General features: G+C 63.5%; 902 protein-coding genes, 17 tRNA genes, 3 rRNA genes, 2 other RNA genes, 5 pseudogenes and 1 riboswitch (2 of these 930 running past the window's edge). Of the genes and pseudogenes, 441 read left to right on the forward strand and 488 right to left on the reverse strand.

Going from position 1 to position 896,819, the window contains the following annotated elements; all coding sequences use genetic code 11:
• Positions 1-1,714: the 5' portion of a TonB-dependent receptor gene (locus HQR01_RS00600; RefSeq protein WP_173211874.1), read on the reverse strand. It extends 1,013 nt beyond the left edge of the window; 1,714 of the gene's 2,727 nt are visible here — the first part of the coding sequence; its start codon is at positions 1,712-1,714; the stop codon falls past the left edge of the window.
• Positions 1,715-1,937: 223 nt separating this feature from the next.
• Between HQR01_RS00600 and infA the strand changes: the two genes are divergently transcribed.
• The 5 genes from infA (at position 1,938) to HQR01_RS00625 (ending at position 4,066) form a co-directional block, all read left to right on the forward strand.
• On the forward strand, positions 1,938-2,183 hold the full coding sequence (infA, locus tag HQR01_RS00605; protein ID WP_047806247.1) for a translation initiation factor IF-1: 246 nt from the start codon (positions 1,938-1,940) through the stop codon (positions 2,181-2,183).
• A gap of 6 nt (positions 2,184-2,189) precedes the next feature.
• Complete coding sequence (locus HQR01_RS00610) at positions 2,190-2,765, forward strand: Maf family protein (protein ID WP_173211875.1); 576 nt, start codon at positions 2,190-2,192, stop codon at positions 2,763-2,765.
• On the forward strand, positions 2,758-3,720 hold the full coding sequence (locus tag HQR01_RS00615; RefSeq protein ID WP_173211876.1) for a ribonuclease E/G family protein: 963 nt from the start codon (positions 2,758-2,760) through the stop codon (positions 3,718-3,720). The genes HQR01_RS00610 and HQR01_RS00615 overlap by 8 nt, the downstream gene beginning before the upstream one ends.
• Positions 3,717-3,902 carry a DNA gyrase inhibitor YacG gene (locus tag HQR01_RS00620; RefSeq protein ID WP_173211877.1) on the forward strand — a complete coding sequence of 62 codons (186 nt, stop codon included), beginning with the start codon at positions 3,717-3,719 and terminating at the stop codon, positions 3,900-3,902. Before HQR01_RS00615 ends, HQR01_RS00620 begins: the two co-directional genes overlap by 4 nt.
• An 89-nt stretch (positions 3,903-3,991) precedes the next feature.
• Positions 3,992-4,066, forward strand: a tRNA-Phe gene (locus HQR01_RS00625).
• 5 nt (positions 4,067-4,071) lie between these two features.
• Here HQR01_RS00625 and HQR01_RS00630 read toward each other — a convergent pair.
• Positions 4,072-4,968, reverse strand: a complete 897-nt coding sequence (locus HQR01_RS00630; protein WP_173211878.1) for a hypothetical protein — start codon at positions 4,966-4,968, stop codon at positions 4,072-4,074.
• A 75-nt stretch (positions 4,969-5,043) separates the two neighbouring features.
• Between HQR01_RS00630 and HQR01_RS00635 the strand changes: the two genes are divergently transcribed.
• A complete protein-coding gene (locus tag HQR01_RS00635) occupies positions 5,044-6,351 on the forward strand; it encodes a cation:proton antiporter (protein WP_173211879.1) in 1,308 nt (435 codons plus the stop codon).
• Here the strand turns inward: HQR01_RS00635 and HQR01_RS00640 are convergent.
• Genes HQR01_RS00640 through HQR01_RS00650 form a run of 3 tightly spaced genes read right to left on the reverse strand, consistent with a single transcriptional unit; the run spans position 6,348 to position 9,333 of the window.
• A complete protein-coding gene (locus HQR01_RS00640) occupies positions 6,348-7,604 on the reverse strand; it encodes an adenosylmethionine--8-amino-7-oxononanoate transaminase (protein ID WP_173211880.1) in 1,257 nt (418 codons plus the stop codon). The two genes, HQR01_RS00635 and HQR01_RS00640, sit on opposite strands and share 4 nt — an antisense overlap.
• A complete protein-coding gene (gene bioD, locus HQR01_RS00645; protein ID WP_173211881.1) occupies positions 7,601-8,221 on the reverse strand; it encodes a dethiobiotin synthase in 621 nt (206 codons plus the stop codon). Before bioD ends, HQR01_RS00640 begins: the two co-directional genes overlap by 4 nt.
• Positions 8,218-9,333 carry an 8-amino-7-oxononanoate synthase gene (locus HQR01_RS00650; protein WP_234030205.1) on the reverse strand — a complete coding sequence of 372 codons (1,116 nt, stop codon included), beginning with the start codon at positions 9,331-9,333 and terminating at the stop codon, positions 8,218-8,220. The genes bioD and HQR01_RS00650 overlap by 4 nt, the downstream gene beginning before the upstream one ends.
• A gap of 177 nt (positions 9,334-9,510) precedes the next feature.
• Here HQR01_RS00650 and purC point away from each other — a divergent pair, with 177 nt between their 5' ends.
• From purC to HQR01_RS00665, 3 genes are all read left to right on the forward strand, one after another.
• Positions 9,511-10,314: a phosphoribosylaminoimidazolesuccinocarboxamide synthase gene (purC, locus tag HQR01_RS00655; protein ID WP_173211883.1), complete on the forward strand. Its 804-nt coding sequence runs from the start codon at positions 9,511-9,513 to the stop codon at positions 10,312-10,314.
• A gap of 68 nt (positions 10,315-10,382) precedes the next feature.
• A complete protein-coding gene (locus tag HQR01_RS00660) occupies positions 10,383-12,425 on the forward strand; it encodes a DUF3857 domain-containing protein (protein WP_173211884.1) in 2,043 nt (680 codons plus the stop codon).
• Between the two features lie 58 nt (positions 12,426-12,483).
• Positions 12,484-15,312, forward strand: a complete 2,829-nt coding sequence (locus HQR01_RS00665; RefSeq protein ID WP_173211885.1) for a M16 family metallopeptidase — start codon at positions 12,484-12,486, stop codon at positions 15,310-15,312.
• 56 nt (positions 15,313-15,368) lie between these two features.
• On the opposite strand, the gene HQR01_RS00670 is transcribed toward HQR01_RS00665, so the two are convergent.
• Entirely contained in the window at positions 15,369-17,585 is a 2,217-nt protein-coding gene (locus HQR01_RS00670; protein ID WP_173211886.1) for a TonB-dependent receptor, read from the reverse strand.
• A 281-nt stretch (positions 17,586-17,866) separates the two neighbouring features.
• Here HQR01_RS00670 and purS point away from each other — a divergent pair, with 281 nt between their 5' ends.
• Both purS and purQ read left to right on the forward strand, forming a co-directional pair.
• Positions 17,867-18,100, forward strand: a complete 234-nt coding sequence (purS, locus tag HQR01_RS00675; RefSeq protein WP_173211887.1) for a phosphoribosylformylglycinamidine synthase subunit PurS — start codon at positions 17,867-17,869, stop codon at positions 18,098-18,100.
• The gene (gene purQ, locus HQR01_RS00680; RefSeq protein ID WP_173211888.1) at positions 18,100-18,777 is read left to right on the forward strand and encodes a phosphoribosylformylglycinamidine synthase subunit PurQ; all 678 of its coding nucleotides are present in this window, start codon (positions 18,100-18,102) and stop codon (positions 18,775-18,777) included. Before purS ends, purQ begins: the two co-directional genes overlap by 1 nt.
• Here the strand turns inward: purQ and HQR01_RS00685 are convergent, their stop codons facing one another.
• The 4 genes from HQR01_RS00685 to HQR01_RS00700 all read right to left on the reverse strand — a co-directional run bounded on the left by HQR01_RS00685 (position 18,778) and on the right by HQR01_RS00700 (position 23,897).
• Entirely contained in the window at positions 18,778-21,144 is a 2,367-nt protein-coding gene (locus HQR01_RS00685; RefSeq protein WP_234030206.1) for a putative bifunctional diguanylate cyclase/phosphodiesterase, read from the reverse strand.
• A 180-nt stretch (positions 21,145-21,324) separates the two neighbouring features.
• The gene (glmS, locus tag HQR01_RS00690) at positions 21,325-23,148 is read right to left on the reverse strand and encodes a glutamine--fructose-6-phosphate transaminase (isomerizing) (protein WP_173211889.1); all 1,824 of its coding nucleotides are present in this window, start codon (positions 23,146-23,148) and stop codon (positions 21,325-21,327) included.
• 15 nt (positions 23,149-23,163) lie between these two features.
• Positions 23,164-23,544 carry a type II toxin-antitoxin system VapC family toxin gene (locus HQR01_RS00695; RefSeq protein ID WP_173211890.1) on the reverse strand — a complete coding sequence of 127 codons (381 nt, stop codon included), beginning with the start codon at positions 23,542-23,544 and terminating at the stop codon, positions 23,164-23,166.
• The gene (locus tag HQR01_RS00700) at positions 23,541-23,897 is read right to left on the reverse strand and encodes a ribbon-helix-helix domain-containing protein (protein WP_173211891.1); all 357 of its coding nucleotides are present in this window, start codon (positions 23,895-23,897) and stop codon (positions 23,541-23,543) included. The genes HQR01_RS00695 and HQR01_RS00700 overlap by 4 nt, the downstream gene beginning before the upstream one ends.
• A gap of 300 nt (positions 23,898-24,197) precedes the next feature.
• Between HQR01_RS00700 and HQR01_RS00705 the strand changes: the two genes are divergently transcribed.
• Both HQR01_RS00705 and HQR01_RS00710 read left to right on the forward strand, forming a co-directional pair.
• Positions 24,198-25,712 carry a CpaF family protein gene (locus HQR01_RS00705; RefSeq protein ID WP_173211892.1) on the forward strand — a complete coding sequence of 505 codons (1,515 nt, stop codon included), beginning with the start codon at positions 24,198-24,200 and terminating at the stop codon, positions 25,710-25,712.
• Between the two features lie 86 nt (positions 25,713-25,798).
• Entirely contained in the window at positions 25,799-25,945 is a 147-nt protein-coding gene (locus HQR01_RS00710; RefSeq protein WP_173211893.1) for a hypothetical protein, read from the forward strand.
• 1 nt (position 25,946) lies between these two features.
• Here HQR01_RS00710 and HQR01_RS00715 read toward each other — a convergent pair whose 3' ends face one another.
• Positions 25,947-26,177 (reverse strand): hypothetical protein, encoded by a 231-nt coding sequence (locus HQR01_RS00715; RefSeq protein WP_173211894.1) that lies wholly within the window; start codon positions 26,175-26,177, stop codon positions 25,947-25,949.
• Positions 26,178-26,258: 81 nt separating this feature from the next.
• On the opposite strand from HQR01_RS00715, the gene HQR01_RS00720 reads away from it, so the two are divergent.
• Complete coding sequence (locus tag HQR01_RS00720; RefSeq protein WP_173211895.1) at positions 26,259-27,182, forward strand: DMT family transporter; 924 nt, start codon at positions 26,259-26,261, stop codon at positions 27,180-27,182.
• Positions 27,183-27,217: 35 nt separating this feature from the next.
• The gene (locus tag HQR01_RS00725; protein WP_173211896.1) at positions 27,218-27,343 is read left to right on the forward strand and encodes an entericidin A/B family lipoprotein; all 126 of its coding nucleotides are present in this window, start codon (positions 27,218-27,220) and stop codon (positions 27,341-27,343) included.
• Positions 27,344-27,404: 61 nt separating this feature from the next.
• On the opposite strand, the gene HQR01_RS00730 is transcribed toward HQR01_RS00725, so the two are convergent.
• From HQR01_RS00730 to HQR01_RS00800, 15 genes are all read right to left on the reverse strand, one after another.
• Positions 27,405-28,958: a fatty acid--CoA ligase gene (locus HQR01_RS00730; RefSeq protein WP_173211897.1), complete on the reverse strand. Its 1,554-nt coding sequence runs from the start codon at positions 28,956-28,958 to the stop codon at positions 27,405-27,407.
• Between the two features lie 61 nt (positions 28,959-29,019).
• Positions 29,020-29,469 (reverse strand): ABA4-like family protein, encoded by a 450-nt coding sequence (locus tag HQR01_RS00735; RefSeq protein ID WP_173211898.1) that lies wholly within the window; start codon positions 29,467-29,469, stop codon positions 29,020-29,022.
• A 3-nt stretch (positions 29,470-29,472) separates the two neighbouring features.
• Positions 29,473-30,447, reverse strand: a complete 975-nt coding sequence (locus HQR01_RS00740; RefSeq protein WP_173211899.1) for a bile acid:sodium symporter family protein — start codon at positions 30,445-30,447, stop codon at positions 29,473-29,475.
• A gap of 23 nt (positions 30,448-30,470) precedes the next feature.
• Positions 30,471-31,166 carry an NAD(P)H-binding protein gene (locus HQR01_RS00745; protein WP_173211900.1) on the reverse strand — a complete coding sequence of 232 codons (696 nt, stop codon included), beginning with the start codon at positions 31,164-31,166 and terminating at the stop codon, positions 30,471-30,473.
• Entirely contained in the window at positions 31,159-32,319 is a 1,161-nt protein-coding gene (locus HQR01_RS00750; protein WP_173211901.1) for a deoxyguanosinetriphosphate triphosphohydrolase, read from the reverse strand. The genes HQR01_RS00745 and HQR01_RS00750 overlap by 8 nt, the downstream gene beginning before the upstream one ends.
• 135 nt (positions 32,320-32,454) lie before the next feature.
• Positions 32,455-33,597, reverse strand: a complete 1,143-nt coding sequence (locus tag HQR01_RS00755; protein ID WP_199800347.1) for a S8 family serine peptidase — start codon at positions 33,595-33,597, stop codon at positions 32,455-32,457.
• 164 nt (positions 33,598-33,761) lie between these two features.
• Positions 33,762-34,733: an alpha/beta fold hydrolase gene (locus HQR01_RS00760; RefSeq protein WP_173211903.1), complete on the reverse strand. Its 972-nt coding sequence runs from the start codon at positions 34,731-34,733 to the stop codon at positions 33,762-33,764.
• On the reverse strand, positions 34,730-35,740 hold the full coding sequence (locus HQR01_RS00765; RefSeq protein ID WP_173211904.1) for an SO2930 family diheme c-type cytochrome: 1,011 nt from the start codon (positions 35,738-35,740) through the stop codon (positions 34,730-34,732). The genes HQR01_RS00760 and HQR01_RS00765 overlap by 4 nt, the downstream gene beginning before the upstream one ends.
• Complete coding sequence (locus HQR01_RS00770; RefSeq protein WP_173211905.1) at positions 35,737-36,942, reverse strand: parallel beta-helix domain-containing protein; 1,206 nt, start codon at positions 36,940-36,942, stop codon at positions 35,737-35,739. The genes HQR01_RS00765 and HQR01_RS00770 overlap by 4 nt, the downstream gene beginning before the upstream one ends.
• Before the next feature lie 58 nt (positions 36,943-37,000).
• On the reverse strand, positions 37,001-38,500 hold the full coding sequence (locus HQR01_RS00775; RefSeq protein ID WP_173211906.1) for a hypothetical protein: 1,500 nt from the start codon (positions 38,498-38,500) through the stop codon (positions 37,001-37,003).
• A gap of 56 nt (positions 38,501-38,556) precedes the next feature.
• A complete protein-coding gene (locus HQR01_RS00780; protein ID WP_173211907.1) occupies positions 38,557-38,898 on the reverse strand; it encodes a hypothetical protein in 342 nt (113 codons plus the stop codon).
• A gap of 10 nt (positions 38,899-38,908) precedes the next feature.
• On the reverse strand, positions 38,909-40,369 hold the full coding sequence (locus HQR01_RS00785; protein ID WP_173216024.1) for an NAD(P)(+) transhydrogenase (Re/Si-specific) subunit beta: 1,461 nt from the start codon (positions 40,367-40,369) through the stop codon (positions 38,909-38,911).
• A gap of 20 nt (positions 40,370-40,389) precedes the next feature.
• Positions 40,390-40,674, reverse strand: coding sequence for an NAD(P) transhydrogenase subunit alpha (locus tag HQR01_RS00790; RefSeq protein WP_173211908.1), 285 nt, complete (start codon positions 40,672-40,674; stop codon positions 40,390-40,392).
• Between the two features lie 23 nt (positions 40,675-40,697).
• Positions 40,698-41,822, reverse strand: coding sequence for an NAD(P) transhydrogenase subunit alpha (locus tag HQR01_RS00795; protein ID WP_173211909.1), 1,125 nt, complete (start codon positions 41,820-41,822; stop codon positions 40,698-40,700).
• 10 nt (positions 41,823-41,832) lie between these two features.
• Positions 41,833-41,958: an aa3-type cytochrome c oxidase subunit IV gene (locus HQR01_RS00800; RefSeq protein WP_173211910.1), complete on the reverse strand. Its 126-nt coding sequence runs from the start codon at positions 41,956-41,958 to the stop codon at positions 41,833-41,835.
• 179 nt (positions 41,959-42,137) lie between these two features.
• Between HQR01_RS00800 and HQR01_RS00805 the strand changes: the two genes are divergently transcribed.
• Together HQR01_RS00805 and HQR01_RS00810 are read left to right on the forward strand one after the other, a co-directional pair.
• Positions 42,138-43,556 carry a sigma-54-dependent transcriptional regulator gene (locus tag HQR01_RS00805; RefSeq protein WP_173211911.1) on the forward strand — a complete coding sequence of 473 codons (1,419 nt, stop codon included), beginning with the start codon at positions 42,138-42,140 and terminating at the stop codon, positions 43,554-43,556.
• Positions 43,557-43,687: 131 nt separating this feature from the next.
• Positions 43,688-44,470: an SDR family oxidoreductase gene (locus tag HQR01_RS00810; RefSeq protein WP_173211912.1), complete on the forward strand. Its 783-nt coding sequence runs from the start codon at positions 43,688-43,690 to the stop codon at positions 44,468-44,470.
• Here HQR01_RS00810 and folP read toward each other — a convergent pair.
• Positions 44,467-45,579, reverse strand: coding sequence for a dihydropteroate synthase (folP, locus tag HQR01_RS00815; RefSeq protein ID WP_173211913.1), 1,113 nt, complete (start codon positions 45,577-45,579; stop codon positions 44,467-44,469). The genes HQR01_RS00810 and folP overlap by 4 nt on opposite strands.
• 235 nt (positions 45,580-45,814) lie before the next feature.
• On the opposite strand from folP, the gene HQR01_RS00820 reads away from it, so the two are divergent.
• Both HQR01_RS00820 and HQR01_RS00825 read left to right on the forward strand, forming a co-directional pair.
• Entirely contained in the window at positions 45,815-46,207 is a 393-nt protein-coding gene (locus tag HQR01_RS00820) for a thioredoxin family protein (RefSeq protein WP_173211914.1), read from the forward strand.
• 24 nt (positions 46,208-46,231) lie between these two features.
• A complete protein-coding gene (locus HQR01_RS00825) occupies positions 46,232-46,951 on the forward strand; it encodes a cytochrome c biogenesis CcdA family protein (protein ID WP_173211915.1) in 720 nt (239 codons plus the stop codon).
• Between the two features lie 71 nt (positions 46,952-47,022).
• Here the strand turns inward: HQR01_RS00825 and HQR01_RS00830 are convergent, their stop codons facing one another.
• From HQR01_RS00830 to HQR01_RS00845, 5 genes and pseudogenes are all read right to left on the reverse strand, one after another.
• Positions 47,023-47,724: a 2OG-Fe(II) oxygenase gene (locus tag HQR01_RS00830; protein WP_173211916.1), complete on the reverse strand. Its 702-nt coding sequence runs from the start codon at positions 47,722-47,724 to the stop codon at positions 47,023-47,025.
• A gap of 254 nt (positions 47,725-47,978) precedes the next feature.
• Positions 47,979-48,118: pseudogene (locus HQR01_RS15185) on the reverse strand (site-specific DNA-methyltransferase); the annotation flags it as partial.
• Positions 48,119-48,146: 28 nt separating this feature from the next.
• Positions 48,147-49,184 carry a hypothetical protein gene (locus HQR01_RS00835; RefSeq protein WP_173211917.1) on the reverse strand — a complete coding sequence of 346 codons (1,038 nt, stop codon included), beginning with the start codon at positions 49,182-49,184 and terminating at the stop codon, positions 48,147-48,149.
• 238 nt (positions 49,185-49,422) lie between these two features.
• Positions 49,423-50,562, reverse strand: coding sequence for a site-specific DNA-methyltransferase (locus HQR01_RS00840; RefSeq protein ID WP_173211918.1), 1,140 nt, complete (start codon positions 50,560-50,562; stop codon positions 49,423-49,425).
• Positions 50,563-50,769: 207 nt separating this feature from the next.
• Positions 50,770-51,339: a DUF305 domain-containing protein gene (locus HQR01_RS00845; RefSeq protein ID WP_325064524.1), complete on the reverse strand. Its 570-nt coding sequence runs from the start codon at positions 51,337-51,339 to the stop codon at positions 50,770-50,772.
• Between the two features lie 270 nt (positions 51,340-51,609).
• Between HQR01_RS00845 and HQR01_RS00850 the strand changes: the two genes are divergently transcribed.
• Positions 51,610-51,822, forward strand: a complete 213-nt coding sequence (locus tag HQR01_RS00850; protein WP_173211919.1) for a cold-shock protein — start codon at positions 51,610-51,612, stop codon at positions 51,820-51,822.
• Between the two features lie 76 nt (positions 51,823-51,898).
• On the forward strand, positions 51,899-52,132 hold the full coding sequence (locus HQR01_RS00855) for a hypothetical protein (protein ID WP_173211920.1): 234 nt from the start codon (positions 51,899-51,901) through the stop codon (positions 52,130-52,132).
• A gap of 4 nt (positions 52,133-52,136) precedes the next feature.
• Here HQR01_RS00855 and HQR01_RS00860 read toward each other — a convergent pair whose 3' ends face one another.
• A complete protein-coding gene (locus HQR01_RS00860) occupies positions 52,137-52,772 on the reverse strand; it encodes a ribonuclease HII (protein ID WP_173216028.1) in 636 nt (211 codons plus the stop codon).
• On the opposite strand from HQR01_RS00860, the gene HQR01_RS00865 reads away from it, so the two are divergent.
• The 6 genes from HQR01_RS00865 to HQR01_RS00890 all read left to right on the forward strand — a co-directional run bounded on the left by HQR01_RS00865 (position 52,771) and on the right by HQR01_RS00890 (position 57,577).
• A complete protein-coding gene (locus tag HQR01_RS00865; RefSeq protein ID WP_173211921.1) occupies positions 52,771-53,916 on the forward strand; it encodes a PQQ-dependent sugar dehydrogenase in 1,146 nt (381 codons plus the stop codon). The genes HQR01_RS00860 and HQR01_RS00865 overlap by 2 nt on opposite strands.
• Before the next feature lie 50 nt (positions 53,917-53,966).
• Positions 53,967-54,500: a GNAT family N-acetyltransferase gene (locus tag HQR01_RS00870; protein WP_173211922.1), complete on the forward strand. Its 534-nt coding sequence runs from the start codon at positions 53,967-53,969 to the stop codon at positions 54,498-54,500.
• Positions 54,501-54,527: 27 nt separating this feature from the next.
• A complete protein-coding gene (locus tag HQR01_RS00875; protein WP_173211923.1) occupies positions 54,528-55,076 on the forward strand; it encodes a DUF1285 domain-containing protein in 549 nt (182 codons plus the stop codon).
• Positions 55,073-55,678 carry an NUDIX hydrolase gene (locus HQR01_RS00880; protein WP_173211924.1) on the forward strand — a complete coding sequence of 202 codons (606 nt, stop codon included), beginning with the start codon at positions 55,073-55,075 and terminating at the stop codon, positions 55,676-55,678. Before HQR01_RS00875 ends, HQR01_RS00880 begins: the two co-directional genes overlap by 4 nt.
• Complete coding sequence (locus tag HQR01_RS00885; protein WP_173211925.1) at positions 55,671-56,849, forward strand: CCA tRNA nucleotidyltransferase; 1,179 nt, start codon at positions 55,671-55,673, stop codon at positions 56,847-56,849. Before HQR01_RS00880 ends, HQR01_RS00885 begins: the two co-directional genes overlap by 8 nt.
• A 218-nt stretch (positions 56,850-57,067) precedes the next feature.
• The gene (locus tag HQR01_RS00890; RefSeq protein WP_173211926.1) at positions 57,068-57,577 is read left to right on the forward strand and encodes a hypothetical protein; all 510 of its coding nucleotides are present in this window, start codon (positions 57,068-57,070) and stop codon (positions 57,575-57,577) included.
• 85 nt (positions 57,578-57,662) lie between these two features.
• On the opposite strand, the gene parC is transcribed toward HQR01_RS00890, so the two are convergent.
• From parC to HQR01_RS00910, 4 genes are all read right to left on the reverse strand, one after another.
• A complete protein-coding gene (gene parC, locus HQR01_RS00895) occupies positions 57,663-59,957 on the reverse strand; it encodes a DNA topoisomerase IV subunit A (RefSeq protein ID WP_173211927.1) in 2,295 nt (764 codons plus the stop codon).
• Positions 59,958-60,042: 85 nt separating this feature from the next.
• Positions 60,043-60,672: a glutathione S-transferase family protein gene (locus HQR01_RS00900; protein ID WP_173211928.1), complete on the reverse strand. Its 630-nt coding sequence runs from the start codon at positions 60,670-60,672 to the stop codon at positions 60,043-60,045.
• Between the two features lie 33 nt (positions 60,673-60,705).
• Positions 60,706-61,251 (reverse strand): cysteine hydrolase family protein, encoded by a 546-nt coding sequence (locus HQR01_RS00905; RefSeq protein ID WP_173211929.1) that lies wholly within the window; start codon positions 61,249-61,251, stop codon positions 60,706-60,708.
• Positions 61,252-61,284: 33 nt separating this feature from the next.
• On the reverse strand, positions 61,285-61,953 hold the full coding sequence (locus HQR01_RS00910) for a DJ-1/PfpI family protein (RefSeq protein WP_173211930.1): 669 nt from the start codon (positions 61,951-61,953) through the stop codon (positions 61,285-61,287).
• 95 nt (positions 61,954-62,048) lie between these two features.
• Between HQR01_RS00910 and HQR01_RS00915 the strand changes: the two genes are divergently transcribed.
• Positions 62,049-62,972, forward strand: coding sequence for a GlxA family transcriptional regulator (locus HQR01_RS00915; RefSeq protein WP_173211931.1), 924 nt, complete (start codon positions 62,049-62,051; stop codon positions 62,970-62,972).
• A gap of 57 nt (positions 62,973-63,029) precedes the next feature.
• Here the strand turns inward: HQR01_RS00915 and HQR01_RS00920 are convergent, their stop codons facing one another.
• The 4 genes from HQR01_RS00920 to HQR01_RS00935 form a co-directional block, all read right to left on the reverse strand.
• The gene (locus HQR01_RS00920) at positions 63,030-64,883 is read right to left on the reverse strand and encodes a DUF885 domain-containing protein (protein WP_173211932.1); all 1,854 of its coding nucleotides are present in this window, start codon (positions 64,881-64,883) and stop codon (positions 63,030-63,032) included.
• A gap of 101 nt (positions 64,884-64,984) precedes the next feature.
• Positions 64,985-65,311: a 2Fe-2S iron-sulfur cluster-binding protein gene (locus tag HQR01_RS00925; RefSeq protein ID WP_173211933.1), complete on the reverse strand. Its 327-nt coding sequence runs from the start codon at positions 65,309-65,311 to the stop codon at positions 64,985-64,987.
• A complete protein-coding gene (locus HQR01_RS00930) occupies positions 65,308-66,384 on the reverse strand; it encodes a cysteine desulfurase family protein (protein WP_173211934.1) in 1,077 nt (358 codons plus the stop codon). Before HQR01_RS00930 ends, HQR01_RS00925 begins: the two co-directional genes overlap by 4 nt.
• A complete protein-coding gene (locus tag HQR01_RS00935; RefSeq protein ID WP_173216030.1) occupies positions 66,381-67,442 on the reverse strand; it encodes a cysteine desulfurase family protein in 1,062 nt (353 codons plus the stop codon). Before HQR01_RS00935 ends, HQR01_RS00930 begins: the two co-directional genes overlap by 4 nt.
• 112 nt (positions 67,443-67,554) lie before the next feature.
• On the opposite strand from HQR01_RS00935, the gene HQR01_RS00940 reads away from it, so the two are divergent.
• Both HQR01_RS00940 and HQR01_RS00945 read left to right on the forward strand, forming a co-directional pair.
• Complete coding sequence (locus HQR01_RS00940; protein ID WP_173211935.1) at positions 67,555-68,211, forward strand: alpha/beta hydrolase; 657 nt, start codon at positions 67,555-67,557, stop codon at positions 68,209-68,211.
• Between the two features lie 268 nt (positions 68,212-68,479).
• On the forward strand, positions 68,480-69,145 hold the full coding sequence (locus tag HQR01_RS00945) for a TonB family protein (protein WP_173211936.1): 666 nt from the start codon (positions 68,480-68,482) through the stop codon (positions 69,143-69,145).
• 7 nt (positions 69,146-69,152) lie between these two features.
• Here the strand turns inward: HQR01_RS00945 and HQR01_RS00950 are convergent, their stop codons facing one another.
• On the reverse strand, positions 69,153-69,362 hold the full coding sequence (locus HQR01_RS00950) for a hypothetical protein (RefSeq protein WP_173211937.1): 210 nt from the start codon (positions 69,360-69,362) through the stop codon (positions 69,153-69,155).
• Positions 69,363-69,447: 85 nt separating this feature from the next.
• On the opposite strand from HQR01_RS00950, the gene HQR01_RS00955 reads away from it, so the two are divergent.
• The gene (locus HQR01_RS00955; protein ID WP_173211938.1) at positions 69,448-71,301 is read left to right on the forward strand and encodes a DUF885 domain-containing protein; all 1,854 of its coding nucleotides are present in this window, start codon (positions 69,448-69,450) and stop codon (positions 71,299-71,301) included.
• Between the two features lie 114 nt (positions 71,302-71,415).
• Positions 71,416-72,930, forward strand: coding sequence for a DUF1570 domain-containing protein (locus HQR01_RS00960; RefSeq protein WP_173211939.1), 1,515 nt, complete (start codon positions 71,416-71,418; stop codon positions 72,928-72,930).
• Between the two features lie 9 nt (positions 72,931-72,939).
• On the opposite strand, the gene HQR01_RS00965 is transcribed toward HQR01_RS00960, so the two are convergent.
• Together HQR01_RS00965 and HQR01_RS00970 are read right to left on the reverse strand one after the other, a co-directional pair.
• Positions 72,940-73,302, reverse strand: coding sequence for a hypothetical protein (locus tag HQR01_RS00965; protein WP_173211940.1), 363 nt, complete (start codon positions 73,300-73,302; stop codon positions 72,940-72,942).
• A 137-nt stretch (positions 73,303-73,439) separates the two neighbouring features.
• The gene (locus HQR01_RS00970) at positions 73,440-75,029 is read right to left on the reverse strand and encodes a phosphoenolpyruvate carboxykinase (RefSeq protein WP_173211941.1); all 1,590 of its coding nucleotides are present in this window, start codon (positions 75,027-75,029) and stop codon (positions 73,440-73,442) included.
• Between the two features lie 182 nt (positions 75,030-75,211).
• Here HQR01_RS00970 and HQR01_RS00975 point away from each other — a divergent pair, with 182 nt between their 5' ends.
• From HQR01_RS00975 to HQR01_RS01005, 7 genes are all read left to right on the forward strand, one after another.
• Positions 75,212-75,967 (forward strand): response regulator transcription factor, encoded by a 756-nt coding sequence (locus HQR01_RS00975; protein ID WP_173211942.1) that lies wholly within the window; start codon positions 75,212-75,214, stop codon positions 75,965-75,967.
• An 11-nt stretch (positions 75,968-75,978) separates the two neighbouring features.
• The gene (locus HQR01_RS00980; RefSeq protein WP_173211943.1) at positions 75,979-77,544 is read left to right on the forward strand and encodes a sensor histidine kinase; all 1,566 of its coding nucleotides are present in this window, start codon (positions 75,979-75,981) and stop codon (positions 77,542-77,544) included.
• Entirely contained in the window at positions 77,541-78,005 is a 465-nt protein-coding gene (locus tag HQR01_RS00985) for an HPr kinase/phosphorylase (RefSeq protein WP_173211944.1), read from the forward strand. Before HQR01_RS00980 ends, HQR01_RS00985 begins: the two co-directional genes overlap by 4 nt.
• A complete protein-coding gene (gene rapZ, locus HQR01_RS00990; protein ID WP_173211945.1) occupies positions 77,998-78,900 on the forward strand; it encodes an RNase adapter RapZ in 903 nt (300 codons plus the stop codon). Before HQR01_RS00985 ends, rapZ begins: the two co-directional genes overlap by 8 nt.
• Positions 78,901-78,970: 70 nt before the next feature.
• Positions 78,971-79,396, forward strand: coding sequence for a PTS sugar transporter subunit IIA (locus HQR01_RS00995; protein WP_173211946.1), 426 nt, complete (start codon positions 78,971-78,973; stop codon positions 79,394-79,396).
• Positions 79,393-79,671, forward strand: coding sequence for an HPr family phosphocarrier protein (locus HQR01_RS01000; protein ID WP_173211947.1), 279 nt, complete (start codon positions 79,393-79,395; stop codon positions 79,669-79,671). Before HQR01_RS00995 ends, HQR01_RS01000 begins: the two co-directional genes overlap by 4 nt.
• Positions 79,672-79,674: 3 nt before the next feature.
• Complete coding sequence (locus tag HQR01_RS01005; protein ID WP_173211948.1) at positions 79,675-80,481, forward strand: TrmH family RNA methyltransferase; 807 nt, start codon at positions 79,675-79,677, stop codon at positions 80,479-80,481.
• 2 nt (positions 80,482-80,483) lie between these two features.
• On the opposite strand, the gene HQR01_RS01010 is transcribed toward HQR01_RS01005, so the two are convergent.
• Both HQR01_RS01010 and HQR01_RS01015 read right to left on the reverse strand, forming a co-directional pair.
• Positions 80,484-81,080 (reverse strand): 2-hydroxychromene-2-carboxylate isomerase, encoded by a 597-nt coding sequence (locus HQR01_RS01010; RefSeq protein WP_173211949.1) that lies wholly within the window; start codon positions 81,078-81,080, stop codon positions 80,484-80,486.
• A gap of 160 nt (positions 81,081-81,240) precedes the next feature.
• Positions 81,241-81,705 carry a hypothetical protein gene (locus tag HQR01_RS01015; protein ID WP_173211950.1) on the reverse strand — a complete coding sequence of 155 codons (465 nt, stop codon included), beginning with the start codon at positions 81,703-81,705 and terminating at the stop codon, positions 81,241-81,243.
• 141 nt (positions 81,706-81,846) lie between these two features.
• Between HQR01_RS01015 and HQR01_RS01020 the strand changes: the two genes are divergently transcribed.
• Positions 81,847-82,395: a PilZ domain-containing protein gene (locus HQR01_RS01020; protein WP_173211951.1), complete on the forward strand. Its 549-nt coding sequence runs from the start codon at positions 81,847-81,849 to the stop codon at positions 82,393-82,395.
• Between the two features lie 88 nt (positions 82,396-82,483).
• Here HQR01_RS01020 and HQR01_RS01025 read toward each other — a convergent pair whose 3' ends face one another.
• The 8 genes from HQR01_RS01025 to recR form a co-directional block, all read right to left on the reverse strand.
• Positions 82,484-83,113: a hypothetical protein gene (locus HQR01_RS01025; RefSeq protein ID WP_173211952.1), complete on the reverse strand. Its 630-nt coding sequence runs from the start codon at positions 83,111-83,113 to the stop codon at positions 82,484-82,486.
• The gene (locus tag HQR01_RS01030) at positions 83,113-83,697 is read right to left on the reverse strand and encodes a hypothetical protein (protein ID WP_173211953.1); all 585 of its coding nucleotides are present in this window, start codon (positions 83,695-83,697) and stop codon (positions 83,113-83,115) included. The genes HQR01_RS01025 and HQR01_RS01030 overlap by 1 nt, the downstream gene beginning before the upstream one ends.
• A gap of 82 nt (positions 83,698-83,779) precedes the next feature.
• Complete coding sequence (locus tag HQR01_RS01035; protein WP_173211954.1) at positions 83,780-84,430, reverse strand: hypothetical protein; 651 nt, start codon at positions 84,428-84,430, stop codon at positions 83,780-83,782.
• A gap of 35 nt (positions 84,431-84,465) precedes the next feature.
• The gene (locus tag HQR01_RS01040) at positions 84,466-84,621 is read right to left on the reverse strand and encodes a hypothetical protein (RefSeq protein ID WP_173211955.1); all 156 of its coding nucleotides are present in this window, start codon (positions 84,619-84,621) and stop codon (positions 84,466-84,468) included.
• A 15-nt stretch (positions 84,622-84,636) separates the two neighbouring features.
• On the reverse strand, positions 84,637-85,329 hold the full coding sequence (locus tag HQR01_RS01045) for a leucine-rich repeat domain-containing protein (RefSeq protein WP_173211956.1): 693 nt from the start codon (positions 85,327-85,329) through the stop codon (positions 84,637-84,639).
• A gap of 74 nt (positions 85,330-85,403) precedes the next feature.
• The gene (locus tag HQR01_RS01050; RefSeq protein ID WP_407644609.1) at positions 85,404-86,786 is read right to left on the reverse strand and encodes a DNA recombination protein RmuC; all 1,383 of its coding nucleotides are present in this window, start codon (positions 86,784-86,786) and stop codon (positions 85,404-85,406) included.
• 74 nt (positions 86,787-86,860) lie between these two features.
• Positions 86,861-87,427: a peptide deformylase gene (locus HQR01_RS01055; RefSeq protein WP_173211958.1), complete on the reverse strand. Its 567-nt coding sequence runs from the start codon at positions 87,425-87,427 to the stop codon at positions 86,861-86,863.
• Between the two features lie 62 nt (positions 87,428-87,489).
• Positions 87,490-88,086, reverse strand: coding sequence for a recombination mediator RecR (gene recR / locus HQR01_RS01060; RefSeq protein ID WP_173211959.1), 597 nt, complete (start codon positions 88,084-88,086; stop codon positions 87,490-87,492).
• A gap of 52 nt (positions 88,087-88,138) precedes the next feature.
• Between recR and fmt the strand changes: the two genes are divergently transcribed.
• The 3 genes from fmt (at position 88,139) to HQR01_RS01075 (ending at position 91,094) form a co-directional block, all read left to right on the forward strand.
• Positions 88,139-89,047 (forward strand): methionyl-tRNA formyltransferase, encoded by a 909-nt coding sequence (fmt, locus tag HQR01_RS01065; RefSeq protein ID WP_173211960.1) that lies wholly within the window; start codon positions 88,139-88,141, stop codon positions 89,045-89,047.
• A 106-nt stretch (positions 89,048-89,153) separates the two neighbouring features.
• Positions 89,154-89,903: a tRNA pseudouridine(38-40) synthase TruA gene (gene truA / locus HQR01_RS01070; protein ID WP_173211961.1), complete on the forward strand. Its 750-nt coding sequence runs from the start codon at positions 89,154-89,156 to the stop codon at positions 89,901-89,903.
• 78 nt (positions 89,904-89,981) lie between these two features.
• The gene (locus HQR01_RS01075) at positions 89,982-91,094 is read left to right on the forward strand and encodes a zinc-binding dehydrogenase (protein ID WP_173211962.1); all 1,113 of its coding nucleotides are present in this window, start codon (positions 89,982-89,984) and stop codon (positions 91,092-91,094) included.
• On the opposite strand, the gene HQR01_RS01080 is transcribed toward HQR01_RS01075, so the two are convergent.
• Positions 91,091-92,077: an asparaginase gene (locus HQR01_RS01080; protein WP_173211963.1), complete on the reverse strand. Its 987-nt coding sequence runs from the start codon at positions 92,075-92,077 to the stop codon at positions 91,091-91,093. The two genes, HQR01_RS01075 and HQR01_RS01080, sit on opposite strands and share 4 nt — an antisense overlap.
• 71 nt (positions 92,078-92,148) lie before the next feature.
• On the opposite strand from HQR01_RS01080, the gene HQR01_RS01085 reads away from it, so the two are divergent.
• Both HQR01_RS01085 and HQR01_RS01090 read left to right on the forward strand, forming a co-directional pair.
• Positions 92,149-92,224, forward strand: a tRNA-Val gene (locus HQR01_RS01085).
• Between the two features lie 121 nt (positions 92,225-92,345).
• Positions 92,346-93,629, forward strand: a complete 1,284-nt coding sequence (locus tag HQR01_RS01090; RefSeq protein WP_325064552.1) for an FAD-dependent oxidoreductase — start codon at positions 92,346-92,348, stop codon at positions 93,627-93,629.
• Here the strand turns inward: HQR01_RS01090 and HQR01_RS01095 are convergent.
• Complete coding sequence (locus HQR01_RS01095; RefSeq protein ID WP_173211964.1) at positions 93,530-94,105, reverse strand: TlpA family protein disulfide reductase; 576 nt, start codon at positions 94,103-94,105, stop codon at positions 93,530-93,532. The two genes, HQR01_RS01090 and HQR01_RS01095, sit on opposite strands and share 100 nt — an antisense overlap.
• Here HQR01_RS01095 and argH point away from each other — a divergent pair.
• The 6 genes from argH (at position 94,104) to HQR01_RS01125 (ending at position 98,880) form a co-directional block, all read left to right on the forward strand.
• Positions 94,104-95,480 (forward strand): argininosuccinate lyase, encoded by a 1,377-nt coding sequence (argH, locus tag HQR01_RS01100; protein WP_173211965.1) that lies wholly within the window; start codon positions 94,104-94,106, stop codon positions 95,478-95,480. The two genes, HQR01_RS01095 and argH, sit on opposite strands and share 2 nt — an antisense overlap.
• The gene (locus HQR01_RS01105; RefSeq protein WP_173211966.1) at positions 95,481-95,717 is read left to right on the forward strand and encodes a hypothetical protein; all 237 of its coding nucleotides are present in this window, start codon (positions 95,481-95,483) and stop codon (positions 95,715-95,717) included.
• A gap of 110 nt (positions 95,718-95,827) precedes the next feature.
• On the forward strand, positions 95,828-97,090 hold the full coding sequence (lysA, locus tag HQR01_RS01110) for a diaminopimelate decarboxylase (RefSeq protein WP_173211967.1): 1,263 nt from the start codon (positions 95,828-95,830) through the stop codon (positions 97,088-97,090).
• On the forward strand, positions 97,090-97,854 hold the full coding sequence (locus tag HQR01_RS01115) for a precorrin-2 dehydrogenase/sirohydrochlorin ferrochelatase family protein (RefSeq protein WP_173211968.1): 765 nt from the start codon (positions 97,090-97,092) through the stop codon (positions 97,852-97,854). The genes lysA and HQR01_RS01115 overlap by 1 nt, the downstream gene beginning before the upstream one ends.
• Before the next feature lie 31 nt (positions 97,855-97,885).
• Complete coding sequence (locus tag HQR01_RS01120; protein WP_173211969.1) at positions 97,886-98,347, forward strand: SAM-dependent methyltransferase; 462 nt, start codon at positions 97,886-97,888, stop codon at positions 98,345-98,347.
• 5 nt (positions 98,348-98,352) lie between these two features.
• Positions 98,353-98,880: an AAA family ATPase gene (locus HQR01_RS01125; protein WP_173211970.1), complete on the forward strand. Its 528-nt coding sequence runs from the start codon at positions 98,353-98,355 to the stop codon at positions 98,878-98,880.
• A gap of 1 nt (position 98,881) precedes the next feature.
• On the opposite strand, the gene HQR01_RS01130 is transcribed toward HQR01_RS01125, so the two are convergent.
• On the reverse strand, positions 98,882-99,859 hold the full coding sequence (locus tag HQR01_RS01130) for a helix-turn-helix domain-containing protein (RefSeq protein ID WP_173211971.1): 978 nt from the start codon (positions 99,857-99,859) through the stop codon (positions 98,882-98,884).
• Positions 99,860-99,983: 124 nt separating this feature from the next.
• Between HQR01_RS01130 and HQR01_RS01135 the strand changes: the two genes are divergently transcribed.
• Positions 99,984-100,541, forward strand: coding sequence for an RNA polymerase sigma factor (locus HQR01_RS01135; RefSeq protein WP_173211972.1), 558 nt, complete (start codon positions 99,984-99,986; stop codon positions 100,539-100,541).
• Positions 100,538-100,912, forward strand: coding sequence for a DUF6768 family protein (locus HQR01_RS01140; RefSeq protein ID WP_173211973.1), 375 nt, complete (start codon positions 100,538-100,540; stop codon positions 100,910-100,912). The genes HQR01_RS01135 and HQR01_RS01140 overlap by 4 nt, the downstream gene beginning before the upstream one ends.
• Here the strand turns inward: HQR01_RS01140 and HQR01_RS01145 are convergent.
• Together HQR01_RS01145 and HQR01_RS01150 are read right to left on the reverse strand one after the other, a co-directional pair.
• Positions 100,909-101,418: a L,D-transpeptidase family protein gene (locus HQR01_RS01145; RefSeq protein WP_173211974.1), complete on the reverse strand. Its 510-nt coding sequence runs from the start codon at positions 101,416-101,418 to the stop codon at positions 100,909-100,911. The two genes, HQR01_RS01140 and HQR01_RS01145, sit on opposite strands and share 4 nt — an antisense overlap.
• Positions 101,419-101,444: 26 nt before the next feature.
• On the reverse strand, positions 101,445-102,734 hold the full coding sequence (locus HQR01_RS01150) for an adenylosuccinate synthase (protein ID WP_173211975.1): 1,290 nt from the start codon (positions 102,732-102,734) through the stop codon (positions 101,445-101,447).
• A gap of 166 nt (positions 102,735-102,900) precedes the next feature.
• Between HQR01_RS01150 and HQR01_RS01155 the strand changes: the two genes are divergently transcribed.
• Positions 102,901-103,764, forward strand: coding sequence for an alpha/beta hydrolase (locus HQR01_RS01155; RefSeq protein WP_173211976.1), 864 nt, complete (start codon positions 102,901-102,903; stop codon positions 103,762-103,764).
• Positions 103,765-103,776: 12 nt separating this feature from the next.
• On the opposite strand, the gene HQR01_RS01160 is transcribed toward HQR01_RS01155, so the two are convergent.
• On the reverse strand, positions 103,777-104,703 hold the full coding sequence (locus tag HQR01_RS01160; protein WP_173211977.1) for a hypothetical protein: 927 nt from the start codon (positions 104,701-104,703) through the stop codon (positions 103,777-103,779).
• A 66-nt stretch (positions 104,704-104,769) separates the two neighbouring features.
• On the opposite strand from HQR01_RS01160, the gene HQR01_RS01165 reads away from it, so the two are divergent.
• The 4 genes from HQR01_RS01165 (at position 104,770) to HQR01_RS01180 (ending at position 108,534) form a co-directional block, all read left to right on the forward strand.
• Positions 104,770-105,267 (forward strand): RrF2 family transcriptional regulator, encoded by a 498-nt coding sequence (locus HQR01_RS01165; RefSeq protein WP_234030208.1) that lies wholly within the window; start codon positions 104,770-104,772, stop codon positions 105,265-105,267.
• A gap of 35 nt (positions 105,268-105,302) precedes the next feature.
• A complete protein-coding gene (gene trhO, locus HQR01_RS01170; protein WP_173211978.1) occupies positions 105,303-106,253 on the forward strand; it encodes an oxygen-dependent tRNA uridine(34) hydroxylase TrhO in 951 nt (316 codons plus the stop codon).
• 139 nt (positions 106,254-106,392) lie between these two features.
• Positions 106,393-107,322, forward strand: coding sequence for an inorganic phosphate transporter (locus HQR01_RS01175; protein WP_234030334.1), 930 nt, complete (start codon positions 106,393-106,395; stop codon positions 107,320-107,322).
• Positions 107,323-107,487: 165 nt separating this feature from the next.
• The gene (locus HQR01_RS01180) at positions 107,488-108,534 is read left to right on the forward strand and encodes a DUF5694 domain-containing protein (protein ID WP_173211979.1); all 1,047 of its coding nucleotides are present in this window, start codon (positions 107,488-107,490) and stop codon (positions 108,532-108,534) included.
• 9 nt (positions 108,535-108,543) lie between these two features.
• On the opposite strand, the gene HQR01_RS01185 is transcribed toward HQR01_RS01180, so the two are convergent.
• The 3 genes from HQR01_RS01185 to HQR01_RS01195 all read right to left on the reverse strand — a co-directional run bounded on the left by HQR01_RS01185 (position 108,544) and on the right by HQR01_RS01195 (position 112,514).
• The gene (locus HQR01_RS01185; protein WP_173211980.1) at positions 108,544-109,659 is read right to left on the reverse strand and encodes an ATP phosphoribosyltransferase regulatory subunit; all 1,116 of its coding nucleotides are present in this window, start codon (positions 109,657-109,659) and stop codon (positions 108,544-108,546) included.
• A gap of 28 nt (positions 109,660-109,687) precedes the next feature.
• Positions 109,688-111,271, reverse strand: a complete 1,584-nt coding sequence (gene serA / locus HQR01_RS01190) for a phosphoglycerate dehydrogenase (protein ID WP_173211981.1) — start codon at positions 111,269-111,271, stop codon at positions 109,688-109,690.
• A 109-nt stretch (positions 111,272-111,380) separates the two neighbouring features.
• Positions 111,381-112,514, reverse strand: coding sequence for a phosphoserine transaminase (locus HQR01_RS01195; RefSeq protein ID WP_173211982.1), 1,134 nt, complete (start codon positions 112,512-112,514; stop codon positions 111,381-111,383).
• A 308-nt stretch (positions 112,515-112,822) separates the two neighbouring features.
• Between HQR01_RS01195 and HQR01_RS01200 the strand changes: the two genes are divergently transcribed.
• A complete protein-coding gene (locus tag HQR01_RS01200) occupies positions 112,823-113,164 on the forward strand; it encodes a hypothetical protein (RefSeq protein ID WP_173211983.1) in 342 nt (113 codons plus the stop codon).
• A 153-nt stretch (positions 113,165-113,317) separates the two neighbouring features.
• Complete coding sequence (locus HQR01_RS01205) at positions 113,318-114,484, forward strand: glycosyltransferase family 4 protein (RefSeq protein ID WP_173211984.1); 1,167 nt, start codon at positions 113,318-113,320, stop codon at positions 114,482-114,484.
• Positions 114,485-114,489: 5 nt separating this feature from the next.
• On the opposite strand, the gene HQR01_RS01210 is transcribed toward HQR01_RS01205, so the two are convergent.
• A complete protein-coding gene (locus HQR01_RS01210) occupies positions 114,490-114,909 on the reverse strand; it encodes a hypothetical protein (RefSeq protein ID WP_173211985.1) in 420 nt (139 codons plus the stop codon).
• 75 nt (positions 114,910-114,984) lie between these two features.
• Positions 114,985-115,599: a PadR family transcriptional regulator gene (locus tag HQR01_RS01215; protein WP_234030209.1), complete on the reverse strand. Its 615-nt coding sequence runs from the start codon at positions 115,597-115,599 to the stop codon at positions 114,985-114,987.
• A gap of 106 nt (positions 115,600-115,705) precedes the next feature.
• Between HQR01_RS01215 and HQR01_RS01220 the strand changes: the two genes are divergently transcribed.
• The 4 genes from HQR01_RS01220 (at position 115,706) to HQR01_RS01235 (ending at position 118,691) form a co-directional block, all read left to right on the forward strand.
• The gene (locus HQR01_RS01220) at positions 115,706-117,025 is read left to right on the forward strand and encodes a replication-associated recombination protein A (RefSeq protein ID WP_173211986.1); all 1,320 of its coding nucleotides are present in this window, start codon (positions 115,706-115,708) and stop codon (positions 117,023-117,025) included.
• The gene (locus tag HQR01_RS01225; RefSeq protein WP_173211987.1) at positions 117,022-117,702 is read left to right on the forward strand and encodes a hypothetical protein; all 681 of its coding nucleotides are present in this window, start codon (positions 117,022-117,024) and stop codon (positions 117,700-117,702) included. The genes HQR01_RS01220 and HQR01_RS01225 overlap by 4 nt, the downstream gene beginning before the upstream one ends.
• Positions 117,680-118,591 carry a hypothetical protein gene (locus tag HQR01_RS01230; RefSeq protein ID WP_234030210.1) on the forward strand — a complete coding sequence of 304 codons (912 nt, stop codon included), beginning with the start codon at positions 117,680-117,682 and terminating at the stop codon, positions 118,589-118,591. The genes HQR01_RS01225 and HQR01_RS01230 overlap by 23 nt, the downstream gene beginning before the upstream one ends.
• A gap of 24 nt (positions 118,592-118,615) precedes the next feature.
• Positions 118,616-118,691: transfer RNA gene (locus HQR01_RS01235), tRNA-Thr, on the forward strand.
• Here the strand turns inward: HQR01_RS01235 and HQR01_RS01240 are convergent.
• The 3 genes from HQR01_RS01240 to HQR01_RS01250 all read right to left on the reverse strand — a co-directional run bounded on the left by HQR01_RS01240 (position 118,692) and on the right by HQR01_RS01250 (position 121,266).
• On the reverse strand, positions 118,692-118,952 hold the full coding sequence (locus tag HQR01_RS01240; protein ID WP_173211988.1) for a hypothetical protein: 261 nt from the start codon (positions 118,950-118,952) through the stop codon (positions 118,692-118,694).
• Between the two features lie 97 nt (positions 118,953-119,049).
• Positions 119,050-119,934, reverse strand: a complete 885-nt coding sequence (locus tag HQR01_RS01245; protein WP_173211989.1) for a hypothetical protein — start codon at positions 119,932-119,934, stop codon at positions 119,050-119,052.
• 105 nt (positions 119,935-120,039) lie between these two features.
• Positions 120,040-121,266, reverse strand: coding sequence for a S8 family serine peptidase (locus tag HQR01_RS01250; RefSeq protein WP_173211990.1), 1,227 nt, complete (start codon positions 121,264-121,266; stop codon positions 120,040-120,042).
• Positions 121,267-121,348: 82 nt separating this feature from the next.
• Between HQR01_RS01250 and HQR01_RS01255 the strand changes: the two genes are divergently transcribed.
• Complete coding sequence (locus tag HQR01_RS01255) at positions 121,349-121,837, forward strand: RNA polymerase sigma factor (protein WP_173216042.1); 489 nt, start codon at positions 121,349-121,351, stop codon at positions 121,835-121,837.
• Positions 121,834-122,529: an anti-sigma factor gene (locus HQR01_RS01260; RefSeq protein WP_173211991.1), complete on the forward strand. Its 696-nt coding sequence runs from the start codon at positions 121,834-121,836 to the stop codon at positions 122,527-122,529. The genes HQR01_RS01255 and HQR01_RS01260 overlap by 4 nt, the downstream gene beginning before the upstream one ends.
• Positions 122,530-122,650: 121 nt before the next feature.
• On the opposite strand, the gene HQR01_RS01265 is transcribed toward HQR01_RS01260, so the two are convergent.
• Entirely contained in the window at positions 122,651-122,992 is a 342-nt protein-coding gene (locus HQR01_RS01265) for a hypothetical protein (RefSeq protein ID WP_173211992.1), read from the reverse strand.
• A 179-nt stretch (positions 122,993-123,171) separates the two neighbouring features.
• Here HQR01_RS01265 and obgE point away from each other — a divergent pair, with 179 nt between their 5' ends.
• From obgE to HQR01_RS01285, 4 genes are all read left to right on the forward strand, one after another.
• Positions 123,172-124,227, forward strand: coding sequence for a GTPase ObgE (gene obgE, locus HQR01_RS01270; protein ID WP_173211993.1), 1,056 nt, complete (start codon positions 123,172-123,174; stop codon positions 124,225-124,227).
• Positions 124,228-124,310: 83 nt separating this feature from the next.
• Positions 124,311-125,423: a glutamate 5-kinase gene (gene proB / locus HQR01_RS01275; RefSeq protein ID WP_173216043.1), complete on the forward strand. Its 1,113-nt coding sequence runs from the start codon at positions 124,311-124,313 to the stop codon at positions 125,421-125,423.
• Complete coding sequence (locus tag HQR01_RS01280) at positions 125,420-126,331, forward strand: NAD-dependent epimerase/dehydratase family protein (protein WP_173211994.1); 912 nt, start codon at positions 125,420-125,422, stop codon at positions 126,329-126,331. Before proB ends, HQR01_RS01280 begins: the two co-directional genes overlap by 4 nt.
• A gap of 107 nt (positions 126,332-126,438) precedes the next feature.
• Complete coding sequence (locus tag HQR01_RS01285; protein ID WP_173211995.1) at positions 126,439-126,849, forward strand: hypothetical protein; 411 nt, start codon at positions 126,439-126,441, stop codon at positions 126,847-126,849.
• A gap of 46 nt (positions 126,850-126,895) precedes the next feature.
• Here the strand turns inward: HQR01_RS01285 and HQR01_RS01290 are convergent, their stop codons facing one another.
• The 9 genes from HQR01_RS01290 to HQR01_RS01330 form a co-directional block, all read right to left on the reverse strand.
• Positions 126,896-127,651, reverse strand: a complete 756-nt coding sequence (locus HQR01_RS01290) for a phosphoadenylyl-sulfate reductase (protein WP_173211996.1) — start codon at positions 127,649-127,651, stop codon at positions 126,896-126,898.
• Positions 127,648-128,100, reverse strand: coding sequence for a DUF934 domain-containing protein (locus HQR01_RS01295; protein WP_173211997.1), 453 nt, complete (start codon positions 128,098-128,100; stop codon positions 127,648-127,650). The genes HQR01_RS01290 and HQR01_RS01295 overlap by 4 nt, the downstream gene beginning before the upstream one ends.
• On the reverse strand, positions 128,093-129,724 hold the full coding sequence (locus HQR01_RS01300; protein WP_173211998.1) for a nitrite/sulfite reductase: 1,632 nt from the start codon (positions 129,722-129,724) through the stop codon (positions 128,093-128,095). The genes HQR01_RS01295 and HQR01_RS01300 overlap by 8 nt, the downstream gene beginning before the upstream one ends.
• Complete coding sequence (locus tag HQR01_RS01305) at positions 129,724-130,020, reverse strand: DUF2849 domain-containing protein (RefSeq protein ID WP_173211999.1); 297 nt, start codon at positions 130,018-130,020, stop codon at positions 129,724-129,726. The genes HQR01_RS01300 and HQR01_RS01305 overlap by 1 nt, the downstream gene beginning before the upstream one ends.
• Positions 130,017-130,775 carry a uroporphyrinogen-III C-methyltransferase gene (cobA, locus tag HQR01_RS01310; protein ID WP_173212000.1) on the reverse strand — a complete coding sequence of 253 codons (759 nt, stop codon included), beginning with the start codon at positions 130,773-130,775 and terminating at the stop codon, positions 130,017-130,019. Before cobA ends, HQR01_RS01305 begins: the two co-directional genes overlap by 4 nt.
• A gap of 97 nt (positions 130,776-130,872) precedes the next feature.
• Entirely contained in the window at positions 130,873-131,928 is a 1,056-nt protein-coding gene (locus HQR01_RS01315; protein ID WP_173216045.1) for a mechanosensitive ion channel family protein, read from the reverse strand.
• The gene (metC, locus tag HQR01_RS01320) at positions 131,925-133,136 is read right to left on the reverse strand and encodes a cystathionine beta-lyase (protein ID WP_234030336.1); all 1,212 of its coding nucleotides are present in this window, start codon (positions 133,134-133,136) and stop codon (positions 131,925-131,927) included. Before metC ends, HQR01_RS01315 begins: the two co-directional genes overlap by 4 nt.
• A gap of 2 nt (positions 133,137-133,138) precedes the next feature.
• A complete protein-coding gene (locus tag HQR01_RS01325; protein ID WP_173212002.1) occupies positions 133,139-133,972 on the reverse strand; it encodes a sulfurtransferase in 834 nt (277 codons plus the stop codon).
• Positions 133,973-134,009: 37 nt separating this feature from the next.
• Positions 134,010-135,095, reverse strand: a complete 1,086-nt coding sequence (locus tag HQR01_RS01330) for a hypothetical protein (RefSeq protein ID WP_173212003.1) — start codon at positions 135,093-135,095, stop codon at positions 134,010-134,012.
• Positions 135,096-135,205: 110 nt separating this feature from the next.
• On the opposite strand from HQR01_RS01330, the gene queF reads away from it, so the two are divergent.
• Positions 135,206-135,673 (forward strand): preQ(1) synthase, encoded by a 468-nt coding sequence (gene queF / locus HQR01_RS01335; protein ID WP_173212004.1) that lies wholly within the window; start codon positions 135,206-135,208, stop codon positions 135,671-135,673.
• Positions 135,674-135,690: 17 nt separating this feature from the next.
• Positions 135,691-136,485, forward strand: coding sequence for a DUF1499 domain-containing protein (locus tag HQR01_RS01340; protein WP_173212005.1), 795 nt, complete (start codon positions 135,691-135,693; stop codon positions 136,483-136,485).
• Here the strand turns inward: HQR01_RS01340 and HQR01_RS01345 are convergent.
• From HQR01_RS01345 to HQR01_RS01470, 26 genes are all read right to left on the reverse strand, one after another.
• Positions 136,463-137,581: an FAD-dependent oxidoreductase gene (locus HQR01_RS01345; RefSeq protein ID WP_173212006.1), complete on the reverse strand. Its 1,119-nt coding sequence runs from the start codon at positions 137,579-137,581 to the stop codon at positions 136,463-136,465. The genes HQR01_RS01340 and HQR01_RS01345 overlap by 23 nt on opposite strands.
• A gap of 64 nt (positions 137,582-137,645) precedes the next feature.
• A tRNA-Ala gene (locus HQR01_RS01350) sits at positions 137,646-137,721 on the reverse strand.
• 109 nt (positions 137,722-137,830) lie between these two features.
• Positions 137,831-138,640, reverse strand: coding sequence for a hypothetical protein (locus tag HQR01_RS01355; protein WP_173211765.1), 810 nt, complete (start codon positions 138,638-138,640; stop codon positions 137,831-137,833).
• A 168-nt stretch (positions 138,641-138,808) separates the two neighbouring features.
• The gene (locus HQR01_RS01360; protein ID WP_173212007.1) at positions 138,809-139,549 is read right to left on the reverse strand and encodes a Bax inhibitor-1/YccA family protein; all 741 of its coding nucleotides are present in this window, start codon (positions 139,547-139,549) and stop codon (positions 138,809-138,811) included.
• Between the two features lie 135 nt (positions 139,550-139,684).
• Positions 139,685-140,188 carry a type III secretion system chaperone family protein gene (locus HQR01_RS01365; RefSeq protein ID WP_173212008.1) on the reverse strand — a complete coding sequence of 168 codons (504 nt, stop codon included), beginning with the start codon at positions 140,186-140,188 and terminating at the stop codon, positions 139,685-139,687.
• Between the two features lie 132 nt (positions 140,189-140,320).
• Positions 140,321-141,940 carry a tetratricopeptide repeat protein gene (locus HQR01_RS01370; protein WP_173212009.1) on the reverse strand — a complete coding sequence of 540 codons (1,620 nt, stop codon included), beginning with the start codon at positions 141,938-141,940 and terminating at the stop codon, positions 140,321-140,323.
• Between the two features lie 64 nt (positions 141,941-142,004).
• Positions 142,005-143,732: a cell division protein FtsZ gene (gene ftsZ, locus HQR01_RS01375; RefSeq protein WP_173212010.1), complete on the reverse strand. Its 1,728-nt coding sequence runs from the start codon at positions 143,730-143,732 to the stop codon at positions 142,005-142,007.
• Positions 143,733-143,866: 134 nt separating this feature from the next.
• On the reverse strand, positions 143,867-145,153 hold the full coding sequence (gene ftsA, locus HQR01_RS01380) for a cell division protein FtsA (protein ID WP_173212011.1): 1,287 nt from the start codon (positions 145,151-145,153) through the stop codon (positions 143,867-143,869).
• On the reverse strand, positions 145,153-146,061 hold the full coding sequence (locus tag HQR01_RS01385) for a cell division protein FtsQ/DivIB (protein ID WP_173212012.1): 909 nt from the start codon (positions 146,059-146,061) through the stop codon (positions 145,153-145,155). The genes ftsA and HQR01_RS01385 overlap by 1 nt, the downstream gene beginning before the upstream one ends.
• Positions 146,054-147,028 carry a D-alanine--D-alanine ligase gene (locus tag HQR01_RS01390; RefSeq protein ID WP_173212013.1) on the reverse strand — a complete coding sequence of 325 codons (975 nt, stop codon included), beginning with the start codon at positions 147,026-147,028 and terminating at the stop codon, positions 146,054-146,056. Before HQR01_RS01390 ends, HQR01_RS01385 begins: the two co-directional genes overlap by 8 nt.
• Positions 147,029-147,040: 12 nt before the next feature.
• Positions 147,041-147,967, reverse strand: coding sequence for a UDP-N-acetylmuramate dehydrogenase (gene murB, locus HQR01_RS01395; protein WP_173216047.1), 927 nt, complete (start codon positions 147,965-147,967; stop codon positions 147,041-147,043).
• 41 nt (positions 147,968-148,008) lie between these two features.
• Positions 148,009-149,433 (reverse strand): UDP-N-acetylmuramate--L-alanine ligase, encoded by a 1,425-nt coding sequence (gene murC / locus HQR01_RS01400; RefSeq protein WP_173212014.1) that lies wholly within the window; start codon positions 149,431-149,433, stop codon positions 148,009-148,011.
• Positions 149,430-150,626, reverse strand: a complete 1,197-nt coding sequence (gene murG, locus HQR01_RS01405; protein WP_173212015.1) for an undecaprenyldiphospho-muramoylpentapeptide beta-N-acetylglucosaminyltransferase — start codon at positions 150,624-150,626, stop codon at positions 149,430-149,432. Before murG ends, murC begins: the two co-directional genes overlap by 4 nt.
• The gene (locus HQR01_RS01410; protein WP_173212016.1) at positions 150,623-151,891 is read right to left on the reverse strand and encodes an FtsW/RodA/SpoVE family cell cycle protein; all 1,269 of its coding nucleotides are present in this window, start codon (positions 151,889-151,891) and stop codon (positions 150,623-150,625) included. The genes murG and HQR01_RS01410 overlap by 4 nt, the downstream gene beginning before the upstream one ends.
• Complete coding sequence (gene murD / locus HQR01_RS01415) at positions 151,888-153,183, reverse strand: UDP-N-acetylmuramoyl-L-alanine--D-glutamate ligase (protein WP_173212017.1); 1,296 nt, start codon at positions 153,181-153,183, stop codon at positions 151,888-151,890. Before murD ends, HQR01_RS01410 begins: the two co-directional genes overlap by 4 nt.
• On the reverse strand, positions 153,180-154,250 hold the full coding sequence (gene mraY, locus HQR01_RS01420; RefSeq protein ID WP_173212018.1) for a phospho-N-acetylmuramoyl-pentapeptide-transferase: 1,071 nt from the start codon (positions 154,248-154,250) through the stop codon (positions 153,180-153,182). Before mraY ends, murD begins: the two co-directional genes overlap by 4 nt.
• 17 nt (positions 154,251-154,267) lie before the next feature.
• Positions 154,268-155,734 carry a UDP-N-acetylmuramoyl-tripeptide--D-alanyl-D-alanine ligase gene (locus HQR01_RS01425; RefSeq protein ID WP_173212019.1) on the reverse strand — a complete coding sequence of 489 codons (1,467 nt, stop codon included), beginning with the start codon at positions 155,732-155,734 and terminating at the stop codon, positions 154,268-154,270.
• Complete coding sequence (locus tag HQR01_RS01430) at positions 155,731-157,206, reverse strand: UDP-N-acetylmuramoyl-L-alanyl-D-glutamate--2,6-diaminopimelate ligase (protein ID WP_173212020.1); 1,476 nt, start codon at positions 157,204-157,206, stop codon at positions 155,731-155,733. The genes HQR01_RS01425 and HQR01_RS01430 overlap by 4 nt, the downstream gene beginning before the upstream one ends.
• Entirely contained in the window at positions 157,203-158,906 is a 1,704-nt protein-coding gene (locus HQR01_RS01435; RefSeq protein WP_173212021.1) for a peptidoglycan D,D-transpeptidase FtsI family protein, read from the reverse strand. Before HQR01_RS01435 ends, HQR01_RS01430 begins: the two co-directional genes overlap by 4 nt.
• A gap of 62 nt (positions 158,907-158,968) precedes the next feature.
• Positions 158,969-159,478, reverse strand: a complete 510-nt coding sequence (locus tag HQR01_RS01440) for a hypothetical protein (protein WP_173212022.1) — start codon at positions 159,476-159,478, stop codon at positions 158,969-158,971.
• Positions 159,475-160,413 carry a 16S rRNA (cytosine(1402)-N(4))-methyltransferase RsmH gene (rsmH, locus tag HQR01_RS01445; protein WP_173212023.1) on the reverse strand — a complete coding sequence of 313 codons (939 nt, stop codon included), beginning with the start codon at positions 160,411-160,413 and terminating at the stop codon, positions 159,475-159,477. The genes HQR01_RS01440 and rsmH overlap by 4 nt, the downstream gene beginning before the upstream one ends.
• Positions 160,410-160,895 carry a division/cell wall cluster transcriptional repressor MraZ gene (locus HQR01_RS01450; RefSeq protein WP_173212024.1) on the reverse strand — a complete coding sequence of 162 codons (486 nt, stop codon included), beginning with the start codon at positions 160,893-160,895 and terminating at the stop codon, positions 160,410-160,412. Before HQR01_RS01450 ends, rsmH begins: the two co-directional genes overlap by 4 nt.
• 344 nt (positions 160,896-161,239) lie before the next feature.
• Positions 161,240-161,986: a Gldg family protein gene (locus tag HQR01_RS01455; RefSeq protein ID WP_173212025.1), complete on the reverse strand. Its 747-nt coding sequence runs from the start codon at positions 161,984-161,986 to the stop codon at positions 161,240-161,242.
• Complete coding sequence (locus HQR01_RS01460; RefSeq protein WP_173212026.1) at positions 161,964-162,317, reverse strand: hypothetical protein; 354 nt, start codon at positions 162,315-162,317, stop codon at positions 161,964-161,966. Before HQR01_RS01460 ends, HQR01_RS01455 begins: the two co-directional genes overlap by 23 nt.
• A gap of 32 nt (positions 162,318-162,349) precedes the next feature.
• Positions 162,350-163,366, reverse strand: coding sequence for a cysteine synthase A (locus HQR01_RS01465; protein ID WP_173212027.1), 1,017 nt, complete (start codon positions 163,364-163,366; stop codon positions 162,350-162,352).
• Positions 163,367-163,408: 42 nt separating this feature from the next.
• Positions 163,409-163,726 (reverse strand): 2Fe-2S iron-sulfur cluster-binding protein, encoded by a 318-nt coding sequence (locus HQR01_RS01470; protein ID WP_173212028.1) that lies wholly within the window; start codon positions 163,724-163,726, stop codon positions 163,409-163,411.
• A gap of 90 nt (positions 163,727-163,816) precedes the next feature.
• Between HQR01_RS01470 and HQR01_RS01475 the strand changes: the two genes are divergently transcribed.
• A complete protein-coding gene (locus HQR01_RS01475) occupies positions 163,817-164,434 on the forward strand; it encodes a DNA-3-methyladenine glycosylase family protein (RefSeq protein ID WP_173212029.1) in 618 nt (205 codons plus the stop codon).
• A 22-nt stretch (positions 164,435-164,456) separates the two neighbouring features.
• Positions 164,457-165,263, forward strand: a complete 807-nt coding sequence (locus HQR01_RS01480; RefSeq protein WP_173212030.1) for an SDR family oxidoreductase — start codon at positions 164,457-164,459, stop codon at positions 165,261-165,263.
• A 4-nt stretch (positions 165,264-165,267) separates the two neighbouring features.
• Here the strand turns inward: HQR01_RS01480 and HQR01_RS01485 are convergent, their stop codons facing one another.
• Complete coding sequence (locus tag HQR01_RS01485; protein WP_173212031.1) at positions 165,268-165,558, reverse strand: 4a-hydroxytetrahydrobiopterin dehydratase; 291 nt, start codon at positions 165,556-165,558, stop codon at positions 165,268-165,270.
• Complete coding sequence (locus HQR01_RS01490; protein ID WP_173212032.1) at positions 165,555-166,883, reverse strand: APC family permease; 1,329 nt, start codon at positions 166,881-166,883, stop codon at positions 165,555-165,557. The genes HQR01_RS01485 and HQR01_RS01490 overlap by 4 nt, the downstream gene beginning before the upstream one ends.
• A gap of 121 nt (positions 166,884-167,004) precedes the next feature.
• Between HQR01_RS01490 and ccmA the strand changes: the two genes are divergently transcribed.
• Complete coding sequence (gene ccmA, locus HQR01_RS01495) at positions 167,005-167,586, forward strand: heme ABC exporter ATP-binding protein CcmA (protein ID WP_173212033.1); 582 nt, start codon at positions 167,005-167,007, stop codon at positions 167,584-167,586.
• Positions 167,583-168,236: a heme exporter protein CcmB gene (locus tag HQR01_RS01500; protein WP_173212034.1), complete on the forward strand. Its 654-nt coding sequence runs from the start codon at positions 167,583-167,585 to the stop codon at positions 168,234-168,236. Before ccmA ends, HQR01_RS01500 begins: the two co-directional genes overlap by 4 nt.
• On the opposite strand, the gene map is transcribed toward HQR01_RS01500, so the two are convergent.
• On the reverse strand, positions 168,233-169,060 hold the full coding sequence (gene map, locus HQR01_RS01505) for a type I methionyl aminopeptidase (RefSeq protein WP_173212035.1): 828 nt from the start codon (positions 169,058-169,060) through the stop codon (positions 168,233-168,235). The genes HQR01_RS01500 and map overlap by 4 nt on opposite strands.
• Before the next feature lie 40 nt (positions 169,061-169,100).
• Complete coding sequence (locus tag HQR01_RS01510; RefSeq protein WP_173212036.1) at positions 169,101-169,934, reverse strand: DUF3298 and DUF4163 domain-containing protein; 834 nt, start codon at positions 169,932-169,934, stop codon at positions 169,101-169,103.
• Between the two features lie 48 nt (positions 169,935-169,982).
• On the opposite strand from HQR01_RS01510, the gene HQR01_RS01515 reads away from it, so the two are divergent.
• The 6 genes from HQR01_RS01515 (at position 169,983) to HQR01_RS01540 (ending at position 176,141) form a co-directional block, all read left to right on the forward strand.
• Positions 169,983-171,371, forward strand: coding sequence for a leucyl aminopeptidase family protein (locus tag HQR01_RS01515; RefSeq protein WP_173212037.1), 1,389 nt, complete (start codon positions 169,983-169,985; stop codon positions 171,369-171,371).
• A gap of 75 nt (positions 171,372-171,446) precedes the next feature.
• Positions 171,447-171,800: a hypothetical protein gene (locus HQR01_RS01520; protein WP_173212038.1), complete on the forward strand. Its 354-nt coding sequence runs from the start codon at positions 171,447-171,449 to the stop codon at positions 171,798-171,800.
• Positions 171,790-172,728, forward strand: coding sequence for an N-acetyl-gamma-glutamyl-phosphate reductase (argC, locus tag HQR01_RS01525; protein ID WP_173212039.1), 939 nt, complete (start codon positions 171,790-171,792; stop codon positions 172,726-172,728). Before HQR01_RS01520 ends, argC begins: the two co-directional genes overlap by 11 nt.
• A gap of 217 nt (positions 172,729-172,945) precedes the next feature.
• Entirely contained in the window at positions 172,946-173,284 is a 339-nt protein-coding gene (locus HQR01_RS01530; RefSeq protein WP_173212040.1) for a P-II family nitrogen regulator, read from the forward strand.
• 49 nt (positions 173,285-173,333) lie between these two features.
• A complete protein-coding gene (glnA, locus tag HQR01_RS01535; protein ID WP_173212041.1) occupies positions 173,334-174,743 on the forward strand; it encodes a type I glutamate--ammonia ligase in 1,410 nt (469 codons plus the stop codon).
• Positions 174,744-174,908: 165 nt separating this feature from the next.
• Positions 174,909-176,141: an aminotransferase class V-fold PLP-dependent enzyme gene (locus tag HQR01_RS01540; protein ID WP_173212042.1), complete on the forward strand. Its 1,233-nt coding sequence runs from the start codon at positions 174,909-174,911 to the stop codon at positions 176,139-176,141.
• A 38-nt stretch (positions 176,142-176,179) separates the two neighbouring features.
• Here HQR01_RS01540 and HQR01_RS01545 read toward each other — a convergent pair whose 3' ends face one another.
• The gene (locus HQR01_RS01545) at positions 176,180-177,418 is read right to left on the reverse strand and encodes a hypothetical protein (RefSeq protein WP_173212043.1); all 1,239 of its coding nucleotides are present in this window, start codon (positions 177,416-177,418) and stop codon (positions 176,180-176,182) included.
• Positions 177,419-177,607: 189 nt separating this feature from the next.
• On the opposite strand from HQR01_RS01545, the gene HQR01_RS01550 reads away from it, so the two are divergent.
• The 3 genes from HQR01_RS01550 (at position 177,608) to HQR01_RS01560 (ending at position 179,889) form a co-directional block, all read left to right on the forward strand.
• Complete coding sequence (locus tag HQR01_RS01550; RefSeq protein ID WP_173212044.1) at positions 177,608-178,207, forward strand: lysozyme; 600 nt, start codon at positions 177,608-177,610, stop codon at positions 178,205-178,207.
• A gap of 84 nt (positions 178,208-178,291) precedes the next feature.
• On the forward strand, positions 178,292-179,305 hold the full coding sequence (locus HQR01_RS01555; RefSeq protein WP_173211766.1) for a hypothetical protein: 1,014 nt from the start codon (positions 178,292-178,294) through the stop codon (positions 179,303-179,305).
• An 11-nt stretch (positions 179,306-179,316) separates the two neighbouring features.
• Positions 179,317-179,889, forward strand: a complete 573-nt coding sequence (locus tag HQR01_RS01560) for a fasciclin domain-containing protein (protein ID WP_173212045.1) — start codon at positions 179,317-179,319, stop codon at positions 179,887-179,889.
• A gap of 7 nt (positions 179,890-179,896) precedes the next feature.
• Here HQR01_RS01560 and HQR01_RS01565 read toward each other — a convergent pair whose 3' ends face one another.
• From HQR01_RS01565 to HQR01_RS01580, 4 genes are all read right to left on the reverse strand, one after another.
• On the reverse strand, positions 179,897-184,093 hold the full coding sequence (locus HQR01_RS01565; RefSeq protein WP_173212046.1) for a translocation/assembly module TamB domain-containing protein: 4,197 nt from the start codon (positions 184,091-184,093) through the stop codon (positions 179,897-179,899).
• Entirely contained in the window at positions 184,093-186,216 is a 2,124-nt protein-coding gene (locus HQR01_RS01570; protein ID WP_234030211.1) for an autotransporter assembly complex protein TamA, read from the reverse strand. Before HQR01_RS01570 ends, HQR01_RS01565 begins: the two co-directional genes overlap by 1 nt.
• Positions 186,217-186,220: 4 nt before the next feature.
• Positions 186,221-187,063 (reverse strand): arginyltransferase, encoded by an 843-nt coding sequence (locus tag HQR01_RS01575; RefSeq protein ID WP_173212047.1) that lies wholly within the window; start codon positions 187,061-187,063, stop codon positions 186,221-186,223.
• Between the two features lie 169 nt (positions 187,064-187,232).
• Positions 187,233-188,486, reverse strand: a complete 1,254-nt coding sequence (locus HQR01_RS01580; RefSeq protein ID WP_173212048.1) for a threonine ammonia-lyase — start codon at positions 188,484-188,486, stop codon at positions 187,233-187,235.
• A 107-nt stretch (positions 188,487-188,593) separates the two neighbouring features.
• Here HQR01_RS01580 and HQR01_RS01585 point away from each other — a divergent pair, with 107 nt between their 5' ends.
• A complete protein-coding gene (locus HQR01_RS01585) occupies positions 188,594-190,243 on the forward strand; it encodes an amidohydrolase (RefSeq protein WP_173212049.1) in 1,650 nt (549 codons plus the stop codon).
• On the opposite strand, the gene tatC is transcribed toward HQR01_RS01585, so the two are convergent.
• From tatC to HQR01_RS01630, 9 genes are all read right to left on the reverse strand, one after another.
• Complete coding sequence (gene tatC, locus HQR01_RS01590) at positions 190,228-191,028, reverse strand: twin-arginine translocase subunit TatC (RefSeq protein WP_173212050.1); 801 nt, start codon at positions 191,026-191,028, stop codon at positions 190,228-190,230. The genes HQR01_RS01585 and tatC overlap by 16 nt on opposite strands.
• A gap of 1 nt (position 191,029) precedes the next feature.
• Positions 191,030-191,452: a Sec-independent protein translocase protein TatB gene (tatB, locus tag HQR01_RS01595; RefSeq protein ID WP_173212051.1), complete on the reverse strand. Its 423-nt coding sequence runs from the start codon at positions 191,450-191,452 to the stop codon at positions 191,030-191,032.
• Between the two features lie 12 nt (positions 191,453-191,464).
• On the reverse strand, positions 191,465-191,695 hold the full coding sequence (gene tatA / locus HQR01_RS01600; protein WP_173212052.1) for a twin-arginine translocase TatA/TatE family subunit: 231 nt from the start codon (positions 191,693-191,695) through the stop codon (positions 191,465-191,467).
• A 61-nt stretch (positions 191,696-191,756) separates the two neighbouring features.
• Complete coding sequence (gene scpB, locus HQR01_RS01605; protein WP_173212053.1) at positions 191,757-192,359, reverse strand: SMC-Scp complex subunit ScpB; 603 nt, start codon at positions 192,357-192,359, stop codon at positions 191,757-191,759.
• Positions 192,352-193,161, reverse strand: a complete 810-nt coding sequence (locus HQR01_RS01610; protein ID WP_173212054.1) for a segregation and condensation protein A — start codon at positions 193,159-193,161, stop codon at positions 192,352-192,354. Before HQR01_RS01610 ends, scpB begins: the two co-directional genes overlap by 8 nt.
• Positions 193,158-194,177: a beta-N-acetylhexosaminidase gene (nagZ, locus tag HQR01_RS01615; protein WP_173212055.1), complete on the reverse strand. Its 1,020-nt coding sequence runs from the start codon at positions 194,175-194,177 to the stop codon at positions 193,158-193,160. Before nagZ ends, HQR01_RS01610 begins: the two co-directional genes overlap by 4 nt.
• 79 nt (positions 194,178-194,256) lie before the next feature.
• A complete protein-coding gene (locus HQR01_RS01620; protein WP_173212056.1) occupies positions 194,257-194,964 on the reverse strand; it encodes an SPOR domain-containing protein in 708 nt (235 codons plus the stop codon).
• A gap of 2 nt (positions 194,965-194,966) precedes the next feature.
• The gene (argS, locus tag HQR01_RS01625) at positions 194,967-196,706 is read right to left on the reverse strand and encodes an arginine--tRNA ligase (RefSeq protein ID WP_173212057.1); all 1,740 of its coding nucleotides are present in this window, start codon (positions 196,704-196,706) and stop codon (positions 194,967-194,969) included.
• Positions 196,707-196,758: 52 nt separating this feature from the next.
• Positions 196,759-197,409 (reverse strand): hypothetical protein, encoded by a 651-nt coding sequence (locus tag HQR01_RS01630; protein WP_173212058.1) that lies wholly within the window; start codon positions 197,407-197,409, stop codon positions 196,759-196,761.
• 97 nt (positions 197,410-197,506) lie between these two features.
• Between HQR01_RS01630 and ispH the strand changes: the two genes are divergently transcribed.
• Genes ispH through rnhA form a run of 3 tightly spaced genes read left to right on the forward strand, consistent with a single transcriptional unit; the run spans position 197,507 to position 199,893 of the window.
• Positions 197,507-198,490: a 4-hydroxy-3-methylbut-2-enyl diphosphate reductase gene (gene ispH / locus HQR01_RS01635; protein WP_173212059.1), complete on the forward strand. Its 984-nt coding sequence runs from the start codon at positions 197,507-197,509 to the stop codon at positions 198,488-198,490.
• Positions 198,491-199,450 carry a homoserine kinase gene (locus HQR01_RS01640; protein WP_173212060.1) on the forward strand — a complete coding sequence of 320 codons (960 nt, stop codon included), beginning with the start codon at positions 198,491-198,493 and terminating at the stop codon, positions 199,448-199,450.
• On the forward strand, positions 199,447-199,893 hold the full coding sequence (rnhA, locus tag HQR01_RS01645) for a ribonuclease HI (protein WP_173212061.1): 447 nt from the start codon (positions 199,447-199,449) through the stop codon (positions 199,891-199,893). Before HQR01_RS01640 ends, rnhA begins: the two co-directional genes overlap by 4 nt.
• A gap of 6 nt (positions 199,894-199,899) precedes the next feature.
• Here rnhA and HQR01_RS01650 read toward each other — a convergent pair whose 3' ends face one another.
• The 3 genes from HQR01_RS01650 to HQR01_RS01660 form a co-directional block, all read right to left on the reverse strand.
• The gene (locus HQR01_RS01650; protein ID WP_173212062.1) at positions 199,900-200,076 is read right to left on the reverse strand and encodes a YegP family protein; all 177 of its coding nucleotides are present in this window, start codon (positions 200,074-200,076) and stop codon (positions 199,900-199,902) included.
• Positions 200,077-200,139: 63 nt separating this feature from the next.
• On the reverse strand, positions 200,140-201,231 hold the full coding sequence (locus HQR01_RS01655; protein ID WP_173212063.1) for an NAD(P)/FAD-dependent oxidoreductase: 1,092 nt from the start codon (positions 201,229-201,231) through the stop codon (positions 200,140-200,142).
• 2 nt (positions 201,232-201,233) lie between these two features.
• Complete coding sequence (locus HQR01_RS01660) at positions 201,234-202,196, reverse strand: alpha/beta hydrolase (RefSeq protein ID WP_173212064.1); 963 nt, start codon at positions 202,194-202,196, stop codon at positions 201,234-201,236.
• Between the two features lie 82 nt (positions 202,197-202,278).
• Here HQR01_RS01660 and HQR01_RS01665 point away from each other — a divergent pair, with 82 nt between their 5' ends.
• The 7 genes from HQR01_RS01665 to HQR01_RS01695 all read left to right on the forward strand — a co-directional run bounded on the left by HQR01_RS01665 (position 202,279) and on the right by HQR01_RS01695 (position 209,609).
• Complete coding sequence (locus HQR01_RS01665) at positions 202,279-202,770, forward strand: A24 family peptidase (protein WP_173212065.1); 492 nt, start codon at positions 202,279-202,281, stop codon at positions 202,768-202,770.
• A 92-nt stretch (positions 202,771-202,862) separates the two neighbouring features.
• Positions 202,863-203,954, forward strand: coding sequence for a Flp pilus assembly protein CpaB (gene cpaB, locus HQR01_RS01670; RefSeq protein ID WP_173212066.1), 1,092 nt, complete (start codon positions 202,863-202,865; stop codon positions 203,952-203,954).
• A gap of 41 nt (positions 203,955-203,995) precedes the next feature.
• A complete protein-coding gene (locus tag HQR01_RS01675; RefSeq protein ID WP_173212067.1) occupies positions 203,996-205,582 on the forward strand; it encodes a type II and III secretion system protein family protein in 1,587 nt (528 codons plus the stop codon).
• Positions 205,583-205,596: 14 nt separating this feature from the next.
• Positions 205,597-206,247: a CpaD family pilus assembly protein gene (locus tag HQR01_RS01680; protein WP_173212068.1), complete on the forward strand. Its 651-nt coding sequence runs from the start codon at positions 205,597-205,599 to the stop codon at positions 206,245-206,247.
• 3 nt (positions 206,248-206,250) lie between these two features.
• Entirely contained in the window at positions 206,251-207,546 is a 1,296-nt protein-coding gene (locus HQR01_RS01685) for a pilus assembly protein CpaE (protein WP_173212069.1), read from the forward strand.
• A gap of 72 nt (positions 207,547-207,618) precedes the next feature.
• On the forward strand, positions 207,619-208,590 hold the full coding sequence (locus HQR01_RS01690; RefSeq protein WP_173212070.1) for a type II secretion system F family protein: 972 nt from the start codon (positions 207,619-207,621) through the stop codon (positions 208,588-208,590).
• A gap of 20 nt (positions 208,591-208,610) precedes the next feature.
• A complete protein-coding gene (locus tag HQR01_RS01695; RefSeq protein ID WP_173212071.1) occupies positions 208,611-209,609 on the forward strand; it encodes a type II secretion system F family protein in 999 nt (332 codons plus the stop codon).
• Between the two features lie 45 nt (positions 209,610-209,654).
• Here the strand turns inward: HQR01_RS01695 and HQR01_RS01700 are convergent, their stop codons facing one another.
• The 4 genes from HQR01_RS01700 to HQR01_RS01715 form a co-directional block, all read right to left on the reverse strand.
• Positions 209,655-210,125 carry a MarR family winged helix-turn-helix transcriptional regulator gene (locus HQR01_RS01700; protein ID WP_173212072.1) on the reverse strand — a complete coding sequence of 157 codons (471 nt, stop codon included), beginning with the start codon at positions 210,123-210,125 and terminating at the stop codon, positions 209,655-209,657.
• Between the two features lie 67 nt (positions 210,126-210,192).
• Positions 210,193-211,065: a crotonase/enoyl-CoA hydratase family protein gene (locus HQR01_RS01705; RefSeq protein WP_173212073.1), complete on the reverse strand. Its 873-nt coding sequence runs from the start codon at positions 211,063-211,065 to the stop codon at positions 210,193-210,195.
• A 172-nt stretch (positions 211,066-211,237) separates the two neighbouring features.
• The gene (locus HQR01_RS01710; protein WP_173212074.1) at positions 211,238-212,023 is read right to left on the reverse strand and encodes an SDR family NAD(P)-dependent oxidoreductase; all 786 of its coding nucleotides are present in this window, start codon (positions 212,021-212,023) and stop codon (positions 211,238-211,240) included.
• 27 nt (positions 212,024-212,050) lie between these two features.
• Positions 212,051-213,223, reverse strand: a complete 1,173-nt coding sequence (locus HQR01_RS01715; protein WP_173212075.1) for an acetyl-CoA C-acetyltransferase — start codon at positions 213,221-213,223, stop codon at positions 212,051-212,053.
• A 340-nt stretch (positions 213,224-213,563) separates the two neighbouring features.
• Here HQR01_RS01715 and HQR01_RS01720 point away from each other — a divergent pair, with 340 nt between their 5' ends.
• From HQR01_RS01720 to HQR01_RS01730, 3 genes are all read left to right on the forward strand, one after another.
• On the forward strand, positions 213,564-216,704 hold the full coding sequence (locus tag HQR01_RS01720; RefSeq protein WP_234030212.1) for a TonB-dependent receptor domain-containing protein: 3,141 nt from the start codon (positions 213,564-213,566) through the stop codon (positions 216,702-216,704).
• 81 nt (positions 216,705-216,785) lie between these two features.
• The gene (locus tag HQR01_RS01725) at positions 216,786-218,306 is read left to right on the forward strand and encodes a putative 2OG-Fe(II) oxygenase (protein ID WP_173212077.1); all 1,521 of its coding nucleotides are present in this window, start codon (positions 216,786-216,788) and stop codon (positions 218,304-218,306) included.
• A gap of 5 nt (positions 218,307-218,311) precedes the next feature.
• Positions 218,312-220,201: a tetratricopeptide repeat-containing sulfotransferase family protein gene (locus HQR01_RS01730; RefSeq protein WP_173212078.1), complete on the forward strand. Its 1,890-nt coding sequence runs from the start codon at positions 218,312-218,314 to the stop codon at positions 220,199-220,201.
• Between the two features lie 135 nt (positions 220,202-220,336).
• Here HQR01_RS01730 and HQR01_RS01735 read toward each other — a convergent pair whose 3' ends face one another.
• The gene (locus HQR01_RS01735; protein WP_173212079.1) at positions 220,337-220,636 is read right to left on the reverse strand and encodes a hypothetical protein; all 300 of its coding nucleotides are present in this window, start codon (positions 220,634-220,636) and stop codon (positions 220,337-220,339) included.
• A 170-nt stretch (positions 220,637-220,806) separates the two neighbouring features.
• Here HQR01_RS01735 and HQR01_RS01740 point away from each other — a divergent pair, with 170 nt between their 5' ends.
• Positions 220,807-221,337, forward strand: coding sequence for a hypothetical protein (locus tag HQR01_RS01740; RefSeq protein ID WP_173212080.1), 531 nt, complete (start codon positions 220,807-220,809; stop codon positions 221,335-221,337).
• A 234-nt stretch (positions 221,338-221,571) separates the two neighbouring features.
• Complete coding sequence (locus HQR01_RS01745; RefSeq protein WP_173212081.1) at positions 221,572-224,745, forward strand: TonB-dependent receptor domain-containing protein; 3,174 nt, start codon at positions 221,572-221,574, stop codon at positions 224,743-224,745.
• 96 nt (positions 224,746-224,841) lie between these two features.
• Here the strand turns inward: HQR01_RS01745 and clpB are convergent, their stop codons facing one another.
• Positions 224,842-227,418: an ATP-dependent chaperone ClpB gene (gene clpB, locus HQR01_RS01750; protein WP_173212082.1), complete on the reverse strand. Its 2,577-nt coding sequence runs from the start codon at positions 227,416-227,418 to the stop codon at positions 224,842-224,844.
• Between the two features lie 336 nt (positions 227,419-227,754).
• Between clpB and HQR01_RS01755 the strand changes: the two genes are divergently transcribed.
• Positions 227,755-230,028 (forward strand): TonB-dependent receptor, encoded by a 2,274-nt coding sequence (locus HQR01_RS01755; RefSeq protein ID WP_173216051.1) that lies wholly within the window; start codon positions 227,755-227,757, stop codon positions 230,026-230,028.
• Positions 230,029-230,131: 103 nt separating this feature from the next.
• Positions 230,132-231,307, forward strand: coding sequence for an acyl-CoA dehydrogenase family protein (locus tag HQR01_RS01760; protein WP_173212083.1), 1,176 nt, complete (start codon positions 230,132-230,134; stop codon positions 231,305-231,307).
• Here HQR01_RS01760 and HQR01_RS01765 read toward each other — a convergent pair.
• A complete protein-coding gene (locus HQR01_RS01765) occupies positions 231,287-232,735 on the reverse strand; it encodes an ATP-binding protein (protein WP_173212084.1) in 1,449 nt (482 codons plus the stop codon). The genes HQR01_RS01760 and HQR01_RS01765 overlap by 21 nt on opposite strands.
• Positions 232,736-232,862: 127 nt before the next feature.
• Between HQR01_RS01765 and HQR01_RS01770 the strand changes: the two genes are divergently transcribed.
• The 5 genes from HQR01_RS01770 (at position 232,863) to HQR01_RS01790 (ending at position 239,956) form a co-directional block, all read left to right on the forward strand.
• Positions 232,863-235,034 (forward strand): acylase, encoded by a 2,172-nt coding sequence (locus tag HQR01_RS01770; protein WP_173212085.1) that lies wholly within the window; start codon positions 232,863-232,865, stop codon positions 235,032-235,034.
• A gap of 11 nt (positions 235,035-235,045) precedes the next feature.
• Entirely contained in the window at positions 235,046-237,916 is a 2,871-nt protein-coding gene (locus HQR01_RS01775; RefSeq protein WP_173212086.1) for a M16 family metallopeptidase, read from the forward strand.
• A 39-nt stretch (positions 237,917-237,955) separates the two neighbouring features.
• Entirely contained in the window at positions 237,956-238,261 is a 306-nt protein-coding gene (locus HQR01_RS01780) for a hypothetical protein (protein WP_173212087.1), read from the forward strand.
• Between the two features lie 196 nt (positions 238,262-238,457).
• A complete protein-coding gene (locus HQR01_RS01785) occupies positions 238,458-239,246 on the forward strand; it encodes a hypothetical protein (RefSeq protein WP_173212088.1) in 789 nt (262 codons plus the stop codon).
• A 17-nt stretch (positions 239,247-239,263) separates the two neighbouring features.
• Positions 239,264-239,956: a hypothetical protein gene (locus HQR01_RS01790; protein WP_173212089.1), complete on the forward strand. Its 693-nt coding sequence runs from the start codon at positions 239,264-239,266 to the stop codon at positions 239,954-239,956.
• A gap of 5 nt (positions 239,957-239,961) precedes the next feature.
• On the opposite strand, the gene HQR01_RS01795 is transcribed toward HQR01_RS01790, so the two are convergent.
• The 8 genes from HQR01_RS01795 to rpsU form a co-directional block, all read right to left on the reverse strand.
• Complete coding sequence (locus HQR01_RS01795; protein WP_199800348.1) at positions 239,962-240,423, reverse strand: tRNA (cytidine(34)-2'-O)-methyltransferase; 462 nt, start codon at positions 240,421-240,423, stop codon at positions 239,962-239,964.
• Between the two features lie 7 nt (positions 240,424-240,430).
• Positions 240,431-240,841 (reverse strand): GFA family protein, encoded by a 411-nt coding sequence (locus tag HQR01_RS15305; protein WP_267905498.1) that lies wholly within the window; start codon positions 240,839-240,841, stop codon positions 240,431-240,433.
• Positions 240,841-242,343: an Asp-tRNA(Asn)/Glu-tRNA(Gln) amidotransferase subunit GatB gene (gatB, locus tag HQR01_RS01805; protein ID WP_173212091.1), complete on the reverse strand. Its 1,503-nt coding sequence runs from the start codon at positions 242,341-242,343 to the stop codon at positions 240,841-240,843. Before gatB ends, HQR01_RS15305 begins: the two co-directional genes overlap by 1 nt.
• Positions 242,334-243,815: an Asp-tRNA(Asn)/Glu-tRNA(Gln) amidotransferase subunit GatA gene (gene gatA, locus HQR01_RS01810; RefSeq protein ID WP_173212092.1), complete on the reverse strand. Its 1,482-nt coding sequence runs from the start codon at positions 243,813-243,815 to the stop codon at positions 242,334-242,336. Before gatA ends, gatB begins: the two co-directional genes overlap by 10 nt.
• Positions 243,815-244,117, reverse strand: a complete 303-nt coding sequence (gene gatC / locus HQR01_RS01815; protein ID WP_173212093.1) for an Asp-tRNA(Asn)/Glu-tRNA(Gln) amidotransferase subunit GatC — start codon at positions 244,115-244,117, stop codon at positions 243,815-243,817. The genes gatA and gatC overlap by 1 nt, the downstream gene beginning before the upstream one ends.
• A gap of 57 nt (positions 244,118-244,174) precedes the next feature.
• Positions 244,175-245,884 carry a DUF4153 domain-containing protein gene (locus HQR01_RS01820; RefSeq protein ID WP_173212094.1) on the reverse strand — a complete coding sequence of 570 codons (1,710 nt, stop codon included), beginning with the start codon at positions 245,882-245,884 and terminating at the stop codon, positions 244,175-244,177.
• 25 nt (positions 245,885-245,909) lie between these two features.
• A complete protein-coding gene (locus HQR01_RS01825) occupies positions 245,910-246,455 on the reverse strand; it encodes an FKBP-type peptidyl-prolyl cis-trans isomerase (RefSeq protein ID WP_173212095.1) in 546 nt (181 codons plus the stop codon).
• Positions 246,456-246,533: 78 nt separating this feature from the next.
• Entirely contained in the window at positions 246,534-246,740 is a 207-nt protein-coding gene (gene rpsU, locus HQR01_RS01830; RefSeq protein WP_021690322.1) for a 30S ribosomal protein S21, read from the reverse strand.
• 226 nt (positions 246,741-246,966) lie between these two features.
• Between rpsU and crcB the strand changes: the two genes are divergently transcribed.
• The 7 genes from crcB to HQR01_RS15385 are packed head-to-tail and all read left to right on the forward strand — an operon-like array spanning position 246,967 to position 250,996.
• A complete protein-coding gene (gene crcB / locus HQR01_RS01835; RefSeq protein ID WP_173212096.1) occupies positions 246,967-247,377 on the forward strand; it encodes a fluoride efflux transporter CrcB in 411 nt (136 codons plus the stop codon).
• On the forward strand, positions 247,374-248,528 hold the full coding sequence (locus HQR01_RS01840; RefSeq protein WP_173212097.1) for an RluA family pseudouridine synthase: 1,155 nt from the start codon (positions 247,374-247,376) through the stop codon (positions 248,526-248,528). Before crcB ends, HQR01_RS01840 begins: the two co-directional genes overlap by 4 nt.
• Positions 248,528-249,130 carry an FMN-binding negative transcriptional regulator gene (locus HQR01_RS01845; protein ID WP_173212098.1) on the forward strand — a complete coding sequence of 201 codons (603 nt, stop codon included), beginning with the start codon at positions 248,528-248,530 and terminating at the stop codon, positions 249,128-249,130. The genes HQR01_RS01840 and HQR01_RS01845 overlap by 1 nt, the downstream gene beginning before the upstream one ends.
• Before the next feature lie 2 nt (positions 249,131-249,132).
• Positions 249,133-249,789 carry an HAD-IA family hydrolase gene (locus HQR01_RS01850; protein ID WP_173212099.1) on the forward strand — a complete coding sequence of 219 codons (657 nt, stop codon included), beginning with the start codon at positions 249,133-249,135 and terminating at the stop codon, positions 249,787-249,789.
• The gene (locus HQR01_RS01855; protein WP_173212100.1) at positions 249,776-249,985 is read left to right on the forward strand and encodes a hypothetical protein; all 210 of its coding nucleotides are present in this window, start codon (positions 249,776-249,778) and stop codon (positions 249,983-249,985) included. The genes HQR01_RS01850 and HQR01_RS01855 overlap by 14 nt, the downstream gene beginning before the upstream one ends.
• Positions 249,982-250,674, forward strand: coding sequence for an ATP12 family chaperone protein (locus tag HQR01_RS01860; RefSeq protein ID WP_173212101.1), 693 nt, complete (start codon positions 249,982-249,984; stop codon positions 250,672-250,674). The genes HQR01_RS01855 and HQR01_RS01860 overlap by 4 nt, the downstream gene beginning before the upstream one ends.
• Positions 250,661-250,996, forward strand: a complete 336-nt coding sequence (locus HQR01_RS15385) for a putative quinol monooxygenase (protein ID WP_173212102.1) — start codon at positions 250,661-250,663, stop codon at positions 250,994-250,996. The genes HQR01_RS01860 and HQR01_RS15385 overlap by 14 nt, the downstream gene beginning before the upstream one ends.
• 1 nt (position 250,997) lies before the next feature.
• On the opposite strand, the gene HQR01_RS01870 is transcribed toward HQR01_RS15385, so the two are convergent.
• Genes HQR01_RS01870 through HQR01_RS01885 form a run of 4 tightly spaced genes read right to left on the reverse strand, consistent with a single transcriptional unit; the run spans position 250,998 to position 254,565 of the window.
• Positions 250,998-251,582, reverse strand: coding sequence for an ABC-type transport auxiliary lipoprotein family protein (locus tag HQR01_RS01870; protein WP_173212103.1), 585 nt, complete (start codon positions 251,580-251,582; stop codon positions 250,998-251,000).
• A 10-nt stretch (positions 251,583-251,592) separates the two neighbouring features.
• Positions 251,593-252,540 carry an MlaD family protein gene (locus HQR01_RS01875; RefSeq protein WP_173212104.1) on the reverse strand — a complete coding sequence of 316 codons (948 nt, stop codon included), beginning with the start codon at positions 252,538-252,540 and terminating at the stop codon, positions 251,593-251,595.
• 10 nt (positions 252,541-252,550) lie between these two features.
• A complete protein-coding gene (locus HQR01_RS01880; protein ID WP_173212105.1) occupies positions 252,551-253,453 on the reverse strand; it encodes an ABC transporter ATP-binding protein in 903 nt (300 codons plus the stop codon).
• Positions 253,453-254,565 carry an MlaE family ABC transporter permease gene (locus tag HQR01_RS01885; protein ID WP_173212106.1) on the reverse strand — a complete coding sequence of 371 codons (1,113 nt, stop codon included), beginning with the start codon at positions 254,563-254,565 and terminating at the stop codon, positions 253,453-253,455. The genes HQR01_RS01880 and HQR01_RS01885 overlap by 1 nt, the downstream gene beginning before the upstream one ends.
• Positions 254,566-254,669: 104 nt before the next feature.
• Here HQR01_RS01885 and HQR01_RS01890 point away from each other — a divergent pair, with 104 nt between their 5' ends.
• Together HQR01_RS01890 and HQR01_RS01895 are read left to right on the forward strand one after the other, a co-directional pair.
• Positions 254,670-257,375 (forward strand): valine--tRNA ligase, encoded by a 2,706-nt coding sequence (locus HQR01_RS01890; RefSeq protein WP_173212107.1) that lies wholly within the window; start codon positions 254,670-254,672, stop codon positions 257,373-257,375.
• Between the two features lie 303 nt (positions 257,376-257,678).
• On the forward strand, positions 257,679-258,413 hold the full coding sequence (locus tag HQR01_RS01895; protein ID WP_173212108.1) for a 7-carboxy-7-deazaguanine synthase QueE: 735 nt from the start codon (positions 257,679-257,681) through the stop codon (positions 258,411-258,413).
• A gap of 61 nt (positions 258,414-258,474) precedes the next feature.
• Here HQR01_RS01895 and HQR01_RS01900 read toward each other — a convergent pair whose 3' ends face one another.
• The 6 genes from HQR01_RS01900 to HQR01_RS01925 form a co-directional block, all read right to left on the reverse strand.
• A complete protein-coding gene (locus HQR01_RS01900; protein WP_173212109.1) occupies positions 258,475-259,017 on the reverse strand; it encodes an RNA ligase 1 family protein in 543 nt (180 codons plus the stop codon).
• Between the two features lie 109 nt (positions 259,018-259,126).
• The gene (locus tag HQR01_RS01905) at positions 259,127-261,097 is read right to left on the reverse strand and encodes an ATP-binding protein (RefSeq protein WP_234030214.1); all 1,971 of its coding nucleotides are present in this window, start codon (positions 261,095-261,097) and stop codon (positions 259,127-259,129) included.
• A 101-nt stretch (positions 261,098-261,198) separates the two neighbouring features.
• On the reverse strand, positions 261,199-261,939 hold the full coding sequence (locus HQR01_RS01910; RefSeq protein WP_407644596.1) for a TIGR02186 family protein: 741 nt from the start codon (positions 261,937-261,939) through the stop codon (positions 261,199-261,201).
• Between the two features lie 8 nt (positions 261,940-261,947).
• Complete coding sequence (locus HQR01_RS01915; RefSeq protein ID WP_173212111.1) at positions 261,948-262,856, reverse strand: sulfite exporter TauE/SafE family protein; 909 nt, start codon at positions 262,854-262,856, stop codon at positions 261,948-261,950.
• A 46-nt stretch (positions 262,857-262,902) separates the two neighbouring features.
• Positions 262,903-264,027: a hypothetical protein gene (locus tag HQR01_RS01920; RefSeq protein ID WP_173212112.1), complete on the reverse strand. Its 1,125-nt coding sequence runs from the start codon at positions 264,025-264,027 to the stop codon at positions 262,903-262,905.
• Positions 264,027-265,382, reverse strand: a complete 1,356-nt coding sequence (locus HQR01_RS01925; RefSeq protein ID WP_234030215.1) for a glycosyl transferase family protein — start codon at positions 265,380-265,382, stop codon at positions 264,027-264,029. The genes HQR01_RS01920 and HQR01_RS01925 overlap by 1 nt, the downstream gene beginning before the upstream one ends.
• A 154-nt stretch (positions 265,383-265,536) precedes the next feature.
• Between HQR01_RS01925 and nhaA the strand changes: the two genes are divergently transcribed.
• The gene (gene nhaA / locus HQR01_RS01930) at positions 265,537-266,748 is read left to right on the forward strand and encodes a Na+/H+ antiporter NhaA (protein WP_173212114.1); all 1,212 of its coding nucleotides are present in this window, start codon (positions 265,537-265,539) and stop codon (positions 266,746-266,748) included.
• 8 nt (positions 266,749-266,756) lie between these two features.
• Here nhaA and HQR01_RS01935 read toward each other — a convergent pair whose 3' ends face one another.
• Positions 266,757-267,191, reverse strand: coding sequence for a VOC family protein (locus HQR01_RS01935; protein WP_173212115.1), 435 nt, complete (start codon positions 267,189-267,191; stop codon positions 266,757-266,759).
• 150 nt (positions 267,192-267,341) lie between these two features.
• On the opposite strand from HQR01_RS01935, the gene HQR01_RS01940 reads away from it, so the two are divergent.
• Positions 267,342-268,034, forward strand: coding sequence for an SIMPL domain-containing protein (locus HQR01_RS01940; RefSeq protein WP_407644610.1), 693 nt, complete (start codon positions 267,342-267,344; stop codon positions 268,032-268,034).
• A 35-nt stretch (positions 268,035-268,069) separates the two neighbouring features.
• On the opposite strand, the gene HQR01_RS01945 is transcribed toward HQR01_RS01940, so the two are convergent.
• Positions 268,070-268,834 (reverse strand): TorF family putative porin, encoded by a 765-nt coding sequence (locus HQR01_RS01945; protein ID WP_173212117.1) that lies wholly within the window; start codon positions 268,832-268,834, stop codon positions 268,070-268,072.
• 284 nt (positions 268,835-269,118) lie between these two features.
• Here HQR01_RS01945 and HQR01_RS01950 point away from each other — a divergent pair, with 284 nt between their 5' ends.
• Positions 269,119-269,922, forward strand: a complete 804-nt coding sequence (locus HQR01_RS01950; protein ID WP_173212118.1) for a metallophosphoesterase family protein — start codon at positions 269,119-269,121, stop codon at positions 269,920-269,922.
• Between the two features lie 20 nt (positions 269,923-269,942).
• Here the strand turns inward: HQR01_RS01950 and rnpB are convergent.
• The 6 genes from rnpB to HQR01_RS01980 form a co-directional block, all read right to left on the reverse strand.
• An RNA gene (gene rnpB, locus HQR01_RS01955) (RNase P RNA component class A) lies at positions 269,943-270,339 on the reverse strand.
• Between the two features lie 295 nt (positions 270,340-270,634).
• Complete coding sequence (locus HQR01_RS01960; RefSeq protein WP_173212119.1) at positions 270,635-271,855, reverse strand: FAD-dependent oxidoreductase; 1,221 nt, start codon at positions 271,853-271,855, stop codon at positions 270,635-270,637.
• A gap of 9 nt (positions 271,856-271,864) precedes the next feature.
• On the reverse strand, positions 271,865-272,866 hold the full coding sequence (locus HQR01_RS01965; protein WP_173212120.1) for an FAD-dependent oxidoreductase: 1,002 nt from the start codon (positions 272,864-272,866) through the stop codon (positions 271,865-271,867).
• A gap of 116 nt (positions 272,867-272,982) precedes the next feature.
• On the reverse strand, positions 272,983-273,618 hold the full coding sequence (locus tag HQR01_RS01970) for an N-acetylmuramoyl-L-alanine amidase (RefSeq protein WP_173216057.1): 636 nt from the start codon (positions 273,616-273,618) through the stop codon (positions 272,983-272,985).
• Positions 273,619-273,686: 68 nt separating this feature from the next.
• Entirely contained in the window at positions 273,687-274,346 is a 660-nt protein-coding gene (locus HQR01_RS01975) for a histidine phosphotransferase family protein (RefSeq protein WP_173212121.1), read from the reverse strand.
• Positions 274,347-274,379: 33 nt separating this feature from the next.
• Complete coding sequence (locus tag HQR01_RS01980; protein WP_173212122.1) at positions 274,380-274,775, reverse strand: M67 family metallopeptidase; 396 nt, start codon at positions 274,773-274,775, stop codon at positions 274,380-274,382.
• A 16-nt stretch (positions 274,776-274,791) separates the two neighbouring features.
• Here HQR01_RS01980 and HQR01_RS01985 point away from each other — a divergent pair, with 16 nt between their 5' ends.
• The 3 genes from HQR01_RS01985 (at position 274,792) to HQR01_RS01995 (ending at position 278,372) form a co-directional block, all read left to right on the forward strand.
• Entirely contained in the window at positions 274,792-275,736 is a 945-nt protein-coding gene (locus HQR01_RS01985) for an RluA family pseudouridine synthase (RefSeq protein ID WP_173212123.1), read from the forward strand.
• Positions 275,737-275,858: 122 nt separating this feature from the next.
• Positions 275,859-276,764: an RNA polymerase sigma factor RpoH gene (gene rpoH, locus HQR01_RS01990; RefSeq protein WP_173212124.1), complete on the forward strand. Its 906-nt coding sequence runs from the start codon at positions 275,859-275,861 to the stop codon at positions 276,762-276,764.
• A 96-nt stretch (positions 276,765-276,860) separates the two neighbouring features.
• The gene (locus HQR01_RS01995) at positions 276,861-278,372 is read left to right on the forward strand and encodes a M28 family peptidase (protein WP_173212125.1); all 1,512 of its coding nucleotides are present in this window, start codon (positions 276,861-276,863) and stop codon (positions 278,370-278,372) included.
• Here HQR01_RS01995 and HQR01_RS02000 read toward each other — a convergent pair.
• A complete protein-coding gene (locus HQR01_RS02000; protein ID WP_199800350.1) occupies positions 278,369-279,703 on the reverse strand; it encodes an amidohydrolase in 1,335 nt (444 codons plus the stop codon). The two genes, HQR01_RS01995 and HQR01_RS02000, sit on opposite strands and share 4 nt — an antisense overlap.
• Before the next feature lie 108 nt (positions 279,704-279,811).
• Here HQR01_RS02000 and mtgA point away from each other — a divergent pair, with 108 nt between their 5' ends.
• The 3 genes from mtgA (at position 279,812) to HQR01_RS02015 (ending at position 282,125) form a co-directional block, all read left to right on the forward strand.
• Complete coding sequence (mtgA, locus tag HQR01_RS02005; protein ID WP_173212126.1) at positions 279,812-280,480, forward strand: monofunctional biosynthetic peptidoglycan transglycosylase; 669 nt, start codon at positions 279,812-279,814, stop codon at positions 280,478-280,480.
• A 175-nt stretch (positions 280,481-280,655) separates the two neighbouring features.
• On the forward strand, positions 280,656-281,570 hold the full coding sequence (locus HQR01_RS02010) for a cation diffusion facilitator family transporter (protein ID WP_173212127.1): 915 nt from the start codon (positions 280,656-280,658) through the stop codon (positions 281,568-281,570).
• Between the two features lie 57 nt (positions 281,571-281,627).
• The gene (locus tag HQR01_RS02015; protein ID WP_173212128.1) at positions 281,628-282,125 is read left to right on the forward strand and encodes a GFA family protein; all 498 of its coding nucleotides are present in this window, start codon (positions 281,628-281,630) and stop codon (positions 282,123-282,125) included.
• A 23-nt stretch (positions 282,126-282,148) separates the two neighbouring features.
• Here HQR01_RS02015 and HQR01_RS02020 read toward each other — a convergent pair whose 3' ends face one another.
• Positions 282,149-282,973: a dienelactone hydrolase family protein gene (locus HQR01_RS02020; protein ID WP_234030216.1), complete on the reverse strand. Its 825-nt coding sequence runs from the start codon at positions 282,971-282,973 to the stop codon at positions 282,149-282,151.
• A gap of 73 nt (positions 282,974-283,046) precedes the next feature.
• Here HQR01_RS02020 and HQR01_RS02025 point away from each other — a divergent pair, with 73 nt between their 5' ends.
• Positions 283,047-283,562: a winged helix-turn-helix transcriptional regulator gene (locus HQR01_RS02025; protein ID WP_199800351.1), complete on the forward strand. Its 516-nt coding sequence runs from the start codon at positions 283,047-283,049 to the stop codon at positions 283,560-283,562.
• A gap of 9 nt (positions 283,563-283,571) precedes the next feature.
• Here the strand turns inward: HQR01_RS02025 and HQR01_RS02030 are convergent, their stop codons facing one another.
• The 3 genes from HQR01_RS02030 to HQR01_RS02040 form a co-directional block, all read right to left on the reverse strand.
• Positions 283,572-284,264 carry an aspartate/glutamate racemase family protein gene (locus HQR01_RS02030; protein ID WP_173212129.1) on the reverse strand — a complete coding sequence of 231 codons (693 nt, stop codon included), beginning with the start codon at positions 284,262-284,264 and terminating at the stop codon, positions 283,572-283,574.
• Between the two features lie 79 nt (positions 284,265-284,343).
• Positions 284,344-285,612, reverse strand: a complete 1,269-nt coding sequence (clpX, locus tag HQR01_RS02035) for an ATP-dependent Clp protease ATP-binding subunit ClpX (RefSeq protein WP_173212130.1) — start codon at positions 285,610-285,612, stop codon at positions 284,344-284,346.
• Between the two features lie 175 nt (positions 285,613-285,787).
• Entirely contained in the window at positions 285,788-286,474 is a 687-nt protein-coding gene (locus HQR01_RS02040) for an ATP-dependent Clp protease proteolytic subunit (protein WP_173212131.1), read from the reverse strand.
• 132 nt (positions 286,475-286,606) lie between these two features.
• Here HQR01_RS02040 and HQR01_RS02045 point away from each other — a divergent pair, with 132 nt between their 5' ends.
• The 3 genes from HQR01_RS02045 (at position 286,607) to HQR01_RS02055 (ending at position 291,113) form a co-directional block, all read left to right on the forward strand.
• Positions 286,607-287,233 (forward strand): ATP-dependent Clp protease proteolytic subunit, encoded by a 627-nt coding sequence (locus tag HQR01_RS02045; protein WP_173212132.1) that lies wholly within the window; start codon positions 286,607-286,609, stop codon positions 287,231-287,233.
• A 240-nt stretch (positions 287,234-287,473) separates the two neighbouring features.
• Positions 287,474-289,570 carry a TonB-dependent receptor plug domain-containing protein gene (locus tag HQR01_RS02050; RefSeq protein ID WP_234030217.1) on the forward strand — a complete coding sequence of 699 codons (2,097 nt, stop codon included), beginning with the start codon at positions 287,474-287,476 and terminating at the stop codon, positions 289,568-289,570.
• A 40-nt stretch (positions 289,571-289,610) separates the two neighbouring features.
• Complete coding sequence (locus tag HQR01_RS02055; protein ID WP_173212133.1) at positions 289,611-291,113, forward strand: amidase; 1,503 nt, start codon at positions 289,611-289,613, stop codon at positions 291,111-291,113.
• Here the strand turns inward: HQR01_RS02055 and HQR01_RS02060 are convergent.
• The 7 genes from HQR01_RS02060 to HQR01_RS02090 all read right to left on the reverse strand — a co-directional run bounded on the left by HQR01_RS02060 (position 291,110) and on the right by HQR01_RS02090 (position 300,679).
• Positions 291,110-291,889 (reverse strand): tyrosine-protein phosphatase, encoded by a 780-nt coding sequence (locus HQR01_RS02060; protein ID WP_173212134.1) that lies wholly within the window; start codon positions 291,887-291,889, stop codon positions 291,110-291,112. The genes HQR01_RS02055 and HQR01_RS02060 overlap by 4 nt on opposite strands.
• A gap of 67 nt (positions 291,890-291,956) precedes the next feature.
• Positions 291,957-292,619, reverse strand: coding sequence for a retropepsin-like aspartic protease family protein (locus HQR01_RS02065; protein WP_173212135.1), 663 nt, complete (start codon positions 292,617-292,619; stop codon positions 291,957-291,959).
• Positions 292,620-292,670: 51 nt separating this feature from the next.
• Positions 292,671-293,669 (reverse strand): L-histidine N(alpha)-methyltransferase, encoded by a 999-nt coding sequence (gene egtD, locus HQR01_RS02070; protein ID WP_173212136.1) that lies wholly within the window; start codon positions 293,667-293,669, stop codon positions 292,671-292,673.
• Complete coding sequence (egtB, locus tag HQR01_RS02075; protein ID WP_173212137.1) at positions 293,669-294,919, reverse strand: ergothioneine biosynthesis protein EgtB; 1,251 nt, start codon at positions 294,917-294,919, stop codon at positions 293,669-293,671. Before egtB ends, egtD begins: the two co-directional genes overlap by 1 nt.
• A gap of 127 nt (positions 294,920-295,046) precedes the next feature.
• On the reverse strand, positions 295,047-296,087 hold the full coding sequence (locus HQR01_RS02080; protein WP_173212138.1) for a GGDEF domain-containing protein: 1,041 nt from the start codon (positions 296,085-296,087) through the stop codon (positions 295,047-295,049).
• A gap of 157 nt (positions 296,088-296,244) precedes the next feature.
• On the reverse strand, positions 296,245-297,618 hold the full coding sequence (locus tag HQR01_RS02085; protein ID WP_173212139.1) for a class II 3-deoxy-7-phosphoheptulonate synthase: 1,374 nt from the start codon (positions 297,616-297,618) through the stop codon (positions 296,245-296,247).
• A gap of 121 nt (positions 297,619-297,739) precedes the next feature.
• Positions 297,740-300,679 carry a M16 family metallopeptidase gene (locus HQR01_RS02090; RefSeq protein ID WP_173212140.1) on the reverse strand — a complete coding sequence of 980 codons (2,940 nt, stop codon included), beginning with the start codon at positions 300,677-300,679 and terminating at the stop codon, positions 297,740-297,742.
• Positions 300,680-300,776: 97 nt separating this feature from the next.
• Here HQR01_RS02090 and HQR01_RS02095 point away from each other — a divergent pair, with 97 nt between their 5' ends.
• From HQR01_RS02095 to HQR01_RS02125, 7 genes are all read left to right on the forward strand, one after another.
• Positions 300,777-301,358, forward strand: coding sequence for a NifU family protein (locus HQR01_RS02095; RefSeq protein ID WP_173212141.1), 582 nt, complete (start codon positions 300,777-300,779; stop codon positions 301,356-301,358).
• 23 nt (positions 301,359-301,381) lie between these two features.
• Positions 301,382-301,990 carry a malonic semialdehyde reductase gene (locus tag HQR01_RS02100; RefSeq protein WP_173212142.1) on the forward strand — a complete coding sequence of 203 codons (609 nt, stop codon included), beginning with the start codon at positions 301,382-301,384 and terminating at the stop codon, positions 301,988-301,990.
• Positions 301,991-302,026: 36 nt separating this feature from the next.
• Positions 302,027-302,629 (forward strand): tRNA (adenosine(37)-N6)-threonylcarbamoyltransferase complex dimerization subunit type 1 TsaB, encoded by a 603-nt coding sequence (gene tsaB, locus HQR01_RS02105; protein WP_173212143.1) that lies wholly within the window; start codon positions 302,027-302,029, stop codon positions 302,627-302,629.
• Positions 302,626-303,078, forward strand: a complete 453-nt coding sequence (locus HQR01_RS02110; protein ID WP_234030218.1) for a GNAT family N-acetyltransferase — start codon at positions 302,626-302,628, stop codon at positions 303,076-303,078. Before tsaB ends, HQR01_RS02110 begins: the two co-directional genes overlap by 4 nt.
• A gap of 139 nt (positions 303,079-303,217) precedes the next feature.
• On the forward strand, positions 303,218-303,658 hold the full coding sequence (locus tag HQR01_RS02115) for a MucR family transcriptional regulator (RefSeq protein WP_173212144.1): 441 nt from the start codon (positions 303,218-303,220) through the stop codon (positions 303,656-303,658).
• Positions 303,659-303,733: 75 nt separating this feature from the next.
• The gene (locus HQR01_RS02120; protein ID WP_173212145.1) at positions 303,734-304,156 is read left to right on the forward strand and encodes a Fur family transcriptional regulator; all 423 of its coding nucleotides are present in this window, start codon (positions 303,734-303,736) and stop codon (positions 304,154-304,156) included.
• The gene (locus tag HQR01_RS02125) at positions 304,128-305,027 is read left to right on the forward strand and encodes a lysophospholipid acyltransferase family protein (RefSeq protein ID WP_173212146.1); all 900 of its coding nucleotides are present in this window, start codon (positions 304,128-304,130) and stop codon (positions 305,025-305,027) included. The genes HQR01_RS02120 and HQR01_RS02125 overlap by 29 nt, the downstream gene beginning before the upstream one ends.
• On the opposite strand, the gene HQR01_RS02130 is transcribed toward HQR01_RS02125, so the two are convergent.
• The 4 genes from HQR01_RS02130 to HQR01_RS02145 form a co-directional block, all read right to left on the reverse strand.
• Complete coding sequence (locus HQR01_RS02130; protein ID WP_173212147.1) at positions 305,024-305,908, reverse strand: LysR substrate-binding domain-containing protein; 885 nt, start codon at positions 305,906-305,908, stop codon at positions 305,024-305,026. The genes HQR01_RS02125 and HQR01_RS02130 overlap by 4 nt on opposite strands.
• Before the next feature lie 68 nt (positions 305,909-305,976).
• Complete coding sequence (locus HQR01_RS02135) at positions 305,977-306,894, reverse strand: hemolysin family protein (RefSeq protein ID WP_173212148.1); 918 nt, start codon at positions 306,892-306,894, stop codon at positions 305,977-305,979.
• A gap of 21 nt (positions 306,895-306,915) precedes the next feature.
• Entirely contained in the window at positions 306,916-307,425 is a 510-nt protein-coding gene (gene ybeY / locus HQR01_RS02140; RefSeq protein WP_407644597.1) for an rRNA maturation RNase YbeY, read from the reverse strand.
• Positions 307,406-308,437: a PhoH family protein gene (locus tag HQR01_RS02145; RefSeq protein ID WP_173212150.1), complete on the reverse strand. Its 1,032-nt coding sequence runs from the start codon at positions 308,435-308,437 to the stop codon at positions 307,406-307,408. Before HQR01_RS02145 ends, ybeY begins: the two co-directional genes overlap by 20 nt.
• 487 nt (positions 308,438-308,924) lie before the next feature.
• On the opposite strand from HQR01_RS02145, the gene HQR01_RS02150 reads away from it, so the two are divergent.
• Positions 308,925-309,914: a hypothetical protein gene (locus tag HQR01_RS02150; RefSeq protein ID WP_173212151.1), complete on the forward strand. Its 990-nt coding sequence runs from the start codon at positions 308,925-308,927 to the stop codon at positions 309,912-309,914.
• Between the two features lie 10 nt (positions 309,915-309,924).
• Here HQR01_RS02150 and miaB read toward each other — a convergent pair whose 3' ends face one another.
• Together miaB and HQR01_RS02160 are read right to left on the reverse strand one after the other, a co-directional pair.
• Positions 309,925-311,271 (reverse strand): tRNA (N6-isopentenyl adenosine(37)-C2)-methylthiotransferase MiaB, encoded by a 1,347-nt coding sequence (miaB, locus tag HQR01_RS02155; RefSeq protein WP_173212152.1) that lies wholly within the window; start codon positions 311,269-311,271, stop codon positions 309,925-309,927.
• Between the two features lie 93 nt (positions 311,272-311,364).
• Complete coding sequence (locus HQR01_RS02160; protein WP_173212153.1) at positions 311,365-311,829, reverse strand: peptidylprolyl isomerase; 465 nt, start codon at positions 311,827-311,829, stop codon at positions 311,365-311,367.
• A 100-nt stretch (positions 311,830-311,929) separates the two neighbouring features.
• Here HQR01_RS02160 and mgtE point away from each other — a divergent pair, with 100 nt between their 5' ends.
• The 3 genes from mgtE to HQR01_RS02175 all read left to right on the forward strand — a co-directional run bounded on the left by mgtE (position 311,930) and on the right by HQR01_RS02175 (position 314,261).
• The gene (mgtE, locus tag HQR01_RS02165; protein ID WP_173212154.1) at positions 311,930-313,390 is read left to right on the forward strand and encodes a magnesium transporter; all 1,461 of its coding nucleotides are present in this window, start codon (positions 311,930-311,932) and stop codon (positions 313,388-313,390) included.
• A gap of 3 nt (positions 313,391-313,393) precedes the next feature.
• The gene (locus HQR01_RS02170; RefSeq protein ID WP_173212155.1) at positions 313,394-313,759 is read left to right on the forward strand and encodes a GFA family protein; all 366 of its coding nucleotides are present in this window, start codon (positions 313,394-313,396) and stop codon (positions 313,757-313,759) included.
• 109 nt (positions 313,760-313,868) lie between these two features.
• Positions 313,869-314,261 carry a DUF1489 family protein gene (locus tag HQR01_RS02175; RefSeq protein WP_173212156.1) on the forward strand — a complete coding sequence of 131 codons (393 nt, stop codon included), beginning with the start codon at positions 313,869-313,871 and terminating at the stop codon, positions 314,259-314,261.
• Here HQR01_RS02175 and HQR01_RS02180 read toward each other — a convergent pair.
• The 4 genes from HQR01_RS02180 to HQR01_RS02195 are packed head-to-tail and all read right to left on the reverse strand — an operon-like array spanning position 314,258 to position 317,896.
• A complete protein-coding gene (locus HQR01_RS02180; RefSeq protein ID WP_173212157.1) occupies positions 314,258-315,049 on the reverse strand; it encodes an SDR family NAD(P)-dependent oxidoreductase in 792 nt (263 codons plus the stop codon). The two genes, HQR01_RS02175 and HQR01_RS02180, sit on opposite strands and share 4 nt — an antisense overlap.
• The gene (locus HQR01_RS02185; RefSeq protein ID WP_173212158.1) at positions 315,046-315,729 is read right to left on the reverse strand and encodes a DsbA family oxidoreductase; all 684 of its coding nucleotides are present in this window, start codon (positions 315,727-315,729) and stop codon (positions 315,046-315,048) included. Before HQR01_RS02185 ends, HQR01_RS02180 begins: the two co-directional genes overlap by 4 nt.
• Complete coding sequence (nudC, locus tag HQR01_RS02190) at positions 315,726-316,583, reverse strand: NAD(+) diphosphatase (RefSeq protein ID WP_234030219.1); 858 nt, start codon at positions 316,581-316,583, stop codon at positions 315,726-315,728. Before nudC ends, HQR01_RS02185 begins: the two co-directional genes overlap by 4 nt.
• An 8-nt stretch (positions 316,584-316,591) precedes the next feature.
• Positions 316,592-317,896, reverse strand: a complete 1,305-nt coding sequence (locus HQR01_RS02195) for a serine hydrolase domain-containing protein (RefSeq protein ID WP_173212159.1) — start codon at positions 317,894-317,896, stop codon at positions 316,592-316,594.
• A gap of 108 nt (positions 317,897-318,004) precedes the next feature.
• On the opposite strand from HQR01_RS02195, the gene HQR01_RS02200 reads away from it, so the two are divergent.
• On the forward strand, positions 318,005-318,226 hold the full coding sequence (locus HQR01_RS02200; protein ID WP_173212160.1) for a hypothetical protein: 222 nt from the start codon (positions 318,005-318,007) through the stop codon (positions 318,224-318,226).
• On the opposite strand, the gene HQR01_RS02205 is transcribed toward HQR01_RS02200, so the two are convergent.
• The gene (locus HQR01_RS02205; protein WP_173212161.1) at positions 318,223-319,236 is read right to left on the reverse strand and encodes an A/G-specific adenine glycosylase; all 1,014 of its coding nucleotides are present in this window, start codon (positions 319,234-319,236) and stop codon (positions 318,223-318,225) included. The genes HQR01_RS02200 and HQR01_RS02205 overlap by 4 nt on opposite strands.
• Before the next feature lie 29 nt (positions 319,237-319,265).
• Between HQR01_RS02205 and HQR01_RS02210 the strand changes: the two genes are divergently transcribed.
• From HQR01_RS02210 to smc, 4 genes are all read left to right on the forward strand, one after another.
• On the forward strand, positions 319,266-319,808 hold the full coding sequence (locus HQR01_RS02210; protein ID WP_173212162.1) for a DUF721 domain-containing protein: 543 nt from the start codon (positions 319,266-319,268) through the stop codon (positions 319,806-319,808).
• A 2-nt stretch (positions 319,809-319,810) separates the two neighbouring features.
• A complete protein-coding gene (locus HQR01_RS02215; RefSeq protein WP_234030294.1) occupies positions 319,811-320,512 on the forward strand; it encodes a thioredoxin domain-containing protein in 702 nt (233 codons plus the stop codon).
• 110 nt (positions 320,513-320,622) lie between these two features.
• Positions 320,623-321,366 carry a DsbA family protein gene (locus tag HQR01_RS02220; RefSeq protein WP_173212164.1) on the forward strand — a complete coding sequence of 248 codons (744 nt, stop codon included), beginning with the start codon at positions 320,623-320,625 and terminating at the stop codon, positions 321,364-321,366.
• Between the two features lie 32 nt (positions 321,367-321,398).
• A complete protein-coding gene (gene smc, locus HQR01_RS02225) occupies positions 321,399-324,821 on the forward strand; it encodes a chromosome segregation protein SMC (protein WP_173212165.1) in 3,423 nt (1,140 codons plus the stop codon).
• A gap of 24 nt (positions 324,822-324,845) precedes the next feature.
• On the opposite strand, the gene HQR01_RS02230 is transcribed toward smc, so the two are convergent.
• Together HQR01_RS02230 and HQR01_RS02235 are read right to left on the reverse strand one after the other, a co-directional pair.
• On the reverse strand, positions 324,846-325,289 hold the full coding sequence (locus HQR01_RS02230) for an ester cyclase (RefSeq protein ID WP_173212167.1): 444 nt from the start codon (positions 325,287-325,289) through the stop codon (positions 324,846-324,848).
• Positions 325,279-325,896 (reverse strand): DUF2239 family protein, encoded by a 618-nt coding sequence (locus HQR01_RS02235; RefSeq protein ID WP_173212169.1) that lies wholly within the window; start codon positions 325,894-325,896, stop codon positions 325,279-325,281. The genes HQR01_RS02230 and HQR01_RS02235 overlap by 11 nt, the downstream gene beginning before the upstream one ends.
• 105 nt (positions 325,897-326,001) lie before the next feature.
• Here HQR01_RS02235 and HQR01_RS02240 point away from each other — a divergent pair, with 105 nt between their 5' ends.
• Entirely contained in the window at positions 326,002-326,337 is a 336-nt protein-coding gene (locus HQR01_RS02240; RefSeq protein WP_173212171.1) for a GIY-YIG nuclease family protein, read from the forward strand.
• Between the two features lie 6 nt (positions 326,338-326,343).
• On the opposite strand, the gene HQR01_RS02245 is transcribed toward HQR01_RS02240, so the two are convergent.
• The 5 genes from HQR01_RS02245 to rpmF form a co-directional block, all read right to left on the reverse strand.
• On the reverse strand, positions 326,344-326,727 hold the full coding sequence (locus HQR01_RS02245; RefSeq protein WP_173212173.1) for a MerR family transcriptional regulator: 384 nt from the start codon (positions 326,725-326,727) through the stop codon (positions 326,344-326,346).
• A 19-nt stretch (positions 326,728-326,746) separates the two neighbouring features.
• Positions 326,747-327,043, reverse strand: coding sequence for an integration host factor subunit alpha (locus HQR01_RS02250; protein WP_173216071.1), 297 nt, complete (start codon positions 327,041-327,043; stop codon positions 326,747-326,749).
• A 106-nt stretch (positions 327,044-327,149) separates the two neighbouring features.
• A complete protein-coding gene (locus tag HQR01_RS02255; protein WP_325064527.1) occupies positions 327,150-328,115 on the reverse strand; it encodes a beta-ketoacyl-ACP synthase III in 966 nt (321 codons plus the stop codon).
• Positions 328,112-329,149, reverse strand: coding sequence for a phosphate acyltransferase PlsX (gene plsX / locus HQR01_RS02260; protein WP_173212175.1), 1,038 nt, complete (start codon positions 329,147-329,149; stop codon positions 328,112-328,114). Before plsX ends, HQR01_RS02255 begins: the two co-directional genes overlap by 4 nt.
• Positions 329,150-329,176: 27 nt before the next feature.
• Entirely contained in the window at positions 329,177-329,356 is a 180-nt protein-coding gene (gene rpmF, locus HQR01_RS02265; RefSeq protein ID WP_173212176.1) for a 50S ribosomal protein L32, read from the reverse strand.
• 242 nt (positions 329,357-329,598) lie between these two features.
• Here rpmF and HQR01_RS02270 point away from each other — a divergent pair, with 242 nt between their 5' ends.
• On the forward strand, positions 329,599-329,997 hold the full coding sequence (locus HQR01_RS02270) for an MAPEG family protein (RefSeq protein ID WP_234030220.1): 399 nt from the start codon (positions 329,599-329,601) through the stop codon (positions 329,995-329,997).
• A gap of 22 nt (positions 329,998-330,019) precedes the next feature.
• Here HQR01_RS02270 and HQR01_RS02275 read toward each other — a convergent pair whose 3' ends face one another.
• Entirely contained in the window at positions 330,020-330,661 is a 642-nt protein-coding gene (locus HQR01_RS02275; RefSeq protein WP_173216077.1) for an MBL fold metallo-hydrolase, read from the reverse strand.
• A 121-nt stretch (positions 330,662-330,782) separates the two neighbouring features.
• Between HQR01_RS02275 and HQR01_RS02280 the strand changes: the two genes are divergently transcribed.
• A complete protein-coding gene (locus HQR01_RS02280) occupies positions 330,783-331,118 on the forward strand; it encodes a hypothetical protein (protein WP_173212178.1) in 336 nt (111 codons plus the stop codon).
• A 403-nt stretch (positions 331,119-331,521) separates the two neighbouring features.
• Positions 331,522-331,887, forward strand: a complete 366-nt coding sequence (locus tag HQR01_RS02285) for a c-type cytochrome (RefSeq protein ID WP_234030221.1) — start codon at positions 331,522-331,524, stop codon at positions 331,885-331,887.
• 12 nt (positions 331,888-331,899) lie between these two features.
• Here the strand turns inward: HQR01_RS02285 and HQR01_RS02290 are convergent, their stop codons facing one another.
• On the reverse strand, positions 331,900-332,523 hold the full coding sequence (locus tag HQR01_RS02290) for a LexA family transcriptional regulator (RefSeq protein ID WP_234030222.1): 624 nt from the start codon (positions 332,521-332,523) through the stop codon (positions 331,900-331,902).
• A gap of 166 nt (positions 332,524-332,689) precedes the next feature.
• Between HQR01_RS02290 and HQR01_RS02295 the strand changes: the two genes are divergently transcribed.
• The 3 genes from HQR01_RS02295 to HQR01_RS02305 all read left to right on the forward strand — a co-directional run bounded on the left by HQR01_RS02295 (position 332,690) and on the right by HQR01_RS02305 (position 333,812).
• A complete protein-coding gene (locus tag HQR01_RS02295; RefSeq protein ID WP_173212181.1) occupies positions 332,690-332,902 on the forward strand; it encodes a hypothetical protein in 213 nt (70 codons plus the stop codon).
• Complete coding sequence (locus HQR01_RS02300) at positions 332,892-333,245, forward strand: hypothetical protein (protein WP_234030223.1); 354 nt, start codon at positions 332,892-332,894, stop codon at positions 333,243-333,245. The genes HQR01_RS02295 and HQR01_RS02300 overlap by 11 nt, the downstream gene beginning before the upstream one ends.
• Before the next feature lie 117 nt (positions 333,246-333,362).
• A complete protein-coding gene (locus HQR01_RS02305; RefSeq protein WP_173212182.1) occupies positions 333,363-333,812 on the forward strand; it encodes a hypothetical protein in 450 nt (149 codons plus the stop codon).
• Between the two features lie 56 nt (positions 333,813-333,868).
• Here HQR01_RS02305 and HQR01_RS02310 read toward each other — a convergent pair whose 3' ends face one another.
• From HQR01_RS02310 to HQR01_RS02320, 3 genes are all read right to left on the reverse strand, one after another.
• Entirely contained in the window at positions 333,869-335,302 is a 1,434-nt protein-coding gene (locus HQR01_RS02310; RefSeq protein ID WP_173212183.1) for an aldehyde dehydrogenase family protein, read from the reverse strand.
• A 26-nt stretch (positions 335,303-335,328) separates the two neighbouring features.
• Entirely contained in the window at positions 335,329-336,984 is a 1,656-nt protein-coding gene (locus HQR01_RS02315) for an acetolactate synthase large subunit (protein ID WP_173212184.1), read from the reverse strand.
• A 109-nt stretch (positions 336,985-337,093) separates the two neighbouring features.
• A complete protein-coding gene (locus HQR01_RS02320) occupies positions 337,094-338,032 on the reverse strand; it encodes a D-2-hydroxyacid dehydrogenase (protein ID WP_173212186.1) in 939 nt (312 codons plus the stop codon).
• A 15-nt stretch (positions 338,033-338,047) separates the two neighbouring features.
• On the opposite strand from HQR01_RS02320, the gene HQR01_RS02325 reads away from it, so the two are divergent.
• Positions 338,048-338,701 carry a 2OG-Fe(II) oxygenase gene (locus tag HQR01_RS02325; RefSeq protein ID WP_173212187.1) on the forward strand — a complete coding sequence of 218 codons (654 nt, stop codon included), beginning with the start codon at positions 338,048-338,050 and terminating at the stop codon, positions 338,699-338,701.
• Positions 338,702-338,716: 15 nt separating this feature from the next.
• Here HQR01_RS02325 and HQR01_RS02330 read toward each other — a convergent pair whose 3' ends face one another.
• From HQR01_RS02330 to HQR01_RS02370, 9 genes are all read right to left on the reverse strand, one after another.
• Positions 338,717-339,025, reverse strand: a complete 309-nt coding sequence (locus tag HQR01_RS02330) for a DUF559 domain-containing protein (protein ID WP_173212189.1) — start codon at positions 339,023-339,025, stop codon at positions 338,717-338,719.
• A gap of 1 nt (position 339,026) precedes the next feature.
• On the reverse strand, positions 339,027-340,472 hold the full coding sequence (gene cysS / locus HQR01_RS02335) for a cysteine--tRNA ligase (RefSeq protein ID WP_173212191.1): 1,446 nt from the start codon (positions 340,470-340,472) through the stop codon (positions 339,027-339,029).
• Between the two features lie 58 nt (positions 340,473-340,530).
• Positions 340,531-346,947, reverse strand: coding sequence for a hypothetical protein (locus HQR01_RS02340; protein WP_173212193.1), 6,417 nt, complete (start codon positions 346,945-346,947; stop codon positions 340,531-340,533).
• Between the two features lie 2 nt (positions 346,948-346,949).
• Positions 346,950-348,710, reverse strand: coding sequence for a ShlB/FhaC/HecB family hemolysin secretion/activation protein (locus HQR01_RS02345; protein WP_173212195.1), 1,761 nt, complete (start codon positions 348,708-348,710; stop codon positions 346,950-346,952).
• Positions 348,700-351,810: a CHAT domain-containing protein gene (locus HQR01_RS02350; RefSeq protein ID WP_173212197.1), complete on the reverse strand. Its 3,111-nt coding sequence runs from the start codon at positions 351,808-351,810 to the stop codon at positions 348,700-348,702. The genes HQR01_RS02345 and HQR01_RS02350 overlap by 11 nt, the downstream gene beginning before the upstream one ends.
• A 153-nt stretch (positions 351,811-351,963) precedes the next feature.
• Positions 351,964-352,635: a nitroreductase gene (locus HQR01_RS02355; protein ID WP_173212198.1), complete on the reverse strand. Its 672-nt coding sequence runs from the start codon at positions 352,633-352,635 to the stop codon at positions 351,964-351,966.
• 2 nt (positions 352,636-352,637) lie between these two features.
• Positions 352,638-354,461, reverse strand: coding sequence for a cobaltochelatase subunit CobT (gene cobT / locus HQR01_RS02360; protein WP_173212206.1), 1,824 nt, complete (start codon positions 354,459-354,461; stop codon positions 352,638-352,640).
• A gap of 8 nt (positions 354,462-354,469) precedes the next feature.
• Positions 354,470-355,129, reverse strand: coding sequence for a fructose-6-phosphate aldolase (fsa, locus tag HQR01_RS02365; protein ID WP_173212208.1), 660 nt, complete (start codon positions 355,127-355,129; stop codon positions 354,470-354,472).
• A 218-nt stretch (positions 355,130-355,347) separates the two neighbouring features.
• Positions 355,348-356,043: a DUF4197 domain-containing protein gene (locus HQR01_RS02370; RefSeq protein WP_173212210.1), complete on the reverse strand. Its 696-nt coding sequence runs from the start codon at positions 356,041-356,043 to the stop codon at positions 355,348-355,350.
• A 64-nt stretch (positions 356,044-356,107) separates the two neighbouring features.
• Between HQR01_RS02370 and HQR01_RS02375 the strand changes: the two genes are divergently transcribed.
• Positions 356,108-358,273 (forward strand): primosomal protein N', encoded by a 2,166-nt coding sequence (locus HQR01_RS02375; protein WP_188115106.1) that lies wholly within the window; start codon positions 356,108-356,110, stop codon positions 358,271-358,273.
• Here HQR01_RS02375 and HQR01_RS02380 read toward each other — a convergent pair.
• The 3 genes from HQR01_RS02380 to HQR01_RS02390 are packed head-to-tail and all read right to left on the reverse strand — an operon-like array spanning position 358,270 to position 360,514.
• Positions 358,270-359,013 (reverse strand): isocitrate lyase/PEP mutase family protein, encoded by a 744-nt coding sequence (locus tag HQR01_RS02380; RefSeq protein WP_173212213.1) that lies wholly within the window; start codon positions 359,011-359,013, stop codon positions 358,270-358,272. The two genes, HQR01_RS02375 and HQR01_RS02380, sit on opposite strands and share 4 nt — an antisense overlap.
• On the reverse strand, positions 359,013-360,047 hold the full coding sequence (gene ada / locus HQR01_RS02385; RefSeq protein WP_173212215.1) for a bifunctional DNA-binding transcriptional regulator/O6-methylguanine-DNA methyltransferase Ada: 1,035 nt from the start codon (positions 360,045-360,047) through the stop codon (positions 359,013-359,015). Before ada ends, HQR01_RS02380 begins: the two co-directional genes overlap by 1 nt.
• Complete coding sequence (locus tag HQR01_RS02390; protein WP_234030224.1) at positions 360,047-360,514, reverse strand: DUF1203 domain-containing protein; 468 nt, start codon at positions 360,512-360,514, stop codon at positions 360,047-360,049. The genes ada and HQR01_RS02390 overlap by 1 nt, the downstream gene beginning before the upstream one ends.
• 99 nt (positions 360,515-360,613) lie before the next feature.
• Between HQR01_RS02390 and HQR01_RS02395 the strand changes: the two genes are divergently transcribed.
• Positions 360,614-362,158, forward strand: coding sequence for a S1 family peptidase (locus tag HQR01_RS02395; protein ID WP_173212219.1), 1,545 nt, complete (start codon positions 360,614-360,616; stop codon positions 362,156-362,158).
• 36 nt (positions 362,159-362,194) lie between these two features.
• Here the strand turns inward: HQR01_RS02395 and HQR01_RS02400 are convergent, their stop codons facing one another.
• Positions 362,195-363,025 (reverse strand): TauD/TfdA dioxygenase family protein, encoded by an 831-nt coding sequence (locus HQR01_RS02400; RefSeq protein WP_173212221.1) that lies wholly within the window; start codon positions 363,023-363,025, stop codon positions 362,195-362,197.
• Positions 363,026-363,232: 207 nt separating this feature from the next.
• Between HQR01_RS02400 and HQR01_RS02405 the strand changes: the two genes are divergently transcribed.
• The 7 genes from HQR01_RS02405 (at position 363,233) to HQR01_RS02435 (ending at position 370,641) form a co-directional block, all read left to right on the forward strand.
• Positions 363,233-363,787: a F0F1 ATP synthase subunit delta gene (locus HQR01_RS02405; protein ID WP_173212223.1), complete on the forward strand. Its 555-nt coding sequence runs from the start codon at positions 363,233-363,235 to the stop codon at positions 363,785-363,787.
• 15 nt (positions 363,788-363,802) lie between these two features.
• A complete protein-coding gene (atpA, locus tag HQR01_RS02410; protein WP_173212225.1) occupies positions 363,803-365,332 on the forward strand; it encodes a F0F1 ATP synthase subunit alpha in 1,530 nt (509 codons plus the stop codon).
• Positions 365,333-365,360: 28 nt separating this feature from the next.
• Positions 365,361-366,236 carry a F0F1 ATP synthase subunit gamma gene (locus HQR01_RS02415; RefSeq protein WP_173212227.1) on the forward strand — a complete coding sequence of 292 codons (876 nt, stop codon included), beginning with the start codon at positions 365,361-365,363 and terminating at the stop codon, positions 366,234-366,236.
• A gap of 10 nt (positions 366,237-366,246) precedes the next feature.
• Entirely contained in the window at positions 366,247-366,603 is a 357-nt protein-coding gene (locus HQR01_RS02420) for a hypothetical protein (protein ID WP_234030225.1), read from the forward strand.
• A 34-nt stretch (positions 366,604-366,637) separates the two neighbouring features.
• On the forward strand, positions 366,638-368,095 hold the full coding sequence (atpD, locus tag HQR01_RS02425; protein ID WP_173212231.1) for a F0F1 ATP synthase subunit beta: 1,458 nt from the start codon (positions 366,638-366,640) through the stop codon (positions 368,093-368,095).
• Between the two features lie 4 nt (positions 368,096-368,099).
• Positions 368,100-368,357 (forward strand): ATP synthase F1 subunit epsilon, encoded by a 258-nt coding sequence (locus HQR01_RS02430; RefSeq protein ID WP_173212233.1) that lies wholly within the window; start codon positions 368,100-368,102, stop codon positions 368,355-368,357.
• Between the two features lie 163 nt (positions 368,358-368,520).
• On the forward strand, positions 368,521-370,641 hold the full coding sequence (locus HQR01_RS02435) for a prolyl oligopeptidase family serine peptidase (protein ID WP_325064528.1): 2,121 nt from the start codon (positions 368,521-368,523) through the stop codon (positions 370,639-370,641).
• A 50-nt stretch (positions 370,642-370,691) separates the two neighbouring features.
• Here HQR01_RS02435 and HQR01_RS02440 read toward each other — a convergent pair whose 3' ends face one another.
• Together HQR01_RS02440 and glmU are read right to left on the reverse strand one after the other, a co-directional pair.
• The gene (locus tag HQR01_RS02440; RefSeq protein WP_173216081.1) at positions 370,692-370,970 is read right to left on the reverse strand and encodes an HNH endonuclease; all 279 of its coding nucleotides are present in this window, start codon (positions 370,968-370,970) and stop codon (positions 370,692-370,694) included.
• Entirely contained in the window at positions 370,967-372,328 is a 1,362-nt protein-coding gene (gene glmU, locus HQR01_RS02445; RefSeq protein WP_173212237.1) for a bifunctional UDP-N-acetylglucosamine diphosphorylase/glucosamine-1-phosphate N-acetyltransferase GlmU, read from the reverse strand. Before glmU ends, HQR01_RS02440 begins: the two co-directional genes overlap by 4 nt.
• A gap of 62 nt (positions 372,329-372,390) precedes the next feature.
• Between glmU and HQR01_RS02450 the strand changes: the two genes are divergently transcribed.
• The 4 genes from HQR01_RS02450 (at position 372,391) to HQR01_RS02465 (ending at position 375,737) form a co-directional block, all read left to right on the forward strand.
• Positions 372,391-373,059: an HAD-IA family hydrolase gene (locus tag HQR01_RS02450; protein ID WP_173212239.1), complete on the forward strand. Its 669-nt coding sequence runs from the start codon at positions 372,391-372,393 to the stop codon at positions 373,057-373,059.
• A 120-nt stretch (positions 373,060-373,179) separates the two neighbouring features.
• Positions 373,180-374,115, forward strand: a complete 936-nt coding sequence (locus tag HQR01_RS02455; RefSeq protein ID WP_173212241.1) for an SDR family NAD(P)-dependent oxidoreductase — start codon at positions 373,180-373,182, stop codon at positions 374,113-374,115.
• A 70-nt stretch (positions 374,116-374,185) separates the two neighbouring features.
• The gene (locus tag HQR01_RS02460) at positions 374,186-375,247 is read left to right on the forward strand and encodes a hypothetical protein (protein ID WP_173212243.1); all 1,062 of its coding nucleotides are present in this window, start codon (positions 374,186-374,188) and stop codon (positions 375,245-375,247) included.
• A 76-nt stretch (positions 375,248-375,323) separates the two neighbouring features.
• Positions 375,324-375,737, forward strand: coding sequence for a hypothetical protein (locus HQR01_RS02465; protein ID WP_173212245.1), 414 nt, complete (start codon positions 375,324-375,326; stop codon positions 375,735-375,737).
• Here HQR01_RS02465 and HQR01_RS02470 read toward each other — a convergent pair.
• Genes HQR01_RS02470 through HQR01_RS02485 form a run of 4 tightly spaced genes read right to left on the reverse strand, consistent with a single transcriptional unit; the run spans position 375,734 to position 378,712 of the window.
• Complete coding sequence (locus tag HQR01_RS02470) at positions 375,734-376,084, reverse strand: DUF2794 domain-containing protein (RefSeq protein WP_173212247.1); 351 nt, start codon at positions 376,082-376,084, stop codon at positions 375,734-375,736. The two genes, HQR01_RS02465 and HQR01_RS02470, sit on opposite strands and share 4 nt — an antisense overlap.
• On the reverse strand, positions 376,084-376,785 hold the full coding sequence (gene epsC / locus HQR01_RS02475) for a serine O-acetyltransferase EpsC (RefSeq protein ID WP_173212249.1): 702 nt from the start codon (positions 376,783-376,785) through the stop codon (positions 376,084-376,086). The genes HQR01_RS02470 and epsC overlap by 1 nt, the downstream gene beginning before the upstream one ends.
• Positions 376,786-376,812: 27 nt before the next feature.
• Entirely contained in the window at positions 376,813-377,424 is a 612-nt protein-coding gene (locus HQR01_RS02480; RefSeq protein WP_173212252.1) for a P-loop NTPase family protein, read from the reverse strand.
• A gap of 10 nt (positions 377,425-377,434) precedes the next feature.
• Positions 377,435-378,712, reverse strand: coding sequence for a heavy-metal-associated domain-containing protein (locus tag HQR01_RS02485; RefSeq protein WP_173212253.1), 1,278 nt, complete (start codon positions 378,710-378,712; stop codon positions 377,435-377,437).
• A gap of 68 nt (positions 378,713-378,780) precedes the next feature.
• Here HQR01_RS02485 and purM point away from each other — a divergent pair, with 68 nt between their 5' ends.
• The 4 genes from purM to HQR01_RS02505 are packed head-to-tail and all read left to right on the forward strand — an operon-like array spanning position 378,781 to position 382,245.
• Positions 378,781-379,890 (forward strand): phosphoribosylformylglycinamidine cyclo-ligase, encoded by a 1,110-nt coding sequence (purM, locus tag HQR01_RS02490; protein WP_173212255.1) that lies wholly within the window; start codon positions 378,781-378,783, stop codon positions 379,888-379,890.
• Positions 379,883-380,848, forward strand: a complete 966-nt coding sequence (gene purN / locus HQR01_RS02495; protein WP_173212257.1) for a phosphoribosylglycinamide formyltransferase — start codon at positions 379,883-379,885, stop codon at positions 380,846-380,848. Before purM ends, purN begins: the two co-directional genes overlap by 8 nt.
• 9 nt (positions 380,849-380,857) lie before the next feature.
• Positions 380,858-381,058 carry a hypothetical protein gene (locus HQR01_RS02500; protein WP_173212259.1) on the forward strand — a complete coding sequence of 67 codons (201 nt, stop codon included), beginning with the start codon at positions 380,858-380,860 and terminating at the stop codon, positions 381,056-381,058.
• On the forward strand, positions 381,055-382,245 hold the full coding sequence (locus HQR01_RS02505; RefSeq protein ID WP_173212261.1) for a sulfotransferase family protein: 1,191 nt from the start codon (positions 381,055-381,057) through the stop codon (positions 382,243-382,245). The genes HQR01_RS02500 and HQR01_RS02505 overlap by 4 nt, the downstream gene beginning before the upstream one ends.
• Before the next feature lie 3 nt (positions 382,246-382,248).
• On the opposite strand, the gene mddA is transcribed toward HQR01_RS02505, so the two are convergent.
• The 5 genes from mddA to HQR01_RS02530 all read right to left on the reverse strand — a co-directional run bounded on the left by mddA (position 382,249) and on the right by HQR01_RS02530 (position 386,131).
• Positions 382,249-382,986, reverse strand: a complete 738-nt coding sequence (mddA, locus tag HQR01_RS02510) for a methanethiol S-methyltransferase (protein WP_234030226.1) — start codon at positions 382,984-382,986, stop codon at positions 382,249-382,251.
• A gap of 162 nt (positions 382,987-383,148) precedes the next feature.
• Entirely contained in the window at positions 383,149-383,571 is a 423-nt protein-coding gene (gene ndk, locus HQR01_RS02515; protein ID WP_173212263.1) for a nucleoside-diphosphate kinase, read from the reverse strand.
• A 93-nt stretch (positions 383,572-383,664) separates the two neighbouring features.
• Positions 383,665-384,159 carry a hypothetical protein gene (locus HQR01_RS02520; RefSeq protein WP_173212265.1) on the reverse strand — a complete coding sequence of 165 codons (495 nt, stop codon included), beginning with the start codon at positions 384,157-384,159 and terminating at the stop codon, positions 383,665-383,667.
• A 34-nt stretch (positions 384,160-384,193) separates the two neighbouring features.
• A complete protein-coding gene (locus tag HQR01_RS02525; protein WP_173212267.1) occupies positions 384,194-384,637 on the reverse strand; it encodes a DNA polymerase III subunit chi in 444 nt (147 codons plus the stop codon).
• 33 nt (positions 384,638-384,670) lie between these two features.
• The gene (locus HQR01_RS02530; RefSeq protein ID WP_173212269.1) at positions 384,671-386,131 is read right to left on the reverse strand and encodes a leucyl aminopeptidase; all 1,461 of its coding nucleotides are present in this window, start codon (positions 386,129-386,131) and stop codon (positions 384,671-384,673) included.
• 100 nt (positions 386,132-386,231) lie between these two features.
• Here HQR01_RS02530 and HQR01_RS02535 point away from each other — a divergent pair, with 100 nt between their 5' ends.
• The 4 genes from HQR01_RS02535 to rsmA all read left to right on the forward strand — a co-directional run bounded on the left by HQR01_RS02535 (position 386,232) and on the right by rsmA (position 391,797).
• Entirely contained in the window at positions 386,232-388,505 is a 2,274-nt protein-coding gene (locus tag HQR01_RS02535) for an LPS-assembly protein LptD (protein WP_173212271.1), read from the forward strand.
• A 172-nt stretch (positions 388,506-388,677) separates the two neighbouring features.
• A complete protein-coding gene (locus tag HQR01_RS02540; RefSeq protein ID WP_325064529.1) occupies positions 388,678-389,973 on the forward strand; it encodes a peptidylprolyl isomerase in 1,296 nt (431 codons plus the stop codon).
• An 8-nt stretch (positions 389,974-389,981) separates the two neighbouring features.
• A complete protein-coding gene (pdxA, locus tag HQR01_RS02545) occupies positions 389,982-390,983 on the forward strand; it encodes a 4-hydroxythreonine-4-phosphate dehydrogenase PdxA (protein WP_234030227.1) in 1,002 nt (333 codons plus the stop codon).
• Positions 390,976-391,797 carry a 16S rRNA (adenine(1518)-N(6)/adenine(1519)-N(6))-dimethyltransferase RsmA gene (gene rsmA, locus HQR01_RS02550; protein WP_173212276.1) on the forward strand — a complete coding sequence of 274 codons (822 nt, stop codon included), beginning with the start codon at positions 390,976-390,978 and terminating at the stop codon, positions 391,795-391,797. Before pdxA ends, rsmA begins: the two co-directional genes overlap by 8 nt.
• Here rsmA and HQR01_RS02555 read toward each other — a convergent pair.
• Positions 391,790-393,883: a malate synthase G gene (locus HQR01_RS02555; RefSeq protein ID WP_173212278.1), complete on the reverse strand. Its 2,094-nt coding sequence runs from the start codon at positions 393,881-393,883 to the stop codon at positions 391,790-391,792. The two genes, rsmA and HQR01_RS02555, sit on opposite strands and share 8 nt — an antisense overlap.
• 140 nt (positions 393,884-394,023) lie before the next feature.
• On the opposite strand from HQR01_RS02555, the gene HQR01_RS02560 reads away from it, so the two are divergent.
• From HQR01_RS02560 to HQR01_RS02585, 6 genes are all read left to right on the forward strand, one after another.
• Complete coding sequence (locus HQR01_RS02560; protein ID WP_173212280.1) at positions 394,024-395,232, forward strand: hydrolase; 1,209 nt, start codon at positions 394,024-394,026, stop codon at positions 395,230-395,232.
• Positions 395,229-396,245 (forward strand): arginine N-succinyltransferase, encoded by a 1,017-nt coding sequence (locus HQR01_RS02565; protein WP_173212282.1) that lies wholly within the window; start codon positions 395,229-395,231, stop codon positions 396,243-396,245. The genes HQR01_RS02560 and HQR01_RS02565 overlap by 4 nt, the downstream gene beginning before the upstream one ends.
• The gene (locus tag HQR01_RS02570; protein WP_173212284.1) at positions 396,242-397,495 is read left to right on the forward strand and encodes an N-succinylarginine dihydrolase; all 1,254 of its coding nucleotides are present in this window, start codon (positions 396,242-396,244) and stop codon (positions 397,493-397,495) included. Before HQR01_RS02565 ends, HQR01_RS02570 begins: the two co-directional genes overlap by 4 nt.
• A gap of 146 nt (positions 397,496-397,641) precedes the next feature.
• The gene (locus HQR01_RS02575; protein ID WP_173212286.1) at positions 397,642-397,893 is read left to right on the forward strand and encodes a hypothetical protein; all 252 of its coding nucleotides are present in this window, start codon (positions 397,642-397,644) and stop codon (positions 397,891-397,893) included.
• 202 nt (positions 397,894-398,095) lie between these two features.
• Positions 398,096-398,968 (forward strand): alpha/beta hydrolase, encoded by an 873-nt coding sequence (locus HQR01_RS02580; RefSeq protein WP_173212288.1) that lies wholly within the window; start codon positions 398,096-398,098, stop codon positions 398,966-398,968.
• Positions 398,969-399,137: 169 nt separating this feature from the next.
• Positions 399,138-400,070, forward strand: coding sequence for a hypothetical protein (locus tag HQR01_RS02585; RefSeq protein ID WP_173212290.1), 933 nt, complete (start codon positions 399,138-399,140; stop codon positions 400,068-400,070).
• Between the two features lie 60 nt (positions 400,071-400,130).
• Here HQR01_RS02585 and ssrA read toward each other — a convergent pair.
• Together ssrA and mscL are read right to left on the reverse strand one after the other, a co-directional pair.
• Positions 400,131-400,485, reverse strand: a transfer-messenger RNA (tmRNA) gene (gene ssrA, locus HQR01_RS02590).
• Positions 400,486-400,510: 25 nt separating this feature from the next.
• Positions 400,511-400,942 carry a large conductance mechanosensitive channel protein MscL gene (gene mscL / locus HQR01_RS02595; protein ID WP_173212292.1) on the reverse strand — a complete coding sequence of 144 codons (432 nt, stop codon included), beginning with the start codon at positions 400,940-400,942 and terminating at the stop codon, positions 400,511-400,513.
• A gap of 147 nt (positions 400,943-401,089) precedes the next feature.
• Between mscL and HQR01_RS02600 the strand changes: the two genes are divergently transcribed.
• Genes HQR01_RS02600 through HQR01_RS02620 form a run of 5 tightly spaced genes read left to right on the forward strand, consistent with a single transcriptional unit; the run spans position 401,090 to position 404,561 of the window.
• Positions 401,090-401,713 carry a LemA family protein gene (locus HQR01_RS02600; protein ID WP_173212294.1) on the forward strand — a complete coding sequence of 208 codons (624 nt, stop codon included), beginning with the start codon at positions 401,090-401,092 and terminating at the stop codon, positions 401,711-401,713.
• A 22-nt stretch (positions 401,714-401,735) separates the two neighbouring features.
• A complete protein-coding gene (locus HQR01_RS02605) occupies positions 401,736-402,557 on the forward strand; it encodes a TPM domain-containing protein (protein ID WP_173212296.1) in 822 nt (273 codons plus the stop codon).
• Complete coding sequence (locus HQR01_RS02610) at positions 402,557-403,231, forward strand: TPM domain-containing protein (protein ID WP_173212298.1); 675 nt, start codon at positions 402,557-402,559, stop codon at positions 403,229-403,231. The genes HQR01_RS02605 and HQR01_RS02610 overlap by 1 nt, the downstream gene beginning before the upstream one ends.
• Positions 403,232-403,233: 2 nt before the next feature.
• Positions 403,234-403,776 carry an NUDIX hydrolase gene (locus HQR01_RS02615; RefSeq protein WP_173212300.1) on the forward strand — a complete coding sequence of 181 codons (543 nt, stop codon included), beginning with the start codon at positions 403,234-403,236 and terminating at the stop codon, positions 403,774-403,776.
• A 2-nt stretch (positions 403,777-403,778) separates the two neighbouring features.
• Positions 403,779-404,561, forward strand: coding sequence for an SDR family oxidoreductase (locus HQR01_RS02620; RefSeq protein ID WP_173212302.1), 783 nt, complete (start codon positions 403,779-403,781; stop codon positions 404,559-404,561).
• Positions 404,562-404,653: 92 nt separating this feature from the next.
• Here the strand turns inward: HQR01_RS02620 and HQR01_RS02625 are convergent, their stop codons facing one another.
• Genes HQR01_RS02625 through HQR01_RS02630 form a run of 3 tightly spaced genes read right to left on the reverse strand, consistent with a single transcriptional unit; the run spans position 404,654 to position 405,145 of the window.
• Entirely contained in the window at positions 404,654-404,875 is a 222-nt protein-coding gene (locus HQR01_RS02625; RefSeq protein WP_173212303.1) for a PspC domain-containing protein, read from the reverse strand.
• Positions 404,872-404,988, reverse strand: coding sequence for a recombination protein F (locus HQR01_RS15390; RefSeq protein WP_371830733.1), 117 nt, complete (start codon positions 404,986-404,988; stop codon positions 404,872-404,874). Before HQR01_RS15390 ends, HQR01_RS02625 begins: the two co-directional genes overlap by 4 nt.
• A gap of 37 nt (positions 404,989-405,025) precedes the next feature.
• Positions 405,026-405,145, reverse strand: coding sequence for a recombination protein F (locus HQR01_RS02630; RefSeq protein WP_173212305.1), 120 nt, complete (start codon positions 405,143-405,145; stop codon positions 405,026-405,028).
• A 232-nt stretch (positions 405,146-405,377) separates the two neighbouring features.
• Here HQR01_RS02630 and recF point away from each other — a divergent pair, with 232 nt between their 5' ends.
• Positions 405,378-406,457 carry a DNA replication/repair protein RecF gene (gene recF, locus HQR01_RS02635; RefSeq protein WP_173212308.1) on the forward strand — a complete coding sequence of 360 codons (1,080 nt, stop codon included), beginning with the start codon at positions 405,378-405,380 and terminating at the stop codon, positions 406,455-406,457.
• Here recF and HQR01_RS02640 read toward each other — a convergent pair.
• Positions 406,454-407,155 carry an arylesterase gene (locus HQR01_RS02640; RefSeq protein ID WP_173212310.1) on the reverse strand — a complete coding sequence of 234 codons (702 nt, stop codon included), beginning with the start codon at positions 407,153-407,155 and terminating at the stop codon, positions 406,454-406,456. The genes recF and HQR01_RS02640 overlap by 4 nt on opposite strands.
• Before the next feature lie 47 nt (positions 407,156-407,202).
• On the opposite strand from HQR01_RS02640, the gene HQR01_RS02645 reads away from it, so the two are divergent.
• Both HQR01_RS02645 and HQR01_RS02650 read left to right on the forward strand, forming a co-directional pair.
• On the forward strand, positions 407,203-407,892 hold the full coding sequence (locus tag HQR01_RS02645; protein ID WP_173212312.1) for an ABC transporter ATP-binding protein: 690 nt from the start codon (positions 407,203-407,205) through the stop codon (positions 407,890-407,892).
• Entirely contained in the window at positions 407,889-410,411 is a 2,523-nt protein-coding gene (locus HQR01_RS02650; RefSeq protein WP_173212314.1) for an ABC transporter permease, read from the forward strand. The genes HQR01_RS02645 and HQR01_RS02650 overlap by 4 nt, the downstream gene beginning before the upstream one ends.
• Here HQR01_RS02650 and HQR01_RS02655 read toward each other — a convergent pair.
• Together HQR01_RS02655 and HQR01_RS02660 are read right to left on the reverse strand one after the other, a co-directional pair.
• Complete coding sequence (locus tag HQR01_RS02655; RefSeq protein ID WP_173212315.1) at positions 410,408-410,869, reverse strand: GNAT family N-acetyltransferase; 462 nt, start codon at positions 410,867-410,869, stop codon at positions 410,408-410,410. The two genes, HQR01_RS02650 and HQR01_RS02655, sit on opposite strands and share 4 nt — an antisense overlap.
• A gap of 100 nt (positions 410,870-410,969) precedes the next feature.
• Entirely contained in the window at positions 410,970-413,561 is a 2,592-nt protein-coding gene (locus tag HQR01_RS02660) for a TonB-dependent receptor (protein ID WP_173212317.1), read from the reverse strand.
• 258 nt (positions 413,562-413,819) lie between these two features.
• Between HQR01_RS02660 and typA the strand changes: the two genes are divergently transcribed.
• Genes typA through HQR01_RS02690 form a run of 6 tightly spaced genes read left to right on the forward strand, consistent with a single transcriptional unit; the run spans position 413,820 to position 419,735 of the window.
• A complete protein-coding gene (gene typA, locus HQR01_RS02665; RefSeq protein WP_173212319.1) occupies positions 413,820-415,637 on the forward strand; it encodes a translational GTPase TypA in 1,818 nt (605 codons plus the stop codon).
• 52 nt (positions 415,638-415,689) lie between these two features.
• Complete coding sequence (locus HQR01_RS02670) at positions 415,690-416,580, forward strand: sulfotransferase family protein (protein ID WP_173212321.1); 891 nt, start codon at positions 415,690-415,692, stop codon at positions 416,578-416,580.
• 47 nt (positions 416,581-416,627) lie between these two features.
• Positions 416,628-417,104: a MaoC family dehydratase gene (locus HQR01_RS02675; protein ID WP_173212323.1), complete on the forward strand. Its 477-nt coding sequence runs from the start codon at positions 416,628-416,630 to the stop codon at positions 417,102-417,104.
• A gap of 60 nt (positions 417,105-417,164) precedes the next feature.
• The gene (gene putP / locus HQR01_RS02680) at positions 417,165-418,643 is read left to right on the forward strand and encodes a sodium/proline symporter PutP (protein WP_173212325.1); all 1,479 of its coding nucleotides are present in this window, start codon (positions 417,165-417,167) and stop codon (positions 418,641-418,643) included.
• Positions 418,644-418,646: 3 nt separating this feature from the next.
• Entirely contained in the window at positions 418,647-419,018 is a 372-nt protein-coding gene (locus tag HQR01_RS02685; protein WP_173212327.1) for a VOC family protein, read from the forward strand.
• A 48-nt stretch (positions 419,019-419,066) separates the two neighbouring features.
• Positions 419,067-419,735, forward strand: coding sequence for an extensin-like domain-containing protein (locus tag HQR01_RS02690; protein WP_173212328.1), 669 nt, complete (start codon positions 419,067-419,069; stop codon positions 419,733-419,735).
• A gap of 30 nt (positions 419,736-419,765) precedes the next feature.
• Here HQR01_RS02690 and HQR01_RS02695 read toward each other — a convergent pair whose 3' ends face one another.
• The 7 genes from HQR01_RS02695 to HQR01_RS02725 all read right to left on the reverse strand — a co-directional run bounded on the left by HQR01_RS02695 (position 419,766) and on the right by HQR01_RS02725 (position 425,878).
• Positions 419,766-420,302, reverse strand: a complete 537-nt coding sequence (locus HQR01_RS02695) for a response regulator transcription factor (protein ID WP_173212331.1) — start codon at positions 420,300-420,302, stop codon at positions 419,766-419,768.
• Positions 420,303-420,432: 130 nt separating this feature from the next.
• Positions 420,433-421,182: a proteasome-type protease gene (locus HQR01_RS02700; RefSeq protein WP_173212333.1), complete on the reverse strand. Its 750-nt coding sequence runs from the start codon at positions 421,180-421,182 to the stop codon at positions 420,433-420,435.
• A 19-nt stretch (positions 421,183-421,201) separates the two neighbouring features.
• Entirely contained in the window at positions 421,202-422,020 is an 819-nt protein-coding gene (locus HQR01_RS02705) for a transglutaminase family protein (protein WP_173212334.1), read from the reverse strand.
• Positions 422,020-422,964 carry an alpha-E domain-containing protein gene (locus tag HQR01_RS02710; RefSeq protein WP_173212336.1) on the reverse strand — a complete coding sequence of 315 codons (945 nt, stop codon included), beginning with the start codon at positions 422,962-422,964 and terminating at the stop codon, positions 422,020-422,022. The genes HQR01_RS02705 and HQR01_RS02710 overlap by 1 nt, the downstream gene beginning before the upstream one ends.
• Positions 422,965-422,980: 16 nt before the next feature.
• Entirely contained in the window at positions 422,981-424,408 is a 1,428-nt protein-coding gene (locus HQR01_RS02715; RefSeq protein WP_173212338.1) for a circularly permuted type 2 ATP-grasp protein, read from the reverse strand.
• Between the two features lie 65 nt (positions 424,409-424,473).
• The gene (locus tag HQR01_RS02720) at positions 424,474-425,241 is read right to left on the reverse strand and encodes an esterase/lipase family protein (RefSeq protein ID WP_173212340.1); all 768 of its coding nucleotides are present in this window, start codon (positions 425,239-425,241) and stop codon (positions 424,474-424,476) included.
• Between the two features lie 94 nt (positions 425,242-425,335).
• On the reverse strand, positions 425,336-425,878 hold the full coding sequence (locus HQR01_RS02725; RefSeq protein WP_173212342.1) for a DUF3617 domain-containing protein: 543 nt from the start codon (positions 425,876-425,878) through the stop codon (positions 425,336-425,338).
• A gap of 175 nt (positions 425,879-426,053) precedes the next feature.
• On the opposite strand from HQR01_RS02725, the gene HQR01_RS02730 reads away from it, so the two are divergent.
• From HQR01_RS02730 to HQR01_RS02760, 7 genes are all read left to right on the forward strand, one after another.
• The gene (locus HQR01_RS02730) at positions 426,054-426,554 is read left to right on the forward strand and encodes a hypothetical protein (RefSeq protein WP_173212344.1); all 501 of its coding nucleotides are present in this window, start codon (positions 426,054-426,056) and stop codon (positions 426,552-426,554) included.
• 57 nt (positions 426,555-426,611) lie between these two features.
• Positions 426,612-428,798 carry an excinuclease ABC subunit UvrB gene (uvrB, locus tag HQR01_RS02735; protein WP_173212346.1) on the forward strand — a complete coding sequence of 729 codons (2,187 nt, stop codon included), beginning with the start codon at positions 426,612-426,614 and terminating at the stop codon, positions 428,796-428,798.
• Between the two features lie 193 nt (positions 428,799-428,991).
• The gene (locus tag HQR01_RS02740; protein WP_173212348.1) at positions 428,992-429,231 is read left to right on the forward strand and encodes a hypothetical protein; all 240 of its coding nucleotides are present in this window, start codon (positions 428,992-428,994) and stop codon (positions 429,229-429,231) included.
• A gap of 17 nt (positions 429,232-429,248) precedes the next feature.
• Entirely contained in the window at positions 429,249-430,772 is a 1,524-nt protein-coding gene (locus HQR01_RS02745) for a methyl-accepting chemotaxis protein (RefSeq protein WP_173212350.1), read from the forward strand.
• Between the two features lie 112 nt (positions 430,773-430,884).
• Entirely contained in the window at positions 430,885-431,673 is a 789-nt protein-coding gene (locus HQR01_RS02750) for a class I SAM-dependent methyltransferase (RefSeq protein WP_173212352.1), read from the forward strand.
• 43 nt (positions 431,674-431,716) lie between these two features.
• The gene (locus HQR01_RS02755; protein WP_173212354.1) at positions 431,717-433,216 is read left to right on the forward strand and encodes a S10 family peptidase; all 1,500 of its coding nucleotides are present in this window, start codon (positions 431,717-431,719) and stop codon (positions 433,214-433,216) included.
• A gap of 54 nt (positions 433,217-433,270) precedes the next feature.
• The gene (locus HQR01_RS02760) at positions 433,271-433,843 is read left to right on the forward strand and encodes a hypothetical protein (RefSeq protein ID WP_173212356.1); all 573 of its coding nucleotides are present in this window, start codon (positions 433,271-433,273) and stop codon (positions 433,841-433,843) included.
• Here the strand turns inward: HQR01_RS02760 and HQR01_RS02765 are convergent.
• Entirely contained in the window at positions 433,800-435,872 is a 2,073-nt protein-coding gene (locus HQR01_RS02765; protein WP_173212358.1) for a protein-disulfide reductase DsbD family protein, read from the reverse strand. The two genes, HQR01_RS02760 and HQR01_RS02765, sit on opposite strands and share 44 nt — an antisense overlap.
• 68 nt (positions 435,873-435,940) lie before the next feature.
• Between HQR01_RS02765 and HQR01_RS02770 the strand changes: the two genes are divergently transcribed.
• Complete coding sequence (locus HQR01_RS02770; RefSeq protein ID WP_173212360.1) at positions 435,941-437,164, forward strand: FAD-dependent monooxygenase; 1,224 nt, start codon at positions 435,941-435,943, stop codon at positions 437,162-437,164.
• Positions 437,165-437,256: 92 nt separating this feature from the next.
• Here HQR01_RS02770 and HQR01_RS02775 read toward each other — a convergent pair whose 3' ends face one another.
• The 4 genes from HQR01_RS02775 to HQR01_RS02790 are packed head-to-tail and all read right to left on the reverse strand — an operon-like array spanning position 437,257 to position 441,540.
• Positions 437,257-438,678, reverse strand: a complete 1,422-nt coding sequence (locus tag HQR01_RS02775; RefSeq protein ID WP_234030228.1) for an efflux transporter outer membrane subunit — start codon at positions 438,676-438,678, stop codon at positions 437,257-437,259.
• Positions 438,675-439,658 (reverse strand): efflux RND transporter periplasmic adaptor subunit, encoded by a 984-nt coding sequence (locus tag HQR01_RS02780; protein WP_173212362.1) that lies wholly within the window; start codon positions 439,656-439,658, stop codon positions 438,675-438,677. Before HQR01_RS02780 ends, HQR01_RS02775 begins: the two co-directional genes overlap by 4 nt.
• 2 nt (positions 439,659-439,660) lie before the next feature.
• On the reverse strand, positions 439,661-440,404 hold the full coding sequence (locus HQR01_RS02785; RefSeq protein ID WP_199800352.1) for an ABC transporter ATP-binding protein: 744 nt from the start codon (positions 440,402-440,404) through the stop codon (positions 439,661-439,663).
• A complete protein-coding gene (locus HQR01_RS02790; protein WP_173212364.1) occupies positions 440,404-441,540 on the reverse strand; it encodes an ABC transporter permease in 1,137 nt (378 codons plus the stop codon). The genes HQR01_RS02785 and HQR01_RS02790 overlap by 1 nt, the downstream gene beginning before the upstream one ends.
• Positions 441,541-441,613: 73 nt before the next feature.
• Between HQR01_RS02790 and HQR01_RS02795 the strand changes: the two genes are divergently transcribed.
• The gene (locus HQR01_RS02795) at positions 441,614-442,246 is read left to right on the forward strand and encodes a TetR/AcrR family transcriptional regulator (protein WP_173212367.1); all 633 of its coding nucleotides are present in this window, start codon (positions 441,614-441,616) and stop codon (positions 442,244-442,246) included.
• On the opposite strand, the gene HQR01_RS02800 is transcribed toward HQR01_RS02795, so the two are convergent.
• The 8 genes from HQR01_RS02800 to HQR01_RS02835 form a co-directional block, all read right to left on the reverse strand.
• Positions 442,243-443,898 (reverse strand): acyl-CoA dehydrogenase family protein, encoded by a 1,656-nt coding sequence (locus HQR01_RS02800; RefSeq protein WP_173212369.1) that lies wholly within the window; start codon positions 443,896-443,898, stop codon positions 442,243-442,245. The two genes, HQR01_RS02795 and HQR01_RS02800, sit on opposite strands and share 4 nt — an antisense overlap.
• Positions 443,895-444,386, reverse strand: coding sequence for a cyclic pyranopterin monophosphate synthase MoaC (gene moaC / locus HQR01_RS02805; RefSeq protein ID WP_173212371.1), 492 nt, complete (start codon positions 444,384-444,386; stop codon positions 443,895-443,897). Before moaC ends, HQR01_RS02800 begins: the two co-directional genes overlap by 4 nt.
• A 109-nt stretch (positions 444,387-444,495) precedes the next feature.
• Positions 444,496-444,572, reverse strand: a tRNA-Met gene (locus HQR01_RS02810).
• A 119-nt stretch (positions 444,573-444,691) separates the two neighbouring features.
• Positions 444,692-444,806, reverse strand: a 5S ribosomal RNA gene (rrf, locus tag HQR01_RS02815).
• 108 nt (positions 444,807-444,914) lie between these two features.
• Positions 444,915-447,704: ribosomal RNA gene (locus tag HQR01_RS02820) — 23S ribosomal RNA — on the reverse strand.
• 265 nt (positions 447,705-447,969) lie between these two features.
• A tRNA-Ala gene (locus HQR01_RS02825) sits at positions 447,970-448,045 on the reverse strand.
• A gap of 15 nt (positions 448,046-448,060) precedes the next feature.
• Positions 448,061-448,137, reverse strand: a tRNA-Ile gene (locus HQR01_RS02830).
• Between the two features lie 180 nt (positions 448,138-448,317).
• Positions 448,318-449,802, reverse strand: a 16S ribosomal RNA gene (locus tag HQR01_RS02835).
• Together the 16S, 23S and 5S rRNA genes with 3 tRNA genes alongside form the textbook arrangement of a ribosomal RNA operon.
• Before the next feature lie 777 nt (positions 449,803-450,579).
• Here HQR01_RS02835 and HQR01_RS02840 point away from each other — a divergent pair.
• A pseudogene (locus tag HQR01_RS02840) lies at positions 450,580-451,329 on the forward strand (oligosaccharide flippase family protein); the annotation flags it as partial.
• A gap of 64 nt (positions 451,330-451,393) precedes the next feature.
• Positions 451,394-451,549, forward strand: coding sequence for a hypothetical protein (locus HQR01_RS15200; protein WP_234030339.1), 156 nt, complete (start codon positions 451,394-451,396; stop codon positions 451,547-451,549).
• A 24-nt stretch (positions 451,550-451,573) separates the two neighbouring features.
• On the opposite strand, the gene HQR01_RS15310 is transcribed toward HQR01_RS15200, so the two are convergent.
• Positions 451,574-451,708, reverse strand: a complete 135-nt coding sequence (locus tag HQR01_RS15310; protein WP_267905509.1) for a hypothetical protein — start codon at positions 451,706-451,708, stop codon at positions 451,574-451,576.
• Between HQR01_RS15310 and HQR01_RS02850 the strand changes: the two genes are divergently transcribed.
• From HQR01_RS02850 to HQR01_RS02865, 4 genes are all read left to right on the forward strand, one after another.
• On the forward strand, positions 451,695-451,922 hold the full coding sequence (locus tag HQR01_RS02850) for a hypothetical protein (RefSeq protein WP_173212375.1): 228 nt from the start codon (positions 451,695-451,697) through the stop codon (positions 451,920-451,922). The genes HQR01_RS15310 and HQR01_RS02850 overlap by 14 nt on opposite strands.
• Before the next feature lie 79 nt (positions 451,923-452,001).
• Positions 452,002-452,952 carry a retroviral-like aspartic protease family protein gene (locus tag HQR01_RS02855; RefSeq protein WP_173212377.1) on the forward strand — a complete coding sequence of 317 codons (951 nt, stop codon included), beginning with the start codon at positions 452,002-452,004 and terminating at the stop codon, positions 452,950-452,952.
• Between the two features lie 59 nt (positions 452,953-453,011).
• Positions 453,012-454,832: an ABCB family ABC transporter ATP-binding protein/permease gene (locus tag HQR01_RS02860; RefSeq protein WP_173216092.1), complete on the forward strand. Its 1,821-nt coding sequence runs from the start codon at positions 453,012-453,014 to the stop codon at positions 454,830-454,832.
• A gap of 103 nt (positions 454,833-454,935) precedes the next feature.
• The gene (locus HQR01_RS02865; protein WP_173212379.1) at positions 454,936-456,429 is read left to right on the forward strand and encodes a SulP family inorganic anion transporter; all 1,494 of its coding nucleotides are present in this window, start codon (positions 454,936-454,938) and stop codon (positions 456,427-456,429) included.
• On the opposite strand, the gene HQR01_RS02870 is transcribed toward HQR01_RS02865, so the two are convergent.
• Genes HQR01_RS02870 through HQR01_RS02885 form a run of 4 tightly spaced genes read right to left on the reverse strand, consistent with a single transcriptional unit; the run spans position 456,420 to position 459,196 of the window.
• Positions 456,420-456,803, reverse strand: coding sequence for an ACT domain-containing protein (locus HQR01_RS02870; RefSeq protein WP_234030229.1), 384 nt, complete (start codon positions 456,801-456,803; stop codon positions 456,420-456,422). The two genes, HQR01_RS02865 and HQR01_RS02870, sit on opposite strands and share 10 nt — an antisense overlap.
• An 11-nt stretch (positions 456,804-456,814) precedes the next feature.
• The gene (gene hslU / locus HQR01_RS02875; protein WP_173212383.1) at positions 456,815-458,116 is read right to left on the reverse strand and encodes an ATP-dependent protease ATPase subunit HslU; all 1,302 of its coding nucleotides are present in this window, start codon (positions 458,114-458,116) and stop codon (positions 456,815-456,817) included.
• A gap of 16 nt (positions 458,117-458,132) precedes the next feature.
• Positions 458,133-458,693 (reverse strand): ATP-dependent protease subunit HslV, encoded by a 561-nt coding sequence (gene hslV, locus HQR01_RS02880; RefSeq protein ID WP_173212385.1) that lies wholly within the window; start codon positions 458,691-458,693, stop codon positions 458,133-458,135.
• A 44-nt stretch (positions 458,694-458,737) separates the two neighbouring features.
• On the reverse strand, positions 458,738-459,196 hold the full coding sequence (locus HQR01_RS02885; protein WP_173212386.1) for an outer membrane protein assembly factor BamE: 459 nt from the start codon (positions 459,194-459,196) through the stop codon (positions 458,738-458,740).
• 159 nt (positions 459,197-459,355) lie between these two features.
• On the opposite strand from HQR01_RS02885, the gene HQR01_RS02890 reads away from it, so the two are divergent.
• The 3 genes from HQR01_RS02890 (at position 459,356) to HQR01_RS02900 (ending at position 461,019) form a co-directional block, all read left to right on the forward strand.
• Positions 459,356-459,871: a ubiquinol-cytochrome C chaperone family protein gene (locus tag HQR01_RS02890; RefSeq protein ID WP_173212388.1), complete on the forward strand. Its 516-nt coding sequence runs from the start codon at positions 459,356-459,358 to the stop codon at positions 459,869-459,871.
• A complete protein-coding gene (locus tag HQR01_RS02895) occupies positions 459,868-460,419 on the forward strand; it encodes a YceD family protein (protein ID WP_173212390.1) in 552 nt (183 codons plus the stop codon). Before HQR01_RS02890 ends, HQR01_RS02895 begins: the two co-directional genes overlap by 4 nt.
• Before the next feature lie 156 nt (positions 460,420-460,575).
• Entirely contained in the window at positions 460,576-461,019 is a 444-nt protein-coding gene (locus HQR01_RS02900; protein WP_173212392.1) for a baeRF12 domain-containing protein, read from the forward strand.
• A 103-nt stretch (positions 461,020-461,122) separates the two neighbouring features.
• Here HQR01_RS02900 and HQR01_RS02905 read toward each other — a convergent pair whose 3' ends face one another.
• The 6 genes from HQR01_RS02905 to HQR01_RS02930 all read right to left on the reverse strand — a co-directional run bounded on the left by HQR01_RS02905 (position 461,123) and on the right by HQR01_RS02930 (position 465,845).
• Positions 461,123-461,461 carry a c-type cytochrome gene (locus tag HQR01_RS02905; RefSeq protein ID WP_173212394.1) on the reverse strand — a complete coding sequence of 113 codons (339 nt, stop codon included), beginning with the start codon at positions 461,459-461,461 and terminating at the stop codon, positions 461,123-461,125.
• Positions 461,462-461,739: 278 nt separating this feature from the next.
• The gene (ssb, locus tag HQR01_RS02910) at positions 461,740-462,273 is read right to left on the reverse strand and encodes a single-stranded DNA-binding protein (protein ID WP_173212396.1); all 534 of its coding nucleotides are present in this window, start codon (positions 462,271-462,273) and stop codon (positions 461,740-461,742) included.
• A gap of 97 nt (positions 462,274-462,370) precedes the next feature.
• Positions 462,371-464,218, reverse strand: coding sequence for a ferrous iron transport protein B (gene feoB / locus HQR01_RS02915; RefSeq protein ID WP_173212398.1), 1,848 nt, complete (start codon positions 464,216-464,218; stop codon positions 462,371-462,373).
• Positions 464,215-464,454 carry a FeoA family protein gene (locus HQR01_RS02920; RefSeq protein ID WP_173212400.1) on the reverse strand — a complete coding sequence of 80 codons (240 nt, stop codon included), beginning with the start codon at positions 464,452-464,454 and terminating at the stop codon, positions 464,215-464,217. Before HQR01_RS02920 ends, feoB begins: the two co-directional genes overlap by 4 nt.
• 121 nt (positions 464,455-464,575) lie before the next feature.
• Positions 464,576-465,235 (reverse strand): COQ9 family protein, encoded by a 660-nt coding sequence (locus HQR01_RS02925; RefSeq protein ID WP_173212407.1) that lies wholly within the window; start codon positions 465,233-465,235, stop codon positions 464,576-464,578.
• Positions 465,236-465,239: 4 nt separating this feature from the next.
• Positions 465,240-465,845 (reverse strand): ankyrin repeat domain-containing protein, encoded by a 606-nt coding sequence (locus tag HQR01_RS02930; RefSeq protein ID WP_234030230.1) that lies wholly within the window; start codon positions 465,843-465,845, stop codon positions 465,240-465,242.
• A gap of 97 nt (positions 465,846-465,942) precedes the next feature.
• Here HQR01_RS02930 and HQR01_RS02935 point away from each other — a divergent pair, with 97 nt between their 5' ends.
• Genes HQR01_RS02935 through HQR01_RS02960 form a run of 6 tightly spaced genes read left to right on the forward strand, consistent with a single transcriptional unit; the run spans position 465,943 to position 469,802 of the window.
• A complete protein-coding gene (locus tag HQR01_RS02935) occupies positions 465,943-466,542 on the forward strand; it encodes an SCO family protein (RefSeq protein WP_173212410.1) in 600 nt (199 codons plus the stop codon).
• A complete protein-coding gene (locus HQR01_RS02940; protein WP_173212412.1) occupies positions 466,530-466,985 on the forward strand; it encodes a YcgN family cysteine cluster protein in 456 nt (151 codons plus the stop codon). Before HQR01_RS02935 ends, HQR01_RS02940 begins: the two co-directional genes overlap by 13 nt.
• Positions 466,982-467,704, forward strand: coding sequence for a M48 family metallopeptidase (locus HQR01_RS02945; RefSeq protein WP_173212414.1), 723 nt, complete (start codon positions 466,982-466,984; stop codon positions 467,702-467,704). Before HQR01_RS02940 ends, HQR01_RS02945 begins: the two co-directional genes overlap by 4 nt.
• Positions 467,705-467,751: 47 nt before the next feature.
• The gene (locus HQR01_RS02950; RefSeq protein ID WP_173212417.1) at positions 467,752-468,207 is read left to right on the forward strand and encodes a hypothetical protein; all 456 of its coding nucleotides are present in this window, start codon (positions 467,752-467,754) and stop codon (positions 468,205-468,207) included.
• Between the two features lie 10 nt (positions 468,208-468,217).
• Positions 468,218-469,159 carry a bifunctional diaminohydroxyphosphoribosylaminopyrimidine deaminase/5-amino-6-(5-phosphoribosylamino)uracil reductase RibD gene (gene ribD / locus HQR01_RS02955; protein WP_173212419.1) on the forward strand — a complete coding sequence of 314 codons (942 nt, stop codon included), beginning with the start codon at positions 468,218-468,220 and terminating at the stop codon, positions 469,157-469,159.
• Positions 469,160-469,184: 25 nt separating this feature from the next.
• Positions 469,185-469,802: a riboflavin synthase gene (locus HQR01_RS02960; protein ID WP_173212421.1), complete on the forward strand. Its 618-nt coding sequence runs from the start codon at positions 469,185-469,187 to the stop codon at positions 469,800-469,802.
• 53 nt (positions 469,803-469,855) lie between these two features.
• Here HQR01_RS02960 and HQR01_RS02965 read toward each other — a convergent pair whose 3' ends face one another.
• The 6 genes from HQR01_RS02965 to HQR01_RS02990 all read right to left on the reverse strand — a co-directional run bounded on the left by HQR01_RS02965 (position 469,856) and on the right by HQR01_RS02990 (position 474,886).
• On the reverse strand, positions 469,856-470,752 hold the full coding sequence (locus tag HQR01_RS02965) for an OmpA family protein (protein ID WP_173212423.1): 897 nt from the start codon (positions 470,750-470,752) through the stop codon (positions 469,856-469,858).
• Between the two features lie 420 nt (positions 470,753-471,172).
• Positions 471,173-471,571: a hypothetical protein gene (locus HQR01_RS02970; RefSeq protein ID WP_173212425.1), complete on the reverse strand. Its 399-nt coding sequence runs from the start codon at positions 471,569-471,571 to the stop codon at positions 471,173-471,175.
• 6 nt (positions 471,572-471,577) lie between these two features.
• Entirely contained in the window at positions 471,578-471,946 is a 369-nt protein-coding gene (locus tag HQR01_RS02975; protein WP_173212427.1) for a hypothetical protein, read from the reverse strand.
• A gap of 303 nt (positions 471,947-472,249) precedes the next feature.
• Positions 472,250-472,792, reverse strand: a complete 543-nt coding sequence (locus HQR01_RS02980) for a GNAT family N-acetyltransferase (protein ID WP_173212429.1) — start codon at positions 472,790-472,792, stop codon at positions 472,250-472,252.
• 6 nt (positions 472,793-472,798) lie between these two features.
• On the reverse strand, positions 472,799-473,980 hold the full coding sequence (locus HQR01_RS02985; RefSeq protein ID WP_173212430.1) for an amino acid aminotransferase: 1,182 nt from the start codon (positions 473,978-473,980) through the stop codon (positions 472,799-472,801).
• Positions 473,981-474,097: 117 nt separating this feature from the next.
• Positions 474,098-474,886: a DUF1134 domain-containing protein gene (locus HQR01_RS02990; protein ID WP_173212432.1), complete on the reverse strand. Its 789-nt coding sequence runs from the start codon at positions 474,884-474,886 to the stop codon at positions 474,098-474,100.
• A 229-nt stretch (positions 474,887-475,115) separates the two neighbouring features.
• Here HQR01_RS02990 and HQR01_RS02995 point away from each other — a divergent pair.
• Positions 475,116-475,207 (forward strand) — tRNA-Ser (locus HQR01_RS02995).
• Positions 475,208-475,321: 114 nt separating this feature from the next.
• Here HQR01_RS02995 and HQR01_RS03000 read toward each other — a convergent pair.
• Together HQR01_RS03000 and HQR01_RS03005 are read right to left on the reverse strand one after the other, a co-directional pair.
• Positions 475,322-475,397: transfer RNA gene (locus HQR01_RS03000), tRNA-Thr, on the reverse strand.
• A gap of 36 nt (positions 475,398-475,433) precedes the next feature.
• A tRNA-Cys gene (locus HQR01_RS03005) sits at positions 475,434-475,507 on the reverse strand.
• A gap of 52 nt (positions 475,508-475,559) precedes the next feature.
• Here HQR01_RS03005 and HQR01_RS03010 point away from each other — a divergent pair.
• Positions 475,560-476,414, forward strand: coding sequence for an acyl-CoA thioesterase (locus HQR01_RS03010; protein WP_325064531.1), 855 nt, complete (start codon positions 475,560-475,562; stop codon positions 476,412-476,414).
• Between the two features lie 290 nt (positions 476,415-476,704).
• Here the strand turns inward: HQR01_RS03010 and HQR01_RS03015 are convergent, their stop codons facing one another.
• A complete protein-coding gene (locus HQR01_RS03015; protein WP_173212434.1) occupies positions 476,705-477,019 on the reverse strand; it encodes an antibiotic biosynthesis monooxygenase in 315 nt (104 codons plus the stop codon).
• A gap of 291 nt (positions 477,020-477,310) precedes the next feature.
• Here HQR01_RS03015 and HQR01_RS03020 point away from each other — a divergent pair, with 291 nt between their 5' ends.
• Positions 477,311-478,087 carry a transglutaminase-like cysteine peptidase gene (locus HQR01_RS03020; protein ID WP_173212436.1) on the forward strand — a complete coding sequence of 259 codons (777 nt, stop codon included), beginning with the start codon at positions 477,311-477,313 and terminating at the stop codon, positions 478,085-478,087.
• A 15-nt stretch (positions 478,088-478,102) separates the two neighbouring features.
• Here HQR01_RS03020 and HQR01_RS03025 read toward each other — a convergent pair whose 3' ends face one another.
• Positions 478,103-478,435, reverse strand: a complete 333-nt coding sequence (locus tag HQR01_RS03025; RefSeq protein ID WP_173212438.1) for a winged helix-turn-helix transcriptional regulator — start codon at positions 478,433-478,435, stop codon at positions 478,103-478,105.
• A gap of 80 nt (positions 478,436-478,515) precedes the next feature.
• Here HQR01_RS03025 and HQR01_RS03030 point away from each other — a divergent pair, with 80 nt between their 5' ends.
• Positions 478,516-479,061, forward strand: coding sequence for a carboxymuconolactone decarboxylase family protein (locus HQR01_RS03030; RefSeq protein WP_173212440.1), 546 nt, complete (start codon positions 478,516-478,518; stop codon positions 479,059-479,061).
• 25 nt (positions 479,062-479,086) lie between these two features.
• Here the strand turns inward: HQR01_RS03030 and HQR01_RS03035 are convergent, their stop codons facing one another.
• The gene (locus HQR01_RS03035; RefSeq protein ID WP_173212442.1) at positions 479,087-479,887 is read right to left on the reverse strand and encodes a crotonase/enoyl-CoA hydratase family protein; all 801 of its coding nucleotides are present in this window, start codon (positions 479,885-479,887) and stop codon (positions 479,087-479,089) included.
• 93 nt (positions 479,888-479,980) lie between these two features.
• Positions 479,981-481,165 (reverse strand): LL-diaminopimelate aminotransferase, encoded by a 1,185-nt coding sequence (locus HQR01_RS03040; RefSeq protein ID WP_173212444.1) that lies wholly within the window; start codon positions 481,163-481,165, stop codon positions 479,981-479,983.
• A gap of 128 nt (positions 481,166-481,293) precedes the next feature.
• Between HQR01_RS03040 and HQR01_RS03045 the strand changes: the two genes are divergently transcribed.
• From HQR01_RS03045 to HQR01_RS03070, 6 genes are all read left to right on the forward strand, one after another.
• Positions 481,294-483,168, forward strand: coding sequence for a PHA/PHB synthase family protein (locus HQR01_RS03045; protein WP_173212446.1), 1,875 nt, complete (start codon positions 481,294-481,296; stop codon positions 483,166-483,168).
• Positions 483,169-483,275: 107 nt separating this feature from the next.
• On the forward strand, positions 483,276-484,106 hold the full coding sequence (locus tag HQR01_RS03050; RefSeq protein WP_173212448.1) for a phasin family protein: 831 nt from the start codon (positions 483,276-483,278) through the stop codon (positions 484,104-484,106).
• Between the two features lie 211 nt (positions 484,107-484,317).
• On the forward strand, positions 484,318-484,677 hold the full coding sequence (gene clpS, locus HQR01_RS03055; protein WP_407644600.1) for an ATP-dependent Clp protease adapter ClpS: 360 nt from the start codon (positions 484,318-484,320) through the stop codon (positions 484,675-484,677).
• A gap of 89 nt (positions 484,678-484,766) precedes the next feature.
• Positions 484,767-485,990: an LPS export ABC transporter permease LptF gene (lptF, locus tag HQR01_RS03060; protein ID WP_173212450.1), complete on the forward strand. Its 1,224-nt coding sequence runs from the start codon at positions 484,767-484,769 to the stop codon at positions 485,988-485,990.
• A 9-nt stretch (positions 485,991-485,999) separates the two neighbouring features.
• Positions 486,000-487,097: an LPS export ABC transporter permease LptG gene (gene lptG / locus HQR01_RS03065; RefSeq protein ID WP_173212452.1), complete on the forward strand. Its 1,098-nt coding sequence runs from the start codon at positions 486,000-486,002 to the stop codon at positions 487,095-487,097.
• The gene (locus HQR01_RS03070) at positions 487,094-487,612 is read left to right on the forward strand and encodes a GNAT family N-acetyltransferase (protein WP_173212454.1); all 519 of its coding nucleotides are present in this window, start codon (positions 487,094-487,096) and stop codon (positions 487,610-487,612) included. Before lptG ends, HQR01_RS03070 begins: the two co-directional genes overlap by 4 nt.
• Here the strand turns inward: HQR01_RS03070 and HQR01_RS03075 are convergent, their stop codons facing one another.
• Positions 487,613-488,707 carry a fatty acid desaturase family protein gene (locus HQR01_RS03075; protein WP_173212456.1) on the reverse strand — a complete coding sequence of 365 codons (1,095 nt, stop codon included), beginning with the start codon at positions 488,705-488,707 and terminating at the stop codon, positions 487,613-487,615.
• A gap of 149 nt (positions 488,708-488,856) precedes the next feature.
• Between HQR01_RS03075 and HQR01_RS03080 the strand changes: the two genes are divergently transcribed.
• The 3 genes from HQR01_RS03080 (at position 488,857) to HQR01_RS03090 (ending at position 491,641) form a co-directional block, all read left to right on the forward strand.
• Complete coding sequence (locus tag HQR01_RS03080; protein WP_173212458.1) at positions 488,857-490,014, forward strand: N-acetyltransferase; 1,158 nt, start codon at positions 488,857-488,859, stop codon at positions 490,012-490,014.
• 114 nt (positions 490,015-490,128) lie between these two features.
• Positions 490,129-490,554, forward strand: a complete 426-nt coding sequence (locus HQR01_RS03085; protein WP_173212461.1) for a response regulator — start codon at positions 490,129-490,131, stop codon at positions 490,552-490,554.
• Between the two features lie 295 nt (positions 490,555-490,849).
• Complete coding sequence (locus HQR01_RS03090) at positions 490,850-491,641, forward strand: response regulator (RefSeq protein WP_173212463.1); 792 nt, start codon at positions 490,850-490,852, stop codon at positions 491,639-491,641.
• A gap of 61 nt (positions 491,642-491,702) precedes the next feature.
• On the opposite strand, the gene HQR01_RS03095 is transcribed toward HQR01_RS03090, so the two are convergent.
• Complete coding sequence (locus HQR01_RS03095) at positions 491,703-493,277, reverse strand: CHASE domain-containing protein (protein WP_234030232.1); 1,575 nt, start codon at positions 493,275-493,277, stop codon at positions 491,703-491,705.
• A gap of 328 nt (positions 493,278-493,605) precedes the next feature.
• Here HQR01_RS03095 and HQR01_RS03100 point away from each other — a divergent pair, with 328 nt between their 5' ends.
• Genes HQR01_RS03100 through HQR01_RS03110 form a run of 3 tightly spaced genes read left to right on the forward strand, consistent with a single transcriptional unit; the run spans position 493,606 to position 495,558 of the window.
• Positions 493,606-493,734 (forward strand): NepR family anti-sigma factor, encoded by a 129-nt coding sequence (locus HQR01_RS03100; RefSeq protein ID WP_234030233.1) that lies wholly within the window; start codon positions 493,606-493,608, stop codon positions 493,732-493,734.
• On the forward strand, positions 493,734-494,342 hold the full coding sequence (locus HQR01_RS03105; RefSeq protein ID WP_173212469.1) for a sigma-70 family RNA polymerase sigma factor: 609 nt from the start codon (positions 493,734-493,736) through the stop codon (positions 494,340-494,342). Before HQR01_RS03100 ends, HQR01_RS03105 begins: the two co-directional genes overlap by 1 nt.
• Before the next feature lie 52 nt (positions 494,343-494,394).
• Positions 494,395-495,558 carry an AI-2E family transporter gene (locus HQR01_RS03110; RefSeq protein ID WP_173212471.1) on the forward strand — a complete coding sequence of 388 codons (1,164 nt, stop codon included), beginning with the start codon at positions 494,395-494,397 and terminating at the stop codon, positions 495,556-495,558.
• Between the two features lie 59 nt (positions 495,559-495,617).
• Here the strand turns inward: HQR01_RS03110 and HQR01_RS03115 are convergent, their stop codons facing one another.
• Positions 495,618-496,229: a superoxide dismutase gene (locus tag HQR01_RS03115; RefSeq protein ID WP_173212473.1), complete on the reverse strand. Its 612-nt coding sequence runs from the start codon at positions 496,227-496,229 to the stop codon at positions 495,618-495,620.
• A gap of 64 nt (positions 496,230-496,293) precedes the next feature.
• Positions 496,294-497,565 carry a dicarboxylate/amino acid:cation symporter gene (locus HQR01_RS03120; RefSeq protein ID WP_173212475.1) on the reverse strand — a complete coding sequence of 424 codons (1,272 nt, stop codon included), beginning with the start codon at positions 497,563-497,565 and terminating at the stop codon, positions 496,294-496,296.
• Between the two features lie 117 nt (positions 497,566-497,682).
• On the opposite strand from HQR01_RS03120, the gene glmM reads away from it, so the two are divergent.
• From glmM to thiD, 3 genes are read left to right on the forward strand one after another with little or no spacing between them, the layout of a single operon-like run.
• A complete protein-coding gene (gene glmM, locus HQR01_RS03125) occupies positions 497,683-499,020 on the forward strand; it encodes a phosphoglucosamine mutase (RefSeq protein ID WP_173212477.1) in 1,338 nt (445 codons plus the stop codon).
• Positions 499,020-499,244: a DUF1272 domain-containing protein gene (locus HQR01_RS03130; protein ID WP_173212479.1), complete on the forward strand. Its 225-nt coding sequence runs from the start codon at positions 499,020-499,022 to the stop codon at positions 499,242-499,244. Before glmM ends, HQR01_RS03130 begins: the two co-directional genes overlap by 1 nt.
• Complete coding sequence (thiD, locus tag HQR01_RS03135; RefSeq protein ID WP_173212481.1) at positions 499,241-500,056, forward strand: bifunctional hydroxymethylpyrimidine kinase/phosphomethylpyrimidine kinase; 816 nt, start codon at positions 499,241-499,243, stop codon at positions 500,054-500,056. The genes HQR01_RS03130 and thiD overlap by 4 nt, the downstream gene beginning before the upstream one ends.
• Here the strand turns inward: thiD and HQR01_RS03140 are convergent.
• Both HQR01_RS03140 and HQR01_RS03145 read right to left on the reverse strand, forming a co-directional pair.
• Entirely contained in the window at positions 500,053-500,940 is an 888-nt protein-coding gene (locus HQR01_RS03140; protein ID WP_173212483.1) for an LOG family protein, read from the reverse strand. The two genes, thiD and HQR01_RS03140, sit on opposite strands and share 4 nt — an antisense overlap.
• 52 nt (positions 500,941-500,992) lie before the next feature.
• Positions 500,993-501,068: transfer RNA gene (locus HQR01_RS03145), tRNA-Trp, on the reverse strand.
• Positions 501,069-501,154: 86 nt separating this feature from the next.
• Between HQR01_RS03145 and aat the strand changes: the two genes are divergently transcribed.
• Positions 501,155-501,838, forward strand: coding sequence for a leucyl/phenylalanyl-tRNA--protein transferase (aat, locus tag HQR01_RS03150; RefSeq protein WP_173216098.1), 684 nt, complete (start codon positions 501,155-501,157; stop codon positions 501,836-501,838).
• Here aat and HQR01_RS03155 read toward each other — a convergent pair.
• From HQR01_RS03155 to HQR01_RS03170, 4 genes are read right to left on the reverse strand one after another with little or no spacing between them, the layout of a single operon-like run.
• On the reverse strand, positions 501,742-502,275 hold the full coding sequence (locus tag HQR01_RS03155) for a DUF2155 domain-containing protein (RefSeq protein WP_173212485.1): 534 nt from the start codon (positions 502,273-502,275) through the stop codon (positions 501,742-501,744). The genes aat and HQR01_RS03155 overlap by 97 nt on opposite strands.
• Before the next feature lie 2 nt (positions 502,276-502,277).
• The gene (locus tag HQR01_RS03160) at positions 502,278-502,676 is read right to left on the reverse strand and encodes an NADH:ubiquinone oxidoreductase subunit NDUFA12 (RefSeq protein WP_173212487.1); all 399 of its coding nucleotides are present in this window, start codon (positions 502,674-502,676) and stop codon (positions 502,278-502,280) included.
• Between the two features lie 60 nt (positions 502,677-502,736).
• Positions 502,737-503,252, reverse strand: coding sequence for a DUF192 domain-containing protein (locus HQR01_RS03165; protein WP_173212489.1), 516 nt, complete (start codon positions 503,250-503,252; stop codon positions 502,737-502,739).
• Positions 503,219-503,821 (reverse strand): regulatory protein RecX, encoded by a 603-nt coding sequence (locus tag HQR01_RS03170; protein ID WP_234030234.1) that lies wholly within the window; start codon positions 503,819-503,821, stop codon positions 503,219-503,221. The genes HQR01_RS03165 and HQR01_RS03170 overlap by 34 nt, the downstream gene beginning before the upstream one ends.
• 113 nt (positions 503,822-503,934) lie before the next feature.
• Between HQR01_RS03170 and HQR01_RS03175 the strand changes: the two genes are divergently transcribed.
• From HQR01_RS03175 to HQR01_RS03190, 4 genes are all read left to right on the forward strand, one after another.
• Positions 503,935-505,668 (forward strand): fatty acyl-AMP ligase, encoded by a 1,734-nt coding sequence (locus HQR01_RS03175; RefSeq protein ID WP_173212491.1) that lies wholly within the window; start codon positions 503,935-503,937, stop codon positions 505,666-505,668.
• Between the two features lie 146 nt (positions 505,669-505,814).
• Positions 505,815-507,020 (forward strand): toxic anion resistance protein, encoded by a 1,206-nt coding sequence (locus HQR01_RS03180; RefSeq protein ID WP_173212493.1) that lies wholly within the window; start codon positions 505,815-505,817, stop codon positions 507,018-507,020.
• A 1-nt stretch (position 507,021) separates the two neighbouring features.
• A complete protein-coding gene (locus HQR01_RS03185) occupies positions 507,022-507,780 on the forward strand; it encodes a hypothetical protein (protein WP_173212494.1) in 759 nt (252 codons plus the stop codon).
• The gene (locus tag HQR01_RS03190) at positions 507,780-508,091 is read left to right on the forward strand and encodes a polyhydroxyalkanoic acid system family protein (protein WP_173212496.1); all 312 of its coding nucleotides are present in this window, start codon (positions 507,780-507,782) and stop codon (positions 508,089-508,091) included. Before HQR01_RS03185 ends, HQR01_RS03190 begins: the two co-directional genes overlap by 1 nt.
• A gap of 9 nt (positions 508,092-508,100) precedes the next feature.
• On the opposite strand, the gene HQR01_RS03195 is transcribed toward HQR01_RS03190, so the two are convergent.
• From HQR01_RS03195 to HQR01_RS03210, 4 genes are all read right to left on the reverse strand, one after another.
• Positions 508,101-508,820 carry an energy transducer TonB gene (locus HQR01_RS03195; protein WP_173212498.1) on the reverse strand — a complete coding sequence of 240 codons (720 nt, stop codon included), beginning with the start codon at positions 508,818-508,820 and terminating at the stop codon, positions 508,101-508,103.
• Positions 508,821-508,975: 155 nt separating this feature from the next.
• Positions 508,976-511,576 (reverse strand): TonB-dependent receptor, encoded by a 2,601-nt coding sequence (locus tag HQR01_RS03200; protein WP_173212500.1) that lies wholly within the window; start codon positions 511,574-511,576, stop codon positions 508,976-508,978.
• 250 nt (positions 511,577-511,826) lie between these two features.
• Positions 511,827-512,768: an isopenicillin N synthase family dioxygenase gene (locus HQR01_RS03205; protein WP_173212502.1), complete on the reverse strand. Its 942-nt coding sequence runs from the start codon at positions 512,766-512,768 to the stop codon at positions 511,827-511,829.
• Positions 512,769-512,781: 13 nt separating this feature from the next.
• Positions 512,782-514,101: a NupC/NupG family nucleoside CNT transporter gene (locus tag HQR01_RS03210; protein WP_173212504.1), complete on the reverse strand. Its 1,320-nt coding sequence runs from the start codon at positions 514,099-514,101 to the stop codon at positions 512,782-512,784.
• Between the two features lie 126 nt (positions 514,102-514,227).
• On the opposite strand from HQR01_RS03210, the gene HQR01_RS03215 reads away from it, so the two are divergent.
• Complete coding sequence (locus HQR01_RS03215; protein ID WP_173212505.1) at positions 514,228-514,905, forward strand: queuosine precursor transporter; 678 nt, start codon at positions 514,228-514,230, stop codon at positions 514,903-514,905.
• Here the strand turns inward: HQR01_RS03215 and HQR01_RS03220 are convergent, their stop codons facing one another.
• Both HQR01_RS03220 and HQR01_RS03225 read right to left on the reverse strand, forming a co-directional pair.
• Positions 514,906-515,892 (reverse strand): radical SAM protein, encoded by a 987-nt coding sequence (locus tag HQR01_RS03220; RefSeq protein WP_173212508.1) that lies wholly within the window; start codon positions 515,890-515,892, stop codon positions 514,906-514,908.
• Entirely contained in the window at positions 515,892-517,310 is a 1,419-nt protein-coding gene (locus tag HQR01_RS03225) for a dihydrolipoyl dehydrogenase family protein (RefSeq protein WP_173212510.1), read from the reverse strand. Before HQR01_RS03225 ends, HQR01_RS03220 begins: the two co-directional genes overlap by 1 nt.
• Positions 517,311-517,398: 88 nt before the next feature.
• Here HQR01_RS03225 and HQR01_RS03230 point away from each other — a divergent pair, with 88 nt between their 5' ends.
• Both HQR01_RS03230 and HQR01_RS03235 read left to right on the forward strand, forming a co-directional pair.
• Positions 517,399-518,451: a methyltransferase domain-containing protein gene (locus tag HQR01_RS03230; RefSeq protein ID WP_173212511.1), complete on the forward strand. Its 1,053-nt coding sequence runs from the start codon at positions 517,399-517,401 to the stop codon at positions 518,449-518,451.
• On the forward strand, positions 518,445-519,464 hold the full coding sequence (locus HQR01_RS03235; protein WP_173212513.1) for an SDR family oxidoreductase: 1,020 nt from the start codon (positions 518,445-518,447) through the stop codon (positions 519,462-519,464). Before HQR01_RS03230 ends, HQR01_RS03235 begins: the two co-directional genes overlap by 7 nt.
• Before the next feature lie 3 nt (positions 519,465-519,467).
• Here the strand turns inward: HQR01_RS03235 and HQR01_RS03240 are convergent, their stop codons facing one another.
• Genes HQR01_RS03240 through HQR01_RS03250 form a run of 3 tightly spaced genes read right to left on the reverse strand, consistent with a single transcriptional unit; the run spans position 519,468 to position 522,661 of the window.
• Positions 519,468-520,190, reverse strand: coding sequence for a glycosyltransferase (locus HQR01_RS03240; RefSeq protein WP_173212515.1), 723 nt, complete (start codon positions 520,188-520,190; stop codon positions 519,468-519,470).
• On the reverse strand, positions 520,187-520,756 hold the full coding sequence (locus HQR01_RS03245) for a TIGR04282 family arsenosugar biosynthesis glycosyltransferase (protein WP_173212516.1): 570 nt from the start codon (positions 520,754-520,756) through the stop codon (positions 520,187-520,189). The genes HQR01_RS03240 and HQR01_RS03245 overlap by 4 nt, the downstream gene beginning before the upstream one ends.
• A gap of 15 nt (positions 520,757-520,771) precedes the next feature.
• The gene (locus tag HQR01_RS03250) at positions 520,772-522,661 is read right to left on the reverse strand and encodes a M1 family metallopeptidase (protein WP_173212519.1); all 1,890 of its coding nucleotides are present in this window, start codon (positions 522,659-522,661) and stop codon (positions 520,772-520,774) included.
• Positions 522,662-522,859: 198 nt separating this feature from the next.
• On the opposite strand from HQR01_RS03250, the gene HQR01_RS03255 reads away from it, so the two are divergent.
• Positions 522,860-523,720 (forward strand): glycoside hydrolase family 16 protein, encoded by an 861-nt coding sequence (locus HQR01_RS03255; RefSeq protein WP_173212521.1) that lies wholly within the window; start codon positions 522,860-522,862, stop codon positions 523,718-523,720.
• Here HQR01_RS03255 and HQR01_RS03260 read toward each other — a convergent pair whose 3' ends face one another.
• The 3 genes from HQR01_RS03260 to hemF all read right to left on the reverse strand — a co-directional run bounded on the left by HQR01_RS03260 (position 523,721) and on the right by hemF (position 526,757).
• Positions 523,721-524,893 (reverse strand): MlaA family lipoprotein, encoded by a 1,173-nt coding sequence (locus HQR01_RS03260; RefSeq protein WP_173212522.1) that lies wholly within the window; start codon positions 524,891-524,893, stop codon positions 523,721-523,723.
• A gap of 137 nt (positions 524,894-525,030) precedes the next feature.
• Positions 525,031-525,909 carry a Rieske (2Fe-2S) protein gene (locus HQR01_RS03265; protein ID WP_173212524.1) on the reverse strand — a complete coding sequence of 293 codons (879 nt, stop codon included), beginning with the start codon at positions 525,907-525,909 and terminating at the stop codon, positions 525,031-525,033.
• Positions 525,900-526,757, reverse strand: a complete 858-nt coding sequence (gene hemF, locus HQR01_RS03270; RefSeq protein WP_173212526.1) for an oxygen-dependent coproporphyrinogen oxidase — start codon at positions 526,755-526,757, stop codon at positions 525,900-525,902. Before hemF ends, HQR01_RS03265 begins: the two co-directional genes overlap by 10 nt.
• A 44-nt stretch (positions 526,758-526,801) precedes the next feature.
• Between hemF and pdeM the strand changes: the two genes are divergently transcribed.
• The 3 genes from pdeM to HQR01_RS03285 all read left to right on the forward strand — a co-directional run bounded on the left by pdeM (position 526,802) and on the right by HQR01_RS03285 (position 529,718).
• Positions 526,802-527,521 (forward strand): ligase-associated DNA damage response endonuclease PdeM, encoded by a 720-nt coding sequence (gene pdeM, locus HQR01_RS03275; protein WP_173212528.1) that lies wholly within the window; start codon positions 526,802-526,804, stop codon positions 527,519-527,521.
• 135 nt (positions 527,522-527,656) lie between these two features.
• Positions 527,657-528,175 carry a translation initiation factor IF-3 gene (gene infC, locus HQR01_RS03280; protein WP_173212530.1) on the forward strand — a complete coding sequence of 173 codons (519 nt, stop codon included), beginning with the start codon at positions 527,657-527,659 and terminating at the stop codon, positions 528,173-528,175.
• Positions 528,176-528,308: 133 nt separating this feature from the next.
• Positions 528,309-529,718 (forward strand): SLC13 family permease, encoded by a 1,410-nt coding sequence (locus HQR01_RS03285; RefSeq protein WP_173212537.1) that lies wholly within the window; start codon positions 528,309-528,311, stop codon positions 529,716-529,718.
• Positions 529,719-529,728: 10 nt separating this feature from the next.
• On the opposite strand, the gene HQR01_RS03290 is transcribed toward HQR01_RS03285, so the two are convergent.
• A complete protein-coding gene (locus HQR01_RS03290) occupies positions 529,729-530,481 on the reverse strand; it encodes a DNA/RNA non-specific endonuclease (RefSeq protein WP_173212539.1) in 753 nt (250 codons plus the stop codon).
• 400 nt (positions 530,482-530,881) lie between these two features.
• Between HQR01_RS03290 and HQR01_RS03295 the strand changes: the two genes are divergently transcribed.
• From HQR01_RS03295 to HQR01_RS03305, 3 genes are read left to right on the forward strand one after another with little or no spacing between them, the layout of a single operon-like run.
• Positions 530,882-532,147: a cystathionine gamma-synthase family protein gene (locus HQR01_RS03295; protein ID WP_173212541.1), complete on the forward strand. Its 1,266-nt coding sequence runs from the start codon at positions 530,882-530,884 to the stop codon at positions 532,145-532,147.
• A 4-nt stretch (positions 532,148-532,151) separates the two neighbouring features.
• The gene (locus HQR01_RS03300) at positions 532,152-533,036 is read left to right on the forward strand and encodes an ATP-grasp domain-containing protein (RefSeq protein ID WP_234030235.1); all 885 of its coding nucleotides are present in this window, start codon (positions 532,152-532,154) and stop codon (positions 533,034-533,036) included.
• 13 nt (positions 533,037-533,049) lie between these two features.
• Positions 533,050-533,835: an SDR family NAD(P)-dependent oxidoreductase gene (locus tag HQR01_RS03305; RefSeq protein WP_173212543.1), complete on the forward strand. Its 786-nt coding sequence runs from the start codon at positions 533,050-533,052 to the stop codon at positions 533,833-533,835.
• Between the two features lie 6 nt (positions 533,836-533,841).
• Here HQR01_RS03305 and HQR01_RS03310 read toward each other — a convergent pair whose 3' ends face one another.
• Complete coding sequence (locus tag HQR01_RS03310) at positions 533,842-535,179, reverse strand: DUF418 domain-containing protein (protein WP_173212545.1); 1,338 nt, start codon at positions 535,177-535,179, stop codon at positions 533,842-533,844.
• A 126-nt stretch (positions 535,180-535,305) separates the two neighbouring features.
• Positions 535,306-535,839 carry a J domain-containing protein gene (locus HQR01_RS03315; protein ID WP_173216104.1) on the reverse strand — a complete coding sequence of 178 codons (534 nt, stop codon included), beginning with the start codon at positions 535,837-535,839 and terminating at the stop codon, positions 535,306-535,308.
• 155 nt (positions 535,840-535,994) lie between these two features.
• On the opposite strand from HQR01_RS03315, the gene HQR01_RS03320 reads away from it, so the two are divergent.
• Positions 535,995-536,144, forward strand: a complete 150-nt coding sequence (locus HQR01_RS03320) for a hypothetical protein (RefSeq protein WP_173212547.1) — start codon at positions 535,995-535,997, stop codon at positions 536,142-536,144.
• 68 nt (positions 536,145-536,212) lie between these two features.
• Here HQR01_RS03320 and pal read toward each other — a convergent pair whose 3' ends face one another.
• From pal to hisB, 12 genes are all read right to left on the reverse strand, one after another.
• Positions 536,213-536,725: a peptidoglycan-associated lipoprotein Pal gene (gene pal / locus HQR01_RS03325; RefSeq protein WP_173212549.1), complete on the reverse strand. Its 513-nt coding sequence runs from the start codon at positions 536,723-536,725 to the stop codon at positions 536,213-536,215.
• Positions 536,726-536,816: 91 nt separating this feature from the next.
• On the reverse strand, positions 536,817-538,211 hold the full coding sequence (gene tolB, locus HQR01_RS03330; RefSeq protein ID WP_173212551.1) for a Tol-Pal system beta propeller repeat protein TolB: 1,395 nt from the start codon (positions 538,209-538,211) through the stop codon (positions 536,817-536,819).
• Entirely contained in the window at positions 538,208-539,017 is an 810-nt protein-coding gene (locus HQR01_RS03335) for an energy transducer TonB (RefSeq protein ID WP_234030236.1), read from the reverse strand. The genes tolB and HQR01_RS03335 overlap by 4 nt, the downstream gene beginning before the upstream one ends.
• 3 nt (positions 539,018-539,020) lie before the next feature.
• Entirely contained in the window at positions 539,021-539,497 is a 477-nt protein-coding gene (locus HQR01_RS03340; protein ID WP_173212553.1) for an ExbD/TolR family protein, read from the reverse strand.
• Positions 539,498-540,196: a protein TolQ gene (gene tolQ / locus HQR01_RS03345; RefSeq protein ID WP_173212555.1), complete on the reverse strand. Its 699-nt coding sequence runs from the start codon at positions 540,194-540,196 to the stop codon at positions 539,498-539,500.
• Positions 540,196-540,657: a YbgC/FadM family acyl-CoA thioesterase gene (locus HQR01_RS03350; RefSeq protein WP_173212557.1), complete on the reverse strand. Its 462-nt coding sequence runs from the start codon at positions 540,655-540,657 to the stop codon at positions 540,196-540,198. The genes tolQ and HQR01_RS03350 overlap by 1 nt, the downstream gene beginning before the upstream one ends.
• 73 nt (positions 540,658-540,730) lie before the next feature.
• On the reverse strand, positions 540,731-541,111 hold the full coding sequence (locus HQR01_RS03355; protein ID WP_173212559.1) for a histidine triad nucleotide-binding protein: 381 nt from the start codon (positions 541,109-541,111) through the stop codon (positions 540,731-540,733).
• Positions 541,111-541,425: a phosphoribosyl-ATP diphosphatase gene (locus tag HQR01_RS03360; RefSeq protein ID WP_173212561.1), complete on the reverse strand. Its 315-nt coding sequence runs from the start codon at positions 541,423-541,425 to the stop codon at positions 541,111-541,113. Before HQR01_RS03360 ends, HQR01_RS03355 begins: the two co-directional genes overlap by 1 nt.
• A gap of 31 nt (positions 541,426-541,456) precedes the next feature.
• A complete protein-coding gene (hisF, locus tag HQR01_RS03365; protein ID WP_234030237.1) occupies positions 541,457-542,227 on the reverse strand; it encodes an imidazole glycerol phosphate synthase subunit HisF in 771 nt (256 codons plus the stop codon).
• Positions 542,228-542,516: 289 nt separating this feature from the next.
• Positions 542,517-543,245, reverse strand: coding sequence for a 1-(5-phosphoribosyl)-5-[(5-phosphoribosylamino)methylideneamino]imidazole-4-carboxamide isomerase (hisA, locus tag HQR01_RS03370; protein WP_173212565.1), 729 nt, complete (start codon positions 543,243-543,245; stop codon positions 542,517-542,519).
• A complete protein-coding gene (gene hisH / locus HQR01_RS03375; RefSeq protein WP_173212567.1) occupies positions 543,242-543,868 on the reverse strand; it encodes an imidazole glycerol phosphate synthase subunit HisH in 627 nt (208 codons plus the stop codon). Before hisH ends, hisA begins: the two co-directional genes overlap by 4 nt.
• The gene (gene hisB / locus HQR01_RS03380) at positions 543,861-544,454 is read right to left on the reverse strand and encodes an imidazoleglycerol-phosphate dehydratase HisB (protein WP_173212569.1); all 594 of its coding nucleotides are present in this window, start codon (positions 544,452-544,454) and stop codon (positions 543,861-543,863) included. The genes hisH and hisB overlap by 8 nt, the downstream gene beginning before the upstream one ends.
• A gap of 114 nt (positions 544,455-544,568) precedes the next feature.
• Between hisB and HQR01_RS03385 the strand changes: the two genes are divergently transcribed.
• The 3 genes from HQR01_RS03385 to gmk are packed head-to-tail and all read left to right on the forward strand — an operon-like array spanning position 544,569 to position 546,224.
• Positions 544,569-545,072 (forward strand): SspB family protein, encoded by a 504-nt coding sequence (locus HQR01_RS03385; RefSeq protein ID WP_173212571.1) that lies wholly within the window; start codon positions 544,569-544,571, stop codon positions 545,070-545,072.
• A 38-nt stretch (positions 545,073-545,110) separates the two neighbouring features.
• The gene (locus HQR01_RS03390; RefSeq protein ID WP_173212572.1) at positions 545,111-545,530 is read left to right on the forward strand and encodes a hypothetical protein; all 420 of its coding nucleotides are present in this window, start codon (positions 545,111-545,113) and stop codon (positions 545,528-545,530) included.
• 31 nt (positions 545,531-545,561) lie between these two features.
• On the forward strand, positions 545,562-546,224 hold the full coding sequence (gene gmk / locus HQR01_RS03395) for a guanylate kinase (protein ID WP_234030238.1): 663 nt from the start codon (positions 545,562-545,564) through the stop codon (positions 546,222-546,224).
• Here the strand turns inward: gmk and HQR01_RS03400 are convergent.
• The 4 genes from HQR01_RS03400 to HQR01_RS03415 are packed head-to-tail and all read right to left on the reverse strand — an operon-like array spanning position 546,221 to position 550,269.
• Positions 546,221-547,117 carry an SMP-30/gluconolactonase/LRE family protein gene (locus HQR01_RS03400; protein WP_173212574.1) on the reverse strand — a complete coding sequence of 299 codons (897 nt, stop codon included), beginning with the start codon at positions 547,115-547,117 and terminating at the stop codon, positions 546,221-546,223. The two genes, gmk and HQR01_RS03400, sit on opposite strands and share 4 nt — an antisense overlap.
• 12 nt (positions 547,118-547,129) lie before the next feature.
• Positions 547,130-547,924: an SDR family oxidoreductase gene (locus HQR01_RS03405; RefSeq protein WP_173212576.1), complete on the reverse strand. Its 795-nt coding sequence runs from the start codon at positions 547,922-547,924 to the stop codon at positions 547,130-547,132.
• A gap of 14 nt (positions 547,925-547,938) precedes the next feature.
• Positions 547,939-549,078 carry an acyl-CoA dehydrogenase family protein gene (locus HQR01_RS03410; RefSeq protein ID WP_173212578.1) on the reverse strand — a complete coding sequence of 380 codons (1,140 nt, stop codon included), beginning with the start codon at positions 549,076-549,078 and terminating at the stop codon, positions 547,939-547,941.
• 3 nt (positions 549,079-549,081) lie between these two features.
• Complete coding sequence (locus tag HQR01_RS03415; protein WP_173212580.1) at positions 549,082-550,269, reverse strand: acyl-CoA dehydrogenase family protein; 1,188 nt, start codon at positions 550,267-550,269, stop codon at positions 549,082-549,084.
• Between the two features lie 180 nt (positions 550,270-550,449).
• Between HQR01_RS03415 and HQR01_RS03420 the strand changes: the two genes are divergently transcribed.
• The 7 genes from HQR01_RS03420 to HQR01_RS03450 all read left to right on the forward strand — a co-directional run bounded on the left by HQR01_RS03420 (position 550,450) and on the right by HQR01_RS03450 (position 557,546).
• On the forward strand, positions 550,450-551,310 hold the full coding sequence (locus HQR01_RS03420) for an SDR family NAD(P)-dependent oxidoreductase (RefSeq protein ID WP_173212582.1): 861 nt from the start codon (positions 550,450-550,452) through the stop codon (positions 551,308-551,310).
• Positions 551,310-552,779, forward strand: coding sequence for an MFS transporter (locus HQR01_RS03425; RefSeq protein WP_173212584.1), 1,470 nt, complete (start codon positions 551,310-551,312; stop codon positions 552,777-552,779). Before HQR01_RS03420 ends, HQR01_RS03425 begins: the two co-directional genes overlap by 1 nt.
• Positions 552,780-552,866: 87 nt before the next feature.
• Positions 552,867-554,204, forward strand: a complete 1,338-nt coding sequence (locus HQR01_RS03430; RefSeq protein ID WP_173212586.1) for an acyl-CoA dehydrogenase family protein — start codon at positions 552,867-552,869, stop codon at positions 554,202-554,204.
• The gene (locus HQR01_RS03435) at positions 554,204-555,292 is read left to right on the forward strand and encodes a Zn-dependent alcohol dehydrogenase (protein WP_173212588.1); all 1,089 of its coding nucleotides are present in this window, start codon (positions 554,204-554,206) and stop codon (positions 555,290-555,292) included. The genes HQR01_RS03430 and HQR01_RS03435 overlap by 1 nt, the downstream gene beginning before the upstream one ends.
• Positions 555,292-556,374, forward strand: coding sequence for a phosphotransferase family protein (locus HQR01_RS03440; protein ID WP_173212590.1), 1,083 nt, complete (start codon positions 555,292-555,294; stop codon positions 556,372-556,374). Before HQR01_RS03435 ends, HQR01_RS03440 begins: the two co-directional genes overlap by 1 nt.
• Positions 556,375-556,422: 48 nt before the next feature.
• Positions 556,423-557,247, forward strand: a complete 825-nt coding sequence (dapD, locus tag HQR01_RS03445; protein WP_173212592.1) for a 2,3,4,5-tetrahydropyridine-2,6-dicarboxylate N-succinyltransferase — start codon at positions 556,423-556,425, stop codon at positions 557,245-557,247.
• An 89-nt stretch (positions 557,248-557,336) separates the two neighbouring features.
• Positions 557,337-557,546: a hypothetical protein gene (locus HQR01_RS03450; RefSeq protein WP_173211767.1), complete on the forward strand. Its 210-nt coding sequence runs from the start codon at positions 557,337-557,339 to the stop codon at positions 557,544-557,546.
• 4 nt (positions 557,547-557,550) lie between these two features.
• Here HQR01_RS03450 and HQR01_RS03455 read toward each other — a convergent pair whose 3' ends face one another.
• Entirely contained in the window at positions 557,551-558,819 is a 1,269-nt protein-coding gene (locus tag HQR01_RS03455) for a dipeptidase (RefSeq protein ID WP_173212594.1), read from the reverse strand.
• A gap of 68 nt (positions 558,820-558,887) precedes the next feature.
• Between HQR01_RS03455 and HQR01_RS15205 the strand changes: the two genes are divergently transcribed.
• Genes HQR01_RS15205 through HQR01_RS03465 form a run of 3 tightly spaced genes read left to right on the forward strand, consistent with a single transcriptional unit; the run spans position 558,888 to position 560,007 of the window.
• Positions 558,888-559,178, forward strand: a complete 291-nt coding sequence (locus tag HQR01_RS15205; RefSeq protein WP_234030239.1) for a DUF427 domain-containing protein — start codon at positions 558,888-558,890, stop codon at positions 559,176-559,178.
• The gene (locus HQR01_RS03460) at positions 559,175-559,612 is read left to right on the forward strand and encodes a cupin domain-containing protein (protein ID WP_188115107.1); all 438 of its coding nucleotides are present in this window, start codon (positions 559,175-559,177) and stop codon (positions 559,610-559,612) included. Before HQR01_RS15205 ends, HQR01_RS03460 begins: the two co-directional genes overlap by 4 nt.
• Complete coding sequence (locus HQR01_RS03465) at positions 559,609-560,007, forward strand: DoxX family protein (RefSeq protein WP_173212598.1); 399 nt, start codon at positions 559,609-559,611, stop codon at positions 560,005-560,007. Before HQR01_RS03460 ends, HQR01_RS03465 begins: the two co-directional genes overlap by 4 nt.
• A 5-nt stretch (positions 560,008-560,012) precedes the next feature.
• On the opposite strand, the gene HQR01_RS03470 is transcribed toward HQR01_RS03465, so the two are convergent.
• Together HQR01_RS03470 and HQR01_RS03475 are read right to left on the reverse strand one after the other, a co-directional pair.
• Positions 560,013-560,264, reverse strand: coding sequence for an SWIB/MDM2 domain-containing protein (locus HQR01_RS03470; RefSeq protein ID WP_173212599.1), 252 nt, complete (start codon positions 560,262-560,264; stop codon positions 560,013-560,015).
• 25 nt (positions 560,265-560,289) lie between these two features.
• A complete protein-coding gene (locus HQR01_RS03475; protein ID WP_173212601.1) occupies positions 560,290-560,946 on the reverse strand; it encodes a YbhB/YbcL family Raf kinase inhibitor-like protein in 657 nt (218 codons plus the stop codon).
• Positions 560,947-561,105: 159 nt separating this feature from the next.
• Here HQR01_RS03475 and HQR01_RS03480 point away from each other — a divergent pair, with 159 nt between their 5' ends.
• Positions 561,106-562,527, forward strand: a complete 1,422-nt coding sequence (locus HQR01_RS03480) for a S41 family peptidase (RefSeq protein WP_173212603.1) — start codon at positions 561,106-561,108, stop codon at positions 562,525-562,527.
• A gap of 10 nt (positions 562,528-562,537) precedes the next feature.
• On the opposite strand, the gene HQR01_RS03485 is transcribed toward HQR01_RS03480, so the two are convergent.
• From HQR01_RS03485 to HQR01_RS03530, 10 genes are all read right to left on the reverse strand, one after another.
• Positions 562,538-562,990 (reverse strand): DUF3429 domain-containing protein, encoded by a 453-nt coding sequence (locus HQR01_RS03485; protein WP_173212604.1) that lies wholly within the window; start codon positions 562,988-562,990, stop codon positions 562,538-562,540.
• Entirely contained in the window at positions 562,983-563,336 is a 354-nt protein-coding gene (locus HQR01_RS03490) for a hypothetical protein (protein ID WP_173212606.1), read from the reverse strand. The genes HQR01_RS03485 and HQR01_RS03490 overlap by 8 nt, the downstream gene beginning before the upstream one ends.
• Positions 563,333-563,758, reverse strand: a complete 426-nt coding sequence (locus HQR01_RS03495) for a COG3650 family protein (RefSeq protein WP_173212608.1) — start codon at positions 563,756-563,758, stop codon at positions 563,333-563,335. The genes HQR01_RS03490 and HQR01_RS03495 overlap by 4 nt, the downstream gene beginning before the upstream one ends.
• 9 nt (positions 563,759-563,767) lie before the next feature.
• Complete coding sequence (locus tag HQR01_RS03500) at positions 563,768-564,673, reverse strand: alpha/beta hydrolase (protein ID WP_173212610.1); 906 nt, start codon at positions 564,671-564,673, stop codon at positions 563,768-563,770.
• Positions 564,674-564,720: 47 nt separating this feature from the next.
• Positions 564,721-565,125 (reverse strand): GFA family protein, encoded by a 405-nt coding sequence (locus HQR01_RS03505; RefSeq protein WP_173212612.1) that lies wholly within the window; start codon positions 565,123-565,125, stop codon positions 564,721-564,723.
• A 62-nt stretch (positions 565,126-565,187) separates the two neighbouring features.
• Positions 565,188-566,081, reverse strand: coding sequence for a hypothetical protein (locus HQR01_RS03510; RefSeq protein WP_173212614.1), 894 nt, complete (start codon positions 566,079-566,081; stop codon positions 565,188-565,190).
• 180 nt (positions 566,082-566,261) lie between these two features.
• On the reverse strand, positions 566,262-566,711 hold the full coding sequence (locus HQR01_RS03515) for a PaaI family thioesterase (protein WP_173212616.1): 450 nt from the start codon (positions 566,709-566,711) through the stop codon (positions 566,262-566,264).
• A gap of 19 nt (positions 566,712-566,730) precedes the next feature.
• A complete protein-coding gene (locus HQR01_RS03520) occupies positions 566,731-567,498 on the reverse strand; it encodes a glutathione S-transferase family protein (RefSeq protein WP_173212617.1) in 768 nt (255 codons plus the stop codon).
• Positions 567,495-567,881 carry an EthD domain-containing protein gene (locus HQR01_RS03525; protein WP_173212619.1) on the reverse strand — a complete coding sequence of 129 codons (387 nt, stop codon included), beginning with the start codon at positions 567,879-567,881 and terminating at the stop codon, positions 567,495-567,497. Before HQR01_RS03525 ends, HQR01_RS03520 begins: the two co-directional genes overlap by 4 nt.
• Entirely contained in the window at positions 567,878-568,798 is a 921-nt protein-coding gene (locus HQR01_RS03530) for an oxygenase MpaB family protein (RefSeq protein WP_173212621.1), read from the reverse strand. Before HQR01_RS03530 ends, HQR01_RS03525 begins: the two co-directional genes overlap by 4 nt.
• A 126-nt stretch (positions 568,799-568,924) precedes the next feature.
• On the opposite strand from HQR01_RS03530, the gene HQR01_RS03535 reads away from it, so the two are divergent.
• The 4 genes from HQR01_RS03535 to HQR01_RS15315 all read left to right on the forward strand — a co-directional run bounded on the left by HQR01_RS03535 (position 568,925) and on the right by HQR01_RS15315 (position 570,780).
• Positions 568,925-569,668, forward strand: a complete 744-nt coding sequence (locus tag HQR01_RS03535; RefSeq protein ID WP_173212623.1) for a hypothetical protein — start codon at positions 568,925-568,927, stop codon at positions 569,666-569,668.
• Between the two features lie 112 nt (positions 569,669-569,780).
• Positions 569,781-570,089, forward strand: a complete 309-nt coding sequence (locus HQR01_RS03540; protein ID WP_173212625.1) for an alkylphosphonate utilization protein — start codon at positions 569,781-569,783, stop codon at positions 570,087-570,089.
• Positions 570,090-570,109: 20 nt separating this feature from the next.
• Positions 570,110-570,559 carry a YaiI/YqxD family protein gene (locus tag HQR01_RS03545; RefSeq protein ID WP_173212626.1) on the forward strand — a complete coding sequence of 150 codons (450 nt, stop codon included), beginning with the start codon at positions 570,110-570,112 and terminating at the stop codon, positions 570,557-570,559.
• 86 nt (positions 570,560-570,645) lie between these two features.
• Positions 570,646-570,780, forward strand: coding sequence for a hypothetical protein (locus HQR01_RS15315; protein WP_267905499.1), 135 nt, complete (start codon positions 570,646-570,648; stop codon positions 570,778-570,780).
• Between the two features lie 62 nt (positions 570,781-570,842).
• Here HQR01_RS15315 and HQR01_RS03550 read toward each other — a convergent pair whose 3' ends face one another.
• The 7 genes from HQR01_RS03550 to HQR01_RS03580 form a co-directional block, all read right to left on the reverse strand.
• Positions 570,843-571,307, reverse strand: coding sequence for a RidA family protein (locus HQR01_RS03550; protein ID WP_173212628.1), 465 nt, complete (start codon positions 571,305-571,307; stop codon positions 570,843-570,845).
• 254 nt (positions 571,308-571,561) lie between these two features.
• Positions 571,562-571,861, reverse strand: a complete 300-nt coding sequence (locus HQR01_RS03555) for a helix-turn-helix domain-containing protein (protein WP_173212630.1) — start codon at positions 571,859-571,861, stop codon at positions 571,562-571,564.
• A 39-nt stretch (positions 571,862-571,900) separates the two neighbouring features.
• Positions 571,901-572,527, reverse strand: a complete 627-nt coding sequence (locus HQR01_RS03560) for a dioxygenase family protein (protein ID WP_173212632.1) — start codon at positions 572,525-572,527, stop codon at positions 571,901-571,903.
• 226 nt (positions 572,528-572,753) lie between these two features.
• Positions 572,754-572,828, reverse strand: a tRNA-Phe gene (locus HQR01_RS03565).
• Between the two features lie 64 nt (positions 572,829-572,892).
• A tRNA-Met gene (locus HQR01_RS03570) sits at positions 572,893-572,968 on the reverse strand.
• A 174-nt stretch (positions 572,969-573,142) separates the two neighbouring features.
• Positions 573,143-573,487 carry an HPF/RaiA family ribosome-associated protein gene (locus HQR01_RS03575; RefSeq protein ID WP_173212633.1) on the reverse strand — a complete coding sequence of 115 codons (345 nt, stop codon included), beginning with the start codon at positions 573,485-573,487 and terminating at the stop codon, positions 573,143-573,145.
• 186 nt (positions 573,488-573,673) lie between these two features.
• Positions 573,674-574,618: an alpha/beta fold hydrolase gene (locus HQR01_RS03580; protein WP_173212635.1), complete on the reverse strand. Its 945-nt coding sequence runs from the start codon at positions 574,616-574,618 to the stop codon at positions 573,674-573,676.
• Positions 574,619-574,707: 89 nt separating this feature from the next.
• Here HQR01_RS03580 and HQR01_RS03585 point away from each other — a divergent pair, with 89 nt between their 5' ends.
• Positions 574,708-575,583: a LysR family transcriptional regulator gene (locus HQR01_RS03585; RefSeq protein ID WP_173212637.1), complete on the forward strand. Its 876-nt coding sequence runs from the start codon at positions 574,708-574,710 to the stop codon at positions 575,581-575,583.
• Positions 575,584-575,592: 9 nt separating this feature from the next.
• On the opposite strand, the gene HQR01_RS03590 is transcribed toward HQR01_RS03585, so the two are convergent.
• The 6 genes from HQR01_RS03590 to HQR01_RS03615 all read right to left on the reverse strand — a co-directional run bounded on the left by HQR01_RS03590 (position 575,593) and on the right by HQR01_RS03615 (position 580,025).
• Entirely contained in the window at positions 575,593-575,988 is a 396-nt protein-coding gene (locus HQR01_RS03590) for a hypothetical protein (protein ID WP_173212639.1), read from the reverse strand.
• The gene (locus tag HQR01_RS03595) at positions 575,975-576,466 is read right to left on the reverse strand and encodes a RidA family protein (RefSeq protein ID WP_173212641.1); all 492 of its coding nucleotides are present in this window, start codon (positions 576,464-576,466) and stop codon (positions 575,975-575,977) included. The genes HQR01_RS03590 and HQR01_RS03595 overlap by 14 nt, the downstream gene beginning before the upstream one ends.
• Positions 576,450-578,285, reverse strand: coding sequence for a phosphomethylpyrimidine synthase ThiC (thiC, locus tag HQR01_RS03600; protein WP_173212643.1), 1,836 nt, complete (start codon positions 578,283-578,285; stop codon positions 576,450-576,452). Before thiC ends, HQR01_RS03595 begins: the two co-directional genes overlap by 17 nt.
• Positions 578,286-578,322: 37 nt before the next feature.
• Positions 578,323-578,432, reverse strand: a riboswitch (TPP riboswitch).
• Positions 578,433-578,507: 75 nt separating this feature from the next.
• A complete protein-coding gene (locus HQR01_RS03605) occupies positions 578,508-578,975 on the reverse strand; it encodes a nuclear transport factor 2 family protein (protein WP_173212645.1) in 468 nt (155 codons plus the stop codon).
• A 9-nt stretch (positions 578,976-578,984) separates the two neighbouring features.
• The gene (locus tag HQR01_RS03610) at positions 578,985-579,395 is read right to left on the reverse strand and encodes a VOC family protein (protein WP_173212647.1); all 411 of its coding nucleotides are present in this window, start codon (positions 579,393-579,395) and stop codon (positions 578,985-578,987) included.
• Between the two features lie 3 nt (positions 579,396-579,398).
• Complete coding sequence (locus tag HQR01_RS03615; RefSeq protein WP_173212649.1) at positions 579,399-580,025, reverse strand: pyridoxamine 5'-phosphate oxidase family protein; 627 nt, start codon at positions 580,023-580,025, stop codon at positions 579,399-579,401.
• 107 nt (positions 580,026-580,132) lie between these two features.
• Here HQR01_RS03615 and HQR01_RS03620 point away from each other — a divergent pair, with 107 nt between their 5' ends.
• Entirely contained in the window at positions 580,133-581,023 is an 891-nt protein-coding gene (locus HQR01_RS03620) for a LysR family transcriptional regulator (RefSeq protein ID WP_173212651.1), read from the forward strand.
• A gap of 105 nt (positions 581,024-581,128) precedes the next feature.
• Here HQR01_RS03620 and HQR01_RS03625 read toward each other — a convergent pair whose 3' ends face one another.
• On the reverse strand, positions 581,129-581,572 hold the full coding sequence (locus HQR01_RS03625) for a MarR family winged helix-turn-helix transcriptional regulator (protein WP_173212653.1): 444 nt from the start codon (positions 581,570-581,572) through the stop codon (positions 581,129-581,131).
• Between the two features lie 69 nt (positions 581,573-581,641).
• Here HQR01_RS03625 and HQR01_RS03630 point away from each other — a divergent pair, with 69 nt between their 5' ends.
• Positions 581,642-582,457, forward strand: a complete 816-nt coding sequence (locus HQR01_RS03630; RefSeq protein ID WP_199800354.1) for an amidohydrolase family protein — start codon at positions 581,642-581,644, stop codon at positions 582,455-582,457.
• 61 nt (positions 582,458-582,518) lie between these two features.
• Positions 582,519-583,505, forward strand: a complete 987-nt coding sequence (locus tag HQR01_RS03635; RefSeq protein WP_173212655.1) for a glutathione S-transferase — start codon at positions 582,519-582,521, stop codon at positions 583,503-583,505.
• 4 nt (positions 583,506-583,509) lie between these two features.
• Here HQR01_RS03635 and HQR01_RS03640 read toward each other — a convergent pair whose 3' ends face one another.
• A complete protein-coding gene (locus tag HQR01_RS03640) occupies positions 583,510-585,315 on the reverse strand; it encodes a flavin-containing monooxygenase (RefSeq protein WP_173212657.1) in 1,806 nt (601 codons plus the stop codon).
• A 105-nt stretch (positions 585,316-585,420) separates the two neighbouring features.
• Here HQR01_RS03640 and HQR01_RS03645 point away from each other — a divergent pair, with 105 nt between their 5' ends.
• The 3 genes from HQR01_RS03645 to nfsB all read left to right on the forward strand — a co-directional run bounded on the left by HQR01_RS03645 (position 585,421) and on the right by nfsB (position 588,426).
• Entirely contained in the window at positions 585,421-586,650 is a 1,230-nt protein-coding gene (locus HQR01_RS03645; RefSeq protein WP_173212659.1) for a cytochrome P450, read from the forward strand.
• 73 nt (positions 586,651-586,723) lie between these two features.
• A complete protein-coding gene (locus HQR01_RS03650) occupies positions 586,724-587,656 on the forward strand; it encodes a LysR family transcriptional regulator (RefSeq protein WP_173212660.1) in 933 nt (310 codons plus the stop codon).
• 80 nt (positions 587,657-587,736) lie between these two features.
• A complete protein-coding gene (gene nfsB, locus HQR01_RS03655) occupies positions 587,737-588,426 on the forward strand; it encodes an oxygen-insensitive NAD(P)H nitroreductase (protein WP_173212662.1) in 690 nt (229 codons plus the stop codon).
• A 76-nt stretch (positions 588,427-588,502) separates the two neighbouring features.
• On the opposite strand, the gene HQR01_RS03660 is transcribed toward nfsB, so the two are convergent.
• Positions 588,503-588,576: transfer RNA gene (locus HQR01_RS03660), tRNA-Gln, on the reverse strand.
• A gap of 331 nt (positions 588,577-588,907) precedes the next feature.
• On the opposite strand from HQR01_RS03660, the gene HQR01_RS03665 reads away from it, so the two are divergent.
• From HQR01_RS03665 to HQR01_RS03675, 3 genes are all read left to right on the forward strand, one after another.
• On the forward strand, positions 588,908-589,819 hold the full coding sequence (locus HQR01_RS03665) for a hypothetical protein (protein ID WP_173212664.1): 912 nt from the start codon (positions 588,908-588,910) through the stop codon (positions 589,817-589,819).
• A gap of 731 nt (positions 589,820-590,550) precedes the next feature.
• Positions 590,551-591,765, forward strand: a complete 1,215-nt coding sequence (locus HQR01_RS03670; protein ID WP_173212667.1) for a Ppx/GppA phosphatase family protein — start codon at positions 590,551-590,553, stop codon at positions 591,763-591,765.
• Positions 591,765-592,424: an RlmE family RNA methyltransferase gene (locus HQR01_RS03675; protein ID WP_173212669.1), complete on the forward strand. Its 660-nt coding sequence runs from the start codon at positions 591,765-591,767 to the stop codon at positions 592,422-592,424. Before HQR01_RS03670 ends, HQR01_RS03675 begins: the two co-directional genes overlap by 1 nt.
• Positions 592,425-592,494: 70 nt before the next feature.
• Here the strand turns inward: HQR01_RS03675 and HQR01_RS03680 are convergent, their stop codons facing one another.
• Positions 592,495-593,124, reverse strand: a complete 630-nt coding sequence (locus tag HQR01_RS03680) for a c-type cytochrome (protein WP_173212671.1) — start codon at positions 593,122-593,124, stop codon at positions 592,495-592,497.
• A gap of 135 nt (positions 593,125-593,259) precedes the next feature.
• On the opposite strand from HQR01_RS03680, the gene HQR01_RS03685 reads away from it, so the two are divergent.
• A complete protein-coding gene (locus HQR01_RS03685; RefSeq protein WP_173212673.1) occupies positions 593,260-594,153 on the forward strand; it encodes a prephenate dehydratase in 894 nt (297 codons plus the stop codon).
• A 33-nt stretch (positions 594,154-594,186) separates the two neighbouring features.
• Here the strand turns inward: HQR01_RS03685 and HQR01_RS03690 are convergent, their stop codons facing one another.
• Both HQR01_RS03690 and HQR01_RS03695 read right to left on the reverse strand, forming a co-directional pair.
• Positions 594,187-594,636 carry a hypothetical protein gene (locus tag HQR01_RS03690; protein WP_173212675.1) on the reverse strand — a complete coding sequence of 150 codons (450 nt, stop codon included), beginning with the start codon at positions 594,634-594,636 and terminating at the stop codon, positions 594,187-594,189.
• 146 nt (positions 594,637-594,782) lie between these two features.
• A complete protein-coding gene (locus tag HQR01_RS03695; protein ID WP_173212677.1) occupies positions 594,783-595,883 on the reverse strand; it encodes an isoaspartyl peptidase/L-asparaginase family protein in 1,101 nt (366 codons plus the stop codon).
• Positions 595,884-595,967: 84 nt separating this feature from the next.
• On the opposite strand from HQR01_RS03695, the gene HQR01_RS03700 reads away from it, so the two are divergent.
• Positions 595,968-596,480, forward strand: coding sequence for a GNAT family N-acetyltransferase (locus HQR01_RS03700; protein ID WP_173212678.1), 513 nt, complete (start codon positions 595,968-595,970; stop codon positions 596,478-596,480).
• An 11-nt stretch (positions 596,481-596,491) separates the two neighbouring features.
• Entirely contained in the window at positions 596,492-597,469 is a 978-nt protein-coding gene (locus tag HQR01_RS03705; protein WP_173212679.1) for an SDR family NAD(P)-dependent oxidoreductase, read from the forward strand.
• Here HQR01_RS03705 and HQR01_RS03710 read toward each other — a convergent pair.
• The 3 genes from HQR01_RS03710 to bufA2 form a co-directional block, all read right to left on the reverse strand.
• Positions 597,463-598,236 (reverse strand): HvfC/BufC N-terminal domain-containing protein, encoded by a 774-nt coding sequence (locus tag HQR01_RS03710; protein WP_173212680.1) that lies wholly within the window; start codon positions 598,234-598,236, stop codon positions 597,463-597,465. The genes HQR01_RS03705 and HQR01_RS03710 overlap by 7 nt on opposite strands.
• Positions 598,233-599,069 (reverse strand): MNIO family bufferin maturase, encoded by an 837-nt coding sequence (gene bufB, locus HQR01_RS03715; RefSeq protein ID WP_173212681.1) that lies wholly within the window; start codon positions 599,067-599,069, stop codon positions 598,233-598,235. Before bufB ends, HQR01_RS03710 begins: the two co-directional genes overlap by 4 nt.
• 113 nt (positions 599,070-599,182) lie before the next feature.
• On the reverse strand, positions 599,183-599,467 hold the full coding sequence (bufA2, locus tag HQR01_RS03720; RefSeq protein WP_173212682.1) for a BufA2 family periplasmic bufferin-type metallophore: 285 nt from the start codon (positions 599,465-599,467) through the stop codon (positions 599,183-599,185).
• A gap of 195 nt (positions 599,468-599,662) precedes the next feature.
• Here bufA2 and HQR01_RS03725 point away from each other — a divergent pair, with 195 nt between their 5' ends.
• Genes HQR01_RS03725 through HQR01_RS03740 form a run of 4 tightly spaced genes read left to right on the forward strand, consistent with a single transcriptional unit; the run spans position 599,663 to position 601,639 of the window.
• Positions 599,663-599,950 carry a BufA1 family periplasmic bufferin-type metallophore gene (locus tag HQR01_RS03725; protein ID WP_173212683.1) on the forward strand — a complete coding sequence of 96 codons (288 nt, stop codon included), beginning with the start codon at positions 599,663-599,665 and terminating at the stop codon, positions 599,948-599,950.
• A 25-nt stretch (positions 599,951-599,975) separates the two neighbouring features.
• Positions 599,976-600,440, forward strand: a complete 465-nt coding sequence (locus HQR01_RS03730; RefSeq protein ID WP_325064532.1) for a DoxX family protein — start codon at positions 599,976-599,978, stop codon at positions 600,438-600,440.
• Positions 600,441-600,464: 24 nt separating this feature from the next.
• Positions 600,465-600,995, forward strand: a complete 531-nt coding sequence (locus HQR01_RS03735; protein ID WP_173212684.1) for a sigma-70 family RNA polymerase sigma factor — start codon at positions 600,465-600,467, stop codon at positions 600,993-600,995.
• 2 nt (positions 600,996-600,997) lie between these two features.
• A complete protein-coding gene (locus HQR01_RS03740) occupies positions 600,998-601,639 on the forward strand; it encodes an NrsF family protein (RefSeq protein ID WP_173212686.1) in 642 nt (213 codons plus the stop codon).
• A 7-nt stretch (positions 601,640-601,646) separates the two neighbouring features.
• On the opposite strand, the gene HQR01_RS03745 is transcribed toward HQR01_RS03740, so the two are convergent.
• The 3 genes from HQR01_RS03745 to HQR01_RS03755 all read right to left on the reverse strand — a co-directional run bounded on the left by HQR01_RS03745 (position 601,647) and on the right by HQR01_RS03755 (position 603,499).
• Complete coding sequence (locus HQR01_RS03745; RefSeq protein WP_173212688.1) at positions 601,647-601,949, reverse strand: hypothetical protein; 303 nt, start codon at positions 601,947-601,949, stop codon at positions 601,647-601,649.
• 10 nt (positions 601,950-601,959) lie between these two features.
• Positions 601,960-602,364, reverse strand: coding sequence for a hypothetical protein (locus HQR01_RS03750; protein WP_173212690.1), 405 nt, complete (start codon positions 602,362-602,364; stop codon positions 601,960-601,962).
• Positions 602,365-602,497: 133 nt separating this feature from the next.
• Complete coding sequence (locus HQR01_RS03755) at positions 602,498-603,499, reverse strand: CorA family divalent cation transporter (protein WP_173212692.1); 1,002 nt, start codon at positions 603,497-603,499, stop codon at positions 602,498-602,500.
• 70 nt (positions 603,500-603,569) lie between these two features.
• Here HQR01_RS03755 and ispG point away from each other — a divergent pair, with 70 nt between their 5' ends.
• The 4 genes from ispG (at position 603,570) to HQR01_RS03775 (ending at position 607,468) form a co-directional block, all read left to right on the forward strand.
• On the forward strand, positions 603,570-604,709 hold the full coding sequence (ispG, locus tag HQR01_RS03760; protein WP_173212694.1) for a flavodoxin-dependent (E)-4-hydroxy-3-methylbut-2-enyl-diphosphate synthase: 1,140 nt from the start codon (positions 603,570-603,572) through the stop codon (positions 604,707-604,709).
• 17 nt (positions 604,710-604,726) lie between these two features.
• Positions 604,727-606,130, forward strand: coding sequence for an NAD(P)-binding protein (locus tag HQR01_RS03765; protein ID WP_173212696.1), 1,404 nt, complete (start codon positions 604,727-604,729; stop codon positions 606,128-606,130).
• Between the two features lie 41 nt (positions 606,131-606,171).
• Positions 606,172-606,699, forward strand: a complete 528-nt coding sequence (locus HQR01_RS03770; RefSeq protein WP_173212698.1) for a retropepsin-like aspartic protease family protein — start codon at positions 606,172-606,174, stop codon at positions 606,697-606,699.
• A gap of 61 nt (positions 606,700-606,760) precedes the next feature.
• Complete coding sequence (locus HQR01_RS03775) at positions 606,761-607,468, forward strand: murein L,D-transpeptidase catalytic domain-containing protein (RefSeq protein ID WP_173212700.1); 708 nt, start codon at positions 606,761-606,763, stop codon at positions 607,466-607,468.
• Between the two features lie 3 nt (positions 607,469-607,471).
• On the opposite strand, the gene HQR01_RS03780 is transcribed toward HQR01_RS03775, so the two are convergent.
• Positions 607,472-608,899 (reverse strand): L,D-transpeptidase family protein, encoded by a 1,428-nt coding sequence (locus tag HQR01_RS03780; RefSeq protein WP_173212702.1) that lies wholly within the window; start codon positions 608,897-608,899, stop codon positions 607,472-607,474.
• 137 nt (positions 608,900-609,036) lie between these two features.
• Between HQR01_RS03780 and HQR01_RS03785 the strand changes: the two genes are divergently transcribed.
• Complete coding sequence (locus HQR01_RS03785) at positions 609,037-609,936, forward strand: DMT family transporter (RefSeq protein WP_234030240.1); 900 nt, start codon at positions 609,037-609,039, stop codon at positions 609,934-609,936.
• Here HQR01_RS03785 and HQR01_RS03790 read toward each other — a convergent pair.
• On the reverse strand, positions 609,933-610,082 hold the full coding sequence (locus HQR01_RS03790) for a hypothetical protein (RefSeq protein ID WP_173212704.1): 150 nt from the start codon (positions 610,080-610,082) through the stop codon (positions 609,933-609,935). The genes HQR01_RS03785 and HQR01_RS03790 overlap by 4 nt on opposite strands.
• A gap of 222 nt (positions 610,083-610,304) precedes the next feature.
• Between HQR01_RS03790 and acnA the strand changes: the two genes are divergently transcribed.
• Positions 610,305-612,980: an aconitate hydratase AcnA gene (acnA, locus tag HQR01_RS03795; RefSeq protein WP_173212706.1), complete on the forward strand. Its 2,676-nt coding sequence runs from the start codon at positions 610,305-610,307 to the stop codon at positions 612,978-612,980.
• A gap of 34 nt (positions 612,981-613,014) precedes the next feature.
• Here acnA and ruvB read toward each other — a convergent pair whose 3' ends face one another.
• The 4 genes from ruvB to ruvA are packed head-to-tail and all read right to left on the reverse strand — an operon-like array spanning position 613,015 to position 615,723.
• Positions 613,015-614,046 (reverse strand): Holliday junction branch migration DNA helicase RuvB, encoded by a 1,032-nt coding sequence (gene ruvB, locus HQR01_RS03800; RefSeq protein WP_173212708.1) that lies wholly within the window; start codon positions 614,044-614,046, stop codon positions 613,015-613,017.
• A complete protein-coding gene (locus HQR01_RS03805; RefSeq protein ID WP_173212710.1) occupies positions 614,043-614,573 on the reverse strand; it encodes a hypothetical protein in 531 nt (176 codons plus the stop codon). Before HQR01_RS03805 ends, ruvB begins: the two co-directional genes overlap by 4 nt.
• A complete protein-coding gene (locus HQR01_RS03810; protein WP_234030241.1) occupies positions 614,573-615,109 on the reverse strand; it encodes a DsrE family protein in 537 nt (178 codons plus the stop codon). Before HQR01_RS03810 ends, HQR01_RS03805 begins: the two co-directional genes overlap by 1 nt.
• An 11-nt stretch (positions 615,110-615,120) precedes the next feature.
• The gene (ruvA, locus tag HQR01_RS03815; protein WP_173212713.1) at positions 615,121-615,723 is read right to left on the reverse strand and encodes a Holliday junction branch migration protein RuvA; all 603 of its coding nucleotides are present in this window, start codon (positions 615,721-615,723) and stop codon (positions 615,121-615,123) included.
• A 373-nt stretch (positions 615,724-616,096) separates the two neighbouring features.
• Here ruvA and aroC point away from each other — a divergent pair, with 373 nt between their 5' ends.
• From aroC to katG, 7 genes are all read left to right on the forward strand, one after another.
• Complete coding sequence (gene aroC, locus HQR01_RS03820) at positions 616,097-617,164, forward strand: chorismate synthase (protein WP_173212715.1); 1,068 nt, start codon at positions 616,097-616,099, stop codon at positions 617,162-617,164.
• Between the two features lie 71 nt (positions 617,165-617,235).
• A complete protein-coding gene (locus HQR01_RS03825) occupies positions 617,236-618,069 on the forward strand; it encodes a DMT family transporter (RefSeq protein ID WP_199800355.1) in 834 nt (277 codons plus the stop codon).
• Positions 618,070-618,169: 100 nt separating this feature from the next.
• Positions 618,170-618,433: a hypothetical protein gene (locus HQR01_RS03830; RefSeq protein WP_173212717.1), complete on the forward strand. Its 264-nt coding sequence runs from the start codon at positions 618,170-618,172 to the stop codon at positions 618,431-618,433.
• 222 nt (positions 618,434-618,655) lie between these two features.
• Positions 618,656-618,907 (forward strand): PilZ domain-containing protein, encoded by a 252-nt coding sequence (locus HQR01_RS03835; RefSeq protein ID WP_173212718.1) that lies wholly within the window; start codon positions 618,656-618,658, stop codon positions 618,905-618,907.
• A gap of 209 nt (positions 618,908-619,116) precedes the next feature.
• A complete protein-coding gene (gene ahpC, locus HQR01_RS03840) occupies positions 619,117-619,683 on the forward strand; it encodes an alkyl hydroperoxide reductase subunit C (RefSeq protein ID WP_173212719.1) in 567 nt (188 codons plus the stop codon).
• Between the two features lie 165 nt (positions 619,684-619,848).
• Positions 619,849-621,438 (forward strand): alkyl hydroperoxide reductase subunit F, encoded by a 1,590-nt coding sequence (ahpF, locus tag HQR01_RS03845; protein WP_173212720.1) that lies wholly within the window; start codon positions 619,849-619,851, stop codon positions 621,436-621,438.
• A gap of 201 nt (positions 621,439-621,639) precedes the next feature.
• Entirely contained in the window at positions 621,640-623,826 is a 2,187-nt protein-coding gene (gene katG, locus HQR01_RS03850) for a catalase/peroxidase HPI (RefSeq protein WP_173212721.1), read from the forward strand.
• An 80-nt stretch (positions 623,827-623,906) separates the two neighbouring features.
• On the opposite strand, the gene HQR01_RS03855 is transcribed toward katG, so the two are convergent.
• Entirely contained in the window at positions 623,907-624,818 is a 912-nt protein-coding gene (locus tag HQR01_RS03855) for a cyclase family protein (protein WP_199800356.1), read from the reverse strand.
• A gap of 220 nt (positions 624,819-625,038) precedes the next feature.
• Here HQR01_RS03855 and HQR01_RS03860 point away from each other — a divergent pair, with 220 nt between their 5' ends.
• Positions 625,039-625,959, forward strand: coding sequence for a LysR family transcriptional regulator (locus HQR01_RS03860; protein ID WP_173212723.1), 921 nt, complete (start codon positions 625,039-625,041; stop codon positions 625,957-625,959).
• 23 nt (positions 625,960-625,982) lie between these two features.
• Here the strand turns inward: HQR01_RS03860 and HQR01_RS03865 are convergent, their stop codons facing one another.
• Genes HQR01_RS03865 through HQR01_RS03875 form a run of 3 tightly spaced genes read right to left on the reverse strand, consistent with a single transcriptional unit; the run spans position 625,983 to position 628,409 of the window.
• Positions 625,983-626,531, reverse strand: coding sequence for a Smr/MutS family protein (locus HQR01_RS03865; protein ID WP_173212724.1), 549 nt, complete (start codon positions 626,529-626,531; stop codon positions 625,983-625,985).
• Complete coding sequence (gene mltA, locus HQR01_RS03870) at positions 626,528-627,718, reverse strand: murein transglycosylase A (RefSeq protein WP_173212726.1); 1,191 nt, start codon at positions 627,716-627,718, stop codon at positions 626,528-626,530. Before mltA ends, HQR01_RS03865 begins: the two co-directional genes overlap by 4 nt.
• Positions 627,719-627,755: 37 nt before the next feature.
• Positions 627,756-628,409, reverse strand: coding sequence for a Tim44/TimA family putative adaptor protein (locus tag HQR01_RS03875; RefSeq protein ID WP_173212728.1), 654 nt, complete (start codon positions 628,407-628,409; stop codon positions 627,756-627,758).
• Positions 628,410-628,645: 236 nt separating this feature from the next.
• Here HQR01_RS03875 and secB point away from each other — a divergent pair, with 236 nt between their 5' ends.
• The 4 genes from secB to HQR01_RS03895 all read left to right on the forward strand — a co-directional run bounded on the left by secB (position 628,646) and on the right by HQR01_RS03895 (position 632,704).
• On the forward strand, positions 628,646-629,176 hold the full coding sequence (gene secB / locus HQR01_RS03880; protein ID WP_173212729.1) for a protein-export chaperone SecB: 531 nt from the start codon (positions 628,646-628,648) through the stop codon (positions 629,174-629,176).
• 28 nt (positions 629,177-629,204) lie between these two features.
• The gene (murJ, locus tag HQR01_RS03885) at positions 629,205-630,776 is read left to right on the forward strand and encodes a murein biosynthesis integral membrane protein MurJ (protein ID WP_173212731.1); all 1,572 of its coding nucleotides are present in this window, start codon (positions 629,205-629,207) and stop codon (positions 630,774-630,776) included.
• 63 nt (positions 630,777-630,839) lie between these two features.
• Positions 630,840-631,856, forward strand: a complete 1,017-nt coding sequence (gene trpS / locus HQR01_RS03890) for a tryptophan--tRNA ligase (RefSeq protein WP_173212732.1) — start codon at positions 630,840-630,842, stop codon at positions 631,854-631,856.
• 158 nt (positions 631,857-632,014) lie between these two features.
• On the forward strand, positions 632,015-632,704 hold the full coding sequence (locus HQR01_RS03895; RefSeq protein ID WP_173212734.1) for a DUF4136 domain-containing protein: 690 nt from the start codon (positions 632,015-632,017) through the stop codon (positions 632,702-632,704).
• 86 nt (positions 632,705-632,790) lie between these two features.
• Here HQR01_RS03895 and dut read toward each other — a convergent pair whose 3' ends face one another.
• Together dut and HQR01_RS03905 are read right to left on the reverse strand one after the other, a co-directional pair.
• Positions 632,791-633,249 carry a dUTP diphosphatase gene (gene dut, locus HQR01_RS03900; RefSeq protein WP_173212736.1) on the reverse strand — a complete coding sequence of 153 codons (459 nt, stop codon included), beginning with the start codon at positions 633,247-633,249 and terminating at the stop codon, positions 632,791-632,793.
• Complete coding sequence (locus tag HQR01_RS03905; protein WP_234030242.1) at positions 633,242-635,008, reverse strand: bifunctional phosphopantothenoylcysteine decarboxylase/phosphopantothenate synthase; 1,767 nt, start codon at positions 635,006-635,008, stop codon at positions 633,242-633,244. Before HQR01_RS03905 ends, dut begins: the two co-directional genes overlap by 8 nt.
• A 126-nt stretch (positions 635,009-635,134) precedes the next feature.
• On the opposite strand from HQR01_RS03905, the gene HQR01_RS03910 reads away from it, so the two are divergent.
• Positions 635,135-635,524 (forward strand): hypothetical protein, encoded by a 390-nt coding sequence (locus HQR01_RS03910; RefSeq protein WP_173212740.1) that lies wholly within the window; start codon positions 635,135-635,137, stop codon positions 635,522-635,524.
• Between the two features lie 31 nt (positions 635,525-635,555).
• Here HQR01_RS03910 and ubiB read toward each other — a convergent pair whose 3' ends face one another.
• Both ubiB and HQR01_RS03920 read right to left on the reverse strand, forming a co-directional pair.
• A complete protein-coding gene (gene ubiB, locus HQR01_RS03915; protein WP_173212742.1) occupies positions 635,556-637,118 on the reverse strand; it encodes a 2-polyprenylphenol 6-hydroxylase in 1,563 nt (520 codons plus the stop codon).
• Between the two features lie 2 nt (positions 637,119-637,120).
• Positions 637,121-637,861: a class I SAM-dependent methyltransferase gene (locus tag HQR01_RS03920; RefSeq protein WP_173212743.1), complete on the reverse strand. Its 741-nt coding sequence runs from the start codon at positions 637,859-637,861 to the stop codon at positions 637,121-637,123.
• Between the two features lie 56 nt (positions 637,862-637,917).
• On the opposite strand from HQR01_RS03920, the gene mutM reads away from it, so the two are divergent.
• Entirely contained in the window at positions 637,918-638,733 is an 816-nt protein-coding gene (gene mutM, locus HQR01_RS03925; protein WP_173212745.1) for a bifunctional DNA-formamidopyrimidine glycosylase/DNA-(apurinic or apyrimidinic site) lyase, read from the forward strand.
• 4 nt (positions 638,734-638,737) lie between these two features.
• Here the strand turns inward: mutM and HQR01_RS03930 are convergent, their stop codons facing one another.
• The 3 genes from HQR01_RS03930 to HQR01_RS03940 all read right to left on the reverse strand — a co-directional run bounded on the left by HQR01_RS03930 (position 638,738) and on the right by HQR01_RS03940 (position 640,349).
• Complete coding sequence (locus tag HQR01_RS03930; protein WP_173212747.1) at positions 638,738-639,409, reverse strand: glutathione S-transferase family protein; 672 nt, start codon at positions 639,407-639,409, stop codon at positions 638,738-638,740.
• Positions 639,410-639,485: 76 nt separating this feature from the next.
• Positions 639,486-639,917, reverse strand: a complete 432-nt coding sequence (locus tag HQR01_RS03935; RefSeq protein WP_173212749.1) for a hypothetical protein — start codon at positions 639,915-639,917, stop codon at positions 639,486-639,488.
• Between the two features lie 72 nt (positions 639,918-639,989).
• Positions 639,990-640,349, reverse strand: coding sequence for a hypothetical protein (locus HQR01_RS03940; protein ID WP_173212751.1), 360 nt, complete (start codon positions 640,347-640,349; stop codon positions 639,990-639,992).
• Positions 640,350-640,445: 96 nt separating this feature from the next.
• On the opposite strand from HQR01_RS03940, the gene HQR01_RS03945 reads away from it, so the two are divergent.
• The 5 genes from HQR01_RS03945 to fghA all read left to right on the forward strand — a co-directional run bounded on the left by HQR01_RS03945 (position 640,446) and on the right by fghA (position 643,780).
• Positions 640,446-641,558 carry an S-(hydroxymethyl)glutathione dehydrogenase/class III alcohol dehydrogenase gene (locus tag HQR01_RS03945; RefSeq protein ID WP_173212753.1) on the forward strand — a complete coding sequence of 371 codons (1,113 nt, stop codon included), beginning with the start codon at positions 640,446-640,448 and terminating at the stop codon, positions 641,556-641,558.
• A gap of 11 nt (positions 641,559-641,569) precedes the next feature.
• Positions 641,570-641,968, forward strand: coding sequence for a VOC family protein (locus HQR01_RS03950; RefSeq protein ID WP_173212755.1), 399 nt, complete (start codon positions 641,570-641,572; stop codon positions 641,966-641,968).
• A 79-nt stretch (positions 641,969-642,047) separates the two neighbouring features.
• Positions 642,048-642,428 carry a VOC family protein gene (locus tag HQR01_RS03955; protein ID WP_173212757.1) on the forward strand — a complete coding sequence of 127 codons (381 nt, stop codon included), beginning with the start codon at positions 642,048-642,050 and terminating at the stop codon, positions 642,426-642,428.
• A 3-nt stretch (positions 642,429-642,431) separates the two neighbouring features.
• Positions 642,432-642,944: a prolyl-tRNA synthetase associated domain-containing protein gene (locus HQR01_RS03960; protein ID WP_173212759.1), complete on the forward strand. Its 513-nt coding sequence runs from the start codon at positions 642,432-642,434 to the stop codon at positions 642,942-642,944.
• Positions 642,941-643,780, forward strand: coding sequence for an S-formylglutathione hydrolase (fghA, locus tag HQR01_RS03965; protein WP_173212761.1), 840 nt, complete (start codon positions 642,941-642,943; stop codon positions 643,778-643,780). Before HQR01_RS03960 ends, fghA begins: the two co-directional genes overlap by 4 nt.
• 2 nt (positions 643,781-643,782) lie before the next feature.
• Here fghA and HQR01_RS03970 read toward each other — a convergent pair whose 3' ends face one another.
• From HQR01_RS03970 to metX, 4 genes are read right to left on the reverse strand one after another with little or no spacing between them, the layout of a single operon-like run.
• Positions 643,783-644,571: a nucleotidyltransferase domain-containing protein gene (locus HQR01_RS03970; protein WP_173212763.1), complete on the reverse strand. Its 789-nt coding sequence runs from the start codon at positions 644,569-644,571 to the stop codon at positions 643,783-643,785.
• Positions 644,568-645,152 (reverse strand): methionine biosynthesis protein MetW, encoded by a 585-nt coding sequence (metW, locus tag HQR01_RS03975; protein ID WP_173212764.1) that lies wholly within the window; start codon positions 645,150-645,152, stop codon positions 644,568-644,570. Before metW ends, HQR01_RS03970 begins: the two co-directional genes overlap by 4 nt.
• Positions 645,149-645,580 carry a GNAT family N-acetyltransferase gene (locus HQR01_RS03980; protein ID WP_173212767.1) on the reverse strand — a complete coding sequence of 144 codons (432 nt, stop codon included), beginning with the start codon at positions 645,578-645,580 and terminating at the stop codon, positions 645,149-645,151. Before HQR01_RS03980 ends, metW begins: the two co-directional genes overlap by 4 nt.
• A complete protein-coding gene (metX, locus tag HQR01_RS03985) occupies positions 645,577-646,665 on the reverse strand; it encodes a homoserine O-acetyltransferase MetX (protein ID WP_173212768.1) in 1,089 nt (362 codons plus the stop codon). The genes HQR01_RS03980 and metX overlap by 4 nt, the downstream gene beginning before the upstream one ends.
• A 94-nt stretch (positions 646,666-646,759) precedes the next feature.
• On the opposite strand from metX, the gene hisC reads away from it, so the two are divergent.
• The 3 genes from hisC to HQR01_RS04000 all read left to right on the forward strand — a co-directional run bounded on the left by hisC (position 646,760) and on the right by HQR01_RS04000 (position 649,196).
• A complete protein-coding gene (gene hisC / locus HQR01_RS03990) occupies positions 646,760-647,860 on the forward strand; it encodes a histidinol-phosphate transaminase (RefSeq protein ID WP_173212770.1) in 1,101 nt (366 codons plus the stop codon).
• Entirely contained in the window at positions 647,857-648,762 is a 906-nt protein-coding gene (locus HQR01_RS03995) for a prephenate/arogenate dehydrogenase family protein (protein ID WP_173212772.1), read from the forward strand. The genes hisC and HQR01_RS03995 overlap by 4 nt, the downstream gene beginning before the upstream one ends.
• Positions 648,763-648,887: 125 nt before the next feature.
• Entirely contained in the window at positions 648,888-649,196 is a 309-nt protein-coding gene (locus tag HQR01_RS04000) for a hypothetical protein (protein WP_173212774.1), read from the forward strand.
• A gap of 103 nt (positions 649,197-649,299) precedes the next feature.
• On the opposite strand, the gene HQR01_RS04005 is transcribed toward HQR01_RS04000, so the two are convergent.
• The 6 genes from HQR01_RS04005 to ftsE all read right to left on the reverse strand — a co-directional run bounded on the left by HQR01_RS04005 (position 649,300) and on the right by ftsE (position 653,669).
• Positions 649,300-650,190: an NAD-dependent epimerase/dehydratase family protein gene (locus HQR01_RS04005; RefSeq protein WP_173212776.1), complete on the reverse strand. Its 891-nt coding sequence runs from the start codon at positions 650,188-650,190 to the stop codon at positions 649,300-649,302.
• Between the two features lie 65 nt (positions 650,191-650,255).
• Entirely contained in the window at positions 650,256-650,798 is a 543-nt protein-coding gene (locus tag HQR01_RS04010) for an MOSC domain-containing protein (RefSeq protein WP_173212778.1), read from the reverse strand.
• 1 nt (position 650,799) lies between these two features.
• Entirely contained in the window at positions 650,800-651,480 is a 681-nt protein-coding gene (locus HQR01_RS04015; protein WP_173212780.1) for a lysophospholipid acyltransferase family protein, read from the reverse strand.
• Between the two features lie 7 nt (positions 651,481-651,487).
• On the reverse strand, positions 651,488-652,018 hold the full coding sequence (locus HQR01_RS04020) for a YdcF family protein (protein WP_173212782.1): 531 nt from the start codon (positions 652,016-652,018) through the stop codon (positions 651,488-651,490).
• Entirely contained in the window at positions 652,015-652,947 is a 933-nt protein-coding gene (locus HQR01_RS04025; RefSeq protein ID WP_234030243.1) for a cell division protein FtsX, read from the reverse strand. Before HQR01_RS04025 ends, HQR01_RS04020 begins: the two co-directional genes overlap by 4 nt.
• Positions 652,944-653,669, reverse strand: coding sequence for a cell division ATP-binding protein FtsE (gene ftsE, locus HQR01_RS04030; protein ID WP_173212784.1), 726 nt, complete (start codon positions 653,667-653,669; stop codon positions 652,944-652,946). Before ftsE ends, HQR01_RS04025 begins: the two co-directional genes overlap by 4 nt.
• Before the next feature lie 157 nt (positions 653,670-653,826).
• Between ftsE and HQR01_RS04035 the strand changes: the two genes are divergently transcribed.
• The 8 genes from HQR01_RS04035 (at position 653,827) to HQR01_RS04070 (ending at position 662,406) form a co-directional block, all read left to right on the forward strand.
• Positions 653,827-654,684 carry a zinc-ribbon domain-containing protein gene (locus tag HQR01_RS04035; protein ID WP_173212786.1) on the forward strand — a complete coding sequence of 286 codons (858 nt, stop codon included), beginning with the start codon at positions 653,827-653,829 and terminating at the stop codon, positions 654,682-654,684.
• A gap of 100 nt (positions 654,685-654,784) precedes the next feature.
• A tRNA-Leu gene (locus HQR01_RS04040) sits at positions 654,785-654,871 on the forward strand.
• Positions 654,872-654,991: 120 nt separating this feature from the next.
• Positions 654,992-655,555, forward strand: coding sequence for a DUF4402 domain-containing protein (locus HQR01_RS04045; protein WP_173212787.1), 564 nt, complete (start codon positions 654,992-654,994; stop codon positions 655,553-655,555).
• Positions 655,556-655,604: 49 nt separating this feature from the next.
• Positions 655,605-656,114: a DUF4402 domain-containing protein gene (locus HQR01_RS04050; protein WP_173212789.1), complete on the forward strand. Its 510-nt coding sequence runs from the start codon at positions 655,605-655,607 to the stop codon at positions 656,112-656,114.
• Between the two features lie 136 nt (positions 656,115-656,250).
• Positions 656,251-656,763, forward strand: a complete 513-nt coding sequence (locus HQR01_RS04055) for a DUF4402 domain-containing protein (protein ID WP_173212791.1) — start codon at positions 656,251-656,253, stop codon at positions 656,761-656,763.
• Positions 656,764-656,844: 81 nt separating this feature from the next.
• Entirely contained in the window at positions 656,845-657,357 is a 513-nt protein-coding gene (locus HQR01_RS04060) for a DUF4402 domain-containing protein (RefSeq protein ID WP_173212793.1), read from the forward strand.
• A 55-nt stretch (positions 657,358-657,412) separates the two neighbouring features.
• Entirely contained in the window at positions 657,413-658,342 is a 930-nt protein-coding gene (locus HQR01_RS04065) for a hypothetical protein (protein WP_173212794.1), read from the forward strand.
• A complete protein-coding gene (locus HQR01_RS04070; RefSeq protein WP_173212796.1) occupies positions 658,339-662,406 on the forward strand; it encodes an MSCRAMM family protein in 4,068 nt (1,355 codons plus the stop codon). The genes HQR01_RS04065 and HQR01_RS04070 overlap by 4 nt, the downstream gene beginning before the upstream one ends.
• 6 nt (positions 662,407-662,412) lie before the next feature.
• Here the strand turns inward: HQR01_RS04070 and HQR01_RS04075 are convergent, their stop codons facing one another.
• On the reverse strand, positions 662,413-663,750 hold the full coding sequence (locus HQR01_RS04075; RefSeq protein WP_173212798.1) for a patatin-like phospholipase family protein: 1,338 nt from the start codon (positions 663,748-663,750) through the stop codon (positions 662,413-662,415).
• 53 nt (positions 663,751-663,803) lie between these two features.
• Complete coding sequence (locus HQR01_RS04080; protein ID WP_173212800.1) at positions 663,804-666,584, reverse strand: phosphoenolpyruvate carboxylase; 2,781 nt, start codon at positions 666,582-666,584, stop codon at positions 663,804-663,806.
• 243 nt (positions 666,585-666,827) lie between these two features.
• Here HQR01_RS04080 and mtnP point away from each other — a divergent pair, with 243 nt between their 5' ends.
• Positions 666,828-667,700: an S-methyl-5'-thioadenosine phosphorylase gene (gene mtnP / locus HQR01_RS04085; protein WP_173212801.1), complete on the forward strand. Its 873-nt coding sequence runs from the start codon at positions 666,828-666,830 to the stop codon at positions 667,698-667,700.
• Between the two features lie 100 nt (positions 667,701-667,800).
• Positions 667,801-670,971 (forward strand): bifunctional proline dehydrogenase/L-glutamate gamma-semialdehyde dehydrogenase PutA, encoded by a 3,171-nt coding sequence (gene putA / locus HQR01_RS04090; RefSeq protein ID WP_173212802.1) that lies wholly within the window; start codon positions 667,801-667,803, stop codon positions 670,969-670,971.
• On the opposite strand, the gene HQR01_RS04095 is transcribed toward putA, so the two are convergent.
• Together HQR01_RS04095 and HQR01_RS04100 are read right to left on the reverse strand one after the other, a co-directional pair.
• Positions 670,968-671,831 (reverse strand): RNA polymerase sigma factor, encoded by an 864-nt coding sequence (locus tag HQR01_RS04095; protein WP_173212803.1) that lies wholly within the window; start codon positions 671,829-671,831, stop codon positions 670,968-670,970. The genes putA and HQR01_RS04095 overlap by 4 nt on opposite strands.
• A complete protein-coding gene (locus HQR01_RS04100) occupies positions 671,828-672,229 on the reverse strand; it encodes an SRPBCC family protein (protein WP_173212804.1) in 402 nt (133 codons plus the stop codon). The genes HQR01_RS04095 and HQR01_RS04100 overlap by 4 nt, the downstream gene beginning before the upstream one ends.
• A 200-nt stretch (positions 672,230-672,429) precedes the next feature.
• Here HQR01_RS04100 and HQR01_RS04105 point away from each other — a divergent pair, with 200 nt between their 5' ends.
• From HQR01_RS04105 to HQR01_RS04120, 4 genes are read left to right on the forward strand one after another with little or no spacing between them, the layout of a single operon-like run.
• A complete protein-coding gene (locus tag HQR01_RS04105) occupies positions 672,430-673,029 on the forward strand; it encodes a TetR/AcrR family transcriptional regulator (RefSeq protein ID WP_173212805.1) in 600 nt (199 codons plus the stop codon).
• Positions 673,030-673,032: 3 nt separating this feature from the next.
• On the forward strand, positions 673,033-673,920 hold the full coding sequence (locus HQR01_RS04110; protein WP_173212806.1) for an SDR family oxidoreductase: 888 nt from the start codon (positions 673,033-673,035) through the stop codon (positions 673,918-673,920).
• Entirely contained in the window at positions 673,913-674,245 is a 333-nt protein-coding gene (locus tag HQR01_RS04115; RefSeq protein ID WP_173212807.1) for a putative quinol monooxygenase, read from the forward strand. The genes HQR01_RS04110 and HQR01_RS04115 overlap by 8 nt, the downstream gene beginning before the upstream one ends.
• The gene (locus HQR01_RS04120) at positions 674,242-674,928 is read left to right on the forward strand and encodes an SDR family NAD(P)-dependent oxidoreductase (protein ID WP_173212808.1); all 687 of its coding nucleotides are present in this window, start codon (positions 674,242-674,244) and stop codon (positions 674,926-674,928) included. Before HQR01_RS04115 ends, HQR01_RS04120 begins: the two co-directional genes overlap by 4 nt.
• Before the next feature lie 492 nt (positions 674,929-675,420).
• On the opposite strand, the gene HQR01_RS04125 is transcribed toward HQR01_RS04120, so the two are convergent.
• The gene (locus tag HQR01_RS04125; protein ID WP_173212810.1) at positions 675,421-675,705 is read right to left on the reverse strand and encodes a GIY-YIG nuclease family protein; all 285 of its coding nucleotides are present in this window, start codon (positions 675,703-675,705) and stop codon (positions 675,421-675,423) included.
• A 237-nt stretch (positions 675,706-675,942) separates the two neighbouring features.
• On the opposite strand from HQR01_RS04125, the gene dcd reads away from it, so the two are divergent.
• From dcd to HQR01_RS04140, 3 genes are all read left to right on the forward strand, one after another.
• Complete coding sequence (gene dcd / locus HQR01_RS04130) at positions 675,943-676,497, forward strand: dCTP deaminase (RefSeq protein ID WP_173212812.1); 555 nt, start codon at positions 675,943-675,945, stop codon at positions 676,495-676,497.
• On the forward strand, positions 676,494-677,288 hold the full coding sequence (locus HQR01_RS04135) for a thioesterase family protein (RefSeq protein WP_173212814.1): 795 nt from the start codon (positions 676,494-676,496) through the stop codon (positions 677,286-677,288). The genes dcd and HQR01_RS04135 overlap by 4 nt, the downstream gene beginning before the upstream one ends.
• Positions 677,289-677,668: 380 nt before the next feature.
• Complete coding sequence (locus HQR01_RS04140) at positions 677,669-678,844, forward strand: saccharopine dehydrogenase family protein (protein ID WP_173212816.1); 1,176 nt, start codon at positions 677,669-677,671, stop codon at positions 678,842-678,844.
• A gap of 9 nt (positions 678,845-678,853) precedes the next feature.
• Here the strand turns inward: HQR01_RS04140 and HQR01_RS04145 are convergent, their stop codons facing one another.
• Positions 678,854-680,911 (reverse strand): TonB-dependent receptor, encoded by a 2,058-nt coding sequence (locus tag HQR01_RS04145; protein ID WP_173212818.1) that lies wholly within the window; start codon positions 680,909-680,911, stop codon positions 678,854-678,856.
• Positions 680,912-681,100: 189 nt separating this feature from the next.
• Complete coding sequence (locus tag HQR01_RS04150) at positions 681,101-681,655, reverse strand: hypothetical protein (protein WP_188115108.1); 555 nt, start codon at positions 681,653-681,655, stop codon at positions 681,101-681,103.
• 481 nt (positions 681,656-682,136) lie between these two features.
• Here HQR01_RS04150 and HQR01_RS04160 point away from each other — a divergent pair, with 481 nt between their 5' ends.
• Positions 682,137-682,427: a CBU_0592 family membrane protein gene (locus tag HQR01_RS04160; protein WP_173212820.1), complete on the forward strand. Its 291-nt coding sequence runs from the start codon at positions 682,137-682,139 to the stop codon at positions 682,425-682,427.
• The gene (locus tag HQR01_RS04165; protein WP_173212821.1) at positions 682,391-683,074 is read left to right on the forward strand and encodes a cyclase family protein; all 684 of its coding nucleotides are present in this window, start codon (positions 682,391-682,393) and stop codon (positions 683,072-683,074) included. The genes HQR01_RS04160 and HQR01_RS04165 overlap by 37 nt, the downstream gene beginning before the upstream one ends.
• Here HQR01_RS04165 and HQR01_RS04170 read toward each other — a convergent pair whose 3' ends face one another.
• Positions 683,075-683,953, reverse strand: coding sequence for a LysR family transcriptional regulator (locus HQR01_RS04170; protein ID WP_173212822.1), 879 nt, complete (start codon positions 683,951-683,953; stop codon positions 683,075-683,077).
• A 92-nt stretch (positions 683,954-684,045) separates the two neighbouring features.
• On the opposite strand from HQR01_RS04170, the gene HQR01_RS04175 reads away from it, so the two are divergent.
• From HQR01_RS04175 to HQR01_RS04185, 3 genes are all read left to right on the forward strand, one after another.
• Complete coding sequence (locus tag HQR01_RS04175) at positions 684,046-684,981, forward strand: carbon-nitrogen hydrolase family protein (protein WP_173212823.1); 936 nt, start codon at positions 684,046-684,048, stop codon at positions 684,979-684,981.
• Positions 684,982-685,033: 52 nt separating this feature from the next.
• Entirely contained in the window at positions 685,034-685,351 is a 318-nt protein-coding gene (locus tag HQR01_RS04180) for a cupin (protein ID WP_173212824.1), read from the forward strand.
• 79 nt (positions 685,352-685,430) lie between these two features.
• On the forward strand, positions 685,431-685,892 hold the full coding sequence (locus HQR01_RS04185; protein WP_173212826.1) for a MarR family winged helix-turn-helix transcriptional regulator: 462 nt from the start codon (positions 685,431-685,433) through the stop codon (positions 685,890-685,892).
• A 6-nt stretch (positions 685,893-685,898) separates the two neighbouring features.
• Here HQR01_RS04185 and HQR01_RS04190 read toward each other — a convergent pair whose 3' ends face one another.
• A complete protein-coding gene (locus HQR01_RS04190) occupies positions 685,899-686,513 on the reverse strand; it encodes a hypothetical protein (RefSeq protein ID WP_173212828.1) in 615 nt (204 codons plus the stop codon).
• Between the two features lie 253 nt (positions 686,514-686,766).
• On the opposite strand from HQR01_RS04190, the gene HQR01_RS04195 reads away from it, so the two are divergent.
• Together HQR01_RS04195 and HQR01_RS04200 are read left to right on the forward strand one after the other, a co-directional pair.
• Positions 686,767-687,165, forward strand: coding sequence for a hypothetical protein (locus HQR01_RS04195; RefSeq protein ID WP_173212830.1), 399 nt, complete (start codon positions 686,767-686,769; stop codon positions 687,163-687,165).
• On the forward strand, positions 687,162-688,295 hold the full coding sequence (locus HQR01_RS04200) for a serine hydrolase domain-containing protein (protein WP_173212832.1): 1,134 nt from the start codon (positions 687,162-687,164) through the stop codon (positions 688,293-688,295). Before HQR01_RS04195 ends, HQR01_RS04200 begins: the two co-directional genes overlap by 4 nt.
• Before the next feature lie 18 nt (positions 688,296-688,313).
• On the opposite strand, the gene HQR01_RS04205 is transcribed toward HQR01_RS04200, so the two are convergent.
• The 7 genes from HQR01_RS04205 to HQR01_RS04235 all read right to left on the reverse strand — a co-directional run bounded on the left by HQR01_RS04205 (position 688,314) and on the right by HQR01_RS04235 (position 692,386).
• Complete coding sequence (locus HQR01_RS04205; RefSeq protein WP_173212834.1) at positions 688,314-688,775, reverse strand: GNAT family N-acetyltransferase; 462 nt, start codon at positions 688,773-688,775, stop codon at positions 688,314-688,316.
• Positions 688,776-688,802: 27 nt separating this feature from the next.
• Entirely contained in the window at positions 688,803-689,426 is a 624-nt protein-coding gene (locus HQR01_RS04210) for a DUF4304 domain-containing protein (protein ID WP_173212835.1), read from the reverse strand.
• Between the two features lie 54 nt (positions 689,427-689,480).
• Positions 689,481-690,113: a glutathione S-transferase family protein gene (locus tag HQR01_RS04215; protein ID WP_173212836.1), complete on the reverse strand. Its 633-nt coding sequence runs from the start codon at positions 690,111-690,113 to the stop codon at positions 689,481-689,483.
• A complete protein-coding gene (locus HQR01_RS04220) occupies positions 690,106-691,089 on the reverse strand; it encodes an NAD(P)H-dependent flavin oxidoreductase (protein WP_173212838.1) in 984 nt (327 codons plus the stop codon). The genes HQR01_RS04215 and HQR01_RS04220 overlap by 8 nt, the downstream gene beginning before the upstream one ends.
• Before the next feature lie 13 nt (positions 691,090-691,102).
• Positions 691,103-691,315, reverse strand: coding sequence for a tautomerase family protein (locus HQR01_RS04225; RefSeq protein ID WP_173212840.1), 213 nt, complete (start codon positions 691,313-691,315; stop codon positions 691,103-691,105).
• Entirely contained in the window at positions 691,303-691,683 is a 381-nt protein-coding gene (locus HQR01_RS04230) for a nuclear transport factor 2 family protein (protein WP_199800357.1), read from the reverse strand. The genes HQR01_RS04225 and HQR01_RS04230 overlap by 13 nt, the downstream gene beginning before the upstream one ends.
• Positions 691,684-691,768: 85 nt before the next feature.
• Positions 691,769-692,386 (reverse strand): glutathione binding-like protein, encoded by a 618-nt coding sequence (locus HQR01_RS04235; RefSeq protein WP_173212842.1) that lies wholly within the window; start codon positions 692,384-692,386, stop codon positions 691,769-691,771.
• A gap of 121 nt (positions 692,387-692,507) precedes the next feature.
• Here HQR01_RS04235 and HQR01_RS04240 point away from each other — a divergent pair, with 121 nt between their 5' ends.
• Both HQR01_RS04240 and HQR01_RS04245 read left to right on the forward strand, forming a co-directional pair.
• Positions 692,508-692,861: a winged helix-turn-helix transcriptional regulator gene (locus HQR01_RS04240; protein WP_173212844.1), complete on the forward strand. Its 354-nt coding sequence runs from the start codon at positions 692,508-692,510 to the stop codon at positions 692,859-692,861.
• A 62-nt stretch (positions 692,862-692,923) separates the two neighbouring features.
• A complete protein-coding gene (locus tag HQR01_RS04245) occupies positions 692,924-693,745 on the forward strand; it encodes a PhzF family phenazine biosynthesis protein (protein WP_173212846.1) in 822 nt (273 codons plus the stop codon).
• 94 nt (positions 693,746-693,839) lie between these two features.
• Here HQR01_RS04245 and HQR01_RS04250 read toward each other — a convergent pair whose 3' ends face one another.
• Entirely contained in the window at positions 693,840-694,019 is a 180-nt protein-coding gene (locus HQR01_RS04250) for a hypothetical protein (RefSeq protein WP_173212848.1), read from the reverse strand.
• 113 nt (positions 694,020-694,132) lie between these two features.
• Here HQR01_RS04250 and HQR01_RS04255 point away from each other — a divergent pair, with 113 nt between their 5' ends.
• The 9 genes from HQR01_RS04255 (at position 694,133) to HQR01_RS04295 (ending at position 702,539) form a co-directional block, all read left to right on the forward strand.
• Entirely contained in the window at positions 694,133-694,438 is a 306-nt protein-coding gene (locus HQR01_RS04255) for an SCP2 sterol-binding domain-containing protein (RefSeq protein WP_173212850.1), read from the forward strand.
• A gap of 2 nt (positions 694,439-694,440) precedes the next feature.
• Positions 694,441-694,944 (forward strand): (2Fe-2S)-binding protein, encoded by a 504-nt coding sequence (locus tag HQR01_RS04260; RefSeq protein ID WP_234030244.1) that lies wholly within the window; start codon positions 694,441-694,443, stop codon positions 694,942-694,944.
• Positions 694,941-697,310 (forward strand): xanthine dehydrogenase family protein molybdopterin-binding subunit, encoded by a 2,370-nt coding sequence (locus HQR01_RS04265; protein ID WP_173212852.1) that lies wholly within the window; start codon positions 694,941-694,943, stop codon positions 697,308-697,310. Before HQR01_RS04260 ends, HQR01_RS04265 begins: the two co-directional genes overlap by 4 nt.
• The gene (locus HQR01_RS04270; protein WP_173212853.1) at positions 697,307-698,137 is read left to right on the forward strand and encodes an FAD binding domain-containing protein; all 831 of its coding nucleotides are present in this window, start codon (positions 697,307-697,309) and stop codon (positions 698,135-698,137) included. Before HQR01_RS04265 ends, HQR01_RS04270 begins: the two co-directional genes overlap by 4 nt.
• Positions 698,134-698,931 (forward strand): enoyl-CoA hydratase/isomerase family protein, encoded by a 798-nt coding sequence (locus HQR01_RS04275; protein WP_173212855.1) that lies wholly within the window; start codon positions 698,134-698,136, stop codon positions 698,929-698,931. The genes HQR01_RS04270 and HQR01_RS04275 overlap by 4 nt, the downstream gene beginning before the upstream one ends.
• On the forward strand, positions 698,931-700,175 hold the full coding sequence (locus HQR01_RS04280; protein ID WP_173212857.1) for a CaiB/BaiF CoA transferase family protein: 1,245 nt from the start codon (positions 698,931-698,933) through the stop codon (positions 700,173-700,175). Before HQR01_RS04275 ends, HQR01_RS04280 begins: the two co-directional genes overlap by 1 nt.
• Positions 700,172-701,344: a fumarylacetoacetate hydrolase family protein gene (locus HQR01_RS04285; protein ID WP_173212865.1), complete on the forward strand. Its 1,173-nt coding sequence runs from the start codon at positions 700,172-700,174 to the stop codon at positions 701,342-701,344. The genes HQR01_RS04280 and HQR01_RS04285 overlap by 4 nt, the downstream gene beginning before the upstream one ends.
• A complete protein-coding gene (locus HQR01_RS04290) occupies positions 701,341-701,850 on the forward strand; it encodes a winged helix-turn-helix transcriptional regulator (RefSeq protein ID WP_173212867.1) in 510 nt (169 codons plus the stop codon). Before HQR01_RS04285 ends, HQR01_RS04290 begins: the two co-directional genes overlap by 4 nt.
• Positions 701,851-701,921: 71 nt before the next feature.
• Entirely contained in the window at positions 701,922-702,539 is a 618-nt protein-coding gene (locus HQR01_RS04295) for a TetR/AcrR family transcriptional regulator (RefSeq protein WP_173212869.1), read from the forward strand.
• A 66-nt stretch (positions 702,540-702,605) separates the two neighbouring features.
• On the opposite strand, the gene HQR01_RS04300 is transcribed toward HQR01_RS04295, so the two are convergent.
• Positions 702,606-702,680: transfer RNA gene (locus HQR01_RS04300), tRNA-Gly, on the reverse strand.
• A gap of 197 nt (positions 702,681-702,877) precedes the next feature.
• Here HQR01_RS04300 and HQR01_RS04305 point away from each other — a divergent pair.
• Both HQR01_RS04305 and HQR01_RS04310 read left to right on the forward strand, forming a co-directional pair.
• The gene (locus HQR01_RS04305; RefSeq protein WP_173216124.1) at positions 702,878-703,783 is read left to right on the forward strand and encodes a tetratricopeptide repeat protein; all 906 of its coding nucleotides are present in this window, start codon (positions 702,878-702,880) and stop codon (positions 703,781-703,783) included.
• A gap of 13 nt (positions 703,784-703,796) precedes the next feature.
• Positions 703,797-704,402, forward strand: coding sequence for an LON peptidase substrate-binding domain-containing protein (locus HQR01_RS04310; protein WP_173216126.1), 606 nt, complete (start codon positions 703,797-703,799; stop codon positions 704,400-704,402).
• A 23-nt stretch (positions 704,403-704,425) separates the two neighbouring features.
• Here HQR01_RS04310 and HQR01_RS04315 read toward each other — a convergent pair whose 3' ends face one another.
• From HQR01_RS04315 to HQR01_RS04340, 6 genes are all read right to left on the reverse strand, one after another.
• On the reverse strand, positions 704,426-705,049 hold the full coding sequence (locus HQR01_RS04315; RefSeq protein WP_173212871.1) for a MarC family protein: 624 nt from the start codon (positions 705,047-705,049) through the stop codon (positions 704,426-704,428).
• Entirely contained in the window at positions 705,046-705,723 is a 678-nt protein-coding gene (locus HQR01_RS04320; RefSeq protein WP_173212873.1) for a Cif family virulence factor, read from the reverse strand. The genes HQR01_RS04315 and HQR01_RS04320 overlap by 4 nt, the downstream gene beginning before the upstream one ends.
• A complete protein-coding gene (folD, locus tag HQR01_RS04325; RefSeq protein WP_173212874.1) occupies positions 705,720-706,616 on the reverse strand; it encodes a bifunctional methylenetetrahydrofolate dehydrogenase/methenyltetrahydrofolate cyclohydrolase FolD in 897 nt (298 codons plus the stop codon). The genes HQR01_RS04320 and folD overlap by 4 nt, the downstream gene beginning before the upstream one ends.
• A 1-nt stretch (position 706,617) precedes the next feature.
• Positions 706,618-706,899, reverse strand: a complete 282-nt coding sequence (locus HQR01_RS04330; RefSeq protein ID WP_173212876.1) for a YggT family protein — start codon at positions 706,897-706,899, stop codon at positions 706,618-706,620.
• Between the two features lie 68 nt (positions 706,900-706,967).
• Positions 706,968-707,873, reverse strand: coding sequence for an acetylglutamate kinase (gene argB, locus HQR01_RS04335; RefSeq protein ID WP_173212878.1), 906 nt, complete (start codon positions 707,871-707,873; stop codon positions 706,968-706,970).
• Between the two features lie 108 nt (positions 707,874-707,981).
• Positions 707,982-708,896, reverse strand: coding sequence for a sulfotransferase domain-containing protein (locus tag HQR01_RS04340; RefSeq protein WP_173212880.1), 915 nt, complete (start codon positions 708,894-708,896; stop codon positions 707,982-707,984).
• Positions 708,897-709,032: 136 nt separating this feature from the next.
• Between HQR01_RS04340 and HQR01_RS04345 the strand changes: the two genes are divergently transcribed.
• From HQR01_RS04345 to HQR01_RS15395, 3 genes and pseudogenes are all read left to right on the forward strand, one after another.
• Positions 709,033-709,872, forward strand: coding sequence for an SDR family NAD(P)-dependent oxidoreductase (locus HQR01_RS04345; RefSeq protein WP_173212882.1), 840 nt, complete (start codon positions 709,033-709,035; stop codon positions 709,870-709,872).
• Positions 709,873-710,281: 409 nt separating this feature from the next.
• A complete protein-coding gene (locus HQR01_RS04350; protein WP_173212884.1) occupies positions 710,282-710,671 on the forward strand; it encodes a hypothetical protein in 390 nt (129 codons plus the stop codon).
• Positions 710,672-710,840: 169 nt separating this feature from the next.
• Positions 710,841-710,900, forward strand: a pseudogene (locus tag HQR01_RS15395) (SEC-C metal-binding domain-containing protein); the annotation flags it as partial.
• 105 nt (positions 710,901-711,005) lie between these two features.
• On the opposite strand, the gene HQR01_RS04360 reads toward HQR01_RS15395, so the two are convergent.
• The 8 genes from HQR01_RS04360 to HQR01_RS04395 all read right to left on the reverse strand — a co-directional run bounded on the left by HQR01_RS04360 (position 711,006) and on the right by HQR01_RS04395 (position 715,603).
• Complete coding sequence (locus tag HQR01_RS04360) at positions 711,006-711,284, reverse strand: YjhX family toxin (protein WP_173212885.1); 279 nt, start codon at positions 711,282-711,284, stop codon at positions 711,006-711,008.
• Positions 711,285-711,493: 209 nt separating this feature from the next.
• Positions 711,494-711,748 carry a YdcH family protein gene (locus HQR01_RS04365; protein WP_173212886.1) on the reverse strand — a complete coding sequence of 85 codons (255 nt, stop codon included), beginning with the start codon at positions 711,746-711,748 and terminating at the stop codon, positions 711,494-711,496.
• Between the two features lie 254 nt (positions 711,749-712,002).
• Positions 712,003-712,239 (reverse strand): hypothetical protein, encoded by a 237-nt coding sequence (locus HQR01_RS04370; RefSeq protein ID WP_173212888.1) that lies wholly within the window; start codon positions 712,237-712,239, stop codon positions 712,003-712,005.
• A gap of 51 nt (positions 712,240-712,290) precedes the next feature.
• Positions 712,291-712,443, reverse strand: a complete 153-nt coding sequence (locus HQR01_RS04375) for a hypothetical protein (protein ID WP_173212890.1) — start codon at positions 712,441-712,443, stop codon at positions 712,291-712,293.
• A 62-nt stretch (positions 712,444-712,505) separates the two neighbouring features.
• A complete protein-coding gene (locus tag HQR01_RS04380; protein ID WP_173212892.1) occupies positions 712,506-713,225 on the reverse strand; it encodes a DUF4145 domain-containing protein in 720 nt (239 codons plus the stop codon).
• 5 nt (positions 713,226-713,230) lie between these two features.
• Entirely contained in the window at positions 713,231-714,289 is a 1,059-nt protein-coding gene (locus HQR01_RS04385) for a ribonucleotide-diphosphate reductase subunit beta (RefSeq protein ID WP_173212894.1), read from the reverse strand.
• A gap of 348 nt (positions 714,290-714,637) precedes the next feature.
• Positions 714,638-715,141, reverse strand: a complete 504-nt coding sequence (locus tag HQR01_RS04390) for a hypothetical protein (RefSeq protein WP_173212895.1) — start codon at positions 715,139-715,141, stop codon at positions 714,638-714,640.
• 27 nt (positions 715,142-715,168) lie between these two features.
• Positions 715,169-715,603: a PepSY-associated TM helix domain-containing protein gene (locus tag HQR01_RS04395; RefSeq protein WP_173212897.1), complete on the reverse strand. Its 435-nt coding sequence runs from the start codon at positions 715,601-715,603 to the stop codon at positions 715,169-715,171.
• A gap of 235 nt (positions 715,604-715,838) precedes the next feature.
• Here HQR01_RS04395 and HQR01_RS04400 point away from each other — a divergent pair, with 235 nt between their 5' ends.
• Both HQR01_RS04400 and HQR01_RS04405 read left to right on the forward strand, forming a co-directional pair.
• A complete protein-coding gene (locus HQR01_RS04400) occupies positions 715,839-717,053 on the forward strand; it encodes a GGDEF domain-containing protein (RefSeq protein WP_173212899.1) in 1,215 nt (404 codons plus the stop codon).
• 61 nt (positions 717,054-717,114) lie between these two features.
• Positions 717,115-718,296, forward strand: coding sequence for a GGDEF domain-containing protein (locus HQR01_RS04405; protein ID WP_173212901.1), 1,182 nt, complete (start codon positions 717,115-717,117; stop codon positions 718,294-718,296).
• A 70-nt stretch (positions 718,297-718,366) separates the two neighbouring features.
• Here the strand turns inward: HQR01_RS04405 and HQR01_RS04410 are convergent, their stop codons facing one another.
• The 3 genes from HQR01_RS04410 to HQR01_RS04420 all read right to left on the reverse strand — a co-directional run bounded on the left by HQR01_RS04410 (position 718,367) and on the right by HQR01_RS04420 (position 723,240).
• On the reverse strand, positions 718,367-720,397 hold the full coding sequence (locus HQR01_RS04410; RefSeq protein ID WP_173212903.1) for a ribonucleoside-diphosphate reductase subunit alpha: 2,031 nt from the start codon (positions 720,395-720,397) through the stop codon (positions 718,367-718,369).
• A gap of 591 nt (positions 720,398-720,988) precedes the next feature.
• Positions 720,989-721,486 (reverse strand): TonB family protein, encoded by a 498-nt coding sequence (locus HQR01_RS04415; RefSeq protein ID WP_173212905.1) that lies wholly within the window; start codon positions 721,484-721,486, stop codon positions 720,989-720,991.
• 380 nt (positions 721,487-721,866) lie between these two features.
• Positions 721,867-723,240: a peptide MFS transporter gene (locus HQR01_RS04420; RefSeq protein ID WP_173212906.1), complete on the reverse strand. Its 1,374-nt coding sequence runs from the start codon at positions 723,238-723,240 to the stop codon at positions 721,867-721,869.
• A gap of 144 nt (positions 723,241-723,384) precedes the next feature.
• Here HQR01_RS04420 and HQR01_RS04425 point away from each other — a divergent pair, with 144 nt between their 5' ends.
• A complete protein-coding gene (locus HQR01_RS04425; protein ID WP_173212908.1) occupies positions 723,385-723,492 on the forward strand; it encodes a DUF1330 domain-containing protein in 108 nt (35 codons plus the stop codon).
• 21 nt (positions 723,493-723,513) lie between these two features.
• Here HQR01_RS04425 and HQR01_RS04430 read toward each other — a convergent pair whose 3' ends face one another.
• Positions 723,514-724,401 carry an alpha/beta fold hydrolase gene (locus HQR01_RS04430; protein WP_234030245.1) on the reverse strand — a complete coding sequence of 296 codons (888 nt, stop codon included), beginning with the start codon at positions 724,399-724,401 and terminating at the stop codon, positions 723,514-723,516.
• 200 nt (positions 724,402-724,601) lie between these two features.
• Here HQR01_RS04430 and HQR01_RS04435 point away from each other — a divergent pair, with 200 nt between their 5' ends.
• The gene (locus HQR01_RS04435; protein WP_173212910.1) at positions 724,602-724,937 is read left to right on the forward strand and encodes a PilZ domain-containing protein; all 336 of its coding nucleotides are present in this window, start codon (positions 724,602-724,604) and stop codon (positions 724,935-724,937) included.
• 26 nt (positions 724,938-724,963) lie between these two features.
• Here the strand turns inward: HQR01_RS04435 and HQR01_RS04440 are convergent, their stop codons facing one another.
• Both HQR01_RS04440 and nadB read right to left on the reverse strand, forming a co-directional pair.
• Positions 724,964-725,605, reverse strand: a complete 642-nt coding sequence (locus HQR01_RS04440; protein WP_234030246.1) for an AAA family ATPase — start codon at positions 725,603-725,605, stop codon at positions 724,964-724,966.
• Between the two features lie 141 nt (positions 725,606-725,746).
• On the reverse strand, positions 725,747-727,330 hold the full coding sequence (gene nadB, locus HQR01_RS04445; protein ID WP_173212914.1) for an L-aspartate oxidase: 1,584 nt from the start codon (positions 727,328-727,330) through the stop codon (positions 725,747-725,749).
• A gap of 130 nt (positions 727,331-727,460) precedes the next feature.
• Between nadB and HQR01_RS04450 the strand changes: the two genes are divergently transcribed.
• Positions 727,461-727,646, forward strand: coding sequence for a hypothetical protein (locus tag HQR01_RS04450; protein WP_173212916.1), 186 nt, complete (start codon positions 727,461-727,463; stop codon positions 727,644-727,646).
• A gap of 12 nt (positions 727,647-727,658) precedes the next feature.
• On the opposite strand, the gene HQR01_RS04455 is transcribed toward HQR01_RS04450, so the two are convergent.
• Positions 727,659-728,597 (reverse strand): ABC transporter ATP-binding protein, encoded by a 939-nt coding sequence (locus HQR01_RS04455; RefSeq protein ID WP_173212917.1) that lies wholly within the window; start codon positions 728,595-728,597, stop codon positions 727,659-727,661.
• An 84-nt stretch (positions 728,598-728,681) separates the two neighbouring features.
• On the opposite strand from HQR01_RS04455, the gene HQR01_RS04460 reads away from it, so the two are divergent.
• The 6 genes from HQR01_RS04460 to HQR01_RS04485 all read left to right on the forward strand — a co-directional run bounded on the left by HQR01_RS04460 (position 728,682) and on the right by HQR01_RS04485 (position 733,885).
• A complete protein-coding gene (locus HQR01_RS04460) occupies positions 728,682-728,942 on the forward strand; it encodes a zinc-finger domain-containing protein (RefSeq protein ID WP_173212919.1) in 261 nt (86 codons plus the stop codon).
• A gap of 40 nt (positions 728,943-728,982) precedes the next feature.
• The gene (gene tldD, locus HQR01_RS04465) at positions 728,983-730,404 is read left to right on the forward strand and encodes a metalloprotease TldD (protein WP_173212921.1); all 1,422 of its coding nucleotides are present in this window, start codon (positions 728,983-728,985) and stop codon (positions 730,402-730,404) included.
• Between the two features lie 70 nt (positions 730,405-730,474).
• Positions 730,475-730,891 carry a hypothetical protein gene (locus tag HQR01_RS04470; protein WP_234030247.1) on the forward strand — a complete coding sequence of 139 codons (417 nt, stop codon included), beginning with the start codon at positions 730,475-730,477 and terminating at the stop codon, positions 730,889-730,891.
• A 73-nt stretch (positions 730,892-730,964) separates the two neighbouring features.
• Positions 730,965-731,933: an oxidoreductase gene (locus tag HQR01_RS04475; protein WP_173212923.1), complete on the forward strand. Its 969-nt coding sequence runs from the start codon at positions 730,965-730,967 to the stop codon at positions 731,931-731,933.
• Between the two features lie 69 nt (positions 731,934-732,002).
• Positions 732,003-733,253 (forward strand): cytochrome P450, encoded by a 1,251-nt coding sequence (locus HQR01_RS04480; RefSeq protein WP_173212924.1) that lies wholly within the window; start codon positions 732,003-732,005, stop codon positions 733,251-733,253.
• Positions 733,253-733,885, forward strand: a complete 633-nt coding sequence (locus HQR01_RS04485) for a TetR/AcrR family transcriptional regulator (protein WP_173212926.1) — start codon at positions 733,253-733,255, stop codon at positions 733,883-733,885. The genes HQR01_RS04480 and HQR01_RS04485 overlap by 1 nt, the downstream gene beginning before the upstream one ends.
• Here HQR01_RS04485 and HQR01_RS04490 read toward each other — a convergent pair.
• From HQR01_RS04490 to HQR01_RS04505, 4 genes are all read right to left on the reverse strand, one after another.
• Positions 733,882-735,117, reverse strand: coding sequence for an MFS transporter (locus tag HQR01_RS04490; RefSeq protein ID WP_173212928.1), 1,236 nt, complete (start codon positions 735,115-735,117; stop codon positions 733,882-733,884). The two genes, HQR01_RS04485 and HQR01_RS04490, sit on opposite strands and share 4 nt — an antisense overlap.
• 62 nt (positions 735,118-735,179) lie before the next feature.
• Positions 735,180-736,001, reverse strand: a complete 822-nt coding sequence (locus HQR01_RS04495; protein WP_173212930.1) for a kinase — start codon at positions 735,999-736,001, stop codon at positions 735,180-735,182.
• The gene (gene guaA / locus HQR01_RS04500; protein ID WP_173212932.1) at positions 735,992-737,566 is read right to left on the reverse strand and encodes a glutamine-hydrolyzing GMP synthase; all 1,575 of its coding nucleotides are present in this window, start codon (positions 737,564-737,566) and stop codon (positions 735,992-735,994) included. The genes HQR01_RS04495 and guaA overlap by 10 nt, the downstream gene beginning before the upstream one ends.
• Before the next feature lie 571 nt (positions 737,567-738,137).
• Positions 738,138-739,706 (reverse strand): class I adenylate-forming enzyme family protein, encoded by a 1,569-nt coding sequence (locus HQR01_RS04505; RefSeq protein ID WP_173212934.1) that lies wholly within the window; start codon positions 739,704-739,706, stop codon positions 738,138-738,140.
• 133 nt (positions 739,707-739,839) lie between these two features.
• On the opposite strand from HQR01_RS04505, the gene HQR01_RS04510 reads away from it, so the two are divergent.
• Complete coding sequence (locus HQR01_RS04510; RefSeq protein ID WP_173212936.1) at positions 739,840-740,643, forward strand: PIG-L family deacetylase; 804 nt, start codon at positions 739,840-739,842, stop codon at positions 740,641-740,643.
• Here HQR01_RS04510 and HQR01_RS04515 read toward each other — a convergent pair.
• From HQR01_RS04515 to HQR01_RS04525, 3 genes are read right to left on the reverse strand one after another with little or no spacing between them, the layout of a single operon-like run.
• Positions 740,640-742,061, reverse strand: coding sequence for a M20/M25/M40 family metallo-hydrolase (locus HQR01_RS04515; protein ID WP_173212938.1), 1,422 nt, complete (start codon positions 742,059-742,061; stop codon positions 740,640-740,642). The two genes, HQR01_RS04510 and HQR01_RS04515, sit on opposite strands and share 4 nt — an antisense overlap.
• A gap of 57 nt (positions 742,062-742,118) precedes the next feature.
• Complete coding sequence (locus tag HQR01_RS04520; RefSeq protein WP_173212939.1) at positions 742,119-743,525, reverse strand: M20/M25/M40 family metallo-hydrolase; 1,407 nt, start codon at positions 743,523-743,525, stop codon at positions 742,119-742,121.
• Between the two features lie 23 nt (positions 743,526-743,548).
• Positions 743,549-744,934, reverse strand: coding sequence for an L-serine ammonia-lyase (locus HQR01_RS04525; protein WP_173212941.1), 1,386 nt, complete (start codon positions 744,932-744,934; stop codon positions 743,549-743,551).
• Positions 744,935-745,063: 129 nt separating this feature from the next.
• Here HQR01_RS04525 and gyrB point away from each other — a divergent pair, with 129 nt between their 5' ends.
• Positions 745,064-747,607: a DNA topoisomerase (ATP-hydrolyzing) subunit B gene (gyrB, locus tag HQR01_RS04530; protein ID WP_173212943.1), complete on the forward strand. Its 2,544-nt coding sequence runs from the start codon at positions 745,064-745,066 to the stop codon at positions 747,605-747,607.
• A gap of 18 nt (positions 747,608-747,625) precedes the next feature.
• Positions 747,626-748,696, forward strand: coding sequence for an AI-2E family transporter (locus HQR01_RS04535; RefSeq protein ID WP_173212945.1), 1,071 nt, complete (start codon positions 747,626-747,628; stop codon positions 748,694-748,696).
• Here HQR01_RS04535 and HQR01_RS04540 read toward each other — a convergent pair.
• The 9 genes and pseudogenes from HQR01_RS04540 to HQR01_RS04580 all read right to left on the reverse strand — a co-directional run bounded on the left by HQR01_RS04540 (position 748,693) and on the right by HQR01_RS04580 (position 755,918).
• A complete protein-coding gene (locus HQR01_RS04540; RefSeq protein ID WP_234030248.1) occupies positions 748,693-749,961 on the reverse strand; it encodes a WcaI family glycosyltransferase in 1,269 nt (422 codons plus the stop codon). The genes HQR01_RS04535 and HQR01_RS04540 overlap by 4 nt on opposite strands.
• Positions 749,958-750,584, reverse strand: coding sequence for a hypothetical protein (locus HQR01_RS04545; protein ID WP_173212947.1), 627 nt, complete (start codon positions 750,582-750,584; stop codon positions 749,958-749,960). Before HQR01_RS04545 ends, HQR01_RS04540 begins: the two co-directional genes overlap by 4 nt.
• A 75-nt stretch (positions 750,585-750,659) precedes the next feature.
• On the reverse strand, positions 750,660-751,463 hold the full coding sequence (locus HQR01_RS04550) for a DUF1295 domain-containing protein (protein WP_173212949.1): 804 nt from the start codon (positions 751,461-751,463) through the stop codon (positions 750,660-750,662).
• Positions 751,453-752,088 carry a 1-acyl-sn-glycerol-3-phosphate acyltransferase gene (locus tag HQR01_RS04555; RefSeq protein ID WP_173212951.1) on the reverse strand — a complete coding sequence of 212 codons (636 nt, stop codon included), beginning with the start codon at positions 752,086-752,088 and terminating at the stop codon, positions 751,453-751,455. Before HQR01_RS04555 ends, HQR01_RS04550 begins: the two co-directional genes overlap by 11 nt.
• Before the next feature lie 57 nt (positions 752,089-752,145).
• Positions 752,146-752,565, reverse strand: coding sequence for an endonuclease domain-containing protein (locus tag HQR01_RS04560; protein WP_234030249.1), 420 nt, complete (start codon positions 752,563-752,565; stop codon positions 752,146-752,148).
• 104 nt (positions 752,566-752,669) lie between these two features.
• Complete coding sequence (locus HQR01_RS04565) at positions 752,670-753,107, reverse strand: retropepsin-like aspartic protease (protein ID WP_173212953.1); 438 nt, start codon at positions 753,105-753,107, stop codon at positions 752,670-752,672.
• A 233-nt stretch (positions 753,108-753,340) separates the two neighbouring features.
• Positions 753,341-753,543, reverse strand: a pseudogene (locus HQR01_RS04570) (carboxyl transferase domain-containing protein); the annotation flags it as partial.
• A gap of 40 nt (positions 753,544-753,583) precedes the next feature.
• A complete protein-coding gene (locus HQR01_RS04575) occupies positions 753,584-754,066 on the reverse strand; it encodes a hypothetical protein (RefSeq protein WP_173212957.1) in 483 nt (160 codons plus the stop codon).
• Positions 754,067-754,310: 244 nt separating this feature from the next.
• The gene (locus tag HQR01_RS04580; RefSeq protein WP_173212959.1) at positions 754,311-755,918 is read right to left on the reverse strand and encodes a carboxyl transferase domain-containing protein; all 1,608 of its coding nucleotides are present in this window, start codon (positions 755,916-755,918) and stop codon (positions 754,311-754,313) included.
• Between the two features lie 87 nt (positions 755,919-756,005).
• Between HQR01_RS04580 and HQR01_RS04585 the strand changes: the two genes are divergently transcribed.
• Positions 756,006-756,542 (forward strand): GNAT family N-acetyltransferase, encoded by a 537-nt coding sequence (locus HQR01_RS04585; RefSeq protein WP_173212961.1) that lies wholly within the window; start codon positions 756,006-756,008, stop codon positions 756,540-756,542.
• Here the strand turns inward: HQR01_RS04585 and HQR01_RS04590 are convergent.
• Complete coding sequence (locus HQR01_RS04590; RefSeq protein WP_173212963.1) at positions 756,539-757,708, reverse strand: isovaleryl-CoA dehydrogenase; 1,170 nt, start codon at positions 757,706-757,708, stop codon at positions 756,539-756,541. The two genes, HQR01_RS04585 and HQR01_RS04590, sit on opposite strands and share 4 nt — an antisense overlap.
• Before the next feature lie 151 nt (positions 757,709-757,859).
• Between HQR01_RS04590 and HQR01_RS04595 the strand changes: the two genes are divergently transcribed.
• The 4 genes from HQR01_RS04595 to HQR01_RS04610 all read left to right on the forward strand — a co-directional run bounded on the left by HQR01_RS04595 (position 757,860) and on the right by HQR01_RS04610 (position 762,199).
• Entirely contained in the window at positions 757,860-759,386 is a 1,527-nt protein-coding gene (locus tag HQR01_RS04595) for a sensor histidine kinase (protein WP_173212965.1), read from the forward strand.
• 64 nt (positions 759,387-759,450) lie between these two features.
• Positions 759,451-759,903 carry a hypothetical protein gene (locus HQR01_RS04600; protein WP_173212966.1) on the forward strand — a complete coding sequence of 151 codons (453 nt, stop codon included), beginning with the start codon at positions 759,451-759,453 and terminating at the stop codon, positions 759,901-759,903.
• Positions 759,900-760,667, forward strand: a complete 768-nt coding sequence (locus HQR01_RS04605) for an ATP-binding cassette domain-containing protein (RefSeq protein ID WP_173212968.1) — start codon at positions 759,900-759,902, stop codon at positions 760,665-760,667. The genes HQR01_RS04600 and HQR01_RS04605 overlap by 4 nt, the downstream gene beginning before the upstream one ends.
• Positions 760,664-762,199: an ABC transporter permease/substrate-binding protein gene (locus HQR01_RS04610; RefSeq protein ID WP_173212970.1), complete on the forward strand. Its 1,536-nt coding sequence runs from the start codon at positions 760,664-760,666 to the stop codon at positions 762,197-762,199. The genes HQR01_RS04605 and HQR01_RS04610 overlap by 4 nt, the downstream gene beginning before the upstream one ends.
• On the opposite strand, the gene HQR01_RS04615 is transcribed toward HQR01_RS04610, so the two are convergent.
• From HQR01_RS04615 to lgt, 3 genes are read right to left on the reverse strand one after another with little or no spacing between them, the layout of a single operon-like run.
• Entirely contained in the window at positions 762,196-762,609 is a 414-nt protein-coding gene (locus HQR01_RS04615; RefSeq protein WP_173212971.1) for a DUF2147 domain-containing protein, read from the reverse strand. The two genes, HQR01_RS04610 and HQR01_RS04615, sit on opposite strands and share 4 nt — an antisense overlap.
• A gap of 2 nt (positions 762,610-762,611) precedes the next feature.
• Positions 762,612-763,694 (reverse strand): class I SAM-dependent methyltransferase, encoded by a 1,083-nt coding sequence (locus HQR01_RS04620; RefSeq protein WP_173212973.1) that lies wholly within the window; start codon positions 763,692-763,694, stop codon positions 762,612-762,614.
• Positions 763,691-764,599, reverse strand: a complete 909-nt coding sequence (gene lgt / locus HQR01_RS04625; protein ID WP_173212974.1) for a prolipoprotein diacylglyceryl transferase — start codon at positions 764,597-764,599, stop codon at positions 763,691-763,693. Before lgt ends, HQR01_RS04620 begins: the two co-directional genes overlap by 4 nt.
• 165 nt (positions 764,600-764,764) lie before the next feature.
• On the opposite strand from lgt, the gene HQR01_RS04630 reads away from it, so the two are divergent.
• Positions 764,765-766,459, forward strand: a complete 1,695-nt coding sequence (locus tag HQR01_RS04630; RefSeq protein WP_173212976.1) for a class I adenylate-forming enzyme family protein — start codon at positions 764,765-764,767, stop codon at positions 766,457-766,459.
• Positions 766,456-769,215 carry a [protein-PII] uridylyltransferase gene (locus HQR01_RS04635; RefSeq protein WP_173212978.1) on the forward strand — a complete coding sequence of 920 codons (2,760 nt, stop codon included), beginning with the start codon at positions 766,456-766,458 and terminating at the stop codon, positions 769,213-769,215. Before HQR01_RS04630 ends, HQR01_RS04635 begins: the two co-directional genes overlap by 4 nt.
• A gap of 7 nt (positions 769,216-769,222) precedes the next feature.
• Here the strand turns inward: HQR01_RS04635 and HQR01_RS04640 are convergent, their stop codons facing one another.
• Positions 769,223-769,885 (reverse strand): YggS family pyridoxal phosphate-dependent enzyme, encoded by a 663-nt coding sequence (locus tag HQR01_RS04640; RefSeq protein ID WP_173212980.1) that lies wholly within the window; start codon positions 769,883-769,885, stop codon positions 769,223-769,225.
• 22 nt (positions 769,886-769,907) lie between these two features.
• Here HQR01_RS04640 and HQR01_RS04645 point away from each other — a divergent pair, with 22 nt between their 5' ends.
• Together HQR01_RS04645 and HQR01_RS04650 are read left to right on the forward strand one after the other, a co-directional pair.
• Positions 769,908-770,420, forward strand: coding sequence for a thiamine phosphate synthase (locus tag HQR01_RS04645; RefSeq protein ID WP_234030250.1), 513 nt, complete (start codon positions 769,908-769,910; stop codon positions 770,418-770,420).
• A 71-nt stretch (positions 770,421-770,491) separates the two neighbouring features.
• Positions 770,492-772,828: a DNA translocase FtsK gene (locus tag HQR01_RS04650; protein WP_173212983.1), complete on the forward strand. Its 2,337-nt coding sequence runs from the start codon at positions 770,492-770,494 to the stop codon at positions 772,826-772,828.
• A 7-nt stretch (positions 772,829-772,835) separates the two neighbouring features.
• Here the strand turns inward: HQR01_RS04650 and HQR01_RS04655 are convergent, their stop codons facing one another.
• Positions 772,836-773,903 (reverse strand): citrate synthase/methylcitrate synthase, encoded by a 1,068-nt coding sequence (locus tag HQR01_RS04655; protein WP_173212985.1) that lies wholly within the window; start codon positions 773,901-773,903, stop codon positions 772,836-772,838.
• Positions 773,904-773,980: 77 nt separating this feature from the next.
• Between HQR01_RS04655 and HQR01_RS04660 the strand changes: the two genes are divergently transcribed.
• Positions 773,981-775,090, forward strand: a complete 1,110-nt coding sequence (locus HQR01_RS04660; RefSeq protein WP_173212987.1) for a citrate synthase — start codon at positions 773,981-773,983, stop codon at positions 775,088-775,090.
• An 86-nt stretch (positions 775,091-775,176) separates the two neighbouring features.
• The gene (locus HQR01_RS04665) at positions 775,177-776,718 is read left to right on the forward strand and encodes a DUF389 domain-containing protein (protein ID WP_173212988.1); all 1,542 of its coding nucleotides are present in this window, start codon (positions 775,177-775,179) and stop codon (positions 776,716-776,718) included.
• A 142-nt stretch (positions 776,719-776,860) separates the two neighbouring features.
• On the opposite strand, the gene HQR01_RS04670 is transcribed toward HQR01_RS04665, so the two are convergent.
• From HQR01_RS04670 to HQR01_RS04680, 3 genes are all read right to left on the reverse strand, one after another.
• Complete coding sequence (locus tag HQR01_RS04670) at positions 776,861-779,743, reverse strand: TonB-dependent receptor domain-containing protein (protein ID WP_173212990.1); 2,883 nt, start codon at positions 779,741-779,743, stop codon at positions 776,861-776,863.
• Between the two features lie 242 nt (positions 779,744-779,985).
• Positions 779,986-782,760: a TonB-dependent receptor plug domain-containing protein gene (locus HQR01_RS04675; protein ID WP_234030251.1), complete on the reverse strand. Its 2,775-nt coding sequence runs from the start codon at positions 782,758-782,760 to the stop codon at positions 779,986-779,988.
• 193 nt (positions 782,761-782,953) lie between these two features.
• Entirely contained in the window at positions 782,954-783,427 is a 474-nt protein-coding gene (locus HQR01_RS04680; protein ID WP_173212991.1) for an Lrp/AsnC family transcriptional regulator, read from the reverse strand.
• A 127-nt stretch (positions 783,428-783,554) separates the two neighbouring features.
• On the opposite strand from HQR01_RS04680, the gene ald reads away from it, so the two are divergent.
• The 3 genes from ald to HQR01_RS04695 all read left to right on the forward strand — a co-directional run bounded on the left by ald (position 783,555) and on the right by HQR01_RS04695 (position 788,294).
• Positions 783,555-784,670 carry an alanine dehydrogenase gene (ald, locus tag HQR01_RS04685; protein ID WP_173212992.1) on the forward strand — a complete coding sequence of 372 codons (1,116 nt, stop codon included), beginning with the start codon at positions 783,555-783,557 and terminating at the stop codon, positions 784,668-784,670.
• A 59-nt stretch (positions 784,671-784,729) separates the two neighbouring features.
• The gene (locus tag HQR01_RS04690) at positions 784,730-786,457 is read left to right on the forward strand and encodes a sensor domain-containing diguanylate cyclase (RefSeq protein WP_173212993.1); all 1,728 of its coding nucleotides are present in this window, start codon (positions 784,730-784,732) and stop codon (positions 786,455-786,457) included.
• A 76-nt stretch (positions 786,458-786,533) separates the two neighbouring features.
• Positions 786,534-788,294 carry a sensor domain-containing diguanylate cyclase gene (locus HQR01_RS04695; protein ID WP_173212994.1) on the forward strand — a complete coding sequence of 587 codons (1,761 nt, stop codon included), beginning with the start codon at positions 786,534-786,536 and terminating at the stop codon, positions 788,292-788,294.
• Positions 788,295-788,303: 9 nt separating this feature from the next.
• Here the strand turns inward: HQR01_RS04695 and HQR01_RS04700 are convergent, their stop codons facing one another.
• The gene (locus HQR01_RS04700) at positions 788,304-788,696 is read right to left on the reverse strand and encodes an acyl-CoA thioesterase (RefSeq protein WP_173212995.1); all 393 of its coding nucleotides are present in this window, start codon (positions 788,694-788,696) and stop codon (positions 788,304-788,306) included.
• A 10-nt stretch (positions 788,697-788,706) separates the two neighbouring features.
• Positions 788,707-790,794: a S9 family peptidase gene (locus HQR01_RS04705; RefSeq protein ID WP_173216138.1), complete on the reverse strand. Its 2,088-nt coding sequence runs from the start codon at positions 790,792-790,794 to the stop codon at positions 788,707-788,709.
• A gap of 139 nt (positions 790,795-790,933) precedes the next feature.
• Here HQR01_RS04705 and HQR01_RS04710 point away from each other — a divergent pair, with 139 nt between their 5' ends.
• The 6 genes from HQR01_RS04710 to HQR01_RS04735 all read left to right on the forward strand — a co-directional run bounded on the left by HQR01_RS04710 (position 790,934) and on the right by HQR01_RS04735 (position 796,679).
• Positions 790,934-792,736, forward strand: a complete 1,803-nt coding sequence (locus HQR01_RS04710) for an aminopeptidase P family protein (RefSeq protein ID WP_173212996.1) — start codon at positions 790,934-790,936, stop codon at positions 792,734-792,736.
• Between the two features lie 60 nt (positions 792,737-792,796).
• A complete protein-coding gene (locus HQR01_RS04715; protein ID WP_173212997.1) occupies positions 792,797-793,192 on the forward strand; it encodes a VOC family protein in 396 nt (131 codons plus the stop codon).
• Entirely contained in the window at positions 793,192-793,590 is a 399-nt protein-coding gene (locus tag HQR01_RS04720; protein WP_173212999.1) for a cupin domain-containing protein, read from the forward strand. The genes HQR01_RS04715 and HQR01_RS04720 overlap by 1 nt, the downstream gene beginning before the upstream one ends.
• 187 nt (positions 793,591-793,777) lie before the next feature.
• Positions 793,778-794,470, forward strand: coding sequence for an EF-hand domain-containing protein (locus HQR01_RS04725; RefSeq protein WP_173213001.1), 693 nt, complete (start codon positions 793,778-793,780; stop codon positions 794,468-794,470).
• A 50-nt stretch (positions 794,471-794,520) separates the two neighbouring features.
• Complete coding sequence (locus HQR01_RS04730) at positions 794,521-795,255, forward strand: response regulator (RefSeq protein ID WP_173213003.1); 735 nt, start codon at positions 794,521-794,523, stop codon at positions 795,253-795,255.
• Positions 795,255-796,679 (forward strand): ATP-binding protein, encoded by a 1,425-nt coding sequence (locus HQR01_RS04735; protein ID WP_173213005.1) that lies wholly within the window; start codon positions 795,255-795,257, stop codon positions 796,677-796,679. Before HQR01_RS04730 ends, HQR01_RS04735 begins: the two co-directional genes overlap by 1 nt.
• On the opposite strand, the gene HQR01_RS04740 is transcribed toward HQR01_RS04735, so the two are convergent.
• Together HQR01_RS04740 and HQR01_RS04745 are read right to left on the reverse strand one after the other, a co-directional pair.
• A complete protein-coding gene (locus HQR01_RS04740) occupies positions 796,676-799,336 on the reverse strand; it encodes a M1 family metallopeptidase (protein ID WP_173213007.1) in 2,661 nt (886 codons plus the stop codon). The two genes, HQR01_RS04735 and HQR01_RS04740, sit on opposite strands and share 4 nt — an antisense overlap.
• Before the next feature lie 97 nt (positions 799,337-799,433).
• Complete coding sequence (locus HQR01_RS04745; protein WP_173213008.1) at positions 799,434-801,008, reverse strand: helicase HerA-like domain-containing protein; 1,575 nt, start codon at positions 801,006-801,008, stop codon at positions 799,434-799,436.
• Positions 801,009-801,118: 110 nt separating this feature from the next.
• Between HQR01_RS04745 and pabB the strand changes: the two genes are divergently transcribed.
• From pabB to HQR01_RS04770, 5 genes are all read left to right on the forward strand, one after another.
• Complete coding sequence (gene pabB, locus HQR01_RS04750; RefSeq protein ID WP_173213010.1) at positions 801,119-802,930, forward strand: aminodeoxychorismate synthase component I; 1,812 nt, start codon at positions 801,119-801,121, stop codon at positions 802,928-802,930.
• Complete coding sequence (locus HQR01_RS04755) at positions 802,927-803,583, forward strand: RluA family pseudouridine synthase (RefSeq protein WP_173213012.1); 657 nt, start codon at positions 802,927-802,929, stop codon at positions 803,581-803,583. The genes pabB and HQR01_RS04755 overlap by 4 nt, the downstream gene beginning before the upstream one ends.
• A complete protein-coding gene (gene arfB, locus HQR01_RS04760) occupies positions 803,576-803,980 on the forward strand; it encodes an alternative ribosome rescue aminoacyl-tRNA hydrolase ArfB (protein ID WP_173213014.1) in 405 nt (134 codons plus the stop codon). Before HQR01_RS04755 ends, arfB begins: the two co-directional genes overlap by 8 nt.
• A gap of 129 nt (positions 803,981-804,109) precedes the next feature.
• A complete protein-coding gene (rpmG, locus tag HQR01_RS04765) occupies positions 804,110-804,277 on the forward strand; it encodes a 50S ribosomal protein L33 (protein ID WP_173213016.1) in 168 nt (55 codons plus the stop codon).
• Positions 804,278-804,351: 74 nt separating this feature from the next.
• Positions 804,352-805,014: a LolA family protein gene (locus tag HQR01_RS04770; RefSeq protein ID WP_173213018.1), complete on the forward strand. Its 663-nt coding sequence runs from the start codon at positions 804,352-804,354 to the stop codon at positions 805,012-805,014.
• 222 nt (positions 805,015-805,236) lie between these two features.
• Here HQR01_RS04770 and HQR01_RS04775 read toward each other — a convergent pair whose 3' ends face one another.
• A complete protein-coding gene (locus HQR01_RS04775) occupies positions 805,237-806,655 on the reverse strand; it encodes an alkaline phosphatase (RefSeq protein ID WP_173213020.1) in 1,419 nt (472 codons plus the stop codon).
• 102 nt (positions 806,656-806,757) lie between these two features.
• On the opposite strand from HQR01_RS04775, the gene HQR01_RS04780 reads away from it, so the two are divergent.
• Genes HQR01_RS04780 through HQR01_RS04790 form a run of 3 tightly spaced genes read left to right on the forward strand, consistent with a single transcriptional unit; the run spans position 806,758 to position 809,122 of the window.
• The gene (locus HQR01_RS04780) at positions 806,758-807,555 is read left to right on the forward strand and encodes an exodeoxyribonuclease III (protein ID WP_173213022.1); all 798 of its coding nucleotides are present in this window, start codon (positions 806,758-806,760) and stop codon (positions 807,553-807,555) included.
• Positions 807,504-808,625, forward strand: a complete 1,122-nt coding sequence (gene ribA, locus HQR01_RS04785; RefSeq protein WP_407644601.1) for a GTP cyclohydrolase II — start codon at positions 807,504-807,506, stop codon at positions 808,623-808,625. Before HQR01_RS04780 ends, ribA begins: the two co-directional genes overlap by 52 nt.
• Complete coding sequence (locus HQR01_RS04790; RefSeq protein WP_199800358.1) at positions 808,622-809,122, forward strand: GNAT family N-acetyltransferase; 501 nt, start codon at positions 808,622-808,624, stop codon at positions 809,120-809,122. The genes ribA and HQR01_RS04790 overlap by 4 nt, the downstream gene beginning before the upstream one ends.
• Here the strand turns inward: HQR01_RS04790 and HQR01_RS04795 are convergent.
• From HQR01_RS04795 to recQ, 5 genes are all read right to left on the reverse strand, one after another.
• Positions 809,119-809,973, reverse strand: coding sequence for a right-handed parallel beta-helix repeat-containing protein (locus HQR01_RS04795; RefSeq protein WP_325064534.1), 855 nt, complete (start codon positions 809,971-809,973; stop codon positions 809,119-809,121). The two genes, HQR01_RS04790 and HQR01_RS04795, sit on opposite strands and share 4 nt — an antisense overlap.
• Before the next feature lie 121 nt (positions 809,974-810,094).
• Positions 810,095-810,355, reverse strand: a complete 261-nt coding sequence (locus tag HQR01_RS04800) for a hypothetical protein (protein ID WP_173213024.1) — start codon at positions 810,353-810,355, stop codon at positions 810,095-810,097.
• Position 810,356: 1 nt separating this feature from the next.
• Positions 810,357-810,548 (reverse strand): toxin-antitoxin system HicB family antitoxin, encoded by a 192-nt coding sequence (locus HQR01_RS04805; RefSeq protein ID WP_173213026.1) that lies wholly within the window; start codon positions 810,546-810,548, stop codon positions 810,357-810,359.
• 24 nt (positions 810,549-810,572) lie between these two features.
• Positions 810,573-811,484: an SPFH domain-containing protein gene (locus HQR01_RS04810; protein WP_173213028.1), complete on the reverse strand. Its 912-nt coding sequence runs from the start codon at positions 811,482-811,484 to the stop codon at positions 810,573-810,575.
• Positions 811,485-811,542: 58 nt separating this feature from the next.
• On the reverse strand, positions 811,543-813,327 hold the full coding sequence (gene recQ, locus HQR01_RS04815; protein ID WP_173213030.1) for a DNA helicase RecQ: 1,785 nt from the start codon (positions 813,325-813,327) through the stop codon (positions 811,543-811,545).
• Between the two features lie 136 nt (positions 813,328-813,463).
• On the opposite strand from recQ, the gene HQR01_RS04820 reads away from it, so the two are divergent.
• The 7 genes from HQR01_RS04820 to HQR01_RS04850 all read left to right on the forward strand — a co-directional run bounded on the left by HQR01_RS04820 (position 813,464) and on the right by HQR01_RS04850 (position 819,101).
• Positions 813,464-813,754: a hypothetical protein gene (locus HQR01_RS04820; RefSeq protein WP_173213032.1), complete on the forward strand. Its 291-nt coding sequence runs from the start codon at positions 813,464-813,466 to the stop codon at positions 813,752-813,754.
• Between the two features lie 73 nt (positions 813,755-813,827).
• Positions 813,828-814,043, forward strand: coding sequence for a hypothetical protein (locus tag HQR01_RS04825; RefSeq protein WP_173213034.1), 216 nt, complete (start codon positions 813,828-813,830; stop codon positions 814,041-814,043).
• Positions 814,043-815,227 carry an acyl-CoA dehydrogenase family protein gene (locus HQR01_RS04830; protein WP_234030253.1) on the forward strand — a complete coding sequence of 395 codons (1,185 nt, stop codon included), beginning with the start codon at positions 814,043-814,045 and terminating at the stop codon, positions 815,225-815,227. The genes HQR01_RS04825 and HQR01_RS04830 overlap by 1 nt, the downstream gene beginning before the upstream one ends.
• Position 815,228: 1 nt before the next feature.
• The gene (locus tag HQR01_RS04835) at positions 815,229-816,470 is read left to right on the forward strand and encodes a CoA transferase (RefSeq protein ID WP_173213036.1); all 1,242 of its coding nucleotides are present in this window, start codon (positions 815,229-815,231) and stop codon (positions 816,468-816,470) included.
• Between the two features lie 14 nt (positions 816,471-816,484).
• Entirely contained in the window at positions 816,485-817,717 is a 1,233-nt protein-coding gene (locus tag HQR01_RS04840; protein ID WP_173213038.1) for an acetyl-CoA C-acetyltransferase, read from the forward strand.
• Positions 817,717-818,571, forward strand: a complete 855-nt coding sequence (locus HQR01_RS04845; RefSeq protein WP_173213040.1) for an FAS1-like dehydratase domain-containing protein — start codon at positions 817,717-817,719, stop codon at positions 818,569-818,571. The genes HQR01_RS04840 and HQR01_RS04845 overlap by 1 nt, the downstream gene beginning before the upstream one ends.
• Positions 818,572-818,726: 155 nt before the next feature.
• Complete coding sequence (locus tag HQR01_RS04850) at positions 818,727-819,101, forward strand: hypothetical protein (RefSeq protein WP_173213042.1); 375 nt, start codon at positions 818,727-818,729, stop codon at positions 819,099-819,101.
• 13 nt (positions 819,102-819,114) lie between these two features.
• On the opposite strand, the gene ppk2 is transcribed toward HQR01_RS04850, so the two are convergent.
• Positions 819,115-819,861, reverse strand: a complete 747-nt coding sequence (gene ppk2, locus HQR01_RS04855; RefSeq protein WP_173216148.1) for a polyphosphate kinase 2 — start codon at positions 819,859-819,861, stop codon at positions 819,115-819,117.
• 94 nt (positions 819,862-819,955) lie between these two features.
• Between ppk2 and phhA the strand changes: the two genes are divergently transcribed.
• A complete protein-coding gene (gene phhA, locus HQR01_RS04860; protein ID WP_173213044.1) occupies positions 819,956-820,894 on the forward strand; it encodes a phenylalanine 4-monooxygenase in 939 nt (312 codons plus the stop codon).
• Positions 820,895-820,970: 76 nt separating this feature from the next.
• On the opposite strand, the gene HQR01_RS04865 is transcribed toward phhA, so the two are convergent.
• The 4 genes from HQR01_RS04865 to HQR01_RS04880 all read right to left on the reverse strand — a co-directional run bounded on the left by HQR01_RS04865 (position 820,971) and on the right by HQR01_RS04880 (position 824,364).
• On the reverse strand, positions 820,971-821,231 hold the full coding sequence (locus tag HQR01_RS04865; protein WP_173213046.1) for a hypothetical protein: 261 nt from the start codon (positions 821,229-821,231) through the stop codon (positions 820,971-820,973).
• 79 nt (positions 821,232-821,310) lie between these two features.
• On the reverse strand, positions 821,311-821,565 hold the full coding sequence (locus HQR01_RS04870; protein WP_173213048.1) for a GlsB/YeaQ/YmgE family stress response membrane protein: 255 nt from the start codon (positions 821,563-821,565) through the stop codon (positions 821,311-821,313).
• Positions 821,566-821,652: 87 nt separating this feature from the next.
• Entirely contained in the window at positions 821,653-822,465 is an 813-nt protein-coding gene (locus tag HQR01_RS04875; RefSeq protein ID WP_173213050.1) for an undecaprenyl-diphosphate phosphatase, read from the reverse strand.
• A gap of 72 nt (positions 822,466-822,537) precedes the next feature.
• Complete coding sequence (locus tag HQR01_RS04880; RefSeq protein ID WP_173213052.1) at positions 822,538-824,364, reverse strand: ABC transporter transmembrane domain-containing protein; 1,827 nt, start codon at positions 824,362-824,364, stop codon at positions 822,538-822,540.
• Positions 824,365-824,525: 161 nt separating this feature from the next.
• On the opposite strand from HQR01_RS04880, the gene HQR01_RS04885 reads away from it, so the two are divergent.
• On the forward strand, positions 824,526-825,764 hold the full coding sequence (locus HQR01_RS04885) for a polyhydroxyalkanoate depolymerase (protein WP_173213054.1): 1,239 nt from the start codon (positions 824,526-824,528) through the stop codon (positions 825,762-825,764).
• A 39-nt stretch (positions 825,765-825,803) separates the two neighbouring features.
• Here the strand turns inward: HQR01_RS04885 and HQR01_RS04890 are convergent, their stop codons facing one another.
• The 6 genes from HQR01_RS04890 to HQR01_RS04910 all read right to left on the reverse strand — a co-directional run bounded on the left by HQR01_RS04890 (position 825,804) and on the right by HQR01_RS04910 (position 829,111).
• Positions 825,804-826,385: a carboxymuconolactone decarboxylase family protein gene (locus tag HQR01_RS04890; protein ID WP_173213056.1), complete on the reverse strand. Its 582-nt coding sequence runs from the start codon at positions 826,383-826,385 to the stop codon at positions 825,804-825,806.
• Positions 826,385-827,566 carry an acetyl-CoA C-acyltransferase gene (locus tag HQR01_RS04895; RefSeq protein WP_173213058.1) on the reverse strand — a complete coding sequence of 394 codons (1,182 nt, stop codon included), beginning with the start codon at positions 827,564-827,566 and terminating at the stop codon, positions 826,385-826,387. The genes HQR01_RS04890 and HQR01_RS04895 overlap by 1 nt, the downstream gene beginning before the upstream one ends.
• 56 nt (positions 827,567-827,622) lie before the next feature.
• Positions 827,623-828,072 (reverse strand): MaoC family dehydratase, encoded by a 450-nt coding sequence (locus HQR01_RS04900; protein ID WP_173213060.1) that lies wholly within the window; start codon positions 828,070-828,072, stop codon positions 827,623-827,625.
• 109 nt (positions 828,073-828,181) lie between these two features.
• On the reverse strand, positions 828,182-828,529 hold the full coding sequence (locus tag HQR01_RS15210) for a hypothetical protein (protein WP_234030254.1): 348 nt from the start codon (positions 828,527-828,529) through the stop codon (positions 828,182-828,184).
• Positions 828,499-828,966 (reverse strand): DUF5935 domain-containing protein, encoded by a 468-nt coding sequence (locus HQR01_RS15215; protein WP_234030255.1) that lies wholly within the window; start codon positions 828,964-828,966, stop codon positions 828,499-828,501. Before HQR01_RS15215 ends, HQR01_RS15210 begins: the two co-directional genes overlap by 31 nt.
• Positions 828,959-829,111: a hypothetical protein gene (locus HQR01_RS04910; protein ID WP_173213061.1), complete on the reverse strand. Its 153-nt coding sequence runs from the start codon at positions 829,109-829,111 to the stop codon at positions 828,959-828,961. Before HQR01_RS04910 ends, HQR01_RS15215 begins: the two co-directional genes overlap by 8 nt.
• A 112-nt stretch (positions 829,112-829,223) precedes the next feature.
• Here HQR01_RS04910 and HQR01_RS04915 point away from each other — a divergent pair.
• From HQR01_RS04915 to HQR01_RS04930, 4 genes and pseudogenes are all read left to right on the forward strand, one after another.
• Positions 829,224-830,458: pseudogene (locus tag HQR01_RS04915) on the forward strand (TIGR04063 family PEP-CTERM/XrtA system glycosyltransferase).
• On the forward strand, positions 830,433-831,410 hold the full coding sequence (locus HQR01_RS04920; protein ID WP_173213064.1) for a hypothetical protein: 978 nt from the start codon (positions 830,433-830,435) through the stop codon (positions 831,408-831,410). The pseudogene HQR01_RS04915 and the gene HQR01_RS04920 overlap by 26 nt, the downstream one beginning before the upstream one ends.
• Positions 831,411-831,638: 228 nt before the next feature.
• The gene (gene gltB / locus HQR01_RS04925; RefSeq protein ID WP_173213065.1) at positions 831,639-836,294 is read left to right on the forward strand and encodes a glutamate synthase large subunit; all 4,656 of its coding nucleotides are present in this window, start codon (positions 831,639-831,641) and stop codon (positions 836,292-836,294) included.
• Positions 836,295-836,299: 5 nt separating this feature from the next.
• Positions 836,300-837,736 (forward strand): glutamate synthase subunit beta, encoded by a 1,437-nt coding sequence (locus tag HQR01_RS04930; RefSeq protein ID WP_173213067.1) that lies wholly within the window; start codon positions 836,300-836,302, stop codon positions 837,734-837,736.
• A gap of 1 nt (position 837,737) precedes the next feature.
• On the opposite strand, the gene HQR01_RS04935 is transcribed toward HQR01_RS04930, so the two are convergent.
• Positions 837,738-838,520 carry an enoyl-CoA hydratase gene (locus tag HQR01_RS04935; protein ID WP_173213069.1) on the reverse strand — a complete coding sequence of 261 codons (783 nt, stop codon included), beginning with the start codon at positions 838,518-838,520 and terminating at the stop codon, positions 837,738-837,740.
• Between the two features lie 82 nt (positions 838,521-838,602).
• Here HQR01_RS04935 and HQR01_RS04940 point away from each other — a divergent pair, with 82 nt between their 5' ends.
• Complete coding sequence (locus HQR01_RS04940; protein ID WP_173213071.1) at positions 838,603-839,382, forward strand: SDR family NAD(P)-dependent oxidoreductase; 780 nt, start codon at positions 838,603-838,605, stop codon at positions 839,380-839,382.
• 1 nt (position 839,383) lies between these two features.
• On the opposite strand, the gene HQR01_RS04945 is transcribed toward HQR01_RS04940, so the two are convergent.
• Together HQR01_RS04945 and ung are read right to left on the reverse strand one after the other, a co-directional pair.
• The gene (locus tag HQR01_RS04945) at positions 839,384-840,868 is read right to left on the reverse strand and encodes a serine hydrolase domain-containing protein (protein WP_173213073.1); all 1,485 of its coding nucleotides are present in this window, start codon (positions 840,866-840,868) and stop codon (positions 839,384-839,386) included.
• Between the two features lie 146 nt (positions 840,869-841,014).
• Entirely contained in the window at positions 841,015-841,695 is a 681-nt protein-coding gene (ung, locus tag HQR01_RS04950) for a uracil-DNA glycosylase (RefSeq protein ID WP_173213075.1), read from the reverse strand.
• An 81-nt stretch (positions 841,696-841,776) separates the two neighbouring features.
• On the opposite strand from ung, the gene HQR01_RS04955 reads away from it, so the two are divergent.
• The 4 genes from HQR01_RS04955 to HQR01_RS04970 are packed head-to-tail and all read left to right on the forward strand — an operon-like array spanning position 841,777 to position 844,802.
• Positions 841,777-842,394 (forward strand): ribonuclease D, encoded by a 618-nt coding sequence (locus HQR01_RS04955; protein WP_173213077.1) that lies wholly within the window; start codon positions 841,777-841,779, stop codon positions 842,392-842,394.
• Between the two features lie 24 nt (positions 842,395-842,418).
• Positions 842,419-843,087 carry an LPS export ABC transporter periplasmic protein LptC gene (gene lptC, locus HQR01_RS04960; protein ID WP_173213079.1) on the forward strand — a complete coding sequence of 223 codons (669 nt, stop codon included), beginning with the start codon at positions 842,419-842,421 and terminating at the stop codon, positions 843,085-843,087.
• A complete protein-coding gene (locus tag HQR01_RS04965; protein ID WP_173213081.1) occupies positions 843,087-843,638 on the forward strand; it encodes an LptA/OstA family protein in 552 nt (183 codons plus the stop codon). The genes lptC and HQR01_RS04965 overlap by 1 nt, the downstream gene beginning before the upstream one ends.
• A 9-nt stretch (positions 843,639-843,647) precedes the next feature.
• Positions 843,648-844,802, forward strand: coding sequence for a nucleotidyltransferase family protein (locus tag HQR01_RS04970; RefSeq protein WP_173213083.1), 1,155 nt, complete (start codon positions 843,648-843,650; stop codon positions 844,800-844,802).
• Here HQR01_RS04970 and holA read toward each other — a convergent pair whose 3' ends face one another.
• The 4 genes from holA to HQR01_RS04990 are packed head-to-tail and all read right to left on the reverse strand — an operon-like array spanning position 844,803 to position 849,360.
• On the reverse strand, positions 844,803-845,846 hold the full coding sequence (holA, locus tag HQR01_RS04975; protein ID WP_173213085.1) for a DNA polymerase III subunit delta: 1,044 nt from the start codon (positions 845,844-845,846) through the stop codon (positions 844,803-844,805).
• Positions 845,843-846,331, reverse strand: coding sequence for an LPS assembly lipoprotein LptE (lptE, locus tag HQR01_RS04980; RefSeq protein ID WP_173213087.1), 489 nt, complete (start codon positions 846,329-846,331; stop codon positions 845,843-845,845). The genes holA and lptE overlap by 4 nt, the downstream gene beginning before the upstream one ends.
• Positions 846,331-848,853 carry a leucine--tRNA ligase gene (gene leuS / locus HQR01_RS04985; protein WP_173213094.1) on the reverse strand — a complete coding sequence of 841 codons (2,523 nt, stop codon included), beginning with the start codon at positions 848,851-848,853 and terminating at the stop codon, positions 846,331-846,333. Before leuS ends, lptE begins: the two co-directional genes overlap by 1 nt.
• Positions 848,854-848,913: 60 nt before the next feature.
• Positions 848,914-849,360: a DUF3576 domain-containing protein gene (locus HQR01_RS04990; protein WP_173213095.1), complete on the reverse strand. Its 447-nt coding sequence runs from the start codon at positions 849,358-849,360 to the stop codon at positions 848,914-848,916.
• 344 nt (positions 849,361-849,704) lie between these two features.
• Between HQR01_RS04990 and HQR01_RS04995 the strand changes: the two genes are divergently transcribed.
• A complete protein-coding gene (locus HQR01_RS04995) occupies positions 849,705-850,466 on the forward strand; it encodes a hypothetical protein (protein ID WP_173213097.1) in 762 nt (253 codons plus the stop codon).
• Between the two features lie 132 nt (positions 850,467-850,598).
• Positions 850,599-851,324, forward strand: coding sequence for an acetoacetyl-CoA reductase (gene phbB / locus HQR01_RS05000; protein ID WP_173213099.1), 726 nt, complete (start codon positions 850,599-850,601; stop codon positions 851,322-851,324).
• Positions 851,325-851,364: 40 nt separating this feature from the next.
• Here the strand turns inward: phbB and HQR01_RS05005 are convergent, their stop codons facing one another.
• On the reverse strand, positions 851,365-852,096 hold the full coding sequence (locus HQR01_RS05005; protein WP_173213101.1) for a helix-turn-helix domain-containing protein: 732 nt from the start codon (positions 852,094-852,096) through the stop codon (positions 851,365-851,367).
• Between the two features lie 116 nt (positions 852,097-852,212).
• On the opposite strand from HQR01_RS05005, the gene HQR01_RS05010 reads away from it, so the two are divergent.
• A complete protein-coding gene (locus tag HQR01_RS05010; RefSeq protein WP_173213103.1) occupies positions 852,213-852,494 on the forward strand; it encodes a ribbon-helix-helix domain-containing protein in 282 nt (93 codons plus the stop codon).
• On the opposite strand, the gene HQR01_RS05015 is transcribed toward HQR01_RS05010, so the two are convergent.
• From HQR01_RS05015 to murA, 3 genes are all read right to left on the reverse strand, one after another.
• Positions 852,488-852,709 carry a hypothetical protein gene (locus HQR01_RS05015; protein ID WP_173213105.1) on the reverse strand — a complete coding sequence of 74 codons (222 nt, stop codon included), beginning with the start codon at positions 852,707-852,709 and terminating at the stop codon, positions 852,488-852,490. The genes HQR01_RS05010 and HQR01_RS05015 overlap by 7 nt on opposite strands.
• Positions 852,710-852,820: 111 nt before the next feature.
• Positions 852,821-853,621, reverse strand: a complete 801-nt coding sequence (locus HQR01_RS05020; protein WP_173213107.1) for a class I SAM-dependent methyltransferase — start codon at positions 853,619-853,621, stop codon at positions 852,821-852,823.
• 33 nt (positions 853,622-853,654) lie between these two features.
• Entirely contained in the window at positions 853,655-854,938 is a 1,284-nt protein-coding gene (gene murA, locus HQR01_RS05025) for a UDP-N-acetylglucosamine 1-carboxyvinyltransferase (RefSeq protein ID WP_173213108.1), read from the reverse strand.
• A gap of 123 nt (positions 854,939-855,061) precedes the next feature.
• Here murA and HQR01_RS05030 point away from each other — a divergent pair, with 123 nt between their 5' ends.
• Complete coding sequence (locus tag HQR01_RS05030; RefSeq protein WP_173213110.1) at positions 855,062-855,952, forward strand: UTP--glucose-1-phosphate uridylyltransferase; 891 nt, start codon at positions 855,062-855,064, stop codon at positions 855,950-855,952.
• A gap of 58 nt (positions 855,953-856,010) precedes the next feature.
• On the opposite strand, the gene HQR01_RS05035 is transcribed toward HQR01_RS05030, so the two are convergent.
• From HQR01_RS05035 to glnE, 9 genes are all read right to left on the reverse strand, one after another.
• Positions 856,011-857,729, reverse strand: coding sequence for a flotillin family protein (locus HQR01_RS05035; protein WP_173213113.1), 1,719 nt, complete (start codon positions 857,727-857,729; stop codon positions 856,011-856,013).
• A 20-nt stretch (positions 857,730-857,749) separates the two neighbouring features.
• Positions 857,750-858,370, reverse strand: a complete 621-nt coding sequence (locus HQR01_RS05040; protein WP_173213114.1) for an OB-fold-containig protein — start codon at positions 858,368-858,370, stop codon at positions 857,750-857,752.
• A gap of 518 nt (positions 858,371-858,888) precedes the next feature.
• Positions 858,889-859,233 (reverse strand): hypothetical protein, encoded by a 345-nt coding sequence (locus HQR01_RS05045; protein WP_173213116.1) that lies wholly within the window; start codon positions 859,231-859,233, stop codon positions 858,889-858,891.
• A 60-nt stretch (positions 859,234-859,293) separates the two neighbouring features.
• Entirely contained in the window at positions 859,294-860,595 is a 1,302-nt protein-coding gene (locus tag HQR01_RS05050) for a cytochrome P450 (RefSeq protein ID WP_173213118.1), read from the reverse strand.
• The gene (locus HQR01_RS05055; RefSeq protein WP_173213120.1) at positions 860,595-862,142 is read right to left on the reverse strand and encodes an acyl-CoA synthetase; all 1,548 of its coding nucleotides are present in this window, start codon (positions 862,140-862,142) and stop codon (positions 860,595-860,597) included. Before HQR01_RS05055 ends, HQR01_RS05050 begins: the two co-directional genes overlap by 1 nt.
• A 144-nt stretch (positions 862,143-862,286) precedes the next feature.
• The gene (locus tag HQR01_RS05060) at positions 862,287-862,976 is read right to left on the reverse strand and encodes a M23 family metallopeptidase (protein WP_234030256.1); all 690 of its coding nucleotides are present in this window, start codon (positions 862,974-862,976) and stop codon (positions 862,287-862,289) included.
• Between the two features lie 141 nt (positions 862,977-863,117).
• Positions 863,118-863,918 (reverse strand): ferritin-like domain-containing protein, encoded by an 801-nt coding sequence (locus HQR01_RS05065; protein WP_173213124.1) that lies wholly within the window; start codon positions 863,916-863,918, stop codon positions 863,118-863,120.
• Positions 863,915-864,391 carry a peroxiredoxin gene (locus tag HQR01_RS05070; RefSeq protein WP_173213126.1) on the reverse strand — a complete coding sequence of 159 codons (477 nt, stop codon included), beginning with the start codon at positions 864,389-864,391 and terminating at the stop codon, positions 863,915-863,917. The genes HQR01_RS05065 and HQR01_RS05070 overlap by 4 nt, the downstream gene beginning before the upstream one ends.
• On the reverse strand, positions 864,391-867,111 hold the full coding sequence (gene glnE, locus HQR01_RS05075) for a bifunctional [glutamate--ammonia ligase]-adenylyl-L-tyrosine phosphorylase/[glutamate--ammonia-ligase] adenylyltransferase (RefSeq protein WP_173213128.1): 2,721 nt from the start codon (positions 867,109-867,111) through the stop codon (positions 864,391-864,393). The genes HQR01_RS05070 and glnE overlap by 1 nt, the downstream gene beginning before the upstream one ends.
• Before the next feature lie 45 nt (positions 867,112-867,156).
• Between glnE and HQR01_RS05080 the strand changes: the two genes are divergently transcribed.
• From HQR01_RS05080 to HQR01_RS05090, 4 genes are all read left to right on the forward strand, one after another.
• Positions 867,157-868,854, forward strand: a complete 1,698-nt coding sequence (locus HQR01_RS05080) for a M28 family peptidase (RefSeq protein WP_173213130.1) — start codon at positions 867,157-867,159, stop codon at positions 868,852-868,854.
• A 26-nt stretch (positions 868,855-868,880) separates the two neighbouring features.
• Positions 868,881-869,873 carry an agmatine deiminase family protein gene (locus HQR01_RS05085; protein WP_173213132.1) on the forward strand — a complete coding sequence of 331 codons (993 nt, stop codon included), beginning with the start codon at positions 868,881-868,883 and terminating at the stop codon, positions 869,871-869,873.
• A 34-nt stretch (positions 869,874-869,907) separates the two neighbouring features.
• Positions 869,908-870,036 (forward strand): hypothetical protein, encoded by a 129-nt coding sequence (locus tag HQR01_RS15320; RefSeq protein ID WP_267905501.1) that lies wholly within the window; start codon positions 869,908-869,910, stop codon positions 870,034-870,036.
• 70 nt (positions 870,037-870,106) lie between these two features.
• On the forward strand, positions 870,107-870,850 hold the full coding sequence (locus HQR01_RS05090) for a DUF1223 domain-containing protein (protein ID WP_173213134.1): 744 nt from the start codon (positions 870,107-870,109) through the stop codon (positions 870,848-870,850).
• Here the strand turns inward: HQR01_RS05090 and HQR01_RS05095 are convergent.
• Together HQR01_RS05095 and thrS are read right to left on the reverse strand one after the other, a co-directional pair.
• On the reverse strand, positions 870,847-871,587 hold the full coding sequence (locus tag HQR01_RS05095; RefSeq protein ID WP_173213136.1) for a sulfite exporter TauE/SafE family protein: 741 nt from the start codon (positions 871,585-871,587) through the stop codon (positions 870,847-870,849). The genes HQR01_RS05090 and HQR01_RS05095 overlap by 4 nt on opposite strands.
• 14 nt (positions 871,588-871,601) lie before the next feature.
• Positions 871,602-873,599: a threonine--tRNA ligase gene (gene thrS, locus HQR01_RS05100; RefSeq protein WP_173213138.1), complete on the reverse strand. Its 1,998-nt coding sequence runs from the start codon at positions 873,597-873,599 to the stop codon at positions 871,602-871,604.
• Between the two features lie 296 nt (positions 873,600-873,895).
• Here thrS and HQR01_RS05105 point away from each other — a divergent pair, with 296 nt between their 5' ends.
• The gene (locus HQR01_RS05105) at positions 873,896-874,507 is read left to right on the forward strand and encodes a glutathione S-transferase family protein (RefSeq protein WP_173213140.1); all 612 of its coding nucleotides are present in this window, start codon (positions 873,896-873,898) and stop codon (positions 874,505-874,507) included.
• Between the two features lie 6 nt (positions 874,508-874,513).
• Here the strand turns inward: HQR01_RS05105 and HQR01_RS05110 are convergent, their stop codons facing one another.
• Complete coding sequence (locus HQR01_RS05110) at positions 874,514-876,169, reverse strand: alkaline phosphatase D family protein (protein WP_173213142.1); 1,656 nt, start codon at positions 876,167-876,169, stop codon at positions 874,514-874,516.
• Between the two features lie 161 nt (positions 876,170-876,330).
• On the opposite strand from HQR01_RS05110, the gene HQR01_RS05115 reads away from it, so the two are divergent.
• The 10 genes from HQR01_RS05115 to HQR01_RS05160 all read left to right on the forward strand — a co-directional run bounded on the left by HQR01_RS05115 (position 876,331) and on the right by HQR01_RS05160 (position 888,251).
• Positions 876,331-876,504, forward strand: coding sequence for a hypothetical protein (locus HQR01_RS05115; protein WP_173213144.1), 174 nt, complete (start codon positions 876,331-876,333; stop codon positions 876,502-876,504).
• A gap of 1 nt (position 876,505) precedes the next feature.
• Positions 876,506-876,922: a hypothetical protein gene (locus tag HQR01_RS05120; RefSeq protein ID WP_173213146.1), complete on the forward strand. Its 417-nt coding sequence runs from the start codon at positions 876,506-876,508 to the stop codon at positions 876,920-876,922.
• Positions 876,919-877,110, forward strand: a complete 192-nt coding sequence (locus HQR01_RS05125; RefSeq protein WP_173213148.1) for a helix-turn-helix transcriptional regulator — start codon at positions 876,919-876,921, stop codon at positions 877,108-877,110. The genes HQR01_RS05120 and HQR01_RS05125 overlap by 4 nt, the downstream gene beginning before the upstream one ends.
• A gap of 199 nt (positions 877,111-877,309) precedes the next feature.
• A complete protein-coding gene (locus HQR01_RS05130) occupies positions 877,310-878,401 on the forward strand; it encodes a YjgN family protein (RefSeq protein ID WP_173213150.1) in 1,092 nt (363 codons plus the stop codon).
• 4 nt (positions 878,402-878,405) lie between these two features.
• Positions 878,406-879,482 carry a M48 family metallopeptidase gene (locus HQR01_RS05135; RefSeq protein ID WP_173213152.1) on the forward strand — a complete coding sequence of 359 codons (1,077 nt, stop codon included), beginning with the start codon at positions 878,406-878,408 and terminating at the stop codon, positions 879,480-879,482.
• 48 nt (positions 879,483-879,530) lie between these two features.
• Positions 879,531-880,274: an alpha/beta fold hydrolase gene (locus HQR01_RS05140; protein WP_173213154.1), complete on the forward strand. Its 744-nt coding sequence runs from the start codon at positions 879,531-879,533 to the stop codon at positions 880,272-880,274.
• Positions 880,271-881,116 carry a tetratricopeptide repeat protein gene (locus HQR01_RS05145; RefSeq protein ID WP_173213156.1) on the forward strand — a complete coding sequence of 282 codons (846 nt, stop codon included), beginning with the start codon at positions 880,271-880,273 and terminating at the stop codon, positions 881,114-881,116. The genes HQR01_RS05140 and HQR01_RS05145 overlap by 4 nt, the downstream gene beginning before the upstream one ends.
• On the forward strand, positions 881,113-882,120 hold the full coding sequence (locus HQR01_RS05150) for an LLM class flavin-dependent oxidoreductase (RefSeq protein ID WP_173213158.1): 1,008 nt from the start codon (positions 881,113-881,115) through the stop codon (positions 882,118-882,120). Before HQR01_RS05145 ends, HQR01_RS05150 begins: the two co-directional genes overlap by 4 nt.
• A gap of 135 nt (positions 882,121-882,255) precedes the next feature.
• Positions 882,256-886,962 carry an NAD-glutamate dehydrogenase domain-containing protein gene (locus tag HQR01_RS05155; RefSeq protein WP_173213160.1) on the forward strand — a complete coding sequence of 1,569 codons (4,707 nt, stop codon included), beginning with the start codon at positions 882,256-882,258 and terminating at the stop codon, positions 886,960-886,962.
• Positions 886,963-887,018: 56 nt separating this feature from the next.
• Positions 887,019-888,251: an NAD(P)/FAD-dependent oxidoreductase gene (locus HQR01_RS05160; protein ID WP_173213162.1), complete on the forward strand. Its 1,233-nt coding sequence runs from the start codon at positions 887,019-887,021 to the stop codon at positions 888,249-888,251.
• Here the strand turns inward: HQR01_RS05160 and queG are convergent.
• Positions 888,229-889,290, reverse strand: coding sequence for a tRNA epoxyqueuosine(34) reductase QueG (gene queG / locus HQR01_RS05165; RefSeq protein ID WP_234030258.1), 1,062 nt, complete (start codon positions 889,288-889,290; stop codon positions 888,229-888,231). The genes HQR01_RS05160 and queG overlap by 23 nt on opposite strands.
• Positions 889,291-889,356: 66 nt before the next feature.
• Between queG and HQR01_RS05170 the strand changes: the two genes are divergently transcribed.
• From HQR01_RS05170 to msrB, 4 genes are all read left to right on the forward strand, one after another.
• Positions 889,357-890,337, forward strand: a complete 981-nt coding sequence (locus HQR01_RS05170; RefSeq protein ID WP_173213171.1) for an ABC transporter ATP-binding protein — start codon at positions 889,357-889,359, stop codon at positions 890,335-890,337.
• Positions 890,334-891,545: an ABC transporter permease gene (locus HQR01_RS05175; RefSeq protein ID WP_173213173.1), complete on the forward strand. Its 1,212-nt coding sequence runs from the start codon at positions 890,334-890,336 to the stop codon at positions 891,543-891,545. Before HQR01_RS05170 ends, HQR01_RS05175 begins: the two co-directional genes overlap by 4 nt.
• 152 nt (positions 891,546-891,697) lie before the next feature.
• Positions 891,698-893,035: a cytochrome P450 gene (locus HQR01_RS05180; protein ID WP_173213175.1), complete on the forward strand. Its 1,338-nt coding sequence runs from the start codon at positions 891,698-891,700 to the stop codon at positions 893,033-893,035.
• A gap of 82 nt (positions 893,036-893,117) precedes the next feature.
• On the forward strand, positions 893,118-893,612 hold the full coding sequence (msrB, locus tag HQR01_RS05185; protein WP_173213177.1) for a peptide-methionine (R)-S-oxide reductase MsrB: 495 nt from the start codon (positions 893,118-893,120) through the stop codon (positions 893,610-893,612).
• Positions 893,613-893,668: 56 nt separating this feature from the next.
• Here the strand turns inward: msrB and HQR01_RS05190 are convergent, their stop codons facing one another.
• From HQR01_RS05190 to HQR01_RS05205, 4 genes are all read right to left on the reverse strand, one after another.
• Positions 893,669-894,307: a PilZ domain-containing protein gene (locus tag HQR01_RS05190; protein ID WP_173213178.1), complete on the reverse strand. Its 639-nt coding sequence runs from the start codon at positions 894,305-894,307 to the stop codon at positions 893,669-893,671.
• 162 nt (positions 894,308-894,469) lie between these two features.
• Positions 894,470-894,554: transfer RNA gene (locus HQR01_RS05195), tRNA-Leu, on the reverse strand.
• A gap of 65 nt (positions 894,555-894,619) precedes the next feature.
• Complete coding sequence (locus tag HQR01_RS05200) at positions 894,620-894,901, reverse strand: integration host factor subunit beta (RefSeq protein WP_173213180.1); 282 nt, start codon at positions 894,899-894,901, stop codon at positions 894,620-894,622.
• 148 nt (positions 894,902-895,049) lie between these two features.
• Positions 895,050-895,391: a GntR family transcriptional regulator gene (locus HQR01_RS05205; protein ID WP_173213182.1), complete on the reverse strand. Its 342-nt coding sequence runs from the start codon at positions 895,389-895,391 to the stop codon at positions 895,050-895,052.
• 206 nt (positions 895,392-895,597) lie between these two features.
• Between HQR01_RS05205 and HQR01_RS05210 the strand changes: the two genes are divergently transcribed.
• Positions 895,598-896,819 carry the 5' portion of a peptide MFS transporter gene (locus tag HQR01_RS05210; protein ID WP_173213184.1) on the forward strand. Its footprint extends 410 nt past the window's final position, so the window shows 1,222 of its 1,632 coding nt (coding positions 1-1,222); its start codon is at positions 895,598-895,600; its stop codon lies beyond the right edge, outside the window.

An 896,819-nucleotide genomic window follows, 5' to 3' on the forward strand; every position in this document is an offset into this window, starting at 1 on the left:
GCGAGCGGCTGGAGGTCCGGTACAGCGTAACCGGGCGCAGATCGACCAACTGGAGATCACCGGTGCCGTCGCGGCTCACCCGGTCAGTGAAGGCACTCTCGAATGCCGCCGTATAGGACGGTGACGCCAGTGTGACGTCGCGCGAGCGGTTGACCGCGTAGTCGACCTGCAGGCGCGTATCCTTCCAGAACGGCAGTTCCCAATTGGCACCAAATTTCCAGTCGGACTGGGTCTCCGCGGTCAGGTTCGGGTTGCCGCCACTGACGACGGTGGCGAAGACCTCATTCCCGGTCGCGAAGTCGACCAGGGGCACGTTGAGCGTATCGACCCGCGGATTGCCGAGCGCTGAAATGCTGGGCGCGCTTTCGCGCCAGATGCGCGTGGCCTGCAGGTTGAGGCTGCCGAAGGGCGACCAGTTGAGTCCGGCGCTCCACCTGGTCAGCGAACCGAAATCCGAAAGATCCTCGATCCCGGCAGAGAAATTGGCACTCAAGGTACCGATGGCGCCCCAGGCGCCATCGCGTTCCGCAATCGGCACGATCAGATTGGCACCGGTACGCAGCCTTCGCCGGGTAATCGAGACCTCGCTGGCAGACCGCGTGTCGCTGCTTTCCAGCCGCTTCCATTCGAGTTCCACGTCGAACGTCGTCGTTACATCACCCGCAGGCAGTGCGAGCGGATAGCCAGTGAAGGTGGCCTTGTTCTCGATCGTGCGCGAACGCGATTCGGCCAGATCGAAACCTGTGTCGCCGCGGCGGTCGATCTCAGTATCGGCATTGGCCAGCACCACATCGGTGGTCAGGCTGGCCTGCCAATCGCCGATCCGGCGATTGTAGGCGCCACCGAACGAGAGTGCGTCAGTCTTGGCGCGCCGCTGCAGCGTCGAAACGGTGCCGGCTATCGAACGCAGGCCGGAAAGCGCAGTGCCCTCGGTCCGTGTAGCCGTCCCGTTGAGGCTGAGCGAAGCGCCGCTTTCGATGAAGGCGCGCGCGTAGTTGACGGTGCCCGCTGCCGAATAGCTGTCCGCAACGAGGCTACGGAACGGAGCTTCGTCTGCAACCCCGGGAATGGTCGAAGGAACGACGAAGCCACGTTCGGCTTCGGTCAGGGCACTGGTGTCCTGCAGGTTGAGATTGAAGTTGAGCCGACCGCCATCGGCGATCTTGAGATAGGTCGCCTCTTGCTGGTTGCGTGCATAGCCGCCGCTGTCAGGGGCTTCGAGCTCGAGTTCGGCGGTCAGTGCGGCAAAATCGTCCTTGAGGACGATATTGACCACGCGCTGGTCGGGATCGAACCCGAAGCGCTGAGCCACCTCTTCGGCGAAAACTTCCACCTTTGCAATCGCTTCAGGGGGGTAGGAGGATATCTCGCGAAAGCTCGAAACGCGGATACCGTTGACCAGGATCACTGGCCGCCCACCCCGCGATCCGCGGCCGCTCGAAGTCGCAGGCCCCAGCGCCTCGACGATGTCGGCGATCGAGCTACCGCCGAACGAGGCGATATCCTCGGCGTCATATTCCGCCACCGGCGGCTGGTCGACGATCAGCTGGCCGCGAATCCGCTCGCCGGAGACGATGATCGTGTTGGGATCATATGCCGATCCTTCCGCCTCGTCCTTGATCGGCGGCGCAGCCTGCCCGGTGTCCTGGGCTTGCGCCCCGGCACTCCAGGCAATGGCAATCAGCGATGCGGAAAAAATGGCAAGCGTTCTCAAGACGAAACCCAAAAAGGAGGAAACCGCTTCACCCCACCGGCACGGTCATTGCGCAATAGAATTCGCACGCACAAGGCCGGTTCCTGTATCGCTTTGTCGCTGGTCGATGAATGTAGCCTTTCCGTCGGGAAACGACCTTTCTTACCGAGGCTTCCCTTTTGGCGCGCCGCCCGCTAAAGGCCGCGGCCACGAATTCACCACATTTACTGGAACCTGAAACTGCATGGCCAAAGAAGAACTCCTCGAAATGCGCGGCAAGGTAGTCGAGCTGCTGCCGAACGCGATGTTCCGGGTTGAGCTCGAAAACGGTCACGAAGTGCTCGGCCACACCGCCGGCAAGATGCGCAAGAACCGTATCCGCGTGCTGGTGGGCGACGAGGTCCTGTGCGAACTGACCCCCTACGATTTGACCAAGGCGCGCATCACCTACCGCTTTATGCCCGGTCGCGGCGGCCCCGGCCCGCAGTAAGACCGCGTGGGCCAGCCCACACTCATCCTCGCGTCTGCAAGCCTGCGTCGCCGCGAAATGATCGCGCGGCTCGGGGTGACGCCGGACGCGATCGTTCCTTCCGATATCGACGAGACTCCCCGGAAGGGCGAGTTGCCGCGCGACTATGCGCGGCGCATGGCGCGTGAGAAGGCCGAAGTGGCTGCGCCGTCTGACAGTTTCGTGCTGGCAGGCGACACGGTGGTCGCGGTCGGCCGCCGAATCCTGCCCAAGGCAGAAGACGAGGCGACCGCGCGCGAGTGCCTCGACCTGATTTCGGGCCGTCGGCATCGGGTGCTATCGGCCATCGCCCTGCGTGCACCCGATGGTACGATCCGCGAACGGCTGAGCGAGACCATTGTCATCTTCAAGCGCCTGTCGACCGAAGAGATCGAGGCCTATCTCGCCAGCGGCGAATGGCACGACAAGGCCGGCGGCTACGGTATCCAGGGTGCGGCCGAGGGCCTGATCCGGCGGATCGACGGCAGCCATTCGGGCGTGGTCGGCCTGCCACTCTACGAGACCCGCGCGCTGCTCAAGGCCGCGGGCTTCGCCATTGGCTGAGTGGGTCGTCGAACACGGGATCGGCGAGCAGCGAGCGTTGCTGCTCGATGGCGATAGGGTACTGGCTGCAAAACTGCGTTGGCCCGGGGAACTACATGCCGGGCAGCCGGTCAAGCTGACGCTGTACTCCAAGCCGACCGGGGCCAGTCGCGGGGTCGCCCGCGATGCCGGAGGCACCGAGGTCCTGGTGGACAAGCTACCCGCTGGACTGTCGGAAGGTATGAGCTTCGATGCCGTGATCACCCGCGCTGCCATCGCCGAAACCGGGCGACTCAAGCGCCCTCAGGCACGCCATGCATCTGCAGGCACCGCGACGCCCGATGGGTCAGCAGACATTTTCGAACGCGGCAACACGCTGCGCCGGTTCGCTCCCGGCCTCTGGGAAGAGGTTTGGGATGCGGCTGCATCGGGCGAAGTATCGTTTCCCGGTGGCTCACTGCTGTTCAGCGTGACCCCGGCAATGACGGTGGTCGATATCGACGGCGACCTGCCCTCCCGCGAACTGGCGCTGGCAGCCGTACCCGCGCTCGCCCGCGCGTTGCCGATGTTCGACCTTGGCGGGTCGATCGGGATCGATTTCCCGACACTCGAGGCCAAGGCAGACCGCAAGGCAGTCGATTCCGCGCTCGAAGACGCATTCGCCGACTGGCCGCATGAGCGTACGGCCATGAACGGCTTCGGTTTCGTGCATATCGTGGCACGGCTGGACGGCCCGTCGCTCCTCCATCGCTTCGCCTCTTCGCGGGTTGGCATGGCCGCGCGAATGGCGCTGCGTCGCGCGGAAATGGTCGAAGGACCCGGTGCGACGTTGCTCTCCGTACATCCCGCGCTCAAGGCAAAGCTCACGCCAGAGTGGTTTGCGGAGCTAGAACGCCGCACCGGTCGACCCACGCGCGTCGAAACCAATCCCGGACTTGCGATCGAAGCGGCGCAGGCCCAGAGCGTGCCGCTATGAGCACGACCAAACCCTGCCCCATTTGTAGGAAACCCCGCAGCGCCGAGTTCGCGCCCTTCTGCTCGCCCCGCTGCCGGGATCGCGACCTGGCGCAATGGTTCGGCGATGGCTACGCCGTGCCCGGCCGCCCCGCGCAGCCGGAGGAAATTGCCCGCGAGGTACTGCGGGGCGAGGACGACTGAATTACCCCCTTGCCAAGCGCGCAGGCCTTCGCCATAGGCGCGCACTCATTGCTCGCGGGGCTCTTGCAGCCCCTTCGCCGAAGCAGTGTGCCCGGGTAGCTCAGTGGTAGAGCAGACGACTGAAAATCGTCGTGTCGGTGGTTCGACTCCGCCCCTGGGCACCACTTCGCTACCCGAGCGATAGCCCTTCCCAGACCAGCCTGACCGCGCTGTCCAGCACAGCAAGATCGCGCGGTCGCGTGAGCCTGAACACCGGCACCTGTGCCACCACCCGCGCCGCGAGCGCGCCTTGCTCGCCCCACAGGCCCATCGCCTCGAGCGCATCGGGCCGGTAGATTGTGCCCGCCAGCACAGCCTTGAGCGCCTCGCCGCCGATGAGCGGCTCGAGGGCCAGCGTCTCGCCGGTCGCCAGCACCACGATTGCAGCGAGTGGCAATGGGTCGTCGCCCGCATGGTGCGATGGTACCGAACAGTGGAACTTGTCCTCGCGCATCCAGTCGCGCTCCGTCACGCGATCGCGCCAACCAAGCTGGTCGATCGCTTGGCTCCACAGCTTGATCCGCGCGCTCGACGGGTGGAGCAGTGCGGCGCCCCCGCCCAGCTCGACCCGGCTGAGATCGTCGGCAACCAGGGCTGCGCCACTCGCGATTGCGGCAGCGGCCATGGTGCTCTTTCCCTCGCCCGAATCGCCACAGAACAGCACTGCGCGCCCGCCGCGTTCCACTGCGCTGCCGTGCCACATGGCATGGCCCCGTTGGTAGCCGAGCAGGCCCCATGCGCTGCCCAGCGTAAACAAGCGCAACTCGCGCGGATCGGCGGCGAGGCTGGGATAGAGCGTCATTACGCATCCGCGCTCGAGCTTCCATCCGCCGACGCCCTCGACCGCGAAGCTTACCGTATCACCGTGTGCGAAGATTGCGCCATTCGCCGGGAAATCGGGCATGTGCCCCTCCGATAGGACGATAGTCACATCGGGCTCGTCTGCATCGCCACCTGCAAAGGCGGCCCATTCGGGCAGCTCGATCTCTGACGCGACCGATAGGCCTGAATGGAAATAGCGGTGCATGCGGGGCAATGTTGCCCGGGCATCCGGGGCCGCGCAAGCTTCACCTGCCGCGTCGCACAGGCTACGCCACCTGCCATGCACGAAACCGCTTCCGACGCGCTCTCCGCTTTCGACATGGCCGCCTTGCTGGTGGTCGCCTCGGCTCTCCTCGGCTGGTTCAACCATCATTTCATCAAGCTGCCGCATGTGATCGGGCTGACGGTGATGGGCGCCTTGGCCGCTATCGGGCTGATGGCCACCAATGCCTTCATCCCCGGCGTCACGCTCGACGATTGGGTGACGAACCTGCTGGCAGAGCTCAATTTCACCGAGACGCTGCTGCAGGGGATGCTCAGCTTCCTGCTCTTCGCCGGCGCGCTGCATGTCGATCTCGACCGGCTGAAGGTAGCGTGGTTGCCGGTGCTGATGCTCTCCACCGTCGGGGTCATCGTCTCGACCATACTGGTCGGCTTCGCGGCCTGGGGTGCAGGGCTGGCGCTGGGACTGCCGATCGCCCCGATCTGGTACTTTGTCTTCGGCGCATTGATCTCGCCCACCGATCCGGTCTCGGTGCTCGGCGTGCTGCGCGAGGAAGCCGTTCCCCTGTCGCTGCAAAGCGCGGTCGCGGGCGAAAGCCTGTTCAACGACGGCGTGGGCATCGTGGTCTTTTCGATCCTGCTCGGTGCGGCGCTGACCGGGGCGGATTTCTCGCTGACCGAAGGCGCGCGACTGTTCGCGCTGGAGGCCGGCGGCGGCGTACTGGTCGGGCTGGTTTTCGGCTGGGTCGGCTATCACGCGCTCGCCAGCATGGACGAATATACGCTGGAGGTGCTGATCACGCTCGCCATCGTTATGGGCGGCTATGCGCTGTGTTCGAGCTTGCATGTCTCGGGTCCGCTGGCGATGGCGGTCGCCGGCCTGCTGATCGGCAACCAGGGGGTTACCTTTGCGATGAGCGATGTGACCCGCGACTATGTCCTCAAGTTCTGGGAGCTGGTCGACGAGTTACTCAATTCCGTCCTGTTCCTGCTGATCGGGCTGGAGATGATCGCGCTGGCGCCGGGCATCGACGACCTGTTGTTCGGGCTCGCCGCAATCCCGCTGACCCTGGCTGCGCGCGCCATCTCGGTCGCCTTGTCGACCAAGGCCATCCCGGCGACGCGGCTGTCGGAAAAAGGCGCGGGGCGCGTGCTGGTCTGGGGCGGCCTGCGCGGCGGCATATCGATCGCGCTGGTGCTCTCACTTCCGCCCGGCGAAACCCGCGAACTGATCCTTGCCGCAACCTTTGCCGCGGTGCTGTTCAGCGTGCTGGTCCAGCGCGCCACGCTGGGGCGGCTGATTGCCAAGCTGAAGGACGATCATGCTCCCGCGGTAGAGGACACGCCGTCGCGCGCCGTGCACTAGGCCTCGGCCAGGTCATCCGCGGCCTCGCCGATCGCGCCCCATATTTGCGCCAAGTCGCTGTCGTCGATACAAAAGGGCGGCATCACATAGACGGTATTGCCCAGTGGGCGCAGCAGCAGGTCCCTCTCGCGAAACCGCCTGAGCAGGCGCGGACCGAGGTCGGACAGATAGGCGCCTTCCGCACTGCCCAGTTCCAGCGCAGCGATCGTCCCGCATTGCCGTGCGTTGCGGACTGCGCGGTGGTTGGACAATGCCGCGAGATGCGCCTGTTGCCGCTCCGCGAGCGAGGCAATCCGTTCGCGCACCGGTTCTTCCCGCCAGATCGCCAGGTTCGCCGCGGCGGCTGCGCAGGCGAGCGGGTTGGCAGTATAGCTCGACGAGTGGAAGAAGGTCTTCGAGCGGTCCCGCGAGAAGTGCGATTCCCAGATCGCCTCGCTCGCCATCGTCACCGCCAGGGGCAAGGAGCCGCCAGTCAAGCCTTTGGAAAGACAGAGGATATCCGGCACCACGCCCGCGTGCTCGCAGGCCAGAAGCGTTCCCGTCCGCCCCCAGGCAGTCATGACCTCATCGGCAATCAACAGCACGCCATACTTGGCGCATATGGCGTGCATCTGGGCGAGGATGTGGGCCGGATACATCAGCATCCCGCCCGCGCCGAGAACCAGCGGCTCGACGATGAAGGCCGCCGCACCCTTGCGGCATTCCGCTTCCAGCGCATCGAAGGTCGCCTGCGGGTCCTCACCCGGAAAGGGAATACGCCCGACGTCGAACAGCAACGGGGCATAGGCGGCATTGAAGACGCCGCGCGCGCCGACCGACATCGCCCCGATCGTGTCGCCGTGATAGGAATGTTCCATCACCACCAGCCGGTGGCGCGGCTCGCCGCGATTGGCAAAATGGCCGAGCGCCATCTTCAGCGCCACCTCAACCGAGGTCGATCCGCTGTCGGAGAAGAACACCCGGGTCAGCTCGTCGGGCATGATCCTGCACAGCTCGGCGGCGACCTCTTCCGCGGGTTGATGTGTCCAGCCGGCGAAAATCATCTGGTCTAACCGTTCGGCCTGTTCGCACACCGCGGACATGATGCGCGGATGGCAGTGACCGTGCGTGGTCACCCACCAGCTCGAGATAGCGTCGATCACCCGGCATCCATCGGCGGTGTACAGCGCAGCACCTTCGGCTCGGGTGACCAGCGGGACCGGCTCGCCCAGCCCGTGCTGGGTGAAGGGATGCCAGACGGGGGAGTTGTTCATGCGAAATCACCCAGGTCGAAGCCATCGGCGAACGCCTTCGCCAGCGTGTTGGCATTCAGCTCGGGCAGCCACGGCAGGCGCCCCAGCCGCCGCACCTGACCCAGGCGCGCAATCGTCGCTTCGCTGTCCTCCACCGCATCGCCGATGAAGGCCACGCCGTGCACCTTGCACCCGCGCGCGCGCAGCACCTCGATCGTCATCAGCGAATGGTTGATCGTGCCCAACCCGGTCCGCGCGACAACGATCACCGGCAGGCCCCAGAGGGCAAAGAGGTCGGCGTAGAGCAAGTCTCCACCCAGCGGGACCAGCGCGCCCCCTGCCCCTTCCGCCACCAACGGACGCTGCGGCGGCAGCGCCAGCCGGGAGGAGGCGATTGTCACTCCGTCAATCTCGGCGGCACGATGCGGCGAACAGGGCGTGGCAAAGCGATAGGCTTCGGGCAAGATGTGATCCGCGGGCAGGCCTGAAAGGCGAGCGACGCTCGCCGCGTCGGTTCCCTCCTCCAGCCCGGCCTGGACCGGCTTCCAGTACCAGCCTCGCAGCGCCCCGGCCAATGCGGCGGCGAAAATGGTCTTGCCGACGTCGGTATCGGTCCCAGTGACGACGAAACCGGTCATCCCAGCGCCTCCCGCAACGCCACCGCGAGTGCATCGACATCCGCTTGCGTGACATTGAGGGTGAGGGAGATCCGCAAGCGGCTCGTGCCCTCAGGCACCGTCGGTGGGCGAATGCCGCGCAGATCAAAGCCCGCCTGCTGGACGCGGCGCGCGACCTCCATGGTGCGCTTGTCGTCCCCAATCACCAATGGCAGGATCTGTGATCCGCTTACCCGCGCGCCCAGGGGTTCCAACACGCGCGCGGCATGGTCGACCAGCGATTGCAGAGCCCTGCGACGTTCGGGTTCGTCGGCGCAGATACGCAAAGCCTCACGCGCCACAGCCGCCATCAACGGCGACGGCGCGGTGGAGAAGATGAAACCCCGCCCGCGGTTCACCAAATGATCGCGCATCGCGCGCGGCCCGGTCAGTAGCGCCCCCTCGCAGCCCAGCGCCTTGCCGAGAGTATGGAGCACGATCACATCGTCCCGCCCCTCAAGTCCGGCAGCGAGTCCACGCCCGTTGGGTCCGAAGACCCCGGTCGCATGGGCATCATCGACCACCAGTATCGCACCGTGCCGCTCGGCAATCCACGCAAGCTCTGCCAGCGGCGCGTGGTCGCCGTCCATGCTGTAAAGACTCTCGACCACGATCCACGGGGTTCCGATCGCTCCGGCGCGCCGCCACTCATGGATCCCATCGTCGATAGCCTGCGCATCATTGTGCGGCACCGCGCGTGCCTCGGCCCGCGACAGCCGGAGTCCCTCATGCGCGCTGGCATGCACCAGCTCGTCATGGAAGACGCAGTCCCCCCGCTGCGGCAGCGTCGACAGCAGCGCGCTGTTGGCGGCGAAACCGGTGGCAAACCAGATCGCCGCCTCGCTGCCAAAGAAACGCGCCGCCTCCACCTCCAGCGCTTCGTGTTCGGGGTGGTTGCCCCGCAAGAGCCGCGACCCGCCCGACCCCGTTGGCACGCCCCGCTCCAACGCCGCATGTGCGGCCTTGGCAAGCCGACGTGAACCAGCCAGCGCGAGGTAGTCGTTCGAAGCAAAATCAACACCTTGACGCGGTGCAAGGGTGCGCAGCCGTCCCAACCCTTCCAGGCCTTCCAGGTCTTCAATCTGTGGGATCAATGGTAAGTGAGTGCGACTCTCGACAATCATCCGGCGCCCGCTACCCACCGCACCTGCCCGCCGCAATTGCTTTCGCACGCGCGCTTCTGTATGCGCCGGGTGAACGCCCCGGGTCGCGGTCGCCAGCCGATTCCGCCACCGGGGCGCATGCTTTTGAGCGCGAAGGAATACCTGCCCATGGCACGTCGCCGCCAGATCTACGAAGGCAAGGCCAAGATCCTCTACGAAGGCCCCGAACCGGGCACGCTGATCCAGTATTTCAAGGACGATGCGACCGCCTTCAACGCGCAGAAGAAGGGCACGATCAACGGCAAGGGCGTGATCAACAACCGCATTAGCGAGTTCGTTTTTACCCGCCTGTCGCACATCGGCATTCCCACGCACTTCATCCGCCGCTTGAACATGCGCGAGCAGCTGATCCGCCAGGTAGAGATCATCCCACTCGAAGTGATCGTGCGCAATGTCGCCGCCGGCTCGCTCAGCCGTCGGCTGGGCATCGAGGAAGGCGAACTGCTGCCGCACACGCTGCTCGAATATTGCTACAAGGACGACGGCCTCGGCGATCCGCTGGTTTCGGAAGAGGAAATCGCCTGCTTCAACTGGTGCAGCCATGAAGAGATGCAGGACATCTCGAGCATGGCGATCCGCATCAACGATTTCCTGTGCGGCATGTTCAGCGCGATCGATATCCGCCTGATCGATTTCAAGCTCGAGTTCGGCCGCATTTGGGACGGCGACTACAGCCGCGTGATCCTGGCCGACGAGATCAGCCCCGACGGCTGCCGCCTGTGGGACATCAACACCGGCGAAAAACTCGACAAGGACCGCTTCCGCCGTGACCTCGGCGGCGAGAGCGAGGCCTACCAGGAAGTCGCGCGTCGTCTTGGCATCCTGCAGAATGACGACAGTGGCCCAGGCGAAGTGCTCGACATGAATGCACACCGCGGACGGCTGCGGAGTCCGGTCAAGCCGAAGAAGTAGGCCTTGTAGCTAGATAGTTTTTGCGCAATTCTCGGCCTGTGACTGCAGTCACAGGAACGGGGGTCGCAATGCAATTACTCAAGTACTATCTCGCCTTTACATCAGTAATTGCATCGACTGCGGCGCTGGCGCAGTCAGACACAGTCGAATACGGCCCACCACCTGCGTGGGTTACGGAGTCGGAACGGCTAGCGGCGCCTGAAGATGCATCGGGCCTCTTCTTTATCGAGAGGCAGGATGCCTTGGTGCACCTGGATTCCGCTGGGCAATCGAACTTCGTCGGGCAAACCTACAAGTTGCTTCACCCCCAAGCCCTTCAATTGGGGAATATCTCACTCGAATGGGACCCCGCGGCCGGCAGGCCAATCGTTCATCGCGTTTTGATCCACCGCGACGGTCAAACAATCGACGTGCTGGAGAAGACTGGTTTCGAGATACTGCGCCGAGAAGATCAGCTCGAACAGGCTTTGCTGGATGGCAAGCTTACTGCGGTCTTGCGCGTACCGGACCTACGCGTCGGGGATGAGCTAGAATTCGCGGCCACCACCCGGACACAGGACCCTAGCCTTCGCGAGCTCAGTTATGGTGCCTTGTTTCTAGGTGATGTACCACCACCGGGACGCATTCGGCTTGGCCTGAGCTGGGAGGACGGCCAGGAACCCAACATCAAGCTTCCGCCCGCCCTGACCGACATCGCAACGCGATCATCCAACGCCTTCGATATCAGGGTAGACAACGCCAAGCCCCTGGCGGCGCCGATAGAGGCTCCACTACGTTACGCTTTACAGCGCGTCAGCGAGTACAGCGATTTTGCCCGCTGGGAGGATCTTTCCGCCAAAGTATCCATCATATTCAACGCACCAAGCCGCCTCAAACCAGACTCCCCATTAACCGAAGAGGTCAAGCGGATTGCCGCGGCGAGCGCCGATCCGATGGAACGAGCCAAAGCCGCCCTGAAGCTGGTGCAGGAGCAAGTGCGGTATATCTACGTGGGACTGGATGGCGGAAACATCACACCTGCCAGCGCCGACCTGACTTGGGAACGACGCTACGGTGATTGCAAAGGCAAGACGGTGCTGCTGCTCGCTCTTCTACGTGAATTGGGTGTCGAAGCCGAAGCTGTGCTTGCGAACAACGGCGGCCTAGACGACGGCCTCGACCAGCGCCTCCCGAGCCCCGCTGCCTTCGACCATGTGTTGGTTCGCGCCAAGATTGACGGGAAGCACTGGTGGCTCGATGGCACCTTCCCCGGTGACTATCCGCCGCTGGTTCGGCCGTTGCTGAACTATCGCTGGGTTCTGCCTCTCTCACAAAAGGGTTCCGCGCTTGAGAGGTTGCCCGCAACGCCACCGCAGCTACCGCTCGAAATGGGCCTCTATGAAATTGACGCGAGCGGGGGTTTCGACGTTCCTGCCCATATCACATCGACCCGCGTCGTACGTGGCGTTGACGGGCTCGTCTTGCACAGCCAGCTCTCGGCGCTGACCAAGGACCAACTTGAAACCGGAATGCGCAACTCCCTTGCCAGCGACCCTAATTGGGATGAAATCGAGTCCGTCGACTATCGTTTCGACCGCATGACTCAAGCCGGGATCTTGACCATAAGAGGAACGGGTAAGGCAAACTGGGATGACGATGGCGACGGCGCCTATTCGATGAGCTTGGTCGGAGGCGGCTTCAACCCTCCAACTCGCAAGCAACGCCCGAGCGACCAAGATCAGACGGCTCCCTATTATTCGACACTGGCCTACAGCTGTTATGCGACCACAGTGAAGCTACCGAAGGATACCGCACTCGACAATTGGGGTTTCAATTCCGTTTTCGACACGATGATCTTCGGACGCCTTTATTATCGCATGATGGAACGACGTGTTGATGGCACCATCCGAATGGTGCGCGGTTCACGCGTCGAAGAAGCGGAAATTTCGGCTGAAAAAGCTAAACGAGACAATGGCCGGATCGATGATTTCGACAATTCCAAGGCAAACATATATTATGATCCGGCGAACAAGATGAATGCATGGGGTCAGTTGCGGCCGGTTCCCGCATCGACCGATTCAGTCTGGCTTGGCAGTAACCCGCCGTGTTTGCCTCCAGACGTGGCCCCATAAGTCGATCCCCCAGTTCATCAGGTTGTCAGTGCAGCGAGATTAGGGCACCTCTATGCCCATGAAGATCCGCCGCGCATTCGCCTTCGCCCTTCTCCTTTCCACCTCCACCATCGCCCAGGCCGAAGCGCAGGGTTGGAATGCTGCCGACTGGGATCTCGCCGACAGCGATATCCAACCCGCAGACGGCTGGGTCTTCGGCAAGCTCGACAACGGCATGCGCTATATTCTGCGTCGGGGTGAGCGCCCCGAGGGGACCGCGTTGGTGCGCATGCTGGTCCATGCGGGATCGCTGGACGAACGCGACGATGAACGCGGTTTCGCCCACTATGTCGAGCACATGGCCTTCAACGGATCGACCAATGTGCCCGAGGGGGAAATGGTCAAGCTGCTCGAACGCCTGGGCCTTGCCTTCGGAGCGGATACCAACGCCTCGACCAGTTTCGACTACACGCAATACAAGCTCGACCTGCCGCGCACCGACGACGAATTGCTCGATACCGCGCTGATGCTGATGCGCGAAACCGCGAGCGAACTCACTTTCGCATCCGAGGCCGTCGATCGCGAACGGGGCGTGGTGCTGTCCGAGCGCCGCGTGCGCAACACTTATGCCCTGCAGAATGTAATCGACAGCCTGGCCTTCAGCTATCCCGAGGGCCGGATCGCCACTCGCCTGCCGATCGGCACCCAGGAAACGCTGGAAGCCGCCGATGCAGCCGGTCTCAAGGCGTTCTGGCAACGGGAGTACGTGCCGGCCTCAACCGTGCTGGTAGTGGTTGGAGACTTCGATCCGGCGAAGGTTGAAGGCAAGATCCGCGCGCGGTTCGGTGACTGGCGCCCCGCAACCTCGCCCGAACAACCCGCTGCGGGCCCGGTGGATCCAAACTATGCAGGGGTCACCGATATCCACCTCGATCCCGCGCTGGATGAATCGGTGACCCTGTCGCGCCACGCACCCTTCGTGGAAACCCCGGACACCAAGGCCGAACGTGCGCGCAGCCTGCTGCGCTCTATTGGCGAGCGCATCGTCGACCGACGCCTGCAACGACTTGCCCGGCAGGAAGATCCTCCGTTCCGCGGCGCAGATCTGGGATTGGGAGATACGCTCGACATCGCCCGTTCGACCCAGCTTGCCGTCGTGACCGAGGATGGCGGCTGGAAGCGCGGGCTGGACGCGGCGATCGCCGAGTATCGGCGCGCAATCCAGGACGGCTTCACCGAAGCCGAAGTGGCAGAGCAGGTCGCCAACTTCCGCAATTCATTCGAAACCGCAGCCGCGCAGGAAGCGACGCGCGGCAATGATGGCTGGGCTGCATCCGCCCTGCGCACCGCGCGCGGCGACATGGTTCCCAATGGTGCCGCGGAGCAGCTCGCACTGTTCGAAGGTTTTGAAAGCAAGATTACCCCCCAACTTGTGCTGGCGGCGCTCAAGGCAGACTGGCCGCTGATCGACAACCCGCTGATCCGGTTCACCGGCAAGACCGCACCCGAAGGTGGCGAGGCCGAACTGCGTGCGGCAGTGGTGGCAGCCTACGCCATGCCCGTCGATACCGCTGCAAGCAATGCGGTGACCGAATGGGCCTATACCGATTTCGGTACGCCGGGGACCGTGGTGGCCGATACCACCACCGCAAAGCTGGGCATCCGGACGCTGCGCTTCGCCAATGGCGTGATGCTCAACCTGAAACCAACCGAGCTGGAGCGCGACAGGATCCGGGTGGACCTGAGCGTCGATGGTGGCAGGCTGCTCGATACGCGCGAAAACCCTCTGGGCACCGATCTCGCCAGCCTCCTGCCCATGGGCGGCTTCGGCAAGCACAGCCTCGACGAGTTGCAGACCATCCTCGCGGGCCGGACGATCGGCGGTCAGTTCCGCGAACGCGACGACAGCTTCGGTCTCGAGGCGTCCACCACCCCCCGCGACCTCGAGCTGCAGCTCCAGCTGATCGCCGCCATGCTGAGCGATCCCGGCTATCGCCCGGAGGGGCTCGGATCGTGGCGGCAGGGATTGCCCGCTTTCTTCGCGCGGCTGGGCAAGACCCCCTCTTCGGCAGCCTCGGAGGCGGCCAATGCCATCCTCTCTGACAATGACCCGCGCTTCGCGCGCCAGCCGATCGAGGCCTATCAGGCCCTGAACTTCGACGTTTTGAAGGACACCATCGGCGATCGATTGGCACATGGCGCGGTCGAAATCGGGATCGTCGGCGATTTCGAAGAACAGGCGGTGATCGATCTCGTCGCGCGCACTTTGGGCGCACTGCCACCACGCGAACCTACTTTCAGGTCCTACGACCAGGGTGAGCGCACGCGTAACTTCACCGCCGAGCGCAGGGTCCATGTGATCACGCATGGTGGCGAGGAGGACCAGGCGCTGCTACGGTTCATCTGGCCGACGACCGACGACAGCGACTGGGAACTCAACAGCCAGTTGAGCCTGCTCGCATCGGTCGCCCGAGTCATGTTGACCGACACGCTGCGCGAGGAACTTGGCAAGACCTACGGCCCCGAAGTCGGCGGTTCCCAGTCCAATGTCTGGAAGGGTTACGGCACCTTCGTCATGGGCGGGCAGATCGACGTGAACGATCTTGAGGCATCGCGCGATGCGGTCCTGGCGACAGTCGCCCGCCTGCGCGACAAGCCGATCGATGCCGACCTGCTGCAACGTGCGCGCCAGCCGATCATCGAAACGCTCGACAATCGCCTCAAGAGCAATGGCGGGTGGATGGACTATGTCGACCGCGCGCAGAGCCAGGCCGACGATATCGAACGGTTCGTAACCGCCAAGGATCGCTATCTCGAGATCACGCCGGAACAGCTTCAGGCAGTGGCGCGGACCTATCTCGATCCGGCACAGGCGGTCGAATTCCGGGTTGTCCCCGAAGCCCCATAGAAAAGGGGCCGGACCTCGCGGTCCGGCCCCCTTCCCGGGCGCTCTGCCTTACGTGATCAGTAGTTCACGCGGGCCGAGATGCCGAACATCCGCGGATCGTTGACGAATGCGGTGTTGTTGTTGAAGTCGATGCCGCCCTTGACGTTATCGGCATTGGTGATGTTGCGCACGAAAGCCGCAACCTCGAAGCTGCCGTCCTGCTTGGCATAGCCGATCCGCAGGCCACCTTCGAACTGGTTGTTCGCATTGAATTCGCGGCTCTCATAGAGGAAGAAGTTGGTCTTCCCCTGATAGGTCCAGTCAGTGAAGAAGAAGATCTCTCCGTCATTGCCGACCGGGAAGCCATAGCGCGCGGTCACGTCGGCAATCCACTCGGGCGCGTTGGGGAACGGGTTGCCGTCCACCAGTGCACGCGTGTTGCCCGAGAGCACGACCGTCGGATCGGTCACGGTGCACTGCGCGCAGATGCCAACCGCCAGCGTTTCGTCCTGGATCTTCGTGTCGTTCCAGCTGACGCCGGCCGTGAGCAGGAAGTCAGGGGTGATCTGGAAGGCGCTGTCGAGTTCGAAGCCGAAGCCGCGACCCTTGTCTGCGTTGACCAGCTGCACGAGGTTACCCGCACCACCCACGGCCGAGAATTGCGGATCCTCGATCGTGTAGTAGTAGACCGCGCCGTTGAGGCGCACGCGGCGATCGGCGAGTTCCGACTTGAAGCCGACTTCGTAGCTCATGATCTTCTCGCTGGTCGCAACCGACGGGGCTGAGAAGAAGGCGACGTCGCGGCCCTGGATCGTCGGAGCGCGGAAGCCGCTCGCAACGCGTGCGAAGACGCTGGCGTCATCCGACACGTCGAAGAAACCGGCAAGGTCCCAGCTCACGCGGCTGTCTTCCACATGGGTCGGCTGCGGCGCGGCGCCCGCCAGAACGACGAAGTCCTTCTCGTCGTCGGTGTAGCGCAGGCCCGCGGTAAGCTTGGCGCGGTCGCTCAGCTTGTACGTGCCCTGGCCGAACACCGCCCAGCTTTCGTTGGTGTGATTGACGGTCACCGGCGGCGGGAAGTCGAAGCCGACTGTGGTCACGTCGAAGCCGCTGTTGAAGTAGAAGCCACCGATCTGCCAGGTGAAAGCACCCGTGTCAGCCGAGGCCAGCCGAACTTCCTGGGTGAACTGGTTGAGATCGATCGAGTCTTGCGTGTCCGATGGGAACGGGATGAAACCCGGGCCCATCTCAGGCAGGAACGAAGCACCGAAGCCGCCATCGATGTCGCCGCGGCTCGAACCGCTGCTATTGGCCCAGGCGGTGATCGAGGTCAGCGTGGCGCCGCCGAAGTCGTAATCGATCTTGGTCGAAGTGATGAAGCCCTTGTAGCCCGCCTCATTGCCGCCGCCGGCATCGTAGAACACGGTGTCGCGGTCATAGTTTTCGTTGAGGTCGTTGTTGCCCGGGCCAAGGATATTGGCGCGGAACAGGGTCGAGGTGCCGTCGAGGTCGCGGAACTGGACCGAGCTGAGGATGCTCAGCTCATCAGTCGGGGTGAGCAGCAGCTGCGCGCGGCCCGCGATTTCGTCGAACCCGCCAAGCACGTCATCCTGATCAGTGTAGCCGTTGTCGACCCAGTTGTCGCGGTGCTGGTAGAGCCCCGAAACGCGCAGCGACGCGATGCCGGGGGCGATCGGAACGGTCAGGCCCGCTTCGAGCGAGAGCGAATTGAAGGTGCCGTAGCTGGCCGAACCCTGGAAGGCGAGTTCGTCACCCGGGCGCACCGTGTCGATCTTGACGATACCGGCCGGCGTGTTGCGGCCAAACAGGGTTCCCTGCGGCCCGCGCAGCACTTCGACCCGCTCGATATCGAAAATCGGGAAGGACTTCAGCGTGACGTTTTCCATCACGATATCGTCCATCACCACCGACACCGGCTGCGATGCAGCAAGGTCGAAGTCGGTGTTGCCGAGGCCGCGGATGTAGAAGCGCGGTGCGGCGCGACCGTTCGAACTTTCGATGAACAGGCCCGGCACGCGAGCGGCAAGCGCGGTTACTTCAGCGCCCGAATCGAAGATGGTCTTGACCGTGTCGGCGTCGAGCGTTGCTGCAGACACGGCGACGTCCTGCAGGTTCTCTTCGCGACGGTTGGCGGTCACGATGATGGTGTTGAGCTGGCCCGCTTCCGCATCGTCGGATGCGTCGTCCTGGGCGAGGACGGGCTGCGAAGCGAAAGCCGCGATGGCAATCATGCTCGTCCCGAGGAAGCGAGCGGCAGTGGAGCGAATGGTCATGGATGGTTAGTCCTGCTTGAGCCCGTGGCGATCCGACCGCGGACATTTGGAGGGAAAGATTCGGTCTTTGAATCGCAACCCGCATAGCAAAGTGGCGCGGTCAGGGGGTCACCGCCGCATCCCAGTGCTACGGAATTCTTGCACTTGTTGCACTATAGTTACAGCCGTTCCCTATATGTCACGATCTTAACCATCCACCACGGCCGAGCGCGAGCATCTTGAATGCGAGGCTCCTTCGCGGCATAGGCGCGCGCAAAGCCGCGCAAGCGAAAGGCCCATTGATGAAAGTCCGTGTCCACGTCAGCCTCAAGCCCGGCGTGCTCGACCCGCAGGGTCGCGCCGTGCATCATGCCCTCGAAGGCCTGGGCTTCTCCGGGATCGAGGACGTCCGCGTGGGACGGTTGATCGAACTGGACGTCGCCGACGGAACCAGCGACGAAGCGCTCGACGAAATGTGTCGCAAGCTGCTCGCCAACACGGTGATCGAGAACTACCGCATAGAGAAGGCCGCCTGATGAGCTTCCGCGCCACTGTCGTCACGTTTCCCGGTTCAAACTGCGACCGCGACATGGCGGTGGCAATCGAGCGCATTTCCGGCACTGCCCCGCTACGCGTGTGGCATGCCGACGCCGAGCTCCCCGACAGGCTCGACTTCATCGCCCTGCCTGGCGGCTTCTCCTACGGGGACTACCTGCGCTCAGGTGCCATGGCGGCGAACAGCCCGATCATGCAGTCGGTCAAGGCTGCCGCAGATCGTGGCGTGCCAGTGCTGGGCATCTGCAACGGTTTCCAGGTCCTGACCGAAGCGGGTCTGTTGCCTGGCGCACTGCTGCGCAATGCGGGCCAGAACTTCATCTGCCGGACGGTCGCCCTGACGGTCGAGAACAGCCAATCGCTATTCACCTCGGGCTATGACACGGGACAGGCCATCGCCATCCCGGTCGCCCACCACGATGGCAACTATTACGCCGATGACGCAACACTCGATCGGCTCGAAGGCGAAGGCCGGGTTGCGTTCCGCTATGCGGAGTCGGTGAACGGGTCGGCGCGCGACATCGCCGGCGTGCTCAACGATGCCGGCAATGTTCTGGGGATGATGCCGCACCCGGAACGGGCGGTCGATAAAGCGCATGGCGGTACCGACGGTGCCGCCCTGTTCGAAAGTGTGGTGAAGGCGCTGGTCGAGGCCTGATCAGGCCTTTTTTCGCTCCGGCCCGCCATGCGGGCGGCCGAAGATCAAACGAGCATCTGCAGCGGGCATCGGACGCCCGAAGTGAAAGCCCTGGATCTTGGTGCAGCCAAGCTGCCTGATCATTTCGGCTTCGTCATCATTCTCGACACCTTCGGCCGTTGTCGTCATGCCAAGGCTGTCGGCCATGGCCACGACGGCCCGGATAATCGCCAGCGACTCGGGACTGTGCTGCGCTGCACCCTGCACGAAGATGCGATCAACCTTGATGGTCGAGAACTTGAGCTTGCGCAGGTAGCCGAGCGAGGAATAGCCGGTGCCGAAGTCGTCGAGCGCAACCGAGCAGCCAAGCGCCATGCATTGTTCCAGCGCCTTTCGGGCAATGCTGGCATCGCGCAGGAAGATGCTCTCGGTCACTTCGATTTCAAGCCGCTTGGGATCAAGGCCGCTCTGTGAAAGGGCCCGCACCACGGTGGTTGCGAATTCCGGTTCGAGCAATTGTTCGGGCGAGACGTTGACGTTGATCTTCACGTTCTCGGGCCAGCTAGCCGCCGCCTCGTTGCAGGCCTGCTGCAGGACCCAGGTACCGATCGGCACGATCAGGCGGGTATCCTCTGCCAGAGGAATGAATTTGGCCGGGCTTACGGAGCCGTGTTCGCTGCTGTTCCAGCGCACCAGCGCCTCGAAGCCGACGACTTCCTCCGTCTTTGCGTCGACGACCGGCTGGTAGTGAAGCAGTAGCTCGTTCTTCTCGAGCGCGCTGCGCAACGAGTTTTCAAGCCGACGCTTTTCCTCGGCATTGGCGTGAAGCAGAGGCTCATAGTCGCAATGTTCACCGCCGCCGGCATCCTTCGCACGATAGAGGGCAAGATCGGCGTTGCGCAGCAACTCTTCGACGGTGTGGCCGTCGCGCGGCCCGATTGCAGAGCCTACGCTTGCGCCAACATAGAGGATCTGGTTCTCGATCTCATAGGGCTCGGACAGGCGTTTGATCACTGCACGGGCGAGAGTGTCGATACGCCGCTTGTCGGAGGCATCGCGGATGACAATGCCGAACTCGTCCCCACCCAGACGCCCGCAAATCTCACCTTCGTGGATCATGCCTTTGAGGCGACTGGCGACTTGCGCCAGCATCTGGTCGCCAACGAGGTGCCCAAGGGAGTCATTCACCGCTTTGAAGCGGTCGAGATCGACCATCAGGAAAGCACAGCGTGTACGCCAATGCTCGGCGTATTTCAGGGCATCGCCCAATGCCTCGTTGATCATCAAGCGGTTCGGCAGAGATGTGAGCGTGTCGTAGCGCGCAAGGTAAGCAATCTTTTCCGAAGACTCGCGCTTTTCGGTGACGTCCGAACCGACCCCGCGCCAGCCCTGGAAAGTCCCGTTCTCGTCGATGATGGGCGTGCCAGATAGCTCCCACCAACGGAGCCCGTTTTCGAGCGAAACGCTCACCAGCAGATCCGAGAACGGCTCCTTACGCTTCAACTTGTCGGCGAATTCACGCACGCCTTCGCCATTGCCGGCGTTGCCCCAATTCGTACCCGCAATCAGTTCGAAGAAGGACATGCCTTCGAGTTGCGAGGCGGTCTTCCCAAGCGCGAAGGCAAAGCGCGGAGAAACCGCCTGGAGCCGACGACGCGTATCGATTTGCCACAGCCAGTCCGCCTGGTTCTCCTCGAACTCGCGCAGCAGCATGGAAACGACTTCACTTTTTTCCTGGATCGCCGCCTGTCCGATACGAGCGTCGACGGCTACCCGGGCGTTCTCGATCAGGCCAAAGACGGCAAAGAAGACGGTCGTCAGGACAACCACAGCCATCGTGCCGTTCGATGTAGCGAGGGCCGCAACCAAGCCGCCGACGCCAATCGCGAAGGAAAAGACGATCGAACTCAGTGGCGCGCTGAAGCGACTTATTGCCGATGCGAGCACGAGCACCGCTGCGATGCTCCAAACGAGTTCCAGCTTGTCTCCCTGTCCGGCGTGGGCGAAAACCATCAGGGCGATCGCCCAGACCACGCCCTTGGCGCCCGATGCAACGGCATGGCGACGCATGTCCTCCACACCGTAGTGGGTGATATCGGCGGTAGCAGCGCCCTTGTCCTCCGAAACCGCCATGAGCACGGCGAAGAGAAGCGCGATACCCCATGCCGTCAGAAGTAGCGGACTGACGTTGCCCCACAGGGCCCCAATGCAAAGCAGGAACGCCAGCGTATGGGCCGCCGCCCGAACGTTGGTCCGACTTCGAACAAGCGCGTACTGGTAGCCATGCGCGCGGGCCCAATCGGTACCCGCAGGCGTATCCAGTCCAATAGCCTGCCTGATAGACAGTGTCGGCTTTGGCGCCGAATTATCCGAACCGAACTCGCTCACGATCGGCAGGGTTAACCCTCAATGGTTATCCCTCCGTAAAATTCCGCTCGATTTCGGTCCAAAAATTCATGGGACGGCTAGGGCGACTAGCTGACCCGACTTGGCACGAAAAACCAAGAGTTTCAACGACACATCGCGGCGATTACAGGGCCGGCTGGCGTACTGTATCCGGGTCGGCCGTCATTCGACTGTCACAGACTTGGCGAGGTTTCGCGGCTGGTCGACGTCGGTCCCCTTCACGCAGGCGACGTGATAGGCCAACAATTGCACCGGAATGGCGTAGACCAGCGGCGCGATCAGGGGATGGACGCGCGGCATTTCGATTGTTGCGAGGCAACCTTCGCCGGCCTCTTCCAGCCCTTCTGCATCGGAAATCAACACGATCTTGCCACCCCGAGCTCGGACCTCTTCCATATTGGATACGGTCTTCTCGAAAAGGGGACCGGAGGGTGCCAGGACGATCACCGGAACCGCCTCGTCGATCAATGCGATCGGGCCGTGCTTCATCTCACCTGACGCATAGCCTTCGGCGTGGATATAGCTGATTTCCTTGAGTTTGAGTGCCCCTTCCATGGCGAGCGGATAGTCTGGACCACGCCCTAGATAGAGCACGTCCCGAGCGGGTGCGATTAGGTGCGCCATCGACGCGATATCGTCGTCATGGTCCAACGCAGCGTTGAGCGCTGCAGGAGCTTCGAGCAAATGCCCGACGACTTCCTGCTCCTCTGCCCGCGTCATCAACCCCTTCTTCACGGCCATATGCGCGGCCAGCGCAGCGAGAACCGCCAACTGGCAGGTAAAAGCCTTGGTCGAGGCCACGCCGATCTCGGGCCCCGCATGGGTTGGCAACAGCAAATCGGCCTCGCGCGCCATCGAGCTGGTCGGTACATTCACCACGACACCGATGGTCTGCCCCATCGCCTTGCAATGGCGCAGTGCCGCGAGCGTATCGGCGGTCTCACCGCTCTGAGAGATGAACAGCGCCAGCCCGCCATCCTCAAGGACCGGTTCGCGATATCGAAACTCAGAAGCGAAATCGATGTCCACCGGAACCCGGGCAAACTGCTCGAACCAGTATTTCGCGACCATCCCTGCATAGTAGGAGGTGCCGCAGGCGACGATGGTAACGCGTTTGATCGCCGAGATATCGAAATCGAACTGGGGTAGCGCGACCGAATTGTCCGATTGACGCAAGTAGGAACCAAGCGTCTGCGCGACCACGGTGGGCTGCTCGAAGATCTCCTTCTGCATGAAGTGGCGGTAATTGCCCTTTTCAACCGCTGCGGCGGAAGCTCCCGATAGCTGGATCGGCCGCTCGACCACTTCGCCGGCTTCGTCATGGATCTCGGCATTTTCGTGGGTCACTACGACCCAGTCCCCCTCTTCGAGATAGGCGATGTGCTGGGTCAAGGGCGCAAGCGCCAGGGCATCGGAGCCGAGATACATCTCGCCCTTGCCATACCCCAGCACCAGCGGCGAACCGCGGCGCGCGCCGATAAGCAGGTCGGGATGGTCGCGAAAGGCAATGGCCAGGGCAAAGGCACCACGGAGGCGCGGCAGGACCTCTTGCACGGCCTCGCGTGGGCTTGCCCCCGCCTCGACCTGCATCGAGATCAGGTGTGCAACCACTTCGCTGTCGGTTTCGCTCTCCAGCCTGCGCCCCGCTGCGGTCAGCTCGGCCTTGAGTTCCTTGAAGTTCTCGATGATCCCGTTGTGGACCAGCGCGACATGATCGGTCGCGTGAGGATGTGCGTTCTTCGCCGTTGGCGCCCCATGCGTTGCCCAGCGTGTGTGGGCTATGCCGACATCCCCGCTGGCAGGGTCTGCAGCGAGTACCCGTGTGAGATTTGTCAGCTTGCCCTCGGCACGACGGCGGACCAGCGCGCCACCATGCACGGTGCAGATCCCCGCGCTGTCATAGCCGCGATACTCCATCCGCCTCAGACCATCGACGAGCCGATCAGCGACCGCTTCCTTACCGACGATACCGATGATTCCGCACATGAGATGCTTGTCCTGTCAGAGAGTGTAGGGAATGCGGATACCCGGCATCTCTGCCGGGAAGTCCTTGATATTGCGCGTAACCAGCACCCGGCCCCGGATGAGAGCAGTTGCCAGCACGATGGCGTCGGGGAGCCTTAGCTGGGGTCGTTCACGCCGCAGCGACGCGGCGCGTTCGGCAATCTGCTCATCGACCTCGTCAATTGCAAACCCCGACAGAAAATCGACCGTTCGGCGCAGGACCTCGCCAGAGCCTTTCGACATCACCTCGAGCCAGACCACGCGACTGATCCAGAGCCGGCCGCCGCGGCCCAGGGCCCGTTCGATTTCGGAGCGGGCTTCGGGAATGCCGCGCAAGGCATCAACCACAATGTTGCTGTCGAAGGTAAAGCCGGTCACTTGCGCGATCGCCCCTGCGCTTGTTCGGCGAGCCAGGCCTCATGTCTCGCGCGTTCGCGATCATCATCTTCGTCGAACGGCTGGGTATTCTCGGCGCGCACGTCAGCGTAGTCCTCGTCCCATGGGCGCGTCCATGCAGCACGATCAAGGCGCTGCCATTCGACGGCATCGTCGATGTCGCTGCGGTGTTTCCACGCGCCAAAGCCGCGCTCAAGCCAGCTGGTCGAATTCTCTCCGCGATAGGCGCTGACCGCCTCACGCAGGATCGCCGCACGGGACTTGCCCTGCTCTTCCGCCAGGCGGTCGAGCCACTTGATATCGTCATCGGGAAGGTCAGCGAGGATTCGGGTCATTGATATTGCGATATCATATCATGATATCGTGTCAATCGGTGCCTGGCTCGAGCACTGTCGTGGGCTGCCGGATCATCCCGCCTCTCGCCATGCCCCGATGGTGACCGGACGTTAACTTGCCCGCGGCTACGGGCGCGTGTCCGGGAGGTGCGCCGATCAGTTTTCGGCCCGCTCGACTGGGTGGGAATTAAGGAAAAAACAAGGTTTCTAACTTATTCACCACTGCAAGATATGCAGGTCTCGCCGGTTTCCGGTTGGACAGGCGCAGCACACATCAAGAATCTCCCCGGGGGTAATGGAATGAGCGCATTCGGACGGAAGAACGGACCGGCAGGCATGGCCACCGGTGCACGTCCGCAGTTCGGTGTTGCCCGCCCCATGCGTGGCGGTGCGCCTGCGCCAAGTGCGCCGGAAGGTGGTGATCAATTCCCGCCGATCCCTGCGGAAAGCGCACCTCAGCCGACGTCCAATCCCAAGAACGCCGCCGACGCCATGTCGCGCCTCGATGACCGGATGAACACCGACCATTCGGGCGAATCGCAGGTCGGCGGGTTCGAGGCGAGCGTCCATAAAATCAAGGAACAGGTGCTACCGCGCCTGCTCGAACGCGTCGATCCGGAGGCGGCGGCGACGCTGACCAAGGACGAACTGTCCGAAGAATTCCGCCCGATCATCTTGGAAGTGCTGGCCGAACTCAAGGTCACGCTCAACCGGCGCGAGCAGTTCGCGCTGGAAAAGGTGCTGGTTGACGAGTTGCTCGGTTTCGGTCCGCTGGAAGAGCTGCTCAATGATCCCGACGTGTCGGACATCATGGTCAACGGGCCCGAACAAACCTACATCGAAAAGAAGGGTAAGCTGCAGCTCGCTGGCATCAAGTTCCGCGACGAACAGCACCTGTTCCAGATCGCACAGCGCATCGTGAACCAGGTCGGCCGCCGCGTCGACCAGACCACGCCGCTGGCCGACGCCCGTCTCAAGGACGGTTCGCGTGTGAACGTGATCGTGCCGCCGCTGTCGCTCAAGGGCACCGCGATCTCGATTCGTAAGTTCTCCGAGAAACCGATCACCATCGACATGCTCAAGGACTTCGGTTCGATGAGCGAAAAGATGGCGACCGCGCTCAAGATCGCCGGCGCGTGCCGGATGAACGTCGTCATCTCGGGCGGTACGGGCTCGGGTAAGACGACCATGCTCAACGCCCTGTCGAAGATGATCGACCCGGGCGAACGCGTGCTGACGATCGAGGACGCGGCCGAACTTCGCCTGCAGCAGCCGCACTGGCTGCCGCTCGAAACGCGTCCTCCGAACCTTGAAGGTCAGGGCGCGATTACCATCGGCGACCTGGTGAAGAACGCCCTGCGTATGCGCCCTGACCGCATCATCCTGGGCGAAATTCGTGGCGCGGAGTGTTTCGACCTTCTCGCCGCAATGAACACCGGCCACGACGGTTCGATGTGTACGCTCCACGCCAACAGCCCGCGTGAGTGCCTGGGCCGTATGGAAAACATGATCCTGATGGGCGACATCAAGATCCCGAAGGAAGCAATTTCGCGCCAGATCGCCGAGTCGGTCGACCTTATCGTTCAGGTGAAACGACTTCGCGACGGTTCACGCCGCACCACCAACATCACCGAGGTGATCGGGATGGAAGGCGATGTGATCGTGACGCAGGAACTGTTCAAGTTCGAGTATCTCGACGAGAGCGAGGACGGCAAGATCCTTGGCGAATTCCGCTCGAGTGGCCTGCGCCCCTACACGCTCGAGAAGGCTCGCCAGTTCGGCTTCGACCAAGCCTATCTGGAAGCCTGCCTATAAAGCAAGTTGGCGCCGGAATACGGCGTTACCTTACAATCATCCCGGACAGAATCGCGCTAGAAGCATGGCATCGAATGGACGATGTCATGCTTCAGAAACTTTTCTCGCACCGCAGCCCGAACAAGCAACGACCCGAAGATCTGCGCGATCTCCAGCGCGAGCGTCATTTCGAAGCGCTGCTGATGCAATCCTGGACCGAAATGCGAGCCCGCGCCCCGCGCCCGCAACGCTAGGTCAGTCGGTCAGTACGACCGGCAAGGATATTACCAGCAGGCCGAACCCAATCACGCCGAAGGTGAGGAGCAGCCCGATCCAGGGTACCCAACCGATGCGATTGATCTGCGCGCGCCGCATCCGTCGCCGTTCCATCACTGAGCAGGTCGCGGCCAGCAAGAGGAAGAGGCCGCCCCACAGTGAGAGCAGGTCGGCTTCGCTGGCGAAGCGGATGGTGTCGGGAATGTGCACGGCGCGTCATATGGGCGTGCACTTTGACGGCTGCAATCTCCTCGCTTGCATCGCCGCCTGACACGTCTACTCGCCAGCAATATGATGGCGACGCGAGAACACCCCCACCACCGGCCGTTCTTCGCCCTGGCGCTTCGCCTGTGCTCCGCCTTCGTACTTGCGGCGCTGCTGGCTTGCGTAAAACTCGCCAGCCAGAGCGGCATCCACCTCGCCGAGATCATGTTCTGGCGACAACTGCCAACTATCCCGATCCTGCTCACGTGGTTTGCGCTCCGCGGACAGCTCGACGTGCTGAAAACCAGGCGGACGGCATCGCATGCCCGCCGCTCCGGCTTCGGACTGGTCGGCATGGCGCTGAACTTCGGCGCGGCGACGCTCCTGCCGCTCGCCGTTGCAACCACACTGAACTACAGTTCGGCGATCTTCGCGGTCCTGCTGTCGGCGCTTGTGTTGCGCGAACCAACCGGGCCATGGCGCTGGAGCGCCGTCGCACTGGGCTTCGCCGGCGTGGCCATCATCGCACAGCCGTGGGGGAATGAACTGCCGCTGCTAGGTGCAACGATCGCATTGGGTGCCGCCTTCATGATTGCGCTGATATCCGTCCAGCTACGCGACCTTGGGCGTACCGATCACCCCCTGACGATCGTGTTCTATTTCTCGCTTTTCACGGTACCGGTTCTCGCCTTGGCGATGCCCTTCGTCGCCAAGTCGCATACGCCCCAGCAATGGCTCCTGCTGCTCGCTTGCGGGGTAATCGGGCTGCTGGGCCAGGCGCTGCTGACTGCCGCGCTGCGCTATGGAGCGGTCGCCAGCGTGATCGTCATGGACTACACAGGCCTTGTCTGGGCCACGCTGTTCGGCTGGCTGGTCTTCGCCAACATCCCACCTGCCACGACCTGGATCGGCGCGCCGCTGGTGATCGGCGCCGGCATCTTGATCGCATGGCGCGAACATCGGCTTGGACAGCGGGAACCGCGAGAGGTACAGGCCGTTTCATCGCAATAGTATTTTTGACCGAGCCCTTCGGGAAAGGACCACACATGCGCAAGATCATGCTCGTACTCGGCCTCGCCGCCATGACCCTCGGCACCGCCGCCTGCAATACCGTCAAAGGCCTTGGCCGCGACATCGAATCGGTCGGCCAGGCAGGCGACGACGTCACCTGAGGCTCAACTCTCCAAGGCATGGACGCCCGCCTGCTGTGGCGGGCGTTTTCAGTTCAGGCGTTCAATTGACCTGTCGGTCACGCCCTTCCCAATAGGGTGCACGCAGTTCCCGGCGCAGGATCTTGCCGCTCGCATTACGCGGCAGGACATCGATGACGTCGATCGACTTGGGTACCTTGAACCCGGCCAAACGCTCGCGCGTCCAGGCGATGATATCGTTGGGATCCAGGTCAGCGCCCGGCTTGGGCACGACACAGGCCTTGACCGCTTCGCCCCAGGTATCGTCCGGCACGCCGATCACAGCCACCTCAGCCACTGCAGGGTGTCCATAGATCGCGCTTTCGACCTGCGCCGGATAGACGTTCTCACCGCCAGAGATGATCATGTCCTTCATGCGGTCCTGGATATAGACGTAGCCGTCCTCATCCATATAGGCCGCATCCCCGGTGTGCATCCAACCGTCGATCAGCGCGGAAGCGGTCGCATCGGGCAGGTTCCAGTAACCGGCCATGTTCGACGGGCTCTTGACGATCAGTTCGCCGACTTCGCCGCGCGGCAATTCCTGCCCGTCCTCGCCGACGACCCGCAGTTCCGTTCCCGGAACCGCCCTGCCCGCGCTGCGCATCCGTTGGTTGCCGTCAAGCACGTGATCATCGGGCGGTAGCATAGCGATGGTGCCGGTGGTTTCGGTCATGCCGTAACATTGCAGGAAGCCTGCATCCGGCATGGTCTTCACCGCCTCGCGCAGCAGATCGAGCGGGATCGGCGCAGCGCCGTACATGACATACTTCACCGCCGAGAAATCGGTGGTCTTCGCGAGCGGATGCTGGATCACCATCTGTAGTGCAGCAGGGACGATGAACAGCCGGGTGATGCCTTGTTCGAAAGCCTGCAGCACACCCGCCGGCGTGAATTCGGCCTGCACGATGCCGCGAATGCCGGCGGCGATGGCCATAATGCCCAGCCCGGTACCGCCAATGTGCGCGCAGGGCATGCAGACCAGGATCGCTTCATCCTCATCCCATTTCGACCAGGGTTGGCCGGCCTCTTCGGCCGGCATGCGCAGCGCGAAGAGGTTGCGGTTGGTCAGGACTGCACCCTTGGGATTGCCCGTGGTTCCCGAGGTGTAGAGCTGGAGCACCGCATCGTCGGGTCCGGCAGGCTCGAAATCATTGGCCGGTGCAACTGCGATCTCTGCCATGGCGGTTGGAGTGTCGATCACCTCGGGTGGCGATTCCATCTGCTGGCAGGAGAGAGCGGCAAGTTCGTCAAAGTCGTGATCGATGAACAGCGCCTTGGCCCCGGTGTCGCCAAGAATGTAGGCAATTTCCGGTGCCGCGAGGCGCCAACCGATGGGGACCATCACGATACCGGCGCGCGCCGCTGCATAGAACAGTTCGAAATAGTGGCGGGCGTTCTTGCCAAGCCAGGCGATTCGATCGCCCTTGCCGATCCCGTGCGCGGCCAACATCGCCACGATCCGCCGCGTCCGATTCTCCAGTTCGGCGAAAGTAATCGCCTTGCCGTCCTGCTCGAGTGCCGTGGCATCAGGCTTCTCCTGCGCCCAATGCCCGATCAGCTCGTCAAAAGTCAGCCGCTGCTTCTCCACCTTCATCCCCTCCGCTGTTTTCAGCCTCGGGTGGCATCATGGCATGTCGGTTGCGTCTTGCAACCAGCTATTCCCAGCGCCCCTGCTCGCGCGCGCGCTTTTCACGGATCAGCAACCACAGGAACAATCCAATCGGGCCTGCCATGAAGGTTGCCAGCAGGATTGGTGCCTGCACCCAGCGGGTAAAGCCCTTCGCATCGGCATCGCGGGCAATCCACACACCGACAAACAGATCGAAGGCGAGATAGTGTATCCACCCGACGGTTACCCCACCGTCGCTGGCGAAGATCGCCCGGACCCCCTCGATGCTGCTGAAGTTCGCCGAAGGGCCTCCACCGACTGGGTCGAGCACGCCCCACAGGATGCCGACCAGCCCAACGGCATAGGCCATGCACAGCAGCCCCACACCGAGGTAGAGGGTCGCCGCGAGCAACGCTGGCCAGCGCGGCAAGAGGATCAGCGACGCCCACATAATCATCGCCAAGCCATTCGCCAGACTGAATGCAATTTCCCACATGGATCAGGTCCCTCTCTCCGTTCGGCGCCGCCACCAGCTTGCCAGCAGGCTACCCAGGACTACGTGATAGACCGCCGAAATCGCGCTGGGAACCGGGGCCAAGGCGGCCTGCATCGGGTTGGCGAATTGCGCGGCGAAACTCGGGGCGGCGGCAAGGGTGGAGCCAAGACCGCTGTTCTGCATGCCTACTTCGATGCTGGCCGTGCGCGCGACCTGCTCGTCGAAGCCGAACAGGCGCGTCAGGACATAGCCCAGTGCAAAGCCCGTCGCATGGAGCAGGAACAAGGCGACCAGCAAAACGCCGGCGTGCATGCTGATCAGGTCCTTCGAACGCGCGACGATCGCCCCGACAATCAGCACGACGAGCAGGATCGAAACCAAGGGAGCGATCGGTTCGACCCAGCGTGTGACCGTGGGCAACAACGCCCGCAAGGCAACACCCACCACCACAGGCACCAGAACCACCGCTATCATCGACTGGAACAGCGCCCAGCGATCGATGTCGACGAACACCCCGGCAAGCGATCCTGCCAGCAAGGGTGTGGCGAAAACTGCCACCGTGGTGGAGGCCATGGTCATGGTCACCGAAAGGGCGACGTTGGCGCGCGCGAGAAAGGCCACGACATTGGAAGCCGTTCCGCCCGGGCAACAAGCGACCAGCACCAACCCTACCGCCAGCCCCATCTCAAGGCCCATCAGCTTCGCCAGGGCAAATCCTGCGAGCGGCATGATCGTGAACTGCAACGCGACGCCCGCAAGCACCGCCTTCGGCAATCGCAGCACACGCCTGAAGTCTTCGACCGTCAGGGAAAGGCCCATGCCCAGCATGACCACGCCAAGCATCACACTGACCAATGGCTGTCCGAATGGCGCAAAGCGAGCATCGACCACCCACAGGAACAGCGGCGGGACGAACCACGCGAGAAGCGTTCCTGCGACAGTCCAGAAGGCAAAGAGCCGTGTCGCCAGTCCGATCATGCCCCCTCCCCTTCTGACAAACCCTAGGTCTGCTCCGGCTTGGCCAGTGCGCGGGCCGCGCGCAGTATCCCATCGTTGTCATGGACGAAGCGTCCGCGCGCCGCGCGCTTGGCCAGCGACATCGCAGCCTCCGCCACCGTCTCGGCGCGGATACCGCGATACTTGCGCATCCCCCCGTGCAGCATGAGGTTCAGCACGGGCGCGGCAAGTATGCCCATCCGCTCGGCCGGGCGATGATCATTGGGACGATTGCCGAGGAGGAGTCCGGGCTGGAGCACATCGAGCCGGTCGAAGCGCAGCTTGGCGAGGTCGCGCTCCACCTCGCCCTTGACCCGCAGATAGAAGGTCTTGGAGGCGAAATCCGCCCCGACCGAACTGACGTGGACGAACCGCCCGACGCCATGGTCCTTGGCAGCCTTTGCAACCGAAAGAACAAGGTCCTGGTCCACCGCCCGGAATGCCGCTTCGTCCTGTCCCGCCTTCTTCCAGGTCGTGCCGAGCGCACAGATGACCGCCTTCGGGCGCACCGCCTCGATCACTTCGCCCCAACGATCAGGCTCGGCGACGAACAGCTCCATGCGGATACCCTTGGGCAGCGGTGCCTCGCGCCGGGCAATGCCGGTCAGCCGCAGGTCTTCGCGCCCGATGCAGGCTTCCATCACCTTACCGCCGATCAGGCCGGTGGCGCCGACCAGTGCGATGCGCAGCGGCTCAGACATTGCTGAGCCCCTCGGGCGCGCGTCCATAGATGCGGCGTATCTGGTCGATGGCGTACCGATCAGTCATTCCCGCGATGAAATCGGCGATATGGCGGCTGCGCTCCGGCTCGCCCGCAGGCATCTGCGCGAGCCAGCTGTCCGGCATGGTAGAGGCGTCCTGGCTATAGGCGACGAATAGCCGGGCAATAACATCGCGAGCGCGCTCCGCAGTCGCGAGCTGTTCGGGGTGGCAATAGAGCCGGTCGTACATGAAGGCCTTCAACCGCCGCTCCTGCTCACGCATCGCGGGCGAGAAGGTAGCCAGCGCCTTGCCCGCCGATCGCACATCATCGACGCTGCCGATGCCCTTCACTTGCTCGCGCGTCTGGGTGAGCACATCGTTGACCATTAGCCCGATCTGCGTGCGGACGAGCTCGCGCAACTGCCGATCGCGGTTGGCATGCGGGAAACGCCGCTCGACCGCCCGCCACTGGTCGGCCAGAAGATCGAGCGTGAGCAGGTCATCGAGCTCTAGGAAGCCCGCGCGCAAGCCATCGTCGATGTCGTGATTGTCATAGGCAATGTCGTCGGCAATCGCCGCGACTTGCGCTTCGAGCGAGCTCCACTCACCGAGATCGAGCGGGAATGCCTCGTCGACCTGCGCCAGCGCCCAGTTAGGGGCGCTAACCGGGCCATTGTGCTTGGCCAATCCCTCGAGCGTCTCCCAGGTCAGGTTGAGCCCGTCGTGCTCGCAATAGGGGCTCTCGAGCCGCGCCAGGGTGCGGATGACCTGTGCGTTGTGATCGTAGCCCCCGGCATGGACCATCGCTTCTTCAAGCGCTTTCTCGCCGGCATGGCCGAAGGGCGGGTGGCCGATGTCATGCCCCAGGCACAGCGCCTCGGTCAGATCTTCGTCGAGGCCCAGCTCGCGCGCGATCACCCGGCCGATCTGGGCCACTTCGATGCTGTGCGTCAGGCGCGTGCGGTAGTGATCGCCGTCGGGCGCGATGAAAACCTGGGTCTTGGAGCGCAAGCGGCGGAAGGCGATCGAATGGACGATGCGATCGCGATCGCGCTGGAACTCGCTGCGCGGCCCACGCGAGCCATCACGGTTCTCGGCAAATTCGCGCCCGCGGCTCTTGGCGGGATCAGCGGCGTAGCGGGCTCTTTCCATCGGTGGCGCGAGGCTTAGGTGAGCGGCCGCCACCCGACAACGTGAACAGACCGCGAACCACGGGGGTTATCGGCAAAAAGAAAGGGCCACGCGGTAGATACCGCGCAGCCCATTCAGGTTACGACAGCCAACTGGTTAGTTGATGCCGATCATGTCCGGATTGTTATCCGGATCTCCACTGACAGGTCCGCCATTCGAGATTCCGCCGAGCAGCAGCAGGCCCGCAGCATGCGGGCTGGCCATCGAGGTGCCCGAAAGCGTTGCGTAGCCGCCGTCCTTGTAGGTCGAGTAGATCGAAGAACCCGGCTCCGCATAGTCGATGGGCGGATTGCCGTAATTCGAGAAGCTCGACCACTTGTCACCCTTCGCAAAGGACGAGATGGTGTAGATGTTCGCCCCATTGGCCGATGCGGGCGACCGGGTGTTCGCATCCGTGCTCTCATTCCCCGCGGCGATTGCGAACTTCAGGCCGCTGCCGGCCGCCGTTACTACCGCATCGTTGAGCGCCTGGCTGAACCCTCCACCGAGGCTCATGTTGGCGACATCGCCCGTCGAAAAATTGTCGGCTGCGTAATCGATGCCCGCGATCACGCCGCTGTTCGACCCGGAACCGTTGCGGGTCAGTACCTTGACCGGGACGACCTTGATCCCCGGCGCTACGCCATAGACCCCGATGCCATTGCCCCGTTTGGCGCCGATAATGCCGGCGACATGGGTGCCGTGGCCGTTAAGGTCGTTGCCGTCGCTTTCGCGCGTGAAGCTGGCTGCGCGGCTCGTGTCGACGTTCAGGTCCGGATGGTCGTAGTCGATGCCGGTATCGATCACCCATGCGGTCTTGGTGATGCCGGTCAGGCCACCGCCGACGCGCACGACACCCCAGGGATCGGTCTCTGGAGGAGGAGACCCGCCACCGCCGCCGGGCTTCTTGCCCCTGCCCTGGGCATCGATGCTCATCAGCTGATCCTGCTCGCAATAGGCGATGCGCGGATTGTTCGCCTGCATCCTGCTGATGCCTTGGGCCGACGCATTGATCGAGAAACCGCGAATGGTGTTCTGGTAGGTGAATCCTACGCGCCCTCCAGCGGCATTGGCCGACCGAGCGGCTTCAGCCCGAACATTGCTCTTCGCGACCAGGCCCGGATTGAAAACGCAGATATAGGCGTTGTCGATCTTGGCTCCCTTAGCCGCAGTCGATTGGGCCGTGCCGGTCGAAACCGAGCCGGCACTGGCAAGCGCGACGGCGCTAACGGCCGCAATACGCCCGACGGAAATTTTCATGATGCGAGTCCCTTCCCCCATGAAGTGGAAGGTGCAGCATGGACCCAGACAAGGAGGTCACAAGGGGTTGATGGTTAATTTGGGCTAAAAAATTCCCGGTGTCGCCGAAAAGTCGCAGCGGAAGCCCCCATCCTCAGCACGGATTGCATCCCATGGATGGAATCTCAGGTCCCGTTGGCATCCTTGCCTGTGGCCAAAGTCTTTCCAAGCCATGCCTCCAGGTCGGTGGCGCTGCGATCAGCGGCCTCTTCCATCGGAATGTGCCCGATGCCCGGATAGGCGACCAGCGTGGCGTTTGGCAGGTTCGCCATGTACCATTTGGCCGCGTCGAAGGGGATCAGCGCATCCTCCTCACCCCATATGACCAGCGTCGGGACCTTCATCGCGGCCACTTGTTCGGCGGTGAAGCTGCGGCGCGGAGTGCCGAAACGTTGGCGCGTTGCGTCGCGGTTGCCCGGGTATCGGGCAAGCTCCCAGTAGCGGTCGATCGCCGCATCGGTGACCACGGCCTGGTTGGAGACGCTCTGCGAGTAGCTCTTCTTCACCAGCGAGCGCGGGAGAAACTGGCTCAGCAAGTCACCGATCACCGGCTTGCCCGCGAGATTGAAGATGATATTGCCGCCGCCCCTGCGGTCGATCGGTGCGCCACTCGCATCGACCAGTACCAGCGCGTCGAGCCTCTCGGGATGCGCGAGGGCATAGGCCATGGCGATCCCGCCCCCCATCGAATTGCCCGCAAGCGTGAAGCGTTCGAGCTCGAGTGCATCGGCCACCTGGTCGACATCTTCGACGAAGGCATCGATATCGTACCGATCATCGGGAACCGCGCCGGTCAGGCCGTGGCCGCGCTGGTCATATCGGATCACGCGGTAGTGATCGTCGAGCGCTTCGGTCCATTTCTGCCAGGTGTGCAGGTCGGCGTTTGAGCCATGCAACTGCACAATCACGGGCGCGTCGCGCGGTCCCTCATCGCGAATGTGGTAGGTCCGACCATCGGGAAAATCGAGCTTCTGCGATGGCGGGCCGCCATATTTCGCCCACATCGCGTCCGGATCGGTGTCGGGTACGCGAAGGGCGAAGAAACCGATCACGAGTAGAGCGACAACTACGCCCAGGACACGCCAAAACCGTTTCATGGGGCCATCTCCTCGATCCAGCGGCGTACCACCGCGAGCCCTTCCTCGTCGACCGTCGACTTGCCGATTTCAGGCATGGCAATCCCCCCCTCGGTGGTCGACATGCGATAGGGCAGGATCGAATGGTCGGGCGAACCCGGCACGATGTCGAACAGGAAACCACCCGCTCCCCGTCCGGCTGCGACGGGGCGCTTGCCGATCCCCAGCGCATGCGGATCCTGCTGTTCCCACCGTAGGTCGAGCCCGCTGTTCGAGGCAGTTGCACCGGGCCGGTGGCAATGCGCACAATTGACGTCGAGATAGGCGCGTGCGGCCTTGACCACCGGCACGCCGTCACGCTCTTCCCACAGCGGCAACTGGTCGGCATCCTGCGGCATCGCGTCGAGATGACCCGCTGCAACCATACTCGCGAGCCAGTCATGCGAAAGATTCCGCACCTTGGGTCCGATCGGGATGACGGCTCCTTCGAGGCCGTGGCATTCCTTGCACTGGTTCTTGTTCGGAACGCGATAGCTGATCGCTTCGCCCTTGGGGGTGACGAGATCGAGCCGCGCGCCGGCGACTGCCAGCCGTGCCTCGGTCTGTTCCTCGTTCCACAGGTAAGGAAGTGCCAGCCAGCCATCCGCACGGTGCAGCAGCACCCGCGTTTCAATCAGGCGGCGCTTGCCACCTTCCGGGAAGGCGAAGGTCTTGATCAGGGCGGTGCCGACCGGGAGTTCGAGCAGCTTCTCACCCTGCGCCAACGCCTTTGCCCCCTTGGGAACATAGATGAAGCGCAACTTCTCCGCCCCGTCCGAATAGAGCGGGGTGTTGAGGCGATAGGGCATCACCCCCTCAGCCGGGACTTGTTGGGGAGCATCCGTGAAGAAGCCGAACTCGGCCAGGGTGCGCGGCAGGCCCGGTTCGGTGATCGTCGCTTCGTTTACGACTGCAGTCGGGCTGGCCTGCACCGCCAATGCGCCGGCCAGGGCCAGCGCGGCGCAGGCCGCCCAGGCGACATGCCTCATCTGCTAAGCCTCTCGTCGAGCGCGGCAGGCGCGCCGATCCCCTCGCGGTAGAACACCTCGACCGGGCGCGGCGCGTTTTGCAGCAGCGTCGGCTGCGCGTCGCCGAGACCTTGGCCCTGTTCCTGCAGGTTGAGATTCCAGCCTACGATGCCCGGTGCGACCGCAAGCGTGGTCGCCGGATTGCCCAGCCCGTCCCACAGCAGCGGCGGCAACTCGCCGCCGAATGCCGCCATCAGGGCTTCCTTGCCTTCGATCTGCGGGTCGTAGCCGCCCTGATCGATCAGGTTCGCCCCGATCGTGACATTGCGCGGGATCGGCTCATAGCGCGGATCGTCATATTGCTGGGGGTAGGCGACGACCATTATCGGCGCGGTCGGGTTGCCCGAAAGGATGTTGTTTTCGACCAGCACCCGGTCATTGGCCATGACCATGATCCCGGTTCCGCGACGCACACCAGCAACGATATTGCCCGGCGGTGCGAAATTGGGGGTATCATTGGCCACAACCAGATTGTTGGCGACGATGACGTTGCCGCCGCCCATCACCGGAAGGCCGGGCAGGTCGAACACCAGAATGCCGCCGGTATTGCGCGTGGCGATATTGTGTTCGACCAGCGCGTTGCGGCTGTTCTCGATCTCGATCCCGGCAACATTGGCCTCGGCGATCGAATTGCGCACGGTGATGCGGTTCGATTGGCCGACATAGATTCCCGCGTCGGAGGCGCCCGTTACCTTGCAGCCATCGATCAGGATGCCGTCGCTTTCGACCGGATAGAGGCCATAGGCGCCGTTGGTGGCGGCCGGGCCATTGGTCCAGGTCACCCGGATGCGGTGATAGACGATATTGTCCGCGCCCTTCGACTTGATCCCATCACCCTTGGGGTTCTCCAGCGCGAAATCGCGAAGGGTGACGTTGTCGCTGGTGACCAGAAGCCCCTCGCCCGCGCCCTGCTGCCCGGTGAAGTCGAGTACCGTGCCATCCATTCCCGCGCCGCGGATGGTCACACCCTCCACGTCGAGGCTGAGCCCGTCGTTAATCGCATAGCGTCCGGCGGACAGTACGATCTCGTCGCCTGGTTCAGCGAGGATCAGCGCTTCCTGCAGCCGTTCCTGCGCGCCTTCGCCCGGCGTGATAGTGTGTGTTGCGGCCAATGCAGGAGCCGAGCTGGCGAGCAGCGCAGCGGCAAGTGTCATTCGGAACATGAGTCTCTCCCTTGCGACGCATAGTGCCGCAAGAAAGGGCGATTGCAAGCTGGCTTGCCTAGTTCCCGCTTGCCGTAGCGGCAGCCAATCCCTGCAGCGACAACCGGCGCCCTGGCGAAAACGCCAGCGCCCGGCGGAACGCATCCGCCGCTTCATCCTTGCGTCCGGCTTCGAGCAATTGCTCGCCGAGCAGTTCCCAGCTGGGCTTGGCCATGGGCGGCGGGCCATAGACCGCGGGAACCGCGCTCTCAGCCTCCGCCGCTGAGCGCAGCAGGGCAAGGCCTGCCTCGCCACGTCCCGCCGACAGCGCTACAACCGCCTCGCCCTGCGCGAGCTGGCGCTCGTACCACGGCCTGAACCAGGTGTTGAGCGGGTCCTCCTGCTTGAGAGCCTCCTCAATCTGCGCGCCGAGCGACTTCATGTCGTCAAGTGCCGTCGCAGTCGCCGCTGCATCACCGAACGACTGGAGCAACCGCGCATAAGCAAGGTCGTAACGTGCCAGCAGGAAACCATCGTCGAGGCCTTCGAACGGCTGCGGCCAGTTCCCCGCCGTCACGCCGCTCGAAAGCGCTATCCCGGCGTAGCTGCTCGCCGCGCCCCAGCCGAGTTTGTCTTTCGGGCCTTGCGCAACTTGCGCCTCGGCTTGCGCGCGGCAGCCGTCGACAATCTCACTCGCGTCCTTGCCTTGCTGGACCAATGCGTAGGTGAGCCATTCGTTGTAATGGCCGCAAAAGGTTGGGCTCCTCCCCGCTGCCACGCGCTGGCGATCGACCACCGCATCGGCGTTGATATTAGCCCGCTCCGACGACTCCCAGTCGCCCAGCGCATGGAAGATATGGCTTACCATGTGCTGTGCATGCCCCGCGTCCGGCGCAACGACGGCGTAGCGCGCTGCCGCGCGGGCGCCCAGCGGTGCATGGTCGGCATCGTCATAGGAATGGATCAGGTAATGAAGGACACCCGGATGCTGCGGATGGTCCATGAAGCCTTCTTCCAGCACCCCGGCGGCGCGCATGAAGACCGGAATCTGGCGGCCGCCATGCGACGATGCGAGAATGGCGAGGCCGGTAAAGGCGCGCGCCTCGATATCGGTAGGGTCCTGCGCCAGCATGGCCTGCATCTTCGCCAGGTAGGCGAAATCGCGCTCTTCCTTGCTTCCCCCTCCATAAAGCGTCTCGACCGCATCGAGCCATTGCGCTTCGCGCGCGGAACGGGCCTTCGCCTTGCGCTCGGCCGGCGTCGCGCCCAGCTTGACCAGTACGGCCAGTGCCTCATCCCGATCCTGGTTGTCCCACAAGGAATGGTTGTGGGTCATCGCTTCGCCCCAATAGGCCATCACGAAGTCCGGATCCGCAGCTTGCGCTTCGCGGAAGGCCGCTTCTGCGCGGTCGTATTCGAAGCTGTGCAGCAGTGCGACGCCGCGCAGGAAAGGCGCAGATGCGTTCGCGTTTCCGCTGTGCGCCATGGCGACATATTCGACGCCAACCCGGTCCTGCGCAACTGTAGGTGCAGCCAGCGCGCCGACGACACAGGCAACGATCAAGCCCAACTTGTTCATAGCGATTTCCCCCCCGCGCCGATCTTGCCGCATCGGGGGCACAATGCAAGAAGCGCCTATCTCGCGGTAAAGGCGCAGACCGCGGCAGAAGTGGCGGTTACCTCGAGCACCTGCGGATCGTCGAGCCGGCGCACGCGCTCGAGGAATTCGGGCATGGTCAGGGGTACTGCCGCTTCGGCTTCCTCGGGGGCCAAACCCTCAAGCTTGCGCAATTGGGCCAAAGTCAGCCGGTCGGCCATCCTTTCGGCCATACAGGCAGCCATGGGTTGCGTCAGACCCCGCGCGACGAGTTCGCTTTCGATCCGGTTCTCGACCGCCCGACCGAGCCCGCCGGTCAACAGCCACCCGCCGCCGAGGACTAGCAGCACCGCACCGGCGATCAGGATATTCCGCTTCACAACGCAGCCCTCAATCGAGAGCCTTGACGATTTCCTCGACCATCTTTTTCGCGTCGGCCAGCAGCATGACGGTCTGGTTCATGTAGAACACGTCATTGTCGACCCCCGCGTAGCCCACGCCGCCCATGCTACGCTTGATGAAGAACACCTGCTTGGCCTTGTCCACGTCGAACACGGGCATGCCGTAGATCGGTGAACTCTTGTCGGTCTTCGCCGCCGGGTTCACCACATCGTTCGCACCAATGATGAAAGCGATGTCCGTCTGCGCAAACTCTGAATTGATGTCTTCGAGCTCGAACACCTTGTCGTAGGCAACGTTCGCTTCGGCCAGCAGGACGTTCATGTGCCCGGGCATGCGACCCGCGACCGGGTGGATCGCGAACTTCACCTCGACGCCCTTCTCCTCGAGCAGGTCGGTCATTTCGCGCAGCGCGTGCTGCGCTTGTGCGACCGCCATGCCGTAGCCAGGAATGATGATGACCTTTTCTGCCTGCTCGAGCATGAAGGCGGCATCCTCCGCACTGCCGGTCTTGTAGGGGCGCTGTTCGCCATCCCCGGCAGAAATAGCCGCATCATCCGCACCGAAGCCCCCGGCAATCACCGAGATGAAGCTGCGGTTCATGGCGCGGCACATGATGTAGCTGAGGATCGCACCCGAGCTGCCGACCAATGCACCGGTGATGATCATCGCAGTATTGTGCAGCGTGAAGCCCATCGCCGCTGCCGCCCAGCCCGAGTAGCTGTTGAGCATCGACACCACAACCGGCATGTCCGCGCCTCCGATGGGAATGATCAGCAGGAAACCGATCGTAAAAGCGGCGATCACGATCGCCCAGAACAACCACCCCTCGCCCGCAGGCGCGACAGGGGCCATGGCGTAGGCTGCGGTCCCGCCAAGAATCGCCACGAGCGTGCCCAGGTTGATGACGTGCCGCCCGGGCAACATGATCGGCTTGCCGCTCATGTTGCCGTTCAACTTGGCAAAGGCGATGACCGAACCCGAGAAGGTGATCGCGCCGATTGCCGCACCCAACGCCATCTCGACCCGGCTGACGGCGAGGATATTACCGGTAGCGTCGAGAATCCCGAAAGCGTCTGGATTCATGAAGGCCGCAACCGCGACCAGCACGGCCGCAAGGCCGACCAATGAGTGGAAGGCCGCCACAAGTTGCGGCATCGCGGTCATGGCAATGCGCTGCGCGATGACGAAGCCGACGATGCCGCCAAGTGCAATGGCGATGCCGATCTCGACGATATTGGCGACTTCATGGGTAACCAGCGTGGTGGCGACCGCGATCAGCATGCCTGCCATGCCGAAGCGGTTGCCGCGGCGACTGGTCGCAGGTGAAGACAGGCCGCGCAATGCGAGGATGAAGAACACGCCCGCTACTAGATAGGCCAGCGCAACCCAGGGGTTCACGGCTTCACCGCTTGAAGCTGCGGCAGGAGTTGCCAGGGCAAGGAACGGCATGGCCGTCAGAAGGCGACGCATCACTTGGTCTCCTTCTTCTTGTACATCGCCAGCATACGTTCGGTGACGGCAAAACCGCCGAAGATGTTGACAGAGGCCAGCACCACTCCTGCAAGACCCATCCATTTGGCGATCTCGCTCCCCGCAGTAGCGGCAGCGATGAGCGCGCCGACGATGATCACCGACGAGATGGCATTGGTCACCGCCATCAGTGGCGTGTGCAATGCCGGAGTAACCGACCAGACCACGTAATAGCCGACGAAACATGCCAGCACGAAAATCGACAGGATTGAGATGAAGTCCACTTTGGCCCTCCCCGGGTCCGGAATTACTGCGCCGCCAGCCTCTCGTTCACGACCTTGCCGCCCTGCGTCAGCCGCACGGCATTGCCGATTTCCTCGTCGAGCACAGGCTTGCCCGCTTCCTTGTCCCAGAACGCCGAGAGAAAGTTGTAGAGGTTGCGCGCAAACAGTGCCGAGGAATCGGCTGCGAGATGGCTTGCGGTGTTCGAAAAGCCGATGATCTTGACGCCGTGCTTCTCGACCACTTGGTCGGGGACCGAACCTTCGACATTGCCGCCTTGCGCCACCGCGAGATCGAAGATCACGCTGCCGGGCTTCATCGTGGCAATCTGCGCATCGCTGATCAGCCGAGGCGCGGGGCGACCGGGGATCAGGGCTGTGGTGATGACGATGTCCTGCTTGGCAAGATGGCCCGAAACCAGCTCGGCCTGGGCCTTCTGGTATTCCTCGCTCATCTCGGTGGCATAGCCGCCCGAGCCTTCGCCTTCGATCCCCGCGACGTTCTCCACGAAGATCGGCTTCGCGCCGAGCGACTGGATCTGCTCCTTGGTGGCCGACCGGACGTCCGTGGCCGAAACCTGCGCGCCAAGCCGCTTGGCGGTCGCGATGGCCTGCAGGCCTGCAACACCGACGCCCATCACGAAAGCGCGGGCCGCTTGCACCGTGCCGGCGGCGGTCATCATCATCGGGAAGGCCCGGCCATACTCGTTCGCGGCAGCCAGCACCGCCTTGTAGCCCGCCAGGTTCGACTGGCTGGACAGCACATCCATGCTCTGCGCACGGGTGATGCGCGGCATGAACTCCATGCTCAGCGCCTCCAGCCCGGCCTTGGCATAGGCCTCGACCCGCTCCCTCTCGCGGAAGGGATCGAAGGTCGCCACCACCCAGGCGCCTGGCTTTGCCCCCTTGAGCGCTGCGACGTCGGGCGCCTGGACACCCAGAACGATGTCAGCATCCTTGACCGTCGCGGCAGCCGCCCCGACCTCAGCCCCCACTTCGCGGTAGGCTTCATCGGTGATCGAAGCAGCGCCACCGGCGCCTGCCTCGACCGCTACCGTGGCTCCAAGCGTCGCGAATTTCTTCGCAGTTTCGGGTGTCAACGCGACCCGGTTTTCCCCGGCCGCGCCCTCCTTCAGCACCGCGATGCGCATAATCGCGAGCTTAGTCGGAAATCAGTACGACGACGAGCAGCGTGATCAACGCCAGCGTGGGAATGACCCACTTGAGCATGCTGATAAAGGACGAATAAGTGCTGCTGTGCGCCTTCATGTCGTTGGCGGAACCCATGGCTTTCCCCTAACTGCGGAATTGCTGTTGGGGCGGTCTATCGCGGGCATGGCACCGGCTCAAGTCCCCCATGGCCTGTTCTGCTGACAAACAGGCTTAATCGGGTGTTTACTCCTTTGGCCTATGCATTGTCGGTCGGCGGATTTCCGCCAATTGGGAACGGGGGCCGGGCAAATCATATGGCGACTGACGAGACGCGCCTGCTGATGTTGATCGACGACGAACCGGCCCAAAGCCGGTTTGTCAGTGCGCTCGCCGCCCGCGAGGGCTGGCGTACGCTCGTGGTCGCCTCGGGCGAAGAAGCCCTGGCCAAGCTGGCAGCGCCTGACGGCGCCGACGTCCACGCCGTCCTGCTCGATCAGCGGGTTCCCGGCGAAGACGCTTGCGAACTGATCCGCGAAATCCGCACAGCACGCCCCGATGTGCCGCTGCTGATGCTCACTGCCAGTACTTCGCCACTGCTCGCGGTGGAAGCGATGCGTTCCGGTGCAACCGATTATCTGATCAAGCCGGTCGCCCCCGACCGGTTGCTCGCCGCCCTGCGAAGCGCGACCCGCGCCGAAGCGCCGCGCGACGAGCTCCAGCCGATGACCGAGAAGTTGCCCACCGTGCTCGATTTCGACGCCATGGTCGGCACGGCCCCACCCTTCCGCACCGCACTGGCAAAGGCGGCCACCGCCGCGCGTGGGCACGGCCATTTGCTGGTCGAGGGCGAGAGCGGCACCGGCAAGGAAATGCTGCTGCGGGCGATGCACGCCGCCTCGACCCGCGCCAAGGCACCGATGAAGCTGGTCGCCTGCGGTGCCCTGCCCGCGACTTCGCTTGAATCGCTGTTGTTCGGGCACGAGAAGGGAGCGTTTGCGGGTGCTTTCGATCGTCAGACCGGCCTGTTCGAATATTGCGATGGAGGCACGCTGCTTCTCGACGATGTCGACCGGATGGACCTGTCCTTGCAGGAACGCCTTGCCGACGTAATCGAAAGCGGCATCGTCCGCCCGACCGGCGCCACGCATGGCTTCCGGATCGACGTTCGCATTTTCGCCTCCAGCGACCTTCCGGTTGAGGAACTGGTTGCAGCGGGTGAATTCTCCGAGCGCCTGTTCACCGCACTCTCCGCGACACGCATCCACATGCCCGCGTTGCGCGACAGGCTCGGCGATATTCCCGCGCTGACTCGCTATTTCCTTGCGAAGATCGGCGAACAGCCGGGACTGTTCCACCACTCGATCGCCGATAGCGGGCTGACCCTGCTCGAAGCCTACGACTGGCCCGGCAACGTCCGCCAGCTGCAGGCAGTGCTGTTCCGCGCCTCGGTGTTCGAGCAGCGCGAGGCGCTTACCGCGCACAGCTTTCCGCAGCTCTCGCAGCTGCTGGGCGACAGCCCCGACCGTGGCGAAAGCCGGGCACGCGGGCTCGGCGTCCTGCTCTACACCGACGACGGCAACCTGCGCGCGCTCGAGGATATCGAGGCCGACATCATCCGCCTTGCCATCGGCCATTACCGTGGGCGGATGACCGAAGTCGCTCGTCGATTGGGCATCGGGCGCTCGACGCTCTACCGCAAGCTCTCCGAGCTCGGCATCGACAACGTGGCCTGACCACGCTACACCGCGCCCGTCCAAACGGGAGTACCTCAGGTGAACAAGAGCCACCGCTAAGGCGGACCAGCTTTCGACCCCGGCGCGCATTGCGCCCGGCGATCACACCTGATTTTTCCTGAGGTAAACTTATGCAAAGACTGAATGAATTGCTGTGCGTCGTCACCGGTGGTGCACGCGGCATCGGCAAGGCCGTATGTGCCGCATTCCTGGCCGAGGGCGCGCGTGTCGTGCTCACCGACATCGACGAAGACGAAGGTAGGAAAGCGGCTAGCGAACTCGGCTGCGAGTTCCGCAAGCTCGATGTCGCCAACGAGGCGGACTGGGACGCTTTGGCTTCCGCTTTCCCGACGATCGACGTGCTCGTCAACAACGCCGGAATCACCGGGTTCGAGGACAGTCCCGGCCCGCACGACCCGGAGCATGCCAGCCTTGCCGAATGGCGGCGGGTCAACGCGGTCAACTCCGAGGGCACCTTCCTCGGCTGCCGCTATGCCTTGCAGGCGATGAAGGACCGGGGCACCGGATCGATCATCAACATGTCCTCGCGTTCGGGCATCGTCGGCATCCCCGGCGCGGCGGCTTATGCCGCAAGCAAGGCGGCAATCCGCAATCATACCAAGTCGGTCGCACTATATGCCGCCCAGCACGGCTGGGCGATCCGCTGCAACTCGATCCACCCTGCTGCCGTGCTCACCCCTATGTGGGACGCACTGATCGGCGATGGACCCGACCGCGAGGCGCGGATGGCCGCGATGGTTGCCGATACCCCGCTCAAGCGCTTCGGCACGGTCGAGGAGGTCGCTGCGCTGTGCGTCTACCTCGCCTCGCCCGAGAGCGGCTATATGACCGGCGCCGAGCTTACCCTCGACGGCGGGCTGCTGGCAGGCTCGGCGGCCTCGCCGGGGGATTAGCCCGGCAGGTCGGAAAAGTCAGTCAGCGCCGCATCCCTGAGACCGCGCCAGACATTGCGCGCCTGGACGGTCTCGGGGACGTCGTGGACGCGAACCATTTGCACGCCCGCATCCATGCCCTTCACCGCCAGCGTCACGCTGCCGCCTAGCCGCTGTTCGACCGGAGCCTCGTTCGACAGGGCACCCACCACCCGCTTGCGGCTCGCACCAAATAGCAGCGGGTGGCCCAGCGCATGGAACATCGGCAGCGCGTTGACCAGCGCAAGGCTGTGCGACAGCGCCTTGCCGAAGCCGATACCGACATCGAGCATGATGTTCGCCGGGTCGACCCCCGCCGCCACCGCCGCATCGCGCCGCTCGCGCAGCGCGTCGAACACGTCGAAGACCACGCTGTCGTAATCGCCGCCCTCGTGGAGATCGTCGCCCGTCCCCGGTGCGTGCATCAGCACCACCGGGCACCCGGCGCGTGCGACCACTTCGGCGGCGCGCGGATCGTGCGCAAAGCCGCTGACATCGTTGACCATATGCGCCCCTGCCGCCAGGGCAGCCTCCATCACCGCCGCCTTGCGCGTATCGATGCTGACTGCCGCGCCCATAGCCGCACAGGCCTCCACCGCGGGGACGACACGCTCGATCTCATCGCCTTCCCACAGGGCCTTCGCACCGGGTCGCGTGCTTTCGCCACCGATGTCGAGGATCGCAGCACCGGCCTCGAGCATGGCCGCGGCATGCGCCCTGCCCGCCTCGCGGTCGGCGAGAAACTTGCCGCCGTCGCTGAAGCTGTCGGGAGTAACGTTTAGGATGCCCATCACCTGCGGCTGGTCGAGCCGGATCGTGCGCCCTCCCAGTGCCAGAGGCGGGTGCGCGAGCGTGAGATTGGCCCATTGCGCTTCCGCCTCGGCTCCGACGGAATCGGGTAGCTCACCCAGCACCTGCGCCATGGTATCGGGCGCGGCGAGCCAGCGTTCGGCTACCCGGCCACCCTCTCGCAGGATAACCGCAAAGCGGCTCGCATAGACCATCCCGCCGGCAAGCCTGACGGCATTGCCGTGTTCGCTTTGCGGACCGGGGACGAAACCGATGGGGCGGATATAGACTGAGCTTGTCATCGTTCAGCTTCCTAGCAGCCGAGCTTAAGGATGGAACACATGGAACAGGGTTATGGCGAAGAAAAACCGGATCGAGGGTATTGCGGGTAGATTGATACACCCACCGATATAAACGCCTGAAAGATTAGGAAACCCGCATCGTGAAGCCGCGATATTTGTAACCGATCCGTAGGGGTGAGCGAAGCACCGCGGGACCTGACAAGGGTCTGTCAAATTTGTGATCGAGGTCCCCACGATGCTGAAGAAGCTCCAGATTTTCCTGCTTTCATTGGTGGCCCTGGTCGCCGCGGTTCCAGCCCTTGCTGCATCGGGTTGGACGGCATACGAGCCGGAAAGCTTCGCAGCCGCACAGGCCGCAGGGAAGACGATCGTGGTCGACGTCCATGCGGATTGGTGCCCTACCTGCCGTGCCCAGCAGCCCACGCTGGAAAAGATGCGCGCCGACAAGCGCTTTGCCGGAGTAGTCTTCGTCAAGGTCAATTTCGACAAGGACAAGGACTTCCTCCGCGCCCACCGCATCCCGCGCCAGTCGACGATTGTGGTCTTCAAGGGGCGTAACGAAACGGCGCGTTCGATAGCGGAAACCCGTCCTGACAAGCTCAGCGCTGCGGTCCTCGCAGGACTGTAATCCCGCAGTAGGCTTGTCCCACACATGTTCGGCGAATTTGCGCTGGCCCTGATTGCAGGGCTGGTGACCATCCTCAATCCCTGCGTGCTTCCGCTTGTGCCGATCCTTGTAGCGTCGGCAGTCGGAAAGCATCCGCGTGGGCCGTTGGCACTGGCAGCGGGAATCTCGCTGTCATTCACGCTGTTTGGTTTCACCGTCATCGCATTCGGTTTCCAACTGGGCATCAACGAGCAAGCGATCCGCATCGGCGCCGGACTATTGCTGGCGATTTCAGGTGTCGTCCTGCTCATTCCCGCATTGCAGGCTCGGATCTCGGCGCTCGCCGCTCCGCTTTCCAACCGGGCACAGAACAAGCTCGACACGGTGGATGGTACCGGGATGAGGGGTCAGTTCCTGGTGGGACTGATACTCGGCGTTGTGTGGGCGCCGTGCGTCGGGCCGACGCTGGGCGCAGCCATTGCCGCGGCAAGCCAGGGCGAAAACCTCGCCTCTGCCTTTTTGATCTTCCTCGCCTTTTCGCTAGGCGTGGCCCTGTCGATCATCGCCTTCGCTTACGGCTCACGCAGGGCATTGGCGAGCAAGGCGGGCGCGTTGCGCGCCATTTCGCGCTTCGCCAAGCCGGTGTTTGGCGTGATGCTGCTAGTTGTCGGGACGATGGTGGTGACCGGCCTGGACAAGCAAGTCGAGGCAACTGCACTCGACCTGCTGCCCCAGAGGTTGATTGAGTTCACAACGAGGTTCTGACCAGAGACCTTCGTTGGATTGTCCTGATAGAACGGCACAACGGAAGGTCAGCAGGTCCTAAGTTCGAATTCCTAGGACGCATCGTGCATGATGATACCCAGTGTTTGCCGCACACCGGAGGAAATCTCTGCGACGCCATGGCGCAACGCAACCCGGTAGTCGCCTCTGGCACCTCGTTGCGGTCTTTGATTGACCGAAATGATCACGGCATCACCCAATCCCGGCCGGACAACGTGCCCCAGCGACTGCATGCGAGGCCGGTTCTCAACGAGCATGAGCTCGCCCCCTTCGAAGTCGCGCCCGGGTTCGGATAGCATGACGATTGCCTGCAGCGGGAAGACATGCTCGCCGTAAAGATCCTGGTGCAGGCAGTTGTAATCGCCCTTACCGTATTTGAGCAGAAGGGGCGTTGGCCGCACTTGCCCAGCTGCGTGGCAGCGCTCAAGAAATTCGGGCAGCGATCCGGGATAATGCTGGTCGAGCTTAAGCCTTGCGCACCAGGCATTGGCGATAGGCGCGAGCCGGCGATAGAGTTGCCTACGGAGCCCTTCGACAAGCGCTGGCAGCGGATACCGCAGGTATTTGTACTCGCCACGCCCGAAGTTGTGGCGTGCCATATGAATGTGCGAGCGGAACCGGCTGTCATCCTGGTAAAGGTCCGCCATGTCCCGGCATTGCCGCTCAGTGAGCAGTGCAGGCAGCACCGCGTAGCCTCGAGCGTCAAGCGATGCGTGAATGGCACCCCAATCGTAGCGGTCAAGGTTGTCGCTCATTGGGGCGCTGCACAAACCCGGCTTCACGGTCAATTTGCCTTGCGTCCGAAGAGCAATGCCAAAGCCGCTTCGGTCCGGCGGGGCGAACTATGACCAGGCGTTTCCCCGATCGAGCGATAGCTCCGGGCACAAGGTCCAATGATGTAGCGCACGTTCACTCCTCAACTGATCGAGGAGGTTTAGCCGCGCCTCTTCAGGTGCGCTTCCCGCGTCTTGCTTTCAAAATTCGAGCGCTGGACGGCGCTGAGCGCGCCCTAGTCCTCCACCGCCAGCAGGTAGGGCTGTCGCGCGGCGTCGACCGGTTTGACTTCGCCGGCGCTCTCATAGAGCCAGAAGTCCAGCCGTTGCAGCTCGGGGCGCCCTGCAGGTCCTTGCCGAGGCTGTGGATGCCGCCAGCCTCGTACCGACCGTCAAGTTCACATTCACCAGATGTAATTGTTCGGATCGAACTGGAAGTTGAATGGAAAGGTGGCAGCATAATTTGGTGGGATATCCCGCGTATCTCGATGCCGCGGATCGGATAAATCAGGTTGGGCTGGGGCAATCAGATCCTGTGGCGGGCGGGGTGGCTTCTTCCCGAAACGATCGGTTGATATGATCTTCTGATGCTCTGCGATGCTGTAACCCAAACCCGAAATGTCCGGCCAGACTTCCTGATATCGCCTTCCTACACAAATGGTTCGCGGCTGATTGTCAGGCAGGCCATACCAAAGCCAGCTGTTCCTGCTTTGTCGATCGGTAATCTCGGCATAGACAACGTCCAGAGCCACGCAGATTTGCTCAAACAAACTTTGCAGTTTGGCGAGCTTCACCGGGTGCCTGAATATTGAGGGGCGTAGATCAAAGCGGAGGTGGCCCAATAGAAATTTTCGCCGCGTGAAGTGCGTTTTACCGTATTTCTCAAACGTTTTCTTGCACGGAACATTCAGGGAAATATGACCAAATGGCGACTTAGCTTGCATAAAGAATAGTGACGACTCCTGCTTGAACGAGGATACCAGTTCAGAAAAATCGTCTCCCTTGATGCGTCCCTGCAATGGTTCGTAATATCCAAACTTTACTGGCAGAGCCTCAGGCATAATACGCGCACATTCACCAAGCACGTCAGCAAATCCTGACTCATAGAATTTTTCACCATCTTCGAAGTAGAACGCCATCTCCGCGAGACTTTCAGGTTGGCCGTGGTCAGCTTCCAAAAGTCCAGATCTGGTTGGCGTTTCGAACCGGTCCGTTTGAAGATCGATCAACACACCCTTGGTCTCACGAATGACCTGTCCTAGCCATTCGTCCACGCAGGATTGATCTGAGGGCGTCAAATGCCCTTCCAGTTGTATTCGCGAAAGCACCCGCTTCCGACCGATTACCGGCAGGTAGTTTTCGGGGATGTCGTCCTGATCAAGGCTGTAGGGGCCATCCACGTTAATGTGCCCTCCGACATCCAGCCGCGGTGGTTCGATCACTGGCCTCCGGATCGTATACAGCTCAAAATCATAACTCATGGTCTATGCGTTCACCCTCAGACCCCAAGGCTACCTGGGTTCAAGGGCTATCGCGCAAGGTGGTTGTCGTTCACAGCCCAGTGAGCCAATCTCAACTTCCAAGCCTTAAGATTTCGATTAACTTACTAATGCTTAGTTCTTGGCGTGACTGCCAGGATTCACGACTTCCCCAGCTCCGGACAGAGGCAGAGGCCGATGCTCAGTCCTCCACCGCCAGCAGGTAGAGCTGCCGCGCGGCATCGATCGGTTTGATCTCGCCACCATTCTCGTAATGCCAGAAGGTCCAGCCGTTGCAGCTCGGAGCGCCCTGCAGGTCCTTGCCGAGGCCGTGGATACTGCCGGTCTGCTTGCCCAGCGCCAGCGAGCCGTCGGCGCGAACGGTCGCGATCCAGCGGCGTTTCTTGTCGAACACCTCCGTCCCCGGCTTGAGGAAGCCGCCCTCCACCAATGCTCCGAAAGCGACCTTCGGCGCGGCGCGACCAGCCTGCATGGTGGTGAGTGCGCTTTCGTCGAGCGGGAGTTCCTTTTCGATCCGCTTCAACGCAGCGTCGCGATAGACGCCTTCGCGCTCACAGCCGATCCATTCGCGGCCCAGGCGCTTGGCCACCGCACCGGTGGTGCCGGTACCGAAAAACGGATCGAGCACCACGTCACCGCGCTCGGTCGTGGCGAGCAGCACACGGTAGAGCAGCGCCTCTGGCTTCTGTGTCGGGTGGACCTTGGTGCCGCCCTCCTTCAACCGTTCCTGCCCGCCGCAGATCGGCAGGACCCAGTCGCTGCGCATCTGCAGCTCGTCATTGAGCGTCTTCATCGCGCGGTAGTTGAAGTGATACTTCGCCTTCTCGCCCTGGCTCGCCCAGATCAGCGTTTCGTGCGCATTGGTGAAGCGGGTGCCCTTGAAATTGGGCATGGGGTTGGCCTTGCGCCAGACGATGTCGTTGAGGATCCAGAAGCCCAGGTCCTGCAAGATCGCGCCGACGCGGAAGATGTTGTGGTAGCTGCCGATCACCCATAGCGCGCCGTCGGGCTTGAGGATGCGCTTCGCCTCGGTCAGCCAGGCGCGGGTAAAATCGTCATAGCTCTTGAAGCTGTCGAAGCGATCCCACTCGTCGGTCACAGCGTCGACATGGCTGCCGTCGGGGCGCGCGAGGTCGCCGCCGAGCTGGAGGTTGTAGGGCGGATCGGCAAAGACGAGATCGACCGAAGCGGTTGGGATCGAACGCATGGCTTCGACGCAATCGCCCGGGATGATCTGGCCTAGCGGGAGCAGCTCCTTTGGCGTTGCAACTGCCTTTACAACCGCTTGGGCGCGGTTCTTCGTGGTCGTGATGACCCCCATGCGTATTCCCCTGTTCGTAGTTATCCACAGGGTGAGTCCTCAGCGAGTCCACGTCAAGCGCAAAGCGACAGGCTGTTCGGCGCATGCCGCTGCATTTGGGAGAGAACGAAAGGAGTCCCGCACAAGATATTGAGTCTCGGCAGATTCCGGGGACTCAACATCTCGCGGGTGTGGCACGGAGGACTCATTTGCCACGCGAACCACTGCCTAGCGCGCTGCGGCCGCCCTTGCTTCCGCCTCGAGTTCCGGGGTCAGCTCCGCGCCACGTGCCGGGATCGGCCTTCCATCGCCCTCCTCCCCGTTCTTTTCGATATCGGCTATGAGGAGTTTCATCTCCTCGATCTCTTTGACCTGTGCCGCAATAATCCCGTCCGCCAGCTTGCGGACGCGGGGATCAGAAAGATTGGCGCGCGCGCTGGTCAGCACCGCAATCGAATGGTGCGGGATCATCGCCTTCATCCATGCCGTGTCATCGACCGTGTCCTGACTCCGAACGAGATAGAGGAATGTCGCGCCGCCAATCAGCGCTGCGCCCATCACCAGCGCCTTCGCCATGGTCGAGCGATACATGCCCCACATGAAGCCGAGCATAATGATGATCATCGCCATGCCCATCATAAGCGCCATCCACATGCGGGTCTGGCTGAAGAAATTGTGATCGATCCGCCAACTGTTGAAATAGGTCAGGACGAACATCGCAACCACCGATGTCGCGATCATCGCGAAGAAAGTCGTCCATTTGCCGGGGTGATTTCCGGATCGCTGGGTCAGGTCCAATTCTGCCTCCTTTTCCAGCTTGAACGAATGTAACGCACTGGACGTTCCGGCGGCTTTTCCAAGACATCGTTAGGTAATCGGGCAATCCCGTGCTAATGCACCTGCGCTGACGTCGAAATTTGCGACGGACTTCGGCCTTTGACGACCGCCGCTTGCCCAATTGGGCCCCGGCGCAAACCAGACGACGACTTCCTTTCATCGGACGATTTGACGCACGACCTCGCCGCATTCCGCGGCGGGGCAACCCATCGTTTCTTGAAAGGAAACACCATGAGCAAGACTGGCACAGTCAAATTCTTCAACTCCGACAAGGGCTATGGCTTCATCCAGCCCGACGACGGTTCGGACGACAGCTTCGTCCACATCAGCGCCGTGCAGGCCGCAGGCATGCAGTCGCTCGATAAGGACCAGCGCCTGAACTATGAGGTCGAGACCGGCCGCAACGGCAAGGCCAGCGCGGTGAACCTTTCGGCCGCCGACTGATCCCGGATTCGCCCCGCGCGTGGTCGATTTGCGATCGCCGCGCGGGGCGACCACCCCAGCGTCGAAAGGCCCCAATGTGTCCCAGCAATCCTATGAATTCTACGTCGCGCGAGCGGAAGCCTCTGCCGCCGAAGCGAAGGTCGCCACGCTTGAAAACGTGCGTGAACGCGCCCTGCGCGCCGAAGCCACCTGGATGGGGCTGGCCAAGCAGGCCCGCGCCGTGGCCAAGCAGCGCATGAAGATTGAAACCGAGAAGGCCGCCGCACGCGCAGCCGCCGCCGAAGAACTGGCGGCGCAACCCCAGACCTGACGGCTCAGCCGGCCGCCGCGAACAGATCCGCTTGCGCCACCGGGGCAAAGCTCCTGCGGTGGAGTGGCGTCGGCCCATATACGCGCAACGCCTCGAGATGTTCGGCGGTGCCGTAACCCATATTGCGATCCCATCCGTACTGCGGGTGCTGCTCGGCCGCCTCGCGCATCAGCCGGTCGCGATATTCCTTGGCCAGGATCGATGCGGCCGAGATACATGGCTCGAGCCCGTCACCGCCAACGATCGCGCGCGCAGGCCAACGCCATTCGGAACGGCGACCCAGCGGGGTCATGTTGCCATCGATCAGCACCTCGCCGGGCTCCGCCCCCAGCGCCTCGACCAGCCGAGCAACCGCTTGCGTCATCGCCTGCATGGTCGCCTGGAAGATATTCAGCCGGTCGATCTCCTCGACCCCGATCACCCCCAGCGCCCAGCCGCATTGCGTGCGGATCTGCGGTTCCAATGCTGCACGCCTTTTCGACGAAAGACGTTTTGAATCGTCCAACCCCTCAGGGCAGGGCTTCCCCAGCACGACAGCCGCCGCCACTACGGGTCCCGCTAGCGGGCCGCGCCCGGCCTCATCGACACCGATCACCAGCGGCGCGGCACCAAGTCCGCCTTTCGGAGTTGCATAGAGCATGAGACAGCCTTCGATCCTGACCGCCACCCTATCGCCCCTCCTACTCCTCGCAAGTTGCGGCAATGCCGCGGACGGGGATAATCCCCCTGCGGACGTGGCCTTCACGGTGACCGAACACGGTCGTTTCGATCGTCCCTGGGCCGCCGCCTTCCTGCCCGGCACCCCCCTGCTTTTCATTACCGAGAAAGCGGGGACGATGAAGTTTGTCGACACCGCCAGCGGCAAGCAGGGCAACGTCGCAGGCACACCAAGCGTCGATTTCGGCGGCCAGGGCGGCTTCGGCGACGTCGCATTCCTTCCTGGAGAGGCAGCGGCAAGTGTGGGCACGCGCACGATCTACCTCAGCTGGGTCGAAGCAGGCGGAAACGACACGCGCGGCGCGGTGGTCGGCAAGGGTATGCTCAGCTGTCCGCGGGCCGATGCCTGTACGATCGAGGACCTCGACGTGATCTGGCGGCAGCACAAGGTCACTGGGCGCGGCCACTATTCGCACCGGCTCGCCTTCAGCCCCGACGGCCAATACCTGTTTGTTTCGAGCGGGGACCGCCAGAAGATGGAGCCGGCACAGGACACGTCCAATAACCTTGGCTCGGTGGTACGCCTCAACCTCGACGGAACCCCGGCCGCAGACAATGCCTTCACCGGCGAAGCGGGCAAGGCACAGGATATCTGGTCTTACGGCCATCGCAACCTCCTGGGCCTCGCTTTCGACCTCGAAGGCCGGTTATGGGAAGTGGAGCACGGACCGGCCGGTGGCGACGAGCTTAATCGCGTCGAGAAGGGCGCCAATTACGGCTGGCCCCGCGTCTCGGACGGCGATCACTACGACGGCACCAAAATCCCCGACAATGCGACCAGCACAGCCTACCATCAGTCGGCGATCACCTGGACCCCGGTGATCGCACCCGGCAGCCTGATATTCTATCGCGGCGACCTGTTCCCCGGCTTCCAGGGCCACGCGCTGATCGCCGGCCTTTTGAGCAATGCCATCGTCCGCGTGGCCATCGACGGCGATACGGCGCGCGAGGTTGCGCGCTATGGCATGGACAGCCGCATCCGCGGCGCCATCGAGGGCCCCGATGGCGCACTGTGGGTGATCGAAGACGGCCAGAATGGCCGCCTGCTGGAGCTTCGCCCGCGCTAAGCTGAAATTGATCGACTCAAAGGCGCGGCGGGCCTAAGCGCCGCGCCCTTATGGCGACCCTTGTGCCCCTGTCCGCAATCGACCCCGTGCTGGTCGAAGAGCTGCTCGATGCGGCCTTCGGCGAGGGTCGCCATGCGCGCACTGCCTATCGCATTCGCGAGGGCATGGGCTGGCTGGAAGCGCTCAGTTTCGCCGCGCTGGATGATGACGACTACCTCGTCGGCACGATCCAGTGCTGGCCGGTCGCGCTGACCGATCCGCAAGGGCGCCCGCATCCGATGATCATGGTCGGGCCCGTAGCAGTCATGCCCGGGCGGCAGGGCGAAGGTTATGGCAAGGCGCTGATGGCGGCGAGCCTCGCGGCGATCGACAGCGGCTTCGATGATGGGGCCGCCCCGCTGCCCCAGGTGATGATCGGCGATCCCGACTACTACGATCGCTGGGATTTCACTGCCGAACATACTGGCGGATGGCATTGCCCGGGGCCTTACGAGAAACATCGCCTACTGGCGCGGACCGGCAATCCGGCGATCCTGCCTCCCGAGGGTATGCTGGGGCCGTGGACGCCGGTCTTGGCGAATTAGGCCGCATCTGGCATCGGCAATCCAACGATGCCCTATACTCCTCCACCTGAACTCGCCGGTCTCTCGCTTGCGCAAATCGCCGAGCAGGTCGCCACGCGCAAATTGCCGCCGGTCGAACAGTGGTCGCCGCAGGAGTTGGGCGACAGCCACATGCGGATCGCCGCTGACGGGAGCTGGTTCCACGAAGGCTCACCCATCTCCCGTCCAGCAATGGTGCGCGCCTTTTCCGGGCTGTTGCTGCGAGACGACAACGAGAAGCACTGGCTGGTCACGCCGTTCCAGAAGCTCGCGATCGAGGTCGAGGACGCGGCCTTCGTCGCGACCGACGTCAGCGAGACCGAAGGCGCACTGGCCTTTCGCCTCAATACCGACGAACTGGTCCTTGCCGGTTTGCAAAATCCAATCCGCGCAGCGGGCGATGCGGAAGCACCCGCGCTCTATGTCGCGGTGCGGCGCGGCTGCGAGGCTCGGCTCAACCGCTCGACCTATGAACAACTGGCGCAGATAGCGCTCGATGCGGGCGATGACTGGACGGTGACCAGTGGGGGGGCGAAATTCTCGCTGCTGCCGGCATGAGCGCGTTGTTCGATCGCCTTTCCGACCTGTTCCACAAAGGACACGCACGCGATGTGGGCGAACTAATGTCCGACAGCCGTTTCGCCGATCTCGACGACACAGCCGAAGCGGCAGTGCTGATCGCGGTAACGGACAGTGTGCGTCCAAGTGTCCTGCTGACCCAGCGTCCACGTACCATGCGCGATCATCCGGGACAGGTCGCGTTTCCGGGGGGTAAGCTCGACCATGGCGAAACCCCGGTGGAAGCGGCATTGCGCGAGGCTTGGGAAGAGCTCGGCATTGCCGGTGAACACGTGCGGGTGATCGGCACCACCGATCGCTACCAGACCGGGACCGGATTCGACATTACTCCCGTACTAGCCACCGTACCTGCCGACCTGACCATTCGGCCCGACCCACACGAGGTCGAAAGCTGGTTCGAATGCCCGCTCGACAAGCTGATGGATGCGTCGCAATGGGGTCGCAACTCGGTGTTCTGGAAGGGCGCGATGCGCGAATATCTCGAGATGGACCATGACGGCTACCGCATCTGGGGCGTGACTGCGGCAATTTGCTGGAACCTCTCGCGCCGGCTGACCTGGCTGGAAGCGCACGATGGCTGACCACTTGCCCAAGGCGGAATGGACGCAGCGTGCGGACCTCGCGCGGCTGGTCGAGGCGCTCGGCGCGGATTCCGTGCGCTGGGTCGGTGGTTGCGTGCGCGATACGCTGCTGGGAATGGCGCCGCACGACATCGATTGCGCCACGCCGCATCGCCCCGGCACGGTAATCGACAGGTGTCGTGCTGCAGGCATCCGCACCGTTCCGACCGGCATCGATCACGGAACCGTTACCGCCATCCTCGACCAAGGGACGGTGGAGGTGACCACGCTGCGCCGGGACGTATCGACCGATGGCCGACGCGCAACCGTGGCCTTCGCCGACGATTGGCGGGAAGACGCCGCGCGACGCGATTTCACCATCAATGCGCTCTATGCCGACCCGGTGACACTGGAGATCTCCGACTATTTCGGCGGGTTCTCGGACCTGGCCGCGCGCCGGGTTCGCTTCATCGGCGCGGCGGAGGATCGTATCCGCGAGGATTACCTGCGGATCCTGCGCTATTTCCGCTTCCAGGCAAGGTTCGGCGATGCGCTGGACGATGAAGCCGTGCGCGCCTGCGAAGCGCTTGCCGGCACGCTCAAGGGGCTTAGCCGCGAGCGCGTGGCGATGGAGCTCCTGGCAATCCTTGCCCTGCCTGACCCACTCGCAACCGTCGAGCTGATGGCGAAACTGGGCGTGCTGGCAGTAATCCTGCCCGAAGCGCGTGCGTCCGAAGTTGCCAGCCTCAAGGCGCTAATTGCGCAGGAGGCCGCGCAGGGCCACGCGCCTGACGAAATTCGCCGGCTCGCCGCGCTGCTGCCAGCCGTACCAAGCGTGGCCGAAACCGTGGCTGCCCGCCTGCGCCTGTCACGAGCACAGCGCGCACGACTGGTTTGCGCAGCCGGGCGTACGCCAATCGATGCCGAAGCGCCAAGGGCGCTTGCCTATCGCGAAGGGCTCGACGGCGCGGTCGACAGGCTCCTGCTCATGGCCCGCGATACCGCTTCGCTCAACGGATGGCAGGTCCCAGAGCTACCGCTCAAAGGTGGTGAGATCGTGGCGCGGGGCGTGGAAAAGGGACCAGAGGTCGCCCGTATCCTGCGTGCCGTGGAACGGCGCTGGGTCGAAGAGCAGTTCCCGTCGCGCGAGCGGGTGGAGGCCCTGCTCGAGGAAGAACTGGCCGCGCACTGAGCCGCTTCAGGCGGGCTTAAGCTGGCTTTTGCTAGAAGATTCCCACGCGGTTGCCTTATCGGCTTTCGCATGGAATAGAGCTTCCGCACCCGCCTGGCGGGAGCCTTGCGGGTCGTGCGGATATCCATTCGCGCCGCTCTAAACATCCCTGACGGATTTACTGCGCGTTGGCGCGTAGCGGAGCCGTATGTGTCGAATTTGAATATCGGAGTTGCATCATGAAAATCGCAAAGCTGGCCGTCGCTGCCGCCATCCTCGCCGCCACCCCTGCCCTCGCCAACGAGCAGGTTGTTGCCGGTGCCACCGTCTATGGCCCGCAGGGCAACCAGGTCGGTACGATTGTTTCGGTCGAGAACGGCCAGGCGGTGCTCGACACCGGCAAGCACAAGGTGCCGCTGGGCGTCGAGATGTACGGCCAGGGCGAAACCGGCCCGACGATCACCGTGACCAAGGACCAGCTCAATGGCCTGGTCGACGCGCAGCTTGCCGAAGCCACCGCCAAGCGCGATGCCGCACTGACCGTTGGCGCGGAAGCCATGGCTGCCGACCATGCCGCGCTTGGCACCATCCTCGAAATCGACGGCGACAACGTCATCATCGCCCGCGGCGGTGACGAGACCAACAAGGTCACGCTGCTACGTGGTCACTTCGATGCCACCGATCACGGTCTGATGGCACGCCTGACCAACGCCCAGATCGACGCAGCCCTGGCCGCGCAGGCGCAGTAACAGCTGGAGCCCGCATAGCCGGGCTGTAGGGGGCCGGAAGCGCGCAGACGCTTCCGGCCTTTCTCATTGGCGAACGCCGGATCGCTCAGCCAAACCGATTGTCCCGCGGGAACCCGGTTGGCGGCATGCGCCCGGCACCGCCACGGGCGACCTTCCATTGCCACATGTCTGGCTCGGTGCGGGTGCGCCCCTCCTTGCCACCCATCGTCCAGCTGAGGCCATCCTCGAGCTTGAAGGTGATCGCATCGCTCAGACCGCCGTCGCGATAGCGCTGCAGCGTCACGCCCTGCCCGCGCGCCATCTGCGGTACTTCCTCGAGGTTGAACACCACCAGCTTGCGGTTGTCGCCAACCACGGCGACATGATCGTGCCCTGCTTCGATCGGGCGTACGACAGCCAGTTTCGCCTTATCCTTGAGGTTGACCACCTGCCGGCCCTTGCGCGTTTCGGCGAGCAGTTCGTCGGTGGTCGCAGCGAAACCCTTGCCCGTCGTGGCAGCCAGCAGCAGGCGTTGACCCGGCTTGTGCACGATCACCGCAATGATCTGTGCCTCCGCATCGATGTCGAGCGTATTGCGCACCGGCTCCCCGAAGCCGCGCGCACCGGGCAGCTTGTCGGCACCCAGTGTGAAGAAGCGTCCATCGTCCGCAGCCAGTAGCAGCTTGTCGGTGGTCTGGGCATGGAGCACGAAGGCCGGACCATCGCCTTCCTTGAATTTCCATTCCTGGTCCAATGGCAAGTGCCCGCTCGCCCCGCGGACCCACCCGCGCTGCGAAAGGATCACCGTCACCGGTGCCTTCTCGATCATCGCGTCCATGCTGAATTCGACCGCAGGGGCGGCTTCGGCGATGGTCGTACGGCGACGACCGAGTTCGGTATCCTCGCCATATTCCTTGCGCAGAGCGTTGAGATCGCGCTTCAGCCTTGTGCGCTGGCGCGCGGGGCTCTCGAGCAGCTTGTTGAGGTCGTCCTGCTCCTTCAGCAGTTCCTCACGCTCCTGCCGTAGCTGCATTTCCTCCAGCTTGCGCAAGCTGCGCAACCGCATGTTGAGGATCGCCTCGACCTGATTGTCGGTGAGCTTGAACTCCTTCATCATCACCGGCTTGGGCTCATCCTCGGTGCGGATGATCTCGATCACCCGATCGAGGTTGAGGAAGGCGATGATGTAGCCTTCGAGCAGTTCCAGCCGCCGCTCGATCTGGCCAAGCCGGTGGCGCGTGCGGCGCTGCAGGATGTCGATCTGGCTGGCGATCCAGTGGGTGAGCACTTCCTTGATGCTCATCACCATCGGCGTGCGACCGGCATCGAGCACGTTGAGATTGAGCCCGAAGCGCGTCTCCAGATCGGTCAGCTTGTAGAGGCTTTCCTTGAGCAGCTCAGGCTCGACGTTGCGGCTGCGCGGGACCAGGACGATCCGGATCTGCTCGTCGCTCTCGTCACGAACGTCCTCAAGGATCGGCAGCTTCTTGTCGGCGATCAGCTGGGCGATCTGCTCGATCAGCTTGCCCTTCTGCACCTGGTAAGGGATCTCGGAAATGACCAGTTGCCACTGCCCGCCACCCAGTCGCTCGATCCCCGCCTCGCGATCTTCTGGCTTGTCGGACTCCGCCGCATGGAAGCGTCCGCGCACGCGGAACGATCCGCGCCCGGTCTCATAGGCCGCGGCAATCGCTTCCGCGCTTTCGGCGAGGATACCGCCGGTGGCGAAATCCGGGCCCTTGAACAGTTCCATCAGCCGCGCATGTTCGACATGCGGGTTGTCGATCACCTCCAGCGTGGCGTCGACGATCTCGGCGACATTATGGCTTGGAATGTTGGTCGCCATGCCCACTGCGATGCCGCTGGAGCCGTTGGCGAGAAGGTTGGGAAACAGGCCGGGGAAGATTTCGGGCTCTTCCTCCTCGCCATTGTAGGTCGGGACGAAATCGACCGTCCCATGGCCGAGCCCTTCCATGAGCCGCAGCGCGGTCTTGGTCAGCCGCGCTTCGGTGTAGCGATAGGCTGCGGCATTATCCCCGTCGATATTGCCGAAATTGCCCTGCCCCTCGACCAGCGGATAGCGCAGCGCGAAATCCTGCGCCATGCGCACCATGGCGTCATAGACCGAAGAGTCGCCATGCGGGTGATACTTGCCGATCACATCGCCCACGACGCGCGCGGATTTCTTGAAGGCACTGTTGGGGTCCAGCTTGAGCTGCCGCATCGCCCACAGCAGGCGGCGGTGAACCGGCTTCAACCCGTCGCGCAAATCAGGCAACGAACGCGCGGTAATCGTGCTCAGCGCATAGACGAGATAGCGCTCGGACAGCGCGGAATCGAACGGAGCATCGACGATAGCGTCGAACGGATCGGGTTCGGTCGTTTCGGTTGCGTCGGCCATAGCCGCGGCGTTTAGCAATCGTGCCGCGCGAGGGGGAGAGCGCTGTCCACAGGATCGGGCAAACCGAGGGAATCCAGGGCAGCGATCAGCTCAGTTCAGCATATCTCTTCTCGTCGATCGCTATCAGCTCCCTGATCTTCGGGCGGGACAGGACGCGATCCCGGTAGAAGGTCAGCGCCGGGTAGCTCCCATGCGTGAGGCCCGCCTTGTCGGACAGGACGAAGAACCAGGCTAGATAGGCGTCGGCGGCGCTGAACCTGTCCCCAAGCAGGTAAGGTGTGCTCGCCAAATGTCGGTTTAACAACCCGAACCTTTGCGGCGCCAGTTCCCTGATCCTGTCCTTCACCTCATCGGTCGCCTCACCATAGAAGACGACCCGGAATATCTGCTTGTGCAGTTCGGTTGCGCAGAAACCCAGCCAGCGCACGAGCTGGAAATAGCGGGGATCGGATGGGTCTATGCGGAAGTCCGCGTTCTCCGATTGGGTCTGTATCCACAGGAGCGCCACCGACGTTTCCGTAAGGATCGTGCCATCGTCCAGCTTGAGCGTGGAAACCTGGCCAAGCGGATTGAAATCGTAGAGCGAACCGCCTCTCTCAAGCTCTTTAGTGCGCAGGTTGAGCCAGGCCGTGTCCAGCGCAACATCGCCTTCGGCTGCGGCAAACCTGGCGGCCAGAGAACAGGCCTTGGGGGCATGCATGAGTACTGCTGTCATTGTTGGACTCCGGGTGCTCCAGATTGCCTTGGATCACCCAAGATATTCGGACGTTGTGGTGACCTTTGCATAGGCAAAGGCTAGCGCGGACATGAAGGCCGCATGGACCTGTTCCGCGGGAACGGTGCCACCCTTGAATTCAAGATCGCGCGAGGCACAGGCATCCTCGACCACGGTCACGTTGTAGCCAAAATCCACCGCCGCACGGGCGGCTGCATCGATGCACATGTGGCTCATTGCGCCGACCAAAGTCACATCGGTCACACCATTTTCATCCAGGATCGACTTCAGTTTCGTTTGGTGGAACGAATTCGCCCGGTGCTTGATGATTTTGGCTTCGCCCGGTTCCGGCGCGACAGCCGGATTGATCTGCGCACCTTCCGTGTTCGCCACGAAGAACGGAGCGTCCTTGCTGGGAAACTCGTGCGCCACGTGAACGACCAGGTCGCCATTCTCACGCGCGGATGACAGCACCGAGGCGGCGTTCCTGGCGGCTGCATCGATGTTGTGCAATTCCCATTTGCCGCCGGCAAAATAGTCGTTCTGGAGGTCGATAACTACGAGAGCATTCTTGGACATATCACTCTTCACACTGTGTCTGATGGGGGGATTTCAGGCGACTGTTTGCAGGTCTGCAGCAGCGGTTTCTTGCATGTCGGCAAGCATCGAATGTGCCGATGCGATGGTCTCGTCGCTCGAGAACTCGGGCAGACCTTTGCCGAACGGAAGTTCTGGCGCGTATTCGTAGACGAGCTGGATCGTTCGGGCTTCTTCCTCGCCACGAATTTCGCCGATCACGGTCAGGGCAAAGTCGATTCCTGCGGTCACGCCGCCGCCGGTAATACGGTTGCGATCCTTCACCACCCGCTCGGCGACCGGGGTGGCTCCAAACGCCGAAAGTACATCGCGATAGGCCCAATGCGAGGCCGCGCGATATCCCTTCAGCACGCCGGCCGCGCCCAGCAAGAGCGAGCCGGTACATACGCTTGTCACATAGGCCGCGCCTTCGCTGACCGCTGCAATCCAGTTCAAGATTGTGGGGTCGGTCTTGAGCGCCGTCTGGCCCGCTCCGCCGGGTATACAAACCATATCGAGCGGCGGGCACGTCGAGAAATCATCGGTCGGAACAATTGCAAAGCCTGCGTCAGTGATAACTGGCTGCCTGTCCTTCCAAACCAGATGGATCGACACATCGCTCATGCGCGACAGGAACTGTGCTGCTCCCGTCAAGTCGAGCTGCGTGACATGGGGATAGACAAGAAATCCGATACGAAAGGCCACAAGATCCGTCCTAGGCTCGTTAACTCAGGGCTACATATCGCCTTCCGGATGTGGCAGTAATGACAAAGTACAGTCATTTTCTGCCAAGGACTCTCATGCGAACGATCGTGATACTAGCCTACGATGGCGCCCAGATCCTCGACGTTGCCGGGCCCACATCGGTCTTTGGTGAAGCAAATACCTTGGACGAGGCAGCGCAGTATGAAGTGGTGATCGCCTCGATCGAGGGCGCGCGGATACGACTGGGTGCAGCCCTGGTGGTGCAGCCGGTCCCGCTACAACAATTTCAGTCCCGTCGGATCGATACTTTGATCGTTCCAGGAGGGGAGACAGGCTCGCTTGCGGCGGCAGTTCGCAACCCGGCTCTGGCGGACGCAGTGAAAGCACTACCGCAACCACGACGCATCGCATCGGTCTGCACCGGGGCGTTCCTGCTCGCCAAGTGGGGCCTCCTGGAAGGCAAGAAGGTGACGACACATTGGGAAGCTGCGCTGGAGCTCAAGCGGAAGCACCCGGACCTCGAAGTCGATGCCGACGCGCTGTTTGTCGAGGACGGCAACGTGTGGACTTCCGCGGGTGTCTCAACCGGCATCGACATGTCGCTAGCCATGGTTGAGCAGGATTGCGGTCGATACCTCGCAGCGCGGATTGCGCGGCGGCTTGTCCTGCAAACCCGGCGCAGCGGCAATCAGTCCCAATTCTCCGAGATCCTGGCGGCGCAGGCGGGCGAGTTCAGCGAGCTCGTGGATTGGATGCAGCAGAACCTGGCAGAGGATTTGTCGGTCGCCCGCCTCGCCGAGAGATCAAACCTGTCCGAGCGAACATTCTACCGACGATTCGTCGCCGAAACCGGCGAGAGCCCAGCGGCCTTCGTACGCCGGGTGCGGGTTGCGGCCGCGCGAACCTATCTGGAGACGGGGGTCCCTCCAAAGCAGGTGGCGGTTCAAACCGGCTTCGGTTCCGAAGCCAATCTCCGCCGAGCCTATCGCGCCATCAACGGCCGCAGGCTGTCAACCTGACGCACGCATAATGGCCGGACGAGCGAAGGTTCACCGGTCGCAGAACCGATCTCCGTGCTAGTGGCTCGCCTTCGTCTCCGCGATCCAGCCGCTTACCCGCCGCTCGAGCAGTGACAGTGGGAGCGAACCACCGCCCAGTACCGCATCATGGAAGCCGCGGATGTCGAACTTGTCACCGAGTTCCGCCTCAGCCTCGGCGCGAAGTTCAAGGATCTTATTCATCCCGATCTTGTAGCTGGTCGCCTGTCCCGGCCAGACGATGTAGCGGCGCACTTCGCTGCGGATCGTCTCGGCATTCTGGGGAGAATTCTCGGTAAAATAGGCAATCGCCTGCTCTTCGGTCCAGCCCTTGGAATGCAGGCCGGTATCGACCACCAGCCGGATCGCGCGCCACAGCTCCGAACTCAGTCGACCGAAATCCGAATAGGGGTCGGTGTAGGTGCCCGGTATCTCTTTCGCCAGGCGCTCCGAATAGAGTCCCCAGCCTTCGGCGAAGGCGCCGTAACCGACCTGCGTCTGGAAGGTCGGGACGCCGGTCAGTTCCTGTGCGATCGAGATCTGCATGTGATGGCCCGGCAGGCCTTCGTGGTAGGCAATCACCTCGAGCATGTTCTTGGGCATCGCGCTCATATCGGCCAGGTGCGCGTAGTAGATACCCGGACGCGAACCATCGGGCGTACCCGAACGGTAATGTTGCGCCGCACCCGGCTGTTCGCGGAATGCCTCGACGCGCCGGACCTCAAGCGGGGCCTTGGGCAGCAGGCCGAAATAGTCGGGCAGCTTGGATTCGATATTGTCGAGCGCCGCGCTGGCGGCGTCGATGTACATTTGCGCGCCATCGTCGCCCTGCGGGAAATAGTTCGCCGGGTCGTCCTTGACGTGCGCAAAGAAGGCTTTGAGGCCCCCCTCAAAACCGACCTTGTTCTTGATCGCCTCCATCTCGGCGTGGATGCGCTTCACATCATTGAGGCCGATTTGGTGCACCTGCTCGGGTGTGAGATCGGTCGTCGTCGAGGCGGCCAGACGATAGGCGTAGTATTCCTTGCCATTGGGCAGGCTGCCAACCCCGGTCGCCAGTTCCGGCGCATTGGGGAGATCGGCAGTCATGTAGGCCGCGAGACGGTCGTAGCCAGATCGATAGCCGGTCTTGAGCGCAGTCTCGAGCTCGCCCTGCATTGCTTCGCCTTGGGCTGCCGTGATCGTGCCGGCTTCGACAAGCTGGGCGATCTTTGACTTGCCGTCCTGCCACACCGCGTTGTCCGGGCCATCGTCGAACGGCGCGCCGGACGTCAACTTCTTCGCTTCCGCGATCACGAAGTCATAGGCGAAATAGGGCGGGCGCACGCCGGCTGCTGCGCGCGGCTCAGCGATATCGACCAGCTGACCGATGGCTCGGCCGATCTGGCCGACACGCGAGATATAATCGCGCATATCCTGCGCGGTATCGACCCCGTGCTGCGAAATGAGGATCGAGGGCAGGGCCGTGTGCAGCCCCTGCATTTGCGTGAAGACGTAGTTATTGTCGCGCCACTTGGCGCCTTCGGCGGCCCTTTCATATTCGTATTTCCAGATGTCGTAAGACAGCTGGTCGGCCGCACTCAGGCTGGCATAGTCGAAGGTCCGTTCCATCTCTTCGACGCTGGCCTTCTGCCAGGCGAGGTCGCGATCTGCGGCCTCAAGCGAGAAGTCGTCGATTTCGCCATAGTGATCCTTGCGGCCAAGACCGGTCAGCGACAGCGGGCTGGTCTGCAACTGCTCTTCGTATTTCGCCTCGAACCAGGCGCGCAGCTCGGCGTTGTTTTCGCTGGCTGCATGATGTTCGGCGTGATGAGCGGCGTGATCCTGCGCGGCGACAGGCGCGGCGACTGCAATCGGCGCGGTGGCGAGCAACAGAGCGTAAGCAAGACGCATGACTTCCCTCCAAGGTCTGCGAACCGGAAGGGCCTCGCTAGCCCAGCAACCCCGTGGGGCAAAGGCCAATCGACCGAAGGCCGACTGGACCGGACCGAGGGTCAGCGACGCATGTCGTAGCTTTCCGGCGGGATAGTCACCGCCAACCCATCGAGCGTCTCGTCGAGTACGATCTGACAGGACAGGCGGCTGGTGCGCGTTACCCCGGCAGCCAGGTCGAGCATGTCTTCCTCTTCTTCGCTCGCCTCGGGCAATCGCGCAAACCAATCCGCCGCAACCACCACGTGGCAGGTCGAACAGGCCATTTGCCCTTCACAGGTCCCTTCCAGCGGCATGCCGACCGCCTGTGCCACGCGCAGAAGGTTGTCGCCAGGTTCGGCTTCCGCCGTAACTTCCTCGCCTCTAGCCGTGGTGAAATGGACCTTCACAAACCTTGTGCCTCCGCCGCCGCGTTTATGAGGCGCGCTGCCTCTTCGATATGCTCAAGCGTGGTATAGCGCCCGAAGCCGAGACGTATCGAGTTTTTGGCTTGGGCATCGGATAGTCCGATTGCCTTGAGCACGTGGCTGGTGCGTCCCGAGCCGCTGGCACAGGCCGATCCGGCGGAGAACATGACGTCGCGGCAATCGCTCATCAGCCGGGCAACATCGAGGCCGTCGCGCCGAATGTTGAGGTTGCCGTGCCAGCGGGCATCGGCACTGCCGTTGAGAGTCCAGTCGGCGAAAAGCTCCCGTGCACGCAACCACAGCGCGTCGACATGTGCTGCATCGTCGGCCATGCGCTCGGCGGCGAGCGCGGCGGCTGCGCCCATCCCGGCGACAAGTGCGGGGGACAGCGTCCCCGAACGCAGGCCGAACTCCTGCCCGCCACCGGTCTGGACTTCGGTCAGGTCGATCCCATCACGGACCCACAGCGCACCGATACCCTTGGGCCCATGGAACTTGTGCGCGCTGATCGCGATCATGTCGGCGCTCGCAACGGGCAGCTTGCCATACGCCTGCACCGCATCGCAGAGGAACAGCGCGCCTGCAGCGTGAGCCTTTCGTTGCCAGTCGGACACCGGCTGGATCGTGCCAATCTCGTTATTGACCTGCATCACACAGACCAGACGCGTGTCCGACGGCAGCTCCTTCGTTGACCGACAAGTTCCATCGCCATTGACGGGCAGGATATGCCTGCTTCCCAGCGCCTCGGCCGTATCGAGTACCGCCGCGTGTTCGATTGCAGAAACCGCCACTGAGCCGACCGAGCCTGATCCTCTGATCGCGAGGTTGATCGCCTCGGTCGCGCCCGATGTGAAGATAATCCGCCCGCCTGAGGGGAATAGTGCCGCGACCTTCTCTCGCGCGTTTTCAATTGCGGCCTTGGCCATGCGGCCCATGCGGTGCGGGCTGTGGGGATTGCCGAACCCGTCGCTATCCGGCCCACCGAGCCAACGCAACATCGCCTCGCGCGCCTCGGGCGCAAGCGGGGTGGTGGCCTGGTAGTCGAGATAAATCATCCCTTGCCCGCCAGTTCGAGCCAGACCTCGCAGAACCGCTCGACTTCGGCGCGAGTGGTGTTCCAGCCCACGCTGACGCGGATCGTGTGCGCGGCGATATCGGGTTCGAGTTGCATCGCTTCGAGCACGCGGCTGGTCTTCATCGTCCCGCTCGAACAGGCCGAGCCCTGGCTCACAGCGATCCCGGCCATATCGAAGCGCATGACCTGGGCCGTGGCGCTCGTGCTAGGCATGGCGATGGCGCGGATATAGGGCGTGGGATCGCACAGGCGATCGGACAGCCAGGTACCGCCCAGGTTCCTGCATTGCTCGGCCAAGGTGTCGAGCGGCTCCAGCACTTCGAGTGCAACGTAGGGCGAGGCACAGGCCTCCAGCGCCGCCGCCATGCCAAGCACACCAGGCAGGTTCTCGGTCCCGCGTCGATAGCCGCGTTCCTGCCCGCCGGTCGGCTTGAGCATGGCATAGTCCTTGACCAGCAGCGCGCCGATACCGATGGGCCCGCCGAACTTGTGCGCGGAGACCACGCCCAGGTCGCACGGAGGAAGGGCGATCTTGCCCGCGCTTTGAGCGCAATCGGCCAGCAGCAGGCCACCGGCCTGTCCCACGATTCCGGCGATAGCAGCAAGATCCTGTTGATTGCCGGTCTCGGAATTCACGTGCTGCACGGTGACGAGCGGTTTCTCGCGCTGCACCGCTTCCATGAGGGTTTCGAGGTCGAGCGCTCCATCGGCCCGCACCGGTAGGTGTTCGGCATCGGAGGCAGCCCGCATCACGGAATCGTGCTCGACCGAACTCACCAATCGCGCACCGGCTTGGCCATGCTGTAGCGCCATCGCCAGTGACTCGCTCGCGCCCGAGGTGAAGATGACTTCACCCTGCCACCCGAGCGCCTCCTTCACCCGTTCACGTGCGGCCTCCAGAGCTTCCCGCGCCTTGCGCCCTTCGGCGTGCGGACTGCTCGGATTGGCCCACATTCCGAAGCCCTCCTCCATCGCCGCTCGCGCCTCTGGGCGCAGCGGTGAAGTGGCGGCATGGTCGAGGTAGATGCGTTCCGGGATGATACGGGCTCGAAATGATTGCGATTTTGGTTGCGGTCCCTATATAGCCCGCGACTTCCCGCGCGCCACCCGAGGGCGCGCGAAACCGCACATTTCGACAGGTAATCCGCCCATGCCGACCGTCATCTTCCCCGGCCCCGAAGGCCGCCTCGAAGGCCGTTTCTCCCCCGCCCCGCGCCCGCGTGCGCCGGTAGCGATGATCCTCCACCCGCATCCGCAGGGCGGCGGCACGATGAACGAGCAGATTACGCAGCGGCTCTACAAGACCTTCGTCAATCGCGGCTTCGCCACGCTGCGCTTCAATTTCCGCGGCGTCGGCCGCAGCCAGGGCAGTTTCGACAACGGCGTTGGCGAGCTGAGCGATGCTGCCGCGGCTCTCGACTGGGTCCAGCAGATCCATCCCGAAGCGCAGGTTACCTGGATCGCCGGCGTCAGCTTCGGCGCACTGATCGGCATGCAGTTGCTGATGCGCCGCCCGGAAATCCGCGGCTGGATCTCCATCGGTGCCCCCGCCAGCATGTACGACTTCTCTTTCCTCGCCCCCTGCCCCGCCAGCGGCATCTTCATCCACGGCGCGCAGGACACGGTGGTGCAGCCGAATTCGGTCACCAAGCTGGTCGACAAGCTGCGCACGCAAAAGCACATCACCGTGCACCATGAGGAAATCCCGCGCGCCAACCACTTCTTCGAGAACGAGCAGGTGGATCTCATGGCGGCAGTCGACAACTACCTCGACTTCCGCCTCGACCCGGCCTGCCCGATAAAGTGATCCGCCCAGCGCTCGGGTCCACAAGGGCTGAGCGCTAGATCGAGCAAGCGTACTTTGCACCCGCCTGAAGGTGCTTGTTCGTTGCGCTATGAGCGCCAACGGGCGCGGGGGTGTGTTCTTCGGTCCTGCACATCGCTGCTGTTCTTCACCTCTCATGCTCAGTGGCAAATGAGAACTCGAAAATACTTGCTCAACCAATGTTATGTTGTAACATTGCGCAAACGAGGAGGTGATCAGCAACCTCCCGCTTTGGAAGAGGAGCAAGCCCATGTCCTATGTCGACCAGTCCCGCAGGCCCTCGCCCGCCAGCATGGCGGCAGTGGTAGCGATCCATGCAGCGACGGGCGCAGCGCTGGTGTTCGGGCTGACCATTACCGGTTCGCTGCCCAACATCACTACTGTCGTTCAGGGTATCAATATCCCGATCGAGCCGCCCCCTCCTCCCACAGATCCGATCGAGAAGGTGACGCCAAAGCAGCCGGTGCAACCGCAGGCCATCACACCGCAGCCACCCATCAGCATCAAGGTCGATCCGCCCGAAATCCAGACCACACTGTTCCCCATCCCCGTCGCGACACCGAGTCCTGGACAAGGAACGGGCATTGTCCTGCCAAAACCAAGGCCCCAGCCCGGCTTCGATCCGGTGGCGGCGCGACCCAGGAACGATCCCTCGCGCTGGCTGACCGATAGAGACTACCGGCCCAGCTGGGCACGGCGCGAGCTGGCCGGGCTGGCTGCATTCCGGCTGCAAGTCGCAGCCAACGGCAAGGTCACGGACTGTTCGATCACTCGCTCGACCGGCCATGCCGAACTCGACGAGGCGACCTGCACCCTCGTTGCCAAGCGTGCCAAGTTCGAGCCCGCGCACGGAACCAGCGGCCAGCCGGTGGCCGGCAGCTATTCCGGATCGGTCATGTGGGAATTGCCGGACTAGGCAGGATCTAGCGAGCGCCCTGCTCGAGCTTGTCGAGCGGGGCCTCCCCGCCCGCGTCCGGCAGCGTCCAGATCATCACGTTGACCAGCGCAACCACGGCCAGCACGACCATCAGCAGTGCATTCTTCACATTGCCTGTCCGCCGCCACAGCATGAAGGCGCCGATGACCAGCACAATGGCAGCCAAAACCAGGAGCGAGAGAACCGCGTCAAGCATCTCTTCGCCATAGCCGAGCGACCCAGCCTCGCAAGCCCCTCTCTCTCGATTGACAGCCTCAAAACAGCAGCGCAAACCGCGCGCCATGATCCAGCACAGCTTTGAAATCACTCGCCGCCAACTCCTTGAGGGCTTTGGCGCGACGACCGCACTTACGCTCGGCGGGTGTGCGTCCGGCCCCCGGCCCGAGGGCGTCGTCCGGGCCTCGCAGATCGGCGCCGAGCGACTGCTCGAAGTCGTCGGCTACAACCTCCTCGCGCACGAACCCGACCGCGCCACCAGCCTGGGGGTCGACACTGGCCGCTTTGCGGGCCTGCGCTACGTTCTGGAGGACCAGACCCAGGCGGGACAGGACGCCTACGCCGCGACGTTGCGGCAGGATCTCGAACGCGTGCGGGCCTATCCGCGCGAAGGGCTCGATGCCGATACGATCACCAACCTCGAGGTGGTTGAGAGCGGCTACGCCACGGCACTCGATGGATTTGCCCAACCTTACGGCGACGTCGCCGTGGGAAGCTGGCGCAATACCCCCTATTGCGTGATCCAGAACGTTGGGGGCTATCTCGATCTGCCGCGCTTCATGGATTCGACCCATCCAGTCGAAAATGGCGATGACGCCGATGCCTTCATCGCCCGGATGGAAGCCATGCCCGCCGCCTTCGCCGGCGAACGCGAGCGATGCGAAGCGGCTCGCGGGATGGACATGGTCCCGCCGGCCTTCCTGCTGGACAAGGCGATCGATCAGCTCAAAGGCACCCTGGCCCGGGCGATGAAGGGTGAACTCTTCGCCGATCCCCTGCGTGCGAGGTTGATCGCCAAGGACATGCCCGAAAGCCACGCCAACCGCGCCAGGACGCTCGAGACTGGCCCAATCGCCCAGGCCCTGGAAGCGCAACTGGCGGAACTCCAGATGCAGCGCGCGATCGCCGACAACGATCCCGGCATGTGGAGCCAACCCAAGGGCGAAGAATACTATGCCTGGGCTCTGCGCGCCGCCACGACCACCACTCTGAGTCCCGATGAAATCCACGAGATCGGCCTGCGCGAGCTGGACGAGCTTCACGGACGCATGGACCCGATCCTGCGCGAGATTGGCTATACCTCCGGTTCGGTTGGCGAGCGGATGCAGAAGCTAGCCGAAGACCCGCGCTACAAGTTCCCCGAGGGCGATCCGGGCCGCGCAGAGATCATGGCCTACCTCCAGGACAAGGTGGACTGGATCAAGGCACAGATGCCGCGCGCCTTCCGCACGCTGGTCGATCCCAACATGGAGATCCGCCGCCTGCCACCCGAGGAGGAACCCGGCGCACCCGGTGCCTATGGCGGGGCGGGCAGCAAGGACGGCAAGATCCCCGGCCGCATGTGGATCAACTTGCGGACCACCGACCTGCACCGCAAGTACGACCTGCCCGATCTGGCCTTCCACGAAACCATCCCGGGTCATGTGTGGGAGGGCGAATTCTCGAACCGGCTGCCGCTGATCCGCTCTATCCTCGCCTTCAACGCCTTCAGCGAGGGCTGGGCGCTCTATGCGGAACAACTTGCCGACGAACTTGGCGCCTATGACGAGTTCAAGGTTGGCCGCCTCGGCTACCTGCAAAGCCTCGCCTTCCGCGCCTGCCGACTGGTGGTCGACACCGGGCTCCACCACAAACGCTGGAGCCGCGAACAGGGCCGCGCTTTCTTCGTCGAACGCAACGGTTCAAAGCCTGAGGAAGTGGCAAGTGAAGTCGATCGTTACTGCAGCTGGCCCGGCCAGGCCTGTGGCTACAAGATCGGACATTCGGAAATCGTCCGCCAACGCACACGAGCGCAGGCTGCGCTTGGCAACGCCTACGACCTGCGCGATTTCGATGACGCGGTTATCCTCGGTGGCAACGCCCCGCTCGATGTCATGGCGAAGAACGTCGAACGCTATATCGCGCGAACGAAGGCCTAGAAAAACTCAAGCAGTACTGGCCATCGTGTAATTTGCCTGCAATATCTCCCATATTAGCGATGTTTGGGGGTTGTATTCATGCGCTTTACACTACCGTTCCTGGCAGCTTTATTCTTGGCGACACCCGCCCAGGCCGATTGGTATGAGGCACAGTCCGATCATTTCGTTGTATACGCGGACGACCGCTGGCAGGATGTCCAGAAATTTTCTGAAGCGCTAGAGCGGTATCACTCGGCCCTGACCTTCCTGCTGTCCCGCGAGGCAGAAGTTCCCAGCCCGTCCAATCGCGTCACAATTTTTGTGGTCGGGAACGGGAGCAAAGTACGAAAACTGGTGGGGGACGATGCCAAGAACGTCGCGGGCTTCTACATCCCGAGAGCGGGTGGGTCGTTGGCCTTCGTACCGAACATCAGCCTCACGAGTGGAGAAACAAACTTCTCCATGATCGTGCTGCTGCACGAATACGCCCACCATTTCCTGCTTTCGAGCACTCGCTATGAAATGCCGCGCTGGCTCAACGAAGGAGCTGCGGAGTTCTTCGCCTCGGCGAAGTTCGGGAAGGACCGGAGCCTTTCGATTGGTCGCCCCGCATACCATCGCGCCGGCGAACTGGCATACGCCAAGGACGTCACTGTTGCAGAGCTGCTCGATCCCGATCTCTATGCAAAGCGACACGGGCAAGCATTTGATGCCTTTTACGGCAGAGCCTGGGCGCTGTTTCACTACCTGTACTTTTCGGACACCAGAAGAGGGCAGCTGGAGTCATATCAGCTTGCCATAGGCTCCGGTGCGAGCGCTCAGTCCGCGGCAGCAAAGGTATTTGGCGACCTTGGTGTTCTGCAGAAGGACCTCGATCGCTACCTGGATCGGCGAAGCCTGTCGGTTTGGAACTTGGGTCCAAGCAGGCTTCCCATCGGCGACATCGCCATTCGTCCCTTACGAGAGGGAGAAGCAGCCGTAATGCCACTGCGGATCCGGTCGCAGCGCGGGGTGACGCGCGAACAGGCACTTGAACTGCTACCTGAAGTCCAGGCGGTAGCCGAAAGATACCCGGATGACGCGGCAGTGCTCTCCGCGCTTGCGGAAGCCGAGCATGATGCAGGGCACCACGCCCAGGCCGTTTCAGCGGCAGACCGGGCGATCGCCATCGATCCTGCCGTCAAGAACGCCTACCGGCAGAAGGCCCTGGCCCTCTTTGCCTTGGCCGAAGACGCACAGGACAAAGACACCGCTTACAAGGCAGCGATGCAACCGTTCTCTGCTCTCAACAAGTTAGAACCTGACCATCCTCTGCCCTTGATGTACTACTATTTCAGCTTTCTGGAGCGTGGGGTCGAGCCCAACGAGACTGCGCGGCATGCTCTAGAGCGGGCATCCGAACTTGCCCCATTCGACCAAGGGCTGGCGATGAACCTTGCGTTGCTGCAGGCGAGCGAAGGCAAGATTGAACTAGCAAGGTTTACCATGGCTCCGGTTGCTGCCAGCCCCCACGGCGGTAGTTTCGCCAGCCGGGCGAAGCGTTACCGCCAGGCAATGGAAAGCGTGGCCGAAGGCACACCGTGGCGCCCAAGCCGCGATATCGAGGTCGAGGATATCGTCATTGGCAGTGGGCCCCTCAGCCAAGATTGAGCCAACGCGCTATTTCTTGCCGAATAGCCCGCTGGCCATGTCGGCTATGTCGTTGAGTGGGTTGCCATCGCCGTCGCGATCGAGCGATTTCAGGATACCGGCAGCTTGCGGATGGTCCTTCAGCGTGTTGGCGAATTCCATCAGTGATCCTTCGCCGCCTATCTGTTCGACGATCTGATTGAGTGTCCCCGTGTCGAGCCCGGTCTTGGCCGCGGCCAGTTCGACCGTGTCACCGTGCATCTGATGCGATTGGCTGAGCGCGGCGATCGCCTTTTCCGCGATTCCCGGATTGATCCCCACCTTGGCCGCGAGGTTGGCGACGTCGTCGGGTGAGCCGGCAATCTTCTTGAGTACGCTATCGAAGAGACTCATTTGCAATCTCCTTGCGGTCGGGGGAGCCACAGCCCTTTAAGACCATCAAGATGACGAAAAGATGGCCCCCGGTCCGGTTTCCCGGCCGGGGGCTCTCCTCTCCAACTCGTGTGCTCCGGTTCAAGGAGCGAAAGGGTTCAAGCGGCGATAGGTGCCGCGTCGCGGACGCCCTGGTCCACATGGGCCGCGAAAGGTTCAAAATTGTCGGCAAAGAGCTGCACCAGCTTCTGCGCGGTGCGGTCGTACTCGTCCTTGTCGGCCCAAGTCGTGCGCGGGTCGAGGATCGTGCTGTCGACCCCCGGGACGCTGATCGGGACTTCGAAGCCGAAATTGGCATCCTTGCGGAATTCGGCGCTGTTGAGCGAACCATCGAGGGCAGCGTTGAGCAGCGCGCGGGTGGCCTTGATCGGCATGCGGCTGCCGGTGCCGTACTTGCCACCGGTCCAGCCGGTGTTGACCAGCCAGCACTGCACTTCGCCCTTGGCAATACGCTCCTTGAGGAGGTTGCCGTAGACGCTGGGGTGGCGTGGCATGAAAGGAGCACCAAAGCAGGTGCTGAAGGTGGCTTCGGGCTCGGTCACCCCGATTTCGGTTCCCGCGACCTTGGCGGTGTAGCCCGACAGGAAGTAATACATCGCCTGGTCGGGTGTCAGTCGCGCGATCGGCGGCAGCACGCCGAAGGCATCGGCCGTGAGCATGATCACGTTCGACGGCGGCGGGCCCATATTCTCGGCCGAAGTGTTCGGGATCGAACTGAGCGGATAGGCGCCGCGGGTGTTCTCAGCCAGACTGTTGTCGTCAAGGTCGATCTCGCCCGCGTCGTTCATCACGACGTTTTCGAGCACCGTGTCTTCCATCTTGGTGGTGGCGTAAATCTCAGGCTCTGCCTCGGGCGAGAGGCGGATCATCTTGGCATAGCAACCGCCTTCGAAATTGAAGACGGCGGTATCCGACCAGCCATGCTCGTCGTCACCGATCAGCGTGCGGCTGGCATCGGCGGACAGCGTGGTCTTGCCAGTGCCCGACAGGCCAAAGAACACGGCGGTCTTGCCGTCAGGACCGACATTCGCCGAGCAGTGCATCGGCATGACGCCCTTGGTCGGGAGCAGGTAGTTGAGGATGCCGAAGACGCTCTTCTTCATCTCGCCTGCGTATTTGGTGCCGCCGATCAGCACGAGCTTCTCGGACAGGTTGACCGCGATCACCGTTTCGCTGCGGGTGCCGTGGCGCGCCGGATCGGCCCGGAAGCTTGGCAGGTCAATGATCGTGTATTCCGGCACGAAGCCTTCGAGTTCAGCCTCGGTGGGGCGAACCAGCAAGGTGCGGATGAACTGGTTGTGCCACGCCAATTCGTTGATGACGCGGACGTTGACGCGGTATTCAGGCTGGGAACCACCGAACAGGTCTGCGACGTAGAGATCGCCCTTGTCCTTGAGCGCGGCCACGAAGTCGGCCTTGAGCGCAGCGAAGTGCTCCGGCGTCATCGAGGCGTTGTTGTCCCACCAAACCGTGTTCTCGGTCTCGGCGTCGCGAACGATGAACTTGTCCTTCGCGCTACGCCCGGTGTGCTTACCTGTTTCCACAACCAGCGGGCCGTCCTTGGCTCTCCGTCCTTCGCCACGTGCGAGAGCCGCTGCGGTCAGTTCGGCCGAATCGAGGTTCGGGTGAATGGTTGCAGCGGTTTCGATGCCCTGGCTGGACAGCGGAAAGGAAAGCGGAAAAGTCACCAAAATCTCCAGTGCGCCAATGCGTTACTGTAATGGAGTCGGCCTCGCATACGAATGCGCGCGACGATGATCTGCGCATAGTCCCGCGTCGCTCAGAGGTCAAATGGCGAAGGCATCACTTGTCCTATCGGGACATACAGCCCGCGTTGTTTTGCCGCGCCAAACGCACTAGTCACCCTATCATGACCACCGACGCGATACTCGGCGCCAACCCACAAGATCCCGACCAGCGGATAATCGCTCTGGTCGACGACGATCGCAACATCCTCACAACCGTCTCGATCGCCCTGCAGGCAGAGGGCTTCGCCACGCGGCTCTATTCCGACGGCGAGACTGCGCTTGCAGCCTTGCTGGCCAATCCGCCGGACCTCGCCATCTTCGATATCAAAATGCCCAAGATGGACGGGATGGAGCTGCTTCGCCGCCTGCGCCAGCAATCGCCGCTGCCAGTGATCTTCCTGACCAGCAAGGACGATGAGGCGGACGAGCAGGCTGGGCTTGAGATGGGCGCGGACGACTATATAGCCAAGCCATTCAGCCTGCGGCTGCTGTTGGCACGCATTCGCGCAATCCTGCGCCGCAGCAACGCGGCGCGGCCACTGCTGATGACCGACGCCTTCGACGGTCCCGCAGGCGAAGCGATCGAACGCGGTCGCCTGTTGATGGACCCGGCACGCCACCACGTGACCTGGGACGGCAAGCCAGTCTCACTAACGGTGACCGAGTTTCTCCTGCTCGAAGCGCTCGCCGCCAGGCCTGGTGTGATCAAGAGTCGCAACCAGCTGATGGACGCGGCCTATCCCGACGATGTCTTCGTCGATGATCGCACCGTCGATTCCCACATCAAGCGCATGCGCCGCAAGTTCCGCAGCGTCGATCAGCAGTTTTCCGCGATCGAGACGCTGTACGGTGCCGGCTACAGCTTCAGCGACGGCTGACGGGCGCCGCTATGACAGAGATCGGCAGCGTCCTTAAGGGCGACCCACGGTTGGACAAGCTGCGCTGGTCGCGAAGGCTGTCGCTCACCAGCCGCATTCTCTTCGTCAACGTCCTCCCGCTGGTGCTGCTGGGCGGCGGCGTCATCTATGTCGACGCCTATCGCAAGCAGCTGCTCGACGAACGCTTCAAGCTGGCGCTGGTCGAAGCGCAGATCACCGCCGAGGCGCTGGCCGGCGCGACCCCACGCCGCCAGGATGCGCTGCTGATCCAGATCGGCAAGGAACAACGGCTGCGGTTGCGCGTCTACGGCCCCGACGGCAAGCTCGAGTCCGACAGTTTCGCCCTGGCTCCGCCCAGCTTCACCCTGCCCGACCCGGCGGAAGTCGACCAGAACGCCTTCGCCTTGCGGGTCGATCGCTGGTTCGATCGCGTCGTCGGCGCACCCGCACTGCCGGATTACAGGGAGCCGGAGACCGACGACGTCGAGGACTGGCCCGAGCTCAAGCGCGCCCGCGAGGAGAGCCTGACACAGATCGTCCTGCGCGATGCAGCCGACGGCACCCATGTGATCAACGCCGCCGCCCCGGTCGGTCTTGACGGGGACACCTTGCTGCTGACCCGCAATCCGGTCGACATTACCGAGAGTGTGCGCGAAGCGCGGTCGACAGTGCTGGTGGCGGTGCTGCTGGCGCTGCTGGTATCGACTATGCTGTCGCTGTTCCTCGCCCGCACCATCGTGCGCCCTTTACGCGAGCTGGTCCAGGCCGCGGTTCGAGTGCGGCAAGGTCGCGATCGGCTGGTCGAAGTCCCGCGCCTGCCCGAGCGACGCGACGAGATCGGCATGCTGGCACGCGCGGTTTCGGACATGTCGCTGGCACTGCGCCAGCGGATCGACGCGGTGGAGAGTTTCGCGGCTGACGTTGCCCATGAAATCAAGAATCCGCTCGCTTCATTGCGCAGCGCGACCGAGTCACTCGCAAGGGTCGAGGACCCGGCACTGCGGGCGCAGTTGCTCGATATCGCGACGCATGACGTACAGCGGATCGACCGCCTCGTGACCGAAATCTCCGACGCAAGCAGGATCGACGCAGAGCTTTCGCGCGCTGAATTCGAGCCGGTCGATATCGCACAATTGCTCGCGAACATCGTCGCCAGCCGCGAGGCGCGCGAAGAGAATGACGGTCGCACGATCGACCTGACAATCAGCGGCGCGCCGGTCGTCGTGATGGGCGTACCGGTTCGTATCGAACGGGTGATCGAGAACCTGTTGGACAATGCCGTTTCCTTCTCTCCGTCAAGCGGGAGCATTGCGGTGAACCTCGAGCGACAGGATAGCTGGGTATCGCTGACGATTTGCGACGAAGGCCCGGGCATCCCCGAGGAGAAGCGCGAAGCGGTGTTCCAGCGGTTCCATTCCGACCGGCCGGAGGGCGAAGACTTCGGCAAGCATTCCGGACTCGGCCTCGCGATCGCGCGGACGATCGCCGAAGCACACGACGGAACACTGGTCGCGACGGCGCGAGAGGATGGCAAGCGCGGCGCCTGCCTCATTTTTGGCCTGCCGGCGAAACGATGAACTCGCAGGTCCTCCCCAATGTCAGCGGCGTCGCCATCGACGGGCGGGCACTGCTGATCGAGGGCGCTCCGGGCAGCGGCAAGTCTTCGCTCGCCCTTGCCTTGATCGATCGCGGCGCGAGCCTCATCGGTGACGATGCGGTGACGATTTCGGAACGATCGGGCCAGATCATCGCAGAGCCGCCTCCCAACACGGCAGGCATGATCGAAATCCGCAATGTGGGCATCGTCGAACTACCCACGGTCGAGGCACAGGTCGCGCTGGTGCTATCGCTCGACCCGGCAGCCGCGCGTTTCCCGCTCGAACTCGGCCAGCGCGTGCTGCTCGGTACCACGATCCCATTACTGACGTTCGCTCCCGGCGATGCGGTCCAGGCCCTGCGTGCCGAATATGCGCTGGCACAACACGGACTGCCCTTCCCCAATCGGACCAGCAGCGCGACAAGGGAGCACGATGGCTGACAATTCGTCCCTTCCCGCGCCGCAGCGCATTTTGCTCGTCACCGGCCTCTCGGGTGCGGGCAAGTCGACTGCACTGCAGGTGCTCGAGGATATCGGCTGGGAGGCGATCGACAATTTCCCCATTCGCCTGCTCGGCGGCCTCATGGCGGGCGACATGCCGAGCGGCCCGCTGGCCATCGGCTTCGATTCGCGAACACGCGGCTTCGTCCCGCGCGAGATCATCGAACTGTGCAAGCAGCTCTCCGCCCGCCCCGATCTCGAACTGACGACCATGTTCATCGACTGTGCCAGCAGCGAGATCGAGCGGCGCTACAACGAAACGCGTCGCCCGCATCCGATGGCACGCGGTCGCCCGGTCCTCGACGGGATAAAGGCCGAACGCGAGCTGCTCGAACCGCTGCGGCGCTGGGCGGAAATTGTCGTCGACACTTCCGATTTCGCCACCAACCAATTACAGCAGGTGGTGCGGGAAACCTTTGCCGACAGCACTGAGCGCGAGATGACGGTGACGGTGTCCAGCTTCGGTTTCGCCCGCGGAACGCCGCCGCTGGCCGACCTGATGTTCGATATGCGCTTCCTCGACAACCCGCATTGGGTCGAGGAGCTGCGCGAGAAGACCGGACTCGATCGCGCTGTCGGCGAACACATCGCCGCTGATCCCGCCTTTGCCCCCGCATTCGCGCGGATCGCCGATCTTCTGCGCGAGCTGCTGCCGCATTATGCGGCCCAGGGACGCAGCTATTTGAACATCGCCTTCGGCTGTACCGGGGGGAGACACCGTTCAGTCTACAGTGCGGAACGCGCGGCCGAGGTCTTGCGCGAAGCGGGCTTTTCGCCCACGGTAATCCATCGCAATCTGGGAAGTCGTCCCGCGGTTCCGCTCGAACGACGTTGATTCCCACGCTGGTTGGTGGTTGAGAGCCCGGCACGAGTCCTTTCAAGGTCGCAATTCGGATACGTCACGCATGATAGGCATGATCCTCGTCACCCACGGCATGCTCGCAGAGCACTTCATCGACGCGATGGAGCATGTGGTCGGCAAGCAGGACGGCGTCGCCACGATCTGTATCGGCCCGAACGACGACATGGAGCAGCGGCGCCAGGATATTGCCGATGCGATCAAGGCCGTCGACACTGGCGACGGTGCGATCATCCTGACCGACCTGTTCGGCGGCACCCCGTCCAACCTTGCCATCTCGCTGCTCGACGCCGGTCGCATCGAAGTGATCGCGGGGATCAACCTGCCGATGCTCATCCGCCTCGCCGGCGCGCGCAAGAGCATGAATGTGGTCGATGCGGTCCACGCTGCGCAAACCGCCGGGCGCAACTATATCACCGTCGCCAGCGAGTTCCTCGGCCAGGACCTCGAAACCGCGCGGAAGGCCTCTTGAGCGAACTGCGGCGGACCTTCATTGTGGTCAATCAGCGCGGCCTGCACGCGCGGGCCAGCGCGAAATTCGTCAATGCCGTGGCCGAACTGCCCGATGGCTGCACCGTGCGTGTAGCCAAGGACGGCAGCGAAGCGGCGGGTGGCTCCATCCTCGGCCTGATGATGCTGGGCGCGGCCAAGGGCGACGAGATCGAACTGATCATCAGCGGAACCGATGGCGAAGCGGCCATGGCCGGGCTCGCCGCGATGATCGAGGACGGCTTCGGGGAGCCCTGAACCATGGCGGCCCGCCGCGAGATTACCGGCTTTTCCAATCCCACGGTCAAGGCGCTGCGCGCCCTGCGCGAGAAGAAGCATCGCAAGGCTGCCAAGCGCTTCCTCGCCGAAGGCTTGCGGCTGCTCACCGATGCGCGCGAATGCGGGCATGTGCCCGAAGTGCTGGTGCTGGCCACCAGCCGCGATCCGCACCCCCTGCTGGCGGAGCTCGAGGCGGCGGTCGATACCGCGGGCGGCGAGGTGATCGAGACTTCGCCCGACATCCTCGCCAAGATCACCGGCAAGGACAATCCGCAGGCTGTCGCCGGCGTATTTGCCGAATTCGACACCTCGCTCGCCGCGCTTGACCGAACCAGCGCCGATATCTGGCTGGTCGCGCAGGCGCTGCGCGATCCGGGCAATCTCGGCACCATGCTGCGCACCGGCGACGCGATCGGTGCGGGCGGGCTGATCTTGATCGACGACTGCGCCGATCCTTTCAGCGTCGAGGCCGTGCGCGCCAGCATGGGTGCCATCTTCACCCAGAAACTCGCCCAGGCGCGGTGGGAGGACTTCGAGCCCTGGCTCCGCAGCGGTCCCGGCCAGCTTGTCGCGGCGAGCCTGCGCGATGCCCAACCCTACCGCGGCGCACCCTATGCCGCGCCCTGCTTTGTCATGGTCGGCAATGAAAGCCGCGGCCTGCCCGAAGAATATGAGCTGGCTTGCGACCTGCGCGTCACCATGCCGATGAAAGGCCGCGCAGACAGCCTCAACGCCGCGGTGGCAGCGGCGGTCCTGGGGTACGAGGTTCTGAACAGCCTGGATCGCTGATCCTATCTGCCAGCAAGTTCGGCGGCGAGAACATCCATCCGATCAGCGCCAAAATATACTTTCCCGCCGTGCCTGAAACTCGGCACACCGAAGACACCCTCCTGATAAGACGCTTCGGTAAGCGCGGTGAGCTCAGCGAGAGCCGCCTGTTCAACTCCATCTGACGGGAGATGGAGAGACAGCGAAGAAGTTATGTTTCCAAGCACAGCCTCATCGTCAATGTCCTGGGAATCTATCCAGAGCGCCTTGAACGCCGCATCAACAAATTCCCGCTGATCGACCCCGTCCAGAAACAGCCTTGTCGCAACGCACATTGCGCGCTTCGATCTCGGCTTGAAGCCCCTCGGCCCAGTTATCGGAATTTTCCAATAGGCGGCCATCCGTGGAATATCGGCAAGAAGATGCTGCCGTTTGGGTGGGGCCAGCGGGTCAATATACTCGGCCCAGGGCTCGCGCCCTGCCTGCAGGTTCAGCAGTACATCAATGGATATCGGTTTGAATAAAATCCTGATCCCTGCATCTTCAAGCAGTCTTCGCCGATGCCACGCAAAATAGGCATATGGGCTTCGCATATCGTAGAAAAATTCAACTTCTCTCATGCTGGATCGCTAACATTGGCGGTTTTTGGCTGCAACATCCGCGGAAGCCTCAGCGAAGCGGTAACGGCAGCAGTGCTGGAATATGAGGTGCTAGCCTGCTCGAGGTCTAGCCACAGGCCCCGGTGGAACACCGAGCGGGGGGCTCTAAAGAACTTCGCCGTCACCGCCTCGACCCACTCCGCTGCATAACGATGGCGAGCGCATCGCCGCGCCGGAGCAGTCGGAGAAGCGCGGAATTGTCAGGTTTTCGGACGATTTTCACCATGGCCCCGCGATAGAGCAGCGGCTTGACCAATCCGCTTTCGACGCGTTGCAGCAGCGCCGCGGTTGTCACCTTCCGCCAATCGGGTTTCGCTGCGTGGCAACGCCCCTTGCCCGGCGGCGTCAGCACCGTGTCCCAGGCGTGGGCGAACCCCTCTGCCCCGTCGCGTTCCCGCAGGCGATAGGCACTCGCGCGCGACATGCCGACGCTGCGGGCTGCAGCACCGATCGAACCAGTGACATAGAGTTGCGCGAGGAAACCGCACTGCCGCTCTTCAGTCCATCCATCACTGCGGGCACGTAGCGGAACGGGCGGGAAGAACGGCGGACGGCGACGGAGGCGATGGGCGGGCACTTTCGGCATCCGCTAAGGTGGAGCAGATGCGGGAAGCGTAGGAAATAGCGACGAAACTGGACGCCTCCTCCACCTCCAACGCCGGATGATACGTATTTCCCCCTAAGCACCTTCAAGGCGATCTTGATGGTAAATACCTATTAACACCTCATGGAAACGCTTCTCGCCAATTGGGTCACAGAAGAATCGCGCCGGAAAGAAGCCCGCACGAACACCTTCGTGATGGGGACGATATTGACCGATGCGATGTCCGCCCCGGTCCGCATTCGCAACCTCTCGCCCAATGGCGCCCTGGTAAGCGGCCCCGACCTGCCTCAGGCGGGGGAACGCTGCCGGATAAGGCGTGGGAGCCTATCCGTTTCGGGCAGGATCATGCGCCGCAATGAGGAGCACGCGGGGCTGCTGTTCGAACGCAGCATCGAAGTCCAGAACTGGCTTGCCGCCGGTCATTCCCGCCAGGTCGAAGTGGACCGCGTGGTCCAGGAAGCGAAGCATCGGTACCCCGTGGCGGATACGCACCACCTGATGACAAATGCGACTACCTCCGCAGCCACGACGCGCGACAGCCTGCTCGACATTGCCGACCAGCTCGACCGACTGGCCGACAGCCTCAGCGACGACGATCACGTCATCGCCAAGTTCCTCGACCGCCTGCAGATCCTCGACATCGCGTCGCAGCGATTGCGTGCATTGGGCTAGCCGCCGGGGATGTCGATGATCCGCCGGGTTCGAGACCGGCAGCGGCATTCCCCACCCATCAATCGAACACCCGGCTCAGTCGGCCTCATCAGTCGCCGGCGACAAAGGCCCGGGCGAGCAATTGCCCGTCGTCCATGCGCTCCACGATCAGCCGGAAGTCGAGCAGCGAACGGACCGTGTGCCTGCACATATATCCGGTCGTACCATCGGCAAGACGAACCGCTCCGCGCGTTGCGCCTTCCGCCTCCTCTTCCTGATCGAGAAAGGCAGACCAACCCACCAGGCTCCACGAAAGACGCGTGACGACCTCGTCCCCGGTGCGGCCGCGATAGACCGGGACATTCGCGCCAGTCACGTAAAGCACAGCGAACGCATCGTCCTCATCGAGATCCTGCGCCCAAAGCCAGGGCATGGTGATCCCGCCGTCCGATCCCTTCGCGCAGCCGAGCCGCTGGAGGTCATCGAGTTCCTCCCAGAGCCGGTACTCGGGATCATTCAGCCGCTCGCGCAGCAGCTCGCGCCCACTGCCTCCACCGAAGTCCAACAACACGTCCGGCGCAAATAGCGGGAGCAGCATCGCCTCGTCGCGATTGGCCACTGCCGTGGCGAGAGCCATGCGGAAGGCCTCGGCCCCCGCTATTGCCGCGCACTCGTCTCGCGGCGCCAAATTGCGAGCCGAGGCGGCAGTAGCCAGCGCGAGTGCCATGGTAGCGAGCATCACTCGCCGTCAACGAGGGAGGTGACCTGCCATCGGCCGTCAATACGCGAGACAGACATATGATAGTGGAATTCCGAGCGCAGCTGCGATTCGAGGACGTAGCCCACCATCGATCCTATTGTAACTTGGGCGAAATCATGTGCCATGGTTGTCTCCCATTCCGAGTTCCACCTCACCACTTCCCAGTTCAGATAGCGCAGCACCAGAGCGGTCTCGCTGGGGGCGCTGCGGAGCGGAATGGCCGAGCCGACGGCGAGTAATTCAACACTCGGATTCTCCATCACAAATCCCTGGTCCCCGACCCAAGGAACATAGAGTTCATTGGCCGTTCCGCCGCAGCCCAGCTGCAGCAGCGCATCAAGTTCTTCCCACAAGCGATAATCAGGGTGGGGCAGCCGCTCACGCAAGGCTGCGTGTCCAAAATCGTCGTGGAACTTCACATTGGGCGCGAACAGCGGAACCAGCATTGCCTCGTTGCGATTGGCGACCGCCGTAGCGAGAGTCATGCGGAATGCATCTGCTCCAGGAATATCGCCGCACTCGTCGCGCGGCGGAATACTCTCGGCCGAGGCGGGAGTCGCCACCGCGAGCCCAATCGCTGCGAGACCCACCCGCCAAATCACGCCATGGCTTCCTTGCCATGATCCGAGGTTCCGAGCACGAACATCAGTCGCCCGCATAGAAGGATGTGATCTGCCACTCGCCATCGATCTGGCTCACACGAAGGCTATAGGCAAGCTGCGCCCGTAGATCGGACCCGTCGACATAGCCACGTGTCGAGCCCGCGGTCACCTCCGCAAAGAACGTGGTATCGCTCATGTCGACGAAGCCACTTTCCTCGAAGACACCCCCGTACACTTGATAGAAACTCAACTCCGACGCCATATTCCACTCCATCGTCACCGCTTCCCAGTTGAGATAGCGTATGACGGGCGCGGCCTCGCTCGGTCCGGAACGAAGCGGCACCTTCTCGCCGACTGCAAGGTAGGTGGTGAATTCATCGTCACCTCCCAGCCTCTCACCCGAATACCAAGGCAGGTAGAAGTTCTTTGACGTCCGACCGCAGCCAAGCTGTTGCAGCGTCTCGAGTTCTTCCCAAAGATGCGTATCTGGGTCCAACAACCGCTCACGCAGTTCCTTGCGTCCTCCGCTTCCGACGACATCGAGAAACACATCGGGCGAAAACAGGGGCAGGAGCTTGGTCTCATCGCGGCTGGCCACCGCCGTAGCCAGCGCCATGCGAAAGGCGTCTGCCCCCGGAATATCGCCGCACTCGTCGCGGGGCGGGAAACTCTCGGCCGAGGCGGGCATCGCCATTGCGAGCCCAATCGCTGCGAGGCCTAGCCGCCAAATCATTCGGCACCGTCCATAATATCGCCCGAAAGCGGGTCTTGCGCAGTGTAGATTGGGGCACTTTGCATCAGAGGAATCTCCTTGATCTCGCGCCGGAGGTGTACGGCGGTTGCATCGCTCAATATGTCCTGGGCCGGATTGGAGGGCGGACCCATGTTGATGCCTCCCATCTATGCTTCCCATGCGCTGTCATGGAAGGCATTGCATTCGAGGTCAGGCAGAGCCTTTTGCAGCGCTCTAAACTCGGATCGCGGTGCGTTCAGCGCCGTACCCAAGTACCTAAGGCTATGCATGGATCTCAGTGGCGCCAAGCTCTTATCTCCTAGCCTTGTGCTGGTGAGAAAAAGGGCCTCCAATCCAAATCCATCAAGGGGAGACAAGCTCGGAATCTCTTGTCTCGTCCACATGCTGCCTTCAACACCCAGCACCTTCAGCTGGGTTTTGAGAGGTCGCAACCATTCGAGGTCCGTCATCTTCGACGCGTTCTCGATAAAAAGCCTTTCGAGGCTACGAAGCTCCAGGATGGGCGTAAGATCGGTAATTCTGTGCGGCGAACTAATCTTCAGGATTCTCAGTTTCTGAAGATTCAGGAGGGGCCCCAAATCCTTTGCCGTGAAGAATTTTGGAATCTCCAGATACTCAAGCTCGCGTAAATGCCCAATTTCATCAAGGAAATCCTGGCTAACGCTAAGTGCGGAGAGCTCCCTTAGCTGTGTTTGGTTCTTGATACCTCTGTGGGACGATCTCTCGCGTCCCACATAAGCGTATGAAACGGACTTCGGCACTTCCGAACCGCGGAGGTAGAGTTTGCAATCCGGCCTTCGGGTATGGAACCAGATCCGGTAAAACTCGTCATGGTTCATCGGGGCGCAATAGCTGCGCGAAATGAATAAATCGTAATATTTACAGATGGATCTCTAGGATTCGTTCGCCGATCTTACTCCGCAACTTCCTTGCTGCCATCGTCGAGCAGATCATTACCGGTATAGCGCGGCGCATTCTCCACCAGCGGGATTTCCTCGATCTCGCGCTTGCCGATTTCGATACCCTTGTCGGCGAGGCGTCGGCCCGAGGTCAGGACGTTGCGTTCGAAGCTGCCGACGAACTTGTTGTAGTTGTTGACCGCGGTTTCGAGGCCCCCACCAACACGCTTGAGGTGTTCGGCGGCCACGGCGAGGCGATCATACAATTCCGCACCGGCCTTGCCGATCTCGATCGCCTCGCGGGCGATCGTGTCCTGCCGCCAGACTTGCGCCACAGTGCGCGCGATGGCGACGAGGTTGGTCGGGGTCGCCAGCAGCACCTTGTTGCGGAAGGCGAAGTCCCACAGTTCGGGATCGGCCTCCAGCGCGGCAGCGACGAAATGTTCGCCGGGGACGAACATCACGACATAATCGGGCGCCTCGTCGAACTGGCTCTGGTACCCCTTGGTGCCGAGCGTCTGGACATGCCCGCGCATGGCCTTGGCGTGGAGATCGAGGTGACGCTTGCGCTCGCCCTCGTCATCGGCCTCGAACGCGGCCTGGTAGGCGTTGAGCGAGACCTTGGCGTCGATCACCAGCTTCTTCTGTCCGGGTACGTGGACGATCGCATCGGGACGCAACCGGCCTTCCTCGGTATCCATCGAGCGCTCGAGTTCGAAATCGGTGTGCTCGGAAAGACCGCATTGTTCGAGCACGTTCTGCAGCGCCCGTTCGCCCCAGCGCCCGCGCGCCTTGGGGGCATTGGTCAGCGAATTGCCCAGCCGCTGCGCCTCGCGCCGGACCTCTTCCTGCCCCGCCTTCATCGACTCGATCAGCCCGGTAAGCTGGCCAAAGGCATCGACGCGTTTCGCCTCAAGCGCGCCGACCTGTTCCTCATAGGCCTTGAGCCGCGCGCCGACCGGTTCGAGCAATGCGCGCAGCTTTTCCTCGCTCGCCTTTTCCGAATGGCCCAGCCGTTCGGCGGCGGCGGCGACCAGCCGCTCCTGCGCGGCCGAGAGCACCTTGGCGCCGGTATTCTCGAATTCCTTGAGCAGGTTGGCGCGGCTTTCCTCGAGCAGGCGCTTCTGCTCCTCGAACCCGGCACGTTCGGCGCGGAATGCGGAATTCTCCTCGCGCGCCGCGTCGAGCTGCGCAGCCAGCGCATCGGCCCGCGCCGCGCGTTCGGACATGGTCGCAAGCTCCGGCACCATGCGGGCGAGCTTCTCTTCCGCCGCTTTGGCCCCGGCGTCGGCTTCGCCATGCCGCGCCTTCCAATCGGCCACGGGACGCGAACCGACGAACCAACCCAGCGCGCCGCCTAGGACAAGCGCGAGGAAAATCAGGAGAATTGCAGTGATATCCATTCCGCTATCCTATGCGGAACGGAGAGGGAACGCCAGTAGCCTTCGCCCGGTATCAACCGAATTACGGACTACGCGTATTCGCGCATCTTCTTCAGCTTCTTCAGCGCCATGTTGCGCTTCAGCCGGCTGAGGTGGTCGATGAACAGGATCCCTTCGAGGTGGTCCATCTCGTGCTGGATGCAGGTGGCCATCAGGCCTTCCATGTCCTCTTCGTGGGTCTCGCCTTCGAGATCCTGGTAACGCACGCGGCAGGTGGCCGGACGATCGACGTCGGCGAAGATCTCGGGGACCGAGAGGCAGCCTTCCTGGTAGGTCGCCAGTTCCTCTGCCGGGTCGAGGATCTCGGGGTTCACGAAGACCCGCGGTTCCTTCTTCGTCGGATAGTGATGGTGATGGTGCCCGCCGTGATCGCATTCCTCGGGCTCTGCATCGAGATCGTCGGGCTGGAGATCGATCACCAGCACGCGCTTGGGCACGCCGACCTGGATCGCGGCCAGGCCGATGCCGGGCGCGGCATACATGGTCTCGAACATATCCGAGACGAGCTCTTTCAGCTCGTCGTCAAACGCGGTGACGGGTTCGGATACGGTCTTGAGCCGGGGATCCGGCACTTCGAGGATTTCACGGATAGCCATTTCGGCCAGATAGTAGCGGATTCGGGATTCTTCAACGCGAATGCTGCAACATGAGTGATCGCCTAACCCACCGGCCTCCGCGCCCGCAGCGCCTGTGCCAGCGTCCCCTCGTCGAGGTAATCGAGCTCTCCGCCCACAGGCAAGCCGTGTGCGAGCTGGGTGATGCGCAGAGGATAGGCCTCGAGCCGCTCGGCGAGGTAATGCGCCGTGGTCTGCCCTTCCAAGGTAGCGTTCATGGCCAGGACGACTTCGTCCACCCCGCCCTCCTCGATCCGCGCCAGCAGCGCAGCGATGTTGAGATCTTCGGGTCGCACGCCGTCGAGCGCGGAGAGCTTCCCGCCGAGGACGTGGTATTTGCCGGTAAACAGCTTGGCCCGGTCCAGCGCCCACAGGTCGGCGACATCCTCGACCACGCAGAGGCTCTTGCTGTCGCGGCGGGGGTCGGCGCAGATCGCGCAGGGATTGCGGGTGTCGACATTCCCGCAGACCTCGCATTCGACCAACGCTTCGCCGACGGTGGCGAGCGCGTCGAGCAGCGCGGGCAATGCGGTTTCGCGGCGCTTGACCAGCCACAGTACGGCGCGCCGTGCGCTGCGCGGACCCAGGCCGGGAAGCTTCGCCAGCGCGGCTGCGAGGGTTTCGATCTCTTGCGATGCCATGGGTCGACAGATAGGGGCAGCGGCGGAACAGAGAAAGGCCACTGGCACCCTCATGCGCATAATCTTCATGGGAACGCCCGATTTCGCGGTGCCGACGCTGCAGGCGCTGGTCGACGCGGCGCATGAGGTGGTCTGTGTCTACACCCAACCGCCGCGCCCGGGCGGACGGCGCGGGCGCGAATTGACACCCACCCCGGTGCACCAGCGCGCCGCGGACCTGGGGATCGAGGTCCGTCACCCGAAATCGCTCAAATCGGCCGAGGAGCAGGCGGCCTTCGCCGCGCTCGATGCGGACGTGGCCGTGGTCGCAGCCTATGGCCTGATCCTGCCGCAACCGGTGCTCGATGCGCCGAAGCACGGCTGCCTCAACGTCCACGCCTCGATCCTGCCGCGCTGGCGCGGGGCCGCGCCGATCCATCGCGCGGTAATGGCGGGCGACCCGGTGACGGGCGTCACGATCATGCAGATGGAAGCGGGTCTCGACACCGGCCCGATGCTCGCCACTGCGCGCACGCCGATCGACGACAAGACCACCGGCGAACTGACCGAGGAGTTGGCCGAGATCGGCGCTCAATTGATGGTCGGCACGCTGATCGACCTCGCCGCCCTGCATCCGATGCGACAGGACGACGCCGAGGCGACCTATGCCGCCAAGATCGACAAGACCGAGGCGCGCATCGACTGGTCGAAGCCCGCCGTAGAGATCGAACGCCTGGTGCGGGGCCTTGCCCCCTTCCCCGGCGCCTGGTTCGAACTCGACGGAGACCGCGTCAAGCTATTGCGGGCGGAGCTGGCCGAAGGATCGGGCGCGCCCGGCCAAGTGCTCGATGACCGGCTGGCAATCGCTTGCGGCGGCGGTGCGATCCGGCCGGTACGCCTGCAGCGCGCGGGGAAGCCGGCGATGGATCTCGACACCTTCCTTCGCGGTAATCGGGTTCCCGCGGGCACGGTGCTGAAGTGATTTTGGTGACTATGCTTCGACAGGCTCAGCATGAGCGGGATTGGTTGCCTCACTTACACCCGCACAGCCTGAGCCTGTCGAAGGCCACGCGCCGCCGGGGAACCCAATGACCCGCTTCGCACTCACTCTCGAATTCGACGGGACGCCGTTCTTCGGGCTCCAGCGGCAGGCCGATGGGCCGAGCGTGCAGCAAGCGGTGGAGGAAGCCGCGTTCCGCGTGACCGGCGAGGAGACACGCCTGCACAGTGCGGGCCGCACCGATACCGGTGTCCATGCGCTGGCGATGCGCAGCCACCTCGACATCCAGAAGGACATCGAGCCGTTTCGCCTGATGGAAGCGCTCAACGCGCATCTGCGGCCCGATCCGATCGCGGTGACTGCGTGCGAGGTCGTGCCCGATGACTGGCACGCGCGCTTTTCCTGTATCGGCCGCGCCTATGTCTATCGCATCGCCAACCGCCGTGCGCCGCTAACGCTCGACCGCGATAGGGCGTGGCAACTCGGCACCCCGCTCGACCATGAAGCGATGCATCGCGCCGCGCAGTCGCTCGTCGGCCTGCACGATTTCACCACCTTCCGTTCCGCGCATTGCCAGGCCGAAAGCCCGGTCAAGACGCTCGACCGGCTCGACGTGGAACGCGAAGGCAAGGAAGTCCGCATCCACGCCGAAGCGCGCAGTTTCCTGCACCACCAGGTGCGCAGCATGGTTGGTTGCCTTGCGCTCGTCGGCATGGGCCGCTGGCGGGTGGAGCAGGTGGCCGAGGCGCTGCAAGCGTGCGATCGACAGGCGCTCGGGCTCAACGCGCCCTCCTGCGGGCTGTACTTCGTGCGCGCGCTCTATCCGGACGCCGGTTGACCTAACGTCACCCTAGCCAAGCGTCCGGCAGAGGCGTAGCCATGCCGCTCAATCCAGATTCGAATTGGGAGAATGGACATGCCCACTACCGGCAAGCAGCTTTTCACTACTCTTGAAAGCGACGGTACGCTCACGGTCGAGATCGCGAGCCGCGAATTCCCCGATCCCACCGGAAACCAGGTGCTGGTCAAGATGGAAGCCGCGCCGATCAACCCCAGCGACCTCGCCATCCTGACCGGCGCGGCCGATTTCGAGAACGCGACCTATTCCCCCGGCAAGGTCGTCGCCAAGATGCCCGAGCCGTTCAACAGCGGCCAAAAGGCCCGCCACGGCCAGCGCCTGCCCGCGGGCAATGAAGGCGCAGGCACCGTCATCGCCACTGGCGACAGTGACATGGCCAAGGCGCTGATGGGCCAGCGCGTCGCCTGCGTTCCGGGCAACGCCTACAGCCAATATGCGATCGCCGATGCCGCCATGTGCCTGCCGCTGGGCGATCACAGCGCCGAGGACGGCGCGTCGAGCTTCGTCAACCCGATGACCGCGCTGGGCTTTGCCGAGAACGCCAAGATGGATGGCCAGAAGGCGATCCTGCACACGGTCGGCGCCTCGAATCTGGGGCAGATGCTGGTCAAGATCTGCCAGGAAGACGGTCTTGGCCTCGTCAACATCGTCCGCAAGCAAGACCAGGTCGACCTGCTCAAGGGCCTTGGCGCGACGCATGTGGTGAATTCGTCGGACGGCGATTTCATGGCCCAGCTCAAGGCGGCCATCGACGAGACCGATGCCTTCTATGGCTTCGACCCGATCGGCGGCGGCACCATGGTGGACACCTGCTTCAAGGCGATGGAACAGGTCGCGGTGTCGAAGATGACCGAATATTCGCGCTACGGCTCGAACCAGGCGAAGCGCATGTTCATCTACGGCCGGCTCGACTTCGGGCCGACCACGCTGACCCCGTCCTATGGCTTTGGCTGGACGCTGTCGGGCTGGCTGCTGACGCCGTTCCTCGCGACTGCCGGCATGGAAACGGTGATGCGGATGCGCAAGCGCGTGCTCGACAACCTCACCACGACCTTCGCCAGCAGCTACAAGACGCGCGTCGATCTGGAAGGCATGCTGACCAAGGATGCGATCCTCGATTATCGCCAGATGAAGACCGGCGAAAAGTACCTCGTCCTGCCGAACGGCTAACGCCGGTCGAAATGCGCCTGCGCCGCGAGCGGGTCCGTAATCCCGCTCGCGACCAGCAATTGCGCGAGGATTCGCGCCTTCTGCGGGTTGTGCGAACGCGAAGCGACGAAGCCGCGCGCATCGTCGTCCACCTCGAGGTTGCGATCGACTGACCCTTCATCGACCCGACTTGCGCGGACGACCAGCGCGCCCCGCTTCACGGCCGCCTCGAGCGCATCGAGCACGGTCGTAGGCGCGTTGCCCTGCCCCATGCCCGCCAGCACGATCCCGCGCGCGCCGCGGGACAGCGCCCCTTCGACCAACCCGGCATCCATTCCCGCGTGGGCATAGACCACTTCGACGTGCGGTAGTGCATCGGGCCAGGCGAAGCGCGCGGCGGCGCCCGGCCGATCGGGCGGCCCGAACCAGTCGAGCGTCAGCGGAGTGACCATGCCCAGCGCCCCGCGCGGAAATCCGCGGAAGGCGTCGATACTGCTGGTCGCCGCCTTGCGGACATCGATTGCGGCGAAGATCGAGTCGCCCATCACCACCAGCACGCCGCGGCCGGCGGCCATGTGGTCGCCGGCGACCCGCACGGCGTTGGCGAAGTTGCGCATCCCGTCGCTGCCCACGGCATCGGCCGGACGCATCGCGCCGACCAGTACCACCGGCTTGGTGGCCGGGTGGGTCAAATCGAGCAGCAGCGCGGTTTCTTCGGCGGTGTCGGTGCCATGCGTGACGATAATGCCGGAAATGCCATCATCCGACGTGGCCGCAGCAATCTCGCGATGCAGCGCCTGCCAATCGCGCCAGCCGATGTCCTGCGATCCGACCGCAGCAATATCGATGCCGTCGAGCTCGGCATCCAGCCCGAGCTCGGCCACCGACGCCATCATCGCATCGATCCCGATCTGGCCCGGCGCATAGCCGCGCTGCAGCGCCGATCCGGCACTGCCCGCAATCGTCCCACCGGTGGCGAGGACCCTAATTTTCGCTGTCGTCATGCCGCGCGCGTTAGCGGCAATTGATTTTAAAGGCGAGGCTGCTAGAGGGCGCCCACCCAAGGGATTCCCGGGGGCGCTTAGCTCAGTTGGTAGAGCATCTCGTTTACACCGAGAGGGTCGGCGGTTCGAGCCCGTCAGCGCCCACCATTTACGGTCGCACGGATCCCTCCAGGGGGCGAAAATACAGCGGTTCTGACAAGCGACGGCGAAGGGCAGGCATCGCCCGGCGTGGCGGGAGGGTTCTATCCGGAACACCTATGACATCGGAATCGCGGGATGCGGACCTGCCGGCCTGGCTGCGGCCCTGCTGCTCCAGCGCGATGGCCATCGGGTCACCCTCTACGAGCGATTCGAAACGCCCAGGCCGCTCGGTTCGGGGCTCATGCTGCAACCGTCGGGCGTGGCGGTGTTGGACAGGCTGGGCCTCGCCGAAACAGTCGCCCAGCGCGGCGCCCGAATCGACGCACTGCTGGGGATTGAGGAACATGGGCGCATCGCACTCGACGCGCCCTACGCAAAACTTGGCGTAGCGAACGCCTTTGGTGTCGGCATTCACCGGGCAAGCCTGTTCAGCGTGCTTTACGACGCCACGCTTGCCCAGGGCATCGAAATCCGGACGGGTCACGAGGTCGTGACGAGCCGTTCCAACGAGCATGGTCGATGTCTTGTCTTCTCCGACGACACGCAGTCGGACACGCATGACCTGATCGTCGATGCCAGCGGGTGGGCTTCCAGAATCGAAGAGGGCGAACAGCGCGGCCTGCTGCCTTTCGGCGCCTTATGGGCCAGCATTCCAGTCACGACCGATGATCCGCATGCGCGCAACCTGCTCGAACAACGCTATCGGCGCGCATCGCAGATGGTCGGCGTGCTGCCGATCGGGTCGCGTGCCGAAGGATCCTCACAGGAAGTCGCCTTCTTCTGGTCGCTGCGCCGGGACGACCATGCCCAATGGCGCAAGAGGCCGCTCGGAGATTGGAAGGACGAGGTCCGCAGGCTGTGGCCTCAGGTCGAGTTCCTGCTCGACCGGCTTTCCTCACACGACGATCTGACCTTTGCCCGCTACGCACACCGCACCGCCCGAAAGGCCCACGGCGACCGCCTGGTTCGCATCGGCGATGCCTGGCACTCGGCCAGCCCCCAATTGGGCCAGGGCGCGAATATGGCTCTGCTCGATGCCTGGGCGTTGGCCACCGGTCTGCGCGAAGGCCGCTCGGTGGCAGAAGGCATTCGCCTCACCACTCGCTGGCGGCGCGAACATGTCGCGCTCTACCAGTTCGTCACCGCCGCCTTCACACCGATGTTCCAGTCCGACCTAGCCCTCTGGCCATGGCTGCGAGACCGAATGATGGCGCCGCTGTCGCGCCTTGGCCCGGTGGCGCGAATCCAGGCGCAGCTGATGAGCGGATTGTTCGGCTGGCCCCTGCAATCGCTGGGGCTCGACCTGCCAGACTATTCCGCAATCGCCTCATCGATGGCCGCACGGGCTTCCTCGCCCGCCCAGTCGAACTCACCGGTAACCCGCCAGACTTCCTGCCCTGCGGCGTCATAGAGCACGGTCGTCGGCAGTACCGCGCCGCCCAGCGCGAAGCCGAGCTCCGCCTCGGGATCGAGCCAGGGCTCGAGCTGCTTGAAGCCGCCGGTGGCAAAGAACGGCACGACCTTCTCCGCCCCCTGCATGTCCTGGCTCACTGTCACGACGCGCAGTCGCTCGCCATATTCCGCCGCGAGCGCATCGAGCTGTGGCATTTCCTTGACACAGGGTGCGCACCAGGTCGCCCACAGGTTGAGCAGTACCGGCTGCCCCTGCAGGGCTCCGAGATTGAGCTGTTGCCCATCGGGATCGGTCAGGCTGGCAGTCGGCATCAGCATGCCGGCCTGGCTGCGATCGATCTCTCCGGTTGCGGCGGCCTTAGTGCTGCTTTCTTGCGCCGCGTCCGGTGCGCCCCTATCGCATGCGGCGAGCGACAGGCCGAGGAAGATTGCGAGCGTGAGCGAAAAACGGGACAATAGCGGTTCCAATAGCATGTGGGGCGGCAGGTTTGCCGAGGGCCCTAGCGCGATCATGCGCGAAATCAACGCCTCGATCCCCTTCGACAAGGCGTTGTGGCGGCAGGACATTGCCGCGTCCAAGGCGCATGTCGCGATGTTGGGTGCGCAGGGCATCGTCAGCGCCGAGGACGCCAGGCGCATCGCCGAAGGCCTCGATCTTGTCGCCGCGGAATATGAGCGTGACGGGGTGCCCGAGGACTGGGATCTCGAAGACATTCACATGACGACCGAGAGCCGTCTGGCCGAACTGATCGGTGCCGCGGCCGGGCGGTTGCACACTGCGCGTAGCCGCAACGACCAGGTGGCGACCGATTTCCGCCTGTGGGTGCGCGATGCGATGGACCAAGCCGATGCCGGGCTCGAAGCGCTGCAGCGCGCGCTGGTCACCCGCGCCGGCGAACACGCAGCCAGCATCATGCCCGGCTTCACCCATTTGCAGACCGCCCAGCCGGTCACGCTTGGCCACCATCTGATGGCCTATTACGAGATGATCCGGCGGGATCGCAGCCGCTTCGCCGATGCGCGTGCACGGATGAACGAAAGTCCGCTCGGCAGCGCCGCGCTGGCAGGAACCGGCTTCCCGATCGATCGGGAGGCGACTACCGCGGCGCTCGGCTTCGATCGCCCCACGCGCAACAGCCTCGATGCGGTGTCCGACCGCGACTTCGCGCTCGATTACCTGATGGCGGCGAGCCAATGTGCGCTCCACCTCAGCCGACTGGCGGAAGAATTCATCATCTGGGCCAGCCAGCCTTTCGGCTTCGTCAAGCTGCCCGACAGCCTATCGACCGGCAGCTCGATCATGCCGCAGAAGAAGAACCCCGACGCCGCCGAACTGGTGCGTGGTCATGCCGGCCGGGTGATCGGCTGCGCAACCGCGCTGATGATCACCATGAAAGGCCTGCCGCTTGCCTATTCGAAGGACATGCAGGATGACAAGCCGCCGGTCTTCGAAGCGGCAAGCCTGCTGGCGCTGAGCATTGCGGCGATGACCGGAATGGTGGCCGATACGACGTTCGTCACCGCACGCATGCGACAGGCGGCAGAGCTGGGCTATGCCACTGCCACCGACCTGGCGGACTGGCTGGTGCGCGAAGCCGACGTCCCCTTCCGCGAGGCGCACCATATCACCGGTGCCGCAGTGAAGCGGGCCGAGGCGGACGGCGTGGCGCTCGACCAGCTGCCGCTCAACGTCCTGCAGGAAATCGACTCGCGGATCGACGAGCGAGTCTATACGGCGCTGTCGGTCGATGCTTCGGTTGCTTCGCGTTCTTCCTATGGCGGGACGGCACCCAAGGAAGTAGAGGCGCGGGTCGCAGAGGCGCGCAAGGCGCTGGGAATGGATGTTTGAATGAGACAGATACTGGCCCTTGTCGCGCTCGTATTCCTCGCCGCCTGCGGCTCCAAGGCAGCGCTCGAGCCTGCTCCCGATGCGGCATTGCCCCCGGCACCCTTTGGTGCGGAAGCGCAGCCGAGCGCCGAGGAACTGCTCGCGCAGCAACCGCAAGCCGCACCCGACCGGACGGTGGAGCTGCGGCGGCGCTCGGAAGAGCGTGAGGACGATCCATTCGACCTGCCCCCGGAATAGGCGACCCATACGGGGCAGATCGCATCGAACCTGCGCAGCGTAGGCGAGATAGGTCCGAAGCAATCTAACCTGTCTCGACTTCGCGCGATACGAAGGGCTAAGCGGCGCGCATGGACCATTTCCAGCTTCGCAACGGCGTGATGCATGCCGAAGACGTGCCCCTGCCGCGCATCGCGGAGGAGGTTGGCACGCCGGTCTATGTCTATTCGCGCGCTACGCTTGCGCGCCATGCCCGCGTCTTTCGCGAGGCACTGGCCGGTCTCGACAATCCCCACATCGCCTTCGCGGTGAAAGCCAACCCGAACCTTGCGGTGCTCAAGGTGCTGGCCAACGAAGGCTACGGCGCCGATGTGGTCTCCGGCGGCGAGCTGACCCGTGCCCTGGCGGCGGGGATGAAGGCCGAGGATGTGGTCTTTTCAGGCGTGGGCAAGACCCATGCCGAGCTGGTGCAGGGCCTCGAGGCAGGAATCGGCCAGTTCAATATCGAAAGCGAGGAAGAGGGCTTCGAGCTTGCGGCCATCGCCCGGCGGATGGGACTTCGGGCCGCCTGCGCGCTGCGGGTCAATCCCGATGTCGATGCCCGCACGCACGAGAAGATCTCGACCGGCAAGCGCGAAAACAAGTTCGGCGTCCCGCTCGATCGCGCGGCGGAGATCTATGCCCGCCTGGCCGACGAGGACGGCTTGGAGATGCGCGGCATCGCGGTCCACATCGGCAGCCAGCTGGCCGATCTCGAGCCGCTTGAAACCGCCTTCGGCAAGGTCGGCACCCTGATCGCAGAACTGCGCGCCAAGGGCTGCACTGTCACCCATGCCGATCTCGGTGGCGGGCTCGGCGTGCCTTACAAGGCCGGGGAAATCCTGCCCTCGCCGGCCGAATACGGCGCCATGGTCGCTCGCGTCACCACCGGATGGGGCGTGCGGCTAATGTTCGAACCGGGCCGCGTAATCGCGGGCAATGCCGGTGTGCTGCTGACCCGCGTTATCCGCTCCAAGCGCAGCGGTAACGGCCCGCCCTTCGTGGTGGTCGACGCGGCGATGAACGATCTTGCCCGGCCGGCAATGTACGGCGCCTGGCACGATTTCGAGGCGGTCGAGCCGACCGGCGAGCGGATGACCGCACATATCGTCGGCCCGATCTGCGAGACCGGCGATACCTTTGCGATGGATCGCGAATGCGATGCCATCGGCGCAGGCGACCTTGCCGTGTTCCGCACGGCTGGCGCCTATGGCGCGACGATGGCTTCATCGTACAACTCGCGCGGCTTCGTGGCCGAAGTCCTGGTCGATGGAGACCGCTACGCTGTGGTGGCCGATCGTCTCGCGCCTGCTGCGATCATGGATGCAGAGCGCGTGCCGGAGTGGTTGGCCTGATGCATTCGCTCCCTCTCTTCCACCGGATCGCGGGACAGCGCGTGGTGGTGGTCGGGCAGGGAGAGATGGCCGAGGCCAAGGCGCGGCTGGTCACCCGCGCGGGCGGCATCCCCTGTGCGGAGACCGAGGCGCATCACGCAAAGCTGGCCTTCGTCGCGCTGGAGGATCCGCGCGCTGCGGAAGCGGCCGCAATGCGGCTCAAGCGGGCGGGCCTGCTGGTCAATGTCGCCGATCGGCCCGAGCTCTGCGATTTCACCCTGCCCTCGATCCTCGACCGCGACCCGGTGCTGGTGGCGGTGAGCACGGGCGGAGCCTCGGCGGGGTTGGCAAAGCATCTGCGGTTGCGGCTCGAACGATTGCTGCCCGAGAGGCTTGGCACACTGGCCCGCGCGCTGGACAGGGCACGCGAGGCAATCCGGGCACGCTACCCCAAAGCCGACGAACGCCGCCGCGCGCTCGACGAAGCCTTGGGTGAAGGCGGCCTGCTCGACCCGTTCGATGCGAGCAGCACGGAGCGGGTTGATGGCTGGCTGGCCGGTGAGGCCGTTGCATCGACCGGCGGCCTGGTGGAATTCACGCTGACGGGAAGCGATCCCGAAGACCTGACACTGCGACAGGCGCGACTGCTCGGCATGGCCGACACCGTACTTCACGATCCGCAAGTACCCGAAGCGATCCTGGTGCGCGCCCGGGCCGACGCCACGCGCCGCGCCCTGCCCTGCGATCCGCCTGAAGAGGGGCTGACCGTCATCCTCCGCATCTGAGCGTTGTTCATTTCATGGGAAGCCTGCCGTCATGGACTACACCGTCACCCCCATCGGATACGTGCGCGGAGGCCGGTCGGAAGCGGTGGACGATGATTGGGGCAAGGAACGCGCGGTGATCGAGCTCGATACGAGCCGCTTCGGCCCTGAGGCACTCGCCGGACTTGCCGATTTCAGCCATGCCGAGGTGATCTTCCTGTTCGACAGGGTGGCACCGGAGAAGATCGAGACCGGTGCGCGACATCCGCGTAATCGCAAGGACTGGCCGCTGGTTGGCATCTTTGCCCAGCGCGGCAAGAACCGGCCGAACCGGATCGGCCTGACCACCTGTGGCATCGTCAGCGTCGACGGCACGCGGATTGAAGTGGCGGGGCTCGACGCGATCGACGGTACCCCGGTGCTCGATATCAAGCCGCTGATGCGCGAATTCCAGCCACGCGGCGAACAGCGCCAACCCGCTTGGGCGAGCGAACTGATGGAAGGATACTGGTAGGGACGATGCTGGTCATCCTGTCCGGATGCTCGGGTGGCGGCAAGACCACGCTGATCGAAGAACTAGCGCGGCGCGGCTATACGATCATGCCTGAGCCTGGATTACGAATCGTGCGCGAGGAGCGGGAGAACGGCGGTAGCGCCCTGCCCTGGATCGACCCTGCGGCCTTTGCCCGGCGCGCGGTGGAAATGGCCCGCAACGACCTGCCATCGGCCAGCAGTTCCGGTGGCCCAGTGTTCTTCGATCGCGGATTGATCGATGCGGTCGCAGCACTGGAGTTCGCGACCGGTGAAGACCATGCCGCGGCCTATCCGAAGCCCGGCGTATTCTGCCGTACCGCTTTCCTGGTTCCGCCCTGGCCCGAACACTTCCACCAATCGGTGGAACGGCAACACGGCATGAGCGAAGCCGTGGGCGAGTACGAGCGCTTGCTGAAGGTCTATGCGCGGCTCGGTTTCGCGACCGAAATCCTGCCACGCGAACCGGTCGAGCGGCGCGCGGACCGCATCCTTGCGATGATCGGCCTTGCCTGATTTACACCACGACCAAGGTGCCCCGCTCGACGCCAATCTCAGTGAAATAGAGCGCCATCGCATCGGCCGTCGTATCGGCCAGCGCAATGTAGGCGCGGCGGCGGTCGCGTGGGTCAGCGACGCGCACCAGCAGGCCTGCCTCGACCATCTGACCGATCCAGCGCAAGGCCGTGGTCGCCGGGACACCTGACGCGATGCAGAGCGACGTCACGCTAACCTGCAGCCGTTCAGCCCGTGCCGCCGCCAGGTCGAGCAAGATGTCCCATGCCGGATCGGCGAACAGGTCCGGATCGAAGAACCGCGCGCGGGCGTGGCGATGCTTTATAGCCCGCCGGATTACCGCGGCATCGGGCAGGCGCGGGCGTTCCACCGTCCCAGGTCCGGCACCTTGCCCATGGTCTTCGCCGTGCCAGGCTGGAGATGGCGACTCCAGGCGGAATGCACCCCCGCCTGCACGCTGACCGGCAGGCAGCTTCTCCAGCCGCTCGGCAATCCGTCCCACCTGTTCGGTCAGGCGCAGCAGCATCAGCCGGTCTTCTTCGCCCAGTTCGCGCAGGCGCAAATTGGGAACATGCGCCAACACCCGCCCGATCGCGATCACCCGTTCCGACCGGCTTGGATCGACGAGTATCTGCGGGGCCGAAAAGGAGAAACATCCGAACACCGCGTCGAGTGCGCCCATGGTCGTCGACACCACGAGCGCCGATCCCGCCTTGCCTGCCCGCATGTCGAGCCGCGAAAGCAGCGCCAAGGCCTCGGCACTATCTTCCGCGCAGTCTATCAGAACGAGATCGCCCAGCGCGGTGAGTTCCCCCTGAGCATACTCGGCAAGCGAACAGGAATGGAGGATCCGGAAACCCGCCGCTTCGGCATCGTCACGCAACTCGCCGCGAATATGCGCACGGTCCGCCAGCACTGTGACGCCCAATTGGCACCCAGCCCCATCCTGCGCTGGCTCATATTGGAAATCGGCCTGCATCGACTCGCACTCCTCGCCGGATTTGTTGGAACATGATAAGAACATATGAGGGTCATAGCAAGAAGTGGTGCAAAGATTTGCCTCCGGATTGAACCTTTTGCCCGACTGCTGCGACTATCCCCGCATGACAGGTCCGAACGCCTCCGCGACCCAAGCCGAGCGGCTTTATGACGAGTTGCTGGTAACCCTGACCCAGGCAGGCGACCGGGCCGCGGCGAACCGCCTGGCGGCGCGCTGGCAGCCGCGCCTTGCACGCACTGCGAGGCGACTGCTGGGAGATCGCGAAGCGGCGCTGGGTGCCGTGCAGGATAGCTGGGTGGCGATCCTGCGCGGGATCGGTGGCCTGCGAAATCCGGCCCGCTTTGCGCCGTGGGCCTTCGGGATCCTTCACCGGCACTGCGTCGACCGTATCCGCCGCAATCAGGCGCGGCGCGGTCGCGAGGACGAGCTCGAAAGCGAGCCCAGGGCCACAGGCGGCGCGGTCGATGAGGCCCTGGCAATCCGTCAGGCCTTTGCCGCGCTAGCAACCGACCAGCGGATCGCCGCACACCTGTTCTTCGTCGAGGGCCTCACCCTCGCCGAGATTGCCGAGGTGCAGGAGGTGCCACTGGGCACCGCCAAGTCGCGCCTCTTCCATGCTCGCCGCCAGTTGAAGGCGGCCCTATCCGGAGACGTCCCATGACGACCATCGACGACCGTATCCGCGGCGCCCTCGACGAGGACGATCGCGCCTTCCTTGCTTCACTGGACAATTCGCGCGGGCTGTTCACGCAGCTTGGCGACAGCCTTGGCGGGCCCTTGGGTGGCTGGGCCAAGCTGGTCTTTGCCATGACCTTCGTCATGGCGGCGGCAATGTTCTATTGCGTGTGGCAGATGTTCGCCGCCAGCGAGCTCCGCGAAACGATCCTGTGGGCCACCGGCACCGTGGCGCTGGTGATGTCCATCGGCTTCCTCAAGGATTGGCTGTTCAGCCGCATGAACATGTTCACGATCCTGCGCGAGGTGAAGCGCCTCCAGGTGCAGGTAGCGTTGCTCGAAAGCGAGCGGGACTAGGGCCTGATCTCGATCGGGGTACCGTCGGGCACCAGGCTCCACAGCTCGGCGATCTCGGCATTGATCATCGCGATGCAGCCATCGGTCCAGTCACCTGGCATGCGCACTCCATCGGGCACCCCATTGGGCTGGCCGTGAATGAAGATCAGGCCACCCGGGCTGCGCCCCTGGCTTTGCGCAAAGTCGCTGTCCGCCGCATTCGGGTAGTCGATATGGAGCGAGAGGTAGTAGCTCGAGTTCGGATTGCCGTAGTCGATGGTATAGCGGCCCTCGGGCGTGCGCTCGTCGCCCTCGAAGCGCTTGTGACCCTTCGGGGCATCGCCGAACTGCAGGCTGCGATAGGTGCGGATCACATCGCTACCCTGGTAGACCCAAAGCGTGCGTTCCGATTTGTCGACCAACAGGAAATCCGCGAGCTCACCGACCTGCGCTTCCTGCGCTCGCGCACTTGGCACAGGCGAGCAGTCGGCCAGCACGAACAGAAGCAAGGGCGCAAGGATCCGCATCGCGCCACCCTAGCGCGAAACCGGCCTCAATCCATGAAGGGATCGCGCACCAGGATAGTATCCTCGCGTTCCGGGCTGGTGCTGACCAGCGCCACTGGCGTTTCGATCAGTTCTTGCACGCGCTGGATATACTTGATCGCCTGCGCGGGCAGGTCGGCCCACGAACGCGCCCCGGCAGTGGTTTCCTGCCAGCCGTCCATCTCTTCATAGATCGGCTCGACATTGGCCTGATCGGCGGCATGGCTGGGGAAGTAGTCGAGGATCTTGCCGCCCAGGCGATAGCCGGTGCAGATCTTCACCGTCTCGAAGCCGTCGAGCACGTCGAGCTTGGTCAGCGCGATGCCGGTAACGCCGCTGATCGCACAGCTCTGGCGCACCAGCACCGCGTCGAACCAGCCGCAGCGACGCTTGCGACCGGTGACGGTGCCGAATTCGTGCCCGCGCTCACCCAGTTTCTGGCCGGTCTCGTCATCGAGCTCGGTCGGGAAAGGACCGCTGCCGACGCGGGTGGTATAGGCCTTGACGATGCCCAGCACGAAGCCGGTCGAGTTCGGACCGAGGCCCGAACCGCTGGCGGCGGTGCCGCTGACCGTGTTCGAGCTGGTTACGAAGGGATAGGTGCCGTGATCGACGTCGAGCAGCACGCCCTGCGCGCCTTCGAACAGGATGCGCGCGCCCGCCTTGCGGACCTTCTTGAGGCGCTTCCACACCGGCTGGGCATATTGCAGCACGAAGGGTGCGATCTCGCGAAGGTCGGCCAGCAAACGTTCGCGATCCACCGGGGGTTCGTCGAAGCCGGCGCGCAGCGCATCGTGGTGCGCGCAGAGGCGGTCCAGTTGGCTGTCGAGTGCATCGAGGTGGGCCAGGTCGCACACGCGGATCGCGCGACGGCCGACCTTGTCCTCATAGGCAGGGCCGATCCCGCGCCCGGTGGTGCCGATCTTGCCCGAACCCGCGGCCGTCTCACGCAACCCGTCGAGGTCCCGGTGGATCGGCAGAATCAGCGGGCAGTTGTCCGCGATGGCAAAATTGTCGGCATTGATGGTGACGCCCTGCCCTTCGAGCTTCTCGATTTCGGCTTTCAGGTGCCACGGATCAAGCACCACGCCGTTGCCGATAATGCTGAGCGTACCAGTGACGATGCCCGAGGGCAGCAGCGAGAGCTTGTAGGTGGTATTGCCGACGACCAGCGTATGACCGGCATTGTGCCCACCCTGGAAACGGACGACGGCGTCGGCACGGCTGGCGAGCCAGTCGACGATCTTGCCCTTGCCCTCATCGCCCCATTGGGCGCCGATCACGGTTACATTGGCCATATGCGGGAAACCTGCCTGTCACAGTGACACAAACGCGTGCGCGCCTAGGCTGTCCGCGCCGCGAGGGCAAGCAATCCCGCGCGACAATCGGCGACAAACCGAGACTGGAAAATCTATCGGGCGCCATGCCATCACTGCGCCGAGCCGATTGCGTGAGAATTTCACCATGAGAAGACGTGTGATTGCTTCGCTGCTTGCCCTCAGCCTGGTTGGAGGAAGCGTCTCCACCGTGGCCGCCGAACGGCGCTCGCCGGCGCCTTCCGAAATTTCGTATGGCAAGGACCGGCTGCAGCGGGTCGACGTGTGGCCCGGTGCCGCAAAAGGTGCCCCGCTCGTAGTATTCGTCCATGGCGGCGGGTGGAAGCGCGGCGACAAATCGATGATGAAGGAATCGGCCAAGCTCTTGCATTGGCAGGCGCTCGGCTATGCGGTGGCTTCGGTGAACTATCGCCTGGTGCCCGATACGACGGTCGAGCAACAGGCACAGGACGTGGCCGATGCAGTCGCCCTGCTGAAACGCGATGCGGAAAAGCTCGGCTTCGATGGCAAGCGCATCGCGCTGGTCGGGCATAGCGCGGGGGCCCACCTCGTTGCGCTGGTCGGGACCAACCCGAGCTATCTCAGGAAGACTGGCCTATCCTATGCAGACATCGTCGGTGTCGTGCCGCTCGATGGAGCTGCCTATGACGTGCCCGCGCAGATGGGCGAGAATGCACGGCTGATGGGAGATACCTATCAGCAGGCCTTCGGCACCGATCCCGATCGCCAACGGGCCCTGTCGCCGACCTTCCACGCCGCCGCACCCAATGCCCCCGCCTTCCTGATCCTGCATGTCCAGCGAAAGGACGGTGCGAGCCAATCGCGCGCGCTTGCCGCAGCGCTGACGAAGGCTGGGACCGCAGCGCAGGTGCAGGGCTTTGCCGGGCGCGGCCTGCGCGGCCATATGGAGATCAATCGCAAGCTCGGCGAAAGCGACTACCCTGCGACTCCCGTTGTCGACGCCTGGCTGGCCGCCCGCTTCGCACAGTAGCCAGCCAGCGCCTCATGCCATGCGCGGGATGGTACAGGCCGAAGCGTAGCCCAGCCCGCGCTTGATCGCCGGGAACAACCGCCCGCTGGCCGCGCCCAGCGACAGCTCGGTGCGCACCTTGCGACCGTACTTCGCCTCGATCTGTTCACCCAGCTCGGCAGCCGTAGCAACATCGCCCGAGGCGATGGCTGCACCGAAATTGTACGCCAGCTCGTCTTCCACATGATCGGGCCGGCCCATCAGGGCATTCTGGATACGCTGGTTGTCGATCCCGTCGGCCAGCGCGAACTGCCTGACGATTTCGACACAGGGGCCGCAATCTTCCGCGCGGGTCGAACCGAGGCGCGCCATGTGTAGCAAGGCGGCAGGCGCATGATAGCGATGGCCGGAAAGCAGCATGGCGTGCTGGAATTTCTCCGTTGCGAACCCGCCGGCGGCATCGAGGTCGTCGATATAGGGTTCACCGTCGCCCGCCACCTTGTGCATTATCGAAAGAAACAGCTTCTTGGGCAGCGGAACGGGCGAGGCCCGCTGGCGACCGAGTTGCACCGCCACGGCGATGAGCGCCAGGAGCGGCGGGCCGAGCACGCCCGGCACATCCTGCCAGAATACGTCGGGCGCGCAGATGCCCGTCATGACCTCGTAGATATGGAAGCCACCGTGCGCGGCCAGCCATGAGATACCGATCAGCGCCGCGCCCCAGCGCAGCGCCAGATTCGCTGCTGCATAGCCGAGCACCGCCCCCGAGATGAGATAGGCCAGGCCGATGTCGCCGATGAAGTGGCGGTTGGCCGGCCCGGTCGCCTGCACCGTATCGATCGACGCGTACCACCCGAGCGGGCCGGTGAGCATGAAGAAGCCGTTGCCGATCGAGAAGAGAGCAACCAGCGCAATCACGGCTTGCATCGCGCGGTCGAGAGCATCAGGTTTGCTAATCACGGGACCACTCCTTATATTCGGATATCAAGTATCCAATTAAAGGAATCATGGCAAGGAACTTTCGCGATGCAGATCAGCAAGGGGGTGGAATGGGCCGCGCATGCCTGCGCCGTGTTGGCACCCCTGTGGCCCGACCGCGGCCTGTCGCTTGCCGCCCTGGCCGAATTCCACGGCGTGCCCGCGCCCTATATGGCCAAGCAGATGCAGGCCCTGGCCCAGGCAGGCATCGTCAAGGGCGGGCGTGGGCGCAGCGGATTCTATGCGCTCGCCAAGGCTCCGGCCGAGATAACCCTGCTCGATATCCTCAAGGCGATCGACGGTGACGAGCCCATGTTTCGGTGCACTGAAATACGCCAGAACGGCCCCTGCGGCAGCAAGCCGGAGGACTGCAGGCTGCCGTGCAGTATCGCCGCCGGTTTCGCCCGTGCGGAAGCCGCCTATCGCGACAGTCTTGCCCGGGTCGACCTGGTCACCCTCAACCGCAGCGTTGCCGCGCAGCTTGGGCTCGATAAGATCATGAGCGCCGGAGCCTGGGTCGCAGAAAACCTACGCTCGCGCCAATAGCGCCGCGCAAGTCGGGCTGCTAAGGGCGCCCCACCATGTCCGACCACACATTCCGCATTGCCGCGCTCTACCAGTTCACGCGGTTCGACGATCCTGCCGCAATCCGGCCCGCACTGCTCGATGCCTGCCTTGCCAACGGCGTGCGCGGCACGCTGCTGCTGGCGCGCGAAGGGATCAACGGCACGATCGCGGGTTTGGACGCTGGCATAGAGGCTGTACTCGATCATATCCGGGGCCTGCCCGGCTGCGCACAGCTGGAAGTCAAGGAATCACGCTCCGTCACCGAACCCTTTCACCGCATGAAGGTACGGCTGAAGAAAGAGATCGTGACGATGGGCCAGCCGGACCTCGACCCGCTTGCCAGGGTCGGCACCTATGTCGCGCCGGAAGACTGGAACGCGCTGATCAGCGAGCCCGAAACCATCCTGATCGACACGCGCAACGATTACGAGGTAGCGATCGGGACCTTTGCCGGGGCAGAGGATCCCAAGACGAAGAGCTTTCGCGAATTCCCCGAATGGTTCCGCCAGCGCCGCGCGGCACTGGAGGCCAAAGGCAAGACCCCGAAGATCGCCATGTTCTGCACCGGCGGAATCCGCTGCGAGAAGTCCACCGCCTTCGTTAAGGCGGAAGGGCTGGAAGAGGTCTATCACCTCAAGGGCGGCATCCTGAACTACCTCGAGCATGTCCCGGCGGAACAAAGCCTATGGCAAGGTGAGTGCTTCGTATTCGACGAGCGCGTCAGCGTCGGTCATGGCCTTACCGTGGGAAACCACGAACTGTGCCGCGCCTGCCGCATGCCGCTGAGTGAAGAGGATCGCGCCTCACCGCAGTTCGAACGCGGGGTCAGCTGCCCGCATTGTTACGCCACCCGTACCGACGAACAGCGCGCCCGCTATGCCGAACGGCAACGGCAAGAGGAGCTGGCGCAGGCGCGCGGCAGCGACCATGTCGGTGCGCAATTTCCCAAGCCTTCGCCCGACTGATCACCCAGATTGGCTGAGCTGAAGCCCCTGAGAATTCCGGGCGCCGCGTAACCATCGACGACCCTGACCGAAAACACCCATTCCCGTCACGGTTTGGGGTTTAGCTATTCTTATCCTGTCACTGCTCGCATTTACCGCTCTGTTTCTCGCCTTCAGCAATGGCGCCAATGACAATTTCAAGGGTTTCGCCACGGTCTGGGGTGCCGCCGCGCTCGAATATCGCAAGGCCCTGATCCTCGCGACGATCGCCACTGTCCTCGGCGGAGTAGCCTCGGTCATCCTGGCGCACGGCCTGATCGATCAGTTCTCGGGCAAGGGATTGGTCGGCAACGAACTGGCCGCCACGCCACGCTTTGCCCTTGCCGTGGCCAGTGGCGCGGCCCTGACGGTGATCCTTGCCACGCGGTTTGGCTTTCCGATCTCTACCACCCATTCCCTCGTCGGCGGGCTGATCGGTGCCGCCCTGGCGCAAAGCAGCGACCCGATCCAGCTCGGCAAGCTGGGCTCGAACTTCATCGTCCCCCTGCTGACCAGCCCGATCATCTCCGCCACGCTGGCATGGCTCATCGTGCTGCTCATCCCCAACGGGGCAAAGTGGTCGAAGAACAGTCCTCCTGCATCGGGGCCCTGGGCGCACCGTGTTCACCTGCTCTCGGCCACCAGTATCTGCTTTGCCCGGGGTGTGAACGACACGCCCAAGCTGGCGGCGCTGCTGGTAGCGGCGTCACTGCTGGACGGTACCATGGCGGCAATAGGCGTGACCGTGGCGATGGGTATCGGCGGCTGGCTCCTGTCGCGCCGCGTCGCCGAAACCATGAGCCACAAGATCAACCGCCTCGATCATGCGCAGGGCATTTCCGCCAACCTCGTCACCGCCAGCCTGGTGCTCTGTGCCAGTCGGCTCGGCCTTCCGGTCTCGACCACCCACGTCTCTGTAGGGTCGATCATCGGTAGTGGCGCGGCTGCGGGCACACTGGATCTTTCCGTGGTGCGGAACATCCTGCTGTCATGGGTGGCAACCTTGCCGATCGCGGCAACGATCGCTTTCCTGGTAGGCTGCGCCACGTAAGGCAGCACTGCCTGTCGCACACGTCTCTCCTTAGATTCAGCAAGCGCTTGCTCCAGGGACCAGGTTGACAGTCAACTGGTGCACTGTATTGATATAGCAATACATATAAAGGGTCAGCCAATGTTACTTCACCGACGCGCACTGCGCGATTTTTGCTGTGTCGCTTTGCTTGCATGGGGGGCCGGCGCCATTGCGCAAGATACGTCGCCAGTCGCCATCGCGGATACTGCTGCCGAAAGTCGTGGTGATCGCAGCGAAGTGCTGGTCCTGGGGGTAGCCCATCTCTCGCAACTCCCGAAGGGTTTCGACCGCCGCCAGCTTGAGCCCTTGCTGGCAAAGCTGAAAGCATGGCAGCCCGAAGCAATCGCGATCGAAGCCTTGTCCGGCGCTCAGTGCGACTATCTGCGCGAATACGACTTTGCCTACTCCGGTTCTGCCGCTGACTATTGCTTTGACCCAACGGCCGCGAGAGAGGCGATCGGCCTTTCGGGTGCGGCGGCATCCGAGGCAATCGAACGAGTGCTCGCAAGCCCTCAAAGGCAGCGGCCGCCAGAAGTGCGTCGCAGGTTGGCCGCATTGTTTCTGGCCGCGGGCGAGCCCAATTCGGCAGTAGTCCAGTGGTTCCGGCTCGATCCCACTGAGCGTCACGCGGACGCCTATCTAACGCCACAGTTGATCGAGATCCTGTCCAAACGAAGCCAATCACTCAATGAAAACGTGTCGATTGGCGCGTTCCTTGCGGCCGAGTTAGGTCTCGAGAAACTTGAATCGGTCGACGATCATACGGGGGACCGTGCGTCAGGTCCGGGCGATGACAAGACATATGCCGCTGAGATCGCCCAGATCTGGGACAATGCCGTTGTCAAGCAACGGATCAAAGACGACGAGCATTGGGATCGGTTGATCGCCAAAGGCGGGTCGATCATTGACTGGTTCCGCTCGCTCAACAGCTTGGAATCGCAACGTCTGGCCGTGGAGAGCGATTTTGCCGCTGCGGCTGCGTCAAAATTGCCGGGCAATAGCGGTCGCCGCTATCTGGCCTATTGGGAGACGCGCAACCTGCGAATGGTCGCCAATATTCGCGAGGTTGTCGGCCCGGGTCGCAAGGTGTTGGCGATCGTGGGTGCCGCACACAAGCCGTACTACGAGCGCTATCTCGGCATGACGAGCGACATAGAGCTGGCCGATATCGAAGAAGTGTTGGCCGACTGACCGCATTGATCAGCTGATCTCATCCGCCTCGTCGCCATCGAGCCGGTGGGTGCAGCCCAGTACCGCCGGATCTTCCTCACCGGTGATCGCGGCGACCGTCCGCCAGCCGATGGCGCGCAAGCGGGCTGCGACGTCGCGGTCGTGGCCAAGGGGCAGGAACAGCACCTTGCGCGCCTCCGCCGGACGGCTGCCCAACGCTTCGAGCAGCGGGTCCATGTAGAGGGAGAAACCGGTCGCGGCTTCTTCGCTGCCCTTGATCGTGTAAGTCCCACCGCGCCCCAGTGCACCACGTGCGCCCTCTCCATAGAGCGTGAAACCGAACCAGCTCTGGTATTCGAAGCCATGGCGTTCGGTCGGGTCGAGCGTGATGCGGGCGCGGGCTCCGATGGTTTCGGCGATGGCACGCAGGCCCGCAATGCGGCTGGCAAGCACCCCACCAACATCGAGCGCAGCCAGCTTCTCGACTGCTTCGGCAAAGGGTCCTGTCGCATAGAGCAGCGGCAAATAGGCTTCGCCCCCGGCTGCCGTGAGCCCGCCAGCATCCTTGGTATCGAGTTCGCGTCGCACTGCTTCGCGCGCAGCGGGATCGAGCGGCAGCGCCTTGTCCGCGAGCGTGTCGACCAGGTCGGGAAGCGTGAAGTCGACTGATATATTGCCGATCCCCGCGCCCTTGAGCGCATCGATCGCAACCGAGACGATCTCGCTTGCCGCGGCAACGCCATCGCTGCCGATCAGTTCGGCACCGAGCTGCAGCCGCTGTCGGGCCGGATCGAGCTGGTCCGCCTTGAGCAGCGCCACGTCCCCGGCATAACACAGTCGCAGCGGGCGCGGAGCAGCGGCCATCACGGTCGCAGCGATGCGCCCGATCTGCACGGTCATGTCGCTACGCAGTGCCAGCGTGCGGAGCGAGTCCGGATCGGTGAAGCGCACCATGCGACGCGTGGCCACGCCTTCCATCCGACCTGCGAGCGACTTCTCGAACTCGACCAGCGGGGGACGTACGCGATCGTAGCCGTGCGCATCCATCGCATCGAGCACGGCACGCATCGCCTCGGTGATCGCCCGCGCGCGTTGCGGAAGGGCGTCTTCGAGGCCGACGGGCAGGAGGTCGTCAGATGAAATCATTGCGCTGCGCCCCCTGCCCCAATGGCGGTCAGAATGCCAGTGGCATGACGACCTTCACGCCTTGCAGCGCGCAAGCCCCCCTGACCACATCCTGCGGGATCGGCTGGTCGACGCTGAGCAACAGCACCGCCTCGCCTCCTGCCTGGCGACGGCCGAGGTGGAAGGTGCCGATGTTGATGCCGTTTTCGCCCAGCAGCGTACCGATACGGCCGATGAAGCCCGGCGCGTCCTCATTGACGATATAGAGCATGTGACCGTCCAGCTCGGCCTCGATGCCGACACCGAAGATCTCGACCAGGCGCGGCGCATCGACACCGAACAGCGTACCGGCGACCGATCGATCGCCCTGTTCGGTACCCACGGTCACGCGGATCAGCGTGTTGTAGGCGCCTTCACGCTCATGTCGGATCGACCGGACATCGAGCCCGCGCTCCTTGGCCAGGAACGGCGCGTTGACCATGTTCACCGTGTCCGAATATTGGCGCATGAAGCCCGCCAGAACCGCACCTTCGATCGGTTTGCCCGACAGTTCGGCCGCCGCGCCTTCGCGCTCGATGCTGATCTTGGTCAGGTTGCCGTGCGCCAACTGGCCGACGAGGCTACCGAGGTTCTCGGCAAGCTTCATGTAGGGCTTGAGCTTCGGCGCTTCCTCGGCGCTCAGTGAGGGCATGTTGAGCGCATTGGTGACGCCGCCGTTGACGAGGTAGTCGGCCATCTGCTCGGCCACCTGCAACGCGACGTTGACCTGCGCTTCGGTGGTGCTCGCCCCAAGATGCGGGGTGCAGATGAAGTTGGGCTTGCCGAACAGCGGGCTGTCCTTGGCCGGTTCTGTCTGGAACACGTCGAGCGCCGCGCCCGCGACCTGGCCGCTGTCGAGCGCGTCAGCCAGCGCCGCCTCGTCGATCAGCCCGCCACGCGCGCAGTTGACGATGCGCACACCCTTCTTGGTCTTGGCGAGGTTTTCGCGGCTGAGGATATTGCGCGTTTCATCGGTCAGCGGCGTGTGCAGCGTGATGAAGTCGGCCTTGGCCAGCAGCGTTTCCAGATCGGCCTTCTCGACGCCCATCTCGACCGCGCGTTCGGGAGTCAGGAAAGGATCGTAGGCGACAACTTTCATCTTCAGGCCGAGCGCGCGACTGGCGACGATCGAACCGATATTGCCTGCGCCGATCAGGCCAAGCGTCTTGCCCGTGACCTCGACGCCCATGAAGTCGTTCTTGGGCCATCCGCCGGCCTGCGTCTTGGCATTGGCTTCGGGGATCTGGCGGGCCAGCGCAAACATCATCGCGATGGCGTGTTCGGCGGTGGTGATCGAGTTGCCGAAAGGCGTGTTCATCACCACCACGCCCTTGGCGCTCGCCGCCGGGATGTCGACGTTGTCGACGCCGATGCCGGCGCGACCGACGACCTTGAGGTTGTCCGCCGCGTCGAGGATTTCCTTGGTTACCTTGGTGGCCGAACGGATGGCCAGGCCATCATACTGGCCGATCACCGCCTTGAGCTCATCAGGCGTCATACCCGGCTTCACGTCGACGTCGCAGCCGCGCTCTTCGAAGATGCGGGCGGCATTGGGGTCCATCTTGTCCGAAATAAGGACTTTGGGCTTGGTCATGGTATTGTCCAATCTTGAATTCTTCATCCCGGACCTGGTCCGGAGACCCCGCCTTGCCGCGGGACTGAGGGGGAAGCGCCCCCGGGCGTGACCCGGGGTGGCGCAATTGTCAGGCGGTGGCCTTCACGCTGGCGTAGGCCCAGTCGAGCCAGGGTCCGAGCGCCTCGATGTCGGCGGTATCGACCGTCGCACCGCACCAGATGCGCAGGCCCGCCGGGGCATCGCGGTAACCGGCGATGTCATAGGCTGCATCCGCATCTTCGAGCAGCTTGGCCATGGCCTTGATCATGGCTTCGTCCGCGCCCTCAACCGTCAGGCAGACGCTGGTGTTGGACCGGCAGGCGGGATCGACGGCGAGATGGCCGAGCCAGTCGCGTTCCTGCACGATAGCGTCGAGCGCCGTGGCATTGGCATTGGCCCGCGCCTTGAGCGCGGACAGGCCGCCGAGCGACTTGCCCCATTCGAGCGCGAAGATCGCATCCTCGACCGCAAGCATCGACGGGGTGTTGATCGTTTCGCCACGGAACACGCCTTCAGCCAGCGCGCCCTTGCTCATCAGGCGGAACACCTTGGGCAGCGGCCATGCAGGAGTGTAGGTTTCCAGTCGCTCGACCGCGCGCGGGCCGAGGATCAGCACGCCATGCGCACCCTCGCCACCGAGTACCTTCTGCCAGCTGAAGGTCAGCACATCGACCTTGTCCCAGGCAATGTCCTGCGCGAACACCGCACTGGTGGCATCGGCAATCGCCAGGCCTTCGCGATCCGCGGCGATCCAGTCGCCATTGGGCACACGCACGCCAGAGGTCGTGCCATTCCAGGTAAAGATGACGTCGTTCGACCAGTCGACCTGGGTCAGGTCGGGCAATTGGCCATAGTCCGCACGGATGACCGTGGGATCGATCTTGAGCTGCTTGACCGCATCGGTGACCCAGCCTTCGCCGAAGCTCTCCCACGCCAGCGTCGTGACAGGACGTGCGCCCAGCATCGTCCACATCGCCATTTCGACGGCACCGGTATCCGATCCGGGCACGATGCCGATGCGGTGCGTTTCCGGCACCTCGAGCACTTCGCGGATCAGGTCGATGCAATACTGCAGCCGCGCCTTGCCCAGCTTCGAGCGATGCGAGCGGCCGAGCGATTCGGTAGCGAGTTTTTCGGGGGCCCAGCCCGGCGGCTTGGCGCAGGGACCGGAAGAGAAATACGGACGCGCAGGCTTGCGCGCCGGGTACGGGGTATCAGTCATGTAGACTCTCCTTACAGAGAGCTCGCGCGGCGTTGGGACCGCGTGGCCCGTCGGCCGAACTAGTGGCGCGGAGCCCCAAGTCAAGCGCATTCGTCTGCCAGTCGAAGCGGAGTCGGGCGGGTGCGACGTGATCCATCAAAGCGATGCGTAGGCAGTGCCTAACCGCTAAGGTAAGCTCAAGAAATCCGGGGATTTCTGGAAATCATTATCAATAGCAATGGTTTACTGCGCAGCATGAAATTTTGTCCGCGCAACATTTTCGCTTAACCTCAACGGCCTCCGTAGAGGAGAAACGAAGGGGGAAAATCATGGAGAGAGTTGCAAGACTTGCAGGAGCCCTTGGTGTCGTTGTGGCCGTGGTTGCTGGATTCGTGGCCATACCGAACCTCAATATCGCCCTGATCCTGATCCTGCTTGGGATCATTGCAGGGGCATTTACCGATCAGGACAATGCCGTGAGGATGTTCCTGGCGGTGCTGGCACTTCCGGCCATCGGGGCAACGCTTGGGGGCGTGCCGGCGGTCGGCGAATACCTGACGGCCATCTTCGGAAATCTGGCCATCGCGGCAGCAGGCATCGCGACCTCGCTGGTCGCTCGGCGCCTCTACGACACTGTGATGGGTGCGGTGACGAGCCCTTCGGGAAGCTAATTCAGCCTAACCGTTGCCTAAACACAGGGAGAAACGGCGCGCGCCATGCGCGTCGTTTTTCTTTCTGGCTGGCAGAGACGCAGATAATCGTCCGGAATAGATTGGCTTCTTCCTCTCGCCATCCGCTGCCCGCATGATTATGGGCCATCCGTCATGACCGTCGCAGACCTTCGCATCGCGCTGTTCAGCGGGAACTATAACTACACCCGCGACGGGGCTAACCAGGCGCTCAACCGGCTTGCCGAATACCTGCTGCGGCAGGGAGCGGCACTGCGCGTCTACGCACCGGTGGTCGAGAAGCCCGACTTCGAGCCGACGGGGGACCTCATCGGCGTGCCGAATATCCGGATGCCGGTGAAAAGTCGCGGCGAATACCGTCTTCCGCTGGGGCTCGATACTGCTTCGCGCAAGGACCTCGCCGAATTTGCACCCAACCTCGTCCATGTCTCCTCGCCCGATCCGACGGGCCACGCCGCATTGAAGTGGGCGTTAGCGCACGACATTCCCGTACTCGCATCGGTACACACGCGGTTCGAAACCTATCCGCGCTATTACAAGTTGGGCTTCCTCGAGCCCATCATCGAAGGGATTCTGCGACGTTTCTACCAGCGCTGCGACGCATTGGTTGCCCCGTCGCAAAGCCAGATCGCCGAGCTCAAGGCGCAAGGCATGCACGAGGACATCTCGATCTGGTCCCGCGGGGTGGATCGCGAACGCTTCGATCCTTCGCGGCGCGACCTGGCCTGGCGGCGCGAGCTGGGCCTGGCCGATGACGACGTGGCGATCGTCTTCCTTGGCCGGCTGGTGATGGAAAAGGGGCTCGACGTGTTCGCCGATACCATCGTCGAGCTGCGACGCCGGCAAGTTCCACACAAGGTGTTGGTGATCGGCGATGGTCCCGCACGCAGTTGGTTCGATAAGGCGCTACCCGGCGGAACCTTCGTCGGCTTCCAGACGGGCGAGAACCTCGCCCGCGCGCTGGCCAGCGGCGACGTCTTCTTCAATCCATCGATTACCGAGACATTCGGTAACGTCACCCTGGAAGCAATGGCCAGCGGCCTGCCGGTAGTGGCGGCGGGGGCGACCGGGGCTGCGAGCCTGGTCAACCATGGCGTGACGGGCCAGCTCGTCCCGCCAAGCAAGACCGAAGCCTTCGCCCTCGCCTGCGCGGATGCCTTGGCTCCCTATTGCACCGACCATGCGCTGCGCCGCGCGCATGGCGCGGCTGGCGAGGAAGCCAGCCGCGCCTATTCGTGGGACGCGATCAATCAGGCCGTCGTCGACACCTACCTGCGGTTGCAGGCCCAGCGCGGACGATAGTCAGCTCAACGCAACACGCCCGTCTTGGTCATCGACCAGGCGTACCACAGCAGGAACAGGGCGACCGCCCAGATGGTGGCGATTTGCGGCAAATTCACAGGTATGCCGCTGGTGACCTCGTATATCGCCGTGCCAATCAGCCCCAGCAGCGACACCGCATAGGCATGCAGCGCCAGCCGGTTGCGCATGAGCAGCAGGATGGAGCCGATCAGCGCGCCCCAGACACCCAGCGCCCAGGCGCTGTTTGCCCACATCGGCGTGGATTCGATTGCCGCGCGCATTTCTTCCGACGCCTGTGCCATCATTGCCGGATCGCGCATCATCGTGATGGTGTAGATGTAGCAACCGAAGGCATTCCACAGCAGCGATAGCCCGCCGACCGCCCACAGGTGCGCCGGTACCTTACCCGTCGTCTCGGTGTTCATGCGAGTTCCTTCCCTCTCACGACCTCCGCCGCGCAGTCTAGTACCACGCGGCGCAGGCGCAAGGGATGGTCCGGGTCACAGCCGCTCGATCTTCCTCGCGAGCTCGTCGACAAGGTCGACGATCTCGTTGACGGTCTTCTCGTCGAGCTTGCCCGAGCGGGCACGGTGCTTGAGCACGCTGGCCAGGTTGCCGACCGCGCGAAACATCTCCGGCGTGGCATAGGCGCGGCGGCGCTCGCCGTGACCTTCGAGCCGGTCGAGCAGCGCTTCGACCTCGTCGGCCCGCTCCTCCAGCTCCTTGCGTCCCGCTTCGGTCGCTTCATAGGCCTTGCGCGTCTCGTCACCCGGGGCCTGCGCGATCGCGCCTTCGTCCTCGAGCAGCGACAGCGTGGGGTAAACCGTGCCCGGGCTCGGCGAATAGCTGCCCTCGGTCAGCTCCTCGATGGCCTTGATCAGCTCGTAGCCATGACGCGGTTCTTCGGCGAGCAAGTGCAGCAGCACCAGCCGCAATTCGCCAGATCCGAACATGCGTCGACGGCGCCCACCGCGCGGGCCGAACTCGAAAGTGAAGTTCTCCGGAGAAAAGCCACGGCCGAAGTTGCTGCCGAAATCGGCGCCCGACATCATCGCCGCGGCAAAGGGCCAGCCGCCCATTCGCGCCATCTTGCGCCACTTATGTGCCTTGTACATTGCGATAGTCCTCATCGTATCTTCGATAGCTCTAAGATATATCATAGAGAAGTCGATGCAAGAGGACGCTGCAAATTTGCGACGAACGTCCTATGTCAACCGTCCGATGTCCGATCTCTTCCCCGACAGCCTGCCGACGCCCGCCCTTGGCGACCCCTCGCACGAGGACGCGCCGCTCGCCGACCGCCTTCGCCCCGCAACGCTTGCCGATGTTGTCGGGCAGGATCACCTGACCGGGCCAGAGGGTGCGATCGGCCGGATGGTCGCCTCCGGACGTCTCTCCAGCATGATCCTGTGGGGCCCCCCAGGTACCGGCAAGACCACGATCGCGCGCCTGCTGGCCGACAGCGTGGGCATGCGCTTTGCCAGCGTCAGCGCTGTGTTCAGCGGCGTTGCCGACCTCAAGAAGGCCTTTGCCGAGGCCGACAGGGCCGCTGCAGCGGGCCAACGCACTCTGCTGTTCGTGGACGAAATCCACCGATTCAATCGTGCACAGCAGGACGGCTTCCTGCCCTTCGTCGAGCGCGGCACCGTCACGCTGGTCGGCGCCACGACCGAAAACCCCAGCTTTGCCCTCAACGCCGCACTCTTGAGCCGCGCACAGGTGCTGATCCTCCAGCGGCTCGATCACGAAGCGCTTGGCTCGCTGCTCGACCGCGCGGAGGAACTCGAAGGCCCCCTCCCCCTCACCCCCGAGGCGCGCGACGCCCTTGTCGCCAGTGCCGATGGCGACGGTCGCTTCCTGCTCAACCAGGCCGAAACGCTCTACAACGCGAAGATTGCAGACCCGCTCGATCCGGCCGCGCTCGGCCAGTTCCTCCAGCGGCGCGTAGCGGTCTACGACAAGGACCGTGAGGGGCACTACAACCTCATCTCCGCGCTCCACAAGGCGGTGCGCGGGTCGGACGTGCAGGCCAGCCTGTATTACCTCGCCCGCATGCTCACCGCCGGGGAGGAGCCACGCTTCCTCGCCCGCCGCTTGGTACGCATGGCGGTCGAAGATATCGGCATGGCCGACCCGCAGGCGCTAGTGCAGTGCATGGCGGCAAAGGACGCCTATGAATTCCTCGGCAGCCCCGAGGGAGAGCTCGCGCTGGTCCAGGCCTGCATCTACCTCGCCACCGCACCCAAATCGAACGCCGCCTACCTGGCCCAAGAGGCCTCTTTCAAGAGCGCGCGCGAGACCGGCAGCCTGATGCCACCGCAGAACATTCTCAACGCGCCCACCAAGCTGATGAAGGATATCGGATACGGATCGGGCTACAGCTACGATCACGACACCGATGACGGCTTCTCCGGGGACAATTACTGGCCCGAAGAGATGGAACCCCAGGCCTACTACCAACCGGTCGAGCGCGGCTTCGAACGCGAAGTGAGGAAGCGGCTCGACTATTGGGACAAGTTGCGAAGGGAGAGAGTTAAATGATTCAGCGGACTGCCGGTATATTGTTCGGCCTGGCTATCACCATTCTGGCAGCGCCAGCCCAAGCGGCCCCGGACCTTGCAGCTTGCAACGAACTGGGGACTGACCCTGATCCGCTAAATCCCCGGACCGAAGCGCCGGAGTTACCCGCGGACTGGGCAGACATCGCGCAGGCCTCTCGCGAATGGCTGGCTGTCTCCACTGAACTGGGATCAACCCACTGCAGCTACATCGGCTGGATCGCGAAATTCCGTAGCTTCGACCGCGTTGCAGACCGCTTTCTCGGTATCTCATGGTCGGGATACGAGGCCTTTGGCTATCTCCTGATTGACCAGTCGGGATCCGGCACGGATCTCGACACTGGGGCTAAGCCTGTGATTTCGCCGAGCGGCAGCTTCTTCGCCACAATTCAATGGTCCGACGCCGGATGGGGCGGCTTCGAAGGCTTCGCGGTCTATCGCATCCTCTCACGTAGGATCGAACCGCAGCACGTCGATACGGATTTGCCGTGGGCCGGCTGGCGGATCGACCGCTGGGAGGGCGAAGAATGCGTCCATCTCTCGGCAGTGCCATACAGTGTCGGCAACGCAACCGCTCCGCGCGACAGCTACGTCGCCGTTGCCGACAACGGCTGGAAATTGGCCAAGGGTGACACCTGTGCAGCACCCGATACGGATTGACCGCTTCACCCATTTCCTCGCCATCGACTGGTCGGGAGCGAAGGGGGAACGGCAGAAGGGGATCGCGCTATCGCTTGCCGATGCGAGTGGCGGACCGCCCGTATTGATCGATCGCGACACGGCGTGGAGCCGCGAGGAGGTGTTGCACATCCTGCGCCACGAATTGCCACCCGATACGCTGGTAGGCATGGACCTTGGCATAGCATTGCCCTTCGCCGATGCGGGTGCCTTCTTCCCGGGTTGGGACGAGAGTCCCGATAACGCGAAGGAGCTTTGGGCGCTGATCGATCGGATCTGCGCGGACGATCCGTATCTCGAATCTGGAAGCTTCGTGACCCATCCCGAAGCCGCCCGATATTTTCGCCATTCGCGCGATCATGTAGGCGATCGTTTCCACTTGCCCAATGCACCGACCCGCGAAGGCCGGTTTCGCATTGCGGAACAGGCACAACGCAATCGCAACGTGCGCCCGGTGAGCAATTTCAACCTGGTCGGCGCGGCGCAGGTCGGCAAGTCGAGCCTCACCGGCATGCGCCTGCTCAACCGGCTGCGCGATCGCGTCTCCGTCTGGCCCATCGATCCCCTGCCCGAGGGCGGTCCGGTGGTAGTAGAGATTTACACCAGCATTGCCGCGCGCGCATCGGGTGTCGGGGGCGAAACCGGCGGCGCCAAGACCAAGCTGCGCAGCTACGAGGAGCTCAACGCCGCACTCGATCGCCTGAACACGCCACCCGTTGCGGGGGCCGGGCCGATCGACGACCATTCCTCCGACGCCCTGGTCACTGCCGCCTGGCTGCGTTCGGTTGCGGAAGATCCCGCGCACTGGAACCCTGAAGGCCTCACCGCCGAAATCGCGCGAACAGAGGGCTGGACTTTCGGCGCATTGTAAACCAAATGCGCGCGCCTGTGCCGTGCCGGTTTAGCTCAGTTGGTAGAGCAGTTGATTTGTAATCATCAGGCCAGGGGTTCGAATCCTCTAACCGGCACCACTATTCCTCTTCGCCAGCCGCCATTAGGTCCATGAAGTTGCGGGCCGCCTCGCGGTCTTCCTCCTGCTTGAACGCGACATCGAGGTCTGGCGCGGCCCCCAGCATGTAGAGCAGCGTCCACAGCGCGAAACGCTTGCTGCGGTCCTTCTCGAGCCCGAAGTCGACGAGGCAATGCTCGATCCCTGCCTCAAGCGCGGCGGGCACAATCGCGGTCGGATCGTCGCTGCCGAAATAACGGCGGAAGAGGTCGTCGAGCTGCATGCCTGCGCGATAGGGCCACTTACACTTGATGGGAAGCGCGAACGAGAAGGGCGGCCAAGCCACTGCCTGACCGCCCCTCGCTATCCTACCAAACGGCTTACTGTGCCGATTCGTCGGCAGTTTCCTCAGCCGGGGGCGACGCGGTCGAGCCCGAGGCCGTTCCGCTACCCATTACCAGCGCATCGCCGCTCGCTGCGAGACTACCCGCGGGGATCGCCAGCTGCTGGCCCTGGGCATCGACGATGACCTGCTGCACGCGTCCCCGCGCATCGCCGACAACTTGGCGGACCTCGCCGATCTCGGCACCATCGGGCGCGACCACCGGCATGCCGGGAGCAACGGCGAAAGCCCCGTCACCCGCTGCGGCACCGCTTCCGGCAACCGCAAGCATATTGCCTCCGATCATTCCTGCGCCGCTGCCTGCGGCTGATCCGGCAGCGCTCGCCGAACCAGCGAGAGTGCCAGCTTGCCCCGCAAGGCCGGTCGCCCGGTCGCGTGCATCGCCGACGGCGGGTGTGGCGACATTGCGCACGGTCCCGGCGGTTGCGCGGACGCGGCCCGCAGTCTCGCCTACGATACCGCTCGCGGCGTCGGTACCGAGAAGTTGTGCGTTGGCACTACCCGAACCCGATGCACTGCCGCTGCCCGAGGCTGATCCGTCTGCGGACCCCACGGGGGTAGCGAGCAGTTGGCTGGTCGTCGCCTCGATCCCGGTATCGACCGAGCGATCGACCGCTACCGTGCCGGAATTGCGATCGACGTTCTGGCTACCACGGGTGCGGGCATCGGCGCGTGCCGACCCACGCGTTGCGGAACGTACCGTGGTGGTCGTGCGATCAATCAGAGGCCCGGCAACCCCGGTGACCCTGCCCGTTACGCCGCCGGTGACCTGGCCCAGGCCGCTGCCCGACAGCAGTTGGGCGTGGGCCTGCGGAGCAGCAAAAAGAGTGAGTGCCGAAGCGGCAAGGAGAAGCTTTTTCATCGATCTTTCCTTTCGTCTCGGCAGGCGCGCGAGGAGGATTGTGCGCCTGCTACGAAGGGAAAACGGATGCCATGCGGTGTTTAATCCATCACTCGCGAATATTTCTCAAAGGCCCTTGCACGATGCACAGACGAGCCCGCGCCCATAGACCGGATCGGTCCCCTTCCTGCCTAGATCGAGTGCCTCACCGTCAAGCGCCGCGCGCCAGTTGCGATTATCGCCCAGGGCCAGGGCGACGCGGGCGGCGACCAGCGGGGCGGCAAACGAGGTACCGCGCAGTCTCTGGCGCTTTCCCTTGGCGTTGAGAGCTCGAATGTCCGCCCCGGGTGCAGCGTAGTCGAGATGCAGCGCACGGCCAGCTTCGAGCAGCGCGTGGCGCCTACCGTCAACGGCGGTTACCGCAACTACTCCTTGGTAGCTCGCAGGATAGGCCGGTGGCGCGGCAGGACCGGCATTTCCCACGGCCGCCACAACTACCACGCCTTTACGCTGGGCGGCCTCGATGGCGCGTGCGAGCACCGGGTTCTGCGGTCCAACCAGGCTGATTGTTACTACGCGGCTGCCTTCGGTCACAAGCCACCCGAGACCCTTGGCGATGGCGAGTGCATTTCCGCCTGCCTTGTCGGTTCCGTATACGTCGGCGACGCGTATCGCAGTTGCCCCGGCCGAAGCCAGCAGGCTGGCGACAGCGCTGCCGTGATTGCTGGGATAGGGCGCGCCGCGCGCGAATCCCTTGCTCGCAACGACGGGGACCGCCCTGCCGGGGGCACCGTCGATCATGCCGACCGGAACGCTTGGTCCAAGTCCACCTGTTGCGGCATTGGCGACCGGAAGCACTGTTCTGCGCGTTGCGCCCGACTGGAAATGCAGGTTGTCGGCGGCGACCGTCGCCTCGGGCATCAAGCGCGTCAATTCGCGCTCGGCCTCGGCCAGACTCATTCCCTCGGGAACGCCTAGGCGCGTTACAATGAAGTCGAGGCCCTCTACCAATTTGACTTCGAGCACCGTGAATCCGGCGGCCGTTGCTCGCTTGAGCGACGCCGTATCGACTTCCATCGCCAGCAGCTCCCCGCGTCGGGCGGGTTCGCCGCGCATATCAAGCGCAATCGTATCGCGGTTCCGACGCACCAGCCGATCGATCGCACGCAGGCGCTCGCGCGCAAGGTTTCCTGCGGTCTGGCTGGTTGTCTCCAGCACTTCGTCCAGCGTGTCCGTCATCGTGTCCAGAACCTCCCCCACGCGAGGGAGCGGCGTGCCGGGCAGTGTCACCTGGGCAGCGAGCGGCGCAGCCAGCATGGCCAAGAGGGCCGGGATGAGGAAAATGCGGCGCATTGGTGTGCTCTTTCTCCTAAACGCGATTAAGCATGGATGAAACGCACCGGGCGGTTCGTTTAATCCGTGGAAGGCACAGACACTGGGCACATCGTTCGAGCAGGACCTGCTGGCACTCTTGCCCCGGCTGCGAAGATTCGCGGTCGGGCTGTGCGGCAATCCTGCCGACGGTGACGATCTGTGCCAAATGACCCTCGAGCGCGCGCTCGCCAATCGCACCAAGTGGCAGGAAGGCACGCGGCTCGACAGTTGGATGTATCGCGTGATGCGCAATATCTGGATCGACGAGGGCCGCGCTACCACGCGGCGCCGTGAGACCTTCGTGGACCCCGACGCCGGCCTGTCAGTCGGCGGCGATGGCGCGCAGGAGCATGCCGTCGAACTTTCCATGGTCGACCGCGCAATGCAGCAATTGCCGCAAGAGCAGCGCGAGGCGGTGCTGTTGGTGATGGTCGAGGGCTATGCCTACAAAGAGGCCGCCGAAATTGTCGGTTGCCCGGTCGGTACGCTCAATTCGCGCCTAGTGCGCGGGCGCGATGCGCTGCTTGATCTCTTGGGAGAAGCGTCGTGACGATCACCCCCGAAGAGCTGACTGCTTTTGCCGACGGCGAATTGTCGGGCGAGCGCGAAGCGCAGATCGCCGCGGCGATTGAGGCCGATCCCGAGCTGGCGCGCAAAGTCGCGGCGCATCGCGCTCTCAAGGCTCGCCTGGCAGGACATTTCGACCCGATTGTAGAGCAGCCGGTACCCGAAGCCCTGGCCACCATGCTTCAACCGAAGCTGGCGGAGGTCGTCGACCTAGCCGCCGCGCGCGAGCGGATCGAGGCACGGCGCACCCTTCCGCGTTGGGGCTGGGTCGTTGGCCCCGCCCTCGCCGCTTCGCTGGCACTGGCGATGTTCCTGCCGCGCGGAGGTGAGGTGCAGGAAGGCTATGCCGACGCGCAGCTAGCCAGCACTCTCGACAGTCAGCTGGTCGCCGACCAACCGGTGTCTGCGGAGACCCGCATCCTGCTGAGCTTCCGCAACGACGCAGGCAGATATTGCCGTGCCTTTAGTGGCAAGGAAGGCGGCGGGATTGCCTGCCGTGACGACGAGGGCTGGAAATTGGAAGCACTCGGCAAGGGCTCAACCACCGCATCGACGGACTACCGGATGGCCGGCGCCGGCGAGGCCGAGCTGCTCGCCAGGGCACAGGAAATGGCCAAGGGCCCGGCGCTCGATGCACAGGCCGAAGCTAGTGCCAAGGCCAGCGGCTGGCGCTGATTTCTCATGCTTAAAGACAACAAGAAAGGAAGGACCGGCGGGATGGGACCGGTCCTTCCTCCAATTGCGCCGCCGCCTTGCTTGAGTAGGGACGGGCGACGGCGCGGCGGGAGCGGAACTGTCAGTTGACGATCGTCACGGTACCTTGGCGGTAGCCCTTCTCGGCCATGTCCTCGATATAATCGATCCGCTCATGCTTGAGTTCGTGGGCATACTCTTCCCACGCATCACGAGTGTCTTCGAGGTCGCTCGCGCGACGAAGGTCGCTGACCAACTCCTTCTGAGCTTCGCCGACATCGCTACGATAGTCGAACCAGCGACTGTTCTCGATTCCCGCGATCGGGCTGGTCAGGATCAGTGCCTCTTCGGCGCGCGCGACCTGCTCTTCGTAAAGCATCGGTGCGGCAGTTGCGGCGGTGGCGAGGCCAAGCGTCGCCAGCGAAACAAGTGAAAGCGTCTTCATGTCACACTCCTTTGGTTCGCGAGCCGCAGCTGGCGGCCCGTCTGGAAAGGAAACGAAGAGCGTTCGGAGTTTAATCCACGCCTCACAGCATTTCTCGCCCGCACCGCCCCCGACTGTGCTTGCAAGGCGGTGAATCGAGGATGCTCGCCTTCTGACGCAAAACCGACTAGGGGGCCGCGATGCATTTCCTCGACCAGGCCAAGATCTATCTGAAATCCGGCGGCGGTGGCCCCGGGGCGGTGAGTTTTCGCCGTGAGAAGTACATCGAATACGGTGGCCCCGACGGCGGCAACGGCGGCAAGGGCGGCGACATCGTGTTCGAAGCGGTCCAGGGCCTCAACACGCTGATCGACTTCCGTTATTCGCAGCATTTCAAGGCTTCGCGCGGCAGCCATGGCATGGGCAAGGATCGTACTGGCGCGGGCGCGCCCGATCTCGTGATCAAGGTTCCCGTCGGCACGCAAATCCTCTCCGAGGACAAGGAAGAGGTGCTCGCCGACTTCACCGAGGTCGGCCAGCGCATCGTCTTCCTCGAAGGCGGCATGGGTGGGCGCGGCAACGCCAGCTACAAGACCAGCACCAATCGCGCACCGCGCCAACACCAGCCCGGCGAAGCGGGGCAGGAAATGTGGGTCTGGCTGCGGTTGAAGCTGCTGGCCGACGTCGGCCTGCTCGGCCTGCCCAATGCCGGCAAGTCGACCTTCATCAACCAGGTATCGAACGCCAAGGCCAAGGTCGGCGCCTATGCCTTCACCACGCTGGTGCCCAAGCTGGGCGTGGTGACGCACAAGGGCCGCGAATTCGTGCTCGCAGACATTCCCGGCCTGATCGAGGGCGCCGCCGAAGGCGCCGGGATCGGTGACCGCTTCCTCGGCCATATCGAACGCTGTCGCGTGCTGATCCACCTGATCGATATCGCGGGAGTCGACCCGGTGGAGGCGATGCGCATCGTCGAAGACGAATTGGAAGCCTATGGCGCGGGGCTTGGCGACAAGCCGCGGCTCGTGGCGCTGAACAAGCTCGACCTCGCCGACAAGGAACTGGGCGAAGGCTTCGCCGAGGAACTGATCGCCGCCGGTGCGGACAAGGTCTTCCGCATTTCGGGTGCCACCGGAGAGGGGATCGAGGAACTGCTCGATGCCGTGCTCGGATATCTGCCCGACCGGACATCGACCGAGACCCACGCCGAAGAGGTCGAGGACGAGGGTGAAGCGCCCGACTGGTCGCCGATCTAGCCAATACCCGCGCTAGGCACGCCCCAAGCGAAGGCGGCTTCCGCTTCGCGCAGGCATTGTTTAGGGCTGGCGTCGTGATCGCCATGCACGCCCTCTCCGAACTACGCCAAGCACGTCGCTTCGTAATCAAGGTCGGCTCGGCATTGCTCGTGCAGCAGGGCAAACCGCGCGTCGAATGGCTTGCCTCGCTCGCCGCGGAGATCGCGGATCTGCGCAAGGCGAGCGAGGTAATCGTCGTCTCCTCCGGCGCCATTGCGCTTGGCGCGGCCAAGCTCGGTCTCGCCAAGGGCGGGCGCGGTAGCCTTGCCGATGCGCAGGCGGCTGCCTCCGTCGGTCAGGTCGAACTCGCGCGCCTGTGGTCCGACGCATTGGGACACCACGGCATCACCGCTGCGCAGATGCTGGTGACCATCGGCGACCTTGAAGAACGACGGCGCTACTTGAACGCGTCGGCGACGCTGGCTCGACTGCTCGAAGCGGGTGCCGTCCCGGTGGTGAACGAGAACGACAGCGTCGCGACCGAGGAAATTCGCTTTGGCGACAATGACCGGCTGGCCGCGCGCGTTGCGCAAGCGGCTGGTGCCGAAGCCGTACTGCTGCTTTCGGATGTCGATGGCCTGTACGACCGCGACCCGCGCGAGGCGGGTGCGACACTAATCGAGCGGGTCGAAGGCGTGACGCCAGAGGTCATGGCCATGGCCAGCGGTGCATCAGCCTCCGGCCTCGGGTCGGGCGGGATGCTCGCCAAGTTGCAGGCCGCGCGGATCGCCGAGCGCGCCGGCATCGCTTTGGCAATCGTCAATGGCACCTATGTTTCGCCGATCGCTCGCGCGCTGGACGGCCCGGTCGGCACGCTGTTCGTGCCGCAGGGCGATGCCAGTGCGCGCAAGGCATGGCTCGGCGGGCGACTGGCCCCGGCGGGCGTATTGACGGTCGATGCGGGTTGCGCGGTTGCGCTGGAGAAAGGCGCCAGCCTGCTGGCGGCTGGCATCACCGAAATCGAGGGCGACTTCGCGCGCGGCGACCTTGTCGCGATCCACGGGCCCAAGGGCGAACGCCTGGGCCAGGGCCTGGTTGAGTATACGGCCGCCGAATGTCGCAGCATCCGTGGGCTCAAGCAGGACCGACAGGCCGACAGGCTCGGCTATGCCCCGCGCGCGGCGGTGGTCCATCGCGATCACATGGTGCGCACATGACCATTGCACTGACCGGCGCCACCGGCTTCGTCGGCCAGGCGGTGCTCGACGCGGCGGGGCGCGAAGGGATTCCCGTCCGCGCACTCACCCGCAGGGAACAGGCGCCCCGCGAAGGGATCGATTGGGTAGAGGGGAGTCTATCCGATCCCGCATCCTTGGCCGCCCTGTGCCAAGGCTCCGATGCGGTGATCCATGTCGCGGGCCTCACCAACACCCCGGACCCCGCGCAGTTCGAGCTGGCGAATGTCGCGGGAACCGAGAGCCTGATCGCGGCGGCCAAGCAGACGAAGACCCGACGCTTCATCTTCGTTTCCTCGCTCTCGGCGCGCGAACCCCAACTGTCGCTCTATGGTGCATCGAAGGCCAGGGCCGAAACCATCGTAGAGGCGAGCGGGCTGGATTGGACCATTGTCCGCCCGCCAGGGGTCTACGGCCCGCGCGATGTCGACTATCTTGAGATGTTTCGGTCGGCAAAATATGGCTTCGTGCCACTGCCGCCGCGCGGGGCGAGTTCGATCATCCATGTCGACGACCTGGCGCGGTTGCTGCTCACTCTCGTCGATGCCCAGCCCGCCCTGGTTCGACGGCAGATGTTCGAACCGGATGATGGGCGTGAGGGTGGCTGGTCGCACAAGGAACTGGCCGGCGCGATCGGCGCGGCAGTGGGGCGGCGCGTCTTCGCTCCGCACCTGCCCAAATCGCTGATGACCTTCGGTGCCCATCTCGACGCGCTGCTGCGCAAGGACAAGGCGCGGCTAACCGTCGATCGGGTAGACTACATGGTGCATCCAAACTGGGTCGCGCGCTCTGCCAAGAGAGTGCCCCCTGCCGTGTGGACGCCGCGTGTAGCGGGTGAGGAAGGGTTAGCCCGCACGGCAGAGTGGTACCGCGCCGAGGGCCTCCTCTGATCCGTTTGATTTGGCACAGGGCCAAACAGTCCTATGGTCCCGCACGGGATCGCGAGTCGCATTGACGGTAACGGCCGTCCGTTCGTTCACGATCTAGGGGATTTTCCATGAAAAGAATTGCACTTGTGGCTGCGCTTGCGGTCATTTCGGCCTGTTCGCAGTCGGCTGAAGCACCTGAAGCGGAAGCCACGACTGAAACCACGGCCGAAGCGGTTCCTGCAGAGGTCATGGCCGCTGATGGCGGTCCGGCCTACGGCAAGTTCAAGATCACGCAGGCGGACGGAACGTCGTTCACGGACGACGTGCGGCCTGACGGCACCTACACGTCCACCGCAGCGGACGGCACCGTGATGCAATCGGGCACCTGGGTCCAGAAGCCGGGCGAATATTGCACAACCAAGGACGAGGAAGGCGCTGTCGAGGAGTGCTATCCGGAAAAGATCGACGACAAGGGCGTCTGGATTTCAAGCAACACCAAGACCGGTGAGACGGTAATGGTAGAACGCTTGCCAGAATAAGGCTTGCGCACGGCGGGAGGGCGCACAGCGCGTCCTCCCCGCTTTGCTAGAGGAAAGGTTCCTCGCCCGGCCTGTGAATGCCGCATTCGACCTTGTCCCAGCCGGACCACCGCCCCGCACGCGCATCTTCGCCTTCGGCCACTGGCCTCGTGCAGGGCGAACAACCGATTGACGGGAAACCCTTCACCACCAGCGGATGGCGCGGCAGGTCATAGCGCTCGAAATAGGCAGAAATGTCATCGGCCGACCAGTCGATCAGCGGATTGATCTTCAACCGTCCCTGCGCATCCGACGTGTCAAGTTCGAAGCGCGGCAGGTTCGCGCGGGTCGAGGACTGGAAGGCCTTGCGCCCGGTAAAGCTTGCGTCGAAGCCCGCCAATGCCTTGGCCAGCGGCTTGACCTTGCGCAGATCGCAGCACCCATCGGGATCGTAGGACCAACGGAGGCCGCTCTCATCGCGGGCCTCAAGATCGGCGATCTCGGGGTAGAGATTGACGAGATTGAGCCCCAGCCGGTCGGTCAGCTCGTCACGATAGGCCAGCGTTTCGGCAAAATGCTTGCCGGTCTCCAGGAACAACACCGGCACCCTGGGATCGACCTGCGCAATGAGGTGCAGCAGAACCGCGCTTTCCGCACCGAAGCTCGACACGATCGCGACATCGCCAGCCAGGTTGCCTTCGATCACCGCCCGCAGCCATTCCTCGGTCTCGTGACCGCGGAACATGCGATTGAGCCTCACGGCGTCGTGTTCGACGAAGCTCGGAGCAGTGTCGAGCCGGTCGATGGCGCGCAGCTCGTTCATGCGTGCCTCTTGGCCCAGATGGCGGTGCGCGCATCGGCGGCGGGCTGGTAGACTTCCGGCCAGCGCGCAAAGGCCGCCTCGACATCGTCGGGGTCGAGAGACTGATCGGGCGCAAAGGAATCGAAGCCGCAGCGGCGCATGTAGGCGATCTGGTCGACCAGCACGTCGCCCACCGCTCGCAATTCGCCAGTATAGCCGGCCTCGCGCAGGATGCGGGCGGAAGAATAGCCGCGCCCATCGCCGAAGGCCGGGAAGTTCACCTCGATCAGCGCCAGCCGGTCGAGAAAGGGGATCAGCTCGCGGGCATCGTCGCCCGGCTCGATCCGCACCGCAGTGGCGTTGGTCTGATCGCAGCAGGCATCGACGGTGACCGCCGGCTGGTCGACCGGTTCGTCATCGCGAAAACGGATCTGGACGGCGTCGGGACTGGTTCCCAGGGCATCAGCCATAAAGGGCCTCCTTGAACGGATCCATGCCGATCCGGCGATATGTATCGAGGAAACGTTCGCCATCCTGGCGCTCGCGTTCGTAAACGGTGGTCACGGTTTCGACCGCATCGACGATGCCGTCCTCGTCGAAGCCGGGACCGGTGATCTTGGCGAGGCTGGTATCCTCTGCCTCGCTGCCGCCGAGCAGGAGCTGGTAGTTTTCCACCCCCTTCCGGTCGACACCGAGGATACCGATGTGGCCCGCGTGGTGGTGGCCGCAGGCGTTGATGCAGCCCGAAATCTTGAGCTTCAGCTCACCCAGCCGCGCGGTCTTGCCGGTATCGGCAAAGCGCGTGGCGATCTTCTGCGCGACAGGGATCGAACGGGCGTTGGCGAGGCTGCAGTAATCGAGACCCGGGCAGGCGATGATATCCTCGATCGTGTCGAGGTTCGGGCTACCCAGCCCAGCCGCGTCGAGCGCAGTCCACAGGGCATGGAGATCAGCCTTGCGGACATGCGGCAGGACGATGTTCTGCGTGTGCATCACGCGCAGCTCGTCGAAGCTGTAGTCCTTCGCGAGATCGGCCATCAGATGCATCTGTTCGGCACTCGCATCGCCGGGAATGCCACCAGCCGGCTTGAGGCTAATAACCGCCGAGACATAGCCCGGCGCCTTGTGCGGATGCGTGTTGCGATCGACCCACAACGCGAAGTCGGGGTCCGAACGGTCGATTTCCTCCGAAAGGCCTTCTTCGAACAGCGGCTCTTCGAAGTAGGTCTTGATACGCGCGAGTTCCGCCGCCGGCGGCTCGATGCCCAGCGTGAGCAGATGCGCGAATTCCTCTTCGACCTGGCGGGTGTATTCCTCCGCCCCGAGTTCGTGGACCAGGATCTTGATCCGCGCCTTGTACTTGTTGTCGCGGCGACCATAGCGGTTGTAGACCCTCAGGCAGGCCTCGGCATAGGTAACCCACTGGTCGAGCGGCACGAAATCGCGGATCAACGGTGCGACCATTGGCGTGCGGCCCATGCCGCCACCGACATAGAAGGCCGCGCCCAGCACGCCGTCCTTTTCGACGATCTGAACGCCGATATCGTGCAGACGCATCGCCGCACGATCACGGTCGCTGGCGATCACCGCCATCTTGAACTTGCGCGGCAGGTAGCTGAATTCAGGGTGGAAGCTCGACCACTGGCGGATCAGTTCGGCATAGGGCCGCGGATCGACCACTTCGTCTGCAGCAGCACCGGCGAAGTGATCCGATGTGGTGTTGCGGATGCAATTGCCGCTAGTCTGGATCGCGTGCATTTCGACGCTGGCAAGATCGGCCAGGATATCGGCCGCCTCTTCCAGCTTGATCCAGTTGTACTGAATGTTCTGGCGCGTGGTGAAATGGCCGTAGCCGCGGTCATACTTGTCGGCGATCGTCGCCAGCATGTGCATCTGGCGGCTGTCGAGCGTGCCATAGGGCACCGCGACGCGCAGCATATAGGCGTGGAGCTGAAGGTAGAGACCGTTCATCAGCCGCAGCGGTTTGAACTGGTCTTCGGTTATCTTGCCTTCGAGGCGGCGGCGGGCCTGGTCGCGGAATTCCTCGACCCGGGCGTCGACCATCGCCTGGTCATATTGGTCGTACTGGTACATCAGATCACCCAATTGCCGATGTCGGGATCGGCCGGCTTGAGGGTCAGGTCGGGGCGGACGGTCGGGCCGAGCGCGCGCACGCGGTCCTTGATATGCGACGGGCGCGGGGAGCCGTTGTGAAGTTCGGCATCGATGGCATAGGGAACGTTGACCCGCCGCGCCGCTTCCTCGCGACGGGCGATTTCGTCTTCGTGGCCGGTCACATCGACGGCATCTTCCACATGGAGCGACCAGTCATTGCCGTCCCACCAGGTGACAGCGCCGGTGCGCAGATCGTTTCCGGTCAGGATCCTCATTGAGCCGACTCCCTTGCGATGGCGGCAAGCGCGATATCGTCACGCGCAGTGACTTCACCGATAACAATCAGCGCCGGGCTGACGACCGCTTCGCGCTCGATGAGGTCCGGCAGGCCGGCGAGCAGGCCGCGCAGCACGCGCATTGTGGGGCGGGCCCCATTCTCGATCACGGCCACGGGCATATCGGGGGCAAGACCATCTTCGATCAGCTTTTCGGCGATCTGCGGCGCGGTCTTCACGCCCATGTAGATCACCAGCGTGCGGCCCTTCCCGGCCAGCCCAGCCCAATCCTGTTCGGCCAGGCCCTTGCACTGGCCCGCCACGAAAGTGACGATGCTCGAAGCCTCGCGATGCGTCAGCGCGATCCGGGCCGCAGCCGCGGCGCCATTGGCAGCGCTGATCCCCGGGACGACTTCGACCGGCACACCGGCCGCACGTGCCGCTTCGGCCTCTTCGCCGCCGCGCCCGAAGATTAAGGGATCGCCGCCCTTGAGGCGTACGACGTCTTCGCCCGATCGCGCGATGCGCACCAACAGCGCGTTGATGTCATCCTGCGGCATGGTGTGCCGGGCGCGGCGCTTGGCGACCGAGACGAGTTCCGCTTCGGGATGCGCGAGCGCCAGGATTGCAGGATCGACAAGGCCGTCGTGCACGATCACGCGGGCGCGCTCGATCAGCCGCGCGGCGCGGATTGTCAGCAGGTCGGGATCGCCCGGCCCCGCGCCAACGAGGTAAATGGTTCCGGTTTGTGCCATGCTGCGAAAATGGGCCGCATGGCCGGAGCACGCCAATCAGAATGCGTGTCCGCTTGACTAGCAGAAATTTTGAAATCCACCCTTCCGGGTCGGCAACCTATTCTTTCGTAACCTTGCCTTGGGAAAGCAGCGTCAAGACCTGCTCCAGCTCCGGGCTGGCACGCAGGTGCACGTCCTGCTGCGGATAGGGAATTTCCACCCCGTGTTCCTTGAATAGCCACCAGAGCTTCTTGAGTACGGCAGAACGGACGTTACCGACCCCCTCTTCCGGATCCCGGATCCAGCACTGGATGACGAAATCGACCGAACTTGCGCCGAACTGGTCGAGCCAGACCGTCGGGGGCGGCACCGACAGCACGCGTTCGACCGATTTCGCAGCCTCGAGCATAAGTTTCTCGGCCAGCTCGAGATCGGCCGAATAAGCGACTCCCACTGGCACCTGAATGCGCACGTTCTTCGAGGAATAGGACCAATTCTCGACCTGATTGATCATCAGGTTTTCGTTGGGGATCAGGTATTCCTTCTGGTCCCGCGTGGTTATCGAAACGGCCCTGATCCCGATCCGTCGAATCTGGCCGAAGCTCTGCTGACCTGATGTGTCGGTCACGGCGATCACATCGCCCGGCTTGATCGAACGGTCCATCAGCAGGATGATCCCCGCGATCAGGTTGCCGAAGGTCTTCTGCAGGCCGAAACCGATCGCTAGGCCGAAGGCGCCGGAAAACACGGCCAGCGCAGTCAGGTCGATCCCCAGCAGGTCGATCCCGAGGAAGAACGCAGCCGACCAGACGACGATGCTGACAACCTTTTCGGCCAGCACTTGTTGCGTATCGTCAAAGCCCTTGACCCGGCGCATCAGCCGCCGCGCCATCTTGCTGATGAACCAGGCTGCGGCGAGGACGCCGATAATGACCGTTGCCACGATCAGCACATCGAACAGCGATATACGGAAGTTGCCGAGGCTAAGGGCAAGCGAATCCAGCGTGTCGACGATCGATCCGGCGGTCCTGCTCTTCGCGCTGACCGCCTCCTTGATGCCCTCGGCGGCGGCCACCGAACTTTCTTCAGGTGCAGTCTCCGCGAGGCTCCACGCCTGCTCCACGGAGGTGGCAGTCGGGCTTGGAACAGGTTCGGCGGTGGGCTGCACGTTTATCCCTTGTCCATCGCGTCAAAGCCGCGTTCGAGATCGGCGATGAGATCCTTCGCGTCCTCAAGCCCTATCGATAGACGGATGGCGTAGCGATCCTCAACCCCCCAGCCGGCTTTCGGCCAGGCCATGCGGCTACGCACCGGCTCCACGTCGAAGGGCAAGGCGAGGCTTTCGAAGCCGCCCCAGCTGTAGCCGATACCGAAGAGTTCCAGCGCATCGACCAGGCGGCAGCGCGCAGCATCGTCACGCCCCTTGAGCACGAAGCTGAACAAGCCGCAGCCGCCGGTGAAATCGCGCTGCCACAGGTCATGACCAGGCGACCCGGGGAGCATCGGGCACAGCACGTGTGCCACCTCCTCGCGCCTGCAAAGCCATTCGGCGATGGCCAGCGCGCTCGCGGTTTCGCGTTCGAGCCGCACCGCCATTGTCCGCAACCCCCGCAAGGCCAGCGCCGCGTCGTCGGGCGAGACCACATGGCCGAGTTGCTGCGCCCCCATCCGCAAGGGACGGTACCACCGTTCGCCCGCGCTTGCCGCGCCCAGCATGAGGTCCGAATGCCCGCCGACATGCTTGGTCAGCGCGGTAATCGCGATGTCGCAGCCGCGCTCCAGAGCGGGGAAACCCAGCGAGGTCGCCCAGGTATTGTCGACCAGGCTCACCGCACCCTTGTCGCGCGCGATGCGCGCCAGCGTCGGGATGTCGCAGACCTCCATCGTCAGGCTTCCAGGCACCTCGAGCATGACCGCACGGGTACGATCGCAGAATGCCGCATCGTAAGCGACAAGGTCGAGGGGATCGAAGAAGCGATGCTCGATACCGAACCGCTTGAGGATGCCCATCGCGGTATTGCGCGTGGGGTCATAGGTGTTGTCCGCCACCAGCAGTACGTCGCCGCTGCGCAGAACCGCCATCAGCGAGCCTACGATTGCGGCGAGCCCGCTTGGATAGAGCACCGTGCCGACCGCGCCCGGTTCGATCCCCGTCAGGGCCTCGCACAACGACCATTGGGTCGGCGAGCCCCGGCGGCCGTAAAAGAACCGACCGTCTTCGTTGGTCTTAACCCCTTCGCGCAGCGCGGCGACATTGGCGTAGAGATGCGTGCTGGCGCGCCACACGGGTGGATTGACCACGCTTTCGGCGAAATCGCCTGAGCGTCCCCCGGTGACGAGCCGGGTGGCAGGAGTCTGCTTGCTGTCGTCTCCCCCGGCCATGCTCAGCGTGCCGATCCCTGTTCCTTGGGCGTGGTCGGGTCTGCGCCCCATTCCAGCCAACTGCCATCGTAGAGCGCCGCATCGTCCTTGCCTGCAAGGCCCAAGCCGAACAGCAGGACGCAGGCGGTGACGCCACTATTGCAACTGGTCGTCACCGGTTGCGCCAGATCGATCCCCTCAGCGGTGAATTCGGCCCGGATGGCTTCGAGCGGTTTCCACGTCCCGTCCGCTTCGAACAGGCGCGGGAAATGCAGGTTGGCCGCGCCCGGAATGTGCCCTTCCGAACCGCTGCCTTCCGTTCCGGCAAAACGAGCCGCATCGCGGGCATCGACGACCTGGTCGGCGCAATTCACGCAATTGGCCAGCATCTCGTCGCGGCTGCGGATGATGCGCTGTGGGTCGGGCTTGGGGTAAGTGGTCGGCGCGACGTCCGGCATGCCCGTTTCCAGCGCCCTGCCCTCTGCCCGCCACTTGGCTAGCCCCCCGTCGAGGATTGCCACCTTGGCAAATCCAAAATGGGCGAACACGAACCAGGCCCGCGCGGAGCTTTTCACCTGGCTGTCGTCGTACAGCACCACGCGCGTATCGGGAGCAATGCCCAGCGCGCCAAGGCGCTCAGCGAATTGCTCCGCCGTGGGTAGCGCCTTGGGTACGGACGAACCCGTGTCGATGAAGCTTTCAAGGTCGAGAAAGCGCGCGCCCGGAATATGTCCGGCAAGGAATTCCGCCCTCGCGTCGCGGCCCGCATCTGGCAAGTGCATACCGGCATCCAACACGACAAGGTCGGCTGCGCCCAGTTCGCCGGCAAGCCATTCGGTAGAAACGAGTCTGTCCATCCCCTCCCGGTTAGCGGGCGGTTGAGATCAAGTCGACTCAGGCAAGCTCGCGATGCGCCAATGGGGCATAGCTGCGCGGCGGTTCATCCAGCCGGAAAGGCTGCACGCGACCCCCATCGGGACTCCCCTGCCCCACGACGAATGTCTTGACCAGGACCCCTTCTCCAGCGCCATCCACGCGCACTCGCAGCAGCGGGACCAGCAATGGATGGCGGCCTTGCAGGACCACCTGCGCGGTGGCCAGCGGAAGCTGGACTTGCCCCTCGACCGTGACGGTCTGGTGCGGCGCGATCCGCGCCAGCGTGTGCCGGATATCCAGCGCAGTACCGGTCGTCGCCACTTGGTCCTCCATTGGCGCACCCGCGTGGGCAGAGGCAAGATCGAGGCCGATAGCGACATCGGTCAGCGGCAGGTCGGTGCGATTGACCAGGGTAAGGCGATACTTGAGCGTGGCATAGGCTGCGCTGCGGGTAAGCTTTTCGGCCTCGCACCGGATCGACAGCGCCTGGGCTGCGGGAACGATCTGCGGCTCCACTGCCGTGCGCACTATGGGGCGCTCGATCACCGGAGGCGCGGCTTTGGCGCGACGGCGACGCCAGATGAGCAGGCCGCCAAGCGCCGCCAACAGTGCCGCACCGACGCCTGCCGCCCAGCGCCAGTCGAAGGTTGCAGGAGAATCTGCTGCTTCCGATGCCCCGATAGCCGGCGCAACCGGTACGGTTGCCGCTTCCGCGGGAGCCGCGACTTCGGCACTTGCGGTGCTGCCGACATCCGCGTCAGCGTTCGGCAGCGCTGCCTGTGGTTCGGCAGCGGTCGGGCGGGGTTGTGGGCGCGCGGTGATGGTCGATTCGCGTGGTGATGCTGCGAGAACATCCTCATCAACCGGGGTGGGCTCTGCGGGGGTCGGCGAGGGAGTGGGTATGGCCGTCGGCGCCTGGGTCCCGATCACGCGCGGGCGGGCGGGCACCGGTCCGCTTTCTTCATCGATCGGCCCCTGGGCGCGCGGACTCGCACTGGGCGTAGGGGCTGGCGGGAGGGAAAAATCCTGCACGGCCTGCGCCATCAGTGGTGAAGGCAGGGCCAGCGCGATCGCAAGGAATGGGAAACGGGCGGAATGGGTCATCAGGGTCGGGGTAGCGTGCAAGAACGCGCATATGCCGTATGGTGGGCTGAATAGGTACTGAAGGCCGGTGATCCAAGCCTTGCCTTGCGCAGGCGCGTCAATCGCGGCAGATGCGCGACATGACCGACACACCCAGCCCGAAGTTCCTCGGCGCCAATAGCCCGCTGCCCACTTCACCCGAAGAAGCCGAGCTCGATTACGTGCCCAACCCGCGCAAGGGGGAGCTGTATCTCGTCCGTTTCGCGGCTCCCGAGTTTACATCGCTGTGCCCGGTCACGGGCCAACCCGATTTCGCCCATCTGGTAATCGATTATGCCCCTGGCGAAACGATTGTGGAATCGAAGAGCCTTAAGCTGTTCCTCGGTTCCTTCCGCAATCACAACGGCTTCCACGAGGATGTGACGGTCGGTATCGGCAAGCGCCTGTTCGACGAGATGCAGCCGCGCTGGATGCGCATCGGCGGATATTGGTATCCGCGCGGGGGCATCCCCATCGATGTCTTCTGGCAAAGCGCTGCGCCGCCTGAAGGACTATGGCTTCCCGACCAGGGCGTGGCGCCCTATCGTGGGCGCGGATAGGGATAGGAGATTCCACGATGATCGCCAGGTTACCCCGGATTTCGCTCTGGCTGGCGCTCGCGCTGCTGGTGTATTTCCTGTTTGCCGTATTCGGCCCCAAATTCGGCCTGATCGACTGGAAGGTCGGCTTCCTGACCATGGTCGTGACCATCGGCCCGATCCTGATGGGCGTGGTCGCATTGGTGGCGCTGATCGCGCTGATCATGGCCTTCGTGAAGGGGCCGCGCGGCGAATGGTGGAAGGCCGCGGCTGCACTGGCGATCCCCGTGGCCTTGTTCGCTGGGCTCCTGTCCGTTCGCGCACAGGGCGATGCGGTACCGCCGATCCACGACGTTGCCACCGACACCACCAACCCACCCGAGTTTTCTGCCGAAACGCTGGCGATGCGCGAAGGCTTCGGAGCCAACCCGATCGACGATTATGCCACTCCTCTGGGGCAGATCGAGCTGTGGGCGGAACGGACCAAGGGCCAGCCCATCGCGGCCAAGACCCATGCCGAGTTGATCGCCGAGAGCTATGGCGATCTCAAGCCGATCCCCTACCCGGGCAGCGATGCAGACGCCGTGGCTGCCGTGGCCGCGGCCATGGAGGATATCGGCCTGTCGGACGTGCGGAGCGATCCGGACGCAGGACGGGTCGAAGGCACTGCCGAAACCTTCGCCTTCGGTTTCAAGGACGATGTCGTGGCGCGCGTCAGCGAAGGGCAGATCGATCTGCGTTCGGTCAGCCGCGTGGGGGTTTCGGACCTCGGCTACAACGCGGCTCGCCTGGGCGAACTCGGCAAGGCAATCAACGCGCGGCTGAGCGAGTAAAACGCTTGATCCAACGCCGGTCGAGCCAGTTCTTGAGCACCCGTAATCCGCGCCCCTGCACACCGAGGGCCGCATAGCTGGCAATCGCCTCACCGCGGCAGGTGTTGAGCAGGTAGAAGTCCATGAAACTTGGGCTGTAGCTGCGCGCGGGCTCCTCACCAGACAGGGACCGTCGCAGGTTCCGCGCCAGCACCGGCCCGCTGTAGACCGCGTGGACACCGGAATGGGCCACGTCGCGATCGGTGCGCCGCGCGACATCGCCAACCGCAAAGATGTGCGGTTGGCCGCAAGCCCGGTTGTACCGGTCAACTGCGATGAATCCGTCTGGATCGACCGGTAGCCCGTTCTCGCGTGGCCAGTCGGGTGCGCCGCTGCCAACGGCGGCAACGACAAGATCGAGCGGTTCGAGCGACCGCCCCCCGGCAACAAGTTCGCCCCTCTCGAAGGCGGCATCCTCTGCCAGCAGCGCGATACCCTGCCTCTCCAGCTCACGCGTCACCCGCTTGCGAACCGGAGCCGGATGCGAAGGAAGCAGGCCTGCCTCGCCGATCACCAGCGTAACTGCAAGGTCGCGCCAATGCGCCGAATTACGCATCCCGAACGCCAGTTCGACTCCGCCTGCGCCGCCGCCGATCACGGCCACGCGACGATGCTGCGGCACATCGTCCCGAAGCGCTTGCCAACGACCGATGAAACGATCGAGCGGGCGAATATCGAGCAGGCGCGGGTCGTTGCCCATCGCGCGTGCCGCCCGTCCTGCTCCGCCCGTAGCGATCGAACAGACATCGAAAGCGATTTCACTGCCGTCATCCAGTTTCGCGACCCGCGCTCGCGGATCGATGCCCGCCAGTCGCGCCTGGTGCCAGGTGATCCCCGCCTGCTCGACCAGCGGGGCGAGCGGAATGGCCAGCTCGCTGGCGCGATATTCGCCTGCAATCCACCCTGGAACCATGCCCGAATACTGCATCGCCGCAAGTGGTTCGACCAGCAAGGTGCGCCCCTTGGGCGTGCCGTTGCGACGCCAGTCATCGATCACGCCCAAATGCGCGTGGCCGGCGCCCACGAGAAGCAGAGTGGGTTCGGCAGGCATCGTCATACCGCAGGCCTCGCGCGGCTAGTCGGCGCCTGGCAAGCATAGCGAAGATGAGGTGGAAGTAACCTGGTGGAGCCGAGGGGGATCGAACCCCTGACCTCGTCATTGCGAACGACGCGCTCTCCCAGCTGAGCTACGGCCCCGTTCCAGGTATGCAGGCAGCATCGACCCGTCGGGCCGGGGCTGCGGCAGGCGCGCGCATTAGCGAATGCCGACGCGCCTGCAAAGGGAAAATTCGGTCGAAAGGTTGCCTCACCGCCCGCCGTCGGGAGCACCCGCCGGCCTGCCTTGCAGCACCTCGCCGGACTGGAAAAGCGGACCCGAAGTCGGCAAGCCCGGCTGCGAAGAAACCGTGGGACCGAAGGTCACGGAAGGCGCGGGTTGGACAGTTCGCGCTGCCAGGCCGTATTGCGCATCCCATGCATTGAGGTTGACGCGGTACTGCTCGTAGGCGCGGAAGAAATTCTCGTAGACGGCTTCGAGCCGCTGCATCGCGCCGGACGCAAATAGATCGAGATCTTCCTTCGAAGTGGAAGGTGCAGCCGCCGCGACCTCCAGGGCCGTGTCGCAGAAGTCATTGAGGACCGGCGGAAGCGCGAAATAATTGTAGACCTGCGTCATGTAGGAATCCTGCACGTCGCGATAGGTCGCGCCGTAACGCTTGCGGAATTCGCCCTGCAACGCGGCGTTGGTAGAGGACAACTTGCGCGAATGCGTCTTCAGGAAATCCTTGTAGGCCGGCAGGATCGCCGCATGCTGCGGCTTCAGGCAATTGAGCGCCGCTACGTTGAGCGCCGAGCGCAGGTTCCAGGTCGTCTGTGCGGTGCTGAGGTTGGCATTGACCGTCTGGCGCACGCCATCGGGTCCCACCATCGGAATGATCATGCTTGAGGTCGCACCACCTGGCGGCAGCGGCCGCGGCGGGATGACTTGAGCCGGCGGTGGCGGCGGTGGGGGCGGCGGAGGCGGCGGAGGCGGCGGAGGGGTGGTACAGGCGGCGACTGCTGCGAGACCCGCAGCGAGAACGGCAAGGCGAATGACTGGTTTCGTATCGCGGCTCATGGCGCGCGGACCCTCCTCGAAATCGTCTATTTCTATCTTGCACCCGCGACCCTTGACCGGGGATGAAGCACCTCTGCCTAGCGCTTGTCGTCCGCAAAGAAAATGCCCGGGGCGTCGGTTACGCCCCGGGCACGATCAAGCGACTCGTCTATGCGACGGATCGATGGGTCATTCGCGATTGCCCATGAAGTGCAGCAGGAAAAGGAACATGTTGATGAAGTCGAGATACAGGCTGAGCGCGCCCAGGATAATCGCCTTACCGGCGAACTCGGTCCCGCGCAGGTACTGATACTCGGTCTTCAAGCGCTGCGTGTCGTAGGCAGTGAGGCCTGCGAACACCAGGACGCCGATGAAGCTGACCGCCAGCGCCAGCGTGCTCGACTGCAGGAAGATGTTGATCACCATTGCGATCAGCAAGCCGATCACGCCCATGATCAGGAAGGTGCCGAAGCCCGACAGGTCCTTCTTGGTGGTGTAGCCATACAGGCTCAGACCCGCGAAGGCGCCCGCCGTAGCGAAGAAGGTCGCCGCGATGCTTTCACCTGTATAGACGAGGAAGATCGTCGACAGCGACAGGCCCATCGCCGTGGCGAATGACCAGAACAGCACCTGCAGCGTGCCGTAGCTCATGCGATTGAGCCCGAAGCTTATCGCCAATATGAATGCCAGCGGGGCAAGCTTAACTATCCAAAGCACGGGCGATCCAATGAGCGCCAGCGTGAGCCCGGTCCTGGCCGTCAGCAGCGCGACGATGCCCGTAAGCAGCACCCCCGACGCCATGTAGTTGTAGATCGACAGCATGTGCTTGCGCAGACCAAGGTCGAAGGTCTCCTGCCTCGTAACGGCGTCACCCGCGCGCGGCACGGAGCCGAAGCCCTGCCTCTGCTCGGTGTCGTTCCAGTTCGCCATTTCAAATCACTCCTCTAAGCGGCTATGGTCGAGCCCCCGCTCCACATGGAGGGAATATCGGGATTTATCGCGTGAATTTCAAGCGAAACCGGACCCCGAAAGCCTAATCCCGGTTAACCGAAAAACTTAGCCAAATCAGGCCTCGCCTGCAGCGTCGACCATGGCGGCATCAAGTGCTTCGGCGGGCGACTTGTCGCCCCACAGCACGAACTGGAAGGCAGGGTAGAAGCGATCGCACTCGTCGACGGCGATTTCGACCAGTGCCTGGGCCTGTGAAAGGCTCAGCAGGCCCTCATCGCCCAGCATCGTCGCGTTACGGTAGAGCACGACGCCACCGTTCGACCAGATATCGAAATGGCCCAGCCACAGCTGCTCGTTAACCCGTGCGACCAGTTCGTGCGCCTGCTTCTTCTTGCCGTCGGGCACGCGAATCTCTGGCAGGCAGAGGACCTGGAGCACCATATCCTCCGGCCGCCAGATGCCCTTTACCTGATAGGTCGTCCAGCTGCCGGGAATCTCGCCGGCCATCTCGCCGTGACCGCTTTCGCAAGGCCAGCCGCGCGCTTCGAACAATGCCACGAGCATGTCGAGCGGCGCGGCATCGTCGTCGGCCTCGTAGTTCTCGCCCGCCATTCTCATCGTGCCTGTTCCGTGCGCGTCATGCCGGCTGGATGCAAAGCATGGAGGCACTTGGCAATCCGCCACGCTACCGCTGCTGGGGAGAACCGATTTCGCTTGTGCATAGCCTGTGCACAAGCGCCCCGCCGATCGCTATTTTAGCGGCTCCACCACTTCGCCCTCGGCACTGTGGAATGTGAAGCTGTCGATCTGCAATTTCTTGAGATCATTCATGAAATCACGCGCAGCCGTATCGCTCTTGAAGGGCCCGGCCAGCAATCGGTTGGCCTGGACCCAACGCGCGACGAATGGTCCCTTGCCCTTCAGCTTGCCTTCCGACTTGCGTTCGATCCGCCGCCAATCGAAAGCCAGCGCCGAACGGTCCTTGCCGGTTGCCACCTGCACCCAATGGCGCGCCGGATGCACCGGCGGCGGTGGGGGTGGCGGCGGCGGTGGGGGCTTGGGTACCTCGCGCGGAATCGCGATCCGAGTAATGTCCACCGCCCCAGCAGCCGGACGCGCCTCCCTTCGCGACTCAAGCGTGAAGCTCGCAAAGGCATCTTCGAGCGAAGGGAGTTCTTCCTGCTGCTCAACGGCAGGCGCTGGCGGCGGCGAAGGCGGCGGCGCTGGGAGGATGCGAACCGGGGGCGTTGCGGGCTGCGACTCCGGTTGCGAAGCCGTGCTGCGCTGGGGCTCTACCGGCCTGGGCATCAGTTCCTGTGGCGAGAACGTCGCGGCGGGCGCAGAAGCAGGAGGCGGTGGCGGTGGCGCTACACGGACCGCATCACCCTGCCGTGAGCTGGCGGCAGCAGGGGCGAGTTCCTGCGGCTGCCCCGCACTGCCCGTCGAGCTCGACCCGGTCCGATCGGGGCGACGACGGCGTTGCTGCGTTCGCGGGTCTTGCCTTGCCGGTTCCGCCTGAGCCGCGGTTCCGCGAGGCGAACTGGCCGCAGCCGGTCGCGCTTCGGCGGTGCGGGTACCGGCATAGCTCGCGATCTGCGGCTCGTCGGTGCCAATGCTTGCCGTGCGCGGGAAGATGCCGAGCGATCCGGCGGCTGCCTGCTGTGCCTGGGTGAGGCGCGGCATATACTCCAGATAGGGCCTTACCCGCGCCGCCATCTGCTGCGGCAACATGGCGTCCGCGATGCCGATGGCTTCCTTGGTCTGGCCCAGGATGGCGAGGCCGAAGGCCCGGGTGCGAAAGGCGGCAAGGTCCTTCTCCTCCAGCAGCGGCAACAAAGTAGCCTCGAAGCCTGCACGATCGCCCGAAATCGCCTGGCTCAGCGCAAGCCGGCGGCGAGTTTCGGCGCCCGCGCCATTGGCGAGGGCGAGACGGTAGAGTTCCTGCGCGCTCGCCGCATCGCCTACCAGATCGAACGCCAGCGCGCGATCCTCGGCCATCCGCGCGCGATCGACCCCGGCACGTTCGGCCTCGGCAAACAGGCGCAAGGCTTCGACCGGGCGGCGCGAACGGACATAGGATGTCGCCAGACCCAGCTTTACCCGGCTGTTGTTCGGAGAGAGCTCATTCGCACGGCCGAAGAATCCGATTGCCGCAGCGATATCACCTACTGCCAAGGCCGCCTCGCCAGCATCGATCAGGGCGGCAACGTCCGTCGGGCTCCGCGCGAGGCGACCCAACGCGTCATTCAATCGCGCGGCGCCCTCTGGCGGCAGCGGCTGCACGATCTCCGCCTGCGCCAGCAGCACTGCCGGGCTGGACGCAGCAGCCAACAAAAGGGCCGCCCGCAGGCATCGCAGGTCTCGTTCCATGATCCCGTTCCTGCCTGCGCAGGCCTTAACCGGCGCTTGCGCGGGCTAGCCCCCGACGTGTAGCTTACTGGTTGTTCTGGCGACCGAGGAAGCGCGGGATGTTGAGCGCACCGCCACCATCGCCGTCATCGTCCCCGTCGGCATCTTCCTCGCCGTCTTCGGGCTTGTTCGCCCCTCGCGAAAGATTGGCCATCCGTTCGAACAGGGTGCTGCCCTGCGAGGGTGCAGCGCCGCCTGCCGGGGCGCCGCCGGCCGGGGCTCCACCGCCTGCGGCGCCGCCGCCGCCAAGCGAGCCGCCCAGGCCACCGAGGCCGCCGCCCATATCGTCATCATCGCCGTAGTCGCCGCCAAGCAGCGGGCGCTTGCGCATCGGCTTGCTCGCCAGCGGGCTTCCGCCTTCGGCATACTGGTCTGCGCCAAGCTCGAACTCATCCTGCCCGCCCTGTTCCATGGCAGATGACAGGTCGAGAGGGGCCTCTTCGCCGTCTTCCTCGTCCCAGCCGCCTTCGAAACGTTCGGTCTCTTCGTTGCGCAGGCCAGCCAGAGGGTCGACGATGCCATCGACGTCGTCGTATTCCTCTTCGTCGTCGTCATCTGACAACCCATAACCGAGATCCTCGGAGAGCACCGAAGGGCTGACCTCAACCTCTTCGCTCAGATCGAGCGCCTCAACCTCTTCGAACTCGGGTTCGGCCGAAAGACCTTCCGACAATTCAAAGGGTTCTTCCTCCGCGATCTCTTCGCTAGGTAGCTCCAGGATCGGCCGCTGCGGTGCCCGCGGTTCGCTCATCGAAAAGGCGCGCGGAGCGGCTACGACCGAAGCACCTGTACCGTCGATACCGGTGGCAACCACCGAAACGCGGATCTTGCCTTCCAGATCCGGATTGAAGGCCGAACCCCAGATGATGTTCGCATCCTCGTCGACCAGCTCGCGGATATGGTTCGCGGCCTCGTCGACTTCGAGCAGCTTCATGTCTTCGCCGCCGATGATCGAGATGATCACGCCCTTGGCCCCGGCCATGCTGACGCCATCGAGCAGCGGGTTCGCGATAGCGCGTTCCGCGGCTTCGAGCGCGCGGTTGTCACCCTCGCCCTCGCCGGTGCCCATCATCGCCTTGCCCATCTCGCTCATCACCGAACGCACGTCGGCGAAGTCGAGGTTGATCAAGCCGGGCATGACCATCAGGTCGGTGATCGAACGGACACCCTGCTGCAGCACCTCGTCGGCGAGCATGAAGGCTTCCTTGAAAGTCGTTTCCGCCTTGGCGACAAGGAACAGGTTCTGGTTCGGGATCACGATCAGCGTATCGACGTGCTTCTGCAGCTCTTCGATACCGGCTTCCGCCGCACGCATGCGCCGGGTCCCTTCGAACAGGAACGGCTTGGTCACCACGCCGACCGTCAGCACGCCCTTGCGCCGCGCCGCTTCGGCAATAACCGGGGCGGCACCCGTACCGGTACCACCGCCCATACCGGCGGCGATAAAGACCATGTTCACGCCTTCGAGCGAGTCCTCGATGTCTTCGACTGTCTCTTCCGCTGCCGCCTTGCCCACTTCGGGCCGGGCGCCGGCGCCGAGACCACCGGTAATGTCGGGGCCCAGCTGGATCCGCTTTTCCGATGGCGAGGTCGACAGCGCCTGCGCATCGGTGTTCGCAACGATAAACTCGACGCCTTCGATCTGGGCCTGCATCATGTTGGCGATGGCGTTTCCGCCCGCACCGCCAACCCCGATCACCATGATCTTGGGGCGCAGCTCATCGCTGGAAGCCGGACCGATATTGATACTCATTGGGTATCCCCCGGGAATTCGAAATCTAAGACCAACACTATGTCACACATCTCGCACAAAGCGAATCGCAGCGCGTGGGGCGAAACATCCTTATCCACAAGGGCTAATGACGGGTTAGCGCGCGTGTACAATACTCAAAAATACTCACGCACCGCCTGTACGACACGGTTCACCAGACCGAGCCCCGAATAGCGCCGCGTCGGCTGATAACGGGGGCCAACGGATCGGATATCGATCGGGTCGTCGGCGGCATAGAGGCATAGGCCGGCGAGCGTCGCGAAGCCGGGTGTTGCATGGGCTTCAGGCAAGCCCGTCAACGTCGGCGCCTTGCCGATACGCACTGGTCGCCCCAGGGCACCCTGCATGAATTCGGCAATGCCGTGCAGTTCGGCACCACCACCGGTCAGCACCACCTGACCACCCTGGGATCCACCGAAACCCAGCGTTTTCAGCGCCTTGCCGATCTCCCCGCTCATCACCCCAAGGCGGTCCGTGACAATCGCGACCAGTTCCGCGCGAGGAATGCGATTGTGCTCGTCAGCCCCACGTGCCAGCCGCCCGCCGGGTTCCTCGCCCGGCGCGTTGACCGGCACCATCTCACGGTGGTCGGTCGGCGTGGCGATCGCCGAGCCCGAAACGCATTTGAGCCGCTCGGCCTGGCTGCGGCGAATGCCCAGCGAAGAAGCGATGGCATCGGTGATATCGTTGGAGCCGACCGGGATCGATCGTAGGCCCAGTAGCATCCCCGCGGCATGGACCGAAACATTGGTGACTTGCGCGCCGATCTCGACCACCGCCACGCCAAGGTCGCGCTCTTCGGCCGACAGGCAGGCATAGGCGGCAGCCAGCGGGCTGGCGACCACGCCCTCCACGTCGAGATGTGCGCCCTGCACCGCTTCGATCAGATTGCGCACCGGCGCCCCTTCGGCGAGAGTCACGTGCACGTCGACCCCCAGCGCCTCGGCATGGAGGCCCTTGGGATTGGCTACGCCGTGCGCCCCGTCGAGCGTATAGTGGGCCGGTTGCGCATGCAGCACCATGCGGCCATCGGGATGCAGGTGGTCGCGCGCCGCATAGAGCAGGTGCTCGATGTCGTCTTCCTCGATCCGCCGCCCGCCGATAGCGATCTCGACGCTGGCAATGCGGCTGGACAGCCCCGCCCCGGCGCAGCCGATCCAGACGCTGGACACGGCGGTATTGGCATTGGCTTCCGCCTTCTCCACCGCGTTGCGGATCGCGTGGCTCGCAGCGCGCATGTCGGTGATATAGCCGCGCTTGACCCCTTCGCTCGCGCGGTGGCTGGAGCCGAGGACGACCATGTCGCCATTCTCCGCCTGGCCCATGACCATGGCGGATATCCGAAACGAACCGATGTTCACCGCACCGAATACCCGGGTGATGCGCGGAGCCGAGGCAGCCATTATTCGGGCCTCCCGGTGAGCGCCATCTGCTTGGGGCACGGGCCGTCCTGGCAACGCAGGTAGGCACGGTCGGGCACGCGCATATCGATCGCGATCGGCTTGCCGCCGATCAGGCGGTGCATCCCGTCGAGCTGGGCGAACTTGACCAGCGCGGGTGCACCCAGGTCGCCTTCGGGCAACGCCAGCAACTGACCGGTCTTGAAGGTCAGGTTCCAACGGCGGTTGCCGACCCATTCGGCGGAGGCGATCTGCGGCTTCAGCGCCGGCGCCGCGTCGAGCAGCTTGCCGAGTTCCTCAACCTGCAATTGCGCGCCGGGGCCTTCGATCAGCAGCTTGCCCTTGGCGTTCGCAGTGCTGATCGGCTCAAGCTCGTGACCCTGTCCGTCGACCAGCACCAGCCGACCCGGCTTGGCCAGTACCGCATGCGGTACGCGCTCGACGATATCGACCTTGAGCGTATCGGGCAGCTGGCGCGAAACCCGTGCATCGGCGACCCAGGGCAGTTGGAGCAATCGCTCGCGCACCATGTCCAGATCGACCAGCGGCATGGGCCGCGCCTGTTCGGCAAGCACGCGCTCATAGATGAGCTGTTCGTTCATCCGCTCGACGCCCGACACGCGCACCTTCTTCACTTCGAAGCCGACGCGCGAGGCCGACTTGGCCATTTCCTCGCGAGCGATCTCGGGCAGGCCGGCATAGCTGGCGATGGTCCAGGTGATCGCCAGCCCGACCAGCACGATCGAGGTGAGGAAGAACCGGTGCCACTGCTCGTCGGTAAACGGCAGTGCGGCCATGGTCTGGTCGAGCAGACCGCTGGTGCGCTTGCGCGCGGCATGCGCAGTCTGGCTGCGGCTGCGCGCGGCGGCGGAACGGCGGACGCCCTGCTGCTTGCGGGTAACCTTAGCCATCGCCCCCCCTCGCCCTGGCAGCATGGTCGCGCAAGGCAGCCGCGACGATCATCTCGCACAGCTCGCCGTAATCGATGCCCATGTACTTGGCCTGTTCGGGCACCAGGCTGAGCTGGGTCATGCCCGGCTGGGTATTGGTCTCGAGCACGAACAGTCCACTCTCGCCATGCTCTTCGTCCCAGCGGAAGTCGGTGCGGCTGGTGCCCCGGCAACCCAGCACCTTATGCGCCTTCAAGGCGTATTCGAGGCACAGGTCGCGAATGTGGTCGGGGATCTCGGCCGGGCAGACATGTTCGGTCATGCCTTCGGTGTACTTGGCATCGAAATCGTAGAAGCCGCTCTTGGTCTTGAGCTCGGTAACCGCCAATGCGCGCGGTCCCTCGGGGAAATCGATCACCGCCGTCGTCATCTCGCGACCCTTGATATAGGGTTCGGCGAGCAGCTCGGCGAATTCCTGCCACGGCCCCTTGGCGTTGGGCGCGATGGGGTTGCCGTAATTCCCCTCCGCCGTGACAATCGCCACGCCGACCGAGCTGCCTTCATTGACCGGCTTGAGCACATAGGGCCGCGCCATCGGGTCGCCCTGATGGAGATCCGCGCTCTTCACGATCCGCCCGCCGGGCATCGGGATGCCATGCGGAACCAGCGCATTCTTGGTCAGCTGCTTGTCGATCGCGATGACCGAGGTCGCCAGGCCAGAATGGGTATAGGGCACACCCATCAGGTCGAGCATGCCCTGCACGGTGCCATCTTCACCCGGCACGCCATGCAGCGCGTTGAAGACCACGTCAGGGGCCACTTCGGCGATCCGCGCAGCTACTTGCCGGTCCATGTCGATCCGCGTCACGCGATGCCCACGCGCCTCCAGCGCCTTGGCGACACCTTCGCCCGACATGAGGCTGACAGGCCGTTCATTGGCCCATCCACCCATGAGAACGGCGATATGGAGCTTGGGGAGATCAGTCATTGCATGTCTTTCCTACGGTCGCCCCACGCGTTGAATTTCCCATTCGAGTTCGACGCCCGAATTGGCGTAAACCCGGCGCTTCACTTCCTCGCCCAGCCCTTCGATGTCGGCACTGGTCGCATCGCCCGTGTTGATGAGGAAGTTGGTGTGCTTTTCACTGACCTGTGCGCCGCCCATGCGGAAGCCGCGACAGCCGGCGGCATCGACCAGTTCCCAGGCCTTTTGTCCGGGAGGGTTCTTGAAGGTCGACCCGCCAGTCTTGGTACGCAGCGGTTGCGAAGCCTCGCGTGCCGCGGCGATCCGGTTCATCTCCGCGCCGATCGCCACCGGATCTCCGGGCACGCCCTTGAAGCGCGCGCCGACCACCACCGCGCCGTCGGGCAGGTCGGAATGGCGATAGGTATAGTGCAGGTCGGCAGCGGGGAGCGTGAACATCTGCCCATCGGGCAAGACCACGTCGCAGTCGACCAGGACGTCGCTGACCTCGCGCCCATAGGCGCCGCCATTCATGCGGACGAAGCCGCCGGCGGTGCCAGGGATGCCGCGCATGAATTCCATGCCCGCAATCCCGGCGTCGCGGGCCGCCGAAGCGACAAGGATGCCATGCGCCCCGCCGCCACAGGCGAGCACGCAATGGTCGCGCACCTCGATTTCGGCAAAGGCCTTGCCGAGCCTTATGACTACGCCCGGCACGCCGCCATCGCGCACGATCAGGTTGGAGCCGAGACCCAACGCCATGACCGGCAGGTTTCCACCCAGCCGTTCCAGGAACACGCGCAGGTCATCGAGATCGGCGGGTTCGAACAGCCAGTCGGCGTTGCCACCGCTCTTGAACCAGACGAGCTTGGCCAATGGCGCATTGCGGGTCAACTTGCCGCGTAGTCCGGCGGTCGAGACGGGCGTTGCCACCGCGCCTTCGACCTCGCAGTCGGGCGCCATGCCATTGTCACGGTTCCACACATCGCCGGGCTGGCGAATGGTCATGCCACCCGCTCCTGCTCGATCCGATTGGCGAGCTCGCTGGCCCAACGGGTGATGTCACCCGCACCAAGGCATACGACCATGTCGCCTGCCGCAATTTCATTAGCGAGCTTGCCCGCAAGGTCGGTTTCGTCGTTCACGGTCGCCGCGGACCGGTGGCCGCGCGATTTGAGGCCGGCGACCAGGGCTTCCGCATCGACGCCCTCGATCGGGTCCTCTCCCGCGGCATAGACCGGGGTGACATAGACTGTGTCGGCTTCGTTGAAGCAGGTCTGGAATTCTTCCATCAGGTCGCGCAAACGGGTGTAGCGATGCGGCTGGACCACCGCGATCACGCGTCCGTCACCCACGCTTTCGCGCGCTGCGGCAAGCACCGCCTTGATCTCTACCGGATGGTGGCCGTAATCGTCGATGATCGGCACGGAGCCGCTGCGCATGGGCACATCGCCGACCTTGGTGAAGCGACGCCGAACCCCTCCGAAGCTCGAAAAGCCGGTGCGGATGACTTCATCGCTACAGCCCATTTCGATCGCCACGGCGATCGCCGCCAGTGCGTTCTGCACGTTGTGACGTCCGGGCATGGGAAGGCGCACGTTCTCGATCCGGCGATCCTCTTCACCGCGCTGGCGGACGATCACGTCGAAACAGTTGCCGCCCATGTCGGGACGGACGTTTACGCCGCAGATATCGGCCTGGAGCGAGAAGCCATAGGTCACCACACGGCGATCGCGGACCTTGCCGATCACGGCCTGCACTTCGGGATGGTCGATGCACAGCACCGCCGCACCATAGAAGGGCACGTTGTGGATGAACTCGACGAAGGCATCCTTCACGCCTTCGAAATCTCCATAGTGGTCGAGGTGCTCGGGATCGATATTGGTGACAACCGCAATGGTCCCATCGAGGCGCAGGAAGCTGCCGTCGCTCTCGTCGGCTTCGACCACCATCCAGTCACTATCGCCCAGCCGGGCGTTCGAGCCATATTGTTCGATGATCCCGCCGTTGATCACGGTGGGGTCGACGCTGCCCGCATCGAGCAGCGTCGCGATCATGCTGGTGGTGGTGGTCTTTCCGTGGGTGCCCGCAACCGCAATGGTCGATTTCAGGCGCATCAGTTCGGCCAGCATCTCCGCGCGCCGCACCACCGGGATGCGGTTTTCCAGCGCATGGGCGACTTCGGGATTGGTCCGCCGGACCGCCGTCGAGGTAACGACAACGGCGGCGCCCTCGACGTTCTCCTTGGCATGGCCGATGCTCACGGCGATACCCTGCTTGCGCAGCCGCTCTACCGTCGCGCTCTCCTTCATGTCGGAGCCCTGCACGGTATAGCCCAGGTTCTTCATGACCTCGGCGATGCCGGACATGCCGATGCCGCCGATTCCGACGAAATGGACGATGCCGATGTCGGTCGGAACGCCCCTCATTTCGCGATCTCCTTCGCCGCGCCCTGCCCGGCCGGAACGCCTTGCGATGCGCCACGCGCGTTGTTCCCGCCCACGCGAATGACGTCCATCATCTCCGCCCCGCCGAAACTCTCGACCAGGTCGGCAAGGTCTTCGACTGCCTTGGGCCTGCCGCAGTTCCACGCCGCATGCGCCGCCTTGGCAAGGCCCTGCGGGTTATCGGCCAGCGCCATGATCTGCTTGGCCAGTTCCTTGCCGGTGAAGCGTTCCTGCCGGATCATGCGCGCGCCACCCGATTTGGCGAGTTCGCGCGCATTGGCGGCTTGATGGTCGTCGGTCGCGATCGGCAGCGGGATGAGGATTGCCGGGCGCCCCACTGCGGTAAGTTCGGCAATGGTCGAGGCACCGGCACGGCCGATGAACAGGTGCGCATCGGCGAGCCGTGCGGCCATGTCCTCGAAATAGGTTGCCAGCTCCGCGGGGATACCGTGTGCACGATAGCGCTCGCGCACGTTATCGAGGTCTTCGGCACGGCATTGCTGGGTGACCTGCAACCTCTGGCGCAGCGCGGGCGGGAGCATGGATAGCCCGTCGGGCACGACCTCCGAAAGCACTCGCGCGCCCTGGCTCCCCCCCGTTACGAGCACGCGCAGCAGTCCGTCTTCGGAGAATGCCGGGAACGGCTCGTCACGCAGGCTCAGCACACCGGCACGAACCGGATTGCCGACGAGGTGGACCTTGCCCTGATGCTTGGCGGCGAGCCGTTCGACTTCGGGATAGGCGGTAGCGATCGCATCGACCCGCCCCGATAGCAGGCGATTGACCCGGCCCAGCACGGCGTTCTGTTCATGCACCACCGTCGGGATCCTGGCCGAGGTCGAAGCGAGGATCGCGGGCAGAGATGGGTAGCCGCCGAAGCCGACCACGGCGCTCGGCTCGAAACTCTCGAACAGGCGCAATGCCATGCGCCGCCCTTCGAGGACCGCCGAAATTCCCTTGACCCAATGCAGCGGGTTCTTGCCGAAACGCCCGGCCGGCAGGACATGCGCGGGCATGAAATCGGGCTTGCCCGGAATTTCGGCACCGCGCGCATCGGTGATCAGCGCGACATGGTGGCCGCGCCGGTCAAGTTCGGTGGCGAGCGCAAAGGCAGGCAGCAGATGGCCGCCGGTACCCCCGGCAGCTAGGACGTAATGGCGGTTGGCGCCAGTCATGGAAAAATCTCGCGCGGCTTGCGACCCGTATGCTCGGTCGTCGATTCCGCCTGCCCGAATCCGATGAGGTCGCCAAGCCCCTTGGTCCGGCTTTTGAGGAACGGATTGCGCCGCGTCACCGCGATCAGCAGGCCAACGCCCATGCACACCGCAATTGTCGAGGAGCCGCCATAGCTGACCAGCGGCAGGGTCATGCCCTTGGAGGGGAACAGCTGCAGGTTGACCAGCATGTTGATGAAGGCCTGTCCGCCGAGCAATGCGATGAGGCCTGTCCCCGCGAGCAGCGCGAACAGGTCTTCCTCATCCACCAGCCGCATCAGCACCCGACCGACGATGGCGAGGTACAGCAGCAGGATCACCGCGCAGGCGATCAGCCCGAATTCCTCGCCGATGACGCTGAAGATATAGTCCGTATGGGCTTCGGGCAGGCTCATCTTGCGGATGCCCAGCCCATAGCCCGCGCCGGTCCACCCGCCTGCCAGCAAGGTGCGGCTGGCAAGGTCGACCTGGTCGAAGGCCGTGCCGCCACCCATGAAGGCATCGATACGGTGGCGCGCGTTGTCATAGAGAAAATAGGTCGCGGTGAGGCCGACCAGCGCCCCGCCGACCACGCCGCCCAAGCGCTTCACGTCCACGCCGGAGAGGACCACCATCACGAACCACACACCCGCAAACAGGATCGTGCCGCCGAAATCGGGCTGCAGCATCATCAATATGGCGATGGTACCGAACAGCGCGGTGGCGATCCACAGCACGGGCAGGTTGGGATCGCGGACCTTCCACGACAGGATCCACGCCAGCGTGATCGCATAGCCAGCCTTGAGGAACTCGGACGGCTGGAACTGCATGCCGATATTGATCCAGCGCCGCGCGCCGTTGATCTCCGGCCCGACGATCGGGACCAGGAACAGCAGCCCCAACATCCCGCCCGCTAACAGGACGCCGAAGCGCCGCGCATTGTCCCGATTGAGCAGCGACACGCCGAACATCACTCCCAGGCCCAGCACCTGCCAGGCGACGTGGCGATAGAAGAAGTAGAGCGGGTCGAGCGTCTCGCTCGCGGTCGACAGACGGTCGGCACTTGCGGGCGATGCGGCGGCGACGGCGATCGTACCGAAGCTCATCAACAGCAGCACCAGCAGCAGCAACACACGGTCGATCTCGCGCCACCAGATCTTGAGCTCGGCCCAGCGCGACAGCTTGTGCCGTGGCAGGTGCATCGGTTGGCGCTTGCCGGGGACATAGGGCTGCATGGTGGGGGTCATTTCAGCGCCTCCACCAGCTCGCGGAAGTGATCGCCACGCTGCTCGAAATCGCGATACTGATCGAAACTGGCGCAGGCAGGCGAGAGCAGGACGGTATCTCCTGGCTGGGCCTTGGAGGCAGCGGATGAGACCGCGCGATCGAGTGTTTCACACTGCTCGACCGGAAGGCGGCCTTCCAGCAGCGCGGCGAAATCCGGCCCTGCCTTGCCGATGGTATAGGCGGCCTTCACATGGCCAAGCTCGGCCTCGCACTCGCCAAGCCCCGGCTCCTTGGCAAGCCCACCCAGGATCCAGTGAATGTTGTCGAACGCCGCCAGCGCAGGGGCCGAGGCGGCGGTGTTGGTGCCCTTGCTGTCGTTGATATAGGCGGCACCCCGCAACTCGCGCACTCGCTCCATCCGGTGCGGAAGGCCGCAGTAACTTGCGAGCGCAGCATTGACCGTAAGCCGATCGATTCCAAGATCGAAGGCCACGGCCCAGGCCGCGTAGGCATTCTGGGCGTTGTGTGGACCCTGCAACGATGACGCGCCGCTAAGATCTAGGAAGTCGCTGTCCTTAGCCGCCGGGTTCAGCGTGGTAATTTCACCCGGTCCTTCGATAGCCAGGATTGCTTCGTGCACCGCCGGATCGGAGCTGGCATCGACAGCCGTGCCCTCGCTCGATTGCATGGTGAAGAGCCGCAACTTGGAAGCCCGATAGGCTTCAAAACCCTCATACCGATCGAGATGATCCGGCGTCACATTGAGCAACACCGCGACATCGCAATCGAGCGAATAGGTCAGGTCGATCTGGTAGCTCGACAGCTCGAGCACATAGACCCCGCCCTTGAGCAATGGCTCCTGCTCGAGGATCGGCAGGCCAATATTGCCGCCCATGGTGGTCGGCACGCCCGCGGTCTTGAGGATGTGGTGGACCAGCGCGGTGGTGGTCGATTTGCCGTTGGTGCCGGTGATGCCGACGACCTTGTGTGGCGGGAGTTCAGCCCGCGCCTGCGCGAAGAGTTCGATATCGCCGATCACCGGCACGCCGAAGCTGTCGGCATGCGGCTTAATCGGATGCGTGTTGAGCGGGACGCCGGGGCTGACGACCACGCCAGCGAAGCCCGTCAGGTCCGCCTCAACCGGATCGGCCAGTTCGACGCGACCTGCGAACTCGGCACGCGCCTCTTCGCGGCTATCCCACGCCAGCACCTCGGCCCCGCTCGCCAGCAGCGCCTCGACCGTCGCCCGACCGGAGCGCGCCAGTCCGAGGACGGCGTATTTCTTTCCAGACCAGGCGGACGAGGTGATCATCTTAACTTGAGCGTCGCGAGCCCCATGAGTGCGAGCACGATGGCGACAATCCAGAAGCGGATCACGACCTTGCTCTCGGACCAGCCGAGCTGCTCGAAATGGTGGTGGATCGGGGCCATACGGAAAACCCGGCGTCCGGTACGCTTGAACCAGAAGACCTGGATGATGACGCTGAGCGCCTCGAACACGAACAGCCCGCCCACGATGGCCAGCACGACTTCATGGTGCGTCGCCACCGCGATGGCGCCGAGCGCGCCGCCGAGTGCCAGCGATCCCGTATCGCCCATGAAAACGGCGGCGGGCGGCGCATTGAACCACAGGAAGGCGAGCCCCGCCCCCATGATCGCGGCGCAGAAGATCGCCAGTTCGCCCGCACCCTCGACATAGGGAATGCCGAGATAGGTCGAATAGTCGACGCGCCCAACGAGGTAGGCGATGATCGCAAAGGTCCCGGCAGCGATGATTACCGGCATCGTTGCCAGCCCATCGAGCCCGTCGGTCAGGTTTACCGCATTGCCCGCCCCGACGATGACGATCGCGGCGAAGGCGAAATAGAGGAAGCCCAGCTCGATCCCGAAGTCATTGACGAAGGGGACATAGAGGAATGTGTTGATCTGGCTGACGGTGATATATGCCGCGATCCCCGCAACTGTGAACTCCAACAACAGCCGCACCCGCGCGGAGACGCCCTTGTGGCTGGCCTTGGAGACCTTGTCGTAATCGTCGAGGAAACCGATGATCCCGAAGCCCAGCGTCACCGCCAGGCAGGACCAGATGAAGGGATTGCGCAGGTCCATCCAGATCAGCACCGAGAGGAACAGGCTGATCAGGATCATCAACCCGCCCATCGTCGGCGTGCCTCGCTTGGCGAGGTGCGATTGCGGCCCGTCCTCACGGATCGGCTGACCCTTGCCCTGGCGCACGCGCAGCATGGCGATGAACCGCGGGCCGATCAGCAGGCCGATGACCAGGGCGGTCATCAGCGTCGCCCCGGCGCGAAAGGTCTGATAGCGCACGAGATTGAAGGCGCCTTCGAAGTTCAACCATTCGGCGAGCAGGTACAGCAATTGGGCCTCTCTCGCGCCTAGCTGGCGCGGGTGAAATGATCCACGAGCCGGCCGAGACCGACCGAATTGGAGCCCTTGACCAGCACAGCATCGCCCGCGACGACGCCGAAGTCTTCGAGCAGCCCGATCGCCTCGTCGGCGGTCCGGCAATGCGCCCAGGCAATAGGCTTGCCAAGGACGGAACTTTGCGGTTTCCCCAGTTCGCGCGCGAGCGCGATCATCTCGTCGCCGACCAGCAACGCATAGTCGACATCGGCCGCCAGCAGCGGCTCGGCCAGCGCGCTATGGAACTGCGGCCCGAAATCGCCCAGCTCCTTCATGGCGCCAAGCACCGCGATGCGACGGGTCGAGGGCGTCTGACCAAGCTGCGCGAGCGTGGCCCGCATGCTGGCAGGGTTGGCGTTGTAGCTTTCGTCGATCAGCAGTGCCTTGCCGCCCGGCGCATCGATGCCGTGACGCGCGCCGCGGCCCTTGAGCCCGCCCATCTCGGCGAGGGCGAGACCGGCTGCGGCCATATCGCCGCCCGCGGCACGGACCGCCGCCATCACCGCGAGCGAATTGGCAACCCAATGTTCGCCCGGTTCGGCGACGGTGTAGCACAGCCGCCCCTCGGGAAACTCGCAGGTGACCAGGCTGCCACCATTCGCGCTGGGGATCGCATCGAGCAGGCGCATGTCGGCGTGGCGCGCCCTTCCGAAGCTCACGACCTTCGCACCCAGTCTTAGCGCGGCATCGCGTAGCTGTTCGTAATGGGGGGTGTCGGTCGGGATCACCGCCGTACCGCCGGGTTCGAGGCCGAGGAATATCTCGGCCTTCGCATCGGCAATCGCCTCCATAGAACCGAGCATTTCAATGTGGGCAGGGGCAATAGTGGTGATCACCGCGACATGCGGGCGCACTTGCCTTGTCAGCCCTTCGATCTCACCGGCATTGTTCATCCCCATTTCGAAGATGCCGAAACGGCTGCGCGCAGGCATCCGCGCGAGGCTGAGCGGCACGCCGACATGGTTGTTGTAGCTGCGGATCGAACGGTGTGCCGCACCCCTACTGGCGCGCTCCAGCGCGGCAAAGATGGCTTCCTTGACCCCGGTCTTGCCCACTGAGCCAGTGACACCGATGATCTTTGCCGAGGCACGATCGCGCGCCGCGCGGGCCAGGGCCTTGAGTGCGACCGTCGTGTCCTCGACCAGGATATGCGGGTAATCGACCGGGCGGTCGACGATTGCCCCGGCGGCGCCGTTGGCAAAGGCCTTGCCGAGGAAGCGGTGGCCGTCCATCGCTTCGCCTTTGAGGGCAATGAAGAGATCGCCATTGACGACGTCGCGGCTATCCATCTCGACCCCCGCAACCTGGAAGTCCTGGCTGGGGATACCGCCGACTGCCGCCGCGATATCCTGTGCCGACCACAGCGTTAAGGGTAGCCGGTCGCGCGGGTCGGCCGGCCAATCGACATAGGCAGGGTGACGCAGGATGGCAGCGCTCATGCCGCACCCCCTACAGATTTTGCCGCGCATTCACGCGCAACCTCGACGTCGTCGAAGGGCAGCACTCGCATGTTGTCTCCCGATCCGATGATCTGACCTGTTTCATGACCCTTGCCGGCGATGAGGACGATGTCGTCCGCACCGGCTTCGGCGATCGCAGCACAAATGGCTTCGCGGCGATCGCCCACTTCGCGTGCACCCGGTGCACCGGCAAGCACCTGGCGGCGGATTTCCGCAGGATCCTCGCCCCGCGGATTGTCGTCGGTGACGATGACCACATCGCATGCCTTGGCGGCAGCCGCGCCCATCTGCGCGCGCTTGCCGTGGTCGCGATCGCCGCCGGCACCAAAGACCGTGATGAGCCGTCCGGTAACATGAGGGCGAAGCGCGGCAACGGCGGCTTCGATTGCATCCGGTGTGTGGGCATAATCGACGTAAACCGGCGCACCGGAATGCGCGATAGCCGCGCGTTCAAGTCGCCCTCGGACGGGCTGCAGCCGCGCTACGCCGTCCCACACGAGATTTGCCGGCGTACCACTCGCTAGCGCGAGGCCCGCTGCGCAGAGTGCGTTGGCAACCTGGTAGGCGCCGATCAGCGGGAGGGTGATCTTCCGGGTCTCGCCGCCATGCTCGACGGTCAGGACCTGGCCAAGCTGGGTCGGCTCTCGTCCGACAAGGCGGATATCGTCGCCCGCCTCACCCACTGTCACGGTCGCGAGTCCGCGCCGGCGCGCATGGTCGAGAGCGCGAGCGTTCCACTCGCTCCCGTCCGCACTCATCCAGATCACCGCCGTCGCTCCGTCGGAGACGACCTCATCGAACAAGCGCATCTTGGCCGCGAAGTAGTCTTCCATATCGGCATGGTAATCGAGGTGGTCGCGGCTGAAATTGGTGAAAGCCGCAGCTTCAACCGCAACCCCTTCGTTACGGTACTGCGCCAGCCCGTGGCTCGACGCTTCATAGGCGACATGGGTCACCCCTTCGCGGGCGAGACCCGACAGGTTCGCCAGGAAGGTCACGATGTCCGGCGTGGTCAGGCCAGTCGATACGCTCTCGTCGGGCGTGGTTACGCCCAGCGTGCCGATGCTCGCCGCCCTTTCCCCGGCCATGCGCCAGAGCTGCCGCGTCATCTCGACGGTCGAAGTCTTGCCGTTGGTGCCGGTGACCGCAACGATGTGCTGGGGTACCGGTGTAAAGAAGTGCGACGCCAGCCGGGCGAAGGTCTTGCGAGGATTGGCATCAGCAATATGCAAGGCGCCCAGAACCTGCGTCTCGGGCCGGGCGACCACGGCAACAGCCCCAGCCTCGATCGCGGCAGGGATGAAGTTTTCACCGTTGGCCTGCGCACCCTGAAAGGCGCCGAAAACGGTGCCGGGGGCGACCTTGCGGTTGTCGATCGCGAAGCCGGTCACCTCGGCATCGCCATCGCCACATTCCAAGCCAGCCGTCTCACAAAGTTTCCGCAATTTCATTCGCCAGCTGCCTCCGGAATCAGCGGGCGGATATCGGAGATATCAACATCACGGGTATCGTCGGGGCGCACGCCGATCAGCGGGCCAATGCGAGGGATCAGCCGGCCGACAATTGGGGCAGCGTTCCAAGCAGCGGTACGCTGGTAGCTGGACGCGATCGTGCCACGCGGCTCGTCGAGCATGGCGATAACAACATAACGTGGGCGATCCATCGGGAACGCCGCTGCAAACGTCGAGACCACCGCACTCTTCCGGTAGCCGTTGGCACCAGGTTTTTCGGCCGAACCGGTCTTGCCGCCCACACGATAGCCCGGTGCATTGGCATTGCGGCCGGTACCGTAGACCGAGATTGCACGCAGAAGCTGGCGCATCCGGCTGGAGGTCGACGCCTTGAAGACCCGCCGCCCCTTGGGCGCCTCGCCCGCGCCCAGCTTCTGCAAGGTGGCCGGACGCCAGATTCCGCCATTCACCAGAGCAGCGTAGGCCGAAGCCAGATGGAGCGGGGTCACCGCGATGCTGTGGCCGAATCCAACGGTCATATTGGTCAGGCGCGGCCACTTCTTGCCGGGCCAAAGGGGGAAGCCCCGGGCAGGAATCTCGATATAGGGTCGCTCGTTCATGCCCAAGTCAATCATCGTGCGGCGCAGGCGTTCCGGGCCCAGTTCGTCGGCGATCCGGGCGCTTACAGTGTTGGACGAATGGATCAGCGTCTCGATGGGATTGAGCGACGCTCCCAGATCGTGGCTGTCCCTGATCGTAAAGCGCCCGACCTGCACCGGCGAGGCGTCATAGCGCTTGCCGAGATCGCGGATCACACCGGCATCGATCGCGGCAGCGACGGTAATCGGCTTGAAGGTCGAGCCAAGCTCATAGACCTGGTTGGTCACGCGGTTGAACATCAGGCTCTGCCCGCGAGCATCGATCTTATTGGGGTCGAACTCGGGAAGCGAGGCCAATGCGAGCACCTCTCCGGTATCCACGTCCAGCACGATACCCGCCGCACCCTGCGCGTCGTTCAGCTTCATGCCACGCCGCAGTTCGTCCTCGAGCGCGCCCTGCACCCGCACGTCGATCGAAAGCGCTACCGGTGTCCCGCGTGTGGCAGGGTCACGCAAATGCTCGTCGAGCACTTGCTCCATGCCAACCCGCCCCCGTCCGTCGGCAGCGACATAGCCAAGCACATGGGCACCCATCGACCCCTGCGGGTAGTGGCGATCGTTCTCCATCGGCATCTCAAGGGCGAGTTCGCCGATGTCCTGCACGAGATTGGCTTCTTCTGGTAGCACGCGACGGCGGATGTAACCCTGCCGTCCGGCAGCGAACTGGGCGGCTACGCGTTTCTCATCGAGGTCAGGGAAGATCGCCTTGAGCTTGGCCGCAACTTCCCGCGGTGCATGAACAAGCGGCGCACCACCCTCACCCATCGCCTGCGGATTGAACCACAGGGCATAGGCCGGGAATGCCCGAGCCAATGGCACGCCGTTGCGATCGGTGATTTCACCACGCGGCGGCAGCAGCGCTTCCTCGAGCGAGGTCGCGCGCAAGCCATGATCCGACATGCCAAGGTAGGTGATGCGTAAAAGCGCAATCAGCGCAATGAAGGCAAAGCCGAAGGCGATCCACAATACCCGCCAACGGGCCACGGTGAGAGAACGCTGACGCACGGTGACGAGCTGCACGCGACCAGAGGCCACCGCCATGCTTACTGCACCGTGTCCGCTACTTCCCGCCGCTATCGCGGGACCGTAGCCAGAGAAAGCATTCACCGGGTCACCTCGGCAACGCCAACGATCGCTCCGGTGGGATGCGCAAGACGCTGGGCAAGATCGGTGGCGGCGAGATCGCGGTGGGATGGCCGGTCAGCTCCAGCGGACACCGTCCCGTCTTCGGCGATCCAGCTAGCCAGCAGGCCCGTATCCTCGCGCGGCGGGGTGTTAAGAGCGACGCGGACCGGCGAAGGCGCATCGATACCCCACGGCGTACCCAGCGCGGCAAGCTGGGTTTCACTCTCGAGGTACTGGTCTGCACGCGGCGCGCCATAGCCGAACTCGACCGCATTCCAGTTAGCCAGTTGCTGTTGGCTGGCGCGAGTCTGGAACTCGGTTTCGAGCATCAGTTTTGCGCGCTGCACGGCGATTATCTCGCGTTCGGTCAGGCGCACATCGCTCTTCACCGCGTTGACCTTGAAGGTCAGCGCGAGGAGCAGGCCGAAGCAGACGGACAGCACGATGGCCCAGCCGATCTGGCGAACGCGTGAACCTCCTACCATCATGCGGCCTCCCTTGCCGGTGTTGCTGTGCGAGTGGCGTGGCGCAAGACCGAGGAGCGTGCGCGCGGGTTGCGGGCGATCTCTGCCTCGGTCGGCTTGATTGCCTTGCTAACTCGAAAAAAGACCGGATCGTCCTGCGCCGCCAGTGGGACGTGACGCGAAGCGCTCGGGGTTGAGGATGCCTCGCGCAGGAAGCGCTTGACGATCCGGTCTTCGAGGCTGTGGAAGCTGACCACTGCAAGGCGGCCCCCTTCCTTCAGCAAGTGTTCGGCAGCCGACAGGCCTTGGGACAGTTCGTCGAGCTCGCCGTTCACGTGAATTCGGATGGCCTGGAATGTACGGGTGGCCGGGTCTTTCTTGTCATGCGGCTTGAAGCCGAGTGCCTTGCGAACCACGCGCGCCAGGTCGCCCGTCGTCGACAGCGGCCGCGCGGCAACGATCGCGCGCGCCACGCGGCGCGACTGGCGCTCCTCACCGTAGGTATAAAGGACGTCGGCGATCGCCTTCTCGTCGGCGCTGTTGAGGAAGTCCGCGGCGCTCGCCCCTTCCTGGCTCATGCGCATGTCCAGCGGACCATCCGACGAGAAGGCGAACCCGCGATGCGCCTGATCAAGCTGCATCGATGACACGCCGATGTCCATGACCACACCATCGACCCGCGCGACGCCGGCGGACGTCATGACGTCGAGCATCTCGGAGAAACGGTGTGGGTGGAGAAAAAGGCGCGGCGGATTTTCCTCCGTCTCGCGCCATGTGCGACCCGATGCAATTGCGTCAGGATCCCGGTCGAAAGCGTGCACCGTCGCGCCCCGCGCGAGCAGGGCACGGGTATATCCACCCGCCCCGAAGGTCGCGTCGATGATGACGTCGCCCGGTTGCGGGTCGAGCGCCTCGACAACCTCGTCGAGGAGGACGGGGATGTGCGGGGCGCCGGTCACTTGCCCTTCGCCTTCACTTCTTCGAGGAAGCTGCCGCAGGCGGCCTTCGCGCTTGCCCAGTCGTCGCCCATCTTGGCGAGTTCGTCCGGGTTCCACAGGGTAAAAAAGCGGCCGCCGCCCTGGAAATAGAGTCCGCCCTCGATCCCGCCTAGGGTGCGCAGGTGCTCGGGCATGACGAAACGGCCGCTGTCGTCGAAAGGAAGCTCGACGAAACCGAATAGCTGGCTGGAACGGGTGTCGCGATCGAACTCCTTGCCGAGACGGATGGCCATCTCTTCTTCACGGTCGATCTGTGCGTGGAGCTCTTCCTTGCGGGAAAGGCCGAAGCCGACGAGGCAGTTCCAGGTGGGGTGCTTCATCAGGCACAGGACGCGGCCGTCGCTGCTGTCCTTCACCGCCTTGCGGAAGAGCGGGGGCAGCACGAAGCGACCCTTGTCGCCCGCAGGCGAATATGCCTGTCCGCTGTACCCTCCGAAAGCCACTGCCCCAAATCCCGACTAAGCGTTCAAAACCTCCCCCGGGCAAGACTTCCCCCCACTCACCCGTAAGCACGGGCGAGCTGCAGTGCCTGCTGGCCCTGCACGCTTAGACAGCCTTGTCCGATGTCCTGATGATTTATCGCGGGTGCATCGGGGATGAAAGGGAAAATTGCGGGATTTTACGGGATAATCCCGTATATATTTGATTTTATTGTTTTATTTTTCTGATGCCAACTTCGAAATTCTTATCAAATGCCTAAAGAGAGTACTGGAAAATCACGCGATTCTGCCGAGTCGCGGCCTCAATCGGGCCAAATTGCCGAGTCTGTCCCGCAAAATCCCCGGGATCAGCGCGTAAAGGACTCGTCGACCAGGCCGACGAAGGAGTCGCGCCGATCTGAAGAGACAAAACCCGCCTCATCGCCATCGAGTACGGCAGCATCGGCAACCAGCGTCACGTGACCCTCACCGATATCGCATCTGGCCACCAGGCCTGCGGCGGATAAGCGGCAAGCAGCCGCGCCTTCACCTGGTAGCAGTGCGAATTCTCCGGCCAGTCGTGTCGGGATACTGCCTCGGGCGTGCGTCACCCAATGCTCCGTATCGGGCTGCTCATCGTCGAACCGTAATTCGAGGCCCCAACGCGCCAGGATCGGCGAAAGCAGCACCACATCCTGCGGTCGGCGCCGGTCGCCGATCGGAAAGCTGCTGTGCCGGGTCAGCATCGGGTCGGCAAAGATCAACGCCTGCCCGCCGGCGCGCACCCAGCGATCGAGCGCAACGTTCTCCGAGGGCGCCAGGGGACGAGGTTGGGCAAGGATCAGGAAGCGCATTGCCGCGAGCATATCGTCCTCAAGCGCATCCAGCGGTACCAGCTCGAAGCTTTCTTCCAGTGATGCGCGGACCCAGTCCGGTTCGCCAGTGTCGTCGAGGAAGTCCGCAACATCGCTCTCTTCGCCCCAGTAAATCGAGATCGTCCCGAACAGGCCGAGTGCCGGGAGAGGCGCATCGTCTCCATTCGCCTCGCCGGGCTGGCACCCTGCCAGCGCCAGCATTGCTACGAGGAGGATCTTACTGCGCAGGCGCTGCCGCATCGGCCTGTGCTGGCGTCGGCGCAACCGTTGTCGCCGGTGCCGGTTGGGCCGGCATGTCGGGCACCACACCGGCCTCGACTAGCGGGTCGCTCTGGGTGGCAGCCGTGGTCGGTTCGGTCGTTGCTGCTGCTTCGGGGACCGCAGTCGCATCGGTTTCGGCGGCGCGGTTCTGGATCACGCTGGCTAGGCCGACCAGCAGGATCATCAGGACCACGCCGGTGACGCCAATCTGTAGCCGTTGAATCGTCCGTTCACGCCGGGCGTTTCCGCCCGACACATCGGCCAGTTCTGGCACCACCGGCTTGCGGCTCATGTCGAAGAAATGCGCCATGAATGGAGCCTAGGCTGCCTGCCGGGTCGCGGTCAATCGGTGGACTTGAGCCACTCGAACACCGGAAGGCCCTTCTGCGCCAGCCAGTCGGCATTGTAGAGCGTCGACAGGTAACGGAAGCCGGTATCGCACAGGATTGTCGCCACGCGCGGATTTTCACGTCCTTCCGCCACTAGCTGTTTGCCCAGCGCGATCGCTCCGGCGACGTTGATCCCGCTCGACAGGCCCAGACACAGCCCTTCCTCGCGCAGCAGGCGCGCGACCCAGACAAGACCTTCCTCGTCCGAAATGCGGAACTGGGTATCGATCGGAGCGCCCTCGAGATTGCCGGTGATCCGGCCCTGGCCGATCCCTTCGGCGACCGAGGACCCTTCCGCTTTGAGTTCGCCGTGGGCGTAGTAGTTGTACAGCGCCGCCCCATGCGGGTCGGTCAGCGCGATGACGATGTTTTCGTCCAGTTCCTTTAGGCCCATGCCGACGCCGGCAATCGTTCCGCCCGTTCCGGCCGCACAGGTAAAACCGTCGATCCGTCCTTCAAGCTGTGCCCACAGTTCCTTTGCCGTGGTTTCGATATGTGCCTTGCGGTTGGCCGTGTTGTCGAACTGCCCAGCCCAGATCGCGCCTTCGATCTCGTCCGCCATCCGGCGCGAGACGTGCTGGAAGTGATTGCAATCGGCGTATTTGGTCGGTGGTACGGTGACCAGCTCCGCGCCAAGCGCGCGCAGGGTCGCCATCTTTTCCGGCGATTGGTTGTCCGGCATCACGATGATGGTGCGGTAGCCCAGTGCATTGGCCACCAGTGCGATGCCGATGCCGGTATTGCCCGCGGTCCCTTCGACCACCGTACCGCCCGGTTTCAGGTCACCCCGCGCCTCTGCATCACGAATGATGTAGAGCGCGGCGCGGTCCTTCACCGAAGCGCCGGGGTTGAGGAATTCGCATTTGCCGAAAATGTCGCAGCCGGCTTCCGCGCTCGGTCCTTCAAGGCGGACCAGCGGCGTATTGCCGATGAGGTCGAGCGCGCGCTCGCGTACGGGAATATCAATCATACCGTGCGAGGTAGGCGCGCGCGCCTCAACCCGCAAACAACATCAATCTTCAGGCGCGATAGTAACCTTCAGCCCGTCGAGATCGCCGGTGAAGGGAATCTGGCAGGCCAGGCGTGACGTCGCGATGCGGTGATCGGTTGATTCGAGCAGGTCGTCTTCATCCTCGCTCATCGTCGGCAGCTTGTCGGCAAAGGCGGGGTCGACGTGCACGTGGCAGGTGGCGCACGAACAGCAGCCGCCGCACAGGGCCAGCAGCTCGTCGAAGCCATTGTCGCGGATCGCTTCCATCACGGTCAGGCCGTCCGCGACGTCGATCTCGCTGGTTTCGCCTTCACGGGTGGTGACAATCAGCTTGGGCATTGCGCATATCCTCGGTTGCAAAGGGCCACTGACCGACCCTATGCGAGCGGCTGCTATTCAATCGCGAACGGGAAGGCAAGTGAGAGCGCTATGGGGCTGACAAACGCACAGTTGCGCGACCACCTCGACACCGTCGCTGCGCAGGACGCGGTGGTGGCCGCTGCGATCGAACGCTGCGGCTATCCCGAAGAGCGGATTCGCCCGACAGGCTACAAGACCTTGCTGCGAACCATCGTCGGTCAGCAGGTTAGCGTCGCGGCGGCGACCTCGATGTGGAACAGGCTGGAAGCGGAACTGGGCCCCGACTTCACCCCATCCTGCTTGCTCGAGCGCGATTTCGATACGCTGCGTGCCTGCGGCCTTTCGCGGCAGAAGCAGGGCTATGCACGCAGCCTTTGCGAACTGGTCGCTGGCGGCGAGCTGTGCTTCGAGAGCCTGCCCGAGGATGACGAGGAAGCCATTACCGAGCTGACCCGGATAAAGGGGATCGGGCGCTGGTCGGCAGAGATCTACCTGCTGTTCGCAGAGGGACGCCAGGATATCTGGCCCGCAGGCGACCTGGCGGTTCAGGAAGCCGTCGGGCGATTGCTGGAATTGCCCGCACGACCGAGCGAGAAGGATACCCGCAGCCTGGGTGAGAAGTGGCGCCCCTATCGTGGTGCGATGGCCATCTTCACATGGCACACATACAACAACGCAGCCTTGTAGAGCCGCGTATCAGGAGAGAGACATGAGCACGCGTAAATCCATCTTCATCACCGGCGGCGGTTCGGGCATTGGTCGCGCCATCGCGAAATATTTCGGTGATCGCGGCTACTTCGTGGGCCTTGGTGATATCGACCAGAAGGGGATGGATGAGACCCTCGCCCTGATCGGCAATGGCTTCACCTTCTCCGTCAAGTTCGATGTCCGTGACCGGGCGGCCTGGGACGAAGCACTTGATGCCTTCGCCACTGCCGCCGGCGGGCAGATCAACGTCCTTGCCAACAATGCCGGTATCCCAATCGGCGGTTCGTTGATCGAGAATTCGATCGACGAGATCGAGCGCTGCCTCGATATCAATCTCAAGGGCGTGCTGTTCGGGGCGCAGGCTGTCTATCCCTACCTCAAGGCTGCGGCGCCCGATTCCTGCCTGCTCAACACCGCCAGCGCCGCGGGAATTTACGGCACTCCGGGCGCCAGCGTATATACAGCGACCAAGTTCGGTGTGCGCGGGATCACCGAAAGCCTCGACGGCGAATGGGCAGAAGACAATATCAAGGTCCGCTCGCTGATGCCGAGCTTCATCGATACGCCTCTGCTCGACCACACACCCAACGCCCAGTCCAACCAGGGCATTCGCGAACGCGTGACCGAGGCAGGGCTGGAAATCACCCCGGTCGAGGAAGTGGCGAAAGCTGCGTGGGAAGCGGTCCATGGCGATCGCCTGCACACCACCGTGGGCAAGACTGCAAAGCAACTGGCCTTTGCCTCGCGCTGGATGCCCGGCCGGTTGCGCAAGCAGACCCGCGCGTCCGCGCGACCGCTCGGGAAGTAGACCGTCAGGCCAGCGCGTCGATCTTTCGCGCCATTTTCACGTCGCGCAGGCTGAGGCCGCCTGCGTCATGGGTGGTCAGCGTGATCTCGACACGGTTGTAGACGTTGAACCATTCGGGATGGTGGTCGCGTTTCTCGGCGAGGATCGCGACCCGGGTCATGAAGCCGAACGCTTCGGAGAAATCCGCGAAGGTAAAGGTTCGAGCGATTGCATCGCCATCGCGCGCCAGCGCCCACTGGGGCAGCGCGGCAAGCCAGCTGTCACGTTCCTCACTCGTCAGTTTCTCGACACTCACGTCAGGTCCTTCGCTTGTTTTGCGCCTCCAAGGCGGGCGAGCAGCCAGTAGCCGCCCGAGAGCACAGCGACCAGCCCGAATCCCAGCAATGCGTAGTAGGGATCCTGCGCCACGAATACCGCCAGGGTGACCGCATCGAGTAGCAATAGCAGGCTCATCAGCGGCCAGAAGTAGGGTACCTTGAAGGGGCGTCCAAGCCCGGGTTCCGTAATGCGCAGCCGCATGGCGCACAACGCGACCAGCACGAAGATCGCCTGCGACAGCGAAGTGCTGGTCGACGACAGCGCCAGATAGGTCCCTGACCACAGGAAGGCCGCCGAACCGACGACCACCAGCGACATCGCCCGCAGCGGAGTTCCGCGCGGCGTCACGGTGGCAAAGTAGGAGGGAAGGATGCCCTCGCGTGCCGAATCGTAGGTGATCCGGCTGATGGTCATCATCATCAGGCTGCAGATCGCACTGATCGAAAGCAGTCCGAAAAGCGTGAAGATGAGATCGCCGGTCCCACCGAACACGGTGCCTGCCGCATCCGCGGCAGCAAATTCGGACACGGCCATCTCGGCTGGGGTGAGGCGATGAAGCAAGGCTAGGTTCACCGCGACATAGAGCAAGGTAACACCGAGGATGCCCCCGAATATGGCGCGGGGGACTTGTTTGCCGGGATTCTCGATTTCCTCGCCATAGACTACTACGTCGCCCCAACCGTTATAGGCGCCCACGATCACCAGCATGGCGGTGGCGAAGCCCAGCCAGCCTTGCGGCGCCAGGTCGATCGGTGTCGCGGGCTGTGCAACGCCCGGCTGCGAGAACAGCGCCGCCGCAAGGGCCATCAGCACCACCCCCTTGGTCGCGGAAAAGAGGATCTGCACCGTCCCCGACATGCGCGTGCCCGGCGCGTTCACGATGAAGAACAATACCAGCATGAAGGTGGCCAGCGCGCCGGGGCCGAAGCGCCCCCCTCCCACGCCGAGCCGGACGAGGAACTCGCCAGCCACGATGGCAACGCCCGCAAGCGCTGAAATCAGCATCAGCAGCATGGTGAAAGCGGTCGCGAGGCGCGCCTTGGGACCGAAAGCTCGACCGGCAAAAGCGACAACACCGCCCGCGCTCGGCAAGGCCGCGCCCAGTTCGGCGAAGGGCAATGCAGCGAATGCAGCGAGAATGCCGCCAAGCACCCATAGCGCGACCAGTATCCATGGGCTTTCGCTGGCCTGCGCCACCACGCCGGGTGCGCGCAAGATGCCTTGCCCGACGACACTGCCGACTACGGCGGCGAGACCGAAGACGATCCCCAGCACCCTTAGCAGGTGCCCCTTGTCCGACATCCCCTTCCCCCCTTGTCCGAAGATGCGACCCTGTGCGGGCGGTTCTCACGACAAGCGGTCCGGTTGACAAGGCAAATCGGGCACTTGGCGCATTTGTCCCTTCCGCCTAACGCTTTCGACCATGACCGCCCGCCTGACCGCGAAAGATCTTGCCTGCCGCCGCGGCGAGCGGCTGCTGTTTCGCGGGCTGTCGCTCGATTGCATGCCGGGTGACGCCTTGCACGTCGCGGGCGCGAACGGGATCGGGAAATCGAGCCTGATCCGCATCCTTGCAGGACTGCTGCGCCCCTTCGCTGGCGAGATCGAGCGTGAAGGGGCGATCGGTCTGGTCGACGAGCGATTGGCGCTCGACGAGGCGCTGCCGCTGGGCAAGGCGCTGGCGTTCTGGGAAAGCCTCGACGGATGTCGCGATCCCGGTCGGGCGCTCGAACTGCTGCAATTGCGCGAGTTGATGGACGTCCCCGTTCGCTATCTCTCGACCGGGCAGAGGAAGCGTGCGGCGCTTGCCCGACTCCTCAACCGTGGCTGCCCGGTGTGGTTGCTCGACGAGCCGTTGAACGGCCTCGACCGACAGGCACAGGCGGCGTTCGAGGCTTTGGTTGCGCAGCATTGCCAGGGCGGCGGGATCGCAGTGGTCGCCTCGCACCAGGACTTTGCGCTTCCCTCGCCGCTGCGGATCGACCTTGCGGAGTATGCGGCATGATAACGACATTGCTGCGCCGCGACCTCGGATTGCTGCTCCCCGGCGGACGGGGCGGTGGAGGGGTGTTGCCGCTACTGTTCTTCCTCGCTGTGGCCATGCTCTACCCCTTCGCGGTCGGGCCGGACGCGCAACTATTGGCGCGAACCGGCGGTGGCGTGATCTGGGTCGCGGCATTGCTGGCGGCGATCCTACCGCTCGAGAAGCTCGTCGCGGGCGATCTCGAGGCAGGCATTTTCGACCAGCTCGCGCTGCGCGGAGTGAGCGAAGAACTGGCGATGGCGGTGCGGCTGCTGGCCCACTGGCTGGCCTTCGCACCCCTGCTCCTACTCGCGACGATCCCGGCCGCGGCGCTGCTTGGCCTGGGCGAGGAAACGGTGCGGACTGTTCTGCTTGGCCTGCTTGCGGGAACGCCGGGCCTGGCCGCCGTTGGCCTCGCCGTCGCGGCTCTCACGGCGAGCCTGCGAGGCGGCGCAGCGCTGGCAGGACTGATGGTCATCCCGCTGGCAGTGCCGATCTTGATCTTCGGCGCGGGCGCTCTCTCACCGACAGGCGAAGGGGGAATCGCCTTGACCGGCGCAATCAGCCTGGTGCTGGTCGCCCTCGCACCGCTCGCGGCAGGCGCCGCCATCCGGGCGGCACGGGAAACCTAGTAAGGCGGCTTGTGCAGCCCCTTGGGGCTTTCGGTGAAGATTTCTACGCCGCTCTCGGTGATCCCGATCGAGTGCTCGAACTGGGCGCTCAGCGACTTGTCGCGCGTAACTGCGGTCCAGCCGTCGCCGAGAATCTTGGCGTGCGGACGGCCGAGGTTGATCATCGGTTCGATGGTGAAGAACATCCCCGGCTTGAGTTCCGGGCCCGTCCCTGCGCGGGCAGCGTGGACCACTTCGGGGGCGTCGTGGAACAGGCGTCCCAACCCATGGCCGCAGAATTCCTGCACCACGCCATAACGATGCTGGCGCGCATACGCCTCAATCACCGCTCCGATGTCGCCCAGTCTGGCACCGGGCTTCGATGCCGCCTCGATCCCGAGCATCAGGCATTCGTAGGTCACGTCGACCAGCTTTCGTGCCTTGAGCGGAACGTCGCCGACGAAGTACATACGGCTGGTATCGCCGTGCCAACCATCGAGCAGCGGGGTCACGTCGATGTTGACGATGTCCCCGTCCTTGAGAGCCTTGTCGCCCGGAATACCGTGACAGATCACATGGTTGATCGAAGTGCAGCAGCTATGCGTGTATCCACGATAGCCCAGCGTTGCGGGAACGGCGCCACCATCGAAAGTCATCTGCCGCACGAGATCGTCGATCTGCCCGGTGGTCACACCAGGCTTCACGAAGGTGGTCAGTTCGTCGAGGATCTCGGCCGCCAGCCTGCCGGCCTTGCGCATCCCATCGAACCCTTCGGGTCCGTGGAGCTTGATGGTCCCGTCGCGGTAGACGGTCTGGTCGCTGTCGATCACCTGATATTCGGTCATGCGCGCCACATAGCGACTAAGCCGCCAAATTGCGAGATGCTCAGCGCTTCACGCTGAATACGCTCGCATATTCGGGCTTTACCGCGGCAATCACCGCCGCATCTACCGGCAGGGTGACCTCATACTCGCCCTCCGCATATGGGCCGGCGACATAGGGTCCATAGTACAATCCAAGCCGGTCGAAGGTCTTGCCGTTGGAGGAGCCGACGAACAGCGTCGTTTCGTCCATACCGGGGCAGTTATCGGGCCACTCCCCCGCCGGATCGTCGATCGGTTCACCGCGCCGTTCCACACGCATTCGATCGAGCGCAGCGCAAGCCTTTGCCCCGACCGCCTTGTGCAGCGCAGCCTGCGAGGCGAACATCGCCAGCGGATCGAACAGCTGCCCGGTTTCGCGATCCCACACTTGCGCGCTCCTGCCGTACATGCCGTGCGCACCGCCGGTGTAGGTATAGAACTCGATCGACAGGCTGAGGAAGCGCGGGAGGTCCGCGACGACCTGGTACTCACTGGCGAAGGAGTAGTTGCGGCAGGAGGCGGCTTCCGCCGGGCATTCCGATACCGACGACTGCCAATCGGCCTTTGTCTCGTCGAACAGGTCCCCGCGCCGCTTGTCGAGTTGCGCAGCCAGTTCCGGTTCCGCGCTAACCTGGGCGGGCCATGCGAATGCGAACTCCAGAGCCCCGCCCCCCTTTTCCTCGAGCTTCTGTTCGAATGCGAAGGCTTCGGCTTTTGGCTGGGGGCCAGTCGAACCCGCATCTTTGGGTTGCGCAGCATTGGCGGGGTCAACGCCGGCCTTCTCGCCATACTCCTGCGGATCGGAACAGGCCGCACTCGACAGGAGCAGCGAAATCAGGAACAGGGACATTCGCATCGCGGTTTCCTTCCGCACCGGAACGATACAAAGGGACGTGCTCCGATTATGGCCGACACCGTGCCGCTTATCCAGCCCGACAAGGGCCAGCAGGCAACCGCCATCCACCTCGTCAACCGCGAGGCTTTTCCCAAATGGGTCAAGCAGTTGTCGTCCGGACAGCGCGCTGCACTGGTGGGGCAGAAATTCGACGGTAGTGCCTACCAGGTCGGGATCGTCCCCGATGGCGACAGCTGGTTCGCGGTCGGCGGCGTCGCCAACCCGGCGGCGCTATCGAGCTGGTGCATGGCCAAGCTTGCGGAGGCCCTGCCTGAAGGAACCTATCGCAGGGTCGAAGGCGAGCCGGGTCCGGCCATGCATGGCTGGCAGACCGGGCAATATGTGTTCGATCGCTACAAGAAGCCCGAAAGGCCGGTGGGCGCGCGCGTCCTGCTGACCAAGGAAGCCGGGCGTATCGAAGCGGCCATCGCCGAAGCGGAGGCGGTGCGCTTGGTGCGCGACCTGGTCAACACACCGGCCGAAGACATGGGGCCCGAAGCGCTCGAGGCGGAGTGCGAAGCCCTGGCCAAGAAACATTCGGCCAAGCTTGCGGTCACCAAGGGCGACGCTCTTGAACGGGATTTTCCCATGGTCCACGCCGTAGGGCGCGCCGCCGCGCGCCACCACGCGCCGCGCCTGATGCACCTCACCTGGGGCAAGGCAAGCGATCCTGTCCTCGCCATTGTCGGCAAAGGGGTGTGCTTCGATTCCGGTGGCCTCGATATCAAGCCGGCCAGCGGCATGCTGCTGATGAAGAAGGACATGGGCGGCGCGGCCCACGCGATCGCCCTAGCCGGGCTGGTCATGGGCGCAGGGCTGAAGGTCCGCCTGCACCTGTTCGTTCCAGCGGTCGAAAACGCCATCGCCGGCAATGCTTTCCGCCCCGGCGATATCCTCAAGACGCGCAAGGGCCTCACCGTCGAGATCGGCAATACCGACGCCGAGGGGCGCCTGATCCTCGGCGATGCGCTCCAACGGGCGAGCGAAGAGAAGCCCGAACTGGTCGTCGACTTCGCCACGCTGACCGGAGCGGCCCGTGTCGCCCTGGGGCCCGACTATCCGGCGCTGATGACCCGGCGCGACGAAACCGCGCAGGCGCTGATCGATGCGGGCAAGGCCTGCGATGATGAGCCCTGGCGCCTGCCCCTGCCGGACTCCTATCGCGAGTGGCTTTCCTCCGACGTCGCCGATCTCAACAATTCCGCGACCAACGGCTTTGCTGGGGCCAGCGTCGCCGGCCTGTTCCTCGACCGTTTCGTCGGCGAGGGCATCGACTGGGCTCATTTCGATACTTTCGCCTGGCGTCCCACGGCCAAACCCGGCAGACCCAAGGGTGGCGATGCCTATGGCCTGCGCGCCACATGGCACATGCTGCGCAACCGTTTCGGTGGAGCGTAACCGGGGGGTGGCTTGCGAGAATGGTCCGGCGCGGTTAAGCGCGCGCAGCATTAACAACCGAGTTTGAATTCCAGCGTGAACGGGCCCGCAGCGTATTCCCTTCCCGAAGGTATCGTCGGACTGAAAGGTCCGGTTGAAAGACCCGCGCCCGGGACCCTGCCCCTGCGTGGCGATCTGGCCCACATTGCGCTGGCGGGCCGCTACCTTGCGGCGCATTACGTGATCCCGCGCCTGCGCAGCATCGGTGGCGCCGGGGCGGTGCTCAAGCTTGGCATGCGCGACGACGCCGACAATGGTGCATCGCTCGCAGCGGACGAAGCGGTGGAATTACTCGACATCGCTGGCGACTGGGCGTGGGTCACCCGTGGGCCTGAAGGCCCGAGCGGCTATGTCCGCCTCGGCGCGCTGGCGCCCGAAGATGGCGCATAAGGTCTTCATCGACGGTGCCGCAGGCACCACCGGACTGGAAATCGCCGAACGGCTTTCCGGTCGCAGCGAGTTTTCCCTCATCACGCTCGACGACGCGCAGCGCAAGGATGCGGGGGCCCGTCGCGATGCACTGAACGAGGCCGACGTCGCAATCCTGTGCCTGCCCGACGAGGCGGCAATCGAAGCTGTGTCGCTGATCGACCCGACCGCGGGAACGCGGATGATCGATGCATCCTCCGCTCACCGCACGGCCAGTGGCTGGTGCTACGGCTTTCCCGAACTGGTCGGGCGCGAACGCGTCGCCAACGCGCTGCGGGTGAGCAATCCGGGATGCTACCCGACCGGTTTCCTTGCACTGGTCGCACCCTTGGTGCGTGCGGGCCTGCTCCCCGCCGACTGGCCCTATACCGTCCACGCCGTCAGCGGCTATTCGGGCGGCGGCAAGGCCTTGATCGAACGGTTCGAGGCCGCAGGGGCTCCTGCCTTCCGCGCCTATGGGCTGCAAATGGGCCACAAGCACGTGCCGGAGATGCAGGCTCATGCGGGCCTGGTGCATGAGCCGGTGTTCTCACCTTCGGTGATCGATACCTTCCGCGGCATGGTGGTTGAAATTCCACTGCCGTTGGCTGCCATGCCGGGCGTTGCGACGCCGGATGCTATGCGTGATGCGCTGGCCGCATTCTACGCCGGATCGCCGATCGTTCGCGTGCATCAGGGTGCCGCTCCGGCCGAGCTGCTGCTACCCCACGACGCTGTGCCGCATGACGATCTCGAACTGTGGGTGTTCGGCAATGCGCAAGGCACCCAGGCACGCCTGCTTGCGCGGCTCGACAACCTCGGCAAGGGCGCGAGCGGCGCTGCCGTCCAGAGCCTCAACCTGCTCTGCGGCCTGCCTGAAACTGCCGGCCTGCGCCTCACGTCTGCCTAATAATTAGGCATCATCAGGCTAGTGCTTGGGCAGGGGCAGTAGCGCCCTTACCCGACATTGCGTCCGACTTGGGGCTGGCTAAACGAAAATTGCGTCAAGGCGGTTTGGAGGCGACCGATTCTTCGTCTAGGCGTGGGCCTCGCGTGTTGGCACGATTCTTGGATTAGAACGCGCGAGGAAACGCATTCCCAACCAGACCGGGGGTCGGAAGAGAGACGTGAAAAAGATCGAAGCGATCATCAAGCCGTTCAAGCTCGACGAGGTGAAGGAGGCGCTGCATGAAATCGGCGTGTCCGGCATCACCGTGACCGAAGCCAAGGGCTTCGGTCGCCAGAAGGGCCATACCGAACTCTATCGCGGCGCCGAATACGTCGTCGATTTCCTCCCCAAGGTGAAGCTCGAGGTGGTCGTTACCGACGACATCGCCGAGCGCACCGTGGAAGCTATCGCCGCAGCCGCCCAGACGGGCCGCATCGGCGACGGAAAAATCTTCGTCTCCACGATTGAAGGTGCCCTGCGCATCCGCACCGGCGAACGCGACGACGACGCTATCTGATCACCTCTCCCTCTCCTGGGCGGGAGGGGAACTGAAAAAGGAAGAATCAATGTCCAGTGCAAAGAAGGTCCTCAAGCAGATCGAAGAAGAAGGCATCGAATGGGTCGACCTGCGCTTCACCGATCCCAAGGGCAAGTGGCAGCACCTGACCATGGTCGCGAAGATCCTCGACGAAGACCAGCTTGAAGACGGCCTGATGTTCGACGGTTCGTCGATCGCTGGCTGGAAGGTGATCAACGAAAGCGACATGATCCTAAAGCCCGACCTCGAGCGGGTCTACATCGATCCCTTCAGCGCTGAACCGATGATGATCCTGTTCTGCGACATCGTCGAGCCTTCGACCGGCGAATGGTATGCCCGCGACCCGCGCACCACCGCCAAGCGCGCCGAAGCCTACCTCAAGTCGACCGGCATTGGCGACACCGTCTACGTCGGCCCGGAAGCCGAATTCTTCATGTTCGACGATGTCCGCTTCGAAGACGGCTATGCCGGCTCGGGCTATGCCATCGACGACATCGAGCTGCCGACCAACACCGGCAAGGAATATGAGAGCGGCAACCTTGCCCACCGCCCGCGCGCCAAGGGCGGCTACTTCCCTGTCGCTCCGGTCGACAGCGCCGTCGACATCCGTGGCGAGATGGTTTCGACCATGATCGAAATGGGCCTCAACTGCGACAAGCACCACCACGAGGTGGCCGCAGCGCAGCACGAGCTGGGTCTGACCTTCGGCACGCTGGTCGAAACCGCCGACAACATGCAGATCTACAAGTATGTCGTGCACCAGGTTGCCCATGCCTATGGCAAGACCGCAACCTTCATGCCCAAGCCGATCAAGGACGATAACGGTAGCGGCATGCACACCCACATGTCGATCTGGGACAGTGGCAAGCCGACCTTCGCCGGCAACGGTTATGCCGGTCTGTCGGAAACCTGCCTCTATTACATCGGCGGCGTGATCAAGCACGCCAAGGCGCTCAACGCCTTCACCAACCCGACCACCAACAGCTACAAGCGCCTGGTGCCGGGCTTCGAAGCGCCCGTACTGCTCGCCTATTCGGCGCGCAACCGCTCAGCTTCGTGCCGTATCCCCTACGGTACCGGCGACAAGGCAAAGCGCGTCGAGTTCCGTTTCCCGGACGCGATGGCCAACCCCTACCTCGCCTATGCCGCGCTGCTGATGGCTGGCCTCGACGGGATCCAGAACAAGATCCACCCGGGCGAAGCGATGGACAAGAACCTCTACGACCTGCCGCCGGCAGAGCTGGCCGAGGTCCCGACCGTGTGCGGTTCGCTGCGCGAAGCGCTGGAATCGCTCGAAGCTGACCACGAGTTCCTGCTCAAGGGCGACGTGTTCACCAGGGACCAGATCGAAGCCTACATGGAACTCAAGTGGGAAGACGTCGTACGCGTCGAAACCACGCCGTGCCCGGCCGAATTCGACATGTACTACAGCGCGTAACAATCACGCGCCAAGATCGCGAGATCACCGAGAGAGGGGCGTCCGGAGCAATCCGGGCGCCCCTTTTGCGTTGCAGTGATGGCTTCGGTGTGACCGGTCCACGCGCTTGTCGACGGCTGCGAATAGTCTGGTACCTTGGCGCGGAGCCATTGTGAGAGGCGGCCCATGGATATCGATCGCAGAACATTGCTGGGCGCGACGGCCCTGCCGTTCATGCCGGGCGTGCTCTCCACCGCGGCTTCCGCGGGGGACTGGGCCAGCATTGCGGGCGAATACGCCGTGACTCGCGATGTCATCCAGCTCGAGCACGGCAATTGGGGCATGATGCCGCAGCCGGTGCTGCAAGCCTACCGTGCGATGATCGAGCGGGTGAACCGCGATACCAGCTATTACGCCCGCCGCGGCATGGCCGGCGACCTCGAGGCCGTTCGCGCGCAAGTGGCGGATGCGATGGAGGTTGCAATCGAAGAGATCGTACTCACACGCAATGCGACCGAAGCGTTGAAAGCGTTGATCCTGCAGTACAACCACCTGCAATCAGGCGATGCCGTGCTCTATGCCGATCTCGACTATGACAGCATGCAGGCGAGCATGGATGCGCTTGCAGCCACGCGGGGCGTTCGCGTCAGCAAGATCGCGCTGCCCGAACCCGCTACGCACCAGAATCTTCTCGATGCCTACCAGACGGCCTTTGACGCCGACCCCGGCATCAGGATGGTGCTGCTGACCCATGTCAGCCACCGCACGGGATTGGTCCTGCCGGTGGCGGAGATCGCAACGATGGCGCGCCAACGCGGAATCGATGCCATCGTCGATGCGGCGCATAGTGTGGGGCAGCTGGATTTTCGCCTGCCCGACTTGAAGGCCGATTTCATCGGCATGAACCTGCATAAATGGATCGGCGCACCGTTGGGCGTGGGGGCGCTGTATATTCGCAAAGAACGGATCGAAGCGATCGACCCGGACCCGGCAGAAAGCCCGACGCGCACCGATATCGTCGCACGCGTTCATACGGGCACGGTCGATTATGCCGCGCAGCTCACGGTTCCTGCAGCACTCGCATTCCAGGCTGCCATTGGCGGGCCACGCCGCGAAGCACGGCTCAAGCAGTTGCGAGACCACTGGGTCCGCCCGCTGCGCGATACGCCGCAAATCCAGATCCTCACACCCGACGACCCGGGGCTGTATGGCGCAATCACGTCGTTCCGGCTGCGAGGGCGGGCGACGCATGACGAGAACGTGGCGCTCGCTCGCACTTTGCTTGAACGGCACCGGATCTTTACCGTCCACCGCGATGGCCTGGCTTCGGGTTCCTGCGTGCGGGTCACTCCGGCATTGGCAACGCACGAAAGCGAGCTGGACCGGCTGGTCGAGGCAATCCGCGAGCTAGCCAGCTAGCATATGGCTTCGCGGACCCGGCCCAGCCGAGCCCCGCCTTACTCGCACAATCCCGCAGCGCGTTTGGCTATACCGGCCAGTCCCTTGCACTTCGGCTTGGTCTGGGCTGGCGGTGTCGCACTCTCCGCATTCTCGGACGAGCTGCCCATGCTCATCGCCCCCATGTCCATGCCAAGCATGGTCATCGAGGTAGAACGGAAGCGCACCCTTGCGATCCACTCGGGCTTCCAGGCCGTCGCCTTGGCAGGCTTTGGCGGATAGGCGAAGTTCTTCTCCGGGCCAAAGCCCGACAGATTGGCCATCATCACTTCACCGCCCGCGGCCTGGACCTCGGCCGGGACTGTGCAGCTGGTCTGCGTCGACGGCATGACGGTCTTTGCCGTTACCAGTTTCGCGGCAGCCGCCGGCGATAGCCAGTCCCACATGGGACCGCCGAAGGCCCGGTTGGCGCTGGAGGTCCACCAGACCATCTCGGCTGCCTCTCCGCGCCGGTCCGTCTTGGCCGACATGACCCATGCGTAATAGCCAGTGGCCCCGTCAATCCCGTTCCAGCTCAGGTCCCATGCCCCGCTCGGCCTCTTGCTGCTCTTCACGTCAAGCGGCGCCATGAAGTCCTGGTCGAGCGTGAACGAGATTTGCGGCGCGTAGCTGCTCACGACCTTGTGGGCACCAAGCAGCGACGAACGCCCGGTCAGCGCCTTGGTGTCACGGCTATTGGGCCATTCGCCGTAGGTTTTGCTGTTGGCCGGCGTGATCCGCCATTCTTCCGGGATATTGACCGCCGCAGCATACAAATCGGGCGGGACCTGCCCCTTCGCCAGCTTGGAGAAATCGATCACCACCGGCTGTCCCGGGCCAGCACGTTCGCCACAGCCCCAGAACAGGTAGAGCTTGCCACGCGGGGTTTGAACCTCGCCAGGCTGGCCTGGTTCGGCCCTGTCGACCGCACCCCTCGCGGGAGTGTATGCAAGGGGAACCGAGGCGCCCAAGCCGGCTCCACTGGGCATGAAATGATCGGCCTTGGCTGCGTCCGCAGGGGCCTGGCTCGAGCCCAGCCTGAGCTGCAATTGGTGGGCGGGGCCCGCGCCTTCCCCCTTCATCATCGCCATGGCCGCGGCCATGCCGCCCTGGCCTGCCATCGCCGCCATTCCCGACATGGTGCCTGCATCCATCGTATAGCGTGCCGGTGCGGCGTCAGTTTGGGTCACGGCGGGGACGCCCCAAATGCCGGCCACTGCAACGAACCCGATGCTAGCCGCCAATGCGGATCGCTTCATGCTTCATCCTCCTTGAAACGCGTCGCGACCCGGTCTTTCAGACTCGTGGTAATTGCTCCGCCCCATACGCTTCTTGCCGATGCGCGAACAGAAAATTCATGCGCAGTTGCGGTGACTTGTCACGGGAGGATTTTCCTACAGGCCGATTTCATGCCTACTCCCGGCGCCTCTCCGTGAACGAGGTGCTTCATGCAACGCAAACCCATATTCGACCTTGTCCGTCGGCTGCTTGGCCGAGGCCTGCGCCAGTCCGAAGTGACGGCTCTCGACCGCGCGCTCGATGCGGTGGAGAATGTGTCCCAAGACCCTGTTCCACCTGTTCCATCCTTGAGGGTTTCGGCGGCCGGGGTCCAACTGATCAAGCGTTTCGAGGGTTGCGCGCGAAAGCGGCCGGACGGGTTGATCGAAGCCTATCCCGATCCCGCCACCGGTCATGAGCCATGGACGATTGGCTGGGGCGCGACAGGGCCGGATATCGGCCAAGCCACCGTGTGGACGCAGGCTCAATGCGACGCACGCCTGGAATCCGACATCGGACGTCATGCCAGCGATGTCCGCAAGGCCATTGGGGATTCACCGACAACACAGGGCCAGTTCGATGCGCTGGTCAGCTTCCATTACAATACGGGAGCCATCGGCCGGGCGACGCTCACTCATCTGCACCGCGCAGGGAAGTTCGACGCCGCCGCCGATGAGTTCCTGCGCTGGACCCGTGGCGGCGGGCGGGTATTACAGGGGCTGGTTCGCCGTAGGCGCTCAGAAGCCCTGCTCTACCGGTCGGGCGGATGAACGCCAGATAGACGCGACGTTGTTTTCCGATGTGGGGGAACCGGGCCGTCAGCTGGTCCGTTATGCAGCCAAAGGAGACATGCAATGAAGTACATCCTGAGCAGTGCGGCAGCCATCGCACTGGCTGCCAGCGGTGCCCTTGCACAGCCCAACAAGGATAAGGGGAACGATCGCGGCGAGCGGGATCGACCCGCGGCAAGCGTTGAGAAGCGGGGCGGCGATAGCGCCGTCAAGGAGCAGCGCGGTTCGCAGCGTTCAGCCCAACAGGATCGCCGTACCCAAGACCGTGGCAAGGCGCGGGTGGAAGAGCGCCAGGACCGTCGGGTCGAAGGTCGTACCGACGCTCGGGTGAAGGAACGGGCCGATCAGCGCCAGGATCGTCGAGCCGACCGCCGCGATGACCGTCGTGACGACCGCCGCTTCGACCGCAGCCGCGACATTCGCGACCGCATCGTCGATCACGTTGTATTTCGCGACGAACGCGTGTTGCTTTCGCGCGACCGCAACCGCGGATTGATCGCAGGCTGTCCGCCGGGCTTGGCCAAGAAATACAACGGCTGCATGCCGCCGGGCCAGGCCAAGAAGCGCTATTACGAACGCGCCGTGTTCGGTTACGGCTACCGACCCGGCCTGTTCGGGCTGAGCCACTACCCCTCGGGGCGGTACTTCTACGACGATGGCTTCCTGCTGCGCATCGGTAACGGCGGCTCAATCAGCGGCTATATCCCGCTGCTTGGCGGCGCGCTGGCAATCGGCAATCGGTGGCCGTCTTCATACAGCTATTATCCGGTACCTAACTACTACGTCGACTACTACAATCTCGGCCCCGCCAATCGCTACCGATATGCGGACAACGTCATCTATCGCGTCGATCCCGAAGATACGGCGATCCTCGGTGTGGCCGCATTGCTGACCGGCGACGACATCCAGATCGGTCGCCCGATGCCGGTGGGGTACGACGTTTACAATGTCCCCTACGCCTACCGCGATCGCTACTATGATACGCCGGACGCCCGGTACCGTTACTCTGACGGCTATGTGTACCGCATCGATCCTGCCACCCAGCTTGTCGCAGCAGCCATCGACCTGCTCGTCTGACGGAGGACCCCATGTCGCCTTTCATCAAATGCGCCCTTGGCGCAGCCACCCTCGCCGTCCTTCCTCTCGTCTCGGCTTGCGGAGAAACTAGCCAGGAGAACTCGCCAGTCCAGGCAACCAAGGAGGAAAAGTCATCGACGCTGGCTGGCGCGCTCAATTCCGAGGGGAACATGAGCAAGCTGCAAGGCGTCCTCGCCGATAGCGAGTTGACCGGGATATTCGATGGCCCCGGCAGTTATACGCTGCTGGCGCCCAGCGATGATGCCTTTGCCGCGCTCGGCGAGCAGGGCGAGGCCCTGCTGGACAAGGAGCAACGCCCGCTTCTGGTGGGCCTGTTGCGCGATCACATGCTGCCGGGGCATGTCACACCCGAACTCATCGCCGAAGCCATCAAGTCCAAGGGCGGACCGGTGACGATGACGACGCTGGGGGATGGCACGGTGACCTTCGCGCAGGATGGAGACCGGATCAGCGTCTCGCTCGATGACGGCACCAGCGCCAACTTCACCGGCACCCCGATCGCCACCAGCAACGGCGTGGTGATCCCGCTCGATGCAGTGCTGGTACCCGAGGCTGAAGGGTGATCCGTGCTCAGTAATCGCGGCTGATTTCGGCTCTCACGCTGTCGCGCCCGACGGTGGAGACGGCGGCGAGCAGCGAGATCCAGCTGGTCACGCGGAACTCGACCTCGGTGGCGCTGTAACCGCGCCCGTCGGTGATTATTTCGGCGTAGAAGCGGCGGCCGAAGTTCTTGCCCAGGGCAACCCCGGTCCCGCGCCCCAGCGCGGGGTCGGCGCTGACGATGCGCAGGCGATCGAGCCCGATGGCACTGCGCAGTTGGTTGATTGGATCCAGGCCGCCGCCTCCGCGCAGGCTGGCGACTGCCGCACCCAATTGCAGGGCATCGGTCGCCGAAAGCGAGGTAATCGAGCCCCCGAACAGCAGCCGTGCGAGGATCTCTTCCTCGGGCAAGGCCGGACTGGAGCTGAAGGTGATTTCCGGCTGGGTCGCGCTTCCCCGGACTGCGACTTCGACGGCCAGCCCGTCACGATCGGATTCGGCAAGGATATCAAGCCGCGGGTCGATCGCACTTCGCTCGTCGAACTCGATGCGACCGCGCGTCAGCTCGAACCGCGATCCAGCAAAGGTATAGGTGCCGCGCACGACTTGCGCCCGACCACCAATGCGCGGCTCGGCCGTGGTGCCGCGCAAGACGATGTCGGCGCCCCACTCGCTATCCAACCCCATGCCGTCGACATCGATACGGCTGCTGCCCTTGGCATTGACGAGGTAGCGCCAAGGCCGGGCAGGAGCGGTACGCGGCCCGCGATCGTCGGGCGAATTGATCTCGCGCGTGGCGATCTGCGGCAACCGCAAATCGTCCGCCGCAGTGCCCAGCCTCCAGCTTGCGCGATCGATGATCACCCGCCCGGCTATGGTTCCCCCCAGCCCGTCGGAAACGATCCGCAGCGGTCCGGTGATCGTGGCGCTCAGGCCCTGTGCGTCGAGCAGACGCGCGTTCTTCACCGAAGCACGCACGTCGAGTGTCGGCCCGCGGATTTCCAGAACCCTGCCCTCGACCGGTTCGCCCAACGTGCGCAGGTCGACAATGCCGCTGCCGGTTACGCTGCCCCCATTGGCAGTCGTCCCCGCGAAGCGGGTGAGGTGCAATCGCGATCCCGAAAAGCGGCCGCGTGCCGATACATTGCGAATGTCGGTCCCCGACAGGGCACTGCGGACCCGCAGGGAGTCGCTCGAAACCGAGCCGAAGACGCGAGGGTCGGCCAGCGTACCGGTGGCATCGGCGGCTACCGAGATCGCTCCGGTGATGTCGAATGCTTCGACAGCGGCGAGTCTCCACAGGCTCTCTGCAGCACCACTATAGCGAAGTTGAGCGAACAGTTGGCCCGCCCGCAGCCGTTCGAGGATCATGCCGCTTTGCGGCAGGTCGGTGATCCGCGCCTGGGCGCGGCCCTTGCGGATATCCTGGTTGCCCAGCACCGCGCGCGCCTCCAGGCTGTTCTCGCGCAAGCGTGCCATCAGCGAGACGTCGACGGGCCGCGAGGTCAGCACGAGCCCCGATCGCGTCAGCCCTTCGATCTGAACCTTGGCGGTCCCGACCGGCAAACGGTTCGCGCCCAGGCGATAGTCGATCGTCCCGGAAATCGTCCCGCCCAGCCCCGTATCGGCGCGGGCCAGGTCGATGAGCGAAAGCGGCATCTTTGCGAGCATCAGATTGAGCTCTAAACTGTCGCCGCCGAACTGGCCCGATACCACCGTCCCGCCCTGGCCATAGTTTAACTGTGTGGGGGCAAGTTTCCAGCCGCCCTCCACCCTGGACAGAACCGCACGGCGCGGCATGGTTATGTCGTGCCCGGCGAACTCGCCGCGGGCCGCGATAGCGACCCGTTCGGGCGCGACGCGCGCGTTGAGATCGAGGCTGAAACGCTCACCTCTCCGACCCGCGAGCGACGCATCGAAGCTGCCTACGCCGTCCTCAACCTCACCCTTTGCGGCAAGGCGCCCGATAAACAACGTGCCGTAGGAGACGCCGCTCGCCCGGCCCGACCCGGTGAAGCTGCTATGGCCCTTGCGCAGCAGTCCGCTGCCCTGGATCGTCGCACGGGCGATACGCAAGGGAACCTGGCCGCCAAAGCTGGCGTTGCGCGCTCTGAGATCGATCTCGAGCCCCTGGCCGCCGCCACGGGGTGCAAGATCCAGGGTGCCATTCAGGCCACCCCCGTCAAAAGTCAGGTCGCCCTGCGCCGCGCCATCGACAATCGTGAGGTCGCCAGCCACGCTGGTGTCGCTCACGCGCAAGTTCTCGATAGCGATGCGGGTCGGACCTCCGGCAGGCATGACCAGCCCAAGGCGTCCCATGAACGGGCCGAGCAGCGAGCCGCCCTCGGTATCAATCAGGAAGCCTTCAGCGGTTGGGGCGATCGCAACGCGGACATCTTCAAGACCGGAAACCGGCGCGGCAAAGACCAGCACGGCTTCAGGCCCACCTTCCGCGATACTGGCATCGACACTAAAGTCGCCATAGTCGACGTGGCGGCCCGTACCGGCAATCTTGGTGGTACCGTCACGCAAGGACCCGTCGAGGACGAGTGCGAGCTTGTCGGAGTCGACCCTGACGCCATCGAAGGTCAGCGGCGCGGCACCCCCTGCGGCAAAGGCACCGCGCAGTCGGATCGGAGCCCCGGCGACGTTGGCAAGCGTCGCATTGGTCACTGGCGCAACCCTCGCGTCGACCAGCGCACCGAGCTTCCACGGGGCATTCGAGGCCAGCGTAAGATCGAGCATGGCCGTGCCGCCAAGCGCGCCGATATTATCGAGCGCCAGCCTGTCCGCCTGAAGCGGCCCCTTGAACGAGAAGGTACCCTTCGCAAGATCGCCTCGTAGCGCGAGGGCAGCCAGCGCACCGGGGAAGGCGAGCCGCAGGTCGTCGGAGGTAAGCCGCGCACCCTGCAATACCAACGTACCACGGCCCGTACCCGTGACCAGCCGAGGATCGAACCATGCGTTTCCGCTGACAACGCGCGACACCGTGAGATCGAGCGGCAAACTCCACACACCGTCGGCAAGTCGCGCCGTTCCGCGTTGCCGCAGATCGCTTAACACGATTCCATCGATGTCGAGCGTCGCTACCGTGAGCTCGTGCGGGACCGACAGGGCGGCAAGCGGCCCGTCAAGCGTCGCTTGCAGTCGCGCGCGACCAAGCCTGACAGTCTCGCCCAGCAAGGCCGGATCGCGGTCAACTGCCTCGATCACGAGCGCGTGGGCTTCGTTGTCCGCCAGGTCGAGTTCGCCCCGCGCGGTTGCCTGCAGGCGCGAGCCGACTACGACAACCTGCCCATCGAACACGCGACTCTCGACCTCGAACTCCGACTGGATTGCGACGTCGGATCCCAGGGCGCGCAAGGAAAGTCCGCTAAGGAACTGCGACGGGTCGACCTTGCCCAAAATGCCGATCCGCCCAGCGCGGTTGGTCAATTGCAGTGCTGCGACGCGGCGGGCGGCGCTTCGCACCAGCAACCCACCATCCCACTTGCTCCAGGTTCCCTTGCCGCGAATCCGGGCGACATGCTCAGCCTTGAGGCCCACCAGCGCAGCGACCGGCCCATCCCTGGCAGCATCGAGATCGAGTGCGAGATCGAAATTGTCGCCATCCGGTTCCGCATCGAGCAGCAAGACCAACCGATCACGCTGTCCGAATCTGCCGCGCGCGTCGACGTGCAGCCGGCGATCGGCAACCTGCACTTGCCCGTCCAGGTCAATGCGCTGCGGTTGCTCTCCCGCGATCCCCTTCGCCAGCGTCAGGTTGTCGATCTCGAACCGGTCTACCGAAATGTCGAAACCGGGCAGGATGGGTGTACCTTCATCGCTTGGGAGAAACTCGGGGACACGATCCAGCATCGCCCGCCGCGCAGCGAAGCTGTCGATTTCGAGGCGGTTGGAAAGCCAGGCGCCGGGGTTCCAGTCGATCTCCACCCGCGGGATCGTCATGAAAACGCCTTGGGGGTCCGACAGGCGCACGTCGTGCAACACCGCCGCTCCATAGATGTTACCCTCGATCCGCCCGATCACGATGTTGAGCCCGTTGGGTAGTGTTCGTTCAGCAATGCGGCTGGCGAGGAAGCGTTCACCCAGCGGGGTGTTGAGGATCACGAGCCCGGCGACGACGAGCAAAACCAAGGCGGCTAGTCCGCCGAAGATCGTTCTCGCAATGCGCCTACGCCAGCTGCGATGCGCTGGCGTGGCTTCGATGGCGGCTTCTTCCGCCATCAGAATGCCTGCCCCAGCGAGACATAGACCGCAAACGAGGAATCTTCCGGATCAGGATTGATGGGGACACCCAGGTCGAGCCTGATCGGGCCGAAGCCTGTCGCGTAGCGAAAGCCCAGTCCTGCACCGTATTTGACGAAGCGGAAGTCCGGCGTGCTGTCGATCGAGACCGCGCCAAGATCAAAGAATGGAACTACCGATAGCGCCCCGCCGAACAGGCCGGTCCCGATGCGTGCTTCGACCGAAGCTTCGACGAGGCTCCGCCCGCCCGTCGCTTCGAGGAAATCGTTCTTCGGCCCGACCGATTGGTAGCCATAGCCGCGGACCGAACTACCACCACCAGCATAGAGCCGCCGCGACGGAGCCACCGCGAACAAGGGTGCTCCCTGAATGCTGGCGAAGCGTCCGCGCGCTGCCAGAACGGTTTTCTCGCCCACAGACTGGTAGAAGGACACATCGAACTGATTGCGCAGATAGGTGTATTGCTGTCCGCTACTGCGCGATGTTTCCGGCGCGAGGTAGGCTGAAAGGCGGAAACCACGCGTCGGGTCGAGCAGCGAGTCGCTGGAGTCGAGCGTCGCTCGCCCGAACAGCGAAGCGATGAAATAGGTCTGGCGAGGCCGCTCGACACCGCCGATCACCCGGTTGCGTTCATCCGTGGCAAGGAGCTCCGCCCCAACGCCCCAACTCAAGGGCTTCTGGAACAGCAGGTTGGACAGGCGTTCATAGCTACCCGTCAGTGCAACGGTATCCGCTTCATAGGCCGTGGTCGAGACGCTCGATGCGTAGGCATCAAGCGTCAGTACCTTGTCGCGCCCACCAAGATTGTTGCGGCGGAAAGTCACACCAGCCAGCTGTTCCTGGGTGCCGACGATTCCGCGTATGCGCAGGGCACCCTCGGGCGGGAACAGATTGCGATGTTCCCAGCTAGCCTCGACACGGACGCCCTCTTCCGAGCCATAGCCTATGGCACCGGCAATGGTGCGCAGCTTCGCCCGTTCCATCGTCACATCCATTGCCACCACGCCGGGCTCGTCACCTTGCGGCGGGGTGACTTCGCGTGGCGTGACCGAAACCGTCGAAACCAGCCCGGTCGCGGTGACGGCGCGGCGCAAATCGAAGTCGAGGCTGCGCTTGTACACCTCGCCAGCCTCGAACCGCGCGATATTGGCCAGGTGGCGACTCGAGAGGAAGGCAGGGTCACTGCTAACCACTTCCCCGAAGACATACTTGCCATTGGGGCGCACAGGCATGGCGAGATCGCCCTCTTCGCGCTCGTGATCGATCAGCAATTCGGGCTCATCGATCTCTGCGAAGGGGTATCCGGTTTCACCCAATGCCCAGTCGAGATTGAACCGTTCGGCCACGATCCTGTCGCTTTGGAGGAAGTCGCCGCTGGCTACTGCAAATCTGCCGCGCAAAGCCGCCGCATCCAGCGCCGCGTCGAGTTGCCCCAGGTCGATAGCGCCAAAACGATAGCGTGTGCCAGGGATGACATCGAAGCGCACCCTTGGCCTTTCGGATACATTGTCCTCAGTCGCTTCACGCGAGCTGATGGTCCGCAAGATCCTGCCATCGTAAAAGCCATAGACGCGCAGGAGATTGCCCAGCAGTTCCTCGTCCTGCCGCGCACGCGCAGCCAACTGTGCAACATTCTCCTCACCGTCCTCGAGCTGTTCGATAGTCGAAAGCGCGGTGAACCGGGCAACGAACTCTTCGCGATCCTCGAAGACCGGCTCCCTCTGCGGGAAGCCCAGCACCAGCCGGTCGGAAATCGCCTCGGTCGGTGCGGTGTCCAGTGCGACCTGCCGCCGATCTTCGAGGAGTTGGGCGAACTCGATATCCTCCTCGGGTTCGAGATCCTGCAAGGCGTCGAGCTCGATATCGTCAGGCCACGCAAGCTCCATCTCGGGCAGCTCTGCGATCGGCGTATCGGCCGCGAGATCGGGTTCCGCTTCCTCAGTAGCGCCTTGTTCTGCCCCCTGCCCGGACCAACCGTCGGGATCTTCGACCGCAGCGTCGGGAATCAGATCCTCGAGCGAAGGGGATGGCGGGGCTTCTTGCGCGGCCAATGGACCGGCAAGTGCCAGTCCTGCAGCGCAGTTGATCAGGATGCGGCGCAAGGCCTCAATCGACGAGGCGATATTCGACTTGGTTGCCGTCTTTCGCGGGCAGCGGTTCGCCGCGACGTTCGCTGCGAGGAGCCGTGGCGGCAGAGATGAGCCTGCGCTGTTCGTCTTCGGACACGCGTTCCCACCCGGCCCGGCCAAGCCGTTCGAGCGGGCGATAGCGGATCTTATACTGCATGCGCTCTGCACCTTCGACCCAATAGCCGAGATAGACATAGGGCAGCCCACGCCGCGCCGCCCGGCGGATATGGTCGAGGATGATATAGTTACCAAGCCCGGCGCGATCCTCATGCTCAGGGTCGTAGAAGCTGTAGATCATCGACAGCCCGTCACCCTGGAAATCCGTGAGACATGCGCCGACCAGCCGACCTGGCTCAGCCCCAATCCCCGGTTCCCGATATTCAATCACATAGCTGGATACGGGCGTGTGTTCTACCATATCGGCGAAGTCGTTTTCCTCCATCTGCGTCATGCCGCCACCGGGATGGCGCACCGCGAGATATTTCTGGAGGAGTTCGAACTGCTCACCAGTCGCCCACGGACGACATTCGATCGAAACGAGGTCGTCATTCGCCTTGAGGGCCCGCCGTTGGGCGGAGGAAGGCTTGAATTCGTCGGCAACGACACGAACCGAGACACAGGCCTGGCAGTCGAGGCAGGACGGACGGTAAGCGACCGTCTGGCTGCGACGGAAGCCGATCCGGCCGAGCGCCTCGTTCAGCTCGTCAGCGCTATCGCCCCGCAGTTCGGTGAAGACCTTCCGCTCGCTCTTGCCCGGCAGATAGGGGCACGGCGCAGGACTGGTCACGAAAAAGCGCGGGAAGCGGATCGGGGCCGTCACGGGCAGTGGCATCCTTTCGTCGGCAAGACGGGCGTCTCAAGCTGGTTAATGCTTTGTTGACTCTGTTATGCCGCACCAGGTCCCGTGTTAAAAGTCCCTTAACCATGAAAACATCCTCCACGCCGACAAACGGCGCAGAGAACGGGGAAAACGGAAGCAAAACGAAGGGTCAGGCGAGTTCGGCGATCTCTACCTTATAGCCCTTGGCGCGCAGCGCACCCACAAGGGCTTCGATCTGATCGGCATCGCGTGCCTCGCATTCGATCTCTGCCGTGAGCCCCTTGGCGGGGAGCGTCGTGAAGATGCGCTGGTGGTAGATCTCGATGATGTTCACGTTGTGCTCGTTGAACTCACGCATCACCTTGAACAGTGCACCCGGCCGATCCTGCAGCACGATGCTGAGACGTGCCAGGCGGCCCGAACGCGCCAGGTCGCGCAGCAGAACGTTGGCGAGCAGGCGGGTGTCGATGTTGCCGCCACACAGGACCAGGCCCACTGATTTTCCGGCAAACTTTTCAGGATTGGACAGCACGGCTGCAAGGCCAGCCGCACCCGCGCCTTCGACAACGGTCTTTTCGATTTGCAGCAGTAGCGAGACCGAATGCTCGAGCTTGGACTCGTTGACGAGCAGGATTTCGTCGACCAGCTCGCCGATGATCTGCCGGGTGAATTCGCCTGGTGCCTTGACGGCAATGCCTTCGGCCAGCGTGTCTCCGCCGCAAGGCAGATCATCGCCGGTTATGGCCGAATACATCGATGGGAATAGCCGTGCCTGCACGCCGACCATCTCGATGGCCGGATTGAGCGCCTTGGCAACCGTCGCCATCCCGCTCATCAGCCCGCCACCACCGATCGGCACGACGAGGCAATCGAAATCGTCCTTCTGCTCGAGCATCTCGAGCGCGACGGTGCCCTGCCCCGCCGCAACCAGCGGATCATCGAACGGATGAACGAAGGTCAGCCCGCGCTCCTGCTCCAGCTGGCGGGCATGCGCGTAGGCTTCGTCGAAGGTTTCGCCGAACAGCTCGACATTGCCGCCAACGGCTTCCGTCTGCATCACTTTCACGCTGGGCGTGGTCTGCGGCATCACGATGGTCACCGGCACGCCGAGACGGCGCCCGTGATAGCTCAACCCTTGCGAGTGGTTGCCGGCCGATGCTGCGATCACGCCGCGGGCCCGCTGCTCTTCAGTAAGGTGGAGCAGCGCGTTGAGCGCCCCGCGTTCCTTGTAGGCAGCGGTGAACTGCAGGTTCTCGAACTTGAGCCAGATATCCGCGCCGGTAATCTGCGACAGCGTCTGCGAATGCATCATCGGCGTCTTGACCACTGCGCCTTCAATGCGCGCAGCGGCAGCGCGCACATCGTCGAGGGTCAGCAGGTCGGTCGCCTTTTCGGAGGCGCGCGCAGATGAAGCTTTGGTCATGGCCCCGCCCCTAGGGCGCAGTGGGGTTCGGCGCAATCGCGGAAAGGGTTTGCCTGCGCCAAGCTATGCCTTATCGCCGCCGTTCTGACTGGAAACGGGATCGCCTGATGAAGCGCAAACTCCTAGCCGCCCTCCTCGCCTGCACTGTCACGACGCCAGCCCTGGCCGATGTGCTGATCGACAATGTCGAGGGCCTTACGATCGACGACAATGGCAAGGTGAAGCGTTTCTCCGCACTGGTCATCGACGATGACGGCAAGATCGCGCAGATACTCGAGCGCGGGGACAAGAAACCGCAGACCGATTTTCGCGAGGATGGCCAAGGGCGAGTGATGATCCCCGGCCTGATCGATGCGCATGCCCATGTCATGGGGATCGGTATCGGCGCGCTGACACTCGACCTGTCGGATACCAACACTCTCGACGAGGCGCTGACGAAGATCCGCGCCTTCGCTGCGGAAAACGAAGCACGGCCGTGGATCCTCGGGCGCGGCTGGAACCAGGAGAAATGGGGCCTGGGCCGCTTTCCCACCGCCGCCGAACTCGACAGCGCGGTGGCGGACCGTCCGGTCTATCTCCAGCGCGTGGACGGCCACGCGGGATGGGCCAACTCGCTGGCAATGCAGGCCGCAGGGATAACCGCGGCCACGAAGAACCCCAGCGGCGGGCGAGTCGAGAGACTGCCCGGTTCACAGGCACCGTCAGGCGTATTCGTCGACGCCGCGGAAGAACTGATGACGCGCGCAATACCAGCTCCTCGCCCCGTTGAGCGCGATCTCGCCTTCGCAGAGGCTCAGCGTGTGCTGCATCGCTTCGGCATTACCGCCGTCGCCGACATGGGCACCACCATCGAGGACTGGCAGGCCTATCGCCGTGCGGGTGATGCAGGCACGCTGACGCTGCGGATCATGGCCTATGCCGGGGGACCGGAGAATATGGAGCTGATCGCCGGCGCGCGGCCATCGCCATGGCTCTACGAGGACAAGCTACGGCTGAATGGGGTCAAGCTATACATGGACGGCGCGCTGGGCAGTCGCGGAGCCTGGCTCAAGCGTCCCTATGCCGATGATCCGGGCAATACCGGCCTGCCGTTGATGACCGGCGCGCAACTGCGCAACATCCTGGTTCGGGCGGCGCAGGGCAATTTCCAGCCCGCCATCCACGCGATCGGCGACGCCGCCGACGCCGAGGTGCTGAACGCCATCACCGAGATCGCCGAGAGCTTCCCGGGCGACCGTCGTTGGCGCGTCGAGCACGCGCAGATCGTTGATCCGGCAGATCTTCCGCTGCTCGGCCAGCATGGGATCATCGCGTCGATGCAGCCGGTCCACCAGACCAGCGATCGCCTGATGGCAGAGGCCCGCCTGGGACCAGACAGGCTAGAAGGCGCCTACGCGTGGAACACCATCCTTTCGCTGGGCGGCCGGCTGGCCTTCGGATCGGACGCACCGGTTGAGTCGCCCGATCCATTCGCGGGCCTTGCTGCCGCATCCACGCGAATGGATGCGAATGGACAGCCATTCGGCGGGTGGCGCCCGCAGGATCGCGTCAATCGCGAACAAGCGTTGGCGGGGTTCACCAGCGACGCGGCCTTTGCCGGTTTTGCCGAAGGGCGCTTCGGTCGGCTACTGCCCGGCGAACGCGCCGATTTCGTCCTGGTCGATCGTGACCCGCTTCTCGCAACTCCGGCAGAATTGCGCGCGACCAAGGTGCTGGAAACCTGGGTCGGGGGACGCAAGGTCTACGACGCCGACTGAGGTTCCTCTGCCTCGCTGGACCCGGGCGCCTCCTTGCGGCGGCGCTCGGTCAGTTTCATCACCAGCAGCGAGCTTTCGAACAGGAACAACAACGGCACCGCCAGCAGCAGTTGCGATCCCGGATCGGGCGGCGTGACGATCGCCGCCAGCGTCACCACCAGCACGATGACATAGCGCCGCGCGCCTGACAGCTGGGCGTGGGTGACGATTCCCGCACGGTGCAGCAGCAGCAGCAAAACGGGGAGAAGGAAGCTCATCCCGAATGCCAGGATGAATTGCATCACCAGTCCCAGGTATTCATTGGCCGTCGGCAGCGCCTCGATCTTGAGCCCGCCAGCTTCGCCCTGAAAGCCAAGGAACCACTGGAAGGCTGTCGGCATGACCACGTAATAGGCCAGTGCTGCGCCCATGGTGAACAGCACCGGGGTTGCCAACAGGAAGGGCAGGAAGGCCTTCTTTTCCCGCGCATAGAGACCGGGCGCAATGAAAGCCCACAGCTGGTTGGCGATGATCGGAAAGCTCAGGCAGAAGCCCGCGAACAGCGCGACCTTGAGCTCAACGAAGAACACCTCGTAGAGCTTGGTGAAGATCAGCTGGCCCTCTCCCTCGGGAAAAGCCGACTTCAACGGCTGGACCAGGAAGCCGAGGATCGGGTCGGCAAAATAAAGGCAGATCCCGAAAGCGACGACCAGCGCGGCGACGCAACGAACCAGCCGCGCCCTCAGCTCGATCAGATGGTCGATCAGCGGCGCTTGCGTCTCGTCGATATCCTTGATCACCGCCATCTCACGCGTCCTTTGCGGCAGGCGGCGGCTCAAGCGGGAGCGGCGGTTCGCTCTCATGCTCTGGAGCCTTCACCGGCGCGGCGCGCTTGATTGCAGCCTCCGCCGCAGCATCCGCGTGTGCAGGGTCGAGCGGTTCCATCTGGGGCGGCACAAGATCATCAGGTGCCCCCCCCGCCGCTTCGTCGCCTGACGGGTACTTGGCCATGATTTCCTTGTTACGTTCGGCCCATTTGGCTTCCATGTCTTCGATTTCCGCCTGCCGGATCATCTCGTCCACCCCGGCACGGAAATGGTTCGACATCCGTCGTGCCTTTCCGATCCAGCGCCCTGCGGTGCGCATCGCACGCGGCATGTCCTTGGGGCCGATCACGAGGATCGCCACAATGACAATCACCAGCAGTTCGCTGGCGCCGACATCGAACATGGAGGCGGCTCCTTAGCCCTTGAGGTCGGGCGTATCGGCACGCGGCGCGGGCTGCGCATCCTCTGCCGGCTTGGCTTCGGGTGCGGAAATGCGCGGCGTGGACTTGGTTTCTTCCGACATGCCTTCCTTGAAGCTTTTGATTCCCTTGCCGAAATCTCCCATCATTTCAGAGATACGACCGCGCCCGAACAGGACGAGGATGACGAGGGCGATGATGATGAGCTGCCAGGGACCGAGCGACATTTTCCGAAACCTTCTTGGTGACTAGGACTTCCATATAGGCGCGCACCGGGCGCAGCGCCAGTCAGGCATCACTGTCAGCTTCGATATCCTCTTCCGGCTGTTCAGTCTCTTCCCCGACCATTGCATCATAAGCATCGTCGATCGGATCGAGCAGACCAGTTGCGCGTAATTCCGCGATTCCCGGCAGGTCTCTGCGACTGGTGAGGCCGAAATGGTCGAGAAACTCAGGCGTGGTGGCGTAGATGGTCGGGCGCCCGGGGACTTCGCGACGTCCGGCGATCTTCACCCAACCGGCCTCCATCAACACGTCCAGCGTGCCACCGCTGGTCTGCACGCCGCGGATCGATTCGATTTCCGCGCGGCTGACCGGCTCGTGATAGGCGATAATTGCGAGGACCTCGGTCGCGGCGCGGCTGAGACGGCGGACCTGTTCCTTCTCGCGCCGCAGCAGATGGGCGAGGTCAGGTGCGGTTTCGAAATGCCAGCGCTTGCTGCGCTCCACCAAGCGAACCCCGCGCTGTTCGTAATGACCGGCGAGAGTCGCCAGCGCTTCGCGAACGTCCGCATTCGAAGCATCGCCGAGGAAATGCGCAAGCTCCTCCACGGCCATCGGTTCCTCTGCGGCAAACAACGCGGCCTCTATCGCCCGGACCAGTTCATCCATTGGCCTGGACCCGTCTCAGGTGGAGCGGCCCGAAGGCATCTTCCTGTTGCAACTCCGCGCGGCCCAGACGGGCCAGCTCAAGCGCGGCGACGAAGCTGGACGCGAGGGCCGATTTGCGCAGCCGCGGTTCGGCATGCGGCGGCAGGAAGTCGCGCAGTTCCATCCAGTCGAGCGTGACACCGAGCATGTGCGAGACCCGTTCGAGTGCACTTTCGAGCGTCATTACCGGCCGTTCGCGCACCATGTGGATTGCCGGCGCCGTACGCGCCTTGACCCGGCCATAGGCCTCGATCAGGGTGAATTGGTCGCATTGCCACAGGTTCTTGCGGGCAATCTCCAGCCCTTCAGGCGCACCACGCAGGAAGACGTCGCGGCCAAGGCGGTTGCCACCCATTAGCCGCGCCGCTGCATCGCGCATCGCGCCCAGGCGCTGGAGCCGCAATTGCAGCCTGAGCGCCAATTCCTCTGGGCTGGGGTCTTCCTGCTCGTCCTTGGGCAGCAGCATGGCGGACTTCAGGTATGCCAGCCAGGCGGCCATCACGAGGTAGTCGGCAGCAAGCTCGAGCCTCAGAGCCTCTGCTCGCTCGATATAGCCGAGATACTGGTCCACCAGCGAGAGGATAGAGATCTGCCTGAGATCGACCTTCTGCCGCCGCGCCAGGTCGAGCAGCAGGTCGAGTGGCCCTTCCCATCCATCGAGCTCGAGGTAAAGCGCGTTCTCGTCGACCTTCGCCTCGCTGGCGATGCCATCCCATTCTTCCTCGGCGGAAGGGTCGGCGAACAACAGCCCGTCGCTGGTCATGCCGCTTCTCCCGTGATCGCGAGCAACGCATCCCGCTTGGCGAGAAGGTCGCTCGTCTCGATCGCATCGGCAGGTTCGCCCATTGCGGCATGGACGCGCGTCAGCCGCGCGGCGCTCGCCTCACTTATCGCCCCACATCGTTCGGCGATGCCGGCCATGTCGTCGAGCTTCGCCCAGCAGTTGAGCACGATATCGCAACCCGCCGCGAGCGCACGCTCGGCACGATCGGGGATCGTACCTTCAAGCGCCTGCATGTCGATGTCGTCGGTCAACAGCAGCCCATCGAAACCGATCTGGCCACGAATGACGTCGTCGATCACGGTCTTGGACAGGGTCGCCGGATTGTCCGCATCCCACGCCGTGAAGACGATATGCGCACTCATCCCGAGCGGATGCGCCGACAGCGTGCGAAAGGGCTCGATATCAATCGCCAAGTCCTCGGCGCTTGCGTCGACGCGCGGCAGCTCTTTGTGGCTGTCGACCGTCGCCCGGCCATGACCGGGCATATGCTTGAGGCAACCGACCACGCCCGCGCGGCCAAGACCATCAAGCACCGCACGACCCAGCGCCGCGACCTGCATAGGGTCGCTACCCAGCGCACGGTCGCCAATGACATTGTCGGTTTCGGGCCGACGCACATCGAACGGCGCGTGATAGTCGACACTGATCCCGGCAAGCGCGAGTTCGCGCCCCATCGCCTCCGCATTGACCCGTGCTGCCTCGATCGCGGACGCAGGAGCGATCTCGAACAGCCGGGCGAAAGCCTCACCCGCGGGATAGCGTGGCCATTCGGGCGGCTTCATCCGCACGACGCGCCCGCCCTCCTGGTCGATCGAAACGATCAGCCGGTCGCGTCCGTGAATGCTACGCAGTTCGTCGGTCAGCCGACGGAGCTGGTCGCGAGTTGCGCAATTGCGCGCAAACAGAATGTAGCCCGTCGGGTCGGCCTCACGGAAGAAGGCGCGCTCGTTGGCCGTCAATTCGAGACCGGAAATGCCGAAGATGGCAGGCGTCATGCGATGAAACTGCGGCTTTTCCGGAAACCGGGCAAGCGCGGCTGCCGCAGCAAGTGTGGAAACAGGGCTTGGGTGCGGGCTATTTGACGAAGCAAGCGAGTCCATCAGCCTTGAGCGCTGCGCACAGCTGGTTCGCTGCGGCGCGATCTCGGGCCATTGCCTGCAGGCGATAGACGCGACCAATATCGACCTGCGCCTCAACCACGCGATGGCTGACGCCACTCAGCGCTTCAGTCTGGCGCAGCAGAGCGGCCCAAGCCGCCTCGGCATCCTGGCGGCGCGGGAAAGCGCCGACTTGAACTGCTACACCGACGGTTTGCGGTGGGGTGCTTGGTTGCGAAGAGGATGTCGTACTGGCAGGACGCGTTTCATCGTCGAGTGTGGTGGCGATCGAGGGACCTGCGACACTCACCGGCTTGTCCGCCAGTTTGCTTTCGCGCGTTTGGCCCTCGCCAACCGCAAAACTCGAATCACCCGTCCCGGCGAAAACCTTACCGCCTTCGTCGGCGGGCTTGGTCTTGTAGGGCTCCGTGGGGGCGGCGATCAGGCTGCCATCGGCGGACGGTTCATCGGACGTCTTATTCGTAACAAACCAAATGGCGCCCAGGACAGCACCGAGCACTGCCAGCGCAAGTACGCCCAACAAAACCAGTCGGACCGTATCGAAGCCACCAGCCGCATCCTCTTCTTCCGCCGATTCGAGCCATGGCAGGCGATCGTCCTGAGAGAGGTCGAGCTGTTCGTCCTCGTCCCAATCCTCTTCAGCGTCGTAGGGCGTTGCCGCCATGATTACATCTCCTCGACGGCCTGGACCCCCAGGATCGCGAGACCGTTGCGGATTACCTGCCCGATCGCATCGGCGAGATAAAGCCTTGCAGCAGTAATATCCGCGTCGCCTTCCTGAATGATCCGCTTGGCCGGGTCGTCATTGCCGGCGTTCCAGAAGCTGTGGAAGGCCGCGGCGAGGTCACCGAGGAAGAACGCAATGCGGTGCGGTTCGCGAGCCTTGGCGGCGGCTTCGACCACGCGCGGGAACTGCGCCGCTTCGCGTACCAGCGCCAGTTCATCGGCGCCCAGCCGGTCGAGGTGCGCATCGGAAGGCGCGACGCCAGCCTTGCGCAGCGTCGAGCGGATGCGCGCGTGCGCGTACTGCAGGTAGAAGACCGGATTGTCCTTCGACGCCTCGACCACCTTGTCGAAGTCGAAGTCCATTTGTGCGTCGGGCTTGCGGGTCAGCATGGTGAAGCGGACGACGTCCTTGCCGACCATCTCGACCACGTCGGCGAGCGTGACGAAGTTCCCCGCGCGCTTGGACATCTTGAAGGGTTGGCCGCCCTTCATCAACTGAACCATCTGGACCAGCTTGACGTCGAAGGGGATTGCCTTGCCCTGCCCTTCGCTGAGCGCGGCGACGGCGGCCTTGATCCGCTTTACCGTACCGGCATGATCGGCACCCCAGATGTCGATCAGCTCGTCGGCGCCCTGCGCCTTTTGAAGGTGATAGGCGAGGTCGGCCCCAAAATAGGTCCATGAACCGTCGGACTTCTTGATCGGGCGATCCTGGTCGTCGCCGAACTTCGTCGAACGGAACAGCGGCAGCCCGACCGGCTCCCAGTCCTCGGGCGGAGCCTTGCCTTTGGGCGCCTCTAGCACACCGTCGTAGACAAGATCCTTCTCGCGCAGCCAGGCCTCGGCCGCCTCGGGCTTCTTCGCAGCCTGGAGTTCCGCCTCGGACGAGAACAGGTCATGATGAATGCCGAGCTGCGCCAGGTCGCTGCGGATCATGTCCATCATTCCGGCAACCGCGCGGTTGCGGAAGAGCTCCAGCCATTCACTTTCCGGCGCGTCCCGGTAGGCATCGCCGAATTCCTGCGCGAGCCGCTGGCCGACGGGAACGAGATAGTCGCCGGGATAGAGGCCCGAGGGTATCTCGCCGATACTCTCGCCGAGAGCCTCACGATACCGTAGGTGTACCGAACGGGCGAGAACGTCTACCTGCCCTCCCGCGTCGTTGACGTAGTATTCGCGTACGACGCGGTGGCCGGCGAATTCGAGCAAGCCCGCCAGGGCGTCCCCGACCACCGCACCGCGGCAGTGCCCCATATGCATCGGCCCGGTAGGGTTGGCCGAGACATATTCCACATTGACCGTGCGCCCCTTGCCCATCGTCGACCGGCCGTAATCGGTGCCGAGCGAAGCAATCGCGCGCAGTTCGCGCCGCCATGCCTCGTCCGACAGGCGCAGGTTGATGAAACCAGGCCCGGCGATCTCCGCCGCGACAATGTCTGGATCGCGCTCGAGGTGGGCGATGATCTTTTCGGCGAGCGCGCGGGGATTGGTACTCGCCTGCTTGGCGAGAACCATGGCCGCATTGGTCGCGAGGTCCCCATGCGAGGGATCGCGGGGAGGCTCTACTGCAACGTTGGCGCGCGACACACCCGCCGGAAGGACGCCCTCCGCTTCCAGCGCGTTCAATACCGCATCGATCCGGGCCGCGAAGGCCGCGTGAAGAGTCTGCATGTCAGCCATGCCGCGCGCCTAGCCCATTGGGCCAGAATCGCAAGCCGTCAGAGGCGTGCAATCAGCGAGTGGCGTTGTAGCGCAGCTGCTCTTCGGTCAGCTGGAAACCGACCAGCAGTTCGAAGCTTGCGCGCTGGACGGCCGCCTTGACTGCAGGGTCGGCAAGCGGGTCGAGCGCAGCGTCGGGGTCTCCGGGCCTGCGCTTGCGCGTGATCTGCTCGCGGATATCCGCAGGTAGAGAGGCATCTGCACGGTTCACAAACGCACCGGCCGTGCCCCGAGCCTGCGCGCGCTCCTGCCCGTCAGCGAATTGAATCGTGACCTGGCCGACACGCTTGGTCACCACGGCGCTGCCGCCGCGCAGGACGGTAGAGAAGTAGGGCAGGGTCACAGTCCGGGCGCCGCGGGTATCGCTACGCCTGGCCAGGACATCGAAGGTCGCCTCGGTATAGACCCGTTCGGGGCCATCGTCACAGCTCGAGCGCAGGTTGGTAATGACAGCACTAACATCGAGATCGGCCTGGGTGGTCGAACCGGGTGCGCGGAACGTCGTGATATCGCCGGTGTAGTCAGGGATTCCAACTGCCGGGCAGGCGGTGCGGACAGCGGTGATGCCAACCCCGGCATCTAACACCAGATCGCCTTCCTTCTTGCAGCCGGTAAGCGCCAGCCCGAGGGCAAGCACAGAGATGAGGCGATATCGGCTGGTCATGCGGCTTCGATTCCCTTGTCGCAATTCGTATTCTTGCCCCTCTTGGGGTGCGGACACGCCCTAGCTTGGGTCGGGCGAAAGCGCTAGAGGGCGGCACATGAACGCCCCCTTTCCATCCACCGCGCCTTCGCACGAGGGTTCCGAACGCCCCGTTCTCAAGCTGTTGATCGCAGCCCCGCGGGGTTTCTGCGCCGGCGTCGACCGGGCGATCGAAATCGTCGAGCGCGCGCTCGAAAAGTTTGGTTCTCCCGTCTACGTCCGGCACGAGATCGTCCACAACCGCTACGTGGTGGATTGCCTCAAGGACAAGGGCGCAATCTTTGTCGAGGAACTCGACGAGGTTCCTGACGATGCCCCTGTGGTGTTCAGCGCCCATGGCGTGCCCAAGTCTGTCCCGGCTGAAGCAGAGCGCCGCCAGCTGCTTTATGTCGACGCAACTTGCCCGCTGGTCAGCAAGGTTCACCGTCAGGCCGAACGGCAAATCGAAAAGGGCCAGCACATCATCTTCATCGGCCATGCGGGGCACCCCGAGGTAATCGGGACGATGGGACAGGTGCCCGAAGGCAGAATCACGCTGGTCGAGACAATCGAAGATATTGCCGAGCTCAGCTTCACAGAGGCGGATGACATTTCCTTCCTCACGCAGACTACCTTGTCTGTCGACGACACGCGCGAGATCGTGGAAGCGCTGCAGGCACGTTATCCGCATATCGTGGCACCAAGGGCGGAAGACATCTGCTACGCGACCAGCAATCGCCAAGCGGCGGTCAAGCAGATTGCTCCCCAATGTGATTTGGTGCTGGTGATCGGTGCCCCAAATTCGTCCAATTCGCTACGACTGGTCGAAGTCGCGCAAAGGCTTGGCACGCAGGCGCGGCTGATCCAACGTGCGAGCGAGATCGATCCTGAGTGGATTGCGAACGTCAGCACGATCGGCCTTACTGCCGGGGCTTCTGCCCCGGAGAAGCTCGTGCGCGAGGTTGTCGATCGACTCGGCGAATGGCGCACTGTCGAAGAGGAAACCGTCGCTACCGCCGAAGAGAACATGGTCTTCAAGCTGCCCAGGCAGCTCACCGAATAAGTGGCGGTCTACACTCATCTCGGTGCCGAAGACCTGGCGGAATTGATCGCGGCCTATGACGTCGGCGAACTGGTTTCGGCCAAGGGCATTGCCGAAGGCGTTTCCAATTCGAACTGGCTGATCGAAACCACCCGTGCCCGCTATATCCTGACGATGTACGAGCTGCGCATTGACACAGCGCATCTCCCTTTCTTCCTTGGCCTGCTCGATCATCTTTCTGCTAAGGGCTGCCCAGTCCCGCGCACGATCCACGATTGTGATGGCGCTGCCTTCCGCATGATCGAAGACAAGGCTGTGGCACTGATCGAATTCTTGCCCGGTGTTTCGGTCGATCACCCCACGCCGGGTCAGGCCAAGGCTGTTGGTAGTGCATTGGCGCAATTGCACCATGCCGTTGCCGATTTCCCGATGCAGGGCATACAGACGATGGGCCTGGCCGAATGGGACCGCCTGATCCACCAATGCGGTTCGGAGAGGCTCGACACGATTTCACCCGGCCTGTCTGACTTGGCCTATGAAGAACTGTCTTATCTCGCGATGCACTGGCCCGGCGGCCTGCCGCATGGGGTGGTTCACTGTGACCTCTTCCCCGACAATGTGCTGATGCTCGGCGACAGGGTATCGGGCCTCATCGACTTCTACTTCTCGGCCGACGACTTTTTTGCCTACGATCTGGCCGTCACCCACGCGGCGTGGTGCTTCAGTCCCGGCGGGCACCAGTTCCGACCGGAGATTTCCAGCGCGCTCCTTGCCGGATATGCCTCCGGTCGCGCGCTTTCTGATGAAGAGCGCGATCAGATGCCCGTCCTCCTGCGCGGTGCCTGCATGCGCTTCCTGTCATCGCGCGCCTACGACTGGGTCTTTACCCCGACCGATGCCCTGGTGGTCCGCAAGGACCCAATGGATTTTGCGCGGAGGCTGGATTTCTACCGAGCGAACGGCAAAGAGCTGTTTGCATGAAGAAAATCGAATTGTTCACTGACGGCGCCTGCAAAGGGAATCCCGGTCCAGGCGGCTGGGGAGCGCTGTTGCGCATGGGTCGTCACGAAAAGGAAATGTCGGGCGGCGAATCCGACACGACCAACAATCGCATGGAAATGACTGCCGCGATCCAGGGGTTGTCGGCGCTGATCGAACCGTGCGAGGTCGATCTCTATACCGACAGCAAGTACCTGATCGACGGAATCACCCGTTGGGTTCATGGCTGGAAGAAGAACGGCTGGGTAAACGCCAGCAAGAAACCGGTCCGCAACCCCGAACTATGGCATGACCTGATCGAACTGACGGCGCGACACAAGGTCACCTGGCATTGGGTCAGGGGCCACAATGGCCATCCGGAAAACGAGCGGGTCGATCGCCTCGCCAGCGACGCCGCAGAACGCATCGCCGCCGGCGAAGGCTAAGGCCGCTCAACTGTTGTCGATAACCTCAGCGCCCGGGCCGTTCTTCTTGATGGAGTCGATAGCGTTCTGCGCGCTCGCCTTGGTGCTGTAACCTTCGGTCGAGAACATCACTTCCGAATTGTACTTGAAGCGCACTCGGAACTCGCCAGCCTTGTCCTTATAGATCTCGAAGTGGTGTGCCATCCCAGCAGCTCTCCTACTTTGGTGTTGTTTCGTCCACCAGCCTAACGACTTTGTCGAGCTTGGCTAGCCGAAGCGCGCCGGGTCATAAATTGTCGCGTCTATCGCGCTCGTCATTTCGTCGCGCTCGCTACCAAGGAGTAGCTGTGCCGCAAGTCGTGCCGCGGCCGGGGATGTCTGGATGCCGTAGCCACCTTGGCCGGCGAACCAGGCAAACCCTTCGCAGCGGGGATCCTTCCCATAGACCGGACAGCGATCGGGCGCGAAGCTGCGCAATCCTGCCCACTTGCGCTCGATCGCACCAATTTTCCATTCGACCGCGCGTTCGAAGCGGTCGATCGCTTCTGCTACGTCCAGTTCTTCGGGTGCGGCATCGCAGGGCACACTGGGCGTCTCATCATGCGGGCACAGCCAGAGCCGCCCGGACTCAGGCTTGAAATAGAAGCCTCCGGCAATGTCGAGCACAAGCGGCAGATCCGCTGGCGCCGGTGGATCGACCCGCAACTGCACCACGGTACGGCGTAGCGGCACAATCCCGAGCGGACGTGCGCCGGCAATGTCTGCGATCTCATCGGCCCACGCCCCCGCGGCGTTGACCAGGGTCTGCGCGCGAAATGTATCGCCGCGCTCGGTTGCAAGGTTCCACACGCCTCCGCGCCGCTCCGCCCTTGCAAGTCGCGCACGCACCTGCAGATCGACCCCGCCGTGCTTCGCGAGTGAAAGATAATGGGCATGCAACGCGGCAACGTCGATATCGGCGCAGGCCGGCTCCCACACCGCGCCGGTCCAGTCCGCGCGCAACCCGGGCAAGCGCTGCGCAAGGCTCGCGGCATCGAGACGCTCGATGGTGACGCCGGTGGGCGCGAAGCGCTCCATGAATGCGTCCAGCTCGGACTCATCCGCCGCCCGCGCGATGTAAAGTGCGCCTCGCGGTGTGAGGAACCCGCCGTCGCGCAGATAGGGTCCGGAAGCCAGCGTGAGGGGAACGATCTCGGGCCCACCATAGCATTCTTCCCAGAATGCGGCGGACCGCCCAGTCGCATGGTAGCCGGGATGATCCTCGGCCTCGAGCAACACCACACTGACGCCCTCTGCCGCAAGTTCGGCGGCAAGGCTGGCCCCGGCTATACCGGCCCCTATTATCGCGAAGTCATGCATGATCAGGTTCGGGCTGGCGCTACCCGGTCAAGGAATTCGGCGATCGCCGCCATCGCCTGGTCACGCACAGCATCCACTTCCCTCAGTATCTCATGGTGCGCTTCCTTGCCGAAGACGACCAGCTCGCCCTGGGGCAGGCGTTCGGCGGCACGTACCGCCGCCGGATGGCTGACCAGCTTGTCGTTCGAGGTTGAAACCATCAACACCGGTACGTGGACCGCCTCGAGTGCACCCTTGGCTTCAAGCACACGGCTCGAGGCATAGGCCCGCTCGACCCAGCCCCAGCTTCCCGGCCCCATCACCAGTTCGGGCCGCTTCTCGCGCCACCACAGCTCATCGGCATAGCGTTCGCCATCATGGCTGAGCAGGTCGCGCCGACGCGCTGGGATTTCCCCGGGCTTCTCGCTCCACTTCCAGGCGGGACGGGTTGGCTTGCCGACCATGCACATCAACTTGGCCACTCCCTGGAGCAAGAACAGCGGAAGCGGCGGCCCCGACATGCCCAGCATTGGCGCACTGAGCACTACCGCATCCGGATCAACTGCATGCGCGACAAGGGCACGCATCACGACATGGCCGCCCATCGAATGTGCAGCGAGGATATGCGGCCCGGGCGTCGCCGCCTTCCAGTCGCTCCACAATGCGGTCAGATCATCGACCCATTGCGAGAAGTCGCCGATATGCCCTGTAACCGCGTCGTCACCCAAGCGACCTGAACCGGCCTGCCCGCGCCAGTCGGTAGCGGTAACCCGCCAACCCGCACGGTTCCATTGATCGAGCGTCTCAAGGTATTTCTCGTAGAAATCGCCTCGCCCTGGCAGGAACAGGATCGAGCCGCGCGGCGGCGCACCGGCCGGCCAGTCGATCCTGCGCAACGCGTAGCCGTCAGGCGCTTCCCAGCTGCTTTCACGCGCCCGAGCAGGAATGGCTCGACGATCGATCTTTGGTAAGGCTGGCTGATCCAAGGCTTCCCGCGCTCCGCTATGGTTACTATTTGGTAAGCCATGTTCTGTAGCACTCCCGACGGCAAGACCTTCGGGGGGCAAGATGGCCAGTTTCGATTTCACCTACGTATTGCTCGGCGGCTTGGCAATCGCACTGCTGATTGCTGCCGCTACCGACCTCAAGAGTCGACAGATCGGTAACAAGCTCAACGCCGCCATCGCCCTTGCAGCACCGCTCTGGTGGTGGACAAGCGGCCTCTCGCTTTGGCCGGATGCGGCAACTCAGCTGGGTTTTGCCGCGATCGTATTCTCGATCTGCTGCTTGCTCTTTGCGATCCGCCAGATGGGCGGTGGCGACGTCAAGCTGCTGACCGCGCTTGCGCTTTGGATACCACCCTATCCATTCCTCAAGCTCGTGATCGTCATGGCGCTCGTTGGTGGGCTCCTGACGGTCGTATTTGCCGCAATTCACTTTCTGCGCCGCCGCAAGGATCGCATTGCGATCCCCTACGGCCTCGCCATCGCTGTCGCTGGTCTTTGGGTGCTTGGTACCGAACCGCTTGGCCGCGCCGCATCGGCGACAGGAATGGGTTGAAAACCCGATTTTAACCAATTCGGCCGTAAGGCTTGAAACCATACTTGCCCGCATCGGGATTACCGCGGGTCATTTGAGGGGGCTAAATAGCCATGGATAGGAAGAAGCTGCTTCTGCTGGTAGGTGCGCTGATCATCGCGGTCGGGACTGCTCTGATTGCACGAAGCATGTTCGCGGGTGCTTCGGCGCCGCAGGCCGAAGCCGCACAGGTCGAACCGCAGGGCCCGAAGGTCCTCGTTGCCCAGCGTGCACTGCCGGTTGGCACTATCATTTCGGCCGATGCCATCGGTTATCAGCTGTGGCCTCAAGAACTGGTGCAGGATGCGTACTTCCTCGAAGGCGAGGCCGACATGGCCAAGCTACTCGGAACCGTGGTCCGCCACCCCATCACCGCGGGTGAGCCAGTCACCCAAGGCTCGTTGGTAAGTCCGGGCGACCGCGGCTTCCTCGCTGCCGCCCTCACTCCAGGCATGCGCGCCATTACCGTTCCCGTTTCGGCCCAGTCGGGCGTCGCGGGCTTCGTCTTCCCGGGCGACCGGGTCGACATGGTGCTGACCCAGACCATCACGGGCGCTGAAGAGAGCTCACTGAAAGCGTCGGAAACCATCATTCGTAACCTTCGTGTGCTGGCAACCGACCAGTCAACCACGCAGGAAAAGGGCGAAGATGGTTCGACCATCGTCAAGGCTTTCCGGACGGTCACGCTCGAAGTGACACCGGTCATCGCCGAAAAGATCGCGGTAGCTCAGACCATCGGCACGCTAAGCCTATCGCTGCGTTCGCTGGCGGACGGTCAGAGCGACCTCGAGCGTCGCATTGCTTCGGGCGATGTCAGGATCCCCGATGGCGTCTCGCCCGAGGAAGAAGAAAAAATGCTGCGCGATGCAATGGCTCGTCCCGATGACAGCAAGAGCACCTATGTGACCGGTGGCGACGTGTCACGCTTCCAGCGTAGCACAATTCCCGCCCAGAGGGCACCGACCGGTTCGTCGGCTTCGGGAGCGTCCCCCTCAGGCTTTGGAGGTCCGGCTCGCACGGGCCCTAGCGTCCGAGTGACTCGTGGCAAAACCACCGAGGAGGTCCCCGTTGAAAAGGGCGCAGGCCGCATCCTTTCAGCCCAGTCGCAGGGCCTCAACAGCGCAGCACAGACCGTGCCAGTCGCCAGTGCATCGATGATCCGATGAGCCAGAACCAGCAGACAGGAAGCCATTCAGGGGGCAATTCCATGAACCGTCGTCTCTCCACTAAAGTGCTGCTCGCCAGCCTGGCGTTCGCGCCGCTGATCAGCATCCCGGCGAATGTCGCAACCGCACAGTCGGTTGCCCGGCCGGCCAATGATCTCGTCCTTTCGATCGGTCGCGGTGAGCTTGTCACCGTGCCCGGTACGATGGCGGACGTCTTCGTCGCGGACGACAGCATTGCGGACGTTCAGGTCAAGTCACAGCGACAGCTATACGTCTTCGGCAAGGCCGGCGGCGAAACGACGGTCTACGCCAGCAACGCTGCAGGCGACATCGTCTGGTCGACCAACGTTCGCGTCGGTTCGAACATCGACAGCATCGACCAGATGCTCGCGCTGGCGATGCCTGCAGCTAAAGTCGCCGTTTCCACCATGGGTACCAATACGGTGCTGCTGACGGGGACCGTCGCAGCGCCCGAAGATGCTTCGGAGGCCCAGCGCCTGGTTGAAGCATTTGTCGGTGAGGATACCAACGTGATCAGCCGTCTCAAGATGGCTACGCCGCTGCAGGTCAACCTGCAGGTGCGCTTCGCCGAGGTCAGCCGCACATTGGTACGCGATATCGGTAGCAACCTGACGACGGTCGATAGCACTGGCGGCTTCAAGTTTGGGGTCGGTACCGGTCGCGGAGCCTTCTCCCAGGTTACTCCTTCAGGCATCGACCCAACGACAGGTCAGCGCTTTCCGGCGGGCCCAGTCGCCGTCGGTACCAACTACGAAGGCGATGGCTTCACGATCGTCGACCAAGTCAACCGAGGCAGCACTATCGCTGGTTTCGGTCGCTTTCTCGGCTTGGACTTGCTCGGTGCGCTCGACCTTGGTGAACAGGTCGGCCTCGTCACGACCCTGTCAGAGCCTAACCTGACCGCGTTGTCGGGTGAGACAGCAGAATTCCTTGCAGGTGGTGAATTCCCGATCCCGCAAAGTCAGGGACTCGGCACGACTTCGGTCGAGTACAAGAAGTACGGTGTCAGCCTGACCTACACACCAACAGTGTTGTCGAACGGTCGCATCTCAATCCGCGTTCGTCCGGAAGTTTCCGAACTTTCGACCCGCGGCGCAGTGATCGTCAACGGCTTCCAGATCCCGGCTCTCACGACACGCCGGGCCGAGACCACGATCGAACTCGGCTCGGGTCAGAGCTTCATGATTGCCGGTCTGATGCAGAATAGTTCGCAAAACCAGCTGCAGAAGACTCCTGGGCTCGGTGATGTGCCGATCCTTGGCAACCTGTTCCGTTCGAAGAGCTACCAAAAGGGCGAGACCGAGCTTGTGATCGTCGTCACCCCTTACCTGGTCAAGCCCGTCAATGCGAACGACATTGTCCTGCCGACGGATGGTTTCCGGGCTCCCAATGAGATCCAGAGCATCATCGGTTACATGGAGAACAACGGCAAGAGTGGCGAACAGCGCCCGTCGCCGACGATGCGCGAGAGCACCGAGCCGCCGACCCCGGGCCTGTCGCAGGCTCAGCCCGTCGGACAAGCCAATGTCGCAACCGGCCCGGCCCAGCCGCGCCGTGCCGAGGCTGATGTCGATACCGACGCCAAGCCCGGCTTCAGCTTCGAGTGAGAAGGACAAGAGTGATGCGTAACGATCTGACCAGGAAGACGGCAGCCGCGCTGGCCCTCTCGCTCTCGCTGGGACTGGGTGCCTGCGGCGGTGTTGCCGACAACCCCTCGCTCTACAGCACCAAGCAGCCGGTGGTTGAGCGGACCCACTACACGCTCGACGTATCGACTGGCGGGGACAGCCTGCCAGTTAGCGAACAGCAGCGCCTTGTCGGTTGGTTTGACTCGATGAGCCTGCGATACGGAGATCGCATTTCGATCGACGATCCGTCCAACAACGCAAGCGTGCGCGATGCAGTGGCACGGCTGGCTGGTCGCTACGGCCTGCTGGTCAGCGAAGGCGCACCCCCGACCGCTGGTTACGTCAATCCGGGCCAGGCCCGCGTGGTCATTTCGCGCACGCTCGCTAGCGTGCCGGGTTGCCCCGACTGGTCGGCCAAAAGCGACATCAACTACGGCAACGCCACCTATCCGAACTACGGTTGTGCGGTGAACTCGAACATGGCTGCAATGGTGGCCAACCCCGAGGACCTGATCCACGGCCAGCAGGGCAGCGGCGAGACCGTGATCCTGAGTTCCAACAAGGCCATCGATTCCTATCGTGAAGCGGCGCCCACGGGTGCCCTAGGCCTACCGGAAGTCACCACCTCAGAAGGAGGCAACTAAGCCATGAGCGCGTCGTTGAAATCAGCCATTTCCGGCAATCGCGATCCATTCGCCGCCTATCTGTGCGACGAAGCTGCGCTCGATGTTCTGCGCCCGGTGGTGATCGAACTCGGCTGGCAACCGGAGAAGTGCAACAAGGGTGGACTGCGCAATGCGGTCCAGTCGCTATCGGTTTCGGCTAGCCCGAACATCCTGATGGTCGACCTGTCGGAGAGCGGAGACCCTCTCAATGACATCAACGCCCTCGCCGAGGTTTGCGAGCCTGGAACGGTGGTGATCGCTGTCGGACAGGTCAATGACGTGCGCCTCTATCGCGATCTGCTTGCAAGCGGCATTCACGACTACCTGCTGAAGCCGCTCTCGCCGGCCACGCTGCGTGACTCGCTCAATCAAGCGCAGGCGATCTTCGCCGCCCCTCGTCTGAGCGATGAAGAAATGGCCAAACGCCACATATCGACTGCAGTCATCGGCACTCGCGGCGGGGTAGGTGCATCGACCTTGGTGACATCGCTTGCCTGGACCTTTGCAAGTGACCGCAAGATGTCGACGGCCATGCTCGATCTCGACGTTCATTTCGGTACCGGCGCCCTAGCGCTCGACCTTGAACCGGGCCGTGGCCTGACTGACGCTATCGACAATCCAAGCCGTATCGACGGGCTGTTTATTGAACGCGCAATGATCCGCGCGAACGACAACCTTGCTATTCTTTCGGCCGAGGCCCCGATCAATCAGCCGCTGATGACTGACGGGTCGGCCTTCATGCAACTGCAGGACGAGTTCCGCCACGCTTTCGAGATGACGGTCGTCGACTTGCCGCGCAATATGATGATCAACTTCCCACACCTTCTCAATGAGGTGAATGTAGTTGTCCTGACAACCGAAATGTCGCTTGCTTCGGCCCGCGATACGATCCGGATCTTGTCGTGGCTAAAGACCAACGCTCCGCAAGCGAAGCCGTTGATCGTAGCAAACAAGGTACAGCCCGGCGTGGCGGAGATTAGCAAGGCCGACTTCGAGGCCTCGATCGAGCGCAAGATCGACGTCACGATCCCGTTCGACCAGAAGGCTGCCGCCAATGCAGCCAAACTGGGCAAGACCTTCGTCGACGCCAACGGCGGGTCGAAGGCGGCCGCGGCCATCAAGCAGGTTGCGGCACGGATTATCGGTATCGGAAGCGAAGAGGAAGGCGGCGCGGAAGCGAGTACTGGCGCCAAGAAGTCATTGCTTGGCGGGCTCGATCTCAAGGGTCTGTTGCCGAGGAAGAAAGAGGCGGTCACTTTCGAGGCAGCCGCGGAATAATCATTCGGTTTGAATCGTCGCCGCAACCGGCGCGATCTCGCTGCGTGTCAAAGGTTAGGAACGGATTCAGCGATGGATATCATTCAGCTATTGCTAGTTGTGGTCGGTGTACTGGCTTTGCTGGTGCTGGGCTACACGGCGCTGTCCGGTCCCAACGCGGCGAAGTCGGGTCAGCGCCGCCTGCAGCAGCTTCGCTATCGTCACTCCGAAAGTACCGACGCCAAGGTTGAATCGCAGCTCAAGAAGGCGCTGGCCGCCCGCAAGCCCAAGCGCTACAAGGTGGCAGGATCAGACTCTCGCCTGGACGCGCTGGCCACAAGGCTAGACCGGACAGGCAAGAACTGGACGCTTACCCAGTACGCCTACACCTCGATCGGGATCGGTTTGGGCGTCGCCCTTCTGCTATTCTTGCGTAGCGGATCATTTCCGCTCTCGCTCGGCATCGGAACTCTGTTTGGTGCTGGCATACCGCACTTCATTGTGGGTCGTCAGATCAAGAAGCGCACGAACCAATTCAATACCAAATTCCCGGATGGGATCGAGCTGCTCGTGCGCGGCCTGCGCTCAGGCTTGCCTGTTACAGAGACGCTGGGAGTCGTCGCACAGGAAGTCCCCGGCCCAGTGGGTCAGGAGTTCAAGAGCATCGTCGAGCGAATCAAGATCGGCAAGACGATGGAGGATGCACTCCAGGACACGGCCGATCGCCTTGGTATCGCGGAATTCAACTTCTTCTGCATCACGCTTGCGATCCAGCGGGAGACGGGTGGCAATCTCGCCGAAACGCTGTCGAACCTTGCTGACGTTCTGCGCAAGCGCGCCCAGATGAAACTAAAGATCAAGGCAATGAGTTCGGAATCGAAAGCCTCGGCATATATCGTTGGCGCCCTTCCCTTCATTGTCTTCTCGATGATCTTGTGGATCAATCCGAGCTATATCGGTGGGTTCTTCGAGGATGATCGTCTCATTATTACTGGCCTCGGCGGGTTGGTGTGGATGTCGATTGGCGCCTTCATCATGGCCAAGATGGTCAGTTTCGAAATCTGAGCAAGGAAGAGTAAAGACCAATGGATCCCTCGACCGGCCCCAAGCTTCTTGGCTTCGACGTCATCCTGATCGGCTCAATCCTTGCCGGGATCGCTGCCTTGGCAGTGCTCGTCGCAATCTATTCGGCTGTCACCATCAAGGACCCGATGGCCAAACGCGTGCGCGCACTGGAAGGGCGACGTGAGGAATTGAAGCTTGGCCTGGTGACCTCGAACGCAAAGAAGCGCCAGAGCCTGGTCCGCAAGACAGACAAGACCGAAAAGATCAGGGACACGCTCGACAGCATGAAGGTGCTGCAGCAGAGCCAGATCGAGGTCGTACAGCAAAAGCTCGCCCATGCGGGTATACGCAACAAGGAACTCGCAGTGCTGATAATCGGCCTGCGCATGGTCCTGCCGATTGTGCTCGGCGGCACTGCCTTTATCCTGCTCTATGTCGCGGAAATCTATCCCGACTGGCAGATCAAGCGGGTGCTGGCGCTCGCAGCCGCACTGTTCATCGGTTACAAGGGGCCCGAGCTTTATCTCGGCAACATCGCCAAGAAGCGTTCGGATGCCATCCGGAAAGGCTTGCCCGATGCGCTCGACCTCCTCGTGATTTGCGCGGAGGCTGGTCTTACTGTCGATGCTGCGTTCAATCGCGTCGCCAAGGAACTAGGGCGCGCTTATCCCGAACTGGGTGACGAGTTCACCTTAACCGCAATCGAGCTTTCGTTCCTCAACGAACGTCGCATGGCCTTCAACAACCTCGCTTACCGCGTCGACCTCGAAGCAGTGAAAGGGGTGGTCACGACCATGGTCCAGACCGAACGCTATGGTACGCCGCTAGCGTCGGCGCTACGCGTTCTATCCGCCGAGTTCCGCAACGAACGCATGATGCGTGCGGAAGAAAAGGCTGCGCGCCTTCCCGCGATCATGACGGTGCCGCTGATCCTGTTCATCCTTCCGGTGTTGTTCATCGTCATTCTCGGCCCGGCGGCCTGTTCAATCTCTGACGCCTTCAGTGGCGGGATCGGCTAGCCAGTCCGAATCTAAAGGATTGGGGCGCAAGAAAGCCTGGGCGACCTAGTCGGCCAGGCTTTCCGCGTCGAAATCACCAGCATTCTTGCGGATGCGGTGCAGCATGTCGTGGAGCGCCTCGCGCTCCTCAGCGCTCAGTACGGCAAACATTTCCGCTTCGATCTTCAGCGCCAGAGGCATCACCCCGCCATGCACGGCCCAGCCCTCCTCTGTGAGTTCGAGCAGGTGTGACCGTCCGTCGCGGGTGTTCGGGGTTCGGCGGACCAGGCCGCGATCTTCCAGTCGTTTGCACGCACGATTGACCGGCACCTTGTCCATCAATGTCAGCTGCGACAACTCTCGCTGGGTCTGGGCCCCACTGTCGCCGAGCACCGCCATGATGCGCCATTCGGTTGTTTTAAGCCCGAAACGCTGGCGATATTGCTGCGCGATCCGGGTCGACACCGCATTGGACGCAACCGAGAGTTGGTATGGCAGGAAATCGGCGAGGCGCGGAGCGGGTTGGCGTTTGGACATTTCGCAATTCATAAGTTCAACAGCCCGCTTGGCAAGGCGGTTGCCTGTGTGACCATCTCATGTGCAACTATTCGAAGCCCGGTTCGTCCCACCACGGATAGAAATCGGGCATGTTGGCACTGACCGTGTCGGGATAGGCAGGCGTTCGCTTCTCGAGGAAACTGGCCACGCCCTCCCGAGCATCAGCGCTGCGGCTGAGGCGATAGATTGCACGGCTATCGATGCGATGCGCCATCATTGGGTGCTCCAGCGGTGACAGGCGCCAGAGCATCGCCCGCGTCATCGCGACCGAGACCGCGGAGGTGTTGTCGGCGATCTCGCGCGCAATACCAATTGCCGCCTGCATCAGTTCGCCCTGTGGGTGTACCGACCGCACCAGACCGCGTTCCTTCGCTTCAGCAGCATCGAAGATCCGGCCGGTCATGCACCATTCGAGCGCCGTTTGCAGCCCAACCAGGCGCGGCAGGAACCAGCTCGATGCCGCTTCGGGCGTAATACCGCGGCGGGCGAACACGAAACCGAAACGCGCATTGTCCGAACACAGGCGGATGTCGAAGGGCAGTTGCATCGTTGCCCCAACGCCCACCGCCACGCCGTTGCAGGCCCCGATCAGCGGCTTCTGCGAGTTGAACAGTCGCAGCGTCAACCGCCCGCCCCCGTCGCGCACACGTTCGTCCGACAGGTCTTCAACGGGATTGGGATCGGAGAAAACATGACCGCCACCTTCAGGGGTGAGATCCGCACCCGCGCAAAAGGCGCGATCGCCCGAACCCGTCACGATCACCGCGCGGACACTGTCATCGGCGTCGGTCACGTCCATCGCGTGGATGAATTCGTCCATCATCACCCGAGTGAAGGCATTCATCTTTTCAGGCCGGTTGAGCGTGACGGTCGCGATGCCGTCGGCGATGTCGAGCTTGATCTGCGTGTAGGAGCTCATTTGGATTTCCCCCGGGTCAGTCCGTCTGGTTGGAACACGTGGAACACGGTCCTCGAATATAAAAGAAAGCGCCCCCGATTGCAGCGTCACTGACGGGCAAGCGGGGGCGCTTCGGATCGCTCATAACGGCAAGGCTATTCTTCGCCCCGCCGGTAGGAAAGAATTGGTCGGATCACCGCGGTGCCATCCGGATGGCACCGTCGAGACGCACGTCCTCGCCGTTGAAATAGCCGGTTTCGATCATGCACATGGCAAGCTTGGCATATTCGGTCGGCTGGCCGAGGCGCTTGGGGAACGGGACCGAAGCGGCCAGCGCGTCCTTCACGTTCTGCGGAGCGGCCTGCAGCAGCGGGGTGTCGAAAATGCCCGGCAGGATCGTGTTGACGCGGATGCCTTCGTTCATGAGATCGCGCGCGATCGGTAGAGTCATGCCGATGACACCGGCCTTAGACGCCGAATAGGCGGCCTGGCCGATTTGACCGTCCTCGCCCGCTACCGAAGCGGTGTTCACGATCGCGCCACGCTCACCATTCTCGTCAAGCGGGTCGAGTGTGAGCATGCCGGCCGCCGACTTGGCGATGCAGCGAAAGGTGCCGATCAGATTGACCTGGATGACGAAGTCAAAGGCGGAGATCGGGAAATGCTTGATCGAGCCGTCTTCCTTCGAGCGGCTGGCGGTCTTGATCGCATTGCCGATGCCCGCGCAGTTGACGAGGATGCGTTCCTGCCCATGCGCGGCGCGGGCCTTGGCAAAGCCCGCATCGACGTCTTCGTCGCTGGTCACATTGACCTTGCAGAATACCCCGCCGATCTCGGCGGCGAGCGCCTCGCCCTTCTCTTCGTTCATGTCGAAGATCGCGACCTTGGCGCCCTTGGCGGCAAGCGCGCGAGCGGTCGCCGCGCCGAGGCCAGAGGCACCGCCGGTCACGACGGCGGGAGTGTTTGCACCAACTTCCATGGAAATAGTCCTCTCAAATAGAACGAATCAAAGCGCTTCGATGATGGTGACGTTAGCGACGCCGCCGCCTTCGCACATCGTCTGCAGACCGTATTTCTTACCGCGAGCGCGCAGTGCGTGGACCAGCGTCGCCATCAGCTTGGTGCCCGAGGCTCCGAGCGGGTGGCCGAGCGCGATCGCGCCGCCGTTGACGTTGAGCTTTTCCGGGTCGGCCCCGGTGTGCTTGAGCCAGGCGAGCGGAACCGGCGCAAAGGCCTCGTTGACTTCGTAAAGATCGATGTCCGAAATCTTCATACCCGCGCGCTCGAGCGCGCGATCGGTGGCGAACAGCGGCTCTTCCAACATGATCACAGGATCGCCCGCAGTCACCGTGAGGTTATGGATACGCGCCATGGGTGTCAGCCCGTATTGCTTCAATGCCTTCTCGCTGACGACAAGCACGGCGCTTGACCCGTCGCAGATCTGGCTGCTGGTGGCCGCAGTGATCGATCCTTCGGGGCTGAGCAATTTGACCCCTGAGATGCTTTCGAACGTTGCGTCGAAGCGGATACCTTCGTCGACAGTGTGCAGTTGAGCACCCTCGGGAGTTTCAATCTCAACCGGGACAATCTCATTCGCGAAGGCCCCGCCCTGCGTCGCTGCGATCGCTTTCTCGTGACTGCCGAGTCCGAAACGATCGAGGTCCTCCTTGGTGAAGCCGTGCTTGCGCGCGATCATCTCCGCACCGACGAACTGCGACCACTGGATACCGGGGTACTTTTCCTCGAGGCCCGGCGACTTGTAGTTCCCCAGGCCTTCTTTCATGTGGAACATGGCGGTCGAACCCATCGGCACGCGGCTCATGCTTTCGACACCAGCAGCGATCACCACGTCTTGCGTCCCGCTCATCACCGCCTGCGCGGCGAACTGGACCGCCTGTTGCGAAGAACCGCACTGGCGGTCGATCGTCACTGCCGGCACGCCCTCGCCCAGGCGCTTGCTCGCCAGCACCGCATTGCGCCCGACTTGCATCGCCTGTTCGCCACCCTGGCTGACACAGCCCATCACGACATCGTCGATCACTTGAGCCTCGAGACCGGCACGCTCCATGATCGCATCGAGCGATTTGGCGGCAAGATCGACCGGATGGACCCCGGCGAGTCGACCCCCTCGGCGGCCACCTGCCGTGCGCACGGCTTCCACGATATAGGCTTCAGGCATCGGAATGAGCTCCTTTTGAGTTTCGAATTGCTACTGGCGTTAGGTCGCCCGCAATTCCCGGTCAAGTTTCGGACTCCAAGCGACGAATTGTGTCGCGTGCATACGTAGTCACGAGAGCTACGTAAGGCCGACACACAGGGGGTGTGTTCCAGACGCCACACAGGGCAAACCAATCCCGATCGGGGCTGAGAATTACTTTGCAATGTAACTATCTCCGGATGCAGATAGCCGGTTCCGCCGATGGCCGTTGTGCGGCATTGCTGCATCACGCGGTCAATCCATGGGGGTTCTTAAGTCCCGTTCGATTAGTGATCGGGAAACGGAAGAAGGACTGAAAAGAGTGAAACTCCAGACATATTTCAAAGCCAGCACGGCCCCGGCCGTACTCGGTCTTGCGCTCATCGCGCAGCCGGCAATGGCACAGGACGCGGATGAGGGCGCTGACGAAGCTCCCGCCGCTTCCATCGTCGTTACCGGTTCGCGCATCAAGCAGCCAAACCTCGAATCGGCTAGCCCGATCACGGTCGTTAGCGCTGCCGAGATCACGCAGACTGGCACGACTCGCGTCGAAGACCTCGTCAACTCGCTGCCGCAGGTTTTCGCCGGCCAGGGTTCGAACGTCTCGAACGGCGCAACCGGTACCGCCACGCTGAACCTGCGTGGCTTGGGCTCGGAGCGTACGCTGGTTCTCCTGAACGGCCGTCGTCTTGTCCCGGGTGACCCGACCACTTCGGCTGCCGACATCAACGTCATCCCGGCTGCGCTGATCAAGCGCGTCGACGTGCTTACCGGCGGTGCTTCGTCGGTGTACGGCGCCGACGCCGTATCGGGCGTCGTCAACTTCGTCCTCGACACCGAGTTCGAAGGGTTCAAGCTCGACACTCAGTATTCCGTTTACAGCCACAAGAACCGTGCCGGTTCCAGCATTACGGATGCACTGGACGCACGCAACTTCCCGTACCCGAGCGGTACCACGACGGACGGCGGCACCTTCGATGCCACGCTGGCGTTTGGTACCAGCTTCGACGACGGCCGTGGTCACGCCACCGCCTACGTCGGCTACCGCAAGATCAAGGCTGTCAACCAGTCACGTCGCGACTACTCGGCTTGTGCGCTCTCGGGACGTACTGCAGCTCAGGTTCAGGCCAACGGCCAGCTCTACAGCTGCGGCGGCTCGGCAACTTCGCCGACCGGGACGGTCTTCGCCTTTGACAGTGACGATCCGCGGACCAGCTCGTTCACCTCGCTGACCTATCAGTTCGGTCCGAACGCCACGATCCTTCCGGGCTTTACCGCATTCAACTTCGCGCCGACCAACTACTTCCAGCGTCCGGACGAACGTTATACGGCTGGCGTATTCGCGGATTACGAAATTTCCGAAGCGCTGCACCCCTATATGGAGTTCAACTTCATGGACGACCGCACGGTCGCCCAGATTGCTCCGTCGGGTAACTTCGGCAACACGCTTTCGCTCAACTGCGACAACCCGCTGCTGGGTGCCGATCAGCTCGCGCTGATCTGCGACACCGAGAACCTGCTCGTCAGCCCAGCGCCCGGCGATGCATTCTTCGTTGTCGGTAACGCCGCAGCTGAGAACGCTGCTCGTACCGCTCGCAACATCGGTGAACCGCTGCTTGGCCTGACGCCGTTCAACTTCATCGATCCGACCACTGGAGCGACCTACAATCGCGGTTTCGCGCAGATTCTGCGTCGTAACATCGAAGGTGGCTCGCGTCGCGATGACCTGCAGCACACCAGCTATCGCGCAGTGATCGGTTCGCGCGGTGATCTGGGCTCGGCATGGTCGTACGACCTTTATTACCAGTATGGTCGGACCAACTTCGCACAGACCTACCAGAATGACCTCTCGGTGACGCGTATCACTCGCGCCCTCGACGTGGTGGACGATGGAAATGGTAACGCGGTCTGCCGTTCGGTGCTCGACGGTTCGGATCCGAATTGCGTTCCCTGGAACATCTTCTCGCCGGGTACTGTGACTCCGGACGCTGCAGCAACAGCCTACCTTTCGACCCCTGGCTTCTCTCGCGGCATCGTTTCCGAGCAGGTCTTGTCGGGCTATGTCTCGGGTGCGCTGGGCGAATATGGCGTACAGTCGCCGTGGGCCTCGGAAGGTGTCGGCATCGTGCTTGGTGGCGAATACCGCAAGGAGAAGCTTGAGTTCCTTTCGGACCTCGCCTTCCAGACCGGCGACCTCGCAGGCCAGGGCGCTCCGACGCTCCCGGTTTCGGGTTCGTTCAATGTGAAGGAGGTCTTCACCGAAGTCCGTGTGCCTGTGGCGCAGGACAGCTGGGTGTATGACTTCACCATCACCGGTGGCTACCGCTATTCGGACTACAGCACGGGTGCGACGACCGATACCTACAAGATCGAAGCCGAGTTTGCTCCGACGGCGGACATTCGTCTCCGTGGCGGTTATAACCGCGCGGTGCGCGCGCCGACGGTGCAGGATCTCTTCGCTCCGCAGCGTGTCGCTCTCGATGGTTCGACCGATCCGTGCTCGGACTTCGCGATCACTGCTGCAGACGTTGGCTGTATTGCCCAGGGTCTCTCGGTGGGTCAGGTCGTCCCCTCGAACCCGGCAAGCCAGTACAATGGCCTGATCGGCGGCAACCCGGACCTTGTTCCGGAATCCGCAGACACCTACACGGTGGGTCTCGTGTTCACGCCGACGTTCATTCCGGGCTTCAGCGCCACGGTCGACTACTTCAACATCAAGGTGAAGGACGCGATCCAGGGCATCGGTGCAGACACCATTCTTTCTGCCTGTACCGCTACGGCTGACCCCACGTACTGCTCGCTGATCAACCGCGATGCCTCGGGCTCCATCTGGCGTTCGTCGGGTGGCTTCGTGAACGATCTGTCGCAGAACATCGGCGGCGTGGAAACGTCGGGCATCGACGTAAACGTTGCGTACAGCCGTCAGATTGGGAACGCCGGTCGCCTGTCGTTCACCTTTATCGGCACGTACCTGGACGAGCTGGTTACCGACACGGGTGTTGATGTCCCGGGTCTCGACCAGACCTACGATTGCGTAGGGCTCTACGGCAACGCCTGCGGCACGCCGAATCCGGAGTGGCGTCATCAGGCTCGCCTGAGCTTCGACATGCCCAGCGGCATTGGAGCATCGATCCGCTGGCGTTATTTCGGGTCCGTCTCGCTTGACGCACTCGAATCGAACACCAACCTGAGCAGCACCGGCAACTCGGGCCCTGCACCGGGTGGCGTTGCCCGTCCGGGTCTCGCTGGCTTCAACTCGGTCAACTACTTCGATCTGGCACTGACCTTCGAAGTTGGCGACCACTACAAGTTCCGCCTGGGTGCCAACAACATCTTCGACAAGGCGCCGCCGGTTACCGGTTCGCAGGCCTGCCCGGCCGGCTTCTGTAACGGCAATACCTTTGCGCAGGTGTACGACGCTATCGGTCGTTACCTCTACGCTGGCGTGACGCTTGAATTCTAAGCGTTACCCACATTGAATTGGGAATGGCGGGCCGTCAGGTCCGCCATTTTCATTTGGGCTTTCGGTGAGGAAATTAGACCCGTGACCAAGGATGAAGCGGAAGCGCTCGTCAGGGCACTCGCAACCAACAATGCGCGGCACCTATTCACTCGCGGAATCGACCTCATCAAGGCCGACTATCCCGAAATACTACTCCCTGTTGCGAAGACCGCAACGCGACAGTTTCCCGATGATCCGCGAGTTCACCAGCTCTTGGGGCTGGCAGCGCGCGCAGTCGGCGAGAGCCATGAAGCACTGGAGGCGTTCTCACGGGCCGCACAGTTGGCTCCAAACGACGCTTTGATCGCTCACTCTCATGCCCGTGTTGCGCTCGAAGCCGGCCGTCCCTCTTCTGGCCTGTTTGAAAGGGCGCGCCTTCTCAGCCCGAACGACGGAGCCGTCTTATTGGGACGTTCCGCTGCACGAGTTCAGGAGGGCAATGCAACTCTTGCGATTGAGGAGCTGGAAGATATCCTTCAATCCAATCCATTGTGGACCGACGGACATCGCGCCGCTGCCCAGATCAGGGCGCAGGAGGGGCTCGAGTTGGACGCAACATTACGCGCTGCAATCGCCCTGCATCCTTCGCAACCTGACCTCCGTCGACTTCACATCTCACTCCTTTTGGAGGCGAGGGACTTGCCTGCTGCAGATCGAGCGGCAATTGACGCGTTCAAAATGCTCGGTGATCAGCCGTGGCTTACTTTTCTTGCCGCGCATATCGCTTCTGAACGAGGCGACCTCATCGCGGCCGACCGACTGTTCTCCAAAACACCGGTGCCATCCACGCCAGAGGACGTCTCACTTTTGGCACGTCATGCAATTCGCGCGCGACGACCAGAAGTTGCTGTTGGTCTGCTTGAGCAATGGATTGAACAGGATCGCAATCATCTCCTGTGGCCGTATCTTTCCTTAGCTTGGCGAATGACTGGGGATAGGCGCTGGCACTGGCTTGAGGGTGATGAACGCTTGGTCGGAGTGTATGACCTAGCAGAGCGCTTCGATAACCTCGATGGACTAGCTGAGCATCTCCGCGCGCTCCATGTTGCGCGTGAGGCACCGCTCGATCAGTCTGTCCGTGGGGGAACCCAGACGGACGGCAACCTGCTCTTGCGGGACGAACCGCAAATTCGTGCTTTACGCGCACTGCTCCTCGAGACGGTCAGCCGCCATGTAGCCCAATTGCCGGATCATGCTGAAGGACACCCCACCCTGCCCCGGCAGCGCGAATGTCAACGCATTTCAGGATCGTGGTCAGTTCGCCTAAAGGACTCCGGCTTCCATAGCGACCACGTCCATAGTCAGGGGTGGCTCAGTTCGGCACTATATGTTTCGCTTCCAGATTCGCTTTCCAGCCCAGGTAAAGATTCATCACACGAGGGATGGCTTTCTCTCGGCGAATGTCGTGACCTGTTGCCCGAGCTCGAGCCAATCCGACTGATCGAGCCGCGACCTGGCCGACTCGTGCTGTTTCCTTCGACTATGTGGCATGGTACGCGCGCCTTCCCTGCCGGTGAACGCATGACCGTCGCATTCGATATTGCCTTACCACGACAAAGTTGAGCTGAATGACACACCCTTCCGCAATCCCCTCGCACCTTTCGCCGCAGGTACTGGAAGCGATGTCGCGCTTCAGGATGGATGACAATCATGGAGCGCTTTCCATTGCCGAGGCGGCGCTCGTCGAGGCGGCTGACAAGGCACCGCTGATGGCGGTCGCAAGTCTCGCTGCCTTGCGGCTCGGTCTGCCCCAACGGGCCATTCCACATCTCGAGTCATTAATTGCACTTAATCCAGGCGATCGGGCATCGCGAGCGAACTTGGCCAACGCCTATGTCCAGGTGGGTAAGCACGAACTGGCCCTGGAACTGGTGCGGGGAGAGACCGCTCCAGGGCTAGCGAGAATCGAAGGCTTCATCCTGCAAGAAGCGAATGATTTTGCAGGAGCAGTCGCTGCGTATCGCAGAGCCATTGCTGGAGATCCGAACGATCTGTCTTCATGGAACAACTTGGGGAACGTTCTTTCCGCGAGCGGCGACGTTGACGGAGCAATCGAAGCCCTTGAGAGGGCCATATCGATTGCTCCGGGCGAACTGCGGATATATTTGAATCTAGCGGAAGTCCTCAAAGAGGCAGATCGACCGGAAGCACGACTCAGAGTATTGACGGATGCGCGAAAGCTCGCGCCTGAAGACCAGCAGGTATTGGTCGAACTTGGGATGACCTATGCGCGCGTCGACGATCTAGACTCCGCCATCTCGACTATGAAACACGCGATAAATCTGTCTCCCGGTTTTTGCGACGCGCATATCGAGCTGGGTATGATTTATGAAAACTTGAATCGTGTTGAGGAACTGACAGAACTAGTCGGGAGCGTGGACCAGACAAAGGCACCGGCGGAATTCGCATTCCTGCTGGCCTGGCAGGCACGGAGAGAAGGACGTTTCGAAGACGCTGCCGAACTGGCGTCCAGGATACCGGAGACGGTTCATCCTCGGCGCCGATTCCACCTGATCGGTGGGATCGAAGATCGCCGTGGCAATGCTAACGAGGCCTTTGCAGCATTCGAGCAAATGAACCGCGAAGCCATCGATTCTTCGCCGCCGCCTATTGGTCCAACCTACCGCGAAGAGGTAACGAGCGACCTAGCCAAGTGGACTGATGAATGGGCCCGGGAATGGCCGCCATTCGAGCCCAGTGATCAATATCGAGATCCCGTTTTCCTAGTTGGTTTTCCGCGCTCGGGCACGACACTACTCGATACAATGCTCATGGGTCAGGGTGAACTTTCGGTGCTCGAAGAGCGACCAATGATGGCACGCACGATCAGGCAGTTGGGAGAGAACGAAGATCTACCGAGTTTAACCCCTGAACGAGTTCATGAGTTGCGCGAAATGTATTTCACCTACGCTCGCGAATTCGGCTGGGATGGCACCAGATGGCTGGTCGACAAGCACCCGCTCAATATGGAGCGCGTGCCTACAATCCACCGCCTGTTTCCCAATGCTCGGGTAATACTGGCCGAGCGGCATCCTTACGACGTTGTGCTCAGCTGTTTCATGGCAAATTTCCAACTCAACCTTGCGATGCGCAGCTTTGCTGACCTTGAAGAAGCAGCGCGGACCTACGATGCGGTATGGCGGGCTTGGCAGCGCGGGATCGAACTATTCCCGGTCGACTGGCGCGCGGTGCGATACGAGCGATTAGTGGCCGACCCGCGAGCCGAACTCGAACCGTTGGTATCCTGGCTCGGCCTCGGATGGAATGACCGCCTGCTCGACCATACAACAACGGCGCGCGAACGTGGGCGCGTGCGGACTGCGAGCTACTCGCAGATCGGTGAATCGCTTTACATCCGGGCGACCGATCGTTGGAAACGCTACGCCGAGCACCTCAAGCCCGTAATCCCTATTCTAAGGCCGTGGGCAGAGAAAATGGACTATCTTCAAGAACGCTAAAGCCGCAGGCGATCATCGTGCTGGCAGACTTTGCTGCCAACTATTAACTGTGGCGATGGCCCGACAATCGCCACGGCGCGAGATACTCTATGCAACCGAGCGTCAAGAACTCGATTGTCTTAACAGAACACAAGGTCAGCCACCGCCGGCGGTCTCGCGAGAGTTTTGAATGCGCTCTATGTCTCTGCGATCCTGGGCCCGATCCGCTGCCCACTGGCGCCGTGTTTGGCAACGTTTGGCAGTAGCAAGGCGCGAGCCAACGATCCGTTCGGTTCTGCACACTACCTTGTCGAGTTTCGAATCTTCTTTCTCGCCCTCGACCACAATCTCCTTGTCTACGGCTGCCGTCTCATCTGTGGCAGGTTGCGATTCTTGCGCGATGACCGGAGCTGCAACAACAAGGATGGCGGCAGCCGAAGTAGCGAGAAACCTCATGTCGAATCCAATATCCAGTTTTATTCCAAAGGCTAAGTGTATCTTTTCTCGATCAGGAAGGCTATCCAAAATCGGTACTATCTACGGACTGGATTTCGCTGGATAAGCGGATATCGTTACACCGAAACAAGAATGCCAAGCAGGAGAGAGTTGTGATTTCCAGGGCCAAAGTGGGCAAGGTCGCTGTGGTGGCCTTTGTCATCATGACCGCCGCATACAGTGCGTCGGCCGAAGACGAGCCGGCCGAAAACTCCTATCTCGCTGCACTCAAGGCCTGCCAACAGGAGCAAGATTCGGCCGCAAGACTCGCCTGCTTCGATGCTGCTGCGGCGACGATCGTTGGCGCAAGCGAGACCGGTGATCTCCGATTGGTAGACCGCGAGGAGGTGCGAAAAACACGCCGGAATTTCTTCGGCCTATCTCTCCCTGATTTCGGAATATTCGGCAAACGCGACAAAGACGGTGAAGATCAGGACGAGATCCAGGAACTCGAAACCAAGATCGTGTCCGTTTCAGGATCGCACGGAAGCGGCTATGTTATTCGTACTACCGAGGGCGCCTTATGGCGGATTGATGTCGTTCCCAGGCGTCTGCTCGAGCCCAAATCCGGGGATACGCTGCTTATCAAGAATGCCGCTCTCTCATCATATTTCTTACGGATCAATGGCCAAGGCGGAGTAAGGGGCACGCGGATTCGCTAGGGCCGCCTTGTTTAAGAACAACCGAAAATTCCACAGAAAAGCACGCGCTTGGAATATTTTTGCGGCCGGATGGGAGATCAGAACCCAACCTGTTGCAAATCGGTGACCCACTTGACCCGAAGTTCGCATTTTTGACGTTTTGCGGCTGGTCTCCCTTGCCACAAGATGAACGGATTGCTTTTATGTCTCCATCGAGCCGGTCGGGTCCGGCTCGCATTGTGGGGACTGAAATCCATGAAAAAGAGAACTTCCACCTTGGGTGGACGTGCCGCTTTGTTTAGCAGCGCCGGTTTGGCCGCCTTGTCACTGACGATTGCAGCACCGGCCTTCGCCCAGGACCAAGAGGACACGGACGAAGCGGCAGCTGACGAATCGATCGCTGACGACACAACCGAAACCTTCGATGGTGCGATCCTGGTGACCGGCACGCGCATCGCTCGGCCGACCCTTTCTTCGCCAGTTCCCGTGACCACGGTGTCGGCAGCTGAATTGACGGACAATGGCGATACCTCGCTGGGCGACGCGCTCAACGATCTGCCTTCGCTCCGTTCCACCTTCAGCCAGGGCAACTCGACCCGCTTCATCGGTACCGCCGGTCTCAACCTGCTCGACCTGCGTGGCCTGGGCACCAGCCGTACACTGGTTCTGGTCAACGGCCGCCGCCACGTGACGGCTTCGCCGGGTGATTACCTGGTCGACGTCAACACCATCCCGGTCGATTTGCTCGAACGCGTCGACGTGGTGACTGGCGGCAATTCCGCAGTCTATGGTTCGGACGCGGTGGCGGGCGTCGTCAACTTCGTCCTCAAGCGCGACTACGAAGGTATCTCGCTCAAGGGGCAGGCTGGCGTTTCATCGCGCGGCGATCGCGAGAACTATTTCCTTGCCGGCGTTTACGGCAAGAATTTTGCGGACGGCCGCGGCAATGTCGCCGTAGCAGTCGAATATGCCAAGTCCGAGCCGTTGTACTTCCGCGAACGCGATGGCCTGACCGGCGCCTATAGCGGACGCTGCCAGTACAACAACGTTGGCGACAGCCAGGCCGACGAAGGGCCGTTCGGCTCCGACGGCATTCCTGATCTCGAGCCGGTCTGCGGTATCCGCAACGGCTCGATTTCGGACGGCGGCACGATCGGCGGTTTGGGCCAGGGTCAGTTCCTGCGCTTCGACAGCAACGGCAACATTTTTGTCGACGTACCTGACCAGTTCCTGCCGTTCAGCGGCAACGTGATCGGCGGCAACGGATCGACCCTGCGCAACACTGGCCAGCTTGCTGCCGGCTTGGAGCGTATCTCGGTCAACCTGCTAGCTCACTTTGAGATAAGCGAAGCCTTCGTTCCGTTCGTCGAAGCCAAGTATGTCCATGTCGACGCACTTCAGGAAGGTCAGCCGAGCTTCTTCGTAGGCGGTCCGGACTCGTTCTTCGGTGGTCCTGCCATCACCTGTGACAACGCATTCCTGAATGCCCAGGCACTCTCGACGCTCCAGAGCTTCGGACTGTGCGCGACACCGACCGGCCGCATCCCTCTCACGCGCTTCAACATCGACTTCGGGGGCCGCGGTGAAATCCACGATCGCGACACCTATCGTATCGTTGCCGGTGTGGAAGGCACCTTCAACGAAGACTGGCGCTACGAATTGTCGGTCAACTATGGCCGCCTTGAAACCAAGCTGGATTCGCTGAACAACCTCCTGCTCTACACGCAGGATGGTAACAACCTTGCCGGGTTCAACCTGGCGGTTGACGCGGTTCGCGACGTCAATGGCAACCCGGTCTGCCGCATCAACGTCGATGCGGATCCGAACAACAATGATCCAGCCTGTGTGCCGATCAACGTTTTCGGCTTCGGCGCGCCTAGCCAAGCCGCCCTGGACTATGTGAACACAACCGGCCATCGCGAAGAAACGGCGGAAGAATTTGACATTCTCGCCACGGTTTCAGGCGATCTGTCGCAGCTGTTCGAACTGCCTGGCGGTCCGATCGCTTTCGCTCTCGGCGGGGAATACCGGTCCGAGAAGGCCTACAGCGCCTTTGACGAGTTGACCGCAAGCGGTGCCACCTTCCTCAACGCGATCCAGCCCTTCGACCCGCCGAAGCTGACCGTGAAGGAAGCTTTCGGCGAGCTCAGCATTCCGCTCCTGGCGAACGTGCCGCTGGCGGAAGAGCTGACCGTAAGCGCTGCAGGCCGCGTGTCGGACTATAACAATGCAACTGGAACGGTTTACGCCTACAACGTCCAGGGCATTTACGCTCCGGTCCCGGACATTCGCTTCCGTGCCGCCTACGCAACTTCGGTTCGTGCACCGACGCAAGCCGACCTCTTTTCGCCGCAGTCGCAGAACTTTGCATTCATCGCTGACCCCTGCGACCAGGCGACGGGTGCGATCAATACCGATCCTAACCGCGTAGCCAACTGTGCGGCGGCGGGCGTACCGACGACTGCCAATGCCGCTCTGGTGGCGGCATGCGCAGGCACCTCGTTCGCAGTGGCACTTGGCGATCCCTACACCAACTGTACGGCTCGCACCTCGTCAACCGGCTTCCTCTCGGGCGGCAACCCCGCGCTGGTTGAAGAACGCGGCAAGTCGCTAACCGTCGGCGTGGTGGTTGAACCACGGTTCATTCCGGGCCTAAACTTCACGGTCGACTACTATCGGATCAAGGTGAACAGCCTGATTTCCACGCTGACCGCCCAAACGATCATCAACCAGTGCTACAGCGACGCCAACGGTATCAGCAACCAGTTCTGCGCCAACGTCAATCGTGATCCGACAACCGGACTCTTCATTGATCCCGCGACGATTTCTGGTGGCGTCAACTTCGCTGCACAAAAGACCGAAGGCATCGACTTCGATCTTCAGTACAACCATACCTTCGACAATGGTCACAGGTTGCGGTTCCGTGGCATCGCGACCTACCTCATCAGGCTGGACAACTTCCTCAACCCGGTGGATCCTGAAGTACCGAACCGTCAACGGAGTGAGCTGGGCGACCCGAAGTGGGCCGCTTCGACGAACTTCAACTACGACTTTGGCGATGTCGACTTCACTTGGTCGATGCGTTATCTCGGACCGCAGACCAAGTCGGCCTATGAGAACGCATTCTCCTATATCGGGCGTTGCCCCGCGTCGGGCGTCACGGGTTCTTCGGGTGGCACTTGTACCCCCGGCGAACTCACCCGCCTGGATCCCGCGAACGCGGACCAGTATGAGGATCCGACCTTCCCGGTGAAGATCTACAATAACTTCCGGCTCAGCTTCGATGTTGAAGGTGGTTACAACTTCTACATCGGCGTCGATAACGCCTTCGACGTACAGCCGCCCTTCGGTCAGTTGGGCACCGCCGGTGGCGATCCGTACGACACCTTCGGTCGCTACTTCTACGCGGGCTTCCGCCTCGAACTCTGATCGATCTTGTAAGATAAAAAGAAAGGGCCCCGGGAAACCGGGGCCCTTTTTTTAAGACGTCCTGAGTGTTTAGCGGACCAGCGATCCGTCCAGCCTTCAACCCACCTTCATCGCCAACGCACCGTCGCCTTCGTCGATATGCACGGTCGATCCATCGGGCACCTCGCCGCGCAGGATCTTGTCTGCCAGCGGGTCCTGCAGGTAGCGCTGCACCGCCCGCTTGAGCGGTCGCGCGCCGTAGACGGGGTCGTAACCCACCCGGCCGAGCCATTTCTTTGCACCCTCCGTAAGGTCGAGCACGATCTTGCGATCCTTGAGCAGCTTCTGCACGCGATTGACCTGGATATCGACGATCGGTGCCATGTGTTCCTGGCCGAGGCGGTGGAACAGGATGATCTCGTCGAGCCGGTTGAGGAACTCGGGGCGGAAATGCCCGCGCACCACATCCATCACTTGCGTCTCAACGCTCTCAACGCCCTGCCCATCCTCGAGATTGGCCAGGTACTGGCTGCCGAGGTTCGACGTCAGGATGATCAGCGTATTGGTGAAGTCGACCACGCGGCCCTGCCCGTCGGTCAGGCGACCGTCGTCGAGCACCTGCAGAAGTACATTAAATACATCCGCATGCGCTTTCTCGACCTCATCGAACAGCACGACCTGGTAGGGACGGCGGCGGACGGCTTCGGTTAGGACCCCGCCCTCTTCATATCCAACATAGCCCGGAGGCGCGCCGATCAGGCGGGCGACCGCGTGCTTCTCCATGAACTCGCTCATGTCGATGCGGACCATCGCCTGGTCGTCGTCGAACAGGAAGCCAGCCAGCGCCTTGGTCAGTTCGGTCTTGCCGACACCGGTCGGGCCGAGGAAGAGGAACGAGCCGAGCGGGCGATTGGGATCCTGCAGGCCCGCACGCGCGCGGCGCACGGCCTTGGATACCGCATCGATCGCTTGCGCCTGGCCGATCACCCGCTTGCCGAGGATCTCCTCCATCTGCAGCAGCTTCTCGCGTTCGCCCTCGAGCATCTTGTCGACCGGGATGCCGGTCCAGCGGCTGACGACACCGGCGATGTCATCCTCGGTCACTTCCTCGCGCAGCAGCGCGTTCTCGGTCTGGCCGGCAGCTTCGTTGAGTTTCTTCTCGAGCTCGGGAATCCTGCCGTATTGCAGCTCGCCCGCCTTGGCGAGATCGCCGGTGCGCTGCGCCTGTTCGAGCTCCAGCCGCGCCTGGTCGAGCTCTTCCTTGATCCGCGCCTCGGCGTGGATCTTGTCGCGCTCGTTCTGCCAGCGGGTGGTCAGCTCGCTCGACTGCTGCTCGAGATCGGCAAGCTCCTTACGCAGGGCCTCGAGACGGTCCTTCGACGCGTCATCGCTCTCCTTCTGCAGCGCCTGTTCCTCGATCTTGAGCTGGATGATCCGGCGATCGAGCTTCTCGATCTCCTCGGGCTTGCTCTCCACCTCCATGCGGATGCGCGAAGCCGCCTCGTCCATCAGGTCGATCGCCTTGTCGGGCAGGAAGCGGTTCTGGATATAGCGGTTGGACAGCTGCGCCGCCGCGACGATTGCGCCATCGGTGATGCGCACGCCGTGGTGCAGTTCGTACTTGTCCTTGATCCCGCGCAGGATGCTGATCGTATCCTCGACGCTGGGCTCGCCGATGAAAACGGCCTGGAACCGCCGCTGCAGCGCGGGATCCTTCTCGACATACTTCTGGTATTCGTCGAGCGTGGTCGCGCCGATGCAGTGCAATTCGCCGCGCGACAGCGCCGGCTTGAGCAGGTTCGAGGCATCCATGCTGCCTTCGCTGGCGCCCGCACCGATCAGCGTGTGCATCTCGTCGATGAACAGGATGATCTGGCCTTCGGCGCCCTTGACCTCGTCGAGCACGGCCTTGAGCCGCTCCTCGAATTCGCCGCGATACTTTGCGCCCGCAATCAGCGAGCCCATGTCGAGCGCCATCAGCGTGCGGCCCTTGAGGCTATCGGGCACGTCGCCATTGGCGATGCGCAGCGCGAGGCCTTCGGCAATCGCGGTCTTGCCGGTGCCGGGTTCGCCAATCAGCGCGGGGTTGTTCTTGGTGCGGCGGGCGAGAATCTGCACCGTACGGCGGATTTCCTCGTCGCGGCCGATGACCGGGTCGAGCTTGCCGTCACGCGCGGCCTGAGTCAGGTCGCGAGCATATTTCTTCATCGCGTCATAGGCGTTTTCGGCACCGGCGCTGTCGGCGGTGCGCCCGCCGGTTGCCTCCTGGATCGCCGTTTCCAGCGCCTTTGCATCAACATTGGCCGATTGCAGGGCCTTGCCTGCATCGCCGCCCGAAAGCGCGAGCGCCTGCAACAGGCGCTGGACGGGGACGAAGCTGTCACCCGCCTTCTGCGCGAGCTGTTCGGCCTGGTCGAGCACGCGGACGGCGTCATTATCGAGGCCGGGGGTCTGTTGCGCACCACCGCCTGAAACCGCGGGTATCTTGCCCAGCGCCATGTCGACGTCGTTGACCGCAATCCCGGCATTGCCGCCCGCACGCTGGATCAGCTGTGCAGCCATGCCCTCGCTGTCTTCCAACAGCGCTTTGAGGATATGGGCCGGCGATATCCGCTGGTGATTCATGCGGATCGCAACGGTCTGCGCGCTCTGGAGGAAACCCTTGGCGCGGTCGGTGAACTTTTCGAGATTCATGCAAACACCCCAAACCTGAATTACCGCCCGGATATGGTGTGGCGATAATGCAACACAAGCCCTCCCCGCCAAATTTTGCGAGGTGTATTAGTGGAATATAGGAGTCGGGTGAGAATTGGCGAGAGGGAATTGCCGATAATTCTCCACCCTGCCCGCGCTGTCTCCAAACTGCCGCGCGAGATTCTCCAAGCCGTCATCGCACTGAACCCGATCGGTCACCAAGCACCTCTAGTGGCGCGGTGGAACCGTTCGAACGGGAATGCATGCGGCGCAGCACGACGTCGCTCCTTCCCCCGTTCGATGCGCTTCGCCATCACAATGAGGGAAACAATCATGATGCGCTCCACGCTCCTGTGCCTGCTTGCAGGGACCGCCCTGGTCCCGTTCCAGGCAGTCCACGCCACCGAAAGCGAAATCGCGGACTCCGGCGAAGCCGCCGCCAGCGACGAAAACCAGATCATCGTTTTCGGCAAGGGTCAGACCCGCCAGACCGGCACGCTGGACGAAGAACGGATCGCCATTTCGACCCCGGCGATCAGCCCGCTCAAGGCGATCGCGCGACTTCCCGGCGTGAACTTCCAGTCGTCGGATCCATTCGGCAACTACGAATGGTCGCAGCGCATCTCGATCCGCGGCTTCAACCAGAACCAGCTGGGCTACACCTTCGACGGCGTGCCGCTGGGCGATGCCAGCTACGGCAATCACAACGGTCTGCACATCAGCCGAGTGATTTCGCAGGAGAACATCGGTTCGATCGCAGTCACACAAGGCGCAGGGAACATCGGGGTCGCGTCCACCAACAACCTGGGCGGCACGGTGGAGACGAGCTCGCAGGATCCGGAAGGGCGCCTCGCCGTACTGGGTGATGCGACCTATGGCCGGTTTGATACCTATCGCGGTTTCCTGCGCCTGAACTATGGCACGCCGGGCGGCGCGTCGGGCTATGTCAGCTATGGCTACTACCAGACCGACAAATGGAAGGGTTACGGCGAGCAGCGCCAGCACATGGTCAACGCCAAGCTGACTATCCCTGTCGGCAGCTTCGCGATCGACGGCTGGTACAGCTATTCCGACCGTGCCGAGCAGGATTACCAGGACTTCAGCCTCGAGCAGATCGACCGCCTTGGCTACTTCGCCGACAATCTCAGCTACGAACGGCTGGAACTGGCCAACCTTGTCGCCGATGTCGGGGCCAACACGGGCTATACCGGCGCGACACCGCAAAATCCGGCGGCCGGGACTACCTACCCTGCCCCCTATACCTCGCCCGACGATGCCTATCTCGACGCCGCGGGCCTGCGTCGAGATCACCTCGCCTACCTGCGCCTGCACGGCGACGCCGGGCAGGCGAAGCTGGCCTTGACCGGCTACTATCACACCAATGAAGGCCAGGGATTGTGGGGCACGCCCTATGTGCCGAGCCCGACCGGTGGATCGCCCTATTCGATCCGTACCACCGAATACGACATCGAGCGCACGGGCGTGCTCGGTACCGCGTCGCTTCCGGTCGCAGGCACCGACCTGACCCTGGGCCTGTGGTACGAGAACAATGATTTCCACCAGGCGCGGCGCTTCTACGCGCTGACCAGCCGCACCGAACCGGGCCGCAGCTTCCTGGAATTCCAGAGCGATCCGTTCTTCACCCAGTGGGAATTCGACTTCAACACCAAGACCTACCAGTACCATGTCGAGGACTCGATCCAGCTCGATGCGCTCAAGCTGAACCTGGGCTGGAAGGGCTTCCGCGTCGAAAACAATGCCGATCCGGTGATCTCTGGAGGTCGCGCCGTGGGCTCTTTCGCAGTCGAGGACTGGTTCCAGCCGCACGCAGGCGTAACCTATGATCTGGGTCAGGCGGAAATCTTCGCCGGCTTCACGCAGGTCACCCGCGCCTTCGCCAGCGCCACCACCGCCGGTCCCTTCGCGACCAGCCAGGCCGGCTTCGATTCGCTCCAGGCAGACGGGCTTCGGCCGGAAACCTCGAACACCTATGAGATTGGCGTACGCTACAACACGCCGATCGTGAACGCAGTGCTCGCCGGTTATTACGTCGACTTCGACAACCGCATCATCGCCTTCGCCAATGGCGCGGGGATCGTCGGCAACCCGGCTATCCTGCGCAATGTCGGTTCGGTGCGCTCGATCGGCATCGAAGCGGCGGCAGACGTGAAGCTGAACGACATCGTCGGCTTCTACGCCAGCTACGCCTACAACGATTCGACCTATCGCAACGACGTTCTCAACGCCGACTCAACGCTCTATGCGGCGACCCGTGGCAAGACGGTGGTCGACAGCCCGAAGCACATCCTCCACGCCGAAGTGAACTTCGACACTGTGGGTTTCTTCGGCAATCTGGGCATGGATTATCAATCCAAGCGCTACTTCACCTATGAGAACGACCAGTCGGTCGGCGGGCGGGTGACCGTCGATGCTGCGCTCGGCTATCGTTTCGACGATCACTTCGAACTGCGTCTCAACGCGACGAACCTGTTCAACGAACGCTATATCGGCACGATCGGGACCAATGGCTTCGGCAACCGTGGTGACAACCAGACGCTGCAGACAGCTGCCCCGCGCGCGGTGTTTGCCACGCTGACAGTCAAGAACTGATCGCCGCACCATGATCGGCGGGGGCGCACCTTCGGGCCAGCGCCCCCGCCCTTCATCCAATCGCGGAGATTGACTGTCCTGCCGTGTCGCACAAGGATGCGGCATGACCGCATTCGACGACTGGCGCGCCCGCTCTCCCTTCTACGACGAAAGCCACGAGGCGCTGTCCGCCAGCGTCCGCCGTTTCGTCGAGCGCGAAATTGCGCCCTACGTGGACCGGTGGGAGGCGGAAGGCGAATTGCCGCGCGAGTTGCACCGCAAGGCGGCCGAAGCGGGCATCCTGGGCCTGCGCTATCCCGAGCAATATGGCGGGCACGAGGAAGGCTTCGACATCTTCCACTCGCTGGTGGTGACCGAGGAACTCGCGTCCTGCGGCGCCGGCGGTGTCGGCGCCTCGCTGATGACCCATGGCATCGGCCTGCCTCCGGTCCTTGCGCTCGGCTCCGACGAATTGAAACAACGCGTCGCCCCGCCGGTACTCGCGGGCGAGAAGATCATCGCGCTCGGCATCACCGAGGCTGGCGGCGGTTCAGACGTCGCCAACCTCAAGACCACGGCACGGCGCGAAGGCGACCATTACGTCGTCAACGGCGGCAAGATGTTCATTACCAGCGGCATGCGCGCCGATTGGCTTACCTGCGCGGTGCGCACCGGCGGCCCCGGGGCGGGCGGCATCTCGCTGCTGCTGATCGACATGGCGAGCGAAGGCGTCGAACGCACCCGGCTCGACAAGATGGGCTGGCGCTGTTCGGACACCGCGGCGATCCACTTCTCCGACGTGCGAGTGCCCGCAGAGAACCTGATCGGGCCCGAGAATGGCGGCTTCATCGGGATCATGCGTAATTTCAACGGCGAACGGCTGGGCATGGCCATGGGCTGCTGCGCCTATGCCCGCGTGGCGATGGCCGAAGCCGCGGAATGGGCGCAGCAGCGCGAAACTTTCGGCAAGCCGCTGGTCGGACACCAGTCGATCCGCATCAAGCTGGCCGATATGGAGCGCCAGATCGAGGCAACGCAGGCCTGGGTGGACCTCTGCGCCTGGCAGGTGCGCGAGGGACGCGATCGCCCGGCCGATTTCGCCATGCTCAAGGTGCAGGCCACGCGCATGCTCGAAGCCGTCGCGCGCGAAGCGGCGCAGGTGCTCGGCGGGGCGAGCTACATCACCGGTAGCAAGGTCGAACGAATCTATCGCGAGGTACGCGTCAATGCGATCGGTGGCGGGAGCGAGGAGATCATGCTCGACCTCGCCGGGCGGCAACTATTCGGCGGGAGTCGCTGAGCTTTCGAGCCCCGGCACCAAGACCGAGCGGCCACCGCCGAAATCCTCGCGCACGACGATCAGCCCCTGGCGTTCGAGATGGTCGAGCAGGCGACGGATACGCCCCGGCGAACTGCTGCCATAGGCACGCCCCAGCTCGTCCTCGTCGACATCCGCCTCGCCCGCGCTCGCAGTCTTGGCCAGTACCAGGAAAGGCGCGAGTAGGTCGTCTTCTACCCCGCGTGCGAGCTGCATGATCCGCTCACGCAGATCTTCGTCGAGCAAGTCGAGGCCGGCACCCGCCATGGCGAAGCGACGGCGGAAGCTGCCCATGTCGGGCATCGGCCCGATTATCCGTTCACGCCGGCAGCGCGAGAGAAAGGTCTGGTACTGCGTGCTGGCCGACTGGAAGGCGATGCCTTCCTCCGCAGCCAGCGTGGAGATGATCGTGTCGATCTGTTGGGCCACGGCGGAGGTGTCGACGGGCGCGCGCGGCGCCTCGACCTGGCGCTCTTCTGCCTGGGCGATCGAATCCTCGACATCCTCCCAGCGCGGCGGAGGTGGCGCGGGCGGCGGCGCCTTGGCGACCTCGCTCGCGAGGTCGCGGGTGAGCAGCGCCTCCATGTCGGCGGGCGCGGTTTCGGGCATCGCCATCAGCCCTTCGGCGCGCGCCTTGAGGCCCGATTGGACAGGCCCGATCTTCACCGCGACAGGCAACCGCGTAATTGCCGGACCCAGCGCGAGGAAGTGCCCGCGCTCGAGCTCGCGGATGCGTTCCGCTTGCCGCCGCTCCATGCCGAGCAGGTCGGCCGCGCGGACCATGTCGATATCGAGGAAGGTACGCCCCATGAGGAAGTTCGAGGCTTCAGCCGCGACGTTCTTGGCCAGCTTCGCCAGCCGCTGCGTTGCGACGATCCCCGCCAGCCCGCGCTTGCGCCCGCGACACATCAGATTGGTCATCGCCGACAACGTCATGCGCCGCGTGTCCTCGGCGATCTCCCCCGCGACCGCGGGCGCGAACATCTGCGCTTCGTCGACCACCACGAGCGCGGGGAACCAGTGCTCGCGCGGGGCATCGAACAGTGCGGTCAGGAACTGCGCGGCGCAGCGGATCTGCTGTTCGACCTCGAGTCCTTCCAGCGCCAGCACCACGCTTGCCCGGTGTTCGCGGATACGGCGCGCCAGTGCCTCGATCTCGGCGGGCGAATAAGCCGCGCCGTCGATCACGATATGCCCGAAGGGTTCGGCCAGGGTGACGAAATCGCCTTCTGGGTCGATCACCACCTGCTGGACCATCCGCGCGCTCTCTTCAAGCAGGCGGCGCAGCAGGTGCGACTTGCCGCTGCCCGAATTGCCCTGGACGAGCAGGCGGGTCGCGAGGAGCTCCTCGATATCGAACTCGACCGGCTTGCCGGACGCGTCGTTGCCGATGGTGATGCGGGCTGTCACGTGTGTGGAGCTAGCGGGTCGAATCCCGTTAACGAAATAGGCCGGCGACGGTTTTACCCAACCGAAAGAGCTGCTTCCCGCCCCGTGCGATTCCCGCTAGGTCGGTTGCAAGAGAGGACTTGCCTACATGCGGAAATGGTTAGGGCGCATCGGATTTGCGCTGGTGGTGATTTTGATCGCCGGCTTCATAGTGCTGGCTACGTGGGAACCGTTCTGGGCCGAACGAGACGATGTCCGCCTGTCGGACCGCTCCTATTCCGCCGAAATCGTGCGCGACGATTTCGGCGTCCCGCATATCTACGGCAAGACCGACGCCGATGTCGCCTACGGCGTGGCTGTGGCGCACGCACAGGATGATTTCGCGACACTCCAGGACGTCGTCGCCATGGCCCGCGGTCGCTATGGCGCGATCGCCGGACAGGACGGTGCGGCGGTGGACTATGTCTACCACCTGCTCGATGCACGCGGCACGGCAGAACGCCACTATCCCAAACTGCCCGAAGATACGCGGGCGCTGTTCGAAGCCTATGCGACTGGCCTCAACGACTATGCCAAGGACCATCCTGACGAGGTCGCCCTCGCCAACCTGTTCCCCGTCGACGGGACCGACATCGCCGCGGGTTTCGCATTGCGCCAGCCGTTCTTCTTCGGCCTCAACAATGTCATCGAACCCTTGGTGACGGGCACGGATCTCCTGCCAGAGTTCGGCCCGCCAACCCCCAAGGGCAAGCAGGCCCGCGCCTACCCGCTACCTTGGGGTGAAGACGGGGCGCTGTCCGGCTCGAACGCCTTCGCGATCGCCCCGCAGAAATCGGGCGATGGCGCCACCCGCCTGGTATCGAACAGCCACCAACCGTGGCGCGGCGGCGTTGCCTGGTACGAACTCGTCGTCGAGAGCGGTGAGGGCTGGCACTATGCCGGCGCGAACTTCCCGGGCAGCCCCTACCCCTTCCTCGGCCACAATGAGGACCTCGGCTGGACCAATACGGTCAACCGTCCCGACATGGCCGACGTCTACCAGCTGGTGATGGACGATAGCGGCACCAAATACCGCATGGGGGACAAGTGGTTAGCGCTCGAGGAAAACATCGTCACCCTGCCGGTAAAGCTCGGCCCGCTAGTGCTTCCGATCCCGCGCAAGGTCTATCGCAGCGTACACGGTCCGGTGATCCGGAACGAGCGGGGCACCTTCGCGATCCGCTATGGCGGGATCGACAATATCGGCCAGCTCGACGCCTATTACCGGCTCAACAAGGCCAAGAGCCTCGATGAATGGCAGGCCATCCTTGCGCGGATGGACATCCCGTCCACCAACTTCATCTACGGCGATGCCAAGGGCAATATCGCCTATGTCTACAATGCGGCGATCCCCGATCGGCCCAAGGGATATGATTGGCGGGGCATCTTGCCCGGCGACGATGCAAAGGCGATCTGGAAGGGCCCCGTCGCTTACGAGGCGCTCCCGCGCTACATCAATCCCGCAAGCGGATGGCTCTACAACTCGAACAACACCCCCTTTACCGCCGCGGGGCCGGGCAGCGACCTGTCACCCGGCAGCGTGCCGCCGGAAATGGGGGTCGAACTCAAGCAGACCAATCGTTCGCACCGCGCGTGGAAGCTGATGAGCGAAGCTGCGGTGATCGACCTGCCGACACTGAAGCGGATCAAGTATGACACTGGCTACGCACGCGAAGGCTATGTTGCCGATCTCTGGGCCGAACTGGAAACACTGCAGCTCGACCCCAAGAGCGAGCTTGGCAAAGCACGCCAGCTGTTGATCGACTGGGATTTCGACGCCGACAGCAAGGGACCGGGCGATGCGCTGGCGCTGTTGATGATCAAGGATTTCATGTCGGCCGAATACCAGAACAAGCCGCTCCCCAATGTGCGGGAGAAGCTGGCTTGGGCAGTCGACCACCTTAAGGCGCACTTCGGGCGCATCGATCCGCCGGCGGGCGAGTTGCTGCGCCTCCGGCTCGGCCAGGTCGACCTGCCACTCGACGGCGGATCGGACACGCTGCGGGCTTCGACCACCTGGGACGTCGCAGACGATGGTCGCCTGGCGGTCAAGCACGGCGACAGCTTCATCCAGTTCATCGAATGGCTCCCGGGCAAGCGGGTCAGCTCGCAGTCGATCCAGCCCTTCGGCGCGGCTACCACACGGCCCAATTCCCCGCATTACACCGATCAGGCGGCGCTGTTCGTCCAGCATCGCTTGAAGCCGGTCCATTTCTGGCGCGAAGACGTGCTCGCCAACGCGAAGTCCCGCACCACCGTCACACACCGACCCAATCGCTAACAGGAGCCTCGATGCGTCCCCATCTCCTCAGCAGCCTTGCCGCAATCGCGCTTGTCGCCGGATCGGCGGCCCACGCTGACACACCGCTAAAGCCCGCACCTGTCACCGAGGCATCGACGCTCTCCGAACTCGTCGAGAAGGTCGATATTCCCTATGAGAGTTTCACACTCGAAAACGGCCTGACCGTGCTGGTCCATACCGACCGCAAGGCGCCGATCGTGGGCGTCACGACCTATTACCGGGTCGGCTCCAAGCATGAACCACGCGGCCGCACCGGCTTCGCCCACCTGTTCGAGCACTTGATGTTTGGCGGCAGCGAGAACGTCGAGAACTTCGATATCCCGCTCGAGGCTGCCGGTTCGACCAGCACCAACGGTTCGACCAACTTCGACCGCACCAACTACGTCGAAACTGTGCCGACCGGTGCACTCGACCTGGCGCTGATGATGGAAAGCGACCGTATGGGCTATCTGCTTGGCGCGATCAGCCAGGAGAAGCTCGATAAGCAGCGCGGCGTCGTCCAGAACGAGAAGCGCCAGGGCGACAACCAGCCCTATGGCCTGACCTTCTACGCCCTGCTGGAGGGGCTCTTCCCCGTGGGGCACCCCTATCGTCATTCGACCATCGGTTCGATGGCCGACCTCGATGCCGCGAGCCTTACCGACGTACGCAAGTGGTTCACGGACAATTACGCGCCCAACAATGTGGTGCTGTCGCTGACCGGCGACATCGATGCCGCGACCGCCCGGCCGATGGTCGAAAGGTGGTTTGGTGCGATCCCGCGCGGACCCGAAGTGACCCCAGTCCAGGCAGCTCCTGTGACGCTCGCCACGGAAAAGACCCGCGAATTGATCGACCAGGTCCCGCAGACGCGCATCTATCGCGCCTGGACCGGACCGAGCCTCAATCACGCCGACGCGGTTCCTTTGAGCATCGGGATGAGCGTACTCGGCGGCCTTGCCAGTTCACGGCTCGACAATGTGCTGGTGCGTGACGAGCAGCTCGCCACGAGTGTTAGCGCCTTCAACTGGCAGTCCGAGCAGGTCTCGGTGCTCGTCGCACAGATGGACATCAAGCCCGGGATCGATCGTGCGATAGCCGAGAAACGCCTCGACGAGGTGATTGCCGAAATGCTGGCGAAGGGCCCCACTGCAGACGAGCTGACCCGCGCCGCCACCAGCCTGGTGTCGAGCGAGATCGACGGCTTGGAACGCGTCGGCGGCTTCGGCGGTAAGGGCGCAACACTGGCCGAAGGCCTGCTCTATTCGCAGGATCCCGCGTTCTACAAGTCCACGCTCGAGCAGGTCGCCGCACTGAAGCCCGCACAGGTGACCGAGGCGCTGGGTCGCTGGATGACGCGCCCTGCCTACCGCCTCGCCATCGTACCCGGCGAACGTGTGGAAAGCGGCGCCACCATGGGTGGCTGGGGCGATGAGGGCAGCGTTGCCGCGCCGCCGCCCGATGCCAAGGCACCAATCGAGGTCACTCGCACCGGTCCGCCGCGCGAATTGCCGACGCCGCAGCCGGTCGGCCCGCTGACCTTCCCGACGGTCGAGCGCGCCAAACTAGAAAACGGGATCGAAGTCACACTCGCTCGCCGCACGGCGATCCCCAAGGTGGCCATCTCGGTCGAATTCGACGCAGGCTATGCCGCCGACGGCGCGGCCAATGCCGGCACACAGTCGCTGATGATGGACCTGCTCGAGGAAGGTACAACCAGCCGCAGCGCGCTCCAAATCGCCGAGGAGCAGGAGCGACTCGGCGCAGAGATTGGCACGGGCAGCTCGCTCGATACCAGCTCGGTGTCGATGAATGCGCTCACCTCCAACCTGGCGCCATCCCTGGCGCTGATGGCCGACATCGTGCGCAACCCGGCCTTCGCCGAAACCGAGGTACAGCGGGTGCGCGACCAGCGGCTCGCCGAAATCGGCCAGCAGCTCTCATCGCCCGGTGGCCTGGCCGGCCGCACACTGCGCCCGCTCGTGTTCGGCGAGAACCACCCCTATGGCTCGGTCGGATCGCTCGGGCTGGTACCGGTGGTCGAAGCGATCGGTCCGGCCAAGCTGCGTGCCGAGCACCAGGCATGGATCCGGCCCGAGAACGCCAAGATCTTCGTCGTCGGCGACGTGACCATGGGCGAGCTCAAGCCGCAGCTTGAGCGCGCCTTTGGCGACTGGCAGGGCACCGGCGAGGCAGCACCTGCCAAGGTCCTGGACGGCGCGATTCCTGCGCCCCAGACCAAGTTGGTGGTGATCGACCGGCCCAATTCGCCGCAATCGGTGATCTACGCCGGTCGGGTCCTGCCGATCACCGGACCCACGTCCGGTCTTGAATCGCTCGATCTGGCCAACGAAGTGCTCGGCAACGGTTTCCTCAGCCGTATCAACATGGTGATCCGCGAGGAAAAGGGCTGGAGCTACGGCGCGCGCAGCGGGGTGGACGACCCGGCCGGCCCGCGCCTGTTCACGATCAGCACCGCGGTCCAGTCGGACCGCACCGCGGATTCGGTCCAGTTGATCCTCGATATCGCGCGCGATTTCGCCAATGGCGCGCAGGGGGTCGACGACACCGAATTCAATCGTGTGACCGACGGCAATATCCGCGGGCTGCCCAATCGCTTCGAGACCAATTTCCAGGTTCTCGGCGCGATCGAGGAGAATGATCGCCTTGGTCGGCCTGACGATTATTACACCACCCTGCCCGACCGCTATCGCGCGATTACCAAGGATGCGATCGACGCCGCGGCCAAGCAGTATCTCGGCCCCGATAATCTCACCATCGTGGTGGTCGGGGACCGCAAGCTGATCGACGCGCAGCTCGCCAAACTCGGCCTGCCGATCACCTATCTCGCTGTTGACACGAGTGTCAGCAACGCGGAATAAGCGTCACCAATCCAACCTCAAGCGAAGAGAGGAAATGCCATGTCCGTAGCCGGTACCTATGAGACCACCGTCAAGAGCCCGATGGGCGACCAGAAGGGCACGCTGACCGTCAATCCCAGCGACGATGGCACCAGCTTCACCGGCTCGATGGCCGGCGGCATGGGCGCGATGGACATCGCCGACGGGTCGGTCGATGGCAACACCATCAGCTGGAAGATGAACATGACGGTGCCGATGCCGATGACGCTGACCTGCACCGCCACCATCGACGGCGACAGCCTGACCGGCAAGGTCAATGCCGGCGCCTTTGGCGACATGCCGCTGACGGGCACGCGCAAGGCCTGATCCGGCCAAGTAACGAGCAACAAAAAAGGGCGTCGGGATTTGATTCCGGCGCCCTTTTCTTGCGCCATTCACAATGCGCAAGAGAAGCACGGCCTTGCCATCGTGAGATGGTTGTGGCCAAATCGACGTCAAGAATCAGTGGTCGCGTCCGCGTCTCGAGTGAGACAATCGCAATCGTTCCTCAGGGAGAGTGAGGATGACCACGTTACTTTCGAAATTTGTCGGCGTGGCAGGCGCTGCCGCCCTCGTTGCCACCCCCGCCCTGGCGGAAAAGGCCGATCAGCTGATCGATATCAACGGCTCCTATGGCCGGGATGCGGAATCAGCGCTGCAATCGCGCGGGTTCAGCCACGTTTCGACCAACAAGAAGTCGTCGGGCTACGTCTACAGCTATTGGTGGAACGAGCGCGATGACGACTGCGTCCAGGTCGAAGTCTACAATGGCCGGGTCGAAACGATCACCGATGCCAGCGACCAGGATTGCGGCCATCACAAGGGCGGTAATGCCGCAGCGGCGGTCGGCGTCGTCGCAGGGGCGGCATTGCTAGGCGCCTTGTTGAGCCACAAGGGCAGCCATCACGACGACGGTCAGCATTCATCCGACCATCAGGCCGAGGCGCAGTACGAACGTGGTTATAACGACGGCCTGCACAATGCGGCCTACCACAATTACGATCGTTCGGACGCCTATTCGAGCGGCTATTCCGCGGGCGTCGACCAGCGCAATGCCAACCTCTCGCATCATTCGGGCCGCGGCGGCTATGCCCAGCACGTTGCTTTCAACGATCTCCAGGGTGCGCGCGCGGCGGGCGGTATGGATGAACTCGAGCGGCGCGGCTTCAGCCAGGTCGATAACTTCACTTCGGGCAATACGCGCTATTCGATCCAGTGGCGCTCTGCGTCGCGCCAATGCGTGCAGGTGACGATCGCTGACGGTCATCTCTACGACCTGCGCGATATCGGCCAGCATCCCAACTGCCGTTGATACGAGGGAGAGCAATCATGCAGCGATCGATGATCATGGCGGGCGCCGCCGCGCTCGCCCTCTCCGCCTGCGGCGGAAGCCAGGCCTCGGATGATACCGGGGCGTCCTCAACCCCGGTGGAGGACGTGGCAGTCATCCCCGAAGCCCTCGCCCCGTTCGGTGACGGTTATCCCAACCCGGGTGATGCGTGCCGCCGGCTGGGCGAGAGTGAAGCGACGTCCAACTTCCTCGACGACAGTGCCACCCTTGTGGGCTGCCCATCGGAAGCCGCCGCCGAAGCGCTCGGCGGCACGGTCATCGGGAACATCGACGGGGTTCGCCTGGTCAGTATCCCGATGGGCAATGCCAATGTCGGCATGACCCTGCCCGTCGATGCGCCCAGCGAAGACGCGCTGGTCCCCGGAACCGACTACAATGCCACCGCCCAGATCCGCTGCGGCTTCAAGAACGCCAAGCCATCGCAGAGCTGCGATGCGGGGGTGAAGCGCAAATGGGGTGAAGACGGCACCACGCTGGTCGAAGTGCAGAAACCCGATGGCTTCAAACGCGCGATCTTCTTCAAGGGAACCGAACCCTATGGAGCGGATAGCGCTCAGTCCGACGGTTCGGCCGGGTGGACCTTCACATCGACCCGGAGCGGCGATGAGGTCACCATCCGGTTTGGCCCGGAAACCTATGTGATCGTCGACGCTTTCGTAGAAGGCGGCTGACAGGCCTAGCGGGGAAGGTGCGTCCGCACCGCCTGGTAGGCCGCCGCGGCGACCGTATTGGCCAGGTTGAGCGAGCGCACCTTGTCCGATCGCATCGGCAGGCTCACCATTTGCTCGCGGTGCGCCTCAACGATCGCAGGCGGGATGCCCTTGGTCTCGCGCCCAAACACGAGATAGGCGTCCGCGGGATAGTCGGGTTCGTAGAAGCTGCGCGGGGCATATTCCTCGAACAGGAACAGCTGGTCGGCACGCGGAGACCGATCTGCGATGAAGGCATCCCAACTGGCGAATTCGACCAGCCGGATATGCGGCCAGTAATCGAGACCCGATCGCTTCACCCGCTTGTCCGAAATCTCGAACCCCAGCGGATGGATCAGCACCAGTTCCATGTCGAGCGCAACGCAGGTGCGCCCCACCGCCCCGGTATTGCCGGGTATTTCAGGCTGGACGAGGACGATGGAAGTCACGGCCGGCTCAGCCGTCGGAACCGAGGATGCTACTCTCGCGAATGTAGCCGAACTCACCCTCTCCGGACCACGCCTTGCCATCGGGAAAGCGGAGTTCAATTCCCGCCAGTTCTGCCTCTTCGGCCAAACCCATGTTGACGCCCAACATGATGTCCCCGAATTTGACCACCGCTGCCTCGGTCAATCGGAAATGAGTGGTCGAGCCGCAACTTGGGCAAAAATGAACCTCGACGGCCGGTTCGTCCTTGTCGTGACGGCGATAGCTCGAGCTACTCCCGGTGACCGTCACCTCAGCAGGTTCGAAATAGCCCCAGCGCGCCCCAGACTTGCGGCAAAGGTCACAGTTGCACGCATGGATGAATTCCGGCCTCCTGCTAGTCGTGACCCGCACGCCTCCACAGAAGCATTCAAGTGTCATTATCCCAGCTTGTCCTTGAGGATCTGGTTGACCACAGCTGGGTTGCCCTTGCCCTGCAGCGCCTTCATCGTCTGGCCGACGAAGAAGCCGAACAGCTTGTCCTTGCCGCTGCGGTATTCCTCGACCTTGTCGGCGTTGGCGGCGAGGACTTCGTCGATCACGCTTTCGATCGCGCCGGTGTCGCTGAGCTGCTTAAGCCCCTCGGTCTCGGCGATCTCTTCCGGGGTCCGGCCGGTCTTGAGGACGATCTCGAAGATCTCCTTCGCCTGGCCGCCGCTGATTTCGCCCTTGGCCTGCATATCGAGGATCGCAGCCTGCGCTTCTGCGGTGGCGAAGGCCGGATTGGCCTCTTCACCCAGCGCGTTGATCACGCCGGGTGCGACCGACAGCGCCCAGTTGGCGACCTGCGTGGCGACATCGCGTTCGGGCTTGCCGATGCCCCTGGCAGTAGCGGCGAGCAGCGTTTCGAAGCGGGCAAAGGTCTCGACTTCGGCGGTCAGTTCGCGGGCATTGTATTCGCTCAGGCCCAGGTCCCCGACATAGCGCGCGCGCTTGGCATCGGGCAGTTCGGGCAACGAGGCGCGGCACTCCTCGAGGAAAGCGTCTTCGAGCTCGAGCGGAAGCAGGTCGGGATCGGGGAAGTAGCGGTAATCATGCGCGTCTTCCTTCGAACGCATCGTCCGCGTGGTGCCCGTACCCGGATCGAACAGGCGGGTTTCCTGTTCGACCGTACCGCCATTCTCGATCACATCGACCTGGCGGTTGGCCTCATATTCGATGACCTGCATGACGAAGCGAACCGAGTTGACGTTCTTCGTCTCGGTCCGCGTGCCGAATTCCTCGCCCGGGCGACGCACCGACACATTGACGTCGGCGCGCATCGATCCTTCTTCCATATTGCCGTCGCACGAACCGACATAGCGCAGGATCGCGCGCAGCTTGCGGACATAGGCCCCGGCCTCCGCCGGCGAACGCATGTCAGGCTTCGACACGATTTCCATCAGCGCCACACCGCTGCGGTTGAGATCGACATAGGACATGGTCGGATGCTGGTCATGCATCAGCTTGCCCGCATCCTGTTCCACATGGATTCGCTCGATGCCGATCACCTTGTCTTCGGCGATCCCGGCCTTTTCGTCGGCGTCGATCATAAGGCTGCCCTCACCCACCAGCGGATGGTAGAGCTGGCTGATCTGGTAGCCCTGCGGCAGGTCGGCATAGAAGTAGTTCTTGCGGTCGAAACGCGACCATTTGTTGATCTGCGCCTCGATCGCCATGCCGGTGCGCACCGCCTGGCGGATGCATTCGCGGTTGGGCACCGGCAGCATGCCCGGCATCGCCGCATCGACGAGGCTGACCTGCGTGTTCGGCTCCGCCCCGAAGGCGGTGGCGGCACCGCTGAACAGCTTGGAATTCGAGACGACCTGCGCGTGGACTTCGAGGCCGATCACGACCTCCCATTCGCCCGTTGCGCCCTGGATGCGGTAAGTGCTCACCACCATTTCTCCGGCTGAGCGTTGAAGTTGGCGCGCTGCTGGATCGCCAGACCCGCGTTCAGCACGCCCTGTTCGTCGAAGGGCCTGCCGACGATCTGCAGGCCGAGCGGCAGGCCGTCTCCGTTGAGCATGGCGGGGACGCTCATCGCGGGCAGGCCGGCAAGGCTCGCAGGCACGGAAAAGACGTCGTTGAGGTACATCGCCAGCGGATCGTCGGTCTTCTCGCCCAGCGGGAAGCTGGCGGTCGGCGTGGTCGGGGCGAGGATCACGTCGCACTGGGTGAAGGCCTCGGCATAGTCGCGGCTCACCAGCGCGCGAACCTTCTGTGCCTGCGTGTAATAGGCATCGTAGAAGCCCGCGCTGAGCACATAGGTGCCCATCAGGATGCGGCGCTTGACCTCATCGCCGAAACCGGCGGCACGGGTGGCGGCATACATGTCCTGCAAACCCGCCCCATCGGGCAGGTCGCGCAGGCCGTAGCGCACGCCGTCATAGCGCGCGAGATTGCTCGAAGCTTCGGCGGGCGCGACGATGTAATAGGCAGGCAGCGCATACTTGGTATGCGGCAGCGAGATATCGACCACCTCGGCCCCCGCGTCGCGCAGCCATTCCATGCCGCGATCCCAGCTGGCCAGCACTTCGGCGTCGGTCCCTTCCATGCGGTATTCGCGCGGGATGCCGATCTTCTTGCCGCGCAAGTCGGCCGACAAATCGGCTTCCCAATTCGGCACCGGCATGTCGAGGCTGGTGGAATCCTTGGGATCGAAGCCGGCCATGGCTTCGAGCATGATCGCGCAATCCTCGACGCTGCGCGCCATCGGCCCGGCCTGGTCGAGGCTGGAGGCGAAGGCGACGACGCCCCAGCGGCTACAGCGGCCATAGGTCGGCTTGATTCCGCAAATGCCGGTGAAGGCGGCGGGCTGGCGGATCGAGCCGCCGGTATCGGTGCCGGTTGCGGCCGGAGCGATGCGCGCGGCGACTGCGGCAGAGGAACCGCCCGAGGAACCGCCCGGGCTCATCGCGGCATTGGTGCCCGACTTCTTCCACGGCGAGGAGACATTGCCGAAATAGCTGGTCTCGTTCGAGCTGCCCATGGCGAACTGGTCGAGGTTGAGCTTGCCCAGCATGCCCGCGCCGGCATCCCACAGGTTCTGCGAAACGGTGCTCTCATACTCGGGCTTGAAGCCTTCGAGGATATGGCTTGCGGCGGTAGTCTGGACGCCGCGGGTGGCGAAGAGGTCCTTCATGCCGATCGGCACGCCGCCCATCTTGCCCAGGTCCTCGCCCCTGGCGCGCTTGGCATCGACCGCATCGGCGGCGGCGAGCGCATGATCGGGGGTGGTGACAATGAAGGCGTTGAGCACGGCGGCTTCGGCCACGGCAGCGTTGAAGGCTTCGGCCACTTCGCGCGCGGTAAAGGTTCCGGCGGCCACGCCGTCACGGATGGGCTTGACGCCGAGTTCGGTCAGGCTGGTCATTATTCGATCACCTTGGGCACGCCGAAGAAGCCATGTTCGGCCGCCGGTGCATTGGCCAGAACGTCGTCGCGGCGACCGCCGCCGGTCTTGGGATCGGCATCGACCACATCATCGCGCAGGCGCAAGTGGTTGGGGATGACCGCAGTCATCGGTTCGACCCCGGACACGTCGACCTCACCGAGCTGTTCCACCCAGGCGAGGATGCCGTTCAATTCGGGCACCATGCGTTCGAGTTCCGCGTCGCCCATCTTGATCCGGGCGAGCGAGGCGATCTTCGCCACTTCTTCACGTGTTACGGACATGCGCGCGCCCTAGCCGCGCAGGGGCCGCGCTTCAAGCGGTCATGCTGCGCTGCGGGACTATTCGAACGGCTGGCCTGCGGCCTCGCCATCGATGTAGATACGACGCCCGGTCCATTCGCGAACTTCGACCTTGGAATCAGCGGTCTGTTTGGGCGGATCGAGATCGAAATTGCCCGGCAGGTCCACCGCGACCGAAACCGCGCCATCCTTGTCCCGCTGCTGTGGCGGGGCGTCGAGCACGCGCATGTTCACCTGGCCTCCTTCGACGAAGGCAACGATGGTTCCACCCTTCTCCCCCGGACCCAGGTCGAGCACGACGCAAGTCTTGCTGCAGCGCCAGCTGTTGCCGCTGACTTCTGCCTCCACCGCGTCGCGCAGCGGACCGGCGGGAATATCGGTACGCAGGTTCGCCATGCGAGCTTCACGCTTTTCGCTATCGTCGTCGCGCCAGCGATAGGGGCGCTCGGTCCGATCCTGTGCCAGTTTCGCCAGCTTCGCGACTTCAGGATCGGAACTGGCGACCAGTTCGGCCAATGCGTCGCGTCCGGCTTCGCCGAAATCCCAGCGCAGCGCATCATAGTCGAAATCCTCTGCCTTGACCTTGCCCGCCTCCAGCCGTGCGAGTTGGTTTTGCGTCGAGATCGCGGCGAAATCGGCGAGCGGCATGGCAAGCAGGAAGGCGATGGCACAGGTCGCCACCGCAAGGTGCAGGTTCGCCTGCCGCTGGGTGACCCAGCCATGCTTGCGGCTGCGGATCGCTGCGACGAAGTAGGCCACGCCATAGGCCACCGCCACCGCGATCGCTATCAGGCCCCAGATCCGCTCGGGACTGAGGCCATAGGCATCGATCCGGGTTCCCATCGAAATCACGGCCAGGATCGCCAACGGGAGGATGCCAAGCGCCAGCACAAAGGCGGCCGCGCGCATGATCCGCGATTTGCTCGCGGCTTCCTCGCTATCGCGAAGCACCGCATTGACCAGCACGAAGCTAGCCACTGCAATGGCGAGCAGCATAGGCGTGGCGCTGTGGGTCGCTTCCCACAACACGTCGAGCCCCCTCGTCGCTACCGCCGCGAGGAACAGCACCACTGCCGCCGCAAGGGGCACCGCGAGCAGCGCAAACACCAGCATGACGACATTCTGCAACGTGCCGAGGATCCGCACCTGGTTGCGCAGCACGCCCAGAGCTGCCCCGAAAGCCACGCCAGAGAACATCCAACCAAACAGTCCCTTGTCGAGGAGTTCGCGCAGAAAGTCGATCTTGATGGCGTGAAACAGCTCGGCGAGCAGCACCACGACCAGCCACGACAGGCCGGTGAACGCTAAGGCGCCACCGGCCGCGATGGCATCGGTCCACACATGGTAGTGCGCCTCGGCATAGGAGGTCTTCCAGCGGTGGCGGTGAAATCCTGCCTGGAACAACGGTACCGCGAGCAGGGCAGATACCACCCCTGCGGCCAGCCAATAGCCAGCCGCATCATGATGGTGCTCGGCACCCGCGACGCGCCAGGCGATTCCCGCCATGACAATGCCGACCCCCGCAGAAAACAGTGCTGCATGAAGCCATTTGTCCCGCTCCAGCGTAAGCCCTGCCGTTATGGTACCGAAGAAGGCAAGCGCGGTCAGCGCCGCGCGCCAGGGCTCGAACGTGCCATTGTATCCGTCGGAGAAGAACCAGACGCCCAGGCCGCCAAGGCCAAGAATGCCTGCAAGCAGCCACGGCCGCAGCGGCCAATCGGGTTCGTGAACTGTTGTCGTCTCGTTCAAGCGCCTTCTCCCCGGCGCCGCCGTATTACTCGGTCGGGGCGGCGCCCTGCTGTTGCTGCATCATCTGCTGTATAGCAGCCGCGCGGGCCTGGAAATCGGCCTTGCTCATGAAATCAACCACTTCGACCTCGAACACCAGATCGGCGTTCGGCGGGATCGGCGAACCGGGAGGCGGCGAAGCGCCGTAGGCCTGGTCGGCCGGAATGGTCAGCGTGTACTTGCCGCCCTTCTGCATCTCCTGGATCCCGGTCAGAAAGCCGTCGATGATCGCGCCATCCTCCAGCAGCAGCGGATTGCCCTCGGGAAGCAGGCCGGGCGGGATCGGCAGTGGTTGCGAACGGTCGAACTCGGTCCCATCGGCCAGCTTGCCGACATAGTTCACGAACACCACGTCGCCGATCTTCGGCGATGCACCCGTGCCCTCGGTGATCGTGTCGACCGAAAGGCCCTTGGGCGCGGCGGCCCAGGCAAGACCGGCGCCGATCAGCACCGCGACGATGACACCCAGCCACAGCTTGGTGAGCGAGCCCTTGGCGATGGGCTGGAGGGGAACGCGGGTGATCTCGGTCATGGTACTCGTGTCCTGATACGCAAAGGGCGCGGATTTCTCCGCGCCCTCATGGCTTAGCTTGGATTGGCTGGCAACGGCTTACTTGACGCCGTCACGCTCCATCCGCTTGCGCTCGAGCTTGCGGGCGCGGCGAACGGCAGCAGCCTTTTCACGGGCGCGCTTTTCGCTCGGCTTCTCGAAGTGGCGGCGCAGCTTCATTTCGCGATACACCCCCTCACGCTGCAGCTTCTTCTTGAGCGCGCGCAGGGCCTGGTCGACGTTGTTATCGCGAACGATGATCTGCATAAATTCCAACACCTCACTAAGCGGGACAGAGCCCGCCGCTGCGGGGTTGCCTCCTTGATTACGGTTTCGTCTAGAGAACGAAAAACGCGCCGAATCCGTTCCGGATCGGCTCGAACGGGGGCGCACATACGGATTCGAGCGACAAAAGGCAAGCGTCCTTCGACAAGCACGGGTCGCAACAGCTGCCGCTTTCCGATTCGGGCGCAAGCCGCTAGGGGGCGAGGCAATGTCATCGCTTACCCCCTTTATCGCCGCGCTGCACGTCTTCATCGGCGGCGGCTTCGGTGCGTTGCTGCGATATCAGCTCGGGCGTGCCATGACCCACTGGCTCGGCGTACAGGCCGTCTCCACTTTCCCGTGGGCGACGCTGGCCGCTAACGCGCTGGGCAGCGTGCTGATGGGCGTGCTGGCCGGCTGGCTGGCCCGCCACGGTTCGGCCGGCGGGGAGCAATTGCGGTTGCTGCTCGGCGTCGGGCTGCTCGGCGGCTTCACCACTTTCAGCGCCTTCAGCCTCGAAATGGTCCTGCTGCTCGAACGCGGACAGTTCACATTCGCGGCACTCTATGCGGTGCTGTCCTTCGCGCTCGGCATCAGCGGACTGATCTTCGGGCTCACCATGATGCGGAGCTTCGCATGACGACGTCGGACGAAGTACGCACCTTCACCGTCGCGCCCGATGATGACGGCGTGCGGCTCGACCGCTGGTTCAAACGCCACCTGCCGCAAATCGGCTTCGGCACCGTTAGCAAATGGGCGCGCACCGGGCAGGTTCGCGTGGATGGCAAGCGCGTGAAGCCTGAAGATCGTATCGCCGCAGGCCAGACCGTCCGGGTGCCCCCAGGGGGCGACGCACCGCACAAGGCACCCAAGGCCAAGCGCGCGCTGACCGCGGCAGAGGTCGAAGCGGCGCAGGCGATGGTCATCCAGCAGGACAAGGCGGCGATCGTACTCAACAAGCCCCCCGGCCTCGCCACGCAGGGCGGCACGGGGACTACCAGCCATGTCGACGGGCTGCTCGACGCCTTCGCGCCGGGCGAGGATGAGCCGCGCCCTCGCCTCGTCCACCGGCTCGACAAGGACACGTCGGGCGTGTTGCTGATCGCCCGGACGCCGGGCAGCGCCGCATTCTTTTCCAAGCGCTTCTCGGGTCGCAGCGCCAAGAAGGTCTATTGGGCGTTGGTCGTCGGCGTGCCCGAGGTCGCACAGGGGATCATCGAGGCTCCGCTGGCCAAGCAACCGGGTTCGGGCGGCGAGAAGATGCACGTCGATCACGACGGCGGGCAGCCGGCCAAGACCAAGTATCGCGTGGTCGATAAAGCTGGGAATCGCGCCGCCTGGCTCGAACTGGAACCACTCACCGGGCGCACGCACCAATTGCGCGTCCACTGCGCGGCCATGGGCAATCCGATCGTCGGCGACGGCAAATACGGCGGCAAGGACGCCTTCCTCACCGGATCGATCAGTCGCAAGATGCACCTGCATGCGCGACGCCTGATCATCGACAGCCCGGCCGGCGGCAAGATCGATGCGACAGCCGAACTGCCCGAGCATTTCGCGGCGAGCATGGAACAGCTCGGCTTCAACATCGGCGCCAGCGACGCCTCCCCCATGCGCGACGATCCGCCGCCCAAGAGTCGCGAGGAGAAGAAGCAGCAGGCCCGCGCCCACGCCAAGCAACTGCGCAAGAGCAAGCCCACGCGCCGTGGCCGTGCCACTGCCAATGCCGCAAGCAAGCCCAAGCCGAGGTCTCGTGCGAAACCGTCCAAGCCGCCCAGGGGCAAGCGCTGATGCATCCCAATCCGGCCTTCCGCCACGATGATCGGCAGCTTTTCGAGACGCTGATCGCTGAAATCGGCTTTGGCATGGTCTTCTGCACGACGCCGGATGGGCCACGCGTGGCGCATGTCCCGCTGCACTCTACCGGCGATGGTGCCGTGCAATTCCACTTGGCACGCGGCAACGCACTGACGAAGCATCTCGAGGGCCAGACCGCCCTTGCGGTCGTCAACGGGCCGGACGGCTATGTCAGTGCGCGCTGGTATGCCGACCAGAAGCGCGTTCCGACCTGGAATTATGTAGCGCTGGAGCTTGAAGGGCGCGTCCGGCGGATGGATGGCGACGGCCTGCTTGCCCAGGTCGAGGCTGTAACCGCCCGCGAAGAAGCCCGTGTGCTCGGAGGCAAGCCCTGGACCATGGACAAGCTGCCCGACAGCCATAGGCGCGGACTGCTGGCCGCGATCGTCGGCTTCGAGCTGGAAATCTCTGCCTGGCGCCCGACCTTCAAGCTGTCGCAGAACGCCCCAGCAGAGGAACGCGAGCGCGTGATTGCCGGACTAGAGTTGCAGGGTGCACGCGCCATTGCCGACCTGATGCGCAAGCTGGTGCCCTAGGCGTGCGGCTGGCGGTTTTCGATTGTGACGGAACGCTGGTCGATGGCCAGGCCGCGATCTGCGAAACGATGGAGCAAGCCTTCGCCACGGCGGGCTTGCCGCAGCCCGATCGTCATTCCGTGCGGCGCATGGTCGGCCTGTCGCTGCCCTATGCGCTGCGCGAGCTGGCACCCGACGCCGACGAGGAGCAAAGGACACGGGCAGTCGAGGCTTACAAGGCTGGCTATCGCGCCCTGCGCCTGTCCGGTGCGCTGCAGGAACCGCTGTATGACGGGATCGCCGAACTCATCGTGCGGCTGGCAAAGGCCGGCTGGCTGCTGGGCGTCGCCACCGGCAAGAGCGACCGTGGGCTCCATGCCTGCCTCGAAACGCATGGCATCAAGCAGCATTTCGTGACGCTGCAGACCGCCGATCGCCACCCGTCAAAACCACATCCGGCCATGCTCGAGGCTGCATTGTTCGAGGCCGGAGTGACGCCCGCCGACGCCGTAATGATCGGCGATACCAGCTTCGACATGGAAATGGCGCGTGCCGCGCGGGTTCGCGCGATCGGGGTCGACTGGGGCTATCACGAGCCACACGAACTGTTCGAAGCGGGCGCGAGCGCGGTCGCCGGAACGATGGCACAACTTGAGGAGATGATCCTTGGATCAGGATGAACGCGCTGCCCGCCGTTTCTGGCTGTTGCAGTTCATGCGCCTGAGCGGCCTTGCACTGGTGCTGGTCGGCGCGATGATACTCGCAGGGACCATCGAACAATCCGAAGCGGTAGGTGTGGCCTTGTTTGTCATCGGCGCAGTCGACTTCTTCGTCATGCCGATAGTGCTCGCCCGCAGGTGGAAGAGCGACGAGTGAAGCGCTTCTACAAGGACGCCGCCGTGGTGGAGACCGAACTCGGTTTCCACGTCGCGCTCGACGGTCGAGCGATCAAGTCGCAGGGCGGGCAACCGCAAGTGGTGCCAACGCGAGTGCTGGCCGAAATGATGGCGGCAGAATGGCGAGAGCAGGGCGAAGAGATCGATCCGGCGCGCTTCGTACTGCGCGATATGGTCGACTATGCGATCGACGTTCTGCCCACGGCTCGCAGCGAAACAATCGCCAAGATCCTGCGCTACGCAGAGACCGATACGTTATGCTACCGCGCCGATCCCGACGAGCCATTCTGGCGTCGCCAGATGGACGTGTGGGAGCCGCTCTTGGCAGACTTCGAGGCTCGCGAAGGCGTTCGCATGGAGCGTGTGAGCGGCGTGATGCACCGTCTGCAGCCGCCCGATACGCTGGCAAAGCTACGCACCCGCTTGGAGGAACTCGACGAATTCAGCCTCGCCGCGCTGGAGCCGCTGGCCTCGCTAGCCGCTTCGCTCAGCATAGGGCTCTCCGCACTCGAACCACACGCCGATGGGGACGCGCTGTGGAATGCTGCCAATCTCGAGGAGGACTGGCAGGTCGAGCAATGGGGTGAAGACAGCGAAGCTGCGGCTCGCCGCGCCCGCCGCAAGGCAACATTTCTCGCTGCAATGGGCTTCGCCCATGCCGTCAGGTGACAATCACGGTCCGGACGGCAAGGCCCTGCCCTCCCCGCATGTCGAGCTTCATGGCAGGTTGATCTGCGAGAACGCCGAGCAATCGGATTTGGTGCGAAGGCACTTGCCCGAACACATCCGTCTGACCTTGGCCGAGGATGGCTGCTTGTCCTTTCGCGTCGAGGAGACCGGTGATCCGCTTGTGTGGACTGTTGCCGAGCGCTTTGCGGACTGGGCTTCATTTGAAGCGCACCAGTCCCGAAGCAGGGCATCAGCATGGTGGGAAGCCACGGCGGCGATAAGCCGCGATTTTTCGATCAGCGGGCCGGCCAGGGAAAGCTAGATCAGCCGATCCACTCCGCGACTTGCCCTGCCACGTCGTTCGCGGCCTGGTTGAGCGCCGGACCGACCGAACGGACATCGGCAGGAACGCCGGACACCCGCGCCTCGAACCGCTTCGTGACCACTTGCGAACCTCCGCCACTGCGGGTCGCGTCGAACACCACCACCACCGACGATGTGCGTGCATCATAACCGAAGTTGCGCAGCGTTCCGCTCAGGCGATCGGAGGCGCCAGCGCCCGGATCGTCACCATCGATCACCAGGCGACCCGATCTTGCTCGGATGGTCTCGGCGACCATGCGGCGGAACAGCCGCGCGGGCCGTTCGACCCACACCGCATCCTTGAGATAGGCAATCTCGGTGTCACTGACCTGCACCGGAAGGCGGGTGACGTCGAGTGCCCGGGGAACCTCGAATTCAACCATTGCCAGTGCAGTTAGTTGCGATCCGGTCGCGCCTGTTCCGGCGGCGGCGACCTCGGTAGGCGTCAACGTCAGCAAACTGGGAGGCGCTTCGGCGCCCAGGCTTACGCAGCCGCCAAGCAGCAGGGCAGGCGCCAGTGCGGCGATGATGGTCTTGCGGTTCATGCGTCGGCCCTCATGGCTTGTAGTCGGGCAGCGGTGGCGGGCCCAGCAGCGCGCCTGCCCCCTGCTCGTCGAGCTTTTCGGTTACCTCGCGCAGCGCCTTGCTGGTTGCGCGCAAGTCCTTCAGCGTGGCTTCGGCGGCCGGCAAGGTGCTTTCAGTCAGTTGCCTGGTCGCAGGGCGCGCTTCCTTCAGCGTTTCCTCGAGCTCCTTCGCAGCACCGCTGGCAGACGTCAGCGTCGCGCGCAGCTGCCTGGCGATTGATTCGCCTTCGGTGTTCAGCATCCGGTCGGCCGAAGCCGAAACCTTCTCGAACTGGTCGAGCGCTTCGCTCGCTTCGCGCAGCGTCACCTGCAGTTCGGCCATTGTCCGTTCGACCTGCGGCGCCGCCTTGGCAAGGTCGAGCGTCATACGGTTGGTGTTGGCAAGGATCGCGGAGATTTCTTCCTGGTTCTTGTCCGACAGCAGAAGCGTCAACCGCTCGGTCAATGTCGCCAGGCGCTCAAGCAACAAGGGCGCATTGGCGAGGATTTCGTTGAACCCACCCGCGGCTGGCGGGATGATTGGCGCACCTTCGGTGCAGGCCGTGGTTTCGCAGGTGATCGGTGGGGCGCCCGAGCGCGCGCCATCGAGCAGGATGGTCGAAACGCCGGTGAAGCTGCCCTGTATCGTCGCCGTGGTGCCGACGAGGATTGGCACGTCTTCCTTAACCTTGATCCGCACGCGGACGAACTCGGGATCCTTGTCCCACAATGTGATATTCGCGACCTGACCGACAGGAACACCAGCGAAGCTCACCTGGCTGCCATTGGCAAGGCCCGAGACCGACTGCTTGAAGAAGATGTCGTATTCGTTCTGCGCGCCTTCGCTCCATCGGGCGAGCCAGACAGTGAACAGCGCCAGCGCGCCGAGCACCGCCAGTGTCACCACACCGACCCAAACGTAGTTTGCCCGCGTTTCCATCTAGCCTCGCTTATGCCTTGCCTTTTTCGGCTTTGTCCAACGCTTTGACCGCTTGGGCCGCCGCCGGGATATCGCTGTGCTTGCGCAATTCGTCGATCGCCTGGGCGGTCAGCGCGGCGCGTCCACGCGGGCCGTTGAAGTATTCCTGGATCCAGGGATGGTCGAGTTCCATCAGCTTGGGGACGGTGTCGACCGCGATTACCCGACGATCCGCAATCACCGCAACGCGGTCGCAGATTTCGTGCAGGGTGTCGAGGTCGTGGGTGATCAGGAACACCGTCAGGCCGAGCGTGGCCTTGAGCTCACGGGTCAGGTGATCGAACGCCGCCGCGCCGATCGGATCGAGGCCCGCGGTGGGTTCGTCGAGGAACAGTAGTTCGGGATCGAGCGCCAGCGCACGGGCGAGACCGGCGCGCTTGCGCATCCCGCCCGACAGTTCCGCCGGAAATTTGCACGCAGCCTCTCCCGGCAAGCCCGAAAGCATGACCTTGTAGCGCGCAATCTCCTCGAGCAGGTCGGGCGCAATCTCCGGATAGAACTGCTTGAGCGGGACCTGGACGTTTTCGCCCACGGTCAGCGTGGAAAACAGCGCCCCGCCCTGGAACAGCACGCCCCAGCGGTTGCGTACGCCGATCGCCGCATCGGGGTCGGCACCGTTGATCGAGCGGCCGAAAACCTGAATGTCGCCAGCCGAAGGGACCTGCAACCCGATGATCGAGCGCATCAGCACGCTCTTACCGCTACCCGAGCCGCCTACTACGCCCAGGATCTCGCCACGCCGGACCTTAAGATCCAGATTCTGGTGGACTATCTGTTCGCCGAACCGGTTTTCCAGTCCTTCAACCACGATCGGGAACTCGCCGCGATAGCGCTCGTGCCGACCCAGCGGCCTGCCGTCTTCGTCCTGCGGCATCAGCCCCACCCAATCTCGGTGAAGAACACGGCGAATATGGCATCGAGCACGATTACCGCGAAGATCGCCGAGACCACCGCCATGGTGGTACGCAGGCCCACCTGTTCAGAATTACCCTTCACCTGCATCCCGTGATAGCAGCCCGCCAGCGCCACGATCAGGCCGAACACGGGTGCCTTGAGCAGCCCGACCCACAGGTCGTGCAGCGGGACCACATCGTGAATCCGCACCAGGAACGTCCAGAAGGGGATATTGAGCATCAAGTCCCCGATCACGGCGCCGCCGATGATCCCCATCCCTGCCGAATAGAAGCCGAGCAGCGGCATCATGATCACGGCGGCAAGTATGCGCGGGATGACCAGCGCTTCGACCGGCGAGATGCCGATCGTGCGCATCGCATCGACCTCTTCGGTCAGCTTCATCGTCCCGATCTGCGCGGCAAAGGCGCTGCCCGAACGGCCTGCCACCATGATCGCCGTCATCAGCACACCCAATTCGCGCAGGGTGATGCGGCCGACCAGGTTCACCGTCAGTGTCTCCGCCCCGAACTGGGCGAGCTGCACAGCCCCCTGCTGGGCGATGACGATCCCAATGAGGAAACTCATCAACCCGATGATCGGCAGCGCGGTGACCCCGACCAGTTCGAGCTGGTGGACCAGCGCCAGGATGCGAAACCGGCGCGGATGGCGAGCGAGGTGGGCGGTCGCCGAGATAATCGCACCCAGGAAGCTGAGCACGCCCATGATGCCGTCACGCGCGGCGAATACCTTTTCGCCCATCGCCAGCGGCACGCGCTCCCACACGGGCAGCATTTCGGGCACCATGCGCTCTTCGCCGCTCATGCCCTCGAGCGCCTTCAACAGTCGCTCCGCACGTGGGGTGGCCCCGCTGATCTCCGCTTGATGCTGGCTGGCAAGATTGCCCGCGATCCAGGCCCCCACCGTATCGATTTCGCTCACATCCGACAGTTCGATGCGCGCAATTGGGCCTTCGAGCGCGCGAAGTTCCGCGTCGATCGCCCCGATCGTCGAGACAAGGTAGGGCCCCGACAGCGTCAGCAGGGTGTTCCCGCTGCCGTCCTGATCGAGCCGGTAATTCGCCAAGCCATTCATCGGCGTCGGGGTATGCGGGGAAATCCGGCACATAACAAGCGGCTATACTGTGCACCGCAACGGAACGTTGCATCGCAGCATGGGCGCTGGCATGGGCCACCGCCATGACCACTGAATTGCCCAAAACTTTCGACCCCGCCGAAATCGAGGCGCGCTGGTATGCGCATTGGGAAGAAAACGGCCTGTTCCGGCCCGAGCGTCCGGACGCTCAGCCCTATACCATTGTGAACCCGCCGCCGAATGTGACCGGCAGCCTCCATATCGGCCACGCGCTCGACAATACGCTGCAGGACGTGATGATCCGCTACGAGCGGCTGCGCGGCAAGGACGCGCTGTGGGTCGTGGGCACCGACCACGCCGGCATCGCCACGCAGATGGTGGTCGAACGCCAGCTCGAACAGCTGCAGGACAAGCGCACCAATTATTCGCGCGAAGATTTCGTCGCCAAGGTCTGGCAGTGGAAGGAAGAAAGCGGCGGCACGATCACCCGCCAGCTGCGCCGCCTCGGCTGCTCGATGGACTGGTCGCGCGAACAGTTCACCATGGACGAACATTTCAACACCGCGGTGATGAAGGTGTTCGTGGACCTCTATAACGACGGGCTGATCTATCGCGACAAGCGACTGGTGAACTGGGACGTCAAGCTGAAGACCGCTATCAGCGACCTTGAGGTCGAGACGCACGAGGTCAAGGGCGGCTTCTGGCACTTCCGCTACCCATTGGCAGACGGCGTCAAGACGTCCGAGGGCAAGGATTACCTTGTCGTCGCGACCACGCGGCCTGAAACCATGCTGGCCGATATGGCAGTGGCGGTCCATCCGGATGACGCGCGCTACAAATCGGTTGTCGGCAAGGATATCCTCCAGCCGATCACCGGCCGCCGGTTCAAGGTCATCGCCGACGAGCACGCCGATCCCGAACTGGGCAGCGGCTGCGTGAAGATCACCCCGGGGCACGATTTCAACGACTTCGAAGTAGGCAAGCGCGCGGGCATGAAGCCGGGCGAAATGCTCAACATGCTCGATGCCGAAGGCAACGTCTGCCAGACCGCCGACGGGCTGGTGCCGGACGAATTCGTCGGCCTGCACCGCTTCCGCCACGATGGCAGTGACGGCGCGCGCGAACTGGTCGTCGCGCGGATGAAGGAACTCGGCTTCCTCATCCCTCATGTCACCAAGGACAAGGACGGCAACGAACTCGAGCACGATGCCGAGCCACGCACGATCCAGACTCCCTTCGGCGATCGCGGCGGCGTGGTCGTCGAACCATGGCTGACCGATCAGTGGTATGTCGATGCCGAAAAGCTGGCCAAGGCCCCGATCGAGGCGGTCCGTTCGGGCGCGATCGAGATCGTGCCGAAGAGCTGGGAGAAGACCTTCTTCAACTGGATGGAAAACATCCAGCCCTGGTGTGTCAGCCGCCAGCTGTGGTGGGGCCACCGGATTCCAGCTTGGTACGATGAGGACGGCAATGTCTTTGTCGCCATGACCGAGGAAGAGGCGCAGGCCAAGGCCGGCAATCGCAAGCTGACCCGTGACGAGGATGTCCTCGACACCTGGTTTTCTTCCGCCCTGTGGCCATTCGCCACACTCGGCTGGCCGGAGAACACCGAACTGCTCCAGCGCCATTATCCCAACGATCTGCTGATATCGGGCTTCGACATCCTGTTCTTCTGGGATGCGCGCATGGCGATGCAGGGGATGAAGTTCATGGGCCAGGCCCCCTGGCACCGGCTCTACCTCCATGGCCTGGTGCGCGCGGCGGACGGTCAGAAGATGTCCAAGTCCAAGGGCAATGTCGTCGACCCACTGGGCCTGATCGACCAGTATGGTGCCGATGCGTTGCGCTTCTTCATGTGCGCGATGGAAAGCCAGGGCCGCGACATCAAAATGGATGACAAGCGGATCGAGGGTTATCGCAACTTCGCCACCAAGCTGTGGAACGCGACCCGCTTCTGCCAGGCCAATGGCATCGGGGCGAGCGCCACGATCGAGGCCCCTGCCGCAAGCCATGCGGTCAACCGCTGGATCATCGGCGAAGTGGTCGAGACCAAGGATGCGCTGGACAAGGCATTTGCCGACCTGCGCTTCGACGCCGCGGCCAACACGATCTACCACTTCGTCTGGGATCGTTTCTGCGACTGGTACCTTGAGCTGATCAAGGGCCAGATCGACGAGGAGACAAAGGCCGTCGCCGGCTGGGTGCTCGACCAGATCCTCGTCATGCTCCACCCCTTCATGCCCTTCATCACCGAAGAGCTGTGGTCGAAGCAAGGCAACCGAGGCCACTACCCGCTGATCACTGCGCAATGGCCCCAGATCGACGCCGGCGTCGACCCCGACGCAAAGGCGGAAATCGACTGGCTGATCGCACTGACCAGCACGTTGCGTGCGGCGAAGAACGAGCTCGGCATTGCGCCGGGCGCCAAGCTGGAGGCCTATGTCGCCAGCCCCTCGCCGCTCGGCAAGCGCGTGATCGAGGCGAATACCGCTGCGATCGAACGCCTCGCGCGACTGACGCCCATCCACTTTTCCGAGGCACCCGCCGGTGCGGCGATGCAGGTTTCGGCAGGCGAGGATGCCTTCCTTGTCCCGCTCGAAGGTGTGATCGACATTGCGGCGGAGAAGGCGCGGCTCGAAAAGGCGCTCGCCGCCTCGGCCAAGGAAGCGAAGTCGCTCGAAGGGCGCCTTTCCAACGCCAACTTCGTCGAACGTGCGGCGCCCGAAGCTGTCGAGAAGGCCCGTGCCGACCACGCGCATCACGTCGCAGAAGTCGCGCGCCTCGAAGCAGCTTTGGCGCGATTGGGATAGGTGGTGGCTGTCCTTCGACAAGCTCAGGATCAGCAGGCTAGATTCCGGGGCAAGCACAAGACCCGTTCAGCCTGAGCTTGTCGAAGGCCACGCGCCGACGGTGCACGGCCGACGGTGCCCAGTGGTTTCCTACTCGCCCGGCGCGTGTCATGACGGGCCTATTGGTGCCACCATCACTGCAAATGGGGGCCGAAAAGCACCCTAACTGTCGCCTTTAGGAGGTCAAGTGACTGGAAATAGATGGTTTTTAAGGGCGACACCTGAGTCGCCTTTGTCGCCTTCGACGTTCGGGCACGGACCAGGATGCCGCTAGTCCTCGCCACGCAGGCGCCGGGCGAGCCGGAAATTTTCGCCAGCGTTCAAGGCGAGGGCCCCAGTGCGGGGATGCCCTGCACCTTCCTGCGCCTGTCGCGCTGCAATCTGGCGTGCCGGTGGTGCGATACCGCCTACACCTGGCGCTTCGAAGGCGACAATCGCCCGCACCGCGATGACGTGGACTTCGAACGCAAGACCAACCAGCTGAGCCTCGACGAGGAAGAGGTGGCGCGCCGTATTCTCGCGCTCGGGCAGAAGCGCCTTGTGATCACGGGTGGTGAGCCGCTGCTGCAGGCCCCCGCCCTGGCCCGCCTGCTCGACCTGCTGCCCGACATGCATGTGGAAGTCGAAACCAACGGGACGACCAAGGCCTCGACCGCGCTCGATATCCGTATCGACCAATTCAACGTCAGCCCCAAGCTGTCGCATAGCGGCAACCCGGCAGAACTGGCGCTGCTACCCGAACGGCTCGACGCCTACGCCACCGATCCGCGCGCATGGTTCAAATTCGTGATCGCGCAGCCCGAAGACGTCGATGAGGTCCTGGCACTGCACGAACGCTACCGCTTCCGTCCGGACCACGTCTTCCTGATGCCCGAAGGCACCGACAGCGAGACACTGCGCACCCGCGAGAAGTGGCTGGCACCGCTATGCGTCGAGCATGGCTTCCGCCTGTCCGACCGCCTGCATATCCACCTGTTCGGCGATACGCGCGGGACGTGATCCACTCCAAAAAGAGAGGCTCCCACACGCTGGACGAAACGTGTGGGAGCAACGCTGAAAGCTACCAACGCAGCCCGAAGTCACGTCGACGAAGCTTCGCCATTCTGCCGTCTGGATGATGGAACACGAGGCCCTCATGCTCCGGGTGCGCAACAAGCCAATCCTTCAGAGCATCGAAATTGCGCTCCACTTTTACAGGGTGACTACCATGGGGCAGCAATACGTGTCTCTCAAACTCATAGCGCCCTCCTTGAATCTTCGGGCCTAAGAGTTCGTATGTGCCGTCCGGTTCATTGCCAGTGAAGGCTTCCAGATGATATTGGCTTCCTGGGTCGTCCTCCCGCACAGGGACCCAACCGGGGAAATGGCCCGTAACTGGATCAGGTGCGTCAGCAGCCGCGATGAAGCCGTGAGGCTTTGATCGACCCAGTTTCAAGTTATAGCGCTGGTACAATTTGCCGCCTCTGACCAGACAGGCCGTACCATCGAACTTGATTGTAGCTACACCTTCGCCAGCGAGCACCCACTTTTCGCGGCACTCGCGCGTAATGGCATGGGGTCGCGAGGTGCGATCCATGACGAAAACAGTCGGAATCTTCTTCATTTGGCTCCCTTTCCACGAGAATTCGAATCCAACTCGGGGAAACCAAACAAAGCGCCGTAGCGCAGGCGTTCTGTTCTCACAGCACGAAGAAAAGTCAATCGGTTAGCATTTACCCTTGCGAGCGCCAGCGCTGGACGGTGCGGTTGACGATGTCTTCCTCGCCGCCGGTCCGGTTCCACAAATCAACAAAGCTCGGGTCTTCCGATGCCGGGCGCTTGGCCTCTTCGAGATTGTCGAAGCTGACGCGAATGGGGATGGCGACACCCTCACCGCAGATGATGCACTCGCGATTGCGCAGCGCCGGGATGCTGTCGAGGAAACCGCGCGCACCTTCTGGCATGGCGGCCTTCACGAAGGCCTGGTCACGATCGTTGTTGAGGCGCATCGAGATGATCGTACCGCACTGTGACAGCACGCCTTCGGCAAGGTCAGACGGGCGCTGCGTGATCAGGCCAAGCGAGATCCCGTACTTACGACCTTCCTTGGCGATACGGCTGAGGATCTTGCCCACCGAGTTGCCGTCGGCATTCTTCTCGCTGGGAACGTAACGGTGTGCCTCTTCGCAGACCAGCAGGATCGGGTTTGTACGTTCCTCGCGGCCCCAGATCGCGAAGTCGAAGACCAGGCGGCTGAGCACGGCCACCACCGTCGCGGTGATGTCCGACGGCACGCCAGACACGTCGATGATCGAAATCGGCTTGCCGTTGGAGGGCATGCGGAAGACCTTGCCGATGAAGTCGGTCATCGTGTCCGCCACCAGCATGCCGGAGAACATGAACTGGTAGCGCGGATCGCCCTTCAACTCGTCGAGCTTGTTCTTGATCCGCATGTAGGGCGCCGAACTGGTCGCCTTGTCGAGCTTGCCCATCTGGTTCTGGATCTCGTTCGAGAGGTCCGAAAGCAGGTAAGGAATCGGGCTGTCGACGGTGATCTTGCCCATGGTCTCGGCCAATCGGCTCTTGGTGCGCGAGGCGAGCAGGCACTTGGCAAGGATATCGGCGTCGACCTGACGTTCGTTGCCGTGACTGGTCAGCAGCACTTCGCAGTGCTCCTCGAAGTTCATGATCCAGTACGGCATCTGCAGGTTCGAGACGTCGAGGATCACGCCCGTCTGGCGGAAGGCTGCGGAATATTCACCGTGCGGGTCGATCATCACGATGTGACCTTCAGGCGCGGCCTGGCAGATGCGGTGCAGGATCAGCGCGGCACTGGTCGACTTGCCGGTACCAGTCGAGCCGAGCAGCGCGAAGTGCTTGCCCAGCATGGCATCGATGTAGATACCGGCGCGAATGTCCTTGGTCGGGTAGACCTTGCCGATTGTGACGGCACTGCGACCGTCGCTGGCGTAGACCTGCTTGAGGTCGGGGGTCGACGCAGGGAAGACCAGCGCGCCCGGAACCGGATAGCGGGTCACACCGCGGCGAAAACCATGCAGTCGGCCCGTGAGCTTCTCCTCGACCCCTTCGCCGAGGAAGTCGATGTTGGCGAGGATGCTGCCGGCCTTGCGATCCTGCTTTTGGTTGCGCACGCTGGCGAGCAGCCAGCTGTTGCCGACGCGAATCTTGATCTGGCTGCCGACCTGCCCTGCCATTGCTACGGAGGGGTCTTCATCCTCCGAGCATTCGGAAAGTCGCTGAAGGTCGATCGCGATCATCGAGCCCGAGCCCGCGATCTCGAGTACCACGCCAATCGGCTGTGAGGCGTTTTCGCTGGCCGGCGCGTCCTGGGCCGGCCCATTCGCTTCTTCCTCTTCCACCGGCTCGACAACTTCGGGCTCGGGGCGCGGCGGTGCCTGGCCCAGCACCGGTTCAGGCGTGATTTCGGCGGGCGCTTCGGGCGAGACCTCTGGGGTCGGTTCCGGCTGTGCAGCTACGGGTGCTGGTGCATACTCAGCTGCAGGTGCGGGATCGGGTTGCGGCTGGTGCACATATCCCGAGCGCGAGACCGCAGGTTGGCTCACCGTCTGTTCGCTCCGGCGGATGCGGTCGCGCAGAGAATTTCCGCGCGGTTGCGGAGGCTCTGCCCCATCTTCCTTGGACGGATCGAAAGTACGAAAGTTGGGATTACCCATGTCGGTCATTGGTTCGGCTCGGCCCCTTGTTGCGCACCGTGCGCAGACGCGGTCCTTACTGCCCCAAGAAGGGTTAAAATCCCGTCAATGTTAAGGGGTTGGCCATGCCATCAAATCATGGCGAACAGGCGCCCGGCCGCCCAGCCCATCCCAACGGAAAGGAATACCGCAAACAGCCCGTAAATCAGCGACCATTCCTGAGAATAATCTGCGATCAACCGTTCGAAACCGACCTTCTTCACTTCGACTTCGGCAAGGGCTGACGCGATGACACGACCGCGGCTTATCGCAAAGGTTTCCGCCGTATAGGTGCCGGTCGTGACACTGGACGGCAACGAAATGCGCGCTTGGTAGAGCACCTGTTCACTGACCTGGACGCCACCAAAATCTTGCTTGTAAAGCTGCTGACGAGTTTTGAGGTCAACCAAACCCGCGGCAAACCGGGCCTGTTCCACCGGGTCGATCACGCCACTGGGGCTGAGCTGGATATAGTCGGTGCCGAACTCGTAGATCGCAGCCGTCTTATCATCGACAATATCGGATACGGGCCGCGACGAAGCCATCGCGAAGAACGAGGGGACGGATCGGAAATCGCTGCTGGCGGCATTGACCCAAACCCCGGCAAACCGCTCCTTCTCGCGCAGCCGGACAGGCTCAGAAGGCCCTTTGAGAACCACCACGATATCGTACTGGTTCCCCGCTGCGCGGCCACCTGGATCTAGGATTGCGCCGAACAACAGCAGTTCGGTCCCGGTGAATCCCTGCCGCACATGGATCTCGTGCTGGCTGACTTCCGGCACGAGGATAGGGTCGCGCTGCCCCATCAGCAGCACCGCAAAGAGGATGAGCATTGCCGCCCTCATAGCGGGTACAGCGTGTAGATTTCCTCAGGCTGGTAGAACAGACCGAGGAACATGCGGAAGGCGACCAGAAGGACGATGGTGGCGAGGATCAGGCGTAGCACTTCCGGCTTGACCTTGATCGCGATCTGCGAACCCAGCTGTGCGCCCGAGACCGAGCCGATGAGCAGCAGGAAGACAAGGACGATATCCACCGCCTTGGTCGTCAGCGAGTGCATCATCGTCGTCGCCATGGTTACGAAGAGGATGTTGAACAGGCTGGTGCCAACGACGACGCTGGCGCTCATACCAAGTATATAGAGCATGGCGGGAACAAGGATGAAGCCACCGCCCACACCCATTAGCATGGTCAGGATGCCGACGCAGATCCCAACGATCAGAGGGGCCAATGGCGAAATGTAGAGGCCCGAGCGGTAAAACCGCCACCGCATGGGCAAACTGGCAACCAGCGGGTGGTGGCGCCGCCGCGGCGCCTGGGTGGCGGCGGCTTGACCACGCAGGCCGCGAACCGATTCACTCGCCATCAACAAGCCAACAGCGCCCAATAGGACGACGTAGAGTGCGTTGATCACCACATCGATCTGGCCGATGGATCGAAAGAACTGGAACAGCAGTGCGCCAATGCCCGAGCCGATGACGCCGCCCCCCACAAGCACCCCGCCCATGCGGTAGTCGACACCCTTGCGGTGGCTATGGGCGATCACGCCGGTCACGCTGGCGCCGGTCACCTGGGTGGAAGCGGAAGCGGCTGCGACGGTCGGCGGGACTCCATAGAAGATCAGCAAGGGCGTTGTCAGGAAACCGCCGCCAACTCCGAAAAGACCGGACAGGAACCCGGTCAGCCCGCCCAGCGCGACGATCCACAGTCCGTTGACTGACAGGTTCGCGATGGGAAGGTAGACGTCCATGGGATCGCCCTATCGCAGCACTTGCCCGGATAAAAGCTGAACCGTGTCAGAAGCCGGTTGAAAGCGTAATCGCCACGCCCGTATCCGGCCTGGCGTTACCGGCCACACGGATGCGATAGTCGGCCGCAATGCGTGCGGGCACGTGGCCAAGCCTGAAAGCCACCTGAAGGCTGGGCCCGAAGTCGAGCCGTTCCGAGCCACGCTGTGCACCGCCCCAAACCCCGAACCCTGCGCCAAGCGACGCCGTCTCGCCCCGCACAACGGAGTGCACAGCAGTCACTCGCCCGTCGACAAAGCCTGTGGCGAAGTCGCCAGCAACGTATCCCGCTTGGACATACCCTTCCCCTTCAAATCCCAAACCTAGGGGAACGTCCGACAAGCCGGAGCTCACGAACGTTGCCGGGCGCAATTCTACGGCACCGCCGCTGTCGACCGCCCTGACTTCGGCGTGGGCATAGGCTGGCACGTTTGCGAATGGGCGAACCCGGATTCCGACCGCCCCCTCGCTCTCGCCGTTCGTCACCAGGGCCTTGCTGGTCCGGACATAGGCAGCAGGCTCAAGCCGGGTCGCCGGGGCGAGACGATAGCTCAGTACCGCCCCTGCCTGACTTGCTCCATAGCTTGCCGGACGATCTCCAGACGTGCCCAGGGTCTCGCTATCACGGCGAAGTACCAGCCAAGCATCAATCCGCCAGCGCTTCGCACCGGCCTGACGCGCCGGGCCGGCAAGTTGCACGCGGATCGCAGGATCTGGCCCGACCGTGCCGGGCGAATCGGCAAATGTCTTCGGCGCTGGCAACATGGCAATGCCCGGTTCCCCCAATATGTGAGAACCGAACGGTTGGCGGGCTTCTTCCTTCGGGGAATGGGGTGGCGGTTCGAGGGTGGGTATGTGCGTGGCACGCGGGTCCGATTCCCACTGCCGGACATCGCGTCGACTGGGTCGCAGGCCCGCAGGGGAAGAGAGCCGCACCGACACCTGGCCAAGCTTCGTTTCCGCCGTACGAATGGGAAGAGACGCATCTTTAGCGGTGCCGGATACGTCTAGCGGATTAGCCGATGCCGGCTGTGGCGGCTCCCACACCAGGACCCGCAGCACTGCCCAACCGACGAACAGCGAACCGAGGAAGATGATCGGTTGGCCGCGGCGTCGATGGGTTTCGTGCACCATCAGCCGGCCATCTGCCCCAATGACGGGTTCATTGCCGGGTGGTCCCGGTGCTCGGTCTTGTCCCATACGATCGGCGCGCCGCGCAGCGTGCCGATATAGGCCAGCAGTGCGCGGCGCCCTGCCATGATGGCGATGACATTGGACACCATGAGGCGTGGGATTGCCATGAAGCCGACCCGCCAACCGTACTCGCGCGCCGTGAATGCGACACGAGATCCTAGGCGCCACGCCACGCCGAACAGATTGACGAGCAGAAGCGCCTTGAGCAGCGAACTCAGCGGCAAAGGCTTGGCAAGCCCAAGTCCGACCACAAGTGTTGCAAGCGCGCTGACTACTATCAGCGCATAGGCCAGCGTCAGCAGTATCGCGCCGAACGGGCCACGTCTGTCCCGCAGCTGCATCCAGAGATTCACCGGCGAGCCACTCCAGCCCAGCCTGTCCCAGCCCTGCAAGGCGATTCCGTGCATCCAGCGCGTCTTCTGGCGGACGGCTATGTTTAGTTCGGCAGGGAAATAGGCACGGGTGGCGATGAGCCGCCCTTCCTGCGTCCGGCAGCGCAGGAAGCGGCCGCGCCCTCCACGCTCGGCGATGCGCAGGCCGAGTTCGTAGTCCTCGGTCAGTGAATGGCGGGCGAAAGGCTCATCCCCGAATTGCGCCAGTATTTCCCGTGAGATGGCGCAGCCGACGCCTGCCCCCGGTATTGCCGCCCCCAAAGCGTCCCGCACTACCAAGGTCTTGCCGTGGGCTTCGGCAAACTCATCCGAATAATGCGTGCCGATGAACTGCGACCCGATCTGCGGGAGTGCGAGGACCGGCAGCTGCACGAAGTCGGCATGCGACAGACCCATATCCAACAGCCCTAGTGCGGCCGGGTCGACCATGTCTTCGGCGTCGTGGAGAACGACCATGCGCACCTGCTCGCCTATGCGAGTTTCGTCTGTGCACAGGGCCGAGTAGAGACGATTGAGGCAATCGGCCTTGCTCGTTGGTCCGTCTGCCCCGTGGATGACCAGACGCACCCTGGTGTCGCTTCGCGCAGCGGCGATCACGGAGGCGATAGTCGAGGGATCGTTTCGATAACAGCCGACGTAGATCCGCAGGCCTGTCTGTGACCAATTGGCGAGCATGTGGCAGATGGTCGGGCCGATCACTGCCGATTCCTGCCAAGCCGGAATGAACACCGCAGCGCGTCCAGAGAGGTGGCGTCGTGACAGCTCGACGCCATTCACCACTGGCGTCTTGAACCGCCGTTTCAGGCGTAGGCCAAGATACGCCAGATCGATGGCAAGTTCATCGATGAGTCCCACCGCAAAGAACGCGGCTGTGAACAGCAGCAATTCATGCTGTGCGACCAAAAACCATTCTAGAACAGTGAATTGATCCAGACCCAAGCGCGACCCCGTTTTTCATAACTTGTAACGACGCGACAGGTTGATGGCAACTCTCAATAAACAACGACGGGCTTCGACCTTGCAACTGGCGACGGAATACGGAAGAGAGCGCCCCGATATGAATGACCGCCCAACCCCACTCCGCGTTGTATTTGCCCCCGTCCGCGCATTGTTCGACAGCGACGCTTCAGCGGGTATTCTGCTGATCGTCGTGGCCGCGGCCGCGATGCTTGCGGCTAACTCACCCCTGCATACGGAATATCACGCGCTATTCCATGATGCGCTGTTCTCTGCAGCGATCTTCAAGCTCAACACATTGCATCTCTGGATAAACGACGGGTTGATGGCGATCTTCTTCTTCGTCGTCGGGCTGGAAGTGAAGCGCGAATGGATCGAAGGCCAGCTTTCGTCCCCGTCGCAGCGCCGTCTCCCAGTGCTCGCCGCCGCCGCCGGCATGGCGATCCCGGCGCTCATCTACGTCTCGATCGTTGGCCTCGGCAATCCGCTGACCGGTGGTTGGGCGATCCCCGCGGCTACCGATATCGCTTTCGCCATGGGTGTGCTGGGCCTGCTCGGCAATCGGGTTCCCGCGTCGCTACGCCTGTTCCTGCTGACCGTCGCGATCGTCGATGACATCGGGGCGGTGCTGGTCATCGCCGTGTTTTACACCTCTGGTCTCAAGCTCGGTTATCTCGTGGCTGCGGCCGTCGTGGTTGGCCTGATGTATGCGCTCAACCGCGCGAAGGTTTCGCGCTTCGAGCCCTTCATCCTCCTCGCCCTGGTGCTCTGGTTCCTCGTGCTCAATTCGGGGGTTCACGCGACCATCGCAGGTGTCGTGGCTGCACTGACCATCCCCATGCGCGGCAAGGACGATGATACCATGGTCGAACGCATGGAACACTCGCTCGCGCCGTGGAGCGCATACCTGATCGTCCCAGTTTTCGGCTTCGCCAATGCCGGGGTCGATTTCAGCACTATGGGGTTGGATGGAATTCTCGCACCCCTGCCGCTCGCGATCGCCGCGGGCCTGTTCCTGGGTAAGCAGGTGGGCATTTTCGCGGCGATCTGGGCGGCAGAGAAGCTGCGCTTCGCCCCCCGCCCCGATCAGGCCAACTGGCCGGAGATCTGGGGCGTATCGATCCTGTGCGGCATCGGTTTCACCATGTCGCTGTTCATCGGCGAACTGGCATTCCCCGGTTCGCGCGAACTGATCGACGAGGCCAAGATCGGCACCCTGCTGGGTTCGCTGATATCGGCCCTGGTGGGCTTCGTGATCCTGCGAATGACCACGATCCACCCGGACGACCCGCGCAACCCCTATCGCCAGTGAGAGAGTAGCTACCAGCTGCCAGTATTTTCCATGCTGGCCCAAGGCTCTGCGGGTTCGAGGTAACCTTCCTGCAGCAGTTCTACCGAAATGCCGTCGGGCGATTTGACGAAGGCCATATGCCCATCGCGCGGCGGGCGGTGGATGATGTGGCCAGCATCGGCCAAGCGCTGGCAGGTCTCGTAGATATTATCGACGCGGTAGGCGAGATGGCCGAAATTGCGCCCGCCTGAATACGTCTCCGGCTCGCCCTCTTCGGGCGGCCAGTTATAGGTCAGCTCGACCTCGGCCACGCCCTCTTCGCCCGGCGCGGCAAGGAAGATCAGCGTGAACCGTCCTTGCTCACTGTCGAAGCGGCGCACTTCCTTGAGCCCGATCAGCTCGAAAAAAGCGACAGTGGCATCCGGGTCCGAAACGCGGATCATGCTGTGCAGGTACTTGGTCAAAACTAACTCCATTCGTCGACATTAAAGCACGGTTCATCGTAGCACTCCTATCTACCCCTGCCTGGATCGCAGCAGCGAAAGGAATCACTCATGACCGTAGATTCGTCCGAGGAAACCGAGGGTGCCATGAAAGCCCGCGGCGATTCAACCATGCGTCGCTGGCTCGGCAGCGCCGCCATCCTTGCCGTGGGGATCATGGCTGGCGGCTTCGTTCTCGGTGACGGGCTGGTACGGATGAAGGCGGCGGAACGGAGCGTTACTGTGCGGGGGCTTGCCGAGCGCGATGTCGTTGCGGATCTGGCGACCTGGACCATTTCCTACGCGGGCATCGCCGGGGACCTGGCCGGAGCACAGGCGGCGGCCGACCGCGATGCCGCCGCAATCCGTAGCTTTTTCAAGGAGCTCGGCTTTCCCGACAACGAGCTAACCCCGGCAGGCGTCAATGTCTCAAGCTACACCAATGACGGGATAACCCGATACACCGTTCAGCAGCGGATGGTACTGCGCACCAGGGACATCAAGCGCGCGCAGGAAGCTTCGCGCCGGCAGGTGGAACTGGTTCGGCGCGGCGTGGTGTTAGAGGACGGCTCTGGGATCAACTACACTTTCACCGGGCTCAATGCGGTAAAACCGGACATGGTCGCCGAAGCGACCAAGGACGCACGCGCCTCTGCGGAGCAGTTTGCCAAGGACAGCGGCGCTGCCGTCGGTTCGATCAGGCAGGCGACGCAGGGGTATTTTTCGATTGAGGCCCGCGACGGAGAAGCCGGCGGCTGGGGCGTGGGCGACACGCCTTACAAGAAGGTCCGGGTCGTCACGACGGTCGACTTTGCACTCGAATGAAAAATGGGGGGCGGGAATACCGCCCCCAAAAATTCTCAGAAGCTGGCGGAAATCGTGGCCACCACGGCATCATCGGTGAACTCGTTGATCGAAGGCCCTTCGACGCCGACATAGGCGACACCGAATTCGAACGGACCGTGCGCAATGCTGGCGCCGATAGACCAGTCGAGACCGGTATCGTCGTCCGCGCCGGCGAGCAGCGGCGGAGCCAGCGCCCCATCGGTGTAGCCGATGTGGCCGGTCAGGGTGATCGGCGTATTGGGGATGCCCACGCCAACATCGGTATAGAGATAGAGGTTGTCGTCATCGCCGAGCGAGTCCTGATCGGGCGAATAGCCGACGCCGAGCGTGGTTTCGACCGGGCCGAGCGAGAAGCCAACCGAAGCCAGAAACTCGTAGTAGTCGACATTGGCGCCGATATCCTCGGTCGGGTAGATGTAGTAGATCGCACCGACGTCGAGGCTCACGCCATCGGTGATGTCACCGCTCCAGCCGCCGTAGACATCGAGCTCCATGTCGCCATAAGCGTCACCGCCGCTGATCGACGAGGCCCAGGTGCCCACATAGAAGCCGCTTTCATGGGCAACGTCGAAGCCACCCTGGATTGCCGGGTCGCCGCTCGACAGCGAAACGCCGCGGAAGCGGTAGTCGGTCGTCAGGGCAACATTACCCGACAGTGTGAAGCCGCCAGCCGACGTTTCGTCGGTTGACTCTTCATCTTGCGCCATGACCGGCGCGGCGGAAAGAAGGCTCACCGTAGCGAGCGAAACGGCCATTAGGCCACGAAAGGACGTCAGCATTACAAACTCCTCAACGAGTGTCGCTTCGTCCCACCTGCGAATCCGTCGGGGCCTGGTTTGATCGGCTCCTCGTGCGGATACAGAAAGATTTGTGCATCGAACGGACCCAGCGCGCAAGATATGTGTGGCAACATTTCGCATATGCAGCAAAAGCTGTGGTGTTTTCGCAACTGCAGGATCGGTCGGCTGGGTCGCGGTTGCCGCGCGAGCGGCTTGCGCCTATCTGCCCAGCGAGGCCGGCGTACAGGCGCAGGCCAGGGGATGGACCACAACACAACCGCACAATGCTCCGATCGCTACGCCAGCTATTCAAGGAGAAACCTGCCCCACGCCGCCTGGCGTCGGTGCCTGCGGGCGAGCGGTATTACGTCATCGGGGACGTACACGGGCGCCTCGACCTGTTCGACGCGCTGATCGAGGCGATCGAGGCCGACGACGCATCCGCTCCGGCGGCGCAATCCACCGTGGTGCTGCTGGGTGACCTGATCGACCGCGGACCGAACAGCTCGGGTGTGATCGACCGGGCACGGGCCTGGACCAAGACCCGCACAGTTCGCTTCATCGCCGGAAACCACGAGGAAATGTTCCTGGAGTCCTTCGATGACAAGGAAATGCTCCGCCACTTCATCAAGCATGGCGGCCGTGAAACGATCCTGTCCTACGGCATCAAGCGCAAGCGCTACAACGAGTTGACCATCAAAGAGCTGCAGGGCGAGCTTGCCCAGCTGGTCCCTGCCAAGCACCGCAAGTTCCTGAGCAGTTTCGAGGACATGATCGTCGCAGGCGACTATGTCTTCGTCCATGCCGGGATCAACCCGAAGCGTCCGGTCGAAGATCAGAAGCCGTCCGACCTGCGCTGGATCCGCGAGCGCTTTCTCAAGCACACCGAGCCCTTTAGCCACGTGGTGATCCATGGCCACACGATCTTCGACACTGTCGAGGCGACCGACCACCGCATCGGCATTGACACCGGCGCTTTTCGCAGCGGGCGCCTGACCGCGCTGGTGCTTGAGGGCACATCGCGCCGGACCATCCAGGCGGTCGAAACCGACAGCGTGATTGCGATCGACAAGACCGATCTCGCCTAGCACGGCAGGTTTCCGAGAGAGGTGCCAGGGGGCCTGTAAGCCGGGTTCTGTCCTGCCGACGGTATCCGATAACCGGACCGTATCCGCAGGGGCAGCCATTCGTCTGGGCCATGGATCGCTCCATGGCTCAAGCAGCCAACCCGGGCGGTCGATGCGAAACACACCTGCCTTGCGGCGCGCCGCCCCTATTCGGCCTTGCTCCGGGTGGGGTTTGCCATGCGGACCCTGTTGCCAGCGCCCCGGTGCGCTCTTACCGCACCCTTTCACCCTTGCCTGAGCCCTTTAGGGACCATCGGCGGTATACTCTCTGTGGCACTTTCCCTGGGGTCACCCCCGGCGGGCGTTACCCGCCACCCTTGCTTCGTGGAGCCCGGACTTTCCTCGCGCCTTGCGGCACGCGGCTGCCCGGCCCCCTGGCGGGTAAGCAAATAGGGTGTCGAGCCGATTTCGCCAAGCAAAAGCCGTGTTGGACCGGAATTGGATTGGCCGGACGTAACCCTGCTGGATGGAACACATGGAACAGGGTCCTGCAGAAGAAAACACCGCGCCAGCAGGACCATGACGAAGCGACGCCGGTTGAGGATGAGAGAGCTGCCAAGTCCACGCTCGGGATCTGGCATGAGGGCATTTCGGTAGGAAAGCGCGAATGGCAGCTAACGACCCGAAGGCTGACCTTGCGATCTATCCCGGTCATCGGGAAACCAGTTGCGGTCTAATAGACTTGGCGATTTGTGTTGATCCCCTTGGTCTCCAGCGAGAACCGAGGTTCCGCCTGTGCCGAGCCTGACACTAGCAATTCGGCCGCACGCTTGCCCACGGCGGGGCCATGTTTGAAACCATGGCCAGACCCTCCGCCTATCAGGAGGACATCCCTGTTGCCGGGCAGCCAATCGATCAGGAAATCGCCGTTCGACGTATTGGTATACTGGCACACTCTGGCCTGGACCAAGGGCGCATCGGCAAGCGCCGGGAAGCGGTTCGCGATGAATGCCCTGGCCATGGAAATTCCCTCGCTGCTCGGCTCTCGCTCCAGCGAATTGGGATCGATTGCCGGGCCGTGTCGATCGAAGGCGATTTTGAAGCCTCGGCCTTCGATATCCGGCAAGCCGTAGACGATATCGCCGCCGTTGAAGTCCGCCCACACGGGGAAGCGACCAGCGGCGAAACGGTCATCACCATCCGGGGGGCCGAAATAGAAGACCTCCTGGCGGGTAACAGAGAGCCGCTCTCCCAGCGTGCCGGGGAAGAGATTTCCCAACCACGGGCCGAGTGCATAGACCAGCTTTCGCGCCCTTTGCCCGTCAGGCAATTCGAAGCCGCCGGCCTGCCCGTTTCGGGGTGGTCCGACATGCGCAATCACCGGCTTCAAACCGGCATCCCGCACCGTCGCCTGTACCGCCCTGTTGGCGATGAGGCCGCCCGTGTCTTCCTCGATGAATCCCACCTCATTCGCGTCGAAGCGGATTTGCGGCCAGTTCTTGCCAAGCCAATCGGCATTCCCCGATCGGTGGCTGATCTTCTGTGCTTCCAGCCATGCCAGGCTGCGCTGCATGTATTGGTCGCGCTCGGGCGAAAACCACAGGACGCCGGTCGGGTAGAAGATCGGCGTGCTCTGGCGATCCGACAGTGCTTTCCAGTAACCCAGCGATTCAAGCGCCATCGAAGAATAGAGCGGATCGCCGCCATAGCTCAGGCGAATGACCCGGCTTTCGCCGCCGGACGAACTCCTGACATTCCCCGGGCCATAGGCGTCATAGAGGGCAACCTTCAGGCCACGCTTCCGAAGATGCCAAGCAGTCCAGGAGCCAAAGACGCCTGCGCCGACTACGGCCACGTCCAAAGTCTGTGAACTTGTTGCGCCGACCCGTCCGCTGGCGATCGCCAGGCTGGTCGCGCCGATCGATTTGACAATGTTACGGCGGGTCAGACGCATCGGATAACCTCAGTCGCTCCACGTGTTCTGCGACGTTGATCCTTCCCGACTGCGGTTCGCGATGAATGCCCTGGCCATGGAAATTCCCTCGCTGCTCGGCTCTCGCTCCAGCGAATTGGGATCGATTGCCGGGCCGTGTCGATCGAAGGCGATTTTGAAGCCTCGGCCTTCGATATCCGGCAAGCCGTAGACGATATCGCCGCCGTTGAAGTCCGCCCACACGGGGAAGCGACCAGCGGCGAAACGGTCATCACCATCCGGGGGGCCGAAATAGAAGACCTCCTGGCGGGTAACAGAGAGCCGCTCTCCCAGCGTGCCGGGGAAGAGATTTCCCAACCACGGGCCGAGTGCATAGACCAGCTTTCGCGCCCTTTGCCCGTCAGGCAATTCGAAGCCGCCGGCCTGCCCGTTTCGGGGTGGTCCGACATGCGCAATCACCGGCTTCAAACCGGCATCCCGCACCGTCGCCTGTACCGCCCTGTTGGCGATGAGGCCGCCCGTGTCTTCCTCGATGAATCCCACCTCATTCGCGTCGAAGCGGATTTGCGGCCAGTTCTTGCCAAGCCAATCGGCATTCCCCGATCGGTGGCTGATCTTCTGTGCTTCCAGCCATGCCAGGCTGCGCTGCATGTATTGGTCGCGCTCGGGCGAAAACCACAGGACGCCGGTCGGGTAGAAGATCGGCGTGCTCTGGCGATCCGACAGTGCTTTCCAGTAACCCAGCGATTCAAGCGCCATCGAAGAATAGAGCGGATCGCCGCCATAGCTCAGGCGAATGACCCGGCTTTCGCCGCCGGACGAACTCCTGACATTCCCCGGGCCATAGGCGTCATAGAGGGCAACCTTCAGGCCACGCTTCCGAAGATGCCAAGCAGTCCAGGAGCCAAAGACGCCTGCGCCGACTACGGCCACGTCCAAAGTCTGTGAACTTGTTGCGCCGACCCGTCCGCTGGCGATCGCCAGGCTGGTCGCGCCGATCGATTTGACAATGTTACGGCGGGTCAGACGCATCGGATAACCTCAGTCGCTCCACGTGTTCTGCGACGTTGATCCTTCCCGACTGTGCATGTCAAACTGTCGGCAGTCAGGCCAACGTCCGCCCTCCACCAATTTGCGTCCATCCGGCCCTACCTATGCGCTCCGCGGTCCCGGTCGAGCAATAGCTGGAACAGGATCGCCCGCACCTCGCCGTCGATCTCGCCGTCGATCCTGCGGGGGCGCCAGCGGCGCTGGAACGCCTCGACTGCCTTATGCCCATCGGTGATGTCATAACCGAAGCGTTCGAGCGCGAGGTAGAAGGCGCCATCATTGTCGAAGGGGTCGCCCAGTTCGATCTTCGGCGTCGGCAGGCATAGCCCGTATTCCGCCAACCGCTCCCACGGGAACAGCTCGCCCGGATCAAGCTTGCGCGCAGGCGCCACGTCGGAATGGCCGACCACGTTGGCGCGGGGAATGTCGTGAGCCCGCACGATCCGCGCGAGCAGGGGAACCAGCGCCTCGAACTGAGCCTCGCTGAAGTCGCGATACCCGTTGGTGTGTCCCGGATGGTCGAGTTCGATACCGATGCTGGCCGAATTCACGTCACGGGTGCCACGCCAGTATGACGCACCGGCATGCCAGGCGCGCTTGGCCTCAGGCACGAGGCGCGTGACAGTACCGTCTTCGGCGATCAGGTAATGGGCGGAGACCTTGGCAGCGGGATCGCACATCCGCTCGAGAGCGGCCTCGGGTCCCAGCATGTCGGTGTAATGGATGACGGCCATCGTCACCGGTAGCGCGCGATCGTCGAAGTTGGGCGAAGGGCGCTCCCGGTGGACGAGCTCGTCTCCTGTCACCCGATCAGGTCTCCGGATTGCGGCAGGACGGCACCGAGGACCAGGGCATCGGCCGATCGGTGATATTGCAGGCCGCCGCCGTTCTCTTGCGCCAGCAAGGCGATCATGTGGGCTGCAGCGGTGCGGCTCGACAATTCGGTCCGATCGAGCGTGCCGTCGAGCGCCTTGCCGATCGTCTCGTCGAAGGCGATCTTGGGGCCCGTCGCGCGAACCACGATCTCGGTGGCACCATCGCGCACCTCGGCGCCCACGTCGAGCGTGCCCCCACGCACCAGCGCATCGATCGCGATCTGCGCGAAATTGAGCAGTACCTTGACCGCGGGCTTCGCCATCGTGCTGCCGGCCAGGGCCCAGTTGACCTCGACGTTAGCCTTGTCCGCCACCAGGGCCTGGATCAGCGCCTTGGGTTCCTCGACATCGACCTGATCGCCGAAACCCCCGGCGGCACCGAAGGCCAGGCGGAAGAACTTGAGCTTGTTGGTGCTGATCTTGGCGCTCTGGTCGAGCAATTGCATGACATTGGCACGCATTTCAGGGTCGGTCTCGAGCGCCAGCAGCTCAAGCCCATTGGAGAGAGCGCCCACAGGGCTGAGCATGTCGTGGCACAGCCGCGAACACAACATGGCTGCAAGGTCGATCGATTGGCGGTCGTCCATCGGGATCCCAGTGATGAAGTTTGCGATGGTGTCTTAGCGAGGGCAAGCCTCATAGGGAAGCGGGGCGAAACCTGCATCCCCCGAACGCCAAAATGTGACTCGCCCTGCCGCGACAATCGCCCACACCATCCCATCGCCAGCAGCCATCTCCCGATCCGTGGCAGAGGGCTCTGCGATGCCATTGGGGTGCGAGTGGTAATAGCCGACCAGCCGAAGGCCCCCGTTGCGGGCTGCGCGGTGTGCATCGACGAGCGCCTGAGGGTCTATCTCGAAGTGCGACTGCGGCGAGGCGTGAACGTTGGCAGCGGGGGCGCTGGATTCGATCCGATCCGTCGCCCCGAACAGCAGGCCGCAGCATTCATTGGGATGGGATCGCTCTGCCTCCACAAGCAGTCGATCGATCACCACGCTTGAGACTTCGAGTGCCATCGCGCATGGCCCTAGCATGACCGAGCCAGAAATCATCACGGGAACCCTGGCCACTGCGGGTCGCCTGGACAAGGTTCTGGCCGAAGCGAGCGGCCTATCGCGCGAACGGGTCAAGGCGCTGATTGCCGATGGGGCGGTCACGGTGGGCAAGACGCTTGCCAACAGTGGATCGGTGAAGATGCAGGCCGGCGCCTATTTCAGCATCGCCCTGCCCCCGCCCGAACCGCTTGCCGCCGAACCGCAGGACATCCCGCTCGATATCGTGTTCGAGGACGATCACCTTATCGTCGTCAACAAGCCCGCCGGGATGGTCGTGCACCCTGCCGCGGGGAATCCTGACGGGACCCTGGTCAATGCGCTGCTGTTCCATTGCGCAGGGAGGCTCTCGGGCATCAACGGGGTCGCCCGACCCGGTATCGTCCATCGGATCGACAAGGATACCTCGGGCCTGTTGGTCGTGGCCAAGTCCGATGCCGCGCATGAAGGCCTGGCAAAGCAATTCGCCGACCATTCGATCACCCGCCGATATCTGGCGGTGTGCGCCGGCTACCCCAACCCGCGATCCGGGACCATTTTCGGTCGCATCGGGAGGTCGGACAAGGATCGCAAGAAGATTGCGGTGCTGCCGGACGATTCCAGCCGGGGGAAGCGCGCCGTCACGCACTATGAAACGCTGCAGACGCTGAATCACGCCACCTTGATCGAATGCCGGCTCGAAACCGGGCGCACCCACCAGGTCCGCGTTCACTGTGCGTCAATCGGGCATCCGCTATTGGGGGACCCAGTCTATGGTCGCACGCCCAAATCCCTCAAGCCCGTTCTGGACCAACTCCAGTTTCGGCGACAGGCGCTGCACGCGGCAAGGCTCGGATTCATTCATCCTATCACGGGTGAAAGCTTGGATTTCCACACTGATTTACCAGCAGATTTTCAGGAACTGATCGACGAAACCGCTCGTTGAAATCGATGAATCGCAGTGCAATTTTGACAAGATTCGAGTATAAGTAACCTCAGTGGCCCGACAGCCGGATGCCCATCAGGGGTCCCGCAGCCGAGGTCGACGCTAGAAAGGTCAGGGTATAAGTGAGCAATAACAAGTCTTTGAGCGTCCCGGCGCTCGGCGGTGAGCAGAGCCTCAATCGCTACCTCTCCGAAATCAAGAAGTTTCCCGTGCTGACGGCTGAGCAGGAATACATGCTCGCCAAGCGCTATGCCGAGCATGAGGACCCCGAAGCTGCCGCGCAGCTCGTCACTTCGCACCTGCGGCTCGTGGCCAAGATCGCCATGGGCTACCGCGGCTACGGCCTGCCCGTTTCGGATCTCATTTCCGAAGGCAATGTCGGCCTGATGCAGGGTGTGAAGAAGTTCGAGCCCGATCGTGGTTTCCGCCTCGCGACCTACGCGATGTGGTGGATCAAGGCCTCTATCCAGGAATATATCCTGCGCAGCTGGTCGCTCGTGAAGATGGGCACCACCGCCGCGCAGAAGAAGCTGTTCTTCAACCTGCGCCGGATGAAGAAGAACCTCGACGCCTATGAGGATACCGACCTCCATCCCGACGACGTGACCAAGATCGCGACCGACCTCGGCGTGCCCGAGCAGGAAGTGGTCAACATGAATCGCCGGATGATGATGGGCGGCGACGGTTCGCTCAACGTGCCGATGCGCAATGGCGAGGAAGGTTCGGGCGAATGGCAGGACTGGCTGGCCGATGACGGTCCGCTGCAGGACGAGCTGGTCGCCGATGCCGAAGAAGCCGACGTGCGCCACGAAATGCTGGTCGAGGCGATGGGCAGCCTTAACGAGCGCGAGAAGCACATCCTGACCGAGCGCCGCCTGACGGACAACCCGCAAACGCTCGAAGAGCTGTCGCAGGTCTACGACGTCAGTCGCGAGCGCATTCGCCAGATCGAGGTCCGCGCCTTCGAGAAGCTGCAGAAGGCGATGCAGCGCATCGCCGGGGAACGGCTGCTCCCGGGCGTGGCCTGATCAGGACCTGGCCCGCGCAATTGCCCCAGGGCGATTGACATCGACGGTGAACACTCCAGTCTCCCCCGGTCCAGCGCGACCGGGGGAGACTGTCGTTTGAAGCCTGCGAAACTGATCTGCGCCCTGCTTGCAGGGGCGGCACTGCTTGCCAATCATCAAGGCGAACCGACCGACCCCGAAACGAAGGCGTGGTGGGATCTCGCCACGGAACTGTCGAGCGATGCCTATGAGGGCCGCGCCAGCGGTTCTCCGGGGCACGAACGTGCGGCGGTGCTGGTAGCAAGCAAGCTGGCGGCGGCGGGCTTCCGACCATTGGGCGAGAATGGCAGCTGGTATCAGCGCGTCCCGCTGGAAGAGGTCGCGGTGTCCTTCGCGACCCTGGACGGCGAAGTGGGCAGACTGCACCATCTCGATGACTTCGTTGTGCGCCCGCAGCCCGGACTGCCACGAAGCGCAAGCTACGCGCTATCCTATCGCGGCTACTGCGGTGCCGGTGATCTGGGTGATGTCGCCGGTCGGGTGGTGATTTGCCACAACACGCGCCGCAGTGGGCTGCCCAGCGATCCCGAACGCGAAGCGGCGGTTCGGGCTGCGGGCGCTGCCGCGATCATCCAGATTGCCGATCCGGGCTTCACCATAGAGCCGCCCCGCTGGCCATTCGCCTATAACAAGGTTGTTTCGACGCCTAGAGAAATCCCGACCGCCGACAGCTTCGTGTCGATCCTGCTTAACGCAGATGCACTGGGAAGGTTGGTGCCCAGGCACGACGCGGCGACGCTCGTCACCAAGGGCGCGGCGGGAGAACCGCTTCCGTCCTTCGACGGCGGCACAGTGCGGCTGACCACCGTGTTGCGCACCAGCCAGTACAGTTCGCCCAATGTCATCGGCTACCTGCCCGGTACCGATCCGGCGCTTGCGGACCAGGCGATCCTGCTCGGTGCGCACCTCGATGGCTACGGCTTCGGTCATGCGGTCGATGGCGATGCGCTGTATAACGGCACGCTCGACGATGCAGCCTATGTCGCCTTGCTGCTGAAATTCGCCGAGGCCCGGCGGGGCAAGGGCCTCAAGCGCCCAATCATTATCGGTGTATGGACGGGTGAAGAACTGGGCCTGCACGGATCGCGCTGGTTCGCCGCGCACCCAACCTGGCCGCTGGCGAAGATCGCGGGCGTGCTGAACCTCGACCAGCTGCGACCGATCTTCCCGCTTGAGCGGCTAACGACCCACGGACGAACCGACAGCACCATGGGCGACCATGCGGCGGCGTTGGCTGCGAAATACGGCTTCGTGCTGCAGGACGATCCCGAGCCCGAGCGGCGTCTGATCCTGCGAACCGACCATCGCCCCTTCATGGAGGCGGGCATCCCGTTCCTCAACTTCACCTTCGGTTTCGAGCCGGGGAGCGAGAGTGAGCGGATCTACCGCCACTGGTACCGCACCGGCTACCACAAGCCGCAGGATGACCCGCAGCAGCTGATGGACTGGCAGGCCGCCAAGACCTTCAACCACTTCTGGCTCGAACTGGCCGAACGTATCGCCGACGACCCGGCCAGCCCGCGCTGGCATGAAGGCAGCGAGCTGGCCGGGAAATATGCGAAGGACTAGCTGCCCGGCGCGAGGTCGAGCACCGCAGCGACCATCGCCTGCGTTCCCAGCGTGACCGATTCCCGTGGAGCTATCTTGAACAGCGGCGAATGGTGCGAGGGAACCGGCGGGCCTCCGTTCTTCTCCGCATCAAAGGCCGCTTGCGGCGTGCCGCCAACCGAGAAGTAGTAGCCCGGTACGCCCAGATCTTCGGTAACGAAGAAGGCGAAGTCTTCCGCGCCCATCGAAGTCTGCTCGTCAGGCAACAACACATCGTCCCCGAAAGTGCGCTGCATCACGGCGTTGAGGCGCCGGGCCAGGGTGGGATCATTGTTGGTAACCGGCGTTCCTTCGACCACCTCGACCTTGGGCAGCTTGTCTTCGGGAAGGCCATGCGCACGGCCGATATTGACCGCAATCCGCTCGATCGCGGCGATGGTCTGCGCCCGCACCTTCTCGTCATTGGCGCGCACGGTAAGCTGGAGGTCGGCCCGGTCGGAGATGATGTTGTGCTTGGTGCCCGAATGGAACGAACCCACGGTCACCACCACCGGCTGCAGCGGGTTGATCTCGCGGCTATCGATCGACTGCAAGGCGACGACGATCTGGGCGCCGATATAGACCGGGTCACGGCCCGTGTCGGGCGCCGCACCATGCGCGCCGATACCGGGCACGGTGATGTTGACCGAATCCGCGCTCGAACCCACCAGCCGCTCCGGTCCGACCAGCTTGCCGGTGGGGACGTCTGCCGCGACGTGGAAGGCGAGTGCGTAGTCGGGCTTTCCAAAGCGTTCGTAGAGCCCGTCCTTTAGCATCGCCACAGCGCCACCAACGCGTTCTTCTGCAGGCTGCACGACGAACATCAGCGTGCCCGACCATTGGTCCTTCATGGTCACTAGCCGCCGCGCCGTGCCAACCATCGAGGTGATGTGCACGTCATGCCCGCAAGCGTGCATGACCGAATATTCCTGGCCGTCCTGGCCTGTCTGGGTGACCTTGGAGGCATAAGGCAGCCCCGACTTTTCGGGCAGCGGCAATCCATCCATGTCGGCCCGCAGCAGGATCAGCGGCCCCAGCCCGTTGCGCAGCATCCCGACCACGCCCGTACCCCCGACCCCTTCGGTCACTTCGAGGCCGGCAGCCCGCAGTTCCGCAGCCATGCGCTTCGCGGTGTTGGTTTCGAGAAAGGAAAGCTCGGGGTTGGCGTGGAAATGCAGGAACAAGTCCTCGAGGTGGCCGTCATAGTCGGCCTCCACCGCCGCAGCGACGGCCGCGGGATCGGCGTTGGCCGGGGTCGAACCCAACGCCAATGCCAGCGCAGCGCCCATCAGAATGTTACGCCTATATCCCATAAATCTCCGCTCCTCTTTGCGACTTATCCAGGTCGATCAAAGCACGCGATGCGTGGCGCGGCAAGCGACACGATTGCACGCGGGAAAGGCCGCGGTTAAGCCACGCCAATGCGCCGCGTCACCCGTTTCCTGTTCAAGGCCCTGCTGGGCTTTATCGGTCTCAGCCTCGCGCTGGTCCTGCTCTTCAAATTCGTGCCGGTGCCCGTCACGGCGACGATGGTCATGGACGGCAACGGCATTACCAAGGACTGGACCAGCCTTTCCAATATCGACCGCAACATGGCGCGCGCGGTGATCGCCAGCGAAGACGGCAAGTTCTGCAGCCACGACGGCTTCGACCGCGAAGCGATCGAGAAGGCGATCGAGAACAATTCCAGGGGCGGTCGGATCAAGGGCGGCTCGACGATCAGCCAGCAAACCGCCAAGAACGTGTTCCTGTGGCAAGGCGGCGGCTATTTCCGCAAAGGGCTGGAGGCCTACTTCACGGTCCTGATCGAGAAGATCTGGGGCAAGCGGCGGATCATGGAGGTCTATCTCAATGTCGCCGAGACCGGCATCGGCACCTATGGCGTTGAAGCAGGGGCTCACCGCTATTTCGGCAGGTCCGCGGCCAGCCTGACCCCGCTCGAGGCCGGTCGGATGGCGGTAGCCCTGCCCCTGCCCAAGCAACGGTCGGTCAAGAACCCCACTGGCTGGTTGCGGCGGCACGGCAATTCGATTGCCGCCCGCGTCGGAGTGGTCCGTCGGGACGCGCTCGACTCCTGTATTTACGAATAAGCCGCGCAAACAGGAGCTTGCACATAGATTGGCGTGAAATATGATATAACATTGCACAATATGATATTCTATATCTACCTGATTTTGCTTGATTTTTTTGAGCGCTGACAGGATCGGTTCGTTCTTGGGGTAGATTCGCACTGCCAGCGAAACGGACGGGAAGGAAGCAAGTAGCTTGGGTCACGGGCATTCTCATGATCATGGGCACAGCCACGGTCACAGTCATGCACCAGCTGATTTTGGCCGGGCCTTCCTGATCGGCGTCATCCTCAATTCCGCCTTCGTCGTGGTTGAAGCTGCGTATGGTTGGATCTCGGGCTCGATGGCGCTGATCGCCGATGCGGGCCACAACCTTTCGGATGTGCTCAGCCTGCTGTTCGCCTGGGGCGCGAGCATTGCTGCCAAGCGCCCGCCGTCCGATCGCTTCACTTACGGCTACAAGAGCTCGACCATCCTGGCCGCATTGGCCAACGCCGGTCTGTTACTGGTGGCGATTGGGGCAATTCTCTTCGAGACGCTCCATCGCATGGCAGAACCACCCGCCGTGCAGGGTGAGACCATGGTCATTGTTGCGGGGATCGGGATCGTCATCAACACCGCCACCGCCCTGCTGTTCCTGCGCGGGCGGCATGACGATATCAATATCCGGGGTGCCTTCCTGCACATGGCTGCTGACGCACTCGTCAGCCTCGGTGTCGTGGTCGCCGGCATAGCCATCATCGCCACCGGCTCACGCTGGATCGATCCACTCGTCAGCCTGGCAATCGTTGCGGTGATCGCATGGGGAACCTGGGGGTTGCTCAAGGACAGCGTGGCGATGAGCCTGCTCGGCGTACCCAGGGGCATCTGCGAGCGGTCAGTCCGCGCCTATCTCAGCTCGCTGCCCGGCGTGAATGCAGTGCACGACCTGCATATCTGGCCGATGAGCACGACCGAAACCGCGCTGACCGCCCATCTGGTAATGCCAGCGGGCCATCCTGGAGACGATTTTCTGCGCGAAGTCGCACATGAGCTTGCGGACCATCATCGCATTGGACACGCGACCATCCAGGTCGAGCTCCAGCGGGGTGAGTGCGGCGCCGGTTGCTAGCTTTACCGACCGCATGCCGAGGAATATCAACCGCTCCAATGGACGAAGGACACTACGATGGCAGAACGCGAACGGGGCGGCGGATGCGGATGCGGGCATGTACGCTACAGCGTCGCGGGCAATCCGATCTTCACCAACAACTGCCACTGCACCCAATGCCAGCACCAGACCGGTTCGACGAGCGTGGTCAACGCATTCTACGAAGCGGAACGGATCACGTTGGAAAGCGGAGAGTTGACCGAGCATGTCGTGACCGCCGGTAGCGGCGGGCCTCATACGATTTGCCGTTGCAGCAAGTGCGGCGCTGCCGTGTGGAGCTATTACCCGCGTCTTGGACGCCTGGGTGCGGGACTCAGGGTTGGCACGCTCGATGAGCCTCAAGCTTTGATTCCGGACGCTGTGGTCCACCTGCGCGAGAAGATGCCCTGGGTGACGCCGCCGGAAGGCATACCGCAGTTCGAAGGTTACTACGATCCGGCGGAAATACTGCCGCCGGATCGTGTAGCACGACTCAAGGACCTGGTACGGCGCCGTGAGACAAGCGAAGGGGCCTGATCAGGCTTCCTCGAGTCAAGAATTCAAGCCGCGTCCCGCAGACGTTCGCTTAGCGCGGCAAGAATTTCATCGCGTGCGTCGATAGTCGGTTCCCCGTCCCCGTCGATGAGGTGCTGCGTCAGGACGCTATGGGGATAGTTGACGTGCTCTGCAAAGAACGGCGAGACATCACTGTTCGCGGCGGAGTCGGGCAGTTGCTTGTCGACGAAGCGGGGCCCAAGCGCGGCCCTATAGGCTTCGAAGCGAGCCGCCTGGCAGATCTTGTCACCATCGAAGCGGTAGGCAAGGACCTCCAGGTCTTCTTCTTCAAGGCGTTTGCGAATCATCGCGAGTTCTTTTGCGTCGCTTTCGACCGCTGCGGGATTGTCCAAGGGCAATGACGGCTGCGACAGGATCGGAAGGAGCACCGATTTCTCGAGCATCATCGTGAGCGCGAAGTTTCCGGTAAAGCACATGCCAACCGCGCCAACGCCCTTGCCGCCACACTCGGTGTGGGCATGAGCGGCAAGCGCCCTCAGCCACACGGTGACAGGGCTGGACCCCTGGCCCGCCATGACGTTGAATTCACGCGCCATACACACACGGCGGAACACGGCCCCACCTTCCTTGGCATCTGGCACCGCGCCGTCACGGCCAAATAGCGAAGGCATCCAGACAGTAAAGCCGGCATCCCTTACCCACCGGGCAAAGCGCGCAACATGCGGGCTGATCCCGGGCATCTCGTGCAGGACGATAACCGCAGGCCCTTCTCCCGCGCGGTAGACCGTTCGCGTTACGTCGGCACCCATGTCGTTCGGAAAGGTGAGTTCGAGGGGGGCGAAATCAGACAGTGGATCATCTGTCTTCAATGAGTCCGTTGTGCTGGCCAAAACCTGAGTCTCCATTTAGAACACAGGGAGTCCTATAGGAGTCTGAGTCCCAATGTCAAACCCAGAGTCGGATTCCGGCGAAACCTACCCTAGCCTCGGCGAGTTGCGTCTTCGCCGTGCCCCGCCGGTCGCCCGGACCGACTGCCCCATGGCGCGCGCGAGCGATTTGATCGGCGATCGCTGGATCATGCTGATCTTGAGAGAAGCGCTGTATGGCGTCGGTTGCTTTGCCGACATGCAGGCAGACCTTGAGATCTCCCGTTCCATCTTGACGGAAAGGCTTGCCCGCCTGGTCGACGAAGGCCTTCTGGAGAAGGTAACCTATCAGGATCCCGGCACTCGGCCACGCCAGGCCTATGTCCTCACATCGTTCGGGCGGAAACTGATTGTTCCCTTCCTGGCCATTGCCGACTGGGGCCAAGCCATCACCGGTGAACCATCACCGCTTGAAATGTATGACACTGCAACCGGCAGCCCGCTGCGTCTCGCGCTGGTGAACGAAGCAGGGGACGAGGTCGAGGCAGCGAACCTCGGGATCAGAGTGGGGGACCACTACAAGCGAGGCTAGGCAGGCTCGCTAGGCCAGCGCGAAGTCGACCGCAGCAAGGGCATGCAGCGACGTCGTGTCAAACAGCGGAACCGCGCTGTCTTCGTCGCGCACGAGCAGCATGATTTCGGTGCAGCCAAGGATAACCGCTTGCGCTCCCCGCTCGACAAGTCGAGCGATCACCGCGCGGTATGCGGCGCGTGAGGCCTCGGTCACCTTCCCTGCAATGAGTTCTTCATAGATAATGCGATGAACCTCGGCGCGATCAGCCTCATCAGGCACCGTCACGTCCAATCCGTGCTCTCGGTGCAAGCGACCACGATAGAAGTCCTGTTCCATGGTGAAGGCCGTGCCCAGGAGGCCAACTCGTGTGATGCCACGTGCCTTGATCGCCCCCGCTGTGGGATCGGCAATGTGGATGAATGGGAGACTGCTCGCCGCCTCTATCCGATCGGCAAGCTTGTGCATTGTATTGGTGCACAGGATGATCACATCCGCACCGCCCGCCTCCAGCCGCCGCGCGCTATCGGCCATGATATCGCCCAGCGTGCCCCATTCACCCGCATGCTGAAGCTGCTCAATCTCGCCGAAATCGAGCGAATGCAGCATGGCCTTGGCACTATGTGACGCACCAAGCCTCGCACGCACCTCGCGGTTGAGGATCGCGTAATACTGGGCAGAGCTTTCCCAGCTCATCCCGCCGATCAGTCCGAGCGTTCTCATTTGCCAATCCCATAACGAAAAACGCGCCGCAGATCCTGAGATGCTGCGGCGCTTCCTGAATTTCCGATGGTGACGGGGCTTAGGCCGCCGCCTCCTTCTCGTCGGACTTGCCGCCGTGGACCTGTACCGGGTCCTTGCGGCCATCGACCACGTCCTTGTCGATCACGATCTCGGTCACGCCGTCCATATCGGGCAGGTCGAACATCGTGTCGAGCAGCAGGCCTTCGACGATAGAGCGCAGGCCGCGGGCGCCGGTCTTGCGCTTGATTGCCTTCTCGGCGATTTCCTTCAGTGCCTCGTCGGTAAAGGTTAGCTGGACATCCTCGAGCTCGAACAGCTTCTGGTACTGCTTGACCAGCGCATTCTTCGGCTCGGTCAGGATCGTCACCAGCGCTTCGACATCGAGGTCGCGCAGCGTGGCGATGACCGGCAGGCGGCCGACGAATTCGGGGATCAGGCCGAACTTGAGCAGATCTTCCGGTTCGCCCTTCTCCAGCAGTTCACCCACGCGGCGCTTGTCCGGATCGGCGACATGCGCGCCAAAGCCGATCGAACGCTTCTGCAGGCGATCGGCGATGATCTTTTCAAGGCCGGCGAAAGCGCCGCCGCAAATGAACAGGATATTGGTCGTGTCGACCTGCAGGAATTCCTGCTGCGGATGCTTGCGACCGCCCTGGGGTGGGACCGAGGCGGTGGTGCCTTCCATCAGCTTGAGCAGCGCCTGCTGCACGCCCTCGCCCGACACGTCGCGCGTGATCGACGGGTTTTCCGCCTTGCGGGTGATCTTGTCGATTTCGTCGATGTAGACGATGCCGTGCTGCGCCTTCTCGACATTGTAGTCGGACGCCTGGAGCAGCTTGAGAATAATGTTCTCGACGTCTTCACCCACGTAACCGGCCTCGGTCAGCGTGGTGGCATCGGCCATGGTGAAGGGCACGTCGAAGGTGCGCGCCAGCGTCTGCGCCAGCAGCGTCTTGCCCGAACCGGTCGGGCCGACCAGCAGGATGTTCGACTTGGCGAGTTCGACGTCGCCTGCCTTGCCGCTGTGCTTGAGCCGCTTGTAGTGGTTGTGCACCGCAACCGAGAGCACGCGCTTGGCGCGATCCTGGCCGATCACATAATCGTTCAGCGTCTCGAAGATTTCCGACGGCGTCGGAACGTCGCCTTCCTTCTTGCCGGCGATCCCAGCCTTGGTCTCTTCACGAATGATGTCGTTGCACAGCTCGACGCATTCGTCGCAGATGAACACGGTGGGGCCCGCGATCAGCTTGCGCACTTCGTGCTGCGACTTGCCGCAAAAGCTGCAATACAGCGTTGATTTGCTATCGGTTCCGCTCAACTTCGTCATTTCCTAACGTCTTCCCCACGCCCCGTCGGAGGAATCCCGACTGTAGGGCGCATGGGGATTGGGTCAATATCATAGGTAATCCCTACCCCTTGCCACAAGCTGAAGCGGCAAGGTTGCCGAATTCCTACGGCAAATTTGCAACAGTCCCGCGCGGGCACAGCTCGCGCCGACCTGTTCAGTCGGCCGTATCGGCCGAACCATCGCTTTCATTCTCCGGCCGCGTTTCAAAAACCTTGTCGACGATCCCGAACTTCATCGCCTCTTCAGCGTCGAGGAAAGTGTCGCGATCCATCGCCTTCTCGATCTCGTCGAGCGAACGGCCGGTATACTTGACGTAGAGCGCATTCATCCGTTCGCGAATGCGCAGGATCTCGCGCGCCTGGATCTCGATGTCGGAAGCCATGCCACGAGCGCCACCCGAAGGCTGGTGAACCATGATCCGCGCATTGGGCAGCGCGATGCGCATGCCCGGCTCGCCTGCGGCGAGCAGGAAGCTGCCCATGCTGGCGGCCTGCCCCATGCACACCGTCGACACGCGCGGCTTGATGTACTGCATGGTGTCGTGGATCGCCATGCCAGCGGTCACCACGCCGCCGGGCGAGTTGATGTACATGCTGATGGGCTTCGAAGGATTCTCGCTCTCGAGGAACAGCAGCTGCGCGGTGATCAACGAAGCCATGCCGTCTTCCACCTGCCCGGTGACGAACACGATGCGTTCGCGCAGCAGGCGGCTGAAAATGTCGAAGCTGCGCTCGCCGCGGCTGGTCTGCTCGACGACTACCGGCACCAGTGCGCCAGTCACGGGGTCACGGGTGAACTGGCCTTGGGTAGCGTAAGCGTCGGTGCCGAACAGGTCGATCATGAAGGGTCCTTTATCTTTGCGGCGTATATCTGTGCTGCCGCACCGCGGTTCAAGGCTTGAATCGCGCGATATCGTTGCGATGTGTTGCACGTAGCGGTAACGCCCGCACCAGATCAACACGAGGTCCATATCATGTCGTCAACTGTATTCTCTTCGTACAACCCCATCCGCGCCGACGAAGAGGAAGAGGACGGCAAGGAAGGCGAGGGAATGCGCGCGGCGATGGTGACCAAGTTCCTCGAAGCGCGCACGGTGATGCTGTTCGGCGGCGTGGACCAGAAGCTGGCCGAGCGCGTGTCGATGCAACTGCTCTACCTCGACCACCTGTCGCACGATCCGATCAAGCTGATCGTCAATTCACCGGGCGGCCATGTCGAATCGGGCGACACGATCCACGACCTCATCGGCTACATCAATTCGCCGGTCGCGATCATTGGCACCGGCTGGGTGGCCAGCATCGCGACGCACATCTTCCTGAGCGTGCCCAAGGAACGGCGCTTCTGCCTGCCGAACACGCGCTTCCTGATCCACCAGCCGTCGGGCGGCGCCGGTGGCCGTGCATCGGACATCGCCATCCAGGCGCAGGAAATCGTCAAGATGCGCGAACGCATCGCGCACAAAATCGCCGATGCCACCGGCCAGAAGTACGACAAGGTGATCAAGGATATCGACCGCGATTACTGGATGAGCACCGACGAAGCGAAGGACTACGGAATCCTCGGCACGGTGATCCAGCGCGCCAGTGAAGTGACCTTCTGACGCTCTCCGTGCGACAAGTGTAAAATACTGAAATAAAGGCATTCGATAGGGCATGCGGCTTGGTAGTCGCCGCTGCTGCAAGCCCTGTCGCTGGTCCGGCAAGGATTGCCGTTCGCAGAGCCGCCGGACTCATTCGTCGGGCATCGTGCGGCACCGGTCGAGGGTCGATTCCACCTTTCGCTTACAAGCGTAAACGCCCCGTCAGATCCACAAAGGATCTCGATGGGGAGACCAATCCGAATGCCCGATATCCGTGTTGCCACGGCCGCCAGCGTAATCGCCCTGCTGGCCCTCAACCCCACCCCCTTGATGGCAGCAGCCGATGCCGAAATCGGCGTGGTCGACGTAAAGGATGCGCCCACCGCAGGCGCACAGGTTTACGAACCCACCTATTTCGAACGCTACGCGCCGCGCAATGCGCTCGACATGGTCCGGCAGGTTCCCGGATTCGTCATCGATGAAGGTGCCGCCCAGCAGGGCGCGCGCGGGCTGGGCCAGGCCAGCGCCAATGTGCTGGTCAACGGCGCGCGTTTTTCAAGCAAGTCGGACAGCATCCGCGACCAGCTCAGCCGCATTCCCGTGGGCGACGTGGTGCGCATCGAAATCGTCGACGGCAATTCGCTCGATATCCCCGGCCTGAACGGCCAGGTCGCGAATGTCGTGGTCAATTCCACGGGCACATCGGGCCAGTTTCGCTGGCTGACCGGCTTTCGTCCGCACAACACCGAAGCGCAACTCTATGGAGGAGAGATTTCGCTCACGGGGAAGAGCGGCACGCTCGATTACGCAGTATCGTTGAGCAACAATAACAACCGTTTCGGTGCGGATGGCCCGATCGTCCTGCGTGACGGCGATGGCGACCTAATCGAAACGCAGTTTTCCAAGGCGTCCGGCAAGTTCGACAATCCGCGCCTGTCGGGGAACTTCACCTGGACCCCGTCAAGCGAAGTGGTCGCCCACCTCAACCTGAAGCGCGGCGCGGATTACTATTCCGAAAACATCACCGAACTCGCCACGCCGGTAACAGGCCCCGAGCGTGACCGATCCATTCGCAATACCGAAGACGGACCCGCGCATGAGATCAGCGGCGATATCGAGTTCCCGTTCGGGCCTGGCAAGCTCAAGCTCATCGGCCTCGATCGCTATGAGCGTGACAATTTCGTCAGCACATTGGTCGACAACTTCAACAACGGCTCGCCAGCGACCGGCTTTCGCTTCGAACAGACCAACGGCACCGGCGAGCGGATCGGTCGGTTCGAATATGGCTGGAACATGTTCAGGGCCGATTGGCAGATTTCCGGGGAGGCTGCGTTTAACCGCCTGAAACGGCGATCATCGCTGTTCGAACTCGATCCCAATGGCCAGTTCCAGCGCCTCCCCTTCGATGCGGGCAACGGCGGCGTAACCGAGGATCGCTATGAGACCATCCTCAGTTTCTCCAAGCCGCTGACCCAGAAACTTTCGCTTCAGGCGACCGGTGGGTTCGAATACTCGAAGATCGAACAGACCGGGTCTGCGGCGAATTCACGCTCGTTCACCCGGCCCAAGGGCTCGCTCTCGCTGTCATGGAAGCCCGCAGACGATTTCGACATTTCGCTCGAAGTCAGGCGAAGAGTCGGTCAGCTCAGCTTCAGTGACTTCCTCGCCAGCGTAAACCTCGACGATAACAACTCCAATGGTGGCAACAACGAGCTCGAGCCCGACCAGAGTTGGAATGTTGAGCTGGAGATGAACAAGAATTTCGGCCCGTGGGGTTCGGCGAAACTGCAGGTCCGCCAGGCTTGGTTCCAGGATTTCGTCGACTTCTTCCCGCTATCCAACGGTGGCGAAGCGCGCGGCAATATCGGTGACGCCAAGCGGCTGCATGTCGAGCTGTCGGGAACGATCAAGTTCGATCCAATCGGGTTCAAAGGGGCCCAGATCAACTTCACCGGGATCAAGCGGTGGATGGACGTCACCGATCCATTCACCGGACTCAATCGCGGATTCTCCTTCGACCTCGATTCTCAGCTCGACCTCGACTTCCGCCACGACATACCCGACAGCGACTGGGCTTGGGGTGTCGGAATGTTCACTTTCAGGCCGGTGGAGTATTCACGTCGGTACGAGATCGGGCGCTATTGGGAAGGTCCAGTCTTCGCGGACATCTTCGTCGAGCACAAGGACGTGTTCGGCATGACCGCCAAGCTTCAGGTCAACAATATCCTGGGTGCGCGCAACAAGGGTTGGCGGACGGTCTATGACGCATCGCGCCCCGATGGCGATGTGCTTTTCACCGAAGTGCAGAACCGCCGTATCGGGCCCATCTTCCGCTTGACGCTAAGCGGGAATTTCTGAGCAGGCTTGCAACCGTCCACAGTGGTGGCAGGAAGCGAGAATGAAAGCGAAAGCCTCACTGCTCGCGCTTGCCTTGGCAAGCTCTCCCCTCACGGCCGAAGACAGGGTGGGGCCGCCAAGCCCTGCCGCTGAGGCAGCAAAGGCCCATATCGAGCGGATCGAGGCGCTCGACGATGCCGGGCCCACGCTTAACGCGGTCATTGTCTACAACCCCGGTGCACCCGCGCTCGCAGCCCAGGCAGAGAGGAACGGCCTGCCGCTTGTCGGTCGGACGGTGCTGGTGAAGGACAATATCGAGACTTACGAGTTTCCGACGACGGCCGGCAGCCTGGCCTTGGCCAATAACCGTACAGTGCGCGACGCTCCCATGATCGACCGGCTGCGTTCAGCCGGAGGCGTGGTGCTGGGAAAGACCAACCTCAGCGAATGGGCCAATATCCGCAGCGACAGCTCCACCAGCGGCTGGAGTGCGGTCGGCGGGCTGACGCGCAATCCCTTCGCAACCGACCGCAATAGCTGCGGCTCGTCTTCGGGCAGTGGCGCAGCGGTCGCGGCGGGCTTTGCCTGGGCGGCGATTGGGACCGAAACCAACGGCTCGATCACCTGCCCTGCTTCGATCAACGGCATCGTGGGGTTCAAGCCGAGCGTCGGGCTGGTCAGCCGCACGCATGTCGTGCCGATCTCCAGCACCCAGGATACGCCGGGGCCGATGACCGCAAGCGTATGGGATGCGGCCATGCTCCTGGGCGCGATTGCCGGTGAAGACCCGGCCGACCCGGTGACGCTGACCGCGCAGAATCGCGTGACTGACTACACAGCAGGCCTGGCGGATTATTCGCTGCAAGGCGTGCGGATCGGCGTGATGCGCAAGCAGGTGGGTAATCGCGAGGACCTGACTTCGCTTTTCGACCAAGCATTGGCGGACATGCGGGCCGCCGGGGCGGAACTGGTCGAGATCGAGTTCGACCCCAATCCGCAAATGTACCGCGACAGCTTCACCGTGCTGATGTTCGAACTGCGCGAGGAGATGGGCAAATATCTCGCCAGCCTGCCTGGCGAAGACATGCCACGCAGCCTGGCCGACCTGATCGCCTTCAACAAGGCACATGTGGGCGAGGAGATGCGCTGGTTCGGACAGGACCTGTTCGAACTGGCGGAAACCACCACCGACCGTGAAGCCTATGAGACCGCGCGCGAGAACGCGCTGCGCATTGCCGGGGAGGAGACGCTCGACAAGTTGCTGGCAGATAACAACGTGCAATTCCTCGTCGCCCCGACGCGCGGGCCGACGTGGGTCAGCGATCTGGTCAATGGCGACAATTTCAACGGCAGCATCGGCTTCGGCAGTCCGGCAGCCATCGCCGGCTATCCGCACCTGACCGTGCCGATGGGCGCCATCGAGGGCCTACCCGTGGGGATCAGCTTCTTCGGCGCCAAATGGGCCGACCATGAAGTGTTGAAGATCGGTGCCGCCTTTGAACGCGCGCGCAGCGCTGTGCTGGCGACGCCGTCGTTCAAACCCTGGAGTGCCGATACGCGCTAGGTGAGGAAGCGCTCGCGCAAGCGGGTACGCAGGTCGTTGCCAATGCCGATCACCCGGCTGAGGTAGGTATCGAAATCGCCATGGTCGCGCACGACCTCGGCATGGAAGGTGTCGAGATATTCGGCACGGACCTCCAGCAAATCGCGCACCTGCTCGGCATCGAGCTTGCGACCGAGGCGTTCTTCGATGCCCGGCAGCGATTGCTGGACCAGCACCTCGAATGTGGGGCTCTTGTTGGTGCGGAGGAATTCCTCGCGCTGGTCTTCTTCCGCGACACCAAGGATGTGCAGCAGCATGGTTGCCGCGATGCCGGTACGGTCCTTGCCGGCGAAACAATGGACGAGGCTAGCCCCATCGCGATCGGCGAGGACCTTGAGGTAGCGCCCGAACATATCGATCATCGCCGGGTTGTGCGGCATGCGCGTATAAACCGCGATCATTCGCTGGCGGGCGAAGTCCGATGCGCTCGAACCCGGTTCGACGTCCATGTGCGGCGGGGTGCTGGTGGTCTCGCCGTGGTAGAAGACGACTTCGCCGTTCCAGCCTTCGACCCGGCGGCAGGGATTGCGATCGCGCTCGGACGTGCCGCGCAGGTCGATCACCGTCCTAATATCGAGCTCCGCGATCGCCTTGAGGTCGTCGTCCGTCGCATCGACGTGCTGGCCAGAGCGGAACAGCAGGTCCCTGCGCACTCGCCCCTCACCCGGCGCATGCCAGCCGCCATAGTCGCGGAAATTGTGGATGCCCTTGGTCTCGAGGAATGCGTCGCGAATCATGACGTGCAAAGTGGCAGCAGTCGGTCATGGCGGCAACGGGCCATGAGTTCGCGCGAGGCGCAGCAACTCAGCTTTCGACACGATCCTCGGGCTTGGGGACCAGGATCAAAGTCCCGTCCTCGACCCGCCAGGAACCCAGTCGAGCGAGTACATTCATCCCGATGACGTTGAAGTCGCCGAAATTTTCGGCAATCGCGGCATCGGTCCCCGTCGCACGGATATTGCCCAACCGGAGCGATTCTATCGAGGCCACATGGGCCTGTACCGTTCCGTTCGCCGTACCCAGCATGATCGGAATGCCACCCCGGCGCGGTTCCAGACCGGCGCGGTCGGCCAGATCGGTCGAAATGGCGGTCAGCGTGGCCCCGGTATCGATCATGAAATTGCCCGGGACGCCGTTGACCTCGGCGCGAATCCAGTAATGCCCGTCGGCGCCAAGCGGGATGCGGGTCTCTTCACCGCTGACCACCTGCGCGGGCAGGCCGATCTGCGGGACCGCCACATCGAAACGCGGGTCAAGGCGCGAAAGCTGGAGCACGACCGTGAGCAGGATTGCCCCAAGCGCGATCGAGCTGAAGGTCCGCATCGCACTGCCCCAGGGGGAACGCCGCGCTGCGAATGCGCCGGCCCAACCGATAACCATCGCCACGATCGCGGCGATCATCAGCTCCGATCGCGGTATGGCGCGGAGTGTCTCGGCAGCAGCGCTAAAGGCGGGTGCGAAGTCCATGATCCCGATATAAGCATCCGCCCCTTACGCGTCCATGAAAGGTGCGACGGATCAGGGCGCGTCGCGGTGCTCTGTGGCGCGGGCCAGGACGACGGAGAAGCGCTCCTCGCTGTCCTTCCAGCACTGGAGCGGGGTCCATCCGCCGGCCTGCAGCAGCAAGTTGGCGCTTCTATGGGTGAACTTGTGGCTGTTCTCCGTGTGAATGGTCTCGCCTGCGTCCATCGCGAAAGGCCTGCCCGAGACTTCGAAAGTGAGCTTGCGCTTGGCACGAAGGTGCATCTCGATCCGCGCAAAATCGTCGTTCCATATGGCGACATGCTCAAATGCATCGAGCGGGACCGTCCCCCCGAGTTCGCGGTTGATCCGCGCCAGGACGTTAAGGTTGAATTGGGCGGTCACGCCCTGCGCATCGTCATAAGCGGCCTCGAGGACCGCCGGTTCCTTTACGAGGTCCATCCCGATCAGCAGCATGGGGCATTCGCCCTCGTCCGCGCCCAGGGTCGCGCGCATCGATCGCAGGAGGTCGACGGCGGTGCGGGGAACCATGTTTCCAATCGTCGAGCCAGGGAAGAAGCCGAGCTTGGGGAGCGCCTCGACCTCGGCGGGCAAGGCCACGCGGCGCATGAAGTCTGCTTCCACCGGGTGGACCGGCAAGCCGGGGAACTTCGCGGCGAGCCCAGCCGCGGCTTCACGCAGGAATTCGCCAGAAATGTCGAGCGGAACATAGGCGGCAGGCGCAATGCATTCGAGCAACAGCGGGGTCTTGACCGAGCTGCCCGAACCGAACTCGATAACGGCCCGCCCCGAGCCGATCAGCTCGGCGAATTCGTTGCCGCGCGCACGCAGGATCTCGGTTTCGGCGCGGGTCGGGTAATATTCGTCGAGCTCGGTAATCGCCTCGAACAGCTGCGAGCCCTCCTCATCATAGAACCAGCGCGCAGGAATTGCCTTCTTCTGCTGGCGCAGGCCGGTCAGCACATCGGCCCGGAACGCCCGGTCGACTCCATCCTCGTCAAGATCGACGAGCGCGATACCACGATTGGCTTTCATTAGAGATCCTTTGCCAGCCTGAGGCCGGTGAACTGCCAGCGCTGGTGGGGGTAAAAGAAGTTACGATAGGACGCGCGCGAATGCCCGCGTGGCGTGGCGCAGCTCGCGCCGCGTAGCACGACCTGTCCACTCATGAACTTGCCGTTGTATTCACCGACGGCGCCTGCCGCCGGTTTGAACCGCGGATAGGGGAGATAGGCCGAGCGCGTATATTGCCAGGCATCTCCGAACAGGCCCGCGCTCCCCCGCGGCATTGGGGGTGCGGCGGTATCGATCTGGTTGCCTGCTGCCGGATCATGCGCCGCGGCCTCACCTTCCTGTCCGCGGGCGATCGCTTCCCATTCGAACTCGGTCGGCAGGCGACAGCCCGCCCATGTGGCGAAGGCATCGGCTTCGAAATAGGAGATATGGGTTACCGGCGCGTCGGGATCGCGCGCCTGCCAGCCCACATGGGTGAACTGGTCGCCTTCATGCCAATATAGCGGTGCGCAAATACCCTCACGCTTGACCCAGGCCCAGCCGTCCGAAAGCCAGAGCCCGGCGCTTTGATAGCCGCCATCGACAATGAATTCGTCCCATTCGCGATTCGTCACGAGCCGCGCGGATAGCTCGAAGGGTTCCAGCAGCACCCGGTGGGCAGGCCCTTCATTGTCGAAGGCGAAGCCGCTCGCCTGGTGCCCGACCCGGGCCACGCCGCCGGGATGGGCATACCAGCCGTCGGCCTGCGCTGCAGCACGCGGCGAGGCGCCGTCCCACATCGCGGGGCCGAGTGGATTCTGGAACAAGGCGTGCTTGATATCGGTGAGCAACAATTCCTGGTGCTGCTGCTCATGCGCCAGCCCGAGCTCAATCAGCGGGACCAGGTCTTCGCGCTCGAACAGGGGCGTCATCGCCTGATCGACATGGGCGCGCCACTCGACGATTTCCGCCATGGTCGGGCGCGAGAGCATCCCGCGCGAGAAGCGCGCAATCCGCTCGCCTTCGGCCTCGTAATAGGAATTGAAAATGAACGGCCAGCGTTCGTTGAAGAGGCGATAATCCGGCAGGTTGTCGCGCAGCAGGAATGTTTCCCAAAACCACGTGACATGCGCCAGGTGCCACTTGGTGGGCGACGCATCTTCCATCGACTGGATGGTCGCGTCAGCTTCACTCAACGGCGCGGCAAGCGCTTCGGTCAGCGCGCGCACGGCATGGAAACGCGCCGCAAGCGGCGCGCCTTCGTTTAACGAAACAGGTACTGGCCGGGGCATTGCGCTCCCCCTCGCTTCGCGGCTGTCAGAATGCGACAACCGCGGCGCAACATGGCGTGTTTAGATGTTCGATTAAAGACTTCGCTGAAAATTCCGCGAAGTTACAGGGGAGATCGACGATTATCGCTCAGGCGGCGCGGGCCACGCGATTGCGGCCTTCACGCTTCGCTTCGTAAAGCGCATCGTCTGCCCGGGCAAAGAGCAGCAGGCTGGTATCGTAAGGCTCCAGCATCGCATGTCCGATGCTTGCGGTGACCTGCGGGATCGGTGCCGACGCCGTGCCTGCCTCGATCGCAAGGCGCAGGCGTTCGGCCGCACCCGCGGTGGCCGCAGGGGTCACGCCAGGAAGGATGACCAGGAACTCTTCACCACCCACCCGGGCGGCTAGCTGCCCTGGCCGAAGACAGCGCGAAGCTATCCGGCCGACCTGGACGATGACCTCGTCACCAACCGCGTGGCCATGCGTGTCGTTGATCGCCTTGAAGTAATCGATGTCGAGCACCAGCAGGCCGAGCGGCTCGCCTTCGGTCCGGGCGGCGACGATCGCGCGGTCGAGCGCCGCCATGGCTGCGCGGCGATTGGCAAGGCCGGTCAGCGGGTCGGTATTCGCCATCCGCTTGGCCTCTTCGGCTTCGAGCATTGCCGTGTTCTTTTCCTGCTCAGCCTTGGCAAACTGGAGATAGGTTTCGGTCACATCGCGGACGACCATGAAAACCTGCTCGCGCGCACCTGACTGGGCAAAGACATTGCGGGCGCAGGCCTGCAGTACTCGCGAACCGAGGCGGGGATTCTCGAACTCGAACTCGATCCGGAACGCTTCGGTGTCCTTGATGTGCGACGCCAATGTGACTTCGAGCTGGGAAAGCCCTTCGGGCATCAGTTCGACGAGGAGCTCATCCGTCGGTTGCACACCGGAGGCCACGCCAACGATATTGCGCATCTCTTCCGACCAGCGATGCTCCTCGGTCTTCAGGTCGATGCACCACCTGCCGACGCCTGCGAGTTCTTCCGCCAGGGCCAGTTCCGATACACTTGCGCCCAACGATTTTTCACCCTGCTCAAGTTGATTTGACAGGCGGTAGTGGCGCCAGAGCAGGCTGAGCAGCGGCAGTACCGTTGCTGCGATCAGCCAACGCTCGATAAGATGCGTCCGGCCACTCAGCAGCATGACCGCCGGCACAGCTACTACGGCCCAACTCGCAAGTACCAGCATTGAGTCGAACCATCTTGCGCGCATGCGAGTCCCTTTCTGCGAAGGGAACTAACCAGATGATCGGAATGCCAGCCGAAGAGCTGACTAGGTAGAAACCCCTAAATCCGGATACTCAGGCCGCATCGGCGCGCCGGGTGACCTCTTCCTCATTAAGCATCTCTGCAATGAGGAAGGCCAGTTCGAGCGATTGCGCCGCATTGAGCCGGGGATCGCAATGCGTGTGGTACCGGTCGGCCAGCGCCTCGTGGCTGATGGCCACTGCGCCGCCCACGCATTCGGTCACGTCCTGCCCGGTCATTTCGACATGCACGCCGCCCGCATGGGTTCCTTCCGCACGATGCACGGCAAAGAAGCCGCGAACTTCGTTGAGGATACGGTCGAAGGGACGCGTCTTGTAGCCGCTGTTCGACTTGATCACGTTGCCATGCATCGGGTCGCAGCTCCACACGACCGGGTGCCCTTCGCGCGTCACCGCACGGACCAGCGGCGGGAGGCCGCTTTCCACCTTGTCGTCGCCAAAGCGGCTGATCAGCACGATCCGACCCGCCTCGCGCGCGGGGTTCAGCGTATCGAGCAGCTTGAGCAGCACGTCCGGCTCAAGGCTGGGACCGCACTTGACGCCCAGCGGATTGCCGATGCCGCGGCAGAACTCGATATGCGCGCTGCCCTCGAAGCGGGTACGGTCGCCGATCCAAACCATGTGGGCGCTGGTATCGTACCAATCGCCGGTCAGGCTGTCGCGGCGAGTCAGCGCCTGTTCGTACGGCAACAGCAGCGCTTCATGGCTGGTGTAGAAGCTGGTGCCGCGCAGCTGCGGCAGGGTCTCGGGGCTGATCCCGCAAGCCTCCATGAAGTCGAGCGCTTCGCCGATGCGGTCGGCGACGTCGGAGAACTTGTCGGCCCACGGGCTGCGGCCCATGAAGTCCAGCGTCCACTGGTGGACCTGCCGCAAATTGGCGTAACCGCCATTGGCGAAGGCACGCAGCAGGTTGAGCGTCGCCGCCGCCTGCGAATAGGCACGCACCATGCGCGCGGGATCGGGAATGCGCTGCTCAGGATCGAACTCGATCCCATTGATGTTGTCGCCAAGGTAGCTTGGCAGCGTGACGTCACCTTGCGTTTCGGTTGGCGAACTGCGCGGCTTGGCAAACTGGCCCGCCATGCGCCCAACCTTCACCACCGGCTTCTTGCCGGCAAAGGTCATCACCACCGCCATCTGCAAGAGCACGCGAAAGGTGTCGCGAATGTTGTTCGGGTGGAATTCGGCAAAGCTTTCCGCGCAGTCACCGCCCTGGAGCAGGAAGGCCTTGCCCTCGGCGACTTCCGCGAGGTCGGCCTTAAGCGCACGCGCTTCACCCGCGAAGACAAGCGGCGGATGCGTGGCAAGCGTCGTCGTGGCGGCATCGAGCGCAGCCGTGTCCGGGTATTCGGGCAGATGCCTTGCCTCGAACCCCTGCCAGCTATCCGGTGCCCAATTGGTCGCCATTGTCATATCCAGTTGCGGCGTCACCACGACGCCAGAATGCCCGTCTACCGCAGACGAGCAGGCCTTGTGGGGCAAGCAGCTTTTGCTTGGCCAACGCAAAAAGCCGATTGCAGTAAGCGGCTCATCGTCCGGCTTCGGAAGGCGTGGCGACCCGCTTGGTCGCCAATTGCTGTCCCTCCGGGATAACCGCCAAGCGCCATCCTGGCTTTCCGCCGAAGTACTTCTGCGCCAGCAACTGCATCCGCTCAGGAGTAGTCTCGGTCAGATCGTTGAGCAGCGATCGGAGCAAGCCGATCCGCTTGGGATCCTGCGTCGAACCTTCGAGCTGGTACAACCAGAAGAGGTTCCCGGTCGAAACGCGATTGATGTACTGGAGCAGTGGCTCGGTGACGCGCTTGAGCTCGTCCTCACCCGGCGGTGTTGCGGCGAGATCGCGCGCGATCACATCCGCCGCTTCGAAGAAGGCCGGCACATCCTGCGGACGCAACTGGGCAAAGGCGCTGATCCGTCCGCCACTGTTCACGTCGGTCGGCCAAGAGCTGTTGACCACCGGCGCGTAGCTCGAGCCCGCTCGCTCGCGCATCGCATCAAACAGGCGGTTGTTGAACACCTGGGTAAGGATCTCGAGCTGGCGTGATTCAGGCAGGCCATCGACGCCTGCCCCGCTGGGCCAGGCGATTACCGCCGCAGCCTGGTTGGCATCGCCCTTGTGATACTGGACCACGGTCTCGCCCGGCTCGGGGAAGCCGAAGGTGGTGTTGGCAACTGCTTCAGGGGCGGGTTCGCGCGGGGCGATCGCACCGAACGTACGGGTTAGCGCCGCTATGCCTTCGTCACGGTCGAAATCGCCAAATACCAGGACTTCGACGGGCCCTTGGCGCAACAGCGGCTCCCACACCTTGCGGAACCCCTCGGGCGTGGCCGCATCGAGCGCCGCCGGATCGGGCGTGCGGAAGCGGGGATCGTTGTCACGCAGCAGGTATTCGAGGTCTCGATTGATGATGCCGGCCGGGTTTGCTCCATAGGCATTGTAAGACAGTTTAGCGGCCGCCAGCGCGCGCTGCACTGGCGCGACATCCCAGCGCGGCTGCTGGAGTTTGGCCGCGAAGAGATAGAGCTGATCCGCAAGGTCCTGACGCCGGGTTTGCGCGAAGAAGGTGAAGTTGCCGTCGGTGATGTCGAAATCGAAGCCCATCCGCCTCCCGGTGGAGATGCGGTCGAGCTCTTCCTGGCCCAGTTCACCCACGCCAGCCCCCACCAGCGCCAATTGGCCCAGCGCGGCATAAACCGAATCCTCGGGTCCGATTGCGCGCCAGCCCGCACCGAACCGTACCTTGACCGAAACACGGCCCGGCTCTGCATCGTTGGCCCACAGGATTGCGCGGACCCCGTTGGCGAAGTCCACCCGCTCGATGTCGAGTACGCCGAGAGCACCCTGGCGCGCGATGGTGCCGGGCTCGCCCACTGGCGGCAGGTCGGCAAACGATATCGCCTGCGCTTCGATACGCGCATCGGCTGCTGCCTCTACCGGTGCAGCGAGCGCGGCGCGCAAGTCGGCATCGCTGGCCTCGCCTGCGTCCGGCGTGACATATGCAGCGCGGATGACCGCCCCGGAGAATAGCTTGCGGGTATGTTCGAGCAGCAGCTCGGGAGTCAGCGTCTGCTTCATGGAATTGAACACCGTCAGCACCGTTTCGGGCGCCGCAACGGCCTCGCGGATGTCGACCGCGTTGACGATGTCGTCGGCGAGCCGAGCCCCGGCCATCACCCGCCGCTGCTCCACCGAACTCGCAAAGGCCGCTTCAAATTCGGCCAGCTCGCGATCGATCTCCTCTGTCGACGGTGGTTTGGCCAGAGCATCGGCAATCACGGCCCTGACGTCTGCCAGCGCGCCCTCCCAGTCTCCCGTCAACGGGGCGAACGCGACGAAGGTGGCGTCGGTTGAACGGCTGACATCATCCTGCTGAACCTGGGCATAGAGATAGCTGCCCCCTGCCCGCGCACGCGCCTCGAGGCGGCGGTTGATCAATGCCTGCGCCAGGCTGTCACGCAGGAGGCCTTCGTTATAGACGATCGTATCCTGGACCGGGCGCCACGGACGCATGATTGCATAGCTGAAGCTACGCGGCAGGCCGGGCTCGACGATTGCCGCCACTTCGCCCACCGGATTTTCCGGATCGGCGCCTGCGGGGGCAGTCGGATCGCCAAAGTCCGGCGCGGGGGTCGCTGCGCCCTTGCCCTTCCAGTCACCGAACCAGCGTTCCACTTCCGCGGCAAGCTGGGCTGGGTCGAGATCGCCGACCACGACGATCACGGTATTCTCTGGCCTGTACCAGCGCTGGTAGAAAGCGCTGACCGATTTGCCGGTGGCGGCGTTCAGCGTGGCCTCGGTACCGATCGGGATCCGGGTCGCGAGCCGTTGACCGGCGAACAGTGTTTCGCGCGACTTGTCGGCCGCCCGTTGCTGGGGACCGCCTCGTTCGCGCTTTTCCGCGAGCACAATTGGAACTTCCGCCTTCACGTTGGCGTCGGACAGCACTGGCGCGCGCACCATGCCTGACAACAGCTTCATGCTCTCCGCCAGCTTTGCCGGATCGACGTTGGGCAAATCGAGCTTGTAGGCGGTATGGGTGGGGCTCGTTTCAGCGTTGGTATCGCTGCCGAAGGTCGCCCCCAGCCGCTGCCAGGTCGGAATCGCCGCCGCCTGGCCGAGATACTGGCTTTCGCGGAACAGCAGGTGTTCGAGCAGGTGAGCATAGCCCAGCTCGCTTTCCTCTTCGTAGAGCGAACCGGCGTCGATCCTGACCCGGATGGAGACCTGACCGGGCGGGACGCCGTTCTTGCGCACGGCATAACGAACCCCGTTGGGCAGCTTGCCGAAGGTCCATTCTTCATCCCGGGGAACATCGCTGCCTTCGTAAATCCAGGGCGTGCCCCCTTCCGGCGTCGTATACTGCGGCGTGGGCGGTGCCGGGTCCTGCGCGTGGGTAACCTGCGAGGCCAGCAAAGCGATGGGAAGAAGGAGCGCGAGACGCCGAACAGCGCGCGGGAGAATAGTCATGGGGGCGATATAGGATGCCTTGAACTGAAGGGACAGTGAACATTGGACAAATGCTTCTTTGCTTGTCGCATGCCCTGCCCCTCCCTACATCGCACCCATGTTCATAGAGACTGAAACCACGCCCAACCCGGCGAGCCTGAAGTTCCTTCCCGGCCGCAAGGTGATGGACGCTGGAACCCGCGAATTCGCCAGCCCCGAGGCAGCCGAGGCGAGCCCTCTGGCGCAGGCGATCTTCGACACCGGCGAAGTGACGAACGTCTTCTTTGGCAGCGATTTCATCAGCGTAACCATTGCGCCGGGCGCCAGTTGGACGGACTTCAAGCCGCAAGTTCTGGCGATCCTGCTCGACCATTTCGTCTCGGAAGCACCGCTTTTTGCGCCGGGCACTGCGGGCGGCATCGTAGTGCCGGGTGAAGACGACGACCTGATGGTCGAGGAGCGCGAAGAGGACGCCGATGTTGTCGCGCAAATCCACGAACTGCTCGAAACCCGCGTGCGCCCGGCCGTGGCGGGGGACGGCGGCGACATTCAATACCGGGGCTTCCGCGACGGGGTCGTTTACCTGCAATTGCAGGGCGCCTGTTCGGGTTGCCCGTCTTCGACCGCCACGCTGAAGCATGGCATCGAAGGGCTGCTCAAGCACTATGTGCCTGAAGTGACGGAAGTCCGCGCAGCCTGATACCCGCAGATTCAAGGACACTTATGACCAAGCAGTACCATGACCGTGCGCTGGACGCTGACACGCTCGACCAGCTGTTCAACGAAGCCCGCAGCTACAATGGCTGGCTCGACAAGCCGGTGAACGACGAACAGCTGCACGCGATCTGGGATCTGATGAAAATGGCGCCGACGTCGGCGAACATGCAGCCCGCGCGGGTCGTTTGGGTGAAGTCGGACGAGGCCAAGCAGCAACTCGCCGGGCTTGTTTCGGAAGGCAACAAGGCGAAAGTCGTGGCAGCCCCGGTCACGGCGATCATCGGCTACGACATCGACTTCCACGAGGAACTGCCCTGGCTGTTCCCGCACACCGATGCGAAGAGCTGGTTCGAAGGCAATGAAAAGCTGCGCCAGGAAGGTGCCTTCCGCAATTCCTCGCTGCAGGGCGCTTACCTGATGTTGGCCGCCCGGGCGCTGGGTCTCGACTGCGGACCCATGTCAGGCTTCGACAATGCGGCCGTCGACAAGGCTTTCTTCGCAGATGAACCGCGCCATCGCAGCAATTTCATTTGCTCGATCGGCTATGGCGACCCCGCCAGTATCTTCGATCGTAGCCCGCGGCCCGATTTCGACACCTTCAACCGCATTGCCTGACTTGAAGCGCATCGCCGCCTGAGGCAGAGCGCGCCCATGCGTATTCTCGCAATAGAAACGGCAACCGAGGCCTGCTCGGTCGCACTGTTCGACGGCCCTGTACTGGTCGAAGCGCGGCACGAGGTGCTTGGTCGCGGCCATGCTGAGCGCCTGGTCCCGATGATCGCCGAGCTACCCGACAAGGGGCGCGCGACGGAAATCCGTGTCTCCTTGGGGCCCGGCAGTTTCACCGGTGTGCGCATCGGACTGGCCGTGGCCCGCGCACTGGGAATCGCGTGGAACGCGAACGTACTCGGCTACCCGACGCTCGCCCTGGTGGCCGCGCAGGCGGGAGAGGCATCGACCGTATGCATGAACGGCGGCCATGGAGAATGGTTCATCCAGCGCTTCTCAGCTGACGGGCTGCCAGAGGCGGAAGTCCGTTCGCTGACCCGCGCAGCCGCCGCGGGCGAAATGCACGCCAGATTGATCGCCGGGAATCGCGCAGAAGAGCTCGCCGCGATGCTGGGTGGAGAGCATATCGTCCGCGACATGCTGCCATCCGCCGCGAACGCCCAAAGATTGCCACCGGCCCTCCTTACTGTTGACCTGGCGCCGCTCTACGGTCGCGCACCCGATGCCAAGCTGCCCGAGATATGAGTGAACTCGACCAATTGATGGCGGTAATGGAGGCCGCTTTCGACCCGCAATGGCGCGAAGCATGGACGCGTCGCCAGGTCGAAGACTCGCTCTCCATGCCGAATACTTACGCCCTGTTGCTTGACGACAAAGGCGAACCTCTAACCGAAGGCAGCAAGGCTGCGGGCTTCGTGCTGGTCCGACGGGCTCCCGGCGAGGAAGAGTTGCTGCTGATCGGCGTTCGTCCCGAATCCAGGGGGCGCGGAGTTGGCAAGCGGCTGATCGAACTGTTCTTCGACACTGCCCGCGACAACGGCGCCGACAGCGTCTTTCTTGAGATGCGGGCCAATAATCCGGCGGCCAGCCTCTACCGGGCCTGCGGTTTCGAACCGATCGGACGCCGCACGGCATACTATCGCACGCTCGACGGAACGACGCTGGATGCCATCACTTTCGGTCGAAAGTTGTAACGACGCGACATGTGAGTTGTAGGATTGCGTCATACAATTAAGTCGATTGCCGGCTTTACGAACTCTTGTCGATTTTATACAATAAGGAAGTTTCAGGGTCGCACCTGCAGTAAACGCGCCTAAAAGGGAGACCCCGCGAATGGAGAATTTGGAAACCGACATGACCGAGACGCTGATAACGCTGACTTCGGACATCGTCGCGGCTCACGTGAGCAACAACAATGTTGCTGTCGATGAAGTTCCGACGTTGATTTCGACCGTATATGGCGCTCTGGCCGGTCTTGGCGGTGTCACGACTGCTTCGGCCGAGCTCCCCGAGCCCGCCGTTTCCGTGCGGGCGTCAGTCAAGAAGGACCATGTTGTCTGCCTCGACTGCGGCAAGAAAATGAAGATGCTGAAACGACATCTGTCGACTGAGCATGGGATGACACCCGATGAATATCGGGCACGCTGGAATCTTCCTGCCGACTATCCGATGGTCGCGCCGGACTATGCCGCCACTCGTCGTGATCTCGCGGTGAAGATCGGGCTCGGTCGCAAACCCGGACAAAAGCGTGGTCGCAAGAAGAAGGCCGCCTGACGGTCCTTCGGATCACCTTGAGCAAGACGCCCCGGCCCGATATGGGTACGGGGCGTTTTCATTTGGGAAGCTGACTTGCACCAGAAGATCGATCTTGAGCAGCTATGTGCAGACAAGGGTCTGCGGATTACCGAACAGCGCCGAGTGATCGCGCGCGTATTGTCGGAAAGCGAAGATCACCCGGATGTCGAGATGCTGCACGATCGGGCGAACAAGATCGATCCGGGCATTTCAATCGCAACCGTCTATCGCACCGTGCGCCTCTTCGAAGAGGCAGGCATCCTTGATCGACATGACTTTGGTGACGGCCGCGCACGATATGAAGCCGCCCCCGAAGCGCACCACGATCACCTGATCGACGTGGAAACGGGCAAGGTCATCGAATTCGTCGACCCGGAAGTGGAAGCGCTGCAAAAGCAGATAGCCGAGAAGCTCGGCTATCGTCTCGTTGATCACCGGCTCGAGCTTTATGGCGTCCGCCTCGACCGCGAAGGTTGAACGGCGCATCGCGCGCTATTCCGAACAACGGCTTGCCGCCGCCCGCGGGGAACCGACAAAGCTATCGCCGGTCGGTTGGCTTCGGTTCTGCTTGCGCGTCGCAGCCATGATGCTGCTTCTCGCCGCCTGTGTGCCGCTGCATTATCTCTACCGCGTCTTCGCCTACGGCTCGCCCTTCCCCATGTGGTTCCTGCGCTGCTCTGCCCGGATCGTCGGGGCGCGCGTCGAGTGCATCGGGACCCCGCTGCGGCGGGACGTATTCTTCATAGCCAACCACGTCTCGTGGATCGACATTCTCGCCCTCGCCGGCGCCAGCGGCACCGCCTTCGTTGCCAAGCAGGAGCTGTCGGAGGTTCCTGTGATCGGCTGGCTGTGCCGGCTCAATCGGACGGTTTTCGTCAAGCGCGAGAACCGCCTGGGCGTGGCTGAACAGATCAACGCGCTCAAGGAAGCGCTCGCCGACAACTGGTCGGTCACGGTTTTCCCCGAAGGCACCACGACCGACGGCCATTCCCTCCTGCCATTCAAGTCTTCGATGCTTTCCGTGCTCGAGCCGCCGCCGCCGGGCGTGCTCGTGCAGCCGGTGATGCTCGATTATGGCAGCGTGGCAGAGTTCATTGGCTGGATCGGTGACGAAAACGGCCTCAACAACGCCAAACGGGTCTTCGCACGAAGGGGAACCTTCCGGCTAAGGATTACCTTCCTCGAGCCGTTCAGTCCGGTCGAATACCGCGGCCGTAAGGCGATAGCGGCCAAGGCGCGCGAAGAGATCGAAGCGGCATTGGTTGCAGCCCTTGGCAAACCGTTGCGCGATTTCGAACACATCGTCGCAGCGGTCCGCTACGAGCCGCCGAAACCGCCGGCCAGTTAGAGCCCGGCGCCGACCAGCCAATCGTGAAACAGCCGGACCGGACGCTCTTCAAGCGCGGTCGGCTTGCAGACGAACCAGTAGCTGTAGGGGCTCTCGACCTCGACGTCGAAGACCTTTGCCAGGCGCGAATCATGCGCGCGACGCATGTGGTCGTCATGCATGATCGCGATGCCAAGCCCCTGTGCCGCGGCCTCCAGCATGATCTGGCCTGAATCGAAGTGGTCAATCGCTGCCGGCTCGAGGTCAGGCATGCCAATCTCGGCCTTCCAGGCGGAAAAGCTCTCGGGCAGCTCGTTATGGATCAGGAAGGTCTGCTTGGTCAGCAGCTCGTGGCTCGGCTGGTCGCCGAGCTTTTCCTGCAATTCCTTGCTGCAGATCGCGTGAACCTTGTTGTAGTCCAACCTGACCGCATGCAGGCCGCGTTCGGGTCCGCGCGACAGGATGATCGCCGCATCCAGCACATCGCCAACGCGATCTTCGAGGTGCGGCCCCGTATCGATATCGATGTGCAGCAAGGGGTGGCGCACGCGCAGCTCGCCCAGCCGCGGGAACAGGCGCTGCGTTCCGAACAATGGCAGCACGCCAAGATGCAAGCGCAGCAGTGAGAGATTTTCGGACTGGCTCTCCACTGCCCGGGCGAGCGATTCCAGATGCGGGTTCACAGCTTCGTAGAAGGCATGCCCATCATCGGTGAGCTGCATCGACTGGCGCGCACGCGTGAACAGCTTCTTGCCGACGAACTCCTCAAGATTGCCGATCCGCCGCGAAAGCGCGGATGGGCTGAGGCCAAGTTCGTCAGCGGCCGCGCGGGCCGAGCCAAGTCGAACGGTACGCACGAACGCTTCAAGCGCCCGCAAGGGGGGGAGTCGTCGGGTCGCCATGTTCGTTGCACGCTATGGACGCAAATCGCCCCTGTCGAGGGTGAATGTGCGAATTCCTGCAACTAAGATCAGTCGCTGTCGCTCTTCCCTCGCGGGGCATGGAGGCGCAGCCTGGTCACATGCGTGTCATCGCCATCGGTGACCTCGATCCGCCAACCGCTGGGGTGTTCGAGCATCGCACCGACCTGCGGCACCTGCTCGGCCAGGACGAAGGCGAGACCGCCCAAGGTATCGACCGATTCCTCGACCTCGGCCAGCGAGGCGTCGACCCGTTCGGCAACGTCGTCGAGCTCTGCGCGGGCATCGCAATCCCACATTCCCTCGCCGATCGGCACGATCCACTCTTCGGGCGCGTCGTCGTGCTCGTCCTCGATCTCGCCGACGATCTCCTCGACCAGGTCCTCGATGGTGATCAGGCCATCGGTTCCCGAGAACTCATCGACCACGATGGCGAGGTGCACGCGTTGCTGGCGCATGTCGGCCAGCACGTCGAGCGCATTGCGCGTCTGCGGCACGTAGAGCGGCTGGCGCATTAGCACCGTCCAGTCGGCAGGCGGATCCTCGCGCCGGGCGAGGAACGGGAAGATATCCTTGAGGTGGATCATCCCGATCACATCGTCGAGCTGGTCGCGATAGACCGGCATGCGCGAATGACCGTGTTCGGCGAAGGTTTCCACCAGATCTTCCCAAGTGGCATCCGCCCTGACGGCAACGATCTCGCCGCGCGGCACGGCCACATCGTCGGCGTCATGTTCGGAAAAGTGCAGCAGGTTGCGCAGCATCTGGCGCTCGACCTGCGAGAGGTCACCGCCGCCGCTGTGCTCCGCGGCGTCGGTTCCGTTCTCGCCTTCGTGCTCGTCGATTGCCTCTTCCAGCTGCGCACGCAAGGAACGCTCGCCGTGGTCGGGGTCGAAGAATTTCCGGATTGCGAGCCACAGCCCGCTTCTACTGTCCGCGTCTCCCGCGGGTAATGGCGAATCGGGCATGGCCCTAACAATGCGCTCCAGTCAGTTGCGGTCCCCATATGGGTCGGCGATACCCAGTTTTGCAAGCGCCTCGATTTCGAGCGCTTCCATTGCCTCCGCCTGCTCGTCGCTGTCGACATGGTCATGCCCAGCCAGGTGGAGAAGGCCGTGGACGATCAGGTGTGCAGCGTGATCCGCCAGCATGACCCCCTTTTCCTCGGCCTCACGCGTGCAGGTTTCATAAGCCAGCGCCAGGTCGCCAAGCATTTCGGGCGGCCCGTGTGGGGCCAGGGCCTCCAGTTCACCCCGCTCGAGCATGGGAAAGGACAGTACATTGGTCGGCTTGTCCTTGCCGCGCCATTCGCGGTTCAGCGCATGGACTTCCCCGTCAGACGTGAACAGTAGGCTGGCCGAGAGGCGCGGGTTACCGAGCGTCGGCTCTACTTCCGCCGCTGCCCCGGCAACCCGGTCTGCCAACCCGGCCCAATCGGTTCCGTCAGGCCATCCATCGATTTCGACGTCGAATTCCACCTCAGGACGATGGCCCCTCATAGGCTTCGACAATCCGGCCCACGATCGGGTGGCGGACAACGTCGGCGGCGGTGAAGCGGATCGTGCCAAAGCCATCGATCCCCTCCAGCTTCTCGACCGCGTCGGCCAGGCCGCTCATGCGATCGCCGCCGGGAATGTCGACCTGGCGCGGGTCGCCGCACACCACCATCCGGCTGTTCTGGCCGAAGCGGGTGAGGAACATCTTCATCTGCTCGCGCGTGGTGTTCTGCGCCTCGTCGAGAATGACGAAGGCATCGGCCAGGGTGCGCCCGCGCATGAAGGCGATCGGCGCGATCTCGATCTCGCCACTGGCCAGCCGTCGCTCCACCTGCTCGGGCGGCATGCAGTCGTAAAGCGCATCGTAGAGCGGGCGCAGGTAGGGATCGACCTTGTCCTTCATATCGCCGGGCAGGAAGCCCAGCTTCTCGCCCGCTTCCACAGCAGGGCGCGAAAGGATCAGGCGCTGGACGCTTCCGGTGATCAGCTGCGCCACCGCCTGCGCCACCGCGAGATAGGTCTTGCCCGTGCCTGCCGGGCCGAGCGCGAAGATGATGTCGTCGCGCACCAGGCTGCGCATATATTCAACCTGCGTCGCGCTGCGTGGGACGATGGTCTTGCGGCGGGTGCGGATCATTATCGGCGGGCTGTCGAGATTGCCCGTGATGATCCCTTCCAGCGTCGGTTCGTTCGACATTGCGATTACCGATTCAATCGTGCCCGCGTCGAGGTCCTGCCCCATCGCGAGGCGGTCGTACATCGCCTTCAGCACCTCCCGCGCGCGGGCCACGCTGTCTTCCGGGCCTTCGATATGAAGCTGATTGCCGCGCGCCGAAATGAATACGCCCAGCCGGTTTTCAACCTGCACCAGATTTGCATCGAACTGGCCGAAGAGCGCGCCGAGCAGGCTCTGGTTGTCGAAGCTTATGTCCAGCTGAGCGCGGCGAATTTCGCGCTGTGGGCTGGGCGGTGGTGCGAAGGCGGGATGCGCCTCCCGGGCAGGTTTACGGGCCATGGGCTCCTTTCGTGCGTGCGAGTCGGAGTCTAGGCTTCAAAGCCGCCTAGGCAAGAACGGCAACGCATCATGACGGTGGAAAGTCATCTGCTTGTAACCGCCCAGTCGCTGAGGAATTCCCGACCCGACCCAAATGAGCCGGAGCAAGCCAATGAACCGCCTCACCATTTACCTTGCAACTGCGGCTCTCGCCTCCTGCAACGGAGCCAAGACCGGCCCAGCAGATGAGGTTCTCTCGTCGACTGTCGAAGCAAGGTCTCATGCACCGGCCAGCACGTAAGAAGGCATCCCGTTTTCACGAGGGTAGACGCTGAAGCCCCATCCGACGATTGACACACCCTCTCGTCAGGCCTGCCGCCATTGGGTCATTTGCTGCCGATATAGACCTAAATCGCCATGACCCGGTGCGCGGCGATTACCGGGCAAATCGATCAAGAAACGACGGAGAGATATTGATCGAACGGGACAGAAGTACCGTTTGTCGATTGTGTTTTCCGACTGCAACATTCCGACCTTATGGGCATCAACCAATTCAATTGGTTCGTTACGAAATAGGCCCATAATAACTATGCGTAGAATCCGCTTTCGTTTGCTCTCGCTGGCCCTGACTTGCGGCGCCTGCCTCGCCTTTCCCGCCGCCGCCCAGAACACGGGCGACGAGGGACGCGAGATCATAGTTCGAGGCAAGAAGACAACGGAGCGCTCGATTGTCAGCTCGATGGCGCAGGACATCACCCGTCGCCCCCGGATCGATAAGCCGCTTTCGCGCCGATACAATGCAGTTTGTCTGGGCCTATATGGAATGAAGGCAGAGACCGGTCTTGCGCTTTTGGCCCAGATCGAAAGCAATCTGGATAATCTTGGAATAAGGCGAGACAAGGAAGGCTGCCAGGTCAACAGCCTTGTCGCCTTCGTGCAAGATGGACCAAAGACGGTGAAGGCGCTCCGCAAGGAGCAACCGCAATTGTTCGAAGGCCTATTGGATCATGAAGTAGACCGCATTTTTGCGGGCAATGGTGCCGCTCAAGCCTGGCAAACCACATTGGTGAAGGGCGCGGATGGCAAGGAATTCTACTCCGGGACCTTCGGCAACCCACCGCGTGAAGTAGAGATCAACACCGGCTATCGCGCGAGCAACCTGGCTCAGCAGATCCGGGCAGACATATTGGGTGCGGTGATCGTCTTCGACAATGATTTCGTACCAGGAAAGACCATCCAGCAGCTTGCTGACTACGCTACCATACGCCTCGTCGCTCCGACGGCCGACCTGTCGGAAGAGGCGGGTATCTCTTCGATCCTGACACTTTTCGCGGAGGACAACCTCACGCCGGAAGGCCTAACCGACTTCGACTGGGCCTATCTCAATGCGCTTTACCGCTTGCCGCCTACGGCCAGCGGAAGTTCGATCCGCGGAGCTACTTGGGCCGAATATCGCAAGCTGACGAAAGACCCTGCTCCAGAAGCCGCTGATCAATAACAGGTAGGGATCAAGCCGTCACGGTCTCGCGCAGCTTGCCGGCGAGCGAGTTTGGCCCCGCTTCGACCAGTTCCACCTCGACTAGGTCGCCGATTGTGACGTCGCCTTCGAACCACACGCTCTGCAGCCAGGGCGATTTGCCGAGCCACTGGCCGGGGTGCTTGCCCTTGCGCTCGACGAGGACTTCGCAGGTCCTGCCCACGCTGGCCTGGTTGAACGCCAGCTGGTCGCGGTTGAGCGCAGCCTGCAGGCGCTGGAGGCGCTCGTCCATGACCTCTTTCGCGACCTGCCCGTCCATCGTCGCGGCGGGGGTGCCAGGGCGCGGCGAGTATTTGAAGCTGAAGGCCTGCGCGTAACCGACCGTATCGACCAGCTTGAGCGTTTCCTCGAACTCGGCATCGGTTTCGCCCGGAAAGCCGACGATGAAATCGCCCGACAGCGCGATATCGGGGCGCGCGGCGCGGAAACGCTCGAGCAGCTTGAGATAGCTTTCGACCGTATGGCTGCGGTTCATCGCCTTGAGCACGCGGTCGCTGCCCGCCTGCACCGGCAAGTGGAGGAAGGGCATCAGCTTGTCGCAATCGCCGTGCGCGGCAATCAGCGCATCGTCCATGTCGGCAGGATGGCTGGTGGTATAGCGGATGCGCGCCAAGCCATCGACTTGCGCGAGATCGCGGATCAAGCCCGCAAGGCCCACCGCCCTGCCCTTGGCATCCTCGCCCGACCAGGCCGAAACGTTCTGGCCTAGCAGCGTGATCTCTTTCGCCCCCGCACCGACCAGCTTGCGCGCTTCGGTGACAAGGTCGGCATAGGGGCGGCTGATTTCCGCACCGCGGGTATAGGGCACCACGCAATAGGTGCAGAACTTGTCGCAGCCTTCCTGCACGGTGAGGAAGGCAGCAGGGTTGACCCGCTTGCGTTCGGGCAGCGCCGCGAACTTGGCGATCGCGGGCATGTCGGTGTCGGTCGCACGCTCGCCCGCCACCGCCTTGTCGAGCATCTCGGGCAGGCGGTGATATGCCTGCGGGCCGACCACCATGCTCACCGCCGGAGCGCGCGCCATGATCTCCTCGCCCTCGGCCTGCGCAACGCAGCCCGCGACCGCGATCAGCGGCTTGGTGCCGTCGGCCTTCTGCAGGCGGCCGATGTCCGAATAGACCTTCTCCGCCGCCTTCTCGCGAATGTGGCAGGTGTTGAGCACGACAAGGTCCGCCTCCTCGCCCTCGGGCGCGGGCTGAATGCCCCGCTCGGCCAGCATCTCGGCCATCCGCTCACCGTCATAGACGTTCATCTGGCAGCCGAAGCTCTTGACCCTGTAGGTGCGCGGGGTTTCTTTGGGGGCGATGGTCGGTTTCATGGCAGGCGGGCGCCCATAGCGAAAACGGCGGGGTCCTACAATGCGAAGGGCGGCACACGGCCGCCCCTCTTGGTCAATTGTCTATCGCGCGGATCAGGCAACCGTTGCCTTCACGATCTTGCCAGGCTCACGCGGCGGTTCGCCCTTGGGCAGCGCGTCGACGTGTTCCATGCCGCTCTCGACCTGGCCCCACACGGTGTACTGGCGATCGAGGAAGGTCGCGTCGTCGAAGCAGATGAAAAACTGGCTGTTGGCGCTGTCGGGCACCTGAGTGCGCGCCATCGAGCACACGCCGCGCACATGCGGTTCGTTGTTGAATTCGGCCTTGAGGTCGGGCTTGTCGCTGCCGCTCATGCCGGTGCCGGTCGGATCGCCGCCCTGCGCCATAAAGCCGGGGATCACGCGGTGGAACACCACGCCGTCATAAAAGCCTTCCTTGGCCAGCGTGGTAATCCGTTCGACATGGCCCGGCGCGAGGTCGGGGCGAAGCTTGATGACGACATCGCCACCCTTTCCATCGCCGCAGTCGAGCGTGAGCGTGAGTGTTTCGTCGGCCATGTCGTATGTCTCCTGTAACTGGTCGGCGCCCGATATAGGGTCTGTGGGCCGCGTGTCACCCTCTGCTTGCTTTTGAAGCCTTCTCGCCTAGACCGCACGCATGACCGAGGATGAGCGCCCCCCTCTGGATCGTGACGACGACGATGTGATGCTGGCGGATTCGCCAGTCGAGGAAGCGCGCCCGGACGACCGCATCGACGACGAGCGGATGGACGAGGAGAACACGCTCAAGCCCGAATTCGTCCGTGCGGTCGAAGACGCCCTGGAAAAGGGTGACGGGCAGGCGGTCTACGATCTCGTCGAGCCGCTCCATCCCGCCGACATCGCCGACCTGTTCGAGCTGATCGAAAAGGACGACCGCGCGCCGCTGGCCGCCGCGATCACCGATTTGATGAGCGGCGAGGTGATCGCCGAGCTCAACGATTACGTCCGCGAGGACATGATGGAGGCGCTGCCCGCCGAGGCAGTGGCCCAGATCGCCGAGCAGCTCGATACCGACGACGCGGTCCAGTTGATCGAGGACCTGGACGAGGAAGACCAGCGCGCGGTCCTCGCCGAACTTGACGCGGAAGACCGGATCGCGATCCAGTCGGCACTGGCCTATCCGGAAGAGACCGCGGGCCGCCTGATGAGCCGCGAATTCGTCGCGGTGCCCGAAGCGATGACCGTCGGCGACCTGATCGATTTCCTGCGCGACGGACGCGACCTGCCGAGCGAGTTCCTCGAAGTCTTCGTGGTCGACGAACGCCACCACCCGGTCGGCACCTGTCAGCTTTCGTGGATCCTGCGCACCCCGCGCGCGATCCCGCTGGGCGACGTGATGAAGCGCGACCAGACTCTGATCCCGGCGATGCTCGACCAGGAAGAGGTCGCGCTGATGTTCCAGAAGTACGCGCTGATCAGCGCCGCCGTGGTCGATGAGAGCGGGCGGCTGGTCGGCCAGATGACCGTCGACGACGTCGTCCACATCATCTCGGAGGAAGCGGGCGAGGACGCGCTGCTGATGTCGGGTGCGGGCGAAGGCGACATCAACGAGCCGATCCGCGACGCCTATTCCGCGCGCGTGCGCTGGCTGGTGGCGAACCTCGGCACTGCGCTGGTCGCCAGCCTGATCATCGCCGCATTCGGTGCGGCCATCGAGAAACTGGTCGCGCTGGCGGTGCTGATGCCGATCGTCGCCAGCATCGGCGGCAATGCCGGCACGCAGACCATGGCTGTGACCGTGCGCGCCATCGCCACCAACCAGCTGACCCGATCGAACACCCGCCGCATCCTGTGGCGCGAGATGCGCGTCGCCATGCTCAATGGCGCAACGGTCGCATTGCTGGTCGGTGCGGCAACCGCGGCGATCTTCACGCCCCAGCTTGGCGCGGTGATCGCGCTGGCAATGGTCATCAACGTGCTGATCGCCGGTTCGGCCGGGGTGCTCATCCCCGTGGCTTTCGAGCGGCTGGACCAGGATCCGGCCGTGGCTAGTAGCGTTTTCGTGACGATGATCACTGATTCTATGGGCTTTTTCGCCTTCCTCGGGCTCGCAGTGGCGAGCGGCATAGTGAGCTAGACCTTGAGCGAACACCGCCCTGTCGCGGACTATCGTGGAAGCTGCCATTGCGGCGCCGTGACCTTCCGTATCACCACTGATTTTCCCGAACTGACCACCTGCGACTGCTCGATCTGTCGCCGCAAGAACGCGCTGATGGTGAAGGTGCACGAAAGCGAGTTCGAGCTGCTGTCAGGCGCCGAAAGCCTGACCGAATACCAGTTCCACACGCATACCGCGCGGCACTTCTTCTGTTCGACCTGCGGCATTTACCCGTTCCACCGCAAGCGCGTGACCCCGGACTATGTCGGGATCAACGTCTTCTGCCTCGAAGATTTCGATCCCGAAGGCATTACGGTTCGTGCGACGGTCGGCGCGGGCATGCCCTGACACGAGCGAGCCGCAAAGCGGGAGTTCGCCACGCCCAGCCCTACAGGATCGAAAAGCCTGCGCCTCTCCCCGGTTGAGGTTTGGGAGAGAGTCTCTACATCGCAGCCCCATGCCGCTGCATATGACCAAGATCGCCTTCGGGGCGAAAAGCTACGCCGATCTCGAAGGCTGGTTCGAGGAGCGCGAACCGTTCCTGATGACCACGCGCTATTTGCCCAAGCGGCACGAGGAGATGGTCGGCGGGTCGCTCTACTGGATCCTCAACCACACGCTGGTCGCCCGCTCACCGATCATCGCTTTCCCGCAGGCGAAGGACGGCCGCTGGCACATCCACCTGGAGACGCGGCTGATCCGCACCTACCCGCAACCCAAGCGCGCGCACCAAGGCTGGCGCTACCTGACCGAAGACAAGGCCCCGCGCGACCTGGAGGATGGTGAGGATATCGGTGACGCACTGCCGGGCCAGCTGGCAGGCACGCTGGAGAAGCTGGGGCTGATCTAGCGGCCTTCGCGCAATCGCGCGATCACGTCGCGGACGTCCATATCGTCGTCCACCCCGAATTCGACGTAGCTTTCCCGCAATGCGTCGATCCTCTCATTGATGCGTTTCAGATTGCTTCGGTGGCTAACCACAAAACGACGACGGGCGAGGATTTGCGGCACGGTGATGCGCGCAAACTCGCCCACATCCATGCCGTTCCGCATGACGCGGGCATCGCCGATCGCCGTGAACACCCAGCCGGGAACGATCAGCCCAGCGTGGACATGTTCGGGCAGGTCCTCGCGCAGGCTCTCGGTCAGGCCGAGTACCGCATGCTTGGCGGCGATATAGGCGGCCGTTTGCGGGACCGCGCAGAAGAAGCTGTTTTCGCTTCCGGTGTTGTAGATCGCCGATGCGACCTGCTGGTCAGCCATGCGCCCGGCGAATGCGCGGCAACCGTTCCACACGCCCCAGAAATTGACGTCGAAATGCGCACGCGCCGCTATCGGATCGACTTCCCACAGCTTGCCGCGCGGGCCGCCGACACCGGCGTTGTTGAGCAGCAGTTCGACCGTGCCTAGCTGGTCGAACGCGGCAGTGGCCAGCGCTTCGACCTCACTCTCGATCGCGACGTCGCAGGATTGCGCGAGCGCGCCCGGAATTGCGGCCTGTGCGGCGGAGAGCTTCTCGCCAGTAAGATCGGCGAGCATGACTCTGGTCCCTCGCGCCGCCAGCTCTTGTGCAATGGCAAGTCCGATGCCCGACGCACCGCCGGTAATCACGGCGGTGGCGGGCAGCCAGTTGTTCACGCAGGAACCCGTTCGGCCACGCGGCGCAGCGCGATCACATAAGCCTCGGGCGGCTGCGCGCCGGGGATCATGAAGCGATTTTCGACGACCATCGCCGGGACGCCAGTGATGTTCATGTCCCACGCCGCACGCTCTTCGGCGCGGACCTTGTGCGCCAGTTCCTCGCTGTCGAGCGCAGCCTGGGCAGCCGTCCGATCGAGCCCGATGCTTTCGGCTACTTCAAGCAGTACCGCATGGTCGCCGATCTCGCGCCGATCGTTGAAATGCGCGCGGAACAGCGCGAGCTTGAGCTCGGTCTGCTTCTCTGGGCCGAATTCCTCGGACACCCAGGTGAGCAGCTTATGCGCGTCGAAAGTGTTCCACATGCGCCGTTCGGGCGCGGGCTCCGGCCCTTCATAGTCCAGCGATACGCCCGCACTCTGCGCGGCTTCGCGCATGCGCGCCTGGTTCGCGCGCGACTGTTCGGGGGTCGAACCGTATTTGCGCGCGATATGCGACAGGGCTTCCTCGCCCTCGCGCGGCATGTCGGGGTTGAGTTCGAAGGCATGCCAGCGAATGTCCGCCTCGATCTCGCCTTCGAGCTGCTCGAGCCCCTTCTGCAGATTGCCCCAGCCGACCAGGCACCAGGGGCACATGACGTCGGACCAGATGTCGATACGCAGGGTTCTTGCTTCGCTCATTTCCTCACCCACCAATGCATCAAGTGATGCGCTATAGCATGCGTCGGCGGGGCCACGAAGGGACCGCTCCCCGCCAGCGCGTCCTTCACCTCCTCGCGGGTGAAGAAGACCACCTCGGCCATCTCGGTGGTATCAATGTCCAGTTCGTCGCTATCGGCAAAAGAGTGACAGCCGATCATCAATTGGCTGGGAAAGGGCCACGGCTGGCTGGCAATGTAGTTCACATCGCGCACCCGCACGCCAGCCTCTTCGAAGACCTCGCGCGCGACCGCTTCCTCGATGCTCTCGCCCGGCTCGACAAAGCCTGCCAGCGCGGAAAAGCGTCCCTCGGGCCAACCGAGCCCCCGGCCCAGCATCAGCCGGCCTTCGTGCTCGACCAGCATGATCGTGACCGGATCGGTGCGCGGGAAGTGCTGGGTGCCGCAGGCTTCGCAATTGCGCTGCCAGCCGCCCTTGGCGATCACGGTGGAACCTCCGCATTGCGCGCAAAAACGGTGTCGCGCATGCCAATCGACCAGGCTGCGCGCCCCGCCGTACAACGCGAGGTCTTCGTGTTGCAACGTCGCCATAAGCGACCACAGCTGCGGATTCGCCATGCGCGGCGAGGCATCGCCGCGCGGCGGGACGGCGGCGAAACAGGCCTTCCCATTCTCGATGCCGAGGAAACACAGTTCGGCATCTTCCGCCGCATCGGCCAGCGTGCCCCATGCCAGCCGACCCTCATCGTCGAGCGAGGGCATCAGCCCGTCGAGCGCAAGCAGCCGCGCCTTCCAGTTCATGTAGCCGGCCAGCTGGTCGGGATCGGCCCTTACATGGTCGGCGCGGTCGAGCCGTGATCCGGTGAACGACAGCATGCCCGCTCTCACAGGCCGGTCATCGCGGCGAGGTCGGCCAGCACCGCTTCGGGGAAGGCCGCGTGCAGCGGATAGGCGTCCGAAGGCATGTATTGCGTCATCATGTTGGCGCGCAGCTGCGCCTTGTAACTCACGAAGGCGACCGTTCCCGCGGCGCCGCCCCAGCCGTAGGCCCCGTCATTGACGCGACCGCCCGCACCGAAGCCCTGCCCTTCGACCCAGGTTCCCTTGGTCGTGGCGGTTTCGGGCAGCAGGTTCGACGTACCGACCCGGACCGCGGCTTCGCTCATCACCCGCTTGCCCTCGATCACGCCGAAGCCCAGCAGCATCTTGAGGAAACGGTCGTAATCGCGCGGGCTCGAGACGAGCCCTGCCCCGCCCATCGGGAAGGCTGGGACATCGAGATAGATCGAGCTGGACGCCGGATCCATCGGCAGCGGCGCACCGTTGTAAATGCCGTAATTGGTCGTCAGGCGCCCGACCTCGCTCTCGGGCACGGTGAACCAGGTGCTGGTCATGCCAGCCGGATCGAAGATGCGATCCTTGAGGAAGTCATCGAAGCTCTGCCCGCTGGCGACTTCGATCACCCGACCCATGAGATCGAGCCCGACCGAGTAGCTCCATTTGGTCCCTGGCTGCAGCACCAGCGGCGCCTTCGCCAGCCGATCGGCGAAGACGTCGAGGCCCCGCACCGGCTTGGCGCGGCCAAGGCCTGGAATCGGCAGGCGGCTGACCTGTCCGGGGATCAGCCCCTGTTCCTCGTAAAGGTCCTTGATCGGCCCCTGCTGCACGATGCCGTAACCAAGCCCCGCAGTGTGGGTCAGCAGCATGCGCATAGTGATCGGGCGTTCGGCCGGAACGAGATCGGTGACCGAGCCGTCATAGGTCTTCTGCACCATCATGTTGGCATAGGCGGGCAGGACATCGGCGAGCGGCTGGTCGAGGCCGATCTTGCCCTCGTCCACCAAGATCATCGCCGCCATGCCGGTGATGGGCTTGGTCATGGAATAGATGCGATAGAGGCTGTCCGGTCCGGCCTTGGCCTCGCCGCCGATGGCCAGCGTTCCCTGCGAAATGACTTGTGCCGCCTTCTCGCCCCAGCCCAGCGTCGCGACCATATTGGCGACTTTCCGCGCACCGGCATACTGCTCGATCAGCGAGGTGACCGCGGGCCAAGCGGTGGTTGTTTCCCGCGCCAGCGCAATGCTGGAGAAAGGCCCCCCGGCCAGCGTTGCCCCGGCAGTGAGCCAGGCACCTGAGCGCAACAGGGCGCGACGCGACAGTTGGGGGGATTCGAAACTGCGATAGGCCATGGATTTCCTCTCCAGTGTGGGCGGCGCATTACTGGTGGAGCCATCCCGAGCGGTCAATTGCGAAGTGAAACTGTTGCAATCGCATACTGTCTTAGTTATATAATACACATGCTCAACATTCTTTCGATCCTGCTGGGTCTCATCGCCCTCGTCATCGCCATCCCCTCGTCGATCCCCTTGCTCGGCTGGGGCAACTGGATCGCCCTGCCCTTCGCCGTCGCCGGCGCGGGCCTGGGGGCGCTTTCCTCGAGCAATGGCGGACGCAATTTCTGCCTGATCGTGCTGGTCATCGCCGCGATCCGGCTGAGCCTCGGCGGCGGGATCATCTAACGCGCGAGCGCCAGCCGCGCGACCTTGGCGAACAGTGTCGGCAGGCCCGCGCGGTCGATCTCTTCAAGCGGCCACCATTCGCCCTCGCCGAGCGGTTCGGCTACCTGCTCAACCGAAAGTTCGAGATCGAAGTGGGTAAAGCCGTGCCGCACGCGGCCGAGCGTTTCGCCCGCAGGGCCACCCGCGCCATTGCCGCGAGCGCTCCAGCCGTCATCGGGCAAGGCACGCATTCCGCCAAGCATGCCCGTGCCTTCCCGCCGGACTAGCCAAACCGAATCGTCGCGCTCGACCCAGAATGCTCGGCCAAGGCGCAAGGGCTTCGTCTTCTTCGGTGCCTTGATCGGTAGCCGAGCCGGATCGCCTGTAAGGCGACCCGCGCAGTGGCCGGCGAGCGGGCACAGCAGGCACTTCGGATCGCGCGAAGTGCAGATGCCCGAGCCGAGGTCCATCATCGCCTGGGCGAAATCGCCCGCCCGCTGGGTCGGGGTTATGCGATCTGCATGGTCGCGGATCGCCTTGCGCGCCCCGGGCAGGGGTTCTTCGACTGCGAAGAGCCTCGCAACCACGCGCTCGACGTTGGCATCGACCACCACGGCACGTTCGTCAAAGGCGATCGCCGCGACCGCCGCGGCGGTATAGGCACCCAGCCCCGGCAGTTCGCGGAGTTCCTCCTCGTTCGCAGGAAAACCACCCAGTTCGGCCACCGCCCGTGCGCATTTCACCAGATTGCGGGCCCGCGAGTAGTACCCCAGCCCCGCCCAGGCCGCCATGACGTCCTCCTCGGGGGCAGCGGCCAGCGCCTCGACGGTCGGCCAACGCTGGGTGAAGGCGGAGAAATAGGGCTTTACCGCTGCAACCGTGGTCTGCTGCAGCATCACTTCGGACAGCCACACGCGATAGGGCCAGGAACCATCGCTCGGCAGCACATGCCCTGGCCTCGCACGCCATGGCAGGTCGCGGGCATGCGCGTCGTACCAGTCGAGAAGCAGGTCGGAGACGGTGGCGGTCACGGCCTGCCTATGGCATGGGCCCAAGCGCAATGGAACGGGACGACAGCAAACCGAAGCGCGCAAAGGGCGCCAAGCCCTTCGAAAGGCGGCGCGGCGGTGCGGCCAAGCCGATCAGCGACCTGATGCCGCAGATCGGGCGCAGCGCCTTCCGTCGCTTCGGCTTCGTGCAGAGTTCGGTGGTGAGCCGCTGGCCCGAAATCGTCGGCGAAACGCATGCCCGCGTGTGCACCCCGGAAATGATCCGCTTCCCACCTGGGGAGAAGTCCGAAGGGATCATGCACCTGATCGTGCTGCCCGCCCACGCCCCCCTGGTGCAACAGATCCTCCCTGAAATCGCAGAGCGTGTGAACCGGTTCTTCGGCTATCGCGCGGTCGCGCGGATCAAGCTGCGGCAAGGTGAGGTTAAGCCGCCGCCAGGCAGGGACCCTCCAAAGGCGCCGCCGTCGCTCAAGCCGATTCCGATGGAATTGGGCGACAGTCTGCGCGATATCGGCGACCCCGAACTGCGTGCCGTGCTCGAATCGCTCGCGCGCAGTTTCGGTGACCAAGACGACGGGAACGATACCAGGTGACGATGAAAGCGGGTCTGCTCAAATCCATCCTCCTCCTCGCGGCCGGCGCGATAGCGCTCGGTGCCAGTGCAGAGGACAGTCCAGCGCCCAAGCGCGGCAACTGGTCTGCGACGGTAACCGAAACCGAAGGCGGGCACCTGCTGGGCAATCCCGATGCCCCGGTGAAGCTGGTGGAGTTCATGAGCTACACCTGCTCGCACTGCGCCGATTTCGCGCGCGAGGGCGATGGCGCACTCAAGCTGTTCTACATTCCCACCGGCAGGATGAATTACGAGATCCGCCACCTGATCCGCGATCCGGTGGATCTGACTGCCGCGTTGCTCACCCATTGCGGCGATCCCAAGAAGTTCGCGCTCAACCACGAAGCCGTCATGTCGCGCTATCCGCAGTGGATCGAGAAGGCGCGCCAAGCCACGCAGGCGCAGCAATCGCGCTGGCAATTCGGCACGCTTTCGGCACGCTTCCAGGCGATCGCCAGCGATCTCGACTTCTACGAGATAATGGAAACGCGCGGCTACAGCCGTATCGAGGCGGACAGGTGTCTTGCCGACGAGGCCAAGGCCCGCGAGATCGCCGACACCTCGCGCGCCGATGTGGACAAATACGGCCTCCAGGGCACGCCCAGCTTCGTGCTCGATGGAACGCTGCTGGAGGGCACGCATGCTTGGGAAGCGCTGCGCCCCAAGCTGGACGAGGCCATCTAAACCGCTTCCGAGCAGGGATTCGGGGGAAAGCCCTGTGGATACCCCCCTGACCTCCTTCCATTTCCCTTACCCCCTGCACTAGCCTTCCTTGGACAAATACGAGGATTCCGATGACCAAGAGCTTCCGTTTCGCCCTCGCCGCCCCACTTGCGCTGGCGCTTGCCGCCTGCGGATCGGGAGCAGATGACACGGCCTCACTCGAAGGCGATGCGATCGCCGCAATCCCGGCTCCTGAGGGCACGCAATGGATCGACAAGGCTGTGGCGACGCCCGATGGCGGGACCCTGGTTGGCAACCCCGACGCGCCGCTCAAGCTGATCGAATACGGTTCGCTTACCTGTCCGACCTGTGCGCGTTTCAGCATCGAAGGCTCTGACGAACTTCTCAACGACTACGTCAATTCCGGTCGTGTCAGCTTCGAGCTTCGTCAGTTCGCCATCCACGGCCCCATCGACCTGCTGCTGGGCCGGCTGACCAATTGCGGCCCGGTGGAAGCGATCGTGCCGCTGTCCGACCAGGTGTGGAAGAGCCACGAGGCAATCATGCAGCCGCTCACTTCGAACCAGGCCGCCTTTCAAGCCGCGATGGAGCGGCCGATCGAACAGCGCTTCGTGGTTGCGGCGCAGCAGATGGGCTATCTCGATTTCTTCGCCCAGCGCGGCATTTCGGAAGACCAGGCCCGCCAGTGCCTCGCCGATGTCCCGGCGATCGAGAAGGCTGCCGCCGATACGCAGAAATATGCAACCGAGTTCAAGATCAACGGCACTCCGACCTTCGTGCTCAACGGGAAGACGGTCGAGGCCAACACCTGGGCCGCGCTAGAACCCATCCTCCAGCGCGCCGGTGCCCGTTAAGGCGTCGGGGCGGCTGGGGGGCTGAACCGACGATGCGTATCTCGAAGCTCCGGCTGAGCGGCTTCAAGAGCTTCGTCGAACCTGCCACGCTGCATATCGAGCCGGGGCTGACGGGTGTCGTCGGCCCCAATGGCTGCGGCAAATCCAACCTGCTCGAAGCAATTCGCTGGGTCATGGGCGAAAACTCGCCCAAATCGATGCGCTCGGGCGGGATGGAAGACGTCATCTTCGCCGGCACGCAAAGCCGCCCGCAGCGCGACTTCGCCGAGGTTGTCCTGCATGGCGCCGACGATGAGGGTGAAGAGCTCGAAGTCGTCCGCCGGATCGAACGCGGTGCCGGCTCGGCCTACCGCCTCAACGGGCGTGACGTTCGCGCGAAGGACGTCGCGCTGATCTTCGCCGATGCGGCGACCGGCGCGCACAGTCCGGCGCTGGTCAGCCAGGGCAAGATCGCCCAGGTCATCGCCGCCAAGCCCCAGGAACGGCGGATGATGCTGGAAGAGGCGGCAGGCATCGCCGGCCTGCACGTCCGCCGCCGCGACGCCGAAAGCAAGCTGCGGCAGACCGAGACCAACCTTGAGCGGCTCGAAGACATCATGGCCGGGCTCGATAGCCAGATCACCTCGCTGCGCCGCCAGGCCAAGCAAGCCGAACGCTACACCAAGCTGTCCGACGAGATCCGCACGGCCGAGGCGCGACTGGTATTCGCCCGGTGGCGCGATGCGGCAGCGGCGGCCGAAGAAGCCAAGCAAGCCGCGCAGGCCGCCGAAGCGCGGGTTGCAGAGATGCAGAAGGCCGCGGACGAAGCGCAAAAGGCGCAACGCTCGGCTGCCGAAGCGCTCGCCGAAGCGCGTGACGAACATGCCGACCGGCGCGATGATGCCACGGCCCATGGCCACCGCATGGCAACCCTGACCAGCCAGCTTGAGGCGGCGGAAGAACGGCTTGCCGATCTCGACCGGCAGAAGGCGCGGTTGGAGGCCGATCGCGGCGAGGCCGATCGCCTGACCAAAGACGCTGCCGAGGCGCTCTCTCGGCTCGAACGCGAACTGGCCGCGAGCGAAAAGGCTCTGGCCGAAGACGAGACCAAGCGGCCCGGCTTCGAACGGGCCTATGACGATGCCGAGAGGGCCAGCCGTGCCGCCGAACTGGCGCTGGCCAAGGCCACCGCGGACAATGCAGGCGTGGAGGCCGAGTGGCGCGTCGCCGAGGCCGAGATTGCACAGGCCCGCGCGCGGCTCGATCGGGCCGAAGCCGAAGGCCGCCGCATGGCCGAACAGCGCGGTGCCCTGGCGAACGAGAATCCCGACGCCGATGTGAACGCCGCGAAGGCCGCTCTGGCCACCGCGACCGCCACTTTGGCCACCCGCCGCGCCAGCCTCGAGACCATGCAGGCGCGCAAGGCAGAGCTGCAGGCGCTTCGCGACGATGCCTCCTCCGCGCTGGCCGAAGCCAAGGCGGAACTTTCGGGCGTGCAGCGCGAATGGGAAGCGCTCAAGCGCGATCGCGATGCGCGCGAGCGCGCCGCGGAGAAGCGCAGCGGGCGCAAGCAGGCAATTGACGGCGTCCGCGCGGCCAAGGGCTACGAGCGCGCCGTCGCGGCCGCGCTGGGTCGCGATGGGCGGGCACTGCTGGGCGCGCCAGAGGGCGACGCGGAAGGTCGCTACTGGACCGGGGCGGCTGCCCCCGCACCAGTCGAGGGCGGCCTTGCGGCCCACGTGGAAAGCGCCCCCGATGAATTGCGCGCCCTGCTTGCGCTGGTCCATGTCGCCGAGAGCGACGATGGCCGCACGCTGGCGCCGGGGCATGCGCTGGTTACACTGGCAGGCCAGTTGCGTCGCTGGGACGGCCTTGTGGTGCGCGGCGAGGGGTCGGCCGAAGCCGCGCGGCTCGAGGCGGAGAACCGTTTCGCCGATCTCGAAGCGCGCCTGCCCCAACTGCGCGAGGCCGCCGACCGATCGCAGACAGCGCTCGATACCGCGAGCACTGAACTGGCTCAGCTCCAGCGCGACCTGATCGCTGCAGAGCGCGAGTTGGCTACGGCAGCCGAGGCGGAACGGCAGGCATTGCGTGCCCTCGACCAGGCCGAAGCAGCTCGCGAACGGCTCGCTGCGAAGCTCGGCGAGCTCGCCCGCGCAGAACGCGACCATGGCGAGGTGATCGCCGCCTCCCGCGCGGAGCTATCCGCGGCAGAGACTAAGCGCGACGCCTTGCCCGACCCGGCAGCCGGGCGGGCCGCGCTCGAGGCTGCACGCGCGCAGAATGAAGCCGCGCGATCGCTGCTCCAGGCACGCGCGGCGGAGCTGGCCGCGCATGACCAGGCGCTGGCAGTGGCGCGCGAACGGGCCAATGCCCATCGCAGCGACATGGCCGGATGGCAGGCGCGTTCGGGCGATGCGGCCCGGCGGCTGTCCGACATGCAGATCCGCGCCGAGGAGATCGAGCAGGAACGCGCCGTGGTCGCGGCCAAGCCCGAAGGCCTGATGCGCGAGATCGAACAGGGCGACGTAGTGCGCGAACGCCTGGGCAAGGAACTCGCCGAGGCCGAAGCGGCAGTCTCCGCTGCAAGCGAGGTTGCACAGGCTGCAGAGCGCGCTTTCGCCACCGCCAATGAGGCCCTGGCCGAGGCGCGCGAAAACCGCGCCGGCTTGGCCGCCCGCGCCGAAAACCAGGACGGCCGACGGATCGAAATGGCGCGCATTTCGGGCGAGCGCTTCCAATGCCCGCCACCCCTGCTCGCCGAACGCTTTTCCTTCGACGACTCCAAGATCGGCAGCGCCGATGCCGAAAGCGAGGAGATGGACCGCCTCACGGCCAGTCGCGAGCGTATCGGTCCGGTCAATCTCGTCGCGGCCGAGGAACTCGAGCGGATCGAGAGTGAACACGGCGCCAATGCCGAGGAGCAGGCCGAGTTGCGCGAGGCGGTCAGCCGGCTGCGCGGATCGATCGGCAGCCTCAACCGCGAGGGTCGCGAGCGACTGCGCATCGCTTTCGAGCAGGTCGGCACCCATTTCCGCCGCCTGTTCACCCGCCTGTTCGAAGGCGGCGAGGCGCATCTCGCGCTGGTCGACAGCGACGATCCGCTGGAAGCGGGTCTTGAGATCTTCGCCCAACCGCCGGGCAAGCGCCTGCAGTCGCTCACCTTATTGTCGGGCGGCGAACAGGCGCTCACTGCAACCGCGCTGATCTTCGCCCTGTTCCTGACCAATCCCGCGCCGATCTGCGTGCTCGACGAAGTCGACGCGCCGCTCGACGATGCCAATATCGATCGATTCTGCGACCTGCTCGACGCCATGGTCCGCGAAACCGACACCCGTTACCTCATCGTCACCCACAACGCCGTGACGATGAGCCGCATGCACCGCCTGTTCGGCGTGACGATGATCGAGAAGGGAGTGAGCCGGCTGGTCAGCGTCGACCTCGGCGCGGCCGAGGAACTGCTCGCGGCGGAGTAGCGACAACCGCTGCCCCATGTCCCGCTATTGGTTCTGCAGAGAATTTACCTGAAGCTGCTGGTAGATGCTGAGCCTGTCGGCAATCTGCCAGTGGCCAGTAATGCGATCCGCGGCATCGAAACCATAGACCGTGGCTCCTGACATGCGGACCGGCTTGCCGGTCGCGGGGTATCCCGGCAGGTCGCCGAGATGAGTGGCGGCCCAGAGCCAGGTCATCGCCACGCCATCACCGTCGGCATACATTGCCTGGATGTCGAACATTTGGTCGGGAAAGGCTGAGCGGGAGATCCGAACGCGTTCCTTATAGGCGGGCAGGTCCAGTGTCCGACCGTCCCATGGATCGCCAGGATCGTGATGGATCGTATAGGCAGGCGAGAGGAACGCGTCGGCAGCCTCGAGATCGCCCTGGTCCCATATCAGGCGAATGAAATCGGCAAGGCGTCGCTTTCGAGACATGTCATGCATCATGGCAGGTTTCCTGTTCCTGCGGGTCGGCAAGCCTGAGGGCAAAATCGCGAACCCCTTCGGGCCAGGAAGCCATGCGGGCAGCAAAACCCGGTCCATCCCCCGCGAACAGGGCGCGGATCGCCTCTTCATAGCCGGGCAGGTCGCCAGCCTTGGCGGCAAGGAAGCGATAGGCTCGCTCGCGGGCCGAACGCTGCGCTTGGCCGCGATCAGCACGGCGCGCCTCATCGACCAGCTTGCGTAACACTTGGGAGACGCTGCCCGGTTGCGCGGCCAGCCATTCCCACTGCCGCGGGAGCAGGGTGACTTCGCGCGGAACGACGCCGAGCTTGGGTCGGCCGCGTCCGCGGGACTGGGCTTTGCCCTGGGTCGTTGCAGCCCTGGCCTCGACCGGTTCGCTGTCAGCCAGTCGCCTGATGGCATCCGCAGGGGTTCCGCGCAGATCGAGGTCGATCACCCGCCCGCTGGCGTCGTCGAAGACAAGCACCGGGTCCTGCGCCCCGTCACCAGCGCGGGTCATGACTGCCATCACCACCTCGACCAGCGGGCCAGTGGCGAGTTGGCAGTCACCGACAAAGGCGGTGCAGGGTTGAGAGAGTCGATCGGTCATCCCTCCTATTATCCGGGTAGAATTCACAGAGTCAATATTACCCGGGTAATATTGTGAATTGCGCATCCTGCCGCTATGGGCGGCCAAGGTATAAGGAAACGACTCATGAAGACCCAGCATCGCAAGGCCGCGATCGCGAGCTACAAGGATCGAACGATCGAAAGCGGCATCTATGCGATCCGCAGCCGCGCCTCAGGCCAGGTGTGGGTCGGGAGCGCACCCGACCTGTCGACCATCCGCAACCGCGTGTGGTTCACGCTCAGGCAGGGCGGCAATCCCCATCGTGCGCTGCAGGCGGCATGGAATGCCGGTGGCGACGAGGACCTGTCATTCGAGATCCTGGAAGTTCTGGAGGAGGACCTCAGCCCGTCAATGCGCAGTCACGTGCTGCGCATGCAACTGGGGCATTGGCTCGAAGAACTGGGCGCTGCGAGGATCTGACCGAGGTCAGGCTGCGAGCGCGCGCTTGAGCTCGTCGCGGATCGCCTTGAGGCGTGCGAGGATATCATCCCCGGCTGGCTGCGCGTCAGGCGAAGCCGCCAGCGGTGCGGCCGAGGGCGGGCTCGAAGCTTCTCCTGCCCCGCCCTTCAGCGCCGCCTTGGCGCCTTTCAACGTATAGCCTTCGCGATTCACCAGCCGATCGATCGTCTCGATCAATGCCACGTCTTCGGTCCGGTAATACCGCCGGCCGCCGCTGCGGGTCAGTGGCTTGAGCATTGGGAACTGCTGCTCCCAATAGCGCAGGACATGCGGTTTGATCCCGGTCGCCTTGGCCACCTCGCCAATCGTGCGCAGCGCGCCTTCGTCCTTGCCGTCTTCGAATACCGCCATGCCTTGCGTTCCTCTGGCCTCAGCCGTTGGCAATGCGTTCCTTGAGCAGCTGGCTGGCGCGGAACGTCATAACCCGGCGTGGGGTGATCGGCACTTCGACCCCGGTCTTGGGGTTGCGGCCGATTCTTTCCTTCTTGTCGCGCAGCACGAAACTGCCAAAGCCCGAAATCTTCACATTCTCGCCTGCCGACAGCGCGTCGCACATCTTCCCCAAGATCGCTTCGACCATGTCGAGCGACTCAGCCCGCGAGAGGCCCATCTTGCGGTTGATCGTTTCGGCGAGGTCGGCTCGGGTGAGCGTGCCAACTGAGCGCATGTTATCCATTTCCCTTCCCCCGGTGCGACCCTGAGTGAAGTTCGTCAGACAAACTAAGGGTTTGTCACACGAATCGCAATGTTGACGTTAGTTTTTTCGACTGGCGCTACATGCGGACCAGCGAAGCACCCCAGGTGAAGCCGCCGCCCATCGCCTCGAACATCACCAGGTCGCCTGGCTTGATGCGTCCATCACGTACCGCGACATCGAGCGCGAGCGGCACCGAAGCGGCCGAGGTATTGGCGTGCTGGTCGACCGTGACCACCACCTTTTCGGGGGGCAGGTCGAGCTTGCGCGCGGTCGCATCGAGGATACGGGCATTGGCCTGGTGGGGTACCACCCAGTCGATATCCGTCGACTTGAACCCTGTATCTTCAAGGACTTCCTTGAGCACGTCGGCAAGGTTCACCACGGCATGACGGAAGACCTCACGCCCTTTCATCCGCAGCTTGCCGACGGTGCCCGTCGTCGAGGGGCCTCCATCCACGAATAGCATGTCACAGTGCGCGCCTTCGGCATGCAGGCGGCTGGAAATGATTCCCGGGCCATCCGCTGCAACGTCCTGCGCCTCGACCACCACCGCACCTGCACCATCGCCGAACAGGACGCAGGTAGTCCGGTCTTCCCAGTCGAGGATGCGGCTGAAAGTCTCAGCCCCGATCACAAGCGCCTTTTTCGCCATGCCGGTCCGCAACATCGCATCGGTGGTGGTCAGCGCATAGAGAAAGCCCGAACAGACCGCCTGGACGTCGAAGGCGATCCCGCCGCCGCAGCCCAGCGCGGCCTGGACCTGCGTTGCCGTGGCAGGGAAGGTATGGTCAGGGGTCGCCGTCGCCAGCACGATCAGGTCGATTTCGCTCGCATCCATACCCGCCGCAGCGAGCGCGGCGCGGGCGGCGGCAGTGGCCAGCGTCGACGTCGTCTCGCCCTCGCCCGCGATATAGCGCTGGCGGATACCGGTTCGCTCGACAATCCATTCATCCGAAGTGTCGACCATCTGCGCCAACTCGGCATTGCTAACGCAGCGTTCGGGCAGCGCCGAACCGGTTCCCCGGATTACCGAACGGATCACTTAGCAACCAACCCTTCTGTGCCCACTTCGCCCAGATCGTGGCGGATGCGGTTGAGAATATCGTCTTCGAGCAGTCGCGCGGCGACCTCTACCGCATTGGCAACGCCCTTGGCATTCGCGCTGCCATGGCTCTTCACTACCACGCCATTGAGGCCGAGGAAGACCGCGCCGTTGTGGTTGTTCGGATCGAGGTGGTGACGCAGCAGCTCGGTCGCGGGGCGCGAAACGAGGAAACCGATCTTCGAACGCAGGCTGGAAGTGAACGCACTCCTCAGCAGGTCGGTCACGAAGCGCGCAGCACCTTCGATCGCCTTAAGCGCGATATTGCCCGAGAAGCCGTCACACACGATCACGTCGCATTCGCCGCGATTGATCTTGTCAGCTTCGACGTAGCCTTCGAAATCCATGGCGAGGCCGGTGGCGGCGCGCAGCGCCTCGGCGGCGGCCTGGATGTCCTCGGTGCCCTTGGTTTCTTCGGTCCCGATGTTGAGCAGGCGCACACGCGGCCGCTCGCGCCCCGTGACGATTCGCGAATAGGCCGCGCCCATGATCGCGAACTGGACCAGGTTGCGCGCGTCGCAATCGCGATTCGCACCGAGATCCAGCATGATCACGTCGTCGTCGGTCAGCGTGGGCAGCAGCGCGGCGAGCGCCGGACGGTCGAGCCCGGGCATGGTGCGCAGAGCGAGCTTGCTCATGGCCATCAGCGCGCCGGTATTCCCGGCGGAAACGGCAGCACCGGCATGGCCCTGTTTCACCGCATCGACGGCCAGGCCCATGCTGGTGGTCTTGGCGCGACGCAGCGCCCTCGAGGGCTTTTCATCGCCCGCGATCACATCGTCGCAATGAAGGATTTCGGAAGCACCCGTCATACCCGGATGATTCTCGAGCGCGGCCTTGATGCGCGCTTCGTCACCGACCAGCAGGAACTTGAACTTGTCGTGGCGCCGACGCGCAAGCGCGGCACCCTCGACCATCACGCGCACGCCTTCATCGCCGCCCATCGCATCAACAGCGATACGCGGCAAACTCATGTGCGTCTCCGGATCTTAGCTACGGTCTTAGAGACCGACGGCGATGATTTCGCGTCCGTTGTAGTGGCCGCAGTGCGTGCACAGGTTGTGCGGACGCTTCAGCTCGCCACAGTTCGAGCACTCGTGGAAGGCTTCAGCCTTCAGCGAATCATGCGCACGACGGTTGCCGCGGCGGTGGGGCGATACTTTCCTCTTGGGGACGGCCATGGCGGCACCTGTTCCTCAAACAATTTCGATACGATTTCGGTGGCCGCCCTAGTGGAAGGTCCGGCAACGCACAAGAGCGCGTGAACCCGAATATTCCCGACCGTGGCGGTGAAGGCGGGCGCTATAGCGAATTTTGCGGGGGATGCAAGCCGCGTGGCACCGCTTCCTGCGTTGCCTCGGCCTGCCCCTCCGCCTAGCACTTCCCGGGTCTGCATACAGACATAATCGAGAGGAGGGATCGCTTGGGTATTTTCCTGCCGGTAACACTAACGGCGGCCGCGGCGGCCGCAATCATCAATCTCTGGCTGGCCATCCGCGTCGGGCAGATGCGGGTGAAGCAGAAGGTTTCGATCGGCGATGACAGCGGTGGCCCGTTGACCGCGCGGATGCGAGCCCAGCTCAACTTCGTCGAGAACACGGCCTTCGTGCTGATCCTTGTCGCGGCTATCGAGCTTTCGTCCAAGGGCGGCCAGTGGCTCACCTGGGTCGTGGCAGTCTACATGCTTGCCCGTGTGGCACACGGGCTGGGCATGGATGGCGGCGCACTTGCCAAGGGGCGTTCGATCGGGGTGATCGTCACCATGCTGACGCAGCTCGGCCTGGCCGTGGTCGCCACGCTGATCGCGATGGGCGTGATGTAACTCTCGAGTCGGGAGGGGGCCTTCAGCCCAGCGCGTAGTCGCTGACAAAGGCGTTGGTCTTGCGCTCCCGACCGAAAGTGCTGGTGGGGCCGTGGCCGGGAATGAAGGTCACGTCCTCACCCAGCGGCCAAAGTTTCTGCGTAATCGAATCGATCAAGTCCTGATGGTTACCCATCGGGAAATCGGTGCGCCCGATGCTGCCCTGGAACAGCACGTCGCCAACGATGGCGAACTTGGACGGGCGGTGGAAGAACACCACGTGCCCGGGCGTATGGCCGGGACAATGGATGACCTCGAGCTCGAGTTCACCCACGGTAACCGTGTCACCATCCTGCAACCAGCGATCGGGTTCGAACACCTGCCCGTTCACACCATAGCGCGCACCATCTTCGTCGAGGCGGCTGATCCAGAAACGATCGGCCTCGTGCGGCCCTTCGATCGGTACGCCGAGTTCCTTGGCAAGGATGCCCGTCTCGCCACAGTGATCGATATGGCCATGCGTGACGAGCAGCTTTTCAATCGTCACCCCGGTTTGCGCGATCGCCGCGCGCAATTTCGCCAGGTCACCGCCCGGGTCGACCAGCGCGCCCTTCATCGTCTTGGTGCACCATATCAGCGAGCAATTCTGCTGGAGCGGGGTGACCGGAACGATGCCGGCTTTCATCGGAGGCTGGGTAGCGGGTTCTGTCATGCAACCGATTGTGGGGAGAATGCGGTCCGCCCGCAAGCGCGAGTTCGCGGGCCCGTCGATTGCGCTTACCGGACCTAGCGACTAGCCTGCGCCCATGAGACGTCTCGCCGCCCTCCCCCTGCTCGTCCTCACGCTTGGCTGCACCACGACTTCCGACGAGCCTGTGCCGCCGATAGTCCAGAGCGAGGCGTTCGCATTCGTCGAAGATCAATGCAGCGGCTGCCATGCGGTCAGGCCAGGCGCCGAATCACCCAATCCGCGCGCGCCGTCATTCGAAATGGTCGCCAACGACATGGGCTTCACCCCGGTCACACTGCACGAATTCTTCCGCGACGGGCATGACGTCGCCGGCCAGATGCGCATCCAGCTGTCCGAGGATAACGCGATCCTTGCGCGCGACTACATCATGTCGCTCAAGCACGATCGTTAGGTCGCGCCCCGTCAGAAGGGCAGTTTCGCTAGGTCGGGTTCGATCCAACCGCGCCTCGCAGGTACGCTGAACAGCAACTCGCGCGACCAGTGCGTTGGGATCCAGTCGGAACGGCCGTGCGGGGTCTTCTGTCTGCTGTAGCTGGCGGTCGATTGGGTCAGCACACAGGCGCGCAGGGAACCGCCGCCATTTTCGGGCAGAGTCCTTGCTCGACTGTGGAGGCGACGTATCGGACCATGCGCGGCGGATTGGATGACAGCAATGCCGAGGCAAGCATCTGGGCAGCGTCGCAAGACCCCCTAGCAGCCTGCACGGCACCCGGATCCACATGCCCAATCGCCATTGCGCCACCCGTAGCCAAGCGATAGGCCGGAGCAGAACGATTGATTCAGAGGTTTTGCGGATGCGTTCAGTCTTGGCCCTCGCGCTCCTAGCGCTTACCGCCTGCCAAACAGGCAAACTCGCCTCGGCCCCTGCCCCTGCACAACCCGACGCAAGTCAGGCTGAAATACCTGCGCTCGTCGAAACGACCTGTTCGAGCTGCCATGCCATCCGCCGCGACGAACTATCTCCGCTCACACGCGCGCCCAGCTTCGTGGATATTGCGAACTCGCACGGACTCACGCACGACACGCTGGTTGCCTACCTCAGCGATGCTCACAATTATCCTGACGTCATGGATGTCGAACTCGATGCCGCGGACGTCGAAGCGATTGCGAATTACATGCTGACGCTGCGCAGCGAGGACTATCGCCGCATGCCGTCCTGAAGAGCCGCGCGCTCAGATGCGCCCGCTCTTCCATACGACGCGACCAACCACCTCAATTTCTTGGAGGGCGAGCTCAATCGGAGCATAGGCGTCATTGGCGCTGATCAGGGCGACACGGCCCGGACCGCGCGCCTGGATCTGCTTCACGTGCAATGCATCGCCGATGCGGACAACGTGAATGCCTTCTCCCGCGCGCTTGTTGCGATCGACGAAAATCTCGTCGCCGCTACGCAACAGGGGCTCCATGCTGTCACCTTCGACCCGGATAGCCGATAGGTCTGCCCCCTCCAGCCCCATCTCACGCAACCACCGACGGCTGAAACGGAAATGGTCGAAGGAAATTTCTTCCGCCGAGAAAGCGCCCGGTCCCGCCGATGCATCGAGCGGAAGCCGGGGAACATCGATCCAATCATCAACCGGCGAGGCTCGATGCTGCAAGGGGTCATGGTACCGGGCTTCGTCGAAACGACGCGTCTCGATCACATGGGGCAAAACCCCGAGAAACTCCGCAATCCGACGCAGGTCAGGCTCGTCCAGGTGCCGCGGGCTTCCGCGCGTGACATATTGCTGGAGATAGGCCGGGTTGCGCCCGATCAGGCGCGACAAACCGGCAAGACTGGCACCGCTGTCGCGCACCAGATCCTGCAATCGCCCCCGAGCGTTCCGCTCATCTTTCGAAAGGCCTTCCATCATCCTTCCTATACCATAGGATTTTTCCTAGACAAGTAGGATTTCGAGTGGAACAAACTAGGAACTTAAGGCACGAATCGCCTTTTCCTGCAACCGCTTGGGGAGAGTCCGCATGCTGATCCGATCGATCGAAAAATTCCTGCGCTACCACGAAATGCCGCCGACAAAGTTCGGCCGCCTTGCAGCGCACGACCCACGCTTCGTGCTTGATCTCAGGATGGGACGCGAGCCGCGCGACCGCACGGAACAGCGCATCCGTGGCTTCATGGAAGGCTTCGAGGCTGCACGCAGCGAAGCGAGCAAGGAGGCGGCGCATGTCGGCTGAAGGGAAGGTTTCGCGTCCCCCTCGCCTTCGCCGCACCGTGACTGATCGCCTGCGAGTTGCCGTGTTGCAACTGGCCGACCATCAAGCACAGGTGATCTCCCACAGCGAGACGCCCTGGGCCAGCATCACCTTCGCCGGAACGCGACACCTGTTGGCACTGGTCTTCGCAGGCGACACGGCTGTCGAAGCAGGCGAGCGCTTCATCGCGGCGCTGCCCGAACACGAGTTCATGATCCCCGGCCAACTTGTCGCGGATGCTACCGTGGTGGAGGCCGAACATCGCCTGTTCCCCTCGCCCCGGCTGAGCGCGACATGCGAACTGCTGCTGCTTGAGGAGGGGTAGCTTCGGAGAAGCCACGCAAGATTCGCAATTTTCGCAGCCATTCCCTAGGGTCATTCCGCCTGGCAGGGTCGCTCTGAGTTCTGGGGTGCCAGGTCAACCAAAATTGGGAGACCCATCATGCATAAGATTGTCACCATCGCCTTGGCCAGCGCCCTGGCCAGCATTCCGACGGCGGCGCTTGCCGAGCACCACGAAGAAGGGCCGACGATCCGCGAGAACGCGGAATACATGGAGGTCGTGCTGGTCGATATCAAAGCCGGCAAACGCGATCGTGCCGAAGAGATAATCGAAAACTACTTCCAGAAAGCCACCAAGGCTGCGGGCACGCCGATGCCCTATCTCGTGCACCTGCAGACGGGTGAATGGGACTTCATCGTCGCATTCGATCTCAAGGATGGGCCGATCGAGTATACCTACACCGGCTCGCCCAATCGCAAGAAGTGGTGGGCAGCGATGGTGGAGATCGCCGGCGGCGAAAAGCAAGCGCAGGCCGTCTGGGATGAGTATCAATCGCTCGTCGTGCGCAGCACCTCGATGTTGGGGCATCACCACAACGACGAAGAATAGGCTCGCGAGCCGAGCAGGGAAAACGCCGCCCCAGTCACAACCTGGGGCGGTGTGCCTCAGGTCCGCCGGATCACCAGGTTGCGGATCTCGGTCATGTCCTCCATCGCGAACTTGATGCCTTCGCGGCCAAGGCCCGAGTCCTTCACTCCGCCATAGGGCATGTTGTCGACGCGATAGCTGGGAACATCATTGATCACCACGCCACCGACTTCGAGCCGGTCCCACGCGTCGAACATCTTGAACAGGTCGCGGGTGAAGATGCCCGCCTGCAGGCCGAATTTGGAGTGGTTCACTTCCTCCAGCGCCTCGTCGAAGTGCGAAAACTTCTGCAGGATCGCGAGCGGACCGAAAGCTTCCTCGTTGAGCGCCTTGGCATCCCGATCGACATGTTCGAGCAGAGTCGCTTCGAGCATGTTGCCTTCGCGCGCCCCGCCGCACAGCAGCTTTGCGCCGCCCTCAACCGCCTCGTCGATCCAGCCCTTGAGGCGCTTCGCTTCGCCTTCTGAGATCATCGGACCGATGAAGGTGTTTCGGTCTTTTGGATCGCCCGCGACCAGCGTCTTGGTTTTTGCGACGAGCATGTCCCTGAAGCGATCGTAGACGCTTTCATGAATGATGATCCGCTGCACCCCGATGCAGCTCTGCCCGCTCTGGTAGAAGGCACCGAAAATCACCCGCTCGAGCGCATCGTCGAGATCGGCGTCATGGTCGATGATCACCGCCGCATTGCCGCCCAGTTCAAGCACGACCTTTTTCTTGCCGCTCTTGGCCTTGAGGTCCCAACCCACCCCCGGCGAACCTGTGAAGCTGAGCAGCTTGAGCCGCTCGTCTTCGGTGAAGAGGTCGGCACCGTCACGGCTGGCAGGGAGGATCGAAAATGCGCCTTCAGGCAGATTGGTCTCGGCCAGCACCTCGCCCATGATGATCGCGCCGAGCGGTGTCTTGCTGGCGGGCTTCATCACGAAGGAGCAGCCCACGGCGATTGCCGGGGCGATCTTGTGCGCGGCTAGATTGAGCGGAAAATTGAACGGCGAAATGAAGCTGCACGGCCCGATCGGGTAGCGCTTCCAGATCGCCTGGTAGCCCTTGGCGCGCGGGCTGATGTCGAGCGGCATGGCCTCGCCATACATGCGCACCGATTCCTCGGCGGCGATGCGGAAGGTGTCGATCAGGCGAGTAACCTCGCCTTCGGAGTCTTTGATCGGCTTGCCCGCTTCGACGCAGAGCGCATAGGCGAGCTCGTCGAACCGTTCCTTGAAGCGGTCGACACAGTGCTGCAGCACCGCCTGCCGCTCATAGCTTGCCATGCGCGCCATGGGTTCGGCGGCGCGAACCGCCCCGGCAATGCCCTCATCGATAATGTCCGGCGTCGCCAGCGCGGTCCGAAAGGCGACCTCGCCGGTGAACTTGTCGGTCACTTCGAGATCGGTGTTGGGCAGGACCGCCTTGTTGTTGAGGTAGAGCGGGTAGGTATCCTTGAGCTGGGGCATTCGTGTCCTCCGTTACCCGACCAGCCTCACAGCTGCTTCGACAGTTCCTTGATGTCCTTGTTGAGGATCTTGTCGTTCTCCGAATAGTCGACCGGGCAATCGATCAGGTGGACGCCGGGCGTATCGCGGCAATGAGCAAGCAGCTTGCGAAGATGATCGCTGCTTTCGACCCGGTGGCCCTTCGCGCCATAGCTTTCGGCATATTTGACGAAGTCGGGATTCCCGTAGGTGAGGCCAAAATCTTCGAAGCCCATGTTCGCCTGTTTCCAGCGGATCATGCCATAAGCATCGTCGCGCAGGATCAGCACGGTGAGATTGAGGCCCAGGCGAACCGCGGTCTCCATTTCCTGGCTGTTCATCATGAAGCCGCCATCGCCGCAAATCGCCATGACCTTGCGCTTGGGGTAGAGCATGGCGCTCATCATCGCGCTTGGCAGGCCGGCACCCATTGTTGCGAGGGCGTTGTCAAGCAGCACGGTGTTGGGCAGGTAAGCGGTGTAGCCGCGCGCGAACCAGATCTTGTAGACGCCATTGTCGAGGCAGATGATCCCGTCTTCCGGCATGCAGTCACGAACCTGCTGGACGAGATGCGGCGGAAAGATCGGGAAGCGCGCATCCTCTGCCAGCTTGCCGGTGTGTTCGAGCTCGGCATGGTGATAGCGCTTGAGGCTGCCGCTCTCCCAGTGATCCTGGCGCGAAATCTCTTCCTTGATCTGCCAGATGGCATTGGCGATGTCGCCGATCACCTCGATCTGCGGGAAATAGACCGGGTCGACTTCTGCCGACCGGTTCGAAACATGGATCACCGTGTGCCCGTTCGCACGCATGAAGAACGGCGGCTTCTCGATCACGTCATGGCCGATGTTGACGATGCAATCGGCCTCTTCGATCGCACGGTGGCAGAAATCCCCCGCCGAAAGCGCGGCGCAGCCGAGGAACAGCCGGTGGCGTTCGTCGAGCACGCCCTTGCCCATCTGGGTAGTGACGAAGGGGATGCCGGTCTTCTCGACGAATTCGGCGAGCATCTTGCCGGTCAGCTTGCGATTGGCACCCGCGCCAACCACCAGGATCGGCTTCTTGGCCTTGGTCAGTGTCTCGACCGCCATCCGGACCGCCTTGGGTTCGGCACTGGGGCGGCGAGCCACGCTGCGCGGGATCGGGCGCGAGGAGGTCGGTTCTTCGGCAATATCCTCGGGCAATTCGAGGGGGACCGCGCCGGGCTTCTCTTCCTCAGCCAAGCGATAGGCTTCGCGCACGCGACTGGGGATGTTGTCGCCCGCGTGGAGCTGGCGAGTATACTTGGTGATCGGATACATCATCGCGACCACGTCGAGAATCTGGAACTGCCCCTGCTTCGACTTCTTGATCGGTTTCTGGCCGGTGATCATCATCATCGGCATGCCGCCGAGCTGCGCATAGGCCGCCGCCGTGACGAAGTTGGTCGCGCCGGGGCCAAGCGTAGCGATGCAGACGCCGGTCTTTCCGGTGTGGCGACCATAGGTCGCGGCCATGAACCCCGCGCCCTGTTCGTGCCGGGTCAGCACCAGCTTGATCTGCTTCGAGCGACTGAGGCTGTCGAGAAAGTCGAGGTTCTCCTCGCCGGGTACGCCGAAGATATACTCGCAGCCCTCAGCTTCGAGACATTTCACAAAAAGGTCGGACGCTTTCTGAGTATCGGTCATGGTACGCGAAATCTCCCCCTGGCGCCGTCCGCCGGCACCGCTTCAATCGCGACCATGCAATGCCCGTCTACGGGTCTTTCGTTACGCCTAACAGACACATGGCCGCGAGTCAGTAGCCCAATGCGAGATCGAGTTGGGGCTCGACCGGTTCGCCGCGCTGCCAGCGTTCGAGGTTTTCGACGAAGCGGTCGGCAGAGCGCTGGAACATTTTGGTCTGTGCCCTGCCCGACAGGTGCATGGTGACCTGTGCGTTGTCGAGTTCCCACAGTGGGTGGTCAGGCGGCAATGGCTCGGGATCGGTTACGTCGAGCAGTGCTGCTTCGATCTGCTTCTTGCCGAGTGCAGCCACCAGGGCGCCCTGATCGATCACGTCGCCACGGGCGATGTTCACGAGCACGGCATTTGCGCGCATTGCCGCCAGTTCCGCTTCGCCGATCATATGACGAGTTTCGGGCGTCGACGGGACGGCGATCACCACCCAGTCGAAGGTGCCCAGTTGGCCGCGCCAGGCATCTGGCGTCAGCGCTCCCTCGGCCCCTGATCGACGCACCGGAACCACCTCCATGTCGAAGGCCTCGAGCCTGGTCTTGATCAGCTTGCCGATTGCACCAAGGCCCAGCAGCAGCACGCGCTCGCCCGACAGTTCACGCTTGCCCGGACTGTCGAACAACCACTCGTGGCGGTCCTGCGCACGCACCACCTCGCGATAGCCCTTGGCATGGTTGAGCATCAGCATGACGGTATATTCCGCTATGGTGATCGCATTGATCCCCACGCCGTTGGTTACCACCACACCACGCTCCGCCAGCACGTCGAGCGGCATGAAATCGAGCCCCGCATAGATCGAGTTGAGCCATTTGAGATTGGTTGCCGCGTGGGCAATCTCGATCATCGGTTCCTTCTCGTTGAGGTCGAACCAGCCGATCTCCGCCTGTGGCGCGAATTCGAGCGCCTGCTCCTTACTCATGAACCACATCGGCTCGACCCAATCGGGCAGGCGCGGCTCGACGAGCGGACGGATCAGGGCAGACAGGACGGCTTTGGTCATTTACTCACCTCTCGCATGAACAGGGTCGAGCACGATGCGGACGGAGGCGTCAAGGAAAAGGCGCAAACCCGCATGCCTCACGCGGCAATCGATCACTTCATGGGCGAAACCTACGCTTCGCAACTGCTCGCAGAGGCCTGTGCGCGCGAAGCCGACTTCGCCCGCACCGAGGTCACCTCGGACGAGGAACCACGCGCGCTCGATCTGGACGCGCGCCGGTCATGGACGCTCCGGGGCGGCAGCGCGCTGCTGAATCGATTCGAAGCCCAGGTGCGCAGCCAAGCCGACGGCTTGCTCGCAGCGGTCGGGATGGCGCCCATCGCCGACCTTGTTCTCGAATGCGGACTGTTTGCGCATCGCCACGGCGACTATTTCCGCAGGCATATCGACTTGTTCGCAGCCGAGCGACGGCGACATGCGACCCATGACCGGATCGCGACGCTGGTCTATCATCTGCACATCCAGCCGAAGCGGTTTGGGGGCGGGGAGCTCGTGCTCTATTCCCTCGCCGGCGCAGCCGGGGCCCTGCGACTGCCTCCCGAGCACGACCGGCTGGTGGTGTTCCCGGCTTACCTGCCGCACGAGGTTGAGCCGGTCTCCGTTCCCGGCGACGCATTCGCCCACGCACGCTTTTCGATCAATTGCTGGCTCGGCCGGCCGCGCGGGTGAGCCTCCAAAGGGGCATCAACCCTTGGCGAACCGCTGCTTGCGCGGGCCAGCGATCGCAAGGATCGCGTCCGCGACTTCCGAGGCATTCTGCAGCACATGGCTGGGGGGAACCTGCATCACATCGACGCGATTGGCCTCCTGCCAGGCATCCCGCGCGGCATGGGTTTTCGACCTGAACGGGTCGGCCTCGATCTCGATCGCGAGGTGTGCGGCCTCACAATAGAACGGCAGGGTGAAGCCATCGGTCTCGAAGTCGCGAACGAACTCCAGACCTTGCGGCGCATCCTTGAGGTGTTGCCAGAGAAGGGTCTGCGGGTCGGCCATGTCAGAGCTTCCATTCCCACCCGAGAGGATCGCCGTCCATCACTTCGACGCCGTGCGAAGCCAGCTCGTCGCGGAGAGTGTCGGAGGTAGCGAAGTCCTTCTCGGCACGCGCCTGCCTTCGGCTGGCCAGGATTTCCTCAATCTGGGCTTCCGCGATCACGACCGACTTGGGGCGGATGCGCAGATCGGAGCGTTCCAGGTCGAACAAACTAAGCCCCAGCACGCGGTCCATATCCTCGATCACCGCCCGCTTGATGCCCGCATCGACCTTCTTGACCGCCAGCGCCTCTTCCAGCGCGACAATTGCGACCGAGGTGTTGAGGTCTTCGGAAAGCGCGGCGTCGAACTTCTCGCGTATGGGGACAAACTTCGGGTGCCCGGCGTCGCCCGTGGCGACGTCGCGCAGCGGTGCTACCGCCATGACGATCCGCTTCAATCGGGTCAGCGCGGCGCCCAGCCCTTCCCAACTGAATTCCAACTCACTGCGGTAATGCGCTTGCAGGCACATCATGCGGTAGGCGAGCGGGTGGTAGCCCTTGTCGATCAGCAGCTGCAGGCGCAGGAATTCGCCCGCGCTCTTGGACATCTTGCCGCTGCGTTCGACCAGGAAGTTGTTGTGCATCCAGATGCGCGCACCGCTGTTCTCGGCCAGGTCGAGCCCATTGGTGCAGCAGAAGGCCTGGTTTTGGGCGATCTCGTTGGGGTGATGGATCTCGCGGTGATCGATCCCGCCGGTGTGGATGTCAAACGGGAAGCCGAGCAGCTCGCCGCCCATCACCGAACATTCGAGGTGCCAGCCGGGAGCACCGCGCCCCCAGGGGCTGTCCCATTCCATCTGGCGTTTCTCGCCCGGCGGGGTCTTGCGCCAGATCGCGAAATCGGCGGCATTGCGCTTGCCTGCGACCGCGTCGATCCGGCCCTCACCGTCTTCCGTAACCGCACGCGCCAGCCGCCCGTAATCGGCGACGCTTGAGACATCGAAATAGAGGCCGCTATCAAGCTCGTAGCAGTGCTTGTCCGCAATGCTCTTCGCGAACTCGAGCATGTCCTCGATGTAATCGGTCGCGATCGACCACTTGGCCGGCTGGCGGATATTGAGCGCCTTCACGTCCGCCCAATAGGCCTCGGTATAGTGCTTCGCGATATCCCAGATCGACTGCGCTCGCTCGGCAGCCATCTTCTCCATCTTGTCCTCGCCCGCATCGGCATCGTCGGTCAGGTGGCCGACATCGGTGATGTTGATGATGTGGGTGAGCTCGTAGCCCTTCCAGCTCAGCGTACGGCCCAGCACGTCGGCAAACACATAGGCGCGCATGTTGCCGATATGCGGGTAGTTATAGACCGTGGGGCCGCAGGTGTAGACGCGCGCCTCACCCGGATGGACGGGGGTGAAGGTCTCTAGCTCGCGGGTGAGCGAGTTGAACAGCTTGAGCGGGGTAGCGGTCATTGTCGTGCGGCAATAAGGGCACCCTCGCAGCGGTCAAGCCGCGAGCAACGCTGCGCCCCTACTGTGCCGCTTCAGGCTGCTCATTCCGGACGGAACAATCGGGGGCGTCAGTGCTGCCGCCGACGCAATAGCTCTCATCCTGCCAGAAATCGTCATTACCCGCGCCGGTCACCGGTTCATCGATCAGCGGATCGTTGCGGAACTCATCCTGCTCGGCGAGCTCGATCAGCATAACGCCCGGCGCCGGCGCGAGCTCTTCGGGGTCGAGGATAATCTTCTTGATGAGATCCTGGACATCGTCAGGCGGGATCTTGTTGCCGAATCTGCAGGCTGCGGGGCTGATGATCAGGCAGCCGTTGATGGTCGACCGCGGATCGTAGCTGGCCTGGATATCGGTAGCTGCGATAGCGTCGATACCCTGCGCCTGGCCTACGATACCATTGATCACGATCGGCATCACCGTGCCGGCCGAATCGGTCAGCACCAGCGAGCCGACCACGATCCCGCGGCGGTCATCGAACTCCGTCCCCGGTGCCGTGTTCTGGATGAAGACGCTGCTGGCCGAAGTCGAGATCGTCAGGGCTTCCGCCTGGATTACGCCATCGGGGCGATCGACACCGTCGTTCAGCGCCAGCCGGTCGCTGATCTGGTCCAGCGACAAACCATCGAGATCCGCCAGCGCCTCATCGGTCACCGCGTAGACGTCGGTCGCCGAGAGGAACACTTGCCCGGTGGCCGCGCCATTGGTGTCTGCCAACCGCAGGTTGCCGATACGCAAATCGATCCGCAGCACCTGCCCGGCGTCGATCTCCAGCGCGGTGTTCGGCCCCGCTCGATCGACCAGCAGGGCGCCGTTCACCAGAACCCCACCGTCGGTGCTGAAACTGAGCGTCCCACCGATCCCGATCTGCCCTGCATTCGCACTGTCGCTCACGCCAACAGTCAGATCGCCAATTATCAGCGCAGACCCCGCAGCCGAGGGAGCAATGGCGTCAAAGCCGAGATTGCCACTGCCGAATATCTGCCCGATCTCCCCATCGCTCAAGGCGAAGCCTGCGGCAGTTCCATCACCGCCCAGTGTCATCGGCCCGGAACCGTCGCTGCCGATAAGTATGTCGACCGTACGGGCAGCCTCACCCAACTGACCGGTTGCGGTGATATTCATATCCGCGCTGCGGGTTGAAATGGTCTGGCCAGTAGCCAGGGCCTCGATCGAAATCAGGCCGCCCGCCGCCATGGCAAGGCCTTGATCCGCATAGAGATCCCCGGTCACGACGATATCCTGCGCGGCGAACAAATCGACAGTCAGGCCGCTTGTCGCCGGGCCGGGAGGTCCATCTACCACCGGCAGGATCAGGAGATCGCCGCCGTCTGCCGCCAGGGCAACCGAACCCGTCGCCTGTGCGAACTCGACCGCCAGGTCTCCTGCCGCACGTACGTCGATACCGCCGTTTGTTGCATTGGCCTGCAACGTCAGCGATCCGGTCGAGCGCAGGAATATGTCGCTGCCATCCGCATAGATGAAGTCGGCCGTTGCGGAACTGACCCGTACCGGCCCGCCATCGGCAAAGAGTGTCGCAAAAGGCGAAACCAGATCAGCCAGATCGATGCCACCCGGTCCGGCCGCGAAGAACGCGCCGATATTGGCCTGGGCAGTCCCGGTTCCGGTGATGCCCTGGCTGGCGCCGAAATCGAGGAACCCGCTGGTGGTCGCATTGTCGAAGAGGATCGAATTACCTGCCTGCGCTGCGAAGTTGCCGCCAGCTGAGCCGGTCCCGAACTGGATATCGCCCGCCGAGTTCAGCGAGACGGTTCCACCCGCCGCAAGTGACCCGGTGCCGCCGAAGGGATTTGTTGGAGCGAACGGTCGATTGGCCAGGAGCCCGCCCGTGATACTGCCCACGGTCGAGGTCAGTGAAATCGTACCGGCGGCGGCAAGGTCGTCGAATTCGATCGACTCGGCGGTCACGTCGATCGAGCCCGCGCCGGCCGCGCTCGTCGTTCCGAGATAGGCGGTACCCGTGTTTGCGGTAAGCTGGATGGCCTGCCCAGGGGTGACAATCGATCCAATCGAAATATCACCGCCAGCGATGATATTTACACCGATCGCGGCGCCCTGGACCAGGCTACCCACCGTGAACGAACCCGGCGCTGAATAGGAAGCCTCAAGCGCCCCGCCGACACCCGCCACCGTCGTCAACTGGCCGCCGGCATCGATCAGCGCGGCATTGATATCGCCGGTCACGGTAATGCCGATGTCGTTTGCGGAAACCAGAGAAGCCGAACCGAGCAGGCTTCCGGCGGCGGAAATCTGGATCAGGTCCGATGTGATCGTGGCATCCAGCAGGTTGACGTCACCGGTCAGGCTGATCGCCGAGAATTGGCTTGTCGCGTTCAACGATGAAGGAAGCCCGACGGTGCCGAAAGTAAGGTCCTGGCGGGTCGTGATCAGGATCGTATCCGCGTTCGCATCCCCGGTTTCGGCATAGAAAGCGATCACATCATTGTTGCTCGCCTGGCCGATTTCGATCCGGTTGGTCGCACTGACCGCCCCGAGGCATATATTGCCTTCGAGGCAGGGGTCGGTGAGCAAGCCGTCGTCGTCGCGCTGGGCAACGCCGGCTCCCGGGGCGTCGTTGATATCCGCCGCGATGTAAGCACCGGTCAGCACCCCACCCGTACCAAAGATCGCATTGGCGGTGAGCACCGCAGCGAAAGTGTTCGAATTGATCGTCCCGGTAGAGACGATCGAGGAAATCGGGCTGGTTATCGGCGAAACCAGTTCGGATCCGCTGATGTCGCCCGCCAGCAGGAACAGGTTGTTGGGATTGGAGAACAGGAACGCCGGGTTCACCGCGGTCGCCGGATTGGCCGCAGCCTCCACCAGTGCCCCGGACCCGATAATGATATCGTCCCCGGTCCGCACCAACAGGCCGTTGTCCGAAATCGTGCTCGATCCAGGGCCGAAGACTGCCGTACCGCCCGCCTCGACCTGGATATAGCCGGTCGAGGTAACGGTCCCGGTGATTTGCGCACTGTAACTCGGATCGAACTGTTCGACCTCGCTGTTGTCGTCACCGCCTGCAGTGATCGTCAGGCCCGAGACGACCAGCGACAGCGCGCCGATGGGTACGATCGTGGGTGCGCCACTAACCGAGGCGTTGTTGACAGTGTTCCCGAGCCCCGCGGACAGGTCCATGAACCCGACACCGCGAATGTCATCGACATCGATGGCTCCTTCGGCCCGCACGATCACGGTATCGTCGCTACTGACGATGGCACCGCTGCCGATGGTGAAATTTCCGCCAGCAGTCGCGGTGAATGCGCCAAGGCTGTCGATCGACAGGGTTGGTCCCGCGTTATTCGCGTGGTTTACCGTTATCGAACCGAGTGCCGACAGCGTGGTGACACCGGCGGCATCGAGCTGTCCGGTCCCCGCGAAGTCGAACAGGATATTGCCATCGACATCGACGATGACGTTTCCGTTGACGGTGATAGGCCCACTGTCACCGGCCATGGTGAAATTGCCCGGCGTGCCCGATCCGCCCGCCGACACGGCGAATAGCGATCCCAGGGTGATCAGACCCGCAGGATCGGTCGATGCATCGGTGATGGTGATCGCGCCGCCAGTCGTCGGAACTGTAATATCCCCGCCACCCGCAAGGCCGCTGGCATCGATGCCAACTGAGCCCAACGAAATGACGCCAGGACTGCCCTCCAGTGCGCTGAGCGAAACCGTACCACCGGAACCTGAGCCGTTGATGCCATCGGGGCCATAAGAGCCCGGCGCGCTCGGATTATAGGCGTATCCGCCAACTCCTGCCGCGCCGCCGGTGCCGGTCGAAGTCAAATCGATACTACCGCCGACCAGCGTCCCCCCTTGCGCCACCAGGCTCAGCGAACCGCCGAAACCCGCGCCGCCATCACCACCGGCGCCGGCCGTTCCACCATAGCTGCCGCCACCGTTACCGCCCGCGCCGCCATAGCCGTTGGCCGAAAGCAAATCCGAACCTGAGGGGATTTCAAGATAGGCACCGGTGCGCGATTCGATCGTCAGCGAGCCGCCGGTGCCATCGCCGCCGGAATAGCCGTTGGTCCCGCCAATGCTAAACCCATAGACCCCCGCGGCCCCGCTTCCGCCAGTCCCGGTAACATCGAGGAACAGGGTGTCGAGCCCTGTCAGCGTGGTCCCAGCGCCGCGTGCGGTCAGTGTGATCGAACCGCCAAAACCCGCGCCCCCCGCGCCCCCCGGATAGGGCCCCGAACCATAATAGCCGGAACCTCCATTGCCACCCGTACCGGTAGCCGACAGGTAGATCGACGAAAGTCCGGAGATCGTGGAACCGGTGTCGACGACAATCGAGCCGCCTCGCCCTTCACCGCCATTGCCGCCAGGGCTGGAAAAGAATGCGTTCGTGCCATCTTGCCCGACGCCGTCAGCCACGACGGTCAGGTCGGTGACCGACAACGCTCCGGTATTGGTGATGTTCACGTCGCCACCAATGCCGGCACCGGAAGTGCTGGATGGCCCACCGCTCGCCCCGTGGCCCGAAGTATCGATATTGACCGAGCCAAGGTCCGCCGATCCACCGATAATATCGATGGTTACCTTACCCCCGGTTCCATCGTAGGTCGTACCCGAGGTGTTTGCGGAATAGCCCGACGCGGCCTGGGCACTGCCGAATATCGACAGCCCGCCGATCGAGACCGTCGAACCGACGAAATCGATGTCGACGTCCCCGGCCGTGGCTGGCGCGCCATAGGAATAGCCGCCCTCGATCGGTCCGGCATCGGTCGCAATCGTGAGGTTTCCGGCGATGGTAAGGGTCGCGCCGCTTCCCACCGATAGAGTGACCGTCCCGCTCTGAACCTCGGAAGACTGGTAGGGGCTCGTCCCCTCGATGAAGCTCGAATAAGTCGATGTGTCGAGCCTCGCCCGGCCGCCCACGGTGAGTGATGCGCCATCGGCCACGGTAACCTTGATATCGTCGGAGACCGCAGGCTGGATCGGGCTACCCGAATAGAAAAGGCTGGTACTGATCGAAAGATCGCCGCCGATCGCCACACTTCCCGACGCCAGGGCGCCCGCCGGGTCGTTCCCCGCAAACAGACTGAAAGCGCCCGATCGATCCGGCCGACCGTCGAACACCGACAGATCGCCGTCGATCTTCACCGTGCCGCCGGCTTCCGCACCGATCGAGACCGAATTGGCCTCGACCGAAAGGCTCAGCGGGCCCCATCCGTCCGTGCCCAGTGAGATAGCCTCACCCGCACCCGCGATGATCGACACGTCGTCGAAACCGTAGATCCGGGTTCCCGATGTAAAGGCAGTGCCAGTAATCGTCACCGAATTGGCCGGGCTATCAACTGTGCTCGGCAAGGTGGCGAACGGATTGTCCACGCCGCTGATGATGACCGAGCCGTTCGATCCCGCCGCGGCGGCCGCTGCCGCGTCGTATCCGACACTGCCCGATATCTCGAGCGTCAGAGCACTGTTCGGCGCGAAGAATTCGATGAAATGCGGATCGGCCGAAAGGACGTTACCGTTGACGTCCTGAACCTGCAGCGAAGCCACCCCGCCGGTCGATCCCGTGTGGACCAGGTAATTGCCGTCGGCCGCCGCGCCTTCGATGGTCAGCGGATCGCCATCGAGATCGATCACGCGCGCGTCGAGCCCACCCAATCCATCGAGCAGGATGGTCCCGGAATCGGTCACGAAATAGGTCGTGCTACCATTGACCCTGACCGAACCGTGCTGTTCGATCGTGGGTGCGACCACCGCAAAATAGCTGGCATCCTGCGTCAGGTTGATGGTTGCGCCGGCGTCGATGTAGACCGACGAGAAATCCTGCGGTGCGCCGGTAAAGTCGATCTGCCCGGCGGTGATTGCGTTCACGTCGCTGGTCGTCAGGACCAGGCTGCCCACGTTGATCGCGGCACCATTGCCGACGAGTATGCCGCCCGGGCTGTAGAACCAGATCTGCCCGGCGCGGGTCGCACCGTCGATCAGCGTGCTCGCGACCTGGCCGTTGATCGCAATTCCCCGAAAATTACCGGCAGAGTCCGGTGTTCCGAAAATGCGGTTCAGCACCACGAAATCGGTGTCAGGACCGCGGAAATTCAGCGAGGTGCCTTCGGGTACGAAGTTCACATAGGCGGTCGTATCGGCAAGCGTCGCTGTATCGAAGGTCGACCAATTGATGATCGCGGCTGTCGTATCGACATTGATCGTGTCCGAATTCGCCGTGCGCGCGCCCCATGAGACGCCTGCAGGCAAGGTCGGTGTGCCCTGCACAGCCTGGGTTTCGTCCACTCGGGGAGCCACGGTCGGAACCACCCCGCCCTTGCCGTGTGCCGGGGCACCGAAACAAAGCCCGAGCGCGATCGCCATGCCGGAGCCCTGCGTCAGCCACCGCGAGCGACGCACACCGGTTCCCGGATTGCGACCGGAGGCAGCGAGTTGGCGCTTGGTCATGATCAGGACCCCAGATTGATCGAAAGGTTGAGAAGCAGGCGGAAATCGTCGCGCTTCGTCTCAAGCGGTGCGCGATCGAGCGGAATCGCACCGACGACTTCGAGATAGGCGCGACGGGCGATGTTGAAGCGCACACCGGCGCCCACCGAGTTGATCGTGAAGGGATCGTCGGCGACGTTCTTGATCCACGCGGAAACCGTGTCCCAGAAGGCGAAACCCTGCCAGGCGATGCCATCGGGTGTTTCCGGCTGCAGCGAACCGTACGCGAATTCGATCCGCGCACCGACCCCGCTGTCGCCGATCAACTCACCCGGATCATAGCCCCGTCCGATCGTGAAATTGCCTCCGGAGAACTGCTCATAGGAGAGCAGGGCGTCGGGCGAATACTGGGCCCTGGGGGCCACCTTGATGAGCCAGAGCGGCGACGGACGGAAACTGACCTGGCCTTCATAGCGAAGCACCAGCGCCGAAGGGTCCGCATCGAGGCGCGCGATCGGGACCACGCCGGGTGCCGCGCAAGCCAGGAAGCCGGCGCCGCAACCTTCGCTAGCGCCCAGCGCACCGATACCGTGACGAACCTCGAGTGCACTATGCGCCGCAAAGCGCGGCTCAGCGATGGTATAGCCTCCGCGCCCCTCGGCGCTGGCCTTATCCATCAGCCCGGCATCGACCCTGACAAAGGGGACGCGCAACTTGTCACGGCTCAGGTCCAGTCCGGCAAAGTCGATCCGCTGGTCGATCCAGTCGAACCCAAACGAAAGCACCACGTTCTCGACCTGGCGGCGAACAATCGGATAGCTTCCGTAGAGCGTGCCAACAAAGGTGGTGGACTGGAAGATATCGGTGCCGACAATGTCGGGCTGGGTCCAGGCATAGACTGCATTGACACCGACGCGGAACCCGTCGGTCCCGATCCCGAACTCGTGCCGTCCCTGCAGCACCAGCTGTTCCTGCGGGTCCTGGCTCGAATAGACGGACAGTTCGGTGAGGTCGGCCAGCCCGGTCAGCCCGTTGATCTGCCCTCGCAGCAATCCGCCGAAACGTCCCGTGCGATCGGAGCTGAGGTTCTGAATAGACAGGTCGGCCTGGAAGCGATCCATCACCACGTCGACGATCCCGATAAGATCGCCGGCCTTGGCATCGGGCCCGACATCACGCGCCAGCGACAGGCGCACGTCCATCCCCGGTATATCGCGCGCCAGCATCAGCGTGCGCTCCGCCTCGCTCCGACGGAACACCGGCTGGCTGCGCAACTTCTCGAAGTTGCGGCGCAATTGTTCCCCGGATGGGCCCGGCTCACCCCGGATTACCAATCCCGTCATCCGGGCAACGATAACGTCGAACCGCACTGCGCCGCCTTCGATCCGCTGCGGCGGAACCTGAACCGATGCGACATAGCCGGCTTCGTTGAGGATCGCGTTCGCCCGGTCGCGGATGTCGCATACTGCCGAAATCGGCAGGTCTTGCCCGGCTACGCTGCTCCAGGCGGCGTCGAGCAGTCCCGGCTCGACCTCCTCGGCGCCGACGAAGCTGGCACTCGAGAGCGTAAAGCGGATCTGGTCATACTGCGGCTCCGCCAATGGGCAGGGCGCGCGCGCCAAGGACGCATCGACCGAAACACCTTCACCTGGCGTGCTGAGCTGATCGTCCAACTGGTCACGGCGAACCTGTTCGCGGGTCGGCGGTTGCACCGCCTGCGCCAACGTCGGAGTGGCACTGATGCCGCCCAAGAGGGCAGCTGCGATTATCGCTTTATTGGCCAAGGTCGGGATCCTCTGCACGCGCGAGTGCGATCGCGCGATCGGTCAGGAGCGGGCGGGTGGCATCGCCGACAAGGGCGAACCCTGCCCAGTAATAGGGATGCGACGTGTCGAGTTGATCCATCAGCAGCGCCTGCGAACCGCGCAGTGCATTGCCGATGTCCTGCGTCCGGCCGAGACGGAACATCTCGCTCACCAAGCGAGTCGTGGCGTTGTAGTCATCGGGCACCGGCCAGTGGCTGGCCAGCACCGCGCGACTGCCCGCACCGACGAAGCTGCGTACCAGCCCATCCAGCGCAGTTCCCCCACCACTGCCCACGCCGGCCGCGCGGGTCGCCTCGATACTGGCCGCCCCGGCCGTATCGCAGGCCGAAAGGATCACGATATCCGCGTCGAGATTGAGGTCGAATATCTCCTCGAAGGACAGCAGCCCGTCCGAGTTTTCCCCGCCGAACGATGTGAGCAAGGCGGGCTTGGCCGGGCACGAGGGATCGGGTGGGGTCACCAGGCCGTGCGTCGCGAAGTGGAGCACGCGGTACTGGTCGAGATCGTTGCGGGCCACGAGGCCATCGTCCGTAAAGGCACTGCCTGTCACCAGTTCCGACTGACCCGCCCCGACGAGACCCTGCACTGCGACGAGCTCCGCGTCATCGATCGGATTGTTCCAGGTCGCCAAGGACCATCCGCATTTGGCATTGCCCGACGCCACCAGGGCCCTGTTGTACGGCGCGCTATTGCTGCCCAGCGGGGTATTCTCGCCAAGGCCCAGATATTCCCGAGCTGCCCGTGACCGCGTGGTGCGCCGGGCATCGACAAAGGCCTGCGCGGAAACCGCCGTGCTGACCCGTGTCGCGCGGGCCAGCCATGCCGTTCCGGTAAAGTCATAGGGATCGCCGCCCGCGGCGAGCCGCGCCTCATAGCGGTCGACGGATGCGTCATCGGCCACGAGGATGTCGATCGGCAGCCGCAGCAAGGCGCTGTCCGGTTCGAAGATCAGATGATCCGTCGCGGCCAGGCGGTCGGCCACCGGGGCAAAGAGCTCTTTGTAGAGTTCGCGTGCGATGCCGATCTCATAGGGATAAGTGAGCATCCGCCCGCCTTGTTCGATCGAGATCGAGGCGCGCAGCATGTCGACCTGGAAATCGAGCTCGTCCTCTCCAATGTCCAGCTTCCACGCAGCCGCATTCGCGCGATCGGTCCAGAACATGTAGAGGTCGCGTCCGACCAGCGCGATGCGGGCATAGGCCTCGCCCGGCTGCAGGATGGAGCGGAACTCTGCCAAGGTCAGTGAGCGTGGCGCAACCACGCGATATTCGGGATAGTCCGCCAGCTCAGCCTGCGTCCGCAACTGGTCCCGCTGCATCTGTTCGATGCGACCGGCCAGTTCGGCGCGACGCGGATCGTTGGCCGCGACATCGGTCGCGATCAACTGCTGCAGCCGGATACGGCTCCGCTCGATATCGCGCGACAGGTCGGTCGACTGGCGGAATAGGCGTGATGCCTCATCGGTACGGGCCGACAATTCGCGCGACAGGATCGCCTGCGTTTCAGCAACGCCCGGACGTACCAGCACCTGAATGGCCTTGAAGAAGGCTTCCGCCGCCTCCGGGTCACGCGACACTTCGGGCGCGAGCGTGGCGAAATAGGGTGCAAGCCGATTGGCAAAGCCGGTCGCAGCGTCGCTTTGACCGACCGCCCGGTCGATGACGTCGGCAAAGATCGTCAGCGCCTCGTCACGGCGGCCCTGGCGGAGGTAGAAATCGGCCAGTCGCGCCCGCGCCGCGCTCACCGTGCGACGTTCGGGGTACTCCACTTCGAGCAGCGTCAGCGCGTTCTTGAGGTAGCCTTCCGCGCTTGCCGGATCGCCTTGCTGCTCGGCAATGATGGCCAGTTCGCTCAGCGTCTGCGCACGCAAGCGAGTGATCGAGGTTACCCGTCCGTCGCGCACCGCGATGGCGCGTGCAAAGCTGTCGAGCAGAAGCGACTTGGCCCCTGCCAGGTCCCCTTCGAGCCGCAAGGCGCTGCCACGCAGTTGCAGCGCCTGTGCGTCGAGGATCTCCGCCCGCTCGCGCTGGGTCAGGCGGACCTCATCGATGAATCCGAACAACCCATCACCGGAGCCATTGAGGCGCTCCGACAGTGGCAGGCTGATCTCCAGTTTCATCGCATCGAGATCGACCTGCAGCGCCGCGGCGCTGAGCGGTTGCCCCGCACGCGCTGCCGCCTCTCGGGGTAAACGCTGGTTGAGCAGGTGGATGGCTTCAAAGTTGCGCTGCAAGCGCTCGCCGATGGGATCGCCTGCAGTTTGCGACCGCGCATCGTCGAAGAGCCTGTCCGCCGTGCCGAACTCGCCCATGTTGCTCCGCTGAAGCGCACGGTTCACGGTGAATTCGCCGACCGGGATCGTGCTCGATTCCCCGCTTTGCTCGAGCCGGTCCTGCAGCGTCTCGAAATAGGCGGCGGCTTCGGCGTAGTCACCGCCTAGATTGCGGCGATACCCTTCTGCCAGCGCCTGCTCCGGTTCCAGCGTTTCAGCCTGCACACGAGCGAAAGCAAACGGGTCGCTGACCATCGTCGTCGCAACGTCGATGGTCCCTTGGACTACGGTATTCTCAAGGAGCGAGCGCAGCGCCAGGAGCGTGGCACTGTCGTAAGCCGAGAATCCGTCCGTAATATAATACAGGCCGGTTCCCTGCACCTCGATGATTGACCAGTCGAGCCCAGTCCCCGCGACCTTGCAGCCGGTCAGCGAAGCGCCGACAACATCGGTTTCGATCCCTCGCATACCCCCGCTGCAATCCACGCTCTCGCGGCGCCAAGGGGCAAGCTTATCCGCTGTCGCTACCGCCTTGTCCTTGAATGCATAGATCGTCGCGACCGGCAGTGCTGAGTCGCGACAGACAACCGCCCAGCGCCGATCGAACACAGACTGGCGTGCAGGATTGCCGATGCTGCGATCCTGTACCTGGCACAGGATACCTCGCTCGCTCCCGATGGAGAACGAATCGCGAAGCAGCACGGGCCCCGATTGCGCCTGCGCCGGTACGCAGACAACCGATGCGACTATTGCCACCCCGAACAGCAGGAAAATCCGCTGGAACACGCTCGCCACTCCTCCCTGGAGCAGCCGAACAGCTACTCCAACCCCTGACAGCGAACCCGATTCTTTTCTTATGCTTAGCTATACCTACGCCTTTGAAGGCGAATGGCAAAATTCGTTTAGGCTATGCAGCGCAGCCTGGCTTGTAGTGAAGCGTCACCAGCCTTCCCAACGCACCGATTCCTCGATCGGTGCGCGGGCAACGGAGAAGTTGTTGACGGGCGCGTCAGGGTCGCGCCAGCCGATCGCGACACCGCAGAAAAAGGTGTGGTCCTCAGGAATGTCCACCACCTCGCGGATTTGCGGCGAATAGACCGCCCAGGCTTCCTGAAAGCAGCAATCGAGCCCCTCTTCGCGTAACAGCAGCCCGATCGTCTGCAGCCACATTCCTATGTCCGACCATTGTGGCGGGCCCATATACTTCGGCGTGTGAACCAGCATCAGCACCGGCGCCCCGAAGGCACGGAAGTTGTTGGCGAACCACATCAGCCGCTTGCCCTTCTCTTCGCGAGTGATTTCCAGAGCGCCGTACATATCCTCGCCCACCCCGAAGCGGCGCGCTTCATAGGCACCGTCGAGCTCCGGTGGGTAGATGTGGTATTCGGGCGCAAACGCTTCGCGCCCCTTTGGCAGGTCTTGCGCGATGCGCGCGAAGAGCTGCTGCATGGGCTCCCCAGTGAGAACGATGCCGTGCCACGGCTGGGTGTTGCCACCCGAAGGCGCGCGCTGCGCCTTTTCAATCACCCGTTCCAGCATGTCTCGTTCGACCGGCTTGTCGAGAAAAGCACGAACGGATCGGCGGGACTCAACAGCTTCGGTAACGGTCATGCTCACTCCACTTCAAATAGGCCGGCCAGCTGCTCGATGATGGTACCGCCTAGTTGCTCGACATCCATGATCGTCACCGACTTCTTGTAGTACCGCGTGACATCATGCCCGATGCCGATGGCGGCAAGTTGGACCGGTGATTGCTTTTCGATCCAGTCGATCACCTTGCGCAGGTGGCTTTCGAGATAGCCCGCCTGGTTGACGCTCAGCGTGCTGTCGTCGACCGGGGCGCCGTCGGAGATCACCATCAGGATGCGGCGATCCTCGGGACGGGCGAGCAGGCGGGTGTGTGCCCACAACAGCGCCTCGCCGTCGATATTTTCCTTGAGCAACCCCTCGCGCATCATCAGGCCGAGGTTGCGGCGCGCGCGGCGCCAGGGCTCGTCGGCGCGCTTGTAGATGATGTGGCGCAGATCGTTGAGCCGACCCGGGTTGGGCAGGCGTCCGTCGGACAGCCACGCTTCGCGGCTCTGCCCACCCTTCCACGCACGGGTGGTGAAACCGAGGATCTCGACCTTGACCCCGCAGCGCTCAAGCGTGCGTGCCAGGATATCGGCGCTGATCGCGGCGATGCTGATCGGACGGCCGCGCATACTGCCCGAATTGTCGATCAGCAGCGTGACGACGGTGTCCTTGAACTCGGTATCGCGCTCGATCTTGTAGCTGAGTGCGTGGCCTGGGCTGATGACCACGCGGGTCAACCGCGCCGCATCAAGCAGGCCTTCCTCCTGGTCGAAGTCCCAGCTGCGATTCTGCTGCGCCATCAAGCGCCGCTGGAGGCGGTTGGCGAGGCGCGTCACGACACCCTGTAGGCCCGCCAACTGGCTGTCGAGGTAGGCGCGAAGGCGATCGAGTTCCTCATTGTCGCACAGTTCAGGGGCCTCGACGACCTCGTCGAACTTCTCGGTATAGGCCTTGTAGTCGAACCCGTCGGGGATCTCTGTCCATGGGCGGTTCGGGCGCACAGGTTGCATGCCCTCCTCACCGTCGTCGGAGGGATCGCCGTCGGCCATCTCCTGCTCGCCTTCGACCTCCTGCTCTGCGTCACCATCGGCCTCGCCATCGGATACCTCGGATCGCATGTCGGCGGCTTGCGGCTCGGCGGCGCCCTGGTCCTCGTCCTCGCCGCCCTCCTGATCCTCGGGAGTTTCGCCCTCCTCGTTCTCGCCGTCATCGGCATCGGTCGCATCGGGCGTATCGGGCAACGTCAGTTCGAGATGCCGGAGCATGTCGAGCGTCAGGTCCTGGAACGCGCGCTGATCGTCGAGCGCATCCGCCAGACCTTCCATGTCGGTGCCGATCTTGGCGAGGATGTCCTGCCGAACCAGTTCGACCCCGGCCTTCGCGCGATCGGGAATTTCCTCCCCGGTCAGCGCCTCGCGCAGCATCAGTGACAATGCGGTCGGTAGCGGCACCTGCGAAGCCTCATCCGCGCGGACGATCGGATCGCTGGCGGTGCGCATCGCCACCGCCGAACCGATATTGTCGCGCATCCCGGCGTAGGAATTGGTGCCGATCGATTCGTAACGCACCTGCTCGATGGCATCGTAACAAGCGCGCGCGACCGGCTCTGGCGGTGCGCCCTTCGCGTGGAGCTTCTCGTTGTGATGCCGCAGCTTGAGCGCAAAGCTGTCGGCGAACCCACGCGCTTCGGTGGCCTGTTCCCTGGGCAAGGTGCGCCCCGGCAAGGGAACCCGAAAGTTCTTGCCCGACTGCGCAGGGGCATCCGCGCTCCACGCCACCTCGATCTCAGGTTCGCGCGCGATCGCCCGCGCGGTACCGGTCAGCGCCTGCTTGAAACGGTCGAGGGGGGTCTGCTCGGTCATGCTCGCGCTTACTCGGTCGGGATCGACTGCCCGGTCTTGGCCCAATCGGCAAGGAAGCCCTCGATACCCTTGTCGGTGAGGACATGCTTGAACAGGCTCTTGATGACCGACGGGGGCGCAGTCATCACATCGGCGCCGATACGCGCGCTTTCGAGCACGTGGACCACGTGGCGCACGCTTGCGACAAGGATCTCGGTCTCGAAGGCGTAGTTGTCGTAGATCAGCCGAATGTCGCGGATAAGGTCCATCCCGTCGAAGCCATTGTCGTCGTGACGCCCAACGAAAGGCGAGACGAAGGTCGCACCCGCCTTGGCCGCAAGCAGCGCCTGATTGGCGCTGAAGCACAGCGTGACATTGACCATGGTCCCGTCACCGGTGAGTTTCTTGCAGGTCTTGAGGCCATCGATCGTCAACGGCACCTTGATGCACACGTTGTCGGCGATCTTCCGCAGCGTTTCCGCCTCGCGCATCATGGTCTCGTGGTCCAGCGCGACCACCTCTGCGCTGACCGGGCCATCGACGATGCCGCAGATTTCCTTGGTCACTTCGATGAAGTCGCGACCCGATTTGGCGATCAGCGAGGGATTGGTGGTGACGCCGTCGAGCAGACCGGTTTCGGCCAGTTCCTTGATGTCGGCGATTTCGGCAGTGTCGACGAAGAATTTCATGGGTAGGCTCCCGAATCCGGATAAGCGAATGTTGCGCTCGCCCCTATGCGATTGCCATGGGGAGAACCAGTCGCTTCATTGCAACCTGCTTTGCCGCCGCCTTCGCCGCATGGCAACCATGAGCTGCCCACGCGACAGAGGAAGAAACGCCGCTTTAGCTGATGTTCGATGCCTCAATGCCGGTCGACCAACGCACCGATCTCTGCGAGCTGGTACTTCTAGAGCCGTGCCCCGGTGCCGAATACGCCAATGATCAGTGGATCTCGCGTCGCATCGGGATTGGCACGGATAGCACTCTCCTCAACTCCGATTTCGCGCCAGATGGTATTATCGAGATTGGTGGCGAAGCGGTTGGTCGCACCGGTCAGGTCGATCCCCGTGAGGCCGCGCAGCAGTTCACCCACCAGCGGGTCCTGCGCGACGCGCATCGCGGAGCCGACTTCGGGTACCATCGCCTCGATCAACGTCGTCCCCATCGAGTTGCGCAGGAAGGCTGTCGCCGCGGTCGGGCCGCCACGCACCAGGTCGATGGCGTTCTGGACGCCGATGGTGCGCACGGCCTCGCTCACAAGCGGGGCAGCGCGTTCGGCTCCTTGGTAGGCGATATCGCCAAAGGCGTTTTCGAGCCGGTCCTTGAAAAGCGCCGATGTGAGGATTCGGCTAAGGACGTCACCGCGCGTACCCAGCAGATTGCCGAGGCCGAGCTGGGCGACCTGCCGATCCCAGAAGCCGTCCGCCTGAAGCATTCGCGCGAAAGCGCGCTCGCTCGACAGGTAGAGCAACCGCTGCACGGCATCGACAAGGCTGTAACCCGGAATGCCGGCACAGCCAGGAAGCGCCAGCGTAGCTGTTCCAAGTGTCAGCCCGCCGATGACGGAGCGTCGGTGGGTAGGCCGTTGGAGAATGTCGTTCATATTTCCAGTCCTCTTGCTTCCCACCCTTGTTTCTCTTGCTGCGCGCCGCCCATATGGCCGGGCCATGAACCGCGTGCGCTGCCTCGTCCTCAATGCCGCCCTGGGTCCGCTGGACTACAAGGTGCCGGAAGGCATGGCAGTTGAGCCTGGGGCAGTGGTGGAATGTCCGCTGGGCCCGCGCACCGTAATCGGCATCGTCTGGGAGGCTGAACGGCTGCCCGGCACCGAGGTTCCGGCAGAAAAGCTGCGCAATCTGCGCGGAGTGCTGCCCGTCCCGCCCCTGTCCGCGCCGCTCAGGCGATTGATCGAGTGGACCGCCGACTACTACGTCGCATCGCTCGCCAGTGTCGCACGGATGGCTCTTTCCTCGGGCGGTGCGCTCAAAGGCCCCGCGACAATGACCGAGTACCGCCTGACCGGTGGCATGCCCGAGCGGCTGACCCCACAACGGCTCGCCGCGATGGAGGCGCTCGAAGGCGAACAGGCCAATATCCGCGAACTGGCGGGGCTGGCAGGCGTCTCTGAAGGTGTGCTGCGTGGGCTTGTCAATCAGGGCGTTCTCGAACCAATCGAGGTCGACTGCGACCGCCCGTACGACCAGGCACGGCCCGACTTCACGCATGTGGATCTCAGCCCTGAGCAGGCCGAAGCCTCGGCCACCTTAGCCGAAGCCGTTCGCAAGGCGGAGTTCGCCCCTTTCCTGCTCGACGGAGTGACCGGTTCAGGCAAGACCGAAACCTACTTCGAACCCGTCGCGGAAGCGCTACGTATGGGGCGACAGGTATTGGTCCTGCTGCCCGAGATCGCGCTGACGGAAAACTTCCTTCACCGGTTCGAGGAGCGTTTCGGCGCGGCGCCGGTATTGTGGCATTCCTCGCTCAAGGCGACCGAACGCCGCCGTGCCTATCGCGCCGTCGCCTACGGTACTGCGCAGGTCGTGGTCGGCGCCCGTTCGGCGCTGTTCCTGCCCTTTCGCAAGCTCGGCCTGATCGTCGTCGACGAAGCGCATGAGGTCAGCTTCAAGCAGGAAGACGGCGTACGCTACAACGCGCGCGACGTGGCGGTCATGCGCGCGCATTTCGAACAGGTGCCGGTGATCCTCGCCAGCGCAACGCCCGCACTCGAAAGCCTGCAAATGGCCGAAAGCGGGATCTACACCAAGATCGACCTGCCCAGCCGCTTTGGCGGTGCGGAACTGCCCAGCATCGACACGATCGACCTGACGCAGGAGAAACCGCCGCACGGCATGTGGCTTGCCCAGCGACTGGTCGACGGGATCGAAGAGCGGCTCGCCCGGGGAGAGCAATCGCTGCTATTCCTCAACCGGCGCGGCTACGCTCCACTGACATTGTGCCGCAACTGCGGGTTTCGTTTCCAGTGCCCCAATTGCAGCGCCTGGTTGGTCGAGCATCGCTTCTCCCGACGCCTGGCCTGCCACCATTGCGGGCACGAAACGCCCAGCCCCGAAGTCTGTCCCGAATGCAGCGAACCCGATTGCCTCGTCGCCTGTGGTCCGGGGGTCGAACGCATCGCCGATGAGATCGCCCAGCGTCTAACTGAGGCGCGAGTGTTCGTGGCCACATCCGACACGCTTAACTCGCCTGGGCGTGCGGCCGAATTCATTGCGCTGGTCGAAGCGGGTGAAGTCGACGTCATTGTCGGCACGCAACTGGTAACCAAGGGGTTCCATTTCCCCGAGCTGACGCTGGTGGGCGTGGTCGATGCCGACCTGGGCCTGGAGGGCGGGGACCTGCGCGCGGGCGAGCGGACTTATCAGCAGGTTGCACAGGTCGCGGGGCGTGCCGGGCGCGGTTCCAAGCCCGGCGAAGTGCTGATCCAGACCCGACATCCCGAGGCGGCAGTGATCGCCGCGCTCGCAGCTGGCGATCGCGATGCCTTCTATGCGGTGGAGACCGAAGGCCGTCGCCATGCCGGAGCACCGCCCTTTGGCCGTTGGGCCGCAATCATCATTTCAAGCGAGGACGATGCGGAAGCGCGCGAGGCCGCCAACCGCCTCGGTGCCTTTCGCCCGCAGGTCGAGGATTGCCAGATCCTCGGGCCGGCCCCCGCACCGATGGCTCTGCTGCGCGGAAGGTACCGCTACCGCTTCCTTATCAACGCGCGGCGCAGTGTCCAATTGCAGGACGTCATTCGCGACTGGCTGGGACAGGTCGATCACCCGCCCGGTGTGCGTGTCGCCGTGGATGTGGATCCGTATAGCTTCGTCTAGCCGTCCTTGAAGACTGCTTCGGCCTGCTGCTTGAGCCAGTTCATCGCAGCGGCCCACGGGCCATGGCCATAACTGATCCGCGCCACGCCCAGCCCCGCGAGTTCGGCATGGGTGCCTCGGCCGGGGCCCCACAATACGTTCACCGGGAGCGGCGAACCTTCGCAGATCGCCCGGATCGTCGGGTGGTCTCCAAGGAAGGGGACGAACAGGCTCCCTACCCCCGCCGCGGCATAGGCGCGGGCGCGTTCGAGCGTTTCGTCGATCATCGCCTGCGAATAGTCCGCCGGGTCCTTGTCGCGGTAGACGTCGGTGCGGGCGTTGACATGGATGCCGGTCGCAGCAGCAGCGGCGAAGCGTTCCGCGGCGACCTCGATCGGTAACAGCGTCGTTTCGCCCGGCAGGCGGTCTTCCATGTTGATGCCCACCGCGCCTAGCGCACGCGCCTTGCCTACCGATGTGCCAACTTCCTCGGGTGTGTCGCCGTAGCCAGCTTCCATGTCGATCGTCACGGGCAGGTCGGTCACCGAAAGAATACGCTTGAGGTTCTCGAGAACGACTTCGAGCGGGAGGGTTTCGCCATCGCGGAAGCCGTTGGCTTCGGCCACGCCGTAGCTGCCAGTCGCGATAGCCTTGGCGCCAGCATCCGCCACGGCGCGTGCCGAACCTGCATCCCAGATATTATAGAGAATGAGCGGCTTGCCCGGGACGTGCAGCGCACGGAATGCCTCGACCTTGTCCATTACTTCGCTTCCCTTCGCAGCAGTTCGGCCTTGATGTCGGCGCCATAGGCGTAGCCACCCAGGCCACCATTATGCGCGATCACGCGATGGCAGGGGATCAGCACGGCAATATTGTTCGCTCCATTGGCGCCGCCAACCGCGCGGCTCGCCTTGGGATTCCCGACCATCGCGGCGAGTTCGCCATAGCTGCGCGTCTCCCCTGCAGGGATCTCCCGCAAGGCGGCCCAGACGCGCTGCTGGAAGGCTGTGCCCTTGACGTCGAGCGGGATATCGGCGGTGGTCGCATGGACTGGTTGTTCGACTGCGGCGGTTACCGCTTCGAATAGTTCACGAAACACATCGCCCCCACGAACAAGCTCGGCATTGGGAAAGCGTTCGCGCAATTCCTCCTCGCCTTCGTTGAACGACAGGCAGCACACGCCCTTCTCCGTCGCCGCGACGAGCATCGCGCCGAGGCTAGTATCGACCATCGTCCAATGGATTGTGCGGCCCTTGCCGCCATCGCGCCAGTCGCTTGGAGTCATGCCCAACCGTCCTTTCGTATTGTCATAGAATCGCGAGGCCGAAGAATAGCCCGCCTCGTAGATGGCATCCGTCACGCTGTCGCCCGCACTCAAGGCATCGCGCGCGCGTTCTTCGCGCAGGGCGCGGGCATAGGCCGCGGGCGAGAGCCCGGTTGCCCGCTTGAACACGCGCTGGAAGTGGGTCGGCGAATAGCCCGCGACATCCGCCAGCGCGCTAAGCGACGGGACATCTTCAGCCTGCCTGATCTCGTCGATCGCGGCGAGAATGGCCGCCTGATCGCGTGAGACATCATCAGGCAGGCAGCGCTTGCACGCCCGCAACCCCGCGGCTTGCGCCTCTGGCCCGCTGGCGAAGAAACGCACATTGTCGCGGGAGGGGTGGCGCGCGGCGCAGGAAGGGCGACAGTAGATGCCGGTGGTCAGCACGCCGGTCACGAAGCGCCCGTCGAAAGAACGGTCACGGCGCATGACAGCAGCCCAAGCGGTCTCGCTGTCAGGAATTGCGGTCATCACGCCCTCCTCGCCCGGGCGGCGAAACATCCGCGCACCGCATTGTGGACGTCGATCTCGACGATCTCGGGGTTGGCGAAGAGGGTTTCAAGGCCTCCTGCAGCCTCCCCGGGTTCGGTGATCATGGCATCCACCATCATGCCGCTGGCATCGAACCCGCGCAAGGAGAGCTTCCGCGGGCCGAACACCGGCGGGACACTATCGACGAAGCGCGCAGGCGCCGTACCAGCTTCGCGCACAAAGATGGCATGACTGGCGCAATAGGGCGTGGCTCCATCTCGACTGGTGTGGTTGAGCAAAAGCAGGGTCTCGCCCACTTCCGCCTCGTCGAGCGTGACGCGGCAGGGGAAGCCGGGCTTCCCGTCCGCCGTAACCCGAACGATGTTTCGCGCAGCGAGCGCCGCATCGTCGAGTTCGAAGAGTTGGCGATAGGGGGCAGGATCAATCCCCTCGATCAAATAATGCATCTGAGCCTCCATAGGATGAAGGCGAGATAGCCGGGACCGCCATATGCCTGCATCCCGCCGCTTGCGATCAAAGCATTTGCCCGTCACAACGGCGCACGAATGGGACGCTTTCTGACCAGCCTAATCGCGCTTTTCGCGCTCCTCGCTCCTGGCCTCGCGCTGGCGGACCCGGCGGATATCGATGCGGCCGCGCGCGGCGTGGTGCGCGTGGTGATCATCGACAGTCAGGGTGGCGAGCTGGTTCCGATCAGTCACGGCACCGGTTTTGCGGTGGCGAGCGACAAGGTGGTCACCAACGCCCACGTTGTGCGCGATGCCATGCGCGACGAAGACCTGCGAATCGGCATAATCCCCACCGGCGGAGGCGAAGCGGTCTATGGACAGCTGATCGCCGCCTCGGCCAAGACCGATCTCGCGCTCATCCGCGTCACCGGGTCGCTCCGCCTGCCGCCGCTGGCGCTCGCCGGAGGGGCGCCGCCCGACAGCGGCGATGTCACCAGCGTGGGCTATCCGATGAACGTCGACCGCGCACAGGGGCTCGACTTGGGAGACATCTTCCGCAGCCAGCCGCCGGTGAAGAGCCGCGGATTCGTCTCGGGCACGCGACCCAGCCGCCAGTTCGATTCGATTCTCCACACCGCACCCATCGCGCGCGGCAATTCGGGTGGGCCGCTGCTCGACAATTGCGGTCGTGTGCTCGGCGTCAACAGCTTCGGGGCGGACAGCGACGGCGGCGATGCCGAGTTCTTCTTTGCGGTTTCGAACCGCGAACTGCTTCCGTTCCTGAAGGCCAATGGCGTCGAAGCGCGGGTCAATGACATGCCCTGCCGATCGATGGCCGATCTCGACGAGGCCGAGCGCCAGCGCATGGCACGCGAACAACTGATCGCCCGCCAGGACCTGGCCCAACGGGCAGAGATGACGCGCGAGCAACGCGACCGGGCCCAGTTCGAGGCCGAGCAGAGCGTGATGACCGACCGCGAGGATCGGGTGTTCCTGGCTTTCGCGCTTCTGCTGGTCGCATTCGGCCTGGGCCAGTGGGCCCTGACCATCCACAACGCCGAGCCGCGCGACGAAAAGAAGCTGCGGATGGTTGGCGCGGGCGCGATTGTGGTGGTGTTGGTGGCGCTTGCCGCATACCTGACGCGCCCGGGCCTCGACGAGATCGACCGCCGCGTTGCTGCAGCAATGACACCGGAAGGAACAGATGACGGCGAAGGCGGCAGCGCATTGCATCAAGGCGATCTCAAGCTGACCTGCCGCATCGTTCCTGAGCGCAGTCGAGTGACCAGCTCGGAAACCGAGGATCTCGATTTCGATTGGACCACGGCAGGCTGCGTCAACGGGCGCACGCAGTACGGCTTTTCCGGAGGGACATGGTCGCGGGTCTTCGTTCCCGAGAACGAGGATGCGGTGTCGGTCGCCAGCTTCGATCCCGACCGGCGAATGTATCGGGTGGAACGCTACCTGCTTTCGCGCAGCGCAATGGAGGAAGCCCGCACCGCGCGCACCAAATACGATGCGCCGATGTGCGGCGACGAAGGTGCGGCCGCCCAACTGGGCGATTTGCAGACCGAAGTGCTCGGCCAGCTGCCCCAGCAACCCAACGAACGGCTGGTCTACGAGTGTAGCGCCAGGCCCTAGGTCTCAACTCGCCAAGACCGTCTCAAAAGAGTCGCGTCAGGCGGCCAAGGCTTCCCCGGTCAGCGTGATGCGGTGCATTTCCCGTGCGTAGCCTTGATAGTCGTTGAGCGCATTGTGCCAGGTCGTGCGGTTGTCCCAGATCGCCACCGATCCCGGCTCCCACACCACGCGGCACGTGTTGTCCGCGGCCGTAGCCGCCGCATAGAGGCGCATCAGCAAAGGGAGACTTTCCTCGCGCGTCTTGCCGACGAAGTGGATCGTGAAGGCGCTGTTGACGTAGAGCAGCTTGCGGCCGGTATGCGGGTGGCGAATGACCACCGGGTGGATCGCACCGGTATTCAGATCCTGCCCGCGCAGCTCGCCGCCCATGTCGGTCTGCGCATAGATTCCGTCTTCCTTGTATACATGGTCTGCGGTGTGGAACGCTTCCAGCCCCTCGATCTCCGACTTGAGATCGTCCGGCAGCGCATCATAGGCCTCACCCATATGCGCGAAGAGCGTATCCCCGCCCGACGGCGGAAGCTGGCGCGCGACAAGGATCGAACCCATCGCCGGAATCTGGTCATAGGAATGGTCGGTGTGCCAGGCACCGCCGATATTGGTCACCTGGTCGGCCTTCTTGCGCACCACCGCTATCTCGGGGTGTTCGTCGGTAAGCGGGAAGTAGTTGTTGATGTCGATTCCACCCCAGCGCTTGGCGAAGGCAATATGTGCTTCCGGTGTGAAATCGTCCTGACCGCGGAACAGGGCAACGCCGTGGTCGTAGATCGCTCGCTTGATCGCAGCCAGCGTCTCGCCGTCGGCCTCGGCCAAGCGCACGCCCTTGACTTCAACCCCGCATTTCGGGGCCAACGGCATGGTTTCCATCGCATCTCTCCCAAGCGACTGGTTGCTTATCGAGACCATTCTATGCGGCACCGGGGAAGAGTCCAAATCTTTCCCACGCCGAGTCGGGTTGCAAGTGCGAAGGGGCTTTGCTAGGCGCGCGCCAGCCTTGCCGGGGCCACCTCTGCGTGCGTCCGGATTCGGCAGGCTGTAACAGTTTCTTTCCGGACCCGAGAGGACCTCAAGCGCGTGGATATTTCCGCCGGTATTCAGGCTAGCCTGGCAGGGCGTTACGCATCGGCCCTGTTCGACCTTGCGAGCGAGAACGGGACCGTTACCGCGGTCGAATCGGATCTCGACAAGGTGGCCGCTGCGCTCGCCGAATCGGACGAGCTCGCCCTGCTGACCACCAATCCCAAGGTGACCCGCACCGCCGCGCAGCAGGCACTGGCCGGAGTCGCCAAGGTGCTGGGTCTCAGCGAGCTGACGCAGAACTTCCTCGGCGTGCTGGCGCAGAATCGCCGCCTTTCCAAGCTGCCGCAGGTGATCCGCGCCTTCCGCGCCATTGCTGCTGCCCAGCGCGGCGAAGTCACGGCGGAAGTCACCAGCGCCCACGCGCTCAGCGATGCCCAGCTCGATCAGCTCAAGACCAAGCTGACCGCACGCGAGGGCCGCACCGTCAAGCTTTCCACGAAGGTCGACCCCGATCTGCTCGGCGGCCTCGTCGTTACAATCGGTTCGAAGCGCATCGACGCATCGATCCGCACCCGTCTCAATTCCCTCGCCCAGGCGATGAAGGCCTGATCAAAGGACATACTCATGGATATCCGCGCCGCAGAAATCTCCAAGGTCATCAAGGACCAGATCGCCAATTTCGGCACTGAAGCCGAAGTCAGCGAAGTCGGTACCGTGCTGTCGGTGGGTGACGGTATTGCCCGCATCCACGGCCTCGACAACGTCCAGGCTGGCGAGATGATCGAATTCGCCAACGGTGTCCAGGGCATGGCCCTGAACCTGGAAGCCGACAACGTCGGTGCGGTGATCTTCGGCTCGGACAACGAGATCGGCGAAGGTGACAGCGTCAAGCGCACCGGCACCATCGTGGACGTTCCGGTCGGCAAGGGCCTGCTCGGCCGCGTGGTCGACGCGCTCGGCAACCCGATCGACGGCAAGGGCCCGATCGAGGCGACCGAACGCCGCCGCGTCGAAGTCAAGGCTCCGGGCATCATCCCGCGCCAGTCGGTGCACGAGCCCGTGCAGACCGGCCTCAAGGCGCTCGACGCCCTCGTTCCCGTCGGCCGTGGCCAGCGCGAGCTGATCATCGGCGACCGCCAGACCGGCAAGACCGCCGTCGCGATCGACACCTTCATCAACCAGAAGGAAGCCAACGCCGGCGACGACGAAGGCAAGAAGCTCTACTGCATCTACGTCGCGGTCGGGCAGAAGCGCTCGACCGTCGCGCAGATCGTTCGCGCGCTCGAAGAAAACGGCGCGATGGAATATTCGATCGTCGTCGCTGCGACCGCTTCGGAGCCCGCTCCGCTGCAGTACCTCGCACCCTACACCGGCTGTGCGATGGGCGAATTCTTCCGCGACAACGGTATGCACGCCGTGATCGTGTACGACGACCTTTCCAAGCAGGCCGTCGCCTATCGTCAGATGTCGCTGCTGCTGCGCCGTCCCCCGGGTCGCGAAGCTTACCCCGGCGACGTGTTCTACCTGCACAGCCGCCTGCTCGAGCGTGCGGCCAAGATGAACGATGCGCTGGGCGGTGGTTCGCTGACCGCGCTGCCGATCATCGAAACCCAGGCCGGCGACGTGTCGGCCTACATCCCGACCAACGTGATCTCGATCACCGACGGCCAGATCTTCCTTGAAACCGGCCTGTTCTACCAGGGCGTGCGCCCTGCGATCAACGTCGGCCTGTCGGTCAGCCGCGTCGGCGGTGCCGCGCAGACCAAGGCGATGAAGAAGGTCGCCGGCTCGATGAAGCTCGACCTCGCTCAGTATCGTGAAATGGCCGCCTTTGCGCAGTTCGGTTCGGACCTCGACGCCGCGACGCAGAAGCTGCTCAACCGCGGTGCACGCCTGACCGAACTGCTCAAGCAGCGCCAGTTCTCGCCGATGCCGGTGGAAGAGCAGGTTGTCTCGATCTTCGCAGGCACCAACGGCTATCTCGATCCGATCCCGACCGATCGCGTGACGGCCTACGAAGAGCAGATGCTCTCGTACATGCGCGCCGAACACGGTGCGGTGCTCGCCGAGATCCGCGATACCGGTAAGTTTGAAGACGATGTGAAGGGCAAGGTTGTCGCCGCGCTCGACACCTTCGCCAAGCAGTTCGCCTGAGCCTGAAGAGATTAGCTAGGGAGCCGAAATGGCCTCGCTGAAAGAACTCAAGGGCCGGATCAACTCGGTCAAGTCGACCCAGAAGATCACCAAGGCCAAGCAGATGGTTGCGGCTGCAAAGCTGCGCCGTGCGCAGGCCGCGGCTGAAGCCGCGCGCCCCTACGCACAGCGGCTGGCGGACGTGATGGCGTCGCTCGCCGGCAAGGTGAGTGGGGACAGCGCGCCGAAGCTCCTCGCGGGTACCGGGGCGAACCATCGTCACCTGCTTGTGGTGGTCAACACCGACAAGGGCCTGTGCGGCGGCCTCAACTCGAACGTGGTCAAGGCCGCACGCCTCAAGGCGCGTGAGCTCATCGCGGCGGGCAAGGACGTCAAGTTCTACCTGGTCGGCAAGAAGGGCCGCGCGCCGCTCAAGCGGCACTTCCCCGAACGGATTGGCAAGCAGTTCGATACCTCGCACGTGCGCACCCCCGGCTTCGAGGAAGCCGAGGCGATCGCTGCCGAGCTGATTTCCATGTTCGAAGACGGTGAGTTCGACGTCGCTCACCTCGTCTATCCGATCTTCAAGTCGGCGCTGGCGCAGGATCCGACCGTCGACCAGCTGATCCCCGTGCCGTCACCCGAGGGTGATGCGGCAAGCGGCGGTGACGCCGTGGTCGAATACGAGCCGGGCGAAGAGGAAATCCTCGCCGAGCTGCTGCCGCGCTACGTCCGCACCCAGCTGTTCGGCTCGTTGCTCGAACGTGAGGCTTCGGAACAGGGCGCATCGATGACCGCGATGGACAACGCCACACGCAACGCCGGCGACCTGATCAACAAGCTGACGATCCAGTACAACCGCAGCCGCCAGGCCGCGATCACCACCGAACTCATTGAAATTATTGCCGGCGCCGAAGCGCTCTAAGGACCTCATCGTGAAGCAGATTGCCCTCCTCCTTCCCCTCGCCCTGCTCGCCGCATGCGGCCAGGAAGCCGAAGTTGCTCCCGCCGCCGCAGAAACCGTCGCTGCGGCGCCTGAACCGGTCAGCACCCTGCCGGCCCCCGACCAGCAAACCTTCTCGAACGCCTTCGCCGTCGCCTGCGAAGGCGCCAAGCCGGTCAACACCGCGGTCTGCAAGCGCGCGGGCATCGGTTCGAAGGACGTCATCTGCGAATACGGTCTCGGCGATGACGAGTACCTTCGCAACAAGGCGACACTCACTGCCAACGAAGACAGCACCGGCTGGGTTCTTGCCGACCCGACCACCGTCTGCGCCGCGACCGGCGCGTAATCACAGCATTCTGAGCCAGTAGGACACACGCATCATGGCCACCGCACCTAAGCTTAACCAGAGCCCCAACGGCACCATCAGCCAGGTCATTGGCGCCGTCGTCGACGTCCAGTTCGAAGCCGAACTGCCGGCGATCCTGACCGCGCTCGAGACCAAGAACGGCGACAACACGCTGATCCTCGAGGTGGCGCAGCACCTTGGTGAAAACACCGTCCGCACCATCGCGATGGACGCGACCGAAGGCCTCGTTCGCGGACAGGAAGTCGTCAACACCGGCGCGCAGATCTCGGTTCCCGTCGGCCCGAAGACCCTCGGCCGCATCATGAACGTCGTCGGCCAGCCGATCGACGAAATGGGCCCGATCGGCGCCAAAAGCTCGGCCCCGATCCATGCCGAAGCCCCGCTGTTCATCGACCAGTCGACCGAAGCGGCGATCCTTGTCACCGGCATCAAGGTCATCGACCTGCTCGCGCCCTACGCCAAGGGCGGCAAGATCGGCCTGTTCGGCGGCGCCGGCGTGGGCAAGACCGTGCTGATCCAGGAACTGATCAACAATATCGCCAAGGGCCACGGCGGCGTGTCGGTCTTCGCGGGCGTCGGCGAACGTACCCGCGAAGGCAACGACCTCTACCACGAATTCCTCGACGCCGGCGTCATTGCCAAGGACGCCGATGGCAAGCCGACTTCGGACGGCTCGAAGGTGGCGCTCGTGTTCGGCCAGATGAACGAGCCCCCCGGCGCCCGCGCCCGCGTCGCGCTCTCGGGCCTGACCATGGCGGAATACTTCCGCGACGTCGAAGGCCAGGACGTGCTGTTCTTCGTCGACAACATCTTCCGCTTCACTCAGGCGGGCTCGGAAGTGTCGGCGCTGCTCGGTCGCATCCCGTCGGCGGTGGGCTACCAGCCGACCCTCGCAACCGACATGGGCAATTTGCAGGAACGCATCACCTCGACCACCAGGGGCTCGATTACCTCCGTGCAGGCGATCTACGTTCCCGCGGACGACCTTACCGACCCGGCACCGGCGACCTCCTTCGCCCACTTGGACGCCACCACCACGCTGTCGCGCGCCATTTCGGAACTCGGCATCTACCCGGCGGTCGACCCGCTCGACTCGACGTCGCGCGTGCTCGAACCGCGCGTCGTCGGCCAGGAGCACTACGAGACCGCCCGTCGCGTTCAGGAGACGCTGCAGAAGTACAAGAGCCTGCAGGACATCATCGCCATCCTCGGCATGGACGAACTGTCGGAAGAAGATAAGCTGACCGTGGCTCGCGCCCGCAAGATCCAGCGCTTCCTCTCGCAGCCGTTCCACGTCGCCGAGGTGTTCACCAACATCCCGGGCGTGTTCGTGCAGCTCGAAGACACGGTGAAATCGTTCAAGGCTGTCGTCGACGGCGAATACGACCACCTGCCGGAAGCCGCTTTCTACATGGTCGGCGGCATCGACCAGGCGGTTACCAAGGCCAAGAAGCTGGCCGAGGACGCGTAAGGACATGGCCCTCCACTTCGAACTCGTCACGCCGGCCAAGCTGGTCCGCTCGGAAGACGTCCACATGGTGGTCGTCCCCGGCGCGGAAGGCGAATTCGGCGTGCTTGAGGGCCACGCGCCCTTCATGTCGACCATCCGCGACGGTGCAGTGCAGGTCTACAAGACCGAAGGCGCCGCGCCCGAAGTGATCGAGGTCCGCGGCGGCTTCGCCGAGGTTGGCGAGAACGGATTGACCGTACTGGCCGAACACGTCGAAGGCTGACGGTTCCGGACATCAAGGAAATGAAAGGGCGGCCCGCGGGTCGCCCTTTTCGTTATGGGCTGGCGATCCGCAGGATATGATCCGACGTTCGTCGATGGCCTTGTCGACTGGGGCCAGGCTGCTGCTAGCCAAGCAAGGCGTTGTACGCTTGGGGAGACTGCACTTGAAACTCGTATCCATGCTGGCCATGGCCGCCGCCATGACGCTGGCAAATCCTGTTTCCGCCGCCGCCGATGACGGCGTTCCCGGTCCGGCCGAGGACCCCAATATCTGGCTTGAAGACGCCCGTAGCGAGAAGGCGCTCGACTGGGTGCGTGCGGAGAACGAACGCACGCTCGGCCTGCTCGCCAAGGACCCGCGTTTCGAGGAACTGAAGGCCGAAGCGCTGGCGATCTACGACAGCGAGGACAAGATCCCCTTCGTCTCGATCCGCCCCGACGGCCTCTACAATTTCTGGCAGGACAAGGCGAACCCGCGCGGCCTGGTGCGCCGGACCACGCTTGAGAGCTATCGCGCCGAGACCCCCGCATGGGAAACCGTGCTGGACGTCGATGCACTGGCCAAGGCTGAGGGGCGCGAGTGGGTCTACAAGGGTTCGACCTGCATGCCGCCCGCACAGCGGCTGTGCATGATCGCACTTTCAGATGGCGGCAAGGACGCCACCATCCTGCGCGAATTCGACATGGCGACGAAAAGCTTCGTCGAGGGCGGCTTTACGCTGGAGAACGAGAGCCAGGGCGGCATCGAGTGGCTCGACCAGGATACGCTGCTCGTCAGCCGCGATTTCGGCGAGGGAACGCTGACCGACAGCGAATATCCACTCAGCACGCGTCTGTGGAAACGCGGCACTGATATTGCCGACGCGCCGGAACTGTTCCGCGGCGAAACCAGCGACGTCTGGTCCGCCGCCAGCCTGCTGCGCGATGGGGCCGGCACGGTTCATGGGATGACCGCCTTCCGCGCGGTGAGCTTCCACGAGACCGAGTATTATTTCCAGAAGGATGGCGAGTGGTTGCGGCTCGACATCCCGCTCAAAGCCTCGCCCTACGGCATCGTCGACGGCCACCTGCTGTTTTCGACCGATGTCGACTGGGAGACGCAGGGCCAGACGTTTCCCGCAGACTCGCTGGTCGCGGTCGAACTCGAGGCGTTCAAGGCCGATCCCAATGGTGCGCCCAAGACATTGGTCTGGGCACCCGGCGATCGGCAGACCAAGCAGGGCGCCACGATCACTTCGGACAGCCTCTATGTCGCGCTGCTCGACAATGTGCGCGGCAAGGTGGTGAAGTTCGACTTTTCCGATGGAGCCTGGACCGAAAGCGCGGTCGAACTGCCCGAGAACGCGACGATCGACATCGCCGCTTCGTCCGACGAGCGCGATGAAGTGATGTTCACTGTCACCGATTTCCTCAACCCCACGCGCCTGTTCTATCTCGATGGCAGCACTGGCTCGATGGAGGTTCTCAAGACCTCGCCCTCCTACTTCGACGCGGCGGGCATGTCGGTCGAACAGTTCGAGGCGACGAGCAAGGACGGGACCAAGATCCCCTATTTCGTGGTCAAGCCCAAGGGGATGGTCCTCGATGGGACCAACCCCGCCCTGTTGACCGGCTATGGTGGCTTCCAGGTTCCACGCTTGCCGAGCTATCTCGGTTCAATCGGCAAGCTGTGGCTTGAGCGTGGCGGGGTTTACATCCTCGGTAACATGCGTGGCGGCGGTGAGTTCGGGCCGATGTGGCACCAGAGCGCCATCCGCGAAAACAAGCAGCGCACATGGGACGACTTCATCGCAATTGCCGAAGATGCAATCGCGCGGAAGATCACCAGCGCCAAGCATCTCGGCATCCAGGGCGGATCGCAGGGAGGATTGCTGGTCGGGACGGCTATGACGCAGCGCCCCGACCTGTTCGGCGGGGTCATCGTGCAGATCCCGCTGTTCGATATGCTGCGCTACCACCTGATCGGTCGCGGCGCATCGTGGATCGGCGAATACGGCGATCCGCGCATCCCCGAACAGCGCGCCTGGATCGAAGGCTATTCGCCCTATCAGAAGATCGTTTCGGGCGTGGATTACCCGACGCCATTCCTGTGGGCCTCGACCGCCGATGACCGTACCCATCCGGCTCATGCCCGCAAGGGCGCGGCCAAGCTCAAGGCGCTGGGCCAGCCCTATTACTATTATGAGGAAATGACCGGCGGCCATTCGGGCGGCGTAGACAATGAACAGCGCGCGCAGCTGCAGGCGTTGCAATTCGTCTACCTGCTCCAGCGCTTGGCGGACTGACCCCGCCACTATGCAAACAATAGGGCGGCCTGCGGGCCGCCCTTTTTCGTTCACCGGGGGCCGCGGGTCGGCGCGTGGAAGTCGGGCGGTTTGTCCGACACCCATTTGACGAACCTGCCGAGTGCTTCGTTCTGCAGTAGAACTGCGCGATTCTCACCGATCCGTGCGAGTTCGGCGTTGCTGAAGTTGGCGTGGATCGCACGGTGGCAGATTGGATGGACGGGGACGGTGAACCGCCCCTTCTTCGTCTTGGGTACAGGGTGGTGAAGCTCCACCCGCGTCCCGACGGGACGAGTACATAGCCAGCAGGTCGTGCGCCCTTCGTTCAGTCCTTCTTCTCCGCCGCCTTCTTCTTTTTCATCGTGTCGTGGAAGCGATCGGCCCAGCCCTGCTTCACCAACTGTTCGGCGCGGACCATCCGCAGGTCGCCGGCGCCAACGTCGCGACTGACCGCGCTGCCAGCCGCCACGATCGCGTCGGCGCCGATGGTGACGGGCGCGATCAGCGCACTGTTCGAACCGATGAAGGCGCGTTCGCCGATCACGGTCTTGTGCTTGAAATAGCCGTCGTAATTGCAGGTGATCGTCCCGGCGCCGATATTTGCGCCCGCGCCAATTTCCGCATCACCAAGGTAGGTCAGGTGATTGGCCTTGGCACCCTCGCCCAGGATCGCCTTCTTCATCTCGACGAAGTTGCCGATCTTGCTGCCCTTCTCCATCACCGCGCCGGGCCGGAGGCGAGCGTAGGGGCCGACTTCGCAACCCTCACCTACCGTTGCGCCTTCGAGGTGGCTGAAAGCACGGATCGTTGCTCCGCTCGCGACCTTCACTCCGGGACCGAAGACAACATTGGGCTCAACCGTGACGTCGGCCGCCAATTCGGTATCGTGGCTGAAGAACACCGTTTCCGGCGCGCGCAAGGTGACTCCCGCCTCCATCGCCTCTTCGCGCCGCAGCCTCTGCCATTGCGCCTCGGCGGCGGCCAGTTCGCCGCGCGAGTTTATTCCGGCGACTTCAGCAGGGTCGGTTTCGACCGCGACCACACGGGCTCCCTCGGCAATCGCCTGGGTGGCGACGTCCGGAAGGTAATACTCACCCTGAGCATTGTCGTTGCCGACCGATTTGAGCAGCCGCCACAGATCGTCGCTATGCGCGATCAGTACGCCGGAATTGCACAAGTCGCATTGCCGTTCGCTTTCATCGGCGTCCTTGTGCTCAACCATCTTGCGCACGCTGCCGTCATCGGCCGTTATGATCCGGCCATAGGTGAGCGTATCGGCGGGACGGAAGCCCAACACCACCACCCGCGTCGTTTCGTCGAGCGCGTCGATCATGCGCTGCACCGTCGACGCCTTGACCATCGGCGTATCGCCGAAACAGACCATTACCAGCCCGCGGAAGTCCTTCAGGGCCGCTTCGGCCTGTAGCGCGGCGTGGGCAGTGCCGAGTTGCGGCTCCTGCAGGGCGACAACGACGTTCCGACCGACTAGAGCATCGCGCAATTGCTCGTGCCTATCGCCCGCTACGATGACCGTTTTGGATGGGTGAAGTGCGGCGAGACTGTCCAGCAAGTGGTCGATCATCGCCCGTCCCGCAATCGCGTGAAGCACCTTGTGCATACCGCTCTTCATGCGGGTACCCTTGCCCGCTGCGAGGATGACGGCGGCGAAGTCTCGGTTCTGGCTCATGGCATGGTTCCATGCCAGCAAACCCTTGCGGATTGAAGAACCATCCGCCACGCACCGCATCCATGACGGCATTTCCCTTCGACATTGTCGGGTTCGATCTCGACGGCACCCTGCTCGAAACCCACCGCGATCTCGGCGCCGCGGTCAATCACGCCCTGGCGCTTGGCGGTTTCGCTCCAGTCCCGGCCGACCACGCGAGCGACCTGATTGGTGGCGGTGCCAAGATCATGCTGCAGAAAGCGGTCGACGAGCAGGGAGGAATGCCGGAGGAAGAATTTCGGCGGCTCTACAAGGAAATGCTGGCCTATTATGCCGAACATAATGCGGTGCACACGCGGCCCTATCCCTATGCGGCGGAGGTGCTGGCGGAGCTCGGCGGTCGCGGCGTTGCCCTGACGGTCGTGACGAACAAGTTCGAAAGCTTTGCCCGCTCGATTCTCGGTACACTCGGCCTTGCCGATCATTTTGTCGCGATCATCGGCGGCGACACGATGGGCAAGGGGCGCGCGAAGCCCGCGCCAGACCCGATTTTCGAAGCGCAGAAACGCGGTGGCGGCGGCAGTCTCGTTTTCGTCGGCGATTCCTCCTATGATGTGATCGCAGCCCGCGCAGCGGGGGTTCCGGTTGTCGCCGCGGCCTATGGCTATTGCGACAAGCCCGGCCCGGAACTGGGGGCCGATACGCATATCGATTCGCTCGACCAGCTGGTCGCCGCGCTCGAACGCCTCTGAGGGGCAGCTTGCCCCTACGGCATGGCGATGGGCCGCGCATTCGGTTGCAAGAGTGGGCGGAAAGTGCCACTCCGCCGAGCCAATTGACCTTTACGTAAACGACAAAGCAGGAGCAGCCCCATGAGCATCGATTTCAAGGACAAGGTAGCCATCGTCACTGGCGCCGGCGGCGGCCTCGGCCGTGAATACGCGCTGGAGCTAGCCCGCCGCGGAGCCAAGGTTGTGGTCAACGATCTCGGCGGATCGCGCGACGGTACCGGCCATTCGGATATGGCGCTGCAGGTGGTCGAAGAGATCGAGAAGATGGGCGGCGAAGCCGTCTCGAACGGCGGCTCGGTCACCGAATACGAGCAGATGGAAAAGATGGTTGCCGATGCCAAGCAAAAGTGGGGCGGCGTGCATGTTCTCATCAACAATGCCGGCGTGCTGCGCGACAAGACCTTCGCCAAGATGAGCCCGGAAGACTTCGAATTCGTGCTCAAGGTGCACCTGACCGGTTCGGCCTTCGTCACCAAGGCCTGCTGGGAAACCTTCCGCGAACAGGCCTATGGCCGCATCCTGATGACCGCGTCCTCGACCGGTCTGTTCGGAAACTTCGGCCAGGCCAATTATGGCGCGGCCAAGCTCGGCCTCGCGGGTCTGACCAAGACACTCGCGCTCGAAGGTGCGAAGTACAATGTCCGCGTCAACACGCTCTCGCCGGTGGCCGGCACGCGCATGACCGAGGATCTGTTCCCCGAACAGGCGTTCAAGCTGTTCGACCCGGTCAACGTAGTCCCCGCAGCTCTCTTCCTCGTCAGCGAAGACGCCCCAACCAATGCGATCGTAGGCGCGGGCGCGGGTGGCTATCACTCGGCCTGGACGGTGATGAACGACGCTGTCTGGCTGCCTGAGGCAGAGCGTACGGTCGAAGGCTTCGCCGCGAACTGGGACAAGATCAGCGAGTTCTCGAACCTCAAGGCTCCGCAGTCGGGCAGCGAGCAGTCGGGCGCAATCCTGGCAGCCATGCAGAAGGTTCTGGGCGCCGACGCCGCACCATCGAGCGCTCGCGGCTGAGTCTTGCCGTATTGACTGACTAATACACTTCGGCCTATCCTCTCCGCTTCAACAGTGGGAGGATAGGCTGATGTACAGCCAGGATGATCTCAATTCCGCGGTGGCGGCGGGCGCAATAAGCGCCGAAGCGGCCAACGCCCTACGCTCGCATGTCGCGGCGCAACGCGATGCGGTGCCGGCCGATGCCGAGCATTTCCGCCTGATAACCGGCTTCAACGATATCTTCGTGTCGATCGGCGCGGTCATCATGCTGATCGCAATGGCCGCGATCGGCGATGCCATCTGGAGCAACAATCATGCCCCCTCGCCCGCCAGCGGCGTGCTGGTGGCAGGGACGGCTTGGATGCTCGCCGAATTCTTCACCGCCAAACGGCGGATGGCACTGCCCAGTATCATCCTGCTGCTGGCCTTCGTCGGCGGGGTGTTCGTTGGCTTGCTGGGGCTGGCGATAGCCGTGCTCGGTGAAGGTGCGAACAACAAGGAGACGCTAGTTTCTCTGGTGGTTGCCGGGTCCGGTCTGGTCACTGCCGGTGCCGCCTGGCTGCACTGGAAGCACTTCATGGTCCCGATCACCATTGCCGCCGGGACCGCGGCGATTGCCGGCACGGTCATTGCGCTGATCATGGCCATCGTCGGACCCAATTCGGCCAATGCAAAGACCGTGGCACTGACGCTCGTGTTCCTCGTCGGGCTGGCCGTATTCGGACTCGCCATGCGTTGGGATATGAGCGACACGGCTCGCTCAACACGGCGCAGCGACGTCGCCTTCTGGCTGCACCTGCTGGCCGCTCCGATGATCGCGCACCCGATCTTTGCGCTGATCGGCGTCACCGAAGGTCAGAACATCGGCGTTGGTGCGGCTGTTGCCGTGCTCGGCGTCTATGTCGTGTTCGGCCTCGTCGCGCTGGCGGTCGACCGTCGCGCCTTGCTGGTCTCGGCGCTGGCCTATGTCTTGGTCGCTCTGACCTTCCTGTTCCGTGAATTCGGCGCCGTGGAGCTCAACTTCGCGCTGACGGCTCTGGTCATCGGTTCTGCTTTGCTGACACTCAGCGCGCTGTGGACCCCGATCCGCCGTGCAGTGGTGACCACGCTTCCAGGCGACATGCGCGGAAGGCTTCCCGCCACCGCGTGACATCCGCCCGTTGCTGTAGAGAGGGTCCGCGACTTGAGCGCGGGCCCTTACCTGCAAAATCAAAGGATGCGAACCAATGAACGACCACGCCATCGCGGGGCCCGGCTGGAGCCGTATCGCCCCGACACTGATCATCCTGCTATTGGCCGGCCTGCTGGTATTCTATCACGTGACCATGTTGGTCGACCTCGCACAGGGAAAGGGCCTGAGCAGCGACGCAGGCTTCAATGCGATCCAGGCAATTCTGCGCTTCGCCATCATCGTCAGCCTAGGTGCGGTAGTGCTGGGCAAGCGCGTTGCGTTGTTGGCAATGTGGTTCAGCATCGGCGGGCTGGTCGCTACGCACTACTGGGCGCATTTCGGCAATTTGCCGGTCGACTTCACAGCCGGACGACACCCCTTGTCCTATCTCAAGGGATTCATCTTCCCGACGATCATCACTACGGCATTCCTCTATCGCCGTCGCCAGGGTGGGCCTGGCTTTCTCTAATCGCCGACTGTCTTCAGCAGGCGTCGTTCGACCGGGGCAATGACCCCTGCGAGTTCGTGGCCGCGCTTGAGGATCTGCCCGTGTTCACCAAACAGGGTCCACATGCCCTGTTTGGCGCGCAAGGCAGGGCGTTTTTCGATCCGGGCCTGCGGGCGCTCTGCCGTGCGGCGGAACGCCGCGAAACTGGCCGCGTCCTTCGCGAAATCCATTGCGTAGTCTCGCCATTGTCCGGCGGCGACCATGCGACCGTAGAGATCGAGGATCCGACCGAGTTCTTCCCGGGTGAAACCAACCTGCAGCGGTTGGCGACCGGGAAAGGCGACAATCGTGTCACCGAAGAACTGCATCAATCGTCGGTCCCGCTCCGCATAACCGGTTCACGCTCGGTACGCATTGCTGCGACCTCTTCACGCAATGCCTTCAGCTCTGTCTCGAGCTTTTCGATGCAATCGCGGCTGCCGATCTGAGAGCCCTCACAGGGATCGTCGCAAGGAGTGCCATAGGGAATGAACTCCTTGAGCCACTGCTCCGCGGGAACCAGCGTGCTGCGCGCCTTGAGGCCGATCATCGTCGCGCCTTCGGGGACTTCGTCGGTGACTACCGCGTTGGCGCCAATGCGTGCGCGTCGGCCGACGGTGATCGGCCCGATGACCTGCGCACCCGATCCGATAATGACCTCGTCCGAGATCGTCGGGTGACGCTTGCCGCCCTTGCCGTTGGTCGGATTGGTACCGCCCAGCGTAACGCACTGGTAGATGGTGACATTGTCACCAATCTCGGCAGTTTCGCCAATCACGGTAAAGCCATGATCGATGAAGAAGTTCTTGCCGATCTTGGCACCTGGATGGATGTCGATAGCCGTCAGCCAACGGCTCCAGTGATTGACCAGACGCGCGAGGAAAAACAGTTCCGCCTCGAACAGCCAATGCGCAATGCGGTGATATCCGAGCGCCCAAACGCCAGGATAGGTGAGGATCTCCCAGCGGCTACGCGGCGACGGATCGCGCGCCTTTACGCTGTCGAGATAGGCGATAAGCCGTTCCAACATAGCCGATATTCTCCCACCACGCCGACATTAAAGCAAGCGCCCCTGCTCGGGCCCCTCCACGGCGTCTAGTGCGTCTCTCCACACAGATAGGGTGGCGGGTACCTTCCGTTCAAGACTCAGACGATCAATTTCGGCAACGACCCGCTCGATCGCGGCATAACTGCGCTCCATTCGCGGAACCAGATACGCGGGCGCGCCATCGCCAAGCGCAAGCCCGCGCGCATCGGCATGGGCCAGGATCAGATCCGCCGCCATCGCGTCGTCAGGCGGGCCAATTTCGAGATGTAGCGAGGCCCGCATTCGCGTTTGCAGGTCGGGCAAGGCGATATCCCATTTCTCGCCATCGACGACCAGCAGCAAGGCGGTGCCATCCTCTTGCGCGCGGTTCCAGCGATGGAAGATGGTGGTTTCGTCCAGCCGGTCGGCCCCGTCTATCGCAATGCCAAGCCCACTGGCTTCGAACCAGCGCACCAGGAGCGACTTGCCCGAGCGACGTGGGCCGGTGAGGATCGCCGTGCGGTATGGCCAAGTCTCTGGCGCGGCGAGTGCGTCTGTAACAGCCTTGTTGCCGTTGCCGACGATGATCGACTGGGCGCCGCCCGGGCGGGAAATTGAAAGCGGGAGGGCGATCTGCGACATGTGCCGCGGCTCAGCGGCTGATCGAAAGCGCGGTGCTGCCCTGGCGGACGGTAAAGCCGCGCGCCTGGAGCGCTTCGGCCAGCTGCGTAATCGAACCGGCATAGCTGACCGTCATCACCGATGTCCCGCCGATTGCCGTGCTGCGCACACCGGTGGCCCGAACGCCGGGCGTCCCACGTACGGCGGCAATCGCCCCGTCGAACGCCGCAGCGTCAGGTGTCGCCACCTGCACAGTATAGAGCGCAACCGAACCGTCGGGCGGCGGCGTGTTGACCGGCGCGGCGGTGATTGCATTGCCGCTTTCCGCGGTAGGCCGCTCAGTTGATCCCTCACGCGCGGCGCGCTCGCGTTCAATCAATGCACGGCCAAGTTCGACCAGTCGCTGGATCGCCGGGTCGAGTTCAGGCGAGCCGAGGTTGAGCGTCGCATCGGGCTTGAGCTTGCCGTCGGCCAGCGCCTGCCGGAAGATACCATCGAAACGGACCACGGCCTGCGACAGCATCGCTGGGAGTTTCTGCGGGCTCTCGGCCTGCAACGTAAAGCTGTCGAGCACGACATTGTCCGGGCCGTAACGCGCAGTGAAAGTGCCTTCGATCGGCCCGCCGGGATAGGTGTAGCGCAGCCGGGCAATCGGGATCAGCACGTCCGATGCGCCGAAGTGATCGAGCACGTTGCGCCACCACACGCGACTGCGGCGTCCGGTCTGGCCGTAGGTGACGAGCAGCGAATCGCCCCCGGCACCCATCGGACGGACATAGTTGATCGGACTGGTGCCCGCCTGGAATTCCGCCCAAGCCTGCTGCCAGGGATTGCGCTGTTCAAAGACCATCTCGGTCCCGGCCGACACCGTCACCGGGACAACCAGCAAGGGGGCCGATCGCGCAACTTCGCCGGCCTCGCCCAGAAACGGCGCCGCGCGGGATCGATCGAATACGACACCCAGCGTTGCGATGTACCGCCGGGGACCGAGCCGCTCACTTTCGATCACGATGGCCGAAACCATGCCGGAAATCTGCGAATCGGGCAGGCTAGGCCCACCGATCTTCTTCCAGGCCAGTTTCGCAGCGACATCCCAAGCCTTTTCACGCGCTTCGGAGCCTGTCTTTGCCGTCTCATCGACTTCGATACCTGAAACCTCGATATCGCTCGATGCTGCGACGGCCGCGATACCGCGATCGCCGCCGACTTGCGCCCATACCACTGCGCCGAGCGCACAAGCCGAAACGAACCCGGCGAGGATCAGGCCGGGGCGGCGCAAGGCTGGTTGAAGGGAAAGGGCATGGGACATCGCGGAATCCGGGGCCTTTTGCCGAAAGGAATCTGGAAATCCAAGCGCGAATGCGTAAGGCGGGGGGCATGAGCGACGAACCCCGCAGCAATACCCCCTCCTACACCTACGAGCAGGCAGGTGTTTCGATCGAAGCGGGCAATGCGCTCGTCAAGGCGATCGGTCCGTTGGTGAAGGCGACAATGCGCCCCGGCGCTGATGGCGAAATCGGTGGTTTCGGTGGCTTCTTCGACCCCAAGGCTGCCGGGTACAAGGACCCGCTGCTGGTCGCGGGCAATGACGGGGTGGGCACCAAGCTCAAGCTCGCCATCGACACCGGGCGGCACGATACGGTCGGCATCGACCTCGTCGCCATGTGCGTCAACGATCTCATCGTACAGGGCGCGGAGCCGCTGTTTTTCCTGGACTATTTCGCCACTGGCAAGCTGGAGAACGGCGTTGCCGAACGCGTCATCGCGGGGATCGCCGAAGGCTGCAAGATGGCCGGTTGCGCGCTGATCGGCGGCGAAACGGCGGAAATGCCCGGTATGTATGCCGCAGGTGACTACGACCTTGCCGGCTTCTGCGTCGGCGCCGTGGAACGTGGCGAACAATTGACCGGCGAACGCGTCGCGCCTGGACACGTATTACTCGGCCTCGCCAGCTCGGGTGTGCATTCCAACGGCTATTCGCTGGTGCGCCGACTCGCGACGGACAAGGGCTGGAAGCTCGACCGCCCCGCCCTGTTCGACCAGGAGCGCCTGCTGGTCGATGCGCTGATCGAGCCGACGAAGATTTATGTGAGGAGCCTGCTTCCGGTCGTGCGCGACGGGCTGGTCGATGCGCTGGCCCATATAACCGGGGGCGGACTGCTGGAGAACATCCCGCGTGTCCTGCCGCAGGGGGCACATGCCGAAGTCGATGCCGACGCGTGGGATCAGCCCGGGTTGATGGCCTTCCTCCAGGCGCAGGGCAATATCGAGCCTGCCGAGATGGCCCGCACCTTTAACTGCGGCGTAGGCATGGTGCTGGCGGTCGAACCTGCCAAGGCCGAGATTGTTCGTTCGCGGCTCGAGGACGCGGGCGAAACCGTTCTCTCGGTCGGTCGGATCGTCGAGGGGCCGAAGGGCTGCACCGTACGCGGATCGGCGGACACCTGGTCGGCACGTGAGGACTGGTCGGCGACGCATAATGCCTGATCGTGTCCGCGTAGCTGTCTTCGTGTCCGGCAAGGGCACGAACATGGCCGCGCTGCTCTATGCCAGCCGCCTCCCCGACAGCCCCTACGAACTGGTGCTGGTCGCTTCGAACGACCCGGCGGCCGGCGCGCTGGCCTTGGCTGCGGGTGAAGGCGTTGCCACATTCGCGCTTTCCCACAAGGGCATGCAGCGCGCCGATCACGATGTGGCAATGGAGGCCGCAGCGAAGAAAGCCGGAGCGGATTACATCGCGCTGGCCGGATATATGCGGATCCTGTCGCCCGAGTTCGTGCGCCGCTGGGAAGGGCGACTGCTCAACATCCACCCTTCGCTGCTGCCGAAATATCCCGGACTCGACACGCACACCCGCGCCATCGCGGCGGGCGATAGCCATGCCGGAACCACGGTACATCTGGTGACCGAGGATCTCGACGCGGGCGAGGCCCTGGGGCAGGTTGCGGTGGCGATCCAGCCCGAGGACACACCCGAGACGCTGGCCGAGCGCGTCCGCATCGCCGAGCACCAGCTCTATCCGCGGGTGCTGGCCGATTACGTCATGCGAGAGAACGATCCCGCATGGCTGCTTGAACGCGTCCGCCAACTCGCTCTCGCCCTGCCTGAAACGCACGAGCGCGAAAGCCACGGGTCGCCCGGCTGGCGCGCGGGAAGCGAGAAATCGGGCAAGTTCTTCGCCTATTTCGCCGACCAGCATCACGGCACGCCCCATGTGTCGCTACTTGTCAAATGCAGCAGCATGGACGAGCTCGAAGGCCTCGTCGAAGCGCAGCCGCATGCCTACCACAAGCCGGCCTATTACGGGGCCAGCGGATGGATCGGGATAATCCTCAATCGGCCAGGGGTGGATTGGGACGCGATTGCGGACTGGCTGCACCGCAGTTGGCGACTAATTGCCCCAAGCAGGCTGACAAGGCTTCTCGACGCGGCCGATGCGTTCTAGGGTGCCCCAATGGGTCGCTCGATACTATTCTACGCCGTCGCGGCGCTTGTCCTCGTCATCGTGGCGAGCAATGCCGACGAAATCGAAGGTCGCCAGAGCGAGGCGAGCATGGGGGAAACATTGCTGGTGATCGGGGGCGTGCTTGTCTTCGTGCTCCTGTCGCGACTGTTAATCTCCCGTCTATTCACCCGTTCCGAAGGCCGCGAGTGAACGCACCCCCACGCCCGCACCCCTTTGCCCGCTCGCGGGTGGCGGAGCTGGCGGGACGCGCGGTAGAGGCGATGTGGGAACGCGGGCTGACCGAAAAGCCGCCGCTCGATCCCGAATACCTTTGGCAGATCGGCGCTCGAGGTTTCACCGAAGACGACGAACGCTCGATCCGTAGCCCGGCGGAGGTCACGGATTTTCACGAACGGCTCGACCTGCTTTGCCACAGCCTGCGTGAAGAGGCGGACCTCAACCCGCTGGGCCACACCATGGCCTATGGCCAGCTCACCGCAGCCATCCGCAAGCGCCATGCACTGGGCCGTTACTGGCGCGTGAATCCAGCCGTTGCGGATACCACGATCGCGGCGCCGATCATCGTTGTCGGGCAGATGCGCGCGGGCACCACGCGCATCCACCGGCTACTCGCGGCCGACCCGCACCATGCCGGCACGCGCTTCTGCAACAGCCACGATCCCGTGCCACGCCGCCCGGACCTGCGCCCGGTGAAAATCGCGCTGGGCCTGGCCATCGCACGCAGGATCAACCCCTGGCTCGACACGTTGCATCCATTCGGCGCCACCCGTGTCGACGAGGAGCTGGGCTGGCTGGCCGGGGCGCTGGATGCTTGTGCCTACGAAGCGCAATGGCGCATCCCCAGCTATGTGGCATTCAGCGAAGCCCGCGATGCGAGCGCAATCTACACCGAATTCGCACACATCCTGCGTACCGATGCCGCCGTCATGGGCGACGCGCACCGGCCGCGCGTGCTCAAGTGCCCGCAGTTCTCCGAAGACCTGCCCGCCCTGCTCGCACAGTTCCCCGAAGCTCGACTGGTAGTGACGCATCGCGACCATGCGGAGGTACTCAACAGTTCGGTTTCGATGGTCGCGAGCCAGATGGCCTTCCAGAGCGACCACGCCGACCTGGCTGCGCTCCAGGCAGAATGGCGACGAAAACTGGCGCTGCGCGAAGCGCGGATCGAAGCCGCGCTGGAGGGCTTCGATGGCCCGCTTGCGCGGGTCGATTTCGCCGGCCTCAGCACGGATTGGCATCGCGAGATCGCCCGGATCTATGCAACGCTCGGCCTTGACCTCACAGCTTCGGCGGTAGCCGCAATGGAGCGCGAAATGGGTCGCGCAGAGAGCGACCCGCACCACGCACACCGCGGCCAGATGGCCGATTTCGCCTGATCATCAGGCCTTCTTGCCGATCCCCGGGATGAACGCCCCCACCGACTTACGGTATTCCGCATACTGGTCCCCGAAGAGATTCATCAGGTCGCGCTCCTCATGCGCGATCCCGATCATGATGTAGATCGTCATGCCGACCGCAAACAACAGGTGGCCATAAGTCATGGTCGCAGTGGCCCAGAAGGCGAGAAAGAAGCCGGCATAGATCGGGTGCCGCACCAGCTTGTAGAACATGGGCGTACGCATGACCGGCGCGCTCGGCTGCGAACCGCGCAGGTTAAGCCAGGCCTGCTGCAGGCCGAACAGCTCGAAGTGGTTGATCAACCAGGTTGAAATGAAGACAATGCCGAAACCGGCCCAGAACAGACCGTTCATGATCGCCTGTCCCAATTCGCCCTCGATCCTCCAAAGGGTGCCCTCGATCGGGTGCCAGCCGGCAAACAGGATGACGAGCGCGGCCACGGTTGCGAGGCAATAGACACTCCGCTCCATCGCGGCAGGAATGATCTTGGTGATCCGGGCCTTGAAGCCCGGTCGCGCCATGACCGAATGCTGCAGGCCGAACAGGGCAATCAGCGCGATGTCGATTATCACCGATTGCAGTGGCGGGGCTGCGCCTCCCTTATCGAGATGCGTCGGCATGAAAGCGAATTCGCCCACGAAGCCGACCAGGTACAGGAATGCGCCGAAGAATGCGAAGTAGACGGCAACCGAAATCGCCATAACCAGTGCCCGCACCATAGTGTCCTCCTCAAAAGAACGTGCGACCCGGTCTCTCCTCAAGAGCTACGTCATACCGCAATTCGATAGCGTGACCAATTTCTGACAGGAAACTTATCCCGGATGCGAAAACGGGCGCGCCCCCAGCGGAGCACGCCCGTATCACGTTGATCCGAAGTTCGCTTAGCCGACGATTTCTTCGGGCTTGAAGAAGAAGTCGATCTCGATCTTGGCGTTCTCGTCGCTGTCCGAACCGTGGACGGTGTTCTCACCGATCGACAGGGCGTAGGTCTTGCGAATGGTACCTTCGGCGGCGTCGGCCGGGTTGGTTGCGCCCATGATGTCGCGATTGCGGGTCACGGCATCTTCGCCTTCGAGGACCTGCACCACCACTGGTTCGCTCATCATGAAATCGCACAGTTCGCCGAAGAAAGGGCGTTCCTTGTGCACCGCGTAGAAGCCTTCGGCCTGTTCGCGGGTCATGTGGATGCGCTTCGACGCCACGACGCGCAGGCCGGCCTCTTCCAGCATCTTGGTGACCGCGCCGGTCAGGTTGCGGCGGGTGGCATCGGGCTTGATGATCGAAAAGGTGCGGGTAACCGCCATGAGAATTATCCTTGCAGATGGGGGAAATTGTTGCGCGCGCCCCTAGCGCTGCACAGGCGCGCGGGCAAGTACGAAGCGTTCGGCGCCGTGGGGCTATTTCAGGCCTTGGGTCAGCGTCAGCTGTACCGCAGTCTTGTCGCCGCTGCGACTGGCCATGGCTGAGAAGGCAAGCCCGTCCTTACCCTCGCCCGCAATCGTGGTTGATTCGCCCGTCGGAATACTGACGGTTACCTCTATCCCTGCCGCCTCCGCCTGTTTGCGATAGAAGGCGATCACCTCCTCGACCGGCGCGTCCCCCTGCAAGGTCAGGAGAACGAAGCTTCCCCCATCGCGCTCGACATGGGTGTTGTTGAGCACCTTGAACCCGGGCGCAATTGAGAAGCCCTGTGGTAGCTCGACCGGCACTTGCTCGCCGGCGCGCAGCGTGGTCACGGTGCCATCCTGGTCGGTAATCGACGCTTTGGTCTCGCCGCCGTCGATTTCATAGGTCCCGACCCTGTCACCGTCTTCATCGGTCAGTGTCCCCTCGTTCGAGGAACCGCAGGCAGCAAGGGCCAAAGACAATGACAGCAAGGCGATACGGCGCATGGTGGTCCTCCGCACTTCCCGGACAGGCTAGCGTTCAAGCCCCTTCGCGCCAACCGCCTGTCTCATCCTGTTTGAAGATGCGGTTGTCGATTGCTTCGTCCGCTGCGAAGCGACGCCAAAGCTGGGCAGCACCGTCACGCGCCGCTGCGTCGAACAGCAGCAACACGCGCGAGAACGCCAGAGCTTCGTCACGCCACTGCCCGTCAGCGATGATCGCCATGCCGGCGTCATTGGTTGCCACCGCGCTGTCCGAAAGGAGAATTGGCTGGCGCGCATCGTCTGGGCTCCCGGCCATTCCATGGGCGAGGAAGGCTGCGCCATCCTGCGCCCACAGCACCCGAGACAGCGCTTCGCGCTGGCTAGGATCGCCCGATACGACCAGCAGCCGCTCGCCCGCCTGGATCACCTTGCGGGCGAGTTTCGCCACGGTGATGTCGACGGGGTCGCGACTGAGCTGGTAGAAATCGACGCGGGTCATGGCTGGCCTACCGCTGTGCCTCCCGGGGCCCGGTCAGCTTTCAACCGTATCGGCAATCAGGCGGTCCATCAGGCGCACACCATAACCAGTCGCGCCCTTGCCCCAAGTCTGGCCGGGCTTGTCCGACCACACCGTGCCGGCAATGTCGCAATGCGCCCAAGGCGTGCCATCGGCGATGAAGCGCTGGAGGAATTGCGCCGCCGTGATCGAACCCGCGCCCTTGTCGCCAATGTTCTTCATGTCGGCGATTGGGCTGTCGATCAGCTTGTCGTAGGCCGCACCCAGCGGCATGCGCCAGAGCTTGTCGCCGGTGGCGAGACCCGCCTCGAGCAGCTGGTTTGCGAGCGTATCGTCGTTGGAGAACATGCCGCCGTGCTCATTGCCCAGCGCGATGATCATCGCGCCGGTCAGCGTAGCAAAATCGATCACCCGTGCGGGCTGGAACTCTTCCTGCGCCCAATGCAGCGCGTCGGCCAGCACCAACCGCCCCTCTGCATCGGTGTTCAGCACTTCGATGGTCTGACCCGACATCGAGGTGACGACGTCACCCGGGCGCTGTGCCTTGCCGTCGGGCATGTTCTCGACCAGGCCCATGATGCCGACGACATTGGCCTTGGCCTTGCGACCGACCAACGCCAGCATGGCACCGGCGACTGCGCCTGCGCCGCCCATGTCCCACTTCATGTCCCACATGCCCGGCCCTGGCTTGATGCTGATGCCGCCGGTGTCGAATGTCACGCCCTTGCCAACGAAGGCAGTCGGCTTGTCGCCCGGATTGCCGCCGTTCCAGACGATCGCGAGGATGCGCGATTCACGCTCCGAGCCGAGCCCGACACCAAGCAGCGAACCCATGCCCAGCTTTTCCATCGCGGCTTCATCGAGCACCACCAGATGCGCGCCGGTACCTTCGAAACGCGCACGGCAACGATCAACGAAGCTTTCAGGATAGATAATGTTGGCCGGTTCGGTGACCAGTTCACGAGCGAATTCGACGCCAGCGACCACATGCGCGGCTTCGGCCCAGGCCGCTTCGGCCGCCTTGGGCGCACCGACCACCGTCGCGGTTTCCAGCGTGACCTTCTGTTCGTCCTTCATGCGGGTGCGATAGATGTCGTAGCGCCAGTTGCGCAGGCGCAGACCGGTCAACACCGAGGCGAGTTCCGCCGCCGAGTGATTGCTGTCGGCTACTTCGAGCACAAGTTCGGTCTCGCCCGAACTCTGATATTTGCCCGCCAGGGCGGCGCCCGCCTTCTCAAGGTTGATCGCGCGCGCATCATCGCCCTTGTCGCCTGCCCCAACCAGCGCGATCCGGACGATCGCGCCATCGCGCTCCGCAAAACCTTCGAACAACTGCCCCGCGTTGCCCTTGAAGCGCGCCGCCGCAGCTCCTTCGACAAGCGCACGCTCGAGACTTTCGGGAAGCTTGCCCTTGTCGACGACATAGGCAAGAAGGCGCGCCGTTTGCGGACGGGTCTGACTAAACTGGATGTGCATGGGATCTCCCGAATTTATGGCTAGGGGCAACGCGCCCGTACATGGCGCCGCCCGTCGGATGGCGATTGCGATTAGGCGTGGCCGGTGCGATAGGCAAGGCATGCTCCTGCCCGCCGAGACAGCTATTTCAGCCAGCCGGCTGGTCGCACGCTCCTTCGTTCTTGCCGTTACGCTTGCGGGCAGCGCGCCGCTGGCCGCACAGGCCACTGGCGACGCGACGGTAGCCGAGGATCCGCCCGAAACAGCCGATACTTCGCTGATTGCCGAGCTGGGTCGCGAAATCGCTTTCGAGGCGGACATCCTCGGATATGATTCGGATGCAGACGTGGTCACCGCTACGGGCAATGTTGTGCTGCGCAGCGGCGATCGTTCGCTGCGGGCCGATTCGGTCAGCTGGAACCGTGGCTCGGGAATCATCCTGGCCGAAGGGCGGGTTCGTTTCGTCGACGAAAACGGCAATCAGCTGTTCTCCGATCGAATCGAGCTGACCGACCAGTTCGAAGCCGGGGCGATGGACAACCTCCTGTTCGCGCTGCGGCAGGGCGGTCGTCTCGCCGCCAATCGCGGCATGCGCGAAAGCGATGGGACGGTCACGCTGAGCGAGGCCGCCTATTCGGGTTGTTCGGTGGTCGACCCGAAGGGCTGCCCCAAGGATCCGAGCTGGCGGATCACCGCCCAGCGGGTGATCTATGATCCGACCCGGCGCCGGATCAGTTTTCGCGGTGCCTTCCTCGAATTGTTCGGCCTCCGCCTACTGCCACTTCCAGGCCTGGCCGTGCGAACCGATGGCGGCGCAGTGTCGGGCTTCCTGGTTCCTGACCTGCGGGTGTCGGAAAGCAACGGGGTGGAAGTCAGCGGCAGCTATTACGTCCGGCTGGGCGACAACAAGGACCTGACGCTCACTACCCACCTTTATACCGAAGCCGCCCCGCTGGTTGCCGCCCAGTGGCGTCACCTGGCCGACAAGGGCGCGTACCAGATCACCGGCTACGTCACGCATAGTCGGCGCATTTCGGACTTCACTGGACTGGACACGAGCGAAAAGGACCTGCGCGGCTACATCTTCGCCAACGGCAAGTTCCAGTTCGACCCACAGTGGAGCCTGACCGGCTCGATCCGCCGCGCTTCGGACAGGACTTTCCTGCGCCGCTACGACATCAGTCGCGACGACCGGTTACGCTCGACGCTCAATCTCGAGCGGATCGACGACAATAGCTATCTATCGATCGCCGGCTGGGCGACGCAGACCCTGCGCCTGAACCAGCCGCAGGGCGAAGTCCCCGTGGCTTTGCCGGTGATCGACTACCGCCGACGGATCGAAGACCCAGTGCTGGGCGGCAAGGTCGAACTGCAGGCCAATACACTGGCGATCACCCGCGACATCGGCCAGGACACCCAGCGTGCCTTCGCCCGCGCGCAGTGGGACCTCAGCCGGGTTACCGGTCTCGGCCAGGTGGTAACGATCACCGGCCTGCTGCGCGGCGACGTCTATCACTCCGACGAGAACCTCGCGACCGCGACCCCCTCCTATCGCGGCGATGCCGGGTGGGAAGGGCGCGCCGTGGCCTTGGGCGCATTCGACGTGCAGTGGCCCTTCGTCGGCGAGTTCCTCGGCGGGGAGCAGGTCTTTACCCCACGCGTCCAGCTGGTCGCCACTCCGCCGATCCGCAACCTGGCCATCCCCAACGAGGATGCCCGTGCGATCGATCTGGAAGATTCGAACCTGTTCGCGCTCAGCCGCTTCCCGGGTTATGACCGGGTCGAAGATGGCGCCCGGGCTACCTATGGTTTCGATTGGCAGCTGCGAATTCCCGACTGGGAGATCAAGACCACGCTCGGCCAGTCCTATCGTCTGTCCTCCAAGGACGACATCCTGCCCGACGGAACCGGCCTGTCCGAGAAGTTCTCGGACCTGGTTGGGCGCACGGAGGTTCGCTACAAGGATTTCGTCAAGTTCACCCATCGTTTCCGCCTCGACAAGGATAACCTTGCGATCCGGCGCAGCGAAGTCGATGCGACGGTCGGGACCAATCGCACCTACGTCGAGCTGGGCTATCTGCGGCTGAACCGCGATATTACGCAAGTCGAGGATCTCCAGGATCGCGAGGAACTGCGCGGCGCGGTCCGCATCGCCTTTGCCAATTACTGGTCGCTGTTCGGATCGGGAGTATTCAATCTTACCGACAGACGGGAAGACCCGATGCTGACGTCCGACGGTTTCGATCCGATCCGCACCCGACTGGGTATCGCCTATTCCGACGATTGCCTCGAGATGGGCCTGACCTGGCGGCGCGACTACATCACATCGGGTGACGCACGGCGCGGCGACACCTTCCAGCTCTACTTCAATCTGCGAAATCTGGGCTTTCGCTGAGTAGCGACCGTTGGCAGTTTCCGGCAAACGCGCTATCCGCCGCGGCTCAATCAGCTCCGGTTAAGCCGCAAGGCGGCAATTGCCGGCATCTTATCGGGCGCGCCTGGCGTGCCGCAACTGGGTATCACACGTGAGCGGACACCGGATTTCCAAGTTTATCTCCCTCGCTGCGGTGGCAGGCCTTGCTCTGTCGCCCATCGCCGGGCTCGCGCAGAATGCGGCCAATCCTCTTGGCATTCCCGACAATATCAACCTCCTCGGCAGCGCCAATCCCAACGTCCGCAAGGCGACTGCAGTGGTCAACGGTTTCGTGATCACCGGAACCGACGTGGACCAGCGTACCGCATTGCTCGTCGCGGCAAACCAGCAGGAACTGAGTCCCGAAGACCTAGAGCGGGTGAAGATGCAGGTGCTGCGCAACCTGATCGACGAGACGCTGCAGATTCAGGCCGCCGAAACGCAGGAAATCGAGATCGATCAGGCCGAAATCGATCAGACCTATGTCCGCATCGCGGCGCAGAACTTCGAACAGCGTCCAGCTGCGATGGACGAATATCTGCGTTCGATCGGATCTTCGCCCAGCTCGCTCAAGCGCCAGATCCATGGCGAATTGGCATGGCAGCGTCTCCAGCGCCGCCTGTTCGCGCCTTTCGTCAATGTCTCGACCGAAGAGGTCAATGACCTGATCAAACGCCTCGAGGCAAGTCGCGGGACCGATGAGTATCGCCTTGGCGAGATCTACATGTCGGCGACGCCTGAATCCGCAGCCGAGGTGGAGGGCAACGCGCAGAAGATTGTCGAACAGTTGCGTCAGGGCGGCAGTTTCGTCGCCTATGCTCGCCAGTTTTCCGAAGCTTCGACAGCGGCGGTCGGAGGCGACCTCGGCTGGATCGCATTGGGCCAGCTGAAGAACTCGACGCTGGAAACGGTCGTCCGCGAAATGACCCCCGGCCAGTTGGTCGGTCCGATTGCGATTCCCGGCGGCTTTTGGATCGGCTTGCTGATCGACAAGCGGCAGGTCCTCATGGCCGACCCGCGCGACGCACTCCTCTCGCTCAAGCAGATCCAGATCGATTTTGCACCGGATTCTTCGCAGGATGCGCGGAACCAGCAGCTCGAAACCTTCCTCTCCGGCGTGGAACAACTGCGCGGTTGCGGCGAGGCCGAATCGGGCGCCGCGGCACTGGGCGCAACAGTGGTAGCCAACGACCAGATCGCCGTCCGCGCTCTCCCGGAACAGCTCCAGTCGATCCTGCTGCAGATGCAGGTGGGGCAGATCACCCCGCCCTTCGGTTCCTTCGAAGAAGGCGTGCGCGTGCTGATGCTGTGCGGACGCGACGATCCGCAAGCCGCGAGCGGTCCGAATTTCGACCAGCTCATGGGTCAGCTCGAAGAAGAGCGTATCCAGAAGCGCGCCCAGCGTTACCTGCGCGACCTGCGCAACGACGCCTACATCGAGTATAATTGACGGACGCCGTGGCTTCCCTCGCGGTATCGCTGGGCGACCCGGCGGGGATCGGGCCCGAAATCATCGTCGAAAGCTGGGCGCGGCGCGAAGCTGCCGGGCTGGCTCCCTTTTTCGTGATCGGCGGCGCGGGCGTGCTGGCACAGGCGGCGCTTGCGCGCGGCATAGCGGTGCGGGTCGAGCGCATCGTCGACCCCGCCCATGCCGCCAATGTCTTCCAACACGCCTTGCCCGTCCTGGGAATCGAGGATTGCTCCTATACGCCGGGGGAACCCGACCGGACCGGCGCGGCTCTTGCGCTCCATTCGCTCGAAGTCGGTACGCGGTTAGCACGCGAAGGCAGGGCCGGAGCCGTGGTTACGGCCCCCATCGCCAAGGCCGAACTGGCAAAGGTCGGCTTTGGCTTCCCCGGCCAGACAGAGTTCCTCGCGGCCGCCTGCGGGCATGAAGAGCGCGACGCGGTGATGATGCTCGCAGGACCGAGCCTGCGCGCCGTCCCGCTGACCGTCCACTGCGCCCTTTCCGAAGTACCGGGCATGCTGACCCGAGAGCTGATCGAGCACCGGGCGCGGATCGTCGCAGCGACGCTCAACCGCGATTTCGGCATTGGCCGGCCTCGCCTTGCAGTCTGCGGACTCAATCCGCACGCGGGCGAAGGCGGAAGGTTCGGGGACGAGGAACTACGGATCATCTACCCCGCAATCGAGGCACTTCGCGCCGAGGGCCTCGACCTCACCGGACCGCATCCCGCCGACGCATTGTTCACGCCTCGCGGGCGGGCAACCTATGACGTGGCCCTGGCGATGTATCACGACCAGGCCCTCGTCCCGCTCAAGGCGCTCGACTTTGACGAGGGGGTAAACGTGACGCTCGGCCTGCCGATCGTGCGAACCAGTCCCGACCACGGCACTGCCTTCGGCATCGCGGGCAAAGGCATCGCCGATCCGGGCGCGATGATCGCGGCACTGCGCATGGCTGGCGAGATTGCAGCACGGCGCGCGGCGCATGGCTGACCTTCCTCCGCTGCGCGAAGTCATCGCCCGCCATGGTCTCAGTGCGTCGAAGGCGCTGGGACAGAACTTCCTGTTCGACGAGCAGTTGCTCGATCGCATCGCGGCCATTCCCGGTGACCTCGCAGGCAAGCAGGTGCTTGAAGTCGGGCCCGGCCCGGGGGGACTGACCCGCGCCCTGTTGCGCGCCGGTGCGCGCGTAACCGCGATCGAGATGGACCGTCGCTGCCTTCCCGCACTCGCGGAACTGGGAGAGGCTTTCCCCGGGCAGTTACGCGTGGTGGAGGGCGACGCACTCAAACTCGACCACGGCGAGCTGATGGGGGGCGAGCCTTTCGCGGTTCTGTCCAACCTGCCCTACAATGTTGGAACGGCACTTTTCGTCCGTTGGCTCGGCGGTGAAAGCTGGCCGCCGCAATGGACCAGCCTGACGCTGATGTTCCAGCAGGAAGTTGCCCAGCGCATCGTGGCTGCTCCAGATGCCTCCGCGTACGGCAGGCTCGCGGTTCTGGCCCAGTGGCGCGGGCAAGCGCGATTGGCAATGAAGGTCCACCGTAGCGCTTTCACTCCGCCGCCCAAAGTGATGAGCGCCATTGTCCACGTCGCCCCAGGCACGATGCCCGAGGGAGTCTCTGCCCGCACCCTGGAGCGCCTGACCGAAGCGGCCTTTGGCCAGCGCCGCAAGATGCTGCGCCAGAGCCTCAAGGGCATTCCCGGTGCGGTCGAGGCGGCGCAGACGATCGGGATCGATCCGCAGCGGCGGGCTGAAACGGTCAGCGTTGCCGAATTTGTCGAGCTGGCTCGCGCGCTCAGCTAGCCTTCTTCACCCGTCTCCACGCATGGAGCAGCGGTTCGGTATAACCGCTCGGCTGTTCGACACCCTTGAAGATCAGATCCTTCGCCGCGCTGAACGCCGCGCCGCCCTCATTTTCGAGCAGCGGTTCGTAGAATGGGTCGCCCGCATTCTGTTGGTCGACCTTGGCAGCCATCCGGCGCAGTGAATCCATCACCTGATCCTCGCTGATCACACCGTGGAGCAGCCAATTGGCGATGTGCTGGCTGGAGATGCGCAGCGTCGCGCGGTCTTCCATCAGGCCGACGTCGTTGATGTCGGGCACCTTGGAGCAGCCCACACCCTGATCGATCCAGCGCACCACATAGCCGAGCAGGCCCTGGCAATTGTTGTCGAGCTCTTCGCGGATCTCGTCTTCCGACCAGTTCACGCCGTCGGCCAGCGGAATGGTCAACAGTTCGTCGAGCGGCGGAACCTCTCCGAGGCCCTTCTGCACCGCGAACACGTCCTCGCGATGGTAATGGATCGCGTGCAGCGTCGCCGCAGTCGGGCTCGGCACCCAGGCCGTGTTGGCGCCGGCGCGCAGATGGCCGATCTTTTCGACCATCATCTGGCCCATCAGGTCGGGCGCGGCCCACATGCCCTTGCCGATCTGCGCACGGCCCGAAAGGCCATGGCGCAGGCCGATGCCAACATTGCGCTTCTCATAGGCTGTAAGCCATGCAGAGGTCTTCATCGCGCCCTTGCGCAGCATCGGGCCCGCCTGCATCGAGGTGTGGATCTCGTCACCCGTGCGGTCGAGGAAGCCGGTGTTGATGAAGACGATCCGGTCCTTCACCGCGTGGATGCAGGCACCGAGATTGGCCGAAGTGCGGCGCTCCTCGTCCATCACGCCGACCTTGATCGTATGCCGCGGCAGGCCGAGCAGGTCCTCCACCGCATTGAACAGATCGTTGGTGAAACCGCATTCCTCCGGCCCGTGCATCTTGGGCTTCACAATATAGATCGAGCCGCAGCGGCTGTTGCCGTACCTGCCAAGCCCCGCGACGTCATGCGCGCCAATCGCACTGGTGACGACCGCGTCCATGATGCCTTCGGGGATTTCCTTGCCGTCCCAGCGCATCGCCGGATTGCTCATCAGGTGGCCGACATTGCGCACAAACAGCAGGCTGCGACCGGGCAGACTGTGCGAAACACCGTCCTTGTCGGTATAGGTCTTGTCCGCTTCGAGCGCGCGGGTCAGCGTCTTGCCACCCTTCTCGAAGCTTTCCTGCAAATCGCCGCGCATCACGCCCAGCCAGTTGCGATAGGCAGCCAGCTTGTCTTCCGCGTCGACCGCGGCAACCGAATCTTCGCAGTCGCAGATGGTAGTCAGTGCAGCTTCGAGGACGATGTCTGAAATACCCGCCTTGTCGGTGCGCCCGACGGGGTGTTCACGGTCGAACTGCACTTCGATGTGGAGACCATTCTGGCGGAACAGCAGGCCCTTTTCGGTCTTGCCGACATACTGGCTCTCGTCCTGCAGTTTCCCGTCGTGCTCGTCGGCCAGATCGGCCCAGCTCTGGCCAACCAGCGGCAGTGCCTCGTCGAGGAATTTGCGCCCTGCCGCGATCACCGCAGCACCGCGCTCCTCGTCATAGCCGCCGGGACGTGCCGGCGGCGCATCAAGCGCGTCGGTGCCATAGAAAGCATCGTAGAGGCTGCCCCAGCGCGCATTCGCCGCGTTGAGGAGGAAGCGCGCGTTGAGGATCGGCACCACCAGCTGTGGGCCGGCCATAGTGGCGATCTCGGAATCGACGTTCTGGGTGCCGATGGCGAAGTCGCCCGGCTCGGGGACGAGATAGCCGATCTCGCGCAGGAAGGCCTGGTATTCGCCCTGGTCGATCGGCGCGCCCTTGCGTGCCTTGTGCCAATCATCGATCTGGGCCTGGAGGTCGTCTCGCTTGGTCAGAAGCGCGGCATTGCGCGGGGCAAAGCTGCCAAGCAGCGCGGCAAAACCCTGCCAGAACGCGTCGACATCACGGCCGAGCGGCGCAAGCACCTCGGTCTCGATGAAAGTAGCCAGGGCAGGATCGGTCTCGATCCCGGCGCGCGTCACATATTCGGTCATGGAACTCCTCTTGGATCAGGCGAACGGCAATGTCGGTCCCGGGGAGGAGTGGCCTCCCATACCAAGCATCCACCGCTTTGCAACCTCGCCAAGGGCCCGGGGGTGGACTCATTGCACGCCTCGGCTAGAGACCGTTGCGCATGAAACCGGATAGCGTCCCTGAAGCCGTGCTCGATCGGATCGATGCCGACACCATGCTGCGCGAGGTGCAGGATTGGGCCGCGATCAACACCGGCACAGCCAATATCACCGGGCTCGACCGCATGGCGGGCGTGCTGGCCGATGCCTTCGCGACGTTGCCGGGAGAGGTCGAGCTGGTCGATCCGGCGCCGGTCAGCGCGATTGCCTCCGACGGGCGCGAATTCGACAAGCCGCACGGCCGCCACATGGTGCTGCGCGTTCGCCCCGAGGCGGAACGGCGTTTCGTCCTGACCGGGCACATGGACACCGTCTTCCCGGTCGACCATTCATTCCAGCAAGTCGGCTGGCTCGACGAGCAGACGCTCAACGGCCCGGGCACCGCCGACATGAAAGGCGGGATCTGCGTGATCCTCCATGCCCTGCGGGCCTTCGAGGCGACGGCCGGTGCAGCGCGCGTCGGCTATGACGTAATGATCAATTCGGACGAGGAAACCGGCAGCCTCGCCAGCCGTAGCCTGATCGAGGAGCTGGCGCGGGGCAAATACGCCGCGCTGACCTATGAGCCCAGCGCCTTGCCTGACGGTACACTGGCCCATGCGCGTGGTGGCACGGGCAATTACTCGATAATCATTCACGGCCGATCCGCCCATGCCGGGCGCAACCCGCACGAGGGCCGCAATGCCATCGTTGCCGCGTCCGACCTGGTGCTGCGCATCGCGGCACTGGCGGCGGAGGACATCACCGTCAATCCGGCGAAGATCGAGGGCGGCAGCGCCAACAACGTCGTGCCCGACCTCGCCGTGGTACGGTTCAATATCCGCCCCAAGTCGACCGAGGCGATGACTCGCTTCGATACCCAGCTCGACAGCGTGATCGCCGCGATCGCTGCCGAACGCGACGTTCACATCCATCGCCACGGCGGCGTCACCCGGCCACCCAAGCCGGTGGATGCCAAGGCGCAGCGCCTGTTCGACCTGGTGCGCGATTGCGGCGCCGAACTGGGCCAGTCCATCGGCTGGATACCCAGCGGCGGAGTGTGCGATGGCAACAATATCGCCGCCTGCGGCGTGCCCGTGGTCGATACCATGGGCGTGCGCGGCGGCGCGATCCATTCACCCGACGAATTCATGATCGTCCCTTCGTTGAAGGAACGCGCAGCTTTGAGCGCGCTGGTCCTCACGAAGCTTTCCACCGGAGACCATTTGTGACCTTCCGCCTTCGTGCCGCCAATACCGGCGACCTCGAACACCTCTATGAAATGGCGAAGCTTACCGGCGGCGGCTTCACCAACCTTCCCGCCGACCGCGGCGCGCTGGGCCGCAAGCTGGAGCGCGCGGCCGCCGCATTCGGGCGCAAGGACGACGAGATCGGCGACGACCAGTTCGTGCTGATCCTCGAAGACAGCAAGACCGGCGAAGTGCGCGGCACCTGTCAGTTGATGAGCATGGTCGGCCAGCAATGGCCATTCTATTCCTATCGCCTCAACACGCTGACGCAGCACAGCCAGGAACTCGACCGCACCGTCCGCGCGGAACTGCTCAACCTCGTCACCGATCTCGAAGGTTCGTCCGAGGTGGGCGGGCTGTTCCTCCATCCTGCCGCACGCGCGGGCGGGCTGGGCCTGTTGCTCGCACGCAGCCGCTACCTGTTCGTGGCGATGCACCGCAGCCGCTTCGCCGACCGCATCCTTGCCGAGCTGCGCGGGGTGATTGACGACCGCGGTGGTTCACCCTTCTGGGATGGGGTCGCCGGACGCTTCTTCGGGATGGGCTTCCAGGAAGCCGACTATTTCAATGCCATCAACGGCAACCAGTTCATCGCCGACCTGATGCCCAAACACCCGGTCTACGTCGCCATGCTCAACAGCGAAGCTCGCAAGGTGATCGGCGTGCCGCACCCCACCGGACGGGCTGCCATGCGCATGCTCGAGAATGAAGGCTTCGCGGCGGAAGGCTATGTCGATATCTTTGACGGCGGCCCGACCATGACCGCACGCACCGACCAGGTGCGGAGCATCCGTGATGCGGTGGCTGCCAGGCTGACGGCTACCGATCTGGACGAGGGCGAAAAGGCGCTGATCGCGACCGGCCACCTCGACACGTTCCGCTGTGCCTATGGCCTTCGCGAACTGCGTGAGGACGGCACCATCGCCATCGATGCGAAGTGCGCAGACGTGCTGGAAGTCAGCAAAGGCGACGAACTGTGGAGTGTGGCACGATGAGCGGGCTGGTCGAGATCAACTTCGACGGGATTGTCGGCCCATCGCACAATTACGCCGGCCTCAGCCTGGGCAATATCGCCAGCGCGAGCCACAAGGGCGACCCCAGCTACCCGCGCGCTGCAGCACTGCAGGGCATCGGCAAGATGCGCGGCAATATGGAACGGGGTCTGGCGCAGGGTTTCCTGCTGCCCCTGCCACGTCCCAATTTCGCGCTGTTGCGCGACCTTGCGCTGGATGCACATACCGATCGCGCGCTGCTAGCCACGGCGTGGTCTGCCAGCTCGATGTGGACCGCCAATGCCGCAACTGTCAGCCCCGCCCCTGACACCGCCGATGGACGCTGCCACCTGACCCCGGCGAACCTCGTCACCATGCTCCATCGCGGGCAGGAATGGCGCGACACGCAGCGCCAGCTGAAGATCGCCTTTGGCGACGACCGACACTTTAAGGTGCACGATGCCATACCCGCCAGCTTCGGCGACGAGGGCGCGGCGAACCACATGCGTTTCTGCGAGGGCCACGGTGCCCCCGGTGTCGAGGTCTTCGTCTACGGCCGGCCGGGCGGACGCTTCCCTGCACGCCAGCATGAACAGGCCAGCCGCGCGGTTGCGCGCCTGCACGGGCTCGATCCCGACAAGTGCCTGTTCATCGAACAGAACCCCGAAGCCATCGCGGCTGGTGCGTTCCACAACGATGTCGTCGCCGTCGCCAATGAACGGGTGCTGTTCACCCACGAACGCGCCTTTGCCGACAATGCCGTCGCCTGCGAAACCATTGCATCGGCATTCCCCGCGCTGCAGGTGGTCGAGGTACCCGAAAGCGCGGTGAGCCTTGAAGAGGCGATCAAGACCTATCTCTTCAACGCGCAGCTGCTGACCCTGCCTACCGGCGAGATGGCGCTGGTGGTACCCGAGGAATGCCGCGAGAGCGCCGCGGTGTGGAGCTGGTGCGAAGGCATGCTCGCTTCGAACGGCCCGATCCGCAAGGTGATTCCGGTCGACGTGCGCCAGTCGATGGCCAATGGCGGCGGCCCCGCCTGCCTGCGGCTGCGCGTGGTGGCCGATCCGGCGACCGTCGACGCGCGCTTCCTCCTCGACGAAGCCAAGGCCGAGCGGCTGGAGTCGGTCATTGCGGAAATGTGGCCCGAGCAGATCGATCCGGTCGACATCGGCTCGGAGAGCCTCGCCAAGACCGTGATCGAGGCGCGCGAGGCGCTGCTAACTGTCCTATCCTTGGACGTTCTCGCATAAGCCGGGCAGCCACTGGTTAACGCGCTGGACTCGTTTCGTCGGCCCACCTTACACTCCGTGGCACATTAACTATTGGATATGGCTGATTCCCGTCGCTGGCACGGGATTTGCACTCCAACAGGTTAACAAAGGAGCGGTGCTTAGGCGTGCTGAAGAAGGTGAAACGGCTGTTCGTGATCAAGACGCGCTTCGAAGCGTATCTGATCATCTACGCCCTCGCCCTCGGCGCAATGACCCGCGGCGCGAACTACACTCAGCAATTCCCCGGTTTCGGCGGATACCTGCTGATGGCGGCCACCGCAGGCGCGGTGTTCCTTGGCGGAGCGAAGATCCTCGACGCGATCCGCTATGAGCAGGAAAAGCGTAAGGAAGATGCCCTCAACGGCGAACAATCCTAAACGCGAACCTATCCGGTCAAACTTACGCACAGACCTAGGCAAATTTGTAGCGCGGCAAACGCAAGGCAAATTTCCCAAAAAGCGCAATCCACGAACTGTAAATGTAGTCTGCCAAACGACGTGGCGGCTCTTGCCCACGCTTGTCGAGATAGGATAGTCGCACAAGAGGGGTAGGCAAATTTAGGGAAGTCCAGAGCGCCAAATGATTGCCCCCCGAAAACTCAAGATATTCGCCATTTCGTTCTTGTTGTCCCTGCCAATCAACATCGTCAGGGCAGGTGAACCTGCCGCCTACGAAATGCCACGGACCCAGGTCCTCGCTATCGAGGATGCTGCGAACGATAGGCAGTATGAGCTCTATATCAAACTGCCCGATGGTTATTCCGAGAGCACTGATAAGCAATATCCGGTCGTCTATACGACTGATGCCAAATGGCACTTGGACATGCTTTCCGGCGCTACCGAATATCTGATGTCGGATTCGATCCTAGTTGGTATTTCATGGCAGACCAATCTCGGGGCCGATGAAGAACATCACAGCCGGTTTCGCGATTATACTACATTCCAGGTCGACAACCAGGAGCTGCAATCACAGTACAATTTCGGGCAGGCGAACAAGCACCTCGCCTTCATCCGTGACGATGTGATCCCGCTGGTCGCAAGCAAATTTCGTGCGGAACCCAACGAACGGACTTATTTCGGTTACTCGCTCGGCGGGGCCTTCGGCGCATATGTATTGTTTGCCGAGCCGGATCTGTTCCAGAATTACATTCTTGGTAGCCCGGCCTTCAGCGCCAAGAGTGCCACGCAGATCGACCAGGCAGAAGCACAATTGGCGCCTCAACAATTGGCCGATGTAAATGTCTTCGTCTCCATTGGAGAACTGGAAGAGTCCGAAATGGAGATCACCGAGGAATTCGTGTCAGTGCTCAATCGTCGGAATGGAAATGGCCTGGTGGTTACTGGATTGGAGATCATCGAAGATTCCGATCACGGCACCGCATTTCCCGCAACCACCCTACGCGGCATCAAATGGCTGGCCCAGGCCAGAAGCTATGAATCTAGCGGCCATTAAACGAATATAGGGCGTATCGATGAGCTGAGGCCAGACTGACAAACCTGGTCCAACTGGCCCAAATTCAAATGGAAAAATACCCGACGATTCGGGGGCAATTTGGCCTTGCCCTTGCCTTGCGCTAAACCTGATTGCAATTCCAACGATCGCAGACATCGGAAGGGGAACTGTGATGCGAAGGGCGATACTGGCTTTAACGCTAGCTGGTGCGCTGTGGGCATGCGCTGGCGGGCAACGCGAACCCGACCAAACCGCCGAAAATGTGATGGAACTAGAGATCGACGGGCTGTCTTTCATCGGGCCGGATGAAATCGGCTCTGGCTGGACCACGGTGCGGATCAACAATGATTCGGGAATGGAACATTTCGGGTTAGTATATCGCCTGCCCGATGGCGTAACCGCGGAAATGATTGGCGAACAAGTGGTCAAGCCGATCCAGCACAGCCTTACAGCCAGCATTGCAGGCGACAAGGAAAAGGCTGCCGAGATCGCCGCAACCATCCCCGCATGGATCGCCGACATTGTCTACTTTGGCGGGCCGGGCATGATGTCTAGCGGCGTAACCGGCGAAGCGACAATGTATCTCGAGCCCGGCAATTACATCGTCGAATGCTATGTCAAAACCAATGGCATCCAGCACAACTACCATCCAGAGCCGGGTATGCATGGCATGGTCTTGGCATTTACCGTGCGCGACGAAGATGGCAGCATGGCAGAGCCCGATGCCAATGTAACGCTCGATATCTCCAATAGCGGCTATTCCATTTCGTCAGGTCAGTTCAGGCCGGGCGAAAACCGCGTTCGGGTGAATTTCGTTGAGCAGCAGCTCTATAATGATTTCGTCGGCCACGATGCACATGTGTTCCGGATCGATGAAGATACAGACGTCGACCGCGCAGCCAACTGGATCAATTTCTTTCCCGATGATGGCCAGCAAACCCCTGCACCAGCGCATTTTGTCGGCGGCATCCACGACATGCCTGAAGGATCAACTGCCTATTTCAAACTTGATCTGGAAGCAGGTGACTACGGTATCGTCGCAGAGATCCCAGACGCAAAGGGTGCTGGATTATTCACGCGGTTTAGCGTCGCAAGCGATTAGAGCGATAATTCAAGTTTTATGAAGGTGAGGGTTTCTGTTGCTAGCTACCCTCGGAGCCCCGGAATCCGCTTCTGTTGCCCGGTGGGTCCAACCGCGCTTTAGCTTTGTAACTTCAGGGCGTTAGCCCATCACATTACGCTGCGAGAGCGAGTGCTTCGTTATCGTTGGCACTTGTGTGTTTTGAGCCTTGAACGGGTTACTCAGCCCGGGCGAAAACAATGTCTTTCAACACACGTCGATCCTGGTTCGGCCCCATCATCGCAAGCGCCCGATCATTCGGTCCGTCGCTTGCGGTGGTGGAGCCGCCGGGTACTGCCCCCGGGTCCGTTGTGCCTATTGCACACCGCAATTTATCGCCATAGCCGGCCGAAACCGGCAGGCCCTATATAGGCCCCGCCAGCTTAATGTGAAGTGACTGCGGCCGCCAAGGCGGTCAGGCGCTATTTCTTCAGCGCGTCGCGGATCTCGGTCAGCAGGTCGATTTCGCTGGGTCCCGAGGGTGCTTCTGCAGCGGGTTTTTCCTCGAATTCGGCCATCGCCTTCTTGGCGTAACGCACCAGCAGGAAGATGATGAAGGCGAGGATCACGAAGTTGATCACCGCGGTCACGAAGCTGCCGTAACCGATCATAGCCGCACCCGCCTCCTTGAGTGCGACATAGTCCGTCACCGAGCCTTCATAACCTTCGGGCACCGAAAGCAGCCAGAAGTAGCGCGAGAAATCGGCGCCGCCGAACAGCGCTCCGACGATGGGCATGATCACTTCGTCGGTTAGCGATGTCACGATCTTGCCGAAGGCGGCACCGATGATCACCGCAACCGCGAGATCCATGACGTTGCCCCTGGCGATAAACTCCTTGAATTCTTTCAGCATACATAACCCCTGCTTAACCACTTTGACCCACGCCCTGCCTGCCATGGCCTCCCATTTCCGACAAGGGCTCGTTAATCTTGAACAGCCGCACAAGCGTGCTATCTTACTAAGACACTTTCCATGAATCCCCACGAGAGGACTGTGCCCATGACCCGTTTCGCTTCCCTCCGCACATCGATCCTTGCTGCAGCAGCGCTCGCGCTTTCGGCCTGCGGCATCAACTCGGTGCCCGCCGCGGAAGAAAACGCCAAGGCCAAGTGGGCCGATGTCGAGGCGGCCTTCCAGGAGCGCGCCAACCTGATTCCCAATCTCGAACAGATCGTATTGTCCTCGGCCGAGCAGGAGCGCGCCACGCTCGACGCAGTGGTGCAGGCCCGCGCCTCGGCCACCCGGCCGGAGATCAAGGTCAGCGGCGACGACCTCAATGATCCCGCGAAGATGCAGGCCTACCAGCAGGCGCAGAACCAGCTGGGCGGTGCGCTGTCGCGCCTGCTAGTTTCGGTCGAGCAGTATCCCGAATTGCGGAGCCAGGAGAACTTCGGCCGCTTCATGACCCAGATCGAGGGCCAGGAGAACCGCATCCGCGTGGCCATTCGCGACTACAACGAGGCGGTACGCCAGTATAACACTACCATCCGTACCTTCCCCGACACGATCGGCGCGAACATCATCCATGGTGCCGAGCCGATGGTACCCTACGAAGCGGTGAGCGAAGGGGCCGAGGTTGCGCCCGAGCTGAACATGCGCGCGGAAACCCCGGCGGCCAACTGACCGCCGCGGGGAAACCGCACTCATGACCCGGCTCATCCACTTCCTGATCGCCCTCGCGGCAGCCCTTGGCCTTGCGGTCCCGGCTGCCGCGCAGGATTTTCCCGACCGCGGCACCGCGCCGGTGGTCGATGCGGCGAACATTATCGACGATGCCACCGAAGTCGCATTGACCGAAAAACTCGACGCTTTCGAAGAGCGCAACCAACGCCAGTTCGTGATCGTCACCCTGCCCAGCCTCGATGGCTACGATATTGCCGATTATGGCTATCAACTCGGTCGCGCCTGGGGCTTGGGAGACAAGGAACGCAATGACGGGATAATCCTCATCGTCGCGCCGAACGAGCGCAAGATGCGGATCGAGGTCGGCTACGGCCTCGAAGGCGTGATCCCCGATGGCCTCGCCTTCGAATATGTCGAGGGAATGAAACCGTTCTTCCGCGACGGGGATTTCTCGGGCGGGATCGCCTGGGGCGCCGACCAGATCATCCGCCAGCTTGAACTCCCGCCCGAAGAAGCGGCCAAGGTCGCCCGGCAGGCCGACCAGAGCCGCGAAGGGGAAGGCGGCTTCCCGCTCGGCGGCTTCATCTGGCTGGTCTTCATCTTCCTGTTCTTTGTCCTCCCCGCGATCCGCGGCGGGCGACGCCGTCGTTATCGCTCGGGCCTGGGCGGTGCTGTCGGTGACATCATCCTGTGGGAAGCCGGCAAGGCGATTGCGCGCGGCCTCAGCGACCATGATGACTGGGGCGGTGGCGGCGGCTGGGGCGGCGGTGGCGGCTTTGGTGGCGGAGGTTTCTCTGGGGGTGGCGGAAGTTTCGGGGGCGGTGGCGCCTCCGGGGGGTGGTAATGGCATATCTGACCGCAGAGCAGCACGATATCGTATCGGCCGCGGTGGCGCAGGCCGAGCTTGAGACTTCGGGCGAGATCGTGACCGTGCTCGCCGACCGCAGCGATGGCTATACTGACGTCGCGCTGTGGTGGGCGGTCGGCGCCAGCTTCACCGCGATGAGCGTCTTTGCGCTGTTTCCCGAATTCACCCTTGGCAAGATCGACCGACTGATCGGCGGCTGGACGCATGACTGGACCATGGGCGAAGTGCTGACCATCGCACTCGGCATCGGCCTCGCAAAGTTCCTCGGGGTGCTTGCCATCCAGATGTGGCAACCGTTCAAGTTCTGGCTGGTCCCTCCGGCGGTCAAGCGTAGCCGCGTGCGTGAGGCAGCGGTGCGCCATTTCAAGGTCGGCGCCGAACGGCGCACGCATGGCCGCACCGGCGTGCTGCTCTATCTCTCGATGCGCGAGCACCGGGCTGAGATCGTCGCCGACGTCTCGATCGCCGAGAAAGTCCCGGCGGAAGTCTGGGGCGAAGCCATGGCCGACATGCTCGCCGAAATTCGTCAGGGCCGACTGGCCGAAGGCCTTGCCGCGGGTGTGCGCGACGTGGGCAAGGTGCTATCTGAAGAATTCCCGCGCGCCGATGACGACGTCAACGAACTGCCCGACCGGCTGATCGAGGTCTGATCATGGCGGTACCCGATCATGATGCAGACGAGGAAATCGTCTGGGAAGGCCGCTACGTGGTCGCCAAGAAACGCGGCCGCTGGGAGTATGTCGGGCGTAGCCGCAATATCCGCGCGGCAGTGATCCTGGCGGCAGAAGACGCGCACGTGCTGTTGGTCGAACAGTTTCGCGTGCCGCTGGGCCGCAATTGCCTGGAACTGCCCGCAGGCCTGATCGGCGACGATGACGAAACGCCAGACGAGGATGCGCTCGCCGCCGCTGGGCGCGAGCTCGAGGAAGAAACCGGTTATCGCGCCGCCAAACTGGAAGATATGGGCACCTTCTATTCCTCGCCCGGCATGGTCAGCGAAAGCTTCACGTTGGTTCGTGCACGTAAACTGACCAAGATCGGCGACGGCGGCGGAACCGAAGGCGAGAACATCACCGTCCACCGCGTCGCGCTCGACGCCCTGCCCGACTTTATCGCCGCGAAGCGCAACGATGGTTGCGGGATCGACGTGCGCATGCTCTTGCTGCTGGGACAAGGAATTCTGGCAGGAGAGTGACAATGACTGGACGGTGTGCGGGCAAGCTCGCGCTGGTAACTGGTGCGGCGCAAGGCCTGGGGCGCGCGCATTCGACGCGGCTGGCTGAAGAAGGGGCACGGGTCCTGTGCACCGATATCAACGGCGCTGGCGCGGAAGAAACCGCAGCGAAGATCAACGCCCAGCTTGGCGCCGGCACCGCCTTCGCGTTCCAGCATGACGTGACCGATCCCACCGCGTGGGAAGCCGCGGTTGATGCGGCACGCGAGAATCTTGGCGGGCTGAACGTGCTGGTCAACAACGCTGGCATCGGCGTGGGTGGCAATATCGAAACCTGCAGATTCGAAGACTGGCAGCGCTGCTTCTCGGTCAATGTCGATTCGATCTTCCACGGCTGTCAGAAGGCCCTGCCGCTGATGCGCGAGCATGCGCCCGGTTCGATCATCAACATTTCCAGCATCGCCGGGCTGATCGCCAGCGATACCATGCCGGCCTATAACGCTTCGAAGGCGGCGGTGTGGATGCTGAGCAAGTCGATCGCGCTGCATTGCGCCAAGAAGAACATGCAGATCCGCTGCAATTCGGTGCACCCTACCTTCGTCGACACGCCGATCCTCGACGGGACGGCGCGCAACCACAATCTCGACAAGGGTGTGCTGATGGACAAGCTGGCGCGGCAGATCCCGCTCAAGTTCGTCGGCGAACCCAACGATATCGCCAATGCGGTGGTCTATCTGGCAAGCGACGAGAGCCGTTTCATGACCGGTGCCGAGCTCAAGCTCGATGGCGGTATTTCGGCAATGTAGAATCAAGAGAGGGGCCAGACGGCCCCTCCCGGTTTTCTTTGATGTGAGCCACGGCCGGCACGAAAACCGGGACGGTTGGCGCGGAGCCGTGGTCAGTCTGCGATCAGCGCGATCGCGATGTAGATCAGGATGAAGCTGCCGAAGCCGAGCAGTGCACCCGCGACGAAGCCCAGGCGGACCCAGGTGGCGTCGATCCCGAAGTAACGGGCGATGCCGGCGCAGACACCCCAGATCTTGCCGTTGTTGCGGTCGAGCGCAAAGCTCTTGGCAGGGCGGACGGCACGGTCGTCTTCACGGAACTTGAGGTCGTTCATGCCCAGACTCCATTGGGTGAGGCGGGGACGATGGCCGTGGCGAAAAAGATCACCGAGAGGGCCAGCGAGAAGGCAGCGGCGGTAAGCTTGCTGCTAGTTTCAGAGGTAAACATAGGTCCTTTCCTTGTATTCGTGCAAGTGGTCAGCGCGTCAGGCGATGAACACGGTGGGGCTGGCGGGGACGATCGCGGCGGCCATGCAGAGAGCCGAGATGCCCAGGGCGAAGACGGCGGCGAGAGCGCGGTTGCTGGCATAATCGAAAGCAGACATTGTGGTACTCCTTGAAACTTGGTGTTGGTCTCCCGGACCATCCGGGTGATGTCTCATGGATTGCACGAGGCGTGCCAAACTTGAAAAACGGCAGAATTCAGCCGTTTTTACCTGAACCCACTGATCCGAGCTTATTCATCGATCCGAAAGGTTGGGATTTTTTCCCAACATTTAGATTTACGTCTTTCGAGTGGCGACACAGGGCCTTGCGCGCTATCGCTCCACCCGTCCCATGGCGCTCGATCGCATCACCCTGTCCGACTTTCGCAACCACGCCGCGACCGAGCTTTCGGTCACGGCGCGCTTCAACCTGCTGGTAGGCGAGAATGGCGCGGGAAAGACCAATGTGCTTGAGGCCTTGTCGCTGCTCGCGCCTGGCCGCGGATTGCGCCGGGCAGCCTTGGCGGAAATGGCCCGTTCCGGCAGTGCCGCTGGATTCTCCATCGGCGCGGACCTGATGCAGGAAGACGAGCCGGTGCGCCTCGGCACCTATCTCGAACCCGCCAGCCAGGGGCGCCGCCGCGTACGCATCAACGGTGCCGAAGCCACCGCAGCGGCTTTGGCCGAGTGGCTAGCGGTCACCTGGCTCACGCCCGCGATGGACGGGCTCTTCACCGGTTCGGCCGGTGATCGACGGCGGTACATGGACCGCCTGGCGCTCGCACTCGACCCTGCACACGCCGTGCATTCAGCGCGCTACGAGGCAGCGTTGCGCGAACGCAACCGCCTGCTTTCCGACCAGCGCGAACCCGACCCGAGCTGGCTCGACGCGATCGAGGCGCAGATGATCGAACACGGCAGCGCACTGATGGCTGGTCGCGCACGACTCGTCGAAGCACTCGCCGTGCGCCTGGCTCGGATGCCTGCCGAACCCTTTGCCCGCCCCGCCCTCACCTATATGCCCGGCGCGCCGGAGCATGAAGGCGGCCTATCACAGGCACTCTATGACGGACGCCGTCGCGATCGCGCGGCCCAGCGTACGCTATCCGGTCCGCACCGTGACGAACTCGACGTGATCCACGCCGCCAAGCGCGTGCCCGCCGCGCAAAGTTCGACCGGAGAGCAGAAGGCCATGCTGGTGGCGATTACGCTCGCCCATGCTGCCCTCGCCGCGCAGGGCCGCGCCAGCCTGCTACTGCTCGACGAGGTCGCCGCGCATCTCGATCCGGTGCGCCGCGCCGCGCTGTTCGACCAGCTGCGTAGCAGCGGGGCGCAGGTATGGATGACCGGCACCGAACTCGCGCCGTTCGAAAGCGTTGCGAGCGAAGCCGCCACCTGGCGCGTCGCCGGCGGTTGCGTGGAGCGGGCCTAGCCTGCCGGAGGCAAGGCAGCCTCTACCTCTTCAAGTGTGTCCTCTACCAAGAGGTCTATGCCTTCAATCGTGGGGTGGATCCTGTCCTGCTGGAACAGCTGCGGCTTGTCATAGATCGCCTCGAGCCAGAACGGCACCAGCTTGGCCCCGTACTGCTTGGCAAGATCGCCGTAGAGTCCGTCAAACTCCGCCTGGTATTCGGGCCCGTAATTGGGCGGTGCACGCATGCCCATGAGCAGCACGGGAATCCCCCGCGACTTCGCCTCTGCCAGCATGGCGGCGAAATTGGCGCGGGTCTCGTTGGGTTGCAGGCCGCGCAGCATGTCATTGCCGCCCAGCTCGATCATGATCAGGTCGGGCTTCACTCTTTGCCCATCGAGCGCGAAGGCAAAGCGCTTGGCCCCGGCGGCACTGGTCTCGCCGGAGACCGCCGCATTGGTGATGATGGCGTTGATGCCCTGCTTGCGCAACGCAGCTTCAAGCTTGGTCGGATAGGAATGGGTCAGGCCCACGCCATAGCCCGCGAACAGGCTGTCGCCGAAAGCGAGGATGTGGCGTTCCGGGCCCGCGACCTCGATCCGCGCGGGCGCGGCGGCTTCGGCCTCCGACTTTTCGGTCACCGCCGCATCGTCTACCCCACCCCCGCAGGAAACGAGCAGCAGAGCAATAGACACTATCGACCAACGGCTGGCGATCATCGGCAAGTTTCCTTGTGCAACCTCATACCCCATGCCATCGCAGCGGTGTGACCACTTCTCAAGCCGCTATTTCCGCCCGCTCGCTCACCCTCACACTCGGGACGGCAGAGGCCCCGGTCGAAATCCTGCGCGGGATCGACCTCGACATTGCCCGCGGCGAGACCGTGGCACTGCTCGGTCCTTCCGGCTCGGGCAAAAGCTCGCTGATGGCGGTACTCTCCGGACTGGAGCGCGCCAGCGGGGGCACCTTACAGGTTGCCGGGCAGGACTTTGCCGCGATGGGTGAGGATGCGCTGGCCCACGCCCGCCGCGGCCGCATCGGCATCGTGCTGCAGGCCTTTCACCTGCTGCCGACCATGACCGCGCTCGAAAACGTTGCGACCCCGATGGAGCTGGCGGGCGAACCCGACGCACAGGCCCGCGCCCGTGCCGAGCTGGAGGCCGTCGGCCTCGGCCATCGGCTTGACCATTACCCGCAGCAACTTTCGGGCGGCGAGCAGCAGCGCGTCGCCATTGCCCGCGCCATCGCCCCACGCCCCGACCTGATTTTTGCCGACGAGCCGACCGGCAACCTCGATGCCGCAACCGGGCACGAGATCGTCGAACTGCTATTCGCCCGCCGCGCCGAAACGGGCGCTACCTTGCTGGTCATTACCCACGATCCCGAACTGGCAGAGCATTGCGAGCGCATCCTGACGCTTGGCGATGGCCGCATCGCGAGCGATCGTCGCGGATGAGCAGCACCGCGATGAGCTGGTCGACCGCCTGGCGGATCGCCCGCCGCGACCTCAACGCGCGGTTCCGCGGATTGCGCCTGCTATTGGTGTGCCTGTTCCTCGGCACCGGAGCCCTGGCAGCCATCGGGTCGCTCACCGCAGCGATCGAGCGCGAACTAGAGGCCAACGGGCGCCAGTTCCTTGGCGGTGACCTGCAGGTCGAGCTGTGGCAACGCTCCCTCAACGAGGAAGAACGCGCAGCACTTGCCGAATATGGCGATGTCTCCGCGGGAACGCGGATGCAGGCGATGGCGCGCTTCGCCGACCAGGCAGCCCCCATAGAGCTGAAAGCCGTCGACGAAAGCTACCCTCTCTTTGGCACTTTGACGCTCGAGGACGGGCGGACTGTCGGCCCTCCCGATGGGAACGAAGCCTGGCTTTCTCAGGGCGCGGCGGACCGCCTTGGTGTGAAGTTGGGCGACACAATCCTGATCGGGACGGCACAACTGCAGGTTGGCGGCTTCATCGCCGATGAACCCGACCGGCTTGGAGAAGGCTTCCAGCTCGGTCCCACCATCATTGTTTCGGAGGATTTGCCGCAGCGTGCCGGGCTGATCGCACCAGGGTCCATGTACCAGTCGAAAACCCGCGTGAAATTCAGTGGCAACCGCGATCCCGAAGCGGTGCAGGACTCCCTGAAAGCCCGTTTCCCGGATGCAGGGTTCGACATTGACACTGCCGACCGTGCTGCGCCCGGGACCGACCGCTTCGTCGATCGAATGGGCGAATTCCTGACGCTCGTGGGCCTTGCAGCGCTGGTGATCGCCGGGATCGGGATCGGCGGCGGGGTCACCTCATACCTCGATGCCCGGAGGCAGGGAATCGCGACTCTCAAGATACTTGGCGCCACGAGCGGCGATATCGCCCGCATCTACGCCTTGCAGATCGTGGCGGCCGCGCTGGTCGGAAGCCTTGCGGGCATAGCCGCGGGCATCGCCATCGTTCCCCTGTTGGCGCAGGCGCTCGATGGCTTGCTGCCAGTATCGGCGGGCTTCGTGGTCGATCCACCCGCTCTCCTGCTTGCCCTCGCCTATGGCTTGCTGGTGGCGCTGGTCTTCGCCGCCCCGCCATTGCTGCGGGCACGCAATTTCCCGGCCATGGCTCTGATGCGCGCGCGTGTCACACCGCTCGCCCGCGACCGAGCTGAGCTATTGGTCGTCGGAAGCGGACTGGCGGCGATCGTCGCGCTGTCGCTTCTCACCGCCGACCAACCGATGCTTTCGGGCGGATTCCTCTTGGGCGCGGCGGTACTGCTCGGTTTCCTCGCCCTGCTGGGCTTTGCCATCCGCAAACTGGCTGCCGTGCTCCCACGCCCCCGCAGCCCCATCGCGCGAAATGCGCTCGCGAACCTGCATCGCCCCGGAAGCTCGACAGGTGCGCTGGTGACGGCGCTCGGCTTCGGTCTCTCTGCCTTTGTCCTGCTGGCAGCTGTCCAGTCCGCGATTGACGGCAATATCGCCAAGCGCGTGCCCGAACGGGCGCCCGATTATTTCGTGCTCGATATCCCGCGCGAACGCGTGACCGAGTTCGAAACGCTGGTGCAACAGGCCGACCCCAAGGCGAACTGGCGCACCGTTCCGGCCCTGCGCGGGTCGGTGCTCGCATTCGGTCCAGAAGGCTCGATGACGCGCACCGCAGACCTTGCGGAGATCCCCGACGGTGCCTGGGCGCTGCGTGGCGAGCGCGGCCTGACCTATGCTGACGATGTCCCGCAGGGGAATACGATCACAAAGGGCAAGTGGTGGGGGCCATTCTACAGCGGCGAACCGCAAGTCTCGATCGACGAGGACTTCGCCAATGCAGCGGGTCTGGAAATCGGCGACATGCTCACCTTTGGCATCCTCGGCGTAGAGAAACAGGCACGCATCACCAGCTTCCGCCGGATCGACTGGGAGAGCATGGGCTTCAACTACGTCTTCGTACTCAATTCCAACGCGCTGCAGGACGTGCCGCACAATCTCGCGGCGACAATCGAGCTGCCTGCGGGCACGCCAACCGGCCCACTGTTGCAGGCACTGGTCAGGGCCTTTCCATCGGCTTCTGTGATCGAGGTTGGCGGAGTGCTAAGCCAGGCTCGCACGATCCTCGAGCAAGTTGGGCTGGCCACCCTCGCGGCTGCAAGTGTGGCGGTACTGGCCGGGCTCGCAGTGCTGCTCGGCGCCATTGCTGCCGCCCGCGCCGCGAGGACCTACGACACCGTCGTCCTGCGCGTACTCGGCGCGGATCGCCGACAAATCCTCGTCATGCAATTGATCGAATATGCGATCCTTGCTGGCGCGCTTGCCCTTGTGGCGCTTGCCGTTGGCAGCTTTGCCGGTTGGTTGGTCGTCACGCAGCTGTTCGAATTCGACTGGCTGCCCGACTGGAGTCAGATCCTTGCGGTGCTGGGGCTGGGCCTGGGTGTGGTGCTCGCGTTCGCGCTTGGCGCTTCGCTGCCGCTCCTGAGGGCTAAGCCCGCGCAGGCCTTGCGGGCGCTTTAGGGTCCAGGATCGAGCGAGTAGCGCAAGCGCGGCAACATCCGGCCCGCAATCGATCCCGAAGGCACCTCGCCGGCATCGAAACAGCCCATCCGATGATAGAATGGCCGTGCGCCGGGATCCGCTTCGATGATCAGGCTGGCAGCCCCCAGTAGCCGCGCCTGGTCAACGGCCCATGTGAACAGCAATCGTCCGAGTCCGCGCCCCATGGCAGCCGGCTCGACAAACAGCTTCTCAAGGTAGCATCCCGCCCGCTCGCAAGACAGCTGGACCACCCCCAGAATGGCATCACCGTCGACCGCAATTGCCACAGGGTCAGTTGCCAGGTCTCGCGGGACAAGAGACAGCTCCTCGCGGCAGAGGTCCATGAAGGCGTCGTCATAGCCCCAGAATGCCTTGGACCTCAGGATCAGTGCATTGATCCGTCCAAGTTCCAGTTCAAGGGGTAGCCGCAAGTCCATTTCCGCACCTTGGCTCTGCCGAGGGAAGGACTGCAAGGCTGGCAAAAGAAAAGGGGGCCCGAAAGCCCCCTTCCCGTTTTCATATTGGATCGTCTGACGATCAGAACTTGAAGCGGACGAGGCCGCCCCAGGTGCGCGGCGCGCTGGGGTAACCCGAAACCGTACCCGACTGGGCAACACCATCGAACACCGTCTGGATGTATTCGTCATCCAGCAGGTTGCGGGCGTAGAGGCCCAGTTCGATGCCGCTGTCGAGCGCCAGGGTCATCGATGCGTTGACCAGGTTCACCTCGCGCTTGAAGACACGCGTGTTACCCAGCGAAGCATTGAAGGTCGGCAGCCCGTTGTTCACATCGGTATTGCTCTCGTGGCTGAAGTCCACGCGAGTGATGAGGCGGTTGCCGCTGGCACCGAATTCGTGGGTGTAGGTCGCCGAAGTCGCAATATTGTACTCCGGAATACCGCCCGGCCGCTCGCCCGACAGGTCGCCCACCGGGCTATCGGTGAAGCTGTTGTACTTCGGATCGAGGTAGGTCAGCGCGAAGGTGAAGACCAAGCCATCGACCGGCCGGATGCGGGTGTCGAGTTCGAAGCCCTTCACCGACTGTTCGCCAGCATTGTTGAGCTGGAAGCCGGTCCCGGTGAACAGGAACGACTGGAAGCCCTTCAGGGTCTGGTCGAACAGCGCGAGGTTGACGTTCAGGCCGTCCCACTCACCCTTGAAACCGATTTCCCAAACCTCGGCATCTTCCGGACCAGCGAAGCGCGAACCCGTGTTGAGGTTGGGAACCGCGATCCCGCCATCGAGCACCGGCGAAGACGGTGCAAGGAAGGTCGAGCGGACCGGCCCCGGCCTGTAATCGCCAAAGGTCGGACGGCTGTCGCGCGAAAGGTTGATCGAGCTCGCCTTGAAGCCGGTAGCGTAGCTGACATAGCCGTTGATGCTGTCGCTGAACTGGTAGGCTGCCCGCAGCGTATAGCTGAGGTCATTATCCCGGGTCCTGCCGTCTTCAACCGCATTGGGAATGCTGAGGAACGGCGGCTGGAACTGGAACGGCGTCAGACCCAGAAGCGGGTTGCACGTCCCTTGTGCAGAAGTGGGCGTGCAAGCGGTCGTGGCAAGCGCCTGCAGCACGTTGCGGTTGGCTTCAGGCAAGGCCAGGAACGCTGCGCGGCTGGTCACCGCACCGCCGGTCGCACCGGTTATGAACGCATCGACGAGGTTGATGTTCGCGAGCTCATCAAAGGCTACGCCGGTGAGGGCGAAGTCCTTCTTGTCGTGGGTGTAGTTGAAACCACCCGTCAGGACGAGGCCATCGATCGGTTCGAAATCGACCGTGCCGAAGACCGACCACGAGGTGTTGTCCAGCGAGTAGTCTTCGGTGGTCAGCAGCCCCGGCGAGAAGATGCTGCCCTGCTGCAGGCCAAGCGCCGCTTCCACGCCATTGAAGACCTGCGGATTGCCGGCGAGCAGCGAGAAGAACGCACGGCCATCGGCACCCGTCGTCAGACTGCTGTCCTGCTTGACCTTCTCATCGAAGAAGAAACCGCCCAGCAGGAAGTTCAACGGCCCGTCGAAATCCGAGCTCAGGCGAAGTTCCTGGGTGAAGGTCTCGACCTTCTGGTCGCGAATCTCGTTCACGATATCGGCGCTGGTGAAATCGACGTCCTGATCGACGTAGTTCTTCAGTTCGCGATAGGCAGTGATCGAGGTCAGCGAGAGGGCGCCGAACTCGAGATCGGCCTGGAGCGAGCCGCCGTAGTTTTCGACCTTATTGACCGGAACCTTGTTCAGATAGCTTTCGTAGCTGAAGAAGTCGGTGCTGAGCTGGCCGCCCACACCAACGACCGCAAGCGCGGTCGGGCCAGCAACCAGCGTGCTGACGACGCAGCAGCTCTCATCGATCTTCGAATAGTCGCCGATGGCGCGGATGCGAAGCGTGTCGGTCGGTTCGAACAGCAGCTGGCCGCGAGCGGTCCAGCGGTCACGATCGTTGATGTCTTCGTCCAGGTTGACGATCGTGCCGTAGCCGTCGCGCTTGTTGTAGCTGCCGTCGACCGAGAAGGCCAGCGAGTCGGTGATCGGGCCGGTAATGTCGCCCTTGATCTGGACGTTGTTGTAATTGCCGTAGCTGGCCTCGATCGAGCCGCCGAACTGGAACTGCGGCGCGCGGGTGATGACCGAGATCACACCGGCCGAAGCATTCTTGCCGAACAGGGTCGATTGCGGGCCGTTGAGCACTTCGATGCGCTGGACATTGGCGAGGTCGTTGAGCGACGAGGCCGAGCGCGAACGGAAGACGCCATCGATGAACACGCCGACCGAGGGTTCGATGCCGAAGTTATTGTCACCGTTGCCGAAGCCGCGGATGATGAAGGTCGACGACGACGAGTTCTGCAGCTGGCTGACACGCAGCGACGGTGCGACCGTCTGCAGGTCGAGCACATCGCGAATCTGTGCCTGCTCGAGGGTTTCCCCGGTGGTGACCGAGACCGAGATCGGCGTTTCCTGAAGCGTCTGTTCGCGCTTGGTTGCCGTAACGATGATTACGTTGCTGACTTCGACGTCTTCATCCTGATCTTCGAGGTCGGCGTCCTGGGCAAAGGCAGCGGTCGGAATAGCCAGCGCTGCGACGCCGGCAAGCATAGCGGTACGAACGGTCGCAGCGCGCCCGAAACTGGTGGATTTCATGAAGGGTCCTCTTCTCACAAGACGTGTTCTGTTCTGCCGCGCAGTCGAGTGAAACACGCAAGCGCGCGGCAAATATGCGGGCCCGCCCGCCCTCTCAAGGACTTAGCCGACAAGCTACCAAGCTCGTTCGACGAGTGTGCCTTTGGCGTTACACCGCAATTGCTTGCCGCAATGCAGCATATCGGCTAGGGGCGCGCCCAAAGCGCGGCGCCCGACTTGCGGCTGCCGCTACGGCATCCTTTACGAAAGCACATTTCCATGTCCCGCGACCTGCGTAACGTGGCGATCATCGCCCACGTCGACCACGGCAAGACCACTCTCGTCGATCAACTTTTTCGTCAGTCGGGCACGTTCCGCGAAAACCAGCGCGTGGAAGAACGCGCGATGGATTCGAACGACCTAGAAAAGGAACGCGGGATCACGATTCTCGCCAAGTGCACCAGCGTCGAATGGAACGGCACGCGCATCAATATCGTCGATACGCCCGGCCACGCCGACTTCGGCGCCGAGGTCGAGCGCATCCTCAGCATGGTCGATGGGGTTATCCTGCTGGTCGACAGCGCCGAAGGGCCGATGCCGCAGACCAAGTTCGTCACTGGCAAGGCACTCGCCCTTGGCCTCCGCCCGATCGTGGTAGTCAACAAGATCGACCGCTCGGACGCGCGCCCGCAGGAAGTGCTTGACGAATGCTTCGACCTGTTCGCCTCACTCGACGCCAATGACGAGCAGCTCGACTTCCCCTCGCTCTGGGCGTCGGGTCGTGACGGCTACGCCAGCGACGACGAGACCGCGCGCAGTGGCGACCTCAACCCGCTGTTCCAGCTGATCGTTGACCACGTCCCCGCACCCGGCCTCGACCCCAACGGACCCTTCAGCTTCCTTGCGACGCTGCTCGACCGCGACAATTTCATGGGCCGCGTGCTGACCGGCCGCGTCCAGTCGGGCACGGTCAACATCAACGACCCCATTCGTGCGCTCGATGCCGATGGCAAGGTGATCGAAGTGGGCCGCGCAACCAAGCTGCTGAGCTTTGACGGGCTTGAACGCGTTCCCGTGGAAAGTGCCGAAGCAGGCGACATCATCGCCATCGCCGGCCTCGAAAAAGCAACCGTGGCTAACACCATCGCCGATCCGGCGGTGACCGAACCAATCCAGGCACAGCCGATCGATCCGCCGACTCTGGCGATGCGATTTGCCGTCAACGACAGCCCGCTCGCCGGACGCGAGGGCAGCAAAGTCACCAGCCGCATGATCCGCGATCGCCTGTTCCGTGAGGCGGAAACCAACGTGGCGATCCGTATCACCGAAAGCGCCGACAAGGACAGCTTCGAAGTTGCCGGCCGCGGCGAACTCCAGCTCGGCGTGCTGATCGAAACCATGCGGCGCGAAGGCTTCGAACTCGGCATCAGCCGCCCGCGCGTGCTGTTCCGCGAAGAGAACGGCCAGCGCATGGAACCGTTCGAGACCGTCGTCATCGACGTCGATGACGAACATTCGGGCACGGTCGTCGAGAAAATGCAGCGCCGCAAGGCCGAGCTGACCGAGATGCGCCCATCGGGCCAGGGCAAGACGCGCATTACCTTCTCTGCCCCCAGCCGTGGCCTGATCGGTTACCACGGCGAATTCCTCTCCGACACGCGCGGCACTGGCATCATGAATCGCCTGTTCGAGAAGTATGGCCCACACAAGGGCCCAATCGAGGGGCGCCAAAACGGCGTGCTGATCTCGATGGTTCCGGGCGAGGCCGTCCCCTACGCGCTCAACGCGCTCGAAGAACGCGGCATCCTGTTCATCAGCGGCGGTGCGAAGATCTATGAAGGCATGATCATCGGCGAGAACGCCAAGCCCGACGATCTCGAAGTCAACCCGATGAAATCGAAACAGCTGACGAACTTCCGTTCGACCGGCAAGGACGATGCCATCCGCCTGACCCCGCCCAAGGTTATGACACTTGAGCAGGCCATCGCCTACATCGACGACGACGAGATGGTCGAAGTCACCCCGCAGAGCATCCGCTTGCGCAAGGCGATCCTCGATCCGCATGAACGCAAGCGCGCCAAGCGCAAGGGCGACTGAGCGACGCGAAACCCGGCTTGGCGGGCCGGGTCAGGTCCGCCATAGCCATGCCATGAGCAAGCTGCGCTGGTACTGGAACCGGGTGAAAGCCTACATCGGCAGGCCGCGCCTGGTGGTGCAGGACCGCCCGGTCGTACTGGCCGACCACCCGCGCTGCGAGCACCCGCTGTTCGTTATCGGACCGCACCGGTCGGGCACTTCGCTGCTGCGCAGGATGCTCAACTCGCATCCGGACATCTCCTGTCCGCCCGAGAGCTTCTTCATCGCCGACTACGCTAGGATGGCACAGGACGACGAAGTGCTCGCGGGCTATCTCGGTTTGGGGTTTGACGCCGAACAGGCCCGTGCCGACCTCGAGCGCAAGGCGTCGGAACTGCACGAAGCCCTGCGGATTGCCCGCGGCAAGAGGCTGTGGGCCGACAAGACCCCGCAGTATGTGTTCCATCTCGATGCCATCGACCACCTGTTCGCGCGGCGTAACCGCTACCTGATGATCCGCCGCCATCCGTGGGATTCGGCCTTCTCGATCGCGGCCCGGGGCTGGCGCTTCAATGACACGCCCGACCTGCTCGACGCGGCGCTGGTCCATGTCAGGAACTCGCTCGACGCCATGGCCGCGTTCGAGGCCGCGCACCCCGATCGCTGCGCCTCTGTGGAATATGGCGCGCTTTGCACCGATCCCGAGGCCGAGCTCGCCCCCGCTCTCACTGCGCTGGGGCTCGAGTGGCATCCCGACATGCTCGAATTCGGGCGAAAGAAGCACAATTTCGGGCTCGAGGATCCGGTACTCAGGGGGCAGAAGGAAATCGTCCCGTCGCTTGGCGCCTGGCGCAGCTGGAGCGGGGCGGTGCAGCAACGCGCGCGCCAACTGCTCGACCCTGCCGATTTCGGTTATCCGGTCGAAACCCCCGAAAAGGGCCAACGAGAGAAGCTCAGGCTGTGAGCCGCGCCCGCGTTGCCACCGCAGCCGGCGAGCGATAGGTTCGAAGCATGGTCTCACCCCTTCCCCCGGTTTACGAAACCAATCGGCTGGTGCCTCAGCGCGGCTTTGCTGATCTCGTCGTGGGCGAGCGCTTCCCGTTGCCCTCGCGCACGCTGGGTGATGCTAACTTCGCCGCCTTCCAGGCGGTCAGCCTCGACAACCATCCGATCCACTACGATGCTGAATACTGCCGCGCGCTAGGCCACCCCGGACCACTGGCGCACGGGTTGCAGGTGTTATGTTTCACTGCGGCCGGAGCAGGAACCTTTCCACATGCCGTCGGCGAAAGCCTAGTCGGCATGATCGAAGTTCGAGCACGGATCCTTAAGAGTGCCTATCCCGGCGACACCCTCTATCCCTGCCTTGAGATATCCGAACTCAAGCCCCAGCGCACTACAGGCGTGGTGACGATGCGCGCCACAGTCGACAACCAACGCGGCGAGCGCGTGCTCGACGGTGAGCACGTCTACCTACTCAAGCTCTAGCCTCGCGCGACACAGCCGCTGCCCTAGCCAGCGTGGTGTCGCCCTGTTAGCTGTGGCGCCATGCAGACAGGTATTCTGATTTCCCTCGCACTTTACTTCATCCTCATGCTCGCCATCGGCGCCTATGCCTGGAGCAAATCAACCAACAGTTCCGAAGGCTATCTTCTCGCGGGACGCAATCTGCCTCCAGCGGTAGCCGCACTTTCAGCAGGGGCCAGCGACATGAGCGGCTGGTTGCTGCTCGGTCTGCCCGGAGCCCTCTATGTCAGTGGCTTGGTCGAGGCATGGATCGGCATCGGCCTGTTCTGCGGTGCGCTGATCAACTGGATCATCGTCGCCCCACGCCTGCGCAAGCAGACCGAGGAACTCGGCAATGCGCTGACTATCCCTGAATTCCTCGCCAACCGTTTCCCTGACAAGGCGGTCGCGCTGCGTATCGTCTCGGCGCTGATCGTGGTGCTTTTCTTCTCGGTCTATACCGCCTCGGGCCTTGTCGCGGGCGGCAAGCTGTTTGAGACCAGCTTCGCCGGGGCGCTACCCAATATCGGGATGAGCGACTACATGCTCGGCATCTGGATCACCGCCCTGGTGGTGTTGGCCTATACCATGGTCGGTGGATTCCTGGCGGTCAGCCTGACCGATTTCGTGCAGGGACTGATCATGGTCACCGCTCTGGTGGTCATGCCCCTGGTCGTGATGTTCGGTCCCGGTGGCAGCGCCGGCGGATCGCTGGCGGAGGTACCGGTGCCGGGCTTCCTCAGCCTGACGCAAGGCCTCACAGTATTAGGCTTCATCAGCGCGGTCACTTGGGGACTCGGCTATTTCGGACAACCGCATATCATCGTGCGTTTCATGGCCGTGCGATCGATCAAGGAAGTGGCCACTGCGCGCAATATCGGCATGGCATGGATGGGCGTGGCGTTAGTCGGGGCGCTCGGCATCGGCCTCGCCGGCCGCGCCTATGTCGAACGCAACGGATTGGTCGTGGACGACCCGGAGACGATCTTCATCGTGCTTGCCAACCTGCTGTTCCACCCGCTGGTCACCGGCTTCCTGCTCGCCGCATTGCTGGCAGCAGTCATGTCGACGATCAGTTCGCAGCTGCTGGTTGCCTCGTCTTCATTGACCGAGGATTTTTACAAGCTGTTCCTGCGCAAGCAGGCAGGGGAGCGTGAGAGCGTCAACGTTGGGCGGCTCTGCGTCGCGCTGGTGGCGTTGGTCGCGATTGCAATCGCGAGCGATCCGGACAGTGAGGTTCTGGCGCTGGTTTCGAACGCTTGGGCGGGCTTTGGCGCCGCGTTCGGGCCGCTGATCCTGCTGTCGCTGACATGGGATCGAATGACCGGTGCTGGCGCCGTTGCTGGGCTGGTGACCGGCGCGACGGTCGCGGCCGGCTGGATTGCGCTTGGTTGGAATGCCGCCCTTCCCGGATTCAGCGGAGGGCTCTACGAGATCGTCCCCGGCTTCATCGCAGCGTGGCTTGCTATCGTCCTGGTCAGCAAGGCCACCGCACAGGAGAACGCTCTACAAGGGAGCTGAGGCATGGCCAAGATTACCGGATTGGGTGGTGTGTTCTACGTCGTGAAGGATCCCGCGGCGACGCGCGCCTGGTATCGCGACGTGCTGGGCCTTGACGGGGAATACGGACCGCAGATGAACTGGTCGGAAGAAACCGGCGACAGGCCCTATTCGCTGATCAGCCATTTCGCCGACGATGCGTATATCAAGCCAGGGCACGGCGAATTCATGATCAACCTGCGGGTGGACGATCTCGACTCCTTCCTGACCCAGCTCGCAGCCAAGGGCGTCGAGGTGCTCGACAGCACCGATGAAGGCTACGGCAAGTTTGCCTGGCTGCTCGATCCGGACGGCGTAAAGATCGAACTGTGGCAACAGGTCGCAGCGCCCGAATAGAGTCAGCGCGTTAGTCAAAAATTAACCATACTTGGACATGTTCCAAGCATGCGACCGCATCCTGCCCTGATCCTTCCTCTCCTCCTGTCGGTGGCGGGATGCGGCGCTGTACCGGAGAGCCGTGAGTCACACCGGGTCAATCGCGAAGCGGGGGTCCCGATGGTCGCGCAAATGCAGCCCGAAGCGCAGCAATGCCACGCGCAGCTCGGCAAGACCGGCTCGAGCTTTGCGCCCCTGCCCGACAAGTTCTACGGCGCGGGTTGTTCGGCACTCAATGCGGTCAAGCTTGATCGCATCGGCGGTGACCGGGGCGAATTCGCGATTACCAACCTTGGCCCCCTGGCCTGCCCGGCAGCCAATACGCTGGCCAGCTGGGCGCGCTTCGGCGTGGACCGTGCCGCACGCCAGATCATGGGCAGCCCGCTTTCCCGGATCGAGACCATGGGCAGCTATTCCTGCCGCAATGTTGCCGGAACCGCCCGTCTCTCGGCGCATGCGCGGGCCGAAGCGATCGACATCGCTGCCTTCGTGCTGGAAGACGGGCGAAGGATATCGGTACTCGATGGCTGGAATGCTTCGCCAAAGGAGCGTGAGTTTCTGCGGACGGTCCATGAAAGCGCCTGCAAGCGCTTCGGCACGGTGCTCGGCCCCGATTACAACTCGGCGCACCGCAATCATTTGCATCTGGAGTTCGGCGGCAATTCCTACTGCCGCTGAGTTGATTGGCAGCTCCGCCTAGTTGGGCCTTCAGCCGGCCAGCGCCCGGAGGCGGTCGGCAAGGTGGGCACCTTTCTTGGACCGGGCGGTGCCACCGGTAGTCGGTGCCAGCCCTCGACGGCGAGCTTCCGACCGGAACTGAGCAGAGCCCAAGTGGCGCGCGACCGATCCGACCGATCGGCAGCGCCAGTCCGCATAGGCGTCGGCTTCCGTCGCTATGCGTTGAATCGTGGCCGCTAGACGCTCTTCGTTCAGCGGCAGCCGCAAGTAGTCAAGCGCTCCGGCCTTTATCGCCTGCGCCACGCAGGCTGGTCGCGGTTCGAACGATGTGCCTACCACCGGCAACCATATCCCTTCGACAGCCAGCACCCTAAGGACTTGCGTCACACCGCCAGCTTCGTGATCGTCGAACGCAAGGATAACGCCGCTATCAGGAGCACGTACGACCAGTTCGGCCGTATCGGCATAGATCTCGCAATCGAAGCCCAGCCGGAAGCACAGGTGGACCTGATCCGCCCGGGCGTGGATTGAACCACCAACGATGTGGAGGGTCCGTGCCTGTTCCATGTGCAGGAACTTGCCGCAATTCCGCGCGGTTCGAAATTCGTGGCAATACGTATAGCCAGGTAAACTTCCTGGCGTGGCCAAATGGCCGATCGCGCAGCCCTAGCCCCGGCTTCGGGGCGGCCCGAGCACCCTATCCTTCCTCACGGTTGAAGCTGTAGTTGGGCAAGGAATGGAACGCGTTCTTCAGCGCATCGCCCCAGTTGGAGGAGATTGCCTGGAAATAGGGATCGTCGGCCATCACGCGATGCTGGTGTGTGGGAGCGAAGCTATCGCGTTCGATGACCTGCAGGTCGAGTGGGAGGCCGACCGAGAGGTTCGCCTTGAGCGTCGAATCGAAGCTGACCATGAGCAGCTTCACACCATCTTCCAGCGTCATCGACCGGTCATAGCCGCGCAGTATGATCGGGCGCCCGTACTTGGTCTCACCGATCTGGAAGAACGGGGTATCCTGGCTCGCTTCGATGAAGTTCCCTTCGGGATAGACCATGAACAGTCGCGGCTCCATTCCCGCAATCTGCCCGGCAACGATCATGGATGCGGTGAAGCGCCCCTGCCCCCGTTCGCCGTGGGCACCCTGGCTCTCGGTAATCGTCGAACGCAGCAACCGGCCAACTTCGGTCGCCACCTGGAACATGGTGGGACTTTCCAGCAGCACGTTGAAGCGCTCGTCCGGCTCCTTGGTTCGCTCTTCAAGTTGGCTGATCACGGCCTGCGTCGACGCGAGGTTCCCTGCCGCCAGCAAGGTAATGATGCGCTCGCCCGGCACAGACCAGGTGAACATCTTGCGGAAGGTGGAGATATTGTCGACGCCTGAATTGGTGCGCGTGTCGCTCATCAACACGAGCCCTTGGTCGAGCATCATCCCCACGCAATAGGTCATCGATTCGTATCCCCGGCAGCTATTGCTGCTGCCCTTGCTTCTGTTCGACCGCCACGTCCACCTCGAGCACGGTGGAAGCCGTACCGAAGCTGATCCCGGTCACCGGCGCCGCATCGCGATAATCGCGACCAGTGGCGACCCGGACATAGCGCGCATCCGGGCTTATCCCATTCGACACGTCGAAACCAACCCAGCCGAGCCCTTCGACAAAGGCCTCCGTCCAGGCGTGGCCGGCGTCCTGCTGCACCCGATCGTTCATCATCAGGTAGCCGCTGACATAGCGTGAAGGGATCCCCAGCGAACGGGCGATACCGATGAAGATATGCGCATGATCCTGGCACACGCCGCCGCCAAGCGCGAAGGCCTCTTCACCGGTGGTTCGGGCATGGGTCGAACCGGTCTGGTACGCGACCTGTTCGAGGATCGCGCCGGACAGGCGATGAAGCAGCTCAATCCGGTCACCGCCGGCATCACCTATTTCTCGCGCCAGTCGGCGCATCGCCGCCCCGGGGCGCGTCAATCGGGTCTGGCCGCAAAAACTCCACAAGGGCAGGTGCCCGGCATGACGCCCGATAACGCCGGCGTGATCATGCGTATCGACGGTCCCGTGGCACGCCACCGTCACCTCCTGTGCACCCTTTTCGACCGAAACCAGTGTCACGGTGTTGTGGTTCTGGTCTTCGTAAGTCAGCTCCGGGTGGGCATTCTCATATTCCATGTGCCACTCGACGATTTCCTGACCCTGCGTTTCCTTGGGCGTCAACCGCAGCCGCTGCAGCGCATGCACGACCGGGGCATCGAAACGGTAGCGGGTGGTATGGCGGATCGCGAGGCGCATCAGGCAAGGAACCGGAAATCACGCGCAATCGCATCGGCGATGGCGGCATTGCAGGACATGAACTCGATCAGGAACTCGTGCAGGCCTTGGTCGAATATCTCGTCGATCCCCAGGCTCGACAGACGCGTGTCGGCATCGCGCATCAGCGCGTGGCAGTCCCCCTCTTGGCCATGCAGCCGGGCCAAGGCCGCCAGATTTTCGCGCAGCGCCGCATGGCAAAATGCGAGGCTGCGCGGGAAACGATCGTCGAGGATCAGGAATTCGCAAATCCCGCGCGCATCGATCTGCCCGGCATTGAGCCAGCGAAAGGCGCGGTCGCCTGAAACCGAACGCAGGACCTGGTCCCATTGCCCGGTGTCGAGGCTCGACCCGACGTAGGACAGCGAGGGCAACAGCAGGTAGTATTTGACGTCGAGAATGCGCGCCACGCTATCCGCCCGCTCGATAAAGGTGCCGGCGCGTGCAAAGTGATAGCCTTCCTCGCGCAGCATCGACCCCGCCATGGCACCATGCGCCAGCGTCCCTGCCCGGCGCACCGTCGCCACCGTCTCAAGCACCCGGTTCTCGCCCACCGGGCGGGCAAGCTGGTCCTTCATGAGCAGCCAGCTTTCGTTGATCGCCTCCCACAATTCGGTGGTGATGGCATTGCGCACGAGGCGAGCGTTGTGGCGGACCTGGCCGAACATCGCGAGCACCGACTTGGGATTGTCCCGGTCGCGCAGGATATAGTTCCAGGCCTGCATGCCGGTGTAGGTACCGTTCTTCGCTTCATATCCAGCGCGCTGGCCAGTGGTGGCGAGAACCGATCGCCATTCCTCCTCGGCTGTCGCGATGTCGCGAGTGAGCGCCATGCGCAGGCCCGCATCAAGCAGGCGCGCGGTATTCTCCGCCCGCTCAAGATAGCGGAACATCCAGAACAAGCCATTGGCGGTGCGGCCTAGCATGTGCGCATCCCCACCATCAGTCCTTCAGCACCCAGGTATCCTTGGTGCCGCCTCCCTGCGAGGAATTGACCACCAGCGATCCCGGCTTGAGCGCGACACGCGTCAGCCCACCCGGGGTGATGTCAATGCGATCCGGCGAAACCAGCACGAAGGGTCGCAGGTCGACGTGGCGCGGGGCGAGCCCCTGCCGCGTGAATATGGGGCAGGTTGACAGCGCCAGGGTCGGTTGGGCGATATAGTTTTCCGGCCGCGCGATGATCTTCTTGCGAAATTCCTCGATCGTCTTCTTCGACGAGGTCGGCCCGATCAGCATTCCGTACCCGCCCGAACCGTGGACTTCCTTGACCACCAGCTCCGCAAGATTGTCGAGCACGTATTTGCAGGACTCCTCCTCCGCGCAGCGATGGGTTTCGACGTTGGGAAGGAGCGGTTTCTCGCCGGTGTAGAATTCGACGATCTCGGGCATGAACGAATAAATCGCCTTGTCGTCCGCCACGCCGGTACCGGGGGCGTTGGCGATGGTAATCTTGCCCGCGCGATAGACGTCCATGATACCCGGGACACCCAGCACGCTATCTTCGTTGAAGGTCATCGGATCGAGGTAGTCGTCATCGACCCTGCGATAGATAACGTCGACCGGCTGGTAGCCCGAGGTGGTCCGCATGGCCACGCGACCGTCGACCACGCGCAGGTCGGTCCCCTCAACCAGTTCGGCGCCCATCTGGTCGGCAAGGAAGGCATGCTCGAAATAGGCCGAATTGTAGATGCCCGGGGTCAGCACAGCGACGACCGGCTTGCCGTCGCTGCAGGACGGCGCGCAGGCGGCCAGGCTCTTGGCGAGCCGGCGCGGGTAGTCGGAGACGCTTTCGATCCCCATCCGCATGAACAGCTCTGGGAACATTGCCATCATGGTTTCGCGGTTCTCGAGCATGTAGCTCACGCCGGACGGGGTGCGGGCATTGTCTTCCAGCACGAAGAACTCGTCCGGCCCGGTTCGCACCAGGTCGATACCGACGATATGCGTATAGACCCCGCCTGGCGGCCGGAAGCCGACCATATTGGGCAGCCAGGCAGCGTTGTCGCGGAACAGCCGTTCCGGAATCCGGCCGGCACGGATGATCTCCTGGCGATGGTAAAGGTCATGCATGAAGGCGTTGAGCGCGCGCACGCGTTGCTCGATCCCCCGGGTCAGGCGGCGCCATTCATTCGCGGTGATGACCCGCGGAACCATGTCGAAAGGGATCAGCCGTTCTTCAGCCTCGTCCTGGCCATAAACGTTGAAGGTGATCCCGGTCTTGCGGAAGTTTGTCTCTGCTTCGGCATGCTTGCGCTTCAGCAGGCTTGTCTTCTGTTCATGGAACCAGCGGCAGTAATCTGAGTAGGCTTCGCGAACGCTTCCGTCGGCGTTGTGCATCTCGTCAAAATATCTGCCGTTGCCGGTCATTGTCCTCCTGGAGCCAGGTGCAGGTGCAGCAGTGATTCCGCACCTGCACACAGGACCACATGGAGTTAGGTGCGGTCAAGCTCCGTGAGTACGGCGGCGACCGCCCGATGGGTCAGCACCATGCCCATGTGCGAGCAGCGCACGGCGATCGCACGGTCTCGTTCGCCCGGCTTGCCGCAGGCCGAACGTGGATGGACCACTCCGTCACGCGGGCTCCAGAGCGCCACGGTTTCGACCGGCGGCTTTTCGGCGATGACCGTTTCGATCTCGGGTTCATCGACCCGATGACCGGCTATGGCCTGATAGGCGCGCCAGCCATTGTTGGCTCGCGGCGATCCAGAAAAGGGCGAACCCAGCGTAATCACCTTGGCGACCTTGTCCGGATGCGCCTTGGCCAATTCGCGCGCGATGACCCCGCCAAGGCTCCAGCCGACCAGCACGATCGGTTTACCCTCACGCTCGAACAGCGCGACCAGCCGTCGTTCGACTTGAGCCAGGCGATCGGCGGTGGCGCCCAGGTTTATGCCCAAACCCCACCGCTTGGTCCGGTGTCCTGCGCGCTCGAGCTGCCGCGCCATCCAGCGCATGCGAACGGCGCTGGAGCCAAAGCCGGGCAACAGCATGACCGTTTGCGGATCGCGCGCCGGGGCAAAAGCGGGCGCGCGCCTGAACTGTCGTGCAAGGATCTCAAAGGGCCAGAGGAACTCCCGCAGCAACAGCGGCAGGCGCGGTCCTCGCGCATCTTGAGGGTGCGGTTCGGCCGCGAGAGCCCAGCGCCGGGCGAGCTCCTCGCGGTCGATAATCGCCGTGTCTTTGAACGGTAACGTTGCCATCAAGGCGTAATAATGCGCGAAACCCGCAAATGGGTCCCGAAAAACCACCCGGTCACGGACTGGTCGCAGATGCTCGCCGCTCGTAGGTAGGCAATCAGCTGTCACACTCGCCGATGCGTTCCTGGTTCGACTTCATGGTCATCATCATCGCGTTGCCGTCAGGGCCTTTGGCATCGACTGTCATGGTCATTTGCGACGAGGTTCGGGTACCAGTTCCCTGCAAGGTCATCCGCGCCATACCCTTGCCATCGGCCTTGCAGTTCATGATTGCATCGATCTTGCCGCCCGCCGCATCGAACTTCTCGAAGCTGCAGTCTTCATCGTCCTGCGCCTGCTTGGCCATTTCCTCGAAGCCCCTCTCCGCTTCTTCCTTGGTCAAGCAATATTCGGTCGTGCGCGGTTCACTACCCATCATCTGCTTCATCATATCCTGCACGTCCTTGGGCGCGCCGGGCAGTTCCAGATTCACGAGTTGGACGGTGTTGCGGTACTTGCCCGGCTGGGGCTTCACGATCTCCTTGGACTTGTCGACCGCCTCCGACATCGTGATTTCCCCATCGCCGTCGGCATCCGCGCTTGGGCTGCCGCAGCCGACCAGGGCAAGCGTGGAGACGGCGGCAAGAATGAAACGGCGCATTGTGGGACTCCTCTTGGATCGAAAGGCGCGAGGCTAGCAGCGCGGAGGTGAACCGCAAGGCGACAAAAGAGGGCTCTTCGTGGAAGTCGCTTGACCTCAACCGCACTTGAGATTGCACAACGCGTCGAAAACCGCGCGATTCGGACCCATGACCTCGCGCTGGATGGAGAATAGAATGGACCGTCTTGCCCGTTTCGGCGCTGTCGCCGCGCTAATTGCCGGCGTCTTGGAAGTCGTCGCCCAGTTCATCACCCATGTTCCCGACAACGCCAGGCTCGAGGGGCTTTATGCGACGATCGACATTGCTTTCCTGATCGCCCTTGTGGCGTTGGTTGGACTGGCTGCAGGTCAGCTAGGCTGGACGGGCCTGGGGCTGCTGCTGCTCGCAATCGTCGGCGTGGCGAGTATCGTCGGACCGGACAAGACTGCCTTCGGCATAGATTTCTATCGCGTCGGCTCTGCGGTGTTCGTCCTGGCACTTGGCGCAGCCGCCCTGTCGCTGCAGCGAGTTGCCGAATACCGGCGCCCTGCGATTGCCTGGATTGGCGCGGCCTTGCTGGCGCTCGGAGCGGGCGCAAGCGGCGAACCGTTGGTCTTCCGCGCGACCAGCATGGTGCTGGCACTGGGGTTCATCCTGCTGGCACCGGCCCTGTGGCGCGGACCTAAAGCAGAATAGAGCCGCGAGCCCCATCCACCATTGCGGAACAAAACAAAAACTCCCATAAACCTGCGCATGGCCGAACTCGTTATCCGTCGCGGACTGGAGGAACCCGATACCTCCGGCGCCTTTGTCCCGCACAAGCCCGCGCGCCCCGACAAATCGATGGGTGGGCGGCCGTTCAAACTGGTCAGCGAGTATACGCCCTCGGGCGACCAGCCGACTGCCATCACCGAACTCGTCGCGGCTGCAAGGGAAGGCGAACAGACGCAGGTGCTGCTGGGCGTCACCGGTTCGGGCAAGACCTTCACCATGGCCAAGGTGATTGAAGAGATGCAGCGGCCGGCGCTGATTCTCGCACCCAACAAGATCCTCGCCGCGCAGCTCTATGGCGAGTTCAAGAGCTTCTTCCCGGAGAACGCGGTCGAATACTTCGTCAGCTATTACGACTACTACCAGCCGGAAGCCTATGTGCCCCGGTCGGATACCTATATCGAGAAAGAAAGCTCGGTGAACGAAGCAATCGACCGGATGCGCCATTCGGCCACCCGCGCGCTGCTCGAACGCGACGACGTCATCATCGTCGCTTCGGTCTCCTGCCTCTACGGTATCGGCTCGGTCGAAACCTATTCGGCGATGATCTTCGACCTGAAACAGGGCGACACGGTCGACCAGCGCGAGATCATCCGCAAGCTCGTCGCCTTGCAGTACAAGCGCAATGACGCAGCCTTTGCGCGCGGCAACTTCCGAGTGCGCGGCGACAGTCTCGAGATTTTCCCGTCGCACTACGAGGACATGGCCTGGCGGGTGTCATTCTTCGGCGACGAGATCGAGGAAATCAGCGAGTTCGATCCGCTCACCGGCAAGAAGGGGACGAGCCTCGAAAAGGTACGAGTTTACGCGAATTCGCACTACGTCACGCCGGGCCCGACGATGAAACAGGCGATGGAGGCGATCAAACTCGAGCTGCAGGAGCGGCTCAAGGAACTGCACGCGGAAGGCCGCCTGCTCGAAGCGCAGCGGCTCGAACAGCGCACCAATTTCGACCTAGAGATGATTGCCGCCACCGGCTCCTGCGCAGGGATCGAGAACTATAGTCGCTTCCTGACCGGTCGCCTGCCCGGCGAACCGCCGCCAACACTGTTCGAATACCTGCCAGACAATGCGCTGCTATTCGTCGATGAAAGCCACCAGACCGTGCCGCAGGTCGGCGGAATGGCGCGCGGTGACCATCGTCGCAAGCTGACGCTGGCCGAGTATGGCTTCCGCCTGCCCAGTTGCATCGACAACCGCCCGCTGCGCTTCAACGAGTGGGATGCGATGCGCCCGCAGACCATCGCGGTTTCGGCTACGCCCGGCCCGTGGGAGATGGAGCAAACCGGCGGCGTCTTCGCCGAACAGGTCATCCGCCCCACCGGCCTGATCGATCCGCCGGTCGAGATCAAGCCGGTCGAGGACCAGGTCCAGGATTGCATCGAGGAATGCAAGAAGACCGCCGCCAAGGGCTATCGCACGCTGGTCACCACGCTGACCAAGCGCATGGCGGAGGACCTCACCGAATTCATGCACGAAGCGGGCGTTCGGGTGCGCTACATGCATTCCGACGTCGAGACGCTCGAACGCATCGAACTGATCCGCGACCTCCGTCTTGGCGTCTATGACGTGCTGGTCGGCATCAACCTGTTGCGCGAGGGCCTCGACATCCCCGAATGCGGGCTGGTCTGCATCCTCGACGCCGACAAGGAAGGTTTCCTCCGTTCGGAGACCTCGTTGATCCAGACCATCGGCCGCGCGGCGCGCAATGTCGACGGGCGCGTGATCCTCTACGCCGACCGGATCACGGGCAGCATGGAACGCGCCATGGCGGAAACCGATCGTCGCCGCGAAAAGCAGCGCGAATTCAACGAGGCGCACGGCATCACGCCGCAGACGATCAAGCGCCAGATCGCGGATATCGTGGCCCACACCGCGTCGAAGGACAGCGTGACCATCGACACCGGTGACGAAGAGCGCAACAACCTCGTCGGCCACAATCTGCGCGCCTATATCGAGGATCTTGAAAAGCGCATGCGTGCCGCCGCCGCCGATCTCGAGTTCGAGGAAGCCGGACGGTTGCGCGACGAGATCCGCCGTCTGGAGAACGACGAGCTCGGCCTCGGCGAAGCCGAGAAGACCGCCCCTCGCGTTGGCCGCTCGAACGAAGGCAAGCCGGGGACCCGCAAGTTGCGTTATGGCAAAGTGCAGCGGAAGTTCGGCCGATAAGATTCATGCAACGGCGAAAAGGTTACAAAAAAAACCTTTTTTTTATAAAGGATTACATGCGCCCATTTACGCTCTGTTAATCTCCATTTCACTAGAGGGCGGACAGTAACGACAGAGCAGGCAGCTGACGATCGTCATGAAGAAATTCGCAGTCGTCTTGCAAGCTGCAGTCATAATAATCGCACTAACCGGGATGGTGTTCTCACCGCCCGAACGCGGGCCAATGCTGCTGGTTTCTCTCCAGCCGCTCTCTCAAACCGACTTCATCAATCGAGCGCGCACAGCCGGGGCACTGACGTCCGGCCAGCCATACGGTTCGCAGACACTGCTGGTTGTAGCCAACCGGGCATCTGTCCTGATGCCGCTGCTGAATCAGGGCATCCTTGTCCTGCGTGCGCCTGTCGGTTGCGGGGAAGACGCGGAACCGCGCTGATCCACAAAGGGACGCATATGAAGCTGAGCCATGACTTTCACGCAGAAGACATCGATATCAATGGAGAGATAACGGATGGCGACGGTCTCGAAGCCATTCGCCGCAATGGATCGCGCCTGATCACCCGCATCTTCTGGGTCAACATCCTGGTCGTGGCACTTGCCGGCTGGGCAATGTCCTCTCCAAACCTGACAACCGCCATTGTACTTTCGGTAATCGTCGCCGCGATGCCAACGCTGCTGGTCTTCGGGATGAAGAGCTACGATTCCTCCACCCGGCTCGTCATTGGATTGAGCGCGGTCGCCTATCCGGCGATCTTCATTTTCCTGTTGCAGGGCCACGTCTGGCAGATGGACCTGCACATGTACTTCTTCCCTGCGCTCGCCGCGCTGGTGCTACTGTGCGACTCCCGCTCGATCATCGGTGCCTCACTTTTGATCACGGTTCACCATACGATCTTCACCTACATCGCACCGGCATGGGTCTTCTCCGGGAACGGCGATCTGCCGCGCGTTGCCCTGCACGTCGGCCTCATCCTTCTCCAAAGCGGCGTACTGATGTGGATCGTTAGCCAATTGACCGGGGTAATCCTGACCAAGGCGCGCGAAGTGGAGATTTCCGAGAATTTGCGCGCCAGCGAGGCCCTGCGGATGGAAGAGCAGCGGGCCCTCAACGAGGAACGGGAGCGGCATGCCAGCGACAGCGAGAGACGCCAGCAGCTTGCCGCGAGCCTGGACCAGCGGGTCGGCGCGATCGTCACCGATCTGGGTGCCATGACAAGTCAATTGGAAAGCAGCCGCGACATGCTTGCCTCCGCTTTCGAAGAGGCTGTCAGCAAGTCGGGTCGACTGGCCGAGCATCACAAATATGTGCAGCACGACATGCGCGGCCTGGCCCAGGACGTACAGGCGCTGGCAGAAAGCATCGGGCGGGTGGGCACCGAGGTTCGCGACGCGCGCGAGACAGCGCAACAGAGCGCCGACACCTCGGCACAACTCGTACCCAAGGTCGAAGAACTTGCATCGACGATGGATTCGGCGAGTCGGATCATCGGACTGATTGCCGACATCTCGGCACAGAGCCGCATGCTGGCACTCAATGCCACGATCGAAGCAAGCCACGAAGGCAGCAAGGGCTTTGGCGTCGTTGCCATCGAAATGAAGTCACTTGCCGACCAGACATCCAAGGCCGCTTCCGAGATCTCCGATATGCTCGAACTGGTCCGCGGCGCGTCCCAGACAATCGCTTCGGGGATCCGCGACGCAACCAGTGCTTCGCTTGCCACGAGCCGTTCCGCCGATTCCATCGATGCGGTGATCGACCACCAGATCGCCGAAACCGATGGCATGGTTCGCGCAACCAGCAAGGTCGACACGACAGTTCGCGACGCGGCTGATGAAGTGGTGGCGCTGGACAGCGCAATCGCGCAAGTTCGCGATGTGATCGAACAGACCAACATCGTGTCTGCCAGCGTTGGCAAGCGGGCGCAGGAGCTGCGTGAAGCCATGGAGCAGGTTCTCACCGAATTGCGCGCTGCCTAGGTTCAGCGCAGATGGAGTCTCGCCGTTGGTCGAACGCCCAAGCCGTTCGTCCAACGGCGATTGCACCAGCCTCGCAGGACGCCAGTCTCCGCGCCGACAGGGGAGACTCACCATGCGCAACGCCTACCTGACACTGACCGCCACCATCGCGATCGCCGCGATGGTGTCAGTTTCGGCCCATGCCACCGAGCCGGCCGCCAACGAGGCAACGATCACGGCAATCGCCAATTCAGTTGCCACGTCCGACCGGCCCGAGGAAGCTCGCAAGCTCGACGAAGGGCGCAAGCCGGCGGAGGTCCTGGCCTTTCTTGGACTTGAGCAAGGCATGGCCGCCGCCGACCTCATCCCGGGCGAAGGCTATTGGACCGAGATCATGGCCCATGCCGTCGCGCCCGGAGGTTCGGTTACCGCGCTCCAGCCCGAACAGTTCTACAATAGCGAGAAGGACGGCGAGGCTTGGAGCGCCATGGCGCAGCGGGCACCGGGGATCGCCCTGGAGCGCTATCCGTTCGAAGCCTTCGCTTACGCGGCCGATAGCTTCGACTTCGCGATCATGAACCTCAACTACCATGATCTCTATTGGGAATCGGAGCGCTACAAGATCCCCTTGACCGACCCCGACGCCTATGTGCGGGCGCTCTATGTCGCCATGAAGCCGGGCGGAATTGTCGGCGTGATCGACCACGTCGGCGAAGGCAACGACACCCGTGCGCTGGTCGACAAGCTGCACCGCATTGATCCCGCCGTCGTGCGAGCCGACTTCGAGCGTGCAGGCTTCGTGCTCGAGGCCGAAAGCGACCTGCTGGCCAATCCGGACGACGACCACACCAAGGGCGTGTTCGACGCATCGATCCGCGGCAAGACCGACCGCTTCCTGATGAAGTTCCGCAAGCCGCGCTGAGCGCGGCATTGCCTCCCTTGCAGTCCTTGCCATAGGAGAGCGCATGAACGCTCGTATCCTCGCCACGCTCGTCGCCGGAGCGGCGCTTCTCGCCGTTCCCGCCCATGCCGAAGAGAAGACCACGGGTGACAAACCCGCAGCCGCTGCGGACTACCAGCCCAACAGCGCCACGAAGCGATTCACCGGCACCTTTGGCGGGCGCACAGTGAACTATACCGCGACGGTCGCGGAGCAGGTCCTCAAGGACGACAAGGGCACCCCCAAGGCGGCAATCGTGACGACTGCCTATGTCGCGGAACCGCGCGATCCCAGCCGGCCGGTCACGTTCCTGTTCAACGGTGGCCCCGGATCAGCCTCTGTCTGGTTGCAGATGGGTGCCTTCGGACCCAAGCGGGTCGCGATACCATCTGATGCACGCGATGATGGCGCCCCGCCCTATCCGATCCTCGACAACCCGGATTCGCTACTCGACGTCACCGACCTCGTATTCATCGATCCGGTCGGGACCGGTTGGAGCCATGTGATCGGCGATACCGACCCCAAGGACTACTGGGGCGTCTCACAGGATGCCAAATCGGTCGCGCAGGTGATCCGCCAGTGGCTCAATGAGAACGGTCGCTGGAACAGCCCCAAGTTTCTCGGCGGCGAGAGCTATGGCACTACACGCAGCGCAGCAGTCGTGAACGAGTTCGAAGGCGGCTACAACGATGTCTCGCTCAATGGCGTCATCCTCATCTCGACGGTGCTCGACTTCGCCGCCGGGGCGGAAACCGAAGGGGCGGAGCTGGGCTATATCACCACGCTACCGTCGTTCGCTGCGACCGCGCTGTACCACGGCAAGGCCCAGGCACATTCGGTCGAACAGTTCGTCGAGGAAGCCCGCCAATTCGCGATCGGTCCCTATGCCGCCTTTCTCCTCAAGGGCCAGAAAGCGAGCGCGGAGGAGCGCCTGGCGGTGCGGCATGAGCTGGCCCGTTTCACCGGACTCTCGGAAGTCTTCCTGGAGAATGCCGACCTGCGCGTAACGTCTGGTCGATTCTACAAAGAACTGCTGCGAGATCGTGGTTTGACCGTCGGGCGGCTCGACAGCCGCTATATGGGCAAGGACTACGACAATGCCGGTGAACATCCCGACAATGACCCGAGCTTCTACGGCATCGATGGCGGCTATACCGCGGCGGTCAACGCCTTCATGCGCGACACGGTCGGCTACAAGACCGATCGGCAGTATATTACCATCGGCGGGGTCAATGACTGGGACTGGCGCCTCAAGGGCGGACGCGACACCAATGCCTACCTCAATGTCGCGCCTTACCTTGGCCGCGCGCTACGAGAGAATTCGGGTTTGCGCATCTATGTCGGGCAGGGCTGGTACGATTTCGCAACGCCCTTCTTTGCCGCGGAATATGCGCTCAGCCGGACGGGCATCCCGCAAGACCGCATCCAGTTCCACTATTACGACGCAGGACACATGATGTATGTTCGCGACGAGGACCGGACCAAGCTTTCACGCGATATCCGGGACTTCATCCGCAACCGTTGAGGACATTTTCGAGCGGCGCCTTGCAAGCCATCGCGCCTGTGTCATAGCGCACCCATGATCCGCGTACTCGCCCTCGTACCCTTCGTATTGTTGGCCGCATGCAAGCCACCTGCGTCGGACGAGTACGTCGAACGGTCGCGCATCGTCCCCCGTACCGAAGGCCCCTCGGAGCCACTGGATTCGCCAGATACGACGGGAGCGATTTGGGCACCCGGGGCACGCCCGGACAGGCTACTCTACGGCAAGCCCGGCGAACGACCCTTGATGGCGATCGAATGCATTCACGAGGCCAAGGCTTCCAGCATCGCCTACACTCGATTTGCTCCCGCAGACCCCCATGCGAAGGCAGTACTTGCGCTGATCGGCAACAGCCACGTTTCACGTCTCAAGATCGATGCGGTAGAGACCGATGGGATTTGGATCTGGCAAGCTGCGATTGACGCGGTTGATCCTGCGCTCGACGTCTTGACCGGCACCCGGGAAGTCGAAGCGACCGTGCCCGGCGCAGGCACCGTGGTCCTCAATCCCAGCCAACTGCCCGGAGACCTGATCGAACAGTGTCGCGCGCAGGCCGCGCCTGCAGCTAGCGAGAACTCCGCGCCTTCTCCACGAGAAGATCCGGCGTAAGCACCTGCGGGAGCTGCTCGGCCTCAGCGCCGGGCGCGTACCATAGGTAGAGCGGAACGCCTGCCGCACCCTGCTGTGTCAGGATTCTCGAGATCGCCTCGTCGGGTCGGGTCCAGTCGGCACGGATTGCGATGACTCCGGCCTTCTCGAACGCCGCTTTCGTCTCTTCGCGCTCGATCGCGACGCTTTCGTTGACCTTGCAGGTAACGCACCAGTCAGCCGTGAACCACACGAATACCGGACGGCCGGAGGCACGCGCCTCGGCCAGGGCGTCATCGCTGAATGGCACGGGATCGAGCAGGCTCTCGGCGGCCAGTTCAGGAGATTTCGGCTGCGGCAGGAATACCAAACCTACCGCAACCCCGGCGGCTAGTGCAGCGAGCACCGGTCCGCCCTTGCCAGCGCGTTGCATTCGGCCAGCCAGCACCAGCCACAGCGTCGTCGCGCCGCCCATCAGCGCGGCAATGAAGAGAAAGTTCACTCCACCGATGCGCCAGATCAGCCACGCCAGCGCTACGGCGGTAAGCCCCATCGGCAGTGCCATCCAACGGCGAAAGCGTTCCATCCACTCGCCGGGGCGCGGCAATCGTGCCCGGATAGCGGGAACGAAACCGACCAACAGGAAGGGCAAGGCAAGGCCCACGCCTAGCGCTACGAAGACCAGCGCTGCATCAAGCGGGGGGATGACGAGGGCCGCGCCCAATGCCAAGGCCATGAACGGTCCGGTGCAGGGAGTGGCAACGAAAGCCGCGAGCAATCCGGTCGCGAAAGAGCCACCGCGTGATGGCTTTCCGCTCGATATCGCCAGGCCGGGCACTTCGAATACCCCAAGGAAATTGGCGGTAATAGCCAGCGCCAGCAGAAACAGGGCGACGACCACTGTGGGGTTCTGAAGCTGGAAGGCCCAGCCCACCTGCTCACCCACCGAGCGCAACAGCAGGATCGTGCCACCGAGGGCAGCGCAAGCCAGCACCACACCCGCTGTATAGGCCAGTGCATCGCTCCGCGCTGCGTCTTCATCGCCGCCTGCCTTGGCCAGTGCCAGCGCCTTGAGGCTGAGTATCGGGAAGACGCAGGGCATGACGTTGAGCAGGAGGCCGCCAACAAGTGCGGCCAGCAGCAGCTGCCACAATGCGGGACTGCCGCCGCCATTGATCGGCTTGACCCCTTCGAGCGGCACATCGGCCGGGCCGGCCGCGAACTTCACCCCACGCCCGTTGCCGAAGTCCAGAATTCCCTCGATCTGGCCAGGGACTGGATCGACTCCCGGATCGGATGGGCCGGGAATGCGCTGCAGCGAGATTTCCGCAACCAACATGTCAGCCTCACGGATGAAGGTCTGGGCTGCCGTGTAAATGGGCCGGCGATAGTTCCCCATGTCTCCCTGGGCGAGAAACACGTGCGGTTCGCCAGACAGATCGCTCGCAGCGGGAAGCGGAATGCCAATTCGCAGGCGATCGCCCGCAAACTCGAAACCAGCCTCGCTGCCAAGCGGCGGGACGATTGCCGCACGCCAGCTATTGAACCGGGGATCCTTGCGCGCGTGCGCCGGATCGAAGGTGATCTTGGCAACTTGTGGGACGCAGATCGTGTCGGTGCATGCGAGGTAGCTTGCGGTGAGGCGAATTGGAGCCGTGTTGCCCGTCGCCCCCCCTGAAGGGACCGCGATGGGCACCAGCACGGCATAGGACCCTTCGTAGACATGATTCATCAGCTCGCCGATGATCAGTCGCTTGGGTAAGGGGTACAGCGGTTCGCCCGCCCGCCATCCCTCGGGCAGTTGCCAATCGAGTTCCATCCCCAATCCGGCGTCACCCGGGTTCGACCAGTAGCCATGCCATTCTGGCGAGCGCGGCGTGAAGTGGAGCGCTAGCACCCATTCCTTGCCCGGTTGCGGTGCGCCGTCGGCGACCAGTTCGATCGCGATATCGTTCGGCCCGCCCGGCTGCGATTGCGCCACCGCCGGGATCGGCAACAGCGCCGCCAATGCCAGCACCACCGCTGTCAGTATCGCGCGCAACCCGTTCATTGTCCTTGCCTCGTTCACACTCGCGCCTCTAGGGCCATGTCGAGCTATTCGCAACGAGGCGGACAAGGGTGACAGAGGCAAACGAGACACGGGACCTGCTGATCCTGGGCGGCGGACTGGTTGGCATGACCCTCGCCCTGGCGGCAGCGAAGAAGGGCCTGTCGTGCCACGTCGTCGACCGCGCCGACCCTGCAGAGCTGACGGCAGAGGGCTTCGATGGCCGCGCCTCGGCCATATCCACGGCCAGCTGGAGACTATTCTGCAACGTCGGTCTCGAGGCGGCACTCGAACCGCACGGTTGCGATATCGCCGCGATCGCGGTGCTCGACCAGATGAAGCCTGGCCGGCTCGATTTCCGCCCCGAGCCGCATGAAGGCACGCTCGGCCGGATGTTCGCCAATCGCCAGTTACGTCTCGCGCTGCACGAAGCAGCCGCCAAGGAGCCGCTGATCAGCTGGCACGCGCCGGTTACGGTGGTGGAGCGGCATCGCGACGCCTTCGGGGTTTCTGCAACGCTGGCCGACGGGTCGGTGCTCAAGGCGGCGCTGATGGTCGGGGCCGAAGGGCGTGGCTCACCTTCGCGCGAAGAGGCTGGGCTCAAGCTGGCAAGCTGGGATTATAGCCACCGGGCGATGATCGTCGGGCTCGACCATTCGAAGCCGCATGAAAACGTCGCCTGGGAGATCTTCTATCCAGACGGTCCCTTTGCCCTGCTGCCCATGCTCGATGGGCCGGAAGGCCAGCATCGCAGCGCACTTGTCTGGACGGTCGACGAGAAGGATGCGGCCGGCGTGGTCAAACTGTCCGACCGCGCCTTCCTGGCCGAGGTTCACAAGCGCATGGGCGACCTGCTGGGCGAACTGAAGCTCAACAGCACGCGTTCCTCCTTCCCGCTGAGCTTCCAGCATACGGCAAGGATAGTCGGCGAGCGCCTCGCCCTCGTCGGCGACAGCGCGCATGGCATGCACCCGATTGCGGGCCAGGGTCTCAACCTCGGGTTGCGCGATGTCGGCGCGCTGGTCGAGGTGCTGGACGAGGCACTGAGGCTCGGGCTCGACCTAGGCGATGCACAGGTCCTCAAGAAATACGAGGAATGGCGCGCGCTCGATTCCCTCATGGTGATGGGGGCGACGGATGGCCTGACGCGCCTGTTCGGCGTGCCCGGCAAGGCAGCCAGCGCGGTGCGACGGCTAGGCATGTCGGGCGTCCAGCGCTCGGGCTGGCTCAAGCGCTTCTTCATGGACGAAGCCCGCGGCGTATCGGGCAAACTGCCCGAATTACTGAAGGCCTGATCCGGAGATCACTAAATGCCCAGATTGATCCTGGGTTGATCCGGCGCAGTGACGCAATGGCAGTTGCGTTCCTGTCGCCGTGATATGTCCCGTCACTCGCCGGAAGGGTTTAGCTCGCTCCCGCCGAGCGCCTGCCATAGCAGTACGCGCGCGCGGCGGGCGCGGCCCAAGGCTGCCGCCGCCCGTTCGCCGCTGGCGTCGGCGGCGCGGCGGGCTTCGAGTACGGTGAGGAAATCCGCCAGACCCGCCTCATAGCGGGTATTCGCCAGGCGCGCCGCACGCTGGAGGCTGCTGGCCTCCTCTGCTGCTGCAAGTGCCTCGCTATCGGCAGCGGCAACGAGGCCATAGCCCGCTTCCGCATCGCCAAGCGCTGTGTAGACCGCACCGCGGTAGCTCTCGAACGCCGCGCTTTTCCCGGCCGCCGCGCCGTCGATCTCGGCCTGAATCCGGCCGAAGTCGAGCAACGGCGCTGCAATCGATCCCGCGAGCGAACCGACAACCGACTGGCTGTCGAACAGGTCGCCGATCCCGAAAGCAAGCAGGCCGAGGGCGCCGGAGAGATCGAACACCGGGAACCGTTTACGCGCGGTCGCCGCCAGTTCCGCGTCGGCGGCCGCCAGTGTGGCGGCAGCGGCAAGCACATCTGGCCGGTTGACAAGAAGGGTAGACGGGAGGGTCGCGGGCGCAGCGGGCAGGTCAAGCGTTCCCGTTTCCTTGGCCAATACGGCCTGGACCTGCGCGGCAGTTTGCGCTGTCAGCGTGACCAATCGTCCGACCAGCCGTGCCCGTTCGCTTGAGAGCGCAGACAGGCGGCTGCGTGAAGTCGCGGCCGAGCTCTCTGCCCGGACGCGGTCAAAGCCGGGAGCAATCCCCGCCCGCTCGCGTACGCCTGCAAGTCGCGCAAGGTCTTCTGCCGCAGCGAGATCGTTGCGAATTTCCGCCTCTCGCGCCTCCAAAGTGCGCCAGTCGATCACACTGGCCGCAATCTCGGAAAGCAGGGCAATCCGCACCCCGCGTGCAGAAGCATCGGCGGCGTCGACCCTGGCGAGTGCCGCGCGTTGTTGTGCCTTCAATCGACCGAATACATCGAGATCCCAGCGAGCCGTGAGATTTGCCGCATAGGATACCCGTTCGGTGTCGAAGGATATCCCTGGAGGGAGAGTTGAGGAGAACTGGCTCGGGCTCGTCCGCGTACCTGTGACCGACGCATTGGCACCGATTGTGGGCAGTCTTTCAGCCCCGGCGCGATCGGCCCCGGCGCGCGCTTGTTCGATCCGGGCGGCCGCCTCAGCCAATGTCGGAGAAGATGCGAGCGCCTGCTGCGCGAGTACATCGAAACCGGCATCCCCCACAGGCAACAGCGCCACAAGCCCAACCGCGTCGGACGCATCCGGTGCGTAGACGAAAGCATCAGGCAGCGCCGGAGCCTGAGTGGCGACCTCCGGTGGAGGGCCGGCAACGCAGGCCGCCAGCGCCAGCGCGCTTGTCGCGAACAGGAGGCCGCGCAGCGTCACTTCTGCGTGTCCCTGGCCGCAATGTAGGCGTCAACCTGCTGGCCCACGCGAAACAACCCATCGGTTTCGGGCAGCTCATAAATGACTTGCAGCACGCGTACGTCGACGCGCTCGGCAGCGCTATTGGTGAGCGAGCGCTTCGGCACCACCAGCGGTTCCGCCCTGACGAATTTCGCCTGAACCTGGCGTTCGGCAGCGCCGCGCGGGCTCACCGTTGCGGCGGCACCGATGGCAAGCCGCGGAGCCTGCTCCTCGTCGATATCGATGCGAACATGGAGCGGCTGGGTCTGGCCCATCTCGATGAAAGGCTGCGATCCGCCGCCCCCCATTGTGCTGACATACTCGCCCTTGCGGATGTTCACCGCAAGGATCTCGCCGGCGATCGGGGCACGCACAGTCAGTCGGCCGATCTCGGTTTGGGCCGATCCCGCCCGGGCCTCTGCCGCCTGCAGCCGGGCCTGCGCCAATTGCAGGCGCTCGTTCGCGGCACTGGCCTCGCCTTCGGCGCGGATTACCTCGGCACGACTTACGGCTGCCGGGTCATCGACATTGCGATACAGCTCGAGCTGCCGTGAAGCGGTGGCCCGTGCGGTCTGCGCCTCGGCAATTGAAGCGCGAGCCTCCGCGATAGCGGCCTGCGCTTCGCGTAGCTGCGCGCGAACCGCTCGATCATCGACGGTGAAGAGAACCTGTCCCTCATTCACTCGATCGCCTGGTTGGACCTTCAGTCTGGTCACGAGACCTGAGAGAGCAGAGCCGATCTGGATGACTTCGCTGGATGGTTCGACCACGCCTGAACCCGCGACCCGCGCGGCCGCGACCAGCGCAGCAGGGGCCCGTGGCGGCGCACGCTCGGGTTCTGCAAGCTGGCGATCCGGCAGTCCAGTCGTGATGATATAGGCCGCGGCCAGCAGCCCGAACACGGCAATGACCGGCAGGATCTGCCGCGGGAAGCTGAGGTTTTTCCAGTCGAGCGCCATGTTTAGTGTCCTTCGGGCATATGCTTGCCGTCGTGCGTTACGCGGCCGTCCTCGAGCACGAGGATCCGGTCGGCGAAGTCGAAGATGCGGTTGTCGTGGGTCACGATGATGCAGGCACGATCAGGGGCCACCGCAACGTCGCGCAACAGGTCCATCACCCGGCGCCCCGAGGCTGCGTCCAGCGCTGCGGTCGGCTCGTCGCAGACCACCAGGCGTGGTTCGTGCACCAGCGCACGGGCGATTGCCACGCGCTGCTGTTGTCCGCCCGAGAGTTGGCTGGGCAACTTGTCCGCCTGATCGGCGATGTTGAGCTTGGCGAGCATGGCAACCGCCCGTTCGCGCGCTTCATGGCGATCCATGCCCTGTGCGATCAGCGGCACTGCGGCATTGCTCGCCGCGTCGATCGAAGGGATGAGGTTGTACTGCTGGAAGATGAAACCGATGTTCTGCAGGCGGAACTCGACCAGCGCGGTGTCATCCAGAGAGTAGATGTCCGTGCCATAGACTTTCACCTCGCCGAGTGTCGGCCACAGGATCCCGCACATGATCGAGATCAGCGTGGTCTTGCCCGAACCACTCTCGCCGACGAGATAGGTCAGCTCACCCGATCGGATGTCCAGATCGATACCGTGCAGCACGGTCAGAACCTGTTGCCCTGCCTTGAAGTCGCGCGTCACGCCGCGCGTGCAGATCGCCGCTTCGGGACTGCAGCCGCCGATGGCGCTTGTGTCCATGATCGTATGCATCAGCGGAACACCGAAGCCGGCTCGGTCTTGAGCACGTTGCGCAGCGCCAGCCAGCCCGTCACGCCGAGGATGATGATCTCTGCAAACAAGCTGATCAGCGGGATCTGCCAGGGAACGTAGAAACCCTTGAAGAAGGGATTATCGAGGAAGGCGCCGATGAACAGCACCGTACCGAGTACGCCCAGCCCATAGCCGATCAGCCCGACCAGCGCGGCCTGGGTCACAACCATGCGGCGGATCTTGGCGTTGGTCACACCGATCGCCTTCAGGGCTCCGAACTGCCTGATATTGTCCCGGATAAACAGGCTGAAGGTCAGCCCGACGATGGCCACGCCGACGATAAAGCCAAGCACCACCGTGATACCGAAGTTGAACGGGATGCCAGTGTTCTCGATGATGAAGTTGATGCCGTCCTGCGCGAACTCCTCGCGCGTACGAGCACCCAGCCCGGTCTGTTCCTCGATCCGCATGGCCAAGGCTTTGGGGCTGATGTCGTCCTGCGCGCCCACCAGCACGAAGCTCAAGCGATTGCGAGTGCCCGGAACATATCGGAGCGCCTGGCTGTACTTGGTGTAGAGGGTAACCTGGCTGGTGAAGGTGGGTATTGAATCCGCGATACCGCGGATCACTGCCCGCTGATCATTAAGCTCGAGGCGTTCGCCAATCGGGCTGCGTCCATCCTCGAACAGACGGACAACGCCGGTATCATCGATAATCACGCTATCGGGTTGCGAGAGCACATCGATGCTTCCTTGCGCCATGCGCTTGGGCAGGCCGATCAGCGTGGCATCGTCGACACCGATGATGGCCACGCCTTCAAGATCCCCGTCGCCCGAGCGGACTGAAGCGGCCGCGCGCAGGTGCGGCACGGCCCATTCGACGCCCGACACACTGCGAACCTTATCGAGCGCGGTTGAAGGCATCGGATAGTTGACGTCGGTGGTGCGGCTGACCTTGTCCATCACCCAGACATCGGCATTGGCGACATTGTAGGTGCCGCTGGCCCCACGCTCGACCAGATTGACGAAGATGGTCAGCTGCTGGGTGATCAACAGGGTCGAGAAGGCAATGCCGAACACCAGCCCGTAGAACTTCTGGGCATCGCCCGTCAGCATCCGGATGGCGATCCATAACATGGGTTCGCTTGCCTTCCTCGCGTGATTCGTTCATTATTGAACGCAGGCGTTCAACTGAACGGGACCGTTCACTTTGTCAAGCGAGGTTAAAAAACTGGGTCGGCCGACAGACTCGGCCAAGCGCGAGGCGATTGTCGCCGCCGCGCGTGATGCCTTTTTCGAACGGGGGTTCGCAGCCACCTCGATCGAGCAGATCGCGGCAGATGCGGGGGTTTCGAAGGTTACGGTTTACAATCACTTTGGCGACAAGCGCGCGCTGTTTGCGGCCGCGGTGGAGGAGCAATGCGGCATCATGCGCCAGCATTTCACCATTGCGCATATCGCCAAAGGCAGCCTGCGCGAGCGGCTCACTACGATCGGGGAAGCGATGGTCGCCTTCCTGTCGCGCGAGGAAATGATCCAGTTCGATCGGCGTATTGCCGCAGAGACCGAGCACGATCCAGAAATCGGCCTGGCCTTCCTCACTGCCGGCCCGCACCGCATGAAAGGTGCCTTCACTGCTTTCATCACCGCCATGCACGATGCCGGAGAGCTTCAGGTCGAGGACCCGGCCCTGGCCGCCGAACAGTTCGCCAGCATGTGCAAGGGCATGGGCGACCTTGATCGAAGGTACGGCCAACCGACCGATCCAGAGCAGGACCGCACACGGATAGCCGCCGCGGTCGAGGTATTCTGCCGAGCCTACGCCACCGCGGGCGAAAGCTAGCCGCGCTGTTCCTGTAACAGGCCGCGCGCGATCACCTGCGCCTGGATTTCCGCGGCGCCCTCAAAGATATTGAGGATGCGCGCGTCGCAAAGCACGCGGCTCACTTCATACTCGAGCGCGTAGCCGTTGCCGCCATGGATCTGCACCGCATTATCTGCATTGCTCCAGGCGACGCGTGCGGCGAGCAGCTTGGCCATGCCGGCCTCGATATCGCAGCGCTCGCCCTTGTCCTTGTGGCGCGCCGCCGAATAGGTGAGTTCGCGCGCCATCACGAGCTCGGCCAGCATCAGCGCCAGCTTGTCCGAAACCCGCGGGAAGGCGAGCAAGGGCTTGGCAAACTGCTTGCGTTCGAGCGCATAGCGCAGCCCAAGGTCGAAGGCGTTCCAGCCAACACCGATGGCACGTGCCGCAGTCTGTATGCGGGCTCCCTCAAACGTGCGCATCAGCTGCTTGAAGCCCTGCCCTTCTTCACCGCCGAGCAAGCCTTCACCCGAAACGCGGAAGCCATCGAAGCTGAGCGTATATTCCTTCATCCCGCGATAGCCGAGCACTTCGATCTCGCCGCCCGAAAGGCCGGGATCAGGGAATGGGTCGACATCGGTGCCGCGCGTCTTTTCAGCGATCAACATCGACAGCCCGCCATAGCCGGGTGTGCCGGGGTCGGTACGAACCATCATGGTCATCAGGTCCGCCCGCGCGGCATGGGTGATCCAAGTCTTGGCCCCGTGAACCTCCCAGTAGCCACCTGCGTTGCGACGGGCACGGGTGCGGACCGACGCGAGGTCGGAACCCGTGTCAGGCTCAGTGAACACGGCGGTGGGCAGGATGGAGCCATCCGCAATCTTGGGCAGCCAGCGGGCCTTCTGTTCAGGAGTACCGTTAGCGCCGATCAACTCTCCGGCGATCTCGGAACGCGTGCCGAGCGAGCCGGCACAGATCCATCCGCGCGAAAGTTCCTCGGAGACGAGACACATGGCCAGCTTGCCTAGGCCAAGACCGCCGAAATCCTCACCGATGCATATCCCGAAGACCCCAAGCTGCGCCATTTCTTGGACGACTTCGAGCGGGATGAGCTCATCCCCAAGGTGCCAACGATGTGCATGCGGTGCGATCCGCTCAGCCGCAAACGCCCGAAACTGGCTGCGGACCAGATCGAGCGTATCGTCATCCAGCGCCTCATCGGGCCGCGCGCCATCCGCCGCCAACGCCATCGCGCGGGCACGGTTTCCAGCTGTGTTGCCCTTCGTCAGGAAGGCATCAACCGACGGTACCGAGGCCAGGGCGGCCGCTTGCTGTGCCAGGCCCAACTCATGCGGCCTGACCACTTCGCTTTGGCTCATCGAAAGCCCGCCAACGAGCTGACCGAGATATTCCCCGAAGCCCACTTGCAGCAGCAAGGCATCGATCTCCCCAAAGCGCCCTGCCTCCACGGCCCGCCGGGCCCAGTCGAGTGTCGCCTCGAGTGCCGCCAGTGTCGTTGAAGCCCAGGCCAGTGCGTGGACCTTGCGCTGCTCTCGTTCCAGGAGCTTCGTATCTGCGCGACCCGCATCTGTGATCAGTTCACTAACGGCTTCCCGATATTGAGCCAGAAAGTCGCGCACCGCGGAACAGGCAGCCCCGGCGGCCAGGAGAAATTTCTCGTTTTCACTCATGAAGCTGCAGGGTCCCTGCGGGTCCAGTCGCCCGACGCGCCGCCGGTCTTTTCGTCAACCTGGATGGCCTCGATCGTCATGCCGCGATCGATCGCCTTGAGCATGTCGAAGAGTGTCAGGCAGGCGGTAGAGACCGCCGTCAGTGCTTCCATTTCGACTCCGGTTGGCCCCGTAGTGATAGCTTCCGCCGACACCTGGAATCCTGGCAAGCCCGCATCGGGGGTGATCGTCACCGCCACCTTCGCCAGGGGCAAAGGATGGCATAGCGGAATAAGATCGGACGTCCGCTTCGCACCCATCACGCCGGCGAGCTCCGCCGTCGAAATGACCGCCCCTTTGGGCGCGCGACCTTCAAGGACCGCGTCCAGTGTGGCAGCCGCACAAGTGAGCCGTCCGCTCGCCACGGCCCGCCGTTTCGTCTCCGGCTTGTGCGATACATCGACCATGCGGGCGCGGCCTTCGCCGTCGAGGTGTGTGAGCTTGCTCATCCCGCCTCTGTGCCGCGCTTCGTTGCCCGCGCCAAGCCCTGAGGAGGGCCCCAAAACGACAAAAGCCCGCTGCTCAGTGAAGAGCGGCGGGCCTATTGTCCGAAAACGATGGTTGCGGGGGTTGGATTTGAACCAACGACCTTCAGGTTATGAGCCTGACGAGCTACCGGGCTGCTCCACCCCGCGGCACCGTTCGATTCATCAGCGGGCCCATGGCCCGGAGACGACAAAGCCGCCGCTCGGTTCACACCGGCAGCGGCTTTTGAAATCGTGAATGGGCTTTTACCGCGTCCGTCTGCTGTAATGCCTGGCGACGACCTACTCTTCCAGTGCTTAGGCACTAGTACCATCGGCGCTGTCCGGTTTCACGGCCGAGTTCGAGATGGGATCGGGTGGGTCACAGACGCTATAGCCACCAAGCAATAAAGCAGGCGGACGGGTTTAAATCGATGCCCCTTTCGGGCGTATCCGGCTGAAGTTTCCTCCAAATCGCGGACAGCACAGGGCTGTCGTTGATGGTATGAATCCTACAAGCGCGAAAAGAACTATTAGGACCGGTTAGCTCCACACATTACTGCGCTTCCACACCCGGCCTATCAACGTCATGGTCTATGACGGTTCGAAGATTGCTTATCTTAAGGGAGGCTTCCCGCTTAGATGCTTTCAGCGGTTATCCCGTCCGTACATAGCTACCCTGCGGCACCCTTGGCAGGATGACAGGTACACCAGAGGTACGTTCACCCCGGTCCTCTCGTACTAGGGGCAACTCCTTTCAACAATCGACGCCCACGGCAGATAGGGACCAAACTGTCTCGCGACGTTCTGAACCCAGCTCACGTACCACTTTAATTGGCGAACAGCCAAACCCTTGGGACCTGCTCCAGCCCCAGGATGTGATGAGCCGACATCGAGGTGCCAAACGATTCCGTCGATATGAGCTCTTGGGAATCATCAGCCTGTTATCCCCGGCGTACCTTTTATCCGTTGAGCGATGGCCCTTCCACGAGGGACCACCGGATCACTATGACCGACTTTCGTCTCTGCTCGACTCGTCAGTCTCGCAGTCAGGCAGGCTTATGCCATTGCACTCTCGCAGACGGTTTCCAACCGTCCTGAGCCTACCATCGCGCGCCTCCGTTACTCTTTAGGAGGCGACCGCCCCAGTCAAACTACCCGCCACAGAGGGTCCCTACACCGGCTAACGGTGCGAGGTTAGACATCAGAAAACAGCAGGGTGGTATTTCACCTATGGCTCCAAATCAGCTGGCGCCGATTCTTCAAAGCCTCCCACCTATGCTACACAACTCTTTCCTAATGCCACTCTGAAGCTGCAGTAAAGGTGCACGGGGTCTTTCCGTCTAACCGCGGGTACTCCGCATCTTCACGGAGAATTCAATTTCGCTGAGCATATCCTGGAGACAGTGGGGAAGTCGTTACGCCATTCGTGCAGGTCGGAACTTACCCGACAAGGAATTTCGCTACCTTAGGACCGTTATAGTTACGGCCGCCGTTTACTCGGGCTTCAATTCGGAGCTTGCACTCCTCCTCTTAACCTTCGAGCACCGGGCAGGCGTCACACCCTATACGTCGTCTTGAAGCCGACTTAGCAGAGTGCTGTGTTTTTGCTAAACAGTCGCTACCCCCTGGCCTGTGCCCCCCACTACTGCTTGCGCAATAATGGGGCCTCCTTCTTCCGAAGGTACGGAGGCAATTTGCCGAGTTCCTTCAGGATACTTCTCTCAAGCGCCTTGGTATACTCTACCTGACCACCTGTGTCGGTTTCGGGTACGGTCTATACGGAGAGGCTATTTCCTGGAACCGCTTCACTGCCCGCACAATCCAATAAGCACGAACAATTTACGCGATCCGTCACACATCTCCAGGCCCACGAATATTAACGTGGTTCCCATCGACTACCCCCTTCGGGCTCGTCTTAGGGGCCGGCTCACCCTACGCTGATTAGCATTGCGTAGGAACCCTTGGTCTTTCGGCGACAGGGTATCTCACCCTGTTTGTCGCTACTCATGTCAGCATTCGCACTTCCGATACGTCCACGGTCGGTTACCCTCCCGCTTCACTCGCTTACGGAACGCTCCGCTACCGCTGCAGTAAACTGCAACCCTAAGCTTCGGTGCATATCTTTAGCCCCGTTACATCTTCGCCGCAGGAACCCTTATTTAGACCAGTGAGCTGTTACGCTTTCTTTAAAGGATGGCTGCTTCTAAGCCAACCTCCTGGTTGTTTTGGGATTCCCACATGCTTTCCCACTTAGATATGACTTGGGGACCTTAGCTGTAGGTTAGGGCTGTTTCCCTTTTGACGACGGACCTTAGCACCCGCCGTCTGTCTGCCGGATAAGACTCGATGGTATTCGGAGTTTGGTTAGGTTTGGTACCGCTCGCGCAGCCCTAGCCCATCCAGTGCTCTACCCCCATCGGCATACGTCCGACGCTCTACCTCAATAGATTTCGCGGAGAACCAGCTATTTCCCGGCTTGATTGGCCTTTCACCCCTAAACACAGCTCATCCGAGAATTTTTCAACATTCACCGGTTCGGTCCTCCAGTGCGTGTTACCGCACCTTCAACCTGGCCATGCCTAGATCGCCGGGGTTCGGGTCTAATCCAACATACTCAGTCGCCCTATTCAGACTCGCTTTCGCTGCGCCTACACCTAACGGCTTAAGCTTGCATGTTAGATTAAGTCACTGACCCATTATGCAAGAGGTACGCTGTCACCCCCTATGGGGCTCCAACTGCTTGTAAGCATCCGGTTTCAGGTACTGTTTCACTCCCCTAATCGGGGTGCTTTTCACCTTTCCCTCACGGTACTGTGTTCGCTATCGGTCATGTGCGAGTATTTAGGCTTGGAGGGTGGTCCCCCCATGTTCAGACAGGATTTCACGTGTCCCGCCCTACTCGAATCTTCTTCGATCACTTTCGCGTACGGGGCTATCACCCGCTATGGCCACTCTTTCCAAAGTGTTCCGCTAATTAACGAAGAAGCATTGGCCTGGTCCCGGTTCGCTCGCCACTACTACGGGAATCTCTGTTGATGTCTTTTCCTCCGGGTACTGAGATGTTTCAGTTCCCCGGGTTCGCTTCACCAAACCTATATATTCAGTCTGGTGATACCCTATCCACCTCTTTCCGAGCCAGCTGAAGCTAGATCGAAAGGAAATGGTGAGGGTGGGTTTCCCCATTCGGAAATCGCCGGATCAAAGTTTGCTCACAACTCCCCGACGCTTATCGCAGCGTGCCACGTCCTTCATCGCCTGCACATGCCAAGGCATCCACCAAATGCTCTTACCTCACGCTTGAGAATCCACACCATCAACGACAGACCTGCATAAAAGTCCGAAGTCTCACGACGATGCGGAGGAATATCTCAGCCAGATAAATCAATTTGATTGATCTTGTTTGTGATGCATCGATCGACCGCTCGGCACGAAGCCTTACGATACAATCCATGCGCCACGGCATCGATTTAAAAACCCATTCACAATGTCAAAGACGGCGACCAAGTCGCCTACTCGCTAGAAGCGAGATCCGCTTTCGTTTCATCTATCGGATTAACTGAATGCCTGGTGGAGCCTATCGGGATCGAACCGATGACCTGATGCTTGCAAAGCAACCGCTCTCCCAGCTGAGCTAAGGCCCCTTAACCTGGCAAAAATGGTGGGCCTGAGAGGATTTGAACCTCTGACCTCACCCTTATCAGGGGTGCGCTCTAACCAACTGAGCTACAGGCCCATGCCAGCCACGCTGGCCACAATGGCCGCGGGCGGCAAAGCCAGCTCAGGCAAACAGCAGCAGGCGCAAACCTGCTGCTGAATCCGATTGATGAAAGGACATGAGGACGACGGCAATGTTCTTTGGAAGTCGCGAAGCTCTTCCCGGCACAAGGCCAGGCGCTTTCGAGACAATCCTTAGAAAGGAGGTGATCCAGCCGCAGGTTCCCCTACGGCTACCTTGTTACGACTTCACCCCAGTCGCTGAACCCACCGTGGTAGGCTGCCTCCTTGCGGTTAGCGCACCTCCTTCGGGTTGATCCAACTCCCATGGTGTGACGGGCGGTGTGTACAAGGCCTGGGAACGTATTCACCGCGGCATGCTGATCCGCGATTACTAGCGATTCCGCCTTCATGCTCTCGAGTTGCAGAGAACAATCCGAACTGAGACATCTTTTGGAGATTAGCTCACCCTCGCGGGATAGCTGCCCACTGTAGATGCCATTGTAGCACGTGTGTAGCCCAGCCTGTAAGGGCCATGAGGACTTGACGTCATCCCCACCTTCCTCCGGCTTATCACCGGCAGTTTCCTTAAAGTGCCCAACTAAATGATGGCAACTAAGGACGAGGGTTGCGCTCGTTGCGGGACTTAACCCAACATCTCACGACACGAGCTGACGACAGCCATGCAGCACCTGTCACTAGGTCCCCGAAGGGAAGAAATCTGTCTCCAGAAGTCGTCCTAGGATGTCAAAGGCTGGTAAGGTTCTGCGCGTTGCTTCGAATTAAACCACATGCTCCACCGCTTGTGCAGGCCCCCGTCAATTCCTTTGAGTTTTAATCTTGCGACCGTACTCCCCAGGCGGATAACTTAATGCGTTAGCTGCGCCACCCAAGCTCCATGAGCCCGGACAGCTAGTTATCATCGTTTACGGCGTGGACTACCAGGGTATCTAATCCTGTTTGCTCCCCACGCTTTCGCACCTCAGCGTCAATACCTGTCCAGTGAGTCGCCTTCGCCACTGGTGTTCTTCCGAATATCTACGAATTTCACCTCTACACTCGGAATTCCACTCACCTCTCCAGGATTCTAGCTTTCCAGTTTCAAAGGCAGTTCCGGGGTTGAGCCCCGGGATTTCACCCCTGACTTAAAAAGCCGCCTACGTGCGCTTTACGCCCAGTAATTCCGAACAACGCTAGCTCCCTCCGTATTACCGCGGCTGCTGGCACGGAGTTAGCCGGAGCTTATTCTCCAGGTACTGTCATTATCATCCCTGGTAAAAGAGCTTTACAACCCTAAGGCCTTCATCACTCACGCGGCATTGCTGGATCAGGCTTTCGCCCATTGTCCAATATTCCCCACTGCTGCCTCCCGTAGGAGTCTGGGCCGTGTCTCAGTCCCAGTGTGGCTGATCATCCTCTCAGACCAGCTAAGGATCGTCGCCTTGGTAGGCCATTACCCCACCAACTAGCTAATCCTACGCGGGCCCATCCAAAGGCGATAAATCTTTGGTCTTTCGACATTATCCGGTATTAGCAGTCATTTCTAACTGTTATTCCGAACCTAAGGGCAGGTTCCCACGCGTTACGCACCCGTGCGCCACTAAGGCCGAAGCCTTCGTTCGACTTGCATGTGTTAGGCATGCCGCCAGCGTTCGTTCTGAGCCAGGATCAAACTCTCAAGTTTGTGTCACACACCAAGCAGGCACGGGGAAAACCCCGCCGACCTGACTGGCATGAGCTTCAAGGAGCCGATACCTGCACTGTCAAACGTAATGGATACGAATGAACATGCTTACCATCCGGGCGAGCGTGGAGCCCGCGATCGGATGTGGCGATCGGCTTAGAGTAACCGGTTACCGGAGCCTTGAGGTCCCCGGACCGGGCGCCGTCGCCCACATGTCCCTTCATCAAAAACCAACAATGTCAAAGAGCCGCCTGGACAGTTATAGCGGACAGCTTTTGGTTCCCCGATTTACACCGGGGGAGCCGGCTATCCGTTTCTGTTGGCGACCGAAGCAGTGGGCGGTGGAAGCCGCCAGCGCCGCGTCGGTGAGGGCCATCTAGGCTTGGTGTTGGATTCGGTCAACCGACTTTTGCAATTTTGTTGCGTCTTTTTTTCGAACCCTAGGAATTCTGCGGGTTTGGGGCGTTTTTTGACGGCGAAGGTCGGTTTCGCCTGCGGTAAAACCCAACCGCACAGCCGTTGGATCGGGCCGCATTGCGGTGAAACGGCACATGAATCGGGGGTGATTCAGCGGTGAATCGCAATGTGTTGGCAGGGGAATCGCGAGTCAGCCTGCTCGCATTCGCCACGAATCGCGCGTGGCATCATGTGATAACGGGGAGCGGCGTCAGCCAGACAGGGGAACCGGAAGGATTCGGCAGGCGTGTGCGCAGTGCGCTGGCGTGGCGCTGGGGCAGCCAATTCGTTGCGCAGCTGTTCACCTGGGGTGCCACCATCATGGTCGTGCGCCTGCTGGTCCCAGTAGACTACGGCCTGTTCGCCATGAGCCAGGTGGTGGTGGTGGCCTTGAACTTCCTCAATGGATGGAGCTTCGCCACTTCGTTGATCCAGGCCGACAGGGTGGAGAAGCGGGAAGTCGGGCAGGTCTTCGCCCTACTGCTGCTTATGAATGGGACGCTGGCAGTGGCACAGCCGGTGCTCGCACCCGCCGCCGCGGCTTATTATCGCGAGCCGGCGGTTGCCGACCTGCTGCGGGTCCAGGCGCTGATCTTTGCGACCACGCCGTTCATCGCCCTGCCCCAGGCCCTGCTCTCGCGGCGGCTTGAGTTCCGGGCGCAGGCCGTGGCGAACCTCGCCAGCGCGATCGTAGGCGCGCTGACGGCGTTGGCGCTTGCCTGGTTCGGCTTCGGCGTCTGGGCGCTGGTCTATGCCCCCATCCTTGCCTTCGCCACTCGCGGCGTGATGATGACCATTGCGACAAGGACATTACCCCTGCCAGTGTTCGATTTCCGCGGGGCAGGCAGGCTGATCGGTTTCGGCGGTACGCTGACGCTGTGCCAGCTGTTCTGAATCCTGCAGAGCCAGTCGGACGTCTTTATCGCCGGGCGCGGTTTCGAGGCGCACCAACTCGGCCTGTATTCCGAGGCGCTGTTCCTCACGCTGATCGTCACCGGCCGCTTCCTGCCGCCGATCAACGATGTCGCCTTTCCCGCCTATGCCGAATTGCACAAGGCCGGACACAGCCTAGCCCCCTATTTCGTCCGCACGCCGCGCACCGTCCTGCTGGTCACAGCGCCTATATATAGAGCTGGTGCTTACTGCCCCCAATGCGATCCTGTTTGTCTTCGGCGAAAAGTGGACAGGGATGGCCCCGTTGGTTGCCGCGGTTGCCCCGGTCATGCCGCTTATGGCCGTGCAGATCGTCTGCAGCCCTGCAACCAATGCTACGGGCGACCCGCGGATCTAACTCGCCACCAGCGTCTGTGGCGCCCTACTCTTCGTGGCCGCCTTCCTGGTGGGGGTGGACTTTGGGCCCGAAGGCCTGGTGCGCGCCTGGTGGTTCGCCGCCCCCCGCATTGCTCGCAGTGACGCTGGCACTGACGTTGCCGGCGGTGGGCGTACGCATTAGAACATTGGCCAAGGCTGCGCTGCCGCCACTGGTCGCCTGCGCGATCATCGCCCTTGCCCTGGAAGGCGCGCGCCTGGTGTTGCCGGCCGACCTGCATCCCGGATTGATGCTCGCTGTGCTCGTCCCGCTCGGCGCCCTGACATACATTGGCGTATTGGTTGCCTTCTGGCGTGACGTCGTACGCAAGAGCATCGCCATGCTGCGCAGATGAGATTTTGGCAGATCGCCCCGGCGTGATATCCTGCGATCAGTGGCGACCTGCTTTGTTAGGCGCCGCTGGGAGAGACACGATGGCGCTTCGCGGCCTGATCGCGGGATGCGCGCTGGCCCTTGCCGGCGGCGTTGCAGCCCAGACTGACAGTGCAGGCAGCATGCTGGGCAACATCGCGGCCGACGAGGCGGCGATGTTGCGCGACCGGCATGAACGCATGACCGTGCCCGTCACGATCGGCGGTGCGGGTCCCTATCGCTTCCTGATCGACACCGGCGCACAGGCAACCGTCGTCACCCATGAACTGGTCGAGGACCTTTCGCTGCGCCATAGCGGGCGTGCGACATTGGTGGCGATGGGTGGGACCAGCGTGGTCGACACGGTCGAACTCGACAATCTCGAATTCGCCAATCGCTCGGTCAGTGGCCTGATCTCACCCGCCCTCAACGCCACACATATAGGTGCGGACGGCATCCTCGGCCTCGACAGCCTGCAGGATACGAGAGTGCTGATGGATTTTCGCGAAGGGCGGATGAAGATCGCCGACGTTCCAGGCGAGCAGAGCAATTCCGGCTATGAGATCATCGTGCGGGCACGCCGCAAGCTGGGGCAGATGATCATCACCGACGCCAAGGTCGATGGAGTGCGGACTTCGGTGATCATCGATACCGGGGCCCAGACCTCGATGGCCAACACCGCGCTGCTCCGCCGTATCCGCGCGCGCGAGCGCACCGAGATCAAGAGCATCGACGTGCTCGGCACACAGATGTCCAACGGAGCAGTCTGGGTCCGCAAACTGGAAATCGGCGGTGCGGAGATGACCAGCGTTCCGGTAGCAATCGCCGACAGTCCAATTTTCGCAGCGCTCGGGCTGGAGGGCAAGCCCGCCCTGATCCTGGGCGTAGCGAACCTGCGCGCCTTCGACCGGGTCGCAATCGACTTCTCCAACCAGCGTATCCTGTTCGACGTACCGTCGAGCAGCGTGCGCTTCTCCCAGCGCCAATTGCCGACGCTGGCGGAGCGGTTCTAGCAGTCCGGCACAGCACAGCGCTTGCCTGACGGGCGCACTGCCCCCAGATGGGCGACACAATGCCGCCCGAGACCGACTCCCCCGAGCCCCGCGAGGACACCGAAAGCTGGGCCACGGTCCGGCGGTTCCTTCCTTACCTATGGCCTTCGGACAATCCCGTGCTGAAGCGGCGCATCGTCGCGGCCATGATTCTGGTGCTTGCGGCCAAGGCGACGACGCTGGCCCTGCCCTTCGCCTACAAGCGCGCAATCGACGCGATGACCACGCCGACCAACGAGGCTGCGATGGTCGCGCTGGCCTTCGTCATTGCCTATGCCGCCGGGCGCTTCGCAGCGGTGACCTTCGACAACCTGCGCAACATTACCTTCGAACGCGTCGGACAGGAGGCGACCCGCCAGCTGGCCGAGGACACCTTTGCCCGGCTGCACCAGCTGTCGCTGCGGTTTCACTTGTCGCGCCGTACGGGCGAGGTGACCAAGACAATCGACCGCGGAACCAAGAGCATCGACGTCATGCTCTATTTCCTGCTGTTCAACATTGCACCTACCGCGATCGAACTGATCGCCGTCGGGGTAATCTTCTATATCAACTTCGGGTGGGTACTGGTCGCGGCGACCGCGGCGACGGTGACGGCCTATATCGTGGTCACGCGCCAGATCACCGAATGGCGCAACGAACTGCGGCGCCAGATGAACGAGCTTGACGGCACGGCCCTCGCCCGCTCGGTCGACAGCCTGCTCAACTACGAGACGGTCAAATACTTCTCCGCCGAGGGTCGGGAGAAAGCGCGCTACGGCGAATCCGCGCGCGCCTTTGCCGAAGCCGCGGTCCGTTCCGAGAACTCGCTCGGCCTGCTCAACATCAGCCAGGCGCTGATCATGAACCTGCTGATGGGCGGCGCCATGGGCTTCACCGTGTGGCAGTGGAGCAAGGGTGTGTTGACCACCGGCGACCTGGTGCTGGTGAACACCTACCTCATGCAGCTGTTCCGCCCGCTTGACATGCTCGGCATGGTCTATCGCACCGTCCGCCAGGGGCTGATCGACATGGCCGCCATGTTCCGGCTGATCGACACCGAAGCGGAGGTGCGCGACATCCCCAACGCGCCCGCGCTAATCGTCCGCCGCCCCACGCTGCAGTTCGACAATGTCGTGTTCGGCTACGAACCGGACCGCACCATACTGCACGGCCTCAGCTTCGAAGTTCCAGCCGGCCGCCATGTCGCAATCGTCGGTCCCTCGGGCGCGGGCAAGAGCACCATCGGGCGCTTGCTGTTCCGTTTCTACGACCCGCAGGCGGGCCGCATCCTGATCGACGGACAGGACATCGCGAAGGTGACGCAGGTGAGCTTGCGTGAAGCCATCGGGATCGTGCCGCAGGATAGCGTGCTGTTCAACGACACCATCGGCTACAACATCGCCTATGGCCGTGACGGCGCGACGCGTGAAGAGGTCGAGGCCGCTGCTCGTGCGGCGGCGATCATGCCGTTGATCGAGCGCCTGCCCGAAGGCTTCGAAACCGAAGTTGGCGAACGCGGGCTCAAGCTGTCGGGCGGCGAGAAGCAGCGCGTCGCCATCGCCCGCACGCTGGTCAAGGATCCGCCGATCGTGCTGCTCGACGAAGCCACCAGCGCGCTCGACAGCCGGACCGAGCAGGAGATCCTGCGCACCCTCCACCGCGTGTCGGAACATCGCACCACCTTGGCCATTGCGCACCGCCTGTCGACCATCGCCGATGCCGACCACATCCTCGTGCTCGACCAGGGCCGCTTGGCGGAAAGCGGCACGCATCCAGAACTGCTGCGAGTCGGCGGTCTCTATGCGGAAATGTGGGCGCGCCAGCAGGCCGAGGCCGAACAACTGGGCGAGGCCGCAGAGTAACACCTCACCCTCTGGGGTTGTGCTGCACTGCAGCATCGGTCATGGGGCCCGCACATCCGGCGCGATCCCGTGCCTCCATTTCCTGAATAACGGAAACTCCCGCATGCTCGATCGCAGCGCGCTGCACCGCGACTGGACCTCCAACATCCGTGCCGACATCCTGGCCGGGATCGTCGTCGCGCTGGCACTCATCCCCGAGGCGATCGGCTTTTCGATCATCGCCGGTGTCGATCCGCGCGTGGGTCTCTACGCCTCGGTAGCGATCGCAATGGTCGTCGCCTTCACCGGCGGCCGCCCCGGCATGATCAGCGCCGCCACCGCAGCCGTCGCGGTGGTGGTGGTACCGCTGGTGCGCGAGCATGGGGTCGAATATCTCTTCGCGGCGACGATCCTGATGGGCATTTTCCAGGGTATCGCCGCGCTGCTGCGGCTCGACTTGTTGATGCAGTTCGTCAGCCGATCGGTCATCACCGGCTTCGTCAATGCGCTCGCGATCCTGATTTTCATGGCGCAGCTGCCGCAGCTCACCAATGTCGGCTGGGAAACCTACGCGATGGTCGCTGCAGCGTTGGCGATCATCTACCTGTTCCCCAAGCTGACCACCGCTGTCCCCAGCCCGCTGGTCGCGATCATCGTGCTTACGGCACTGTCGATCTGGATCAAAGCGCCCGTCAACACCGTGTCGGACATGGGACAACTGCCCGAAGGCCTTCCCTATTTCGTGCTGCCCGACGTTCCCCTGACCTGGGAAACCTTGCAGATCATCGCCCCCTATTCGGCAACCATGGCCGCGGTCGGCCTGCTCGAATCGCTGCTAACCGCGCAGATCGTCGACGACATGACGCACACCGGCAGCAACAAGCGCCGTGAAAGCGCGGGCCAGGGCGTCGCCAATATCGTTGCGGCGTTCTTCGGCGGCATGGGCGGGTGCGCCATGATCGGACAATCGGTGATCAACGTGACCAGCGGCGGGCGCGGTCGCCTGTCGACCTTCACCGCCGGCTTCGCGCTGCTCATCCTGCTTGCCGCGCTCGGCGATCTCGTCGGCCAGGTGCCGATGCCCGCACTGGTGGCGATCATGATCATGGTTTCGATCGGGACGTTCAGCTGGAATTCGATCCCCAATATCGGGAAGCATCCATGGCAGAGTTCGGTCGTGATGGTCGTCACCGTGGTGGTGGTCGTGGCGACGCATAATCTTGCGCTTGGCGTGCTCGCAGGGGTGATCCTTTCGGGCGTGTTCTTCACCCACAAGGTGATGACCATGTTCGAAGTCGTGCGCGAGCGCGAAGGCGATACGGCAATCTACCGTGCCAAGGGTCAGATCTTCTATGCCAGCGTCGAGCGGTTCGAAGCGGCGCTTGGCCCCGAAAGCAGCATGCCAGACCCGGCAGACCACGTGATCATCGACGTGCGCAAGGCGCATTTCTGGGACATCTCGGCCATCGGCGCGCTCGACAAGGTGGTTGAACGGATGCGCCGGAACGGACGCAGCGTTCAGGTCCGCGGACTAAACCGCGCCAGCGCCGACCTGTTCGATAAATACGCCCTGACCGACAAGACCGGGGTCGAAATCGGCCTGGCGCCTCACCCCTGAGAGGCGGAGAGGTCAAGGAGAAGGTCCAGCGCCTCCTCGGCGCGTTCCGCCGGCACGAAGGCATGGTCGTGATGCAGCGCCGCAACCATGTTGCAGGCGATCCCCGCCTCGGCGAGCCTGCTCGCCACCGCCGCCGTCAGCCCCACGCCTTCAAGGTCCGAATTTACCTCGAGCACAATGCGAGCAAAGGCCGGCGCACCTTCCGGGGCGAGCGCAGCGGGCACGATCGCGCTGACACCCTCGTCCTCGCGGAACGTGCCGATCGCCGCGCCAAGCAGCTCGGGAGCCCGGTCGGGCGTCACCGCCACGAAGCACCAGTGCCGCTCGTCGAGCCGCGGGCTCATCTGCGCGATCATCGCCCGGGTATTGCGCACCGGGCCTGCCATCACAGGATATACTTGCTGAGGTCGGTGTTGCCCGCGAGGTCTTCCAGTCGCTCACGGACATAGGCGGCATCGATGGTCACGGTCTCGTCCTTGCGATCCTCTGCCTCGAAGCTGATGTCTTCGAGCAGGCGTTCCATCACCGTCTGCAGACGCCGGGCACCGATGTTCTCGACGGTCTCATTCACCTGCGCGGCCACGCGCGCGACTTCGCCGATGGCGTCGTCGGCGAATTCAAGGGTGACGTCTTCGGTGCCAAGCAGCGCGCTATATTGCTCGACGAGGTTGGCGCGCGTTTCGTTGAGGATGCGGACGAAGTCCTCCTCGGTCAGCGCGCGCAGCTCGACGCGGATCGGAAGGCGGCCCTGCAGTTCGGGCAGCATGTCGCTGGGCTTGGCCACGTGGAACGCCCCCGATGCGATGAACAGGACATGGTCGGTCTTCATCGGGCCGTATTTGGTGGCAACGGTGGTGCCCTCGATCAGCGGCAGCAGGTCACGCTGCACGCCTTCGCGGCTCACACTCCCACCGCGCACGTCCGAAACCGCGATCTTGTCGATCTCGTCGAGGAACACGATGCCGTTGGTCTCCGCATTCTCCAGCGCAACGCGGGCGACGTCGTCCTGGTCCATGCGCTTCTCGGCCTCTTCCTCGACCAGCCGGTCCCACGCATCGGGGACCTTGAGCTTGCGCCGCTTCATCGGCTGCTTGCCCATCGCCTTGCCGAGCATATCGGACAGGTTGATCATGCCAACGCCGCCGGGCATGCCCGGGATCTCCATTGAACCCGAGGGAGTCTCGGCCACTTCGATCTCGACCTCGGTCTCGTTCATCGAATTGTCGACGATCCGCGCGCGAAAAGCCTCGCGCGTCGCCTCGCTGGCATTGTCGCCGACTAACGCGGTGAGCAACCGATCCATCGCGGCCTTGCTGGCCGCCTCGCGCACGGCTTCGCGGCGGCGATCCTTCTCCAACCGGATCGCCTCTTCGACCAGGTCGCGGGCGATCTGTTCGACGTCGCGCCCGACATAGCCGACCTCGGTGAACTTGGTCGCTTCGACCTTCACGAAGGGCGCATTGGCCAGCTTGGCCAGCCGGCGGCTGATCTCGGTCTTGCCGCAGCCCGTGGGGCCGATCATCAGGATATTCTTGGGCGTCACTTCGTCGCGCAGCTCCGGGCCGAGGCGCTGGCGACGCCAGCGGTTGCGCAGTGCCACGGCAACCGCGCGCTTGGCGTCCTTCTGGCCAATGATGTGCTCGTCGAGCGCGGCGACGATCGCCTTGGGGGTCAGGGTATCGGTCATGGTTTTGCTGGGCCGCTCAGACCGTTTCGACGGTCAAATTGTTGTTCGTGAAGACGCAGACGTCGGCGGCCACCGCCATCGCCTTGCGCGCGATCGTTTCCGGGTCGGTTTCATAATCAGACAAGGCACGGGCTGCGGACAGAGCGTACATGCCCCCGCTACCGATCGCCGCGATGCCCCCTTCGGGTTCAAGCACGTCACCATTGCCGGTAAGGACCAGCAGGTTCTCCTTGTCCGCAACGATCATCAATGCTTCGAGATTGCGCAGGTACTTGTCCATGCGCCAGTCCTTGGTCATCTCGACCGCGGCGCGCAGGAGCTGGCCGTTATACTGCTCGAGCTTCTTCTCAAGCCGCTCGAACAGGGTGAAGGCATCGGCCGTCGCGCCCGCGAATCCGGCCACGACCTTGCCGCCCTCGCCGATCCGGCGGACCTTCTTAGCATTGGGCTTCATCACCGTGTTGCCCATCGAAACCTGACCGTCACCCGCGATCACGGTCACGTCGCCGCGCCTGACCCCGATGATGGTGGTGGAGTGCCACTGCACGAGGCCGTGGCTGTCGCTGTTCGAGTTCATGCTGCGCGATATGGGGCGCACAGCACGAGGGTCAAGCGGCAGGGTTACTGCGGAGCCCCGGCGCCCGGTGCGCCGACCGCGCCGATGTTGCCGAACAGGTCTTCGAGGAAACCACGCTCACGGCCCAGCGTGGGCGTCTTGTCGCCATCGGGGCTGAGATAGGCGACCTTTTCAATGCCCGTGCGATCGGCCGAAATGACGTTTCCGGCGCCGTCGAAGCGGATGGCCAGCACGCTGTGTTCCTGGATCCGCGGGCGGACGAAGGGTTTGCGGCCAGTGGTGCTGGAGACGTAATACCAGGTCGGCTCGCCAAACTGGCTGGTAAAGGTCGGGCGGCCGAGAGTTCCTGCAACCGAGGTCTGGTTGTCGATCCCCGGCTGGATTGCAGAGGTCAGCACCGGGTCAACGATATAACCGCGCGATTCGCGGATCGACGAACAGCCGCTGGTTGCGACGCCCGCAACTGCAATCAGGGCGAGGCCAAGAATCTTCGTGCCGTTCATGGAACCAGCAAATCTCCGTCTTCAAGGGCGCTTGGCCGCTGGCGGCCATCTCCCTATATGCTCGGCCACGCCTTAGTCCGAAAGCGACCGGCCATGCAATGTGGTATGGTTCATCGCTTGGGGATCGCGGCCTGTATTGCCGCTGAACGGAGAATCCTCTTGTCCTTGCTTGCCCGTCTATTCGGCACATCCACCGACCCGCGAGAAGAATGGCGCGCGCTGTGGCACCGTGTGGTCAGCGAAGCGCGCGACCCCGATTGGTACCGGATGTGCGGCGTCGCCGACACGATCGAAGGTCGCTACGACATGATCACTCTGGTGCTCGCACTGGTGATGCTGCGGATGGAGGATGAAGGCGACATGGGCCCCGCCACCGCGCGCATGACCGAACTGTTTGCCGAAGATATGGAAGGCCAGCTGCGCGAAGCCGGGATCGGCGATCCCACCGTGGGCAAGAAGATATCCGCGCTGATGGCCAGCATGAACGGGCGCATCGGCGCCTATCGCGAGGGACTGCGTAGCGATCCCAAGGTGCTGGTCGAGGCGGTGCGGCGCAATGTCACCATGGCCCAGCCCGACGAGGCAGAGGCCTTGGTCCAGCGCATGGCCGCGCTTCACGCGCGGCTGGCGCGGTCGCCTATCGATGGATTGCGCAAGGGGGAGATCGCGGCATGAGCGTCCCAAACAGCGCCGCTGGCGAACTGGTCCGGCTGGTCAAGCCGCGCGCACTGCCCGCCGAGGCCTTGACCGTCGAGGCAAACGAGGCCGAGCGCGCTGCATTGGCCGGTCGGCTCGGGGTCACCGCGGTCCACAAGCTGGTGGCCGAGGTGACGTTCGACACCAAGGACGAAGCCGTGCTGGCAAACGGCAAGCTCTCCGCGACGATCGAACAGCCCTGCGCCGTCACGCAGGACGATTTCGTTTATGCGGTGGACGAGCCGTTGACGCTGCGCTTCGTTCCAACGCGTCCGCTTCCCGAATTTGCCCCTGACGAAGAAATTGAACTCGACAGCGAGGATCTCGACGAAATCGAATATGAGGGCGATGCCTTCGACTTGGGCGAGGCGATCGCGCAATCGCTGGCACTTGCCCTAGACCCCTATCGCGAAGGTCCTGGTGCCGATGCCGCGCGCAAGGCGGCCGGCATCGTCAGCGACGAAGAGCTGATACCCAGCGGACCACTGGCCGAAGCGCTGGCGGCGTTGAAGGGCAAGGGTGGCTAAAGCCTGAAATTGGGTGAGGCGCCGACCGCCTTACCGAGCGAACTCGCGGCCAAATCCATTCCGCCGTGTTACTAGCGCTCCCAAATTTGCTAGAGCTGGTGCCATCTGGCGGGTGGGAATGGTGATCGGAGCGAAGGCGCTTGGGAGGAGAGGCACATGCAGGTCGAACATGGCACGATAGTTTTGGTAGCCGACGGAGCTAAGCTGCTGCTGTTTCGGAACGAGGGTGATCGGAAGTACGCGGTACTCGAAACCCTCTCCCATGATGCGATTGAAGACGCCCCCACTCGCGAGCATGGAACGGATACCCCGGGCCGAACCCAATCAAGCATCGGCGACCGGCGAAGCAGCTATGGAGAGCCCGATTGGCACAGCCGATCCGAGGACGACTTTGCCCGCCACGCCGCTGCCCTGTGCGAACAGACTGCGGCAGCCCATCCTGAGGCCGGTATCGTCGTCATCGCGACGCCAAGAACGCTCGGCGAGTTGCGGAAGTACTATGGTCGCGAGACAGCGAGGCGGCTGCTTGCGGAGATCGACAAGGACCTTGCCAGCCATACGACAGATGACGTGATAGCGACATTAGCGGCGCATCAATAACCTTGGCGGTATCGGGGCGACCGGCCGACCTGGCTTGGTCAGCCTATTTCAGCATCAGCACCCCGTCGTATTCGGCGTCTGCCATGGAGTGGAACCTTGCCACTCAATCGTCTTGCTTCAGAGCATCGAGATAGGCGAGGAGGTTAGCGATGTCGTCGTCTTCGAATACGAAGACCGGCATTTCCATCGTGTGGCCGATCTGAACTCCACGCTCAAACGACGCCTCTACCGCCCACTCCGGCAAGCGGCGGGCCGCCCTACGAAGGCTGGGAGCGTTCGGATTGGGCGAAACGCCGTCATCAAGAGCGTGACAACTGGCGCAGTTCGCCTGGGCAAAGGCCCTTCCCTCGGCTGCACTTTCAGAGAGAGTATCAGCCTCGCGATCGGTGGCGCAAGCTGCGACGAGGAGCGGACTTGCCAGGATAACTAGACGCTTGAACACGAGATGGACCCCTTTCCCACTGGAGCAGTGTATTGCAGCGAGGCAGGAGAACACAAGTGAGCCTCGGACGAAGGTAGTATCAGCTGCGAGGATCCACCATTGGGTCGCTTGCGGACGCTCCCCGCTTTCCTGGTCGCTTGGCATCCAGCCATGATCACGCCCGTTCTTTCGCATCGTTGGCTGCCCAGCCCTCGGGCGGAGATTTTAGTTCAAAGACATTGTCCCATGTGTTCCCTCGGTTCAGCCCGGCGCACGCCAGGCTGAACGCCGAGTGCGACTCAGAACGGGATGTCGTCGTCGAGATCGTCGTAGTTCGAACCGCCTGACGCGCCGCCGCCGAAGCCGCTGCCCGAGCCGGCCGCCGCGCCGCTCGATGGAGCACCACCGTAACTTCCGCCAGAGCTTCCGCCCTGATCCCAGTTGCCGCCGCTGCGCTGGCCGCCACCACCACCCGAACCTTGGGGCCCGTCAAGCATGGTCAGCGTGCCGTTCATGCCGCGGATCACAACCTCGGTCGAATAGCGATCGTTGCCGCTCTGGTCCTGCCACTTGCGGGTCTGGAGCGACCCTTCGACATAGACTTTGGAACCCTTGCGCAGGTAGCGCTCGACCACGCCGACCAGGCCTTCGGAGAAGATCGCAACGGTGTGCCACTCGGTGCGTTCCTGCCGCTCGCCGGTGTTGCGATCCTTCCAGGTTTCGCTGGTGGCGATGCGCAGGTTCGCAACCTTGCCGCCATTCTGGAAGCTGCGGATTTCCGGATCGGCCCCGAGATTCCCGATCAGCATGACTTTGTTGAGGCTTCCGGCCATCGATTCGTCCCTTCGTATCTGTTGGCCTTGGCCTAACCCACGGTGCGAGTCGCTTCTAGGGCCGTTCCCGAGTTTCCCCCGTAGCGGAGGAGATTGCCTAGAGCCCCAGCGCGGTCGCCAGCCAGAAGGTCAGCCCCGCGAAGAGGTAGGCGAGCGTGAACAGATACCCGATCATGAAGGCCGGCCACTTCCAGCCATTGGTCTCGCGCCGGGCGACGGCGATGGTCGAGATGCATTGCGGGGCAAAGACGAACCAGGCGAGGAATGCCAGCGCAGTGGGCAGGCTCCACAAGGCAGCGATCTTGTCGGTCACGCCGGCGGCGGCGAGATCCTCGTCTTCGGCGTCGACGGCATAGGTCGTCGCCAGCGCGGATACCGCGACTTCGCGCGCCGCCATGGCCGGGATCAGCGCAAGGCTAATTTCGCGGTTGAAGCCGATTGGTGCGAGGATAGGGTGCATCACATCGGCGACATGGCCGGCGATGCTCGCGTCCATCTGGCCCTCGCCCGGCTCGGCCTTGGGGAAGCTGAGCATCAACCACAACACGATGGTGACGGTGAAGATGATCGTGCCTGCACGGCGCAGGAACACCCAGGCGCGCTGCCACAGCCCGATGGCCAAGTCCTTGACGCGCGGCATCTGGTAGCGCGGCATCTCCATGATGAAGCCGCTCGCGGTCCCGCGCGTGATCGTACGCCGCAGCACTAGGGCCGCGACCATCGCGCCGACGATGCCGATGACATAGAGCGCGAACAGCACCAGTCCCTGCAGCCCGATTCCTGGCCCAACCGAGGTCTTGGGGATTACTGCAGAGATGATCACCGCATAGACCGGAAGTCGCGCCGAACAGGTCATCAAGGGCGCGATCAGGATCGTCGTCAGGCGGTCCTTGGGATCGGGAATGCTCCGCGTCGCCATGATGCCCGGGATAGCGCAGGCGAAGCTCGACAACAGCGGGATGAAGCTCTTTCCCGAAAGGCCCACGCTGGCCATCAGCCGGTCCATCAGGAACGCCGCGCGCGCCATGTATCCGCTCGCCTCCATCACCAGGATGAAGAAGAACAGGATGACGATCTGTGGGAGGAACACGACCACCGAGCCTACCCCGGCGAGTACGCCTTCGGTCAGCAGGTCGCGGAAGAAGCCGGATGGCAGCGTGTCGCCAACTGCCTGCGAGACGAGGCCGACCCCGGCCTCCAGCGCGTCGGCAAAGGGGGTCGCCCAGGCGAACACTGCCTGGAAGATCACGAACAGCAGGCCGAACAGGATCAGCGGTCCGACCCACGGATTGAGCAGCACCCGGTCGATGCCGTTCTCGATCGTGTGGCGGGTCGATTTCGAGAGGATCGCGGCGCGCGCCATGTGCTTCGCGGTCAGCCGCCGTTCTGGCAACGTGACGTGCCAGCGCTTGTGAGCTTCCTCATCGGCGTGGGTTTCCGCCTCGGCGATCGCGTCGGCCAGCTCCGCTATGCCGCGTTTGCGCACCGCGACCGTCGCGATCACGGGGACGCCGAGCGCTTCTGCCAGTGCGGCGGGATCGAGCGTCAGTCCGTCGCGCTCGGCGAGATCGACCATGTTGAGCGCCACGACCGTCGGGCGACCGAGCTCAAGCACTTCCTGCGCGAAGACCAGGTGCTGCTCGAGGTTCGCCGCGTCGAGCACCAGGATTATGACGTCGGGCGTTGCCTCGCCTTCGAGCTCGCCGTGAATGACCCGGCGAGTCACTTCCTCATCCGGGCTCGCCGCGTCGAAGCTGTAGGATCCGGGCAGGTCGATCAGTTCGACTGGCTCGCCCGAAGGCAGGATTAGCCGCCCGGCCTTTCGTTCGACTGTGACCCCCGCATAATTGGCAATCTTTTGCCGTGCGCCCGTCAGCGCGTTGAACAACGCGCTCTTGCCCGAATTGGGATTGCCGACCAGAGCGGCGGTACGCTTGCGGGTCATACCGGTTCGACCTCGATCGCTCGCGCATGGGATCGGCGCAGAGCAATGGTCATCCGGCCAAGCCGAATCGCCAGCGGATCGCGCCCGCCGAAGATGCCGCGATGGACGATAGCAACTTCAGCCCCTTCGTCGACGCCGAGGGCCTTGAGGCGCTTCCCTTCGTCCTCGGCCAGTACCGCCCAGTTCACCGCAACGATTCGCGCGGCAGTTTCGTGTTCGAACCCGTCTAGAGTCATGAGCGCCGCCCTGTCAGATGTCGACGCTTGTTGCAACTCGTTATCAATAGCGGTTCGTCGCATTGCCGCCAGTTAGCAGGGAGAGTTCGGGCGATCCTTGACGCGCGTCAAGCGCGCAGGATCACCGCGCAGGGTAGCGAAGGCGGCCGAGGAAACGCGATATGCTGAAGTGCTCGCGCTCAGGATTGAGCCACTTGGCCTTGACCTGTTCAAACTTCATCACCCCGTCGATCCGGCGGTCGAGGAAAGCGCGTGTCTCAACCTTGCCTTCGCTCTGGTCGTCGACGAACACCGCCAGCGTCGCAGCATAGATCGAGGCGAGAATCGCGCGCTTGGTGTAGTGGTTGTAGTCGGTCGCCGTATCGCCCGCGAGCCGCCACATCACATCGGCGCTGTTCCAACCGGTCTTGAGCGCCTTGGCGACATTCTGCGGCATGGCCATGATGGCGAGCGCACGACGCAGCGCTTCCTCCTGCCCAGAAACCGCGTCGAGGCGGTACTGGATGAGGCTGCGAATGCGCTCGCGGATCTTCATTGCCGCCAGCTTTTCCGGGCGTAGGTCAAGCGCCATCCGGCGATCGATCGTTTCGATCCAGGCGGCAATCATGCCGAATGCACCATCGTCCTTGAACGCCAGCCGCGCCACATCGCGGTCGGCGCCAAGCTGATCGGCAGCCATTTCCAGCGCAGCATCGCCCCAGCCATCGAAAACCGCGGCTTCAGCGATACCGGGAGCGAGCGCCAGGCGCAGCTCGTCGAGAGTGAGATCGGCAACGTCCATGAGATCAGTTCGGCCCGTAATCCTTGCTCTTTTCACCACGCTCGGCGATCGCGCGCTCGATCTCGTCAAGAACCCGTGAGCGCGCGCCCATCAACTCGGCGTAATCGCGTGCAGTCCGCCCCGAATTGTCCGCTCGTTCGGGATTCGCTCCCTTGGCGATCAACGCACGGATCATCTCGACATCGCGGCGGTGGACGGCCGAAATGAGCGGAGTTTCGCCGGCGATATTGGTCGTATCGACCTGCGCGCCGTGCTTGAGCAGAAGCTCAACGCCTTCAATGAAACCAAGCTGCACGGCGATTTCAAGCGGCGACACTCCGTCGCGTGTCTCGATGTTTGGATTCGCACCCTTTTGCAGCAGGAAACGGACCCAAGTCGGATCGCGGCGCTGCGTCGCGATGTGCAAGCCGGTTTCCCCGCTGGTGATGTCACGGGCATTGACCAGGACGCTGCCCGGTTCATCGAGCAATTCGCTTGCCTTGGTCCCGTCGCGATCGCGCACCGCCTCAAGGAACTCATAGCCTTCCCGTTTGCGCTGGGCATCGGCCGGCGAAGCCACCAAAGCCAGTATCGCAAAACCCAAAATCGCACCGAGTTTCACATCGAGCACGCGCTTGAACACTTCTCTTACCCCTGTCGTTTTCCGCAAGTCTGTGAGGGTGTATCCCTTGAACCGGCGCAGTTAGCAGACCATGAACCGGGATACTATGCCCCGACTGAAAAGCCTCACCATTGTCGCCCCCCTTGCAACCCTGTTCATGCTGCCAGGCTGCGGCAGCAATGTATCGGGTGATCCGCCACCGCTCGAGGGTGGCCGAATCGGGGGCGACTTTACACTGACCGGCGAAGATGGTGGGCCGGTCAGCTGGAAGGACTTCGACGGTCAGTACCGCACTGTCTATTTCGGCTACACCTTCTGCCCTGACGTCTGCCCAACCGACAATCAGCGGCTTGGCGCCGGACTAAAATTGTTCGAAAAAAGGCATCCGGCGCTTGGCTCGCAGGTGCAACCACTGTTCGTGAGTGTCGACCCGGCCCGCGATACACCTGCGGTGCTCAAGGAATTCACCGCCAATTTCCATCCGCGCATGATCGGGCTGACCGGTGAGGAAGAGACGCTTCAAGAAGTTGCCGCATCCTTTGCCGCCAGTTTCTCGCGCGGATCGAATTCTCCGAGTGGCGGCTATCTCATGAACCACACCAACATCACCCTCCTGTTCGGACCGAAGGGCGAACCAATCGCCACCATACCGACGGATCAGGATGCCGAGGCAGTTGCCGCGGAATTCGAGAAATGGGTGCATTGAGGGAGCGATTCTGGGAGCTGCCGCTCGCAGCCCTCACCCAACCCGAATGGGAAGCGCTGTGTGATGGTTGCGGGCGCTGCTGCCTCCACAAGGTCGAGTTTGAGGAAACGGGAGAGATCGAGCATACCAATGTGGCTTGTCGTCTCCTCGATACCGAAACCGCGCGCTGTACCGACTACAAGCACCGCAAGGCCTTCGTCCCCGATTGTTTGCGGCTGACACTGAGGATCGTCGACCGAATCAACTGGCTGCCGCCGACCTGCGCCTATCGGCTGCGCGCAGACGGCAAGCCCTTGCCCCGCTGGCACTACTTGTTGACCGGGGATCGCGAAGATGTGATCCGCGCAGGGATATCGGTTGCCGGGCGCGTGATCGGCGAGGATCGGGCCGGACCACTCGAACATCACGTCGTCGATTGGGGCGACGATGAGGATCTCTCATGATCGACTGGCTGCGTCGCGAACCTGAAGACCCGGTGGTCGAGATCGAGGGACGCGTGCTACCGATCGAATTGACCCGCAATGCCCGCGCACAACGACTGACGCTGCGGTTGGCGCCCGATGGCAGGGCCGTCAGGATTACCCTGCCGAACTGGTGTCGTACGGCGGAGGCGGTGGCATTCGCACATGCCCGTCGCGCCTGGCTAACTGAACAGCTGGCCAAGGTTCCTGCGCGGCGCGACCCTGTGCTCGACGGTAAACTGCTATATCGCGGCGGCGAAATTGCGGTCGATTGGGATGCAGGCGCCCCCCGCCGTCCACGACTGGACCGGGACAGACTCGTGCTGGGAGGACCTCAGGATACGCTCGCTCGGCGCCTGCACCGCTGGATCGAGGGCGAGGCACTGCGCCTCTTTACCGACGACGCCCGCGACTACTGTGCCCGCGCCGATCTTTCTTTCGCGGGTGTCAGGCTAACCCGCGCTCGCCGTCGTTGGGGAAGTTGTTCTTCCGAGGGCGTCTTGCGGCTGAACTGGCGGCTGGTGCAGGCCCCCGACACAGTCCGGCGATCGGTCGTGGCCCACGAGGTCGCGCACCTCGTACACTTCGACCATTCGCCAGCATTCCATGCGTTGCTCGATCGCCTGTTCGAGGAAGACGTCGAGGAAGCCAATCGCTGGCTCAGTCGACACGGTCGCACGCTCTACGCAACCTTCGGCTGAGCGCGCCCCACTGGCGCACAGCGGCAATCCTGCCTATCTAGGGCGCCATGCGTTTCAAGAGCCGCTTCAACCCGGTGGGCGGGGTCACCGATCTCCTCACTTACATCCGCCAGCCGACTCCGCATCGCTGGCCGATCCTGTTTGCGTCCTGTCTCATGACGTTCGGGCTACTGTTCTGGGTCACTAAGGAATCCGTCTTCGTCCCGCCCGAACCACCCAAGGTGGTCTATATCAGCACCTTTGCAGAAGGGCGTAGTGACGAGGAAATCCGCCAGTCCAACGTCGAAAACCAGAAACGCAAGGAAGAGCGCGAGGCTGAGCTCGCAGAGCTGCGCCAGAAGAAGGTCGATGCCTACAAGGCGCTGGGCCGTGCGACGGGTCTTGATGTCGATAGCATGGCCAAGCAAGCCGAAGCGGAGAACGCCCGTGAAGCGGCCGCGCGTGAGGCGCGGCAGAAGGAACTCTACCAGGCGGGCACGACCCTTGGCGACAAACCCGAGTGACGCTCGCTGGATGGCGGCGGCAGCTCGGCTTGCCGCACGCGGCCGCCCGCTGAGCCAACCGAACCCGGCGGTCGGCTGCATTCTCGTACGCGAGGGCAGCGTGGTTGGGCGGGGATGGACCCGCGAGGGTGGACGCCCGCATGCCGAGGCGGTCGCGCTCGATCAGGCCGGTGCCGCATCGCGCGGCGCCACCGCCTATGTCACGCTGGAACCCTGCGCTCACCAATCCGAACGGGGGCCCGCCTGTGCCGACCTGCTCGCCGCAGCCGGCCTGGCGCGCGTCGTGGTGGGCGTCGAGGATCCCGATCCGCGAACTGCCGGGGCGGGCATCGCGCGGCTGCGCAGCGCGGGAATTGCTGCCGCTCTGATCCACTCCCCCGAAGCCGAAGCGAGCCTGATCGGCTATCTCACCCGAGCGCGACATGGCCGTCCGCACGTCACGCTCAAGCTCGCCACCTCGCTCGACGGATGTATCGCCACGGGAAAAGGCGAAAGCCAGTGGATCACCGGCGATGCCGCCCGAGCCCACGTCCATTCTCGCCGGGCCATGAGCGATGCGATCCTGGTCGGCGGAGGCACTTGGCGCAAGGACCAGCCCCAGCTTGACGTGCGCCTGCCGGGGCTTGCCGATCGCAGCCCGCAGCGCGTTGTGCTCACGCGCGGGGTCGCGCCCGATCGGGCGAAGGTGATCAACGCTCCCGCACAGATCGCCCGCCTCGATGCCCAATACCTCTATGTCGAAGCGGGGACCGATGTCGCCGCGAGTTTCATCGAGCAGGACCTCGTCGACCGGCTTGAACTCTACCGTGCCCCGATCCTGATCGGTGGCGGCTGGCCGGCGCTAGGCGACATAGGCCTGGCCAGCCTGGCCGAGGCCCATGGACGCTGGCAGTGCGTCGAGCGCCGCCAGCTTGGCAGCGACAGCTACGAAGCTTACAGCCGCACGCGTTAACCCAACCGGCCAGCAAGGAGCCAACATGTTCACAGGGATCGTCACTGCCATCGGCAAGATTGCCAGCGTCGAACAACGCGGCGATCTGCATGTGACCGTGGCCTGCGCATTCGATCCGTCAGCGATCGACATTGGCGCCTCGATCGCCTGTTCGGGCGTATGCCTGACGGTGGTCGAGCTTGCGGGTTCCAAGGGCGATGCGCGCATCGCGTTCGACGTATCGGGAGAAACCGTGAGCCGCACCCGTCCGGGCATGTGGACCGAAGGCAGCAGGCTGAATCTCGAACCAGCGCTCAAGCTCGGCGACGAACTCGGCGGGCACTTGGTCACGGGACACGTCGACGCCGTCGGCGATGTGGTCCTGTCAAAGGAGGAGGGCGGTTCGCGCAAGCTGGCGTTCCGGATAGGCCGCGATCTCGCGCCGTTCGTCGCCCCTAAGGGCTCGATCACCGTCGATGGCGTGTCATTGACCGTCAATGACGTACGCGATCGATCCGACGGGACCTGCGATTTTGCGGTCAACATCATCCCGCATACGGCTGAGGTCACCACGCTTGGGGCCTTGCGCGAAGGGGACCGGGTGAACCTCGAGATCGATGTGCTGGCGCGCTATCTCAAGCGCATGCAGAGCCTACAGGGCTGAACGCCCCTGCCGGCGAGGAGGTACGGGGTGGACCGTAGCCCACCCCGCTGAAATCACAGCTCGCCTGCGATCCCGTCGACAGCCTTGCTGACGAGGATGTTCACTGCGACTCGGCGGTTCTGCGCCTTGCCTTCCTCGGTGCTGTTATCCGCCGCCGGATCGGCTTCCGCCATGCCGGTGGGGGTCAGCATGCGATACGGCTTCCAGCCGCACTGCTGCTGCAGGTAGTTGACCACGCGGGTAGCACGCTTCTCGCTGAGCGTCTGGTTGAACTCGTAGTTGCCCGTCGAGTCCGTGTAGCCGACCACAAGCAGAATCGCGTTGTCCGTGGCGCTCGCCTGGCTGGCGACCGCACAAAGATCCGCGCGCGCCTGATCCGACAGGTTGTACTTGCCGGTGTCAAAATAGACGTTGGTGGTGCCCTTGACGTTGTAGTTGTCGATGTCGGCAACGCGACTACGCAGGGCGTCGGTCGCGGCGGTCTGTTCAGCAAAGCCCTGGGCGGTGCCGTTGCGGATCATCTGCGCAACCTTCAGGTCCTTGCTCTTGAGCGTGACCTTGCTCGCGATCAGCGTGCTGTCGCCCCACTGCACGGTCGCTACCGTGACCGGAAGCCCGTTGAGAAGGGCGTTCTTCGCCAGCTTGTCGCGGCTAAGGCCAAGGAAACCACCAGTGCCGCGGATCTCGGTGCCACCACTGATGGTGATCACCGTGCTGGTGCCATCGGTCGTGGTGACCTGCATCTTGTCACCCTTGCGGGCGGTAATCACCCCCTCGATCTCGGGACCGGCTGGCATGCCGCTGAGATCAGTCGGTGCTGCTCCGTATACGGTGGTCAAGACTTCGCCGCCTTGCGGCTGAAGCTCCTGGGCTGACAGCCCGCTCGCCATGGGTGCTGCCGCCAACGCAAGCAGCGGGAGCGCGACCGATATTCTGGAAACGAAATTCATTCTTGTACTCCTTGAACTCTAACGACATGCCGCACCCCAATGTGGCCTTTCGACCCAGTGGTCCCCCCCTTGTGGCGTGGCCGAATGTCAAAGCCCCCTTTGTCCCGCGCAGTGAAAAGCAATTGGCACGGGGTCTGCACGTCGACGCCCGTGTGCGTCCGAAACCAACCATTTCCGGATCGGTTCCAGTCGCATGCTTGATAGAGAAGTTAGCCGGAGTGTATTCCACGGTAAACCGTTTGGGAGACGCGACTGATCGAGGCGATCAATGCGGGACGCCCGGAAAAAATGTGAACAGGGCACGCGATAAAGATCGCATGCCCTGTCCTCTGCTGCAAACCCGCATCCGCTTTCTGGTTACCCTGCAGTGCCCCGCTGGTTTACCGGTCCGCTGCGGGGTAATCCTCGGATTTCCAAGACTTAGGCGTCGCTCACCCGCGTCGTCGGGCTCCACAGCGTACCGGTCAACACTGCTGGGGCCACGAAATTCGAACCACCGATGACAAGCGGCGCCTCGAGCTGTCCGACAACCCCGCCGGGCCGGTCGCCCCGCAGGCGGTCATACATCGCTTCTGCGGTATCGAGGTATTTTTCCCACTCTGCTTCGGGGATCCCCAGCTTGGCGAGCTGTCCCTGGTAAGCGATGAGGAAGGTGTTGAGCGAAAGCTTGGTGACGTCCACGCTGGATTTGTAGGCAGCAGTCGCCAGAGCGGATTCGATCTGGGTGGTTATCCCCTCGGCTTCGATCATTCGGCACCAGATCCGGATGTCGAAGCGAATGATCCCGAAGCTTTGCACGATGATGAAATAGCTGCTCATCTCCTGCTAAACGGCCTGGCCGGCACCGATGATCGCCTGAATCCCGGTGGTCACGATACTGGCCACCCCGTCGAGGATATTGTCGCTGCCGCCAGCAATGAACTTCCGGATGGCGTCGGTAACCTCGGTCGCGATCTTGCCCGCGTCATCCTTGACGTAGGCACGATATTCGGTGTGCGTGGCGAGGATCTCGGTAACCGGCACAGTGCGGTTCTCCGCCGTACCGGCGGTCCGCAGGTTGCTCTCGATCGCTTCAGTGAACTGCGAGACCTTTTGTTCGCACAATTCGGACAGTAGCGACAAGGCAAGCGTCAGTTGCTTCTTCTTGTCGGGCGCCGGATCGAGTGCTTCGATTGCTTTCTTGAGGACGGCCATCGCGTTTCTCCCGCTGGATGTACGATGAACCACGCACCGTGAGGTTCGCATCCGACATATCCGCCGCCATGAACCCGAGTCCGGGCCAATCCCCTCCAGTTTGCAGCCAATCCATTTAGGGATCCGGCAGAAGCCCGCTCACGCCGCGAGTTTCGGTGACGGTCCCTTACGGGACAGACGCGCAGGTCGTGCCGGTGATGATTCATCCATTGTCGATCAATCGATCCCAACCGTATCAGGTCGGCAGCTCGAGTTGATGGTGCCGGGCCGGAAGCGCGGCCTTGCCTGGAGGAAAAGGCCGACTCAGCCGGCCAGCGGACCGCTGGCAAAACTCGTACGGTCGATCTCGTAGTAGAGGTGGACCACGCGCTTGCCATCATACTTGCCCAGTTCGTAGCGATCGGTTCGGACCGCCCCGATGGCTTCGAGCGCATAGCGCGATCGGTAGTTGGTATCGCCCACGCGAAACTCAACCAGCGCGACATGTTGGAATGCGTGCGCCAGCATGGTTCGTTTCATCTCGGGATTGATGCCCTTGCCCCAGCATTCCCTTTCAAGGAACGTCCAGCCGATCTCGACCTTGCCGCCGTCTTCCGCGTCATAACGATCGTAACGGGTCGACCCGATAATGCGGCCAGTGACCTTGTCCACCACTGCCAGCGCCCCACCCGAGGCGATCCCTTCGTCGAACAGGGCATCGAAAACCTCGCGGCGCCAGCGATCATGCGCCGGATGCTGCTCCCACAGCGCCGGGTCCGCGGCGACCGCGAACAAGCCATCGCGGTCGACTTCCGCCAATGGCCGGATCACCAGCCGCTCTGTCTCGAGCGTCGGCTGCCGGTCCATCGCGGCTTAGCCCCGCGTTACATCCGCCAGTGCGGCGATGAACTTGTCGGTGTTGCCGGCATGCAGGCCTGCAACGTTGATGCGGCCCGAACCGGCCATGTAAATACCGTGATCTTCGCGCAGCTTCACGATCTGGTTCTTGTCGAGCGGCAGCGTGGCAAAGAGACCGTTCTGCTCGCCAAGCGCAGCAAGGTTGAGACCGGGCGCCTCATTGTCGGCTGCGGCCAGCCGAGCCCGCACGCGGCGCATCCGCGCGCGCATGTCGTCGAGCTCTTCGAGCCATTCGCGGGTCAGAGAGGGATCGCGCAGGACATAGCGTACTGCGGCGCCGCCGTGATCGGGCGGCATCGACCAGTTGGCACGCGCCAGCGCGTTGGCGTTGGACGTTATCGCGGGCAGCTGGCCAGGCTCCTTGGCCAGCATGTAGAAGGCGCCCACGCGATCGCGATAGAGCCCGAAGTTCTTGTCGCAGCTATAGGCAATCAGCGCCTCAGGTACCTTGGCGAGCACCTGGCGGACACCGGCGATGTCTTCTTCAAGCCCATGTCCAAGGCCGTGATAGGCAACGTCGAGCAGCGGCAGCACGCCGGTCTCGGCGAAGGCCTCGGCAATCGCCGCCCACTGGTCGGCGGTGTAATCGACCCCCGTGGGGTTATGACAGCATCCATGCAGCAGCACGGCATCGGTCGGCCCTGCGCCGCAGATCGCCCCGAGCACCGCATCGAGATCCGCGCTGCCGTCTGGCTTGGCATGGGTAAAGGACACGAACTCGACGCCGACATCGGCAAGGATCTGCGCATGGTTGGGCCAGCTGGGCGTTCCCATATGCACGCGGGTTACGCCGGCAGCCTTGGCCAGTGCCACCGCCAGCCGCACTGCACCGGTACCACCGGGGGTCTGCATCCCTTCGATCCGCCCACCCATCGTCGCGTCCTTGCCGAAGACGTAGGGCTTGAGCGCATCCACGAAGCCGGTGTCACCTTCCGGGCCCAGGTACGACTTGCTGTCCTGTTCATCGACCAGCTTCTGTTCGGCCTTCTTGATCGCGCGGAAGACGGGGGTTGCCCCTTCATTCGTGCGATAGACCCCCACGCCGAGGTCAATCTTGTCCTCGCGCGGGTCCTGAGCATGCATCTTGATCAGCGCGAGCAGCGCGTCGGGAGCCTGGGCTTGAAGTCGGTCGAGCATGCGCGCCCTTTCGCCAAATATGCGGAGGGCCGCAACAGGAAATCCCGTTGCGGCCCTGGAGCCAGTCAGGTTTGTTCTATTGCGGCCCTAAGGGCTCCTTGTCGCTGCGACCCAGACCTAGAACGGCAGCCAGCGCTGCTTCTTCGAAAACTTCATGTATCCGGCATTGACGCCGAGGCGCAGGCCCGCCCCGACGCGAATTGGAATGAGCACGATGTCGCCCTTGCGCATGTAGCTCGCTGTAAGCCCGCCAACGAGGTAGGCCTGCCCCTCGCCCGCCGGGAAGCGCTTGTAGAGCTCTTCGCTGTCCCACAGATTATAGACCAGCACGAAGGTACTGCCCGCATTGGCCCCGGCATCGAAACCGATCGACGGCCCTGTCCAGTAGACGGGTTGTTCGCCCTCGACCTTGTGGAACAGCGTGCCTGATCCGTAGCGCGCGCCGACGACGAAGGCACCGCCCGCTTCGCGGCCCACGATATAGGCGTTCGGTTCGCCCTGCTCCTTGAGCAGCTTGCGGATCATTTCAGCCACGCCCTTCGCGCCCTTGCCGAACACACCTTCAGCCGCCCCGATCAGGTCGTCTTCGCGATAGGTCGTAGCCGGATCGTCGGTCCCGGCACTGGCAACCGCTGTGGAGGCCGCCTCTTCCGCGCCCTGCTCGGACCAGGTGGCCTGTTCAGGGTAGGCATCGGCAGGGGCAGCAGCATCGGGCTGCGGCGCATAGGTCACGCTGTCCTGCGGCTCTGCATAGACCGGCTGGTCCCCAGGGCTTTCGACCAGATCGCCATCGATCGCGATGTCGGGATCTACCGTCTCGACCTGTGCCGCGACCGGCGCGGCGACGAACGCGAGGGCGGCCAGGGCAAGGCCCAGACCGGGAATCTTGGTGTATCGTTGGCTCATGATTTCCTCCGTGCCGACGCGCGAGGCGCAGGCAGCTGCATGACGAAGAGAATCCTCTTTGACCCGTGCGGCAATGAAACGGCGATGAACCGAATCGAAAATGCGCCGAAGCGAGTCATCCGCGGGGTAATCGGTGCCGTGCACAGGGCTGTAATCAGCGCTTGAAGGGTGCGGGAGCCATGGCTATAGCGCGCCCCTCGCAGGGCCGCACGACAGCCCCGCGACATGCGGAGACGTGGGTGAGTGGCTGAAACCAGCTCCCTGCTAAGGAGCCATACCTGGTAACGGGTATCGAGGGTTCGAATCCCTCCGTCTCCGCCACTTTCCTAGAAACGACAGCTGGCAAGTGCCGGATCGGGCTCGGCTGGAGCGCGGGCGCCTGATCGCTCCGCGACGGCCGCACTTTATCGACTTCGAGGTTGGAGCGGAAAGAAGTGGTGCCGCTTACAGGACTCGAACCTGTGGCCCCATCATTACGAATGATGTGCTCTACCAACTGAGCTAAAGCGGCACGTCCCGCAGGTGCATCGCTGCACACGTCAGGATGTGGAGGCCCGAGCCGGAATCGAACCGGCGTATACGGATTTGCAGTCCGCTGCGTCACCACTCCGCCATCGGGCCTCGCCCCCGCCCTCTCGGACGGGAAGCGGCGCACTAGCGATTCTGTGCGAGGATGGCAATCGCAAGCTGCGCGGCCTTCCGTAACGTCAGTCTGGACGTGGGCGCGCGCAACCGCAATGACGCTGTCATGAGCGTTGCCAGCCTTCTTGATCCGATCTCGCCCGCGGGCGGTCCTGCCAGTTTCCGGAACCTCGATTCCTGGTTGCAGGGACGCACGCTTTACGGCGGCGCATCCGCGCTGATCGCCTACACCGCGGCGATCCGGGCCTTTCCCGACCTGCCTCCACTGCGGGCGGCGCAGGTCGCCTTCGTCGCACCGACCGGGCCCGAAGCGGAACTGCGCCGCGAGATCGTCCGCCAGGGGCGCAATGTCGCGCAGGTTCGCAGCGAAATCTGGTGCGAGGGGCAGTGCACGCTGACCGCCTTCTGGCTGTTCGGCACGGAACGCGAAGCCAATGCCATGCATCCGGCCGCCCCGGTGACCGAGTGGCCCGGCCCGCCCGAGGAGGCGGAGACCGCGATGACGGACAAGGGCCCCGCCTTCATCCAGAACAATTTCGAGATTCGCCGGGCGCAGGACATGCGTGGCCCGGGAGACCCGCTGGTGCGCCGCTGGGCGCGACTGACCGACCGCAGCGGGCTCGATCCGGTGAGCGAACTGATCCTGTTGGGCGACGTACTGCCGCCTGGCGCCATGCGCGCGATGCAGCGGCAGGGCCCGATCAGCTCGATCAACTGGTCGTTCAACCTGCTCGAGCCGGAGCCGACGACCCGCGACGGCTGGTGGCTGAGCGAGAATGCCAGTCAGCACGCAGCCCACGGCTATTCGAGCGAGCGACTGCGCCTGTGGAATGCCGAAGGCAAGCAGGTGCTCGACGGGATGCAATGCGTGGCAGTGTTCGGCTGAGCCATCCTTTACGGTTTGGGTGGAACACCGAAGGGGGCAGTCAGAAAAACTCGGTCGTCGCGTTCTTTCGCGGAATTCCGCGGGTCTGACGCGGAAATCGCGAGTAGACTTGTCACCTTTCGTTTCCCAACACCCGACGTAGCTGGCCGCACAGAAAGCGAGAATCGGATAAGCCGCATCAGGTGTGTGCGCATAAGTGGCGGGTGGCACAAGGTTGGTCACCGGGCGACCCTGCCACGTGCAGAAGCGAGTAGGAAAGACGGACCAGTTACCGTCCGCCGGGCGCTCTATCAGGGGGCGCCGGGCACCATCCGAGTATCGAAACCCTCGCGCGTGATGAGCGGCTCACCAACAGTTTGTGCCCCCAAGTCGGCTGCGTCCTCACGCGCCTGCAAGGCAACCTCGGCGCTCGCTTCGAGGGCCTCCAAAGAGCTCCAATAGGATATACCTACAAATCGACGGTCGTCCGTCGCTGTGAAAGCCTGATAACCCAGGAAGCCGCTCAGCGCCCCGAAGCGCGCAACAACACGGTCGCGGAACAGGGCAAGGACGGGTTGGACCGGTGCGCCGTCAGTTTCAAAAATGCCGATCCGGGCATATGTCATGGTTGGTTCCTTGTAAGATGGCGGGGTCGTGCAGCTAGGCCGCTTGGCTGGAAGCGACAAGGCTGGACCTGCACCGGAACCAGAGTCTGCATCAGGTTGCGGGAGATTACGCGTCGGCTGAGGCGCACAATTGCGGCGCATTGTGCCTGGTTCGAGTCTGGATGACGCCGCGCTACTTGCGGTCCTGGCAGGGCATTGCCATTGTGGTGAGACAACGGGATCTGCATGGCGACAAGCGCAATGACACCAGGGCACACATCAGCGATAGTGGCGGCGGCCGTCGCATTCGCAATGCCTGCCGTCGCCTTGGCGCAGGACGCGGGCGAGATCGTTGACCCCGACACCACCCTGTACACCGAAGCAGTCGTGCCAGAGGACGAGCCCAGCTGCATTCCGGAAGCTGAGGCGATCGACGCCGCCGTACCCGAGGTCGATGAGGCAGAGGCGGTCTTCGTTATGCCGACGACGGGCTTCGCCTTTACCCTTCCTCCCGACGAGACCCCGACAGTAGAGGTCGAAATCTGCGCGCCACCCCCGCCGGTTCGTCCAATGGCCCCAAGCCTGTTTCGCATGATTGCGCTCCCGGTGGGGTTCAACGCATCGCTGGAGAAATGGGAGCGCGCGCGGCTGGGCGCGGTGACCGATCAGCCCGGGCCGTGGGACGAACTGCTGGCCCAGGCCAACATCATATCGCCGGGCGACCCGATCGACATGGTGAACCGCTGGGTGAACTGGCACATCCGCTATCGCATCGACCTGCCGGGCGACGAATGGGCCACCGCCCCCGACACGCTGAACCGCGGATTTGGCGATTGCGAGGATTTTGCGGTGGCCAAGATGGGCCTGCTGCTCGCGCTCGGCATTCCGGCGGACGACATGTACCTGGTGGTGCTGCGTGACCAGCGGCAGACGGATCATGCGGTGCTGGCGGTCAATCGCGATGGCCGGCTTTATGTGCTGGACAACCGCACCGACACGGTCCTGCCGGCCGATCAGATCCACGATTATACGCCGATCGTCAGCTATTCGGGGCCGTTTTCGTGGATCTATGGCAAGCCCGCCGGCTGACGCGAGCCGCCCAGGCTAATCGCCGGGTTGCGAATTCCCCTGGGCCCAACCTTTAGCCCATCGGTTGAGACCATTGAGGTGACCGGCCAGGGCCGCACCCTGCGAGCTCAGGCGAAATCCCTCATCCCCTAGTTCGACGATGCCGCCTTCACGCAGCTGCTTGAGGCGAGCGTTGAGCAGCGTCGGAGAAACGTCATCGCACTTTGCGCGCAGCGCCCGAAAGCTGACCGGCCCGTCGCGCAGTTCCCACAGCACGCGCAAGGTCCAGCGCTGGCCCAAGAGGTCGAGCAGGACCATGATCGGCCTGCCGGTCCTGGACCCCCTCACCCGCTTGCCCGGTTCGATCATCGACGCATCCTCGCCCAAGCCCCTTTACGCTACATGATGTGTAGCGTATTGCTACATGAACTGTAGCAAGGATTCGCACCATGCAAAACCGTCTCGCGCCGCTGGAAGAACCGTATCCCGAAGATGTCGCCAAGCTTCTCGAAGCCTATCCCAAGGCCAATGGTCAGATTCTCTCGCTGTTCCGCACCTTCGCGAACAGTGGCCGCTTCCTGAAGAAAGGCGTCGCAAACTTCCTCGACAAGGAGAGTCCCCTGCCCCTGCGGATCCGCGAAATCGTCATTCTGCGCGTCACCGCGCTGTTCGGCTGCGAATATGAGTGGGGCGTGCATACCGCGATCTTTGCCGCCCACGCGAAGTTCGACGACAGGCAACTCGCCGACCTTGCATCGGCCGAGGCGACCTTCGAAGCATGGCCATCATCCGAAGCCGCACTGATCAAGAGCATCGACCAGCTTTGCCGCACGGGTCGCCTCGACGACGCCGCGCAGGCGAGTTTCGAAGTCGACTGGTCAGTTGAGCAGCAACTCGAGATCATCGCGATCGTCGGCGCCTATCACACAGTCAGCATGGTAGCGAACGTAGCGAGACTTCCGCTCGAGGGGTTCGCTCGCCCCTTTCCGGAATGACCCAGCCGGAAGTGGGGGTCCCCGGCTATACGTCGGTGAAGTTGGGCGCCCGCTTCTGCATTTCGGCCATCACCGCCTCGACCTGGTTGGGCTGGCGGATGATCCCATCCTGTTCGACGCTTTCGGCTAGCAGGATCGCGTCCTCGCCCTCTTCGCGCATCACGTGGAACAACCGCTTGGCGCCACGGATCGCCTGCGGGTTCTTGTTGGCGATAATCTCCGCCAGTGCAGTGGCGCGGGCGAGCGGATCGTCATCGAGCATGGTGGCGAAGCCGAGGCCAAGCGCTTCCTCACCCGAGAATTCGCGGTTGGTGTAGGTCAGTTCGCGCAGCACGTCGTCACGCACCAGCCCGCGCCACAGCGCATAGCCGGCCATGTCGGGCACCAGGCCCCACTTCATCTCCATCACCGCCATCCGGGTTGCCGGATGGACCACGCGGATATCCGCGCCGCTGGCGATCTGCAGGCCGCCGCCGAAGCATACGCCATGCACCGCCGCGATCACCGGGACCGGGCACTTGCGCCAGGTCATCGCCGCTTCCTGCGCGCGATTGGCATTGCCGTGGCTGCGGGTGGCAAGGTCAGCCGTGGGGTTCGATCCGCCCGACGCCATGCTGCCAAGGTCGAGACCCGCGCAGAACGCGCGCCCCTCGCCCGAAAGCACAGCCACGCGTAGCCCCTTCATCTCGCGCAGCGCGGCACCGGCTTCGATCACCGCTTCGAATTGCGCGGGGTCGAGCGCATTCATCTTGTCGCCACGGGTGAAGCGCACCTGCGCGACGCCATTGTCCCCCAGGTCAATCGAAACGCGATCGTTCGGCTGCATTCTCTGTGTCCTCTCCAAGATCTCTTCGCGAAGTACCGTTGCCGATTGCAACCGGCCTGTCCAGCGCTTCGCAACCGTCGCGCGCGACGCGGCTCAGGGCGTATGTTCGGCGAGAAAACGCTTTATGTTGCGCGCCGCCTGCCGCAGGCGCTGTTCGTTTTCGACCATGGCGATGCGGACATAGCCTTCGCCTTCCTCGCCGTAACCCACGCCGGCCGCCACCGCGACGCCGGCATGTTCGAGCAACTGCTTTGAGAACTCGAGGCTTCCGATATTGTGAAATGCCTTGGGGAGTGGCGCCCAGGCGAACATGCTGGCGGGCGGCACGGGAATTTCCCACCCGGCGCGGCCGAAGCTTTCGACCATCACGTCGCGGCGGTGCTGGTAGCGCAGGCGGTTTTCCTCGACGATGTCCTGCGGCCCGTTGAGCGCGGCGCAAGCCGCCGCCTGGATCGGCGTGAAGGCGCCGTAATCGAGATAGCTCTTTACCCGGGTGAGCGCGGAGATCAGCTTCTGGTTGCCGACCGCGAAGCCCATGCGCCAGCCCGCCATCGAATAGGTCTTGGACATGGAGGTGAATTCGACCGCGACATCCTTAGCGCCCGGCACCTCGAGGATCGATCGGGTCGGCTTGCCGTCGTAATAGAGCTCGGAATAGGCGAGGTCGGACAGCACCCAGACGTTGTTCTCGCGCGCCCAGGCCACCAGCCGTTCGTAGAACTCGAGGTCGACGGTCTCGGCCGTGGGATTGCTCGGATAGTTGACGATCAGCACCGTCGGGCGCGGCACGGTGAAGGCCATCGCATTGTCGAGCGCCTTCCAATAGCGTTCGTCCGGCGTGGTCGGCACGCTGCGGATCGTCGCCCCGGCGATGATGAAACCGAAGGTGTGGATCGGGTAGCTGGGGCTGGGCGCCAGCACCACATCGCCCGGCGCAATGATCGCCGTGGCCATCGAGGACAGGCCTTCCTTCGAGCCCATCGTGACCACCACCTCGCGTTCGGGGTCTAGATCGACGTTGAAGCGGCGGCCGTAATAGTTCGCCTGCGCGCGGCGCAGGCCGGGAATGCCCTTGGACTGCGAATAGCCATGCGCGTTCGGCTTGGACGCCACCTCGCACAGCTTGTCGATGACATGCTGCGGCGGCGGGCGATCGGGATTCCCCATGCCCAGGTCGATGATGTCGCGTCCCGCCTGACGGGCCGCGTGCCGCATGGCGTTCACTTCCGCGATGACGTAGGGCGGCAGACGCTTGATGCGGTAGAATTCGTCGGACATTCTGGCTCCGTTGGGGTTGGCTGGTCACACTGATTACCTATTCATCCCTCACGTGCAAACGGCGCAGGTGCGCAGCGCCCCGGAATATCCTACCAGTGGGGAAACCCGCGCTTGGACGAGGAACGACGATGACCGACGACGGACCCGACCCCTTTACCAACCTGTTCGAGGCTCCGGCCAAGTTCGCCCGCGCGCTGTTTCAGCCGGCGGCCGAGGCCCTGGCGCCGGATGGTTTGGGTGACGCGGGCCTGTCGCCACAGGATATGCAGCACTGGGCCGAGGTCGGCGCCAAGTTGCAGTCCATGTGGGCGCAGTACCAGGCCGAGCAGCTGGCCAACCCGCAGGCGCTGGCGCCCTATCTCGATCCATCGCGGTGGATGCAGATGGCCGAAGACTGGTACAAGCAGATGCCGATCGCCAACCCTGCCGAACAGCAGGCACTGCTGCAGGAAGGCATCGCGCTGTGGCAGCAGGTGCTTGGTCAATACGGGCTCACCGGGGACGCACCGCCTGCCGCGGAACCCGAACTGCCGCGCAAGGATCGCCGCTTCGCCGATCCGCGCTGGCGCGCGCATCCGGCCTTCGCGCTGATTCACCAGACCTACCTGTTCCTGGCCGAGCGCGTCACCGAGATGGTCGACCGGATGGAGGACCTGCCCGAAGACAAGCGCGAACAGCTGCGCTTCACCACCCGCTCGATCACCGAAGCGGTGAGCCCGGCGAACTTCCCATTGCTCAACCCGGTGGTGATGGAGCGCACGCTCGAAACGCGCGGTGACAATCTGGTCAGGGGCATGGAGCATTTGCTGGCGGACCTGCGCCGGGGCCAGCTGAGTCACGTCGACGCCGATGCCTTCAAGCTGGGCGAGAATATTGCCGTGACGCCGGGCAAGGTCGTGCACGAGACGCCGCTCTACCAGCTGATCCAGTATTCGCCGTCGACCGACACGGTGATGGAGACGCCGCTGGTGATCTTCCCGCCGTGGATCAACCGCTTCTACATCCTCGATCTCAACCCGAAGAAAAGCTTCGTGAAATGGGCGGTCGACCAGGGCGTGACCGTGTTCATGGTCAGCTGGAAATCGGCCGGTGCCAGCATGAAGGACGTGATCTGGGACGATTACGTCCGCGCGCAGATCGACGCGATCGACCATATCCGGGCGCGGCTGGGGGTGAAGAGCGTGCATGCGATCGGCTATTGCGTCGCGGGGACCACGCTCGCCGCGACGCTGGCGATCCTCCAACGCCGGGGCGTGGCCGACAAGGTCAGGAGCGCGACCTTCTTCACCGCGCAGGTCGATTTCGAGAAGGCGGGCGAATTGCTCAACTTCATCGACGACCAGCAGCTCGGCCTGGTCAAGGCGATGAGCCAGGACGGCTATCTCGACGGACGCTACATGGCGGCGACCTTCAACATGCTGCGCGGCACCGACCTGATCTGGAACTACGTGGTCAACAACTACCTGCTGGGCGAGGACTACCCGGTGTTCGACCTGCTCCACTGGAACGGCGACGTCACCAACCTGCCAGCCAAGTGGCACCAGCAATATCTGCGCGACCTCTATCGCGACAACCGGCTGGTCGAACCCGACGAGCTGGTGGTCGACAACACGCCGGTCGATCTCGGGATTGTCGAGACCCCGACCTATGTTCAGGCGGGCAAGGAAGATCATATCGCCCCTGCGGAAAGCGTCTGGCGGATTACCGAGCATTTCAAGGGCCCGCTCAAATTCGTGCTCGCCGGATCGGGGCACATTGCCGGCGTGGTCAACCCGCCGGGGTCGGGCAAGTACCAGTACTGGCTCAACGACGGCGCCCCCCGCACGCTTGCCGAATTCCGCGCCGGAGCGGTCGAGCATCCGGGGAGCTGGTGGCCGGACTGGATCGAGTGGCTGCGCACGCAGGACAGCGCAACCGTCCCCGCAGCGGGCAAGCGCAAGCCGGGCGGCAAGGGCGATTCCGTGATCGAAGATGCCCCTGGCCGCTACGTCGCAACGCGCTAACATCCTGAACTGAAGGCCATTTTCGAGTTATTGTGCACTGCACAAAAAACTCTTGACTTCGCACCTGCAATGCCTATTTTGTGCACTGCAACAAAAGCGAGGTTCCCATGGCTGACAGCCAGAGCAAAATCGATGCCGCCGCCGAGAAGGCTTTTGCCGAGGCTGCGGAGAAGAAGGCCGCCGAGGCAGTGAGCGCCAAGCCGGCTGCAAAGCCGGTCGTGGTCGCCAAGGCTGAAGCCGCGCCCAAGGTGGAAGCGGTCGTCGCCCCGGCAGTCGCAGCTCCCGTGAAGGAAGCTCCCGCTGCGAAGGTTGCCCCGGCCAAGAAGGCCGTTGCCAAGAAGGTTGCGCCGAAGAAGGCCGCACCGAAGAAGGCTCTGGCCAAGAAGGCCCCGGCCAAGACGCCGGTTGCCACCAAGAAGATCAAGGCTGCCCCGAAGAAGGCGGCTCCCCCCAAGAGCACCCCCATTACCCAGTTGAAGGAAACCATCATGGCTACTGCCAAGACCGCGAAGACCACCGACTACACCGCCAAGGCGAAGGAACTTGCTGCCGACGTGCAGACCCGCGCCAAGGCCGCCTACGAAAAGGGCACCGAAATGACCAAGGACGCCGTTGAATTCCAGAAGGGCAACCTCGAAGCGCTCGTCGAAGCTGGCAAGATCCTTGCCGCCGGCATGCAGGACATGGGCCGCACCTATGTCGAGGAAGCCAAGGGTGCCGTCGAGACCGTCCAGGCCGACGTCAAGAAGATCGCTGCTGTGAAGTCGCCGACCGAGCTGTTCCAGCTCCAGGGTGAAATCGCTCGCCGCAACTTCGATGCCGCCGTTGCCGGCGCTTCGAAGAACACCGAAGCCATGCTGAAGCTCGTGAACGACGCGTTCGCGCCGGTTTCGACCCGCATGAGCCTCGCTGCCGAGAAGTTCTCGAAGGCTGCCTAAGCCTTCATACCAAGCTTCAATCCACCGGGCACTCTCTCCTCTCTCCCTCGCCCGGTGATTGGACACAGCGGGTCGGATGGCACACGCCGTCCGGCCCGCATTTTTTTACGCCCGCAACCGAGGTAAATGCGCTTTTTCTTAACCTGCGCATGACTTACCCTCTGCCTGACGGCTTGCGATTTCGCCGCGCGTTACGATAATGGCCCATGCGATGATCGATGTCCTGCCCCTCACTCCGCTCTGCGCCGATGATGGCGACAACGCGACCGATGGCCAGGACCAGGTCGGCGTTGCGACCAAGACCCGCGCCAAGCCCAAGAAACCGAGCCAGTACAAGGTGCTGCTGCTGAATGACGATTACACCCCGATGGAATTCGTGGTGATCGTACTCAAGCGCTTCTTCAAGATGGATATGGAAGAGGCGACCCGTGTCATGCTCCACGTCCACCAGAAGGGCGTAGGCGTTTGCGGGATCTTCCCCTACGAAGTGGCGGAAACCAAGGTGAACCAGGTGATGGACTTCTCGCGCCAGAACCAGCACCCGCTGCAGTGTACGCTGGAGAAGGCCTGAGCGCGGGGCCGGAAAAGCAATCATGAGTGCATGACCCGGGCGTGATTTCACGCTAGGGGCATCTACAGGACCACGAAACCGGCAGCCCCTTGTTCAATTTCCTTCCCGCCATCGACCGTTACATCTTCCGGCTCGTCGTCGTGCCGATGATTGGCGTGTTCGCAGTTGCAGCCTCACTGCTGCTGCTGGAGAAAATGGCGCGACTGTTCGACTTCGTCGCGGTCGAGGGTGGCCCGGTCAACGTCGTTTTCAAGATGCTGGCCGCGCTCGTGCCCGAATATGCCAGCCTGGCCATCCCGCTCGGCCTCTTGCTCGGCACCCTGCTGGCATTCCGCAAGCTGGCGACGAGCAGCGAACTCGACGTCTTCCGCGCGGTCGGACTGAGCTATGGCCGACTGCTGCGGGTACCCTATTTCATCGCCGCCCTGCTGATGGCAATCAATGTCGCGCTGGTGTTCTACATCCAGCCGATCAGCCGCTATTACTACGAACAGCTCGAATACGAGCTGCGCTCGGGCGCGCTCGGCGCCTCCATCAAGGTCGGTGAATTCACCACATTGGCCGACAAGATGGCGCTGCGGATCGATCAGAGCGAGGATGACGGGCGCCGGCTCAAGGGCATTTTCGCTCGCGTCGCCAACGACAAGGGGCAGGTATTGTCAATCTCGGCCCGGGAAGGGGCCTTCCTGGCGACCAGCGACAGCCCGGACACCATCATCCTGCGATTGACCGAAGGGACCATCGTCCAGGAAACCGGCAACAAGACGCCTCGTGTATTGACCTTTACCCGTCACGACCTGCCTATCGACCTGCCGCAGATCGAAAAGTTCCGCGCGCGCGGCGACGCGGAGCGGGAGTATATCCTGCCCGAACTGCTGAGCATCGGCTGGAGCGGTGATACGACCGAGGAGAAACGGGACGCCAGCCAGGCGAGTTTCAATTTCCGCCTGGTCGAAGTGGTGATGATGGCGCTGATGCCCTTGCTGGCGGTGGCGCTGGGCATCCCACCCAAGCGATCGACCAGTTCGCTCGGCGTGTTCTTGTCGATCGTGATGGTCGTCGCCTACCACAAGGTGAACCAATACGGCGAAGACGTCGCCGCGCTTGGGCTGATCGATCCGATCCTTGCTCTGTGGGGGCCATTCTTCCTCTTCGCCTCGCTGATCGTGTGGATGTACTGGCGTGTCGCCTTCGTACCCGGAGGCCAGGCCATCGGCGCGCTCGAAGTCTGGTTCGCCAAGCTCTCCAAGCGGATTGGCAAGCTGTTCAGCCGCCGCCGACCGCTCGGCCTGTCGCTGGCCCCGGCAGAGTAGCGCGTCGCCATGCAGTTCGACTTCTTCCCCTCGCGCACCGTCACGCTCTACCTCGCCCGGCTGTTCGTCGTCCGCATCTTCGCCATGCTGGTGATGCTGGTGCTGGTGCTGATGATGCTCGACCTGCTGTCAAACAGCGGCAAGATCCTCGCCGTCCCAGGCAATGGCCAGAGTGAACTGCTGACCTATGTCAGCCTGCGCATACCGCAGCTGATCCAGAGCTTCCTGCCCTATTCGGCGCTGCTCGCGACGCTGATTACGCTGGTCGCCCTGAACCAGAACAGCGAAGTCATCGCAATGAAGGCGGCAGGGATGTCCGCCCATCAGGTGCTGGCCCCGCTGCTGCTGACGGCAGGGATCGTCGGCCTGATCAATTTCGGCTTCAACGAACGGGTGGTCACCCGGGCTACAGCGACGCTCAAGGCCTGGGAGGGCGTCGATTACGGCGCCGTACCCAAGAATTCGGAGGTGAAGGCCAATATCTATCTGACCGATGGGGCGGGTGTGCTGGCCGCAAGCACGTTGACTGGCAGTGGAGCCGGTATCGAGATGACCAACGTCACCTGGTACCAGCGCAATCCCGACGGCACGATTTCCGAACAGTTCAACGCCAAGCGTGCGGTCTATGCGAACCCGGGATGGAAGCTCGAGGAGGCAACCCGGTTTCGCGTGCAGAACGCGATCACCGACAAGCTCGATTCGCTGGTAGTGGGTCAGGGCCTGACGCCCGAACAGATCGATCTTGCAAAGGTCGATCCCGATTCCCAGCCCTTCTGGGCCTTGTCCGAATCGATTTCCGCCTATGAGAAGGCCGGGCGGCGAACCGACGAATTGCGCGCCAAGTGGTGGCACAAGATTTCAGGGCCGCTTTCGACCTTCCTGATGCCCTTGCTGGGTGCCGTCGCGGCCTTCGGGCTCGCCCGGTCCGGGCACCTGTTCATCCGCGCGGTGCTCGGCATGGCCATGGGCTTTGCCTATTTCGTGGTCGACAGTGCGGCCCTCGCCATGGGAAGCTTTGGCGGATACCCGCCCTTCCTCGCGGCCTGGGCACCGTTCCTGCTCTTCATCCTGATCGGCGAAACCGTCCTCATCCGGACCGAGGAATGAGCGATTGGCGTATCCGCCTGGCGCGCCCTGCGGATGCCGATCATCTACCTGAGATAGAGCGCGCTGCGGCGATCCTCTTCGCCGACGATCCCGATTGCGCAGCGTTCGATCTGGACGATGTCTGGAGCGCGCAGGAACATCGCAAGCTGATTGCCCGTGGCCATTGCCTTGTCGCGGAAGTCGGCGACCGGATCGTCGGTTTCCTCACCACCCAGCCCTTTGGGCACGAACTGCATATCTGGGAGATGGACGTCCACCCCGACATGCAAGGCCAGGGCATTGGAGCCATCCTGCTGCGCGCCTGCCTGGTCGACGCCAACAACGCCGGTTTTCGCGCACTGACGCTTACGACCTTTCGCGACCTGCCGTGGAATGGGCCGTTCTATCGGCGCATCGGCTTCGTCGAGGTGGCCGACCTTGCTGCACATCCGCGGCTGGCCAGCGAGATCGCGGCGGAGATCGAAGCGGGCCTTCCCGCAGAGCGCCGGGTTGCGATGATCCGCTTTCTCGGCTGATCAGCCGCGCGGCCGCATCGTGCTGCGCGCGATCCGTGCCACCAGCACCGCCATGCCCGCGTGGTTGGCCCCGTCATAGGTCGAACCGGCACCCAGTTCCCGCTTAAGGCGCCGATGCGCCTCGGGCAGCGCGTGGTAGGGCATGGAAGGCATCAGATGGTGCAGCGCATGGTAGCGCAGGCCCACCGGCGCCCAGATTTCCGCGACCAGTCCCGGTGGCGGGACATTGACCGAATCGAGGAACTGCGCGGTCACCGTCATCGCCTCGCCCTCATTCTCCCACAAGTGGGCGACGAGGGTGCGCAGCTGGTTGAGCACCGCAGTCAACGAAACTACCGCCAGCGTGATCAGCAGCGGGCGCCAGCCCCATACGAAGACGCTGGCAATAAGCGCCCAGGCCCAGATGAAGCTACCGATCTCCAGCCGGATCACCCGGCTGCGGAATTCGCCTTCGGCTGGGCGGCGACGGAAATCGGGGTTGATCGCCAGGGCGGAGAACCGTTCCCAGGTCAGGCGGCGGATCGGCGGGACGATCAGGCCGAGCGGCAGCAATATCGCACAGCGGAACAGCAGCGCGACGGGTGCGAGCAGCGCAACCAGCACGAAGACCGGCAGGCTCCAGGGCTTCATCAGCGCCAGCGGCAGGTATTCGGGGTCTTCGATGGTACCGTACTGGGTGCGCTTGTGGTGCAGCGTGTGCACGTTCTCGTACATGAAGGAAGGCATCAGCATCGGGATGCCGACAAGCAGGTTCCAAGCGCTGCGGAAACCCGGCAGCGCATCGCGGTGCAGGTGGGAAATTTCGTGGATGAACAGCAGCGCGCGGTAGAGCGTCAGCGCCGAGACTAGCCCAAGCGCCAGCGCGAGCCAGCCGTTGTCGACCAGGATTGCGCCGATCAGCGTGGCATAACCGACCAGCGTCGAGCCGAGCATGTCGGGCCAGTAGATGTTGGCCCGGGCCTCGGCGATATCCTTGGTCAGATCGCGCGCAGCGCGCAGCATCGCCTTGTCGTCGGGCATCTGCGCATGCCAGTTCTCACCCGCTTCGCGGCGGGCGACGAAATCGGCAGATGGGATCGTCTGGTGTGTTGTCATCGAAATTGTCCTGGAGGGCCCCTAGCCCAATCGGGCGACGGAATACAGCATCAGCTCTCAATCATAGTGATCGGCGCATGCTCATTCCTTGACAAAGATCATCCAGCATTCGACGGGCGAACCGAGGCTGAACGAAAGAGGTCACGGGCGTGTCTGACAAGGAAATAAGGATCGAACCGGTCGACGGCAAGAAAGGTCGCGCGCGTTTCGTCGATCTCGGGCGGATGTTCGCCGCGCGCGAACCGCATAGCGTCCCGCAACTTCGTTCGGAGCAACTCGAACTGGTCGATCCCGGGAAGAACCCTTTCTTCGGCCACGCCAGCCACCAGCTGTTCGTCGCAACCCGCGATGGTAAGGACGTCGGGCGCATCTCCGCGCATATCGACCATCTCGCGCTCGAGCTCCCGCCCGAACAGGGCATGGGCCCCGGCACGGGGATGTTCGGCTATTTCGATGCAGAAGACGAGGATGTAGCCAAAGCGCTGCTCGCTGCGGCGGAAGACTGGCTGCGCGGTGAGGGCATGACCCATGTGCTCGGCCCCATCTCGATGTCGATCTGGGAAGAACCCGGCCTGCTGGTGCGCGGTCAAGATCATTCTCCGATGATCATGATGGGTCACCACCCGGCACACTATGCCGGATGGATCGAAGGCGCCGGCTATGCACTCGCCAAGACGCTGCTGACCTATGACCTCGAGGTCAGCCACGATTTCCCGCCGCTGGTGCGCCGTATCGTCCAGTCGGGCCACCGCAACGAGCGCATCCGCATCCGGCGGGTGGACAAGTCCAAATGGGACAGCGAGGTCCAGATCGTCCTCAACATCCTCAACGACGCCTGGTCGAGCAATTGGGGGTTCGTGCCCTTCACGCCCGAAGAAATCGCCTATGCGGGCAAGAAGCTGAAGCCAATCATCCACGAACCGATCAACTATATCGCCGAGGTCGATGGGCGGCCGGTAGCTTTCATGCTGACCTTCCCGGACGTGAATGGCGTGCTCAAGCGAATCGAGGGCAAACTGTTCCCGTTCGGCTGGGTGAAGATGCTCCGCTGGCTGCGCAAACCGACCGGTTCGGCCATGCGCGTCCCGCTGATGGGCGTGCTCAAGGAACTTCACAATTCACGCCTCGCCAGCCAGCTGGCCTTCATGATGATCAGCAAAATCCGCGAGGACGCGGTGGCAAGCTATGGCTCGACACGCGCCGAGGTGGGCTGGATCCTCGACGACAACCAGGGAATGATCGCAATCGCGGATGCCATCGACAGCAAGATCAACCGCGAATATGCGATCTATCGCAAGCCGCTTTAGGTTGGGCCCTGTCGCGGCACAGGCACGCCCCGGCGTGATTGTGCTGCAGCCGGAAACCCGTCTGCCGCGGTAACGTTGAAAGCGGGACCGCCCCAAGGCGCCCGACAGGATCCGATGGCCACGAACAGCTCCACCGATGCCCTCGCCCCGCTGCCAGCACATATCCTGGTGGTGGAAGACGACGCGGTGCTGGGCCTGGCGATCGAACAGGCGCTGGAAGACGCGGGCGTCGCACGGGTGGAAATCTGCAGTTCCACCGAACAGGCGCTCGCTGCCCTGCGCCGGAGCACGCCCAACGTCATCGTGCTCGACGTCCACCTGGCCGATCGCGACGACGGTTGGGCGATCGCCGAACTGGTCACAACTTTGGGCCCGGATTCGCCGCGGATCATCTTTTCCACTGGCAAGCCGGACGATATTCCCGCGAACGTGGCCGCGATGGGCTGCATCATGGAAAAACCCTACGACACGGCGACGCTGGTCAAGGTGCTGCGCCAACCCCGACGTCGCGGCATCATCGCCCGCCTGCGCGGGCTCTAAGTCCCCCAAGCCTGCCAATCCCACACGAAAAAAGACCCCCGCCGAGACGCGACGGGGGCCTTTCGGGATCGTATCACCAGCCGCTTGGACGGGAGGGGGGTCTCGGCGGTGACATAGCTGAAATGCGCCATACGGAAGGCAGTTCCCAGCCGGATGAAAATTTTTTCGCCCTCCATTCGTGCACCAATCCGATGGATCATCCGCCGAACGGGCAGATCAGGCAGCAGACTTGCATCGGCATGGAACCATCGCTGCTATAAGGCGTTCCATGCCCGCACCTTTAGGAAGGGGTTCTATGTCGCTAGGTGACCAAATTGCCCGCAATCTCCCGTATCTTCGCCGCTATGCCCGCGCCCTGACCGGCTCGCAGGCAACCGGCGATGCCTTCGTTCGCGCCACGCTGGAAGCGGCGCTGGCTGACGATGGTCTGAAGCAATCGCTCGGTGACGGTCGCGTGCCGCTTTACCGGGCCTTCAACCAGCTCTGGGCCAGTGCTTACATGGAAGTTCCCGAAACCGTGGGCGGCAATCCCGCCGACGATTTCGCGCAGGAACGACTCAGGACAATCACTCCGCTCAACCGGCAGGCGCTCCTGCTGACGACGCTTGAGGATTTCTCGATCGAGCAGGCCGGCGAAATCATGGATCTAGCCCCCGAACGGATCGAACAGCTGGTTCAGGAAGCGGTGGCCGAAATCGACCGCGAATCGGCGACCAGCGTGCTGATCATCGAAGACGAACCGCTGATCTCAATGCAGCTGGAAGATCTGGTCACCGCACTGGGACACGAAGTGTGCGGCACCGCTGCAACCCGCACGCAAGCGCAGGAAGTCGTGGCTTCCGCTACGCCCGGCCTGGTCCTGGCCGACATCCAGCTTGCCGATGGTTCTTCGGGGCTCGACGCGGTCGACGATATCCTCGCCATCAGCCACGTGCCGGTGATCTTCATTACCGCCTACCCCGAACGGCTACTGACCGGCGACCGGCCGGAACCGACCTATCTCGTGACCAAGCCATTCCAGGAAAAGACCGTGCGGGCTGCGATCAGCCAGGCGCTGTTCTTCGGATCGAGTCGCCCACTGGGGTAAGGCGCCGCACGAGAGCGCATTGAACGGACCCGTCCCTGCAAGGGGGCGGGTCTTCGTTGTCCTACTTTGCGTCGGCGTATCTTTCGCGCAGCGCAAATTCACCGGGCCGGCGCACCGGTACAAGCAGCGTGCAGCGGACCCCGCCGACAGCGAAATCGAGGTCGACCGGGTGGCGCAATTCATGCGCAACGATCTTCTCGATGAGTTCGGTGCCAAATCCGCGCTGCGGCGTCTGGGTCACCGGCGGCCCGCCGCTTTCGATCCACTCGATCCGCGCCAGTCCTTCGCCTTGCCAGCTCCAGCGCACCTCGATGCGTCCCCCGGAAACACTCAGCGCGCCGAACTTCGCGGCATTGGTCGCGAGCTCGTGCAGGGCAAGCCCCAACGACAGGGCATCGTTCGGAGCCAGTTCCACCACTGGGCCTTCGAGCACGATCTCATGGTCGAGGTTCCTCGCATAGGGGGCCAGCTCAACCTCGACGACCGAACGCAGCGGCGTGGTACCCCATTCGGATTGGGTCAGCAGGTCGTGGGTCGCCGATAGCGCCCGGATCCGCGCGTCGATCCCTTCGGCGAACTCATCAAGCCCGCTTGCCCGCCTGCGGGTCAGGGCGACGATGGACAACACGTTGGCCAGCGTGTTCTTGACCCGGTGGTTGAGTTCACGCGTCAGCGAATTGCGGATCGAGTTCTGCTCCATCAGCATGTCGAGCGAGCGGCCGTCCTCCAGCGCCTGCTGCGTGAGCAGGCGGGCCACCAGCATCAGCAGGCTGGCCACTGCCAGGCCGAATAGCAGCGTGATCATCGACATGCCCGAGAGGGCCATGTCCCGCGCCGACTGCACCACCAGGATCATCGGCCGATCGGCGAGCATTACCTCCCGTTCGACGGTCAGCCCGGTGGAGTGCCAACCGGGCAGTTCGGCGATCAGGGTGCGCTTGCCCTCCTCGACGTCATAGAGCCGCGCCCCGAATCCGTCGTAACTGACGAGGTCAGCCGAGGCTTCGAGGAAATGGTCGGCGTTGAATGGACTGTAGACATAGCCCTTGAGCTTCCGCCCACCCGGGTCGGTATCGAAGACGGGCATGTAGATGAGGAAGCCGGAATCCTGTCGTCCGCCCTCCTGGATCAGCACCACCCGGCCGCTGGCGGTCGGACGCGCGGTTCGCGCGGCCTCGTCCATCGCTTCGCGCCGCACCGGCTCCGAATACATGTCGAACCCGATGGCGCGGCGATTGCGCTGGGTATCAGGCTGCAGGTAAAGCACCGGGACCATGGTGTCCCGGGGTTGCTCTTCGAGCGTCGGTTGCAGCGCCAGGCCCTCCCAGCGCTGTGACAGCGTGCGGTTGAATTGTTCGAATTCGTCGGGTGCCAGCACCGGCGCCCAGCCGATGCCGTCCGATCCGCGATAGTCCGAATCAAGCCGCAGTTCGGCGACGAACCGGTTGAACAGGCTTTCCGACACTTCGCTCTGGGCCGAAAGCAGGGCAGCCCCGGCTCGCAAATAGGATGCGCCGGTGAAGGCGCGCCGTTCGATCGCCGAGTCCATCGCCTGCGCCCGGCGATTGATATCGGCAATGTCCCGTTCTTCCTCGCCCCGCTCGATCGCGAAGACGCTGGTGACGGTCATCGCCATGACCATCAGGAAGATCGCGACGGGGATCGCGCGCGGATAGTCGACCAGCCACCTGCGACGCCTGCCCCTGCGTTCGAGTTTGTCGCTAGCCAGCGCCCTGTCCTTTTTGGCTTTGTCCCTGCGCCCTATACTATGACGCGAAAGGTAAATGGTTCCGCGATTCTGCGGGAACCTTGTGCAATTCCCGACGTTTTCGCCTGCACATACGGTTTCGTTTCCGCAGGTGGACCACGATCTGCCCACCGATCCGGGCGATCCCAATCAAAGGTTACTTCGAAGGCTTATGAATCCCGACAATCCCAATCCAACCCGTCCCGGAGGTGAGCGCGTGTCCGGCGCGCACGCGACCAAGCCCGGATGGGCCGAAGGGCTGCGCCAACTCTACGACTCGGTCGTGGAGGAGCCGCTGCCCGAAAGTTTCAAGGACCTGCTGGCCAAGCTGGACTCGGCTGACTGATGGCGGAATCCGACCGAACGGCCGCCCAGAAGGCCGACTTCAAGCGCGAGCTGACCGAGGTCGTGCCGCACCTACGTGCCTTCGCACGCGGGCTGTGTGGTCGTCCGGACATGGCCGACGACCTCGTCCAGGAGACCCTGCTCAAGGCCTGGGCGGCGCAGGAACGCTTCCAGCCCGGCACCAGCATGCGCGCCTGGACCTTCGTGATCCTGCGCAACGCCTATCTGACCGATATGCGCCGCAATCGCTTCCGCGGCGAGTATGACGAGACGGTGGCGGAACGGGTGCTGACCGCACCGGCCGCACAGGAAGAGCCAATTCACCTTTCGGACATGCACCGGGCTTTGCTGACGCTGCCACCCGAGCGGCGCGAAGCGCTGCTGTTGGTCGGTGCCGGGGGGTTTTCCTACGAAGAAGCAGCGCAGATCTGCGGTTGTGCGGTGGGGACAATCAAGAGCCGCGTCGGCCGCGCCCGCGCGACGCTTACCGCCATGCTCGAAGATGGCAGCGTGCCGCAGCGCTCGATCAATGACGCGGGTGCACACCGGGCGATCCTCGAGGAACTCGACATGGTCGCTGCAGGCAACGGCATCGCCGCGGCCAGCTAGACACGTCTTACCAATCTTGTCTGAAATCGCGCCACAGGGCAGATAGGTGGTCATGGAAGAACAGCCGCCCGTGACCGAACAGCCGACACAGGGTCGAGCCCGGCGGTTGGCCTTTGCCGAGCAGGAATTGCGGCTGATTTCCTCGCTCGTGCTGCTGATCGGTCTCGGCCTGTTTTTCGCCCTCCCCTTCGTGCTGTCGATCGGCTCGGTCGTGTTCCTGCCGGTGGTTACCGCTTTGGTCCTGACGGTCATCCTTTCGCCGCTTGCCGACAAGCTCAATGGCTGGGGCTTGCCCAATGCACTGGCCTCGTTGGTGTCTTTGGTAGTTTTCTTCGCGATCCTGCTGCTTTCGGGCGCGCTGATCCTGCAGCCGGCCGTGGCCTTGTACGACGACCTCCCGGCAATGGTGCAACAGGTGATGGCCCGCTTCGGCGAGGTTCAGCAACGCTTTGCCTGGGTGGCGCAGATCAACGATCAACTCGCCATGCTGATGAACCGCGAAGGTGAACGTGAAGTTGTGCTGGCGACACCGAGCCTGCTCGAAGAGCTCGCCTTCGCAACGCCGAGCTTCGTGATCGAGACCGTGCTGACGCTGCTGATGACCTATTTCATGGTCGAGGCGCGCGTCCGGCTGCGCCAGCGGCTGCTGTTCGGGCGCACCAGCTTCGGCACCAGCATCAAGGCGGCCCGGGTGCTGCGCGAGGTCCAGGACCGGGTCGCGTCCTACATACTGACCGTCGGCTGGATCAACGCGATGGTCGGGGTGGTCGTTGCCCTGGGGGCCTGGGCCATGGGCCTGGGTGCGCCGATTATGTGGGGTGGCCTTGCCGCCCTGCTCAATTTCCTGCCCTATGTCGGGCCGATCGTGATGCTGGCACTGTTGAGCCTGTTCGGGATCGGCACCGCCGATACAATCTTCCTCGGGATACTCCCGGCGCTCGCCTACCTGGCCCTGCACACCATCGAGGCCAATTTCGTGACGCCATCGATCCTTGGCGCACGCTTTACCATGAATCCGGTGCTGATCCTGATCGCGCTGTCCTATTTTTCCTGGATCTGGGGAGTGTTCGGCGCATTGCTGTCGGTGCCGATCCTGCTAATGTTGACCGCCCTGTTCGATCACATCGGGCGGCCGAACCTGGTCGGCTTCATCTTCGGTGAACCGCTGTTCGCCAACGACCTCTTGGTCGAGGCAGAGGGCGAGCCGGACGCCTGAAATGCAAGAGGCCCGCCGCGCAATACGCAGCGGGCCCCGATTGTCAGCCGAATCCTAAATCAGGCCGGATAGGCCCAGGTCGTGCCACGCGCGAGATTCTCGCTGGCGAAGGCCCAATTGAGCTTGCCATTGACCGCGTCGAGATAGGCCGGGCGGGCGTTCTGGTGGTCGAGGTAATAGGCGTGCTCCCACAGGTCGATCACCAGCAGCGGGTTCGCCCCGGCGTCGTCGGCCAGCGTGTCGCCGTCATGCGTTTCCTCGATCGAGAGCTTGCCGCCCTTGACGGCCAGCCACACCCAGCCGCTGGCGAAGTGGCCAGCGCCGCGTTCAGCTAGCTTGGCCTTCAGCGCGTCGACCGAACCGAATTCGGCTTCGATCATGCTCTTGAGTTCATCCGACGGGGTAGTTTCCGATGCCGCCATCGAATGCCAGTAGAAGCCGTGGTTCCAGCTCTGTGCCGCATTGTTGAACAGCCCGGTGTTGGAACCGCGGGCGGCGGCAATCACTGCCTCCAGACTCTTGCCGCCAAGGTCGGTGCCGTCGATCGCGGCATTGGTCTTGTCGATATAGGCCTTGTGATGCTTGCCATGGTGGAACGACAGCGTCCGGGCGGACACGGCCGGTTCCAGCGCGGTATCGGCATAGGGCAGGTCGATAAGGGTGAATGCCATGGGGGTTCTCCAATGCTTGTGTGGCCGAAAATCCAGCCGTCCCTACACCAATGCACGGGACGCGCTAGGGTTGCAGTGGCTCTTCGCGCAGGTCGTCGTCATGGTCAACGGCAGTCGTAACCGCGACATCCATCGTCACGTTGCCGATGGTGCGCATGATGTCGGGCAGCATCTCGACTGCCACCAGCAGCGCCAGGGGCTCGACAGGCACGCCCATCGCAAGCGCAATGGGGCCGACCGAGATGACGAAACTGATCGAACCCGGCAGGCTGACCGATCCGACGCTGATGATCAGTGCCACCAACACACCGGTTGCCAAGGTCGCCGGGTCGAGCGTTGCCCCTGCGAGATGGGCGACATAGATCGCCACGGCCAGGTTCATCGCCGGGCTGGTGGCGCGGAAAATCGCAACCGCCAGCGGCAGGACGAAGTCGGCCGTCGATTCCCGGATACCCATGCGCCGCGCACTGACCAGCATCGCCGGCAGGCTTGCCAGGGAGCTCTGCGTCGATAGCGCCACCGCCTGCGCGGGCAGCATGGCGCGAGTGAAGGCAAGCGGGCCGATCCGGCCGCCCACGATCGCAACCACATAGCCGGCCAACATCACCAGCGTACCCATCGCGGTCACGGTCAGGATATAGTGGCCCAGCGTCGCAAATGCCCCGCCGCCGCCGGTCGCGGCCACGCCGATGGCCAGCGCGAACACGCCAACCGGAGCGACCGCCAGAACCCAGCCGATGATCACCAGCATGGCGTTACCCAGCGCGCGGAACAGCGCCAGCAGCGTGTCGCGTTGCCCCGTCGGCAGGCGCACGATCGCCAGCGCAAGCAGGGCGAAGAAGATCGTCAGCGGCAACATCGAAGTCTGGGCTGCCGCGGCGATGATATTGGGCGCCACCAGCGAGGTAACGAAAGAACCGACACCGGGAACCTCGCTGGTCGTTGCGGAATCGCCAGTCATCAGGAAACCCGCCGCACCTTCGGGGATGGGAAAGGCTTCGAGCAATAGCGGCATGAAAATACAGGTCGAAATCGCGCCCAGGACCAGCAGGGCGAAAATCCAGCTGATCGTGTGGCGCGCAACCCGGCCCGCCGAGGCGGCCTGCGCCATTTGCGAGATGCCGAGCACCAGAAGCGAGGCGACCAATGGGATGATCGTCATCTGCAAGGCGTCGAGCCAAATCGACCCAATCGGCGCAGCGATCATCTCGATCACCGCGAAGCCCGGCGTCCCATGCAAGGCCATCCCGAAAAGAAGGCCCCCGACCAACCCGGCCAAGGTCCACCCGGCCGGTATCCTAATGTCCATCAACCCGTTTTCTTTGTCGCTCGCCATGCCGGCACTTACTCCTGATTTTCGTTTGGCCTTAGCGGGTTTTGCCCAATGTGCCAGTTACCCGTGACAAGCGCGGCGCTTCGCGTCATGGAGCCGGTTGGGACCAAGGGAGCACCAATGGCACGCAAGTTCTTCGGCACCGATGGTATTCGCGGGCGTACCAACGAAGGCGTGATGACCGCCGCCACGGCCATGCGCGTGGGCCAGGCCGCCGGTACGCATTTCCTGCGCGGCGGGCATCGCCACCGGGTGGTGATCGGCAAGGATACGCGCCTGTCGGGCTATATGATGGAAAGCGCCTTGGTCGCAGGATTTACCAGCGTGGGCATGGACGTGATCATGACCGGCCCACTACCGACACCCGCCATCGCGCTGCTGACCCGCGAAATGCGCGCCGACCTGGGCGTAATGATTTCCGCCAGCCACAACCCGTTCGAGGATAACGGCATCAAGCTGTTCGGGCCCGATGGCTTCAAGCTGTCGGACGAGGCCGAAGCGGCGATCGAACTGCTGCTCGAACAGGAACCGCTGCTGGTCGAGGCGCACCGCATCGGCCGCGCGCGGCGGATCGAAGATGCCCGCGGGCGCTACATCCACGCGGTCAAGCAGTCGGTGGCTAGCGACATTCGCTTCGACGGCCTCAAGGTGGTGGTCGATTGCGCAAACGGCGCCGCCTACCAGGTCACCCCCTCGGCGATCTGGGAGCTCGGTGCCGAAGTCATCGCCATGGGGGTCTCCCCCGATGGCACCAATATCAACGACGGGGTCGGTTCGACTTCGCTGGGCGCAATCAAGGCGCGCGTGGTCGAGGAAGGTGCCGACATCGGTATCGCGCTCGACGGTGATGCCGATCGACTGATCGTGATCGACGAAAAGGGTGAGACGGTCGATGGCGACCAGATCATGGCCGTCATCGCCAGCCGCCTGCATGCGCGCGGCGATCTCAAGGGCGGCGGGATCGTGGCCACGGTCATGTCCAACCTCGGGCTCGAACGGTACCTGCAGGGGATCGGCCTGACGCTCGAACGCGCCAAGGTTGGGGATCGCTACGTGCTCGAGATGATGAAGGCCGGCGGCTACAATGTCGGTGGCGAACAGTCGGGCCACATGATCCTGCTCGACCACGGTACCACAGGCGACGGCACGGTCGCGGCGCTGCGCATTCTCGCCAGCCTGGTGCGTTCGGGCAAGCCTGCGAGCGAACTGCTCCATGCCTTCGACCCGGTCCCACAGCTGCTCAAGAACGTACGATACGCGGGCGGCAAGCCGCTTGAGAATGCCACCGTAAAGCAGGCCATCGCGGATGCGGAGGCCGAACTCGCCGGGAAGGGGCGGCTGGTAATCCGTCCTTCAGGTACAGAGCCGGTCATCCGGGTCATGGCCGAGGGCGACGATGCGACCCAGGTCGAAGCGATTGTCGACCGGATTTGCAAAGCCGTTGAAGGAACTATCTAATGCTTGAGATGCGCCCAGATTGCGAACGTTGCGGCACCGATTTACCCGCTGAATCGCCAGGCGCCTTCATCTGCAGCTTCGAATGCACCTTCTGCACCGATTGCGCAGACGAACTCGACGATCGGTGCCCCAATTGCGGGGGCGAACTGATGGACCGGCCGACCCGGGCGAAGAAGCTGCACGAGAAATACCCGCCTTCGACCGAGCGGAAATACAAGGGGTGAGCAAGCCGCCCCCGCGTATCCTTTCGATCGCCGGCTCGGACAGTTCGGGCGGCGCCGGGATCCAGGCCGACATCAAGACGATCACCATGCTGGGCGGCTATGCCATGACCGCGATCACTGCAGTCACGGCGCAGAACACGCGCGGGGTCCAGGGGGTGGAAGTCCTGCCTTCCGATTTCGTGATGGCGCAGGTCGAAAGTTGCCTTTCCGACATCGGCGCCGATGCGATCAAGATCGGCATGCTCGGTTCGCCCGAGATCGCGCGCCGCTTGGCCGAACGGCTCGATACATTCAGCGGGGCGATCGTGTTCGATCCTGTCATGGTCGCGACCAGTGGATCGGTCCTGGCCAACGACGATACGATTGCCGCGTTCGGGGAATTGATGCGGATCGCCACGCTGGTGACCCCCAATCTCCCGGAACTGGCTGCCCTCACCGGTCGCGACAGCCTAGACGAAGAAGACATCTTCGACGCCGCGCAGGAACTGGCCCGTGCCCAGGACACGCTGGTACTGGCCAAGGGCGGGCACGGCGATGGCGGAGAGGTGATCGACCGTATCGTCTCAGCCTCGGGCAAGCTCGCCAGCTTCGGTCACGCGCGGATCGACACGCGCCACACGCATGGCACTGGTTGCACCCTGTCCGCCGCACTGGCCACGCTGCTCGGCCACGGGCAGCCGCTGGTCAACGCCATCCGGCTGGCGCGCGGCTTCACCTTCGCGGCGATCGAGAATGCACCCGGCTTCGGCGAGGGCCACGGCCCCCTCGGCCACCAGGCGGTTCGCAAGGTGGACGAGGGGCGCGAAACCTAGCGATCGAGTTCGTAGAAGGCGCTGATATGCGCCCAGGCCTCGTCCGCCGTTTCGCACCAGCGGAACAGATCGAGGTCCTTCCTCGAGATTGTGCCTTCTTCGGCAAGGGCATCGAAATCGACCACGCGGGTCCAGAACTCCTTGCCGAACAGCAGGATCGGGATCGGCTTCATCTTGCCAGTCTGGATCAGCGTGAGCAATTCGAAGAACTCGTCGAAGGTGCCGAACCCACCGGGGAACACCGCCACGGCCCGCGCACGCAGCAGGAAGTGCATCTTGCGCAGCGCGAAGTAGTGGAAGTTGAGTGCCAGGTAGGGCGTCACATACTGGTTCGGCGCCTGTTCGTGCGGCAGGATGATATTGAGTCCGATGCTTTCTGCGCCGGCATCGCTCGCACCCTTGTTGGCCGCTTCCATGATCGACGGGCCACCGCCCGAGCAGACCACGAACTGGCGCTTGCCGTCCTCGACGATCGACTTGTCGCTGGATATCCGGGCAAGACGATAGGATTCGTTGTAATACTTGCTCTTGGCGACGAGGCTTTCGACGACGCGTTTCTCGTCATCGGGCAGGTCCTTGGCGCGCTCTAGTGCGGCTTCGGCTTCTTCCGGTGAGGGAATGCGGGCCGAGCCATATACCACGAGCGTCGAGCCCACGCCGGCTTCGTCGAGCAGCATTTCGGGCTTGAGCAGCTCCAGCTGGAAGCGCACCGGGCGCAGTTCCTCGCGCAGCAGGAAGTCCTGGTCCTGGAAGGCTAGCCGATAGGCCGGATGCGCGGTCTGCGGGGTTTGCTTGGGGTGGCTCTTGTCGAACTCGGCCTCTTGTTCGGCCGGGTAAAACTTGCGGTCGGCAAGCTCGCGCTTGTGCTTTTCTTCTTCTGTCATGGCGCGCGCGATAGGGCCGGGCGAAGCCGTCGACAAGCCACGATCGAGGAAATGGCAGGGGTGACAGGATTCGAACCCGTGGCCCTCGGTTTTGGAGACCGATGCTCTACCAGCTGAGCTACACCCCTGCAGCGCAGGCGGGCGCATTAGTATGGGCGTGGGGGAATGGCAAGGCGCATATCGCCCGACCGCGCGAACTGCTATTATGGCGACGATGCATGCCCCCACTACCCGCACGATCCCGATCGATCTGCTACTGCGCGCCTATCGCGCGGGCGTATTCCCCATGGCCGATCACCGCAGTGACGACGAGGTTTACTGGGTCGAGCCCCGCGAACGGGCGATCATCCCGCTCGACGGCTTTCGCCTCGCGAAAAGCCTGAAGAAAGTGCTGCGGCAGGACCGCTTCGCCGTTACCTGCAACCATGACTTTTCCGCGGTGATCGCCGAATGCGCCGCCCCGCGCGAGGAACACGCGGAAAGCTGGATCAGCCACCGCATCGAGGCGAGCTACACTGCGCTCCACCGTGCCGGCTATGCGCATTCGATCGAATGCTGGCAGGATGGCCGGCTGGTCGGCGGGCTCTACGGCGTTGCTTTCGATAGGGTCTTCTGCGGCGAGAGCATGTTCAGCCGCACCGACGATGCCAGCAAGGTCGCGCTCGCCTGGCTGGTCGCGGCGATGCGCCGGGCCGGTTACCGCCTGCTCGACTGCCAGTTCATGACCGACCACCTGGCGACGCTGGGTGCGGTCGCCCTGCCGCAGGCGGCCTATCTCGACCTGCTGTCGGGCTCGCGCGGTCAGCCCGCTGCGCCGCTGCCCTCGGTCGTGGCGGAGTTCGCCGGGGCTTCCTCGCCCGGAAAAGCCATCGTGCAGTCCTTGACCCAGACGTCGTAGATCGGGTGCTCGACCACATTGAGGCTGGGCGAGTTCTTGAACAGCCAGCCGGAAAAGATGCGGTCGAACTGATCGTTCGACCCGCGCTGCTTGACCAGCACCTGGACGAAAGCCCCGGTTTCCTTGGGCATTTCCCACGGCGCAGTGCGCTCACAGGCCTGCACGCGAACGATCACGTCACCCACCCGGCGCTGCTCGCCAGGTTTCATCTCGAGATCCTGGCTGACGTTGTTGCGCTTGTTGAGCAGGCCGATCGTCGCCACACGCTCGCTCATCGGCGTACCGATTGCGCCCGCATCGGCGGGTTGCGGCGCAGCCGGTGCGGTCTTCAGCGCATCGGGAATTTCGGTTTCGAGCGCGTCGGGCGCCTTCGGGCCTTCGCTGCCGCAGGCGGCGAGCAGCAGGACTCCCGAGCAGAGGGCCAGCGCCCGGTGCATGGTCACGCGTCCGGCGACCAGGCTTCGTAGTCGCCCGTGGCGCGCGCACGCATGCCGCCGCGCTCCAGCGCACCGGCCGGGCGATAGGCGGCGGCGGTGCCGGTGGCGTTCGGCGAATAGTCGGTTTCCCAGATCCGCGGCGGCGGCAGGTGGCTTTCCGGAACATCGTCGAAGGCGCCGTGGAGCCAGCCATGCCATTCGGCCGGCACGCGACTGGCGTCATTTGCACCTTCGTAGATCACCCAGCGACGCTCACGCCCGTCGGGAGCCTTCTTCTTCGAGCGGAAATAGGCATTGCCCTGCGCGTCGGTACCGACGCGCTCGCCATTGCGCGAGGACCACAGGAGCGTGCCGATGGTGGCGCCGTCCCACCAGGTGAAGATCTTGCCGAGGATGCTCATGCGGGCGCGGTTAGCCGATTCGCGAGCGATGGCCAAGCATTCCCTCGCCCGAAATCACCCTTACCATTCCACGGTGTCGCCGGGGGCGATGCCCAGTTCGGCGGCGCGCCCGCCGCGCAGTTCCAGCACGCCCAGCACCGGCCCGATCGAATAGACCGAATCGAGCGAGTAGGGCGTAGTCATCGCCGCGATATTGCTGATCTTGCGGTCCGGGCCGACGAAGATGATGTCGAGCGGCAGCGGCGTATTCTTCATCCAGAAGCTCTGCGCGGTCGTGCCGTCATAGGGAAAGATCATCCCCTCATCGTCGGGCAGCTCGGTACGGAACATCAACCCCTTGCGCTGGGCATCGGGCGTTTCCGCCAGCTCGACACGAAAGGCGTGCTTGCCGGTCTTGCCGGTCACGGTCAGCGGGATGACCGCAAGGCCGGAAACCGGGTGAGTCGCTGCCTGTGCAGCGTCGACCGCTGGGCCCGCCTCGGCGGCGACCTGCGGCGAGCAGGCCACCAGTGCACCTGCTCCGCACAGGAAAAGAATCGGTTTCAGAATGCTGCGTCCCGCGCTTCGGCGACCCATTGTTCGAGCTCCTCGATCGTGGCGGCATCCAGCACCCGCCGGGCCGCGTCGAAATCATGGCCCGCGCGCAGCATCGCGGCAAGGCGCTTTTCCCGCAGCTTATGGTGCGCATCGACATCGCGAGGCTCCGCCGCGTCGAACGGACCGAACCTGCGCCGGCGGGCAAAGGCCAGCGCCGCCTCGCGCCGCTCGCTTTCATCGGGTCCGAGTTCGGCGCGCAGGCCCTCGCCGATGTCCGCGGCCTTCAGGGCCTGGTCCACACGGCGTGCGCCATAGCCCCGCGCCAGCAGGCCCTGCGCCTTGGCCCGCCCATAGATTGCGTCATCGACATATGACTTTTCCACGAATCGGGCGATCAGCGCCTCGATGTCGGGATCGCTCTCGTCATCCCAGCCGCGTTCGCGCAATTTGCGCCGAAGATAGGCCTCGAGTTTGCCCGCACTGGTGGCGAATCGGGCCACGTAAGCGAGCGCAAGCTCCTCGATTCGCACGCGATCGAGCGGCTTGGGCGCGCGTCGTTTGCGACGAAATGTTGCACCATCCTCAACCATCGGCCATATTCGTGCCATAGTACTTATCGATTGGAAAAGACTACACGGGCGTCCGCACGCAGACGGGTGCCGTTTGGCTCATGAGGGGTGGCCGCGAGGCGCTCATAATCCACGGGTATCGCTACATAATTATGACCGACGCCGTTCTGACGCCGACGCCGAATGATTGCGACCTCCCCCGTCGCCGTTCGGACTTCGCCACATTCACCGAGGCGGTCGATTACGCCGCCCGCAGCCTCAAAGGGCTCAATTTCCACGACATGCGCGGCACGCTTGTGCGCGTCTATCCTTACGCGCAGATGCGCGAGGACGCCCTGCGGGTTGCCCGCCAGCTCGCCGCGGCGGGGATCGGCAAGGACGACCGCGTGGCGCTGGTGGCGGAGACCTGTCCCGAATTCGCCGCCCTGTTCTGCGGCTGCATGTATGCCGGGGCCTGGCCGGTGCCGCTTCCACTGCCGACCGGATTCGGCGGCAAGGAAAGCTACATCGACCAGCTGTCGGTCCAGCTCGATAGCAGCGACCCGAAGATCCTGATCTACCCGGCAGAGATCGAGGAAATGGCGGGCGCAGCGGCCGCGCGCCAGGGCTGCGAAGGCCAGAACTGGGACGATTTCGCCAAGCGCCCCGATCCGGAATGCGAGCTGCCCGAAGCCCGCCCGGAAGATATCAGCTACCTGCAGTATTCATCGGGCTCGACCCGCTTCCCGACTGGCGTCGCGGTGACGCACGAGGCGCTGCTGCATAATCTGCGCGGCCATGCCGAATCGATGGACATCGGCACCAACGACCGCGTCATCAGCTGGCTGCCCTGGTACCATGATATGGGCCTGGTCGGCTGCCTGCTCTCGCTGATCGCCAACCAGGTCAGCGTCGACTACCTCAAGACCGAACATTTCGCGCGCCGCCCGTTGGCCTGGCTCGACCTGATCAGCCGCAACAAGGGCTCCACGCTGAGCTATTCGCCGACCTTCGGTTACGACATCTGCGCACGCCGCATTTCCAGCCAGAGCCATGTCGAGGATCGCTTCGATCTTTCCCGCTGGCGCACCGCCGGCAACGGCGCGGATATGATCCGCCCCGACGTGATGCAGAATTTCGTCAATGCCTTTGCTGGCGCGGGGTTCAAGGCCAGCGCCTTCAACCCCAGCTACGGCCTGGCCGAAGCGACGCTGGCGGTTACCGTGATGCCGCCGGGTGAAGGCATCCGGGTCGAGCTGGTCGAGGAAGAGCGCCTGTCGGGCCGTCCGCGCGACCTGTCGAAACCCGCACGCTATCGCGCGATCGTCAATTGCGGCAAGCCGATCCCCGGCATGGAGGTCGAGATCCGCGACGAGAAGGGTCGCGCCAAGGGCGATCACCAGATCGGCAAGGTCTGGTGTCGCGGCAAGAGCGTGATGCACTCCTATTTCCGCAATCCCGAAGCGACCGAGGAATGCCTCGTCGACGGCTGGCTCGATACGGGTGACATGGGCTACCTCGCCGATGGCTATTTGTTCATCGTCGGCCGAGCGAAGGACATGATCATCATCAACGGCAAGAACCTTTGGCCGCAGGATATTGAGTGGGCGGTCGAGCAATTGCCGGGCTTCAACCACGGCGATATCGCCGCCTTCTCCATCGATACCGAGAATGGCGAGGAAGCGCCCGCCGTTCTGGTCCACTGCCGCGTGTCCGATCCCGAAGAACGGGTCAAGCTGCGCGACCAGATCGCCGACAAGGTTCGCGGCGTCACCGGGATGAGCTGCGTGGTCGAGCTGGTCCCGCCGCGCACGCTCCCGCGCACCAGTTCGGGCAAGCTCAGCCGCGCCAAGGCCAAGCGCCTGTACCTCGCGGGAGAGATCCAGCCGCTTGACCTGGCCGCCTGACGGTCCGTCGAAAAGCGCCGAATTCGCTTGCACTTGGGGCGCGCGCCCGCGCACAATTGCGCAATCGCCTTGAAGATCGTGTCTTAGCCCCCTAATACAGGCTGATACACTTCAATGCGCCTGCCAAACGGGAGACCCGCGCAACCATGAGCGAAAGCAAGACGCAGACCGCGACCGCCGTCGATTTCGAACTGTCCCCACCCGCCCCGGTGCCCGAAGTGACACCGGAAAAGGCGGCCGGGCTCGTCCCGGTGGGCGAAGAGGTGAAGAGTAAGCTCGAGGCGAAGGTCGACAGTTTCGTCGAAGACCTCGTGTCGGCCGACGCCAATTCGCCCGAGTTCGGCAAGAAGGTCGACCAGCTGACCAATATGGGGCGCAAGGAAATCATGGCCGCGGCCGGCCATTCCAATCGCTTCCTCGACCGGCCGATCCGCGCGATGGACAAGGATGAAGGCGTTGGCGCCAACCTTGCCGAGCTGCGCCGCGTGGTCGAGGACCTCGATCCCGGCAAGCGCGGCAAGCTGTCGGGGTCGCGCAAGATCCTCGGGATCATCCCCTTCGGCAACAAGCTGACCAATTACTTCCGCAGCTACCAGAGCGCGCAGACGCACATCCAGTCGATTCTCGGCAACCTCGCCAGCGGCAAGGACGAGCTCATCATGGACAATGCCGCGATCGACGTCGAACGGCAGAAGCTGTGGGAGTCGATGGGCAATCTCGAGCAGATGATCCACATCTCCAAGACGCTGGACCAGAAGCTCGAAGAAAAGGCCGCCGAACTCGATGCGATCGATCCGGCCAAGGCCAAGGCGATTCGCGAGACCGCACTTTTCTACGTCCGCCAGCGGACGCAGGACCTGCTCACGCAGATGGCAGTGAGCGTACAGGGCTATCTCGCGCTCGACCTGGTCAAGAAGAACAACGTCGAACTGGTCAAGGGCGTCGACCGCGCCAGCACCACCACCGTCGGCGCGCTGCGCACGGCAGTGACCGTGGCCGAGGCAATGACCAACCAGCGCCTGGTGCTGGGCCAGATCACCGCGCTCAACGAAACCACCGCAGGCATCATCGATTCCACCAGCACCATGCTGCGTGACCAGACCGGCAAGATCCACGAGCAGGCCGCAGCCAGCACCATCCCGCTGGAGACGCTGCAGCGTGCCTTCCAAAACATCTACGACACGATGGACGAAGTGGATGCGTTCAAGCTGCGGGCGCTCGACAGCATGAAGCAGACCGTCACCCTGCTCTCCAGCGAGGTCGAGAAGTCGAAGGGCTACATCGCCCGCGCAGAAGGGCAGGCGCAGGCCTCGAAGCAGATCAACGAGAGCGCCCTATTGACGGCCGAATGAGATGAGCGACCTGACCCGTGACAGCCAGCGCCTGATCGAGGAAGGCCGTCGCCTGCGCGACGACAATCGCGCAGGTGGGCGCCACCGGCGTACACTTTCGATTGGCGAAGGGTCAGCCCGGGCGAAGCGCGATCACCTGAAGAAGAAGGTCCGCAACGTCGCCATCGCATTGTTCGCGCTGTGGGTGGGCATGGGCGTGCTCGGCCTGATCATCAAGGGCCTGGGGTTCGTCGGGGTTATGGCGCTGGTGCTTTCCAGCATCGTCGCCGTGGCGGTGCTGGGCAATTACCCCAAGCTCAAGACACCCAAGCTACCCGACATCAACAAGGGCAATGTCCAGCAGATGGTCAGCCGCACGGAACTGTGGCTCGAGGCGCAGCGCCCCGCCCTGCCCGCGCCGGCGGTGACGCTGGTCGACCAGATCGGCGTCCAGCTCGACGGGCTCGGCTACCAGCTCGACGGGCTCGACCAGGACCACCCCAAGGCGCGCGAAGTGCGCAGCCTGGTGGGCGAGCAGCTGCCGCAAATGGTCGAGAGCTATCGCAAGATCCCCGCCCAACTGCGGACGGAACGGCGCGCCGGATCGACCCCTGACGAGCAATTGACCGACAGCCTCGCGAAGATCAGCGGGGAGATCGATTCGATTACGCGCCAGCTTGCCGAAGGCTCGCTAGACGACCTCGCGATCAAGCACCGCTACCTCGACTACAAGTTCGGCGAAGGGGTGGAGACCAGCCCGCAACTGGAGCACAAGAGCTGATGCGCGTCCCGATCCGCCATGGTCTCGACAAGGCGGAAGTCCGCCGCCGACTGCATTCGCGCAGCCACGAAATCGCCAATTTCATTCCGGGTGGCGTGGCCGATGTCACGACGACCTGGCCCAATGAAGACGTCATGACGCTATCGGTCGGCGCGATGGGCCAGAAGATCGATGGACGCGTGCTGGTCGAGGAGGGTCAGGTGGTGTTCGAAGTCGACCTGCCACCAATGTTGTCCTTCGTCGAACCAATGATCTCCAAGGCGATCAAGAGCGAAGGCCAGAAGTTGCTGGCCGACCACAGCGACAGCTGATCCTGGTACCTAGTTGAAGAAGCGCTGCTGGTAATAGAATGGCGCCGCGACCGGTTCGCCCGCGCGATTGGTCGCCGGGCGGAAACGCAAGCGCTCCATCACCAGCCGGCAGGTGGCCTGGTCGGTCTCGGGGAACGGGCTGGCGCGATAGATAGTGCAATTGGTTGCCCGTCCGTCCGGCTGGACGATGACCCGCACGATCACCGATGTCCCGATCCGCGCGTCGCGCCCGCCGGGAGGGATCGGGAAGTCGCGCGAGGAGTTGAGCGCACCCGAGATGATCTCCGGCTTGGTCGCCGCGCCGCCGCCTCGACCACTACCTCCATCGCCGCTTCCGGTTCCAATGCCGCTGCCTGCAGCACCGGTTCCGGACCCAGCATCGGTGGCTCCGGAATTTTCGGCCGGTCCAGTCGACGCGGCACGCGGCGCCGGCAGGTCCTCACGGACGCGTTGCTTGGGCGATGGTGCGGTAACAGGCTTGGCGACTGCTTCCTTCCCCGGGTCGCCTTGCGCGCCTTCGGGCTCGGCCGCCTCGGGTTCTTCGGGCGGCGCAGTCACGGTGACGGTAAACGCGGAGACAACCGACCGTTCGATCTGCGCCATCGGTCCCGGCGCGAAGCTACGGACCAGGCCGTAGAAGATACCCAGATGGATCAGGATGATGAGCGCGATTACCCATGGATTGGGTCGCTTCTTCAACGCTGCGTAGCGGGTAGCCTCTTCAACCATTCGGTCTCAACGGTCCATCAGTCGATCGCGTTCCGGCATATCGCTTCGATGCATAGCAGCGGAGCGGGGCTGCTGGTGCAGATAGGGCGGCCTCTCGTTAGAAAGGCCGCCCCGACTGTTTCTGCCCGGGGTTGGCACCCCGTCCTGGCTACGGTTTAGTAACCGAAGATCAGCGAAAGGCTGGCTGCGCGCGGCGCACCGATCTGGACAAACGGTGAGCTGGTGGAATTCAGGCTGCCGCCGAAACCACCCACATGGAGTTCGTCAAACAGATTGGTGACATTGAGCTGCAGGGCAACGTCCTTGCCGAAGGGATTTTCAGCGAAGGTCCAACGCACATCGAGATCGACCACCGTGTAGCCACCGACCTTTGCCGAGTAGAGGATGTTGTCCGGATCGGTAGGTGACGCATTCGCGCTATCGAAGAGCGGCCGGTTTTCGTCGTTGATCCAACGCGAGCCAGTATGCTTGACCTGCGCACCGAACTCGAACTCGCCAATGCGGGCCTGCGCACGAGCACCAATCGACCAGGTCGGAGCACCACTTTCTTCCTTTCCGGCAAGCGGAATAACGAATGTGCTGCCCACGTTGGCGGCGGTACAACCATAAATCTGGTTCTGAACTACGCCGCTGCGGATAGAGCAGGTGCCACCAACCAGGTCGTTCTTGATTTCGGACTCAGTGATCGATCCAAAGACATACAGGACTACGTCTTGATTAGGACGCCATGAGACCGAGCCATCGACGCCGTATTTGTCGACCTTGCCGAGATTCCGGAACAGAACTGTATCCTGCTCTGGGTCGTAAGCAGTGGCCAAACGATTCTCATACATCGTGTAATAGCCAGCAAGCTGCGCCTGCAGGTTGCCAGATTGCCAACGCAGACCGAGGTCGAAGCTGTCCGTCGTCTCCGGGGCAGGCTGAACACCCTCGGTACCGGCCGGGAAGAACAGCGAAGCATAGAGCGGATCGGTGCCAGGGACCGAAAGACCCTTCGCATAGTTCGCAAAGATCGATGCATCACCAAAGGCATAGGTCGCGCCCAGGTTCGGCAGCAGTTTGTCGTACTTATACGTGCGCGACTGCGGCAAGGCGTAGTTTGGATTTGCGGCTTCGTAGGCCGTGGTATCCTGGGATCCGAGACAATCGATGAAGCCGCGACCCGCATCGGGCGTGGTCGTGAAGCAATTCTGGTTCAATTCACGCTTGAAGAAAGGTGCGCGCAGACCAAGGACAGTGGTCAGGTTGCCGAACTCACCGCGATACTCACCCGAGATCTGATTGAGAGTTGCATAGGACAGGCGATCACGCTTGTTGAGAACATCGCCATTCGACGTCAGCAACGGATCATTGATCGGGAAGACATCAACTGGTTCGCCATTGGGCAGCAGGAACGTTGTCGATCCGGTTTGGCGGTGGCGTGCACGGTCCCAGGTATAGGCCAGGCGGAGGCGGTGCTCCGGGCTGATCTCATAGGCAAGCGACGCAATCACGCCAAAGCGATTGGTTTCGGTGTGGCTGGGGTCAATACCACCAACGCTGTCGAGCAGATCGCCATCGCCGTTGAGGTCGCGGCCGAAGTAGTATCCACCCGAGATGAAGCCAGTGTAGTTGACACCGCCAACGTTGCGGAAGCCTTCGCGAAGATCTTCCGGACCGCCGCCATTCGCCTTCACATACTGGTAGCTTGGATCAACGGTGAGAACGAGCTGATCGGAAAGCGTGAAGCGCGACGCCCCGCGGATGTTTCCGGTATTCGAGGGGTTGTAGCGTCGATCGAACTCGGCGCCGCAGCCATTGCGATCCGAGTAGGTTTCAGCCGTTCCGTTCACGCCACCAGCGCCAAAGATCGTGCCTGGCTCAAGCGTACAGGGATAGTTGATGTCGTAGAAGCGATCCGCCTTTGTGGTCGGAAAATTCGGCAGAGTGAACGAACCGAAGAAATTGTTGCGGTTCTCGTTGTAGTGACCGGCCACAGCGATGAAGTCGCCGTTGTCGCCGATGTCCTGCCAGATGCGGGCGTTGTACTGTTGCTTTTCTACTTCACCGTAGTTGTTGAACGGGTTGTTGTAGCGAGTGTAGCTGGCGGAGAAGAACGCCTTTGTGCCGAAGCCGGTAAAATCACCCGTATCGATCATTCCGAATCCACGCATATACAGGCGAGACCGGCCAGAATTGTCACCGCTAGGGAAAGTGTCGCCGACGGTGATCGTGCCGGTAATGGCGAACTCGTCGCTAGGCTCGCGAGTCCGGATATTGATCGTGCCACCCACAGCCGAGGCAGTCGGGCTATCGACATCGGTCACCCCGAGGTTGACGTTGACCTGCTCCAGCACTTCGGGATCGACCTGCTGGTTGGTGTAGAGGGCATAATTGCCCGAATCGTTGAGGGGCAAACCGTCCAAAGTCTGCGAAATACGATCGGCGCTGAAACCACGAATGGTGAAGCTGCCACCTGACGAACCCCAGGGGTCATTATTCTGGAAGCTTACGCCCGGAATGAGGTTCACGATTTCGTTCACAGTCTGGCCAGGGCGCTGTGCGCGAATGATCTCTTCGGTCAGGACCTGCTTCGCTTTGGGAGTATCGGGAATTTCGACACCCCCTACACCAGCAACACGCGCGCCGCTGACGATGATGACGCTGCCTTCCTCGAAGTCGACCGAACCGGTCGATTGCGCTGCGGCGGGCGCTGCGATGAAGGTACTTGCGGTGATGCTGGCAGCCGACGCGGCCAGGAGATACTTGAACTTCATAGGTTGGAACCCCTCGTGTCCTTGCAAAGAGAGAAATGCGGGAAGTGGCGCCCGGTTATTTGATCTACATTGCGGCCAAGCTGTGATTTTGTGACAGAGTCAAGACAACCGTGGCCGCCATGCGCCAATCGGGCATGCGGCACGAATTTATTTATTCTATCTTAATGACTTACTGGTGTTGCATATTTGCCGCGTCGGCAAATTTTCGCAAACATTGCGCTTTTACAACACTCAGAGCCCGCGCCCCTCTTCAGGCAAGATTAATCTCGCGCAGGCGCTGCAGCAGGAAATCATGGCTCGAGATCGGAGCCGGATGATCCTCCGGATGCGTCGGGTCAATGCAGCCGGGTAGCGTCTCGATCACATAGTCGGGCCGGAAGTGCAGGAAGAAGGGCATCGAATAGCGCGCGCGATAGGCTGCTTCGCCACGCGGGTTCACGACGCGGTGCGTGGTCGAGCGCAGCTGGCCATTGGTCAGCCGGTCGAGCATGTCGCCGACGTTGATCACCAGCGCACCTTCGGGCACTTCCACAGCCTTCCATTCGCCCTGCTTCGTCAGCAGTTCGAGCCCGGCCTCTTCGGCGCCGAGCAGTAGCGTGATCGTGTTGATGTCCCCATGTGCCGCGGCCCGGATCGCACCTTCGGCTTCCGCGCCTTCGAGCGGCGGATAGCGCAGCAGGCGCATGACCGAGTTGCCGTCCTCAACGGTGGGCGCGAAGAAACAGCGATCGAGCCCCAGATGCAGCGCGATCCCTTCGAGGACGCGCCCACCAGCCGTTTCGAAGGCCGAGTAGAGCTCAGTGAAAGTATCGCGGAAGCCTTCGACCTCGCTCGGCCAGATATTGGCGGCCATGTATTCGGCGAGCGGGTGGCCTTCGGGCAGCTCGCGCCCGACGTGCCAGAATTCCTTGAGGTCGTGGACCTTGGCATCCTTGGCCTTCTCGACCCCGAACGGCGTATAGCCGCGGGCACCGCCGCCACCCGGAATGTGATAGGCTCGCTTGGTCTCGTCGGGCAGTGCGAAGAATTCCTTCGACAGCGCTTCGGCGCGGTCGATCAGCTCCTGCGGGATGCCGTGGTCGCGGATGACAGCGAAGCCATATTCCTCGAAGCTGCGGCCCAGCTCGTCGGCGATGCTCTCAATTGGCTGTGCCAGCGACACAACCGCGATATCGGTGTTCGAATCGGTCATAATGGGGCGGCCCTTAATACGGTAGGAAGAGTCCCGCCAGCGCCGCGCTCATCAGGTTGGCGAGGCTGCCGGCAGCGAGCGCCCTGATACCGAGCCGGGCGATGACCGGTCTTTGATTTGGCGCAAGACCACCAGTGACCGCCATCTGGATGGCGATCGAGCTGAAATTGGCGAAGCCACAGAGAGCAAAGGTGATGATCGCGCGAGTGCGGTCGCTCAGCGAGCCGGGCTCCATCGCACCGAGATCGATGAAAGCGACGAATTCGTTGAGCACGATCTTGGTGCCGAACAGCCCGCCTGCCGTGCCGGCTTCGGCCCAGGGCACGCCCAGCAGGAACATGACGGGGGCGAAGACGAAACCCAGGAGCTTCTGGAACGAGAGATCGGGCATGCCAAGCCAGCCGCCGATGCCGCCGAGGATGCCGTTGGCGAGCGCGACCAGCGCGACAAAGGCAAGCACCATGGCGCCAACTGCGACCGCCAGCTTTACCCCGGTCTGCGCGCCCTGAGCCGCAGCCTCGATGATATTGGCGGGCTTGTGGCCCTCCTCGAAAGTCTCGGCGACTTCGACTTCATGTGGCTTGTCGCCTTCGGTGATCGCTGCCGGACCTTCGCCGCTAATGCGCGCCTGGGGCAATGCGATATCGCCCTCAACGTCCGCCAAAGGTTCGATGTCGTCGGGCATGATGATCTTGGCCATGAGGATACCGCCCGGTGCCGACATGAAGGCTGCGGCGAGCAGGAATGGCAAATACTCACTGCCGAGCAGGCCAGCATAGGCAGCGAGGATCGTCCCCGCGACACCGGCCATGCCGACACTCATCAGCGTGAACAGGCGCGATGGCTCGAGCGCCGCGAGATAGGGGCGTACGACCAGCGGGCTTTCCGACTGGCCGACGAAGATATTGGCCGCCGCCCCGAGCGATTCGACCCGGCTGATGCCCGTGACGAAGCCGATAGCCCCGCCGACCCAGCGCACCACGCGTTGCATGATACCAAGGTGGTAGAGGATGGAGACCAGCGCGGCGAAGAAGATGATCACCGGCAGGGCGCCCAGCGCGAACGTGTTGGCCAGCGGATTGGTCTCGTTCGGACCGAACAGGAACTGGGTCCCCTGCCCGGCGTAGGACAGCAGCGCCGCGACACCATCGGCCATGCCCTGGATGACAGCGCGCCCGCCGCTGGTGCCGAGCACGAGGAACGCCATGAAGGCTTGCAAGGCAAAGGCCGCGCCAACCACGCGCAGCTTGATCCGTCGCTTGCCTACCGACAGCACGAACGCGATGAGAAGGATCGCCAGTATGCCGACGATATTGATCAGGATTGGCGGCATGCAGGACCCTTTGTGGAGCGGCAAGTTGCGGATGAAATCAAACGCTGTCTTGCGCGTGGCGGGGCGTTAGTCAATTTTCACCCCCAAGGGCAGTCCTGCCTTGTAAACAGCTACCGAGGATAGTTCATGCCCAGCGACACGCCGACCGCGACACACGCGCACACCAACGGCATCCCCCGCGCGATGTTTGTCTACACGCTGCTCTATGGCGGTATGACCGTGCTGGCCGGCGTGCTGGCTTATAAGCAGGTCCAGTTGTGGCCGAGCGACCTGGCGGTCGAAGCGGGGATCTTTCCCTATCTCCTGCTGGTGGTCATTTCGAGCACGCTCGCGCAGCTTTACGGCCAGGCACGGGCCAATCTGCTGGTGATCTGGGGCTTCGTTCCCCTGGCGATCTCTGCAGCACTGATCCTGCTCGTGCTGGGTCTGCCCGCTTCGCCAGACATGGGTGCGGATCGCCTGGGCGCATTCGAGACGGTGCTGTCCTCCACCCCGCGCATCATGGCCGCCGGCCCTGCCGCCTACGGCGTATCGTTGCTGCTCAACGTGTGGATCTTCTCGAAGTTGCGCGGGACCGGCGAAGGCAGCAGTACTGCGTCGCTAATGGCCCGCGGGGCAATCGCCAGCGCGCTCAGCCAGGCAATCGATTCGGTGATCTTCATCACCCTGGCCTTCTATGGCGAGTTCCCGATCGCCAACCTGCTGGTCGGCCAGGTCATCGCAAAGGTCGTGCTGAGCCTGCTGCTGGTGCCGTTTCTGATCACCGGCGGGGTTGCTTTCGCCCGCTGGCTCGACGCCCGCTGATCAGGCGGAACAGCTCGCCCCGCCGAGCACGCAGAAACGCGCGCAATGCGGATGGTTGAGAGCGACCGGGCGTGACGCCTCGGCCAATGTCCCGCCCATGTCGAAGCCTGGGTCGTAGGGGATCAGGGTGCAGGCGACGACGCGCGGTGCGGGCTCGCCCTTGCGATGCACCACCATGCGGCTGGTCGCGCACATGATGTCGCGCGGATCCTTGCCGAGAATGTCCCAGCAGGCGCTGGTGATCTCGGCCACGTCCTTGGCCGCGTCCATTTCCGGGAATAGCGACAGCCTGGCGGGGTCCGCGGCATCGACGGCGATCCCCTCACGCGCAAAGAGATCGGCGTAAGCCGGGCGCGCGTCAGCTTCGCTCTCGCCTGGTAGCAGGCGCCCCGCCACGGCGATCGAGAAGCCATTCGCCGAAAGCCAACGCAATCCGTCCAGTGCGGGTTCCCAGCTGCGCGGGCCGCGTTCGGCCTCGTGGACCGGGCCGCTATGGTGGTCGAGGCTGACACGCAACGTCAGCTTGCTTCCGAACCGTTCGCGCAGTGACAGCAATGCCGCCTCGTGCCGGCGCATCGGCTTCATCGCATTGGTCAGCACCAGCGCTTCGAAGCCCCGACCCAGCGTATCTTCGAGCATCGCCAGCATGTCCGGGTTCATGAAAGGCTCGCCGCCGGTGAAGCCGATCTCGCGCGTGCCCATGGCCTGCGCTTCGTCGAGAAAGCGCGCCGCATGGTCGGCGGACAGATAGACCAGCGCATCGTTGGTCGGGCTGCTCTCGATATAGCAGGTCGCACAGGCAAGATTGCACAGCGTACCGGTATTGAGCCACAGCGTCTCGAGCTTCGTCAGTGCAACACTGGCCCGCTCTTCGCCCTTTGCCGTCACCCGCGGATCAGCAAACTTCTCTGCGGGCAGCGGTGCGGCCTCGACCGCAAAGGGCGAAGGGCCGGTCGGCACATTGCGGCTGGCGCTGCGCGTCGCCATCAGGCGAAGGTCCGGCGCAACTTCGCCACCAACCCGGCGTATTTCTTGGGCAGGCTGCCGAAGACGGTGGGCTCCCACGCAGAGAAGGCCGCCGCCTTCGAGATCTCGCTGCGGGTCGGGTAACTGATGATCGCGCTGCCAAGCGCAAAGGTGTTGCTCTTGCCGGTGATCATCTGCGTAAAGGGCAACAACAATTCCCCGGCATTCTTGCCGACAATGCTCACGCCGAGCACCTTCTTGCCCTTCAGCACCATCTTCATGTGGCCCTTGGTATAGCCTTCGGCGATCGAGCGCTCGTTTTCGGCGAACTCTTCCTTGACGATGGTGACGCCATCGCCGTGCTGCGCGCGCGCCTCTGCCTCGGTCATGCCGATCTGCGCCACTTCGGGCTCGGTATAGGTGCACCAGGGCAAGGCCCGGAAATCGACCTTGGTCGGCAGGCCGGTGACGATCTCGAGCGCGACGTTCGAGCCTTCATAGCCCGAGACATGGGTCAGGCGAGGTCCGTCGCGGCAGTCGCCGATGGCATAGATACCCTTCACCGAAGTGCGGCGTCGTGCATCGGTAGCAAAACCGTTCTTGCCGGGAGCAATACCGATCTCTTCCGCACCGAAGCCCGCAACCCGTGCCTTGCGACCGACCGCCACCAGCAGGTGCGTACCGACAACGGCTTCGCCTCCATCAGTGTGGACGGTCACGCCGCCGACACCACCCTCGATCTTGGTAGCCTTGTCGGTGACGAAACGGATGCCTTCTTCGCGCATCACTTCCATCACGACTGCGACCGAGTCCGGATCGTCGCGACCCATCGGCTTGTTCAGCTCGATCACGGTGACCTCACTGCCCAGGCGACGGAAGGCCTGCGCCATCTCCATGCCGATCGCCCCGCCACCGATGATGACGAGATGACCCGGCTGCTCGGGTAGTTCGAACAGGTTCTCGTTGGTCAGGTAGGGCACCGTGTCGATCCCGTCGATCGCCGGCACCAGAGGTTCGGACCCGGTGGCGATTACGATCCGCGGTGCAGTGAGCGTGCGCCCTTCAACCTCGACCGATTGCCTGCCGGTGATGCGGGCACGGCTGGTGAAGACCTCGCAGCCCATTTCCTCGAAGGTCTCGACCGAATCGTGGTGCTCGATCCCGGCGATGGCATCATGGATGTGCTGGCGAACGCCCGACCAGGAAACCTGCGGCGGCGCAAGCGTAACGCCAAAGCGGGTCGCCTCGCGCGCTTCGCCCGCCCGCTTGGCCGCGCCGATCAGTGCCTTCGACGGGACGCAGCCGTTATTGAGGCATTCGCCACCCATCTTGTGACCTTCGATGAGCGCCACCTTGAGCCCGAAAAGCGCGCAGCCACCAGCTGCGGTAAGCCCGGCGGCCCCACCACCAATCACAATAACATCATGGGTGAATTTCATCGCTTGTCCCGTAACCTATAATGCTGGAGATGCGAAACCTTAGTCGCGACGTGCCCCTCCATTTCGCTAGCAGGGACAGCCAGGTTACATGAATCTCCAGAACTCCCAGGACTACTACGGTAAGGTCCTTGCCTCTTCCGCCGACCTCAGGACCGACGCCTGTTGCACCGCCGAGGCACCGCCGCCCGCAATTCTCGCGGCGTTGCGCAACGTCCACGAGGATGTCCGCGCCCGCTATTACGGCTGCGGCCTGGTGGCACCACAGGCGATCGAGGGTTGCCACATCCTCGACCTCGGTTCGGGCAGCGGCCAGGATGCCTATGTCCTTGCCCAGCTAGTTGGCGAGCACGGCTCGGTCACCGGTGTTGATGCGACGCCGGAACAGCTGGCCATCGCGCGCGAGCACGAGGAATGGCATCGCGAGCGGTTCGGCTATGCGCAATCCAACGTCCGCTTCATCGAAGGCGATATCGAGAAGCTGCTCGAACTCGACCTGCCCGAAGGCCATTTCGACGTCATCGTTTCCAACTGCGTGATCAATCTCGTCGCCGACAAGCATGCGGTGTTCGGAGCGGCGCATCGCCTGCTCAAGCCGGGTGGCGAGCTATATTTCTCCGATGTCTACTCGGAACGCCGCGTGCCGGAGGCGTTGCGCAGCGATCCGGTGCTCCATGGCGAATGCCTTTCAGGCGCACTCTATTGGGGTGACTTCATCGACCTCGCCAAGCGCGCCGGATTTGCTGACCCACGGCTCGTCACCAGCCGCCCGCTGGGAATCGAGGATCCGGCAATCGCCGCGAAGCTCGATGGGATAGATTTCCATTCCGCGACCTATCGCCTGTTCAAGCTAGATGGGCTGGAAAGCCAGTGCGAGGACTATGGCCAGGCGGTGCGATACAAGGGCACGGTTGCAGGTGAGGAACGCGTGTTCGAGCTGGACGATCACCACCTGATCGAAGCCGGACGGATGTTCCTGATATGCGGCAATAGCTGGAAGATGCTGGCCGAAACCCGATTTGCCGAACACTTCGAATTCTTCGGCGATTTCAGCACGCATTACGGGGTGTTCCCCGATTGTGGCACAAGCGCGCCGTTCACGGCCGCGCAGGACAAGCCTGCTACGGCGACATCCTGTTGTTAAGGATTCTCGTCACCGGAGCCGCCGGCCTGGTCGGCGGGGAAGTCTGCGCGCGGCTGGTCGAACGCGGACACCGGGTAACCGCGCTTGTCCATCGCAATACCGAAATCTGTCGCAATGATGGGCGGCAGGTGGCGGTCGCCTCGACCCTCAAGGGCGATGTCTCGCGCGAATGCCTCGACTGGGACGAGGCAACCTACGCCAGGGTAGCCTCCACGCACGACCTACTGATCCATTGCGCCGCCACCGTCCGGTTCGACCTGCCGGAAGAGGACTACGCGGCGGTCAATGTCGGCGGGACGGCCAATGCCCTCACGCTCGCCCAGGCTGGTGACATGCATTACCTGCAGGTTTCGACCGCCTATGTCTGCGGGACGCGCAACGGAACGATCCGCGAGGACGATCCCCTGCCCGAACTGGGCTTCGCCAATGGCTATGAAGCGAGCAAAGCGGCGGGCGAACGGCTGGTCCGCGCCAGCGGTTTGCGGTGGACGATTGCCCGCCCCTCGATCGTGGTCGGTGACAGCGCAACCGGTGCGATCCGCCAGTTCGATACGACCTACGCCGCCTTCAAACTGATCGCCGAAGGGCGGGTGAGGCATATGGAGGCAAGGGGCGCAGCCACGCTCGATTTCGTGCCGATCGACCATGTCGCCGAAGGGATTGCCGCGCTTGCCGAGGCAAAGGATCGGGCAATCGGCGGCACCTACCACCTGGTATCCGGCCAACCGCTGCCCGTCGCGCAGTTCGCCGCGGCGATCGGGTCATACCCGCAGTTTCACGCACCGACACTGGTCGCACCCGAAGACTTCGATCCCGACGCTCTCCCTGCCATGGAACGTCGGCTCTATCGGCGGGTCGCGGGGCTCTATGCGAGCTACTTCCAGCGCGACCCGCATTTCGACGATAGCGGGTTTCGCGACGTCACCGGCCTTGCCAGCCCGCAAACGGGCGAGCCCTATATCAGGCACCTGATCGATTACTGCATCCAGGTCGGCTTCCTGCCCCCGGGTTAAGGCCTATCGCACGTCCGGGTAATGCTTGGCCATGCGACTACGCAGGCCGAACGCCCACAGCATGCCGACCTTGAAATAGATCCAGTTGGCCTTGAGCGGACCCCAGGCGGCAATCCTCCGGTCCGAAGTAACCGCCCAGCGCGGCACCATGCGAATCCTGCCCAGCCGCGCGAACTTCACGCAGAGGTCGGCTTCCTCCATCACCGCGTCACCCGGCGTGCAGCCGCCCAGCGCGAGGAAATCGGCCTTGCGAAAGAACATCGCGTGGTCGCCGAACAGCAGCCGGACACCACGGAGGAACAGGTGCGGGCGGGTAATCAGCGGCGCATACCAGGTCTTGATCCAGTTGTGCGCAGTCGTACCCCAGCGGGTCTTGGCGGACCCCTTGATCAGCGGGGTAAAGCTGGCCAGCGCCACCTTCGGGTCGCTCAGCGCCTCCTCGATCACAGCAACCATGTCGAGCGGCGGCAAGGTGTCCGCGTGGACCACGCAGACCAGGTCTCCGCGCGCTTCGGCGACCCCGCGATTGACCTGCAGGGCACGGCCGCGCTCGCTGGCGACGACGCGCCAGCCCGCTGCGTCGGCAATGGCGACCGTTTGATCCCCGCTTCCCCCGTCCACCAGCAGCACGTCCGCCGGGGTGGGATCGAGCCGTGCCAGATGCGCCGCGAGGATAGGCAGTGCCGCTTCCTCGTCGAGCGCCGGGATTACGATCGCAACGCTCATCGCAGCTCGGGCCATTGCTCGAGGTCTTCGGGCAGGTCGACGTCGGATAGTTCGGGCAAGATAGCCGGGCCGATACCGCGCGCCGCCAGCCTGGCCAGCGTCTCCGCGAAGACCTGCGGGGTGCTCCACTCCATCTCTTCGAACAGGAACGGCATGGGTTCGGCGAGACCGATCAGGTAATAGCCCCCGTCGCTCGCCGGTCCGATCACGACCGGCCGTTCGGCAAGCGCGGCGGCGGCGGCCTTCAGGATCGGCGCGGACAGGCCCGGACAGTCACTGCCTATGATCAGCGCGGGCGCGGGGACGCGGGCCATCCGCGCGCCAAGATCGCCCTCGCCCTGATCGACGATCGCGAAATCATCGCCCAGCCAGGTGCGAAACGCCTCGGATTGACCGCCGGTGGTGCGCAGTTCGAAGGGCAACCCGGAAGCGCGAACCTGTGCAACCGTGCGTTCGAGTAACTGCGCATAGACCTGCGCTGCACCCTCCGCTCCCAGCGCTGGGATCAGGCGGGTCTTCGCCTTTCCCGGCTCAGGGTAGCGAGCGAAGATACTGATATGCGTCAATGCAGCTACCCCCGCCTAGTCATTGGCGAAAATCCGGTCGACCGACCCACGAGTGGCCGCATGATAGCCATCGCGCGTCCCGGCGTAGATCCGCCGCGCAATCGGCCGCCCCCAGTCGCCTTGCGCCCACAGCGCGGCAAAGAGCGGACGGACGAATTTTGTGCGACCGACACGGCCAAGGAACCGTTCGGCCAAAGGCACGGCCGGGTCGTAGCGATTGGCCAGCGCAAGCTCGATCCACAGGAACAATTCCTCATTGTTGCCACTCGTCGAAAGACCCAGCGCGGAATCGAGCGTCGCAAGCTGGCCGGCACTGCGTTCTTGCGGCAGGCTTTGCAGGAAACGCTGGCGCTCTGCCGACGTCCAGGCGGCCCAGCCGCTCGGCAGGCTGCCGTCCTTCGCGTAGGCCGCGGACGCCGCATCGATCTCGGCAAAGGCGGCAGGATCGGGCTTGGCAACATTCTCCGGCAGCCCGGGCGCGTAGATCCACTCACGGAGCTTGATACGCTCGGCCTCCGCCTCACTTCCCACCAGGTTGGCCTTGAGGTCTTCGTAGATCATCGCCGAAGTGGCCGGCTGGAAGGCGTGCTTGTCGAACCACTGGCGCAGCCAGGCGTCGAAGCGTTCGCGGCCATATTCCTGTTCGAGCGTGCGCAGGAAGGCCGCGCCCTTGTTATAGATGATCGCCGAGCCCGCGCTTTCGGTTCCGTCGGGCTGGTGCAGGGCGGTACCGGGCGCATCCTCGCCCACTTCGGCCAGCGTCTCGATGATGGCGGCATAGTCCAGCGCCACTTCCTGCCGGGCGCGTTTAGTGCCGTAGATCTCCTCGACGATGCGATTCTCGAAATAGGAGGTCACGCCTTCGTTGAGCCAGCTGTCGCCCCATACCGCATTGGTGACGAGATTGCCCGACCAGCTGTGCGCCAATTCGTGCGCGACCAGGCCGGTCAGACTCCTGTCCCCCGCGATGAAGGTGGGGGTGAGGAAGGTCATCACCGGGTTCTCCATCCCGCCATAGGGGAAGGCGGGTGGCAGCACGATCATGTCGTAGCGGCCCCAGCGATAGGGCCCGTAAAGCCGCTCCGCAGCCTCGACCATCCTCTCGGTATCGCTGGTTTCATAGTGCGCCCTGCCCAGCGTGGCGGGCTCTGCCCACACGCCCGTGCGCGAACCGATCGGGGCAAAGTCGATATCGCCCGCGGCGATCGCAATGAGGTAGGGGGCGACGGGCTTGTCCATGGCGAAGCGGAAGGCGCGGCGCCCGTCGCCAAGGTCTTCGGGCGTCCCCTGCTGGATTCCGCTCATCACCACATCGAGCGGCTTGGGGGCGGTGATCCGGGCCTCCCAGGTCTGGCGGATGCCCGGGCTGTCCTGCGTAGGAATCCACGTACGGTTGAGGATGCTCTGCCCCTGGCTGAACAGGAAGGGGTGCTCCCGGCCCGCCGTCTGCTCCGGAGCGAGCCATTGGAGCGCATCGGCGTCGACGGCGGAATAGGCGATCGTGACCCGGCGCGCAGCCCCGATGACGATCTCAAGCGGGGCGCCCTTCTCGCCATCGGCGGCGCCCACGGACCATTGGAGCGGCCGCCCCGCTTCTGTGGTCACCGAGGTAATCGCCAACCCCTTGTCATCGAGCACGATCGTGTCCGCGCCGGGGGCCGCAACGATGTCGAGCGTGGCCGTCCCGGCGATTCGCCGGGCGACAAAGTCGAGATCGAGGTTGAGCGCCACATGGGTAACACGAGCCAGCTGCGGCTGAGCGTAGGTCGAAGTATCCAGCGCGTCGGGTGTCGCCAACACGGGAGCGACCATCCTCGCCGGCGCAGCTTCCTGCATCGCCTCTGGCGGGATCGTGGTACAAGCGGCTCCCGCCATCAGGGCAAGGACGGGAAGGATGCGGCGCATGGATTTCTCCTGATCGTTCTACGTGTCGGCCCATCTTGGCACCATGGCACCGGGCGAGTGCAAAGGAGCCTCTTAGCGCCCTTGTCGGCAGGTGCCAGTGGTCCGCGCGAAAACGTATCCCGAAGGCTGGCCAAATTGTGAAATCTGCCTACTGATAACGTTCCCATGAATGTAGATACCCGTGAGAGGAGAGTTTCAATGAGCATCCGCATGCTGGCCGCCATGTCGCTTCTTGCGCTGGGCACACCTGCCCTGGCGGAGGAGCCGGGTGACGCAGGCCGCGAGCTGCTCTTCGCCGACGAGTTCGACGCCGGTGAGCTCGATCGTGCCAAGTGGAACGTCATCGGTGCGGATTTCTGGGTCAACAACGAGCAGCAGGTCTATCTCGACAATCCCGGCGTGGTGAATTTGGTCGATGGAATCAGCGGAGCAGATGGCGGCGTGCTGATGCTGCGCCCGGTCTACAAGCCCGGCATCGATCCGAACACGCAACGCGATGCAGACTTCCTCTCCGGCAGGATCGACAGCCGCGACAAGTTCGATTTCACCTATGGCCGGGCAGAAGCCCGCATCCGCATGCCCGATGCGGAAGGTGTGTGGCCGGCTTTCTGGTTGCTCGGCAACGGCAAGTGGCCTGACACGGGCGAGATCGACATCATGGAATATGTTGGCGAGAAGGACTGGATCGGCGTGGCACTGCACGGCCCCGGCTATTCGGGAGAGACCCCGCTGGTGAACAAGTTCTTCTTCCCCGAAGGGGTCGACGTCACCCAGTGGCACACCTACGCCGTCGAGTGGACGGAAGACGCTCTGCTGTTCGAGGTCGACGGCCACCTGACTTATCGCGTGACCCGCCCCATGGTCGAAAACTACGGTAAGTGGCGCTTCGACAATCCGAAACACATCATCCTGAACTTTGCGCTGGGCGGCGCCTACCCGTTCAAGACCAACAGGATCGAGGAGCCGTACAACGGTATTCCGCAAGCCACCGTCGACCAGATCAAGTCCGGCGAGGTGGCGATGCTGGTCGACTGGGTGCGGGTCTACGCCCCGCGCTGATCAGCCCGCGACAGCCAGGGGTTCGTTCTGCTCCGTGTCGTTGTCCGGCGCGGAGGGAACCGCTGGCACCTCGACCGGGGCAACCGGTTCGATTGTTTCGACCGGTGCTTCATCCGGCACGGTCGCTACCGGGGCCGTGGCCGGGACCTCTACCGCCCCTGCGTCGCCCGTTTCGCCTCCGCCGAACGAGTACCGCGCCTGTTCTGTAGCCGCGCGGATCACCGAGATATCGCAATTAACCTTGAGTCGCTCGACCAGCTCGCCAAGCTCCTCCGATTCACGGCCGCGCAGGCCATCGATCTCGAGCTGGCGCCCGATCAGGTAGATGTCGCGCGTGGCCGAATAGGCATCGCCGCACTGGTCGCGAACCGCCTCGATCTGTTCGTCGATCAGGATTCGCGATTCGAGCGAGTTGAGCGCCCCGGCCGAAATCGCATAGACTGGTTGGTTGAACGGCTTGCCCGCCACCGCCGGAATGATGGACAGGTCGACCACGCGCCCGAACAGGTCACGCACCGTGGTCGAACCGATGAAGGGAAGGTAGAGATAAGGCCCCGGCCCGACCCCGTAGAAGGCCAGCGTATTCGCCAGCCCGTTGGACTCATGCTTGAGCTTGAACGGGGCCTTGCTCGCCGGGTCGAACAGGCCCGCAACACCGATCGTGGTGTTGATGGCGAAGCGGCCCAGCGACTTCATCGCCCGCCCCGGCTTGAGCTGGAGCATGAAGTTGAGGAAGTTGATCGGCTCACCCAGGTTGCGCAGGAAATTGCGCAACCCCGAACGGATCGGCTTGGGTACGCCTTCGTCGTAGGCTTCGGCGAGGGGGGCAACGACCGCCTCGTCAATCTTCTGCACGGTCTCGAAGGTCGCGGCGTTGAACTGCTGCGCCGGGTCGCCCTCAGGCGTTCCACCGGTTACGACGATGGTTTCGCCGGTAGGGCCCTCGACCGGCTGTTCCTCAGGCAGAATTGCTTCGGCCGGCGGCGCAATTTCTTCGACAGGAGCCGGGGCGTCATCATCGGTTTGGACGGCTACGGGCACATCGACCTGATCAACTGGCGCGGCCTGCTCCGCCTCAACGATTTCGGTGGCCGGAAGGCAGGGGACATCCGCCTCGCATTGTGGTTGCACACTGGCAAGCGCTGCCGCGAGTGCGAGACTGGATACGCCCATTAGTATTCATGCTCCTAGTCGGTTCGCCCACCCCACGCCCGGTTCTTATAACAGACCGTGCCGATAAACCGGTTAATCGTCCCGCCGCAAGCGGGCATAGCCAACAAGTTGGGAAGTAGGCTGCGATTCCCGACCTTTCAGGCCGAACTCAGGACAATCAGGTGCCCGTCGCGTAGGCTGGTGTCCAGCAGTGCAAGGGCGCCGCACCGCCCATGCTGCTCGGCCCCTGTCGCCAGGTCGAAGCGATACCCATGCCATGGGCAGGTAATGCGCCCGCCAGCATCGGGTTCCACACCTTCGAGCGGCCCAAGCGCGTGCGGGCAGCGCGCGCTATGCGCAATCCAGCGATCACCGTGGAAACGCACCAGCGCACGCCGTTCGCCCAGGAGGGCATCGTACACCCGCGCGCGATCCAGATCGGCCTCGAGCCCCAGGTCGGCCTGGGCCGCAGCATCTCCGGTCCGCAGGGTCCGTCGTTCGTCCAGCGCTGCCTGGCGCCCCGTCATCAGGGCCTGATCCTCGTCATAAAGCGTCGCATACTGCGCCTGGAGGTAGGCGAGGATCATCGCTGCCTGGGCCGGGCTCTCCGGCGCCTGCGGCGCATAGAAGCGGACGTCCACCGTAATTCCGCCCTCGTCGCGCGCGGCAGCCTGGGTATGGATCTGCGTGCCGCGGCCGGGGCCATCGACCACTGTTGTCGCCCAGTAATGCCCGGGCGCATCGACCAGCAATTCGATCAGCTGCTCCCCGCCCTCGTTCGGCAGCGCCGTCTTGCAACGCCAGCCCCAGTTGCCGCTATCGACCGGAGCGATGGCGGCGAAGGACGATGGATGCACGAAGGGCAGATGCTCCCAATCATAGGCATTCTCGATCATTCGCGCGAGATTCACCGGAAGGTCGCGAACGTAATTGCCGAGGTAGTGCAGGCCCTCGAGCGTCGAGCGATCGACCGCGCGCGATCGCCCTGCGAACGCCGCGATATCTCCCTCGCCGACATGCGGTGCGGTCAACTCCACACCGCTTCAGGCGGCAGGCTCATCAATATCGCGTCGATGTTGCCGCCGGTCTTGAGGCCGAACAGCGTACCGCGGTCGTAGACGAGGTTGAATTCGGCATAGCGCCCCCGCCATTCGAGTTGCACCTGCTTCTCTTCGGGCGAGAACTCGCTGCCCATCCGGCGTCGCACCAGCCTGGGGAAGACGTCGATGAAGGCATCCCCAACATCGCGGGTGAAGGCAAAATTGCGTTCGAAAGCGGCTTCATCGGTACATTCGAGATGGTCGTAGAATATCCCGCCAACCCCGCGATGGACGCCGCGGTGCGGGATAAAGAAATAGTCGTCGGCCCACTTCTTGAACCGCTCGTAATAGGTCGGGTTATGGGCGGCACAAGCAGCGCGGAAGCGCGCGTGGAACTCCTCGGTGTCCTCGGCATAGGGCAGCGGGGGATTGAGATCCGCCCCGCCGCCGAACCAGGCGGCCTGCGTCGTCAGGAAACGGGTATTCATGTGCACCGCTGGCACATGGGGGTTGGCCATATGCGCGACGAGGCTGATGCCAGTAGCGGTGAAACCCGGTTGCTCGGCACTCGCGCCATTGATCTGCCCGGCAAATTCCTTGCTGAAATTGCCCTTCACCGTCGAAACGTTGACGCCGACCTTTTCAAACACCTTGCCCTTCATCAGGCCCTGCACCCCACCCCCGGGATCGGGATTGCCCTCCTCCTCGCGTCGCCACGGGGTGAAGGTGAAGGTGGCGTCCGAACCGGCTTCGCGCTCGATCGCTTCGAACTCGGCGCAGATGCGATCGCGCAGGCTTTCGAACCATTCTTTGGCGCGGGCGGTATAGGGGGTCCAATCGGTCATGGCGCACCCTTGCCAAAGGGCGCCGCGCGCGGCAATAGCAGGCCATGGTTCCCCTTTCGTTCCCAACCTCTTTTGAATTCTGCGGCGAGGAATGGCTCCTGACCGAAGGTCGCGCGCTCTATTGGCCGCGCGAGCGCGCGCTGCTGGTCGCCGACCTGCACCTTGAAAAGGGCAGCTTCTTTGCCCGTCACGGCCAGCCGATTCCCCCCTACGACAGCCGCGAAGCGCTCGAACGCGTGGCCTTGGCTATCCGCGAGACGGGCGCACGGCGGGTCATCACGCTGGGCGACAACTTTCACGATTCACTCGGTTCCACCCGCCTCGAAGAGCACGCTGCGGGGATGCTCGACGCACTGACCAAGGCCGTCGACTGGGTGTGGATCACCGGCAACCACGATCCGGAGATGGAAGCGCGGCTTGGCGGAACGCTGGCCGAAGAGCTCGCGATCGGCGGCATGGTCCTGCGCCACCAGGCCAAGCCCGGCGAGACACGGCCCGAACTGTCGGGCCATTTCCACCCACGCCTGCACCTCAAGGTTCGCGACCGCATGATCCGCCGCGCCTGCGCCGTGGTCAGCGCGAACGAGGCAGCCGACGGGCGGCCGAGCGGGCGGATGATCCTCCCCGCTTTCGGGGCCTATACCGGCGGAATGGACGCAAGCGATCCGGCAATCCTCGCCGCCCTCCAGCCGGCAAACCGCATCGATGCGGTGGTGCCGGCGGCGGGGAAGTTGGCACGCTTTACGCTGTGGAAGGCGGCATAGTCGCAACGCTGTGATGCGAATCTGCACCATAGGCGCACAACACGCTTCCGAATCCCTACAAGAATGCCTACATGCCCGCTTTGATTTAAGGCCACCAAAGGAGAGTGCCCCATAGCCCGTCCACCCCGGCGCAGCATGCAAATGCCCGTGAAAAGCGGTCCGCGCTACGATAACATGATCAATGTGCCGAAGGTTCGCGTGATCGATCACGAAGGCGAAAACCTCGGCGTGATGTACACCCGCGAAGCCATCGAACAGGCCAACGAGCTCGGTCTGAACCTCGTCGAAGTGTCCCCCAATGCGGACCCGCCGGTGTGCAAGTTCCTCGACGTCGGCAAGTATCGCTACGAGGCGCAGAAGAAGGCGAACCTCGCGCGCAAGACCCAGAAGACGCAGGAAATCAAAGAGATCAAGATGCGTCCGAACATCGATGACCACGATTACGATGTGAAGATGAAGAGCGTCCACAAGTTCATCGAGCATGGCGACAAGGTCAAACTGACCCTGCGTTTCCGCGGGCGTGAAATGGCGCACCAGCAACTCGGCATGGACCTGCTCAACCGCGTCCGCGAGGATACGGAAGAGACCGCCAAGGTCGAAAGCTTCCCGCGCCTCGAAGGCCGCCAGATGATCATGGTGCTGGCGCCCAAGTAGGCGAGAGCACCACCTGAGGGATTGAAAGGGCGGGCCGTTTGGTCCGCCCTTTTCACATCGGCAGGGCCGGGGCGCGTTGCCGCACCGCGCTCGTGCTGTTAGCACCCGGGGCACCTAGGGGGATCGCACTGGAATGACCGCAAAACGGATCGGCTTCGTCATCGGCGCACTTGCTCTGCTGGCGACCATCTTCCTGCCAGCGCCCGCGGGCATGAGCCGCGAAGCCTTCGTTACCGCCGGCCTGGTGGTGCTGATGGCGGCATGGTGGATGACCGAGGCGCTGCCGCTCACCGCAACGGCGCTGATGCCTTTCCTGGTGCTGCCCTTTGCCGGGGTGATGAGCGCCAAGGATACCGCCAGCGCCTATTACTCGGACATCCTCTTCCTGCTGCTCGGCGGTGCCTTCATCGCGCTGGCGATCGAGCGTACCGGGCTGCACAAGCGCCTGGCGCTGGGCATCCTCAAGGCAACAGGCAGCAAGGTCGGGCCAGTCGGCCTGCTGCTCGCCTTCATGGCCGCGGCGGCCATATTGTCGATGCTGATCTCCAACACTTCGACCGCGCTGATCATGATGCCGATGGCGCTGGCCGTGCTGGCCGGTGGCGGCGCAGAACCTGGTGAGCCCGATGGCTTGTCCGGCGCCCTGCCGATGGGCATCGCTTTCGCTGCAAGCATCGGTGGGCTCGGCACCATCGTCGGCTCGCCGACTAATGCGATTGCGGTCGGCCTGCTCGACGAATTGATCGGCGTGCGCATCGGCTTCGCCCAGTGGATGGGTTTCGGCCTGCCGGTAGTGGTGATCGGCATCCCGCTCGCCGCCGCAATTATTGCGCGGGTCCAGAGCGTCGGCGCGCATCCGTTCGACGTCGCCGCCGCGCGCGCCGCCATCGACACCCATGCAGCCTGGTCAGAACCGGAGAAACGGCTGGTGCCGCTGGTCGCGATCACCTTCCTCTTGTGGCTCGGCCAGCTGTGGATCGAGCCATTTCTACCCGCCGGGTCGCTGACCGACGGCACCATTGCCATCGTCGCCAGCATCGCCTTGTTCCTGCTGCCCGACGGGACCGGCCGGCCGATGCTGATCTGGGAAGAAGCCGATCGCGCACCCTGGGGCGTGATCATGATGTTCGGCGGCGGCCTGGCGCTGGCGGCGGGCATGGGCAAGAGCGGGCTAGCGGACTGGCTGGGGCAGATGCTCCTGCCGCTGGCCAGCTGGCCATTGGTGCTGGTCGCCATTGCGGTGGTCGCGATGGTTATTCTTATCACCGAATTCGCCAGCAACGTCGCCACCGCCAGCGCGATCGTGCCGGTGGTGGCCAGCCTGACCGTGGCCCTGGGCGTGGATCCGCTCCAGCTCGCCATGCCTGCAGCGCTCGCGGCCAGCTGGGGCTTCATGCTCCCCGCCGGAACCGGACCCAATGCCATCGCCTGGGCTACCGGGCGCATCCGGATCGAACGCATGGTCCGCGCGGGACTGCTGCTCGACCTGTTCGGCGTGTTCCTGCTCGTGGGTGTTGTGTGGGGAATGAACGCTCTGCTTTAGCAAGCGGCCCCTACCACATCGGTTCGATGGGCCCGTCGCCGCCCTTGGCCTTGTGCATGTCACCGCCGGAAACCCGATCCCAGAACCGTCCGCCAATCAGCTGCTCGGCATCATAGGTCTTGATCAGATAGTCCTTGAGCGGTTTCTGGATCTTCGCGTTGGGCATGAGGAAGGTCCAGAGCTTGAGCTCGCCGGTGTGATATTCGGCAAGCACCGATTTGACGAAGCCGTGCGGTACCGGGATGTTGATCCCATAGGCATCCGCCTTGTCGCCGATAATCTCCAGCGGCTTGGTAAAGTCGAAAAACGGGCAATTGAGGACATAGACCTCTAGTATCTCGTCACGGTCGTTGAGTTTGCGCACCTCCTCTTCCAGCTTGCGCCAGCCCTGCCGATTGAACGCGGGCGTCTGCGGGGACATGTTGGACAGGAGGAAGGACTCGCTGTTCTCGATGCTCCGCAGGATCGAATTGGCACTCGCCACCAGGTGCCCGCGATCATAATTGCTACCCTTGTAGGCGGCCAGCGAAGCCCGAAATCGATGCGGCAGCCTGACGTCGGCACGGAAGTTGTCGAGCCGCTCGGACTTCTTGAACACATCGGGCATGAATTCCTTGCCGCCCCGCCGGACGATCTCCAGCGTCCACTTGGCCTGCCGGAAGTACCAGGAATAGCCGATGGTAAAGTACCGCCCGGCCAGGATCTGGTCGCAGACCGGCGCCCCGTAGCGAAGTTCGCGCTGCATCTGGAAGGGGTCGTCCATTCAAGCCTCCTGTCGCTGGTGCCGACCTCATACGCCTGCCGACCCACAGCGATATTGTAGGGATTCGCCCAAATCGCCCGATGCCGTAACGTCATCACTCGTTTCCTACCGCCCCTGCGCTCGATAAACCGCGCCCCATGCAGTCGTACGCACAATCCCATCAGCCCGACCGAATGCCCTGCCCGCGCCCTTCCGCTTTTTCTTTTCCAGGACCCTGTTCCATGTGTTCCATCCTGGCGGAATCGTCGCAGTTGAAACCAACTTCGGTCCAACATATGAGATCGCTCGATAGCGGCTCCCGGTGGAGAGGCGTTCCTGCGGAGGTTAGGAACGGGCGCCCCGGCAGCTTCAACCGCCCCCGCCTTCCTGGGGGCGACGACGCAGGAAGGATGCTCGCGCGATGAGCGACGCCAATTCGATCAATGGCCGCCCCCTCAAACCCAGCACACTGATGATGGGCCTTGGCTTCGACCCGAAACTTTCCGAAGGCAGCCTCAAGCCGCCGATCTTCTTCACCAGTACCTTTGCCTTCCCCAGTGCAGCCGACGGCAAGCGCCATTTCGAAGGCATCACCGGCAAGCGTCCGGGCGGCGCGGAAGGGCTGGTCTATTCGCGCTTCAATGCGCCCAATCAGGAAATCCTCGAAGACCGTCTCGCCATCTGGGATGGGGCCGAAGATGCGCTGAGCTTCTCCAGCGGCATGACCGCGATCTGCGTGCTGCTGCTGACCTACGCCGCGCAGGGCGACGTGATCGTCCATTCGGGCCCGCTCTATGCCGCAACCGAAGGCTTCGTCGCCAAGTGGCTGAGCAAGTTCGGCGTGAGCTATGTCGATTTCCCCGCAGGGGCAACGCGCGAGGAGATCGACGCGGTGCTGGCCAAGGCGAAGGCCAAGGCCAACGAACAGGGCGGCAAGGTCTGCATGATCTACCTTGAAAGCCCCGCCAATCCGACGAATGCACTGGTCGACGTCGAAGCGGTCAAGGCCGCACGCGATGCCGCGCTGGGCGCCGATTGCCCGATCGCGATCGACAACACCTTCCTCGGCCCACTGTGGCAGCGCCCGCTCGATCAGGGCGCCGACATCGTGGCCTACTCGCTGACCAAATACGTCGGCGGCCATTCGGATCTCGTCGCGGGCAGCATCGCCGGGGCGAAGAAGTGGATGGATCCGGTCCGCATGCTGCGCAACACCATGGGCGGCATCTGCGACCCGAATACCGCGTGGATGCTGTGCCGCAGCCTCGAAACCGTCGAGCTGAGAATGCAGCGTGCGGGCGAGAACGCGGCCAAGGTTTGCGACTATCTCAGCAAGCACCCCAAGGTCGCGGGCCTCGGCTATCTCGGCATGATCACCGATGCGCGGCAGCAGGACATTTACGATCGCCACTGTCTTGGCGCGGGTTCGACCTTCTCGTTGCTGCTCAAGGGCGGCGAGGCGGAATGCTTCCGCTTCCTCGACAGCCTCAAGATCGCCAAGCTGGCGGTCAGCCTTGGCGGCACCGAAACGCTGGCCAGCCACCCGGCCAGCATGACGCACCTCTCGGTTCCCGACGAACGCAAGGCCGCGCTGGGCATCACCGACAACCTCGTGCGCATCAGCATCGGTATCGAGGACCCCGACGACTTGATCGCCGATTTCGAACAGGCACTGGAGCACGTCTGAGCGCATGACCCGCATCGGCTTCCTGGCCTGCGCCGAGACCTTGCCCGGCGCAGGCGTGCGGCGCGGCGACGCGTACGAGCATGATATCGAGGTGGCGGCGCTGCGCCCGGCCTTTGCCGAGGCCGGGCTCGAGCTGCTCGAGATCGACTGGCGTTCGCCGCTGGCCGATTTCGACGGGATGGCGCTGGTGCTGCTGGGCACCGCTTGGGACTATCAGGATCACCCGGCAGAGTTCCTCACCCGGCTCGACGAGCTCGTGGCGCGCGGCATCGCGGTGCAAAGTCCGCCCGATGTGGTGCGCTGGAATGTCGACAAGCGCTACCTGCAGGATCTTTCCTCGCGCGGTGCGGTGACTGTGCCGACCCTGTGGCTCGACGATGTCGACCGTGAAGGCGTGCTCGCCGCGATGGAGCATTTCGGCACCGACCGCGTGGTGGTGAAGCGTCAGGTGGGTGCGGGCGCGCTTGGCCAGTTCAGCTTCACGCGCAACAACCTGCCCGACAATGGCTGGCGCATGGGCAAGCCGTGCATGGTCCAGCCCTTCCTCGCCAGTGTGCCGGAGGAAGGCGAGTATACCTTCGTCTTCATCGACGGCGCGTTCAGCCACGGCGTGCTCAAGCGACCGGCGGCAGGTGAGTACAGGATCCAGTCGCTCTATGGGGGGAGCGAGCATGACTTCGCCCCCTCGCCCGTCGACCTGGCGACCGCCGAGGCGGTGGTGGCCGCGCTGCCCTTTGCCGCGCCGCTCTATTGCCGGATCGACATGGCGCGGCTGCCGTCGGGTGAGCTCGCAGTCATGGAAGCCGAGATGATCGAGCCCTATCTCTATCCCGAACAAGGCCCGCATTTGGGCGAAACTCTGGCGAAGGCTATCCTCGCCCGACTCTGAAAGGGAGAGCGGAATGGCGGACAAGGTTTTCCTCGTGATCGGCGCGGGTGCGGGGATCGGCGGTCACGCCGCCAAGCGCTTTGCCGCCGGGGGCTACCATGCGGTGTTGGCCCGACGCTCTGACGAAGAGGGGCTGCAAAGGCTGGTCGATGCGATCACCGATGCGGGCGGCAAGGCAAGCGGCAGGCTGATCGACGCCTCGCTGCCCGACACGATCGAGGACCTCGTCGAGGACGTCGAGCGAGGGATCGGCCCGATCGAGGGGGCGCTGTTCAATCTCGGCGCACAGATCGGCAATCGCCCTCTGGCAGAAACCACGCCTCGGATGTTCGAGCTGGGCTGGCGGCTCGCGACTTTCGCGCCCTATCGGCTCGCCCGTGCGCTGTTGCCGCGCATGGCCGAACGCGGGCGCGGGGCTTTCCTCGTGACCTCCGCCACCGCCGCGATGCGGGGCAATGCGGGCCAGGCCAGCCATGCCGCGGCGATGGGCGGGCGGCGGATGCTGTGCCAGAGCCTCAATGCGGAGTTCGCGCCGCAAGGCGTGCATGTCGCGCATGTGCTGATCGACGCCGCGGTCGACGCGCCCGACACCTTGGGCAAGATGGTCGGCGATCGCTGGGAAGCCTTCAAGGACCAGATGGGCGAAGACGGGCTGGTCGATCCTGCGGCAGTGGCTGAAACCTACTGGCACATCGCCCACCAGCCGCGCAGCGCCTGGACTTTCGAGACCGATATCCGCCCCTATCGCGACGCGCCGTGGTGGAACGACAATCCCACCACGGCCATCGAGAAAACCTGACCAGCGTCAGGCGGCGGCGAGCTCTGGCGCCCGCGGCGGGGCACCTCCGCCGATCCGCATCGGCTGTCGCTGCCAATAGGTGAGCGAGCGCCACAGCCATTCGAGCGGCCCGAAGCGGAACGAGCGCAGCCACAGGACCGAAATGAACATCTCGACCACTGCGATGGTCAGCACGACCAGGTAGAGCTGCGAGCGCGTCAACTCACCATAGAGGCCGAAGCCGAAGCCGTAGAACAGCATGGTGCAGATCAGCGTCTGGCCGATGTAGTTGGTCAGCGCCATTTGCCCCGCGGCGGCAAAACCGCGCTGCAACCAGCGCAGCCAGCCGAGCTTCACCACCAGCAGGACCAGCCCGATATGGCCGACGACCATTGCGAGCCGGCTGATCTGGTAGGTGCGGTTGGCCTCCTCCGCCACCAGCGTCGAATACTGCCCGCTTTGGAGTATGCCGAGTTCGTAGAGCCCCAGTGGTATGCCGATTGCATAGCCCACGACCAGCATCAGCGCATAGCTGCGGGCAGGCAGGCTGGCGGACAACACGCCCAGCTTGAGCAGGGCCATGCCGATCAGCATGAATGGCATCATGTCGAAGAACAGCCAGTATGGCAGGCCGGTCCACTGGAAGTCATAGCTGAAATCGAACTGCGACCGCACCGCATTGAGGTAGCTGCCCGAATGCCAGCCCTCCATCATCACGGTCGTGTCTTCATTGGGTAGTTGGTGGGCGGCAAGCTCGTCGCGATGCGCGATTGCGGCATGCTGCTCGTCGGTCAGTTCGGTCCCCGCGGCCTGCGTCGCCTCTGCCGTGGCTGCAGCGGCATAGGCGTCGCGCACGTCTTCGTATTTGTTGTTGTTCATGATGCCCGCAACCAGCAAGGCGGCAACGCCGATCGCCAATTGGTAGCGAGGAATCATGTTCCGGAACGAGAACAGCACAAAGCCGCACAGCGAATAGGCAAACAGGATCTCGCCGGTCCACAGGAGCAGGGCCCAGTGGATGACACCGAACAGCATCAGCCATGACATGCGCCGCAAATGCACATCCGCCGCGCTCAGTCCGCCGACTGACTTCTCAAGTCGCCCCGCCATCAGCACGATGCCGGCACCGAAGAGCATGGAGAAGATGCCGCGCATGGTTCCCTCGAACCCGACGTTCATGATCTCGAACAGCTTGAGGTCGAGCCCGGTCGAGCCGCCCGCCGCGTAGGGGTTTCCATAGGCCTGCCACAGCAGGCCGAAGGCGGAGATATTCATCAGCAGGATGCCGAACACGGCAATCCCGCGCAGGGTATCGAGTGAATCGATGCGATCGCCCTTCGCAACAGGTGCGGCAATCTCTGGCATAGGGAGTCTCCTCCCCGAGGCTGGCTCAGGCCGCGACCCTCTGCCCAGCGGCTCCGCCCCCGGTTCCCCGAAGCCGCGCGAGGAAGCTACGTCAAAATTGAAAGCTGAGCAATTCGCTCTTGCCCCTCAGCCCCTCCACTCGCGCCGGTCTTCCGCCGCCTTGAGCACTTCATAGGCCAGCTGGAGCTTCTGGAACTCGGTTGCAGCCGCCGCATCGCCCGGCTTGACGTCGGGGTGAACCAATTTGGCTTTCTCCCGCCAAGCCTTCTTGATCGCGGGGAAATCCGCATCCGCTTCGAGTTCGAGCAGGTCGAGCGCGCGCATTTCGTCCTGGCTGCGCGAACCGTCACCGCTGCCGCCCCAGCCATAGTGCTGCGCTTCGGCATAGCCAGCATTTTCGCTGCGTTCGGCCTTGGCGCGTTCTTCGCGCTCAGCCTTGTCGAGTCCTTCGAAGTAGTCCCACTTCGAATTGTATTCGGCTGCATGCTTCTGGCAGAAATACCAGCGGTCACGGCTGTTGGGCGCCTTGGGCGCAGGGCAATCGCCCTTCTGGTCACAGCCGTGGCGGTCGCAGATACGGACCTGCGTCGCCTCACGCGACGAGCCATAGCCGCGCCAGCGGGGAAAGCCCCAGTCCATTGATCGGCTAGGCTTGGGCATGAATCGCCCATGTCGTTCGTCGGTCACGCATAGCGGTCAATCTAGGGATGCTGGCAATTCGCGCAAGGATGAGGAATAAGTTTCAATATGAAATGTTGCAATGCAACGAACTGTTCATATATAGACGCTATCAAGCCCCTTTCGAGAGACTGGACATGAGCAAGCAACTGACCCTTTCCGCGACGATCTCGGTGATCGCAGCAGCGCTGTTTGCGCTGTCCGCGACCGTTGGTACCGCGCAGGCGGACGCGTCGCATGCCCTGACCGGCAAGGCGCCCCTTACCGCGTTCTCCATCGACCGCTGATCAAACCCTCCCCGACAGCGGTCGAATGAAGGGCTCCCACGTGACGGGAGCCCTTCTTCTTTCCGCGATCAGTTGAGTACGATTGTGGCCGCGCGGCGGTTCTGCGCCCAGGCCGCTTCGTTCGAACCCAGCGCCACCGGGCGTTCCTTGCCGTAGCTTACCGTACGGATACGGTTTGCCGGAATACCGATCGAAACAAGGTAGTTCTTCGCCGCATTGGCGCGGCGTTCGCCCAGCGCGAGGTTGTATTCGCGCGTGCCGCGTTCGTCGGCATGGCCTTCGATGGTGAAGTTGAGGTTCGGGTACTGGCTGAAGTACTGCGCCTGTACCTGCAGCTTGGCCGAATCCTCGGCGTCGATGTTGTAGCGATCGGTGTCGAAATAGACGACCGTATTGGCCACACCGACAGCACTGGAAAAATGCTGCTGTGTTCCGACGCCCGGACCCGACGGTGCCGGAGTGGGCGCCGGGGCCGTGGTTTCAACCGGCGGCGGCGGCAGTTCTTCCGGTGCCTTCTTCGAACACGCCGCAAGGGCGATGGTGGAAGCGAGCATCAAGCTTGTTGCAATGCGGGTATTCATAGCGGCTGTCCCCTTTTTCAAACAGCGTTGAGAGTTCGGTTTGCCCCCGAATGCACCCCCAATTGGTCCCTTCACTTCCATATCAATGCAATCACGGCAGGATCGGTCCCCAGGCCGGGTCCGATGCGTCGACCGGTGTCGGCAGGCGGCGCTCGTTCTCGCCGGTCAAATCGACCTGCCACAACGAGGTCTTACCGCTGTTCCGTTCGGTGCGGAAGAACTGGATGATGCGGCCGTTGGGCGCCCAGGTGGGTGCCTCGTCCTGCCAGCCATTGGTCAGGGCGCGCACGCCGGCGCCTGACGGGCTCATGACCGCGATATTGAAGTCGCCGGCGATGCGCGTGAAGGCGATCTGGTCGCCGCGCGGGCTCCATTCGGGCGTGGCGCAGCGCCCGCCCGAGAAGCTGATGCGCCGCTGGTTCGATCCGTCGGCATTCATGACATAGCATTGCTGGCTGCCCGAGCGGTCGCTTTCGAAGACGATCCGGCTGCCATCGGGCGAATAGGATCCGCCAATATCGATGCCCGGCGTGTCGGTGAGCCGGCGCGGTTCGCCCCCGGTCGAAGGAACCCGGTAGATGTCGGTATTGCCGTTCACCGCCATCGAATAGAGGATCCACCGACCATCGGGGCTCCAGCGCGGGGCAAAGGTCGGGTTGGCGCTCTGCGTCACCAGCGTCTGGCGACCGGTTCCGATATCGTAGACGTAGATGCGCGGATTACCGTCGACATAGCTGAGGTAGGACAGCTTCTTGTAATCGGGCGAATAGCGCGGGGTCAGCGCGGTCGAACGGCCGGTGGTGATGAAGCGATGGTTGGCCCCGTCGCTGTCCATGATCGCCAGCCGCTTGGTCCGGTTATCCTTCGGCCCGGTCTCGGCGATGTAGGCGATACGGCTGTCGAAGAAGGGACTTTCCCCCGACAGGCGCGAATAGACCAGGTCGGCACATTTATGCGCCGCACGGCGCCAGTCGGCGGGTTGGACGATCCAGCCTTCGCGCACGAGCTGGCTCTGCAACTGCATGTCGTAGAGATAGCAGCCGACCGTCAGCCGACCGTCGGCGCGCGCCCGGACATAGCCGTGGACGAGCATCTCTGCCCCGCGGTTCGTCCAGGTCGCAAAGCTGGGCGCGGTTATCTCCGCAAAGCGCGGCTGAGGGAGCGCATCGGGTCCCGTCGGCTTGAACAACCCATTGTTGCGCAGGTCGTTATGGACCACCCGCGCGAGTTCCCTGCCCAGCGCAGCGGTGCCGTTCGAATTGGCAGGGGTGGCAACGTCGGCATCGGTGGCGAAGCTGGGAATGGCGATGCCCAGATCCCGCCACGCCGTTTCGTCGGTGACGGTGAAGGACAGGCCCTCTTCAGCTTGCCCTTCCTCGATCGTCTCGACGTCACCACCTTCCTCGACCGGCTGGCCAAGGTCCTGATCTTGCGCTGCCAGCGGCATCGCGACGACAAGAGTGAGGGCGAAGGCAAGTTTGTTCATCGTGACAGGTTCCTATCGAAACGGGCGCCCCGGATCGACTTCCAGGCATTGTAGTACTCGGGCGGCAATTTGAACGGAGCCGCCAGCTGGACGGCCCGAATGGCACGTTCTGCATGGAGCGACTGCTGCGGCCGGTTTGAATCGGTGACCCCGCTTTGCGCTCGAATACGTGGCGCCCCACGCAGGCTGCCGTCTTCATTAAGATCGAAATCGAGTTCGGTCACCAGCATTTCCGCATCGACGCCCTGGGGTGCCGACCAGTGCGGCCGGATCTGGCGGATCAGGGCCTGGACCACCGACGCCTTGGCACTCGGCCCGATCTGCGACGCGGGGATCCGCGTTTCAGTGGTGGTCGAACTGCTGCCCGACCCTTCGAGGAAATTGTCGCTCAAGCGCGAACCGCCGCTCCTCTGCGAACTGCTTTGCGCAGCCTGCGTACGCGACGGATCGGGGCGACGACGCTCGCGGCTATCCGGCCTTGCGGTGGGTGCGGGTACAGGCGGCCTGACGCTCGGTGTGGGCGGTTGGGCGACGCGCTGCTCGGTCTGCGGGATGGCCGGTGCCGGGACGGGGGCATCGGACAGCGTCGGCGCAGTCGCGGCGCGACTTTCAGGCACCGGATCGGGTGCGGTCGCCTCAAGCCCGACGTCTTCGGCAAGGCTCACCGTCATCCGTTGCGGCTCGGCTATCGCCTCGCGATTGGCCGGTTGAAGCAACAGCACCCCCACCAGCGCCACATGCAGGACCGCCGCGACGGCAAGTCCGATGCGTTCCTCGTGGCGTAGTGTCTGGGCAGCCATGGCCATCGGCTATTCCTCGCCAGATGAACCGGTGTTGACCGGCGCCGGTGCTGCCCCGCTGTTCGTTACGAGGGAAATCCGGTTGAGCCCGGCACGGTTAAGTTCGCCCATGACCGCCATGACCCGGCCATAATCGAGCGCGCGGTCGGCCCGCAGCGTGATGTCCGGCCCATCGCCCACACGCGGCAGAGCGGCCAGCGCGTCGGGCAGGCCGCCCACGGGTACCTGCGTATCGTCGATATAGACATAGCCCGCCTGGTCGATGCTGATCGTGACCTGTTGCGCCTCCTGCGACAGCGCATTGGCATTGCTGTCGGGCAGGTTGATCGGCACGCCCGCAGTCAGCAGCGGCGCGGTGACCATGAAGATGATCAGCAGCACCAGCATGACGTCGACCAAGGGGGTGACGTTGATGTCCGATATCGGCCGCCGCCCGCCACGACGACCGCGTCGCCGCTTGCCGCCCGAGGCAAGCCCCATAGCCATTCAACGCGCCTCCAGCTGGCGGCTGAAGGTCGCCGAAAGCTTGTCGGCGAAACGCGTGAGGCGCGCTTCGTAGCGATCGACCCGGTGGCTGAAGCGATTGTAGGCAATCACCGCCGGGATTGCTGCGAACAGGCCGATCGCGGTGGCGAACAGCGCTTCCGAAATGCCCGGCGCGACGACCGCGAGCGAAGAGCTTCCCTGCGTCCCGATCTGGAAGAAGCTGTTCATGATGCCCCACACTGTACCGAACAGGCCGACGAAGGGCGCGACCGAGCCGACGGTGGCGAGGAAGTTGAGCCGTTCGGCGATATCGTCCGCCTCCAGCGCAATCTGGCTGTCCATCGCGACGGCAAGCCGTTGGCGCAGCGCGTCGGGATCGCGCACGGTGGTCTTGGTCGAGCGGCGCCATTCCTCTACCGCGGCCTGCGCCACCCGGGCGGCGGGAATGTCCTTCTTGCCGCGTTCGGACATGAAGCGGTCGAAGTTTTCCGCCTGCCAGAAGTCGGCTTCATACTGGATGGTTCGGCTGCGCAGCGTGCCCATGCGCAGGCTGAAACTGACGATGATCATCCACACCCACAGGCTGGCGAGAAGCAATCCGGCCATGACCGTCTGCACCACGATGTCGGCATCGAGGAACAGGTGGATGGGATCGAGCCTGGTGGGGGCAACGCTGGCGAGAAGGGTTAGTATCGTCATCAGTCCTCGTGAATGCCAAAGCGCGCAAAGGCTGCGCGCCATTCTTCCGGCTGGCGGATCGGCCGGCCTTCGGGGGAAACGAAGCCGACGCGCAAATGTGCCTCGGCCAACAATTCGTCGCCTGCCCCGCCGATCCTGAATGCCTTCTGATGCATCCGGCACGAGGCGGCACGCAGATCCACGCAACGCGTATCAATCAACACGTCATCGTCGAGCTTCGCGGGGCGCAGGTACTTGAGCGAGAGTTCGGACACTGCATAGGCGCCGCCGCCGCTCTCGATCGCCGCTCGCTGGTCGATGCCGAGCCGGCGCAACAGATCGCTGCGCGCACGTTCGAACCAGCGCAAGTAGTTGGCATGGTAGGTGATGCCCGAAAGATCGGTGTCCTCGTAATAGACGCGAACCGCATAGAGATGGCGGCTTCCGTCAACGACGCCGTCGGGAGGGTGGGGTAAGGTCATGTGTAGCGTGAGGCTCTAGCCGAGCGCCGAGTCCCCCGGCAATGGCAAACGACGAAGCGAGCAAAATGGGCGATCAACGCCGCCAGATCATTGGGCCAAGCGGCTGCCCCCCAAAGATATGGACATGGAGGTGCGGTACTTCCTGGCCGCCATGCGGGCCGATATTGGCCATCATGCGGTAACCGGGCTCAACCAGCCCCTTGTCACGCGCCACTTTGCCCACCGCGCGAACAAAACCGGCAATTTCCTCGGCACTCGCCCGCTCGCTGAAATCGTCCCAGCTGACATACCGTGCCTTGGGAACCACCAGCGTATGGACCTGCGCCTGCGGATTGATGTCCTCGAAGGCATAGGCCCACTCATCCTCGTACACCTTGGTCGAGGGGATTTCCCCGCGCAGGATCTTCGCGAAGATGTTGTTGTCATCGTAGGGCAGGGTCGGGTCGATCGGCATCAGGCGTTCCTCGAATTCTTCTCGTCAATGCCCGAAGTGCCTTCGCGCCGATCGAGTTCGGCCAGCACTTCGGCCAGCGATACGTCCTTGGCCCCCAGCAGGACGAGCAGGTGAAACAGGACGTCGGCAGCTTCGCCCACCAACTCGTCGCGACTGCCGGCCAGCGCGGCCGTAACCGCCTCGACAGCCTCTTCGCCCAGCTTGCGCGCCATCACGGGGAGGCCGCGATGGTTGAGCTGAGCGACATAGCTGGATGCAGGGTTTGCGCCCTTCCGGGCGGCGATAATAGCCTCGAGGCGCGTTAGTGTATCCATCGGGCCCTTCTGTTCAGTCCGCGGGGACGGGTCAACCACGAGCCGGCAACCCCGCTGCTCGAAGCGCTGCATGCGCTTCAGCAATGGTGTGCTCGCCAAAATGGAAGATCGATGCCGCCAGGACCGCGCTGGCATTGCCGCGCGTCACGCCCTCGACCAGATGCTGGAGCGTACCGACACCCCCGCTTGCCACCACAGGCACCGAAACCGCATCGGCAATAGCCCTGGTCAGGTCGACGTCATACCCGTCCTTGGTCCCATCGGCGTCCATCGAGGTTACCAGCAGTTCGCCCGCGCCCAGTTCGGCCAGGCGAACGGCATGTTCCACCGCATCGATCCCCGTCGCCTTGCGCCCGCCGTGGGTGAACACCTCCCAACCGCGGATGTCACCGCTGATCGCCGCGCGCGCATCGACGCTGGCGACGACGCACTGGCTGCCGAACTTCTCGGCGATTTCCGAAACCAACTCGGGCCGCGCAACCGCCGCGCTGTTGACCGCAACCTTGTCAGCCCCGGCGAGCAGCAAAGCGCGCGCGTCCTCGACGCTGCGAACTCCGCCACCAACGGTCAGCGGCATGAAGCACACTTCCGCCGTGCGCCGGACGATATCGAGCAGCGTCCCGCGCCCCTCGTGACTGGCCGAGATATCGAGAAAGCAGAGTTCGTCAGCCCCGGCCGCATCATAGGCCTGCGCCTGCTCGACCGGGTCGCCCGCGTCCTTGAGATCGACGAAATTGACACCCTTCACCACGCGCCCCTCGGCGACGTCGAGACAGGGAATGACACGGATGCGGACGGTCACGATTTGGGTACCCGTTGTGCTGTGATCCTCACACAGTCGTCTCCAACGCATGGGGATGACGGAAATATGGCGTTCCAGCCATTGATGCTCAACCCAACAACGAGAGGCGAGATGACCGCGGCGAGTACTGCAAACCCCAACGCACCCGGCAGCCGAAAACGCCACACAGCAAGGCGCGCGGCGGCAAAGCCGATGAAAGAAATTAGCGCCGCTACCACTGCTAGTTCGTAAGCGTGCACCCAAGAAAACAGACCCCACCAGCCCAGCGGGACCAACACAGCAAGGACCTTCATGCCCGTCCCGCCATTGCCAGCGCAGCCGCCAGGTCGAGCCGGCCGTCGTAAAGTGCACGCCCGGTGATGACGCCTTCGATCCCGTCCTTCGCATGGAGCGACAGCACATGGATGTCGTCCAGACCCTTGACCCCACCGCTGGCGATCACCGGGATATCGACTTGCAGCGCAAGGTCGACGGTCGCCTCGATATTGACGCCCTTGAGCAGGCCATCGCGACCGATGTCGGTGAACAGCAAGCTGGCAACGCCCGCGTCCTCGAAGCGTCGCGCCATGTCGACCACGCCGACATCGGACACTTCGGCCCAGCCCTCGGTTGCGACCATGCCATCCTTGGCGTCGACCGCGACGACGATGCCGCCTTCGAATTCGCGCGCCATGTCCTTGACGAACTCCGGATCCTTTAGTGCGGCGGAGCCGATCACGATGCGCGCCACGCCCAGATCGAACCAGCCTTCCACCGCGGTACGGTTGCGGATGCCACCGCCAAGCTGGACGTAGCCCGGGAATGCTTCGACGATCCGCTCGACAACCTCGCGATTGCGGCTTTCCCCGGCAAAGGCTCCGTCGAGGTCGACGACGTGCAGGTGTTCGGCGCCGGCCTCGGCAAAGCTCAGTGCCTGGGCAACGGGATCGTCGCCATAAACCGTGGCGCGATCCATATCGCCTTCGGCCAAGCGCACGACCTGGCCACCCTTGAGGTCGATTGCGGGAAAGACGATCATGGGGCCCACTCCAGGAAACGCGACAGCAGGCCAAGCCCGTAGGCCTGGCTCTTCTCGGGATGGAACTGCACTCCGACGATATTGTCGCGCCCGACCGCCGCGACAAGCCCACCACCGTGATCGGTCATGGCCAGCACATTGTCGTGGTGACGTGCCTTGAAATGGAAGGAATGGAGGAAATAGGCCTCGCCCGCAGCGATCACTTCATGGTCGCGCGCATGCGGAAGCGCCGCGACATCGTTCCAGCCCATATGCGGGACCTTCACCGAGGTGTCGGTCGGCGTAATCAGCCTTACGGTCCCGTCGATCCAGTCGAGGCCGGGCGTCTCCCCGTGCTCGAGACCGCGCGTGGCGAGCAATTGCATGCCAACGCAAATGCCGAGGAATGGCGCGCCGCCGACGAAGACCCGTTCATGCATGGCCTCGACAACCCCGATGGTCGCCCGCAATCCTTCAGCGCACGCCTTGAAGCTGCCCACGCCCGGCAGGACGATGCGGTCCGCCGCGCGTATGACATCGGGATCGGCGGTGACCTTCACTTCGGCCCCGACCTTGCGCAGCGCGTTCTCGACCGAATGCAGATTGCCCGCGCCGTAATCGACGAGGGCCACGACCTCAGCCACCGAGTTGCCCCTTCGTGCTGGGGATGGCCCCGCCCTTGCGTGGATCGACTTCCACCGCCGCACGCATCGCGCGGGCGAAGCCCTTATAGATCGCCTCGCAGATATGGTGGTTGTTGGTGCCGTAGAGCAGCTCGACGTGCAGCGTCAGCCCGCAGGTCTGGGCAACCGAATGGAACCAGTGCTCGATCAGCTCAGTATCCCATTCGCCGAGCTTTTCCTGGCTGAATCCCGTCTTCCACACCAGGTAGGGTCGCCCCGAAATGTCGAGCGCGACCCGCGCCAGCGTCTCATCCATCGGCGAATAGGCGCTGCCGTAGCGCGCAATTCCACCCTTGTCGCCAAGGGCGGCGGAAAGCGCCTGGCCGAGCGCGAGTGCGCTATCTTCAGTGGTATGGTGCTGGTCGACGTGCAGGTCGCCATCGACCTTCATGATCACGTCGATCAGCGAATGCTTGGCAAATTGTTCGACCATGTGGTCGAGGAAGCCGATGCCGGTGGCGACATCATATGTGCCGGTACCGTCGAGATTGACCTCGACAAGGATCTTCGTTTCCGCGGTGTCGCGAGTGATACGGCCTGTTCGCATGAGGTTGGCCTATAGGCCAAGCATGTCGACGCGCAAGAAAATGAACCCCGTCCAAGGGTAAAGTCAGGCTTAAAGCGCTTGACCCGCGGGGCATCGGGTTTCACCTAGGCGCGCATGAGCGACGATACGCCCGACAGCCTGATCCCCTATGACACGATTGTGCAGGAGGCACTGCGCGCAGTCGTAGGCCGGGTGCTGGGAGAAATCGAAGCGGGCGGCGGGGAATTGCCCGGCGCGCACCATTTCTACATCACCTTCAAGACGCACGCCCCCGGCGTGACGATCCCCAAGAACCTGCGCGAACGGTTCCCCGACGAAATGACCATCGTGCTCCAGAACAAGTTCTGGAACCTGACAGTGCGCGATGACGGTTTTTCGGTGGGCCTGTCGTTCAACCAGGTGCCTGCCGAACTCGACATTCCCTATGCCGCAATCACACAGTTCGTCGATCCGGCGGTCGATTTCGGACTGCAGTTCCAGGCCACAGTGGCCGACATGGCACCCGCCCCTACCGAACATCCCGAGAACGACGGTACCGAACAGGGCGACGACGGGGCGGCCAAGGGGGCCGACGACGGCTCGAATGTCGTGAGCATCGACTTCGGTCGCAAAAAGTAGGTAGTGGCGCAGCCTCGCGCCGGGAGGGGTAGCGGAGCATGGCCAAGCGCATCATCAAATCGGCGGGCAAGGCGATCGGACGCAAGCATCGGCGCGCAGCAAGGCCAGAAGAAGACAAGCGCGATCCCAGCGAAGACCCGGTCTCGTCTCTGATCCTCGCAGACGCTGCAATCCGCGCGGGAACCTACATCGTGCGCCGCACGGTCGAAAAAGGCCTGCTGCGGGGGCGTTATGGCAGCGAAGCTGCGCGCGAAGTGCTCGCCAACAAGACGCTTGGCCAGACCGTCCTTTCCTTTGGCCTCGCAAAGCTCGCTACCCGCTCACTGCCCGGCGCCGTCATTGTTGGCGGTGGAGCGGTGGCGAAGACACTCTACGACCGCCGCAAGGCCAGACGCACGAAAGGCGAACAGGCTGCAGACGAACCGTTGCCGCCACAGCTTCCCGACGAGCAGTCTTGATTTGCGTAGGCGCCTTGCCCCAAAGGCGCACATGGCCGAATCCGAACAGACCCAAGACAAGAGCCCCCGCCCCAACCTCGCGCGGCGCGGACTGATGTTCATCCTCTCCTCGCCCAGCGGCGCGGGCAAGACCACGATCAGCCGGATGCTGCTCGAGGCGGATCCGGAGATCAAACTCTCCATCAGCGTCACCACCCGCCCACCGCGGCCGGGAGAGATCGATGGCGTGCACTACTATTTCGTTGACGATGCCGAATTCGACCGGATGGTCGAAGAGGACGACTTCTATGAATGGGCGCATGTCTTCGGGCACCGCTACGGCACGCCGAAGGGGCGTATCCGCGCGGCGCTGAAGGAAGGCCAGGACTTCATGTTCGACATCGACTGGCAGGGCACGCAGCAGCTCTACCAGAAGGACCAGCAGGACGTGGTTCGCGTGTTCATCCTGCCGCCGAGCATTGCCGAACTGCGCCGCCGTCTCGAAGGCCGCGCGCAGGACAGCGACGATGTCATCGATGAGCGCATGGAACGTGCCCGGGCGGAGATCAGCCACTGGGACGCCTATGACTACGTGGTGATCAATGAGGACGTGAACGCGTGCTTCGCCAAGGTTCGCGAGATCCTCGACGCCGAGCGGATGAAGCGCCAGCGCCAGACCGGGCTGATCCCCTTCGTCCGAGAATTGATGAGCTAGGGCCGACCGGCGCGAGGAGCACCGACCTCGCACGCATAGATCCGCCCCGACTTCTGGGTGCTGGCGTGTTCTCGATGCGAGCTGGGGGCAACCAGCGTGAAAAGCGTACGCCCTTCGGCTCCACCAAGCATGCAGGCGTAGCAGTTGAGGCCTTCGGTCTCGACCACCTCGAGCACTTCCCCGCCCTCTGCGAAACGCACGCAGCGCGGAGCCAGGGGGTCGGCGATCCAGATCGCGCCTTCCGCATCGAGGCAGATACCATCGGGGATGTGCGGTGCCGTTTCCGCCCAAACGCGCCGGTTCGACAATGTACCATCCTGCGCGATATCGAAGGCAGTCAAACGGGCAGCGAGCGTTTCGCCAACGACCAGTGTCTTCCCATCTGGCGTGATGACCGTGCCATTGGGAAAACTGAATCGCTCCGCACCGGCTGCTGGGCGGACAGTTCCATCGGTTTCGACCAGCACAATCGGTGTGGTCGGGTGGTCGGCCAGCACGCTTTCAGGCCCTCGTGCGGAAAGTTCCGCATCGAGATCGAAGCCGAAATTCCCGACATAGGCGCGGCCCTCGGCATCGACGACCATGTCGTTGCACCAGAAAGTAGCGATGCCTGACAGGTCCGCATGTCGCTCGGTCCGTCCATCGGGCCGGCGCCGCCACAGCTCCTGTGCTTGCATCTTGACGAACAGCAGCGAGCCATCGGGCATCCATCCGAGGCCCGAGGACTGCTCGTCACCGTCGAGCTGGAGTTCGACACGCAGGTCCCCACCCGCTTCACTCACCGAATAGATTCGATGAGCGTAGAAGTCAGAAAACCACAACCGGCCGTCATGCCAGCGCGGTCCCTCGGCAAAATGGATGCCGTCGGCGACCAGGCGCTGGGTTCGGGCCATGCGATTACTCCATCAGGGTTGGGCGAAGTGCGTCGGCAGATGCGCGTTGACGATGCCGCCGTCGACCGTGACGGTTTCGCCGATGGTATAGTCGCCGGCGCGACTGGCGAGATAGACTGCCGTACCGCCCATGTCGTACTTGTCGCCGACGCGCTTGTTGGGAATTCCCGCCGCGCTTTCCGCCTCGTGATCGCGGGCAGCGCGGTTCATGCTGGAAGGGAAGGCCCCCGGCGCCAGGCTGGTGACGTAGATATGGTCCTTGACCAGTCGCGCCGCCATCCGCCGCGTCAGGTGGATCAGCGCCGCCTTCGAGGCCTGGTAGCTATAGGTCTCCCACGGGTTGATCCGCTGGCCGTCGATCGAGGTGATGTTGATCACCTTGGCGGGCTTTTCCGGGCTGGCGGCTGCAGTCAGCAGACCGTGCAGCTTCTGTGTGAGAAAGAAGGGCGTCTTGACGTTGAGGTCCATGACCTTGTCCCAGCCCGCTTCATTGAACTCGAGATAGTCGAGTCCCCAGGCCGCACCGGCATTGTTGACCAGGATATCGAGCTTGCTTTCGCGCTGCGACAGCTCGTCAACCAGCGCCTCGATCCCACCGAGCGTCGAAAGATCGCCCTGAATGCCGATCACCTTGTCGCCCAGCTCGGCGCAGGTTTCCTCGATCTCGTGGATCTTGCGCGCGGTAATGTAGACGCGCTCGATCCCCGCCGCGAGGAAGCCCTCGACGATCATCTTGCCGATACCGCGGCTGCCGCCGGTGACCAGCGCCACGCGCCCCTTGAGGCTGAACAGGTCTTCTAGGTTCATCGACAGTCTCCCGCTCAGTAGCCGCTCAGTTCGGCAACGCGATTGGCATGATAGTACTGGTCGCCGAGGAACTCCTGCAACGCGCGATCGCGCTTCATGTAGAGCCCGATGTCGTATTCGTCGGTCATGCCGATGCCGCCATGCATCTGGACGCCTTCACGCACCGCAAGGCCCGCCACCTTGGCGACCTTGGCCTTCGCGACCGACGCCATCAAATCGGCCTTCTCGCTGCCGCCATCGAGCAGTTGTGCTGCCTTGATGGTAACCGCACGGGCAATCTCGACTTCGGAGTAGAGATGCGCGGCGCGGTGCTGCAGTGCCTGGAATTCACCGATCAGCTTACCGAACTGCTTGCGCTGCTTGATGTAGTCGACGGTCATGTCCATCGCGCCGCGAGCGACGCCCACGCCTTCGGCAGCCGTACCGATCCGGCCCGCCATCAGCATGGCGTTGAGCACTTCGCGCCCGCCATCGACTTCACCGATCACGGCGTCGCCATCGAGTTCGACGCCGTCGAAGGTGATGTGACTGGCCATCGAGCTGTCGACCAGGCGCACGCTGTCGTGGCTCATGCCTGCGGCATCCTGCGGGACCGCGAACAGGGTCACGCCATCGGCATCGCCATCGCTGCCCGAAGTGCGCGCAGCGACAACGATCATCTCGCTGCTGGCGCCATAGACCACGAAGTCCTTCTTGCCCGTGAGGCGAAAGCCGTTGCCCGATTTCTCGGCCTTGCAGGCGATGCGTTCGGGACGATGCTTGACGCCTTCGTCGATGGCGACGGCGTAGACCTTATCGCCCGAGATGAGATCGGGTAGCCAGCGGCCGCGCACATCGTTGCTGCCGTGCTTGAGCGCGGTCGCGGCGAGTACGGAAGAGGACAGGAAGGGCGAAGGCGTGAGGTTGCGCCCGATTTCCTCGAGCACGATGTTCGCTTCGACCTGGCCCATGCCAAGTCCGCCGTCTTCCTCGCCCACCAGCATGCCGGTGAAGCCCATTTCGGCGAACTGCTTCCATAGGCCGTGGCCGAAGCCATCCTTGCAATTGCGGTCGCGCCAATGGCGAAGCTGGTTCTTGATCGACCCTTCTTCGCCCATGAACTGGTTGGCGGTTTCGGCCAGCATCACCTGGTCGTCGTCGTAATACAGAGGCATCGATCAGGCTCCCGGAAGGTCGAGGATACGCTTGGAAATGACGTTCAGCATGACTTCGGACGTACCGCCCTCGATGCTGTTCGCCTTGGTACGCAGCCAGTTGCGCGATGGCTTGCCGCCGCCGGTTTCCTCGCTGTCCCATTCGAGCGCGCGAGTGCCGCCGGCTGCCATCATCAGCTCATGGCGACGCTTGTTGAGCTCGGTCCCGGCGTATTTCATCATGTTCGGCTGCGCGGGGTGCGCCTTGCCGACCTTGATCTCGTCGAGGAACTTCTCGCCCATCGCGGCATAGGCCAGGGCGTCGACGTCGAACTGCGCGAGTTCGGCCCGCAGCACCGGGTCGAGTTCGCCAGAGAGGCGCAGCATGGCTGCACCGATCGCGCTGGTGCGGTCGCCGCCGTCGGCACCCGAGATCATCTCGCGCTCGTGGCCAAGCAGGTACTTGGCGACGTCCCAGCCACGATTGACCTGACCGACATAGGCGGGAACGTCCTCGCCGTAGCTCTTGGGCACCTTCACATCGTCGAAGAAGGTTTCGCAGAAGGGCGAGCTGCCGCTGATCAGCAGGATCGGCTTGGTCGACACGCCAGCGCTGGCCATGTCGTAGAGCATGAAGGTGATGCCCTGGTACTTGTTTTCCTTGTCGGTGCGGACGAGGCAGAAAATCCAGTCGGCCTTGTCGGCATAGCTGGTCCAGATCTTCTGGCCATTGACCACCCAGTGATCGCCCTTGTCCTCGCCATAGGTCTGCAGGGATACCAGGTCCGAGCCCGAACCCGGCTCCGAATAGCCCTGGCACCAGCGGATTTCACCGCGGGCGATCTCATTGAGAAAGCGCTGCTTCTGACCTTCGGTGCCGAAGTGCAGCAGCGCGGGGCCAAGCATCCAGATGCCGAAGCTCGACAGCGGCGGACGCGCGCCGATACGGCTCATTTCCTCGCGCAGCACCTTGGCTTCTGCCGGCGAAAGGCCGGCGCCGCCATATTCCTTGGGCCAGGCCGGTACCGTGTAGCCCTTGGCAACACAGGCTTCGAACCAAGCCTTTTGAGCGTCGTTCTTGAACTTGGCGTTGCGGCCACCCCAATAGACGTCGTCCTCATCGCGAACGGGTTCGCGCATTTCGGGCGGGCAATTGGCTTCGAGCCACGCACGCGTTTCCGCGCGGAAGGCGTCCAGGTCACTGTCGGACATGAGCCGAATCCTCTCTCTTTCTAAAACGGCGGTATGTTGACGCTTACGTTAGGGTGATTCGGCAGGGGGGTGCAAGGGTGCTTGCGATCCCTCGCAATGCCGTAGCGTCAGCCAGAATGCGTTGACGAAGCCATGTGCTCCCCTAAGCTGGCCGCGGAGAAATTCGGGGAGAGAGTAGGCATGCGATTCTCTGGGAAGACGGTCGTCATCACCGGGGCTGCGTCAGGTATTGGAGCGGCCACGACGGCGCTTTTCGCACGCGAAGGAGCGACCGTATTCGCCAGCGATATCGATGTCGCCGGCGGGGAGAAACTAGCGGCTGATACCGAAGGGGACGTGCGCTTCGTCGAATGCAACGTTTGCGATCCGGCGGCGATCAAGGCGCTGATGGACCGCGCGGCAAGCGAGACCGGCGGCATCGACGTGCTCTTTAACAATGCCGGTGCCGGCGGTGCGCGCGCCGATATCACCGAGGTCGAGCCCGACGAGTGGGATCGAACGATGGACCTGCTCCTGCGTTCGGTTGCCATGGGTATCCGTTATGCCGTCCCGCATATGAAGGGCCGCAAAGGCGCGAGCATCGTCAACGTATCGAGCGTCGCGGCCGTCGGGCCGGGCTATTCGCCGACCGCTTATGCCGTGGCCAAGGCTGGCGTTTTGCACCTGACCAAATGCGCCGCGACCGACCTGGCCCAGCACGGCATCCGCGTGAACGCGATCCAGCCGGGCTTCATCAACACCAACATCTTCACTTCCAGCCTGGAGATTACCGGTGAGATGAAAGAGATGGCCAAGGCCGCGATCGCCCAGCTGTCGTCGAACGCTCAGCCGGTGGCACGCGGCGGGCAGCCGATCGACATCGCCAACGCCGTAGCCTTCCTCGCCAGCGAAGCGGCCAGCTTCATGACCGGCACTTCGTTGATAGTGGACGGTGGCCTGACCGTCGGCCCCCGGCACAGCTGGGATCCCGAAGCCCCGCGCATGTTCTCTGCACTCGAGGCCATGGAAGAACAGATGAAACAGGCCGCGCAGGCCAACTGATGGCCGACGCGGGAGCAGAACCGATCATTGCACCGCCCCCGGCGGAGCGCCTGCCCGTACGCCTAAAGATCTTCCATGGCTTCGGCTCGATCGCTTACGGCATCAAGGAGAACGGCTTCGCCACCTTCCTGCTGCTGTTCTACAACCAGGTAGTGGGTCTCGATGCAGGCCTGGTCGGCACTGCGATCATGTTCGCGCTGATTGCCGACGCCTTCGTCGATCCGGTCATTGGCGAACTGACCGACCGGACCCAGACCCGGTGGGGTCGTCGCCTGCCTTGGCTCTACGGCGCACCCATCCCGCTGGCGATCGCGTGGATGATGCTCTGGAGCCCACCAGAGGGCGGCACCGCCCTCACGATTGGTTGGCTGGTTGGCTGGGCGATCGTCGTGCGTTCGCTCGTCTCGATGTGCGAGGTGCCCTCGGTCGCGCTCGTGCCCGAGCTCACCGGCGATTATGACGAGCGCACGATCCTGATGCGCTATCGCTTCCTGTTCGGATGGACCGGCGGATTGCTGATCCTGATCCTTGCGTATGGCGTCTTCTTCAGGGCCGCCGGCGAGACCGATCCCGATGGCTATTACGCCTATGCTCTGTCTGGCGCAGTGCTGATGGCGGGAGCCGTACTGGTATCTGCCCTTGGGCAGCACAAGCGCGTGGCCAAGCCATCCCCGCCGCAACCCCGCCATTCGGGCGGACTTCGCGCGATCGCGCGTGAGATGCGGCAGACGCTGTCCAACCGCGCTTTCCTGTGGCTGGTGTTCGCAGCCCTGTTCGCTTTCATGAACCAGGGAATCGCGTTCTCGCTGACCAACTACTTCCTTGGCTTCGTGTGGCACCTGACCCAGACCGAAAAGGTCGCCTACGGCCTGCTATTATTCGTCACCATGGTGGCCGCATTCGTGACAATTCCTGCGCTCGCGAAGCGCCTGGGCAAGCGCGAAGCCGCCATCCTTGCCGGTTCGATCTCGATTACTTTCAGCGCCGCGCTTTACCTGAGCTATTACCTTGGGGTGATCCCCGGCCTGCCGGACAGCCCCTCGGTCGTCATCATGTTCGCCATGACGTTCCTCGCCAACACCGCCGCGATCACGCTGATGGTCTTGTCGAGTTCGATGATGGCCGATGTCGTTGAAGCATCGCAGGCCGAGACCGGTCGACGCTCCGAAGGCCTGTTCTTTGCGGGCTATTTCTTCATGCAGAAATGCGCGACGGGCGCGGGTATCTTCCTGGCCGGCCAGATTCTCAGCTGGTCGTCTTTCCCGATCGGCGCGATGCCGGGGCAGGTTGACGCACAGGTCATCAGCAACCTGGCCTTGTCGTATACGATTGTTCTGGTCGCAGTGGGACTTACCGGCCTGCTGGTGCTGCGGCGCTTCCCTATCGATCGGGCCAGCCACGAACAACGGCTCGCGATCCTGAGCGGTGCGGCGCGGATGGATCCCGATGCCGAAGGGATGCACCCTTGACACGGATCAAATGAATCTTGGCTTGGCGCGGCCAGAAGGTCGTGCCAGTTTCACCCAGCAACGGAATCGAGAGAAGAGGACGACATCATGGACTTCGAACCCACCGAGCGGCAGGCCTATTGGCGCGACCGCGTAAAGAACTTCATCGACGCACATGTTCGTCCGGCAGTTCCGACCTACAAGGCGCAGGATGCCGAAGGCGATCGCTGGAAGGTCATTCCCGTGGTCGAAGAGCTCAAGGCCAAGGCCAAGGCGGAAGGCATCTGGAACCTGTTCATGCCGCCCCGGAACGACGGTCACCACCATGTCGACGAGACCTATGAATTCGAAGGCCCCGGCCTGACCAACCTCGAATATGCGCTGTGCGCCGAGGAAATGGGCCGCGTCGGCTTCGCCTCCGAAGTCTTCAACTGTTCCGCCCCCGATACCGGCAACATGGAGGTGTTCCACCGCTACGGCACGCGCGAACAGAAGGACAAGTGGCTGACCCCGATCATGAACGGCGAAATCCGCTCCGCCTTCCTCATGACCGAACCCTTCACCGCTTCGTCCGACGCCACCAACATCGAAACCCGCATCGATCGCGATGGCGACGAATATGTCATCAACGGCCGCAAGTGGTGGTCGTCGGGCCTGGGCGATCCGCGCTGTAAGGTCGCGATCGTCATGGGCAAGACCGATTTTTCGGCCGGTCGCCATGCCGCACAATCGATGCTGCTGATGCCGCTCGAGAACACGCCGGGCGTCAACATCATCCGTCACCTGCCGGTGTTCGGTTATGACGATGCCCCCCACGGCCACATGGAAGTGGAAATGAAGGACGTCCGCGTCCCTGTGACCAACATGCTGCTGGGCGAAGGTCGCGGCTTCGAGATCGCCCAAGGGCGCCTCGGTCCGGGCCGCATCCATCACTGCATGCGCACCATCGGCGTGGCCGAGGAAGCACTCGCCAAGATGTGCCGGCGCCTGCAGGAACGCGAAGCCTTCGGCAAGCCAATCTACAAGCATTCGGTCTGGGAAGAACGCGTCGCCCGCGCTCGTATCGATATCGACATGACCCGCCTGCTGTGCCTCAAGGCAGCCGACATGATGGACAAGGTCGGCAACAAGAATGCCAAGCAGGAAATCGCCATGATCAAGGTGCAAGCACCGAACATGGCGCTCAAAATCATCGACGATGCGATCCAGGCCCATGGCGGCGGCGGCGTTTCCGAGGATTACGGCCTCGCCAGCGCCTATGCCCACCAGCGCACGCTGCGCCTCGCCGACGGTCCGGACGAAGTCCACGCGCGCTCGATCGCCCGCATGGAGTTCGCCAAGCACCTGCCCGAGGCTGGCCCCACCGCCAACGCCCTGCGCGACGGCAAGGCACCGACCATGGGTAACGACAACCTCAGCTCGGGCGACATGGGAGTGGCGCGCTAATGGCAAAGGCGGCAATTCTCGAAAGCGTTGGCGGTCTGACCATCGGTGAGGTCGAACTGGCCGATCCCGGCCCGCATGAGGTCCTGATCGACACCAAGGCCTGCGGGCTGTGCCATTCGGACCTGCACTTCATCGAAGGCGCGTATCCGCACCCGCTGCCGGCCATTCCCGGCCATGAGGCAGCGGGCGTGGTTCGCGCCGTCGGTTCGGAAGTGAAGACGGTGAAGCCGGGAGACCATGTGGTCTCCTGCCTTTCCGCCTTCTGCGGCCATTGCGAGTTCTGCGTGACCGGCCGCATGGCTCTGTGTCTGGGTGCCGACACCCGCCGCGCGCCCGACGCCCCGCCGCGCATCATGCGTGCCGACGGCAGCGCGCCGGTGGGTCAGATGCTCAACCTTTCGGCCTTCTGCGAGCAGATGTTGATCCACGAGCATGCCTGTGTTGCGATCGACAAGGCCATGCCGCTCGACCGAGCAGCCGTGATCGGCTGCGCGGTGACCACAGGCGCGGGGGCGATCTTCAACGCCTGCAAGGTCGTTCCAGGTGAAACCGTGGCCGTGGTCGGCTGCGGCGGCGTGGGCCTGGCAACAATAAATGCCGCCAAAATCGCCGGTGCGGGTAAGGTCATCGCCATCGATCCGATCGCCGAGAAGCGCGATCTGGCGCAGGTCCTTGGCGCAACCCACGCGGTCGATGCCATGGCCGACGATGCGGTCGACCAGGTCATGAAGATCAGCGGCGGGGGTGTGCACCACGCGATCGAGGCTGTGGGGCGTCAGGCCTCGGCCGACCTCGCCGTCAAGATCCTGCGGCGCGGCGGCACGGCGACGATCCTCGGCATGATGCCGCTCGACTGCAAGGTCGGGCTCGGTGCCCTCGATCTCCTCGGCGGAAAGAAGCTGCAGGGCGCGATCATGGGGATGAACCACTTCCCGGTGGATCTGCCGCGCCTGGTCGACTTCTACATACGCGGATTGCTCGATCTCGACACCATCATTGCCGAGCGGATCCCGCTCGAGAAGATCAACGAAGGCTTCGAGAAGATGAAAGGGGGCCACTCCGCGCGCAGCGTGGTGGTGTTCGATTGATGGGCGAAGACGTGCAACAGGCGGATCCCAACGCCGATATGATCGGTACGACCGAGGTGTCGGAGCGCGACGCGCTCGACCTCGGTCGGCTGACCGAATGGTTCGAAGCCAATGTCGACGGCTATGAAGGCCCGATAAGCTATACCAAGTTCAAGGGCGGCCAGTCGAACCCGACCTATCGCATAGACACGCCCGGACGCAGCTATGTGTTGCGCCGCCAGCCCTTCGGCAAGCTGTTGCCCAGTGCCCATGCGGTGGACCGCGAATACAAGGCGATGTCGGCGCTGGGGCCGACCGGTTTCCCGGTGCCCAAGACCTATGGCCTGTGCGAGGATACCGAGGTCATCGGGTCGAAGTTCTTCGTGATGAGCTTGGCCGACGGGCGCAGCCTGTGGGACGGCAGGCTACCTGGCTGTTCCAGGGAGGATCGGCGGGAAATCTACAATGCCATGATCGACACGATGGCCGACATGCATCTGCAGAACCCGGACGCGATCGGCCTCTCCGATTTCGGCAAGCCGACCGATTATTGCGCGCGCCAGATCAGCCGCTGGACGAAGCAGTACAAGCTGTCCGAAACCGAACACATGCCGAAGATGGAGCGGCTCATCGAGTGGCTCCCGCAGACCATCCCCCCACAGCATGAAAGCTCGGTCGTCCACGGCGATTATCGCCTCGACAACATGATCTTCCACAAGACCGAAAACCGCGTGATCGCCGTGCTCGACTGGGAGCTGTCGACGCTGGGCGATCCGATTGCCGACTTTAGCTACCTGATGCTCAACTGGCATACCGAGTCGGTCAATCGGGCCGGTATTCTCGGCGCGGACCTTGAAGCACTCGGCATTCCCTCTCAGGACGAAGCGGTGGAACGCTACGTCGCGCGCACCGGCTATCCGGTACCGCCGATGGACTGGTATTTCGCTTATAATCTGTTCCGTCTGGCGGGGATCATCCAGGGCATCAAGAAGCGGGTCATCGATGGCACGGCCTCGTCAGCGCACGCCAAGGAGGCGAGCGAGCGGGTCTCGCCGCTGGTGGATCGCGCCTACGAATTCGCCGTTGCCGCGGGGATGGACTAGCGCGGCTACACTGCTAACGGGTGCTCCTGATAATTGACGGAGACCAGCATGAGCGCCGACCTCGAAAGCCGCATCGAAGCTGCGTGGGAAGACCGCGCCAGCGTCACGCCGCAAAGCACGGACGTGCGCGAGGCAGTGGAAACCGCGCTGAAGCTGCTCGACAGTGGCAAGGGTCGCGTCGCCGAGCCCGATGGCAAGGGCGGGTGGACGGTCAACCAGTGGCTCAAGAAGGCGGTCCTGCTGTCCTTCCGCCTCAACGACAACCGCGTGATGGAAGGTGGTAGCGCTGGCCATCCAGCCTACGACAAGGTGCAGAGCAAGTTTGCGGGCTGGGACGATGCGCGCTTCCGCGAAGCCGGTTTCCGTGTCGTCCCCGGCGCGATCGCGCGCGAGGGCGCCTATATCGCACCCGGTTGCGTGCTGATGCCGAGCTTCGTCAACATCGGCGCCTATGTCGGCAAGGGCACGATGGTCGACACCTGGGCCAGCATCGGAAGCTGCGCGCAGATCGGCGAGAATTGCCATATCTCGGCAGGTGCGGGCATTGGCGGGGTTCTCGAACCGATGCAGGCCAACCCCACCATTATCGGCAACAACTGCTTCATCGGTGCGCGTTCGGAGATCGTCGAGGGCGTGATTGTCGGCGAAGGCTGTGTTGTCGCCATGGGCGTCTTCATCACCCAATCGACCAAGATCGTCTACCGCGACAGTGGCGAAGTGATCCGCGGGCATATCCCGCCCTATTCGGTCGTCGTCCCCGGTTCGATGCCGGGCAAGGACGGCGGTCCCGGCCTCGCTTGCGCAGTGATCGTCAAGACGGTCGATGCCCAGACCCGCGAGAAGACCGGGATCAACGAGCTGCTGCGCGACTAATCGCTGGCCATTCGACCGGAACCTTCGACCGCATCGACCGTAGATTTCCCGGAGCCCGCGCAATCGGGCCACCTTGGGGAGTCTGTGGCATGTACAAGCAAGGCGAAGAGATCCATCTCGACGACGTCGAGGCCAGCGGCGGCTCGAAAGAGGGCGTCGTGCGCTGGGTGCTGGCGGGCGGACTGCTGCTCGCGCTTATCCTGATGTCGATCGTCTGGATCATTCCCGCACTAACGGGTGCCAGCGACGAGAACGCCGAGAAACACGATCGCGCATCAGAGCTGGGCCGCCCCAGCTAAGGCATCATTCTTCGGCCTCGGCAGCAGCGCTGCTTTCAATCGGCAATGCATCGGCCTGGCTCGCAGCATAGGCTTCTGCCGCGCGCAGGACGCGCATGACATTGCGCGAGGCGATCTTCTCAAGGTCTTCTTGCGAATAGCCACGCCGCGCCAGTTCGGCGAACAGCACCGGATAGCCGGAGACATCCTCCATCCCTACCGGGCCACCCGGCATGCCGTCATAGTCGCCGCCGATGCCGATATGGTCGATCCCGGCAATGTCCCGGACATGGTCAATATGGTCTGCCATTTGGCTAGTCGTGGCCAATGGCGTGGGGTTCGTGGCATCCCACTTGGCGAGCTGTGCCGCAACCTCGTCGGGCTGGCCCTGCCACAAGGTCTTGAGCCGTGCCTCTTCTCCCGACCGGGCCGCGAACCAGGCGCGTTGTTCCTCGCTGAGGAAGCCAGGCAGTGCCACAACCATCACCACTCCACCGTTCTCGGGCAGGCGCGCAAGCACGCTGTCCGGCACATTGCGCGCGTGACCGTTGATCGCGCGTGCACCGGAATGGCTGAAAATCACCGGGGCCTGCGCCGCATCGAGCGCATCATGCATCGTTGCTTCACTCACGTGGCTGAGGTCGACCAGCATGCCCAGACGGTTCATCTCGCGCACCACGTCGCGCCCGAAATCGGTCAATCCACCATGCTTCGGGGTATCGGTTGCGCTGTCGGCCCAGCTGAGCGTCTTCGAATGCGTCAGCGTCATGTAGCGCGCGCCCAGGGCATACATCTGGCGCAGTACCGCCAGGCTCGATCCAATCGACTGCCCGCCCTCCATGCCCATGAGCGAGGCGATCTTGTGCGCCTTCAGCGCCCGCGCGACATCGTCGGCGGTCAGTGCCAGCTGCATGGCGTCAGGATAGCGGGCTACCAGGCGCTTGGTGACGTCGATCTGCTCGATCGTCTGCTGCACGGCCTCTGGTTCCGGCAGGCTGGCGCTGACATAAACCGACCAGAACTGCGCGCCGAGATGTCCCTTGTGCAAGCGGGTAAGGTCGGTGTGCATCGCCTTGGTTTCGGGGGTTTCAGTGTCGAGCGTGTCGACGAAGTCGAAATCGTTGATCACGTTCCCGAAACGCTCGCGCAGGGCATAGGGCACGTCGTTATGACCGTCCCACACCGGCGCGGCCTCCAGCGCCGCTGCGGCGATCTCCTCCGGGGTCGGCTTGGCCACGGCGGGCGAAGCGAGCACGATGGTCAGGGCAGCAGTTGCGAGTGCGAAGTGACGCATTTTCGGGAACCTCTTGCAGTAACGGGCCATCTCCTAGCAAACAGGCCGAACAAGGAAAGGCCCACGACATGACGATGATCGCCCGATGGAACGGCCACACGATCGCTCGCAGCGACGATACGGTGGTAGTCGAAGGAAACCACTACTTCCCCCGCGATGCCGTTGACGCCGAAGTGCTGGAGCCCAGTTCAACCACGACGATCTGTCCATGGAAGGGAACCGCCCACTACCACTCGCTATCGGTGGGCGAAGCGACCAACATCGACGCGGCGTGGTATTATCCCGAACCCAAGGAAGCTGCAGCCCAAATCCGGGATCGCATCGCGTTCTGGAAGGGGGTCGAGGTGTTGGAGGAGTGAGTTCCGCCCAAGCCGTCATCAAGCACCTTGGGCTTGCGCCGCACCCCGAAGGCGGGTGGTATCGCGAGACCTGGCGGGCACCCGCGGCGCATGGCGAGCGATCGAGCGCCACCGCGATCCACTTTCTGCTGGAGACAGGACAACGATCGCATTGGCACCGTGTCGACGCGACCGAGATCTGGCTGTGGCACGCCGGCGACGGGATTGAGCTGGCGCTGGCCGAAACCGATGATGGCCCCATTGAGACCGTCGCTCTGGGTGGAGATGTCCTGGCTGGGGAGAGGCCGCAGCACGTAATCAACCCGCACTGGTGGCAAGCTGCGCGACCGCTGCCCGGCTTAAGCGGCTACAGCCTGGTATCGTGCATCGTGTCGCCGGGTTTCGAGTTCTCCGGCTTCACCCTGGCCGGGCCTAATTGGAGTCCTGCCAGATGATACGGCCCGCCCTGCGCTGGACACTCGCGGCCTTCTATATCGTGGCCGGATACTTCCACCTCGCCGCGCCCGCGTCATTCCTCAAGATCATGCCCGGATGGGTCCCATGGCCGGAAGCGGTGGTGTTCTGGACCGGAGTTGCCGAGCTGCTGGGTGCCGCGGCCTTGGCCCAGCCGCTATCCGCACCGCTCAGGCGTGCCGGAGCGATCGGGCTCGCGCTTTACGCAATCTGCGTGTTCCCCGCGAATATCCATCATTTCGCGCTCGATATGGCGCGTCCTGATCACGGGTTTGGGCTCGGCTATCACGTGCCGAGGATGTTCGCGCAGCCGATGCTCGTCTGGCTCGCGCTGTGGACCGGCGGCGTGACGGACTGGCCGCTACGCCGCCGGTAGCCCGATCAGCTCATGTGCTTCGAGACGGCGCCCGTCATCTTGAACATGGAGATCTGGTCCTTGCCGATCACCGCGCCGAGCTTGGCGTCGGGGTTGATCATGCGCTTGTCCTTCGAATCCTGAAGGCCGTTCGCCTTGATGTGATCCCACACCTTCGACGTCACCTGGGCGCGGGTCAGCGGACCCTTACCCACGACGGCTTCCAGTTCCGGCGAGAGATTCACCGGCTTCTGCAGGGCGTTGTTCTTGCCAGCCATGACTAATCCTTTCCTTGGCTATGCTTCAATCATCGTCGTCGAGACCCTCGTCCCATTCCTCGACCTCATGGCCTTCGAAACGGGCGGTGAGGACCGCGGCGGCGGTCACGTGTCCGTCCAGATTGCGGACGAGTTCCTCATGCGTTGCCCCCGGCATCAAGGTGAGCGGCAGGTCGAGCGCAAAAAGCTGAAAAACGTAGCGGTGCTCTTCGCCAAGCGGCGGGTCGGGCAGCAGCCATTCGGAGTTACCATAGGCATTCTTGCCGGTGCGCGGCGGAGTCTCGCCCTCGAGTAATTTGCCCTTCTGCGGGGCCAAGCCCCAGACCGTCCAGTGAACGTGGCCGGTTTCGGCGTCTTCGACCACCAGCACCAGTTCGTGCGCACCGGGAGGTGGCGCAGTCCATTCAAGCGGTGGGGCGACCGAGTCTTCCTCGCAGGCGGTGAAGCAGGGGTCGAGCTCGCCGCCGTGGCGAAAGGCATCGCTCGTCAAGGTCAGTCCGGAGCGGCCCATCACACGCTCGTCGGCCACCCGCGCCAGCGTCAATCCAGCCGGGATTGCTCCCCCGCCGACCGCCTGTTCGACCCACTGCGCAGCACCACTCACGACCTTTTCTCCTCTCTCAGCCACGCAATTGCGGGCCCGAGCGAGGTCGTTAAGGCACAGCGCGGAGTGGAAAACCATGCAGCCAAGGTGAATTTGCACCGTTTTCACCTCAATTCACCGAAAAAATACGGATAGGAAGGCTTGCCAAGGTGCGAGACTTGCTCATCGCGAGTTAATTGCGCATCCCGGCTCAGTATCAGTCGTTCGAGCCACCAGCACTCAGGGGGAGCCTGCAAGATGTCCATTGGTCGCGGTATCGTCAGCACAGTCCTGGCCTTTTCGCTCGCCGCGTGTGGCGGCGGTGGTGGTGGCGGAGCCAGCACGGGAGGCGGCACAGGCGGAGGCGGCACGACAGCGGATTGCTCGCTTGGCACGCGGCAGGATTGGGCGCTGGGCCAGATCAATGAATGGTACCTCTTCCCGGACCTGCTCGACACAACGGTGAACAAGGTAAGCTTCGGTTCTGTCCAGAGCTATATCGATGCGCTGGTTGCGCCGGCGCGCGCGCAGAACCGGGACCGCTTCTTCACCTACCTGACCTCGATCCAGGAAGAGAACGACCTCATCGCCAACGGATCGAACGCGGGTTTCGGCGTGCGCCTGAGCTATGACACGAGCGCGCGCCGGGTGTTCGTGGTCGAAGCCTTCGAAACGGCACCAGCATTTGCGCAAGGGATCGACCGCGGTTCCGAAATCCTCGCGATCAATGGGCAGACCGTTTCCAGCATCATGGCCGCCAATCCAGGCAACCCTGCGGGCGCAGTGTCCGATGCGCTGGGCCCGACGCAAGCGGGCGTGACCCGTTCGCTGACTATCCGCCAGCCCGACGGCTCGCAGTTCACGGTGGACGTAACCAAGGCCGACTATTCGCTCGATCCGATTTCCGACCGCTATGGTGCGTTGATCCTCGACAATGGCGGGACGAATGTCGGCTATATCAACCTGCGTACCTTCATCATCCAGGACGCTTCGAACCAGCTGCGCCAGGCATTTGACCAGTTCCGCCAGCAGGGTATCGAACAAATCATCCTCGACTTGCGCTATAACGGGGGAGGCCTCGTCTCGGTGGCCGAACTGCTTGGCGACCTGCTGGGCGCGGACAAGACCGGGCAGGTATTTAGCAAGACGATCTTCCGCAGTTCCAAGAGCGTCAACGACGACACGAAGCTTTTCGAAAGCCAGACCCAAGCCATCGCGGCGACCAAGCTTGCCATCATCGGCACGGAGAATACCGCGTCGGCAAGCGAGCTGGTGCCCAATTCCTTCATTCCCTATCTGGGCACCAACATCGCCCTGATCGGGACCGACACCTACGGCAAGCCGGTTGGCCAGATCGCCCGCGACCGTTCAGCCTGCGACGACCGCCTGCGGCTTGTCGCCTTCCGTACGGTGAATTCGGACGACGGCGGCGACTATTACGACGGTTTGGCCAGCGTGATGCCGCGCACCTGCAGCGCCAATGACGATTACCTGAAGCCACTCGGCGATCCACAGGAAGCGTCCATCGCGACCGCCCTCGATTTTCTCGCCGGGCGCAGCTGCACCGCGATCAGTTCAGTCGCGAAGAGCACCGCCGTCAGGGACGAGGGTCCAGGACGCGAGCTGATGCAGGCGACGCGACCTAGCGCCGCGCAGGTGAACACACCGGGACTTTTCTAAGTCCGCGACCTCAGGCCAGCGCGGCCGCCACGGTCATGGCTCCGAGGCCAAGCGAGAGTGGGACCCTCAGCGCCATCCACCAGCGTGGCGCCAGCGGACCCAGTTTCGCGTCCACCGCGGGACTCATCAGGATAGCCGCGCCAAGCATGACCAGCGACGGTTCGGGCCAGGTCTTGCCAAACACCCACGGCAGGTAGGCGCCCAGTGCGATCAGGCTGGGTACAACCGCCGCGATCCACAGCCAGCCCAGTGCCTGCCTCCGCTCCGCGGCGGGGGCGGCGGCAGCAATGCCCCACCACATGCCGCCAAGGAAGCTGAAGATCAGGGCGGCGTAGCCGAAGGCGATCGCCTGTGCTGCGTAGCGCAACTCGATTGGCCCGAGATAGAGGATCAGCACGCAAGCCAGTTGCGGCAACAGGCCCGCCAGCCCCAGGAGGCGCGGCGTCCCGGGAATGTCACGCATGGCGGGATTGCCGCCACAGGAAGATGGCAAAGCCGGTCGCGAAAAGCAGGTCTCCGGCCACAATGGCACCGAGTGCCGGATCGCCCCCCACGCGCCAATTCGGCAGGCCGATCATCAGCACGACCATTGCCTTGCCCACGATCCCAGGGATCAGGACCGGCGCGAACCGCACGGGATCGCGCGCGACGAGCCCGTAGACGATCCCGAAACAGGCGACGAGCACGGCCGAGACTGCGTCAGGCGACCCCCAAGGCGCGGCGAGAAACGCGCCAAGCCCGATCACGAGATTGTAGAGGCAAGCAAGCCAGAAGAACGCCTTCCATCCACCCGGGACCGCGCCGCTCATGGCGTCTCGTCCCCCTCGAAGGGACTGGCCGCGGTCCAGGCGCAACCTTCGCGTGTTTCGGTGCCAAGCCGCAGTGTCGCAGTGAACGGATAGCTGCGATCGCTCATCCCGTCCGAACAGGTCCCTGGCGTCACCATCAGGTCGAAACTAGTGCCGTCAAGCTTGCCACTGAAACTGACCCCGTTGAGCCCGGCAAACCGGTCGGCAGCAAAGCGTACTCCATCTGGCCTGTCGGGGGTGGAATATCGCACCATGCCGTCGGCCACCTCACCGCCCCAGAACGGCTCGGTCCCGGTGAACTGAACCGTCTCGCCGTCCTTGATACCGTCAAAAGCCTCGTTGGGGCCGGAAGAGGACGCTGGGTCCGCAGGCTGGCAACCCGTCAATGTTGCCCCCGCTACCAGCACCAGCAGAAATCGCATTACCCAGACTCACTTACCTACAATGAATTGTACCGTCTGTTCGCGTGCCTGGCGGCCTTCGGGGATCGCCAGCAGCATCCAGACATGGAACAGGTCTTCATACTCATGGTAGACATGCTCCGGCAGCCCCGCTTCGGCAAGACGCGCAACGAGCCGTCGCGCATCGACGACGAGGATGTCGCTACTTCCTGCAAAGATCGCCATGCGAGGCAACCCTTTGAGCTCACCGAACAGCGGGCTGACACGCGGGTCGTCGATCGGCAGCTCTCCACGATAGCGTTGGCCACAGGCCTCCAGCCCACTCACCGCCAGCATCCGATCGCGCGGTTCGATCGCTCTTTGCCCTTCGGCACGGGCGGTCGCATCGAGCCACGGCGAATACAGCACCAGCGAGCCCGGCAAGGCTCCGCCATCGGCCAGGACCATCTGTGCGACGGCCAATGCCATTCCCCCGCCAGCGCTATCGCCCATAATCGTTATGCCGCCTGCGCCGTATTGTTCGGCAAGCTCACCATAGAGCGCGCGCATTGCCGGCAGGGTGTCCGCAGCCTTGTGCTCGGGTGCGAGGGGGTAAAGCGGGATCGTCGCCGAAGCGCCCAGCCGCTCGCACAGGTCGGCCACCAGTGACCAGTGCTGCGGCGCGATCGGCATGACGTAGCCCCCACCGTGGAAATAGAGCAGATGCCGTGCGCCGGGTGCAGCCCCACCCTTAGGCGTCAGCGTGAAGACCGGGAAACCCCGGCTCGTATCCTCGGCAATGTCGAAGCGGGCATGCAGGTTCTTGCCCGGTCGCGCGGGCTTGCGCTGGCGCAGCTGCGCAATCCGCGCGTCGATCTTGTCCGGTTGCGCGAAGAAGCGTTTGATTCCCAACAGTGGCAGGGCGAAATTGGTGAGGCGCGCGGCTATGCTCGGCATTCGGGAACTCTCCAGGTTTCTGGATTGGTAACGCGTTGGCTTCTGCGTCAGCCGGGATTGGCCTCGAACGCCGGAAGATCGCCGGTTTCGACCCAGCATTGCTTGCTGCGCGTCCAGAAATGCATGCTTGGCGCAAACCCACTCGCGTCGTCGAGCGTACCGGCCTTGATGAAGACCATGCCCGGCGCGACTTCGACCTTCGAGAACAGCGGCGACCCGCATGCGCCGCAGAATATGCGATCGACGGCCTTCCCGCTTTCGCCATGGTCGCGGTAGATGATCGGCTCACCGCGTACTTCGAGCGCGGACTCGGGCAGGCTGAGGATGGTCGAAAAGGCGCTGCCCGACTGCTTCTGGCAATGGGTACAATGGCACACCATTGCACCCGCCGGCTCACCCTCGAAACTGTATCGGACCGCCCCGCACAGGCAGCCCCCTTCGGTCCTGCTCATCGCCGTTTCTCCCTCTCTTCGTCCAGCCTATACGAAGCGAGGAAGCTGTCCAGCGGCTTGCGTCAGCGCCCGAACAGTCGGGCCATGAGTCCCTTCTTGGGCGCTTCATCTTCCTGACCCGTCTCGACCACCCGGCGGCGCAGGTCGGCTCCGGTGAGTTCCTTCACCTCTTCGATCGCCCGGACCTGGATGAAGTCCGCGGCAATGATTGGCGCGGCAGGCTTCAATTCGGTCTCGCGTTCGCGTTCCACCGTGGGCGCGCCGATGCCGTGGATCATCACGATTTCCGGGCGCATGTCGACCATGCCCGAAACGATCGGGATCCCGCCCGGCAGTCCGTGGATCGCGCATTCGCTGGCGACCGCCTGATGGAACAGCAGCGCGCGCCACCAGCAGCCCAGCACATATTCGACATAGCGCAGCGGAGCCTTGTCGGGTGCATCGTCGCGGAAGAAGTGCCTTTGCTTGTGATGCAGCAGCGTCGTATTGAGACGGTCGAGGCCGTCGATGTCGAGATAGACCTCGATATCCTCGTCCCAGCCCGCCCAGGCGGGGCCGTCCTCGACCTGGGTCTGGGCAAGCAGGTCTGCGGCGCTAGCTTCGCTGAAGCGGAATGGCTCGTCGGTGTAGAGGCCCAGCAGCATATAGGGATGGTGCAACTGGCCCTTCTCGAAGGCCCGGTCCGCCTCGTTGGCGATCGCCAGCGTCATCGCAGTGATTGGTTCGCCTTCGTGGCCCTGGATCGCCTCGACCAGTTCGTCCCAGCCGGTGATGGTCACCTGGTCTGGAGTGATCGCGAGGCACATCTCGCCGAATTCGCTCTCCAATTCGGCTAGCGCGGGTTCGAGGCGGGCGTGTATCTCATCGAGCTCCCCTGCTTCGAACAGCGAACGCAGCTCGGATTCCCAATGAGTCTCACCCTCAGCGCTTGCGAAGAGTTCCTGCAATGCATGCATCGATAATCACTTCCTGGTCGGACCCAACCCCCACGGTCACGCAGGGTTGGTAGCAGCGATTCCTCACTGCGGCGTTAACCTAGGCCCTGAACCATTGCGTGCCGGTTCAAGGGCGGGGTTAAAGCGAAGTGAAGGCGCCGAACCTTTCGCGTCTTCGCAAAGGCAAGCACTAGTACCCGGTCAGCCTCTCGGCGGCCAGGAATGCGAGAGCAGTTTGACCGTCACCCGGCCGGTCGCAACCAGCGCCCCATCGGCATCGTGCATTGGCACTTCAGCGGTATAGCCAGCGCTCCCCTTGCGCTCCAGGTCGGCGAGCAGGCCGGAAATTTGCTCGTCCGAGAGTGTGTATTCACCCGTGACATCGCTCGCCGCCATGCGGTGGAAGTCGACCGCGATATCCTTGATGATCGGGAAATAGCGCGCGGTATCGAGAATGGATATCCCCGGCCCCGCAGCCACTGCCTCAGCCAGCACGCAGAAGGCGCCCAGATACATCACATCGACATGGTTGGCATTGCCTTCGAGCGGCATCAGCAGTTTCGAATGGCCACGCCCTTCCTCGATCCGGCGCATTCCGGTGCGTTCAACGAAAGGTACGCGATAGACTGGCTTCTCTGCGGACGCGCTCATGCTCTCTCCCTTCCTAGATTTACAGATCCATGAGTCCCTTGCGCGGCTCGGGCAGCCCATAGGTAACTTCGCTCAACGGCGCCCCAACCGCGAGCAGTGCGTCGCGCCTCTCGGCTTGCGAGGACCTGAGCAGGGCCGCTTCGTAGGACATGGGTTTGGCAAAGGCCGGATGCGCAAGGCAGCGCCCCACGAAACCCGCCACATGCGGCCAGCGCGCCGCATCGACCTGGTAGCCGGCGTAGCTCGCGTTGGGGAAGAACGTCGCCAGGGCAACGTCCGCCAGGCCCATCGCATCACCGAAGATATATCCCTCTGCCGGCACCTCGCCTTCGAGATACTCGAGGATCGCCGGGATCTTTTCATTCATCGCCGCATCGATCCGCGCCTGATCCCCGGGTTCGCCCCACACTGCCGGGTGGACGCGTTTCTGGAAGAACAAATCCCAGATGAACACATCGCCCATGCGACTGTCGGCGAATTCTTCCAGCCACCGCGCCCGCGCCCGCTCGGCCGGCGTACCGTCGGGCAACAGCATCGGACGATCGGGATAGGCTTCATCGAGCCAGGCGCAGATCACCGAGCTGTCGGACAAGGCTAGGTCGCCCTGCACCAGCACCGGGATGCGCCGCAGCGGCGAGAGACGCGAGAACTCGTCATTGCCGTAGAACGGCGTTATCGGATCGACTGTGTAGGCAAGTCCCTTGAGCTCGAGGCAGGCGAGCACCTTGCGCACATAGGGGCTGGCGAAACTGCCGATGATCAGGATCGGCTGATCGTTGTCGTTCATGGCTCTCCGATCACCACATTCTCACGCACCATGAAGGCGCGGCTGCGGGAAAAGTCGATGAAATTGCGTTCGTCCTCAAGCAGGATGTGCGCGTGCCGCAGGCCTTCCTGATCGCCGAGCAGCGCGGCGACCGCTTCCTCACTGTCGAACCACAGCTCGGCCACCCCATCGAAATCCTCGCCCCCGCCATGCGGCATGTCGCGCCCCGCCGCCGTCCCCGCACCGATGTCGCTTTCGAAAGTGTGGCACTGGACATAGCGGCGGATACCCAGCGCCGGTCCCGCTGCAGCGACCAGCGGTGCGTGCGTCTCGCGCCAATACCGCTGAAATTCTTCGCGGGTCAGCGTTGGCAGGCGGTGGAGACAATAGGTCAGCTTGATCACTCCGCGGGCTCCGCTTGCGTTAGTAGTTCCCCGCGCTGGGCCAGCAGGCGCTGCTGATGCGCGGGGCTCATCCAGGCAAAGCGTCCGGGTAGGCCAAGACGCTCGGCCGCTTGCCAGGCTGGCATCGCCGGCGATCCGACACGATCCGCCAGCCTGCCCGCCAGCCTGAGCGCCACCCGATCGCGCGTGGTCAGGTCGAACTCGCTTCCCAACTCCATCCGCTCCCGTACCCTGGCCGGCAACAGCGACACTGCGGCGCGCGCCAGCGCGCGATGAAGGAACTTGGGGATCGTCGGTGCTGCCCGGCCCGACTGGATGATATCGAGGAACTCGCGATTGATCGGGTGCGCCTCAAAACGCGGGAACAGGTGATCGAGCATGGCGAAGAAGTCGGCATCGCTGGTCAGCGGATGTTCGACTCCATAGAGCCGCGCGACCGCCTCCCCATCCTGGTAGTAGCGCGTACGGTCCTCGGCGGAGAGCGGCCGGACAAAGCGGTGATAGGCTTCGAGAAAGCCATAGCCTGCAGTTGCGCTGACCCAGTCCAGCAGCTCCGGATCGAGAGCGCGGTACGCCTCGCCCGTGGGCGTCTCACCCTCCACCTTGCGATGCATCCGGTTTGCCCCGCCGATCACGCGTCGCGCAGCAGAGGCCGGGCCGAACACCCCGACCATGGCGGCCATGCCGGTACGTTGCGAGCGGCCGATCGGGTCGACCTTGTAGATCGAATGGTCCCACACCCCCGAGCGGATGCGGGCATCGGCGAATTCGAGCAGCACCGCTGCGACCCCACCGATACCCAGCGCGATCGGGTTCTTGAACACACGCCACTGGATGGAACCGGGTGGCACCAGTCCCGGCTCGCCCTGCGGCGAGCGGAAATCGACCTGGTATGCGGGTGGCAGGTCTGGCGTCACGGCGCGTCGCTCCCTCTCTCAATCCGCATCATGCCACCGTTTCGCCATCCGGCAAGCAGAGGCTTTGCAAGGCGCTGGATTCTGATGCATCATCCGCACCGGGTCGGGGGCATGGGGGATGTCCGCATGGATACACGATTTGCTGCGCGCCATTCGGGGGACAGCCGGTTCTGGGCTGCCCTCTGGATTTATATCCTCCTCATCGTGCTGCTCGGCTTCCGCGAGCCGGTTACCGAGCGCTTCTTTGACGACTTCCAGGAACCCGCTTCGGTTGCCCTCCAGCTCCATGTCTGGAGCTTCGCGGCATGGCTGGTCCTGCTGGCGATGCAGGCAGGCCTGGCCGCTACCGGACGGATGGACTGGCACCGCAAGTTCGGCCTGGCGATGCTGCCGCTCGCCGCGCTGATGGTTCTGTCCGCAGGAGTAGCAGAGTTCGCCGCACAACAGCGCGAAGTGGCCAATGGCAATAGCGGCGCCTTTTCTGCCTTCACGATCTTCTATCTAGTACCCTTCGCAGTGCTGGTGCCCCTGGCATGGCGAGCCCGGACCAATCCGCCTGCGCACAAGCGGCTGATCCTGATGGCCACCGCCACGATCTGCGCGGGTGCGCATCTGCGCACCGTCTCGTCCTTTGATCCCACGCTATTCTGGGCGTCGGACAATTACTTCACCCACCTCTTCATCGGCTTCGGCGGTTCGATGCTGATCATCGCGATCGGCATGGCCTGGGACCTCTATTCGCGCGGCGCGTTGCACCCGGTCTATCGTGTCGGCGCGCCAATACTGTTTACGATCTACGCGGTCGCCGCATGGGTATACGGCACCGAAAGCTACGGAGAGGCAACGAAGGCCTTCCTCGGCGGGGGTTGACCACGGCCAATCCCGGTCCTTCGCAAACAGGAAATCCAGGTCCCGCACTTGGCATCGCAGCCAAACGGTTCCAAGGGGCCCGGACCCCCTGTGAGACGATGGAACCGATACGATGAGTGGCGACGACGAGGACTATGTCTACGACGAAGACAGCGGCGAATGGATGCCGGCGAGCGAGCTCGCCGCAAAGCAGGCCGCAGACGGACAGGTCGAAGTGCGCGACGCCGTCGGCAACCTGCTGGCCGACGGTGACGCCGTCACGCTGATCAAGGACCTCGAGGTCAAGGGCGCGGGCCAGACGCTGAAGCAGGGTACGCTGATCAAGTCGATCCGCCTCACCGGCGACCCGCAGGAGATCGACTGCAAGTACCCCGGCATCAAGGGTCTGGTGCTGCGTGCCGAGTTCGTGCGCAAGCGGTGACCCGGCCGCCTGACCGCGCGGTGACAATCCTCGTCGATGCCGACGCCTGCCCGGTGAAGGACGAGGTCTATCGCGTCGCCGAACGCTTCAAGGCCGAGGTCCGCGTGGTCAGCAACAGCCCCTTTCGCGTACCGCAAGACCCGCGCATCCGCCGCGTGGTGGTGAGCGACGGGTTCGACGCCGCCGACGACTGGATCGCCGAACACGCAAACCCGCGCAGCGTGGTGATCACCGCCGACATCCTGCTGGCCGAGCGGTGCCTTGCCGCCGGGGCCCAGGTCCTCGCCCACAATGGCAAGCCGTTCGATGCGGCGAGTATCGGCGGCGCGGTTGCCACCCGCGCGATCATGGCAGACCTGCGCGCGGGGATGGACGGCATCACCGGCGGCCCGCCGCCCTTCTCCAAGGCCGATCGGTCGCGTTTCCTCCAGGCGCTCGACCTCGTGCTGACCCGGTTGCAGCGCAGCTGACCCCGCCTGGCCCGAATTAACGCGCCATGCCGTGCGAAAGAGCGTAGACCCTGCTGCGGGGCATACCGTCCCGATTGGAACAAGCCATGGCCAAAGGCCAACGCAAGAAGAGCCGCGAAGCACGCAAGCCCAAGGCGGACAAGGGACCCAAGCTCAATGCCAGCCAACCCAGCCTGAAGCCCGGGAGCATCAAGGGGCTGGAGAACATGAGGAACAGCTGACGCAATCTCCCGGCGTGCCCGCGCGCGGCGCTTTCCTGCTCGCGCCGCGGCGCTGACCGCGCCTACCCGCTCTGCGGGTTCCAGGCCCAGCATTCCATTTCCACCCGCGCGCCCAGCGCCAGGCCATTGACGCCCAGCGCCGAACGTGTGGGATAGCTGCCCTTGGTGAAATGCTCGGCGTAGATCGCGTTGAAGGCGGGCCACTCGCTCATGTCGGCGAGGAACACGGTGCATTTGAACACATCGTCGAAGCCCAGCCCATGCGCAGCAAGCGTCGCGCCAATGCGCGCGAACATTGCCCGCGTCTCGGGCTCGATCCCGCCGGGCACCACCGCGAGCCCGCTCTCATCCGCGCCGATATCGCCCGACAGGTAAAGCACATCGCCCACCTGCACCGCGCTGGAGAAAGGATAGGGCAGCGTCGAGGGGGAGAAGACGGGCGGCGCGGGTTCCTCCGCCACGGCGGGGGCGGCCGTGATCAGCGCGGCGGAGAAAGCGGCGACACAGGCACGCGAGCGGACGGACATGGCGGTTCTCCCTGAAGGATCCGCACGAGTGGAGCCGCGATCCGCCCGCGATGCAAGCTTGCGCGCACATCCACCTACAGGATGGAACATGTGGAACAGGGTCCAGCGATAAAAACGCCGATTGCGTGACCCTGCGCCGCAAAAGCGTGACCCTGTAGCCTGCCGTGTCACCCAAGGGGCCCGAACCGTCACCCTGCGCAGGCGACCTGTCATCCAGAACGCGCGCAAAGCGTCACTATGCCGGCGGAGCGCCGTCACCCGTTTGGCCCCAAACTGTCGCCCCATTCGGCATAAGGCACCGGCTTCCGGGCGAGCAGCGGATGGACTGGCTTGCGGCCCCGCCGCGACGAGGCACGCCGCCGCTTCGCGAGCTCCATCGCCTGTTCCCAGAATTGTGCGAACTGCGGCGCCCGCGCGCGCAGGCGATAGGCGGCCTGCCGGCTCATCCCCACCTCCCGCGCCGCGCGCGCTACCTTGCCGTGCCCCGCCAGCAGCTTGAGGAAGGCCGCGGCCTTGGCGCCGGTCCAGCGGCTATTGTCGGGTTTGGTGCTCATCCGTGAGGATAGGGCACGAATGGGGGTTTGTAGGAAAGGTCAGCCTTCCAGCAGCACGATGTCCCAACTGTATCGGTGGTCGCCAAGCGCACTCGCGATCGCCGTCGGGGCGTCGGCGCCCAGCGTCTTGTAGAGCGTGTCGCGCGCATTCGCTTCGGCATCTTCTGGGAAATACATCTGCAGCATGGCGCGTGTGCTGCTGCCCAGCGCATCCATATGGATATGCGGGGGGCGGTTTCCGATCGGGCTGTCGTAGCTGCCCGGCTTGATGGTGGTTAGCTTCCAGCTGCCGTCACCACCGGTCGAGATCCGCGCAAAGCCCTGAAAGCCCGGGTCGAGCGGCATGACGGCCGGGTCCTGCGGGTGGTCATAGCGACCGTGCGTGTTCGCCTGCCAGATATCGAGTTGCGCCCCGCGAATGGGGTTGCCCAGCTTGTCGAGCACACGCCCGACCACCTCGATCACCTGCCCCTCGGCCCGCCGTGCTGCCCCTGCAACATGTGTGAGGTCGGCATCGGTCTCGCCGCGATAGCCGGCGGGGTAGAACGGCCCCATGCCCGACGTCGCGGTAACCGCCTGCGCCAGCACGCGCGGCCCGGCTGCCGCGACGCCGATCGCACCCGCAGCGAATGCGCGGCGCGAGATGATGTAATGATGATGGGACACGAACGCCCTCCCCCCATGGAGTCTTGGCGGCCCTGTGGGGAGGCTAACGGTCTTGGAGGTGGGAGTCTATCGGAGTCGAAACCCCTGCCGAGGTGCGCGAAATTGTGCGCAAGCTGGTGGCTAGGGTCGAAGCCTGACCCGACACTGCTTAGCGCTGCAAGTGAGCGGGTTCGTGGAGCGGCTTCCGGCAGAGTAGCGCAGCGTTTCCTGCAACAGGAAAGGGGGATGGTGCCGAAGGGTGGGATCGAACCACCGACGCGCAAATCTTCAATCTGCCGCTCTACCACTGAGCTACTTCGGCACAATGCGCGGCGGCGACCGCTTGGCAGCGATCCGCGCGCAGGCTTGGACTGAGAAACATCGGTTGGTTGCAGCGGCCGGACTTGAACCGGCGACCTCGGCTTTATGAGAGCCGTGCTCTTACCACTGAGCTACGCTGCACCGATGGGCAGCATGCGCGAACGACTACCCTCGCCGTGGGGCGAGAGGCATTCGCGCGGTGGTAAAGAGCTCGTGTCGAATCATGGGGCAGCCCGTTTAGGTGGGTCGTTCCTCGTTGGCAAGACACTAATGATTACATTCGCTTACCGAGGCACGGGTCGTGTCCGTGGCGAACTATATCACCTTGTCGGGGCGTGGATCGTGGCCGTGGCGCTCGCTTTTTCCGAAGTGCCGTTCGAGCCGCTGGGCGAGGGTGGCGGCGGCCAGCCGGGCGGCGTCATCGACGGTAGCGGCGTGTTCGGTCACGCCGATCGCGCGGCCGCCGCGGGGGCGGGCCTCGATGGTGCAGGCCTTGTCGTCCGCCCCGCCCTTGCGCGCATTGTCGTCGCGAACGTGGACTTCGAGCCGGGTCAGCCGATCCTCGAACCGCGCCAGCTTGTCACGCACCTTGGCCTCGATGCGGGCGGCGACGTTTTCCGTGCCCATGACGCTGCTGTCGGAATTGAACTGGACCTGCATGGCGGGTGCTCCTCTAGGTTGCGGTTCTCTCACCTACCGAGATGGGGAGGATTGGGCGGGATACTAGTCCGTTTCGGAGCGGTTCAACGGGGTATGAAACAGTATTTTTCTGATACTTCAGTGACACCTATGGATCATGCTGGGCTGGATTGAGCTAGTCAGGTAAATCTCGTCTCCCCGCAAATGTTACGAAGCCTTCTCGTTCTCGCCAATACGTTGTGTCGCGAGCCAATCCTTGATCGTGCGAAAGACGATTGCCGGATCCTGCAGTTCGGGGAAATGTCCTGCGGCAGGTAGAGACCGGACCTCCATCCCAGGGGCCATGTTGGTAGTCGACGCCCGTGTCTCTGGAGTATGCGATCCGTCCAATTCGCCCCAGATCGCCAAGCATGGCTGGGCTGGCTGGGCGAGTTCGATATCAGCGTTATGATAGGCTTGGAACGCACTCGCCAATGACCATAGTGCACCATGCCCCATCGAAGTGCGCGAGCATGAGCAGAACCGCTCGTGATCGGAGGCTCGGCCGAGCGCCAATTCGAACCATTTGGGCATGCGGTCGCCAGCGAGTTTTCGCATCATATACTGGCCGAGGATTGGCTTTCGGAGTATCCCTTTGGGGTCACGCGACTTCTTCCAAACATCAAGCCCGCCAGGATCGGCAGCCTGGATCAGGATGAGCGCGCATACCAACTCGGGATACCGGGTTGCGATATCAACGGCTGCCAGCCCTGCGACACATGAAAATGCGTAGATGGCCCCTTCCCCTGCGACTTGCCGCAGAAATCTGGCCACTTCGTCATTGGTTTCGCGAAAGCCAAACCGATAGGCGGACTTGCCCGGCGAAAACCCCTGCCCCGGCAGTTCGAAGATCACCAGGCGAAAATCCTTGGAGGCAAGCTCTATCATCGCGTCATAGTGTTCAAGCGTAACGGGCGGATCGGCGGTAAAGACAAGCGTCGGTGCGCCCGAAGGTCCTGCAATCTCCCGATAGCGAAACAGCACTCGATCCGTTTCGAAGAAGCTGATGTCGCTACGTGACGATGCAGGCCACCCGTTCCTGAATCGGTCGATGTGTTTCGCGTTGAAGCCTGCATCGAGGCGCAAGGCGAGGTTTTGCAGAATGCTGCCCACGAGGATTCTCCTGTCGTTGACATCCGTTTTATCGCGGGAAGAACGGTCATCTATTGCGTATTCGCAATTTTAACTGCTATTTTTGCAAGATGAGCGATCCTGATTGGGAAGCATTACGCACGCTGGGGATCGTTGCCGATACCGGATCGATGTCGCGTGCAGCCGAGAAACTGGGTTGCGCCGTAAGCACGATAACGCGCCGGATTGACGGGTTGGAGCAGGCGCTTGGCCTGACCCTACTCCATCGCGCACGCGGCGGCGTAGTCCCCACTGAGGCGGGAGCCGCGATACTCGCGTCGGTGAAAGATGCGTCGCAATTCTTGAACCAGGTTCCGCGGCTGGCAAAACACTACCATCGGTTCGAGAACCGTCGGCCCGTGCGCATCTCCGCAACGGAGACGGTGATCAATGAGATATTGATGCCACATATCGTGGGGTTGCGATCAAGCTGCCCCGATGCCCTGTTTGAGTTCGAGTCCAGTTTTGAGCTTTCCAGTCTCGAATTCGGTGAAACTGACCTGGCAATCCGGCTGGCGCGTCCTGTTCAGTCCAATCTGATCATGCGCAAGCTGCCCAGCATCGGCATGTCCGTATTCATCAACACCACACAACTGGCGGATCGCGACCCAGCAGATGTCAGGTTGCAGGATGAAAACATAGTCTGGTTCGACCAGGGGTTTGGCAACATTGCCGAGAACCGCCTGGTCGAGGAGCTGGGTATCCATGACAGAATCACACTACGCTCTTCCAGCGTGCGCGCGCTGGCAATTGCATGCAGCCATGGTCAGGGTTTGGCTTTGCTCCCGAATTTCCTGGGCAAAGGAATCGGGCTAATTCCACTTGCGCAATATCCCATTGCCCCGCGCGACGTCTGGCTTGTCTATCACCCCGAAACCCGCAACGACCCCGCTATGCGCAAGGTAAGGCGATGGGTTGTTCAGAGTTTTCGGGCGACACTCGCATAGCTCTCGAGGTTAGGCCCGCCACGCCGCCACGGCGCACAACAGGGCCACCGCAACCAGCGGCAGCCATAGAACCGTGGCGAAGGGCAATCCAGACGTGACCTGCCCGTGATACACAACCAGCAGTCCTGTCGCGCCAATGATCGTGGCGGATGCCCCTCCGACAACGCGGGCGTGTACGCGGGGCAGGCGCATCGCAGCGAACAGCGCGAGAGCGATGACGGCGAAGGTCAGGGCGAACGAGTTGGCCCCGAAGACGAAGGTAGTGTCGCTTACCTGCCCGCCACTGACGGTGAGCACCAACGCCATGGCCCCCACCACCAGCCCGGCCAGCAGGAACGGCAGGCGGCCACGCAGGCCCCCTGCCGCATCTGGTCCAGTCGGGCTCGCGCGCTTAGTTCCCGCCATTCGGCGTCAACCGCGCGACCACCTTGATCTCGACCTTCGCTGTCGGCTCGAAAAGCCGCCTGACCCCGATCGCGGTCCAGGCCGGGAATGGCGCTTTGACATAACGATGCTTGGCTTCGCCCAGCGCGGGAAGCGAGGCGTCGATATCGACGTGGAAAGTCGTGATATCCAGCACATCGGCCCAGCTCGACCCGGCGCGCTCCAATATCTGGCCGATCCGGGCGAATACCCGGTCGTAGTAATCGACCGGGTCCATCCCTTCCGGCGGGTTCCCCGCGACCACCCCCGAGAGGTAGACGGTGTCGCCGTGGATCACCGCATCGGAATATCCGAACTGTTCCTGGAACGCGCGCGCCTGCGGGTCGTCGGGCATCACCGTCTGCTTGGATGGCGTTTCGGTCCCCACAGCCTCATGGGCCAGCGCGGGCGAGGCGGCCATCAGGGTTGCGACAAGTGCCAGGCTAGTCTTGCGATACATAGAGATCCCCTCCTTCGCGGTATTTCTCGCTCATCTTCTCCATGCCTTCTTCCGCCCCGTCAACCGGTGCCGTTGCCGCCAAGTAACTGTCGGAGTTCTGTTTTGCGGCGAAATCGCGCACTTCCTGGGTGATCTTCATCGAGCAGAACTTGGGCCCGCACATGCTGCAGAAATGCGCGGTCTTGGCGCCTTCGGCGGGGAGCGTCTGGTCGTGGTACTGCTCGGCCGTGTCGGGATCGAGGCTGAGGTTGAACTGGTCGCGCCAGCGGAATTCGAAGCGCGCCTTGCTCAGCGCGTCGTCGCGCACCTTGGCCGCCGGGTGGCCCTTGGCCAGATCGGCCGCGTGGGCGGCGAGCTTGTAGGTCACCACGCCCACCTTCACGTCGTCGCGGTCGGGCAGGCCGAGGTGTTCCTTGGGCGTGACGTAGCAAAGCATGGCGGTGCCGAACCACCCGATCATCGCCGCTCCGATACCGCTGGTGATGTGGTCGTAACCCGGCGCGATATCGGTGACGAGCGGGCCGAGCGTGTAGAAGGGCGCCTCGCCGCAAGCCTCGAGCTGCTTGTCCATGTTTTCCTTGATCTTGTGCATCGGCACGTGGCCGGGGCCTTCGATCATCACCTGCACGTCCTGCGCCCAGGCGCGCTTGGTCAACTCGCCCAGCGTGTAGAGTTCGGCGAACTGCGCCTCGTCATTGGCGTCGGCGATGCTGCCGGGGCGCAAGCCGTCGCCCAGCGAATAGGCGATGTCATAGGCCTTCATGATCTCGGTGATCTCGTCGAAGCGTTCGTAGAGGAACGATTCCTTGTGATGCGCGAGGCACCATTTCGCCATGATGCTGCCGCCGCGGCTCACGATGCCGGTGACGCGCTTGGCGGTCATCGGGACATAGGGCAGGCGCACGCCGGCGTGGATGGTGAAATAGTCGACGCCCTGTTCGGCCTGTTCGATCAGCGTGTCGCGGAAGATTTCCCAGGTCAGGTCCTCGGCAACGCCGCCGACCTTTTCCAGTGCCTGGTAGATCGGCACGGTGCCGATCGGGACGGGGCTGTTGCGGATGATCCATTCGCGGGTGTCATGGATATTGCGGCCGGTCGATAGGTCCATGACGGTGTCCGCGCCCCAGCGGATCGACCAGACCATCTTGTCGACCTCGTTGGCGACGTCCGATGCCACCGCGGAATTGCCGATATTGGCGTTGATCTTGACCAGGAAGTTGCGCCCGATCGCCATCGGTTCGGCTTCGGGGTGGTTGACGTTGGAGGGGATGATCGCGCGGCCCCGCGCCACCTCCTCACGCACGAATTCGGGGGTGACATATTCGGGGATGCTGGCGCCCCAGCTATTGCCGTCGAGCTCGCGGCGGATCTGCTCGCGGCCGAGGTTCTCGCGCTCGGCGACATATTCCATCTCGGGCGTGATGATGCCGCGCCGGGCATAGTGCATCTGGCTGAGGTTCATGCCCGGCTTGGCGCGCAGCACGGTCCGCTTCACATTGGGGAAGGCGGGAACGCCGCCCGACCGGTCGGGACCGAGTTGGCCGTTGTCTTCGGGCTTGACCCCGCGTGCGGCATATTCCTCGACATCGCCGCGGGCGAGCTGCCATTCGCGGCGCAGCTGGGGCAGGCCCTTGCGGATATCGATCTGCGCGTCCGGGTCGGTGTAGGGGCCGCTGGTGTCATAGACCCGCACGCTGGGCTCGCCCGTCAGGTCGATCTCGCGCATGGCAACGCCGAGCGGGCCGACGTGGATCTTGCGGCTGCCGCGGATCGGCCCGGTGGTGACGCCGATGTCGAAGGTGCTGTTGATGTCGGCCATGCGTTCTCTCTCCTTGAGCGGAAGGAGAGCGGACCTGTCGCATGTGCCGCTCCACTCCCTCCGCCGATGCTAGTCGGTTCAGGTTCGACGGGTCGGGCAGCGTGACCTGCCCCTCTCAGCCACAGACTGGCTCCCCGGGGATGGCGCGTTTTAGGTGGGTTTGTCCCCCGCGTCCAGCACCGGGGATGGGGGAGGTGCGGACGCGGGGGACGGGGGGCTCGGTTAGAGGTTCAATTCGGTCAGGCCGGCGTGGTCGGCCGGGCGCTTGCCCAGCGGCCAGTGGAACAGGCGCTGGTCGGGATCGATCGCCATGTCGTTGATGCTGGCGATACGCCGCGCCATCAGCCCGTCGGTGTCGAACTCCCAGTTCTCGTTGCCGTAGCTGCGATACCACTGGCCGTTATCGTCGTGCCATTCATAGGCGAAGCGCGCCGCGATGCGGTTGCCGCTATGGGCCCAGAGTTCCTTGATCAGCCGGTATTCGTGCTCGCGGTTCCACTTGTCGGTCAGGAAATCCTCGATCGCGCTGCGCCCCTGCAGGAAGCGGTCGCGGTTCCGCCACCGGCTATCGGGCGTGTAGGCGAGCGCGACCCGCGCCGGATCGCGGCTGTTCCAGCCGTCTTCGGCGGCCTGCACCTTCTCGGCGGCAGAGGCTTCGGTGAAGGGCGGCAGGGGTGGGCGTTGGGTCATGGTCGGGCCTCAGGCAAAGGGGGTGGCGAATTCCAGCCGGATCCCCCCCGGCATCAGGCAGATGAGATGGCTGGTCGCCGATCCCGGGCGCATCGGCCCGGGCGCGAACTCGATCACCGTCCCGGGATGCGCCGCGATCCGCTCGTGGACCCGGTCGAGCGCATCGTGGTCCGCCACGCCCAGCGCGAGATGGTGCAGGCCGACATTCTTGCGACGATCGAAGGCGACCGCGCTGGCCGGATCCTCGACCTGCCACAGCGTCAACAGCGTGCTGCCGTCGCTGACGAAGACCGAAGGATAGTCCTGAACGCCGCCAACCTCCTTGTAACCGAGCGCGCTGCAGAAGAAGTCCACCGCCGCCGCGAGGTCGGGCACGGCCAGGCCAACGTGATGGGCACCGGTAGTGAGGGCTTCGCTCATCGCTCAGTTTCCTTTGGCAGAAGCGCGCAGGATCTCGATCTCGGCGCGCAGTTGGGCGTTTTCTTCGGTGAGGGGCGCGATCGCCGCGGCGATCTGGGCTTCGGTGAAGCGCGGGGTGATGTGCTGGGGGCAGTTCCACTCGAACCCGATCACGTCGATCAGATAGGCCCGTTCGGGCACGGCCTTGTAGGATGCCACTGCCAGCGAGGCGACCAGCGCAGGATCATCCGCCTGCGGCACGACCCGCGCCTTGCCGAGGATCTTGAGGCGGCGGCGGTTGGGATAGTCCATCAGGAACAGCGAGACGCGCGGCTCGGACTGCAGGTTCGCCGTGCTGATGTGTTGGCGATTGCCGCGATAGTCGGCAAAGCCCAGCCGGTTGTCGGGCAGAACGCGCAGGAAGCCCTGCGGACCGCCGCGATGCTGCATATAGGGCCACCCTTCGGAGGTGACGCTGGCCATGTAGAAGCTTTCGCGCGCACCGATGAAAGCGGCCTCGCTCGCGGTGATCTGGTCGGGCGTGCCGTCGGCTCCCGCCTCCATCCGTGCATAGGTGGCACGCGAACCATCCGCCTCCTGCAGCGCGCGGGCCGCATCGGTAAACAGGGTGTGGATGTAGTTCTGGGCCAAGGAATGGTCGCTCCACCACGTGCTCGATGGTGTTCATTTAGAACCTTGCCGGCATTGCGATAATACGCTCTCTTACGACAACATAATTCCGATAAATGGAATAATAGATGGACCGACTGCGAACCATGGAACTGTTCGTTGCCGTGGCAGACCGCGGCAGCTTCACCGCGGCAGCCCGGGCCAAGCGCGCATCGCCGCAAGCCGTGACCCGGGCGGTGGCGGAACTGGAGGCGCGGCTGGGCGTCATGCTGTTCCACCGGTCGACCCGCGCAGTCTCGCTGACGACCGAGGGTGCCGGTTTCCTCGAACAGGCCCGCCGCATCCTCGCCGACATCACCGATGCCGAGCGCCAGCTTGCCGGAACGCAGGTCGAACCGAGCGGGCAGCTTCATATCACTGCCCCAGTCATGTTCGGCCAGATACATGTCGCGCCGGTCGTGGCCGAGCTGATCGACCGCTATCCACTGCTCGACGTTCGCTTGCTGCTGTTCGATCGCAACGTGCGGCTGGTGGACGAGGGTATCGACGTCGCCGTCCGCATCGGCCAGCTAGCGGACTCCTCGCTACTGGCGGTCCGGATCGGCGCAGTGCGGCCGGTGGTCGTCGCCAGTCCGGGTTACCTCGCCCGGTTTGGCGTTCCAACCAGCCCCGCCGACCTGGCGCAGCATCGCCTGATCTTCTCGTCCGGACCGCGATCCGCCGGGGAATGGCGATTCGACGGGCGTCTCGCACCGGCGCCGCGGCAAAGCCTGACGGTGAACACCATCGCATCGGCGATCGTCGCGGCGGAAGGCAGCGTGGGCCTGGCCAATTTCCTGCACTACCAGGTCGAAGATGCGATCCAGGCCGGGCGACTGATCGAAGTCCTCAAGCCCACGGAGCCTGAAATCATGCCCATCAACCTGCTATTCGCCAGCGGCCGCAGCAACTCACCGGCGACCCGTGCATTCGTCGATGCAATGAAGGAACGCTCGCACCATTGCAGCTGGGGTCGTTGAAACTTCCCGATACCCCAACGACGATCCGTCCTGTCGGATTTTTGGAGTTCCGCTGAAGTGCGGATAAAGGTCCTTCGTGGCAGCCGAACCGGAAAACACTGTTCCCTATCTGCCTGTGCCCATTTCAATAATGGAGTCCAGAAGGCGCGCCAGGGTCGCCAGTTCTTCATGGACGAGCGCGCTCTCAAGCGCGTGATTTACCTCACTGAATGCGGAGGTTGCTCGCAACAGCGCAGCCTGACCTGCTAAAGTAACGGACAATTCCCATCGTCGCACATCATGAAGTGAACGCCGACGCTCCACATGACCAAGAGCCAAGAGGCGTTGCACCATCGCGGTCATCGCGGATTCATTGTGTTGGAGGATTCTGGCCACCTCGCGCTGCGACACTGGTCCATTCTGCCTGATGATCATGAGCACGGCTGCCTGCGCAGTCGTGAGCTCCCCATCGGTCGACAGCGCCTCATCGGCACGCTTCTTCAGCGCCTGCGCGGCCCGTTGCAACCTGAAGTATATGCGGTGCGCCGCCGCGGAGCTGCTCTCAGCCATATCCCTTGCCCTCACCCCAAAGGCCTAATATACTTCACTAGTAAAGTATTATCAATGGAGTACTGATTCGTGGGCGCAATTGATGTCTGGGCGCAGATCACGACCAAACGCATGGCAGAACAACCATGGCTGGCACCGCTGTTGCGATGGACAGAGCAACGTAGCGATGACCTGCTTCCAACGGTTTCATCCACATTGGCGGCAATGGATGCAGCAAATGTGGACGTCTCGATTATCTCGGCCTGGCATGGCCCCACCGGGTCCCTGATCAGCAACGATGAGGTTGCCGAACAGATCGATGCCGCACCAGACCGGCTTCGCGGCTTGGCTTCAGTGGACCTGAGTAGGCCGATGGACGCTGTTCGCGAGATACGCAGGTGGGTCGATGGCAAACGCTTCGTCGGCGTACGGGTAGTGCCATGGCTGTGGGGACTGACGCCCGACGATCGACGCTATTACCCAATCTATGCCGCCTGCATCGATGCCAACGTGCCATTCTGCACCCAAATCGGCCACACTGGCCCACTGCTCACTTCCGAGACTGGTCGTCCCCTACCCTATCTTGAACGCGTGATGTTGGATTTCCCTGAGCTGGTTGTGGTCGGCGGCCATGTCGGCTTTCCATGGATCGACGAACTGCTGACGATGACGATCAAGTTCCCGAATTTTCATGTCGATACATCGGCCTATGCGATCCACCGCCTACCGAATGCCTTCGTCGACTATATGACAGGCCCCGGGAAGAGTCGCGTAATGTTCGGTACCAATTGGCCGATGTTGTCGCCGCAGCGCTGCCTTGAAAAGCTCGATCAGCTTAACCTGGACGATGACTTGCGCGAGGCATTCTTGTCCGGAAACGCGAAGCGCGTTTTCAATTTGCAATAGGGGCCGCTAAGGGTTCTACTGCCGGAAGTCTCACACAGGTTGCATGCTTGAAGGGCCTCCCATGTACATACTCTATGGGGCGCTCGCTTCGCCCTATTCGATGAAGATGCGCGCGCTCATGCGCTATCGCCGCATTGCCTACGAATGGGTCAGTGGCCCCGCCACGCGCGAAGCCTTGGGCAAGGTCAAGGCGCCGGTGATCCCCGTGCTGCGCTTTCCCGAAGGGCGCCACGCCAATGATTCCACCCCGCTGATCCACGAACTCGAACGCGCGCACGCCGACCGCAGCGTAATCCCGTCGGATCCGGCGATGAATTTCCTCGCCCATTTGCTCGAGGATTTCGCCGATGAATGGGTGACCAAGGCGATGTTCGGCTATCGCTGGCTGGAGGACGTCGACCAGATCCAGATGAGCCGCTGGCTCGCCTTCGACAATCTGCATGGCGGTGGCCTCGAAACCTCGCAGGCTGCGGCCGAGGCGTTCCGCGCGCGGCAGGTCGGACGGATGGCGCTGGTCGGCTGCACGCGCGAGAACTTTCCCCTGATCGAAGCCTCGACCCGCGCCCTGCTCGACATCCTCGAGGCGCATGTGGTGGACGGTTTCTTCCTGTTCGGCACGCGCCCCAGCCTCGCCGAATTCGGCCTGTTCGGGCAACTCTCGCAGCTTGCCACCGATCCCACTCCGCAGGCGATGATGCGCGCGGATTATCCCTATACCTATCGCTGGCTAAGCCACCTCGACGACCTGTCCGGTCTCGCCGGGACCTGGGCGGAAGAGCCTTCGGTAGCCGCGATCGCGCTCGCCGGGCTGGCGGGCGAAATTTACGCGCCGTTCCTGACCGCCAATGCCGCGGCGCTGGAAGCGGATGAAGACAGTTTTACCATTCGCGCGCTCGGCCACGACTATTCGCAAGGCACCTTCAAGTACCAGGCGAAATGTCTCGGCGAACTGCGCCGCCGCTACGCCGCGCTCGGCCCGGAAGACCGCGCGCGGGTCGATGGCTGGGTCGGGGAAGGCTGGACCGGCCTGCTGGCCGAACCCGCCTAGCGCCTCACCCGAATTCGAGACCTTCGAACTTCCCCGAGCTGCGCCACGCCGCCATGTGCGCCCAATAGGCCAGCGCGCCGCGCGGATCGCCGACGAAGACGCGCTCGCGGTCGCCCCAACCGGCACCTTCGTTGTTGTAGTAGCCGGGGGTGCATTCGGTGCTGCCCAGTGCGCGCGCCGGGCCGGTACCGAGGAATTCGAGCCAGGCCTGTTCGGCCTCTTCGGTCGGTTCCACGGTGTCGAGGCCCTGCGCTTCCATATGCGCCACGACCGCGGCGATGGTGTCGGCATGGTCGACGATATTGTGCGGCACGTTGGCGATGAAGTTGGCCGCCTGCGCCGGCTGCACCATGAAGGCGTTGGGGAAGCCGTGCATCTGGTTGCCGTGGAGCGTGCGCATGCCATCGCCCCAATGTTCAGACAGCGTCAGTCCATCCTTGCCGACCACGTCGAACCCTGAACGCGAGACATAATCGGTCCCGACTTCGAAACCCGAAGCGTAGACGATGCAGTCGACCTCATATTCGACGCCGTTCGCGACTACGCCCTTCTCGGTGATCCGTTCGACCCCCTGCCCGCCGGTGTCGACCAGCCGCGTGCCGGGTTCGTTGAAGGCCTGCAGGTACTCGTCGTGGAAGCACGGCCGCTTGCACAGCTGGCGGTACCAGGCCTTGAGGTTTTCCGCCGTGTCGGGATCGGCCACCACCTCTTCGGCGCGACGGCGGATCTGTTCCATCTTGGCGAAATCGGCATCCTCGAAGGCCGCCATCATCTTCTCGGGCGTCCATTCGGACGGCGGCACTTCGCGCAAATTCGCGCGCATCCGCTTGGCCAGATCGGTCCAGCCGTCGTTGACGAGGTCTTCGCTGGGGAAGCCGACACCGAGGTTGGCGGCGAAATTGTCCTGCCACTTGCGCTGCCAGCCCTCGCCCGCGACCTCGGCGAACCACTCATTATCGATCGGGGCATTGGCGCGCACGTCGACCGATGACGGGGTGCGCTGGAATACCAGCAGTTCCTTTGCGCCGCGCGCGAGGTGCGGCACACATTGCACCGCGGTCGCCCCGGTACCGATGACCGCCACGCGCTTGTCGCCCAGCCTGTCAAGCGGCGCGCCTTCGGGATTGCCGCCGGTATAGGCATAGTCCCAGCGGCTGGTGTGGAAGCTCTTGCCCTTGAATGTCTCGATACCCGGCAGGCCGGGCAGTTTAGCGACATGCAGCGGGCCGGTGCCCATGCCGATATATTTGGCGGTGAAGGCGTCGCCGCGATTGGTCCGCACGGTCCAAAGCTTGTCCGCTTGGTTCCATTCGAGGCCGGTCACCTCCGTATGGAACAGCGCCTTGTCATAGAGACCAAAGTGATGGCCGATACGCGAACAGTGATCGCGGATTTCGGGGGCATGCGCGTATTTCTCGCTCGGCATGTGCCCGGTTTCCTCGAGCAGCGGCATGTAGATCATGCTCGCCGTGTCGCATTGCGCACCGGGATAGCGGTTCCAGTACCAGGTCCCGCCGAAATCGCCGCCCTTCTCGATGATGCGCACATCGTCGACCCCGGCGGCCTTGAGCCGCGCACCCACGACTAGGCCCGCGAACCCGCCGCCGATAAAGGCGAAGGTCACGTGGTCGGTCAGCGGCGCGCGCTCGACAAACGGGGTGTAGGGATCGGTCGCGAGATCGGCGAACTCGGTTTCGAGCCGGATATATTGCGCAGAGCCGTCCTTGCGCAGGCGCTTGTCGCGCTCCTCGGCATATTTCCGCTTCAACGCTTCCTTGTCGAAAGCCAGTTCCGATACCGCTGTGGCCATCCACCCTCTCCCCGGTCGAGTCAGTCCGTTATTGCAACTGGTTCATCATGACCCCAGAGTGCGGCAACGACAAGTACAAGAGTCGCGCGCAGAGGGAGAGCTGCCATGGCCACGATAGTCGACCGTCCGGTCACCCCGATCGACCTGAGCGACAACGCGCTCTACACCGAGAACCGCTGGCATGCGCCCTTTGCCGAGCTGCGCCGGACCGCACCACTCAGCTATCGGGCCGAAAGCCCCTTCGGTCCCTATTGGTCGGCGGTCACCTACGACCTCATCCAGCAGATCGAGCTCGACCACGAGACTTGGTCGTCCTCGTGGGAACGCGGCAACATTACAATCGCCGACAACGTCAACGATCACGATTTTCCCAATTTCATCGCGCAGGATCCGCCGATCCACACCGCGCAGCGCAAGGTGATCGCGCCCGCCTTCTCGCCCAGCCAGATGAGCCAGCGCGAAGTGCAGGTGCGCGAACGCTGCGCCATGCTGCTCGACGCGCTGCCGCAGGGCGAAACCTTCGACTGGGTCGAACAGGTTTCGATCCCGATGACCATCGGCATGCTGCTGATCCTGTTCGACATGCCCTATGATGAATGGCGCGACGTAAAGCGCTGGTCCGACTGGGCCAGCGGGGTTTCAGCAGACAATCTCAATGAAGAGTATTTCACCGAATTCCTCACCCAGATGGGCCAGATGCTGGCACGCTTCGACCGCGAGCTGGAGGATCGCCGCGGCAAGCCGCCGAGCGACGACCTGCTGAGCCGCATGGTCCATTCCGAAGCGATGGGGAACATGAATGCGATGGAGCGCATCGCCAATATCGCGCTGCTGATCGTCGGCGGCAACGATACCACGCGCAATTCGATGAGCGGGCTGGTCGAAGCGCTGGACAGGTTCCCCGACCAACTCGACCTGCTCCACGCCGATGCCTCGCTGATCCCCAATGCCGCGCAGGAAATCATCCGCTGGCAATCGCCGGTCACCCATATGCGCCGCACCGCGACACGCGACACCGAGCTTGCCGGCCAGGCGATCCGCGAGGGCGAGAAGATGATCATGTGGTATATCTCGGCCAATCGCGACGAGAGCGTCTTTCCCGATGCCGATCGCTTCGACGTGGCGCGCGCCAATGCCCGCCGCCACCTGGCCTTCGGTCACGGCATCCACCGCTGCGTCGGCGCGCGGCTGGCAGAAATCCAGATCGCCACGGTGATCGAGGAAATCGTCGCCCGCAACTGGCGCATCGTCCCGCAGGGCGAACCGGTACGCCTGGCCAGCCCATTCCTGCACGGCTTCACCGAAATGCCGGTGCGGATCGAGGTGCGGGAATAGGCTACGATTGCAGCGATAAGCCGATCAAACTAGACATCCGACCAGCCAGCTTTCGACGGTCGAATATAATCCCATGGACACAGATAGCCTGCGCCTGTTCGTGCGTGCTGCCGAGAAGCTCAATATCAGCGGCGCGGGTCGCGAGCTGGGGCTGGCCCCTGCGGTAGCAAGCGCGCGTTTGGCGAAGCTCGAACGTGAGGTCGGGGCCGAGCTGCTCCATCGCTCGACGCGCAAGGTTTCCCTGTCGCTCGAAGGGGCCGAGTTCCTTCCTTTCGCACGCGAGATCCTGGCCCAGCGCAATGCGGCCATGGCCGCGCTCGGTCATGGACAGGCGGAACCGGTCGGTACGATCCGTTTCGCCGCGTCGAGTACCTTCGCCCAACTCTACCTGATGCCGCTGCTGCCCGAATTCCTGTCGCGCTACCCGGGGCTCAAGCTGGACCTGCGCCTCTCTGACGTCCCCTTCGACCTGCTCGAAGGCAGCTTCGACCTGGCGCTGCGCAGTGCCGCACTCGAAGACAGCAGCCTCAAGGCGCGCAAACTTGCGCAAACCGACGCCGTGCTGTGCGCCTCTCCCGACTACCTCGCGAAGAATGGTATACCCGAGACTCCGGCCGATCTCACGGGGCATGACCTGATCGCCTTCCAGTGCATGCAGGATCGACGCCTCGTTTCGGCCAGTGGGGAATATGCGGTCCTGCGCTACACCGAAGCGAACTGCCGGGTGGTGATCGACGATGGCGCAAACCAGCGGCGCGCAGTCGAGGCCGGGCTAGGCATTGCCATCAACGCCTACTGGAACGTCCATGCTTCCTTCGAACGGGGAACGCTCGTCCGCGTGCTGCCAGCATGGCGGATAGAGGACCGGCGTGCGCTGTGGCTGGTCTATCCTCGCTCCAATGTGCTAACCGCGAAGGTTCGGGTCCTGATCGACTTCCTGGTCGAGAAGTTGGGACACAATCCGCCCTGGGCGAACACGCCTCAATTATATTCAGAATCCGAATAGTTCTTCTAGTTTCTTCCCGCTTTTATCCGATCGAAGGAAGACTAGTTGAGGCGCCGACATTTTTGATCGGAGCCCCATCCATGACCGAACTATCCCCCCTCGTGCGGGTCGGCGATGCCATCGTCGCCACCGCTAAGTCCCGCCATACTGCAAAGGCCTATGATATCACCCGCCGTATCCCCGATGAGGACATCCAGGGGATCAAGGACCTGCTGCGCTTCAGCCCATCCAGCACCAATTCCCAGCCTTGGCACTTCGTCATCGTGGGCACCGAGGAAGGCAAGGCTCTGGTGGCCAAAGCAGCCGAGGACGCCTTCGCCTTCAACAAGCCAAAGATCACCGACGCTTCGCACATCGTGATCTTCGCCAGCCGGAACACGGTAGATGAGGATTACCTGCGTCACCTGCTCGATCGCGAAATCGCAGACGGCCGGTTCGTCGGCGACATCCCGACACTGAGCGCACAATTGCACGCGGGGCGCTCGATGTTTGTCAACATGCACAGGGATGCCGGTGACCTCGAGGCGTGGACCCAGGCCCAGACCTACCTCAACATGGGCCAGTTCATGCTCGGCGTCGCCGCGATGGGTATCGACGCCACCGCGATGGAGGGCGTCGACACCGATGTCCTCGACATCGAGTTCGGCCTGCGCGAGAAAGGCTTCCGCAGCCTCGTCGCGGTTTCGCTCGGCTATCGTTCGGAAGACGATTTCAACGCGAGGTTACCCAAGTCGCGTTTATTCGAGAGCGAAGTGTTCACCGAAGTCTGATCCTTACCCGAATCCAAGCAAGGCCCCGTCGAGCAATCGGCGGGGTTTTCGTATGTCTGCCATAGAGTTAGGAGAGTGGATGCCCCGTGAGGATTCGAACCTCAATTGACGGAGTCAGAGTCCGTAGTCTTACCATTAGACGACGGGGCAAGGGAGGCGCGCCAATAAATGGCGGTTTTCTGCGGGTCAAGGGCCAATCTCGGGATTCTCCATGCGACGCTCCATGCGACGATGCGTCGCACGGGCCCGTCGCACCGAAATCTCCCAATTATTAAGCTTGAAGGGGTTAGTCTCGAAAGTCTGTTGATCGCACATTATCCGACCAATTGGCTGCTTGACGGACTCAATTGGCACACGGCTCGACGCACAGCAGGTGAACCTGTTCACGATATGTGCTAACGCGACGCGTGTTTTCGCGACTTGCCTTTGACTCTATAGCTAAAGAAGGATTAGCTCCTGATTTCCAATTGGGGGCTAATAATTGCGACACGAGACAGAATTCGCGGTCCGGTATCTTACCGAAGATCCAGTCCCCATTCGGGACATCATTGCCAGCCTTCAAGGTGCCGACGCAGCTATTAGGGAGGCGGGGCGACTGCTTCCTCTCCTGGTCGACGGAATCAAGGTTGAAAAGGTTGACATCAAGGTTCGAGAGGTTGCTCAGGAGAGCCCACTTCGAGAACTATTCGTCGTTGCACTCTTTCTCGCATTCCAACCGGACCTGGAGGAAGAAGTGCCGCAATTGATAGCCAATGCTACCGGCATGGTGATCCCCGATCGCTTCGATACAGTGGTGACAGTGCTCGCTCTGATCGTCGTGTTCTATGGTGCCGGGGCCCTCAAAGACCTCGTGTTTGGCAAAGGAGCCGATGGAGCAGCAAAGGCCCAACTGGATGGCCTGATCAAGGAGCTGGCTCCCGAGGTCGGGAAGTCGGAGAAGCAAATAAGAGATATCCTGGAAAACCGCTACAGTGAGCGCACAGTCTGGAAGCGACTAGCTAATACCACATCGCGATTCTTCGCCCCCAGCAAGCAGCAAAACAGCGCACCGATGGAAATCAATGGGCGGCAGATTACTAGAGATACAGTTCAAGACATACCCGCAGAGTTTCTGGTTGATGATGCGGCTGACGAAAATCCGACTCGCTACTTCGCTAACGCAAGGATCGAACTACGCGCAGAAGACAAAGACCACACCGGGCGCGGATGGGCGGGGGTTGTCCCCGCAATCTCGGACCAACGGCTTCGAATGAAACTGATGGAGGACGTGTCCGCGGACGACCTATGGGGGCGAGATGCTGTCGTCGGCGATCTGACCGTTATTTACGAGAAAGTCGGAGCAGAAATAGTGCCCAAAGAAATCCACCTTCATAACGTCAAGGACAGCAGGTAGGCGCACAGTTCATCTGTCGGTAGTGGAGATGCTCATGACAAGAGGGGATCGAGGTTGGTTCTGGAGACTGATCGACGAAAAGTCCCAGCGCCCGGGCATAGCGTTGGACAGAAACGTGGGCCTCCAAAAGATCAGCGCAGAAGACGTTCGACCCATGACGGACGAGGCCATCGTGTTCGTGCTGGAAGAGTTGGCTCGGCACCCCGGCAGCAGGCCCCACCGTTACTCGCGAGGAATCTTGTTGGCTGAACAAGAGAGGCGAGCACGAAATCGGCGCTGCCATCAGGTCGTGCTGGGCTACGCAACGCTCATAGCTGCAGTAGGTTCGGTTGCGTTCGCTGCAATTACTTACGCTCAATTGGGGTAGGCGGCGCTGTCAACACAGGCCTGAAAAGGCGCCTTGGATTGATGCATTGGGCCAACTCTCCGTGCGACGATAGCCTGCAAAGCGCACCGAACTAGCACAAGTTCAAGTTCTTAAGTAATTGTTTTTAAAGAATTCCTCGAAGTCTTACCATTAGACGACGGGGCATCAGTATCTCGCGCGTGGCGCAGAATCGCGCTTACGTCCGGGAGAGGCCGCGCATCTAGTTTCGTGCAGGGGCAAGGTCAACCCCGTGCGCGCGCGGCGATTCGCCTGTCCCCTTGCCCAGTCCTCGCTTCGCCGCTAGCATCGGTACCAAGTCCCCGCGACGGTGGTTGGCGCGGGAGGAATAGAGAAAGCTCCTGAAATGGCGGATCAATCTCCGCCGGACGTTACGAAGGGGCCTGGGAACCGAAGGGGCGGCAAGTCCGGCAAGGTAGCCGATTTCCGCTACAAGCGCCCCTCCAGGCCCGAAGCAAAGCAGGGCGGTCAACGCGGGACGCGGCGCGAGCTAATCCCCGCGGGCACATCACAGCCCGGCGCGAACGGTCCGGAAATCCAGCATCGTCGACAGGCCTATGCCGCGCTCGATCTCGGCACCAATAACTGCCGCCTGCTGATCGCCCGCCCCTCGGGTGAGGACTTCACCGTCATTGATGCCTTCAGCCGCGTGGTGCGCCTGGGTGAGGGACTAGCCGCCAGCGGGCGCCTGTCCGACGAAGCGATGGATCGCACTGTCGCTGCGCTGCAGGTCTGCGCCGAGAAGCTGCGCCGCCGCAATGTGCGGCTGGCACGCTCGGTGGCGACCGAAGCCTGCCGCCGCGCGGCCAATGGCAACAAGTTCATCGAGCGGGTGCAACGCGAAACCGGGATCATGCTCAACATCATCTCCGCGCAGGAGGAAGCGCGGCTTGCGGTGCTCGGCTGCCACGTGCTGCTCGAAGACGGCCAGGGCCCGGCGATCATCTTCGACATCGGCGGCGGTTCGACCGAACTCGTGCTGGTCGAACCCGGCGACGGCGCGGTGCCGCGGATCATCGACTGGCTGAGCGTGCCCTGGGGCGTGGTTTCACTGACCGACACGGTCGAGGGATCGGACGACACCGAAGAGAGCCGCCGCGCACGCTACATGGCGATGCGCGATACCGTGTCGCGCAGCTTCGCCACTTTCGCCAAGCGGATCGCCGACCACGCCACCTCGCCCGAGCCGATCCGCCTGCTGGGCACTAGCGGCACGGTGACCACGCTCGCCAGCCTGCATCTCGAGCTGCCGCAATACGATCGACGCGCGGTGGACGGGCTGATCGTGCCGTCGCAATCGATGCGCGACATTTCGGAACGGCTCTCGCGCATGAGCGCGCCCGACCGGAGGCGACTGCCCTGCATCGGCGACGACCGGGCGAACCTGGTCATCGCCGGCTGCGCCATCCTCGAATCAATCCTCGACATCTGGCCCGCCGAACAGCTGGGGGTTGCCGACCGCGGGATCCGTGAAGGCATCCTGCGCAGCCTGATGGCCGCCGATGCCGAGGGAGAGCGCGGGCGCGCCGCGCTCCAGCGCATGCGCGAGCAGGACGTCTGATGAGCCGCTCGGGCAAGGATCGCGAGACGCGGGTCAAGACCGCGAAGAAGCGCACGGCGAGTTCGACGCGCTGGCTCCAGCGGCAGCTCAACGACCCCTATGTCAAGCAGGCCAAGGCCGAAGGCTATCGCAGCCGCGCGGCATATAAGCTGATCGAGCTCGACGAGAAGTTCGAGCTGCTCAAGGGTGTTACCCGCGTTGTCGATCTCGGCATCGCGCCGGGCGGGTGGAGCCAGGTGGTTCGCAAACTCAAGCCCAAGGCGCATATCGTGGGGATCGACCTGCTCGAGGTCGAGCCGATCGAAGGCGTCACCATTTTCCAGATGGACTTCATGGATGACGATGCGCCGCGCGTGCTGGAGGAGGCCCTTGGCGGCAAGGCCGAACTGGTGATGAGCGACATGGCCGCCAACACCGTCGGCCACAAGCAGACCGACCATTTGCGCACCATGGGGCTGGTCGAGGCCGGGGCCTGGTTCGCGATCGAGAACCTTGCGCCGGGCGGGACCTTCCTCGCCAAGGTACTCGCCGGGGGGACCGACAGCGATCTCCTCGCCCTGCTCAAGAAGCATTTTCGCACGGTAAAGCATGCCAAGCCGCCAGCCAGCCGCAAGGGCTCGAGCGAATGGTACGTCATCGCGCAGGGCTTCAAGGGCTAGGAAGCATACGCCCCAAACGAAAAAGCCCCGCCGAAGCGGGGCCTTTCCATGAATAGTGCTGGAATCGGCCTCAGTTTGCTGCCGGAGCTTCCTCTGCCGGTGCTTCGGCAGCAGCCTCGACTGCTTCGCCTTCCTCGGCGGCGGGCGCTTCTTCTTCGACAGCCGGAGCGGTCGGGGCCGGGTAATCCGGACCGCCGCCATTGGCCTTCATGTATGCCAAAAGGTTGGCACGATCTTCAGCCTTGGACAGGCCAGCGAAGCTCATCTTGGTGCCATCGGCAAAGCCGCGCGGGTTGGCGAGCCAGTGATCGAGGTTTTCCCAGCTCCAGTCGCCGCCATGGCCCGACAGCGCGGCGCTGTAGGCGAAGCCTGCTACGTGCTTGCCGATCGGCTGGCCGGCAACGCCGAACAGGTTCGGGCCGATTCCGTTGGCCCCGCCCTGGTTGATCGTGTGACAGGCCGAGCACTTGGCGAAGACCTTTTCGCCCGCAGCGGCATCGGCCGATGCCAGCAGCGTGCCGAGATCGGGGCCGGCTTCCGCGCCGCCTTCTTCGGCCGCGCCTTCGAGCGCATAGCCGGCTTCTTCGATATGCGGGTGCTTGTCAGCCTTGAAGTACATGCCCGAAACAATCGAGCTGCCGAGCGCGACGATGCCTGCGAAGAGGACCCAGCCTGCAGCGGTGTTGAAACGATCGTCCATTGCGTGATTGCCTGCCAGAAAAGGTGGTGATCCGAGGTTTGCGCGCCGCTCTAGTGAAGCAAGCGCGTGCGCGCAAGTCCGTGGTGCGTGATAGCGCTTGATGCCGGGGCCGGGTCCCCTTAGCACCCCCTTCCCATGCGCCAGTTTGCCAAACCTGCACTCGCCCTCGTGGATTCCATGCGAGCCGCCGCCGCCGAAGATCCGATGCGCGCGATCGCCTTTGGCGGTGCACCCGGTTCGAACTCGCACCAGGCGGCGATGCAGTTCGCTCCCGAGGCGTTGCCGCTGCCCTGCTTCAGTTTCGAAGACGCGCTGGACGCCGTGGCCACCGGTGCCGCCGGCTGCGCGATGATCCCAATCGAAAATTCGCAGCATGGGCGTGTGGCCGACATCCACTTCCTGCTGCCCGAAAGCGGGCTCTACATCGTTGCCGAACAATTCATGCGAATCACGCATGACCTGATGGCTCTGGGCGACGGGCCGTTCGAAGCGGCCTACAGCCACCCGCAAGCGCTGGGCCAGTCGCGCCACTTCCTTGCCGAACGCGGCATCGTGGGACTGGCCTATGCCGATACGGCCGGTGCGGCGGCCTTTGTCGCCGAGAGCGGCAATCCCTTCATCGCCGCCATCGCCCCGCGGCTCGCCGCGGACCTTTATGGCCTGAAGATCATCGAACAGGGGGTCGAAGACGCGCATGATAACACCACCCGGTTCGTGGCATTAGCCAAGGACCCGCTCGATCCCGCAACGATCACCGACGCGCAGGCAATGACCACCTTCATTTTCGAGGTGAAGAACATTCCCGCAGCGCTCTACAAGGCGCTGGGCTGCTTCGCGACGAACGGCGTGAACATGACCAAGCTCGAAAGCTACCAGAAGGGCGCGAGCTTCGCCGCAACCACCTTCTTCGCCGATATCGAAGGCGCTCCGGGCGATCCGCGCGTGGATGTCGCGCTGGAGGAACTGGCGTTCCAGACCAACGAAGTGCGCCTGCTCGGCAGCTACCGGCAAGCTCGCAAGCGCGGCTGACCGGGGCGGAGGGCCACCCCGGCCGCCTTCAGGTCAATTGCGCCAGACGAGCCGCTTGGCGAGGATTTCGCTGTCGACCGTGCGGTACTTCGCCCGGTCGCCCGACTCCGCCTGCATCTGAGCGATCGAGCGTTGCATATATTCGCGCATCTGCCTGTTGCGCGCCTCGAATTCGGCATCGCTTTCGAACTCGGCGAAGCGGGTGATCAACCACAGGTCGGATTCGTTCTTGCGGGGGTAGGTATTGGACCAGATTTCGTAGCTCTGGATCCAGCCTTGCTGCACGGCATAGTCCATGCGCTTGCGCCATTCGCCTGCCAGCCAGTTGGTATAGGCAAGCCCGCCGCCGTCTTCGAGCGAGACGCCGGTGATCTCGACCCATTCGGCACCCTTCAGCGGATATTCGTCCTGGGCGTGGGCCGGCAGTGGTGCGGCGAACGCGAGCGCGGTCGCGGCAAGCGCGATCCTGGTCAGTCGATTCATAGTGGTAACTCCTCTCCCACAGGTGGCACGACCCGTTTCGAGGCGTCAGGGCCTTTGCGGCCCGTTCATGAAGAAGTCCCCCAACGCTGTTTGCAAGCTGCCCCGCCCGCCGGGGAGAGTCAAATCTGCGAAGGTGGGATCAAGAGCTATTCGTCCCCGTAGATGGCAACCTGGTCCAGGCCTTCACTGGTCGCGCGACCGCGATACATGCCGGTAGTGTTGAAACTGAATAGCGGGAACCCGTCGCGAGTCACCACGATCACCCCGCCATCACCGCCAAGCCGTGCGACGTCACCCATTACGGCGTCGATCTCTTCCTGCGCCTTGTCGGCGTCGAGGACGAACTCCGCTGAATGGATATAGTCGACCGGGACACCGTCTGCATCGGTCGGAACCGTCGCTTGGAGGAGGTCGCGCTCAGCCAACAGGCGATATCGCAATCGCGTACAGATTTCGTGAGCCACGCCCACGCGAATGAAATACTCGCCCCAACCCGTTCCGGAAACCGCGCAAGAGTCGTTGTCGGCATAGGTACCGGCGCCGATCACCGGGGCGTCGCCAATGCGGCCCCAACGCTTGCCGGTCATGCCGCCGGTCGATGTCCCTGCGGCCAGGTTGCCATGCGTGTCGAGCGCGACCGCGCCGACTGTGCCGAACTTGATATCCACGTCGAGAGCGGACAGCTTTTCCGCCTTCATCCGCTCGAGCGCCTCGCGCCGGGCATCGGTATCGAACCATTCGGGCGGCATGAACTCGACGCCCTGTTCGTGAGCGAACTCTTCCGCCCCCTCACCAGCCAACATGACGTGCGGGCTGTCGATCATGACCTTGCGCGCCAGCATGATCGGGTGGCGCACTCCGGTGACCCCGGCGATCGCGCCCGCCGCGCGGTCGCGACCGTCCATGATTGCAGCATCGAGCTCGTGCGTACCGTCCCAGGTGAACACCGCCCCTCGGCCGGCATTGAATTTCTCATCATCTTCGAGCCGGGTGACCACGGCCTCGACCGCATCGAGGGCACTTCCTCCACCTGCCAGCACCGCCTTGCCCGCATCGAGCGCGGCCTGCAGCGAGGCGCGATAGGCAGCGTCGCGCTCGGGCGTCATGTCCGCCCGATCGAGCGTCCCGGCGCCGCCATGGATCGCGATCGACCAGCGGCCCTCGTCTTCCTGGGCCATGGCCGGCATTCCCGCTATTGCTGCACAGGCCGCGACCATGGCGGCGACGGACTCAAGAATTCTCTTCATGCGGTCAGCGATAGCATGGCCGCGCCCACGCTCAATGGGCCGTGCTTTCCTTGTCCGCATCGATAATCTAGCTGTGGGCCCACGATGCAATTACGCCCCGCCCAGCCCGCCGATGCTCCCACGCTTGCCGAATTCGGCCGGGCGAGCTTTGCCGCCGCCTTCGGTCACCTCTACCGGCCCGCAGATCTCGCCGCCTTCGAGGCGGAAACCTACGCGGTCGAAACAGTGGCCGCGGAAATCGCGGGCTCCGAATACAGCCATATGCTGGCGGAGAGTGATGGACGACTTGCCGGCTATTGCAAGATGCGCGTGCCGAGCAAGCTGGCGGTGCACTCGGCGGCCAGCAACCCGATCGAACTGGTCCAGCTCTATGCCGATCCTGCGCGAACCGGTCAGGGGATTGGCGCGGCGCTGATGGACTGGGCCCTCGGCCTGGCGCACGACGGCGGACACGATGCGATCCTGCTTTCGGTGTGGAGCGGCAACACGGGCGCGCAGCGGTTCTACGCACGCTACGACTTCACCAAGATAGCCGACATCCATTTCAGGGTGGGCGAGCAGCTCGACGAGGAGTACCTGTTCGAAAAACGCATGTAGGGAGGGAAGACATGGCGACATTCGGTTTCGCGAGCACGGCCGACGAAGTGCTCAAGGGCAAGGACCTGTCGGGCAAGACGGTGCTGGTCACCGGCGGCTATTCGGGTCTTGGCATGGAAACCGCGCGGGCGATGGCGGCGAAGGGTGCGCATATCATCCTATCGGGCCGCGATGCGGGCAAGCTGGTTGAAGCCGGCACCGAAATCGCCGAGGCCGCCGGTGCCAACGTCGACACGCTGGTCTGCGACCTCGCCTCGCTCGACAGCGTGCGCGCGGCAGCGAAGGAGGCCAATGAGCGCTTCGCCAAGATCGATATCCTGATCAACAACGCGGGCGTCATGGCGCCGCCCTTGGGCCGGACCAAGGACGGCTTCGAGACGCAGTTCGGGACCAACCACCTGGGCCATTTCCTGCTTACCAATCTGCTCATGCCGCTGCTCGAGAAGGGCGACCACCCGCGGATCGTCAACCTTTCGAGCCGGGGGCATCACTTCGATCAGGTGCACTTCGACGACCCGAACTACGAGAAGCGCGAATACGAGAAATGGACCGGCTACGGGCAGTCAAAGACCGCCAATATCCAGTTCACCGTAGGGCTGGAACATCGCATGGCCGACAAGGGCATCCATGCCTACGCCGTCCACCCGGGCGGCATCCAGACCAATCTCGGGCGGCATATGACCGAAGAGGATGTGGCCTGGATGATGGAACGCATCCGCAAGAATGCCGAACAGGCCGGAACCAGCGGCGTCGGTGCCGCCGCGCCGGGGTTCAAGACCGTTCCACAAGGCGCCGCGACGAGCTGCTGGGCAGCAACTGCGGAGGAACTGGAAGGTGCCGGCGGGGTCTATTGCGAGGATTGTCACGTCGCCAACCAGGACGACGAGAACCCCATCGGCGGGGTGCGCAGCTACGCCATCGATCCGGAGAATGCGGAGAAGTTGTGGGCCTTGTCCGAACGGCTTGTCGGCGAGACCTTCGCCTATTGAACCAGGGTCGCGACGAAGCCATCTGAAAGCCAGCGAGCCAGCATGGCGCCGGCTTCCGCGGCCCCTTCGTCCTCACCCAGCTGGGCCACTACGATCGCGCAGGCTTCGCCGAAGCTGGCACCGCCCAGCATAGCCGCCAACGCATCGCCTTCCCACTTGGCGCGCTGGACGAACACGGGGCGTTCGCCTTCGCGCCAGACGATCACTGCCTGTCTTTGGTCGAGCACGACCGTTTCGACCGGTTCTTGGTCGGGCGCGAGCGCCGACCAGAGCTGCACCAGGTCATATCCGGTTTCGAGCACCGCCATGCCGGGCAGGAAGCCCAGTCGCATGGCAGCCCAGTCCTCTTCGGTGAAACCCGACGATTGCTTCGCAAAGGCATCCAGTGCCAGCGGTGCGGCGTCGGCTGCGGTAAAGACCTGCCCCATCGCCCATTCGAGGGCGGCCAGCTCGCCCACGTCTGGATCGTTCGCAAACAGATCGGCGCAGGTTTCGGCAAAGCCGGCACCCGCAAGGTCCAGCGTCCAGCTTGTTGGCGGATGGGTTATGCAATGATGCGCTGCGGCCTGGCGAAAGGGCTCTTCCCCAACCAGCCGTTCGGTCCGTTCATAGGTCGCGCGCAACGCCTCGACCAAGGCGGAGCGATAGTTGTTGCGATAGATTTCAAGGCCTGCCTCATGGCGAGCCCCCCAACCTTCGGGAAGCGCCGCGTCCTCGTCGAGGATGGCGGTCAGGAAAGCCTCCTGCCGGGCGAGCAGCGCCGTCATGCCGCCACCTGCGCCGTTTCGGCCGAGGCGATCCTGCGCGCAATCGCAAGCTCGTCGAGCAGTTCGGGCAGCGGCGGGATATGCCCATCGCGTTCGATCATGGTCGCTACCGGACCAAGCCGGGCAATGGCCGCCGCATAAAGTTCCCACACGCCTTCGCAGACCTCGCGATCGTGTGTGTCGACGATGATCTCTCCCGGTTGGTGCCCTGCGAGGTGGATCTGGCGAACGCGGTCGGCGGGGATTCCGGCCAGATACTCGTTCGCATCGAATTGGTGGTTGTGCGCGCTCACATAGACGTTGTTCACGTCGAGCAGCAGGTAGCACCCGGTCCGCAGCGCCATCTCGCTGAGGAATTCCCATTCGCTCATCTCGTCTTCGGGGAAGGACAGATAGCTTGAGGGGTTTTCGAACAGCATTGCGCGGCCCAGAGCGGTCTGAGCGCGGTCGATATTGCTGCAAACGACATCCAGCGCCGCGCGCGTCAGCGGCAGCGGCAGCAGGTCGTGACTGTTGTGGGCGCTGGTCCGTGTCCAGCAAAGATGGTCGGAAACCCAGAGCGGATCGATCCGGTCGGCCAGTCCCTTGAGGCGTAGCAGGTAATCGTCGCTGATGCCCTGCGCCGAACCGATCGACATGGACACGCCATGGATGATCACCGGATGCTTGGCGCGGACTTCTTCAAGCAAGCGTAGCGGCTTGCCACCGTCCACCATGTAATTTTCGGAGATGACCTCGACGAAATCGACTGGGACATCGCCATCGAGGAAGTCGCTGTAATGCGTCTGTCGAAGACCGAGACCGAAGCCGTGAAACGGGGCGATCGCGTTCATCGATGTATTCCTTTGAAGAAGGTGGCGACCCGGCGCGGGTTGGGAGGGATGGGGTCGGTCCCCGCGCCGGGCCGCCGGTTCGAGCGACCCTAAAGGCTCGAACGGGGCTCTTTTTAGCCGAGGTCGCCGATGGTGCCGCTCTTTGCCAAGCAGTCACCAGCCTTCAGCGCCTTGAAACCATGGCCCTTGCATTCGTTCTGACCCTTGCACTGATGTTCGGCAGTGGCGCAGTCACCGGTGCCCTTGCAGCTGTTGACGCCATAGCAATGCACGGTGTCGTTCGCGTCGATGGCGCGGCCATTGCTGCCGGCGGGAGCGTCGGCGGCGAACGCGCTCATCGAGCTGAGGGCGAAGAGCGCTGCAGCAGCGACGACAGCAGGCTTGGCAGTGGTGGTCATGACATCAAGTCCCTTGTGACGATTGAGAATAGGTTTGTGCGAGGGTGCACATGGCCAGTTTCGTTACGGCACAGGCGGCGGTTACAGGGGGCTAATTTTTCCTTCGCTGTAACTCTGCAACTCCCTCGCCCGAATGCCGAATTGTTCTGCCCGCAAGGGAAGGACGCCCCAAAACCCCATTTGAAAGAGTTCCACATGACCACCACCACGATCGCCCGCCTCGCCGGCCTCGCGCTGACCGCTGGTATCGCAGCAAGCGTCGCCACCAGCCCGGCAGCCGCGCAGAAGAAGCCGGAAATGGAAAAGTGCTACGGCGTCGCCAAGGCGGGCCAGAACGATTGCGCCGCGGGCCCGGGCACCAGCTGCGCCGGCACTTCGACGCGCGATTACCAAGGCGATGCCTGGAAGCTGGTCGCCAAGGGTAGCTGCGCCAAGATCTCGACGCCCAAGGGCAAGGGTTCGCTGACCCCGATCGAGCGCTGATAGTCCACCGCCACGCCACGCGAGCATGACCATGCAGAGCATTCTTTCCTTCTATGACAGGCTGACCGCTTTCCTGGCCTCACGCCTGCCGGAAGGGTTGGCGCTGCTGGTGACGCGCGTGGCGTTGGCGGGGATCTTCTGGCGTTCCGGACGGACCAAGATCGAAGAGGGCACGATCCTGACCGTCAGCGACAACGCCAAGCTGCTGTTCGAATATGAATATACGGGCGTCCCGCTCTCGCCGGACCTGGCAGCGCCACTTGCTGCTTATGCCGAAAACCTGTTCCCGATCTTGCTCGTGGTTGGGCTCGCCACGCGCTTTTCGGCTTTCGCGCTGCTGGTGATGACCATGGTCATCCAGTTTTTTGTATACCCCGAAGCCTGGTGGCAGACGCATATCCTCTGGGTGGCGATGGCCGCGATCCTGATATCGCGCGGCGGGGGTTTGATTTCTGTCGATGCGGCACTCGCCGCGCGACGCATGCGGTGATAGGGATTCGACGGGGAGGGAGAGATGATCGCCGACGAAACTGCGCTGGCACAGCTGATGGAAGCCTCGCAAAAGGGTGATCGCAACGCCTATCGCGTGCTGTTGGCGGAAGTGCAGCTCTGGTTGGAACGGTATTTCCGTCGCCGGGTCGCACCGGCCCAGCTCGACGACCTGGTCCAGGAAGTCCTGCTGGCAGTGCATACCAAGCGCGCAAGCTGGGACCCGACCCGCGCCTTCATCCCATGGTTGGCGGCGATCGCGCGCTACCGCTGGGTCGATCACCTGCGCAAGGTTTACCGCAATGCGGAAGAAGAGCTGAGCGATCATGACGCAGCGGGCGACGGCGACGAAGAGGCCGTACTCGCGCGGATGAGCCTCGAACGATTGTTCGTCTACCTGCCCGACAAGCAGGTCGAGGCTATCGAACTGGTCAAGATCGAGGGTCTCTCGATCGCCGAGGCCTCCGCCCGCACCGGGCAGAGCGAAAGCCTCGTCAAAGTGAATATTCATCGCGGGCTGAAGAAGCTGTCCGCGCTTGTAGAAAAGGCTGAATGAGAATGAACCGGGTCCCCAACCCCCTGATCGACCAGCTGGCCGACGATCTCGTACCGGTGAAGCCGATGACCCGCAGCGCCGGGGCCGCCATGGCCGCGCTCGCGCTGGGCCTGTCCATCGCCGGAACCGCCCTGTTCGAGGGCATCTGGATGGCTCCCTTCGCGGGCCAGGCGTCACCGTTCTTCCTGATCGTGAACGGCGCCTTCCTGATGCTGGGCGCGGCCTGCGCGGGCGCGGTAGTCCGCATGGCGTCGCCCAAGGTCGGTAATTCCTATGCAGGGACCGGATGGGCGTTGGCGATGACCGCCATCATGCCGATCGCGACCGTCGTGATGCTGCTCGGCCATGGCGAGGCGTTGGCCGCAGTCGATGCGGCCTTCGCCCTGCATTGCGTAACCGCGCCGCTGCTGACCTCGCTGGTCACGGGCGGGGCGTTGATCTGGTGGCTGCGGCAAGGTGCTCCCGTCTCGACGACCCAGGCGGGACTGCTCACCGGCTTCGCTGCAGGCGCGCTCGGGACCTTCGCCTATGGCCTGTCGTGCTCGTTCGACACCGTGGCCCACCTGGGGCTTTGGCACATGGTACCGGTCGCCTTGGCGGCACTTATCGGACGCATGGTCGTGCCCGGCCTGATCCGCTGGTAAATCGCGATCAGTCCTGCTCGCCCGCAGCGCCGCGACGACGCTCGATGTCGAAGATGGCGCAGCAGGCGAGGAAGGTCGCGATGATCATCACGAACTCCCCGCCGTCTTCCAGCCTAGCCGCGAAGGCGATCCAGTAGTCGGTCTTGTCGCCCCAGCTGGTGGCGGCATCGGCAACCACGCCGAACACGGCAGCGCCGGCAACTCCGGCGGCCAGGATCAGCGCATGCGCAGCAGGTCGCAGTTCTGCGCGAACGAGGGCGACCAGCAGCGAGACGAGCCAGGCGCCTCCGATCAGCGCAAAGAGCAGCATCTCCCCCCAATCATTGGCTGGCAAGGGCGTGCTTTGCGGCATCGATGGGGCGATCCAATGACCGAACTGCTCGTGAAACTGCAACGCGTTGTCGGCAGTAAGGTAGACGAAGAGCAGCGCGTTCACGAGGTAGAACCCCGCGCGCGCGCAACCATAACAGGAACAGCATGATCGCCGTGGCGGCGGTCAGCGAGTATTCCAGATACTCGCCGAAGCTTTCGTCCTTCGAGAGGTACATCTGGGCCGGCAGCAGGGCATCGGTTACCGAACCGTATTGCACCGCAACATCCATTCCCGCGAGCACCCCGGCATAGGGCAAGAGAAAGAAGGCAATCCGCCGCCACGCATGATTGGCGAGGAGGTCGCCAAGCGTTCGCCAGAACTCGGTCCACAAATCCAGGATCCTGCCGGGCACGCGTTCCCCCTGCGGTTGCCGTCGAACAGCAGTGGTAATCATAGCCAAGCTGCTGCACCAGCGAACGCGGCCTGTCGCGACGGGGTTTGCGCCATCCCGTTGCGGGACGCGCCAAGGCATCGCCGCTATCCCGTTACAACCACCGCAGGCGGCGGAATGTGACGATCAGCAAGGACAGCACCAGCAAACAAAGGGCGACGACCATCCAGAAGGCCCGCGGGTCGTCCATCCCCGGCATGCCCCCGACATTGATCCCCAGCAGTCCGGTGAGGAAGGACAATGGCAGGAAGATCCCCGCAACCACGGTCAGCATGTAGGTCGCATGTTCGCTGCTGGCCAATGTCCGCGCGCGAATCTCGTCCTGCAACACCAGCGCACTTTCCTTGCTGATGTCGATATCATCGAGATAGCGCCGCAGGCGCGCGATACTTTCCGCGATCTCGCGCCGGTCGTGGTGCTCGAACCATGCGGGCGCGTCGCGGCTGATGTGCTCCAGCGCCTCGTGCTGGGGAGCCATGTGGCGCTTCAGCGCAAGACAGTTGCGACGGATGATCGAGATTCGGCGAAGCATGGCCTCGGCATGCCGCTCAGGGTCGTCCTCTTCGAGCTGGTCAATGACCTCGTTCATGTCGACGATCGATTGGCTCATCCGGGTGATCATCAGTTCGGCGAGCAGGGTGATGGTCGCCCCGGCATCGGGCGGGCCCATGCGGCGGTCGATCTGGGCAACGATCTCACGCGGGGTCTGCAGCGGATGGCGGCGCAGGGTTACGAGCCGCCGCCCGTCACTCCACAGCTGCATCGAGATCATGTCCTCAGGCTCTGCCCCTGGGTTAAAATTGATCCCGCGCAGCGTCGCGACGAGTGTCTTGCCGTCACGAAAGGCACGCGGGCGATTCTGGTCGCTGGTCAGCAGTTCCGCGGTCGGTTCGGGTATTTCGAGCGTCGTTTCGAGCCATTCGCGCAACCCCGATCGCGTACGGTCGAGATGGATCCACATCACCTCGCCCGGTGCCGCCGGTTGCCAGACCTGCGCCTCCTCCCAGTCGATCGCCCGGCCGCCGCCTTCACCGTCGAGCACGCGCCCGAACAGCAGGGGTGAGCCATGGTCGATGTCGTCATTGGGTTCCATCATGTCTGCTACATGCCGCAAGCCGCGCCGCGTGTCATTGCCCCTTCACGCTGGCCCGCCTATATCGCCGTCCATGACTTCGATCCGTCCCTGGCGCGACATCATGCGCCGCCAATCGCGCCAAATCATGGTCGGCAACGTGCCCGTGGGCGGCGACGCCCCGATCACCGTCCAGACCATGACCAATACGCCGACCGAGGACGTGGGCGCGACGATCGACCAGATCCGCCGTTGCGAAGAGGCCGGTGCGGACATCATCCGCGTTTCCTGTCCAACCGAGGAGGCGACCCGCCACTTCGACCAGATCACCCGCGCGGCGAACGTACCGATCGTTGCGGACATTCATTTTCACTACAAGCGCGCACTCGAAGCCGCGGACAAGGGTGCGGCTTGCCTGCGCATCAATCCCGGCAATATCGGTTCGTCCGAGCGCGTGGCCGAAGTCGTCCGTGCGGCTAAGGCCAACGGCTGCGCGATCCGCATCGGGGTCAACGCCGGGAGCCTCGAGAAGGACCTGCTGGAAAAATACGGCGAGCCCTGCCCCGAGGCACTGATTGAAAGCGCACTCGATCATATCAAGCTGCTGCAGGACCACGACTTCCACGAATATAAGGTGGCGGTGAAGGCCAGCGACGTGTTCCTCGCGGTCGCCGCCTATCATGGGCTGGCCGATGCGGTGGACTGCCCGCTGCACCTCGGTATCACCGAAGCCGGTGGGCTGATCGGCGGGACCGTCAAGTCGTCGATCGGCATCGGCAGCCTGCTGTGGGCGGGTATCGGCGACACGATCCGTGTTTCGCTGAGCGCGGAACCCGAACAGGAAGTGAAGGTCGGCTTCGAAATCCTCAAGGCGCTCGGCCTGCGCACTCGCGGCGTGCGGGTCGTCTCATGCCCATCGTGCTCGCGCCAGGGCTTCGACGTGATCCGCACGGTCGAGGCGCTGGAAAAGCGGCTCGAACACATCAAGACACCGATGAGCCTTTCGGTGCTCGGCTGCGTGGTCAACGGCCCGGGCGAGGCGCGCGAAACCGACATCGGCATCACCGGCGGCGGCGCGGGCAAGCACATGGTCTACCTTTCGGGCGTCACCGATCATCATGTCGAGAGCGACGCCATGCTCGACCACATCGTGTCATTGGTCGAAGCCAAAGCAGCGGAAATCGAGGCCGGCAAGGCGGTAGCTTTCGACCCCCATGCCGAAGCGGCGGAGTAGTCTGCCACGGGGGACGAATGACGATCGAGACCGATTACCTGATCGTGGGAGCCGGGGCGACCGGCCTCGCCTTTGCGGACACGCTGGTCGAGCAGGATACCTCCGCCGACATCGTCATTGTCGACAAGCATTCCTCGCCAGGCGGGCACTGGAATGACGCCTATTCCTTCGTCGCACTGCACCAGCCGAGCGCGACCTATGGCATCAACCGCCTGCCGCTGGGCCACGATCGCATCGACGAAGCCGGGCCGAACAAGGGTTTCTTCGAACTCGCCAGCGGGGCCGAGGTTTCGGCCTATTTCCAGTCGACCATGCGCGACCACCTGCTGCCGACCGGGCGGGTCCGTTACTATCCCAACAGCGAGTTCATCGGCGACCGTTTCCGCAACATCTTCTCAGGCGAGGAGACCAGGGTTTCGATACGGCGCAAGCTGGTCGATTCGACCTATTTCGAGACCTCCGTTCCGGCAACACACAGCCGCAAGTTCGCCGTGGCCGATGGCGTGCGCGTAGTCGTACCCGGTACGTTGCCCGAACTGTGGAAGCAGGCAGGGGGCTTACCCGATCGCTACGTCATCCTTGGTGCGGGCAAAACCGCCATGGATGTGGGCGTGTGGTTGCTGGAGGCGGGCATTCCCGCCCAGGCAATCACCTGGGTCAAGCCGCGCGAAAGCTGGCTGATCAACCGTTCCACTGTCCAACCGGGCGAACAGTTCTTCGAGAAGACCATCGGCGGCCAGATCGCCATCATGGAGAATGCCGCCACGGCCGAAACCGTCTCCGCACTGTTCCATGCCTTGGAGGACGCCGGGGTGATGCTGCGCATCGACACCGCAGTCGAACCAACCATGTTCCACTACGCCACCATCTCCGAGGGCGAGGCCGAGCGGCTGCGGAGCATCGAAAAGGTGATCCGCAAGGGTCGGGTCAAAGCGATCGAACCAGGTCGGATGGTACTCGCCGAGGGCGAGGAGCAGGTATCCGCCAACGCTTTGTTCATCGACTGCACCGCATCGGCCGTGCGCCCCAAGCCAGTCGCCCCGCAATGGCAGGACGGCAAGATCGTGCTGCAGCTGCTGCACGTACCACTGGTGACGCTCAACGCGGCGGTCAGCGCCTTTATCGAAGCCAATTTCGCCACCGATGAGGAAAAGAACGCGCTCTGCAAGCCGATTGCCTTCATTGATCGTATCGAAGGCTATGCCGGGACGATCCTGGGCACGGGCATGAACCGCTTCCTGTGGTCGCAGAATCCCAAGGTGTCGGATTTCCTCGCGACATCCCGGCTCGATCCGGCGGCACGCACGATCGGCTGGCTAGCGCAAAATGCACCCGAACGGCTGGCGCTGCTCCAACGCATGAGCGCGGCAAGTGCGGCGGCGGTACCCAACCTCCAGCGGTTGGCTGCGCTGGCGCAATAGCGCTTTACCCAAGCTTAAGCCGCTGCTGCCATGCTCGGGCAATGCGTGAAGCCGTTCTCCTTGTGGTGGCCGTCAGTGCCTTTGCCGGTTTTGCCCTGCGCGGGGTGGATGGCCCCAAAGCCGCAGAGGAGGCCGATCCTGTGCAATTGGTGGCCGAACGCGATGCCAAAGAACGCGACAGGGCCTTCGCCGCGTGGAGCGCAGGCGAAACGGTGCTTCCACGCGCGTCGAACGGTCACTTCTACGCCGAAGCCTCGGTCAACGGTTCCTCGGTCAATTTCCTGGTCGATACCGGCGCCAGCATGATTGCGCTGACCGGCGAAGACGCCACGGCAGCGGGGCTCAGCTGGTCGGAAAGCGACGTGCGGATCGTGGCGCAAGGTGCCAGCGGCCCGGTTTATGGCGTGCCCGTTCGGCTCGATCACGTCGTGCTCGGAGGACACGAGGCGGACAATGTCGATGCCGCCATCATCCCACGGGGTCTCGACATCTCGCTACTTGGGCAGAGCTTCCTTTCGACCATCGAACCGGTTCGCATCGAAGGCGACCGGTTGGTTCTGGGTGGCTAGTCGATCACCGGCGGCGCCATTTTCAGCCTGCGGTAAGCTTCAACTGTGCTATGATGTGCCGATGAATCGCCGTGACATACTCAAGAACGGCCTGCTGCTCGGCGCCATGACGAGCGTGCCTGCGCGCGTCTTCGCACAGGTCAATCCGACCGCCGAGCGCGATCGAAAGTTGATCGCCATCGCCCACGAGCAACTCGATCGTGCGGGTGCGACGATCTGGCGCAAGGATATCGTCGGAATCGCTGATTTCGGGCTCCACAGTGCGGAGCGCCGCTTTCACTTCGTCGATCTCGTCAATGAGCGGGTCCAGAGCTTTCACGTCAGCCATGGATCGGGTTCCGACCTCGAGCATGACGGCTGGCTCAAGCGGTATTCGAATATCGAAGGTTCGGAAGCGACCTGCCGCGGTGCCTTCATGACGCGCAGCTGGTATGTCGGGAAATATGGCACCTCGATCCGGCTCGACGGTCTGGACCAGACCAACGACAAGGCCCTGCCGCGTGCGATCGTGATGCACCAGGCGAGCTACGCCACGCCCGAACATGTCGCACGTTTCGGGCGGCTTGGTCGCTCCAACGGTTGCTTTGCCATGGGTCCCGAGCAGTTCGATCGCGCGCTGCTCGACCTTGGCGGCGGGCGGCTGCTCTTTGCCGACAGCATGGGCCTGGCCGAGGACGGCAGCAGGCGGCTGCCACCGATCGCGCAGGTCGACCTGCTGCGCAACGAGCTCGGAGCTATCTACGAACGCCCCAGCGCCAGCGCCTACTAACGATCAGGTCTGCAGGTCGTCGATGATCTCGACGACTTCTTCGCTCGACTTGCGTGCGCGGTTCGACTGGCGCGGTGCGTCAAGCGCTGCAAGCACCGGTGCGTCGCGACCATAGATATCAGCAAAGCTGGTCAGGTTGCCGTCCACGTCCACGCCCATGGTGAAGTAGGTGATGTAGACTGGCCACTGCTTGGCCATGGGATAGCGCGTGTAGACCCCGCTGGCGGTGATCTCCGAAACTTCCTGCTGGATTAGCGGAAGGTCATCCTTGGTCTGCGCATTGCCCAGCATCGACATGGTGATAGCCAGCTCGCGGGCACCCTGCACCCGGATGCAACCATGGCTGAGGGCCCGGTTGTCCTGGTTGAACAGGTGGCGTGCAGGCGTGTCATGCAGGAAGATCGCATGCTCGTTGGGCATATCGAGCTTCATCAGGCCCAGCGAATTGTTCGGACCGGGCTGTTGGACGACATAAACAACCCCGTCGGCGCCCTTCGTGCCCTTGTAGCCTGCCGCCTTGGCCCAGGCCGGGTTACCCAGCACCTTCGCCCCAAGGCCTTCGCCCTTCACGATCGATTGCGGCACGGTCCAGGTAGGGTTGAAGATCACCGCTTCGACCATCTCGGCCAGCTGCGGGGTTGCAGTGCGACCCGGCTTGCCCACCACCACGCGGTAATTCTTGATGATGCGATTGTTGACCGTCAGCCGCAGCTGGTATTCGGGCACGTTGGTCAGCAGGTACTGCCTGCCCAGATCCTGCCCCAACCAGCGCCAGCGATCCATGTTCGCGCGGATCAGCTTGGCGCGCGCGGGATCGCTGGTCAGGGCCAGCTCTTCCTTAAGCCGGGCATAGTCGGGGGCAACCGGGTTGAGCCCGCGAAGGATCCCTGCGATATCGCCGCTGGCCAGCGCCTCGGCAAGCAGCACATGCGTGGGATTGGTGTCGGGGTCGGGATCGACGACGAACCACTGCTTGCGCGCCTCGGCAGGGGTGCGCCCGTCGCGCAGATCCTCGACCAGCCACACGAAAGTCTCGCTGGCGATGCGGTTGAGCTCCTCGCCCTCGCCCGCGGCGATCGCGGCGCGCAAGGCATCGACGGGATAGTCGGCCGGGCGCAGGCCCTCTTCCGCGACACTGGGAATGAAGGCGAGCAGCTTTTGCGCCGTAGCGAGCGTCCAGTCTCCGACCAGCGAGGGCACCGGCTGGACGACTTCGCCCTGCACCGTACGGATATCGCCGAAAGCTTCATCGACACTCTGGCGCTCTTGCTTTGGTGGAGTCTGGTTGCGCGAAAAATCGGGCAATGGCTCGGTCACCTTTTCAGGCTCGGGCGGCAACAGGTTTTCCGGTGCCCGATCCTGCGCCAGCACCGAAGTGGCGAGGAAGGCCGCACCTGCAACCGAACCAAGAAAGTAACGCGTGAAAGTCATCAGTCCCACCAATTGCGCCGCCGGAACCCCCGTACGGACGAGTTTATTCTAGCCAATCCGTGGCCCTCCTCCAACACTGCGGCTTGCGCTCGGCTGAACTACCGCAAGGATTGGTGACGAATGGCCACACCCACCTTATGGCAACGCTCGTGAGCCAGTCCGTTTCCCCACTTCGCCCGATCCTCGCAACAGCCATCGGGATTGGCCTGTTGTCGCTGATGGACGCGCTGATGAAGATGGCGGCGCTCGAACTGGGCGCATATATGGCGGCGCTCATGCGTTCCAGCATGGCGCTGGCTCTCGCGGCGCCGCTGTGGTTGGCGAGCGGCCCGAAATGGCCGGCGAAGAGCGTGCTCAAGGTCCATCTGATTCGCGGCGTGGTCGGATCGCTGATGGCGCTGACGTTTTTCTATTCGCTCACCAAACTGCCCTTGGCGGAGACCATCGCGATCTCCTTCATCGCGCCGCTGGTCTCGCTCTATCTCGCCGCGGTCATCCTTGGCGAGGAAATCAAGCCGCGGGCGATCTGGGGGTCGGTCCTCGGTCTGGTCGGTGTGCTGGTGATTGTCGGCGGCAAGTTCGGGCGCGGCAACCTCAATACCGATACGTGGCTCGGCCTGGCGGCGATCGTGGTCTCCGCGCTGCTGTATGCCTGGAACCTGGTGCTCCAGCGGCAGCAGGCCATGGTCGCCAAGCCGACCGAAATCGCGACGTTCTATATGGCGGTGGCCAGCCTGACCTATCTCACGGCCGCACCATGGCTGTTCGAAATGCCGCAAATCGGCCAGCTGCACGAAGTCGCGCTGTCCTCCGTCCTGACGGTGGCGGGGGCATTGGTGATGGCCTGGGCCTATGCCCGGGCGGAAGCGCAAGTTCTTGTTCCATTGGAATATTCTGGATTCGTCTGGGCAGCGCTGTTCGGCTGGCTGCTGCTTCATGAGGGGGTTACCGCCACGGCAATTGGTGGGACCATGCTGATCGTCGCCGGATGCTGGATCGCCACGACGCGGCGGCGTCCCGAACAAAGCGCCGTCTAGTCGACGCTGGCAGCAGCGGCTTGCGCCGACTGGTCGGCAAAAGTGAATGCCGCGGTGAAGCAGCCGACCGTGGCCAGCGCGGCGGCAAGTACGGCTGCACGAACGCGGCGGCGCGAGCGCGCCCGCATGGGTTGATGCGACGTCATGTGTCTGCTCCTCATCGAGGCCGCGCGGGCCCTGCACCGCACCAGCCTCCATTTTCATTCGATAATGCACAAAGCCGCCGCACCGTTCCCGACAGGCCGCTTTAGAGCCGCGGCGGCCCTTGATTTTTCCCGGTATTGGGCGCAGGGCGCGCGCATATTTCGCCGCACTTGCGAAGGGCGCTTGGCGCGGCTCCGGACAGAACAGAAAGGACCCAGCACAGCATGACCCAGGTCGGCAAGGACTCGCTCGGAACCCGTTCCACACTCACCGTCAACGGCAAGGACTACGCCTATTACTCGCTCGCCAAGGCGGCCGAGACCATCGGCGACGTATCGCGCCTGCCGTTCTCGATGAAGGTCCTGCTGGAGAACATGCTGCGCTTCGAAGACGGCGGCTTCACCGTCGCCACCAGCGATGCCCAGGCGATCGCCGACTGGCAGAAGAACCCGGTCACCGGCGCCGAAATCCAATACCGCCCGGCGCGCGTGCTGCTGCAGGACTTCACCGGCGTTCCCTGCGTGGTCGACCTTGCCGCCATGCGCGATGCAATCGCCAAGCTTGGCGGCGACACCAGCAAGATCAATCCGCTGGTCCCGGTCAACCTCGTCATCGACCACTCGGTCATGGTCGACGAGTTTGGCCATCCCAAGGCGTTCGAGGAGAACGTCGAGATCGAATATCATCGCAACATGGAGCGTTACGACTTCCTCAAGTGGGGCTCCAAGTCGCTCAACAACTTCTACGCCGTCCCTCCCGGCACCGGCATCTGCCACCAGGTGAACCTGGAAAACATCGCGCAGGCGGTGTGGACCAGCAGTGATGCGGACGGCGCCACGGTCGCCTATCCCGACACCTGTGTCGGCACCGACAGCCACACCACCATGATCAATGGCCTGGGCGTGCTCGGCTGGGGCGTCGGCGGCATCGAAGCCGAAGCGGCGATGCTCGGCCAGCCGGTCTCGATGCTGATCCCCGAAGTGGTCGGCTTCAAGCTGACCGGAAAGCTGGCTGAAGGCGTGACCGCGACCGACCTCGTGCTGACCTGCACAAACATGCTTCGCAAGCACGGCGTAGTCGGCCGCTTCGTCGAATATTACGGCCCGGGCCTTGCCTCGCTGAGCCTCGCCGACCGCGCAACCCTGGCCAATATGGCCCCCGAATACGGCGCCACCTGCGGCTTCTTCGGCATCGACGACAAGACGCTCGACTACATGCGCCTGACCGGCCGCGAGGAAGACCAGATCGCGCTGGTCGAAGCCTATGCCAAGGCGCAGGGCCTGTGGATCGACCCGACCGCCGCCGACCCAGTCTTCACCTCGACGCTCGAGCTCGACATGGGCACCGTGGTTCCTTCGCTGGCCGGACCCAAGCGCCCGCAGGACCGCGTCGACCTGACCGAAGTCGACGACGTCTTCGCCAAGGACATGGCCGAGACCTACAAGAAGAGCATCACCCGCGTACCGGTCGAAGGCAAGGATTTCGACGTTGGCGACGGCGACGTGATGATCGCTGCTATCACCAGCTGCACCAACACCTCGAACCCGGGCGTGCTGGTCGCCGCGGGCCTCGTCGCCAAGAAGGCCGACGAGCTGGGCCTCAAGCCCAAGCCCTGGGTCAAGACCTCGCTCGCGCCCGGTTCGCAGGTGGTCACCGACTATCTCGAGAAGGCGGGCCTGCAGAAGCACCTCGACAACATCGGCTTCAACCTCGTCGGCTACGGCTGCACCACCTGCATCGGCAACTCCGGCCCGCTGGCCGAGCCGATCAGCAAGGCGATCAACGAGAATGGCCTCGTCGCCAGCGCGGTGATTTCGGGCAACCGCAACTTCGAAGGCCGCGTGTCGCCCGACGTGCGCGCCAACTTCCTCGCCAGCCCGCCGCTGGTGGTCGCCTATGCGCTCAAGGGCACGGTGATCGAAGACTTCACCACCACTCCGATCGGCCAGGCGACGGACGGCAGCGACGTCTATCTCAAGGACATCTGGCCGACCAATGAAGAAGTCACGGCGACGATGAATGCCAACGTCGACCGGGCCATGTTCCAGGCCCGCTATGCCGACGTCTACAAGGGCGATGCGCACTGGCAGGCGATCAATGTCACCGGCAGCGAAACCTACCAGTGGCGCGCGGGCAGCACCTATGTCGCCAACCCGCCCTATTTCGACGGCATGACCATGACCCCGGCGCCGGTGACCGACATCGTCGAGGCCAAGCCGCTGCTGATCCTGGGCGATTCGATCACCACCGACCACATCTCGCCTGCCGGCTCGATCAAGGCCGACAGCCCGGCGGGCGAGTGGCTGATGGAGCATCAGGTCGCCAAGGCCGACTTCAACAGCTACGGCGCGCGCCGCGGCCATCACGAGGTGATGATGCGCGGTACCTTCGCCAACATCCGCATCAAGAACGAGATGGTCCCCGGCACCGAAGGCGGCTTCAGCAGCTACAAGGGCGAGACCATGCCGGTCTATGACGCGGCGATGAAGCACAAGGCCGATGGCACTGCGCTGGTGGTGATCGCGGGCAAGGAATACGGCACCGGCTCGAGCCGCGACTGGGCGGCCAAGGGCACCAATCTGCTCGGCGTTCGTGCGGTGATCGTCGAGAGTTTCGAACGCATCCACCGCTCGAACCTCGTCGGCATGGGCGTGCTGCCGCTGCAGTTCAAGGATGGCGAGACCCGCACTTCGCTGGGCCTCAAGGGCGATGACAGCTTCACCATCCGCGGCCTCGCCGAGATCCAGCCTCAGCAGGACGTGACCGTCGACGTAACCCGCGCCGATGGCTCGACCTTCAGCTTCACTGCGCTGTGCCGGATCGATACCGCTAACGAGCTCGAGTACTACCGCAACGGCGGCATCCTCCACTACGTGCTGCGCAAGCTGGCGGCGGGTTGAACTCGTCGCAGCGTATGGCCTTAACCGGCCTTCTTCAACTCTCCCCGTCAAACATGTCGGGCTGGGGGCGCGATGGCGGCGTAAACCCCAGGTGCTGCCACCCGCCATCGTTGAGCATGCGCCCGCGGGCGGTCCGTGCGATCAGGCCGAGCTGGATGAGATAGGGCTCGATCACTTCCTCGACCGTGTCGCGCGGTTCGGAGAGGCCCGCGGCCAACGTCTCGACCCCCACCGGCCCACCCTTGTAGGTGGTGGCGATCATGGTGAGATAGCGCCGGTCCATCGCGTCGAGGCCGAGCGTATCGACTTCGAGCCGTGTGAGCGCCTCATCGGCGACCTTGCTGGTGACGGTGCCCTGCCCCAGCACATGCGCGAAGTCGCGCACGCGGCGCATCAGCCGGCCCGCGACACGCGGCGTACCGCGACTGCGGCGGGCGATCTCGCGCGCGCCACCCTCGTCGATCGCCAGGCCGAGCAGCCCGGCCCCGCGCGTCACCACGCGCAACAGCTCGTCCTCGGTGTAGAAGTTCAGCCGCACCGGGATACCGAACCGGTCGCGCAGCGGCGTGGTCAGCAGGCCCTGCCGGGTGGTGGCACCGACCAGCGTGAACGGCGGCAGGTCGATCCGCACGCTGCGCGCCGATGGCCCCTCGCCGATGATGATGTCGAGCGCGCGGTCCTCCATCGCGGGATAGAGCACTTCCTCGACGACCGGATTGAGCCGGTGGATCTCGTCGATGAACAGCACGTCGTTGGGTTCGAGATTGGTCAGCAGCGCGGCGAGGTCACCCGCCTTGGCGATCACCGGCCCGCTGGTGGCGCGGAACCCCACGCCGAGTTCCTTGGCGACGATCTGCGCCAGCGTGGTCTTGCCCAGCCCGGGCGGGCCAAAGAACAGCACATGGTCCATCGCCTCCGCACGCCCGCGCGCCGCCTCGATGAAGACGCGCAGGTTCTCGCGCGCCGCCTGCTGCCCGACGAATTCGGTCAGCGACTTCGGCCGCAGCGCGGCGTCAGGGTCCTCCGGCTGGCGGGCGGGAGAATGGAGGGGGACAGGGTCGGTCAACTGTCGCCCACCTTCGCTACCACTTGCTCTTGTTGCTTCATCTCCGCGGTCTCGGGCGTTGAGAGTGCTAAACAAAGCAAACCCAAAGTGAATAGTGCAAAGGACCAACGTCCGAGGGTACTAGCTGCTATACCCTGCGTACCCACAGCAATGATTTCATCCCTTACTTCTTCAAGCTTTCGACCATCGATCTGGCCATCGATGGCCGCTGATTCCCAAACGGCTATGAATCGACTGTGTGGTGCAAGCATCCGTTGATTCAAGGAAATCTGCCGCCAACCCATTTTCAACGCTAGCGCCACTCCGGCATAGAATGCGATTACAGCCATTGTGCTCCAGAAGCCAAGGGCTTCGATACGATTGATTGCCGCGATCAAGCCGCCACTATTGATCGCCAAGACGGAAGCCATGATCCAACGAGCGGCATGAGACATCTCGTCCATGACGACCTTCTTCGTGCCCATAGCAACTTCGCGCTGAAGCAAGGCGAGCTGCTTGTTCGCGCCAATGTCGTCATAACCATCCATCAAAACGGGTTCACCGTATAGCCGCGCTGTTGCAGCAGGGCGTGGGCGGTCATGGCGGAGAGCGACATTTCGACGCCGGGGATCAGTTGGTCCTGCGTCACGCCATAGGCAGCCGCGCTCTGCCCGCAGGCGATGAAGCGCACGCCATGGTCAAGCATCGCCTGGATCATCGCGGCGGAACCGTTTTCACCCAGCTCATGCGCGGTGCGCCCCTCGGCACCGAGCAAGTCATTGACCGCCTTGCCATGGACCACTACCGCGATGCGGATATTGTCTTCGGGCACGCGATGCGCGACGTGCATGTTGATGAAGCGCGCGGCGCTTTCGAAGCCACGATTGCGCTCACCTTCCTTGGCCGCTTCGGAAACGTCGAACGCCACCGCGAATTCGGTATCGTCGGGGACCTCGCCAATCCCCTCAACCGGGGCATGCGGACCGAAATCCTCGAACACCGGGCCTGTCCGGAAGGCGCTCATGTCCTGCGCCATGGTCGGGACCGCGAGCAGCGCCAGCGCCGCAATCATTGCAATCCGCATCGATCCTCTCCTCATCCCGCCGCCCTCTTCAATGCCACGCGGATCAAGTCGCTTTCGCTCGCGCCGTCGCCCAGTTCACCTTGCGCCAACGCCACCGCGCGGGCGGCCACGGCGGGCTTGAACCCGAGGTTCTCGAGCGCGCTGACCGCATCGGCGCTGGAACTGCCTGCGAGCGGCGCAGCGGCAGTGACGCCGCCACCGCCACCGGGCAGCGCCCCGGCCTTGTCCTTCAACTCGTTGACGATGCGACCGGCCAATTTCGGCCCGACGCCATTGGCGCGTGCGACCATCGCCGCATCGCCCTGCGCGCAGGCCTGCTGCAATTCACCGGTCGACAGCGCGGAAAGGATGGCAAGGCCGACCTTGCTGCCCACGCCCTGCACCTGGGTCAGCAGGCGAAACCAGTCGCGTTCCGCCGCTTCCGCGAAGCCGAGCAGGCGCATGTCGTTCTCCGACACCTGCAGGTCGGTATAGACCGTGCAGGCCTCGCCGCGCTCACCCAGCGCGGCGAGCGTTTTCGACGAGCAATGGACGAGATAGCCTACGCCCTGCACGTCGATCACCGCCCAGTCGGTGCCGGTTTCGTCGAGCAGGCCTTTGAGCTTCGCAATCATGGTTTGTTCCTGCCCCAGCACGCACGCGCGGTCCAGCCTTGTACGGCGGTTCTCCGCGATCGTGATGTGGAGGATGGAACACCTGGAACACGGTCCAGGATAAAAAGCGCCAATTGCGTCACCGTCGGGCCCCAAAGCGTCACCTTGCGCGCCCGAGTGTGACTTGCGCCGGGGAAAGCGTCACCCTTGCCAAGCGCAGTGACATCCAATTCTGCGCAAATCGCCATTCTGGCACCTCCCGCGCCGTCACCCTTCTGGCAGCACATCTGTCACCCTGGCCCATGCCGTCTTCGCCAGCCAATGCCACCGAAGGCCAAGCGTAGGAAAGTGAAGCTTGCTCGACACGCGCGGGGAGCAGGCTATGACACGGCGCATGAGCTGGAACACATTCGGACGCGTGCTGCGCTTCACCACCTGGGGGGAAAGCCATGGCCCCGCGATTGGCGCGGTGGTCGACGGGTGCCCGCCGGGCATCGCGCTGGCCGAGAGCGACATCCAGCCTTTCCTCGATGCGCGCAAGCCGGGGCAGAACAAGTTCACCACCCAGCGGCAGGAAGCTGACGAGGTCCGCATCCTGTCGGGCGTGTTCGAGGGCAAGACCACGGGCACACCGATCAGCCTGCTGATCGAGAACACCGACCAGCGATCGAAGGATTATTCGGAGATCGCCAATACCTACCGCCCCGGCCATGCCGACTATGCCTATGACGCGAAATACGGCTTTCGCGACTATCGCGGCGGCGGGCGCAGCTCGGCGCGCGAAACCGCGATGCGGGTGGCGGCGGGCGCGGTGGCGCGGCTGGTGATCCCCGAGGTGACGATCCTCGCCTATGTCGCCGAAATCGGCGGCGATGCGGTGGATCCGGCCAATTTCGACGCGGCAGAGATTGCACGCAATCCCTTCTGGTGCCCCGATGCGGCGGCGGCCGAGCGCTGGGAAGCGCTGGTCGACGATGCGCGCAAGGCAGGCAGCTCGCTCGGCGCGGTGGTCGAATGCGTCGCCACCGGTGTGCCCGCAGGCTGGGGCGCGCCGATCTATGCCAAGCTCGACGCGGACCTTGCCGCGGGGATGATGAGCATCAATGCGGTCAAGGGCGTCGAGATCGGCGATGGGTTCGGCGCGGCGCGGCTGACCGGCGAAGAGAACGCCGACCCGATGCGACCGGGCAACGACGGCCCGCGCTTCGAGGCGAACCACGCGGGCGGGATCGCGGGCGGCATTTCGACCGGTCAGCCGGTGACCTGCCGCGTGGCGTTCAAGCCGACCAGTTCGATCCTCACCCCGGTCGAAAGCATCACCCGCGACGGCGAGGCGACCGAGGTCCGCACCAAGGGCCGTCACGATCCCTGCGTGGGTATCCGCGGCACGCCCGTGGTCGAAGCGATGTTGGCGCTGGTGCTGGCCGATCACAAGCTGCTCCACCGGGCGCAATGCGGTTGAACAGGGAATGAGTCGCAATCTTTACGGGCGACCTGCCGCTCTTGATTGAGATTGGATCGGTTCGCGCACGCATGACTACAGACCGCCTGAAGATCTGGCTGCTGGCGCCACTCATCCTGCTTGCCTTCGCCGGGAATTCGCTGCTCGCGCGCGCCGCGCTGGCCGATGCGGCCAACAGTCCTGGCGCTTTTGCCGCGGTCCGGCTGGGTGCCGGAGCGGTGCTGCTTGTCGGTTTCGCGATTGCAGGCCGGTTTTCGATCATGCCGCAGCGACGCGACATGTCGACGGTTGCCGCACTGTTCGTCTATGCGCTGGGCTTTGCTCTGGCCTATGTCTCGATGGGCGCGGCAAGCGGCGCGCTGATCCTGTTCGCGGCGGTCCAGGCGACGATCATCGGTGTGGGTCTCTTGCGGGGCGACCGCATCGGGTCGCTGCAGGCGGTGGGGCTGGTGATCGCACTCGCAGGCGTCGGCTGGCTGCTGTTCCCCGGCCTTACCGCCCCGCGCCCGGTGCCTGCACTGCTGATGGCCGCTGCGGGGGTCGCATGGGGTATCTACAGCACGGTCAATAGCGGCGATGATTCCCCCACCGCACGCACCGCACGCAATTTCTGCGGGGCCGCGGTGCTTGGGCTGGTTGCGTTGCTGGTTCTTCCCTTCGAGCTGACGCCTACCGGCTGGATGCTGGCAACGGTATCGGGCGCGGTCACCTCCGCGTTGGGCTATGTCTTGTGGTACGCCTTCCTGCCGCATGTGCAGCGGCTCGTCGCCGCCAGCCTGCAGCTTTCCGTGCCAGCGATCACCGCCGTGGGGGCAGCGCTGTTGCTGGGCGAAGCGATCGGGCTGCGGCTGATCGTCGCCAGCACCCTGATCATTGCCGGCATCGCGCTGACCCTGCGCCGCTAGGAAAGCTTCCGCTGGTGGGGGCGCCAGATCCTGCTATACAGCGGGCAACGACAACAGACTCGGGCCGCAGGGTCGTAGAACCCTTGTGAGGAGTCTGGGTATGACGATCAGACGAAAAGTTGGTGCTGCTCTGGCACTGGTCGTGCTTGCCTCTCCGGCCCTGGCCGGTGAGATAACCGGTAACGGGAAATACACGCCGGTGCATTTCTATACAGCGAGCTCAATCTGTTCCTTCAGTGGGTACAACGACACGCCCGGTGAGGACGGCTTCGGCCAGGTCCAGGCCTATGGCATGCTGGTGAAGGCATTTGGCGGCTTTTCGCCGGGCTTTGAGTTCCATCCGGGGCAAGCCTGCCGCGGCTGAATTGGACAGGCTCGCCATGGGACCGGCGAGCCTGTTCGCCCCAGACTTGGTAATCTGAAACTAACGGTACTCCGAAAGCGGAGGTTAGCCGGACTGTGTCATTCTGGCATAGAGAAGCGGCGATCTGCGGGGTATCGTTCAACGCTTCTCGAAAAGCTTGTCTTCCATTTGCGGGTATCGGATAGATCGCGCCTGCAACGGCTGAAGTCGGAAGGACAACTGATGAAAGCGACATGTCGACCACGCTCGGGATCCAAGGTCCAGTACGAAGTGCTGGAATTGACGCCGGGCGGATGCCTGATCGATGCGCGGGCCTGGATGCCGCGCGAGGGCGAGAGCATTTCGGTCTGGCTGGAAGGGCTGGAACCGCTCGCCGGCACGGTGGTGTGGGCGGAAGACGGCAAGGCCGGCATCGCCTTCGAACAATTGCTGCACGAGGCCGTCTATAGTCGGCTGATGCAAAGCGCCGCCTAAGGCCGCCCCACGGCCATCCACGCCCTATCCCGAACCCTTGCGTTGCGCTGGGCGCAAGGGAATCACATAGACGTTGCACTTTTCGAAAGTGTCGCGTGATTGATCGAAAATTCCGATATTCGCTATCGCACAAAATCACTTTTGTGCGTCGCAACACTCCCTATTTGAGCTCCATCGAATTCAACCCAAATTCACGGAGAATCAACGCAATGGGTATCATCGGATCGCAGCTCAAGCCGTTCAGCGCCACCGCCTTCCAGGCCGGTAAGGACTTCTTCCAGGTCACCGACGAAGACGTGCGCGGCAAGTGGGCCGTGTTCTTCTTCTACCCGGCCGACTTCACCTTCGTCTGCCCGACCGAGCTCGAAGACCTGGGCGAGCACTACGACATGCTCCAGAAGCTGGGCGTGGAAGTCTATGCCGTCTCGACCGACACGCACTTCAGCCACAAGGCCTGGCACGATACTTCGGAAAAGATCGGCAAGCTCAACTTCCCGTTCCTCGGCGACCAGAACCACAACCTCGCGACCAATTTCGACGTGCTGCGTGAAGGTGCCGGCCTCGCCGATCGCGCGACCTTCGTCATCGACCCCGATGGCGTGATCCAGCTGGTCGAGCAGACCTGCGAAGGCGTCGGCCGCAATGCCAACGAACTGGTCCGCAAGATCCGCGCTGCCCAGTACGTGCGCAACAACCCCGGCCAGGTCTGCCCGGCCGCATGGGAAGAAGGCGAAGAAACCCTCGCGCCGTCGCTCGACCTCGTCGGCAAGATCTGACGCGCGACACCAGAAGATTGGGCGGGCGTACATGGGTCGCCCGCCCATGAACCCGAGCAATGGTCTCGGGTCGCTGGAAGGCCCGGGGTAACCCCTACCTCCCCCCTCGCCCCGGGCCTTTTCGCTTCGCATCGTTCCGCCCCAACCGACATTCGGAGCCTCTCCATGCTCGACGCCACGATGAAACAGCAGCTGACCGCCTATCTCGCCAATCTGCGCGAGCCGGTGGAACTGGTCGCTTCGCTCGATGACAGCGCGAAGAGCGCGCAGACGCGCGAACTGCTCGAGGAAATCGCCGCGCTGCACGACATGGTCCGCGCAAGCTTCGATGGAACCGATGCGCGCAAGCCCAGCTTCGTGATCCGTCGCGCCAGCGATGCGGAAAAGTGGGTTCGCTTTGCCGGCCTGCCGATGGGCCACGAATTCACCTCGCTGGTGCTCGCACTGCTATGGGCCGGGGGCCATCCGCCCAAGGTCGACGCCGATTTGATCGAACAGGTCCGCGGGCTGGAGGGCGACTATCATTTCGAGATGTATTTCTCGCTGTCCTGCCACAATTGCCCGGACGTGGTGCAGGCGCTGACGCTGATGGCGCTAGAGAACCCGCGCATCACCGTAACGCTGATCGAAGGCGGGACCTACAAGGACGAAGTCGAAGCACGCGAAGTCATGGCCGTGCCGGCAACCTTCCTCAACGGCGAACCGTTCTGGAACGGCAAGATGGAGTTGGCCGAGATCCTCGGCCGCCTCGACAGCGATGCCGATGCCAAGGCGGCGGAAAGGCTTGCCGCGAAAGAGCCTTTCGAAGTGCTGGTTATCGGCGGCGGCCCGGCCGGCGCCGCGACCGCGATCTACACCGCGCGCAAGGGCTTTCGCACCGGCATCGCGGCGGAACGCTTCGGCGGCCAGCTGCACGACACGCTCGGCATCGAGAACCTGCCCGGCACGCCCTATACCGAAGGGCCCAAGCTGGCGGGCGAACTCAAACGCCATGTCGGCGAATACGACATCGACCTGATGGACCTCGCCAAGGCGGTAAAGCTCGTCCCGGCCAAGGCCGAAGGTGGCCTGCACACCATCGAGCTGGGCAACGGCGCCAGCCTCAAGGCCCGCAGCCTGATCCTCGCCAGCGGTGCCCGCTGGCGCAACCTCGGCGTCCCGGGCGAGGCGGAATATCGCAACAAGGGTGTGGCCTATTGCCCGCACTGCGACGGGCCGCTGTTCAAGGGCAAGCGCATTGCGGTGATCGGCGGCGGCAATTCGGGCGTCGAAGCGGCGATCGACCTCGCCAAGATCGTCGGCCATGTCACGCTGATCGAATATGACGACAAGCTGCGCGCCGACGAGGTGCTGCAGGCCAAGCTGCACTCGCTCGGCAACGTCGAGATCGTCACGAGCGGCCAGACCACCGAGATCACCGGCAAGGACGGCAAGGTCGACGGCCTGGTGCTCAAGGACCGCAAGTCCGGCGAAGAGCGCCGCATCGCGCTGGAGGGCGTATTCGTCCAGATCGGCCTCGTCCCCAACACCGAATGGTTGCAGGACAGCGGGCTGGAACTGTCCAGGTTCGGCGAGATCATGACCGACGCCGAAGGGCGCACGAACCTGCCCGGCATCTTCGGTGCAGGCGACGTAACCGACGTACCCTACAAGCAGATCGTGGTGGCGATGGGCGAAGGCTCGAAGGCGGGCCTTTCGGCCTTCGACTACCTCATCCGTACCGAACCGGCCGAGGACATCGCCGAAGCCGCCTGAACCACCAGCGAACGCCACCCAAGACCGCCGCGATCCGCATGGATTCGCGGCGCTTCTTGCGTGGGAATGGGGCGCTCCACTCAATCGCCTCAGGCAATCAATTTGAACCGATTAATCGATTGGACGGATCACCGCCAAACCGTCATCCTCCACTGGTAGCGAGGGGAAGTCCCCGAGTCTCAAGTAGAGGAGAGAGCATCCATGGACGCGAAAACCGGTTCGATCAGCGGTGAATGCCCGTACCAGCACGACATGGGCGCGCGCAGCCTGCTGGGCCGCACGAACGACGATTGGTGGCCCAACAACATCCCTCTCAACCTGATGAGCGATCGCGGTCTGTCTCCCAACCCGCTGGGTGAGGATTTCGACTATGCCGCGGCCTTCAAGACGCTAGACTATGCGGCGCTGAAGGCCGACCTGACCGCGCTGATGACCGACAGCCAGGATTGGTGGCCGGCCGACTATGGCCATTACGGCCCTTTCATGATCCGCATGGCATGGCACGCGGCAGGCACCTATCGCATCCATGACGGCCGCGGCGGTGCGGGCGAGGGCCAGCAGCGTTTCGCCCCGCTCAACAGCTGGCCCGACAACGGCAATCTCGACAAGGCCCGCCGCCTGCTGTGGCCGATCAAGCAGAAGTATGGCGATGCGCTGAGCTGGGCCGACCTCTTCGTGCTCGCGGGCAATGTTGCCATCGAATCGATGGGTGGCCCGACCTTCGGATTCGGCGGTGGCCGCCCCGACGTCTTCTATCCCGAGAAGGTCTATTGGGGCACCGAAGACGAGTGGGTGAACACCGGCGCGCAGACCCGCAACCAACCGGACAAGGGCTGGTCGATCGAAGACCCGCTCGCCGCGATCCAGATGGGCCTGATCTACGTCAACCCGGAAGGCCCGGGCGGTAATCCCAACGACATGGCCGGGATGGCGCGCGACATGCGCGACACTTTCGAGCGCATGGCGATGGATGACGAGGAAACCGTTGCGCTGACCGCCGGCGGGCATACCTTCGGCAAGTGTCACGGCAATGGCGATGCCAGCCTGCTCGGCCCGGCGCCCGAAGGGGCCGACATGGCCTCACAGGGCTTCGGCTGGCACAACCCCAACGCCGACGGCCTGCCGGATTCGGCGATCACTTCGGGCATCGAAGGCCCGTGGACCAACACACCGTTCGAATGGACGCAGAACTATTTCCGGCTGCTGTTCAAATACGAATACAAGCTGGTGAAATCGCCTGCCGGTGCGAACATGTGGACCCCGATCGATCCCGATCCGGCCGACCTGGCCCCATCCGCCGGTGATCCGAACGTCAAGGTCCCGACGATCATGACCACCGCCGACATGGCGCTGAAGATGGACCCGGAATACCGCAAGATTTCCGCCCGCTTCGCCGAGGATCACGAGGCATTCAAGGATGCCTTCGCCCGCGCGTGGTTCAAGCTGACCCACCGCGACATGGGTCCGAAGTCGCGCTACCTCGGCCCCGAAGTGCCGGCCGAAGACCTGATCTGGCAGGATCCGGTTCCCGCCGGGACCAAGCCGTCGGACGCCGATGTGGCCGCGTTCAAGGCGGCGGTGCTCGTTAGCGGACTGACTGTCAGCGAGCTGGTCAAGGCGGCCTGGGCCTCGGCCTCGACCTATCGCCGAACCGATCATCGCGGCGGTGCCAACGGCGCGCGGGTGCGGCTTGCCCCGCAGTCGGGCTGGGCGGTGAACGACCCGGACGAACTGGCCAAGGTCCTCGCCAAGCTTGACGAGCTGCGCGGCAGCCTGTCGATGGCCGATGCGATCGTCCTCGCCGGCACGGCGGCAGTCGAGAAGGCGGCCAAGGATGCCGGCCACAGCGTTACCGCCAAGGTTTCGACCGGGCGCGGCGATGCTTCTGCCGAACAGACCGATGCCGATAGCTTCGAATGGCTCAAGCCGCTGGCCGATGGCTTCCGCAACTACCGTTCGGGTAAGCTCAGCGTCTCGACCGAGGACCTGCTGGTCGATCGCGCCGACCTGTTGGGCCTGACCGTTCCGGAAATGACGGTGCTGGTCGGCGGACTGCGCGTGCTGGGCGCCAATGCCGGCAACACCAGCCATGGCGTCTTCACCGACCGCAAGGGGCAGCTGACCAACGACTTCTTCGTCAACCTGCTCGACATGTCGACCAAGTGGTCGGCGGCCGATGCGGACGAGGAAGAATTCGAAGGCACCTGCCGCAAGACCGGCGCGAAGAAGTACACCGCAACCCGGGCCGACCTGGTGTTCGGTTCGAATTCGCAGCTGCGCGCGGTCGCCGAAGTCTATGCCCAGAACGGCAATGAGGCGAAGTTCGTGAAGGACTTCGTCGCCGCCTGGACCAAGGTGATGGACGCAGACCGCTTCGACCTCGCCTGAGACGCATGCGATCGCAAGAGAAGTGCCCCCGGCAGCGATGCCGGGGGCTTTTTCGTAGGCTTTGGCGAAAGCCAGCGATCCTATTCCTGCGGCGCAATCGGAATGGCGATCGGTCGGACTGGCGCGCCGCTGGCGCCCTTCAGTTTCAACGGTGACGCCACGAACAGGAATTCGTGGACGCCCTCGCGCGCAAGATCTTCCAGCCACACGCTTTCCATGAAGGGCATTCCACGCTCGGCGAGCAGATAGGTGTGGATCGGGGCGAAATTCTCCGGATTGGCAGAGGGAAAGCTCTCAAGCCCGAAGTTGTCGCTCCCGAGCATGATCGCCCCGGTTTCCTCGGCGAGCCATTTGGCGGCTTCGAGGCCGATCCCTGGTTCGATGAAGAGGCTGCGCCCGGTCGCATCGGGCCAGCTGGTCATCTGGCCGGTCCTGATCAGGACCACATCCCCAGCGCGAATCTGCGAACCCTGCCTGGCGAGCGCCGCCTTGAGGTCGTTGACGGTGATGACATAGGACGGGGGGAGGCGTTCCAGTCCCTTCGCTCCTGCCACGTCAATCAAGGTCCCCCGGGCGATGATTGGGGGGTAATTCTCCGCGCCCGAACTGCTCCAGCCCCGGACCCCAAGTGCATCCTTGGCGTCGGCGCCGTTCCAGATCTTGCCATGCAGTCCGAAGTGCGGAAGCGCATCGAGGTGGGTCCCGGCGTGGCTGCTCATGAAGATCGCCTCGCTGGTATGCGATACCAGCTCACTGTCCCCCGAGCGGGAAGGGCTGTGGGTCAGGAACAATTGGTACTTAGGGTCACCGAACGCATCGGCACAGCAATCCGGCATGCCGACGAAGAGCTCGACACCCAGGTCATAGACCTGCCCGCCTGCAACAATCCGCATGGCGTCCAGCCTGCTCCGGTCCGACATCTTGCCGAGCGTTCCAGCCTGGGCCTGCTCGGCCGCCGGTTCTGCCTGCTGATCCGCCTGCAAAGGTGACAACGGGAGGGCGGCTAGGACCAATGCCAGAGACTTGAGCACTAGACCCGGGCGCGTTCGGATTGCTTGAAACATCTTGGACTCCACATGTTGAGACAAGGGTCGGTCGATCCTCGCGCGAGCAGTGATCAGACCGTGCCGACCCACGACTTCGACAACTGGATCGCGCATAAACGCAATTGAACTGTTGAATTTCGCAAATCGGAAATGCAAAATTGCAAGAATGAAGGATTGGGACGATTTGCGATATTTTCTCGCGGTGGCGCGCAGCGGCTCCATTCGCGCCGCAGCGTCGGACCTTGCGGTGAACAGCTCGACGGTTTCGCGTCGGATCGCATCGTTCGAAGCCCGGGCCAACCAGCTGCTGTTCGATCGTTCTGCTGCCGGTTACGAGTTGACCGAAGCCGGATTGCAGATCTTCGAATCCGTCGAACGGATAGAGCAGGAGGCCAATGCGGTCGGGCGCCAGTTGCTGGGCCGTGACTCAGACCTCAAGGGCCCCCTCAAGATCACGATGCCGAACACCATCGCCACGCGACTGATCATGCCGGATCTGGTGCAGTTTGCCGATACCTACCCCGAGATTGAGCTGGCGATCGACGTGTCCATGTCCATGGCCGACCTCGTCCGTCGGCAGGCGGACGTCGCCATTCGGGTGTCGAACGATCCACCGGGCCATTTGTTCGGCCGCCGCTTGGTGAAATATGCCCGGTCGATCTATGCATCGCACGGCTATCTCGCGCGGGTCGGCGATCACAAGGACGCTTCCAGACACCAATGGATCGGTTGGGAAGACAAGGTCGTCCGCCCCCAATGGGTTCGCGAAAGCCCCCACCCTGAGACCGCGATAAAGCACCGGATTCCCAACACGCTGGCACATCTCGAAGCCGCCCGGAATGGGTTGGGCTTGTGCATGCTGCCCTGCTTTATCGGCGATACCGAGCCGACGCTGGCGCGGGTCGACGCAGCTTTTTCGGAACCCGACCGGGATATCTGGATTCTGACGCATGAAGACCTGCGTCATACGGCCCGTGTCCGTCGTTTCATGGAATTCGCAGCGAAGGCGATCTTGTCCAAGAAGGACCTGCTGGAAGGTCGACGCGCGGCATCCGAATCATCAATTGCCGACCATACAGGTCGCTGAATTTCCACCTTCCTGAGTGGATATCACCGCTCGCGCCTGAGCACGATGTAGAGCGCCCCGTCGCCGCCGTGGCGCTGGTGCGCGCGGCGGACCGCAGCGATCGCGGAGTGATGGCTCGATGCGGCCAGCCAGTCGAGCACCTTGGCACGGATCGCCCCGCGCCGCTCGGCCCGGTCCGCCGCCTCCACTGGGCGCGACTTGCCGGTTACCAGCAGGACCGTGCGCACGCCCATCGCGCGGGCCTGCGCGATTCCGCTCATCAGCCGGCCATAGGCCGCATCGAGGTTGTGTCCGTGCAGGTCGAGCGTGAGTTCGGGCTGCAGCGTGCCCGCCTTGAGCCGCCGGTCCCAATGCGAATCGAGCCCCTGCGGCTTGGGTTGCAGCGGCACGGGCAGGGCCTTCTGCTTGGGTGTGGCGGGTGGAGGAGTCTTGGCCTTGGGCTTGGACTTCTCGACCGGGACAACGGCCGCGATCGGCGGCACCGGCTTGCGCGGATGCAGGGGCTGCACGGTAGCGGCGAGCTTCTCCCAGGCGGCGCTTTCCTCCGCGGTCAGGCCACGCGGCGCGCTCACTGCGACTGGAGGCGGGCAAGGGTCCCGCGTGGCAGCAGGACCAGCGCAGAGCCGCGCCCGCTCATCCCTCCGGCGATGGTCCGCGCGTCGGCGCCATTGCCCCAGAAGGTATCGAAGCGGTTGAGCCCCTTGATCGCGCCGCCGGTATCCTGCGCGATCCACAATCCGTCAGCCTCGTTGCGGTCGAGGTCGAGGAACACCGGGGCACCGAGCGGCACGAAATTGGGATCGACCGCCACCGATGCTTCGCGCCGCACCGGCACTTCGAGCGCACCCAGCGGCCCGTCGGTGGTCAGTTCGCGGAAGAAGATCCAACTCTTGTTGAGCCGCATCAGCTCGCGCCCCCCTTCGGGGTAGTCGTGGATGTACTGGATGATCCCCTGCATCGAGCCGGGATACTTGCCCGGCCCTTCGCCGAGCAGGCCGCGTTCGCGCATGACCGAGCCGATGCCGACATATTCGCGACCGTTCTGCCCGGCATAGCCAATCCGCATCAGCGAACCGTCGGGCAGGCGCAGCAGGCCCGAACCCTGGATCTGGAGGAAGAAGAATTCGATCGGGTCGGCCGCCCAGGCGATCTCGAGGCCCCGGCCTTCGAGCGCCCCGTCCTCGATCTCAGCCCTCTCGAAATAGGGGACGAAATTGCCGGACGCATCATAGCGCCCCAGCGGCGGGCGACCGGTCCGCTCGCTCTCGGGCATATCGGCCGGCCAGGCGCGCACCAGGTCGTCGGGCAGGCGGTAGACGGGCACGTCGTATCCCGGCGCCCTGGTGCGGCTGCCGCGAATCTCGGGCTCGAAATAGCCGGTTGCGAAGGCCGCGCCATCGCCGACGCGGGCCGCCTCGAAATAGGTGGTGAAGAAACGTTGCGCATCGCCGATCGGCCAGCCCTGCGCCGCTTCGCAAGCCGGGCGCCAGTCCTCCGCAACGGTAAGGCCGCTGCCGTCCTTGCGGGTAAGCAGCTTGGGACAGGATTCGATGAAGGAGGACAGCGCCGTCCCGGCATCGCCGGGTGCAATGCCAAGCGAGTTCACGTCCGGCCCGCGGGTCACCCCGGCGAAGGCAGCCGACGCGACGGTGGTCGCAACCGGGGGCGTGCCGATCGAACGGGGAGGAGAAGCCTGGGGAACGACGCGCACGCAACCGGCAAGCAGCACCATCGCCGCAAGGACCAGCCAGCCGCGCATACTCCCTCCCTTGGCGTCGTTACGAAATGGCGGGCGATCAGCCCTGGTCGGTCTCGTCGAGCACCCAGTCGGGCGAGCGGGCATCGATATTGCGCGAGAAAGTCCACACGTCGCGGCTTTCGATCGCATCGTCGAGCGAACCGGCCACGACATTGCCGTCCTTGTCACGGGTGACGGCGGCGATGTCGGCGACGAACAGCACCGCGATGCGCGCGATCCGGCCATCGAGTTCGGCCGAACGCACAGTGGCGTCCTCGATTCGGATCAGGCGGTTGTCGAGCGTTTCGCCCGCTGCCTCGCGCGCGTCGATCGCGCCGGTGAAACCGGCATAGACATCGTCGTCGGTCAATTCGCGCAGCGTGGCCTTGTCACCCTTCCAGAAGGAGTCGAGAATCAGGCCATAGGCGCCCTTGGCGCCTTCGAGGAAGGCGAGCAGGTCGAAACGCGGATCGGCCGCGGCGATGGCGCGGATCCCGGCTTCGTTCGCGGGCACGCGATTGTCGGTGGAGCGCAGCGTCACCGGCTGGCGCAGCGGGGTCGGCTCCGCCATGGGCGGCTGGACCGCGTCGCCGCGATCGAAGCGATGCGCAATCGCCTCCTCCTCATGCTCCGACCGGCGACCAAGCACCGAATAGAGGCGCAGCCCGAGGAAGGCGGCGATCATGGCGAGGATGACGATTTCGGTAATCACAATTCGGTAGTCCGCTAGTCCCTGTCAGCACAGGAGGTTCCTTGCTGTCCTGCCCTAGATAGGGAAGAATTACAAACCGACAATGTTCCTACGATGAACGATATCGCCCATGCGACCGGCGTTTTGCCGCGCATTGCTAGGCGATGCGGCAAGTGCTAGGCGCGCGCAACCAAGCGCCCGGGGCCCGGCAAGACGGCTTCGGGTATTATCTGACCTGTTTTGAAAGATGTGCTGACATGGCCGATGAAGGCGACGTTCTGACCAACCTCAATCTCGATCCCGCAGCCGGTGCCAATGGCGCCGATAACCAGCCTGCGGTCGGTGTCATCACGCAGTACGTGAAGGACCTGTCGGTCGAGAACCCCAATGCCCCCGCCTGTTTCCAGTGGGCCGGGCAGCCGCAGCTCGATGTGCAGTTCAACATCGGTGCCGACGCCGTCAGCGACGAGACGCATGAAGTAACGCTCAAGATCACCGCCAACGCCAAGGTGGATCAGGGCCAACTCTACCTCGTCGAGCTTACCTATTGCGGCCTGATCGGCATCCGCAACCTACCCGATGAGCACGCGCACGCCTTCCTCTTCGCCGAGGCGCCGCGCCTGCTGTTCCCCTTCGCCCGCCGCGTGATCGGCGATGCGACCCGCGATGCCGGTTTTCCGCCGCTGATGCTCGACCCGATCGATTTCGGTTCGCTGTATCAGCAGCAGCTCGCCGCACGCGCGGCGGAGCAAGGTACGGTCACCACAGCCCCGGGCGGCCAGGCCTGACGCCGGACCATCAAGGCAGGGGCCGGCCATGAGCCTGCTCAAGAATGTCGGCACGATCGGCGGACTGACCATGGTCAGTCGCCTGTTCGGCTTCATCCGCGACATGATGCTCGCCCGCGTCCTTGGCGCGGGCGGTGTCGCCGACGCGTGGCAGCTCGCCTTCCAGCTGCCCAATATCTTCCGGCGCCTGTTTGCCGAAGGGGCCTTCGCCAGCGCCTTCGTGCCGCTGTTCAATCGACGCATGGCTGGCACGGAAGAGATTACCGAGGCGCGCAAGTTCGCCGAGGAAGTGCTCGCCTTCCTGATCCCGGTCCTGATCGTCTTCGGCGGCCTGGCGTTGATTGCCATGCCGTGGATCGCGGGTCTCTTCGCCAATGAAGGCATCGAGGCCGATCCGGAGTTGAGGGATCTCGCCGTGCTCATGGCGCGGGTGGCCTTCCCGTACCTGGCCTTCATGAGCCTGGCGACGCTGTTCGCCGCCATCCTCAATTCGCTTGGGCGCTTTGCCGCCGCCGCCGCCGCACCGATCCTGCTTAATCTCTGCATGATCACCGCACTGGTGATCGGGATAAGCCTCGGCGAGGGGATGGAAGCGCGCCGCATGACCGGCTTCTACCTTTCGATCGCCGTCACGGTTTCCGGCTTGCTGCAATTGCTGTGGCTGTGGTGGTTCGCCCGCCGCGCGGGCTTCCGGATGAGCTTGAAGCGGCCGCGCATCACCTATGGCGTGAAGGAACTCGGCATACTGATCCTGCCGGCAGTGTTCGGCGCGGGCGTTTACCAGATCAGCCGCTTCATCGACCTGTTCTTCCTCTCCACGCTACCCGACGGTGCCTACAGCTTCCTTGCCTATGCGGACCGCCTCAATCAGTTGCCGCTCGGCATCATCGGCATCGCGCTGGGCACCGCGATCCTGCCCGCGCTGTCGCGCCATATCGCCAATGAGGATACGGACAGCGCGCAGCGCCTGCAGTCGAACGCGATCGAACTGGCCATGCTGCTGACCGTCCCGGCGGCCATAGCATTGTTCGTAACCGGCAGCGCCTTCACCAGCGCTTTCTACACCGGTGGCGCCTTCACGATCGAGGATGCCATGGCCACGGGCGCGGTGGTCAGTGCATTAGTGGTCGGACTGCCCGCCTATGTGCTGGTCAAGGTGCTGGTGCCCAATTTCTTCGCCCGCAAGGATACGCGAACGCCGGTCTTCACCGCGGCGACTTCCTTGCTGCTCAATATCGCGCTGAACTTCCTCCTCGTGCCGCGCTTCGGCGTGGTGGGTCTGGCGCTGGCAGGCTCGGCGGCGGCCTGGACCAATGCCGGGCTGCTCTACGTCATCCTGGCTCGCAAGGGTCATTTCCGCATGACCGCACGCGTGGTGAGCCGCATCGCGCGGATCATGCTCGCTGCCATCCTGATGGGCGCCGCGCTGTGGTTCGCCATGCCCTATGGCGCCGATTGGTACACCGGCGGCGTCCTCGAACGGGTTGGCGCGATCATCGCGTTGGTGGCGGTCGGTGCCATTACCTACTTCGCGCTCGCAGCCATGCTGGGCGTGGTGAACGGGGAGACCCTGGCCCGGCTGACCAAGCGGCAGGCTTGACTTTTCCCCGCGCGACATAGACCGGTCGCGCTTCGTTTTCTTCGCAACTGCACAAGGCCTATCATGCGCGTCGTTTCCGGCATCCAGCCCACCGGCAATCTCCACCTCGGTAACTACCTTGGGGCGATCCGCAATTGGGTGCGGATGCAGGACGAGATGGCCGAAGGCAGCCAGTGCCTGTTCTTCCTGGCCGACCTCCACGCGATCAGCCAGCCGCACAACCCGGCCGAGCTGCGCAAGGGTACGCTCGAAATGGCCGCGGCGCTGGTCGCCTGCGGTATCGATCCGCAGCGTTCGGTGCTGTTCAACCAGGCGCAGGTTCCCGCGCATGCCGAGCTGCAATGGCTGCTGAGCGGCACCGCCCGGATGGGCTGGCTCAACCGCATGACGCAGTGGAAGGACAAGGCGGGCAAGAACCGTGAAGGCCAGTCGGTCGCGCTGTTCAGCTATCCGGTGCTGCAGGCCGCCGACGTGCTGCTCTACCAGGCGACCCACGTGCCCGTGGGCGAGGACCAGAAGCAGCACCTCGAGCTGGCTCGCGACATCGCGCAGAAGTTCAACAACGACTTCGCATCGGAGGATGCACCGGTCTTCACCCTGCCCGAGCCGATCGTGCCGCCGCAGGCCGCGCGGATCATGAGCCTGCGCGACGGGACTGCCAAGATGAGCAAGTCGGACCCGTCCGACATGAGCCGCATCAACCTGGTCGACGATGCCGATGAGGTGATGAAGAAGGTCAAGAAGGCCAAGACCGATCCCGAACCGCTACCGAGCGAGGAAGCGGGACTGGAAGGTCGGCCCGAAGCGCTCAATTTGGTGACGATCTACGCTGCGCTGACCGACGGAACGGTAGAAGGCGTGTTGCGCGATTTCGGCGGCGAGGGTTTCGGCAAGTTCAAGCCCGCGCTGGGCGAACTGCTGGTCGAGACGCTGCGTCCGATTTCGGCGCGCTTCACCGAACTGCTCACCGACCACGAAGCGCTCGACGCGATCCTCGCGCGCGGAGCAAGCCATGCCCGCGAGATCGGCCGCCCGACGCTCGACGCGGCCTATGAGGCCCTGGGGTTGGTACGCGGCTGAATTCGCGTCGCCATGCGAAGCACCCATTCAATCCGGGTTCATCGACAATCCGGTAGAAAAGTGCATATTCGCTAACAGTTTGCCGAGGGGGAAGCGGTGAACTGCGCGGGCAACCGAACTCGTGTACAACCTATATCGTCACTCGAAAGGGACTGAGTATGACCGAGCGCAAAGGTTGGGGGCAGAAACTCAAGCTTGCCACCGTGCCGCTGATCCTGGCCAGCCTCGCGGCCTGCGCGACGCCGTTCAAGGCCGATGTCTCGCGCTACCAGTCACAGCTGCCTGCGCCAGGCGCCGGTGAAAGCTATTATGTCGTGGCGGACGACCCGGCACTCGCTGGCGGACTCGAGTTCGCGCAATACGCCGATCTCGTCGAGGCCCAGATGAACCGCCTCGGCTATCCCGAGGCCGCATCGCCCGAAGCCGCCAGCCTGCTGGTGCGGTTCGACTATGATATCGACAAGGGCCGCGAGAAGGTCCGCTCGACCGGCTTCGCCGATCCCTTCTATTCGCCCTGGTATGGGTTCAGCCGGCCCTACTATCGCTCCTATTATCGGCCGCGCTACTTTGGGCGTACCTGGGGCTACGGCTTCTACGACCCGTGGTTCGACAACGGCTATGAGAGCTACACCGTTTACACCAGCGGGATCGAGATGAAGATCGACCGCGCTGCGACCGGCGAGCGACTGTTCGAAGGCAAAGCGCAGGCCGTATCGACTTCAAACCGGCTGCAGTACCTCGTGCCGAATTTGGTCGAGGCGATGTTCACCGACTTCCCGGGCAATTCAGGCGAAACGCTGCGCATCTCGATCGCGCCGGAAAAGAAGACCGTCCGCAAGCTCGACTGATCGACTTGCGAAAGCCAGACGCGGGCCTCACCGATTACGGTATGGCCCGCGTTTTCGCATCCGGACGAAAGCCGAAGCTGGTTGAGCTAGAGTTTTCTGTGCCCGCCCGTTGAACCGAAACCGCCGTCGCCGCGTTCGGTCGCATCGAGTTCCTCGACCTCGTTCCACACTGCCTGCGTTACCGGGGCCAGCACCAGCTGGGCGATCCGGTCGCCGCGCGCGATCGTAAAATCCTCAGTGCTGTGGTTGATCATGATGACCTTGAGCTCGCCGCGATAATCACTGTCGATCGTGCCAGGCGTATTGGGCACGGTGATGCCATGCTTGAGCGCGAGACCCGAGCGGGGGCGCACCTGGATTTCATAGCCTTCGGGGATCGCCACCGCGAACCCGGTCGCGACCGCGTGGCGCTCGCCCGGTGCAATGGTGATCGCTTCCGCCGCAACCACATCCATGCCCGCCGCCCCCGGCGTGGCATAGGCGGGCAATTCCAGACCGTGACCGTGGGGCAGGCGCTTTAGCCGCACCCCGACACGATCAGTCATGCGCATCGTCCTCCGCGCCGGTCAGCGCTTCGGCGGCCATCTTGACCAGCTCGCGCGCGACATCTTCCTTGGGCATTTCGGGCAGGCTCTTGACCCCGCTCGACGTCACCACATGGACCTGGTTGAGGTCGCCGCCCATCACGCTCTCACCTTCGGTGAAGGCGACATTGTTGGCGATGATCCAGTCGGCACCCTTGCGCTTGCGCTTGGACTTGGCGTTTTCGACCACATTCTCGGTCTCGGCCGCAAAGCCGACGAGCAGCGCGGGGCGCTTCTTGCCCGCAGCAGTATTGGCCAGGATGTCGGGGTTTTCCGCAAGGATCAGCGCCGGCGGGGCCGATCCGCGCTTCTTCATCTTCTCGGCCGCTACATGGCGGCTCTTCCAGTCGGCGACGGCTGCCACCATGAAGGCGACGTCGGCCGGAAGCGCGCGGCGCACTTCTTCCGCCATGTCGTCCGCGGTTTCCACGTCGACCCGGTCGACGCCTGCGGGCGTGGGCAAGTGCACCGGCCCCGTGACCAGCGTTACCCGGGCCCCTGCAGCCGCGGCCATCGCGGCGATGGCAAAGCCCTGCTTGCCGCTCGAACGATTGGCGATGTAGCGCACCGGATCGATCGGCTCGCGGGTCGGCCCGGCCGTGATCAACACGTGCTTGCCTTCAAGCGGGCGATATGCCGGATCGGGATCGAACACGGCCTGTCCGGCCAAGGGCGATTCCTCGAGCACAACCGACCCATGCTGGACCTGATCCTGCATCGGTTGCGGCCGCGCGCGCGCGTCGAGTTTCGAGACTTCGTGATTGATCGCGTCGGGATCGGTCGGCGGTGCGGAGGCAGCCTTGCCCTTCTTCGCCAACAGCGGACCTGCTGTAGCCGGATCAAATTCAGGTTCCGCAATCGGTTCCTCGAACTCGACGGGATCCAGTTCTTCGAGCGACGCCAGTTCTGCCTCGATCTCCTCGTGGCTGCGACGGCTGGTGCTGCGTGGAATGATGGCGCTCAGCAGGCCGCCAAGACCGAGCCCGCTCTTGCTTTCGTGCTCATCCGCTTCCTCGGCATCCTCGGGCTCGAGCGCTTCAGCCGCCAGATCGTCCAGCGAATCCTTCGGCGCGGCGAGCTGTGCGGGTGTCGGTGCGGGGAGTTCGGGCAAATCGAGGTCGAGCTTGAGCTCCTTGGCGATGCGAGCGAGGATCGCGGCGGGTTCGGGCAAGCGCCCGGGACCGAACTCGCCGCAGGCCATCGGACCTTCGTCCGGATCCATCACCCTGACGCCCGCCTGGCGCAGCCAGTCGGCATTGCGCTGGGTCGCCGAATGCTCCCACATCTTCACGTTCATCGCCGGTACGGTCAGCACCGGCTTGTCGGTGGCGAGGATCAATGTCGTGGCAAGATCGTCGGCGATGCCCGCCGCCATCTTGGCGAGCAGGTCCGCCGTGGCCGGGCAGACCACGACCAGATCGGCTTCGCGGCTGAGCTGGATATGCCCCATCTCGACCTCGTCCTTGAGATCGAACAGCGAGGTATAGACCTTGTTCTCCGACAGCGCGGCAAGCGCCATCGGGGTAACGAACTGCTGCCCGCCCTCGGTCAGAACGCAGGTTACCGAACCGCCAGCTTTGCGGATCAGGCGAACGAGCTCGCACGACTTGTAGGCGGCAATGCCGCCGCCGATGACCAGCAGGATACGAGGGCCACTCACGCCCCTATCCTCGCGGATTTCGTGCTGCGCGCGGGCTTCCACGCGGATCGGCGAATGCATTCCCATCGTCTCATTAACGCGCTTGCTAGCGTCCCCTGTTCGTCATTGCCAGCGCCGAACGCAGGCCAATTGCCGCAGCTGCCATAGCGCCCTATGGTTTAGAAAGGGGAAACGGGAGGGACTTATATGCAGGGAATTCTCAGCACGTTGCTGTTTTTGGCGGCAATCCTCAACATTGTGTTGGGGACCGGCTTCCTTGTGAATCCCGAAAATGCGGGGGCGGATTTCGGTCTGGCGGTGACCGGCCTGCACGGCAGTTCGACTTTGCGCGGCGACATGACCTCGTTTTTCTACGTCTCGGCCGCCTTCATGGCGCTCGGCGCGAGACGCCGCAGCGCCACCCTGCTCGCCCCGGCGCTGGCGCTCTATTCGGTGACATTCGTCGGCCGCGCGATAAATCTCGTGCTCCAAGGCCCCTACGAAGGCTGGTACGTGACAATGGGCGTCGAGGCCCTGCTCGTCGGCCTGATGTTGGCGGCAATCAGGAGTTGGAGATCGGCTCCCTCTTCGATCTGAGAGCGCCGACGAGGTTCTCGATCGCGAAAGATCAGCCGATCAGTCCTTGCGCTATCGCTGCCCAAACCGCGAGCCCTCCAAGGCCTGCAGCCATGGCATAGCCCAGCCAGCCGCGTCCCCCGCTGCGGCGATTTTCCCACATCAATTCGATGTCGGGCAGCGGCGGGGGCTCGGGCGCGCCACCCTTTGCGGGGTAGCGTTCTTCGATCCGCCGGATCAGGTCGGGCAGGCGCAACAGCGTTTCGGTGTCTTGGCGAATCCGATCGGCGATGGCGGCTTCGGGACCCAGTTCGTCGCGAATCCAGCTGCGCACATAGGGGGCGCTGACGTCCCACATGTTGATCTTGGGATTGAGCTGCGTGGCGATCCCTTCGACCATGACCATGGTCTTCTGCAGCAACAGCAGGTGCGGCTGGGTCTGCATGTCGAAATCGCGGGTGATCGCGAACAGCCCATCGAGCATCTGGCCGACCGACAGCTCGCTTACCGGCTTGCCGCGCATCGGCTCGCCCACGGCGCGCAGCGCGGTCGCGAACTCATCGACGTTGTGATAGCTCGGCACGTATTTCGCTTCGAAATGAATCTCGGCGACGCGGCGGTAATTGCCCGTGGTGAGCCCGTAGAGGATTTCCGCCAGCCACATGCGCGCGCGCCGGTCGATCCGGCCCATGATGCCGAAATCGATCGCGGCGATGGTTCCGTCCGGCTTCACGAACAGGTTCCCCTGGTGCATGTCGGCGTGGAAGAACCCGCCGGCGATAGCCTGCTTGAGAAAGGCCAGCACCAAGCGGTTGGCGATCTCGGCGGTGTCGTGGCCGGCCGCCTTCAGCTCGTCGACCTTGCTGATCTTGATCCCGTCGATCCAGTCGATGGTCATCACCCGGCCATTGGTCCGGTCCCAGTCGATCCCCGGGATCTCGTAGCCCGCCGTCCCGACCATGGTTTCGGCCAGTTCCGAGGCCGAGGCCGCTTCGCGCCGCAAGTCGAGCTCGCGCAGCGTCCAGCGCTTGAAGTTGGCGATGGTCAGGCGCGGGCGCAGGCGCTTGGCCTCGCCGCCCATCGCCTCGACATGCGCGGCGGCCCATTCATAGGTCTCGATATCGCGGGCGAATTTCTCGCGAATGCCGGGACGCAACACCTTGACCGCGACGTCCCGCCCATCGGTCGTCACCGCCCGGTGGACCTGCGCGATTGAAGCCGCGCCGACCGGGTTGGGATCGAATTCCGAATAGAGCGTCTCGAGCGGCTGTTCGAAACTGGCCTCGATCACCTGCCTGATCTTGTCGAAGCCGACCGGCGGCAAATCGTCCTGCAGCGTCAGCAGGTTGCGCGCCGGTTCTTCACCCACCAGGTCGGGGCGGGTGGCCAGCGTCTGGCCCAGCTTGATCGCGGCGGGGCCGATATCGCGGAACGCCCCGGCATAGTCGCGCTCGCCCGTGGTGCCCGTGAAAGCGACCCAGCGAGCCAGCTTGGCCATGCGCCTGACCGGCGGGGGTGCGTTGGGGTCGCGTTCGATCCCCACCAGCGCACGGTGGCGCGCCAGCGTTATGCCCCATGTGAAGAGGCGCCAAATATGCGTCGAGGGCCTTGCCACCCCTAGACCTTCCACCCCGAATGGATCGCGACGAGGCCGCCCATGATCGGCTCGACCCTAGTGTTCTCGAAGCCCGCCTCGCGGATCATACGCTCGAAGCTGGGCATGTCGGGGAAGCGACGGATCGATTCGATGAGGTAGCGATAGCTCTCCTCGTCGTTGGCGATCGCCTTGCCGATCTGCGGCACCAGCTTGTGCGAATAGAGGTCGTAGGCTTCCTTGAAACCCGGCCATTCGACGGTCGAGAATTCAAGGCAGTAGAAGCGCCCGCCATATTTCAGCACGCGGTACGCCTCTTTAAGCGCCCGGTCGATATGGGTGACGTTCCGGATGCCGAAGGCGATGGTATAGGCGTCGAAGATCCGGCTCGAGAAAGTCAGTTCCTCGGCGTTCTGGCGGCTCCACACCAGCCCGTCGATGCCGCGCTCCATCGCGCGCTCGATGCCGACGTCGAGCATGTCCTGGTTGATATCGGACACGGTCACGCTGGCACCCCTGGCTGCCATGCGGAAGGCAATGTCGCCCGTGCCGCCGGCCATGTCGAGGATCGTCTCGCCCGGCTGCGGCTTCACGCGGTTGACGAAGCGGTTCTTCCACAAACGATGCATACCCGCCGACATGGCATCGTTCATGATGTCGTATTTGGCCGCGACATTGGAGAAGACTTCGCCGACGCGTTCAGTCTTCTCGCTCGCGTCGATGTCTTCGTAGCCGAAGGAAACTATTTCGCCGGTGTTGCTCATGGGGCGGTGCCTTAGGGGGAATTGTGGCCAGCGCAAAGGGTGTTAGAGGGGCATCCATGCCAGAGTTGCCAGAAGTCGAGACAACGGTGCGCGGGCTCGCCCGGTTCCTTCAGGGCGAGCGGATCGTCAGCGTGCGGATCAACCGGCCCGACCTGCGCCGCCCCTTCCCGTCTGACCTAGTCCAGGCTCTCTCCGGGGCCACGATCTCGGCCCTCTCGCGTCGGGCAAAGTATGGCATCCTCCACACTGATCGCGACCATGCCATGGTCTTCCATCTCGGCATGAGCGGGCGCTGGCGGATCGATCCGCAGGACGAGGACCGGCACGACCACCTGGTGCTGGAGACCGCGCACAATCGCTTCGCACTCAACGACCCGCGGCGGTTCGGTTCGGTCGACCTGTTGCTGGCGTCAGAGCTCGACCTGTGGCCGCCCTTCGCCGCGCTCGGCCCGGAACCGCTCGGCGATGCGCTGACTGCGGAGCATCTGCGTGAGGCAACCCGCGGTCGGACGCAGGCGATCAAGCTGCTACTACTCGACCAGCGGATCGTGGCCGGCCTTGGCAATATCTACGTGTGCGAGGCACTGTGGCGCAGCGGGATCAATCCGCAGAAAGCCGGCGGCAAGGTGACCATGCCGCAGTTGAGGCGGCTGGTGCCCGCGATCAAGGATGTCCTCGAGCAGTCGATCCGCGATGGCGGTTCGACGCTGCGCGATTTCGCCCAGCCCGACGGCGAGCTCGGCTATTTCGCCACGCGATTCCATGTCTATGGGCGCGAGGGCGAGGACTGCCATCACGGCGATGGCGGCATCATCCGACGAGTGGTGCAAGGCGGGCGAAGCACGTGGTTCTGCCCGAAATGCCAGAAATGACGGTCTAGGCGTCTACCAGCGCGTAATGCGGCGGGGGTGGCAAACCTTCCATCTTTTCGGCGAGCAGCGGGCGGAAGCTGGGGCGGCTTTTCATCACCGCGTACCAGCCGCGCGCCTGGTCATGTCCCTTCCAGTCGATCCCGCCCAGGTAGTCGGCGACCGAAACCTGCGCCGCGCAGGCGAGGTCGGCCAGGCTCAGCGTCGAGCCGCCGACCCACTGGCGCGTGTCGACCAGCCAGTCGATGTAGTCGAGGTGGCCGTGCGCCATCTTCATCGCTTCGCGCAGCGCCTTGGAATCGGGTGGCTGGCGCAGCACCAGGCGCTTCTTCATCCGTTCATGCAGCAGTGGCGCGGTGACGTCATTGTAGAAATTCTCGTCGAACAGCGCGACCAGCCGGCGGATCTCGGCGCGCTGCGGGGCTGTGCCGCCGGTCATGGGATTGCGTTCGACCGTCTCTTCCAGGAATTCGCAGATCGCGCGACTGTCGCACAGCGCATGGCGCCGCGCCGGATCGAACAGCACGGGCGTCCGCCCGGCCGGATTCATCTGCCAGAAGCCGTCGCGTCCTTCCCACGGATATTCGCGCACGACCTCATAGGCGATGTTCTTCTCGCCCATCAGCAGGCGCAGCTTGCGGCTGAACGGACAAAGGGGAAACGTGAAAAGCTGCCACATGGATTGCCCATTATTGCACCACCGGCGCGGACGCGTCCACCGCGTCACGAGACGGCGGAGCGAATTTTCCCGTGGATCACTTCCGCTCGGGCAGCGCTCGGGCCATTTGTTCGGCCATCTCGCGCAGCGCGGGGGCCATTGCCGCCATGGCGCTCGCCATGGTCCCGGCCGCCTGCATGGCCTGCGGGGCGTTGCGACCGATGGCCTCGCTCACCCGGCCCGCTTCGGGCACCATCTTGCGCAATGTGAGATCGGGGTCGACCTGCCGGGCCTGCTCGCCCGCCATCTCAGCCGCGGCCTGCGCCAAAGGCGCGATCGGCATGTCGAGCAGAATTTCGGTCATCGTCTGGGCCAGCATCGCCAGTTCGCGCTGCCGCTCGGGATCGCGCATCTGTTCGGCCATATCGGCCAGCGGTGCAGCCTCCGACGCCGCAGCGGGAGCTTCCTGCGCGGCAAGGGGGATCGGGGCAAATGCCAGGGCGGCGGCAGGGAGGATCAACTTACGCATGGTCGTAACCTTCGCCAGTCGGTGGTGAGACGGGGTTTCTAGCTGGCACGGTCTTGCGGCCGGGTGAACATCTCAGAGCCCCGAAGCATCGAGCAACAGCAAACAGCCAGGCATAACCTCGGCCAGCCGACCGGGCTGCTGGAGCGCATCGACCTCGGGCCGTGCCTGCTTGACCAGGCCTTCGCGTGTCAGTCCCGTATCGTCCATCAGCTGCGCCAGCGAACGAACGAAGAATTCCCGCCCGCGTTCGCTTAGGTCCGGCCAAGCGTGATCACCGACAGTTCCGGCGCGCTGCCGCTCTGCCGCCATGGCAATTGCCATCGAGCAGCGCAGCGCGGTCTGCTGCTGTATGTCGAGCGGGACGGGAGCGGCCTCGGCGGGGAGGGTCGAGGCTTGCGCAAGCAGGAGAACCGGGGCGAGAATAGTGAGCATCGGCCTCCCCTAGAAGGCCCTTGCTGAACCGCAAGCAACTTCGCTTGCGGCGGCGGCTGCGCGAGACTAACCCGTGCCGCGAAGGAGAACCCATCGATGAAGACCCGCGCCGCAGTCGCCTTTGCCCCCAAGCAACCGCTCGAAATCGTCGAGCTTGACCTCGAAGGCCCCAAGGCGGGCGAAGTCCTGGTGGAAATCATGGCGACGGGCATCTGCCACACCGATGCCTATACGCTCGACGGGTTCGACAGCGAAGGTATCTTCCCCAGCGTGCTGGGCCACGAAGGTGCGGGCGTGGTGCGCGAAATCGGCCCCGGCGTCACCTCGGTCAAGCCGGGCGACCATGTGATCCCGCTCTACACCCCCGAATGCCGCCAGTGTAAGTCGTGCCTGTCGGGCAAGACCAACCTGTGCACCGCGATCCGCGCGACGCAGGGCAAGGGGCTGATGCCCGACGGGACCAGCCGCTTCTCCTACAAGGGGCAGACAATCTTCCACTACATGGGTTGTTCGACCTTCTCGAACTTCACCGTGCTGCCCGAAATCGCAGTCGCCAAGATCCGCGAGGACGCGCCGTTCCAGACCAGCTGCTACATCGGTTGCGGCGTCACCACCGGCGTCGGCGCGGTGGTCAACACCGCCAAGGTGCAGGTGGGCGACAATGTCGTCGTCTTCGGCCTTGGCGGGATCGGCCTCAACGTGATCCAGGGCGCGAAGCTGGCCGGCGCGAACATGATCGTGGGCATCGACATCAACCCCGACCGCGAGGAATGGGGCCGCAAGTTCGGCATGACGCACTTTCTCAACACCAAGGGGATGAGCCGCGACGAAGTCGTCGCCAAGGTGGTCGAACTGACCGACGGCGGTGCCGACTACACCTTCGACGCCACCGGCAATACCGAAGTGATGCGCACCGCTTTGGAAGCCTGCCACCGCGGCTGGGGCACCAGCATCATCATCGGCGTGGCCGAAGCGGGCAAGGAAATCGCCACCCGCCCGTTCCAGTTGGTCACCGGGCGCAACTGGCGCGGCACGGCCTTCGGCGGTGCCAAGGGCCGCACCGACGTGCCCAAGATCGTCGACTGGTACATGGACGGCAAGATCGCCATCGATCCGATGATCACCCACGTGCTCAGCCTCGAGGAAATCAACAAGGGCTTCGACCTGATGCATGCGGGCGAGAGCATCAGGAGTGTCGTCGTCTACTGAGGAGAAGTCCCATGTTCACGCACATCCACCTGGGTAGCAGCGATGTCGAGCGCTCGAAGCGCTTCTACGACGCGCTATTCGAAGCCCTGGGTGGGGCGCGAAGCTGGAAGGACAGCGATCGCGATCGCTGGTTCTGGCAGAAGGACGGGACCTTTCTCGTGGTTGGCGAACCGCTCGACAAGCATGACAGCCACCCCGGCAACGGGATCACCGTCGGCTTCGCGGTAGACAGCCCAGAGCAGGGCGATGCCTGGCATGCCGCCGGCCTCGCCAACGGCGGGACAACCTGCGAAGACCCGCCTGGAATTCGCGATCACAGCGCTCAGGGCGGGATCTATCTCGCCTACCTGCGCGATCCCGATGGCAACAAGCTCTGCGCGCTCAAGTTCATGGGTGAACTGGCGGTCTGAACACGCAGCGATTTGATCGCTTGCCAGCCCGTTCGGCGCGCCTAAGGTGGCGAATCGAAACCCAAAGGAGAGAGTACAGATGTACAGTCACATGATGGTGGGCGCGAACGACATGGCGAAAGCCAAGGCGTTCTATGATGCGACCTTCAAGGCCATGGGCGGCAAGGAAGGAATCACCGACGACAAGGGTCGCCTAATCTACATGCACAATGGCGGCATCTTCATCGTCACCAGCCCGATCGACGGCAAGCCTGCCACCCACGGCAACGGCTGCACCATCGGCTTCGCCATGACCCCCGAACAGGCCGATGCCTGGCACACGGCGGGCGTGGAAGCCGGCGGCACCGCGATCGAGGATCCGCCGGGCGTGCGGTCGGGCGGCATGGGTGACCTTTATCTCGCCTACCTGCGCGATCCCGATGGCAACAAGCTGTGTGCCCTGCACCGCATGGGCTCGTAACGCTTGAATAGGCGTGGCGAAGCGGGATTGCTGGCCGACCTGGCGTCGCTGGCAATCCCCTTCGCCAGCCACGAACATATCGCGGTCTTCACCGTGGAGGAAAGCCGCCGGGTCGATGCCGACATCCCTGGCGCCCATACCAAGAACCTGTTCCTGAAAGATGCGGGCGGAGCCTATTGGCTGGTCACCGTCCCGGCGGAAGCGCGCGTGGACCTCAAGGCGCTACCGGGCGCGATCGGCTGCAAGCGCGTGAGCTTCGGCAAGGCGGAGGACATGGATCGCCTGCTTGGTATCGCGCCGGGTTCGGTGACACCGCTGGCCATGATCAATGCCGTGCCCGGTAGTGTGGCCGTGGTGATCGACGGCGGCCTTGCCGCGGCTGCGCGCGTGAACGTCCACCCGCTTCGTAACACCGCGACACTGGGGCTATCCGGCGCGGACATCTTGCGCCTGCTTGCCCATTGGGGCCACCAGCCGCGCGTTGCCGCCATCCCGACGGCGCAGGAGCCCGCATGACCATCGAATACCTGTCGCAGAATCTGGCCTTCGAAGGCACGCAGCACGTCTGCTCGCACCGCTCGCGCGAGACGGGAACCGACATGACTTTTTCGGTCTATGTCCCGCCGCACATGCCCGGCATCAAGCTGCCGGTGCTGTGGTACCTTTCGGGCCTGACCTGCACCCATGCGAACGTCACCGAGAAGGGCGAATACCGCAAGGCCTGCGCCGAACATGGCATCATCTTCGTCGCCCCCGACACCAGCCCGCGCGGCGACGACGTGCCCGACGCAACGGAGGAATACGACTTCGGCAAGGGCGCGGGTTTCTATGTCGATGCCACGCAAGACCCGTGGTCGCGGCACTATCGCATGCGCAGCTATATCGAGAACGAGCTGCCCGAGATCATCGCCGAAAACTTCCCTGCCGACATGGCGCGCCAGGGCATCACCGGCCACTCGATGGGCGGCCATGGCGCACTGACCATCGGCTTGCGCAATCCCGGCCGTTTCCGTTCGATCAGCGCTTTCGCACCGATCGTCGCCCCGTCACAGGTGCCGTGGGGCGAAAAGGCGCTGGCCCGCTACATCGGCGATGACCGCGCAGCGTGGCGCGAATACGATGCGGTTGCATTGATCGAGGACGGCGCGCGCGCCGAGCACCTGCTGGTCGACCAGGGCACGGCTGACAATTTCCTCGAAGACCAGCTCAAGCCCAGCCTCCTCGCCATGGCGTGCGCCAAGGCAGGCATGATGCCCGAGATCCGCATGCAGAGCGGCTACGACCATTCCTACTACTTCATCGCGACCTTCATGGCCGAGCATGTCGCATGGCACGCGGAGCGGTTGGGGTAACTCTAACTCTCGTTCACGAGAGCAAGGAAGATCCTCTCCGCCTCTTCTGAGAAGCTCTCGTTTGGCTGGCGTGCAGGTACTTCGCCAGCACGCTCCAACTCCGCGTGGATGAGGTGGACGATTTCAGGCATCGCTTTCGCCAGTCCAGCCTCTCGCGTCTTCGCTTTAAGCTCAATCATGGCTTCGATTTGCTCGATGATCAAATGAGAGAGATCACACCTTTGCATGAGCTCTTGAAGTTGCATGGGAGGTCGGGAGCGAGAATCGAGACGCAGGCAACGAATGGCTAGCGCCGGTCGCAAAGCATAGAACAACTTCTTGACCGAGACGCCTCGTTCAACCTCTCCCCATCGCGCCACCTGGGCCCGTCCAAGGCTCGCGTAGTGCAATGCGAAGCCGCGCGGATCAAAGAAACGATCGCCAAGCTCCACGAGCGCGCTGATCACCGGATCATCGTCAAGATAGCGAATGGGACTCTCGATCCATTCAGACAGGGCTGCATTGTGCTTGAGCATCAGCCCCAATGCCTTGCGAATATCCCACCCATTCAGATCGACTTCGTCAACGATAGGTCGCTCAACCACATCGCGCGGCGGCGAGAGCGCCAAATAATGCTCGCGTGGCCGGACAAAGAGGAATCGAACATCGTAGTCGCTGTCGGGCGAAGGGAAGCCCCAGGCCCGCGACCCTGACTCGATTGCGAGGAGGTAGCGAATACCTTCATCTTCAGCGACCTTGGACAGACGCCGTTCAATCTCTTTGCGAATGTTTGCCGGGATTGCAGCGTTCAACGGCTCAACTCGAACACCGCGAATTCGGCGCGGGCATTGGCGCCGCCGCGGGCAATAGGGCGCTCGCCAGCGAAGTACCAATCGTTCTCAATCCGTGCGCCCTTTTCGGCGGCGAGGTCGCGGAAATCCTTCACCGTCACGTGGTGGATGTTCTGCGTGGCGTACCAGCTGACGGGCAGGCTACGCGTCACCGGCATGCGGCCGCCGAACATCAGCGCCGCGCGCGTGCGCCAATGGGCGAAATTGGGGAAGCTGACGAAGGTCCGGCGGCCGACTCGCAACAGCTCGTCGAGCATGCAGTCGGGCCGCGCGGCGGTCTGCAGCGTCTGGCTGAGCACGGCGTAGTCGAAGCCTTTATCGGGATAGTCGGCAAGATCGCGGTCGGCGTCTCCCTGCACCACCGACAGGCCCTGCGAGACGCAGCGTTCGACGCTGGCGCCGTCGATCTCGATGCCGCGGACGTCGCATCCCGCCTCGCGCAGGGCGAGCATCAGCACGCCGTCGCCGCAGCCGATATCGAGCACGCGGCTGCCGGGGGTGACATGGCTGGCGATCACCGCAAGGTCGGGCCGCAAGCTCACGCGTAAACCCCCGGGTCGTGCAGTTCCATCGCGCTCACCGGATTGGCGAGAGGTGTCCAGCCGAACTGCCGGTACAGGTCATGCGCATCGCGCGTCATCAGCATCCACCGGCGTAGGCCCTGCAGCTCCGGGTGTGCGTGCAGATAGGCCATCATCGCCTTGGACAATCCCTGGCCGCGATGATCCTCGAGCACATAGACATCGGCCAGATAGGCGAAGGTCGCGCGATCGGTCACCACGCGGGCCATGGCGACCTGTTGCCCGCGATAGCGGACCGCCACACACAGGCTGTTGGCCAGCGCCCGGCGCACGGTGGCCAGGGGGATGCCCGTCGACCAGTAACTACCGGATAGGTAGGCATGCGCCGCGTCGGCATCGATCGCGCCTTGATCGCCCACCAGTTCATAACCGTCAGCAAGGCCATTCATCCGAGGAACCCCGTGATCACCCGGTCGAGCGCGGGTACGTCGAGCAGGAAGCTGTCATGGCCGTGCGGCGCGGACAGTTCGACGAAACTCACCGCCGCGCCCGCCGCATTGAGCGCGTGCACGACATGGCGGCTCTCCGCCGTTGGATAGAGCCAGTCGCTATCGAAGCTGACCAGGCAGAAGCGCGCCGTGGTTCCGGCAAAGGCATCGGCCAGCTTGCCTCCATGTTCCTCGGCAAGGTCGAAATAGTCCATCGCACGCGTGATATAGAGGTAGCTGTTGGCGTCGAAACGCTGGGTGAAGCCGCTGCCTTGGTAGCGCAGGTAGCTCTCGACCTGGAAATCGGCGTCGAAGCCGAAGCTCTTGGCTTCGCGGTCCTGCAGATTGCGCCCGAACTTCTCGGTCAGCGCCTCTTCGGAGAGATAGGTGATATGCGCCGCCATACGCGCCACGGCGAGCCCGTTGTCGGGCGACTCACCGCCGTAATAATCACCATCCTGCCAGCGCGGATCAGCCATGATCGCCTGCCGCCCAAGTTCGTGGAAGGCGATGTTCTGCGCCGAATGGCGGCTGGTCGATGCGATCACCAGCACCCGCTCCGCGCGGTCGGGCCAGTTGGCCGCAAGGCTCAGCGCCTGCATCCCACCCATCGATCCTCCGACAACCGCGTGCAGCGTGCCGATGCCCAGCGCCTCGAGCAGGCCGACATGCGCGCGAACCATGTCGCGGATGGTGATGACCGGGAACCGCATCGCATAGGGCTGGCCGTCGGGCGCCTTGCTCAAGGGGCCGCTCGATCCCATGCAGCTGCCGATGACGTTCGGGCAGATCACATGGAAGCGATCGGTGTCGATCGGCTTGCCCGGGCCGACCATGCGTTCCCACCAGCCGGGCTTGCCGGTGATCGGGTGATTGCTCGCGACATACTGATCGCCGGTCAGTGCGTGGCACAGCAGGATCGCGTTCGAACGCGTGGCGTTCAGCGCGCCATAAGTCTCATAGGCCACGTCGACACGCGCCAGCTCACCCCCGCCGTCGAGTGGCAGCGGAGCGGGCAGAACCAGGGTTTGCGAGGTGGCTTTCAAATCGAACCTTGGGGCGAAACAATGAAACCCTGCCTCTAACCGCAAGCCTTGCGCTTGTCGAAGGGCCGATATTCTTTCATGCGACAAAGCCGAAATGGCAGACAAACCAACCCTCAAGCCGTGGATCGAAGCGATCCATGCCTATGTGCCGGGCAAATCCAAGACGTCCGACGGGCGTCCGCTGGTCAAGCTTTCGGCCAACGAGAACCCGCTGGGCTGCAGCCCAGCGGTGCACAAGGCCTTGGCCGGGGAGCATCAGCCGAACTTCTATCCCGACCCTGACGCCACCGCATTGCGCCAGGCAATCGGCGCAGTGCATGGCATCGATCCTGCGCGGATCGTCTGCGGCACCGGATCGGGCGAGCTACTGCACTGCGCGGTGCAGGCCTTTGCAGGGCCGGGGGACGAAGTGGTGTTCCCGCGCTATTCCTTCTCGCTCTACCCGCTGCTGGTATGGAAGGTCGGCGCCGAGGTCGTGCCCGCCGAGGACAGCGATTACGCAGCCGATGTCGACAAGCTGCTAGCCGCCGTGACCGAACGCACGCGCGTGGTGCTGCTCGACAATCCGAACAACCCGATAGGCACCTGGCTGCCGCGCGCCGAGGTCGAGCGGCTCCATGCCGGATTGCCGCGCGACGTGCTGCTGGTCGTCGACCAGGCCTATGCCGAATTCCTCGAAGAGGGCGAAGATGACGGCGGGTTCGATCTCGCCGCGCGTTACGACAACGTCCTTGTCACCCGCACCTTCTCCAAGGCCTTCGGGATCGCGGGGGAGCGGGTAGGCTGGGCGACTGGCGCGCCGCACCTGGTCGATGCGCTCAATCGGCTGCGCGGGGCCTTCAACGTGACCGCGAGCGGGCAGAAGGCGGCGCTGGCCGCGCTGGGCGACCGGGATTTCGTGCGGCGCTCGCGCGATGCGAACAGCTCGATCCGCGCGCGCTTCGTCGAACAGGTCGAAGCGCTCGGCAACCACGGGCTGCGCGCGCTGCCGAGCAAGGCGAACTTCGTCTTCGTAGTGTTCGAAGGCGCATTGTCCGCAACCACTGCGCTCGATGCGATCAGCGAAGCGGGCTATGCCGTGCGCCACCTGCCAAGCCAGGACCTGCCGCAGGCGCTGCGCATCACGGTGGGTACGCAGGAGCAGATGGACGCGATCGCCACCGTGCTGCGCCAGCTGTGCGAGGCCTCGGCATGATCCCGAACAATGTCGCCATCATCGGGCTCGGCCTGGTTGGCGGGTCGATCGGGCTCGCGACGCGCGCGATGCTGCCCCAGGTCGCCACCACGGGATGGGATGCCAACCCCGACGTGCGCCGCCGCGCGGCCGAGCGCGGGCTGGTCGCAAATGTCTGCGAAACCGCCGAGGAGGCGGTGCGCGATGCCGATCTGGTGATCCTTTGCGTACCCGTTGGCGCGATGGGCGAGGCCGCCGCCGCAATCGCCGCAGCGGTTCCCTCGGGCGCAATCGTCAGCGACGTTGGCTCCTCCAAGCGCAGCGTGGGCGATGCCATCGCCAAGGCCCTGCCCGGCGCGACCGTGATCCCGGCGCATCCCGTGGCGGGCACCGAAAAGAGCGGCCCCGATGCCGGCTTCGCCGAGCTGTTCCGCCACCGCTGGTGCATCGTGACGCCTCCGGCCGATGCCCCTGCCGAGGCCGTCGCCGCCGTGTCCGATTTCTGGGAAGGCCTCGGCGCCAAGATCGAGATCATGGACCCGGCGCACCATGACGTGGTGCTGGCGGTAACCAGCCATATCCCGCACCTGATCGCCTATACCATCGTCGGCACGGCATCGGATCTCGAGGACGTCACCCGCGGCGAGGTGATCAAATATTCCGCCGGTGGGTTTCGCGACTTCACCCGCATCGCCGCGAGCGACCCGACCATGTGGCGCGACGTCTTCCTGACCAACCGCGACGCCGTGCTCGAAGTGCTCGGCCGCTTTACCGAGGACCTGACCGCGCTCCAGCGTGCCATCCGCAACGGCGACGGCGACACGCTGTTCGAACTGTTCGAACGCACCCGCGCGATCCGCCGCTCGATCATCGAGGAAGGCCAGGACGACGCGCGCCCCGACTTCGGGCGATCGGATCACTGAGGGGCTGCGAAACTGGCGGGCAATCGCCAACTTCCGAAGTGCGAGTAGCGAATCCAAATGGCAAGGTTTGGGTGGAAAGCGGACATTCCATGCCTTAGACTCGCACAGATAGTAGAGGGAACGCTGTGGACTTCACCTACATAGTTGCGGGCATCATCTCTGTTGTGGTTGGTGTTGTCGGTGGAAGCGTCTTTTTGCTGGTGCAGGGGCAGACCTTCTGGCGCTTGCTTGCAACGACAGTCCCGGTCGCGGTCGTGCTAGATCTTGCGCTGCTTCTGGATTGGAGCCGCGTTGAACCGATTACGACATCATTTTTGCTTACTGACCTCGCGTTTTTTACCGCCTATTCACTCGTCGGCTGCTCAATTGGCGCACTTCCTTTGGTGGTCGCGCGGAGGTTGTATCGACGACTGTCGAATACAGAGGGCGACTGAGAGCTAGCGTCAGAAATCGGGTCGTTAGCGGTCATGCCATTCCCGGAGTACTCAGCCTTTAGGTGAAAGAAGGGCCGCCAGTTCCGTTAGTACAGACCTCCCTTTACTCCGCCTTTTCCCGAATGGCCGCTCCTGGAGGCAAAACCTCAAGGCTGCGGCGGTCAAGCTGGGCGGCGACTTCCTCGGGCCCGTATTTCGGTCGCCACCCCAGCGACTCCAGCGCTGCGCCGGGTGAGTAAACCCGGTCGATCGACCGGGGCAGATCCCACCCGCGTTGGCGGAAACTTGCCGCGAGGTCCGGCGCCCGCTCCTCGATCAGCGAAGCAGCGCGCGTGGCCAGGTCTCCCACGTCGGTGGGGAGGAAAGGCGTCGCCCCCGAGACAACGAAGCGCTGGAACTGCGGCCCCTGATGAGAAAGCGCGAGCATATGCGCATCGGCGACATCGCGGACATCGACACCCCGATGCAGCCGGTACGCGGCCATTCGATCGGCCGGCTCGGGGAAGCAGCGCGACATGCGAATGACCCGCACGGCGAGCTTTTCGGAAGCCGCTTCGGCCAGCGCCTTCTCCCCGGCAGCCTTCGTCCGGTGATAGATCGATTTGGGTTGGGGCGGCGTGTCCTCATCCACCCAGGTGCAGGCGCCCTTGGCAATGGCATGTCCGTAAAGCGCGGTCGTGCTGGTGAAGACGATCCGCGGCACGCCGCTGGCAAGCGCCACATCGATCAGCAGCCGGATGCCCTGATCATTGATGCGTTCGAATTCTGCGTCCGCCAGCACACCGACATGCGGTGCATGGAGCGCTGCCGTGTGGATCACTGCATCGGCGCCTTCGAACGCCCGCTCCAAGACAGAGCGATTCGCCACATCGCCGATGATGCTGGTGGTTGCGAAAGCCTGTCGGTCGATACCGGTGACGCTGTGATCCGGCGCCAGCGCGCCGAAGATGGCGCGGCCCAATCTGCCGCTGCTACCGGTAAGAACGACCTTCACGCCCATTCGATAGAGCGCCCACGCAACGTGTTCAAGTCGAAGCGGAAAATGGCGGCGGCTGGCGGTCAGACCCGTTCGAGGCGGACGTGCGGCTCAGGCGGCAACTCGACCGCGATCTGATCGCCGGGGCGAACGGTGCCGCCGTGCAGCACGATTCCCATTATCCCGGTCTTGAGGACCGGTTTGCCGTCCGCATCGCGCCCAACCATCGGTTTGAGCAGGCCAGGCCTGAAAGCTTCGATCTGGCGACAAGGATTGCGCAGGCCGGTCACTTCGATTTCGGCTCGATCGCCCAGCCGCAGCCGCGTTCCGCGCGGCAGGTCGATCAGCGAGAGGCCCCGCACAAGAATATTCTCGCCCAGATCGCCCGGTCCAAGTGCAAATCCCAGTGCGGCCATCTCGTCCAGAAGTTCGGCAGCAATCAAGTGAACCTGCCGCAGGTTGGGCTGGTTGGGATCCGCCGCCACGCGTGAGCGATGTTTGACCGTTGCGCCCAGATGCGCGTCCCCCTCTACGCCGAGACGTTCGACGAGCGTGACTTGCTCACAAACGCGCTTGGAGAATGTATGCTCACCGCTGCGCGCGACCGAGACGACCTGCGCGCCCATCTTACCTGTTCAGTGCGTTGATCGCCTGCCTGACACGGGCCTCGACCTCGTCGCGCGGCAGCCCGGGCGGAATGGCCTCACCGAAGCGATAGGTGATCGTCCCGGGATTCTTGAGCAGTCGGTGATAGATCGGCCCGCTGTTCACCGCGACCGGGATCACCGGCAGGCCCAGCATCTTGTAGAGGCCGGCGAAGCCCGATTGCAGCTCGCGGTCCTCGCCATGCGGTACGCGTGTTCCCTCGGGAAAGATCACCAGTGGGCGACCCTCGGCGATCAGCGCCTTGGCCGCGCGGATCATCTGCATCAGCGCCTTCGGACCCGCGTCGCGATCCACCGGGACCAGGCCGAAAGCCGCGGCCGCCCGGCCCCACAGCGGAATGCTGAAGAGCTCCTGCTTGGCGAAAACCGAAGGCAGGTGGAACAATCGCGGCGCATCGATCGCTTCGAAGAAGCTTTCGTGCTTGATTGCGTAGAGCACCGGCTCCTGCACGGGCTGCCCTTCGACAACGATCCTGCAGCCGAGCAGGTTGACCAGGCACCAGCGCTGCCACTGCGACCAGTTGCGCACCCGCGCGCGGAAAGCATCGACGCTGAACGGCAGCGAGGCAAGCGACGCCGATGTGATCAGCAGCGAGCCGATGTAGAACGCGACGTAGAAGGCGATGTTTCGCAGCAATCGCATGGTCGTGTCAGACCGGCAGGATGCGCGAAATCGCCGCGGCGATCAGCTTGTTGTATTCGAGATAGAGCGTCGCGAGGTCAGACGAGGATTTGACCGCATCGCGCACGATCATCGTTCCCGGCGGCAATGCCTCGGCAAATTCCGACGCCGCGCGGGCCATGTGCCAATCGGTGGTGACGAGCCGGACCGAAGAAAACTCGTTCTCCTTCATCCATTGCGCCGCCTCACCCGCATTGCTGCGCGTATCGACGGCGAGATAGCCCAGCGTGACGCAGCACTTCATCAGACGGGAAGGAACTTCGAATTCCGCGGCGAATTCCTTCGGCTTCACCTCGGGGTCGACGCCCGAGACGAACAGTTCCCGGGCGAGGCCGTCTTCGACCACCTCGATGCCACGGGCGATCCGCCCGGGTCCGCCGGTCGGAACGATGACCGCATCGGTGACCTGGCCGGTGACCGCCTGCGGCAAGGTCAGCGCAAAGCCGAGGAAGCCGAATGCGTAGAGCAGCACCAGCGAGGCGAGGAAACGCAGGATCACAGCATCTTCCGGAGTGATGAGAGGACAGTCATGCGGGCCGTGTAGACTGCAATCGCGATCGCGAAAAGCGGCACTGTGACCAATACCAGCCAATCGGTGGGACCGAGAGTGCCGCCCGCCACGAGGCCTGAATCGAGGGCCGCGAACTGTGCTGCCATCAACATGACTGCACCACTTCCCAGCACAAGCCCGAGGAATCCGCCCGCCAGCGCGTCGAGCAGGATCGAGCGCTGGAAGATGCGGGCAATCTGGTCATCATCGCCGCCGAGCAGGTGGACGATCTCGATCGTATCGCGGTTGGTATCCAGCGCATTGCGCGCCGCGAGCCAGACCGCTGCACCGCCGGTGAAGGCGAGCAGCGCGATCAGGCCCATTGCCATCCAGCGCAATGTCGAAAGCGCGGTCAGGACGGGCGCTAGCCAGTCCGATTGTGCGTCGATCCGCGCAGCGGGCGCCGTTTCGGCAAGCATGTCGCGCAAACGGTCCAGCGTCGCCGCGTCGGCCTCGCTTTGCAGGCGCAGGTCGATCAGCGCGGGCATCGGAAGGCTCTCGTCGCTGGCTCCCGCCCCCAGCCACGGCTCGAGCAATCGCTCGACCCGGTCCTGCGGCAGCACGCTGACGCTGACAACCGCAGGGTCGCGGGCAAGCATCGCTGCCGCGGCCTGCGCCTGCGCGTCGCGAATGGCTGGATTGGGCTCGACGATCTGGACGGTAGCGCTGCCGGCAAGATCGCCACTCGCACGGGCGACAAGGTTTGCCAGGGCCAGCCCGCCAGCCGCTGAAAGCACGGTGATCGCCACCATGATCGCGATCACCCAGGGCATCGGCCCGCCTAGCCTGGCCCGCGGAAGCAGGTGCGCCGCGCGCTTGCCACGAAACGGGGCCAGTCCGCGCTCTGCAGCACGCACCATGACGGGTGGGCGCGTCACTGGCCCGCCCCCACGCGGCGCGGCGGATAACGCAGCGCCCCCGTCGGGTCGGCAAGCGTCCCCTTGTCGAGCCGCATGATCAGCGAGTCCGGAACCTTGCGCAGCAGGTGCACGTCGTGCGTTGCGACCACCACCGTGGTGCCGAGGCGATTGAGTGCTTCGAACAGCCGGATCAGCTTGAGCGCCATCTCGGGATCGACGTTGCCGGTCGGCTCGTCCGCCACCAGCATGTCGGGCCGCCCGATCACCGCCCGCGCGATCGCAACGCGCTGTTGCTCGCCGCCCGAAAGCGTCGCCGGTCGCGCATCCGCGCGATGCGACAGACCGACCCATTCGAGCATGTCGGATACCGGTCCCTGCAGGTCGGCCTCGCGCACGCCCGATACGCGTAGCGGCAAGGCCACATTGTCGAAGGCCGAAAGGTGTTCGACTAGGCGGAAATCCTGGAACACCACGCCCATCCGTCGGCGATAGGCGGGCAGCCGTTCGCGCGGCAGGGTAATGACGTCGGTGCCGAACATACGGATCGCACCGCGGGACGGGCGCTGGGAGAGGTAGAGTAGCCGCAACAGCGAGGTCTTCCCAGCCCCGCTGGCCCCCGTGAGGAAGTAGAAGCGCCCGGGAAACAGGGTGAAGGAGATATTGGACAGCACTTCGCGATCGGTGCCGTAACGCAGGCCGACATTGTCGAACTGGACGATCTCGGTTTCCGGCCCGCTCACGCCCGTACACCCCGCCGGTGAAGAAGATCGCCCCTGCCTGTCATGCTCGCGGGTGGCTATAACCGCGCTTCGGTGTGGAAAAAAGCCGCCTGTGGGTATTGCGAACAGGCCTCTCGCTTGTCGTGATTCGCGAGCACGCCTAAGGCCGTTTACCAAGATGATCATTGCTTGCCCCGCCTGCTCCACCCGCTACGTGGTGCCCGACAGCGCCATCGGGATCGAAGGCCGGACGGTGCGTTGCGCAAAGTGCAAGCATAGCTGGTTCCAGGAAGGGCCTGATGCCGAACGGCTTGCGGCAGTGGCCAAAGTCCCTACTCCGCCGCCGAACCCGGCTCCGACGCCAGCACCACCGCCGCCCCGTCCAACTCCACCCGCGCCGCCCGCGGTCGAAGCGGAGCAGGGCTCTAACGTTACCTACGCCGAAGCCGGCGATACGGTCCAAGACGAGCCAGAACCGCGCGAGAGCCCCGATTTCGACGAGGCCGCCCCGCCTTTTGGCGAGGTGCAGGACGACCTGCCGCCTCCCCCTGAACCCGAAGAAGACGAATCGCCGTCGCGCTTCGAACACGCACCACCGTTCCGCCCTCGGCGGAACATGACCAAGCTGTGGACCTGGGCGGCAGCGATCTTCGCCCTGCTGGCCGTGGGGACGATCGCGGCGGTCAACTATGTCGGCCTGCCCGACTGGGTGCCGGTCTCCAAGCCGCTGTTCGGAGCAGCGCAGCCCGATCTCGAGCTGTCCTTCCCGGTCGAGCAGCAGGAACGGCGCACGCTTCCCAACGGCACCGAGTTCTTCGGCGCAAGGATCATCGTCAAGAACACCGCACGCGAAACCCGTCCGGTACCGCCGGTCCTGATCGTGCTGCGCGACCAGCGGGAGCGCCAGGTTTACAGCTGGGTGGTCAATCCGCCGCAGGCGTCGCTCGCCCCGGGTGAGGAATTGACGATCAACGAAGCGGTGACCGACGTCCCCAAATCGGCGGTTTTTGCCGATATCGGCTGGGCCCCACGCTGACCCCATAGAAAGGTGCTTGCGGGCGCTTGGCGGCGCTGCTAGGGGCGCGCACCTACCGACGGGAGGGCTCCTCAAAGGCCCCTCCGATGCGAGACTGTGTGCGGTCGTGGCGGAATTGGTAGACGCGCAACGTTGAGGTCGTTGTGGGCGAAAGCCCGTGGAAGTTCGAGTCTTCTCGACCGCACCAGACAGTCCCTTGGTTTTTCCAGATCAGCAGACGCAAGCAGTCGCCCCGCAGTGGGACGGCTTGCGGGTTATGGTTACCGTTACTTAACTTTGTTAGGTAATTGCGTATGATCACGAGATCATGGTTCGCATCACCCGACATATCAAAGCCTTGAAGCTTCTGGCCGCAGGCGCTTGCGCGATGATGGCGGCGATGTGGGCGACGCCTTCGCAGGCGGACCCTGAGAAGATCACCATCCTCACCCCCGCGGCGTTGCGTTTCGGTACCTTCGCCGTGCCCACTACGGGATTCCGCGAAGTCACCGCTTCGGGAACGATTACCAGTTCGGGGATAGTTTCGCTGGACGACAGTGGTGTCGGTCCGGCGCGTTTCGTCATCGAGTACGATCGCGGCAACAACAGCAGACGGAGGCTCGACCTGACAATCGAGGTGGTTCTTTCCAGTCCGGCGGTATTCACCCAGGGCGGCTTGTCGGCGCGGCTGAGCCGATACCAGACGGACTTACCTGGATACGGCCTGGTCCAGGCAGGGCAGGTGATCCGCATGGAAATCCCCAACTGCACCACACGCGTTTGCTCTCGCAGCTTCAGCCTTGGCGGGCGGCTCGATGTCGACCGCAGCTTTGGCGGGGGGCTGGTCGAAATCCCGGTGCCGATCGATGCAGCGGTTGTCTCCGTCAATTGACCGGGCCTGGCGATGCAGCGTCGCTGGCGTTGCACTCCTCGCAGTTCCGATGCTTGCGCCACCGGCCCTCGCCCGAGATGGAACCAGCGCATCGGCCACCGGGAGCGCGTCTGCAGCGATCGTCCAGCCGATCACGGTTCGGGCGCTTGAAGACCTGTTGTTCGGCACATTGGCGATAGGCACCGATGCCAGCGGCTCGATTACCGTCGACCCCGCAAGTGGAAGTGTGGCCTTTCTCGGGGCCTTGAGAAGCGTGTGCGGCGCGGGCGGATGCCTGGCCCACCCCGCGGTCTTCGGCGTAACCGGAGAGGCTGGGCGACGCTATCGCATCGACGCGCCTGCTTCAGCCATTGCCAATCCGGTGGAAGGCGCCGGCCCGGCCCTATCGGTTGTCGACATACAGATATCGGTCTCCAGCCTGCCGGGTAACGCCACTATCGGCTTGCTCGATTCAAATGGTGAAGACCGCTTCCGGCTCGGCGGCACGCTGCAAGTTCCCGCAGGCAGTCCGGCCGGATTCTATCGCGCTGATGTAGAGGTGGTTGTCACCTATGACTAACACTATCTTAATCTCCCACGTAAAACCGCGTAATTCTGCGGATTCTTCCCCGTAAGGGTTTCTTAAAGCCTACGCATTATCCCCTATCGATGCACCGGCCAGGGCTGGGCAGAAGAGTACATCCAGGGGACACCACATGAAGAAACTGATGCTGGCGGCGGTTGCTGCCACCTTCGCAGTTCCGGCCTTCGCTGCGCCGGGCAATACTGCCACCGCCACCGATGGTTCGGCCACCGCGCAGATCGTCGCGCCGATCGCAATCACCCACGTAGCGACCGAGTCGCTGAACTTCGGCATCATCGTGCCGGATTCGGCCGCCTCGAGTGTCATTTCGATCACCACCGGCGGCGTCGGCTCGGTTGCATCGGGCGGCGCTGTCGTGGTCGACGCGTCGGCCCAGCAGGCTGACGCCTTTGACGTGACCGGCGATGCGAACCGCAGTTTCAGCATTGCGACCACTGCTGGTACCGTGAGCAACGGCGCGCAGACGATGGCGTTCTCGACCTCGTTTGACACTGTGGCAGGTTCGGGCACGCTGGACGGGGCCGGTACAGCCAGCTTCACCGTCGGCGGCGACCTGACGGTTGGTGCCGGTCAGGCAGCGGGCACCTACACCGGAAGCTACAGCGCGACGGTGTCCTACAACTGATCGCATGAGGATCGGCCGCGATCCCGCTCTTGAGGATCGCGGCCGCACCTTGCGGGCAGGGAAGGCTTGCGAGCAACCCAGATGAAGCTCCAAGCAACCCTCCTCGCAAGCCTCGCGGTGGCAATGCCTGCCGCAGCGATCGCCGCACCCGGCGGCAGCGCGGCGACGCCCGGCGCTTCCGAAGCCCGGATCGTCGAGCCATTGGCGCTACAGCCACTCTACGACCTCCGTTTCGGAACCTTCATCCAGCCCACGACTGCTGGAACGGTGACGGTCGCCTCGAACAGCACGGTATCCACCACCGGCGGGCTCGACCCCGCCATATTCCCGACGGGACGCGGTGCATCGGGCTTCCTCGTGCATGGCACGGCGAACCGCCAGTTCGTCACGTTCCTGCCGACCACCGCGACCGTTTCCAACGGTACCGCGACGATGACCATCGACAATTTCCGCAAGAATGGCGGTTCAGGAGCCAACCGGCTCGATCTCAACGGCTACTTCGTGCTGCATGTCGGTGGGCGCTTGACTGTCAACGCGAACCAGGCCCCCGGAAATTACTCGGGGACGTTTACGGTTAGCGTTCTTTATAACTAAATTAACCATATTAGTGAAAACCCGTAGATCGTATCGCAACGATCAGGGGCCACCCATGAATTTCGGGTCGAAATTTCCTCGCCGCAGCCTGCCTGCCGTCGCCGGCGCGCTCGCCTGCCTTCTTGCACTCGGTCCGATCGGCGGCCTTGCACAAGATGCCCGTCCTGCTGCCGCCCCGCCGCCGGCAGGCTCGGTCAGCGGCTTTGGCGACGTGAATCTTTTTCCCAAGCGCGTGGTCCTCAACGGCGCCCGGGAAATCGCCAATGTCGGGCTATACAACAAGACAACCGAAACCGGCGATTACGAGATCAAGATCGTCGACATGGCGATGACGCCCAGCGGCAACCTGGTCGCATTCGACAACGGCCTCGACGATGCCACCAAGGCGCGCGTGAAGGTCGCCAGCCCAATGCTTCGCTATTCCCCGCGCCGGGTGACGCTGCGCGGCAGCGAATCGCAGATCGTGCGCATCCTGGCCCGCGCCGACGCCAATCTGGCCCCCGGCGAATACCGGTCGCATTTCATGGTCACCTCGCTGCCCGAAACTGAAGGCTTCAGCATCCAGAATGCGGTCGGCGCGCAGACGCCCGACGGCATTGGCGTGACGATCCGCCCGCGTTTCGGGATCGCCATCCCGGTGATTTTGCGGATCGGCGCCACCACGCTGGAGGTAGGGATTACCAACGCCACGATGCTGACCGCCCAGGATGGAAGCAAGGCGGTGGCTTTCACCGTCACCCGCTCGGGTTCGCGGTCGGCCTTTGGCGATATCGTGATCAAGGCAGCCGGAGCGTCCTCGCCGATCGCCATCTCGAAGGGCGTGGGCATCTATCCCGAGCTCGACAGCCGGCAGGTCATTGTTCCGATCTTCCCCGAGACCGACCCCCGCTTCCTTGCGACGGGTGCACGTTTGTCGATCGAATTCGTCGACGACGACTACGCGCCTGGTAACAAGCTCGCCGAGCACGCCTTCACAGTCCCGTGAGCAGCAGGGTTTTCGTCCGTGGTGCAGGCACGGTCTGCCTGATCACGGCCGCGCTCGGGTTCGGCCTGGCGACCGAGAAGAGCGACCACAAGACCAAGGCACCACCCGGCCCGGAAGGCGGTGGGAAGAAGCGCGATGGCAGGCTCCTGCGGGCACCTTTGCCGACGCCCGGCTTCGGCATGACCACGCCCACGGGGCAGCCGATCCCGGACTCCTCGTTCTCGGTCCGCTCGAAGCGTTCGGAACTGCTGGGTTCTGCCAGCACGAGCTGGGCAGGCACCCTGCCATCAACAGTCCGCCCGGACCTGCCCGCCTTGCCCGTGCCGCAGACCGAAGCTCCGGCACTCCAACTTGCCTCACCCGCTGACGCCGCCGAAGAGGTACAAGCCGCGCAAATCGTGACCGGCGATGTGCTGGCGTTTGCCGCGCAGCCGGAAACGTCTGCGCCGCCGCCCGAACCCGCGCCTGCGCCTGAACAAGGCGCAGAGGCAGTATCGCAACCGGCAGCGCCTGCAGCTTCAATTGAACCGCCCGCCCCCACCTCGCCTGCGGAACCCGAAGCGCCCATTCCACAAGCGACCGAGCCGGCGGACGTTCCTCTGGCGCAAGCGGAGCCTGACGCATCGGCCCCCGCAGCGACACCTGCTCCGGTTGAAAGCTTTGCTTCCGTCTTTGCCATACCGGCGCCCAAAGCAGCATCGGTTGCCGAGCCTGTCTTGCCGCCGCAGCCGGCTCCGCTCGCACCGCCACCACCCCCGGCCGAGGAAACCACCAGTGCCTCGCTGCCGCAAGCGAGCGAACCCGTCCTCAGCGACGAGCGCAGTGCGCAGGCTGCGCCGCCAGAAAGCAACAACCCTGCGCCCCAGATCGCGACTCTAGCACAAGTCGCAGCCGAGCCCGCCGAACCGGAGCCCCTTGCGAGAGGGCCCCAAGCGCCAGCCGCGTCAGCTCCGGTCGCCGAACCCAAGCCGCAACCCTCGATCCAGCCCACCACTGTCGCCGTCCAGTCTACGGCGGAAACCGCCGTTGCCGAGCGCGCCGCGAGTGTGCTGCCGCCGCTGGCCGCCCTGCAAGCCGCGCAGCCAGGCTCCTCTCCGGTTGTGCTGCTCCCCGTCCCCCAGCGCCAACCGGCGCTCCAGCTGGCGCCCACCCGCAATTCGGCGGCGCAAACCGCCTTGGCGGAACCCGCCCCGCCTGCGCCTCCGCCTCCGCCCCCTCTCGCTCCGGTCGCGTCTGCGATGGGAGTTCCCGCCAGCTTTGCCCCAGGCACGATTATCCAACCGGGACGTGCAACTCCGACGGCCGCGCTGGTCCCGGCGGCGCGCAAGGCTTCGACCCTTGGCCTGCCCGGCAACACACCCCAGCTCGATCCGACCGGGGCGCCGATCAACCCAACCGGGGCGTTCGGCGGGACGCCCGGGATTGCCTATACACCCGCCGCGGGCGAACCGCTGATCCAGCATCAGGACGAGCTGATACTCGAAGTTCGTGTCGACGGTTTCGAGGAAGCCGATACGATCATCGCCTACGGCACCCGCGCAGGACTCTATCTGCCGCTGGGGGCCATCGCCCGCATCCTCGACCTCGCGATCGCGGTCGGCGACGAGGGGCGCTATGCCGAGGGCTGGATCCTTGGCGAAGACCGCACGATCGCAATCGACATCCAGGCCGGGACTATCACGATCCCGGGCAAGACCATCCCGATAAACCGTGTGCTGGCGAGCGATTTCGACGGCGAACTTTACCTGCGGCTCGACCAGTTCAGCGCGCTGTTCCCGCTCGAACTCAAGGTCGACCTGCGCTCGCAGTCGGTCCGGATCAAGACACTGGAGCCCTTCCCGTTCGAGGAACGCCGGGCGCGCGAGGCTCGCCGCGAGAAGCTCGCCAACCGTGCCGCTGGTCGGCGCCGCGATGACTTTGAACGGGTCGACCTGCCCTACGAGGCCTTTTCCATTCCCACCGCCGATGTGGAGCTGCGCGCCGTATCGGATTCGGCGAATGGCGAGCGCGTAGAGGGCGACGTATTGCTGACCGGCGACCTGGGATATCTGAGCGCCGAAGCCTATCTCAGCGCCGATACCAAGTACGGCCTGACAGCGGCGCGCTTCCAGGTGGGGCGACAGGATCCCGACGCCGAGCTGCTCGGCCCGCTCTCGGCCACCTCCTTTGCGCTTGGCGATGTGTCGACCACTTCGATGCAGCTGGGCCTGCGTAGCATCTCGGGCCGCGGCATCACGCTGACCAATGCACCGTCGCAACAAACCTCGGTGTTCGACAAGGTCGACCTGCGCGGGATCCTGCCCGACGGCTACGAAGTCGAGCTCTACCGCAACGATATCCTTGTTGGCTCCACCCGCGATGCGGTGAACGGGCAGTATGAATTCCTGCAGGTCCCGGTCGATTTTGGCCTCAACGTGTTCCGGCTGGTGTTCTTCGGGCCTCAGGGTCAGCGTAGCGAAGTGGTCCAGCGGATCAGCGTTGGCGATGGCCGCGTGCGCGAAGGCCAACTGGTCTACAGTCTCGACGCCGCGCAGAAGGGTCTCAACCTGCTCGGCGTCACCCCACCCAATTTCGTGGCGCCCGGGGATTATGGCGATTGGCGGGTCGCGGGCCAGCTGGCCTATGGCCTTAGCTCAGGCCTCACCACCATGCTGGGCGGCTCGTGGTTCCAGAGCGAGGGCGAGGATCGCTGGATCGGTACGGCGGGTGTCCGCACCAGCGTTTCGGGCATGGCGGTGAAGGCCGATTTCGGCGTGGCGAATGGCGGCGCCTATGCATTTGGGGGCGGCATCGCCGGGCGCTTCGGCCGCTCCGCGATTACCCTTAGCCACACCGAATACAGCGGGTTGTTCCCCGACGAGACCAAGTCGATCGGGCTTAGTTTCCTGCGCCGCGCGACCGAGCTTGACTTCAACACCAGCTTCAACCTGGGCGACGACATCACCGGGCTGGTCGTGCCGCTGACCGCGCGGCTGCGCAACTACGTCGATGTCGACGGGCGCAACACGCTGCTCGCGGGCTTCCGTGCCTCGACACGCCTCTCGGGACTGCTCGTCTCGAACACGCTCGACTATTCGCGCTCCAGCGGTGGGGATCTCCAGGCCAATACCCAGCTGTTCGGCAATTTCGACCTTGCCACCATCGGTCGTTCGAAGACCAATGCCCGCGTCTCGCTGGGTTACCAGCTCGCGCCGCAGACCGACCTCGTCAATGCCTCGTTCGAGATCAACCATGCGCTCGATGACCGAACCTCGCTCCGCGCCTCGGCGGGATATCTATTCACCGAAGATGCCCCGGTGTTCAGCATTTCGGGCGTGCGCGAGTTCGAGAAGTTCACGCTGGCACTCGATGGAAACTACAACTTCGTCGACAACAGCTACTTCGTCGGCCTGCGGCTGGGTTTCGGGCTGGGTCGCGATCCCGTGCGGCACGACCTGTTCGTGGCGCGTCCGGGCGTTGCCAGCAGCGGCGGTGCATCGCTGCGCGCCTTCCGCGACCGGGACGGAGACGGCACTTACGGCCCCAGCGACGAACTGCTCGAAGGGGTCACCTTCGCCACCTACAACCAAACGGCGAAGTCGGGCGCGGATGGCGTTGCCCGGGTCAACGGGCTGGGGGCCGGACGCCCGGTTTCGGTGCAGCTCGACCCGACTTCGCTACCCGACCTCGACCTTGCCCCGGCCAAGCCCGGCCTCGAAATCGTTCCGCGCGCAGGTCGCCTGCAGGCGCTCGATTTCGCAGTCATCGCGCTCAGCGAGGTCGAGGGTACGGCGCGCTTCGAAGACGCAACCTCTGGTCGCGGCGTTTCGGGCGTGCGGCTCCACCTGGTCGACGAGAAGGGCAAGATCGTTGCCTATTCGAAGACCGAGCTCGACGGCTACTTCTTCTTCGAGAGGGTTCCGCCGGGGCAGTATCGCCTGCAGATCGATCCCGAACAGGTCGCGCGCCTCCAGCTGTGCCCGATCGAACAGGAAGCCGTATTCGTCGGCTATGAAAGCAGCATCGTCAGCCGCGATATCGCGATCGACAGCTGCGCGACGGGGCTTATCGCACGTCGCCAGTAACCGGCGTCAGAGCCTGCTCAGCGGCCACCACGGCCCGCCATCGCGCTCCGCCTTGTACCTCCCCAGATCCCGCAGCCGCGCCATGAAGGCCGGCTTGAACATCTCGTCCTTCTTGAAGTTCTCGCCAACGTCGCTGGGAAAGGTGTCGTACTGGTCGGCCGTGGTCAGCAGGATTTCGCCATAGGGATTGCTGAGCCTGAGCGCGGCGATTGCACCAATCTCGCTTTCGTTGACCAGCAGGTCGTAGCCGCGTTGGCCATTCTTGAGCGGGCCCGAGCTGGTGTTCAGGCGCGGGTCCGGCTTGCGCGCTGTCGGGCCGTTGCGCACCACATAGACCTTGGGCGCGTTCAGGCGGTATTCTTCGGCGAAGGCCTCCTGCGTCACCGTATCGGTCTTCATGATGCCCCTTTGGGCCATACCGGCACGGACTTCGCGGTCGACCAATGCCATGGCGCGATCGAAGAAGACCGAGCGCCGCACCCCGCCATCATAGAGCGACAGCGGCCTGCCATCGGTCCCGGCGACACGCAGTTGCTGGTGGAACACGGGCATGGCCGAAGAACCCATGGTCGCGGCGGCCAGTGCCTCGGTCGCATGTTCCATGTTCCTGGCCTTGTTCACCAGTTCGCGCAGGTCGGCGTAGCGGAAAATGCCGCGCTCTGCCTCGACGAAGCCGGCGTAGCCGGCAACGCTCGATGCGCCGATCGCTTCGACCAGCCGGTAATCGCCAGCCGGAGCCAACGCTTCGATGACCCGCTTGCGCAGCGGCGCGGTCCCGGCGGCAGAGCCGAACAGCGGCACTTTGATGAGACCCGTGTTGTTGACGACGTCGCTCTCGTGTTCGGGCGAATAGCCCCACACCAGCCGGTCCAGCGCATAGCGCCGCATGTCCGGCGTCTGCTTGGGGTCGAGCGCGACCATCAGCATCAGCGTCTGAAGCGAGCCGGTCGAGATGCCGGTAATGACCCCGATATTGGCAAGCGCCAGTTCGTCCGGCCCGCTTTGCCGGCTCAGCGTATCGAACAGCCCCGCGCCGAAGGCCCCCCATTGGCCCCCACCCGAGAGTAGCAGCACGTTGCATTCCGGCTCGCCCTCCTGCTGGTGGCACAGCACCGCATCGCGGATCGCGCAGGAGAGGGGATCGTCGATGCGGCACTGTTCGAGCGCGGTCGCATCGCGTTGCACGTCGCGGATGATCGGCCCGGGATCGCCGTCCATCACGTGGGTGTAGAAGCCTTCGACCTCGAACAGCAGCGCCCCGCGCCGGAAGACCTTGAAAACGACCAGCCCGATCGAAATCAGGGCAACGATCGCCGTCACCGCGCCAAGAATGAAATTCAGCATGCGTCCCTCCCCAACCCAGCGCGGACAATGCGCTGAAATTGTGAGGATTTCAATCAGCCATGCGCGCCGAACTCATTGGCGATCGCGGTCGAGATACGCAGGCACAGGCGATAGGCGTCGTCGATCGGATCGATGTATTGTGCCCGGATCGCGGCGTAGCCCTCTCCCTGTCCACGCGGATACTCACCCGGTTCATCGAGCGTGAAATCCTCCTTGCGCGGGAAGCTCACCGGATAGGCGCGCCGAAGCTGCGCCAACGCATCCTCGATCCGCAGCGAGAAGACCATCTCGAGGACGTCGGTGCGGCTGATGTCATTGGCACGGCTGAACGCCGGAACCGACACGGCCTTGAGGAAGATGTGCTGCAGCAGGGCGAGGCGCACGGCCTGCAGCACACCGATCAACCGGCGGACACCTTCACGCTCGGGGTGAGGATCGTCATCAGGCACCAGCGCGAGCAGCCGATGGAGCTTGAGCGCATCGACCCGCAGGCGCGAAGCGAGCCGTCGGAACACCCCGTTGCGATCGTCGGTGATCAAGTATTCGGCCAGCGCCTCGCAGGATTCGGCGAGGTGGTTTTCGGTCCCGCGATAGGGGCGGCTGGCCCAATAGGCCGAATTGAACAGCTCGCCATAGGCAGCGACGGTCTTGATGCTGGCAAGCGCGTTGGCTGCGCGCACCAAGCGCATGATCTGCCGTCCGCGCGCGCTTTCATCGAGTAGTGCGGCAATATCCTCGTAATTGCTTTCCGCCGCGCTGCCGACCCCGGCGATGACGTTCACCGGATAGCCGAGCTGCTGGAGGATGGCATTGTGCGGGATTGCCCGGATCTGGCGCAGGTTCATGTCGCGATCGGCGGCAAGGTCCGATTGGCGACGCGACTTGCGACTGCCGGTTTCGTTGAGCAGGCCAAGGCCGAAGGCAGTAATCGCGCGGCTGTAGGTGCGGCTCGCCAGATGGCGCTGCTGGTGCTCCTTGATCGCGCGGTAGAAATCGAGGCTGAGGTCGGTCCGGCGATAGAAGGGGTCGGTCGGCGCATCGGCATCGGTGTGGGCTGGGCTGAATTCGACAATGCTGGTCAGCGTGGCGAGCGCCAGTTCGGGCGTAGCGAAGAACAGATAGCCATCGCCGCCCTGGAAACTCGCTTCGGGTTCGAGCCGGATCCCCGCCCGGGCGAAGCGGCGCTGCGTCCAGGGCGACAGCGGCCATTCCAGCCGGTCCTCGAAGCTGGAAGGATGCGCGCCGCGCCCCATCCCCTCGCCATGGGTGTCGAAGATCAGCGCGGCGACATCGGTCAGCCCATTGGCCGCCATGGCCTCGGCAAAGCGGCCCTGCAGGCGTTCGATCGCCAGGCTCGCCGGGATCTGGCCGACGAAGCGGCCGGCATCGGAAAAACCGGTCTGGATCGAGACCCGCCCCCGCCGACGGGCATAGGCGCGATAGTCTTCCTCTGCGAGCAGAGCATCGAGGAAGCGGCCGCCATGCTCCAGTGCAGTCTCGGTCTCGAACAGCGGCGAAACATCAACCTTGTCCTCGATCCCGAACTGGCGCGCGAAATAGAGCGCCGCGAGCACAGTGGCGGGCTGTTCGCATTCGGCCACCAGCATGCGGATCGGCGCATCGGCATCGATATGCTTGAGGATCTGCGCCATGGCGAGGAACTGGCGTACGGCGGTCGAGCTTTCGACCGCGAGGCTGGCGAAGTTGGCGCTGACCGGTTCGACCCCGGCGAGCAATTCGCGCAGCGCGGCAACGGCGCCGCGACTGCCAAGATCGATGCCCGCCGCATCGCCCAACCGCTGGCGAATGGCATTGTGCAGCTGCTTGGCGTTCACCCGGAAATGGATCCAGCCCATGCCCAATCCATCGGCGCGCATCGCCGCGGCCAACGTGCGGAGTGCGACCGCACGCTCGGTCCCGGCCGACATCGCTTCGGTTTCAAGCTGGTCGATCAGCGGCGTCAAGGACAGCAGTTTGTCCGGACCACCGGCGGTCAGCCGATTGGCCGCGGCCGACAAGGCGCTGGAATCGGAGAGATCACCCGAGAAGTCGGCAGCGCTCGCCGCGGTTCGCGCCTGCGCCGCGCGCAAGGTCGCCAGCAGTCCGTGCTGCGGATCGATTGCTTCTAGCGAAGCGGCATAGCGCTCCAGCCGCTCGGCCTTCTCCAGCAGGCGGAAGGCGATCGACGTGTACCACTTGATATCGGTCCGCCCGTCCATGTCGTATCCGACCCAGCTGGCGAAACGGAAGGGAAGCGGGGCAAGCTCGTGCCACTGCTGTGGCCAGGCGGCGCTGGCGGAGCGCAGCGCCGCGCCGACGATGCGGTCGCGCGCATCCTGCGCGTGGGCGATCGCCGCCATCGCACATTCATGCTCATAGGTGAGCGTGATGTCGGGCCGTCCGCTGGCCGGGCTGGCAGGGATCGCGCCGCCGTTCGCCGCGGCCTGCGCCACGGTGGCAGACTGCGCGCGGCTGAGCAGGAAGGTGGGGTGAGCGGTGAAGACCGCGTGGAGGTGCGGCCGTTCCCAGAAGCTGCGGAAGCTCGCGAAATCACTCCCGGCCGTCGCCAGCTTTTCCAGCCGCGTTTGGACCCCCGCGGGATCGACTAGCTTGCGCAGCCGCCCGGCACGCGATTCGAGCGAAATCGCCTCCAGTTCGTCGATCAGTCGCGCAAGGTCCGCGATGGTCGTCGCGCCGGTCTCGAGCTGGCGCGAAAGGTCGAGCGAGAGTTGGAACACCGGATTGAACAGCGGCGTGTCGGCGGTGCGTGCGTGCAGCGTCCGCAGTCGCTCTTCGAGCGCGGCAAGGGTCGTCTGGAGCGGCTGGTCGGGCATCGTCGTTCCCCTCGACTACGTGGGCGGCGGGTTTGCGCGCCCGTTCGGCGGGAAAGCCGCCCCACTGTCAAGGCGCGGTTCGGGCGGCGCGCCATGAATACGGTTGCGGCGATCCCGACGGTTTGGGGGCTGGACAGCGCGCGCGCAAGCCTCCACCCACGCACGCGCATTAACCCAAGCCCGGAACCGAACGGTCACAGCTTGGCGCAGACACTATAGAGCTTGGCATACGGGATATAGGGCATGAGCGACTGGACCATCGGCATCATTGGCGGATCGGGCCTCTACGCGATGGATGCGCTGGAAGATGCGCAGTGGATCAAGGTCAACTCGCCGTGGGGCGAACCCTCGGACGAGATCCTGTGCGGCACCATCGGCCATGTCAGGGTGCGTTTCCTGCCGCGTCATGGACGGGGGCATCGCATCCTGCCATCGTCGCTCAATGCGCGGGCGAATATCGATGCACTCAAGCGCGCCGGGTGCACCGATATCCTGGCGATCAGCGCGGTGGGCTCGCTGTCGGAAGAACTCCCGCCTGGGCGCTTCGTCACCGTCGACCAGTTCATCGACAATACCAAGGGCCGTCCCTCGACTTTCTTCGGCGATGGCTTCGTCGCGCATGTCAGTATGGCGGAACCGGTCTGCACGCGCCTGTCCAAGCACGCCGCCAAGGCGGTTGCCGCAGCCGGCGGTGAATGCAGCGAGGGAGCGACCTACCTCGCGATGGAAGGCCCGCAATTCTCCAGCCGTGCGGAGAGCAAGCTCTATCGCCACTGGGGCGCCGAAGTGGTCGGCATGACCGGCATGCCCGAGGCGAAACTGGCGCGCGAGGCGGAGCTGCCTTACGCCCTGCTGGCCATGGTCACCGACTGGGACAGCTGGCGCGACAACGAAGCGAGCGTCGACGTCGCCGAAGTCATCGCGCAGATGAACAAGAATGCGGCCATCGCGCGCAAGGCGGTCGAGGTCTTCTGCAAGGGCCTGCCCAAGAAGCGCAATCCCTCGCCGATCGACCACGCCTTGACTGATGCGGTAATCACCGCGCCCGAACACCACGACAAGGAGCTGTTGACCAAGCTCGACGCGGTGGCTGGTCGCCTGCTTCACCCGGGCTGACACCGGCGGATAACGCTACGGCACCCACCGACTTCGCTTGATTGCACGCTGCGGCGGGTCCAAGGGCCGACCCGTCATCGTAACAGTTGCAACGAGTCGTATGGCCACCCACACCACAGTTCCCAAGCCCATTTCCCGCCAGGACGTCCGCGCCGCCTACCGCGCCGAGGAAGACGCGATCGTCGCCGAACGCATGGCCCAGGCGTCGCGTGCCTCGCAGCTGAGCGGGGAGGCTGCCAGGCTGGCCGGTCGGCTGATCGAGGGGGCCCGGGCGCGCAAGGCGAGCGGGCTCGACGCCTTCCTGCAGCAATATGGCCTCGCGACCGAGGAAGGCATCGCCTTGATGTGCCTCGCCGAAGCGCTGCTGCGGGTGCCCGATGCGGCCACCGCCGATGCGCTGATCCGCGACAAGATCGGCGATATCGACTGGGCCGACCACCTCGGTGAAAGCTCTTCGACCTTCGTCAATGCCGCGACCTTCTCGCTGATGCTGACCGGCGAAGTGCTCGAACGGCCGGAGGAAGCGCAGAAGGGCCTCGGCAAGACGCTCAAGCGCACTGTCAACCGGCTCGGCGAACCGGTCATCCGCAAGGCGACGCTGCAGGCGATGAAGATTCTTGGCGGCCAGTTCGTCTTCGGCCGCACGATCGACGAAGCGCTCAAGCGCGCGGCGCCCGAACGCGTCAAGGGACTGACCCACAGCTTCGACATGCTCGGCGAAGCCGCGATGACCTATGCCGATGCCGAACGTTACCGCCAATCCTACGAACGCGCGATCACGCGGCTGGCGAAAGAAGCGAGCGGCAAGGTCGAAACCTCGCCCGGCATCTCGGTCAAGCTGTCGGCGCTGCATCCGAAATACAGTTTCCTCCACGCCGAACGGGCGGTGGCCGACCTGGTACCGATGATCCGCGACCTCGCGGCCCATGCGCGCGACGCCAACATCCACTTCACCATCGACGCCGAAGAGGCCGAGCGGCTCGAACTGTCGATGGACATCATCGAAGCGCTTGCAGCCGACGACAGCCTGTTCACCCGCGCCGACGGCAGCCAGTGGACGGGCTTCGGCTTGGCCATCCAGGCCTATCAGAAGCGCGGCGTGCCGCTGTGCGACTGGATCGCGCGACTGGCGCGCAAGCATGACCGGCGTTTCTTCGTCCGCCTGGTCAAGGGCGCCTATTGGGATACCGAGATCAAGCTGAGCCAGGTGGGCGGCTACAGTGACTTCCCGGTCTTCACGCGCAAGCTGGCGACCGATGTCAGCTACCTCGCCTGCGCCGAACGGCTGCTGGCGGCGGACGATGTGATCTACCCCGCCTTTGCCACGCACAACGCCTATACCATCGGGGCGATCAAGGCGCTGGCGGGTGCGCATCTGGCCTCAAGCAGCGAAGCGGTAGGCCAACCAAAGAAATTCGAATTCCAGCGCCTGCATGGCATGGGCGAGGACGTCTATGGCGCGCTCGCCGCAGCCGAGGGCAATGCCCGCACCAATGTGCGCATCTATGCCCCGGTCGGCACGCATAAGGACCTGCTCGCCTATCTGGTGCGCCGCCTGCTCGAAAACGGGGCGAACAGCAGCTTCGTCAACCGCATGGCCGACGCCGACGTGCCGGTGAGCGAGCTGGTTACCGACCCGGTGGGCGATCTGGCCGCGATGGTGCCGTATCGCAATCCCGCGATCCCGCTGCCGCGCGACATCCTGCCGAACCGCGTCAATTCGGCGGGCGTCGACCTGGCCGATCCGACCGTGCGTGAGCCCTTGCTGAAGCGCCTTGCCGCGCTGGAAGCCCGTCAGTGGCATGCCGAACCGACTTGCGTGTCGGATGCGGAGGGCGAAACCGCGCCGATCACCAAGCCGCATGACCTGTCGCAGACCGTCGGTACCCGCCGCGACGCGCTGGCCGAAGAGGTCGCCGAGGCGATCGCGCGGGCCGAAGCGATCCAGCCCGGCTGGGATGCGCTGGGCGGCGAAAAGCGCGCGCTGCTGCTCGAAGCCGCGGCCGATCTGTTCGAGGACCACACTGACGAAATCCTCAGCCTGTGCCAGCGCGAAGCGGGCAAAACGCTGGTCGACGCGGTGCTCGAACTGCGCGAGGCGGTCGATTTCCTGCGCTATTACGCGGGCGAGGCACGGCGGCTGTTCAGCGCGCCGATCCCACTGCCCGGGCCGACCGGCGAGGAGAACCGCCTGACTCTCGCGGGGCGCGGCGTCTTCGCCACGATCAGTCCGTGGAACTTCCCGCTGGCGATCTTCATCGGCCCCGCTGCTGCCGCACTGGCGGCGGGGAATACGGTGGTCGCCAAGCCTGCAGAACAGACCCCGCTGATCGCCGCTTTGGCGGTGAGACTGTGCCACGAGGCCGGTATCCCCGAAGACGTCTTCCAGCTGATCACCGGCGCAGGCGAGGTCGGTGCGATGATCACCTCCGACCCGCGCATCGCGGGCGTTGCCTTCACCGGATCGACCCAGACCGCGCAGGCGATCAACCGCAGCCTCGCCGCGCGCGATGCGCCGATCGCCACCTTCATCGCCGAAACCGGCGGGCAGAACGCGATGATCGTCGATTCGACCGCGCTACCCGAACAGGTGACGCGCGACGTCGTGGCGTCAGCCTTTCAGAGCGCCGGTCAGCGCTGTTCGGCGCTGCGCGTGCTGTATCTGCAGGATGACGTCGCCGACGGCATGCTGGAGATGATCCGCGGCGCCTTCGAGGCATTGAGCATTGGCGATCCCGAAGACCTCGCCACCGATGTCGGCCCGGTGATCGATCCCGATGCGCAAGCCGCGCTCGAACGCCATGTGGCGCGGCGCGAACAGTCGGGCCGCACGATCTGGCGGCGTGATCTCGATCCGGCACTGGCCAGCGGCTGCTTCGTCGCGCCGACGATCATCGAAATGGATTCGATCCTCGACCTCAAGCGCGAAAATTTCGGCCCCGTGCTGCACGTGGTCCGGTTCAAGGCGGAAGACCTGCCGCAGGTAGTGCGCGACATCAACGCCACCGGCTATGGCCTGACGCTCGGCCTCCACTCGCGGCTCGAGGCGACCCGCGAATATGTCGAACGCCATGCGCGGGTCGGCAATTTCTACGTCAACCGCAACCAGATCGGCGCGGTGGTCGAAAGCCAGCCCTTCGGCGGCGAGGGCCTCTCCGGCACCGGCCCCAAGGCGGGCGGCCCCCACTACGTCCTGCGTTTCGCGACCGAACGGGTGGTGTGCATCGACACCACGGCCGCCGGTGGGAATGCGACGCTGTTGGCGAGCTAGGTCGGTCGGCAGGTGAGTGTCTGGTCCAGCCTTGTGCGAGCGTCGGTATCGAGGAGCGTCAGTACCAGCGAAGCTACCTCAGTCTCGAAGCCGGGGTTGGAGCGCATCAGGGCGGCGGCTGCGCGCCCCGATTCCAGACGCTGGACCCCGTCCTGCAGGCGCTGCAGGTCGAACGGTTGGGCGGTGTCGTTCCGGTCGATCGCGCCATCCAGTCCGATCCTGCCGGTCTTGAGCGCGGGGACGACGCGACGGGAGCAGTGGCAACTCGCACTGCGCGAGACGATGCCGCATTTCGCCCGGGTGAAGTCCAGCACCGCGGCACGCGCGCGCTTCAACCGCTGGCGGTAGGCAGGCTGGGCGATCTCGAGCGCCCTGGCGGCCTCTACATCGGTAAGTTCGAAGATCTCTCCCAGGATGTAGGCGATCCGCAGGTTCCGCGACAGGCAGGTGAGCAGCGCCAGGGTGCAGCCGATCTTGACTTGCTCTAGCGCGATCGCCTCCTCAACCTTAGTCAGCCCGGCTTCGGCCAGCGGTGCCGGGCCCTGGTCGAGGTCTTCGGCGAAACCTTCGAAGCTCAGGCGCATGGCCTCGGTCCGGCTCTGCTTGCGCAGCTCGACCAGGTGGCGACAGGTGATTCGCAAGGCCCAGCCCCCCGCCGCCGCGGGATCCCGCAACGCGCCGAGATTGGTCACGATCCTGATGAGGATTTCCTGCGTTGCATCCTCGGCGGCACCGGGATCGGCCAACATGCGCAGGGCGAGGTTGTAGATCGGGCGCTGGGCGGCTCGGACCAGCGCATCGAGGGCGGCGCGGTTTCCTTCCCGCGCCGCCACGACCTGGTCTTCGCGGATGATGATCATCCTTCGAGCACCGCCTTCAGTTCTGCGAGCTCCCTGGCGAGGATCGCCATCTGCTCGTTCAAGGCGCCTTCGAGCGCTTCGAGCGCCACCGGCGGCGCCATGAGCACGAAGGAATAGATCGCCTTCCCTTCGCCATTCGCCGTCGCGCGCGAATAGGCCATACCGGCGCCGCCATCGGGGAAGGTCATGAACCAGTCGACCGTGCCCGCATCCGCCTGTGCCACGGTCTTGAGCGCGATGGGCACCGCACCGGCGGGGGTCACCAGCTCGGCCTTCTCGTGGTCCGCGCTCTTGAAGGCATTGGTCCAGTTGGGAAGGTTTGCCGGATTGGCGACATAGTCGAACACCTCATTCACCGGGCGGTCGATCTCGATCGATTGAACATCAAAGGTCTTCATGGAGTTTTCCTTGCTGCGGTGGTGCCGGCCAATCCGGCCCACATCAAGCAAGGAGGGGTGCGGGTGCCGGTCTGTGACTCACTTTCCTGGCCCATCGCAAAAAATTCTCCGCCTGCCCTTGAATGATTATTAGACCAGTCTATTTTTAATCCTGCAAGCGGCATTCATCCGCACAACGAACAACCGGCAGGACACCAGCAATGGCACGCACACGCAATGCAGACGCCTATAACGATGCGCGGGAGAAGCTCCTCACGGTGGGGATGAACCTGATCCGCTCGGGCAGCTATGAGAGCGTCGGCATCAACGACATCCTGCGCGAAGGGCAGATCCCCAAGGGATCGTTCTACCACTATTTCGACAGCAAGGAGGGCTTCGGGCTCGAAGTCGCCAGGCATTACCATGCCCAGCAGCTCGAAGGCGCGCGGGCGATCCTGCTGGACCGCGACGTGCCGCCGCTTGAACGGCTGAAGGCCTTCTTCCAGACCGCCTACGAGGATTTCGAAGCGCGCCAGTTCAGCCAGGGCTGCCTGATGTGCAACCTGACCACCGAACTCGCCGATGAAGAACCGGCCTTCCAGGCGGTGCTCCAGACCAATTGGCACGAACTCAGCGAAGTCGTCGCCGCCTGCATCGCCGAAATCGACAAGGCCGATATCGGCCTCGACCACCTGACCGACAGCGAAGCCGCAGACTGGCTGCTCAATTCCTGGAGCGGCGCGCTGACCCGCATGAAGGCAACCCGCGACGGGACGCCCCTCCGCCTCTTCCTCAAATCAACCTTCAAAGAGAGAAAGTGATCCATGGTTACCCCCCAAACCATCCTCATTACCGGTGCCAGTCGCGGCATCGGGCTGCTTGCCGCCAAGGCGCTCGCGCAGCGCGGGCACAAGGTCTACGCCTCGATGCGTGACATCACCGGTCGCAATCGCGACGCGGCCCGTGACCTCGCAGCCTGGGCCCGCGACGGCGGGTACAAGCTCGAGCCGCTGGAACTCGACGTGACCGACCAGGCGTCGGTCGACCGGGCGATCGCTACGATCGAGGCGCAGGGCCCGCTCGACGTGCTGGTCAACAATGCAGGCATCATGCCAGTGGGCCTGACCGAGGCCTTCACGCTCGACCAGCAGCAGGCCTGTTTCGACGTCAACATGTTCGGCCTCGCGCGCACCAGCCGCGCCGTCCTGCCGCACATGCGTGAACGCGGGTCGGGCCTGCTGATCAACCTCAGCTCGTCCGCCGGTCGCCTCACCATTCCCTATTTCGGCGTCTATTGCGCCAGCAAATGGGCGATGGAGGCCTATTGCGAGGCGCTTCACTACGAACTCGAACCCTTCGGGATCGACTCCGTCCTGATCGAACCGAGCGGCCACGGCACCGACCTGGTCGCATCCTCCCCCGCCCCGGCCGACATCGCCGCGGTCAAGGCCTATGGTGCCTTCGCCGGGGGTCGCGAACGGCTGCTCGGCATGTTCCAGGACATGTTCGACCAGGGCGATGCGATGACCGATGCGGGCAATGTCGCGCGCAAGATTGTCGAGCTGGTCGAGATGCAGGGCCCGCGCCCGATCCGCACACAGGTGGGCCAGGACATGGGCGTCGATGCCGTCAACGCAGCGACCGCACCGATCCAGGCCGGCTTGGTCGAGAACCTGAAGTCAGTCTACTTGCCCGAGACGGTCGATGCCTGAAGCAGGCGAGCATCTTCATATCTTCGCGACGATCCGGCCCAAGTCCGAGCATTTCGCGGAGGCGAAGGCGGCGTTGGAGCAACTTGTTGCTCCAACGCTCGCCGAGCCGGGCTGCCACCTCTTCACTGTGCTCGAGAACTGCGACGAGCCGGGGCTGCTCCACCTGTTCGAGATCTTCGACGATGAGGCCGCCGTCGCCGCACATTACGCGCAGGATTACACGAAGGCGGTCTTCGCCAGCTACCAGGCGTGGCTGGCCGCGCCGGTGGAGATCCAGCACCTCGCGACCACCTCCCCCATATCAGCGGAGCAATTCTTCCTATGACCAATGCCCTGATCGTCGGCGCGGGCCCGGGCCTCAGCGCCTCGCTCGCCCGGCTGCTCACCGCGCGCGGAGCAAACGTGGCGCTGGCCGCGCGCGATATCCGCAAACTCGCCAACCTGTGCGAGGAAACCGGCGCGAGTGCTCATGCCTGCGACGCCTCAGACGAGGGTAGCGTCGAGAGCCTGTTCGCGCAGCTGGCGGCAGAGGGTCGCTCGCCCGACCTCCTGGTCTACAATGCCAGCGGCTATACCCGCGGCCCGATCGCGGAACTCGACACGGGCAAGGTACGCGATGTGCTGATGGTCAGCGCCTATGGCGCCTTCCTGGTGGCGCGCGCGGCGGCCCAGGTCATGCTCGCAAAGGGCGGCGGCACCATGCTGTTCACCGGCGCTTCCGCGGGGGTGAAGGGCTATGCCCAATCCGCGCCCTTCGCGATGGGCAAGTTCGCCCTGCGCGGTCTGTGCCAGAGCCTCGCCAGGGAGCTGGCACCGCGCAACATCCACGTCGCACATTTCGTGATCGACGGCGTCATCTACCAGCCCGAACGCGGCGCGCCCTACGACGACCTCGACACAACGCTCCACCCCGATGCGATCGCCCAGTCCTACCTGGCAGTCGCCGACCAGGATCGCAGCGCATGGAGCTGGGAAGTCGAACTGCGCCCTTACAACGAGACCTTCTGAGGCGATGCATCTGCTGCGAAGCCACTCAAATCTCGTACGGGCCGATTGCAGCCAAATTAGGGGGCGGTAGAGTGCCGACATGGCCAGGCTAGTTTTGATGTTGATTGCCGCAATGAGTTTGCTTGGCTGCACCGACACGCGAACAATTGACGAGAAAGTTCGAGACGCCATTTCAGTCTGTTCGACTTCTGAAGAATGCTTCTTGCTGGATGACACTGGGAATCGGCAGATCATCGCGCGCCCAAAGACGGATGTTCATCGGCCAGCGCTTCTTTGTGGAGATCATGCTACGCTCAAACGAGTGGCGGACGATAGATCGGAGCATTCTGGACTTTATCGGGGACTGTGTGAGGTCGAAGGGTCAAAAACCGCGCAGGTCACCTTGTGGTATTTTCCCGATGGTCGCTACAATTTGACCATCGAAGACTGCCAATCGACAGGCTGCAAGCGCGGATGGTTCTCACCGATATAGCGGTAGCTTGGAATAGCCGCTTACCCCTGACGGTTCCGCGCCAGCTTTGAGATCAGGCCCCAATCGCCTGCAATCAGCGCCTGCTTCTTCGCCCGGCTCCAGCCCTTGATCCGTCGCTCGGCGTCGAACGCCTCGTCTCGCGTCGGGAACTCCTCGGACCACTGAAGTCTCACCGGCAAGCGCTTTGCGGTGTAGCCACCCATCGCTCCCGACTGGTGTTGCGCCATGCGCTCGCCGAGATTGTCAGTGTGTCCGGCATAATAGCTGCCGTCATTGCACAGGAGGAGATAAGCGTAGAAGGCCATTCCAAGGAGCTATGGCCAGCGCATGGCCTTCGACAAGCTCAGACTGAGCGGGTTTGGTGCGATTTGACCGCTACTAGAACACGGCGCCCCACAGTTGCTACCTTCCCCGCTCGCTGAACCTAATCCCGACGCCCGCTCAGCCTGAGCCTGTCGAAGGCTAGTCAATACAATTGCGCAAAAGGGGATATCCCACCCCCTTCGCTTGCCCCCGCCAGCCCAATCGGGAATCCCTCACGCATGGCGATTCTTTCGGACAAGTGGATCCGCGACAAGGCGATGAACGAGGGGATGATCGAGCCCTTCGTCGAAGCGCAGCGGCGCGAGGGGTGCATCTCTTACGGGCTGTCCAGCTTCGGCTATGACGCCCGCGTGGCGCCCGAATTCAAGATCTTCACCAATGTCGACAGCGCGGTGGTCGATCCCAAGGATTTCGCCAGCAACAGCTTCGTCGACCGCGATACCGATGTCTGCGTGATCCCGCCCAACAGCTTCGCCCTGGCGCGCACGGTCGAATATTTCCGTATCCCCGAAGACGTGCTGGTGATCTGCCTGGGCAAGAGCACCTATGCGCGCTGCGGAATCATCGTGAACGTTACCCCGCTCGAGCCGGGCTGGGAAGGCCACGTCACGCTGGAATTCTCCAACACCACCCCGCTCCCGGCGAAGATCTACGCCAATGAAGGGGCGTGCCAGTTCCTTTTCCTGCAGGGCAACGAGCGACCCGAAGTGACCTATGCCGACCGCGCAGGCAAATATATGGGCCAGCGCGGGGTCACTCTGCCACGCCTATGAGCGTCGGCCGCTTTCCGTTCTGGCGCGTGGTGCCCAATGATCGGGATGGCCAGCGAAGCGGCGAATTCGTGCTCCCCGTCATGCCGCCGGCCACAGCCGGGCCCGATGGCGCGCCGCATATCATGGGCGGCGTTGCGCTGGCGGCGATTGTCGATGCGATGGAGCTCGACAGCGAATTGCCGCTGTTGTGGGCACAGGTGCAGTTCCTTGGCCCCACCCAGCATGCCGAAGAGCTCGCCATCGAAGTGGAACAATGCGGCGGCGGGCAGGCGGTGGCGCAATATGCCGCATCGGCCAGCGTCAACGGACGCCCGACCCACCGGGCGAGCGGGGCGCTGGGCTATCGCGAGCCCTACGAACAGACGCTGTTCGCCAAGATGCCCGACGTCGTCGGACCCGATGCCGCAACGCCGGTCGAGATAAGCCATTCGGCGCCCGGCGGCCTGCCCGACCAGTTCGACTATCACGTTGCGCTCCATGACGAGGAGCGGGGCGTGCACGCCGTCTGGACCCGCTCGCGCGCCGGGTTCGCGGTGGACGCAGGCTGGCTGGCAATCATCTCCGACCTGTTCCTGGGCGCGCATCCGGCATCGCGCGGGGGATCGAGCCTCGATGCCATGTTCCGGTTTGTGCAGGGCTGCGAGCCCGGATGGGTGCTTTCGGTCACCGAATTCGCCGCCTTCGAACGCGGCGTGGTCCACGGTTCGGCGCGGCATTTTGCCGAAGACGGGCGCTTGCTGGCAATCTCCAGCCAGACCGGCGTGCTGCCCCGCATCCCGCGCGCATCATAGCAGGTCAGGCTTGGCCGGCTTGCGCGCTTTCCTACTTGCCCGAAATGCGCCTTGGTCGCGGCAATGGCCGCCTCGCATCCAGACTTCCGCTCGCGCAGCCCCGGTTACCGGGTGACACTTCGGGTCCGTGGGGATTACGGCAGCCCCACCGCAACGCGACACTTTGCCTATGCGGGGCGTGACAGCCGGGAACGCCAGGGTGACACCTCGGCCAGCGCGGGTGACACATCTGGCCCCAGGGTGACGCTTCACGCGTTGCAGAATGACATTGCGAGAGATTCTTGGCTGGACCCTGTTCCACCCGTTCCACCCTTTAGGATTTCTAGGGCTTTGACAGGTGCTGGCTGCGCGCGCATTCATGGGGGCAAAGGAGAGACAGCATGGCCGAGAGGGAATTCGATATCGTGGTCTATGGGGCGACCGGCTACACCGGACGTCTCGTCGCCGAACATTTCGTGCGCGAATATGGCAGCAGACCCGATGCGCCCAAATGGGCCATGGCCGGGCGCAGCATGGCCAAGCTGGAGGAAGTGCGCGACGAAATCGGCGCGCCCAAGTCGACCCCGCTGGTGGTTGCCGATGCCGACGATCCGGCCAGCCTCGAAGCGATGTGCAACCGCACCAGGGTAGTGCTGACCACGGTCGGGCCGTATCAGCTCTATGGCGATGCGTTGGTCGCCGCCTGCGTGAAGACCGGGACCGACTATGCCGACCTATGCGGCGAGCCCGCCTGGATGCGCGAACAGATCGACCTGCATCACGAAGCCGCGAAGAAGAGCGGCGCGCGGATCACCTTTTCGAGCGGGTTCGATTCGATCCCCTTCGATCTCGGCGTGTTGATGCTCCAGCAGGAGGCGGTGAAGCGGCACGGGTCGCCTGCGCCGCGGGTGAAGTGTCGCGTGCGCGCCATGCAAGGCGGCTTCTCGGGCGGCACCGCGGCCAGCCTGACTGAGACGATGAAGGCGGCCGCCAGGAAGCCGTCGATCATCAAGGTGCTCAATTCGCCCTTCGGCCTGACCCCCGGCTTCGAGGGCCCCGACCAGCCCAACGGGATGATCCCGCGGCACGAGGCCGAGCTCGACAAGTGGGCCGCGCCCTTCATCATGGCGACGATCAACACCAAGAACGTCCACCGCACCAATTTCCTGCGTGGGCATCCCTATGGCGAAGATTTCCGCTACGACGAGATGATGCTCACCAGCCCGGGCGAGGCGGGCAAGGCCGCTGCCAATGCGGTGCTGGACATGCTCAAGAACCCCTTCGGCGCCAAGCCGCCCAAGCCGGGTGAGGGGCCGAGCAAGGAAGAGCGCGAGAACGGCTTCTATGACGTGCTGTTCATCGGCGAATGGCCCGACGGCGCGCGGCTGCATTACGGCGTGAAGGGGCGGTACGATCCGGGTTACGGTTCGACCAGCCGCATGCTCGCCGAAACCGGCATGGCGCTGCTCGATAGCAAAGCAGGTGGCGGCGTGGGGACGCCGGGCGCGTTCCTCGGCGAGGCGCTGGTCGAGAGACTGCGCGACCACGCCGAACTGAGCTTCGCCGTCGAAGACTAGTCGAGTGGCCTAGAAATTGAACCGGGCGCTGATCCTGAAGTCGCGCCCGGCCAGCGGGGCATAGTCCTTGAGGATCGAGCTCGCCCGGCGCGCGACGACGTCGAAGATGTTGTTGGCCGAAAGCGCGAAGCTCAACGGTCGGTCTTCGCCCCAGGGGCGCCAGGTCAGCTCGGCATTGACCATGGTATAGCCATCGGTCGACGTCTCCAGCGGTGCGGTACGGGTCTGGCTGTCGACCCATTCGACCTCGGCCCGCGCGTCGATCATGCGCGATTCCAGGCCGATCCCGCCAAGCGCCCGCAGCGGCGGAATGCGCGGGGCCGGACCGTAATCGAGGATGGTGGCGTGGGTATAGTCGACGAGGCCATCGGCGACGATATCCATCTCGCCGATACTGGCCAGGGTCAGGGTGCCCTGCAGTTCGAAGCCATAGTACCGCGCGTCGCCCTGGACGCCTTCGTAGACTGGCAGGCCGTCCTCTATATCGCCGGTCTGGCGCTGGTAGATGTAGTCGGAGAACCAGGTGTAATAGGCGGAGGCCTCGACCGTGTAGCGGTCGCCGCCGCCGCGCAGGATCGCCTCGACGCTGGTGGCCTTCTCCACGCGGAAGTCGGGGTTGCCGATCTCGAACGACTGCGTTCCCGCATGGGGACCGTTGGCGAACAGTTCCTCCGCACTCGGCGCGCGGCCCGTGCGGGCGACGTTCACGCCGATCCGCCAGTCCCCGGCAAAGTTCCAGGTGCCGCCGATCGAGCCCGAGAAGGTGTCGAAACTGCGGCTACCATCGAAGAACTCGGTCTGCTCCAGGGCAGGTTGCGCGGAGACGTTCTGATGGCCGTAGCGTGCGCCAGCCTCGAGCTTGATCATGCCGAGATCGAGCTGCTGCACGGTGAAGAGGCCAAAGGTCCTGGTCGAGTTCTTGGGCAGGAAGGCTTCGTCGCCGATCACGTTAAAGTCGCGGAACGAGTATTGGGCACCGCTGGCGCCGCTCCAGTTGCCGCGCCGCGCCTGCGTCAGTTCGAGACGCCCCTCCTGGCCCTTGTTGAGGAAGGAGGTGCCGATCTCACCGCTTTCTTCGAGTTCGAAATGGGCGTAGTCGGCATAGGCCCAGCGCAGGCGGATCTTGTCGAAGAATCCGCTTTCGGGCGTGACTTCAGCGCGAACGTCGACGCGGTCCTGCGACAGGCTGATGCGCGGATCTTCCTGCTCTTCATCCGGCTGCGTCGCGAAGCGCAGCGGCACACCATAGAGCGTTTCATGGTGGCTATAGGAGACACCAAGGCTGCCGCCGTCATCGATAAAGGCGAGGCCAGCCCCCGCGCTCCAGGTGCGGCTGGCGGTGTTGGGCAGGATCCCGCGCACGCCGGCATTCTCTGCAAACAGCGGATCGCTTGTGGCAGTGGTAGAGGCTAGTGCCTGCTGGCGCAGCGCCGGGGTCAGCGCGAAACCGCCGATCTCGAGGTCGTCGCTCTTCGAGTAGCTTCCGTCGGCATGGACAACCCATTTGTCGCCCAAGGGCACATCGACCGTGCCTGACGCGGCGCGCTGGTTCGCGGCGGAAGCGTAGTCCAGGTCACCTGCGAAGTGCACCGGCTCGTCCGGCACATGCATCGGAATCCGGCGATCGATCACATTGACCACACCGCCCACAACCGATGGCGAGTAAAGCAGTGCCTGCGGACCACGCAGCACTTCGATGCGCTCGGCGAGCAGCGGGTCGACCGCAGTGGCATGGTCGGCCGAAGTATTGGACACGTCGATCGAACCCAGGCCATTGCTCAACACGCTGACCCGCTCACCCTGCAAGCCACGGAGGATGGGGCGCGATGCAGTGGGTCCGAAGGAACTGGCGGAAACCCCCGGCAAGTGGGCCAATGTCTCGCCGATCGAGGGTCGTACTGCGTTGGCCAGGTCTTCGGTCGAGAGCACGCCGACTGCCGAAAGCATGTCTTGCCGGTTGGTCTGCAGGACCCCGGTGACAATTATCTCTTCGGGGGTCGTCGGGTGCGTATCCTCCGCAGTGTCGCTGGCCTCCAAGGCAAGGTCTTCGCTTGCCTGCTGGGCCATGGCCACCTGCGCACTGGGCAGCGCAAGCAGGGGGAGAGAGGCGAGGAGAATGGAGCGGCCAGTCTTATGATACAACATAACGACGGCCAGATAGGCATGGGCGTTCCGTGCACAAGTGTTTTCTTTGCTGCGCGTCCACGCAATAGATGAAAGGCCAACGGCGTGCGACGAACCGCTGCGGCGCTGGCGTCAGTCGTCTTCCCGGCGTTCAGCGGCTGCCCGTTCGGCTTCGATTCTTCGGACGTCGGCCTCATTCGCCGGGCGGGCGGGCCAGGCGCAGCCCCGCGCGTGTCCCACGCCCTTGAGGAAGCCGCGCCGGGCCATGCCTGCGCGAATTGCGTTCTGGAGTTTGCGCTGCTCGGAACTCGCCCCCGAGACTTCCCGAATCAAGCTGCGGAAAGGGATCAGCGAACCGACGGCGAACTTGCCAACGTCCCCCGCGGTAAGCCGCCCCTTCGACCCTGCTGAGAGATCATAGTCATCGCCCAGCAGCGCATCGAGCCGACCCACTTCGGCGATCAGGGCCCGGCAGCCAGAAAGACCGTTGAGGTCGTAAGGTTGGTCGACCGCGTGTTGCAGCAGTTCGGGAATCTCACCCTTCTTGAGGTTTAGGTCGGTCAGTGGAGTGCTGACGACATCCTCGGCATCGGGTTCTGCTTCGGTAACCGGTGCCTGCTGCGCCCAAACCGGCCCTGCGGCCGACCACAATAGGACGGCGGCGACATATGATACGGATTTCGCCATGGTTACTACCTTCGGATTGCCCGTCGAGGCTAGCCTCGACGGGCCTCCCGTGCAAATCCGTCCCCGGGTCGACTCAAGGCCGGTGGACTAACCCAACCCCTAGAGCGTTTGCGCCAGAGCACCGGCAAACGCGCGCAGGACGGGCTCGTTGCGACGGTAATAGCACCAACCACGCTTTCGAACGCAGGTCACCAGTCCAGTCGATTCGAGCAGCTTCAAGTGTCGAGACGCAGTCGCCGGGGTGACTTGCCATTTCTCGGCAATGTGCAGGGCGCACACCCCATCGCCCTCAAGGTCGCCTTCCCGCTGTGGAGGAAAGTGGGACTGAGGATCCTTCAACCATGCAAGCAATTGTCGCCGGCTAGGCGACGCCAATGCCTTGAAGATCTCGTCCTCGCCCTCGCGAAATTCGGTGCCTGCCCTGCTCATAGGTTCCTTACGTTTGCCTTTGATTGATCAATATGCCAATTAGCTAATCAGCATGCCAGCTGCATTGGATCGCAAATCGGTGTACCCCCTCGATCTCATCGTGGAAATAGTGGGCTGGATGGGCGCGTCGCTCATCCTGCTGGCTTACTGCCTTTTGTCCATCGGCAAGATGCAGGCCACGTCGCCCGCCTACCAGTGGCTCAACATTGGCGGGGCAGTCGGCTTCATCGTGAATAGCGGCTGGAATGGAGCGATGCCTTCGGTGGCGCTGAACATCATCTGGTTCGGAATAGGAATCACCGCACTATGGAAACTGAAAAGGAATGGCGTCTCGTCGATCTGAGCCATGAGATCGAAGAGGGCATGGAAACTTACATCGGTCTGCCTGGCCCCCATATTTGCGACTTCTACAGTCGCGAAACGAGTGCGGCCAACTTCGATGACGGGTCCAGCTTCCTGATTGGACGGATCGACATGGTCTCCAACACCGGGACCTATGTGGATGCGCCGTTCCACCGCTTCGTGGATGGCAAGGACCTGGCCGGCCTACCCCTGGAATCGCTGGCGGACCTTGAAGCCATCGTGGTGCGGAGGCCGTTCGAACACGGCCTGGCCACCGAGGCGGAGCACCTTGACGGACTGGACGTCCAAGGCAAGGCCGTGCTCATTGCGACGGGCTGGGACCGGCACTGGCGAAACACAACCTACTTCACCGACCACCCATACCTCACGGAATCCGCCGCTCGGTTTCTGGCAGAACGCGGCGCCAGCTTTGTGGGGATCGATTCTCACAACATAGACGATACGCGCGTGAGGGCACGCCCGGTCCACACGACACTGCTCGGCGCCGATATCCCGATCGGTGAACACCTAACCAATCTCGACGATCTGCCGGATGCGGGCTTTCGCTTCCATGCGGTACCACCGAAGATCGTCGGCTTCGGGACCTTCCCGGTAAGAGCATACGCCAAGGTCGGTTCCGGGCAGTGACTACTCGGCCGGTGTGAAGGCACGCCGGATGACGTCCATGCTTTGCGCCTTCAGGGGATCGCGCAAGTCGGTTGAGCGCGCCGACAGCTCGAGGGGGTAGCTTCCCAGTTCCACCGGCGGCTCGAAGACATGAAGGTCGGCGACCCGCGCGATTGCCCGTGCTGCATGGGCAGGTATCGTTGCAATCATATCGCCTTCAAGGAGGAAGGGGACTGCGGAGAAATGAGTGCTCGAAGCCACGACGCTGCGGCTCCTCCCCAAAGCAGCAAGGGCCGTATCGACGATGCCGCTCATCCCGCCAGCCGAGATAAGCAAATGTGGTCGATCGCAGAATTGGTCCAGGTCGATTACCCCGTGCTCGCCATCCTTCCGCGCTATGCTTAGATAGACCGAAGTACCGAGCAGAATGCGGTGCAGTCCGCGCGCCATCAGGCCGCCCGAGCCAAGGGCGAAATCGATGGTCCTCTCTCTCAGGAGCTCTGCCGCGATCTCACTGTGCGATTGGCGGAAGACCGGGACCACCATTGGCAGGTCGTTCGAGAAACTGGCAATCAAGCGCGACCCGAACGCCATCTCGATATCGTCGGACATGCCCAGAATGACGTGCCGCCTCTCGGATATACTGCCCCCCAAGGTTGCGCGGATGGCATCCATGGCGCGCCTGATATCAGGCGCCAGTTCCAGTGCCCTGACCGTTGGTGCCATGCCATGCCCCGCACGAAAGAACAGGATGTCGCCATAGCTCTTTCTGAGTCGGCCGAGAGCCGCACTGACTGCGGCCTGGCTGAGATTGAGCCGGTGAGCAGTCCGGGTCACACTCTCCTCCTCGAGCAGCGCCTCGAAGACACGGAGTAGATTCAGGTCGAGTTGATCAGTCATCAATCAAAGCGATATCAAGTATCTGTTCTATCTGTTGTATGAATAGTTGTCATGCCCATCTGTCGCGCGAACGAAACGGGAGACGAAAACCCATGGCACGCCTAGCAGCCTTGCAGATCGGTTCACGGCCGGAAGGTCCGAGCGCCACACTTGAGACAATTCTCCGCCATGAAGCGGAACTGGCAGACGAGCGAGTTGATCTGCTGGTGCTGCCCGAGGCCGTCTTCGGCGGCTATCCCAAAGGCGCAGGGTTCGGAACACAACTCGGGTTCCGCACCGCTGCAGGTCGAGAAGAGTTTGCGGCCTATTATGACCACGCGATCGATCTGGACGGCCCCGAGATCACAGAGCTGGCCGCCATGTCGGTGCGGCTCGATTGCTCGATCGTCGCCGGAGTGATCGAACGCGACGGAAGCACGCTATATTGCACCGCGGTTTATCTCGAGCCCGGCAAGGGCCTGGTAGCGAAGCATCGCAAGCTCATGCCGACGGGCACCGAACGGCTGATCTGGGGCCAAGGCGACGGGTCCACATTGCCGGTGATCGATAGCCGGGCCGGCAAGCTCGCAGCGGCAATTTGCTGGGAGAACTACATGCCCATGCTGCGCATGGCCTATTATGCGAAGGGCGTGGAGATATGGTGCGCCCCGACCGTCGATGCCCGACCGGAATGGCAAGCGACCATGCGCCATGTGGCGCTCGAAGGGCGCTGCTTCGTAGTCTCGGCGTGCCAGTACCAGCAGCCACCGGCTCGATCGGGCGCCAAGGTTGCCAACTGGCCGGATGATGCCGACCTGATCTCGGGCGGGTCGGTGATCTTCGGCCCCCTGGGCGAAGAACTCGCCGCTCCGCTGCGGGGTTCCGAAGGCCTGATGGTGGCCGATTACGACCGCAGTGCGATCGCCCGCGCGCGGTACGACTTCGACGTTGCCGGGCATTACGCACGGCCCGACATCTTCCAATTGTCGGTCGACACTACTCGCCGCGCCTCCGTGTCGTTCTGCGAGAAGGACGTTGAAGGCACCTGAAGTACTGGCCTAGACGGCGATCAATGGCTGCCACACCTGGTGGAGATCAAGGATGCCAAAAGTAGTCACCGAGATCGCGCAGTACCGCGCGGATCGAGCTTGGGGCGCAATGGATCTCATCGATATCGAGGGTGCGAGCGTTCGGGTGCATTGGACCGACCAGCCCTATAAGTGGCACAAGAACGATGGCGCAGAGGTTTTCGTCGTGCTCAACGGCGAGGTCGACATGCACTATCGCCTCGACGACATCGAGCATTGTGCCCGGCTAACAGCATCGGACATATTCGTTGCGGAAGTCGGTGACGAACATGTGGCTCATCCCGTCGGAGAGGCCCGCATACTAGTAATCGAAAAGCGCGGTTCGGTGTAACCGAACCTTATCCGGAGTGACGGGCTTACACCGGCTGCATTGCATTGATAGGTACACCCTCATCGAAATATGATCAGGAGTGACCCGTCCGTTGAATGCAAAGGCGCGCTTCGTGTCCGACAACTGCTTCGCAGCGAGCCTGATCGAGGCCGCGAGGCAGGTGACCGCAATCTATGACACGGCCCTGCGTCCAGCGGGCATCAATGTCACCCAGTTCAACATGCTTGCAGCCATTACGCTGCTGCAGCCCGAAACCATTTCGGCGCTTGCCGCTGCGATTGGAATGGAACGTTCAACGGCATCGCGGAACCTTGCGGTGCTGAAGCGGAATGGCTGGATCGAGAGACGCGAGGCCAACGGGGGTCCACGGTCTGGTGCCATCTCGCTTAGTCCGGGCGGCAGGGCGGTGTTCGAGCTTGCCTTTCCGCTTTGGTCAGAAGCTCAAGAGCACCTTGCCCAGCAACTGGGCACGGACCAGACCGCAGCTTATCGCGACGTCCTGAAGCAAGTTCGCGCCACCTTGGGTGATGACGCGGACTAGGTGTCTTCAACCCCTTGCACCCCGCATATTGAGGTACGCGATAAGGTGCAGGATGATGAACATCGGCACCAGGAACGAGGGGATCATGGTCAGCGGAAACTCCGCCAGCAGGCCCGTATGCTGGCTGAAGTCCATTCCTTCGCCGCCACGGTCGCGCAGTGCGATCCCCATCGAGAAGGCAACTATGAAGTCGGTCATCCCTGCCAGGATCAGGCCATTTGCGGCCCTTTCCCACCCAGGAAGCTTGCGAGCAACCTTGATCGCGACGAACGGGGCCATCAGTCCTACGGCAATATCGCCGATTCCTGCGGGGGCGGCGAACGCCGCCGGCAGCAGTCCATAACCCCAGTAGAAGACAAAGGCGGCACCGACTACGCGCCAACCCTGCAACGCAATGATCAGGGGGAGATCAAAGCCAAGAACCCAATCGCGAACCCGTTTCGAGAAGCGAAACGCGGCATAGAAGGTCGCCGGCGGCAGTACTGCCGCAAGGAGAATGTTGACCGGCGGCAGGGAGCCTTGCGCCTGAAAACCTCCACGCTGCGCAAGAACCGCAATCAAACAGCCCCAAACCGCAACCACGACGATGGTCGGCAGGGTGACAATTCGTGAATGACTCATGCTCGCACCTTCCTTGATCAACCTTCGAAGCATAACTCCAATTATTGTATGGTGTATATACACACATAAATGTTGTCAAGGCACCCCTCATCCTAGTGCGGCCAGCCGGATCGACCGGATGGAGACCGGAGGCAGGTCTCGCTTTTCGACAGCCGCGCCTCGCCCCCCGAGAACTGACCCCCACAGGCCTCATTGCAGTTGACAGGGTTGCATTCACAGATAAATTGACATCGTCAATATAAAGGATGGCGACATGCTGCTAAGAATCTCCGTGGCGCTCAGCGCGCTCATATACCTCGCGCTTATTCCGGCACTCGAGATCGGGCCAACGCACGTCTCCAACCCCGACTGGCCTGCCCACGCCCGGCTGCATGAAGTGTGGCAGCTCACCAGCAATGCACTGCTTTCCCTGCTAGCGCTTTGGTTGGTCTGGCGAACAAGCCAGGCGTCTACAGGCGGCCTCATCGCCTTCTTCATCAACATCGGCTTCCTGGCCGCATACTTCAGCGCGGAAACCTACGGCGGGAGCATGGTTCACAGCGATGGTTCGGAACTGCTGGTGTTCGGCGTCAATCCGGCGCTCGCAGTGGTTGCTCTGGTGACCGTGGGAATCGCCATGTCCTTGGTTCGACATCCAAGGCAGGCTGCGTGACCGACACGCCCGAAGACCCACCCCAGCGCATTGTGCTGCAGGGCTGGCTGCGCTGGTGCGGACCGCTCGTCGCGGTCCTTGTGGCATTGGTGGTCGCATTCGACAGCGTCGCAGCCGAAGAACCTAGCTGCCCCGTTGATACCCATCTTCAGGCTGACATCGACAAGCTTGCAACCGATGCGATGCGCGAAAGCGCTACGCCGGGATTGGCGTTGGGCATCGTCCGCGAAGGACGCATTCTCTATCTCAAGGGTTATGGGGTCGGGCGTAAGGACGCCCCCACCCCGGCCAAGGTAACTTGTCGCACCACCTTTCACGTGGCCTCGCTGTCGAAACCGGTGATCGCGACAATGGTGCTCCAGGCGGTCGAGCGTGGTGAACTGAAAGAGGCGCAAACCATTGCGGATGTCCTGGGCTCGGGCAGCCCAAGCGTGACCGTCGGCGCCCTCCTGACCCACACGGGCGGCATGCGGGACTGGTCGCATGCCAAGGCGCGGCGCACCGAAGGCGAGCGTTCCGCCTATTTTCGCGCGATCCTCAAGAAGACGAAGCGCGTCGGCAGAACCGGTGAATTCCGCTATTCGGACACGGACTACAACATCCTTGGCCTGATGCTCGAGACGATATCCGGCCGGCCGCTCGACGCACTCGCTCGGGAACGAGTCTTCACTCCACTGGGAATGAGCGACAGTGCTTTCGCCAGACCTTTAGGCGACTTTGACTTTGCCTGGCCCCATCTGGGTACTTCCAATCGGCCAGCACAAGAGCATCCATTTGACATAGCATTTGCCCCCTCCTCGGGCTTGCAAGCCTCGGTTCGCGACCTCGCGCTTTTCGCGAAAGCCTGTCTCGACAGGGATGAGCGGCTCCTCAGCGCAGCCGGCTTTCGCAACGCCATTGAGCCGCGTACTTCGACAAGCTGGGCCGGCATTTTCCAGTCCCCCGTATGGCAAGTCGTCAAAGCTGACGGCCGCACAGTCCTGCAACACGGGGGCACCGACACAGGCTTTCGTGCGCTGCTCTCGCTCTATCCAGACACCCGTTCGGCGATCGTTATATTGGCCAACGGCGAGGAGCTCGATCGCTGGAAGCTGAGGCAGGACATCGAGAGGGTACTGATGCACGATTAGATCGCGCGACGCCTGTTGTTAGGCCAGCTGCAAGCCCATGAAGCTGGTGCGCGGCACGGGATTGTTGGTGATCGGTTCCGCCGGCTCAAAGCCAAATCGCTCGTAGAGGGCGCGCGCATGTTCGAACTCTTCGAGCACGTCCAAACGCATCTCGCGATACCCAGCCTCGTGCGCCTGACCGATAAGGGCCGAGACCAGCTTGCCCCCCAATCCAAGGCCACGCGCGCTGGACCGCACATAGAGCCGCTTCATCTCGCAGATTGTTTCGTCATGGCGCCGCATGGCGATGCAGCCGGATACTGCGCCACCCACGCGGGCGAGAAGGACGCAACCGTCCGGCAATTCATATCCGGCAGGGAAACGCGCGAATTCTGCATCATTGTTCTGAAAATCGAGATTGGTCTGGGTTCGGCCAATATATTCCCGCCAGATCTCCAGAACTGCAGCGTTGTCATCGGGATACCGGGCAATACTGATCACTTTTTGTCGCTCCTTGTTTCAGCCCAATCACCTACCCGTTCGAATGGTCGATTCTCCGAATTCCATCCCTGCAGGATCGACCGGAAGCGCACGAACTGCCTCGGCCAGCTCGAGCATGGATCGCGCATCCCAATCGCTCTCGGGCTTCATTCCATCGAGATGGGCCAACAGCACCGAGGGTTCGAGCCAGGATTGGAACAGCGGAAGACCGATCTCGACGAGCAAGACCTCCGCCTTGTTCAATCGTTCCGCGAACTGCTCGTCGGTCGTATAGGATCGAATCTTTAGCGACAGGTACTGGTCGACCACTTGGCGATCCGCGTGATCCAGCCTCATGAATGGATCGGGATTGAAGTAGCTATTCAACCAGCCGATGCTGCGGCTATAGTGACAATGGTCCAGCTTCGGCACCTTGCCCCGGCTGGGCCTTTCCCAGCGATCATAGAGCTGGTCGATCGCGAGGCCGATACCAAAAGTAATAGGTTCATCCAGACCGTATCTCGCAGAAACCTCAACGCCGATGCAGATCGTGGCGAATGGATGGCGCCGATACCAATGCCCGCCGGTTCCCCGGAAGCCGTGCTCCCGTAGCGTCGCACCGAGCGAGCAATAGAATTCACGCGCTCTTGCCTTCGTTTCCTTGCTGACCATAGTTCCGAGTAATCAGGACTTTGAGAAATTCTGCTGTCCGGTAATTGCGAATCCTTACCGAGGTATTGCCGGACGCTCGGCGGTGCCGGGAACGGCGTATCCCTTCAAGACGGCCGGCCTTTCTGCGATCCGCAAATACCACTCGCGCACGTTGGGATAGGCGTCGAGATCGATCTTCTGGTGTTCGAACCGCGATGTCCAGGGCCATACCGCCATGTCGGCAATCGAGTACTCGCCAACGATATATTCTCGATCGGAAAGTTGGCCGTCGAGCACGGAGTAGAGCCGCTGCGCCTCTTTCGAAAAGCGCTCGGCCGAATAGTCGGACGCGCCCGCATTGTAGTGCATGAAATGCGCCGTCTGGCCGAGGATCGGGCCGAAGCCGCCCATTTGCCACATCAGCCACTGGATGGTCGCCCAGCGGGTGGCCGGATCCGTTGCAAGGAATCTGCCCGACTTCTCGGCCAGGTAGAACAGGATCGCACCCGATTCAAAAATGGTCAGCCCGGTCTCCGAGTCCCGGATCGCCGGGATCTTGTTGTTGGGCGTTACCTTGGTGAACGCATCCGAGAACTGCTCCCCCTCATAGATATTGATCGGGTGGACCTTGTAGGGAAGTTCCATCTCTTCCAGCGCAATCGAGATCTTGCGCCCGTTGGAAGTGTTCCACGTATATAGTTCAATCATCTTGCAAGTCCTTGCCCGGGCGAAGCAGCTTTGAAACGTCTCGTAGCGCCGCTTCCGCTCCTGTTTGCATTCGTTTCATGATTTCGGCGGCGGGTTCGACTTGGCGGACGTTCCCAACCCCCTCTCCGACGATTAGCGGGGCAACATCGAAGTTCCCCGCACCTAGCGCCTCTGCGAACACGGCCCTTTCGTGCGGACCAGCCTGCCGGAATTTGGCGGCGTTACGCCAGGTGGCGCTGAAGTGGTTGCGCCCGGCCCGCAAGGTCCAGGGGGCAGGCCAGTCCAAGCCCCGTGCCGCATCGAACAGATCGGTGCGCTCGGTCGAAGCCCCATCCATTCCGGTCGCGCGTTGCTTGGCGTTGGGATGGGCCAGAGATTCCGTGGCCGCATAGAAGGCCGTCCCGCAGAGGCCCCCCTCAGCGCCGCGGACCAGGACTGAGGCCAGCGCGCGACCGGTGCCGATGCCGCCTGCAGCAACGATGATGGGGCCCAGATCCGCTTCGACGATATCGTCGAGCAGAGGGCCCAGCGAACGTTGCGCGCCGTGCCCGCCGGCTTCGGTTCCTTGTACGACGATTACATCTGCGCCTTGCCCCGCGGCTGCGCGTGCACCTTCCACCGTTTGCACTTGCATGAAGAGCTTGGCTCCGACCTGCGTCACCGCCGGTGCCAGATCGGTCGCGTCCCCAAACGACAGAAAGATCGCGGCCGGCCTGCGCTTGATCACCCGGTCGAAGGTCGAACGATCCTGCAGGGCGCGCCAGGTAATGAAGCCGACACCGACTGGAGTCTCACCGGCCAGGTCAAGCTCGCGCAGGACGTCATCTGTCGCCAGATAACCTGCCGCAAGGAATCCGAAGCCTCCTGCAACAGAGACCGCCGAGGCGAGGGCCCCGCCCGATACGCCCGCCATCGGGGCGAGAATGATCGGGACACTCAGCCCAAGGGCCTCGGTCAGACGGCTCGAAATCGCCATCACTCAGCCCGGCCTACTGGCTCGCAGCCTGCCGTCGGCGGAATTCCTCCACCGGGAGCCCGCCAAGACCCCAATCTTCCATCTCGACGACATCGATGACCACATGGGTCGTGGCTGGATTCTTGCCGAGGGTATCAACCAGCAGCTGAGTGACGCCGGCGATCAGCTCGGCCTTCTTCTCGGGCGTTGCGCCGTCGGGTGTAATCTTGATGTTCACGTATGGCATGGCGCCTTATCCTCTTCTGGCAACAGGTCGAAATGGAATACCTTTGAGATAATCCTCCAGCGACCCTGATCGAGAATGAGTGTGAGGAAATCGGTGAAGTACTTTTCACCGATCGAACAGCGGACCCGGGCAAAAGCCGTCTTGGGCCCGGCAAAGGAAATCGCCTCGACCGCATCTCTGCGAATTTCCCCGCGTGCAGCGGGGGGTGTACGTGCTTCAACGACGGGGAAATACTCGTCCATCGTCCAATAGACCAGATCCTCTCCAGTCGGACAAACGTATATGGCACGCGGATGAAACACCCTCCGAAGGGCTTCAACATCGCACTCATAGAGCGCGTCGAAGTAGGTCTGCAGGGCATCGAGCACCGCAGATTGCGACCCGGGTGTTGGTACCATATCCATTGTCCGCTTTGGAGAAGTTCGCAGGGTACGATCGAGGCGACCGATCACGTTAGCCTTCTACGAGGCCTTCGGCGATCATGGCCTTGCGCACGGAAGGACGCGTGGAGATCCGCTCCACATAGGCCTGGAGATTGGGCCACTTGGCCAGCCCGATACCCGTCGGACCGGTCCAGGTTGCAACGGTATAGGTGTAGGTATCGGCGACGGTGAATGTGTCGCCGAGCAGGTACGGACGACCATCGGCAAGCAGCGATTCAATATAGTCGAGACGGACCGCAACCTTGGCTTCCGCGGCCGCACGGTCGCTCTCGGTGAGCTCCACGCCCGAGAAGAAGGGCACGAATGCCTTGTGGAACTCCGATGCCGTGAAGTTCAGGTACTGCTGTAGACGGGTCCGTTCGATCGTTCCGTTTGCCGGAGCCAGCCCTGCGTCAGGGTTTCCGTCAGCCAGATGCTGCAGAATGGCCGGCGCTTCGATCAGAACTTCGCCATCATCCAGTTCCAGGGCCGGGACATAACCGAGCGGGTTGATCTTGCGGAAGTCGGCACCGCTTTCGGTGGTCTTGGTGGCGTTATCGATTTTCTCGGCCGCGAATTCTGCTCCGACTTCATTGAGGGTTACGTGAACCGCAAACGAACATGCACCCGGGAGGTAGTACAGCTTCACTTTCATACTCCATTTGATTTCAGGTCGACCGGAGGTATGAAGGGTGGTCACGACTGTAAACCTAGTATCGTATGGTAACCGGAAGAATCGGGTTTCCATTTGGTAACGTGGAGCGTCACCCATGGCCCTCAAAATCCGACAGAACCAAAGCCCCGAGCCGCCCGAGAGCTGCCCGTTAACCGAATGCATGAAGATCATTGGCGGCGCTTGGACGCCCAACATCATCTGGTCACTGCGGGCCGGGCCGCGACGGTTCAGCGAGCTGAGGGTCGATATCCCGCCTATCTCGCCCAAGGTACTGAGTACGCGATTGCGCGACCTCGAATCCCGCGGCGTATTGACCAGGACTATCATGCCCACCTCCCCGCCATCGGTGGAGTATGCGCTGACGCCGCTTGGCGCGCGCCTGATGCCAGCGATCGAAGGGATCGTTGACGTGGGTCACGCCCTCAAGCTTCAGGGCTACAAAGCCTAACCAGACCGGTACGGGCACCAGCCATGCGCGCCTGCCGACCAAACCTCTGAAGGCCACTCCGAATGCCGGACCTCGAATTCAAGATCTACGATGTCTTCACCGAAACGCGTTTCGCCGGGAACCCGCTGGCCGTATTTCTCGATGCCCCAGGTATCGACGATCCAACCATGCAGGGGATCGCCAACGAGCTGAACCTGTCGGAAACGGTCTTCATCACAGGGAGGCCGAAGTCAGGCGAGTTCGAGATGCGGATCTTCACTCCGCAGACCGAGTTGCCCTTTGCGGGCCACCCGACCGTTGGAACGGCTTTAGCCCTGCGCGATGCCGGTCTGGTGCAGGATATCGCAAGGCTCAATCTTCCTGCCGGAACCGTTGAGGTGGCGATTGATGGTAGAACAGCCACATTCCGGGCCCCATTGCCCTCCAGCCTCATCGATCTGCAGATGACCAATGATGCAGCAGCCGAACTACTGGGCCTCGCAGCCGAGGACATCAAACAGGTCGAGATCGCAGCGGCGGGTGTGCCCTTTGCCTGCATTGAGCTGGCTTCGCGCGTGGCGCTTGCCAACTGCAGTATCGCAATGGGCGCGTGGAAGCGCGACTGGTCGGGCAGCGAAGCGTCCCACATCTATGTCTATTGCTGTGGCGCGGAACAGGGCGATCTGGACGCCCGTATGTTCGCCCCCGCCATGGGGATCGCCGAGGACCCCGCGACGGGCGGCGCGGCTGCGGCCATGGCGGCGATCCTGCCTGATGGCGACTACCGGATCACTCAGGGCGAAGATATGGGCCGCAAGAGCCTCATTCTGTTGAGTGTCCGTGATTGTCGCGCCCGAATCGGCGGGGCTGCGGTGCAAGTCGGCAAAGGCGAAATCCACGGCTGAACAGCCAGGCTGATCGATAGATTGGCAGCACCCGCCCTTGCATTTGGCGGCGCCAAAACGGCTGCCCTAAATCCAGACGCCTCTTGGGGCGCCCTTAGGCAGGAGAACTCCCGCTGCCCTCACTTTCCTCCAGCTTCCGGAGAATCGCGGAGACCGACGCTTCCAGCACATGCAGGCGCGACTCGATCTGTTCGACGCTGGTCGTCGAAGGGTCGGCAGACAGCACGGCGATCCGGCGCATCTGCTCCGCAAACCACTGACGGGTAATGTTCATTTCGATCCTCTCAGGCCGTCGGATTGATTTCCACTCTGACTCTTGCTCCATAACTACAATTATTGTATGTATGGCGCAAGCCCAGCAAAAGCAGCATGCTCAAGGAGGATCCGTTGCACCCGCTCACAGTCTACATCGAAGGATTTCGTCACGCGCTCGCCAACGGCGGGTCCCTGCCCGCCTCGGCCCGGATGGATGTCGACGGCGCCGGTTCGATCCATATTGCGGAAGGCGAAGTCAGCGACCGCCAGGATCCGGCCGCCTGCATCATGCGCACCAGTCACGAAATCTACGACCAACTCTACTTCGGCACGATCGACCCGACGATCGCCTTCGCCAAGGGGGACCTCAGCATCAACGGCGACATGGCCGTCGCATTGGCGATGCAGGGGCTCTTCGAGAAGGCCAGGGCGGCCTGATCGTGGCCGGATCGGCGCCCGTGCCAAACACTGCGGTCACCCTGACCATCGATGGGGTGGAGCGAACCGCCTCGGTCGAACCACGCGATCTGCTGGTCCTGGCGCTGCGCGAGAAGTTCGGCGCAACCGCCCCGCATGTCGGTTGCGAGAGTGGGCGCTGCGGCGCCTGCACGGTTCTGCTCGACGGAACTCCGGTCAAGAGCTGCATGATGCTGGCGGTCCAGGTGAATGGGTCTGAAGTGACGACCGCAGCGGGCCTTGGACCACACCGGATCGGGTCCGCCCTGCAGGCGGCATTCAAGGCGGCGCATGGCCTTCAATGCGGCTATTGCACGCCGGGAATGCTGGCGAGCGCCAGCGGCCTCCTGGCGAAGAACCCCAATCCGAACGAGGATGAGGTGCGCCAGGCGCTGCGCGGGAATCTGTGCCGTTGCACGGGATACCAGCATATCCTCGACGCCGTGCTGCTCGCCGCCGAGAACCTGCGTGAGGCAGAGCCCGCATGACCGCCACAAGCTCATACTCCGGCGAGCTATCGGAACCCGCAGGCTGGGTCGGTCGGGCCATTGAGCGCCGGGAAGACGATCGGCTGCTAAAGGGAGCCGGGCGGTTCGTTGATGACATAGTTCTGCCCGGCCAGCTCCACGCCGCCTTCGTCCGCAGCCCGCACCCCCACGCCAGTTTTACAGAGGTGGATTTCGCAGAAGCGCTGGCCGTGCCAGGCGTTCACCTTTGCCTGAGTGCCAAGGACTTCGATCAGCTTCCGCACGTGAAGCCCAACTGGATCCTGCCACGCTCAATCCCGCGCGGCCGCCCGATCCTTGCCCAGGGCCGCGTGCGCTACGTCGGCGAGCCCGTCGCGGTGGTAATTGCCGAAAGCCTCGCTGCGGCACGCGACGCCGCGGAGCTCGTCCGGGTCGACTTCACACCCCTGCCCCATGTGCTGGACCAGCGCGACGCAATCGTGAGCGATGCGCCACGCGTGCATGACGACATGGACAGCAATGTCGCGGCGACCTTCTCCCCCGGGAATGGCGGGTTTGCGAAGGCCGCGGATGCGGCGCCGTTTCGAACCCGATTCCGACTGCGCAACCAGCGCCTAGTTCCCTTCTCGATCGAGGGGCGAGCGGTCAACGCGGACTACGACACGGTGACAGGGCGCATGACGCTCAACATCGCGCAACAACTGCCGCATATGGCGCGGCGAATGGTAGCCGAGACGATCGGTTTCCCGGAAAATCGCCTGCGCGTCATCTCACCCGATGTCGGTGGCGGGTTCGGGCCCAAGATGCACGTCTATCAGGAAGAGGCGGTCTGTGCGCTCGCCTCGATGAAGCTCGGACGGCCGGTCAAATGGACCGAAAGCCGATCCGAGAACGTGTGCAACACCACCCATGGCCGCGATCACGAGATGCAAGTCGACGTGGCCTATGACCACGAAGGCAAACTGCTGGCACTTAGGATCGAAAGCCTCGCCAACATCGGTGCCTACATGTCGAGCATGGGATCGGGCATTCCCACGGTGAACGTCGGCTTGTTCGTCATGGGCGTTTACGAGATTCCGTCGGTCGAGGTCGATATCAAGTGCCTCTATACCCATACCCCCCCGGTCGACGCCTATCGCGGAGCCGGCCGCCCAGAAGCCAGCTATGTCATCGAACGGACGATCGATCGCGTCGCGCATGAGCTCGGCCTCGACCCCGCGGAAGTCCGACGTCGCAACTTCCTGACCGAAAACCAGATCCCGCGCCGCCAGCCGACAGGAGCGATGATCGACAGCGGCCGCTATCACCACACGCTCGAAGATGCGCTGCGCCGCGCGGACTACGACGAATTCCGCCAGGCACAGGCCAAGGCCCGCACTGACGGCGAACTGACAGGCATCGGCATCGCCAATTATACCGAGAGCTGCGGCGTCGGGCCCGGGCAGGTCCAGAAGCTCGTCGGCTTCGATCGCGGCGGCTATGAGAGCGCGCGCGTGCGCATGACTTCGGACGGCGGCGCGATGGTCTTCTCCGGCTCGCATAGCCATGGCCAGGGCCACAAGACCGTATTCGCACAGATTGCCGCCGACGAACTTGGCATCTCGCCCGACCGGATCGAGGTCATCCAAGGCGATACCGACAGCGTGCCGCAAGGCGTCGGCACCTTCAATTCGCGCTCGATCCCGGTTGGGGGAAGTGCGGTGAAGGTCGCGGCCGGCAGGGTGGCCGATCGCATCCGGCGCTTGGCCGCCCATCTCCTGCAGGTCGAAGTTGATGCCCTGCAACGTGAAGGCGACGTGTTCCGTGCACCCGATGGCGGGGTCATCGCCTTTTCCGAAGTCTGCCACGCCGCATGGACCGGCCACAACGTTCCTGCCGATCTCGGGGTAGGCCTGGAAGAAACCGAGTTCTACCATCCTACCTCCATGTCCGCCCCCTACGGGGCGCATATCGCGCAGGTCCGGATCGATCGTGAGACGGGCGAAATCGCCCTGGAACGTTACGTGGCGGTCGACGACTGCGGCACGGTCATCAATCCCCTGCTGGCCCGCGGCCAGGTGCATGGCGGCCTGGCACAAGGCATTGGCCAAGCACTGTGGGAAGACGGTACACCCGAAGCGGACGGCGGCATAATCCTTGATACGCCGATCCCCCGCTTCGACATGCTGCCGCGCTTCGAGACTTCGCACACAGTCACCGAAAGCTGGACCAATCCGCTAGGCGCAAAGGGACTGGGCGAGGCCGGGGCGATTGGCGCTCCGCCGGCAATCGTCAATGCCGCAATCGATGCCCTGTGGCACCTTGGCGTGCACGAGATCGACATGCCGCTGACCCCTGCACGGATCCTTGCCGCGATCGATGCTGCCGAACAGGAGTCGGCACAATGATCCCTGCGACCTTCAGCTATGCAGCGCCGAAGAGCCCGCAGGAAGCGCTCGACCTTCTCTCCGCGCATTTAGGCTCGATGATCCTTGCCGGTGGGCACACGCTCCTCACCGCGCTCAAGCAGCGCAAGGCGCGTGCCGCCATGCTCGTCGACATCGCGCATGTCGGGCTCGACCGGCTCGAGATCGACGACCAAGGCAATCTAGTGATCGGCGCCGCCGTGAAGCAGGCGGCCCTGGCAGAGTTCTGCAATCGGAATGGCTGGGCCCTACTGGCCGAAATCGGGGCAAAGTCCGGCGATCCGATGATCCGTGCGCGTGGCACTTTCGTGGGCGCGCTATGTGCGGCCGAGCCAGGCGGTGACTGGGCAGCAGGAGCCCTCGCGCTCGATACCGAGATCAGGCTGCTGACCCAGGATGGCGAGCGGATGATGCGGCTGGGCGGCTACCTGGCCGATCCTAAGCCTGGGCCGCATCTTGTTCTGGAAGCAATCATCCCTGCATCAATGCGCGACAGGCCGCAGGGATATGAGAAGGTCAAACACGCCGCGATCGGCTGGTCGATTGCCAGCGTCGCGCATGTCCGGGCCGAAATAGGCCTGCAGGTAGCAGTATCGGGTGCACTGGCCCGCCCGCAGCGGCTGCCAATACTCGAGCAGCGCGACATGGCCAGTTTCGAGCAAGCCGAGCTGGATGCCGCCATCGCCAACGCGCTCGATCAATTGTCATTCGTCGGTGATCGCTACGCACCTGCCGACTGGCGGAAGAGACGGCTTGGTCTGCTGCTCCGCGACGTCTTCCAATCCCAAAACACAGAGGCACCAGCATGAGTCAATCCGCCGACCAAGGCGCACCCGTCAAAGTTGAGGGCAAAGGGCCGCTGACAATCCTGACCCTCGACCGTCCGCCGCACAATCTGGTCGAGTATTCGCTGCTGCAGGGGATCATGGACGGACTTTCGGGTGCCGTCGAGCGCGGCGCACGCGCCGTCCTGCTCAAGAGCGCACTACGCAATTTCTCTGCCGGGGCGGACCTCGCAATGTTCATGCAGCCGACGGGCGATACAGGCGAGAGGCCCAAAGGCCCCAGCGTGACCGAATTCCTCGAAGCGGTCGAATCCACGCCCATCCCGATTGTTACCGCGATCCACGGCGTATGCTTGGGCGGCGGGCTCGAGATAGCCCTCACCACCGACTACATCATCGCCGCGCGTTCATCCCGCATCGGGTCGGTTGAGGTGACGCTCGGCCTCGCACCGATCATGGGCGGCGTCCAGCGGCAGGTCGAACGGATCGGCCTGGTGCGTGCCAAGGAAATGTCGATGCTTGGGCGGCGCTACGATCCCGAGACGCTGGCTGCATGGGGGTTGATCAATGCCGTCGTCGATGACGACAAGCTGGAAGGTGCCGCGCTGGCTATTGCCGAGGAGTTCGCCAATGGGCCGACCGTTTCCACCGGATCAACCAAGGCACTTGCCCGTCTGGCCGCGAATGAGGGCATTGCGGCAGCCGATGCGGCCATGGCCGAGTTGCAGAAGCCGATCTGGAAGTCGGATGACCTCAAGACCGGGCTCGATTCCTTTATGAAGCGCGGGCCCGGACAGGCCCGGTTTGCGGGGCGCTGATGGCCGGGCCGCTTTCCGGACTCAAGGTCGTCGACTTCAGCCGCGTCCTCGCTGGGCCATTGTGCTCGCGTACGCTCCTCGATCTCGGGGCGGACGTGACCAAGGTGGAGCCACCGATGGGTGACGTCACCCGCTACGCCGCGCCGACCACGGGCGCGATGTCGGGCTATTTTGCCCAGCAGAATGCAGGCAAACGCAATGTCTGCCTCGACCTCAACGTCCCGGCTGCACGCGAAATCGCGCTGCGCCTGTGCGATGGCGCAGATATCGTGGTCGAGAATTTCCGGGCTGGTGCGCTGGCCAGTTTCGGACTCGATTATGCCAGCGTTGCAGCGCGCAATCCGGCTGTGATCTACTGCTCGATCACCGGATATGGGCAGGGTGGCCCATGGCGTAGCCGAATGGCCTATGCGCCCACCGTCCAGGCTGAGGCCGGATTCACTGCCACCAGCGAAGTGCATTACGGCGACAAGCTCACCGCGCCCGCCACGGACAGCCTTAGCCATGCCGACGTCTATGCCGGGTTGCAGGGGGTGATCGCGATCCTCGCCGCGCTCAATGCGCGCAACCAGACTGGCAAGGGCCAGTATATCGACGTGGCCATGGCCGCGACGCTGCTAGCGGTGAATGAGAAGGCCCATATCGCGCTTTCAGGCCTCGATATCGGCGACGAACCTCCGGTTCTCGGCGCCACCGACTGCCCCTTCTTTACCGGGCCCGACGGTGAACGGATCATTGTGGCTTCGAGCATCATCGGCAGCCTGACATTCCGCTTCTTCCTGTCGGCGATGCGCCGCGCCGACCTGGCCAAGGACCCCCGCTTTGCGACAGCGGCGGACCGGCGCAAGAACCTGCCCGAGTTGCATGCGATCATCCAGCGATGGATCGACGGCTTCCCGAACAAGCGCGCGCTCGACGCACAATTCGACGAAGCCAAGATCGCCATGGGCGAAGTGCGCACGATGCAGCAGCTCGCCGAATCGGAGTGGGCGGACTACTGGGGCGCGACGCATAAGGTGCCTGATCGCGCCGGCGGCGAATATACGCTCCCGGGTCGGCCATGGCGCTTCTCCGAAAGCGCGCTCGATGCGCCCGGCGCACCCGCATTCCAGGGCGAGCACAATGACGCGATCTGTCGTGAACTGGGCTTCTCCGAAATCCAGATTGCCAGCGCCCGCAAGGCCCGCGGTCTGCTCGCCCCGCGAGTGCCCGAGGCGGCTGGATCCAAAGCGGCAAGGCAATGATCCCGAATCTTGCGCTGGGAATCATGCCGAGCGGCCTTGTCGCGCGGATAGACGGTTTCGCTATCGGGCTTCTCGACCTCGCCCGGGTCGGCGAATTGCCCGTCACAAAAAGCGAACACACGCTGTTGGGCGAGACACACCTCAACGCGTTCCTGGCACTGGGCCCGCAACGGCACCGGGAAATCTATGAGGCCCTTTACCAATTGCGGGTTCGCAACCCGGACCGCCTTTGGTCCATTGGACAGCCCATCGAGAAAGCGCCAATTCAACTTGGGCTCGCTCCGGGGGACTTCGTCGATTTCTACGCCAGCCGGCACCATGCCGCACGCTGCGCGCGACTGACCGGCAACGCGGACCTGCTGCCCGAGGCCTGGGATTGGATGCCGCTGGCCTATCATGGTCGCACCGCCGGCATTGTAGGCAGTAACGCCAAGATCAACCGGCCTTCAGGCTGGATGAACGGCAGGACCGGTTGGGCCCTTCAAGCAAGCCGCATGCTCGATTACGAGATGGAGCTTGGCTTCGTCATGCGTCATTCGACGGAGCCTGGCGAGCAACTTACTGTAAATGATTTCGACGATGCGGTCTTTGGCGCGGTGCTGGTCATCGACTGGAGCGCGCGCGACCTCCAGGGCAATGAGGCAAAGCCGCTCGGCCCGTTTCACTCCAAGGCCTTTGCCACGCAGGTCGGCCACTGGATCGTCCCGCTCGAAGTGCTGGCCCGATGCAGTGAGCCTGCTGACGACCTTCGTCCCAAAGGGCGCCGCCCCGCCAAAGGCAACATCTACGACATTCGGTTCGAAGCAATGCTCAAGTCCCGCAAGGGGCAGTCTGCCGTCGCCGGTTCCGCCAATCTCAAAGATATGGGTTGGACCCCCGCCGAGATGATGGCCCACCTCACGCAAAGCGGGGCACCGGTGCGCAGCGGCGACCTGTTCGCCACCGGCACGATTTCCGGCCCAGGACGCGACGAAACCGGATGCCTGCTGGAACGCTTTGCCGAAGGAACTGCGCCCCTGATGGTTGGCGATGAGCAACGCCACTATCTGGCTGACGGCGACAAGCTGTCCGTGACCGCACATATGCAAAAGGACGGGCAGTCCATTGCATTCGACACGCTGCATGGTTCAATCGCAGCATCGCAAACACACAGGGAGCCATCGCGATGAAGGTCAAATCATTCAAGGGCATGACATGCTCGATTGCCGGAGCCCTCGAGTGGGTGGGCGACCGCTGGACCATGCTGATCCTGCGCGACCTGTTCATTGGCCTGTCGCGTTTCGAAGAGTTCCGCGAGTCGCTCGACATTCCCCCAACAACGCTATCCGATCGGCTCAAGCGGATGGTCGAGCACGGAATTGTCGAGAAGAGGCCCTATCAGAAGGCCCCTCTGCGCGAGGAGTTCATCCTGACACCCAAGGGCCGCGATTTCTGGCCGATCCTGTTGAGCATCGCCAAATGGGGTGACCGCCACGATGCCTCGGGCGCGGGTGCACCGCCCATGCGCTTCGTATCCGACAAAAGCGGTTCGGATGTTATGCTAAAACTGATCGACGAAAACGAGGGAACAGCGGTGCGCCCGTCAGACATACATATGGAAGCCGGCCCCGCCGCAGACGCGAAGGTTCACTGGCGCCTTACCCAGGGCCGCAGCCACAACCCTCGAGAAGCATGACCCGACCCCGATAGTTGGGAGGGCTTTCCTCCGGCTCGACCGTCCACTGCGAAACCGCTATCCGGTCAGCGATGACCAGCCGTGCCCCAGCCAAGCGCAAGCGCGACACCTTCCACCACGGAAATCTTCGCGAGGCTCTGCTCGAAGCCGCGATGGCAGTGCTGGACCAATCGGGCGCAGAGGCTGTCACCATCCGCGAGGTTGCCCGGCGTAGCGGTGTGTCGCACGCCGCCCCGGTCAATCACTTCCGCGATCGGACCGCGCTGCTGACTGCTGTTGCCGTCCGACTGTTCGGGGACCTGGAGACGCAGATAGGGGAACAACTCGATCGTACGGAAACCGAACCAGCGGCGCAGGTAGGAGCGTTCGCGCTAGCACTGGTGCGCTATGGGCTGGCGCATCCCTTTCGCTACGAGTTCCTCTGGCGACGCGACCTGATCGACAATTCCGACGATGCCCTGGAGCGGGCAATGAACCGGATCTACGACAGGCTGATTGCATGTATCGGAGAGATTGGCGGAAATCCGCAATGCGACGCGCATACCGTGGCTATCGCATTCTGGTCCCTGGCTCATGGATATGTCTCCATGCGAATCAATGGAAACTTCGAGCCGATTGCCGATACGGTTTCAGGGAAGGAACGCGAGAAGGCGATCGTCGATTTGCTGCTGACCGCCTTGCAATTCTAAGCCTCGCAAAGATCGGGCGCATGCCGGTGTACCGCACGGTGCGCGAATGGTCATCTTTGCTGGAAATGGAGCGGGCGAAGAGATTCGAACTCTCGACCCCAACCTTGGCAAGGTTGTGCTCTACCCCTGAGCTACGCCCGCTCACTGACGCTCCACGGATCGGCTTGATCCGTCGGGGAGGCGCGCAACTAGCAGCGCACCTTGAGTCCCGCAAGCCAAAAAAATGCATCTTATCTACCGGCCTTGCGATGGGCACGTACCTCCTTCACATTCGCGACAAAAGGCCCACATGGGGCCCACGAAATATCCGCGATGAAAGGTGAATTGCAGTGGCCACTATGGGTTTGAGCATCGACGAGCAAAAGGCCGTCGACCGGTTCCGCAAGGAGATCGTCGAACCGTCGATGACCAAGCTCGTAATCCTCGATTTTTTTGCCGAGTGGTGCGGACCCTGCAAGGCGCTCGCCCCCGTGCTGGAGAAAGTCGCTGCCGACTATGCCGACAAGGGCGTCGAACTGCGCAAGGTCGATGTCGACAAGGAACAGTTCATCGCCGCGCAGTTCCAGGTCCAGTCGATCCCCACCGTCTATGCCATGTTCCAGGGCCAGCCGGTCGCCAACCTGACCAATGCACGCAGCGAAACGCAGCTCAAGCAGGTGCTCGACCAGCTCATCAGCCAGTTGCCGATCCAGCTCGAAGATGGTGCCACCCCGGAGCAGGATGTCAGCCAGTTCGTCGCCATGGGCGAACAGGTGCTGAGTGAAGGCGATGCCGAACGCGCTGCGGGCATCTTCGCGCAGGTGGTCGAGATGGCACCCGATCATGCCGCGGCGCACGCGGGCCTGATCCGTGCATTGGCACAGGCCGGCCATGCTGATCAGGCGCAGGCTGCGCTCGCGGCGGCCGAAGCCAATCCCGCCATGTCAGGCGATCCGGCGCTGGCGCAGGCAAAGAGCACGCTCGAGCTGGCCGCGAACAAGGTCGATGACAGCGAATTAACCGCCCTGCGCGAGAAAGCCGCCGGGGGCACGATGGATGCGCGGTTCGGCTATGCCGAGGCAGCCTTCGCCGCGGGTCAGCGCGATGCGGCAGCGGACGAGCTGCTCGCCATGATCGAGGCCGACCGCGAATGGAACGACGGTGCCGCCAAGGCCAAGCTGCTGCAGATCTTCGAAGCGGTCGGGCTGGAAGACCCATGGGTCGTCGCCACCAGGCGCCGCCTGTCCAAGCTGCTGTTTGGATAAGGCGCGCGTGAGCATCCGCCTCTCGATCTTTCCCCTGCCCGGTGCGATCCTGTTCCCGGGATTGCAGCTGCCACTACACGTCTTTGAGCCGCGCTATCGCGAGCTCGTCGGCAGCGCGCTGGCCAAGAACCGGCTGATCGGGATGATCCAGCCGCAGCAGTCGCGTGAGGGCGCCCCGCTCTACGAGATCGGCTGCGTCGGGCGGATCGGCGATGTCGAAGCGATGGAAGACGGGCGCTACAACATCGTGCTCGATGGCGAGGCGCGCTTTCGCGTGATCCGCGAACTGGACGTGACCACCCCCTTCCGCCAGGTCGAGGCCGAGCTGATCGACGATCCCGAAGACGAGGTCCTCTCAAGCGCAGAACGCGGCAATTTCGAGTTCGAAGCGCGTCGCTTCGCCCAAATCCAGGGCTATTCGGTCGATTGGGATTCGGTCGAGAGGCTCGACGACGAAACGCTGATCAATGGCGTGGCTCAGATCGCCCCGTTCGATACCGCATCGAAACAGGCCCTGCTCGAAGCACCCGACCTATCGGCACGCTGCGAATTGATGATCCAGCTGATGCAGTTCTTCGCCCTGCGCGACGACGGCGACGAGATCGTGACGCTTCAGTAAAACGCGGAGGCGGGCGCGAAATCCTATAGCCCGAACGAGTTCTTCAGCCCGTCGATCACATATTGTGCGGCCAGCGCGGCGAGGAGTACGCCGAGCAGGCGGGTGATGACCGCTTCGACCCGGTCGCCGAACAGTTTCATCAGCGGGCCCGCGGCGATCAGCGCGACCATGGTCAGCAGCAGTACCGCTGCGAGCGCGGCGAGCACCACCAGCGTGCCCTCAAGGCCCTTGGCCGTGCTGGTCAATAGCATGACCGAGGCGATAGCGCCGGGCCCGGCGAGCATCGGCATGGCCATGGGGAAGACCGAAACATCCTCCACCTCGGGCGTTGCGGCGACTTTTTCTGCACGCTCTTCGCGGCGCTGGGTGCGCTTCTCGAAGACCATTTCGAAGGCGATCCAGAATAGCATCAGTCCGCCCGCAATGCGGAAGCTGTCGAGTTCGATATGCAGGGCCCCCAGCAGATCTTCGCCGAACAGCGCGAAGACGACCAGGATCGCCGCAGCGATCGCGGTCGCGCGGATCGCCATATTGCGGCGCTGGGCCTGCGTCGCGCCCTTGGTCAGCCCGGCATAGATCGGCGCGCAGCCCGGTGGGTCGATCACCACGAAGAGGGTGATGAAGGCGGAGATGAAGAGCTGGGTCATGACGGGTTGGCGTCGATGCTTTCTCGTAGGACGAACTGCCAAGCAGAACCGTCCCACATCCTTGCAACGACGCGACGGGATCGGTCGGGCTCAACTGTGACGTACCAATCCAAGGTGCCATCGTCGGAGCCTCCCTTATGGATGGAGGCACCCGGAGGACTAACAATAACTGCTGGGAATTGCTTGCCGTCACAACTGGCTATCTTTGTGCGGATAAAATCGGGTTCTACCAGCGGCTCCGCCACCATATCGCCCTGATCCATCACCCATTTGTATTCGCCATTCTTCTGACGCTGCCAAACGGTGGTGAAATAGCCGGACGTGCCGTTGGAACGCTGCCAGGCGCCGCGCGTCACCGCCAGACTGCCGTCGCAGCTCGACCAGACTTCGTGCGGTTGCCACTTCACCGCTTCGGCCGGGTCAGACTGCTTCTTGAGCCACTCTTGCGCATTCACCGGCTCGGGCACGAACATCACCGCGTCGCCGGTCGCATAGTCGCGGAACGCGGTCCATTGGCCCTTTTCCTGCGCCATGCGGGCAAAGGCGAGTTCGGTGGCGACAACCTTGCTTGGCGTCGCGGTGGGCGTCAGCAGCCGGGCATAGCGATCGTAGCGGCTGGACCCACTCGCGCAGCCTGCCAGGGCAAGAGCCAGCAGGACCGCCGCGAACCTCACAGCGCGCCCTCGGACGGCTCGAGCCCTTCGTTGCGATAGGCCGCGACGATGGTGTTGCGCAGCAGCACGGCAATCGTGGTTGCGCCAACGCCGCCCGGTACCGGGGTGATCGCGCGGACATGGCCCAATGCCTCGTCATAGGCGACATCGCCAACGATGCGGCCCTTCTCTTCCCCCGGCTCGGGATCGAGACGGTTGATCCCGCCATCGAGCACAACCGCACCGGGCTTGAGCCAGTCTCCCTTGATCAGGAACGGTACGCCGACCGCCGCGACCACGATATCCGCGCGCCGCACCACGTCGGGCAGGTTGCGCGTGCGGCTATGCGCCATGGTGACGGTGCAATTTTCCGCCAGCAGCAGCTGCGCCATCGGCTTGCCGAACAGGATCGAGCGACCAATAACGACCGCGTCCATCCCGCTCAAATCGCCCAGCATGTCTTTCAGGATCATGGTGCAGCCGAGCGGGGTGCAGGACACCAGCGCATCCATTCCCAGCACCAGCCGTCCGGCATTTGCCGGAGTGATGCCGTCGACATCTTTGTCGGGATCGATCTCCGCAATCACGGCCTTTTCGTCGAGATGCTTGGGCAAGGGCAGCTGGACGAGGATGCCGTCTACCGTGCGATCGGCATTGAGCTTGCGCACCAGCGCGACGAGTTCATCCTGCGGCGTGTCTGCCGGCAGGCGATACTCGAAACTTTCCATGCCCGCCGCGACGGTCGCCTTGCCCTTGCTGCGGACATAGACCTGGCTGGCGGGATCTTCGCCCACCAGCACCACGGCAAGCCCCGCCTTGCGCCCAGTCGATGCCGCAAACTTCGCCGCATGCTCGCCAACGCGTGCACGCAGTTTGGCGGCGAAGGCCTTCCCGTCGATAACCTCAGCCGTCATCTCAATAGGGCCCCAGGCCCACGAGGATACGGATGAAGATCCAGATGCCAAGCAACAGCACCATGGGCGAGAAATCGACCGCACCCGTATCGGGCATGATCCGCCGGATCGGATTGAGCAGCGGGGCCAGCAGCCGGTTGATCGCGTCGTAAACGCTGTAGAGGAACGGCTGGCGGGGATCGACGATGTTGAAGGCAAACAGCAGGCCGATGATGATCCAGACGATGACGATCATGTTGAGCGTCTGCGACAGCATGATCAGGATATCGATGATGGTATTCATGAAGTCTGCGTTCCCGTTGGTTTAACCTCACCCAGTGCCCTACAAGAGCAATACGCCCTTCGCCAGCCCTATCCGGTGCTGACCAGCGTACCCGCGCCACGCGCGGTGAAGAATTCGAGCAGCATGGCGTGCGGCACGCGCCCATCGAGCACCACCGCTGCCTCGCACCCTGCCTCGACCGCCTTCACGCAGGTTTCGAGCTTGGGGATCATGCCTCCGGTGATCGTGCCGTCTTCGCGCAGGCGGGCGATATCGGTGGGCGTAAGATCGGTCAGCAAATTGCCCTGCTTGTCGAGCACGCCGGAGACATCGGTCAGCAGCAGCAGGCGCGCGGCGCCAAGCGCAGCCGCAAGTGCGCCCGCCATGGTATCGGCGTTGATGTTGTAGGTGTGCCCATCCTCGCCCACCCCGATCGGCGCGACCACCGGGATCATCCCGGCGGCGGTCGCGGTCTCAAGCACGGTGGTGTCGACCTTGGACGGTTCGCCGACAAAACCGAGATCGAGCACTTTCTCGATATTGCTGTCGGGGTCCTTATGGGTGCGCGACAGCTTGGTCGCGGTGACGAGGCCGCCATCCTTGCCCGAAATACCGATCGCCTTGCCTCCCGCGCGGGCGATCGAGCCGACGATCGCCTTGTTGATCGCACCCGAGAGGACCATTTCGGCCACATCCGCAGTCTGCTTGTCGGTGACCCGCAGCCCATCGACGAAGGTGGTTTCGACCCCTAGCTTCTCCAGCATCGCACCGATCTGCGGCCCGCCGCCATGGACCACCACCGGGTTGATCCCGACCGCCTTGAGCAGCACCACGTCCTCGGCGAACTCGCGCGCGGCGCGATCGTCGCCCATGGCATTGCCGCCGTATTTCACCACGAAACTCTTGCCGGCATAGCGCTGGAAATAGGGCAGCGCCTCGATCAGCGTTTCCGCCTTCGCGTGGATGTCGGGGCCGATAGTGCGCTCCTGGACCATAACTCGCTGTAGTCTCCGCTGCCGGTCTGGGTCGAGCGCTTAGCCGTGCGGCTGGCGCGCGTCCACGGGGAATGGCGTGATGGTTAGCTTCCAGCGGCCGGCACGTGGCTACCCACCCAGCGCATCGATCTCTTCGGCGAGGCTGGCGAAATCCTTGTGCCCGGTCACCGGCGCAACGCGTTCGGCCCACACCGCATCGATCTGCGCGCCGACCGCCGGCGGGACCAGCTTCGCGTCGCTTCCCTTCGCCTGCACCTTGGTCGAATCGCTGTCTGCCGGGATACCGACCTTCGCCTCGAGCGCCCCCGCCATCATCGCGTCGTCGAACTTGTCCTTGTGCCGGTACATGTATTCGCGGCTGGTCATGTCCATCACCAGTGCCAGCGAGCTGTTGTCGAGCGGGATGTCGCAGAATGCCGACAGGCGTCGGATCATCGCCGCCCGGTTCGACACCGCCCAACGATAGGTGGCCAGCAACGTATCGGGTTCGTGTCGCCGTGCGTACCAGCTGAGCAGATGGGTGTAATAGTCGCAGCCGCCGGGGCCGCCCGCCATCCATAGCGGGAAAAATTCCTCGATCCCGATGCTGCCCGGTTCGAACATCCAGCCTTCCATGAAGCGGAAGAACGAAACATAGGTCTCGCGCGGATCGCGCAGCGTTACGACATAGCGGCACCCGGCCGGCAGGCGCTCGTATTCGCGATGCGACTTGAACCCGCGCGGCTCGGCCTTCTGCGGCTGGTTCATGTCGCTGTCGGTGATCACCGCGCTGTCTTCCCACGGGGTCATCCGGCTGATGTCGTCGAAGGCCATGTCGCCCGTGCCGGTCGCTGCCGCCATGCGCAGCTGGTGGAACATCTGCTGGATGTAGGTCGTCCCGCTCTTGGCCCAGGTGGTGATGAAGACATCGGTCGGGCGCGGCTCGATCGGCCGGAAGTTCTCGGTCGGGAATCCCGCCAAGGCACCGAAATTGATGACCATTTCCTCGACGCTGCGTGCGCGCCGGCCAAGCCCTGCGGCCATTCGACACCCTTCCCTTCGATTCCGCGCGACCCGGCACGGCTATGCACCGAGGCAACCATGAGGCCAAGCCCCATTGCCCGGTGCTGGCGGGGAGTGCATGCTCACGGCAAGGGACAGGAGCCAAGGAGAGGGAATCATGCAGCAGCTTGAAGGGAAAGTTGCCTTCGTTACCGGCGCGGGATCGGGGATCGGCCTGGGGATCGCGCAAGCGCTCGCCGCAGCCGGGGTCAAGGTCATGTTGTGCGACATCGAACAAGCCGCGCTCGACACGGCGGTCGCGGGGCTCTCCGCAACCAATGCCGATGTCGCGGGCGTACGCGCCGACGTCAGCCTGAAGGACGAGCTGCGCAAGGCGGCGGACGAAACCATCGCGCGCTTCGGCAAGGTCCACATCCTCGTCAACAACGCCGGGGTCGGCGGGGGCGGCGACTATGGCGAATGGACCGACGCCAGCTGGGACTGGACCATCGGGGTCAATCTGATGAGTGTGGTCTGGGGGATCGAGATCTTCGGCCCGCTGATCGAGAAGCATGGCGAAGGCGGGCAGATCGTCTCGACCGCCAGCATCGCGGGGCTGGTCGCGGCTGTGAACCCTTCTTACAACGTCACCAAATACGGCGTCGTCGCCTTGAGCGAAGGGCTGCGCCCGACACTGGCGGAACGTGGCATCGGCGTTTCGGTACTGTGCCCTGGCTTTATTCGCACGCAGATAATGGATTCGCGCCGCAACCTTCCGCCGCGCTTCGGCGACATCGAGGAGATGAACGAAGGCGCCAACGAGATCGTCGCCGCCGCGCGCGAGGCGATCGAGCACGGCATCGACCCGCGTTACGTCGGCGAACTGGTGCGCGAGGGGATCGAGGGCGACTGGCCCTACATCGTCACCGATACCGAGTTCGAGCCGATCATCGCCGAGCGCTTCGCGAACATCACTGCCGCCTTCGACCGCATCCGCGACCGCGTACCCCAGCGTTGAGGGGCGTGTAGGACGAAAATAGGGTTCCCCCGGCGACAACCCGCCAGGATGGAACACATGGAACACGGTCCTGCAGAAACAATCGCCCCTGCCCACAAAGCGCCTGCGCGCTTTTGCGGGCAGGCGGGAAACGGGCGCTGACATGGGGCGCGGTTGGAGCATGTCGGGAGCGATTAGGAAACTGTCCCTGACGGCTAACCTCTTGCCCTTCCTGCAATTTCGGACTAACGGCGCTATCCCGCTCGCGGATGGGCTGCGAGGGGCGCTGCAAGATCAAGGGAGGCAGCCGATGTTTGCATTGCTGATACCTCCGCCCGCGCTCGAATGCGCGGAGACGCGCGCCACCGCCTGAGCCGTCTCGCATCCGCGAGGAACGGCCCAGCCCGTTCCTCCCGCGAGGGAATTTTCCATGTACCTGCGTTTTACCGTGCCCGGCACGGTCACGCGCGCGCACGTCGCGCCGGGGCCGTTCCTGTTGGCCAGCAATCTCTATTGGGATGGCGACCCCGATAACGACCCGGTCCTGATCGCACTGCGGCGCGAGCTTGACTGGTTCAACGACCGCCTGCCCGTGCCCAAACGGTTTTCCGTTCGCGCCAAGGGCCGGTGGTGGAAGGACGGGGTCTGCTGGTTCCGTGACGACGCACGAGAGATGCTTGCCCATATGCAGGCGCTCGTGAGCCTGATCGAGGACTGCGGCATTCCCGTCACGCGCAGCTGGACCCGCGATCCGGGCCAGTTGCTCTATCGCGACCGCTGGCAGGTGGTCGCCATGCCGGAGCGCTATCTGCTCCATTGACGACAACTCCGGGGCGCGCCGCGTTCCGGGCAATTGAAGGAGGCATCCATGCATATCGACTACGACACCATGCCGAGCTTTCGAGCGGACCAGCAAGCGGCGTAAAGGCTTCCCAAGCGAAACCCGCGTCAAACGCGGCCTCAGGACCCTGAAGGGTGGAGAGATCGAACTGCTCGAGAAACTCGGACGGAACGATCCCTGCCCCTGCGGCTCGGGGAAGAGGTTTCAAGCGCTGCTGTCTCATAGACGGGCGGTTCGAAGGGGTCGAACGGCGCGACTACTGGCGATGACAGTGCGGGAGCGAGGGGATGCATGCCCCCTCGCTCCCCGATACCTAGCGATTGTCGAGCTGGGCTCGCACGGCGAGCAGACCGGCGCGGGTGACCCGGTAGGGGCTACCGCCGCGGCTGGCGATGAAGCCGCGCTTCTTAAGCCGGGCGAAGGTCGCCAACCGGCAATCGACCAGCATATGGCCATCGCGATTGTAGCATTCGACCGTGCTGATCGGTGGCCGCGCCTTGTTGCCGCTCGCCTCGCCATCACGCCTGACAAGGATGTGCCCGCCCTGCGCGAGCGCGTGCAGCGTGCGCTGCTCCGCCTTGGAAATACTCATGGGATTGCATTCCGCTATACCGTGCGCGCGCGGGCCTGGCACGGCTGCGCGCGGGAACGGCGGCCCGTTGGACCGCCGGCGATAGCCATGCGTTCACCGGCCCAAGGTCGGGCCGGGCATGGCGATCAGCGGAAGGCAAGCTCTGACATAATTCTCCTGGCGGCGGAGATTAGCGGAGTGGCGGCCGCGCGGTCAATCGCGCGCGCGCATCACACCGCCGCGCGGGCCTGGGTGACGAGCGCGGTGATCTCGTCGAGCAGGGCAAGGCGCTGTTTCTTGAGCGTCTCGGTCCGTTCGTCGCTGGCCGCCTCGGTCTCGGCCTCGATCCGGTGCACCTCGCGGTTGACCTCGTGATATTCGTCCGCAAGCTGCGCGAAATGCGGGTCCTGCGTCTTGAGACGGGTCAACACCTCACGGTCGCGAGCGAAGATCTTGGTCAGTTCATTGGGGGTGTGCTGCGACATGTGGGGTCCTTTCTGCGGTATCCGGGAATCCGATTAGCACACCTGCGCATCCCGTCGTTGCGCTGGATCAATTGCGGCGGAGGCTGCTAGCAAGCCCGCTTGCCCGCTCTGCGCGACGCCTATGCCGAGGACCTCGACGAGAATGGGTGCTCAAGAAGTCTGGCGCCTGAACCGCTCCGAATAAAGAGGCAGGGGGAGCGAGAGGCATGGCTTCCCGCTCCCTTTCCGTATCCGCGTGGCCTGTGCAGGGCCGGTTATTCGGCCTCAGTCCCAGCCTCGCCTTCTCCGGCGGGCACATTGGTCATCTCGGTCTCGGGCAGTTCGACTGGGACCGCATCGGGATCGGGTTCGGTCACGATCAACTCGCCCCCGCCTTCGTCGGTAGCGCCGACTTCGTATTCGCGCTCGTCAGCCTGGTTGCAGGCAGCCAGGGCCAGCGATGCGGCGAGTGACAGGGCGAGACCCGATGCAAGTTTGGGTGGATGATTCATATCACGTACTCCTTGGTACTCCTGGTCTGGCGCGCCACATCTGCGGCAGGCTCAGGCGCCCTCTTTCTCCTGCGCAGCGAACATCCGTCGCAGCACGGCGGCCCGCGCGCGTTCCTCGGTGAAGGCCTTCTCAGGATGCGCTGCAAACTTGGCGAGCAGACACTGCAGCTCCCTTTCGCGATCGGCCATGGTGGTCATGGGCATGGTCTCTCTCCTCTTGCGAGAGGAGACTATAGCACATTCGGCGCGGAGGGCTTTGCGGCAAATCAAGGCTGGTGAGGAGTTCCCCTACGCTCGTCTCGCCTTCGCTTGTTCGCTGCAATTTGCCCAGGTGTAGTGTAGATTATCCTCAAAACCTGTTCGGCAAAATCGGCCAGATCTTCAGCTTCCTCCATTCCGATACCAACAAGATCATGAGCAGCGTCGTTGCCATCTTGGTGAATGCAGCTCGAAAGATCTTCCAATGATCGATCCAGCACTCCATGCTCAAAGAGCCAATCCAGTCTCAAACGCAAATCTTTGTAAGTTTTCCAATTTGCTGGTTTGACCGAGACGTCAGCTTCAGGAGTAGGTGTCTTTTCCCTCGTCGCCGCGTCCAGCACTTTTCGAAACATGGCGCCGCTAGCATCGAAAGCGCCTATCGCAAGACAGTTCGCCCCTTCTTGGAATATTCGTGCTACGGCAGGTTCTACATGCTCAGGAACCCTCCGACTATTTGGTATTTCAAATACCCAGTGCTTGAGTGAGAAAATCACATTTACGTAGATACCGCTATTGCTTGTTGGGGGCGATACCTGCTGATTTTTCGCGCGAAGTAACGCATTTGATGGCTTGGCGCAGCTTCGACAGCGCATATAGCACTCGTACTCAACGCGATAATCATATTCGCGGGAATAAGATTCTGCCAAAATATCAAAAGTCGTTTTATTGTGACCACACCTCGGGCAGTCAGCAATAAACATCGCTTTCTCAGGCTTGCCGGCCACACCAATTACTCCGCCGCTTGCACTCCAGCGTCATCCCCGAACAGCCCCGGGCCTTCGTCCACGGTCTCTTCCTCGTTCGCGGCCTTGGCCTTCTGGCGCTTGTCGAAGCTGGCCCAGACGGTGTTCCAGTCACCCTTGGTCGCGGCCTTCGAATATTCGGTGGCGCGGGTTTCGAAAAAGTTGGCGTGCTCCACGCCGTTGAGCAGCGGGGCGAGCCAGGGGAGCGGGTGGTCGTCGACCATGTAGATCGGCTGCAGGCCCAGCTGGCCCAGCCGCCAGTCGGCGATGTAGCGGATGTACTTCTTGATATCCTTGGCGGTCATGCCGCTGACCGGGCCCATTTCGAAGGCGAGGTCGATGAAGTTGTCTTCCAGCCGCACGGTCTTCTGGCAGATGTCGATGATGTCTTCCTTCACCGCCTTGGTGAAGCAATCACGCTCGCGCACGAATTCGTGGAACAGGCGCACGATGCCTTCGCAGTGGAGGCTTTCGTCGCGCACCGACCAGCTGACGATCTGGCCCATGCCCTTCATCTTGTTGAAGCGCGGGAAGTTCATCAGCATGGCGAAGCTGGCGAACAGCTGCATGCCTTCGGTGAAGCCGCCGAACACCGCCAGTGTGCGGGCGATATCCTCGTCGGTGTCGACGCCGAACTGCTGCAGGAAGTCGTGCTTGTCCTTCATCTCCTCATACTCGAGGAAGGCGGAATATTCCGCTTCGGGCATGCCGATCGTGTCGAGCAGGTGCGAATAGGCGGCAATGTGGACCGTCTCCATGTTGGAGAAGGCGGTCAGCATCATCTTGATTTCGGTCGGCTTGAACACGCGGCCGTAGTGTTCGTGGTAGCAGTTCTGCACCTCGACGTCGGCCTGGGTGAAGAAACGGAAGATCTGCGTAAGCAGGTTGCGTTCATGCTCGCTGATCTTCTGCGCCCAGTCGCGGCAATCCTCGCCCAGCGGCACTTCCTCGGGCAGCCAGTGGACCTGCTGCTGGCGCTTCCAGAACTCGAAAGCCCAGGGATATTCGAAGGGCTTGTAGGTCTTGCGGGCTTCCAGCAACGACATCTTGTATCTCCACGTGTTCGGACCGAACGACTCATATAGGGAATCATGGTCCGGATTCGAAGGCAAGGCCCAACGATTCGACGGGGATAAGATAGCCCATAAGAGCGTCGCAATTGCGACGAAACGGGGAACGCGGCCCAGCCCGGTCCGTTATCCGAATGACGCGACGGAAGGGATCCTCCCTCACCCTTCTTGCGCGCGGGTTCCCGGGGAACAGCGGCCAGGGCCGGTTTCCCCTCTTTGCGGGCCTGGTCCGCGAACCCCGGCGCCCTGCCCCTCGCAAGGGGGGTGGGGCGTCAAACTTGCCTGCCCTACCGCTGCGTTACGTAAGAGCGGGTTTGCGTTGCGTCAGACCAGAAATACCAGCGCGAGCACCAACGCACCGACGAGGCAGACCGCGAAAGCGAAGCCGAGCTTGGCTTCAAGCGGGACGGTAACGCTCGGCAATTCGCTCGGCTCTTTGTCAGCTTCAGGGGGCGGGTCGTTGAGATGCCGCCAAAGCGAGTAGAAGACATTGACCGCTACGAACGAAGCGGCGAGCGCAACATAGAGGCTGATGAGGCCCAGATCTTCAGCGGCCATGGGGATCCAAGCGGACAAGGCCCCGCCACCAGCACCCAGCCAAGCCATGGATGGACGCAATGGCTCTTCCGCAATCCCCTCTTCGAGTTCACGCAATTCGTCTCGGTGAATGAAATCGAGCTGCGCGAGACGCCGGTCTCTGCGCCGTACCAGCCAAGCCCGGCGGATCGCCGGAAAAACTGCCGCGACACCACACACCGTGCCAACGAGTGCCGTGTAGATCCATGTCGTGGCAGTGATTTGCGACCACAGGGCGGCAAGATCGTCCATTGACCCTCTCTTGGCATGCCGCGCGAGCTATTTCCAGAACCAGCGATCCTTTGCCCCGCGACGACCGCGGTCGGTCCACATGCGGACGTACATCCAGATCCCCGAGAGCGAGAAGAACAGCAGCGCGAAGCCCGACAGGATCGAGATGGCAACACCCGCGTTCCCGAATTCCTCGCCCGAATGCAGGTGGTGGAAGAACCCGACCCACGCGCGGGGGCCGGTAGTCGGGCCCGGCGGCGAACAGCGCCAACCTTCGGGGCAGACGAACTCCGGCTGAGCAGGGGCAGCGACCTCGGCGGGCACGTTCGGCGCGGCTTCCATTTCGCCATGGGCCTGTGCCTCAGGCACGAAGGCACCATTTTCCGGCCACAGCGCGGCCCAATGGCTGAGCAGGCCGGTCGCCGCAATGAAGAGCATGAAAACCCCGAAGAAGAGCGACAACCAGCGGTGCCACTTGCGCATTCCGATATCCTTTATTGCGACTGATTTGCAATAGCAGATACACGAGCAACCGCATAGTGCAAGTACCTTGCTGTCGCGCAATGCCGCAAGCGAAAGTCGCCCACGACAGCCCCAATGAACAAGGTTTTCAGATGTCGTGAATCACGCGTTAGGAATTTGGTCAGCATGGCGTGAAATACCGCCGTAACCAGGCCGCCAATCCGCGCGTTAACTTGCGGCGATTAGGGTTAGGACCATGGAACGCTCCCCGGGCCCAACCGAAAGCGGATTGCCGCAGATGGTCGAAGCCGCACTTGCGGCGCCAGGGCGGCTGCGCGACTGGCCCAGCCCACTCAAGGCGGCATGGGAGGCAGAGCGCAGCCCGCGCGTGCGTCGCGAGCTCGCCTTCCAGTTCAAGCTCGGATCCGCAGTCACGGTCGGCACAGTGCTGATCGACCTGCTGGCGGTCCCACAAATGGCGCTGACCGCGCTGATCCTGCGGATTGTGACGATAATCCCGCTCAATATCCTGGGCCTGGTGCTGTTGCGACGCGACAGGATCCAGCCTGCAAAGGCAATCGCCGCCCTGACACTGGCCATATTCGGTGCCAGTGCCATCTGGCTTTCCACCTATGGCAGCAGCGATGTCATCGCCCGCATCGGCATGGCAACGATGCTGTTGCTGGTGCTATCTCTCCACGTGTTGCCCTTCACCGTGGCGGAGAAGCTGCGATACGCGCTGCTGTTTTCGCTCGCCACCTGGGCGGCCGGACTGGTGCCCAACGCCTTGCCACCCAAGCTGCTGCTCCAGCACATGGTTCTGACGCTGCTGGCCGGGGGCGGAGCGATGGTGCTGGCGCAGCGGTTCTGGCAGTTCGAAGCGCGCGACTTCCTGCGCTCGCTGCAGGACCGTGTCGTGCGCAAGGAGCTGGAGCAGCGCAATGGCCTGCTGCGCGAACTGTCAGAAAGCGATCCGCTGACCGGGCTGGCCAATCGGCGCAATTTCGAACGCGTGTTCGAAGAGGTCCGCGCAGCGGCAGACGATGGGGTGACGGCGTTGATGATGATCGATCTCGATCACTTCAAGGACTTCAACGATCGACACGGCCACCAGGCGGGCGATCGCTGCCTGGTCGAGGTCGCCCGGGTGCTGGAACGCTGCCTCGTCCGGCACGGCGGACATGTCGCGCGATTCGGGGGCGAAGAGTTCATCGCGGTCTTCAGGGAGAGCGACGCCTGCGACGGAGCCATGTTGGCCGAACGGCTGCGTGAGGCGGTGTCGGCGCTGGCAATTCCGACAGGGCCTGGACATTGGAGCCGAATAACCGCGAGCATCGGGGTCGCCCGATCGAGCCGTGGCCAGGGGCTGAGCGAACTGATCGCGCGCGCGGATGAAGCACTCTACCGCGCCAAGCTGCGCGGTCGCGACAGGGTCGAACTCGCCTATTCGGGGGTAGAGGAATTGGGATGACGGGGGGCTAGCGCAGTTTTCGGTAACCGGGCGGTGGGAGCCCGGTTATAAGAGGGATGGAATGGGGTTGATTGACGACACCGCGTCAGCGGATCACAGGCGCTTGCCCCTGGGGCGGGGATCGCAGCCATCGCTCGCGATTGCGACGCTCCACGCCCACATCGACCGGACCCTGACCTTCGATTTCGCATTGGTGATCGGCGTCATGGTGGCAACGCTGGCGGTAGACGCGATCATCGTGCCCTTGCAGATGTCCCTCGCCATTCTGCTCAAGCTGGGGACGGTGGGTTTGCTGGGCATGATTGGACTATACCTCCCGGTCGAGCGGCGGGGAGCTAGAAAGGTCCTGCTTGGGGCCGCGCTAATCGCGTTCGGCTGTTCGACCACTACCATCGCCAGCTGGTCACCCGCGCCCGAAAGCCTGTTTCACATGATGGGCACGGTCCTGATCCTGGGCACATCGACACCCGTGCTGCCCTACACACCCCGTGAATCCGGCGCCTATGTTGCCATCTACGCGCTCGCGACGGGCACCCTGTATGCAATCCAGCACTCGCTCGACGCCGAGACCTTTGGAATCCTCGGGGTACTCGTCATTACCGGAACGGCGGCCTGGTTCCTGGCCCGCCGGATGTGGTCGCTGCTAATGCGCGACCTCTTGCTCGGAGACCTACAACAACGAGAGATGGAAGAACTGGCGCGGGCCAATCGCGACCTGCAGCGGCTGGCCAGCCACGATCCGCTCACCGGCCTCGCCAATCGCCGGCTCTGCTCCGAGGTATTTGCCGAGCAGTATGCGCAGACCGGGGGCGGCGGGCGCAACCACGTTGCGGTTCTGCTGCTCGACCTCGATCACTTCAAGGCCTTCAATGATCGGCATGGCCACCAGCTCGGCGACGCCTGCCTCAAGGCCGTCAGCGACGCGCTGGCGCACACAGCAAGATTGCACAACGGCATTGCCGCACGCTTCGGGGGCGAGGAATTCGTAGTGGTCCTGCGCGTCGAAGGGCCGCTTGCCGCGCGCAAGGTGGCTGAAGATCTCCGCGTCGCAATCGAACGGATCGAACTGGCCTTGGGCGGAGGGAACGAAACGGCCGCCTGCACCACCAGCATCGGTATCGCTGTCCATTGCAGCGATGTCGCACCCGACCTGGCGCAATTGCTGACCGCCGCCGACAAGGCGCTCTATGCAGCAAAGGATGGCGGGCGGAACCGCTGCGAACTGGTCGAGGCTCGCACATAGGGGGTAAGAGAAACCCCGGCCCGCGAGTGCGGAGCCGGGACCCTTTGCCACATTGCCCGTTCGACCTGTCTTACTGGCAGGCGAGGCATTCCTCGTAATCGGTCTGGCCGGCTGCGGCTAACAGTTCGATCTTGGCCGCATCAGCAGTATTGTCGGCTTCCACGCCACCGGCGAAGCCTGCGCGCTGCACGCTCTTCGAACGCAGGTAATAGAGCGACTTGATGCCCTTCTCCCACGCCTGGAAGTGCAGCATCATCAGGTCCCACTTGTCGACATCGGCCGGGATGAACAGGTTCAGCGACTGCGCCTGGTCGATATAGGGCGCGCGGTCGGCAGCGAATTCGAGCAGCCAGCGCTGGTCGATTTCGAAGCTGGTCTTGAAGGTCGCCTTTTCCTCGACCGAGAGGAAATCGAGATGTTGGACCGAGCCGCCCTTCTCGAGAATCGAATTCCACACCGCGACCGAGTTCTTGCTCTTCTTGTCGAGCAGCTTCTCGAGATACGGGTTCTTCACGATGAAGCTGCCCGACAGGGTCTTGTGGGTATAGATATTCGCCGGGATCGGTTCGATGCAGGCGCTGGTGCCGCCGCAGATGATGCTGATCGACGCGGTGGGCGCGATCGCCATCTTGCAGCTGAACCGTTCCATTGCGCCGGTTTCTTCCGCATCCGGGCACGCGCCGCGTTCCTGCGCCAGCACCAGCGAGGCTTCTTCCGCCTTGCTGCTGATGTGCTTGAACATCTTGAGGTTCCACACCTTCGCCATGGGGCTTTCGAAGCCGATGCTCTTGGACTGGAGGAAGGAATGGAAACCCATGACGCCCATGCCGACGCTGCGTTCGCGCATCGCCGAATACTTGGCGCGGGCCATCTCGTCCGGCGCGCGGTCGATATAGTCCTGCAGCACGTTGTCGAGGAAGCGCATGACGTCCTCGATGAAACGCTTGTCGGTGTTCCACTCATCCCACTTCTCGAGGTTGAGTGAGGACAGGCAGCACACCGCGGTCCGGTCGTTACCCAGATGGTCGATGCCGGTCGGCAGGGTGATCTCTGCGCACAGGTTCGAAGTCGAGACCTTGAGACCCAGTTCGCGGTGATGCTTGGGCATCATCCGGTTCACGGTGTCGGAGAAGACGATGTAGGGCTCACCCGTCGCGAGGCGGGTTTCGACCAGCTTCTGGAACAGCGCACGTGCATCGATGGTCTTGCGCACCGATCCGTCGCGCGGGCTGACGAGGTCGAATTCCGCACCGGCGCGGACCGCTTCCATGAAGGCGTCGGTGACCAGCACGCCATGGTGCAGGTTGAGCGCCTTGCGGTTGAAGTCGCCCGAGGGCTTACGGATCTCGAGGAACTCTTCGATCTCGGGGTGCGAGATATCGATGTAGCAGGCGGCCGAGCCGCGCCGCAGCGAGCCCTGCGAGATCGCCAGCGTCAGGCTGTCCATCACCCGCACGAAGGGAATGATGCCGCTGGTCTTGCCGTTGAGTCCGACCGGCTCGCCGATCCCGCGGACATTGCCCCAATAGGTTCCGATGCCACCGCCCTTGGAAGCGAGCCAGACGTTCTCGTTCCAGGTGCTGACGATGCCATCGAGGCTGTCGCTGACCGAATTGAGGTAGCAGGAAATGGGCAGGCCGCGCGTGGTACCGCCATTCGACAGCACCGGGGTCGCAGGCATGAACCACAGGTTCGAGATATAATCGTAGAGCCGCTGGGCGTGGTCCTGATCGTCGGCGAAGGCATCGGCGACGCGGGCGAACAGGTCCTGGTAGGTTTCACCCGGCAGCAGGTAGCGGTCGGTCAGCGTTTCCTTGCCGAAATCGGTCAGGTTCGCATCGCGCGCGGCATCGGTCACCACGTTGAAGCGGCGATCGAGGATCTTCTTGCTGTCGTCCTGCACCGTAGCCGCAGCCTTGGCCGCTTCGGCCATGGCTTGGCCGGCCGCCTCCGCCACCAGCGCGTCGGACCCCTTGTCGCCCTTGTCCATTGTCATTGCCTTCTCGGGCTGTTTCTTAGCCGGTGTTGTCGTTGTTTCGGCGGTGTCCTGCATATCCAGATCCAGTGCCATCGCCGTATCATCCCCGCTTTTGAAATCCATCGTGTGCCCCGCCGTTTCTTGCCCCTGGCGGAAGGCGTGACCTGCATCACGTGTTCCGCTTGTGTTCGAGTCGGCGGGCGTCCCTCCCGCCTAGCAATTTTCGTGTCTTCGGGGGCGAAAACTTATCCCGTTCTTTCCCACAGCCCGGCGCGTCCTCAGCGCGCATCCGATATGGGGATGAACGCCCGAAAAGCTAGGTCTAGTGGGTACCCCCGGCAACCCGACCACTAAATACTGAATCAGGAGGGTCTCGCACGCAAGAGGGTCAATAAAGATTTAATGCCTCGCCGTTCCGATCGGAGCAGGTGTATTACAATGCTACAACGCAGCGACGCGTGGGAAAAGCTGGACTGGCGCGACGCGCAAGTCGGAAAATGAATCCGGGAAAAAAATTTTGCGGGCAAAAACGAAACTGCGGACTTGAGATTCAAACGAATCCGGCGGCGCAATTTGTGAACGCTAGCCAACCCGATAAAGTGCAGCTGACGAGCGCGCTTTGGATGATAATCGGGAGCACTCCGCCGGCGCGGGGCGGCATCCCCGCAGAAAGATGCCGCCCCGACTCCGTGACGGTTCCCGACCAGTTGGGACTTAGGAAACCATGCGCGGTGTTAGGTTCAGCGCGAGCACTGCACGTTCCTGCGCAGATGAGGCGATCCGCGCAGTTTCCTCGCGGATAAGCCGCTTGGTAAGGCGCGCCAATTCCACTTGATCATCTGCAACGATGATGTTGGCTTGGACTACTTGCCCTTCCGCGACGCCGGCCGGTGCCGGCGCGAGGCTCGAGAGGCCATGCACGGCACGACGTGCGGCCGCATCAAGCCTGCTGTTGCCTGAGCCCTCGTAAGTGACGACATTGATTGCTTGTCCGTCTTTGCCAACCTGAAAGCGAACCTTGGCGATCCCGTGCACATTTGCTCGTGGGTCGAAGCGTTGACGTGCTAACTGTGAATCAAGATCTTTCGATACCATCGCCACGAATGACGAACTGGAAGGCGGCGAAACCACAATATCTTGTGAAGCGAGGGGCCCGGTCAGGGCCGACGAAGTTGCGACGATCGAGGCAGCGAAAACGACAAGTTTGTTCATTGGACCATCCTTTCAGCGAAAGAGATGATCGGCCGCAGAGAGTATCACGCAGGATGCGACTGGCTGTTATGGTTCAGGCGATGACGGTCTAGGGTCGATCGGCGTTCGGTTGGCCTGCGGGAACCACTCGAACCCTATAAACCATAGCCACTTTGCTGATCTTGTCAAAATACGAATTTTTCTGTGTCGTGTCTGTGCAAAATTGTTATTATATTGTTCATGCTTGGTGTAAAACAACCATAGCTCATGCTTTTTTAAGCCGTTTTTGGGCCAAGAGCATAGTGACACGTTCGCGACTCGCACCGTCGCCTGGGCTTGCTCCGTAGGTGTCCACACCACTGGCCTATTGCCGCACTATGGTTGTCGCAACTGGTTCGCATTCACCCAGTCGCGCCTCCTTCGAGCGCGTCCATCTGGCGGCGCAAGGGGCCGCCAAGAACCAGCACCAGGACCGCCCCTGAAGCCGATAGCCCGACATGCAGCAACCAGAATCCGACATCGCCCAGCGGCTCATAGAATCGCGCGATGAAGCCCGAACCGATCCCCACCACGAACAGCGTCAGGTAAGCCCCGGCCATCATCAGGGCGTTGATCTTGGCGGGCGCGCGACGCGAGACCAGGGCGAGCGCGGTCGGCCATTGGTACATGAATGCGACGCCGGACAGGAAGAAGGCGGCCAGCGGGAACAGGATCGACACCTTGCCATCGGGTGCGCTCATTGCGCCGAGCGCAAGCATGCCCGAGGAACAGGCCATTATGATCGCTCCAGTGGCGATCTTGGTCAGGTCGCTGGGTTCGCCACCACGCCGCCCCTGCCAGGCCCAGATCGCCAGCAGCATCGGCAAGGCAATGACCGAGGCGAGGCTGTCTTCCGACGCGAGCCAGGGAGTCGGAACGGTGAAGCCGCCGAACGTCAGGTCGACCCGCTCGTTGACCCACAGCATCCCGACATTGAACAGCTGTTCGTAGGCGAAGCTCTGGCACATGGTGATAAGCAGCACGCAGATGACCAGACCGATCATCTTCCATTCATTGGGCGTCAGCGGCGGCAGGCTCTCGCCTTCCATCGGTAGCACGCGACCCTCTGCGAAATACTTGAGGCCCGTGAAATAGACCACTGCCGCCACGAGCATGAACAGGCCTGCGGCACCGAAGCCGATGTGCCAGCCATAGATCTGCGCGAGCAACCCGCAGACCAGCGGGCCGATCGTCGCGCCAACGTTGATCCCGGTCGAGAAGATCGCATAGCCCTTCGAACGCAACGTCTCCTCATGTCTCTCGTAAAGGTGGCCAACCTGCGCGGCGATATTGCCCTTGAGGCAGCCGGAGCCGAGCACCAGCAGGAGCAGGGCAGCAAGGAACGAAACATCGAAGGCCATCGCGAAGTGGCCCAGCGTCATCATCGCGATGCCGATCATGACGACACGCTTGGCGCCCAGCCAGCGGTCGGCCAGCAAGCCACCGAGCAACGGCGTGAAATAGACAAAGCCGGCGTAAAGCCCGAAGGTCTGGCTGGCGAAGGCTTGGGTCGACAGCTCGCCGAAGATCCCCTCGACGATGCGCCGGTAGGCATCCATCCCGGCGACATTCTCGATCCGTCCGGGCAGGAGCAGTTCCTGCACCATGTAGAGCACCAGCAGTCCGCGCATGCCGTAGAAGCTGAACCGCTCCCACATCTCGGTCATGGCAAGGAAGATCAGCCCCTTGGGATGGCCCCACAGTCGCTCATCGCTGCGCGTCACGGCTGATTGCATGCCCTGTCCTCTCCCGCCCTTCGCACCGGGGGTAGGACAAGGGGGTGGCTTGTCAATCGCGACCCTCGCCCTTTCGACCCTTGCTCGCTACCGCAGCGACGCGCATGCTTGGCTCGAGACTCATAAACGACCACCACAGGCGACATGCGCGCCTGGTATGACTCGCCCGAATATCAGGCGATCATCCATCACCACACGGACAATTCACGCGGCATCATGACCTTCGCGGAAGGCTTCGTCCCGCCGTCGTAAGGGGCTAGCCCGCCTGCGGTCCTAGCCTGCCGCCTTGGCGTGCGCCGCGATCGCATCGGCGACCTCGTCGACCAGTTCGAGCGGCAGGTCGTGCCCCCAGCCGGGAATGGTCTTGATCTGCGCGCCGGGGATGCTCGCGGCGGTGTCGCGACCGCCTTCGACCGGGACCAGCGGGTCGTCTTCGCCATGGAGCACGAGGGTGGGCACCGAAATGTCCTTGAGCATGGAACGGCGGTCGCCGTCTGCAATGATCGCGGAGAGATGCCGCGTCGGCCCTTCAGGATAGACGCTGCGACGCACGGTAGCCCGCGTCCGTTCGCGCAAGCGCTCCTCATCCGCCGGATAGCCGGGCGAGCCGATCGTGCGGGCGAGCTTCATGCCGTGTTCGACCAGCACATCCTCATCCATGCTTGCTGGCCTTGTCACCAGCACCTTCATCGCCTCGGGCTTGGCCGGCGGGAGCTTGGGATTGCCGGTGGTCGAGAAGATCGAGGTCAGTGATAACGCCTTGTCCGCATGGCGGGCGGCAAAATGCTGGGCGATCATCCCGCCCATGCTGGCACCGACGATATGCGCCTTGGGAATTCCCAGCGCATCGAGCAGCCCGGCGCCGTCGTCCGCCATATCCGCCAGGGTGTAGGGCACCTTAGGCTTGAACCCCAGTTTCGAAAGCAGGGTCATCTTTATGAGGCCTGGGGCCTTTATCCCATGGAACTTGTGGCTGAGGCCGATGTCGCGATTGTCGTACCGGATCACATGGAAGCCGTGCCCGGCCAGCGCCTCTACCAGTTCGTCGGGCCAGAGGGTCAGCTGTGCGCCAAAGCCCATGATCAGCAGCATCGGCGGGTTTGCCGGATCGCCGTGCTCTTCATAGTGTATTTCGATACCGTTCGCGGTGGCCTTGGGCACGCTAGTCTCTCCCCTATTGGTCCTGTACTCGGGAACTCAGCCGAAAGCGCGGCGCTTGTCCACGCCATTGTGGTTTTGGGCGGCGCGACAATTGTTAACACTTCCTTACCGCGGCGCCAGAAATGTCGCGTACATACAAGCGCGCCCTGCCCGCCTACGACACAGTTCCTGTGTGCAACCCACTGTCAGGGAAAGCCAAAATGGAGCGCCGCAAAGAGCAACGCCGCAACACGAGCCTGGCAGTGATCGCGCGGGTTGGCGGCATCGAAACCCCCTGTGAGATGCGCAACCTGTCGCAATCGGGTTGCATGATGGCCTGCACACGGATTCTGGCCGAAGTCGGCTCACCGATCGAGATCGAGCTCGCACGCGGACTGGTGGTTCCGGGCGAGGTATCCTGGCAGATGGGCGAGAGCGTGGGCGTGTTCTTCCTTGAGCCGATCCCCATGGCGGTAGTCAGCCATTTCGCGCTCGATGACTGGATGTTCAAGGCGGACTGGAGCTTGAGCGGAAGCGGGCTGGAAAGTGGCGGCTGATGGAGGGACCACCGCTGTGTGGCGGCCTACTCGGTCATCACTTCGATGGTTTCCCGAGGATAGAGAATGAACTCGCGATAGATCCGGTAGTGGTCCGTATCCTCCAGTGCGATCGGCCGCAGGCCAAATCTGGTAACGTGCAAGAGCTCGGCATCCGGTAGGGCCATGAGGATTGGCGAGTGCGTGGCCATGATGATCTGTGCCTTGCCCTCACGCTGGATGTGGCGGAGGATTTTCAGGAAGTCGAATTGTCGCGCAGGCGATAGAGCGGATTCCGGCTCGTCAAAGAAATAGATGCCCTGCCAGTTCAGGCGTTCTTCGAAGAAAGCAAGGAAGCCCTGACCATGTGAGGCCGCAAGAAACTGAGGACCCCTGCCAGCACTGGCCTCGATTGCAGCCTCATCGAGGTATCGCGCAACGGAGAAGAAGGTTTCGGCCCGGAAAAACCATCCTTGGTGGATCTGGGGCAACCATGCTGCACGCAGCAAATCACCCAGATCGCCACCGTCCCGATCAGATGCAACCGATTGCCTGACTGCTGCCATCCCCTGGGCACCACCTTTGTCGCTGAACCCGCATCGTCGCGCGATCGCTTCGATCAGCGTCGACTTGCCACACCCGTTTTCACCGACAAGGATCGTCACCGGATTTGAGAAGGTGATGTCCAACCCTGCAGCGCGGATAAGCGCGAGATTGTAGGGATAACTATCCCAATCGATACCTTCCCGTTCGCCAATGTCGTCGGGCAGCCAGACCCGCTTCAGAAACGGCGGAGGCAGCTTGGTTTGCGCTCGACCGCGTGCCATTCGTCAGGGCACCAGAACCGTGTCGCGGGGGACTGGGTCGGTTTTCAAATAGTTGAGCGTGAAGTGCAGCCCGCGGCTCTCATGACGCCTGAGGGCGCTGGTTACGATCAGATCGGCGCATTCGAGCAGGTTGCGCAGTTCGATCAGGTCGGTGGTCACGCGGAAGTGGCCGTAATAGTCCTCAACCTCGTCGCGCAGCATGCGGATGCGATGCGCAGCCCGTTCCAGCCGCTTCGTGGTTCGCACGATCCCGACATAGTTCCACATGAACCGGCGGATTTCTGTCCAGTTCTGCTTGATCACAACCTCTTCGTCGGAATCGGTCACGCGACTTTCATCCCACGGCAGGATCGCCGGCGGATCGTCCAGCTCATCCCAGCTGGTGAGGATATCCTTCGCCGCCGCCTCACCGAACACGAAGCATTCGAGCAGGCTGTTCGATGCCAGGCGGTTGGCGCCGTGCAATCCGCTCTCGGTACATTCGCCCGCAGCCCACAGGCCGGGCAGGTCCGTCCGCGCGTCGAGCCCGACCTTTACACCTCCGCACGTATAGTGCTGCGCCGGCACGACCGGGATAGGCTCCTTGGTCATGTCGATGCCCAAACCCAGCAGCTTCTCGTGAATCGTGGGGAAATGCTCCATCACGAACTCGGGCGGCTGATGGCTGATATCGAGGTGGACGTAATCGAGGCCGTATCGCTTGATCTGATCGTCGTTTGCGCGCGCAACCACGTCGCGCGGAGCAAGCTCCATGCGCTCGGGATCGTACTTCTCCATATAGCGCTCGCCCGTCACCGGGTTGAACAGCCGCCCGCCCTCGCCGCGCACCGCCTCGGTGATGAGGAAATTCTTGACCTCGAGATTGTAGAGGCAGGTCGGGTGGAACTGCATCATCTCCATGTTGGAGACCCTCGCGCCTGCGCGCCAGGCCATGGCGATCCCGTCGCCCGTCGCTCCGCGCGGCGATGTCGAAAACAGGTAGACACGGCCCGCGCCACCCGCCGCCAGCACCGTCGCACGCGCGACATGGGTCACGACCTCGCCACTTGCTTCATCGAGCGCATAGGCGCCCCACACCCGCCCCGAGCCCGAGTAGTCCACCTGGTTGCGCCCGGTGACGAGATCGATGCAGCTCTGGTTCGGCAGCAGCGTAATGTTGGGGTTCTCCTCCGCCGCCTTGAGCAGCGCGGCCTGCACCGCCCAGCCGGTTGCGTCGTTCACATGGACGATGCGGCGGTGCGAGTGGCCGCCTTCGCGGGTCAGGTGCAGGTCGCCATGGTCGCGGTTGAAGGGCACGCCCAATTCGCAGAGACGATCGATCGCCGCAGGTGCGCGCTCGATCACGAATTCCACCGTCTCGCGGTCGTTGAGACCCGCGCCGGCGACCATCGTGTCATGGATATGGTTCTCGAACGTATCGCCCGCGTCGAGCACGGCGGCGATGCCGCCCTGCGCCCAAGCGGTCGATCCACTGGTCAACTTGCCCTTGGCGAGGACCAGCACCTTGCGTTCCTGCGCCAGCGCAAGTGCGGCAGTGAGACCGGCCGCGCCCGAGCCGATGACCAGGACATCGTGTGCGTGTGTCATGGGCGAGTCATGCCTCTGCATTCGGTGCGCGGCAAGCACGGAACGCCTTGCCGATTAAAGACTTCACGGATCGCACCGATTGGTTAACGGATGGCTTGCAGGGGTTACGCAAGCGAAGGGTCGCACATCAATGAAATTGGGCATTATCGCCTGCGCGCTGGGCCACCATCGGGTCGATCGCAAGGACACGCGGCGCGTGCATGGGGCACATGTCGGTCGCTGCCGCAGCTGCAAGACTCCGATGGAAGAGATCGAGCCGCATCTGTGGGCGGTCCAGAAGGTCCGTGATGCCGGGCTGACTTATCGCGGGAAGTAGCTGCGCCCCGCGTCAGCCCGCACCCGTCAGCTGGACAAAAACGTCTTCAAGGTCTGCTTCGCGCGTGGTCACGTCTTCGATCGCATAGCCATGGCCCTGCACAAGCGCGAGCACCTGCCCGGCGCTGGCCTTGTCGCGATCATAAGTGATCTCGATCCGGCGCGGCTCGACCACCTCCGCCTTGACGAAGCCTTCTTCCATGATCGGGCCGGCCAGGTCCTTGTCGACCGTGATCGCGACGATCTTCTCGCGCGCCATGCCCACCAGCTCGCGGGTCGGCTTGTCGGCGATCAGTTCGCCGTGGTTGATGATCGCGATGCGGTCGCACAGCTGCTCGGCTTCTTCGAGGTAATGCGTGGTGAGAACCACGGTGACACCCTCTGCGTTCATTTGGGTGACCAGTTCCCATAGCTGGCGACGCAGTTCGACGTCGACCCCCGCGGTAGGCTCGTCGAGCACCAGGATCGGCGGAGAATGGACCATCGCCTTGGCGATCAACAGCCGCCGCTTCATGCCGCCTGACAGCGTGCGGGCATAGGCATCGCGTTTGTCGGCCAGGTGGACCGCGCGCAGCAATTCCTCGGACCGCCGCAGGGCCTTGGTAATACCGTAGAACCCAGCCTGGTTTTCCAGCACCTCGAACGGGGTGAAGAAGGGATCGAAGACGATTTCCTGCGGCACGATCCCGATCGAGCGCTTGGCATTGCGCGGGTTGGTGCCGATGTCGAAGCCCCAGATCTCGGCCGTGCCGCTGGTCTTCATGACCAACCCGGCGAGAATGTTGATCAGCGTCGACTTGCCTGCGCCATTGGGTCCCAGCAGGCCGAAGATTCCCCCCTGCGGCACGTCGAAGCTGACGCCCTTGAGCGCCAGCTTGGGCGGTTCGCCCGGGCCCGGCGGGGCATATTGCTTGACGAGATTGTCGATACGGATGGCAGGCGGTGTGGTCATGGCGGGGGAGGTAGGCCCCTCAAAGAAGCGCGACAAGCGGCGAATCCTTGCACCTCGACAAAGCTCATATTATCGGCTTCGCCCATGAGCCTGCCCCCTCCCGAGATCACCAAGGTTACCACCCACCGCGTGTGGTGCGATGGCGCGACCGACATCCGCACCGGCAAGAACTATCGTGCCGCCGCGCTCGGTCATCCCAAGATCTATCTCGAGATCGACGAGCATGGTTATGTCGATTGCGGCTATTGTGATCGGCGCTTCGTGCTCGAAGGGGGTCCGGCCGACGGGGTCGACCAGGCCAGCCTGCCGGACATTTCGGAAGGTGCCGATCCCGGCCATCGCTGACCTCTGTTCCTTGCGCGCTGGGCGCCCTACATAGGGTGTCATGACGCAAGCGAACGATCCACACGCCCTGCTGTATAACCAGCTTGATCCCGAAGAGGCCAAGGCGCTGACCGCACGCCTGCTGGCGCCATGCGACGATGGGGAACTGTACCTGCAGTTCATAGCCAGCGAGAGCTTCGCGTTCGACGACGGGCGGCTGAAGACGGCCGATTATTCGCGCGATTCGGGCTTTGGCCTGCGCGGCGTATCGGGGGAGACCACCGGTTTCGCCCACGCCAACGAGATCAGCGCCGGCGCCATCGCACGCGCCGGCGAGGCGCTGCAGTTGCTCGACGCAACCCGGTCCCCGCTGGCCGCCCCGCCCGAGCGGACCAATCGCCACCTTTATACCGATGCGAGCCCGCTCGACCTGGTGCCGTTCGCCGAAAAGGTCGCCCTGCTCGAGAAGATCGATGCCATTGCCCGTGCCAGGGACCCGCGCGTGGCGCAGGTATCGGCCAGCCTTGCGGCTAGCTGGAGTGCGATTGACATAGTCCGCCCCGACGGATTCACCGCCCGCGACATCCGCCCGCTGGTGCGGCTCAATGTCAGCATCGTCGCCGAACAGAACGGGCGGCGTGAAACGGGCAGCTTCGGCTTCGGCGGGCGCTACCTTTACGATCGCCTGTTCGATGAAGGCCAATGGATGCGCGCAGTGGACGAGGCGGTGCGACAGGCGCTGGTCAACCTCGAAAGCATCGAGGCCCCAGCAGGCGAGAAGACCGTGCTGCTTGGCCCCGGCTGGTGCGGCGTCTTGCTGCATGAAGCTGTCGGCCACGGGCTGGAGGGCGATTTCAACCGCAAGGGTACCAGCGCCTTCTCGGGCCGTATTGGCGAGAGGGTTGCTGCATCAGGCGTGACCGTGATCGACGATGGCAGCATCGCGGAACGGCGCGGCTCGCTGAGCATCGACGACGAGGGTACGCCGACGAAGGAAACCGTGCTGATCGAGGACGGCATCCTCAAGGGCTATATGCAGGACCGCCTCAATGCGCGGCTCATGGGGGTCGAGCCAACCGGCAATGGCCGCCGCGAGAGCTACGAGCATGCGCCGATGCCACGCATGACGAACACCTTCATGCGCGGTGGGTCGGACGACCCGGCTGAACTGCTCAGCCGGGTGGATGATGGAATCTACGCCACCAGTTTCGGCGGTGGGCAGGTCGATATCGTCAGCGGAAAGTTCGTCTTCGCCTGTACCGAAGCCTATAGGGTCGAGAAAGGCAAAGTGGTTGCCCCAATCAAGGGCGCGACGCTGATCGGCGATGGCCCGACCGTACTCACCAAGGTGCGCGGTGTCGGCAATGACATGGCGCTGGACGAAGGGATCGGCATGTGCGGCAAGGGCGGGCAGAGCGTGCCGGCCGGGGTCGGCCAGCCCACTTTGCTGGTCGACGGCATCACCGTTGGCGGTACCGCCTGAAAAACAAGGAAAGTCAGCGCCGGTTCAGGCAAGCCGGCATAGATATGGTATTCCATTCGGGAGACTCGTCATGCTCAAACCCTTGATTGCCGCTACTGCAGCACTGACCCTGCTTGCTGCGCCTGCCCTGGCGGACGAGCACGAGCAGGCAGAGATGACAAAAGGTGAAGCGAAGCTCGCCAAGCTCCTTGAGGGGCGGGTCGCGGGAGAACCGACCAATTGCATCCGCACTTTCGGTTCCCGGAACATTACCCAGATCGACGGAACTGCCCTGGTCTACAAGGACGGCAAGACGATCTGGGTGAACCGCACGCGCACGCCTGACGCAATCGACGATAGCGAGATCATGGTGATCAAGCGCTTCGATGGCACCAATCTTTGCCGGACCGATCACATAACCTTGGTCGATCGGTTGAGCGGGTCATTCTCGGGGATCATTATCCTCGATGATTTCGTGCCTTATCGCATGCCCGAATCCGAAGGCTGATCTGCAAGAGCCTGCGGGGCTGGCGCAAGAGTGCTCTGCAGCGCATAGGTTTCTCCGCACACAGGAGATTCCCATGCCCAGCCAGCAAGCCCCCATCGATTCCCCCTTTGGATATCGCTCGACGGCGCGCGAAGTTGCGTCTGCAGCCGATATCGCCGGCAAGACCATCGTCGTCACCGGCGGCTATTCGGGCATTGGAACAGAAACCGTCCGGGCCCTTGCCGGCGCAGGGGCACGGGTGATTGTCGGCGCGCGGCGCGTGGGGCAGGCGCATGAGGTGCTCGACGGGTTCGAAGGCGATATCACCATCCTGCCGCTCGACCTGTCGGACCCCGCCTCGATCGACGCCTTTGCGGAGGCCGTAGCGGGCACTGCCGATCACATCGACATCCTCATCAACAATGCCGCGATCATGGCAAGCCCACTCACCCGCGACACACGCGGATATGAGATGCAGTTCGCCACGAACCACCTCGGCCACTTCCAGCTGACCGCGCGGCTCTGGCCGCTGGTGCTGGCAGCCGCGCCCGGCGCGCGGGTCGTGGCGCTGTCCTCGATCGGCCATCGTCTTCACGGCCTCGACCTTGGCGATCTCAACTTCGAACGCCGCGATTACGACAAGTGGCTTGCCTACGGGCAAGCGAAGTCCGCCAATGCGCTGTTCGCGCTTCAACTCGACAGACTTGGCGAACCCAAAGGTGTACGCGCTTTTGCAGTCCACCCGGGCGGCATCGCCACGCCGCTTCAGCGTCACCTGACGATGGAGGAGCAGCGCGCGATGGGTTGGTACGACGAGGAGGGCAACGTCAACGAGCACTTCAAGTCGACCGAAGAGGGCGCGTCGACCACCGTGTGGGCGGCAACCTCGCCGTTGCTCGAGGGTTTGGGCGGAGTCTACTGCGAGAACTGCAACATTGGCGCCCTGGCCGATGAGAACACCCCGCGCGGCGCGGGCGTGTTCCCTCATATCCGCGACGAGGGCCTCGCCGAGGCGCTCTGGAGGGAATCGGAAGCAATGACCGGGGTCAGCTTCCCCGGCTGAGGGCAACCCCGCTTGCTCCCTCGAGGAGTTTAGGGTACTCACCCTAAACCTTTGGAGAGGGGACCCCACATGGCCACTGCCGCCGAGCTGACCGTCAAGTCAGCCGAGATCGATCCGATCGACGTCTCGCGCAAGGAACTTTATGTCGAAGACACCTGGCGCGAACCCTTCCGCCAGCTGCGCCAGCACGCGCCGATCCAGTGGGTGCCAGAGTCGCATTTCGGCCCGTACTGGTCGGTCTCGACCTACAAGCCGATCCAGCACATCGAAGCGCTACCAAAGCTGTTTTCGTCGAGCTGGGAATATGGCGGAATCTCGATTGCCTTCGACCCCGAAAAGCCGCTGGAGAACGAGGTCCGCCAGCCGATGTTCATCGCGATGGACCCGCCGCACCACACCGCGCAGCGGCGCACGGTGGCTCCCAGCTTCGGCCCGTCCGAAGTTGCCGAGATGAAGGCGGAGGTGCAGCAGCGCACAGCCGCATTGCTCGATACGCTGCCCATCGGCGAGACCTTTGACTGGGTCGAGAAGGTCTCGATCGAATTGACTACCGGCATGCTCGCCAAGCTGTTCGATTTCCCTTGGGAAGAACGCCACAAGCTGACCGAATGGTCCGACTTCGGCGGCGATATCGAACTGATCCGCGATCCCGATGGGCTGATTCTGCGCAATGCAAAGCTGCAGGAAATGGGGATGGCCTTCGCCGCGCTTTGGCAGCAGCGCCTGAACGCGCCGGGCAAGGACCTGATCAGCGTCATGCTGCAGTCCGAAGCGATGAAGGACATGAGCCCCGAGGAGTTCATCGGGAATCTGATCCTGCTGATCGTCGGCGGGAACGACACCACCCGCAATTCGATGTCGGCCTATGCCTATGGCCTGAGCCAGTTCCCTGATGAGCGCGCCAAGCTGGAGGCCGATCCCTCGCTCATCCCCAATGCCGTGCAAGAGATCATCCGCTGGCAGACCCCGCTGGCGCACATGCGGCGCACGGTAATGGAAGACACTGATATGTTCGGGCCGATGATGAAGAAGGGCGACAAGGTCGTGCTGTGGTACATCTCTGCCAACCGCGACGAAGAGATCTTCGACGACGGCGAGGCCATAAAGGTCGACCGGCACAATGCACGCCGCCACCTCAGCTTCGGATACGGCATCCACCGCTGCGTCGGTGCCCGTGTGGCCGAACTACAGCTGCACACGCTGCTTGAAGAAATGGCGAAGCGTCGGCTGCGGGTGAATGTTGTGGGCGAACCAGATCGCGTGCCCGCGTGTTTCGTCCATGGCTACAAACACCTGCCGGTGCAGCTCTCGTATTACTGATGAAGACGCGCGACCGCATCGTCCTCACTGCGCGGCAGGTGTTCAACCGCGACGGCTATGGTGCGGTCACCACCGCTGCGCTGGCACAGGCCTGCGGCATCGCCGAGGGCAACCTCTGGTACCACTTCAAGACCAAGCGCGATCTGCTGTCCGCTATCGCCCAACAGTTTGCCGAAAACATCGAGCAACGCCTCAGGCGCAAGCCCGACCCGGGCGATCCGCTCGGCTCCTATTGCGCTATGCTGGGCGACTTGATGCAGGAGCTGCGCGACTACCGCTTCCTTTACCGCGACCAACCACACTACGGCGAACATGTCGAACCGATCGCCAGCCGCGTCGCAGAGTGGCTGGTGCGGACCGAGGACAATATCGAGGCGCATTTCGGCGCGCTGGTCGATGCCGGGCTGCTGACTTGGCCGAAGGAGCGACTGCGCGACCTGGCGATCAATGCCACGATCATCCTGCGATACGGGCTGGAGCACCACGCCGAGCTGGGCCAGCCGCAAGGTGCGGTGCGCAAGACCCTGCTTCAGCAGTTCACGCTCCTTGAAGGGCAACTCGAGGAAGCCGCGCGAAGTGAGATCCGTGCGCAGATCGAGCGGATCGGGGCAGACCTGCGCGTTGCCGCCTAGGTTTCGATCGTCCGGATCGGCGGAATCACCAGCAACCACCAAATTGCCCCTGCTATCGCCACGCCCGCGGCAATGCCGAAGGCGAGGCCGTATGAGCCCATCTGGTCGACGATGATCCCGGTGATCAGCGGCCCGACGATGCCCGAAGCATTGCCGATCGCATTCTGGATACCGACCCAGCCACCCGCCGCGCGCGGACCGGCAAAGATCTGCGCCACCGCAAACAGGTTGACCGAAACGAAGCCGGTTCCGATTCCGGCCACCGCCAGCCAGCAGGCGAGCGACCAGGCATCCGACGCGAACCAGATCCCGGTGACGGCCACGCCGAGCAGCGCCTGCCCCGCGATCATCAGCCAGCGCCGCACTCGTGCCTCGTCGGCCCCGCGCGTTACCGCCATGTCGGACAGTCGTCCGACGACCAGCGCCGACACCCCTTGCGTTGTGAAGCTGAGCGTCGTCAGCAGCGTCATCTCGGCGATGGAGTAGCCCAAGGTCTTGGTGAGATAGAGCGGCAGCCAGGCGAGCAGGAAGTAGAAGCCGTAGTTCGACATGAAGTGCGCGACACCCATCGACCACAGCGTCGGGATGGCAAAGAGACGCCGCATCGGCACCGGGTCGACCACCGGCGTGGTCACCCTGTCCGAACGCAGCGGGCCGCTGGCAAAGTGCCAGGGCACCAGCCACAGCAGTGTGACCAGGCCGAAGATCCAGAAGATCGGGCGCCACCCAAGCGCCTCCAGGATCGCACCGCCGGTCAACACGCCCACCGCGGGCCCGAATGCCAGCGCCGCGCCGATCAGCGCATTGGCGCTGCCGCGATGATGCGCCGGGACCTCCGCCGCGAAGATCTTCGAACTACCAGGGAAGGCGATGCTTTCGCCGAGGCCGAGCAGCAACCGCAGCACGACGAGCAACGCCAGACCATGCACGAAGCCGGTGAGCAGCGTCGCCAGCGCCCACAATGCGATGCCTGCGGCGAACATGCGATAGACACAGAAGCGATCGCACAGCCAGCCAACGAACAGGCACAGCGGCGCGTAGACCCAGAAGAAGGCGGAAACGGCAGTACCGAACTCGGTCGCGGTGAAGTCGAGCTCTTCGATCATCAGGGGCGCAGCAACCCCGATTGCCCCGCGATCGACGTAGTTCAGCAGCACCGACAGCGCGAGCAGCGCCACCACCCAAAACAGTCGCGTACCCGATACCCGCGCAGCTTCACCCGATGTTGCCATGCTTCCCCTCCTGACCTTCCCCCCTGCATATCACGCGAGAGAGCGGCGGCGAGGCGATAATTTCAGCTGCTAGTAGGTCGCACTTCTGGGTTCCGCTGTGCGTCAAGCGCGACAACCAGCTCCGCGGGTGCCTGCGCGAGCATCGCACAGCTTATCCGTTGATAATGCGCGACAAATCGGCCTAGACTGGTCCTATCCATGGCGCGGTCGGCCAACGCCGCTTCCTGTTCGGCCCGCCAGGTTTCGACCACGGCAAAATCCGGTGCCTTGAGGAATATCCGCAAGTCGAGCCGCGCAAACAGCGTCGCATATCCCCCAGCCAACTGGTCGTTTGCCCAGCGCCGCCAGACGCCATCGGGGTCCTCGTCTCGCTCTAGCGCATTGATCGGTTCGTTCAGGGCATCCCAATCCTGCGGCTTAGCGCCGATGCACCAGCCCTCTAGCAGGATCACTTCGAAAGGCGGAGCGACGCTACGCGGCTCGCCGCGATCATCGCTGGCCTTGTCGAAACTCGGCAAGGTAACCGTTGGTCCGTCGCCCAAAAGCGCATCAAGCGCAGTTTCCAGCAGCCGCAGATCGTGGGTGCCGGGAACTCCGCGCGTGACGCACAAGGGATGAACGCTTTGCGCCAGCCCTGCGCGTTCCGCCTTGGTGAGGTAGAAATCATCGAGCGACAGCACCGCTGTTGGCAAGCCGCGCTGCTCCAGCTGCTCGGCGAGCCGCCGCACCAGGGTGGTCTTACCCGAGCCTTGCGCGCCTGCGATCCCCACCAGGACCGCATGGCCGGCTCGCCGGCGACGGGTGGCGATGGCATCGACCAGCGTCATGTCGGCGGCGGACCAGTCCGCATATGCTCCGGACTGGCGCTCGCCTGCTATTCCCATTCGATGGTGCCCGGCGGCTTCGACGTATAGTCGTAGACCACGCGGTTGATGCCCTTGACCTCATTGATGATGCGGGTGGCGCAACGGCTGAGGAACTGCGCATCGAAAGGATAAATGTCCGCGGTCATGCCGTCGGTGCTGGTCACCGCGCGCAGGCCGCAGACGCTGTCATAGGTACGATAATCGCCCATCACGCCCACGGTCTTGACCGGCAGCAGCACCGCGAAGGCCTGCCAGATCGCATCGTAGAGGCCCGCATTGCGGATTTCCTCGAGGTAGATCGCATCGGCCTTGCGCAGGATGTCGCAGCGTTCCTTGGTCACCTCGCCCGGGATGCGGATGGCGAGGCCCGGACCTGGGAATGGGTGGCGGCCGACGAAGACCTCGGGCAGGCCGAGCTCGCGGCCAAGCGCGCGGACCTCGTCCTTGAACAGCTCGCGCAGCGGCTCAACCAGCTTCATGTTCATCCGTTCGGGCAGGCCACCGACATTATGGTGGCTCTTGATCGTGACCGAAGGCCCGCCGGTGAAGCTGACGCTTTCGATCACGTCAGGGTAGAGCGTGCCCTGGGCCAGGAAGTCGGCCCCGCCGATCTTCTTCGCCTCTGCCTCGAACACGTCGATGAAGGTCTTGCCGATGAACTTGCGCTTCTTCTCCGGATCGGTTTCGCCTTCGAGGCCGGAGAGGAACAGCTGTTCGGCATCCACATGGACCAGCGGGATGTTGTAGTGATCGCGGAAGAGGGTGACGACCTGCTCGGCCTCGTTCATCCGCATCAACCCGTGGTCGACGAAGACGCAGGTCAGCTGGTCGCCGATGGCTTCGTGAATCAGCACCGCGGCGACGGCACTGTCGACCCCGCCCGACAGGCCGCAGATGACCTTGCCGTCACCCACCTGAGCGCGGATTTCCTCGATCTTGGTTTTGCGGAACTCGGCCATGGTCCAATCGCCCGCGAGGCCGCAGACGTGGCGCACGAAATTGGCGAGCAGCTTGCCGCCATCGGGCGTATGGACCACCTCGGGGTGGAACTGCGTCCCGTAGAACTTGCGCTCCTCGTCGGCGATGACCGCGAAGGGTGCGCCGTCCGACGTGGCGACGATTTCGAAGCCGGGGGCGAACTGGGTGACCTTGTCGCCGTGGCTCATCCACACTTGGTGCCGCTCACCGACCTGCCACAAGCCGTCGAACAGTGCGCAGCTCTTGGTCACGGTGATATAGGCACGGCCGAATTCGCCATCCCATTCACCGTCCTTGCCCGGTTCGACGCGCCCACCAAGCTGGTGGCTCATGACCTGCTGGCCGTAACAGATACCAAGGATCGGCACGCCGGCTTCGAACAGCATCTCGGGCGCGCGCGGGCTACCCTCCTCAGGCACGCCGGCCGGCGAGCCGGACAGGATGATCCCCTTGGGCTTGAGCCGGTGGAAAGCTTCTTCCGCCATGGTGAAAGGGGCGATCTCGGAATAGACTCCCGCCTCGCGCACGCGGCGCGCAATAAGCTGGGTAACCTGGCTGCCGAAATCGACGATGAGGATGGAATCGGGAAGGTGCGCGTCGTCCATGGCGCCCCGTTAGGGGCACCGAGCCGCTGCTGTCCAGCGTTGGCGCTTGCCAGCGGCGAATAGACCCAGGCTGTGCGCCAAAATGCAGGGGAATGCGGCTCACAACTGTTGCATGAAACGCAACACTTTTCGATATTTTCTCACTTTTGTTCGCGCAACGGAAATAATATTTCACGCCTCAGACGGACGTTGTCGCCTCCTCCCAGGACAGCGTTCGCCAAGACAGTCGGGCCCACGTACCCCCATGCGTCCGCCCGCACTGGCCTTCCTTGCCCCCGCGGTCCGCCCCTAGAGGCCCGCCGTCCGGACAAGGCGATATGGCAGCGAGTAGAGACGCGGCTGCCGGTTCACCTCTCCCCTCCCCCCCCGAACCGGCACCGCGTCTCGAACTCCCGCCAGGCTCCCACGGGTGCGCAGTTCAACCGCGCCTCGCAGGAGACTGCGGGCAAAACTAGGAAAGGACCGAGCCATGGCTCTCATAGTGAACCGCCTGATCGTGCTGGTTCTTGCAACCGGCCTCAGCACCCTGATGCTGGGCCACACGATCGTCGCTTGATCGGGTAAATGCCCGCTAGTCGGGTAGCCCCAGTCGCGCCGCCATATCGCGCAACTCCGTCTTGAGGAGCTTGCCGATATGGCTGCGTGGCATCTCTTCGATGGCATGCAGCTGCGCGAGCCGCTGGGTCTTGCCCAGTCGCGCATTGACCGCTGCGCGAATGTCCTCGCAATCGCGCGCAGGGTTTTTCAGCGTAACGAAGCCGACCGGGGTCTCGCCCCAGCGTTCCGACGGGACGCCGATTACTGCCGCTTCGACCACATCGTCTTCCTTGGCGAGTTCGTCCTCGAGATCGACCGGGAAGATGTTGAAGCCGCCCGAAATGATCATGTCCTTGGCACGCCCGACCAGCTCGACGAAGCCCTCTGCGTCGACCCGTCCGATGTCGCCCATCCGCTGCCACACCTCACCGGTTTCGGGATCGGTCCAGTAGCCTTCGCGCGTCTTGTCGGGCTGGTTCTTGTAGCCGATCATCATCGTCTGACTGCGTCCGATGAGATTGCCCGGTGTCCCCGGTGGAACCGCGCGGTCCTCGTCATCGAGCACCTTGAGCTCGCTGCCCGGCGCGGGCCGCCCGACAGTATGCAGCTTGTCGGGGAACTTGTGCGCCTCGAGCAGGCAGACCACCCCGCCTTCGGTCATCGAATAGATCTCGATCAGCGCACCCGGCATCCGATCGAGTACCTCGCGCTTGAGGTCGGCCGGGAATGGTGCGGAAGTGCAATATTTGAGCTGGAGCGCCGAGAGGTCGAACTCGTCGAAGCGCGGTTCCTGCATCAGCCGGCGGTATTGGACCGGCACCAGCATGGTCACCGTCGTGCGGTCTTGCTGCGCAAATTCGAGCCAGCGCAGCACATCGAACTTGCGCATCACCCGCACCATCCCGCCGGCCAGCAGCGGCGGAAGGAATGCGACCATGGTGGTGTTCGAATAGAGGGGGGTCGAGGCAAGGCTGCGCACCGGCATGCCGGCTTCGAGCCAGCTCGCCGCGCTGGTCGCGAACTGGCGCCAGCGCATCTGGTGCGAATGGACGATGCCCTTGGGAATGCCCGTGGTGCCTGACGAATAGATGATGTTGAACGGGTCCTTTGGGCCCGGCACGAACTTGGGTGCACGCGTGCCCTCAGGCGCCATCCAGCCATCGAGATCTTCGTCGAGCACGATCCGGGTCATCCCGGGAAAGCAATCCTCGCCCAGCTCGGTCAGTTTGGCGCGGTCGATGAAGATGTGTTTCGCCCCAGAATCGCTGGCCATGCCGGCAAGCTGTTCCGGACTGGCGCTGGTCGTCAGCGGCGCCGCAACCCCGCCGGCGCGAACCGCGGCAAGAAACACCAGCGCATAGGGAATCGAGGAATAGCCGAGGATCGCCACCGACTGGCCGCGTTGTAGGCCATCCTCGACCAGGCGCGCAGCAATGCGTTCGACCAGGTCACCCAGTTCAGTCCAGGTAATCTCCCCGGTGTCATCGCGCATGGCCGCCTGGTCACCCAGAGCAACGGCGTTTGCAGCGAGGATTGCGGAAAAATCGCCAAAGGGTTCGGCAAGGGCGATTTGCGGTGCGGCGGCTGTCAGTGTTTCTCCCATGCCCTTATCCTTAGGGGTCGCGTGGCGCTTGTCGAGAGGCCAATCGCGATGCAGCGAAGGTCACTGGCATGTCGGCTAGTTCCACCCTACGCTTCGCCCATCGAATGACCGGACGAGGAGAGAAACCCGAACCATGCGCCTGCTGCCCGTTTTCGCGCTGGCTTTGACTGCCGGCACTACGATGCTCCATGCGGAGGATGCTGCACCGCCACGCATTCTCGCGGTGTTCGCCCATCCCGATGACGAGACCGTTGCCGCCCCCGCGCTGGCCGATGCGGCGAGCCGCGGGGCACATGTCCGCATAGCCTACGCAACGCAGGGGGACCTTTCCGCGCCGGAAACGACACTTGCTCCCGGGCCGGAAATCGCTGCCGTGCGCAGCGAGGAAGCGCGATGCGCATCGCGTGCGCTCGGGCTGACCGAGCCGGCGTTGCTCGATTTCGGCGATGGTCAGCTTGGCGCCGTCGCCCGCCCGCCCTGGGCGCCGCTGCGCAGCCTCCAGGAGCGCCTTGCCGCGCTGGTTGAGGAAGAACGACCTGACATCGTCATCACCTGGGGACCCGATGGCGGTTATGGCCATCCCGACCACCGGCTAGTGGGCGCAGTGGTCAGCCAGATCGTCGCCGCGCAGAAAACGGACCGCCCACTCTTGCTCTATCCGGCGATGGCGAGCGGCACACTGCCGCCGGTCCCCGAACTGGTTGCGATGGGATGGGCCGAGACCGCACCGGACCTGCTCACCGTGCGCGCCCGCTTCTCTCCCGACTCCGTCGACGCCGCGACGGAAGCCTTTGTGTGCCACGCCAGTCAATATGACACGGCCACGCGCGACACGCTGGTACCCGCTCTTAGTGCCAGCGTCTGGCTGGGCGGCGTACCCTTCCGCCCCGCGCTCGATCCGGCACGGGGGGAGGACCTGCTAGCACTGGAGCGCTAGTTCGCGAGCGTCTTCACCAGGTCGAAGAGGTAATCGCGCGCGGTATAGACCCCGCGAATGTTGAGCCTTTCATTGAGCCCATGCACGCCATTGCCGTCCGGGTCACCCCAGGCGCTCGGCACACCATAGGTCGGTATCCCCGCACCGCCGGTGTAGACTCCGTCGGTTGCCCCGGTCGACATCGCCGGCAACACCGGAACGCCGGGGAAGTGCTTTGCGGCGAGCTTCTCCATCGGGCCGATCAGCTTGGGATCGAGCGGCGGGTTCACCGCCAGCGGCTTGTCTGTGCGGGCGAAGGCGATCGAGATGCCATCGTCGCCGATAACCCGTGCGAGTTCATCCTTGATTTCCGCCGGGGTGTGGCCAGGGAAGATGCGGCAATTGACGTTGGCTTCGACCCGCTGCGGCAGCGCATTGGGCGCATGGCCGCCGTCGATCAGCGTCGCGACGCAGGTCGTGCGCAGGAGCGAGTGGAGCATCTTGTCCTTGTCGACCACCGCCAGGGCCTCGGCATCGCCGATATTGGCCACCAGTGCCGCCATCGCCCTGCCTGTTTCATCGGGGCGCATCGCCGAAGCCTTGGTGAAGAAGGCGCGGGTGGTATCGTTGAACTCCGCCGGGAACTCATGGGCAGCGATCTTCGAGAGCGCGGCGGACATGCGGTAGATCGCATTGTCGCGAACCGGCTGCGAACTGTGGCCGCCGGGGTTGGTCGTCACCAGCTTGTAGTCCTGGTAGACCTTCTCTCCCACCTGGATCGTCTGGACGAGCAGGTTCCCTTTGCCGTCGGTGCGCCCCCCGCCACCTTCGTTGAGCGCGAACTCGGCATCGATCAGGTCGCGCTTCTCGGTCGACAGGTATTGTGCGCCGTTGAAGGCCGTGTCGGTCTCTTCGCCGCAGGTCAGCGCCATCTTCACGGTGCGCTTGGGGTGGTAGCCATCCTGCGCGAAACGGACCAACGTATCGGCCCAGACGGCAGACATGAATTTGTCGTCGGCCACGCCGCGCGCATAGTAATAGCCGTTTTCCTCGATCAGCTTGAAGGGTTCGCGCACCCAATCCTCGCGCTTGGCCTCGACCACGTCGATGTGGCCGAGCAGGAGCATCGGCTTGAGCGTCTTGGACTTGCCCGGCCAGACCACCACGATGCCCCCGTCTTTCGGATGCTCGGGAACCGAGAACAGCGTGATGGCAGACTTGGGCACGCCTGCTGCCTCAAGCCGCGCTGCCAATTGCGCCGAGGCCTGCGTGCACGACCCGTTGGTGACCGTGGTGTCGGTTTCCACCAGTTCCTTGTAAAGGCCGAAGAACTGCTGCTGGTCGGGCCGCAGTGGCCCCATCGGCTCGATCGCCATTTGTGCACTTGCCGGTGCAGCGAGTGCCAACACCGCTGCCGAAGCCAGGATACGTCCGATCATTCCAATCCCCCAAGGTTATGCACGCACCGTTCCATGCGGCGCTAACAAGGTCGAGTCCTAATCGGCGAAGCGCCGCACCAATTCGTAGAGATAGTCGCGACCGACCTGGACCGACCGCACCTCCATCCGCTCGTCGAGCCCATGGGCACCATTGCCGTCGGGGTCACCCCACATGCCGGGTACGCCATAGGTCGGGATACCGACTGCGCCGAGGAAGGTCGCATCGGTATAGCCGTTGGCCATCTGCGTCACGAAAGGCACGCCGGGCCAGTATTTCGCCGCCAGTTCGCGCATCGGATCGATCACCCTGGGATCGAGCGGAGGGGTGGGCGGCGACGGGCGCTTGGGGGGCAGGATCGTGAAACCTACGCCGGGGTCGGCGATCACGGCCGCCAGTTCGTCGCGGATCGACTCAATGCTGTGGCCGGGGAAAATCCGGCAGTTGACATAGGCCCCTGCGCGTTGCGCCAGCGCATTGCGCGCATGCCCGGCATCGAGCATCGTCGCGACACAGGTCGTACGCAGGTTCGAATGGAGGAAGGGGTCGGTATTGACCAACGCCTCGGCCGCCTTGTCGCTCGGGTCGTTCGCCAGCGCGACCATGGCCTTGCCCATATCGTCATTGCGCCCCGACCCGGCCTGGAGGAAATAGGCACGTGTGGTCTCGGTGAACTCGAGCGGGAATTCGTGACCTTCCAGCTTCACCAACGCATGGACAAGCTGGTAGATCGCGTTATCGGGCCGGGGGACCGAGCTGTGCCCGCCCGGGTTGCGCGTTTCGAGGAGAAAGGTGGCGAAGGTCTTTTCGCCGACCTGCACTGCCTGCTCCACCACCGTGCCCTTGCCGTCGGTCGCCCCGCCGCCGCCTTCGTTCAGGGCGAATTCGGCATCGATCAGCTCGCGCTTGTTGGCTGCAAGCCATTCCGCACCATTGAAGGCACCGTTGGTTTCCTCACCGCAGGTCAGCGCCAGCTTGAGCGTACGCTTCGGCTGCTCGCCAGCCTGGCGGTAGCGCATCAGCGTATCGGCCCAGATCGTCGCCAGCGCCTTGGTATCGGCAATGCCGCGCGCGTAATAATAGCCGTCTTCTTCGACCATCACGAAGGGGTCGCGTTCCCAATCGGCGCGCTTGGCCGCAACCACATCGATATGCGCAATCAGCAGGATCGGCTTCGCTTGCGGGGCTGAGCCCGGCAAGACAGCCACCAGCCCGCCCTCTTCGGGATTGGCATCGGTCGCGAACAGTGTCAGCTCATCATCGGTGAATCCGGCCGCCTTCATCCGGTCGGCCATGTAGCGACCGGCACGGGTGCAGCTGCCATCGGGCAGCGAGGTGTCGATTCCCACCAGCCCCTTCATCAGGCCGACGAAAGCCTGCTGGTCGGGTCGCAAAGGTTCCGATTGCGCGGCAAGCGGCGGCGCCATGGCCAGTGCCGCAACCGAAGCCAGGATACGTCCGATCATTTGCCATTCCCCCACGCCGGGGCTCAGCATTCGATCACGTTGACCGCGAGTCCCCCCTGGCTGGTTTCCTTATATTTCGTGGACATGTCGAGTCCGGTCTGCCGCATCGTTTCGATCACTTGGTCAAGGCTGACCCGGGTTTCCCCTTCTGTACGATGCAACGCAAGCCGCGCAGCGTTGACCGCCTTGACCGCACCAATGGCATTGCGCTCGATACAGGGCACCTGCACCAGGCCGCCGACCGGATCGCAGGTCAGACCGAGATTGTGCTCCATCCCGATTTCCGCCGCGCTGGCGACCTGCGCCGGGGTGCCGCCCCACAAAGCTGTGAGCCCGCCTGCGGCCATCGAACAGGCCACGCCGACTTCGCCCTGGCAGCCCATCTCCGCACCCGAAATACTGGCGCGCTGCTTGTACAGCAGCCCGATCGCGCCTGCGGTAAGGAGGAAATCCCGGCGGCGCTCGCGGCATGGCTGTTCGTCATCGTCGGAGCAGTAGAAGCGGACTACCGCCGGGATGATTCCCGCTGCGCCATTGGTCGGCGCGGTCACGACACGGCCGCCCGCCGCATTCTCCTCGTTCACCGCCATGGCATAGCAGTTGAGCCAGTCGAACAACTGCTCGCGCTCGTTCGATTGCGGGTTGCTGGAAAGCTTCTCCCACAAGTCGGGCGCGCGGCGGTGTACTTTGAGCCCCCCGGGGAGGATGCCGCGCCGGGTCAGGCCACGATCGATACAGGCGTCCATTGCCGCGGCGATCGCATCGAGACCGGCCAGCGTCGCTTCGCGCGGACGCATCGCGTCCTCGTTGGCGAGCACCAGCTCGGCAACCGTCACACCAGCTGTAGCGCAGTGTGCGAGCAACTCCTCGGCGCTGCCGAAGTCGAAAGGGACCTGCTTGCCGCTCGCAATACGGTCGGCCTTGGGCGGTCGCTTGAGTTGCGCTTCCGAGGCAACGAAACCGCCACCGGTGGAATAATAGGTCCTGTTGAGCAGCGTCTCGCCCGAAGCATTGAAGGCAGTCAGCTTCATGCCATTGGGATGAAGGGCGGGAATGACGTGGCCGGCAAGATCGATATCCCGGGCCATGTCGAAAACGATTTGGTGCGTTCCCCCAAGCGGCAGCCACTTATCCGCACGCATCTTCGCCATGAGCTCGGCCGCTTGGTCGGGGCACGTTGTCTCTGGCCTGAATCCGGCCAAGCCCAGCACACTCGCGCTGACCGTTCCGTGGCCGACCCCGGTAAGCGCCAGCGAGCCCTGCAGTTCCACCGCGACGCGGGCGACCCGCTGGAGCTTCCCGCTCCGCTCGAGCAGGCGCACGAACATCGCGCCGATTCGCATGGGCCCGACCGTATGCGACGAAGAAGGACCGATCCCGATCCGGAAGATTTCGAGCACCGAAAGCATGCTGGGCGGGATGCGCTTCTCGCCGCTCGAAATCAACCGGTTACAAGCGAAACTTCTTCATGCGCGACTGTGGGGAAAAACCGGGCTGAAATCTTTGGTTTTCCGGTGTGCAAAGCCTATATCCTCGGCATGGACGATAATACCGAAAATACGGGCGAAAACACCCCCCTGAACAATGCCCCCAAGGGCGAATACGGCGCGGATTCGATCAAGGTCCTCAAAGGGCTCGATGCGGTGCGCAAGCGGCCGGGCATGTATATCGGCGATACCGACGATGGATCGGGCCTGCACCACATGGTGTTCGAGGTGTCCGACAATGCCATCGACGAGGCGCTGGCGGGACATTGCGACCTCGTCCTGATCGAACTCAACCCCGATGGCTCGGTGAGCGTGGAGGACAATGGCCGCGGCATCCCTGTCGACATGCACAAGGAAGAAGGCGTCTCGGCGGCAGAGGTCATCATGACCCAGCTCCACGCCGGGGGTAAGTTCGAGAACACCAGCGACGACAACGCCTACAAAGTTTCCGGCGGCCTGCACGGCGTGGGCGTCTCGGTCGTCAATGCGCTTTCCGAATGGCTCGAACTGACCATCTGGCGCGACGGCAAGGAGCACTGGATGCGCTTCGAGCACGGCGACGCGGTCGAAAGCCTGCGGATCGTCGGCGACGCGCCGAAGGTCGAGGGGAATTCAGATCCGAACGGCTTCAAGAAGGGCACCCGCGTTACCTTCAAGGCTAGCGAAGAGACCTTCAAGAACGTCGTCGAGTACGATTTCGAGAAGCTCGAGCATCGCTATCGCGAGCTTGCCTTCCTCAATTCGGGCGTGCGCATCAAACTGCGCGACAAGCGCCATGAGCAACCGCTCGAACATGACCTGTTCTACGAAGGCGGCATCGCAGCTTTCGTGAAGTATCTCGACCGCAACAAGCAGGCGCTGGTGGCTGAGCCGATCTCGGTCAGCGCGGAAAAGGACGGCATCGGCATCGACGTCGCGCTGGAATGGAACGATTCCTACTACGAGAACGTGCTCTGCTTCACCAACAACATCCCGCAGCGCGACGGCGGCACCCATCTGGCCGCATTCCGCGCCGCGCTGACCCGTACGCTGAACAATTACGCAACTAGTTCAGGCCTGATGAAGAAAGAGAAGGTCTCCCTCTCCGGCGAGGACATGCGCGAAGGCCTGACCGCGATCGTCAGCGTCAAGCTGCCGGATCCCAAGTTTGGGTCGCAGACCAAGGACAAGCTGGTCAGCTCGGAGGTCCGCCAGCCGCTCGAATCGCTGATGGGTGAGAAGATGTCCGAGTGGCTCGAGGAGAATCCCGGCGACGCACGCCAGATCATCCAGAAGGTGATCGATGCCGCCGCCGCACGCGAGGCGGCCCGTCGGGCGCGCGAGATGAGCCGCAAGGGCGCGATGAGCATCGCTTCGCTTCCCGGCAAGCTGGCCGACTGCCAGGAACGTGACGCGACCAAGTGCGAGCTGTTCCTGGTCGAGGGTGACTCGGCAGGCGGCACCGCCAAGCAGGGCCGTGACCGCAAGACGCAAGCGATCCTGCCGCTCAAAGGCAAGATCCTCAATGTCGAACGTGCCCGGTTCGACCGCATCATCTCCTCGAAGGAGGTCGGTACGCTTATCCAAGCCATGGGCACAGGCCTGCGCGACGAGTTCAATCTCGATAAACTGCGCTACCACAAGATCATCATCATGACGGACGCTGACGTCGACGGCGCGCATATCCGCACCCTGCTGCTGACGTTCTTCCACCGCCAGATGCCCGAAATAATCAAGGCCGGGCACCTCTTCATCGCGCAACCGCCGCTGTACAAGGTCACTCGTGGCAAGTCGGAGGTCTACCTCAAGGACCAGGCCGCCTATGACGAATACCTGATTGGGGTGGGACTGCAGGGCCGCGTGCTCGAAACGGCTGGCGGCGCGCGCGGAGGGGCCGAACTCGAAGCGCTGGTGCGCCACGGATTGCGTATGCGCAACCTGATCGCCTTCGCCCCGCACAAGTACAACAGCAGCCTGATCGAGGCGATGGCGCTGGCCGGTGCGCTCGACCCGGCAAGCCGGGACCGGGCAGCAGCACTATCGCGCGCGGCGGCGCATCTCCAGATGGGGGATCCAGAAGCGCGGTGGTCGGCCGAAGTTGGCAGCGACGGGATGATCCGTTTCAGCCGGCTATGGCGCGGTGTAACCGACGTTCACGAGATCGAGCCAACGTTCTTCGATAGCGCTGAGGCACGCAAGCTGCACAAGCTCGCGGCTGAGCAGGCTGAGGTCTACACGGGTCCGGTCCGCCTGACGCGCGGTGGCACTGAAGAGGTGACCGAAGAGGTCGACGCGGAAGAGGGTGAGGAAGGCGAGGCAGAAGCCCCGATCCAGATCGATGGCGGGGTCACCTTGCCGACCCAGCTACTCGAAGCCGTCATGGCCGCCGGGCGCAAGGGACAGAAGATCCAGCGCTACAAGGGCCTGGGCGAGATGAACGAGGAACAGTTGTGGGAGACCACGCTCGACCCCGACAATCGCGCATTGCTGCAGGTCAAGGTCGAGGACGCCGACGTGACCGACGAAATCTTCACCCGCTTGATGGGCGATGTAGTCGAGCCGCGGCGTGAATTCATCCAGTCGAACGCCCGCAACGTCGCCAACCTCGACGTATAGCATGACAAGGGGCACGGCATGACGAAGAAGGAGCAGGCGGCACCGATAGAGCAGGGCGGCTTCCTGCTGTTTCTTGCCTTGGTCACCATCGCACTGGTGGTGGTCGTACTGCCCTTCACCCAACCCCTGCTGTGGGCCGCGCTGGCGGCGATCATGTTCCAGCCGCTATTCCGCTGGTTCCTGGCACGTATGCCGGGGAAGGACAGCGGCGCTGCACTGGCCACGCTGGGAGTGATCACCGTCGCGGTGATCCTGCCTGCGTTCCTGATCGGCAGCGCAGTGGTCAACGAGGCCGCGGGGTTGGTGGTCGCCTTCCAGGAAGGCCGGATCAATGTCGCCGACTGGTTCGATCAGATTATCGCAGCGCTGCCAGACAATATCAGAAGTTCGCTCGACGCATCGGGCTGGAGCGACCTCGAGAAACTGCAGCAGCGCGCGCAGGAGTTCGCGCAAGCCAGCCTCGGGCTGATCGCGGCGCAGGCCCTTGCCATCGGCGGCAGCGTCTTCGGCTTCGTGCTCTCTTTCGGTATCGCGCTCTATGCCAGCTTTTTCCTGCTGCGCGACGGGCGCGGTATCGGCGAAGCTATGCTTTCCGCCCTCCCCTTTGAACGCGCTGTGGCAGATCGCCTTGCCGAACGATTCCTTGGCATCGTGCGGGCAACAATCAAGGGTTCCGTGGTCGTCGGGCTGGTACAGGGCGCATTGGGCGCGATAACCTTCTGGATCGCCGGCGTTCCCTCGGTGCTGCTGCTCGGCGTGATCATGGCAATCGCCTCGCTTTTGCCAGCCATCGGCCCGGCAATCGTATGGGTACCTGCGGCGATCTACCTGCTTGCCACAGGCGCCATCTGGCAGGGGCTGGTGGTAATCGTTTCGGGTGTGGCGGTGATCGGTATGGCCGACAATGTCCTGCGTCCGATCCTGGTAGGGCGTGATACTGGGATTCCCGACTGGTTGATCCTGGTCACCACGCTTGGCGGCATTGCCCTTATGGGCCTCTCGGGTATCGTCGTCGGACCGCTTGTCGCAGGGCTTTTCCTCGCCGGATGGGGCATCCTTCGGGAGCAGAGGGAAGTCACCGCTTCCTAGGGAAACGGGATTTCCGGCTCGAGTGCAGCATCGAGCAGGAGCTGCATCCGCTCTTCGAAGCGATCGACTACTGCCTCGCGCGCCCAGTGGCTGGCTGCACGCTGACGTCCGATCTGACCCATCTGGTCGCGCAGGTTTGCATCGTCGGCCAATTGCCGGATCGCCCAAGCCAGTGCGTCACCATCCTGCGCCGGGACAATCACGCCGCTCCCCTCAAGCTCCTGCGCGATACCGCTGCCGGGCAGGACCGTCGCGATCACAGGGCGTCCCGATGCGAGAATATTGCCCAGCTTCGACGGCAGCACGAGGTCGGCAGCGCCCGGCAACTGCGGCAGCAGGTGGATATCGGCAAGGTTGAGCAATTCCCCGACCCGCTCATTTGGCTGGAGATCGCGGAATTGGAGGTTGTCCATGCCCTTGGCGAGCCGCTCGAGCCGATCGCGGTTGGGCCCTTCGCCCGAAACCACGAAAGCAATGTCCGGCCGGTTCGCCAAATGTCGCGCTGCCTCGATGACGATCTCGAGCCCCTGCTTGTTGGCGATATTGCCGGAGTAGAGCGCAACCGTCTTTCCTTCGAGCCCCCACTCTGCGCGCAGTCGCGCGCCACTGGCACTGGCCGCCTGCTCCGCATGGTTCGCCCAGTTGCGCAGCTCGATTATGCGCTCACCCGGAACCCCCTTCTCTCGAGCCAGCCCGCACATCGGCTCGCTGATCGTCGAAACAACATCGGCCGAGCGCAGCATCCGTTGTTCGAACCGCAACGCGGCATTCGCGGCGACGCCTCGGCTTTGGAGCAGGCCGGTGGCGAAGGCGGCCCCGACCTCGAAATCCTGCACATGCAGCCACAACGGCACCCCAGCCCGGCGTGCCATGCGCACGGCCACCGGAACCGCCACCATCGATGGGGCAACGGTAAAGACCATGTCGGGCCTGAATTCGCGCCGCGCCTGGCGAGCAGGGCCATAGGCGCTGCTGGCAAAGCTCATGTGGTGCACAAGCCGTCGCCCCCCGGTCGGATTGGCAGGCACGTAGTGCGGGCAGCGGGTGATGGAGACACCGCCTTCCTCCCCCGATCGCCACCGCCCCTTGAACCGGTCGTAGAGTTTCCATTCGGGATAGTAAGGCTGGCCCACGACCGCGCGAACCTTGTGGCCGCGCTCGACCAGCGCCTCTGCCAATCCGGAAGTGTAGGGGCCGATCCCGATAGGTTCGGGTCGATAGTTCAGCCCGATGAATAGGATGCGGCGCGATGGGCCGCCTATCACGCTGCTCGCAGGCCCCGCTTGCCCCTGGCACCGCGATCTGCAGCCGACATACCGTCGAACAGTGCGTCGATGATATGTGCCAGCTTCTCTTCGGACAGCCGCGTGTCGATCATCGCGATGAGGTATGGCTGGATATAGCACAGCACCGACTGGTTGATCAGCGACAGCGCGGTGTTGATTTCGAGTCCTTCGAAATGCCCTTCGGCCTGGGCCTGTGCAATGAGTTCGCACAGGTAGTGGTCGGCAAGGTCGATATAGGTCTGGGCATATTCGAAATAACGTTCGCCCATCTCGACGTAGAGACGGAAGGTGGCTGGGTCGTTCTGGTAATTGTCGCGCAGCAGTGCATAGCGACGGGCAAAGAACTCATACATCTTGCGCCGCGGCGGCAGGTCGGTTTCCATGACCTCGTCCATGACTGCCAGCTTGGGCGCAAACCACTCGCCGGTTACCGCTTCGAGCAGGTCTGCCTCTTCCGGGAAAGCCAGGTCAACCCGCGCACGCGCGATGCCGAGCTCCGCCGCCAGCTTGGCACGGTTCACTTCCTCGCCCTTGCGTTCCATCAGGGCCATCGCCTCGCGCGCGAAACGCTGGCGCAGTTGATCGATGTCGTCTTCGCTCACGGCAAGGAGCTCCCGTCTCGGCCTGTCGGCCCCATTTAGAGGCTCGCGCGGCGGGTTAAACCCCCAGATCGAGACTTACCGCGATTTCCTTGGCGGTAATGGCAGGAAACCGCTGGTTTTCGCGACATAATCGGCGAAGGCATCACCGTGTTTCTTGCGCATCCCGGCTTCGAGCAAAGCCTTCCCCGACCAGCGGGTCAGGGTAAAGGTAAGGAACAGCGGCCCGATCACGGTCAGCGCGGCGACCCACCAGCCGCCCGAAGTCGAGGCAATCCAGATACCCCACCACACACAGCAATCGCCGAAGTAATTGGGATGCCGGGTATAGCGCCACAGGCCCGTGTCGAGGATCTTGCCCTTATTCGCGGGGTTCGCCTTGAACCGCGACAATTGCCAATCGCCTACCACCTCGAAGCCCATACCGACGACCCACAGCGCTAAACCGGTCAACGCCAGTCCGCTGATCGGTTCGATCGAAGCTGCTTCGAGTATGCCGTATTGTGCCGGGCTGCAGACCATGAACAGCAGCAACGCCTGCCCCAGGAACACCTTAGTCAGCGCGGCAAGTGCAAAGTTGCCCTTCTCGCGATCCTTGCGCAGCATGCGCTCGTAGCGTGTATCCTCGCCTTCCCGCCGCCAGCGCAGGAACAGGTAGAGCGACAGGCGCAGCCCCCAGATCACCGCCATCGCCATCAACAGGGTAGCAAGCGGCCCCGGCCGCTGGACTTGCATCCAACTGGTGAACGCCATCAGCGCCATGCCGAAGCCCCAGAAACTGTCGATGAAGGACACGTCGTCGATCTGGACCGCGATGACCCACAGGATCAGCGTGACGCCCAGCAGTATCGCCGCATTGGCGACAAGAGCTTCAAGGATCATCCGGCGCCCCCTCCTCTTCAACCAGCCGCAGCGCCTGTGCCTCAAGCACCTTGTAGCGCCCATAATCAGGTAGCTTCGAACGCATGAAACGCGCGATTTCCAGCAAGGTTTCGCCGTATTTCGCGCTTGGGACGATCGGGGGCCCAAAGCCCAGGATATTACGCTCGTTGCAGACCCAGGCGGGCACGATCGGCACCTTCGCCGCGCGGGCGATATTGTAGAAACCCGATTTCCATTCGCCGTTCGAGCTGCGCGTACCTTCGGCCGCAATCACCAGGGCCAACCGATCGCGCCGCGCGAACTCCTCGGCAACCTGCTGGGTGACATTGCTGCGCTTGGTCCGATCGACCGGGATACCGCCCATGTCGAGCATGAAGCTCTTCATGGCTCCCTTGAACAACGTATGCTTGCCCATGAAGTTGGGTTCGACCCCTTCCTCGGCCGTGGCACCGATGAAGAAGACGAAGTCCCAGTTCGACGTATGCGGCGCGCCGGCGATGACGAACTTAGGTATATTCGGCAGGTGCCCGTCGAGCTTCCAGCCCTTCCAGCGATAGAGCACCATGATGATCCGGCGCACGATGCGCGACAGGATCGATCGCTTGCGACGCGGTTCTTGCGACATTTTCTCTCCCTGCAGCTTGCCTAGCAGCTACGTAAGGGAAAGCGAGAGGGTTTCAGGTTAGCTTTGACTTCCTCTGGGGTTGGTCATGGCCAATCGTGAGAGTGCAGGATGATCCCGCGGAAGCAAGTCCATCGCCCGCGCAATCACCTGCTGCGCGGCATGGCGCGAGCCGTCGATTACGGAGCGGCGGGAAAGCGTCATGGTCGCGATCCCGGCCCTTCCAAGCCATTCCTCACGTTCTGCGTCCACTGTCGCATCCTCGATCTCGATCGCAAGGCGAGCATCGCGGCAGTAAAAGGCGTGAACATACTTTCCCGTCGCTCGCTGACGAGTGAACTTGAGCCCGCTTGGTCGGGCACGCAGTTCACGCCAAAGCAACGCTTCCGGTAGGTAGGATTCCACCTGCCCACCAGACGCTTGCCCGGTCACCACCCCACCAGATGTCGTCACGAGATCCCCGTCCGAATCGCTGCTCACCCACGTGGGCTCGCACGCTGTCAGGGAACGGACAAGTCTTCGTGAAACCTGTCACAATTCTTACACATAGCATGTGGCTTCGACGTGAAGCCGCCGAGCAGGTTCTAGGTCTGGGTGGATGGCGCCGGCGGATTATCTGGCTTCTTCGGCTCGAGATAGAGCTTGCTCATCGATACGTCGATGATCCCCTTGAAGCTTGTCAGGAGATCCTGTCCTACGACGCCATCAACTGTAACGCCCGCTCTCGTTTCAAGTCCGGTGACGACATGGCGCAGGTCTATCGAAGCTATTGTTGCTAAAGGATAGGGTACGCCATCAATCTCAAAGGAGTCTATCGCGTGCCGACTGATTTGAACCTCTCCGCCCGCGCCGAAACCGTTCCTGATTGAAGCCACATCCCCAACATCGTCGAAATACTTGTGTAGGGACGCCGCGTGAATGACTGTCCCGCTTGCACCCGAGTCCAGAACGAACAGGCCGGGCCGCCCGTTTATCGTGACCTCAATTAGCTCATGACCAGTCTGCACCTTGGCCAGCTCCACAGCTTGGTACCCCTGTCTAGTTAGAAATGTGCCAATATCCGATGAAGGCGGCCTAATGACAGCTTGGGTGCACGCTGCAAGCCCCATAAACGATGCAAAGATGAACCCCGACTTTGCTCTCACTACTAAACGACCCTACTGTTTTTGTTATATATTTCCGTACCTTCCTCACCTTTCTACATCCTGAACACACCGTACGCGGGCCGTTCCGCAATCGAGGCTTCCAGCGTCGTGGCGAAGGCGAGGCCACACATGCCGTAATTCCCGGCACTGAAACTGCCGCCGATCACCGCGGTGATCTTAGACACGGTGGCCGTGGCAACTGCAGTCACCAGCTTCGCCCCATGCTTGGCAATGCCTTCGGCCACGTATTTCCCTCCCGCAATGATGCCGCTGATATTCTTTAGGAACACAATGATACACGCCGCTGGCAGGCTCGCCATATGGATTACAGACGAAGTGGGTGGCCGGCTTGGCTAGCCGAACAGCCAATATCCAATGCCGATCCCTAGCGCGATCGGAACACCGAAGATCAACAGTGTCACCACCGCATAGAACAGTTTCGATTCGGGCATCTCGCCCATGCCGGAAGAGTGCCAACGGATCTCAAGTGGGCTGTGGGTCCCGAGGTAATAGGACCGAAGAATCGCCTCCACCTCTTCGCGCGCAAAGACTGCATGCCGAACGTTTTCATCTGTCGCTACAGTCGCGTCGGGCGCGCTGGCTTCGGGATCGAATTCAGGCTTTGCGGCGAACGCATGCGATTCCGCGTCGCCGCTCCGTCGCTCAACGTCAAAACCAAAGTCGTGTCGCAGGGTCTGGATATAGTGTTGCTCTTCCCTGATGAGGATCAGAAACTCGTATTTGCGGGCGTCAAGTTCCTTCAAGAGCGCGGATACCTCGTCAAATGAGACGACCGGACGGTCAGAGAACTGATCGGTTGAAAGCCTAAATGTCATTCGTCTTTCTATATCCTCAAGTAATTCCAGTACTTAGGCTGGACCACCTTTCTTGGCACCAGATCGCCACTTAGGCCAGCACTCCCAGAGCAAATCGCCAATCTCTTGGCGATACTGACCGTATCTGCGGTGCCGTGAAAGGTTCTTGACGATGGAGTCGATGGGTTCTCAAAAGGAAGAACTGCCATAACAAAGAACATCGGTCAGGGGGTGTTCTCGAGGGCGGCCCTCACTCATGGGTTTATCACATCCTGAACACGCCAAACGCGGGTCGCTCTGCAATCGGGGCCTCCAGCGTTGCGACGAAGGCGAGGCCCAGCACATCGCGCGTCTGGATCGGGTCGATCACGCCATCATCCCACAGCCGCGCGGTGGCGTAATAGGGATTGCCCTCGTCCTCGTATTTCTGGCGGATCGGGGCCTTGAAGGCCTCAGCCCCTTCAGGCGTCCAATTGTCGGCATCGCGGTGGACGGTGGCAAGGACCGATGCAGCCTGCTCGCCACCCATCACGCTGATCCGCGCATTGGGCCAAGTGAACAGGAAGCGCGGCTGGTAGGCACGGCCGCACATTCCGTAATTGCCCGCACCAAAACTGCCGCCAATGACCACAGTCACCTTGGGCACGGTGGCCGTGGCGACCGCTGTCACCAGCTTCGCCCCATGCTTGGCGATACCTTCAGCCTCATATTTTCCGCCAACCATAAAGCCGGAGATGTTCTGCAGAAACAGCAGCGGGATGCGGCGCTGGCAGGCGAGCTCGATGAAATGGGCGCCCTTCTGCGCGCTTTCGGAGAACAGCACGCCATTGTTGGCAAGGATCGCCACCGGCATGCCCCAGATATGCGCAAAGCCGCATACCAGCGTGCTACCGTAGTGCTGCTTGAACTCATGGAATTCGCTGCCATCGACGATGCGTGCGATCACCTCGTGCACGTCATAAGGCGCACGGACGTCCTCGGGGATCAGGGCATAGAGATCGTCGGCGGCGAACTTCGGCGGGCGCGGGTTGCGCAGTTCCACGTTCGCAGCCTTGCCGGTGTTTGCGCCCAGGTGCGACACGATATCGCGCACGATGGTGAGCGCGTGCTCGTCGTTCTCGGCCAAATGATCGGCCACGCCGGACTTCTTCGCGTGCAGATCCCCGCCGCCTAGGTCCTCGGCGCTGATCTCCTCGCCCGTCGCCGCTTTCACCAGCGGCGGGCCGGCAAGGAAGATCGTGCCCTGTTCGCGCACGATCACGGTCTCGTCGGACATGGCCGGGACGTAGGCCCCGCCCGCGGTGCAACTGCCCATGACGCAGGCGATCTGCGGGATGCCGAGCGCGCTCATGTTCGCCTGGTTGAAGAAGATGCGCCCGAAATGGTCGCGATCAGGGAAGACCTCGGCCTGGTAGGGCAGGTTCGCCCCCCCACTGTCGACGAGGTAGATACAAGGCAGGCGGTTCTCCTGCGCAATCTCCTGCGCGCGCAGGTGCTTCTTGACCGTCATCGGATAATAGGAGCCACCTTTGACGGTCGGATCGTTGCAAACGATCATGACCTGCCGCCCGCTGACGCGACCGATACCCGCGATCATCGAGGCGCCGTTGACGTCGCCTTCATACATACCGTTGGCCGCGAGTTGCCCCACTTCGAGGAAAGGCGAGCCCGGATCGAGCAAGCGCTCGACGCGGTCACGCGGGAGCAGCTTGCCGCGCGACACATGCCGTTCGCGGTGCTTCTCCGGTCCACCGAGCGCGGCCTCGGCAACCTTGGCGCGCAATTCGCTGGCCAGCGATTTGTTGTGTTCGAACCGCGCCTTCGCCTCGGGCGCCTCGCGGTCCAGCTTGGTGGTGAGCACAGGGGCTGTCATGGGGCGAAGCCCTAGCGTCCAAAATCGGCGCTGCAAAGTTGTGCGTCACCACTTCCCCCTTCCGTTCCTCGAGCTACAAGCAAGCTCATGGACCAGGGACTCACCGCACGCTGGGCGACCGAAGACGATATCCCGGCGCTACGCAATATCATGGACCTCGCGATCGAGCAGCTGCAGCGCGGCTTCCTATCGCCCGAGCAGATCGCCGCCAGCCGAGCGGTCATGGGGCTCGACACGCAGCTGATCGCCGATCGGACCTATTGCGTGATCGAGGATGAGGCAACACCGGTCGGCTGCGGCGGATGGAGCAATCGCAACACACTCTATGGCGGCGATCATAGCACCGACCTGCGCAATGCCAGCCTGCTCGACCCGATGAGCGATCCGGCGCGTATCCGTGCCATGTATACCCATCCCGAGCATGCCCGGCGCGGGATCGGGAAGATGATCCTCGATTTCTGCGAAGGCGCAGCCCGCGATCACGGCTTCACCAGTGTCGAACTGATGGCAACAATGAGCGGCGTCCCGCTCTACAAGGCTGCAGGCTATGTCGAGATCGAACCACGTATCGACGTAGTCGACGGCATCGAAGTCCCGCTGGTGCGGATGCGGAAGGGACTCTAACCCGCCGCCCCGATAAGTTCGCGGCCGATTAGCATGCGTCTGATCTCGTTCGTCCCCGCACCGATGTCGAGCAGCTTGGCGTCGCGCAGATAGCGTTCGACCGGCCAATCCTTGGTATAGCCCGCGCCGCCCAGTGCCTGCACCGCTTCGGCGGCAACCTTGAAGGCATTCTCCGATGCCAGCAGGATCGTACCCGCAGCGTCGAAGCGGGTCGTCTGGCCGGCATCGCAAGCCTTGGCGACCGCATAAGTATAGGCGCGCGCGGATTGCAGCGCGACGTACATATCTGCCACCTTGGCCTGCATCAGCTGGAAGCTGCCGATCGGCTTTCCGAACTGCTTGCGCTCGCGCAAATAGGGAATGACCGTGTCGAGGCAGGCCTGCATGATACCCAGCTGCAAGCCAGCGAGCACCACGCGTTCATAGTCCAGACCGCTCATCAGCACGCCGACGCCACCGTTCACGGGACCCATCACGTTCTCTTCGGGCACTTCGCAATCGTCGAACACCAGCTCGGCGGTCGGGCTGCCGCGCATGCCCATCTTGTCGATCTTCTGCCCGATACTGAACCCGGGCATGTCCTTCTCGATCAGGAAGGCAGTGATGCCGCGCGAACCGGCCGCTCCATCGGTCTTGGCATAGACCACCAGCGTATCGGCGCAGGTCGCATTGGTGATCCAGAACTTCGTGCCGTTGAGGACATAGCCACCCTGCACCGCTTCGGCCTTGAGCTTCATCGAAACCACGTCCGACCCAGCGCTTGCCTCGGACATCGCCAGCGAACCGACGTGCTCGCCGCTGATCAGCTTGGGCAGGTACTTGGCCTTCTGCTCGTCATTGCCCCAGCGACGGATCTGGTTGACGCACAGGTTCGAATGCGCGCCGTAGCTGAGGCCGATGCTGGCCGATGCGCGGCTCACTTCCTCGACGGCAATGACGTGCTCGAGATAGCCGAGGCCGAGCCCGCCCCACTCCTCTTCCACGGTCAGACCATGCAGGCCCAGCTCGCCCATGGCGGTCCACAGCTCGTCACGCGGGAACCAGTCCTCACGGTCGGCCTTCTCGGCGAGCGGGGCGATCTGCTCGTCGGCAAAACGGCCGACGGTCTCGCGGATCATGTCGGCAGCATCGCCGAGCTGGAAATCGAAATCGGGGGTCGCGCGCATGTTCTCTCCTACTGCGTTCGCGATGGTCTCTGGACGGAGCCCGTAGCGGAGCGGGCAGCGCGGGGCAAACCGATATGACGGACGGATTTGACACAGGCGCAATTGCTTTGTGTTCGCCGACGAAGCACCGTAGTGTTCCCACTGCGGCACCATGCTTCAGAGGATCGAGGATCTCTGGCCGCGGGGCGAACCGCCCTCAACGGCCCTTTGTGGCGACGACGCTCGCCTGGCCCTGCTTGCCGCGCATGGCACATCCGCCCTGGTCGAGGATCCCGAGCTCAATGCCATCGTAACCTTGGCGGCGCGGATCTGCGCCACCCCACTTGCGGCGGTCACCGTTATCGAACGCGATCATCAGGTCTTCCTGGCACGACTAGGCCTAGCCGAAGATGAGACCCCGCGACCGATCAGTTTCTGTGCGCACGCGATGCTGGGTAGCGAGGCGATGGTCATTCCTGACGCCACCATCGACGATCGCTTTCATGACAATCCGCTGGTCACAGCTGCGCCACACATCCGTTTCTATGCAGGCCATCCGCTGATCTCGGCAGAGGGAGCGCCGCTTGGCGCGCTTTGCGTCATAGACACCGTGCCCCGCCCCACGGGCCTCACGGAGCTACAGCGCGAGGCACTGGCCGTCATGGGCGCGGCGGTCATGCGCAGGCTGGGCCAACGCCGCCTCAGCCTCGAAGCGAGACACGAGATCGACCAGCGCGAAGCACAGCTGCGGCGCATGATCGACAGCGTTCCCGACATTGCCTTCTCGGCCGATGCCGCAGGCAATTTCGACTATTTCAACGCGCGCTGGGAAGAGCTGACCGGGCGTCCACCTCCCGCGGTGGCAACCGCGTGGCGCCCCTTCGTCCATCCCGAAGACTTTGCCGCTTCGCTCGAGAGATGGAACACCGCGGTCCGTACGGTGACGCCCTTTGAAGACCAGTGGCGACTGCACATGGCGGATGGTTCGTGGAGGTGGGTCCTGTCGCGCGTCGTGCCCGTGGTGACCAAAGCCGGTCCAGCGCGGTGGTTCGGCGTGCTGACTGACATCGATGCGGTCCACCGCGAGAAACAGGCCAAGGATCTTCTCGCCGCCGAGCTGTCGCACCGGATCAAGAACATCTTCGCGGTGATTTCCGGGATCATTTCGATCCGCGCCCGAGGCAAGCCAGAGCTATCCGAGTTTGCGACCGAGCTGGGCACTGCGGTCCGCGCGCTTGGCACCGCACACGACTATGTCCGACCGGTCGAGGGTCGCAGCAGCGACTGCCTGCAGGGCCTGCTGCGTGACTTGCTGGCGCCGTATGACCACGGCGATGCGCGGCATGTCACGGTGACGGGGGCGGATATCGAGATCGGGCCACGAGCTGCTACGCCGCTGGCGCTGATCTTTCACGAACTGGCCACCAACTCGGCCAAGTATGGCGCGCTGGCGAGCGATAGCGGCGAAGTGGCGGTCGAGATCGCGGCACCCGATTTGGAGGAAGGCATGCTCCGCGTCACCTGGCGCGAAACCAGCCGCGACGGCTTGCCCACCACCCCTTCGGGCGGCGAAGGCTTCGGCTCACGGTTGCTGCGCCTGGCAATCGAGAACCAGCTCGGCGGTAACTTTCAGCGCAATCTACGCGAAGATGGGATGACGATCGAAATCGCAGTCGCGGCAAGCCGAGTTTCTGCCTGACTGCAGTGGGACTCGCATCGCGCCGTTCAGGTGGTAGTATCCCCGGCTAGCGGAGAGTGGGGACATGCGTCAGGCGTTGCTTATCGGACTAGCTTTATCGATACCCGGTTGCGCGCAGGCACCAGATCCACCGCCATCCGATACCACGACCGCATCGGCTACCGCAGCGGCAGGCGAACAGGCTTCAACCGGCATACCCCAAGCTTTCGCAGAGACCGCCTGGCGTGCGCAAGGCAGGGATGGAAGCCAGTACATCACCTACCTGGACAGCGACGGGACCTATCGCGACTTGCGCAATGGCGATCCATGGCAAACGGGAACATGGACCTATGACCTCGCGGGTGAAAACCGCCTGTGTTTCACTCCGGACGACGAGAACGGGGCAGAGCGATGCTGGCGGCCAGAGCGCATGCACGGCAAGGCGATGGACGTAATCGGCGGCCCCGAGGCTCGCCGCGTCGAGCTTGAACCGGTCGCCTACGAACCCGCTGACCCAAAGGACGAGAACCCGGCGTGACGCAGCCTGCCGATCCGGCACTCGAGTTTCGCCAGGTGCGGAAGGATTACGGCGCGGTCGAGGCCGTCAGCGACGTTTCGCTGGCCATCGCGCGTGGCAGCTTCGTCGCAATGGTGGGAGCTTCGGGTTCGGGCAAGTCGACCCTGCTCAAGACCGTCAACCGGTTGGTCGAGCCCGACTCCGGAACCGTTCTCCTGGAAGGGCAGGACGTGAGCTCACTGCCCCTGCCGGCGCTTCGCCGCAGTGTCGGTTATGTATTCCAATCGGTCGGCCTGTTCCCGCACATGACCGTGGGCGAGAATATAGCAATCGGGCCGCGCCTTGCAGGCGAACGGCTGACACAGACTCGCATCGCGGAATTGCTCGAACTGGTCGAGCTGGAGCCGACAATCGTCTCCCGCATGCCCGACGCGCTCTCGGGCGGCCAGCGCCAACGCGTCGGCGTGGCCCGGGCACTGGCTGGAGGCTCGCACCTGCTGCTGATGGATGAACCCTTCGGCGCGCTCGACCCGATCACCCGCGCCGCCTTGGGCGAAAGTGTCAGCGGGCTCCACCGCGAGCTCGGCCTGACCACGGTGATGGTCACGCATGACATGGCCGAGGCCCTGTTGCTGGCCGACCGTGTGCTGGTGATGGATCGCGGTACAATCGTCGCCGACGAGGTTCCGCATGCGCTGCTCGAAGGGGCTGGCGGCCCGGTCGCCCAAAAGCTGGTCGCGGTACCGCGTGCGCAGGCCGACCGGCTCGCGGAACTGGCCCGATGAGCGAGTTGTGGACCAACATACTCATGCTGGGCGACCATCTCGCCGCGCACGTCCTGCTATCCGTATCAGCCATAGCCTTGGGCATCGCCGTAGCCTTGCCACTTGCGGTTTGGGCAGGTCGTTCACCCACGGTCGCCCGCGCGACCCTGGGTTTCGCCAGCCTCGTACAGACGGTCCCGGCGCTGGCCTTGCTGGCGCTCTTCTTCCCTATCCTGCTGAGCTTGCGCGCAATCTTCGGGGAGGGCCTGCCGACGCTCGGTTTCCTGCCCGCCCTACTGGCGCTGGCACTCTACGCACTGCTGCCAATCTTGCGCAACGCGGTGACCGCCCTGGCCAACCTCGATCCCGGGGTGATCGAAGCTGCGCATGGGGTGGGAATGAGCGACTGGCAGCGTCTGCGTCTGGTCGAAGCGCCATTGGCAGCCCCCTACGTGATGGCGGGCATCCGCACCGCGGCAGTATGGACCGTTGGCGCGGGAACCTTGGCCACAACCATTGGGCAGAAGAGCCTGGGTGACCCAATATTCGCCGGATTGCAGACACAAAACTGGGCATTGGTGCTGGCCGGATGCATTGGCAGCGCGGGACTGGCGCTGACCGCTGATATGCTTCTCGGCCTGATCGAGCGCGGGCTGGCCACGCGACGCCGAGGCCTTTGGTTGGGCGGGCTGGCCGCTGTGCTGGTTGGCGTCACATTGGCCCTGACCGCGCAGCTGGATGCAGGCGAAGATCGCCGGATCGTCATCGGCGCCAAGGGATTCTCCGAGCAATATATCCTCGCGCGACTGATCGGTCAGCGCCTTGAACAGGCGGGCTATGCGGTCGATTATCGCGACGGGCTGGGTTCGGCGATCGCGCACCAGGCGGTTGCGACAGGGGCGATCGATGTCCTTGTCGACTATACCGGGACCATCTGGACGAACCACATGGATCGCAAGGACAATCCCGACCGCGACAAGATGCTGGCGGAGATTGTCGCTTGGGAGAACCGCACCAGCGGATCGCACATCCTGGGGCGATTGGGGTTCGAGAACGCCTATGGCCTCGCCATGCGACGGGATCGCGCAGAAGCGCTTGGTGTCCACTCGATCGAGGACCTTGCCCGCTCGGCTCCGCAACTGACAATCGGCGGCGATCCCGAGTTTTTCGAACGGCCCGAATGGCATGCCGTGCGCAGGACCTATGGCCTACGCTTCGCCTACGAACGCAATTTTGCACCGACTTTCATGTACAATGCGCTGCAATCCGGTGAAGCCGACGTCATCAGCGGGTACACTTCTGACGGTCGGATCGAGGCCGACGATCTCGTAATCCTGGCTGATCCCGAACGCGCTTTCCCCAACTACGACGCCATTATCCTGCTTGCGCCGAAAACCGGCAAGGACGCCAGGATCGTGACTGCCCTCATGCCGCTTGTCGGCGCCATCCCGGTGGAGGCCATGCGCGAAGCGAATTTCGCCGTGGATCGCGGCGTGGACAAGCTGTCCTTCGACGATGCCGCCAGGCTGCTGGCAAGGCGTTCGGGCCTTTAGCGGGCCCTTTGCCAGGTCTGGGTTTGACAGAACGGCCCAAGGCAGCCTTTGACTTCCAGCACATTGGCGCCCTTGCGGCGGATGACCGATCGATAGGTTTTCCCGCTCTTTGGATCATAGATTGTACCGCGCCAAAGATCGCTTTCCTCGGTAAATTCGGAGAGGATCGCCATGCCCAATAGCTTGCGGTTGCGCAGGGCGGGGTCCTTGTTGTTGACGTCGCGCTGATCGACACCTTTCGGCGGCGCGACGAGGAAGCGATCGATACGACCACAAAGCTTTGGCCCACAGGGGGCTATGGCGACAACCGCATCCTTCTCGCCCGTTACCCAACGGCCCTGAATAGGCTCTGCAGCAGATAGCGGCACGCAGGCGAACAGGGCGGCTACGATCGCGGCGGCTCGCTTCATCACTACTCCTTCGTTCGGCGCTGCCCCTCGTCGAAGCCTGCCCCGCGGGGCCAGTCACGCGCAGTCAGCGCCATTACCTTGAACAATTCGCCCATGGCGTCGGCACCAACCAACCTGTCGTACGCTACCTGAACCTCGTTCGAACGATCGGGAAAACGGGTTGCGAGGGCCTGAGCCCGCAGCCCGATACCCATGGCGGAAAGCCACTGGCCCTGGGTGGCAGTAGCAGTGGCGAGGCCACTTCGCCGGGCAATATCGACCAGCATTGCAAAGTCGACATGAGCGGTGAGGTCCATGTCTCCCGGCCTCTCAAACACGCCAACCTTGTTGTGCCCGCGAACAGCCTGCAGCGTCGATCCCGTCTGCTGGGCGAGATGCCCGTAATCGATGAACAGTGCCGCGCCGCCCTGCACATCGAGCCGCTGGGCAAGTGCCTCGATCAGGGCCGCCGCGGCAGGACAGGTTTCAATCACCGTACCGGGCTCGGCGGTTCGAAGCGCCTCAGGCACGGCCTCGTCCATCGGGTTGGGTCCAGCGGCGAAGGCGAACGCTCCATCTTCATCAAGAGCGATCATCCGCTCGCGCCAGCCATCACCCGTCATCACGAGTTGGCGGATCGGCAGCGCATCAAGGAATTCGTTTGCGGCCAGCAGCAATGGCCGCTCAGCCGGGAGCGTATCGATCGTATCGTGAAACCGGACGTCGGCGAGCACGCCCGATTGGACCGCGCGCAGCGTCGCAGAGCCTTCGACAAGGTGAACCTCTGGTCGCAGGCCCTGACTGGCCATCGCCCTCAGCGCGTCCTTGGCCAACGTCCCGCGCCCGGGGCCCAGCTCGACATAGATCGCATCGGTCGGCCGACCCGCACGCTGCCAGATATCGGCCAGCCACAACCCAACCATCTCGCCAAACATCTGGCTCACCTCGGGCGCGGTGACGAAATCCCCCGCCGCGCCCAAGGGATCGCGCGTCGAATAGTAGCGCGCATTGCTTTCGCCCATGTAGCGCGACACGGGGAGCGGGCCGTGGTTACGGATCAGCCGGCGAAAGCTTTCCGCAAGATCGCCTGCTCCGCTGTCGCTCATGCCGGGTTCGGGCTGGGCGCACGAGCAGTGCCGATCGGCGGGCGGGCCAGCGCATAAGCCAGCACCGCCACGCCAACCGCTATCATCGGCAGGCTGAGCCATTGGCCCATCGAGAGTCCCGTCTCCTGCGCGAACTGCGCCAGCTGCGCGTCAGGTTCACGGAAGAATTCGTTGACGAAGCGGCCGATTCCCATGCCGATCGTGAAAAGCCCGACCAGCAGGCCCGGCCGGTAGCGTGCACGAGTCTTCCAGAACAGCGCGATTACCAACACACCAAGCAGCAGGCCTTCGAGGCCGGCCTGGTAGAGCTGGCTGGGATGGCGGGCGACGTCGCCGCCGCCGGGAAAGACCATCGCCCAAGTCACGTCGCTTGCGCGGCCCCACAGCTCGCCATTGATGAAATTGGCGAAACGACCGAGCATGTAGGCCAGAGGCACATTGACCGCGACGTAGTCGCAGATGCGTAGCCAGTTGAGCCCGCCACGCCACGAAACCCAGGTGATTGCGAGCAGAACGCCAATCACCCCGCCGTGGAAGCTCATCCCCCCATCCCACAGGCGCAGCAGATCCCAGCTGACCGCTTCCCCAGGGGTGAAGTGCGTGAACAGGCTCGGCTTGCCGGTGTCGCCGCCGGTATAGAAGGCAGCGTAGCCCAGCCGTCCGCCAAGAATGACCCCCAGGGTGCAGTAGAAGAACAGATCGTCGACATGGCGTTGCGCCATTGGGCTGCCGGGCGACTTGATCATCTTCGACAGCTGCCAGTAGGCCAGCAATATGCCCAAGAGATAGGCGAGCGAATAATAGCGCAGCTGGAAGCTGCCGATCTCAAACAGGTACGGCTTGAGCCCGAGATCCTGCCAATAGATCGGGTCCGTTGCGCCCGATGCGGCCAGTAGTGACAGCAAGTGGTAATCCCCTTAGAGACGTGTCCAAGGCCGCAACCGGCGACCCATCGGGGCGGCTTTTGGCATAGCAGGGGTTTTGGGGAAAGCCTGCGTCGAGCCGCAATTGAGCGTGCGGGCTCCGCAATGAAGCCGCGCGCCGGAATTGGAGAGGACTAAAGAGGACCGATGCCCACCCAACTCGACAAGGATATCCATCGCTTCACCGACGCGGTTACCGCCCCTGGCCAGATGTTCGAGCTGATCGATATCGAGCGCCGTGGCGTCACGACGCCGGCTTTCAAAAACGCCCCACCCAGCCTTGCCCACTACTTCGCGCACTTTTGTAACGAACATAAGGACACGGTCTTCCTCGTCGACGGCGACATGCGGATGACCTTTGGCGAGATCTACGCTGCTGCTGCCCATGTCGCGCATGGCCTGGTGACCAAGCACGGGCTCAAGAAGGGCGATCGCGTCGGCATCGCCGCACGCAATTCGATCAACTGGATCCTCGCCTATATGGGCACGTTGATGGCGGGCGGTTGCACCTCGCTGCTCAACGGCTGGTGGACCGGGGAGGAACTCGCTTACGGTATCGACCTGTGCGACTGTTCACTGGTCCTGGCCGATCCGCAGCGTGCTGCACGACTTGAAGGCATCGATCATTCCGCCAAGGTCGTTGTGTTCGACCATGGGGATCCGGCAACCGGTCTCGCTCCGATTTGGGAAGCAGGCGATACGGCTGCCAAGCTGCTGGCCGAGATCGGCCCCGATGACCTGGCGACGATCCTTTATACCTCGGGTTCGACCGGTTTTCCCAAGGGGGCCTATTCCGACCACCTGGGCGTCGTTTCCGGCGTGATGAATTACATTTGCCAGACGGCGATGATGCTTGGCCTGATGACCGAACGTGGCGAGGCACCGACCGTCCAGCCAAGCGCGCTGGTCACCGTGCCATTGTTCCACGTCACCGGCGAAGTACCGGTACTCCTCCAGTCGTTCGCTATCGGTCGCAAGCTGGTACTTATGCCCAAATGGGACGCCGGCGAGGCGCTGCGCCTGCTCGACGAGGAAAAGATTACCTATTTCGTCGGCGTGCCGCTGATGAGTTACGAGCTCGCCACGCATCCCGACCGCGACAAATACGACCTCTCGCAGTGCAAGAGCTTCGCTGCCGGTGGCGCCCCGCGCCCGGTCGAGCATGTCGAGCGTATCCGCGATGCGTTCCCCGAAGGCTTCCCACTGCTCGGCTATGGCCTGACCGAGACCAATGGTGTCGGCTGCGGTAACCTCAACGAGAATTACCTCGCCAAGCCCGGTTCGACCGGCATGCCGTCGAAGCCGCTGGTCGACCTCGCGATCCTCGACGATGATGGAAAGCCTCTCTCCCGCGGACAGGTTGGCGAAGTGTCGATACGATCAGTGTGCAACTTCCTTGGCTATTGGAAGAACGAAGAAGCCACTGCGGCGGCCTATACCGATGACGGATATTTCCGCACCGGCGACCTCGGCTACCTCGACGAGGACGAGTACCTCTTCATCGTCGACCGCAAGAAGGACATCATCATCCGCGGCGGCGAGAACATCGCCTGCATCGAAGTGGAAGAGGCGATTTACGCCCACCCAGACGTCGCAGAATGCAGTGTTTTCGGCTTGCCTGACGAACGCTTCGGCGAGGTCCCCGCGGCGGTCTATTACCTCCATCCGGGCAAGTCGCTTTCGCCGGAAGAACTGCAGGCTTTCCTGCGCCAGCATATCGCTGCGTTCAAGGTGCCCTCGCTGATCTGGCAAAGCACCGAGCAACTGCCGCGGCTGGGCACGCAGAAGGTCGACAAGCGCACCGTCAAGGCGACATTCGGCAAGGAGTACCTCGCCGCTTGAATTCGACCCGCATCCCAGCCCAGCGCGCGATCGTCGACCGGCGCGAACTTGCCGGAACCATCGACACGCTGGTCGCGGAGTATGGCGACAAGGCACGGCCCAAGGTGGTCGCGACGCTCAAGGCCGCGCTCGAGGCCGGGCGCAGCGAGCTCGCGCGCCGGTTGGCAGCCAAGCCATCCGCAGGCCACGAATGTGCAGGGGGCCACGCGTTCCTGATCGACCAGCTGGTCCGCGTGATCCACGATTACGCGGTCACCCACGTCTATCCCGCCGCCAACCGCTCCAAGGCCGAACGCCTCGCGATCATGGCGGTTGGGGGCTACGGGCGCGCCGAAATGGCCCCGCAGTCGGATGTCGACATCGCCTTCATTACCGGCGGCAAAGGCACGGCCTGGTGTGAGCAGGTGGTCGAGGCCATGCTCTACATGATGTGGGACCTCGGGCTGAAGGTCGGTCATTCGACTCGCACCGTCGACCAGGCGCTGCGCATGGCAAAGGATGACCTGACCATCCGCACCGCGCAGCTCGAGGGGCGCTACGTCTGGGGCGACCGCGAACTCTACGATGAAGGCGTGAGGCGCTTCGAGCGCGAAGTCGTGCGCGGCAACGAACGCGCCTTTGTCACGGAGAAGCTGGCCGAACGAAACGCGCGGCACAAGCGGATGGGCGACAGCCGCTATGTCGTCGAGCCCAATGTGAAGGACGGCAAGGGTGGCCTGCGCGATCTCCACACGCTCTACTGGATCGGCAAGTTCATCCACCGTGTCCGGGCAGCCGCAGAACTGGTCGACGTTGGCCTGTTCACCCCCGCCGAATATCGCAGCTTCCGCCGCGCGGAGAACTTCCTGCTGGCAGTGCGGTGCCACCTGCATGTGCTGACCGGTCGGACCGAGGACCGGCTGACTTTCGACATGCAGAGGCGGATCGCCGAGCGGATGAACTTCGCCGAACGCCCCGGCAAAAGCGCCGTCGAGCGCTTCATGCAGCTCTATTTCCTCCACGCCAAACGGGTCGGATCGCTGACCGGCGTCTTCCTTGCCCATATCGACGAGCAGTTCGCCGCCAGGAGCGCCAAGTCGGGCTTCTTCGCCGGCTGGAAACAACGCGGACGCAACCTCAAGGGCTACAAGGTGTTCGGCGGCAAGATCGCGGCGCCTTCGGATGACTGGTTCCGCAAGGACCCGGTGCGACTGGTCGAAATCTTCCAACTGGCCGAAGCAGAAGAGCTCGAACTCCATCCCGAAGCCATGCGGCAAGCCGATCGTGACAGCAGCTTGATCGACAATGCCGTGCGCAAGGACCCACGCGCCAACGCGCTGTTCCTCGACCTGCTCACCGGGCGCAACGATCCCGAACTGGTACTGCGCTGGATGAATGAGGCCGGGGTGCTGGGCAAATTCGTGCCCGATTTCGGCAAGGTCAACGCGCAGATGCAGTTCGACATGTACCACCACTATACGGTGGACGAGCACACCATTCGTGCCATCGGCCTGCTCAACAAGATCGAAAAGGGTGAACTGGCGGAAGATCACCCGCGCGCGACGCGATTGATTCACAAGGTCAATTCGCGCCGCGTCGCCTATGTTGCAGCGCTCTTGCACGATATCGCCAAGGGACGCGGCGGCGATCATTCGGTGCTCGGGGCGGAGGTCGCGCGCGACCTGTGCCCACGCTTCGGCATGACCGAGAGCGAAACCGAACTGGTCGCCTGGCTGGTGCTGAACCACCTGCTGATGAGCCGTACGGCGCAGAAACGCGACCTTACCGACCCCAAGACGATCGAGGATTTCGTCGGTGAGGTGCAGAGCGCAGAACGGCTGCGCCACCTCGCCATCCTTACCGCGGTCGATATCCGCGCGGTCGGGCCGGGAACCTGGAACAGCTGGAAGGGCCAGTTGCTCGGCGAATTATACGACGTCTCGAGCGAGCGCCTGCGACTGGGACACATGCGTGAAGGGCGCGAACACCGCATTGCCGGAAAGCAGCAACAGGTCTCGGAACTCCTGGGCAAGCAGGCGCACCTCGTCGAGGAGCTCGCAGCGACGTTGGGCGATGCCTACTGGATCGCTGAGCCGGTCGACATCATCGCGCAGAACCTGGTGCAATATGCCGCCGCGCGCGAGCAGGCGCACGAGCTTTCGGTGCATTGCGAATTCTACGAGGCGCGCGGCGCCACACTGGTGACCGTGATCGCCGCCGATCATCCCGGCCTGTTCTATCGCATCGCGGGTGGCATCCACCTTGCCGGCGGCAACATCATCGATGCGCGCATTCACACTACCCGGCAGGGCTGGGCGCTGGACAATTTCCTGGTGCAGGATCCGCATGGCGGGGCCTTCGCCGAAAGGAGCCAGCTCGACCGGCTCAAGAAGAGCATCGGCGACGCGCTGGCAAACCGGGTCGATCTTGCCCCTCGCCTGGCACAGCGCCCGCTGGCGCACAGTCGCGCGCGCGTGTTCGACGTCAGCCCCCGCGTCCTGTTCGACAACAAGGCCTCGAACCGATTCACCGTTATCGAGGTCAACGCACGCGACCGGCCGGCGCTCCTCAACCGGCTCGCCCGCACGCTGTTCGAGCAACGCCTGGTGGTCCACTCGGCACACATCACGAACTACGGCGAACGAGCAGCGGACACGTTCTATGTGACCGACCTGACGGGTCACAAGCTTAGCGCGGGCGAACGCATGGACGCGATCGAGAAGGCGCTGATCGAAGCCGCCAGCGACGCCTTGCAGGACAAGCTCGAAAACGCCTAGCGCGCCGCTAGCCGCGCTCTCCGAACAGCGCGGTGCCGACGCGGATATGGGTCGCGCCAAGCATGATCGCCGTTTCGTAGTCGCCGCTCATCCCCATGCTCCGGCCGTCCAGGCCGTGGTCGCGGGCAAGCTTGTCGAGGAAGGCGAAGAAGGGCGCGGGCTCGATCTCGAACGGCGGTATGCACATCAGTCCGGCCAGTGGGATCTCCGCCGCGCGAACCTGGTCAAGCAGCGCGGGTAACTCCGCAACCGGGCACCCGCCCTTTTGCGGTTCCTCGCCCACATCGACCTGAACGAAGCACGGTACCTTCCGCCCGACCTTGTCGAAGGCCTTGGCCAGAGCGGTGACCAGACTGGGCCGGTCGAGCGAATGGATACAGTCGAACAGCTGCACCGCATCTTCGGCCTTGTTCGATTGCAACTGACCGATCAGGTGCAGCGTCATATCCGGATAGCGTTCGCGCAGGGCTGGCCACTTGCCTTGGGCTTCCTGCACACGATTTTCACCGAAATGGCGCTGTCCTTGTTCCAGCAACGGTACGATCGCATCGGCTGCATGCGTCTTGCTGACCGCAATCAAGGTTACGTCGTCCGCCTTGCGGCGCGCGATCTTGCATACCTTCGCGATAGTGGCATGCACTTGCTGAAGCGGGGTCTCTGCCTTTTCCATGGCGAGGCGCTATAACGCCCCCATGCCGAGGCGCCAGTCCCTCCCGCTGTTGTGGCTCCTGTCCGATGCGCGCAATGACGCGGGACTTCCTGGCGCCTTACGCGCCCTGCCCCGGGGTTCCGGCTTCGTCTTCCGCCATTATCACCTCCAGGGAGGTGCGCGTCGCCAGCGTTACGAAGAATTGGCCCAGATCGCGCGCGAGTGCGGACATCTTGTCATCCTATCCGGCACCGAGGATTGGGGCGCGGACGGCACGTATGGCCCGCCCGATCGCCTCAGTAACGGCCTGCGCCTGGCGACAGCGCATGACGGCGATGAATTGCAGTCTGCCATCGGCGCCAAGGCGGATGGCATCTTCCTGTCACCGGTCTTTCCCACCGCCTCGCATCCCGATGCAGCAACCCTCGGCGTTCACCGCTTTCGCGTCCTCGCCCGACAATCCCCGGTGCCGGTCATCGCCCTTGGGGGAATGACCCATGAGCGCGCCGGCGAACTCGATTGGCCTCGCTGGGGGGCGATCGACGGACTCGGTTGATCGAACATTCCTTGACCTCGGAGTCCCCGAGGATTCATACTGCAGGCTCTCGACGGATCAGGGGAATACAAATGGCCACGCGCGCAGGCGCAGCACCCGACTGGCGGGCGGCATTCCGCCGCTCGATGCGCCGCGCGCTGCATATGGGCGGGGCAGGCCTGTTATTCGCTCTGCTGCTGTTCTTCGCGCTCGCGCTGGCGAGCTATACCCAGACCGATCCGAGTCCCTCGACCGCGGCGGCAGGGACCGACATCCGCAACTGGATGGGCGCAAGCGGCGCATGGGCGGCTGAACGCGCCCTCAATTTCCTCGGCCTGCCGGCAGTATTGCTTTTGCCGCTGCTCTATATTTCCGCACGGCGCCTGTGGACCGGCGTGGAAGACGCCAACGAAGAAGAGACCCCCGGCCGCTGGTGGGGACCATTCGCCATGCTGCTCGCCGCAATGGTGCTGTTGGGGACGGTGCTGGCACTGCTTTTCGATCCCGCCACAGGCTCGCTTCCCGCCGGCCTGGGCGGACTGTTCGGGCAGCTTGGCGGGCTCGCGATCGAGGGCATTTCGGATCGCTTTGGCGAAGGTATTTCGGGCTGGATTACCTTGGCATTGGCGCTGCTCTCGCTCGGTGGCGGGATCGCACTCGTCACCCGCGTCTTCGCGATCGACTGGCTGCAGTTCCTCACCCTTCCCGACTTCGTGAAGAAGACCCCGCAGATCGCCGACATCGACCTGCCACTGGTGCCCAAGCGCCAGAAGCGCGCCAAGGCGCTGGGTGGTGAAGGCGATGAGGAAGAGGTGGCCCTGCTCCAGCCGCGCCGAAGCCCCGAAATCGCGGATCCGGCGCCGGCACCTGCCAGCCCGCGTCCGGCCAAGGCGAAGCAGCGCGACATGTTCGCGAGCTTCCAGCTGCCCAGTCTCGACCTGCTCGACGATCCGCCCGAACACGCCGTGCCCAAGCTCGACAAGATGGCGCTGGAACGCAATGCGCGCCTGCTCGAGAACGTACTCGACGACTTCAACGTCAAGGGCGAGATTACCGCGGTACGCGCCGGCCCGGTGGTCACGATGTACGAGCTGGAGCCCGCACCGGGCATCAAGGCCAGCCGGGTGGTCGGGCTCGCCGAGGATATCGCGCGCAACATGTCGGCGATCTCTGCGCGCGTGTCTCCGATCCCGGGCAAGACCGTGATCGGCATCGAATTGCCCAACGCGGATCGCCAGATGGTCAGCTACAAGCAGCTCGCCGCCAGCGCCGCATTCGTCGACAACAAGGGCACACTGCCGATGATCCTGGGCAAGGACATCGCCGGCGAACCGATCGTCGTTGATCTGGCGGCCATGCCGCACTTGCTGGTGGCGGGCACCACCGGCTCAGGCAAGTCGGTCGGACTGAACGCAATCCTGCTGTCGTTGCTCTATCGGTTCACACCCGACGAGTGCCGGCTAATCCTGATCGATCCCAAGGTTCTCGAGCTCAAGACCTACGACGACATCCCGCACCTGCTCTCGCCCGTGGTGACCGAGCCGCACAAGTCGGTACGAGCGCTCAAATGGGCGGTCGAAGAGATGGAGCGCCGGTATCGCATGATGTCGAGCGTCAACTCGCGCAATATCGCCGGCTTCAATGAGAAGATCCGCGGCGCCATTGCCAAAGGCAAGCCGCTCGGCCGACGGGTGCAGACCGGCTTCGATCCGGAGACAGGCGAGGAGCTCTATGAGGAAGAACAGCTCGATTACGAACCGCTGCCGCTGATCGTGCTGATCGTCGACGAGCTGGCCGACCTCATGGTGACGGTCGGCAAGGAAATCGAGGTCCTGATCCAGCGCCTATCGCAGAAATCACGCGCGGCCGGCATTCACCTGATCATGGCGACGCAGCGCCCCTCGGTGGACGTCATCACCGGCGTGATCAAGGCCAACCTGCCCACACGCATCAGCTTCAAGGTGACCAGCCGCATCGATAGCCGCACCATCCTGGGCGAGCAGGGCGCCGAACAGCTGCTGGGCAAGGGCGACATGCTCTACAAGCCCAACACCGGCGCGATGATCCGTGTCCATGGCCCCTTCGTGGCGGACGAGGAGGTCGAGCGAGTGGCCGATCACTGGCGGGCGCAGGGCAAGCCGGATTATGTCGATGCGGTGACCGAAGAGCCTGAAGACGGTTTCGGCTTCAACTTCGAGGACGAGTTCACCGCCTCCGACAACCCGGAAGAGCGCAAATATCGCCAGGCTTGCCAAATCGTGTTCGAGAACCAGAAGGCCTCGGGCTCATGGCTCCAGCGTCAGATGGGCGTCGGCTACAACACCGCCGCCAAGTGGATCGAGCGGATGGAAGAGGAAGGCCTGGTCGGACCCGCCAATCACGTCGGCCGCCGCGAAATCTTCCGCGATCGCGACGGCAATCCGATCTAGTCCCGGATCACGCGGCCTGCTGGCGGGGTGGCTCGATGTAACGTGACGCAGGACGGATCACGCGTCCGGTCATTGCCTGTTCGCGAGCATGCGCCAGCCAGCCCGCGGTGCGACCCATGGCGAAGACGGCGGTGAAGCAATCCTTGGGGAAGCCCACCGCCTCAAGCAACAGGGCCGTGTAGAACTCGACGTTCGTATCCAGAACCCGGTCAGGCTTGCGGCGGCGCAGTTCGGCGAGTGCGACCTGTTCGACCTGTTCGGCGAAAGCGAGGCGTTCGCTTGAACCCGCCAATTTCGCAACCTGGGCCTTGAGCACATCGGCACGCGGATCGCGGGTGCGGTAGATGCGGTGGCCGAAGCCCATGAGGCGATCACCGCGGTCGAAAGCGCGGGAGATCCAGGCGGCGGCATCTCCCTCTTCAGCGATCGCGTCGAGCATGTCGATCACTGGTCCGGGCGCACCACCGTGGAGCGGTCCCTTGAGCGCACTGTAGCCCGCCAGCACGGCCGAGGTGAGGCCGGCCTGGGTCGATGCGACCACGCGCGCCGCGAAGGTCGAAGCATTGAGCCCATGATCCGAGACGGTGGCGAGATAGGCATCGAGCGCGCCAGCCCCCGCATCGCGGCCAAGCATGCGGACGACGTCGGCAGCGTGGCCAAGCGTGGGATCAGGGAAGATCGGGTCGAGCCCATCACGCTGCCTGACCAGTGCCGGCAAGGCGACCGCTGGAAGCGCCAGGAGCCGGAATGCGTCGTCGAGTCCGGACGTGTCAGCCAAACCGGCCACAAGGGCACGAACTCCGTCGTAGGGCGGCAGCTGCGCAAGGCCAGGCAGGGCAGGGTGAATGGCGTCAAACAATTCGGCTCGGGTGCTCCCCAGCCGTGCGGCGAAGACCTGTTCATCAGGGAGGTTGTCGAAGAATCCCGCGAACAACAGGTGTGCGACCTGCTCGAAGCTCCTGCGTCCGGCCAGCTCATCCAGCCGATAGCCGCGGATCACCAGTTCTCCGACTTCGCCACGCACGTCGGACAACACTGTTTCCGCCGCCACCACGCCTTCAAGTCCGCTTGCCATCTTCGTTCCTCCGAATTGTGTTGACGTCAAACTGGAGGACCTCGACAAGTGAATCAATCTTGATCAATATAATCAATATGAATGAATGGATGACCCGCGAGGAGGCCATTGCACGGCTGGGCGTCAAGCCGCAGACGCTCTATGCCTATGCCAGCCGCGGGCTGGTGGGCCGGACCGCGCAGGATGACGATCCGCGTCGCAGCCTCTATCGCAGTGCCGATGTCGAAGCCTTGGCCAAGCGCCGCAAACGAGGGCGCGCGACCGCTGCGATCGCCGCCAGTACGCTGTCCTGGGGTGAACCGACCCTTCCAACTTCCATTTCGACCGTGCGCGAGGGTGAGCTGATCTATCGCGAGCTGAGCGCCGCCGCCTTGGCGCAGGACCGCACGCTTGAGCAGGTTGCTGCGCTTCTGTGGCAGGTCGACGCAGTAGAATTTCCGGCCTGCGCCCCTGCCGACGATCCCTTCATGGCCGTGGCCGAACTCGCCCGGACGGCGCGCCCGACCGTAGGGCGAAGTCGCGAAAAGCTTGCGCAGGAAGCCTGCGCAGCGGTCTCCACCATTGCGGCAAGTCAGGGAGCGAAGGGTACGGGACCGATGCATCTCCGCCTTGCGGAGGCATTCGGAAGCGGCGGTCCGGGTGCAGAGTGCGTGCGGCGCATCCTCGTGCTGCTCGCCGATCATGAGCTCAACCCCTCGACTTTCGCCGCACGGATCGCCGCGTCGACAGGGGCTTCGATGCCCGCATGCATCCTGGCCGGCCTAGCCACCTTGTCGGGGCCGAAGCACGGCGGGGCAGGCGCCGCACTCGATGCCTTGCTGGGAGAGAGCGAAACGAGGGGCGCTACGGCTGCGGTCGATCGGTGGCTTGCATCCGGCCTGCCTTTGCCGGGATTCGGCCATCCACTCTACCCTGCCGGGGATCCGCGAGCGAAGGCGATCCTCGCCACTTTCGAACCGGATGAGGCGCTCAACCGGCTCTCCCGCGCTGCCTCCGAAACAGGGGACGCTCTTCCCAACGTGGATTTCGCCATTCTGGCGGCGGCCCGCGCGCATGGCTGGCCTCCCAACTCGACCTTCTCGCTGTTCGCTATTGCCAGGACGGTGGGCTGGGCCGCGCACGCAATGGAGCAGATGGAGTCAGGCGCCATCATTCGGCCCCGCGGGATATACCGTGCAGCCGCGTAGGGCCGTGATGGTAGATTCTCGGCGATCATTGCCAAGATTCGCATTAAGGATAGTCGGGCCAAGGAAGAGGGGAGGGCCCTGCATCAATGCCTGAAGCGTCGGAAACCGGTGCAGTCGAGGTGGAAGCCAAGCCGCGCCCACCACTGAGTCGCAACACCCTCTTGCGGGCTCTCGTCGAACTCCAGACATGGTGGCGCGAAGCGATCGTCGGCCAAACCGACCATGCGCGCACGATCGAGAACGTCCGCGTCGAATCGCTACTGACGAGCCGGTACATCTTCATGACACTGATGTCGGCGGGCATCGCGATTCTCGGCTTGCTGCTGTCCTCCCCGGCAGTCGTCATCGGGGCCATGCTGCTTTCGCCGCTCATGAATCCGATCATCGGCACCGGCTTTGCCCTCGCGACGGGCGACACCCACTGGCTCAGGCGTTGCGGGAAAGCGCTCGCAGTAGGCAGTGCGCTGGCAGTTCTGTTCTGCGCCCTGATTGTTGTCTCCTCGCCGCTGCAGACGGTAACCGCCGAGATCGCTGCGCGCACCCGTCCAAACCTGTTCGATCTGCTGGTCGCGTTGTTCTCCGCACTCGCTGGCAGCTACGCACTCATCCGCGGGCGCGAGGGCACGATCGTAGGCGTCGCCATTGCCACCGCGCTGATGCCGCCGCTGGCGGTCGTCGGTTTCGGACTCGCCACAGCCAATTGGACCGTCTTCGGCGGCGCGCTGGGGTTGTTCATCACCAACCTCGTGACGATAGCGCTGACGGCAGCCGTAATGGCCCGGATCTATGGCTATCGATCCGGCCTGACCGAACGGCAAAGCCGGCTGCAATCGCTGGTCATTGTCACCGTGTTTGTCGCTCTGGCTGTCCCGCTGGGCTTTTCGTTGCGGACAATCGCTTGGGAAGCCAACGGCCAGCGCATCGTGAACCAGGAGGTCGCCGACGCATTCACCAAGCGCGCGCGGGTGGACCAGCCCGTTGTCGACTGGGACGTCGAACCCGTTGCAATCACTGCGAGCGTGTTCACACCCGAGTTCAGGGCGGACGCAGATGCAGAGATCGCTCGGCGGCTAGAGCGGCGGCTTGGTCGTCCAGTGACCGTTACGGTCGACCAGTTCCAGGTCGGCACCGATCCGGGTGCAGCGGAGCAGGCGGCCCTAGCGCAAGCCCGCGCGCGCGAGGCCGCCGAGGCAAGCGAGCGCCAGATCGCCGACCTGGCCCAGAACCTGGCACTGATAGCCGGGGTGGAACGCAATGATGTGATGGTCGATCGCGAGAGCAGACGTGCGCTGGCGACCGCGCGCCCGCTCGAAGGCTTGCGTCTAGCTGGCTATCGCGAGCTCGAGCGCCGCCTCGGGCGCACCACGCCGGGTTGGACCGTGCAATTGCGCCCACCGCTACAGCCGCTCCCCACGATCACGCTGGATGGCGACAAGCCAGATGACTCCGGCACGCAAGCCTTATCACTGATCGAATGGGCGGCAAGACGCACTGGAAATCCGGTCGCCCTATCTGGTCCCGAGGCAGCTCTGGCTCCGCTTGTAGCGCGGCTTGAACTGGCCGGTATCCAAGTCACCAGCCGGGCTGAGCCGGGCTCAATCGTGACCGCAACCTGGACACTCAACTGACGCCATTCGGCCTTCCGATCATCAGATTTGAGAACGATCGAGGCGGGCGACCCAGGTCACTCGCCTCGCGTTTTTCCCAATCGGGGTCGTGAGCCTATCAGACAGGTGAGGGGCGGGCATGGAGCCCGCTCCTCAGCCCTGATCACATACGATAGCTCAGCTGGATGTAACCGAACTGACCCGGAATGTCGTAGGTGGTCGGATCGTAGTTCGGGCCGGTGCAGCTGAAGCAGGCCGGCGGATCGGTGTCGAAGACGTTGAGCACACCGACCGACAGACGGAACGACTCATCGAGGAACTTCGGCGTTATGCTGAACTGCACGTCGCCATAGAACCGCGAGCTGAGACGGTTGCCGTTCCCTTCGGTGACGCCGTTGATGTAGCGGCCAGTGAAGGCCGCATCGACGCTACCCAGTGCCCAGGTAAGGACGCCGTTCGCCTTGAACTTCGGATAGGACTGGTCGGGGAACCCGCGGGTGGTTCCCCGGAAGTCGATCGTCGAAGTCCCGGACGCCGTGGGGAAGGTTTCCTCATAGGTGTCGAGATAGTTCGCATTGATCGACAGACCGAAGGTACCGGCCGAAGTTTCCTCCGAACGGAAGGTCAGGGTGGCATCGAAGCCCTTGGTCTTGATCTCACCGATGTTCAGCAACAGGCCGCGGATCGCCGAAACGATACCGCTCGATGTGCGGGTGATATTGCCGCAGGCCAGCGGGTCATTGAGGAAGGCACAGCGAGTCAGTGTTTCCTGCGGGTTGATCGCCGCGATCGCGCCATCGACCGTGATGTCGTAATAGTTGACCTCAAGGCTCAAGTCGCGAACGAAGCCGCCGCGTGCCCACTCTGGGCTGTAGACCGCACCGAACAACCAGGTTTCCGAGGTTTCCGGATCGAGATCGACGTTGCCGCCGGTCAAGGTCGGAAGCTGGCCACCGTTCGGTTCATTGTAGCTGCCATCGACGGGAACACCGTTGGCATTGCAGTTTTGCCGAACCGTGGAGTTGGTCTGATAGGGCGACCCGGCAACGTTGGTGCAGGGGTCGTCGATCGGAGCATCGGCACGCGATTGGGCGCCGAACAATTCGCCCAGCGCCGGGGCACGGAAGCCTTCGGCATAGGAACCACGCAGAAGGAGGTCGGTCGTCGGCTTCCACAGCACGGTACCGGTGAAGCTGGTGTTCTTGAAGCCGGTCGAATAGCGCGCATGTCGCACGGCGCCGTCGAGTTCGAGCTGCTGGAAGAAGGGCGTATCCTTGAGCAGCGGAACGCGCAGCTCGCCATAGAACTCGTCCGAGTTATACTTGCCCGACGCCGCCTGCGCCGGAATGTCCGAACCCAGCCCCGCCTGAATGATCGGGTCGGGAGTGAACGAACCCTTCTGGTAGCGATGCTCGTAACCGACGGCGATGCCAACCGCACCACCGGGCAAGTCGAACAGTTCGCCCGACAGGTTGGCGGTATAGTCCTGCAGATCCTGGTCGCTCTTGGCGCGTTCGTCGAAGGCGATGAAGTCGAGCATCTCCTGCGTGATGGAGCCCGCGCCGCCAAAGATGTTCAGCGGAACACAATCACCGGTACAGTTAGCAAGCGGGCCGAGCGCCTGCGCAACCTTCGCCGCATTGACGTTACCGGTGAACAGCTGATGCGCATCGTTAAAGCCGATGACCGCATTGAGATCCCAGTAGAAGTTGCGGCCGCCGATATCGAAGGTTCCGTCGAGCGTCGCCGAGCCGGTCCAGGTATCCACCGTCTGGCGGTAGGTACGCTGACCGTTCTCGACCAAGCGCCGTCCGATAAAGCTGTAGGTTGCCGGCTGGCCATCGGCCCCCGAATTCAGCGTGATGCCGAACGGGTTGAAAGGGTTGGTGGCATCGATCGAGATCGTGTCGAGGAGATTGCCGTTACCAGCATCGGGTCCGATGAAGAGCGGCAAGAAGGCCGCCTGGTTCTTCGAGTTGCGGCGGTTGTAAACGAACCGCGTACGCAGATTGATCGAGTCGGAAACCTCGATCTTGGTGCTGAGCCAGGCGCCATAGCGTTCCGACGGCGTCACCAGCAGGTTGAAGGGTGCGAAGTTGAAACGGTCCGCGTTGGTGAAAGCGCGGAAATCTCCTCCGACCAGCGTGGGATCATAGACGCCGCGGGTCGTCAGCGGCGAGTTGCGTACGGTAACGCTACCGCCTGCGGGCAGCGAAGGGTTGCCCGGGTTGAACACAATACGCCCACCCAGCGTGCCCGACGAACAGCCGCCGATCGCATCGGTACAGCTGGTCTGGCCAGGGTTCGGGAATTGCGTCAACGCACGGTCGGCGGTGAGAATCTGCTTCTGATCCACGTAGTCGGCACCAAAGACGACTTCGATGCCGGGACCGCGCGTGCCGTAGCTCACGCTCAGTTCGGTCGTTTCGCCATCGCCTTCCGCCAGGTATTGGCCGTATTTGGCCGAGGCCTGGAGGCCATCCTGGCGACTCTTGGTGATGATGTTGACGACCCCGGCGATCGCGTCGGAGCCGTAAAGCGGCGACTGGCCGGACTGAAGGACTTCGATCCGCTGGATCATACCCTGCGGAATCGAGTTAAGGTCGATGGTCGAAGGAATGCCGCTGGCGGCAGTCGCCGGGACGTAACGCAGGCCGTCGACGAGAACGAGTGTGCGCTTGACCAGCAAATAACGCAGGTCGATTTCGGCGGTACCTGCGCCGACACCGCCGCCGTCCTGCGGGTTGCCGATGTTACCCGAGTTGTTCACCCGCGTGTTGAGGCCGCCAGCTGCGCTCGGCAGGCGCTGAAGGATGTCGGCGACCGACGAAAGGCCCGTCTGTTGCAACGCGCCCTGGTCGAGCGTCACAACCGGCGACGGATTGTCGAGCGGATCGCGGCGAATTCTCGAGCCGGTTACGACAATGGCTTCGGAAGGCTCCTGGGTTTCGACAACGTCAGCCCCAGCGTCTTGCGCTTGAGCTGCGACAGGGACGGTGAGCGCAAGCACAGAGGTGCTGGCAGCAAGAATGAGCGTACGACGCATCGGTCTATCCTTTGACTATGGAGACGATAGAATCGCGCGCAACTGCCATTCCGCACAGCGAAAAATGGGCAGGCGCTTCTCAAAACTTACAGTTGTAACAATTTCGTCACAGCCAGTCCTTTGGTCAAGTTTCCCAAATTTCGAGGGTACAGACTCGACATGCCTGCCAGTCGATATCGGCAGGTAAAAGAAAAGGGCGGGAGATTTGCTCCCCCGCCCTTACGTTTTCATGGGTTGGGTGATCAGTACTTCACGCGAATGCGGGCGTACCAGAAACCACCGTTGATCCCGAACGGGCCACCCGGGCGCGGATAGATCGAGCCATTGGAGATGCTTCCAGTGGAGTCATAGATCGGGTTGTTGATCGTCGCCGCGATCTTGTCGGGATAGGTATTGAACAGATTGTTCGCCCCCACTGTGAGCGTGTATTTCTCGGCGAAGGTATAGCTCACGTCGAGATCGGTGATGAACTTCGCACCGAAGTGCTGCCCATCGAAAATTGCGCACGGTGTAGTCCGATCATCCGGAGCAGGCGAAACACCTGACGGGCATGTGATATTGCCGACACGCAATGGGTAATCGTTCGAATCGCGCCAGGTACCAAAGTAGCTCTCGCGCAGATTGATCGCCCATGGCCCCGACGACCAATTGGCGGCAAAGGTCGCCCGATGGTTCGGCGCAAGATATTTAATGTCGATCAGCTGGGTCGCGCCGATCACACCGTCATCGAAGTCCGTCACCTTGCTCTTGTTGTAGTTATAGGCAAGCGTCATGTTGAGATCGCCATCAGCCAGCCCGGTGCGATAGGTCGCCACCACATCGACACCCCGGGTCCGCGTGTCGAACCCATTGGTGAAGTACTGGACCGAACCACCCTCGCCAACGCCGGCGAGCGACGGCAACGCCACGATATCGTCGGCCGTGACGTTGAACGTCTGCGAGATACCGATCCGGTCGCGGACCTTGATCGAATAGGCGTCAACGGTGACCGTAAGGTTGTTGGTCGGCTCGAGCACGAAGCCCGCACCGAAGTTGGTCGACTCTTCGGGGCCCAGCGTGGTTGCGCCGAAATACTGCGCGATGTCGCTGGTCACCGGATAGGTCCCCACCTGCACCTGATTGCCCTGGATGAAAGTAGTGGTCAGCACCTGGACATTGTTCTGGCCGGGCGAAGGAGCATGGAAGCCGGTACCTGCCGTCGCACGGATAGCGAGGCTGTCCGACAGCTCGAGACGGGCATTGACCTTGCCCACGGTGGTGCTGCCGAAATTCTCATAGTGCTCGTAGCGACCGGCAACGCCCATCGAGAAGCGTTCCGTGATGTCGCCTTCGAGGCCGACATAGAAGCCGTAGCTCTTCTCGCTGCTCTTGCCCGCAAAAGTGGGACTGGTGCCGCCATAGCCGCTGGCGGCAGGAGGCATCGTGACGGTGCAAGTCGTTACGCCCGCGGCCTGGGCGACTGGGCAGTCCGCCGCGGATGTAGGCGTGTACACACCGTCCGATACGCGGTCGAAGAGCTGCTGCACCGCATAGGGGCCGGCACCATAAGACTGTGGATCACCCTCAGTCGCCTCATATTCCTCGCGCCGGAATTCCGCACCACCCGACAGGGTTAGCGGGCTAGCGAACCCGACATCGAGCGGATAGGTCATGTCGAGATTGAGGTTGATCTCACGCTGGATCAGCGTGCCGAACTCGAACTCGGTCTGCGAATCCGGCCCGTAGGACGGTGCCAGCGAGTTATACATCGACAGGTTAAGCGACTGGCGCGCGAGTGAACCCGAAACGTCGTAGGTGAAGCCCGAGTCCATATCGCCGCGGACGCCCACTACGCCGATGGCTTGCTTGGTCACACCGACAAAGCGCGGGGTGAAGCCTGCAGGGTAGAAATCGGTAAAATTGAAGACATTGGTGTCGCGCACAAATCCGCCGGCGGGGCAGGTGGCATTGCCAGTTGGGCAGGTCGTCAGGAAGATCGGATGCCGGAATGCCGAGTTCGCGCTCAGCGTGCCCGTGGTGTTGTTTGTGCCGTCGAAACGGGTTGCCGTGGTCGTGACCGCTTCGCGATAGTTGAAGCTCTGGTCCGCCTTCGATCGCGCGAGATTGCCGAACAGGTAGAAGGTCGCATTGGGCGCCAGCTCCAACTCGCTGTTCAGAATGAACTTCCAGCCATGCGAAGGTGAGGTACCCCAGATCTGCACCGGCCCCGGAAAATTGGGCAACTGGTCGGCAAGGTCGGGGAACTGGTTGGCGAAGTTGACCGCTGAGGGGCGTTGCACGCCGCGACTTGTGCCGTTGGTGTCCGAGTATTCACCGGCAAGCGAGATGAAGCCCGCGTCACCCAACCGGACGCCGCCATAGCCGGAGACCTGCCAGGTCTCGCCGTCGCCGCCGTTGTCGTAATTCTGGCCATAGAGCCCCTGCGCCTCGAACCCAATGTCGTCACGCAGGCCATAATTGAGCACGCCGCCGATGGCGTCCGAGCCATATTGCGCGGTTGCGCCATCGCGCAGCACCTGCAGGTTCGAAACCGCTATCGAGGGGATCGACGAGATATCGGCGCCCTGCGAGCCGAACGACAGCGCAGTGTCGCCGCCAGTATAGACCTGGACCAGGGCCGAGCGGTTGAAGCGCTTGCCGTTGAGCATGACGAGAATGTTGTCCGCCGGAAGACCGCGCAGCGATGGCGCGCGCACAAAGGTCGAAGCGTCGGAAATGGTGTTTTGCGGCACGAAGAACGAGGGAACGATGTTCTTCACCACATCGAGCATGTTGGCGGCCGGTTGCTGCTGCAGTTCCGCTGCACCGATCACGTCGACCGGAGAAGCAGAGTCAGTCGCGCTGCGGTCTGTACGGCGCGTACCGAGAACCACGATCGATCCGGGAGCCGCCTCCTCAGCGGTCGTATCTGCGTCGGCACCTTGCGCCATCGCAACATCGGCACTTGCCATCGCGCAGACGGCAGTAGCCGCCACTAAAAGGGCCTTGATCGAAGTCTGCGTAACCCGCTTGGTCATTATTCCCTCCATCTCGTTGCCAACGAGCGAGAGACACGACCACGCGAGGCTTGCCTCTGCCCACGACCCTCCATTTTTCATACGGCCCGACCGGGGTGGCGCAAGGCACCAAGGCGCATCTCACGAAAATTGCGCGAGAAGCGGGTTTTTGGGCAACAATCTCAGAAATTGCAGGCCATCGGCGTAACTACCCTCAAGCAGGGTTCATACATCGCGAAATGGGATATCCTCGCCAGCTCTTGATATTGCGGATCGTGAAGCTCGACCGCATCGAGGACACGCCCGGCAGCCGCGCAAGGCAGTCACGGTGGATCGCGTCGAACTGGGCCAGATCCGCCGCAGCGACCCGCAAGAGGTAGTCGGCATTGCCCGACATCAGGCTGCAGTCGAGAATATCATCGAAGGCGCGCACCGCGTCCTCGAACCGGTCCATCGCCTCGCGGCTTTGGCTGGTCAGAGTAATCTCGACGAACACCACAAGGCTTAGCCCAAGCTTGCGCGGATCGAGCCGCGCACCATAACCCGAAATGATCCCAGCCTGTTCGAGCGACCGGATCCGGCGATGGCAGGCTGAGGGCGAAAGCGCGGCTTGTTCGGCCAGTTGGGCGATCGATTGGGTCGAGTCACTCTGCAGCGCTTCGAGCAGCTTCACGTCCGCGCGATCCATCGAAAAATTTCCCACAAAATTACCTGAAACCGGGAAATATCATCGTTCCGAGCGCATGAACAGGTGAAATGAGGCAAAACTTCTCGCGCCGATCGAGCTATATTGGGCCGTCTAGAGGAGAACCCCCATGCGCATCGGCTGCCCCAAGGAAATCAAGAACCACGAGTATCGCGTCGGCCTCACCCCCGAGAGCGCGCGCGAGCTGGTCGACCACGGCCACGAAGTCTGGATCGAGACGCAGGCCGGGGCCGGAATCGGTGCGGCCGACGCCCAGTACGTGACCGCGGGTGCAAAGGTCGTCGATCGACCCGAAGTCATCTTTGCCGAATGCGAAATGGTGGTGAAGGTCAAGGAGCCGCAGGCCGTCGAACGCGCGCGACTGCGCGAGGGCCAGATCCTCTATACCTACCTGCACCTCGCACCCGATCCGGAGCAGACCAAGGAACTGCTTGCCAGCGGCGTGACCGGCATCGCCTATGAGACCGTCACTGGGGCAGGCGGCACCTTGCCCCTGCTCAAGCCGATGAGCCAGGTAGCAGGCCGCATGAGCGTACAGGCCGGCGCAACCGCACTCGAAAAGGCTCAAGGAGGCCGTGGCGTATTGCTTGGTGGCGTACCGGGCGTGATGCCGGGGAAAGTCGCCGTCATCGGCGGCGGTGTAGTCGGTTTCAACGCAGCGCAGATGGCTGCTGGTCTCGGCGCCGATGTCACCATCCTCGATCGCAGTCCCGAAGTGCTCGAACGCGTCGGCACGCATTTCGAAAGTCGCGCCAAGACCCGCTTCTCAAACGTCGCGAACCTTTATGAGTCGGTTTGCGAAGCGGACCTCGTCATCGGCGCGGTGCTGATCCCGGGCGCCGCCGCGCCCAAGCTGGTCAGCCGCGACATGCTGAAGGATATGCAGAAGGGCGCAGTGCTGGTCGACGTCGCGATCGACCAGGGCGGTTGCTTCGAAACTTCGCGCCCAACCACCCATGCCGACCCGACCTATGTGGTCGATGACATCGTCCATTACTGCGTCGCCAACATGCCCGGGGCAGTGGCGCGGACCAGCACCTATGCGCTGAACAATGTCACCCTGCCGCACGCGCTGCGGATCGCGCAGCTCGGGTGGAAGGAAGCGCTGCGCAGCGATCCGCACCTTGCCGAAGGCCTCAACGTCCATGCCGGCGAAGTGACCTACGAAGCGGTCGCGAAGGAACTCGGCTACACCTATCGCCCGGTCGCCGACCTGCTCGGCTGATACAAAACGATACCCAGAGTTTACCGACTGCGAACCTTTACCGGCTAAACGCCGGGCAGATGGGGGTTGGTACATTCCGGTATTTGTTCGGGGCCTTGCTGCTCGCGCTCTGCATGCTCCCGGGCATGCAGGCGCAGGCTGCCGGAGGTGCAAACCTTGGCGAACGCTGCGGAATCACGCTCGACACCCTGCCGACGGCGCAGGAATTGTCGCGCATTTCCAATTGGCAGTGCCCGGCGCGCTTCGACGTCCAGCCCGACAAGGCCCAGATCATCCGCTTCGACCTGTCGGATCGGGCGGACCGTGCGCAACTGCGCCATGCGATCTCCCGAAAGGCCGATTTCGAGCGACTGATTTTCGTCGCGGAGGACATGGACGGCGGCCAGCGCACGATCAGCAAGAGTTTCGCGGATGGTCGACAGGCCTATCTCGAACGACAGTTCTCCTTGCCGTTGCCGGAAATCACCGAAGAAACCCGCTACCTCTTCGCGATAATGCTCGGCGGCAGGGAAATCATGCCGCTCGACTACCTCAGGCTGGAAGCCCAATTGCCGGGATCGACGCCTTCGGAGCGCAATGCATTGCTGCTCTATGCGCTCGTCATCGGCATTCTTGTCATGCCGATCCTTATCGACCTCGGTGTCTTCTACGTCCTGCGCGACCGCTTCAGCCTCTTGCATGCCGGCATGGTGGGCAGCACCCTGATCCACCTGGTCACTGTCTCGGGCCTGAATCTTCCGTTCTTCACGCTCAGCCTGCCAATGGCGCGCCTGCTGGGCGTGGCAAGTTTTGGCGCGATCGTCATTGGCGCCAGCCTGTTCACGGAGTCCTTCCTCGAACGCGAGCACCTGTCGAAACGCGGGCGCCGGGTCTTTTATGGCCACGCCTTCCTGGTGGCGATCGCCACTGCCCTGCACGCGCCCCAGTTCCACGCGCTTGGCCGTTTCCCAGCGGACTTCTTCTACATCACCTGCCTTGCCGGGAGCCCTTACTTCGTCTGGGCGATCGCCAAGGCCTGGCGTGATGGTAGCCGTTCGGCCCGATTCCTGGCTGTCGGCTTTGCCCCGCTGGTAGTCGTTGGGGTAATCCGCACGGGAAGCCACCTGATCCCCGGCATGCCGACCTATGACGCCGGTACCCTGTTCCTGCTCGGCGGCGCGCTCGAAGTCATGGCCACGACGCTGGGTGTGGCAGACCGCTTCCTGTCCCTGCGCCGCGAGCGCGATCGCATGCTCGATGAGGCGCAGGCCCTGGCATCGCTGGCCCGACGCGATCCGCTGACCGGAGCACTCAACCGCCGCGCAATCACCGAGGATTTCGACGGGCTTGTCGCTGAGGGCTACACCGCCTGCATGCTGGTCGATCTCGACAAGTTCAAATCAGTAAACGACGAATATGGCCACGCCACTGGTGACCGTGTGCTGCAGCTGGCGGCCAGCGCGCTGGGGGAGGATCCAGCGAGCAAGCTGGTCCGCATGGGCGGCGAGGAGTTCCTCTTGCTGCTGCATGGGGACGATGCCTGCCAGCGCGCCGACGCCCGACGCAGGGCGATCACGGCGAGGGTTCTGGCCGAACTCGACGGCCTCGAACGGCCCATAACCGCCAGCGCCGGCTTTCTGGACTTCAAGCCGGTCGCAGGCGAGGCCGACCTCGATTTCGCGATGCTCTACACCCGGGTCGACCAGTTGCTCTATTCCGCCAAGTGCGAGGGCCGAAACCAGACCGTTTGCGACACGCTCCAACTGTTTGACGCCAAACGCGAAGCTGACGGCGCCGTGGCAGCCTAGAAGGTCATTCGAGGGAGCGGCATAATCGTTACACGACTGTAACCCGTCCTTAAGCCCTAGGCCCTATAGGGGCGGCATGGGGTGGTTAACAGTAACCGTGGCGCATCGCGCCCTGGCTAAGGCCGTGCTTGCCTTGCTGGCAGGTATGGTGCTGTTCGCGCAGCCCGCGAAAGCGACCGAGGAGTTTGCACCCGGCTCGATCTGCCACACGGCCGGCCCCGCCTCGCTCGATCACGTGGTGGTCGAACGCGAAGCCGCCCGCTGGATCTGCGAGGACGACAATTACGACTGGAAGAAGCCCCGGGAACTGGTGCGGATCGACCTGCGCGATCGCTCCGCCGGAGAGCTAAATCCGCGCTTTGCCGAACTTGATCGCCACGAATTCGAACACCTCGCCGTGATCGTCAAAGGCGTCGACGGATCCAGCGCCACCCGCAATTATACCTTCCGCGAGACCAGCCTCGGGCTTTCGAGCCTTCGCTCGATCATCCCACTGCCAGAACTCCAGGAACAGGCTTCGTCGGTCGTTTTCGTGATCGATGGCAGCAAGTGGCCCGAGTCATTCGCCAATGCCGAACTCGTCGAGAATGCCTCGATGCCGCCACTCGCCGGATATGCGCACCTGCTCGCTGCCCTGATCTGCGGCTTGCTGCTCGCCCCTATGCTGTTCGACTTCGGCTATTTTCGAGCATTGCGCGAGCCGTTCCCGCTCTTTCACGCGCTGTTCTGCCTTATGGCCTTCGTCCAGACGGCAGCGGTGTCTGGCCTCATCCCGTTGCTCACCCCGATCGACTTCGATACCGAACTGCTGATCACCTACTTCAGCGTCGACATCATGATCGCTGCGACGATGCTGTTCGCGAGCAATTTCATCGAACCGGAGTACCTTACCCGGCGCTGTCGCCTGATCCTGCTGGGGATCGCTGCGGGCGCGTTGATCAACGGTTCATTGACGACATTCAAGCCGCATCTCTTCGGCACGTGGATCGATCACTTCTACTTCGGCAACTACATGATCCTCCTTGCCGCCTACTTCCACGTGCTGGGAAGCGGTTGGAGGCAGGGCAGCCGCATGGCGCCATATCTGGTCCTGGGTTTCGCGCCCTTCGCGGGTATCATGCTGATCCAGTTCACGACCATCTTCATTGCGACCGACGCTTACGGCTTTGACGAGACCTGGCCGCAGAACCTGGCGCTGCTCTTCGAGGTGGTGGCGACGGCCCTCGCGGTTGCGGATCGCTTCATCTCGATCAAGCGCGAACGCGACCAGGCCGTCAGCGAAGCCCGCTCGCTCGAAGTCCTGAGCGAACGGGATGAGCTGACCGGCCTGTTCAACCGCCGCGCCTTGACCTCGCGCTACGCCGATCTGGTGACCGAAGGCTTCCACGCCATGGCATTGCTCGACATCGATCACTTCAAGGAAATCAACGATCTCCATGGCCACCCGGTGGGCGACGAAGTGCTCAAGTGCATGGCGGACGCCCTGACCGCGGGGGACGACGAGGACGCGCAGGTCTTCCGCATCGGTGGCGAGGAATTCCTGCTGCTGTTGCGCGGCAACGATGCGCGCCAGCGGGCAGAAGCGCGGCGCCGTGCACTCACCGCACGCACTTTCGCCATGATGGAAGGACTCGAGCGGCCGGTTACCGCCAGCATGGGCTTCCTCGACTTCGCAGCCGTGAGCGCGGAACCCAGCGTCGATTTCGGCACCTTGTACACGCGGGCCGACCAATTGCTCTATGCGGCGAAGTGCGCCGGCCGGAATCGCACGGTCGAAGATCGTCTCGAGCTGTTCATCCCTGCGGAAGACACCGACGAAGCGATCGCCGCTGCCTAAAGGCGTGGATTATGCAAAGGGTTCGAGCACCTCCGCCCGGACCCGCACCAGCCGGCCACTACCGCGATCGAGCATCGCCCAGGTCGTCGCGGCGGACACGATCACCTTGCCGCTGGCATCGCGAAAGTCGACCCGGCGTATCGAGGTTGCCCCGCGCGGCGCACCCTCGATCCAGGTATCCCCGGTAACGCTCTCGCCCTGATCGATATTGCCACGATAATCGATCTCGTGCCGGGTCACGACCCAGAAGAAGGCCTCGCGATCCTCCGGCCTCGCGACCGAATCCCAATGCGCGGTAGCCATATCCTGGATCCACTGGACCCAGACGGCATTGTTGACGTGGCCAAGCTCGTCGATGTGTTCCGCCTGCGCGGTGAAGACACGGGTGAAGTGGTTGCTCATCGCTTCGCCCTTACCGCGCTGTCGCCTGAAGTCGATCGGCCATCCCGAACTGCCACAAGATGAAGGCTACTTCTTCCGCGACTTCGCGGATCGACTCGAACCGGCCCGACTTACCGCCATGGCCGGCACCCATATTGGTCTTGAGCAGCAGTTCGTTGCCGTCGGTCTTGAACTCGCGCAATTTGGCAACCCACTTGGCGGGCTCCCAATAGGTCACGCGCGGGTCGTTGAGCCCGGCAGTCACCAGTATCGGCGGATAATCCTGTGCCGCCACCTGGTCGTAAGGCGAATAGGCAAGGATCTGCGCGAAGGCCCGCTTGGAAGTGATCGGATTGCCCCATTCGGGCCATTCGCCCGGGGTCAGCGGCAAGTCACCGTCGAGCATGGTTGCAAGCACGTCGACGAAGGGGACATGCGCCACTATTGCGCCCCACAGATCGGGATCGGTGTTGGCGACCACGCCCATCAGTTCGCCTCCGGCCGAACCACCCGAAATGCTGATGCGGCCCTTGGCGGTGTAACCCTTGGTCACCAGCCCCTTGGCGACATCGACGAAGTCATTGAAGGTATTGGTCCGCTCCTCCAGCTTGCCGGCAAGGTACCATTTACGCCCCAGGTCATCGCCGCCGCGGATATGCGCGATGGCATAGGCGAAACCGCGATCGACCAGGCTCAGCCGCGTGGTCGAGAACCCCGGCGGGATGGCGATGCCGTAGGCACCATAGGCATAGAGGTGCAGCGGTCCGCCCGGCTCGCGATCCTTGCGCATGACCACACTAACGGGGACCTTGGTCCCGTCGCGTACTTCGATCTCGAGCCGCTCGGTAACATAGAGCGAGGGGTCGTACCCGCTCGGGATTTCCTGTTGCTTGAGCAGCTCGAGTTCGCCGCTCGCAACGTGATAGTCATAGACAGAGTCCGGCGTGACCATGCTCTGGTATGAAAGCCGCAGCTTGTCCTGATGGTATTCGGGATTGTTGGTCAGGCCGGTGGTATAGCTCGGCTCGGCGAAGGCGATCGGCTTGACCAGGCTGGGATCGTCGTAGGAACGGAGCTGGATCTGGTCGAGGCCACCCAGCCGCCCTTCGGTCACATAGAAATCGCGGTAGAGTTCGAAACCGTCGAGATAGAATTCATCCGAACCCTCGATCAGCGTAGTCCACTCCCCCGGATTGGTGAGAGGCGCGGTGGCGAGGCGGAAATTGACGTGATCGTCGTTGGTGTGGATCCACACCACACCGTCGCGCAGATCGACGTCATATTCGACGCCTTTCTGGCGCGGCTTCACCAGCAAGGGCTCCGCAGTGGGATCGGCCACGGGAACCAGCCGCACTTCCGAGGTCTCGTTGTCTCCGGTCGAGATGACCAACCAGTCTTCCTGTGCCGACAGGCCTGCCCCCACGCGAAAGCCCTCGTCCTCGGTCTCGCGGTATAGCTCGACATCGTTATCGAGCGGCGTGCCGAGCACGTGGAGTGTCGCATCATGGACGCGCCAGTTCTCATCGGCGAGCCCATAGACCACCGCCGTATCGCCTTTCACCCACACCAAGTCCGACAATGTCCCGGGAATCTCGTCGGAAAAGTGCTCGCCCGTCGCGATCACCTTGAAGCGCGCGGTGAACCGTTCCGACCCGTTGGTATCGACCGAATAGGCCAGCAGCTCGGCATTGTCGGAGATCGAGAAGGTGCCGAGGCGGAAATACTCGTGCCCTTCGGCCAGCGCATTCTCGTCGAGGATCAGCTGTGCATCGCCGCCACCCACGGGCTTGCGGTAATACTTGCGATACTCCGCGCCTTCTTCGAATTCCGACCAATAGAGCCAGTCGCCCCGGCGCTGCGGGACCGTCGAATCGTCTTCCTTGATGCGCGCCCGCATCTCCTTGAACAGCGCATCCACCAGCGGTTTGTGCGGTTCCATCCGCGTTTCGAACCAGGCATTCTCCGCTTCTAGATGGGCCAGCACATCCTCATCGGTCACCTCGGGATAGCCGGGATCGCGCAGCCAGGCATAGGGATCGGTGATGGTGATCCCGTGATGCGAATAGGAAAACTCGCGCTTTTCGGCCTTGGGCGGGGCGGCAGGGCGGCTCGTCGAAATGGGACAACTCCTTGTCGGGGGAACGGGTGGAAATGGGTGCCAGAGCGGCCTAAGTGGAGCGCATGACTATGCGCGCCAAGGGTGCGCGGCAAGCGCCGGGATACGAAACCACCGGCCCACAGGACAAAAGGACCCCGCGATGTTGATGCAGACCCACGAAGCCCGACTTGACGGATTGCGCAAGGAGCTGGCGAAGCGCGGGCTGGACGGCTTCGTCATCCCGATTTCTGACGAGCACATGAGCGAATATGTCGGCTCCTACGCCCAGCGGCTCAAATGGCTGACCGGCTTCGGCGGGAGCGCAGGTAGCGCCGTGGTGCTCAAGGACAAGGCGGCGATGTTCACCGATGGCCGCTACACCGTGCAGGTGCGCGATCAGGTCGACGGCAAGCTTTACGATTACGAGGACGTCCCCACGACCAGCCCCGCCAAGTGGATCGCCGAGAACGCCGCCCAAGGGTCCCGGATCGGCTATGACGCATGGCTCCACGGCATCGATTGGGCCGAAACGGCCAGCAAGCAGTTTGCCAAGAAGGGGATCGAGCTGGTTCCGGTCGACGGAAACCCGATCGACGCCATCTGGGACGACCGCCCACAACCCTCGCTCAACGCGGCGACACCGCACGACGAGAAGTTGGCGGGTCGATCGAGTGCGGAGAAGCGCGCCGAGGTGGCCGACTGGCTTAAGCGCGAAGGCTATGACGCAACGGTTATCACCGCGCTCGATTCGGTTGCCTGGCTGCTCAACATGCGCGGTACCGATGTCGACAGCACGCCGGTGGCCCTGTCCTATGTGCTGGCCCATGCCGATGGCACGGCCGAGCTCTTCATCGCGCCAGAGAAGGTTACGCCGGAGCTTGCCCAGCACCTCGGTAATGCCGTGACCGTGCGCCCGCGCGACCAGTTCCTCCCGGCGCTCGCCAGCTTCGCTGGGAAGACGGTCGCGGTCGATCCGCAACACGCCGTGGCGGGGATTTTCCACGCCCTGGAGTCGGGCGGTGCCAAGGTTGTGCGCGAAGGCGATCCCACCGTGCTGCCCAAGGCCATCAAGAACGCCGCCGAACAGCAGGGCCAGCGCGATGCGCAGGCGCGCGACGGGGCGGCGGTCGCCCGTTTCCTGCGCTGGCTCGAGATCGAGACCCCCAAGGGCGGGATCGATGAACTCACCGCCGCCGCCAGGCTGCTCGAGTTCCGGCAAGCAGGCGGCGTGCTGCGCGATTGTTCCTTCGACACGATCAGCGCAGCCGGGCCACACGCTGCCCTGCCGCACTATAAGGTCGACGAAGACAGCAACATCCCGATCCCGCCATCCTCGATCTACCTGGTCGATTCAGGCGGGCAATATGCCGACGGCACCACCGACATCACCCGTACCGTGTGGGTTGGCCCGGGTGAGCCGACGGCCGAGATGATCGAGCGCAACACGCGCGTGCTCAAGGGCCACATCCAGCTCGCCATGCAGACCTTTCCCCAGGGCACGACTGGCGGCGCGCTCGATGCGCTGGCGCGGATGCACCTGTGGGCCGGCGGGGTCGATTTCAATCACGGCACCGGCCACGGCGTCGGCAGCTATCTCTCGGTGCACGAGGGACCGCAGCGGATTGCCAAGCCCAACGGTCCCTATCCAGGCAGCGGAACAGAGCTTCGCGCAGGGATGATCCTTTCGAACGAGCCCGGCTACTACAAGGCGGGCCACTACGGCATCCGGATCGAGAACCTCGTGCTGGTAGTCCCGGCGCAGATCGAAAGCGAAGGCGACTACCTCGCTTTCGAGACGCTGACGTTCGTGCCGCTCGACCGCAGGCTGGTCGACAAGGGCATGCTGTCCGAGGCGGAAATCGGCTGGTGGAACCGCTACCATGCCAAGGTTCGCGAGATCCTCGCGCCGCAACTCGAAGGTGAGGACCTGGCCTGGCTTACCCGCGAGTGTGCACCCTTGTAGCGCAGCGTTTGTTCTTGTAATGTTCTCATTAGCGCGATTCGCGTCACAAGGAGCATGAACATGATTGGTTACGTCACCCTGGGTACCAACGACCTCGCGCGTGCCGCGAAATTCTACGACTTGATCGCCGGCGAGCTGGGGATCGGTCGGATGATGGAGTTCGACACCTTCATTGCCTGGGGCGAGCCGGGCGGCGGGGCCGGTATCGGCCTGACCAAGCCCTTCGACGGCAATGCCGCCACGGTGGGGAACGGCGTGATGGTCGCCTTCGAGGCGAAGGACCGCGACCAGGTCCAGCGGATCTATGACATCGCTCTCGCCAATGGCGGCAGCGACGAGGGTGCACCCGGCCCGCGCGGCGAGCCCGACGCGAACGGCATGGTCTTCTACGCCGGCTATTTCCGCGATCCCGACGGCAACAAGCTCAACGCCTTCCTGATGGACAAGGTGTCCTGATGGAACGTCCGCGCCGACTGGCCGAGTGCTTCGTGCACCTCGGTCTCGGCGCGACGGTCATACCGCAACCGCCCTTCGACGGGATGGCATGGTACGAGGCCTATGGTGCCCGTCACGACGGCGACGGCCGCGAAGGGCGGCTGGTCAGCCAGCATACCTTCACCGAACACTGGCCCAGCTGGGAGATGCACCCCCATGGCGACGAACTGGTGGTGTGCATTGCCGGGCGGATGGAGCTGACACAGGAATTTCCCGACGGCCATCGGGCCACGATTGCGCTCGAAGCCGGCGACTATGCAATCAACCCGCCTGGCGTGTGGCATATCGCGGATATTGCCGACTGCGCGACGGCGATCTTCATCACTGCCGGGGAAGGCACGGAACACCGCCCGCGCTAATCGGCTTGCACTTGGCTGAACGGCTGTCGCTGCGCGTTACAAGCTGATACAATTCACTGTCCGTCCGGGATAATGCTGCGACATTACGGGCATAGGAGAGACACACGAGCTGCGACGGGCACCTGGTCTCCCTCCCCCACAAACCCGACCGTCGCAGCTCACCCGATCAACGATACGGAGTGTAGCAATGCGCAAGACTTTCCTAGGCATCTCGGTCGCCGCCCTGGCGCTGGCCGGCGCCACCACCGTCCTCGCCCAGCATGGCGAACGTCACAATCCCGATGCAGACGGCGACGGCACCGTCACCCTTGCCGAAATGCAGGCGCATGGCGCGGACATGTTCGCCAAGATGGACACCAATGGTGATGGCGTGCTCAACGACGCCGACCGTTCGGCACATGGAGCAGGCATGTTTGCCAAGGCTGACGCCAACGGCGATGGGGAACTGACCCCCGACGAGCTGAAAGCCGCACACGAAGCGCGGATGGAGCGTCGAGAAGCGCGTCACGCGGATCGAGCCGAGAACCGCGAAGCGCGCATGGCCGAGCACTTCGCCATGGCCGACACCGACAAGAGCGGCGGTCTGTCGGAGGACGAGCTGCGGGCCATGCACGCAGCACGCGGCGAGCACCGGGACGGCAAGCGCCACCGCGGCACCGGCCATGGCGGTCACGGAGGCTCTTCGATGATGCTACACATGGCAGACACCGATGGCGACAAGGCCGTCACGCGAGCCGAGTTCGACGGCGCAATCGCCACTCACTTCGCCAAGATGGACACCGACGGGAACGGCTCGGTGTCACAGGCCGAGCGGCAGGCCGCGCACAAGGCAATGCGCGAGCGGATGCGCGAACACCATGGAGCGCACAGCGAGAACTGACGCTGCGAACGCCCGTTGACCGCAGCGCCAGGTGCGGGAAAGGACAGTCCATGACCGATCCCGCACCCACCTCCTTGCTGTTGGTCGACGATGAGCGATCGCTGCGCGAGCCCCTGGCGGAGTATCTCACCCGCCAGGGGTTCGCCGTGCGCGAAGCCGAAAGCGCCGCTTCGGCGCGTACGCGACTGATGCAAGAGGTGCCGGATCTCGTGCTGCTCGACATCATGATGCCGGGCGAGGACGGGCTATCGCTGTGCCGTCACCTCGTCGAAACACGCGGCATCCCGGTCATCCTGCTCACCGCCAAGGGCGAAGCGATGGACCGGATCGTCGGGCTTGAGATCGGCGCTGACGACTATGTCACCAAACCCTTCGAACCGCGCGAGCTGATCGCCCGCATACGTTCGGTACTGCGCCGCGCCGAGCGCCCCGCCGGCAATCCGGGCGAAGACCTCACCTATGCTTTCGAAGGCTGGCAGCTCGATCCGCTCAAGCGCCGCTTGATCGATCCCGAAGGCGCGCTCGTCCCAATCTCTACTGCCGAGTTCCGCATGCTGCGCGCCTTTTGCGACCATCCTCGCCAGGTGCTCGATCGCGACCGCTTGCTCGACATGGTCCAGGGCCGCGAAGCACAATTGTTCGACCGCGCGGTCGACAACCAGGTCAGCCGCTTGCGGCGCAAGATCGAGACGGACAGCCGCAATCCGCATTTCATCCAGACGGTGCGCGGCGGCGGCTATCGTTTCGGTGCGGACGTCACCCGGATCGAGCGCGGGGAAAGCTGATGCAGTTGATACCCCGCAGCCTGTTCGGCCAGGTCATGCTGACCCTGGTCGCCGCCCTGCTGATCGCCCAGGCCATTTCGACCACGCTGCTTTACCGGGCCGCGGAGCAGCGGCGCGAACTGGGCATCGTCCACGCCATGGCTTTCCAACTACTGAGCGGTGCCGAACGCCACGGCCGGGAGGCCATGGGTGATCGATACTCGCACCACAGCCGGTCGCCCCGCACCGATCGCATCCAGGACCCTCCCCTGCCGCGCTTGCCGCGCGAGCTGCGTTACAGCGAGGGGGCAACCACCCCCCTCGCCCCGGGTGACAAGCGCCATCCCAAGCGCGAAGAAGCCCTGTCGCAGCTATTGGCATCGCAAGGGATCGCGGTTGCCGAAGTCGTGGTGATCAGTCGCTCGGCGCTGGAGGATCCCGAGATCCAGCGCATGGCCGAGCATCACCCACTCGCCCATCGGCGGTTCATGGGAAGTCCATTCGATCTTGCCATTGCGGGTCTCCGCCAGGACGGCAGCGGGACATGGCAAGTCGCGCGCCTGCCGGTCGCTTCGCGGGATCGAACGATAGTCCGCACCTTGATGTTGCAGACGCTCATCCTGTTCCTCGTCCTCGTCGGATTGCTCTATTTCGTCCTGCGCCGCATCACGCGCCCGCTCGCGGCCCTGGCCGAGCGCACGCAGCGCTTTGGCGGTGCGGGATCGCCCGAGGAGCCGCTCGCGGTCACTGGCCCCGACGACGTCAAGCGCCTGATCGAGGCGCATAATGCCATGCAGGCGCGGATCGGGTCGATGCTCGACGAGAAGGACGTGATGCTTGGCGCGATCGGCCACGATCTCAAGACCCCGCTCGCCGCATTGCGCGTGCGGATCGAAAGCGTCGAAGACGATGCGGCGCGCACGAAGATGGCCGGGACGATCGAGGACATCACGCAAACGCTCGACGAAATCCTCGCGCTTGCCCGAATCGGGCGTAACAACAGCATCGCCGAACCGACCGAGCTCGGCGCGCTCGCCGCCTCCGTGGTCGAAGAATTCGAGGACATGGGCGAGCCCGTCACCCTGTCGACCGCGGGGCGGATCGCTGCGCCAGTGCACCTGACATGGCTGAAGCGCGGCCTGAGGAATCTCGTCACCAATGCCTTGCGCTACGCAGGGTCAGCCCACGTTGCAGTTCTGCGTGAAGGCGATTGGGCGATACTGCGGGTTGACGACGACGGCCCGGGCATTCCCGACGATCGCATCGCCGAAATGTGCCAGCCCTTCACCCGTGGCGAAACAAGCCGCAATCGCGAAACCGGGGGGGCGGGGCTTGGGCTCACGCTCGCCCGTGCTGTCGCCGAACAGCACGGGGGAACGCTGGTACTCGCGAACCGGCCCGAAGGCGGGTTGCGCGCAGAGCTGCGTATTCCACTCGGGCGCTAGAGCCCTTTCAGGGCGGCACTCAGTTCGGCTCCACGCGCGGACTTCAGCGCGGCGCAGTTGCGCACCCTTTCGATCGTCCGTTCGAGCGACAATGCCCCCGGCGTCCCCGCCAGGACAGGGCGGAACCGTTCGGCCAGATCATCTGCCTTGTCGACCGAGCAGAAGCCACCGGCCACGCTGGGAACCCGCCGCGCGAGGAAGATGCCCGAAGATCCGCTCATCAGTTCTTCGAGGTTCGCAACCAACCAGTCATAACCCAATTCACGCGTCTCGGACGTGGCCACGATACCAAGCTTGGTCGAAACCCTTTCAGACGGACGCAAGCGTTCGTCGTCGAAACCATCAAGCACCCAGCGGGCGATCGTCTCATCGCCCGAACCGGTGATCGCCCGCAGCGCGGTCGGCCGGAACAGCGGGTCGTCCGACGCCAGCGCCCTGTCGGCCAGTGCCTTGGCTGCTTCGAGGCCACCAGTGTCGATCAACGCTTCGAAAGCCTCACCCATGAAAGCTGGGTCGAGTGCCTCGGCATCGCCGGCGAGAAAATCCCGTGCGGCGCCTGCCAGTAATCCGACGACTGCCGGATCGCGGGCGAGCATCAAATTGCCCACCACTCGCTCGCGCTGCTGGACGACCTCGGGGTCGACGCCTGCATAGGCGCTAAGGCGCGGATCAAGGCCGAGGCGCGCATAATCTGCCTGTGCCAACTGCCCCACCCATGCGCGGTAAGCCTCCTGTGCATCGGCATCCATCACCCCGCTGCGCCGCATTGCGCCAAGCCCACTGAAGGCAATGCCTGCGGCATTGCTGTCGGGGTTCTTGGTGAGCTGGAGGGCTAGTGCCAGCACCTGTTCGGGCGAGGCATGGCCGGCCCGGAAGCTGGCATCGAGACTGTCTGCCAGTGCGATGGCTTCGGGCCCTTCGAGCGAGTCGGCGATCGCGATCAGCCGGTCCCATTCCGCCGCCGGCAAGTCGAAGCGGTAATAGCCTGTTCCTCCGGCATTGGGCATCAGCACGCCGGAACCGCCAAGTTCGAAGCTGGCGCTCTGGTCGGCGAGCAGTGCGCATTTGCGATCCTCGCCTTGCCGCATGCACACCGGCACGCCCCACCGCGTATCCGATGCGGTTACGCCAATCGGGGCGTAGCGACGCTGGCTCACGGTATAGCGGCCATCGCTACCGCTAACGGTAACCAAGGGGACGCCTTGCTGGTCGGTAAAGCTCTGCATCGCCTGGGTGATCCGCGGATCGCCCGCGGCCTCGGCCATGGCGGCGAAGAAGTCGGTGCTTGTCGCATTGCCATAGCGATGTGCCGCCATATAGCGGCGCACGCCGTCACGGAATTTCTCAGGACCCATGAAGGCGGCGATCATCGATACGACATGCCCGCCCTTGCCATAGGTGATCCCGTCGAATGCGGCGTCGATGCGGTCGTTGGTCGGAATCGGTTCATGGATCGGTCGGCCGGCGAGCAATTCGTCGGTATCCATCGCCTGGAAACCCTCTTCCAGCGCACCGTCGGCAATACCCAGATCCGGCCGCCACGCCCCGCCGATGGTGAAGCCCATCCAGTTGGCGAAGCTCTCGTTCAGCCAGATATCGTCCCACCATACGGGCGTGACCAGGTCACCGAACCACTGGTGCGCCAGCTCATGCGAGACCACCATCCCGAACAGGCCCTTCTGGCCAACCGGCGCATTCTCATCGAGCACGATGATCGCATCGTTGTAGAGGTCGGCGCCGGCATTCTCCATCGCCCCGGGCATCAATGGCGAGGTGATCTGGTCGAGCTTGGGGTAGGGAAAGGCCTGCCCGAAATAATCTTCCAGAAGCGCGACGATCGGCTTGGAGTTCTCCAGCGCGAAGGCCAGCTTGTCCTTGTTGGTCTGCTCCGAAACGATCCGCAGCGGCAGCGGTTCAGGGCGCTGCGGAGTTGGCGGCACCATGCCTTCGACAACCGCGAAGGGCCCGGCCATCATCGCCACGAGATATGTGGGCAGCGGCAGGGTGGGAGCGAAGCGGTGGACCTGCCAACCGTCCTCGAGGGTGTTCGAAACCTCGGGCGCATTGCTCACTGCAACCTCGCCCGGGCGGGTCCGGATGGTCACCGTGAATGGTGTCTTGAACCCTGGCTGGTCGAACGAAGGGAAAGCCGCGCGCGCATCGGTCGATTCAAACTGGCTCCAACCATACCATTGACCACCGACCTGCGCCCGGAACAGGCCAGCGGGATTGGTCGCGATGCCCCCGCTATAGTCAAACAGCAGTGTCGCCTTACCCGCCGGGAGCTCTTCGCTAAAGACCAGCCGCGCCACCCCGGTCGGATCGGTATCGGTCCAGGCGCCGACATAGTCCCTGCCATCAACGCTCGCTACCGCACGCGTAACCGCCAGCCCGCGACCGTGAAGATCGAGGAAACTGGTCGGTCGCGCCAGCATCACATCGATTTCGGTGTGGCCCCGGAAACTGTCCGAACTCGGATCGAAATAGGTGTCGAGGCGATAGGCCTGCGGCATGGCGATATCGCCGAGCTGGCCACGCGGAACCTCCCCGAGCGCGAGCACCGACGCATCAGCCTGGGCCTCCTGTGCGGCAAGGTTGAAAGGGGTGAATAGTGCCGCACCGGCCAGCAAGAGGCCGCAGAAAGTCTTGGATCGCATGAGTGCTCCCGAATTTTTTCGCGGCTTCACTGCCCGCGCGCAGTTTTCGACCGGCGGCCTGTTCGACAGACCGCCATCGGCAACCGACGAAATACAGCTAGCGCATCAGTCCGCCGATCAGGTTTCGGACGAAGCGCCCCGCCAGGGCACCACCGAAGCCGGTCGCGATGGTGCCCGCCGCTGCGGTGGTCGCTGTCCGCAAGGGGTTGGCGCTGCTCTTCTTGCCCAGGATCGCACTGGCCGCGATGCTGGCCGCCGAACCGGTCGCCGCTCCGATCGCCGCCTTGCCCGCCCTTTCCCAAATCGAGGTGGTCTTGCGCGATCGCTTGCCAACTTCCTCGCGGCCCTTTTCGGCCACCTCTTCAGCCGTGGCGGCGGCATCGGCGGCCTTGGCGGCAAGAACCTCTTCAGCACTCTCACGATCGACCGCAGTATCGTATTTTCCGTCGATCTCGCTCACCGAATTGATGATGGCCAGTTCCTTGTCTGAGACCGGACCCAGGCGGGAATGCGGCGGCTTGATCAGTGTGCGCTGGACCACCGATGGGGCACCGTCTTCATCAAGTGTCGATACCAGCGCCTCACCGACCCTCAGCTCGGTAATGGCCTGTGCGACGTCGAGATCGGGGTTGATGCGGAAGGTTTCAGCCGCGGCCTTGATCGCCCGCTGGTCGCGCGGGGTGAAGGCGCGCAGCGCGTGCTGGATGCGATTGCCCAGCTGGCCAGCGATCTTCTCGGGAATGTCGATCGGGTTCTGCGTAACGAAATAGACGCCGACGCCCTTGGACCTGATCAGTCGCACGACCTGCTCGACCTTGTCCTCCAGTGCGTCGGGCGCATCGTCGAACAGCAGGTGCGCTTCATCGAAGAAGAACACCAGCTTCGGTTTCTCAGGATCGCCAACCTCGGGCAGGCTCTCGAAGAGCTCGGCGAGCAGCCACAACAGGAAGGTTGCGTAAAGCTTGGGGCCCTGCATCAGCTTCTGCGCCGAGAGGATGTTGATCACGCCGCGGCCCTGCTCGTCGACTCTCAGGAAATCGTCGATTTCCAGTGCGGGCTCCCCGAAGAACAGGTCCGCACCCTGCGCCTCAAAACTGAGCAGCTGGCGTTGGATCGTCCCGACGCTGGCCTTGGTGACATTGCCGTATTTGGCGGACAGCTCCTTGGCGTTTTCTGCCGTGTGGGCCAGCATCGCTTGCAGATCCCCGAGGTCGAGCAGCAGCAACCCCTGCTCATCGGCAAAACGAAAGACGATATTGAGCACGCCTTCCTGGGTTTCATTGAGATCGAGCAGGCGGGCGAGCAACAGCGGCCCCATTTCCGACACGGTGGTGCGAATGGGAAAGCCCTTCTCACCGAAGAGATCCCAGAAGACCGCGGCGTTATCGGCATAGGTATAATCGTCCATGCCCAGCTGTTTTGCGCGCCCTTCAAGCTTGTCGGCATGCTTGAACTGCGCAGAACCGGGCATCGAGATCCCCGAAAGGTCGCCCTTCACATCGGCGAGGAACACCGGCACCCCGTTTGCGGAAAAGCTTTCTGCCAATCCCTGAAGCGTCACGGTCTTGCCCGTACCGGTCGCACCGGCAATCAATCCGTGGCGATTGGCCTGACCAAGCAGCAGGGCCTGCCGCTCTCCCGCTTCCGTAGCACCGAGGAAAATTTCGCCCATAGCTGCGCCCGCTCCCTAAACCTGACGTCACGGCGGTGTGGCGCAGGGTGGCACAGGCGGTCAACCCACCCCTCGACAGCCGCGCGCCAGCGTTTAAAGGCTTGGGCGCAATGGCCGACCGGCAACCCTTCGTCCTGCTCGATGATGCGCGCGAGAGCGGCGCTGCCGATGCGTTGCTGTTCGAGAATCCCCGATCCATCTTCGTTGCACGACGACCCGAGGAGGTCGTCGAGGTCCTGGCCAATGCCGATAAGGCGCGGCAGGAGGGCGGCACACTTGCAGGCTACATCGCCTATGAAGCGGGCTTGGCGCTAGAACCAAAGCTTGCGAATCTTGCCGCGGCACGGACCGGTGGGGTTGGCCCCCTGGTCTGGCTCGGGTTGTTCGACGATGTGACGACCATCGAAGCGGCCAATGTCTCCCAGTGGCTTGCCACACACGCCGAGGGGGAAGGAAGCGTCGGTCCGCTCGAACCACAACTGACCCCGGGCGGCTATGCGATAGCCTTCCAACAGCTGCAGGAAGCGATTCAAGCGGGCGATATCTACCAGGCGAACCTCACTTTCCCGCTGGCGGGCAGTTTTTCGGGCGACCCGCTGGGGCTTTACGCAGCGCTCCGCCCATCGGCCCGGGCGGGTTATGGCGGCGTCGTGTTCGACGGTTCGCACTGGCTGTTGAGCCTCAGCCCCGAGCTATTCGTCTCGCTCAAGGGCCGCGAGGCCAAGACCAAGCCGATGAAGGGCACGCGTCCGCGCGGGTCGGATGAGGCAAGCGATCTTGCGCTCGCCGAGGAACTTGCCGGTTCGGCCAAGGACAAGGCCGAGAACCTGATGATCGTCGACCTCATGCGCAACGACCTCGGCCGGGTGGCAGAGGCAGGCAGCGTGCGGGTTGACTCACCCTTTGCGGTGGAGAGTTACCCGACCGTCCACCAGATGGTCAGCGTGGTGCGGGCCCAGCTGAAGGAGGGTGAAAGCGCGACCGACCTCGTCCGGGCGCTGTTTCCTTGCGGCTCGATCACCGGCGCCCCGAAGATCCGCGCGATGGAGTTGATCGACACTGTCGAGCGCGATCCGCGCGGGCCCTATTGCGGGGCGATCGGGCGGATCGACGCCAACGGCGACGCAGCATTCAACGTGGCCATCCGCACACTGCGGCTGACCGAGATCGAGAACGGGCGCGGCAAGGCGGTGCTCGGCGTGGGCGGCGCGATCGTCGCGGACAGCGAGATGCGAACCGAATGGCGCGAGGCACTGCTCAAGGGCGCCTTCGTGCGCAAATCCTCGCCTGACCATCGCGCGGCGCAGTTCGACCTGATCGAGACGATGCGCTTCACTCCCGAGGAGGGGATCTCCTTTCTTGAAGCCCATTTGATGCGCATGAAGACCAGCGCTGCAGAGCTCGGTTTCTCCTTCGATCGTCACGAGGCACGCAACCAGCTCCACGCGCTATGTTTCGTGCTCGAGAAACCCAGCAGGATCCGCCTGCTCGCCTCACGTCGCGGCGCGATCGCACTCGAAGCGCAGGATATGCCCGAGGCCTGGCCTTCCCCCGCAGGCACCATCGTCATGCCCCTTCCCGTCGACCCAGGCGACTGGCGGTTGCGGCACAAGACCAGCGAACGCGGATTTTATGGAGAAGCGCAGGCGGTCGCCCGCCATCATGGTGCCCTGGAGACGATCTTCGTACGTGACGACGGGTTGCTTACCGAGGGTTGTGTCACCAATCTCTTCGTGCGCGGCCCCGATGGTGTGCTGCTGACCCCACCTGCGCGGCTAGGCCTGCTGCCCGGCGTGCTGCGCCAATCGCTGCTCGATCAGGGCATAGCGCGCGAGGCCGAATTGCGGATCGAGGATCTGGAAGGCGGTTTCTTCCTTGGCAATGCCTTGCGGCAGATGATGGACGCGAGGCTCAAGTCGTGAGCCGGATCCCGATCCTGTTCGAGGACGGCGAGGCGCTGGTGATCGACAAGCCCGGCGGCCTGCCGATCGAGCGCCCGCGCAAGGGCGGGCCGAGCCTCGAGGATCACCTTGCCGACCTGCGCCTTGGCTTTCAGCGTGACCCTGTCGCGGTGCATCGTATCGACACCGACACCAGCGGCTGCCTGCTGCTGGCGCGCAATCCCAAGGCCTTGAAGCGCTTCGCCAAGGCGTTTGAGGACAGGTTGGTGGGCAAGCGTTACCTCGGAATCCTCGCGGCCATCCCCGAGGAAAACGAAGGCACGATCGAGTTGGCCCTGTCCAAGATCAGCAGCGCCGAAAAGGGCTGGCGGATGATCGCGGCGAAGAAAGGCAAGCCTTCGATCACGCATTGGCAAGTGCTGGGCGATCATGATGGGCACGCACTGGTCGAATTTCGCCCCGAGACGGGCCGGACGCACCAGATTCGCGTTCACGCGCTGACAGGCCTGGGCATCCCGCTGCTGGGCGATCCGGTCTATGGCGATGGCAAGGGCGCACCCCGCACCATGCTTCACGCGGCCAGCCTCATCGTTCCTCGCGAGGGAAAACCGCCGATCGAAGCCAGTGCCCCGCTTCCAAGAGACTTCGCGGCGCTCGGCTTTTCCGATGGGTAGGGTTGCGGATCGGGCGCTCGAGATTGCCGAAGAGAAGTTCATCGCTTCCTCGGGCCCGGGCGGCCAGAACGTAAACAAGGTCGCCACCGCGGTGCAACTGCGCGTCGATGTATTCCAGCTGGGCCTCACTCCTGAAACCTTTGAACGGCTCAAAGAACTTGCCGGAAGCAGGTTGACCAAGGGTGGCGAAATCGTCCTGACCGCCAATGAGTACCGCACGCAGGAACAGAACCGCGAAGCCGCACGGGAACGGTTGTTGGCTTTGCTTGCCGAAGCGCTTACCCCGCCAAAGAAGCGAGCCAAGAGTCGGGTCAATCGCGTGGGCAAGGCCCAACGCCTCAAGGCGAAGAAGGTGCGCGGCGAGGTGAAGGCCAAGCGCGGCAAGGTCGACTGGTAGCACCCCTGCACACCGCTTGACTTTTCCCCCGGAATCACCCAATGGGCGCGCCGGAACGGCGGTGCTACGCGCGCCGCCATTATTTTTTCGGCCCCGAACCGGGCCTCACAGGATCTTTAGGAACACGCCATGGCGAAGCCCGCAACCGTCAAGATCAAGCTCGTCTCGACCGCCGACACGGGCTTCTACTACGTGACGAAGAAGAACCCCCGGAATCACACCGAGAAGTTCACCTTCAAGAAGTACGACCCGATCGCGCGCAAGCACGTCGAGTTCAAGGAAGCCAAGATCAAGTAAGCCGGCCGGATGCTGAACCGTGGGAACTAGCCGGGTTCAGTGATGGTTCAATGCTCCGATACCAATCAAGGAGCATGAGCAACTTGTCTTTCACAACCAAACACCCATTGCGCGCCGCGCTGGCTTTATCGCTGGCTGCGGCGCTGCCCGTTTCCGCCATTGTCGCGATCCAGCCCGCCGCAGCCGCTGAGGGCGACCTCGACAAGGCGGTCGCCGCGCTGCGCGGCATCTCGACCATGAAGGCCGACTTCGTCCAGACCGACCGCAACGGCCAGACCGTTGCGGGAGTGATGACGCTCAAGCGCCCCGGCAAGATCCGCTTCGAATACGCCAAGGGCGTGCCGCTGCTGATCGTTTCCAACGGCAAGTCGATGTATCTCGTCGACTACGAGGTGAGGCAGGTCCAGCGCTGGCCGATCAGCAGCTCGCCCCTCGGCGCACTGCTGGATCCGAGCCGCGACGTGAAAAGATATGGCAAGCTGCTGCCGACGGGCCATCCCGACGTGATCAGCATCGAGGTGCGCGACACCAGGCATCCCGAATATGGGGTGATCACGCTGATCTTCGCGCGCGACGCGAGCGCACCTGGCGGGCTGCAGCTGACCCATTGGGTCGCGCTCGATTCGCAGAACAACCGCACCACCGTGCGCCTGCGCAACCAGCGCTACGGCGTGGCCGTGGCGGACAGCGCATTCACCTTCCGCGATCCGCGCCGAACGTCCCGTCGACCGGGGTGAACGCTTCGACCGTGGTCGGGTGTAAATATGCGACATCCCGCTGTCGGTTGTTCATTGCGCAGCAAGCCGGACAGGGATAATTTTCCCTTACGAGACGACGCGAGACGGGTTTCCCCCCTGTTGATCCGCTCGCACTGGTTCATCTCGTTCCAAGCGTGACGAACGCTAACAAGGAACCCTCGTGCCATTGCCCCCGGCACGAGGGTTTTTTGCGACCAGTGTTCATTCGTCCGGCCAGCCGAGCGCCTTGCGGATCACGTTGTAGATCAGGTTCTGTTCCATCACGCCGCGGACCCGCCCGGCGCCCGGTCCGTTGGCGTAAAGCGGGACATCCTCGCCGGCATGGGTTTCCGAACCCATCGGCAAGAGCGCCTGCTGATGCGCGGAGATCCCGGTTTCGGGCATCGGACGCTCACCCACCACGGCCCCGGGGCCATTGGCATAGCCAAGCGTGGTATAGGGCTTGCCGTCGGCAGCCAGCGCGGGTTCGGCGCCGGTCTCGCCATCATCCTTGGGCGAGACCACCAGGCCGAGGATCGGATTGCCGCGCTGCGGGTAGCCCGCGATGGTGAAGACATGGCTGTGGTCGGCAGTGACCATGATCAGGGTTTCGACCGGATCGGTATGGTCGATGGCATATTGTACCGCGCGGGCAAACTCGACGGCTTCCTCCAGCGCATAGCCAGCCTGGCCCGCGTGATGGCCATGGTCGATCTTCCCGCCTTCGACCATCAGGTAATAGCCATCGGGGTCCTGCCCCAGCCGCGCGATGGCCGCCGAGGTCATGTCGGTCAGCGTCGGCTCGCTGCTATCGGCCTTGCGATCGACCATGTAGGTCATGTGGCTGGGCGAAAAGAGGCCGAGCACCGGCTTGTCCATCGGGGCTGCGAGAAGCGCGGCTGCGTTCTCGACATAGGTACCGCCGGTCGCCGCAACCCAGCCCGCCGGGAGATTGGCCGAAGCATCGAGCCGCTGCCCCTTGCCGGCTTGGCCGAAGAAGGCGGCGCGTCCCCCACCCAGCGCAACGTCGAACGGTTTGCTCACAAGCTGGGCCGCTATGTCCGCGCAACCGAGGCCGCGCTGCGCCTCGGGGATCACGCTGTCGGCCTCCCAGTCGCGATCGACGCTGCGCGAATAGACCGAGGCCGGGGTCGCATGGGTGATTCGCGTCGTACTGACGATCCCCAGCGCCAGGCCGCGCCGCTTGGCCTCTTCGCCCAGCAAGGGGAGCTCGTGCCCGGCGCCGGAGCGGCAATCGCCATTGTGCGTTTCAGGGCCATAGCCAAGCATGCCGATCTTCGTCTTGCGCCCGGTATGCATGGCCGATGCCGTCCCCGCACTGTCCGGCACCTGGGCATTGGTATTGTAGGTCTTGACCAGCGCGACGTGCTCGAACGTCTCGAAAGGCAGGACGTATTCCTCACCTGTCTGCCCGAGCTTTTGCCCGGCATGAATCCGCGTTGCCGTAACGGTCGAGACACCCATGCCGTCACCGATGAAGAGGATCACGTTCTTCGCCCGGGGCGCCTCGCTCACCACCTCGATGGCGGGCTGAGGAACTTCTTGCGCCATGGTGGCGGTGCACGCGGTCAGCGCCAGCGCAGCCATACCGGTAGCCAGGCGAAGTGTACGGATTGTCATGCAGTGTCTCCTCGAACTCCGAATACCTGCCCTATATCGAACCTTTGCAATACGGAACTGTGACGCTTGCCGCAGGCTTGTCGCTCGCCTAACCCCCGCGCCATGGTCACTGTCGCAACCTGGAACATCAACTCGGTCCGCCTGCGGATGCCGATCGTCGAACGCTTCTTGCAGGAGCAATCCCCTGATATCCTGTGCCTGCAGGAGATCAAATGCCAGGAGCAGCAGTTCCCCTACGAAGCCTTCCGCGCGCTCGGCTACGAGCATTTCGCGGTGCATGGGCAGAAGGGCTATCACGGCGTCGCAACCGTCGGGAAAGTACCCTTCAAGGAATTCTCCCGCCACGATTGGCAGGACAATGGCGAGGCGCGCCACGTCGGGGTTGAGCTAACCGATCCAGGCATGCAGGGCATGGTGGTGGAAAACGTCTATGTCCCCGCCGGCGGCGACGAACCCGATCGCACGATCAATCCCAAATTCGGGCAGAAGCTCGATTTTCTCGATCGCATGACTCGTTGGGCCGAAACGATCGACCGGCCCACGCTGATCGTCGGCGACTTCAACATCGCGCCGCTCGCAAGCGATGTCTGGGATCACAAGGCCCTGCTCAAGGTGGTCAGCCACACCCCGCTCGAGGTCGAAACGCTGCAGCGCTTCATGGACGCGCATGGCTGGGCGGATATCGGGCGCGAACACATCAAGGCACCCGAACGTTATTACAGCTGGTGGAGCTATCGCGCGAAGGACTGGAAGGCGAACGATCGCGGCCGCCGCCTCGACCATATGTGGGCAAGCCCCGAACTGGCGAAAGAGGCGACCGGCCATTCGGTCCACGAATATGCGCGCGACTGGGACAAGCCATCGGATCACGTGCCGCTGGTGACGGAGTTCACCCTCTGAGCGAGGCCACGCCCTCCTATTCCCCCGCCCGGCGGGCGGCGCAGGCGGTCGACGCGCTGCGCCATGGATGGCCACTGGTAATCGCGGGGGCACCACTGCTCCAGCCGGTGGAAACGGCCTTCGGCGATCTCAGCGGCGATGCGATGCTGCTTTCGGCGAGCCGTGCGGCGACGCTCAAGCTTGCCAACCAGATCGAAGCCGCCGTGCCGCGCCAGCCAGTACTGATGCGGGCTGCCGATCCCTTCGATCTGCCGCTTGCGCTGGCAGTGGCAGACCCCGCGCTCGACATGGAGAACCCGCTCAAGGGCCCCTTCAAGGCCTTGCCGCTCGCCTGGGAAGAGCAGGCGCGCGCGGCGCTTGAGCTGGCGCGCATGGCAGGAATCCTCCCCGCTTTCCTCGTCGATCCGCGCGGCGTAGGCGAGCCGGTAACACTCGAGGCAAGCGACGTCGCGGCCTATGCCGATGCCACGCGGCTGCAGATCGCCACGCGAGCGAAATTGCCAGTGGTGGCAGCAGAGGGCGCCCGCATCGTCGCCTTCCGCAGCCCCGACGACACGCGCGAGCATGTCGCACTGATGATCGGCCAGCAGAACGCCGAACGCCCGCCGCTGGTTCGGCTGCACTCCGAATGCCTCACCGGCGATATCCTCGGCAGCCTCAAGTGCGATTGCGGGCCGCAGCTCGACGCAGCGCTCCATGCAATGGCGGAGGAAGCGGGCAAGGGCGGTTGGGGTGTCCTGCTCTACCTCAGGCAGGAAGGGCGCGGGATCGGCCTGGTCAACAAGCTCAGGGCCTATCGCCTGCAGGACCAGGGTTTCGATACGGTCGATGCCAACACCCGGCTTGGCCTGCCCGACGAAGCGCGCGATTTTCCCATTGCGGCGCGCATGCTCGAATTGCTCGGCGTTCGCGCCATCCGGTTGATGACCAACAACCCGGCCAAGGTCGCCGCGGTCGAGGGCGAGGGCGTGACCGTTGCCGAGCGCGTACCGCATGCGCTTCCCGACAATCCGCACAACGCCCGCTATCTCGCCACCAAGCGCGACCGCGCGGGCCACCTGCTGCCTTGAACACGATCGCGATCCGGCCCGAGCGCGAGGGCGATGTAGCGACCATCCACACGCTCACCGAGACCGCCTTTCGCGACATGCCGTTCAGCGATGGCGACGAGCAGCACCTTGTCGATCGCCTGCGCGGCGATGGGGACTTGACCCTGTCGCTGGTGGCAGAGGATGCCAGTCGGATAGTCGGTCACATTGCCTTCTCTCCCGTGACGATTACCGACGGGAGCAAGCATTGGTTCGGCCTGGGGCCTGTGAGCGTATGGCCCGAACTGCATGCGCAAGGCATCGGATCGGCGTTGATCCGTCGGGGCATCGCCGAGCTGCAGGAACGGGGGGCAGGGGGCATCGTCCTGCTCGGCAGTCCCGACTACTACGGCCGCTTCGGCTTCGTGCACGATCCCGCGCTGACCTATCCCGGGCCGCCTCCAGAATACTTCCAGCGACTGGTCCTCGCGGGTCCTGCGCCCAGTGGTGTCGTCAGCTATGCCAAAGGCTTTGGTTAGCGTCGTTCGTAGCGCTTGAGCCCGGGGCCCAGTGCGTTGTCGCCAAGCACCAGGCGATCGCCGGTCCAGTCGGCGACGAAAGCCGGGGAGCGACGCAGACCTGGGGCGAGGCGTGCGTCATTGCCCTCTATCACCAGCCCGTCGGCACTATGGTGCGCACCCTCCGCACCGATGGCGATAAAGGCAGACCAGTTCTCCTTATCCGCCCCTTGCACGAACCAGTTACCGCGGATTGCCCCGCCCGCTCCATTGGGCAAGTCGATCATGTATTTGGTGCCATGCCCGTTGGCATCGTCGAAGCTGCAGTTCTCGATGACGGTGCGCGACGCGCGAGACTTGAGGTAGTGCCCCCCGGTTCCCTGTTCGAAGCGGCTGCGCGTTACCCTGAGTCTGCCATAGTCACCGACGTAGATTGAATGGGCGCAACCACCCGAATTCTCGCAGGTGCCGAGCCGGGTGAACGTCGACTTGTCGACGATGAGCTCGCTATCGATGCCATTGCTGGTCATGATCCCCTGCTGGCTGTCGCGGAACCAGCTCTGGGAGACGGTGAGTGGGCCTTTTTCCAGCCGAATACCGGCACCGTTGCCGTCGCGCACCGTGATATCGGCAAAGACGAGGCCTTCGACCAGGGCGCCACGGCCGCGGAGTACCAACGAGGCCTTGCCTTCGCAGGCCACGCCACCGAGCAGCGCCGTGCCCGGTACCGCCGCACGATAGGTAACAAAGCCTCCGCGCTGAACCGCGCAATCGCGCCAATTGCCCGCGGCGATTTCGATGGTCCCGCTGCCATCGCCGATCGCGTCAACCGCTTCCTGGAGCGTGGCATAGCCGCGACCGCTTTCGCGCACCGTGAAGCTCGCCTCGCTTACGCCTTGTGCAAGCGGCGCGGCGAGAGGGACGATGCCAATGCGAAGGTCGCGAGAGCCCCCATAGTCAGACGGTGCAGGCGTCGCGCACGGTAGGATAGAGTCATTCCTCGTCGCCCCAGCGCCATCGCCAGCCGCCCCGGGTCTTGCGCGCCGAGATCATAATGAGGGCAATCGTGGCGGCGAGGAAGATGGCGAAGGCGGTGGCCCCGCCGATTGCGGCGTCCCATTCGATCAGCAGGGCGCACAGACCAAGGACGAGCAGATACCCCGACAGCAAGGCCCAACCCTCCCGCGCGATCGGCAGGCCTGCACCATATCCATACCGCTTCGGTGCGAACCAGGCGTTGTCATCCTCGCTCATCTCAGTTCTCCTTCGCCGGCCGCCCACGCTTGGCTGGCCTGCTGACGGGAATTTCGATACCGCGCCTGGCCAGCGCCTCGCGCAGCAGGATCTCGATCTGGGCGTTGGCGCTTCGCAATTCGTCCGCCGCCAACCGTTCGACCGCGGCGTGAACCGCAGGATCGAGACGGAGGGCGAAGGCTTTCTTCTGCATTGCGTCGGACCCGTTGCGCGTGGGTCAATATAGCGAACCGGCGTTGACCACCGGGCTTGCCTCGCGATCGCCGCAAAGCACGACCATCAGGTTCGAGACCATGGCCGCCTTGCGCTCGTCATCGAGGTCGACGATCCCATCATTGGCCAGCTTGGCGAGCGCATCCTCGACCATGCCGACTGCGCCAATCACGACCTTCTGGCGCGCGGCGATCACCGCATCGGCCTGCTGGCGGCGAAGCATCGCCCCGGCGATCTCCGGTGCATAGGCAAGGTGGGTCAGGCCGGCCTCGTCAACCAGGATGCCCGCCACCTTCAGGCGATCGTTCAGCTCGACCAGAAGCTCGTGATTGACCACATCGCCGCTGCCGCGCAGCGTCACTTCCTCATTCTCGAAGTCGTCATAGGGATGGCGCGAACCCACCGTACGCAATCCCGCTTCGATCTGGATGTTCACGAACTGCTTGTAATCATCGACATCGAAACTTGCCTGTGCGGTATCGGCGACGCGCCAAACCACGTTGCAGGCGATCTCGATCGGGTTGCCCCGCTTGTCGTTGATCTTGACCCGTTCGGAATGGATGTTGTGCGCACGGGCCGAAATCTTCTTGCGCCCGATCCACGGCCAGACCCACCGCAGGCCTTCGGTCCGTTCGGTACCCTTATACTCGCCGAACAGGGTCAGCACCGTGGCCTGGTTGGGCTGGATCATGAAGAAACCGGCCGCGACGAAGATGGACGCGAGGAGGGGGCCCATCAGGAGGCCCAGGAACAGTAGCTTGTCGAACTTGGTAGCCCCGGAAGGCGGAAGGTTCGAGGTGAAGTCCCACACCACCAGCACGATGAGGAGGAGAAGCACAAGCAGCATCAGATAGCCGCTGAAGCTGGAGCCGGCATATTCCCGGCTGGTCTTCATCCCCTTGAGTTCAACTGACATAGCGAATCACTCCCACGATATAAATCTGATATCATATTTATATCGTTTGTAATGGGAGTCAATGACGCGCGATGGCGCGCAGAAAGGCCTCGCCATAGGCCTCCAGCTTTCTCGCCCCGACCCCGGGGAGCTGGCCGAGTTCCGCCAGTGTGGCCGGGCGGCGCTCGGTCATCTCGCGCAGAGTCGCATCGTGAAAGATGACATAGGGCGGAACCTGTCCCTCCACCGCCAGTTCGCGCCGCAATTCGCGCAGCGCATCGAACAAGGGGTCGCCGATCGGATTGGCCGCCGCATTGCGCCGTCCCTTGCGTTCACGCTTGGGCGGGACGACGATCTGTACATTGCTCTCGCCCTTTAGGATCGCCCGCGCCGCACCGCCGAGCGCAAGTCCGCCATGTTCGGTAGCGATTAGCTCGCCCCGCGCCTGCAATGCTCGCGCGAGCGGCTGGAGCAAGGGCGCCTCATCCGCCTCTACTATCCCGAATACGCTCAGTCGATCATGGCCACGCTGGCGCACGCGTTCATCCTCGACCCCGGTGAGGACCTTCTGCAAATGGCCCATGCCGAAGCTCTGGCCGGTGCGATAAACGGCGCTGAGCAGCTTGCGGGCCAGCTCCGTCACGTCGGTAACGGCCGGTTGCTCGATGCAGTTATCACAATTGCCGCAGGCTGCAGGCGGGTCCTCCCCAAAATGGCGCAGCAAGATCGCGCGGCGGCACTCGGCGGTTTCGACCAGCCCCGCGAGCGCATCGAGCCGAGCCCGTTCGGCACCGCGCCGCGCCTCGTCAATCTCGGCCAATCGCTGGCGCGCGGTGGCAAAATCCCCCGCACCCCAGAACATTACGGCTTGGGCCGGGTCACCGTCCCGCCCGGCGCGGCCGGTTTCCTGGTAATAGCCTTCGATCGACTTGGGAACGCCGACATGCGCGACAAACCGCACATCGGGCTTGTCGATACCCATGCCAAAGGCGACCGTCGCAACCATCACCGTGTCTTCGCTCGCAACGAAGCTCGACTGATTGGCCGCACGGACCTCGGCATCCAGTCCGGCATGATAGGGCAGCACCGGCCGCCCGGTCGCCGCACCCAGCTTTTCCGCCAGTTCTTCGACTTTGCGCCGCGTCAGCGCATAGACGATCCCCGGCCCCGGCTCGGCCGCCATCAGGTTCGCCAGCTGCCGCAACGGGTTGTCCCGGTGGCGGATCGCATAGCGAATATTCGGGCGGTCGAAGCCGGCGAGCACCAGTCCGTCGGCCGGGATGCCGAGCTGGCCCATCACGTCGGAACGCGTTTGGCGATCGGCGGTGGCGGTCAGAGCCAGTCGCGGAACATGGGGGAATGCGTCCATCAGTGGGCGCAGCATGCGATAGTCGGGCCGGAAATCGTGACCCCATTCGGATACGCAATGCGCCTCATCCACCGCGAAGAGGCACAGCGGGGCGGCGGACAGGAATTCGCGGAACCCGGACTGGCTGGCACGTTCGGGCGCCACATAGAGCAGGTCGAGCTCGCCCCGACGAAAGGCGTCCTGCGTCTCGCGCCAGTCGGCATCGGCGCTGGTCAGCGTAGCCGCGCGGATGCCGTTGGCCCGCGCGGCACGAAGCTGGTCATGCATCAGGGCTATCAGCGGGCTTATGACCACGCAGGTCCCTTCCAGCATCACCGCCGGTAGCTGGTAGGTCAGCGACTTGCCCGCACCCGTCGGCATCACTGCAAGCGTGGGCCGACCTGCAAGCACCCGTTCCACCACCTCGGCCTGGCGACCGCGGAAATCGGCAAAACCGAACACGGCCTTGAGCTTCGCCAGCGCGGCGTCGGTAGGAGCATGAATGCTGTCGGGCATGCCGCCCTGATTGCGGTCCAGGCGGCGACATGCAACCGGCGCGACGACATTTTCCCCTTGCCCCGGGCGGTCCTGTCACGCTTTAGACAGGGTTCGGGCCGGTCGGGCCCATTGAGTTTACGCAGGAGAGACCCTCATGAAGTTCCGTATCGCCCTTGCCGCCGCTGCGTCGCTCGTGCTCGCCGCCTGTGGCGGCGCACAGGATGCCTCGACCGAAGCCGAAGCAGATACCGTAGAGGTTGATGCCGACGCCGCCCTCGAAGGCGTCGATGTTGCCCCGGTCGCCGACGATGCTGCCACCGCGGAGGAAGAGGCCGGGGAGGAAGCTGCGGCCGCAGAAGCGCAACAAATCCAGGAAGCCGGGGACCAGGCCGCCGACACCGCTGCCGCGGCCATGGACGCCATGGCCGAAGACGCCGGCAACTGATCGAGGCACGCCGCCGGGCCGGGTGCCGTAGCGTCCTTGGCGCAAGACCCTGTCCGGCGGTAATCACTCGTCGATGAGCCGACTCGCCCTGACCCTGGCGCTTGCCGCCCTGCCCGCCGTAGCGGGCTGCTCCGACGACAGCGACGAGCCGGTCGATGCCGTTTCACCGACCGAAGCCAAGGCGCTCGATGAGGCGGCCGAGATGATCGAGCAGCGGCGCCTGCCGCCCGAGGCGGTTGCCGATACCGGTGCCGCAAATGAGAAACCGGCTGAGGGAGAGGCCAAATAATGACCAGCACGCCCAATCCGGGGATGGACCCCGAGATCTTCGACCAGTTCCTCGAACAGCTCCAGCGCTATGTGCGCGAGCGGCTGATCCCGGCCGAGAAGGACGTGATCGAGGATGACCGGATTCCCGACGACATCGTCGCCGAGATGAAGGAGATGGGCCTGTTCGGTCTTACCGTACCCGGAGAATACGGTGGTGCCGGGCTCAACACGTCGCAATATGCCCGCGTGGTGCACTGCATGGCCTATGCCGCACCAGCCTTCCGCTCGATCTTTTCGATCAACGTCGGAATGTTCAACTCGGCCATCAAGAATGGCGGGACCGAGGCGCAGAAGGACGAATGGTGGCCCAAGATCGCAGCCGGCGCCATCGCCTGCTTCGGGCTGACCGAGCCGGGTTCGGGTAGCGACAGCGCCGCCATGGCAACCACCGCGCGCCCCGACCCCAATGGCAATGGCTGGATCCTCAACGGGACCAAGCGCTACATCACCAACGCCCCCTTCGCCGAAGTCGGCCTGATCATGGCACGCACAGAGAAGGAAGCCCTGCCCAAGAACGCGCATGTCAGCGCCTTCATCGTGCCGATGAACACGCCCGGGGTCTCCACCGGCAGCCCGGACAAGAAGATGGGTCAATCGGGTAGCCACATTTCGGATATCATGCTCGACGATGTCCACGTGCCGGGTGACGCACTGCTCGGCGGGGAGACCGGCAAGGGCTTCCGCTTCGCCATGATGAGCCTCGACAACGGACGCATTTCGGTTGGCGCAGCCGCCACAGGCTATGCCCGCCGCGCGCTCGACAGCGCGCTACGTTATGCCAACGAACGCAAGGCTTTTGGTGAACCGATCGCCAATTTCCAGCTGATCCAGCAGATGCTGGCTGAAAGCGACACCGAGATCTACGCCGCCGAAGCGATGATGGCCGACGTCACCGCGCGCGCCGACCGGGGCGAGAATATCCTGCGCAAGGCTGCGGCGTTCAAGGTCTTCGCCAGCGAGATGTGCGGCCGCGTGGTCGACCGCGTGGTGCAGATCTATGGCGGTGCCGGCTACCTTGCCGAATACGATGCCGAACGCTTCTTCCGTGATGCGCGCATCTACCGCATCTACGAAGGTACGACACAGATCCTTCAGCTCCAGATCGCCAAGCATATGCTGCGCGAATTCGCCGAGCAGGCCTGAGGTGTACGGGCTCCTCAAGGGACTGAGCATCATCGAAGCCTCGAGCTTCGTCGCATCGCCCACCGCCGGGCTCTACTGCGCCCAGATGGGCGCCGAGGTGATCCGCGTCGACCACAAGGCCGGCGGGCTCGACTATGACCGCTACCTGCTGACCAGTGGCGGTCGCTCATTGAGCTGGGAGAACCTCAACCGCGCCAAGAAATCGGTCGCACTGGACCTGGTCAGAGCGGAGGGACGCGAATTACTGGTCGAGCTGGCAGCCCGCACCGGCAATTTGATCACCAACCTGCCCGAGAAGAGCTTCCTTTCGCATGACGCCGTTTCGGCACGGCAGCCGGACGGTGTCCCCGATCTCGTCAGCATACGCATCATGGGCTGGCACGACGGCAGGCAAGCGATGGATTTCACTGTCAACGCCGCCAGCGGTTACCCGCTGATGTGTGGGCCCGAGGAGTGGGATCCCGCAACCGCGCCCCCCGTCAACCAGGCGCTTCCGGCCTGGGATTTCATTACCGGTGCCTATTGCGCCTTCGCTTTGTTAGCCGGCATCCGCCACCGTGACGCCACTGGCGAAGGCAGCGAGTTGCGGGTCCCGCTGGGCGATGTGGCCATCGGCACCATGGCCAATAGCGGCGCGATGGCCGAGATGCTCTATCGCGGGGCCGATCGCGAACGGCTGGGCAATGCCATATGGGGCGCCTTCGGACGCGACTTCCGCACCCGCGACGGGGTGCGCTTCATGGTCGCCGCACTGACGCCAAAGCAATGGAACGGCCTTGTCGCCGCGATGGGCGTAGGCGACGCCATTGCCGAACTCGAACGAGAGCTGGGCGTGAGCTTCGCCGATGGCGACCGGCCGCGTTTCGAGCATCGTCACCGGCTGTTCGAACTATTCCAGGACCAGGCGGGGCAATCCGATTGGTCTGACCTGTCCGCGCGGCTCGCCGCCGAAGGAACCACTTTCGAACGCTATCGGACGATGCACGAAGCAGCGAATGATCCCGAATTGGTGGCGAACAACCCGCTGTTCGGTCCCTCGCCCGCCAACCCGAGTGGCTTCGAGTATCCGGCAACGCGCAGCTTCGCCAACATTCCGGGTCGCGAGGCGGGCAATCCCGCACCGGCCCCCTATCTTGGGCAGCATACCGAAGAGGTCCTGGCCGAACGGCTCGGCCTTGCTTCGGGCACGATCGGCGATCTCGTCGATCGCGGCATCGCCCGCCTGTCCGACGCCACTAGTTGATTGGGAACTGATCCATGACGTCACTTCGTCGAGTCGCCATCTGCAAGCCCCTGCGCACCCCCGTCGGTCGCTATCTGGGCAGTCTCCAACCCTTGGAGGCCGGAAAGCTTGGCGCCATCATCATCAAGGCACTGGTCGAGCGCAGCGGTATCGATCCGATGCGCGTCGACGACGTCGTCTTTAGCCAAGGCTACGGCAGCGGCGAGGCACCTGCGATCGGCCACTGGAGCTGGTTGGCCGCAGGTTATCCCATCGAGGTTCCCGGCTTCCAGCTCGACCGGCGCTGCGGCTCGGGCCTGCAGGCAGTCGCGACGGCGGCGATGATGGTCCAGACTGGCGTTGCCGATTGCGTCCTCGCGGGCGGGGTCGAGAGCATGTCCAACGTCGAACACTATACTACCGCAGCCCGCCAGGGCTCGCGCCTCGGCGACATGGTGCTGTGGGATCGACTGACCCGTGGACGGTTGATGAGCCAGCCGATCGAGCGATTTGGCGTCATTACCGGCATGATCGAAACCGCAGAGAACCTGGCCAAGGATTACGGCATTACCCGCGAAGAGGCCGATGCCTTCGCGGTCCGCAGTCACCAGAACGCCACCCGCGCCTGGGCCGAAGGCAAGTTCGATGAACAGCTGGTTTCGGTCGAGATCCCCTCGCGCAAGGGCGATGCGGTCATCTTCGCCAAGGACGAGGGCTTCCGCCCCGACGCCAGCATGGAAACGCTGGGCGCGCTGCGGGCGATCGACATCAAGCGCGATCCCGACGCCATCGTGACGGCGGGCAATGCCAGCCAGCAGAATGACGCCGCGGCGGCTTGCCTGGTGGTTGCGGAGGACAAGGTCGAGGAACTCGGCCTCGAACCGATCCTGTGGTTCCATTCGTGGAGCGCGGCAGGCTGCGACCCCAGCCGCATGGGTATTGGCCCCGTCCCGGCGGTCGAGCGCTTGTTCGCCCGCAACGGTCTCGGTTGGGGTGACATCGAGCTGATCGAGCTCAACGAAGCCTTCGCCCCGCAGGCGCTCGCCGTGCTCAAGGGCTGGGGGTTCTCTGACGACGACAGCCGCCGTGAGCTGGTCAACGTCAATGGTTCGGGCATCTCGCTCGGTCACCCGATCGGAGCCACCGGCATTCGCATCCTTGCCGACATGGCGCACGAAATGCGTCGCCGTGGGGCCCGCTATGGGCTCGAGACCATGTGCATCGGCGGCGGGCAGGGGATGGCGGCCGTGTTCGAGCGCGCCGCCTGATGGGAAGCTGGTCCGCCTGGCTGGGGCGCGAGACGACGTCGCAGGACAGGCTCGATGCCGCGCTTGCCTCGCGCTGGTGCGCCACGATGGACCGTGCGGTTCCCGCAGACGGCACAATGCCGCAGGGCATCCACTTCTGCCTGTGCACCCCCGAAGCCCCGACAGCCGCGCTGGGCGAGGATGGACATCCGACGCGCGACGAGAGTGCAGCGAGCTTCTTCCCACCGGTTCCCCAACCACGCCGGATGTGGGCATCGAGCAAGGTCACCTTCCTCTCACCCTTGACGATCGGCGCGCGGATCGAGCGCCGGTCGCGCATCGCCACGATCGACGAGAAAAGCGGCAAGACCGGGTCGCTGGTCTTCGTCGAAGTCGACCACGAGACCAGCGCCGATGGGACCCCCGCCGTGCGCGAACGGCAAACTTTGGTATATCGCGACGCTGCCAGCGCCGAGGCGCCGCTAAGTCCCCCGCAACCCGCCGCCAATGGTGTGGATCCAACGGGATGGGATGTGCACCGCACTCTGGTGCCAGACCCGCGATTGCTGTTCCGCTTCTCCGCGCTGACCTTCAACACCCACCGCATCCACTATGATGCACCCTATACGCGTGACGTCGAACGCTATCGCGGCCTGGTGGTGCATGGGCCCTTGATGGCGAGCCTGCTGCTGCAACTGGCGGCAAGCGAGTTGGGCGAAAACCGGCTCGAGAGCTTCGGCTTCCGGGCCATCAGCCCGGCCATTGCAGGGGAAGAACTGAACCTGCTGATGCGTCGGGAGAGCGCCGGCCTTGAGCTGGCTGCGCTAGCATCCGATGGCCGTGAAGTGGTCAGGGCTCGCGCGAGCCTTGATTAAGGTTGGCACGCCGCACTGCGCCTCACGGGCCTGCAATTCGCCAACCATTAGTTAACGTACTCCCGATATTTGTGAACTGTTCGAAGTCCCTCAAGTAAATCAGGGATATAACGCGCCGCGGCAAAGCAGGTGCTTCGACAGCACGGGAGCAGAGAATGTATGAAGTTCGGGCCGACGTTTCACGTCACTGCGTCATCCTAATCCTGAAACATGACTACAACCACGATCGCGATGCAGTTCATCAGGACTTCGTCGCTGCGGCCGAGCGGGTACGGTCCGAAGACGGCCACTTCGACGTGCTGGTCGACCTGGTCGGCATTCACGTCATAGCGCAGGAGCGGGTCGATAGCGGCGAGGTGCTCATGCGTTGGTGCGTTACCAATGGCATGCGGCGCGGCGCGATTGCGGTCGGCACGATGCTCCAGGAATTGCAGCTCAAGCGCTTGTCCGAGCGGAGCGAGAAATTCCGCTACTTCCGTTCGGTCGATGAGGCAGAGCGCTGGCTGGGCGAAACCTCGGTGGAAGCCTAAATCACCGCGCCATCTACCCGGCCTCATCGACAGGCGTGTAATTCACGATCGGTTGCAGGACGGAATAGCGTTCCGGGAGCGGCTCACGGCCGAGCGGGGGATAGTCGATTTCGGTGGGCTCTACCTGGGTATCGGGGAGGCGGTCGAGCAGGTCGCGCACGAGCGTCAGTCGGCCACGTTTCTGGTCATTGAAATCGACCAGGGTCCAAGGCGCCCAATCGGTGTGGGTGGCCGCAAGCATGGCTTCGCGCGCTTCGGTATAGGCATCATACTTGTCACGCGCGGCAAGATCGACCGGCGAGAGCTTCCAGCGCTTGAGCGGGTCTTCCAGCCGTTCGCGCAGGCGTTCTTCCTGTTCGGCCTGGTCGGTGCCGAGCCAGTATTTGAACAGCAGGATGCCGTCCTCGACCAGTTGCTTTTCGAAAAGCGGTGCCTGCGCGAGAAATGCCGCGACCTGTTCAGGCGAGGCATAACCCATGACCTTCTCGACACCCGCGCGGTTGTACCAGCTGCGATCGAACAGCACGATCTCGCCAGCACTAGGCAAGTGCGTGATGTAGCGTTGGAAATACCATTGGGTCTGTTCCGCTTCGTTCGGCTTCGACAGCGCAACCACACGGCACTGGCGCGGGTTCAACGCCTCGCGGACAGCCTGGATCGCACCGCCCTTGCCCGCCGTATCGCGGCCTTCAAAGATCACCACGATCCGTTGCCCTGTCGCCTTGGCCCAGCGCGCCATGCCGACCAGTTCCGCCTGCATCGGCTCGATCGCGTGCTCGTAATCCTCTTTATTCACCCCTCACCTCCCGAAGCATTTGTGTGGCGGCCGCAAAAGTAGTATCATCAGCAACGATATGGCTACCATCGCAGAACCCGAACAGGACTTTAGCCGCCTGCCGGAGCTTCCGGCAGGAATTTTCACCGCGCCGCTAAAGAAACCGGCCCATGTCGGCGAAGACTGGCTGGAGCCGGCCCAGACCGTCTACTCGTCGGAGGAGGATGCGATCTGGAACGACCTGTTCGCACGCCAGATGCAGGTCCTGCCCGGGCGCGCGGCATCGTCCTTCATCGCTGGCCTCGACAAGCTCAATCTGGATCGCGGCGGGGTACCCGAATTCGGCAAGCTCAGCGAAGACCTGAATGCCCTGACCGGCTGGACCGTCGTGCCGGTGCCAATGCTGATCCCCGATCACGTATTCTTCTGGCACCTCGCCAACCGGCGCTTCCCTGCGGGCAATTTCATCCGCACGCGCGAGACCTTCGACTACATCCAGGAACCCGACGTATTCCATGACGTGTTCGGCCACGTGCCGATGCTGACCGATCCCGTCTATGCCGACTACATGCAGGAATATGGTCGCGCCGGGTGGAAGGCGATGCGCTACAACCGACTGAAGGCGCTCGGGGCGCTCTACTGGTATACGGTCGAGTTCGGGCTGATTCAGGAAACGGACGGCATCAAGGCCTATGGCGCGGGAATCCTCTCGGGCCCGACCGAGGTGGTCTATGCCACCGAGGCTGAAAGCCCCAACCGCATCATGCTCAACGTCGACCGCGTCATGCGCACCGACTACGTGATCAGCGATCTCCAGCCGACCTATTTCGTGATCGAGAGCTTTGCCGACCTCTACCGCCAGACGGTCGAGCGCGATTTCGACAAGCTCTATCGCCACCTCGGCCCCGGGTTCACCTATGCCAATACGGCGGTGATCGACGTCGATTACGTCGTCAATGAGGGTACGCTCGAGTACACGCTGCGCGGCGGACGCGGCAGCGGGGCCAAGCCGGTTTAAGTGATATTCTAGCCCAGACACCGAAACCGGCCCGGAATCGCTCCCGGGCCGGTTCGCGTGACCTTACGGCCGTAGTTTAGTTGCCGGCGGCGTTGTCTGCCGCTTCACCGGCTTCTTCCATGGCATCGGCCTTGTCTTCAGCGGCGTCCGTCATGGCATCTTCCTGTGCATCGGTGATCTGGCCAGCGTCTTCCATTGCCTCGGCTTGCTCGTTCACCACTTCCGCCTGCTGTTCGCCGACGTCTTCAGCCGCATCTTCCTTCGGGCCATCGCAAGCGACGACGCCCAGACTGAGGGTAGCAGCCGAAACGGTGATCAGAGCTTTGTTGAATTTCATGGGTTGTCCCCTTCTATGGTTGGATATCGACCCAATGCGCGAAGAAGGAAAGAGTTCCGAAATCAATCGTTTGTCGTACTCATTGCGCCAGTCGGCGCCGCAGAAGGTTATACGCTGCGATAAGGCCGAGGGCCCCCAGCGTAGCCCATGCCAGAGCCCCGCCACTGACGCCGCCTACGATCGATGCATTGCCGCCGAATAGACCGGCGAGCAGTGAGCCAGCCGTACCGGCCAGCATCTGGCCAAAGATCAGGCGCCCGTCTTCGATGCGCAGGACGATAGTCCCCAGCCAGCCCAGCGCAGCACCCATCACGATCAGTATCAGCGCGCCCATGGCAGATATGTCCGGACATTGGTCATGTCCGATAAAAACCGCACATGAGGCTTTTGTTCCTGCCGTTGCGGCAGAACGAGCCACAGCTCATGCAAACGCGAACCACGCCAGGACGGCCGAACCGGCGACAATGCGATACCAGGCGAACGGAGCGAATCCGCTGCGCCCGACGAAAGCGACAAAGGCGCGGATCACCAGCAGCGCGACGATGAAGCTGACCACAAAGCCCAGCGCGATGTCGTCCCAGCCGACCCGCGCGCTGCCAGCCATCAGCGTATCGTACTTGGTCGCGATCTCGAGCCCCGAGGCCCCGATCATCGTCGGTACCGCGAGGAAGAACGAGAACTCGGCGGCCGTCTTGCGGTTCACGCCCATAGCCAGCGCCCCCATGATCGTCGCGCCCGACCGGCTGACGCCGGGGACCATCGCCAGGCACTGCGCCAGGCCGACGCCGAGAACTGTCACGATGGGCAGGTCGGCCACGCCATGCTCGCCTTCCGGCTTGGACCAGCGTTCGATCCCCAAGATGGCAATCCCGCCGAGGATCAAGGTCCAGGGCACGATCTGCGGATTCCCGAGCATCGCTTCGAACTGTTCGTGGAGCATGAGGCCCAGGACCGCGCTGGGCAGAAAGGCCAGGATCAGGTTGCGCGCGAACAGCAGCCCTTCGCGCTCGCCGCGCAGCACACCCATGCCCGCACCCCAGAACGTGCCCCAATATTGGTAGACAACCGCGAGGATCGCGCCGAGCTGGATCACGACGTTGAACATCGCCCATTCCTGCGGATCCGCACCCGAGAGCTCGGTGGCGAGAATCAGGTGCCCGGTCGAAGAGACAGGGATGAACTCGGTAAGCCCCTCGACAATGCCGAGGAAGATCGCGGTGAAATAGTCGCTCATTGGCTAAGCGCCCAAGAGAAAGGGATGGGCCAAGTCAAGCGGTCTGGCGCCGGAATGCGGTGGCCTGCACGCTCAACCGGCTTCGAGCACGAATTGCAGCGATGCCAACCGCGCATAGAGCCCGCCATTTGCCGCCAATTGGTCGTGGTTACCCTGCTCGACGATCTTGCCATCCTCCATCACCACGATCCGGTCGGCCGCACGCACCGTCGAGAGGCGGTGCGCAATCACCAGTGTAGTGCGGTCCTGCATGAGATGTTCGAGCGCGTCCTGCACCAGCCGTTCGCTCTCGGCGTCGAGCGCGCTGGTCGCCTCGTCGAGCAACAGGATAGGCGCGTTGCGCAGCAAGGCCCGCGCAATCGCGATGCGTTGCCGCTGGCCGCCCGAAAGCTGCGTCCCGCTTTCGCCGAGATAGGTGTCCAGCCCCTGCGGGAGCTTCTCCAGGAATTCTTCCGCATTTGCCGCACGCGCGGCGGCCCAGATTTCCTCGTCGCTCGCGTCCCAATTGCCATAGCGCAGATTGTCACGCGCATTGGCGCTGAACAGCACGCCCTCCTGCGGAACATAGGCCATCCGGCGGCGAACCTCGGCCGGATCGGCGCTGGTTAGCGGAATCCCGTCGATACGGATCGATCCGGCCTGGGGATCATAGAAGCGTTCCGCCAGCTGGAAGATGGTCGACTTGCCCGCTCCAGAGGGCCCAACGATGGCTACGGTCTCCCCTGGCTCGACCTCGAGCGTGAAATCGAAGATGGCGGGGGCGTCGAGCCGTGTGGGATAGCGGAACGTGACATTGCGGAACGACAGGCTGCCGCGCGCGGGAACGGGTAGCGCCTGCGGCCGCGCTGGCGGGGCGATCGCCGGCTTCTCCTCGAGCAGTTCGGCAAGCCGGCTGGCTGCACCGGCCCCGCGCAACAGGTCGCCGTAAACTTCGGTCAGCGCACCGAACGATCCCGCCACGAGACCCGCGGTGATGACGAAAGCCGCAATCGTACCGCCCGAAATCGTGCCCGCGCTTACTTCTTCGGCACCCTTCCACACCAACATGGTGATGCCGCCGAATACGCACAGGATGACGATGGAGGTCATCGCCGCGCGGATCATGATCCGCCGCTTGGCCGTGGTGAAGGTCCGTTCGACCGCGCCCAGGAAGCGCTCGTGCTCGCGCGCCTCCTGGTTGAACCCCTGGACGATCTTCATCGCCCCCAAAACTTCCGTGATCATGGCCCCGATATCGGCCACGCGGTCCTGGCTGGTCCGGCTGACATTGCGCAGGCGGCGGCCGAAGAAGGTGATTGGAACGACGATCGCCGGGATGATCAGGACAAGCCCGATAGTCAGCCCGGGGATGAGCCAGAACAGATAGGCCGTACCGCCGATCGCCATCAGCGTGTTGCGCAGTGCCACCGAAACCGTGGTCCCGACCACCGTTTCGATCAGCGCGGTGTCGCTGGTCATGCGGCTGGATATTTCCTTGGGACTGTTCTCTTCATAGAACCCGGGCGCCAGCCGCAGCAGGTTCTCCTGCACCTTCAGCCGCACATCGGCGACGACGCGTTCGCCAAGCCAGCTGACGAAGTAGAAGCGCATGGCCGTGCCCATCGCCAGGACGGCGACAATCAGCAGCAGGTAGCGAAACCAGCGCGCAATCTCGCCCGGGTCGGACCCTTCGGCAAATCCACGGTCGACGACCATTTTGAATCCGGCCGGAATCGCCAGCGTGGCACTGGCGGTGATCATCAGCGCGACCAGCGCCAGCGCGACATGGCCGGGATAGTTCGACGCCGCCTGCCACACCATGCGCAGCGGTCGCAGCGAGCGCTGCTTGCGCTCGGGCTTCGCGTCCTCAAGGCTCTCGGCCGGCTGTTCGGGTCTCTCGATCTCGGTCTGCGCATCCATCGCCACCACCTAGGTGGCGTTCCCGGGAAAATCCACTGCCGAGGACCAGTGCGGGCAAAACAATCGATTTGTGCATTGCACAATCGTCACGGGCGCGTCAGGATGGTGCGAATTGGGGTCGGCACACATAACAGAAGAGGCCGGCCAGCAGGGGACACGCATTGCTTTACCACGCCTATGAACTGCAGCGCAGCTGGCTCCACTCGGCCAGCGCTCTTGCCTCGATCGGGGCTGAGATGCTGTCCAACCCGGCCCATCCGGTCAATTTCATGACACCAGCCGGATCGAGAGGCCTGGGCACGATAGCTTCCAGCGCGCTCGAAGTCTTCGCGCATGCCTCGGCAAGCTACGGAAAGCCGGCCTGGAATATCGAGAGCGTGTCTGTCGACGGGCAGGTTGACCCGGTGATCGAAGCCATCGAAGTGAACCGCCCATTTGGCGGTCTCAAGCGGTTCCAGCGCGCTGGGCTGGCAGAGGACGCCCCCAGCTTGCTGATCGTGGCACCGATGAGCGGGCACTATGCCACGCTGCTGCGCGGTACGGTTGAGCGAATGCTCCAGAATTACCGGGTTTACGTCACCGATTGGGCCGATGCCCGCACCGTCCCCCTGTCGGATGGGCGTTTCGACCTCGACGACTACATGGATTACGTCATCGCGTTCCTCGAACACATCGGACCGGGGGCCAATGTGATGGCGGTGTGCCAGCCATCGGTCCCGGTGTTCGCGGCAACGGCGATCATGAATCGCGATAGCCATCCCTGTACGCCCAAGACGCTGACCATGATGGGCGGCCCGATCGACACGCGTTGTTCGCCGACCAGCGTTAACGACCTCGCCATGGAGCGGCCGATCGAATGGTTCCGCCATACGGTCATCGCGACCGTGCCGATGCAGTACCGCGGTGCCGGGCGAAGGGTTTACCCGGGCTTCATGCAGCTGGCCGGGTTCATGAGCATGAACCTCGGCAATCACATGATGAGCCACTACGAGATGTTCAAACACCTCACCGTGGGCGACGACGAAAGCGCGCAGGCGACCAAGGATTTCTACGACGAATACCGCAGCGTCTGCGACATGACAGCGGAATTCTATCTGCAGACGGTCGAGGAAGTGTTCCAGACACACGCCTTGCCCAACGGCACCTTCGTCCATCGCGGCAAGCGCATCGACCTGGGCGACATCACGCAGACCGCCCTGTTGGCGATCGAGGGTGAGCGCGACGACATCTCCGGACTGGGCCAGACCAAGGCCGCGCTCGACCTGACACCGCACCTCGCGGCAAACAAGAAGCGCTACTACATGGCGGAAGGGGCCGGGCACTACGGCATATTCAACGGCAGCAGGTGGCGCGAAAAGATCGCCCCGGTAGTCGAGGACTTCATCGCCAGGCATGGCTAAGGGACGCGCGCTCTATGCGGGCGCCGTGAACAGCCGGGCCTAGGGCCTCAAATCGGGGTCGATTTCGTCGCCATCCTCGAGCTGGACGCCAAAGCTGTTCAGCAGCATCGAAACCTGAGTGTACTGGCCGACGGTGAACACGATGTCCATGCGGCCCTTGTCGCCCAGCTCGGCCAGCGCCGCCCAGGTGGCATCGGAGACGAAGTGGTCGGCAACCAGCTCGTCCGCTGCACGCAGCATGGCCGCCTCGATCGGGGTCCAGCCGGGTGCGCCGGGGCCTGCCTTGATCCGCTCGACCTCCTCAGCGGTTAGCCCGCAATCGAGCCCGATCCGCCGGTGCTGGGCGAATTCATAGCCGGAACGGCACAGCCACCCGGTGCGCAGGATCACGATCTCGCGCTCGCGCGGCGGCAACGCGTTGCGCCGCGACAGGATGTAATTGCCCCAGGCGAGGAAACCGGTCAGCGCCTTGGGTGCGCGGGCGAGCGTGCGGAAGATATTGAGCACCCTGCCGCCCCCGACCTTGTTGGCGGGATCGGCGAAGGGCGCGAGGACAGCCGCCTGCTCCTCGTCGAGCCGATCCATTTCGAGCGGCTCGATACGAGGAGCAGGCAAGCGCATCAGAAGATCTCGAACAGGCCTGCTGCGCCCTGGCCGCCACCGATGCACATGGTGACGACAGCGTATTTCACGCCGCGACGCTTGCCTTCGATCAGCGCGTGGCCGGTGCAGCGCGCGCCGGTCATGCCGAACGGGTGGCCGATCGAGATCGAACCGCCGTTGACGTTGAGCAGTTCGTCAGGGATGCCCAGCTTGTCGCGGCAGTAGAGCACCTGCACCGCGAAGGCTTCGTTCAGCTCCCACAGGCCGATGTCATCCATCTTGAGGTTGAAGCGCTCGAGCAGCTTGGGAATGGCATAGACCGGGCCGATGCCCATTTCGTCGGGCTCGGTGCCGGCGACCGCCATGCCGACATAGCGACCGAGCGGGTTGAGGCCGCGCTTCTCAGCCACCTTGGCTTCCATCACCACGCAGGACGACGACCCGTCGGACAGCTGGCTGGCATTGCCCGCCGTGATGCAGTGACCCTCGCCCATTACCGGCTTCAGCGAAGCAAGGCCTTCAAGCGTTGTGTCGGGGCGATTGCAATCGTCGCGGTCGGCGGTGACTTCCTGGAAGGTGACTTCCTTGGTCTCCTTGTTCATCACGGCCATGGTTGCGGTGCAGGGGACGATCTCGTCATCGAACTTTCCCGCTGCCTGCGCAGCGGCGGTGCGCTGCTGCGACTGGAGCGAATACTCGTCCTGATACTCGCGGCTGATGTTGTAGCGCTTGGCCACCACTTCGGCGGTGCCGATCATCGGCATGTAGATATGCGGGTGCATTTCCAGCAGTTCGCGGTCGGGCTCGACGAACAGCTTGCCGCTGCCACTCACCTTCGAAATGCTTTCAAGGCCACCGGCGACGCAGATGTCCATGTTGTCTACCAGCACCTGCTTGGCGGCAGTGGCGATGGTCATCAGGCCCGATGAGCACTGGCGATCGATGGTCATGGCAGGAACCGATACCGGCAGGCCCGCACGAAGCGCCGCAAGGCGCGCGACGTTGCCGCCGGTCGAACCCTGCTGGGCCGCGCAACCCATGATCACGTCGTCGACCTCGGCCCCTTCGAGTCCCGCGCGCTCGACGGCGGCCTTGATCGACCAGGCGCCGAGGGTCGCGCCGGTGGTGTTGTTGAATGCGCCGCGCGCCGCCTTGGTCAGCGGGGTACGGGCGGTGGAGACGATGACTGCGTCACGCATGGGTAGTTCCTTGGCTTGCTAAAGGTGTCCGAATCCTCTTGGGGAGGAGGGGGAAATCAGACGAAGAGCTGGGTGATCCATTCGCAGATCAGCGCGGGCTTTTCCTCGCCCTCGATCTCGATGGTGATTTCGGAGGTCTGCTGCCACTGGCCGGGGCGCTTCTCAACCATTTCCAGCAGTTTCCAGTGGCCGCGAATGCGCTTGCCCGAGCGTACGGGCGAAATGAAACGCGTCTTGTTGCCACCGTAATTGACGCCCATCTTCACCCCGTCGATCTTCGGGGTGTCCGAATTGGCGCCGAGATAGGGGATCATCGAGAGCGTCAGGAAGCCATGCGCGATGGTACCGCCGAACGGCGTCATCTTGGCCATTTCTTCGTTGATATGAATGAACTGATGATCGCCCGTCGCATCGGCGAACTGGTTGATGCGTTCCTGGCTCATCTCGGCCCATTCGCTGGTGCCGATGTGCTGCCCGACCATGCCGGCTACTTCCTGCGGGGTCATGCGCCTCTCCTTCTCTCGAAAAACTGCAGTTTTGCGCGACTCCGGCCGCGCTGGCGGTGCGGAGTCATGGCGCAAGCAGAGAGGGTGCGCAACCGCGCGAATTGTGCCGTTACGGCATGGCGGGCTTGGCCCCGGACGCTTCGCGCCGGGCATCGCGCGCCGCCTTGCGCTCCGCTTTGCGAACCAGCGACTCACGCCGCCGACAATAGGTCGAGAGCGCAATCTGCATGCCGATCAGCATCAGCACGAAGGGCTGGTAGGCGATCCCCTGGAATGTCGCCCCCACCAGATAGATGATCTGTGCGAACTGCAGCGCGCTGGCCAGCGGCCCCTGCCACTGTTCATCGCGCCTTACACGGCCGGCCCAGCGCTTGCGGATGCTTTCCATGTGCAGGACGCCGAGAACGTGCAGCGCCAGCCACAAGATCAGGCCGATCCAGCCCTGTTCGCCGAGCATCTCGAAATAGGAAGAGTGATAGGCCCCGCAGTCAGCACCATCACCAGCGCTGCCACCTCTATGCGCAGGCGGGTCGTCAGGGTGAAAGGCAGGAAGATCGCGAAGACCAGTGCCTTCCACACCCACTCCCACTTGTCCGCGGCGTTCTCAGGGAAGTCGACCCACTGCAAGGTCATGAAACACCAGCCCAGCAAGGCAAGCATAATGCCCTGGCGCAGGGTGAACTTGGTGTTCGCCTTGGTGTCGCCGATCGCCCAGCCGGCAAAGGCCAGCAGGAAGGCGATCAAGGAAATCGGCAACATCGGGGTCAGCGCCCAGCCGATCCTCTGTGGTGCCAGGATATCGATGTAGAGATAGGCCAGCACCCAGATGAAGGGACGCCGCAGGCCGAGCGCAAACATGCCCATGACGGTGGAAAATAGTGCAAAGTCAAGCATCGGCCGCACCCTTGCCATTGCGTCGCGCGCGTCGGGTCGCGCGTCGGCTGGCCTTGGGTTCGGCCTGCTCATCCGCAGCAAGTGGGTCCTCGTGATCGAGATCGGGCCGCACGAGTATGCGCAGCAGGGCGATCACGATCAGCACATGGGTCAGCGCGAGGGCGAATAGTCGATCAAGCGGGCGGTCTTCCTCGCACGGGCCCTATCCTATTGTAGTTGACGCGGCGTTAAGCCTGTTGTGACACTGGGCCAAGCCGATGACCCGCGTCCTCCATATCCTCGACCACTCGCTCCCGCCCCATTCGGGATACACCTTCCGCACGCGCGCCATCATGAAGAGCTTGCAGGCGAAAGGGATCGAGGTGTGCGGCATCACCGGTGCGCGCCATGTCGCCGCAGGCCCATCAATCGAAGATGTGGAAGGCCTGACCTGCCACCGTGTGCCCGGAATGCCATCGGGTCCGCCGGGCCTGCGCGAGTGGCGCGAAATCGAACGCCTGCGCGCGGGGATCGAACGGGTCGCGGAGGCATGGAAGCCCGAGGTTCTGCACGGACATTCGCCGGCCCTGTGCGGGATGGCCGGCTTGCGCGCTGCACGACGGCTTGGCCTGCCCTTCGTCTATGAAATCCGCGCATTCTAGGAAGATGCGGCGGTCGGCAACGGCACGGGAACCGAGGGCTCGATCAAATACCGCCTCACCCGCGCACTGGAGAACCGCGTTGTCGCGGGCGCGGATGCCGTGCTCACGATCTGCAACGGCTTGCGCGAAGATTTGATCGCGCGTGGCCACGACGCCACCAAGATCACACTCTCGCCCAATGGCGTCGACCTGACCCTATTCGGCGCCCCCCACCTCGGGACGACGCGCTGGCGGCAAAGATCGGCCTTGGCAGCCATGGGGGTCCGGTGATCGGTTTCATCGGGAGCTTCTACGATTACGAAGGCCTTGACGATCTCATCGCTGCCTTGCCCCTGCTGCGCCAGCGCCACCCAGAGACGCAGCTGCTGCTGGTCGGTGGCGGGCCGATAGAGGACGCACTCCGTGTACAGGCCGCGGCATCGTCGGCCAAGGAAGCGATAGTCTTCACAGGGCGCGTCCCGCACAGTGAGGTCGAGCGGTATTATTCGCTGATCGACGTGCTCGCCTACCCGCGCAAGAAGTCGCGGTTGACCGACCTCGTGACGCCACTCAAGCCATTGGAAGTCATGGCCGAACGCAGGATCGTTGCCGCCAGCGACGTTGGCGGGCGTCGCGAGCTGATCAAGGATGGCGTTACCGGCCTGCTGTTCCCACCAGATGACCCTGCCGCAATGGCCAGGGCCCTGGCGGATTTCATCGATGCACGCGAGGATTGGGCCGCCATGCGTGAGCGCGGCCACGCGCATGTTGCAGAAAATCACGACTTGGGCCGGAATGTAGATCGTTATCTCAGTCTTTACCCAGAACTGCTAATACACCGGCCAAATGGGCGGCCTCGCACCGCCGCCTGACACGACCGAGATCGAACGCACTATGACGAGCGCCGCGCGCAAACAGCCTGTCAGCAGCCACCCGGCGTTCCGCTGGGCCGTAGGCGCGTGGTTTGCCGCATTGCTCGGCGGTGGGCTCTTCGTGATGCCCGATGCGGTTCACGCGAGCCTGGGCCAGTCAATCGGCATCGACGCGCTGATTCCTGCGGGAATCCCCGCGAGATTGGTCATTTCAGGCATCGGCGCGCTTCTGGGCCTGCTGCTCGGCCTCGCCATAGCCATGCGCGCCGCCGCGCTGGGCAAGGCAGCGACTGCCGATTGCGACGAGGAAGTAGAGACGGATGCAAACGTCTGGCTGGACGACGAGTCTCTCTTCGACGAGGCCGATAGCGTCGAGGATACGGAAGGCGACCCACGCCGCCCGTTCAATCCGCGCGAATATCTTGCCGATGAAGGCATCGAGAGCTGGGAGCCGGAGAATGACTTCGAGCCACCCGACGATAGCGCGCCGACCATAGACGAAACTGAGGATCAGGCAGGGCCGGCCGAGGATTTCCCAGACCAACTCGTCGAACCGCTCGTAGAGGCCGCAGAAGCTGGCGAGGCCGAACTCCTGATCGAGACGGCAGACGAGGAAGAATGGCTTCCTGAAGTGGGGGAGATGGGAGAAGCCGACCTCCAGTTCCATCACCCCGTCACTGCGGCAGTTGCTCCAAACGAGGAAGCAGAAGCTTTCGGCGACCTATCGCTGGCAGAGCTTACGGCGCGATTGGGGCGCGCAATCGAAGCCCGACGTGCCGCCGAAGTGGTCGGCGCCGCCGACGACGATGTCGATCCAGTTATTGCCTTCCTGCGCCGCGAGGCCGACCGCGCCAGCCCGGTCCGCGAAGGCACACCCGCCTCTGGAGAAGATTCGCAGGCGGTCCTCCGCGGAGCACTCGACCGCCTCTCCAGGGTCAGCAATCCGCGCTGAATCCGCGCGCGGATACGAATTCCTCTCATAGGTAAGCCACCGGCCGCGCTGAAAACTTGGCGCAGCTGAAATTTTGCTACGCCTCTCGCAGTTGCAAAATCACAATTGCAACGGCATTACGCTCCCTCGCGCAATTTTGCCGGTGCCATCGGATGGCGCCAAGTTACCTGTCCCCGGCACCTCGCATCGCGAGACGGCACGGCGGGCACGAAGGAGGACGTACCGCTGATGGGACGCATGCCGCCCCTGGGGACCGAGGGTCTCTATGACCCCCGCAACGAACACGACGCCTGCGGCGTCGGCATGGTCGCGCATATCAAGGGCGCGAAAAGCCATGCGATCGTAGCCCAGGCGCTGGAGATTCTCGCCAATCTCGACCATCGCGGCGCGGTCGGCGCGGACCCACTGCTGGGCGATGGTGCGGGCATCCTCGTGCAGATTCCCGATCCGCTGTTCCGCAACTGGGCCAAGACCGAGGGCCACGAGCTCCCCGCAGCCGGCGATTACGCGGTCGCAATGTGCTTCCTCCCGCAGCAGGACGAGGCACGCGACTTCGTCGAGAAGCAGCTCGAGCGCTTCGCCGCCAAGGAAGGCCAGCGGGTCATCGGCTGGCGAGACGTCCCGACCACGCTCGACGGCCTGGGCAAGGCAGTGATCGAATCCATGCCTGTGATCCGCCAGTGCGTGATTGCGCGCGGCTTCAACTGTGCCGACCAGGACGCCTTCGAACGCAAGTTGGTGGTCATCCGCAAGCAGACGCTCAATCCACTGAAGTCGCTTGAAGGCAAGCATGGTATAGAAGGGCTGGCCTCAGCCTATATCCCGAGCTTCTCCAGCCGTACGCTGGTTTACAAGGGACTGCTGCTGGCGAACCAGGTCGGCAGCTTCTACGACGATCTGCGCGATCCCAATTGCGTTTCGGCGCTCGGCCTCGTCCACCAGCGCTTCAGCACCAACACCTTCCCCAGCTGGCGGCTCGCCCACCCCTACCGCTTCATGGCGCATAACGGCGAGATCAATACCGTTCGCGGCAATGTGAACTGGATGGAAGCCCGGCGCCGCACGATGGAAAGCGAACTGCTGGGCGCCGACCTCGACAAGATGTGGCCGCTGATCCCGCACGGCCAATCCGATACCGCCTGCCTCGACAACGCGCTCGAGCTGCTGCTGACCGGCGGCTACAGCCTCGCCCATTCGATGATGATGCTGATGCCGGAAGCCTGGGCCAAGAACCCGCTGATGGATCCGGCCCGGCGCGCCTTCTACGAATACCACGCCGCGCTGATGGAGCCATGGGACGGCCCGGCTGCGGTATGCTTCACCGACGGCCGCCAGATCGGCGCCTGCCTCGATCGCAACGGCCTGCGCCCCGCCCGCTGGTGCACGACCAAGGACGACCTCGTCGTGCTGGCATCGGAAAGCGGCGTTCTGCCGTTCAAGGACGAGGACATCACCCGCAAGTGGCGGCTGCAACCCGGCCGCATGCTGCTGATCGATCTCGATCAGGGGCGCATCGTCGAGGACGAGGAGCTGAAGGCCGACCTGGCCGCGGCCCAGCCCTATGAAAGCTGGCTGGAAAAGGCTCAGTACAAGCTCGAGGACCTCGATCATATCGAGCCCGATCTTTCGGCAATTGCGAAACCCGACGAGAGCTTGCTCGATCGCCAGCAGGCCTTCGGCTACACGCAGGAAGACATCGCCAAGTTCCTCGAGCCGATGGCTTCGGGCGGCGAGGACCCGATCGGTTCGATGGGTACCGATACACCGATTGCGGTGCTCTCCGATCGCAGCCGCTTGCTCTACGACTATTTCAAGCAGAACTTTGCCCAGGTCACCAACCCGCCGATCGACCCGATCCGCGAAGAACTGGTGATGAGCCTGCTGTCGATGATCGGCCCGCGCCCGAACCTGCTCGGTCGCGATGGCGGTACGCATAAGCGCCTCGAGGTGAGCCAGCCGATCCTCACCAATGCGGACCTCGCCAAGATCCGTTCGGTCGAGGTCGCGCTTGACGGCGCCTTCCGCACCGCGACGATCGATATCACCTGGGATGCCAGCACCGGGGCCGAAGGGCTCGCCATGGCGCTCAAGGAAATGTGCTGGGCCGCGACCGAGGCGGTGCTGGGCGATGCCAACATCCTGATCCTCTCGGACCGTGGCCAGGGGCCGGACCGTGTCCCCATGCCCGCGCTGCTCGCGACCAGCGCGGTCCATCACCAGCTCGTCCGCCAGGGCCTGCGCATGCAGACCGGTCTCGTCATCGAAACCGGCGAGGCGCGGGAGGTGCACCATTTCTGTGCGCTGGCAGGCTATGGCGCGGAGGGCATCAACCCCTACCTCGCGTTCGAGACGATCGAGGCGCTGCGCGCAGAACGCTTTCCCGACATGGACCCGGCCAAGGCGCAGGCGAACTACGTCAAGGCGGTGGGCAAGGGGATCCTCAAGGTCATGTCCAAGATGGGCATCTCGACCTACCAGTCCTATTGCGGCGCGCAGATCTTCGACGCGGTTGGCCTCTCCTCGGAGTTCGTCGATACCTATTTCTGCGGCACCGCCACCACCATCGAAGGCATCGGCCTGCAAGAGGTGGCCGAAGAAGCCGTGCTGCGCCACGCGCAGGCCTATGGCGACAACCCGCTCTATGCCGGGATGCTCGACGTTGGCGGGATCTATCAATACCGCATCCGCGGCGAGGCGCATGCCTGGACCCCGCAATCGGTATCGCAACTGCAGCACGCAGTACGCGGCAACGATCCTAAGAATTACGAAGAGTTCGCCCGCTCGATCAACGAGCAGTCCGAGCGGCTGCTGACGATCCGCGGCCTCATGGAGCTCAAGCCCACCGAGCAGCCGCTCGACCTTTCCGAAGTCGAACCAGCAGTGGAAATCGTCAAACGCTTCAGCACCGGAGCGATGAGTTTCGGTTCGATCAGCCACGAAGCGCATTCGACGCTGGCGATCGCGATGAACCGCCTGGGCGGCCGCTCGAACACCGGCGAAGGTGGCGAGGAGCCCGAGCGCTTCGAGCCGCTGCCCAACGGCGATTCGATGCGCAGCCGGATCAAGCAGGTGGCTTCGGGGCGCTTCGGCGTGACCACCGAGTACCTCGTCAATTCGGATGACATCCAGATCAAGATGGCGCAGGGCGCAAAGCCCGGCGAAGGCGGCCAGCTGCCCGGCCATAAGGTCGACAAGCGTATCGGCAAGGTCCGTCACTCGACCCCGGGCGTGGGCCTGATCTCGCCGCCGCCGCACCACGATATCTATTCGATCGAGGATCTCGCGCAGCTGATCCACGACCTCAAGAATGTGAAGCCGAGTGCGCGCATCTCGGTGAAGCTGGTGTCCGAAGTGGGCGTCGGCACGGTCGCGGCAGGCGTGAGCAAGTGCAAGGCGGATCACGTCACGATCTCCGGCTATGAAGGCGGGACGGGCGCGAGCCCGCTCACCAGCCTCACCCATGCCGGTTCGCCGTGGGAAATCGGCCTGGCCGAGACGCAGCAGACGCTGCTGCTGAACGACCTGCGTTCGCGCATCGCGGTGCAGGTCGATGGCGGCCTGCGCACCGGGCGCGACGTCGCCATCGGTGCGCTACTGGGAGCCGACGAGTTCGGCTTCGCCACTGCTCCGTTGATTGCGGCGGGCTGCATCATGATGCGCAAGTGCCACCTCAACACCTGCCCGGTCGGCGTTGCGACCCAGGACCCGGTGCTGCGCGCGCGCTTCACCGGCACGCCCGAGCACGTCATCAATTACTTCTTCTTCGTCGCGGAAGAGCTGCGCCAGATCATGGCGCGGATGGGCTTCCGCACGGTCGAGGAAATGGTCGGCCGTGTCGACCGGATCGACATGCGCCGGGTCGAACGGCACTGGAAGGCCCATGGGGTCGACCTGTCGCGGATCCTCCATGCTGTTCCGCTGGAGGCCGGCAAATCGCTGCACCACACCGAGGAGCAGGACCACGGCCTTGAAGCGGCCATGGACGTCGAGCTGATCGCGGCCTGCAGGCCCGCGATCGAGAGCGGGCAAGCCGTCCAGCTCACCCGCACCATCCGCAACGTCAACCGCACCGTCGGCGCCATGCTGTCGGGCCGGATCGCAGAGGCGCATGGCCATGCCGGCCTGGCGCCCGAGACGATCCGCATCGACCTCACCGGTGTGGCGGGGCAGAGCTTCGGCGCATGGCTCGCACATGGCGTGACGCTGAGCCTGACCGGCGATGCGAACGACTATGTCGGCAAGGGTCTGTCGGGCGGCCGCATCATCGTGCGCCAACCTGACGAGGCGCCGCGCCTGCCGGGCGAGAACATCATCGTCGGCAATACCGTGCTTTACGGCGCGATCGCGGGCGAAGCCTATTTCTCGGGTGTCGCGGGCGAGCGCTTCGCGGTGCGCAATTCGGGCGCGGTCGCGGTGGTCGAAGGTACCGGCGATCATGGCTGCGAATACATGACTGGCGGCGTAGTCTGCGTGCTCGGCTCCACCGGGCGCAACTTCGCAGCCGGGATGAGCGGCGGGATCGCCTATGTCTACGATCCCGACGGGCGCTTCGCCGATCTCTGCAATCCGGCGCAGGTCGACCTGCTCCCGGTAACGCCGGGTGACGGCGAGGGTGCGGATAAGAGCTGGGGCAAGCCGCAGCAACGTACTGTATCCGTCGACAATCCCGGCATGGGCGATCCGCTCTACCACGATGCCGAGCGGCTGAAGGTCCTTGTCGAGCGCCACCTGCTCCACACCGGTTCGGCCAAGGCCAAGGCCTTGCTCGACAACTGGACGGGAGAGCTGAAGAACTTCCGCAAGGTGATGCCTCGCGACTACGCCAAGGCGCTCAAGGCACTCGAAAACGAACGCGAAGAAGCCGCGATGGAAGCGGCGGAGTAAGGGTCATGGGCAAGGAAACCGGCTTTCTCGAATACGAGCGGCACGACCGCTCCTACCTCGACCCCAAAGAACGGCTGAACAACTACAAGGAGTTCGTCGTCCCGCTGTCCGAAAGGGAGCTGCGCACGCAGGCGGCGCGCTGCATGAACTGCGGCATTCCCTATTGTCACAACGGTTGTCCGGTGAACAACATCATCCCGGACTGGAACCACCTCGTCTACGAAGACGACTGGAAGCACGCACTCGAAGTGCTCCATTCGACTAATAATTTCCCGGAATTCACCGGGCGCATCTGCCCCGCCCCATGCGAGGCGGCCTGCACGCTCAACCTCATCGATTCACCAGTGACGATCAAATCGATCGAATGCGCGATCGTCGACCGCGGGTGGCAGGAAGGCTGGATCAAGCCGCAGTTGCCCGAAAGGCGTACAGGCAAGTCGGTGGCGGTGATCGGCAGCGGACCGGCGGGTCTGGCCTGTGCCCAGCAGCTGGCCCGCGCGGGCCATGCGGTGACCGTGTTCGAGAAGGCCGACCGGATTGGCGGCCTGCTGCGCTACGGCATTCCCGACTTCAAGATGGAAAAGCACCTGATCAACCGCCGCGCGGTGCAGATGGAGGCCGAAGGCGTCCAGTTCCGCACCAGCAGCGAAGTGGGGGTCGAAGTCAGCTTCCAGGCGCTACAGGAGAATTTCGACGCGGTCGTGCTGGCCGGCGGCGCGGAGGAAGCACGCATGCTCGACGTGCCGGGTGCAGAGCTGCCCGGCGTGCGGTTGGCGATGGAATTCCTCACCCAGCAGAACAAGCGCAATGCCGGCGACGACGAAGTGCGCGCCGCACCGCGCGGTTCGCTGACCGCGACCAGCAAGCATGTGATCGTGATCGGCGGCGGGGATACCGGCAGTGACTGTGTCGGCACTTCGAACCGCCAGGGCGCGGCCAGCGTCACCCAGCTTGAGATCATGCCCAAGCCGCCGGAGAAGGAAGACAAGGCGCTTACCTGGCCCGACTGGCCGCTGAAGCTGCGGACCTCGTCCAGCCACGAGGAAGGCGTAGATCGCGACTGGGCCGTTCTCGCCAAGCGCGTGATCGAGGAGAACGGCGACGTCGCCGGGCTCGAATGTGTCCGCGTCGAGTGGAAAGACGGTCGCATGCAGGAGGTTGCCGGCAGCAAGTTCACGCTCAAGGCCGACCTGATCCTGCTCGCCATGGGCTTTACCGGACCCAAGCGGCGCGGGCTGCTCGACCGCGCGGGCGTCGACCTCGACGCGCGCGGCAATGTTGCGGCAGACACCGAATGGTATCTCACCAGCGAGGCCAATGTCTTTTCCTGCGGCGACATGCGACGCGGGCAAAGCCTGGTCGTGTGGGCGATCCGCGAAGGGCGCCAATGCGCCCATGCAGTCGACAAGGCGCTGATGGGCGTGAGCGAGCTGCCGCGCTGATCTATCCCTGCGTGCGGCCGCGCGCCTGAACGGCGGCACGGCGCGCTTCGACCTCTTCCGGGCTGACCGCGCTATTGGCGGCGGAGGAGCGCTTGTGTTCGAGCGCCAGCCCTTCGCCGAAGCTTGCGGCATAGCCCTCGTCGATCAGTGCCTTGTAGCTGGCGAGAAAGCCCGGATCGATACTCGCCATATCGCCTGCCAGCCTGCGCGCCTCCGTCAGCAAGTCCTCGGGCGCGACCACGCGATTGACCAGGCCCCAGCGCTCGGCGGTTTCAGCGTCGAGAAAGTTGCCAGTGAAGCTCAGCTCCTTGGCGCGGCTGATGCCGATCATCCGGCTGAGCTTCTGCGACAGGCCCCAGCCGGGCACGATCCCAACCCGCGCATGGGTATCGGCAAAGCGTGCATTGGTGCTCGCAACAAGCACATCGCAGGCCAGTGCGACCTCGAAGCCGCCGGTAATCGCTACTCCGTTGATCGCACCGATCACCGGCTTGCGGCAGCACTCGATCGCCTTGACCGGGTTTTCGTCGGCTCCCTCGGCATTGGCGGCACCCAGCGCGCCTTCCTGCGATCCCAGTTCCTTCAGGTCGAGCCCGGCGGTGAAGGCCCGCGTACCGGCGCCGGTCAGGATCACCGCGCGCACCGCGTCATCGGCGTCGAGCGCGGTCATCACTTCATAGAGCCGATGGCGCAGCGCCTTCGACAGCGCATTCATCGCTTCGGGACGGTTCAGGGTGACGGTGGCGATACCGTCGGCGATTTCGGTCAGTATCAGCTCGGTCATGGTCGAGAGATTAGCCAATCAGTTGCTGCTTGCAATCGTTTCGCCACTCGCGTTGACTGTCTCCCGAGAGGAGAGACGCACAATGGCATTCAAACCCTTTGACCTCACCGGCAAGACGGCCGTGGTTACCGGCGGCAATTCCGGTATCGGACTCGGCATGGCGGAAGGGCTGGCTGCAGCCGGCGCGGATGTTGTTATCTGGGGCCGCGACGCGGCAAAGTCCGAAGCGGCGGTCGAGAAGCTGCGCAGCTACGGGACGAAGATCGAAGCGCTGGCAGTCGACGTGGCGGACGAGGCGGCGGTGGTCGATGCCATGGCGGAAAGTCTTGCGCTGTTGGGGCGGATCGATTGCGCCATCGCCAATGCCGGGGTCGGCGGCAACGCTCCGCTGATCGAGCAGACGACCGAAGCCTGGCGCAGGATCACCACCGTCAACCTTGACGCAGTGTTCTGGACCTTCCGTGAGGCTGCCAAGCACATGGTGGCACGCGCGGAAGCGGGCGATACGGGTGGCTCCCTGGTGGCGACGGCATCGGTCGCGGCGATCCATGGCCCGCCCGCGAACCAGGCCTACGCTGCAACCAAGGCTGGTGTGCTTGGCATGGTCCGCAGCACGGCAGTCGAGCTGGCGAAATACGGCATCCGCGCGAATGCAGTGCTGCCCGGCTGGATTGCCACTCCGATGACCGAGCGGCTCCAGGCCTGGGATACCTTCAACAAGAAGGTGATCGGCCGGGTGCCCATGCGCCGCTGGGGCGAGGGCGAAGACTTCAGCGGGATCGCGGTCTATCTCGCCAGCGACGCGAGCAGCTTCCACACCGGGGATTCGCTGGTGATCGACGGCGGCTACACGATCTTCTGAGCTAGAGCCCGCGCAAGCGCGGGTTGCGGTTCGAGTGCTGGATCGACGCGACGACCTTGCCCGTCGCGTCGCGCTCGAACATCACCAGCTCACGCTCCTCGCCCTTGTCGGTCACCACCCGGAAGCTGTCCTTGCCGAGCGGCTTCAACCGCCACATCCCGCTTGCCGGATTGTCAGCGTCTGGCTGAAGCCAGGTCAATCCGCCTGCCCAGGGGATAAGCATAAAGTCCGAATTCCACGGCTGGCCGTCATAGACCCCGGTGTAGTCTTCGAGCGTCACACCTTCGACCGCATCGAAGGTCGTGGCCGCACCGCGCGCCTTGATCAGGGCTGCGATCCCACGCGCGATCAGGTCGGGATCGTCCATTGCATTCATCGCCACGGCGACCCCCAGTTCCTCCTTGGGCGCCATCATCAGCGCGGTGCGATAGCCGGGGCAGCTGCCACCATGGCCGACAACGGTCGTGCCACCCTCATCGCGCACGGCAAAGCCGAGCCCCCAACTCGTCTTCCAGTCGGGGCTGATGTAGTGGACTCGCTGCATTTCGCGCAGGGTCGAAGCGCGCAGCACCTCGGGATTTCCGGTCTTCGCCAGGCGGAAAGTCCACGACGCGAAACGCGCAAGATCAGCGACACTGGCGCTGAAGCCCGCCGCAGGGGTGATCCCTGCCGGATCGAACAACCGGACGTCAGGCCTGGTACCCTCTGTGGTCAGCGCACCCCAGCCCACGGCCATCTGCTTGCCATAGAGTGCGGCGGGAATAGCTGGCCGCGTGTCCTTGAGTCCGAGCGGTGCGAGGATATTCGCCTGGACGTAGTCGGCGTAGGGCAAGCCGCTGACTGCTTCGACCGTCTCGCCCACCAGCGTCAGGCCAAGGTTCGAATACTGCCAGGTCGTCTCCGCAGGATAGAGCGGGGCCTGCGACCCGATACGCGCGCGGATCTGATCCTGGCTGGGGAAGGGAAAGCCGGGACCGGTCCAGTAGGGGAAGTCCGCCTCGCGCGGGAGGCCTGCCGAATGCGTCAGCGCGCCGCGCAGCGTGATCGGCACGCTTTCGCGCGGGTCGTCGGCAAGTTTGGCCCAAGGCAAATACTGCGTGACCGGCGCGTCGAGCGCGACCTTGCCCTGTTCCCACTGCTGCATCAGCGCGATCGCAGTGAACAGTTTGGAGACCGAGCAAATCGAATAGATCGTATCGGCCGTGGCCGGCATCCTGCGCGCACGGTCCGTCGCGCCGAATCCCTTGGCCCAGACCGTTGCATCACCTTGCGCCACGGCAGCGGAGATTGCCGGGATCTTGCGATACTGGCGCCATGCATCGACCCACAACTCTGCCGCTTGCAACGCTTCCGCCATCGCGGCGGCCTTTGCGGGGTCGGCAGCACTCTGCACCGTTGCTGGATCATCGCCGCCGGGCTGCGCCTGCGCCGGAACCACCATGCCGAGAACCGCGAGCGCCGCACCTACCTTGAATAACGCTTTCATCGAGTCTCCCCCCCTGTGGTCGTGGAGTTTCCTATCGGCCTCAATTCATGGCAAATTGGCTGGCGCGATCAAGCACGCTTGCAAGATCGCGACCGAGTATCCGAAGATCTCTGTTGGAGGTCACAGGTCACAAACGCACCTTCGCGTCACACCTGCCAGTCGATCGGGCCGCGCCCGTTGGCTTCGAGGAAAGCATTGGTCCGGCTGAAAGGCTTGGAACCGAAGAACCCACGGTGGGCCGACAATGGGCTGGGATGCGGGCTTTCGATAACGCAGTGCCTGCCGTCGCGCAGGCCATCGATACGCTTGGCCTTGGCCTGCGCGTGGCTGCCCCACAGGATGAAGACCGAGGGCTCCGGCCGCGCCGCAACCGCCGCCACGCAAGCATCGGTGATCGCGTCCCAGCCGCGACCGGCGTGGCTGCCTGCCTTGCCCGCCTCGACCGTCAGCGTGTTGTTGAGCAGCAATACGCCCTGCCGCGCCCAGCGGCTGAGATCGCCATGCCGCGGGCGCGCAATCCCGAGGTCGCTCTCCAGTTCCTTGTAGATGTTGGCCAGACTGGGCGGGACCTGTACCCCGTCTGGCACGGCGAAGCACAATCCCATCGCCTGCCCCGGTCCGTGATAGGGATCCTGTCCCAGAATCACCACCTTCACCGCGTCGAGCGGAGTCAGCGCCAGCGCCGCCAGCCGCGCGCCGCGCGGGGGAAAGATCGGCTTGCCGGCCTGCTCCTCCGCCCGCAGCCAGCCGCCCAGCCGCCGCGCTTTGGGTGCGGCGAGCACGGGGTCGAGCACAGGCTTCCAACTGGGGGGAACAACATCGGTCATTGCGGTCACCTTGGCGCGGCTTGCATTCCGTCTCCAGTGCGCCCTTCCCTACAATCCCCAATACGCCTAAGGCGCTGATCCATGGCAGTGCATTTTCACGAAGAAGACTTGCCGGCAGGCGTGCTGGCGGAAGGACCCATCGCGGTCGATACCGAAACCATGGGGCTTATTACCGCCCGCGACCGGCTGTGCGTGGTGCAGTTGAGCGACGGCAATGGCGACGAACATCTCGTCCGCTTCGGCCCGGACAGCAAATTTGACGCGCCCAACCTGAAGGCGGTGTTGGCAGACCCGAATCGCCTCAAGCTCTACCACTTTGCACGCTTCGATCTCGCGGCGATCGAGCACTATCTCGGGGTGATGGCCACTCCCTGCTATTGCACCAAGATCGCCAGCAAGCTGGTGCGTACCTATACCGATCGCCACGGCCTCAAGAACCTGATCGAGGAATTGCTCGGCGGGACCATTTCCAAGGCCCAGCAGTCGAGCGACTGGGGCGGCCCCGAGATTACCGAACCGCAGCGGGAATACGCCGCCAGCGACGTGCGCTATCTCCATCGGCTCAAGGAAGAGCTCGACCGGAGGCTGGTGCGCGAAGGGCGCATGGCCATTGCCCAGGCTTGCTTCGAATTCCTTCCCACCCGCGCGCGGCTCGACCTGGCCGGCTGGCCCGAGCACGACATCTTCAGCCACATGTAGGGCTGGCCCAGGCAGACGAGCAACATGGCAACCACCCAGCGCAGGATCGAGACGCAGGAAGCAAAGGTGCTCCGCAACCAGCGGCGGCACTGGGCCGAGCCTGGCGGCACGCATGACCGGCTGGTACATTTCCTGGCCCGCGCACTGCCGATGGCCGTCGGCGTGCTGGCGGCCTTGATGGTCGTCACCCCGCTCGGCCCCCGCGGGGAAGTCAGCTTCCTCCTCGACCGGGACAAGGTAGCCATCATCACGGAACGCCTGCGCGTCGACAACGCGCTCTATCGCGGCGAGGACAACCAGGGCCGCCCCTTCTCGCTCACCGCTGGCGAGGCAGTGCAGCGCTCCAGCAGCGAGGGCATCGTACACATGAACGATCTCGTCGCACGCCTGCTGCTCAACGATGGCCCCGCCCGCCTCACCGCCGAGGCCGGCCAGTACGACATCGACAAGGAGGAAGTGATGGTGATCGGCCCGGTGAACATGACCACCGCCGATGGCTATCGCATGCTGGCGCGCGACGTGTCGGTTGACCTCGCGACCAAGACGCTCGTCGGCGCCGGCGGGGTCGACGGGGCAATTCCTGCCGGTACCTTCAGTGCCGACCGCTTGACCGCCGATCTTTCGGCCCGCACCATCACTCTGACCGGCAATGCGCGGCTGCGCATGGCGCCGGGAAAACTAAGGATGCCCTGATGACCGCGCTTCGTTCGACCATCGCCCGCTGGGGCGCTGCCGGGTTCCTCGCAACCGCCGTCGCCCTGGGCGGTGTGCAGCTGAGCGCTCAGGCCATCGCAGCACACAATTCCAGTGCCCCCGTGTCCTATGCCGCCGATCGCATCGAGCTGCAGGATCGTGAGAATCGGGTTGTACTGTCTGGCAATGTCCAGATCACCCAGGCCGGGCTGGCGCTCAACGCGGCCCGTACGATCGTGAATTATTCGGACGAGGGCAGCCTCAAGATCCAGCGGATCATGGCCACGGGCGGGGTCGACGTGCGGCGCGGGAACGAGCGCGCGCGCGGCGACACGGCGGTCTACGATTTCAATCGCCGGATCATCACCATGGCCGGCAACGTGCGCCTCGATCGCGGTGGCGACACGCTCAATGGCGGACGGCTGGTGATCGACCTGGCCACGGGCCGCTCGAGCGTCGACGGCCGCGCCAGCGGCTCCTCGCCGGTGAGCGGCGCCACGAGCAACGCTTCCGGACGCGTAACCGGGACCTTCTCCGTCCCGGAGAACTGAGGGCCGTCGGTGGCTGGGCCGCCGCTCGAGGAGCTGCTCACGCGATTGGCTGGTGGGCCCGAGCTCGCGCCCGCCGAACTTGTGAGGATATCCCCCACCCAATGGTCCGAGCTCGATCGGCGAGCCACGCATTATCGGCTGCAACCGTTGCTCCATCGGCGCTGGGGCGAGTCCGCATCGGTCCCGGAATTGCAGCGACAGACCTGGGCGAGCGCCTATCGCGCCAGCGCGATCTCCGCACTGGCGCACAAGGCCGAGCTGGTCGCTATCGCCGAACTGCTGGCGCGTGCCGGTATCGAAGCGATCGCGCTGAAGGGATCCTGGCTGGCCTGGCATGCCTGGCCCGATCCGGCACTGCGCCCCTTGCGCGATCTCGACCTGCTCGTTCCCGAGGATGCAGTGCTCCACGCACGCGATCTCCTGCTGGGCCACGGCTACGGCGAGTTCGGCACCGAAGGACTGGCCCCAGAACTATGGAAGCAACGCTACCATCAGCTTGCGCCACTCGTCTCGCCTGGAGGGGTTGTCGTCGAGCTGCACCATCGGTTGTGGATCGAGGATTGGCGCACGCCGCAACTGCCCGTGGATGTGTTCGGGCGAGTGATCCCAGACCCTCAATACCCGGCGCTCAATTACCTCGATCCGGTCGACCAGCTTTGCCACCTTGCGGTCCATGCCGCTGTGCATGGTTTCGATGGTGGTCCGTTGATGCTCGCCGATTTCGAGCGATTGGCGCTGGCGCACAGCATCGACTGGGCTGCCGTGTGGGATCGCGCAGCTGCCGAAGGATGGGACCGGGTGGCCGGCCTGGCGATCGAGGCGACACGTCGCTGGACCTCCAAGGGGGCAGCAATCTTGCCACCATCGCCGCTGCCCGTACCGCCTGAGATCATCGAGAACCTCCCGCTGCTGCTGGCCAAGCCACCGGAGCGGATCGCGGCAGATCAGACAGCGGCGCGATTGGCGCGCACGGATATTGGCTGGGGCGAGAAGTGGCGGCGCGCACTCGCCCGGCGCGAACGGCATGACACGCTCTCCCCATGGTTGGGCTGGCTGGGAGGCGAGCTGCGCAACGCGATTGCGGCGCGATTGGGCGGAGATACCGGTCGCGGAGCCGCGCTGGTTGCACAGCTCAACCGCTACCTGTCAGCGCAGAAGCCCTAGCTAGCGCCTGCCCTTGGCGAGCTGGGCGATCAGCGTGAGCTGCTGGGCGAGCAGCAGTTCCGCGGCCTGGCTGTTGGTCAGCAGGTCACGATGCAATCGCACGAGCGCGTGGGTGAGCCGGTCGAGCAGATTGCGTTGCCGCCATATCGCGAGCTGCTGGCCGATCTCGCGCTCTTCCTTCCAGAAGATCCCCAACCGCGCCTTTTCTCCCTTGTCCAAGGCGCCATAGGGCTGCGAGCCGAGCACGGCCGCGATCCGCGCAAGCTGGGCCGCGCGTCGTTCGAATGCCAGCAATACGCCAACTGGATTGAGGCCAAGCTGCTTCAAACGGGCGATCTCCGGTGCGACCCGGTTTCCCTGGCCGCCCATCACCGCATCGACAAGCGGCATGAACCCGTCCTCCTCGCTCACCGCACCAACGGCGTCGAGGTCTTCTGTGGTAGCGGTGCGGGGGCTCTGCGGGCTGGCATCGAGATAGATCGCAAGCTTGGTTATCTCGCTTTGCGCCAGTCGCACGTCGAGATTGGCGGCACGGGCGATCCTTTCCGCCATGTCGCCTCCCAGCCGCACGCCGGCGGCATCGGCCATGGAGCGCACGCTTTGCGATACGGAGCGCAAGTCGGGCGGATAGAACAGCGCAACCAGCGCGTCCTTGCGTTTCTCGAGCAGCTTGGCGGTGCGCGACTTGTCGGTCGCCGATGTGGCAACGACAATGACTGGGCAGGCCGAGCCGGCCCCTGCATCGCCCGTCTCGATCAGGGTCTCGATCGCGGCAAAGGCATCGTCACCATTCGCGCGCACCCAGATATGCCGCCGGTCGCCAAACAGCGATGTCGATCGCGCCTCGTCACCAAGGCTAGCCGGATCGTTTCGCAAGTCGGCACCTGCCATTTCGACACGTTCGCCCGGTTCCGGCAGCCAGGTCACCAGATCGCGGGCAGCGGCACTCGCCCCTGCCTCGTCCTGCCCGCAGAAGAAGAAGATCGAGCAGGCCTGCGCCGCGCTGCGGCCTTTGGCGGCGAAGTCGCGGCTGGTGAGCTTCACTGCTGCTCGCGCAGGGTCAGCGCCACGCGCGTGACAATGCGCTGCGCCACGTCCCGGGCGAGGTTTTCGAGCGCGGTCTGTTCGGCTGCGATAGTGGCGTACTCGCTGGAAACCACGTCGATACCCGCATCGGAAGCGGCAGTGGCATCGAGCAGGATCTCGCCGCTCGACAGGTCAATCAGCTGGTAGCGCGCCCGCAGCGTACGGCGTTCGCGGCTGATGGTATCGTCGCGCAAGATGCCGAGGCCGTCGAGCTGGTCGTCGAGCCGTACGTCGAGCCGGTACTGTGGGGTCTCCGCCCCTGCAGCTTCGAGCCGGTCAGTAAGCGCATTACGCACCAGCCAACCTGCCTGCCCCTCGATCGCAGGCACATCGACTGCGGCCAGGCCACGCGCGACCGCGCCATTACCCCCGCCGGCATACATCGGTTGCAGGCCGCAGGCTGAAAGGGCGAAGCAGGCGAAAAGGATGAAGGCGCGACGCATCAGGTGACGATATTCACCAATCTGTCCGGCACCACAATGACCTTGCGCACCGGAGCCCCGGCAATCGACCGCTGCACCTTCTCGGAAGCCAGAGCCAGCGCTTCGAGGTCCTCCTTCGAAGCGCCCTTGGGGGCACTCAGCGTATCGCGCAGCTTGCCCATGTGCTGGACGGCGATGGTCACCTCGTCCTCGACCAGCAGCGCGGGATCCACTTCGGGCCAGCCTGCGTCCGCGACTATGCCTTGCTGCGTCATCGCCGACCAGGCTTCCTCAGCCAGATGCGGCATCATCGGTGCCACCAGCTGCACCAGCGTGCGGATCGCCGCAGAGCGGCTCGCCGACGGCTGTGCCTTCTCGACCGCGCCGGTCAGTTCGTAGATCCGCGCCACTGCCTTGTTGAAGCCTAGTCCTTCAATATCCTGGGCGACGGCGGCGACGGTCTGGTGGGTCTTGCGATCGAGCGCCTTGTCGTCTCCGCTCGCCTCAGCCTCATACTGGCCGAACAGGCGCCACAAGCGGTGAACGAAACGCGAGCAGCCTTCGATGCCCGCTTCGGACCACGGCAGGTCGCGTTCGGGCGGGCTGTCGGACAGCATGAACCAGCGCACCGCGTCGGCGCCGAAGCGATCGATGATCGTGTCGGGATCGACCACGTTCTTCTTCGACTTCGACATCTTGATGACACGGCCGATGGTCACCGCTTCACCGCCGTCCCTCAGCGTCGCCCCCTCACCAGTGCGGATCACTTCGTCGGGGCTGTAGAAGACTTCACGTTCCCCTTCGCGGCGCGAATAGGTTTCGTGGGTGACCATGCCCTGCGTGAACAGCGAGGCGAACGGTTCCTTCACGTCGACCAGGCCGATGCGGTTGAGCGCACGGGTCCAGAAGCGCGCATAGAGCAGGTGCAGGATGGCATGCTCGATGCCGCCGATATACTGGTCGACTGGCAGCCATTTGGCCACTTCCTCACGGTCGAACGGCTTGTCCGCGGGCTGGCTGGCAAAGCGCAGGAAATACCACGAGCTGTTGGTGAAGGTGTCGAGCGTATCGGTCTCGCGCTCGGCCTTGCCGCCGCACTTGGGGCAATCGACATGCTTCCAGGTGGGGTGGCGCAGCAGCGGGTTGCCCGGAGTCTGGAAATCGACATCTTCGGGCAGGGTGACGGGAAGCTGGTCCTTGGGCACCGGCACCACGCCGCAACTTCCGCAGTGGATGAAGGGGATCGGCGTGCCCCAATAGCGCTGGCGGCTGACGCCCCAGTCGCGCAGGCGCCATACTGTCTTACCTTGCCCGCGGCCCTCTGCCTCGATGCGCCGGATGATCTCGCGCTTGGCGTCCTCCACGCTCATGCCGGTGATGAAATCCGAATTGACGATCACCCCATCGCCCGCTTCGGCCTCGCCGGCAAAGGGCTTGGCAGCCTCTTCGACGCTCGCCGCGACCACGCGCGGGATGGGCAAGCCGTATTTGGTGGCGAACTCGAAGTCGCGCTGGTCGTGGCCCGGCACTGCCATGATCGCGCCCGTGCCGTAGTCCATCAGCACGAAATTCGCGATGTAGACGGGCAGGTATTCGCCGGTGAACGGGTGCTTCGCGCCGATGCCGGTGTCGAAGCCCAGCTTTTCCGCCATCTCGAGCTCGGCCGCCGTCGTCCCACCCTTCTTGCACAGCTCGATGAACTTGGCCGCGTCGCAGTTCTGCGCGGCGACACCCTGCGCGATCGGATGGTCGGCGGCGACCGCGACGAAACTCGCGCCGAAGATCGTGTCGGGGCGGGTCGTGTAGACCGGCAGTTGTTCCCCGTTCGAAAGGTCGAAGCTGAACTCGAGCCCGCGCGACTTGCCGATCCAGTTTTCCTGCATCAGGCGGACCTTGTCCGGCCAGTCATCGAGCTTGCCGAGTCCGTCGAGCAGGTCTTCGGCGAAGTCCGTGATACGCATGAACCACTGGTTCAGTTTGCGCCGCTCGACCTCTGCACCCGAACGCCAGCCCTTGCCGTCGATCACCTGTTCATTGGCGAGCACGGTCATGTCGACCGGGTCCCAATTGACCTCGCTCTCCCTGCGATAGACGAGGCCCGCCTCATACATGTCGAGGAACAGCGCCTGTTCGTGGCCGTAATACTCCGGCTCGCAAGTGGCGAGCTCGCGGCTCCAGTCGAGCGCGAAGCCGAGGCGCTTCAGCTGCGCCTTCATGTGTTCGATATTGGCGCGGGTCCAGCCGCCCGGATGGACGCCCTTCTCCATCGCGGCGTTCTCCGCCGGCATGCCGAAGGCGTCCCAGCCCATCGGGTGGAGCACTTCGTGCCCCGTCGCCCGCTTGTAGCGCGCCAGCACGTCGCCCATCGTGTAGTTGCGAACGTGGCCGATATGGATGCGCCCCGAGGGATAGGGGAACATCTCGAGCACGTAGCTCTTGGGCTTGTTCGAATTGCTGTCGGCGCGAAAGGTCTGCGCCTTCTCCCACGCATTCTGCCAATGCGCGTCGGCAATCGCCGGATCGAAACGGGTGTCGCTGCTCATGCGAGCGGCCTTACGGATTTTACGTGGTTTGGGAAGGACCCGCGTGCGGCAAAACCGCTATCAGTTGAGCGTGTGACGGCGCAATTCGCGCGCCTTGGTGAGGATGATGTCCTCGAGCTTCTGCACGGTCGCGGCCTGCACCGGGGCATCGACCCAGCCGCCGCCCTGGCTGACCTGCCGGCTGGCAGCCACGCGAAGCGCATCCGCGCGCAGGTCCGAATCGAGAATCGTCACGGTCACCTTGACGCGTTCGCCCGGATTGCTGGGGTTGGCATACCAGTCGGTGACGATCACCCCGCCGTTGCTGTCGGCCTGGAGCAGCGGAGCAAAGCTGACGGTTTCCAGCGCTGCGCGCCACAAATAGGAGTTCACACCGATGGTGGTGATCTGTGCCGCGGCGAGGTCGGCCTTCGGCCGCTCGCGTCCGCCGCAAGCCGCAAGGCTGGCCGTGGCGGCAATGGCCAAGGCTAGGATGGCAGGGCGGCGTAGCTGGGCAAGAGCGATCATGTCGGTCCTTGGTATCAATCCGGTTTCACGGCTCTATAGAGCCTGCACGCAGGGGGGCAAGCCATGCCGACCGACCCTGCCTGACAACCTTCTCATGCACGTGAGCGCGGTGAATGCCCGCTGAACCCGGACCAGCGACACGCGCCGCCGCACCTGCCCGTGTTGACACAGGGCAACAGTTGCATGGATTCGTCATCTGCGGCTGTGGAAAAGCTGGTATCTGCACAAGTCGGACCTTAGCTTCGTTAAGAGTCCGATAATCTCGGTTCGAGTCGGGTCAGCTGCGGTTAAGCGGCGATCGAATAGAGGCTTCGACCGAAATTTGGAAAGGTAACGCAGTCGTCATGGCAAGCCGCCGCAACAATACGAGCACCAAGCGGGCGATCCCCGCGGCGCTCGCGGCTGCGGGCTTGGCGTTGTCCATCCCCGGTGCCGGCCTTGCGGTCGTTTCCGGCGGCAATGGCGCATCGGCCGATGCTTCGCTCGGCTCGCTACCATTCACCCCGGCCGGCGCGGATCCGCACCTGGCACGGCGCGTGGCGGCGATCATCGGCGAAGACGGGCTGCGGTTCACGCCGGCGACCAAGCTTCCGCGCGATGGCGAACGCACGGTGACCGTTGCGGTACGGGTCGATGGGGCCACCGCCCGCGCAATCTCGGTTCGCGATGCGATCGATAGTGCCTCGGCGGAGAAGGGTCGCGATGCGGCGCTGGCCATCGCACCGACGAGCTACAACCTCGGCATCGCGCGCGGTTATCAGAGCTTCGCGCAGGCGACCAAGCCTGTCGAACTGCCTGGTACACTGCGCGACGTCGCCATGCCCGACCTGTCGCAGTTCCGGCCCGAGAAGGAACGGTCCGGCAAGCCGAGCCGGTTCCAGTCGCAGATTGCTCTGACGAACGAGCAGAGCGCTGGACGTGCCCCGCGCACGCTTGAAGGCGCGGGCCAGCAGAGCGTCGACCTGCGCACTTCCTATCGCGTGGGTCGCAATCTCGACGTGACGGCCGGGGTACGCGTGTCGCAAGATCGCAATCGCCTGGCGCCGTTGACCGACGGGGTCGAGGATGATCAGGCGGTCTATGTCGGGACGCAGATCCGCTTCTGACCCGTCCCGCCACTGCGGCACAATTCCAAGAATACGATTGAACATTTCGCCCGCATGGCGATTGCCTTTGCGCGGTAACATCTGCGCGCCTAAGACCGGAAGAAACGCTACGGAAAGCTTGGGAGTGAAGACATGGCACGTGTTGCGATCGTAACTGGCGGTTCGCGCGGAATTGGCCGCGCCATATGCGAAAGGCTGCGCGACGAACGCGGCTGTACTGTGATCGCCAACTACGCCGGCAATGACGACGCGGCGCGCGCCTTTACCGCCGAAACCGGTATTCCCACGATCAAGTTCGATGTCGGCGATTTCGACGCCGTGCAAGAAGGCTGCGCCAAGGTCGCCGAAGAGCACGGACCGATCGATATCGTCGTCAACAATGCGGGCATCACCCGTGACGGCACGCTGCTGCGGATGAGCTATGAGGATTGGGATGCGGTGATACGCACCAACCTTGGCGGTTGCTTCAACATGGCCAAGGCGACCTTCCCCGGCATGAAGGACCGTGGCTGGGGCAGGATCGTCAACATCGGCTCGATCAACGGGCAGGCGGGTCAGTACGGCCAGGTCAACTATGCCGCCGCCAAGAGCGGCATCCACGGCTTCACCAAGGCATTGGCGCAGGAAGGCGCGCGCTTCGGCATTACCGTGAACGCCATCGCCCCCGGCTACATCGACACCGATATGGTGGCCGCCGTGCCCGAGCCGGTGCTGGAGAAGATCGTCGCCAAGATCCCGGTCGGTCGCCTCGGCCGTGCCAGCGAAATCGCGCGCGGGGTCAGCTTCCTGGTATCGGAGCATGCCGAGTTCATCACTGGCTCGACGATGAGCATCAACGGCGGCCAGCACATGTATTGAGGTGCGGCGGGCGCACGGCTGGACCGGGCGCCCCCTCAAGTCAGTCGACCATAATTCCGACGACCTTCCAGACACCCTCTTCCAGCTGGAGGGTGACCGTCTCGACGACTTTGGTATTTGCATATTGGGTCGCGAAGGCGACCTCCTGATAGCCGTGCGGAGGAGCGTTGAGATAGCGCACCGTGAGCAGGTCGCGCGAAATGAGGGCGCCCTGCGGCCCGCGCACCTGAGTTGCGGCGTTGCTCCAGCCGATGAGTGTATTGCTCTGCTTGAATGTCCTTCCGGTGGCATCGAAGCTGGCTTCCCAATCGCCTGCGTCGGTCAACGTAAGCCATTCGCGTGCAGCGGCAACGACGGCCGCATCGCTCGACGGCGCCTCCACCGGAGCTGCCTCCCGGGCGGGTTCGACAAAGTAGGAGGTGAGAATCAGGCCGGCGGCAAATATGGTCATCATGACAAGGACTCCTGCAATGATGCGGCGGGCGGGTTTGCCTGCCGCGACCCGATCCTTGTCTGCAAAGCCCGCCTCCCCGGCTTCCCCCAAATCCTTGTCTGCAAGTTTTTGGGGGTCGGCCCCCTCGCTCTCGAGAAGCAGGCGCGCGGCTTCCCGGCTGCTGGTGACACCCAGCTTGCGCCGGGCCAGCCGAAGGCGCTCGTTGATCGTGTGAACCGAGAGCGAAAGCTCGCTGGCCATAGATTTTGCATCGTGACCGCGAACAATGAGTCGGAGGGTCTCCTTCTCCTTGTCCGTGAGTTCGTCGAGAGCGTCCATCCGCGATATCGCCGCCATACTTGCCATCAGGACCCGGAATCTATCGGCAGGTCCGAACACCAGCCACCCCAAAAAAATCGTAGGTCCGCACCGGTCGCTTATGTAGGGGAGCCGGGATGATTCCCCCCTACCACCCCCCACGGAAGTACTCGGTCCGCATCGCGGGCCACCGAACCTCGATCAGCCTCGAACCGATGTTTTGGGACATGCTTACCGACGCAGCGGCGTCACGCAACGTGTCGATCAACACGCTGGTGGCAGACATCGACGCCGAACGGATCAAGGCGGAAAACCCGCCCGGGCTGGCGGGCGCTATCCGAATCTGGCTTGTCTGGAATGACAAAGGCCGGCGAACCGCTTCGTTCACCCTGCCCAGCTACACTCGGCCAGCTCAGTAATTCGAAGGCGGATCGCTGGCCGGGAAGCTTTCGTCGATCTCCTCGTCGGTCTTGGTCCAAGGACCGCCGGGCGCGTCTCGCATGGCTTGTGGACCTGCATCGCGAACCTGGGCCAAGCCTTGGTTCTCGGCAAAAGCGGGCCTTGCCCGGTCCTTGCGAAGGTACCTGTAGCAGGCAAGGCCAAGCACACCGAGCGCTGCAAGTTTGCGTAGCATCGAACAGAATCCTTCCTCTGCGACCCAACGCACGAAACGCGCAAAAGGTCCGCGTCAACCTGACGAAAAGCGCCGATGCGAAAACAAACTCCGGCCAAGTGCATCTCGGCGTCACGCGCTGGCGATGATCCGCCAGGCCATCATCTCGAGTCCAGTCCCCTTCTCCAGCCGATCAAGCTCTGCACCGGCTTCCGCAACCGCGCGGGCAACCGCTTCCGGTTCATGCTGTGCGAGTTCCAGGGCGAGCGGACTTCCTTCGGTCATGCCCCGCAGCAGTGACAAGGCCGATCCTTCCGGGCTGACGGCATGGACCGGCTCAACCACGACATCGGTGAAACCCGCGAGCGAGACGTCGAGCATGACCTGCTCCGGGTCGGCATAGCCGAAAGGGGTGCGCGCAATGAAACCCGGAGATGGGTCATCGAGATGTGCGGTAAGGACCCGATGGATCGCCTCGCTTCCCGGGTTGGCGGATAATGGCGCCCAGACATTGAACAGCATCGCACCGCCTGGGCGCAGCACACGGCGCATCTCGCTATAGGCGGCCACCCGGTCGGGAAAGAACATCGCTCCGAATTGGTGGAGCACGAGATCCAAGCTCGCGTCGGCGAAAGGCAGGGCCTGGGCATCGGCCTCCCGCCAGGTAACGTTGCCGAACCGATGCCGTTCCTGGGCGAGGTCGACCATCGCCTTATTGAGGTCGGTCGCGGTAATCACCGCGTCCGGAAAAGTCGGGGCGAAGCGCGCAGTCAGTGCGCCGGTACCAGCCGCAATTTCGAGAACATCGGAGAATTCGAGATCCCGCGCAAAGACGACCAGGTCATCGGCGAAGGGCGTGAACAGCACTGGCACGAGGAAGTCCTCGTAATTCTCGGGAATCGAACCCGCGAAGGTTGCATCGCTGCCGGACATGGGCAGCCTCCCTTCCACCGAAGGTTTTGCGCCCTAGTCGTCTCCTACGCGCTCGATATCCGCACCGACAAGCTGGAGCTTCTCTTCCAGCCGTTCATATCCCCGGTCGAGGTGGTAGATACGGCGCACGGTAGTCTCGCCCTCGGCGGCCAATGCCGCGATGATCAGGCTCATCGATGCACGCAGGTCCGTGGCCATGACCTCGGCCCCGGTCAGATTGACCGGCCCGCGAACCACGGCGGTACGTCCGCTCGTTTCGATATCCGCGCCCATGCGCCGCAGCTCGGGCACGTGCATATAGCGATTCTCGAAGATCGTTTCGGTCAGCATGCTCGCGCCTTCCGCCTTGCACAGCAGGCTCATCAACTGCGCCTGCATGTCGGTGGCGAGGCCAGGATAGGGCGCCGTGGTGAGATTATGCGCCTTGAGCGGACCGCTCGCCGCCACGCGCACGCCACCCTTCACGCCTTCGCATTCGACACCGATATTGCGCAGCGCATGGATGGTCGAGCCCATGTCATCGGCCTCAGCCCCCTCGAGCAGCACTTCGCCGCCGGTGATGGCCGCGGCGCAGGCGTAGGAACCGGCTTCGATCCGATCGGGCATGACCCGATAGGTGGCACCGTGCAGCCGCTTGACGCCATGGATGGTCAGCTCGCTGTTGCCGATCCCTTCGATCTCGGCGCCCATGGCGACCAGGAGGTTGCAGAGGTCGACGATCTCGGGCTCGCGGGCGGCGTTGATCAACCTGCTGGTCCCGTTCGCCAGCACGGCCGCCATCAATGCATTCTCGGTTGCGCCGACCGAGACCACCGGGAAATCGAATTCGCCGCCGGGCAAGCCGCCATCGGGCGCGATGGCTTTGACATAACCCTGGGCCAGTTCGATATGCGCACCAAAGGCCTCAAGCGCCTTGAGATGCAGGTCGATCGGGCGATTGCCGATCGCGCAACCGCCGGGCAGCGAAACGGTCGCCTCGCCCATCCGCGCCAGCATCGGGCCCAGCACGAGGATCGAGGCACGCATCTTGCGCACCAGGTCATAGGGCGCGACGGTGCTGGTGAGACGGGTCGCTTCGAGCGTGACCACGCGCCCGAAATCTTCCGGCCGCTGCCCCTGGATGGTGTGCGCCACGCCGAACTGCGTCATCAGGTGCTGGAACCCATCGATATCCGCCAGGCGCGGCAGGTTGCGCAGCGTAACCGGCTCCTCGGTCAGTAGCGCGCACGGGATCAGGGTGAGCGCGGCGTTCTTTGCGCCCGAGATCGGGATCGAGCCCGACAGGCGATTGCCGCCGCGAATGAGAAGCTTGTCCATGTTCACGCCTTTACCTGCACCGCCAGTGCTGGCAAGCGTCACACGCCTGTCGCACCGCGATGCAAGGGCATTTTGTCGACTCCATCCCCGGCACGCCAGGCACCAACAGTCATCTGGACCAACATGACCACGCATAAACCGATCAAGAAGGCCGTTTTCCCAGTCGCTGGCCTGGGCACCCGGTTCCTGCCTGCGACCAAGGCCATTCCGAAGGAGCTGCTGCCCATCGTCGACCGCCCGCTCATCCAGTTTGCGGTGGACGAAGCGCGCGAGGCGGGAATCGAGCAGATCATTTTCGTCACCGGGCGCGGCAAGACCGCCATCGTCGAGCACTTCGACGTGGCCTTCGAACTCGAAGCGACGATGAGCGAGCGCGGCAAGGACATGAGCGTGCTCGACGATACCCGCGCGACGCCGGGGGACATCATCACGGTGCGCCAGCAGATACCGATGGGTCTCGGTCACGCCATCTGGTGCGCCCGCGCCATCGTCGGCGACGATCCCTTCGCCATCCTGCTGCCCGACGAGCTGATGATCGAGGCCAGGGGTGGAGGGACCGGCTGCATGAAGCAGATGGTCGAGGCCTATAATGAGGTGGGCGGCAACCTCATCTCCGTGCTGGAGGTACCGCAGGAGGAAGTATCGAGCTACGGCGTGATCGCACCCGGTGCGAGCATTTCGGACACGCTCACCGAGGTTACCGGCCTGGTCGAGAAGCCGCCGGCCGGACAAGCGCCCTCGAACAAGATCATATCGGGACGCTACATCCTCCAGCCCGAGGTCATGCGCGTGCTCGATGCCCAGGAGAAGGGTGCGGGCGGCGAGATCCAGCTGACCGACGCGATGGCGAAGATGATCGGCAACCAGCCATTCCACGCAGTCACCTTCTCCGGCCGCCGCTTCGATTGCGGCAGCAAGACTGGCTTCGTCGAAGCAACACTGGCCCTAGCCTTGGAGCGCGAGGACATGGGCGACGAAGTCCGCGCCATCATGCGTCGGCTGCTGGCCGAATAACCGACGAAAAAGGGGACGCCGCAGCGCCCCCTTCGTTCATTCTCTCAGCGGGTCGAGCCTAGTTTGCAGGGCCCTCTTCGCCTTCAGCGCGCGACATGACCTTGCGCTGGTTGGTCAGCAGCTCGTTCACGTCACCAGCCAGCCCGGGCTCGGCAACCACGCCCTGGGCGAGACCGCCGAGCGACGAGCCGTCCAGGCCCAACTCCTTCATCAGCCCGTCGAGAACCGGAGCCTGTGCCCGATAGGCCAGGGCCGCGCTGACTGCGTCGGTGGCAAGGTTGCCGGAGCCATTCCCGACCGCGGTTGCACCACCCGACGACTTGCCGCCGCCATTGGTGAGCCCATCGACCTGGACGATCTTGATCGAATCGATCGCCTCCATCGGCTTGGCGCTCTCGCGGATCACCTCGGGCAGGACCTTGAGCAGGGCCATCTTGGTCTGGAGCGAGATCTGGTCCGAGGACAGGATGTTCGCCGCCTCGTTGATCGCCCGCTGACCCGCAGCCTCGACCTCGAAGCGCACTCGTGCAGCTTCGGCACGGAGCTTTTCGGCCTCGGCCTCACCTTCCGCCTCGCGACGCATGGCTTCGGCGCGGTTGGTTGCGGCGTCCTTCTCTGCTTCGGCCTCGACCTTGATCTTGATCGCATCGCGCTCGGCGATCTTGGCCGCCTCGATCAGCTCGATCTTCTTGTTACGTTCGGCAATTTCACTTTCGCGGCTGGTGACGACCTGCTCCTCGGCGGCGACCGCCTTGGCGCGGGCTTCGTCGGCCACGGCCTTGGCCTGGCTTTCCTCGCGGCTCTTGTTCTGCACCGCGATCTGCTGTTCCTGCCGGGCAATTTCGAGCGCGCGGGTCTGATCGATCCGGGCTTCCTCAACCAGGCGATCGGCTTCGATCTGCTGCGCGTCGACCTGCTTCTTGGCTTCGATCCGCGCAGCCTCCGCCTCGCGGTTGCGCTCGGCCTGTTCGCGGGCGATCTCTGCCGCTTGCGCCGCACGACGCACCTCGACTTCGCGCTCCTGCTCGAGCCGCGCATACTCCTTGTCGCGACTGATCTGGAAGCTGCGCTGGTCCGCCTCGAGGTTCTTGGTCTCCATCTGCACGCGCGTGTCCTGCTCGATGTCGTTACGCAGCTTCTTGCGCGCCTCGATCTGCTCAGTCAGCTTGGTCAGGCCCTCGGCGTCGAAGGCATTGTTCGCGTTGAAGTGCTCGATCGAAGTCTGGTCGAGACCGGTGAGCGAGACCGATTCCAGCTCGAGCCCGTTCATCGCGAGATCATTCGACGACACTTGCTGCACTTTCTGGACAAAGTCGGCGCGCTGCTCGTGCAACTCGTTCATGCTCATCCCCGCGGCGACCGAGCGCAGTGCGTCGACGAACTTGCCTTCGACGAGATCCTTCAGCAGCTCGGGCTGCATGGTGCGCTGGCCAAGCGTCTGCGCGGCCATGGCTATGGCCTGGGCATCGGGGCGAACGCGGACGTAGAACTCCGCCTTCACGTCGATCCGCAGGCGGTCGAGCGTGATCAGCGCTTCATTGTCCCGGCGCACCACAGGCAGCACCAGCGTGTTCATGTTGACCGGCATGGTTTCATGGAAGACGGGCAGCACCAGGGCGCCACCGTTCATCACCACCTTTTCGCCACCCACGCCGGTTCGCACGAAGGCGACTTCCTTCGACGCCCGGCGATAGAGCTTGGCCAGGAACAGCCCGATGATGAGGATGCCAAGGACGATTCCTCCAGCGAGGATGGCCCAGTCGATAAGATTTTGCATTTCCACTCCTTGCTACAAACTCAGTTGGGCGACAGGCGGCGTTCGGCCAGCGCGGTCGCGTAGAATTGATTGCCCTCGCGATGGACGAGGAGGACCTCGTCGCCTGCCAGGAACTCGGATGCCGTGTCATGTGGTTCGACCATCACGTAATGGTCCTGTCCGTAGGCATCCTTCACCCGGGCGCGGGCGGGGAATCCGGCGCGCGCGACACCATCGGTGATCGTGCCGCGTCGGCCGAGCAGCGTGCCGGGATCGACCGCGCTGGTTTCGTCCTGCGGCAGGATTCGCCCAAGCGGCCGGGCAATCACGCCCGCCACCGGCAGGGCACCCCCTGCAGCCAGCACTGCGGCCAGCCAGCGATCGAACGGCGCGCCGGTAAAGGCGGCGGCCAGCTGTTGGATGCCGACCCCCATGCTCGCGAAGAGCAGCAGGAAGACGACCAGCCAGATCGTCAAAGGGATGCGCCCCAGCCCCAGCAGCGTGAGCAGTCCGTCGATCGGCCCAGCATGCAGTACGCCATCACCGTCGGCGTCGAGATCGAAGTCGATATCGAGCACGCCAAGCAATTGGATGACGAACAGCGCCAGAACCAAGACAAGGGCCACCGCGAACGGCAGGTTGTACGGTTCCAGTAATGTCATCGGTCCTCCTTTCTTTTGAATGTCGAGGACGAAAAACTCCGGCTTCCCGACCGAAGTCGAAAAGTTCTTATCCGTCGTCTTTTTCCATGAGGTCAATTTAGCGATAACCGGGATCGTCCGGTAGGAATATGCGACGAACCGAGTTCGATTTTGCCTTCAAAGCGCTTCCGTCTAGGAACCCCGCGCTCGGTCAGCCCGCGCCCATACTGGGGCCGATTTTCCTACAGCTCGGCGCCTCGGTATTCCCCTTCGTACCGACCACCACGCGGCGGTCGTTCACAAGGGGCAGGCGAGTGCTGGCTGGGCAGTATGGAAGGTCACACTCGGGCACTATCCGCACAGCGAAAAGTCTTGGAAATTCATGTGCGTCGACCGAAGGTCACGGATTTCGCAACCGCCGTGCGCGTTCCACCCGCGCGCCTGTCGCTTGCTTCCGATCAGCTCATCAACTCGATGTATGTCCTGCTCCATACCGGAAGCTTTTCGAGCCGGGCTTCAAGGTCTGCAAGCTTTCTCCTCTAATACTCGACGCCCTCGCCGCGTTGCTCCCAGAACTCGATGAGTTGGCCACATGTAATTACCTCACGCACATTGCTCCGCGCGAGATGGAGGACTTCCAGTGTTGGATCACCCATCGCAGGCAACATAGCGGCCAGTTCTGGTGGAAGTTCGCCAGAAGGCGCTCCACAAATGGCTGCCACGCATTCGGCCGCGACGATATTGCACACTTCATTGTATGCGTTCCACATCGCATAGTTGAGCAGAACTTCGCCGATCGAGATTATGTCTTCGGAAAGGGATGCCACCATCATTCGGGCAGCATTGTTCTCGAACAGGCCGATCCCCGTAACCCGAAGCGACATGACTATACCCCTGAGCGACTCGTAACTATCAGTACCAATTGTGTTTCTTGGATAGGGAAGTCAAATTGCCTTGATACGCAAGGGCAGCGTCTTGAGCCCGCCGACGAAGGTCGATTTCGAGCGCGCGGGTTCGCCTGCCAGTTCGACGCTGTCGATGCGGTCGAGCAGGGTCTCGAACAGGATGCGCATTTCGAGCCGTGCAAGGTGCAGGCCCAGGCATTGGTGTGCGCCCGCGCCGAAGGCGAGGTGCCGGTTGGGGCTGCGTGCGGCATCGAAATGGCGCGGATCGTCGAACACGGCGGGATCGTGATTGGCCGCGACGTAGTTGATCATCAGCCAGTCGCCCTTGGCGATCTTCTGGCCGCCCACCTCGGTATCCTCGGCCGCGGTGCGCATAAAGTGCTGCACCGGCGTGGTCCAGCGGATCGCCTCTTCGACGATTCCGGGGAGCAGCGAGCGGTCGGCCTTTACCTTGGCCCACTGTTCGGGGTCTTGCGCCAGCGCCAGCATCGCGCCGGCGGTGCTGGCCGAAGTGGTATCGTGCCCGGCCGCAGCGACGATGATGTAATAGCCCATCATGTCGCGATCGTTGAGCGGTTCGCCGTCGACCATGGCATTGGCGATGGTGCTGGCAACATCGCCACTGGGATTGGCGCGCTTCTCAGCCGTAAGCTTGGCGAAATAGGCCTCGAAGTCCTTGACCGCGCCGGCCACGATCTGGGTGATTACATCGGGCGGAAGATCCTTGATGCCCGATTGGTTGAGGTCCTCGTCCGAACCGCCGAACAATTGCTGCGTCAGCATCAACATGCGCGGCTCGTCTTCTTCGGGCACACCGAGGATCTGCATCACCACATGCAGCGGATAGGGTGCCGAGACGAGTTTGCAGAAATCGAGCTCAGGCCCCGCATCGATCATTCGCTGGACGGTCGCCTGTGCGATCTTGCGGATCTCGTCCTCGATACCGCGTAGGTTCTTGGGCATGAACCATTCCTGCGTCAGCTTGCGGTACTTCATGTGGATCGGCGCATCGAAGGTAACCAGGCTCGCCACCATATGCTCGCTGCCGCCGCTGAACTGCTTGGCGAACTCGATCCCCTCGGTCAGGCTGAAGACGACGGTGCGCGGATTGTTGAGGAAGGTAGCGTTGTCCTTCGATACGCGCATCGCATCATCATAGCGGGTGAGCAGCCAGAACGGCGGGTGCACCGCATCTTCGCTGGCTTCCACCCAGGCGACGGGCATCTCTTCCCGCAGGCGATCGAAGGTGTCGAGCAGCGGGTCCCATGCGGCATAGCTGGTCGGATCGATGACCGCGCGGGCCGTCACCGGATCGAGCCGGGGCTTGTCCTGCGTGGCCATCAGGCCTGCTCCGTCTCGGCTTCGGCCTTGCGCAGATACTCGTCACGCAGCTCGCGCTTGTACAGCTTGCCATTCGCTTCGCGCGGCAGCTGCGCACGGAAGTCGAACAGCTTGGGCATCTTGATCTTCGACAGGCTGGGCGCGAGGAAATCGCGCAGCTCGGCCTCGAGGGCGGGGCCCGCATCGGCCATATCCATCGGCTGGACCACCGCGACGACCTTTTCGCCGAAGTCGGGGCAGGGCGCGCCAATCACCGCCGCGTCCATCACCTTGTCATGCGTGACCAGCAGGTTCTCGATCTCTTGCGGATAGATGTTGACCCCGCCCGAGATAATCATGTGGCTCTTGCGGTCGGTGAGGTAGAGATAGCCGTCTTCGTCGACGTGGCCGATATCGCCCAGTGTCATCCAGCCCTTGGGGTGCATGGCTTCGGCGGTCTTGGCCGGATCGTTGTGGTAGGTCGGAACGGTGTCGTTCTCGAAATAGAGCAGTCCATCAGTACCCGCCGGCACTTCCTCACCGTCGGGCCCACAGACGTGCAGCACGCCGTGGATCGCCTTGCCGACGCTGCCGGGATGGGCGAGCCAGTCTTCCGACTTGATCAGCGTCATGCCGATGCCTTCGGACCCGGCGTAATATTCGATGATGATCGGACCCCACCATTCGATCATCGCCCGCTTGACCGGGACGGGACAGGGCGCGGCGGCATGGATCGCCCGCTGGTGGCTGGAGAGGTCGTAGCGACTGCGCACTTCGGGATCGAGCTTGAGCATGCGCACGAAATGGGTCGGGACCCATTGGCTGTCGGTCACCCGGTACTTTTCAATCGTGGCCAGGGCGAACTCGGGGTCGAATTTCTCCATCACCACAACCGTCGCACCGAGCCGATGGGCAGTGGTGCACCAGCCGAGCGGGGCGGCGTGATAGAGCGGTGCGGGCGAGAGGTAGACCATCGACCCATCGCTGGGCCACCCTGCCCCCATCACCGCGAGCCCCATCAGCGGCGTTACCTGCTGGATGTCTTCGTCGGTCGGCGGGGCCGGGCGCACCCCTTTGGGCCTGCCGGTGGTACCGGAAGAGTAAAGCATGTACTGCCCAACCTGCTGGTCATCGATCGGTGCGGCAGGTTGCGCCGCCAAAGCCGTCGCGAGGCTTTCCTCGCCGCTGCCGCCGACCAGCAGCATCGGCAGTCCGGGGCACTCGGCGCGAATGCCGGGGATCACTTCATCGAAGTAGCGGCTGGTAATCAGCAGCTTCGCATCGCTGTCATTGAGGATGTAGGCGATCTCGGGCGCGGTCAGCCGGGTCGAAATCGGCACCATCATGATCCCGCAGCGCTGCGCTCCCCAGACCAGCTGGAGGTAGTCGATGGTATTTTCCATGAGGATCGCCACATGATCGCCCCGGCCAAGGCCACGCTCACGCATCAGCCGGGCGAAGCGGTTAGCGTAGTCGTCCATCTGGCCATAGGTGACGGTTTCGCCGCTACCGGCCATGATCAGGGCCGGATGATCGGGGCGTACCTTGGCATGGGCTATCGGGTGCATGGTTTTCCTCTCTCCTCCGCCGGTCCTTTGCAGACTCATCCGGTTGCGAGAAGAAACCTACCTAAGCCACCAGCGCGGGCAAGAAAAAAGGGCGGCGGGAAGCCCCGTCGCCCTGCTTTCCTGTCCCCAATGGGGCGTTGCGGCTCAGTTATCGTCGCCGTCGCCCTGGCCACCGGTACCCATCGCCAGCGCATAGGCGCGCTGCGCATCCGATTCGACCATGTACGGGATCGGATTGACCGCTTCGCCACCGATGCGGACTTCATAATGCAGGTGGGGGCCGGTCGAACGGCCGGTCGAGCCGACGTAACCGATAATGTCGCCCTTCTGGACGCGCGTGCCCGGCGCAACCGCGATGCGCGACATATGAGCATAGCGGGTCTGCAGTTCGGCGCCATGCTCGAGCGAGACGAAATTGCCGTAGCTCGAGAACCATTCGGCCTTGCTGACATAGCCGTCAGCCGTGGCGTAGATCGGGGTGCCCATCGGCGCGGAAAGGTCGACGCCCTTGTGATTGCGCCGACCGCCAAGCACCGGGTGCGTCCGCATGCCGAAATCGCTGGTCAGCGTGGTATTGTCGAGCGGGAGGCGCGAAGGCACGGCAACCAGCGCATGAGCCGGAATACCTGCCGGACGGCCAACTTCTTCCCAGTTTGCGAAGAGTTGCTGGAACTGCGCGTCATCACCGTCTTCGATCGTGCCGGCGACGCGGCTTACGTCGATCGTTCCGACCGCAGCAGCGGTGTTGGTGTCGCCAGCATGTGCCGGTGCGGCAGCGATCGAAAGCCCTGCGGCGATAATCGCGATTACAAGCGAGTTACGCTTGGAAGCCATTGCAAACCCGTCCATCCGGCGCTCTTGCGCCCGTTCGCTTCCCGACGACCTGGACTTCCCCTGCCCGCGCCACCGAAATCATTCAACACTGCCGGAACCCCCCGGCGTCTCGTGGATTTGGGTTATCGGTGAAAAAGTTAATCAGGCAATAGCCGCGTAGTAGCTGCGCGGTAAGCCGCCTGCCAAACGCGCTGAGTCGTTGAACGGCCCTTTGAGCCCCCCGGAAAAGTGCGTTTCCACCAGTTTCCGCCACAATTCCCGCGCGTTCTCGCCACGACGGGCGGCCACCGCGTGAAAATGCTTGGAGCCGATGGCGACATGACGAATTTCGTCGTCAAGGATTCGTTTCAGAATTTTCGCCCCGTTTTCATCACCTTGCACGCGCACCCGGTCGAGCGTGGCCGGGGTTACATCGAGTCCACGCGCCTCCAGCACCATGGGAACGATCGCAAGCCGCGCGGCAACATCGTGCGAGGTGTCGCGCGCCGCGCTCCACAGCCCGTCGTGCGCAGGCAACGCTCCGTAGCAGGAACCCAGCGAATCGAGTTTCCGCGCCAGCAGCGCAAAGTGCATCGCTTCATCGGCTGCGACAGAAAGAAATTCGGAAACAAAGGCTTGCCCCATCGAATCGCCGAATCGCCCGGCCATATCGAGGGCAAGGTCGATCGCGACGAATTCGATGTGCGCGAGTGCATGCCACAGCGCGATCCGGTTCCGTTCCGACCCCATCTTACCGCGCTTGGGCATCCGTCCGGGCGGCAGCAATTCGAGGTTCCCGGGCCATGCGGGACGCGCCGGCATCTCCACATCAAAGGTGAAATCGAGCCGCCCGAGCCGCCAATCGCGCGCAACCTGGCGCGCAGCGAAGACCTTGGCGGTCGGATCGCCAGTGAGCAGCGCAGCACGGATCGCTGCCGCGATGCTGCGCCGCCCCGACGTCATGCGCCGCGTGCCGCCGCCAGCACTTCCTCGGCGTGACCTTTGACCTTCACCTTGGGCCACACCTGCGCGATCGTTCCGTCTTCGGCGATCAGATAGGTCGCGCGGACCATGCCCATGTAAGTCCGCCCGTACATCTGCTTTTCGGCCCAGACCCCCAGCGCATCCGAAAGGCCGCCATCTTCGGCATCGGTGGCGAGGTCGATCGACAGGCCGTGCTTGTCGATGAACTTCTGGTGCTTCTTCGGTGGATCCTTGCTCACTCCCAATAGCGCCACGCCCACCTTGTCGAATTCGGCCTTGAGTGCCGAAAAGTCCTTCGCCTCGGTGGTGCAACCGGGCGTATCGTCCTTGGGGTAGAAGTAGACCACCGCCTTGCGCCCCCTGAAGTCGGAAGGGCGTACCGTGCCACCGTCCGGCTTCTCCATCGCGATGTCGGGCATCGGGTCACCCACGCCAGGCGCGTTCTTGCTCATCAACCTATCTCCAGTCCCTCATCAAACACATCCAGCCAGGCCGCCGCGACGTCACGCCGCGACGCTTCCAGCCGGGCAAGCAATCCCGCATAATCCTTGCACATGCATTGGCGCGCCAGGATTGCCGCTGCGGCGTCATTGGGGCGATCGAGGTCAGGCGCCAACAGCCTTGTTCCCACCAGCAACCGCGTCATCAGGTCGCGCGCTTCACGCAACTCTGACCGCAGGTGACCCGCAGTTACCAGCTCTGCAATCGCGTCACGCAAGTTGGGCGTCAGTGCGATCCGATGGCGCAATTGCAGGAAGTGAACGAGGAACTCGATATCGACCAGGCCGCCGCGTAGCAGCTTGGCGTCGAGCGGGCCCTTCGGCGCCTTGTGCCGCGCCATCTCACCTCGCATTTCGAGGACATCCGCCTTGAGCTTCTCCGGGTCGCGTTCCTGCGTCAGGATCGAGGCTACGACCGCTTCGACGTCACGCCGCGCAGCCTCGCTGGCAACCAGCACTCGCGCGCGCTGCAGTGCCATATGCTCCCATGTCCACGCATCCTCGCGCTGGTAGCGGGCGAAGCCCTCGATACTCACCGCCAGCGGGCCCTGATTGCCTTGCGGTCGCAAGCGCGTGTCGACCTCGTAGAGCGCGCCCTGCGCGGTGGGCACGCTCAAGGCCGCCGTCACCCGTTGCGCCAGCCGATTGTAGTAGAGCGTGGCCCCAAGTGGTCGGTCCCCGTCGGATTCGGCGTCATGCGAGCCGGTGAAGAGATAGATGATGTCGAGGTCCGAAGCATGAGTCAGCAGCCCTCCTCCCAGACGGCCCAACCCCACCACGATCAACTCGCTTCCTTGGATGACGCCGTGGCGCAAGGCGAATTCGGCCTGCGCCTCCTCCAGCGCAACCTGCAACGCGCCTTCGGCAACCCGTGACAGTGCGGCGGCAATTTCGAGAGGGTCCTGCACCCCTTCGATCAGCCGCACGCCCAGCGCGAAGCGCGCCTCACCGGTTACGATGCGAATCCGGTCGAGCCGCTTCTCATAGTCATCGCCGCGCTCGCGCTGGCGCATTGCGCCGGCAAGATCGTCGACATCGGCCGCGAGGTCGACCGAGCTTCGGTCTATCAGCGCATCGAGCAGGTCGGGCTTGCGTGCCAGTTCATCGGCCAGCGGCGGCGCAAGCGTCAGACAATCGGCGACGAGGTCGAACAGACCCGGTCGCGCCTCGAGCAGGCGGAACAGGTTTATCGCGCTCGGCAGGCGCGCAAGCATGGTTTCCCAACGCGCCAGCGTGCGATCGGGTTCGTCGGAAGCAGCGACGGAGGCGAGTAGCGCGGGTCGGATCGTATCGAAGGCCGCCAGGGCCGCCTGGCTGCGCAAGGCCGAGAAGCGGCCGTCGGTCCAGGAGGCCACGCGTTCGTTCGCCTCACGCGACACCCCTGGGTCTTTGCTTCCGACCGGAACCGTCGCGACCGTCTTGCCATCTTCAGCCAGAAGCGCGTCAAACCTCGCCCCGACAGGCGCGGTGACTTCGTGCAAATGGGCGAGCAGAGCTCCGCCGTCGGCCATCCCATGGAGCCGCGCAACATTGTCGAGCGCATCGCCTGCAGGAAGCGTATGGGTCTGGTGGTCCTCGACCATCTGCAGGCGGTGCTCGATCACGCGAAGCGCATCGTAGCTTTCGCCCAAGACGCGCGCATCGTCAGGCGCAATTCGGCCCGTTGCCGCCAGGGCATCGAGCGTCGCCCGTGTACCCCGGTGACGAAGGCTCGGATCGCGGCCGCCGTGAATCAACTGATGCGTCTGGGCGAAAAACTCGATCTCGCGAATGCCCCCGCGCCCCAGCTTGAGATTGTATCCCGGGGCAGGCTCGCTTGGCCCGCTCTGCTGCTCTCGAATGCGTCGGGTCAATCGCCGAATCTCGTCGATCGCCCCAAAATCGAGGCTACGCCGCCAGACAAAGGGTCGGATATGATCGAGGAAAGCTTCACCCGCAGCGATATTGCCGGCACAAGCACGCGCGCGGATGAACGCCGCTCGCTCCCATGCCAGTGCCGAACTTTCGTAGTGCGCCGTCGCGGCGTTGAGCGAAAGCGCCAAGGGACTGACTTCGGATGCAGGGCGCAATCTCAGGTCGACCCGGAAGACATAACCTTCATGCGTCACTTCCGAGAGCAGCCGTACGATTTCGCGCGCGTAACGCTGGGCCGCTTCTCCTGGCTCGTCGCGTTCGCGCCGGGGCAGCTGCGTCGGATCGTAGAGCAGGATCGGATCGATATCCGAGGAGTAGTTGAGTTCGCCGGCGCCGTGCTTGCCCAGGGCCAGGCCGATCATCCCGGTATTCGGCGCGCCCTCAACCCGCCCCGCGATAGCCGCGCCGATCGCTTCATGCAGGGCGCGATCAGCGAAGGCGGACAGTTCGCGCATGACCTTGGCAAGGGGGAAGGCTCCGGCGAGGTCGCCAATCGCCAGCACCAGGGCAAGGGAGAGGCGCTCACGCCGCAGCGCAGTCGCCACGTCACCCTGTTGCACCGCCTTCGCCAGTCCGAGCGCTTCCTCGCCTTCGCCGCGCTCCATCAGCGCAACCAGTTCCGGGCGTCGCTGCAGCGCGCGCGCAAGGAATGGTGCGTGGGCCCGGGCGCGGGCGAGGGCAGAAGACCAGTCGGCAACCATCGCACGCCGTCCTGCCGCCGCGCTCGCATATGCGCAAGCTTGCCCTCCCGCAGTCATGCTGACACAAGCCCGCCCGACACGACGAAATCCAAGGGGATCCCCATGAAACGCCTCCCGCTCGCTGCCACGCTGGCGCTGCTGATTTCCGCTTGCTCGATGGACGCGAGCGATGCCGATACCGGCGCAGGAGTATTCGATGTTCCCGAGATCGCGGCGGGCGATTTGTCCGAAGACACGATGCGGCGCGTGGTCGAGCAGCTCTCCTCCGACGAGTTCGAAGGCCGTGCACCGGGCACGCCGGGCGAAGAAAAGACCGTCGCCTACCTGATCGAGGAATTCCAGAAGGCCGGGCTCGAACCGGGCAATAATGGCAGCTGGGTACAGAAGGTTCCGCTGGTCGAGATCGGCGGCAAGGACTTCGCGCCTTTGACCATAGCGGGCGGCGAGGGCGCCCCGATGCGCTTCCAATATGGCAAGGATTGGGTCGGCGCGACCTATCGCGAGGATGCCGAAACCAGGCTCGAGAAGAGCGAACTGGTGTTCGTCGGCTTCGGCATCAATGCGCCGGAGCGGGGCTGGAACGATTATGCCGGGCTCGACATGAAGGGGAAGACCGCAGTCATCCTGGTCAACGACCCCGATTATGAGACCGAGGGCCTCGAAGGCACCTTCAATGGTCGCGCGATGACCTATTACGGACGCTGGACCTACAAATACGAAGAAGCGGCGAGGCAGGGTGCAGCCGCCGCAATCATCATCCACGACACCTTCCCGGCGGCCTATGGCTGGAACGTGGTCGAGTCCTCCTGGACGGGGCCGCAGGTCTATGCACAACGCAGCGACAAGGGTGCGGACCAGACGCTGGTCAACGGGTGGGTCCAGATGCCTGCCGCCGAACGCATCTTCAATGCGGCGGGGCAGGATCTGGCGAAACTCACCGCAGCGGCAAAGCAAAAGGGCTTCAAGGCCGTTCCGCTCGGCATGACCGCCTCAACCCACTTCACCAATTCGATCCGTACCTTCGAATCGCAGAATGTCGTCGGCCTGCTCAAGGGCACCGAGGCCCCCGAGGAATACGTTCTCTATTCGGCGCATTGGGACCATCTCGGCCGCTGCAAGCCCGATGCAAGCGGCGATGGCATCTGCAACGGGGCCGTCGACAATGCGACTGGCTCGGCTGCGCTTGTCGCCCTGGCCGAGGCCAGCGCCAAGGCCGGGCCCACCCGACGCAGCCAGGTGTTCCTTGCCGTGACTGCGGAGGAATCGGGCCTGCTGGGCAGCGAATATTACGCCGCAAACCCCGTTTTCCCGCTGGTGCAGACGGTCGGCGGGCTCAACATCGACGGCTTGCTTCCCGGAGGGCGCGCGAAGGATGTGACCATCGTCGGCGGCGGCAAGAGCGAACTCGACCGCTTCCTCGACTGGGCGCTCTCTGCAGAGAAGCGCACCGGCACGCCCGAACCGACGCCCGAGAAGGGCTATTACTACCGCTCGGACCACTTCAGCATGGCCAAGCGCGGCGTACCGATGCTCTACATCGACGCCGGCGAAGACCTGGAGCAGGGTGGCAAGGAAGCAGGGGCGAAGCTGGCGGAGGACTATACGGTCAACCGCTACCATCAACCGAGCGACGAGTATGACGCGGGCTGGGACTTCTCGGGCCTGATGCAGCAGTTGCAGCTTTACTACCGGATCGGCCGCAGCATGGCGATGTCGAACGGCTGGCCCAATTGGGTCGAGGGCGACGAGTTCAAGGCGACGCGCGATGAAAGCTGCGTCGCCGCGGACAAGGGCTGCTGATCCCCATCGCGACGGAGAGCCGACCGATGCCCTTTACGATGCCCCCAGAGTGGGCGCCCCAGGACTGGCTGTGGATCGGCTTCCCGCACGACGCCGATGAATGGCCCGATGTGCTTCCGCGCGCGCAGGAGCAGATCGCAGCCTTCGCCAGCGCGGTTGCCGATAGCGGGCAGGAGGTCCGATTGCTGGTCCGCGATGCAGCGAACGAGGCGCGTGCGAGATCGCTGGTCAGCTCTGCGGTGCGGCTCGAGCGGCGCCATTACGGCGACGTTTGGCTACGTGACACCGGTCCGCTGGTCCTGTGCGGCAGGACCGGCCGCCGCAGCGCAAGGCGCTTCGGTTTCAACGGCTGGGGCGGCAAGTACCTGATGGATGGCGACCAGACCATCGGGGCGGAGCTGGCGCAGGATGCCGACCTGGAGATTGTCACAGGCGACTGGATCCTCGAAGGCGGGGCGATCGACGGAGACGGCACCGGGCTGGTCGCCACGACCGAGCAGTGCCTGCTCAACCCCAATCGCAACCCTCGTTTGACACAGGCGCAGATCGAGGAGCGGCTCAAGCGTGACCTTGGTTTCACCCGCGTGCTGTGGCTAGGTGACGGCCTGATCAATGACCACACCGACGGGCACGTCGACAACCTTGCGCGGTTCGTCGCACCAAACACACTGTGCCTGCCGCGCGCGACCGGGAACGACGATCCCAACGCCGCAATCTATGCCGATGCCAAAGCGCGAGCCCAAGCCGCCGGGGTGATCGTGAAGGAAATACCTTCCCCCGGACGCATCGCCAGCGACGGGCGGATCGAACCGGCAAGCTATGCCAATTTCGCGATCACCACCCATCTGGTCGTAGTCCCGACCTTCGGTTCACCTTTCGACGAGGAAGGCGTCGCCGCAATTGCCGAGCTGTTCCCCGACCGGGCGACGGTAGGTCTGCCGGGCGACGCCGTACTGGCCGGTGGTGGCGGGTTCCATTGCGCCAGTCAGCAAATGCCGGCCGCTGGCTGGGAAGCTTAACGCTTCGTTAGGGATTCCACCGGACAATATCCGCATGACCCAGGCAATCGCCCGCGCCCGCATTCATGTCGCCCAGCTCCAGCTGGCAGATACCGCGCGGGCACTGATCGTGTGCGGTTGCGGCCTCGCGCTGGTCCTCGCCGGTCCGGCACTACCCTTCTGAACCAGCGGTCTTTCGCACAGTAACCAATGACTTCGCTGCGCCGAACCATGGCGCAGAGGAGATCTTTGCCATGAAGCTCGTGCCCGCCGCCCTTGCCGCTGCCGTTGTCGGAACCGCTTTGTCCGTGTTCATGCAGGGCGGGTCGCCCGCGATTGCGGCAGTCGAAGGCCCGGCGCGGCCAGTCCTGCTCGAGCTGTTCACCAGCCAGGGTTGCAGTAGCTGCCCGCCCGCCGACCGCCTTGCCGAGAAGCTCGCGCGCGAGGAAGGCCTCGTGGTGATCTCGCGCCCGGTGACCTATTGGGATCGCCTGGGCTGGAAGGACACGCTGGCACGGGAAGAGAACACTCGGCTCCAACGCGCCTATGCGACCCGGAAGCTTGCCGGAGAGAATGGCGTTTACACACCACAGATCGTGGTCGATGGCCGACGCGGTACGGTTGGCTCCAATGAAGCAGTCATCCGACAGATGGTCGCGCAAGAGGCTCCGGGCCCGGCGGCAATCTCGACGAAGCGGCTGAGGGATGGCGGGCTCGCGGTCGGGCTCGCCGGGGAAACACCGGCCAAGGCGGAGCTGATGCTGATCGCCCTCAAGCGGCACGTTACGGTGCGGATTGCGGCGGGCGAGAATGGCAATCGGGCGATCGGCTATACGAATGTCGTGGTCGACGAGCGCCCGATCGCCGAGTGGACTGGGGGCGAACAGGGCATCCGCGTAACGCCCGCGCAGCTCGCCGTGCCGGGGGCCGATGCCTATGCACTGGTCCTGCGTGCGAAGAACGCCGGGCCTGTGCTGGCCGCGCAGCTGGTGAGCTAAAGCAGCTTCAACAGCGCCGCGAACGATGCCGCGCCGAGCACGGTCGCGGCGAAAATACGCCAGGCGCGATCGCTGATCTTACCCAATGCGCGGTGCCCCAGCGCATTGCCGATCAGCACGACCGGGAACAGCGCCAGTGCCAGCAACAACAGGCGCCAGTGCATCATGCCCAGGGCCAGGCCCGAAGCAATGCCAGTGGTCGATGCAATGGTGAACACCAGCACCATCGAAGCCTTGGCGACCTCGCGCGGGATTGAACGCCCGACATAATAGGGGACCACGGGCGGACCGGGCATGCCGGCGAAGCCTGTAAGCACTCCGCTGGCCGCCCCGGTAAGCAGCGTGTTCAGCCTGCCTGGTATCTCAGGTTCGCGAGGCGGGATCAGTACTGCGACGAAGGCCGAAAGCGCCACCAGGGCGATCAGGAGCCGGGCCACGGGCGCAGGCGTAATCGCGAGCAGTGCCATGCCTGGCGCGGTGGTCAGCACAACCATCCCCCCAATGTGCCAGGCCGATCGTTCTGCCTGGTTGATCAACCAGCGAATCTCGGTCAGCCCGATCATCAGGCCCAGCATACTGGCGATCAGCACCGCTTCGACCGGCTTCAGCGCCAGGGCGAGAACCGGGACCAGCAAGATGGCCAACCCGAAGCCGGCAAGGCCACGGACATAGGCCGAGGCGAGGGTCGCGACGAGCGCGATCCCTACTTGCCACAGGGCAAAGCCCGCGATCTCCACTCAGCCTGGGACCTTCAGCGCAGGTCGGGCGGGGTTGCCCCCGCCAGCAGCATGATGATCGCTTCGTCGAGGGTCATCATCTTCTGGTGCTGTTCGCCCAGCGTACGGACCGCAACGGTGCCCTCCTCGGCCTCACGCTTGCCGACCACCAGCAAGTGCGGAACCTTGGCGAGCGAGTGTTCGCGCACCTTATAGTTGATCTTCTCGTTGCGCAGGTCGCCTTCGACACGGATGCCGGCCGCTTCGAGCCTGGCCACAACCTCGTTCGCATAGCCGTCGGCATCCGACACGATCGTCGCCACTACCGCCTGCGTCGGCGCGAGCCAGACGGGCAGCTTGCCGGCAAAATGCTCGATCAGGATGCCAATGAAGCGCTCATATGAGCCAAAAATCGCTCGGTGCAGCATCACCGGGCGGTGGCGTTCGCCATCTTCGCCGATGTAACTCGCGTCGAGCCGTTCGGGCAGCACGCGGTCCGACTGGATCGTGCCGACCTGCCAGGTACGGCCGATCGCATCGGTCAGGTGCCACTCGAGCTTGGGGGCATAGAACGCGCCCTCTCCGGGAAGCTCCTCCCAGCCATATTCCTCGGTCGCCATGCCGGCATCGATCACCGCCTGGCGCAGTTCTTCCTCGGCCTTGTCCCAATCCTCGTCGGAGCCGAAGCGCTGGTCGGGGCGCAGCGCCAGCTTGACCGCATAGGTAAAGCCGAAGTCCTTGTAGACCCGGTCGGCGAGCTCGCAGAAATTGCGCACCTCGTCGACGATCTGGTCCTCGCGGCAGAAGATGTGGCCATCGTCCTGCGTGAACTGGCGCACGCGCATCAAACCGTGCAACGCGCCATGCGGCTCGTTGCGGTGGCAGCAGCCGTTTTCGACCAGCCGCAGTGGCAGGTCACGATAGCTCTTGATGCCCTGCTTGAAGATCAGCACATGCGCCGGGCAGTTCATCGGCTTGAGCGCCATCCAGTCGGCCGCATCCGACACCAGCGGCCCCTCATCCTCGATGTTGGGCACCTCGTCCGGGATGACGAACATGTTTTCGCGATACTTACCCCAGTGGCCGGAACGCTCCCACTGGCGTGCGTCCATAACCTGTGGCGTCTTCACCTCACGGCAATCGGCGCCCTGCACCGCACGGCGGATATAATCCTCGAGCATGCGGTAGATGACATAGCCCTGCGGGTGCCAGAACACTGACCCATGCGCCTCTTCCTGCAGGTGGAACAGGTTCATCTCGCGGCCCAGGCGGCGATGGTCGCGCTTGGCGGCCTCCTCCAACCGGTGCAGATGTGCATCGAGCTGCTTCTTGTTGAGCCAGCCGGTGCCATAGATACGCGTGAGCTGCTCGTTGCGTTGGTCACCGCGCCAATAGGCCCCGGCAACGCGCATCAGCTTGAAGGCCTGCGGATCAAGCTTGCCGGTGCTGGGAAGGTGTGGGCCACGACACATGTCGAGCCAGTCGTCACCCGACCAATAGACCGTCAGTTCCTCACCCTCGGGCAGTTCCTGCGCCCACTCGGCCTTGAACGTCTCGCCTTCGGCCTGCCATTTGTCGATCAGCTGCTGGCGGCTCCACACTTCCCGGCGCAGCGGCTTGTCGGCGCGAATGATCTCGCGCATCTTCTCCTCGATAGCCGGCAGGTCGTCCATGCTGAACGGGTCGCGGTCGCTCGGGGCCTTCACGTCATAGTAGAAGCCATCATCGGTTGCCGGACCGAAAGTGATCTGCGTGCCCGGCCACAGCGCCTGTACCGCCTCGGCCAGCACATGCGCGAAATCGTGCCGCGCCAGCTCCAGCGCATCCGCCTCGTCGCGACTGGTCACCAGCGCCAGTTGGACGTCGCCGTCGAAGGGGCGGTTGATATCGCGCAGCTCGCCATCGACGCGTGCGGCGATCGCCGCCTTGGCCAGGCCGGGACCGATGGCCGCGGCAACATCTGCCGGGGTGCTCCCGCGGGGCATTTCGCGCACCGAACCGTCGGGCAGGCTGATCTTGAGAAGTTCCGTCATCGTCTCTTACCGTTTCGCTTGGCGCGCCCATGGCACAGGCGAGCGCGCGCTTGAAGCGGCGTTTGGCTTTAATCGCGATTTCGGGAGGAAACGCCCACCGCCCGAAACCGGGCGGCGGCGGTACGCTTAGCGCGCGACCGACCGCCCCCGGGCACCCGGGGTGGTAGTAGTTGTCGTCAAGGCACATGCGTACTGCATGCAGTTCAGATAACGCAGCAGCAGTTAATTGTCGATGGAGACGATTGACGCGCCGCGCGCAACAGACAACGGTGGTCACCGAAACCGAGGAAAAACACATGAAGATCATCACCAGCATTGGCCCCAACCCCCATGTCGTGCGCATGTTCATGGCAGAACGCGGGATCGAACTTCCGAGCGAGACCGTGGACTTGAGGAGCGGCGAGAACCGCGCCGAGGCATTCCTCAAGGTCAATCCTGCAGGCCAGTCGCCCGCGCTGGTACTCGACGATGGCAATGTGGTGACCGAAATCACCGCGATCTGCGAATATCTCGATGAGACCCAGCCGGGCACGCCCTTGTTGGGCGAAACGCCGGAAGCGCGGGCGCAATCGCGGCGGTGGACGCGGTGGGTCGATCTCAACGTGTGCGAGCCGATGGCCAACGGGTTCCGCTTTTCCGAAGGGCTGCCGATGTTCGAAAGCCGCATGCGCTGCCTGCCTGAGGCCGCGCCGGGGCTGAAGGCTTGCGTACAGGACAAGCTTGGCTGGCTCGACGATCGCCTTGCGACGCAGGATTATGTCGGTGGCGATAGCTTCGGACTGGCCGATATCATGCTCTATTGCTTCCAGGCCTTCGGTAACGTCGTCGGCCAGCCGCTCGATCCCAAGTTCGCCAATGTTGGCGCCTGGTTCGAGCGGGTGGCGGCACGGCCAAGCGCTTCGGCCTGAGGAGAGCTAGGCAAGCCGGTTGCTGCCGGCCAGCGTGGTGATGCGCTTGGTGCCGGCCAGACCTGCGCCCTTTTCGTGCACGCTGGTGAGGAAGCGATACTCGCTGGTCGCACTGCCCGGACGCAGTTCGACCGCCATGTAGCCGCGCTGTGAGGCGTCCATCCACTTGAGCTGCGAATTGCCCTCCACCGTGCTGCGCACAAGCGTTTCGGCCGGAATTTGCGGGAGACTGCTTTCGAGGCCGGGCGACGCCACCGACTGGACACCGAATTCGATGCCCACGGGAGCGCCGTCGAGGTCGAGGTCGAAGGCCCAGGCATTGTGCGTATCGCCCGCCAGGCTGATGAGGTTGGCATCGGCTGTCAGGGCTGCTTCGAACACCCGCGCGCGCGCAGCGGGGTAGCCATCCCATGCATCCATATTGAACGGCACGCCTTCGGCCCCTGCCATCGCGCCCGAAAGGACACGGCGGCGGACATAATCGGGCACGTCCTTGGGTAAGGCCTCGGCAATCGTCGGCGAAGATACGATCCGCCCCATCAGCACCTGCTGCACCAGCACCTGCCAGGTCTTGCCGGCCCCCTTGGATCGCTTGAAGCCTTCGACCAGCCAGGCCTGCTGGTCCGCGCCGATCATCTCGCGCGAGGAATCGAGCCAGGCGCCATCGCGAAAGGCTGCGAGCGCGGCCCTGGACTTGTCCGGGTCGCCGCCACCGCTCGACAGGATCTCGGCAAGGCTGAACTGCTTGGCGCGCCCGGTAAGGCGCGTCTCCAACCGGAAGAGTGTGGCGAGGTCCCCGATCTCATAGGAGGCCCAGTTCTCATCGGAGACGGGCATCCATTCACGATAGGCCTTCATTGCGGCTGACTTTCGAGCACCCCAATCGCCCTCGGTCTCGGACTGGTGGTTCTCGGCGCCATCCTTCCACGAATCGTTTGCGCTTTCGTGATCGTCCCATACCGAGATCATCGGATAGAGTTGGTGCAGGCGGCGCAGATCCGGGTCTCGGCGATAGGCTGCATAACGCTCGCGATAATCCGCCAGCGCAACCAGCTCCTGCGCCGGCCAGATGCTGCGGCCGTGCACGGTCTGGGCAGCCGACGGGTAGGTGCCGCTCGGATACTCATAGAGATAGTCGCCGAGATGCAGCGCACAGTCGAACTCGTCGGCAGCAGCAGCATGCGCATAGGCATTGAACCAGCCGAAGCCGATATTCGAGCAGCTGAACACCGCCATGCGGAAGCGTTCGGTTGGTCCTTCGGGCAGCGTCTTGGTGCGCCCGACATCGGACACCGAGCCATCAGGCGCGACGAAGCGATAGTAATACCAGGTTCCAGGGGTCAGGCCTTCGGCCCAGTCCTTGGTGCACCAGTCATTCTCGGGCTGCGCCGAAGCACTGCCCGCCGCCACGGTGTTGGTGAAATCGCTGGTTCCCGAGACCTGCCATTCGAGCGTGGTGGATTGGCTCGCAACGTAGCGGGTCCAAAGCAGCACCCTGCCACTTCCCGGCTCACCACTGGCGACGCCATGCGTGAACCCCGCTTCGCTGTGGGCAGCCAAGGGCGCGGTAAGGAGGCCACCCCCCAGCAGGCCGCCCTTCAGTAGGGTTCGACGATCAACGGCGGGCAGGCGCGGGGCTTGCGGTGGCTCGGTTGCGGTCATGTAGGCGTCTCCTTCTCGGCGGAGATGCCTGCTCCCGATGACAGGGGAAAGACAAGCGCAAACATGCCGGAGGAAAGCACACTGTGCGTTTAGTCAAGTTTACTTGACAATTCACGAATCAAATGACAAACATCCTTTACATCGAGAAAAGGAGATTTGTCATGACCACCACCCAGAAGGCTGTCGCATTGGCCGCCCTGATGATCGGCATCGCCGTGCTTGCAGTTTTCGAGATTATTCCCGAACAGTTTGCCCAGTTCGGGCCCATGGCCTTGCTGGCCATGTTCCCGGGGATCTGGCTTGGCAGGTCCAGCCGCTGCGCCAGGGGTTGCTGAGATGGCGAGCAAACCGACCGCCAAGATGCGCTACCTGCGCACGCATATCGCCCTCTCGGTGCTCTATCTGGCGTTGGTCGCGCTCGCCTCATACTTCGTTCCCGACGATGCCGCGCCGACGCCGGGGGTAATCCTGTGGGGGCTGCTTCCCGGACTCGTGATCGTCGGGTGGATCTGGAACATGGGTCGCTACCTGCTCGAGATGGAAGACGAGTATCTGCGCATGCTCGAGACGCGCAAGGCACTCATCGCCACCGGGCTCACCCTGGCGATATGCGGTGGCTGGGGCCTGGTCGAGCTTTTCGCACAAGTGCCGCGCCTGCCGATGTTCTTTGTCTTCCCGATCTGGTGCCTTGGCCTCGCCGTTGGCGAGATCGCCAATAAGGTCACTTCGGGTAGCGACGGAGGCTGCTCGTGAGGAATCGCCTCAAGGTCCTGCGCGCAGAGCGTGACTGGAGCCAACAGGATCTGGCCGACCGGCTCGAGGTCAGTCGCCAGAGCGTCAACGCGATCGAGACGGGACGGTACGACCCGTCGCTGCCCCTGGCTTTCCGCATCGCGGATACTTTCTCCCTCCCGATCGAAGAGATCTTCTTGCGCGATTAGGCGCACTTCTTGATCAGGCCATGCCTGGCTGCGCAGTCAAATTCGCGGTTTTCCTTGATAAATTTCCTGTCCTGGAAGTCGCGCTGCAACAACCAAAGCCTCTTGTTCAAATCTACTGTCATAACCCGATCCGCGATTGACATTGTCCTTTCGATCCAAGAGCATCAACGCTTCGGGATCGAGAGGACTTTTCCTTATCATGCATGACAGTTTCCATCACGAAGGCGGGGAAAGCGCCTTCGTGTTCACGGGCAACTGGCGCGAATTCGCTCCAATCGCTTTCACGAATCTTCTGCTTACGATCGTGACGCTGGGAATTTACCGCTTCTGGGCTACCGCTCGCGAGCGGCGCTACCTCTGGTCGCAAACCCGCTTCGTCGACGAGACCCTCGAATGGTCGGGCACGGGCAAGGAACTGTTCCTCGGCTTCGTGATGGTCTTGCTGCTGTTTGCCCTTCCCTATTTCGTGCTGACCTTCGTGGCGCAGGCGCTGATCGCACGGGGGCAGGAGGCGCTTGGCGGCGCACTTATCCTGGTCGCCTTCGTCATGATCTTCTACCTTGGCGGCGTCGCCCGCTTCCGCGCCTTGCGCTATCGCCTGTCGCGCACCCATTGGCGCGGCATTCGCGGCGGCAGCGACGACCAGGGCCTGGTCTTCGCGCTGTCCTATATGTGGAAGACCGTGGTCGGCTGGATCCCCGCGGGCCTGCTGATCCCCTGGTCGATGACGAGCCTGTGGAACGAGCGCTGGCGGAAGATGAGCTTCGGCCCCTTCGCCTTCGAATCGGATGCCGATCCAGGCGAAGTCTTCGCGCGCTTCCTGCTGTTCTACCTTGCGCCCTTCATCATGTTCGGTGCGGGGGTGGTCCTGGCGGTCATGGGCGTCGCCGCAGGGTTTAGCGAAGGGCAGACTACGGGTGCGATGGAGACGATCGTCCTCGGCATCTTCGGCGCATTCCTGTTCTTCTACCTCGGCCTGGGCCTGATCGCCGTTGCCTTCTACGCCAAGTTCTATCGCGTCGCGATCGGTGCACTGCGCTGGCGCAACCTCGAGTTCGAATTCAATGCCAGCACCAAGGAATGGGTCAAGCTGCTGCTGGTCGACGTGGTCCTTGTCGTGTTCACGTTCGGCATAGGCGCCATCTTCCTGTCATACCGCCACTGGAAGTTCTTCGTCACCCACCTCGAAGCCCAGGGCGAGATCCTGCTGGACGAGCTGACCCAGTCGACAACGACCATGGCGAAGCACGGCGAGGGGCTGCTCGACGCATTCGACGTCGGCGCGTTCTAGGATCATGGACGAAAGCTTCTCTGTCCCTGCCAGCTGGTACGATGGGCACAACGCGTTGCGCCACCACGGCACGGCGCGCTGGGACGGGCGCGACACGCTTTACCTCGAAGCCGCTACATCGCGCCTCGATGTGCCACTGACCGAACTGCGCTTCGGCGAAGTCCGGGGGGAATCGCGCACCTATCGGCGTGCGGGTGAAGACGGATTTCGCCTCACCCTGCCAATCGACATGCCTGCCGGACTGGCCGTCCGTTTGCCGGGAAAGAGCGAGTACGGGGCCTGGATCGACCGACTAGGCCTGGGCCGGGCCGCGGCCATATTTGCCGTCGCCAGCGCGGCAGCGGTGACGCTTTTCCTGACCGCGCCCGACTGGCTCGGCCCGCGTGTACCCGAAAGCTGGGAACGCAAGATCGGTGAAGCGATGGTTGGCGATCTGGGTGGCCGGATCTGTCACACGCCCGCTGGCGACGCGGCGTTGAACAAGCTGCTCGCCAAGGTCGATCCGGGGGCGGTCAAGGTTCGCGCCGGGGTCGCCAATATCGACATGATCAATGCCGTCGCGCTTCCCGGCGGGCAGGTGTTGCTGTTCGACGGGATCATCCAGCAGGCCGAGAGCCCCGAAGAACTCGCTGGCGTGCTGGGCCACGAGGTGGGCCATGTACGCGAACGCCACGTAATGACCGCCTTGCTGCGCCAGTTCGGACTTTCGGTCCTGCTCGCGGGGGCTAATTCGGGCGTGGGAAATACCGCAGCCGGCATCGCTTCGATGGGCTATTCGCGCGACGCCGAGCGCGAGGCTGACGCCTATGCGCGTTCCAGCATGGCAAGCAGTCACGTCTCACCGGTGGCCACCGCCGGCTTCTTCGAACGCATGGCCGAGAGAAGCGGCGAGGGCAAAGAGGACAATGCGGTGATCGGCTGGCTCGCCAGCCACCCTGCAGCGCTTGAACGGGCCAAGGCTTTCCGAGCCGCGGCGAAGAAGGGCGCGGACTACCGACCGGTGCTGAGCGACCGGGAATTCGCCGCGCTGAAGTCGATGTGCAAGGACGATAAGGACGTCGAACCGTTCGACCTGTTCTGACCCGCGCCCCCTTGCAATTGCGGACCCGACCCTCGACAGCGTGACGCCATGAGCGAAGTGCAGTTCCACAGCCTGCGCGACGGACGAAGCATAGCCTATCGCTTCACCCCCGGCCGCGGACCCACGCTGGTATTCCTTCCCGGCTACATGTCCGACATGGCGGGCGGCAAGGCGACTGCCCTGTTCGCCGACGCGCAGGAACGCGGCCAGGCCTGCCTGCTGCTCGACTATTCGGGCTGCGGTCTCAGTTCGGGCAGCTTCGCCGATGGCAAGCTGTCACGCTGGCGGGACGAGGTGCTGGCGCTGATCGACGGGCTGGTCGAGGGACCGGTAGTCGTGATCGGTTCGTCGATGGGGGGATGGCTGATGCTGCTGGCAGCCCAGGCTCTCGGCGATCGGCTTGCTGGGCTTGTCGGCATCGCCGCAGCACCCGACTTCACCGAATGGGGCCGCAGCGCAGCCGACAAGGCGAAGTTCGCGGCAGGTGAAACCGTCTATGACGAAAACCCCTATGGGACCGACCCCACGCCAATGCATCCCGGCTTCTTCGCCGACGGGCAGGCGCTGCTGCAACTTGGCGGCACGATCCCCATCGACGTGCCGGTACGGTTGATTCACGGACAGCGTGACGCCGATGTGCCATGGGACATCAGCATTCAGCTTGCGCAGGCTTTGCGTTCGGGCACGGTACAGGTCACGCTGGTAAAGGATGGCGACCACCGCCTGTCGCGCGAGCAGGACATCGCCTTGCTACTGCGCATCGTCGCCGACCTTTCGGAGAGCCTCACGTGATCGCTTCGCTTCTTGCCCTGCTGCTGATGCAGGTGGGTTTCGACCCCGCCCGCGGAGCGATCCCCGGCGTTCCAGACGAGTTGCGCGATCGCCCGCCGCGCGACACGGGCATCATTGCCGCTCCCGAAACGGCGCCCAGACCCCGCGAGGACTATCTGCGCCGTTGCCTCAACCTGGCCGCCAGCGAGCCGGAACAGGCCCTCGATTTCGCCAACACCTGGCGCTTGGCGGTGGAGGATGATCTCGAGCTTGCCCAGTCGTCGCATTGCCTCGGCCTGGCACTGGTGCGTCTCGACCGGTTCGAGGAGGCTCGTGAGATCTTCGAGGTGGCCAGCGCCGAAGCACCTAGCGAACTGCCCGCCTATCGCGCGCGGCTTGCGGGGATGGCAGGCAATGCCGCGCTCGCCGACGGCAAGCCGGCGACTGCCGAGCCACTGTTCGCGCAGGCATTGACCGAAGCCGATCTGGCTGCCGATGCCGCGCTGCAGGCCAGCCTCCAGATCGATCGTGCGCGCGCACTGGTCGCATCCGGCCGCCCCGAAGACGCCATCGGCGCGCTCGCCACCGCGCGCGCGATCGAACCGGCCAATGTACGGGCCTGGCTGCTTTCGGCGACGCTTTCCCGTCGTCTCGAACGGCTCGACGAGGCCCAGCAGCAAATCGAACAAGCTGCCACGCTAGATCCCCGCGATCCTGCGATCGGGCTTGAGGCTGGAGTCATCGCCGCGCTCGCCGGGCGCGACGAGGACGCACGCAAAAGCTTCGAATCGGTTATCGCCGTCGCTCCGGAAAGCGAAGAAGCGATGCGGGCCACCGCCTATCTGGAGCAGCTAGCGAAATGACGGCTTTTTCGATTCTCGACCTGGTCCCCGTCCGCGAAGGCGGAAGTGTCGGCGAGGCCTTGGCCGATGCTACCGAACTTGCTCGGGCGGCCGAACGGGTCGGCTGCAAGCGCTTTTGGGTGGCCGAACACCACGCCATGGCCGGCATTGCAGGCGGCGCGACTGCGGTCGTGCTGGCGCATGTCGGAAATGTGACTTCGACGATCCGCATCGGTTCGGGCGGGATCATGCTGCCCAACCATACCCCGTTCCAGATTGCCGAGCAGTTCGGTACGCTCGATGCGCTGTTCCCCGGGCGGGTCGATCTCGGCCTCGGCCGCGCGCCCGGTGCGGGGCCCGAATTGCAGCGCGCATTGCGCAAGGACCTCCATCGCGCGGCGGAGATGTTCCCGCAGGACGTGGTCGAACTGATCGCGCTGATGGCTGGGGAAACCACCATCCATCCCACCCCCGGGCTCGGCGCGAAGCCGGAGTTCTGGATGCTGGGATCGAGCCTGTTCGGCGCCCAGCTGGCCGCCAGGCTGGGCTTGCCCTACGCCTTTGCCAGCCATTTTGCGCCCGACCACCTCGATGCCGCGCTCGAGCTCTACCGCCGCCAGTTCCAACCCTCTCCGATGCTGGAAAGGCCACATGTCATGGCCGCGATGAACCTCTTCGTCGCCGAGACCGAGGACGAGGCAGAGTTCATCGCCAGCTCGCAATTGCAGGCCTTCGTGTCGCTCCGCACCGGCCAGCCGGGCGAGCTGCCGCCACCGATCGAGGGATACCGGGCCACCCTGCCGGCCTCGTTCCAGGCCATGCTCGCGCATATCGGACAGGCCAGCGCGATCGGTACCGCCGAAACGGCCCGTGATTCGATCATGGCATTTATCCAGCGCACCGGAGCCGACGAGATCATCTTTGGCGGCAGCACCTTCGATCCGGCCGCACGAATTCGTTCGCTCGAGTTGACCATGCCGCTGCTTGCGGGTGCAGATGCCGTAACGTCAGCCTGGGGCGCATAGGATTGCATGGTGACGTGCGCGGCACCTTGCGGAGGTCCCGCAAGAGGCCTAGGCGCGCCTTCTGACACTGCTGCCGCACGACTCGGAAATTACGCGACAGCGAAATGATCGTTCTCCGCGAAACGAGAGGCCCCCATGGGTTCGAACAGCGAAACCACCGCCAAGCCAGCCAAGATTTCCAAGAAGCTCCTAAGCGATATCGCCGAGCGGATGCAGCATTCGCTACTACGCGGCGACATACCCTTCGCCCGCGACAAGCTCGCCGAAGCGGCCCATTTCGTCGCAGCGACCGCGATCCATCGCGAAGTCGGCCGCTCGGCCATGCAGGTGGAAAGCGCCACTGACGACAGGCGCTTTACCCGCATCGCCATCGTCAACGACGACATGCCTTTCCTGGTCGATTCGGTGGCGGCGGCCATCGCAGCGCTGGGTCTCTCGATCGACCGTCTGGTCCATCCCGTGCTCCCGGTCGAGCGCAACAAGAACCTCGTGCTCACCGCAATTCCCGCCGGCGATCCCGAGGACGCCGCATGGGAATCGATGATCTATATCGAGACCACCAGGGTCGATGCCCGCACGCGCCGTGCGCTTGAACATACGATTCGCGAGACGCTGGGCGATGTCCGTGCTTCTGTGACCGATTGGCCCAAGCTGCAGCAGGCCATGGCCGCTGACGCCAAGCGGATTGCCGATGCCGACAGCGAAGGCGCGGCGCTGCTCGAATGGCTCAATTCGGGCATGCTGACCCAGCTCGGCCACGTCACCCGCCACCGCGACGGGACGCAGGACAAGCCGCTGGGCATCTGCCGCAAGAGCGCGCGAGAACTGCTCGCCGATGCATCCTACCAGCGCGCCTTCGCCTGGTTCGAGGACACGGCGAACACTCGCATTCCACTGATCATCAAGGCCAACCACCTCAGCAACGTTCACCGCCGCGTTCCGCTCGACCTGTTCATCGTGCCGATCAGGGAAGGTGGCGAACTGGTCGCGCTCTCGGTTCACGCGGGGGTCTGGACCAGCGCCGCATTGGCCGCATCGCCGCGCAATGTGCCGCGCATGCGCCGCCAGGTCGACGAACTTCGCGACCGGCACGGCTTCGACGACACCGGCCATGCCGGCAAAGCGCTGGTTCATGCGCTGACCGCCCTGCCGCACGACCTGCTGATCGGCTTCTCCGAGGAAGACGTGGAACGCGTCGCGACGACCATGATGAGCCTGGTCGACCGCCCTCGCCCGCGTCTGGCGGTGGTCGAGGCCCCTCTGGCCCGCCATCTCTTCGCCTTCGTCTGGCTGCCGCGCGACATGCTGGCGACGCAGGTCCGCCTCGAAATCCAGGCCTTGCTCGAAGATGGCGCATCTGCGCGCCTGCTCGACTGGAGCCTGGTGGTGGAGGGTGGCAATCTTGCCATGCTGCGCTTCGTGCTCGACATCCGCGACGGCGAGAGCGCACCCGACGAGGCGGCACTGGAAGAGCGCATGCAGACCCTGCTGCGCGGGTGGAGCGAAGCGGTCGAGGCCGAGCTTGCCAAGATCGAGGAACCGGCCCGCGCCGCCGCGCTGGCCCTGCGCTTCGCCGAAGCCTTCCCGACTCCGTTTCGCGGCCGCTTCGGCGCGCGCGACGCGGCACTCGACATATCGCGCCTGCACCGGCTGGGGGCGAGCCTCGAGAGCGAGGCCGTCGAACGCGGGGCCCGGATGTACTATTGCGAGCGCCAGGCCGACGGCTGCCTGCGCTTGAAGCTGTATCAGTCCGAGGGCAGCCTGCCGCTGTCCGAAGGCGTGCCGGTGCTGGAGAACTTCGGCTTCCACGTGCAGTCGGAAATGCCGACCGTGCTCGACGACGGCCGCCTAGGGACAATCCACGATTTCCGTCTCGAGCTGAAGCCCGGCAGCGATGCCAAGCTGCTGGTCGAGCGCGCATCGGCGATCGAGGAAGCGATCGCCGCCGTACTCAACGGTGAAGCGGAGAACGATCCGTTCAACCGGCTGGTACCCGAAGCAGGGCTGTCGGCCCATGAGGCCGATTGGCTGCGCGCCTTCTATCGCTACCTGCGGCAGATCGGCATGAGCTTCACCATCTATACCGCGGTCGATGCCCTCGCCGCCGCACCCGATGTGACTCGCGCCCTCGTGGCACTGTTCGTCGCGCGCCACGATCCGGCCTTCAAGGGCAGTCGCGAAAAGGCGATCGAGGAGGCCCGGTCGGCCATCAAGCGCGGGTTGGCCAAGGTCAAGGCGATCAACGACGACCGCCTGCTCCGCCTCTACAATGCACTGATCGATGCGGTGCTACGCACCAATGCCTTCGCCCCGGCGGCGCACGAAGCGCTGGCATTCAAGATCGACAGCGCCAAGGTTCCTGGCCTGCCCAAGCCAATCCCCTATCGCGAGATCTTCGTCTATTCGCGTCGGGTCGAGGGCATCCACTTGCGCGCCGGGCCGGTCGCTCGCGGCGGGCTGCGCTGGTCCGACCGGCGCGACGACTTCCGCACCGAAATCCTCGGCCTGATGAAGGCGCAGCGGGTGAAGAATGCGGTGATAGTGCCGACCGGCGCGAAGGGCGGCTTCTATCCCAAGCAATTGCCCAATCCCGCGCTCGACCGGGAAGGCTGGGCCGCCGAGGGCCGCGCCAGCTACGAAGTCTTCATCCGCACGCTGCTTTCGGTCACCGACAACATCGTCAAGGACAAGGTGGTCCATCCCGAAGGCGTGGTCATCACCGATGGCGAAGATCCCTATTTCGTGGTTGCGGCCGACAAGGGCACCGCCACCTTCTCGGACGTCGCCAACGCGATTGCCGAGGCGAAGGACTTCTGGCTCGACGACGCTTTCGCCAGCGGCGGCTCGAAGGGCTATGACCACAAAGCCATGGGCATCACCGCCAAGGGCGCATGGGTCTCGGTCCAGCGGCACTTCCTCGAAATGGGCGTCGATGTCCAAAGCGAGTCCATCGAAGTCGTCGGCTGCGGCGACATGTCGGGCGACGTATTCGGCAACGGCATGTTGCTGTCGAAAGCGATCAAGCTGGTCGCCGCCTACGACCATCGCCACATCTTCTTCGATCCCGATCCCGATCCAGCGACCAGTTGGAAGGAACGCAAGCGCATGTTCGGCCTGCCGCGCTCGAGCTGGGACGATTACGACAAGGCACTGATCTCCAAGGGCGGCGGCGTGTTCTCGCGCGATGCCAAGGTCATCAAGCTGTCGGCGGCGATGCAGGCCAAGCTCGGTGTCGATCAGGCCGAATTCGAGCCCGAGGCGCTGATATCGGCAATCCTCAAGGCGCCGGTCGACCTGATCTGGTTCGGCGGCATCGGTACCTACGTAAAGGCTTCGACCGAGAACAACGTCCAGGTGGGCGATCCTGCCAACGATACGCTCCGTGTCGATGCAACCGAGCTACGCGCCAAGGTCATTGGCGAGGGCGCCAACCTGGGCATCACCCAGGCCGCACGTATCGAGTTCGGCCAGCGTGGTGGGCGCAGCAACACCGACTTCATCGACAATTCGGCAGGCGTCGATTGCTCGGACAACGAGGTCAACATCAAGATCGCGCTCGCGGCGGCCAAGCGAGCCGGCAAGCTGTCCGAACCGAAGCGGGTCGAACTGCTGTCCGCGATGACCGACGAGGTCGGTATGATCGTGCTGGAGGACAATCGCCTGCAGGCGCTGGCGCTCTCGATCGCCGAAATCGGCGGCGCGCGGGCGATGGCATCCCAGCGGCACATAATCGAAACGCTCGAAACCGGGGGCAAGCTCGACCGGCGCACCGAAGGCCTCGCCGACGACCAGGCGCTGTCGCGCCGTGCGGCCGACGGGCATGGGCTTACGCGGCCCGAGCTCGCGGTGCTGCTGTCCTCGAGCAAGCTGGTGTTGCAGGATGCCATCGAACACAGTGTGCTGGCCGATGACGCGCTGCTCGTGGAAACGCTGTTCAACGCCTTCCCGACGGCGATGCGCACCAAGTTCAAGGCGCAGATTGCGGGTCACCGCCTGCGCCGCGAGATCATCGCCACCAAGCTCGCCAACCGGATCATCAACCGGCTTGGCACCATCCACCCGTTCGAACTGGCGGAAGAGGAGGGTGTCCAGCTGGCCGAGGTCGCAGCGGCCTTTGTCTGTGCGGAGAAGCTGTTCAACCTGCCCCAGCTGTGGGCCGATCTCGACTCGGCGCCCATGCCGGAAAGGGCGCGCCTGCTGCTGTTCGACCGACTGGCGGCTGCGGTCGGCAACCTCATGTCCGATGTCTTGCGCAGTGCCTCTGGCAGGATCGAGCCTAGCACGCTCGTGGCAGAACTCGGCAAGGGCGTGAAATTCCTTTCCGACGCCACCGGCGAGCTTCTTTCGATGGAATCGCGCACGCAATCGTCGCGCCTGCTCGCCCAGCTGGTCGACGCCGGGGCGCCCGAGAAGCTAGCGGCCCGTGTCACTCACCTGTTCGACCTCGACGGGTCTGTCGGGCTGGCGCGCCTGGCGAGCGAGACCGGGATCGATCCCAATGGACTTACCCGCGGCTTCACCGACGTCGGCCAGCGACTCGGCCTCGACTGGGCGCAGTCGACCGCGGCGCTGATGAGCCCGTCCGACGTGTGGGAACGCCTGCTGGTTTCGGGCCTTGCCCGCGATTTCCAGCAGATGCGGCTCGACCTCCTGCGACGGCTGGCGCGGCGCAAGGATGCCAAGAAGGACATGCCGGGCGCCGTCGCGAGTTGGGCCGAGGAACAGGCGGTTGCCGTGCGCGGCTTCCGCAGCATGATTTCGCGTGCGCAGGCGCAATCTCCGGTGGCGCCGGCGATGCTGGCACAGATCGCCAGCATGGCGCGCAACATGCTGGGGCGCTGACCGGGTCGCGCGCCGGTGCTTGACCGGCGCGCGTTTTCCCGCCAGCCACCGCGGCAATGGACCATTACGACGTCGTCATAGTCGGCTCCGGCCATGGTGCGGCGCAGGCCGCGATCGCGCTGCGCCAGAACGGTCACGAGGATTCGATCCTCATGGTCAGCCGCGACCGCAATCCGCCTTACGAACGCCCGCCGCTCTCCAAGGAGTATCTCGCGGGCGACAAGCCGTTCGACCGGATCATGATCCGTCCCGAAAAGTTCTGGGTCGACAAGAACATCGGCCTGCGCCTCGGCTGCAACGTCAATGCGGTCGACCCGATCGGGCATGAGCTGACCCTGTCGGACGAGTCGCGACTGTCCTATCGCAGACTCATCTGGGCGGGCGGCGGCGACCCGCGTCGGCTGGCCTGCCCGGGCAGCGATCTCGGCGGTGTCCACTACGTGCGGTCGAAGCGTGACGTCGACTCGCTGCGTGAGGAGCTGGCCGCGGGTGCCAAGCGGGCAGTGATCATCGGCGCGGGCTATATCGGGCTCGAAGCCGCCGCAGTGCTACGCAAGCTCGACTGCGAAGTAACCGTGATCGAGATGCAGGACCGGGTTCTGGCGCGCGTCGCCGGACCCGACCTGTCCGATTTCTACGCCGACCAGCATCGCGCCCATGGCGTCGACTTACGCCTGTCCACCGGGGTCGAGAAGATCGAAGGCAGGGACGGGCGCGTAGCCGCAGTGGTGACCGATGCCAGCGAGACCATCGCTTGCGACATCGTCATCGTCGGGATCGGCATCGTGCCTTCGGTCGGTCCGCTGATCGCGGCAGGCGCGGCGGGAACCAACGGGGTCGACGTCGACAGCTTCTGCCGCACGACGCTCGACGATATCTACGCGATCGGGGACTGCGCGGTGCATGCCAATCCCTATGCCGACAATGCGGTGATCCGGCTGGAGTCGGTACAGAATGCCAATGACATGGCGACCTGCGTTGCTAAGGCCATCATGGGCGACAAGCAGGCTTACGACGCGGTCCCATGGTTCTGGTCGAACCAGTATGACCTCAAGCTGCAGACCGTCGGGATTTCATCCGGCTATGACGCCACCGTCGTGCGCGGCGACCCGGCCGAAACGAAATTCAGCGTGGTCTATCTCAAGGAAGGCCGCATCATCGCGCTCGATTGCGTGAACGCGGTGAAAGACTACGTCCAGGGCCGCAAGCTGGTGATGGACAAGGCGGTGATCGATCCGGCGCTGCTGGCCAATTCCGAGATCCAGCTCAAGGAAATGGACGCAGCCTAGCCGCTGCCCAATCCGCGGCCTCGGCGACTGCGGGATCGGAATCTCTGCGTAACGCTTCCACACGGGGTAGCAATTCGGGCGCGCTGCTGTTGCCCGCCGCATAGAGGCAATTGCGCACAAACCGATCGCGGCCGACCCGCTTGATCGGAGAGCCGGAAAAGAACTCCCGGAAGCCCGCATCATCGAAAGCAAGGAAGCTCGCGAGGTCGGGCGCGACGAGTTCCGCGCGGGGCGCCAGCTTCAAGTGACGATGCGCGGTGTCGGCGAACTTGTTCCACGGACACACGGCCAGGCAATCGTCGCAACCGTAGATGCGATTGCCCAAGGCGGTGCGGAATTCTTCGGGAATCGGGCCCTTGTGTTCGATGGTCAGGTAGGAAATGCAGCGCCGCGCATCGAGCCTGTAGGGCGCCGGGAAGGCATCTGTCGGGCAGGCGTCCTGGCATGCACGGCACGAGCCACAACGATCCTTGCCCGGCTCATCGGGTGCGAAGTCCAGGGTCGAATAGATCGCCCCGAGGAAGAGCCATGACCCGTGTTTGCGGCTGACGAGATTGGTGTGCTTGCCCTGCCAGCCGATCCCAGCGGCTGCACCCAGCGGCTTTTCCATCACCGGCGCGGTATCGACGAAGACCTTGAGCTCGCTCTCGGGCGCGCGTTCGATCAGCCAGCGCGCCAGCGCCTTCAGCGCCTTTTTGACCACATCGTGATAGTCACGACCCTGCGCATAGACCGAGACGCGGGCCTTCTCGGGCCGCCCTTCCAGCGCCAGCGGGTCGCCCTCGGGTGCATAGCTCATCCCCAGCGCGATGACGCTGCGTGCCTCGGGCCACAGGCCCTGGGGCGAGGCGCGCTGGTCCTTGCGGGCCTCCATCCATTCCATCGATCCATGGCTCCCTTGGCCAAGCCACTGCTCCAGCCGTGCAGCGCGCAGGGTATCGTGCCCCGCAGACGCGAAGCCGCAGGCTACGAAGCCAAGCCTTGCCGCCTCTGCGCGCAGGGCATCCTGCAAGCCGTCGGGTAGAGCGTTGTTAACCAATCTTGCGTGGGCTCCCGTTCACTGGCAGCGGTTAATCGAGCACGCATGCTTACCGAGACAGGTGCGATGACGCGACCCTCCGCTGCCGATACAAGACCGCTCGCTATCGAGGCGCGCGGGTTGGTCAAGCGGTTCGACGATACGCTGGCGGTGGACGGGGTCGATATCTCCGTGCCCGAGGGCGCAATCTACGGGATCCTTGGTCCCAATGGCGCGGGCAAGACAACAACCCTGCGCATGCTGCTGGGCATCATCGATCCCGACGAAGGCGTGAGACGCGTATTCGGCAACGACCGTCCGCACGAAGTCGCCAAGTTGATCGGCTACCTGCCAGAGGAACGCGGGCTCTATCCCGCGATGAAATGCGACGAAGCCATCGCGTTCATGGGCGCGCTGCGCGGCCTGCCGCTGGATCAAGGCCGGGCACGGGGGCGTGAACTGCTCGAACGGCACGGGCTTGGCTATGCCGTCGACCGGCAGATTCGCCAGCTCTCCAAGGGCATGGCGCAGACCGTGCAGCTGCTCGGTACGCTGGTCCACCGCCCGAAGCTGGTCGTGTTCGATGAGCCGTTCAGCGGGCTCGACGCGATCAACCAGGGCAAGCTCGAAGTGATGATCCGCGAACTCGCCAGCGCCGGGACCACCGTGATCTTCTCGACCCACGTGATCCACCATGCCGAACGGCTGTGCGACGAGGTCGCGATCATCGCCGGCGGCAAGGTGCCCTATGCAGGGTCGGTCGATGTCGCCCGCGACCGTATCCCTGCCCAGGTACGGCTCGAAACGCGTGCCGAAGGCGGCGCGTGGCGCAGCGCGCTTCCGGCTGACGCGCGCCACGACGCCAAGGCTGGCGGCGGGCATTTCTGGTATTTCCCTGTGCCCGACAGCGGGATCGAAGCGCTGCTCAAGCGGCTGCTCGATGGTGAAGCCGGCATCCTTTCGCTGTCGATCGAACGCGCCGGGCTGCACGATGCCTTTGTCGAGATCGCAGGCGAGGCAGCGGCGCGCGCGCTCGAGGCCGACAATGTTGAGGAGCAGGGAAAATGAGCGACACCACCCGCCTTTCACTGTTCCAGGCAGCACGCGTCGTCGCCCGGCGCGATTTTCACGCGATCCTGTTCAGCCGCGCATTCTTCTTCTTCCTGCTGGGTCCCCTGTTCCCGCTGATCATTGGGACGCTTGCGGGCGGGATCGGCGGACAGGTACAGCGCGAAGCGGTGACCAATCTGGTAGCGCTTTCGATGAGCGCGGAGGACAGCGCCGCGATGATTTCGGCCAACCAGACCCTCGCGCCCCAGGTCGGCTATGTGCTGCCGCAATTCGTCGTGGACGACAGCGGCGATCCGCCCGCCGAGATCCTGAAGCGACCAGGTGCCAACTACGCCGCCGTGGTCAGCGGCACGCTGGCAGAACCGCGCCTGACCGCACCAGAGGACCAGATTGACCGTTGGAAGGGGCCGGTCGGACTGATCGCGGCGACCGCATCAGGAAGCTCGCCCAACACCTTTCCAGAGATTGCCGCCGAACCGGTGGCGACCAGCGCAGCCGCCGCGCGCACCGACCGGATCCGCACCGCTCAGGCAGGCCAGCTGTTGCTGTTCCTGCTGATGATGCTGCTCGCAGGCATGGTCCTCTCCAACCTCGTCGAGGAGAAGGCCAACAAGGTGATCGAAGTGCTCGCCGCCGCGATCCCGATGGATGCAGTGTTCCTGGGCAAGCTGTTCGCCATGCTTGGAGTGAGCTTCGTCGGCATTGCCGTGTGGGCGGGGTTTGGCGGTGTGGTGGGATTGGTGGCTGGCGAGCAATTGCCTCAACTTCCCGAGCCCGCGCTCGGGTGGCCGCTCTTCATTGCATTCGGCATCGCCTATTTCGCCATGGGTTACCTTCTGCTCGGCTCGCTGTTCCTCACGATCGGTGGAATGGCCGCGACCGTGCGTGAGGTGCAGACGCTGTCGATGCCGGTCACCATGATGCAGCTTCTGGTGTTCTTCCTCGCCGCCTCGGCGATTACCCGGCCGGGATCCGCACTCGAACTCGCGGCCGCAGCCTTCCCGTTATCCTCCCCCTTCGCGATGCTCGCCCGCGCGGCACAGTCTGAGGCACTCTGGCCGCATGCACTTGCGCTTGCCTGGCAGGGTCTGTGCGTCGTGCTGTTCGTCCGCTTCGGCGCGCTGCTGTTCAAGCGGCGGGTGATGAAGTCGGGCAAGGGCGGCCGGGCGAAGAAGTCTGCGGGCGGTGCCGCTGCCGTGACCTGATCGTCCGGCAACGCCTCGACATCCGCCTGCGCAGAAGTCAAAAAATTAGGTTCCGTTTTGAAACGCACTATTGACACGTGTGTCAGTTGCGGCAGGATGGGGGATGAGAGAGCGGGTGCGGCGCCTAGAGTCGCCCCGACATGGAGAGAGATATGGCCACCGCCGCTATTGAACGCCCCCAATGCCGCACTTCGCCGACCGCCTTCCAGGCACTCAAGGAGTACCTTGCGGAGCATCCGGAGGAACGGCTGCAGCATCCGCACAAGTGGGACGTCAGCCGGTCGGACATTTATTACAACGACACGTGGCAGCCGATCTTCAAGGAAATGCGCGAGGCCGGCCCGCTTCACTACATCGATGAGAGCCCATTCGGTCCCTATTGGGCGGTGGTCCAGCACAAGGCGATCCAACATATCGAGGCGCTGCCCGATATCTTCTCGTCGAGCTGGGAGAAGGGGGGCATCACCATCCTCGAACGGCTGAGTGACGAACAGCTTGCCGAAATGGGCCGCGAGAAGTTCGAGCTGCCGATGTTCATCGCGATGGACCGCCCGCAGCACACCGGCCAGCGCCGCACGGTCGCGCCTAAGTTCACCCCCAGCGGCATGACCGAGATGGAGGAAGAGATCCGCCAGCGGACCGGCGAGCTGCTCGATACGCTTCCGCGCGGCAAGGTGTTCGACTGGGTCGATACGGTCTCGATCGAACTGACCACCGGGATGCTCGCAATCCTATTCGGCTTCCCCTGGGAAGACCGCCGCCTGCTGACTTACTGGTCTGACTGGTCAGGCGATACCGAACTCGCCACTGTGCGTGATCTCGACCAGATGCGTCAGGGCATCCTGCGCGAGATGGGCGCCTACTTCCAGTCGCTGTGGATCGAGCGGACCATGGCGAAGGAGCCGAGCGACGACCTGATCTCGATGATGATCCACTCGCCGGCGATGAACCAGATGAGCCCGGAAGAATTCATGGGCAATTTGGTGCTGCTGATCGTCGGCGGCAACGACACCACCCGCAACACGATGAGCGGGATCATCCACGCGTTCGACAAGTTCCCCGACCAGCGCAAACTGTTCGAGGAACATCCCGAACTGATCCCCAATGCGGTACAGGAGTGCATCCGCTACCAGACCCCGCTCGCGCATATGCGCCGGACCTGCACCGAGGACACCGAAGTCTTCGGCCAGCAGATCAAGAAGGGCGATAAGGTCGTGCTGTGGTACATCTCGGCCAATCGCGACGAGGAGGTGTTCGAGAACCCCGACAAGCTCGACATCGAACGCGAGAATGCCCGGCGCCACCTCGCCTTCGGTTATGGCATCCACCGCTGTGTCGGGGCACGCCTGGCAGAGCTCCAGTTGCGGGTCCTGCTTGAGGAAATGCATAAGCGCCGCATGCGGGTGCACGTGGCCGGCGATGTCGAGCGGGTGCGCGCGAACTTCGTTCACGGGTTCCGCAAGCTTGAGGTCGAAATCACGGCGTTCTGACGCCGATCGGGTAACTTTTCGACCTGCTAAAGCGTATGTTCAGCGTGGGGCGTCCATGCCCCACGCCAAGGATATGCGAGCGATGACCAAAACCGTTCTCGACCGCCGCAGCCTTCTCGGCTGGATCGGCGCCTCCGCCAGCTTTGCGGCACTGGCCGCGTGCGGCTCAGGCCGAGCCGAAGCGAAGACCTTCCCCCTGACGCTTAGCGACGCCGAATGGCGCCAGAAGCTGACCAAGACCGAATATTGGGTGTTGCGCCAGGAGGGGACCGAGCGTCCCTTTAGCTCACCGCTGAACAAGGAATACCGCGAGGGCACTTTCGTTTGCGCCGGTTGCGCCACGCCGGTCTATTCGTCGAAGGTGAAGTATGACTCGCACACTGGTTGGCCGAGCTTCTGGCAGGCGCTGCCAGGCGGCGTCGGGACCAGCACCGACTACAAGCTCGGTTATCCGCGGACTGAAGTGCATTGCGCGACATGCGGCGGGCATCTCGGCCACATCTTCGACGATGGACCGCGCCCGACCGGCAAACGCCACTGCATCAACGGCGTAGCGCTGGATTTCATCCCGGCCTAAGTTTTGGGGCGCCTCCCCAATCGATGGGGGAGCGGGGCCATCTGGACTAACCGTTTTTAACGGCGATCTTCAGGGTTCAGCAGGAGCGGGCACTGGACGCGTGCCGCGAGCAAAGCGAATTCGCGCAGGCTGAAGAAGGTATCGAAAGCCAGGCCATAGTTGGCGTCCCGGCGCCAGCGGACCTTGGCGCGAATCTCGGGCATGAACTCGTTTTCGATGCGGACCGTCTGGTCGATGGCGAAGACGCTTTCGCACTCGATCCGAGCGCCTTGCTGCGACAGGTTGAGCATGTAGGCGTTGGCCTTCTGGCTCAGCGTCGAAACGGTCAGCGGCATCGCGAGGTTGAGGCGCAGCTGGCGCTTGGGGAAGGCCCAGTTTTCGTGAACCAGGCGTTCGACGGGAACGACGCTCTCGAAGCGGTAGCTGCCATCGAACCCATCGGCCCGCACCTGGGTCATCTCGTAGATTTCACCGTTCTGCAGTTCGAGCGCAATCTGCTGGTCAGTCGGAAGCCCGTGAAAGGTCCGCAGGCTGACCCCGGTGGCTGAAACATCGCGGACCACGCAAACGAATTCGCCCTGTCCGCAGACGAGTTTTGCCGCCCGAATCAAGGAGGTAAAGCGTGGCGCGCCCCGCTGATCGGAGGCCGTTGCGGAGCTCGATTCATTCATCGCGTAGGCCGTCGCGAATTCCATCTACCCTAATCCCTGTTCGACGCCTCGCCCCTTCTGGCGAGCACAAACTCTTATGGATCGAAAGCTTTTCTCGACCATTCAATGGGCCACTAAGCGTTAACACGGAGTCAAAGCCGGGGTGGGTTTTGTCAGATAATCCGACAATTGATGCGGGCAGTGGGATGGTGCGGGCGGTGGGACTCGAACCCACACGAGCAAAGCTCAGGGGATTTTAAGTCCCCGGCGTCTACCATTCCGCCACGCCCGCAGCGGTCGGCAGCGTTAGGGGTTTGGCGCCCAGCGCGCAATTGGGCAGGTAAGGGCCGGGCGCAATCAGTCCGCGTTGAGGCGGCGACGCATTTCCTTGCCGGGCTTGAAATAAGGCACCTTCTTCGCGGGCACGTCGACGGTATCGCCAGTGCGCGGATTGCGCCCCTTGCGCGCCTCGCGCTCGCGCGTCGAGAAGGCCCCGAAACCGCGCAGTTCCACTCGGCCGCCTTCGGCCAGGCGCTGGGCGATTTCTTCAAAGAAGATGTCGACTACCTGTTCGACCTCTTCGGCCCGCAATCCGGGGTTTTCCTGTGCGAGAACGGCCAGCAGTTCAGATCGGATCATAAGAGCTCTCCCGGCCGCCCTCCCGGGCCAGCCAGACAACTGTTTTCGTTTTCGCAACCCTCCCGGATCACCGCATGGGCGGTTTCGCCGAGGTAAACTATAGTGGCAGAAGCCCCGCGTCCTCGCAAGAAAACAATTGCTTCCCCCGTCAGGCGTTGGACAGGAGGTCGGCCGCATCGACGCCGAGCCGGTCCATGCGCGCGCGGATCTCCGGCCATTCCCGGTCGAGGAAGAGCTTGCGCTCGCTTGCGCGCAGACGATCGGCCGCACCTGGCACGACGTACATGCCGACGCCGCGCTGGACCTCGACCAGGCCATCGTTCTGGAACTGCTGGTAGGCCTTGGCCACTGTCAGCGGGTTTGCGCCCTGCTCAGCTGCGAGTGCCCGGACCGAAGGAAGCATCTCCCCTTCGGCGTAGCGCCCATCGATAATGGCTGCGGCGATCATGTCGCGCAGCTTGAGATAGACGGGCTTGGTTTGATTATTCATGGCGATTCCCCGAGAGCTGCTGATACAGTGCCATAATACAGCGCTGCGCACAAGGCTTCGCCCCATCGGCGCATCTTTGCCGTTCACCCACGCGCAAGGCGGTCTCGTCTGTAACTAAGGCTTCACATGCGCGTTCGAGCCGCTAGGGTGCCGCGCCATCGGGACCTGCAAGCGGTCGCAAGCGAAATTCAGGGGGAAGACCTGTAATGAAAGAATTGGCGTTGTGGAACGAGGGCGACTGGATTGCGGTCATCGCGGTCGTCGTGCTCGCACTATTCCTGGCGATCGGCGGCAAGATCGCGATCCAGAAGGAACCGGAGTTCGCCGGCCACCCCAAGGGCCTCTACATGCTGTTCTTCGCCGAGATGTGGGAGCGCTTCTCCTATTACGGCATGCGCGCCATCCTGATCTTCTACCTGACACAGCACTGGCTGTTCTCGGACTCCAAATCGAGCCTGATCTACGGTGCCTATACCTCATTGGTCTACATTACCCCGGTGCTGGGCGGCTATCTCGCCGACCGCTACCTAGGCCAGCGCAAGGCGGTGCTGTTCGGCGGCCTGCTGCTCGCAGCGGGTCACTCGTTGATGGCAGTCGAGGGCGTTGGCGGGCAGGATGATCCAACGATCAACGTCTTCTGGGCCGCCCTGGCCTTCATCATCGTCGGCTCGGGCTTCCTCAAGGCCAATATCTCGGTGATGGTCGGGCAGCTTTACAAGCTCACCGACATCCGCCGCGATGGCGCCTACACCATCTTCTACATGGGCATTAACGTCGGTGCGGCGATCGGTACGATCCTCGTCGGCTACCTCGGCCAGACCATCGGCTGGGGCTTCGGTTTCGGCCTTGCTGGCATCGGCATGCTCGCGGGCCTCGTGGTCTTCGTGCTCGGCAAGAAAGCGTTGAAGGGCGCAGGCGAGGCGCCGGTGGTCCTCAGCAAGAGCCGCGAATGGACGCTCTACGGCATCGGCCTGGCAGCCGTCGCGGTGATCTGGGCGCTGGTCCAGTACCAGGACGTGATCCAGTCGCTGCTCGCCGTCTCGGGCGTCGCGCTGCTCGGCTACGTGCTGTACGAGAGCTTCAAGCTCGAGAAGGAACCGCGCGAACGCATGTTCGCCATCCTGTTCCTGATCAGCCTCAACCCGCTGTTCTGGGGCCTGTTCGAACAGGCCGGCGGATCGATGAACCTGTTCACCGACCGCTTCGTCGATCGTGGCGCAGTGCCGGCATCGATCTTCCAGTCGATCAACCCGATCTACATCATCCTGATGGCGCCGATCTTCGCTGCGCTGTGGCAGTGGCTGGGCAAGCGGGGCAAGGAACCGTCCGCGCCGGCCAAGTTCGGCCTTGCCCTGGCGCAGATGGGCCTCGGGAACCTCGTGCTGGTATGGGGCGCCCAGGCCTATGGTATCGAGGCGATGACCCCGG

It is taken from the genome of Erythrobacter mangrovi (assembly GCF_013260645.1).
GTDB lineage: Bacteria > Pseudomonadota > Alphaproteobacteria > Sphingomonadales > Sphingomonadaceae > Qipengyuania > Qipengyuania mangrovi.

Coding starts and splice junctions, on each gene's coding strand:
- HQR01_RS01410 (WP_173212016.1), bottom strand. CDS start 151,891: ATGACCCCCACCATGCAGCCCTATGTCCCCGGCAAGCGCCAACCGATG.
- HQR01_RS02320 (WP_173212186.1), bottom strand. CDS start 338,032: ATGACCAAAGCCGTCCTGTCTGCCCTGATCCGTCCGCTCGTCGAGCCG.
- HQR01_RS03700 (WP_173212678.1), top strand. CDS start 595,968: ATGCAATTACGCCCCGCCCAGCCCGCCGATGCTCCCACGCTTGCCGAA.
- HQR01_RS04060 (WP_173212793.1), top strand. CDS start 656,845: ATGAAGCTCCAAGCAACCCTCCTCGCAAGCCTCGCGGTGGCAATGCCT.
- HQR01_RS03710 (WP_173212680.1), bottom strand. CDS start 598,236: ATGACGGCGCTGCTCGCCCGGCAGGAGGCTTTCCTGACCGCCATCCTC.
- HQR01_RS03980 (WP_173212767.1), bottom strand. CDS start 645,580: ATGAATGGCCTTGCTGACGGTTATGAACTGGTGGGCGATCAAGGCGCG.
- nudC (WP_234030219.1), bottom strand. CDS start 316,583: ATGCTGTCGTTCACCGGATCACGGCTCGACCGCGCCGACCATGTAAGG.
- HQR01_RS02900 (WP_173212392.1), top strand. CDS start 460,576: ATGCAGGTCGAACATGGCACGATAGTTTTGGTAGCCGACGGAGCTAAG.
- HQR01_RS00885 (WP_173211925.1), top strand. CDS start 55,671: ATGGCTGACCACTTGCCCAAGGCGGAATGGACGCAGCGTGCGGACCTC.
- HQR01_RS04655 (WP_173212985.1), bottom strand. CDS start 773,903: ATGGCAAGCGGACTTGAAGGCGTGGTGGCGGCGGAAACAGTGTTGTCC.
- feoB (WP_173212398.1), bottom strand. CDS start 464,218: ATGACCCGCAAGCGTACCGCCGCTCTGGTCGGCAATCCCAATTCGGGC.
- HQR01_RS04265 (WP_173212852.1), top strand. CDS start 694,941: ATGACCGCCACAAGCTCATACTCCGGCGAGCTATCGGAACCCGCAGGC.
- HQR01_RS02555 (WP_173212278.1), bottom strand. CDS start 393,883: ATGACCGAATATGTGACGCGCGCCGGGATCGAGACCGATCCTGCCCTG.
- parC (WP_173211927.1), bottom strand. CDS start 59,957: ATGGCCGACGCAACCGAAACGACCGAACCCGATCCGTTCGACGCTATC.
- HQR01_RS00620 (WP_173211877.1), top strand. CDS start 3,717: ATGAGCACGACCAAACCCTGCCCCATTTGTAGGAAACCCCGCAGCGCC.
- HQR01_RS01970 (WP_173216057.1), bottom strand. CDS start 273,618: ATGGCCGTCATCCATTACACCGACATGCTGGGACCCGAGGCCGCTCTC.
- HQR01_RS04520 (WP_173212939.1), bottom strand. CDS start 743,525: ATGATCGGACGTATCCTGGCTTCGGTTGCGGCACTGGCCATGGCGCCG.
- HQR01_RS03515 (WP_173212616.1), bottom strand. CDS start 566,711: ATGAGCGCGTCCGCAGAGAAGCCAGTCTATCGCGTACCTTTCGTTGAA.
- HQR01_RS05070 (WP_173213126.1), bottom strand. CDS start 864,391: ATGAGCAAGAACGCGCCTGGCGTGGGTGACCCGATGCCCGACATCGCG.
- HQR01_RS05155 (WP_173213160.1), top strand. CDS start 882,256: ATGGGTTCGAACAGCGAAACCACCGCCAAGCCAGCCAAGATTTCCAAG.
- ftsZ (WP_173212010.1), bottom strand. CDS start 143,732: ATGAGTATCAATATCGGTCCGGCTTCCAGCGATGAGCTGCGCCCCAAG.
- HQR01_RS01370 (WP_173212009.1), bottom strand. CDS start 141,940: ATGGAACGAGACCTGCGATGCCTGCGGGCGGCCCTTTTGTTGGCTGCT.
- map (WP_173212035.1), bottom strand. CDS start 169,060: ATGACCGAATATCAGGTGATCGACAGCGACCAGACCGTCTACCGCGAC.
- HQR01_RS01510 (WP_173212036.1), bottom strand. CDS start 169,934: ATGCGAATGTCCCTGTTCCTGATTTCGCTGCTCCTGTCGAGTGCGGCC.
- HQR01_RS01475 (WP_173212029.1), top strand. CDS start 163,817: ATGGGGCTGACAAACGCACAGTTGCGCGACCACCTCGACACCGTCGCT.
- HQR01_RS01770 (WP_173212085.1), top strand. CDS start 232,863: ATGCGGAAATGGTTAGGGCGCATCGGATTTGCGCTGGTGGTGATTTTG.
- HQR01_RS05050 (WP_173213118.1), bottom strand. CDS start 860,595: ATGGCCACGCAGGACAAGCCCCGGCTCGATCCGGTGACGGCCCGCGCG.
- HQR01_RS03040 (WP_173212444.1), bottom strand. CDS start 481,165: ATGTCCGACGAATTCTACCGCATCAAGCGTCTGCCGCCCTACGTCATC.
- HQR01_RS05005 (WP_173213101.1), bottom strand. CDS start 852,096: ATGGACGCTCTCGACGAACTCACGGACAAGGAGAAGGAGACCCTCCGA.
- HQR01_RS05085 (WP_173213132.1), top strand. CDS start 868,881: ATGCCCTTTACGATGCCCCCAGAGTGGGCGCCCCAGGACTGGCTGTGG.
- mgtE (WP_173212154.1), top strand. CDS start 311,930: ATGACCGAGGATGAGCGCCCCCCTCTGGATCGTGACGACGACGATGTG.
- HQR01_RS15215 (WP_234030255.1), bottom strand. CDS start 828,966: ATGCTTGACTTTGCACTATTTTCCACCGTCATGGGCATGTTTGCGCTC.
- HQR01_RS03755 (WP_173212692.1), bottom strand. CDS start 603,499: ATGATGGAACCCAATGACGACATCGACCATGGCTCACCCCTGCTGTTC.
- HQR01_RS03475 (WP_173212601.1), bottom strand. CDS start 560,946: ATGGTTTTCCACTCCGCGCTGTGCCTTAACGACCTCGCTCGGGCCCGC.
- HQR01_RS01045 (WP_173211956.1), bottom strand. CDS start 85,329: ATGAACCATGACGAGTTTTACCGGATCTGGTTCCATACCCGAAGGCCG.
- HQR01_RS02990 (WP_173212432.1), bottom strand. CDS start 474,886: ATGAGCCAACGATACACCAAGATTCCCGGTCTGGGCCTTGCCCTGGCC.
- HQR01_RS04220 (WP_173212838.1), bottom strand. CDS start 691,089: ATGGCGATTTCGAGCCGTCTGACCGAGGCCCTTGGGCTGAGTGTCCCG.
- HQR01_RS00660 (WP_173211884.1), top strand. CDS start 10,383: ATGCAATTACTCAAGTACTATCTCGCCTTTACATCAGTAATTGCATCG.
- HQR01_RS04820 (WP_173213032.1), top strand. CDS start 813,464: ATGAAGTTCCGTATCGCCCTTGCCGCCGCTGCGTCGCTCGTGCTCGCC.
- HQR01_RS01040 (WP_173211955.1), bottom strand. CDS start 84,621: ATGGGTCCGCCCTCCAATCCGGCCCAGGACATATTGAGCGATGCAACC.
- HQR01_RS15320 (WP_267905501.1), top strand. CDS start 869,908: ATGACCCAGGCAATCGCCCGCGCCCGCATTCATGTCGCCCAGCTCCAG.
- HQR01_RS00805 (WP_173211911.1), top strand. CDS start 42,138: ATGGCGACTGACGAGACGCGCCTGCTGATGTTGATCGACGACGAACCG.
- HQR01_RS04575 (WP_173212957.1), bottom strand. CDS start 754,066: ATGACATTTAGGCTTTCAACCGATCAGTTCTCTGACCGTCCGGTCGTC.
- HQR01_RS02450 (WP_173212239.1), top strand. CDS start 372,391: ATGACGGCATTTCCCTTCGACATTGTCGGGTTCGATCTCGACGGCACC.
- HQR01_RS01280 (WP_173211994.1), top strand. CDS start 125,420: ATGACCATTGCACTGACCGGCGCCACCGGCTTCGTCGGCCAGGCGGTG.
- HQR01_RS02855 (WP_173212377.1), top strand. CDS start 452,002: ATGGCGCTTCGCGGCCTGATCGCGGGATGCGCGCTGGCCCTTGCCGGC.
- lptC (WP_173213079.1), top strand. CDS start 842,419: ATGGCAACCACCCAGCGCAGGATCGAGACGCAGGAAGCAAAGGTGCTC.
- HQR01_RS01940 (WP_407644610.1), top strand. CDS start 267,342: ATGCGTCGCTGGCTCGGCAGCGCCGCCATCCTTGCCGTGGGGATCATG.
- HQR01_RS03950 (WP_173212755.1), top strand. CDS start 641,570: ATGTTCACGCACATCCACCTGGGTAGCAGCGATGTCGAGCGCTCGAAG.
- glnE (WP_173213128.1), bottom strand. CDS start 867,111: ATGACTGCGGGAGGGCAAGCTTGCGCATATGCGAGCGCGGCGGCAGGA.
- HQR01_RS03955 (WP_173212757.1), top strand. CDS start 642,048: ATGTACAGTCACATGATGGTGGGCGCGAACGACATGGCGAAAGCCAAG.
- HQR01_RS00870 (WP_173211922.1), top strand. CDS start 53,967: ATGGCGACCCTTGTGCCCCTGTCCGCAATCGACCCCGTGCTGGTCGAA.
- HQR01_RS02055 (WP_173212133.1), top strand. CDS start 289,611: ATGAAAGCGAAAGCCTCACTGCTCGCGCTTGCCTTGGCAAGCTCTCCC.
- HQR01_RS03070 (WP_173212454.1), top strand. CDS start 487,094: ATGAGCGATTGGCGTATCCGCCTGGCGCGCCCTGCGGATGCCGATCAT.
- HQR01_RS00795 (WP_173211909.1), bottom strand. CDS start 41,822: ATGCGCATCGCGGTGCTGAAGGAGGGCGCGGCCGGGGAAAACCGGGTC.
- HQR01_RS01360 (WP_173212007.1), bottom strand. CDS start 139,549: ATGGCGAACTGGAACGACACCGAGCAGAGGCAGGGCTTCGGCTCCGTG.
- HQR01_RS03180 (WP_173212493.1), top strand. CDS start 505,815: ATGAGCGAAAGCAAGACGCAGACCGCGACCGCCGTCGATTTCGAACTG.
- HQR01_RS03935 (WP_173212749.1), bottom strand. CDS start 639,917: ATGCGTAAGTTGATCCTCCCTGCCGCCGCCCTGGCATTTGCCCCGATC.
- HQR01_RS01325 (WP_173212002.1), bottom strand. CDS start 133,972: ATGGACAGACTCGTTTCTACCGAATGGCTTGCCGGCGAACTGGGCGCA.
- tatB (WP_173212051.1), bottom strand. CDS start 191,452: ATGTTCGATGTCGGCGCCAGCGAACTGCTGGTGATTGTCATTGTGGCG.
- HQR01_RS00945 (WP_173211936.1), top strand. CDS start 68,480: ATGTCCTATGTCGACCAGTCCCGCAGGCCCTCGCCCGCCAGCATGGCG.
- HQR01_RS02610 (WP_173212298.1), top strand. CDS start 402,557: ATGGCATATCTGACCGCAGAGCAGCACGATATCGTATCGGCCGCGGTG.
- mltA (WP_173212726.1), bottom strand. CDS start 627,718: ATGCGCGGCTGGCTGGTCCTTGCGGCGATGGTGCTGCTTGCCGGTTGC.
- HQR01_RS03450 (WP_173211767.1), top strand. CDS start 557,337: ATGTACAAGCAAGGCGAAGAGATCCATCTCGACGACGTCGAGGCCAGC.
- HQR01_RS04670 (WP_173212990.1), bottom strand. CDS start 779,743: ATGCGTCGTACGCTCATTCTTGCTGCCAGCACCTCTGTGCTTGCGCTC.
- HQR01_RS04645 (WP_234030250.1), top strand. CDS start 769,908: ATGCCGAGGCGCCAGTCCCTCCCGCTGTTGTGGCTCCTGTCCGATGCG.
- HQR01_RS02885 (WP_173212386.1), bottom strand. CDS start 459,196: ATGAACGGCACGAAGATTCTTGGCCTCGCCCTGATTGCAGTTGCGGGC.
- HQR01_RS01210 (WP_173211985.1), bottom strand. CDS start 114,909: ATGAACACCGAGACGACGGGTAAGGTACCGGCGCACCTGTGGGCGGTC.
- HQR01_RS05150 (WP_173213158.1), top strand. CDS start 881,113: ATGACGGCTTTTTCGATTCTCGACCTGGTCCCCGTCCGCGAAGGCGGA.
- HQR01_RS03740 (WP_173212686.1), top strand. CDS start 600,998: ATGAACCGGGTCCCCAACCCCCTGATCGACCAGCTGGCCGACGATCTC.
- mddA (WP_234030226.1), bottom strand. CDS start 382,986: ATGGTGCGGGCACTGGTTATGGCGATTTCGGTTGCCGTCTACTTCGCA.
- tsaB (WP_173212143.1), top strand. CDS start 302,027: ATGCGTATTCTCGCAATAGAAACGGCAACCGAGGCCTGCTCGGTCGCA.
- folP (WP_173211913.1), bottom strand. CDS start 45,579: ATGACAAGCTCAGTCTATATCCGCCCCATCGGTTTCGTCCCCGGTCCG.
- infA (WP_047806247.1), top strand. CDS start 1,938: ATGGCCAAAGAAGAACTCCTCGAAATGCGCGGCAAGGTAGTCGAGCTG.
- HQR01_RS00995 (WP_173211946.1), top strand. CDS start 78,971: ATGATAGGCATGATCCTCGTCACCCACGGCATGCTCGCAGAGCACTTC.
- HQR01_RS01015 (WP_173211950.1), bottom strand. CDS start 81,705: ATGCCGAAAGTGCCCGCCCATCGCCTCCGTCGCCGTCCGCCGTTCTTC.
- HQR01_RS02280 (WP_173212178.1), top strand. CDS start 330,783: ATGAGACGTCTCGCCGCCCTCCCCCTGCTCGTCCTCACGCTTGGCTGC.
- hemF (WP_173212526.1), bottom strand. CDS start 526,757: ATGACCGATTGGACCCCCTATACCGCCCGCGCCAAAGAATGGTTCGAA.
- HQR01_RS02975 (WP_173212427.1), bottom strand. CDS start 471,946: ATGGCCGTCCTCAAGAAAGCAATCGAAGCACTCGATCCGGCGCCCGAC.
- rpmF (WP_173212176.1), bottom strand. CDS start 329,356: ATGGCCGTCCCCAAGAGGAAAGTATCGCCCCACCGCCGCGGCAACCGT.
- rnhA (WP_173212061.1), top strand. CDS start 199,447: ATGAAGAAAATCGAATTGTTCACTGACGGCGCCTGCAAAGGGAATCCC.
- HQR01_RS03780 (WP_173212702.1), bottom strand. CDS start 608,899: ATGACTTTCACGCGTTACTTTCTTGGTTCGGTTGCAGGTGCGGCCTTC.
- fmt (WP_173211960.1), top strand. CDS start 88,139: ATGCGCATAATCTTCATGGGAACGCCCGATTTCGCGGTGCCGACGCTG.
- HQR01_RS02530 (WP_173212269.1), bottom strand. CDS start 386,131: ATGCACATCCAGTTTAGTCAGACCCGTCCGCAAACGGCGCGCCTTCTT.
- HQR01_RS02800 (WP_173212369.1), bottom strand. CDS start 443,898: ATGAGTGAAAACGAGAAATTTCTCCTGGCCGCCGGGGCTGCCTGTTCC.
- HQR01_RS04015 (WP_173212780.1), bottom strand. CDS start 651,480: ATGCGATTGCTGCGAAACATCGCCTTCTACGTCGCGTTCTACATCGGC.
- HQR01_RS00900 (WP_173211928.1), bottom strand. CDS start 60,672: ATGACAGCAGTACTCATGCATGCCCCCAAGGCCTGTTCTCTGGCCGCC.
- HQR01_RS03050 (WP_173212448.1), top strand. CDS start 483,276: ATGGCTGACAGCCAGAGCAAAATCGATGCCGCCGCCGAGAAGGCTTTT.
- HQR01_RS01430 (WP_173212020.1), bottom strand. CDS start 157,206: ATGAAATTGCGGAAACTTTGTGAGACGGCTGGCTTGGAATGTGGCGAT.
- HQR01_RS02370 (WP_173212210.1), bottom strand. CDS start 356,043: ATGAACGACATTCTCCAACGGCCTACCCACCGACGCTCCGTCATCGGC.
- HQR01_RS01385 (WP_173212012.1), bottom strand. CDS start 146,061: ATGGCTAAGGTTACCCGCAAGCAGCAGGGCGTCCGCCGTTCCGCCGCC.
- HQR01_RS04035 (WP_173212786.1), top strand. CDS start 653,827: ATGATCATTGCTTGCCCCGCCTGCTCCACCCGCTACGTGGTGCCCGAC.
- HQR01_RS00705 (WP_173211892.1), top strand. CDS start 24,198: ATGAGCGCATTCGGACGGAAGAACGGACCGGCAGGCATGGCCACCGGT.
- HQR01_RS03620 (WP_173212651.1), top strand. CDS start 580,133: ATGGACCGACTGCGAACCATGGAACTGTTCGTTGCCGTGGCAGACCGC.
- katG (WP_173212721.1), top strand. CDS start 621,640: ATGGACGCGAAAACCGGTTCGATCAGCGGTGAATGCCCGTACCAGCAC.
- HQR01_RS03640 (WP_173212657.1), bottom strand. CDS start 585,315: ATGGCCACAGCGGTATCGGAACTGGCTTTCGACAAGGAAGCGTTGAAG.
- HQR01_RS01610 (WP_173212054.1), bottom strand. CDS start 193,161: ATGACCAGCGACGGGCTGTTGTTCGCCGACCCTTCCGCCGAGGAAGAA.
- HQR01_RS01010 (WP_173211949.1), bottom strand. CDS start 81,080: ATGAGAGAAGTTGAATTTTTCTACGATATGCGAAGCCCATATGCCTAT.
- obgE (WP_173211993.1), top strand. CDS start 123,172: ATGCATTTCCTCGACCAGGCCAAGATCTATCTGAAATCCGGCGGCGGT.
- HQR01_RS01900 (WP_173212109.1), bottom strand. CDS start 259,017: ATGAAGAAGATTCCGACTGTTTTCGTCATGGATCGCACCTCGCGACCC.
- HQR01_RS05110 (WP_173213142.1), bottom strand. CDS start 876,169: ATGACCGCAACCGAGCCACCGCAAGCCCCGCGCCTGCCCGCCGTTGAT.
- HQR01_RS01305 (WP_173211999.1), bottom strand. CDS start 130,020: ATGAGGATCCTGACCGGAAACGATCTGCGCACCGGCGCTGTCACCTGG.
- HQR01_RS01745 (WP_173212081.1), top strand. CDS start 221,572: ATGAAAAAGAGAACTTCCACCTTGGGTGGACGTGCCGCTTTGTTTAGC.
- HQR01_RS02015 (WP_173212128.1), top strand. CDS start 281,628: ATGGCAGAACGCGAACGGGGCGGCGGATGCGGATGCGGGCATGTACGC.
- HQR01_RS03495 (WP_173212608.1), bottom strand. CDS start 563,758: ATGCGATTTCTGCTGGTGCTGGTAGCGGGGGCAACATTGACGGGTTGC.
- HQR01_RS03520 (WP_173212617.1), bottom strand. CDS start 567,498: ATGAACGACAACGATCAGCCGATCCTGATCATCGGCAGTTTCGCCAGC.
- HQR01_RS01155 (WP_173211976.1), top strand. CDS start 102,901: ATGAGAAGACGTGTGATTGCTTCGCTGCTTGCCCTCAGCCTGGTTGGA.
- HQR01_RS04725 (WP_173213001.1), top strand. CDS start 793,778: ATGCGCAAGACTTTCCTAGGCATCTCGGTCGCCGCCCTGGCGCTGGCC.
- HQR01_RS03810 (WP_234030241.1), bottom strand. CDS start 615,109: ATGCGGATTGCAATGATTGCGGCGCTGGCGCTGCTCGCGGTCCCGACC.
- HQR01_RS01055 (WP_173211958.1), bottom strand. CDS start 87,427: ATGGCTATCCGTGAAATCCTCGAAGTGCCGGATCCCCGGCTCAAGACC.
- HQR01_RS00635 (WP_173211879.1), top strand. CDS start 5,044: ATGCACGAAACCGCTTCCGACGCGCTCTCCGCTTTCGACATGGCCGCC.
- murB (WP_173216047.1), bottom strand. CDS start 147,967: ATGGCGCCCGACTGCGAGGTCGAAGGCGCGGTGGCAACGCCCGTCTCG.
- HQR01_RS04395 (WP_173212897.1), bottom strand. CDS start 715,603: ATGCGCAAGTGGCACCGCTGGTTGTCGCTCTTCTTCGGGGTTTTCATG.
- HQR01_RS00775 (WP_173211906.1), bottom strand. CDS start 38,500: ATGAACAAGTTGGGCTTGATCGTTGCCTGTGTCGTCGGCGCGCTGGCT.
- lptE (WP_173213087.1), bottom strand. CDS start 846,331: ATGCGTCGCGCCTTCATCCTTTTCGCCTGCTTCGCCCTTTCAGCCTGC.
- HQR01_RS00725 (WP_173211896.1), top strand. CDS start 27,218: ATGCGCAAGATCATGCTCGTACTCGGCCTCGCCGCCATGACCCTCGGC.
- HQR01_RS04650 (WP_173212983.1), top strand. CDS start 770,492: ATGGCCACGCGCGCAGGCGCAGCACCCGACTGGCGGGCGGCATTCCGC.
- HQR01_RS04585 (WP_173212961.1), top strand. CDS start 756,006: ATGGACCAGGGACTCACCGCACGCTGGGCGACCGAAGACGATATCCCG.
- HQR01_RS04250 (WP_173212848.1), bottom strand. CDS start 694,019: ATGAACATTACCCGTCAGTGGTTTGCGGAGCAGATGCGCCGGATCGCC.
- HQR01_RS02655 (WP_173212315.1), bottom strand. CDS start 410,869: ATGGACTTGCGGCTACCCCTTGAACTGGAACTTGGACGGATCAATGCA.
- HQR01_RS02790 (WP_173212364.1), bottom strand. CDS start 441,540: ATGTTATGGATCGCCATCCGGATGCTGACGGGCGATGCCCAGAAGTTC.
- ispG (WP_173212694.1), top strand. CDS start 603,570: ATGACTTCGATCCGTCCCTGGCGCGACATCATGCGCCGCCAATCGCGC.
- HQR01_RS04240 (WP_173212844.1), top strand. CDS start 692,508: ATGGCCCTCAAAATCCGACAGAACCAAAGCCCCGAGCCGCCCGAGAGC.
- egtD (WP_173212136.1), bottom strand. CDS start 293,669: ATGAAAGCCAATCGTGGTATCGCGCTCGTCGATCTTGACGAGGATGGA.
- HQR01_RS04920 (WP_173213064.1), top strand. CDS start 830,433: ATGGGCGGCCTCGCACCGCCGCCTGACACGACCGAGATCGAACGCACT.
- HQR01_RS01125 (WP_173211970.1), top strand. CDS start 98,353: ATGCTGGTCATCCTGTCCGGATGCTCGGGTGGCGGCAAGACCACGCTG.
- HQR01_RS03305 (WP_173212543.1), top strand. CDS start 533,050: ATGGCGGACAAGGTTTTCCTCGTGATCGGCGCGGGTGCGGGGATCGGC.
- HQR01_RS04600 (WP_173212966.1), top strand. CDS start 759,451: ATGCGTCAGGCGTTGCTTATCGGACTAGCTTTATCGATACCCGGTTGC.
- HQR01_RS05080 (WP_173213130.1), top strand. CDS start 867,157: ATGAAACGCCTCCCGCTCGCTGCCACGCTGGCGCTGCTGATTTCCGCT.
- HQR01_RS04475 (WP_173212923.1), top strand. CDS start 730,965: ATGCCCAGCCAGCAAGCCCCCATCGATTCCCCCTTTGGATATCGCTCG.
- ada (WP_173212215.1), bottom strand. CDS start 360,047: ATGACCGCAATTCCTGACAGCGAGACCGCTTGGGCTGCTGTCATGCGC.
- HQR01_RS03140 (WP_173212483.1), bottom strand. CDS start 500,940: ATGACAGAAGAAGAAAAGCACAAGCGCGAGCTTGCCGACCGCAAGTTT.
- HQR01_RS02090 (WP_173212140.1), bottom strand. CDS start 300,679: ATGACTATTCTCCCGCGCGCTGTTCGGCGTCTCGCGCTCCTTCTTCCC.
- HQR01_RS01780 (WP_173212087.1), top strand. CDS start 237,956: ATGTCCGTAGCCGGTACCTATGAGACCACCGTCAAGAGCCCGATGGGC.
- HQR01_RS01715 (WP_173212075.1), bottom strand. CDS start 213,223: ATGCCTGAAGCCTATATCGTGGAAGCCGTGCGCACGGCAGGTGGCCGC.
- HQR01_RS02715 (WP_173212338.1), bottom strand. CDS start 424,408: ATGACCGGCAACGGCAGATATTTTGACGAGATGCACAACGCCGACGGA.
- HQR01_RS02305 (WP_173212182.1), top strand. CDS start 333,363: ATGCATAAGATTGTCACCATCGCCTTGGCCAGCGCCCTGGCCAGCATT.
- bioD (WP_173211881.1), bottom strand. CDS start 8,221: ATGACCGGTTTCGTCGTCACTGGGACCGATACCGACGTCGGCAAGACC.
- HQR01_RS04125 (WP_173212810.1), bottom strand. CDS start 675,705: ATGGCCTTCTACGCTTATCTCCTCCTGTGCAATGACGGCAGCTATTAT.
- HQR01_RS00820 (WP_173211914.1), top strand. CDS start 45,815: ATGCTGAAGAAGCTCCAGATTTTCCTGCTTTCATTGGTGGCCCTGGTC.
- HQR01_RS02380 (WP_173212213.1), bottom strand. CDS start 359,013: ATGGACAAGGTCGAGGCATTCCGTGCGCTGCACGTCCCGGGCAAGCCG.
- HQR01_RS04045 (WP_173212787.1), top strand. CDS start 654,992: ATGGTTCGCATCACCCGACATATCAAAGCCTTGAAGCTTCTGGCCGCA.
- HQR01_RS03625 (WP_173212653.1), bottom strand. CDS start 581,572: ATGGCTGAGAGCAGCTCCGCGGCGGCGCACCGCATATACTTCAGGTTG.
- HQR01_RS04365 (WP_173212886.1), bottom strand. CDS start 711,748: ATGTCGCAGCACACCCCCAATGAACTGACCAAGATCTTCGCTCGCGAC.
- HQR01_RS03115 (WP_173212473.1), bottom strand. CDS start 496,229: ATGGCATTCACCCTTATCGACCTGCCCTATGCCGATACCGCGCTGGAA.
- HQR01_RS04955 (WP_173213077.1), top strand. CDS start 841,777: ATGGCAGTGCATTTTCACGAAGAAGACTTGCCGGCAGGCGTGCTGGCG.
- HQR01_RS02375 (WP_188115106.1), top strand. CDS start 356,108: ATGAACCGCGTGCGCTGCCTCGTCCTCAATGCCGCCCTGGGTCCGCTG.
- HQR01_RS04095 (WP_173212803.1), bottom strand. CDS start 671,831: ATGATCATCATCCGCGAAGACCAGGTCGTGGCGGCGCGGGAAGGAAAC.
- HQR01_RS04555 (WP_173212951.1), bottom strand. CDS start 752,088: ATGTCGCAAGAACCGCGTCGCAAGCGATCGATCCTGTCGCGCATCGTG.
- HQR01_RS01890 (WP_173212107.1), top strand. CDS start 254,670: ATGACCACTGAATTGCCCAAAACTTTCGACCCCGCCGAAATCGAGGCG.
- HQR01_RS01945 (WP_173212117.1), bottom strand. CDS start 268,834: ATGCTGACGTCCTTTCGTGGCCTAATGGCCGTTTCGCTCGCTACGGTG.
- hslU (WP_173212383.1), bottom strand. CDS start 458,116: ATGACCGATACCCTGACCCCCAAGGCGATCGTCGCCGCGCTCGACGAG.
- HQR01_RS04415 (WP_173212905.1), bottom strand. CDS start 721,486: ATGAACAAACTTGTCGTTTTCGCTGCCTCGATCGTCGCAACTTCGTCG.
- HQR01_RS04435 (WP_173212910.1), top strand. CDS start 724,602: ATGGAGCGCCGCAAAGAGCAACGCCGCAACACGAGCCTGGCAGTGATC.
- HQR01_RS05115 (WP_173213144.1), top strand. CDS start 876,331: ATGACCACCACCCAGAAGGCTGTCGCATTGGCCGCCCTGATGATCGGC.
- HQR01_RS04295 (WP_173212869.1), top strand. CDS start 701,922: ATGACCAGCCGTGCCCCAGCCAAGCGCAAGCGCGACACCTTCCACCAC.
- HQR01_RS00640 (WP_173211880.1), bottom strand. CDS start 7,604: ATGAACAACTCCCCCGTCTGGCATCCCTTCACCCAGCACGGGCTGGGC.
- aat (WP_173216098.1), top strand. CDS start 501,155: ATGCATGCCCCCACTACCCGCACGATCCCGATCGATCTGCTACTGCGC.
- HQR01_RS01760 (WP_173212083.1), top strand. CDS start 230,132: ATGACCGCATTCGACGACTGGCGCGCCCGCTCTCCCTTCTACGACGAA.
- HQR01_RS02560 (WP_173212280.1), top strand. CDS start 394,024: ATGAAACCGGATAGCGTCCCTGAAGCCGTGCTCGATCGGATCGATGCC.
- ribD (WP_173212419.1), top strand. CDS start 468,218: ATGGCGGCGGCAGCTCGGCTTGCCGCACGCGGCCGCCCGCTGAGCCAA.
- HQR01_RS02390 (WP_234030224.1), bottom strand. CDS start 360,514: ATGCATTATTTGATCGAGGGGATTGATCCTGCCCCCTATCGCCAACTC.
- HQR01_RS03540 (WP_173212625.1), top strand. CDS start 569,781: ATGAGTGGCGACGACGAGGACTATGTCTACGACGAAGACAGCGGCGAA.
- HQR01_RS03175 (WP_173212491.1), top strand. CDS start 503,935: ATGACCGACGCCGTTCTGACGCCGACGCCGAATGATTGCGACCTCCCC.
- HQR01_RS02185 (WP_173212158.1), bottom strand. CDS start 315,729: ATGAGCGAAGCAAGAACCCTGCGTATCGACATCTGGTCCGACGTCATG.
- HQR01_RS04775 (WP_173213020.1), bottom strand. CDS start 806,655: ATGACAATCCGTACACTTCGCCTGGCTACCGGTATGGCTGCGCTGGCG.
- HQR01_RS03765 (WP_173212696.1), top strand. CDS start 604,727: ATGACGATCGAGACCGATTACCTGATCGTGGGAGCCGGGGCGACCGGC.
- HQR01_RS02985 (WP_173212430.1), bottom strand. CDS start 473,980: ATGCTCGACCGACTTCAAGCCCAGGCTCCCGACGCGCTGCTCGCGCTG.
- ssb (WP_173212396.1), bottom strand. CDS start 462,273: ATGGCCGGAAGCCTCAACAAAGTCATGCTGATCGGGAATCTCGGGGCC.
- HQR01_RS04690 (WP_173212993.1), top strand. CDS start 784,730: ATGGGGGTTGGTACATTCCGGTATTTGTTCGGGGCCTTGCTGCTCGCG.
- rpsU (WP_021690322.1), bottom strand. CDS start 246,740: ATGCAGATCATCGTTCGCGATAACAACGTCGACCAGGCCCTGCGCGCG.
- HQR01_RS05105 (WP_173213140.1), top strand. CDS start 873,896: ATGAAGATCATCACCAGCATTGGCCCCAACCCCCATGTCGTGCGCATG.
- HQR01_RS00985 (WP_173211944.1), top strand. CDS start 77,541: ATGAACTCGCAGGTCCTCCCCAATGTCAGCGGCGTCGCCATCGACGGG.
- recF (WP_173212308.1), top strand. CDS start 405,378: ATGGCGCTCGATCGCATCACCCTGTCCGACTTTCGCAACCACGCCGCG.
- HQR01_RS04995 (WP_173213097.1), top strand. CDS start 849,705: ATGGCAAGCCGCCGCAACAATACGAGCACCAAGCGGGCGATCCCCGCG.
- HQR01_RS04175 (WP_173212823.1), top strand. CDS start 684,046: ATGGCACGCCTAGCAGCCTTGCAGATCGGTTCACGGCCGGAAGGTCCG.
- HQR01_RS03420 (WP_173212582.1), top strand. CDS start 550,450: ATGCGATTCTCTGGGAAGACGGTCGTCATCACCGGGGCTGCGTCAGGT.
- HQR01_RS03045 (WP_173212446.1), top strand. CDS start 481,294: ATGACCGACGACGGACCCGACCCCTTTACCAACCTGTTCGAGGCTCCG.
- HQR01_RS01880 (WP_173212105.1), bottom strand. CDS start 253,453: ATGCCGCAGGACGAAGACGGCAGGCCGCTGGGTCGGCACGAGCGCTAT.
- purM (WP_173212255.1), top strand. CDS start 378,781: ATGAGCGACGAACCCCGCAGCAATACCCCCTCCTACACCTACGAGCAG.
- HQR01_RS03805 (WP_173212710.1), bottom strand. CDS start 614,573: ATGGATGGTTATGACGACATTGGCGCGAACAAGCAGCTCGCCTTGCTT.
- nadB (WP_173212914.1), bottom strand. CDS start 727,330: ATGACACACGCACACGATGTCCTGGTCATCGGCTCGGGCGCGGCCGGT.
- HQR01_RS04595 (WP_173212965.1), top strand. CDS start 757,860: ATGCTTCAGAGGATCGAGGATCTCTGGCCGCGGGGCGAACCGCCCTCA.
- HQR01_RS03940 (WP_173212751.1), bottom strand. CDS start 640,349: ATGCTCACTATTCTCGCCCCGGTTCTCCTGCTTGCGCAAGCCTCGACC.
- HQR01_RS03500 (WP_173212610.1), bottom strand. CDS start 564,673: ATGCCGAGCATAGCCGCGCGCCTCACCAATTTCGCCCTGCCACTGTTG.
- HQR01_RS04780 (WP_173213022.1), top strand. CDS start 806,758: ATGGTCACTGTCGCAACCTGGAACATCAACTCGGTCCGCCTGCGGATG.
- ung (WP_173213075.1), bottom strand. CDS start 841,695: ATGACCGATGTTGTTCCCCCCAGTTGGAAGCCTGTGCTCGACCCCGTG.
- HQR01_RS02080 (WP_173212138.1), bottom strand. CDS start 296,087: ATGCTGCTGAGTGGCCGGACGCATCTTATCGAGCGTTGGCTGATCGCA.
- HQR01_RS03785 (WP_234030240.1), top strand. CDS start 609,037: ATGGCAACGCTCGTGAGCCAGTCCGTTTCCCCACTTCGCCCGATCCTC.
- HQR01_RS01515 (WP_173212037.1), top strand. CDS start 169,983: ATGGCCGACACCGTGCCGCTTATCCAGCCCGACAAGGGCCAGCAGGCA.
- HQR01_RS03695 (WP_173212677.1), bottom strand. CDS start 595,883: ATGAAGAGAATTCTTGAGTCCGTCGCCGCCATGGTCGCGGCCTGTGCA.
- HQR01_RS04720 (WP_173212999.1), top strand. CDS start 793,192: ATGGAACGTCCGCGCCGACTGGCCGAGTGCTTCGTGCACCTCGGTCTC.
- HQR01_RS01665 (WP_173212065.1), top strand. CDS start 202,279: ATGGCCAGTTTCGATTTCACCTACGTATTGCTCGGCGGCTTGGCAATC.
- leuS (WP_173213094.1), bottom strand. CDS start 848,853: ATGAGCAGCGACACCCGTTTCGATCCGGCGATTGCCGACGCGCATTGG.
- HQR01_RS04420 (WP_173212906.1), bottom strand. CDS start 723,240: ATGCAATCAGCCGTGACGCGCAGCGATGAGCGACTGTGGGGCCATCCC.
- HQR01_RS02615 (WP_173212300.1), top strand. CDS start 403,234: ATGGCGGTACCCGATCATGATGCAGACGAGGAAATCGTCTGGGAAGGC.
- murJ (WP_173212731.1), top strand. CDS start 629,205: ATGAGCCTGCTCAAGAATGTCGGCACGATCGGCGGACTGACCATGGTC.
- HQR01_RS15205 (WP_234030239.1), top strand. CDS start 558,888: ATGACGATGATCGCCCGATGGAACGGCCACACGATCGCTCGCAGCGAC.
- HQR01_RS01300 (WP_173211998.1), bottom strand. CDS start 129,724: ATGTACCAGTACGACCAATATGACCAGGCGATGGTCGACGCCCGGGTC.
- HQR01_RS04510 (WP_173212936.1), top strand. CDS start 739,840: ATGCGCCTGCTGCCCGTTTTCGCGCTGGCTTTGACTGCCGGCACTACG.
- HQR01_RS04270 (WP_173212853.1), top strand. CDS start 697,307: ATGATCCCTGCGACCTTCAGCTATGCAGCGCCGAAGAGCCCGCAGGAA.
- ftsA (WP_173212011.1), bottom strand. CDS start 145,153: ATGGCTGCCTCGGCTCCGCGCATCACCCGGGTATTCGGTGCGGTGAAC.
- HQR01_RS01735 (WP_173212079.1), bottom strand. CDS start 220,636: ATGAGGTTTCTCGCTACTTCGGCTGCCGCCATCCTTGTTGTTGCAGCT.
- tolB (WP_173212551.1), bottom strand. CDS start 538,211: ATGAACAAACTTGCCTTCGCCCTCACTCTTGTCGTCGCGATGCCGCTG.
- HQR01_RS03410 (WP_173212578.1), bottom strand. CDS start 549,078: ATGCCTCTGTATTACGACGACGACCAGGTGATGCTGGCCGAAACCGCC.
- HQR01_RS01540 (WP_173212042.1), top strand. CDS start 174,909: ATGGATATCGATCGCAGAACATTGCTGGGCGCGACGGCCCTGCCGTTC.
- HQR01_RS04800 (WP_173213024.1), bottom strand. CDS start 810,355: ATGAGCGAGGATGACAACGCCTGGTTCGCACCGAAGCGGTATGGATAT.
- HQR01_RS01620 (WP_173212056.1), bottom strand. CDS start 194,964: ATGGCGGCAACGCCCTACGACGCTGAAGAGGATTGGGACGAGGACGAA.
- HQR01_RS03745 (WP_173212688.1), bottom strand. CDS start 601,949: ATGCTGCTCTTTGCGCTGATCGGAGGCGCCTGGCTCGTCTCGCTGCTG.
- HQR01_RS04350 (WP_173212884.1), top strand. CDS start 710,282: ATGTACCTGCGTTTTACCGTGCCCGGCACGGTCACGCGCGCGCACGTC.
- HQR01_RS01185 (WP_173211980.1), bottom strand. CDS start 109,659: ATGATTTCATCTGACGACCTCCTGCCCGTCGGCCTCGAAGACGCCCTT.
- HQR01_RS04370 (WP_173212888.1), bottom strand. CDS start 712,239: ATGAATCATCCACCCAAACTTGCATCGGGTCTCGCCCTGTCACTCGCC.
- truA (WP_173211961.1), top strand. CDS start 89,154: ATGACCCGCTTCGCACTCACTCTCGAATTCGACGGGACGCCGTTCTTC.
- HQR01_RS04145 (WP_173212818.1), bottom strand. CDS start 680,911: ATGGCCCAGCAGGCAAGCGAAGACCTTGCCTTGGAGGCCAGCGACACT.
- HQR01_RS02315 (WP_173212184.1), bottom strand. CDS start 336,984: ATGACCGATACTCAGAAAGCGTCCGACCTTTTTGTGAAATGTCTCGAA.
- HQR01_RS02430 (WP_173212233.1), top strand. CDS start 368,100: ATGGCCCTCCACTTCGAACTCGTCACGCCGGCCAAGCTGGTCCGCTCG.
- HQR01_RS04105 (WP_173212805.1), top strand. CDS start 672,430: ATGGCACGCACACGCAATGCAGACGCCTATAACGATGCGCGGGAGAAG.
- HQR01_RS01195 (WP_173211982.1), bottom strand. CDS start 112,514: ATGACTGATACCCCGTACCCGGCGCGCAAGCCTGCGCGTCCGTATTTC.
- HQR01_RS03775 (WP_173212700.1), top strand. CDS start 606,761: ATGAATCGCCGTGACATACTCAAGAACGGCCTGCTGCTCGGCGCCATG.
- egtB (WP_173212137.1), bottom strand. CDS start 294,919: ATGCCCCGGCCAGTACCTGTTTCGTTAAACGAAGGCGCGCCGCTTGCG.
- pal (WP_173212549.1), bottom strand. CDS start 536,725: ATGAATACCCGCATTGCAACAAGCTTGATGCTCGCTTCCACCATCGCC.
- rapZ (WP_173211945.1), top strand. CDS start 77,998: ATGGCTGACAATTCGTCCCTTCCCGCGCCGCAGCGCATTTTGCTCGTC.
- HQR01_RS03415 (WP_173212580.1), bottom strand. CDS start 550,269: ATGTCCGACAGTGACCTGGACGCCTTCCGCGCGGAAACGCGTGCGTGG.
- serA (WP_173211981.1), bottom strand. CDS start 111,271: ATGACCAAGCCCAAAGTCCTTATTTCGGACAAGATGGACCCCAATGCC.
- HQR01_RS04010 (WP_173212778.1), bottom strand. CDS start 650,798: ATGGGCGCGCAGGTCGTCTCGGTCGCGCGCAGCGGTGAGCATACATTC.
- HQR01_RS02465 (WP_173212245.1), top strand. CDS start 375,324: ATGAACGACCACGCCATCGCGGGGCCCGGCTGGAGCCGTATCGCCCCG.
- HQR01_RS00825 (WP_173211915.1), top strand. CDS start 46,232: ATGTTCGGCGAATTTGCGCTGGCCCTGATTGCAGGGCTGGTGACCATC.
- HQR01_RS01215 (WP_234030209.1), bottom strand. CDS start 115,599: ATGTACAAGGCACATAAGTGGCGCAAGATGGCGCGAATGGGCGGCTGG.
- rsmA (WP_173212276.1), top strand. CDS start 390,976: ATGGCTGACCTTCCTCCGCTGCGCGAAGTCATCGCCCGCCATGGTCTC.
- HQR01_RS04190 (WP_173212828.1), bottom strand. CDS start 686,513: ATGAGTCATTCACGAATTGTCACCCTGCCGACCATCGTCGTGGTTGCG.
- HQR01_RS00720 (WP_173211895.1), top strand. CDS start 26,259: ATGATGGCGACGCGAGAACACCCCCACCACCGGCCGTTCTTCGCCCTG.
- HQR01_RS05135 (WP_173213152.1), top strand. CDS start 878,406: ATGGACGAAAGCTTCTCTGTCCCTGCCAGCTGGTACGATGGGCACAAC.
- HQR01_RS03290 (WP_173212539.1), bottom strand. CDS start 530,481: ATGGACGACCCCTTCCAGATGCAGCGCGAACTTCGCTACGGGGCGCCG.
- HQR01_RS04480 (WP_173212924.1), top strand. CDS start 732,003: ATGGCCACTGCCGCCGAGCTGACCGTCAAGTCAGCCGAGATCGATCCG.
- HQR01_RS02130 (WP_173212147.1), bottom strand. CDS start 305,908: ATGGCGACCCGACGACTCCCCCCCTTGCGGGCGCTTGAAGCGTTCGTG.
- HQR01_RS03680 (WP_173212671.1), bottom strand. CDS start 593,124: ATGGACGATCGTTTCAACACCGCTGCAGGCTGGGTCCTCTTCGCAGGC.
- HQR01_RS04840 (WP_173213038.1), top strand. CDS start 816,485: ATGACGTCACTTCGTCGAGTCGCCATCTGCAAGCCCCTGCGCACCCCC.
- HQR01_RS02570 (WP_173212284.1), top strand. CDS start 396,242: ATGAGCGGGCTGGTCGAGATCAACTTCGACGGGATTGTCGGCCCATCG.
- HQR01_RS00930 (WP_173211934.1), bottom strand. CDS start 66,384: ATGATTTATCTCGACTACCAGGCCACCACCCCGCTTGCGCCCGAGGCG.
- mtgA (WP_173212126.1), top strand. CDS start 279,812: ATGCGCCGCGTCACCCGTTTCCTGTTCAAGGCCCTGCTGGGCTTTATC.
- bufA2 (WP_173212682.1), bottom strand. CDS start 599,467: ATGACCACCACTGCCAAGCCTGCTGTCGTCGCTGCTGCAGCGCTCTTC.
- HQR01_RS01785 (WP_173212088.1), top strand. CDS start 238,458: ATGACCACGTTACTTTCGAAATTTGTCGGCGTGGCAGGCGCTGCCGCC.
- HQR01_RS01345 (WP_173212006.1), bottom strand. CDS start 137,581: ATGACGATGCCTGCCGAACCCACTCTGCTTCTCGTGGGCGCCGGCCAC.
- HQR01_RS03610 (WP_173212647.1), bottom strand. CDS start 579,395: ATGAGCGAAGCCCTCACTACCGGTGCCCATCACGTTGGCCTGGCCGTG.
- HQR01_RS04450 (WP_173212916.1), top strand. CDS start 727,461: ATGAAATTGGGCATTATCGCCTGCGCGCTGGGCCACCATCGGGTCGAT.
- HQR01_RS03300 (WP_234030235.1), top strand. CDS start 532,152: ATGACCCGCATCGGCTTCCTGGCCTGCGCCGAGACCTTGCCCGGCGCA.
- miaB (WP_173212152.1), bottom strand. CDS start 311,271: ATGAAACCGACCATCGCCCCCAAAGAAACCCCGCGCACCTACAGGGTC.
- HQR01_RS04935 (WP_173213069.1), bottom strand. CDS start 838,520: ATGACCGAGCTGATACTGACCGAAATCGCCGACGGTATCGCCACCGTC.
- cysS (WP_173212191.1), bottom strand. CDS start 340,472: ATGACCGCTACCCCGCTCAAGCTGTTCAACTCGCTCACCCGCGAGCTA.
- HQR01_RS03480 (WP_173212603.1), top strand. CDS start 561,106: ATGTCCATTGGTCGCGGTATCGTCAGCACAGTCCTGGCCTTTTCGCTC.
- clpX (WP_173212130.1), bottom strand. CDS start 285,612: ATGACGAAGTTGAGCGGAACCGATAGCAAATCAACGCTGTATTGCAGC.
- HQR01_RS04615 (WP_173212971.1), bottom strand. CDS start 762,609: ATGAAGCGAGCCGCCGCGATCGTAGCCGCCCTGTTCGCCTGCGTGCCG.
- argH (WP_173211965.1), top strand. CDS start 94,104: ATGTGGGGCGGCAGGTTTGCCGAGGGCCCTAGCGCGATCATGCGCGAA.
- typA (WP_173212319.1), top strand. CDS start 413,820: ATGTCCCGCGACCTGCGTAACGTGGCGATCATCGCCCACGTCGACCAC.
- HQR01_RS04890 (WP_173213056.1), bottom strand. CDS start 826,385: ATGCGCTTGCCTGCTCCTCGTATCGAGCCGCTCGAAATGGATCGGCTC.
- HQR01_RS01550 (WP_173212044.1), top strand. CDS start 177,608: ATGCAACGCAAACCCATATTCGACCTTGTCCGTCGGCTGCTTGGCCGA.
- HQR01_RS03605 (WP_173212645.1), bottom strand. CDS start 578,975: ATGACCCAACGCCCACCCCTGCCGCCCTTCACCGAAGCCTCTGCCGCC.
- HQR01_RS02400 (WP_173212221.1), bottom strand. CDS start 363,025: ATGGAAACCATGCCGTTGGCCCCGAAATGCGGGGTTGAAGTCAAGGGC.
- ahpF (WP_173212720.1), top strand. CDS start 619,849: ATGCTCGACGCCACGATGAAACAGCAGCTGACCGCCTATCTCGCCAAT.
- HQR01_RS03635 (WP_173212655.1), top strand. CDS start 582,519: ATGTACATACTCTATGGGGCGCTCGCTTCGCCCTATTCGATGAAGATG.
- HQR01_RS04455 (WP_173212917.1), bottom strand. CDS start 728,597: ATGACCACACCGCCTGCCATCCGTATCGACAATCTCGTCAAGCAATAT.
- HQR01_RS04945 (WP_173213073.1), bottom strand. CDS start 840,868: ATGAAAGCGTTATTCAAGGTAGGTGCGGCGCTCGCGGTTCTCGGCATG.
- HQR01_RS02330 (WP_173212189.1), bottom strand. CDS start 339,025: ATGGCCGACCCGCAGACCCTTCTCTGGCAACACCTCAAGGATGCGCCG.
- HQR01_RS03075 (WP_173212456.1), bottom strand. CDS start 488,707: ATGACAACACACCAGACGATCCCATCTGCCGATTTCGTCGCCCGCCGC.
- HQR01_RS15390 (WP_371830733.1), bottom strand. CDS start 404,988: ATGTTTACCTCTGAAACTAGCAGCAAGCTTACCGCCGCTGCCTTCTCG.
- HQR01_RS04680 (WP_173212991.1), bottom strand. CDS start 783,427: ATGGATCGCGCGGACGTGAAGCTGCTCGAAGCGCTGCAGAGTGACTCG.
- HQR01_RS03360 (WP_173212561.1), bottom strand. CDS start 541,425: ATGGATACACTAACGCGCCTCGAGGCTATTATCGCCGCCCGGAAGGGC.
- HQR01_RS01285 (WP_173211995.1), top strand. CDS start 126,439: ATGAAAAGAATTGCACTTGTGGCTGCGCTTGCGGTCATTTCGGCCTGT.
- HQR01_RS04470 (WP_234030247.1), top strand. CDS start 730,475: ATGCTCAAACCCTTGATTGCCGCTACTGCAGCACTGACCCTGCTTGCT.
- HQR01_RS00665 (WP_173211885.1), top strand. CDS start 12,484: ATGAAGATCCGCCGCGCATTCGCCTTCGCCCTTCTCCTTTCCACCTCC.
- HQR01_RS02245 (WP_173212173.1), bottom strand. CDS start 326,727: ATGGCGGTATTCGAAGACGGCAAGGACGAAGGCGCGCTGCGCACGATT.
- murA (WP_173213108.1), bottom strand. CDS start 854,938: ATGGACAAGCTTCTCATTCGCGGCGGCAATCGCCTGTCGGGCTCGATC.
- HQR01_RS04990 (WP_173213095.1), bottom strand. CDS start 849,360: ATGATCGCTCTTGCCCAGCTACGCCGCCCTGCCATCCTAGCCTTGGCC.
- HQR01_RS03400 (WP_173212574.1), bottom strand. CDS start 547,117: ATGGCCCGAACCCAGCGCCTGGTCGCCGACGGCATCCATTTTGCCGAG.
- HQR01_RS01250 (WP_173211990.1), bottom strand. CDS start 121,266: ATGCGCCGCATTTTCCTCATCCCGGCCCTCTTGGCCATGCTGGCTGCG.
- dcd (WP_173212812.1), top strand. CDS start 675,943: ATGGCGATTCTTTCGGACAAGTGGATCCGCGACAAGGCGATGAACGAG.
- HQR01_RS04140 (WP_173212816.1), top strand. CDS start 677,669: ATGGCCGAGAGGGAATTCGATATCGTGGTCTATGGGGCGACCGGCTAC.
- HQR01_RS02625 (WP_173212303.1), bottom strand. CDS start 404,875: ATGAACGACCTCAAGTTCCGTGAAGACGACCGTGCCGTCCGCCCTGCC.
- HQR01_RS03030 (WP_173212440.1), top strand. CDS start 478,516: ATGCAAAACCGTCTCGCGCCGCTGGAAGAACCGTATCCCGAAGATGTC.
- HQR01_RS03510 (WP_173212614.1), bottom strand. CDS start 566,081: ATGCATGCATTGCAGGAACTCTTCGCAAGCGCTGAGGGTGAGACTCAT.
- HQR01_RS04810 (WP_173213028.1), bottom strand. CDS start 811,484: ATGTCAGTTGAACTCAAGGGGATGAAGACCAGCCGGGAATATGCCGGC.
- HQR01_RS04550 (WP_173212949.1), bottom strand. CDS start 751,463: ATGATCCTTGAAGCTCTTGTCGCCAATGCGGCGATACTGCTGGGCGTC.
- HQR01_RS03910 (WP_173212740.1), top strand. CDS start 635,135: ATGCAGGGAATTCTCAGCACGTTGCTGTTTTTGGCGGCAATCCTCAAC.
- HQR01_RS03130 (WP_173212479.1), top strand. CDS start 499,020: ATGCTTGAGATGCGCCCAGATTGCGAACGTTGCGGCACCGATTTACCC.
- HQR01_RS04110 (WP_173212806.1), top strand. CDS start 673,033: ATGGTTACCCCCCAAACCATCCTCATTACCGGTGCCAGTCGCGGCATC.
- guaA (WP_173212932.1), bottom strand. CDS start 737,566: ATGGACGACGCGCACCTTCCCGATTCCATCCTCATCGTCGATTTCGGC.
- HQR01_RS00785 (WP_173216024.1), bottom strand. CDS start 40,369: ATGCCGTTCCTTGCCCTGGCAACTCCTGCCGCAGCTTCAAGCGGTGAA.
- HQR01_RS03685 (WP_173212673.1), top strand. CDS start 593,260: ATGCGCCAGTTTGCCAAACCTGCACTCGCCCTCGTGGATTCCATGCGA.
- HQR01_RS03690 (WP_173212675.1), bottom strand. CDS start 594,636: ATGAATCGACTGACCAGGATCGCGCTTGCCGCGACCGCGCTCGCGTTC.
- HQR01_RS04460 (WP_173212919.1), top strand. CDS start 728,682: ATGAGCCTGCCCCCTCCCGAGATCACCAAGGTTACCACCCACCGCGTG.
- HQR01_RS05200 (WP_173213180.1), bottom strand. CDS start 894,901: ATGATCCGATCTGAACTGCTGGCCGTTCTCGCACAGGAAAACCCCGGA.
- HQR01_RS04245 (WP_173212846.1), top strand. CDS start 692,924: ATGCCGGACCTCGAATTCAAGATCTACGATGTCTTCACCGAAACGCGT.
- HQR01_RS01145 (WP_173211974.1), bottom strand. CDS start 101,418: ATGCGGATCCTTGCGCCCTTGCTTCTGTTCGTGCTGGCCGACTGCTCG.
- HQR01_RS01470 (WP_173212028.1), bottom strand. CDS start 163,726: ATGCCCAAGCTGATTGTCACCACCCGTGAAGGCGAAACCAGCGAGATC.
- HQR01_RS04375 (WP_173212890.1), bottom strand. CDS start 712,443: ATGCCCATGACCACCATGGCCGATCGCGAAAGGGAGCTGCAGTGTCTG.
- HQR01_RS03575 (WP_173212633.1), bottom strand. CDS start 573,487: ATGCAGGTCCAGTTCAATTCCGACAGCAGCGTCATGGGCACGGAAAAC.
- HQR01_RS01295 (WP_173211997.1), bottom strand. CDS start 128,100: ATGGCTGATGCCCTGGGAACCAGTCCCGACGCCGTCCAGATCCGTTTT.
- HQR01_RS02500 (WP_173212259.1), top strand. CDS start 380,858: ATGGGTCGCTCGATACTATTCTACGCCGTCGCGGCGCTTGTCCTCGTC.
- HQR01_RS02970 (WP_173212425.1), bottom strand. CDS start 471,571: ATGAGCAGCTATTTCATCATCGTGCAAAGCTTCGGGATCATTCGCTTC.
- HQR01_RS03225 (WP_173212510.1), bottom strand. CDS start 517,310: ATGAAATTCACCCATGATGTTATTGTGATTGGTGGTGGGGCCGCCGGG.
- HQR01_RS03320 (WP_173212547.1), top strand. CDS start 535,995: ATGAGCAAGCAACTGACCCTTTCCGCGACGATCTCGGTGATCGCAGCA.
- HQR01_RS02115 (WP_173212144.1), top strand. CDS start 303,218: ATGGAGAATTTGGAAACCGACATGACCGAGACGCTGATAACGCTGACT.
- HQR01_RS01025 (WP_173211952.1), bottom strand. CDS start 83,113: ATGCTCGCTACCATGGCACTCGCGCTGGCTACTGCCGCCTCGGCTCGC.
- HQR01_RS02060 (WP_173212134.1), bottom strand. CDS start 291,889: ATGATTCGCGACGCATTCCTCGAGACCAAGGGCATCCACAATTTCCGC.
- HQR01_RS03340 (WP_173212553.1), bottom strand. CDS start 539,497: ATGGCTATGGGGCTTGCCTCGGGCGGCAAGCGGCGACGCGGTCGTCGT.
- HQR01_RS04115 (WP_173212807.1), top strand. CDS start 673,913: ATGCCTGAAGCAGGCGAGCATCTTCATATCTTCGCGACGATCCGGCCC.
- HQR01_RS01630 (WP_173212058.1), bottom strand. CDS start 197,409: ATGACCAGCCGATATCGCCTCATCTCTGTGCTTGCCCTCGGGCTGGCG.
- HQR01_RS04305 (WP_173216124.1), top strand. CDS start 702,878: ATGGGTTTGAGCATCGACGAGCAAAAGGCCGTCGACCGGTTCCGCAAG.
- HQR01_RS04850 (WP_173213042.1), top strand. CDS start 818,727: ATGTATGAAGTTCGGGCCGACGTTTCACGTCACTGCGTCATCCTAATC.
- ccmA (WP_173212033.1), top strand. CDS start 167,005: ATGACCGCCCGCCTGACCGCGAAAGATCTTGCCTGCCGCCGCGGCGAG.
- HQR01_RS04135 (WP_173212814.1), top strand. CDS start 676,494: ATGAGCGTCGGCCGCTTTCCGTTCTGGCGCGTGGTGCCCAATGATCGG.
- HQR01_RS04715 (WP_173212997.1), top strand. CDS start 792,797: ATGATTGGTTACGTCACCCTGGGTACCAACGACCTCGCGCGTGCCGCG.
- HQR01_RS01200 (WP_173211983.1), top strand. CDS start 112,823: ATGGAGAGAGTTGCAAGACTTGCAGGAGCCCTTGGTGTCGTTGTGGCC.
- HQR01_RS04180 (WP_173212824.1), top strand. CDS start 685,034: ATGCCAAAAGTAGTCACCGAGATCGCGCAGTACCGCGCGGATCGAGCT.
- HQR01_RS02300 (WP_234030223.1), top strand. CDS start 332,892: ATGTCGGCTGAAGGGAAGGTTTCGCGTCCCCCTCGCCTTCGCCGCACC.
- HQR01_RS00800 (WP_173211910.1), bottom strand. CDS start 41,958: ATGGGTTCCGCCAACGACATGAAGGCGCACAGCAGCACTTATTCGTCC.
- HQR01_RS03675 (WP_173212669.1), top strand. CDS start 591,765: ATGAGCCGCTCGGGCAAGGATCGCGAGACGCGGGTCAAGACCGCGAAG.
- phbB (WP_173213099.1), top strand. CDS start 850,599: ATGGCACGTGTTGCGATCGTAACTGGCGGTTCGCGCGGAATTGGCCGC.
- HQR01_RS05205 (WP_173213182.1), bottom strand. CDS start 895,391: ATGAATAATCAAACCAAGCCCGTCTATCTCAAGCTGCGCGACATGATC.
- HQR01_RS00740 (WP_173211899.1), bottom strand. CDS start 30,447: ATGATCGGACTGGCGACACGGCTCTTTGCCTTCTGGACTGTCGCAGGA.
- HQR01_RS03215 (WP_173212505.1), top strand. CDS start 514,228: ATGCCCAGCGACACGCCGACCGCGACACACGCGCACACCAACGGCATC.
- HQR01_RS02355 (WP_173212198.1), bottom strand. CDS start 352,635: ATGACCGTTACCGAAGCTGTTGAGTCCCGCCGATCCGTTCGTGCTTTT.
- HQR01_RS01340 (WP_173212005.1), top strand. CDS start 135,691: ATGATCGCCAGGTTACCCCGGATTTCGCTCTGGCTGGCGCTCGCGCTG.
- HQR01_RS04590 (WP_173212963.1), bottom strand. CDS start 757,708: ATGCGCGCGACCCCCGATTTCGATTTCCAGCTCGGCGATGCTGCCGAC.
- HQR01_RS04900 (WP_173213060.1), bottom strand. CDS start 828,072: ATGACCCCGCAGGAAGTAGCCGGCATGGTCGGGCAGCACATCGGCACC.
- HQR01_RS03895 (WP_173212734.1), top strand. CDS start 632,015: ATGACCGAGCGCAAAGGTTGGGGGCAGAAACTCAAGCTTGCCACCGTG.
- fghA (WP_173212761.1), top strand. CDS start 642,941: ATGACCATCGAATACCTGTCGCAGAATCTGGCCTTCGAAGGCACGCAG.
- glmM (WP_173212477.1), top strand. CDS start 497,683: ATGGCACGCAAGTTCTTCGGCACCGATGGTATTCGCGGGCGTACCAAC.
- HQR01_RS00965 (WP_173211940.1), bottom strand. CDS start 73,302: ATGAGTCTCTTCGATAGCGTACTCAAGAAGATTGCCGGCTCACCCGAC.
- HQR01_RS04275 (WP_173212855.1), top strand. CDS start 698,134: ATGAGTCAATCCGCCGACCAAGGCGCACCCGTCAAAGTTGAGGGCAAA.
- crcB (WP_173212096.1), top strand. CDS start 246,967: ATGTCATCGCTTACCCCCTTTATCGCCGCGCTGCACGTCTTCATCGGC.
- HQR01_RS04425 (WP_173212908.1), top strand. CDS start 723,385: ATGCGCGCCTGGTATGACTCGCCCGAATATCAGGCGATCATCCATCAC.
- HQR01_RS01775 (WP_173212086.1), top strand. CDS start 235,046: ATGCGTCCCCATCTCCTCAGCAGCCTTGCCGCAATCGCGCTTGTCGCC.
- HQR01_RS01425 (WP_173212019.1), bottom strand. CDS start 155,734: ATGAGCGCTGCCATCCTGCGTCACCCTGCCTATGTCGATTGGCCGGCC.
- HQR01_RS00950 (WP_173211937.1), bottom strand. CDS start 69,362: ATGCTTGACGCGGTTCTCTCGCTCCTGGTTTTGGCTGCCATTGTGCTG.
- tolQ (WP_173212555.1), bottom strand. CDS start 540,196: ATGACGATACTAACCCTTCTCGCCAGCGTTGCCCCCACCAGGCTCGAT.
- HQR01_RS03210 (WP_173212504.1), bottom strand. CDS start 514,101: ATGCCGCCAATCCTGATCAATATCGTCGGCATACTGGCGATCCTTCTC.
- HQR01_RS01870 (WP_173212103.1), bottom strand. CDS start 251,582: ATGAACCGCAAGACCATCATCGCCGCACTGGCGCCTGCCCTGCTGCTT.
- HQR01_RS02470 (WP_173212247.1), bottom strand. CDS start 376,084: ATGCAGTTCTTCGGTGACACGATTGTCGCCTTTCCCGGTCGCCAACCG.
- HQR01_RS05175 (WP_173213173.1), top strand. CDS start 890,334: ATGAGCGACACCACCCGCCTTTCACTGTTCCAGGCAGCACGCGTCGTC.
- ndk (WP_173212263.1), bottom strand. CDS start 383,571: ATGGCGGTTACCCGCACCTTTTCGATCATCAAGCCCGATGCCACCCGC.
- HQR01_RS02710 (WP_173212336.1), bottom strand. CDS start 422,964: ATGCTAGGCCGCACCGCCAATGGCTTGTTCTGGATGTTCCGCTATCTT.
- HQR01_RS04805 (WP_173213026.1), bottom strand. CDS start 810,548: ATGCAGAAGAAAGCCTTCGCCCTCCGTCTCGATCCTGCGGTTCACGCC.
- HQR01_RS00860 (WP_173216028.1), bottom strand. CDS start 52,772: ATGCTCTATGCAACTCCGAAAGGCGGACTTGGTGCCGCGCCGCTGGTG.
- HQR01_RS01545 (WP_173212043.1), bottom strand. CDS start 177,418: ATGAAGCGATCCGCATTGGCGGCTAGCATCGGGTTCGTTGCAGTGGCC.
- HQR01_RS02100 (WP_173212142.1), top strand. CDS start 301,382: ATGACCAAGCAGTACCATGACCGTGCGCTGGACGCTGACACGCTCGAC.
- HQR01_RS02685 (WP_173212327.1), top strand. CDS start 418,647: ATGGCCAAGATTACCGGATTGGGTGGTGTGTTCTACGTCGTGAAGGAT.
- moaC (WP_173212371.1), bottom strand. CDS start 444,386: ATGAGCAAGCTCACACACCTCGACGGCGAAGGCCGCGCCCGCATGGTC.
- HQR01_RS02940 (WP_173212412.1), top strand. CDS start 466,530: ATGGGTGCATTGAGGGAGCGATTCTGGGAGCTGCCGCTCGCAGCCCTC.
- lysA (WP_173211967.1), top strand. CDS start 95,828: ATGGACCATTTCCAGCTTCGCAACGGCGTGATGCATGCCGAAGACGTG.
- HQR01_RS01840 (WP_173212097.1), top strand. CDS start 247,374: ATGACGACGTCGGACGAAGTACGCACCTTCACCGTCGCGCCCGATGAT.
- msrB (WP_173213177.1), top strand. CDS start 893,118: ATGACCAAAACCGTTCTCGACCGCCGCAGCCTTCTCGGCTGGATCGGC.
- HQR01_RS02175 (WP_173212156.1), top strand. CDS start 313,869: ATGCCGCTGCATATGACCAAGATCGCCTTCGGGGCGAAAAGCTACGCC.
- HQR01_RS02535 (WP_173212271.1), top strand. CDS start 386,232: ATGCTCCTGCCCGCCGAGACAGCTATTTCAGCCAGCCGGCTGGTCGCA.
- HQR01_RS05055 (WP_173213120.1), bottom strand. CDS start 862,142: ATGCACCCGATAGCCCATGCCAAGGTACGCCCCGATCATCCGGCCCTG.
- HQR01_RS04160 (WP_173212820.1), top strand. CDS start 682,137: ATGCCAGCTGCATTGGATCGCAAATCGGTGTACCCCCTCGATCTCATC.
- HQR01_RS00880 (WP_173211924.1), top strand. CDS start 55,073: ATGAGCGCGTTGTTCGATCGCCTTTCCGACCTGTTCCACAAAGGACAC.
- HQR01_RS01165 (WP_234030208.1), top strand. CDS start 104,770: ATGCAGATCAGCAAGGGGGTGGAATGGGCCGCGCATGCCTGCGCCGTG.
- uvrB (WP_173212346.1), top strand. CDS start 426,612: ATGGCCGAACTCGTTATCCGTCGCGGACTGGAGGAACCCGATACCTCC.
- purN (WP_173212257.1), top strand. CDS start 379,883: ATGCCTGATCGTGTCCGCGTAGCTGTCTTCGTGTCCGGCAAGGGCACG.
- HQR01_RS03250 (WP_173212519.1), bottom strand. CDS start 522,661: ATGCGCCGCATCCTTCCCGTCCTTGCCCTGATGGCGGGAGCCGCTTGT.
- HQR01_RS00810 (WP_173211912.1), top strand. CDS start 43,688: ATGCAAAGACTGAATGAATTGCTGTGCGTCGTCACCGGTGGTGCACGC.
- HQR01_RS03550 (WP_173212628.1), bottom strand. CDS start 571,307: ATGTCCGTCCGCTCGCGTGCCTGTGTCGCCGCTTTCTCCGCCGCGCTG.
- HQR01_RS04195 (WP_173212830.1), top strand. CDS start 686,767: ATGCTGCTAAGAATCTCCGTGGCGCTCAGCGCGCTCATATACCTCGCG.
- HQR01_RS03240 (WP_173212515.1), bottom strand. CDS start 520,190: ATGAGCGTTGCGATCGTAATCCCGGCGCTCGACGAGGAAGCGGCACTG.
- HQR01_RS02045 (WP_173212132.1), top strand. CDS start 286,607: ATGTCGTCAACTGTATTCTCTTCGTACAACCCCATCCGCGCCGACGAA.
- HQR01_RS00745 (WP_173211900.1), bottom strand. CDS start 31,166: ATGTCTGAGCCGCTGCGCATCGCACTGGTCGGCGCCACCGGCCTGATC.
- HQR01_RS05010 (WP_173213103.1), top strand. CDS start 852,213: ATGATTCCCCCCTACCACCCCCCACGGAAGTACTCGGTCCGCATCGCG.
- HQR01_RS04050 (WP_173212789.1), top strand. CDS start 655,605: ATGCTTGCGCCACCGGCCCTCGCCCGAGATGGAACCAGCGCATCGGCC.
- HQR01_RS03170 (WP_234030234.1), bottom strand. CDS start 503,821: ATGGCACGAATATGGCCGATGGTTGAGGATGGTGCAACATTTCGTCGC.
- HQR01_RS04285 (WP_173212865.1), top strand. CDS start 700,172: ATGATCCCGAATCTTGCGCTGGGAATCATGCCGAGCGGCCTTGTCGCG.
- HQR01_RS04665 (WP_173212988.1), top strand. CDS start 775,177: ATGCCTGAAGCGTCGGAAACCGGTGCAGTCGAGGTGGAAGCCAAGCCG.
- HQR01_RS03995 (WP_173212772.1), top strand. CDS start 647,857: ATGATCCCGAACAATGTCGCCATCATCGGGCTCGGCCTGGTTGGCGGG.
- HQR01_RS03430 (WP_173212586.1), top strand. CDS start 552,867: ATGGACTTCGAACCCACCGAGCGGCAGGCCTATTGGCGCGACCGCGTA.
- HQR01_RS03595 (WP_173212641.1), bottom strand. CDS start 576,466: ATGTATCGCAAGACTAGCCTGGCACTTGTCGCAACCCTGATGGCCGCC.
- HQR01_RS02960 (WP_173212421.1), top strand. CDS start 469,185: ATGTTCACAGGGATCGTCACTGCCATCGGCAAGATTGCCAGCGTCGAA.
- HQR01_RS05130 (WP_173213150.1), top strand. CDS start 877,310: ATGCATGACAGTTTCCATCACGAAGGCGGGGAAAGCGCCTTCGTGTTC.
- HQR01_RS02085 (WP_173212139.1), bottom strand. CDS start 297,618: ATGGCGACCAATTGGGCACCGGATAGCTGGCAGGGGTTCGAGGCAAGG.
- lptG (WP_173212452.1), top strand. CDS start 486,000: ATGCAGTTCGACTTCTTCCCCTCGCGCACCGTCACGCTCTACCTCGCC.
- HQR01_RS02000 (WP_199800350.1), bottom strand. CDS start 279,703: ATGGGATATAGGCGTAACATTCTGATGGGCGCTGCGCTGGCATTGGCG.
- ybeY (WP_407644597.1), bottom strand. CDS start 307,425: ATGAGGGGCCATCGTCCTGAGGTGGAATTCGACGTCGAAATCGATGGA.
- HQR01_RS01140 (WP_173211973.1), top strand. CDS start 100,538: ATGACGACCATCGACGACCGTATCCGCGGCGCCCTCGACGAGGACGAT.
- cpaB (WP_173212066.1), top strand. CDS start 202,863: ATGGATAGGAAGAAGCTGCTTCTGCTGGTAGGTGCGCTGATCATCGCG.
- HQR01_RS02525 (WP_173212267.1), bottom strand. CDS start 384,637: ATGACCCGCGTCGATTTCTACCAGCTCAGTCGCGACCCCGTCGACATC.
- HQR01_RS01905 (WP_234030214.1), bottom strand. CDS start 261,097: ATGACCGACATGGGTAATCCCAACTTTCGTACTTTCGATCCGTCCAAG.
- dapD (WP_173212592.1), top strand. CDS start 556,423: ATGAGCGCCGACCTCGAAAGCCGCATCGAAGCTGCGTGGGAAGACCGC.
- HQR01_RS01240 (WP_173211988.1), bottom strand. CDS start 118,952: ATGCAGCTCGACGACCTCTTCCGCCGTTATTTCGGCAGCGACGATCCG.
- HQR01_RS02025 (WP_199800351.1), top strand. CDS start 283,047: ATGTCAAACCCAGAGTCGGATTCCGGCGAAACCTACCCTAGCCTCGGC.
- HQR01_RS05020 (WP_173213107.1), bottom strand. CDS start 853,621: ATGTCCGGCAGCGATGCAACCTTCGCGGGTTCGATTCCCGAGAATTAC.
- HQR01_RS05140 (WP_173213154.1), top strand. CDS start 879,531: ATGAGCGAAGTGCAGTTCCACAGCCTGCGCGACGGACGAAGCATAGCC.
- HQR01_RS01755 (WP_173216051.1), top strand. CDS start 227,755: ATGCGCTCCACGCTCCTGTGCCTGCTTGCAGGGACCGCCCTGGTCCCG.
- HQR01_RS02950 (WP_173212417.1), top strand. CDS start 467,752: ATGCGTTTCAAGAGCCGCTTCAACCCGGTGGGCGGGGTCACCGATCTC.
- HQR01_RS01875 (WP_173212104.1), bottom strand. CDS start 252,540: ATGGAAACGCGGGCAAACTACGTTTGGGTCGGTGTGGTGACACTGGCG.
- HQR01_RS04735 (WP_173213005.1), top strand. CDS start 795,255: ATGCAGTTGATACCCCGCAGCCTGTTCGGCCAGGTCATGCTGACCCTG.
- HQR01_RS03670 (WP_173212667.1), top strand. CDS start 590,551: ATGGCGGATCAATCTCCGCCGGACGTTACGAAGGGGCCTGGGAACCGA.
- HQR01_RS03315 (WP_173216104.1), bottom strand. CDS start 535,839: ATGCCCAAGCCTAGCCGATCAATGGACTGGGGCTTTCCCCGCTGGCGC.
- HQR01_RS02340 (WP_173212193.1), bottom strand. CDS start 346,947: ATGACCAAGCGCCAACTCGCTGCCTCCGGTCGCAATCCGGGAACCGGT.
- HQR01_RS01980 (WP_173212122.1), bottom strand. CDS start 274,775: ATGGCACTCGAAGTCTCAAGCGTGGTGATCGATCGACTGCTTGTGGAG.
- HQR01_RS04405 (WP_173212901.1), top strand. CDS start 717,115: ATGGGGTTGATTGACGACACCGCGTCAGCGGATCACAGGCGCTTGCCC.
- HQR01_RS04740 (WP_173213007.1), bottom strand. CDS start 799,336: ATGCGATCCAAGACTTTCTGCGGCCTCTTGCTGGCCGGTGCGGCACTA.
- murG (WP_173212015.1), bottom strand. CDS start 150,626: ATGACTGGCGCCAACCGCCATTACGTCCTAGCTGCCGGGGGTACCGGC.
- plsX (WP_173212175.1), bottom strand. CDS start 329,149: ATGAGTTTGCCGCGTATCGCTGTTGATGCGATGGGCGGCGATGAAGGC.
- HQR01_RS01135 (WP_173211972.1), top strand. CDS start 99,984: ATGACAGGTCCGAACGCCTCCGCGACCCAAGCCGAGCGGCTTTATGAC.
- HQR01_RS02660 (WP_173212317.1), bottom strand. CDS start 413,561: ATGAAATCCACCAGTTTCGGGCGCGCTGCGACCGTTCGTACCGCTATG.
- nhaA (WP_173212114.1), top strand. CDS start 265,537: ATGAATGACCGCCCAACCCCACTCCGCGTTGTATTTGCCCCCGTCCGC.
- HQR01_RS03920 (WP_173212743.1), bottom strand. CDS start 637,861: ATGAGCAACACCGGCGAAATAGTTTCCTTCGGCTACGAAGACATCGAC.
- HQR01_RS03590 (WP_173212639.1), bottom strand. CDS start 575,988: ATGGCGGGAACTAAGCGCGCGAGCCCGACTGGACCAGATGCGGCAGGG.
- purS (WP_173211887.1), top strand. CDS start 17,867: ATGAAAGTCCGTGTCCACGTCAGCCTCAAGCCCGGCGTGCTCGACCCG.
- HQR01_RS02750 (WP_173212352.1), top strand. CDS start 430,885: ATGCGCAACGCCTACCTGACACTGACCGCCACCATCGCGATCGCCGCG.
- gltB (WP_173213065.1), top strand. CDS start 831,639: ATGGGACGCATGCCGCCCCTGGGGACCGAGGGTCTCTATGACCCCCGC.
- HQR01_RS04330 (WP_173212876.1), bottom strand. CDS start 706,899: ATGAATACCATCATCGATATCCTGATCATGCTGTCGCAGACGCTCAAC.
- trhO (WP_173211978.1), top strand. CDS start 105,303: ATGTCCGACCACACATTCCGCATTGCCGCGCTCTACCAGTTCACGCGG.
- HQR01_RS01650 (WP_173212062.1), bottom strand. CDS start 200,076: ATGGCACACCACTTCGAGATCTATAAGGACAAGGCTGGCGAGTTCCGA.
- pabB (WP_173213010.1), top strand. CDS start 801,119: ATGGCCGACCGGCAACCCTTCGTCCTGCTCGATGATGCGCGCGAGAGC.
- HQR01_RS00830 (WP_173211916.1), bottom strand. CDS start 47,724: ATGAGCGACAACCTTGACCGCTACGATTGGGGTGCCATTCACGCATCG.
- thrS (WP_173213138.1), bottom strand. CDS start 873,599: ATGACGGAACTTCTCAAGATCAGCCTGCCCGACGGTTCGGTGCGCGAA.
- HQR01_RS04700 (WP_173212995.1), bottom strand. CDS start 788,696: ATGAGCAACCACTTCACCCGTGTCTTCACCGCGCAGGCGGAACACATC.
- HQR01_RS04505 (WP_173212934.1), bottom strand. CDS start 739,706: ATGGGAGAAACACTGACAGCCGCCGCACCGCAAATCGCCCTTGCCGAA.
- arfB (WP_173213014.1), top strand. CDS start 803,576: ATGGGTAGGGTTGCGGATCGGGCGCTCGAGATTGCCGAAGAGAAGTTC.
- HQR01_RS02865 (WP_173212379.1), top strand. CDS start 454,936: ATGCTCGATCGCAGCGCGCTGCACCGCGACTGGACCTCCAACATCCGT.
- ahpC (WP_173212719.1), top strand. CDS start 619,117: ATGGGTATCATCGGATCGCAGCTCAAGCCGTTCAGCGCCACCGCCTTC.
- HQR01_RS01035 (WP_173211954.1), bottom strand. CDS start 84,430: ATGGCGATGCCCGCCTCGGCCGAGAGTTTCCCGCCCCGCGACGAGTGC.
- HQR01_RS01150 (WP_173211975.1), bottom strand. CDS start 102,734: ATGGCCAATGTAACCGTGATCGGCGCCCAATGGGGCGATGAGGGCAAG.
- HQR01_RS02240 (WP_173212171.1), top strand. CDS start 326,002: ATGAAGACCCAGCATCGCAAGGCCGCGATCGCGAGCTACAAGGATCGA.
- HQR01_RS02760 (WP_173212356.1), top strand. CDS start 433,271: ATGATCCGCGTACTCGCCCTCGTACCCTTCGTATTGTTGGCCGCATGC.
- HQR01_RS04075 (WP_173212798.1), bottom strand. CDS start 663,750: ATGCTGAATTTCATTCTTGGCGCGGTGACGGCGATCGTTGCCCTGATT.
- HQR01_RS02935 (WP_173212410.1), top strand. CDS start 465,943: ATGCCCCGACTGAAAAGCCTCACCATTGTCGCCCCCCTTGCAACCCTG.
- HQR01_RS04515 (WP_173212938.1), bottom strand. CDS start 742,061: ATGATCGGACGTATCCTGGCTTCGGCAGCGGTGTTGGCACTCGCTGCA.
- HQR01_RS00760 (WP_173211903.1), bottom strand. CDS start 34,733: ATGAAACGGTTTTGGCGTGTCCTGGGCGTAGTTGTCGCTCTACTCGTG.
- gatB (WP_173212091.1), bottom strand. CDS start 242,343: ATGGTGGTGAGCACTTACCGCATCCAGGGCGCAACGGGCGAATGGGAG.
- HQR01_RS03945 (WP_173212753.1), top strand. CDS start 640,446: ATGAAGACCCGCGCCGCAGTCGCCTTTGCCCCCAAGCAACCGCTCGAA.
- HQR01_RS01960 (WP_173212119.1), bottom strand. CDS start 271,855: ATGCGTCTGACCCGCCGTAACATTGTCAAATCGATCGGCGCGACCAGC.
- HQR01_RS03160 (WP_173212487.1), bottom strand. CDS start 502,676: ATGAGCATCCTCGGCAAGATCTTCACCTGGTGGGACGGCGCCACCATC.
- HQR01_RS05160 (WP_173213162.1), top strand. CDS start 887,019: ATGGACCATTACGACGTCGTCATAGTCGGCTCCGGCCATGGTGCGGCG.
- HQR01_RS04965 (WP_173213081.1), top strand. CDS start 843,087: ATGACCGCGCTTCGTTCGACCATCGCCCGCTGGGGCGCTGCCGGGTTC.
- folD (WP_173212874.1), bottom strand. CDS start 706,616: ATGACGGCTGAGGTTATCGACGGGAAGGCCTTCGCCGCCAAACTGCGT.
- HQR01_RS02110 (WP_234030218.1), top strand. CDS start 302,626: ATGAGTGAACTCGACCAATTGATGGCGGTAATGGAGGCCGCTTTCGAC.
- HQR01_RS05035 (WP_173213113.1), bottom strand. CDS start 857,729: ATGCAAAATCTTATCGACTGGGCCATCCTCGCTGGAGGAATCGTCCTT.
- gatA (WP_173212092.1), bottom strand. CDS start 243,815: ATGACCAGCCTGACCGAACTCGGCGTCAAGCCCATCCGTGACGGCGTG.
- HQR01_RS04875 (WP_173213050.1), bottom strand. CDS start 822,465: ATGAGCGACTATTTCACCGCGATCTTCCTCGGCATTGTCGAGGGGCTT.
- HQR01_RS02695 (WP_173212331.1), bottom strand. CDS start 420,302: ATGGAACAGGCACGGACCCTCCACATCGTTGGTGGTTCAATCCACGCC.
- HQR01_RS05065 (WP_173213124.1), bottom strand. CDS start 863,918: ATGACGTCGGGGCGGCGCAGCATCGCGGCAGCGATCCGTGCTGCGCTG.
- HQR01_RS03435 (WP_173212588.1), top strand. CDS start 554,204: ATGGCAAAGGCGGCAATTCTCGAAAGCGTTGGCGGTCTGACCATCGGT.
- HQR01_RS03905 (WP_234030242.1), bottom strand. CDS start 635,008: ATGCATTCGCCGATCCGCGTGGAAGCCCGCGCGCAGCACGAAATCCGC.
- HQR01_RS03490 (WP_173212606.1), bottom strand. CDS start 563,336: ATGAGCGGCGCGGTCCCGGGTGGATGGAAGGCGTTCTTCTGGCTTGCT.
- HQR01_RS02480 (WP_173212252.1), bottom strand. CDS start 377,424: ATGTCGCAGATCGCCCTCCCGCTTTCAATTTCCCGCCCGGGCGGCGCC.
- HQR01_RS04895 (WP_173213058.1), bottom strand. CDS start 827,566: ATGCGTGACGCAGTCATCGTCTCCACCGCCCGTACCCCGCTGACCAAG.
- HQR01_RS04495 (WP_173212930.1), bottom strand. CDS start 736,001: ATGGGAATAGCAGGCGAGCGCCAGTCCGGAGCATATGCGGACTGGTCC.
- purQ (WP_173211888.1), top strand. CDS start 18,100: ATGAGCTTCCGCGCCACTGTCGTCACGTTTCCCGGTTCAAACTGCGAC.
- HQR01_RS02200 (WP_173212160.1), top strand. CDS start 318,005: ATGCTCAACATTCTTTCGATCCTGCTGGGTCTCATCGCCCTCGTCATC.
- HQR01_RS01730 (WP_173212078.1), top strand. CDS start 218,312: ATGACACACCCTTCCGCAATCCCCTCGCACCTTTCGCCGCAGGTACTG.
- HQR01_RS02755 (WP_173212354.1), top strand. CDS start 431,717: ATGAACGCTCGTATCCTCGCCACGCTCGTCGCCGGAGCGGCGCTTCTC.
- murC (WP_173212014.1), bottom strand. CDS start 149,433: ATGAGGGGCGTTCCGACCGACATCGGCATCGTCCATTTCGTCGGAATC.
- HQR01_RS00710 (WP_173211893.1), top strand. CDS start 25,799: ATGCTTCAGAAACTTTTCTCGCACCGCAGCCCGAACAAGCAACGACCC.
- HQR01_RS04165 (WP_173212821.1), top strand. CDS start 682,391: ATGGAAACTGAAAAGGAATGGCGTCTCGTCGATCTGAGCCATGAGATC.
- thiC (WP_173212643.1), bottom strand. CDS start 578,285: ATGGCCGACATCAACAGCACCTTCGACATCGGCGTCACCACCGGGCCG.
- HQR01_RS04610 (WP_173212970.1), top strand. CDS start 760,664: ATGAGCGAGTTGTGGACCAACATACTCATGCTGGGCGACCATCTCGCC.
- fsa (WP_173212208.1), bottom strand. CDS start 355,129: ATGAAATTCTTCGTCGACACTGCCGAAATCGCCGACATCAAGGAACTG.
- HQR01_RS00955 (WP_173211938.1), top strand. CDS start 69,448: ATGATCCAGCACAGCTTTGAAATCACTCGCCGCCAACTCCTTGAGGGC.
- HQR01_RS01005 (WP_173211948.1), top strand. CDS start 79,675: ATGGCGGCCCGCCGCGAGATTACCGGCTTTTCCAATCCCACGGTCAAG.
- atpA (WP_173212225.1), top strand. CDS start 363,803: ATGGATATCCGCGCCGCAGAAATCTCCAAGGTCATCAAGGACCAGATC.
- metC (WP_234030336.1), bottom strand. CDS start 133,136: ATGGCCGGGGGAGACGACAGCAAGCAGACTCCTGCCACCCGGCTCGTC.
- HQR01_RS05045 (WP_173213116.1), bottom strand. CDS start 859,233: ATGTCGCTTCGGGTTACGGGGATCGGCCTGTTCGAGAACAATGCTGCC.
- HQR01_RS04940 (WP_173213071.1), top strand. CDS start 838,603: ATGGCATTCAAACCCTTTGACCTCACCGGCAAGACGGCCGTGGTTACC.
- HQR01_RS03105 (WP_173212469.1), top strand. CDS start 493,734: ATGGCGGAATCCGACCGAACGGCCGCCCAGAAGGCCGACTTCAAGCGC.
- HQR01_RS02145 (WP_173212150.1), bottom strand. CDS start 308,437: ATGGCCCGTAAACCTGCCCGGGAGGCGCATCCCGCCTTCGCACCACCG.
- HQR01_RS03025 (WP_173212438.1), bottom strand. CDS start 478,435: ATGATCGAACCGGGCAAGCGGGTGAGGGGGTCCAGGACCGGCAGGCCG.
- mtnP (WP_173212801.1), top strand. CDS start 666,828: ATGAGCGACTGGACCATCGGCATCATTGGCGGATCGGGCCTCTACGCG.
- HQR01_RS04630 (WP_173212976.1), top strand. CDS start 764,765: ATGCCCACCCAACTCGACAAGGATATCCATCGCTTCACCGACGCGGTT.
- HQR01_RS04660 (WP_173212987.1), top strand. CDS start 773,981: ATGAATGAATGGATGACCCGCGAGGAGGCCATTGCACGGCTGGGCGTC.
- HQR01_RS02725 (WP_173212342.1), bottom strand. CDS start 425,878: ATGCGCCGTTTCATTCTTGCCGCCGTCTCCACGCTTGCCCTGGTCGGC.
- HQR01_RS04400 (WP_173212899.1), top strand. CDS start 715,839: ATGGAACGCTCCCCGGGCCCAACCGAAAGCGGATTGCCGCAGATGGTC.
- ispH (WP_173212059.1), top strand. CDS start 197,507: ATGAACGCCCCCTTTCCATCCACCGCGCCTTCGCACGAGGGTTCCGAA.
- HQR01_RS02780 (WP_173212362.1), bottom strand. CDS start 439,658: ATGGCGCTCGACTGGAAAAACCTCAGCTTCCCGCGGCAGATCCTGCCG.
- infC (WP_173212530.1), top strand. CDS start 527,657: ATGCAAATGCCCGTGAAAAGCGGTCCGCGCTACGATAACATGATCAAT.
- HQR01_RS03230 (WP_173212511.1), top strand. CDS start 517,399: ATGAATCTCCAGAACTCCCAGGACTACTACGGTAAGGTCCTTGCCTCT.
- HQR01_RS02210 (WP_173212162.1), top strand. CDS start 319,266: ATGGAACGGGACGACAGCAAACCGAAGCGCGCAAAGGGCGCCAAGCCC.
- HQR01_RS04340 (WP_173212880.1), bottom strand. CDS start 708,896: ATGGCCGCAGGGCTTGGCCGGCGCGCACGCAGCGTCGAGGAAATGGTC.
- HQR01_RS02395 (WP_173212219.1), top strand. CDS start 360,614: ATGGGACGCTTTCTGACCAGCCTAATCGCGCTTTTCGCGCTCCTCGCT.
- HQR01_RS04930 (WP_173213067.1), top strand. CDS start 836,300: ATGGGCAAGGAAACCGGCTTTCTCGAATACGAGCGGCACGACCGCTCC.
- HQR01_RS02740 (WP_173212348.1), top strand. CDS start 428,992: ATGGTGTTCTCACCGCCCGAACGCGGGCCAATGCTGCTGGTTTCTCTC.
- HQR01_RS02700 (WP_173212333.1), bottom strand. CDS start 421,182: ATGACCTATTGCGTGGGGATGATGCTCGACCAAGGGCTCGTGTTGATG.
- HQR01_RS01205 (WP_173211984.1), top strand. CDS start 113,318: ATGACCGTCGCAGACCTTCGCATCGCGCTGTTCAGCGGGAACTATAAC.
- HQR01_RS02285 (WP_234030221.1), top strand. CDS start 331,522: ATGCGTTCAGTCTTGGCCCTCGCGCTCCTAGCGCTTACCGCCTGCCAA.
- HQR01_RS02215 (WP_234030294.1), top strand. CDS start 319,811: ATGAAAGCGGGTCTGCTCAAATCCATCCTCCTCCTCGCGGCCGGCGCG.
- HQR01_RS01985 (WP_173212123.1), top strand. CDS start 274,792: ATGACCGAGCCAGAAATCATCACGGGAACCCTGGCCACTGCGGGTCGC.
- glnA (WP_173212041.1), top strand. CDS start 173,334: ATGTCCAGTGCAAAGAAGGTCCTCAAGCAGATCGAAGAAGAAGGCATC.
- HQR01_RS02675 (WP_173212323.1), top strand. CDS start 416,628: ATGGTCTCACCCCTTCCCCCGGTTTACGAAACCAATCGGCTGGTGCCT.
- glmS (WP_173211889.1), bottom strand. CDS start 23,148: ATGTGCGGAATCATCGGTATCGTCGGTAAGGAAGCGGTCGCTGATCGG.
- HQR01_RS02925 (WP_173212407.1), bottom strand. CDS start 465,235: ATGGACGTTGCCGATCTCACTCTCGACGAGCTGCGCCTGGCGCTCGCT.
- HQR01_RS04385 (WP_173212894.1), bottom strand. CDS start 714,289: ATGTCGTTGCTGGAAGCCCGCAAGACCTACAAGCCCTTCGAATATCCC.
- HQR01_RS02895 (WP_173212390.1), top strand. CDS start 459,868: ATGAGCGTCCCAAACAGCGCCGCTGGCGAACTGGTCCGGCTGGTCAAG.
- HQR01_RS01355 (WP_173211765.1), bottom strand. CDS start 138,640: ATGAGCCGCGATACGAAACCAGTCATTCGCCTTGCCGTTCTCGCTGCG.
- ald (WP_173212992.1), top strand. CDS start 783,555: ATGCGCATCGGCTGCCCCAAGGAAATCAAGAACCACGAGTATCGCGTC.
- hisA (WP_173212565.1), bottom strand. CDS start 543,245: ATGATCGTCTTTCCCGCAATCGACCTCAAGGGTGGCCAGGTCGTGCGC.
- HQR01_RS03110 (WP_173212471.1), top strand. CDS start 494,395: ATGGAAGAACAGCCGCCCGTGACCGAACAGCCGACACAGGGTCGAGCC.
- argB (WP_173212878.1), bottom strand. CDS start 707,873: ATGGTCCAGGAGCGCACTATCGGCCCCGACATCCACGCGAAGGCGGAA.
- putP (WP_173212325.1), top strand. CDS start 417,165: ATGCAGACAGGTATTCTGATTTCCCTCGCACTTTACTTCATCCTCATG.
- HQR01_RS00850 (WP_173211919.1), top strand. CDS start 51,610: ATGAGCAAGACTGGCACAGTCAAATTCTTCAACTCCGACAAGGGCTAT.
- HQR01_RS03335 (WP_234030236.1), bottom strand. CDS start 539,017: ATGGCCATGGCTGCCCAGACACTACGCCACGAGGAACGCATCGGACTT.
- HQR01_RS01655 (WP_173212063.1), bottom strand. CDS start 201,231: ATGCATGACTTCGCGATAATAGGGGCCGGTATAGCCGGGGCCAGCCTT.
- HQR01_RS02705 (WP_173212334.1), bottom strand. CDS start 422,020: ATGCGCCTCGCGATCCGCCATACCACCCGCTACCGTTTCGATGCCCCG.
- HQR01_RS03505 (WP_173212612.1), bottom strand. CDS start 565,125: ATGAGCAGGACCGAAGGGGGCTGCCTGTGCGGGGCGGTCCGATACAGT.
- HQR01_RS05040 (WP_173213114.1), bottom strand. CDS start 858,370: ATGACATTACTGGAACCGTACAACCTGCCGTTCGCGGTGGCCCTTGTC.
- HQR01_RS01220 (WP_173211986.1), top strand. CDS start 115,706: ATGTCCGATCTCTTCCCCGACAGCCTGCCGACGCCCGCCCTTGGCGAC.
- tatA (WP_173212052.1), bottom strand. CDS start 191,695: ATGTCGCTCGGTCCCTGGCAGCTCATCATCATCGCCCTCGTCATCCTC.
- HQR01_RS04210 (WP_173212835.1), bottom strand. CDS start 689,426: ATGGTCAGCAAGGAAACGAAGGCAAGAGCGCGTGAATTCTATTGCTCG.
- proB (WP_173216043.1), top strand. CDS start 124,311: ATGCACGCCCTCTCCGAACTACGCCAAGCACGTCGCTTCGTAATCAAG.
- HQR01_RS03830 (WP_173212717.1), top strand. CDS start 618,170: ATGACGATCAGACGAAAAGTTGGTGCTGCTCTGGCACTGGTCGTGCTT.
- HQR01_RS00735 (WP_173211898.1), bottom strand. CDS start 29,469: ATGTGGGAAATTGCATTCAGTCTGGCGAATGGCTTGGCGATGATTATG.
- HQR01_RS02195 (WP_173212159.1), bottom strand. CDS start 317,896: ATGGCCTATCGCAGTTTCGAATCCCCCCAACTGTCGCGTCGCGCCCTG.
- HQR01_RS01910 (WP_407644596.1), bottom strand. CDS start 261,939: ATGCTCATCCTCTTTGCGGTGCTGCTGATGGGGCAGCGCGACCCTATC.
- HQR01_RS02690 (WP_173212328.1), top strand. CDS start 419,067: ATGCGACCGCATCCTGCCCTGATCCTTCCTCTCCTCCTGTCGGTGGCG.
- HQR01_RS04055 (WP_173212791.1), top strand. CDS start 656,251: ATGAAGAAACTGATGCTGGCGGCGGTTGCTGCCACCTTCGCAGTTCCG.
- HQR01_RS04390 (WP_173212895.1), bottom strand. CDS start 715,141: ATGGACGATCTTGCCGCCCTGTGGTCGCAAATCACTGCCACGACATGG.
- HQR01_RS03730 (WP_325064532.1), top strand. CDS start 599,976: ATGACCATGCAGAGCATTCTTTCCTTCTATGACAGGCTGACCGCTTTC.
- HQR01_RS03310 (WP_173212545.1), bottom strand. CDS start 535,179: ATGCCAGAGATTGCCGCACCTGTTGCGAAGGGCGATCGCATCGATTCA.
- HQR01_RS04640 (WP_173212980.1), bottom strand. CDS start 769,885: ATGGAAAAGGCAGAGACCCCGCTTCAGCAAGTGCATGCCACTATCGCG.
- HQR01_RS02520 (WP_173212265.1), bottom strand. CDS start 384,159: ATGCGCCGTATCGCCTTGCTGTCATTGTCTTTGGCCCTTGCTGCCTGC.
- HQR01_RS03260 (WP_173212522.1), bottom strand. CDS start 524,893: ATGGGCGTATCCAGTCTCGCACTCGCGGCAGCGCTTGCCAGTGTGCAA.
- HQR01_RS01225 (WP_173211987.1), top strand. CDS start 117,022: ATGATTCAGCGGACTGCCGGTATATTGTTCGGCCTGGCTATCACCATT.
- HQR01_RS00770 (WP_173211905.1), bottom strand. CDS start 36,942: ATGTTCCGAATGACACTTGCCGCTGCGCTGCTCGCCAGCTCGGCTCCT.
- HQR01_RS01460 (WP_173212026.1), bottom strand. CDS start 162,317: ATGGCGCATTTCTTCGACATGAGCCGCAAGCCGGTGGTGCCAGAACTG.
- HQR01_RS02040 (WP_173212131.1), bottom strand. CDS start 286,474: ATGATCGACCTGTTCGGCACCGACGCTTACGCTACCCAAGGCCAGTTC.
- HQR01_RS00865 (WP_173211921.1), top strand. CDS start 52,771: ATGAGACAGCCTTCGATCCTGACCGCCACCCTATCGCCCCTCCTACTC.
- HQR01_RS01455 (WP_173212025.1), bottom strand. CDS start 161,986: ATGCGGCAGCGCCTGCGCAGTAAGATCCTCCTCGTAGCAATGCTGGCG.
- trpS (WP_173212732.1), top strand. CDS start 630,840: ATGCGCGTCGTTTCCGGCATCCAGCCCACCGGCAATCTCCACCTCGGT.
- HQR01_RS02630 (WP_173212305.1), bottom strand. CDS start 405,145: ATGTCTGCTTTCGATTATGCCAGCAACCGCGCTCTCGCCGCCGTCTTC.
- HQR01_RS02485 (WP_173212253.1), bottom strand. CDS start 378,712: ATGTCCCATGCCCTTTCCCTTCAACCAGCCTTGCGCCGCCCCGGCCTG.
- HQR01_RS04345 (WP_173212882.1), top strand. CDS start 709,033: ATGCAGCAGCTTGAAGGGAAAGTTGCCTTCGTTACCGGCGCGGGATCG.
- hslV (WP_173212385.1), bottom strand. CDS start 458,693: ATGAACTCGAACAGCGACAGCCACGGCCTCGTGCAGTGGCACTCCACC.
- HQR01_RS02640 (WP_173212310.1), bottom strand. CDS start 407,155: ATGATCGCCAGCCGTTGGTCGATAGTGTCTATTGCTCTGCTGCTCGTT.
- HQR01_RS00940 (WP_173211935.1), top strand. CDS start 67,555: ATGCCGACCGTCATCTTCCCCGGCCCCGAAGGCCGCCTCGAAGGCCGT.
- gatC (WP_173212093.1), bottom strand. CDS start 244,117: ATGTCCGTAACACGTGAAGAAGTGGCGAAGATCGCCTCGCTCGCCCGG.
- HQR01_RS04065 (WP_173212794.1), top strand. CDS start 657,413: ATGAATTTCGGGTCGAAATTTCCTCGCCGCAGCCTGCCTGCCGTCGCC.
- HQR01_RS00755 (WP_199800347.1), bottom strand. CDS start 33,597: ATGAAAATTTCCGTCGGGCGTATTGCGGCCGTTAGCGCCGTCGCGCTT.
- HQR01_RS01020 (WP_173211951.1), top strand. CDS start 81,847: ATGGAAACGCTTCTCGCCAATTGGGTCACAGAAGAATCGCGCCGGAAA.
- HQR01_RS01390 (WP_173212013.1), bottom strand. CDS start 147,028: ATGACTGATCTCCCCAAGCTCCATATCGCCGTTCTCATGGGTGGATGG.
- HQR01_RS03405 (WP_173212576.1), bottom strand. CDS start 547,924: ATGAACCTAGAAGACCTGTTCAGCCTCAAGGGGCGCGTGGCGCTGGTC.
- HQR01_RS01440 (WP_173212022.1), bottom strand. CDS start 159,478: ATGATGGTAGGAGGTTCACGCGTTCGCCAGATCGGCTGGGCCATCGTG.
- HQR01_RS03930 (WP_173212747.1), bottom strand. CDS start 639,409: ATGTGGCAGCTTTTCACGTTTCCCCTTTGTCCGTTCAGCCGCAAGCTG.
- HQR01_RS04315 (WP_173212871.1), bottom strand. CDS start 705,049: ATGACCCAGCTCTTCATCTCCGCCTTCATCACCCTCTTCGTGGTGATC.
- HQR01_RS01950 (WP_173212118.1), top strand. CDS start 269,119: ATGCTCCGATCGCTACGCCAGCTATTCAAGGAGAAACCTGCCCCACGC.
- HQR01_RS02650 (WP_173212314.1), top strand. CDS start 407,889: ATGAGCAGCACCGCGATGAGCTGGTCGACCGCCTGGCGGATCGCCCGC.
- HQR01_RS05015 (WP_173213105.1), bottom strand. CDS start 852,709: ATGCTACGCAAACTTGCAGCGCTCGGTGTGCTTGGCCTTGCCTGCTAC.
- HQR01_RS00765 (WP_173211904.1), bottom strand. CDS start 35,740: ATGAGGCATGTCGCCTGGGCGGCCTGCGCCGCGCTGGCCCTGGCCGGC.
- HQR01_RS03295 (WP_173212541.1), top strand. CDS start 530,882: ATGAGCGACGCCAATTCGATCAATGGCCGCCCCCTCAAACCCAGCACA.
- HQR01_RS02275 (WP_173216077.1), bottom strand. CDS start 330,661: ATGAAAGCCGGCATCGTTCCGGTCACCCCGCTCCAGCAGAATTGCTCG.
- HQR01_RS03440 (WP_173212590.1), top strand. CDS start 555,292: ATGGGCGAAGACGTGCAACAGGCGGATCCCAACGCCGATATGATCGGT.
- HQR01_RS01245 (WP_173211989.1), bottom strand. CDS start 119,934: ATGAAAAAGCTTCTCCTTGCCGCTTCGGCACTCACTCTTTTTGCTGCT.
- HQR01_RS00875 (WP_173211923.1), top strand. CDS start 54,528: ATGCCCTATACTCCTCCACCTGAACTCGCCGGTCTCTCGCTTGCGCAA.
- HQR01_RS00980 (WP_173211943.1), top strand. CDS start 75,979: ATGACAGAGATCGGCAGCGTCCTTAAGGGCGACCCACGGTTGGACAAG.
- HQR01_RS00670 (WP_173211886.1), bottom strand. CDS start 17,585: ATGACCATTCGCTCCACTGCCGCTCGCTTCCTCGGGACGAGCATGATT.
- HQR01_RS01705 (WP_173212073.1), bottom strand. CDS start 211,065: ATGAGCTCCTACACGCAGATCAAGCTCGACATCGCCGACGGCATCGCG.
- HQR01_RS03015 (WP_173212434.1), bottom strand. CDS start 477,019: ATGACATATGCCCGGATCGGCATTTTTGAAACTGACGGCGCACCGGTC.
- tldD (WP_173212921.1), top strand. CDS start 728,983: ATGACGCAAGCGAACGATCCACACGCCCTGCTGTATAACCAGCTTGAT.
- HQR01_RS01115 (WP_173211968.1), top strand. CDS start 97,090: ATGCATTCGCTCCCTCTCTTCCACCGGATCGCGGGACAGCGCGTGGTG.
- HQR01_RS04535 (WP_173212945.1), top strand. CDS start 747,626: ATGACGAAGAAGGAGCAGGCGGCACCGATAGAGCAGGGCGGCTTCCTG.
- HQR01_RS00890 (WP_173211926.1), top strand. CDS start 57,068: ATGAAAATCGCAAAGCTGGCCGTCGCTGCCGCCATCCTCGCCGCCACC.
- HQR01_RS02920 (WP_173212400.1), bottom strand. CDS start 464,454: ATGACTCTAGACGGGTTCGAACACGAAACTGCCGCGCGAATCGTTGCG.
- HQR01_RS01555 (WP_173211766.1), top strand. CDS start 178,292: ATGAAGTACATCCTGAGCAGTGCGGCAGCCATCGCACTGGCTGCCAGC.
- phhA (WP_173213044.1), top strand. CDS start 819,956: ATGGCTACCATCGCAGAACCCGAACAGGACTTTAGCCGCCTGCCGGAG.
- HQR01_RS02860 (WP_173216092.1), top strand. CDS start 453,012: ATGCCGCCCGAGACCGACTCCCCCGAGCCCCGCGAGGACACCGAAAGC.
- bufB (WP_173212681.1), bottom strand. CDS start 599,069: ATGAACGCGATCGCCCCGTTTCACGGCTTCGGTCTCGGTCTTCGACAG.
- HQR01_RS04360 (WP_173212885.1), bottom strand. CDS start 711,284: ATGAGTATTTCCAAGGCGGAGCAGCGCACGCTGCACGCGCTCGCGCAG.
- HQR01_RS01105 (WP_173211966.1), top strand. CDS start 95,481: ATGAGACAGATACTGGCCCTTGTCGCGCTCGTATTCCTCGCCGCCTGC.
- queF (WP_173212004.1), top strand. CDS start 135,206: ATGCGCGACATGACCGACACACCCAGCCCGAAGTTCCTCGGCGCCAAT.
- HQR01_RS02050 (WP_234030217.1), top strand. CDS start 287,474: ATGCCCGATATCCGTGTTGCCACGGCCGCCAGCGTAATCGCCCTGCTG.
- nagZ (WP_173212055.1), bottom strand. CDS start 194,177: ATGACGCCTGCCATCTTCGGCATTTCCGGTCTCGAATTGACGGCCAAC.
- HQR01_RS02620 (WP_173212302.1), top strand. CDS start 403,779: ATGACTGGACGGTGTGCGGGCAAGCTCGCGCTGGTAACTGGTGCGGCG.
- HQR01_RS00700 (WP_173211891.1), bottom strand. CDS start 23,897: ATGACCCGAATCCTCGCTGACCTTCCCGATGACGATATCAAGTGGCTC.
- HQR01_RS02415 (WP_173212227.1), top strand. CDS start 365,361: ATGGCCTCGCTGAAAGAACTCAAGGGCCGGATCAACTCGGTCAAGTCG.
- purC (WP_173211883.1), top strand. CDS start 9,511: ATGGCACGTCGCCGCCAGATCTACGAAGGCAAGGCCAAGATCCTCTAC.
- HQR01_RS03860 (WP_173212723.1), top strand. CDS start 625,039: ATGAAGGATTGGGACGATTTGCGATATTTTCTCGCGGTGGCGCGCAGC.
- epsC (WP_173212249.1), bottom strand. CDS start 376,785: ATGTTGGAACGGCTTATCGCCTATCTCGACAGCGTAAAGGCGCGCGAT.
- HQR01_RS03355 (WP_173212559.1), bottom strand. CDS start 541,111: ATGCCGATCGACCCGACCCTGCCCTACGATGACAACAACATCTTCGCG.
- HQR01_RS15305 (WP_267905498.1), bottom strand. CDS start 240,841: ATGACACTTGAATGCTTCTGTGGAGGCGTGCGGGTCACGACTAGCAGG.
- HQR01_RS02460 (WP_173212243.1), top strand. CDS start 374,186: ATGTACAGCCAGGATGATCTCAATTCCGCGGTGGCGGCGGGCGCAATA.
- gyrB (WP_173212943.1), top strand. CDS start 745,064: ATGGACGATAATACCGAAAATACGGGCGAAAACACCCCCCTGAACAAT.
- HQR01_RS02785 (WP_199800352.1), bottom strand. CDS start 440,404: ATGCATACGATCATGGACACAAGCGCCATCGGCGGCTGCAGTCCCGAA.
- HQR01_RS02250 (WP_173216071.1), bottom strand. CDS start 327,043: ATGCGCTCAGTTGGCACGCTCACCCGAGCCGACCTCGCCGAAACGATC.
- HQR01_RS01895 (WP_173212108.1), top strand. CDS start 257,679: ATGCCGCTAGTCCTCGCCACGCAGGCGCCGGGCGAGCCGGAAATTTTC.
- dut (WP_173212736.1), bottom strand. CDS start 633,249: ATGACTGATCGTGTCGGGGTGCGGCTAAAGCGCCTGCCCCACGGTCAC.
- argC (WP_173212039.1), top strand. CDS start 171,790: ATGGCGCATAAGGTCTTCATCGACGGTGCCGCAGGCACCACCGGACTG.
- HQR01_RS01265 (WP_173211992.1), bottom strand. CDS start 122,992: ATGAAGACGCTTTCACTTGTTTCGCTGGCGACGCTTGGCCTCGCCACC.
- HQR01_RS04490 (WP_173212928.1), bottom strand. CDS start 735,117: ATGGCAACATCGGGTGAAGCTGCGCGGGTATCGGGTACGCGACTGTTT.
- HQR01_RS04225 (WP_173212840.1), bottom strand. CDS start 691,315: ATGCCATACGTGAACATCAAGATTACACCCGACGGCGCAACGCCCGAG.
- HQR01_RS01130 (WP_173211971.1), bottom strand. CDS start 99,859: ATGCAGGCCGATTTCCAATATGAGCCAGCGCAGGATGGGGCTGGGTGC.
- smc (WP_173212165.1), top strand. CDS start 321,399: ATGCGTATCTCGAAGCTCCGGCTGAGCGGCTTCAAGAGCTTCGTCGAA.
- HQR01_RS03470 (WP_173212599.1), bottom strand. CDS start 560,264: ATGGCTGGCAAGAACAACGCCCTGCAGAAGCCGGTGAATCTCTCGCCG.
- HQR01_RS05060 (WP_234030256.1), bottom strand. CDS start 862,976: ATGGCTTCCAAGCGTAACTCGCTTGTAATCGCGATTATCGCCGCAGGG.
- HQR01_RS03255 (WP_173212521.1), top strand. CDS start 522,860: ATGAGCATCCGCATGCTGGCCGCCATGTCGCTTCTTGCGCTGGGCACA.
- HQR01_RS03205 (WP_173212502.1), bottom strand. CDS start 512,768: ATGACCGATTCGAACACCGATATCGCGGTTGTGTCGCTGGCACAGCCA.
- HQR01_RS00730 (WP_173211897.1), bottom strand. CDS start 28,958: ATGAAGGTGGAGAAGCAGCGGCTGACTTTTGACGAGCTGATCGGGCAT.
- scpB (WP_173212053.1), bottom strand. CDS start 192,359: ATGGATGAACTGGTCCGGGCGATAGAGGCCGCGTTGTTTGCCGCAGAG.
- HQR01_RS02220 (WP_173212164.1), top strand. CDS start 320,623: ATGACCAAGAGCTTCCGTTTCGCCCTCGCCGCCCCACTTGCGCTGGCG.
- HQR01_RS01695 (WP_173212071.1), top strand. CDS start 208,611: ATGGATCCCTCGACCGGCCCCAAGCTTCTTGGCTTCGACGTCATCCTG.
- HQR01_RS03535 (WP_173212623.1), top strand. CDS start 568,925: ATGGATACACGATTTGCTGCGCGCCATTCGGGGGACAGCCGGTTCTGG.
- HQR01_RS01680 (WP_173212068.1), top strand. CDS start 205,597: ATGCGTAACGATCTGACCAGGAAGACGGCAGCCGCGCTGGCCCTCTCG.
- HQR01_RS01075 (WP_173211962.1), top strand. CDS start 89,982: ATGCCCACTACCGGCAAGCAGCTTTTCACTACTCTTGAAAGCGACGGT.
- HQR01_RS04730 (WP_173213003.1), top strand. CDS start 794,521: ATGACCGATCCCGCACCCACCTCCTTGCTGTTGGTCGACGATGAGCGA.
- HQR01_RS05120 (WP_173213146.1), top strand. CDS start 876,506: ATGGCGAGCAAACCGACCGCCAAGATGCGCTACCTGCGCACGCATATC.
- HQR01_RS02325 (WP_173212187.1), top strand. CDS start 338,048: ATGAACAGGGTCGAGCACGATGCGGACGGAGGCGTCAAGGAAAAGGCG.
- HQR01_RS04865 (WP_173213046.1), bottom strand. CDS start 821,231: ATGAAATTCAACAAAGCTCTGATCACCGTTTCGGCTGCTACCCTCAGT.
- HQR01_RS01690 (WP_173212070.1), top strand. CDS start 207,619: ATGGATATCATTCAGCTATTGCTAGTTGTGGTCGGTGTACTGGCTTTG.
- HQR01_RS03645 (WP_173212659.1), top strand. CDS start 585,421: ATGGCCACGATAGTCGACCGTCCGGTCACCCCGATCGACCTGAGCGAC.
- HQR01_RS02160 (WP_173212153.1), bottom strand. CDS start 311,829: ATGGCCGACGAAACACTCACGCTCACGCTCGACTGCGGCGATGGAAAG.
- HQR01_RS03825 (WP_199800355.1), top strand. CDS start 617,236: ATGACTACAGACCGCCTGAAGATCTGGCTGCTGGCGCCACTCATCCTG.
- HQR01_RS05190 (WP_173213178.1), bottom strand. CDS start 894,307: ATGGAATTCGCGACGGCCTACGCGATGAATGAATCGAGCTCCGCAACG.
- aroC (WP_173212715.1), top strand. CDS start 616,097: ATGAGCTGGAACACATTCGGACGCGTGCTGCGCTTCACCACCTGGGGG.
- HQR01_RS03390 (WP_173212572.1), top strand. CDS start 545,111: ATGGCCAAGCGCATCATCAAATCGGCGGGCAAGGCGATCGGACGCAAG.
- HQR01_RS04580 (WP_173212959.1), bottom strand. CDS start 755,918: ATGACAGCCCCTGTGCTCACCACCAAGCTGGACCGCGAGGCGCCCGAG.
- HQR01_RS04870 (WP_173213048.1), bottom strand. CDS start 821,565: ATGGGCGCGCTGATACTGATCGTGATGGGTGCTGCGCTGGGCTGGCTG.
- HQR01_RS15385 (WP_173212102.1), top strand. CDS start 250,661: ATGCCGTCAGGTGACAATCACGGTCCGGACGGCAAGGCCCTGCCCTCC.
- HQR01_RS02230 (WP_173212167.1), bottom strand. CDS start 325,289: ATGATGCATGACATGTCTCGAAAGCGACGCCTTGCCGATTTCATTCGC.
- HQR01_RS00915 (WP_173211931.1), top strand. CDS start 62,049: ATGCGAACGATCGTGATACTAGCCTACGATGGCGCCCAGATCCTCGAC.
- HQR01_RS03035 (WP_173212442.1), bottom strand. CDS start 479,887: ATGCAGCCGAACGATCGCGTTTCGATTGACCTGGGGGACAATGGCGTC.
- HQR01_RS05170 (WP_173213171.1), top strand. CDS start 889,357: ATGACGCGACCCTCCGCTGCCGATACAAGACCGCTCGCTATCGAGGCG.
- HQR01_RS03165 (WP_173212489.1), bottom strand. CDS start 503,252: ATGGGTCGCCGAAGCGCGGGACGCAGCATTCTGAAACCGATTCTTTTC.
- HQR01_RS03120 (WP_173212475.1), bottom strand. CDS start 497,565: ATGGCGAGCGACAAAGAAAACGGGTTGATGGACATTAGGATACCGGCC.
- HQR01_RS03705 (WP_173212679.1), top strand. CDS start 596,492: ATGGCGACATTCGGTTTCGCGAGCACGGCCGACGAAGTGCTCAAGGGC.
- HQR01_RS01560 (WP_173212045.1), top strand. CDS start 179,317: ATGTCGCCTTTCATCAAATGCGCCCTTGGCGCAGCCACCCTCGCCGTC.
- HQR01_RS02670 (WP_173212321.1), top strand. CDS start 415,690: ATGAGCAAGCTGCGCTGGTACTGGAACCGGGTGAAAGCCTACATCGGC.
- HQR01_RS02765 (WP_173212358.1), bottom strand. CDS start 435,872: ATGAACGGGTTGCGCGCGATACTGACAGCGGTGGTGCTGGCATTGGCG.
- HQR01_RS04080 (WP_173212800.1), bottom strand. CDS start 666,584: ATGCCCGACCAGCCGCTCCAGACGACCCTTGCCGCGCTCGAAGAGCGA.
- HQR01_RS04485 (WP_173212926.1), top strand. CDS start 733,253: ATGAAGACGCGCGACCGCATCGTCCTCACTGCGCGGCAGGTGTTCAAC.
- HQR01_RS02965 (WP_173212423.1), bottom strand. CDS start 470,752: ATGAATTTCGTTTCCAGAATATCGGTCGCGCTCCCGCTGCTTGCGTTG.
- HQR01_RS04290 (WP_173212867.1), top strand. CDS start 701,341: ATGAAGGTCAAATCATTCAAGGGCATGACATGCTCGATTGCCGGAGCC.
- HQR01_RS01500 (WP_173212034.1), top strand. CDS start 167,583: ATGATAACGACATTGCTGCGCCGCGACCTCGGATTGCTGCTCCCCGGC.
- HQR01_RS02065 (WP_173212135.1), bottom strand. CDS start 292,619: ATGGACTTCGCACCCGCCTTTAGCGCTGCTGCCGAGACACTCCGCGCC.
- HQR01_RS04100 (WP_173212804.1), bottom strand. CDS start 672,229: ATGAAGACCTTTGATGTTCAATCGATCGAGATCGACCGCCCGGTGAAT.
- HQR01_RS01120 (WP_173211969.1), top strand. CDS start 97,886: ATGGACTACACCGTCACCCCCATCGGATACGTGCGCGGAGGCCGGTCG.
- HQR01_RS04845 (WP_173213040.1), top strand. CDS start 817,717: ATGGGAAGCTGGTCCGCCTGGCTGGGGCGCGAGACGACGTCGCAGGAC.
- HQR01_RS00975 (WP_173211942.1), top strand. CDS start 75,212: ATGACCACCGACGCGATACTCGGCGCCAACCCACAAGATCCCGACCAG.
- HQR01_RS03285 (WP_173212537.1), top strand. CDS start 528,309: ATGACCGCAAAACGGATCGGCTTCGTCATCGGCGCACTTGCTCTGCTG.
- secB (WP_173212729.1), top strand. CDS start 628,646: ATGGCCGATGAAGGCGACGTTCTGACCAACCTCAATCTCGATCCCGCA.
- HQR01_RS01290 (WP_173211996.1), bottom strand. CDS start 127,651: ATGAACGAGCTGCGCGCCATCGACCGGCTCGACACTGCTCCGAGCTTC.
- mutM (WP_173212745.1), top strand. CDS start 637,918: ATGCCAGAGTTGCCAGAAGTCGAGACAACGGTGCGCGGGCTCGCCCGG.
- HQR01_RS02720 (WP_173212340.1), bottom strand. CDS start 425,241: ATGGCAACGTTACCGTTCAAAGACACGGCGATTATCGACCGCGAGGAG.
- HQR01_RS01790 (WP_173212089.1), top strand. CDS start 239,264: ATGCAGCGATCGATGATCATGGCGGGCGCCGCCGCGCTCGCCCTCTCC.
- HQR01_RS01975 (WP_173212121.1), bottom strand. CDS start 274,346: ATGGACGACCGCCAATCGATCGACCTTGCAGCCATGTTGTGTTCGCGG.
- pdeM (WP_173212528.1), top strand. CDS start 526,802: ATGGTTCCCCTTTCGTTCCCAACCTCTTTTGAATTCTGCGGCGAGGAA.
- HQR01_RS02600 (WP_173212294.1), top strand. CDS start 401,090: ATGACCCGTTTCGCTTCCCTCCGCACATCGATCCTTGCTGCAGCAGCG.
- HQR01_RS02945 (WP_173212414.1), top strand. CDS start 466,982: ATGATCGACTGGCTGCGTCGCGAACCTGAAGACCCGGTGGTCGAGATC.
- HQR01_RS03555 (WP_173212630.1), bottom strand. CDS start 571,861: ATGAGCACCAAACCCGACAATAGCCGCTGGACCGGCGCCAAGGCCGCG.
- HQR01_RS04150 (WP_188115108.1), bottom strand. CDS start 681,655: ATGGCGAAATCCGTATCATATGTCGCCGCCGTCCTATTGTGGTCGGCC.
- HQR01_RS04745 (WP_173213008.1), bottom strand. CDS start 801,008: ATGGGCGAAATTTTCCTCGGTGCTACGGAAGCGGGAGAGCGGCAGGCC.
- HQR01_RS03485 (WP_173212604.1), bottom strand. CDS start 562,990: ATGCGTGACATTCCCGGGACGCCGCGCCTCCTGGGGCTGGCGGGCCTG.
- HQR01_RS02580 (WP_173212288.1), top strand. CDS start 398,096: ATGATTGCCCCCCGAAAACTCAAGATATTCGCCATTTCGTTCTTGTTG.
- tatC (WP_173212050.1), bottom strand. CDS start 191,028: ATGGCGGTGATCAAGGATATCGACGAGACGCAAGCGCCGCTGATCGAC.
- HQR01_RS02605 (WP_173212296.1), top strand. CDS start 401,736: ATGACCCGGCTCATCCACTTCCTGATCGCCCTCGCGGCAGCCCTTGGC.
- HQR01_RS04280 (WP_173212857.1), top strand. CDS start 698,931: ATGGCCGGGCCGCTTTCCGGACTCAAGGTCGTCGACTTCAGCCGCGTC.
- glmU (WP_173212237.1), bottom strand. CDS start 372,328: ATGAGCCAGAACCGAGACTTCGCCGCCGTCATCCTCGCAGCGGGCAAG.
- HQR01_RS02095 (WP_173212141.1), top strand. CDS start 300,777: ATGTTCATAGAGACTGAAACCACGCCCAACCCGGCGAGCCTGAAGTTC.
- recQ (WP_173213030.1), bottom strand. CDS start 813,327: ATGCCCGACAGCATTCATGCTCCTACCGACGCCGCGCTGGCGAAGCTC.
- HQR01_RS15315 (WP_267905499.1), top strand. CDS start 570,646: ATGGCCAAAGGCCAACGCAAGAAGAGCCGCGAAGCACGCAAGCCCAAG.
- HQR01_RS03770 (WP_173212698.1), top strand. CDS start 606,172: ATGCGTGAAGCCGTTCTCCTTGTGGTGGCCGTCAGTGCCTTTGCCGGT.
- HQR01_RS01825 (WP_173212095.1), bottom strand. CDS start 246,455: ATGACCGAGATCACCCGCGTTCCCCTCCAGCCCATCGCCAAGGGCTCG.
- HQR01_RS01490 (WP_173212032.1), bottom strand. CDS start 166,883: ATGTCGGACAAGGGGCACCTGCTAAGGGTGCTGGGGATCGTCTTCGGT.
- recR (WP_173211959.1), bottom strand. CDS start 88,086: ATGGCATCGCAAGAGATCGAAACCCTCGCAGCCGCGCTGGCGAAGCTT.
- HQR01_RS04170 (WP_173212822.1), bottom strand. CDS start 683,953: ATGACTGATCAACTCGACCTGAATCTACTCCGTGTCTTCGAGGCGCTG.
- clpB (WP_173212082.1), bottom strand. CDS start 227,418: ATGAATCTCGAAAAGTTCACCGACCGCGCCAAGGGTTTCCTCCAGAGC.
- HQR01_RS04880 (WP_173213052.1), bottom strand. CDS start 824,364: ATGGATGCGCAGACCGAGATCGAGAGACCCGAACAGCCGGCCGAGAGC.
- HQR01_RS01675 (WP_173212067.1), top strand. CDS start 203,996: ATGAACCGTCGTCTCTCCACTAAAGTGCTGCTCGCCAGCCTGGCGTTC.
- HQR01_RS02030 (WP_173212129.1), bottom strand. CDS start 284,264: ATGAGAACGCTCGGACTGATCGGCGGGATGAGCTGGGAAAGCTCTGCC.
- HQR01_RS03465 (WP_173212598.1), top strand. CDS start 559,609: ATGATACGGCCCGCCCTGCGCTGGACACTCGCGGCCTTCTATATCGTG.
- HQR01_RS01965 (WP_173212120.1), bottom strand. CDS start 272,866: ATGCGTCTGACCCGCCGTAACATTGTCAAATCGATCGGCGCGACCAGC.
- HQR01_RS02980 (WP_173212429.1), bottom strand. CDS start 472,792: ATGGACCGGCAGCCGACGCTCGAGACAGAGCGGCTGGTGATCCGGCCA.
- HQR01_RS02310 (WP_173212183.1), bottom strand. CDS start 335,302: ATGCCCCAGCTCAAGGATACCTACCCGCTCTACCTCAACAACAAGGCG.
- HQR01_RS04710 (WP_173212996.1), top strand. CDS start 790,934: ATGTTGATGCAGACCCACGAAGCCCGACTTGACGGATTGCGCAAGGAG.
- HQR01_RS03650 (WP_173212660.1), top strand. CDS start 586,724: ATGGACACAGATAGCCTGCGCCTGTTCGTGCGTGCTGCCGAGAAGCTC.
- HQR01_RS05030 (WP_173213110.1), top strand. CDS start 855,062: ATGACCACGCATAAACCGATCAAGAAGGCCGTTTTCCCAGTCGCTGGC.
- HQR01_RS01585 (WP_173212049.1), top strand. CDS start 188,594: ATGAAGCGCAAACTCCTAGCCGCCCTCCTCGCCTGCACTGTCACGACG.
- HQR01_RS03190 (WP_173212496.1), top strand. CDS start 507,780: ATGCGCGTCCCGATCCGCCATGGTCTCGACAAGGCGGAAGTCCGCCGC.
- HQR01_RS03725 (WP_173212683.1), top strand. CDS start 599,663: ATGACCACCACCACGATCGCCCGCCTCGCCGGCCTCGCGCTGACCGCT.
- HQR01_RS01685 (WP_173212069.1), top strand. CDS start 206,251: ATGAGCGCGTCGTTGAAATCAGCCATTTCCGGCAATCGCGATCCATTC.
- HQR01_RS03835 (WP_173212718.1), top strand. CDS start 618,656: ATGAAAGCGACATGTCGACCACGCTCGGGATCCAAGGTCCAGTACGAA.
- HQR01_RS04825 (WP_173213034.1), top strand. CDS start 813,828: ATGAGCCGACTCGCCCTGACCCTGGCGCTTGCCGCCCTGCCCGCCGTA.
- hisB (WP_173212569.1), bottom strand. CDS start 544,454: ATGCGAACAGGCCGTATCACTCGCGACACCGCGGAAACGAAGATCCTT.
- HQR01_RS03085 (WP_173212461.1), top strand. CDS start 490,129: ATGGCCACGAACAGCTCCACCGATGCCCTCGCCCCGCTGCCAGCACAT.
- ppk2 (WP_173216148.1), bottom strand. CDS start 819,861: ATGCAGGCGGAACTGGTCGGCATGGCGCGCTGGGCCAAGGCGACAGGG.
- clpS (WP_407644600.1), top strand. CDS start 484,318: ATGATCGATGTCCTGCCCCTCACTCCGCTCTGCGCCGATGATGGCGAC.
- cobT (WP_173212206.1), bottom strand. CDS start 354,461: ATGACCGAGCAGACCCCCCTCGACCGTTTCAAGCAGGCGCTGACCGGT.
- HQR01_RS01915 (WP_173212111.1), bottom strand. CDS start 262,856: ATGGACGTCTACCTTCCCATCGCGAACCTGTCAGTCAACGGACTGTGG.
- HQR01_RS03385 (WP_173212571.1), top strand. CDS start 544,569: ATGAGCGACGATACGCCCGACAGCCTGATCCCCTATGACACGATTGTG.
- gmk (WP_234030238.1), top strand. CDS start 545,562: ATGGCCGAATCCGAACAGACCCAAGACAAGAGCCCCCGCCCCAACCTC.
- HQR01_RS00750 (WP_173211901.1), bottom strand. CDS start 32,319: ATGGAAAGAGCCCGCTACGCCGCTGATCCCGCCAAGAGCCGCGGGCGC.
- HQR01_RS03350 (WP_173212557.1), bottom strand. CDS start 540,657: ATGACCTTACCCCACCCTCCCGACGGCGTCGTTGACGGAAGCCGCCAT.
- HQR01_RS01435 (WP_173212021.1), bottom strand. CDS start 158,906: ATGGCGGTGGCCTCTGGTCGCGTGCAGCTCGTCACCGTGCGTCAGCGT.
- HQR01_RS15310 (WP_267905509.1), bottom strand. CDS start 451,708: ATGCGTACGCCCACCGCCGGCAACGTCAGTGCCAGCGTCACTGCGAGC.
- HQR01_RS03155 (WP_173212485.1), bottom strand. CDS start 502,275: ATGCACCGGGCGCTGGCCCTCTGCTCGGGAGTCCTGCTGCTCGCCGCC.
- HQR01_RS04675 (WP_234030251.1), bottom strand. CDS start 782,760: ATGACCAAGCGGGTTACGCAGACTTCGATCAAGGCCCTTTTAGTGGCG.
- HQR01_RS04695 (WP_173212994.1), top strand. CDS start 786,534: ATGGGGTGGTTAACAGTAACCGTGGCGCATCGCGCCCTGGCTAAGGCC.
- putA (WP_173212802.1), top strand. CDS start 667,801: ATGGCCACCCACACCACAGTTCCCAAGCCCATTTCCCGCCAGGACGTC.
- HQR01_RS01365 (WP_173212008.1), bottom strand. CDS start 140,188: ATGAGAATGGCGGGCGAGAACTACGAGGCCGACGACGATGCCGCGCCG.
- HQR01_RS01465 (WP_173212027.1), bottom strand. CDS start 163,366: ATGATTGATATTCCCGTACGCGAGCGCGCGCTCGACCTCATCGGCAAT.
- HQR01_RS03790 (WP_173212704.1), bottom strand. CDS start 610,082: ATGACGTCGCATCAACCCATGCGGGCGCGCTCGCGCCGCCGCGTTCGT.
- HQR01_RS04120 (WP_173212808.1), top strand. CDS start 674,242: ATGACCAATGCCCTGATCGTCGGCGCGGGCCCGGGCCTCAGCGCCTCG.
- rpmG (WP_173213016.1), top strand. CDS start 804,110: ATGGCGAAGCCCGCAACCGTCAAGATCAAGCTCGTCTCGACCGCCGAC.
- HQR01_RS02295 (WP_173212181.1), top strand. CDS start 332,690: ATGCTGATCCGATCGATCGAAAAATTCCTGCGCTACCACGAAATGCCG.
- HQR01_RS04525 (WP_173212941.1), bottom strand. CDS start 744,934: ATGCTTTCGGTGCTCGAAATCTTCCGGATCGGGATCGGTCCTTCTTCG.
- HQR01_RS03195 (WP_173212498.1), bottom strand. CDS start 508,820: ATGGTTGAAGAGGCTACCCGCTACGCAGCGTTGAAGAAGCGACCCAAT.
- HQR01_RS00920 (WP_173211932.1), bottom strand. CDS start 64,883: ATGCGTCTTGCTTACGCTCTGTTGCTCGCCACCGCGCCGATTGCAGTC.
- HQR01_RS02730 (WP_173212344.1), top strand. CDS start 426,054: ATGGACCGTCTTGCCCGTTTCGGCGCTGTCGCCGCGCTAATTGCCGGC.
- HQR01_RS03220 (WP_173212508.1), bottom strand. CDS start 515,892: ATGGCGACGCGCAGCGCCAGCCGCAATGTGCCGACCGGCCCTTCGCCC.
- HQR01_RS02235 (WP_173212169.1), bottom strand. CDS start 325,896: ATGACCGATCGACTCTCTCAACCCTGCACCGCCTTTGTCGGTGACTGC.
- HQR01_RS01710 (WP_173212074.1), bottom strand. CDS start 212,023: ATGGAAGTTGGTGCAAACACTCCCGCCGTCGTGACCGGCGGTGCCTCT.
- atpD (WP_173212231.1), top strand. CDS start 366,638: ATGGCCACCGCACCTAAGCTTAACCAGAGCCCCAACGGCACCATCAGC.
- HQR01_RS01700 (WP_173212072.1), bottom strand. CDS start 210,125: ATGTCCAAACGCCAACCCGCTCCGCGCCTCGCCGATTTCCTGCCATAC.
- argS (WP_173212057.1), bottom strand. CDS start 196,706: ATGGCTGACATGCAGACTCTTCACGCGGCCTTCGCGGCCCGGATCGAT.
- HQR01_RS00630 (WP_173211878.1), bottom strand. CDS start 4,968: ATGCACCGCTATTTCCATTCAGGCCTATCGGTCGCGTCAGAGATCGAG.
- cobA (WP_173212000.1), bottom strand. CDS start 130,775: ATGGCACAAACCGGAACCATTTACCTCGTTGGCGCGGGGCCGGGCGAT.
- HQR01_RS00905 (WP_173211929.1), bottom strand. CDS start 61,251: ATGTCCAAGAATGCTCTCGTAGTTATCGACCTCCAGAACGACTATTTT.
- HQR01_RS01885 (WP_173212106.1), bottom strand. CDS start 254,565: ATGAATGGCTTGGCGAATTACCGGCTCGATCAGGACGGCAGCGGGAAC.
- HQR01_RS04620 (WP_173212973.1), bottom strand. CDS start 763,694: ATGAGCGACAGCGGAGCAGGCGATCTTGCGGAAAGCTTTCGCCGGCTG.
- nfsB (WP_173212662.1), top strand. CDS start 587,737: ATGACCGAACTATCCCCCCTCGTGCGGGTCGGCGATGCCATCGTCGCC.
- HQR01_RS03425 (WP_173212584.1), top strand. CDS start 551,310: ATGGCCGACGCGGGAGCAGAACCGATCATTGCACCGCCCCCGGCGGAG.
- HQR01_RS03735 (WP_173212684.1), top strand. CDS start 600,465: ATGATCGCCGACGAAACTGCGCTGGCACAGCTGATGGAAGCCTCGCAA.
- acnA (WP_173212706.1), top strand. CDS start 610,305: ATGACCCAGGTCGGCAAGGACTCGCTCGGAACCCGTTCCACACTCACC.
- HQR01_RS03455 (WP_173212594.1), bottom strand. CDS start 558,819: ATGCGTCACTTCGCACTCGCAACTGCTGCCCTGACCATCGTGCTCGCT.
- HQR01_RS03200 (WP_173212500.1), bottom strand. CDS start 511,576: ATGAAGTTCAAGTATCTCCTGGCCGCGTCGGCTGCCAGCATCACCGCA.
- HQR01_RS04770 (WP_173213018.1), top strand. CDS start 804,352: ATGAGCAACTTGTCTTTCACAACCAAACACCCATTGCGCGCCGCGCTG.
- HQR01_RS05090 (WP_173213134.1), top strand. CDS start 870,107: ATGAAGCTCGTGCCCGCCGCCCTTGCCGCTGCCGTTGTCGGAACCGCT.
- HQR01_RS02455 (WP_173212241.1), top strand. CDS start 373,180: ATGAGCATCGATTTCAAGGACAAGGTAGCCATCGTCACTGGCGCCGGC.
- HQR01_RS01580 (WP_173212048.1), bottom strand. CDS start 188,486: ATGACCAAAGCTTCATCTGCGCGCGCCTCCGAAAAGGCGACCGACCTG.
- HQR01_RS00840 (WP_173211918.1), bottom strand. CDS start 50,562: ATGGGGGTCATCACGACCACGAAGAACCGCGCCCAAGCGGTTGTAAAG.
- HQR01_RS03020 (WP_173212436.1), top strand. CDS start 477,311: ATGCCTGCCGTCGCCTTGGCGCAGGACGCGGGCGAGATCGTTGACCCC.
- murD (WP_173212017.1), bottom strand. CDS start 153,183: ATGATCACCTCGTCCGCCTGGTCTGGAAAGAAATACGCCGTCCTCGGA.
- HQR01_RS02125 (WP_173212146.1), top strand. CDS start 304,128: ATGGCGTCCGCCTCGACCGCGAAGGTTGAACGGCGCATCGCGCGCTAT.
- HQR01_RS04830 (WP_234030253.1), top strand. CDS start 814,043: ATGACCAGCACGCCCAATCCGGGGATGGACCCCGAGATCTTCGACCAG.
- HQR01_RS01330 (WP_173212003.1), bottom strand. CDS start 135,095: ATGACCCATTCCGCCCGTTTCCCATTCCTTGCGATCGCGCTGGCCCTG.
- HQR01_RS03090 (WP_173212463.1), top strand. CDS start 490,850: ATGTCGCTAGGTGACCAAATTGCCCGCAATCTCCCGTATCTTCGCCGC.
- hisC (WP_173212770.1), top strand. CDS start 646,760: ATGGCAGACAAACCAACCCTCAAGCCGTGGATCGAAGCGATCCATGCC.
- HQR01_RS03095 (WP_234030232.1), bottom strand. CDS start 493,277: ATGGCGATGACCGTCACCAGCGTCTTCGCGATCGAGCGGGGCGAGGAA.
- HQR01_RS03585 (WP_173212637.1), top strand. CDS start 574,708: ATGAGCGATCCTGATTGGGAAGCATTACGCACGCTGGGGATCGTTGCC.
- HQR01_RS02745 (WP_173212350.1), top strand. CDS start 429,249: ATGAAGCTGAGCCATGACTTTCACGCAGAAGACATCGATATCAATGGA.
- mscL (WP_173212292.1), bottom strand. CDS start 400,942: ATGCTGAAAGAATTCAAGGAGTTTATCGCCAGGGGCAACGTCATGGAT.
- HQR01_RS01845 (WP_173212098.1), top strand. CDS start 248,528: ATGCATCCCAATCCGGCCTTCCGCCACGATGATCGGCAGCTTTTCGAG.
- HQR01_RS01920 (WP_173212112.1), bottom strand. CDS start 264,027: ATGGTGCACGAAACCCATCGACGCCGCGGCCAACCGATCATCTTCCTC.
- HQR01_RS03010 (WP_325064531.1), top strand. CDS start 475,560: ATGGCAATCGCAAGCTGCGCGGCCTTCCGTAACGTCAGTCTGGACGTG.
- HQR01_RS01080 (WP_173211963.1), bottom strand. CDS start 92,077: ATGACGACAGCGAAAATTAGGGTCCTCGCCACCGGTGGGACGATTGCG.
- HQR01_RS01095 (WP_173211964.1), bottom strand. CDS start 94,105: ATGCTATTGGAACCGCTATTGTCCCGTTTTTCGCTCACGCTCGCAATC.
- HQR01_RS02135 (WP_173212148.1), bottom strand. CDS start 306,894: ATGCCCGATTCGCCATTACCCGCGGGAGACGCGGACAGTAGAAGCGGG.
- HQR01_RS01565 (WP_173212046.1), bottom strand. CDS start 184,093: ATGGCGGAAGAAGCCGCCATCGAAGCCACGCCAGCGCATCGCAGCTGG.
- HQR01_RS01480 (WP_173212030.1), top strand. CDS start 164,457: ATGAGCACGCGTAAATCCATCTTCATCACCGGCGGCGGTTCGGGCATT.
- HQR01_RS04410 (WP_173212903.1), bottom strand. CDS start 720,397: ATGGATTTCAAAAGCGGGGATGATACGGCGATGGCACTGGATCTGGAT.
- HQR01_RS04215 (WP_173212836.1), bottom strand. CDS start 690,113: ATGATTGAACTATATACGTGGAACACTTCCAACGGGCGCAAGATCTCG.
- HQR01_RS15210 (WP_234030254.1), bottom strand. CDS start 828,529: ATGCTCGGCGAACAGGGCTGGATCGGCCTGATCTTGTGGCTGGCGCTG.
- ruvA (WP_173212713.1), bottom strand. CDS start 615,723: ATGATTGCGAAGCTCAAAGGCCTGCTCGACGAAACCGGCACCGACTGG.
- HQR01_RS05180 (WP_173213175.1), top strand. CDS start 891,698: ATGGCCACCGCCGCTATTGAACGCCCCCAATGCCGCACTTCGCCGACC.
- HQR01_RS03185 (WP_173212494.1), top strand. CDS start 507,022: ATGAGCGACCTGACCCGTGACAGCCAGCGCCTGATCGAGGAAGGCCGT.